Source organism: Cellvibrio sp. KY-YJ-3 (genome assembly GCF_008806955.1).
Classification (GTDB): Bacteria; Pseudomonadota; Gammaproteobacteria; order Pseudomonadales; family Cellvibrionaceae; genus Cellvibrio.
In genome coordinates, this window is sequence record NZ_CP031727.1 from 749,727 (window position 1) to 1,672,472 (window position 922,746).

General features: G+C 50.7%; 760 protein-coding genes, 1 tRNA gene, 1 other RNA gene and 4 pseudogenes (2 of these 766 running past the window's edge). 367 read left to right on the forward strand and 399 right to left on the reverse strand.

The genetic code is table 11. From position 1 onward, the window contains the following. From D0B88_RS03215 to ftsY, 8 genes are all read right to left on the reverse strand, one after another. Window positions 1–917, reverse strand: partial view of a TonB-dependent receptor gene (locus D0B88_RS03215; RefSeq protein ID WP_151054994.1) — the 5' portion only. 2,320 nt of this gene lie to the left of the window's left edge; 917 of the gene's 3,237 nt are visible here — the first part of the coding sequence; its start codon is at window positions 915–917; the stop codon falls past the left edge of the window. A gap of 650 nt (window positions 918–1,567) precedes the next feature. Continuing rightward, window positions 1,568–2,611 (reverse strand): OmpA family protein, encoded by a 1,044-nt coding sequence (locus D0B88_RS03220; RefSeq protein WP_225318513.1) that lies wholly within the window; start codon window positions 2,609–2,611, stop codon window positions 1,568–1,570. 194 nt (window positions 2,612–2,805) lie between these two features. Beyond that, window positions 2,806–3,552, reverse strand: a complete 747-nt coding sequence (gene trmB / locus D0B88_RS03225; RefSeq protein WP_225318514.1) for a tRNA (guanosine(46)-N7)-methyltransferase TrmB — start codon at window positions 3,550–3,552, stop codon at window positions 2,806–2,808. Window positions 3,553–3,591: 39 nt separating this feature from the next. Then, window positions 3,592–3,975: a DUF423 domain-containing protein gene (locus D0B88_RS03230; RefSeq protein ID WP_151054997.1), complete on the reverse strand. Its 384-nt coding sequence runs from the start codon at window positions 3,973–3,975 to the stop codon at window positions 3,592–3,594. 92 nt (window positions 3,976–4,067) lie between these two features. Then, window positions 4,068–4,928, reverse strand: a complete 861-nt coding sequence (gene rpoH / locus D0B88_RS03235; RefSeq protein WP_007639339.1) for an RNA polymerase sigma factor RpoH — start codon at window positions 4,926–4,928, stop codon at window positions 4,068–4,070. A 119-nt stretch (window positions 4,929–5,047) separates the two neighbouring features. Further along, window positions 5,048–6,118 carry a permease-like cell division protein FtsX gene (ftsX, locus tag D0B88_RS03240; RefSeq protein WP_151054999.1) on the reverse strand — a complete coding sequence of 357 codons (1,071 nt, stop codon included), beginning with the start codon at window positions 6,116–6,118 and terminating at the stop codon, window positions 5,048–5,050. Then, entirely contained in the window at window positions 6,115–6,783 is a 669-nt protein-coding gene (gene ftsE / locus D0B88_RS03245) for a cell division ATP-binding protein FtsE (protein ID WP_007639335.1), read from the reverse strand. The genes ftsX and ftsE overlap by 4 nt, the downstream gene beginning before the upstream one ends. Before the next feature lie 23 nt (window positions 6,784–6,806). Further along, window positions 6,807–7,931, reverse strand: coding sequence for a signal recognition particle-docking protein FtsY (ftsY, locus tag D0B88_RS03250; RefSeq protein ID WP_151055002.1), 1,125 nt, complete (start codon window positions 7,929–7,931; stop codon window positions 6,807–6,809). A gap of 26 nt (window positions 7,932–7,957) precedes the next feature. Here ftsY and rsmD point away from each other — a divergent pair, with 26 nt between their 5' ends. After that, complete coding sequence (rsmD, locus tag D0B88_RS03255) at window positions 7,958–8,683, forward strand: 16S rRNA (guanine(966)-N(2))-methyltransferase RsmD (protein WP_225318515.1); 726 nt, start codon at window positions 7,958–7,960, stop codon at window positions 8,681–8,683. A 14-nt stretch (window positions 8,684–8,697) separates the two neighbouring features. Here rsmD and D0B88_RS03260 read toward each other — a convergent pair whose 3' ends face one another. Further along, window positions 8,698–10,926, reverse strand: a complete 2,229-nt coding sequence (locus D0B88_RS03260) for a carbohydrate-binding protein (protein ID WP_151055005.1) — start codon at window positions 10,924–10,926, stop codon at window positions 8,698–8,700. A gap of 198 nt (window positions 10,927–11,124) precedes the next feature. On the opposite strand from D0B88_RS03260, the gene coaD reads away from it, so the two are divergent. Next, the gene (gene coaD / locus D0B88_RS03265) at window positions 11,125–11,604 is read left to right on the forward strand and encodes a pantetheine-phosphate adenylyltransferase (protein ID WP_007639327.1); all 480 of its coding nucleotides are present in this window, start codon (window positions 11,125–11,127) and stop codon (window positions 11,602–11,604) included. A gap of 7 nt (window positions 11,605–11,611) precedes the next feature. Here coaD and D0B88_RS03270 read toward each other — a convergent pair whose 3' ends face one another. From D0B88_RS03270 to radC, 6 genes are all read right to left on the reverse strand, one after another. Beyond that, window positions 11,612–12,124: a hypothetical protein gene (locus D0B88_RS03270; protein WP_007639325.1), complete on the reverse strand. Its 513-nt coding sequence runs from the start codon at window positions 12,122–12,124 to the stop codon at window positions 11,612–11,614. A gap of 81 nt (window positions 12,125–12,205) precedes the next feature. After that, window positions 12,206–13,018 carry a bifunctional DNA-formamidopyrimidine glycosylase/DNA-(apurinic or apyrimidinic site) lyase gene (mutM, locus tag D0B88_RS03275; RefSeq protein WP_151055008.1) on the reverse strand — a complete coding sequence of 271 codons (813 nt, stop codon included), beginning with the start codon at window positions 13,016–13,018 and terminating at the stop codon, window positions 12,206–12,208. A 45-nt stretch (window positions 13,019–13,063) separates the two neighbouring features. Further along, window positions 13,064–14,470: an HDOD domain-containing protein gene (locus tag D0B88_RS03280; protein WP_151055010.1), complete on the reverse strand. Its 1,407-nt coding sequence runs from the start codon at window positions 14,468–14,470 to the stop codon at window positions 13,064–13,066. A 236-nt stretch (window positions 14,471–14,706) separates the two neighbouring features. Next, complete coding sequence (gene rpmG, locus D0B88_RS03285) at window positions 14,707–14,862, reverse strand: 50S ribosomal protein L33 (protein WP_007639321.1); 156 nt, start codon at window positions 14,860–14,862, stop codon at window positions 14,707–14,709. A gap of 15 nt (window positions 14,863–14,877) precedes the next feature. Further along, entirely contained in the window at window positions 14,878–15,114 is a 237-nt protein-coding gene (gene rpmB, locus D0B88_RS03290) for a 50S ribosomal protein L28 (RefSeq protein WP_007639320.1), read from the reverse strand. 306 nt (window positions 15,115–15,420) lie between these two features. Beyond that, window positions 15,421–16,095, reverse strand: a complete 675-nt coding sequence (gene radC, locus D0B88_RS03295) for a DNA repair protein RadC (RefSeq protein ID WP_151055013.1) — start codon at window positions 16,093–16,095, stop codon at window positions 15,421–15,423. Window positions 16,096–16,345: 250 nt separating this feature from the next. On the opposite strand from radC, the gene coaBC reads away from it, so the two are divergent. From coaBC to slmA, 4 genes are all read left to right on the forward strand, one after another. Continuing rightward, window positions 16,346–17,554 (forward strand): bifunctional phosphopantothenoylcysteine decarboxylase/phosphopantothenate--cysteine ligase CoaBC, encoded by a 1,209-nt coding sequence (coaBC, locus tag D0B88_RS03300; protein WP_151055015.1) that lies wholly within the window; start codon window positions 16,346–16,348, stop codon window positions 17,552–17,554. 29 nt (window positions 17,555–17,583) lie between these two features. After that, window positions 17,584–20,094, forward strand: coding sequence for a phosphomannomutase/phosphoglucomutase (locus D0B88_RS03305; protein WP_007639316.1), 2,511 nt, complete (start codon window positions 17,584–17,586; stop codon window positions 20,092–20,094). A 64-nt stretch (window positions 20,095–20,158) separates the two neighbouring features. Further along, window positions 20,159–21,064, forward strand: coding sequence for an acetylglutamate kinase (argB, locus tag D0B88_RS03310; protein ID WP_007639314.1), 906 nt, complete (start codon window positions 20,159–20,161; stop codon window positions 21,062–21,064). 57 nt (window positions 21,065–21,121) lie between these two features. Continuing rightward, the gene (gene slmA / locus D0B88_RS03315) at window positions 21,122–21,736 is read left to right on the forward strand and encodes a nucleoid occlusion factor SlmA (RefSeq protein ID WP_007639312.1); all 615 of its coding nucleotides are present in this window, start codon (window positions 21,122–21,124) and stop codon (window positions 21,734–21,736) included. Between the two features lie 52 nt (window positions 21,737–21,788). Here the strand turns inward: slmA and D0B88_RS03320 are convergent, their stop codons facing one another. Together D0B88_RS03320 and pyrE are read right to left on the reverse strand one after the other, a co-directional pair. Next, window positions 21,789–22,391: a hypothetical protein gene (locus D0B88_RS03320; protein WP_151055018.1), complete on the reverse strand. Its 603-nt coding sequence runs from the start codon at window positions 22,389–22,391 to the stop codon at window positions 21,789–21,791. Window positions 22,392–22,436: 45 nt separating this feature from the next. Next, the gene (gene pyrE, locus D0B88_RS03325; RefSeq protein WP_151055020.1) at window positions 22,437–23,087 is read right to left on the reverse strand and encodes an orotate phosphoribosyltransferase; all 651 of its coding nucleotides are present in this window, start codon (window positions 23,085–23,087) and stop codon (window positions 22,437–22,439) included. A gap of 212 nt (window positions 23,088–23,299) precedes the next feature. Between pyrE and D0B88_RS03335 the strand changes: the two genes are divergently transcribed. Continuing rightward, entirely contained in the window at window positions 23,300–24,070 is a 771-nt protein-coding gene (locus tag D0B88_RS03335) for an exodeoxyribonuclease III (RefSeq protein ID WP_007639305.1), read from the forward strand. Window positions 24,071–24,163: 93 nt separating this feature from the next. Here the strand turns inward: D0B88_RS03335 and D0B88_RS03340 are convergent, their stop codons facing one another. The 18 genes from D0B88_RS03340 to D0B88_RS03425 all read right to left on the reverse strand — a co-directional run bounded on the left by D0B88_RS03340 (window position 24,164) and on the right by D0B88_RS03425 (window position 42,626). Then, a complete protein-coding gene (locus D0B88_RS03340) occupies window positions 24,164–24,577 on the reverse strand; it encodes a Dabb family protein (protein ID WP_007639303.1) in 414 nt (137 codons plus the stop codon). Window positions 24,578–24,738: 161 nt separating this feature from the next. Further along, on the reverse strand, window positions 24,739–25,947 hold the full coding sequence (gene hemW / locus D0B88_RS03345) for a radical SAM family heme chaperone HemW (RefSeq protein WP_151055023.1): 1,209 nt from the start codon (window positions 25,945–25,947) through the stop codon (window positions 24,739–24,741). Continuing rightward, window positions 25,947–26,549, reverse strand: a complete 603-nt coding sequence (locus D0B88_RS03350) for an XTP/dITP diphosphatase (protein ID WP_151055026.1) — start codon at window positions 26,547–26,549, stop codon at window positions 25,947–25,949. Before D0B88_RS03350 ends, hemW begins: the two co-directional genes overlap by 1 nt. Before the next feature lie 73 nt (window positions 26,550–26,622). After that, window positions 26,623–27,084 carry a DUF4426 domain-containing protein gene (locus D0B88_RS03355; protein ID WP_151055029.1) on the reverse strand — a complete coding sequence of 154 codons (462 nt, stop codon included), beginning with the start codon at window positions 27,082–27,084 and terminating at the stop codon, window positions 26,623–26,625. Between the two features lie 71 nt (window positions 27,085–27,155). Further along, window positions 27,156–27,743 (reverse strand): methionine biosynthesis protein MetW, encoded by a 588-nt coding sequence (gene metW / locus D0B88_RS03360; protein ID WP_007639297.1) that lies wholly within the window; start codon window positions 27,741–27,743, stop codon window positions 27,156–27,158. After that, window positions 27,743–28,885, reverse strand: a complete 1,143-nt coding sequence (locus D0B88_RS03365) for a homoserine O-acetyltransferase (RefSeq protein ID WP_151055031.1) — start codon at window positions 28,883–28,885, stop codon at window positions 27,743–27,745. The genes metW and D0B88_RS03365 overlap by 1 nt, the downstream gene beginning before the upstream one ends. Window positions 28,886–28,990: 105 nt before the next feature. Next, entirely contained in the window at window positions 28,991–31,015 is a 2,025-nt protein-coding gene (locus D0B88_RS03370) for a dynamin family protein (RefSeq protein ID WP_225318516.1), read from the reverse strand. 283 nt (window positions 31,016–31,298) lie between these two features. After that, a complete protein-coding gene (locus tag D0B88_RS03375) occupies window positions 31,299–31,889 on the reverse strand; it encodes a PEP-CTERM sorting domain-containing protein (protein WP_151055034.1) in 591 nt (196 codons plus the stop codon). Window positions 31,890–32,099: 210 nt separating this feature from the next. Then, window positions 32,100–34,175 carry a TonB-dependent receptor gene (locus D0B88_RS03380; RefSeq protein WP_225318517.1) on the reverse strand — a complete coding sequence of 692 codons (2,076 nt, stop codon included), beginning with the start codon at window positions 34,173–34,175 and terminating at the stop codon, window positions 32,100–32,102. A gap of 7 nt (window positions 34,176–34,182) precedes the next feature. Next, a complete protein-coding gene (locus tag D0B88_RS03385; RefSeq protein ID WP_151055040.1) occupies window positions 34,183–35,316 on the reverse strand; it encodes a HupE/UreJ family protein in 1,134 nt (377 codons plus the stop codon). A gap of 2 nt (window positions 35,317–35,318) precedes the next feature. Beyond that, window positions 35,319–36,452: a lipopolysaccharide assembly protein LapB gene (locus D0B88_RS03390; RefSeq protein WP_151055042.1), complete on the reverse strand. Its 1,134-nt coding sequence runs from the start codon at window positions 36,450–36,452 to the stop codon at window positions 35,319–35,321. Between the two features lie 133 nt (window positions 36,453–36,585). Beyond that, window positions 36,586–37,086 (reverse strand): cadherin-like domain-containing protein, encoded by a 501-nt coding sequence (locus D0B88_RS03395; RefSeq protein WP_151055045.1) that lies wholly within the window; start codon window positions 37,084–37,086, stop codon window positions 36,586–36,588. 9 nt (window positions 37,087–37,095) lie between these two features. Beyond that, the gene (locus D0B88_RS03400; RefSeq protein ID WP_151055048.1) at window positions 37,096–38,685 is read right to left on the reverse strand and encodes a DUF4331 domain-containing protein; all 1,590 of its coding nucleotides are present in this window, start codon (window positions 38,683–38,685) and stop codon (window positions 37,096–37,098) included. A gap of 177 nt (window positions 38,686–38,862) precedes the next feature. After that, the gene (locus tag D0B88_RS03405) at window positions 38,863–39,573 is read right to left on the reverse strand and encodes an anti-sigma factor domain-containing protein (RefSeq protein WP_151055050.1); all 711 of its coding nucleotides are present in this window, start codon (window positions 39,571–39,573) and stop codon (window positions 38,863–38,865) included. Beyond that, entirely contained in the window at window positions 39,570–40,112 is a 543-nt protein-coding gene (locus D0B88_RS03410) for a sigma-70 family RNA polymerase sigma factor (RefSeq protein ID WP_151055053.1), read from the reverse strand. The genes D0B88_RS03405 and D0B88_RS03410 overlap by 4 nt, the downstream gene beginning before the upstream one ends. A 247-nt stretch (window positions 40,113–40,359) precedes the next feature. Further along, window positions 40,360–40,959 (reverse strand): YggT family protein, encoded by a 600-nt coding sequence (locus D0B88_RS03415; RefSeq protein ID WP_151055054.1) that lies wholly within the window; start codon window positions 40,957–40,959, stop codon window positions 40,360–40,362. 87 nt (window positions 40,960–41,046) lie between these two features. Continuing rightward, on the reverse strand, window positions 41,047–41,895 hold the full coding sequence (gene proC / locus D0B88_RS03420) for a pyrroline-5-carboxylate reductase (protein ID WP_151055057.1): 849 nt from the start codon (window positions 41,893–41,895) through the stop codon (window positions 41,047–41,049). 29 nt (window positions 41,896–41,924) lie between these two features. Further along, window positions 41,925–42,626 carry a YggS family pyridoxal phosphate-dependent enzyme gene (locus D0B88_RS03425; RefSeq protein ID WP_151055059.1) on the reverse strand — a complete coding sequence of 234 codons (702 nt, stop codon included), beginning with the start codon at window positions 42,624–42,626 and terminating at the stop codon, window positions 41,925–41,927. A gap of 75 nt (window positions 42,627–42,701) precedes the next feature. On the opposite strand from D0B88_RS03425, the gene D0B88_RS03430 reads away from it, so the two are divergent. After that, the gene (locus D0B88_RS03430) at window positions 42,702–43,736 is read left to right on the forward strand and encodes a type IV pilus twitching motility protein PilT (protein WP_007639272.1); all 1,035 of its coding nucleotides are present in this window, start codon (window positions 42,702–42,704) and stop codon (window positions 43,734–43,736) included. Window positions 43,737–43,826: 90 nt separating this feature from the next. Beyond that, on the forward strand, window positions 43,827–44,972 hold the full coding sequence (locus tag D0B88_RS03435) for a PilT/PilU family type 4a pilus ATPase (protein WP_007639271.1): 1,146 nt from the start codon (window positions 43,827–43,829) through the stop codon (window positions 44,970–44,972). 123 nt (window positions 44,973–45,095) lie between these two features. On the opposite strand, the gene D0B88_RS03440 is transcribed toward D0B88_RS03435, so the two are convergent. The 12 genes from D0B88_RS03440 to D0B88_RS03495 all read right to left on the reverse strand — a co-directional run bounded on the left by D0B88_RS03440 (window position 45,096) and on the right by D0B88_RS03495 (window position 60,659). Then, window positions 45,096–45,821 carry a 16S rRNA (uracil(1498)-N(3))-methyltransferase gene (locus D0B88_RS03440; protein ID WP_151055062.1) on the reverse strand — a complete coding sequence of 242 codons (726 nt, stop codon included), beginning with the start codon at window positions 45,819–45,821 and terminating at the stop codon, window positions 45,096–45,098. A gap of 56 nt (window positions 45,822–45,877) precedes the next feature. Further along, window positions 45,878–46,966, reverse strand: a complete 1,089-nt coding sequence (locus tag D0B88_RS03445) for a prenyltransferase (RefSeq protein ID WP_151055063.1) — start codon at window positions 46,964–46,966, stop codon at window positions 45,878–45,880. Beyond that, window positions 46,963–47,676, reverse strand: a complete 714-nt coding sequence (locus tag D0B88_RS03450; protein ID WP_151055066.1) for a class I SAM-dependent methyltransferase — start codon at window positions 47,674–47,676, stop codon at window positions 46,963–46,965. Before D0B88_RS03450 ends, D0B88_RS03445 begins: the two co-directional genes overlap by 4 nt. After that, window positions 47,663–49,048: a glycosyltransferase family 4 protein gene (locus D0B88_RS03455; RefSeq protein WP_151055068.1), complete on the reverse strand. Its 1,386-nt coding sequence runs from the start codon at window positions 49,046–49,048 to the stop codon at window positions 47,663–47,665. Before D0B88_RS03455 ends, D0B88_RS03450 begins: the two co-directional genes overlap by 14 nt. 90 nt (window positions 49,049–49,138) lie before the next feature. Continuing rightward, entirely contained in the window at window positions 49,139–50,224 is a 1,086-nt protein-coding gene (locus tag D0B88_RS03460) for a DUF5924 family protein (protein WP_225318630.1), read from the reverse strand. Between the two features lie 664 nt (window positions 50,225–50,888). Next, entirely contained in the window at window positions 50,889–51,923 is a 1,035-nt protein-coding gene (locus tag D0B88_RS03465; RefSeq protein WP_007639262.1) for an alpha-L-glutamate ligase-like protein, read from the reverse strand. Further along, window positions 51,920–53,503 carry an inactive transglutaminase family protein gene (locus D0B88_RS03470; protein WP_007639261.1) on the reverse strand — a complete coding sequence of 528 codons (1,584 nt, stop codon included), beginning with the start codon at window positions 53,501–53,503 and terminating at the stop codon, window positions 51,920–51,922. The genes D0B88_RS03465 and D0B88_RS03470 overlap by 4 nt, the downstream gene beginning before the upstream one ends. 66 nt (window positions 53,504–53,569) lie before the next feature. Beyond that, window positions 53,570–54,364 carry a RimK/LysX family protein gene (locus D0B88_RS03475; RefSeq protein ID WP_225318518.1) on the reverse strand — a complete coding sequence of 265 codons (795 nt, stop codon included), beginning with the start codon at window positions 54,362–54,364 and terminating at the stop codon, window positions 53,570–53,572. Window positions 54,365–54,459: 95 nt separating this feature from the next. After that, complete coding sequence (locus D0B88_RS03480) at window positions 54,460–55,347, reverse strand: lysophospholipid acyltransferase family protein (protein WP_151055074.1); 888 nt, start codon at window positions 55,345–55,347, stop codon at window positions 54,460–54,462. A gap of 143 nt (window positions 55,348–55,490) precedes the next feature. Continuing rightward, entirely contained in the window at window positions 55,491–58,919 is a 3,429-nt protein-coding gene (locus tag D0B88_RS03485; protein WP_151055077.1) for a glycosyl hydrolase, read from the reverse strand. Between the two features lie 420 nt (window positions 58,920–59,339). Beyond that, on the reverse strand, window positions 59,340–59,906 hold the full coding sequence (locus tag D0B88_RS03490; protein ID WP_007639256.1) for a CBS domain-containing protein: 567 nt from the start codon (window positions 59,904–59,906) through the stop codon (window positions 59,340–59,342). A gap of 207 nt (window positions 59,907–60,113) precedes the next feature. After that, the gene (locus tag D0B88_RS03495; protein WP_151055079.1) at window positions 60,114–60,659 is read right to left on the reverse strand and encodes a cytochrome b; all 546 of its coding nucleotides are present in this window, start codon (window positions 60,657–60,659) and stop codon (window positions 60,114–60,116) included. Window positions 60,660–60,826: 167 nt separating this feature from the next. Between D0B88_RS03495 and glyQ the strand changes: the two genes are divergently transcribed. The 4 genes from glyQ to D0B88_RS03515 all read left to right on the forward strand — a co-directional run bounded on the left by glyQ (window position 60,827) and on the right by D0B88_RS03515 (window position 65,289). Further along, on the forward strand, window positions 60,827–61,786 hold the full coding sequence (glyQ, locus tag D0B88_RS03500) for a glycine--tRNA ligase subunit alpha (protein WP_151055082.1): 960 nt from the start codon (window positions 60,827–60,829) through the stop codon (window positions 61,784–61,786). Continuing rightward, the gene (glyS, locus tag D0B88_RS03505; protein WP_151055085.1) at window positions 61,786–63,864 is read left to right on the forward strand and encodes a glycine--tRNA ligase subunit beta; all 2,079 of its coding nucleotides are present in this window, start codon (window positions 61,786–61,788) and stop codon (window positions 63,862–63,864) included. The genes glyQ and glyS overlap by 1 nt, the downstream gene beginning before the upstream one ends. 79 nt (window positions 63,865–63,943) lie before the next feature. Further along, window positions 63,944–64,531, forward strand: a complete 588-nt coding sequence (gene gmhB, locus D0B88_RS03510) for a D-glycero-beta-D-manno-heptose 1,7-bisphosphate 7-phosphatase (RefSeq protein WP_151055088.1) — start codon at window positions 63,944–63,946, stop codon at window positions 64,529–64,531. 11 nt (window positions 64,532–64,542) lie between these two features. Further along, window positions 64,543–65,289, forward strand: a complete 747-nt coding sequence (locus tag D0B88_RS03515) for a 1-acyl-sn-glycerol-3-phosphate acyltransferase (protein WP_151055091.1) — start codon at window positions 64,543–64,545, stop codon at window positions 65,287–65,289. A 4-nt stretch (window positions 65,290–65,293) separates the two neighbouring features. On the opposite strand, the gene D0B88_RS03520 is transcribed toward D0B88_RS03515, so the two are convergent. The 9 genes from D0B88_RS03520 to pilG form a co-directional block, all read right to left on the reverse strand. After that, on the reverse strand, window positions 65,294–65,632 hold the full coding sequence (locus D0B88_RS03520) for an FKBP-type peptidyl-prolyl cis-trans isomerase (RefSeq protein ID WP_007639234.1): 339 nt from the start codon (window positions 65,630–65,632) through the stop codon (window positions 65,294–65,296). A gap of 50 nt (window positions 65,633–65,682) precedes the next feature. Further along, the gene (locus D0B88_RS03525; RefSeq protein WP_007639233.1) at window positions 65,683–66,168 is read right to left on the reverse strand and encodes a chemotaxis protein CheW; all 486 of its coding nucleotides are present in this window, start codon (window positions 66,166–66,168) and stop codon (window positions 65,683–65,685) included. A gap of 47 nt (window positions 66,169–66,215) precedes the next feature. Further along, window positions 66,216–67,133 carry a chemotaxis protein CheB gene (locus tag D0B88_RS03530; protein WP_151055094.1) on the reverse strand — a complete coding sequence of 306 codons (918 nt, stop codon included), beginning with the start codon at window positions 67,131–67,133 and terminating at the stop codon, window positions 66,216–66,218. 12 nt (window positions 67,134–67,145) lie between these two features. After that, window positions 67,146–73,859, reverse strand: coding sequence for an Hpt domain-containing protein (locus D0B88_RS03535; protein ID WP_151055097.1), 6,714 nt, complete (start codon window positions 73,857–73,859; stop codon window positions 67,146–67,148). A gap of 40 nt (window positions 73,860–73,899) precedes the next feature. Next, complete coding sequence (locus tag D0B88_RS03540; RefSeq protein ID WP_151055100.1) at window positions 73,900–74,757, reverse strand: protein-glutamate O-methyltransferase CheR; 858 nt, start codon at window positions 74,755–74,757, stop codon at window positions 73,900–73,902. Between the two features lie 57 nt (window positions 74,758–74,814). Next, on the reverse strand, window positions 74,815–76,974 hold the full coding sequence (locus D0B88_RS03545) for a methyl-accepting chemotaxis protein (RefSeq protein WP_040391078.1): 2,160 nt from the start codon (window positions 76,972–76,974) through the stop codon (window positions 74,815–74,817). 99 nt (window positions 76,975–77,073) lie between these two features. Then, complete coding sequence (locus tag D0B88_RS03550) at window positions 77,074–77,616, reverse strand: chemotaxis protein CheW (RefSeq protein ID WP_007639224.1); 543 nt, start codon at window positions 77,614–77,616, stop codon at window positions 77,074–77,076. Window positions 77,617–77,740: 124 nt separating this feature from the next. Next, a complete protein-coding gene (pilH, locus tag D0B88_RS03555) occupies window positions 77,741–78,103 on the reverse strand; it encodes a twitching motility response regulator PilH (protein WP_007639222.1) in 363 nt (120 codons plus the stop codon). Window positions 78,104–78,259: 156 nt separating this feature from the next. Next, the gene (gene pilG / locus D0B88_RS03560) at window positions 78,260–78,655 is read right to left on the reverse strand and encodes a twitching motility response regulator PilG (protein WP_007639219.1); all 396 of its coding nucleotides are present in this window, start codon (window positions 78,653–78,655) and stop codon (window positions 78,260–78,262) included. Window positions 78,656–79,011: 356 nt separating this feature from the next. Between pilG and gshB the strand changes: the two genes are divergently transcribed. The 4 genes from gshB (at window position 79,012) to ruvX (ending at window position 82,044) form a co-directional block, all read left to right on the forward strand. Further along, entirely contained in the window at window positions 79,012–79,965 is a 954-nt protein-coding gene (gene gshB, locus D0B88_RS03565; RefSeq protein WP_040391073.1) for a glutathione synthase, read from the forward strand. A 61-nt stretch (window positions 79,966–80,026) separates the two neighbouring features. Then, on the forward strand, window positions 80,027–80,947 hold the full coding sequence (locus D0B88_RS03570; protein WP_191966511.1) for an energy transducer TonB: 921 nt from the start codon (window positions 80,027–80,029) through the stop codon (window positions 80,945–80,947). 61 nt (window positions 80,948–81,008) lie between these two features. Continuing rightward, complete coding sequence (locus tag D0B88_RS03575; RefSeq protein WP_007639211.1) at window positions 81,009–81,605, forward strand: YqgE/AlgH family protein; 597 nt, start codon at window positions 81,009–81,011, stop codon at window positions 81,603–81,605. Between the two features lie 16 nt (window positions 81,606–81,621). Next, window positions 81,622–82,044: a Holliday junction resolvase RuvX gene (gene ruvX, locus D0B88_RS03580; protein ID WP_151055105.1), complete on the forward strand. Its 423-nt coding sequence runs from the start codon at window positions 81,622–81,624 to the stop codon at window positions 82,042–82,044. A 33-nt stretch (window positions 82,045–82,077) separates the two neighbouring features. Here ruvX and D0B88_RS03585 read toward each other — a convergent pair whose 3' ends face one another. From D0B88_RS03585 to D0B88_RS03610, 6 genes are all read right to left on the reverse strand, one after another. Then, on the reverse strand, window positions 82,078–82,842 hold the full coding sequence (locus D0B88_RS03585) for a GNAT family N-acetyltransferase (protein ID WP_151055108.1): 765 nt from the start codon (window positions 82,840–82,842) through the stop codon (window positions 82,078–82,080). Window positions 82,843–82,857: 15 nt separating this feature from the next. Next, window positions 82,858–83,298 (reverse strand): DMT family transporter, encoded by a 441-nt coding sequence (locus tag D0B88_RS03590; protein ID WP_151055111.1) that lies wholly within the window; start codon window positions 83,296–83,298, stop codon window positions 82,858–82,860. Continuing rightward, the gene (locus D0B88_RS03595; RefSeq protein WP_151055113.1) at window positions 83,295–83,921 is read right to left on the reverse strand and encodes an NAD(P)H-dependent oxidoreductase; all 627 of its coding nucleotides are present in this window, start codon (window positions 83,919–83,921) and stop codon (window positions 83,295–83,297) included. The genes D0B88_RS03590 and D0B88_RS03595 overlap by 4 nt, the downstream gene beginning before the upstream one ends. A gap of 76 nt (window positions 83,922–83,997) precedes the next feature. Next, window positions 83,998–84,588, reverse strand: coding sequence for a Crp/Fnr family transcriptional regulator (locus tag D0B88_RS03600; RefSeq protein WP_007639197.1), 591 nt, complete (start codon window positions 84,586–84,588; stop codon window positions 83,998–84,000). Between the two features lie 136 nt (window positions 84,589–84,724). Further along, complete coding sequence (locus D0B88_RS03605) at window positions 84,725–87,301, reverse strand: CBM35 domain-containing protein (RefSeq protein ID WP_151055116.1); 2,577 nt, start codon at window positions 87,299–87,301, stop codon at window positions 84,725–84,727. A gap of 100 nt (window positions 87,302–87,401) precedes the next feature. Next, the gene (locus tag D0B88_RS03610) at window positions 87,402–89,510 is read right to left on the reverse strand and encodes a CBM35 domain-containing protein (RefSeq protein WP_151055119.1); all 2,109 of its coding nucleotides are present in this window, start codon (window positions 89,508–89,510) and stop codon (window positions 87,402–87,404) included. Between the two features lie 143 nt (window positions 89,511–89,653). On the opposite strand from D0B88_RS03610, the gene D0B88_RS03615 reads away from it, so the two are divergent. The 5 genes from D0B88_RS03615 to D0B88_RS03635 all read left to right on the forward strand — a co-directional run bounded on the left by D0B88_RS03615 (window position 89,654) and on the right by D0B88_RS03635 (window position 94,696). Then, window positions 89,654–89,941: a hypothetical protein gene (locus D0B88_RS03615; RefSeq protein WP_151055122.1), complete on the forward strand. Its 288-nt coding sequence runs from the start codon at window positions 89,654–89,656 to the stop codon at window positions 89,939–89,941. A 161-nt stretch (window positions 89,942–90,102) separates the two neighbouring features. Next, the gene (locus D0B88_RS03620; protein ID WP_151055125.1) at window positions 90,103–91,824 is read left to right on the forward strand and encodes a DUF3592 domain-containing protein; all 1,722 of its coding nucleotides are present in this window, start codon (window positions 90,103–90,105) and stop codon (window positions 91,822–91,824) included. Window positions 91,825–92,247: 423 nt separating this feature from the next. Then, window positions 92,248–93,456, forward strand: coding sequence for an RtcB family protein (locus tag D0B88_RS03625; RefSeq protein WP_151055128.1), 1,209 nt, complete (start codon window positions 92,248–92,250; stop codon window positions 93,454–93,456). A gap of 4 nt (window positions 93,457–93,460) precedes the next feature. Beyond that, complete coding sequence (locus tag D0B88_RS03630) at window positions 93,461–94,402, forward strand: hypothetical protein (protein ID WP_151055132.1); 942 nt, start codon at window positions 93,461–93,463, stop codon at window positions 94,400–94,402. A 12-nt stretch (window positions 94,403–94,414) separates the two neighbouring features. Continuing rightward, complete coding sequence (locus D0B88_RS03635) at window positions 94,415–94,696, forward strand: hypothetical protein (protein WP_151055135.1); 282 nt, start codon at window positions 94,415–94,417, stop codon at window positions 94,694–94,696. 82 nt (window positions 94,697–94,778) lie between these two features. Here D0B88_RS03635 and D0B88_RS03640 read toward each other — a convergent pair whose 3' ends face one another. The 12 genes from D0B88_RS03640 to D0B88_RS03695 all read right to left on the reverse strand — a co-directional run bounded on the left by D0B88_RS03640 (window position 94,779) and on the right by D0B88_RS03695 (window position 113,522). Next, on the reverse strand, window positions 94,779–95,138 hold the full coding sequence (locus D0B88_RS03640) for a VOC family protein (protein ID WP_151055137.1): 360 nt from the start codon (window positions 95,136–95,138) through the stop codon (window positions 94,779–94,781). A 19-nt stretch (window positions 95,139–95,157) separates the two neighbouring features. Further along, the gene (gene blaKHM, locus D0B88_RS03645; protein ID WP_151055140.1) at window positions 95,158–95,877 is read right to left on the reverse strand and encodes a KHM family subclass B1 metallo-beta-lactamase; all 720 of its coding nucleotides are present in this window, start codon (window positions 95,875–95,877) and stop codon (window positions 95,158–95,160) included. 28 nt (window positions 95,878–95,905) lie between these two features. Next, complete coding sequence (locus D0B88_RS03650) at window positions 95,906–96,250, reverse strand: Na+/H+ antiporter subunit G (protein ID WP_151055143.1); 345 nt, start codon at window positions 96,248–96,250, stop codon at window positions 95,906–95,908. Between the two features lie 10 nt (window positions 96,251–96,260). Continuing rightward, a complete protein-coding gene (locus D0B88_RS03655; protein ID WP_040391064.1) occupies window positions 96,261–96,530 on the reverse strand; it encodes a K+/H+ antiporter subunit F in 270 nt (89 codons plus the stop codon). Further along, complete coding sequence (locus D0B88_RS03660) at window positions 96,512–97,054, reverse strand: Na+/H+ antiporter subunit E (RefSeq protein ID WP_151055166.1); 543 nt, start codon at window positions 97,052–97,054, stop codon at window positions 96,512–96,514. Before D0B88_RS03660 ends, D0B88_RS03655 begins: the two co-directional genes overlap by 19 nt. A gap of 2 nt (window positions 97,055–97,056) precedes the next feature. Next, the gene (locus tag D0B88_RS03665; protein ID WP_151055169.1) at window positions 97,057–98,601 is read right to left on the reverse strand and encodes a monovalent cation/H+ antiporter subunit D; all 1,545 of its coding nucleotides are present in this window, start codon (window positions 98,599–98,601) and stop codon (window positions 97,057–97,059) included. Further along, window positions 98,598–98,990, reverse strand: a complete 393-nt coding sequence (locus D0B88_RS03670) for a Na+/H+ antiporter subunit C (RefSeq protein WP_007639170.1) — start codon at window positions 98,988–98,990, stop codon at window positions 98,598–98,600. Before D0B88_RS03670 ends, D0B88_RS03665 begins: the two co-directional genes overlap by 4 nt. Next, a complete protein-coding gene (locus tag D0B88_RS03675) occupies window positions 98,990–101,815 on the reverse strand; it encodes a monovalent cation/H+ antiporter subunit A (protein ID WP_151055172.1) in 2,826 nt (941 codons plus the stop codon). Before D0B88_RS03675 ends, D0B88_RS03670 begins: the two co-directional genes overlap by 1 nt. 707 nt (window positions 101,816–102,522) lie before the next feature. Further along, the gene (locus D0B88_RS03680) at window positions 102,523–106,230 is read right to left on the reverse strand and encodes a hypothetical protein (protein ID WP_151055175.1); all 3,708 of its coding nucleotides are present in this window, start codon (window positions 106,228–106,230) and stop codon (window positions 102,523–102,525) included. Then, complete coding sequence (locus tag D0B88_RS03685) at window positions 106,227–106,799, reverse strand: PEP-CTERM sorting domain-containing protein (RefSeq protein WP_151055178.1); 573 nt, start codon at window positions 106,797–106,799, stop codon at window positions 106,227–106,229. The genes D0B88_RS03680 and D0B88_RS03685 overlap by 4 nt, the downstream gene beginning before the upstream one ends. A 164-nt stretch (window positions 106,800–106,963) precedes the next feature. Beyond that, the gene (locus D0B88_RS03690; protein ID WP_151055181.1) at window positions 106,964–112,771 is read right to left on the reverse strand and encodes a pectinesterase family protein; all 5,808 of its coding nucleotides are present in this window, start codon (window positions 112,769–112,771) and stop codon (window positions 106,964–106,966) included. A gap of 514 nt (window positions 112,772–113,285) precedes the next feature. After that, the gene (locus tag D0B88_RS03695; RefSeq protein WP_151055184.1) at window positions 113,286–113,522 is read right to left on the reverse strand and encodes a thioredoxin family protein; all 237 of its coding nucleotides are present in this window, start codon (window positions 113,520–113,522) and stop codon (window positions 113,286–113,288) included. A 132-nt stretch (window positions 113,523–113,654) separates the two neighbouring features. Here D0B88_RS03695 and D0B88_RS03700 point away from each other — a divergent pair, with 132 nt between their 5' ends. Further along, entirely contained in the window at window positions 113,655–113,972 is a 318-nt protein-coding gene (locus D0B88_RS03700) for a helix-turn-helix domain-containing protein (RefSeq protein ID WP_151055187.1), read from the forward strand. Window positions 113,973–114,018: 46 nt separating this feature from the next. On the opposite strand, the gene D0B88_RS03705 is transcribed toward D0B88_RS03700, so the two are convergent. The 7 genes from D0B88_RS03705 to D0B88_RS03735 form a co-directional block, all read right to left on the reverse strand. Further along, complete coding sequence (locus D0B88_RS03705) at window positions 114,019–115,131, reverse strand: DUF1444 family protein (protein ID WP_151055189.1); 1,113 nt, start codon at window positions 115,129–115,131, stop codon at window positions 114,019–114,021. Between the two features lie 157 nt (window positions 115,132–115,288). Next, a complete protein-coding gene (locus tag D0B88_RS03710; RefSeq protein ID WP_151055192.1) occupies window positions 115,289–116,590 on the reverse strand; it encodes an ATP-binding protein in 1,302 nt (433 codons plus the stop codon). A 6-nt stretch (window positions 116,591–116,596) separates the two neighbouring features. Then, on the reverse strand, window positions 116,597–117,298 hold the full coding sequence (locus tag D0B88_RS03715) for a winged helix-turn-helix domain-containing protein (RefSeq protein WP_007639146.1): 702 nt from the start codon (window positions 117,296–117,298) through the stop codon (window positions 116,597–116,599). Window positions 117,299–117,364: 66 nt separating this feature from the next. Continuing rightward, entirely contained in the window at window positions 117,365–118,090 is a 726-nt protein-coding gene (locus tag D0B88_RS03720) for a hypothetical protein (RefSeq protein WP_007639144.1), read from the reverse strand. Between the two features lie 11 nt (window positions 118,091–118,101). Beyond that, the gene (locus D0B88_RS03725; RefSeq protein ID WP_040391061.1) at window positions 118,102–119,259 is read right to left on the reverse strand and encodes a hypothetical protein; all 1,158 of its coding nucleotides are present in this window, start codon (window positions 119,257–119,259) and stop codon (window positions 118,102–118,104) included. 45 nt (window positions 119,260–119,304) lie between these two features. Further along, complete coding sequence (locus D0B88_RS03730; protein ID WP_225318519.1) at window positions 119,305–119,730, reverse strand: DUF3019 domain-containing protein; 426 nt, start codon at window positions 119,728–119,730, stop codon at window positions 119,305–119,307. Window positions 119,731–119,749: 19 nt separating this feature from the next. Beyond that, a complete protein-coding gene (locus D0B88_RS03735; RefSeq protein ID WP_151055195.1) occupies window positions 119,750–120,667 on the reverse strand; it encodes a MipA/OmpV family protein in 918 nt (305 codons plus the stop codon). Between the two features lie 208 nt (window positions 120,668–120,875). On the opposite strand from D0B88_RS03735, the gene D0B88_RS03740 reads away from it, so the two are divergent. Continuing rightward, complete coding sequence (locus tag D0B88_RS03740; protein WP_151055197.1) at window positions 120,876–121,613, forward strand: hypothetical protein; 738 nt, start codon at window positions 120,876–120,878, stop codon at window positions 121,611–121,613. A 79-nt stretch (window positions 121,614–121,692) separates the two neighbouring features. Here D0B88_RS03740 and D0B88_RS03745 read toward each other — a convergent pair whose 3' ends face one another. From D0B88_RS03745 to leuA, 7 genes are all read right to left on the reverse strand, one after another. Continuing rightward, window positions 121,693–122,766 (reverse strand): efflux RND transporter periplasmic adaptor subunit, encoded by a 1,074-nt coding sequence (locus tag D0B88_RS03745; protein WP_007639139.1) that lies wholly within the window; start codon window positions 122,764–122,766, stop codon window positions 121,693–121,695. A gap of 67 nt (window positions 122,767–122,833) precedes the next feature. Further along, window positions 122,834–124,099 (reverse strand): ABC transporter permease, encoded by a 1,266-nt coding sequence (locus tag D0B88_RS03750; RefSeq protein ID WP_151055200.1) that lies wholly within the window; start codon window positions 124,097–124,099, stop codon window positions 122,834–122,836. 10 nt (window positions 124,100–124,109) lie between these two features. Next, window positions 124,110–125,348 (reverse strand): ABC transporter permease, encoded by a 1,239-nt coding sequence (locus D0B88_RS03755; protein ID WP_151055203.1) that lies wholly within the window; start codon window positions 125,346–125,348, stop codon window positions 124,110–124,112. A 5-nt stretch (window positions 125,349–125,353) separates the two neighbouring features. Beyond that, window positions 125,354–126,079 (reverse strand): ABC transporter ATP-binding protein, encoded by a 726-nt coding sequence (locus D0B88_RS03760; RefSeq protein ID WP_007639136.1) that lies wholly within the window; start codon window positions 126,077–126,079, stop codon window positions 125,354–125,356. A 197-nt stretch (window positions 126,080–126,276) separates the two neighbouring features. After that, window positions 126,277–127,539 (reverse strand): ABC transporter permease, encoded by a 1,263-nt coding sequence (locus tag D0B88_RS03765; RefSeq protein WP_007639130.1) that lies wholly within the window; start codon window positions 127,537–127,539, stop codon window positions 126,277–126,279. Between the two features lie 14 nt (window positions 127,540–127,553). After that, window positions 127,554–128,804: an ABC transporter permease gene (locus tag D0B88_RS03770; RefSeq protein WP_007639128.1), complete on the reverse strand. Its 1,251-nt coding sequence runs from the start codon at window positions 128,802–128,804 to the stop codon at window positions 127,554–127,556. A 435-nt stretch (window positions 128,805–129,239) separates the two neighbouring features. Next, window positions 129,240–130,907, reverse strand: coding sequence for a 2-isopropylmalate synthase (leuA, locus tag D0B88_RS03775; RefSeq protein ID WP_151055206.1), 1,668 nt, complete (start codon window positions 130,905–130,907; stop codon window positions 129,240–129,242). A gap of 297 nt (window positions 130,908–131,204) precedes the next feature. On the opposite strand from leuA, the gene D0B88_RS03780 reads away from it, so the two are divergent. Next, window positions 131,205–131,669 (forward strand): Lrp/AsnC family transcriptional regulator, encoded by a 465-nt coding sequence (locus tag D0B88_RS03780; RefSeq protein WP_170941689.1) that lies wholly within the window; start codon window positions 131,205–131,207, stop codon window positions 131,667–131,669. Window positions 131,670–131,727: 58 nt separating this feature from the next. Here the strand turns inward: D0B88_RS03780 and D0B88_RS03785 are convergent, their stop codons facing one another. The 7 genes from D0B88_RS03785 to D0B88_RS03815 form a co-directional block, all read right to left on the reverse strand. Continuing rightward, entirely contained in the window at window positions 131,728–133,356 is a 1,629-nt protein-coding gene (locus tag D0B88_RS03785) for a glycoside hydrolase 43 family protein (RefSeq protein ID WP_225318520.1), read from the reverse strand. Between the two features lie 317 nt (window positions 133,357–133,673). After that, window positions 133,674–135,002 (reverse strand): CAP domain-containing protein, encoded by a 1,329-nt coding sequence (locus D0B88_RS03790; RefSeq protein ID WP_151055209.1) that lies wholly within the window; start codon window positions 135,000–135,002, stop codon window positions 133,674–133,676. A 115-nt stretch (window positions 135,003–135,117) separates the two neighbouring features. Then, complete coding sequence (locus D0B88_RS03795) at window positions 135,118–135,564, reverse strand: nuclear transport factor 2 family protein (protein WP_151055212.1); 447 nt, start codon at window positions 135,562–135,564, stop codon at window positions 135,118–135,120. A 5-nt stretch (window positions 135,565–135,569) separates the two neighbouring features. After that, window positions 135,570–136,010 carry a cyanase gene (gene cynS, locus D0B88_RS03800; RefSeq protein WP_151055215.1) on the reverse strand — a complete coding sequence of 147 codons (441 nt, stop codon included), beginning with the start codon at window positions 136,008–136,010 and terminating at the stop codon, window positions 135,570–135,572. Window positions 136,011–136,020: 10 nt separating this feature from the next. After that, window positions 136,021–136,905 (reverse strand): ABC transporter ATP-binding protein, encoded by an 885-nt coding sequence (locus D0B88_RS03805; RefSeq protein WP_151055218.1) that lies wholly within the window; start codon window positions 136,903–136,905, stop codon window positions 136,021–136,023. A 4-nt stretch (window positions 136,906–136,909) separates the two neighbouring features. Further along, window positions 136,910–137,737 carry a nitrate ABC transporter permease gene (gene ntrB, locus D0B88_RS03810; RefSeq protein WP_151055220.1) on the reverse strand — a complete coding sequence of 276 codons (828 nt, stop codon included), beginning with the start codon at window positions 137,735–137,737 and terminating at the stop codon, window positions 136,910–136,912. Window positions 137,738–137,739: 2 nt separating this feature from the next. Next, entirely contained in the window at window positions 137,740–139,179 is a 1,440-nt protein-coding gene (locus D0B88_RS03815) for a CmpA/NrtA family ABC transporter substrate-binding protein (RefSeq protein WP_151055223.1), read from the reverse strand. A gap of 290 nt (window positions 139,180–139,469) precedes the next feature. On the opposite strand from D0B88_RS03815, the gene D0B88_RS03820 reads away from it, so the two are divergent. Further along, window positions 139,470–141,032: a sigma-54-dependent Fis family transcriptional regulator gene (locus D0B88_RS03820; RefSeq protein ID WP_151055226.1), complete on the forward strand. Its 1,563-nt coding sequence runs from the start codon at window positions 139,470–139,472 to the stop codon at window positions 141,030–141,032. Window positions 141,033–141,066: 34 nt separating this feature from the next. Here D0B88_RS03820 and D0B88_RS18980 read toward each other — a convergent pair whose 3' ends face one another. The 5 genes from D0B88_RS18980 to dnaA all read right to left on the reverse strand — a co-directional run bounded on the left by D0B88_RS18980 (window position 141,067) and on the right by dnaA (window position 147,831). Then, window positions 141,067–141,228: a hypothetical protein gene (locus tag D0B88_RS18980; protein ID WP_007639109.1), complete on the reverse strand. Its 162-nt coding sequence runs from the start codon at window positions 141,226–141,228 to the stop codon at window positions 141,067–141,069. A gap of 195 nt (window positions 141,229–141,423) precedes the next feature. Next, on the reverse strand, window positions 141,424–143,844 hold the full coding sequence (gene gyrB / locus D0B88_RS03825; protein ID WP_151055229.1) for a DNA topoisomerase (ATP-hydrolyzing) subunit B: 2,421 nt from the start codon (window positions 143,842–143,844) through the stop codon (window positions 141,424–141,426). A 50-nt stretch (window positions 143,845–143,894) separates the two neighbouring features. Next, on the reverse strand, window positions 143,895–145,019 hold the full coding sequence (gene recF, locus D0B88_RS03830; protein ID WP_151055232.1) for a DNA replication/repair protein RecF: 1,125 nt from the start codon (window positions 145,017–145,019) through the stop codon (window positions 143,895–143,897). Window positions 145,020–145,055: 36 nt separating this feature from the next. After that, window positions 145,056–146,159, reverse strand: a complete 1,104-nt coding sequence (gene dnaN, locus D0B88_RS03835) for a DNA polymerase III subunit beta (protein WP_007639106.1) — start codon at window positions 146,157–146,159, stop codon at window positions 145,056–145,058. An 88-nt stretch (window positions 146,160–146,247) separates the two neighbouring features. Beyond that, on the reverse strand, window positions 146,248–147,831 hold the full coding sequence (gene dnaA / locus D0B88_RS03840) for a chromosomal replication initiator protein DnaA (RefSeq protein WP_151055235.1): 1,584 nt from the start codon (window positions 147,829–147,831) through the stop codon (window positions 146,248–146,250). A gap of 494 nt (window positions 147,832–148,325) precedes the next feature. On the opposite strand from dnaA, the gene rpmH reads away from it, so the two are divergent. The 5 genes from rpmH to mnmE all read left to right on the forward strand — a co-directional run bounded on the left by rpmH (window position 148,326) and on the right by mnmE (window position 152,377). After that, window positions 148,326–148,463: a 50S ribosomal protein L34 gene (gene rpmH, locus D0B88_RS03845; RefSeq protein ID WP_081489620.1), complete on the forward strand. Its 138-nt coding sequence runs from the start codon at window positions 148,326–148,328 to the stop codon at window positions 148,461–148,463. A 106-nt stretch (window positions 148,464–148,569) separates the two neighbouring features. After that, the gene (rnpA, locus tag D0B88_RS03850; RefSeq protein ID WP_151055238.1) at window positions 148,570–149,064 is read left to right on the forward strand and encodes a ribonuclease P protein component; all 495 of its coding nucleotides are present in this window, start codon (window positions 148,570–148,572) and stop codon (window positions 149,062–149,064) included. Next, window positions 149,042–149,344, forward strand: a complete 303-nt coding sequence (gene yidD, locus D0B88_RS03855) for a membrane protein insertion efficiency factor YidD (protein ID WP_331354405.1) — start codon at window positions 149,042–149,044, stop codon at window positions 149,342–149,344. The genes rnpA and yidD overlap by 23 nt, the downstream gene beginning before the upstream one ends. A gap of 1 nt (window position 149,345) precedes the next feature. After that, complete coding sequence (yidC, locus tag D0B88_RS03860; RefSeq protein WP_151055241.1) at window positions 149,346–151,007, forward strand: membrane protein insertase YidC; 1,662 nt, start codon at window positions 149,346–149,348, stop codon at window positions 151,005–151,007. Window positions 151,008–151,015: 8 nt separating this feature from the next. Then, window positions 151,016–152,377, forward strand: a complete 1,362-nt coding sequence (gene mnmE, locus D0B88_RS03865) for a tRNA uridine-5-carboxymethylaminomethyl(34) synthesis GTPase MnmE (RefSeq protein ID WP_151055243.1) — start codon at window positions 151,016–151,018, stop codon at window positions 152,375–152,377. Window positions 152,378–152,400: 23 nt separating this feature from the next. On the opposite strand, the gene D0B88_RS03870 is transcribed toward mnmE, so the two are convergent. After that, window positions 152,401–152,592 carry a DUF6435 family protein gene (locus D0B88_RS03870; protein WP_040391055.1) on the reverse strand — a complete coding sequence of 64 codons (192 nt, stop codon included), beginning with the start codon at window positions 152,590–152,592 and terminating at the stop codon, window positions 152,401–152,403. An 826-nt stretch (window positions 152,593–153,418) separates the two neighbouring features. Between D0B88_RS03870 and mnmG the strand changes: the two genes are divergently transcribed. The 25 genes from mnmG to chrA all read left to right on the forward strand — a co-directional run bounded on the left by mnmG (window position 153,419) and on the right by chrA (window position 181,179). Further along, entirely contained in the window at window positions 153,419–155,329 is a 1,911-nt protein-coding gene (gene mnmG, locus D0B88_RS03875; RefSeq protein ID WP_151055246.1) for a tRNA uridine-5-carboxymethylaminomethyl(34) synthesis enzyme MnmG, read from the forward strand. A gap of 70 nt (window positions 155,330–155,399) precedes the next feature. Then, on the forward strand, window positions 155,400–156,059 hold the full coding sequence (gene rsmG, locus D0B88_RS03880) for a 16S rRNA (guanine(527)-N(7))-methyltransferase RsmG (protein WP_151055249.1): 660 nt from the start codon (window positions 155,400–155,402) through the stop codon (window positions 156,057–156,059). Window positions 156,060–156,095: 36 nt separating this feature from the next. Further along, window positions 156,096–156,896 carry a ParA family protein gene (locus D0B88_RS03885; protein WP_007639078.1) on the forward strand — a complete coding sequence of 267 codons (801 nt, stop codon included), beginning with the start codon at window positions 156,096–156,098 and terminating at the stop codon, window positions 156,894–156,896. Window positions 156,897–156,922: 26 nt separating this feature from the next. Further along, window positions 156,923–157,834 (forward strand): ParB/RepB/Spo0J family partition protein, encoded by a 912-nt coding sequence (locus D0B88_RS03890; protein ID WP_007639077.1) that lies wholly within the window; start codon window positions 156,923–156,925, stop codon window positions 157,832–157,834. Between the two features lie 295 nt (window positions 157,835–158,129). Then, the gene (locus D0B88_RS03895; RefSeq protein WP_157152437.1) at window positions 158,130–158,528 is read left to right on the forward strand and encodes an ATP synthase subunit I; all 399 of its coding nucleotides are present in this window, start codon (window positions 158,130–158,132) and stop codon (window positions 158,526–158,528) included. Between the two features lie 39 nt (window positions 158,529–158,567). Further along, on the forward strand, window positions 158,568–159,476 hold the full coding sequence (gene atpB / locus D0B88_RS03900) for a F0F1 ATP synthase subunit A (RefSeq protein ID WP_007639074.1): 909 nt from the start codon (window positions 158,568–158,570) through the stop codon (window positions 159,474–159,476). Window positions 159,477–159,544: 68 nt separating this feature from the next. Then, window positions 159,545–159,781, forward strand: a complete 237-nt coding sequence (gene atpE, locus D0B88_RS03905; RefSeq protein WP_007639073.1) for a F0F1 ATP synthase subunit C — start codon at window positions 159,545–159,547, stop codon at window positions 159,779–159,781. 48 nt (window positions 159,782–159,829) lie between these two features. Then, window positions 159,830–160,300 (forward strand): F0F1 ATP synthase subunit B, encoded by a 471-nt coding sequence (locus D0B88_RS03910; RefSeq protein WP_040391052.1) that lies wholly within the window; start codon window positions 159,830–159,832, stop codon window positions 160,298–160,300. Between the two features lie 11 nt (window positions 160,301–160,311). After that, complete coding sequence (locus D0B88_RS03915) at window positions 160,312–160,848, forward strand: F0F1 ATP synthase subunit delta (protein WP_007639068.1); 537 nt, start codon at window positions 160,312–160,314, stop codon at window positions 160,846–160,848. A gap of 23 nt (window positions 160,849–160,871) precedes the next feature. Then, window positions 160,872–162,416 (forward strand): F0F1 ATP synthase subunit alpha, encoded by a 1,545-nt coding sequence (gene atpA, locus D0B88_RS03920; RefSeq protein ID WP_151055255.1) that lies wholly within the window; start codon window positions 160,872–160,874, stop codon window positions 162,414–162,416. A gap of 74 nt (window positions 162,417–162,490) precedes the next feature. Continuing rightward, complete coding sequence (gene atpG / locus D0B88_RS03925) at window positions 162,491–163,354, forward strand: F0F1 ATP synthase subunit gamma (protein ID WP_007639062.1); 864 nt, start codon at window positions 162,491–162,493, stop codon at window positions 163,352–163,354. 104 nt (window positions 163,355–163,458) lie between these two features. Continuing rightward, the gene (gene atpD, locus D0B88_RS03930; protein ID WP_007639060.1) at window positions 163,459–164,838 is read left to right on the forward strand and encodes a F0F1 ATP synthase subunit beta; all 1,380 of its coding nucleotides are present in this window, start codon (window positions 163,459–163,461) and stop codon (window positions 164,836–164,838) included. A 78-nt stretch (window positions 164,839–164,916) separates the two neighbouring features. Then, the gene (locus tag D0B88_RS03935) at window positions 164,917–165,342 is read left to right on the forward strand and encodes a F0F1 ATP synthase subunit epsilon (RefSeq protein WP_007639058.1); all 426 of its coding nucleotides are present in this window, start codon (window positions 164,917–164,919) and stop codon (window positions 165,340–165,342) included. Window positions 165,343–165,445: 103 nt separating this feature from the next. Further along, on the forward strand, window positions 165,446–166,804 hold the full coding sequence (glmU, locus tag D0B88_RS03940) for a bifunctional UDP-N-acetylglucosamine diphosphorylase/glucosamine-1-phosphate N-acetyltransferase GlmU (RefSeq protein ID WP_151055257.1): 1,359 nt from the start codon (window positions 165,446–165,448) through the stop codon (window positions 166,802–166,804). 78 nt (window positions 166,805–166,882) lie between these two features. Then, complete coding sequence (locus D0B88_RS03945) at window positions 166,883–168,298, forward strand: ATP-binding protein (RefSeq protein WP_191966512.1); 1,416 nt, start codon at window positions 166,883–166,885, stop codon at window positions 168,296–168,298. Window positions 168,299–168,328: 30 nt separating this feature from the next. After that, on the forward strand, window positions 168,329–169,012 hold the full coding sequence (locus D0B88_RS03950; protein ID WP_151055263.1) for a response regulator: 684 nt from the start codon (window positions 168,329–168,331) through the stop codon (window positions 169,010–169,012). 126 nt (window positions 169,013–169,138) lie between these two features. Beyond that, on the forward strand, window positions 169,139–169,624 hold the full coding sequence (locus tag D0B88_RS03955) for a hypothetical protein (protein WP_151055265.1): 486 nt from the start codon (window positions 169,139–169,141) through the stop codon (window positions 169,622–169,624). An 88-nt stretch (window positions 169,625–169,712) separates the two neighbouring features. Beyond that, complete coding sequence (locus tag D0B88_RS03960) at window positions 169,713–170,735, forward strand: DUF4405 domain-containing protein (RefSeq protein WP_151055268.1); 1,023 nt, start codon at window positions 169,713–169,715, stop codon at window positions 170,733–170,735. Window positions 170,736–170,923: 188 nt separating this feature from the next. Further along, window positions 170,924–172,972: a glycoside hydrolase family 9 protein gene (locus tag D0B88_RS03965; protein WP_151055271.1), complete on the forward strand. Its 2,049-nt coding sequence runs from the start codon at window positions 170,924–170,926 to the stop codon at window positions 172,970–172,972. Between the two features lie 170 nt (window positions 172,973–173,142). Beyond that, window positions 173,143–173,817 (forward strand): hypothetical protein, encoded by a 675-nt coding sequence (locus D0B88_RS03970; RefSeq protein ID WP_151055274.1) that lies wholly within the window; start codon window positions 173,143–173,145, stop codon window positions 173,815–173,817. 65 nt (window positions 173,818–173,882) lie between these two features. Beyond that, entirely contained in the window at window positions 173,883–174,650 is a 768-nt protein-coding gene (locus tag D0B88_RS03975; RefSeq protein WP_151055277.1) for a DeoR/GlpR family DNA-binding transcription regulator, read from the forward strand. 37 nt (window positions 174,651–174,687) lie between these two features. Continuing rightward, complete coding sequence (gene glmS, locus D0B88_RS03980; protein WP_151055280.1) at window positions 174,688–176,520, forward strand: glutamine--fructose-6-phosphate transaminase (isomerizing); 1,833 nt, start codon at window positions 174,688–174,690, stop codon at window positions 176,518–176,520. Between the two features lie 400 nt (window positions 176,521–176,920). Then, window positions 176,921–178,894, forward strand: a complete 1,974-nt coding sequence (locus D0B88_RS03985; protein WP_151055283.1) for a glycoside hydrolase family 11 protein — start codon at window positions 176,921–176,923, stop codon at window positions 178,892–178,894. A 114-nt stretch (window positions 178,895–179,008) separates the two neighbouring features. After that, the gene (locus D0B88_RS03990) at window positions 179,009–179,782 is read left to right on the forward strand and encodes a sulfite exporter TauE/SafE family protein (RefSeq protein WP_151055286.1); all 774 of its coding nucleotides are present in this window, start codon (window positions 179,009–179,011) and stop codon (window positions 179,780–179,782) included. A 50-nt stretch (window positions 179,783–179,832) separates the two neighbouring features. Beyond that, entirely contained in the window at window positions 179,833–181,179 is a 1,347-nt protein-coding gene (gene chrA / locus D0B88_RS03995) for a chromate efflux transporter (RefSeq protein ID WP_151055288.1), read from the forward strand. Between the two features lie 16 nt (window positions 181,180–181,195). Here chrA and D0B88_RS04000 read toward each other — a convergent pair whose 3' ends face one another. Further along, the gene (locus D0B88_RS04000) at window positions 181,196–182,530 is read right to left on the reverse strand and encodes a multidrug effflux MFS transporter (RefSeq protein WP_151055291.1); all 1,335 of its coding nucleotides are present in this window, start codon (window positions 182,528–182,530) and stop codon (window positions 181,196–181,198) included. 180 nt (window positions 182,531–182,710) lie between these two features. Here D0B88_RS04000 and D0B88_RS04005 point away from each other — a divergent pair, with 180 nt between their 5' ends. Genes D0B88_RS04005 through D0B88_RS04015 form a run of 3 tightly spaced genes read left to right on the forward strand, consistent with a single transcriptional unit; the run spans window position 182,711 to window position 186,418 of the window. Beyond that, the gene (locus D0B88_RS04005; protein ID WP_191966513.1) at window positions 182,711–184,558 is read left to right on the forward strand and encodes a serine hydrolase; all 1,848 of its coding nucleotides are present in this window, start codon (window positions 182,711–182,713) and stop codon (window positions 184,556–184,558) included. Window positions 184,559–184,562: 4 nt separating this feature from the next. Then, window positions 184,563–185,657, forward strand: coding sequence for a sensor histidine kinase (locus D0B88_RS04010; RefSeq protein ID WP_151055297.1), 1,095 nt, complete (start codon window positions 184,563–184,565; stop codon window positions 185,655–185,657). Continuing rightward, window positions 185,654–186,418, forward strand: coding sequence for a LytTR family DNA-binding domain-containing protein (locus tag D0B88_RS04015; protein ID WP_151055300.1), 765 nt, complete (start codon window positions 185,654–185,656; stop codon window positions 186,416–186,418). The genes D0B88_RS04010 and D0B88_RS04015 overlap by 4 nt, the downstream gene beginning before the upstream one ends. A 4-nt stretch (window positions 186,419–186,422) precedes the next feature. Here D0B88_RS04015 and D0B88_RS04020 read toward each other — a convergent pair whose 3' ends face one another. Beyond that, on the reverse strand, window positions 186,423–187,355 hold the full coding sequence (locus D0B88_RS04020; protein WP_225318521.1) for a LysR family transcriptional regulator: 933 nt from the start codon (window positions 187,353–187,355) through the stop codon (window positions 186,423–186,425). Between the two features lie 80 nt (window positions 187,356–187,435). Between D0B88_RS04020 and D0B88_RS04025 the strand changes: the two genes are divergently transcribed. Then, window positions 187,436–187,900 carry a PACE efflux transporter gene (locus tag D0B88_RS04025; RefSeq protein ID WP_225318522.1) on the forward strand — a complete coding sequence of 155 codons (465 nt, stop codon included), beginning with the start codon at window positions 187,436–187,438 and terminating at the stop codon, window positions 187,898–187,900. Window positions 187,901–187,965: 65 nt separating this feature from the next. Here the strand turns inward: D0B88_RS04025 and D0B88_RS04030 are convergent, their stop codons facing one another. Together D0B88_RS04030 and D0B88_RS04035 are read right to left on the reverse strand one after the other, a co-directional pair. Beyond that, a complete protein-coding gene (locus tag D0B88_RS04030) occupies window positions 187,966–188,937 on the reverse strand; it encodes an NAD(P)-dependent alcohol dehydrogenase (RefSeq protein WP_151055306.1) in 972 nt (323 codons plus the stop codon). Between the two features lie 74 nt (window positions 188,938–189,011). Continuing rightward, a complete protein-coding gene (locus tag D0B88_RS04035) occupies window positions 189,012–190,166 on the reverse strand; it encodes a PA0069 family radical SAM protein (RefSeq protein ID WP_151055309.1) in 1,155 nt (384 codons plus the stop codon). Window positions 190,167–190,340: 174 nt separating this feature from the next. Here D0B88_RS04035 and D0B88_RS04040 point away from each other — a divergent pair, with 174 nt between their 5' ends. The 3 genes from D0B88_RS04040 (at window position 190,341) to D0B88_RS04050 (ending at window position 193,738) form a co-directional block, all read left to right on the forward strand. Further along, window positions 190,341–191,762: a hypothetical protein gene (locus D0B88_RS04040; RefSeq protein ID WP_151055312.1), complete on the forward strand. Its 1,422-nt coding sequence runs from the start codon at window positions 190,341–190,343 to the stop codon at window positions 191,760–191,762. 85 nt (window positions 191,763–191,847) lie between these two features. Next, window positions 191,848–192,654, forward strand: a complete 807-nt coding sequence (locus D0B88_RS04045; protein ID WP_151055315.1) for a hypothetical protein — start codon at window positions 191,848–191,850, stop codon at window positions 192,652–192,654. Then, window positions 192,638–193,738 carry a hypothetical protein gene (locus tag D0B88_RS04050; RefSeq protein WP_151055318.1) on the forward strand — a complete coding sequence of 367 codons (1,101 nt, stop codon included), beginning with the start codon at window positions 192,638–192,640 and terminating at the stop codon, window positions 193,736–193,738. Before D0B88_RS04045 ends, D0B88_RS04050 begins: the two co-directional genes overlap by 17 nt. Before the next feature lie 54 nt (window positions 193,739–193,792). Here the strand turns inward: D0B88_RS04050 and D0B88_RS04055 are convergent, their stop codons facing one another. The 4 genes from D0B88_RS04055 to D0B88_RS04070 are packed head-to-tail and all read right to left on the reverse strand — an operon-like array spanning window position 193,793 to window position 197,002. Beyond that, the gene (locus tag D0B88_RS04055; protein ID WP_151055321.1) at window positions 193,793–195,007 is read right to left on the reverse strand and encodes an alginate export family protein; all 1,215 of its coding nucleotides are present in this window, start codon (window positions 195,005–195,007) and stop codon (window positions 193,793–193,795) included. 18 nt (window positions 195,008–195,025) lie between these two features. Next, window positions 195,026–195,679, reverse strand: coding sequence for a leucine-rich repeat domain-containing protein (locus D0B88_RS04060; protein WP_191966514.1), 654 nt, complete (start codon window positions 195,677–195,679; stop codon window positions 195,026–195,028). Between the two features lie 34 nt (window positions 195,680–195,713). Continuing rightward, complete coding sequence (locus D0B88_RS04065) at window positions 195,714–196,451, reverse strand: anti-sigma factor domain-containing protein (protein WP_151055327.1); 738 nt, start codon at window positions 196,449–196,451, stop codon at window positions 195,714–195,716. Next, window positions 196,418–197,002 carry an RNA polymerase sigma factor gene (locus D0B88_RS04070; protein ID WP_191966515.1) on the reverse strand — a complete coding sequence of 195 codons (585 nt, stop codon included), beginning with the start codon at window positions 197,000–197,002 and terminating at the stop codon, window positions 196,418–196,420. Before D0B88_RS04070 ends, D0B88_RS04065 begins: the two co-directional genes overlap by 34 nt. Window positions 197,003–197,333: 331 nt before the next feature. Here D0B88_RS04070 and D0B88_RS04075 point away from each other — a divergent pair, with 331 nt between their 5' ends. Beyond that, window positions 197,334–198,530: a carbohydrate-binding protein gene (locus tag D0B88_RS04075; RefSeq protein ID WP_151055333.1), complete on the forward strand. Its 1,197-nt coding sequence runs from the start codon at window positions 197,334–197,336 to the stop codon at window positions 198,528–198,530. A gap of 117 nt (window positions 198,531–198,647) precedes the next feature. Then, entirely contained in the window at window positions 198,648–199,706 is a 1,059-nt protein-coding gene (locus tag D0B88_RS04080) for a family 16 glycosylhydrolase (RefSeq protein ID WP_225318523.1), read from the forward strand. On the opposite strand, the gene D0B88_RS04085 is transcribed toward D0B88_RS04080, so the two are convergent. The 5 genes from D0B88_RS04085 to D0B88_RS04105 form a co-directional block, all read right to left on the reverse strand. Then, complete coding sequence (locus D0B88_RS04085) at window positions 199,662–200,357, reverse strand: SDR family oxidoreductase (protein ID WP_007639020.1); 696 nt, start codon at window positions 200,355–200,357, stop codon at window positions 199,662–199,664. The genes D0B88_RS04080 and D0B88_RS04085 overlap by 45 nt on opposite strands. 70 nt (window positions 200,358–200,427) lie before the next feature. After that, window positions 200,428–201,384 (reverse strand): LpxL/LpxP family Kdo(2)-lipid IV(A) lauroyl/palmitoleoyl acyltransferase, encoded by a 957-nt coding sequence (lpxL, locus tag D0B88_RS04090; RefSeq protein WP_225318524.1) that lies wholly within the window; start codon window positions 201,382–201,384, stop codon window positions 200,428–200,430. Between the two features lie 75 nt (window positions 201,385–201,459). After that, on the reverse strand, window positions 201,460–202,626 hold the full coding sequence (locus D0B88_RS04095) for an AraC family transcriptional regulator (protein WP_151055339.1): 1,167 nt from the start codon (window positions 202,624–202,626) through the stop codon (window positions 201,460–201,462). A gap of 45 nt (window positions 202,627–202,671) precedes the next feature. Then, entirely contained in the window at window positions 202,672–204,009 is a 1,338-nt protein-coding gene (locus D0B88_RS04100) for a hypothetical protein (RefSeq protein ID WP_151055342.1), read from the reverse strand. A gap of 40 nt (window positions 204,010–204,049) precedes the next feature. Further along, complete coding sequence (locus tag D0B88_RS04105; RefSeq protein ID WP_151055345.1) at window positions 204,050–204,376, reverse strand: YnfA family protein; 327 nt, start codon at window positions 204,374–204,376, stop codon at window positions 204,050–204,052. A 125-nt stretch (window positions 204,377–204,501) separates the two neighbouring features. Here D0B88_RS04105 and modA point away from each other — a divergent pair, with 125 nt between their 5' ends. The 3 genes from modA to modC are packed head-to-tail and all read left to right on the forward strand — an operon-like array spanning window position 204,502 to window position 207,026. Next, a complete protein-coding gene (gene modA / locus D0B88_RS04110; protein WP_151055348.1) occupies window positions 204,502–205,281 on the forward strand; it encodes a molybdate ABC transporter substrate-binding protein in 780 nt (259 codons plus the stop codon). Then, on the forward strand, window positions 205,271–205,951 hold the full coding sequence (modB, locus tag D0B88_RS04115) for a molybdate ABC transporter permease subunit (RefSeq protein WP_151055351.1): 681 nt from the start codon (window positions 205,271–205,273) through the stop codon (window positions 205,949–205,951). The genes modA and modB overlap by 11 nt, the downstream gene beginning before the upstream one ends. Before the next feature lies 1 nt (window position 205,952). Beyond that, the gene (modC, locus tag D0B88_RS04120; protein WP_151055354.1) at window positions 205,953–207,026 is read left to right on the forward strand and encodes a molybdenum ABC transporter ATP-binding protein; all 1,074 of its coding nucleotides are present in this window, start codon (window positions 205,953–205,955) and stop codon (window positions 207,024–207,026) included. A gap of 9 nt (window positions 207,027–207,035) precedes the next feature. Here the strand turns inward: modC and D0B88_RS04125 are convergent, their stop codons facing one another. Further along, a complete protein-coding gene (locus D0B88_RS04125; protein WP_151055357.1) occupies window positions 207,036–208,133 on the reverse strand; it encodes an ArsO family NAD(P)H-dependent flavin-containing monooxygenase in 1,098 nt (365 codons plus the stop codon). Window positions 208,134–208,233: 100 nt separating this feature from the next. Here D0B88_RS04125 and D0B88_RS04130 point away from each other — a divergent pair, with 100 nt between their 5' ends. The 5 genes from D0B88_RS04130 (at window position 208,234) to D0B88_RS04150 (ending at window position 212,750) form a co-directional block, all read left to right on the forward strand. Continuing rightward, complete coding sequence (locus tag D0B88_RS04130; protein WP_151055360.1) at window positions 208,234–208,578, forward strand: metalloregulator ArsR/SmtB family transcription factor; 345 nt, start codon at window positions 208,234–208,236, stop codon at window positions 208,576–208,578. A 39-nt stretch (window positions 208,579–208,617) separates the two neighbouring features. Next, the gene (locus D0B88_RS04135) at window positions 208,618–209,625 is read left to right on the forward strand and encodes an ArsJ-associated glyceraldehyde-3-phosphate dehydrogenase (protein ID WP_151055362.1); all 1,008 of its coding nucleotides are present in this window, start codon (window positions 208,618–208,620) and stop codon (window positions 209,623–209,625) included. A 77-nt stretch (window positions 209,626–209,702) separates the two neighbouring features. Then, window positions 209,703–210,938, forward strand: coding sequence for an organoarsenical effux MFS transporter ArsJ (arsJ, locus tag D0B88_RS04140; protein ID WP_151055364.1), 1,236 nt, complete (start codon window positions 209,703–209,705; stop codon window positions 210,936–210,938). 31 nt (window positions 210,939–210,969) lie between these two features. Continuing rightward, the gene (locus tag D0B88_RS04145) at window positions 210,970–211,425 is read left to right on the forward strand and encodes a potassium channel family protein (RefSeq protein WP_151055366.1); all 456 of its coding nucleotides are present in this window, start codon (window positions 210,970–210,972) and stop codon (window positions 211,423–211,425) included. 50 nt (window positions 211,426–211,475) lie between these two features. Further along, the gene (locus D0B88_RS04150; RefSeq protein WP_151055368.1) at window positions 211,476–212,750 is read left to right on the forward strand and encodes a hypothetical protein; all 1,275 of its coding nucleotides are present in this window, start codon (window positions 211,476–211,478) and stop codon (window positions 212,748–212,750) included. Window positions 212,751–213,114: 364 nt separating this feature from the next. Here the strand turns inward: D0B88_RS04150 and D0B88_RS04155 are convergent, their stop codons facing one another. Beyond that, complete coding sequence (locus D0B88_RS04155) at window positions 213,115–213,498, reverse strand: GreA/GreB family elongation factor (protein ID WP_225318525.1); 384 nt, start codon at window positions 213,496–213,498, stop codon at window positions 213,115–213,117. Between the two features lie 257 nt (window positions 213,499–213,755). After that, a complete protein-coding gene (locus D0B88_RS04160; protein WP_225318526.1) occupies window positions 213,756–216,278 on the reverse strand; it encodes a cation-translocating P-type ATPase in 2,523 nt (840 codons plus the stop codon). 50 nt (window positions 216,279–216,328) lie between these two features. Here D0B88_RS04160 and D0B88_RS04165 point away from each other — a divergent pair, with 50 nt between their 5' ends. The 5 genes from D0B88_RS04165 to D0B88_RS04185 all read left to right on the forward strand — a co-directional run bounded on the left by D0B88_RS04165 (window position 216,329) and on the right by D0B88_RS04185 (window position 223,635). Continuing rightward, a complete protein-coding gene (locus D0B88_RS04165; RefSeq protein WP_007638986.1) occupies window positions 216,329–216,796 on the forward strand; it encodes a hypothetical protein in 468 nt (155 codons plus the stop codon). A gap of 80 nt (window positions 216,797–216,876) precedes the next feature. Beyond that, complete coding sequence (locus D0B88_RS04170; protein ID WP_151055372.1) at window positions 216,877–218,139, forward strand: TolC family protein; 1,263 nt, start codon at window positions 216,877–216,879, stop codon at window positions 218,137–218,139. Then, the gene (locus tag D0B88_RS04175; RefSeq protein WP_151055374.1) at window positions 218,136–219,389 is read left to right on the forward strand and encodes an efflux RND transporter periplasmic adaptor subunit; all 1,254 of its coding nucleotides are present in this window, start codon (window positions 218,136–218,138) and stop codon (window positions 219,387–219,389) included. Before D0B88_RS04170 ends, D0B88_RS04175 begins: the two co-directional genes overlap by 4 nt. Window positions 219,390–219,401: 12 nt before the next feature. After that, window positions 219,402–222,503, forward strand: a complete 3,102-nt coding sequence (locus D0B88_RS04180; protein WP_151055376.1) for an efflux RND transporter permease subunit — start codon at window positions 219,402–219,404, stop codon at window positions 222,501–222,503. A 76-nt stretch (window positions 222,504–222,579) separates the two neighbouring features. Further along, window positions 222,580–223,635 carry a DUF4238 domain-containing protein gene (locus D0B88_RS04185; RefSeq protein ID WP_151055379.1) on the forward strand — a complete coding sequence of 352 codons (1,056 nt, stop codon included), beginning with the start codon at window positions 222,580–222,582 and terminating at the stop codon, window positions 223,633–223,635. A gap of 7 nt (window positions 223,636–223,642) precedes the next feature. Here the strand turns inward: D0B88_RS04185 and D0B88_RS04190 are convergent, their stop codons facing one another. Next, window positions 223,643–226,195 (reverse strand): EAL domain-containing protein, encoded by a 2,553-nt coding sequence (locus D0B88_RS04190; RefSeq protein ID WP_151055381.1) that lies wholly within the window; start codon window positions 226,193–226,195, stop codon window positions 223,643–223,645. A gap of 257 nt (window positions 226,196–226,452) precedes the next feature. Between D0B88_RS04190 and D0B88_RS04195 the strand changes: the two genes are divergently transcribed. Both D0B88_RS04195 and D0B88_RS04200 read left to right on the forward strand, forming a co-directional pair. Beyond that, the gene (locus tag D0B88_RS04195) at window positions 226,453–227,073 is read left to right on the forward strand and encodes a cation transporter (RefSeq protein ID WP_151055383.1); all 621 of its coding nucleotides are present in this window, start codon (window positions 226,453–226,455) and stop codon (window positions 227,071–227,073) included. 309 nt (window positions 227,074–227,382) lie between these two features. Further along, window positions 227,383–228,783 carry a glycoside hydrolase family 5 protein gene (locus tag D0B88_RS04200; protein WP_191966516.1) on the forward strand — a complete coding sequence of 467 codons (1,401 nt, stop codon included), beginning with the start codon at window positions 227,383–227,385 and terminating at the stop codon, window positions 228,781–228,783. A 204-nt stretch (window positions 228,784–228,987) separates the two neighbouring features. On the opposite strand, the gene D0B88_RS04205 is transcribed toward D0B88_RS04200, so the two are convergent. Together D0B88_RS04205 and D0B88_RS04210 are read right to left on the reverse strand one after the other, a co-directional pair. Continuing rightward, entirely contained in the window at window positions 228,988–230,070 is a 1,083-nt protein-coding gene (locus D0B88_RS04205; RefSeq protein ID WP_151055387.1) for an SGNH/GDSL hydrolase family protein, read from the reverse strand. Between the two features lie 131 nt (window positions 230,071–230,201). Then, a complete protein-coding gene (locus tag D0B88_RS04210) occupies window positions 230,202–231,620 on the reverse strand; it encodes an alpha-amylase family protein (protein WP_151055389.1) in 1,419 nt (472 codons plus the stop codon). A gap of 485 nt (window positions 231,621–232,105) precedes the next feature. Here D0B88_RS04210 and D0B88_RS04215 point away from each other — a divergent pair, with 485 nt between their 5' ends. Beyond that, complete coding sequence (locus tag D0B88_RS04215) at window positions 232,106–232,783, forward strand: YkgJ family cysteine cluster protein (protein ID WP_191966517.1); 678 nt, start codon at window positions 232,106–232,108, stop codon at window positions 232,781–232,783. Window positions 232,784–232,921: 138 nt separating this feature from the next. On the opposite strand, the gene D0B88_RS04220 is transcribed toward D0B88_RS04215, so the two are convergent. Further along, window positions 232,922–234,433 (reverse strand): methyl-accepting chemotaxis protein, encoded by a 1,512-nt coding sequence (locus D0B88_RS04220; RefSeq protein WP_151055393.1) that lies wholly within the window; start codon window positions 234,431–234,433, stop codon window positions 232,922–232,924. 354 nt (window positions 234,434–234,787) lie between these two features. Between D0B88_RS04220 and D0B88_RS04225 the strand changes: the two genes are divergently transcribed. After that, entirely contained in the window at window positions 234,788–235,771 is a 984-nt protein-coding gene (locus tag D0B88_RS04225; RefSeq protein WP_151055395.1) for a hypothetical protein, read from the forward strand. 389 nt (window positions 235,772–236,160) lie between these two features. Here D0B88_RS04225 and D0B88_RS04230 read toward each other — a convergent pair whose 3' ends face one another. The 8 genes from D0B88_RS04230 to D0B88_RS04265 all read right to left on the reverse strand — a co-directional run bounded on the left by D0B88_RS04230 (window position 236,161) and on the right by D0B88_RS04265 (window position 251,645). Beyond that, window positions 236,161–237,918, reverse strand: a complete 1,758-nt coding sequence (locus tag D0B88_RS04230) for a pectate lyase (RefSeq protein ID WP_151055397.1) — start codon at window positions 237,916–237,918, stop codon at window positions 236,161–236,163. 297 nt (window positions 237,919–238,215) lie between these two features. After that, window positions 238,216–241,881: a thrombospondin type 3 repeat-containing protein gene (locus tag D0B88_RS04235; protein WP_191966518.1), complete on the reverse strand. Its 3,666-nt coding sequence runs from the start codon at window positions 241,879–241,881 to the stop codon at window positions 238,216–238,218. 171 nt (window positions 241,882–242,052) lie between these two features. After that, on the reverse strand, window positions 242,053–242,607 hold the full coding sequence (locus D0B88_RS04240) for a gluconate 2-dehydrogenase subunit 3 family protein (RefSeq protein ID WP_007638955.1): 555 nt from the start codon (window positions 242,605–242,607) through the stop codon (window positions 242,053–242,055). Continuing rightward, complete coding sequence (locus tag D0B88_RS04245) at window positions 242,604–244,292, reverse strand: GMC oxidoreductase (RefSeq protein WP_151055400.1); 1,689 nt, start codon at window positions 244,290–244,292, stop codon at window positions 242,604–242,606. Before D0B88_RS04245 ends, D0B88_RS04240 begins: the two co-directional genes overlap by 4 nt. Window positions 244,293–244,312: 20 nt before the next feature. Further along, window positions 244,313–245,221 carry a hydroxypyruvate isomerase family protein gene (locus D0B88_RS04250; protein WP_151055402.1) on the reverse strand — a complete coding sequence of 303 codons (909 nt, stop codon included), beginning with the start codon at window positions 245,219–245,221 and terminating at the stop codon, window positions 244,313–244,315. Between the two features lie 137 nt (window positions 245,222–245,358). Beyond that, a complete protein-coding gene (locus tag D0B88_RS04255) occupies window positions 245,359–248,292 on the reverse strand; it encodes an EAL domain-containing protein (RefSeq protein ID WP_151055404.1) in 2,934 nt (977 codons plus the stop codon). A 104-nt stretch (window positions 248,293–248,396) separates the two neighbouring features. Then, on the reverse strand, window positions 248,397–249,482 hold the full coding sequence (locus D0B88_RS04260; RefSeq protein ID WP_151055406.1) for a PepSY domain-containing protein: 1,086 nt from the start codon (window positions 249,480–249,482) through the stop codon (window positions 248,397–248,399). A gap of 60 nt (window positions 249,483–249,542) precedes the next feature. Next, window positions 249,543–251,645 carry a TonB-dependent receptor gene (locus D0B88_RS04265; protein ID WP_151055407.1) on the reverse strand — a complete coding sequence of 701 codons (2,103 nt, stop codon included), beginning with the start codon at window positions 251,643–251,645 and terminating at the stop codon, window positions 249,543–249,545. A gap of 171 nt (window positions 251,646–251,816) precedes the next feature. On the opposite strand from D0B88_RS04265, the gene D0B88_RS04270 reads away from it, so the two are divergent. Then, window positions 251,817–252,320, forward strand: a complete 504-nt coding sequence (locus D0B88_RS04270) for a methylated-DNA--[protein]-cysteine S-methyltransferase (RefSeq protein WP_151055409.1) — start codon at window positions 251,817–251,819, stop codon at window positions 252,318–252,320. Window positions 252,321–252,485: 165 nt separating this feature from the next. Here the strand turns inward: D0B88_RS04270 and D0B88_RS04275 are convergent, their stop codons facing one another. After that, window positions 252,486–253,340: a DUF4824 family protein gene (locus D0B88_RS04275; protein ID WP_151055411.1), complete on the reverse strand. Its 855-nt coding sequence runs from the start codon at window positions 253,338–253,340 to the stop codon at window positions 252,486–252,488. Then, entirely contained in the window at window positions 253,337–254,437 is a 1,101-nt protein-coding gene (locus D0B88_RS04280; RefSeq protein WP_191966519.1) for a DUF2157 domain-containing protein, read from the reverse strand. Before D0B88_RS04280 ends, D0B88_RS04275 begins: the two co-directional genes overlap by 4 nt. Before the next feature lie 197 nt (window positions 254,438–254,634). On the opposite strand from D0B88_RS04280, the gene D0B88_RS04285 reads away from it, so the two are divergent. Beyond that, window positions 254,635–255,798 (forward strand): tetratricopeptide repeat protein, encoded by a 1,164-nt coding sequence (locus D0B88_RS04285; protein WP_191966520.1) that lies wholly within the window; start codon window positions 254,635–254,637, stop codon window positions 255,796–255,798. A 13-nt stretch (window positions 255,799–255,811) separates the two neighbouring features. Here D0B88_RS04285 and D0B88_RS04290 read toward each other — a convergent pair whose 3' ends face one another. Then, on the reverse strand, window positions 255,812–256,621 hold the full coding sequence (locus D0B88_RS04290) for a Cof-type HAD-IIB family hydrolase (protein WP_151055416.1): 810 nt from the start codon (window positions 256,619–256,621) through the stop codon (window positions 255,812–255,814). Between the two features lie 95 nt (window positions 256,622–256,716). Continuing rightward, window positions 256,717–258,198, reverse strand: coding sequence for a tryptophan halogenase family protein (locus D0B88_RS04295; protein WP_191966521.1), 1,482 nt, complete (start codon window positions 258,196–258,198; stop codon window positions 256,717–256,719). A 725-nt stretch (window positions 258,199–258,923) separates the two neighbouring features. Here D0B88_RS04295 and D0B88_RS04300 point away from each other — a divergent pair. Together D0B88_RS04300 and D0B88_RS04305 are read left to right on the forward strand one after the other, a co-directional pair. Then, the gene (locus D0B88_RS04300) at window positions 258,924–259,706 is read left to right on the forward strand and encodes a glycoside hydrolase family protein (protein ID WP_225318527.1); all 783 of its coding nucleotides are present in this window, start codon (window positions 258,924–258,926) and stop codon (window positions 259,704–259,706) included. A gap of 5 nt (window positions 259,707–259,711) precedes the next feature. Then, window positions 259,712–260,179, forward strand: a complete 468-nt coding sequence (locus tag D0B88_RS04305; RefSeq protein WP_191966522.1) for a lysozyme inhibitor LprI family protein — start codon at window positions 259,712–259,714, stop codon at window positions 260,177–260,179. A 261-nt stretch (window positions 260,180–260,440) separates the two neighbouring features. Here the strand turns inward: D0B88_RS04305 and D0B88_RS04310 are convergent, their stop codons facing one another. From D0B88_RS04310 to dcm, 4 genes are all read right to left on the reverse strand, one after another. Next, complete coding sequence (locus D0B88_RS04310; RefSeq protein WP_151055422.1) at window positions 260,441–260,656, reverse strand: hypothetical protein; 216 nt, start codon at window positions 260,654–260,656, stop codon at window positions 260,441–260,443. A 66-nt stretch (window positions 260,657–260,722) separates the two neighbouring features. Further along, window positions 260,723–261,178 (reverse strand): very short patch repair endonuclease, encoded by a 456-nt coding sequence (locus D0B88_RS04315; protein WP_151055424.1) that lies wholly within the window; start codon window positions 261,176–261,178, stop codon window positions 260,723–260,725. Window positions 261,179–261,238: 60 nt separating this feature from the next. Beyond that, on the reverse strand, window positions 261,239–262,444 hold the full coding sequence (locus tag D0B88_RS04320; RefSeq protein WP_151055426.1) for a type II restriction endonuclease: 1,206 nt from the start codon (window positions 262,442–262,444) through the stop codon (window positions 261,239–261,241). Window positions 262,445–262,457: 13 nt separating this feature from the next. Beyond that, window positions 262,458–263,705, reverse strand: a complete 1,248-nt coding sequence (gene dcm / locus D0B88_RS04325) for a DNA (cytosine-5-)-methyltransferase (protein WP_151055428.1) — start codon at window positions 263,703–263,705, stop codon at window positions 262,458–262,460. Between the two features lie 327 nt (window positions 263,706–264,032). On the opposite strand from dcm, the gene D0B88_RS19090 reads away from it, so the two are divergent. Continuing rightward, complete coding sequence (locus tag D0B88_RS19090) at window positions 264,033–264,209, forward strand: hypothetical protein (RefSeq protein WP_225318528.1); 177 nt, start codon at window positions 264,033–264,035, stop codon at window positions 264,207–264,209. Continuing rightward, window positions 264,173–265,120 carry a YhcG family protein gene (locus D0B88_RS04330; protein WP_255477828.1) on the forward strand — a complete coding sequence of 316 codons (948 nt, stop codon included), beginning with the start codon at window positions 264,173–264,175 and terminating at the stop codon, window positions 265,118–265,120. Before D0B88_RS19090 ends, D0B88_RS04330 begins: the two co-directional genes overlap by 37 nt. Before the next feature lie 88 nt (window positions 265,121–265,208). Here D0B88_RS04330 and D0B88_RS04335 read toward each other — a convergent pair whose 3' ends face one another. The 5 genes from D0B88_RS04335 to D0B88_RS04355 all read right to left on the reverse strand — a co-directional run bounded on the left by D0B88_RS04335 (window position 265,209) and on the right by D0B88_RS04355 (window position 268,424). Next, on the reverse strand, window positions 265,209–265,826 hold the full coding sequence (locus D0B88_RS04335) for a PEP-CTERM sorting domain-containing protein (protein ID WP_151055432.1): 618 nt from the start codon (window positions 265,824–265,826) through the stop codon (window positions 265,209–265,211). A gap of 147 nt (window positions 265,827–265,973) precedes the next feature. Then, window positions 265,974–266,879: an NAD(P)/FAD-dependent oxidoreductase gene (locus D0B88_RS04340; protein ID WP_007638912.1), complete on the reverse strand. Its 906-nt coding sequence runs from the start codon at window positions 266,877–266,879 to the stop codon at window positions 265,974–265,976. A gap of 3 nt (window positions 266,880–266,882) precedes the next feature. Continuing rightward, window positions 266,883–267,353, reverse strand: coding sequence for an Rrf2 family transcriptional regulator (locus D0B88_RS04345; protein ID WP_151055434.1), 471 nt, complete (start codon window positions 267,351–267,353; stop codon window positions 266,883–266,885). 114 nt (window positions 267,354–267,467) lie between these two features. Beyond that, window positions 267,468–268,004 carry an SRPBCC family protein gene (locus tag D0B88_RS04350; protein WP_151055436.1) on the reverse strand — a complete coding sequence of 179 codons (537 nt, stop codon included), beginning with the start codon at window positions 268,002–268,004 and terminating at the stop codon, window positions 267,468–267,470. Between the two features lie 69 nt (window positions 268,005–268,073). Next, window positions 268,074–268,424, reverse strand: a complete 351-nt coding sequence (locus D0B88_RS04355; protein WP_151055438.1) for a helix-turn-helix transcriptional regulator — start codon at window positions 268,422–268,424, stop codon at window positions 268,074–268,076. 201 nt (window positions 268,425–268,625) lie between these two features. Between D0B88_RS04355 and D0B88_RS04360 the strand changes: the two genes are divergently transcribed. From D0B88_RS04360 to D0B88_RS04380, 5 genes are all read left to right on the forward strand, one after another. Further along, window positions 268,626–269,642, forward strand: a complete 1,017-nt coding sequence (locus tag D0B88_RS04360; RefSeq protein ID WP_225318529.1) for an alpha/beta hydrolase — start codon at window positions 268,626–268,628, stop codon at window positions 269,640–269,642. 388 nt (window positions 269,643–270,030) lie between these two features. Further along, window positions 270,031–271,836, forward strand: coding sequence for a DNA helicase RecQ (gene recQ / locus D0B88_RS04365; protein WP_151055440.1), 1,806 nt, complete (start codon window positions 270,031–270,033; stop codon window positions 271,834–271,836). Window position 271,837: 1 nt separating this feature from the next. Beyond that, window positions 271,838–272,875 carry a metal-dependent hydrolase gene (locus D0B88_RS04370; RefSeq protein WP_151055442.1) on the forward strand — a complete coding sequence of 346 codons (1,038 nt, stop codon included), beginning with the start codon at window positions 271,838–271,840 and terminating at the stop codon, window positions 272,873–272,875. 59 nt (window positions 272,876–272,934) lie between these two features. After that, on the forward strand, window positions 272,935–274,572 hold the full coding sequence (locus tag D0B88_RS04375; protein ID WP_007638896.1) for a histidine kinase N-terminal 7TM domain-containing protein: 1,638 nt from the start codon (window positions 272,935–272,937) through the stop codon (window positions 274,570–274,572). Between the two features lie 75 nt (window positions 274,573–274,647). Beyond that, complete coding sequence (locus tag D0B88_RS04380) at window positions 274,648–275,343, forward strand: hypothetical protein (RefSeq protein ID WP_040391024.1); 696 nt, start codon at window positions 274,648–274,650, stop codon at window positions 275,341–275,343. Between the two features lie 77 nt (window positions 275,344–275,420). Here the strand turns inward: D0B88_RS04380 and D0B88_RS04385 are convergent, their stop codons facing one another. Together D0B88_RS04385 and D0B88_RS04390 are read right to left on the reverse strand one after the other, a co-directional pair. Then, the gene (locus tag D0B88_RS04385) at window positions 275,421–276,281 is read right to left on the reverse strand and encodes a PA4780 family RIO1-like protein kinase (RefSeq protein WP_007638893.1); all 861 of its coding nucleotides are present in this window, start codon (window positions 276,279–276,281) and stop codon (window positions 275,421–275,423) included. A gap of 161 nt (window positions 276,282–276,442) precedes the next feature. Beyond that, the gene (locus D0B88_RS04390; protein ID WP_151055444.1) at window positions 276,443–278,410 is read right to left on the reverse strand and encodes a S9 family peptidase; all 1,968 of its coding nucleotides are present in this window, start codon (window positions 278,408–278,410) and stop codon (window positions 276,443–276,445) included. 307 nt (window positions 278,411–278,717) lie between these two features. Between D0B88_RS04390 and D0B88_RS04395 the strand changes: the two genes are divergently transcribed. The 8 genes from D0B88_RS04395 (at window position 278,718) to D0B88_RS04430 (ending at window position 286,559) form a co-directional block, all read left to right on the forward strand. Then, window positions 278,718–279,026, forward strand: a complete 309-nt coding sequence (locus D0B88_RS04395) for a PepSY domain-containing protein (protein WP_007638887.1) — start codon at window positions 278,718–278,720, stop codon at window positions 279,024–279,026. A 34-nt stretch (window positions 279,027–279,060) separates the two neighbouring features. Further along, window positions 279,061–279,369 (forward strand): PepSY domain-containing protein, encoded by a 309-nt coding sequence (locus D0B88_RS04400; RefSeq protein ID WP_007638886.1) that lies wholly within the window; start codon window positions 279,061–279,063, stop codon window positions 279,367–279,369. Further along, window positions 279,369–280,037: a response regulator transcription factor gene (locus tag D0B88_RS04405; protein ID WP_151055446.1), complete on the forward strand. Its 669-nt coding sequence runs from the start codon at window positions 279,369–279,371 to the stop codon at window positions 280,035–280,037. The genes D0B88_RS04400 and D0B88_RS04405 overlap by 1 nt, the downstream gene beginning before the upstream one ends. Continuing rightward, window positions 280,034–281,392 (forward strand): sensor histidine kinase, encoded by a 1,359-nt coding sequence (locus D0B88_RS04410; protein WP_007638884.1) that lies wholly within the window; start codon window positions 280,034–280,036, stop codon window positions 281,390–281,392. The genes D0B88_RS04405 and D0B88_RS04410 overlap by 4 nt, the downstream gene beginning before the upstream one ends. A 54-nt stretch (window positions 281,393–281,446) precedes the next feature. After that, on the forward strand, window positions 281,447–283,261 hold the full coding sequence (locus D0B88_RS04415) for an ABC transporter ATP-binding protein/permease (protein ID WP_225318530.1): 1,815 nt from the start codon (window positions 281,447–281,449) through the stop codon (window positions 283,259–283,261). 299 nt (window positions 283,262–283,560) lie between these two features. After that, the gene (locus tag D0B88_RS04420; protein ID WP_151055448.1) at window positions 283,561–285,759 is read left to right on the forward strand and encodes an ATP-binding protein; all 2,199 of its coding nucleotides are present in this window, start codon (window positions 283,561–283,563) and stop codon (window positions 285,757–285,759) included. After that, entirely contained in the window at window positions 285,737–286,099 is a 363-nt protein-coding gene (locus D0B88_RS04425; protein WP_040391023.1) for a response regulator, read from the forward strand. The genes D0B88_RS04420 and D0B88_RS04425 overlap by 23 nt, the downstream gene beginning before the upstream one ends. 10 nt (window positions 286,100–286,109) lie before the next feature. Continuing rightward, entirely contained in the window at window positions 286,110–286,559 is a 450-nt protein-coding gene (locus D0B88_RS04430; RefSeq protein WP_151055450.1) for a chemotaxis protein CheX, read from the forward strand. Window positions 286,560–286,577: 18 nt separating this feature from the next. On the opposite strand, the gene D0B88_RS04435 is transcribed toward D0B88_RS04430, so the two are convergent. The 4 genes from D0B88_RS04435 to D0B88_RS04450 form a co-directional block, all read right to left on the reverse strand. After that, entirely contained in the window at window positions 286,578–287,402 is an 825-nt protein-coding gene (locus D0B88_RS04435) for an MBL fold metallo-hydrolase (protein WP_151055452.1), read from the reverse strand. Between the two features lie 138 nt (window positions 287,403–287,540). Then, window positions 287,541–287,765 (reverse strand): VF530 family DNA-binding protein, encoded by a 225-nt coding sequence (locus D0B88_RS04440; RefSeq protein ID WP_151059241.1) that lies wholly within the window; start codon window positions 287,763–287,765, stop codon window positions 287,541–287,543. Between the two features lie 9 nt (window positions 287,766–287,774). Continuing rightward, window positions 287,775–288,974 (reverse strand): Bcr/CflA family multidrug efflux MFS transporter, encoded by a 1,200-nt coding sequence (locus tag D0B88_RS04445; RefSeq protein WP_151055454.1) that lies wholly within the window; start codon window positions 288,972–288,974, stop codon window positions 287,775–287,777. Window positions 288,975–289,093: 119 nt separating this feature from the next. After that, window positions 289,094–289,522 (reverse strand): hypothetical protein, encoded by a 429-nt coding sequence (locus tag D0B88_RS04450; protein ID WP_007638862.1) that lies wholly within the window; start codon window positions 289,520–289,522, stop codon window positions 289,094–289,096. A gap of 262 nt (window positions 289,523–289,784) precedes the next feature. Here D0B88_RS04450 and D0B88_RS04455 point away from each other — a divergent pair, with 262 nt between their 5' ends. Then, entirely contained in the window at window positions 289,785–289,994 is a 210-nt protein-coding gene (locus D0B88_RS04455; RefSeq protein WP_007638858.1) for a cold-shock protein, read from the forward strand. Between the two features lie 201 nt (window positions 289,995–290,195). Continuing rightward, complete coding sequence (locus D0B88_RS04460) at window positions 290,196–291,956, forward strand: ABC transporter transmembrane domain-containing protein (protein WP_151055456.1); 1,761 nt, start codon at window positions 290,196–290,198, stop codon at window positions 291,954–291,956. 113 nt (window positions 291,957–292,069) lie between these two features. Here the strand turns inward: D0B88_RS04460 and D0B88_RS04465 are convergent, their stop codons facing one another. The 5 genes from D0B88_RS04465 to D0B88_RS04485 all read right to left on the reverse strand — a co-directional run bounded on the left by D0B88_RS04465 (window position 292,070) and on the right by D0B88_RS04485 (window position 297,477). After that, window positions 292,070–293,263, reverse strand: coding sequence for a lytic polysaccharide monooxygenase (locus tag D0B88_RS04465; protein WP_151055458.1), 1,194 nt, complete (start codon window positions 293,261–293,263; stop codon window positions 292,070–292,072). Between the two features lie 329 nt (window positions 293,264–293,592). After that, the gene (gene phoR, locus D0B88_RS04470; RefSeq protein ID WP_007638854.1) at window positions 293,593–294,876 is read right to left on the reverse strand and encodes a phosphate regulon sensor histidine kinase PhoR; all 1,284 of its coding nucleotides are present in this window, start codon (window positions 294,874–294,876) and stop codon (window positions 293,593–293,595) included. 150 nt (window positions 294,877–295,026) lie between these two features. Further along, window positions 295,027–295,725 carry a phosphate regulon transcriptional regulator PhoB gene (gene phoB, locus D0B88_RS04475; protein ID WP_007638853.1) on the reverse strand — a complete coding sequence of 233 codons (699 nt, stop codon included), beginning with the start codon at window positions 295,723–295,725 and terminating at the stop codon, window positions 295,027–295,029. 130 nt (window positions 295,726–295,855) lie between these two features. After that, window positions 295,856–296,722: a 4-hydroxybenzoate octaprenyltransferase gene (gene ubiA / locus D0B88_RS04480; RefSeq protein ID WP_151059243.1), complete on the reverse strand. Its 867-nt coding sequence runs from the start codon at window positions 296,720–296,722 to the stop codon at window positions 295,856–295,858. A gap of 164 nt (window positions 296,723–296,886) precedes the next feature. Continuing rightward, complete coding sequence (locus tag D0B88_RS04485; RefSeq protein WP_151055460.1) at window positions 296,887–297,477, reverse strand: chorismate lyase; 591 nt, start codon at window positions 297,475–297,477, stop codon at window positions 296,887–296,889. Window positions 297,478–297,618: 141 nt separating this feature from the next. Here D0B88_RS04485 and D0B88_RS04490 point away from each other — a divergent pair, with 141 nt between their 5' ends. Both D0B88_RS04490 and D0B88_RS04495 read left to right on the forward strand, forming a co-directional pair. Next, the gene (locus tag D0B88_RS04490; RefSeq protein ID WP_007638849.1) at window positions 297,619–297,894 is read left to right on the forward strand and encodes an HU family DNA-binding protein; all 276 of its coding nucleotides are present in this window, start codon (window positions 297,619–297,621) and stop codon (window positions 297,892–297,894) included. A gap of 84 nt (window positions 297,895–297,978) precedes the next feature. Then, complete coding sequence (locus D0B88_RS04495; RefSeq protein WP_151055462.1) at window positions 297,979–299,280, forward strand: dicarboxylate/amino acid:cation symporter; 1,302 nt, start codon at window positions 297,979–297,981, stop codon at window positions 299,278–299,280. Here D0B88_RS04495 and D0B88_RS04500 read toward each other — a convergent pair. Both D0B88_RS04500 and D0B88_RS04505 read right to left on the reverse strand, forming a co-directional pair. Beyond that, on the reverse strand, window positions 299,277–299,981 hold the full coding sequence (locus tag D0B88_RS04500; RefSeq protein WP_007638838.1) for a hypothetical protein: 705 nt from the start codon (window positions 299,979–299,981) through the stop codon (window positions 299,277–299,279). The genes D0B88_RS04495 and D0B88_RS04500 overlap by 4 nt on opposite strands. A gap of 172 nt (window positions 299,982–300,153) precedes the next feature. Beyond that, window positions 300,154–300,825 carry a hypothetical protein gene (locus tag D0B88_RS04505; protein WP_151055464.1) on the reverse strand — a complete coding sequence of 224 codons (672 nt, stop codon included), beginning with the start codon at window positions 300,823–300,825 and terminating at the stop codon, window positions 300,154–300,156. A gap of 217 nt (window positions 300,826–301,042) precedes the next feature. Between D0B88_RS04505 and hisB the strand changes: the two genes are divergently transcribed. From hisB to hisF, 4 genes are all read left to right on the forward strand, one after another. Continuing rightward, complete coding sequence (gene hisB / locus D0B88_RS04510; protein ID WP_151055466.1) at window positions 301,043–301,672, forward strand: imidazoleglycerol-phosphate dehydratase HisB; 630 nt, start codon at window positions 301,043–301,045, stop codon at window positions 301,670–301,672. A 3-nt stretch (window positions 301,673–301,675) separates the two neighbouring features. Continuing rightward, window positions 301,676–302,326: an imidazole glycerol phosphate synthase subunit HisH gene (gene hisH / locus D0B88_RS04515; protein ID WP_151055468.1), complete on the forward strand. Its 651-nt coding sequence runs from the start codon at window positions 301,676–301,678 to the stop codon at window positions 302,324–302,326. Between the two features lie 89 nt (window positions 302,327–302,415). Then, the gene (hisA, locus tag D0B88_RS04520) at window positions 302,416–303,147 is read left to right on the forward strand and encodes a 1-(5-phosphoribosyl)-5-[(5-phosphoribosylamino)methylideneamino]imidazole-4-carboxamide isomerase (protein ID WP_151055470.1); all 732 of its coding nucleotides are present in this window, start codon (window positions 302,416–302,418) and stop codon (window positions 303,145–303,147) included. A 15-nt stretch (window positions 303,148–303,162) separates the two neighbouring features. Then, window positions 303,163–303,936 (forward strand): imidazole glycerol phosphate synthase subunit HisF, encoded by a 774-nt coding sequence (gene hisF, locus D0B88_RS04525; protein WP_094984772.1) that lies wholly within the window; start codon window positions 303,163–303,165, stop codon window positions 303,934–303,936. Between the two features lie 82 nt (window positions 303,937–304,018). Here the strand turns inward: hisF and D0B88_RS04530 are convergent, their stop codons facing one another. The 5 genes from D0B88_RS04530 to gpmI all read right to left on the reverse strand — a co-directional run bounded on the left by D0B88_RS04530 (window position 304,019) and on the right by gpmI (window position 309,651). Continuing rightward, window positions 304,019–304,243, reverse strand: coding sequence for a DUF6316 family protein (locus D0B88_RS04530; RefSeq protein ID WP_040391022.1), 225 nt, complete (start codon window positions 304,241–304,243; stop codon window positions 304,019–304,021). Window positions 304,244–304,411: 168 nt separating this feature from the next. Next, the gene (locus D0B88_RS04535; RefSeq protein ID WP_225318531.1) at window positions 304,412–305,296 is read right to left on the reverse strand and encodes a divergent polysaccharide deacetylase family protein; all 885 of its coding nucleotides are present in this window, start codon (window positions 305,294–305,296) and stop codon (window positions 304,412–304,414) included. Between the two features lie 5 nt (window positions 305,297–305,301). Next, window positions 305,302–306,714, reverse strand: a complete 1,413-nt coding sequence (locus tag D0B88_RS04540) for a S41 family peptidase (protein WP_007638829.1) — start codon at window positions 306,712–306,714, stop codon at window positions 305,302–305,304. A gap of 140 nt (window positions 306,715–306,854) precedes the next feature. After that, window positions 306,855–308,036, reverse strand: coding sequence for a murein hydrolase activator EnvC (locus tag D0B88_RS04545; RefSeq protein WP_225318532.1), 1,182 nt, complete (start codon window positions 308,034–308,036; stop codon window positions 306,855–306,857). A 70-nt stretch (window positions 308,037–308,106) separates the two neighbouring features. Beyond that, window positions 308,107–309,651, reverse strand: a complete 1,545-nt coding sequence (gene gpmI, locus D0B88_RS04550) for a 2,3-bisphosphoglycerate-independent phosphoglycerate mutase (RefSeq protein WP_151055474.1) — start codon at window positions 309,649–309,651, stop codon at window positions 308,107–308,109. Between the two features lie 358 nt (window positions 309,652–310,009). Here gpmI and D0B88_RS04555 point away from each other — a divergent pair, with 358 nt between their 5' ends. From D0B88_RS04555 to D0B88_RS04570, 4 genes are all read left to right on the forward strand, one after another. Further along, window positions 310,010–310,423, forward strand: coding sequence for a rhodanese-like domain-containing protein (locus D0B88_RS04555; RefSeq protein ID WP_007638822.1), 414 nt, complete (start codon window positions 310,010–310,012; stop codon window positions 310,421–310,423). 49 nt (window positions 310,424–310,472) lie between these two features. Next, on the forward strand, window positions 310,473–310,730 hold the full coding sequence (gene grxC, locus D0B88_RS04560; RefSeq protein WP_151055476.1) for a glutaredoxin 3: 258 nt from the start codon (window positions 310,473–310,475) through the stop codon (window positions 310,728–310,730). A gap of 57 nt (window positions 310,731–310,787) precedes the next feature. Continuing rightward, entirely contained in the window at window positions 310,788–311,294 is a 507-nt protein-coding gene (gene secB, locus D0B88_RS04565) for a protein-export chaperone SecB (protein WP_151055478.1), read from the forward strand. A gap of 189 nt (window positions 311,295–311,483) precedes the next feature. Then, window positions 311,484–312,989 (forward strand): Ppx/GppA phosphatase family protein, encoded by a 1,506-nt coding sequence (locus tag D0B88_RS04570; RefSeq protein WP_151055480.1) that lies wholly within the window; start codon window positions 311,484–311,486, stop codon window positions 312,987–312,989. Between the two features lie 28 nt (window positions 312,990–313,017). Here D0B88_RS04570 and D0B88_RS04575 read toward each other — a convergent pair whose 3' ends face one another. Further along, the gene (locus tag D0B88_RS04575) at window positions 313,018–314,721 is read right to left on the reverse strand and encodes a family 43 glycosylhydrolase (RefSeq protein ID WP_151055482.1); all 1,704 of its coding nucleotides are present in this window, start codon (window positions 314,719–314,721) and stop codon (window positions 313,018–313,020) included. On the opposite strand from D0B88_RS04575, the gene D0B88_RS19220 reads away from it, so the two are divergent. Next, window positions 314,720–314,854, forward strand: a complete 135-nt coding sequence (locus D0B88_RS19220) for a hypothetical protein (RefSeq protein WP_255477829.1) — start codon at window positions 314,720–314,722, stop codon at window positions 314,852–314,854. The two genes, D0B88_RS04575 and D0B88_RS19220, sit on opposite strands and share 2 nt — an antisense overlap. Here D0B88_RS19220 and D0B88_RS04580 read toward each other — a convergent pair. Next, on the reverse strand, window positions 314,851–315,873 hold the full coding sequence (locus tag D0B88_RS04580; protein WP_151055483.1) for a LacI family DNA-binding transcriptional regulator: 1,023 nt from the start codon (window positions 315,871–315,873) through the stop codon (window positions 314,851–314,853). The genes D0B88_RS19220 and D0B88_RS04580 overlap by 4 nt on opposite strands. Window positions 315,874–316,020: 147 nt before the next feature. On the opposite strand from D0B88_RS04580, the gene D0B88_RS04585 reads away from it, so the two are divergent. The 4 genes from D0B88_RS04585 (at window position 316,021) to D0B88_RS04600 (ending at window position 320,246) form a co-directional block, all read left to right on the forward strand. Next, window positions 316,021–317,685 carry a carboxylesterase/lipase family protein gene (locus D0B88_RS04585; RefSeq protein ID WP_225318533.1) on the forward strand — a complete coding sequence of 555 codons (1,665 nt, stop codon included), beginning with the start codon at window positions 316,021–316,023 and terminating at the stop codon, window positions 317,683–317,685. A 120-nt stretch (window positions 317,686–317,805) separates the two neighbouring features. Then, window positions 317,806–318,441 (forward strand): putative glycoside hydrolase, encoded by a 636-nt coding sequence (locus D0B88_RS04590; RefSeq protein WP_151055485.1) that lies wholly within the window; start codon window positions 317,806–317,808, stop codon window positions 318,439–318,441. A gap of 230 nt (window positions 318,442–318,671) precedes the next feature. Beyond that, complete coding sequence (locus D0B88_RS04595; protein WP_007638802.1) at window positions 318,672–319,199, forward strand: sigma-70 family RNA polymerase sigma factor; 528 nt, start codon at window positions 318,672–318,674, stop codon at window positions 319,197–319,199. A gap of 24 nt (window positions 319,200–319,223) precedes the next feature. Further along, window positions 319,224–320,246 carry a FecR domain-containing protein gene (locus D0B88_RS04600; protein WP_151055489.1) on the forward strand — a complete coding sequence of 341 codons (1,023 nt, stop codon included), beginning with the start codon at window positions 319,224–319,226 and terminating at the stop codon, window positions 320,244–320,246. Here the strand turns inward: D0B88_RS04600 and D0B88_RS04605 are convergent. Next, window positions 320,243–321,178 carry a hypothetical protein gene (locus tag D0B88_RS04605; RefSeq protein WP_151055491.1) on the reverse strand — a complete coding sequence of 312 codons (936 nt, stop codon included), beginning with the start codon at window positions 321,176–321,178 and terminating at the stop codon, window positions 320,243–320,245. The genes D0B88_RS04600 and D0B88_RS04605 overlap by 4 nt on opposite strands. Before the next feature lie 271 nt (window positions 321,179–321,449). Here D0B88_RS04605 and D0B88_RS04610 point away from each other — a divergent pair, with 271 nt between their 5' ends. The 6 genes from D0B88_RS04610 (at window position 321,450) to D0B88_RS04635 (ending at window position 336,519) form a co-directional block, all read left to right on the forward strand. After that, window positions 321,450–324,002 carry a family 49 glycosyl hydrolase gene (locus D0B88_RS04610; RefSeq protein WP_191966523.1) on the forward strand — a complete coding sequence of 851 codons (2,553 nt, stop codon included), beginning with the start codon at window positions 321,450–321,452 and terminating at the stop codon, window positions 324,000–324,002. 208 nt (window positions 324,003–324,210) lie between these two features. Further along, window positions 324,211–326,442, forward strand: coding sequence for a family 49 glycosyl hydrolase (locus D0B88_RS04615; RefSeq protein ID WP_225318534.1), 2,232 nt, complete (start codon window positions 324,211–324,213; stop codon window positions 326,440–326,442). An 81-nt stretch (window positions 326,443–326,523) separates the two neighbouring features. Then, on the forward strand, window positions 326,524–329,103 hold the full coding sequence (locus tag D0B88_RS04620; protein ID WP_151055497.1) for an esterase: 2,580 nt from the start codon (window positions 326,524–326,526) through the stop codon (window positions 329,101–329,103). Window positions 329,104–329,216: 113 nt separating this feature from the next. Next, window positions 329,217–332,264, forward strand: a complete 3,048-nt coding sequence (locus tag D0B88_RS04625; protein ID WP_151055499.1) for a TonB-dependent receptor — start codon at window positions 329,217–329,219, stop codon at window positions 332,262–332,264. Window positions 332,265–332,522: 258 nt separating this feature from the next. Continuing rightward, window positions 332,523–335,345 carry a TonB-dependent receptor gene (locus D0B88_RS04630; RefSeq protein ID WP_151055501.1) on the forward strand — a complete coding sequence of 941 codons (2,823 nt, stop codon included), beginning with the start codon at window positions 332,523–332,525 and terminating at the stop codon, window positions 335,343–335,345. A 28-nt stretch (window positions 335,346–335,373) separates the two neighbouring features. After that, a complete protein-coding gene (locus D0B88_RS04635; RefSeq protein WP_151055503.1) occupies window positions 335,374–336,519 on the forward strand; it encodes a SusF/SusE family outer membrane protein in 1,146 nt (381 codons plus the stop codon). Window positions 336,520–336,622: 103 nt separating this feature from the next. On the opposite strand, the gene D0B88_RS04640 is transcribed toward D0B88_RS04635, so the two are convergent. The 7 genes from D0B88_RS04640 to D0B88_RS04670 all read right to left on the reverse strand — a co-directional run bounded on the left by D0B88_RS04640 (window position 336,623) and on the right by D0B88_RS04670 (window position 344,210). Then, the gene (locus D0B88_RS04640) at window positions 336,623–337,207 is read right to left on the reverse strand and encodes a YceI family protein (protein ID WP_007638776.1); all 585 of its coding nucleotides are present in this window, start codon (window positions 337,205–337,207) and stop codon (window positions 336,623–336,625) included. A gap of 74 nt (window positions 337,208–337,281) precedes the next feature. After that, the gene (locus tag D0B88_RS04645; protein ID WP_151055504.1) at window positions 337,282–337,830 is read right to left on the reverse strand and encodes a cytochrome b; all 549 of its coding nucleotides are present in this window, start codon (window positions 337,828–337,830) and stop codon (window positions 337,282–337,284) included. A gap of 261 nt (window positions 337,831–338,091) precedes the next feature. Further along, window positions 338,092–338,481, reverse strand: coding sequence for an acyl-CoA thioesterase (locus tag D0B88_RS04650; RefSeq protein WP_007638773.1), 390 nt, complete (start codon window positions 338,479–338,481; stop codon window positions 338,092–338,094). Between the two features lie 109 nt (window positions 338,482–338,590). Then, window positions 338,591–340,750 carry a hypothetical protein gene (locus tag D0B88_RS04655; protein WP_151055506.1) on the reverse strand — a complete coding sequence of 720 codons (2,160 nt, stop codon included), beginning with the start codon at window positions 340,748–340,750 and terminating at the stop codon, window positions 338,591–338,593. 129 nt (window positions 340,751–340,879) lie between these two features. After that, window positions 340,880–342,253: a TRAP transporter large permease subunit gene (locus D0B88_RS04660; protein ID WP_151055508.1), complete on the reverse strand. Its 1,374-nt coding sequence runs from the start codon at window positions 342,251–342,253 to the stop codon at window positions 340,880–340,882. After that, complete coding sequence (locus D0B88_RS04665; RefSeq protein ID WP_151055510.1) at window positions 342,247–342,816, reverse strand: TRAP transporter small permease subunit; 570 nt, start codon at window positions 342,814–342,816, stop codon at window positions 342,247–342,249. Before D0B88_RS04665 ends, D0B88_RS04660 begins: the two co-directional genes overlap by 7 nt. A 122-nt stretch (window positions 342,817–342,938) precedes the next feature. After that, a complete protein-coding gene (locus tag D0B88_RS04670) occupies window positions 342,939–344,210 on the reverse strand; it encodes a M48 family metalloprotease (protein WP_007638767.1) in 1,272 nt (423 codons plus the stop codon). 77 nt (window positions 344,211–344,287) lie between these two features. Here D0B88_RS04670 and D0B88_RS04675 point away from each other — a divergent pair, with 77 nt between their 5' ends. The 10 genes from D0B88_RS04675 (at window position 344,288) to D0B88_RS04720 (ending at window position 353,924) form a co-directional block, all read left to right on the forward strand. Beyond that, window positions 344,288–344,776: a DUF4265 domain-containing protein gene (locus tag D0B88_RS04675; RefSeq protein ID WP_007638766.1), complete on the forward strand. Its 489-nt coding sequence runs from the start codon at window positions 344,288–344,290 to the stop codon at window positions 344,774–344,776. A 26-nt stretch (window positions 344,777–344,802) separates the two neighbouring features. Then, window positions 344,803–345,579: a peroxide stress protein YaaA gene (yaaA, locus tag D0B88_RS04680; protein WP_151055512.1), complete on the forward strand. Its 777-nt coding sequence runs from the start codon at window positions 344,803–344,805 to the stop codon at window positions 345,577–345,579. A 152-nt stretch (window positions 345,580–345,731) separates the two neighbouring features. Further along, window positions 345,732–346,109 (forward strand): TfoX/Sxy family protein, encoded by a 378-nt coding sequence (locus tag D0B88_RS04685; RefSeq protein WP_007638764.1) that lies wholly within the window; start codon window positions 345,732–345,734, stop codon window positions 346,107–346,109. 102 nt (window positions 346,110–346,211) lie between these two features. Next, window positions 346,212–347,102 carry a response regulator gene (locus D0B88_RS04690; protein ID WP_007638763.1) on the forward strand — a complete coding sequence of 297 codons (891 nt, stop codon included), beginning with the start codon at window positions 346,212–346,214 and terminating at the stop codon, window positions 347,100–347,102. 100 nt (window positions 347,103–347,202) lie between these two features. Continuing rightward, window positions 347,203–348,477, forward strand: a complete 1,275-nt coding sequence (locus D0B88_RS04695; protein ID WP_151055514.1) for a hypothetical protein — start codon at window positions 347,203–347,205, stop codon at window positions 348,475–348,477. Then, entirely contained in the window at window positions 348,477–348,902 is a 426-nt protein-coding gene (locus D0B88_RS04700) for a hypothetical protein (protein ID WP_040391016.1), read from the forward strand. Before D0B88_RS04695 ends, D0B88_RS04700 begins: the two co-directional genes overlap by 1 nt. Further along, complete coding sequence (locus D0B88_RS04705) at window positions 348,899–350,509, forward strand: diguanylate cyclase domain-containing protein (RefSeq protein WP_151055516.1); 1,611 nt, start codon at window positions 348,899–348,901, stop codon at window positions 350,507–350,509. Before D0B88_RS04700 ends, D0B88_RS04705 begins: the two co-directional genes overlap by 4 nt. Before the next feature lie 239 nt (window positions 350,510–350,748). Continuing rightward, on the forward strand, window positions 350,749–351,519 hold the full coding sequence (tpiA, locus tag D0B88_RS04710; RefSeq protein WP_007638758.1) for a triose-phosphate isomerase: 771 nt from the start codon (window positions 350,749–350,751) through the stop codon (window positions 351,517–351,519). Between the two features lie 174 nt (window positions 351,520–351,693). Beyond that, window positions 351,694–352,773 carry a class II fructose-bisphosphate aldolase gene (gene fbaA, locus D0B88_RS04715; protein WP_225318633.1) on the forward strand — a complete coding sequence of 360 codons (1,080 nt, stop codon included), beginning with the start codon at window positions 351,694–351,696 and terminating at the stop codon, window positions 352,771–352,773. A 179-nt stretch (window positions 352,774–352,952) separates the two neighbouring features. Further along, window positions 352,953–353,924 (forward strand): class 1 fructose-bisphosphatase, encoded by a 972-nt coding sequence (locus tag D0B88_RS04720; RefSeq protein WP_151055520.1) that lies wholly within the window; start codon window positions 352,953–352,955, stop codon window positions 353,922–353,924. On the opposite strand, the gene D0B88_RS04725 is transcribed toward D0B88_RS04720, so the two are convergent. From D0B88_RS04725 to D0B88_RS04735, 3 genes are all read right to left on the reverse strand, one after another. Continuing rightward, a complete protein-coding gene (locus D0B88_RS04725) occupies window positions 353,925–356,270 on the reverse strand; it encodes a methyl-accepting chemotaxis protein (RefSeq protein WP_151055522.1) in 2,346 nt (781 codons plus the stop codon). Window positions 356,271–356,430: 160 nt separating this feature from the next. Then, entirely contained in the window at window positions 356,431–357,804 is a 1,374-nt protein-coding gene (locus D0B88_RS04730; RefSeq protein ID WP_151055524.1) for a PAS domain-containing sensor histidine kinase, read from the reverse strand. Continuing rightward, the gene (locus tag D0B88_RS04735; protein WP_151055526.1) at window positions 357,794–359,191 is read right to left on the reverse strand and encodes a sigma-54 dependent transcriptional regulator; all 1,398 of its coding nucleotides are present in this window, start codon (window positions 359,189–359,191) and stop codon (window positions 357,794–357,796) included. The genes D0B88_RS04730 and D0B88_RS04735 overlap by 11 nt, the downstream gene beginning before the upstream one ends. 281 nt (window positions 359,192–359,472) lie before the next feature. On the opposite strand from D0B88_RS04735, the gene D0B88_RS04740 reads away from it, so the two are divergent. Genes D0B88_RS04740 through D0B88_RS04750 form a run of 3 tightly spaced genes read left to right on the forward strand, consistent with a single transcriptional unit; the run spans window position 359,473 to window position 363,980 of the window. Next, window positions 359,473–360,729 carry an efflux RND transporter periplasmic adaptor subunit gene (locus tag D0B88_RS04740; RefSeq protein ID WP_191966524.1) on the forward strand — a complete coding sequence of 419 codons (1,257 nt, stop codon included), beginning with the start codon at window positions 359,473–359,475 and terminating at the stop codon, window positions 360,727–360,729. A 44-nt stretch (window positions 360,730–360,773) separates the two neighbouring features. Further along, a complete protein-coding gene (locus D0B88_RS04745) occupies window positions 360,774–361,457 on the forward strand; it encodes an ABC transporter ATP-binding protein (RefSeq protein ID WP_151055528.1) in 684 nt (227 codons plus the stop codon). A 24-nt stretch (window positions 361,458–361,481) separates the two neighbouring features. Next, complete coding sequence (locus D0B88_RS04750; protein ID WP_151055530.1) at window positions 361,482–363,980, forward strand: ABC transporter permease; 2,499 nt, start codon at window positions 361,482–361,484, stop codon at window positions 363,978–363,980. A gap of 8 nt (window positions 363,981–363,988) precedes the next feature. On the opposite strand, the gene D0B88_RS04755 is transcribed toward D0B88_RS04750, so the two are convergent. Together D0B88_RS04755 and D0B88_RS04760 are read right to left on the reverse strand one after the other, a co-directional pair. Continuing rightward, window positions 363,989–365,104 (reverse strand): pectinesterase family protein, encoded by a 1,116-nt coding sequence (locus D0B88_RS04755; RefSeq protein ID WP_151055532.1) that lies wholly within the window; start codon window positions 365,102–365,104, stop codon window positions 363,989–363,991. 87 nt (window positions 365,105–365,191) lie between these two features. Continuing rightward, window positions 365,192–366,667, reverse strand: coding sequence for a mannitol dehydrogenase family protein (locus D0B88_RS04760; protein ID WP_151055534.1), 1,476 nt, complete (start codon window positions 366,665–366,667; stop codon window positions 365,192–365,194). Between the two features lie 325 nt (window positions 366,668–366,992). Between D0B88_RS04760 and D0B88_RS04765 the strand changes: the two genes are divergently transcribed. After that, the gene (locus D0B88_RS04765) at window positions 366,993–367,934 is read left to right on the forward strand and encodes a sugar kinase (RefSeq protein ID WP_151055536.1); all 942 of its coding nucleotides are present in this window, start codon (window positions 366,993–366,995) and stop codon (window positions 367,932–367,934) included. 59 nt (window positions 367,935–367,993) lie between these two features. On the opposite strand, the gene D0B88_RS04770 is transcribed toward D0B88_RS04765, so the two are convergent. From D0B88_RS04770 to D0B88_RS04790, 5 genes are all read right to left on the reverse strand, one after another. Further along, window positions 367,994–368,389 carry a VOC family protein gene (locus D0B88_RS04770; protein WP_151055538.1) on the reverse strand — a complete coding sequence of 132 codons (396 nt, stop codon included), beginning with the start codon at window positions 368,387–368,389 and terminating at the stop codon, window positions 367,994–367,996. A 116-nt stretch (window positions 368,390–368,505) separates the two neighbouring features. Next, window positions 368,506–369,912 carry an NAD(P)(+) transhydrogenase (Re/Si-specific) subunit beta gene (locus tag D0B88_RS04775; protein ID WP_151055540.1) on the reverse strand — a complete coding sequence of 469 codons (1,407 nt, stop codon included), beginning with the start codon at window positions 369,910–369,912 and terminating at the stop codon, window positions 368,506–368,508. Window positions 369,913–369,914: 2 nt separating this feature from the next. Next, window positions 369,915–370,214: a proton-translocating transhydrogenase family protein gene (locus D0B88_RS04780; protein ID WP_007638723.1), complete on the reverse strand. Its 300-nt coding sequence runs from the start codon at window positions 370,212–370,214 to the stop codon at window positions 369,915–369,917. A 12-nt stretch (window positions 370,215–370,226) separates the two neighbouring features. Then, window positions 370,227–371,399, reverse strand: coding sequence for a Re/Si-specific NAD(P)(+) transhydrogenase subunit alpha (locus tag D0B88_RS04785; protein ID WP_151055542.1), 1,173 nt, complete (start codon window positions 371,397–371,399; stop codon window positions 370,227–370,229). Between the two features lie 190 nt (window positions 371,400–371,589). Then, window positions 371,590–373,110 (reverse strand): UxaA family hydrolase, encoded by a 1,521-nt coding sequence (locus D0B88_RS04790; RefSeq protein ID WP_007638720.1) that lies wholly within the window; start codon window positions 373,108–373,110, stop codon window positions 371,590–371,592. Window positions 373,111–373,778: 668 nt separating this feature from the next. Here D0B88_RS04790 and D0B88_RS04795 point away from each other — a divergent pair. From D0B88_RS04795 to D0B88_RS04815, 5 genes are all read left to right on the forward strand, one after another. Then, window positions 373,779–375,296 carry a glycoside hydrolase family 28 protein gene (locus D0B88_RS04795; protein WP_151055544.1) on the forward strand — a complete coding sequence of 506 codons (1,518 nt, stop codon included), beginning with the start codon at window positions 373,779–373,781 and terminating at the stop codon, window positions 375,294–375,296. Window positions 375,297–375,574: 278 nt separating this feature from the next. Next, entirely contained in the window at window positions 375,575–378,283 is a 2,709-nt protein-coding gene (locus tag D0B88_RS04800) for a TonB-dependent receptor (protein ID WP_151055546.1), read from the forward strand. A 154-nt stretch (window positions 378,284–378,437) separates the two neighbouring features. Further along, window positions 378,438–380,966, forward strand: coding sequence for a glycoside hydrolase family 88 protein (locus D0B88_RS04805; RefSeq protein ID WP_225318535.1), 2,529 nt, complete (start codon window positions 378,438–378,440; stop codon window positions 380,964–380,966). 118 nt (window positions 380,967–381,084) lie between these two features. After that, the gene (gene kduI, locus D0B88_RS04810) at window positions 381,085–381,924 is read left to right on the forward strand and encodes a 5-dehydro-4-deoxy-D-glucuronate isomerase (RefSeq protein WP_151055549.1); all 840 of its coding nucleotides are present in this window, start codon (window positions 381,085–381,087) and stop codon (window positions 381,922–381,924) included. Between the two features lie 17 nt (window positions 381,925–381,941). Continuing rightward, window positions 381,942–382,736: a gluconate 5-dehydrogenase gene (locus tag D0B88_RS04815; protein ID WP_007638709.1), complete on the forward strand. Its 795-nt coding sequence runs from the start codon at window positions 381,942–381,944 to the stop codon at window positions 382,734–382,736. Window positions 382,737–382,845: 109 nt separating this feature from the next. Here D0B88_RS04815 and D0B88_RS04820 read toward each other — a convergent pair whose 3' ends face one another. From D0B88_RS04820 to D0B88_RS04845, 6 genes are read right to left on the reverse strand one after another with little or no spacing between them, the layout of a single operon-like run. Continuing rightward, window positions 382,846–383,718 (reverse strand): dienelactone hydrolase family protein, encoded by an 873-nt coding sequence (locus D0B88_RS04820; RefSeq protein ID WP_151055551.1) that lies wholly within the window; start codon window positions 383,716–383,718, stop codon window positions 382,846–382,848. A gap of 27 nt (window positions 383,719–383,745) precedes the next feature. Further along, the gene (locus tag D0B88_RS04825) at window positions 383,746–384,408 is read right to left on the reverse strand and encodes a cytochrome b/b6 domain-containing protein (protein WP_151055553.1); all 663 of its coding nucleotides are present in this window, start codon (window positions 384,406–384,408) and stop codon (window positions 383,746–383,748) included. Between the two features lie 6 nt (window positions 384,409–384,414). Then, window positions 384,415–384,906, reverse strand: a complete 492-nt coding sequence (locus D0B88_RS04830) for a cytochrome c (protein WP_151055555.1) — start codon at window positions 384,904–384,906, stop codon at window positions 384,415–384,417. Next, entirely contained in the window at window positions 384,903–386,252 is a 1,350-nt protein-coding gene (locus tag D0B88_RS04835) for an ankyrin repeat domain-containing protein (RefSeq protein WP_225318536.1), read from the reverse strand. The genes D0B88_RS04830 and D0B88_RS04835 overlap by 4 nt, the downstream gene beginning before the upstream one ends. Window positions 386,253–386,273: 21 nt before the next feature. After that, window positions 386,274–387,629: a DUF1552 domain-containing protein gene (locus D0B88_RS04840; protein WP_151055556.1), complete on the reverse strand. Its 1,356-nt coding sequence runs from the start codon at window positions 387,627–387,629 to the stop codon at window positions 386,274–386,276. After that, window positions 387,601–390,036 carry a DUF1592 domain-containing protein gene (locus D0B88_RS04845; RefSeq protein ID WP_151055558.1) on the reverse strand — a complete coding sequence of 812 codons (2,436 nt, stop codon included), beginning with the start codon at window positions 390,034–390,036 and terminating at the stop codon, window positions 387,601–387,603. Before D0B88_RS04845 ends, D0B88_RS04840 begins: the two co-directional genes overlap by 29 nt. A gap of 506 nt (window positions 390,037–390,542) precedes the next feature. Here D0B88_RS04845 and D0B88_RS04850 point away from each other — a divergent pair. Next, complete coding sequence (locus D0B88_RS04850) at window positions 390,543–393,128, forward strand: exo 1,3/1,4-beta-D-glucan glucohydrolase (protein ID WP_151055560.1); 2,586 nt, start codon at window positions 390,543–390,545, stop codon at window positions 393,126–393,128. An 83-nt stretch (window positions 393,129–393,211) separates the two neighbouring features. Here the strand turns inward: D0B88_RS04850 and D0B88_RS04855 are convergent, their stop codons facing one another. The 6 genes from D0B88_RS04855 to prlC form a co-directional block, all read right to left on the reverse strand. After that, window positions 393,212–395,947, reverse strand: a complete 2,736-nt coding sequence (locus tag D0B88_RS04855) for a TonB-dependent receptor (RefSeq protein WP_151055562.1) — start codon at window positions 395,945–395,947, stop codon at window positions 393,212–393,214. 225 nt (window positions 395,948–396,172) lie between these two features. Then, on the reverse strand, window positions 396,173–397,687 hold the full coding sequence (locus tag D0B88_RS04860; RefSeq protein ID WP_151055564.1) for a tryptophan halogenase family protein: 1,515 nt from the start codon (window positions 397,685–397,687) through the stop codon (window positions 396,173–396,175). A 30-nt stretch (window positions 397,688–397,717) separates the two neighbouring features. Then, complete coding sequence (locus D0B88_RS04865; RefSeq protein WP_151055566.1) at window positions 397,718–398,443, reverse strand: SapC family protein; 726 nt, start codon at window positions 398,441–398,443, stop codon at window positions 397,718–397,720. A 188-nt stretch (window positions 398,444–398,631) separates the two neighbouring features. Beyond that, window positions 398,632–401,649 carry a TonB-dependent receptor gene (locus D0B88_RS04870; protein WP_151055568.1) on the reverse strand — a complete coding sequence of 1,006 codons (3,018 nt, stop codon included), beginning with the start codon at window positions 401,647–401,649 and terminating at the stop codon, window positions 398,632–398,634. A gap of 332 nt (window positions 401,650–401,981) precedes the next feature. Next, window positions 401,982–402,236, reverse strand: a complete 255-nt coding sequence (locus D0B88_RS04875) for a YheV family putative zinc ribbon protein (RefSeq protein WP_007638662.1) — start codon at window positions 402,234–402,236, stop codon at window positions 401,982–401,984. After that, entirely contained in the window at window positions 402,236–404,308 is a 2,073-nt protein-coding gene (prlC, locus tag D0B88_RS04880; protein WP_151055570.1) for an oligopeptidase A, read from the reverse strand. Before prlC ends, D0B88_RS04875 begins: the two co-directional genes overlap by 1 nt. 82 nt (window positions 404,309–404,390) lie before the next feature. Here prlC and D0B88_RS04885 point away from each other — a divergent pair, with 82 nt between their 5' ends. The 3 genes from D0B88_RS04885 to D0B88_RS04895 are packed head-to-tail and all read left to right on the forward strand — an operon-like array spanning window position 404,391 to window position 407,458. Beyond that, a complete protein-coding gene (locus tag D0B88_RS04885) occupies window positions 404,391–404,927 on the forward strand; it encodes a gamma carbonic anhydrase family protein (RefSeq protein WP_151055571.1) in 537 nt (178 codons plus the stop codon). A gap of 12 nt (window positions 404,928–404,939) precedes the next feature. Next, entirely contained in the window at window positions 404,940–406,766 is a 1,827-nt protein-coding gene (locus D0B88_RS04890) for a diguanylate cyclase domain-containing protein (protein WP_151055577.1), read from the forward strand. A gap of 2 nt (window positions 406,767–406,768) precedes the next feature. Continuing rightward, window positions 406,769–407,458, forward strand: coding sequence for a fumarylacetoacetate hydrolase family protein (locus D0B88_RS04895; protein ID WP_007638654.1), 690 nt, complete (start codon window positions 406,769–406,771; stop codon window positions 407,456–407,458). Here the strand turns inward: D0B88_RS04895 and D0B88_RS04900 are convergent. From D0B88_RS04900 to D0B88_RS04940, 9 genes are all read right to left on the reverse strand, one after another. Next, entirely contained in the window at window positions 407,455–408,147 is a 693-nt protein-coding gene (locus D0B88_RS04900; protein WP_007638652.1) for a pirin family protein, read from the reverse strand. The genes D0B88_RS04895 and D0B88_RS04900 overlap by 4 nt on opposite strands. A gap of 90 nt (window positions 408,148–408,237) precedes the next feature. After that, window positions 408,238–408,672: a DoxX family protein gene (locus D0B88_RS04905; RefSeq protein WP_007638650.1), complete on the reverse strand. Its 435-nt coding sequence runs from the start codon at window positions 408,670–408,672 to the stop codon at window positions 408,238–408,240. A 168-nt stretch (window positions 408,673–408,840) separates the two neighbouring features. Continuing rightward, window positions 408,841–409,263 carry a YqaA family protein gene (locus tag D0B88_RS04910; protein WP_007638648.1) on the reverse strand — a complete coding sequence of 141 codons (423 nt, stop codon included), beginning with the start codon at window positions 409,261–409,263 and terminating at the stop codon, window positions 408,841–408,843. A 24-nt stretch (window positions 409,264–409,287) separates the two neighbouring features. Beyond that, window positions 409,288–410,217 carry an ABC transporter substrate-binding protein gene (locus D0B88_RS04915; RefSeq protein ID WP_151055579.1) on the reverse strand — a complete coding sequence of 310 codons (930 nt, stop codon included), beginning with the start codon at window positions 410,215–410,217 and terminating at the stop codon, window positions 409,288–409,290. Window positions 410,218–410,254: 37 nt separating this feature from the next. Then, complete coding sequence (gene aroE / locus D0B88_RS04920; protein WP_151055581.1) at window positions 410,255–411,085, reverse strand: shikimate dehydrogenase; 831 nt, start codon at window positions 411,083–411,085, stop codon at window positions 410,255–410,257. Window positions 411,086–411,131: 46 nt separating this feature from the next. Then, window positions 411,132–412,052, reverse strand: coding sequence for an oxygen-dependent coproporphyrinogen oxidase (gene hemF / locus D0B88_RS04925; protein ID WP_151055583.1), 921 nt, complete (start codon window positions 412,050–412,052; stop codon window positions 411,132–411,134). Between the two features lie 98 nt (window positions 412,053–412,150). Then, window positions 412,151–412,720 carry a Sua5/YciO/YrdC/YwlC family protein gene (locus D0B88_RS04930; RefSeq protein ID WP_007638639.1) on the reverse strand — a complete coding sequence of 190 codons (570 nt, stop codon included), beginning with the start codon at window positions 412,718–412,720 and terminating at the stop codon, window positions 412,151–412,153. Between the two features lie 103 nt (window positions 412,721–412,823). After that, window positions 412,824–414,011, reverse strand: coding sequence for a DNA-processing protein DprA (gene dprA / locus D0B88_RS04935; protein ID WP_007638638.1), 1,188 nt, complete (start codon window positions 414,009–414,011; stop codon window positions 412,824–412,826). 54 nt (window positions 414,012–414,065) lie between these two features. Then, window positions 414,066–415,103 carry a LysM peptidoglycan-binding domain-containing protein gene (locus D0B88_RS04940; protein ID WP_151055585.1) on the reverse strand — a complete coding sequence of 346 codons (1,038 nt, stop codon included), beginning with the start codon at window positions 415,101–415,103 and terminating at the stop codon, window positions 414,066–414,068. Between the two features lie 154 nt (window positions 415,104–415,257). On the opposite strand from D0B88_RS04940, the gene def reads away from it, so the two are divergent. The 5 genes from def (at window position 415,258) to lpdA (ending at window position 421,055) form a co-directional block, all read left to right on the forward strand. Beyond that, window positions 415,258–415,767, forward strand: a complete 510-nt coding sequence (gene def / locus D0B88_RS04945) for a peptide deformylase (protein WP_007638636.1) — start codon at window positions 415,258–415,260, stop codon at window positions 415,765–415,767. Window positions 415,768–415,855: 88 nt separating this feature from the next. Then, entirely contained in the window at window positions 415,856–416,827 is a 972-nt protein-coding gene (gene fmt, locus D0B88_RS04950; RefSeq protein ID WP_151055587.1) for a methionyl-tRNA formyltransferase, read from the forward strand. Next, window positions 416,821–418,122, forward strand: coding sequence for a 16S rRNA (cytosine(967)-C(5))-methyltransferase RsmB (rsmB, locus tag D0B88_RS04955; protein WP_151055589.1), 1,302 nt, complete (start codon window positions 416,821–416,823; stop codon window positions 418,120–418,122). The genes fmt and rsmB overlap by 7 nt, the downstream gene beginning before the upstream one ends. Window positions 418,123–418,205: 83 nt before the next feature. After that, window positions 418,206–419,591: a Trk system potassium transporter TrkA gene (gene trkA, locus D0B88_RS04960; protein WP_007638633.1), complete on the forward strand. Its 1,386-nt coding sequence runs from the start codon at window positions 418,206–418,208 to the stop codon at window positions 419,589–419,591. 42 nt (window positions 419,592–419,633) lie between these two features. Then, window positions 419,634–421,055: a dihydrolipoyl dehydrogenase gene (lpdA, locus tag D0B88_RS04965; RefSeq protein ID WP_151055591.1), complete on the forward strand. Its 1,422-nt coding sequence runs from the start codon at window positions 419,634–419,636 to the stop codon at window positions 421,053–421,055. 73 nt (window positions 421,056–421,128) lie between these two features. Here the strand turns inward: lpdA and D0B88_RS04970 are convergent, their stop codons facing one another. The 4 genes from D0B88_RS04970 to gmk form a co-directional block, all read right to left on the reverse strand. After that, window positions 421,129–421,512 (reverse strand): RidA family protein, encoded by a 384-nt coding sequence (locus tag D0B88_RS04970; RefSeq protein WP_151055593.1) that lies wholly within the window; start codon window positions 421,510–421,512, stop codon window positions 421,129–421,131. Between the two features lie 23 nt (window positions 421,513–421,535). After that, window positions 421,536–423,650, reverse strand: a complete 2,115-nt coding sequence (gene spoT, locus D0B88_RS04975) for a bifunctional GTP diphosphokinase/guanosine-3',5'-bis pyrophosphate 3'-pyrophosphohydrolase (protein ID WP_007638628.1) — start codon at window positions 423,648–423,650, stop codon at window positions 421,536–421,538. A 60-nt stretch (window positions 423,651–423,710) separates the two neighbouring features. Continuing rightward, window positions 423,711–423,962: a DNA-directed RNA polymerase subunit omega gene (gene rpoZ / locus D0B88_RS04980; protein ID WP_007638626.1), complete on the reverse strand. Its 252-nt coding sequence runs from the start codon at window positions 423,960–423,962 to the stop codon at window positions 423,711–423,713. Between the two features lie 133 nt (window positions 423,963–424,095). Further along, entirely contained in the window at window positions 424,096–424,713 is a 618-nt protein-coding gene (gene gmk, locus D0B88_RS04985) for a guanylate kinase (RefSeq protein WP_007638624.1), read from the reverse strand. Window positions 424,714–424,912: 199 nt separating this feature from the next. Here gmk and D0B88_RS04990 point away from each other — a divergent pair, with 199 nt between their 5' ends. After that, window positions 424,913–425,134 carry a hypothetical protein gene (locus D0B88_RS04990; protein WP_007638621.1) on the forward strand — a complete coding sequence of 74 codons (222 nt, stop codon included), beginning with the start codon at window positions 424,913–424,915 and terminating at the stop codon, window positions 425,132–425,134. A gap of 222 nt (window positions 425,135–425,356) precedes the next feature. Then, window positions 425,357–426,016 carry a glutathione S-transferase family protein gene (locus D0B88_RS04995; RefSeq protein ID WP_151055595.1) on the forward strand — a complete coding sequence of 220 codons (660 nt, stop codon included), beginning with the start codon at window positions 425,357–425,359 and terminating at the stop codon, window positions 426,014–426,016. Between the two features lie 33 nt (window positions 426,017–426,049). Here D0B88_RS04995 and D0B88_RS05000 read toward each other — a convergent pair whose 3' ends face one another. The 7 genes from D0B88_RS05000 to D0B88_RS05030 form a co-directional block, all read right to left on the reverse strand. Next, a complete protein-coding gene (locus tag D0B88_RS05000; protein WP_151055597.1) occupies window positions 426,050–427,201 on the reverse strand; it encodes a TRAP transporter substrate-binding protein in 1,152 nt (383 codons plus the stop codon). Between the two features lie 104 nt (window positions 427,202–427,305). Next, complete coding sequence (uvrD, locus tag D0B88_RS05005; protein WP_151055599.1) at window positions 427,306–429,528, reverse strand: DNA helicase II; 2,223 nt, start codon at window positions 429,526–429,528, stop codon at window positions 427,306–427,308. A 108-nt stretch (window positions 429,529–429,636) separates the two neighbouring features. Beyond that, a complete protein-coding gene (locus D0B88_RS05010) occupies window positions 429,637–430,035 on the reverse strand; it encodes a hypothetical protein (RefSeq protein ID WP_151055601.1) in 399 nt (132 codons plus the stop codon). 385 nt (window positions 430,036–430,420) lie between these two features. Next, complete coding sequence (locus D0B88_RS05015; protein ID WP_007638603.1) at window positions 430,421–431,005, reverse strand: hypothetical protein; 585 nt, start codon at window positions 431,003–431,005, stop codon at window positions 430,421–430,423. Window positions 431,006–431,395: 390 nt separating this feature from the next. Further along, window positions 431,396–432,229, reverse strand: coding sequence for a CPBP family intramembrane glutamic endopeptidase (locus D0B88_RS05020; RefSeq protein WP_007638595.1), 834 nt, complete (start codon window positions 432,227–432,229; stop codon window positions 431,396–431,398). Window positions 432,230–432,269: 40 nt separating this feature from the next. Further along, entirely contained in the window at window positions 432,270–433,829 is a 1,560-nt protein-coding gene (locus D0B88_RS05025; RefSeq protein WP_151055603.1) for a serine hydrolase, read from the reverse strand. A gap of 196 nt (window positions 433,830–434,025) precedes the next feature. Beyond that, window positions 434,026–436,212, reverse strand: a complete 2,187-nt coding sequence (locus tag D0B88_RS05030; RefSeq protein ID WP_151055605.1) for a di-heme-cytochrome C peroxidase — start codon at window positions 436,210–436,212, stop codon at window positions 434,026–434,028. Between the two features lie 287 nt (window positions 436,213–436,499). Here D0B88_RS05030 and D0B88_RS05035 point away from each other — a divergent pair, with 287 nt between their 5' ends. The 3 genes from D0B88_RS05035 (at window position 436,500) to D0B88_RS05045 (ending at window position 441,965) form a co-directional block, all read left to right on the forward strand. After that, a complete protein-coding gene (locus D0B88_RS05035; protein WP_151055607.1) occupies window positions 436,500–436,817 on the forward strand; it encodes a DUF4156 domain-containing protein in 318 nt (105 codons plus the stop codon). A 220-nt stretch (window positions 436,818–437,037) separates the two neighbouring features. Next, window positions 437,038–439,101, forward strand: coding sequence for a polyphosphate kinase 1 (gene ppk1 / locus D0B88_RS05040; RefSeq protein ID WP_151055609.1), 2,064 nt, complete (start codon window positions 437,038–437,040; stop codon window positions 439,099–439,101). Between the two features lie 242 nt (window positions 439,102–439,343). Continuing rightward, on the forward strand, window positions 439,344–441,965 hold the full coding sequence (locus D0B88_RS05045) for a cellulose binding domain-containing protein (RefSeq protein WP_151055612.1): 2,622 nt from the start codon (window positions 439,344–439,346) through the stop codon (window positions 441,963–441,965). 69 nt (window positions 441,966–442,034) lie between these two features. Here D0B88_RS05045 and D0B88_RS05050 read toward each other — a convergent pair whose 3' ends face one another. Then, window positions 442,035–442,904: a YicC/YloC family endoribonuclease gene (locus D0B88_RS05050; protein ID WP_151055614.1), complete on the reverse strand. Its 870-nt coding sequence runs from the start codon at window positions 442,902–442,904 to the stop codon at window positions 442,035–442,037. 164 nt (window positions 442,905–443,068) lie between these two features. Here D0B88_RS05050 and rph point away from each other — a divergent pair, with 164 nt between their 5' ends. Then, window positions 443,069–443,791 (forward strand): ribonuclease PH, encoded by a 723-nt coding sequence (gene rph / locus D0B88_RS05055; protein ID WP_151055616.1) that lies wholly within the window; start codon window positions 443,069–443,071, stop codon window positions 443,789–443,791. Window positions 443,792–443,906: 115 nt separating this feature from the next. Then, on the forward strand, window positions 443,907–444,152 hold the full coding sequence (locus tag D0B88_RS05060) for a DUF2789 domain-containing protein (RefSeq protein ID WP_007638578.1): 246 nt from the start codon (window positions 443,907–443,909) through the stop codon (window positions 444,150–444,152). Here the strand turns inward: D0B88_RS05060 and D0B88_RS05065 are convergent. Beyond that, a complete protein-coding gene (locus D0B88_RS05065) occupies window positions 444,119–444,643 on the reverse strand; it encodes a TIGR02444 family protein (protein WP_151055618.1) in 525 nt (174 codons plus the stop codon). The genes D0B88_RS05060 and D0B88_RS05065 overlap by 34 nt on opposite strands. A 50-nt stretch (window positions 444,644–444,693) precedes the next feature. Between D0B88_RS05065 and D0B88_RS05070 the strand changes: the two genes are divergently transcribed. After that, on the forward strand, window positions 444,694–446,616 hold the full coding sequence (locus D0B88_RS05070; protein WP_151055620.1) for an ATP-binding cassette domain-containing protein: 1,923 nt from the start codon (window positions 444,694–444,696) through the stop codon (window positions 446,614–446,616). 82 nt (window positions 446,617–446,698) lie between these two features. Here the strand turns inward: D0B88_RS05070 and D0B88_RS05075 are convergent, their stop codons facing one another. The 3 genes from D0B88_RS05075 to D0B88_RS05085 form a co-directional block, all read right to left on the reverse strand. Continuing rightward, on the reverse strand, window positions 446,699–447,262 hold the full coding sequence (locus D0B88_RS05075; RefSeq protein ID WP_151055622.1) for a hypothetical protein: 564 nt from the start codon (window positions 447,260–447,262) through the stop codon (window positions 446,699–446,701). 191 nt (window positions 447,263–447,453) lie between these two features. Further along, window positions 447,454–449,016 (reverse strand): TerC family protein, encoded by a 1,563-nt coding sequence (locus tag D0B88_RS05080; protein WP_198284731.1) that lies wholly within the window; start codon window positions 449,014–449,016, stop codon window positions 447,454–447,456. Window positions 449,017–449,041: 25 nt separating this feature from the next. After that, window positions 449,042–449,695, reverse strand: coding sequence for an exopolysaccharide biosynthesis protein (locus D0B88_RS05085; protein WP_040391008.1), 654 nt, complete (start codon window positions 449,693–449,695; stop codon window positions 449,042–449,044). 144 nt (window positions 449,696–449,839) lie between these two features. Between D0B88_RS05085 and D0B88_RS05090 the strand changes: the two genes are divergently transcribed. Then, window positions 449,840–451,012 carry a GNAT family N-acetyltransferase gene (locus D0B88_RS05090; RefSeq protein WP_225318537.1) on the forward strand — a complete coding sequence of 391 codons (1,173 nt, stop codon included), beginning with the start codon at window positions 449,840–449,842 and terminating at the stop codon, window positions 451,010–451,012. Between the two features lie 32 nt (window positions 451,013–451,044). Here D0B88_RS05090 and D0B88_RS05095 read toward each other — a convergent pair whose 3' ends face one another. The 6 genes from D0B88_RS05095 to glnA all read right to left on the reverse strand — a co-directional run bounded on the left by D0B88_RS05095 (window position 451,045) and on the right by glnA (window position 458,389). Then, the gene (locus D0B88_RS05095) at window positions 451,045–452,535 is read right to left on the reverse strand and encodes a methyl-accepting chemotaxis protein (RefSeq protein WP_151055626.1); all 1,491 of its coding nucleotides are present in this window, start codon (window positions 452,533–452,535) and stop codon (window positions 451,045–451,047) included. Window positions 452,536–452,798: 263 nt separating this feature from the next. After that, a complete protein-coding gene (gene ntrC / locus D0B88_RS05100; protein ID WP_007638565.1) occupies window positions 452,799–454,235 on the reverse strand; it encodes a nitrogen regulation protein NR(I) in 1,437 nt (478 codons plus the stop codon). Further along, on the reverse strand, window positions 454,222–455,295 hold the full coding sequence (gene glnL, locus D0B88_RS05105) for a nitrogen regulation protein NR(II) (RefSeq protein WP_007638563.1): 1,074 nt from the start codon (window positions 455,293–455,295) through the stop codon (window positions 454,222–454,224). The genes ntrC and glnL overlap by 14 nt, the downstream gene beginning before the upstream one ends. A gap of 153 nt (window positions 455,296–455,448) precedes the next feature. Next, window positions 455,449–455,985, reverse strand: a complete 537-nt coding sequence (locus D0B88_RS05110) for a DUF4124 domain-containing protein (protein WP_151055628.1) — start codon at window positions 455,983–455,985, stop codon at window positions 455,449–455,451. A gap of 72 nt (window positions 455,986–456,057) precedes the next feature. After that, window positions 456,058–456,732 (reverse strand): ferric reductase-like transmembrane domain-containing protein, encoded by a 675-nt coding sequence (locus D0B88_RS05115; protein WP_225318538.1) that lies wholly within the window; start codon window positions 456,730–456,732, stop codon window positions 456,058–456,060. Window positions 456,733–456,988: 256 nt separating this feature from the next. Continuing rightward, window positions 456,989–458,389 (reverse strand): type I glutamate--ammonia ligase, encoded by a 1,401-nt coding sequence (gene glnA / locus D0B88_RS05120; RefSeq protein ID WP_007638557.1) that lies wholly within the window; start codon window positions 458,387–458,389, stop codon window positions 456,989–456,991. A 602-nt stretch (window positions 458,390–458,991) separates the two neighbouring features. Here glnA and D0B88_RS05125 point away from each other — a divergent pair. Then, the gene (locus D0B88_RS05125) at window positions 458,992–460,203 is read left to right on the forward strand and encodes a cation:proton antiporter (RefSeq protein WP_040391004.1); all 1,212 of its coding nucleotides are present in this window, start codon (window positions 458,992–458,994) and stop codon (window positions 460,201–460,203) included. Window positions 460,204–460,308: 105 nt separating this feature from the next. On the opposite strand, the gene D0B88_RS05130 is transcribed toward D0B88_RS05125, so the two are convergent. Then, window positions 460,309–461,928, reverse strand: a complete 1,620-nt coding sequence (locus D0B88_RS05130) for a methyl-accepting chemotaxis protein (protein WP_151055630.1) — start codon at window positions 461,926–461,928, stop codon at window positions 460,309–460,311. A 281-nt stretch (window positions 461,929–462,209) separates the two neighbouring features. Between D0B88_RS05130 and thiI the strand changes: the two genes are divergently transcribed. The 4 genes from thiI to D0B88_RS05150 all read left to right on the forward strand — a co-directional run bounded on the left by thiI (window position 462,210) and on the right by D0B88_RS05150 (window position 467,495). Continuing rightward, entirely contained in the window at window positions 462,210–463,688 is a 1,479-nt protein-coding gene (thiI, locus tag D0B88_RS05135; RefSeq protein ID WP_151055632.1) for a tRNA uracil 4-sulfurtransferase ThiI, read from the forward strand. Further along, window positions 463,685–464,746, forward strand: a complete 1,062-nt coding sequence (locus D0B88_RS05140; RefSeq protein ID WP_151055634.1) for an acyltransferase — start codon at window positions 463,685–463,687, stop codon at window positions 464,744–464,746. Before thiI ends, D0B88_RS05140 begins: the two co-directional genes overlap by 4 nt. 160 nt (window positions 464,747–464,906) lie before the next feature. Continuing rightward, window positions 464,907–466,733, forward strand: coding sequence for a translational GTPase TypA (typA, locus tag D0B88_RS05145; RefSeq protein ID WP_007638543.1), 1,827 nt, complete (start codon window positions 464,907–464,909; stop codon window positions 466,731–466,733). Between the two features lie 102 nt (window positions 466,734–466,835). Further along, complete coding sequence (locus D0B88_RS05150) at window positions 466,836–467,495, forward strand: hypothetical protein (RefSeq protein WP_151055636.1); 660 nt, start codon at window positions 466,836–466,838, stop codon at window positions 467,493–467,495. 37 nt (window positions 467,496–467,532) lie between these two features. Here D0B88_RS05150 and hemH read toward each other — a convergent pair whose 3' ends face one another. After that, complete coding sequence (gene hemH, locus D0B88_RS05155; RefSeq protein WP_225318539.1) at window positions 467,533–468,558, reverse strand: ferrochelatase; 1,026 nt, start codon at window positions 468,556–468,558, stop codon at window positions 467,533–467,535. A 160-nt stretch (window positions 468,559–468,718) separates the two neighbouring features. Here hemH and D0B88_RS05160 point away from each other — a divergent pair, with 160 nt between their 5' ends. Both D0B88_RS05160 and D0B88_RS05165 read left to right on the forward strand, forming a co-directional pair. Next, the gene (locus D0B88_RS05160) at window positions 468,719–469,093 is read left to right on the forward strand and encodes a thiol-disulfide oxidoreductase DCC family protein (protein ID WP_151055638.1); all 375 of its coding nucleotides are present in this window, start codon (window positions 468,719–468,721) and stop codon (window positions 469,091–469,093) included. Between the two features lie 46 nt (window positions 469,094–469,139). After that, the gene (locus D0B88_RS05165) at window positions 469,140–469,421 is read left to right on the forward strand and encodes a DUF6482 family protein (protein ID WP_151055640.1); all 282 of its coding nucleotides are present in this window, start codon (window positions 469,140–469,142) and stop codon (window positions 469,419–469,421) included. Window positions 469,422–469,440: 19 nt separating this feature from the next. Here the strand turns inward: D0B88_RS05165 and D0B88_RS05170 are convergent, their stop codons facing one another. Then, entirely contained in the window at window positions 469,441–469,836 is a 396-nt protein-coding gene (locus D0B88_RS05170) for a gamma-glutamylcyclotransferase (protein WP_007638537.1), read from the reverse strand. Between the two features lie 84 nt (window positions 469,837–469,920). Next, the gene (locus tag D0B88_RS05175; RefSeq protein WP_007638536.1) at window positions 469,921–471,054 is read right to left on the reverse strand and encodes a PQQ-dependent sugar dehydrogenase; all 1,134 of its coding nucleotides are present in this window, start codon (window positions 471,052–471,054) and stop codon (window positions 469,921–469,923) included. Window positions 471,055–471,245: 191 nt separating this feature from the next. Between D0B88_RS05175 and pip the strand changes: the two are divergent. The 3 genes and pseudogenes from pip to D0B88_RS05190 all read left to right on the forward strand — a co-directional run bounded on the left by pip (window position 471,246) and on the right by D0B88_RS05190 (window position 473,173). After that, window positions 471,246–472,216, forward strand: a pseudogene (gene pip / locus D0B88_RS05180) (prolyl aminopeptidase). A 94-nt stretch (window positions 472,217–472,310) separates the two neighbouring features. Further along, on the forward strand, window positions 472,311–472,751 hold the full coding sequence (gene dtd, locus D0B88_RS05185) for a D-aminoacyl-tRNA deacylase (RefSeq protein ID WP_151055642.1): 441 nt from the start codon (window positions 472,311–472,313) through the stop codon (window positions 472,749–472,751). Between the two features lie 53 nt (window positions 472,752–472,804). Then, the gene (locus tag D0B88_RS05190) at window positions 472,805–473,173 is read left to right on the forward strand and encodes a ribonuclease E inhibitor RraB (RefSeq protein WP_191966527.1); all 369 of its coding nucleotides are present in this window, start codon (window positions 472,805–472,807) and stop codon (window positions 473,171–473,173) included. A gap of 15 nt (window positions 473,174–473,188) precedes the next feature. Here the strand turns inward: D0B88_RS05190 and D0B88_RS05195 are convergent, their stop codons facing one another. The 5 genes from D0B88_RS05195 to ubiE form a co-directional block, all read right to left on the reverse strand. After that, entirely contained in the window at window positions 473,189–475,957 is a 2,769-nt protein-coding gene (locus tag D0B88_RS05195) for an ATP-binding protein (protein ID WP_151055646.1), read from the reverse strand. Window positions 475,958–475,984: 27 nt separating this feature from the next. Next, on the reverse strand, window positions 475,985–477,823 hold the full coding sequence (locus D0B88_RS05200) for a bifunctional diguanylate cyclase/phosphodiesterase (protein WP_151055648.1): 1,839 nt from the start codon (window positions 477,821–477,823) through the stop codon (window positions 475,985–475,987). Window positions 477,824–478,026: 203 nt separating this feature from the next. After that, window positions 478,027–479,685, reverse strand: a complete 1,659-nt coding sequence (gene ubiB, locus D0B88_RS05205; protein ID WP_151055650.1) for a ubiquinone biosynthesis regulatory protein kinase UbiB — start codon at window positions 479,683–479,685, stop codon at window positions 478,027–478,029. Further along, the gene (locus tag D0B88_RS05210; RefSeq protein WP_151055652.1) at window positions 479,682–480,299 is read right to left on the reverse strand and encodes an SCP2 domain-containing protein; all 618 of its coding nucleotides are present in this window, start codon (window positions 480,297–480,299) and stop codon (window positions 479,682–479,684) included. Before D0B88_RS05210 ends, ubiB begins: the two co-directional genes overlap by 4 nt. Beyond that, window positions 480,299–481,048 carry a bifunctional demethylmenaquinone methyltransferase/2-methoxy-6-polyprenyl-1,4-benzoquinol methylase UbiE gene (ubiE, locus tag D0B88_RS05215; protein ID WP_007638521.1) on the reverse strand — a complete coding sequence of 250 codons (750 nt, stop codon included), beginning with the start codon at window positions 481,046–481,048 and terminating at the stop codon, window positions 480,299–480,301. Before ubiE ends, D0B88_RS05210 begins: the two co-directional genes overlap by 1 nt. Window positions 481,049–481,254: 206 nt before the next feature. Here ubiE and D0B88_RS05220 point away from each other — a divergent pair, with 206 nt between their 5' ends. The 5 genes from D0B88_RS05220 to gshA all read left to right on the forward strand — a co-directional run bounded on the left by D0B88_RS05220 (window position 481,255) and on the right by gshA (window position 492,566). Further along, complete coding sequence (locus D0B88_RS05220) at window positions 481,255–481,755, forward strand: helicase (RefSeq protein ID WP_151055654.1); 501 nt, start codon at window positions 481,255–481,257, stop codon at window positions 481,753–481,755. A gap of 307 nt (window positions 481,756–482,062) precedes the next feature. Further along, window positions 482,063–484,315, forward strand: coding sequence for an arginine/lysine/ornithine decarboxylase (locus tag D0B88_RS05225; RefSeq protein WP_040390994.1), 2,253 nt, complete (start codon window positions 482,063–482,065; stop codon window positions 484,313–484,315). Window positions 484,316–484,640: 325 nt separating this feature from the next. Then, complete coding sequence (locus tag D0B88_RS05230) at window positions 484,641–490,283, forward strand: alpha-2-macroglobulin (protein WP_151055656.1); 5,643 nt, start codon at window positions 484,641–484,643, stop codon at window positions 490,281–490,283. Between the two features lie 207 nt (window positions 490,284–490,490). Continuing rightward, a complete protein-coding gene (locus D0B88_RS05235; RefSeq protein ID WP_191966528.1) occupies window positions 490,491–490,841 on the forward strand; it encodes a hypothetical protein in 351 nt (116 codons plus the stop codon). A 111-nt stretch (window positions 490,842–490,952) separates the two neighbouring features. Then, window positions 490,953–492,566: a glutamate--cysteine ligase gene (gene gshA, locus D0B88_RS05240; protein ID WP_370452485.1), complete on the forward strand. Its 1,614-nt coding sequence runs from the start codon at window positions 490,953–490,955 to the stop codon at window positions 492,564–492,566. A gap of 61 nt (window positions 492,567–492,627) precedes the next feature. Here the strand turns inward: gshA and D0B88_RS05245 are convergent, their stop codons facing one another. Beyond that, window positions 492,628–493,245, reverse strand: a complete 618-nt coding sequence (locus D0B88_RS05245; protein WP_151055660.1) for a flagellar basal body-associated FliL family protein — start codon at window positions 493,243–493,245, stop codon at window positions 492,628–492,630. A gap of 244 nt (window positions 493,246–493,489) precedes the next feature. Here D0B88_RS05245 and D0B88_RS05250 point away from each other — a divergent pair, with 244 nt between their 5' ends. Together D0B88_RS05250 and D0B88_RS05255 are read left to right on the forward strand one after the other, a co-directional pair. Next, entirely contained in the window at window positions 493,490–493,990 is a 501-nt protein-coding gene (locus tag D0B88_RS05250; protein WP_151055662.1) for a disulfide bond formation protein B, read from the forward strand. Between the two features lie 155 nt (window positions 493,991–494,145). Then, the gene (locus D0B88_RS05255; protein WP_007638507.1) at window positions 494,146–494,610 is read left to right on the forward strand and encodes an Rsd/AlgQ family anti-sigma factor; all 465 of its coding nucleotides are present in this window, start codon (window positions 494,146–494,148) and stop codon (window positions 494,608–494,610) included. A 101-nt stretch (window positions 494,611–494,711) separates the two neighbouring features. On the opposite strand, the gene D0B88_RS05260 is transcribed toward D0B88_RS05255, so the two are convergent. Then, window positions 494,712–495,446, reverse strand: coding sequence for an FKBP-type peptidyl-prolyl cis-trans isomerase (locus D0B88_RS05260; protein WP_225318540.1), 735 nt, complete (start codon window positions 495,444–495,446; stop codon window positions 494,712–494,714). A gap of 409 nt (window positions 495,447–495,855) precedes the next feature. On the opposite strand from D0B88_RS05260, the gene D0B88_RS05265 reads away from it, so the two are divergent. Then, window positions 495,856–496,698: a hypothetical protein gene (locus tag D0B88_RS05265; protein WP_151055666.1), complete on the forward strand. Its 843-nt coding sequence runs from the start codon at window positions 495,856–495,858 to the stop codon at window positions 496,696–496,698. A gap of 87 nt (window positions 496,699–496,785) precedes the next feature. Here D0B88_RS05265 and metF read toward each other — a convergent pair whose 3' ends face one another. The 4 genes from metF to D0B88_RS05285 all read right to left on the reverse strand — a co-directional run bounded on the left by metF (window position 496,786) and on the right by D0B88_RS05285 (window position 501,476). Further along, entirely contained in the window at window positions 496,786–497,637 is an 852-nt protein-coding gene (metF, locus tag D0B88_RS05270; RefSeq protein ID WP_151055668.1) for a methylenetetrahydrofolate reductase [NAD(P)H], read from the reverse strand. 94 nt (window positions 497,638–497,731) lie between these two features. After that, a complete protein-coding gene (ahcY, locus tag D0B88_RS05275) occupies window positions 497,732–499,120 on the reverse strand; it encodes an adenosylhomocysteinase (RefSeq protein WP_151055670.1) in 1,389 nt (462 codons plus the stop codon). A 128-nt stretch (window positions 499,121–499,248) separates the two neighbouring features. After that, window positions 499,249–500,403: a methionine adenosyltransferase gene (gene metK, locus D0B88_RS05280; protein WP_151055672.1), complete on the reverse strand. Its 1,155-nt coding sequence runs from the start codon at window positions 500,401–500,403 to the stop codon at window positions 499,249–499,251. A 47-nt stretch (window positions 500,404–500,450) separates the two neighbouring features. Then, window positions 500,451–501,476, reverse strand: a complete 1,026-nt coding sequence (locus tag D0B88_RS05285) for a metalloregulator ArsR/SmtB family transcription factor (protein WP_151055674.1) — start codon at window positions 501,474–501,476, stop codon at window positions 500,451–500,453. 429 nt (window positions 501,477–501,905) lie between these two features. Here D0B88_RS05285 and tkt point away from each other — a divergent pair, with 429 nt between their 5' ends. The 6 genes from tkt to D0B88_RS05315 all read left to right on the forward strand — a co-directional run bounded on the left by tkt (window position 501,906) and on the right by D0B88_RS05315 (window position 514,511). After that, on the forward strand, window positions 501,906–503,909 hold the full coding sequence (tkt, locus tag D0B88_RS05290; protein ID WP_151055676.1) for a transketolase: 2,004 nt from the start codon (window positions 501,906–501,908) through the stop codon (window positions 503,907–503,909). 133 nt (window positions 503,910–504,042) lie between these two features. Continuing rightward, entirely contained in the window at window positions 504,043–505,215 is a 1,173-nt protein-coding gene (locus tag D0B88_RS05295; RefSeq protein ID WP_151055678.1) for a phosphoglycerate kinase, read from the forward strand. A 389-nt stretch (window positions 505,216–505,604) separates the two neighbouring features. Further along, complete coding sequence (locus D0B88_RS05300) at window positions 505,605–508,496, forward strand: di-heme oxidoredictase family protein (protein WP_151055680.1); 2,892 nt, start codon at window positions 505,605–505,607, stop codon at window positions 508,494–508,496. Between the two features lie 249 nt (window positions 508,497–508,745). Then, a complete protein-coding gene (locus D0B88_RS05305) occupies window positions 508,746–509,534 on the forward strand; it encodes an amino acid ABC transporter substrate-binding protein (protein ID WP_151055682.1) in 789 nt (262 codons plus the stop codon). A 461-nt stretch (window positions 509,535–509,995) separates the two neighbouring features. After that, window positions 509,996–512,911, forward strand: a complete 2,916-nt coding sequence (locus D0B88_RS05310; protein ID WP_040390979.1) for a TonB-dependent receptor — start codon at window positions 509,996–509,998, stop codon at window positions 512,909–512,911. A 124-nt stretch (window positions 512,912–513,035) separates the two neighbouring features. Then, entirely contained in the window at window positions 513,036–514,511 is a 1,476-nt protein-coding gene (locus tag D0B88_RS05315; RefSeq protein ID WP_151055684.1) for a tryptophan halogenase family protein, read from the forward strand. A 19-nt stretch (window positions 514,512–514,530) separates the two neighbouring features. Here D0B88_RS05315 and D0B88_RS05320 read toward each other — a convergent pair whose 3' ends face one another. Then, window positions 514,531–515,241, reverse strand: a complete 711-nt coding sequence (locus tag D0B88_RS05320) for a DUF6445 family protein (RefSeq protein WP_151055685.1) — start codon at window positions 515,239–515,241, stop codon at window positions 514,531–514,533. A 59-nt stretch (window positions 515,242–515,300) separates the two neighbouring features. Then, a complete protein-coding gene (locus D0B88_RS05325) occupies window positions 515,301–515,816 on the reverse strand; it encodes a hypothetical protein (RefSeq protein WP_151055687.1) in 516 nt (171 codons plus the stop codon). A gap of 768 nt (window positions 515,817–516,584) precedes the next feature. On the opposite strand from D0B88_RS05325, the gene D0B88_RS05330 reads away from it, so the two are divergent. The 3 genes from D0B88_RS05330 to D0B88_RS05340 all read left to right on the forward strand — a co-directional run bounded on the left by D0B88_RS05330 (window position 516,585) and on the right by D0B88_RS05340 (window position 522,363). After that, window positions 516,585–519,134, forward strand: a complete 2,550-nt coding sequence (locus D0B88_RS05330) for an exo 1,3/1,4-beta-D-glucan glucohydrolase (protein WP_151055689.1) — start codon at window positions 516,585–516,587, stop codon at window positions 519,132–519,134. Window positions 519,135–519,244: 110 nt separating this feature from the next. Next, the gene (locus D0B88_RS05335) at window positions 519,245–520,876 is read left to right on the forward strand and encodes a glycoside hydrolase family 16 protein (protein ID WP_225318541.1); all 1,632 of its coding nucleotides are present in this window, start codon (window positions 519,245–519,247) and stop codon (window positions 520,874–520,876) included. A gap of 101 nt (window positions 520,877–520,977) precedes the next feature. After that, window positions 520,978–522,363 carry an ADP-ribosylglycohydrolase family protein gene (locus tag D0B88_RS05340; protein WP_225318542.1) on the forward strand — a complete coding sequence of 462 codons (1,386 nt, stop codon included), beginning with the start codon at window positions 520,978–520,980 and terminating at the stop codon, window positions 522,361–522,363. An 80-nt stretch (window positions 522,364–522,443) separates the two neighbouring features. Here D0B88_RS05340 and D0B88_RS05345 read toward each other — a convergent pair whose 3' ends face one another. Beyond that, a complete protein-coding gene (locus tag D0B88_RS05345) occupies window positions 522,444–525,236 on the reverse strand; it encodes a TonB-dependent receptor (RefSeq protein WP_225318543.1) in 2,793 nt (930 codons plus the stop codon). A gap of 352 nt (window positions 525,237–525,588) precedes the next feature. Between D0B88_RS05345 and D0B88_RS05350 the strand changes: the two genes are divergently transcribed. After that, window positions 525,589–527,637, forward strand: coding sequence for a metallophosphoesterase (locus D0B88_RS05350; protein WP_225318635.1), 2,049 nt, complete (start codon window positions 525,589–525,591; stop codon window positions 527,635–527,637). An 18-nt stretch (window positions 527,638–527,655) separates the two neighbouring features. On the opposite strand, the gene D0B88_RS05355 is transcribed toward D0B88_RS05350, so the two are convergent. After that, window positions 527,656–528,801 (reverse strand): AraC family transcriptional regulator, encoded by a 1,146-nt coding sequence (locus tag D0B88_RS05355; protein WP_151055697.1) that lies wholly within the window; start codon window positions 528,799–528,801, stop codon window positions 527,656–527,658. 192 nt (window positions 528,802–528,993) lie between these two features. Between D0B88_RS05355 and D0B88_RS05360 the strand changes: the two genes are divergently transcribed. Next, window positions 528,994–529,971: an alpha/beta hydrolase gene (locus D0B88_RS05360; protein WP_225318544.1), complete on the forward strand. Its 978-nt coding sequence runs from the start codon at window positions 528,994–528,996 to the stop codon at window positions 529,969–529,971. 106 nt (window positions 529,972–530,077) lie between these two features. After that, window positions 530,078–531,076: a DUF368 domain-containing protein gene (locus D0B88_RS05365; protein ID WP_007638469.1), complete on the forward strand. Its 999-nt coding sequence runs from the start codon at window positions 530,078–530,080 to the stop codon at window positions 531,074–531,076. A gap of 112 nt (window positions 531,077–531,188) precedes the next feature. Here D0B88_RS05365 and serA read toward each other — a convergent pair whose 3' ends face one another. The 3 genes from serA to tsaA form a co-directional block, all read right to left on the reverse strand. Continuing rightward, entirely contained in the window at window positions 531,189–532,418 is a 1,230-nt protein-coding gene (gene serA, locus D0B88_RS05370) for a phosphoglycerate dehydrogenase (RefSeq protein WP_007638468.1), read from the reverse strand. A 237-nt stretch (window positions 532,419–532,655) separates the two neighbouring features. After that, complete coding sequence (locus D0B88_RS05375) at window positions 532,656–533,381, reverse strand: DUF4197 domain-containing protein (RefSeq protein ID WP_007638467.1); 726 nt, start codon at window positions 533,379–533,381, stop codon at window positions 532,656–532,658. Between the two features lie 17 nt (window positions 533,382–533,398). Further along, entirely contained in the window at window positions 533,399–534,121 is a 723-nt protein-coding gene (gene tsaA, locus D0B88_RS05380; RefSeq protein WP_007638466.1) for a tRNA (N6-threonylcarbamoyladenosine(37)-N6)-methyltransferase TrmO, read from the reverse strand. A 183-nt stretch (window positions 534,122–534,304) separates the two neighbouring features. On the opposite strand from tsaA, the gene D0B88_RS05385 reads away from it, so the two are divergent. Both D0B88_RS05385 and D0B88_RS05390 read left to right on the forward strand, forming a co-directional pair. Next, window positions 534,305–535,570: a glycoside hydrolase family 26 protein gene (locus tag D0B88_RS05385; protein WP_151055701.1), complete on the forward strand. Its 1,266-nt coding sequence runs from the start codon at window positions 534,305–534,307 to the stop codon at window positions 535,568–535,570. Between the two features lie 226 nt (window positions 535,571–535,796). Then, window positions 535,797–536,750 (forward strand): choice-of-anchor A family protein, encoded by a 954-nt coding sequence (locus D0B88_RS05390; RefSeq protein WP_191966529.1) that lies wholly within the window; start codon window positions 535,797–535,799, stop codon window positions 536,748–536,750. A gap of 63 nt (window positions 536,751–536,813) precedes the next feature. On the opposite strand, the gene D0B88_RS05395 is transcribed toward D0B88_RS05390, so the two are convergent. Both D0B88_RS05395 and rpiA read right to left on the reverse strand, forming a co-directional pair. Next, window positions 536,814–538,367: a methyl-accepting chemotaxis protein gene (locus D0B88_RS05395; RefSeq protein ID WP_151055705.1), complete on the reverse strand. Its 1,554-nt coding sequence runs from the start codon at window positions 538,365–538,367 to the stop codon at window positions 536,814–536,816. A gap of 168 nt (window positions 538,368–538,535) precedes the next feature. Then, window positions 538,536–539,210 (reverse strand): ribose-5-phosphate isomerase RpiA, encoded by a 675-nt coding sequence (gene rpiA / locus D0B88_RS05400; protein WP_151055706.1) that lies wholly within the window; start codon window positions 539,208–539,210, stop codon window positions 538,536–538,538. Between rpiA and ilvA the strand changes: the two genes are divergently transcribed. The 3 genes from ilvA to D0B88_RS19225 all read left to right on the forward strand — a co-directional run bounded on the left by ilvA (window position 539,209) and on the right by D0B88_RS19225 (window position 544,185). Beyond that, window positions 539,209–540,897 (forward strand): threonine ammonia-lyase, biosynthetic, encoded by a 1,689-nt coding sequence (ilvA, locus tag D0B88_RS05405; RefSeq protein WP_255477834.1) that lies wholly within the window; start codon window positions 539,209–539,211, stop codon window positions 540,895–540,897. The genes rpiA and ilvA overlap by 2 nt on opposite strands. Window positions 540,898–541,187: 290 nt before the next feature. Further along, window positions 541,188–543,761 (forward strand): family 20 glycosylhydrolase, encoded by a 2,574-nt coding sequence (locus D0B88_RS05410; RefSeq protein ID WP_191966530.1) that lies wholly within the window; start codon window positions 541,188–541,190, stop codon window positions 543,759–543,761. 301 nt (window positions 543,762–544,062) lie between these two features. Continuing rightward, complete coding sequence (locus tag D0B88_RS19225; protein WP_007638444.1) at window positions 544,063–544,185, forward strand: hypothetical protein; 123 nt, start codon at window positions 544,063–544,065, stop codon at window positions 544,183–544,185. A 107-nt stretch (window positions 544,186–544,292) separates the two neighbouring features. Here the strand turns inward: D0B88_RS19225 and D0B88_RS05415 are convergent, their stop codons facing one another. From D0B88_RS05415 to D0B88_RS05430, 4 genes are all read right to left on the reverse strand, one after another. Beyond that, window positions 544,293–544,919: a 5-formyltetrahydrofolate cyclo-ligase gene (locus D0B88_RS05415; RefSeq protein ID WP_225318545.1), complete on the reverse strand. Its 627-nt coding sequence runs from the start codon at window positions 544,917–544,919 to the stop codon at window positions 544,293–544,295. A gap of 49 nt (window positions 544,920–544,968) precedes the next feature. Continuing rightward, window positions 544,969–545,145, reverse strand: a non-coding RNA gene (gene ssrS / locus D0B88_RS05420) — 6S RNA. Between the two features lie 145 nt (window positions 545,146–545,290). After that, entirely contained in the window at window positions 545,291–545,593 is a 303-nt protein-coding gene (locus D0B88_RS05425) for a cell division protein ZapA (RefSeq protein WP_151055712.1), read from the reverse strand. An 11-nt stretch (window positions 545,594–545,604) separates the two neighbouring features. Then, window positions 545,605–545,811, reverse strand: a complete 207-nt coding sequence (locus tag D0B88_RS05430; RefSeq protein WP_007638440.1) for a TIGR02449 family protein — start codon at window positions 545,809–545,811, stop codon at window positions 545,605–545,607. Window positions 545,812–546,042: 231 nt separating this feature from the next. Here D0B88_RS05430 and D0B88_RS05435 point away from each other — a divergent pair, with 231 nt between their 5' ends. The 9 genes from D0B88_RS05435 to D0B88_RS05475 all read left to right on the forward strand — a co-directional run bounded on the left by D0B88_RS05435 (window position 546,043) and on the right by D0B88_RS05475 (window position 554,193). Further along, entirely contained in the window at window positions 546,043–546,651 is a 609-nt protein-coding gene (locus D0B88_RS05435) for a UPF0149 family protein (RefSeq protein WP_007638438.1), read from the forward strand. A 119-nt stretch (window positions 546,652–546,770) separates the two neighbouring features. Beyond that, window positions 546,771–548,084, forward strand: coding sequence for a Xaa-Pro aminopeptidase (gene pepP, locus D0B88_RS05440; protein ID WP_151055714.1), 1,314 nt, complete (start codon window positions 546,771–546,773; stop codon window positions 548,082–548,084). A gap of 53 nt (window positions 548,085–548,137) precedes the next feature. After that, on the forward strand, window positions 548,138–550,672 hold the full coding sequence (gene ubiH / locus D0B88_RS05445) for a 2-octaprenyl-6-methoxyphenyl hydroxylase (protein WP_151055716.1): 2,535 nt from the start codon (window positions 548,138–548,140) through the stop codon (window positions 550,670–550,672). 36 nt (window positions 550,673–550,708) lie between these two features. Beyond that, window positions 550,709–551,230, forward strand: coding sequence for an MgtC/SapB family protein (locus D0B88_RS05450; RefSeq protein ID WP_007638428.1), 522 nt, complete (start codon window positions 550,709–550,711; stop codon window positions 551,228–551,230). A gap of 36 nt (window positions 551,231–551,266) precedes the next feature. Continuing rightward, window positions 551,267–551,641, forward strand: coding sequence for a hypothetical protein (locus D0B88_RS05455; protein ID WP_151055718.1), 375 nt, complete (start codon window positions 551,267–551,269; stop codon window positions 551,639–551,641). Between the two features lie 282 nt (window positions 551,642–551,923). Beyond that, window positions 551,924–552,133, forward strand: coding sequence for a cold-shock protein (locus D0B88_RS05460; RefSeq protein ID WP_039912329.1), 210 nt, complete (start codon window positions 551,924–551,926; stop codon window positions 552,131–552,133). Between the two features lie 134 nt (window positions 552,134–552,267). Next, complete coding sequence (locus D0B88_RS05465) at window positions 552,268–552,585, forward strand: DUF3301 domain-containing protein (RefSeq protein WP_225318546.1); 318 nt, start codon at window positions 552,268–552,270, stop codon at window positions 552,583–552,585. 33 nt (window positions 552,586–552,618) lie between these two features. Next, a complete protein-coding gene (locus tag D0B88_RS05470; protein ID WP_151055723.1) occupies window positions 552,619–553,188 on the forward strand; it encodes an NUDIX hydrolase in 570 nt (189 codons plus the stop codon). Window positions 553,189–553,350: 162 nt separating this feature from the next. Beyond that, window positions 553,351–554,193: a hypothetical protein gene (locus D0B88_RS05475; RefSeq protein ID WP_151055725.1), complete on the forward strand. Its 843-nt coding sequence runs from the start codon at window positions 553,351–553,353 to the stop codon at window positions 554,191–554,193. A gap of 58 nt (window positions 554,194–554,251) precedes the next feature. Here D0B88_RS05475 and D0B88_RS05480 read toward each other — a convergent pair whose 3' ends face one another. The 3 genes from D0B88_RS05480 to D0B88_RS05490 form a co-directional block, all read right to left on the reverse strand. After that, window positions 554,252–554,701 (reverse strand): carboxymuconolactone decarboxylase family protein, encoded by a 450-nt coding sequence (locus D0B88_RS05480; RefSeq protein ID WP_225318547.1) that lies wholly within the window; start codon window positions 554,699–554,701, stop codon window positions 554,252–554,254. 110 nt (window positions 554,702–554,811) lie between these two features. Then, window positions 554,812–555,645: a helix-turn-helix domain-containing protein gene (locus D0B88_RS05485; RefSeq protein WP_007638408.1), complete on the reverse strand. Its 834-nt coding sequence runs from the start codon at window positions 555,643–555,645 to the stop codon at window positions 554,812–554,814. A 33-nt stretch (window positions 555,646–555,678) separates the two neighbouring features. Continuing rightward, entirely contained in the window at window positions 555,679–556,401 is a 723-nt protein-coding gene (locus D0B88_RS05490; RefSeq protein WP_151055727.1) for a DapH/DapD/GlmU-related protein, read from the reverse strand. 87 nt (window positions 556,402–556,488) lie between these two features. Here D0B88_RS05490 and D0B88_RS05495 point away from each other — a divergent pair, with 87 nt between their 5' ends. Further along, window positions 556,489–557,097, forward strand: a complete 609-nt coding sequence (locus D0B88_RS05495) for a class I SAM-dependent methyltransferase (RefSeq protein ID WP_151055729.1) — start codon at window positions 556,489–556,491, stop codon at window positions 557,095–557,097. A 19-nt stretch (window positions 557,098–557,116) separates the two neighbouring features. On the opposite strand, the gene D0B88_RS05500 is transcribed toward D0B88_RS05495, so the two are convergent. Beyond that, entirely contained in the window at window positions 557,117–557,956 is an 840-nt protein-coding gene (locus D0B88_RS05500) for a MipA/OmpV family protein (protein ID WP_151055731.1), read from the reverse strand. 133 nt (window positions 557,957–558,089) lie between these two features. Between D0B88_RS05500 and dbpA the strand changes: the two genes are divergently transcribed. Then, the gene (gene dbpA / locus D0B88_RS05505; RefSeq protein ID WP_151055733.1) at window positions 558,090–559,466 is read left to right on the forward strand and encodes an ATP-dependent RNA helicase DbpA; all 1,377 of its coding nucleotides are present in this window, start codon (window positions 558,090–558,092) and stop codon (window positions 559,464–559,466) included. A gap of 279 nt (window positions 559,467–559,745) precedes the next feature. Next, on the forward strand, window positions 559,746–561,059 hold the full coding sequence (locus D0B88_RS05510; RefSeq protein WP_151055735.1) for a gluconate:H+ symporter: 1,314 nt from the start codon (window positions 559,746–559,748) through the stop codon (window positions 561,057–561,059). Between the two features lie 47 nt (window positions 561,060–561,106). Here the strand turns inward: D0B88_RS05510 and hslO are convergent, their stop codons facing one another. From hslO to yrfG, 4 genes are read right to left on the reverse strand one after another with little or no spacing between them, the layout of a single operon-like run. Then, window positions 561,107–562,012 carry an Hsp33 family molecular chaperone HslO gene (gene hslO / locus D0B88_RS05515; RefSeq protein WP_007638387.1) on the reverse strand — a complete coding sequence of 302 codons (906 nt, stop codon included), beginning with the start codon at window positions 562,010–562,012 and terminating at the stop codon, window positions 561,107–561,109. 40 nt (window positions 562,013–562,052) lie between these two features. Further along, window positions 562,053–562,490 carry a DUF4124 domain-containing protein gene (locus tag D0B88_RS05520; RefSeq protein ID WP_151055737.1) on the reverse strand — a complete coding sequence of 146 codons (438 nt, stop codon included), beginning with the start codon at window positions 562,488–562,490 and terminating at the stop codon, window positions 562,053–562,055. 18 nt (window positions 562,491–562,508) lie between these two features. Continuing rightward, window positions 562,509–562,943: an RNA-binding S4 domain-containing protein gene (locus tag D0B88_RS05525; RefSeq protein WP_007638385.1), complete on the reverse strand. Its 435-nt coding sequence runs from the start codon at window positions 562,941–562,943 to the stop codon at window positions 562,509–562,511. A gap of 3 nt (window positions 562,944–562,946) precedes the next feature. Next, a complete protein-coding gene (gene yrfG / locus D0B88_RS05530) occupies window positions 562,947–563,603 on the reverse strand; it encodes a GMP/IMP nucleotidase (protein WP_151055739.1) in 657 nt (218 codons plus the stop codon). Window positions 563,604–563,671: 68 nt separating this feature from the next. Here yrfG and nudE point away from each other — a divergent pair, with 68 nt between their 5' ends. From nudE to D0B88_RS05545, 3 genes are all read left to right on the forward strand, one after another. Beyond that, entirely contained in the window at window positions 563,672–564,271 is a 600-nt protein-coding gene (nudE, locus tag D0B88_RS05535; protein WP_050976951.1) for an ADP compounds hydrolase NudE, read from the forward strand. Further along, entirely contained in the window at window positions 564,261–565,130 is an 870-nt protein-coding gene (gene cysQ / locus D0B88_RS05540; RefSeq protein ID WP_151055741.1) for a 3'(2'),5'-bisphosphate nucleotidase CysQ, read from the forward strand. The genes nudE and cysQ overlap by 11 nt, the downstream gene beginning before the upstream one ends. Window positions 565,131–565,333: 203 nt before the next feature. Then, a complete protein-coding gene (locus D0B88_RS05545; RefSeq protein WP_040390962.1) occupies window positions 565,334–565,549 on the forward strand; it encodes a hypothetical protein in 216 nt (71 codons plus the stop codon). Between the two features lie 44 nt (window positions 565,550–565,593). Here the strand turns inward: D0B88_RS05545 and D0B88_RS05550 are convergent, their stop codons facing one another. The 3 genes from D0B88_RS05550 to moaA all read right to left on the reverse strand — a co-directional run bounded on the left by D0B88_RS05550 (window position 565,594) and on the right by moaA (window position 569,347). Continuing rightward, window positions 565,594–567,573: a bifunctional diguanylate cyclase/phosphodiesterase gene (locus D0B88_RS05550; RefSeq protein ID WP_040390959.1), complete on the reverse strand. Its 1,980-nt coding sequence runs from the start codon at window positions 567,571–567,573 to the stop codon at window positions 565,594–565,596. Window positions 567,574–567,825: 252 nt separating this feature from the next. Continuing rightward, window positions 567,826–568,341 (reverse strand): molybdenum cofactor biosynthesis protein B, encoded by a 516-nt coding sequence (gene moaB / locus D0B88_RS05555; protein WP_007638377.1) that lies wholly within the window; start codon window positions 568,339–568,341, stop codon window positions 567,826–567,828. A gap of 1 nt (window position 568,342) precedes the next feature. Beyond that, complete coding sequence (gene moaA, locus D0B88_RS05560) at window positions 568,343–569,347, reverse strand: GTP 3',8-cyclase MoaA (RefSeq protein WP_007638375.1); 1,005 nt, start codon at window positions 569,345–569,347, stop codon at window positions 568,343–568,345. 503 nt (window positions 569,348–569,850) lie between these two features. Between moaA and cobA the strand changes: the two genes are divergently transcribed. The 4 genes from cobA to D0B88_RS05580 all read left to right on the forward strand — a co-directional run bounded on the left by cobA (window position 569,851) and on the right by D0B88_RS05580 (window position 575,450). After that, window positions 569,851–570,783, forward strand: a complete 933-nt coding sequence (cobA, locus tag D0B88_RS05565) for a uroporphyrinogen-III C-methyltransferase (protein ID WP_225318548.1) — start codon at window positions 569,851–569,853, stop codon at window positions 570,781–570,783. 99 nt (window positions 570,784–570,882) lie between these two features. Continuing rightward, window positions 570,883–573,423, forward strand: coding sequence for a nitrite reductase large subunit NirB (gene nirB / locus D0B88_RS05570; RefSeq protein ID WP_007638372.1), 2,541 nt, complete (start codon window positions 570,883–570,885; stop codon window positions 573,421–573,423). Between the two features lie 119 nt (window positions 573,424–573,542). After that, window positions 573,543–573,875, forward strand: coding sequence for a nitrite reductase small subunit NirD (gene nirD, locus D0B88_RS05575; RefSeq protein WP_151055743.1), 333 nt, complete (start codon window positions 573,543–573,545; stop codon window positions 573,873–573,875). Window positions 573,876–574,094: 219 nt separating this feature from the next. After that, complete coding sequence (locus tag D0B88_RS05580) at window positions 574,095–575,450, forward strand: PAS domain S-box protein (RefSeq protein ID WP_225318549.1); 1,356 nt, start codon at window positions 574,095–574,097, stop codon at window positions 575,448–575,450. On the opposite strand, the gene D0B88_RS05585 is transcribed toward D0B88_RS05580, so the two are convergent. Next, a complete protein-coding gene (locus D0B88_RS05585) occupies window positions 575,447–576,421 on the reverse strand; it encodes an AraC family transcriptional regulator (RefSeq protein WP_007638362.1) in 975 nt (324 codons plus the stop codon). The genes D0B88_RS05580 and D0B88_RS05585 overlap by 4 nt on opposite strands. A 260-nt stretch (window positions 576,422–576,681) precedes the next feature. On the opposite strand from D0B88_RS05585, the gene D0B88_RS05590 reads away from it, so the two are divergent. Together D0B88_RS05590 and D0B88_RS05595 are read left to right on the forward strand one after the other, a co-directional pair. Further along, window positions 576,682–577,182, forward strand: coding sequence for an ester cyclase (locus tag D0B88_RS05590; protein WP_151055745.1), 501 nt, complete (start codon window positions 576,682–576,684; stop codon window positions 577,180–577,182). 71 nt (window positions 577,183–577,253) lie between these two features. Then, window positions 577,254–578,369 carry a DNA alkylation repair protein gene (locus D0B88_RS05595; RefSeq protein ID WP_151055747.1) on the forward strand — a complete coding sequence of 372 codons (1,116 nt, stop codon included), beginning with the start codon at window positions 577,254–577,256 and terminating at the stop codon, window positions 578,367–578,369. A 37-nt stretch (window positions 578,370–578,406) separates the two neighbouring features. Here D0B88_RS05595 and D0B88_RS05600 read toward each other — a convergent pair whose 3' ends face one another. The 3 genes from D0B88_RS05600 to argH all read right to left on the reverse strand — a co-directional run bounded on the left by D0B88_RS05600 (window position 578,407) and on the right by argH (window position 585,091). Further along, complete coding sequence (locus tag D0B88_RS05600) at window positions 578,407–581,340, reverse strand: class I adenylate cyclase (protein ID WP_151055749.1); 2,934 nt, start codon at window positions 581,338–581,340, stop codon at window positions 578,407–578,409. A 5-nt stretch (window positions 581,341–581,345) separates the two neighbouring features. Further along, on the reverse strand, window positions 581,346–583,499 hold the full coding sequence (locus tag D0B88_RS05605; protein ID WP_151055751.1) for a PAS domain-containing hybrid sensor histidine kinase/response regulator: 2,154 nt from the start codon (window positions 583,497–583,499) through the stop codon (window positions 581,346–581,348). 191 nt (window positions 583,500–583,690) lie between these two features. Beyond that, complete coding sequence (argH, locus tag D0B88_RS05610) at window positions 583,691–585,091, reverse strand: argininosuccinate lyase (protein WP_007638354.1); 1,401 nt, start codon at window positions 585,089–585,091, stop codon at window positions 583,691–583,693. 178 nt (window positions 585,092–585,269) lie between these two features. Between argH and D0B88_RS05615 the strand changes: the two genes are divergently transcribed. Both D0B88_RS05615 and D0B88_RS05620 read left to right on the forward strand, forming a co-directional pair. Beyond that, on the forward strand, window positions 585,270–586,367 hold the full coding sequence (locus D0B88_RS05615) for a sensor histidine kinase (RefSeq protein ID WP_151055753.1): 1,098 nt from the start codon (window positions 585,270–585,272) through the stop codon (window positions 586,365–586,367). A 44-nt stretch (window positions 586,368–586,411) separates the two neighbouring features. Further along, a complete protein-coding gene (locus tag D0B88_RS05620) occupies window positions 586,412–587,146 on the forward strand; it encodes a LytTR family DNA-binding domain-containing protein (protein WP_191966531.1) in 735 nt (244 codons plus the stop codon). Between the two features lie 114 nt (window positions 587,147–587,260). Here D0B88_RS05620 and D0B88_RS05625 read toward each other — a convergent pair whose 3' ends face one another. The 19 genes from D0B88_RS05625 to D0B88_RS05715 all read right to left on the reverse strand — a co-directional run bounded on the left by D0B88_RS05625 (window position 587,261) and on the right by D0B88_RS05715 (window position 612,312). Then, a complete protein-coding gene (locus tag D0B88_RS05625) occupies window positions 587,261–588,961 on the reverse strand; it encodes a cellulase family glycosylhydrolase (protein WP_151055757.1) in 1,701 nt (566 codons plus the stop codon). A gap of 378 nt (window positions 588,962–589,339) precedes the next feature. After that, on the reverse strand, window positions 589,340–590,056 hold the full coding sequence (locus D0B88_RS05630) for a DUF6445 family protein (RefSeq protein WP_151055759.1): 717 nt from the start codon (window positions 590,054–590,056) through the stop codon (window positions 589,340–589,342). Next, the gene (locus tag D0B88_RS05635; RefSeq protein WP_007638345.1) at window positions 590,034–590,741 is read right to left on the reverse strand and encodes a SapC family protein; all 708 of its coding nucleotides are present in this window, start codon (window positions 590,739–590,741) and stop codon (window positions 590,034–590,036) included. Before D0B88_RS05635 ends, D0B88_RS05630 begins: the two co-directional genes overlap by 23 nt. Window positions 590,742–590,771: 30 nt before the next feature. After that, a complete protein-coding gene (locus D0B88_RS05640; protein WP_151055761.1) occupies window positions 590,772–592,328 on the reverse strand; it encodes a tryptophan halogenase family protein in 1,557 nt (518 codons plus the stop codon). Between the two features lie 138 nt (window positions 592,329–592,466). Continuing rightward, window positions 592,467–595,631, reverse strand: coding sequence for a TonB-dependent receptor (locus D0B88_RS05645; RefSeq protein WP_225318550.1), 3,165 nt, complete (start codon window positions 595,629–595,631; stop codon window positions 592,467–592,469). A 446-nt stretch (window positions 595,632–596,077) separates the two neighbouring features. After that, window positions 596,078–597,118, reverse strand: a complete 1,041-nt coding sequence (locus D0B88_RS05650; RefSeq protein WP_151055763.1) for a FecR family protein — start codon at window positions 597,116–597,118, stop codon at window positions 596,078–596,080. After that, entirely contained in the window at window positions 597,115–597,717 is a 603-nt protein-coding gene (locus tag D0B88_RS05655; protein ID WP_151055765.1) for an RNA polymerase sigma factor, read from the reverse strand. Before D0B88_RS05655 ends, D0B88_RS05650 begins: the two co-directional genes overlap by 4 nt. A 176-nt stretch (window positions 597,718–597,893) precedes the next feature. Next, a complete protein-coding gene (locus tag D0B88_RS05660; protein ID WP_151055767.1) occupies window positions 597,894–598,541 on the reverse strand; it encodes an OmpW family protein in 648 nt (215 codons plus the stop codon). A gap of 166 nt (window positions 598,542–598,707) precedes the next feature. Then, the gene (locus tag D0B88_RS05665; protein ID WP_007638334.1) at window positions 598,708–599,238 is read right to left on the reverse strand and encodes a DUF1993 domain-containing protein; all 531 of its coding nucleotides are present in this window, start codon (window positions 599,236–599,238) and stop codon (window positions 598,708–598,710) included. 11 nt (window positions 599,239–599,249) lie between these two features. Next, window positions 599,250–599,789, reverse strand: coding sequence for a BLUF domain-containing protein (locus D0B88_RS05670; RefSeq protein WP_007638332.1), 540 nt, complete (start codon window positions 599,787–599,789; stop codon window positions 599,250–599,252). Window positions 599,790–599,912: 123 nt separating this feature from the next. After that, window positions 599,913–600,764: a class I SAM-dependent methyltransferase gene (locus tag D0B88_RS05675; protein WP_151055771.1), complete on the reverse strand. Its 852-nt coding sequence runs from the start codon at window positions 600,762–600,764 to the stop codon at window positions 599,913–599,915. A 188-nt stretch (window positions 600,765–600,952) separates the two neighbouring features. Beyond that, complete coding sequence (locus tag D0B88_RS05680) at window positions 600,953–602,398, reverse strand: glycoside hydrolase family 30 beta sandwich domain-containing protein (protein WP_225318551.1); 1,446 nt, start codon at window positions 602,396–602,398, stop codon at window positions 600,953–600,955. 135 nt (window positions 602,399–602,533) lie between these two features. After that, entirely contained in the window at window positions 602,534–605,188 is a 2,655-nt protein-coding gene (locus tag D0B88_RS05685; protein WP_225318552.1) for a cellulase family glycosylhydrolase, read from the reverse strand. A 431-nt stretch (window positions 605,189–605,619) separates the two neighbouring features. Beyond that, the gene (locus tag D0B88_RS05690; protein WP_151055774.1) at window positions 605,620–606,204 is read right to left on the reverse strand and encodes a hypothetical protein; all 585 of its coding nucleotides are present in this window, start codon (window positions 606,202–606,204) and stop codon (window positions 605,620–605,622) included. A gap of 739 nt (window positions 606,205–606,943) precedes the next feature. Next, window positions 606,944–607,267 (reverse strand): hypothetical protein, encoded by a 324-nt coding sequence (locus D0B88_RS05695; protein ID WP_151055776.1) that lies wholly within the window; start codon window positions 607,265–607,267, stop codon window positions 606,944–606,946. A gap of 7 nt (window positions 607,268–607,274) precedes the next feature. Next, on the reverse strand, window positions 607,275–607,478 hold the full coding sequence (locus D0B88_RS05700) for a hypothetical protein (protein ID WP_151055778.1): 204 nt from the start codon (window positions 607,476–607,478) through the stop codon (window positions 607,275–607,277). Window positions 607,479–607,630: 152 nt separating this feature from the next. Beyond that, window positions 607,631–608,020 (reverse strand): hypothetical protein, encoded by a 390-nt coding sequence (locus tag D0B88_RS05705; protein WP_151055780.1) that lies wholly within the window; start codon window positions 608,018–608,020, stop codon window positions 607,631–607,633. Between the two features lie 1,114 nt (window positions 608,021–609,134). Beyond that, on the reverse strand, window positions 609,135–610,004 hold the full coding sequence (locus tag D0B88_RS05710) for a GyrI-like domain-containing protein (protein ID WP_151055782.1): 870 nt from the start codon (window positions 610,002–610,004) through the stop codon (window positions 609,135–609,137). 199 nt (window positions 610,005–610,203) lie between these two features. Then, window positions 610,204–612,312, reverse strand: a complete 2,109-nt coding sequence (locus tag D0B88_RS05715) for a carbohydrate-binding protein (RefSeq protein WP_151055784.1) — start codon at window positions 612,310–612,312, stop codon at window positions 610,204–610,206. 417 nt (window positions 612,313–612,729) lie between these two features. Here D0B88_RS05715 and D0B88_RS05720 point away from each other — a divergent pair, with 417 nt between their 5' ends. From D0B88_RS05720 to D0B88_RS05730, 3 genes are all read left to right on the forward strand, one after another. Beyond that, the gene (locus D0B88_RS05720) at window positions 612,730–613,950 is read left to right on the forward strand and encodes an AraC family transcriptional regulator (protein ID WP_007638295.1); all 1,221 of its coding nucleotides are present in this window, start codon (window positions 612,730–612,732) and stop codon (window positions 613,948–613,950) included. 25 nt (window positions 613,951–613,975) lie between these two features. Next, window positions 613,976–616,207, forward strand: coding sequence for a TonB-dependent receptor (locus tag D0B88_RS05725; protein ID WP_151055786.1), 2,232 nt, complete (start codon window positions 613,976–613,978; stop codon window positions 616,205–616,207). A gap of 148 nt (window positions 616,208–616,355) precedes the next feature. Further along, window positions 616,356–616,949: a DP-EP family protein gene (locus D0B88_RS05730; RefSeq protein WP_151055788.1), complete on the forward strand. Its 594-nt coding sequence runs from the start codon at window positions 616,356–616,358 to the stop codon at window positions 616,947–616,949. On the opposite strand, the gene D0B88_RS05735 is transcribed toward D0B88_RS05730, so the two are convergent. Continuing rightward, a complete protein-coding gene (locus D0B88_RS05735; RefSeq protein WP_151055790.1) occupies window positions 616,946–619,612 on the reverse strand; it encodes a serine/threonine-protein kinase in 2,667 nt (888 codons plus the stop codon). The genes D0B88_RS05730 and D0B88_RS05735 overlap by 4 nt on opposite strands. A 7-nt stretch (window positions 619,613–619,619) precedes the next feature. Further along, a complete protein-coding gene (locus D0B88_RS05740) occupies window positions 619,620–620,588 on the reverse strand; it encodes an FHA domain-containing protein (RefSeq protein WP_007638290.1) in 969 nt (322 codons plus the stop codon). A gap of 135 nt (window positions 620,589–620,723) precedes the next feature. Between D0B88_RS05740 and D0B88_RS05745 the strand changes: the two genes are divergently transcribed. From D0B88_RS05745 to xerC, 6 genes are all read left to right on the forward strand, one after another. Further along, window positions 620,724–621,929, forward strand: a complete 1,206-nt coding sequence (locus D0B88_RS05745; RefSeq protein WP_151055792.1) for a sigma 54-interacting transcriptional regulator — start codon at window positions 620,724–620,726, stop codon at window positions 621,927–621,929. A gap of 198 nt (window positions 621,930–622,127) precedes the next feature. Beyond that, window positions 622,128–622,361: a lipoprotein gene (locus D0B88_RS05750; protein ID WP_225318553.1), complete on the forward strand. Its 234-nt coding sequence runs from the start codon at window positions 622,128–622,130 to the stop codon at window positions 622,359–622,361. A 33-nt stretch (window positions 622,362–622,394) separates the two neighbouring features. Continuing rightward, window positions 622,395–623,657: a diaminopimelate decarboxylase gene (gene lysA / locus D0B88_RS05755; protein ID WP_151055794.1), complete on the forward strand. Its 1,263-nt coding sequence runs from the start codon at window positions 622,395–622,397 to the stop codon at window positions 623,655–623,657. 27 nt (window positions 623,658–623,684) lie between these two features. Continuing rightward, window positions 623,685–624,515, forward strand: coding sequence for a diaminopimelate epimerase (gene dapF / locus D0B88_RS05760; RefSeq protein ID WP_151055796.1), 831 nt, complete (start codon window positions 623,685–623,687; stop codon window positions 624,513–624,515). Between the two features lie 19 nt (window positions 624,516–624,534). Continuing rightward, window positions 624,535–625,227 (forward strand): DUF484 family protein, encoded by a 693-nt coding sequence (locus tag D0B88_RS05765; RefSeq protein WP_007638285.1) that lies wholly within the window; start codon window positions 624,535–624,537, stop codon window positions 625,225–625,227. A 48-nt stretch (window positions 625,228–625,275) separates the two neighbouring features. Then, on the forward strand, window positions 625,276–626,262 hold the full coding sequence (xerC, locus tag D0B88_RS05770) for a tyrosine recombinase XerC (protein ID WP_151055798.1): 987 nt from the start codon (window positions 625,276–625,278) through the stop codon (window positions 626,260–626,262). A gap of 17 nt (window positions 626,263–626,279) precedes the next feature. On the opposite strand, the gene D0B88_RS05775 is transcribed toward xerC, so the two are convergent. From D0B88_RS05775 to D0B88_RS05820, 10 genes are all read right to left on the reverse strand, one after another. After that, on the reverse strand, window positions 626,280–626,909 hold the full coding sequence (locus tag D0B88_RS05775) for a hypothetical protein (protein ID WP_151055800.1): 630 nt from the start codon (window positions 626,907–626,909) through the stop codon (window positions 626,280–626,282). Between the two features lie 51 nt (window positions 626,910–626,960). Further along, a complete protein-coding gene (locus D0B88_RS05780) occupies window positions 626,961–628,280 on the reverse strand; it encodes an ammonium transporter (RefSeq protein ID WP_151055802.1) in 1,320 nt (439 codons plus the stop codon). 215 nt (window positions 628,281–628,495) lie between these two features. Beyond that, a complete protein-coding gene (locus D0B88_RS05785) occupies window positions 628,496–629,254 on the reverse strand; it encodes a GNAT family N-acetyltransferase (RefSeq protein ID WP_151055804.1) in 759 nt (252 codons plus the stop codon). Beyond that, window positions 629,247–630,029 carry a polysaccharide lyase gene (locus D0B88_RS05790; RefSeq protein WP_151055806.1) on the reverse strand — a complete coding sequence of 261 codons (783 nt, stop codon included), beginning with the start codon at window positions 630,027–630,029 and terminating at the stop codon, window positions 629,247–629,249. Before D0B88_RS05790 ends, D0B88_RS05785 begins: the two co-directional genes overlap by 8 nt. A gap of 124 nt (window positions 630,030–630,153) precedes the next feature. Next, window positions 630,154–630,744: a hypothetical protein gene (locus D0B88_RS05795; RefSeq protein ID WP_151055808.1), complete on the reverse strand. Its 591-nt coding sequence runs from the start codon at window positions 630,742–630,744 to the stop codon at window positions 630,154–630,156. Window positions 630,745–630,909: 165 nt separating this feature from the next. Beyond that, entirely contained in the window at window positions 630,910–631,806 is an 897-nt protein-coding gene (locus tag D0B88_RS05800; RefSeq protein WP_225318554.1) for a hypothetical protein, read from the reverse strand. Window positions 631,807–631,865: 59 nt separating this feature from the next. Then, on the reverse strand, window positions 631,866–633,083 hold the full coding sequence (locus D0B88_RS05805) for a hypothetical protein (RefSeq protein WP_151055812.1): 1,218 nt from the start codon (window positions 633,081–633,083) through the stop codon (window positions 631,866–631,868). Window positions 633,084–633,266: 183 nt separating this feature from the next. Beyond that, window positions 633,267–634,856 (reverse strand): general secretion pathway protein GspF, encoded by a 1,590-nt coding sequence (locus D0B88_RS05810; RefSeq protein WP_151055814.1) that lies wholly within the window; start codon window positions 634,854–634,856, stop codon window positions 633,267–633,269. A 19-nt stretch (window positions 634,857–634,875) separates the two neighbouring features. Continuing rightward, window positions 634,876–637,479 (reverse strand): LamG domain-containing protein, encoded by a 2,604-nt coding sequence (locus tag D0B88_RS05815; protein ID WP_225318555.1) that lies wholly within the window; start codon window positions 637,477–637,479, stop codon window positions 634,876–634,878. A 10-nt stretch (window positions 637,480–637,489) separates the two neighbouring features. Continuing rightward, the gene (locus D0B88_RS05820) at window positions 637,490–638,722 is read right to left on the reverse strand and encodes a hypothetical protein (RefSeq protein ID WP_151055818.1); all 1,233 of its coding nucleotides are present in this window, start codon (window positions 638,720–638,722) and stop codon (window positions 637,490–637,492) included. A 607-nt stretch (window positions 638,723–639,329) separates the two neighbouring features. On the opposite strand from D0B88_RS05820, the gene D0B88_RS05825 reads away from it, so the two are divergent. From D0B88_RS05825 to D0B88_RS05865, 9 genes are all read left to right on the forward strand, one after another. Next, a complete protein-coding gene (locus D0B88_RS05825) occupies window positions 639,330–642,119 on the forward strand; it encodes a PD40 domain-containing protein (protein WP_151055820.1) in 2,790 nt (929 codons plus the stop codon). Window positions 642,120–642,202: 83 nt separating this feature from the next. After that, complete coding sequence (locus D0B88_RS05830) at window positions 642,203–642,985, forward strand: SH3 domain-containing protein (protein ID WP_007638252.1); 783 nt, start codon at window positions 642,203–642,205, stop codon at window positions 642,983–642,985. After that, window positions 642,955–643,617 (forward strand): outer membrane beta-barrel domain-containing protein, encoded by a 663-nt coding sequence (locus tag D0B88_RS05835; RefSeq protein ID WP_040390941.1) that lies wholly within the window; start codon window positions 642,955–642,957, stop codon window positions 643,615–643,617. Before D0B88_RS05830 ends, D0B88_RS05835 begins: the two co-directional genes overlap by 31 nt. 34 nt (window positions 643,618–643,651) lie before the next feature. Continuing rightward, complete coding sequence (locus tag D0B88_RS05840) at window positions 643,652–644,167, forward strand: TlpA disulfide reductase family protein (RefSeq protein ID WP_040390940.1); 516 nt, start codon at window positions 643,652–643,654, stop codon at window positions 644,165–644,167. Then, the gene (locus D0B88_RS05845; RefSeq protein WP_007638246.1) at window positions 644,164–644,388 is read left to right on the forward strand and encodes a DUF4266 domain-containing protein; all 225 of its coding nucleotides are present in this window, start codon (window positions 644,164–644,166) and stop codon (window positions 644,386–644,388) included. Before D0B88_RS05840 ends, D0B88_RS05845 begins: the two co-directional genes overlap by 4 nt. Next, a complete protein-coding gene (locus D0B88_RS05850; protein ID WP_007638245.1) occupies window positions 644,375–645,535 on the forward strand; it encodes a DUF3570 domain-containing protein in 1,161 nt (386 codons plus the stop codon). The genes D0B88_RS05845 and D0B88_RS05850 overlap by 14 nt, the downstream gene beginning before the upstream one ends. A gap of 144 nt (window positions 645,536–645,679) precedes the next feature. Continuing rightward, window positions 645,680–646,891, forward strand: coding sequence for a beta-ketoacyl-[acyl-carrier-protein] synthase family protein (locus D0B88_RS05855; RefSeq protein ID WP_151055822.1), 1,212 nt, complete (start codon window positions 645,680–645,682; stop codon window positions 646,889–646,891). Beyond that, window positions 646,888–647,721 carry a beta-ketoacyl synthase chain length factor gene (locus D0B88_RS05860; protein WP_151055824.1) on the forward strand — a complete coding sequence of 278 codons (834 nt, stop codon included), beginning with the start codon at window positions 646,888–646,890 and terminating at the stop codon, window positions 647,719–647,721. Before D0B88_RS05855 ends, D0B88_RS05860 begins: the two co-directional genes overlap by 4 nt. A 3-nt stretch (window positions 647,722–647,724) precedes the next feature. Further along, a complete protein-coding gene (locus D0B88_RS05865) occupies window positions 647,725–649,365 on the forward strand; it encodes an NAD(P)/FAD-dependent oxidoreductase (RefSeq protein ID WP_151055826.1) in 1,641 nt (546 codons plus the stop codon). A gap of 63 nt (window positions 649,366–649,428) precedes the next feature. On the opposite strand, the gene D0B88_RS05870 is transcribed toward D0B88_RS05865, so the two are convergent. Then, window positions 649,429–650,802, reverse strand: a complete 1,374-nt coding sequence (locus D0B88_RS05870; RefSeq protein WP_151055828.1) for an AMP-binding protein — start codon at window positions 650,800–650,802, stop codon at window positions 649,429–649,431. A 15-nt stretch (window positions 650,803–650,817) separates the two neighbouring features. Further along, window positions 650,818–651,087, reverse strand: coding sequence for a phosphopantetheine-binding protein (locus D0B88_RS05875; RefSeq protein WP_078044169.1), 270 nt, complete (start codon window positions 651,085–651,087; stop codon window positions 650,818–650,820). A 186-nt stretch (window positions 651,088–651,273) separates the two neighbouring features. On the opposite strand from D0B88_RS05875, the gene D0B88_RS05880 reads away from it, so the two are divergent. The 7 genes from D0B88_RS05880 (at window position 651,274) to D0B88_RS05910 (ending at window position 657,656) form a co-directional block, all read left to right on the forward strand. Beyond that, on the forward strand, window positions 651,274–652,242 hold the full coding sequence (locus tag D0B88_RS05880; protein WP_151055830.1) for a hypothetical protein: 969 nt from the start codon (window positions 651,274–651,276) through the stop codon (window positions 652,240–652,242). Further along, window positions 652,239–653,033, forward strand: coding sequence for a 1-acyl-sn-glycerol-3-phosphate acyltransferase (locus tag D0B88_RS05885; RefSeq protein ID WP_151055832.1), 795 nt, complete (start codon window positions 652,239–652,241; stop codon window positions 653,031–653,033). Before D0B88_RS05880 ends, D0B88_RS05885 begins: the two co-directional genes overlap by 4 nt. A gap of 97 nt (window positions 653,034–653,130) precedes the next feature. Next, window positions 653,131–653,409, forward strand: a complete 279-nt coding sequence (locus tag D0B88_RS05890) for an acyl carrier protein (protein ID WP_151055834.1) — start codon at window positions 653,131–653,133, stop codon at window positions 653,407–653,409. Further along, window positions 653,409–653,846 (forward strand): thioesterase family protein, encoded by a 438-nt coding sequence (locus D0B88_RS05895; protein ID WP_151055836.1) that lies wholly within the window; start codon window positions 653,409–653,411, stop codon window positions 653,844–653,846. Before D0B88_RS05890 ends, D0B88_RS05895 begins: the two co-directional genes overlap by 1 nt. Window positions 653,847–653,866: 20 nt before the next feature. Continuing rightward, a complete protein-coding gene (locus tag D0B88_RS05900) occupies window positions 653,867–654,535 on the forward strand; it encodes a hypothetical protein (RefSeq protein WP_007638231.1) in 669 nt (222 codons plus the stop codon). A 22-nt stretch (window positions 654,536–654,557) separates the two neighbouring features. Then, window positions 654,558–656,879 carry an MMPL family transporter gene (locus tag D0B88_RS05905; RefSeq protein ID WP_151055838.1) on the forward strand — a complete coding sequence of 774 codons (2,322 nt, stop codon included), beginning with the start codon at window positions 654,558–654,560 and terminating at the stop codon, window positions 656,877–656,879. Between the two features lie 48 nt (window positions 656,880–656,927). Continuing rightward, the gene (locus D0B88_RS05910; protein WP_007638229.1) at window positions 656,928–657,656 is read left to right on the forward strand and encodes a 3-ketoacyl-ACP reductase FabG2; all 729 of its coding nucleotides are present in this window, start codon (window positions 656,928–656,930) and stop codon (window positions 657,654–657,656) included. A 37-nt stretch (window positions 657,657–657,693) separates the two neighbouring features. On the opposite strand, the gene D0B88_RS05915 is transcribed toward D0B88_RS05910, so the two are convergent. The 8 genes from D0B88_RS05915 to D0B88_RS05950 all read right to left on the reverse strand — a co-directional run bounded on the left by D0B88_RS05915 (window position 657,694) and on the right by D0B88_RS05950 (window position 665,872). Continuing rightward, window positions 657,694–658,920, reverse strand: coding sequence for a beta-ketoacyl-ACP synthase (locus tag D0B88_RS05915; protein ID WP_151055840.1), 1,227 nt, complete (start codon window positions 658,918–658,920; stop codon window positions 657,694–657,696). Further along, on the reverse strand, window positions 658,917–659,396 hold the full coding sequence (locus D0B88_RS05920; protein WP_007638225.1) for a hypothetical protein: 480 nt from the start codon (window positions 659,394–659,396) through the stop codon (window positions 658,917–658,919). Before D0B88_RS05920 ends, D0B88_RS05915 begins: the two co-directional genes overlap by 4 nt. Beyond that, window positions 659,389–660,384: a hypothetical protein gene (locus D0B88_RS05925; RefSeq protein ID WP_191966532.1), complete on the reverse strand. Its 996-nt coding sequence runs from the start codon at window positions 660,382–660,384 to the stop codon at window positions 659,389–659,391. Before D0B88_RS05925 ends, D0B88_RS05920 begins: the two co-directional genes overlap by 8 nt. Beyond that, complete coding sequence (locus tag D0B88_RS05930; RefSeq protein ID WP_007638223.1) at window positions 660,384–661,121, reverse strand: glycosyltransferase family 2 protein; 738 nt, start codon at window positions 661,119–661,121, stop codon at window positions 660,384–660,386. The genes D0B88_RS05925 and D0B88_RS05930 overlap by 1 nt, the downstream gene beginning before the upstream one ends. Window positions 661,122–661,127: 6 nt before the next feature. After that, window positions 661,128–661,541, reverse strand: a complete 414-nt coding sequence (locus D0B88_RS05935; protein ID WP_151055844.1) for a hypothetical protein — start codon at window positions 661,539–661,541, stop codon at window positions 661,128–661,130. 77 nt (window positions 661,542–661,618) lie between these two features. Beyond that, window positions 661,619–662,209, reverse strand: coding sequence for a hypothetical protein (locus tag D0B88_RS05940; RefSeq protein ID WP_151055846.1), 591 nt, complete (start codon window positions 662,207–662,209; stop codon window positions 661,619–661,621). Between the two features lie 95 nt (window positions 662,210–662,304). Further along, entirely contained in the window at window positions 662,305–664,260 is a 1,956-nt protein-coding gene (mdoH, locus tag D0B88_RS05945; protein WP_225318556.1) for a glucans biosynthesis glucosyltransferase MdoH, read from the reverse strand. Beyond that, on the reverse strand, window positions 664,235–665,872 hold the full coding sequence (locus D0B88_RS05950) for a glucan biosynthesis protein (RefSeq protein WP_007638219.1): 1,638 nt from the start codon (window positions 665,870–665,872) through the stop codon (window positions 664,235–664,237). Before D0B88_RS05950 ends, mdoH begins: the two co-directional genes overlap by 26 nt. A 340-nt stretch (window positions 665,873–666,212) precedes the next feature. On the opposite strand from D0B88_RS05950, the gene D0B88_RS05955 reads away from it, so the two are divergent. The 7 genes from D0B88_RS05955 (at window position 666,213) to mscL (ending at window position 673,579) form a co-directional block, all read left to right on the forward strand. Beyond that, window positions 666,213–666,509: a hypothetical protein gene (locus tag D0B88_RS05955; RefSeq protein WP_007638217.1), complete on the forward strand. Its 297-nt coding sequence runs from the start codon at window positions 666,213–666,215 to the stop codon at window positions 666,507–666,509. Between the two features lie 117 nt (window positions 666,510–666,626). After that, window positions 666,627–669,032, forward strand: a complete 2,406-nt coding sequence (locus tag D0B88_RS05960; protein ID WP_040390938.1) for a response regulator — start codon at window positions 666,627–666,629, stop codon at window positions 669,030–669,032. 119 nt (window positions 669,033–669,151) lie between these two features. Further along, a complete protein-coding gene (gene trxA / locus D0B88_RS05965; RefSeq protein ID WP_040390936.1) occupies window positions 669,152–669,481 on the forward strand; it encodes a thioredoxin TrxA in 330 nt (109 codons plus the stop codon). 404 nt (window positions 669,482–669,885) lie between these two features. After that, the gene (rho, locus tag D0B88_RS05970; RefSeq protein ID WP_007638212.1) at window positions 669,886–671,145 is read left to right on the forward strand and encodes a transcription termination factor Rho; all 1,260 of its coding nucleotides are present in this window, start codon (window positions 669,886–669,888) and stop codon (window positions 671,143–671,145) included. A 227-nt stretch (window positions 671,146–671,372) separates the two neighbouring features. Continuing rightward, on the forward strand, window positions 671,373–672,854 hold the full coding sequence (gene ubiD, locus D0B88_RS05975; protein ID WP_151055848.1) for a 4-hydroxy-3-polyprenylbenzoate decarboxylase: 1,482 nt from the start codon (window positions 671,373–671,375) through the stop codon (window positions 672,852–672,854). 15 nt (window positions 672,855–672,869) lie between these two features. Continuing rightward, window positions 672,870–673,061 carry a CPXCG motif-containing cysteine-rich protein gene (locus tag D0B88_RS05980; RefSeq protein ID WP_007638210.1) on the forward strand — a complete coding sequence of 64 codons (192 nt, stop codon included), beginning with the start codon at window positions 672,870–672,872 and terminating at the stop codon, window positions 673,059–673,061. 110 nt (window positions 673,062–673,171) lie between these two features. Beyond that, complete coding sequence (mscL, locus tag D0B88_RS05985) at window positions 673,172–673,579, forward strand: large-conductance mechanosensitive channel protein MscL (RefSeq protein WP_007638209.1); 408 nt, start codon at window positions 673,172–673,174, stop codon at window positions 673,577–673,579. Between the two features lie 99 nt (window positions 673,580–673,678). Here mscL and D0B88_RS05990 read toward each other — a convergent pair whose 3' ends face one another. The 12 genes and pseudogenes from D0B88_RS05990 to D0B88_RS06045 form a co-directional block, all read right to left on the reverse strand. Next, window positions 673,679–674,575 carry a hypothetical protein gene (locus D0B88_RS05990; RefSeq protein ID WP_151055850.1) on the reverse strand — a complete coding sequence of 299 codons (897 nt, stop codon included), beginning with the start codon at window positions 674,573–674,575 and terminating at the stop codon, window positions 673,679–673,681. 94 nt (window positions 674,576–674,669) lie between these two features. Then, a complete protein-coding gene (locus tag D0B88_RS05995) occupies window positions 674,670–675,068 on the reverse strand; it encodes a hypothetical protein (RefSeq protein WP_007638206.1) in 399 nt (132 codons plus the stop codon). Window positions 675,069–675,256: 188 nt separating this feature from the next. Continuing rightward, window positions 675,257–676,027, reverse strand: coding sequence for a serine O-acetyltransferase (cysE, locus tag D0B88_RS06000; protein WP_369728130.1), 771 nt, complete (start codon window positions 676,025–676,027; stop codon window positions 675,257–675,259). A 120-nt stretch (window positions 676,028–676,147) separates the two neighbouring features. Further along, window positions 676,148–677,023, reverse strand: a pseudogene (locus D0B88_RS06005) (serine/threonine protein kinase); the annotation flags it as partial. A gap of 231 nt (window positions 677,024–677,254) precedes the next feature. Further along, on the reverse strand, window positions 677,255–683,557 hold the full coding sequence (locus D0B88_RS06010) for a DEAD/DEAH box helicase (protein ID WP_151055854.1): 6,303 nt from the start codon (window positions 683,555–683,557) through the stop codon (window positions 677,255–677,257). Beyond that, window positions 683,544–686,924 carry an STY4851/ECs_5259 family protein gene (locus D0B88_RS06015; protein ID WP_151055856.1) on the reverse strand — a complete coding sequence of 1,127 codons (3,381 nt, stop codon included), beginning with the start codon at window positions 686,922–686,924 and terminating at the stop codon, window positions 683,544–683,546. Before D0B88_RS06015 ends, D0B88_RS06010 begins: the two co-directional genes overlap by 14 nt. Window positions 686,925–687,054: 130 nt before the next feature. Then, window positions 687,055–687,684, reverse strand: a complete 630-nt coding sequence (locus D0B88_RS06020; protein ID WP_151055858.1) for a hypothetical protein — start codon at window positions 687,682–687,684, stop codon at window positions 687,055–687,057. Between the two features lie 2 nt (window positions 687,685–687,686). Continuing rightward, window positions 687,687–688,781, reverse strand: coding sequence for a ComEC/Rec2 family competence protein (locus D0B88_RS06025; RefSeq protein WP_151055860.1), 1,095 nt, complete (start codon window positions 688,779–688,781; stop codon window positions 687,687–687,689). A 163-nt stretch (window positions 688,782–688,944) separates the two neighbouring features. Beyond that, complete coding sequence (locus D0B88_RS06030; protein ID WP_151055862.1) at window positions 688,945–692,487, reverse strand: DEAD/DEAH box helicase family protein; 3,543 nt, start codon at window positions 692,485–692,487, stop codon at window positions 688,945–688,947. Window positions 692,488–692,498: 11 nt separating this feature from the next. Then, window positions 692,499–693,725 (reverse strand): restriction endonuclease subunit S, encoded by a 1,227-nt coding sequence (locus D0B88_RS06035; protein WP_151055864.1) that lies wholly within the window; start codon window positions 693,723–693,725, stop codon window positions 692,499–692,501. Then, window positions 693,722–695,368 carry a class I SAM-dependent DNA methyltransferase gene (locus D0B88_RS06040; protein ID WP_225318557.1) on the reverse strand — a complete coding sequence of 549 codons (1,647 nt, stop codon included), beginning with the start codon at window positions 695,366–695,368 and terminating at the stop codon, window positions 693,722–693,724. The genes D0B88_RS06035 and D0B88_RS06040 overlap by 4 nt, the downstream gene beginning before the upstream one ends. Before the next feature lie 57 nt (window positions 695,369–695,425). Then, a complete protein-coding gene (locus tag D0B88_RS06045; protein WP_151055866.1) occupies window positions 695,426–696,892 on the reverse strand; it encodes a sigma-54-dependent Fis family transcriptional regulator in 1,467 nt (488 codons plus the stop codon). A 551-nt stretch (window positions 696,893–697,443) separates the two neighbouring features. Here D0B88_RS06045 and D0B88_RS06050 point away from each other — a divergent pair. The 12 genes from D0B88_RS06050 (at window position 697,444) to D0B88_RS06110 (ending at window position 713,989) form a co-directional block, all read left to right on the forward strand. After that, entirely contained in the window at window positions 697,444–698,115 is a 672-nt protein-coding gene (locus D0B88_RS06050; RefSeq protein WP_151055868.1) for a VWA domain-containing protein, read from the forward strand. Next, on the forward strand, window positions 698,115–698,807 hold the full coding sequence (locus tag D0B88_RS06055; protein ID WP_151055870.1) for a PP2C family serine/threonine-protein phosphatase: 693 nt from the start codon (window positions 698,115–698,117) through the stop codon (window positions 698,805–698,807). The genes D0B88_RS06050 and D0B88_RS06055 overlap by 1 nt, the downstream gene beginning before the upstream one ends. A 5-nt stretch (window positions 698,808–698,812) precedes the next feature. After that, complete coding sequence (locus D0B88_RS06060; RefSeq protein ID WP_151055872.1) at window positions 698,813–700,210, forward strand: protein kinase; 1,398 nt, start codon at window positions 698,813–698,815, stop codon at window positions 700,208–700,210. A 6-nt stretch (window positions 700,211–700,216) separates the two neighbouring features. Continuing rightward, window positions 700,217–703,609, forward strand: coding sequence for a DEAD/DEAH box helicase (locus D0B88_RS06065; RefSeq protein ID WP_151055874.1), 3,393 nt, complete (start codon window positions 700,217–700,219; stop codon window positions 703,607–703,609). Beyond that, window positions 703,593–705,080 (forward strand): hypothetical protein, encoded by a 1,488-nt coding sequence (locus tag D0B88_RS06070; RefSeq protein ID WP_151055876.1) that lies wholly within the window; start codon window positions 703,593–703,595, stop codon window positions 705,078–705,080. Before D0B88_RS06065 ends, D0B88_RS06070 begins: the two co-directional genes overlap by 17 nt. After that, a complete protein-coding gene (locus D0B88_RS06075) occupies window positions 705,080–707,536 on the forward strand; it encodes an AAA family ATPase (protein WP_151055878.1) in 2,457 nt (818 codons plus the stop codon). Before D0B88_RS06070 ends, D0B88_RS06075 begins: the two co-directional genes overlap by 1 nt. Then, window positions 707,536–709,347, forward strand: a complete 1,812-nt coding sequence (locus D0B88_RS06080; protein ID WP_151055880.1) for a hypothetical protein — start codon at window positions 707,536–707,538, stop codon at window positions 709,345–709,347. The genes D0B88_RS06075 and D0B88_RS06080 overlap by 1 nt, the downstream gene beginning before the upstream one ends. Before the next feature lie 491 nt (window positions 709,348–709,838). Further along, entirely contained in the window at window positions 709,839–710,357 is a 519-nt protein-coding gene (locus tag D0B88_RS06090; protein ID WP_225318558.1) for a hypothetical protein, read from the forward strand. Between the two features lie 4 nt (window positions 710,358–710,361). Then, window positions 710,362–711,768 (forward strand): DEAD/DEAH box helicase, encoded by a 1,407-nt coding sequence (locus D0B88_RS06095; protein ID WP_151055884.1) that lies wholly within the window; start codon window positions 710,362–710,364, stop codon window positions 711,766–711,768. Between the two features lie 274 nt (window positions 711,769–712,042). Continuing rightward, a complete protein-coding gene (locus D0B88_RS06100; protein ID WP_151055886.1) occupies window positions 712,043–712,231 on the forward strand; it encodes a hypothetical protein in 189 nt (62 codons plus the stop codon). Window positions 712,232–712,605: 374 nt separating this feature from the next. Then, window positions 712,606–713,325: an alpha/beta hydrolase gene (locus D0B88_RS06105; RefSeq protein WP_151055888.1), complete on the forward strand. Its 720-nt coding sequence runs from the start codon at window positions 712,606–712,608 to the stop codon at window positions 713,323–713,325. A gap of 55 nt (window positions 713,326–713,380) precedes the next feature. After that, window positions 713,381–713,989: a hypothetical protein gene (locus tag D0B88_RS06110; RefSeq protein ID WP_151055890.1), complete on the forward strand. Its 609-nt coding sequence runs from the start codon at window positions 713,381–713,383 to the stop codon at window positions 713,987–713,989. Between the two features lie 206 nt (window positions 713,990–714,195). Here the strand turns inward: D0B88_RS06110 and D0B88_RS06115 are convergent, their stop codons facing one another. The 7 genes from D0B88_RS06115 to D0B88_RS06145 form a co-directional block, all read right to left on the reverse strand. Beyond that, the gene (locus D0B88_RS06115) at window positions 714,196–715,188 is read right to left on the reverse strand and encodes a bacteriophage abortive infection AbiH family protein (RefSeq protein ID WP_191966533.1); all 993 of its coding nucleotides are present in this window, start codon (window positions 715,186–715,188) and stop codon (window positions 714,196–714,198) included. A gap of 169 nt (window positions 715,189–715,357) precedes the next feature. Then, on the reverse strand, window positions 715,358–716,350 hold the full coding sequence (locus tag D0B88_RS06120) for a serine/threonine protein kinase (protein ID WP_151055894.1): 993 nt from the start codon (window positions 716,348–716,350) through the stop codon (window positions 715,358–715,360). A gap of 11 nt (window positions 716,351–716,361) precedes the next feature. After that, window positions 716,362–716,787 (reverse strand): hypothetical protein, encoded by a 426-nt coding sequence (locus D0B88_RS06125; protein ID WP_151055896.1) that lies wholly within the window; start codon window positions 716,785–716,787, stop codon window positions 716,362–716,364. Continuing rightward, window positions 716,784–718,874 carry a hypothetical protein gene (locus D0B88_RS06130; RefSeq protein ID WP_151055898.1) on the reverse strand — a complete coding sequence of 697 codons (2,091 nt, stop codon included), beginning with the start codon at window positions 718,872–718,874 and terminating at the stop codon, window positions 716,784–716,786. Before D0B88_RS06130 ends, D0B88_RS06125 begins: the two co-directional genes overlap by 4 nt. Before the next feature lies 1 nt (window position 718,875). Next, window positions 718,876–720,852: a hypothetical protein gene (locus D0B88_RS06135; RefSeq protein WP_151055900.1), complete on the reverse strand. Its 1,977-nt coding sequence runs from the start codon at window positions 720,850–720,852 to the stop codon at window positions 718,876–718,878. Next, entirely contained in the window at window positions 720,849–722,318 is a 1,470-nt protein-coding gene (locus D0B88_RS06140; RefSeq protein ID WP_191966534.1) for a site-specific integrase, read from the reverse strand. Before D0B88_RS06140 ends, D0B88_RS06135 begins: the two co-directional genes overlap by 4 nt. A gap of 57 nt (window positions 722,319–722,375) precedes the next feature. Next, window positions 722,376–722,507, reverse strand: coding sequence for a hypothetical protein (locus D0B88_RS06145; protein WP_370452488.1), 132 nt, complete (start codon window positions 722,505–722,507; stop codon window positions 722,376–722,378). 210 nt (window positions 722,508–722,717) lie between these two features. Here D0B88_RS06145 and D0B88_RS06150 point away from each other — a divergent pair, with 210 nt between their 5' ends. Continuing rightward, window positions 722,718–723,479 (forward strand): ParA family protein, encoded by a 762-nt coding sequence (locus D0B88_RS06150; protein WP_151055904.1) that lies wholly within the window; start codon window positions 722,718–722,720, stop codon window positions 723,477–723,479. Between the two features lie 44 nt (window positions 723,480–723,523). After that, complete coding sequence (locus tag D0B88_RS06155; protein WP_151055906.1) at window positions 723,524–723,979, forward strand: tetratricopeptide repeat protein; 456 nt, start codon at window positions 723,524–723,526, stop codon at window positions 723,977–723,979. 180 nt (window positions 723,980–724,159) lie between these two features. Here D0B88_RS06155 and D0B88_RS06160 read toward each other — a convergent pair whose 3' ends face one another. The 6 genes and pseudogenes from D0B88_RS06160 to D0B88_RS06185 all read right to left on the reverse strand — a co-directional run bounded on the left by D0B88_RS06160 (window position 724,160) and on the right by D0B88_RS06185 (window position 727,973). Further along, window positions 724,160–724,753 carry a glycoside hydrolase family 25 protein gene (locus D0B88_RS06160; protein WP_151055908.1) on the reverse strand — a complete coding sequence of 198 codons (594 nt, stop codon included), beginning with the start codon at window positions 724,751–724,753 and terminating at the stop codon, window positions 724,160–724,162. A 212-nt stretch (window positions 724,754–724,965) separates the two neighbouring features. After that, window positions 724,966–725,307, reverse strand: a complete 342-nt coding sequence (locus D0B88_RS06165; RefSeq protein ID WP_151055910.1) for a hypothetical protein — start codon at window positions 725,305–725,307, stop codon at window positions 724,966–724,968. 39 nt (window positions 725,308–725,346) lie between these two features. Continuing rightward, window positions 725,347–726,210 (reverse strand): annotated as a pseudogene (locus D0B88_RS06170) (IS3 family transposase); the annotation flags it as partial. Beyond that, window positions 726,210–726,518, reverse strand: a complete 309-nt coding sequence (locus D0B88_RS06175; protein WP_007646377.1) for a transposase — start codon at window positions 726,516–726,518, stop codon at window positions 726,210–726,212. The gene D0B88_RS06175 and the pseudogene D0B88_RS06170, both read right to left, overlap by 1 nt. 199 nt (window positions 726,519–726,717) lie before the next feature. Continuing rightward, window positions 726,718–727,410, reverse strand: a complete 693-nt coding sequence (locus tag D0B88_RS06180; RefSeq protein ID WP_151055913.1) for a DUF4386 domain-containing protein — start codon at window positions 727,408–727,410, stop codon at window positions 726,718–726,720. Window positions 727,411–727,604: 194 nt separating this feature from the next. Next, window positions 727,605–727,973, reverse strand: a complete 369-nt coding sequence (locus D0B88_RS06185; protein WP_151055915.1) for a hypothetical protein — start codon at window positions 727,971–727,973, stop codon at window positions 727,605–727,607. 662 nt (window positions 727,974–728,635) lie between these two features. On the opposite strand from D0B88_RS06185, the gene ahpC reads away from it, so the two are divergent. Both ahpC and ahpF read left to right on the forward strand, forming a co-directional pair. Further along, the gene (gene ahpC / locus D0B88_RS06190) at window positions 728,636–729,199 is read left to right on the forward strand and encodes an alkyl hydroperoxide reductase subunit C (protein ID WP_094984558.1); all 564 of its coding nucleotides are present in this window, start codon (window positions 728,636–728,638) and stop codon (window positions 729,197–729,199) included. Between the two features lie 150 nt (window positions 729,200–729,349). After that, the gene (gene ahpF, locus D0B88_RS06195) at window positions 729,350–730,915 is read left to right on the forward strand and encodes an alkyl hydroperoxide reductase subunit F (RefSeq protein ID WP_151055917.1); all 1,566 of its coding nucleotides are present in this window, start codon (window positions 729,350–729,352) and stop codon (window positions 730,913–730,915) included. A gap of 103 nt (window positions 730,916–731,018) precedes the next feature. Here the strand turns inward: ahpF and D0B88_RS06200 are convergent, their stop codons facing one another. Together D0B88_RS06200 and D0B88_RS06205 are read right to left on the reverse strand one after the other, a co-directional pair. Further along, on the reverse strand, window positions 731,019–732,593 hold the full coding sequence (locus tag D0B88_RS06200) for an ATP-binding protein (RefSeq protein ID WP_151055919.1): 1,575 nt from the start codon (window positions 732,591–732,593) through the stop codon (window positions 731,019–731,021). Continuing rightward, window positions 732,594–733,571: an ABC transporter substrate-binding protein gene (locus D0B88_RS06205; RefSeq protein ID WP_151055921.1), complete on the reverse strand. Its 978-nt coding sequence runs from the start codon at window positions 733,569–733,571 to the stop codon at window positions 732,594–732,596. Between D0B88_RS06205 and D0B88_RS06210 the strand changes: the two genes are divergently transcribed. Together D0B88_RS06210 and gdhA are read left to right on the forward strand one after the other, a co-directional pair. Then, a complete protein-coding gene (locus D0B88_RS06210; protein WP_040393344.1) occupies window positions 733,570–733,764 on the forward strand; it encodes a hypothetical protein in 195 nt (64 codons plus the stop codon). The genes D0B88_RS06205 and D0B88_RS06210 overlap by 2 nt on opposite strands. A gap of 37 nt (window positions 733,765–733,801) precedes the next feature. Beyond that, on the forward strand, window positions 733,802–735,148 hold the full coding sequence (gdhA, locus tag D0B88_RS06215; protein WP_151055923.1) for an NADP-specific glutamate dehydrogenase: 1,347 nt from the start codon (window positions 733,802–733,804) through the stop codon (window positions 735,146–735,148). Between the two features lie 37 nt (window positions 735,149–735,185). Here gdhA and D0B88_RS06220 read toward each other — a convergent pair whose 3' ends face one another. Next, window positions 735,186–735,839, reverse strand: coding sequence for an alpha/beta hydrolase (locus D0B88_RS06220; RefSeq protein WP_225318559.1), 654 nt, complete (start codon window positions 735,837–735,839; stop codon window positions 735,186–735,188). Between the two features lie 233 nt (window positions 735,840–736,072). Between D0B88_RS06220 and D0B88_RS06225 the strand changes: the two genes are divergently transcribed. The 6 genes from D0B88_RS06225 (at window position 736,073) to D0B88_RS06250 (ending at window position 741,774) form a co-directional block, all read left to right on the forward strand. Then, a complete protein-coding gene (locus D0B88_RS06225) occupies window positions 736,073–736,249 on the forward strand; it encodes a YezD family protein (protein ID WP_151055925.1) in 177 nt (58 codons plus the stop codon). Between the two features lie 84 nt (window positions 736,250–736,333). Further along, the gene (locus tag D0B88_RS06230) at window positions 736,334–737,584 is read left to right on the forward strand and encodes a porin (RefSeq protein ID WP_151055927.1); all 1,251 of its coding nucleotides are present in this window, start codon (window positions 736,334–736,336) and stop codon (window positions 737,582–737,584) included. A 76-nt stretch (window positions 737,585–737,660) separates the two neighbouring features. Continuing rightward, a complete protein-coding gene (locus D0B88_RS06235; protein WP_151055929.1) occupies window positions 737,661–738,653 on the forward strand; it encodes a sulfate ABC transporter substrate-binding protein in 993 nt (330 codons plus the stop codon). 97 nt (window positions 738,654–738,750) lie between these two features. After that, the gene (gene cysT, locus D0B88_RS06240; protein WP_225318560.1) at window positions 738,751–739,632 is read left to right on the forward strand and encodes a sulfate ABC transporter permease subunit CysT; all 882 of its coding nucleotides are present in this window, start codon (window positions 738,751–738,753) and stop codon (window positions 739,630–739,632) included. Between the two features lie 2 nt (window positions 739,633–739,634). Beyond that, window positions 739,635–740,531 (forward strand): sulfate ABC transporter permease subunit CysW, encoded by an 897-nt coding sequence (cysW, locus tag D0B88_RS06245; protein ID WP_151055931.1) that lies wholly within the window; start codon window positions 739,635–739,637, stop codon window positions 740,529–740,531. 184 nt (window positions 740,532–740,715) lie between these two features. Continuing rightward, window positions 740,716–741,774, forward strand: a complete 1,059-nt coding sequence (locus D0B88_RS06250; protein ID WP_151055933.1) for a sulfate/molybdate ABC transporter ATP-binding protein — start codon at window positions 740,716–740,718, stop codon at window positions 741,772–741,774. A 50-nt stretch (window positions 741,775–741,824) separates the two neighbouring features. On the opposite strand, the gene D0B88_RS06255 is transcribed toward D0B88_RS06250, so the two are convergent. After that, window positions 741,825–742,439, reverse strand: a complete 615-nt coding sequence (locus tag D0B88_RS06255) for a LysE family translocator (protein ID WP_007645310.1) — start codon at window positions 742,437–742,439, stop codon at window positions 741,825–741,827. A 101-nt stretch (window positions 742,440–742,540) separates the two neighbouring features. On the opposite strand from D0B88_RS06255, the gene D0B88_RS06260 reads away from it, so the two are divergent. Both D0B88_RS06260 and D0B88_RS06265 read left to right on the forward strand, forming a co-directional pair. Next, the gene (locus tag D0B88_RS06260) at window positions 742,541–742,885 is read left to right on the forward strand and encodes a hypothetical protein (RefSeq protein ID WP_007645309.1); all 345 of its coding nucleotides are present in this window, start codon (window positions 742,541–742,543) and stop codon (window positions 742,883–742,885) included. Between the two features lie 324 nt (window positions 742,886–743,209). Continuing rightward, window positions 743,210–743,671, forward strand: a complete 462-nt coding sequence (locus D0B88_RS06265; RefSeq protein WP_151055935.1) for a nuclear transport factor 2 family protein — start codon at window positions 743,210–743,212, stop codon at window positions 743,669–743,671. An 83-nt stretch (window positions 743,672–743,754) separates the two neighbouring features. Here the strand turns inward: D0B88_RS06265 and pelA are convergent, their stop codons facing one another. From pelA to dksA, 10 genes are all read right to left on the reverse strand, one after another. After that, the gene (pelA, locus tag D0B88_RS06270) at window positions 743,755–744,954 is read right to left on the reverse strand and encodes a pectate lyase (RefSeq protein WP_151055937.1); all 1,200 of its coding nucleotides are present in this window, start codon (window positions 744,952–744,954) and stop codon (window positions 743,755–743,757) included. 168 nt (window positions 744,955–745,122) lie between these two features. Next, the gene (panB, locus tag D0B88_RS06275) at window positions 745,123–745,965 is read right to left on the reverse strand and encodes a 3-methyl-2-oxobutanoate hydroxymethyltransferase (RefSeq protein WP_007645306.1); all 843 of its coding nucleotides are present in this window, start codon (window positions 745,963–745,965) and stop codon (window positions 745,123–745,125) included. 37 nt (window positions 745,966–746,002) lie between these two features. Next, entirely contained in the window at window positions 746,003–746,686 is a 684-nt protein-coding gene (locus D0B88_RS06280) for a deoxynucleoside kinase (RefSeq protein ID WP_007645305.1), read from the reverse strand. Window positions 746,687–746,704: 18 nt separating this feature from the next. Further along, the gene (gene folK / locus D0B88_RS06285; RefSeq protein WP_151055939.1) at window positions 746,705–747,196 is read right to left on the reverse strand and encodes a 2-amino-4-hydroxy-6-hydroxymethyldihydropteridine diphosphokinase; all 492 of its coding nucleotides are present in this window, start codon (window positions 747,194–747,196) and stop codon (window positions 746,705–746,707) included. Window positions 747,197–747,199: 3 nt separating this feature from the next. Continuing rightward, a complete protein-coding gene (gene pcnB, locus D0B88_RS06290) occupies window positions 747,200–748,579 on the reverse strand; it encodes a polynucleotide adenylyltransferase PcnB (protein WP_151055941.1) in 1,380 nt (459 codons plus the stop codon). An 826-nt stretch (window positions 748,580–749,405) separates the two neighbouring features. Continuing rightward, window positions 749,406–750,815 carry a sigma-54 dependent transcriptional regulator gene (locus tag D0B88_RS06295; RefSeq protein WP_151055943.1) on the reverse strand — a complete coding sequence of 470 codons (1,410 nt, stop codon included), beginning with the start codon at window positions 750,813–750,815 and terminating at the stop codon, window positions 749,406–749,408. Window positions 750,816–750,900: 85 nt separating this feature from the next. Continuing rightward, entirely contained in the window at window positions 750,901–753,870 is a 2,970-nt protein-coding gene (locus tag D0B88_RS06300; protein WP_151055945.1) for an ATP-binding protein, read from the reverse strand. Window positions 753,871–753,926: 56 nt separating this feature from the next. Beyond that, complete coding sequence (locus tag D0B88_RS06305) at window positions 753,927–754,109, reverse strand: hypothetical protein (protein ID WP_007645294.1); 183 nt, start codon at window positions 754,107–754,109, stop codon at window positions 753,927–753,929. 88 nt (window positions 754,110–754,197) lie between these two features. Next, window positions 754,198–755,148, reverse strand: a complete 951-nt coding sequence (gluQRS, locus tag D0B88_RS06310) for a tRNA glutamyl-Q(34) synthetase GluQRS (RefSeq protein WP_151055947.1) — start codon at window positions 755,146–755,148, stop codon at window positions 754,198–754,200. Window positions 755,149–755,188: 40 nt separating this feature from the next. Beyond that, window positions 755,189–755,632, reverse strand: a complete 444-nt coding sequence (gene dksA, locus D0B88_RS06315; protein ID WP_007645291.1) for an RNA polymerase-binding protein DksA — start codon at window positions 755,630–755,632, stop codon at window positions 755,189–755,191. A 258-nt stretch (window positions 755,633–755,890) separates the two neighbouring features. On the opposite strand from dksA, the gene sfsA reads away from it, so the two are divergent. Continuing rightward, a complete protein-coding gene (gene sfsA, locus D0B88_RS06320; protein ID WP_151055949.1) occupies window positions 755,891–756,619 on the forward strand; it encodes a DNA/RNA nuclease SfsA in 729 nt (242 codons plus the stop codon). Here the strand turns inward: sfsA and D0B88_RS06325 are convergent. Both D0B88_RS06325 and D0B88_RS06330 read right to left on the reverse strand, forming a co-directional pair. Beyond that, a complete protein-coding gene (locus D0B88_RS06325) occupies window positions 756,582–757,523 on the reverse strand; it encodes a DMT family transporter (protein WP_151055950.1) in 942 nt (313 codons plus the stop codon). The two genes, sfsA and D0B88_RS06325, sit on opposite strands and share 38 nt — an antisense overlap. 39 nt (window positions 757,524–757,562) lie before the next feature. After that, complete coding sequence (locus D0B88_RS06330; protein ID WP_151055952.1) at window positions 757,563–758,114, reverse strand: DUF4136 domain-containing protein; 552 nt, start codon at window positions 758,112–758,114, stop codon at window positions 757,563–757,565. 172 nt (window positions 758,115–758,286) lie between these two features. On the opposite strand from D0B88_RS06330, the gene D0B88_RS06335 reads away from it, so the two are divergent. After that, window positions 758,287–759,111, forward strand: a complete 825-nt coding sequence (locus tag D0B88_RS06335) for an undecaprenyl-diphosphate phosphatase (RefSeq protein ID WP_040393337.1) — start codon at window positions 758,287–758,289, stop codon at window positions 759,109–759,111. Window positions 759,112–759,206: 95 nt separating this feature from the next. Beyond that, window positions 759,207–760,142: an alpha/beta hydrolase gene (locus D0B88_RS06340; RefSeq protein WP_151055954.1), complete on the forward strand. Its 936-nt coding sequence runs from the start codon at window positions 759,207–759,209 to the stop codon at window positions 760,140–760,142. A gap of 10 nt (window positions 760,143–760,152) precedes the next feature. Here D0B88_RS06340 and D0B88_RS06345 read toward each other — a convergent pair whose 3' ends face one another. The 6 genes from D0B88_RS06345 to D0B88_RS06370 form a co-directional block, all read right to left on the reverse strand. Next, complete coding sequence (locus D0B88_RS06345; protein ID WP_151055956.1) at window positions 760,153–762,003, reverse strand: sulfatase-like hydrolase/transferase; 1,851 nt, start codon at window positions 762,001–762,003, stop codon at window positions 760,153–760,155. 276 nt (window positions 762,004–762,279) lie between these two features. Beyond that, window positions 762,280–762,666, reverse strand: coding sequence for a gamma-butyrobetaine hydroxylase-like domain-containing protein (locus tag D0B88_RS06350; protein ID WP_007645283.1), 387 nt, complete (start codon window positions 762,664–762,666; stop codon window positions 762,280–762,282). Between the two features lie 160 nt (window positions 762,667–762,826). Further along, a complete protein-coding gene (gene hslU, locus D0B88_RS06355; RefSeq protein WP_151055958.1) occupies window positions 762,827–764,149 on the reverse strand; it encodes an ATP-dependent protease ATPase subunit HslU in 1,323 nt (440 codons plus the stop codon). Window positions 764,150–764,188: 39 nt separating this feature from the next. Then, window positions 764,189–764,713 carry an ATP-dependent protease subunit HslV gene (gene hslV / locus D0B88_RS06360; RefSeq protein ID WP_007645281.1) on the reverse strand — a complete coding sequence of 175 codons (525 nt, stop codon included), beginning with the start codon at window positions 764,711–764,713 and terminating at the stop codon, window positions 764,189–764,191. 110 nt (window positions 764,714–764,823) lie between these two features. Further along, window positions 764,824–765,372: an SPOR domain-containing protein gene (locus tag D0B88_RS06365; RefSeq protein ID WP_151055960.1), complete on the reverse strand. Its 549-nt coding sequence runs from the start codon at window positions 765,370–765,372 to the stop codon at window positions 764,824–764,826. A 74-nt stretch (window positions 765,373–765,446) separates the two neighbouring features. Next, window positions 765,447–767,675: a primosomal protein N' gene (locus D0B88_RS06370; RefSeq protein WP_151055962.1), complete on the reverse strand. Its 2,229-nt coding sequence runs from the start codon at window positions 767,673–767,675 to the stop codon at window positions 765,447–765,449. A 284-nt stretch (window positions 767,676–767,959) separates the two neighbouring features. On the opposite strand from D0B88_RS06370, the gene D0B88_RS06375 reads away from it, so the two are divergent. The 3 genes from D0B88_RS06375 to D0B88_RS06385 all read left to right on the forward strand — a co-directional run bounded on the left by D0B88_RS06375 (window position 767,960) and on the right by D0B88_RS06385 (window position 769,485). Further along, window positions 767,960–768,247 (forward strand): high-potential iron-sulfur protein, encoded by a 288-nt coding sequence (locus D0B88_RS06375; protein ID WP_225318561.1) that lies wholly within the window; start codon window positions 767,960–767,962, stop codon window positions 768,245–768,247. A 175-nt stretch (window positions 768,248–768,422) separates the two neighbouring features. Next, on the forward strand, window positions 768,423–768,647 hold the full coding sequence (gene rpmE, locus D0B88_RS06380; protein ID WP_007645273.1) for a 50S ribosomal protein L31: 225 nt from the start codon (window positions 768,423–768,425) through the stop codon (window positions 768,645–768,647). Between the two features lie 4 nt (window positions 768,648–768,651). Beyond that, window positions 768,652–769,485, forward strand: coding sequence for a thermonuclease family protein (locus tag D0B88_RS06385; RefSeq protein ID WP_151055964.1), 834 nt, complete (start codon window positions 768,652–768,654; stop codon window positions 769,483–769,485). On the opposite strand, the gene D0B88_RS06390 is transcribed toward D0B88_RS06385, so the two are convergent. Continuing rightward, window positions 769,486–771,951 carry a penicillin-binding protein 1A gene (locus tag D0B88_RS06390; protein ID WP_151055966.1) on the reverse strand — a complete coding sequence of 822 codons (2,466 nt, stop codon included), beginning with the start codon at window positions 771,949–771,951 and terminating at the stop codon, window positions 769,486–769,488. A 103-nt stretch (window positions 771,952–772,054) separates the two neighbouring features. On the opposite strand from D0B88_RS06390, the gene D0B88_RS06395 reads away from it, so the two are divergent. From D0B88_RS06395 to D0B88_RS06430, 8 genes are all read left to right on the forward strand, one after another. After that, complete coding sequence (locus D0B88_RS06395) at window positions 772,055–773,122, forward strand: pilus assembly protein PilM (RefSeq protein ID WP_007645265.1); 1,068 nt, start codon at window positions 772,055–772,057, stop codon at window positions 773,120–773,122. After that, window positions 773,122–773,709, forward strand: a complete 588-nt coding sequence (locus D0B88_RS06400) for a PilN domain-containing protein (protein ID WP_151055968.1) — start codon at window positions 773,122–773,124, stop codon at window positions 773,707–773,709. Before D0B88_RS06395 ends, D0B88_RS06400 begins: the two co-directional genes overlap by 1 nt. Then, entirely contained in the window at window positions 773,709–774,326 is a 618-nt protein-coding gene (locus tag D0B88_RS06405) for a type 4a pilus biogenesis protein PilO (protein ID WP_007645262.1), read from the forward strand. The genes D0B88_RS06400 and D0B88_RS06405 overlap by 1 nt, the downstream gene beginning before the upstream one ends. Next, window positions 774,323–774,847, forward strand: a complete 525-nt coding sequence (locus D0B88_RS06410; protein WP_007645261.1) for a pilus assembly protein PilP — start codon at window positions 774,323–774,325, stop codon at window positions 774,845–774,847. Before D0B88_RS06405 ends, D0B88_RS06410 begins: the two co-directional genes overlap by 4 nt. 151 nt (window positions 774,848–774,998) lie before the next feature. After that, a complete protein-coding gene (pilQ, locus tag D0B88_RS06415; protein WP_225318562.1) occupies window positions 774,999–777,029 on the forward strand; it encodes a type IV pilus secretin PilQ family protein in 2,031 nt (676 codons plus the stop codon). Further along, the gene (gene aroK, locus D0B88_RS06420; RefSeq protein WP_007645259.1) at window positions 777,029–777,544 is read left to right on the forward strand and encodes a shikimate kinase AroK; all 516 of its coding nucleotides are present in this window, start codon (window positions 777,029–777,031) and stop codon (window positions 777,542–777,544) included. The genes pilQ and aroK overlap by 1 nt, the downstream gene beginning before the upstream one ends. Window positions 777,545–777,668: 124 nt before the next feature. Further along, complete coding sequence (aroB, locus tag D0B88_RS06425; protein ID WP_151055970.1) at window positions 777,669–778,754, forward strand: 3-dehydroquinate synthase; 1,086 nt, start codon at window positions 777,669–777,671, stop codon at window positions 778,752–778,754. Between the two features lie 20 nt (window positions 778,755–778,774). Next, window positions 778,775–780,487 carry an AAA family ATPase gene (locus tag D0B88_RS06430; RefSeq protein ID WP_151055972.1) on the forward strand — a complete coding sequence of 571 codons (1,713 nt, stop codon included), beginning with the start codon at window positions 778,775–778,777 and terminating at the stop codon, window positions 780,485–780,487. A gap of 72 nt (window positions 780,488–780,559) precedes the next feature. Here D0B88_RS06430 and gcvH read toward each other — a convergent pair whose 3' ends face one another. The 6 genes from gcvH to D0B88_RS06460 all read right to left on the reverse strand — a co-directional run bounded on the left by gcvH (window position 780,560) and on the right by D0B88_RS06460 (window position 786,193). Continuing rightward, window positions 780,560–780,952, reverse strand: a complete 393-nt coding sequence (gene gcvH, locus D0B88_RS06435) for a glycine cleavage system protein GcvH (protein WP_007645254.1) — start codon at window positions 780,950–780,952, stop codon at window positions 780,560–780,562. An 86-nt stretch (window positions 780,953–781,038) separates the two neighbouring features. Beyond that, complete coding sequence (gcvT, locus tag D0B88_RS06440; protein WP_151055974.1) at window positions 781,039–782,127, reverse strand: glycine cleavage system aminomethyltransferase GcvT; 1,089 nt, start codon at window positions 782,125–782,127, stop codon at window positions 781,039–781,041. Window positions 782,128–782,254: 127 nt separating this feature from the next. After that, a complete protein-coding gene (locus D0B88_RS06445; RefSeq protein WP_304487084.1) occupies window positions 782,255–782,818 on the reverse strand; it encodes a YbhB/YbcL family Raf kinase inhibitor-like protein in 564 nt (187 codons plus the stop codon). Between the two features lie 20 nt (window positions 782,819–782,838). Next, window positions 782,839–783,888 carry an FHA domain-containing protein gene (locus D0B88_RS06450; protein WP_151055976.1) on the reverse strand — a complete coding sequence of 350 codons (1,050 nt, stop codon included), beginning with the start codon at window positions 783,886–783,888 and terminating at the stop codon, window positions 782,839–782,841. Next, window positions 783,885–785,306, reverse strand: a complete 1,422-nt coding sequence (locus D0B88_RS06455; RefSeq protein ID WP_225318563.1) for a S1C family serine protease — start codon at window positions 785,304–785,306, stop codon at window positions 783,885–783,887. Before D0B88_RS06455 ends, D0B88_RS06450 begins: the two co-directional genes overlap by 4 nt. A 179-nt stretch (window positions 785,307–785,485) precedes the next feature. After that, window positions 785,486–786,193: a ComF family protein gene (locus tag D0B88_RS06460; RefSeq protein ID WP_225318564.1), complete on the reverse strand. Its 708-nt coding sequence runs from the start codon at window positions 786,191–786,193 to the stop codon at window positions 785,486–785,488. A 169-nt stretch (window positions 786,194–786,362) separates the two neighbouring features. Here D0B88_RS06460 and bioB point away from each other — a divergent pair, with 169 nt between their 5' ends. From bioB to D0B88_RS06540, 16 genes are all read left to right on the forward strand, one after another. Next, a complete protein-coding gene (bioB, locus tag D0B88_RS06465) occupies window positions 786,363–787,421 on the forward strand; it encodes a biotin synthase BioB (protein ID WP_151055980.1) in 1,059 nt (352 codons plus the stop codon). A 64-nt stretch (window positions 787,422–787,485) separates the two neighbouring features. After that, entirely contained in the window at window positions 787,486–788,679 is a 1,194-nt protein-coding gene (gene bioF / locus D0B88_RS06470) for an 8-amino-7-oxononanoate synthase (RefSeq protein WP_151055982.1), read from the forward strand. Further along, window positions 788,672–790,222: a malonyl-ACP O-methyltransferase BioC gene (bioC, locus tag D0B88_RS06475; protein WP_151055984.1), complete on the forward strand. Its 1,551-nt coding sequence runs from the start codon at window positions 788,672–788,674 to the stop codon at window positions 790,220–790,222. Before bioF ends, bioC begins: the two co-directional genes overlap by 8 nt. After that, window positions 790,215–790,910, forward strand: a complete 696-nt coding sequence (gene bioD / locus D0B88_RS06480) for a dethiobiotin synthase (protein WP_151055986.1) — start codon at window positions 790,215–790,217, stop codon at window positions 790,908–790,910. Before bioC ends, bioD begins: the two co-directional genes overlap by 8 nt. A gap of 46 nt (window positions 790,911–790,956) precedes the next feature. Then, complete coding sequence (locus D0B88_RS06485) at window positions 790,957–791,631, forward strand: DUF2459 domain-containing protein (RefSeq protein ID WP_225318636.1); 675 nt, start codon at window positions 790,957–790,959, stop codon at window positions 791,629–791,631. A gap of 170 nt (window positions 791,632–791,801) precedes the next feature. Continuing rightward, window positions 791,802–792,059, forward strand: a complete 258-nt coding sequence (locus tag D0B88_RS06490; protein ID WP_151055988.1) for a hypothetical protein — start codon at window positions 791,802–791,804, stop codon at window positions 792,057–792,059. A 44-nt stretch (window positions 792,060–792,103) separates the two neighbouring features. Then, window positions 792,104–793,039: a putative metalloprotease CJM1_0395 family protein gene (locus D0B88_RS06495; protein WP_151055990.1), complete on the forward strand. Its 936-nt coding sequence runs from the start codon at window positions 792,104–792,106 to the stop codon at window positions 793,037–793,039. Window positions 793,040–793,190: 151 nt separating this feature from the next. Next, window positions 793,191–793,267: transfer RNA gene (locus D0B88_RS06500), tRNA-Met, on the forward strand. 294 nt (window positions 793,268–793,561) lie between these two features. Continuing rightward, window positions 793,562–794,059, forward strand: a complete 498-nt coding sequence (gene rimP / locus D0B88_RS06505) for a ribosome maturation factor RimP (RefSeq protein ID WP_151055992.1) — start codon at window positions 793,562–793,564, stop codon at window positions 794,057–794,059. Between the two features lie 111 nt (window positions 794,060–794,170). Continuing rightward, window positions 794,171–795,652: a transcription termination factor NusA gene (nusA, locus tag D0B88_RS06510; protein ID WP_007645220.1), complete on the forward strand. Its 1,482-nt coding sequence runs from the start codon at window positions 794,171–794,173 to the stop codon at window positions 795,650–795,652. Window positions 795,653–795,712: 60 nt separating this feature from the next. Beyond that, window positions 795,713–798,490: a translation initiation factor IF-2 gene (gene infB, locus D0B88_RS06515; protein WP_151055994.1), complete on the forward strand. Its 2,778-nt coding sequence runs from the start codon at window positions 795,713–795,715 to the stop codon at window positions 798,488–798,490. 73 nt (window positions 798,491–798,563) lie between these two features. After that, entirely contained in the window at window positions 798,564–798,986 is a 423-nt protein-coding gene (gene rbfA / locus D0B88_RS06520) for a 30S ribosome-binding factor RbfA (protein WP_007645216.1), read from the forward strand. A gap of 6 nt (window positions 798,987–798,992) precedes the next feature. Next, window positions 798,993–799,982: a tRNA pseudouridine(55) synthase TruB gene (truB, locus tag D0B88_RS06525; RefSeq protein ID WP_151055996.1), complete on the forward strand. Its 990-nt coding sequence runs from the start codon at window positions 798,993–798,995 to the stop codon at window positions 799,980–799,982. Between the two features lie 177 nt (window positions 799,983–800,159). Continuing rightward, window positions 800,160–800,429: a 30S ribosomal protein S15 gene (gene rpsO, locus D0B88_RS06530; protein WP_007645205.1), complete on the forward strand. Its 270-nt coding sequence runs from the start codon at window positions 800,160–800,162 to the stop codon at window positions 800,427–800,429. 216 nt (window positions 800,430–800,645) lie between these two features. Beyond that, entirely contained in the window at window positions 800,646–802,769 is a 2,124-nt protein-coding gene (gene pnp / locus D0B88_RS06535; protein WP_151055998.1) for a polyribonucleotide nucleotidyltransferase, read from the forward strand. A gap of 83 nt (window positions 802,770–802,852) precedes the next feature. Then, window positions 802,853–804,226, forward strand: coding sequence for a hypothetical protein (locus D0B88_RS06540; RefSeq protein ID WP_151056001.1), 1,374 nt, complete (start codon window positions 802,853–802,855; stop codon window positions 804,224–804,226). A gap of 60 nt (window positions 804,227–804,286) precedes the next feature. Here the strand turns inward: D0B88_RS06540 and D0B88_RS06545 are convergent, their stop codons facing one another. The 3 genes from D0B88_RS06545 to D0B88_RS06555 all read right to left on the reverse strand — a co-directional run bounded on the left by D0B88_RS06545 (window position 804,287) and on the right by D0B88_RS06555 (window position 806,499). Continuing rightward, complete coding sequence (locus D0B88_RS06545; protein ID WP_151056003.1) at window positions 804,287–804,994, reverse strand: Crp/Fnr family transcriptional regulator; 708 nt, start codon at window positions 804,992–804,994, stop codon at window positions 804,287–804,289. Window positions 804,995–805,252: 258 nt separating this feature from the next. Continuing rightward, window positions 805,253–805,924, reverse strand: coding sequence for a ChrR family anti-sigma-E factor (locus D0B88_RS06550; protein WP_151056005.1), 672 nt, complete (start codon window positions 805,922–805,924; stop codon window positions 805,253–805,255). Further along, window positions 805,921–806,499: a sigma-70 family RNA polymerase sigma factor gene (locus D0B88_RS06555; RefSeq protein ID WP_007645193.1), complete on the reverse strand. Its 579-nt coding sequence runs from the start codon at window positions 806,497–806,499 to the stop codon at window positions 805,921–805,923. The genes D0B88_RS06550 and D0B88_RS06555 overlap by 4 nt, the downstream gene beginning before the upstream one ends. Window positions 806,500–806,815: 316 nt before the next feature. Here D0B88_RS06555 and D0B88_RS06560 point away from each other — a divergent pair, with 316 nt between their 5' ends. The 9 genes from D0B88_RS06560 to D0B88_RS06600 all read left to right on the forward strand — a co-directional run bounded on the left by D0B88_RS06560 (window position 806,816) and on the right by D0B88_RS06600 (window position 820,710). Further along, the gene (locus tag D0B88_RS06560; RefSeq protein ID WP_151056007.1) at window positions 806,816–809,653 is read left to right on the forward strand and encodes a DUF4397 domain-containing protein; all 2,838 of its coding nucleotides are present in this window, start codon (window positions 806,816–806,818) and stop codon (window positions 809,651–809,653) included. Between the two features lie 182 nt (window positions 809,654–809,835). After that, window positions 809,836–810,732 carry a TraB/GumN family protein gene (locus D0B88_RS06565; RefSeq protein ID WP_151056009.1) on the forward strand — a complete coding sequence of 299 codons (897 nt, stop codon included), beginning with the start codon at window positions 809,836–809,838 and terminating at the stop codon, window positions 810,730–810,732. Between the two features lie 20 nt (window positions 810,733–810,752). Further along, the gene (locus tag D0B88_RS06570) at window positions 810,753–811,628 is read left to right on the forward strand and encodes an ABC transporter ATP-binding protein (protein ID WP_151056011.1); all 876 of its coding nucleotides are present in this window, start codon (window positions 810,753–810,755) and stop codon (window positions 811,626–811,628) included. Beyond that, window positions 811,625–812,998, forward strand: a complete 1,374-nt coding sequence (locus tag D0B88_RS06575; RefSeq protein WP_151056013.1) for a hypothetical protein — start codon at window positions 811,625–811,627, stop codon at window positions 812,996–812,998. Before D0B88_RS06570 ends, D0B88_RS06575 begins: the two co-directional genes overlap by 4 nt. Further along, entirely contained in the window at window positions 812,998–813,372 is a 375-nt protein-coding gene (locus tag D0B88_RS06580) for a GntR family transcriptional regulator (protein WP_151056015.1), read from the forward strand. Before D0B88_RS06575 ends, D0B88_RS06580 begins: the two co-directional genes overlap by 1 nt. A 31-nt stretch (window positions 813,373–813,403) precedes the next feature. Then, window positions 813,404–815,017, forward strand: coding sequence for an alpha/beta hydrolase (locus D0B88_RS06585; RefSeq protein ID WP_225318565.1), 1,614 nt, complete (start codon window positions 813,404–813,406; stop codon window positions 815,015–815,017). Continuing rightward, entirely contained in the window at window positions 815,014–815,811 is a 798-nt protein-coding gene (locus tag D0B88_RS06590) for an ATP-binding cassette domain-containing protein (protein ID WP_151056017.1), read from the forward strand. Before D0B88_RS06585 ends, D0B88_RS06590 begins: the two co-directional genes overlap by 4 nt. After that, a complete protein-coding gene (locus D0B88_RS06595; protein ID WP_151056019.1) occupies window positions 815,804–816,997 on the forward strand; it encodes an ABC transporter permease in 1,194 nt (397 codons plus the stop codon). Before D0B88_RS06590 ends, D0B88_RS06595 begins: the two co-directional genes overlap by 8 nt. Before the next feature lie 131 nt (window positions 816,998–817,128). Further along, window positions 817,129–820,710, forward strand: a complete 3,582-nt coding sequence (locus D0B88_RS06600) for a hypothetical protein (RefSeq protein WP_151056022.1) — start codon at window positions 817,129–817,131, stop codon at window positions 820,708–820,710. A 165-nt stretch (window positions 820,711–820,875) separates the two neighbouring features. Here D0B88_RS06600 and D0B88_RS06605 read toward each other — a convergent pair whose 3' ends face one another. Together D0B88_RS06605 and D0B88_RS06610 are read right to left on the reverse strand one after the other, a co-directional pair. Further along, complete coding sequence (locus tag D0B88_RS06605) at window positions 820,876–821,436, reverse strand: glutathione S-transferase family protein (RefSeq protein ID WP_151056024.1); 561 nt, start codon at window positions 821,434–821,436, stop codon at window positions 820,876–820,878. 12 nt (window positions 821,437–821,448) lie between these two features. Then, window positions 821,449–821,883 carry a nuclear transport factor 2 family protein gene (locus tag D0B88_RS06610; RefSeq protein ID WP_151056026.1) on the reverse strand — a complete coding sequence of 145 codons (435 nt, stop codon included), beginning with the start codon at window positions 821,881–821,883 and terminating at the stop codon, window positions 821,449–821,451. 258 nt (window positions 821,884–822,141) lie between these two features. Here D0B88_RS06610 and D0B88_RS06615 point away from each other — a divergent pair, with 258 nt between their 5' ends. The 4 genes from D0B88_RS06615 to D0B88_RS06630 all read left to right on the forward strand — a co-directional run bounded on the left by D0B88_RS06615 (window position 822,142) and on the right by D0B88_RS06630 (window position 825,077). Further along, window positions 822,142–822,447, forward strand: coding sequence for a hypothetical protein (locus D0B88_RS06615; RefSeq protein ID WP_040393329.1), 306 nt, complete (start codon window positions 822,142–822,144; stop codon window positions 822,445–822,447). Window positions 822,448–822,520: 73 nt separating this feature from the next. Then, on the forward strand, window positions 822,521–823,042 hold the full coding sequence (locus D0B88_RS06620) for a hypothetical protein (RefSeq protein WP_081489735.1): 522 nt from the start codon (window positions 822,521–822,523) through the stop codon (window positions 823,040–823,042). Between the two features lie 79 nt (window positions 823,043–823,121). Then, window positions 823,122–823,886: a sulfite exporter TauE/SafE family protein gene (locus D0B88_RS06625; RefSeq protein WP_151056030.1), complete on the forward strand. Its 765-nt coding sequence runs from the start codon at window positions 823,122–823,124 to the stop codon at window positions 823,884–823,886. 102 nt (window positions 823,887–823,988) lie between these two features. Continuing rightward, window positions 823,989–825,077: an outer membrane beta-barrel protein gene (locus D0B88_RS06630; protein WP_151056032.1), complete on the forward strand. Its 1,089-nt coding sequence runs from the start codon at window positions 823,989–823,991 to the stop codon at window positions 825,075–825,077. A gap of 122 nt (window positions 825,078–825,199) precedes the next feature. Here the strand turns inward: D0B88_RS06630 and D0B88_RS06635 are convergent, their stop codons facing one another. Together D0B88_RS06635 and D0B88_RS06640 are read right to left on the reverse strand one after the other, a co-directional pair. Then, the gene (locus D0B88_RS06635; protein ID WP_151056034.1) at window positions 825,200–825,700 is read right to left on the reverse strand and encodes a hypothetical protein; all 501 of its coding nucleotides are present in this window, start codon (window positions 825,698–825,700) and stop codon (window positions 825,200–825,202) included. Between the two features lie 113 nt (window positions 825,701–825,813). Beyond that, entirely contained in the window at window positions 825,814–828,159 is a 2,346-nt protein-coding gene (locus D0B88_RS06640; protein WP_151056036.1) for a Tex family protein, read from the reverse strand. A gap of 272 nt (window positions 828,160–828,431) precedes the next feature. On the opposite strand from D0B88_RS06640, the gene D0B88_RS06645 reads away from it, so the two are divergent. Then, complete coding sequence (locus tag D0B88_RS06645) at window positions 828,432–829,169, forward strand: GIN domain-containing protein (protein ID WP_191966536.1); 738 nt, start codon at window positions 828,432–828,434, stop codon at window positions 829,167–829,169. On the opposite strand, the gene D0B88_RS06650 is transcribed toward D0B88_RS06645, so the two are convergent. After that, window positions 829,166–830,557: a diguanylate cyclase domain-containing protein gene (locus D0B88_RS06650; RefSeq protein WP_151056040.1), complete on the reverse strand. Its 1,392-nt coding sequence runs from the start codon at window positions 830,555–830,557 to the stop codon at window positions 829,166–829,168. The genes D0B88_RS06645 and D0B88_RS06650 overlap by 4 nt on opposite strands. 237 nt (window positions 830,558–830,794) lie before the next feature. Between D0B88_RS06650 and D0B88_RS06655 the strand changes: the two genes are divergently transcribed. From D0B88_RS06655 to D0B88_RS06690, 8 genes are all read left to right on the forward strand, one after another. Beyond that, window positions 830,795–831,598 (forward strand): hypothetical protein, encoded by an 804-nt coding sequence (locus D0B88_RS06655; RefSeq protein WP_151056042.1) that lies wholly within the window; start codon window positions 830,795–830,797, stop codon window positions 831,596–831,598. Window positions 831,599–831,737: 139 nt separating this feature from the next. Then, entirely contained in the window at window positions 831,738–834,596 is a 2,859-nt protein-coding gene (locus tag D0B88_RS06660; protein ID WP_151056045.1) for an insulinase family protein, read from the forward strand. Window positions 834,597–834,686: 90 nt separating this feature from the next. Then, complete coding sequence (locus tag D0B88_RS06665; protein ID WP_151056047.1) at window positions 834,687–834,992, forward strand: DUF3144 domain-containing protein; 306 nt, start codon at window positions 834,687–834,689, stop codon at window positions 834,990–834,992. A 224-nt stretch (window positions 834,993–835,216) separates the two neighbouring features. Next, window positions 835,217–837,178 (forward strand): sialate O-acetylesterase, encoded by a 1,962-nt coding sequence (locus D0B88_RS06670; protein ID WP_225318566.1) that lies wholly within the window; start codon window positions 835,217–835,219, stop codon window positions 837,176–837,178. Window positions 837,179–837,383: 205 nt separating this feature from the next. Then, a complete protein-coding gene (locus D0B88_RS06675) occupies window positions 837,384–838,658 on the forward strand; it encodes a TIGR03862 family flavoprotein (protein WP_151056048.1) in 1,275 nt (424 codons plus the stop codon). 34 nt (window positions 838,659–838,692) lie between these two features. Beyond that, window positions 838,693–840,012, forward strand: a complete 1,320-nt coding sequence (locus D0B88_RS06680) for a glycosyltransferase family 4 protein (protein WP_151056051.1) — start codon at window positions 838,693–838,695, stop codon at window positions 840,010–840,012. A 63-nt stretch (window positions 840,013–840,075) separates the two neighbouring features. Next, window positions 840,076–840,342 carry a type II toxin-antitoxin system ParD family antitoxin gene (locus tag D0B88_RS06685; protein ID WP_151056053.1) on the forward strand — a complete coding sequence of 89 codons (267 nt, stop codon included), beginning with the start codon at window positions 840,076–840,078 and terminating at the stop codon, window positions 840,340–840,342. Continuing rightward, window positions 840,320–840,610: a type II toxin-antitoxin system RelE/ParE family toxin gene (locus D0B88_RS06690; RefSeq protein ID WP_151056055.1), complete on the forward strand. Its 291-nt coding sequence runs from the start codon at window positions 840,320–840,322 to the stop codon at window positions 840,608–840,610. Before D0B88_RS06685 ends, D0B88_RS06690 begins: the two co-directional genes overlap by 23 nt. Before the next feature lie 80 nt (window positions 840,611–840,690). Here D0B88_RS06690 and bamE read toward each other — a convergent pair whose 3' ends face one another. Continuing rightward, on the reverse strand, window positions 840,691–841,161 hold the full coding sequence (gene bamE, locus D0B88_RS06695) for an outer membrane protein assembly factor BamE (protein ID WP_007645135.1): 471 nt from the start codon (window positions 841,159–841,161) through the stop codon (window positions 840,691–840,693). 230 nt (window positions 841,162–841,391) lie between these two features. Between bamE and D0B88_RS06700 the strand changes: the two genes are divergently transcribed. Together D0B88_RS06700 and secD are read left to right on the forward strand one after the other, a co-directional pair. Continuing rightward, entirely contained in the window at window positions 841,392–841,805 is a 414-nt protein-coding gene (locus D0B88_RS06700) for a hypothetical protein (protein WP_151056057.1), read from the forward strand. Window positions 841,806–841,877: 72 nt separating this feature from the next. Further along, on the forward strand, window positions 841,878–844,178 hold the full coding sequence (secD, locus tag D0B88_RS06705; RefSeq protein WP_151056058.1) for a protein translocase subunit SecD: 2,301 nt from the start codon (window positions 841,878–841,880) through the stop codon (window positions 844,176–844,178). A 237-nt stretch (window positions 844,179–844,415) separates the two neighbouring features. Here secD and D0B88_RS06710 read toward each other — a convergent pair whose 3' ends face one another. The 6 genes from D0B88_RS06710 to D0B88_RS06735 form a co-directional block, all read right to left on the reverse strand. Continuing rightward, window positions 844,416–844,778: a hypothetical protein gene (locus tag D0B88_RS06710; RefSeq protein ID WP_151056060.1), complete on the reverse strand. Its 363-nt coding sequence runs from the start codon at window positions 844,776–844,778 to the stop codon at window positions 844,416–844,418. Window positions 844,779–845,069: 291 nt separating this feature from the next. Then, a complete protein-coding gene (locus D0B88_RS06715) occupies window positions 845,070–845,651 on the reverse strand; it encodes a serine protease (RefSeq protein WP_151056062.1) in 582 nt (193 codons plus the stop codon). 2 nt (window positions 845,652–845,653) lie between these two features. Beyond that, window positions 845,654–847,156, reverse strand: a complete 1,503-nt coding sequence (locus D0B88_RS06720) for a phospholipid carrier-dependent glycosyltransferase (protein ID WP_151056064.1) — start codon at window positions 847,154–847,156, stop codon at window positions 845,654–845,656. A gap of 37 nt (window positions 847,157–847,193) precedes the next feature. Next, on the reverse strand, window positions 847,194–847,967 hold the full coding sequence (locus D0B88_RS06725; RefSeq protein ID WP_151056066.1) for a ThuA domain-containing protein: 774 nt from the start codon (window positions 847,965–847,967) through the stop codon (window positions 847,194–847,196). Between the two features lie 162 nt (window positions 847,968–848,129). Beyond that, window positions 848,130–848,933 carry an exosortase-dependent surface protein XDP1 gene (gene xdp1 / locus D0B88_RS06730; RefSeq protein WP_225318567.1) on the reverse strand — a complete coding sequence of 268 codons (804 nt, stop codon included), beginning with the start codon at window positions 848,931–848,933 and terminating at the stop codon, window positions 848,130–848,132. A gap of 218 nt (window positions 848,934–849,151) precedes the next feature. After that, a complete protein-coding gene (locus tag D0B88_RS06735) occupies window positions 849,152–850,465 on the reverse strand; it encodes a cation:proton antiporter (RefSeq protein ID WP_040393325.1) in 1,314 nt (437 codons plus the stop codon). A gap of 212 nt (window positions 850,466–850,677) precedes the next feature. Between D0B88_RS06735 and D0B88_RS06740 the strand changes: the two genes are divergently transcribed. Beyond that, window positions 850,678–851,604 carry a hydrogen peroxide-inducible genes activator gene (locus tag D0B88_RS06740; RefSeq protein WP_151056070.1) on the forward strand — a complete coding sequence of 309 codons (927 nt, stop codon included), beginning with the start codon at window positions 850,678–850,680 and terminating at the stop codon, window positions 851,602–851,604. After that, the gene (locus tag D0B88_RS06745) at window positions 851,604–853,112 is read left to right on the forward strand and encodes a tryptophan halogenase family protein (protein ID WP_151056072.1); all 1,509 of its coding nucleotides are present in this window, start codon (window positions 851,604–851,606) and stop codon (window positions 853,110–853,112) included. The genes D0B88_RS06740 and D0B88_RS06745 overlap by 1 nt, the downstream gene beginning before the upstream one ends. Here D0B88_RS06745 and D0B88_RS06750 read toward each other — a convergent pair whose 3' ends face one another. Continuing rightward, window positions 853,113–854,252: a flagella assembly protein FlgT middle domain-containing protein gene (locus D0B88_RS06750; RefSeq protein WP_151056074.1), complete on the reverse strand. Its 1,140-nt coding sequence runs from the start codon at window positions 854,250–854,252 to the stop codon at window positions 853,113–853,115. 149 nt (window positions 854,253–854,401) lie between these two features. Between D0B88_RS06750 and D0B88_RS06755 the strand changes: the two genes are divergently transcribed. From D0B88_RS06755 to D0B88_RS06780, 6 genes are all read left to right on the forward strand, one after another. Next, window positions 854,402–854,857, forward strand: a complete 456-nt coding sequence (locus D0B88_RS06755) for a hypothetical protein (protein ID WP_151056076.1) — start codon at window positions 854,402–854,404, stop codon at window positions 854,855–854,857. A gap of 243 nt (window positions 854,858–855,100) precedes the next feature. Next, on the forward strand, window positions 855,101–859,552 hold the full coding sequence (gene gltB, locus D0B88_RS06760) for a glutamate synthase large subunit (RefSeq protein ID WP_040393324.1): 4,452 nt from the start codon (window positions 855,101–855,103) through the stop codon (window positions 859,550–859,552). Window positions 859,553–859,579: 27 nt separating this feature from the next. Next, complete coding sequence (locus tag D0B88_RS06765; RefSeq protein WP_151056078.1) at window positions 859,580–860,998, forward strand: FAD-dependent oxidoreductase; 1,419 nt, start codon at window positions 859,580–859,582, stop codon at window positions 860,996–860,998. 138 nt (window positions 860,999–861,136) lie between these two features. Beyond that, on the forward strand, window positions 861,137–862,204 hold the full coding sequence (hemE, locus tag D0B88_RS06770; protein WP_151056080.1) for a uroporphyrinogen decarboxylase: 1,068 nt from the start codon (window positions 861,137–861,139) through the stop codon (window positions 862,202–862,204). A 221-nt stretch (window positions 862,205–862,425) separates the two neighbouring features. Continuing rightward, window positions 862,426–863,793, forward strand: a complete 1,368-nt coding sequence (locus D0B88_RS06775; RefSeq protein WP_007645099.1) for an HD-GYP domain-containing protein — start codon at window positions 862,426–862,428, stop codon at window positions 863,791–863,793. Between the two features lie 164 nt (window positions 863,794–863,957). Further along, on the forward strand, window positions 863,958–864,722 hold the full coding sequence (locus D0B88_RS06780; RefSeq protein WP_007645097.1) for a TerC family protein: 765 nt from the start codon (window positions 863,958–863,960) through the stop codon (window positions 864,720–864,722). Window positions 864,723–864,811: 89 nt separating this feature from the next. Here D0B88_RS06780 and D0B88_RS06785 read toward each other — a convergent pair whose 3' ends face one another. The 13 genes from D0B88_RS06785 to gnd form a co-directional block, all read right to left on the reverse strand. Further along, entirely contained in the window at window positions 864,812–865,675 is an 864-nt protein-coding gene (locus D0B88_RS06785) for a sugar phosphate isomerase/epimerase (RefSeq protein ID WP_151056082.1), read from the reverse strand. Window positions 865,676–865,696: 21 nt separating this feature from the next. After that, window positions 865,697–867,430 carry a GMC oxidoreductase gene (locus tag D0B88_RS06790; RefSeq protein ID WP_151056084.1) on the reverse strand — a complete coding sequence of 578 codons (1,734 nt, stop codon included), beginning with the start codon at window positions 867,428–867,430 and terminating at the stop codon, window positions 865,697–865,699. 94 nt (window positions 867,431–867,524) lie between these two features. Then, on the reverse strand, window positions 867,525–868,133 hold the full coding sequence (locus tag D0B88_RS06795; protein ID WP_151056087.1) for a gluconate 2-dehydrogenase subunit 3 family protein: 609 nt from the start codon (window positions 868,131–868,133) through the stop codon (window positions 867,525–867,527). A 330-nt stretch (window positions 868,134–868,463) separates the two neighbouring features. Beyond that, window positions 868,464–869,240 (reverse strand): alpha/beta fold hydrolase, encoded by a 777-nt coding sequence (locus D0B88_RS06800; protein ID WP_151056089.1) that lies wholly within the window; start codon window positions 869,238–869,240, stop codon window positions 868,464–868,466. Between the two features lie 11 nt (window positions 869,241–869,251). Further along, window positions 869,252–870,346: a DUF2817 domain-containing protein gene (locus D0B88_RS06805; protein WP_007645090.1), complete on the reverse strand. Its 1,095-nt coding sequence runs from the start codon at window positions 870,344–870,346 to the stop codon at window positions 869,252–869,254. Window positions 870,347–870,467: 121 nt separating this feature from the next. Then, window positions 870,468–870,854, reverse strand: coding sequence for a YciI family protein (locus D0B88_RS06810; protein WP_007645088.1), 387 nt, complete (start codon window positions 870,852–870,854; stop codon window positions 870,468–870,470). A 47-nt stretch (window positions 870,855–870,901) separates the two neighbouring features. Continuing rightward, window positions 870,902–871,306: a VOC family protein gene (locus D0B88_RS06815; protein ID WP_151056091.1), complete on the reverse strand. Its 405-nt coding sequence runs from the start codon at window positions 871,304–871,306 to the stop codon at window positions 870,902–870,904. A gap of 31 nt (window positions 871,307–871,337) precedes the next feature. Beyond that, on the reverse strand, window positions 871,338–871,703 hold the full coding sequence (locus D0B88_RS06820; RefSeq protein ID WP_225318568.1) for a DUF1428 domain-containing protein: 366 nt from the start codon (window positions 871,701–871,703) through the stop codon (window positions 871,338–871,340). Window positions 871,704–871,794: 91 nt separating this feature from the next. Further along, window positions 871,795–873,033 carry an RNA polymerase sigma factor gene (locus D0B88_RS06825; protein WP_151056093.1) on the reverse strand — a complete coding sequence of 413 codons (1,239 nt, stop codon included), beginning with the start codon at window positions 873,031–873,033 and terminating at the stop codon, window positions 871,795–871,797. Between the two features lie 2 nt (window positions 873,034–873,035). Then, window positions 873,036–873,629 (reverse strand): GNAT family N-acetyltransferase, encoded by a 594-nt coding sequence (locus tag D0B88_RS06830; protein ID WP_151056095.1) that lies wholly within the window; start codon window positions 873,627–873,629, stop codon window positions 873,036–873,038. A gap of 68 nt (window positions 873,630–873,697) precedes the next feature. Then, window positions 873,698–873,847, reverse strand: coding sequence for a hypothetical protein (locus D0B88_RS06835; protein ID WP_191966537.1), 150 nt, complete (start codon window positions 873,845–873,847; stop codon window positions 873,698–873,700). Window positions 873,848–873,912: 65 nt separating this feature from the next. After that, a complete protein-coding gene (locus tag D0B88_RS06840) occupies window positions 873,913–874,677 on the reverse strand; it encodes a hypothetical protein (protein WP_151056097.1) in 765 nt (254 codons plus the stop codon). Between the two features lie 82 nt (window positions 874,678–874,759). Next, on the reverse strand, window positions 874,760–876,214 hold the full coding sequence (gene gnd, locus D0B88_RS06845) for a decarboxylating NADP(+)-dependent phosphogluconate dehydrogenase (protein WP_151056099.1): 1,455 nt from the start codon (window positions 876,212–876,214) through the stop codon (window positions 874,760–874,762). A gap of 361 nt (window positions 876,215–876,575) precedes the next feature. Between gnd and D0B88_RS06850 the strand changes: the two genes are divergently transcribed. Then, on the forward strand, window positions 876,576–876,815 hold the full coding sequence (locus tag D0B88_RS06850; protein WP_007645066.1) for a CopG family ribbon-helix-helix protein: 240 nt from the start codon (window positions 876,576–876,578) through the stop codon (window positions 876,813–876,815). Continuing rightward, a complete protein-coding gene (locus D0B88_RS06855; protein ID WP_151056101.1) occupies window positions 876,805–877,101 on the forward strand; it encodes a type II toxin-antitoxin system RelE/ParE family toxin in 297 nt (98 codons plus the stop codon). The genes D0B88_RS06850 and D0B88_RS06855 overlap by 11 nt, the downstream gene beginning before the upstream one ends. Here D0B88_RS06855 and queG read toward each other — a convergent pair. Further along, window positions 877,098–878,210 carry a tRNA epoxyqueuosine(34) reductase QueG gene (gene queG / locus D0B88_RS06860; RefSeq protein WP_151056103.1) on the reverse strand — a complete coding sequence of 371 codons (1,113 nt, stop codon included), beginning with the start codon at window positions 878,208–878,210 and terminating at the stop codon, window positions 877,098–877,100. The genes D0B88_RS06855 and queG overlap by 4 nt on opposite strands. A gap of 160 nt (window positions 878,211–878,370) precedes the next feature. Here queG and D0B88_RS06865 point away from each other — a divergent pair, with 160 nt between their 5' ends. Together D0B88_RS06865 and D0B88_RS06870 are read left to right on the forward strand one after the other, a co-directional pair. Further along, complete coding sequence (locus D0B88_RS06865) at window positions 878,371–879,111, forward strand: SIMPL domain-containing protein (protein WP_007645060.1); 741 nt, start codon at window positions 878,371–878,373, stop codon at window positions 879,109–879,111. Window positions 879,112–879,315: 204 nt separating this feature from the next. Beyond that, window positions 879,316–880,206 carry an ABC transporter substrate-binding protein gene (locus D0B88_RS06870; RefSeq protein ID WP_151056105.1) on the forward strand — a complete coding sequence of 297 codons (891 nt, stop codon included), beginning with the start codon at window positions 879,316–879,318 and terminating at the stop codon, window positions 880,204–880,206. A 31-nt stretch (window positions 880,207–880,237) separates the two neighbouring features. Here the strand turns inward: D0B88_RS06870 and D0B88_RS06875 are convergent, their stop codons facing one another. Then, window positions 880,238–880,636 carry a PilZ domain-containing protein gene (locus D0B88_RS06875; RefSeq protein ID WP_151056107.1) on the reverse strand — a complete coding sequence of 133 codons (399 nt, stop codon included), beginning with the start codon at window positions 880,634–880,636 and terminating at the stop codon, window positions 880,238–880,240. 45 nt (window positions 880,637–880,681) lie between these two features. After that, window positions 880,682–882,496, reverse strand: a complete 1,815-nt coding sequence (locus D0B88_RS06880) for a DUF1631 family protein (RefSeq protein WP_151056109.1) — start codon at window positions 882,494–882,496, stop codon at window positions 880,682–880,684. A 139-nt stretch (window positions 882,497–882,635) separates the two neighbouring features. Between D0B88_RS06880 and D0B88_RS06885 the strand changes: the two genes are divergently transcribed. The 15 genes and pseudogenes from D0B88_RS06885 (at window position 882,636) to D0B88_RS06960 (ending at window position 904,299) form a co-directional block, all read left to right on the forward strand. Beyond that, window positions 882,636–884,129, forward strand: coding sequence for an NAD(P)H-hydrate dehydratase (locus D0B88_RS06885; protein WP_151056111.1), 1,494 nt, complete (start codon window positions 882,636–882,638; stop codon window positions 884,127–884,129). A 10-nt stretch (window positions 884,130–884,139) separates the two neighbouring features. Then, on the forward strand, window positions 884,140–884,604 hold the full coding sequence (gene tsaE, locus D0B88_RS06890) for a tRNA (adenosine(37)-N6)-threonylcarbamoyltransferase complex ATPase subunit type 1 TsaE (RefSeq protein WP_151056114.1): 465 nt from the start codon (window positions 884,140–884,142) through the stop codon (window positions 884,602–884,604). A gap of 136 nt (window positions 884,605–884,740) precedes the next feature. Continuing rightward, on the forward strand, window positions 884,741–886,399 hold the full coding sequence (locus tag D0B88_RS06895; protein ID WP_151056116.1) for an N-acetylmuramoyl-L-alanine amidase: 1,659 nt from the start codon (window positions 884,741–884,743) through the stop codon (window positions 886,397–886,399). Window positions 886,400–886,422: 23 nt separating this feature from the next. Next, the gene (gene mutL / locus D0B88_RS06900) at window positions 886,423–888,309 is read left to right on the forward strand and encodes a DNA mismatch repair endonuclease MutL (protein WP_151056118.1); all 1,887 of its coding nucleotides are present in this window, start codon (window positions 886,423–886,425) and stop codon (window positions 888,307–888,309) included. A 5-nt stretch (window positions 888,310–888,314) separates the two neighbouring features. Then, window positions 888,315–889,316 (forward strand): tRNA (adenosine(37)-N6)-dimethylallyltransferase MiaA, encoded by a 1,002-nt coding sequence (gene miaA, locus D0B88_RS06905; RefSeq protein WP_151056120.1) that lies wholly within the window; start codon window positions 888,315–888,317, stop codon window positions 889,314–889,316. A 118-nt stretch (window positions 889,317–889,434) separates the two neighbouring features. Beyond that, window positions 889,435–889,698 carry an RNA chaperone Hfq gene (hfq, locus tag D0B88_RS06910; protein ID WP_007645040.1) on the forward strand — a complete coding sequence of 88 codons (264 nt, stop codon included), beginning with the start codon at window positions 889,435–889,437 and terminating at the stop codon, window positions 889,696–889,698. Between the two features lie 36 nt (window positions 889,699–889,734). Further along, window positions 889,735–891,063: a ribosome rescue GTPase HflX gene (gene hflX, locus D0B88_RS06915; RefSeq protein WP_151056121.1), complete on the forward strand. Its 1,329-nt coding sequence runs from the start codon at window positions 889,735–889,737 to the stop codon at window positions 891,061–891,063. A 46-nt stretch (window positions 891,064–891,109) separates the two neighbouring features. Then, a complete protein-coding gene (gene hflK / locus D0B88_RS06920) occupies window positions 891,110–892,240 on the forward strand; it encodes an FtsH protease activity modulator HflK (protein ID WP_007645038.1) in 1,131 nt (376 codons plus the stop codon). Further along, window positions 892,240–893,115 carry a protease modulator HflC gene (hflC, locus tag D0B88_RS06925; protein WP_007645037.1) on the forward strand — a complete coding sequence of 292 codons (876 nt, stop codon included), beginning with the start codon at window positions 892,240–892,242 and terminating at the stop codon, window positions 893,113–893,115. The genes hflK and hflC overlap by 1 nt, the downstream gene beginning before the upstream one ends. Before the next feature lie 173 nt (window positions 893,116–893,288). Further along, window positions 893,289–894,461, forward strand: coding sequence for an ATP phosphoribosyltransferase regulatory subunit (locus D0B88_RS06930; RefSeq protein ID WP_151056124.1), 1,173 nt, complete (start codon window positions 893,289–893,291; stop codon window positions 894,459–894,461). A gap of 46 nt (window positions 894,462–894,507) precedes the next feature. Then, window positions 894,508–895,806, forward strand: coding sequence for an adenylosuccinate synthase (locus tag D0B88_RS06935; protein ID WP_040393320.1), 1,299 nt, complete (start codon window positions 894,508–894,510; stop codon window positions 895,804–895,806). A 355-nt stretch (window positions 895,807–896,161) separates the two neighbouring features. Beyond that, entirely contained in the window at window positions 896,162–899,671 is a 3,510-nt protein-coding gene (locus D0B88_RS18985) for a TonB-dependent receptor (RefSeq protein WP_191966538.1), read from the forward strand. 190 nt (window positions 899,672–899,861) lie between these two features. Continuing rightward, window positions 899,862–901,357: pseudogene (locus D0B88_RS06950) on the forward strand (tryptophan halogenase family protein). Then, window positions 901,354–902,751 carry a tryptophan 7-halogenase gene (locus D0B88_RS06955; RefSeq protein WP_151056129.1) on the forward strand — a complete coding sequence of 466 codons (1,398 nt, stop codon included), beginning with the start codon at window positions 901,354–901,356 and terminating at the stop codon, window positions 902,749–902,751. The pseudogene D0B88_RS06950 and the gene D0B88_RS06955 overlap by 4 nt, the downstream one beginning before the upstream one ends. Window positions 902,752–902,772: 21 nt before the next feature. Beyond that, window positions 902,773–904,299 carry a tryptophan halogenase family protein gene (locus D0B88_RS06960; RefSeq protein ID WP_151056131.1) on the forward strand — a complete coding sequence of 509 codons (1,527 nt, stop codon included), beginning with the start codon at window positions 902,773–902,775 and terminating at the stop codon, window positions 904,297–904,299. A 114-nt stretch (window positions 904,300–904,413) separates the two neighbouring features. Here D0B88_RS06960 and D0B88_RS06965 read toward each other — a convergent pair whose 3' ends face one another. Genes D0B88_RS06965 through D0B88_RS06975 form a run of 3 tightly spaced genes read right to left on the reverse strand, consistent with a single transcriptional unit; the run spans window position 904,414 to window position 909,755 of the window. Beyond that, on the reverse strand, window positions 904,414–905,532 hold the full coding sequence (locus D0B88_RS06965; RefSeq protein WP_151056133.1) for a glycoside hydrolase family 43 protein: 1,119 nt from the start codon (window positions 905,530–905,532) through the stop codon (window positions 904,414–904,416). Between the two features lie 54 nt (window positions 905,533–905,586). After that, window positions 905,587–906,795, reverse strand: a complete 1,209-nt coding sequence (gene manD / locus D0B88_RS06970) for a D-mannonate dehydratase ManD (protein WP_007645027.1) — start codon at window positions 906,793–906,795, stop codon at window positions 905,587–905,589. 56 nt (window positions 906,796–906,851) lie between these two features. Continuing rightward, a complete protein-coding gene (locus D0B88_RS06975) occupies window positions 906,852–909,755 on the reverse strand; it encodes a glycosyl hydrolase 115 family protein (protein WP_151056135.1) in 2,904 nt (967 codons plus the stop codon). A gap of 355 nt (window positions 909,756–910,110) precedes the next feature. Here D0B88_RS06975 and D0B88_RS06980 point away from each other — a divergent pair, with 355 nt between their 5' ends. Beyond that, a complete protein-coding gene (locus D0B88_RS06980; RefSeq protein WP_007645023.1) occupies window positions 910,111–910,377 on the forward strand; it encodes a PepSY domain-containing protein in 267 nt (88 codons plus the stop codon). Then, window positions 910,377–910,907, forward strand: coding sequence for a cytochrome b/b6 domain-containing protein (locus D0B88_RS06985; protein WP_151056137.1), 531 nt, complete (start codon window positions 910,377–910,379; stop codon window positions 910,905–910,907). Before D0B88_RS06980 ends, D0B88_RS06985 begins: the two co-directional genes overlap by 1 nt. Before the next feature lie 81 nt (window positions 910,908–910,988). On the opposite strand, the gene D0B88_RS06990 is transcribed toward D0B88_RS06985, so the two are convergent. The 3 genes from D0B88_RS06990 to D0B88_RS07000 form a co-directional block, all read right to left on the reverse strand. Beyond that, window positions 910,989–912,854, reverse strand: coding sequence for an endo-1,4-beta-xylanase (locus tag D0B88_RS06990; protein ID WP_151056139.1), 1,866 nt, complete (start codon window positions 912,852–912,854; stop codon window positions 910,989–910,991). Window positions 912,855–913,048: 194 nt separating this feature from the next. Further along, window positions 913,049–914,461, reverse strand: coding sequence for a sugar porter family MFS transporter (locus tag D0B88_RS06995; RefSeq protein ID WP_151056141.1), 1,413 nt, complete (start codon window positions 914,459–914,461; stop codon window positions 913,049–913,051). Window positions 914,462–914,786: 325 nt separating this feature from the next. Continuing rightward, window positions 914,787–915,518, reverse strand: a complete 732-nt coding sequence (locus D0B88_RS07000; protein ID WP_007645013.1) for an NUDIX domain-containing protein — start codon at window positions 915,516–915,518, stop codon at window positions 914,787–914,789. A 379-nt stretch (window positions 915,519–915,897) separates the two neighbouring features. Between D0B88_RS07000 and D0B88_RS07005 the strand changes: the two genes are divergently transcribed. The 7 genes from D0B88_RS07005 to D0B88_RS07035 all read left to right on the forward strand — a co-directional run. Then, a complete protein-coding gene (locus D0B88_RS07005) occupies window positions 915,898–917,382 on the forward strand; it encodes a xylulokinase (protein WP_151056143.1) in 1,485 nt (494 codons plus the stop codon). Between the two features lie 66 nt (window positions 917,383–917,448). Further along, window positions 917,449–918,780, forward strand: coding sequence for a xylose isomerase (gene xylA / locus D0B88_RS07010; RefSeq protein ID WP_007645009.1), 1,332 nt, complete (start codon window positions 917,449–917,451; stop codon window positions 918,778–918,780). A gap of 316 nt (window positions 918,781–919,096) precedes the next feature. Continuing rightward, complete coding sequence (locus D0B88_RS07015) at window positions 919,097–920,653, forward strand: S41 family peptidase (RefSeq protein ID WP_191966540.1); 1,557 nt, start codon at window positions 919,097–919,099, stop codon at window positions 920,651–920,653. A gap of 75 nt (window positions 920,654–920,728) precedes the next feature. Further along, window positions 920,729–921,499, forward strand: a complete 771-nt coding sequence (locus D0B88_RS07020; RefSeq protein WP_225318570.1) for an arylamine N-acetyltransferase — start codon at window positions 920,729–920,731, stop codon at window positions 921,497–921,499. A 5-nt stretch (window positions 921,500–921,504) separates the two neighbouring features. Then, on the forward strand, window positions 921,505–921,816 hold the full coding sequence (locus D0B88_RS07025) for a 4a-hydroxytetrahydrobiopterin dehydratase (RefSeq protein WP_315973058.1): 312 nt from the start codon (window positions 921,505–921,507) through the stop codon (window positions 921,814–921,816). Window positions 921,817–921,893: 77 nt separating this feature from the next. Continuing rightward, window positions 921,894–922,673 carry a DUF1961 family protein gene (locus tag D0B88_RS07030; protein ID WP_225318571.1) on the forward strand — a complete coding sequence of 260 codons (780 nt, stop codon included), beginning with the start codon at window positions 921,894–921,896 and terminating at the stop codon, window positions 922,671–922,673. Further along, window positions 922,663–922,746 carry the 5' portion of a response regulator transcription factor gene (locus D0B88_RS07035; protein WP_151056150.1) on the forward strand. The gene runs 699 nt beyond the window's last position, so only the first 84 of its 783 coding nucleotides appear in the window; its start codon is at window positions 922,663–922,665; its stop codon lies beyond the right edge, outside the window. The genes D0B88_RS07030 and D0B88_RS07035 overlap by 11 nt, the downstream gene beginning before the upstream one ends.

Genomic DNA, 922,746 nt, shown 5'->3' on the forward strand with positions numbered 1-922,746 from the left:
TAGCCGTTATTGCGATTGAGGTTGGCTGCACTGCCGGTTTCATTGCTAATCGGGTTGCGCGGTGTTTGTGGGTCATAGCCCACTGGCGAGCAAAAACCGTACATGTTGTTCGGATTGGCAATCCCCGTTACCGGGCGACCAGTATTGGCGTTGCCGCCAGTACCAAAACCATTGCCCCAGTCAAAGCGCACCGGGTTGAAGCCCTCTTCCAAAATTTCCCGCTCGCTGTAAGACAGCGACATTAAGGCACCAAAGCGACCATCCTCGGTTTTATTGCTGATCAATCCAGAGAAACGGGGGTCGGTGCTTTCACTCAGTTCGTTGTAACCACCCTGAGCGCTAGCTGAAAACTGAAAGCCATCAAAATCAAAGGGGCGCGATCCGCGTAAATCCACGGTAGACCCCAAAGAACCCTCATCGATTTGAGCTGATTGGGTTTTATTCACCTTCACCTCACTAAAGAGTTCGGAGGCGAAGGTATTGAAATCAAAGCCGCGACTGCGGTTGGGACCGTTGGAGCCCTGCCCGGCGGTGGACAAGGCCTCCAGGCCATTGATGCGTACCCGGGTAAAATCCGAACCCAAACCGCGGATCGAAATCTGGCGCCCTTCGCCACCATCGCGGTCAATAGAGACGCCGGCGATGCGCTGCATGGATTCTGCCAGGTTCATATCGGGGAATTTACCTATATCTTCGGCAACAATCGCATCCACCTGGGTGGTGCTATTGCGCTTGATATCCAGTGCCTGCGCCAAACTGGCGCGGTAGCTACCGGTTACTACCACTTCTTCCAAATCTTTATTGTTCTCTTGCGCAAAAACAGCCGGAGCACTCGCTGCACAGGCAATGGCAACTGCCAGCAATTTTTGGTGATAGGTGTGAGTTGTGGCCGCAGGGGCCTTGTCTTTGTTGAACACAGCGTGATCTCCCTCATTATCTTTATGGTTTTGGTATCAATCATTAACTTCATCAATCACAACCCCCGAGAATAATGCTTAAAACTATTCCCGGATGATGCTAACTCGAAAAAGCTAAGTTTTAGTATAAAAGACCATTTGATAAAAAGAGTCAACAGCTTGGAGGTTGGTCGCAAAATAAGGCGCCAAACAGGAAACATATCCTAAAAATGGGGCTTTTATATTGAGTGGAATTTGAAACAAGGCGGCGAGCGATCAATTTAATGGAGCTAATTTGATTAGCACGCAATTTTTGTCATCTATCGGGTTATCCAGCCATGTTCTTTACTTACGGCACAAGTGAAAACGATTACATATTGTGCGATGGCAAAACTGATCAAGTTACATGGGGCACCAGATCAAAACTGGCGCCAATATCAACATAAAAGAACAGATTTTTTCCTTAGTTGCCGCAAAGGAATTTACTGGAGGGGCAGATTTGCTACCTGCCCTGCCAGTTATAAAATGTATAAAAAAATATGCGTAATCGATTACACAGCACCCAATCAAGGTTGAATCCCGTCACCTTGGGTAACATCCACGGGAATCATCCAAATCGCAGGCAATAAAAAACCGGCACTCAGGCCGGTTTTTTAACACGCAAGAAACTATTAATTGCGAGTTTCAGTCTTGGTTACCTTAGTAGACACTTGACCAACTACGCGACGGTTTTGCTCGCGACCATCAGCAGTCATGTTGTCTGCAACCGGTTTGGCTTCACCGTAACCAATTGCATTTACGCGATCAGCAGCAATACCGTATTTGGTAATCAGCGCTGCTTTCACTGCATCAGCACGGCTTTGTGAAAGCTTTTGGTTGTAGGCATCAGAACCCTGGCTATCAGTGTGGCCTTCAACAGTCACTTGAGTATCAGCATACTGATCCATAAAGGTAGCCAGTTTAGCTACTTCACCTTCAAAATCAGGCTTGATAACTGACTTGGCAGTATCGAAGGTAATGTTCAGTTCAATGGCAACAGTTTCAGTCAACTTCAAAGAACAACCAACAGCGTCAACCTTGTGAGTTGATGGGGTGTTAGGGCACTGGTCTTTGGAGTCAAATACACCGTCGCCATCGCTGTCTTTTTCAACAACCGGTGCTGGTGCTGGCGCTGCTTTTACTGGCGCAGGTGAACCGCCAAACAGATAGCTAATACCAGCATTCAGGGCTAGATCGGTGTACTCATTGTCCAAGCTATTGAAAGCGCGAACATCGGTGCGGAATTCCCAGTTACCGCCCAGTGAACGCTTAACACCGGCACCGAGGTTCAACAGGGTGTCGCGCTCGGATGATGGAGTAGCGGCGTTGAATTCACGCTCCTGGTCACCTACACCAAAGGCAACATAAGGGCGCCACAGGCTTTCAGTGTTGATGTTGTACAGGGCATCCAAACGGTATTGAGTGCCATCTACGTCAACAGCGCCCGCTTGGGTTTCACTGTCCCACTTGCTGGCAACGGCTTCCAAAGTCCAGTTTTCGTTCAACACGTAACCAAAACCCAGACCCCAGGTATTGGCATCTTCAAGAGCTTCGTCAAAGAATACACGGCCAGCATCGGCACGTACTTCGAATTTGTGGTTATCGGCGCTAGCGCCTGCTGATAAAGCGGCAATTACTGCAGATAAAGCTAATACTTGTGTGTGTTTCATAGTCATAGTTCTCCGTTGAAAATAGCGAGTTCCAAAAAAACAATCGGGCTGGTTACTTTATACATACCCGGATTGATAAAAAATGATCAAAACGATCAGTCAACTACACCGGCTTAAAATCCGTTTCATGATTATTTTCAGTCGCTTACATTAACAAATTAAAGTGCTGTCTGCCAATTTAAGCGACTTTGAACGCCAGTTTATGCTGTTTTCTTGAACAAAAGATCCCAAACACCGTGCCCCAGGCGCTCACCGCGCTTTTCAAACTTGGTGATTGGCCGATACTCCGGTCGTGGTGCATAGCCGGTTTCTTTAAATTCAGTGGCAAATCCCGGCGCCCCATTCATCACTTCCAGCATATGCTCCGCATAGGCTTGCCAGTCAGTGGCCATGTGAAATATGCCGCCGTCGACGAGTTTAGGGCGGAGTTTCTGAACAAAGGCTGACTGCAGGATTCGCCGTTTGTGATGTTTCTTTTTGTGCCAAGGGTCAGGAAAGTAAAGTTGCAGGCGATCTATGCTGCCGTCGGGAATACAATCTTCCAGTACATCCATGGCATCAGCCATGTACACCCGCAGGTTGGTTAACCCCTCCTGCCCGGCTACGTTAATCAAGCGCCCGACACCTGGCGGGTGTACTTCAATACCGATAAAGTTTTTTTCCGGCTCGTTGCGCGCCATCTCCAACAGGGAATCGCCCATGCCAAAACCGATTTCCAATACCAGTGGCGCCTTGCGGGCAAACACCACTGCCGGGTCAATTCGCCCCTTAAACAAGCTCAAACCAAAGCTAGGCCAATAGGTATCAAAGGCATTTTTTTGCCCGACAGTAATACGCCCTGCGCGAATCACAAAACTGCGAATCGCTTTGGGTTTAAATTCAGGCTTGATAAGAAACCCTTGCTCACCGCCTTCAAGGTCGGGAGTTAACTCAGGAAAATCAGACATATAGGTTATCAATCGTTAGACAAGAAAAAGGCCGCACCATCAGGCATCCGGTTTGGTTTGCCAGGCCGCCAGCAGTAGCAACAGCCAGCCCAGCAGGAAGCACAGACCACCAAGCGGAGTCACTGGCCCCAGCCAGCGCGGTGCACCCAGCGCCAATCCGTAAAGGCTGCCACTGAATAACAGGATGCCCAGTATAAAGGCTAGGCCAGCAGCTTTTAACCCTGGTGTTGCCGGTTTATGTAACAACCAGAACCCCAGAAACAACAAGGCAAAGGTGTGATAGAACTGGTATTGCACCCCCGTTTTTACAGTCGCCAAGGCGCTGGTTGAAAGTATTTGCGCCAAGCCATGTGCCGCAAATGCGCCGATAATTACCGCTAAAAAACCGCTAACTGCAGCGATTGTAATCAATAAACGCGCCATTCATTCCTCCGCAAAAGGCTTGTTATAAAACAAAAAAGCAATAAAAAAGCCGCGCAATGCGCGGCTTTTTAGTAGTCAATAATCGCTCTTGGTCAGGCTTCCAACATCATGGTTTTGACTTTGTTCATGGCATTTTTTTCCAACTGGCGGATACGCTCGGCTGAAACACCGTATTCGGCAGCCAGATCATGCAGTGTCGCCTTGTCTTCATTTAACCAGCGGCGCTGCAAAATCACACGGCTACGATCATCCAACTGTTCAATCGCTTTTTCCAAACTGTTGACATTGGACTCCTCCCAATTGGACTCCTCCAAACGCACAGCAGGGTCGTAGCGATTGTCTTCGAGGTAATGGGCTGGCGCCACATAACCATCGTCTTCGTCATCTTCACCGGCATCAAAACCTGCGTCATAAGAAGCGAGGCGGCCTTCCATTTCGCGTACTTGCTTAACATCAACACCCAGATCTGCCGCGACGGCGTGGGCTTCGTCGTTGCTCAACCACGCCAAACGCTTCTTGGCGCCACGCAGATTGAAGAACAATTTGCGTTGGGCTTTGGTGGTGGCGATTTTCACGATGCGCCAGTTTTTCAGGATAAATTCATGAATTTCGGCTTTGATCCAATGCACAGCAAAAGACACCAAACGCACGCCCTTATCGGGATCGAAACGTTTAACGGCTTTCATCAGACCGACATTGCCTTCTTGCACCAAATCGCCCAACGGCAAACCATAACCATTGTATGAACGTGCAATGTGCACGACAAAACGCAGATGGGCCATTACCAATTTACGCGCGGCATCAAGATTGCCGTTGTGGTGCAGATCGCGCGCCAGCTCTTGCTCCTCCTCCACAGTGAGGATAGAAAAAGCACTGACCGCTTGAACATAGGCGTTCAGGTTTGCACCAGGGGCAAGGATGCCAATAGGTTGCAGACTTGTACTTGCGCTCATGTATACCTCCAATAACTGTGGTCCGAGTGTACCACCGGCTATTTAGTTGTGCTAGCACCGAAAAAGTTCACTTTACGCGAATGTTGCACCGGCTAGGGACACCAGATTTACCCGCCGATTTAACGTGGTTGGATCTGGTACAAGTGGCGCGCCACCGCGATCCAGGCGCCGATCAACCCCGTGACTCCCGCAAACAGGATTAACTGTAAGCTCTCTATAAAACCTAAGCCTTGTAAACGAAAGCTGCTTTGATACAGATCAGCCAACTGTGCAACTGGCGCCGCTAACCACCAAAAACCCAGGCCCAATAAAATGGCCGCGACAATGCCCCCGCCGACACCAAACCAAAGACCGGTATAGAGAAACGGGCGGCGCACATAGGCGTCGGTGCCACCTACCAGTTTCACGACCAGAATTTCATCGCGGCGATTTTCAATCGCCATACGAATGGTATTACCGATAACCAACAACACCCCCAGCGCCAGCAGCCCCGCCAAGGCGGTGACAAAACGCTCGGCCAAGGCAATAAATTGATGCAAGCGCTTCACCCAGAGCATATCCAGTCGCACATCCGCAACCAGCGGGTTGGCGATCAAGGTCTGCTGCAGATCGGCCAGCGCCGCCGGTGTATTTTCGACCATTTTCGGGGTAACCAAAATCACCCCGGGCAGTGGATTTTCATCCAAATGATTGGCAAGTTCACCCAACCCGGAACCCTGCTTGAACTCTGCAAGTGCCTGTTCGGGCGAGATATAATTTGCCTGTAACACATCCGGGCGCTGGGCCACACGGCCGCGTAAATCCTGGGCTTGGGTAGCAGTGACATCCTTCTTTAAAAACACCGATACCTGACTGGAATCCTGCCAGGTTTGGCCAATTTGCTGCAGATTATTGAAAACCACAAACAGCGCAGCGGGCAGTGCGATAGCAATCGCAATCACCAACCAGGTCATGGCACTTTGCAGCGGCGTTTCAAACATGCGCAGCAAGCTTTCAATAGCCGAGTTGCTGTGATGGGCACTCCAGGCGTCAAACTTGTCGCGCCAGGACATTTGGCTCTGCACCGCACCTTGCGGACGCACAGTTTCTACACGCGGCGGCGCTTCGCGGCGCGGGCGATCAGCACGGCTAGTGGTGCTCGCGCCCATACGATTGCGGCGCTCGGGTTTTGCGGGACGATTCGATTTCACCAGAGCACCCCGTCGTGTACCAGTTTACCTTGCACCAAGCCCAACACCCGTTTGTTCATCCGCTTTAACAATTCCACGTCGTGGGTGGCGATCATCACGGTGGTGCCCACCTCGTTGAACTGACGAAACAAGGTCATGATTTCATTGGCTAACTCAGGGTCTAGGTTGCCGGTGGGTTCATCGGCCAGTAATAAAGTAGGTTTATTGACGACGGCACGGGCGATGCCCACGCGCTGTTGTTCACCACCGGAGAGCACCACCGGGTTGCTGCGTTCTTTATCCAGCAAGTCAACCTTGTCGAGCGCGGCGCGCACACGTTTGCCGATTTCCTGATGAGGGTAGCCGGCAACCTGCAGTGGCAGGGCAACATTATCGAACACCGTGCGATCAAAGAGCAGTTGGTGGTTTTGGAAGACTACGCCGATATTGCGGCGAAAATAGGGGATCTGGCTTTTGGGCATGGTTTCCAGATGATGACCATCCACAAATACCTGCCCCAGCGATGGCTGCTCCATGAGCATGATCATTTTCATCAGCGTGCTTTTGCCGGCCCCCGAGTGGCCGGTGAGGAAAACCATTTCCCCCGCCTGCACTTCAAAGTCGACGCGTGCCAAGGCTTCGTAGCCGGTGTCGTAGCGCTTGCTTACGGTTTCAAATCGAATCACAACAAACCCTGTTTGCTAAATAGTTAAGCGGCATCCGTTTGGTTAAACAGCGCCTTGATAAACGGCTCAGCCGCAAACGGCTGTAAATCATCAATCGCCTCGCCGACACCAATAAAACGCACCGGCAGGCCAAATTTCTTGCTCAGGGCAAAAATCACTCCGCCTTTGGCGGTGCCATCGAGCTTGGTTAATACCAACCCGGTTACACCGGCAGCGTCGCGGAAAGTTTCGGTTTGGTTGACGGCGTTCTGACCAGTGCCGGCATCCAGCACCAATAACACCTCGTGAGGCGCAGAGCCATCAACCTTGGCCATCACCCGCTTGACCTTGGACAACTCATCCATCAAATGGTTTTTGTTGTGTAAGCGACCGGCGGTATCAGCGATGATCACATCAATTCCCCGCGATTTGGCCGCTTGCAGGGCGTCGAATATTACCGACGCCGAATCCGCACCGGTGTGCTGGGCAATCACCGGGACATTGTTGCGCTCACCCCAAACCTGCAGCTGTTCGACCGCCGCCGCGCGGAAAGTATCCCCCGCCGCCAACATGACTTTTTTACCCTCGTTTTGCAGGCGCTTGGCAAGTTTGCCGATGGTGGTCGTTTTGCCCACCCCATTCACACCCACCACCAGAATCACATAAGGTTGCCTGCTACTGTCGATCACCAGCGGTTTTTCCACCGGGCGCAGCAAATCTGTGAGCTGGTCGCGCAGGGCTTGATAAAGTGCATCCACATCGTTGAGCTGCTTACGGGCGACGCGGGCTGTCAGGCTATCGATAATTTCTGTGGTTGCATCCATCCCCACATCGGCAACCAATAATTGGGTTTCCAGCTCTTCAAACAGCTCATCATCGATGGTTTTGCGACCGAGAAACAGATTGCCCAAACCCTCGGCAAAGTGACTGCTGGTGCGGCTTAAACCCTGTTTGATACGGGCAAAAAAGCCGAGTTTCGCGGGGGCTTCCGGTGGGTTAACTACTACCGGGGACTCGACAACGGGTGCGGGTTCGCTCTCGCTGACCACCTCGACAGCAGGCGATTCGATAAGCGGGTTGTTATCGGAATTGTTATCGAAACTGCCATCGGGCTTGGCATCAACCTTAGCGTCAGGCTTATCGGATTTTTTAAAGAGATTGAAAAACATAAGTGTGATCTGGGGTGTTGGCAAAAATGGATGAGTGGCGCAAAGCAGCAGATATGGATTCTGCAAAGCCAGCAAAGGCGCTATCCTACCACTTCTTCACCGCCCGCAGAGAAAAAGCCTTGTCCAAACCCGTCGCAAAATCGCTCACAAAATCACCCAAGGGTAGCAACCAACTGCGCATTATTGGCGGCCTGTGGCGCGGGCGAAAACTCGGTTTTCCTGATGTGGATGGCCTGCGCCCCACCGGTGACCGGATTCGCGAAACCCTGTTCAATTGGCTGGCGCCGGATATTCAAGGCGCTCACTGCCTGGATTTGTTTGCCGGTTCCGGTGCCTTGGGGTTGGAGGCACTGTCGCGTGGTGCCGCGAGCAGCCTGCTGATTGAACGCGATAGCCGCGCCGCTGCTCAGCTCAACGCCAACCTTGAGTTACTCAAGGCAGAGGGTGGGAAAGTATTGCAGATGGATGCACTGGGGTATTTAGGTACTGCAACGGCACAACGCCAGACACCGCGGTTTGATGTAGTGTTTATCGACCCGCCGTTCCAATTAAACCTGTGGCAAGCCGTGATCGACCTGATAGAACAGCAGCAATTATTAAGCGAAGGGGCGGCGATTTATATTGAGTCCGGCCTGCATGACCAGTACCTGCCCCCTGCCAGCTGGCGCTTGCACCGAGATAAAACCTCCGGCAGCGTTCACTACCGGTTGTTCTATCGCGATGCCCCTGACCAAACGCAAACCTCGACCTAAATCACGGCCATCACTCAGTTAGGTGCGATTTTGATAAAACGGCTGTAGAGACCATTTTTATCAAACGCGGCCACCTCAAACACATAAGTCCCTTCCAACCAAGCTAGATTCAGCTCATTGGTGTAGGCATTCTCGACGCTCACATAGGTGTACTCGGTATCAGTCAGCCGGCGATATCGCACCTCATAACCACCTAACTCACTGATGTCGAGTGTGGTTCCGTCTTCACGCAAGCTTGGGATATTCCAGCGCAGATACACCGGCCCTGCAACCGCGCTGCCCTCTGAACCCAGTGAACTTGCAGCTGACGAACTTGATGAACTGGTGATCGGTGCTGCCGAACTGGAGGATGAACTGGATACCACCGGCGCGCTGCTGGTTTGCGAGGAAGTTGATGAGGCAACCGACGAAGTGGAGCTGGACGAACTGGACGAGCTGGAGACTGGCTCCGTATTACTCGGTACCGAACCGGCAGGTGCCTCCTCAATTTTAAACCAGTTAATGTTGTAACCCTTGGCAAGCGCGGTCATGCCAAAAATATGAGGGCCAGCCTCGAGTGTGACTATACGCTCCACATCCACCCATTTTTGGAAACTTCCGGTTTTGGGCACGGCAACCACATCATACTGTTTACTGCCATCCGCCTCATGAAATGCAAGACTGCCGCCGCCGTAGAGGCTGGAGGTGCGATAAGTAACTTTGTAATTACCGGTAACGGGAATATCGATCACCTTATTTTCATAAGACAACCAATCGCCCGCGTCGATAGCGCCAATGTTTGAACCACCACCCACATCGGTGGTGGCCTCCACTTTGATACCGGACATAGCAGCAAAATCTTCCGCCTGGATTGTGACTGGCAGAGCTATGCCTTTGTAGTCCACTTGCATCCAATTGAGATTAAAACCCTTGACGAGGGCAGTGATGCCCAACTTATGAGTGCCCGCTGGCAGGTTAATGGTCTGTTCGATGGTAATCCATTTCTGGAAGCCGCCCGTTTTGGGCACGGCCACGGGTGCAAATTGATGCCCCGTATCCAGATTGTAGAGGTAGAAACTTCCGCCCCCATAAAGGCTGGAAACGCGATAGCTCACCTTGTAATTACCGGCGGTAGGCGCATGGATTTCATGGTTGCCATAGGCCAGCCAATCACTGGCATCTATCGCACCGATATTGAAGCCGCCACCTTCATCAGTGGTGGGTTCAACTTTAATACCCCCCATCGCGGTATAAGCTTCTGATTCGATACGCAGCGAGGTAGTCGGCGCAGTGCCCGTGCTGCTTGCCGTGCTGGATACCGCAGCGCTGCTGGGCTGCGATGAACTCGATACGGCCACACTGCTCGGTTGTGACGAGCTGGATACCGCAACACTGCTGGGCTGGGAGGAACTTGACACTGCCACACTACTCGGTTGCGATGAGCTGGATACCGCTACGCTGCTGGGCTGGGAGGAGCTCGACACGGCCACACTACTCGGCTGTGACGAACTGGAAGTGGGGGCCGGTGCCTCTTCCGCTATCTTGTCCAATTTAAACCAATTGATATTAAAACCCTTGCTCAAGGCTTTAATACCCAAAGTGTGACGCCCCGCGGGCAAGGTCACTGTCTGCTCCACGCTAACCCAAGTTTGCCAACTACCGGTTTTGGGAACTGTAACCCTGTCATATTCGGTATCGGTGTCGAGCTCGTACAAATAGAAACTACTGCCACCCTGCGGGCTGGATAGGCGATAAGTGATTTTGTAAGTGGTAGGTACCGCTATCTCGATAACCGTATTTTCATAAGCCAGCCAATCGCCCGGATCTATCGCACCAATATTCGAGCCACCGCCCGTATCTTTGGTGGCCTCAACCTTGATCCCTTTCATGGCCGAAAAGTTTTCCGCCTGAATCACCAGCGAACTGGTCGTTGAGCTGCTGCTCGTGGTGGTATTCGTCGTGGTCTGTGCCACCGCACCACCGGCGGCACTCATTATCGGCGCCACCAGGCTCATCACCAGGGTCATTTTGCGCAGGTACATCTGCCAATTCAGACCGCGCTTCAATTGTTGGCGCGTGATGTAGCCCATTTCAATCAGGATTTCACCCAAAGAGGTGGCATCCATCATGCGTTTATCGCTGGGGTCTACCGTGGCACGACGGCGTTTTTGCTCCGCGATGGCCAGTTGCAATTGATCCTCTCGCAGTAGTCCCTTCTCTCGCAGGATGTCCCCTAACCGCGTCGCCTTGATGTTGCCAGCCATCTCACACCTCCAAAAACCCTTGTCTATACTTCAGTTCGTCCATCGAGAACTGAAACCTCTGTTCAGTCTAGTAGAGGCTAACCCAGGTTTGTGGAGCGCCTATAGACAAATTGGTGATTTACAGTTTGCTGGTCAGTTCATTACGAATTTTGTACCATGCCGGCCCCGCCAGCCGGCGTCTTCTCTGGAACTATCCCTATGCGCACAGTGGTCTATCCGGGCACTTTTGACCCCATCACCAACGGCCACATCGATTTAGTGGAGCGCGCCTGTCGGCTGTTCGACAAAGTGATAGTCGCCGTCGCAGCGAGCAATCGTAAAAACCCGCTGTTCAGTCTGGACGAGCGTGTAGCACTCGCGCAACAAACGCTCAGCCACTTAACCAATGTGACCGTCGTGGGGTTTGATATTTTGTTGGTGGAGTTTGTACGCCAGCAGAATGCGCAGGCGGTATTGCGGGGGTTGCGTGCAGTATCGGATTTTGAATACGAGTTTCAGCTGGCCAATATGAACCGCGCACTGGCGCCCACCATGGAGAGTATCTTTCTCACCCCGGCGGAACACCTTTCTTATATATCTTCGTCAATCGTGCGGGAAATCGCCATTTTGGGCGGTGATGTCAGCAAGTTTGTCGCCGCTCCCGTAGAAGCGGCACTCAAGCAAAAATTTGGTCGCTGATCAATTCTCATCCGCCATTACGGACGAATACCGGCTTAAGGCGATCAATGTTTTTAGGCCCATTTTTGGTGCTGTTGCAGGAAGTACACATGGGCTGTAGGTTGCTAAAATCGTTGTATGCCTCAATCACATCGCTTTTACGCAGCCCTTCCCAATAGCCATTAGCAGCCCTGACACTTATCCAGTCACATTGATCGAGCACGTGGCTCGTCCAATTTTTGCGGTGATCAATACTGTCTGCCGCTTTGCCACATTTCACACAGGCGACTTTTCCTCGGCCGCCCCATTTATTCCAAACATCGTCCGCATTCTGCCATCCCGGACGCGTACCTTTGAATAGATAAGAGGGAGCGGCAGGCTGAATGAAATACTCCCCGCTCTCAAACTCCCGCAATACTTTGGCTTTACTGCGCGTATTGCGAGGGTTGCGCAAAGCAGCCTGCCTGGGTTTATCCAACCCGAATTGACTCTTCATCCGCGCCTTACGCAGGGTTCTCGCTTTTGTATCTGAATGGGGCATAACCTATCTCCTTATGATTGATCGATATCGCTGATTCTACGTCTCTACCCACGGCACACCATTACACCAGATAACGTCAGCCTATTTCTGGCACGCCACGCAATACACCGTGGTGCGATCATTCATGCGCACCTCTTTGAGCGGTTTTTTACAGGTCATACAGGGCTGATTACCGCGCCCGTAGACCAGTAGTTGCTGCTTGAAGTACCCCGGTTTGCCATCACCACCGACAAAATCGCGCAATGTCGTGCCGCCCTGATCAATGGAGCGTTGCAGTACAAATTTAATATCGCGCACCAGTTGCTCACAATCCTTACGCGTCAGTGCGCTCGCTTTGCGAATCGGTTTGATGCCCGCCATAAATAGCGATTCATTGGCGTAGATGTTCCCCACCCCCACCACGATTTTGCTGTCCATGATGAACTGTTTCACCGCCTGGCTGCGCTTGCGGCTGCGCTCGTATAAATAATCTGCAGTGAATGTATCGGTAAGCGGCTCCGGCCCTAAATCGGCCAATAGCTTGTGAGTTTTGGGGTCGCCCTCCACCCATAACCAGCAACCGAAACGGCGCGGATCGCAATAACGCAGCGCCTGTTTACCGAAGATCAGGTCAACATGATCGTGAAACAGCGGCGGCTCGTCGGCTTGCACAATACGCAGGCTGCCGGACATACCCAAGTGGATCAACGCATGGCCGTGACCGAAATCCAGCAATAGATATTTGCCGCGCCGGTAAGCACCGCGCAGTGAATGGCCGACAACCCGCTCCTGCAAGTCGGTGGGGATAGGCCAGCGCAGGCGCGGCTGGCGCACAATCAATGCCGTGGTTTTACGGCCGACGACGTGGGGCGCAATACCGCGCAAGGTAGTTTCAACTTCGGGCAACTCGGGCATAGGTAATCCTGTGAGCGGTAGACGCCGCTATTATGCCAGCGGCGCTCACTGGGTAGCCGCATTCAAACGCATCATCAGGTTTAATTGATTGGCGATCAGCTGGAATTCCTCAAATTGGCGTGCATTCAAACCACTGCGTTCACCATCGGCATAAGCGATAGCCAGGAGCCGTTTATTGAGCTGCAAGGGCGCCAGAAATAAACCACCAGTAGCTCCCATCACTTGTAACGCCCCCATGTCTTTTAACGCCACCTTGGGTTGATACCAATAAGGTTCCTGCTGGCGCAAAAACTCATGCAGTAATTCACCTTTGTGCAATTGTTCCAAGTTGATTTTGACCTGCTGCCGCCACAGGTGCGTTCCCTTGCCCGCCACGTAACGCACGTCCAGTTGTTTGGTTTTATGATCGACAAACAAAATGGCGACCCGCGCTATAGCCGCGCCCTCATGCAGGGCCGCGAGCGACAATTGAGTCACTTTGGGCAAGCTGTCACCGGCCATCATGGCTTTGTGGATCTGGTTCAAGCGCTGCTGGAACAGGTAATCAGCCACATCGCTGGAGGGCTGCTCTTTGGCATCTATATCATCGGGGTCAGGCAAGGCGCTGATGAGCATATCCACGCCGTAAATCTTGGCGATTACCGACGCCTCATCTGCCATCAATAGAATCTGCTGCTGGGCGTCTTCCAGTGGCAACTTACAGAGGCTGGCCGTCTGCTGGCAGAGCTTATGCATTTCGGGGCTTTTAATCCCGCGCTGGATATAGGTCGCAATCTGGTTGCCCAGATTCACGGCGCGTGCGGCGGCGCTGGAATGCACATGATTCTCGCAGGCCTCGCTCAGCAAATCGCCCAAGGTCCAGTCTTTGATCAAATGGCGGGAGAGCAGGCTGGTATCCACCCCCAAATACTCCAGGGCAAGGCTGTGCTCCGCCTGCGGTTCGCGGTCGCGCGCCTCGATAAACTCCGCCACCACCGGCAAGCCAGTCGATATAAGCGCCAACTCGCTGATATTGCGCAACAGCGCCGCGATAAATATCTGTTCTTTTTTATCGCCATCCAAAAACGGCACCATCGCCTTGGCTTGCACTGCGGCGTGGAAGGAGCGTGCGAGACTTTGGATCAAGAGCGCTTTGGGTTTGCCCTGCAAAAAGTTCTCGATCAGGGTAGTAGCGAGTGTGATATTACGCAGGTTGTCAAAACCCAAGTGCACTATCGCGCGCGATACCGTCTTAATCGATGCAAATGCCGGATTATAATGCACAGAATTGGCGATTTTTAACACTTTGGAGGTTAAGTCCGCATCGCGCAGGATGATTTTGGTGAGATCCTCTGCGCGACACTTTTCGTTTTCACTCAGCTCGCAAATTTCCCGCACCACCGCATTCAAGGTGGGTAATTCCTGCTCCGCGAGTGTGTCCATCCACTCCTGTAAACCCTGGGGGTTGATCATAGTTGGCACCGGGAACTCGTCACTGAAATAGGTTTTTTTATTCTGTCTTGAGTGTAGTTCAGCGCCGGATTTACGCCGACCTTGGCGCGAATTTCTTTTTTTGGGTGTATGCAGCGGCGCAAATTGGCGCCTAAGTAGCGTCGGAAAAGGCGGGGGGAAAGCTGGAGCAGGTACACAGGCAATAAAAAACCCGGCGCTGGTTAACCAGGGCCGGGTTTTTAAAGCAGATCAAGTAATTACTTGATTTTGCCTTCTTTGTAGACCACGTGCTTACGCACTACTGGGTCAAACTTTTTGATTTCCATCTTTTCCGGCATGGTGCGCTTGTTCTTGTCAGTGGTGTAGAAGTGACCAGTACCAGCAGAAGAGTTCAGACGAATTTTTTCGCGCATGACAATAGCTCCTAATTACACTTTGTGGCCGTTGGCACGAACATCAGCCAACACAGCGTCAATGCCACGCTTGTCGATGATACGCATACCTTTTGGAGTCAGGCGCAGAGTTACGAAACGCTTCTCAGCTTCTACCCAAAAACGGTGAGATTGCAGGTTTGGCAAAAAACGACGCTTGGTGTGGTTTTTTGCGTGGGAAACATTGTTGCCGGTAATGGGACGTTTACCAGTAACTTGACATACCTTGGACATTTTAGTGCCTCATTAAATAAATCAGCGCGCTAAGCTGGAAGCGCTGTGCTAGAACCGTAAAACAGACTAACAACCAGCCTAGAGCATTGTTGTAAGCAGCCTATTCTTTCCTAAACGCGGCTTGAAAACGGGGTCGGCGCAGCAAATTTCATAGGGGGAAACTTGCGCGAAAGTGGCGCTCTTTTATACGCCTTCACAACCCTGCCGCAAAGAGCCGCGTTTTATACCAAAACAGCCCTGTGATAGCAATGAAAAGCTGCTTTTTTAGCCAAAAAAACTGGCGCCCGCCACATTCGTGCAGCGATTTCAGAGCAATCCCCGCTCGGCAAAGGAAATTACCTCCGCATCGCCCACCACCATATGATCAATCACCCGCACGTCGATCAAGTCCAGCGCTGCTTGCAACCGCTGGGTGATACGACAGTCGGCTTGGCTAGGCTCTGCAACTCCGCTAGGGTGGTTGTGACTGAGGATCACCGCGGCACAGTTATGCGCCAATGCGCGCCTTACGACTTCGCGCGGGTAAACCGAGGCGCCATCGATAGTGCCGAAAAATAATTCCTCGTAGGTGATCAGGCGATTTTGGTTATCCAAAAACAAAACCGCAAAAACTTCGCGCGGTTGATGGCGCAGCTGGGCACTTAAATAGTTGCGCACAAGATCGGGGCTGGTGAGCAAGTCGCCCGTTTTCATCGCCGCCGAGAGATGTCGCCGCCCCATTTCCAGTACCGCCTGTAACTGCGCATACTTGGCGTTGCCAAGCCCGAGTCCGCGACAGAATTCAGCTTGCGAGGCTTCCAATAGCGGGCGCAGACCGCCGTACTGCTGCAACAACTCACGCGCAAGGTCTACGGCAGATTTGCCCACGCAGCCAACACGCAGGAATATGGCGAGTAATTCAGCATCGGATAAGGCACGGGGCCCAAGAGATAGTAGTTTTTCGCGCGGGCGTTCGGCGGCGGGCCAATTGGCAATCGACATGGTGTTCTCCTGTATGCGCCCTGTTAAAGAGCGCAATTCCTTGTAGTGAGGTCAGATCATTCCTTTTTAGTATCGCAACAGCCAGCGGACAGTTACGAAAACGCTGGCAAGAATGGTATCTTAACCAGCTTTCGTCAAGCCCTGCGCGGTCAGCGCCGTAAGTGGCCAATTACGTCAATGCAAGCTAAGGTTTGCACTAGCTGCTTGTTTATTCACCCGTGCGTGTAGCGCCAGAGCTTTGTGGGTACCTATGTCATCCCTTGCCAATAAACAGATTCTACTCGGTGTCACCGGCGGTATTGCGGCCTATAAAAGTGCCGATCTGGTGCGTCGCCTGCAAGATGCGGGTGCCAGCGTGCAAGTGGTGATGACGCCGGCGGCGCAGGAATTTATTACGCCGCTGACCCTGCAAGCGCTATCGGGGAACCCGGTGCATACCCAATTGCTCGACCCTGAGGCGGAAGCGGGCATGGGCCATATTCAGCTGGCGCGCTGGGCGGATTTGGTATTGATCGCCCCCGCCAGCGCCGATTTTATGGCACGCCTGACCCAAGGCATGGGTAATGATTTGCTCACCAGCATTTGCCTCGCGACCGCCGCCCCTATTGCGCTGGCGCCGGCGATGAACCAGGGGATGTGGCGCAATCAGGCGACACAAACCAATCTGGATTTACTAATCGAGCGCAAAATTCATATTTTTGGCCCCGCCGACGGCGGTCAGGCCTGTGGTGATATCGGTCCCGGGCGGATGCTGGAACCTTTACAGTTGGTCGATGCCGCTGCCAGTCTGTTTGCGACCGGTAGCCTCGCGGGCAAAACGCTTGTGATTACCGCTGGCCCCACCCGCGAAGCGATTGACCCAGTGCGCTACCTGAGCAATCACAGCTCCGGCAAGATGGGTTATGCCCTAGCCGAGGCTGCTGCAGAAGCGGGCGCCAAGACGATTCTGATTAGCGGCCCGACCCAGCTGAAAACACCGCCGCGGGTGCAGCGCATTGATGTCACCAGCGCGCAGCAAATGTTCGACGCCAGCATGGCCGCTGCCGACAGCTGCGATGTGTTTATCGCCGCTGCCGCCGTGGCCGATTATCGCCCCGCGCAGGTTGCGCCCCAAAAGCTTAAAAAAGGTGCTGATGAAAGCATCACACTGACCCTGGTCAAAAATCCCGACATAGTCGCCAGCGTTGCCGCGCTGCCCAAGCGCCCTTTTACCGTCGGTTTTGCCGCCGAGAGTGAAAACCTACTGGACTATGGCCGGGCGAAGCTGGTGCACAAAAAGCTGGATCTGGTGATTGCCAACAATATCAGCGACAGCCGCATCGGCTTTAATAGTGATGACAATGCGGTGACGGTGATTGATGAACACTCAAACCACGAACTGAGCCAGCGCAGCAAACAGCAGCTGGCACGGGAATTGATTGCACTGATCGCACGCAAAGTGACAGCACCCACACAATAACGACGACTGAATTAGCAAAAGGTAACTACGTGAAACCACGGGATATCACTATAAAAGCAACAGGTACGGCGCCCCTATCACGCAGCGCCCAACGTGCACTGGAGCAAGCCAAACGCAAAGCGGCAGTGCAGCAAAAAATCCTCCTCACCCTGCTGGGAATTGCGCTAGTGGTTAATTTGTTGGCTGCCTATTTCCTGCACCAGCAGCTGGTAGTGGTAAAAAATCACGAAAACCTGCAACGGCTTACCCAGGAAACGGTCAATGAGCGCAAAAGTGCGCTTGAAAACCATTTGCGCGAGCAGGCCAATGCGGTTGAATTGCTGGCCAATAACCCGGCCTGGCTGGCAGCGCTGGATAGCAGCAACCCGGACAATAGCGATGAAACGCGCCAACAATTAACGCAGCGCCTGGCGGCCGACAACCCGGGGATCCTGCATATCCGCCTGACCCCGACGGGAACAGCGGCCCTTGATCGAGAGGCTGAATTCCCGGTGCGCTATCTGGAATTGGACTTGATCCAGCGTGCCGAGCAGCGCAAACCCGCCCTGCCTGAATTGATCGAACTGGATAACCGCTGGATGCTGCAATGGGTAAAACCGCTGGCAGCCAACCCTGAGTCCGCCCCCTTGGGTACGCTCCTCATCACCACTGATGCCAGCCAACTGGTGGAACTGTCAGCCGGTGGGAACCAAAGTGTGGGCGAGACAATATTGTTACAACAGTTCAGCGGCAGCCCGGTGCAGACCATTCGCAAATCCGGCAGCGGCAACGCGGGAGCCAAAGCGAGCGCCAATATCGACCAAAGCCACCTTGTGGTGCAATTTACCCCTTCTGAACAACTTAAAAACACCGCCGAAGAAATGCCAACACTCTGGCTGCTGGTTGTCAGCCTGATCGCCGCCGCCAGTTTGGCGCTCTGCTGGTTCCTCAGCAAAGTGATTACCCGCGCCACATTTAAAGATACAGATAGCCCAACACCTAGCCTGCAAGACACAGTGAAAGCCAGTAAAGATTCTGTGGACGAAGAAAACCTTATCAATCCACTGTTCCAAACCCAGGACATTCTGGATATTGCGGTTATCGATGAAGATGAGGATATCCTCGGGCTGAGCGAAAACTCGGGCAAAAAAGCCAGCAGTGCCAAACGCAGCAGCCTCACCGAAAGTGATGTGCCTCTGGAGATCTTCCGCTCTTATGACATTCGCGGTTTGGTAAACAGCCAAATTACGCCGCAGCTGGCACAGCTAATCGGCCAGGCAGTGGGAAGCGAAGCAATCGATCAGGGTGAACACAGCATTGTGGTCGCACGCGACGGTCGCACTCACAGCGAAGCGCTCACCCAGGCGTTGATTAAAGGTATTTTGCGCACCGGCTGTAATGTAATTAATGTGGGCGTGGTCCCGACGCCGCTCATGTACTTCGCCACCTTTCATTTTGACGATACCCACAGCGGTGTGATGGTGACCGCCAGCCACAACCCCAAGGAATACAACGGTTTTAAAGTGGTGATCAACAATCGCGCGCTGGCCGATGACGCGGTAGTGGAATTGCGCTCGCGTATTATTGCGCAGCGCTTCCATCAAGGCTTGGGTGAGGAGACTCCGCGCGCAATTATCCCCGACTATATCGAACGCATTTTTTCCGACGTGGCGCTGGCGGGAAATATCAGCATAGTGGTGGACGCCGGCAATGCGGTGCCCGGTTTGGTTGCACCGCAATTATTTGAAGAATTGGGCTGTGATGTCACATCGCTTTTTTGCGATCTGGATGGCGAATTCCCCAATCACAATCCCGACCCAACCATCGAAGAAAACTTGCAAGCACTGATCGCCAAAGTCAAAGAGGTCAAAGCCGATATTGGTGTCGCTTTCGACGGTGATGGCGACCGCTTGGTGGTGGTCACTCCCAAGGGCGATATTATTTGGCCCGACCGTTTATTGATGTTATTTGCCAAAGATATTCTCGCGCGCAACCCCGGCGCCGATGTGCTGTTCGACGTAAAATGCTCACGCCAGTTGAACCAGGTAATCAGCAGTTATGGCGGCCGGCCGATCATGTGGAAAACGGGTCACTCACCGATGAAAGCGAAAATGGAAGAGACGCAAGCGCTTATCGGCGGCGAATATTCCGGCCATATTTTTATCAAGGATCGCTGGTACGGCTTCGACGACGGTATCTACGCCATGGCCCGTCTGTTGGAAATTATTACCCTGCGCGATCAAAACATCGATGACATTTTTGCCGGTTTCCCGCAGTTGCATGCAACACCGGAAATCAAGATCAACATCAGTGATCAGGACAAATTTGGCTTGATTAAAAAACTCGCCGAAACCGGCGATTTTGCCAATGGTGCACTCACCACTATCGATGGTTTACGCGTGGATTACACCAAGGGTTGGGGCTTGGTGCGCGCGTCAAATACCTCACCCGCACTCACCCTGCGCTTTGAAGCGGAATCACCCGAAGCACTGGAAAAAATACAACAGATTTTCAAACGCGAATTAATTAAAGTTGATGCCAATCTGCACATCGATTTTTGAATTATTAGCGGTTATCAAACACTTTTCATCAACGACTTTTTATTATTTACAGGATATTTGAGTTATGTCTTTAAACCGCGAATCGGCAATGAATATCGCCAACGTATTAACCGAAGCCCTGCCCTACATCCAACGTTTTACCGGCAAAACGGTGGTGGTGAAATTTGGTGGCAATGCGATGGAAGGCGAAGAGCTGCAAAACAGTTTTGCGCGCGACATAGTATTGATGAAACTGGTGGGTATGAACCCGGTAGTGGTTCACGGCGGCGGGCCACAAATTGGCAGCCTGTTGGAAAAACTCAATATTAAATCGGAATTCATCAATGGTATGCGCGTGACCGACAGCGCAACGATGGATGTAGTCGAAATGGTATTGGGCGGCACAGTCAATAAACAAATCGTCAGCTTGATCAATCGCAATGGCGGCCAGGCCATTGGTTTGACCGGTAAAGATGGCAAATTAATTCGCGCAAAAAAACTCACCGTTACCCATAAAACACCGGAAATGTTAGCGCCGGAAATTTTGGATATAGGTCACGTAGGTGAAGTGGAGCATGTCAATACCTCGGTCATTGATATGCTGATCAACAGCGATTTTATTCCGGTGATTGCACCCATTGGTGTGGGCGAAGACGGTGCCTCCTACAATATCAACGCCGATTTGGTCGCGGGAAAAATCGCAGAATTTTTGCGCGCCGAAAAATTAATGCTACTCACCAACGTGTCTGGCCTGCAAGACAAACAAGGCAATGTATTAACCGGCTTGAGCACTGAACAAGTAGACGGCTTAATTGCCGACGGCACGATCTACGGTGGCATGCTGCCAAAAATCGCCTGCGCACTGGATGCCGTAAAAGGTGGTGTCACCAGCGCCCACATTGTGGATGGTCGCGTCAATCACGCCGTGCTGTTGGAAATTTTCACCGACGCCGGAGTCGGTACACTAATTACCAATAAAGCCAAAGCGTAATGAAATGGCAGGCTGCATTAGCAAAAGCAGGTGCAGCCTGCAATGAATGGAGGCTCTATGATTAAAACCCCAAACACAACAACACCGCGCCGTCAGCAAATATTGGAATGTCTGGCGCGGATGCTGGAAGCCAGCCCCGGCGAGCGCATTACCACCGCGGCACTGGCGAAAGAAGTCGGCGTGTCGGAAGCGGCGCTCTATCGCCACTTTCCCAGCAAATCCAAAATGTTTGAGGGCTTAATTGAATTTATTGAAGAGACGATTTTTTCGCGTATTACGCTAATCCTGGCAGATGAAAAATCCACCCTTAAACGCTGCGAAAAAATTCTTTCCCTGCTACTTAATTTTGCCGAGCGCAATCCGGGCTTAACCCGCTTGCTCACCGGCGATGCTCTCACCGGTGAAACCGAGAGACTGCGCACACGCATCGAACAATTTTTTGATCGCATCGAAACCCAACTCAAACAAATTTTGCGCGAAGCGGAATTGCGCGAGGGGGTGCATCCCCAATTGCCCATCGCCGCTGCGGCCAACTTATTAATCGCCTTGGTGGATGGCCGAATCGCCGAATTTGTACGCACCGGTTTTCGGCGCCGCCCCACCGAACACTGGCAGGAACAATGGCAATTAATCGCCCAGGGTTTTTTAGTGTCCAGTGCCGTACAGGCGTAAAAAAACCGGCAATTGCCGGTTTTAATTACTACTAGATGAAGATGCAAAATACTTATTGGGTAATTTCAATAAACCGTGTGCGATCTTCATCAAACTTTTTAGACATCTCACTGTATTCCTGCTCGCGCTGCTGGATTTGCAACTGAATATCCTTTTCTTCCTGGGTGAGATTATTAATGCTTTTAAGCAGGTCTTCCGGTAGTTGACGGCCGCTGCGCTCAACCGCTGCCGCTTGCGATTGATAATCCTGCAAGCGTTTATTAGCTGAGTGTAAATTGGCTTCCAGAATGCTGATATTGCCGCGCAAACTCTCAAGGTTACGCTGCTTGGCAGCATCTATATCACCGACATTGCTATAGCTGCGGCGCAACTGTATATCCTCGCGCTCGCGCTGTTCGCGCAATTGCTTTTCGTGCAGCGCACGCTTGGCAGCATCGCCCTCGGGAGCGGGCGGCACCACTTCAATCACCTTGCCGCTAATACTGACAACTTCATAACCCTTACTGACAAACTCAGCGGGAATATTACTGTCCATCACGGTGACACCTTCGCTGTTTTTGTAGCGATAGATTACCTTGGCTGATTTGTTAGCCTGTGCCGCAACACCCTGCGCAAACATCACTCCAATAGCAAACACCACCAACAGTTTACGCATCTGGATTCATCACCTCGTTAGCGTTATCGACAACAGAATGGTGGATCACGCCAGATCCACACCGTAGGTTGCACGATAAGTTTTAATTTTTTCCACCATCGCCTCTTGCCCTGCCTGACCTTGCAGATAATCGATGATGTGATTCAAATTGATAATGCTAATGACCGGAATCCCAAAGGTCTGTTCCACTTCCTGAATGGCCGATAACTCACCCTGGCCTTTTTCCTGACGGTTCAAACCAATCAATACGGCCGCTGGTTTGGCACCGGCCGCATTAATAATCGCCATCACCTCGCGCACCGCAGTGCCTGCGGTAATTACATCGTCCACAATCAGAACTTTTCCCTGCAGCGGCGCTCCTACCAAGGTGCCGCCTTCGCCGTGATCTTTGGCTTCTTTGCGGTTATAGCAGTAGGGCAAGTCGCGTCCGTGCTGGTCAGCCAAGGCAATCGCGGTGGTGGCTGCCAGAGGGATGCCTTTATAAGCCGGGCCAAAGACTATATCGAATTCCACGCCAGATGCCGTGATCGCCGCCGCATAGTAACGTCCCAACTCAGCCAGTGCCTGACCGGTTTGAAAGCGGCCGGCATTAAAGAAGTAAGGGCTGGTGCGCCCGGACTTGAGCAAAAACTCACCAAAGCATAGGGCTTGGTGTTTGACTGCCAGCTGAATGAAGTCAAATTGGTATTTTTCCATGCAAAGTATCCGACTATGAACTAAGTTTGAGGTGACAAAAATAAATACAACGAGGTCTCAACCATGAGTGAGACCCGCATTTGGATCAACCCGCCGAGCCAAATGTAAGGATGTGAAAAATAGTAACACCTACCACAAAAAACCCAACCGTAGCGGTAACACAATCACACCAAGCTCGGGTATGATACACAGTCCGTAATCAAGGGGCTAACATGAGAGTTATCAGTCTTAGCGTCGATGGCATTTTTCAGGCGGCGCAACGCGGCCTATACACTTGGCTCGCGAATCAGGATGCAGATTTCATCTGTCTACAAGATCTTCGCGCGCTTGAGCGTGAACTGGAAAAACCCGAGTTCCAACTCAAGGGCTACCACGCCTATTTTTTCGATTCAGGTACCAAACACTACAACGGTGTCGCTATTTATTCGCGTATGCAACCCAAAGCACTAATTTACGGGTTAGGTTTTGCGTCGGGCGTGGATATGGAAGGCCGCTATTTACAAGTCGATTTTGAGCAGTTGAGCATTGGCTCACTGCTCGCGCCGAGCGCCAGCTCGGAATTGGAATCGCAAGAAGTCAAAATTAAATTTTTTGACGACTTTCAGGCCCATCTGGACAAAATTACCCGCAAACGCCGTGAATATATTTTCTGCGGCAACTGGCAAATGGCCCACACGCCCAAAGATGTGAGTAACAGCGCGGAAAACCAACACAACTCCGGGTTTTTACCCCACGAGCGTCAATGGTTGAGCCAACTGTTTAACCAAATTGGTTACGTCGATGCCTTCCGCAAGGTCAACAAAGACAGCGATGAATACAGCTGGTGGCCAAATGGTTTAAAAGATGATGGCGATGGCTGGCGCACCGATTTTCAAGTGGTGTCCAACAGTCTCGGCGGCAAAGTGGAGTATGCGGCAATTTATAAAACCCAGCAGTTCTCCAGCCATATGCCGGTAATTATCGATTACGACATAGAGCTGTAAATCGCACCCAATTAAATACCGTAAAATGTAAAAAAGCCCGCTGCGGTAATCCGAAGCGGGCTTTTTTATTATCTGCCATTTGGCAAAAATGGTTTAAACCGCAAGTGCGTCGTACACCACAACTTTGCTCCACAGGTGTTTATGCTCATCGATAAACTTTTGATGCAGTGGATGAACCTGATAAATATCCTGCCCCGCCACATCATCAAAACCGAGCAATTCGGAAACATGGTAGGAGTTATCCACCACGTCACGCTTTTCCGTAGAGGCAGGCACACCCACGTGGATGCTGCGCACGGTTTCAATCGCCGCAAGTGATTTCACCCCAGCTATTAATTTTTCCAGATCTTCTTTTGAATCCGGATTTTTCAACCAGAAAAAAACATGGTGCAACAATTTCGGCATAGCATTGGCTCCGGCTACAGGTTTGGCGAGTGCATCGCCCGCCACCAACGCGGCACCGGCGATAGCACTGGTGGTAAGAAAATCACGGCGTGTAGTTGTCATAGTCGCTCCTTTTTATCGATTCATTATCATTAACGAATGTGTTTTGATAGAGCAGTAAAGTTGCCGCGAATCCCCCTTTGACGCAAAGTTATTTACGCAAGATTACCCAATCAGCACCACAACACAGCTTACCAAACCCGCACAGGTGCGAGCGACTGTGTTTATTCACTGATAAAAGTTTGTAATACCCGATTTAAAAAGCGGCGACCTAAAACGGTTGGGCGCGCGCAGCCTTGTGCAATTTCTACCAAACCTTGCTGCGTTAATGTGTGCCACTGGGGCTCAAGTTGTTGCCAATCAAGGCCGGTGCGCTCAGTGAAATAATTTACTGGCACTCCCCCGTGCAAGCGCAGTGCATTCATCATAAATTCCAGCGGTAGCGCTGCAGGCAGCAACAAATCGCTGCCGCCGCCAAATGTATTTTGATGACCGCCAAGATTGGTGGGGATTTTTTGGGATTGGGCCGCATCCAAATAATGTTTGGGTAAGCGGGTTTTCCACAAGCGCAGAATTTTATCTTCGGCAGGTAAAGTAATTTTGCCGTGAGCGCCCGCCCCTATTCCGAGATAATCGCCAAACTCCCAGTAATTGAGATTATGGCGTGCATATTTTTTAGCGCGTGCATAGGCGGAAATTTCATATTGTGCGTAGCCAGCCGCAGCCAATAATTCCACGCCTGCATCCTGAATATCGGCGAGGATTTCCTCTTCCGGCAATACCGGCGGCGCAGAATAAAAGGCAGTGTTTTGCTCGATGGTGAGTTGATACCAGGAGAGATGCTCCGGCGCCAAGTCAATCGCCTGTTGCAAATCCGCCTTGGCAGCAGCAACGGATTGCTCAGGTAAACCGTGCATTAGATCCAGATTGATATTGTCAAACCCGGCCTTGCGTGCAACACCCACAGCGCGCAGTGCTTCTTCACGACCATGTACACGGCCGAGCAATTTTAATTGTTGATCATTAAAACTTTGAATGCCGATGGATAAACGATTCACCCCTGCCGCGCGAAAACCGGAAAATTTTTCCTGCTCAAACGTACCGGGGTTTGCTTCGAGGGTAATTTCTATATCAGGTTCAAAACCGATAATTGTCTCTGCATCTTTTAAGATCTGCCCAATCGCCTGCGCCGACAACATACTGGGTGTGCCACCGCCAAAAAAAATGCTGGTGAGTTTGCGGCCTTGCGCAAGCACTTGATCCTGTTGTAAATCCAAACGCAGCGCATTTACATATTCTGCTTCAGGAATATCATTATTCGCTTGATGGGAATTGAAGTCGCAATAAGGGCATTTGCGAATACACCAAGGCACGTGAACATAGAGCGCTAATGGTGGTAATTGTAGTGATAGCGACGGCAGTATCAGTGACATTATTGGCTCTTCAGTGCAGATAATTTTTGTAACATTTCCTGCATGGCTTTACCGCGATGACTGATGCGATTTTTTTCGGCCTTATCCAATTCAGCGGATGCACAGTTGTGGCTGGGCACAAAAAATAATGGATCATAACCAAAACCACCTTCGCCGCGCGGTTCAGAAAGAATCACCCCCTCCCATATACCGTGACACAAAATCGGCGTTGGGTCTTCTGCATGGCGCATAAACGCCAGCACTGCATGGTAGCGCGCCGTGCGCTTTTCTGTAGCAACGCCATGTAACTCCTGCAAAAGTTTTGCATTGTTGTCTGCGTCTTTTGCGGCTGCACCCGCATAGCGCGCGGAATAGATGCCGGGGCGGCCATTAAGCGCATCGACTTCAATACCCGAATCATCGGCAATGGCTGGCAAGCCGGTTTTGGCGCAGGCATAACGCGCTTTAATAATCGCATTTTCAACAAAGGTTAAACCGGTTTCTTCCGCGTTCTCGCTAAAAAAATCAGATTGCGGTACCACGTCAAAACCGCAGCCATTGAGTAACTGCTGGAACTCGCGCAATTTACCTGCATTGCCACTGGCCAATACTATTTTTTGCATTGCATTTTTTCCTGAGAATCATCATTAGAAACAAAAGGCGCCCGCAGGCGCCTTTGTCATTCAATAGGTGCTGTTATTTATCCGCATAAAGTGTGCGATTAAACGTGAGTTTAAGTGGCCGCGCCGCGCCTTCCACGTTTAATTCGATATCGAAATGCAATAACTCTTCATTGTTAAAAACAAAGGGCGCTAAATAATAGGTGGCGTCGCCTTCGCTCACTTCAATAAATTTTAGCGTTTGTTTTTGCTGCATTAAATTGCGACGCACACCACTGACCTGTGCTGGCAAACCCAAACTCGTTGCACCATTTTCAGTTTTGGTCACACTGATATTGACCAGCGCCCGATCCTTACCGCGCACCAACTTATAGGCTTCCGCTACGTTTGCCGGAATATCAGTGCTGTTAAATACGTTGTAGTGCACGGTGTAAACACCAAACTGCTGCTGGGTAGCGATTTCTTTGGGTTGATCAATTTGGGCCTGAGCTGTTAGGGCAATCAGGCTTAACAAAAAACCCTGTAGTAACTTTTTCATAACAACACTCCTGTAATGAATGAATCACGACGGTACAGGTAAAAATGCAAAGTAGTATTTGCCTGAAGCCATTATTTACTTAAATGATAAATCGCCGTCTCACCGAACAGATTGGGCATAAAATCTTTGAGCGTCTGACCGGACTGTTCGTTCACCACCTGGCGATGGATCACTTTGATATTACGCTCGCGGCACAGCACTTCAAAGTCTTTAAACGTACAGAAGTGAATGTTGGGTGTGTCGTACCACTCGTAGGGCAGCAAGTCTGATACCGGCATACGGCCGCGCGTCGCTAAATAGAAGCGCGCTTTCCAGTGGCCAAAATTCGGGAAGGTGACAATACATTCTTTGCCCACGCGCAACATTTCATCCAATACCAAATGGGGAAAATGCAGGGTTTGCAGCGCTTGAGTCATGAGCACTGTATCAAAACTTTTATCGGCGAAATTGCCGAGGCCGCGATCCAGGTTTTGCTCGATCACATTCAAGCCTTTATCGATACAGGTATTGATTTGCTCTGCATCAATTTCCAAACCATAACCTTGCACTTGTTTGGTATCGATTAAAAATTTTAGCAGCGTGCCATCGCCGCAACCCAAGTCGAGAATGCGGCTGCCTTGAGTGATCCAGTGTTGGATTTCGTTTAGATCAATACGCATCAGATTTCCACTCCGGCAAGGTAGCGACTAAACACTTGCTGGTAGCGTTCGTCCGGCAATAAAAAGGCATCGTGGCCGTGTTTGGATTCAATTTCCGCGTAGGTCACTGCACGATTAGCGCCGACCAATGCGTTGACAATTTCATGCGAACGTTCGGGTGCAAAACGCCAGTCGGTGCTGAACGAAATCACCAAATAATTTGCCTGGGTTTGTTTAAAGGCGAGCACCGGGTCGTCGTTGTATTCGCGCGCCAAATCAAAATAATCCAGCGCTTTGGTGATGCGGATATACGAATTGGCATCGAAGGCATTGGCAAAACTATCGCCCTGGTAACGCAGGTAACTTTCGATTTGAAATTCCACCGGCTCCGTGATGCCCAGTTCAAAACTGCCGCTGCGCAAATCGCGGCCGAATTTTTCACCCATCGCATAATCCGACAAGTAAGTGATGTGGCCAATCATGCGCGCGACTGCCAAACCGTTTTTGGGAATGGTGTTGTGCGCGAGGTAATCGCCGTCAAAAAAGTTGGGGTCGCTAACAATCGCTTTGCGCGCCGCTTCGTTGAACGCGATGTTTTGCGCCGAGAGTTTCATTGCCGAGGCGATCACCACTGCATGGCGAATCCGCTGCGGGAAATCCAGCGCCCAGCGCATCACTTGCATACCGCCGAGGCTGCCACCAATCACGGCGGCCCAGACATCAATACCCAATACATCGGCCAAACGCGCCTGACTGGCGACCCAATCGCGCACGCGGATCATCGGGAAATCTGCGCCCCAGGCTTTGCCTGTTGCGGGGTTGATGGAGCGCGGCCCGGTGGAGCCATGACAGCCGCCGAGATTATTGAGCGCAACGACAAAAAATTTGTTGGTATCAATCGGTTTGCCAGGGCCGATATAGGCATCCCACCAGCCGGGGCGTTTGTCGTCCATGCTGTGATAACCTGCAGCGTGATGATGGCCGGAAAGCGCGTGGCAAATCAGTATCGCATTGGATTTTGCCGCATTTAACTGGCCGTAGGTTTCGTAGACCAATTCATACTCATCGAGCGTGCGCCCGCAGGCCAGCAACAGCGGCGCCGTGAAGTGATGAGTCCGGGGAGTAACAAGACCCACCGAATTGGCGGGTAGTTCGTTTGGCATGGTGATCTCTTACCGCAAGCAGTGGGCGCGCCAGTGGCGGCGCGCTCATCGACATTAAATGATGCGACAGTCTAAAGAGAGCACCTGCCTGCTGCAAGGTAGAGTTTATGAGTTGCCCTGCAACACCGCTTTGCTTTTGGCAAAGGGCAGCACACGCGCGCCGGTGGTGTCGGTGGTGGCAGGTAGATCATCCATCAATTCTGGCTCCAGGGGTTCGGCCAGAATTTCGCGGTAGAGCGGTTCGATACTCATCAGCGCCGATTGCAACTGGTAAAGGTTGGTCTGCAGGGTTTGCAACTGCTCGGCGTGACTATTGCGCTGGGACTGCATTTGCGTCAGCCGCAGCATGTGGTGTTCCAGCAGCTGCTTTTGATATTGGTTTTGATGGAACAGCGGCGCCAATGCTTCCTGCATCCAGTGATTGATGTGCTGATGCAGATCCATATATACCGCGCGCACCTCCTGCACCAACGTATTGATAAAACGGCTGATCAGCGCACTTTTATGGGTGAGTACGGTAGTGAGCGACTTGCGGAACTCCTCGGCGCGGGTCTGTAACTGACGTAACTGGCGGCGCTGCTTCTGGATTTTAAGCAGGTGCCGCATCATCAAATCATCACCCGACAGGCTGTGCTCCGGGCGTTCGTAAATGGAGGTGAGCACGCGGTTACAGCGCTCAATCTCCCGCTCAAGGTGATTAATGTTGCTGTCCACCGCGTCAAAGAAACTGGCGATGGCGCGCGCTAACCCCAAGGTTGTCCAACTCTGGGCGAGGTTGCTGTGCGCCTCCTCGATTTGCCGGTCCAGTGACGGCATGCCAATCGGGCTTAACAGCGACAATTGCTGGGATTCCAATAAGCGCTGACTGGTGCGCAGCGACAGTGCTTGTTTATGGTATTCGTGATGGGTGCGCCGAATAGTGTCGCGCAATGCCTGTAACTTTTCATTGGCCTGCTCGGGGGCAGCGGCACGCAAACTTTCCAACTCTGCTTCGCACTCGGCGATGCGCTTGGCCAACCCGCTGCGGGTATTGATCACCATGGCGTAACTGTCACCAATCAGCGCGTGGCCGATAATTTGTTGCTGGTTGCGCAATACCGCTTCCGCAAGCATGGATTCCAACTGCGGGAAGTTGCTGCGCGCCAGTTGCGCCTGATTGCGCCCGACTTTGCCGAGCAGCCCCTGTTTGGCCGACACCGCCACCACATGCTGTGACGCGAGGCCAAGCTGATGCGCCGTGAGCTGACGCAGGCGATCGATGCTCGCCGCCACTTCATCGGCGGGAGTAAGGTCGTCCCACAGACTATCGATTTTGTTGAGCAGGGCGATGACGGCGGTGCAGTTATTGTCGCGCAGGCCCTGAATATGCTCGCGCCAGATCTCCATATCGCTCGCAGTCACGCCAGCATCGGCAGAGAGCAAAAACAGAATCGCCTGGGCATCGGGCAGGGTTTTTAAGGTGAGTTCAGGTTCGTTGCCCAGCGCGTTCAGGCCGGGGGTGTCCACAATGCGCAGACCTTGGCGCAGCAATGGGTGATCGAGGCTAATCAGCGCATGGCGCCAGGCCGGGAGAGTGACCATACCCTGGGCATCGCGCTCACCCAGCTCGTCCTCGGCAAAGCCTAACTTAATTGCATCGGCCACGCTGACCTGTTTACTGGCTGAGACTTGATTGATCGCCGCGCGGGTCTGTTCGTAATCCCTGGCATCAAACTGAATAGTCACCCACTTTTGCGGGATTCGCTTGAAACTCTGCAGGCTGGTATTACTGCGGCGGGTTTCGATGGGGAGCAGGCGCACGCAATTGGCGGGCTGGCTAGCATCCCAGAAAATTTCGGTCGGGCACATGGTGGTGCGGCCCGGTTGCGATGGCAACAGGCGACGACCGCCGCCAGCGTAGAGCAGCGCGTTAATCAGCTCGGTTTTACCGCGCGAGAATTCGCCGACGCAGGCGATGGTAAAACTCTCGCCGCGCAACAGCTGACGGGCGCGGTGCAGGGTTTTGTCCATGCTCTGGCCAAACAGGCTGTGCGCCTTGCCCCAATGCTCAAACCGCTGCAGGCGCTCATCCAACTGGCGCTTCCAACGGTTGTAATGGGTCATTTGGCGATGCAAGGATCTGACGTCCATAACGCGAATCTCGTCTGTTGTTAGTAATAACCCAGCGAAATAACCAAAGGGTGATTACATAATTATTTTAGGTAGAGGAGCATTAAAGCCGAAAAACGCGCCATTGGCTAGAAGTTGAGCAGCCAGCGGTTAATTGCGGGGGCTGAGTGGCGGCTAAATTGCGACTTTACAACATCTTTCTGTCAGGGAATTGCGACGCGCACCGCGCGCGATGAGGGAATTGTTGGGGCAAAAAAAACGCAGCGAGTCGCTGCGTTTTTCAGGGTTTGCAAAGCTGTCTTACTTAGACATTTTGCTTGCGACGACGCAGGCAGACCAATCCAGCCAATGCAATCGCCATTAACACCAGGGAAGATGACTCTGGCACGCTGGTGCTATTAATCTGGATATCATCAACCAGAAAATAATAGCTGGAGGTGATTTGCAAGGTATCGATATTGGCGAAGTTCAGCGCCACGTTCTGCCAGGGGCTACTGAAACTGACTTCAACCATATCTACCAGGCCACCATTGAACCAGCCGATAACAGCGCCGGTTTGCCATTCAGCTTGCCAACCGTGCAGCCACAGGTCCTGCACGCTGAAGCTACCGCCGCCCTGCTGGGTCATGAACATATCATCGCCATAGTTGTTCAACGCAGCAAACTTGCCACTGTGGCCACCACCGGTACCGGTAGCCCACCAACCACCGGTTTCACTTACATCAATCACATCCATATTAGTGCTGAATACAAAACCTGAGTCCACAAAACCAGCCCCGGAACTTGGCCCAAAAGTACCAGGCGCGACCTGGCTGTCAAAATCAATAATGGTGGCGCTGGCGCTAATGCTGACCAACAACATAAAGGGAATTAATAAGAGCTGCTTCAGTTTCATAGGTATGTCCGTTTATAAGCATCTAAATAGAATAGTTAATATTTCTACTAACTATAATGAACCCCCTTTTATATGCAAAAAATGATCCACGCGCCAAATTCGGTTTTCTAGATAAAATAAACCCTTAATAATCATTAAGTTAAATAAATTTCACTGCAGCGGATAAAAGCTTGAAATATCACAATCTGTAAAAAAAACCGACACCCGCAATCAAAAATCCAGCTGCACCGACACGCGTAGGCTGCGCGGTTCGAGCGGATGAAAATGCACATCCTCCACCCCCTCGTCCACCTCGCCCGGCAGGCGCGAGGGGTAAAAATAGGTGATGTCGTGATCGCGGCTGTTGGCCAGATTGAGCAGATCCAACCCCAGCGACCACTGCGCCCAGCGATAGCCTAGACCCAGGTTAACCACACTGGTGGACGACGCGCGCTGCTGATTAAAACTGTCCAAAACCCGCGCGCCAAAATAGCGGTAGCGCAAATTGCCATGAAAGCCCTGTGCCGCCGGCGCATAACTCACACCGGCACTGGCGACAAACGGCAGCGAACCATCCACATACTTGCCCTGCCCGGTTTGTTGTTCGCTAAAACGCGAGTGGGTCCAGGCCAGTTCGGTATCCAGGCTCCAGCCCTCGGCAAACCAGACATAGCTGGCGATTTCGACACCAGAACGCTCAGAGGCGCGACTCGCCTCGGTATTGCCCGCATCGCCCACAAACAATAATTCTGAGTCCAGCGCCAGATACCAAATCGATGTGGAAATACTGTAGCGCCGGTTATCGAATAATTTTGCACCCAGCTCTGCCCCTTGTGAGCGCGATAATAAATCCACCGGTTCACTCAACTCACCCGATAGCGGATCAATCACAATCGTTGCACCGCGTGCATCATTGGAATGAAAACCCTGACCGAGGTTTAAATAGGTTTCAACATTATCGCTAAAGCTATAACTCACACCCGCTTTAATACTAGTGATGTCATCTGATGCCCTGCCGGAGTTTTGTGCAAGATCGCTATCTACCTCCACTTGCAGATAATCATGACGCAAGCCCAGATGAGCACGAATTTTTTCACTTAGTTGAATATCACTCTGCGCAAAAAGCGCCAGCGATGTTTCATCAATTGCATCCACGCGTGTCGCTGACAAACGTTCGCGCGCGCGGGTTTTATACAAGCCCACTTCATCGATCGCATCGTGGCGAATTTGCACACCGAGTTTATGGGTTGCGGATTTTCCGGCAAGGCTGGTTTGCCAGTTGCGCACCAGCTCACCGCCGAGCAGTTGCCGATCATCCACTTGCTCAAACTCGTCACCGTTAACCGGGTCATCCAAAAAATAGGTGAAGTTGGAAAATAAATGTAATGTTGAATCAACTAGGTAAGCGCTGATCGACCAATTGGAGTTCGCCCATTGTGTTGACAGACTGTAACGGCTGGCATCACCGCCCACATCGGTATCCAGTGAGCCCAGTGCATCAATCATGCCCTGCTCCACCGCGCGCTGTGGAATTTGATCGGCCGAGTTCCAACGATTGCGATAGCCCATCGCTGTAAGTGAAAATTCACCGCCGGCAAGGCGCGATGAATAACGCGCAAGCAGATTGGTTTTGTGCAGGTCTTCATCAATATCTTTCCAGGGGCCCGCGTAAGCTTGCGCCTCCATTCCAACTAATAAATGCCCATCATCAATAATGATTGGTGTCGCGCTGTATAAACGCTGATAGCCGTAATCACCCGCGGTAAGCGCCAGTTCACTATTATCCAAGGTATTTTTTACTACAAACGCTGCGGCTCCTGCACCGGAAAAATCACCGACCTCGGCGTAGTAAGGACCTTTGCGATAATGAATGGTGTGAATTAATTCAGGGATAATAAAATTTAAATCCGTATAGCCCTGACCGTGACCGTGGCTGCGCATATTTACCGGCATAGTGTCGATGCTGGTGGCAAAATCAGTGCCGTGATCCAAATTAAAACCGCGCAAGAAATATTGGTTCGCTTTACCGGAACCACTGTGCTGGGTAACCACCATACCGGGAACCATTTCCAGAATTTCACCGGTGCGCGCAAGTGGTCGGTTGGCAATTTCAGCGCTGCCGATAACACCCTCTGCGGCGGCCAAGCTGCTGCCCACTAAATTCAGGCGATGGCCGTAGACCACTAAATTCTCCAGCGCTGGCATTGGCCGTGTCGCGGTAGCAAGCGCAAGTCGCTCCGGCTCACTGGCGCTGCCGTAAAGTGGAATAACAATCGCTGCAAAAAAATACTGTATTTTTTTCATCATCACTTTCCTAGGCTGCCCAGCGCTGCAAAATCCATTGCAGTGCCACCAACGCAATCACTGCCGAGGTGCCTCCCAAGGCATAGCGCGCATACCAAAAGTAATGGCGCAATAACATCAACACCGGTAACAGCAGTAATACGATTGTCATTTGCCCCAACTCCACACCCAAATTAAAGGCCAACACCGCCAACAGTTGTTGATCGGCAGGCAAACCCAATTCACCTAACACGCCGGCAAAACCCATCCCGTGTAGCAAACCAAACCCAAAGGTGAGCCAACCCAAACGCAGCAACAGCGGGAAAATATTATTGAGGGCAACCAGCAATACCGAGACTGCAATACCCAATTCCACCCAGCGGCTCGGCAGGTGAATAATGTGTAGCGCCGTAAGTGTCAGGGTGATGGAATGCGCGAGGGTAAATGCAGTGACAATCCAGCAAGCGTTAATAATAATTTGCCGATTATTGCTGACCGCCTGCCAGCGATGGTTGCGCCGCTCCACCACACAGGCGACTAACAACAACAGCAAAAATAAAATATGGTCCAGTCCAATCCAAATATGCAGCACGCCCTGATAAATAAATTCACCCAGCGTCGCAAGTTTACTGCCCTGCTCCGCCTGCCAGTTTATCTGGCGCTGTGTATCGTCCAGCACTCTGATACTGGATGATTTGTTATTGCTGGTACTGGAAAGTGTCAGCAATAATTTATGGTCGGCATCGTCTTTAAAGATTGCGCTGTAGTGAACAGCTATATCGCCAGCAAGTGAACACTGCGCACGCAGCGGAATTACCACATAAGCTTCATTAAAATGCGCATCAATTTGCCAGTCATCACCCAATACCACCGGGCACTCGCTGCCGCGCGTCAATTGCAAGTGGTTGGTTAAATATTTTTTTACGGCATCTGCACGATTTTGTAATTCTTGCCAGCGCAATTGGCCGTCGCCATCCACATCCACCAGTAGCGCACGCTCCAAATCATACAGGCGCACTTGCAGCTCACCGGTTACTAATCCCTGCGAATTAATTTGCACATTCGCGTAGGCGGTACTGAGTTGGTGGGCCGCAGCGTGGTTGGTAAAAGCCCAGCTGATCAACAGCAATACAAAAAATCGATGCAACATTTTTATCTGCGTCATGCTTAACCCTCCTGCTGCAAATGAGTCAGGTCAAGCGCAACGGCTTGTTGCGCACGTTCCAGCAATAATTTATCGCTTGCTTCCCGCGCCAGTTGCCAATTGCGTTCAGCCCAGTAGAGCGCTTGTTGTGCATCCGGTTGCACTTGCAAAAAAAACAGTGCCACTTCAGCGGCATGCGCTTGGTCATCGCGTGCAATACGCAACTGCATTCGCTGCGCAAGTTGTTCGTGTATTGGCGAATCCTGCAGCAGATTTTTTTCCGCTATCACTAGGCGCAACAACAGCGCATCATCCTGCTGCGGCGCATTATTTATTAAAGGCGTTAATTGTTGGATTACCGCCGGCGAATCGCCCAGCGCCAGATTAATATCAGCCCACTGCACCCAATAGCTGAGGGAATTTTTATTACTAACCTGCTGTAAATGCTGCAAGGCGCGCTCGGGTTGATTCAACCGCAGCGCCATATCCGCCAACATTTGTAATAGCCAGAGGTTGCGTTCATCCGTGGGTAAACCTTGGCTCGCAATTAATTGTTGTAACTGCGCATAGCTTTCGCGCAATGCCTGCTCACTTTCACTGCTGCGCACTTCCAAACTGCACGCACCCAGGGTCACTAAATCCACTTTGCCGAGTAAGGCCATACAGGTTTTTTTGGCGGCGGATAATTCGCCCTGAATTAAATGCAAGCGCGCTTTTAATAACAGCGCCGTTGGTTGCGCTGCGTCTTGCAGCAAAATAAGGCTGAGGGTTTGCTGCGCCAAACTAAAACGATGTTGATGTTGTTGTACCTGCGCCCAGGCCAGGAGTATTGGCAAGTGATTACTGCCGGATTCAACCTGCGGCTTTAACACTGCTTCAGCTATACCGTAAAGATGGCTATAACCCGGTTGTGATGCTTTGCTTAAATAATCATTCGCTAATTGGCTGATGCTATCAGCATTCATCACCCGCGTTGTGTTAGTTACTTGCGCGGCAGTTGTATCCCAATGCGCAATAATTTGCTCTGGTGAGTGGGGTTGATAACGTGCGTTTGATTGGGTCAATGTTTGTGCATTTGTTGTCGCCAACACATTGGCGGTTGGCAACAATAGGGCAAGATAAAATCCAACCCAAGTTAACAAAGATAATGTTTTCATCGGTCATACCCGCTGCAATTCAGCTAATAAAATAGAGTCGTTTTTAACGGAGATATTTTTATTAATTTTAAAAAGCCTGCCATCCATAGCGGGCATCAAGGTAAGGAACTTTTTAATCAAAAACTATTTCACGTTAAGGCGCCAACAGATCATCAAACGCGTTTTCATCACTTACATCTTGCGTGATGTTGCGGCTGTTGAGTGACAAGGGTGTATCGTTGGGCTGTTGATTAAATGCCGTGCGGGTATAACTGCTCATGGCAACCGTCAGTAAATCAATAGTGATATTGACTGTGGCTACCGCCGAGCTGGTTTTGCCATCGCTCACACTAAAGGTAAATTGATCAGCACCCACAAAATCCGGCGCCGGGGTGTAACTAAAACTACCGTCGGTTTGCAGGCTAAGCATGCCGTTTTGTGGTGCTGTCACCACTGCAAAACTGAGCATGTCTTTATCCAAATCACTCGCCATTAATTTTCCGGTAAATGGCGTGTCGGCCTTGGTACTGAGCGCCGCATTATTTGCCGTGGGTGGCGCATTGACTTTTGGTTTTTTAGCGCCGTCACCACCACAAGCCGTGATGAATAAACTGCCCGACAAAATCAGCGGTAAGAGTGCGTTAGAAATTTTCATGACAACTCCTTAGTTAGAACCGGGCAGTGGATCGGCCAGATAAGGGAAGGAATTTTTCATCATCATCGCGTTAAGTGGTGCACCGTCGGTAAAAGGCACATTACCCACATTGGCGTCTTCGGGTTTACACAATCCCAAATCGGTATCCACACCGCCAACAGGAATTGGATAACACAAACGCCCCATAACAACGCGCAACGCAATATCCACCACATCGTCACCCGGGCGACGGCCATTAGGGAAACCAGCCAGATCATTACCCGCCACACCAAAATTGGATTGCTCCGCTTGTGCCGTTGCAGCAATGCCAGTGTTCAAGCGCAACATTTCTGACGGCGTAACGGTTTTTAATTGATTGACGCCGGGGAAGCCGGTGAGAAAAGCAGTGACTAAATCCATGCGCGGGAAATTAGTGGGAGCCAGCGTGGGCAAATTGGCACCGAGCGTGGTGTTAACCGCATCTTTAAATAAAATATTTAATAATTCAGGTAGCGAGGGATGCGTAACGTAATCGGCAAACTGGCCATCAGTTTTTGGTTCGGCAGTGGAAAAGCGATCCTTATCTTTTAAACCAATCACCAATTCATTCACCAGCGGGTTGCCCAAACGCGATACTTGGGTGAGCGCACCGCCATTCACTTCCGTTTTATTAAACGATGCCTGCGGATTTAAAATACGCGCCTGCGGCAAGCTCGCAGTAGTCCAACTGCCAATCACACCATTGCCACTGCCCACCAAACAGCTTTTGGGAATTTCGAGCGAAATGGCAGTGACATTTTTATCGAGTAAATCATCATTCATTGCCGATTGAGTAATACCACCGGGGAAGCCGCCGCCGTCGCCAGCTCCAGCGGCACTATCGCCTTCCACAGGAACATAATTGACTAAATCAAAAGTTTTTCCGAGATTGACCACAAAGGGATCTTTGCGCTGACCGACAAATACTTTGCCGTTGGCACTACACCCGGGAATCGCAATTTCATAAATAAAACTGTTGGCGTAGCTTGCATATTCTGCCGGTGAAGTGAAGGTTTTATTACCGATAAAATCCAATGGTTTGTTAAATGTCATACCCATGCCCGACGCCATAGTGACATCGGCACGCATACCGGTTTTACGATCACCTGTGCGCAATTTAACGGTATAACTTTCACTGAAATTGGCAGCAGACATATCGCTTGCAGAAATGCCGCCGACATTTTTCAAAGGAACCGCAACTGAACGGCTGTTACCTTCTGGCCCTACCGTCAGCTTTACACCTTCACCGCCTGCCAGTGCCTGGCTGAAACGAAATTCAAAGGTAAGGTCTTCTACAGCATCGCCGGTGTTATCCACGTGGATGCTGTACACCGCGTGTGGGTCCATCGCAAAATAATTGGGGCCGCCGTAAGCATCTTGCAGCGGAATATAGTTGGCGATCAACGTGACATAATCTTCGCGCCCGCTTTCATAGGAATTAAACGCGTAAAAATCGGTTGAATCGAGCGCGGGTGCGCGGGTGATATTCGGCGCTTCGCGGTGGGATGATGCAAAACTGCCCGAGGCAAGCAAGCTCGCACAGAGGGTACCAATAACGGCCGATAAATAATTATGTTTCATGATGACTCCGTTGGTTGTTGTGACATTCACAACAGCAAACGGCTCAAGTTGATTTTTGGATTCAACTTTTTGTGATTATTTTTAAATTATTGTGTAAGTGCGCCAATATATTTTTTGACGGGCATAAAAAACCCCGCGCGGGGCGGGGTTTGGTTTAGCCGAGTCTCAGGAATATTTTTACATCGCCACCAATTCCGCCGTGTACAACACGGTGGTCGGCTGGCCAGTGGGCGAGCCACCGAGTGGTTCCAAACTCACTGCGAGTGCAGCGACTTGTAGCTGATCGAACAGTGCCGAACGCGGCAAACTCAACTTGCCGGTTTTGGGGAGCAGGCCGAGTGAGATTGGCGCGCGACCATCGGCGGCGACCATCCACAATTCATAGTCCTGATTGTCCAGCGGGGTGAACTTGTCGGTGGCGCTCACCACTAGTTGGTCCTCGCGCAATTCAATCAACCACAGGGCTTGGGCTTTTTCGCTTTGCACCACGGCGATTTGGGCCGGCGATAAAGGTTCGACCGGTTGCAGATTCACCAGCAAGACCGCCATCAGGATTGCCGCGGCGGTAGCTAACCCGGCGAACCATTGCAAGGCGCGTGGTTTGCGTTGCGGCAGTGCCAGCACATTACTGACCCTGTCGGTGCTAGCACCGGTGCTGACAAAACCCAACTGCTGTTGGATACGCTCCCACACCTCGGGCGCGGGCTGGACATTGGGCAGTGCAGCACCCAACTCATTCAGGCGACTCTCCCAGCGCCACAGGCTGGAGCGCAGGCCTGGGTGTTGCATCAGCAGTCGCTGGTAGCGGACACGCGCAGGGCCTTGCAAGCTGCCGAGCACATATTCAGCCGAGAGTGCATTTTGACGTTCATCGGTAAGGTAATTCATGATTCAAGGCACCTCTTTAAACGTTCCAATCCGCGACGAATCCAGGTTTTGATGGTGCCTAGTGGCAGCTCCATCCGGGCGCAGACTTCCATGTGGGTCAAACCGCGAAAATAGGCGAGTTCGATGGCGCTGCGCTGGCTGTCTTCCAGCCGATCCATGCAGCGATCGATGCGCACCCGGTCGCGCTGCTCATACAACTCTTGCTCGGGTGTCTGATGATGAACTGCCTCTTCCAATTCCTCGGCGCCAGTCTCGCGCCGACTCTTGGTGGCGCGCAGCATATCCAGCGCGCGGTAGCGCACTATGCTGATCATCCAGGTGAGCACTTCGCCCTTCTCCTGCTGATACTCGCCCGCGTTGTGCCATATCCGCACAAATGCCTCCTGTACCGCCTCTTCCGCCAGATCGCGACGGCGCAACATCTGCAGGCTGACGGCGTAAAGTTTGCCCGCACTGCGCTGGTAGAGGTTGGCGAAAGCCTGCCTATCGCCCTGCGCGGTGGCGCTGAGCAGCTGCAAAAACTCCTGATTCGGATCCATAGTCATTCTCGTTGTTATCAACCGTTAAGGATTCATCGGGTCACTGGACTCCGCCAGAATGTGGCCCATTCAGCTGCTTTACGGCCCGCCGCGGGTTTTGGATTCAATTTTTTTACAGAATTGCTGAAGTGAGACGCCCTGCGCACTCGCAAGGCAGTATCGGAGCAATAGAAAAGAAGGGAGGCAGCCGCTGGCAGTTGCATAAGCGCCACTGCCAGCAGGTAATGAGGGAGCAACAAGAAAGAAACTAGTACCAGTAACCCAGCACCACTTGCGGGTTGAGTTGCAGCCAAATGGCCAGTTCACGGATCAGGATTTTCTCCACGATCTGCAGGCCGAGCAGCACGACAATCGGCGAGACATCAATCACCCCACCTAGCGGTGGAATCACTTTGCGGATAGGTTTGCAGAGCGGATCGATAATTTGATTGGCGAGGCTGAGCAGCGGGTGATGGCTCATGGGTGCGATAAAACTGCCGATGATGCTGATAATCATGCACCAGAAGAACACGTTTACGATGATGGTGAGCGCGCCCACAAACCCCCAGGCCAGCAGGATATGCGGCAGCGCGATTAACCCGGTCAAGCCGGTGATCAGGCAGAGAATGGCGCTCGCAATCAACTGCACCAGCAGGATCAATACTACCGACGCTGTATCGATACCGAGAATACTGGGGATCACTTTGCGCAGCGGGCGCAGTGGCGGCATAGTGATTTTAACCAGCGCCTGGGAGATGGGGTTGTAAAAATCAGCGCGCACCAGTTGCAGCAAAAAACGCAGCACTACAACCAGTAGCACCAGCGACAAAAGGCTGTAGGCGATCAAATGCAAAATATTGGCAAACATGCAAAGCTCCGGTGATGAAAGAAATTCTGGCCTGACAACAGACGCTGTTACTTACCTACAGGCGCCGTTACTTACCTACAAGCGCCGTTACTTACCTAATAGTTCCGATAATTCCACCGCGCGATTGCTGCAGGCCGTCATGGCGCGGGCGACAACGGCGCGGATATTATCCTGCTCAAATGACAATATCGCCTGCTCGGTAGTGCCCTTGGGCGAGGTAACGCGGCGGCGCAGCTCGGCCACATCATACTCACTTTCTTTAGCGAGCATGGCGGCACCCAGCGCGGTTTGCAAGGTCAACTCCGTCGCACATTCACGGCTCAACCCCAGCTCCACACCGGCATCAATCATGGCTTCCATCATTAAAAAGAAATAGGCGGGGCCGGAGCCGGAAACGGCAGTGACCGGGTTTAATAAGGCTTCGTCATCCAACCATTGCACTATGCCTACTGCACCGAGAATCGCGTTGGCGAGGGATTTATGTTCATCATTCACCCGGCTGTTAGCAAATAAACCACTGGCACCGGCGCGCAATTGTGAAGGCGTGTTGGGCATGCAGCGCACGATGGGCAAGTCGCCGCCCAGCCAGGTGCCGATACTGTCGGTGGTAATGCCCGCTGCGAGCGAAATAACCAGCGGCTGATGCGACAGCGAATCGCGCAGCGCCAGAGTCACTTCTTTAAGCATTTGCGGTTTAACCGCCAGCACTATTACATCCGCCCAGGCCGCCGCCGCGTTATTGTCAGTGGTGGTTTCAATAGCAAATTCCTGCTGCACTTTATCCAGCGTTTCCTGACGCGGGCCGGCAGCGAGAATCTGGCTGTGATTAAAACCTTCGGCAAGCAGGCCGCCGATAATGGCCTTGGCCATATTGCCCGCGCCGATAAAGGCAATCTTGGGTGCTGTCTTGGGTACTGCGATTTTTGGTGTAGCCACAATAAATCCTTAACAAAAAGTAAAAGTAATCACGCGGTCGCCGGTTTGGCGCGCGCGCCAAAAATATCAGTACCAACCCGCACATGGGTCGCGCCCTCGGCAATGGCCGCTTCCATATCGCCGGACATGCCCATGGACAAACAATCCAGCGCCAGGCCCTGCTGGTTTAATGCCGCAAGCGCCAGGCGCAATTTGGCAAAGGCAGCGCGCTGCTGATCGGTATTATTCGTCGCCGCCGGAATTGCCATCAAGCCGCGCAGCTTTAGGCGATTCAACGGCGCTATGGCGGCAACTAACGCGGGTAATTCGATGAGGCTGATACCCGACTTGGTGGTTTCATCGTCTATATTCACCTGCACACAGATATTCAGCGGCGGCAGGGATTCAGGCCGCTGCTCATGCAAACGCTGGGCGATTTTAAGCCGGTCGACCGAATGCACCCAGTCAAAGTGCTCGGCAATCGGGCGGGTTTTGTTGGATTGGATCGGGCCAATAAAGTGCCATTCGATATCCGCCAAACCCGCCAGCTGGACTTGTTTGTCCAGCGCCTCCTGCAGGTAGTTTTCACCGAAGGCGCGCTGGCCCCAGGCATAGGCTTCGCTCAAGGCTTGTGCAGGTTGGGTTTTGCTCACAGCGATCAACTGCACAGTTTGCGGATTTCGCCCGGCAGCTGTGGCAGCTTGATGAATTCGTGCGGTGACTTTCGCGAGCTGGTCGTCTATCTTGTGCATATTCCGTTTTCTTAAAAATCGCTGAAATTGCCCACAAACGTCTGCGGCGCAGACGAATAACAAAAGGTTGCTCTGATGGATATCACCGAACTGCTGGCGTTTAGTGCCAAACAAGGCGCGTCTGACTTGCACCTCTCGGCGGGTTTGCCGCCGATGATTCGTGTCGACGGCGACGTGCGCCGTATCAACCTGCCGCCGATGGAGCACAAGCAGGTGCACGGCTTGATTTACGACATTATGAATGACAAGCAGCGCAAGGACTACGAAGAATTTCTGGAAACCGACTTCTCGTTCGAAGTGCCCGGTGTGGCCCGCTTCCGGGTAAACGCCTTCAACCAGAACCGCGGCGCCGGCGCCGTGTTCCGTACCATTCCCTCCAAAGTATTAACGATGGAAGAATTGGGCATGGGCAATGTGTTCCGCGATATCTGCGCGGTACCGCGTGGATTAGTGTTAGTGACCGGGCCGACCGGTTCGGGTAAATCCACCACGCTCGCGGCGATGATCGACTACATCAACGACAACAAATACGAACACGTACTCACCATTGAAGACCCGATTGAATTTGTCCACGAATCCAAAAAGTGTTTGATCAACCAACGTGAAGTGCACCGCGATACCCACGGTTTTAACGAAGCACTGCGTTCGGCACTGCGTGAAGACCCGGATATTATTCTCGTCGGTGAGATGCGCGATTTGGAAACCATTCGTTTGGCACTCACCGCCGCCGAAACCGGCCACTTGGTATTCGGTACCTTGCACACGACCTCCGCTGCAAAAACCATCGACCGTATTGTGGACGTATTCCCCGCGAACGAAAAATCCATGGTGCGTTCAATGTTGTCGGAATCGCTGCAAGCGGTAATCTCACAAACCCTGATGAAGAAAAATGGCGGCGGCCGTGTCGCGGCGCACGAAATTATGCGCGGCACCTCGGCGATCCGTAACCTGATCCGCGAAGACAAGGTCGCGCAAATGTATTCGGCAATCCAAACCGGTGCATCGCTCGGTATGCAGACCATGGATCAGTGCTTGGCCGATTTGGTCGCGCGCCGTATTATCAGCCGCGATGCCGCCAAATCCAAAGCTAAATTCCCGGAAAACTTCTAACTAAAAGCCCATGAAAACGTCTAGTTAGAAACAAAAGGTTTAATCATTTTTTGCAGCACAACTTTTCAATAATATTTAAGGTGCATTGTTATGGATTTTGATCGGTTATTGTCCTTGATGGTAGAAAAAGGCGCGTCGGATTTATTTATCACCGCCGGTGTACCGCCTTCGATCAAAGTCCACGGCAAGGTTGTGCCTGTGACCGCCACTCCACTCGCGCCAGAAAAAGCGCGCGAGCTGGTGCTGAGTGTGATGAATGAAAAACAGCGTAATGAATTTCTGGAGAAAAAAGAACTTAACTTTGCGGTAAGTGCACGCGGTATTGGCCGTTTCCGCGCCAGCGCGTTTTACCAGCGCAACCTCGCGGGCATGGTATTGCGCCGTATTGAAACCAAAATTCCGCAAGTGGATGAATTGGGCCTACCGGAAATTATTAAAGAATTGGCCATGACCAAACGTGGCCTGATTATTTTTGTAGGCGCGACCGGTACCGGTAAATCCACGTCACTCGCCTCCATGATTGGCCATCGCAACCAGAACAGCAAAGGCCATATTATTTCTATCGAAGACCCAATTGAATTTATCCACCAACATCAAGGCTGCATCATCACCCAGCGCGAAGTGGGCATTGATACCGAATCCTTTGAGGTTGCACTGAAAAATACCCTACGCCAAGCGCCCGATGTGATTTTGATTGGTGAGGTGCGCTCGCGCGAAACCATGGATCACGCCATCGCCTTTGCGGAAACCGGTCACTTGTGTCTGTGTACGCTGCACGCCAACAACGCCAACCAGGCCCTCGACCGTATCATTCACTTCTTCCCGGCGGATCGCCATCGCCAATTGTGGATGGATTTATCACTGAACTTAAAAGCGATTGTGGCGCAGCAATTAATCCCCACACCCGACGGCAATGGCCGCCGCGCCTGTCTGGAAATTATGATCAACACCCCACTGGCGCAGGATTTAATTCGCAAAGGGGAAGTATCAGAATTAAAAGAATTGATGAAACGCTCCACCGAATTAGGAATGCAGACCTTCGACCAAGCGCTTTATGCACTCTACGACGCCGGTGAAATCACCTACGAAGACGCGCTGCTGCACGCCGACTCACCCAACGACTTGCGCCTGATGATTAAACTCGCCTCGGAAACCGATTCAAATTATTTGTCCCATGCGGCAGATAGTTTGTCGATCCAATCTGACGATCAAAATAATCGCGGGAAAATGTTTTAGCCTTCCACGCTTACATAATTATTTTTTTGTAATAACCCCGCTAGGATTTTCCGGCGGGGGAATTAACTCGATAGCCTACATTCGATAACCAAAAAAGTAGTTATTATCCACCCAGATCGACTACTAAAAATCCCCCCACAAATACTGCACCAAACTAATTGCCGCAACCGGCGCAGTTTCTGTACGCAATACTCTTGGCCCGAGGGTGAGCGCGTTAAAATTTTTCGCCAAGGCCTGTTCGATTTCACTCTCGCTTAATCCACCTTCTGGGCCAATCAACAAGGTAACGTTTTGCGGTTTTTGTTCAGCGGGTAGCGTTTTGCTGTCGCGGTGATGTAATACAAAACGCAAATCGGAATTGACGCTAGGAAGCCAATCGACGATTTGGATGGGGGCGGATAATTGCGGCAATAAATTGCGTTGGCACTGCTCGCAGGCGCTGATGAGAATATGTTGCCAGCGATCGTGCATTTTTTCCTGGCGGTCACCATTCACTTTGACTTCGGTGCGTTCAGTAATTAACGGGGTGATTTTTGTTACGCCCAACTCGGTCGCTTTTTGTAGCACCCATTCAAACCGTTCACCGCGCGAAATACCAATCGCAAGCTCCAGTTCCAATGGCGATTCACGGTTTTCGGCGCTGTGTTCTTGCACGCTGACGATCACATGTTTTTTATTCACTTCATGGATAATCGCAGCGAATTCGCCACCGGCGCCGTTGAATAAAATCAATTCGCGCCCGGCTTGCATGCGCAGCACCTTGCTTAAATGGTGCGAGGCGGCTTCTTCCAGTTCGATCTGTTCGCCGCTCAGCAAATTTTGTTCGGTAAAAATTCGTGGGATTCGCATAGTCGCTAGTTTCTTAAAAGATCAATTGGTTGCGTAGAAGATCAACTGCGCAAAAATCAATGCTCGGTTTTGGCATGCAGTGATTGGTCTGTATCATCCACTGCAGATTCCACTATTAATGCAGATTGAATAAATAGACGCGCCGCGCCTGTATGTTCGGTGAGGGCATCGGCGGCTAATAAAATCGCGCCGGTGGTCCAGGTAGTTTTTTCGCGCGGCCAGATTACGTCATCGCGGAAATTGTAGCCCGTCCAATAGCCGCCATCTTCATCCATAAATTGGAATAACCAACTAAATAAATTCACCGCTTTGGCGTGTTCGCCTGCTGCTAATAATGCGAGTGTTAATTCACAGGATTCTGCAACGGTTACCCAGGGTTCATCGCTTACGCAGCGGCAGCCGATATTGGGTTCAACAAAAGTATGCCATTTACTGTCGATGCGTTGCTGCGCAGATTTTCCCTGGGCAATTCCCGTCAGAATGGGATAGAACCAATCCATAGAGAAACGGGTTTTGGGTTCCCAGGTGCGATCAAAACATTCGGGATGATGACGTAATGTATTTCCGAGATGTTGATACGCTTTATACCAATGCGCCGATTCTTCGCCCAGTGTCTGTGCGATTAAAATCGCGCATTCAAGGCTTTTATAAATTGAGCTGGACGCTGTTACCAACGCATCTTTTTTTGCGCTGCCATCTTCAGCAACTGCCCAATAGACTTCGCCCGTCGGTGCTTGATAGCGCAAGACAAATTCAATCGCTTTTTTTACGGATGGGAAAAATTCGCGCAAAACGCTTGCATCTTCCGTCACTAAATAATAATGCCAAATGCCAGTGGCGATATAAGCAATAAAATTGGTTTCACGGTGATTTTTATCGACAGGCTTTTCATCTAAATAATTCGCCCACCAACTGCCATCTTCCAGTTGTTCTTGCGCAAGCCATTGATAGGCGCGGCGTGCAGCTGCTAATTCACCGCCAATGGTTAAACCCATGGCAGCTTCGATATGATCCCAGGGATCAGCCTTGCCGCCGGTAAACCATGGGATGCAGCCGTTAGGTAATTGGGTTTGCAAAATATAATTCACGGTTGGACGCAGCAACGACTCGGGGAAAAATCCTTTAGTGAGAAGTAAATTTTTCATTGTGAATTCTCTTTCCTGAAATACATCACCACACTTTTTCCCATAATCGGATTCAGCCATTTTTCCAGCGTTTGTGTAATCCAGGGTTTTTCCATTAAATCCCAAACTAATAAACGATGATAGCTTTTGATTAGCGGATTGGTATCCTGAGTTTTCCACCAAAGACATTTTAGCCACCAAAAAGGTGAATGCAGTGCATGCGCCCAGTGGCGTTTATAAAAATTAAATGGACGCTGTTCTATTTCACGGCGCAGATGTGATCCATTAAAAATACGAATATGGCCACCCTCAACTTCATGGTATTCACTGCTTAACCACCAGCAGATTTTTTCTGGCCAGGCGCGCGGCACAGTGATAGCTAACAGTCCGCCAGGTTTGAGGATGCGTTCGATTTCGGCAAGCACACCTTGATAGTCAGGAATATGTTCCAGCACTTCGCTGCAAATAATTTTGTCGAAACTGTGATCGGCAAACGGCAGCTTGGTTGCGTCAGCTTGTTGCAAATAGAATTGTTTGTCCGCGCCAGTTTGGGAAAAAGGTAAAAAGCGTTCGCGGCTAGTGAGTAAATCGCGGTGATTTAAATCGACACCGATGGCGGTGACATCGCCGTGCAAATAGGCGTTGATCACATGGCGGCCTTCGCCGCAGCCGAGATCCAATACGCGGTCGCCTGCGTTAAGCGGAAAATCGTGAAAATTAATCGTAAGCATTTTGCACTCGCTCACTCGCTACTTCACGTTCAACTACTGGATCAACCTGCAACTGTTGTTGCAACACCTGATAATAGTAGCGTTCCATTTTTTTACCGACGCAATCCCAACTGAGTTGTTGCAGAATATGTGCGCGACCCTGTGCGCCTAATTGCTCGCGTGCATTTTCGTCGATTAATAATTCGCGCAGCGCGCTTTGTAAATCATCCACATTGCCGGCGCGCACCAAACGCGCGGCATCACCCACTACTTCTGGCAGTGCACCGCCGTCGCTGCAAATGAGTGGCACTGCACAAGCCATGGCTTCGGCAGCGGGCAAGCCGAACCCTTCATAGAGCGAAGGTACTATGGCGATACTCGCCTGCGCATATTCTTCGACTAGTTGTTGGTTACTGATACCGGATTTAAATTGCACTACGTCTTGTAAATTTAACGCCTGTAATTCTTTTTGCGTTTCGCCATTCTCTTTCAATTTTCCGATGACAATTAACTGCAACTCGGGAAACTCATTGCGCAGTGACGCCAGCGCGCGCAATAACACGCTTAATCCCTTCAAGGGCTGATCAGAGGAGGCTGTGGTAATTAACCGGAATGGTGCGCGCGAAATATTGTCGAGCGGTTTAAAAATACTGGTATCCACACCGTTGGGAATCACCTGAATGTTTTGCGCCGGGCGGTCAAATGCGGCGGCGATATCGCGCTGCGATTGCTGCGATACAGTGATCACATGGCTGAGTTGCTGCACCACCTTTTTTTGCATCGCCAAAAAACTGTACCAGCGTTTGATTAACCAACGCTGGCCTTTTTCCGTCGCCGCAGCGAGCGCGAGATCACGATCCCGGGTGATGGGATGATGCACAGTGGCGATCACATTCACTCCGCGTTTTTGCAAATCTAACAAACCATAACAAAGGCTTTGGTTGTCGTGGACGATATCGTACTGCGGTTTGTATTTTTTAAAATGCGCACGCAACCGGCGGCCAAACGAATAAGGCTCGCCAAACGCACCGCTCAATTTGCTCCACCACTCGTAAAAATCCGCGAGCGATAAAAAATGTTGTGGCCGCAGCGCGCGGGTGGGATTCGGGTGCGCGTATAAATCGAGGCTTGGCAGTTGGATCAAGCGCACACGCGGATCTAATTCAGGATAGGGGGGGCCGGAAATGACATCAACGCTGTGACCTAACTCCACCAATGCTTTGCTCAAATACTGTAAGTAAATCCCCTGCCCGCCCACATGCGGGTGGCTGCGGTAGCCCAATAATGCGATACGCAAGGCGCGCGGTTTAGCCGGAGAAATATCGAAACGCGCTACTGACGGCAGAGTGCCAGTAGTATTGGGCTGTTCATTGGTGACAGGGAAATAAGACATGGACAACAGACACCTGAATGTTTTGCGCATTATAGGTGTTTGTTGCCGACAGGTGTTTGTCGGTGCTGCCCGACAGTTTTCTGGCTGGTGCTATTCGCTGGGTAGAGATTCGGGCGCGGTAACAGGTTCCTTACTCGGTAATTCCGTAGCAGGGGCTGCAACAACCTGAAAGCGCAGGATACCAATGACCTGATTGGCTTCAGTTACCACCCTGATATTCCAACGCCCGACGGAATCCTCGGGGAAATTTTCTTTGCGCGACCAGGAGCGATAGCCCGCCTCGCGCGCACCGCTGATATGCAGCGCCACTTTATCAATGACTTTGCCGTTATGAGTCCACACATGGTAAATGCGCTCATTTAACCCGCGCGGAGCGTGGATCGCCGTGTAGGCATAAATACCGTTACGCAGCTGCTCGGCCGACACCTTTTTGTACACACGCACCGGTACGCGATCTTCAGTATTTATTTCATCGGTGATTGCCACCTCGGTAAGCCAAAGCGTCGCCGGTGGAATCCATGGGCGCATCAATAATCCCAAGGCACCGGCAGCCGCCGCCAGCAAGATCACCACAAAAAAGCGCTTCCACCACACTAATTGCAGTGAGCGCGCCACATTGGGCAGGGTGAGCGCTACCGCAATAAGTAGCGAATAGAGATACGCCTTGGGTGTCGGCAGTTGGAAAATAATCGGTAAGGCAGTGAGCGATACCGCAAAAATCGTAACGCCATGATAAATAAAATACAGCCAACGGCGCGGCGCCAACCAGCGATAGTAAATAGGGTCAACAATCGAGACAAACGCGGCGACGATTAAAAATGCAGTAAATACCATCTGCCCGCTATTCCAAGCAGTGGTGATAAAAAAGAAGGGGACAACAAAGAACAGGCTTTCCTGATGCACCATCTGCGTGGCAAAACTGACCAACGCGGGCGGCAACTTAAAGCCAAACCAGTGAAAGATACCGCGCGTTAACAACACCTCTGATGCCAGCCATACCCAACTCACCAGCATCAGGATGGCAATGACTTTCACCAACTCCTGATTGCGCTCCACCATCACAAAACTGAGCACACCTGAGACAAAACCAAACAGCGCTATCGCAAACGGATAGCGCTGCGCAAACGCAAATAGCCACTCAACTAGCGCTGTAATTCTCGAACGCACCGACAACATCATTCACTATCACTCGTTGTTATCGACAAAATAGCCAATAAGTCACTGCAGTGTATAGGTTAAGCGCTGCCAGGCTGTGAACTATCGCAAAAGTTAGTGCTCGCGCCCCGCATCAAAATGTTTATCCACCGCCGCAAGCGCCAAACCGCCTACCAACAAGAGTACCAACACAGCCACTAAGGATGCAGTTGCAACAATACCTGAAATTAACATGGTGATTTCTCCATCGGTTATTGCACTGGTCTGTTAATGGAAAGACAGTGCCTTCAGGTATAGAGTGCGCGCGTCAGGACCGGGTGTTGTTGATCTCGATCAATTGTGCGTGGCCGCACTTGCACCCGTGCAATATTATTTGATCCAGCACAAATTCCACTTGTGCCAGTATTGCGCAGAGCATTTGGCGGAATTTAATTTGCGCATAAAAAAACCGGGCTTAAATGGCCCGGTTTTTTATCTATCACTTGTGTTCAATCGCACATGCATATTAATGCTCGCGCTTTGGCTCCAAGCGTTTTTCAACGAATGAGAGAGCAAAACCGATGAGGATGATAAGTGCAAACGTACCCATTAACAGGCCAGGCCCAACAATAGCGGATGTCGCCATGATTACTACTCCAGTCAGGTTTAGGGCGATAGTCGCCGCTGATTAAAAAATTACGCCAGATTACAAACCATCTGCCGTAAACGTCTTCATTACATAATCCACCCGCTGTTCGGCGGTGCGGTGCATGCGTTCTTTGAGCGATTCAACATGGCGCAGGCGCGGCAGTAAGCCGCGGCCATTGGCTACTTGAATTGCAAGACCCGGGCGAGCGTTGAGTTCCAGTAATTGCGCGCCGCGCACTTTGTCCAATACCAGATCGGTACCGATATAGCCGAGGCCGGTCATTTCGTAGCACTTGGAGGCAAGCAGTAGCCAGTTGCGCCAATCAGCGATCTGGATCTCGTTGAGTGCGCGCTTGGTATCCGGGTGATGGGTTACCGGTTTGGAGTGCTGCACGGCTTTGAGTGCGCGGCCAGTGGCTATATCCAAACCCACACCCACCGCACCTTGGTGCAGGTTGGCTTTGCCGTCGGACTTGTGGGTCGCGAGGCGCAGCATGGCCATTACCGGGTAGCCTCTGAAGATGATGATGCGGATGTCCGGCACACCTTCATAGGAGTAATCCTTGAAGTAGTCATCGAACTGGATCAGGTCTTCAACGATCACCACATCCGGCTTGCCGCCCAATGAATAGAGGCCAGCAAGGGCATTGGTCATATGGCGGCGAATATCTTCGATGGTGATTTCCACACCCGACGATTTGATGAACTTGTCGCCACGGCGGCCGATGATGACCAAAATCCCCTTGCCGCCCGAACCCTTGGCGGGTTTCACCGCAAAAGCTTCCAACGCCATCAGTTTGTTTTCAATGGTGGCGATTTCATGCTGCGCATTGACCACAAAAAACAGCTGGGGAGTGGCGACTTCGTACTCTTCCGCGAGCAGTTTGGTTTTGAGTTTGTTATCCACCAAGGGAAACAGACTGCGCGGGTTGTAGGTAGCAATAAAGTCGTGGTTGCGGCAATTCATGCCGAGTATGCCCATGCGCTTTAAACGCCAGGGACTAACCCAGGAGTTCCACCAGCGCTTGATACCGTTAGGTGCTGCGGGTGCCAGTGGTGTAGTGCTGCTTGGTGCAGTGGGAGCCTGACTCATGCATCGGCTCCTTTGGCTGGGTCAGCGGCTTTGGTTGGCTCGTTTAATTTGCCCACCTCGGCGTTATCCACCATGGCGCGGAAACGACGCAATTCGGAAAGTTTGTAGCCGGTGTATTGACCCATCAACATAATCAGCGCGAGTGCCACCAAATTCAGTTCGGGGAAGTTGAAGGTCAGATGCCCCACCAGCGACAGCTGCATCAGTGCATAGGCCAAGACTGCTACCAGCAAGCTGCCACCGCCCTGCACCAATACTTCTTTGGGGCCCTCTTCTTCCCACAGGATCGACATACGCTCAATCGTCCAGGCGATGATGATCATTGGGAAGAAAGTGATGGTCATGCCGGTATTCAGGCCCATTTGATAGCCGACCAAGCTGAGCACCGAGATGATAAAAATCACCAGCACTACCAGCGTCGCAATCCGCGAGATCAATAACAGGTTGAGCCGTGACAGGTAGGTGCGCAGCACCAGACCCATTGCCACCACCGTCACAAAACTGACCACCCCCAATACCAATGAAGTCTGCAAAAAGGCCATGGCGATCAGGATCGGCATAAAGGTGCCCGAGGTTTTAAGGCCGATAATGATGCGCATAAACACCACCACCAACGCGCCCATAGGCAAGAGCAGCAGCAGTTTAAACATGCTCTGCTCTTCAATCGGCAAGTGCTGGATGCTGAGCACACTGAAAGCGCTGTCCTTATTCTGTGCATTAACAAGATCCAGCGCCGGTACGGTCTGGTGGATCATGGAGAAGCTGACCCGCGAACGGTTGCCGCCGGCCACATCCAGAATCGATTCACTGCCGGTGTGCCACAACAGCAGGTTGTGGGGCACGCCTTGCTCCCCGGTATAGGGATTGAACAGCACCCAATGTTTATCATCGTAAACCTGCACCAGACGGGTCAGGTTCTGGTGGCGGCGTGCGTCTTCCAGATACAAACCCAGCGCCGGGCGCGCGGGAATGCCCGCTTGATTGAGCAGCTTTTCCAGCAGCTGGGACTTTTCACTCTGGGCAGCCAGCAACAGGGCGGCATTTTGATCCAGGGTTTCGCTATTGAGCAGTTTGATCAGTTCCCGTGCCAGGCTGCGCGGGCTGCTGGATTTTGCCCAAGCGGTATCCAATACCTGCTGGGCTGCGGTCTCCTGCGATGAACCGTCCCAATCAACCAATCGGCTCAGCGGCTCCTCCAGCACTTCATCGGCCTGGGCATCTTCCGCTTCCATAAATTGGGTTTTGTAGTAAATGGTCTGCGGGCCCACGGCTTCGCGCTTTGACCACTCCCCGCGACGCACACCATTTTCACTCACTACCGAATAGCCATAACCCGGTGCAGCCGCTTGCTCACTGAAGCTGCGATAGCCGGGTGGGCTGTCGGGCAGCCCCAAGCGCGCCGTCACCGGTTCGCCAGTGGCGTCAAAGTCGATACGCGCCTCAATCAACCACACCGGTTTTTGCACACCCGGCACAAAGGGGATTTCCATTTGGCTATGGCGCATCCAGGCGGTTACCACACCGACCAGAACTAACAGGCCGATCACGGTGTAAAAGGGAGCACGGGAAGGTTTTTTCATTGGGGGATCCTTAACAGGCGGGTCTTGCACGGCCGGTGCGGTGCGCCGGCCTGGGATTAATCGGTATTAGTTTTTCCCGGCGTCATCGCTGCGCTGGAGTGGTGCGAGGTTATTGCCACTCACATCTACCAGCATCACATCGCGCAGCAGGTTGCGGCCAATCAGGATGGGAAACTCAGAGTCGCTGCGATCTGCCAGCACAAATTCACCGCGCTGGCTGAGCTTGCCAATGGTGAAACGGATCTCTACCACCGGACGGCGGTCAGGGTTAGCACTGGTGGCGGTTTGCACGGTTTGGAAACGCAGACGTTTGCGTTCCAGTACATGGGGCTCTTTGGTGTCGGGGTTGTAGATAGTAAAACGCACCCACTCTTCGCTGTTGCGCTCAAACATCTGGATGTTGCGCGCATCTATCACCGAGTGCGGCACATTGGTACTGATACGCGCCTGCATCACCACGTTCAGACCGGCGATGAGCGCTTGCTCGCGCAGACCGACAATTTGTTTATCGCTCAACGGCGGCTGGCTGCTGAGGAACTTTTCGGGCGGTGGTGGTGGCGGGCAATCGGTTTTGGGCTGCGCCGCCATTTGGATCACTTGTGGACGCTCTGCCAGCATAGTCTGCTGTACGTTGAGTTGGGTTTGTACTTTCTGCAGCTGTTCCATTAGCGTCGCCTGTTGCGACACCATCAACTGGCCCTGCTGTTCCTGTTTGACAAGGCACTCGCGCGCGCTGGTTAATTCAGTTTGGGTTTGCACCAGTTTTTGCTGGGTGCAAGCACTTAGGGATACCACCGCCATCGCGGCCAAGGTCAAGGTGCGCGCCGAGCGACCTGCCATCAACAGAGTTTTTTTATTCATCACCACAACCGGAAGTTTTTAGAAAAGCGTTATTGAGATTACAAGTGCGCTAATTGTAGCCGCTGGTGTTTGCTAAAACACCCTCGCCACAGGATTTATCCTTTAAATCTATAGTGTTTGGGGTACTCGGGCGGCAGGCGACGAAAGCGTTTGTATTCCCATTGATACTGGGCCGGAGCGCGCTGCACACAGGCCGCCACGCTGGCATTCAAACCAGCCACCGAGGTGAGCTGATCCTCGCTGTAAATCGCCGGGTCAGCTTCCATCACCACCATTTTGAACCCCCCGGCAACCCGCTCGGCATAACATGAACACACCGCGCAGCCGGTACGCTGGATTAACCCGTGCACCAGCGTCATGGTCAGCGCAGGCTGCCCCATGAAAGGTGCCACTTCACCGCCGGCATCAGCAGCGGGCACTTGATCGGGCAAAATACCCACAATAGTGCCGCCCTGCAGCGCCTTGAATAACATCATTACACCTTTGCGATTGGTGGGCGCCATGGAGATGTTTAACTTGCTGCGCCCCGCCAGAACCAGCGCATCCATTTTGGGATTTTCCACCGGTTGATACATGGCCGTAAGCCGTGCCACGCTCGCCAAATAGGGTGCCACCACTTCCCAGTTGCCATGGTGCGGAGCGAGTACTAATACGCCCTTCCCCTCCGCCAATTTACGGCGCAGCAAATCGTCGCCCTCTTTGGTGACAATTTTGCTATCCAGCCACTCCCAGGAGTTGCGCCAGATAGCGCCAGCTTCCATCGCTGTTTTGGCAGTTTCCTGCAAACTTTGTTTGGCCAGTAAACGCTGCTCGGCCGGCGATAATTGGGGGAAACACAAACGGATATTTTCAGTAGTGATTTTGGCAGCGCGACCATTCACCAGCCACCAGCAGCGCCCGAGTGTGGCGCCGATAACACGCAAAAATCCCAGCGGCAGCAGCGCAAATAATTTAACTAACAGTGGAGCTATGTTGTCTTTCATGGTGCAACTACCCGATCAACACAAAGTGCGCGCAGCTTACCGGAAAAACACCGCAGGTACATTATTCCGCCAGAAACGAGGCGCATAAAAAAACCGGCGCTGTCAGGCGCCGGTCAAGCGGTTGGAGGAGAAAACTGAAGGGCTTACTGCACAATCCACTGATGTGGCTGATTGTTGTTGTTTGCCTCACCGCGGGTGGCGGTGCTTACCGTGAAGTAATAGCTGATCGCTGTACCCGGAGCCACATTGGGGATAGTCACCTCAAAGCTATTGCCTTGTACCCGTGTCATGTTGTTCCAACCGGGGGTGAATACCCATGCCCAGTTGAGGTTTTCACTGGTAGTGAAGGTGATTTTCACCCCGCCGTTGCTGTAGTTCGCAGTGGTGGTGTAAGCCACTGGCGCGCCATTCGGCATTATCGCGTTCGCCGAGTAGCCGGTGGTGGCGGAGGACGAGGAGGTGGAACTGCTTGATGACAGCGATGAGCTGGAAACGCTGGAGGGTACCGATGAACTGGATACACTCGAAGGCGCCGACGAACTGGAGCTGGATATACTCGATGCCGAAGAAGCTCCCGCGTAGGTCATTGCCGTCCAACTATTTTCGATTGGCCCCGGGTAGAACAGCTGGCCGCTCGCTGGCGTGAAGGTATAGAAGCGCGCCTCGACCAAATCACCTGCCGTATAGACACCACTGCGGCTGGCTTGGTAGGTGTAGGTGCCATCGCCATTATTGATTTCACCACCAGCTTGCGCATGCAGGTCAATTCTCACAAAGTCCTGCGCACCATTGCGACGGGCAAATAAATGCACTTGTTGTTTACGCTCTGGCAGACGGATGCTGAATTGCATACCGCCGCCCGCCAACGCGGTCATTTGCACCGCACCCGTTGTCACTGCCGATGAAGACGAACTGGAGACGGATGAAGTTGACAACATACTCGAGGCAGACGATTCGCTGGATGAGCTGCTCATTGAGGTGGCCGAACTGCTACTGACCGAAGACAAACTGCTCGCTGACGACAGGCTGCTCAGGGAAGACGCACTGCTGGGCGCCGAACTGCTGCTGGAAGATACAGGTACTACCACTCCGGTATAGACCTTCAGCTCACCGGGGCTGACCAGCAGGCTGGTGCCATCGTTAAAAGTCACGTTTTTGGCATCGGTAGCACTAGCGTTGTAGGCCACGTAGGTGCGCTCATTGTCCTTGCGGAACACTGCAAAGGTGGCGTGATTGGTGGCAACTACCTCGTTGTCGATACGACCAAAGCGGTGGAATGTTTTGATCCAGGCAAAGGTATTGGCCAGTGAGTTGCCTTCCTCGGTGTAAGACGCCGGGCCAGCAACCGAATTGCGCATCCGCCCTTCGTTGGCATTAAAGTTAGCCAGCGCAGTGGTCGGGTCATACACCGCTTGGTAGGCATAAAAAATCGCATCCCACATAGTAAACATGGTGCGGCCATTGGCCATGTAGTCAAAGTTCTTGCGCGCATACTCGGGGTATTGGCCCAGATAGAGCGAACCTGACTGGATCGGTAACAGAATAATGCCGTGCATGGCCTCTGCCAACGGGCTGAACCAGGTGGCGTAATCTGTTTTGCCGCCCCACACCAGCGACGCCATGGGGCGTTTGTAGGCGGGGTGGTAGTTCTCTTCATGCACGTTGTTCCAGTATTCCTGGATGGCAGTCATCTCGGTGGTATAAAGGAAGATACCGGCATCACGCACAGCGGTATTACCAGTTTCTTCGCCCCAGAGGATCATCGCAGTCCAGGCGTTCATCGCTTCAGAGGATGACTCGTTGTTATTGCCCGCACCAAAACGCGCATGGCCTGAGGCCCAGGAATGGCCGGCATAAATGTCAAAGTTGCGCAGGAAGGGGAACATTTTGCCGGTAGTGCTGGTAGCCGGGTTGCGTGGACGCTCCCAGTTGCCGTAGTCGCGCATCAGCAATTCAATCATGCCGCCAAACTGCTGGGGTTGGGCCCAGTTTTTGTCGTTGCGCGCCACTTCAGCCGCCGCCCGCACAAAGTAACCATAGTGGAAGTGGTGATCGTTCAGCTCTTTTAAACTGCCGAAGCTGCCATCAATACCAAGCAAAGTGCCCCAGTTACTGTTGTAGTAGAACAGGTTTTTGGCGAAGGGCGATGGTTCCAAATCATCGATCACATCCGCCTTTAACCAGCCTTCCAACCGCCACTTCAACTCATCTTTAAATTGGGTTTCGGCGGCGGTATTGCCCGCCTGTTGTGCCAGTGGGATAAGGGTTGCCACCTTGCCCAGGCGCTTACCGGTGTAATAGGTGTCGCGGTTGCTGAATACTTCCGAGCGCACATTGTTAACCAGACCGGATAAACGGGTTTTGTCCGCCTGATCGGTCAGGGCTGGCAGCGAGGGAATCACCCCCTGGTAGGTAATGGCGGTAGTGAACGAAGCACCCTCGGCCAATTTCATATAACCGCGAGGAGTGAAATAGCTGTCGCCCGTCAGGCTGGCACCACCGGCCAGTTTGCGCCACTGGTGCGGATACAGGCCCATCAGGGTGCCAGTGCCGGTTGATTCGGGGTAGTTGTTGGTTGTTACCGCATAGGTACTAAGCAACTTGCTGTTGCTCGCTTGATAGTTCCAACTCACTTGCGATCCGGTCACGTGGTTGTAGGCATATTTGCTCACCACAGGCAGAGCCGCACGACTGGGAAGCGCCGCCACCGAGAAGTATTTTTTACCTGCTGGCAGGTTGGCGGTGATTTTGGAGGTGCCAAGCCCGGACCAAGTGGTGCCGGCCGGGGCAAAAGCAGCGTAGTTGCGGCCCTGTACCGAGAAACCGATAACCGCCGAACTGCTATTGCCCGACCAGATTTCCGGTGTGCTCGCGGCGACAGGGGCGGTGCTGTGGGTGGCAAAACTCAGGGTGGGATTACCGTTGCTATAGTTGGCAAACACGTAGGGCGAGCCATGACCAAAGGTCACATCCATCGCCGCCGTACCCGCCTCCATGCGGGTGGTGACATACCAGTCGCTGTAGTCGTGCACCTTGGCCGTAAAGTTGCCGCTGGCCGCGCTGTTACCCAGCACAAAATCGAGTTCTTTAAAGTAAACCGTGTCGTGCATAGGCTGTTCTACACCGTTTACCCACTGGGTGGCCGGTGCCGGCATGGTGCCCACAAATGCGTAATCGATAGCCCAAAAATCCTCCAAGCGTGGCGAATAGAGACGAATACCGTTGATTTCCGGCTTAATCGCAAAGGGGTGGGCGTAACTCACATTGTGTGAGCCGCGGGTGCCCCAATCCTGCCAGGGGGAGTTGGTGCCTTCCCACAGAATCGAGCTCCACCAGGAATTGGTGGGCATGGGTTGGTTGGCCAGGTTGCTGGTGATGTGTTTGGTGGTTTGCACATCGCGGTTATCGGGAATCGCCAAATCGATGCGGCCATCCCAATTGGTCAAATAGCTACCGCTTCCCACCGCTACCGGGTTAATGGTCGGGGTAGTGCTGGGTGGTGGGTTGGGTACTTGCGCTGTTAATTGTGTTGCCGTCAGCAAAAGCGCTGCAGCCGAAATGATTGCTTTCATGTTCACCTCATCAGTGACAGGGAGTCGTTATCTATTATTTGAATACACCGTAAGGGGTTATAGCGCCCTGTGAGCCTGTCGCAGTGGCTGCTGCGACCTGTTGTTATGGGTGGAATGACTCACGAATCAATAACCCTGTGTTAGCAGAATCTACCTCTGCCGCACCAGCGTCGTCCCAGTTTTGAACTGCACCCCAAGGTGGCATTGGCAAGCTGCAGAAATGGAAAAATAGACAATAAAATCAAAAAGATAGGCTAGTTACCGGGGGTAACAGCCGGTAGCAATATGGCATCGGTCTCAACCCACGCCAGAGGCGCTTACCGCCTTTAGGACGAGTGCTGCACAAGTTGGGACAAAAAAAGAGCGCCTTGCGGCGCCCGTAAAGGAGTATGCGAACCGAGGGAAGTAAAATGCGGGGGTTTAGTGCGCTTTGACGGCGGAGAAAATATCCATAAAGGTGAGTTCTTTTTCGATCTCCACCGGTACATGCAAACGGCTGGCGATGTCGCGCGCCGCAACTATGCCGCGAATATGGTGCGCCTCTTTGTCCACCACCAGCAGGTATTCCTGATGGGATTTTTTAAGGGTAGAAACCACATCGCCCACAGTGCATTTTTTGAATTGGTCAAAATCGATGGCACGAATCTCGCCACGGGGGTGCATTAAATCGCGAACCAGCAGCTCATCGTGTTTCAATTGCAGCGCCATTTGTTTCAGCAGCATTTTGTGATGTGACAGGTCATCCACACTGATCACCCCCACAAACTCTTTATGGTCGTCTACCACCAGCTTGATCCGGACATCCTCCGCACGCATCAGCTCCAACGCCTCAGCGGCTTCCAGATGGCTATCCACCATATGCGGTTTGTGGCTGCGAAAGTCCGTCAAAATAGCCAGTGCCGGCGTGGCCGGTTTAATGTCTTCAAACTCTTCTGGTTGAACCAGGTGATCGTTAAATGCCAATGCAAACACAGATAAATTTTTCATGATAAGTCCCGAAGTTCCAAGGGCGCGCCTGTTGTTTGGCGCCGTAATACCAACATAGGCGCTCATCACCCCAATTAAAACCCGCACAACCCGGCTTTTACGCGCCCTTTACTCGCACTTTACGAGGCGTTTACTGTGTTTACGCCGCTGTTACTCGCTGTTTACGCGCGCTTTACTCCTCCGGACTTTAACCCACCCAATTCCCGTTTAACGCCCGAGCATTCGCAGCAAGGTGCGATCCTTATCAAACAGATGATGCTTGAGCGCGCCCGCAATATGCAGTACGACCGCCACCACCAATAAATAGCCCAACCATTCATGGGTAAAGGCGCCCAACTGCGCTAGACCGGCGTGGATGGGTTCGGTCTGGCCGGTAGCGGGATTTTTGTTACCTGCCACCATCACCCAGCCAAACACTTTGATGCCGTATCCCCCCAAACCGGAATACATCATGCCCGAGATCGGCATCAGCACAGTGCCCACAATCAGCACCCAATGGGTCGCCCGCGCCAGCCGATGTTCCAGCGCCGGATAAGCACGCACCGGCACCGGCCAACCGTTTCTCATCCGCCACCAAACCCGCAGCAATATCACCGCAAAAATCACTACACCGATGGATTTATGCCAGTCGTACAGCGGGTAGTACTCGTTGATCGACATATAAAAACCGATGCCAAGCATGGCGATTATGGTTAACGCAATCACCCAATGCAGGGCGATGGTCAGGGGGCTTAGGGTTTGTGGGGTATCCATGGATGTTCCTTTTTAATGATGGTGTGGCAGGTTTGATGTTGCTATTGCACAGGCGACCACAGGTATTTTTACAGAACTCGGGCAAGCGCTGCCATTGTGCAGGTTTGATGGCTATAATCGCCGCCATTTTCCAATTTCTTCGATCACTTTTCTTAACTGAGTCTGCCATGTCTGACAAACGCTATGACGTAAGCACCTTTCAGGGTTTGATCCTAGCCCTGCAAGATTATTGGGCGCGCCAGGGTTGCGTGATTTTGCAACCGCTCGACCTCGAAGTCGGCGCCGGTACTTTCCACCCTGCCACTTTCCTGCGCGCTATCGGCCCGGAAACCTGGAATACCGCTTACGTGCAGCCCTGCCGCCGCCCGAAAGATGGCCGCTACGGTGAAAACCCCAATCGCTTGCAACACTACTATCAATTCCAGGTGGCGATGAAACCCTCGCCCGCCGATATTCAGGATCTGTATTTAGGTTCACTGCGCGAGATGGGTATTGATACCAGCGTGCATGACATTCGCTTTGTGGAAGACAACTGGGAATCGCCCACCCTCGGCGCCTGGGGTCTGGGTTGGGAAGTCTGGTTGAACGGAATGGAAGTAACGCAATTCACTTACTTCCAACAAGTTGGCGGCCTTGAGTGCTTCCCGGTGACTGGCGAAATCACCTACGGTATTGAGCGTATCGCCATGTACCTGCAAGGTGTGGATTCAATTTTTGATCTGGTATGGACGATTAATCCTAACGGCGACAAAGTTACCTACGGCGATGTGTTCCATCAAAACGAAGTGGAACAATCCACTTACAATTTTGAAGAAGCCGACACCGCATTTTTGTTCAGCAATTTCGATTTCTACGAAAAAGAAAGCCAGCGCTTGATGGAAAAAAACCTGCCGCTGCCCGCTTACGAAATGGTGATGAAAGCATCGCACGCCTTTAACTTGCTGGATGCGCGCCACGCGATTTCCGTGACCGAGCGCCAGCGTTTTATTTTGCGCGTGCGCACCCTGTCTCGCGCTGTAGCCCAAGCCTATTACGATAGCCGCAAAGCCCTCGGCTTCCCACTTGCGCCTGAAGCTTTGCGTGCAGAACTGCTCGCCGCTGCGACTTCAGCTGAGGAGAGTAAATAATGTCTGCTGATTTTTTAGTTGAACTGGGTACCGAAGAGTTACCACCAAAAGCATTGAAGAGCTTGATGGCTTCTTTTGCCGAAACTATCGAAGCGAATTTAAAAGCCGCTGAATTATCGTTCACCGCAATTAAACCCTTTGCTGCACCGCGCCGTTTGGCCGTACTGGTAGAAAATCTCGCCAGCGAAACCCCATCGAAAGAATTGGTTGTATGGGGTCCACCTGCAGCAATCGCGTTTGATAAAGAAGGACAGCCGACCAAAGCAGCTCTCGCGTTTGCCGAAAAAAATGGTATCGCTGCTTCTGAATTAAAAGCCGAGAACGATGGCAAAGCGGAAAAACTGGTTGCGCGTATTACCTCCGAAGGCAAAAAAACCGTTGAATTACTTGAAGCAGTTGTTGCCGATGCCTTGGCAAAATTGCCCATTGCCAAACGCATGAAATGGGGCGCAAAACGCGAAGAGTTTGTACGCCCGGTTCATTGGTTGGTGATGTTGTTTGGTAGCGATGTAATCAACGCATCCATTCTTGGCTTAACGGCTGGCCGCACTACTCGTGGTCACCGGTTTCATTTCAACAACAGTATCGACCTCGCTAAAGCGGGCGATTACGCCAGCGTATTAAAAAATACCGGTTTCGTAGTCGCGGATTTTGCTGAACGCGGCGCAACCATCAAACAACAAGTGGAAGCCGAAGCGAAAAAAGTCGGCGGTGTAGCGGTTATCGACCCTGCCCTGCTCGATGAAGTTACCGCCTTGGTTGAATGGCCAGTCGCGCTGACCGGAAAATTTGAAGAGCGTTTCCTCGCTGTTCCAGCGGAAGCATTAATTGCCTCCATGAAAGAACATCAAAAATATTTCCACGTGGTAGATGCTAACGGCAAGTTGAAAAACAATTTCATTACCGTAGCGAATATTCAAAGCAAAGACCCGTCGCAAATTATCGACGGTAACGAGCGCGTTATTCGCCCACGTTTATCCGATGCGGCCTTCTTCTTTGAAACTGATAAGAAAACCACGCTTGCTTCATTGCGTGATCGTTTGAAAACAATTGTATTTCAGGCGCAACTTGGAACTATCTACGACAAAACCGAACGCGTCGCAAGCTTGGCAAAACTGATCGCTGGTAAGTTAAACGCTGACGCTGCATCTGCTGAACGCGCCGCGCAACTGTGCAAATCTGATCTGGTCACCAATATGGTTGGCGAGTTCGACGATATGCAAGGTATCGCCGGTTACTACTACGCAGTGAACGACGGCGAAAATGCCGAAGTCGCCGCGGCGATGAACGAACAATATATGCCGCGTTTTGCGGGCGACCAATTACCAGCAACCACCACCGGCGCGATTATCGCACTTGCAGATCGCCTCGATACCATCACCGGTATTTTTGGAATTGGCCAACAGCCTACTGGCTCAAAAGATCCGTTTGCTTTGCGTCGTGCGAGTATTGCTGTTTTGCGCATTCTTGTTGAGAAAAATCTCGCGTTGGATTTGCGTGATCTGCTGACCTTCGCTAAAAACCAGCACAAAAACCTCACCGTCGGCGACGAGTTGGTCGAGCAAGTATTGGCTTATATGTTGGAACGTTTCCGTGCCTTCTTTGAAGATGCCAATATCCCTGCCGAAGTTTTCCAATCGGTAACCGCAAAACAATTGTCGCAACCTTTGGATATCAACCAGCGTGTACTCGCGGTCAATGAATTCAGCAAATTGCCGCAAGCACAAGCGCTCGCTGCGGCGAACAAACGTGTATCCAATATTCTTGCTAAACAAAATGCGACGCTTAGTACGGAAGTTAATGCTGCACTCTTGCAAGAAGATGCAGAGAAAACTCTCGCTGCAGCAGTAAGCGCAAAAGCCGCTGTAGTGGCTCCGCTGTTCGCTGCACGTGAATACACCAAAGCACTCGCGGCACTCGCCGACTTGCAGCAACCGGTAGATGCTTTTTTTGATAGCGTAATGGTGATGAGTGATGACCCGGTGCTGCAACAAAACCGCTTGGCGTTATTGCAACAACTGCGCGGATTGTTTTTGGAAGTAGCGGATATTTCGTATTTGGTTCCGGCGAAAAATTAATTGGCATTAAATCTGGGCGTGATAAATCACGCCCCTACGTAAGGGCGCAATTTATTGCGCCCTATACATTGGGAACGGCATGAAACTAATTATTCTCGACCGCGACGGTGTGATTAATCACGACCGCGATGACTATGTAAAATCCGCCGATGAATGCGTGCCGATTGAAGGTAGCATTGCAGCAATTGTACGTTTAAATAAAGCGGGGTTTACAGTAGTCATTGCAACGAATCAGGCTGGCCTCGCTAAAGGTCATTTTGAACTGGAAGACCTGGAGGCGATGCACGAAAAAATTACGCGCCTGGTTGAAGAACAAGGCGGCGAGTTAGGTGGTATTTTTTATTGCCCGCATCATCCGGATGATAAATGTAAATGCCGCAAGCCTATGCCGGGCATGCTCGATGCGATTGAAGCGGAGTTTAATACCTCGGTAGAGTCGAGTTATTTTATAGGCGATAGTTTGCGCGATTTGCAGGCGGCTATTACCAAGGCGTGTAAACCTGTTTTAGTGCGCACCGGCAATGGCATAAAAACGCTCGCACAGCTTGCCGATGCCAAACTGCAAACAGACGCGCCCCTGCTCTCTCCAGATCAGGTACAAGTTTTTGATAATCTTGCTACCGCTGTCGATTTTATTTTGGCCGAATCTCTCTCACCAAATGCATAACAGGATTTAACGTGCTCAAACTTCGCAGTTTACTTTTTACTATCGGTTACAACGTTAGCAGCGTATTAATTGGTTTTATCGGTGTGATTATTTGGCCGATTTTTCCCTACGCCTGGCGCTGGCGAATTGTGACTCTGTGGAATCGGTTTGTGATGTTTTGGCTGCGGGTGTGCTGCGGGATTCGTTTTGAAATTCACGGCGAGCGCCGCCGCGATGTGTTTCCCTGTGTGGTTATGGCCAAACACCAAAGCACATGGGAAACCATGTTCTTGCAATATTATTTTGGCCCGGTCAGCACCATCCTGAAAAAAGAATTGTTCCGTATTCCTTTTTTTGGTTGGGGCCTCGCCAGCTTGCGCCCGATTGCAATTGACCGCAGCAACCCTATGCAGGCATTAAAAGACATTAAACGTATTGGCCTGCGCCGTTTGCAGCAAGGCAATAATTTACTGATTTTCCCTGAAGGCACACGCACCCCTGTAGGCCAAATTGGCAACTACGCACGTAGCGGTGCCGATATTGCAATCAGCGCCGGTGTACCTATTGTCGCCATAGCGCACAATGCCGGTGAATGTTGGCCAACCAAACATTTTATTAAATATCCCGGCACTATCCGGGTGGTAATCAGCGAACCTTTTGAAGCAGCAGGCAAGGATCGCAAACAACTGACCGAAGACGTGAAAAACTGGATTGAAAGCGAAATCGCCAAAATGCCACCGGCTAGAAAAGATGGTGTGCGGGTATTGGCAAGCGAATAATAACTTAATCTTCCCGCGTTAATACTTCCAAGAGTTCAATCTCGAATACCAGATTCGAATGGGGTTTGATATGGGCGCCGATCTGGCGCTCGCCATAGGCTAGATGGGCGGGAACGTAAAGTTTACGTTTACCCCCGACTTGCATGCCAATGAGGCCTTGATCCCAGCCTTTAATCACTCGACCGGTGCCAATCACACATTGGAAGGGTTTGCCTTTGCGGTGGGAGGAATCGAATTCGGTGCCGTCTTCAAGCCAGCCGGTGTAATGGGTGGTGATCAGCGCACCTTTGACCAGGGTTTTGCCGTCGCCTTGGTGCAAATCTTCAATAATCAATTCGTTCATAAACTTTCGTATCTGCTGCCCGCGGGCATAGCAGTAGTTATCCAATAGGCTTAATTGTCTAAATGCAGGTAATCCAGAAACGCGCGCTCCATGGCTTCCACATTGGGGATCACCGCTTCTTCGCCCGCCCAGGAGACGTGCATTAGCTCAAAGGCTTTGTTATCGGCGTCTTCACGCGCGGTGATTTCCTCTTCCGTCACACGTGCAAGACGCGGCAAGCCCTGGGTGAGAATGGCGATAAAGGGCAGTGACTCGTTGACGCCGGTGGTGTTGATTACGGCAAAACGCGAGCGCTGGGCAACACCGGGTTTGTCTTCGCCGTTCATGACTTCAAACGACAGCAGGGGAATAGTCTGTTCGCGCCAGGTGCAGTTGCCCAAATACCAGGCTGGGGCGTTTTCTACCGGGACAACCTGTGCCACCGGTACGATTTCGGCGATGGTGACGTTGGGGGCGAGCAGCATGCGGCCCTGTAGCGGGATTAGCAGGCTGGCGACTTCCTCAATTTTTTTCTCAATGCGTTGCGGCGCTCTCATGAAAATAATGTCCTGCGGTCAATTGGTCTTGATCAATTATTAGGAATTCAGGCCAAGCGGCGAGTTTGCACCAGCGCCTTGGCCAGATATTCGGGTGTGCCGCTCAAGCTGACACAGCCAGTGGCCAGCGCCGATACGGGCATGGAATCGCTGGTGCAGTCATCCGGGCTTTGTACCCAGACTTTGCCGCCAACCTGTTTGATCAGGCGACAGCTCGCGGCGCCATCATCACCCATGCCGGTAAAAATTATCAGGTTACAGCGCTCGCGGTAAATTCGCGCGGCGTTGGCTGTTATCTGGTCGATGGAAGGCGCGTAGCTGCCTTTCCAATGCTGGCCGTAGTTGAGCATGAGCGTACCGTTGTCGAGCAATTCCACCGGGTCGCGCGCGGTAATCAGTGTCAAGCTGTTGGCCGCTAGCACTAGCCCCTGGGTTGCTACCATCGCCGGATAGTGCCCGGCGTTGCTCATCATGCGATTAAGCGTAACGGCTTGCTGGGCATCGATATGCTGTACATACAAAAAAGCGACCCCCAGATTGGCAGGCAATTCTGCCAAAAACCGCTTCACTGCGGCCGGCCCACCGGTGGACGCGGCAAGCAGCCAGAGTTCGCTGGCGGGTGCACTCTGCTGCAGGTTGATATCGCTACGCAGCCGTTGCAGGCGCATGCCTATGCGACGCAGCCAAGCCGTATGCCCCTCGGAACCAACCGCGAATTCGCTGCTATCGCTGAGGATAATAGGTATCCGACTCTGGGCGAATAAGGTATCCAGATGCTGCCCGTCGTGGCTCTCTTCAGCTACATCCACTAGCCAGGCATCCAGCTCCGCGTGGGCTTCAAGCGGGGCGTCGGTATTACCTTCCAACACCACACTCAACCCCACTTTATGGCCCGCCTGTGCGACCAGTTGCGCCAAGGCTTTTTGTTTGGTGGTGTTATCCACCAGTAACCCCAAGCGCAGCATGGCAACCCTGCCTTATTTGGTGCGAATGTGCAGCAATTCTTGGATGTTGCTCAGCAGCAGATCTTCCTGATACGGCTTACCCAGATACTTGTTCACGCCCAGACTAAAGGCGCGCTCGCGGTGTTTTTCACCGGTACGCGAGGTGATCATAATGATCGGCAAATCTTTCAGGCGCGAGCTGGTACGGATATTTTTGGCCACTTCGAAACCATCCATACGCGGCATTTCGATATCGAGCAACATCACATCCGGCATATGGTCTTGCAATACTTGCAGCGCCTCTACCCCGTCTTTGGCGGTGATTACGCGGAAACCTTCGCGCTCCAGGAAGCGGCTGGTTACCTTGCGTACTGTTACCGAGTCGTCCACCACCATTACCGTCTTCTCACTCAGGTCTTCGTCTTTGAGCGCTGCCAAACTGAGCGGTTCGAGCTGGATAGCGTTTTGCAGGCCCAATGCCAGCTGTTCGCGGATCATGGCGTGCAAATCGAGAATTACCACCACATTACCATCGCCCATTACTGTGGCGCCGGATACTCCGCGCACCGCACTGAACTGGGCGCCAAGGGTTTTTACCACAATCTCGCGCGAGCCCAGCAGGCGATCCACCTGCAGCGCTACGGTGTGTTCGGTACTGCGCACCAATACCACCGGCAGTGGCAGCATTTGGCCATCGAGTTTGGGTTGGGCGCTGGAGTCCAGCAGGCTGCCGAGGTAGCGCACCAGATACTGCTCGCCCGCGTAATCAAAACGCGCGGTTTCGTCCTGGTAATAATGCTCCAGCTCAAAGGGGCTGACGCGCACAATACCTTCAATCGAGTTGAGCGGGATGGCGTAGAGGTCATCGCCAATCTGCACCATCAGCGCGCGGTTAACCGATACGGTAAACGGCAGGCGGATGGTAAATTCAGTGCCTGAACCCCAGTTGGAGTCGATAAACATGGCGCCGCCGAGCTGTTTGATCTCGGAGTGCACCACGTCCATGCCTACGCCGCGACCGGAAATCTGGGTGACTTTGTCGGCGGTACTGAAACCGGCGTGCAGGATGAATTGAATCACGTCCTGATCATTGAGCTGGGCGTCGGCAGACATCAAACCGCGCTCGATGGCTTTTTCACGCACGCGCTTGAGGTTAATACCGCGACCGTCGTCGATAAGGCGCAGGATAACATCGCCCCCTTCGCGTCCGAGGGTAAGCAGAATGCGGCCATTCGGATTTTTGCCGGCGGCGATACGCTCATCCGGCATTTCAATACCATGGTCAACCGCGTTGCGCAGCATGTGTTCGAGCGGCGCAACCATACGCTCAAGTACACTTCTATCCAGTTCGCCTTCGACGTTGTCCAGCTCAAAATCCACCTCTTTGCCCAGTTCGGTGGCGGCTTGGCGCACGATCCGGCGCAGGCGCGGCACCAAGCGCGAGAAAGGCACCATGCGCGAGCGCATGAGACCCTCTTGCAGGTCGGTGTTAATACGCGACTGTTGCAACAACAGGGTTTCGGTGTCGCGGGTTTTATCCGCGAGGGTGAATTTCAAGTCCATCAAGTCCGAGGCGGATTCAATCAACGAACGCGACAGTTGTTGCAGCTGGGAATAACGGTCCATCTCCAGCGGGTCGAATTCTTCGTGTTGCGCCATCTGCTCCTGACGGAACAATACTTGCGCTTCAGTTTCAATATCGAGTCGACGCAGCTGTTCTTGCAACCGCTGGATGGTGGCATCCATCTCTTCGATCGAGCCGCTCAAGTCGCTAACCTGCTGTTCCATACGGCCGCGGCTAATGGAGGTTTCACCGGCGAGGTTAACCAATTCTTCCAGCAATTCGGCGGAGACTTTAACAACTTCTTGCGGGCCGGTGCGGCGCGCCGCCAAATGCTGTACTTGCGCGGGGCCGGTATTACCGGAGCGCAGGCCGCCACCATATTCACTGCCGGGAATCTGTGGCAGGTTGCCCGTGGCCGGTTTGGCCTTGGGCGCAAAAGTCAGCACATTCGGTTTTTCACTGGGTGTGCCGTCGGTTTCAAATGCGCGAATTTGGTCGGCGCGGGTATTGTCGACCACCACCGTGGGCTTGCTGTAAACCGGCTGAGGTTCATCGGCATCGCTAACCGTATAACCCTGGGTCAGCTCATCCGCCTCATCGCCCAGTTCAACACTGGTATCGAGCAGTGGAATATCCAACTCTTGCGCTTCGCTGGCCGTGGGCGCTGCGCCCGTTGCCACCGGAGTAATGGCAGCTGTGCCATTCAGAAGTTTGCTCGCCTGTTCCACGCCACTGTGCATGCGATCCTGGAAGTCGTGCAGGCGTGCAAAAAAGGCCTGATCCAACTCGGCGTCCTGATCCATCTCGATCAGCATGGTCTCAAAGTCGTGGGACAGATCACCCAGTGCCATCAAGCCAGCCAGACGCGCGCCACCTTTGAACGTGTGCAGCGAGCGTTTTAGCTGCTCAACACAGTCGCTATTGTTCCAATCGTCCTGCCATTCGTTGAGTGAACCGTCGATTTCCTCAAGGATTTCGCCCGCTTCCTCAATAAAGATTTCCACGATTTCGGGATCGTAATCCTCGTCGAACCCGGCAGCATTTTCCGCATCGTGAGTGGTTGGTTCTGGTTCTGGTTCTGGTTCTGGTTCTGTTAGTAATTCTGGTTCGGCCCCGATTTCCACCAGAGGTAAATCGAGAAGGTCCGACGTATCTGCAGCCGTGTCATAACCGGCCACAGCATTTTCCAGCGCAGGGTAATCGTAATCTTCTTCGGCTTGCGCAACCTCCGCCGAGGGGTAATCAATCAGCTCGATGCTGTCTTCGTCGCTATCGCCAGTGTCGTCAACCAGCTCTATCCCGGTGTATTCGCTGTCACTGTCGGTTTCGGTGTGGCTATTTATTGCGGTATAGCTGTCTAGCCCGGTATAGGTATCTACAGCATCGCTATCGATTAAATCTTCTTCCACCGCTTCCATGAGCGGAATTTCTTCGTCAAATCCACCCAGTTCGTGGGTGCTCAGGGCCGTGAGCGTAACAACTTCGGTGCTGAGCAAATCGTCCAGGGCATCGTTGATGCTGTCGGGGATGCCATTGAGATTCTGGCCGGCGGCGATGGCGTCCACCATATCCAGCAGCGCAACATGAGCCAGGTTGAGTGAACTGCAAACCTGTGCTGAACAGCTGAGCTGATCGGCAATGATCGCTTCATAGACACTGTGAATCTTCTCGCTCAGCTCCGCCATAGCTGGCAAGTAAGCATGGGCCGCCGCTTTGGTGAGCTTGCCCAGCTCATCCATTACGGGAATCAGCTCAACGGTGTCCGCCGGGTTGGCTTGCCACTGGGCAATAATCTTGTCTGCATCCAGCAGCAGGTTCATTTCCTCGGCCATAAAGATAGCGAGTAATTCCGGGTCAACCGGGCGCTTGCCGGTTTCGTCCAGTTCCTGCTGGCGTACCAACGGTGCGACGTGAATGTCGCGCAGCTCATTGACGCGTGCAATAAATTGCTGCAAGCGCGGAATATTGACGGTTTCACCGTCCTCGATTTGTTGCAGGGCAATTTGGGTATAACTGACGGCATCACGCAACAGTTGGAGGATATCGTCGTTGATATTGACGTGATAAGAACGCAACTCTTTAGCGAAACGCTCCAGTGGCGTCGCCAATTCAGCCACTTGGGTAATTTCCGCCATATGCGCACTGCCCTTGAGGGTGTGCAAGGCGCGCTGCATTTCTTCACTGGGCGGTTCGTAGATGGGGGCTTCGGCCTCCATCCGCGCGATAAATTCTTCCACCACCTGCAGATGAGTAATAGCTTCAGCGCCAAAAATATCCCACAGTTGGGCATCCGGATCGTCTAGATCCAGCGCCTCATCGACAGACTCTTCAACCATTAACAGCGGTGGAGTTTCAGTATCAAGCAGCTCTTCATTTGCTGATTCGCTGTGCAGATCCTGCTCCAGCTGGAGCTCGTCGATAACTGCATCAACCAGATCTTCCTGCTCGCTGATTTCATGACCCAGATCCAACACATAGGCATCTGCGTCCTCTTCTTGCTCCGGTAATTGATCCTCGGCAATCGCCGTCAGCCGATACTCATCATTATCTGCCGAATCGTTGAGACTGATCTCTTCGGATTCAAACTCCGCCTCGGCAGCCACTTCCTCTGGAGTGGCTTCGAAGGTGTTGTCGGTTGGCTGTGCATCGCTATCTGACTCTTCTTGCTCCAGCGCGTCGGGAATAATCCCCTGCGACAGGGATTGGGCTTGCTGGCGATAAGTTTCAGGCAGGGCCGCTTGCGGGTAGAGCTCGTTGTCGCGGAAGGCGGCAATCATGCCCGGCAGCAAGCTGCAGACATTTTCAATAATGCGCACATGCGCCGCTTGTGGGCTGATCGTGTGATCGAGCACGCGATTAAGCATATTTTCAATCGACCAGGCCAGCTCGCCGATCTCATTGGCGCCCACCATGCGGCCACTGCCTTTGAGGGTGTGGAAGGCGCGGCGGAATTCAATCAGCGCCTCGCTATCGTCGAAATTCTGCGCCCAGCGTGGGAAATATTCACTGATAGTTTCAGTGACTTCGGTGGCCTCTTCGATGAAAATCTCGATAATTTCATCGTCGATGTCTTCATTATCGCGCTCAATCACCGGCGCATTGTTGGTGGCAATCAGGGTGGGTTCGGGATCTTCTTCGACCTCTTCCTCTACCTCTTGATCAATCACTTCTTGCCACTGATCACTTGGGGCCGAAGTAGTTTCGGCTGCCTCAGTCGATTCAATGTTGTACTCCGTCACCTCAGGCAGCGAGTATTCAATGGTTTCACTTTCACCGCTGGGCACATCGCCGGTAGCGCTGGCATACACCGCTTCCAGATAGGCGGATTCATCTTCGGCAGCCACCTCATCAGCTGCGCTTTCGCTGCCATGCGCTTGTTCATAGGCGGCCGCTAACTCAGCTTCTGCCGCACTAACTTCACTGCTGGGCGATACGCTTTCCAGGGCAGCGGCGGGCTGTTCATCGCGCTCAATATTACTGACTTTGGCGACGGCATAACCCAGAGTGGCAACACTTTCTTCCGCCACAGTGAGGAGTAAGTCGATTTCCTCTTTACGGCCACCACTGCTCAGTCGCTCCAAATAGTATTCAACGCTGGTGATAGCGTCGGCCAAGGTGTCCAGGGTAGACCATTGGGGTGTGGTGTCCTGCGCCAGTAACTGCTCTTCAATAAAGCGGGCGCAGGCGCCAAGAATTCTGGCAGGGCGGGGCAGCGGCATAATATCCAGACCGCCGCGAATTTCGCGCAAAGTAGTAGGCACCGCTTGCAAATGCTGGCGGTTCCACTGGGAGGCAATGTATTCAATGATCGCGTCTTTGGCATGCTCCAGGCCATTGCGCGATTCGCGCAATACTGATTCCTTGGCGCGACTCAGGGTGATATCGCCCTCATCGCCACCAGCATCCTGAGCGCCGTATTCAGACAAGCTGTCGAGTGAGTTTTCGATGGAAATAATCTGGCTGGCCACGGCCAATAGCTGCTCATCCGACAACTGGCTGTCGGACTCAACCACTAACTCCAATGCCGCGCCCTGCTCCAGCAAACGCTTGCGTAAATCACCCAAACCAAGAACCGCCATGGTATCGGCAACCCGCTTGACGATAGGCAGTGCTTCTTTGAGCGTGTTCTGGGTATTACCGCCCGCGAGGCATACATCCAGACCATTTTTGATCAGTCCCAATTCTTCTTTGATCGCGCCCACGACCGAGCGCATCGCGTCTGCATCCGGTACCGAAATCATGTCCTGGATTTCTTCGCCGGTCTCTTTGCCTTCCAGCAGCGCCTCTTCCAGCTGATAAGTATCGTAAATACGTTGCAGATGGGAGTTAGGGGGGAAGCCGGGTGCGTGTTTGCCTGCACGCGCCACGTAATACAGCAGGTTTTTGATCAGCTCATCGTTGGTGAAACTGTTCAGCGCTTTGGTGCCGTGTACTGCCAGCACTTTGATTTCTTTATCCAATTGACGCAGCAGGTTTTTAACGGCCACGCTCATCTCAATCGCATCAATTTCGATGGCTTCCACCAGCGCAAGGCAGATGTCCCACAGCGCAAAACGCGCGGTGCCGTGGGTCAGTTTTTGCAGGCGTGAGAAGGCTTTTTGCAGGTAGGCAAGATTTTCTTCCGGGTTGACGCCGCGGATAAACCCCGAGGCGGCGTATTGGTACATCTGGCGCAGTTTGAGCACCATGGCCTGGAATTGCACATTGTCATTAGTGACCGGCAGGCGTGCGCCGCTGACCTTTTTGGCGGGCGTTAAATTGGGCACAAACAGTTTGGTATCGGTGAGCAGGCTCTCGCCGCGCACGGCGCGCAGGTCGTTGAGCAGTGGCAGCACCACCAGCGGGTTGTCTTTGCGGGTGGCTTTGACCTGATCCAAATACAAAGGGAATTGCAAAATAGCGCGCATCAACACTTCCTGCGCTTCGCTGCTATTGCCCACAGTACCGGCGATCATCGCCTGGGTGAGCTGCTCCATCTCGCTCGCGAGCATCGCGGCGCCATAGAACTCCACCATCTGCAGGCTGCCATGCACCTGATGGATATGGGTCAAGCAAAAGCGGATACGCGCAGCATCTTTCGGATTTTCAACATAGCTTTCGAGGGCTTGGCGCGCTTCTTTCAGCGTCTCACTGATCTCGTGGATCAACCAATCCAACGCGGCAAAATTGCGATTGTCTGCCATGCAGAGCTTTCCTCTCGTTATTCTCGCTCGGTGCGACTTTTTAGCGTTCTACGCGAACGTAGGCTTGCACTTGATCATCGTCAGTGCGCTGCATTTCGGGATGTTCCCAGTCCATCACTTCACCCAGGCCGACTACTAACAAGCCGCCCGGTTTTAACCGTTCCACCAAGGCATTCAGTACATCGCGGCGCAGCCAGCGACGGAAATACACCAACAGGTTTTGACAGAAAATCACATCCACACTCACCTGGGGTAATTGGCGCGCGTGGATAATATTGCTTTGGGTAAAACACACGCGGTCGCGCAGCTTGCTCACTACTTCATAGCTACCGTCGGTACAAACCTGCAGATAGCGTTTGGCTTCGTCCGGTTTTACCTGCTCGGTGCGACGTTTGCTATAACGCCCCTTCCGACCGGCTGCCAGCGCCGACGAACTGATATCCATAGCGGTAATGCCGTAGTAGGGGCTAATCGTCGCCAACTCAAAACAGTCGTTTACTACCATCGCCAGCGAGTAGGGTTCCTCACCCGTCGCACAGCCCAAACTCCAGACGTCAAAACTGCCTTGCAGCGACTGATTGTTAATCTTTTGCTGTAGGTAGCTGCGCACGTACTCAATAGATTCCCGATGGCGAAAAAAGCTGGTTTCCTTGACCGCGATTCGGTCAATCAAGCGCGCCCATTCGAGCTTGGAATCGATGCTGTCCTGCGCCACAAAGTGATAATAGCTGTCGTAATCGTCATAGCCCAGGTCGCGCAAGCGCGAGTAGATCTGCGATTCCAGCCAGGCTTTTTGTTGAAAAACCAGTTGGATACCGGTGCGCTCCTCCAGCAGTTTGCCCCACTGGACAAACTGGTCCTGGCTGAGTGTCGGTAGTGTGCGTAGTGACCAGGCCATAGGTACTTTCTGTGAGTTACAGGCTGCGCCGCCAGGATCACTGGCGGCGACTGCTTATCAGGCTTTTGAGGCGTTGGCGAAGATATCGTCGTCAGGCAACAATTCTTCATCCAAATCAATGACATCCGCGTTCTGGTCAAAGTCCATGGCCGGGGTAGTCGCCATGGCTTTGCGCGCGGCATTAGCGCGACCTTCCGACATGTCCTCTTCGGGCAGTTTGAAACCAGCTACGGATTCACGCAGGTCAAGTGCCATTTCAGCGAGGTTACCAATCGACTGCGCGGTAGCAGAAGTACCGGCAGAGGTTTGGGTGGTAATCTCTTGAATAACATTCATCGTGTTGGAGATGTGACCGGCAGACGATGCTTGTTGGCGCGCGGCGTTGGAAATGTTCTGGATCAATTCCGCCAAGCTTGACGATACGTTTTCAATTTCTTCCAGTGCCACACCCGCATCCTGTGCAAGGCGCGCACCGCGAACCACTTCAGAGGTGGTTTGTTCCATCGAAATTACCGCTTCGTTGGTATCGTTCTGAATGGTTTTTACCAGCGCTTCAATCTGCTTGGTTGCGGCTGCGGAACGTTCCGCAAGGCGTTGAACTTCGTCCGCTACCACCGCAAAGCCGCGGCCTGCGTCACCGGCCATCGATGCCTGAATTGCCGCGTTAAGTGCGAGGATGTTGGTTTGGTCCGCAATGTCGTTAATCAAACTTACGATATCACCGATCTCTTGTGACGATTCACCGAGGCGCTTAATACGTTTGGAGGTGTCCTGGATCTGCTCACGGATGGTATCCATCCCGTGGATAGTATTTTGTACCACTTTCGCACCGTTGCCCGCGATCGATACCGCGCGCTCTGCTACCGCTGCCGATTCGGCGGCGTTGGCAGATACCTGGTCAATGGTCACCGCCATTTCATTTACCGCCGCCGATGCACCGGCAATTTCTTGCGCCTGATGTTCAGATGCTTCAGCGAGGTGCAATGCCGTTTGCTGGGTTTCTTGCGCAGCGGCCGATACGTTTACCGCGGTTTCGTTGATTCGCGCTACCAGAATACGCAGCTGGTCGATGGTGAAGTTGATAGAGTCAGCGATCGCACCGGTGAAGTCCTCGGTTACGGTTGCAGTAGTGGTCAAGTCACCGTCCGCAAGGTCGGCCAGTTCGTCGAGCAGACGCAAAATCGCAGTCTGGTTACGTTCGTTGGTTTCGGTGGTTTCGTCAGCGCGTTTACGGGCGCCGCGATACTGGTTGAAGCCGAGGAAGAAGAGTGAAATCAGGGTGATGGCAGCAAACACAATTACCCAGGTGTTGTTAACAAAGGGGCGATTGTCGGCTTGCTGGGCAATTTTATCGGAGATAGCGGCCAGACTTTGCAGCAGCTGGGGAGTATCAACCAACAGTGCATCGGCAGCTTGACGAGCGCGGGTCAGGGTTGCAGAACCATCAACCATTTCCTGAATTGACTTGCTCACACCATCAAACAACAGGGTGATTTGATCGAGACTGGCGCGGGCTTGTGGATCAGATACGCGAGTGATGCGCAGTGCCGGGTCGCCCTCTTTCATCGCGCTCAGTACACGGGCATAGAAGTTGGCATCGCGGTTAAACTGGTCGGCCGCATTGCCAGCATCGGCATCACCGCGCAGCATTTTATCCACGTTACGACCAATACGTTCGGCGCGCCAAGAGAGCAGCTGGGCCTGAATCGCCTGATCGGCAGGAGCGCCGGATTCGAGCAGGATATCCACAATATTATTGTGTTCGGTCTGCAGCGTTGGCAGGTTGTCATTCAGGGTATTACCCACATTGTTGAGCGATACAATCAGATCCTTGTTGGTGGCTATATCCTGGGCGTTGTTTTGCACACCCTTCCAGATAGCACCGAACTTATCAAACTCGACACTGAGTGCCTTGCGAGTGCGCTCGTCGCTAGTGCGCAACATGTCCCAGGTGCCGCTCATGCTGCTCACTACACCGGTCAACTCACCAAAGGCTTGTTCATCGCCCGAGGTGGCGTCACGTGCCAAAGACGTCAGACGATACGCTTGCGCACGCAAGTCACTCGCCTGTTGCAAGTAGCGTTGGTCGTTCGTTTTACCCTGGTTAATCAGTACCAGAAGTACTACCGCCGCCACAAACGATCCGATCAGCAAGACCGTAGCGATGATAGTCGCGGGTTTCGCCCGGAAAGCGGCAATTTTTGACTCAGTTTTCATCTACACACTCCTACACCAGCATTCGGTTTTATTTTTTCTGTCCACTATGCTTTTTGCGCGGGTCAAAAAGCCTGATATTGCCTTGCGATTGTGAATCTACTACGACTTGGCCGCGTTGGTGAAACGCGGATCCTCGGCCAACAATGCAGGTCTGAATAGCGACCAGCGCTCGCCTCCTTGAGGATAACTGCCCGTGACAAACGGCAGGATGGCATTGGGTACAGCGCCAGCCTGTTCAGTGTATTCATCCATGGGGAAATGTTGCATACCAAACACCTGATCGACGATAAGGCCAGAATAAAGTGTTTCGGTTTCGAGAATTAAGACGCGACGGTGTTTACGTGAACTGCCCAGGCGATCGCCAAAAAACATCGCCAGATCAAACAGCGGCAGCAGACGACCGCGCACGTTAGCAACGCCTTTGACCCAGGGCTGAACACCGGGCAAGTGCGTGTGATTGGGAACTTCGAGCATTTCCGACACTTCGCCGATGGGGGCGACAAAATAGCTGCCCATCAGGGAAAAACCAATGCCGCTCCAGTGGGGGCGAATATCCGCCTGTGCCGGCAGGCCGCGCGCGGCGGCCCGGCTGCGCTGGGCTAATGTAAGCAGGGCCTGAAACGCGGCCTGTGGTTCTGACATATCTCTGTCCATAACTGTCGTGCATCAACACAGAGATTTTCGGCCCGGCGAGCCTGAGGTCGGTGAATGATGCTTGTTGTTATTGTCTATTCATCATCCCGGATGGTGACAAGCTTGTCCTTTATTACGCCAGTACTTCGGCCATAGCGGCCATCAGCACTTCCTGGGTGATCGGTTTGGATAAATAGGCTTTGGCGCCTTGGCGCATACCCCAAACACGGTCAGTTTGCTGGTCTTTGGTGGTGACGATAATCACCGGAATATGGGCAGTTTCCGGGGTTTTGGACAGCTGGCGAGTCGCCTGGAAGCCGTTTAGACCAGGCATCACCACATCCATCAACACCACATCGGGTAGCTCTTTTTGCGCCATGGCAATACCTGCTTCACCATTATCGGCCGTCATTACAACATGGCCGTTTTTTTCCAACATGCTGGTGAGCTTGTAAGTTTCGGTGGGTGAGTCGTCAATAATTAATACTCTGGCCATAAATGCTCCAAAAAAACATATTAGGTAGCCGCAGTGGTTGCGGTTAATCGTCAGTAATTATTTGGATGAAGCCCCAGCTGACCCTGTTGGTATTATTGCGTTTGAGCGCAGCGGGAGAACAACCAAACTCGCCCCGAGAGGATCGGGGCTTGCCTATCAGGATGCTTTCAAATGCTTGACATGGGCTTCAATGGCGCCCAGCAACTCGCTTTTACTAAAGGGTTTGGTGAGGTATTGATCGGAGCCGACAATACGCCCTTTGGCTTTGTCGAACAGACCGTCTTTACTGGACAACATGATTACCGGCGTAGTCTTGAATTCACTATTATTTTTGATTAACGCACAGGTTTGATAGCCGTCGAGGCGCGGCATCATGATGTCGACAAAGATGATATCGGGGCGGGTGTCGGCAATTTTCGCCAGGGCATCAAAGCCATCGGTAGCGGTAATCACCATACAGCCTGCTTTTTTAAGCAGTGTTTCAGCCGTGCGACGGATGGTTTTACTGTCGTCTATCACCATCACTTTGAGGCTTTCGTAAGTTACTTCCATACTCTGACCTTGCCTTTTGTTATTGCCACAGCTGATTTATTGACTGTAGCTGCCAGATATACGCGTGATTTATTGAGATCTATGGACGCGCCAGATAGTCACCGGTTAGCAGGCGTCAAAATAACGCCACTAAAATGGAGCTAAACTTTTAACATAGTTTTTAGGCTTGCGCCATAACTAGTTGAATATATGAGTAATCCGTACAGTTTTTATAATCATTTGAGAGGTAGAAACACGCGGCAATAACCTTGCTTTAATTCTACCTAGCCTTTAACTTTAGTTCCCACTTGGTGCGCTGCAGGGTTTTTATGCCGGCGGCAAATCCCACTTTCCGTATTTTCAGTTGAGCATCCTTTATGGCTATCTCTCTTGGCGTGGTGATGGATCCCATCGCGGATATTACTTTTTATAAAGACACCACCCTCGCGCTGCTATTGGCGGCGCAGGAGCGCGGCTGGGATTTGCACTACATGGAGCAGAAAGATCTCTACCTATTACAGGGTGAAGCGCGCGCCAGTACGCGCAATTTGTTTGTCGCCGATAACAGCGACAGCTGGTACGAATTAGGGCTGCAAGAAGATAAAAAACTCGGCGATCTGGATGTGATCCTGATGCGCAAAGACCCACCGTTTGACAATGAGTACATTTACAGCACTTATATTCTCGAAGCAGCGCAACAGCAAGGTGCGCTGGTGGTGAATGACCCACGCAGCCTGCGCGACTGCAACGAGAAAATCTTTGCCACCCAATTTCCGCAGTGCTGCCCGCCGGTGTTAGTGAGCCGCGATATGCTGCGCCTGCGCGAGTTCCACAAACACTATGGCGATGTGATTTTTAAGCCGCTCGATGGTATGGGCGGCAGCCGTATCTTCCGCTGCCGTCAGGACGACCCCAACGTAGGTGTGATCCTTGAAACCCTGACCGAATTTGGCCAGCAGTTGATTATGGCGCAGCGTTACATCCCCGCCATCAGCGAAGGCGACAAGCGTATTTTGGTGGTGGACGGCGAAGCCGTGCCCTACTGCCTGGCGCGTATTCCCGCGCAGGGCGAAACCCGTGGCAATCTGGCGGCAGGCGGTACCGGTGTCGCCCAGCCACTGACTGAAAAAGACCGCTGGATAGTCGCGCAAGTTGCGCCCGTATTAAAAGCCAAAGGGCTGATGTTTGTCGGCCTGGATGTGATTGGTGAATACCTCACTGAAATCAATGTCACCAGCCCGACCTGCGCCCGTGAAATCGATAAGGCCTACAACACCGGAATTGGGTCACGGCTTGTCGATGCCATAGCGCGTAAATTAGCGCTCCGTTAAACCTGCCCCTTCAGTGACACGCCAGAACTAGTCGCCGGTGAAAAAAACCAGAGTCAGCAGCATGAATCAGGCCATTGCCTTTGAACAGCAAACCTTAGCGACCGCACCGGTGGATAGTGGCGATCGCCTGAGTTTTACCTTTTTTCTGGCGATAGTGGTGCATGCATTATTGATTCTGGGCATCAGCTTTAAATTGCCCGATCACAGCAATACCTCACAGACCATTGAAATTACCCTCGCCACTCACAAAGCGGCGCGCTCGCCGGATGACGCCGATTTTTTAGCCCAGCACAATCAGGAAGCCAGCGGTACGCTGGATGAAGCCAAACAGCTCACGACCGAGCGCCAGGCTGAATTTGCCGATACACAAGTGCGCGACGTTAACCCGGTGCCACAGCAAGCCGCTGCCACCCAAAAACTCAAAGAGCAGCAGCTGATTACTACCCAGTCGCGCAGCACCCATGTTGCGCAAATGACGCAGAACCCGGATGAGCGCACGGAAGTACAGCAGCGCGAAGGGCTGACAGACGATCAACTGATGGTTTCCGCCGAAATTGCCAGCCTGCAAGCCAAATTGGATAAACAGCGTCAGGAGTACGCCAAGCGTCCGCGGGTACGCACTCTGACCTCGGTATCCACCAAAGAATCTTTCGATGCCAAATACCTGCATGACTGGAGTACCAAAGTTGAGCAGGTTGGTAATCGCAATTACCCCAAAGAAGCGCTGAACCGCAAAATAACCGGGCATTTGCGTCTGTCGGTGGTAATCAACCCCGATGGCACCATCTATGAAATTAAAGTATTGCAGTCCTCCGGCCAGCGCATTCTGGATGATGCCGCGCGCCAAATAGTGCGCCTGTCCGCGCCCTTTGCCCAATTTCCCGCCGAGATCCGCAAGCAGGCCGATCGCTTGCAAATCATCCGCACCTGGAATTTTGAGATCACCGGCAAACAATCGACCATCACGACCACAGCCAATTAGGGACAGGAATAAATTTTCCCCCAGCGCTTGTTTTAGCTCCTGTTGGCCTCATACTGAATCCATGAACGATAAACCTGACTTTCCAACCGATATTGACGAGCTCACTCCCGGCAGCCTGCGCGATCACTTTTTGATTGCCATGCCCGGGCTCAACGACTCGTCTTTTGCGCACACCGTGACTTACATTTGTGAGCACAGTGAACAAGGCGCCATGGGCGTAGTGATTAATATGGCGACACCCATGTTACTCAAAGAAATTTTTGCGCAAATGGCGCTGAGCGATGTGTCCGATCTGGGTGAGCAAATTGTGATGAGCGGCGGGCCGGTGCAACCGGAGCGCGGTTTTGTATTGCACAGCCCGGATACCAAATGGCAATCCACACTGGAAATCTCTCCCGAGATCAGCCTCACTGCCTCGCGCGATATTATCGTGGCGCTCGCCGAAGGGCATGGCCCCAAGCATTCGCTGATTGCACTAGGTTATGCCGGTTGGGGCGAAGGCCAGTTGGAAGCAGAAATTGCTGCAAACTCCTGGCTCACCGTGCCAGCGGACAAAAATATTATTTTCAACACCCCACTCGAACAGCGTTGGACGGCGGCGGCCCAAGCCTTGGGTATTGATGTGAATTTAATTGCCAGCACCGCTGGTCACGCCTGATCGATACCCATCCTCCATGACGATTAAATCCCTGCTCGCATTTGATTACGGCACCAAAAATATTGGTGTCGCCACCGGTCAAACCATTACTCGCTCCGCCAACGCCCAAGCGCAATTAAAAGCCCGAGACGGCGTACCCGACTGGGCCCAGATCGAAAAGCTGTTGCAGGAGTGGCAACCGGATTTGGTATTGGTAGGCTTGCCACTCAATATGGATGGCAGCGAAAGCGAATTGAGTACACGCGCACGCAAATTTGCCAACCGCTTGCATGGCCGCTTTGGCGTAAAAGTGGAATTGGTGGACGAGCGCCTGAGTAGTTTTGAAGCCAAAGGTGAAGTGATGGAACAGGGCGGATCACGTCACTATAAACATAACCCGGTGGATTCTATTGCCGCGCGCTTGATTTTGGAAAGCTGGTTTGAGCGGCAACCTGCCTAAAATTACCGCTCTGCAATTGCGCTGCTGCGTTTTTTATTTTTCAACACGCTGATAATTTTTAATCACAAACTGCGCCACAAAACCCAGGTTGCGATACAGCGGCTCACCCGCTGCTGAAGCCTGCAAGGTCAAATATTTTCCACCCATCACCACCGCTTGCTGAATGACCAACAGCATCAGATTTTTGGCGATGCCCTGCCCGCGAAAATTCTCCCGCACCCCCACCAGATGGGCACCAATAATGTCACCGGTTTTATAAATCAACGCTGTTGCTGCGGGCTGATCATTTTTTTTGACGAGCAATAACTGGACATTGCTGTCGGCAATTAAGGGTTGCAGCGCATTGATATCGATCCAATAACCAAATGCGGCACTAGCAGTCTCCGTCCATGCAATCAGTTCTGGTGTCGTTTGCACTTTAATAATATTCAAGGGTGAAAAGTCTTGTTGCGTTAGAGGTTTAAAATCTTGTTGCACAATTGTTTGCAAATCAAGATACATCGCCAACTGCTCAAACAAAATTTGAAAACATTCATCCTGTAAATACCGCTCCAACTGCGCGGCTTGTTCACCTGCGCCAGTCCACACCGGAATTACCGCGCGCGTAGGTAGGCAATGTAAAAAATGGTTGAGTTCATTAATTTGTGCCGAGGTTGCATGCCATTCAAACCAAAAACGATTGGGCCAGGTGGGCGAAATACTTAATCCATCGGTAGCAAATTCTGAATGATCTTCCACGCCCATTTTTTGCCACAGCGATGTCAGGTTAGCGATATTCAATTGATCTAATGCTTGCATATTTATCACTCTGCGTTAACGTCGATTAATTAATACGATTCCTGCAATCATGGCGAGTACACCCATCGATTTTGAAAAGGTGATAGGTGTTTTGGGTAAATCAAACCAACCATAATGACTGATTAACATCGCAATCAATAATTGCCCGGTGAGTGCAAAAGACATCATCGGGCCAACACCCATGCGCGGAATCAAAAAATAAAAAGATGCGACACCAAAAGCGCTAATTGCACCGGAAAACCATAAATAACCCGGCACAGTGTAAATGCTTGTCGCCGATGGAAATTGACGCGCAGTCATAGCAGCCACAATCAGCGCACAACCACAGGCCACCATAAAAGTCACCGCTGCCGCAAGCAGCGGACTTTTTAATAACACCCCCAACTGCGCATTCATGCCCGCCTGAATTGCGATAGCGGCGCCCGCTAGCAAGGCAAGCAACGCAACATAATTCACAGCCTTGTCACCATGTCGTGTAGTTCAAAACGCACTTTGCGCTCCTGTGCAGTGCGATCTTGCGGGTGGCGTTTACCAATAGGGCAAACCGCCGTAGTGGTAAGATTTTTTTCGCGCAAACCTAATACCCAATCGTAACCTTCAGCTTCAATACCGGTCATTGGGCAAGTGTCAATTTCCATTAGCGCGGCGCAGGTAAGCAAATTTCCCAATGCGATATAAGCTTGTTGGTGCGCCCACTCTTGTCGCTGTGCATTGTTCATTTGCGCCAACGCCGCGTTGTAGTGCTGCGCCATATTGTGCAACTGTGTGGGTGCAACCTCGCGCACAGCTGAAAATTGTTGGATGTAGCGATCAACCGTTGCATCACCCACATTCGTATGCGCGGCAAAAATAATTAAGTGAGAACAATTGGCGACTTTGTCTTGCCCGAAAGAAAATTCAACTAATTGCTGGCGAATCCTGGGTGATTCAATCACCAGCAAATGATAAGGCTGCAAACCGTAAGAGGACGCACTCAAGCGTGTTGCTTCCAATAATTGCTGCAATTGTTCGGGGGCGATGCTATCGCTGGAGAATTCACGCACGGCGTAGCGCCAGTGCAAAGCCTTTATCAAGTTCATTCGTTACTCCTGCTGTGATAGTTGTTAACCAGCATAAAGAGCGAACAAACCCAAATCATTTACATAGGTTGATAGATTACAGTTTTTTGCGAATACGACTGAGTTGGGTGGGGGTAATTCCCAAATGTGAGGCGATGTGGTGTTGTGATAAGCGTTCAAGTAAAAAGGGATATTCGCGCATAAAACGCAAGTAGCGCTGGGTGGCATCTTCCTGAACGATTGCAATTTCGCGCGCATCCTTGGCGAGCAACCAATTGCGTTCCAAATAATAGATCTGGAATAGTTTTAAATCATCGCGCTGCAATAAGAGTGCGCGATAGGCGGGAAAATCAATTTCAATAATCTGCGCAGGTTCAAGTGCAACAATGGTAAAGGCCGAGGGAGTATGGCGCAGCAAGGCTACCATTGAGCCGGGAAATGTGCCTTCGTAAAAAAAGTTTTTATTGTACTCAGCACCTTTTTCGTCGGTGATAAAAGATCTGAACAGCCCGGAATAAACAAACGAAAAAGAAGGTGGAATTTCACCCAGGGCGTACAGCACCTGATGTTTACTGAGCGTGCGAAATTTGCAAATCGTAACCAATGCCGCCCAGGTCTCCGGGCTAATGGGCGCGTAGGATTCCATGGTTTTTTTCAGTTCATTAAACGCATCAGCCGTTGCACTCATTAACTCGTTATCCAAAAAAACCAGTAGGCGTTGATTCTAGGGAGTTTATGCAAGGTCATTCAAGGCATGAATGCCATAAAATAAAAAGCCCCGGTGTTTGCACCGGGGCCTGGTCGTTTAGATCGCCATCAGGTGATTAGTTTTGGCAGGATACCTTACCCAAACCCAGCACATAAAAACGGTCGCCCGCCAGTGGTGAGTTGAATGGCATCTCGCCGTATTTACCCGCCGTGGCGCTCAGGTAGTCAACCAAATCCTGACCTGCAGCAAAGCGCCAGTTGTTGAGTGTGGTTTGTGAGGCAGAGGAATAATTGCTCATTAAATTCGCCACCGTACCGGAACTGATGGTAAAACCGGTTTTGGTCGATTCATCCACATTACATGCTGCATCACCAAACCAGAGGAAGTTGCGCTCACCGCGATAGTTACCGCCGGTCACATCCTTAATCAGGTTGCCTTGCAGTTCCGCAAGCGATGCGGCCAAGTCAGATTTTTCCTGATGAATGCGATTGACCACAAACATATTGTCTTCCTGCAATACACTCGCACCGACGCGAATGCTCAACAGATCCTTGCGGTAGTTGATAAATGCATTGTTCAACATGTGCGAGCTGCCACGGCGGATCAGCGGTACGCGGCGCAGGGTATTGCCCAGCAAGTCATAACTCGCATCGCGCGTCACAAATAAATTGTGGTGCATAGTGGTTCTGATTTGCGCATCGATGGTGTGGCTGTCGCTGGAACTGTGCAGTGTTGCGCGTTTCACATCGAGAATTTCATTGAACGACATGGTGATGCCATAAGCACCCACTTTCACATCAAACGCCGAATCGCCGGTGGTATCGAAGGTGTTTTTGTGAATCCAGATATCGTGTGATGCACCGGTGGAGCGGATCATATCCGGGTCGCAATAATGGTCTTCGGTGTGGCCTGCGCCTTTAAAGTTAAGGTGCGTGAGGATGACACTGGTCGCGGTTTGGGTGGGCGAGCCAGTGGAGTCTTTACCAATCGCAAAACCGCTAAACAGGAAGTACGCCTCGCTGCCGCGGCCATCGATAGTTTTGTTGGAGCCTATCACCGGGTTGCGAATCGGGTTGTTGGATTTGTTCATCGCGGTGTTAAAAAATTGCGTTACACAATTTGCACTGCTCACACCATTTTTTGCGCACCATTGCGTGTAGTTCACACACTCGGCTTCCGTTGCGCCGAGCAGCGATTGCACTGTCGGGTTGCTGCAACCCAAACGGTACATGCCAATTTCGTGAGGCTGCGCAAATTGGATTTTGTCGAATACGATCCAGTTATGCTCTTCGCCAGTAATCGCATTCAGGATTTGCTGCTCAACCGAGGTGCTGGAATTTTTGGTGATGATGGTGAGTTTGCTATTGCCGTTAGGGTCGTATCCACCCTTGGCGTTTTCACCGTAACCCACCGGTTTGCCCAGGGTTTTGGAGAGACACTCCACAATCGCCTGATCCGATTGCAGCGAAGTGTCGCGCCAGTTCACCGAGGGGTTAGTCGCCAACTGGATACACTCGGCGCTGATGGCACCGCTGGAGGAATTCACCGAGGATGCGCTGCTGTTGACCTGGCTGGAAGCCACACTGGAACTGCTCTGAGCGGTTGATGAAGGTGCAACTGATGAAGGCGTTGATGAGGCCACCGATGATGAGGCCGGTGTGCTGCTCGGCGCTACTGATGAAGCTACCGATGACTGGCTGCTGGAGGAGTTGCCCACCACCGTTCCACCGGTCACTGATAACTGATCCAGATTCGGGCCGCCATCGCTGGTGGTGGATACCGCGCGAATCACATTGCTACCGGCATTCAAATTAGCCGTGAGCGATTGTGTCGCCCAGGTCGCCCAGGCGCCGGTGCCGTTAAACGCCAGCGCGGAATTGATCACCGTGCCATTGACACTGATCGCCATGGCGCGATTGCTGGTGGTGCCATTGGCATAGCGGAAGGTGATAGTCGCGGTGCCGGCACTGGCTTGATTGACGGTCCACTGGGCGGAACTGCCGACCAGATTGTCGAAGTTCACAAACCCGCTGCCGTTGTAGCCTGTGTGATTGGATTCCACTGCCGCTTGCGACAAGCTGCCACTCTCGGCTTCGTAGCTCACTGTCTGGCTCGCGGGTGCGCTGCTGGAAGCCGGGGTACTGGATGCGGCAATACTGGACGGCGCTGAACTTGAGGCGACGGCACTGGAAACAACTGAGCTGGAGCTGGCAGTACCACTGGCGTTGTACACCTCAATCTCCGCCATGCGCAGGGGTGAGCTGCCGCTGACAATCAGGTTCAGTTTTTTCATCGACACCGAACCCAGATTCACAGTGCGCGCGGCGCCTATGCCAGAACCTGTCGCCAATACCGCGCCGGTATCGTTGTTCACCAGCTCCCAGGTGCCCACGGTGCTGCCTGACTCGCGCAGGATCACCGTATTAAAGTTCACTGCACTGCCCCACTTAACCGAAACGCGTTGGTTGGAGGTGCCGCTGGCTTGGGTATAGGTGCCGGTGTCGCCATCGCGTACCAGCTTGGTGTCGTTAAAACCCGAGCCATCGGCGCCCGCGCTGGGGCCGGTAATGGCAAGGTTGGTGCCCAGGGTTTGTGCGTGTACTGCAGTGGCAAGCAAGCTGGCGGCACTGAGCACCAATCCCAGGCTTAGCCAATGCATGCAGTGCTTGGACGTGTGTTTGAAAATAGTCATCTCGATTACCTTTGAATTTATTGTTTATCGAAAACGATTGGCGTCACTGCGAGGGGCAGCGCCGAAGCGGATGCCCCTGAAGACGGATTGGTAAAATCAATTACGGCGAGATTTTTCCTACCCCGGCATTGGCCATAACGATGGCCGGTACATTGGCAGCGGCATCCATTTGTACCGCGTAGGGCACCGACACCGAGCAAGTGGATTGCAATTGGCCACTCACCACTTCCGGAATAACCAAAGCGCCATTACCCACCGTGCGGCTGTAGTAGATGTAGGGCAATACCGTATTGTCGTTATTGGTTTGCCAGCAGCCGGCAACATCGGAATCGTCGGAGGCCAGCAGCGGGTTGTTGACGTTGTAGAAGTAGTTGCTCTCCACCAGCGCCTTGGCGTTCATACGCGAGTTAATGGCATGGAACATGTGGTCGATACTGTCGTTAGACCAGTAGTTGTTGTACATGTGCACTAACGCGTGGCGGATCAGCGGGGTGCGCTGTTCGATGTTTTTGTACCAGTTGTGATGGAAGGTGATGTTGGTATTTTTGTTGTCGCTATCGCTCGAGCCAATTAATCCCGCACGGCTGGAATCGTTGTAGAGGTTGTAGGAAACCGTCACGTTGGTCACCCCGGCTTTCATATCCAACAGCGAATCGTAACCGTCTTTTTCGCCACCCGACGCTTCCAGCCAGTTGTGGTCGATCCACACGCGATCCACATTGGTTTCCAGGCCGATAGCATCACCGCCGTTGGAGGTGGGTGAACCGCTCTTCTTCACATTACGGATATGCACGTTTTGGATGATGATGTTGGAAGCATCGCGCACATGGATGCCCATTTCATCAAACAGCGCATTGGTGCCCACCCCTAGAATCGAGATGTTGCTCATCGCCTTGATTTCAATCACATCCGCCTGGGTATTACAGCCCTGGGCAGTGGTATTGCCGTGATTGATAGTGCCATTGACCCGGATCACTATAGGTTCACTCATGGTGCTGCGACCGCAGAGCGCCGCATTCAATTCCGTACCCGTCGACACGGTAACGACGCTACCTCCGGCACCGCCAGTTACACCGGCATGGGCAGCAAAACCTTCCATTTTCGCCGGGCGAATCGCCCCATTGTTAGAGGATGCACTGCTGGAGGTGTTAGCCACCGAGCTGCTGCTTGGCGCAACCGATGAAGCGGGCACACTGCTCGGTGCAACGGACGACGCCGGTACACTGCTAGGTGCAACCGATGACTGGCTGCTGGAAGAGTTAACCACCACTGTTCCACCAGTCACTGACAGCTGATCCAGATTCGGGCCGCCATCGCTGGTGGTAGATACCGCGCGAATCACATTGCTGCCGGCATTCAACTGGGTTGTCATGCTTTGCTCAGCCCAAGTTGCCCAGGCGCCGGTGCCATTAAACGCCAGCGATGAATTGATCACCGTGCCGTTGACACTGATCGACATAGCGCGATTGCTGGTAGTGCCATTGGCATAGCGGAAGGTGATAGTCGCAGTGCCCGCACTGGCTTGATTGACGGTCCACTGGGCGGAACTACCCACCAGATTATCGAAGTTCACAAAACCGCTGCCGGTAAAACCGCTGTGGTTGGACTCCACTGCCGCTTGCGACAAACTGCCGCTTTCAGCTTGGTACACAATCGTTTGGCTGGAAGGTGCGCTTGAAGCGGGGGTACTGGACGCGGCAACACTGGATGGGGCGGCGCTGGAAGCTGGCGCCGACGAAGCCGTGCCGCTGGCGTTATAAACTTCAAATTCGGCCATCGCCGGGGCGCTGGTCGCATTCACAATCAAATTGATTTTTTTGGTGCTGCGTGTGCCTAAATTTACCACCCGCTCGGCGCCGATACCGGTGCCCGTCGCCCACACAGTGCCGGTGTCGTTATCGACCAAACTCCAGCTGGTCACTTTGCTGCCCGCTTCACGCAGGATCACCGTATTAAACGTCACCGCACTGCCCCACTTGACCGACACGCGCTGGTTGCTGGTACCTGAAGCTTGGGTGGCGGTGCCGACATTGCCGTCGCGCACCAGTTTGGTGTCGTTAAAGCCGGAGCCATCGGCGCCAGCGCTGGGGCCAGTAATGGCAAGGTTGTCACCGAGTGTTTGTGCTTGAACGGCACTGGCCAGAAAACTGGTTGCCGCCGCGAACAGGGCGTAACGGCCCAGTGAGCGCACAGGGATATTGTTTTTCATTGTTGATACCTATTCCACTTTTAGTTATTGGTTTCTGCGGCGTCTCGCCCTGCACAGGTCAGGACTTGCAGCCGATGTCGTTAGGACATAGCGATAACACGGCCAATAAAGACCGGACGAGGTAGTGACCGAGGAGCCGATAGGTGCATACCAAAGGTCGCACCGGGCTTGAGGCTGCTGGGTTACAGCGCAGCACTTGTGGGGTATTGGTGTTCGTCTGTGAACGGGACCCGGGAATCAACCCACGGGGCTTTTTGAGCGACAGGGTTAAACCCGTCGTTCTGCCAAAGCTGTGGATTTGGGGTTTGCCGGTGCAGTGGGATTATTATGTTTTTACCCATCACACCCAGCGGGTGGAACTGAACGAAATGGTGCGCCTGACCGCTCATAGCGTCAAGAGGGAAATTGCCGTTTTCAGCCATACTTTGTGATGAAAACAACATTAACCGCCACAAAAACGATTACATATTTTAATAATAATTAATGTAATCGTTTACTTGTTTTTTGAAGAGCCGCTGGTGAAGGCACCAAAGCGTCACATCAGCGGGCAATCGCCGCTACACTGCCAGGCAGAGAATTGAAGGAGTAAGCCATGCTAAAAACACTCAAACACAACTGGTTTATGTTGCTCTTTGCCCTGCCCTTTGCCGGGGTGGGCATCGGTTTACTCCTGTTCAGTATTATTCCCAACCTCTATACATGGCAGCAGATGAAATCCTGGCCGCAAGTGCAGGCGCAACTGCTGGAGGCCAATTTATCGGTCAATCGCGGCGACGATAGCAATACCTACCAGGCCACTGCGCGTTACACCTATCGCTACCAGATGCTGGACTATACCGGCGAGCGGGTAGCCATTATGGGCGGCAGCGACAACATTGGTGACTTCCAGCAACAGCTGGCCGCCCAGCTATCCTCTGCACTGCAAAACCAACAGTCCGTTCCCGCCTGGGTCAACCCCACAGACCCCACCGACGCCGTGCTCAACCGCGACCTGCGCTGGAGCATGCTCGGCTTCAAACTGATTTTTGTGCTGGTGTTTGGCGGCGTAGGTATCGGCCTGATGCTGTGGACGCTGCTCGCCAAAACCGGCGCTACCAACCACCCCGAGAGCACCAGCAAACCCTGGCTCGGGCAGCAGCAATGGGCAAACCGCGAAGTGACCTGCAATGGCAAAAGCGGCCTTTGGTTTCTCTGGGGCTTCACTCTTATTTGGAACCTCATCTCGCTACCCGCCGTGATTGCGATTCCCGGCGAACTGGATAAAGGTAACCAGCTCATCCTGATGGTTTTATTATTTCCCCTCTTCGGGGTGATTATGCTGGCGTGGGCCATCAATAACACCCGCAGCTGGCGCCGTTTTGGCCAGTTGCGTCTGATGCTCGACCCCTACCCCGGTCGTTTGGGTGGACAAGTGGGTGGTACCCTCACCCTGCCTCTGGCCTACAACAGCCAACAGCGTTTTCCCGTCAGCTTGCAATGCCTGCGCAGCTACGAAATCGGCAGCGGCAAAAACCGCAGTCGCCGTGAAACGGTGATCTGGCAAACCACCGGCTTGGCGCACACAAAACCTGCACCCGCCGGTGGGACCTTATTAGCGGTGTGTTTTGACGTGCCCGCCGACCTGCCCGCCTCGGAAACCTACAGCAGCGACTATCGTTTCTGGCGCCTGGACTTACATGCCGATTTACCCGGCGTGGATTTGCAGCGCCAGTTTGAAATCCCCGTATTCGCCACCGCCGAACCAGCGCACACGGCACTACCGATGAGCAGCCAACACCCGCAACTCATGGATGAGCGCGAAGCGCAAATTGAAGCCATCGCCAATATCGAACAAATCCCCGGCGGCGTGCGCATGCATTTCCCGATGCTACAAAACGCGGGCACTAACCTGATTGGGTTAATCGTGGGCGTATTTTTTGCGGGCGCCGGTATTCTCATGGGCCTTAAATCCGATGCCCCGGCAATCATGGTGTGGGTATTCACCCTGCTCGGCAGCCTGGTCACACTTATCTGCCTCAAACTGCTCTTCACCAGTTTGCGCGTCCAGCTGGATCACAATGGCCTGATCAGCGAACGCTACTGGCTGGGAATTCCCATTGGACGCAATCAAATTCCGCGCGCAGAAATTAGCAACTTACAAATCGCCACCAGCTACAGCACACAGAGCAGTAAAGGTCATCAAGAAATCTGCAAAATCATTGCCCTCACCCACAGCGGCAAAAAAATTCCCGTCGCGATCAATTTACAAGGTCGCGAAACAGCGCAGCTGGCGTTGGAGGCGGTTGGAAGTTTGAGTGGGTATGCGATTGGTTAGATCGATATGAATCCGCAATAAATTTAAATAGTAATTGCAACAGTGCGACGGATATTTTTGAAAAGCACCGGGTAAAAAAACCATCCCGTGAAATAAAATTGACAGCTCAAAAAAACGGCGTATTATCGCGCCCAATTTCCAAGGTGCTAAAAACACTTTGCTTTTCAACCCGACAACTTGTTTGTCACAACTTATGGAGTACTCAATGATGACCTACGCGAACTATACCAACCGCTAACAACCTTTTGAGTATTCAGACTTGGAAGGTGATAACAAAACCTTCCAGTCAGGCGCAACATGAAAGCCCTGATTAGGAAACTAATCGGGGCTTTTTCTTTTCTGCGATTTAAAAAGCCAACTCGAAGGTTTCATTTTTTTAGTAACGCAAAGTGATTTATCAAAAAAATCACTTAAGGGATTTCTATGCCTGTAAAAATTGAATTAAACAAAAATGCGGGAAATGGTTTTAAACCGGTAAAAATTTACACCCGCGATATTGAAAATGAGGCGCTGACGCAACTGAAAAAAATTGCGGAATTGCCGATCATTCATTCGCATATAGCGGCCATGCCCGATGTGCATTTAGGTATTGGTGCGACCGTAGGCGCGGTGATACCAACCTTAAATGCCATTATTCCCGCTGCTGTGGGTGTGGATATTGGTTGCGGTATGAGTGCGGTACGGCTTTCGGTTAAATCATCGCAACTGCCGGACAACCTCGCCGCAATGCGCAGTGCAATCGAACGCGCAGTGCCGGTAGGTTTGCAAGCGCATAAAACGGTGAGCATTCGTGAAAGCGCATGCAAACAAATGGCAGCGGGTGTGGAGTGGTTATTTGAAAAACACCCGACGGTGATGAAGATGTTAAAGCAACCGAACACCCTGTGGACTAAACAAATGGGCACGCTCGGTAGCGGCAATCATTTTATTGAAGTTTGTGTTGATGAAAATAAAGACGTGTGGATCATGCTGCACACTGGCAGCCGTGGAATAGGCAATGCGATTGGGCAATATTTTATCGCCCTCGCCAAAAAAGATATGGGAAAACACATTCACAACTTGCCCGATAAAGATTTGGCCTATTTCACCGAAGGCAGTGAACACTTTGTGGATTACGTGACGGCGGTAAATTGGGCACAGGAATATGCGCGTGTAAATCGCAATGAAATTATGGGCTTGGTATTGCGCGCAATAGCGCCATTTTTACCCAAGTTTCAAGCCGATCGCCATGCGATTAACTGTCACCATAATTATGTGAGCCGCGAGCATCATTTCGGCGCTGATGTATTGGTCACACGTAAAGGAGCCATCAGCGCACGCGAAGGTGAGCTGGGAATTATTCCCGGCAGCATGGGCGCTAAATCTTTTATCGTGCGCGGAAAAGGCAATACCGATTCGTTTTGCTCCTGCGCCCACGGTGCCGGTAGAAAAATGAGCCGCACTGCAGCACGTCATGCGTTTAGCAAAGAAGATTTAATCGCACAAACCAAAGGTGTTGAATGTCGTAAAGATAAAGCAGTAATTGATGAAATTCCTGCGGCATACAAAGACATCGACGAGGTTATGCACAACCAATCTGACTTGATAGAAGTGGTTCATACACTCAAACAAGTCTTATGTATAAAAGGATAATGTTATGGACGATAGATTATTGGATGAAGTCATCGCCTGCCTTCCCAAGGAGCGCACACAGTTTTGCTATTTTAAGGATCAGTACGCGGTTTATTTACTCAAACAGTATTTAAGCACAGCTACCAGTGGTGATATTCACAGCATCAAACAGTCAAAGTTGAAAAAGCTTTTGGACAAACCACTCGTGAAAGACACCCTTAAAAAATCAGGAAATGGACGGCTTGAAGTAGCGCAATTGGATAGTGTGTGGTCAACACAAGCCGAGCACTATGTATTAACACTCGGCAGGTGGGGCCACAAGAATCGTTACTCCTGGAACCAAACATCGCGCCCAGGCGCGAATCTGGTGTTGCAATTAAATTTGAGTAATCAATTTGATGCAATGTTTATGGCAGTAACCGGTTGCCATTTGAATAGGCTGACAACCTCGGCTCACCCTAAAAGCCGGAAGCGTATGGCAACACTCGCATGGGCAAGGTTGGATATGGATTTCAATACCGGAGAAATTCTGATTGAAGAGATTCAATCCGATTTAATCCGCGACTTGGAGTACACCTACAAGCGAGCATTAAGTACAGGGTGCGGTAATGAAATGCATTTCTATTGGAGCCGCACTAGCCTAGACCGAAATAAGGTAGCGGCTTACTGCGAAAATGTGATCGCAGAGCAAAAAAAGATTTGGTCAGAAGCCATGATGGCGGCAACGCTTTGGTTTGTGCAGCAGGAGTTGGGTTTTAGCAAAATTTATTACCACACCTTCGATACCGGAAAAGTAATGAAGAAGATAAATGGCAGTGCGCCACCCCGCTCGCTCTACACAGATTTACCAGAGAAGTTTTGTTTTGAAACTACAAAACAAGCGCCGCAATTTATCGCCAATGATGCAAAAGCAAAACGCCGCTTAAAAGCGGCGAACAATCCCGAGTGGTTTTTACTAGCCAGTTAACAGGAGGCAATCATGCCCAACCAGCAAGAAGACAAGAATGTAAAAGGTAAAAAAAAGGAACGGCGCAACGGCCATGCATTTCACCCCATTATGAGCAAAGGTGGTGTGCATGAAAAAACGGAAAAGGCTAAACGTAAGGCCGCCAAGCATGAAATGAAACGCAAAGTTAACGAGTGGCTCGATGTAAAAGGAGGGTCATCGGCCACCCGTTCACCAGCGCGGAGCAGAATTAGTGTTAATAATTTCGATACGCAAGAGAGCAGCCCAAAGCGCGCGATAATCACCCTCCACTAAATAAAATCGGTGTTTTGGACTGCTCTGTTTGTACTCGTGTGAAATTGGCACTGCCTAACCCAGCGCCATTTGTTTACAGCAATTAAATTTTTGCTTCCGACCAAACCGCAAACTCATTACCACTCGGCTCAGTAAAATGAAACCGGCAACCGCCGGGGAAATCGAACAGCGGTTTGATAATCGTGCCACCGCTGTTAATCACTTTTTGTAAAGTCATTTGAATATCCGAGCTATAAAAAACCAACAGCGCCGCACCCTTACTGGCTTGACTGCACATGTCTGCTTTATGGAAACCACCATCCAAACCCTGATTGGAAAACGCGGTGTATTCAGGACCATAATCGACGAATTCCCAACCAAATACACTGGAGAAAAAGGTTTTGGTTGCCAGTAAATCGAGCGCGGCAAATTCGACGTAGTTGAGTTTTTCGTGATTATTCATTAATCGCTCCTTTTGAAATTCACTTTTTAGCTGCTGCAGCCTCAACTGCACGCTGCTTGGTTTTTTCCAAGAACGAAGCATCGCCAACTTTACCATGCCCCGGCACCACCAGTTTTGCGGTGCCGTAGCGAGCGATAAGTTTTTCAGCGGACGCAGGCCATTCTTCTATTACTGCGTGGCTAAGATTGCCGAGACCGTCGGGTTTGACAAAACAGCCGCCGAATAGAATTTTCTGTTCTGGCATCCACACCACGACATTATCTGAAGTGTGACCAGCGCCGGGGAAAAACACTTCTATTTTTTTATTGACTAACCAAAAGGGATTTTTGGTAAACGAATGAGTGGCTTGTGCTTCACCTTTATTTTTAAGCAGCTTGTTAGTTTTCTTGGAGGCATAAGTTGGAATGGACTTTGAGTTGAGAAATGCAATACCGCCAGTACTGTCGCTGTGGAAATGGGTGGAAATACTTGCCTTAGCGGTAAAGCCCTGCGCGTCAATCCATTTCACTAATTTTTCAGTGTCTTTGGCTGAAATAGGTGTATCAATCAGATACGCATCTTTGTTATCAAGCACGACTAATCCGTTAGAACCAACCAGTCCCCAGCCTTCGATTTTTTCGTAAGCGGTGTACAGATACACCCCTTCTTCGAGTTTTTTAATTTCCAATTCTGGCAGAGGCTCGTCCGCGAAACTGATGTTTGATAAAAACAGCACCCATAGCGTTAACAAGAATTTCATTTTTTATTTCCCTTTATTAAATTTATTTCTAATTCCACGGTTTCCCCCGCGTCCGCTCCACTGCCTCCAAACGCAAATGCAGTGCCGCTTTGGCAACTATGTGGCAGCTAACGGGCGCAGTGATGAAGAGGAATAACGCGATCAGTAATTCATGCAGGCTCAAACCATCGCCCTGGGTGGAGAAGAAAATCACTGAGCCGATGATGATGCCACCAACTCCCAGCGTGGTGGCTTTGGCGGGGCCGTGCAGGCGGAGGTAAAAATCCGGCAGGCGCATCAGGCCGATGGAGCCAATGAGCGCGAAGGTGGCACCGACGAGTAGGAAGAAGCTTATTAGGCCTTCCAGTAATGCAGAGTCGAGCGAAACAGGCATAAATCCCCCCTTATTCAATAATGTCGCCACGCAGCAGGTATTTGCTGAGCGCGACTGTGCCGACAAAACCCATCACCGCGATGAGTAACGCCGCTTCGAAATACAACATGCTGCCCTGATAAATACCGAACAACACCAGCAGCGCGATGGCGTTGATGTACATGGTGTCGAGCGCGAGTATGCGGTCGGGCAGCGAGGGGCCGAGTATCAGGCGCCAGAGGTTGAGGGCGATGGCGATGCCCAGCAGCAACATGGCGATACTTATGGCTGTGGTGAGCATTCAAATACCTCCTTCAACGGGGCTTCGTAGCGCTGTTTCATCTCGGCGATGGCGGCGTCTATATCGGTGACGTGCAGGCTGTGCACCAGCAGGTAGCGACGATCCAGACTTAGATCCGCCGACACTGTGCCGGGGGTGAGTGAGATGGTGCTGGCAAACAGGGTGATGGTGAATTCGTGGTGGATATCGAGCGGCACCTGCATAAAAGCCGGTTGCAGTTTGTTAATCGGGCCGAGGATGCGCACCGCCAGAATCAAGTTGGCGATGAGGATGTCCCAGAACACCACCAGCACAAATTTGATCAGCACCAGCGGGTGACGCAAGCGCAAGGACTCGGGCCAGAAACCTTGTGTAAGCCAGGGGATCACCCAAGCCAGAATACTGCCGAGTACGACTTGGCCGACGCTGACATCGTTCGCCAGCAGCAGCCAGAGCAAGAGCATAAATACACTCAACCCCGCGTGCGGAAACCAGCTGCGCGCTTTGGGTGCGGTTGAAGAAGGTGTGGCCGGTCGTGGGTTCATGATTAGTTGCCCTCAGTGGCGGTGAATTCATGCATGGCTTGAATATAGGCTTCGGGCGATAGCAGTTGCTGCGCCAGCGCTTGGGTGTAATCCAGCACAGTCGATGCGCCCAGCGTAACCATAAAAATGCAGAGTAAAAGCCCGATCACCGCCAGCAGTTCACCTTTTTGCGCCAAGGGGTTGCCGGCATCGGGATCGGTTGCGCCTTGGGTTGAAACTACATCACCCTCAGCACGCCAGAAAAAAGTGGAACCGCTGCGACTGAGCGCCATCAGCGTGGCGAGGCTGCCAGCGAGCAATAGCACCCACAGCCAGATTGCATTGCCTTGAGTACCAGCGGCGCTGAGCAACAACAGCTTGCCGATAAACCCACTGAGCGGCGGTAGGCCAATCACACTCACAGCGGCGATAAAAAACAGGCTGCCAAGTATTGCCGACTGCGCCATGCGCGGCCCTTTGGTAATGCGATCACCCAGATCACCGCGCTGACGCTGGATAAGATTGGCCAGCAGGAACAGTGCACCACAGATCCATGTTGAATGAATGAGATAGTAAAAACTCGCCGCCAGCGCCGCTTCGGTATTAAGCGCGATACCGGCGAGCAGTGTGCCGACCGACACCACCACCAAATAGGCGATCTGGACGCGTAGTTCGCGTGCCGCGAGTGCGCCCAGCAAACCCAGCGCCAGAGTAATCAGCGCCAATGGCCAGAGCCATGGCAACGCGAGATTTGCCAGCGGTCCGGCACTATCGCCAAAGATCAGGGTGTAAGTGCGCACTATGGTGTAAACGCCCACTTTGGTCATGATCGCAAAGAGCGCGGCCACCGGCGCACTGGCCGAGGCGTAGGCCCGCGGCAGCCAAAAATACAGCGGCGCTATGGCGGCTTTGAGGCCAAATACGACCAACAACAACACACCGGCGGTGGCGGCGAGCGGGGCATCGGCGGGGTCGAGTTGGGCGACTTTGGCTGCCATATCCGCCATATTGAGGCTGCCGGTAATGCCGTAAAGCGCCGATACCGCGATCAAAAACAGCGCCGAGCCTGCCAGATTAATCACAACATAGTGCAGACCCGCACGCGCCCGTTCGGCGCCACGGCCATGCAGTAAAAGCGCGTATGAGGCGATGAGCAATACCTCGAAAAACACAAACAGGTTAAACAGATCGCCAGTCAGAAACGCGCCGTTCACCCCCAGCAATAGAAATTGCACCATGGCGTGGAGCTTGTCGCCGGGGCCATCGGTGCCGCGTGCAGCGTAGATAAGGCTGAACAGCGCGAGCACCGAGGTGACCAATAGCATAAGCGCGCTCAGACGATCCAACACCAGCACGATTCCGAACGGCGGCATCCAATTGCCCAAGGCGTAAAGGTGGATTTGACCATCGTTGGCGACTTGCAACAGGGCAATCGCCACCGCCACCAGTAGCGCGGTGGAGATAATGCTTAAACAGCGAATCAGCAACAGCGAACGACCGGAGAGGAAAATCAGCAGCACTGCGGTGAGCAGAGGGAGTAAAAGAGGAGCGATCAGTAAATGACTCAAACTTCGTCCTCCTCTAGCGGGCGCACCGGCTTGACCGGTTTTTCGCCCAAGCCCGCTGTGCCGTCCACGTGGTCATTACCCAGTTCGGCGCGGGCGCGCAAGGCGAGTACCAGCAGGAAGGCAGTCATCGCAAAACCGATCACAATCGCGGTGAGTACGAGTGCTTGCGGTAGCGGGTCGGCATAATTGAGGGTGCTGCTGAGGCTGTCGCCCTTGTTCACCACAGCCGGTGCGCCGGTGCGCAAGCGGCCCATCACAAAAATAAACAGGTTAACCCCGTAGGACAGCAGGGTCAGGCCGAGAATGACCGGAAAGGTACGGGCACGCAGCAGCAAGTACACACCGCAGCTCACCAATACCCCAATCACCAACGCAATTAGCGCTTCCATCAGTGTGCCTCCTCTGAGTCGCCATAAGCTGTACCGGACGATGTGTTGTAGGTGGTTTGCGCCAGATTGCCCAGCTGCGCCAGCATGAGGAGGGTCGCACCCACCACGGTGACGTACACCCCGGTATCAAAAATCATCGCCGTCGCCAGTTCAAACTTGCCCACCAGTGGCCAGCTCACATAGGTAAAACTGGTAGTGAGGAAGGGGTAGCCGAATAACCAGCTGCCAATGCCGGTGATTGTGGCGATCAATACGCCGAACACCGCCACGCGGCCATAATCCAGTGGCAGGCGCTGCTGCACCCAGGCCGAGCCGCTGCACACATACTGCAAAATCAGCGCGATGCTGGTGATCAGCCCGGCGATAAATCCCCCACCCGGCTGGTTGTGGCCGCGCAGGAAAATGTACACCGAGACCATAAGCGCGAGCGGCAGCAAAATCCGCGACAGCACCGTGAGGATGGGGGGATAAGGATCACGCGCCCAGCGGCGACCCTCGCCATCCATCCCCGGCAATGGCAAACGCAAACCGTCGAGCATCAGGTAAACGCCCAGACCGGCAATCGCCAGTACGGTGATTTCGCCGAGGGTATCAAAACCGCGGAAGTCCACCAGAATCACATTGACCACGTTAGTCCCGCCGCCACCGCTGACACTGTTAGCGAGGAAGAAGTCGGCCAATCCGGTATCGTAAGGGCGGGTGAGAATTGCCAGTGTCAGCAAACCCACGCCTAAACCGGCGCCACCCGCAAGCAGGATATCGCGCACAATCCGGCTCTTATCGGAATCGTGCGGGGTGATTTGCGGCAGGAAGTAGAGCGCCAGCATCAGCAGGATAATGGTCACTACTTCCACCGAAATTTGCGTGAGCGCCAGATCGGGTGCGGAAAAGCGCACAAACGCGAGCGACAAAATCAGCCCCACCACGCTCAGCACCAGCAGCGCCGCAAGCCGGTTGTGGTGGATAACGACCGTCACCAATGCGGCGATCATCAACACTACCGCGAGCAACAAGCTGACCCAGTCCACCGGCGTGAACGCGACATTCCCCAGCAGGGAACCCAGCGGCCAGAATTCCACCGCCGCCATCACTAACGCAGTGGCGATAAACAGCGCCGCCGAGCGCTGCAAGGAGCCGTTTTCGATAGCATCGGTCACACGCTGGGCAAAGCGCACGAGGCTCTGGATACGTTTTTCAAACTCTTCTTTTTGATCCACCCGGTAACCGCGCTCATAAAACGCAAACAGCCCTTTGCGCTGGTAGTAGAGCAGCAAGCCGCCGAGCAGCGCCGTCACACTCATCGCCAACGGCAGGTTGATGCCATGCCAAATGGCGATGTGATAGTCAGGAATCCCTTCCCCCAGCACCGCGTAACTGGCGGCATCCAGAATGGGTGCAACCGTGAAATTGGGCAGGATACCAACCAGCAAACAGAGCACCCCCAAAATCGCCATGGGTAAAATCATCAAGCCCGGCGGCTCGTGGGGCGGGAACTTGGGCAGGTTGATGGGTTGGCCGTTAAAGAACACATCGTGAATAAACCGGTAGGAATAGGCCACCGCAAAAATCCCGGCGAGCGTCGCCATCAGCGGGATAATCCAATCGAACCCGCCCATCAATTCCACCTGCAAGGTCTCGGTAAAAAACATCTCCTTACTCAGGAACCCGTTGAGCAGTGGCACCCCGGCCATGGCCGAGGCCGACACCATGGCCACGGTCGCGGTGATCGGCATGTACTGCCACATACCATTGATGCGACGCATATCGCGGGTGCCGGTTTCGTGGTCGATAATGCCCGCCGCCATAAACAGCGAGGCCTTGAAGGTCGCGTGATTGACGATATGAAACAGCGCCGCCACCGTCGCCAGTTCGCTGCTAAAACCCAACAACATGGTGATCAACCCGAGGTGGCTGATGGTGGAATAGGCGAGCAAGCCTTTGAGGTCGTGTTTAAAGAGCGCGGTATAAGCGCCAAACACGAGTGTCGCGAGGCCCGTAAACGTCACCAGATAGAACCACAAATCCGAACCCGATAACGCGGGATACAAACGCGCGAGCAAAAACACACCCGCTTTTACCATGGTCGCCGAGTGCAAATAAGCCGATACCGGCGTAGGTGCCGCCATGGCATGAGGCAGCCAGAAGTGAAAGGGAAACTGCGCCGATTTGGTAAAAGCGCCGATTAAAATCAGGATCAGCGCGACCGGGTAAAGCGGATGCGCCTGGATCAAATCGGCCGAGTTAGTGATCACTTGCAGACTGTAAGAGCCAGTGATCTGGCCAAGAATCAACGCGCCAGCAAGTAACGTCAGCCCCCCTGCCCCGGTAATCGCCAGCGCCATACGCGCGCCTTTACGCGCCTCACTCTTGTGCGACCAATAGCCAATCAGTAGGAACGAACTCAGGCTGGTCAGCTCCCAAAACACCACCAACAGCAGGATGTTATCGGCCAGCACTATGCCGAGCATCGCCATCATAAACAGTTGCAAAAGTGCGTAGAGGCGACCGAGGGAATCCTGTTTATCCAAGTAGTAGCGGGCGTAAAAAATCACCAGCAGGCCAATCACAAGGATCAAGAGCGCGAACATCATGCCCAGCCCGTCAAGGCGCAGGCTTAAATCCATACCCAGCTGCGGCAGCCAATCCAAATGGAAGAAAAACAGCTGCCGCTCAAACAGTGCGGGCAGATAGGACAGCAATAAGCCCAGCGCCAATAATGGCCCTATCGCCGCCGAAAATGCGCATATATTGCGCCCAAAGCGCTCGCATAAGGGCGGCAAAAACGCGCCCAGCAAGGGCAGTAAAATGATCCACAACAATTCCATGCGATATCCCCGGAATGCTTGATGACAATGCACAATCAATGCACAACAACAGCCAGCGCAACAGGCTGACTATAGGCATAAAACGCAGACGAGTTTTAGATTAACGCAGGTGGGTCGGTAAAAAAGGGATGGCGCTGACACAGCGGCGAGCGGCTGCGCAGCCAGAAGGCATTGGTGTGCGGATGTTTTGCATCCGATGTGTGGACAAAACAGGAAGTCAACATGCTTCTGTTATACCCATTTTGGCGTGCAGATGCCAGTCAATGGCGCTTTTTTTCACAGTTCCTTACGCCCCAAAAGCACAAAAACCACAGCCCCCTGATTGAGAGGTGGCTGTGGCTTTGCGGCCTTGGTTTTCAGTTAAAAAACTTAGGCAGGAGCTAATGCAAAAACAACGACGTGTGCAGTAATCAATAACCCGCAGAGCATGAGCTGCTGACGAATACTGAGAGTGGACATAAAGGGTACCTGCTAGGAAATCGGGCCGTGACCCGTGTCTATGTTTCTATTCTTATTAAAATGATCTGCAATCAATACGTTACCGCAAACGGAAAAGTTGATTGTTGCAAACCATGCCATTCCCTATAGACAAGTCATTTATAACATACAAATTTTTACAGACAAATATCGATTGACTATATAGACCATAGAAAATGATGAATATTGCGCCATTTCGCTATATAGCCAATCGTTTTGTCCCACTGCAATTACTGACAGGCCACCTTACCCAAACCCAGAACATAATGACGGTCGCCCGACAAAGGCGAATTAAACGGCACCTGACCATATTTACCTGCCGTAGCGCTCAGGTAATCCACCAGATCCTGCCCAGCCGCAAAATACCAATTGCCCAATAGGCCCTGTGAGGTGGCGGAATAGTTCTCCGCCAAATTAGCCACTGCACCCGAGCTAATGGTAAAGCCGGTTTTGGTGGTTTCATCGAGGTTGCAGGCCGCATCGCCGAACCAAACAAAGTTGCCTTCGCCGCGATAATTACCGCCGGTCACATCGCGGATCAAATTATTTTTCAGCTCCGCCAGTGATGCTGCCAGATCCGCTTTTTCCTGATGGATGCGATTGACCACAAACATATTGTCTTGCTGCAACACGCTGGCGCCCACACGAATGCTGAGCAGGTCTTTGCGATAATTCACAAACACGTTGTTCAACATATGCGAGGTACCGCGGCGGATCAGCGGTACGCGGCGCAGGGTATTACCCAGTGCCATATAACTCGCATCGCGCGTCACAAATAAATTGTGGTGCATGGTGGTTCTGATTTGCGCGTCGATTGTGTGGCTATCGCTGGAGCTGTGTAGCGTTGCACGTTTCACATCGAGAATTTCGTTGAATGACATGGTGATGCCGTAGGCGCCGACTTTCACATCAAACGCGGAATCGCCGGTGGTATCGAAGGTATTTTTGTGAATCCAAATATCGTGTGATGCGCCGGTGGAGCGAATCATATCCGGGTCAACATAATGGTCTTCGGTGTGGCCTGCGCCTTTAAAGTTCAAGTGCGTGAGAATCACACTGGTTGCGGTCTGTGTCGGTTGGCCAGTGGAATCTTTGCCAATCGCAAAACCGCTAAACAGGAAGTGAGCTTCACTGCCGCGACCATCGATACTTTTGTTGGAGCCAATCACCGGATTGCGAATCGGGTTATTGGATTTGTTCATCGCCGTGTTAAAGAAAGTGCTCACACAGGCCGATTCACTCACACTGTTTTTTGCGCACCACTGCTGGTAATTCACACACTCTGCTTCGGTTGCGCCGAGAATGGATTGCACAGTCGCATTGCTGCAACCCAAACGGTACATACCAATTTCGGTTGGCTGCGCAAATTGGATTTTGTCGAACACTATCCAGTTGTGCGCTTCACCGCTAATTGCATCCAACACTTGCTGTTCAACCGAGGTGCTGGAATTTTTAGTGATGATAGTGAGTTTGCTGTTGCCGTTAGGATCGTATCCGCCTTTGGCATTTTCACCATAGCCCACTGGAGTACCGAGGGTTTTATATAAACACTCCACAATTTCCTGATCGGTTTGCAAGGCGGTATCGCGCCAGTTGACGTTCGGATTAGTGGCGAGATTAATACAGTCTGCACTCAGGTTTACATCGCCGGGAATATAAGGTGCACTCGATGATGAACTGCTCAGACTAGATGAAATGGCAGAGCTTGATGAATCGCCAATAACACTATGCGACGAAGTAACTGAACTCAGTGCCTCGCTACTTGCACTTGAGGATGCAAGAGAACTGCTGCTGGAAGCATCAACACCGATAACAATTTTTCCAACCCCTGCGTTAGCCATCACAATTTCCGGTACTGTGGATGAGTGATCCATTTCAACGGTGTAAGGCACGGTCACGCTGCAGGTTGATTGCAATTGTCCATCCACTACTTCCGGAATAACCAATGCACCATTGCCAACTGTGCGGCTGTAATAAATCGACGGCAGTACGGTATTTTCATTATTGGTTTGCCAGCAGCCGGCAACATCCGAATCGTCCGATGCAAGCAATGGATTATTAACATTATAAAAATAATTGCTCTCCACCAGAGCTTTAGCATTCATGCGCGAGTTGATCGCATGAAACATATAATCGATAGTGTCGTTAGACCAGTAGTTGTTGTACATATGCACGAGCGCATGGCGAATTAACGGCGTTCGCTGTTCAATATTTTTGTACCAATTGTGATGGAAAGTAATATTGGTATTTTTGTTGTCGCTATCGCTGGAGCCGATCAAACCGGCGCGACTGGAATCGTTAAATAGATTGTAGGAAACCGTCACATTAGTTACACCTGCTTTCATATCCAGCAGCGAATCGTAACCGTCTTTTTCACCACCGGATGCTTCCAACCAATTGTGATCAATCCACACACGATTCACATTGGTTTCCATGCCAATCGCATCGCCGCCATTGGACGTAGGTGAACCGCTTTTTTTCACGTTACGCACATGAACGTTTTGAATAATAATGTTGGACGCATCGCGCACATGAATCCCAATTTCTTCAAACAGCGCGTTAGTACCTACACCAACAATGGAAACGTTACTCATTTGTTTTATTTCAATAACATCGGCTTGGGTATTACAACCTTGTGCGGTGGTATTCGCGTGGCTGATAGTGCCGTTCACCAAAATCGTAATCGGTGTGCTCATAGTGGCGCGTGCGCAAAGCGCTGCATTTAATTGCGTACCACTAGTCACCATTACTACTGCACCACCTTGCCCACCAGTCACAGCCGCATGGGCTGCAAAGCCTTCTATTTTCGCCGGACGCAATGCGCCGTCATAAGATGCAGTACTGCTAGAGGATTCGCTGGTCGCTGTGCTGCTGGGCATTGCCGAGGCAATAACACTGGACGATGTATTCACCGAGGTAGCAACACTTGATGATGAAAAGCTCGACGATATAACGCTGGCACTTGCCGGTGTCGACGAGGGTGCTGTAGAGGATGGCGCAGATGAAGAACTAGTGGCTGTGCCATCCAGATATTCAATGACCAAATCATCAATCGTTACTGATGCAGAACTTTCAGCGCGCAGCGATATAAATGAAGTTGCAGTTCCCACTGTCGGTAACAATTCAATCATTTGTCCCGCCACTAAACTGTTTGCACTCGCATTAAATACCCGCGATGCACTGCCGTGTAATGAATTGCCAGCGCTGGTAGTGTTGTTATCCACCATCACTTGCACAGCACCGGAACCGGCGCTGGCAACTATGCGAAAAGAAATTCGGTAAGGTTTACTTAAATCAAAATCGCCATTGGCGGTAGTGTCGCCAATGGTGGTATTGCTGCGCGGCGGTTTATTGCCAATAGTGAAACGTCCCGCTGCAATGGTTAATTCATTGTTAGCGATAGTTATGCCACTGTTGCCACCCGTTACAAAAAATAAGGCCGCACCAGGGTCAGTTGAAATTGAACGATAGGCGGCACTGAACAAAGTCGCTTTATCGATATTAAAAGGTTCGTTCAACAATTCCAGGTTTGCAACACTGCTTGCAGCGCTGGACGATGAGCTTACCTCTGCGCCACTCGCCGACCAGATCAATGCCGATTGATCAAATGGCAGCGCACGGTTATGACGGATTTTTATGGTATCCGCTGGGGTAATTTGTTCGCCGCTGGCGAGATTGCCGAGCAGTACACTGCCATCAAGAATCGTTGTGCCCGCACCGCTGGCGGTTAAGGTTTGCGCTGCATTGTTAACGGCTTGCGCACCGTTTTGCACGGTGACGGAAAATACATAATCGTAAGTAGTGCGATCGATACGGGTTTCACTCAATTTATTGAGTGCGATCACGTTGAGATCCAACGCCATACTGTTGGCCGACAATGCAATAGCACAGAACGCTGATAAATTTCTCCATGAGTAACGCGATAATAAATGTTTCATGCTGCCACCTGCTGGTTTTTATTGGAATTGAAAGTGGTGGAGTAAAAAGTGTTATTGGCATTGCGCGCACGGTGACGTAATGCCACGGCAATCAAACCGAGTATCAACAAAATAATGGATGAAGACTCCGGCACGGGAGTTGTGACATTCGTAGATGAACCTGATTCAACGATGGAAAAATCCGCATCGTAAAAATCATAGGCAAGCACATCGAACGGAAGTGTTGAGAGATAAGTAAACGACACGCGCGCAAAACCCGAGCTCAAACCCGCCGGGTTGTAGCTATCAAACAGACCTGCACCGAGCAGTGCATCAGGTTGCACAACGATACTGTCCCATTCTACCGGGCTGAAAATAATGTCCAGATCGGCAAACAAGGTTTCCGAAAAATACAGCGAAAAACCGCTAAAGTTTTCGCCGCTAACAAGCGAGAGATTAATATCTACTGTGCCCTGATTACCGACCAGTTCAGAAAACTCCGTGGTAATCAACGCGGCTCTGGCCGGATTGGCCACACAGCATAAAAACGTAAATAGCAAACTTATGGATTTAAAATAATTCAGTTTCATGTCGTACCCCTGTTATTAAAATGATTAAACTTGTGGGGTATTGAGTAAATAACATTGTCCGATTGGAAGTTTTTTATAATGTCCTTCTGTCTACTTTAAGCACGAAAAATCAATAAACCAAAATAAAAACGACCGGCAAATGCCGGTCGTTTTTATTAATAGCGTTAACGGGTCACCTCCACCTGCCAGATGCGGATGCCGCCGCCGCTATCGCCGTTGCGGCTCATTAAAATAAATAGCTCGGTTACCGTTTCATCGGTCAGGGTCACTTCCAATATGGAGTTAGTGGTACCGCAGGCCGAGGCCACTTTCCAGGCTTTGGTATTTTGGTCAACCAGCGAAATTTGGCCATTGACACAACTTGCCGACGCGTTGGAGTAAGTGATTTTCACGGTGAGTGGCAAACTGCTCGCCGCCACCGGAATAGACACATAGCGAGTCACACCACCAGTAGCGTTGAGAATTTTAGGATCTACCTGACCACTGGTACCCTCCACCATCACCACATCGCTCTTGAATGAAGTGCCGTTGTAGTTGATGGCATACACCGGGCCACTGGCTTCATGCAGCCGCAGTGAACCTGCCGAGGGCGAATAAAAATTCAATCCACTCACCGCCACGGGCGCCGCATTGGCGTTAAAGGGATAGTTACCACTCGCCAGGGCGCCAATCATGCCGCTAAATTCCGCCAATGATGGCGTCCAGCTAGTGGTAGTGGGCACATACACCGAACTGCTGGAGGAGCTGGCTTCGCTGCTGCTGTCAGCACTGCTTGAACTTTCCGCACTGCTAGAGCTGTCGCTGCTCACGCTGCTTTCACTGGCGGCAGAGCTGGAACTCTCGCTCGCGGCACTCGACTCAGAACTGGAGGACTCCTCCGCCGACGATGAACTGCTGGATGAACTGGATGGGATGCCATAGTTCAAGCAGTCAGTGGCGTCATCCGGCAGTGGGTTCCAGCCAGCGCCGTTGTTATAGGCCGCAAAAATTTGCGCGCGGTTGCAGTAGTCACTGGCAACCTCACCCAGGGATAACTGATAGCTGCTGTCCGCCACCCGGCCACTCACATCGAGCGTATCACCTGCCAGATTCATACTGGCAAACTCGCGCCAACCGGTGCTGGCAGTCGCAAATACCGGATTGGGCAGCGGGCTGGTATTCCAACCGGCGGTGCGGATATGGGCGTCCATTTTGGTGTTTACAAACACGATATTGTCGAAGTAACTCACACTGCCGCCGGAACGCGCGAGCCAGGTTTGGTTGTCGGCTATTTCATGGTTGAGTGGGCCGGGGCCACGGGTCAGGCTGGAGTTGAGGAATACAAAACCCTTGTCCGCCGCGCTCACGGTGCGCGCCTGCAGGATATAACCGCCGCTGCCATTGCCACGGGAGTCGCCGAGGGAGCGGATTTCACTCTCTTCAAACAGCGCCACGCGGTTATTACCCCAGATAAAATCGACGTTGCCGGCGATCAAACTGCGGTAGAACCAGCTATAGCCCTTGACCTGGATGGTGTCCTGCTCGGAGATAAAGTTAGCGTTAGTCGCCAGCAACCGGCCAGTATCGTTGTTGAAGTAGATCACCTCAGCCTGGCCGCCAGAGCCAATCAAGGTGTCGTTTTTGAGGGTCAGGCTGTCCAGCTTGAGCAAGTCCGAGGTCTCCACCAGGAACACACTGCGCCCGCCCGCCGGGCTGCCCGACGCTTGGCTCGCGCCAGTGCCGGAGTTGATGCCCTCATTGTTGGTGTAGTGAATCACTACCCCTTCGCGGCTTTCACCCTGCAGGGTCAGGTTGTTTTTACCACGCAGGAATAACAACTCGCGGTAGTCACCGTTGTTGATGCTGATAGTAGCGGGAGTATCTTTGGCGACTGTCTGCACTACGTGGTTGATAGCGCCCTGCACCGTGCGGAAATCGGCGCTGCCATTGTCGTCCACTGTCACATCACCGGTCGCCGGGGCGGCGGTTTTGGTGGTGAAACTCCAGCCCGCCGCTTTGCCCAAGCCGACAAATTCGGTGCCGTTGATTGTTGTACCGGTCACTAAACCTTCGGCAATCGCCACGTAATAGCTGGTGTTGTAGGCCAGTTTGCTATTGTCCAGCGCAATGGTCAGGGTATTGCCGCTAATGCTGAGCGGGCTGGTTTTGACTATGCGATAGATGCCCTGCCCCGGGTAGCCAATAGTGTCGGTATTGTCGCTGAGGGTAATGGTATCCACGATGGAATCGTCGCTGGTTTTGTAGATACGAATCCGTCCGCTGCTGCCCAGCGTCGGCGGTGCATCGAAGGTGATCGACAAGCGGGTATCCACATAGGCACTCGCCTCGTTCACCGCCGGATCAACCCGACCGCTCAGGTCGTAAGTCTGGCTCGGCTGCACAAACTGCGGGGCGATAGTCGCGCTGATCACATGGGTTTTGCTGGGGTCAGAACCGCTGGTCAGGGTGATACTGGCACTGCCGCCGCCCACCGGGTTGAGGCTGACCTGGTTGCCCGCAATACTCACCTGCACCACCCCGGTATCACTCGACTCGGCGGTGAAGGTATCAGTTTCTCCGGCACTGTTTTTGGCCGTGACGGTCAGCGCCGTGGGCAGATCGCCTGCTTCAGCCACGTACGTGGTAGTGCTGGGCGCTACCGTGAACTGCACCGGTTTGACATCGGCATTACCCACTTTGATGTCGTCGATTTCAAACGACTTGTTGGTGGTGTAAAGGCCAATCAACCCGGCCGCGCTGAAGCTGGTATCGGTGCCGCTAATCACCGGCGCACCGTTGAGGTAGACCACTATCGCACTGCCTTTGAATTCAATGCGCAGGGTATACCAGGTGCCATCGCTACCACCGGCAGTGCCCTGTTCGATCGGGGTGTTGAAGCGGCTGAAGATATTGTCGGTAAATACCCCGCCCACCATTTTGCCTATGGCAACACGGGTGCTGGTGGTGGAGCCCTGCACATTGAAGCCGGCGCCATACCAGTTGTTGGCGTCCTGGGCACGGGCGATCACGTAAAGCTGTTTGTTGCCGGTGGTGCTGTTATTGCGCGGGCGAATGCGCGCCTCTACGTAATAGTCGCCACTGGTAACACCGGCAAATGCGGCAGGTTTGACCAAGGCCAATACCCCACCGGCACTGCCAGCGGTGTAGCGCAGCATCTGATTACTGTTCTGGGTGAACAAATCGAAGCTACCTACTGGACCAGCCACTGGCAGCAAGTTCCAGTAGGCGGCGGTTTCGGCCGAGAAGTCGTCGCAGAAATACACATCGGCACCACAGTTCATGGCAATCGGCGCCTCGGACGAGGCTGAGGATGAACTGCTGCTCGAGCTATTGGCGACTGAACTGCTGGACGCCGAACTGCTGGATGCAGGGATTTGCACCGGCTTGTCGGTATTCAAACAGTCGCTGCAGTTACCCGCGCCAGCGGCGGCAATAATCAGGTCACCGAGACCGGCGGCGTTATCCACTTGATAGCTGTAGTAGCTGGCCGGCGTCCAGTAGCTCGCCGCTGAGTTGAGCGTGAGTGGCGTTGCCAGACCCGCCGCATAGGCTTGGGCGGCCGCCATCATATCCACCGGCTGACCATTCAACAGGGTGCCGGTTTCGTAGAACAGGGTCGAACAATCGGCAGCGCTGTAACCTGCATTGGTACAGGCGGCGATGGTGCCTGAATCCTGCTTGAAACTGACGCTGTAGAGGTTGTGCACTGTGGCGTCGACCAGATCGGTAGAGGCTTCAATGTTAAAGACGTTATTTTCGGCGTAGATCTTGCCAAATTGACCGGTCGCCAAGCCCACTGAGAAGGCGTAGTTGCGATCGCTATCAACAGGTTTTAACTGGCCGTCGTAAACGTTGTTGTACACATGCACCATGCCCATACGCACGCGCGGCAACCGCTGGGTCACATCCTTAAACAAGTTGTGGTGCATAGTGATTTTGAGGAACTGCGGGCCGTTGTCCACCGCGATGGTGTCCGAACTGCCCACCAAATGGGTCTTGTCGTGGTCGTGTATATAGTTGTGCGACAGAGTCACATAGTTGGCGTTTTTGGTGATATCAATTGCGCCATCGTGATGCTGGACTTTCATCTCCGGCAGGTTATAGGGCGCCGCAAATACCGGCGGGTGCAGCTTGTCGAGGTTGGCGCCATCGCTAAAGGTGCAGTGGTCGATCCACACATGGGTTGCCCCGTCGATACTGATATTGTCGTAGGCCGAGTTCCAGCGACCGCCGCTGTCGGTTGGGTCCCACTGCGGGAACATGTCGAAGGCGTCTTCAAAATGCACATTGCGGATAATAATGTTGTCGTAGGGCGGGCTCAGGCGGATATGACCGCGCACAATTTTGGCGTCAGCGCCACGCCCAATAAGGGTGGTATTGGAACCGACTTTGATCTGGATAACCGCTTTTTGTTTGTTGGCCGCACAGACCCGCGCCGTTTCCAAATCGCCGCTCACCGGTGCTGTACCCCAGGCGCCATTCGGGTCGTACTGGGTCACATAGTCGTTAAAGTTATAGGCGACTTTGATGCTGCTACCGTCGATGGGGCAGATGTAATCCGCCTCGGTTTTTTCCACCAGCGCCTTGTTCATATTCATGTTGATGGTGCCCTCAACATAGATAATTTTGGGCGTGGTATCGACCGTACCACTAAAGGTGCCGTCGTCATTAATGGTGAGATTGGTGTAGAGCGCCGCCAGCAACTCATTGCGGTTGGTAACGGTATAGGTGTGGGCCTGATCGGCCGTGACACCACCGTTAGTGCCCGGATAACCCAGGTTATTCACACCCACCGAAGCCCAACCATCGGCGGAATCAAAGGCCGAAGGAGCCGCACCGCTGCTGGATGAAGCTTCCGCACTGGAACTGGTCTCCACACTGCTTTCGCTACTGGAACTTTCGTCCGCTGCTGAGCTGGCTACACTAGATACTGGCGTAGAACTGGCAGGCGCGCTGGAACTCGCGGGAATCATTACCACGGAACTGGCCGTGGAACTAAGCGCAACAGAGTTAGCTGCACTGGATACCGGTACACTTGACGGTGCAATACTGGATGCGGGCGCAGAACTCGCAGGAGCGCTTGAGCTCACGGGAACCACTACCACCGAGCTGGCTACACTAGATAATGGCGTAGAACTGGCGGGTGCGCTGGAACTCGCGGGAATCATTACCACGGAACTGGCCGTGGAACTAAGCGCAACGGAGTTAGCCGCACTGGATGCCGGTAAACTGGATGGTGCAATACTGGATGCGGGCGTAGAACTCGCCGGCGCGCTGGAACTGGCGGGAACCACTATTACTGAACTCGTCGAACTGGAGCTACCCTCCATAGGGATGCCAACATTTGCCAGCGTCTCGCGCAAATGGGCGATAGCATCTTCTATCGCTACCAACGCGGTAGTGGAAGAACCGCTGTTGGCCACCAGATTCACTACAGCGGCTGAAGTCGCAAAGTCCGCAATACTTTGAGTGAAATCTATTTGGCTGGCGGCCTGCGCCGCCGCGGCGTTAATGCTAATCCCATTAGCCGGATTGCTATCGCTATCCAAGCTTTGTAGCAAGCGGGCAATATTCACCACGGTTGCCGCTTCCGGGTTAGCGGTTTGCCCCATGTCCATGGGGGTAACTATGTTTTTGGCGGGGATCGTTGGAAACTCCAACGCCCCCAGGAAGAAGGTTACTGTCTCACCCGGCAAATAGTTGAATTCACCGCGCTCGTTGGTCACACCGGATTGAGTCTGGGTGCGATAGCCAATGCCAACCACAAACGCATCCACAAATACACCCACCGCTGGGCCCGATGAACTCGACTGACTACTCACCGCAGGCGTTGAACTGTTGGTCGCCAACACACTGGAAGATTGGTTGCCACTGGGGCTGGAGCTGGCAGGTGAACTGCCTTTTTTATTATCGCCACCACAGGCAGCGAGCAATGCACTGAGCAATACAGCGGATAGCAAATGGATTTTCATGATTTTCTCACAGTTGTTGTTATTGTCGTTTTGGCCACAAATATCAGCGCCAAACACCAACGCCAGAGAGCTGGCGCCAGCCTCTGGTATCAACCGTTTAAAAATGAACACATTGCCAATAACTGATTTATATAGGTCTGGAGTCCGCCTAAGGCAGATACCAGCCACAGCTCAGGGCTGTTAAGACCAAACAATAGAAAAATAGGTGCAACTGCAGTCAGGTCTAACCTGATGCCACAAACACACTTGACTGAAGGAACCACTTGCCGAAGGGATTGAGGCTTTGCCTCTTATGCGTAGAGCGCGCCGGTACGACAACCTGCAAATTAATCTTATTAGCGCAGGGCGGAAGAGGTCTATTGGCGCCTCTTACAACCTTTCTAGTGAAGGTTGTCGCATTCTATACCCAAGGTTTTGGCGAGCGCTAGCCCTGAATGCGACTAATTATTAAACGAATATCGAATATAGCGACAAACCGGGCAGGCAAGCCATTGAGCGCTCACCTGCCTAACTCTTATTCCAGCGCTTCAATAGCCGCGCCGAAATTGATGTGTAACACCTGACCGTCCACCACCAACGCCGGCACAGATTTAACGCCCAATTTTTTGGCCTCTGCCACACGCTGTTGGGCATCACCCAAATGCACCACTTCAACCTGCACACGGTTGGCATCAACCAAATCCAATAACTGATGTTCGGCGGCAACACAAACCGGGCAACCGGCATGATAAAAAATCGCTTGGCTTTTCATAAACTAATCTCTCTGTTAGGGTTAAGAAAATCGCCGTTTGAATGAACGACTGAGTTCACTTTACAAATCGCCACGCGCAAAAAACAGCAGGCACTTTTTGGTGCCCGGGTTACTTTTTGGGGTAAATTGTTGATGGACAACGCAAAAAATATTTCAGCACGCAGCCGCTCCAGTTATCAAAAACTGGAAGATGTGATCGGTTGTAAATGGTCAGTGTCAGTATTAACCAACGTCGGCAAGGGCATTCATCGCCCCGGCGAGTTGGAACGTAGTATCGAAGGCATTTCTACTAAAGTTCTCAGCGAACGCTTCCGCAAATTGGTGGAGTACGGTTTGCTTGATAAAAAAACTTTCAAAGAATTACCACCGCGCACGGAATATTATTTAACGGAGAAAGGTAGCAAGGTGGTGGAGATTATTTTGCAGATTAAGGCGTTGGATGGACATTAAGTTCAAATACCACAAGTATTTGAACTTACGCTAATAAGTGTTGAAATTATCGATATCTCTCACACCCGGATTCACCAACCACATATCCATACGGGCTAATAGCATAAGCAAGTTCTGCGTAACCTTTTTCAGCAAGCTGCGCAGCAAATTCGATCGCTTCCGCATCACTTTGACCGGCAATTAACACCGTATCGCGCGCGGGAATAAAAATGACGGGCGTATCGCCAATCGCCTCTGCGACTTCGGCAATTTTTGTGGGAAATACCAATAGCGATGCGTCGTAGTTGCCATCCACGCGGAAGCGATAGAGTTTGCCTTTTCCTTGGGTATCAATCGGCTCCAGTTGTGCATTGCACTGTGCAAAATGCATTTTGAGGTATTCCAGTCCCACCTGGTTTAATTGCTCACGCTGAATACCGAATTTTTCTAACGCATCTGGACTCAGAAATTGCATACCAGTTTCAGTATCCAACACGTATAACAAAAATAGATCCTGGTTGATAGGCTCGTAGCAGAATGGCAAATCGCCACCTGAAAATCCTGCATCTTGTAATTGCTGTTTACTGGCCGCGATGAAATCGGCGGAGCGCACTACCGGAAAAATATGCTCGCGGGTTTTCGCGGTTTCCGGTTTAACAATGGTTTCAAAACTGGCGAGCTGCTCGTTGATCACAACATCCAAAGGCCGCGTGCCGGAGCTATAGGCACTATAGGCGTTACCCAAATGCATATTCACTTCAAAACCATTTACGTTGTTAATGGTGATCGTCAGCTCGTCGCTGACTTGTATCTGCGCCTGGGGATAACGGGCAAGTAATGATTTGCTATACAAACCGGTGAATTCTGTTTTACTCAATAGGGATGATGCAGCGCTATAACCGCCGAAGTGATATCCGATAAAACAACCTACAACAACCGGTAGTGACACCAACAGAATTAATTTCAATTGATCAGTGCGAATACTTAACCCGAAGATCATTATTCCCGCAGCAACCACCGCAACCATAGCAATCACAATCAAAACGGTAGACACCCAGGTAGCAGCACTGGCTTTTAATTTTTCGCCACAGTGTGCGCAATGGCAGACCAGCGAATTAATACCATTACACCAAGCGCCAAACGAAATGGGGCGCTGATCGCAATGCGGACAATTTTTCATAATGATCTCCGTGTTGTTAATTTTTTAAATTCAATTGCGCTGCTAAATTGTCAAGCGGCCCTACCCTGCCTGCGACCAACTTCATGAACTTTTGAAATTAGGCAACATCTTTTAAATTAATCAGCTGGCGAACATCGCGCTCAACCAGTACAGAGGATCAGGTAAAAGTTTTCGGCCATCGAATCTCCGCCCGCGCGCCGCTCAGGGTCTGGGGGTCAACAAATACCGCGCCGCCGTGATGCCACTGCATAATGCGTTTTACTATGGCAAGACCCAGGCCAAAACCGCCGGTGGCGGTATTGCTGGTGCTTTCGCCATAAAGGCGTACAAAGGATTCAAAAACTTTGTCGCGTTGTTCGGCAGCAATGCCGGGGCCGTCATCTTCTACCGCAATACAATAGTGAATAGCAGTTTGTGTCAGCTCCACGCGAATGGTGTGAGTGGCGTAGCGCGCGGCATTGTTGATCAGGTTTTGCAGCACGGTTTCCATCAGCTTCCACTCGCAGCTAAATTCCTGACCTTGGGTTTTGTCGATAATTTCCAACTGCAACTGCCGTTCATTGTGGCGATGAAAACGCGCGCCGATCTCAGCGAGCATATCCATCATATGTCCCGGTGTTTGCTGCAGCTGTTGGGTTTTTTGTTCAAAGCCGGCATACATTAACAGCGCGCTAATCAGTGCCTCCATTTCCGCCACATCCTGCTCCACACTGCGCAATTGACGGCGATTTTTTTCATCGAGCTGTTGTTCATCGAGTAATGCCAAAGCAAATTTCATCCGCGCCAGCGGCGTGCGCAATTCGTGGGATACAGCGTTGGTCATCTCGCGGTGCGAAGCAATTAATTCGCGCAACCGCTGGGCCATGTGATTAAACGCTTGCGCCAGAGGGTAGAGGGTAGAGGCAGGGGAAATTTTTAGGGTGTCGGGTACACCGTCTTTGCCCAGAGTGCGGGTTTGGAATTCCAGTTTTTTACTATCGCGCGAGAGTGGCCACACCCAAATATAAATCACCAGCGCAATCGCGAGATAAAACAAAATTAGCAACAGCCGATACAAAGGCGCGCCGCTTTCATCGCCTAAGGGCAACATCAACATCATCACTTGATCAGTTTGCGCAAGGCGTTGATACCAAATGATATGACTGTCACTGCGACTCGCCAGAATTTCACCGGCGTGCAATTGCTGCAGCGCGGCCGATTGCGCCACATCGTCCAGCGATAATAACTCCAGATCCACCGCGAGGTGCGCGGCAATTTGCTGCGCGCGCTGTGCATAGCCATCATTTGGCTGTGGTTGTTGGCTTAATAAATCCTGCTCGATCAATTGCAGCAGCGCCACGATTTCCGCTGTCGGTTGCTGCTCGGGCGCGAGGTTTTCCCAAAATTGATTGAGCCCCCAGCCAATTAATACTACCGAGGCGACAATAAAAAAATACAGGGAAATAAAGGCGCGGTTCATCAGAATTTATTGCCAGGCATCAGCAATAAATAAATAGCCCTTACCCCAAATGGTTTTGATGCGCGTCGGGTTATCGGGATTATCATTTAATTTTTTGCGCAATTGTGAGATGCGTACATCGATAGTGCGATCAAGGCCATCGTACTCGCGGTTGTATATATGGTTAAACAAAAATTCGCGACTGAGAATTTGCCCCGCTTGCGCGGCGAGCGCGAGCAGTAAATCGTATTCATGACTGGATAACACCACTTCCTGCCCTGCCAATAATACTTTACGTGCGGTGGGCTGAATGCACAATTCACCAAAGTTTAAGGCTTCCTGTTCACGCGGATCATTTTGGTAATAGCGGCGCAGCAGTGCGCGAATTCGGGCAAGCAATACACGTGGCTCCGCCGGTTTAATCACATAATCGTCGGCGCCATATTCCAAACCCAATACTTGATCCACATCGGAATCGCGCGCGGTGAGCATTAAAATCGGGCCTTTGAATTGCGGGCGCAATTCTTTGCACAGGGTCAGTCCATCTTTACCGGGCAACATCAAGTCCAATACGATCAAAGCGGGATTCAAGTTTTGCGCTTGACGCAATACCCGATTGCCGTTTTCCTCAATTGCAACCTGAAAATCATTGCTCTCTAGAAAATCTTTTACCAGCTGCGCCAGACGGCGGTCATCTTCAACCAATAAAATTAAATTGTTGTGCGACATGGAGCCAGACCCGGAAGATAGAAATAGATTAATCGAAATACTGTTATCAACGAAATTTTTGACCGGCTAGTTACCTTTCAAACAAGCAAGCAATTTTTGTTTTGCCATCTGACCGGAATGCCACTCAACCTGTTCGATAATGTCGCCATTATACTCCAGCCGAAAATTGATTTTTTCTTCCATCGTTTCCAACGCAGCCTCGATGGTGGGTACCGCAAATACAATCAGGGGTTTTTCATCGCCCACTAAATCCTCCTGACCAAGATCCCAATGGAATGCTTTTACTTTTGCGGGTTGGTCAGCATTTTGATAGAGCGTGAGTTCGATAGTGCCGGGCTTTTCCGGTATGGGAAATTTGCCACCGCCATTAGCGGTATCGGCAAGATTGGAGAAGGCCAGTAGCGCGCCTTTGTAAGAACCACCGGGGCCCATTAATGCCACTATGTTGCCCTGTTTATTAAATAACGCCGTGCAATACTCGCCTTTTTTTGCCTTGGAACTGGCCTGAAAAAATTCCCAACTGCCCTGCTCCCACGCTTTGTACTCCGCGCTCTCCAAGGCATTTTTTACATTGCCATCGATGGCTTCTTTAACATTAATTTCTTTTTTGCTGGTGTCCATAATACCGCCCAGGACATCAAAATTGCTGTCTGCAGCCGCTGTTTTTTCTTTATGGTCAGCTACGCAATTGGTTCCTTGTGCCACCATACCACCCGGACAATTGGCACTGGCGTGGGTAGTAATTAACAGCGTGAAAAAACTGGCACCAAGAATACTGATTACATATTTCATTTTATCTCCTATTAATCTGGAACTTCTGCAAAACCGCTACAGGTAAAACTGCTATCACCACTGGCCCACACCCGGACATCCGCAACCCGCCACACAGAACTTTGGTCAGGGATAAAAATAAACTGAAAATTGCAGCGCGAATAAATGCCCTCTTCCCACGCAGCGCCAGACTTCATGTCCATCACTACTGATTTATTATTGAATTCATTGGCGTAGTCCAAAAAGCGCATATTGCCCGCTTCATTGACTATGGGGTTGCCCATTTTTGTGACGACTTCTGTTTCTGTTTTACCAAGCCAGACTTGAATTAAATGCACCTCAAATCGATTCAACTTCCGTTTACCCTGAATTTTTGCAGCCTCTTCCTTAAAATCAAACTCGGCTTGCATGGTGTTGATGCTTGCCTCCAGGTCCTGTTTCATCGTTTGCGCTGCCGACTGAATAGTGTTTTCTATTTCCGCCATTTTTTTCTGATATTCAGCCCACTCTTTTTTGGTGGGATAACTGGACCATCTGCCGGTTGGATCAGGGCGTTTTTTTGGCCACCAGGCTACTTGCCAGGCAAAATCCAAAAATTCTGACGCTGTTACATAACTCACTAAATAAAAATCGGCGGGCAATCCAATTTTTTGAATCTCTTTGTTGAATTTCTCTAATTCAAATTGCTCGGTTTTTTTGTTTAGTGCGGCTTTGACTGCCGTGTGCATAACATCATCATTACAGGCGATTTTTGCGGCCTTTAATAACATTGGCGAATTGACTTGTTTCCAGTCACTCGTCGGTACTGCCTGGCTTTTTAAATCAGACCGACGCAGCATGTAACTATTCTCGGCCATGCGCATATTCACCGGATCACTAAAACCCGGCTGCTTGGGAATATTTTTCTCATCGAAGGAAAATTTATTGACGCACTCAAACTGCAAACGCATTACCACGTATTCCGGTTTTGCAGCATTTTCATACACAGCGGTCACATCCAACTCTTTTACACTGAGCGGGCCGAAAATCATATTCATTGGTGTCCTATCTGACACCACCCTGAAATCTGCAAAATACATTTCGCGATCACCCATTTCACCTTGCATATGAAACAAAGCGGTTTGGGCCAAAACCGGAGTTGCCAACAGGAATAGACAGGCAATCGCTTTGTGAGCTAATGCTTGAAACATATTGAACACCCTATATAAGTCCATGGGTTGCGGGGGGGAACAGAACTAAAAAAAGCTCCAGGGGTTGCGCCGCGCCCGGCGGTATTTTTTGTCATTGTAGACCACTTGAAAACGCTGATCGCTCACCGCTGTTCCCGTGTCTATTTCGCGCAATTCAAAATCGGTGCTTGCACTGGCGGTTAATTCAAATTGATATTCACCTTGCGTGGCCTCTTGCCAACAGCGCAGCGGTTCGGTTTTATCCGATTGATACAAACACAGGGAACGCACCGCAGCGGATTGCCATTTAACTTCAAGCTCGTCGCGGCACACTTCTTCGCCGGCATTCAATACACACAAACGCGGTTTGATGGAGAACTGGATCAGCGGTAATGCGGATGAACCCGCGCCGGATAAATCGCTGGCGAGCGCCGTGCTTCCCAGCAGCTGCGCTGCAAAGAATAAACCGGATGCAACCGAGGTTGCGGTCAAGCGGTTCAGCACCGGGCCATCAGAAATGGTATACCCCTCCAACGAAAACCGTGATCACTTTATTATCGTTAATTAATGGGCTCGCTGAAATCTCGTCGGGTAAAAAACGGTAACTGGCGAGCACACGCAAATCCCAGCGCGCGCTTAACTCGTAATTCCAATCCAAACGCAGCAGCGGCGAGAGCGCCGCGTCCGTAATATAAGCACCGCGCTCATCGGCCTCAGCATCACTTACGCCGTAGTAATAATTCACTACCTCGCGGCTCTGCCAATTAGCGCCCACCGACGCCAGCCACTGGTGTTTGCCATAACGCCACTGTTTGGCAAGGGCGATACGCAGTTCCTCGCCCGAATGAATTTGGGTGAAGTCGGTTAAATACTGGATCTGTAGATCAACCAAAGAACTGGACCAACTATATTCAATACCGGCAAGGCCGGCCATGTGGCGATCGCGCAAATCGCGCTCGCGCAATGGCATAAATTCCGGCGCAACCAATTCGCGGTCGCCGCCATCACCCTCGGTCACTACCGGGTTCTTGCCACCGCCAGTATCTTTTCCCGCAGTCGCCAGCGTACTGCCTTCAATAAAAAAATTGCTCGGGCTCCAGCGATGAAAAAAGACCTGATCGTAACTGGGAGTGGCGAGCAGGTTCAGCTGTTGGGTTTCACTCTGCCAAAGGATCATACCCAGATCCAGGTTCTGGATAAAAAAGCGCTCACCCTGATAATTAATCTGCGGGACTATAAACAGCGGAATATCGTCACTATCGGCCAGTGGATTGGTGCGCACTCCAACACCCAAACCAACACTCACTTCCCATTTACCTACCTCCACACAATCGCCCTGCCCCTGCTCACAGGCAAACGCAGTCGCCGCAAAACAAGGCGCAACCAAAGCGGGCAAGAAAGTGGTGAACAGTTGGCGGATCAGAGTCATAAGATTGCACAAAAAAAGAGAGGGATAGCTTATTTATAAACCAGCGCGCGGTATAGGGTTGTAAGGAATTGTAGCTGTTATCCGGCGATAAAAAAAATTCCCCTCGCTGTTACACTTTTTTACCAGTCGCTACATATCCACCACAGACGCTGCCACAAGCGCTGCACACAATAGTTCCATAGAAGATAACCTTAAAAGGAGCGACCCTATGCAACTCACTGGCTATATTCCCGCCGTCATTTTATTACTAAGTACCGGTTTACTCAGCGCCTGTGGGAGCGACATAAAACTACCACCGGTAGACCCCAATTCAAAAGCGTTGAGCATCGACTTTAACGATACCAATACCGATTGGAAATCAGGTTTTGCGGATTACCCTGTGGGTCAGGAATCGTTTTATGAGCTTGATGCAGGCTCTACCACCCTGCCCGCCAGTTTGGCGACAAACCGCAAGGGTTATAAGTTGAGTGGCAATAATCACAGTGATGATTTATTTATGTTCATCACCAAAAAATTCGAAGGGCTTGAGCCTAATACTCGCTATGAATTTCAATTCAAAGTCCGTTTTGGCACCAACGCGCAAAAAAATTGCATGGGTGTGGGCGGTGCGCCGGGTGAAAGTGTGTGGATAAAGGCAGGTGCGAGTAAAACCGAACCACTGGCCGTAAATAACGGTGCTGGTGATTTGTTAATGAATATCGACAAAGGCAACCAAGCCGTGGGTGGCAGCGATGCCATAGTGCTGGGAGATTTTGCCAACAGCCGCGAGTGTGGTGACAGCAACACCGACTATATGCGCAAAACCTTGCGCAGCGAACCAGGCGCCTTTTCCGGTGTAACCGCAGAGGATGGCAGCGTTTGGATTTTACTCGGCACCGATTCAGGCTTTGAGTCAACCACGACCATTTATTTTATGACCCTGGATGTGATTGCTACCAAGCGCTAAGTGGTAATAGGGTTTCATAAAAAATCCCGATCAGAAAATCTGCTCGGGATTTTTTATGGATATTAATTTATGAACTGAGTTAGCGATGTTTGATCTTATCGCCTTCTTTTAAGCCTTCCAGAATTTCAATGTTAATACCGTCGGAGATGCCGGTTTTAACTTCGCGTTTCTCAAATTTTTGCGGGCCGGTTTCGATTTCAACAAATTGGGCTTTCTCTTCCACAATTAAATTGCCTTCGTTGATTGCCAATATGCCTTCTTTTTTCTCCAATACAATATCGGCATTCGCACTGTAGTTGGAGCGCAGGAATAATTTTTCACTCAGTTTTACGGCGGCGCGGATTTGGAATTTAATCGTGCCCTGGTCGGTTACACCCTTGGGTGATATATATTCCAATACGGCGGTGAAGGGTTCACCTTCCAACGCACCGACATCCAGAACCAACTCCATGCCTTCGCGGATTTTGCCCACTTCAGATTCATCCACCATGCCTTCAAAAATCATGTCGTTCATGTCAGCGAGAGTGGCAATAGTAGTACCCGCACCGAAGGAGCTGGTCTCTACAATAAATGCACCTTCTTTAAAGGGCAGATCCAGAATCATACCGGTGACGGTAGCGGGAATCATGTTGGAAACCTTATCGGATTTTTTGGTGGCACCGGATTTCATCAGCAGCAAATTATTTTCCGCGGCGGTCACTGCCTCACGCTGCAAATCATAGTTCAACATGAATTTATTAAATTCAGAGGTAGAAATTAATTTATCCGCAAATAGCTTTTTCTGCCGTTGAAATTCGTCAGTAGCATTTTGTAAATTGATTTTAGCCGTTTCCAGTTGCGATTCAGCTTGGTTCAACATTACCATATTGGGTGCCAGAGTAATTTTGGCAATGATATCGCCTTTGTTTACATTCTGACCAGCAACCACATACAACTTTTCTACGACACCGGAAACCTGGGATTTAATTTCCACTTCGCGCCGCGGAATCACCTTACCCACTGCCACTGTCTTTTTCACAATCGTGGTTTTAAATACTTCGTCCGATTGATAAACCACAGGTTTTTCCTGGGATTTGTTGTAGAGGAATACTGCAGTGCCAATAAACACTACCGCGATTAAACCTAATACGGCAAACCAGATAAACTTTTTCATGACGTCCTTCTTGCGATTGCTAAAAAATAGTGGATGTAAAATTAATTAAAACAGTGTGGTGAATAACTTACTCGTCTTGCAGCGCGACAATCGGATTCACAGTTGCTGCTTTTGCGGCAGGCATCAGTGAAGCCAGGAACCCTGAAAAAATTAATACTGCTACGGCGCTCAGGGCGGTATTAAAATCCACCTCCGGGTTGCGGAACATGCCGGCACTACCGCCATTGGCTTCCATCAGCATATTGATACCTTCCAATAAAAGTACGCCCATTACCAAGCCGAAATACCCGGCAATGGCGGTGATAAAAACTGACTCTTGTACAATCATGCCAATAATGGATGCCGGTGTTGCGCCAAGTGCTTTGCGCAAACCAATTTCCCGGGTGCGCTCTTTCACTACAATCAACATAATATTGCCCACACCAATTGCACCGGCCATAATGGTGCCAATCGCTACAATCCAACTGAACACATTAATACCGGTGAACAAACCGTAAATTTTGTCGAATTCATTTTGCAAATTAAAACTGCCCAATACACCCATATCATTTGGATCAACTTTATTGCGCGCGTACAAATATTTTTTTACATCCGCTTCTGCGACAGCGGCATGTATGCCTGCTGGCGGAATTACCACAAAACTGCCCACCCAATCCGCTTGGTTAAAAGCGTAGCGCAACGTGTCATTGGGAATATAAACCTTTTCTTCTTCAGCACTGTTGGGATTAGTCGAGCTGGATTTATAAACGCCCACTACCTGAAAACTAATACCCGCCAAGGTAATATCCGCACCAACTGCATTTTCCCCCTGCTTAAACAAAATCTCTTTTACGCGAGTGCCGATGATTGCCACCTTGCGGCGCTTGTTATCATCTATTTCATTGATATAACGGCCTTCCACAATTTTTTGTTGGTGGATATTCGCCATGCCCGCATGGGTACCTTGAATGGGAAAGCTGCCATTATTTTTTTTGTATACCGTGTAGGCTGGTGAGCCATCCCAAATTCCCACGCTATTTTGCGCATAAATTCTGTCTACACTCGGCACATTGTTTTTAATCGCTTCGACGTCATCTACTTTCAAACGGATTTGCCGGCCAACCGGTAAACCTTGATAAGCCAGTTGTGTTGGGCTTTGCGACCAGATCCACACTGCATTGGGAATTTCTTTAAAATCTTCCACCACCCCATTTTCCAAGGCTTTACCGGCACCGAGCAAAACAGTGAGCATAAAAATGCCCCAGAACACACCAAATGCCGTAAGTGTGGTACGCATTTTATGCTGATTAAGGGTGAGGAAAATTTCCTGCCACTTTTCGGTATCTATTAACATAAAGTGGCCCTTAATCCGCGCGCATGGCTTCAATAGGTGCGATACGTGCTGCTTTTAAAGCAGGGACTAAACCTGCTAAGGCACCAACCAACACCAATAAAATAATGGCGGTAATCGCCACCTGAAAATTCACTTCCGGGTTTTGGAAGAAAGGTAAATTTGCCCCCGCTGAACGCAAACCAAAAGACACTAATTCCAATAGACCCACACCCAAAACCAAACCTGCATAACCGGCGATTGCCGTTACCAAAATCGATTCCATTAACAAGGTAGTGACAATGCCAAAAGGTGTTGCGCCCAGTGCTTTGCGAATACCAATTTCACGGGTGCGCTCCTTCACGGTAATAATCATGATATTGCTCACCCCGACTATACCGGCCATTAATGTTCCCAATCCGACAAACCAAATGAATGCATTAATTGCCAAAAATAATCCGTTCACCATTTTTGCCGGCTCAGCCATATTGAATGAACGGATTGCACGTTTGTCTTCCGGTGAAACCTGATGGCGTTGCCTTAATAATTGCATGACACTTTCTTCAAATTTAAAACCGTCAACCCCTGCTTGGGGGCGCAACCAAATGGAGCCAATTTTATCGCTGGTACCAAACAGTTTTTGAAAAGTAGTTTGTGGTATGTACACCCGCTCGGAATCCTGCCCGCGATTACCCTTGTCGTAAAACACTCCCACCACTTTCATCACTACACCGTTAACGCGAATATCTTTACCCACTGGGTCTATATCTTTACCAAATAATCTTTCGCTCACCACGGTGCCAATGACCGCAATTTTTCGCATCTGTTGATCGTCGAGTGGGTTAATTTTTCGGCCAAAATTAAATGGCACCGATTCTTTTATTATGAAAAAATCATCGGGCACGCCATGCACTCCAAAAGAACCATTTTTCTTTTCATAAATGATTGAGATTCCACCGCGCTGGCTCTCCGCTGCAGCAATACGCACCCCGGGTATTTTTTGTTGAATCGCCGCAATATCTTCCGTTGTTAACTCAATTTGACGACCGACGCCCCTGCCGTTGTGGGCGATCGACGTTGTGCCGGTATAGACCACAATAAAATCCAGCACGTCAGAACCAAAACCATCGTAAACACCGTTCTGCATTCCACGCCCGGCACCGAGCAATAGAATCAACATGAAAATACCCCAGAACACCCCAAAGGCAGTCAACAGGGTGCGCAATTTATTCTGGCGCAGGGTGTAGAGGATTTCTTGTAAGCCATCAAACATGGTGTTTACCCTAGAATCTCTTCTTCATCCTGATCATCCGCCGTTATTAGTGGCGCATGATGGTGTTTGCCCGAAACAATCAAACCGTCTTTTAAAATAATCTGCCGTTGAGTTTGATCAGCAATATCCTGTTCGTGGGTAACAATCACAATGGTATTGCCCAACTGATGAACTTCTTTTATCAGCGCCATTACTTCCTGGGTGGTTTGGCTATCCAATGCACCAGTGGGTTCATCGGCGAGAATCACTTTAGGTTTAGTCACCAAGGCACGGGCAATCGCCACGCGCTGTTTTTGCCCACCGGATAGTTCATTAGGCATATGGGTAGCGCGATTACTCAAGCCCACCATTTCCAAATATTGTGCCGCACGGTAGTTCCGCTCTTTGCGGCTGACACCCTGGTAATAAAGTGGCAGCGCAACATTTTCAGTAGCATTTTTAAACGGCAATAAATTGAACGATTGAAATACAAAACCCAACAATTCATTGCGCAGTTTTGCCGCTGTTTTTTCTTTGAGATTTTTGATTTCACGGCCGGCGAGAAAATAATCACCCTGATCGTGGCTATCCAAAATGCCGAGAATATTCAGCAGCGTCGATTTACCGGAACCGGAGGAACCCATAATCGAAACCAATTCACCTTCACGGATATGCAGGTCGATGCCCTTTAATACATGCAGCGGTTGCTCGCCGGAGTGATAGTACTTATGGATGTTATGGAGTTTGATCATGTTAAATTCCTTGGCGGTTTGCTCGTTGGCTGCGCAGGCAGCTTATTCACTTTTCAAGGGCTAGCCGTATTTTTTAACCGCGCTTAACACTTTTATGACAAGTGTCAGCTAAGCGCGATTGTGAAGTGTCACCATTAGTGACTTATTGTTAACTTTGATGCATTAGCAGCAGCTTTGGATTCACTGCACTAACAATTTTATTCATCTTGCAAAGCAGTAATGGGATTCACACTCGCCGCATTACGTGCTGGTAATAAGGCTGCCACCACGCCGGTAATCACCAGCACCGCAAGCGCCATGATTGCAATTTGAATATCAATAAACGGTGACGCAAAAATACCATCGCCCTGCCCCAAGCCAACCAGCAAAGCGCGAATACCTTCCAATAAAAATACTCCCGCAACCAAACCGGTGTAACCGGCAAGTACGGTAATCACCAGCGATTCATGCACAATCATCAAGCTTATGTTCAAGGGCGTTGCCCCCATGGCTTTGCGCAACCCAATTTCGCGCGTGCGCTCTTTTACCACCACCAACATAATATTGCCGACACCAATCACACCGGCGATGATGGTGCCAATCGCTACCATCCAACTAAAGCCGATTACTCCGGTTACCAAACCACGATTTTGCTGATAAACCTGCTCCATATTAAAACCGCCGATCACACCGGAATCATCCGGGTGAATGCGATTGCGTTGGTAGAGCAATTGTTTGACATCGCGCTCGGCATCAAAGGCGCTGTAACCTTGTGCCGGAGTAAAAAATAACATTTGAAATGCGTCGACTTGATTAAACGCGTAACGCAGCGTTTGATTGGGTAAAATTATTTTACTGTTAGCTTGCTGCGCACCATCACCGGGTTCGGTGGATTTATAAATTCCCACCACCACAAATTGCACACCGTTTACTTTAATCGCCTCACCAATAGGGTTAGTGCCATCTTTAAATAAAACTTCCTGCACGCGGGTGCCTATTACCGCCACCTTGCGTTTCTCGCGTTCGTCCAGCGCGTTAATGTAACGACCTTCCGTCACTTTCAAAAATTCAAACGGCTCCCAACCGGGGTGGCTGCCATTAACCGAAAACGAACCGCTCTCTTTGCCATAAACCACATACTGCGCGGCACCCCAGGCGCCGAGATTATTCTTTCCATCCACCATTTCTACGCTGGCAATTTTTTGGCGAATGGCTTCTACATCGGCTTCGGTAAATTTCACACTGCGGCCTTTACCCAGGCCTTCAAAGGCGAGCTGGGTAGTATTGGATGGCCAAAAAATTACTACATTTTTTGCATCGCCAAAAATGCCTTCAATTTTGCTGCCAAAGCCCGTGCCAAAACCGAGCAGAATAACCAACATAAAAATTCCCCAAAAAACACCAAAGGCCGTTAAGCCAGTGCGCAGTTTTTGTTTTTTGAGGCTGTTGATAATTTCTTGCCATTTATCCCAATCAAACATGTTTTGCTCCTTCCCTACTCGGCTTTCATTGCTTCAACCGGCATGATGCGCGCAGCGCGCAATGCGGGCATTAATCCGGCAAAAACCCCGGAGAGAATAAGCAATAACAGAGCGCTAATGGCGATACCCAAATCGATTTCCGGTTGTTGAAAAAAAGGCAGTTCTACTTTTAACGCGGTTAATAGTGCCGAGACGCCCTCCAAAATTCCTACGCCCAATACCAAACCGCTGTAACCCGCCACGCTGGTCACCAATACCGATTCAAACAACAGGCTCCCCACAATGGAACTGGGTTTAGCGCCCAGTGCTTTGCGAATACCAATTTCGCGGGTGCGCTCTTTCACTGTGATAATCATGATATTGCTTACCCCCACAATGCCCGCCAGCAAAGTGCCTATGCCCACCAACCAGATAAACATATTCAAGCCGGTAAACATGGCGTTGATGTCTTCCGCTTCGCGCGCTTTGTTGCTCACTTCAATTGCACGTACATCGTCGGGGGCAATTTTGTGGCGCTGTTTTAACAGCGCGAGAATATCTTCTTCCAGTTTGATGCCATCGACACCGGGTTTGGGTCGCACAGTAATTAACGCTACTTCTTGACCACCGCCAAAGGATTTTTTAAATGCGGTCACCGGCATATACAACCGTTCCGACATTCGCCCCTGATTGCCCTTGTCGTAAAACAAACCAATCACTTTGAAAGAAATGCCGTTAATTAGTATTTCTTTGCCCATGGCTTCGGCGTGGGTGGTAAATAATCGTTCGCTCACGCGTGTACCTATTACCACCACTTTGCGGTTGTCATCTTGATCCAACGGATTCAAACGGCGGCCATCATCAAAGCGCACTTTTTCTTTGATATTAAAATATTGATCAGCCACACCCAGCACCCCAAAGCTGCCGGACTTATTGCCGTACATCACTGAAATATCAGAATTAATAAAAGAGCCGAGCGGATTTTCGCTGGAGAGATAACCCACACCGGGAATTTGTTGGCGAATTGCCGCCATATCACTGTCGGTCAACGCAATTTGACGGCCAACCGGTAGACCCAAATAAGGTACAGAGGTGGTACTGGGGAAAATCCAAATCGAATCGGAAACGTCGTTGCTCCAACCATCGGCAAATGCGTTTTGCATACCGCGCCCGGAGCCGAGCAACAGGATCAACATTAAAATGCCCCAAAACACCCCGAAGGCGGTAAGCGCAGTACGGAGTTTATTTTGGCGCAGGGTAAATAGAATTTCTTGCAAGCTGTCCATGGCGATTTCCTAATCGTGCGGTAGCAGTAGCTGGATAAGTGCTTTGACGCACCCATCTCCTTTTTGGATTCACTTCCCACTGTTTTTATTAATAAGGCGCCCAAATTAACACAGACTGGTGTACTTGGATATTTGTTCAACCCGCGTGCTTAGCACTTTCATCTATAAAAATGCAGTTGCAAATTGACAAAAAAGAGTCCCTGCAGCAGCACCTGCCGGGAACCCAATAACCAGCCGCGCCCCGGGGTGCTGCACGCGGCTGGTTATCAAGTGCGGAGAGAAAACCAAATTCAGGTTGGGGGATAGAATTTGGTGACCTCGATAGTTGGATGGTGATTAAACTGATTTGGATTCAAAAAGAGTGAATAAAAAAGCGCAGCCCCTTTGAGTTATCTTAGGAAGCTGCGCTTTTTAGATTGGATAAAACGGTATTACTTAGCTAATTGCCCCACTGCGATTCACACCATTAATCAACGCTTTTATAGCCGAGGTAATAATGTTGCGATCTTGCCCTACACCGTAAACCGGTTTGCCATTTTTCACTTTGATTTCCACGTAAGTCACCGCGGCCACATCAGAACCTTCACCGACGGAATGTTCGGAATAATCAATCACGCTCACTTCCGCATCGATAAATTGACTGATTGCGTGGGCGGCGGCATCGATGGGGCCATTACCGCTGCCGCTGATTTGCACGGTTTTGTCCTGATGTTGGGCGTGGATGACTATATCAACCTGATGCGTATCATCCTGCTCACTAAACTTACTCGATTGATAAGTGATAGGCGAATTTACCGCAAAATATTCGTCGTTAAAAATCCGTGCGATGTCAGTCGCTTTAACTTCTTTACCGGTACTGTCGCTAACTTTTTGTACCACACCACTGAATTCAATTTGCAAACGACGCGGCAATTGCAAACCGGCTTCCTGTTGCAACAGGAAACTCACACCGCCTTTACCGGACTGCGCGTTTACCCGCACGACGGCATCGTAACTGCGATTTAAATCTGCTGGGTCGATAGGCAAATAAGGTACCTCCCACAGTGCGTCTTTTTTCTGCACTGCAAAACCTTTTTTGATTGCATCCTGATGTGAACCAGAAAAAGCGGTAAATACCAATTCGCCGGCATAGGGGTGACGCGGATGCACCGGCAATTGCGTGCACTCTTCATGCAATTTACGCACGCGATCTATGTCAGAAAAATCTAACCCTGGGCTAACGCCCTGCGAATACAAATTCATCGCCAAGGTCACCAAACACACATTACCGGTGCGCTCGCCGTTGCCAAACAAACAACCTTCAACACGATCTGCACCCGCCATCACTGCCAATTCTGCCGCAGCCACTGCGGTGCCACGATCATTGTGCGGATGCACGCTGATAACAATAGAATCGCGGCGATTGATATTACGGTGAATCCACTCGATTTGATCGGCATAGGTATTCGGTGTGTTCATCTCCACCGTTGCGGGCAAATTCAAAATCAATTTCTTTTGCGGGGATGGATTCCAAATTTCTACCACCGCATCGCACACGTCTTTTACCAATTCGATTTCAGTCGATGAAAACACTTCCGGTGAGTATTGAAAAGTCCAATCCACTTCCGGTGCTGTTGCGGTTAATTCTTTGCACCATTTAGTGCCTTGAATCGCGATATTTTTTACACCTGTTTCATCGGTGTTGTACACAATTTTGCGGAACGCTGGTGCGAGTGGATTGTACATATGCAAAATCGCACGCTTGGCGCCGCGCAAACTTTCCACGGTTTTTTCGATCAAGTCGTAACGCGCTTGCACCAATACTTCGATGGTAACGTCATCGGGAATTAAATTTTCTTCGATCAATTGGCGAGTGAAGTTGTAATCAATTTCGCTGGCCGAAGGAAAACCGATTTCGATTTCTTTAAAACCAATCGCGACCAATTCTTTGAACATACGCATTTTGGTGGCAACGGACATAGGGTCGATCAGTGCTTGATTGCCATCGCGCAGGTCAGTGCTCATCCAAATGGGCGGTTTTTCAATGTGATTATTCGGCCATTGGCGGTCGGGCAAGGAAACACCGACAAAACGCTGGTATTTGCTGGATGGATTGGCAAGCATGGTTGACTCCGTGATGTCGCAAAAAGGTATATCGTAAAAAATAGAGGTTGATGGAAAGCCCGGTCCGGTCACAACAGCTGGGGATAACAGCGCTGGATTCCTGAAAGTGCGGTCACACAGGTAGGAACCCCATTCCGGCGCGGGTAGCGCGCGGCTTTTATCAACATGTACCCAGTATAGGCAGATGAGCTTGGCAGATGATTGCGAAGCTTGTGTTAATATCAATAATTGAACAATATTATTGCTATAAAATTCAATTTATTGAAATTTAATTTCCATCATATGGAGTTTATCGCTATGGAACTCGACCGTTACGACCGTTTGATACTGGAAGCCTTACAGCGCGATGGCCGCATCTCCAACCAGGAATTGGCCGACAGTATCAGCCTGTCGCCCTCCCCTTGCCTGCGCCGCGTGCGCGCACTTGAGGAAGCGGGGCTGATCGATGGTTATGTCGCGCTACTCAATGCACGCAAACTCGGGCTGACATTGGTGTCATTCATCCAGATCAGCATGGATAAACACACCCCGGACAGGTTTGATTCCTTTGAAAAAACGGTAGAAGCCTACCCCGAAGTGTTGGAATGCCACTTGATCACCGGGCAGTCGGCGGATTACCTGTTAAAGGTCATAGTGAAGGATATGGATGCTTATCAACAATTCCTGCTGCAAAAACTCACCCGCATCGAAGGGGTGAGCGGGGTGCATTCGTCGTTTGTGCTGAAATCGCCCATTGATAAAACGGCGTTGCCAGTGGGATGAACACTTGAGGTTTTGATGTGTTTGAAAAAAGCATCCATCCACACTTATAAAACGGCAATTACTCCAAACGCATAAAATCAAAATCTACACTGCCGCCGGTTTGCTCTGTGGCAAAGTTAAACAGGGCAAACCTATAGCCCATAAAATGATCCAGTGAATATTTCATCTGCAGGGTGTTGCCGATAGGTTTCCACTCAATGCCGTCAAGGCTGTAAGCGAAAGTTGCCGTGTCTTTCAAGTCGCGGAAATCCGTATAGGTTTTTAAATGAATTTTTGATTCAGTGAGAGGAACTCGTTCGATCACACTCCACTGATCTTTTTCACCGCTCGCCATCACAATGAATAAACCTTCTTTGGTTTTTTCAACGCCTACAAATCCATAGGCAGATTGCAAAGCACCAATACCAGCGTAATCGCCTGATTTCATGTTGCTGGCATCAATGAATGTATGCGCAGTTGAAACAGGGCCAAACGTGCGTTGGGTTAGGGTATTTTGCGTTTCAACAAAACTTTTATCCAAACGCAAATTGGTTAAACGTAAAAATCCTTTGCGATCGGTAAGCGACCAGCCTTCGGCAACTGGATTGTGATTCCATTGCCACGCCATTTTGAGCGGCTGATTGGCAGCATAATAAAATTCATCCGATTCAATAATATTATTGAATCCTTGATGTGTAACTTGAATCGGTAACTCATCAGGCACCTTGCCGTTTACGCCATAAATCGGCCAACCGTCTTTCCAATGCACAGGTACCAAATAAGGAATACGCCCTACTGCACCACGGTCACGAAATAAAAATGCATACCATTTGCCATCGGGTGTATCAATTAATCCACCTTGGGCGATGCCCTTGTCCGTTAATGCGACCCTGCCTTCATAGCTCCCCATCAAGGTATCCGAGCGATAAATTAATTGGGTACGCATTTTATTCGCGGGCCAGGAAATTAAATTGAGATAATATTTTCCATTTACTTTTAACATCTGCGCACCTTCGGAAGGAACCCAGAATTTATCGCCTGCAACACGTGACGCTTTTGGGATTAATACACGATTAACGCCGTCTTTTTTTATTGCCGTAGCATCAGCGGTTAACTCGACGATAAAAATATCGTCATTGCCATAAATCATAAATACACGGCCATCATCAAAAAATAATGATGAATCATGAAACAAGGCATCGATTTCAGATCGCTGCCAATCGCCGGTTTCAATATTGTCCGTTGAAAAAATATAGGTTTTTTTGGTGGTATTGGAAAAACTACTGACGTAATAACGCCCATTGTGATAACGCAAGCTACTCGCCCAAGTGCCTTCACCATAGGCTTCTTTGCCATTATTCAAACTGGATTTTTCATCGCTTGATAAAATTGGATAGGCATAACGCACCATTTCCCAATTTACCAAATCCTTTGATTTCATAATCGGCAAACCGGGATTCATATGCATGGTGGTGCTACTCATATAATAAGTGTCGCCCACGCGCATCACAGCTGGGTCAGGCACATCTGCCCAGATCACAGGATTATGAGCAAACGGTTTTTTGATCTCCGCCGTTTGGCAGCCCATCAACACACTCAACACCAATAGCAAACCCGTGAGTATAAAAACGGCAGGCAAAACCTTCCGCTTGGGCAGTGAGCTGTGAAACTCCATAGAGTCGTTTTGGAAATGAGTGAGTTCTTGCACCTTGCTGATCCTTTCTTTTGTTTGGTTTATGTGACGAATCGGTGGCCTATCCTCAGTGATTTCCTGCTACTAAGCAATTCATCACAAGGTCTTTACTCATTCTTTACTTTTCGCTTAAAACTTGTTCAAAATGCACATATAAACCATCATAAGTGCAAATCGCACATTGTTTAATGATAGGGGTTCACCATGTCAGCACTTGCACAAAAAATCCCAAAAGAAATGACCGCGTGGCTGTGTGAAGTTAGCGCTAAGGAAGTAGCTTTTAAACAACGGGATAAGTTCTATCCCGTTGTAAAATTTATGATTTTAAAGTTTTAGGGAATAACAACACGAAGATTATTTCCCGACTTAATCACATCCAGTTTTTGATTTTGATTGGCTACCTGCACCGAATAATAAACTGGTGCTCCTAATGCATCGCCGGTGATACTCAATTCATAATTGCCATTGGTAAGTGGGATTGAATAGGCGCCGGAATTAAATACGGGATAGGATTTTCCATTGGTGGTAATCGTTATACCACTTAACCCTTCACCCACATCATAAAATTCGTTGTTATTTTTATCGTCGTAAATAACACCCGTTAAAAAATAGCTTGAACCGGAACGCGCAAAGTTTTGCGTGAGCATGGACGATAAATAATTGCGCCCATCCTGCATAAAATAACCTTGCAGCTGACCGACACCCAACTCGCGGAAATTGGCGTTAAGGATATTCACGCGATGCCCCGGTGATTTAAATAATCCTTCGTGTTGTGAAATCGCGTAGCTGGTTAAATTGATTGTACTTCCCGTCGTTCCGCCCCAGGCAATATTTTCCCCACTCGTCCAACTGCCGGTAAATGTATAACCTGCTGCCTGCATCCGTTCATGGGGTGTTGAATTATTCTCACCTGTATGGGAAAAAATATCGGAATCCAACATCCATTGTGAATGCTCGCGTGAAGATTCAATCAGCAACAAATTATGGGCAAGCGGTGGTTTGGGTGAGTTGGTAATTTGAGTGCCGGTGATGCCATCGTTTAAACCGATTCCCAGGCGGGTCGCTTCCAAATCAGGATTAGCGCGAGCGCGATTTATTAACTCAACCACTAACACCTCCTGCGCAGTTGGCTGTTTGGTTAAATCAATGACAGCCGGTGTTGCACTGACTTCACTGCTGGCAATACTTTCCTGATTTCCGTTGAGTGCGGTCACCACAAAATAATAGGTTTCGTCGTTGCGCAGGTTGGTAATAATACGCGGCGACGTTGCATCATCTACCCGGGTTCCATCAGCAAAGCTGGCAATATTGTTAATCAGAATATTGGCTTCGGATGCGTAGTAAATTCGATAGCCAGTTGCACCGGCAACGGCGTTCCAGGTTAGCGTGACCGACGCGGTGCCAGGGATGGCAGAAGTATTTTGTGGCGCAGCGAGTGAACTATTTGAGAAATTAGCGTTGCTACTCAGCGTGGAAGAAATGCTACTTGCGCTAGTGCTGGATACAGGGTTAGCGGAAGATGGGCTCGCGGGCGCCGATGGATTTGAGTTTCCGGATGAACCCCCACCTCCGCCACCACAGGACACTAAACCACCACCGCACACTAAAAGGCAGAGTGCAAAAATGGAAAGGGATCTTCTAAAAAATAATGTAGTGTTCATAACGATTTAACCAATCTTGCCAATAACAGTTTTGATACTAGCAAGATTGGTTAGCACCAACCGAGACTCCAACCACAAGTCAAGGTTTGCACCGATGGTACATAACAACCTTTGGTTATAAGATCTTTCTTTCCTCTGCACTAATCTTCACATCGTTAATACTCGCAAAACGTCGCTGCATTAATCCATTTTCAGCGAACTCCCAATTTTCATTACCATAAGAACGAAACCATTGCCCTTCGGCATCGTGCCATTCATATTCAAAACGCACCGCAATGCGATTTTCAGTGAATGCCCACAATTCTTTTTTCAGGCGATAATCCAGCTCTTTGTTCCACTTCGCTTGCAAGAATTTAACGATAGATTCACGCCCGGAAAAAAATTGATCGCGGTTGCGCCACTCACTGTCCGGCGTGTAAGCCAGTGCAACACGTTCGGGGTCGCGGCTATTCCAGGCATCTTCCGCCGCTTGTACTTTTTTTAGCGCCGTTTCTGCCGTGAATGGAGGAAACGGCGGCCGGGGTACAACGGCTGTTAAATCCACAGCGGATTGCACATTCATAATGATTACCAGGCTTTGTAGGGCAGGAATTTGCCATTGAGATTGATGACCACCCGATCACCTTTTGGGTTTTCTTCTTTGCCAATTTCCATGGAAAAATCAATCGCGCTCATAATGCCGTCACCAAATTTTTCGTGAATGATTTCTTTAATTGTCGGGCCGTAAACGCCGATCATTTCATACAAACGATAAATCAACGGATCTTGCGGAACATTCGGTTCCCAACTTTTACTGGGGCATTGCATCAATGCAATTTTGGCAGCTTCCGGTAAATCGAACACTTTGCACAGCGCTTCCGCTTTATCCGCCGGCGCGCTGTTCATGCCCAAACAGACCGAGGTGGTCCACACTGGTGACATGCCAATGCTCTCTGCAACACCTTCCCACGTCAGGTTCATTTTTTGTTTGGCGATAACAATGGCTTCTACAACGTCTTGCTTTTTCATAGTGGTTTCCTCAGGCATTAACAAGTTGATTAACAGGTGTCGATTGCTCGACTGATGGTTGGTCTAGCGGATTTACACTGATCGGGAATTCATCGCACGCAGAATTTTTAGTAAAGGTTTTTGAGCGCTTCACTAAAAACTCCACCAGATGATTGCGAATGGTGTAATAACCGGGGTGATGAATTATTTCGGCGCGTTTACGCGGCTTGGGCAAATCCACCACCACCGATTCTGCAATCACCGCGCCCGGCCCATTGCTCATTAATAAAATTCGATCCGATAATAAAATGGCTTCATCGATATCGTGGGTAATCATAAAAACCGTTTGGCGAGTTTCGCTGCAGATATTCACTAGCTCGTCTTGAATCACGCCGCGAGTTAATGCATCCAGGGCGCCAAAGGGTTCGTCGAGTAATAATAATTTTGGTTGGGTAGCAAAGGCGCGAGCGATGGAAACTCGCTGGCGCATACCGCCGGATAATTGCGCGGGTTTGCGCTGTTCAACACCTTGTAAACCGACCATGGTTAAATAGCGCAAACTATGGGTGCGAACCGCTTCTTTACTCCATTGTGGCCAGCGAGCGCGCACACCAAACATCACATTGTCGAGCGCACTTAACCAGGGCAATAGCGAATAATTTTGAAACACCACACCGCGCTCCAAACTCGGGCCACTGACTTCGCGGCCATCCATAATCACTACGCCTTCAGTGGGTACATCCAAACCGGCGAGGGTATTCATGATGGTCGATTTGCCGCAGCCCGAATGGCCAATAATGCAAACGAACTCGCCTTTCTCAATCGTAAAATTGGCTTGCTCAAATACGGTGAGTGTTTCTTGCTTTGATACAAAACGTTTCGCCAGTTGTTGAACTTGTAAAAAAGATTGGCTCATTCCACTACTCCTCGTATTGGACCAATTTGGTAGCGGCAGTGAGTGCCATATCCAACAACATGCCCACCAGGCCAATCATCAGGATGGAAAAAATCACACTGGTTAAATCCAGGTTATTCCATTCATTCCACACGTAGTAACCAATCCCGGTTCCACCAACCAACATTTCGGCAGCGACAATGACCAACCAGGCGATGCCGATAGAAATGCGCATGCCGGTTAAAATAGTCGGTGCCGCTGCCGGTAAAATAACGGTGAACGCCGTGCGTAAAGGTGATAGCTCATGAGTGCGTGCAACATTGATCCAATCTTCACGTACATTCGCTACACCAAATGCGGTGTTCAATAACATCGGCCAAATGGAACAAATAAAAATCACAAAAATTGCCGAGGTTTCTGAATCCTTAATAATGAACAGCGCAAGTGGCATCCACGCCAGGGGTGAGATGGGGCGCAATACTTGAATATAGGGATTTAATGCGCGGTACATGAGCGGCGACATGCCGATTAAAAATCCCACTGGCAAGGCAATGATTATTGCGAGAAAAAATCCGCTCAGTACGCGATAAAGTGAATAGCCGAGTTGAATACCTATACCTTTATCGTTGGGGCCCGCATCGTAAAAAGGATTGCGCAGTTCTTCCCACGCGCGCACTAACACCGCCGAGGGTGGCGGCACGCGCGCTTCTTGTTGCGCACCGCCCATGAGCAATTCATATTCCGATTGCGCTTCACTGGCCGCTGGCGCTTGTGAGGAAAACTCCCACAGGCCCAGCACCAACACCAGAAAACTCAGCGACACCAGCAGCGCACGCAGGTTAAGTGAACTCATATTTAACCCCTGCGAATTGGAAAACTATTGATGTATTCATCCGGCTTGGTGTAATCGAACTCTTTGCCCATGATGAAATAGTTTTTGTTGGTGCTGGTGGGAACGGCATAACCCAGTTCTTTCATCACCTTTTCACAATCGGTTGCGAGATAAACCTGACCCGCGATGGTCTGGTAGTCCACTGCGCCTTTGATATATCCCCAGCGCTTCATTTGGCTGAGAATCCATACCGCCATGGAGTGCCAGGGGAAAGGATCAAAGTCGATGCGGTCGGGCACATTTTTCACCTCACCCAAACCATCGGCGTAGCGGCCCAGCAGCACCTGTTCAATAACTTGCACGGGTTGGTTGAGATAATTGGCGGGGGCAATCGCGGCGGCAATTTCCTTGCGATTTTCTGCCTTGGAAGAATAATGGGTCGCTTCCACAATCGACTTGAGCAGCGCGCCATAGGTGTTGGGATTGGTCAGCGCAAATTCCTGGCTGCAGGCAAAAGCGCAACAGGGGTGGCCATCCCAAATATCTTTGGTGAGGGTGTGGATAAAACCGACTTTTTCCCATACCGCCCGCTGGTTAAAAGGGTCGGGCGAGAGGTAGCCATCGAGGTTACCGGCGCGCAAGTTCGCGACCATTTCCGGCGGCGGCACTACGCGGATCTGCACATCCTGATCCGGGTCAAGGCCGTGTTCGGCGAGGTAATAACGCAGCAAAAAATTGTGCATGGAAAATTCAAAAGGCACGCCAAATTTAAACCCCTTCCACTGCTTGGGGTCGCGTTTATCCTTATGGTCTACATGCAACACAATCGCCTGGCCATTGATATTTTCCACCGCCGGCATAATGAAATTTTTGGCGGTTGAGCCGATACCTAAACTCATCGCCAGTGGCATGGGCGTCAACATATGCGAGGCATCGTATTCACCGGCGAGGGATTTATCGCGCGCCACGGCCCAGCCCGCAGTTTTAATGACCTCCACCTCCAAGCCGTGTTTGGCATAAAAACCCATGGGCTGCGCCATGATAATCGGGGTGGCACAGGTGATAGGGACAAAACCGACGTTGAGTTTTTTCTTTTCCAGCGGACCGCCCGCTTCTTGCGCCGCCGCTTTAATCGCCGCCATGGGCAGTACCGAGGAGAGCGCGGCGGCGAGGGTGCCGCCACCTACCGCACGAATAAAACGACGGCGGCCGTGATCGTCCTGATTAAACACCGCGCGCACTATGGCGTTTTCAATAACACGATCCATCACCGCTTCGCTGGAACCTAAATCCCCATCCGCCGATATTGAATCCACCCGGGCGTATTGCTCTGCCTGTTGTTCCAAAGCCTGTGAATAGGCACGGTTATCTGCCCCCAGGCGACAGGTATCGCAATGGCAACCACGCTGGTGAATCAATGAGGTTTCGCTGCTGTATGCATCACCCAAACTTTTATCGCTCATAACGCCCCCTTTGTATGCATGCACGCACCAACACTTGGCGACGCGCTGAATCAATGAAAAATCCGGAACTTGCGTTGACTAGCTACAAGGCTTATTGCGAGCCCCGTGCCAACCTCTTAATTTTTCGTAATTGACTGATTTTTAAGGGGATTTTTTATTATTACGGGAAACGATAACAACGAAAAATCGTGACTCACGAAATTTCGTTCAGCTTGGCACGATTTTTCGTTGTATTAGCTGGTGTGTATTCACTCAACCACCACCTACCGCATCCAGCAAGGGGATCCTCTGTGAGCAACCTGCCCTGCCCAGTCCATCACTCCGTCGCGCAGCATCAATCCACTACTGCTATGTCGGCAATTACCCAGGTATTCCAACAATTTGAACAGCAGAACCAACTGATCCTGAATGCGGCGGGTGAAGGTATTTATGGTGTGGACGCTGAAGGGCGCGCCACCTTCGTCAACCCGGCGGCGGAGCGGATTCTAGGCTGGAAGGCGGAGGAACTGATTGGTAACAATATTCATTTGGCGATTCATCACAGCCATAACGACGGCTCGGATTATTGCGTTCAGGACTGCCCGATTTTTGCGGCGTTTCACGATGGTACGGTGCGCCGTGTGGATGATGAAGTGTTTTGGTGTCGCGATGGCCACCCGGTGCCGGTGGAGTACACCAGTACCCCGATTTTTGATCAGGGTAAACGGGTGGGAGCGGTGGTTATTTTTCGTGACGTATCGGAGCGTAAAAGCGCGCAGGAAAAATTGCACTCCACCATGGAAGAATTACGTCTGGCACTGGAACAGGTTGAACAGCTCAAACACAAACTGGAACTTGAAAATGCCTATCTGCAACAGGAAATCAGTGAGAGTTTCAGCTCCCATCATATTGTGGGTAAAAGCCATGCTGTGCAGCAGATTAATCACCAAATTCAATTGGTCGCGCCCACGGTAGCCACGGTATTGATTACCGGTGAGTCAGGCACGGGCAAGGAATTGATCGCACGCGCTATTCACCGCGCCAGTGAACGCAACCAGCGCCCGTTGATTCGCGTGAATTGTGCGGCTATTCCTCCGGAACTGTTTGAGAGCGAATTTTTTGGCCATGTGCGCGGTGCATTTTCCGGCGCCGTGAGCGCACGCATGGGCCGCTTTGAAGTTGCCGATGGCGGCACCCTCTTTCTCGATGAAGTCGGCGAATTACCACTGGCGTTACAGGGAAAATTATTGCGCGTATTGCAGGATGGAGAATTTGAACGGGTGGGCGAATCTATCACCCGCAAGGTGGATGTGCGGGTAATAACGGCCACCAATCGTGATTTAAAACAGCGTGTTGAACAGGGTTTATTCCGCGAGGATTTGTATTTTCGCCTGAATGTTTTTCCCATCCGCTCGGCACCGCTGCGCGAGCGGCTGGAAGATATACCACTGCTGGTTGCGCATTTTTTACAGGCCACCTGCCAGCGGTTTCACAAAACAGCGCTTAAAATTTCCCTCGCCCAAATCCAACGCCTGCAGGCCTACCACTGGCCAGGTAATATCCGCGAGTTGGAAAACCGCATCGAACGGCAGGTAATTCTCAGCCAGGGCGATAAATTAGTACTGGATGACCTCCCGCAATACCAACAAGCCAGCCAACTGCCACTTCAATTAGCGAGCGAGACACTGACCGAACAGGATTGTCGCCAGATGCAATACCAGGCAACGCTGGATGCGTTAGTGCGCACAGGCGGGAAAATTTATGGCGTGGATGGTGCGGCGCAATTACTGGGTATCAAACCCACTACCCTTGCCTCGCGCTTGAAAAAATTAGGGATAAACCGGCAACAGCTATTGGCTGCGTACCCGCAATAAAAAAGGGGCTAATTAGCCCCTTTTTTAATTCGTTTTAGCCATGTTTTTTATGCGCACGGCGGTCGCCCTGGCGGCGATCCCTGGGGATGTCCTGCGGGATGCCTTTATGCTGTTGGCGACGATCATGGCTCTGACGTTCTTCCAGAGCATCTTCAATTTGCGTTAGCAGTACCTTAGGTGTCTTTACTTCTGTCATCGTTAAATCCGTCTCACTAAGCAGTTAATTCAAGGGTGGATCGCTGTTATTACGACTTCTGTATTATTGTAGACCAGCTTGAAATTCATTTTTGGGATTATGGAAGTTTTCTTATTTCATTTTTTAATAAGAAAAGCCGAATCCTTGCGAATTCGGCTTCGGGAAACCTTAATTTAAATACTATTATAGTATAAATTAAATATCCAGATTAGCCACAGCCAATGCGTTGGTTTCGATAAACTCACGGCGTGGTTCCACGTTATCACCCATTAAACAGGTGAAGATCTGGTCGGCAGCAATAGCGTCCTGAATCGTTACACGCAGCATACGACGAGTTTCCGGATTCATGGTGGTTTCCCACAATTGCTCCGGGTTCATTTCACCCAAGCCTTTATAGCGCTGGATGTTGTAGCCTTTGCGCGATTCTTTCATCAACCATTCCAGGCCTTCCGCAAACTTGAACAACGGTTGCTTACGCTCGCCGCGCTGGATGTAGGCACCCTCTTCGATCAGGTTTTCCAGTTTTTCACCCAAAGACACGATTGAAGCGTACTCACCCGAGGCGAAGAAATCATGAGTGAAGGGGTAAGGTGTGGCAATACCATGAGCGGTGATCTCTACCTGCGGCATAAATAGATGGCGCTCGGTATCTTCACGCACAGTGATGATATAGCGCTGACTACCGGCACGGGCGTCGATACTGAAATGCGCAGCCATCTGGTCACACCATTGTTGCATATGGCCTTGATCTGCCAGGTGCTCAGGGCGGACTGCCGGTAAGTAGATCATCTTTTCCAGCACATCGGCAGGATACAGGCGCGACAAGCGATCAATAGTCGCCATCACCTTGCGGTATTCATACACCAGCTTCTCCAGCGCTTCACCGGCAATGGGTGGGGCACTGGGGTTGACGTGGAGACTTGCATCTTCCAGCGCCGCCTGGGTGAGGAATTCTGTCATAGCCGCTTCGTCTTTCAGGTATTGCTCCTGTTTGCCTTTGGCGATTTTGTACAGCGGTGGCTGGGCGATGTAGATATGACCGCGTTCAATCAGCTCGCGCATTTGGCGGAAGAAGAAGGTCAACAATAAGGTGCGGATGTGGGAACCGTCCACGTCAGCATCCGTCATGATAATGATGCTGTGGTAACGCAGTTTTTCCGGGTTGTAATCCTCTTTACCAATACCGCAACCGAGTGCAGTAATCAGGGTGCCGACTTCGGCACTCGATAACATCTTGTCGAAACGGGCTTTTTCCACGTTGAGGATTTTGCCCTTAAGCGGCAGAATCGCCTGGGTTTTACGCGCACGGCCTTGTTTGGCAGAGCCGCCCGCAGAATCACCCTCTACCAGGTAGAGTTCAGATAACGCCGGGTCTTTTTCCTGGCAATCGGCCAGCTTGCCGGGCAAGCCAGCGATATCCAATGCACCTTTACGGCGGGTCATTTCACGGGCTTTTCGCGCGGCTTCACGGGCGCGCGCAGCATCAATCATCTTGCCCACAATGGCTTTGGCTTCTTGCGGGTTTTCCAACAAGTAAGCGCCAAAGTGTTCGTTCATTTCCTGTTCTACGGCGGTTTTCACCTCGGAGGACACGAGTTTGTCTTTGGTTTGGCTGGAAAATTTAGGATCAGGCACTTTTACCGAGATAATCGCAGTCAGGCCTTCACGAGCATCGTCACCGGTAGTGGCCACTTTAGCGTTTTTGGCGATGCCTTCTTTCTCGATATAGGTATTCAAACCACGGGTAAGCGCCGCACGGAAACCCGCCAAGTGAGTACCACCATCACGTTGCGGGATATTATTGGTGTAGCAGAACAGGTTTTCCTGGAAAGAATCGTTCCACTGCAGCGCCACTTCTACGCCAATACCATCGTCACGTTTAAGTGAAACGAAGTGCACCATCTTATTAATGGTGGTTTTGTTCTTATTCAGATGGTCTACAAACGCACGCAAACCACCTTCGTATTGATATACCTCTTCCTTACCGCTGCGCTCGTCTTTCAGCACAATGCGCACACCGGAGTTCAGGAACGAGAGTTCGCGCAGGCGTTTGGCCAGCAATTCAAAGTGGAATTCGATATTGGTAAAAGTTTCAGCGGAAGGTTTAAAGTGAATTTCAGTACCAGTAGTCGCTGAATCACCTACTACTTTCAATGCTTCATCGGGTACACCATGGCGATAAATCTGCTCATGGATTTTACCGCCACGGCGAATAGTCAGCTTTAACCATTCAGAGAGAGCGTTAACTACCGATACGCCCACACCATGCAAACCACCAGAAACCTTATAGGTGTTGTCGTCAAATTTACCGCCCGCATGGAGCACGGTCATAATTACTTCGGCAGCAGAGACACCCTCTTCATGCATTTCGGTAGGGATACCGCGACCATTGTCAGAGACAGAGACAGTTTCGTCAGGGTGAATAATGACACGTACTTCATCACAGTGACCGGCAAGCGCCTCATCGATAGAGTTATCCACGACTTCAAACACCATATGATGCAAGCCTGAACCATCATCAGTGTCACCAATGTACATCCCTGGGCGCTTACGCACCGCATCCAGGCCCTTGAGGACCTTAATACTGGACGAGTCGTAAACATTCTCTTCTGACATAGCATTTCTCCGCTTTTTTGTTCAGTAGCGATCAGCAACAGGCTGATGACTTATTCATTCAATCCAGAAACCAGAACTTCACTGATTTCTTTTACCCTTCCCTGTTCCACGTGGAACATTTTAGGGATTAGGTTTTCTATATCACGCCAACTGGATAAAAGTGCTTCCTGTTCAACACCAGTGATAAAAATCTGGGTTTGCATCGCATGAAGCCAATGCACCAACAGTTTGCGATGTTTTTCATCCAACTCAGCCGGTAAATCATCCACGAGATAAATAGACTTACGCCCTGTCATACGGCTAAACACATAACCTTGGGCGATCTTTAATGCACAGACCAGTAACTTTTGTTGGCCACGAGATAGCAATTCAGCTGCGTCTTGACCATTCACCGTTATTTTTAAATCTGCCCTGTGGCTTCCCATCTGGGTATACCCCAGACGCTGATCCCGTTCAAAACCCTCGGCGAGTATATCGCTATAGTCTCGCTCTTTATCCCAGCCGCGATAATAACTGAGCTTGATGCCCTCCACCTTAACAAACTCATGCAGCAGCTCGGAAAGGTTAGATTCAAACTCCGCCATGCAGGCAGTACGTAACTCATGTATTTTTTCAGTGAGAATGACTAATTCCTGATCCCAACTGGCTAATTCAAAGCGGTCTATTCTATCACGCCGCAACAGGCTATTGCGGTGTTTGAGGCAACGTTGAATAGCCTTCCATGCGGGATAGAATTGAGGTTCCACGTGGAACACCAACCAATCGATAAACTGTCGACGAACCTTGGGGCTGCCTTCCAATAATAAAAAAGTATCGGAATTAATAACTTGAACAGGCAGATAAGCCGCAAGGTCAGCTGCAGAGGAAACAATCGCTCCATTGGCTTTGAAGCTGGCTTCGCCATCCATTGAGCGGGTAATACCAATGGGTACCTCTGAATGGTCATCGGTATGCACACGACCAAACACGGTAAAGGCTTGTTGTTGATGGCGGATTAGGGGTTTGTGTTTATGGCTACGGAAAGATCGACCTAAAGCCAAGAGGTTTATAGCTTCCAGAATACTAGTTTTACCCGAGCCGTTTTCACCAAAGATGAGATTCACCTGCGCCGAGGGAAGGATATCAACCCCTTCAAGATTGCGCAGGTTTTGAATAAAAAGACGTTTGAGGGTCATATGACCGGCAGGAATGGCTTATACCAATGGCCTCTCTTAGAGGCGCATTGGCATAACAACATAGAGAGAGTCGCTGTTTTCCGGCTCTTCCAGCAATGCACTGGAGTTAGCATCCGACAGAGTAATTTTCACATTTTCGTTACTGATCACATTGGTCACATCTTGCAAGTAGCTCACATTGAAGCCTACTTCCAGAGAATCACCGGTGTAATCCACAGTCACTTGCTCTTCTGCTTCTTCCTGCTCGGGGTTATTGGCGACTATGGTCAAGCTGCCATCAGACAATAGCAAACGCACACCACGGTACTTTTCGTTGGATAAAATCGCGGTGCGAGCAAAGGCTTGTTTCAACTCCAGGCGCGAACCTATCACCACTTTATTACCACCGCGCGGTAATACGCGCTCATATTCGGGGAATTTGCCATCCACCAGTTTAGAGGTGAAGGTATAGTCCATCGAGGTCACACGGATATGATTGGCACTGAGTACGACTTCAACTTGGGCAGAAGAGTCATCGAGCAAGCGGGATAATTCCAGTACGCCTTTGCGCGGCAAAATAGCCTGCACAACTTCATTGGCATTAACCGCTACTGCACGTGTACACATAGCCATACGGTGACCATCGGTGGCGACAACACGCAGTTGATCCTGACGCACTTCCCACAACATACCATTCAAGTAGTAGCGAACATCTTGCTGGGCCATGGCAAAGGCGGTGCGTTCGATCAAGCGTTTTACTTCTTGTTGTGCACAACTGAAACGCAGATTACCGGGGGCATCTTCCACATTCGGGAAATCACCAGCTGGCAAGGTCGACAAGGTGAAACGGCTACGGCCGGATTTCACCAGAATACGGTTATCTTCCAGGGTAAATTCGATATTGCTGCCATCCGGCAAGGAACGACAAATATCTACTAGCTTGCGCGCCGGTACGGTGATCTCACCGGATTGGCCTGCTTGCTCGAGGGTGATGCGGCCTACAATTTCCACTTCCAAATCCGTACCGGTCAACGACAATTGATCGCCATTTAATTGAATCAATACGTTCGACAATACCGGCAGCGTTTGACGACGCTCCACCACACCAGCTACCAGTTGTAAGGGTTTCAGCAAGGCTTCGCGAGATACGGCAAATTTCATGTGATGGTCTCTTTGGTAATCTTCCGGGACTTATTTAGGTTTTATCTCAGTGTGCAACAAAGAATGTAATTATCTATTAACAATAAAATCAGGTAGTTAGAGAGCGTAACAAGTTTTTCATATCCTCGCGGATATCTGCTGTCTCTTCCTGCAATTCTTTAATTTTTCGACAAGCATGCAAAACAGTTGTATGGTCGCGACCACCAAAGGCTTCGCCTATTTCCGGCAAACTGTGGTTGGTCAACTCTTTCGCCAAAGCCATAGCCACCTGACGCGGACGCGCCACTGAACGACTGCGACGCTTGGAAATCATATCGTTCATTTTGATTTTGTAGTATTCACATACAACCCGCTGGATATTGTCGATACCGACTTGTTTATCCTGCAAGGCTAATAAATCTTTCAGGGCTTCACGCACCAGCTCAACATCAATTGCCCGACCGGTAAAATTGGCGCTGGCAATCACCCGCTTGAGTGCACCTTCCAAATCACGGACATTGGCGCGAATGCGTTGGGCGATAAAGAAGGCTGCTTCGTGCGGCAGGTCAATATTCACCTGCTCCGCTTTTTTCATCAAAATCGCAACCCGGGTTTCCAACTCCGGCGGCTCAACCGCCACGGTTAAACCCCAACCGAAGCGCGACTTGAGCCGCTCCTCAAGACCATTAATTTCTTTGGGGAAGCGGTCACAGGTGAGGATAATCTGACGACCACCTTCGAGCAATGAATTAAAGGTGTGAAAGAATTCTTCTTGTGAACGCTCTTTACCAGCGAAAAATTGGATGTCGTCAATTAAGAGTGCATCCATGGAACGATAGTAGCGTTTGAAATCATTGATCGCATTCAGTTGCAGCGCTTTAACCATATCAGCCACAAAACGTTCGGAATGCAGGTAAACCACTTTAGCGTTGGGGTTCTTGGCAACCATGGCATTGCCCACGGCTTGCATCAAGTGAGTTTTCCCCAAGCCCACACCACCATAAATAAACAAAGGGTTGTAAGCGCCGCCTGGGTTTTCTGCCACTTGTCGTGCGGCGGCTAGACCCAACTGGTTGGACTTGCCTTCCACAAAAGTCGCAAAAGTCGAACCGGCATTTAAATAATTACTGTGTTTAAGCCCACCCTCTACCTCTATATCGGCTGCAGCGCGGCCGGGGGTATCGCGGCTGGGAATATCAACTTGCGGCTCTTCGACAACAGCCGCCGCGTTAACTTCATAATCACTACTTTTAGCAACAAAGTTTGCAGATTTTGGCGAAGATGAATAGGTAGAAACTGCTCGAGGTTCATCATTAGCCGGAACAAAAGATAAATTATCAGTCACCGATGACCCTTGGGTGACAAATGCCGCAGACGCGGCGGCTGGAGTCTGGCGCTCAAAACGATTGCTCGCCACGGGTGGCGCCTGAAATCCGGCGGCAGGACGCGGAGCAACACCAACCGCTACTTGTAGATTGGCGTCCTGATGATAGTGCCCGGCCAGCTCGCGAATACGGTTAAGAAATTTATCTGCCACCCAATCGCAAATAAAACGATTGGGCGCTAACAAGCGCAACTCGGAAGGTGCTGCTGATTCATCAATCTGCAGTGGCCGAATCCAGGTATTGAATTGCTGCGATGGCAACTCATCCTGCAAGCTGGCGGCACATAGTTTCCAAATCGACTGCAGCAAAACAAAAACTCCCGAAACGCGACAAGCGTTAGTTGATTATTAAAAGAGAGGTAAACGGCAACAAGACGGCCAGAAGCTTCCACAGGGGAAACCCGCTGAACAATGACAAACCCAAGTGATAAATGAAACGGCTGGCGAACAATTTATACAAGGGGTAGCAAGTCTACTCTCGCCCCCTGAAGTTATCCACAGTAAAAGCCAAAATAAATTCAATAGATTGAAACTTAGCCATTAAAATTCAACCAGTTACACAACAATAAGAAAGCGAGGGGAAATCATTTAAAATCCTTTAAAACCACAAAAACTGTGGATAAACCTGTGCACAAACCATGAATAAAATGAGGACAACGAGGTACAAGGTGTATATAAGAAGAATTGGTGGCTTTTGTAGATTATTTGCACAAAATTATTTGCTTTAGCGATTGGCTTTCATTAGAATCCCGCCTCTTTTCGCACACCGTGTGAATTAACTCAGGATTTTTAACAGGTTTATCATGAAAAGAACTTTCCAACCCAGCAATCTGAAGCGTGTTCGCAATCACGGTTTCCGTGCTCGTATGGCTACTAAAAGTGGTCGTGCTGTTTTAGCTCGTCGTCGCGCCAAAGGCCGTGCTGAGCTGACTCGCGTTTAATTACGCCGCTTTTTGGTTCACTAGCAGTTTGTTGAAATTCGTTATTGGCAGATGTGGGATAAAAGTAGTCGATGACGGTCATTCCTAGACTATTTTTAGCGCATATATGCCAGCCGAAATAGAATTTCAACAGCCTGCTAGCTCGAATCACTCCCGAGACAATTTCTGTTTTGGTAAATCCCTTCGTTTACTTTGCGCCGCTGATTTTAAACCCGTTTTTGATAATGCCCCGCTGCGTGCCTCCCACCAGAATTTTCTGATTCTTGCCCGTTTCAACCAGCTACCCAACGCCCGGCTCGGCTTGGTGATGGCGAAAAAACATATTCGCCATGCAGTGGAACGCAATCGCATCAAGCGCTTGGTACGTGAAAACTTTCGCCTGCAACAACAGGCGTTTGTTGGTGTGGATATGATAGTGCTGTCGCGCAATGGCTTGGATAAATTGTCGAATAGCGAATTTACCCAACAACTTAATCAACAATGGCAGCGAATTTTCAAAAAAATGCGCCATCATCGGTTAACATCGCAAACGCAAACTTCACCGGCAACAAAGGTGGAGCCACAGCAGGTAAACGCAGATGTTAAAACGGTTGATCACTAAGCTAAATCAGGGTCTGGTATACATAGCCGTGAAGTTACTCCACGGCTATCGCTACTTGCTTAGCCCCTGGATCGGTAATCAATGCCGGTTTTACCCGAGCTGCTCCCATTACTCGGAAGAGGCAATAATCAAGCACGGATTTTTAACAGGGACTTATCTAACCCTGCGTCGCCTACTAAAATGCCACCCCTGGCATGCAGGCGGCCTGGATCCGGTGCCCGTGGTTAACAAAACCTGTTGTTCTTCTACCCATTCACACACTACTGATGGCAGTCATTAAGATGGATTGGCAAAAAAACCTATTAATAGCGGCAATTCTCGCTACTTTATTGATGTTGGTTATCCGCTGGAACGAATTCCAGGAACAGCTTCCTGCACCGGTAGCAGTTGCATCACAAAATTCTTCTCCTGCGGCGACACCAACAGGTGCCGTACCTTCAGCGACCAGCGAAATCCCTGTCGCTGCAGGTGATGTGAGTGAGGCTAAAAAAGTTGAGTTGGCGACAGCGAAACTCATCAGCGTAAAAACCGACAGCTTTGATCTGGTGATTAACCCCTTGGGTGGCGATATCACACAACTAGCCCTGCCACGCCATTTTTTGAAACTGGATAAACCGGACCAACCTTTTGTCCTGCTCGACAATCGTGACAACCATACCTATCTGGCACAAAGCGGTTTGATCGGCCTGAACGGTACCGATACTGCCCAAGGTCGCCCACTGTTTAGCTCTGAACAGCAAGAATACCAACTGGCAGAAGGGCAAGATCAACTACAAGTTGATTTGGTGTTACAACAAGGCGAGGTAAAAATCACCAAGCGCTTTACCTTTACCCGCGGTGATTATTTGATCAAAGTGGATTATCTGATCGATAACCAAAGCACCAATACCTGGTCAGCCCAGCTCTACGGTCAAATCAAGCGCGACAGTCAAAACTTTGTCAAAGTCAGCGCGCTGGAAATGAACCCCTACCTGGGCGCGGCTATCACCACTGCCGATGAGAAATACAAAAAAGTCACCTTTGACGATATGACCGAAAAAGAAGAGAAGGTCAGTGTTCAAGGTGGTTGGGTCGCTATGGTGCAACATTATTTTGTCAGCGCGTGGATTCCGGATGCCACCAGTACCAATAGCTACCATTTGCGTAAATTGGGTAATACCGATCTTTATTTGATGGGTTTCACCGGCAAAGTTAACGAAGTCGCACCAGGTAGCCAAGGTGTTATCAGTGCCAACTTCTATGCCGGTCCCAAAGATACTGAACGTTTGGAGCAAATCTCCCCTTACCTCGACCTGACCGTAGACTACGGCTGGCTGTGGTGGGTAGCAAAACCGCTGTTTTGGGTGTTGAAGTTTATCCACAACCTGGTAGGTAACTGGGGCTTGGCAATTATCGGCCTGACTCTCTGTGTCAAACTGCTGTTCTTCAAACTTTCCGCAACCAGCTATAAATCTATGGCGAAAATGCGTAAGTTAGCGCCGAAAATGGCAGAAATGAAAGAGCGCTATGGCGATGACCGCCAGAAGTTCTCGCAAGAAATGATGAAAATGTACAAAACCGAAAAGGTAAATCCTTTTGGTGGCTGTCTGCCGCTGCTGATTCAAATGCCGGTATTCCTTGCGCTTTACTACGTATTGATGGAATCGGTTGAGTTGCGTCACTCGCCTTTCTTCGGCTGGATTCTCGATCTGTCGGTTAAAGACCCTTACTTTGTGTTGCCGATTATTTACGGTATCACCATGTATTTTATGCAGAAGCTCAATCCGCAACCGACTGACCCTATGCAGGCGCGCATTATGCAAATGCTGCCGTTGGTATTCACTTTTATGTTCCTCTGGTTCCCGGCCGGTCTCGTACTTTACTGGGTAACTAACAATAGCCTGTCGATTTTGCAGCAGTACATCATCACCAAACAAATCGACGCAGAACCTTCTCACAAGTAAGCCGCACTATGATCATTTCCGACACCATCGCCGCCATAGCTACCGCCACTGGCCGTGGTGGTGTCGGCATAGTCCGCGTCTCCGGCCCAAAAGCCAAACAAGTCGCTGAACAACTTCTCACTGTTTCGCTCCAGCCGCGCCACGCCCATTATTGCGATTTCACCAGCCACCAAGGTGAGGTACTCGATCAGGGCATAGCGTTATTTTTCCCCGGCCCCAACTCCTTTACCGGTGAAGATGTACTTGAACTTCAGGGTCACGGCGGCCCGGTAATTCTGGATTTACTGCTGCGCGAAATCACCCAGTTGGGTATCCGCCTCGCCCGCCCCGGAGAGTTTTCCGAACGCGCCTTTTTAAATGACAAACTCGACCTCGCACAAGCCGAAGCTATTGCCGATTTAATCGACGCCACTACTGAACAGGCGGCGCGCAACGCCCTGCACTCACTGCAAGGCGTCTTCTCCAAACGCATCAACGAGTTGGTGGAAGCACTGATTCACTTGCGGATTTACGTGGAGGCTTCAATCGACTTCCCCGAAGAAGAAATCGACTTTTTAAGCGATGGCAAGGTGGCACGGGATCTGGATGGCATCATTGGCAAATTAGCCAGTGTATTTAAAGAGGCAAAACAAGGTGCGTTAGTGCGCGATGGTATGCGTGTGGTTATCGCCGGTCGCCCCAACGCGGGTAAATCCAGCCTGCTCAATGCGCTTAGCGGACGTGAATCCGCAATTGTCACCAGTATTGAAGGCACCACCCGCGATGTGCTGCGCGAGCATATCCATATTGATGGTATGCCACTGCATATCATCGACACTGCAGGCTTGCGCGAAAGTCCGGATGAGGTCGAACAAATAGGCATCCAGCGCGCCTGGCAAGAAATCCAACAGGCCGATCGAGTCCTGTTATTGATCGACAGCCGTGAAACCACGCTGACCAATCCCCATCAGATCTGGCCGGAATTTGTCGATCAACTGCCAGATCCGAGCAAAATCACCCTGGTGCGCAACAAAATTGATTTGAGTGGTGAAACCGCTGGCTTATTTGAAACTGATGCTGCTACTTATATAGGTATTAGCGCTGCCACGGGTGCAGGTGTAGATTCACTGAAACACCATTTGAAAAATATTATGGGTTTTAGCGACAGCGGCGAAAGTGGTTTTACTGCCCGCCGCCGTCATTTAGATGCTTTGGCGCGCGCTGAGAATTTCCTCGCCTCGGGCAAAGCCCAATTACAAGGCTACGCTGCCGGTGAACTGCTCGCGGAAGATCTGCGTCAGGCACAAAATGCGCTGGGAGAAATCACTGGTGAATTTACCCCTGATGACCTCTTGGGGCGCATTTTCAGCAGTTTTTGTATCGGCAAATAACTCATCACCCTCTATCCCCCTTCTCAAGAGGCGCTTGAATTAAGCGCCTCTTTCTCCAGCAATTCTATTTTTACTGCTACAGCTTCCGCCTCTTCTGTTAATTCAGAGTAGCGACGTATATCGCCATTGCGCTGGGCTTGCATAGCTGCCTCCAATAAAACCAGATATTGCTTCCTAAGGGTCTTGAGTGGATTGGGCTTCAAAAAACCAAACATGGCTGCTCCGCATCGGTGATAGGTTTGGGATATTGTCCTGACTTGTACCTTAAAAGCCGATACCGGGATCACTGGTGCAACAATAATAAAAACTGACTAAAGACCGCAAACCTTCCAGTAAAAGACACCTTTATTCAAGCTTATCATCATGTTTTTCCACACGCTTACACAGCTTATCCACAGTTGAATCGAGTTTTATCGTCTAAATGTTTGTTTTTAATACTATTTCGATTACTCAAACAAGCCTGTGTGTACAAACCTGTGAGTCATGGCGACAAAAGCTGGGCAGGTTTTTGGGGATAAGTGGTAATTTTCCGGATGACTGTATAACCAAGGCTTTTATATCCAGCTTTCGAGCAGCTTAAGACCAGCTTGCGCGATGTTTTTCCAGTCCCTTATCATTCAATTAACCTATTGAAAAACAATAACTATTTTGCCTTATCCACAGAAATATAGCGCTACATATATAACTACATCTTTTAAATACCTAAATAACAATACATATATTCATTTCATAAAATATTTTCCTTTGTTGTAACGCGAGCTGTTTTTTTGAATAAGTATCTGTTCGGATGAAGTTCAGAGTTTTCTCTGAGACACGCCGGACTTTTTCCTACAGGCGAAGCGTCCATGGGGGCTTGTCTTCCACATCCCTGTCTTAGAGGAAACTCCAAATTTTCTCTTCAACTAACGTGGGGCTAAAAAAGCATTGATTAATCCCTGTACAAGTTTTGTGCAAACCGCTGACAAGCCCTATAATGTCGCCCCTTTTGTCCCTCGCCTGTCTAAGGTATTAGTACGCAGCCCGGCTGCAAGGTAGTAAGCGATGATTTTCCCGGATCGTTTTGATGTGATTGTGATTGGCGGCGGCCATGCCGGTACTGAGGCTTGCTTAGCTTCCGCGCGTATGGGCTGTAAGACTTTGCTGCTGTCGCACAACATCGAAACCCTCGGCCAAATGTCTTGTAACCCGGCCATTGGCGGGATTGGCAAAAGCCATCTGGTAAAAGAAATCGATGCCATGGGCGGTGCTATGGCACTCGCAACAGACAAAGGCGGCATCCAATTCCGTGTATTGAATGCGCGCAAAGGCCCTGCCGTGCGCGCGACCCGTGCCCAGGCCGACCGCATCCTCTACAAAGCGGCGATCCGTGAAACCCTGGAAAATCAAGAAAACCTCTGGATTTTCCAACAAGCCGCTGACGACCTGATTGTGGAAAACGATCAAGTGCGCGGTGTGGTTACGCAGATGGGCCTGAAATTTATGGCCAATCAAGTTGTCTTGACTGCTGGTACATTCCTTGGTGGTTTGATCCACATAGGTATGCAAAATTATTCTGGTGGCCGCGCGGGTGATCCGCCGTCGATTGCACTTTCAAAACGCCTGCGTGAATTGCCGCTGCGCGTTGATCGTTTAAAAACCGGTACGCCGCCGCGTGTTGATGCGCGTACCGTCGATTTGGCTGTGCTGGAAAAACAGTATGGTGATGAGCCGCGTCCGGTGATGTCGGTGATGGGCAGCCGCGCCATGCAACCGCGCCAAATTTGTTGTTACATAACCCACACCAATGAAAAAACCCACGATGTGATTCGTCGCAACCTCGATCGCTCACCCATGTATTCGGGTGTGATTGAAGGCATCGGCCCGCGCTACTGCCCGTCGATCGAAGATAAAATTCACCGCTTCGCGGATAAGGATTCACACCAGGTATTTATCGAGCCAGAAGGTTTGACTACCCACGAGCTTTATCCAAATGGAATTTCCACCAGCTTGCCGTTTGATGTGCAGTTGGAAATCGTGCGCTCGATGAAAGGTTTTGAGAACGCACATATCCTGCGTCCGGGTTACGCGATTGAATACGATTATTTCAATCCGCAAGATTTGCAGCACAGTCTGGAAACCAAAGTGATCGGCGGTTTATTTTTCGCTGGCCAGATCAACGGCACCACCGGTTACGAAGAAGCGGGTGCGCAAGGTCTACTCGCCGGAATAAACGCTGCGCTGCGCGCGCAAGAAAAAGCAGCCTGGTGTCCAACTCGCGATCAAGCTTATGTAGGTGTATTGGTTGACGACTTGATCACACTTGGCACCAAAGAACCCTACCGCATGTTTACCAGCCGCGCCGAATATCGGTTATTGCTACGTGAAGACAATGCCGATTTGCGCCTCACCGAAAAAGCACGCGAATTTGGTTTGATCAGCGATGCCCAGTGGAAAATTTTCTGCGATAAGCGCGAGCAGATTGCACTTGAACAAGAGCGTTTGCGTTCCACCTGGATTCAAGCCGGTTCTGCAGAAGCAGAACAAGTGGAACAAAAAATCCAGACCAAACTCACGCGCGAATACAGTTTGATGGATTTGCTGCGTCGCCCGGAATTGAGCTACAGCGATATCGCCTCACTCAAGGGTGAAGCTATCGCCAATGAAGCGGCGGCCGAACAAGTTGAGATTGAGGCAAAATATTCCGGCTATATCGAACGTCAGCAAGAAGATGTGGATCGTTTGCGTGCCTATGAAAATACCATTATCCCGGATGACTTTGATTATTCGGTGGTTGATGGTTTATCCAACGAGGTCAAACAAAAATTGACCGCTGCGCGGCCGCAAACCCTGGCGCGCGCGGCGCGCATTTCCGGTATTACCCCGGCAGCGATTTCATTAGTGCTGATTTATTTGAAAAAACGCGGTGTGTTAAAACGCCTGCAAGAAGATGCACCTGAACAACAGGCGTCTTAATTTCTAAAAATTGATGGGTATTGCTTGCGCTCCATCAATCCTACAAAACAAATTTTTTAAAGAGTGACGAGTGACTGATTTAAACGCTGAATTACGCGCGCAATTGTTGCGCGGTGCTACTGAAATGTCGGTGGCGCTCAACGAAACACAAATTGAAAAATTGTTGGCCTACGTACGCGAATTTGAAAAGTGGAACAAAGCCTATAATCTTTCAGCGGTGCGCGATATTCGTCAAATGGTGGCGCGTCATTTGTTGGATAGTTTAAGTGTGGTGCCTTGGTTTACCGCCAATAAAAAATTTTCCGCTGCGCGGGTAATTGATGTTGGCACCGGTGGCGGCCTGCCGGGAATTCCATTGGCGATTATGTTTCCGGAACAACAATTTACCCTGCTCGATAGCAATGGTAAAAAAACCCGCTTTTTATTCCATGTAAAAACCTTGCTTGGTTTAAGCAATGTCAGTGTGGAAAATCGCCGCGTGGAAGAATTTAAACCCGAGCAAAAATTCGATGTGGTGATTAGTCGCGCCTTTGCCAGTTTGCAAGATATGACCGATGGTTGCACACACTTGCTAGTCGATAAGGGATTTTTTTTGGCGATGAAAGGCCTGTTTCCACAAGATGAGTTGGCGCCCATCGCCGATAAAATTGCATTAATCGAAAGTGTCAAACTGTTGGTTGCTGAAACAGATGGCGAACGCCATTTGTTAGTATTGCAGCCGCAACAATAAAAATTGCCAACCACGCTGTGGTTATAGGATTTTCACTTGACCAAGATATACGCCATTGCCAATCAAAAAGGTGGAGTTGGTAAAACGACCACCTGTGTGAATTTAGCTGCATCACTGGTAGCAACCAAAAAGCGTGTCTTGCTGGTGGATCTCGACCCACAGGGCAATGCCACTATGGGCAGTGGTGTCAATAAAAACGAAGTGGAATTATCCATTTACGATGTACTGACCGAGCGCGAGTCGATTAATAACTGTTTGGTTTTATCCGAGAGCGGTAAGTATCAGGTGTTACCTGCCAACGGCGATTTAACGGCGGCCGAAGTAGAAATGTTAGCGCTCGACAACAAAGAGCGCCGTTTGCAAAATGCATTGAACCAGGTGCGTGAACAATTTGATTACATACTGATCGACTGCCCGCCTTCGCTCAATATGCTTACCCTCAACGCCTTGACCGCCTGCGACGGCGTCATTATTGCCATGCAATGTGAATACTATGCGCTGGAAGGTTTGTCCGCGCTGGTGGGCACCATCAATCAAATTCAAAAACTGCTCAACCCGAATTTAAAAATCGAAGGTTTGCTGCGCACCATGTATGATCCGCGCAATAGTTTGACCAACGATGTATCGGCGCAGTTGCAGCAGCATTTTGGCGATCGTTTGTATCGCACTTGCATTCCACGCAATGTGCGTTTGGCGGAGGCGCCCAGTTTTGGTATGCCAGTATTGGCGTTTGATCGTCAGTCCAAAGGCGCAATTGCGTATTTGGCATTGGCGGGTGAAATTTTGCGGCGCAATGAAAGTAGCGAAAAAACGGCTGCTGCCGCAGAAACTATTTAATAAAATTTTTAACAAGGCGAAAGCAGATGTCGACTAAACGCAAAGGATTAGGAAAAGGTTTGGATGCACTTTTGAGTGCAGGTTTGGGTGTTACCTCACCCGCGCCGGAAATGCCACTTGATCCTGCCGATGTGGATAGCAAACTCGATTACCGCGACGGCAAACTTGCCCATTTACCGGTTGAATTAATTCAGCGCGGTAAATATCAACCGCGCCGCGATATGCACACCGAAGCTCTGGAAGAGTTGGCGGAATCAATTAAAGCCCAGGGTGTGATGCAGCCGATTGTGGTGCGTCCGATTGGTGAAGGTCGCTACGAAATTATCGCCGGTGAGCGTCGCTGGCGTGCGACCCAGATCGCCGGTTTGGATAAAATCCCTGCGGTAATTCGCGATGTGCCCGATGAAGCCGCGATTGCGATGGCGTTGATCGAAAACATCCAGCGCGAAAATCTCAATCCGATCGAAGAAGCGGTTGCGCTGAAACGTTTGCAAGATGAGTTTGAATTGACCCACGCGGAAGTTGCGCAAGCGGTGGGTAAATCGCGCACCACCATCACCAACTTGTTACGTCTGATTGCGTTGAGTGAAGAGGTCAAAACCCTGCTTGAACATGGCGACCTGGAAATGGGCCATGCGCGTGCACTGCTGACACTTGATGATGAAACCCAACGAGCTATTGCACGCCAAATTGTGGCTAAAGGTTTATCGGTACGGCAGACGGAAGCGTTGGTACGTTTGCATCAGGAGGGGAAAAACCCTGACAAAGTAAAACCGGAAGTAGTGGTATCGGCCGATATTCGCCGATTGCAAGATCAGCTTTCAGACACTTTGGGTGCGGGAGTAGAGATCCAACATGGTGCCAAAGGCAAAGGTAAGCTGGTGATTAGCTATAACTCGCTTGACGAATTGGATGGAATTCTCGGGCATATTAAATAAATTCAGTTTTTTACGCGTCGTGTCGGCACCTGTCGCCAAGGTGCCCTTTCCCAATATCTAGTTATGAACTCCAATCTGAAACACTACTTGCAGTTATCGATAAATCGATCAGTAAATTTACAACAAATTTACTAGTCAGTTTTTACCTTTGGTGCTAGCACGAAGGTTGCTGCTGGGGTGCTTAATCACTATAATGCGCCACGTTTGGGCGCACGAAGCATCGATTTGTTACTAATGGTAATAAACGATTCTTTGTGACAGAATGCCGCCGCCAAAAACGGAGGGCTATAAAACCATGTCGCGTTATCTCAAAGGGCGTGACGCTGCTCTTCGAACAATAGCAATCCAGCTGGTGGTTAGTGTGATGATCGGCTTGGCTGGTCTGGCGATCAATAATCCAATCGCGATCGCTTTGTTCACTGGTGGAATTATTTGTGTGATAGCCAATTTATGGCTGGCACTAGTGGCGTTTCGTCCCCCATTGGGCGCGCCAACCCAAAAAATCCTGGCGGCTTTTTACGTCGGTGAGTTGGGAAAGTTTGTTATCACAGCCTTATTATTTTTGCTCGCGTTCAAGCAGATTGCGTTGCTAAAACACGCTCCTTACGCCGCAACTATGATCCTGGCTTATGTGTTGGTTCAGGCAATTGCCTGGCTATATCCACTAGTTCGCAGCGCCGCTGGCCGCAGTTAGTGTGAACCGATTTCAACTTTGGTCATTTGGAACTTAACGATGTCATCCGCCGAACACGCAGAAGCAATCACGTCCTCAGAATATATCAAGCACCACCTTACCAATCTGACCTATGGCAAATTGCCTGACGGTACCTGGGGTTTTGCCCACAGTGGTGATGAAGCAGCACAAATGGGTTTCTGGGCAGTCAATGTCGATACCATGGGCTGGTCTCTGGTACTTGGCATTGTATTTTTCCTGTTGTTTCGCAGTGTGGCGAAAAAAGCGACCAGCGATGTACCAAGTGGTTTCCAAAACGGTATAGAAGCGGTTGTTGAGTTTGTTGATAACAGCGTAAAAGGGATGTTTCCTTATAAAAGCGCTGTTGTTGGTCCCTTGGCGTTAACTATTCTGGTGTGGGTATTCTTTATGAATGCCATGGACTTGATCGCGATCGACTTACTGCCAAAAACTGCAGAGTTGTTTGGTGTTCATGTATTAGGCGCAGATCCTCACTCGGTATTCTTCAAGGTTGTACCATCAACTGATCCCAACATTACTTTGGGTATGGCCGCTACCGTCTTCCTCCTGATTCTTTTCTTCAGTATTCGTGAAAAAGGCATTTTAGGTTTTGCTAAAGAGCTGACTTTACACCCTTTCAGCAGCAGTAACTTTATTGTGCAAACCCTGCTGATTCCGGTAAATCTGGTGCTCGAATTATCTAACCTGATTGCTAAGCCAATATCGCTCGGTCTGCGTTTGTTTGGCAACCTTTACGCCGGTGAAGTAATTTTTATCCTGATTGCAATTATGATCGGCGTAAATCTGGTTCTGGGTGTATTTGGTATGTCACTGCAGATTGTCTGGGCATTGTTCCACATCCTGATCATCGCCTTGCAAGCCTTTATCTTTATGGTACTAACCATTGTATATATGAGCATGGCGTTCCAAACGGATGAGCAGCACTAGTTTTTAATTGTTTTTTGGGTTTTGTTTTTCGTTTTTAATTTTTATCAACTTAAGTAGGAGAAAACACTGTGACTGAAGCAACAGCTTTGATTTATTTGGCAGGTGCACTGGTAATCGGTTTGGGCGCAATCGGCGCTGCAATCGGTGTAGCACTCTTGGGTGGCAAATTTTTGGAAGGCGCTGCACGTCAACCAGAATTACTGCCAATGTTGCGTACCCAGTTCTTCGTAGTGATGGGTCTGGTGGATGCGGTTCCAATGATTGGTGTTGGTATCGGCATGTACATTTTGTTTGCTGTTGTTTAAGTACTGCTCGCCAACAACATTTAATCCCTTTAACAAAGGCATTCAACTGTGAACCTTAATGCAACTTTCATCGGTCAGATAGTGGCGTTTGCCATTTTCATTTACCTGACACAACGCTTTGTGTGGCCACCCATTGTTGCGGCAATGGCAGAGCGCACCAAGCGTATCGCTGATGGGCTCCAGGCTGCAGATAAAGCCGAAAAAGATCTCGAACTGGCCAAAAAGAAAGTGGTTGAGCAACTGACTTCTGCCAAGAAAGAAGCTGCTGCCATTATTGATCAAGCTAACAAGCGCGCTATCGAAGTTGTTGAAGAAGCAAAAGAGAAAGCGCGTGTAGAAGCTGAGCGTATCAAGGCCTCTGCCCAAGCGGAAATTGAACAGGCAACAGCACGCGCGAAAGAAGAATTGCGCAGCAAAGTAGTTGTTCTTGCTCTGGCGGGTGCGGAAAAAATTCTTGAATCTTCTATCGATCAAAATGCTCACAACGAGTTGGTTAATAAACTCGCTGCAGAGCTCTAAGAGAGGTAGACATGGCTGAACTAACCACCTTGGCTAGGCCTTACGCCAAAGCAGCATTTGAATACGCCATCGCTGCGAATAAATTGCAGTCATGGTTTGAAGCTCTGGAAGTTTCAGCCGCCGTTGCAGAACAGGATCAGGTTAAAAAAGCCTTGGCTGTTTCTGGTCTTTCTGCGGCGCAAAAAGCTTCCGTTTTTGTACAAGTGTGTGGTGATCACCTGGATCAGAATCAACAGAATTTCATCCACACCCTTGCGAGCAATAAACGTTTGGCACTCTTGCCGTTTGTGAAAGAGCTGTTTGCCAAAATGAAAGCCCAGCAAGAAAAAACCATCGATGTTGAGGTAACCGCAGCGTTTGAGTTGCCGGTTGACTTGATAAACAAATTGGCTCAAGCACTGAGTGCCAAATTGGATCGTAAAGTCAGTGTTCAGGGTTCGGTAGATAAGAGCCTGCTGGGTGGTGTTGTTATCCACACCGGCGACATGGTGATTGACGGTTCAGTCCGTGGGCGCTTGGCTAAACTCGCCGAAGCAATGAAATCCTAATCTTTGGGGTTGAGGAACAGAGCATGCAGCAACTGAATCCTTCTGAAATCAGTGAAATCATCAAGCAGCGTATTGCTGGTCTTGAGTTTTCAACAGAAGCTCAAAACGAAGGTACTGTCGTTTCCGTAACTGACGGTATTATTCGCATTCATGGTCTCGCCGATGTTATGTACGGTGAGATGATCGAATTTGAAGGCGGAATCTACGGGATGGCACTGAACCTGGAGCGTGACTCTGTTGGTGCAGTAATTCTCGGCGATTACCGCGGTGTGGCCGAAGGCCAAAAATGTAAGTGTACCAGTCGTATTCTGGAAGTGCCTGTTGGTCCGGAACTGCTGGGTCGCGTAGTAGACGCGCTGGGCAATCCCATCGACGGTAAAGGCCCGCTGAACACCAAAATGACTGATGCGGTTGAAAAAATTGCACCGGGCGTAATTTGGCGTAAGTCAGTTGACCAACCAGTACAAATCGGTTTGAAAGCGATCGATGCCATGGTGCCTATCGGCCGCGGCCAGCGCGAGCTGATCATCGGTGACCGTCAAATCGGTAAAACCGCCATTGCGGTTGATGCGATCATCAACCAAAAAGGTTCTGGTATTAAGTGTATTTATGTGGCGATTGGCCAAAAAGCCTCTTCGGTAGCCAGCGTAGTGCGCAAGCTGGAAGAGAACGGCGCTATGGATCACACCATTGTGATTGCAGCGACTGCTTCTGACCCAGCGTCCATGCAATTCCTGGCCGCATTTGCCGGCTGTACCATGGGTGAATACTTCCGTGATCGCGGTCAAGACGCACTGATCATTTATGATGACTTGACCAAGCAAGCTTGGGCTTACCGTCAAATCTCCCTGTTGTTACGTCGTCCACCTGGCCGTGAAGCCTATCCTGGCGACGTGTTCTATCTGCACTCCCGTCTGCTCGAGCGCGCCTCTCGCGTAAGCGAAGCTTATGTTGAGAAATTCACCAAGGGTGAAGTGACAGGCAAAACTGGTTCCTTGACTGCATTGCCGATCATCGAAACTCAAGCGGGTGACGTGTCTGCATTCGTTCCAACCAACGTGATTTCTATTACCGATGGACAGATTTTCCTTGAATCGTCCATGTTCAACTCGGGCATTCGCCCAGCGATGAACGCCGGTATTTCGGTATCGCGCGTGGGTGGTGCGGCACAAACTAAAGTGGTTAAAAAGCTGTCCGGCGGTATCCGTACCGCGTTGGCACAATACCGCGAATTGGCTGCCTTCTCGCAATTTGCTTCTGATTTGGACGAAGCGACCAAATCACAATTGGAACACGGTCAACGTGTAACTGAATTGATGAAGCAAAAGCAATTTGCGCCGATGAGTGTTGGTCAAATGGCTTTGGTACTTTACGCGGCTAACGAAGGTCATCTCAAAGATATCGACGTGAGCAAGGTGCTTGATTTTGAAGCGGCACTCTTGTCGTTTGCCAGCTCGGAATACGCTGACACTATGGCGCAGATTGATGCCACCGGTGATTGGAATGGCGAGCTCGAAGGCAAATTCAAAGAGTTGATCACCAAGCTGAAAGCAAGCCGCACCTGGTAATTTGGCGGCCATAAAACCGACGATTATCGGTTTTATGGCTCAGCGTCTTAGGCCGTTAACCTGAGTTCGAGAGTATGGCAAGCACTAAAGAAATTCGGACGCAAATTTCGAGCGTCAAAAGCACGCAGAAAATTACCAGCGCGATGGAAATGGTCGCTGCCAGTAAAATGCGTCGTGCGCAAGAGCGTATGCAGTTGGGCAAGCCTTACGCCAACCGTATTCGCGAAGTAGTCGGGCATTTGGCTAACGCTAATCCCGAATACAAACACCTGTTTATGAAAGAGCGCGAAGTCAAACGCGTGGGTTACATTCTGGTGTCCAGTGATCGCGGTCTCTGTGGTGGCTTAAACACTAACCTGTTTAAAGCAGCCATCCGTGATATGAAAGGCTGGAACGATCAGAAAATCGCTATTGATCTGTGTCTTGTCGGCGCCAAAGCGGCACAATTTTTCAGAAGTTTCGGTGGCAATGTTGTTGCTTCCACCCGTGATATCGGCGAAGCCCCGACGGTTTCCGATCTGATCGGTAGTGTGAAGGTGATGCTCGATGCTTTTGAACAAGGCAAGATCGACAAGCTGTATATGGTGAGTAACGATTTTGTGAATACCATGACCCAGTCGCCTAAAGTTCGCCAATTGTTGCCTTTGGTTGCCGAAGAAAATACCAAGTTGAAACATCACTGGGATTATATCTACGAGCCAGATGCCGAGTTCCTGTTGAAGGGTTTGTTGACTCGTTTTATCGAATCACAAGTGTATCAAGCAGTGGTTGAGAACGCCGCCTGTGAACAAGCCGCGCGTATGATTGCAATGAAAAGCGCAACCGACAACGCCGGTGAATTGATTGATAGCTTGAAACTGATTTACAACAAAGCGCGTCAAGCAGCGATTACCCAGGAACTGTCTGAAATTGTGGGTGGTGCGGCAGCGGTTCAGTAAGCTGCCCCGTCCAGACAGGCTAACGATTTTTTGTATTTAAACCTTCAGCCCCTTGAGTTTTATTAAAAGGGATCTGGAATTTCTGGAACAAAGAGGAACCGGAAATGAGTAGCGGACGTATCGTTCAGATTATCGGCGCCGTTATCGATGTGGAATTCCCACGCGATGCAGTGCCTAAAGTTTATGATGCACTGGTTATCACCGATGGCAACCTGACCCTCGAAGTGCAACAGCAATTAGGCGACGGCGTCGTGCGCACTATTGCTCTTGGTTCCTCCGAAGGTTTGCGTCGCGGTTTGGTTGTTACCAATACCAACGAACCGATCAAAGTACCCGTAGGTAAAGAAACCCTCGGTCGTATTATGGATGTTCTGGGTAATCCTATCGACGAGTGCGGCCCTATCGGCGAACAAGAGCGTATGCAAATTCACCGCGCTGCGCCCAAGTACGAAGAACTGGCTGCTTCTGAAGAGTTGCTCGAAACTGGTATCAAAGTAATCGACTTGGTGTGCCCTTTCGCTAAAGGCGGTAAGGTTGGTCTGTTCGGTGGTGCCGGTGTAGGTAAAACCGTAAACATGATGGAACTCATCAACAACATCGCAAAAGAACACAGCGGTTTGTCGGTGTTTGCCGGTGTAGGTGAGCGTACCCGTGAAGGGAACGACTTCTACCACGAGATGAAAGACTCTAACGTAGTCGACAAAGTAGCCATGGTATACGGCCAGATGAACGAGCCGCCCGGCAACCGTTTGCGCGTAGCTTTGACTGGTTTGACCATGGCGGAAAAATTCCGCGATGAAGGTAAAGACGTTCTGTTGTTCGTCGACAATATCTACCGCTACACCCTGGCCGGTACCGAAGTATCTGCACTGCTCGGCCGTATGCCGTCAGCGGTAGGTTACCAGCCAACATTGGCGGAAGAGATGGGCGTTCTGCAAGAGCGTATTACCTCTACCAAAATTGGCTCGATCACCTCTGTACAAGCAGTATACGTACCTGCGGATGACTTGACCGACCCGTCGCCAGCAACCACCTTTGCGCACTTGGATTCAACGGTAGTACTGAGCCGTGATATTGCTGCAAAAGGTATTTACCCGGCGATCGACCCATTGGATTCCACTTCACGTCAGTTGGACCCAATGATCATTGGTCAGGATCACTACAACGTGGCGCGCGGTGTACAAACCGTATTGCAACGTTACAAAGAGCTGAAAGATATTATTGCGATTCTGGGTATGGATGAATTGTCAGAAGAAGACAAACAAACCGTATCCCGTGCACGTAAAATCGAGCGCTTCCTGTCACAACCTTTCCACGTAGCAGAAGTATTTACCGGTTCACCAGGCAAATACGTTCCGCTGAAAGAAACCATTCGTGGTTTCAAAGGTTTGTTGGCAGGTGATTACGACCACTTGCCAGAACAAGCTTTCTACATGGTTGGTTCTATTGACGAAGCTGTAGAAAAAGCAGGCAAACTCAAGTAATCCCTCACCCCGCGCCCGGCGCGGGGTTTGTGTGCTGTTCTGTTTAAGTGCAGTTTATTCAAGTGAAGAGACACTAGTATGGCCATGACTATTCAATGCGATATCGTCAGTGCTGAGCGTGAAATTTTCTCCGGTATTGTGGAGATGGTAATTGCCACCGGTACTCTGGGTGACATAGGTATCGCCTATGGCCACGCGCCCTTGTTGACCGGTATCAATCCTGGCCCAGTGCGTCTTATTAAACAAGGCGGCGCCGAAGAAGTGTTTTTTGTATCCGGCGGCTATTTGGAGGTTCAGCCCTATCATGTAACTGTGCTGGCAGACACTGCTTTGCGCGCCGATGATATGGATGAAGCTGCCGCTCTGGAAGCACAACAATTGGCACAACATCAGCTGTCGGAACAATCCAAAGAGATTGATTTCCAACGTGCTGCCGCCCAATTGGCAGAAGCTGCTGCTCAATTGCGCACCTTGCAAGCGATCAAAAGAAAAGCAGGCAAGTAAGCAGTTGATGAGTTTTACAAAAAGGCGACTTTCGAGTCGCCTTTTTTATTAGAATCTTGCCCTATTCAGACTCTATTGGTTATTCACACTAAAGGACTCCACCATGCTCGATATCCTCGTTCTCGCCGCTGGTAAAGGCACCCGCATGCGTTCCGACTTACCCAAAGTTTTGCACCCGATTGGCGGCAAAGCCTTGGTGCAACATGTGGTGGATACCGCGCGTCAGGTGGGCGGCGAGCAAATTCTGATTATCGTTGGCCACGGTGCGGAAAAAGTCGAAGAAAAAATGGCCGCGCCCGACGTGAAATTTGTATTGCAAGCACAGCAACTTGGCACTGGCCACGCGGTGCAACAAGCCCTGCCCCAACTTAGAAATGATGCAACCGTATTAATCCTCTATGGCGATGTACCGCTGACCCGCGCTGAAACCCTGCAAAAACTTATCGCTGGCGTGAATGAAACCCAAATGGGTTTGCTCACCGTAAATATGCAAGACCCAACCGGCTACGGTCGAATTGTGCGCGATAATTCCGGTGCAGTGATTGCGATTGTCGAGCATAAAGACGCGAGCGACGCGCAGAAAAAAATCGCCGAGATTAATACCGGCATCATGGCTGTAAAAGCTTCGCACTTACAAAAATGGTTGCCGCAATTAAAAAATAATAACGCACAAGGCGAGTTTTACCTGACCGATATTATCGCTATGGCCAAAGCCGATGGTGTTGCGATCCATGTTGAGCAACCCAACGCCGTTGAAGAAGTGGAGGGTATTAACAATCGTCAGCAACAAGCGGCGCTTGAACGCTTTTATCAACAACAAAAAGCGAATGAATTGATGGTGGCGGGTGTCACTTTACTCGATCCTTCGCGCATCGATATTCGCGGCAATATAATTGTTGGTCGCGATGTGGTTATCGATGTGAACTGCGTTTTTGAAGGCGATGTTGTCTTGGGTGATGGTGTAGTCATTGAGCCCAACTGCGTGATTATCAATAGCAAAATTGGTGCGGGAACCCACATCAAAGCGTTCAGCCATATTGAAGAAGCGGTGATGGCAGCCAACTGCGATATCGGCCCTTACGCGCGGTTGCGCCTGGGCACTGATCTAGCTGATGAAGTCAAAATTGGCAACTTTGTCGAGACTAAAAAAGCCGTGATCGCCAAGGGCAGCAAAGTGAATCACCTGAGTTATATCGGCGATGCCAAGGTCGGCAGCAAGGTGAATGTGGGCGCGGGAACTATCACCTGCAATTACGATGGTGTAAATAAATTCAAAACCGAAATTGGTGATAACGCCTTTATTGGTTCTAACTCGGCGCTGGTCGCGCCGGTAAAAATTGGCCCGGGTGCCACTGTTGGTGCAGGGTCGATTATCACCAAAGATGTTGAAGCTGCAGAGCTGGCAATTGCACGCAGCAAGCAGCGCAATATTCAGGGTTGGGAACGGCCAACAAAAAAATAAATCAAAAGACAAAAAATGAAACGAGGCCAAGTGCCTCGTTTTTTATGGAATCTATCTTGTGTTTTTATGGAGAGCCACATGTACATGAGAGTAAGTACCAAACTCTGGCTGGCATTTGTCGGCACCATAGCGCTATGTGTATTGGCGCTTTATCTGTTGTTGCATAACAGTTTGCGCCAAGGATTTTTGGATTACACCTCAAAGCAATCCGTGCAACGGTTAGAAATATTGCGCAGTGCACTTTCAAATGTTTATCGCGAAGAAGGTTCCTTTGATGCACTTGAGGCCAATCCATCGCGCTGGCTCAATTTAAAAGAAATTATTTTTGCAGAAAGCGATTCCCTGTTTGATGGCCTGCCGCCAGCGCAACGCGTTGGGGAAAATGCGCCACGCGCCTATTATCGCGAGTTCGTCAGCAGTATCAGTTTGCATGACGCGGATAAAAAACTATTGCTGGGTGTTAACAAACCCAACCAAACATTGGATTGGATTCCAGTGACCAATGCAAACCACCTGGTTGGTTTTATCGGCTTTGTAAAACCCACTGTTGTGAGTAGGCAGCAAGACCAAAATTTTATCCAGCACCAGTTTAAAATCTTCAGCATTATCAGTTTATTTGTGTTGGTGATTGCGACGATTGTTGCAACCCTACTGGCGCGACGAATCAGCCAGCCGTTGACTACCCTCGCTCAAAAAGCCCATGCATTGGCGTCTGGCGATTATTCTCAAACAATTCCGGTTACTAGCCAGGATGAAATCGGCCAACTCTGCAATAGTTTTAATCAGCTCAGTGAAGCGCTGGCGGCAAACCAACAATCGCGTGCACTTTGGGTTGCCGATATTTCCCATGAGATGCGCACACCGCTTTCTGTGCTCAAAGTGCAAATAGAAGCGATGCAGGATGGAATTCGACCCGCTAGTTATGAAAACCTTGCATTGCTCTATGAAAAAATTCTAGGGTTGAGCAATTTGATCGATGATTTATTTGAACTGTCATTGTCTGACGTGGGCGCGCTTAGCTACAACAAAAAAACTATTTCTTTCGCACCTTTGGTCAAAACCTGCCTTAAACATTTTCAAGTGAAAGCGCAAGCGGCGGATTTAACGTTAAAAGACAATATCGATGTAACTCAGGACTACTCAATAGTCGCTGATAGCGACCGACTGCAACAGTTATTCAGCAACTTGTTGGAAAACTCCATACGCTACACCGATGCGGGCGGTGAGATCCAAGTGGACATCAGCACCAGCGATACGAAAGTTTTCATCACTATTGATGACAGTGCGCCCGGCGTGGCACCTGAGCAATATGACAAAATTTTTGAGCGACTTTTCCGGTTGGAAAATTCACGCAGTCGCGCAACGGGCGGCGCGGGCTTGGGATTGGCGATTTGTAGAAATATCGTCAATGCACACCAAGGCAAAATAACAGCGGGCACCTCGGTTTTGGGTGGATTGCAAATTTGCATCGAGTTACCCAAAGCACAACAATAAATATCCATCGCGTTTATTAAGGACATAAAGATGCAACCATCACCACTGATTTGTTTGGTTGAAGATGAAATCGATTTGGCAAAGTTAATGGCGGAATACCTCAACGCCAGCAACTTCCAGACGATTGTATTTAATCGCGGCGATGAAGCGCATCGCTGGTTGCAGCAAAACGAACCGGCATTAATTTTGTTGGATTTGATGTTGCCCGGTATGGATGGTTTGGAAATTTGTAAGCATCAGCGCCAACACTCGGCGGTGCCCATTATTATGATGACCGCCAAAGTTGAAGAAATTGACCGGTTATTAGGGCTTGAATTGGGTGCGGACGATTATGTGTGCAAACCATTTAGTGCACGTGAAGTAGTAGCGCGTGTTAAAGCGGTATTGCGCCGCAGCTTTCACACGCCACAAGAATCTGCTGCAACAGCGCCAGTTGTTATTGATGAGCAGAGCATGAGCCTGCGAGTTTTCAATCAAGTTGTTGAATTGACAAACGTGGAATTTCAATTATTTTCCCTGCTCTATTCCCAACCCGGCAGAATCTTTTCCCGCCAATATATCCTCGACAATATCTATCAGGACTACCGCGTAGTGGGTGATCGCACGGTAGATGGACATATCAAAAAATTGCGCAAAAAACTCAACGACGTCAACGATCAGGTTGAGTTGATCCGCTCAGTCTACGGTGCCGGTTACAAATACGAAGCGCCCTAGCCGGGCAAACCAGCGCACCGCCTTACCCGCGCAAAAGACACAATTCATTCACAATTCACACATTTTGCTTCCTCATTTGAGGCCTACATTGGCACTTGTAGACCACAACCACAGAGGAACAAAGTTATGAAAAAGTTAATTATCACCGGTTTGATTGTTGGCAGTATCGCCTGTGCATCGTTTGTTGTTGCAAAAGATTGGAGCGGCGAGGCTAACTGGGGCAATGGCCATCAGCGTTTTGTTGCTGAGTTGAATCTTGATGCAGAACGTGCCGAAAAGATGTCGGCTATCCTCGAATCATACCGCGAAGTACCCAAGCTTTACTTCACCAACCAAGGCGACAAAATTCCGGAATTTCTTGCACAAAAAGAAGCGGAATTAGCCGCGCTCTTAACGCCGGAAGAATTGGCGCAATTCAAACAGTCATTTGCTGAATGGGCCAAAACCAAAAAATTCGGCTTTATGGCGTTTTCATACAGCCAACCACAATCACACCAGCAAGTTCCCACATCACCACTGCCTGAATCCTTGCAGCAGGAAATCCGCAAGACCTTTGATAACGAATTGCTGCAACTGCGCCAGCAATTGCAGCAACAAACATTAAACGCGTGATCCAATAAAGCGCTCAAGGAAAAACCGTCATAGCAATGACGACTATGACGGGATCCAGAGCCCCAACAATAATATTCGTGAGAAAAAAATGAATTTGCGTACTATTTCTACGATTACCCTATCGGTTGCCTTTGCCGTACTGCTGATTACCGGCGTGCTTTTGTACGCAACACCTTACAATTATTTTGTCGGCTCACTGCATATCTGGGGCGCGGTGCTATTTCTGGCTTGCATTGTGTTGCATATTAAACACAATGCAAAAACCTATAAAAACCATATGCAAAAGCGGCCGGGTAAATGGTCGATGGGTTTGGCGATTGCGGGCATAGTCCCGCTGGTGATGGGGCTGATTTTTAATTTGCCGCCGGTCTCATCGGTTGCGACCTTTGGTTACAACCTGAAAAAATCCGCTGAGCAGGATAAACGCGAATACACAATCATCGATTTAAGTGCGGATGCCAGTTCGCCAAAATTGCATGTGTTTTTTAAAGCCGGCCGTGAGTATCACTCTGCACCGCAAGAGTTGTTTTTAAGTTTGACTTACACCAGCACGCCGCAAATTGTGGTGTGGATGGAAACGCTGGAAGGCAAATATATCGATACGCTGTACATCACTGGCAAAACGTCCGATTCCAGTTATCGTTCAAAAGATCCAGCGATTGATGTGGTGCGCCGCCCGGAGGCCTTGCCCTACTGGAGCCATAAACGCGGCATTAAATCGGTTGACGGACTTTACACCCCTGACCAACACAATTCGGATTTGGACGGCATCGCCGCTGCAACACCGAAGGTGGATTATCAAGTCACTATGTCTGCACCGCGTATGGGGCGCTACAAATTGATGGTTGAGGTTAATCGCACCTATGATTTTAATGACTACTACAGCAAAACCCGTTTTCCTGATGATGCAATTTATTCTGGTACGGGTTCATCGGGTCAGCCTTCGCTGATTTATGAGTCGATTATTGATTCGCAAAAACCGGGGCAGCATTTATTTAACCTTGTCGGCCACGGCCATCATTCAGGAAGGGATGGTTCGCTCTATACCGAATTGGATAATGTCACCACTGCCAAACAGATTCTGGAATTTATCGTGGCGAATGTGGAATAAGAACAATCAAATAGTGTGTGGACGACGACAAAAAACGAGGCCAAGTGCCTCGTTTTTTATGAGTCAAAACGCTGTGGATTAGATCAATTAGAGAAACGTAAAGATTTACCAAGACGCCAACAAATTGATGAATGTAACCGGTTAAGAGATTAATATCGCACCAAATCAATAATAAACACGAGCGATATATGAAAACTCCCAAAGTATTACTTACCTTTTTATTAAGTGGATTAATGACTGCCTGTGGTGGTGGTGGCGGAGGCGGTGGATCAGCCCCGGCATCCACGCCTGCCTCCTCGGTCGCACCTGCCAGCAGTGTTGCACCCTCGTCTGTTGCGGTTTCTTCCCTCCCTGCCTCATCAACCCCAATCGCCAGTTCAGTTACATCGAGCGCCGCCAGTTCGGTTGCCAGCGGTGCACCGGCGATTAGCGCCTTTATCGTGGTCGATCAATTCGGTTATCTGCCCGATGCGAAAAAAATCGCGGTTATTCGCGACCCACAAACTGGCTACGATGCCGCCCTCAGCTTTACCCCTGGCGCAACTTATCAATTGCTGAATCTGGATACGAACGCGGTGGTATTGAGTGGTGCCGCCGTTTCGTGGAAATCCGGTGCTACTTTTGAGGCGGCAGGCGATAAAGCCTGGTGGTTTGATTTTTCCAGCGTAACCACACCCGGTAATTACGCAGTGGTTGATGTTGAAAGAAACGTACGCTCACCCGGTTTTAAAATCGCGGCCGATATATACCAGCCGGTGCTTAAACACGCCATGCGCAGCTTCTTTTACCAGCGCGCCGGTTTTGACAAACAAGAACCTTTTGCCGAAGCCGCTTGGGTAGATGGCGCCAGCCATATAGGTACCGGTCAGGATAAAAACGCACGCCTGTTTAGCGACAAAAATAACGCCGCGACTGAAAAAGACTTATCCGGCGGTTGGTACGACGCGGGCGATTACAACAAGTACACCAATTGGCACGCCTATTATCTGGTCGCTCTGCTCCATGCCTACGCGGAAAATCCCACAGTCTGGGGCGATGATTACAACATCCCTGAGTCCGGTAACGGCATCCCCGATATTATTGACGAGATTGTATGGGGCTTCGATTGGTTGAAGAAAATGCAGAATAACGATGGTTCTGTATTGTCGATTCTCGGTCTTGCGCATGCCAGTCCGCCCTCTGCCGCCACTGGCCCCAGTTACTACGGCCCGGCGAGTACTTCTGCCACCCTCACCAGCGCCGGTGCGTTTGCATTGGGCAGTAAGATTCTGGCAACTCTGGGCAACGCTGATTTGACTACTTACGCAGCTGACCTGAAAACCCGCGCCGAAAATGCCTGGACTTGGTCGGTTGCCAACCCGAATGTTGTTTTCCGCAATAACGAGGGTGCATCGGCGGGTTTGGGCGCGGGTCAACAAGAAGTTGATGATGCGGGCCGTGCGACCAAAAAACGCACGGCGGCAATCTACCTGTTTGCTGCGACGGGTTCATCGACCTACCGCGACCATGTAGATGCCAATGCGACGAATGCAACCAGTTGGGTGGATGTGTGGAGTGAACCCGAGTTAACCGCCTGGCTTTATTACGCCAGCTTGCCCGATGCAACCAGTAATATCGCCACCACCATAAAAAGCCAGTATCAAACGGCACTCAATGCCAACCATAACTGGCCAGCTGTACGTAATGCGGATGATCCCTATCGCGCCTTTATTGGCACCAGCAACTTTACTTGGGGCAGCAATCGCACTATCTCGCGCAAAGGGCTGACCTTTCATAACTTGATCGATTACAACATTAGTGGGACAGACGTTGCGGAGGTGCGCAACGCTGCGCTTGGTTATCTCAATTACATCCACGGTGTTAACCCGCAAGCGATGGTCTACCTGTCCAACATGTACAGCCTGGGTGTGCACAGTTCGGTTAACGAGTTTTACCACTCTTGGTTTACCGATGGCAGCGCACTCTGGGATCGTGTTGGAACCTCTACTTACGGCCCGGCGCCAGGGTTTTTAGTGGGTGGCCCCAACCCCTCTTACGACTGGGATGGCAACTGCACCTCAAATAGCCCGAATAGCGGTTGTGGTGCCGCCGCGCCCAATCCACCCAAAGGCCAACCGGCGATGAAAGCCTATCTGGACTTCAACACCAGTTGGCCACTCAACTCCTGGCAGATCACGGAAAACCACAACGATTATCAGGTCGCTTATATCCGCTTGTTGTCCAAGTTTGTGGATTAACACTGAGTCGAAAAGAGCCGGCTCGGGTGGCGAGCCGGTACATCTTGGCAAGGGGATCTTTGTCTGCTCAGACGCGATGCTTGAAATCGGATTTTTGTGAGGTTGAATCCAAAACGGTTGAAGTTACGTCTAGGTTGCGAACGCCTTAACTTCGGACATGGACAAATCCTATGCAAAACTTTCGTTTTAAGATCTTCATGACTAGTCTCGCTATCGCAAGTGCTTTTAGTCCCGCGATAGCCAGTGCCACGGAGGGCACCCGGCATATAACAATGCAGCAGGATGTCACTCATGCCAGACTAATTCGCTTAAACCTACCAGCGGGCGATGTGTTGGTCACAGGTATCTCGGGCAACGTGATAACAACGGAGGTTTCGGCAAGTTGCAAGGATGGGCCGAATGAAAAGCGCCTAGCGTGTTATGAATTACTTGCGAAATTGGAATGGAAGCAAAAAATTGGCAACACATCCACATTTACCCTCTTACCCACAGGCATCAATAACTACGACCATTCAACGCTAAAAATTAAGATTGGCGTTCCAATGGATAAAAAACTTGAGGCCAATCTCAGCGTCGGTTTACTCAGTATTATCGACACCAGCGGTTGTTTAACAGCCGATGTTAATGCTGGTGAAATCCATATTGCCGTAAGCGAATCACAATTGGCGTCGGCGAAAATTGGTGCCAATGTGGGCGATGTGGAGATGACCACCGCGGAGGGTGAAAGAATTGCAGGAAAACGCTCCTTACTGGTGGGCGCGAGCTTGAATTGGAAACACGGAACCGGCGATTGTCATACCGAAGCTGGCGTTGTAGCAGGTAAAGTGAGTTTGGTCCTTAAATAAACCTTGCCAATAAGTTTCGAAAGGCTAGAATAACTTTCATATCGAAACTTACTGGTCAGCTAAAAATGACAAAACGCAACACCCAGCAGCGCCGTCGAGCGATTATTGACCTGCTGAATGCCAGTGGCGAGGTCAGTGTTGAAGCCTTGGCGGAGCAGTTTGCAACCTCAGAGGTAACCATTCGCAAGGATTTGGCCGCCTTGGAATCCAATGGTTTGCTGTTGCGTCGTTACGGTGGCGCGGTGCCGGTGCCGCAAGAATTGATGAGTGATCCCATCGAAAAAGTTTCGGTTCGTAAGCAAGCGATCGCCAAAGCCGCCGCGCAACTGATCCGTGACCACAACCGCATCATCCTCGATAGCGGTAGTTCCACCACCTCCGCCCTACTGCCCGAGTTATCCCACAAGCAGGGGCTGGTGGTGATGACCAACTCCCTCAGTATCGCCAATGCCCTGCGCGAACTGGAAAACGAGCCCACCATTTTGATGACCGGCGGCACCTGGGATCCAAAATCCGAAGGTTTCCAGGGCCAACTCGCCGAGCAGATTTTGCGCTCTTACAACTTCGACCAATTTTTTATCGGCGCTGACGGTTTGGATCTGGAGCGCGGCACAACCACCTTCAATGAACTTTACAGCCTTAGCCGGGTGATGGCCGAAGTCGCGCGCGAAGTAATTGTGATGGCCGAGTCTGACAAGATCGGGCGCAAAATCCACAATCTGGAATTGCCCTGGTCGGTGATAAAAGTATTGGTGACTGACGATGGTATTGACGCAAAAGACAAACAGAAAATTGAACAACAGGGTGTGCAAGTGATTTGCGCATCGGCATAAATTATTTTTACTACTACTAAAGCTTAAGGAGTTAATTATGTGTGGAATTGTCGGCGCAGTAGCGCAACGTGATGTAGTGGATATTCTGGTGGAAGGATTGCGTCGCCTTGAGTATCGCGGTTATGACTCCGCCGGTGTGGCCGTGGTAAACAGCAGTGGCGAATTACAGCGCCTGCGTCGTTTGGGAAAAGTAAAAGAATTATCCGATGCGGTACACAGCAGCCCAACACCGGGCGGTACTGGTATCGCGCACACCCGCTGGGCGACACACGGCGAACCGAGTGAGCGCAACGCGCACCCACACGTTTCCAAAGAACACATCGCCGTAGTGCATAACGGTATTATTGAAAACCACGCTTCATTGCGCAGTTTGTTGCAAGAAGAAGGTTATATTTTTACGTCCGATACCGACACCGAAGTGATCGCGCACTTGGTGCAAAAAGAATTAAAAAATTCCGAGAGTTTATTAGCCGCGGTGCAAAAAACCGTAAAACAATTGCATGGCGCCTATGGCACGGTTTTGATGGACAAAAACGATGCATCGCGTTTAGTGGTTGCCCGCTCCGGAAGCCCCTTAGTGATTGGTTTAGGCATCGGTGAAAACTTTATCGCGTCCGATCAACTAGCACTCTTGCCGGTGACTCGCCGCTTTATCTTTTTGGAAGAAGGCGATGTAGCGGAAATCACCCGCACCACGATTAAGATTTTTGATAAAGACGGCCAAGCGGTAGAGCGTCAAATTCACGAATCAACCGCCAGTTACGATGCCGGCGATAAAGGCCAATACCGTCACTTTATGCTCAAGGAAATTTACGAACAACCTAACGCCGTGATGAATACACTCGAAGGTCGTTTGAGTAATGAATCAGTGATGGATGAAACCTTTGGCAACGGCGCGGCTGAATTATTTAAAAAAGTAAAACACATTCAAATCGTCGCCTGCGGCACCAGCTATCACTCGGCGATGGTTGCACGCTATTGGTTGGAAACTTTTTCCGGTATTTCTTGTAATGTCGAAATCGCCAGCGAATTTCGCTACCGTAAATCCTTTGTACAACCTAACAGCATGGTTGTCACCATCAGCCAGTCCGGTGAAACCGCAGACACGCTTGCCGCTTTGCGCTTGGCAAAAGAGCTTGGCTATTTAGGCAGCTTGAGTATTTGTAACGTCGCTGGTTCATCACTGGTACGCGAATCGGATTTAGCGTTTATGACGCGCGCCGGTGCCGAAATTGGTGTGGCATCCACCAAAGCCTTCACCACTCAATTAGTGGGTTTGGCGATGTTGGTATTAGCCATTGGTAAATACAACGGCCTCTCTGCCGAGCAACAAAAAGAGATGGTCAGCGCGTTAAAAAATCTCCCAGCAAAATTAGAGGAATCTTTAGCGCTCGCACCAAAAATTGAAGCCCTTGCCGAAGAGTTTGCCGATAAACACCACGCGCTCTTTTTAGGCCGCGGCGATCAATATCCCATCGCAATGGAAGGTGCACTGAAATTAAAAGAAATTTCCTACATCCACGCCGAAGCCTACGCGGCTGGTGAATTAAAACACGGCCCACTGGCACTCATCGATGCCCATATGCCGATCATTGTTGTCGCGCCCAATAACGACCTGTTGGAAAAATTAAAATCCAACGTGGAAGAAGTGCGCGCCCGTGGCGGCATCTTGTATGTCTTTGCCGATGAAGACGCAAAATTTGAATCAGATGCAACCATGCGCGTCATCAACGTACCGCATATCCATCCTTGGCTAGCGCCGATTCTTTATACATTGCCGCTGCAATTATTAAGTTATTACGTGGCGATTATTAAGGGAACCGATGTGGATCAGCCGAGGAATTTGGCGAAGTCGGTAACCGTAGAATAAAAATTTTGTCGGGAAGTATCCCTGTGTTACTTCCCGACAATAAATAAACCCAATACAAAACCTCCACATCTATTCACACGTAAAAACTTTTTCATATTTTTTGATAAAAATCCGCATTCAATTTCATTAAAAAAATAATAAAAAATTTCGTTTTAAGATGAGCACGGCGACAAAAAAATCTGAATAGGGTTACATCGACAATCTACATAAGGTTTATTTGACAATAACATCTTGCAGTCGTATACAAGTGCACTTCGGAATCACCTCGTCAATCTAAACAATAACAACAAGGCAGTATGACGACCGAAAAAATGCCTGTTCACAAGGAGCAGGGTCGGTCCTCAACGCCCTCGATCTTTTTAGTGGTATTGGTTGAGCGGCATTATTCTGGAGTTTAATAATGAAATTTCCTCTCATCGGTAAAAGCACCCTGGCGGCGCTTTTCTGCAGCGCTCTATTGGGTGTAAACAACACCCAGGCACAAACCCTGACCAATAATGCGACGGGTACCCACAACGGTTTTTACTACACCTTTTGGAAGGATTCCGGCGATGCGTCCATGGGTTTACAAGCGGGTGGCCGTTATACGTCCCAGTGGTCCAATGGCACCAATAACTGGGTGGGTGGCAAAGGCTGGAACCCGGGTGGCCCCAAAGTGGTGAACTACTCGGGTAGTTACAATGTGGATAACTCGCAAAATTCTTACCTGGCACTTTACGGTTGGACGCGCAGTCCCCTGATCGAATATTACGTAATTGAAAGTTACGGTTCTTACAACCCGGCGAGCTGTTCGGGTGGTACGGATTACGGCAGTTTTCAAAGTGATGGCGCTACCTACAATGTGCGTCGCTGCCAGCGGGTACAGCAACCGTCCATCGACGGTACACAAACCTTTTATCAATACTTCAGTGTACGCAGCCCGAAAAAAGGCTTTGGCCAAATCTCCGGCACCATCACTACTGCTAACCATTTTAATTTTTGGGCGAGTAAAGGCCTGAACCTGGGCAACCATGACTATATGGTGTTGGCGACCGAGGGTTATCAAAGTCGCGGCAGTTCCGATATCACCGTAAGTGAAGGTACAGCGGGCAATGCCAGCAGTGCGGCAAGCAGTACGCCGCCAGCAACGAGCAGCAGTTCCAGCGTCGCCAACTCTGGCGGTGTGCTTGTGCGCGCACGGGGTGTTGCCGGTGGCGAGCATATTAATTTGCGTATTGGCGGCGCGACAGTGGCGAGTTGGAATCTCACCACCAGCTTCCAGGATCTGAATTACACCGGCACTGCCTCGGGTGATATCCAGGTGCAGTTTGATAACGACGGCGGCAGCCGCGATGTGGTGGTGGATTACATCCGCGTCAACGGCGAAACCCGGCAGGCGGAAGATATGAGTTACAACACCGCCTTTTATACCAATGGTTCCTGTGGCGGCGGCGGCAACTCGGAATTGATGCACTGCAACGGCGCGATTGGTTTTGGTTACACCTACGATTGTTTCAGCGGCAACTGCAGCGGTGGCAGTACGGGTGGCGGCACTAACAGCAGCGTCGCCAGCAGTGCGGGCAGCACAGCCAGTTGCGCCGGTTATGTCGGCATTACGTTTGATGACGGTCCCGGCGCCAACACCACTACTCTGGTTAACCTGCTCAAACAAAATAATCTCACGCCAGTGACCTGGTTTGTGCAGGGCAATTATGTAGCGGCCAATAGCAACCTGATGTCGCAACTGCTGAGCGTGGGTGAGGTACAAAACCACAGCTATACCCATCCACACCTGATCAATCTGGGCTATCAGCAAATTTATGACGAGCTGAACCGCACCAATCAGGCCATCCAAAATGCGGGCGCACCCAAACCCACCCTATTCCGTCCGCCTTACGGGGAAGTGAATACCAACGTCAATCAGGCTGCCCAAGCGCTCGGGTTGCGGGTGATTACCTGGAATGTGGATTCACAGGATTGGAACGGCGCCAGTGCAACAGCCATCGCCAATGCCGCCAACCAACTGCAAAATGGTCAGGTGATCCTGATGCACGATGCCAACTACAACAATACCAACGCCGCTATCGCGCAAATTGCGTCCAACTTACGCGCCAAGGGTTTATGCCCCGGCCGCATTGACGCCGCCACTGGTCGCGCCGTTGCACCTGCCGGTGCAGTAGCGAGCAGCAGTCGTAGCAGTAGCAGCACATCCATCGTTGCCAGCAGTAGTAGTGTCGCCACTGGCAACGCCTGCCAGTGCAATTGGTGGGGCACGCGCTACCCTTTGTGCACTAACACCGCCAGTGGTTGGGGTTGGGAGAACAACACTAGCTGCATCACCACCAGCACTTGTAATAGCCAGGGTGCTGGCGGCGGCGGAGTGGTTTGTAATTAATCGAACAGACCCTTGCGATAATTGAAAAAAGGGGCAGAATTTCTGCCCCTTTTTTCATTCATCCGTGTATCTCCTTTATCATGTCCAGCCCTTCCTTCGGCTCGGATTCCCCTCATGAACGACCTCACCCTCCTGCAACTTTCATTAGTCCTACTGATTTTTGTGTGGAGCGGTTTTGTGCGCACCGGTTTGGGCTTTGGTGGGGCGATGATGTCCTTGCCGTTGTTGCTGTTGGTGGATAACCGGCCGCTGGTGTATTTGCCGATTATTGCGGTGCACTTGTTAATTTTTTCTACGCTCACCGTGTGGCAGAACAATCGCAAACGCGCTTTGGCGGAGGAAAAAAAGCCCTCCACGGTGGATTGGGTTTATCTGAAAAAATCGCTGAAGATTATGATTATCCCCAAGCTTATTGGGGTGGCCGGGTTGTTAACCATTCCGGCGCAGATTATGAGTGCGATTATTTTTGTCATTATCTCGGTCTATTCCATCACTTATATTTTGAATAAACCTTTTAAAAGTTCGCACCCGGTGAGTGATGGAATTTTTCTATCGCTTGGTGCTTATATTAGTGGTACGTCTTTGATTGGTGCGCCGTTGATTATGACGGTGTATATGGTGCATGTGGCGCGGGAAAAATTGCGCGATACCTTGTTTGTGCTCTGGTTTATTTTGGTGAGTATCAAAATGGTGGCGTTTTTAATTGCGGGGGTGGATCTGCAATTGCAGGCGCATTTGTGGTTATTGCCGGCGACCGCCATTGGACACTATTTTGGCTTGAAGTTTCACCAGCGGTTAGTCAGTGCGGATCCGGTTATTTTTTATCGCGTGATAGGCACGGCCTTGTTGTTGGTTAGTGGTGCAGGTTTGGTGTCGGTTTATTGGTAAGATTCGGGTTATAAAATTCCTCCAATATTTGTTTTCGGTGTTTATTCAACATGACTGATTCCCCTGAGAAAAATAGCTTACCTGCCCCGGTCAGTTTTTGGTCGGCGTTTTTATTTTGGCTGAAACTGGGTTTTATCAGTTTTGGTGGCCCGGCCGGGCAAATTGCGATTATGCATCAGGAGTTGGTAGAGCGCCGGCGCTGGATCAGTGAAAAACGTTTTTTACATGCACTCAATTACTGCATGTTATTGCCCGGCCCCGAGGCGCAGCAGTTGGCGACTTATTTGGGTTGGTTAATGCACCGCACCTGGGGTGGTTTAGTGGCGGGTTTGTTATTTATTCTGCCGTCGCTGGTGTTATTGATTGTGTTGTCCTGGGTGTATATCGCCTATGGCGATGTGGCTTGGGTGGCGGGGATTTTTTACGGCATCAAACCGGCGGTAACCGCGATTGTGTTTCAGGCGGCTTATCGCATTGGCAAACGCGTATTAAATAATTATTGGTTGTGGGCGATTGCAGCGCTGGCGTTTATTGCGATTTTTGCATTGAAAATTCCCTTCCCTTATATAGTGATCGGCGCCGGAGTTTTGGGTTACATAGGTGGGCGCTGGCGACCCAATGTATTTCAATCCGTCGGTCACAATACTGCACAAAAAAATTACGGCTCTGCCCTGATTGATGACCATACGCCCACGCCTGCGCATGCATTATTTCGCTGGTCGCGTTTGACTGGCATTGTGCTTGTGGGTGCAGCGCTCTGGTTAATTCCTATGGCACTGCTCTGGTCAGTTTATGGCTGGCAGCACCAGTTCACCCAAATGGCCTGGTTTTTTACCAAAGCGGCGCTGCTCACCTTTGGTGGTGCCTATGCGGTGTTGCCCTATGTGTACCAAGGTGCGGTGACCCATTATTCCTGGCTCACGCCCACTCAAATGATTGATGGTTTGGCGCTGGGTGAAACCACGCCCGGGCCGTTAATTATGGTGGTGGCTTTTGTCGCGTTTGTGGGTGCCTATGTGCAGCAGGCCTTGGGTGCTGATTTGCAATTTGTAGCGGGCGCAACGGCCGCTATTATCGTTACCTGGTTTACGTTTTTGCCGTCGTTTATTTTTATTTTTGCGGGGGCTCCGCTGATTGAAACTACCCATCAAAATATAAAATTCACCGCACCGCTGACGGCCATTACTGCAGCAGTGGTTGGGGTGATTGTTAACCTGGCATTATTTTTCGCCTATCACATTATCTGGCCAGAGGGTTTTAGCGGCGAGCTGGATTGGCTATCGGCCGTGATTGCGCTGCTGGCGGCGGTGGCATTGTTTCGTTTTAATATCAGCGTGATGAAGGTGATCGGTGCCTGTGCGCTGATTGGTCTGTTAGTACACACCCTGATGTTATAAATCAGGATGTATTTTTTTAATCGGTGTGTTTCGCAGAATATTTTTTACTGCCGCCATCGGCCCAGAGTGTTGCCAGCAAACCCAGTGTCGGCACAATAATAAAACCCAGGGTTACGGGCATAACGGATTGGTTGTACGCCTGGCCTATGTAAGTGCCCAAGCCCATGGAAATAAGCGATGAGCTAGCGCCTATCACCGCCGCTGCTATGCCGGCCACATGCCCCATGGGTTCCATAGCAATCGCGTTTAAATTGCCAAACACCAAACCAAAACTAAAAAATAAAATGCTGGCGTAAATCACAAACATCCAGAGTGCGGGTGTTATAAAAAACTGCAGCAATAAAAATAAAATTGAGCTGGCGATAATCACGTAAATCGCACGGCGGCTAATAAAATGCATGCCCAGGCGCTCGACAAAACGCGAATTAAAAAAGGATGCAAAACCCAGCACCAGCGCCAAACCGCCAAAATATACGGTAAACAGTTTTCCGGTGCCGTAAAGCTCCTGCAGGATTTGTTGCGATGAATTGATGTAACCCAAAAAGCAGCCAAAAAATAAACCCATCGCCAGGGTGTAACCGGCGGTGAGGCGATTGCTGATCACGGTTTTAAAACCATCGCTAATTGCTTTCACACTGAACGCAATGCGTTTTTCACGCGGCAGGGTTTCTTCCAAACGGAAAAAAATTAATGCGATGACTGCCGCTGCAAAAATCAGGTAGAACACAAAAATCGCGCGCCAGTCGGCGACCAACATAATGGCCTGCCCGATGCTCGGCGCCAGTGCGGGTACGGTGATAAAAATCATCATCACCACCGACATAATTTTTGCCATTTGGCGCCCGGCAAATTTGTCGCGCACAATAGAAATGGCGCAAATGTAAGGGCCGGAAACCCCCAACCCCTGCACAAAACGGCCGAGCAGCAATGCGGTTAAATCCTGCGCAAAAATGCACAGCACTGTGCCGAGCAAAAATAAACCTAAACCCGCATAGAGAATTTTTTTGCGCCCCAAGGCATCGGACAATGGCCCGCTTACCAATTGCCCCAGCGCCAAACCGGCAAATAACAGACTGATTAACAACTGCGCCTGATTGGGGTGCGCCATAACAATGTCGGCGCGAATCATATCGAAGGCGGGCAAGACCGCATCAATCGCGAGTGCCGTCATGGACATCATCAGCGCGACCAACACAATAAATTCACCGGTAGGTGACGGCGCGGGTAGATGTGTGGCTTGCTGGCTGGGGGAGTGAGTGACGGGTTCGGTGGAATTCATGGGGAAATCAGTCGCTTTAGATAAAAATGGAAATAAATAAGAAAAATATGACTGCTGGCGCAGCTTGGGCATCTTACTACTCCTGACTTACTACCGCACCGCTTATCCTTCCTTTACCCCGCTCGGCACCTTTTCCCCTTTGGTCTTGGAGCAAAAGCGAAAATAGCTCCACCAATCAAAAGGAGGGATTTTATGAAACACACCCCGGTCATCCGTTGTTTAGCGTTATGTTGTTATCTCAGCTGTCTTTTTATGAGCAGCTTTCAATCGGCGCTGGCGCAACCAACCGCAGGTGATGATAAGCCTGCACCGCAAAATCTTGCGGAGCTGCAAGCGGCGGTGGAAAAAATTCGTGTCGATACCCAGACGCCTGCCATAGGTATCGCACTGGTAACCCGCGATGGTCCGCAATGGGTTGCCGGGTTGGGCTTGGCGTCGTTGGAGCAACAAACACCTGCCGATGAAAACACCCTGTTCCGTATAGGCTCCATTAGCAAAATGTTTGTGGCTATCGCGGTGCTCAAATTGGTGGAGGAAGGTCGACTGAATTTGGATGACAAACTGCAGGATCTTGCGCCGGATATCGCCTTTGAAAATCCCTGGGAGCAGACGCACCCGGTGCGCCTGGTGCACCTGCTGGAACACACCACCGGCTGGGATGATATGAGCCTCGCGGAATACGCCTACGCCGCTGCATCCGACGCTATGAGTTTAAAAGCGGGGCTGGATTATCGCCCGGCCTCCCGCACATCGCGCTGGGTTCCCGGCACACGTATGGCCTATTGCAATATCGGGCCCGCCGTTGCCGCTTATATTGTGGAAAAAGTTACCGGCAAAAAATTTGAAGAATATATTCAGGAGCAGGTGTTTGCTCCGCTGCAAATGGATTCCACCAGTTTCTATTATTCAAAGATTTATGAAGAGCGCGGCGCCAGCCTCTATGTGAATGGCAAACCGCAAGATTACTGGAATATCATCACCCGCCCAGCGGGTTCGGTAAATTCTTCGGCGAGCGACATGGCGAATTTTTTACAGCTGCTGATTAAGCGCGGCGAGTTCGCCCAACAGCAAATAATATCGCCCGCCTCTATTACACGCATGGAAGTAGCACAAACTACGCTGGGTTCGGCGGCGGGTATTACCTCGGGTTATGGTTTGCACAACTACACCAGCGGTCACGAAAATTATCAGCTCACATTTCGCGGTCACAACGGCGGCATGCCCGGCGCCTTGGCAGAACTGGCCTATGTGCCTGAATTAAACGCCGGCTATGTGTTTATGATTAATACCAGCAATCACCAAGCGATGAGCGATATTTCAAAACTGCTGCGCGAATTTTTATTGCAAGACAGAAGCCCGCCGAATGTTTCTCCGGTGCCGCTGCCTGAATCTTTTGCTGGTTTATCCGGTTATTATCTGCCGATCAATTACCGCAGCGAATTCGCACGCATGTTTAGCGATATTCAGGGCGTGATGAAATTTACCACGAGCGAATATACGTTTAAGCGAGAGCCTTTGTTGGGTGGCTGGAAAAGTAGTGACTACGCTCGTGCCAGTGACGACAAGGTGTTAATTGATGTCTGGACTGGTTTGCCCAGTATCGCGATTGTGCAAGACCCATTGGCAGGGCAAGTGGTGCAAGTCAGCAGTGATTTATTTAAACCGATTTCAGCGCTGCGCGCTTACGGTGTATTGGCAATAAATAGTTTGCTCCTGCTGGTGAGCGCGCTAAGTCTGCTGTGTTTTCCGGTGTGGGCATTGCGCCGCCGGATTAAACATTTGCCAATGGATGCCAGTGTAAGGGTGCGCGGCTGGCCGTTAATGACCAGTGTCATTTTGTTCGCGGTGATTTTAGTACCGTCCGTGGGTGGCTCCATGGAAACTCTGGGGCGTATGTCAGTTGTTTCGCTGACGATAACGCTCGGCAGTATTCTCTATGCACTCGCGGCGCTGGTATCGCTGCTGGTGCTATGGCGATCTTACGGTCAGGTACACAGCCGGTGGATTTATGGTTACGCCTGCCTGCATACCGGTTTGCATTTGTATATGCTGGGCCAACTCGCCGTTTACGGTCTTATCGGTATAAGAACCTGGGTCTGATTTGATGAGTTTTTATTTTTTTCCGCGCGATAAATTATTTTGGATTTATCACTGCTCAGTATTAACCGTACTGAGCCTGTTGCAACTTGTCGGATTTATTCTCTGGCGCGAGCAAGTATGGTTCAACATTGTGGGTGGCTTGCTCTGGTTGCCGCTGTTCACCCTGGCGGTGCTCTATTACCGAAAACTGTATAAAAAGTTTAATTGGCAATCGTTAAGCATCCTTAAAACAATTCCGTTAGTCATGGGCTATGGTGCCATTTCGGGCTTCGCCGTGGCGATTGTTATGTTCGCCATATTGATCCCCCTATTTTGGGACCCACTGGTTAGTGCACTGTCATCGGTGGATGCAACGCCAAACATGCGGCACCACATCGCCAACATGGTGGTGAGCAACGGGTTTATTACCCAGCTGGTTATTTGCGCCTGGATCTCCATGTACATCAGTGTCACCAGCAACAAACGTATCAAAGAGACAGAGCTAATAAACCTGCGTCTGCAGAACAGTTTGCGCGAGGCGCAATTGAGCAGCCTCGCCAACCAACTCAATCCGCATTTTTTATTTAATGCGATGAATAATATTCGTTTTCTGATTCACGAAAATCCTGAGCGCGCTGACCGCATGATTACCGAACTGTCGCAAATGCTGCGCTACTCATTGGAAACCAGCAAAAAAGATAAAGTATTGTTGAGCGAAGAAATTGCAATGATTGAGCGCTACATCGACATTGTAAAAATCCAGCTTGAGGAGCGGCTGCAATTTTCCATGGCAATCGCGCAGGAGCTGTACCAATATCCGGTGCCGCCAATGATGTTGCAAATGCTGGTGGAAAATGCCATCAAACATGGGTTGGATAATTTACGCCAAGGCGGCCGCTTGCGTATTACCGGCAACGAAGAAACAAATCACATTCGCTTTGATATAACCAACGATATTGCCGCCAGCAATAATAATTTTCCGCCCGGCACAGGCATCGGGCTGGTTAACATCGAGCAGCGGCTAAAACTACTTTATGGTGATCAAGCGTCGCTTAACCTTGCCAACAGCGCCAGCGAATTCAGTGTGCTTGTGCGCATCCCCAAAGAGGCCCAGCTATGAAAGCGATTGTGGTAGAGGACTCGCGTTTGGCGCGTGAAGGTTTGATTAATATGTTGCGCAGTTTTGCTGAGCTACAAGTGGTTGGTGAAGCGGATCATCCTGCCAGCGCGTTGAAGTTAATTCAGGAACTAAAACCCGAGGTTATTTTTCTCGATATTCATATGCCCGGCGAAAGCGGTTTTGATCTGTTGGAAAAACTCGACTATATGCCGCGCATAATTTTTACTACCGCTTATTCGGAATACGCCATCCGCTCGTTTGATTATCACGCGGTGGATTACCTGCTAAAACCTATTAGTCAGGAGCGCCTTGCACTTGCCATTCATAAACTGACTGCCGGTGTTAATTATGACAATGGCAATTACGACAGTAGCAATCAGGATAGCAACAATCACCAAAGTGTCGGCAATGACAGCAAACCACCGCTGGATATCAACAGCCAGATTTTTATCAAGGATGGCGAAAAATGTCATTTGGTTGCACTGAACTCTATTCGCTATTTTGAAAGCTGCAAAAACTACGTGCGGTTATTTTTTAATGAACACAATGCCTTTATTAAAAAATCACTTAACCAAGTTGAAGAGCGCTTGCCCACAAAATATTTTTTCCGCGTCAATCGCCAATACATTGTTAATTTACAAGCAATCGCTTCGATTGAAGAAAGTATTGGCGATGGCTATGAAATTACCATGGACGACGGCAAACAAATCGAGATCTCCCGCCGCAACGCCCAGGAATTAAAAGAGTTGCTCAGTTTTTAATAGGTCAGTTATTGCCGGATTGGCGCTTGCGATATTGCTCCGCCATCAAACTCACAAACTGCTGCGCGCCCAAACCTAGTGGTCGCTCCCGCGACCAGACCAGATCAATCCACAGCTCCTCGCCATTGGTGAAGTTTTCAATGGGCAATTCCACCAGCATGCGGCCATTGAGATAGGGTTGCACACAAGCGCGTGGCAGCCAGGCCCAGCCCAGTTCCGCCAGTACCAGCTGTAGCGCTACTTCGGGCTGATCGACCCGCCAGTAATGTTCGGATGCGATACAGAATTTATCGCTGGCGGATGGCTTATCGGCCTGGCTGCGGCTACCCACCATCACCTGCCGCACCGGACGCAATTGATTGTCGTTGATGGTGCCTGCGGCAGAAACTTCCTGTAGCAGGGGATGGGTGCGGGCGATAACCGCGACCAGCGTTTCGCGGCCCACTTCCTGAAAGTTTTCGCGCCCATCGGCCGCCGGGCGCTCAAACACCAGCGCGAGTTGCGCGCTGCCCGTGTGCAGTAATTGCAGCGCGTCGGTCTGTGGGGCAGTGATGATCTGGGTCTCCAGCAGCGGATATTCTTGGGCGAGTATTCGCAGCGGTTCAACCCAGGGCGTGGCCTGCAACTCCGGTGCAATCACCAGCGTCAAGCGCGCCTCCAAACCCTGACTTAACTCCAATGCCTGAGTATTCAGCTGCTGCAACTGGCTAATCAACAAGCGCGCTTGCGGTTCCAATGCGCGCGCCAGCGCCGTAGGTTTGGGTTCGCGCCCGCGGCGATCAAACAACTCCAGCGCCAGCTCCGCCTCCAAATTCGCAATCGCCATGCTCACCGCCGAAGGTACGCGCCCCAACTGACGCGCGGCGGCAGAGAAAGAACCGCTATCCAGCACGGCCAAAAACACGCTGATCGTCTCGGAATTAAATGCCCCGTTCATCGCCATTACGCCTTTATCTGTCAGTAAAACTGATAGTAGCTAACTTTTTCTATCATCACAAAGCATAGAAACTGGCTGCAATGTGTGGAGTAACAGATAACAACCTAGAGGTAGATATGCAGGGCATAAAACGGCGGGTGGTTTACGTCGGCTTGTACGAATTGGTGGCGATTATGCTTTCAGCCCTATTGCTGGAGTGGATAACCGGCGCTGGCGCCGCGCACTCGGTGGGTATTGCAGTGGCGGCCTCGGCCGTGGCGATGGTGTGGAACCTGGTGTTTAACTGCGGCTTTGAACGCTGGGAACAGCGGCGCGCAAACCACGGCCGCAGTATTGGCATACGCCTGCTACATGCGCTGGGCTTTGAAGGCGGCTTGGTGATTTTTCTTGTACCAATCATCGCACTCTGGCTGGACGTCAGTTTGCTGGAAGCGCTGCTAATGGATTTAGGTTTATTAGCGTTTTTCCTGGTGTACACCTTTGTCTTTAACTGGGTGTTTGATGGGGTATTTGGTTTGCCGGAGGCAGTCCTGAAAACGTTGTGAATCGCTATTCGTCATAGCACTTATGCACGGGTTCTAGGTGCAGTGATTTAAACATGCGCCCTCTATCAACAAATGCTGATAACCACACTGCCCTGTTTATGGCCGCCATCCACATAGGCATGTGCCTCCGCAATCTGCGCCAGTGAATAAGTGCGATCAATCACCGGCTGCAAGATACCCGCATCGGCCAGCGCCGCCAGTTCTGCCAGGTCGCTGGCGCGTTCGGCGCAGGGCCCGGCGATCACCCGTTCGCGCTCCCAGAGTGGTAAATAGAGCGATTGCAACATTTGCGGCAGGGTCGCACTGACTGCGAGCAACCTGCCACCGGGTGCCAGTGCGCGGCAACTTTCGGCCCAGGGCGCATTGCCCTGGGTATCCATAATCACGTCATAGCGCTCGCCGCTGCGGGTGAAGTCTTCGCGCTGGTAATCCACCACCTCGTCCGCACCCAAGCGGCGTACCAGGTCGCGGCTGCTGTCGCTGCAGACCGCCGTGATGCGCGCGCCGTAGTGGCGGGCAAGCTGCAGGGCGGCGCAACCCACTGCGCCACTGGCACCATTAATCAGGATGCTTTCACCCGCCTGCAGCTGGCCGCGGCGCAAAAAATCCAGGGCGGTGGTGCCACCAAACACCAGGGTCGCAGCCTGGTTAAAATCCAGCTGCACCGGTTTATGGGCGATGGCGCCATTGGCATCCAAACAGACATATTCGGCATGGGCGCCCATGGTCAGACCGGTGAGGGCGATAATCGCATCACCTGAGTTAAAACGACTGACCTCACTGCCTACCGCCACCACAGTACCCGCCAGATCAACGCCAAGAATGGGTCGGCGCGGCGCGCGCATACCAAATACCAGCCGCGAGATCAGTCCAAACCCGAGTGGCATCCGCAGGCTGCGCAGGCGCACATCGGCGGAATTGACACAGCTGGCGTGGACTTTCACCAAGAGTTGGTTGGCCTTGGGCCGGGGCTGTTCCACCTCGGCCAACTGTACAACGCCGGGGGCACCATAGCGGGTATAAACGGCGGCTTTCATTGCATATTCCAGGTAGAGGCTATGGCGCGAGTATAGGTCGCCGGACTGGCGCTAAATGTAACTAACTGTAGGCGCTAGCCAAATATATCCAACTGCCCGGTACCGGTTTTGGCGGCAGGCGGAATGCTCAGCGGTTTGCGAAACTGGCTGCAATCCAGCTGCACAAAACGCCCGCTTTTGTTCAGGCCATAGCGTTTGAGCGCCTTGGCAAAACGCTGGCGGATCATATCTGCCCACAGCCCTTCGCCGCGCATACGGGTGGCGAAGTTGGCGTCGTAATCCTTGCCGCCGCGCATATCGCGAATGCGATTCATCACCCGCTGCGCCCGCTCGGGGAAGTGGGTTTGCAGCCATTGCTGGAACAGCGGGTTTACCTCCCAAGGTAGGCGTAGCACGGTGTAGCCTGCGGCGGTTGCGCCCGCACTGGCTGCCGCTTGCATGACCTTTTCCAGCTCCTGTTCGGTGATAAACGGAATTACTGGCGCCACACTGACCAGCACTGGAATGCCGGCTTGCGCCAGTTTTTCAATGGTTTGTAAACGCCGGGTGGGCGATGCCGCCCGCGGTTCAAGGCTGCGCGCAATGCGGTGATCGAGCGTGGTAATGGTGATTGCCGCCGCGAGCAGATTGCGCTCGGCCATAGGTTTGAGCAAATCCAGATCCCGCTCAATCAGTGCTGATTTGGTGATTATCCCCACCGGATGCCGGCATTCATCTAATACCTCCAGACACTGGCGGGTGATGCGCAACGCCCGTTCCACCGGCTGATAGGCATCGGTATTAATGCCCAGCGCAATCGGGCTGGGCTGATACTGGTGATGGGCGAGTTCGCGGCGCAGCAATTCCGGCGCGTTGGTTTTGGCGTAGAGCCGGGTCTCAAAATCCAGCCCCGGCGACAGCCCTAAATAGGCGTGGGTGGGGCGCGCAAAACAGTAGACACAACCGTGTTCGCAGCCGCGATAGGGGTTAAGCGACACACTAAACGGCAAATCCGGCGACTGGTTGCGGCTGAGAATCGTCTTGGCGAGTTCGGCTGTGACACTGGTGTTGAGCGCGGGGTTGATATCGGTATCGTCGCTGTAAGCGACCCAGCCGTCATCGACGGTTTCAATCAGTTGGGTTTCAAAGCGCCCCGCCATATTGCTCACCGCGCCCCGCCCTTTAATCGCCTGCAAGGGTTTTTCGATCCAGGGGGCGGGGTCGCTAAACTCCGGATAATCGCTGGTCATGGCCGCACCTCAAATACTGTATAAATAAACAGTAATCTTGAGCGCGAATTGGCGCTTTGGCAAGCCTTGACGATTCGTTAGTCGCCTTTGATTTAACAAAAATGATTTCCCCTGCAACCTTTTCAAGCATTGCCCGTAAGTTCCTCCGACAACCAAATCCCAGGAGGAATTACCATGAACCCGCTTACTCGCACATCTTATCGCGCCTTGTTAATGGCGCTTTCCTGCACTGCCCTACTCAGCGCCTGTGGTGGCGGAGGCGGTAGCGGTGGAGGTGGTGGCTATTCATCCACGCCCGGCAGCACGGCCTACTCCAGTGTGGTCGCCAGTTCCATCGCACCCAGTAGTACACCGGCCAGTTCGGTCGCGCCCAGCAGTACGCCTTTATCCAGCGAACCTGCATCCAGTGCGCCGGCTTCAAGCTCGGTAGTATCCAGTTCAGCGTCATCCAGCTCGGTGGCACCGGCATTGGTACCGCCCGTGGTATTAATCGATAGCCAGCTCAATAGTGCCGATGGCGATTATTTTGTCGCAAGCGGTGAGGTGTTGGTGGGCATACCCGAGGATTCCGGCAACACCAGTTTTGTCGCGCAGCTACAGAATCGCACCGGTTTTAGCCTCTACACCTTTGCCAATGACACCACCGGTGTGTCCAACTGCAGCGGTACTTGTCTGGCCAATTGGCCGCCGCTGTTAGCCAACCCGGGCGATGAAGCCAGCGCACCCTATTCGATTATTGAGCGCAGCATGGGCACCGCGGGCCCGGCATTGCAGTGGGCCTACCAAGGCCAACCATTGTACTTTTTTATTGGCGATACCAATGCGGGTGAAACCACTGGCAAAGCCATCCCCAACTGGTTGCTTGCACGACCAATGCCTACCCGGATTGTTGCCAACGCCACACTCGGTAGTCATCTCGCGGCAGCAGGCAGTGTGAAATTGGCGATGCCGGTCGACGGCGCCGAGCAAACCAGCACCGCCGAGCGCAACGGTTTTACGCTTTATACCTTTGACAATGACACCGCCGGCGTCAGCAATTGTTCCGGTACCTGCCTCACCAACTGGCCAGCGTTAATCGCCCATACCGGCGCAATTGCCACCGCACCCTACAGTTTGGTGCAGCGCGCCAGCGGTGAAATGCAGTGGGCACTGAACGGCATGCCGCTCTACTTTTTTGCGGGCGATACCCAAGCCGGTCAAACCAATGGTGAAGCAATCGGCAATAACTGGTTTGTGGCGCGCACGCCTTCCGTTGCAGTGAATAATCACCCCACCAAAAACCGCTTGCTGGTTGCTCACGGCAATATCATCACGGCGGCTGGTGCGGCGGATAACTCCCGCCTCGATTTCACCCTCTACACCTTTGACGACGATACCCCCGGTGTCACTACCTGCTTTGGCGCTTGCCTCGCTGCCTGGCCTGCACTTTATGCACCGGCGGATGCACAAGCGTTTGGCGATTTCACCGTGATCATGCGCGATGAAACTTCCAAACAATGGGCTTACAAGGGTTTACCGCTCTACTTCTTTGTCGGCGATAGCGCACCCGGCCACGTCACCGGCGAATACACCGATTGGACTATCGCGCGGCCATAAAAAATCGGGCACTGCACATTTTTGCAGTGCCCGTTTTGCTTTTTAGGCTACGACGCAATCAATAAAAAGAGGAGCAGACAAGATCATGAAATTATTATTTTTTGCACTGGCAATCGCGATGTTAACCGCCTGCGGCGCCGGTTCCGGCGAAGGGTTAAATGAACAGGGATTACCCAGCACCAGTAGTAGCGGAAGTAGCAGTAGCGCCGCTGATGATGGGGTTACGCTGGCACAATTACAGCAAACCATTTTTGGTGCGATTTGCACCAACTGCCATACCGGCGCCAATGCCCCGCGCGGTTTGCGTTTGGATTCGGAAGAAAATTCCTACGCGTTTTTAGTGAATCGCAGCGCCGATGAAATCCCCACCCTGATGCGTGTTAATCCCGGCAACCCGGATGAAAGTTATTTGATAAAAAAATTGGAAGGTGCTGCCGATATTGTTGGCGCGCGTATGCCGCTCGGTGGCCCCTTTTTATCGCAAGAACAAATTGATCAAGTGCGCAGCTGGATCGCCAATGGTGCCCCGCGGGTTGGCAGCGGTGCCGCGACTACCAAAGTAGCGCGCGCCAGTACCCAAAAAACCAATAACCAAATCACCGTGGAATTACTGTTTAGCCGCGCGCTGCAATTTGAATCCATTGCGTCGGAAAGCATTTCTATTTTTTATCACACGCTGAGCGAACATCAGGCGGTGGAAGATTTTTCCCTGCTGCTTAACGATCAAACACTTTATATAACCCTTAACAATATTCCTGCACAGGCGATTCAAGTGGAAGTGATTATTCACGACCGCGAATTGCAGCAACTGCTCGATCACCAGTATCAAGTCGTCGATGGTGATGCCGATGAAATTCAGGGTGGAGGTTATCGCTATGTTTATACACTGTAAAAAAATTATCGCTGCTGGTGCCGCGCTGTTGTTGTGCCTGTTGGCAAATACAGCCGCTGCAGAACCCTATCTGGCGGTGAAAAATAATGTGCAATGTTCCGCCTGCCATACCAACCCGGCGGGTGGTGGTGCACGCACAACCTATGGCGCCTGGTATGGTACGCATCAGCTACCGCAAACGGCGGGCAGCCTGAATTTATTTGATGCGGGAAAGTTGGGTGAAACACTGCGCATCGGCGCTGACCTGCGCACTAACTATTACCAATCAGATCGCGATGAAGCTGAAGACGCGCGCGGTTTTGAAACCCAATCCGGCCAGCTCTATGTGGTATTGCAACCCAAAGACTCGCGCTTTGCACTCTACATTGATGAACAAATTGCTCCCGGCGGTGCGCTGAATCGCGAAGCGTTTATTCTTACCAAATTAAATGGCCAGCACTTTTTAAAAGCGGGCCGCATTATGTTGCCCTATGGAATTCGATTGGAGGACGACAGCGCTTTTATCCGTCAGGCCAGCGGTTTCAATTTTGATACCGGCGATAACGGCGTAGAACTGGGTTTGCAGTACAGCAAAACCCTGTTTAATTTTGCCATTAGCAATGGCAGCAGCGGGCTCAACAATGACGATAAAAATTTGCAGTTTTTATCGCGTGCGGAATACCTGGGCAGCAATTGGCGAATTGGTGCAACCGCGTTATATAACGATGCTGAAGCCGGTGCGCGCACCCAAGCGAATGTGTTTGGTGGATTTGTCTGGCAAGGTTTTGTATTTCTCGCCGAGGCAGATTTAATTAAAGACGAATCTATTGAAAACATTTCCGGCGAATATCAACAGCAGCGTGTGGGTTTGCTGGAAGTGAACCGCGAAATCAGCAAAGGTTATAACGTCAAACTCACCACCGAGTTTTTGGATCCGGACACCAATATCGATGAAAACCACCGCGTGCGGCACTCATTATTATTGGAGTACACACCCTTTGCCAACTTGCAAATTCGCGGCGGCCTGCGCCAAGGCGATGACATTCCCCAGCGCGCTACAGGGAATTATCTGGATATGTTTGCGCAGTTGCATTTTTATTATTGATGGAAATAGTTAGAGCTGGATACCTGCGAACGCAGGTATCCAGTTTTTAATCAATCACAAATTAAACGCATAATCCAAATAAACCTTGCGCACCGAACCCGAATCGCCTTCAGGTTCAAAATTGGCGAGGCGCAGTGCAATGCTGTGTTTGCGATTGGGTTTGTAGACAAAATCCACATCCAATTCACGGCCGATGTTATTGCCCGCCACATCATCTTTAAAAAAGTGATAAGAGATTTCTACCCGCAGGGGTGAGGCGCGCCATAATAAGCCGAGTGAAAAATTGCGCACGCCGCTATTGGGCGTGTTGCCTATTTCATCGGCCCAGCCTTCAAAATCGTGATTGGAACCCAAGGGGGTAATAAACGCCGCGCCATTATTTGCACCGAGAATTTCGTAACGCGTGCTCAATTCCCAGCTGTTAAACCCGAAGCCGAGATCGAGCAAATAATAAGGCAAGCTTTCCGCATGGAGTTCAAAACGATTTTGTTGCGCGGCTTCAATTTGCACGCGGTATTTTATGCGGCGGGCTTTGTAGTTGAGGTTGTAGTTCACACCAACCGTATTATTGGATGCGCTGGGCATGTCCCGGTTGTCGATGCGATAGGCATAACCCACCACGCGGGTGTAGTCCCACTCATTCCATTCAAGCCGGGTGAGGTGGCTATGGTGTTGGTGATCGCCAAAAAACGCGCTGTCTGGTGAGCTATTGCCGTTGCCGTTGCCGTAATCGTGTTCGGGTTGCGAATTTTTTCCATCAGCATCCTCACCAAAAATACGGTTGGCATTGGCGATATAGCTGTAGGTAAAGTTTGAATTGCTGGCGAGTTTAAATTTGCCCAGTAGTGCATCAAAGGTTTGTTCGTTTTGCCAAAAACCATTGCCGCCAATAAAACGCTGGTTGTCAAAATTAATACGCTGGCGACCGAGATGAATAGCGGCAGCGTCCAAGTCTAGCGATAAAAACGCTTGATTCAGGTCCACGCCATCGGGGTCGGGAATTAAGGGCTGATTATTAAAACGCGCACCATCGCTGTGATCATTTTTATAGGCAGTGCCGACCGCGTCCACTTCCACCATTGAATGGAAAATATCACTCCACTCAGATGCCACCGAACCACGCAATAATAGGGATGCTGCCTGGCCGGAATTGTCCGCGTCAACATAGGCGTAGCGCGCGCGGCTGCCCCAATCCCATTCATGTTCACCGCTTGCCACTGCACAGGGCGCCACACTGATTGCCAGTAAACTTGCTGCTAATAATCTCACGCTGTTACCTGCCTTTTATTATTGCCAGTCTTCCGCATTGCCATCGTGTAAAAATGTCACGCCAGTGAGTTTATCCATTTCTTCATAGAGTGGGTCGGGCATGGGGTTTTGTCGCGCGTCCATATATTTCAGTGCAGGCAAGTGATAAATATCCACATGCTCTACTGCATTATTAAACATGTAAATTTTTTCCAGCGCGGGTAAATCCCGATAGGTGAACTGCAGCAGTTTATTGTCGTTAATTTTTAGCAGTTTGAGTGTGGGTAGCGCGTTTAAGTCCAGCGCTGTCATTTTATTGCCAAAAATATATAACTCTTCCAGCGCTGGTAATTCGCCCAGGGTTACTTGGGTAATTTTATTTTTAGCGAGGTTGATATGGCGCAGCAGCGGCAATTTTTCCAGCGTCGCATCGGTCAGTTGGTTGTTGTAGAGCGATAATTTTTGCAGCTGGGTAAAGTGTTCGATGCCAGCAAGTGAGGTGATTTTTTTGGAGTGGCATTCAATCGCGGTAATATCGGCAAGGTTTTGCCAATTTTTTTTTGCCGCCAATGCCGCGACGCAATTTTTAAAGTTGGCATCTGTTAACGGCAAATCCAGCCCGTGACTACACGCGCTGGAGAAGGTGAATAACAAAGCTAACAATAGTTTCCGGGTCATGCGTTTTTTAGACATAGCAGCGCGCCGCAGGCAGGGAAGATAGGACGCATTATATGGCCTTATCCACCTGCGCGAGGAGAACACAGACACCTTTTGCCAGCACGATTTCACTCGGCTCATCCAGCGGTGAACCGCCTACATCCTCTTCCGTCAGAATCAGGTGCGAGGCGTCTTTAATCAAACGCCAATGGGCGACGGATAAGGGCAGTTGTTGGATATCAGTTTGCGCAAATACCCCGAGTGGCCGGACTTGGCCATCGCGTTTGGAAATCGCCCAGAGCTGCAGGTTTTTATCCTCCGCAATTTCTACTGCTTCCCATTTCAACCACAGCTGCGCGCCACCGGTGGCGGTGAGTACGGTCAACTGCGCCGCGCCCGTTTCATTAGTCAGTACCGCGACATAATCGGCATTGGGTTGCTGCATGAATTGTTGCAGCGGGTCGCGGGCGATTAACAGCCAGAGGCACACCGCGAGCATGACACTCGCAAAACCGGAGATACTCGGCCAGAGCCAGCTAAAACGCGGTGCTGTGCGCACCGGTGTTGGCTGCTGTAAGCGTGCTTCAATAGCGCGCCAGACTTCCGGTTCGGGGGTGATGCCCGTCTCGTGATCGCTCAGGCTCATGAGTTCTTCTTCCCAAAAGCTGACCTGGGTTTGCAAGGCGCTATCGTCGCGCAGGCGCGCTTCAAACTGCTGGCGTTCAGCCCCGCGTAACACCCCCGAGACATAATCAAACGCGAGCAGTTTGTCGTCTAACGGTGAGTGTGGTGTTTTGCTTCCAGACATAGTTTTAACCTTTCGGCGCCGCGATGGAGCCAGGATTTAACGGTGTTGCTATTGGTGGCGAACTGTTCCGCAATCTGCTCGCGGGTATAGCCATACAAATAGGCTAGCTCAATACTGTGTTTGATCTTGTCGCCCAGGGTGGTCAGGCACTGGTGCAGGTGAAAGCGCAATTGACCCGCTGCGGCACTGGTTTCCGGTTCATCGCCACCGGGCAGTTCGTTCAAATCCTCATGCCAGTGATCCAGTTTGCGGTTGATACGCACTTCCTTATCCAGCCGATCCAAGGCCCGGTAGCGCACGATACTGGCCATCCAGGTCAGTGGTCGCGCGAGCTGCGGCCGGTAACTGGAAGCGTTGTTCCAAATTTGCAAAAACGCCTCCTGTAATACCTCATTGCCCAGTTCCCGCGACTGCAAAATGCGTTGGGCGACGGCGTTCAAATAGGGGCTGACCCGCTCAAACAACTGCTTGAGCGCGGCCTGGTCGCGCAGGGCGCAGCGGGCGATGAGGTTGATGAGCTCCTCGTCCTGATGTGGGTTGGTGTCAGTCATGCGGGATTGCATCCTCAATTATTGTGCTTAATCCCAACTACGGGTTTGCGGCGGAAAAGTTGCAGCTAACTTAATACAATTTATCGTCATACCTGCGAACGCAGGTATCCAGCTCCCCTGCAAACTACCTTATGGATCCCCCGCGTGCGTGGGCATGACCTTAAATACTTATCACCACTTCAGGTTTTCTGCGCAAACTGATGCACGGGAGTGCCTTTTTTTAGCAAAGATGAGGCTGTGGTAGGTCGGGTGAAAGTTTACTGCCACTTCGGTTACTCACCCTCAGCGTTACTCATTATGCCTCTAATAATTAACGATAAAGGTACTCGCTATGTTCTCTATTAATCGCTATACCGGCGTGCTCTTTGCGCTCGCCACCCTGATCGGCGTTAGCATTACCAGCGCCGCCACTGCCAAGCCTTACAAGGCGGCGGAAATCTACTCTAAACAAACCTACAAATACGGCCGCTATGAGATGCGCATGCGCGTCGCCAAAGGCAGTGGGGTATTGTCTACTTTTTTCACCTACAAAAACGGTTCCGAGCAGCCGGGCACTTTTTGGGAAGAGATCGATATCGAGATCTTCGGCAAAAACAACGCTACCCAGTGGCAGAGCAATGTGATTATTGGCACCAATCGCCCCACCACCAAAACCGAAGGGGTACACACCATGCCCTATTCGCTGGGCGATGGTTACAACACCTATGTGCTGGAGTGGACCCCCAGTTACATCGCCTGGTTTGTCAACGGCACGCAAGTGCGCCGCATCAATGGTGGCCAGTTTGTGACCAGCCTGACCAGCCCGCAAGACCTGCGTTTTAACCTCTGGGCGGCCAATATTGCCGAGTGGGTCGGCCCCTGGAATGACAGCATCCTGCCGGTGTACCAGTTTGTGAATTACATCGAATACAAACCCTGGAATGCCTCTACCAATAGTTTTGGCACGGGTTGGCGCGACGACTTCAACAGTTTCGATACCAACCGCTGGAACAAAGCCAACTGGACTTTTGGCGAAAACCTGGCGGATTTTGACCCCAATAACGTCGTCGTTAAAAACGGCATTTTGGTATTGGCCCTGACCCGCGAAGGCCAGACCGGTTATACCGGTACACCGCCGGCCGATGGCGGCACTGGCGGTGGAAGTGGCAGCAGTAGCAGCGCCCCCGCTACCTCTATCACTATTCAGGCGGAAAACTTTAACGAAGTCGGCGGCAGTGTGACTGTATCGGGCGGCACCGTGGGTTATATCGATGCCGGTGAATGGTTCAAATACAACAATGTGAATATCCCGCAAACCGGGACTTACAAGGTTGAATACCGTGTCGCCTCGGCGCTCACCACCGCGCAGTTCACGCTGGATCGCAACGGCGTAGGCTTAGGCACCATTAGCGTGCCCAATACCGGCGGTTGGGGTACTTATCAAACCATCTCCCACAATATTTACCTGACCGCCGGGGTACAGAGTTTGGCGATTTACGCCAACAGCGGTGGGTTTAATATCGATTGGCTCAAGCTTACTAAAATCTAGGTTTTCTCCCCTCGGGGTTGGCGTGCCGCTGCTGGTTGCCAACCCCTTTTTTGTCTTGATGAGGTCTGTGTTATGTGTCGTTTCTTCTGTGCATTGTTAACTGTAACGGTGGCGATAATGGCGAACCTTGCCAGCGCCAAAGCGTACAAAGGTGCGGAAATCTACTCCAATGACAGCGTTTTGTACGGCCGTTTTGAAATGCGTATGCAGGTAGCGAAAGGGAGCGGGATTTTATCCACCTTCTTTACCTACAAAAATGGCTCGGAAGTGGGTAATACCTTTTGGGAGGAAATCGACATTGAGGTCTTTGGCAAAAACAACGCCACCGAGTGGCAGAGCAATATTATTCTGGGCAGCTCGCGCCCCACGCTTCATGTTGAGCAGGTGCACAGCCTGACGCAATCGCTGGGCGATGCTTATCACACCTATGTGCTGGAGTGGACGCCGGATTATGTCGCCTGGTTTCTGGACGGGGTGGAAGTGCGCCGCATTACTGGCACCAGCACCGTGACCAGCCTGACCAATGCGCAAAGCCTGCGTTTTAACCTCTGGTCGTCGGAATCGGCGGAGTGGGTTGGCCCCTGGGACCCCAGCATTCTGCCGGTATACCAATTTATTAATTACATCGATTACCAAGCCTACAACGCCACCACCAAAACCTTTGAAGGCGGTTGGCGCGACGACTTTAACAGCTTTGATAGCAGCCGCTGGGGCAAGGCGAACTGGAGTTTTGATACCAACCGGGTGGATTTTGCACCGGAAAATGTGGTGGTGAAAGACGGCATTCTGGTGCTGGCGATGACCACCGACGCGGCGCTGGGTTTCAGCGGTACACCGCCAGCGGATAACCATGTGGTCAGCAGCTCCAGTGCACCTGCCAGCAGTAGTTCCGTTGCAAGCAGCAGTCTTGCCCAGAGCAGTGTGGCGCAAAGCAGCAGTTCGGAAACGAGTGCCGTACAGAGCAGCGAAGCTGCCAGTTCAACGGCGCTGTCATCGTCATCGGTTGCCGCAATCAGTTCGGCTGCCGCCAGTTCCAACGCGGCGACGGGCAGTAATTCTGGTAGTGGAGGCGGCGGTGCGATGCATGGCCTGTGGTTGGCCATGCTCGCCGGGTTGTTGCTGCTGCGGTTATTAATCCAGATAGGCCGGGCGCGGCGCATTCATATTGCGCTTTAAGTTCAGCGTCATTTCATCCGCTAATACTTCCTCTTCACCCGCCTCCAAACCCTCGAAGGTGCGCTGCACTATCAGCGCCGCGGGGGTTTTGGGCGCATCAATTTTGGCCGTCATGTCGGTATCCACATAACCCATATGCAGCGCCATCACCTGGGTATTCTGCCCGCGCAATTCCAGGCGCAAGCTGTTGGTCAGCGCCCAGGCGGCCGATTTGCTCGCCGAATAAGGTGAAAACTCCACCGGCGCGTACCAACTCACCAGCGACAACACATTGATAATCGCCCCGCCGCCATGACCGGCGAGCAGCGGCGCAAAGGCTTTGCACAGGCGCAGGGGGCCGTAAAAATTGGTGTCAAAGTGCTCGGCGCAACTGGCCTCGCTGTTATTGGCGAGAAAGCTGCCAAAACGGGCGACACCGGCATTGTTGATCAACAGGGTGACATCGGGGCATTGTGCGGCGATGCGCGCGACATCATCGTCGCTGGTGACATCCAGCTTGAGTTTGATGACCCCATCGAGTGGGATAGAGTGCGGGTCGCGGGCGGTGGCGTACACCTTGCGGGCACCGCGCGCCAGGGCGGCGCGGGCAAATTCCAATCCAATACCGCGATTGGCTCCAGTGATTAATACAACTGCATCTTTGATGTTCATCGTCTAATTCCTTAACGTTGCTTTGATGGTAACCGGCTCGATTGTAGCGGGCTTGACTGCGCCCGCCGCCTTAAAGTTTAGGGCGCGAGCCGCGCTTTTTCTTGGGTGGATAAAAACTGGCTTCGCCCTCGGGGCGGGTTTTGAAGCGGCGATGTACCCACAGGTATTGCTCCGGCGCCTGACGAATCGCCTGTTCCAAAATTAGGTTGATACGTGTGGCGTCCGCAATATCGTCGCCACTGGGATAATTTTCCAATGCTGGCTGAATTTCCAACCGATAGCGACCACCGGGTTCACGGAAACAAAAAAATGGAATCACCGCGCACCCGGAAAGTTTGGCAATACGCGATGTCGCCACCACTGTCGCGGCCGGTACCCCGAAAAATGGCACAAATACACTGTGATTGCGGCCATAGTCCTGATCCGGCGCATACCAAACAATCCGCCCTTGACGCAGGCTCTTGATTAACTGGCGGGTGTCATCGCGATTGATGGCCGAGCCATTTACCCGCGAGCGCGCCTTGGCTATGGCGTAGGCCATCAAGGGGTTAGGGTCAGCGCGATAGAGCACATCGGCATCTATGTGGTAGGCCATAATGCGGCCGCTGATATCAATGGTGGTCAAGTGACTGCCGCACAACAGCACGCCCTTGCCTTGCGCCTGTGCCTCGGCAATGTGCTCCAACCCGCTAATCTCATAGCGATTGCGCATTTTGTCCACTTGGCCCCAGAGCCCAATCGCGGTCTCCGTAATACTCAGCCCGGTAGCCACCAACGTACCGCGCACCATTTTGGCTTGTGCTGCTGCATCCAGCTCTGGAAAACAAAGTGCAATATTGATTTCCGCATAGCGTCGGCGCGATTTGGCCAGGTAGTAAAACAATAGCCCCAAGCCACGGCCAATAAACTGGTTCGCCTGAACCGGCAACTGGGCAATTAGCCAGAAAAAGCCCAACACCAACCAGGTTGGCCAGAAGCGTGGCAGCAAAAAACGGCGGTTCAAGGGGGGCAACTGTGACTTGTCCAAGTGGTATTTCTCTCTTGCGATGGGGTGCGGCGGCCGATTATAACAACCTCAACCTGCAGCGTCCCCTGCAGGTGATTATTCGGCGCCCTCTGCCGGAGCTTGGGGCACTCCTCCCTGCTTGCGAAATTCCGCCGCAGAGACTCCGGTATAGCGTTTAAAAAAGCGATGGAAAGACGACTTACTGTTAAAACCCGACTCGAGCAAAATATCCAGAATATTCAAATGAGCAAACGCTGGATCAAGCAGCATTTGTTTAGCGCGCTCTACCCGATAACCATTCACAAATTCAAAAAAATTGGTGTTGAATTCACTATTGATAATGCTCGATACCTCGCGGTAGTGAATGCCCACCTGCCGCGCAAAATCTTCAATGGTTAAATTCTGGGTTAAATAAAGTTGTTGTGTTTCCATGGTGGTGCGAATGCGCGCAATCGCCTCCGGCGAGGGTGCCGCAATCACTTGTGGCTCTTTGGTGCCGGGCGATTCCCGTGTCAGCAGCAACTCGTGGGCGTAGAGCAAGCTATATACAAAAAGTGCGTTCACCAACAAAAAGGTAATGTAATTATCGAAGATGCCAAAACTATCAGCGATCGCAAAACTCACGCTCTGCCCGAGTAGATGCACGATGAGTGACCACAACCAATTGAGCGCAAAACCCAAAGTGAGCAACAACAACCAATAAGGCCCCTGCAAACTCAGACTCGAATAAAATTCTTTCAGTTGTTGTTTGTAGCGATAAATTTCCAGCACGGCGGCAAAGGCATAAGCGACCGGTAAAAACTTCAGGTAATGCCATAAATAATTGGCAAGCTGGGCAGAAAATTCATTGTGTGCATTAGGCAAAAAACGCAAACGGTCGCTATCCAACTCGCCCCACAATACCAAGCCCACTACCGCCACTAAATTCAATAAATGCAGTGCATCTTTTGCGCGCAGTGAAAAATTCGCCCGTGTAATTGCCACCACATACAAATACAAAAACACACTTTTACCCACCAAGGTTGTCACCAACCCGAGCGCCAGCGTCATTTTGGCCAGCTCACTATGCGAGTGAATATAGTCATTCCACAACACCATATTGCACAGCGCACTCGCACCCACACACACGAAAAATCCTGACAATAACTGCGATGCCACGGCCTTTTGTTTGGACAGCAGCCACTGGAAAATCACCAGCAGCACACACACCGCCAGGGTGAGTACGAGGATTAAATCGTGAATATTAAAAATGGGTGTTTTCATAAGCTCTTTAATGCTTGTTAGTGTGGAGATATAGAGACAGCAGGATTAATAAAAATAAACCTGCTGTGTGTGGGCACTATTGTTACCCAAACCGTTAACAGTAACTGATCGCTGCTGCTGATCAATTGCAAACGGTTTACTGGGGTATGGACTGAGCAAGCGGGTTGCAGTTGATGAGCTGTTGTTCATTTGTTCAACACTGAATAATAACCCGCGCCGAAATGCTTCCAAATTTTTACTGCGAGCAGCATAGTTTCCATAGTCGGGCGAAGCGATACCCACCAGAATTTGGCCAACCGGGTTATAGGGGTTGAATAAATAATGTACTTTATTTTTTGGCACAGATTCTTGTCGTAATTGTTGAGTGTACTCGGTGAAAGCTACTTCAAATTCATTAACAGGGACATCCAAATTGTCCAATGCCGATTTTACCCTCGTTGCTAACTGATTTACCGTATCCTGCTTTTTATGTGCCAAGTTGATCAATAGCTTCCCAGAGGCTCTGGTGTGCTCTTGGTCAAACTGAGCTTGATAAGCCGCATTGCCAAATTTCCACTCGCCTATTAAACAGCGATACATGGAAAGCTCATCGTCAGTAAAGGGTTGGCGCATGCTGGCGTCTAGGGGCATTTTTCCATCGTGAAGTAAAAAATAATTAGTCCATAAAAAATTATTTTTAATTGCTACCGAAGCAATCATTTTTCCAATCAGGGTATCGCTATCTTTTAAAACACCGCGCCAAAACCGCAGGTCGCGATCCAATAACTTGCTTAAATACCCATTATCATTTGGGGTGATGTTGGCAAATGCGCTAATAAAAATGATGCGCTGTGCCTTCATCACCTCGGCATATTTTGGCAATGGCAAACGAATATCCAATGCAGATAATTCCAGCCAACCACTATGCGCAATTAATTGCCGGTAGCGATCATTAACCCAGGGTTGATTGTTCTGCCATTCATCAATAAGTGTTTTATTTTTTTCAATGGCATTAATGCAATCCTGCGTAACCTCGCTGCACAAATTAATCAGTTCAGCAAACTCCGCGGGTAAATTCTCCTGAACAAGGTAACTCGCTTGAGGGAACTCCAAGTTCTCCTCCGATGAAGACGAGATAACCTGCTGTGACCATTCAACCCGTTCAAGTCCAATTGCTTTAGGGTCTTCAGTTTCAGCGACATCAAACCCCAATAAAAACAAATAGCCGTTGTCATTGTCAGCAACCGCCGCGCGATTGTTCCATGCCTGTTCAAACTCCACCACCGTTGCAGAAGGTGGTTTATCGCGTAAGTTAATTATCACTACAGCGACAACATAGACGATTAGCAGTGAAAAAATAACCACTAAAAATTTGGCTAATATGTTTAGCGATTTTCCTAGCATGATTGTCCCATATTAATAGTCATGAACTACAAACTTGCCATTACTGCCCGCGCCAGCCCCACACAATAATCGCCATGCCCACCAAGGCGACACTGGCACCCGCCCAATCGTAGACCGAGAGTTTTACTCCATCCACATAACGCAGCCACAGCAGCGCGGTTGCCACATAAACACCGCCGTAAGCGGCATAGACCCGGCCACTGGCAGCGGGGTGCAAAGTGAGCAACCACACAAACAGTGCGAGGCTCGCGGCGGCGGGAATTAACAATAAAATCGAACCGCCTTTGCGCAGCCACAGGTAAGGCAAAAAGCAGCCGATAATTTCCGCGAGCGCAGTGGCGACAAATAACAGCGAGGTTTTGAGCATGGAGAAGCGCCTTGTTGGCAAGCCAAGGGTGGGATGTTAAAGCAGTTGGGCGCATTTAATAAGTTGCTGTGCGTCCATGCAGGCTAATAAACTCACTTCATTCACCTTTCAATGGAACGCCGTTTATGTCCCGAGTGCGATTGTTGTTAGTGTTGCTGCTTGCCTGGGCGCCACTTGCGCAGGCGGAAAAAATCACCATCGCCGCCGCCGCTGATTTGAAATTTGCGCTGGACGAACTCCTGGTCGATTTCAAACAAGCTCATCCCAACGATGAGGTTGCAGTGATTTATGGCTCCTCCGGTAAGTTTTATACCCAGATCCAACAGGGTGCGCCCTTTGATGTGTATTTTTCCGCCGACATCGAATTCCCGCGGCGCCTGGCAAAAGCCGGTTTTGCGGCGTCCGAGGTCAAGCCTCATGCCCTTGGCCGTATTGTGCTCTGGAGTGCCACCCAAGATGCCAGCCAAATGAATCTCGCCAGCCTGACCGATCCCGCCATCAGACGCATCGCCATCGCCAACCCCAAGGTCGCGCCCTACGGCATGCGTGCGGTGGAAGCCCTGAAGCAGAGCGGCTTGTGGGACAAGGTGGAGCCCAAACTGGTGTACGGCGAAAACATCGCCCACACCGCGCAATTTGTGCAAAGCGGTAACGCGCAGGTAGGCATTATCGCCCTCGCGCTGGCGCTCAACCCGGAGCTGGCGCGCAAGGGCGGTTACTGGCTGATTCCCGACGAACTACACGCGCCGTTGGAGCAGGGTTTTATCATCACCAAACGCGCAGAAAAGAATGAGCTGGCGCAACACTTTGCGGATTACATGGAAAGCAAACCCGCGCGCGACGTGATGACCCGCTATGGGTTTGTATTGCCGGACGCGCCAGCTGGAGAAGTAGATGCTCACTGACGGCGACCTGCAAGCCCTGTGGCTCACGGTGCGGCTCGCCGCAATCGTCACGTTTATCCTGCTGTTAATCGGTACTCCCATCGCCTGGTGGTTGGCGCGCACCAAATGTTGGTGGAAGGGGCCAATCGGGGCGATTGTCGCCTTGCCGCTGGTATTACCGCCCTCGGTGTTAGGGTTTTATTTGCTCCTGGCGATGGGGCCAAACGGCCCGGTGGGGCAATTGACGGAAGCGCTCAATATTGCCCCTTTGGCCTTTACCTTTTGGGGGCTGGTGCTGGCCTCGGTGTTTTATTCGCTGCCATTTATGGTGCAGCCGCTGCAAACCGCATTTGAGGCAATTGGCGAGCGCCCGCTGGAAGTGGCGGCGACCTTGCGGGCATCGCCGCTCGATGCGTTTTTTACCGTGGCTGTGCCCTTGGCGAAACCGGGTTTTATCACTGCCTCCATCCTCACCTTTGCCCATACCGTCGGTGAGTTTGGCGTGGTGCTAATGATTGGCGGCAACATTCCCGGGGTGACGCGCGTGGCCTCAGTGCAGATTTACGATTACGTGGAAGCGCTAAATTACAGCCAAGCACACCGGCTGGCGCTGGTGCTGCTGGTGTTTTCCTTTGTGGTATTGCTGGCGATTTATGCGGGCCGCCGTTTCCGCCCTGTAAGAGGCGTGTGAGATGAGTGACCTGGACATTCAAGCGCGCTTTCAACTTGCATGGCCGGGCTTTGCGCTGGATGTGGATCTGGAATTGCCCGGGCGCGGCGTTACCGCATTGTTTGGTGTATCCGGCTCCGGTAAAACCACATTGTTGCGCTGTATCGCCGGGCTGGAGCGCGCGCCGCAGGGCCGGTTGGTGGTGGATGGCGACATCTGGCAAAGCGACCAACAATGGCTGCCGACCCATAAACGCCCGCTCGGTTATGTATTTCAGGAGGCCAGTCTTTTTGCCCACCTTTCGGTGCAAGACAATCTCCGCTACGGCCTACGGCGCACTAGCGGCGCAGCGCACACCAGTTTGGATCAAGCCATCGAACTACTCGGTATCGGCCATCTTTTGAACCGCAACCCGGATTTACTCTCCGGCGGCGAACGCCAGCGAGTTGCCATCGCCCGCGCCCTGGCGGTCAGCCCCCGTTTGCTGCTGATGGATGAACCCCTCGCCGCGCTCGACCTGCAGCGCAAGCGGGAGATTTTCCCCTACCTTGAACGCCTGCACCGCGAGCTGGACATACCGGTGCTCTATGTCACCCATTCACCCGAAGAGCTGACGCGGCTGGCGGATCATTTGGTGGTGATGGAAAACGGTCGCGCCATCGCCAGCGGTAATTTGGGCGAAACCCTCGCACGGCTCGATTTGCCGATCCAATTAGGTGAGGACGCAGGGGTGATTATCGAGGCGACTATCGGCGCTGTGGATAGCCAATGGCACCTGGCGCGGGTGGATTTTGCCGGCGGCAGCCTCTGGGCGAAAGATCAGGGTTTGGCGGTGGGAACATCGGTGCGGGTGCGTGTACTCGCCCGCGATGTGAGTTTGGCTAACCATCCAACCCAAAGTAGCATCCAAAACCAGTTAGCCGGTCATGTGGATGCGCTTGGCGATGACGAACACCCCGGCTTGGCGCTGGTGCGCGTGCGCATTGGCGAGACTATTGTGCTCGCCCGCCTGACCAAACGCGCCGTGGCGACACTCGGTGTGACTGTGGGTAAAGCCTGCTGGGTGCAGATTAAATCGGTGGCGCTGTTGCAGTAACTACAACCGCTATTGAGTTGTCGTTAGTTCGTCCAAGTACCGGATAACCTCTTCCGCTGTGGAACGCGCCGAGCGCCCAACACCAATCAATGTCGCAGACGCTAAACCCGTCCACTCGCCATAGCCCAGCAACCACAGGCGTGGCTCCTGTACCGAACGAGTGCCTGCAACATCTACTTTTCCATCGGGATTAATCACGCCCAGTGATTGCAAGTGCGCGAGCGCCGGGCGGAATCCCGTACACCAGATCACCGCATCAACGGCGGACTCAGTGCCATCGGCCCAGACGACACCATTGGCGGTAAAGCGGGTAAATGGTCGAACCGCGTGTAATACACCACGTTCCCGCGCCTCTTTTACCGGCGGCACCATTACCACATCGCCCAAACCACCCACGGGCTGCTCTATTTCCCGCCCTTCCTGAGCTGCCTTCCAGCGATCAGTGGCGCGCTGGAAGAGTACCCGCCCGTCCACATCATCGGGCAAAAAAATCGGCTCGCTGGTTGTGACCCAAGTGCAGTCAGCAACGCGCGATACTTCGGCGAGAATTTGCGCGCCCGAATTGCCGCCGCCCACCACCAGCACTTTTTGCCCTGCAAAGGGCGCGGGCGATTGGTAGTGCGCTGAGTGAAGTTGCGCTCCCTGAAACAGATCAGCGCCGGGGTAGGCAGGAATAAACGGATTGCGCCAGGTACCGGTCGCGCTGATAACAACACGGGCGCGCCAGGCTTGGTGCTCGCTCACCACCTCCAGCCGGTCGCCAAGGTTATTAACGGCGGATACCCACACCGGGCGCTGCACCGGAAATTCATAACGACTTTCATAGTGGCGCAGGTAATCCACCACCTGATCGCGGCTGGGGTAAGTCTCGCCAGTGGGCGGCATTTGCCAACCCGAGAGTGAACTCCAGGTCGATGGCGAAAACAGTCGCAGGCTGTCCCAGCCATGAAGCCAAGCCCCACCGGGTGTTTGCTCGGCATCCAGCATCACAAAGGAATACTTGCTGCGGCGCAGATAATAAGCGACCGACAAAGCCGCCTGCCCGCCGCCGATGATGACTATGTCCGTTGAATCTGTGTCGGTTGAATCCATGACCGGTGTATCCATGCTGCCGCTCCGATAAAAGTTGATTCAGTAAGTATTCTGCTTGCCAATATATATGCACAACCATATATTCGTACAACCATATATACGGCTAGTTTGATCTATGTCTGAATTTACTCCCGATTCCCTGTGTAAAACCCTCGCTGATCCAACCCGCGCGCGCATTGTGTTGCTGGTCGCACGCGAAAAAGAGTTGTGCGTCTGCGAACTCACCTGCGCGCTCGATGAAATCCAACCCAAAATTTCCCGCCACTTGGCGCTGTTGCGTGAATCCGGTTTATTGGCGGATCGTCGCCAAGGTCAGTGGGTGTATTACCGTTTGCACCCGGACTTGCCTAATTGGGTTACCAAAACGTTAAAGACGATGCTCGCTGCGAATCAGGATTGGCTGCAAGAAAATCATCAGCGGTTGTGCGCAATGGAAGATCGGCCGAACCGCTGCTGTTAAACAATCATCATCAAAATAAATATTTTTGCGAGAAAGAACATGAAAAAAATCAAAATCGGTATCAATGGTTTCGGTCGCATTGGTCGTTTGGCATTGCGCGCGAGTTGGCATTGGCCGGAGTTTGAATTTGTACAAATTAATGATCCGGCAGGCGATGCCGCTACTTTTGCGCATTTATTAAAATTCGATTCGGTGCAAGGCCAATGGACACCAGAAACGGGTGCGGATGAAAATGCCATTTATATTGATGGCAAACCCATCAAATTTACGCGCAATAAAACCATCGCCGAAACCGATTGGCGCGCTTGCGATCTGGTTATTGAAGCCAGCGGCAAAATGCGTGAAGTAAAGTTACTGCAAGCTTATTTGGATCAAGGTGTAAAACGTGTCGTGGTGAGTGCACCGGTCAAAGAGCCGGGTGTATTAAATGTAGTGATGGGGGTGAATCACCATTTGTTTGATCCGGCTACACATCGCATAGTCACCGCTGCCTCTTGCACCACTAACTGTTTGGCACCGGTGGTAAAAGTGATTCACGAACAACTCGGGATTAAACACGGCGCCATCACCACCATTCACGATCTAACCAATACCCAATCGATTCTGGATCAGCCGCATAAAGATCTGCGCCGTGCGCGCGCCTCCCACTCAAATTTAATTCCCACCAGCACCGGTTCCGCGACTGCCATTGCGGAAATATTTCCGGAGTTGCGCGGCAAATTAAATGGCCATGCGGTGCGCGTCCCGCTTGCAACCGGCTCACTCACGGATTGTGTGTTTGAAGTGAACCGCGCCACCAGTGTGGACGAGGTGAATGCATTGTTAAAAACGGCGAGTGAAACTTATTTGAAAGATATTTTGGGTTATGAAACACGCCCGCTGGTATCCAGCGATTTTTGTGGCAACCCGCTGTCATCGATTGTGGATGCGCTCTCCACTATGGTGGTGAATGACACACTGGTGAAAATTTATGCCTGGTATGACAACGAATGGGGTTACGCCAATCGCACGGTGGAATTGGCAAAATTGGTTGGTTTGGAAAATTAACGTTATCGTTTGCAATAAGATCGCGTGTTGGGCATCGCTGCGCTCAGCACCAACCTACAAGCACCTTGTGAGCTAGCATGAATCAATCATCAGCCATAAAACAATACGCACTTGTCACCGGCAATTACTGGGCATTTACGCTTACCGACGGCGCGCTGCGCATGTTGGTGGTGTTGCACTTTCATCAACTCGGTTACAGCCCGCTGCAAATTGCGGGGCTGTTTTTGTTTTATGAAATTTTTGGTGTAGTCACTAATTTAGTGGGTGGTTATTTAGGCGCGCGTATTGGTTTGAATCGCACCATGAATATTGGTTTGGCTTTGCAGGTGATGGCGCTGGCGTTACTCGCGGTGCCCAGTCAGTGGCTAACGGTGCCCTTGGTGATGGGCGCGCAGGCGCTGTCGGGCATTGCGAAAGATCTGAATAAAATGAGCGCTAAAAGTGCGATCAAACAATTGGTACCGGGCGATCAGCAGGGTGCGTTATTTAAATGGATCGCACTGCTTACCGGATCTAAAAACGCCCTGAAAGGTGTAGGTTTTTTTCTGGGCGGCGCACTCTTGGCTGCGGTGGGTTTTAACACAGCAGTCATTTTAATGGCAGCTGTGCTGGCACTGGTTTGGCTGATGAGTGTCATTTTGCTGCAACAGGATCTAGGCAAAGCGAAAAATAAACCAAAATTTAATGAGCTATTTTCCAAAAGCCGCGCGATCAATATTTTATCCGCCGCGCGGTTATTTTTATTTGGCGCACGCGATATTTGGTTTGTAGTCGCCCTACCGGTTTTTTTAAGCAGCCAATTGCAATGGGATTTTTGGCAGACCGGCGGTTTTCTTGCCAGCTGGGTGATTGGTTACGGCATAGTGCAATCCATAGCGCCAATGGTCTTGCGAACGAAAACCGGCGCAGCACCCGGTGGCGGTGCTGCATTGCTCTGGGCGATTTTACTGGCGTTAGTAACCGCCTTTTTGGCGCTGGCTTTGAGCTATGCTGGATCGTCCAATAATTTACTAAGCAATCTGTCAGTTACTAGCGTGTTAATCAGCGGATTGATCGTGTTTGGCATTGTGTTTGCGATTAACTCATCGCTGCACTCCTATTTAATTGTCAGCTACGCTAAAGACGATGGCGTTTCGCTCGATGTCGGCTTTTATTACATGGCCAATGCGCTTGGGCGTTTGCTGGGAACCCTGCTCTCGGGTTGGGTTTATCAAGCCGCAGGATTAGCCGCTTGTCTGTGGATCTCTGCTGCTTTTTTATTGCTGGTTAGCTGCATCTCGGTATTTTTGCCTAAAAGCCATAATCATCACTAACTGCCTAGCGGCGGTGCAAAAAAGGTTAGCTATGTTGCTCTCGATTCTATTGATACTGCTATTAGTGGTGATTTGTGTGCTTATTCATTTTGAAGCGCTGAATTTATTAACCAATGCAATTCCCAAAATAAAAGCGTCGCCACGCCTGAGTATTTTGCTCGGTATTTTGGGTTGTTTTGGTGCGCACTTATTGGAAATTACCATTTTTGCGGGTGGCTTTTATTTTTTTATTCATCAGGAAGACCTCGGCAGTTTGCTGGGCGGTGATATTCAAGGCCACGGCTTGTTTGGTACACCCAGCACCGGGTTTGTTGATAGCCTGTATTTTTCGCTCACCTGTTACACATCGCTGGGTTTTGGCGATTTGGCGCCCACCGGCTGGCTGCGTTTTTTAGCCGGTATTGAAGCCTTAACCGGTTTGTTGCTGATTGCCTGGACTGCCTCGTTTATGTATTTGGAAATGCAAAAACATTGGAAAGTGAAGTAGTTTAAAAAACGTTTTCTATTTCTGGTGCGGATTAATCAGTGAGATAAATCATGAGCGATAAAAAAACCTGCAGCACCAATTGTGAATCCGCCGCCGAGTTATTAAATCGCGCTTGTTATTGTAAAACCCTGAAGCGCGATGAGCTGCTGGCGAGTTTGCAAGCGCAAGCATTGCCGACTGAAGTGCTGCAACATCACCAACAATTATTTTCCCACACTGCCGTGTTTATCTCTCCCGCGCAATGGCAGCAGCTGCAATTGCTGGTGCAGACAATTATGCGTGTTACCGCGTTGACCACTTATCAACAAGCCGCATTAATCAATGCGCCTGCCATCGCACAAAAGTCAACACCCGTCTCTGGCGTGTTTATGGGGTTTGATTTCCATTTCAATGAGACTGGGCCGCAGATTATTGAAATCAATACCAACGCTGGCGGTGGTTTTTTAAATGCAGCACTACTCAGTGCACAAACTGCCTGTTGCAATGCCGCTGGTGCGCTGCCGGTATTGCTGCCGCCGCAGTTGGATGCCGAATTTGTCGCCATGTTTTTACAAGAGTGGCAGCTGGCGCGCGGCGAGCAACCATTGCGCTGTATTGCCATAGTGGATGAAAACCCCAGTGCGCAATTTTTGTATCCGGAATTTTTGTTGGCGCAAGCGGTGTTTGAACGCGCAGGCATTAAAACCCTGATTGTCGACCCGCAAGAATTAACATGGGTTGATGGCGAATTGTTTTATCAACAACAAGTGATTGATCTGGTTTACAACCGCCTCACGGATTTTTCACTCGCACAGCCAAGCAACCTGGTTTTGCGCAACGCCTATGAGCACAATGCCACAGTGCTTACCCCCAATCCCCATCACCACGCGCTTTATGCCGATAAACGCAATCTAGCCTTACTTAGTGATGAAACAAAACTCAACGAATTCGGTGCAGATCCTGAGGATATAAAAACCCTGCTCGCGGGAATTCCCCGCACCCAGTTAGTCAGCGCTGACAATGCAGAAAATTTATGGCAGCAGCGCAAACAGTTATTTTTTAAACCCGCCAGCGGTTACGGCAGCAAAGCCGCTTATCGCGGCGACAAAATTACCAAACGTGTATGGGAGGAAATTTTGCAGGGCGATTATGTTGCGCAATTGCAGGTGCCGCCCAGCGAGCGTGGCATTCTGGTGGACGAAGAAAAAACCGCATTAAAAATGGATATTCGCGCCTATGTGTATGAAGGAAAAATCCAACTGCTCGCCGCGCGTTTATACCAAGGCCAAACCACCAACTTCCGCACTCAAGGCGGCGGTTTTGCACCGGTGTTTGTAGCGGGATAAAGGCGTTATCAATGGTAAAAAAGGCGCACTCAGTAGCGAGTGCGCAAAATGGCTGCACGGGTTTAGCTGTAGTCTTAACTAGCGTTACAACGACAGACTAAAATCATTAACTGCTCAGTATCGATTTATTAGCGCGCTTATCTTTTTTATCGCGTCGTTTATCTTTCAATGATTTTTGCGGTTCTTTTTTTACTTTCTCTTTTGACATGCTGTGTACTCCTGATCAGTAGTACTTCTGCGCCTATTGCCGCTGAATTATTTGCAGAAGCTTGCGCTTAGCTATTTCGCTGAAGCATTACTTACAGCGAGCGGCAGTGTGCAACATGCATAAGTAATTACCCCTCTCGTTGCTGATTAAAAACTATTAATGCTCAATACGAATAACGCGGAATATCGCCATTCGACCGAATATTTTTATATCAATCACATCACCCGGCCTGCGGCCAATCAGTTGTCGCCCCAAAGGTGAGAAACAGGAGATAAAACCCTTCTCAGGATTACTGTCCCGTGGATTAGTTAACACCAGTGTGATGATTTCTTTTTCCTGCACATCAAACACTGTGACTTTATGCCCGATAGTAATCCGCCGCGTGTAAGCGCCCATGCCCGCAGCACTTTGTTCCAGCGTGGTAAACAGCGTCGATAATTCGACCGCGTTTAAACTCATACTCCAAGGGAGATGCAAATAGTGTTGACGAGCACAATCGCTCAGCCGTTTTTTCAAACGATTGAAGTATTGGGTGGACAATTTATTTCTCCAGCACAATAAAATAACAACTCAAAACATAAAAAATGCTTTAAGTGAATTTAATCAAATGGAAATAAAAAAATAGACGAGCGCAATAACCGCTCGATTAGAGGGGAAAGGCGAGAGAAACTCTTTTAAGGATGAAACGCAGTAAAGAAAACATAATTTCAGTAACAAAAATAAATTCGACAAGGCCAATCATAGCCCCGATAAAATTTAAGTCAACCGCAAAAAATTTTCAAAAAACAAAAGCGTATTTATAGCACTTTCTTTTTTCTAAACCACACCAGCTTAACCCCCTCCAACACCAGCAAACTCACCACACCCAGTGCGATACACACCAAAAACTCATTCCAGTGGAAGCTGCCGAAACTGAACAATTGTTGTGCGGGCGGCCAGCCCACGGCGATGGCGAGAGTGAGGCTGACGGCGCTGAGCAGAATCCACAGCGAGCGATTGGGGCGGGTAAAGGCGCTGATAAGGGAGGCGCGGAAGCTGCGGTTGATGAGGATCAGGCCCATGTTGAACAGCACCAGTGCGCCAAATACCAGGGCGCGCAGGTCGTCTTCCGGCATATTCAGGCTGGCGCCGCCGAACAGGAGTGCGGCGAGTAAACCCAGGGTGACAGTGCCCTGGATTATCGCCCAGCCAATGCGCTCGCCCACCAACAGCGGTGTTTGCGGGTCGCGCGGTGGGCGGTTCATTACATCCTCCTCTTCCTGCTCGGCCTCAAATACCACCGAGCAGGCCGGGTCTATCACCATTTCCAGAAAGGCGATGTGAATCGGCGTGAGCATCATCGGCAGCCCCATCAGCAGCGGCAGTATGGCGAGGCCGGCGATGGGGATGTGCACCGCCACGATAAATTCGATGGCTTTGCGCAGGTTGTCGTAAATGCGGCGACCGAGGCGGATGGTGGTGACTATGGATCCGAAGTCGTCATCCAGCAGCACTATGGAGGAGGCTTCGCGTGCGACATCGGTGCCGCGCCCGCCCATGGCGATGCCGATATGCGCGGCTTTAATGGCGGGCGCATCGTTCACGCCGTCGCCAGTCATGGCGACGATCTCGCCGTTGGCTTTCAGGCTTTGCACCAGCCGCAATTTTTGCTGGGGGCGGATGCGCGCAAAAATCGAAACGCTGTTAACCCGCTCGGCCAGTTCCGCATCGCTCAGCTGCTCCAACTGGTCGCCCACCAAGACCTCGCTGGGTGGCAACCCGGCTTGCAGGGCGATGGCGCTGGCGGTGGTGGCGTAGTCGCCGGTAATCATAATCACCCGGATGCCGGCGGATTGGCATTCGGCCACCGCAGCGGGTACTGACTCGCGCAGCGGGTCGGCAAAGGCCAGCAGCCCAAGGTAGCGAAACTGCAATTCGCGCGGTGATTCGGGCAGCTCGCCCGCCGGTACAGCGGCTTGGGCGACGGCCAATACCCGCATTCCCTCGCAGGCCAGTTCATTGGCTTGCGCGGTCAGCGGCACGAGTTGTTCGGGGCTTAAGTGACAGAGTTGGGCGATAGCTTCCAGTGCGCCCTTGCTATAGGCATGCAGGTTGGTGTCGCCGGGGTGCTGCAGGATATTGGTGGTGGCAAATAAATCCGGGCGCAAGCCATAGGCGCGCAGCAGGGTGGCACCTTGTAAGCGGGTCAGTTCGGCGTGGCTCTGCGCCAGCCGGTGTACTGCCACATCCATCGGGTCGCTCGGCACCAGCGGGCAGGCGAGCAAGGCGGCGTCCAACAGGGTTTTGCCGCTATCGTCCAGCGGTTGTTGCGCGGCGGCGTACCAGTTGTGGCTTGCGCCCACCAGCGCCATCAGGGTCATGCGGTTTTGGGTGAGGGTGCCGGTTTTGTCGGTGCAGAGCACGGTGGTGGCACCCAGGGTTTCGATGCTCGCGGCGCGGCGGGTCAGCACCCGCGCTTGTGATATGCGCCAGGCACCCATCGCCATAAATACCGCCATCACCAGCGGGAACTCCTCCGGCAGCAGCGACATACCAATCGCAATACCGCTTAAAATCGCCTCCAGCCAGGAGTCGCGCAGCAGGCCATAAAGCACTACCACCACCAGAGCGGCGAGTGCGCCGATCAAGGCAAAGTCGCGCACTAACCAGCGCAGTTGCTGCTGCAGGTGCGCTTGCTCGGTGTCGATACTGCGCAGCGCCGTGCCTATATGCCCCATTTCAGTATTGAAGCCAATGGCGGTGACTTCCGCGATACCCGTGCCGCGCACCACCAGGGTTCCGGCATAGAGGCGCTGGTTGTCGGCAATCGCCTCGACCGCTGTATTTGGGGCTTGGGCGATTTTACCTACCGCGACCGATTCGCCGGTCAGCAGCGACTCATCCACCAGCAGCTCTTGCGCGCTAAGCAGGCGCGCATCTGCCGCCACCCTGTCGCCCTCGTTCACCACCAGTAAATCGCCGCGTACTACTTGGGTGCCGGCGATGGTCAACCGCTCGCCGCTGCGAATCACCAGCGCGCGCGGGCTGGCCAGGTCGCGCAAACTCTCCAGCACCCGCTCGCTGCGCGACTCCTGCACGAGGGTGATACTCACTGAAATCGAGGCAAATACCAGCAGCAACAGCGCCTCTGTGGTATCGCCCAGCAGCCAGTAGATAAGCCCGCCGCCCAGCAGCAGCGCAAACATAGGCTCGCGCAGCACATCCAAAAAAATGCGCAGCAGGTTGCGGCTATTGGCTTTGGGTAGCTGGTTGGGGCCTTCGCTTTGCAGGCGCTGCGCCGCCTGTTCGTGGCTTAGTCCCTGGCGATCATCCGGGTTCATCGCGCGCACTCCATTGGGTTGGTTATTTACTAACCATAGTTGGCTATGGGATGGGCGTCTATGATGTAGATCAGGTAGCAACCAAAGGTTTGCCCATTGCACCGGCCCCCGTTATGCTTGCCCCACTTATCGATTGGTTCTACTTCATGCCCACACTTTCACCTCATGTTGCCTTTTTGGCGTTTGCCCTCTGGTTGCTCAGCAACTGGGCGGGGGCGCATGGGCATTATTGTTTTGATGGGCAGGAGCCGCCGATTTCGGTGCATATGCATTTGGATGGCCATGAGGTGCATGACCATCACCCCGAAGAAGTGCATCAGGACGCGGATATAGAACTGGGCAAATCGGTATTAGCCAAGTTGAGCAAAATCGATTTGGGCTTGGTTTTGCTCGCTGCCCTGGCGCTGGTGTTGTTGGTACTGCCCCGCGCTGGTTTTGCCAGCATTTATCGACCGTTTTATCCTCCCTCTTCCCTCTATTGGCGACCTTTACTGCGCGCGCCGCCGGTTTCTGTCTGAGTGTTTAATCGCGTTGGGCGCATGTGACTGCGCCTGGATAAAACCTCTGTGCCCCTAAGGCACATCAGACAGGATTTACCATGAACAAATTTTCGTTTGCGCTGCCTTTGTTGGTTGGCGCTTTGGCATGCACGGCACTCGCCGAAGGCATTAGTTTGCAAGATGCACTCAGCGCCAGCTTGCAACACAACCCGCAGTTGGCGGGCTATCAATTTCGCCGCGCCGCCCTGGCCGGTGAACAGACTATCGCCGCATTGCGACCGGAAATGCGTTTGCATTCGGAGCTAGAAAACGTCGCCGGTTCAGGCGATTTTTCCGGCGCCGATGGCGCCGAGCTGACGCTCTCGTTTGCTTCGGTAATCGAATTGGGCGATCAGCGCGATGCACGCCTCGGTGTCGTCACTGCACGCCAACAGCAATTGGCGACTGAGCAGCGGGTGGCGGTATTGGATCTGGTCGCTGCGGTGAATTACCGTTTTATCGCCCTGATTGCCGTGCAGGAACAGCTGCAAGTACAAGAGCAGGCGCAGCAACTTGCCCAGTCATTAGTGACTAGCTTAAGTAAACGCGTCCAAGCCGGTCGTGCACCACAGGAGGAGTTATTGCGCGCGCGCGCCGCCCAGGCCAAGGCCGCATTGGAGGTCAGTAGAGCCCGCCAGCAAGTACAGGCCGAGGCACTAAAACTCAGCGCTTACTGGGCGGATAGCACGCCGGATTTCACCCTCGCCGAGGGTGATTTGTTTGCGCTTACTAACGCCGCACCCCTTGCCGATTGGCAAACTCGCCTCGCGCAAAACCCGGATTTGCTCTTGCTCGCCGAGGAAACCCGCCTGCGCGCCGCCGAGTTGCGCAAAGCGGAAGCCGAGGGGCAAATGACCTTGGGATGGAGTGCCGGAGTGCGGCAATTGCAGGCAACTGACGATACTGCACTGGTCGCTGGTATCAGTATTCCGCTCACCAGCGGCAAACGCGCGAGCGGAGCGATCAGTAAAGCGCGCGCCGAGCAAGATGCTGCCGCATTCGCAGCCGATAGCGCCAAAGTCCAACTGGAAGCCCGCTTAAATCAAACCTACAGCGCCCACAGCCAGGCACTCACCGAGCTGCACAGCTTGCGCGACCAAATCCTGCCGCTGCTACAAGACGCCAACCGCGCTACCGCCGCCGCTTTCGACCAGGGTCGCTACAGCTCACTCGAACTGGCACTCGCCCAGCGCGAATTGCTTGAAGCCCGCGCCGCCTTGATCGACGCCGCCCTGCGCGCCCATGAAACCCGCATTGAACTGGAGCGGCTCACCGCATCCGCCTCAGCTCAATCCACCCAATCAGGGGAGACAACCCAATGAATAGCTTTATCAAAACCCTGTTATTAGTTGCGAGCCTCGGCTTGTCTGCAAACCTGTTTGCGTCGGGCGATCACGACCACGGCCATGATGAGCACGACGAACACCACGAAGAGGAGCCGCAAAAAGGCGCCCATAACGGCCGCTTGCTGGAAGATGGCGACTTTGTGGTCGAGCTGGCGATTTTTGAAAAAGATGTACCGCCCGAATACCGCGCCTGGGCGAGTGTGGATGGCAAATCCCTGAAGCCCAGCGACTGGAAGTTGGAAGTACAACTCACCCGCTTGGGTGGTCAAGTGAATAACTTTGCGTTCAAACCAGAACAGGATTTTTTGCGCGGCCAAGGTGTGGTGGAAGAACCCCACTCCTTTGATGTGAAAGTGACAGCCACCTACCAAAACCAACAGCACCAATGGACTTATCCCTCCTACGAAGGGCGCGTCACCATGGCCGACGAAGTCGCGGCGGCCTCGGGTTTAACCACGGCAATTGCGGGAGAGGGCGTGTTGCAGGAGCGCATCAAACTTTACGGCACCATAGTCGCCGACCCGCTGCGCGTGAGTCACATTCAAGCGCGTTACCCCGGTTTGATCCGCTCGGTAAAACCCACCATTGGCGCGCGCGTAAAAGCGGGCGATGTATTGGCGACAGTTGAATCCAACGAGAGCCTGCGCGAATACCCACTGCTGGCGCCGATTGATGGTGTGGTAGTCGAACGCCATTCCAATCCAGGTGAATTCACCGCTGATCGCGTGTTATTTACCTTGCTCGATGAGCGCGTTTTAGAACTGCATTTGCAGGCGTTCCCGACCGATGCCAGCAAAATCAAAACCGGCCAAACTATCACCATCAGCGCCAATGGCCAGCAAGCGCAGACCACAACTACCCGAACAAAAGTGGAATACATTACCCCGCGCCATGGCGAAACTCCCACGCTGGAAGTCCATGCGCCAGTCGATAACAGCAGCAATCTTTGGGTGCCCAATCAAGCGGTGGAAGGCTGGGTCGATATAGCCCAGACACCGGTGCCGCTGATGGTCGATAAGCGCGCGCTGCAATCCTTCCGCGATTGGCAGGTAGTGTTTATCCAGATAGGCGATACCTATGAAATTCGTCCGCTCGAACTGGGGCGCAGCGACGGCCAATTCACCGAAGTGCTTGGCGGTTTAAATGTTGGTGATAGCTACGTGGTGGAAAACTCCTTTTTGCTCAAGGCTGACCTGGAGAAATCCGGCGCCGCTCACGATCATTAAGGGGCGGCCATCATGATTGAATCGATTTTACGCGCGGCGATCACGCGCCGCTGGCTGGTGCTCGCCGCTGTGCTCGCACTGATTATCCTCGGCCTGTGGAATTACCAGCGGCTGCCAATTGATGCAGTGCCCGATATCACCAACGTGCAGGTACAAATCAATACCGAAGCATCCGGTTACTCGCCGCTGGAAACCGAACAGCGCATCACCTATCCGGTAGAAACCGCGCTCGCCGGTTTACCGAAGCTCGCCTACACGCGTTCAATTTCGCGCTACGGTTTATCGCAAGTCACCGTCGTGTTTGATGAAGGCACGGATATTTATTTTGCGCGCAATTTAATTAACGAACGCCTCGGCCAAATTAAAAGTGCACTGCCCGACGAGATAGAACCAGTGATGGGCCCCATCGCCACCGGTCTCGGCGAAATTTTTATGTACACGGTTGAAGCAACCGGTCCACAAAAAGAAAGCCCCGAACAATTCGATGCAATGGCACTGCGCGAATTGCAGGACTGGGTAATCCGCCCGCAATTAATGCAAGTCAAAGGTGTGGTAGAAATTAACGCGATTGGCGGTTACACGCGGCAATATCACATCACGCCCGAGCCAACTAAATTGATGCAGTTTGGACTGACCATGGAGGATCTGGTCGTCGCGCTGAAAAACAATAACGACAATCGCGGTGCCGGTTATTTGGAGCGCAGCGGCCAACAATTATTGGTACGCACACCGGGGCAATTAACCAGCATTGCGGATATCGAAAATTTAATTGTGAGCAGCCCTAAAGGCGTTGCCGTGCGCATTGGGGATCTCGCACAAGTCGCGATTGGCAAAGAATTGCGCACTGGTGCGGCAACACAAAATGGTCGCGAAACGGTGCTTGGCACAGCGCTAATGCTCAAAGGTGAAAACTCGCGCACCGTTGCACGGGCGCTGGCGATTAAATTGGAAGAAATTAATCGTTCATTACCGGAAGGTGTCAGCGCAATTGCGGTTTATAACCGCACACAATTAGTGGATAAAACCATCAGTACCGTGCAAAAAAATCTGCTTGAAGGTGCGCTGTTGGTAATCGCCGTTTTATTTTTATTGCTCGGCAATATGCGCGCTGCATTAATTACCGCAGCGGTAATTCCCATCACCATGTTGATGACCATTACCGGCATGGTGGAAGCCGGTGTGTCTGCCAACCTGATGAGTTTGGGCGCGTTGGATTTTGGTTTAATTGTGGACGGTGCCGTGATTATTGTAGAGAACTGCATTCGTAGATTAGGCGAAGCGCAACGAGGCGGGCAGCTCGCCTTAAAAGATCGCTTGCAACTCGCCTATGAAGCCACCAGCGAAGTGATCCGCCCGAGTTTATTTGGTGTGGGTATTATTACGCTGGTGTACTTGCCGATTTTTACGCTTACCGGTGTGGAAGGGAAAATGTTTCACCCTATGGCCATCACGGTGGTGATTGCTTTAACCGCCGCGTTAATTCTGTCACTCACTTTTGTGCCTGCTGCCATCGCATTAATCATGACCGGTAAAATCGCTGAACATGAAAACCGCTTTATGCAAGCGGCAAAAAAAATGTATCAGCCATTATTAGTTGGAGCATTTAAACAGCGCAGCCTGGTATTGGGTGGCTCTGTTATATTGGTGATATTTAGCATTTGGCTTTCCACACGTTTAGGTTCGGAATTTATTCCGCAATTGGATGAAGGCGATATAGCACTGCATGCACTGCGCATTCCCGGCACCGGTTTGGATCAAGCCGTGGGAATGCAAACATTGCTCGAAGCGCGCATCAAACAATTTCCGGAAGTGGATAAAGTCTTTGCCAAAATCGGCACCGCCGATATCGCCACTGACCCTATGCCGCCCTCGATTGCCGATAACTATGTGATCTTCAAACCGCGCAGTGAGTGGCCCAATCCCAAACGCGAAAAAGCGGATTTGGTGAAAGCGATTGAAACTGCTGTGCGCGAATTGCCCGGCAACAATTACGAATTCACCCAACCAATCCAAATGCGTTTTAACGAACTTATCTCTGGTGTACGTTCGGATTTAGGTATCAAAGTCATTGGTGATGATTTGGAGCAACTGCAAACATCTGCAGCGGAAATTTTGGAAGTGCTGGAAAAAATTCCCGGTGCAGCCGATGCACGCATGGAACAGGTGACTGGCTTGCCCGTATTAACCGTCACACCAAAACGCGACCAACTTGCTGCCTATGGCTTAACAGTTAATGAATTACAAGATTTTGTTGCCACCGCAATTGCTGGTGAAAGCGCAGGATTAATTTACGAAGGCGACCGCCGTTTTGAATTAGTTGTGCGCCTACCGGAAAAACTGCGCAATGATTTATCCGCGTTAGAGCGCTTGCCAGTACCCATCAAAACCGAACCGGGATTTGTACCGCTAAATGAAATCGCCACTATAGAACTCGCACCCGCACCCAATCAAGTCAGCCGCGAAAACGGCAAACGTTTAGTCATCGTCACCGCGAATGTGCGCGGCCGCGATTTGGGTTCTTTTGTGAACGAAGTGCAAACGCGCATCGCAAGCGACGTAAAATTACCCGCAGGTTATTGGTTGGATTACGGCGGCACTTTTGAACAACTCGAATCAGCGAGCAAACGTTTAGCGATTGTCGTACCACTCACACTGTTAATGGTGATCGCATTATTGGTGATGGCTTTTGGTTCGATCAAAGACGCACTGATTATTTTCACCGGTGTCCCACTCGCACTCACCGGCGGCGTACTCGCGCTTTGGCTGCGCGACATGCCCATGTCCATGTCCGCCGGTGTCGGCTTTATTGCACTGTCCGGCATAGCGGTCTTAAATGGATTAGTGATGCTCGCATTTATTCGCCAGCTTTATCTTGAACATGGCGATTTAATGGAAGCCATAATTCAAGGTGCATTAACACGTTTACGCCCAGTATTAATGACTGCATTAGTCGCCAGTTTGGGTTTTGTGCCAATGGCATTTAACGTGGGCATCGGTGCGGAAGTGCAACGGCCGTTAGCGACAGTGGTAATTGGAGGAATTATTTCATCGACACTGTTAACGCTGTTGGTATTACCGGTACTGTATGGATTAGTTCACCATAAGAAAAAGTAATTGAACGAGAGTTGGTGCGTGCTACGCAGTCTGAGCTGGCGAGCCCCAACTTTATTTACGATAGCTGGAGAAAACGATGAGTGTCAAAAAAGGAGAGGTACGTGTAAAAAATCATTTCGTGCCTGAGGGTTATTTAAAAAACTGGTCTGGCTCCGACGGAAAAATATTCACATATAAAACGTTAGTACAGCATGAAAAAGTTCATTATTGGAGATCATATCACCCTAGCTCAATTGCCTATCATAAACATCTATATACCATGCAAATAGCAGGTGATGAAAATGACGATTTAGAACGATGGTTTGATAATGAATTTGAATCGCCTGCATTACCAATAGTTGAAAAAGTTATATCAAATAGAAAACTATCGTCCAAGGAATGGGAAATTTTAATAAAATTTCTCGCAGCCCAAGATGTAAGAACACCAACAAGACTAATAGAACACATTAGAAGAATTAGCGAAATACTGCCTGAAACCTTAAATGATGTAATGAGTAACTTACCTAAGAAGCTAAGCGGAATATCCGAAATTAATTATGAATCCTCGAAACCTGAATATTTTAAATATTTTCCTTTAAAAATAGATAAAAGTATACAAGTAGGCGCAAGCCATGGAACATTAAAAGCAACAACTTACGCGGGCAGATCAACCTGGTTTTTCTCAATTAGGCATCTTTTAGAGCACACAGCTAAAGTGCTACACAGTTACAAATGGAAAATTATTAGACCTCACCCGGGATCATTTTGGCCCACAAGCGATAATCCTGTAATAAAACTAAATTGCTATGAAAATGGAATGTATGATTTGAAAGGAGGATGGGGTGTGAAGAATGGTGTGATCTTATTTCCTATTGGACCAGAGCATGCGATGTTTATCCAGATTGGAGAAAATCTTCTAAAGAGAGAATATACATGCACAGAATTGGAAACTTTAATTTTCAAAAAATTTATTTTTGAGAATGCAGACAGAATGGTATTCGCAAACAATGCTGACAACGATGTTCTTCTATTTAGACAACGGGTTGTAGATGCAAACCAAGTTAAAATTGAGAAAAGTCAATTTTCTGATTGGGTAAATGAAAATAATAGACTGGAAAACGAGTTTAATAAAAGCGATGTACGTACCCCATAATTTATGTTTATTCCAGGTTAGCAATCGGCGGATAAACAATTGTGCATGCCGCTTGTTTTTTCATAAAACTAACAAAATCATCTGACGAGATAGGTTTACTAAAATAGTAGCCTTGGGATTGATCGCAGTTATGATCACGCAAAAATGCTTCCTGCTCTTTGGTTTCCACACCTTCTGCAATAACGGTCAAACTCAAGGTTCTGCCCATGGCGATAATCGCTTCGGTAATGGCGCGGTCTTCGCGGTTTTGGGGAATGTCGCGGATAAAAGAACTGTCCACTTTTAAGGTATCAATAGGGAAGCGTTTTATTTGCGCGAGCGATGAATAGCCCACACCAAAATCATCAATTGCCAAGCGCACACCCAATGTTTTGATTGCGGTGAGAATGCGGATTGCGCGCTCTGCATCCTGCATCACCATACCTTCGGTAATTTCCATTTCCAGCAACGCTGGCTGCATGCCTGATTCACTTAATGCATCTGCAACATCCTGAATTAAATGTTCATCAAAAAACTGCCGCACGGATAAATTCACGGCCATGCACAGCGGTGGTAAACCTTGTTTTTGCCAGGCAACATTTTGTGCGCAGGCAGTTTTTAATACCCAGCGCCCAATTAAGACAATCAAACCGGTTTCTTCGGCGAGGGGGATAAATTGTGCTGGTGAGATAACGCCAAGCTCAGGATGTTGCCAGCGAACTAACGCTTCAACTCCGGCAATTTCGCCAGTTTGTAAATTGCGTTTCGCTTGGTAGTGCAAGAAAAATTCATTGCGTTCTAACGCCATGCGCAAATTATTTTCCAGCACCAAGCGCTCCAGTGAGCGGGCTTCTATATCGGGAGAATAAAATTGGTAATTGTTTTTGCCTTCTTCTTTCGCGCGATACATGGCGATGTCGGCATTTTTCATCAGGGTTTGTTCGTCTCTTCCATCATCCGGATAAATACAAATGCCGATGCTGGCTGTCACGCGACACTCCTGGCCATTGATATAGATGGGTTCGAGCGATGCAGATAAAATTTTCTGTGCAACAGTGGCTATTTGCTCGGTGTTTTCCGGCTCAGGCAACATAACGACAAATTCGTCGCCACCGAGGCGACCCACCACGTCACTTGCGCGCAAGCATTGCTTCAGGCGTGCAGCCATTTCGCAGAGTAAATAATCACCCGCTTCATGGCCGAGGGTATCATTAATATTTTTGAATCTATCCAAATCAATAAAAAAAACAGCGAGTTTGCGGTGATAGCGATGCGCAGAATCAATCGCTAAATTTAATATCTGGCTAAACATAAAACGATTGGGCAGCGATGTTAAACTATCGTGCGTCGCTAAAAAGTGAATGTGTTGTTCTGAACGTTTGCGATCACTAATGTCGCGGCCAATGCCGCGGTAGCCACGAAAATGTCCTTCTTCATCAAAGGCGGGCAGCCCAGTCAAACTAATAAAATAAGTTTTACCGTTATCCGCCACGCGGCGCAGTTCCAAATCGCGAAACGGCTTGCGCTCGGCCACTAGGTCGTCGTATTCAATCCAGGATTCGGATAGGAGTGCAGTGCCAGCTAAGTCCTTTAAACTTTTGCCGAGAACTTCATCGCGTGTATAGCTGGATTTATTGTTCGGGTCTTCGATATCAATAAATTGCAAATCGGCATCTTGCTCCCAATACCAATCAGACGATAATTCGATCAGGCTGCGAAACCGTGCTTCACTTTCACGCAGTGCGCGCTCGGCGCGGCGGCGTAAAGTGATGTCGCGGCCAATACCCACCAGCGCGACGGTTTCGTCTTTATCGTTGCGAACGGGCAGCTTGGTGGTGAGAAACCAGCGCATATTACCGGTCTCTTTATTGACGGCCAGCTCCTCCCGGTTAACTAATCCTTCACTGGTGCGAACGATGGTTTGTTCATCATCAAAAAAATTCTGCGCCATCGCTTGAGGGAAAAAATCAAAATCATCTTTACCAATCAAGTTCTCCGGCGTTGTACCCATGCCTCTGGCAACCGCCTCATTCGCTAACAAAAATTTGCTGTTGAGGTCTTTGATAAAAATACTGTCGGGCACCGCATCGACCAACGTGCGCATCAAGTTGCGCTCTTGCTCAAGGGTAGCACTGATTGCGCTCAGCTCGGCCGTGCGCTGGGCTACACGTTTTTCCAATTCAGCGTTCAAGTCGCGCGCATTGAATTCCGCTTGTTTAATTTGGGTAATATCGCGGGTAATACCAATAATGCCAATAATTTTTCCTTCATCGTCACGCAGTGGAACCTTGCTTGTGGAATGCCAGCGCAATTCACCGGTTTTGAAATCGGTCAGCTGTTCTTCGCGCCCCATTAGCGGTTGCCCTGAACGCATCACCCATTGATCATCTTCGCGATAGGCTTGTGCGGCGTTGAGGGGGTTGAGGTCGAAATCGGTTTTTCCCAGGATATCCTCTGCAGATTTTGCCCCGGTCATATTTACCAATGCCAAATTGGCATAGACAAAACGACCTTGCTCATCCTTGGCATAGATGAGATCGAGCATATTATCGCCCAGTGTGCGGAGTAGATGACGTTCCATAGGAAATACTTGTATTGGTGGTGAAGGTTCTGCTTAATACACAGAGATATCAGGTTTTAGTATAAGTAGCGATCAGTGTTTGCATGAAAAATAAAATCAGGGAGCGAAACCAGGTTGTCTCTGTCAGCTTATTGACAGATCAATTCTCCATCTTGTGGACTAGTGTTCGATTAATAATTTATTGGCGATTACCCTTAGATTTTTTTTATAAGGAATCTTAAATTGAAACGTTCCATTGGAATATAGAGGAGTTAACCATGGGCGCCCACTGCTGTAACCACGATCACCAACCACCCATCAAACCCGATCCCAAATACCGGCGTATTTTGTGGATCGCGTTAATCGTTAATGCGTCTATGTTTGCGATAGAAATATTTTTCAGTTTGCGCTCGGGGTCTGTTGCGTTGTTGGCGGATGCTATCGATTTTTTTGGCGATGCGGCCAACTACGGTATTAGTATTTGGGTGCTGGCGATGAGTGTGCAGGCGCGCGCAACAGCGGCGCTATTGAAAGCGGCGTCCATGGCGTTGTTCGGGATTGGTATTTTGATTCATGCTGCATGGAATTTGATTACCGGCGTATTGCCTGATGCGCAAACCATGAGTTTGGTTGGCTTGCTGGCACTGGCGGCGAATGTAGGGGTTGCGATCCTGCTTTACGCTTACCGCAATGGCGACAGCAATATGCGCAGTGTGTGGTTGTGTACCCGCAACGATGCGCTGGGCAATATCGCCGTAATTATTGCGGCTATCGGAGTATTTGGTACTGGCACTGCGTGGCCGGATTTAATTGTGGCGGTGATTATGGCTTCACTGGCATTGACGGCGGCCTGGCAGGTAATCAGGCAAGCGCGGCGCGAACTGGCGCGCGAGGGGTGATTTTATATATAAAAATAATTCCATGTTTCAAAATGAAACATCGGTTGACTGCGATTCCTTTCCGTAACTTGAGCTGTTTCCAAAGCACTCATTAAGTCCTATTTGTAATATTTGTATGGTCTTTTAGTCAAACTTACCCTTAGTATTTCTGCGACCGTTCAGCGCGGTCGTTGTCGGTAGTGTTGCGCGATTTTTGTGTGCAACTGGCTGCTGGCATCTCTCACCCTGGCGTAGGCCCCGGGCTTCCGGGGAGATGTATCACCTGCAGTAGTGTCGGGCATTAAAAAACTCCAAAAGGAAATAATAAAGATGAAATCCTTTTTCTCATCCATCCTCGTTTTACTCGCGTTTTGTATTTCGCCCTTTTCCAGCGCCCAAAGTTGCGGCAGTGGCGGCGGTGCGACTGTGTGTTTAACCGCGACCGGTAGCACCAGCAATATTGGTTTGAGCTGGACGGTCAGTGGCAGTATCATCAGTGTGCAGATTTATCGCGATACCGATAGCAACCCCAGCGGGCGCAGCCGTATTGCCACGGTAAATGCGTCTACCAGAAGTTATACCGACTCAACCGCCGTGGCGGGAACACCCTACTGGTATTGGATTAAATTTAATGCCAATGGCGCAAGCTATAACTCCAACGCGGCGAGTGCTACGCGCACTGCTTCCACGGCGGCGATGCGCAACCTCACCAGTGTGCAACTCGCGGCTTTGATGGGCGCCGGTTGGAATTTGGGGAATTCGCTGGAGGCGATTGGCAGTGAAACCGCATGGGGCAACCCGGCTACCACGCAAGCGATGATTAATGCGGTAAAAGCGGCCGGTTTTAAAACCATTCGTATTCCCGTGTCCTGGACCCAGTATTCCGATGCGAATTACAACATCAGCAGCAGTTGGATGGCGCGGGTGAAACAAGTGGTGGATTATTCAAAAAGTGCAGGTCTCTATGTGATTATTAATATCCATTGGGACGGCGGTTGGATGCAGCCTAAATACGCCAATCAAACCGATGTTAATAATCGCATCACTAAATTGTGGACGCAGATCGCCAATCAATTTAAAAACTATGATGATTATTTATTATTTGCTGGCACCAACGAGGTAATGGTGGATGGCGATTACGGTACGCCAACCGTTGAATACTACACAGTGCAAAATAGTTTTAACCAAACCTTTGTCAATGCGGTGCGTGCTACGGGTGGCAATAATGCGGTGCGTCATTTGGTGGTGCAGGGTTTTAATACCAACATTGATCACGCGATTAGTTTTGCCACTATTCCGAGCGATTCCGCTAACAAACGTTTGATGATGGAAGTGCATTTTTACGACCCCTACAATTTCACCCTGAATGAAAATAGTTCCATCTGGCAGTGGGGTAAAAATGCCACCAATTCGGCGAACGTAGAAACCTGGGCCAATGAAGCGCATGTGGATAATCAATTCCAGCGCATGAAAACTAAATTTGTCGATAACGGTGTGGCGGTTATTCTCGGTGAGTTCGGGGCTATTTCACGCACCAATATTCCAGCGGCAGAAAGTTATCGTGTTTACTGGAACCAGTATATTACCCGCGCGGCTTATACCCGTGGTTTGGTACCTATCTATTGGGATAATGGCTACACCGCCAACGGTGGTATGGGTTTATTTGATCGCTATACCGGCAATCAGGTTTATCCCACCATTATCAGTACGATTGTTAATGCGGCGAAATAATTTTTTAATTTCTCCCCGCCTCCTTTTTACCAAGGTAGGAGCTTGACTCCCCTCTGTGGTAAAGAGGGGCTAGGGGAGATTAACGCTATCCACAAAAATAAAACCCGGCTTCGCAATGGAGCCGGGTTTTATTTTTTACGTTCGCAGGTTTGACGACGCTGAATATTTTCTGCAGTGCAAGTCAAACGTTTTATCGATTGATTGTTACCAGTTCAAATCGGTTTTTAAATGCTGCACCAGTGTTTTGCCCATACGTTGGTTGGTAATTTTATTCGGGTGCCAATCGCAACCCAAACCATCGGCAGATTCAATTTTCCCCAAATCCACTAGCTTTACACCGCTGGATACCAAAGAACCTAAAATAATTTTTTGCGATTCCCGTTGGGCGCCACCGAGCATGGGGCTGATAATTAAATATACCGGTTTGTTGGGGAAATCCGTTTGCACCATGGCGATTAATGTTTTCATATTTGCGCGATAGTCATCACTCACCGAGCCTTCCCAATAATCGTTGGTGCCCAGGTTAATTAATATCGCATCGGGCTGATAAGCAGTTGCATCCCAGCGGCTATTGGCATCATCGGCAAGCGTGCGTTGGTAGCGCACTAACATGCTGGGGTTCACCGGGTTTTTTTCTCCGTAGGAGCGCCATACACCAATACCGGACCAGGCGATTGCGTGTAAGTCGGCGCCCAGTTCATTGGCGGCCAGCGCGGCATAGGTTAATTGTTGATTGCTGGTGCGCATGTCATAACTGCAATGTTGATCAGCGCCCTCTACCCCGTAACCAGCGGTAATGGAATCGCCAATCACCAACAAGCGTTTTGTGGCGGCCGCAGGCGCAGGTAATAATTTTCCATCAACAATCGGGTCGCTCAACAGTGCAGTAACCAGCGCAAAGGATTCGGTTAAGCGCGTCAGGCGAATAGTGTGTTCGCCCTTGGTTAAACCACTGGCCAGGGTATAGGTTGCCTCACCACTTTTTACCCATAAATCCTGAAGGGTACCGTCCACTGCTACTTGAAAGCGAACATCGCCATTGCTGGCCAGCATCATTTTTGCCTCAGTACCGGTGAAACGAAATTCAATGGCGGAGCCCGGCCAGGTAAATTGCGCCTTGCCTTGGGTACTGGTATCAAACCGGCCAATCATGCGCAGTTGTTCGCCGCTAAAACTGGTTGATGCCGTGGTACTGCTGAAATTGCTTGCGGTGTGATTAGGAGCTGCTTGATGGTTGCACGCTGAAAGCGCAACCAGTGATGACAGGAGTAACAGAAATTTCCACATAGATGCCTCTGCGATAGTGATGATGAATAGTCAAATTATTATCGGAGAGGATTATTACCGCTAGGTGGAAATAGTTAAACCACCCAAGTGAAAGGAAGGGTAAGTGTGCATGTCCCTATGCAGTGAAAAGATTATTCCGGTAACCACATGCGCGCATCGCGTGCGGGTAAGGCAAAGGTGTAATTGCTGCTGCTGATATAGACCAAATTGCCGTTGGTCAGTACATCGCGGTAGTTGCGATACCACTTGAAGCGGCTGTTGGTATTCACGCTAAAGTTTTGTTGGCTGCCGCATTTATTAATGCCCACCACACCTTCTTCACCGCGACGGAATAAAATCGCGCAGCTGTTATGGGCCAATACTTCCATGCCCTGCCCTTGCACCTTGTTGTGGAATTTCAGCATGGCGGCAATGTGCGGCGCTTTATAGGCGTTAACCCAGCGATTGCTGTCGGTGCCAGTGGTATCGCTAAAAATTAATGGTTTACCACCATCGCGCCCCATGATGTAGGCATAGGCTAATTTTTCGTCCGTTGCATCCATAATCCAGCTGCGGAAACCGCCGTTAAGTGGAATGTCGTGGTTGATGGTAAAGGTCACCGCGCGGAATTGATCAATGGCTTGGCCTACCGCTTGCGGGTTCACCAATGAACTCATGCTGCCGCCGAATCCAAACGCATTGCGAATGCTGTGGAACAGTGGGAAGTCATAGGCTTTATGATCAGTATCGCGTAGGTACGGGCTGAGGAAACGGTCGTTATCCAAATTACCTGCACCGCCGCCAGTAATAATTTCACCAAATACATACATGTTGGTTTTAATGGTGGAGGTAAAAATTTGGTTCAAGTGGTAAGCGGTCATGTGTTTGGCCGCGTCCACGCGGAAGCCTTTTACGCCCATGGTTTTGAGCGCGGTTAAATAATTGCGCTGTTGGGTCACTACCCAGCTATTGGGGTTCATATCTGGCAAACCAGTGTCGCCGCTGCCACCACACAAACGCCAATTTTGTACTTGCCACACATCGTTGTAATCGCTGATGCAATTGGCGGGATTAAAATCGTAACCACCAAATAAACCCTGGGTTAAATCGCCAAATAATTTTTGATTATTCCAGTAAGTGGTGTTGGAGTTGTAGGTGCTAATCGCGGCGGAGCCGGGGAAATCGGTAGCGCCATTGCGTTCATTGGCCATGTGGTTCAAAACGATATCCGCATAGACTGCCACGCCTTGGGCGTTGAGTGCGTTCACCATGGTTTGGAAGCTTTGTTTATTGCCGCGCGCATGGTCGATCACGCGAATATCCTGTGGTTGGTACCGTTGCCACCAGGCAGAGTTGGCCGAATTGGATTTTAACGGCGGTGCGACTAATACCGCTTTGTAGCCGAGGTTTTTAATTTCCGTGGCTTTGGCGGAAACATCGCTATAGTTCCAGTCAAACGCATGTAAAATGGCATCGGCGCTGGCGTGTTGCACACTGGCAATACTCGCCAGTGCGAGGGTAAAGGTTAACGACGCTTTGGAAATCAATTGGGTTAAAAAACGGTTTTTCACAGTAGTGTCTCCCCTGCTCCGGGCGCGAAGTAAATATTGGCGCAACGGTAACAGTTGTAGTGAGTTATTAGATGTTATGGTTATTCTGTTTGTTACGGCAGCACGAATCCCGCAAGCAAATAGGCCTGCAAAAAACAGTGCGTGAGAATGGATGAAATCATCCGCGTAAATCGCATTTCACAGTGTGGGTTGCACGGCTGCGGCAGCGACAAAAATGGTTGTGACCTGAGCTCTATCCAGAGTTATTGTTATTTCACTAGAGCGCCGCACAGACAGCAGGCAATTGCGGCAAATGGTGAGTGCCTAATAACGAGTGCACAGGCATAGTTAAAGCCATTTATTAATAATTGAACAGACTGTTGCATACGTATTCAATTTGCGTGTTTATAACTCTTTTGCAAATCGGGGCGATGATTGCGCTAACAGTTTTTATTTCCCAGAGATGTTTATCCACTAAAAAGTTTTATCAGCGAGTTATTTTATTAATGAATGATTTTTTTCAACAGACGGCGCAGGCAGAGTTTCAAAAAGCCAGCCAACAATTGCCCGGTGCCAAACAATTTCAAACGGCACTTACCCAATCGTTCAAACGCTACGATAATCTCATCGCCAAAACCATTGCTGAATCGCCAACAAAACCGGCCTGCCAAGCAGGCTGTGCGTTTTGTTGTTATTACAAAGTGGAAGTGCGCGCCCATGAAATGTTGAACATCAAGGATTACCTGCATAAACAGCTGAGCGCTGAAAATATTCAGCAAATAATACAAGAGGCTGAACAAAACGCTGTCGTGATTCGTAGCATCACTCCTGAGCAGCATCTCACCACCAATTTAAAATGCCCGCTGTTGCACAATAATCAATGCAGTGTTTATCCGGTGCGCCCTTATCGCTGCCGTAATTTTCACGCGACCGATGCAAAAGCTTGTGAACAATCCTTTGCCGATCCGGCGAATATGGATATAGCAACCGGCATGATTGAAACTGTGGCGCTCGCCGCCGATGCACACTCCCAAGGTTTTGAAGCGGCGATTGAACAAAAAGGCTTGGATGCGCGAATTTATGATTTTAATACGGCGCTGTTAGAAGTACTGGCCGATGAGAGTTGTTTAAAACGTTATTTGCGCGGCAAAAAAACATTTCAAACCGCATTGGAAGTTAGTTAAATTAAGGTTTAAAAATATTGCCCACTGGCGCAAATCGCCAGCGGGCAAGTTCTGCAATATTCATCTCTCGTCATACCCGCGAACGCGGGTATCCATAACAATCAACAGCGTGGATTAGCTGCGCTGGTCTGCGATTCCCTATGCAACTTTAAAGAAAGACATCAACTGTTGCAGGTGCAGCGATTGGTCGTTGGTTTGTTCTGCCGTTGCCGCCAATTCCTCCGCCGCTGCCGCGTTTTGTTGGGTCGCGCGATTAATTTGCAACATCGCCGAATTGACTTCCGACAACCCACTCGACTGCTCCAGCGAACTGGCTGAAATTTCCTGTACTAAATCCGAGGTTTTGGTAATCGCCGGCACCATATCAATTAACAGTTCACCGGCGCGCTCGGCCAGGCGCACATTACCTGCGGTTAATTCATCAATTTCCTGCGCCGCAATCCGGCTGCGTTCGGCCAATTTGCGCACCTCACTTGCTACCACGGCAAAACCGCGCCCGTGTTCACCCGCGCGCCCTGCTTCAATCGCGGCGTTTAAGGCCAACAAATTAGTTTGGTAGGCGATGTCATCAATAATCGCCACCTTCTCGGCAATCAAACGCATGGCATCAACTGTTTTGGATACGGTGGTGCCGCCTTCCGCTGCTTGTTGCGCCGCTTTGGCAGCAATGCTGTCGGTGATTTGCGCGTTGTCGGCATTTTGTTTTACCGAGCTGGAAATTTGTTCCAGCGACGCTGAAATTTCTTCCACGCTACTCGCCTGTTCAGTCGTTGCTTGGCTCAAACTTTGTGTGGTTGCCGATACTTGGGTGGAAGCGTTAGTGAGCGCATCGGAGGTATTGAGAATATCGGTCACTGTCTGCGACAGGCGCACCATGGATTCATTCATCGCGTTCAGCAATTGGCCAAACTCATCGCGCCGGTCGCTGTGGCTGCGAAAGGTTAAATTACCCTCCGCGAGCTGGCGCACTGCATGGGCGGCAATTTGCAGTGGTGTGGTAATGCTGCGGAACAGCGCGATGGATAAGCCAATCGCTAGCAGCACTCCGATTGCGGCAGTTATCAACATAGTGAGTGAAGTGCTTTCAAAATTTTCCACCGCCGCTTGCTGTTTGCTCGCGAGGATCTGCTCCAGTCGCTCTTGCATTAAATCCAGTTCATTGCGCATAGCTTCAAAGTCATTCGCCGCTTTACCCGTACTGAGTTCCAACGCGCGCCGCCGGGATTCGGCATCAGGTTGCTGCACCATCGCCACTACCTGATCGGTACTCGCCTCCCAGGTATCGCGCAGGCCGGTGTAGGTGTTGCGTAATTCAGTCAGTTTGCTGTCCTCTATCAAACTAAAAAACTGATCTACCCGCTCGCGCGCCTGTTGTTTATTCTCGGCATGCTCGCCCAACAGCGTCTTAAATTGTTCACTCGCCGGGTCGGTGGCAATCAGCGTGCGTTCCGCCACCAGCGCCTGTTGCAAATCCCGGTCGGCGGAATAAAGGGTACTGGTACCCGGCACATAATTATTCAAAATCAATTTGGTTGTTGCATGCTCGGTATGAAAGGCATAAGCGACAAACACCAACAGCGCCAAAAACGTCAGCGTCACCAGCGCAAACCCGCCCCCCAAGCGTTTGGGAACCGAAATATTCACCAACATAACCTTCTCCTTCTTATTAATTAACCCCATGGGCTAGTAATTAACCTTAGACCAGATTTGCAAGTTGTTCCAATCCCAACCGCAGCCACCGGTCATTGTTCGCTGCTGCCTGACGAACAAAATGCTCTGGTCGAATAAACCTATAGCCTATATATTCAAAGCCTTACCCAAACGCCCGGAACAGTAACGCGCACCGGCTCACTGAAAAATACGCATGCGCAATTTGCCATGCTAGAGAAAGATGTTATTTGCTGTTATTTCGTTTATCGCCCAAGGGGTTGAGAATGGAGGCTTCAAATTACGTGAATAGAGATGTTGAGTGTGGGCGGTATGTGAATGTTAGAGGTAAAGAATATGGACTCGTACATTTATCTTGATCAAAACACCTTAAGTGATTTAAGAGAGCGAAAGCTGAGTGAATCAGAGGATGAAGGTCTGAGAAAAATAAAGAAATTATTCTATAAAGATGGTATTCGCCTCATTTATTCAGAAACTCATCTTCAAGAAATAGCTCAGATTCCGAAGGAGCAATATAGGCAGGAGCATATTGAGTTGTTATCTGAGTTGAGAGGAGCATATATAACTCCGATCACAACAGAGCTAAGCGTAAAGGATCCTAGTCTAGTTTGGCTGGATTTTTTAAATAATGAAAATGACAATGAAATTAGTGGTATAAATAATGTTGTTACGGCATTCGATAAATTTAATAGAAAATTTTCTGGTCTTCCAATTGAGGAGAGTTTTGAAGAACTAAATTCTCAACTCAAGCATGCTATTACAGAAATGTTAAAGAGTGCAGAGCAAGAGCTTGATAATATAGCTCCATCTGAGCTGGGTGGGGCTGAAGCAAAAAAAGCTGCACAAGCTCAAATAGCAGAGCAGTTGGAAGCTGCATCAAAAATGTCTGCTATTGATTTAGAGGGGCAACAGGAACTTGGCCCAAAGCCGCTCAGAGATCTTGAAAAGTTAAAAGCACTTCAGCTTGAGAATCTTCCGGAAGAGCTAGTTATTAATAAAATTGATGATTTATTTGCATCCGAAAATAATAATTTTAATTGGTCAGACTATTTTGATGCCACTGTTCATAATCAAATTGCTAGGTGTTATTCGTTAATGAACTGGGCAGGATATTATGCAGACGACTTTACAAGCACTAAAAAGAAAAAAGACAGATTTAGGGCATCAAACAACGATTTAATGCACGTGAGAAACGCTGCTGGTGCTACGCTGCTGATATCGAAGGATATTAACTTCCTTAAGAAAGCTAAAGCTTGCTATGTTCATTTAGGTGTAAATACAGAGGTAGTGAATGCCAATGATCTGGTTAATTACTTATAACAAACGCTGCTGTCAGACAAGTTTTCCGCTGCGCTAAAAATTTGCAGAAAAGCGCGACATTACGGCTCCCAGTTGAAATGTATTTTTATCCCTACTGTGGCGAATTGCCAGAAGAATATCTAAAAGAGGAGCAAGCGATACTTGCAGACTCTTATTAAAAGTAACGAAACATGTCGCGGAAATTGAAGATCAGAGTAAATCATTTTGCAGCGAAGACGGTTGATGCTTACAGTGCGAGCAATAAAGAGAGTAATGCCAGTAATAAAAATGATTAATTCCCTGTATTCAGCCAAGCTCCATACCGGCTAGGGTGAAAAATTTCCTGATACAAGAACAAAAAACCGATCCTTATGAGATCGGTTTTTTGTTTTTAGCGCGCTAAAAAATAATTAGCGTTTGTAAGAGCACTTGTTGGGGTTGCCCAGTGGATCTGAACCAAATGCGGATACGGTGCAGGCGATGGAGCCGGGTACCGAGACTTTCTTCAGTACCCAGTTGCCTTTGCGACCAAAAGCTACCCAGCCGTCGCCGGAGGTGACGGAGCAGGTGCCGCCCAGATCAGCACATTTGGAGAAGCCACTTGGGTAATCACCTGTGCCACTTAATACCGGTGCACCGCTAGCTGCTGATGAGCTGGAGCTGCTGGTGCCACCAATAGTCGCCACTGCCGCATTGGAGTTAGTGACTACGCCGTTGGTGGTGTTTTTGATCCAGTAATAGTAAGTACCTGCACTGGCGGTGCTGTCGGTATAGCTGCGTGCGCTGGCGGCTAGTGACGCTATACGTACACGGCCGCTGGGGTTGGAGTCGGTATCGCGATACACCTCTTGTGACGCGGTAGTGAGGTTGCTGGTTGACCAACTCAGGTTAACGCTGGTGCCTGAAACGCTGGTTGAGAGATTGATAGAACCCGATGCGGCGGCGCTGCTGGAGCTGCTCGCCGTGCTGGATGGTGTTGACGACGACACCGATGACGTGGTGCCGCCACTGCATGCACTGGCGGTCAACTGCGCGCCGTTTTTACCCACACCGGCGTATTGGGCGATTTTGTCTTTTACGCACTGGGGGGTAACGGGCGAATAGCTGTAGGGAATGCTAATCGGGAAGGGGGCGGTAGTGGTCCAGTTGGTGGCGTCGATGGTGCCGCCGCTGGTCCAGGTGATGTTGTAAGTCGCAAAATCACCGGGGTTGCGGATGTTGTTGTTGCGCAAATCCCACTTGCCGCAGTTGCTGCTATCAAAACGGCAGGTCACGGGGTTTACCGCGTTTTGGAACCAGTTGCTCTCAATCAACGCATAGCCATTTTGGCGTACGTTAATGCCCGAACTGGTGATGCCGTCATAGAGGTTGTTGTACATGTGCGTCCAACCACCGCGCTGCAGCGGCAGGCGCGCGCCGACGTTGCGATAGATGTTGTGGTGGAAGGTGATTTTGCGACCGCCGCCGATATCGGTGCTGCTGGAACCATCCAGCCCGACTTTTTTACTGTCGCGGATAATGTTGTAGGACACCGTAATGTTTTGCGATTCCTTTTTAATATCAATCGCACTTTCAAAGGTCAGGTCGCCATCCGGTGAACCTTTACATTCGTTGTTAACCGCAAATAATTCGTTGTGATCGATCCACACGTTGACACCGCTGTCGATACGAATCATATCGGCATCGTTGGATGCACCGGCGAGTGCGCCAATTTTCATATTGCGCACAATCACATTGCTGGATTTATTTACCACTATGCCGAAGTTTGCCGAGGAGCCGTTGGCGCCTTGGATGGTAATACCACGGGTGAATTCTTTAATTTCCACTTTGCGGTAGGCCTCACTCCAGCGCGGGTTGGGGCAATTGCCTGAGGAGTCCACAGTGTGGTCGCGAATCATTTGATTGATCAGCGAATCCTCATTACCGGTGTAAGTGATGATGACCGGGTAGTCGCCGTCTTTTGCATTTTCAATAATCTGCTGGATTTGGGTGTGGGTGGAGGCGTTAAAAGACTGGGCGCCCGACACATTGCCGCCATCGGTAGTGGAAAAACCGCCGGTAGCAGCCGCCAACACTGAGCCGCTGGCGAGTAAACCCAGGGTGCTGACCAGTAGCTTGCGGGTAAAATTGACACGGCGTTGAGCGGTGCCAGAAGTGATATTTTTCATAGTTACAATCTCGTCTTAGTTATTGAAATAAAGAGGACGGATTGACCGAGATGCCATTCTGCAATCTGAGGAAAGTACAACGGTTCCAGTAAAGATACGCAGTTTTATTGTTATTGTTTGCCCGTGGACAGCGATCTACAACAGGACTTCAGAAACACTTGAGCGGGAGGCTGAATTTACGCCTGCGCTACTGGCTTGGCAATATCTGCCGGGGAAACAAAACGGATATATATGAGAAAAATGCGAGTTGCGTTACAAACCAGCACGCTGGGTGTGGTTTGTAACGCCAACAGTGTTTTAGCGGTTGATTTGACGCTGGCGCGAATAACCAGCCAGCAACAGCAGCATCACCAATAGCAGAAGTGTAGTGCTACCGCCGCCCCCGCCGCCACTACCGCCGCCGGTGTTTGCCGGTGGAGCGGGTTTATCGATGTTGGTGAGAGTGGCGCTTTCCAGGGTCGCGTAGCCATCGCCAATGCTGCCCAAGCCTTTGAGGTAGACAACACGATAGCTATAACTGTAACCATTGACGCCGAGTTCCGAGTCGCTGAATTCGAGGGTAACTGAGTCGTACTCTTTACCCTTCCAATTGTGTTTACCGGTTTCAATCAATTGAATGCTGCGGTTAAAGCGTGGCTCCTCAATCTGGCTGGAGTCTGAGTTCCGCTCAACTCTGATACTGGCAGTGCTCGCGCGCGTTTCACCCAGTTTCAGCGATTTTGGTACCACGATCCAATTGTTGTATGTGTAGCGATAATCAGGGGCGCTGCTGTAGCTGGCTGACTTGATATAAATGCCGTCGGCACGGCGTTCCATGCTAGATGTGTAGCCGTTGCTATTGGTCATCACAAATTCATTTGCGGTAGCTGATTTGCGTACTTGGGTGGTGGAGATAACTCCCTCAACATCTTTAAAGTTGTAGTTCAGGTCGCCAAGTAGGTAGTAATCAAACAGGTCAATGGTCGGAAAGTTAGTCGCCTGGCCGGGGTTGTGACCGGAATTGATTTCCATGAGGTTGTTTGCACCATCGCCGTCCTGATCCAGCGCGGCATCGTTGTAGTTGCGGTCGTTCAAAAAGCTGTATTTAGCTTCTTCTATGCCTTTGATGCCGTCACCATCCACATCGTCATCGCAGACATCGCCCTTGTAGTCCCAATCTAGATCGACTTGATCAGGGTTGGCAATCAGTGGGCAGTTGTCCCACATATCGTAGCGACCATCACCGTCAGTGTCCGCCGGGCGGTCATCGGTTGGGTCGCAGGCATCACCTATGTAGTCAGTGTCTTTATCGGCCTGATCGGGGTTGGCAATGTCAGGGCAGTTATCCCGCACATCGCCATAACCATCGTCGTCAGTGTCTTTACTGTAGGGGTCATTGTCGCACTCATCACCTACGCCATCTTTGTCGCTATCAGTTTGCCACCAGTTGTAAAGGGCGGGACAGTTATCAACAGTGTTGGCATAGCCGTCACTGTCATCATCCTTGTCAAAGATCAGGTTATCGATACTGAAGCTGATTTGACCCTCGCTACCCCAGAGGTAGTCGGCGCTTACACGGAAGCTGATGGTATGAACCCCAGGAGTCAACTCCAGGTTCATGGAGTTCCATTCGCTCTGGCCGTAGCTGTTGTAACGCACATTGCCATCTACCAGCACTTCAAACTGATAGGTGTAGTAGTTGTTGCCGTTGAATTTGAATTTCAGCGACAGTTGGCCGGTATCGAAGAGACTGGTGAAGGACACCTCACTGGATTGGCTGGCGCTGGAGAAGGGTGTTGATTGCAACATATAGCCGCCGCCAACACCGCCTGGCTGTATCGTCCAGGGTAATTTACCAGTGGAGTTGTAAAAGCCGGTCGGCCAGCCCTGTTCAAAGTTCTGGCTGTAGAAAGTCAGTGCATTGGGTACTGAGTCAGCATTTTTAGGATCGGAGTCAAGCAAGGTTTCTACCCGGTTGGAGAAACCGTCGCCATCCAGATCGCCATCAGCATCGGTTGCATTGCGGGGGTTCAGCCCAAGCTCGAGTTCGACACTATCGGCGAGCCCATCGTCATCATCGTCCTCGTCACAGGCATCGCCCAAACCGTCACTATCGTAGTCGGCCTGATCAGCGTTTTCCGCATTTACGCAGTTATCCTGCAGGTCGTTCCGGCCATCTTCATCGGCGTCGGGCAGGTTGTTGATGTCGTAGTCCGCAAACGTCGGGCCAGTGGCTGTTTGTTTCACCAGCATCAAGCGATTGTTGAGATTAAATAGCATCGCGCTGGTGGCGTCAGTGAGAGGGAAGCTCGATTCCAGGGAGAAGTTACTCTCCCAAAATTGCAGGCTATTCTGGTTGCCGATAGTGATCAGCTGGCTGCCAATCCACACCCCGCTGTTGATTGAGTTGGACAGCGCATTGAGCAGCGTGCCGGTATAGGCGCTGAGGATCTGGCCGGCACCGTTCAGTAGATACTCACCGTCGCTGCTAACCACCAGCGGGTAACGCGTATTGATAGTGCTGCCGTGGTAGGGCGAGTCGCCATCGCCGCCCAGCATACCGGTACTGGTATCCAGCTCGCGCCAGACCAAATCGTTGGGCGAGGTGTCATCGCGGTGTAAATACACACGTTTGGTCACCGGGTTCCAGACATATTGCTGACCGATATAGGCCCAGTCCTTGGAGTCCAGCAGGTTGCCGTTGGCGCCAAAGCTGTAGTGGGTTGCCCAGGCACCAGAAGCATCGGTCGCAAAAAGGTAATTATCGGCGGCGAGCAGGCCTCTGGGGGTGCTGGGCAAACTGGTGAAATGCACTTCCAGGGGCGTCTCGGCTGCACTACTGATATAGGTGATCTTGCCATCGGCGTAGGCCAGATAAAGGCGCTGATGGGCGGTCGAATAGCTGGCCCTGGTCGGCGCCGAGAGTAGCGGCCAGCTGGTCAGGTATTTTTGTTGGCTGCGCGACCAGCGAAACACGCTCAGGCTCTCGCGGTCGACCAAATACACCAGATCCTGGGCATCGCTCACCACCACCTCGGGGGTATAGGCCAAACCGGTCGGGTCTACCGGCTCGCCCGGTTCGGGCAGGTCAAAGCCGGAAATATCCACTGAACTTGCCGTTACGCCGCTGGTGCTGAGGGTAAAGGTAAAAACCCGGTCGCCATGGGCTGCAATCAGGTCAGGTTTGGCGCTCAGGTCAATAACGCCCTGCTCTATGTTGCCGGCGTTGAACAGGGTCAGGCTGGTATTGCGCAGCACAATCGGGTTGTCACCGCTGAAAGTTAAGTCATCCACACTGCCCGCCAAACTGCCGGCGTAGGTTAGGTCAGCCGCAAAATACACAATCCCGGCGCTGTCATAGACTTTGGACTGGGATTGGTTGAGGAACAATCGGTCGGCACCGGGGTAGTCGCCATGATAAGGGCTGTCGATGGCGTTACTGATTTGGCCATCGTTGGCGATGATGAATTTGTTGATATCTGAGGGCGATATGCCTTCAGAGCGGGTGTAGATAGCCTTGTTAACGCTAGAACCCACCTGCGCCCGACCAGAGGAATACCAGGTCGACCAGCTCTGCAACAGCGCAAACCCCTGCTTGTTGATAACACTGATGGTGCCATCGGTTTCAGTGACATAGAGGTAATCATCCAGCGGCACTATACGGATGATATCGGTGCTGCTGTTGCGCACAAACTCGCTGTTGCCGGTGGTCAGGTTGAGCGCGCGCAGCTCGCGGTGATAGGCAATATAGGCAGTATTACCTTCAATCGCAAAGGCGGTCGGGATTTTGCTGAGCGTAATGTCCGCGCCCTGGCTCTGCTGCGCCATGTCGTACACGGCGATTTTGTTGGGTGCCGAAAACAGGAAATAGGCTTTATCGCCCACAATACTGGTATCAACATGCAAAGCACTGGCAAAACTGGCGGATAACAGGCATGACAGGAATACTACCGATCTGGCAATTCCTTTTAGAAACAAGCGCATAGAATGCTCCATCACAAAAAGATCGTGGATTGGGTGGTAGGGGGGTTAGGGAACTAGGTCAGGAAATAATTACGATTGTAATTTTTCGCGCCAGTCTAGCGGGAAAAACCGCCCCGCTCAATTGCTGAGCGGGGCATTGAACAAAAAAGACTATATGGGAATAAAGGAGTTTTAACGTGTCGCCCACGCGCGATCACCCGGTTTATAGGCGAGTGCGCCGTCGTAGCGGCCGGGGATGGGCATGTGGCGCAGCACTTGGGTGCCGCCGACTTCCGAGGTGAAGAAGCCAAACAGGGTGAGCTGCTTGATCATAGTGAAGTAGTGAACACCGCCGCCAGCGACCGTCGTGCGCGCTTCCTGGTCGAGTTGGCTGATAAACGCGGTGCGCTCTGCCGGTTGCAGGGCCATAAAGCCGCGGCCATAGGTTTTGTTGCACTGGGCTTCCAGGCTGAGTAAGCCTTTGTGGAAGATGGCGCGCTCATCCAGGGTGTAGCAGTCGGTCACATACACACTCATAAATTGGCCGACTTTGGCATCTTTGGCGCCCGGGGTTTCGGTGCGCGGCAGGATGGTTTCGGCAATTTCATCCAGCAGTGCAATGTTTTCTGCTGAAAACTTGGCGGGTGCGGACGCCGTGGTGGCGCAGCCACCGAGCAGTGCGGTGCTGCCAATCATGGCAGTGCCGGTGGCGGCGGTAATCAGGGCTAGGAGTTCGCGGCGATTCATTTCAGGTTCCCCTTTTTCAATTCTTTGACGGCATAGTCTGCCGCGCGGGCGGTGAGTGCCATGTAAGTCAGCGATGGGTTGACGCAGGAGGCGGAGGTCATGGCGGCACCGTCGGTGACAAATACGTTGGGCGCGTCCCACACCTGATTAAAGCCATTGAGCACCGAGGTTTTGGGGTCGCGACCCATGCGCGCGGTACCCATTTCATGGATGCCCATGCCCGGAGCATAGCCCCAGTCGCTACCTTTAACGTTCTTGAGGCCAGCGGCTTCGAGCATATCTACGGCGTCCTGCAGCATGTCTTTGCGCATCGCCAGTTCGTTGTCACGCAGCTCTACGTCCATCGCCAGTACCGGCAGGCCCCATTTGTCTTTGACGTTGCGGTCGAGGTAAATGCGGTTGTCGTGATGCGGCAGTATTTCACCAAAGGCGGTCATGCCAACTGTCCAGGCGCCGGGTTCGGCCAGGGCATTTTTTAAACCGGCACCTATGCCTAATTCGGCGACGTTGCGATCCCAGCCCTCGCGACTGGCAGAGCCCTGGTAGCCAAAGCCGCGCAGGTAATTGCGCTTCTCATCGCCCAGATTGCGGAAGCGCGGGATATAAAAACCGGCGGGGCGGCGGCCGTAGTAATACTTGTCCTCAAAGCCTTCCACCACGCCGCTGGCACCCACGCGGAAGTGGTGATCCATCACATTGTGACCCAACTCGCCGCTGCTGCTGCCCAAACCGCCGGGCCAGATGTCAGTGGCGGAGTTCATCAGAATCCAGGTGGAGTTAAAACTGGAGGCGTTGAGGAAAATCACATTGGCGGTGAATTCGTAGGTTTGGTTGGTTTCGGCATCGATCACTTCTACACCGCGCGCGCGCTTTTTGTCCTTGTCGTAGAGCACCTGGCTCACGATGGAGAAGGGGCGCAGGGTGAGGTTGCCGGTTTTCATCGCTGCTGGCAGGGTGGATGACTGGGTACTGAAATAAGCGCCAAACGGGCAGCCGAGCCAGCACTTGTTGCGATATTGGCAGTTGATCCGACCCTGTTCCGGCTTGGGCTGGGTGATGTTGGCGGTGCGGCTATTGATCATCACCCGTTTGCCGCCATAGGCTTTTTTGATGCGTGCGGCGACATCTTTTTCCACAATATTCAGTTCGATGGGCGGTAAAAACTGGCCGTCTGGCAATTGTTCCAAGCCTTCGTTGGTCCCGGAGATACCGGCATAGCGCTCGACGTAATCGTACCAGGGGGCCATGTCTTCATAGCGGATCGGCCAGTCAACAGCCACGCCTTCACGCAGGTTAGCTTCAAAATCCTGCTTGCTGTAACGGTAGCTTTGGCGGCCCCACAACAGTGAGCGACCACCCACGTGATAGCCGCGGTACCAGTCAAAGCGCTTTTTCTCCACATAGGGGTTTTCCTGCTCGTTCGCCCACATGCCCTGAGTTTCTTCGTTGAGCACAAAGTCGCGCTGCAGTACCGGGTGTTTGTCTTTCATCTCCTGGGTGGGGCGACCGCGATGTTCATAGTCCCAGGTTTCTTTGGTGGCGTTTACATAGTCTTTGATATGTTCAATATTGCGCCCGCGCTCCAGGAGCAGCACTTTCAGGCCTTTTTCGGTGAGTTCTTTAGCGGCCCAGCCGCCGCTGATGCCGGAGCCAACCACAATGGCATCAAAATGTTGTGTAGACATGGATATACCTCTTATTAGGATCAGACGTCGCAGATGCGAATGGCTGCCTGCAGCGATTCAATTTTTTCGGCGGTGGTGGCGCGGTTAGGCATAAATTCCTGTGCCACATAGCCTTTGAAACCGGTGGCTTGAATAGCGCGCACTATGGCCGGGTAGTACAGCTCCTGGGTATCGTCGATCTCGTTGCGTCCCGGCACACCCGCGGTGTGGTAGTGACCAAAGTATTGGTGATGATTCTGGATAGTGCGAATGATGTCGCCTTCGCTGATTTGCATATGGTAGATGTCGTACAGCAGCTTGAAATTGGGCGAGTCCAGGCGCTTGCACAGCTCTATACCCCAGGCAGAGTTATCGGCGAAATAATCCGGGTGGTTCACCTTGCTATTGAACAGTTCCATTTGCAGGACCACGCCGCGTTTTTCGGCTTGCGCGAGGATTTTTTTCAGGCCCTTGGTCGCGTGTTTTAGCCCCTCTTCCGGGTCCATGCCACGTTTGTTGCCGCTGAAACAGATCAGGTTTTTATAGCCCGCATCGGCCACCAGATCGATGTGTTCGCGGTAGCGTTCAATCAGCGGCTGATGAAAGCGGCTATCGCCCCAGCCATCCTCCAGATTCAGCTCGGCGCCATTGCACATGGACGAATCCACACCGTGCTGTTTGAGGATATGCCACTCTTTGGGCCCGATCAGATCGATCGCACTAAAGCCCAGGCGTTTGACTACCAGGCAGAGTTCTTCAAGGGTGAGGAAATCGAAGGTCCAGCGTGCGACCGAGTGATGAATGTTGCCTTTCAGCGCCGTAGAACCGGTGGTGGATGAGGACGGTTTGGGTGATGTAGATTCTGCTCCCAGTGCCGCAAGGCTGGATAGCCCCAATGCACCGGCAACAGCGCCGCGCAACAGGGCGCGGCGGTCTTCGGAATGGCTCATGGTTGTTGTGACCTTATCTTGTTATTAAGTATTGCCCCGGCTGCTCTCCACAGCCGTTGTCAGAGGTTAGCTTGCTCTATAGGGCTTAGCCACGAGGTCAACGGATCTTTACAAGTTTTTGGATAAGTTCGCGCTGCTTATAACGGAAAGTCAGCAGCGGCCACCGGTTTGCCAAAATAATAGCCTTGATAGTGCACACAACCTTCGGCTTCCAACCAATCGCGCTGGGTTTGGGTCTCTACCCCTTCGGCGATGACGCGCAGCTCCATACTCTGGGCGAGGCGAATAATCATGCGTGCGATGGCGGCGTCGTTGCTGTCGGTCAAGATGTCGTTGACAAAGGATTTATCGATTTTTAATTCGCTGATAGGCAGGCGTTTCAGGTAGGAGAGCGAGGAATAGCCGGTGCCAAAATCGTCCAGCGAAAACTTGATGCCGTGATTTTTCAGCTCGTCCATTTTGGCGATGATGTCCTGCTGGTTATGCACCAGCATGCTCTCGGTCAACTCCAGTTTCAGGTAGCGTGGGTTGGCGCCGGTGCGCTGCAAGGTGCTTAACAACTGCATCACAAACTGTTGCTGCTGGAACTGGCGCGCGCTGACGTTGATCGCAATCACCAACCGGGCAGTGGTCGGGTTTTGGCTCCAGCGCACCAGCTGCTGGCAGGCTTCTTCCACAATCCAGTTGCCGAGCGGCAAAATCAACCCCGACTCTTCGGCGATGGGGATAAACTCCAGCGGCGACACCATGCCGCGCTGGGGGTGGAGCCAGCGGATCAGCGCCTCCGCACCCACTATGGCGCCGGTGTGATCCACCTGCGGCTGGTAAAACAGTTGGAACTGCTGCAGCTGCAGCGCCTCGCGAATTTCATGTTGCAGGGCAAAGCGCTGGGCGGTGTGCTCCTGCATTTCCGGGTCGAAGAAGCGCCAGGTATTTCGCCCGGCAGCCTTGGCGTGGTACATGGCCTGATCGGCCTGTTTTAACAGTTCATCGATATGCACCTGGCGGTCACCAAAGAGCGAAATACCAATGCTGGGGGTGCTGAAATAATCCTGCCCTTCCAGGGTGTAGTGCGCATTCAGGCTCTCCAGAATGGTCTCGGCAATTTGCTGGGCGATGGCTGCGGCGTGATCGTGATTGGAGTCTAAATCTTCAAGCACCACCAAAAATTCATCGCCCCCGAGACGCGCAACTGTGTCCTGTGCGCGCACTGCCATGCGCAAGCGGTTGGCAACGGCGACCAACAATAAGTCGCCAATATGGTGGCCGCGGTTGTCGTTGAGTGTTTTGAAATCGTCCAAATCGATAAACAGCAATGCACCCAGGGTATTTTTGCGCTCGCTGGCGGCAATGGCGTGTTCCAGCCGATCCTGCAGCAGGCGGCGGTTGGGCAGTTGGGTGAGCGGGTCAAAAAACGCCAGGTTGTTAATGCGCGCTTCGTTTTCCTTGCGCTCGGTAATGTCGGTGAGCGTGGAAACGTAATGGGTAATTTGCTCACAGCCATTTTTTACCGCGGTGATGGTGAGCCACTCGGGGTAAATTTCCCCGCTGCGGCGGCGGTTCCAGATCTCCCCTTTCCAGCTACCCTCATGGATGATGGTGTGCCAGATATTGGCGTAGAACTCGGGTTCGTGGTGCCCGGAATTGAGCAGGCGCGGGTTTTGCCCAATCACCTCTTCCGCGCTGTAGCCGGTGATCTCACTGAAGGCTTTATTGACGCGCAGAATCACCCCGTCCGGGTCGGTAATCATCATGCCCTCGCGCGCTTCAAAGGCGGTGGCGGCCACGCGCAACTCCTCCTCTGCCAGCCGGCGCTCGGTAATATCGCGGCTGATCATCACAAAGTGTTTGTGCGCTCCGGGCGATACCGCCTTGCAGGCAGCGGAGAGTTCAAATTCATGGCGGCCATCGGCCAGTTGCAGGCTGTAGTATTTGCCGCTGGCAAAGCCCTGTTGGCTCGCCTCCTCCATGGTGCTGTAAATGAGCGCGCTAATTCTGGCGGGCACTACCTCATCTATTTTTTTGCCGAGAAAAGCGTCCGGTTGCACCAGGAGTAATTCCGGGCGATGGGTGTGGAAATTGTGGATAACGCCATCGGCACTGATTTCAAATAACAAATCGGGAATGGCATCCAGCGTCGCCTGTAATTGCGCGCGCGCATTCAGCAGTTCGCGGGTCTGCTCCTCCACCGCCGTTTGTAAATTGATCTTGCGGCGCTGCAGTTTGGCCATCAAAAAAGTCTGGTAGCCGAGCAGCCCGCTCAGTACCAGCGCCAGCATAATTTCGCTGGTCAGGCGCCACCAATTCACCCAGCCGTTAATGGGCGCAATACTCAGTGTCCACTCGCCGTTGGGTACATCAAAGGATTTATGCACCGGGTCGTGCAAATGCTCCGGCGCATTCACGGCGATGACTTCCTGGTTGTTATCAAAGGGGTTGGTGCGCCAGAGTTTATAGGCCATGCCTTGGGAGTTGAGCTGTTGGATATTGGCGGTTTCCAGCAGGCGATTCACGCGAATAATCACATTGCCAAAGCCCCAAAACCGGCTGCTGCCCTGCTCGTCCACCATAATCGGCAAGCGCGCCACCACGCCGGTGCCACCCTGCACCAAATTCACCGGGCCGGTCAGGGTCATTTGGCCGGAATCGCGTGCGCGCAGGGCCTCTTTATTTTGGGCGGAATCCGCCAGCTGGTTAAAACCGACGGATTTTTCATTGCCCTCCAGCGGGTACACCTGGGAGATCACCCCATTGGGCGAGAGGCTAATATGCGACACGCTGTCGTAGTAGGGCAGCATGTCGCGCGCTACGGCTTCAAAGGCGGTGGTCTGCCCCTGGCTCAAACGCACCAGGGTCGCCATGGAGTAATTCAGGGTAAGGGCTTGGCGCAGGCTATCGCGCAGTAAAAAGGCATGGTTTTGCGCAATATTTTCCATATCGGCACGCAGGTTGTGGCGATGATTCTGCTCAAGGTTCCAGACCACCTGTGTTGAAAGTGCAAGGCAGAGTAGAAATACAATCGACGCCAACAAGCGCGGGCGGCGATAGAGCAGCGGGAAGGAATCAGCCATAAATAACCTGAGGAACTAATGAGATCCCCGTCACTATAGCACTCGCTGCCCAAAGCATCGGCCAACTGGCTTCTATGGTGTCTGGCGCAGGGCGGGTTTGGTGCTCAATGGTGCCGGCGCAGAAAGCTCCAGCCGCCGGTCAGGCTTAACCAAAACAGCGTAATACCGCCAACCAATATCAGCAGGCGATAAAACGGGTGCATACCGTAACCCGAATGCAGAGGGTAATTCTGGTTGATGAGCCGCTGTGGCCAGTCGACCTGATCCGCGCGGGCACTGAGGGTGACAAGGCCGCTGGGCAGCTCAATTTTGACCGAGGTCCGCCCGTTGGGGTGCCACTCATCCGGCAGGCGATAGCGAACACTCATCGCCGCCATACCGGGCGCGGGCAGGCGGATGTAAGTTGGCCAACCATCGGCAACTTGCTGTTGTGCCTGCAGCAATAACTGCCCGGCAGTGGCGCTGGCAGCAGCGGGGATTGGCTGGGGCAATTGGCTGGAGGGCGGCGGCACCAGCAGCGGTTTGGTCAATTTTTGCCACAGCATAATGCTGCCGGTTAACAGAATAATCAGTAGCACCGGCGTCACCAGAGTACCGGCATGGCGATGGTAGTGCATGAGGTAGGACAGTTTGATCTGGCGCGGAAACACCCAGCGCCAGCGAAAGCTGCGTTTGGTGGGCCACCACAATATCACCCCGCTGATGGCCAAAAATAACCCCAGTACACCACTGGCGAACAGCACTGCTTCACCCACCACGCCGGCAAACAGTTCGGTGTGCAGGTGCCTAAAAAACGACAATGCCTGTAGTAACCAGAGATTCTCCTCATAGGTCTGCAGTGAGTCGAGCGCAAGTAATTGCACACTGCGATCGGCATCGCGCGTCAGAGCCCAGTAGGGTTCTTCGGTATTGGGCGCCTTGATCAAATAACCGCTGTTATCCCCTTTAATCCGCTCGGCAATGGCATCCAACTGCAGCGCCATTTGGGCGACGCCGTAATCGGCGGGCAAGTCGGCTCTGGGGGTGATGAGCTGTTTAATCAGCGCCTGTTTGTACACCAGCAAACTGCCACTGAACGCGGCCAGCAACAAAAACACCAGCGCGCCCAGGCCCAACCAGCGATGCCAGCGCAGCAGTAAACGGTCGCGCGCTTTATGCACCCGGCGCGGGCGGGCATTAGCGGCGGTCATTGGTGATGACCATGGGCAATGCCCCGGTAGCCTGTCGATATCAGCATAGTGGTTGGTGGATTAGAAGCTGCGTTGATAGCCCAGATTAATGCTCCGCCCCACACCGGTGAAGTTGCGGATATCGTTCGGGCTGCTCTGCGAATAGTAGGTGAAATAGTATTCGTCGGTGAGGTTTTGCAGCGCAACGCTGATCACCCCGTCAAACGCGGCGATAGTCGCACTCGCATCCAGCGTGGTGTAGCCCTCAAACTCATTGGTAACGGCGCCAGTGCTGTTTTTCACCTCGCGATCCAACAGGTGATTCACCTGCAAGCGTGTATCAACACTGCCCGACCAGGTGCGATCCCAACTCAGGTTGACGCGGTCGGGGGAGATATTGGTGCCGCCCAGATCGGAATCCACCCGGCCATCTTTATTGGAGTCGTAGCGACCGGTAGCTTGGGCGTAGCGCAGGCTAAGCAAGTCCACATCGGTGGCGGCCCAGGCGGTGCTGAATTCAATACCGTCGATGGCGGTTTTTTCGCGCTCCACCGTGTAAATGCCGTCGGCATCGCGCTGCAACCGCTCGCCAAAATCCGAGTCCGAGGTGTAGTAACTGATTTGTGCGCTAATGTCGCCGGTCTTAAATTCCACGCCAAATTCGGTACTTTCGGTCAGTACCGGTTTTAAATCCAGAAAGGTTTCTACGCTCAGGTTCGGCTGGTTAATACCGCGCAGCACCCGGCCCACATCGGGCATGGCAAAGGCTTCTGCATAGTTGGCAAATACCCGCCAGGCGCTGGTGATTTGGTAGGTGCCGCCGTAGTTGTACAGGGTCTCGGAAAACTCCGGCGCACCACCCTCTACAAAACGGCTGCCGTAAGAGGCAAGTGTGGTGAAGTCATCCACTTCCAGTTTGGATTTTTCATAGCGCACCCCGGTGGTGAGGGTCAGCTTGTCTACACCGGTAAACTCGCCCTGCAAATAGGGTGCGTAGTTCTGGTATTTACTCGGCGGCACCCAGGCGCGGCCGGTCTGGATCAACTCCTGCCAGGTTTCGTCCTGCAGTACATCCACCCCGTAAACCAGATTCACTGGCAAATTGGCGACCTGGTCTTTCACCAGGGTCAGTTTCATGCCGAGTTTTTCCGAGTTGTTTTGCGATTGGTCGATCAAGTTGGGGCCGTAGGCCGGGTCCTGAAAGGTCGCCAGCGGCACTGCTTCGGCGCCATAGGTGGCGGCAAAATCCTGGCTAAAACCCTGTACCCGCAGCTTTTGTCCCAGGAAATCCTCATGGGTGTAATTGAGGCTGATGGCGGTGACCTTGTTGCTCGCACCCTCGCCGGTAATATCGCCTTTGACCGCGCTGCTGGGGATGCCCTCAGACACATCACCCGTCACCGATACCCAATTGTTCTGGTTTTCGATCTCGTAGCGGTTCACCATCAGTTCAATGCGCTGCTGGTCCCAGTCGTAACCGGTTTTGACAAAACCGTTCACCGACTGTGAATCCATAGTGTCGCCCTGGGTGTTGTCGGCGCCGATAATCTGCCCCTTGCCGTCGTACGCCATACCCATGTCGCGTAGGCTGATACTGGCAATCACATCGGCATTCCCCACGCGGTTGGACAGGCTGTAACTCACCCCGTAATCCGCGCTCTCGCCCAGGTCTTCACTTTGGAAACCGGTATTCACCCGGATGCTCTGCTCCAGCTTGGCCGCCGGTTTTTTGGTAATCAGGTTGATAATGCCACCCGCCGCGCCCACCCCGTGAATGGCGTTAGCGCCGTGCAGCACCTCCACTCGCTCAATCACGTTGGGGTCGATGGTATTGCCCTCGCGCCCGCCATCGCGCAGCGGATTGGATTGTGGTACCCCATCAATCATATACAGCGGCTTGCGTCCGCGCAGGGTTTCACCGGCGTTGGTCATCTTTTGGCGACTGGGCGAAAAACCGGGAATCAGGTTGCCTAACACCGTGGACAAATCGTCCTGAATTGACAGCTGCTGCTCCAGCTCGGCGGCATTAATCACCGTTACTGTATTGGGGATGGTGCTGAGCGGGCGCTCGGTGCGGCTGGCACTGACAAAGACTTCTTCAATACCATTATCGGCACTGGCAACACCCGGCAGCAGAGCACTACAGGTCAACAACAAACTGGCAGGACGCACAAAACGATACATGGGGAGTTCCTATAACAGACAGCACCAAAGGCGCAGGGGGAAGTTATTAGGAATTCTAGCAATAATGAGAATCTCTATCAATGGCGGATATTTCAACGCTTTATCCCAAGCTCTTGCTGCCTAAATTGCCTGTGTTATGTTGCCCGCTCAAAAAACATCAGGCTTCACCTTATGCCAAATAACCACACCATCATCCCTTCCCCCGTTGGCCAATTAACCTTGGTTGCCAGTGAACAAGGCCTTGCGGCAGTGTTGTGGGAAAATGAAGATCCAAAACGTGTCGGTATTGAAAAAGGCCAACGGTGCGATGACTTCCCGCTGCTGGTCGCAACTGCCCAACAACTGGGTGAATATTTTGCGGGAGCACGAAAAGTATTTGCGCTGCCGCTGGATTTTCACGGCACCGAATTTCAGCAGCAGGTCTGGCACGCGTTGCTCACTATTCCCTATGGGCAAACCCGCAGTTACCTGCAAATCGCCCAGCAAATTGGCAATGAAAAATCCGTGCGTGCCGTGGGCGCTGCCAACGGGAAAAATCCCATCTCCATTATCGCCCCCTGCCATCGCGTGATTGGTTCCTCCGGCAAACTCACCGGTTTTGCGGGTGGATTAGAGGCCAAAGCGTTTTTATTGCAGCTGGAATCACCCGCCCAACAAGCGGATTTGTGGGAATAGTGCGCTTCGCCCTTGGTCACCCTGGCCGGCTCCACGGCATGCGCGAGTTAATCGTTTCCGATACTCGCTACCTAATCCCCCACCGTGTAAAACGGGAACTTCACCAAGTGCAAATACTTCCCGTATTTCGCAAGGCTTAATGCGGGTCCTATAAAACATAGGCTGTTATTGCAAACTGCTTATCCAGGGCTCATGCAAGCGGCCATAGTTGACCAGCGCGGAAAATTTCACAGTGGGGCGCATATTGTTATCGCTAGGGAAATCAGTGGCGAGGCGATTGGGGATGTAGAGTGATTCCACCGCCAAATTATCGACAATCACTTCGGTGGTGCGCTTCTCATTGTTATCGCAGCGATAATATCCCGCGCGCAGTTCAGCGGGCACAATAATCAGTTGTCCGCTGTTGGCAGATTGCCGCTCGCGTTGCACTGCTTCCAACAATTCGCGCTCGGCGGCGGCATCGATCAAAAACAAACGCGAGTTAGTAGTTTGTGCAGCGGTGAAAAATTCAGTGGCGTCTTTGCGTTTCTCCGCTAATTCTTTTTCTGCCAGTTCGCCATTGGCGGTAGCCGTTAAACCCATGATTAACTGGTGATACTGCTCTACTTGCGCTACATAGTCGGTATAACTTTTGCCATTAAATTCCAGCAATACCCAGCCGGATTGTTTTTGATGCAAGCGCGTTTTTTGTGTGCAAGCGTGAAACTGAAAACTCGCAAAATGTGCAGCGCTTAATTGCAAACTGCGATCATGTTGCCAGCGCCAGTGATTCAGCTCGATGTTGATTGGTTCGTTATTGGGTGTCGCCCAGCGCAAACTCACACGTGCACTGGAATCCTCTTTGCTAAAACCGTAGTTATAGGGCAGTTGTAATTCCCGCTCGCTTAATTCCAACTGGGCGATTACCGCAGAACGGTTTATGTACACCTTGCCCAACATAAATGCATTCACCAACAGAATGCAGCCAACCGCAAGCCAAACCAATTTTTTGCTCGTGAATGTAGCGGCGATAGTTTTCATGATTGACCTCCTGTCGTTGGTATTGTTTGTTGCGCTACGGTTTGTTGTTGCAGTTTGCGAAGGCGATTAAACACCATCAGCGCCAAAATAGCGGTCAGCCCGATCACCAAAAAGAATAGATATTTAGGCAGCCAATCCCACCACCAATCAAAAAATTTGGTATATAAAAACAGCGCAAAAAACACATTGCCCGCAAGCATTAAATTAGCGGCGCCGGTACGCAAGCCATAAAGCACCAGCAGAGCACTCGCCACAAAACCAACGATTTGATAGCAACCTTCAATCACATTGGGCGACCAGGGCAAATAACTACTGCCCGCCCAATTGGCTAAAATCAACAGCGCGATAAAAAATACCACCACCGATAACAATTGATAAATCGCGGCAAACCCGTGGTAGCGTGTTTGATTAATCCACTGTGGCAGCGCAAAGAAAAACAGCGCAGGCAAGAAAAAGTGTTCGGGGTTTTCGCCCACGTAAATCCAGTAGCTACCCATCCAGGTGCCAAACTTGGCACCAATAAAAATAAAACTACAAATCATTGCCGCCGCTAATAACAAACGCACCTGCAATAAATAGGCAAGCAAAAATCCATAGAGCGCAAAGACGGCGAATGCATTGGGTGATGGTGTGACATTAAAAATGCTACCGAGCATCACAATGTTTAACACCCAACTCGCAAACGACACTAACCCCGCAAGTTTGGCGTAATAACCCGAGGCATCAAACTGCCGTACCCAGTATGCGCCCGCCAAACTCAATAGCGGCGCCGCAATTAAAATCACCACTTGAGTTGTGGTGGCGAAATAACCCCAGTATTGATAAAACAGAAAAAACAAACTTGCCGCCAAGGCCGCCGCGCCGAGAAAGGAAACTATTTGCATACCCAGCGACAAATGTCGCGCACCGTCACTCAGGTCTACATCCTGCGCCTGTTGCAACTCGTGTAACAAATTATCGTGATAGCGCTGAATATGCACGGCATCTTCCTCCGGCAGTCGTAACAAGCCCTGCGCGCTCAGTAGGCTCTGCTCCGCACGAAATGCACGCACCTGATCAGCACGGGCCTGTGCCTGGGTTTTGGTTAGGTGGCTCATAATGGTCCTTTTGGCTGAATAGACAAATACTTGTAAGGTGAAAAACAGTCTAACGATATTCAATACAATAAACAGCGGCGACAGATACCCAAAGCTATTCTTACCACGCTGGGGTGCTTTATGATGCGCCTTCGTTATGAACAAAAAATCGCATAGCCTTGGTTAACACCACAACAATAATGAACCGGAATATATCTATGAATACTGTGAAAGGAATGTGGTTATCACTCCTGCTGTGTTGCTCACTGGTCGGCCAGTTGGCCCATGCGGATCAGCAACAAGCGCTACTTGAACTGGCAGAACTCTTGGCGGAAGCCATTAGCACTAATGATTATGCTGCCGTGGACCAGCGTTTTGATCATGCCGGTTTTGCCAAACTCACTATCGAAAAAATGCAATTGTCTGCCAGTGAGTCAAAAAGTGTAAAAAAACAATTATTGAGTAGCATGAATCTGAGCTCCATTCTTGGCAAGGGGCTGAGCGCCTATGACCCAAAAAATCTGGGTGTAAAAGTAATTGGTATCGTGCGCGATAAAAACGAATCGCTACCGGTGGTACGCGTTAGTTTTCCGGAAGGCGGAACCAATTATTATGAGTTACGGGTTAAAAAACTAAAAAACCAATATTTTATCTACGATATTTTTATTCGCGCCAACAGTCAGTACATCAGTGAAACCATAGGTCAGGCAATAGTAATGATGATGGGTTTACCGTCGAGTTGGATTGCCACACTTGCCTACCCCGAAGGTTCGCGCAAGGAAGTCGTCCGGCTCATTAGCGAAGCAAATGCAGCGCAGGCAAAAGGCGAATTCCAATTAGCCTTTGACCGTTTACAGGAATTGCCGCAAAGCGTGCAAGAAGAGGACGTCGTAAACCTGATGATGGTGATGGTGAGTAGTCAATTGGGCGATGACATTTATCGCCGGGAACTCTCCATTTTTGCTGAGCGCCAAGCTGAAAATCCACGCTACAACTTTATGCTCATCGATCATTACTACTACATGGGTCAATACAAAAAGGCGCTCAACGCCGTAGAAAAAATGCTCAAACGCTACCCCGGTGATGCCGCGTTAATGCAGCTGAAAGCGGTCATTTACCTGGAACAAAAGGACTACAAAAAAGCGGATGATTTGCTACTGCTCTCCCAGCAATTGGAACCCGAATTTGAAGACACCTACTGGACGGGTGTAACGGTCAATTTACGGAAAAAAGATTACGCAAGAATGATCTATTGGTTGGAACAATTGGAACAACAATCCGGTGTGCAATTTGAAGCGGCGAATTTTGAGGGTGACGAAACCTACAAGGAATTCATCAACAGCGATGAATTCCTGCATTGGATGACTCACAAATCCATCTGAACATCAGTGCTGTTTACAACACTTTTTCCAACAAAAAGCGCGCCACACCGTCATCATGGTTGCGCGCTGCGGCTTGCGCAGCGGGAAATAATTGCTTGAGCTTGTCACTCGCATTCGCCATCACTACCGGGTGAGTTACTGCCCGGAACAGTTCCACATCATTAAAACCATCGCCAAAGGCCATGCTGTTGGCGAGCGGTAATTGCAAATGTTCCGCCAGGGTTTTTAATGCATCGCCCTTGGAAATATTGTTTGGCATAGCCTCCAGGTAATACTCATCGGAAAAGGTTAAGTGAATCGGCATGGGTAGCGCCGTGAGTATTTGGGTTTTTAGTTGTTGCAGCAGCGCGTTCTCGCCGTAAAACAAAATCTTTAACGCCGGTGTGGCCAGCATTTCCTGCAATGGAATTTGGCGATAAAAAAATTGCGATTGCCTATGCGCATCCAACATGGATTCGCAGGGCGCATTCACCAGCCACTCGCGATCCGTATACATATTCAAATGCACACCGCACGCTTCACCCAGCGGCAGCAAGGTTTCATTGATTGTCAGTGGCAAACAGGCGCGCTGGATTAACTCGCCCGCGCCGTTATGAATCATCGCGCCGTTGCAGGTAATCGTCGCAATACCGCCCCCCAATTGTTTCAGGTAAGCGCGAATATCCATAAAGTGCCGCCCGGTGGCGATGACCAGGTGATGACCGCGTTCGCGCAATTCATTCAACGCGCGAATTGTCAGCGGCGACAACTCGTGGTGCTCATTGAGCAGGGTGCCATCCATGTCGAAGACAAAAGTGTTACAGTTTTTTTGGTTTGCAAGCATGCAGGATTTCCAAATAACAATTTATATGCCCCGTAGCTTGACCTACACCTCACCGGGATTTGGTTTTTTACGTTCATCCGGGTGAGGTTGGTTAATCACTTCACGGCACAATAGGATTTTAAAAAATCTGCATGTGACGGGATTTTTTCGAGGGTTTTTGCAATTTTCGATTTCATAGACATAAGTCCGGCAACAATTTGCTCATCACTTATGACATGTGGGAAATGACTATATCCTTGTGGCGTTATGCGCTGTCCTATCATCACCTGTAGCCAGGAAGTTACACCAAAAACTTCATTTGTCTCATGGTGCACATGGCCGGTTTGTTTGAATAATTCAATTCTTTCCGCAAGCGAATCAGGAATGGTCATATCCCGGCAGTCGCGCCAATAGGGAGTGTCATCGCGCTCTGTCGCTTTGTAATGCAATATAATGAAATCGCGCACATTTTCATACTCAGCATGCGACATCTTATTATAGCGACGAATCAAATGCTCATTGCATCCTTCAAATGGAAATAGCTGTAGTAGTCTGCTCACGCCTATTTGGATCAAATGTATGCTGGTTGACTCCAGTGGCTCCACAAATCCACCCGCCAAACCTATAGCAACACAATTTTTGACCCAAGCTTGCTTGCGACGCCCGGTGTTAAATTTAAGCAGGCGAAGTTCCGCACGAATATCGCCATCCAGATTCTCTAACAAGGTATTTCTGGCGGCTTCATCAGAAATATATGCACTGGAGTAAACATGTCCCGTGCCTTGGCGATGTTGCAACGGAATTTTCCACTGCCAACCACTATCGTGGGCAATAGCACGTGTATAAGGTGGAATATCACCGGAAAATTCTGTCTGTAACGCTACGGCGCTATCATTGCGCAGCCAATGCCCCCACTTCTCATAACCGGCCTTTAATGTCTCTTCAATCAGTAAGCCACGGAACCCTGTGCAATCGATAAATAAATCGCCTTCAATACAAGCACCTGACTCCAGCACGACATATTCAATAAAACCGCTATCGGCATGTTGCTTGACCTGAACAATTTTTCCTTCAACACGACGCACACCTTTTTCTTCACTCAGTCTGCGTAAAAATTTCGCGTAAAGACTTGCATCAAAATGATAGGCGTAATTGAGTTTTGGATTTTCAGTGATTGAAAATTTATGTGCTTTAGCGGCTTGTAACTCAAAGCATGTATCCTCAAGTTCACCTTCATAACCGCGCGCTTTGGCGGCCAGCCAGTAATGGTAAAAATCACCAATCCACGAGGCTTTTCCGAATGAGCCAAACGGGTGGATATACCTGTCCCCCTTGCGCGCCCAGTTTTCAAAAGAAATACCCAGCTTGATACTACCCAGGGTCGCACTTAAAAATTCCTGCTCATCAATGCCATGAATTTTGTGGAAAGAACAGATGGTCGGAAATGTCGCTTCACCTACACCCACAGTGCCTATTTCAGCAGATTCAATCAATGTGATATCGAGCAAGGTACCGAGTTGGCGCGACAACGCAACAGCCGTACACCAGCCTGATGTTCCACCACCAGCAATTACCACCTTTTTTATTTTTTGAGACATATCCACCCCTGGGATTAAATTATATTAATTGCGTAGCAGCCAACAGGTATTGGCTTTGCAGGCCGGTTTTACCTTGGGTGGATTGATGGGGCAATCAAAAGGCCATAGATTTCAACTATGCCTAAATGGGGTAGTGAGATGAGTGATTACAGAATGGACTATTATGCTAAAAGCCTTATGTTTTCTGGAATGTACACAGGAGCACCCTGTCCTCTGCTAGTAAAAGAGCCAACCGCGCACTATTTGCGTCACATCATCGAAGAAGAAAGCCATTCCCTGCAAAACTTCTGACTCCGCCTTACCCAAGGCCAGCGCACGGCCATGCTGAAATTACTGGATTCTTTTTTGGAATAGCCAATTCGCCGCTAACAACCCAAGGACGGCGCAGGCCTTAATCGGCCCGCGCGTTGGCGGGATCACAATTTCAGGGAGGGGTTTAGCGTTACATAGTTAGGATACAAATCCGAGTCTGCTTAGACTTAACTGAAAACAGAAATTTAGATGACATTAAATGTGATCTGAATAATGCAAATTAGAAGACATCAAGGCAATGCAGTGAAGATATATAGACGAAAAGAGGAAATCTGATAACAATGCGTTCGCTCATTTGAAGAAATAATTATTTTATAATTAATTCCACCTTTTCATAAAATCCTCCATTAGATATAAACTGATTTCGCGCAATTGCAACTTGGAATTTTTAAATAACGAAAGGACACACTTTTATGTTGGCAAGATTAAATCAATCTGTTGGGCAAGGCGGTTTCAATATTCGAAACGACGTACTACTTGTTCAAAAACTCCTAAATAAGCATACTATTCCCGGAGCGTCTGGCGTTCTTAGGGAAGATGGTATTGTCGGCATAAAAACAATCACCAGAATTGAACTGTTTCAAAAGCATATTGTGAAAATGATTAGGGCAGATGGACGAATTGACCCTAACGGGAAAAGCTTTAAACTACTTCGTGAATTAAAAGCTAACACTTCGCAAGTTGATTTGAGATTAACAAAAATATTAACTCTTAGCTCAAGAGGTGTAAGCTTGCTCAAATCTATTGAGGATTTAGCGCTCAAACCTTATGACGATCAAACAGGTAAAGACATCACCGAGTGGGTAAAAGGAGCAACCATTGGTTATGGTCATTTAATTGCTAGTTCAGATTGGGATAAGTACAAAAATGGTATTTCAGAAGCAGCTGCATCGTCACTTTTCAATTCGGATTTGAGGCCGTTTATCCAAACAGTTAAAAACAAAGTTACCACTTCACTCAAACAAAATGAGTTTGATGCTCTTGTGATTCTTGCTTTCAATATTGGCGTTTTCAACTTTTCTACTTCTTCCGTGCTGAAGCTAATAAACGACCCTGAAGCGAAAACATCTTATGCAAACTTAGAGGCGGCTTGGAAAGCTTGGAATAAATCCCAAGGAAAAGAGATACGTGGATTGAAAAATCGACGTCAAGCAGAGTGGGACATTTACAGTAAAAATATTTACAAACAATGGTGATCGTAATGATAAGTACAAAATCTTTCAAAAACCCAACTTTATTATTTATAAAATATATCGTAATTGTATTCGCACTGTTTAGTAGTTCTGTTAACGCTATTGATAATCCTGATGCACCAGATCTGGTCTCAGAATTCGAGGTCAGAGAAAAACCGTTAATTGATTCAGCAGAAAATTCAGCGGGATATCGCCCAGGTTTGGTTGCCTATACAGATTATCTGGAATTTTTAGATAAAGAACTCAATGTAATATACAAAACTCTCCAAGCAAAATTGCCTATAGATAAACAGCAGCAATTAAAGCAGTCACAAATTGCTTGGTTAAAATACCGGGATCTGGAATTTGCACTAATCGAAAGTACATGGACAAAAGCCGATTTTGGAACTTCATCCAGTATTACTCGCGGTCAATTTAAAGCAGCCATAGTCCGCAATCGAATAATTCAACTAATGCACTACACAAGAACTTTCTAACGTGACAGAAAGGCTGCATGGAGTCTAAGAAAATACTAAGCTTTTGATGCCGATTCTAAATTTGATTTCAAAAACAAACCCTTATCCCGTAAGACTCCATGCGGGTTACAAATGGGATAGGTTTGGTTGATGTTAACGTGCCGAATTTTTTCAAAAAAATTAGTAAACCCAAATGACTAAGATGCTGGCTATTTGGGTTCGCTAATAATTTATGAGGGCAATTTTAGGGGAATGGGATTTAATGTCGATAGCATATAATTCTCATTTTTTTAATGCGAGGATGAAGTCTTTTGCTTCAGTGATGGCACTTTCTATACTGAAGGCCAAGTCAGAAACCAGCATCTCATCATCTTTGCAAACTGACCATTCATAACCACCACGATAATCATCAGGATTATTTTCGATATAAATCTCGTAGCCTTCAAATTCTTCTTCAATGCTACCAATTAGATGTTCAACTACTTGATGACTTGTCATTACGAAATCCTCGTTAATTTTTTATTATTATGGGATTCCGATAGTTGAGAGTCTACAGACTATAAGTCACATCTTTCCTTTAATTTCTGCTGATTGAGAATCGTATAGAAGCCAGTTGGCGGTGGTATGAATAACTTCGTTAGGGTTGCGATGAAATTTTCCTTTCAAAGCACATTCCCAAATCACCAAAACCTTCCACCCCATCGTAATACAAGCCTGAATATTTCGCTCATCGCGGATTTTATTTGCACCTATCTTTTCTTTCCAAAACTCAACGCGGGTTGATGGCCATTTGAATATGTGGCAACCGTGTGCGTGCCAGAAGCAGCCATTTATAAAAACAACCGAATGATGTTTTGGGAAAACGAGGTCGGGTTTTCCTGGTAAGTCTTTTCTGTGCAATTGATAACGAAAGCCCATCCTGTGCAATCCCTTGCGAATTAGCAGCTCACTACGAGTATTTTTGCTTTTTATACCCGACATCATTGAAGAGCGCTTTTCTGGGGTTGTTATATCTACCATAGATTTACTATTTCATGATCTGGTATATCTAAATATACACGTGATTAATATTTTAAAACCTCAAGCTTGGTTTTTCTTTACAATATTGAGAAAGCTATCAAAGTCTAAAAGCCATTCGCGCTGCTTTTCTGTATAGGTTGAATGAATAGATTTGGGTATTACTAGTCGTAAATTTGAAGCTATCATTTCTTCTGTTTGGTTAGGTGATATCTTTGGCTGCAAAGTAAATAAATGTTTGTGAGTAATTTTATTTGCTTCAGTTAAAACTTGCCTCCATCTATCCTTACAGGTTGTTTTTACTCCAAGCATATTGAGCTTTTCAGATGGAAAAACAGTATTTGAATAATGCGTGATTGAAGGAAATAAAAAATCAGGTCTTTTTTTGTTCTCTGTTATTGCGCCCCATGAATATGATATTTTTGAAGCATCAAAAATATTTGACAAGTGATTTTCCAATGCGTGGCCAGCCCGAGAACTTCTCCTTTGAATAATGCTTTGTGAAAACTGTAAAAATTCTTCCACACTGTTTAGTCCCTGACTAAGTCTCTCTTTAATTAAAGCTCCCTCAAGTTGTCGAAACATTGCTTCTTCTGTATCCCACCATTTAATAATTGCTTCATCAGCTGAAGAGAAGTCTTTTAACGAACCGCCTACATCTCTGGCAAAATCAGAAAAAGCTTTTGTGTTTGGAAATGTTAGGCTGCCAAATTTTTTAATTATTTCCTCTAAATAATTTTTTTCGAAATCCGACTTAATTTCAAATCCAAGCTCTTCTAGAATAAATCTTTTTGTTGAACTCATGGTTTCTTCATTGTCAGAAAAGTCTAATGCTTTAAGACTTTCTGTGAACTCATCACCGAAGATTTCGTATAACTCCAGTTCAGATTGGGAACCTTTAGGGGATGTTATGAAAATAAGTGTTTGATCATGTTTCATTGCAACAATTAAAGGGTCGCCAATTTCAGCAAAATCGATGGCAGGGTTGTTTTTATAATATAAGCGATATTCTTTTCCTTTGCCCTGATTAGTTCTATCTCTAAACCACCAAGAACATGTCGATTCTAAGGTTGTGGTATCTTCTGGGTCATCAGTTAATCTAATAAAGTGTGTAGGTATATCTTGCCTGGCATCTGCACCAAGGAAAAATTTCATTTTTCCAGCGTTAATTTCATGTCCATTTGATCGCTCAGGATCGCATTCTACAGCTGTTAAGCGTTTTACAGCTGCGCCAACAATATAATCATTTAATTTTCCAAAGTCAGACATTTCTTCCCCTTTATTATTTAACCTTACTTTGCTGATTTTTATCGATTTTCACTTCATTGATTACATATGGAGTTACTATTCTAGCTACTTCAGCGATTACAGGAACAACAACACTGTTGCCAAATTGCTTATAAGCTTGTGTATCACTAACAGGAATTTTAAAAGAATCTGGATAACCCATCAGTCTGGCGCATTCACGAGGAGTTAAGCGGCGCGGACGCTTTCGCGATCCTTGTGAAACAAGAATTTCTGATCCATCTTTATAGTAACGTGCTGATAAAGTTCGCGTAACGCTATCACCGGTTACTAATCCAAATCCAAAGCCATTGCCTGCAGCACTATGTTTTTCTTTATATGCTTGAAGGTACGCCCACAAGTTTTCAGTTAATGTGTACTTTGGATTTATTTTACCTTTATCGCCAACTGTATAAGGCTCTTCTACTTTTTCGTTTCCATCTTGCGAGTGCAGAATTGAGGATAAGCGTGGGCCATTCGATGGTAGTTTTAGTTTATCCCACGAGAAATCATTTTTATCTCTAAATCCAACAATAATAATTCTCTCTCGATGCTGAGGTGTAAAGTGCTGACCATCTATCACTCTATAATGAACTTCGTAGCCAAGCTCTTCACGCAATGTTTGTAAAATAATCTTAAATGTATTTCCTTTGTCATGTGAAACTAGATTTTTAACATTTTCTAGAAGAAATGCTTTTGGTTTTTTCTTGGCAATGATACGAGCGACATCGAAAAACAAAGTGCCTTGAGTTGTACACTCAAAGCCATGTGGTCGGCCAAGAGCATTTTTCTTTGAAACTCCAGCAATGCTAAATGGTTGACAAGGAAAGCCCGCTAATAAAACGTCATGGTCAGGCACATCAGCTTCATCGACTTGGGTTATGTCGCCAGCAAACATATGTGTTTCGTCCGCAGGGAAATTGGCAAGATAGGTTTTTTGCGAAAAGGTGTTCCATTCACTTGTAAAGACACAGTGCCCTCCAAATTTTTCGAATCCCATCCTTATTCCACCGATCCCGGCGAATAAATCAATAAACGTAAAAGGGTAGTCTTTGTTTGTTTGTGCCGAGATTAGCGGCAAAATGCGCTGACGGATTGCATCCGACAAGTAGGGTGGCGGTTCATTTTCTCTGACTTCCCAGCGCCTTATTGTTCTCACATCGACACCAAGAATGTCCGCTAAATCACTCTGGCTATATATTGCCCTTGCTTCACGCAGTAGATGTAAAGGGTGAATGTCATTCATATTTTGCACTCCGGCGGGAATAAATGCGGACATAATGCCCTAAAAAATTTCCTTGTGGCAACCATTTTTTATGTTTTTATATACAGTATATGTTTAAAAATACAGTGCCCTAATAAATCAATAGGAAATTTCTGCGATAACCAAGAACTCTGCGAAATACTGCCCATTACACGCGGAGATTTTGTAAGCGATTGCCGACCATTTTCGTGACGTCACGAAAATGATCGTCACATATGGCTAGCGTCCAATCGCCTTGCTTGGTGTGGTTCAGATGATAAAGTGGCGAAAGCTCATTTAGTTTCCAAATCGGACAGGAGAAAAAACGACATGGACAATAAACAGGTAGAAGATATGCAATCCCAATTTGATGCCTTGGCTAAACGTATGCCGGATGATCTGTTATTCGCCAAATTAGCCTGCTCATTCAGCAGGCGCGCCAGCAGCTCCAACGCAGCGTCAATACTGCCATGGTGCAAACTTATTGGCAGATTGGCCAGCTTATAGTCGAGCACGAGCAGCAAGGCGAAAGCCGTGCGGCTTATGGAAAGCAGCAGTTAGAACAGCTTTCTACCCGCTTGAGCAATGAGTTCGGCAAAGGGTTTGATGTAACCAACCTGCGCAATATGCGCCGTTTTTATGAGGCGTTCCCGATTCGAGAGACGGTGTCTCTCGAATTGAGCTGGTCACACTACAACCAGCTCGCCCGCGTTGAAAACCTTCAGGCTCGTGATTGGTATTTGCGTGAGGCCATTCAGCAAACCTGGAGTGTACGGGCGCTTGAGCGTCAAATAGCCACGCTTTATTACGAGCGCTTGTTATCCAGTCAAGAAAAAGCTCCAGTGGAAGCAGAGGCCAAAGTCAAGACGCAAGCCTTGGCCGATAATCCAAAAGATTACTTGCGCGATCCTTATATTCTGGATTTTCTAAGCCTGGATTCGCGCATAAACCAAGAGGCTGATTTAGAGCAAGGCATTATCAACAACCTACAGCAGTTTTTGTTGGAATTAGGCAAGGGCTTTGCGTTTGTCGAGCGCCAACAGCGCATTCATACTGATGATGGCGACTATTACATAGATCTCGTTTTTTACAATTACCTACTGAAGTGTTTTGTTTTGGTGGATTTAAAATTGAATAAACTCAGTCATCAAGATGTTGGGCAAATGGATATGTATGTGCGCCTTTATGAAGAGCAAAAACGCGGGCCAGAAGATAACCCCACCATCGGTTTGATTCTATGCAGCCAACACAACCAAACGGTTGCGCAATATTCAGTGTTAAAAGACAGCCAGCAATTGTTTGCGTCCAAATACTTAACTCTACTGCCGAGTGAAGAAGAATTAAAGCGCGAGTTAGAGCGCGAACGGCAGTTAATTGAAGGACAAATTGGAGAAATGCGAGCCAAATATGATGTTTGATTTTGGTTGCACCAATTACGTAGCGATGCAATTTACACCAACAAAAACGGCTCCCGAGGGAGCCGTTTTTGGTCAATCTGTGTTTGGTTTATTTGCGCGCGTTACGACGGGCAAAACCTAAACCGATCAAACCTAAACCGAACAGCGCAAGAGTGCCTGGTGCTGGAACTTCGGTTTTGCTCAGGGAGACGTTGTCGAGCATGATGCCGATGTTGTCGCCGCCAGCGTGGTTAAACACGATGGAGTTAGCAGTGTTGCTGCTTACGGTGAAGCTGCGGGTCACGGTTTGCCATGGCGCGGTGGGGCTCAGGGTGAATGATTCACTCAGGAATCCACCCAGGGCCAGGGTGAAGCTGTCCGCAGATCCGCCACGTTGGTTGCCGGAAATGTCGAAGCTCAGGTTGTAAGTACCTGCGGCAAGTGACAAGAGCGAGCTGGTCAGTATGCCGGCATTACCACTTGAACCGTCCAGATCCACACATTTACCGCTACCGCCCGCACAGGTGATGCCCCAGCCGTTGGTATTGGCGACGACATCAACGCTACCGCCGGATACACTCCAGTTGCTGAACGCGTTGTAGTTGAGGGTGGAAGTGCCTGCTGCACCTGCTTCTGCGTCAAAGTTGTCCTGAAAAATGATGCCTGCGTTGGCGCCAACACTGAAAAGTGCGGCTGCGCCAAGGCTGATGAGTTGTTTGATTTTCATAACAGATTCCCGATGTAAGTTATTGTGACAGGGTATGTATAGCAATTTTGACGCCATAGTCGCAAGTAATTGATTCCTATCAGTTCATTGAATTTGGCAAAATCACAAATGCATAATTACCCGACACTTTTCGCTGCCAATCCGGTTTTACCCCGGCAAGCCTTCAAAAATCAGCGAGCGATGGATGGCAAAACCCGCTTGCGCGCCATCGCCAATGGCAAAGGTCACGCTGCCCATCGCCCGGCCTAAATCGCCGCAGGCAAATACACCGGGGATTGAGGTCTGTTTGAAATCGTCGGTTTTCACATAAAACCCTACCGGGCTTTCAGCCAGTTCGCAGCCTAACTCCTGCGCGATGGGGCTGGCGGGTTTGGTGAGTGAGGCAACAAACAGCCCGGCCAATTCCACCAACCGGCCATTGGCGAGTTTCACCACGGCGGCCTGCTCGCCGGTAATTTCGGTCACGGCTTCGGTTTCCAGGCGCACATGGCGTGCGGCCAGTTGTTTTAGCTGGAGTTCATCCGGCGTAAAACAATTGTTGGTGAACAGCGTGGTTGGGCCCCAATCGGGAATTAATAACGCCTGGTGCAGCGAGGCTTCGCTCACCGCGAGTACGCCCAGTGGGCCCTGGTTGAGTTCGTAGCCGTGGCAGTAGGGGCAATGAAAAACGGTTTTGCCCCAGCGGTCTTGCAGGCCGGTGATGGCGGGTAAGTGATCGCTTACACCGGTGGCGAGCAGCAGGCGTTTGGCGCTCAGGGTTTGCTGGTCGCGGGTGGTGACCTGGAATAAATCGCCGACTTTTTCCGCGCGCTCCACGGTGCCTTCTATCCAGCTGAGGTTGGGGTAAAGCAGCAGTTGGGCTTTGGCTTCGCTGGCGATCAGTGCGGGGGATTTGCCGTCCTGCCCCAACACCCCGTGGGAATGGGCGGCAAAACGGTTGCGGCGAATGCCGGCATCAATCACCGCCACTTGGCGTCGCCCGCGCGCCAATTGCAGTGCGCCCGCCATACCGGCATAGCTGCCGCCAATCACAATCACATCAAATGTTTGCATGGTTTACTCCTCGGGAAAAATGGCGTGTTCATGGCTACCGGAGAAGCCACGGGCTTGCATGCGTTGGTGGAAATCCTCGCTGAGCTGCGCGAGGGTGACGCTGCGGAAATGGTTGAGCAGCAGGGTTTCGGCCTCCAGAAATGCGTGGTTGAGCGCGCTATTCACCGCCGCTTCTACCAAACAGCCCGGTGCTTCGGTGCGATTGCCCATGGCGAGCAGGGTGGGTTTGTCGAGGGCGAGGTAAATGTCGTGCAGGGTGATGGTGTCCAGCGCGCGGCAAATCTGCCAGCCACCGCCGTGACCTTTGGCGGAACAAACCAGCTGGTGTTCGCGCAAACCGGCGAGCACACGGCGGATAACCACGGGGTTGGTTTTCATCATATTGGCCAGCGCTTCCGAGGTCATGGGCACATTGGTCTCGGCCATATGCAGCAGTACATGGAGCACGCCGGAGAGGCGGGAGTCGCGTTTCATAGAGCACCTTTCACGTAATTCAAGTTGTTACGTGAAAGGTAGCGCAGATGGAATCATCACGCAACTATTAATGTTGCGTGATGTGGAATTGGCAGAACCAACCCTGGATTTTTATCAGCCCGCCAAACGCGCGGCGTATTCCTGCTCAAGTTGGGTATGCACTTTCCAGAAACCGGGCGGGATTTTGCCGTTGAGCACATCGCGCAAAATATTGAGATGGGTATGCCAGCCACCGGCGACACTCAGGCGCTCGTCCGGGTTAGTGAGGCGGCGATGGGTGACGGTCAGTTTGACCTGATCCTGCTCTGGCGCCAGCTCAAAACTCACCTCCGATTCCACCTCCGAACCGGCATTCCAGATATAACTCAGCAGGCGCAGCGGTTCGCAGGCGGTGACTTTGCCGAGCATCGCTACATCGCCCGCGCAGCTGCTGTATTTGGGCGGCGGAATATCGTGTTCGGGTGAGAGTTCGGAATTGCGGAAAGTGTGTTCCACCTTGCCGCCGATTTGTTGCTCCACGTTACCCGCCGCCAGCCAGGTGGCGCGTTTGTCGGAATCGGTCAGGTACTGCCAGACCCGTTCAATCGGACCGGGCAGCAGGCGCTCAATGCGCAGGGTATCCGGGGCGGTCAATACACCGTAGTCGTTCATCTCAATCTCCTTTGGCCGAAGCCTGTTGGTGGACAATGAAGGGTCTGACTCGGCGAGTATCGACCCGGTTTATGCTGTTGGATTTTTCGCTTGATCATCCGCCACTAGCGCGGCCGTCAATGCATCCAACCGTTGGTTCCAGAACTGCTCGTAGTGGCGCAGCCATTCGATGCCGCCGTGCAGGGGGCGGGTATCCAACGCACAGGTGTGGTTGCGCCCCTGCACGCTGCGCACTACCAACCCCGCGCCTTCCAATACTTTGATGTGTTTGGAAACCGCCGCGAGTGTCATCTCAAAGGGTGCTGCCAGCTCGCTAATACCGCAGGGCGATTGCGCCAGCCGCGCCACCATCGCGCGCCGTGTTGGGTCGGCAAGGGCATGAAAAACAGCATCGAGTTGATCGTTCTGATTGTTTACCATGTGGTTAAGTATTCCCCCGAATAAATCTATTGTCAACCATTTGGTTAAATATAATTCTTTTGTGGGTCGCCAGTCGAGCGCTATAAAACGTAAAGCCCAGTAAAGGGTCGGCTGCAGTGACGCTTATCACTATCGCCCTGCACTGGCGCCATCTATGCTTGGCGGTGGTAAATCTGACAATAACTAACGAAAGGGGTATGTATGCTGAACTTTGGCAAGCTGTTGGTGATGGTATGTTTGGGCTGCTGTGCACTGGTTGCACAGGCGGATGAGGCGGTAAAAATCCACAAGGCGATTCAGTTTGCCGCGCCCGACAACTTCCCGCTCACGCTGGATATTTACGTGCCGCAGACGGGTAAAAAATCCTACCCGGTGCTGGTGATTTACCACGGCGGCGGTTGGCTGGTGAATAACAACTCGATCATGCACGACATGGCGACCAAGGTGGCGCGCGACGGCGACATGGTGGTGGCGAATATGAACTATCGCCTGCTGGGCGATCAGAGCAACACGGTCACCATGAACCAGATTATTGAGGACGTATTCGGCGGCCTGCTCTGGGTGAAGGAGAATATTGGCCAATACAGCGGCGACCCTACCCGGGTGGCGATTACCGGCGACAGCGCCGGCGGCCACTTGACTGCCATGATTCTCACCCGTGGCCGCCAGTTGGAGAGCGATGGTTACGCGGGTGCGAGTTTGGGTTTCAAGCCCAGCTATTTACCCGCAGGCAAAACCGCCGAACAAGTCGCCCGGGAGGATGGCTTGAAAGTGCAGGCGGCCGTGGTCAGTTATGGTGCATTTGATCTCTACGCGGCGGCAAAAGGCGGTTTTGAATCGCCCGGCAACATGTTTTGGAAGTTTGGCAATGCGGAGCCGCGCGGCCTGTTTGGTAAAGACATTAACGTGAACGACAACCCGGAGCATTACCAAGCGGTATCGCCCATTTATTTTGTGCCCAAGGCTAGTGAATACCCACTGCCACCACAATTTGTACACGTGGGCAGCCTGGACAAAACCACGCCACCCGCCGCGGCGCAGCACTATGTGGATTTACTGAAAGCGGGCAAACAACCGGTGGAGTACAAGGTTTACCCCAACAAAACCCACGCCTATTTGGATAACGGCTGTAACTGGGCGGGCAGTTGTTTTGATAAAGATGCGCTCTGGCCAATGGAGGACATCATCAACTTCCTGCAAAAGACGCTCAAGCCTTAAGCCTTCACGCGCGGACGGGCAGCAATTTTTCAGCAATGGTTCAGTTTTTGCTGCCTAGTCTTGTACGACATGTCCGCTGGAGGGATTAATCGTGAAAAAGTCGGTATCGGTATTGGCAGGTTTGTTAGTCATGTGGGGCTTGGTGATGGTGGTAGTGCCGGAGCGCACCCCGCCATCCAAACCGAACGCGGTAAACGCGGTGTTTTAGACGTTTCGCTATCGCCCTCTGACGAGTCATTTTTCCCTGCCGGTTAATGCAGGGGTGTTTTGCCCCTGCGTGCACGATCTTTCACGCGATAATGATGGCTATATTCATCATTTTGCTGAAAAATCGCCCCTTTGATGCATATATCCATCATTTTGATCAAAGGTTTGTAATCCCTTCGCAATGAAAACTCCTCTCGCTATTTTAAATTCCACCTTTGGCTATCATGAATTTCGCGGCCCGCAAGCGGCGGTGATTGATGCGTTAGTGGCCGGTGAAGATGTACTGGTGCTAATGCCCACCGGCGGCGGTAAATCCCTGTGCTACCAGATTCCGGCACTGGTGCGTGAAGGTGTGGGCATTGTGGTATCACCACTGATCGCATTGATGCAGGATCAAGTCAGTGCGCTGCGCGAATTGGGCGTGCGTGCCGGGTTTTTAAATTCGTCGCTTTCACCGCAAGAAATGTGGCAAACCGAATTGGCGCTGCAGCGCGGTGAGCTGGATATGCTTTACGTTGCGCCCGAGCGCTTGATTCAGCCGCGCACATTGGAATTATTTCACCAGATAAAAATTTCCCTGTTTGCGATTGATGAAGCCCACTGTGTATCGCAATGGGGTCACGATTTCCGTTCCGATTATTTAAAGCTGGAACTATTGCACCGCGAATTCCCGCAAGTGCCGCGCATTGCATTAACGGCAACCGCCGATGTGCGCACGCGCGATGAAATTATCGCGCGCTTGCAATTGGAAAATGCGCAGCAATTTATTAACGGCTTTGATCGCCCGAATATTCAATATCGCATTGCACAAAAAAATAATCCCAAAATCCAGTTGATGCGTTTTTTGCGTGAAGAACAAGCGGGTAACTCCGGCATTGTGTATTGCTTGTCGCGCAATAAAGTCGAACAGATTGCCGAGTGGTTGAGCAGTGAAAAATTTACCGCACTACCCTATCACGCCGGTTTACCTGCCAATGTGCGGCAAAAAAATCAGGAGCGGTTTTTACGCGAAGATAACATCATTATGGTGGCGACTATCGCGTTTGGTATGGGCATCGATAAACCCGATGTGCGTTTTGTCGCGCATCTGGATCTGCCTAAAAGTATTGAAGCTTATTATCAGGAAACCGGCCGCGCGGGGCGCGATGGTGAACCGGCAACTACTTTATTACTTTACGGGCTGGAAGATGTTGTTAAATTGCGGCAGATGATGGCGCAAAGTGAAGGCAGTGAAGAATTTAAACGCAATGAACAGCAGCGTTTAAATGCGATGCTCGGCCTGTGTGAAATTACCAGCTGTCGCCGCCAGAGTTTGCTGCGCTATTTTGGCGATACCCTCGCGCAGCCCTGCGGCAATTGCGATTGCTGCATCACCCCACCACAAACCTGGGACGCTACCGAAGCGGTGCAGATGGCGCTCTCCTGTGTGTATCGCACTGGCCAGCGGTTTGGCGCGGGCCATGTGATTGATGTATTGCGCGGCAGCAACAATGAAAAAATATTGTCGTTCGATCATCACAAACTCACCACCTACGGCATTGGTAAACATTTAAGTGCGGATGAATGGAAAGCGATTTTTCGCCAGCTGGTTGCGCGTGGTTTGTTGGACGTCAATAGCGATGGTTTTGGCGGTTTGGTATTAAATGAAAGCTGCCGGGCATTTTTGCGTGGCGACGAAAAAATCAGTTTGCGCCGCGATATTAAAGCAGCGAACAACTCGCCGCGTCGCGCCAACCTCGGTCAGGGGATTGAAGCAGAGGATCAGGGTTTGTGGAATGCCCTGCGCTCCTGCCGCAAACGCCTCGCCGAAGAACAGGGCGTACCGCCCTACGTGATTTTTCACGATGCGACTCTGCGCGAAATGTTGGAATTCCGCCCGCTTACAGCAGAACAATTGCGCAGCATTACCGGTGTGGGTGAAAGTAAATTGAAACGTTTTGGTGAAGAGTTTTTAGCGGTGATTCGCACGGCGGAATACGAGGAATAATATGGACTCTTTATCGCAAATTGCCTTGGGCGCTGCCGTGGGTGTCGCCGTGATGGGACGCAAGACAGCGCTGTGGAAAGCCGCGCTTATGGGGGCTGTTGTGGGCACCTTACCGGATCTGGATGTGTTGATCAGTCACGGCGATCCCATTCGCGATATGACCTTGCATCGCACTGAAAGTCACGCGTTATTTTACCTCACGTTAGTGGCACCCTTGTTTGCATGGTTCATCGCCACCATCGCGCGTGAAAAACATTTATTTAAACACTGGTGGCTCGCGGTGTGGTTGGTGTTAGTCACCCATCCGCTGCTAGATACCATGACCATTTATGGCACTCAACTGGCACTGCCGTTTAGCGATTATCCGTTTGGTATCGGCAGTGTATTTATTATCGATCCGCTCTATACATTGCCGCTATTAATCGGTACCGCTATCGCACTGGCGCGCAAAAAATTTACCGGTTTGCGGTGGAATAATATCGGCCTGGCGCTGAGCAGCGGGTATTTAGTTTGGGGTTTGGCGATGCAGTTTTACGTCGGCACCCTGGCTGACAAAGCTATCGCTGCGCAAGGCTTGGCGGTGGAAAAACGGTTGGTAGTTGCATCGCCTTTTAACAGTTTGTTATGGCGGATTGTGGCTATTACACCGGAAGGTTACGCCGAGGGTTTTTATTCACTGCTGGATAACAACACACAGATTAATTTTGTGGAGTATCCACGCGGCACGGATTTGTATCGGCTACTTGATGGCAATTGGGAAGCAGAGCGTATCGCCTGGTTTAGTCACGGCTATTTCAAAGTGTCCGAGCACAAGGGCGTTATTAGCATCACAGATTTACGCATGGGCCTTGAACCCTATTACACCTTTACTTTTGCGGTGGCCGAGCGGAGCAATTCGCAGCCCAATGCACCGCTGGATTTTATTACACCGCAACAAGTGGCTCCCAACATCAATAGCGAGCAAAGTTTGCAATGGCTTCCGCAGCGCTTGCTGGGTAATACCAACCAACCATTAATAGAATTTTTAAATACACCTTAAGCGGTATTTATTACGCTCACATAGTCACGCGATACAATGATGGTATCCCCAGAGGTAGCATGAATTTACTGTTGGATCGCACATTCAACCTGAGCTTTCCGGTTATTTTTACCCTGGGCATTTGCGCGGGCGTGAGTTGGCTCGCACACTGGGTGAGCCGGCAACGCACATTTCCGGGCCGTTTCAGTTTTGTATTAATTCACCTTGCCAGCCTGTGGTGGCTGTTCGCGGCCGCGCTGGAAATGGCGGTGTTGCAACCCAACCATAAAATATTTTGGGCGGCCATGGCCTGGCCCGGCATAGTGGCAGCACCGACCTTTTGGGCGATTTTTTTATGGCAGTACGTTAACAGTATTCATCGCCCACTGGCGCGCTGGAAATTAGCGGTACTGATGTTAATGCCACTGTGTTGTTGGTTGCTGGCTCTTACCAATCCTGTGCACCAATTGTTTTATGGTGCAGCTACCGCGCCTATTAATAATTCCCCCGGTGCAGCTATTCGCTATGCACACGGCCCACTGTTTTATGCGGCGGCGGTGTATGTGTATTTATTTATGTTGTTTTGTATTGCGGTAGTTATTCAGGCTGCGGTGCGCAGCCGCGGTTTGTATCGCCGTCATTATTTGGCGTTTGTATTGGTCACGGCAGTACCTTGGGCAGCAAATATCAGTTACGTAGTGTTTGGTAAAACCATTTTTGGTTTCGATCCCACACCCTTTAGTTTTGCGTTTACGCTTGCGGCATTTGCCTGGTTAATTGTGGGCGTGCGTTTGTTTGATGTGCTGCCCGTTGCGCGGCATTTATTGTTGGATGCACTACTCGACCCGGTGCTCGTGATAGATACGCAGCAGCGGGTGATAGAGGCGAATCCGGCGGCGCTGGCCTTGGCGAATTCACCTACTGCATGGCAAGGGTGCGCGCTAGAAGAGTGGCCAGTGATAGGCCGGGATTTACAACAATTACTCGCGCTCCATATCAACCAACAAGAGCCGCAATTGCTTACCCTTGCGGACGGCGAACGCTTTTACGAATTGCGCGCGAGTGCGATAACCCGTGCGACCCGCGACGGCCCTTTAGTGCTCGGCAAAATGCTCTACCTGCGCGATGTTACCCAGCGCTATTTGAGTGAATTAAAACTCTCCGAAGCCTTGGCGCTGAGTGAGCAGCGCTTAAAAACTATCACCAACTTACATGAATTATTGCGCGAGCAGGCGCTGCGCGATCCACTCACCGGTTTATACAATCGCCGTTATCTGGATGAATTTTTTGCGCTGGAAATCGCCCGTGCGCGCCGTCATTCCCGCCCTATGGTGTTGGCACTCATTGATTTGGATCACTTCAAACAACTCAACGATGATCACGGTCATTTAATTGGCGATGATGTGCTTAAATCCGTCGCATTATTTTTGGTGGAAAATGTGCGCGCGTCCGATGTGCTCTTTCGCATTGGTGGTGAGGAGTTTTTAGTGATATTGCCCGATGTCGATGCGCAGGCAGCGTTTACCCGGCTCAATAAACTCTGCAGCGCGTTTGCGGCAGTACCGATGGACACGCGCAAAGGCGGACTGTCTCTGACTTTTTCAGCGGGCCTCGCGCTCTGGCCAGAGCAGGGCGACACACTGGATGAATTAATTCTGCATGCCGACGCGGCGCTCTACCGCGCGAAAGCGGCAGGGCGCAATTGTGTTCACCAATAAGGTGCACGGGTAGATTGACGAACTGCCTATTTAATGATTAATTGGCGCGTCAATCAAATAACCAGGAGCAAGGAAATGACAGACGCTAATCCCTATCAAACCCCGCAAAGTAATTTGCACGAGCAACAACCGGTGCATTATCAAATCAATCCCAACTGGGATATTGGCGATGTATTCAAAGAAGCCTGGCAGTTAACCAGCGGTTACAAGGCAACCCTCTGGGGTGCAATGCTGATTTACATTGCAATTTCTATCGCGGTATCGCTGCCGTTTGAATTTATCGGCAAAGATTCGCTGGTAATAATGTTCATCTCACAAATTGTGATTGGTTTGGTGACCTACCCGCTTTACGCCGGTATCACCATGCTCGGTATTAAGCGCAGTGTAGGCGCGGCCACCAACGCATTTATGGTGTTTGATTATTATTCAAAAATTATCCCCATCTTTTTGCTGTATGTGGCGATGGTGATTTTAATTTTAATCGGCTTGGTACTGCTGGTTATCCCCGGTATTTATTTAGCGGTTGCTTACTCCATGGCGATTCCACTGCTGGTGGAAAAAAACATGGGTATTTGGGAAGCGCTGGAAACCTCGCGTAAAACCATTCACAAATGCTGGTTTAGAGTTTTCGGCTTGTACTTAGTGGTGTTGGTTGTAGTAATTCTGGCGATGCTGCCCTTGGGTATTGGTTTGATCTGGGCGGTGCCTTTGGTCAATCTGGTGATGGGTGTGGTGTATCGCAACCTGTTTAGCGTGGGTGAAAACGTTTAAGCTAATTTGATTCCGGCAGCAGCGGGTATCGCAGACCCCCGAACAGATTGTTGTTCGGGGGTTTTTATTTTGTGGAGTTAAAACTCGCCATCGCGCGCCATGCGCTCGCGCTCTTTGCGATCTTCCTCTTCTTCTTTCGCGTGTTCGATAATGCGCATCATGGTGGCGATATCGGCGTCGACGTTGCTCTCGGCAAATTCGCCGGTGAGTTTTACATTGGGGTGCAGGTTGCCGTGTTCGAACAAATCCCAAATTTCTTCGGCGTAGTGAGTGACTAATAAATCCGGTGCGTATTGGCCAAAGTAGTCGCGCATATTGTTTACATCGCGGGTGAGCATGGCTTTGGCGTTGTTGTTACCGGCCGCGTTAACAGCCTGCGGCAGGTCGATGACCACCGGGCCTTCGTAATCCACCAACACGTTAAATTCGGACAAGTCACCGTGAACCAGTCCGGCGCAGAGCATGCGCACAATTTCCATCATCATGCGCGCGTGGTAGTCGCGCGCCGTCTCCGGGTCAAAGGCGACAGCGTCCAGGCGCGGTGCGGGGTCGCCTTCTTCATCGACTACCAACTCCATTACCAGCACACCTTCCAAAAACCAGTAGGGTGTGGGGACACGCACACCGGCTTCGGCCAGGCGATAAAGTGCGTCCACCTCGGCGTTCAGCCAGGCCTCTTCCGCTTCTTTTTGGCCGTAACGGGTGCCTTTGGCCATGGCGCGCGCGCGGCGCGAATTGCGCACGGTGCGGCCTTCCTGATATTGCACCGCTTGTTTAAAACTGCGTTTATTGGCTTCTTTGTAGACTTTGGCACAGCGGACTTCGTTATTGGCGCGCACCACAAACACTTGCGCTTCTTTGCCGCTCATTAATTGGTAGTAAACCTCGTCGATCAGGCCGTCATCGACCAGAGGTTGTAAGCGTTTTGGTATCTTCATTGATGCTCGGAATTGGGGAGAATGTGGCTGCATAATACCACTCATCCCCCCGAACCGGAAAAATGGCGGTGTTAATACTGCTTGCATAAGCGATAAAAAACGCCGCCTTGCAGGCTGCAGGGCGGCGTTTTTTTATCGGACTGACGTGAGCGGAGGAAAAGTTAGATTTTCAAATGGGTCTGCAAAAACTTTTCCATGGCTTCAAAGGTTTGTTGGCGATGGGGCAGGTAATCCAGATTGTGAGTGCCCTCCTCCAATTCGATGTATTCATGTACCTTGCCATTTTTTTCCAGGGCGCGCGCCATAATGCGGCTCTGCTCTACGGGTACGATTACGTCATCGTCGCCGTGAATTAATAGAATCGGGATTTTGACTTTTTCGGCCATGCGTACCGGTGAGGTTTCTTTGAGCTGTTTTTTGTCCTCGCCGAATTGTTTGCGCGCAGTATTTTTGTTGGTGAAATAGCGGAAATTATTGCTCATTTTCACCAGGTCAGACATACCGGCAAAACTGATCGCACACTGGAACAAGTCGGGGGTTTTAGTCGCACCCATGAGTGCGGCATAACCGCCGTAGCTGGCGCCCACGATGCAGACTTTTTTCGGGTCGGCAATTTTTTCATCGACCAGGTATTTCACCGCATCTTCCAAATCGTCTTGCATTTCAAGGCCCATGCCACCCACCGCTTGCATCATAAAATCGTGGCCGTAACCCGAGGAGCCGCGGAAGTTGGGTTGGAATACCACGTAACCGCGGTTGGCCATAAAGGTGGAGAACATGTCGAAGCTTTTACCGTCCTCGCTCATGGGGCCGCCGTGGGGCAGGATGATGGTGGCGGTGGGTTTGTTGGCAAAGGTTTTGGGCAGCGATAAAAAGCCTTCCAGTTCCAAACCATCGCGCGCTTTGTAGCGGCGCATTTCTTTTTCGATCAGCACGTCCTCGGTTAAATCCGGGTAAGCTGCCGCCAGAGGTGACAGGGTTTTAGCGTCGCGGTCGCCGTACAGATAAGTGCCGGGGTTGGTGGCGTTAGTGGTGTAGAGCACGTATTTGCGCGCATCTTCACTCATATTCACTATGTAATTGTTGGTGTCCGGCAGGGCTTTATCCAAACCGCCCTGAAATGCCTGGAATTCTTTGTTCCAGAACACACTGCGTGAGTTGCCATCGTAGTAATACAGGCCCACTACTTCTTTGCGGGAATAAATCAAACGACCCCTGACATCGTATTTCTCATGGCTGAACATCAATTCACGCGGGAAGCCGGGTTTGGACAGGTCGGTTTTAAACAGTGCTTGACGCCCTTCATGATCGGCAAAAATATAGAGCTCATTCGGATTGTTGCCAAAACCGGCAATGTAAATTGAGGGTTCGTCGAATACGACGTATTCCCAGGCCACGACCCATTTATTGGTGGCTTGATCGAGAATCTTGTAGGTGACTTTGCGTTTTTTATCGTCGTAGTGCTCGCCAATACGCACATTGCCTTGGCGATCGGCGTACCAGGAGCGCACGCTGCCCGAGTGTTTTTTCACGCGGGTCAAGCGGCCGGTATAGACGTTGGCTTTGTACACGGTTTGATGATGGGCCATTTCGCGGTCCACGCTGATCAGTACGTGCTCCGGGTCGTCAGGCAGGTAGCTAATCACATTGTCTTGATATTGGCTCACATGGTTGTAGGGCGCATCTTCATCCGGTTTAACCAGAGTGATCATTTTGCCCTGCTTTTTGGCATCGGTTGCCAGCAGGCGGGTCTGCGAATACTTCACGCCGTTGGGGGCGCGGCTGTCAAAGCGCAAGCTCATCAATAACCGATCGTTATTGGCCCAGCTGACCCAGTTAAATTTAAATTCTTTGTTATCGGTTTTGGCGGGATAAATAGTTTTACCGCTGGCTAATTCCACCACCATCACTACGGTATCGCCGCCAAAATTTTTCAGCGCCAATAAGTGAGTACCATCAGGCGATAGCTCAATATCTTCAATCATCGCATCGTTATAAAACACTTCCAGCGGCAGGGGTTGATGGCTGGTTGTGGCGGCGTGTAATTGCGTCGGGATGAGGCAGCAAGTGAGCAGTGCCAGCAAGGTGCTAACACGCAAACATGCCGCAAGGCAGGTGCGCAGAGACATACTTGAATCCTTGGTGTGATTATTGGAATCGCGCGCAGACCCAGTGCTTGTGCCGGGTTCCCTGAGCGCTTTGACTCTGTGCGGTTCCTGATAACAAGTGTGTACTACGGCGTCAGCGCAGTATCTATAAGTCGCATTTGTCAGTCAATTACACCCACAGCTTGCGCATTAAATATTTATGCCGGGCTAAATTAAGGTTCATTTAAGTGAGCTTCCCTATTCTCAACTGGTCGACACAGGCTTAGGCCACCATTTTTCAGCTATCGCTGATGACGTTTACCAACCACTTATGAATAGGAACACCACCATGACTTTTATTAAACATACTCTCGTTTTTGCTGCCTTACTTTCTGCTACAGCACTGGTACAGGCAAAAGATGTCAGCCTTGATGAAGCCATTAAATTGCGCGATGCTGGCAGCATTCAAGCCTTCGATAAACTCAACGCCCTTGCGCTTGCCCAACACCCCGGCGGTGTGCTGCAGGATACGGAATTGGAAAACCAATGGGGCCGCTACGTGTATCAAATCGAACTGCGCGATGCGCAGGGCCTTGAGTGGGATATAGAGCTGGATGCCAACACCGGTGAGATTCTCAAAAACCAACAAGACGATTAATCCTTAATTGTCGCAAACTTTTGCAAGGTAACCCATGCGCCCCTTATTTCGCTTGCTCTGTTATATCCCGCTGCTCGCACTCACCCTGAGTGTCAATGCGGATGACCTGAGCCAGGACGAAGCCCTGCGCTTGCGCGAGCTGGGGCGCATTATTCCGCTGGAAAATTTACTCGCGCTGGTACAGGCGCGTCATCCCGCCTCCCGCTTGTTGGAAGTTGAGTTGGAGGAGGATGACGATATTTATGTCTATGACGTGGAATTAATTACCACCGAAGGTGTGGTGCGCGAGTTGGAAATCGATGCCAGCACCGGCCAATTATTAAAAGACGAGGAGGATGACTAATGCGCATTCTTATCGTGGAAGACAATGTCGCCCTCGCCGACGAATTAACGGCGGATTTAAAACGCGCCGGTTACGCGGTGGATTGGCTCGCCGATGGCCGCGATGCGGCGTATCAAGGCGCAACTGAACCCTATGATTTAATTGTGCTGGACTTGGGCTTGCCGGGAAAATCCGGCCTCGATGTATTGCGCGAATGGCGCGCGGCGCAAATGCAGCGCCCGGTATTAATTCTCACCGCCCGCGATCACTGGGCGGAGCGTATAGAAGGTTTAAAAGCCGGCGCCGACGATTACCTCACCAAACCGTTTCACCCGGAAGAATTACAGCTGCGTATTCAAGCACTGTTGCGCCGCAGCCACGGTCAGGTGAATCAAACACACTTAATTGCCGCCGGTTTGCAATTGGATGAAGCCCTGCAACAAGTCAGCAAAAATGGCGCAACCTTTGAACTCACTGCCGCTGAATTTAGTTTGCTGCGCTATTTAATGTTGAACGTGGGCAAAATAATTTCCAAAGCGCAATTGCACGATCATTTATACGATGGTGAAAGTGAGCGCGATTCCAACGTAATTGAAGTGCATATCAATCACCTGCGCGGCAAACTCGGCAAAACCGCAATAGAAACACGGCGCGGCCAGGGCTATCGCCTGGTGGAACAATCAGCGTGAGAAAATTGTCGCCCTTAAAACCCGCCTTCAATTCCATTCAACAGCGGCTGAGTGTGGGGTTGATCGGGGTATTAATTTTAGTGGGTTTGCTGCTCGCGCAACTCAGCCTCTGGGTCTTTGACCAAGGTTTGCGCCGCTATTTCAGCACCCAATTGCAAACCCAAAGTGAAACCCTGTTGGCTGCCCTGGTGCGTGGTACTAATGGCATAGAGTTAGATCAACAGCGTATCGGTGCCGCTTATCAGCGCCCTTTTTCCGGGTATTATTTTTTAATCGATTTTGATGGTAAACAGTGGCGCTCGCGCTCGCTGTGGGACCATCAATTGCCGCTGCTTACGCAGCGCGGTTTGCAGCGCGCATTGCATGACGGCCCTGAAGCGCAGCAATTATTAGTTTATCGCGCGCAATTTCGTCGCTTTGGTAAAACCATCGTCATTCAAGTCGCGCAGGATTACACGCCCATGCTCGATAATTTTCGTCGCATGCAATTCATGGGTGGCGGGTTGGGTTTGGCGGCATTGATCCTGTTGGTATTATTGCAGCGCTATTTAGTGGCGCGTTCATTGCGTCCGCTGGAGGACTTGCGCGCACAAATCGCGCAATTGCAACAGGGGCAGCGCAGCACGCTGGAAACTGCAGTGCCCAGCGAATTAAAACCTCTGGTTGAGCAATTAAATCGCCTGAGCCAACACACAGAGGATCGCCTTAAACGCTCGCGCAATGCGCTTGGCAATTTAGGCCACGCCTTAAAAACGCCGCTGGCGATTTTGTTCAGCCTCGCCAATCGCAGCGAATTAAATAATCAGCCGCAACTGCGCGATAATTTGCGCAGCCAATTACAGCAAATGCAAGAGCGCATCAGCCGCGAATTGGCGCGCGCGCGGCTCGCCGGCGAAGCCCTGCCCGGCGCGCACTTTCACTGCGCGGCCGAATTACCGGATTTAATTTCAACTCTGCAATTAATTCATCGCCGCGATTTGCAGGTTCACTGGTCGGCGCCGGCGGATTTACGCCTGCCCTGGGATCGCGAGGACATTCTGGAACTATTGGGCAACTTGCTCGACAACGCCTGTAAATGGGCGCGCCAGCAAGTGCAAGTAAACATTCGCCATAATCCGGTGGCACAACATTTTGAATTAGTTATCGAGGACGACGGCCCCGGTATCGCGGCCGCCGAACGGGAACAGGTATTGAGCCGCGGCACCCGTATTGATGAACAAGTGCAGGGCCATGGCTTGGGGCTTGGCATAGTGCGCGATATTGTCGAGCACTGCGGTGGTGTCTTGCAGCTGCAACAGAGTTCACTCGGCGGCCTCGCGGTTGTTATACACTTACCGGCAACCAACGCCGGTTAGCCTTTGTTGCGCTAAGGGCGTCCTTTTTTCGCTTCAGCCCTAAAGACTCATGTTATGCGCGGTATGCACTCCTCGGGTTTATCGGCCCACCCCAATCAACAACCCCGCCCTGAAAATGCCAAGGTGAATTTACGCCAGAGCATGGCGTATTTGCTTCCCTATTTGTGGGATTTCAAAGGGCGAGTCATTCTTGCCATTCTCGCCCTGCTCGCCGCCAAAGGCGCAACCCTGGTGATGCCCTGGGCGCTAAAACATATTATTGATGGGGTGGATGCCAGCCTCGCGTCGCCGTTAATCTTTCCCGCGTTTTTTATCCTGTTTTACGGCGCGCTGCGTTTTGGCAGCGTGTTTTTTGGCGAGGTGCGCGACGCGCTGTTTAGCCGCGTGACCGAACACGCCATGCGTAAAATCGGTTTGCGGGTATTTAACCATTTACATTCGCTGGAGCTGGCGTTTCATCTGGATCGCGCCACCGGTGGCATTAGCCGCGATATTGAACGCGGCACCAATGGCATCAGTTTTTTGATGCGCTTTTTAATGTTCAATATAGTGCCCACACTGTTTGAAATTTTAATGGTCGCGATTATTTTTGCCGCGGCATTTTCCATTTGGTATGCGGTGATTACCTTAGTCGCCGTAGCCATCTATGTGGTATTCACTATTTACACCACCGAATGGCGCAACAAATTTGTACGCGAAGCAAATCAGGCAGATTCCTCCACCAGTACCCGCGCAATTGATTCGCTGCTCAATTACGAAACCGTCAAATATTTTAACAACGAGCAGTACGAAGCTGACACTTACGACAAATTCCTCGCCAACTGGGAGACAGCTAAACTAAAAAATCGCATGTCCTTGTTGGCTCTCAACTCGGGGCAGGCATTAATTATTGCATTGGCCATGACCGCGATGATGTGGATGGCGGCAGACAGTGTCATCAAAAAAGAAATGACCCTTGGTGATTTAGCGATGATTAACGCTTACATGATCCAGCTATTTATCCCGCTCAATTTTTTAGGTTTTGTCTACCGGGAAATTCGCCGCTCGCTCACCGATTTGGAAAATATGCTCGCGCTGTTAAAACGCGATGCAACCATTAAAGACGCGGTGGATGCCAAACCTTTGGCAATTGCCAAGGGTGAGATCCATTGGCAAGGGGTAGATTTTGGTTATCACGCCGAGCGTCCGATTTTGCAGCAATTTAATTTGCATATTCCGGCGGGCAGTAAAGTGGCGATTGTGGGTTCCTCGGGGGCGGGCAAAAGTACACTCGCGCGCTTGCTCTATCGCTTTTACGATATTCACGCGGGCAGCATTCAAATCGATGGGCAGGATATTCGCACTGTCTCGCTCGCAAGTTTACGGCGCGCCATCGCCATAGTGCCGCAGGACACGGTGTTATTTAACACCACTATTCGCGAGAACATTGCTTACGGCAACCCGCAGGCGAGCGACGAACAAATTGCGCGCGCAATAAAAATGGCGCACCTGGATAACTTTATTAACAGTTTGCCCGAAGGCGATAAAACGCTGGTAGGCGAGCGCGGATTAAAAGTATCCGGCGGGGAAAAACAGCGTATTGCTATAGCGCGAGTATTGTTAAAAGGCGCACCGATTTTAATTTTTGATGAAGCCACCAGCGCCCTGGATTCCCATTCCGAAAACGCAATCCTGGAGGCGATGCGCGCTGTTGCCACCGGCCACACGACTCTGGTCATTGCCCATCGGTTATCCACCGTGGTGGACGCCGACCAAATTGTGGTGATGGACAAGGGGCAAGTTATTGAACAGGGCACCCACAACCAACTGCTGGAGTTGCAGGGACGTTACGCGCAGATGTGGGCGCTGCAATTGCAAGAGGAAAAATAATCAGCGCCTTAATTAATAGGACTAAACCTTAAAAAAGATCCAAAGCTGTGCGCGCCTACTTTGGTGTGCACCAGTCTCCGTGCAACCACATCACAATTTACGCTGCATTTTCTATGTTGGTGGCTATTTTTAGCACCAAAATAAAACATTTCCCGCGCCAATGAATGCTTTTTTAACTTGGCACAGCTTTCGCTACAGCTTGATCACTAGGCGCAACCGCGTCAGGAGCAGTGATGGGCAATATCGGATCGCCCGACAGCAGTGTTGCTGCAATTTTTCTGGTCATAAGGGCGTGACGCATGTCGACTTCGTTTCAATTCAATTACGGTAAATACCGCGGCATTTTAATTTCTGTCGCACTTTTTTTATTACTCGACGCTTCGGTATTGCTGCTCAACTTTTATGTCTCTTTTGAAATTGCCGACGACGCCGTAGGTGTAAACCTTGCGGGCCGTCAGCGCATGTTGTCGCAGCGGATGGCAAAAACTCTGTTTGTATTGGATAGCTCACGCGGCGATCCCGCTGCTTTCCAAACTGCCTATGAAGAGCTGTTATTCAGTAAAACGTTGTTTGATGAAACCCTGCAAGCTTTTGTGCAGGGCGGCAGTGTGCGCGGTGGCGCCGGGAAAGAAACAGTAATCCTCGAGGCAGTAACCAATCGCGCCGGGCGCGATGCACTGCATAACACCGCGCAACTTTGGCGCCCTTATAAATCCGCAGTCGATGATTTTGTTGCCAGTGCAGCGCCAAGCTTGGGGCAGCCGTTAACGGCGGACACTGAAAATGCGCTGAGCGCCGCCGTTGCTATGGCGCGCCTGCACAACTTGTCGATACTGGCGTCCATGAACGACCTCACCTTGAGCCTTGAGCAAGTCGCCGCTTCCAAAGCCAAGCGCTTGCGGCTGATTCAAACCATCGGTATCAGTCTGGCGGTAATGAACTTCCTGTTTATTTTGCTGCACTTTGTTCGCCAATTGCGCGACAGCGATGCGGTGATTGAAAAAGCGCGACGCGAAACCATGGAAATTCTGGAGACGGTAAATGAAGGGCTATTCCTGATCGATAATAAGTTAATGATTGGTGAGCAGCACTCGGCCAAGTTAGCCGAGGTGTTGGGCAATCAGACCTTTGCGGGCAAATCATTTCTGACTTTGTTGGAAAACATGATCAGCGAAAAAGACGCAGAAACCGCGCGCGGTTTTATCGAATTATTGTTTGATCCAAAAATCAAAGAAAAACTGATTGGCGATTTGAATCCGTTGAGTTTGGTGGAAGTAAACATTGCCCAGGTTAATGGTGGTTTTCTTACTAAACATTTGCAGTTTAGTTTTGCGCGCGCGTATCAGGAGCGAGAAATTTCCCATGTGTTGGTAACGGTGCAGGATGTATCCGAGCAAGTGAAACTCGCGCGCGAATTAAGTGAGAGCCGCAAGCACAATGAATCCCAGCTGGAAATGATTACCGGGTTATTGCATACCCACCCTGAACTGCTGAAAGAATTTATCGATAACAGTTTTCAGTGTTTCAATCGCATAAATGGCATTTTGCGACAACCGGCCAAAACCGCACAGGCGGTACGCGATAAAGCAGTCACTATTTTTCGCGAAATTCACAATTTTAAAGGTGAAGCTGCTTCACTCAAACTGGCATTTTTTGAAAATGCCGCCCACAGCATGGAAGACACCCTGGCGCAATTGCGCAGCAAACCGGATATTAGCGGCAATGACTACCTCGGCCTCGCGGTGCAACTGGAAAACTTAATCAGTTATACACAACAAGTGCAACAGCTCACCGAAAAACTGGGACAGTTTTCGCTGGTGAGCAATAAGGCACCACGTCCGGCATCCACGCAAAATATTACCGGTAGCCGTCGCAACGATGGCTGGGATCATCTGAATGACTTTGTACAAAATATGGCGCTGCGCAACGGTAAACAAGTACGGTTGGTGGCCAGTGGTTTGAGTGAAATCAACCTGGCACCAGAGTGCGAGCAACAGCTGAAAGAAATTTGTATCCAGTTACTGCGCAATGCTGTGGTGCACGGCATAGAAACTCCGCACGAGCGGGAGCTGAGCGAAAAACCAATGGTGGGGCGTATTGATTTGCGCCTCGCCAAATTATCAGACGCCGAAATGGAATTGACCATTAGCGATGATGGTAAGGGTTTGGATTATGTCGCCATCCGCGAGAAAGCCCTGGCGACAGGAAAATGGTCGGAGCAGGAAATTGAATCCTGGAGTAATAAACAATTACTCGGGTTAATTTTTCAAGCGGGGTTTAGTACAGCGGCGGAGGTAACAAAAGATGCGGGGCGCGGCATAGGCATGGAGGCAGTAATGCAACATGTTATTAGTCAGCGCGGCAAAATTAATGTGGCCAGTCGTGCCGGTGAATTTTGTCGTTTTGTTATTAGCTTACCTATTATTCCGCCTGTAAATGAACAAACCCTATCACCTGTTTCACAAGGATCTGCCTATGCTGTCACTGATGATTGTTGATGACTCCAATATTATTCGCCGCAAAATTGAGCGCTGTAATGACAGTGATCAATTTAACGTAGTGGCGTCGGCTGCAAATGGTTTACAAGCCTTGGAATTATTTAAACAAACACGCCCGCAATTAGTCACCATGGATTTAACCATGCCGGAGATGGATGGCATCGCCTGTATCCAGCAATTGATTGCGCTTGACCCGGCGGTGCGGATTTTGGTGGTTTCTGCACTGTCGGATAAAGCCACGGGTATTGATGCATTAAAAAAAGGGGCGCGCGGATTTTTATGCAAACCCTTTACGGAAGAACAACTGCTGGATGCATTGAACGAGCTAACCCTGGATTAAGGATCAATAAATGTCTGAACAAACCATACAAGTATTTATCGATGGTGTTGTGCGCTACTTCCATCACACCAATGATAAGGAAGTGAAAGTTGGTACGCCTTATCTGGTCGAAAACAATAATCCCGCTGCTTATGATATTACCGGCATTATTGGCATTTCCGGCCCTTACCGTGGCTGCGTGTATTTCACCGCGCCGCGTATTTTATTAAAGCATTTACTGCTTAGTATCGGTGAATCCGATACCAGTAATGAACATATTTTTGATCTGGTGGGTGAGGTGGCCAATACTATTTCCGGTAATGCGCGCAGTACCTTTGGCCATGAATTTATGATCTCGGTACCGGTAATGATTGAAGGCGCGCCCAATCATATTCATCTGCCTGCGCAACTGCGTTCCTATGTGATACCGGTATATTGGAAGTCCTATCACGCAGCGGTAGTTATTTGTTTGGAGCAATAAAGTGCTTTGTGCACGGAATTATTTTTTATAACCCGCTTTCTGCGCATCAAAATGGTGTTGATTCATTAAATCAATGCCACAGGACAAGTTGCTAATCCAATCCAGAAAACGCTGCACCATGGCGCGCCCCACAAATGGGCTGCCATGCTGTGGCACCATCATTTCCACATCCATGTCGCGAATCATATTCGCCCACAAGCGGCAGGCTTTATTGCTTGCCATATAGCGTTGGTGAAAACCGAGCATATGGGGAATGTGCGCATCAAAATCGATTACTGGTTGCTCGGCATGCTCTTCAATAAGCGAAGCGCCCATATCGCCACTGAATAAAATTTTACTGACCGGATCATAAAAATGAAAATTGCCTACGGAATGTAAAAAGTGGGCAGGCAACACAATTATTTCACCGCGACCAAATTCAATCGCGCCGCCTCTATCGGGCATGGCGATAATACGTTCATCCAAGTTTTGGCTTAACTGCTGGGTAATATATTGCGAGGCCAGATGCGGCAAAAAACGTGACCAGAGTTTGGAGGTGACAACCTGACATTGGGTATACATCATCCAGCGCGGTAGCGAGGCAATAATATCCGGATCTTGATGTGAGGCAAAAATGTAATCCAACTGATGGGTTTTAACCCGTTTGCCCAATTCAATATTGAGTGGTGTATAGGTGAGGTCGCCGCCGGGATCAATGAGTGCGGCGCGGTTATTGTCGATAATTAAAAATTGATTGGCTTGAATACCCTCACCCACCACCAGATCAGAAAACTGGATACATTGATGGCCATCTTTGTTGTAGAGAAAATGGGCTTTGTCGCGCGGAATGATTGCCTGATTCATGCCAGTTGTGTCCTGAATGCAAAGGGCACAGCATAAGGGCTTCATTGTCCACCGAGTTGATGCGAGTCAAACACCGCCACAATAATTGCTGGTTGTTGTTAAAATATTTGGCCATCAAAAAAATAATCGGCAGGAAAATCAGCAGTCAGAAAAAGCGGTAGCCAAATAAAGTTGTTCGACTTTTTCACGCGCCCAAGGTGTTTTGCGCAAAAATTTCAAACTGGATTTCACACTCGGATCACTTTGAAAGCAGCGAATGCTGATTAATTGCCCCAGCTCTTGCCAACCATAATGTTCAACAAGACGGGTAACGATGGTTTCCAAGGTCAACCCGTGCAGTGGGTTATTTTTTTGATCCTGCATGATATTCACTCACAGTGCGCCCGGCGCAGGTTGTTTATCCACAAACCAATACCAGAGTTGACAGAGGGCAACTGCGCCGACACCGCTGAGCATCAGCAGCGCAAAGGGCATGGCAGTTCCCGTATAAAAATAAGCAAGTAATGGCCCGGCAAAGGCACCGCTGCCAAACCGTAAAGTTCCGGTAACCGCCGTCGCCGTACCGCTGTGATGCGGGAATTTCATCAATACAATTGCATCAGCATTAGTGGACATCAGCGTTAAGGCCCCCATCAGTGGCGCTATGCTCAGCACTGTCCATAACAGGCCCAGCTGCAAATAATTCACGAGAAATAAAACAAAGGCGCTAATTAGCGCAATCACTAAACCACAGCGTAACATCCGCAGCGAGCCAACCCGCGTAACCAGGCGGCTATTAATAAAATTCGCGAGGATTAAACAAATCACGTTGGCTCCAAAGAGCAGGCTAAAGGTTTGTTCACTCACGCCAAAATAATTAATGTATACAAACGATACGGCTGTGATAAAACAAAAAAACGCAAACGACCCGAACATCATACTCAGAATCATCGGCCGCGCCTGGCGATTGGAAAATACAATTTTATAACCGCTAAAAAATCCTGCGGGTGCATCGTCATTGCCAGCAATTGGCTGGCTAATCTCTGGCAGCCACTTCCACACCAGTGCAAAAATCATCGCTCCATAAAGCGCTAACACAATAAAAATACTGCGCCATTCACTGAACCATAAAATCACACTACCAATGCCCGGTGCGAGCAGCGGGGCGAGCATCATCATCATGGATAAATAGGACATGCCCTTGGCGGTGTGTTCCTGATACAACTGTCGCACAAAGCCCGGCACTACCACGGTGGCGGCCGCGCCACAAAATGCCTGGCTTGCGCGCAAGAGTAAAAATATCTGCGCATCTTGTACTAACGCCAGCGCAATACTGCTGAGGGTAAAACCGGTTAAGCCAAAAATCGCCAATGGCCGCCGCCCCAGGGAATCTGCAAGTGGCCCAAACAACAGCATGCCCGCACCATAAGCGGCGAGAAAAATACTCAGCGACTGTTGCACTGTGCCAATGTGTGTGTGCAAGTCGGTGGCGATATTGGACATAGCCGGTAAATACATATCCACTGCCAGTGGTGTGGTGGCAATAACGGCAGCGAGCAGTACTATTAAATAAGGATGCGATTGACGAGTCATGACAGAGGATGTAGCCGCAAGTGAGGCGAGAGAGTAATAACATCCTAGTCGGTGCGCAGCACAATAAAGAGCCCGTCTATTAAAACAGATTCAACGAATTTTTAGATGGATAGACCCGCCTATTCACAATTCTTCCGCAGTTTAGTGATGGCGTCAGGGTAGTGTGTTTGTAATAAGGCCAGCTGTTCAGCGCCTAAATATTTTTGTGCGAACTCCCAGGGTTCAACACCGTTGTTCCAATCGCAATGCACTACAGCGAGAGTGGCCAGATTCTGCGCCACCGACGTTTTTAAATAAGGGCGATAATTTTTTTCCTGTGCCAAATGCGCAAAACTATCCAGCGCAGTTACGTAAAACGCAGTATCGCGTGAGAAAGAAACGCGATGGATTCCTGCTTGCTCCATAATGGCTTTGACATAAACAGGCTTCAACGGTGCGGCAGTGGTGGGCCAATCCGCCAGAGTAAAATCATTGGTCTGGGCCAGCGCGCTGGTGCAAAGTGCGCTGGCGGAAAGCCCTAAAAATACTCTCTTCAACCATACCAACATACTAAAATCCTCCAGGGAAAATGCGCTGCACAGTATAACCTTCTCGGGTTATGCCCATGAGTTGCACAGTGAAAGTTAAATGATTGACTTTGCCTCAAAGGCGTGTAGACTTGGATTCAGCTTGAAAGTACGTCTAATATTTATGCACCACATTTCGAAGTTCCAGTAATAGAATTTTGGCCTGTTTACATAAGTAATTCCCACATTTCCAGCACAATCGCCCCTCGGGGTAATCCTTACTTTTGTATTAATAGGTAACACTATGTCTAAAACTACTACTGGCACTGTAAAATGGTTCAACGAAGCTAAAGGTTTCGGTTTCATCGAACAAGAATCTGGTCCAGATGTTTTCGCTCACTTCAGCGCCATTTCAGGTTCAGGCTTCAAAACCCTGGCTGAAGGCCAAAAAGTTAGCTTCACTGTGACCCAAGGCCAAAAAGGCCCACAGGCTGAAAACATCACCGCTATCTAATTCCTTGCGGATTTAGAAGTGTGATTAAAAAGGCGAGATGAAAATCTCGCCTTTTTTATCGCCCGTCATTTTGTTATTTCCCCGCACTGTTTTACTTCTGACCCGGCCTGACAAAGGTCACCACTCACGCACGTTTGCTTGTATTTAACCTGCGCTCCCCAATCTCCTGCTGATCTACCACTTCCCCCTTCTGGAATAGCTATGCCCACTGCCCTGACCCGACGCCGGATTTTGGTCGACCTGCTCGCTCCCTATAAAACCCGTATTGCCGCAGCTTTACTGGCGCTGGTGATTGCCGCTGGCTCTGTTTTGCTGATTGGGCAAGGGCTTAAACAAGTAATCGATAAAGGGTTTGTGGCGGGCAGTGCGGAGTTGCTCAATGTGGCGCTGTTGGGTTTATTGGCGGTGATTTTATTGATGTCGGTGGCGACTTACGCGCGTTTTTATTTGGTCTCCTGGCTGGGTGAACGCATTACCGCGGATTTGCGCCGCCGGGTATTTGCCCACCTATTAACCTTATCACCCGTATTTTTTGAGCAAAACCGTACTGGCGATGTACTTTCGCGCCTGACCAATGACACTACCCAGTTGGAGACGGTGATTGGCTCCAGCGTTTCTATGGCGCTGCGCAACGCTTTGCTGTTGCTGGGTGGTTTGGTGATGCTGGCGGTGACCAGCTTGAAATTAATGGCGCTGGTATTGGTCGCGATTCCCTTTGTATTGGTGCCGATTATCGCTTTTGGCCGTCGGGTGCGAACTCTGGCGCGGGCCAGCCAGGATTCAGTCGCCCATGTCGGCGCCTATACCGATGAGGTGATTCACGAAATTCGTACCGTGCAATCCTATGGCCATGAAGCGGCCGCCGGTGCGGTATTCAATCAGCGAGTGGAGGCGACTTTTGCGACGGGCATCAAGCGCGTACAGCAGCGCGCGTTATTGGTGGCTGCAGTTATCACCCTGGTGTTTAGTGCCGTCGCATTGATCCTTTGGGTGGGCGGCCACGATGTACTGGCAGGCCGAATTAGCGCGGGCGAACTGTCGGCGTTTATCTTTTACGCCGTGTTGGTCGCCAGTGCGATGGGTACTATTTCGGAAGTGATTGGGGAGTTACAGCGCGCGGCGGGTGCGACCGAGCGCTTGGTGGAGCTGTTGGCGACACCTTCCAGCTTGCCACTGCGCGCCGCCCCTTTGCCGTTACCCGAGCCTGCCGCCGGTTTGGTGGAGCTGCGCGCGGTTCATTTTGCCTATCCGTCGCGGCCGGATACACAGGTCTTTGCGGGGTTTGATTTACGCGTAAATCCCGGTGAAAAAGTCGCCTTGGTTGGCCCTTCGGGCGCGGGTAAAACCACGGTTTTTCAGTTGTTGCAGCGTTTTTATGATCCGCTGGGCGGCAGTGTATTACTCGATGGCGTCGACCTGAAAGACGCTGACCTACAGGCAGTGCGCGCGCGCATCGCTCTGGTGCCGCAGGATCCGGTGATATTTGCCACTAGCGTGCGTGACAATGTGCGCTATGCGCGGCCCGAGGCGAGCGATGAGCAGGTTATCGCGGCCTGCGAGGCGGCATTCGCCATGGAGTTTATTCAGCAGTTACCCGAGGGGCTGGATACCGATTTGGGCGAGCGCGGTGCACGCTTATCCGGCGGGCAAAAACAGCGTATTGCTATCGCCCGAGCGATTCTTGCGGATCGCCCGATCTTATTGCTGGACGAAGCTACCAGCGCATTGGATTCCAATAGCGAACAGGCAGTGCAACAGGCGCTGGAGCGACTGATGCAAAACCGCACCACCATTATGATTGCCCATCGCCTTTCCACGGTGGTGAATGCGGATCGCATTGTGGTGTTGCAACAGGGCCGGATTGTGGCGACAGGGACTCATACGGAATTGATGGACATGAGTGAGTTGTACCAGCAATTGGCCCGTTTGCAATTTGAGCGTGAACCCTCTGGCAATAGCTGAATTACACGAATCAGACAGGCATAAAAAACGGCCACTGCGCAGGCAGTGGCCGTTTTTATTTGATGGTGCCGGAACCGACTTGCAGGGCAGATCCGGCACTCAAGATTGCGCCATTATTGGCAGCTGCGCACCAGTGACCAGGCGTTGGTCCAGGCCCAGCCAGTACCCGGTGCGTAGGGGCCTCCCACGGTGCACCAGCCAGCCACGGTGCAGCTGTACTCGCTACCACCGTTTTGTACCAAGGCTCCTGCAGCATAGGTCGCGCCGTTGACATAGGCGGGTGAGCTACAGTTGCCGGTAGCGGCCGAAGATGAAGACGCTACCGCACTGCTCACGCTGGACGACGAGCTGGCAAGGATGCTCGATGCCACCGAGGATGAAGCTACACCACCTACACAGGCACCCAGATCTAACCAATAGCTGTATTGGCCGCTGTTGCTTGCAGGATTGTTATTTTGCGTCCAGTAGTTGGCCTGGTACCGTTTGCCATTGTGTTGCACTTGGGTCGGTGCGGTATAAGCAATGCTCGGGTTCCAAATGCCCAAACCTTCACAGGTATTGTTGGAGATGCTGGAGGCGATGGAGCTAGAGCTCAATGACGCTACCGATGAGTTATAAACCGACGAAGCGCTGCTGCTGGCCGGTGGGTTAGAACCGTTGCCGTAGTCGATATCGATACATTGATAAAAGCCTTCCGCCGCATCGCGCAGCCAGTCGCGTTGCCAAATGCTGTACACAATGTGACGACCGGTACGCGGTGGCAGTTGTACCCGATGGGTAGATACGGCTTGTTGATCTTCCGGGCCTGAATCGTGAATCAATTCCAGATCGCTCCAACGCAACGGCTGGCTGTGATCGTAACCTTCACGGGTGATGTAGTAGCGGAAATAGGTGGTTTTGTGCGCCGCGGTATTAGTCCACACAAAGTTCAGTGGACCAGCAGTCACGCTGGTGGCTGGCCAGTCGGTGCGGGCGAGGTCCATGCCAAACAGGTTGGCGCGGTTGGCGCTACACAGGCGGCCATCGGGAATAAAGAACTCATGGTTGTCGCGCACACCGCCCACCGCCACTTCTTGCGGGGTGTACAAGCCGCCGTTACCTGCTGCTTTGGCTGCGATACACGCGGGGTGACTGGGGTTTTCAATACCGTTTTCCTTACATTGAATCACCCGACTTTTGGGTGATGACACGTAGCCGTGGGCGCTGGCTTCGGTAACGGCAAACAAAGAACTGAGGCTGATGATTAAGGCTGATACGCCACAACTTTTCAGGTTGAGGCGTGAGTGCCATTTATTGATCTTGTTCACTCTGGATCTCCTGCTGGAAGTAAAAAAGGTATAACCGGTGCCACTTGAGCGGCGCGGTAATGTTCAGTGCATTTATATCCAACAACCGGGGTGCGGATATTTTGCAGCAGCAATGAGTCTAAAATGACAACGTTGTATTTGGCGAGTCCGACTTTCGGGTTGAGCGGTAGGAGTTTGCGTAGCGCGTTCGAGTTTTGGCAATAATTCGGATTAATTTCGCCAAAAAAGCCTTTGAATTACAGGGTGTGAAAAAATTGTGATGCTGGTCTCACCCTCAAAAGGATGAGACTCCGGTAGTAAATAAGCCTGATGTGCGAATGTCGGTGTAACTATTGCGGCAGTGCAAAGACACAAATAAACATACTGCCCTTGCCTAGTTCACTGGTAATTTTTAATTCGGCGTAATGGCGCATCAGCACGTGTTTCACAATCGCCAAACCCAACCCGGTGCCGCCGGTGCCGCTGTTGCGGCTGGCATCCACACGATAAAAACGCTCGGTCAGGCGCGGAATATGTTGGGCATCAATGCCAGGGCCGTTATCGCTTACCGAAACATAAAAATGTTTCTCGTCCTGCCATAACAGCATGTTGATGCGCCCTTCGGGCTGGGTGTATTTAATGGCGTTAATTACCAGATTGGAAAAGGCGCTGTGCAATTCTTTTTCGTTGCCCTGCAACAATAGCGGGCGCGTGGTGTTGTTGCACACCAGCGTGAGCTGTTGGTTTTTATCCTTGCTTAATACTTCCGCTTCGCTTTTCACAATAGTGAGCAGCTGCTCAATATTAATGGGCTTGTAATTGTGACCCGCCTCAGTGGTTTCGAGTTTGGAAAGCACCAGTAAATCGTTAATCAGCAGCGACATACGCTTGGCTTGCTGCAACATTTGCTGCAGTGGTTTATTCCAGCTCGGGGTGGTGTTGTTATCGGCGAGGGTTTCCACATAGCCGTTTATCACCGTGAGCGGTGTGCGCAATTCATGGGAGACGTTGGCGATAAAATCCTGACGCATTTTTTCCAAGTTGTGCAGTTGGGTCACATCACGCACCACAATCAATCGCTCCATTTTGCCAAACGGGGTGATTTGGAATTGCAGGTGTTTGGAGGGAAAACGCGGCGAGGGAATTTCCAGCGGCTCGCCGTAATTGCCCTCTTCAAAATAGGCGACAAATTTGGGGTGACGCACAAAATTGATGACCGATTGCCCCTGGTCTTTGGTATTCAACCCAAGCATGCGATGGGCGGCGGGGTTCCAGAAATCCAGATGGCCGCGCGCGTCCAGAATGACCAGCCCGTCTTTGAGTGCTGAGCTGATTTCCTGGATGCGTTTGATCACCGCTTGCAGGTTGTCTTTTTCAATGCGTTGATCGCGCTGCAGTTGGTAGATGTTGTCGAACACCTGCCCCCAGATACCACTGGCCTCCGGCGGGTGTTCGCTCTCGCGTTTGAGTAGCCACTGGTTCAAGCGGCGCATTTGCCAGAGCATCCACACAATGTAAATGCCACAGCCGAGTAGCATCCACAGCGCGTAGTTGTCGCTGAAAAAACCAATCAGGCTGCAGGTGGCGAGAATAATCAGAATGCGCTGGAGTTCAGCGCTGAAACCTTTTAACAAGACCTAAACCTCGTGGCACAAAAGCGAGCGCAAAGGGGCGGACAGTCCTGCAAGACCATCGGAGGGAGGGATCCCGACGATGAGCCTCCAGGGATGGATTTACGGCGTGTCTTGCAGGACTGTCCGCCCCTTTGTGCGAATTCAGGGTAATCAGGCTTCGATTCGGGTAGAAAAACGATAGCCGGTACCGCGTACGGTTTGGATCAGGTCTTCGTGACCGTCGATGGTCAGGGCTTTGCGCAGGCGGCGGATATGCACATCGACCGTGCGCTCCTCCACATACACATTGCCGCCCCAGACATGATCCAGCAATTGGCTGCGAGTATAGGCTCTTTCCTGGTGGGTGAGAAAAAACTCCAGCAGGCGATATTCAGTGGGGCCCATATCGACTGACTGATCGTGGATGGTGACGCGGTGGCTGGCGGGGTCCAAACACAGACCCTGTACGGTGATGGGGGCGGCGGAAATCTGTGGGTCGGCACGACGCAATACCGCTTTCAAGCGGGCGACCAATTCACGCGGTGAAAAAGGTTTGGTGATGTAATCGTCGGCGCCAACTTCCAGCCCCTGAATTTTGTTGTCCTCTTCACCTTTGGCGGTGAGCATGATGATGGGAGTATTAGCGGTAACTTCGTCGCGCTTCAGGCGGCGCGCGAGTTCAATACCGCTGGTGCCGGGCATCATCCAATCCAACAGGATCAGGTCGGGTTTTTCGTCGATAATCAGGCCGTGAGCGTCCTGCGCGTTACTGGCTTCCAGCACTTGGTACTCGGCCATCTCCAGTGCCACACGCAACATATCGCGAATGGCGGATTCATCGTCGACGATAAGAATTTTGCGACCAGTCATAATCTTCTGCCTAATAAAACTACGGTAGGCTTCACGTTTCATGAAGCTATTGTTGCAGCTTATTTAATAAGCTCAGTGTTACATATTTATGACAAGTCAGAAAATTGTAGCTGCGTGCAGTCGCGTGGGCTTAGCGCCAGTAATAATCCATAGCTAAACCGGCAAATACCGCCACACCCACCCAGTTGTTATTTAAAAAGGCTTTGAAGCAGGCTTCGCGCGCGCGAAAGCGAATCAGCCATTGTTGATAGGCAAACAAACCACCCGCCACCGTCAAGCCCAGATAATAGAACAGCCCCAGCTCAAAGCGATTGCCCACCAGAATCAGCGCATAGAGCGCCAGGATTTGCAGGATGCCGGTCATCAACCGATCCTGTTCCCCAAACAAGATGGCGGTGGATTTCACGCCGATTTTAAGGTCGTCCTCGCGATCCACCATGGCATAAAAGGTGTCATAAGCTACCGTCCAGAGCACCACGGCGAGGTAAATCAGCCAAATGTTTTCGTGTAGCGAACCGGCCTCGGCCGCATAGGCCATGGGTATTCCCCAGGCAAACGCGGCACCCAATACTACCTGCGGCAAGTGGGTGTGACGTTTCATAAAAGGGTAGCAGAAGGCGAGCAACAGACCGCCGAGGGAGAGTTTGATGGTAAGCGGGTTGGTCATCAGCACTAATGCAAAGGCGATCACGCATAGGCCAATGAATAAAAAAATCGCCTCGCGGCTGGAAACTGCGCCGGTGGCGAGCGGGCGATCTTTGGTGCGCGCGACGCTGCCGTCGATTTTGCGGTCGGCAAAGTCATTGATTACGCAGCCAGCCGCGCGCATCACAATCACACCCAGAGTAAAAATCACCAGATTTTTCACGCTGGGTATGCCTTTGGCTGCCAGCCACAGGCTCCAGAGGGTGGGCCAGAGCAGCAGCAATGTGCCTATGGGGCGATCCATGCGCATCAAGCGCCAGTAGAGCGGCAGTTTTTGCTTGAGTTTGCCCATAAACCCGCTAGTCCCGGCCTTTTTAGCCGCTGTTGTACGCGGTTTTGGCGTATCTGTAGTTGCTGTTTTTGGGCTGGCGGCTTTGGTGCCAGCTGCTTTTGCAGTGGCAGGTTTAGCGGAGCGGCGGGGCGTTTTAGGGGTTGTCATAAGCCGATATTCAAATGTTATTGATTATTGATCGATGGTTTATCCTGCAACAACTGAGCGCAGAGCGCGGGTAAAAACACCTCACTCACCAGCAGCGGTTTCCCATCCAATGCAAACACCGAGCGACGTCCCCAGAGTGAGTTCTGGCGGGCGATACTGGCGTGCACATAGCCATCATCGGCGCTAAAGGCGGCTACTGCAATGGGGCTGCGCCGCAAGTGCGGCTGACTAAACAAAAAGGCGCCGAGTGGACGATTGTGCTGTTTGCGCAGGTGGCGCAATTTACCGCTAAGGCTGGACAGCGGCAGTACACTGCGCGCAAATACCCATGGCTGGTTGCGACCACACAGAATTACCTCGCGGATTAATGCGCGCGCGGGCCGCGCCATGGCGAGTGCTTGTTGTTCTTCACGGCTGGGGAGGGCGAGATATTGACGCAGAACCTCCAAGTGAAACTGGCCTTGGCTGAGCGCAATCAAACGGGCGGTGAGTGAGCCGCTATCATCCAGCCAAGCGCATAAGGCGCGCGGAGGACGGCTTTGGGGCGGCAGCTGTCGGCGTGGGCGCCAGCGGAAACTGCGGTGGGTGGAAGCTATCGCACTGGGCAAAACTATCTCCTCTGCCTGCTGTGAGCGGGCGCAGTTTATCAGCTTGATTCAGAGCGCGGTGGTGAAAAAGCGCCGTCAAGCCTGCCGCAACCGCCTGCAAGCAGGTAAACTCGCGGCTTGATACCCTAAAGGAGAAGCATTATGCATAAGACCGATATAGTTGTTGCCCTGGCCAATACGACTGACCTGGGCGTAAATAAAGCGGATTTGGTGGTCTCGGCGTTTATTGAGCAGATCACCAATGCCTTGGCGCGCGGTGAGTCGGTAGCGCTGCTGGGTTTTGGCAGTTTTAATGTGAGCGAGCGCGCCGCGCGTGAAGGCCGCAATCCGCAGACGGGTGCCACTATCCAAATCGCCGCCAGCAAAACCGTCACCTTTAAAGCGGGCAAAGCGTTGAAAGACGCCGTTAACGAATAATTTTTTCCCTGTTCATCCCCTCTGCGGCGGTTCGCTGCCGCAGTCATCTACCCTCGATACCCAATAATTCCAAGAGGTTTTCCTATGTCACTGACTAACAAGATTCTGCTCGGCATGCTGTTGGGCATTGTAGTTGGGGTAGTGTTTAACCTGATTTTAGGGGTAGATGAAGCGAATAAGGTTCCAGCAACGCAACTGGGGCAATGGTTGCAGACGGTTGTAATCAATGGCCTGTTGGATGCGATTGGCCAGGTATTTGTTGCCTCGCTCAAGTTATTGGTTGTTCCGCTGGTATTTGTCTCGCTGGTCTGCGGTGCGGCTTCGCTGGGCGGGCACAGCCGTATGGGTGCACTGGCGACCAAAACCATGGCGCTCTATTTGTTGACTACTGCGCTCGCGATTGCATTGGCGATGGGCGTGGCGGTAATAGTCCAGCCCGGTGGTGATGTGGATATGGCTTTGGCCAGCAACTACGCGGCACCTGAAGCCCCCTCGATTAAAGAGACCTTTGTCAGTATTTTCCCCAGCAACCCGATTCAAGCCATGGCTGAAGGCAATATGCTGCAAGTCATTGTGTTTTCGATTCTGTTTGGTGTGGCCATAGCGCGCACCGGCGGGACTATTGGCAGCAACATGAGCACCTTCTTTGAGAACCTCAATGAGGTGGTGTTAAAGATGGTGATGTTGTTGATGCAGTTGGCACCCTATGGTGTGTTTTGCCTATTGGTCAAACTGTTTGCCTCGCTGGGTTTTGGTGCCATTCTCGATCTCGCCAAGTATTTTTTTACGGTGTTATTTGTATTGCTGCTGCACGGTTTGGGCGTCTACGGCCTGCTGCTGAAAACCCTGAGCGGCTTAGGCCCGCTGATTTTCCTGCGCAAAATGTGGAAGGTGATGGTATTTGGTTTCAGTACTGCCTCCAGCAATGCCACCCTCCCGGTGACCATGCGCACGGTGGAGCACGATTTGGGGGTGGACAACAAAGTGGCCAGCTTTTCGGTACCTCTGGGCGCCACTATTAACATGGATGGCACCGCCATCATGCAGGGCGTGGCCACTGTATTTATCGCCCAGGCCTACAACATCGATATTGGTCTGATGGGTTATCTAATGGTGATACTCACCGCCACTCTTGCCTCGGTCGGCACCGCCGGTGTGCCCGGTGTTGGTCTGGTGACTCTGGCGATGGTATTGCAATCGGTGGGGTTGCCGGTGGAAGGCATTGCGTTGATTATCGGCGTGGATCGCTTTTTGGATATGGTGCGCACCGCCGTGAATATTACCGGCGATGCGGTTGTTTCAGTAATTGTCGCCAAAAGTGAAGGCATGCTCGACGAGACACGCTTTAACGATATGACCCTTAACGCCGAAACCGACCCTGTCTAGTGGCGGGTGGCGGTTTCGTCGTCATCCAGATCAAACTCCACGCTGATGGAAAGATCCTCCACCAGACAGGGCCAGCGCTCCAGTTCCTGTTGCCAGCCCTTCACTTTGTGAGTAAGCACATAGTCTTCGATGTGCTCGCCCGTAAACCCCTGTTCATCCAGAAGCAATTCGGCTGAAAAGAGCACCGCCTGATCCAATTCATTGGCAAAGGGCTCGCCAATTAATTCATGGGCAATCACATTGGCGAGAGTCATATCCATCGGCGCTAGCGGAATGCCACTTTTTGCCATAAAGCGATCATTCACTTCCTCCAGCAAACGATGCGCAAGGTAAGCTTCGTCAAGCAGCGCCTGCAGTTGGCTATGCGGGTCCACAATTGACGGTGGCGATAAAAAGTAATCACTGGCGATTTTCAGCAGTGGCTTAACATCCTCGTAGATGCCCGCTTCCTGCGCCATGGTGCGGATCGCATCGATAAAATCGGGCACGTGTTTGATGTAGCGCACCACAAAATCGGCGAGCTTTTTGGTGGCCTTATCGGCCGGTAATTTAATGGCGTTATGCAGGTGCCCTTTGCGGCACTCCACAAATTCGAGCAATTTGCCTGACGCGGAATCCTGCTCCTGCGCTTGGCGAATCAGCTGGCGAATGGGATTCAAGGGGTCATTCATGGTGCCCGTGTACTGGTTATAGGTGATCACATTTATTGTCCTTCGCGGCGCCTACTTCAACGAGTGGCGATTTAAAAGTAAACCATGGCAGTACAAACGCAAGTGAGTCTTAATAACGTCTTTTTATAAGAATTGGCAGAACTGCGTAAATTCACCTGAATACCCTTGGGGTATTCAGGTTAGTGCTTGTTTTATATAGAAATTAGAATGCACCCGAGAGTTTCAGGCGCAGGCTATTGTCGATGTCGCCACTAAAATATTGTTGGAATTGCAGGCTCAAATCCAGGCGGCCAAGGGTTTGACCTATACCTATTACCCCGTAGAGCCCGCCGTCTATTTCGATATCCTCGGAGTAACAATCGCTGCAATTACTGATGCTGCGCTCCGAGGCCAGGATACCGCTGATGCCACCGCGGACGGTCACAAAGGTCATATTGTCCTGTCCAAAACGGTATTTGGGGCCGTATTCGGCAAATAGCATAAACGCGTTGGCGTCTGACTCTTCGTAATCTACATCGTCGCCCCAATAGTCCTCTACATATTGGCCAAAGGCTGCGTTATCGCGGTAGAAAAGTACGTTAATGCCCAGCGACAGGGTATTTTCGCTGTTGCTGGAATAATATTCCGCTGCGCCACCTACCGCTGTGGCGGTGTCTTCAATGCCCTGCGATGCAGCGGCTTCTTCGTCAAACCTGACATGATCAACATGCCCCGACCAGCTCCAGCCGGTGTAGCTGGCCTTAGCCGGATTATTGGGGGTGCTATTGGGTGCCGCAAGCGCGGTACAACTGGCGCCCAACAGGGCCAGGGTTACGAGAGTGTTGCAGCTCAGCAGGTTTTTTATGCGTGATGAGTTCATCAGGTAAGGTTTCATAGTGATAATCCATTCAGGGTGAAGCGATTTAGGGTGAGAAAAACAGGGTAGCCGTAAAACCAGCACTTGTCCGCTGGGGACTTGATAAGAATTTTGGGTGCTGGAAACTGTATGCCCACTTAACAATCGCGCTTATAGCGCAGCTTTCCGTGAATTTAGCGGCCCGAGTCTATATAATTCGCGCATCTTTTCAGCCTGCTCCCTGCCGAGTGTATTTATGACCGATTCAACCCCTTGCACTGACCCTACTGCACCCAACCAACGGGTTGCCAGTGTGGCGCGCAATACCCTGGAAACCAAAATCAACGTCAGCCTCAACCTCGATGGCGCCGGTAAAGGCGTGTTTAACACCGGCGTGCCCTTTCTTGAACATATGATGGATCAGATCGCCCGCCATGGCATGATCGACCTGGACGTCACCTGCGACGGCGACACCCATATCGACGATCACCACTCAGTGGAAGACATTGGCATCACCATTGGTCAGGCCGTTGCCAAAGCCGTGGGCGATAAAAAAGGCATCCGCCGCTACGGCCACGCCTACGTGCCGCTGGATGAAGCCTTGTCGCGCGTGGTGATCGATTTCTCCGGCCGCCCCGGCCTGGTCATGCAGATCCCCTTTACGCAAAAGCGCGTCGGCCAGTTTGATGTGGAATTGTTCTGGGAGTTTTTCCAGGGCTTCGTCAACCACGCCGGCGTTACCCTGCACGTGGACAACCTGCGCGGCCACAATGCCCATCACCAGATAGAAACTGTGTTCAAAGCCTTCGGCCGCGCCCTGCGTATGGCGCTCGAACTCGACCCGCGCATGGAAGGCATTATGCCCTCCACCAAAGGTAGCCTCTGATTTATGACTAAGCAGACAGTTGCCGTTATCGATTACGGCATGGGCAACCTCCACTCAGTGGCCAGCGCCCTGAGTCATGTTGCACCTGAACAAAACGTTGTGGTGACTTCTGATCCCGCCGTGGTAGCCGCTGCCGACCGCGTGGTATTCCCCGGTGTAGGCGCGATCCGCGACTGCATGGCGGAAATCAAACGCCTCGGCTTCGACAAGCTGTTGCGCGAGCAAATCGCCACTGGTAAACCGGTGCTCGGCATTTGTGTTGGCATGCAGGCTTTAATGGATAGCAGCGAAGAAAACGGCGGTGTCGATTGCATCGGCATTCTGCCGGGAAAAGTGCGCTTTTTCGGCGAAAATCATCGCGATGCTGCAGGAAATCACCTGAAAGTACCGCATATGGGCTGGAATCAGGTGCATCACAATGATCACCCACTTTGGGTGGGTATCGAGCAGGACAGCCGCTTCTACTTCGTGCACAGCTTTTATGTATTTGCCGAAGATAGCAGCTTGATCGCTGCAACTTGCGACTATGGCGTACCATTTCATGCAGCGCTCACACGCGGCAATCTGTTTGCGGTGCAATTCCACCCGGAAAAGAGCCACACGGCGGGTTTGCAGTTGCTGAAGAATTTTTTACATTGGGATGGCAAGGCTTAGGTTGGGCAGCAATACCCAACATTGTAATTACCGCTACCCACGTTGGGCATGACTGCCCAAGCTACTTTCTGTTTAATCGAGATTGATCAATGTTAATTATCCCCGCAATTGATTTAAAAGATGGCCAATGTGTACGCTTGCGCCAGGGTTTGATGGACGATTCAACCGTGTTCTCTGACGATCCCGTCGCGATGGCCGCACAATGGGTGCAACAAGGTTGTCGTCGTTTGCATTTGGTCGATTTGAATGGCGCCTTTGAAGGCAAGCCAGTGAATGGCGGTGTGGTTACTGCGATTGCCAAAGCCTATCCCAAGCTGCCGATTCAGATCGGCGGCGGCATCCGCAGCGCGGAAACCATCGAGTATTACCTGAATGCGGGTGTTGAATACGTAATTATCGGCACCAAAGCGGTAAAAGAGCCGCAGTTTGTGACCGACATGTGCAAACAATTTCCCGGTCACATCATCGTCGGCCTTGATGCCAAAGACGGCTGGGTTGCCACCGACGGCTGGGCGGAAGTATCCAATGTGCAAGCCTCCGAACTCGCCAAACGTTTCGAGCAGGACGGTGTCAGCAGCATCGTCTACACCGACATCGCCCGCGACGGAATGATGCAAGGTGTGAATGTGCAGGCGACTGTCGCTATGGCGCAGGCCTCCAGCATCCCGATTATCGCCTCAGGTGGCGTGACCAATATGGACGATATTATCGCGCTCAAAGCCGAATCACATAAGGGTATCTGCGGCGCCATCACCGGCCGCGCGATTTACGAAGGCACGCTGACCATGGCAGAAGCTCAAGCTTATTGCGACGCAAATTAACCACCGGAACTCTGTATGGCACTCGCAAAACGCATAATTCCCTGCCTCGATGTGGACAATGGCCGCGTGGTTAAAGGCGTGCAATTTCTGGATATCCGCGATGCGGGTGATCCGGTAGAAATCGCCAAGCGCTACAACCAGGAAGGCGCGGATGAGATCACCTTTCTCGATATCACCGCTACCCATGAAGGGCGTGCCACCACGGTGCACACGGTAGAGAAGATCGCGAGCGAGGTGTTTATCCCGCTTACGGTGGGCGGCGGTATTCGCACGGTGGAGGATATCCGCATCATGCTTAATGCGGGTGCAGATAAAGTGAGTATCAACTCAGCAGCGGTGTTTAACCCCGACTTTGTAAAAGCGGCCTCTGACCGTTTTGGTGCCCAGTGCATTGTGGTGGCGATTGATGCTAAAAAAGTCAGCGCTGAAGGCGAGACACCGCGCTGGGAGATTTTTACCCACGGTGGCCGTAAACCTACGGGCATCGACGCAGTGGAGTGGGCAGCCAAAATGGCCGCCTATGGTGCGGGCGAGATTTTGCTTACCAGCATGGATGGCGATGGCACCAAAAAGGGTTATGACCTGGGTGTGACGCGCGCGATTAGCGATGCGGTGCCGGTGCCGGTGATCGCTTCGGGCGGCGTGGGCAATTTGCAGCATTTGGTGGATGGTGTGACTCAGGGCCGTGCCGATGCGGTGCTGGCGGCGAGCATTTTTCATTTCCGCGAATACACCTTGCAGCAAGCGAAAGAGTATATGCGTGAGCGGGGTATAGAGGTGCGTCTGTAAAAGCTTTTGGTTGAAAATGAAACGAGACATGCAAAAACGGGCGCCCAATGGCGCCCGTTTTTGTCAGCGGCCTAGAAAGGATCTAGGCCGCGCGGTACTGCTTTAGTACATCGGATACCTTTGGTTCGGATGCCTGAATAAATTCAATAAACTCTCCAACACCTACTTCGGCATCAGCGTGGCTATCAAACGGGCCTATATCCACGCCTTCGCGGGTGGTGTAATACCAGTAGCCATCTTTCTGTATGTATCTGCCGTGCCGGGAAGGGACGCTGCCCTGTTCGCCTGCTCTATTTGCTGTAGCCATATTGATTCCTCGCTGCGCTGCCACTCTGAATATTCCCTGTTGCGGACTGATCATTAATCGCCCAGCATGATTATAAACAGCAACGAAAGCAGATCGCTAGATTTAGTTGGTCTGCCACAATGCTATTTTTAGATCATTCTGGATTTAACCAGCTTGGCGTTTAATTCATCAATTTTCCCACACTGGCGGTGTGTAGTCAAAAGGGTTGATAGGCATCCAGGTTTCCGGCCAGAGGCTCATGGGCGGTGCGAGACAATAATTGCCCGCGCCTCCCTTTAATCCACCCGGGATGGTATCGGCCATTAATTGCGATGCCTTAACCAAGTGGACTTGATAGCGCGCCAATAGTTCCGGTAGTTGTTCCAATACGCGCAGTGTCTCTGGATAAGGGTGGCCGATCGCGATGGCTGAGCCTTGTTGCTGTGCTTTTTCCAGTGCTAACAACAACTGTTGGTAAATGACCTGCTGGTCTTTTTTATCATCCAAAAATACGTCGCGCCGACGGCTGGGCAAACCGATTTCCTGTGCCTGAATCAGCGCCTGGGTCTGGGCGCTGGTGCGACTATCGACAAAATAGAGCTGTTGTTGTTTTAACTCCGCCATCAACCAGCCCATAGGTTCGGCCTCTTCTGTGAGTTGGCTGCCCATATGGTTATTCACGCCTTTGACATGGGGTACATTGGCGAGATTCTGGCGCAATACGGCGATGAATTCGGTTTTTGCCATGCCGCTGCGCAAGCCCCCGCGCCCTAGAGGATAATCATGATGATTGCTCATGGGCGCGTGCAGCATGACTTCTTTACCCTGTTGATGGGCATAGTGGGCCAGCTCGCGTCCGTGGGGGGTAAAGGGTAAAACCGCAACGGTGATAGCGCCGGGCAGGTTCAAGGTGCGCTGACCGAGGCGCAGGTTGTAACCCAGGTCATCGATAATGATTGCCAGTTGGGCGTGTTGATTGGCAGCGGGGGCGCTGCTGGCGCTGTCAATCGACGCCAGGCAACTCAAGAGGATAAATAGCCAGCGGCAGTGGAATCTTGCCTTCGGCGTGCACATGGGGGTTATTGGTCTTGAACGGGTTCGTCGAGACTGGGTTGCAGCACTATGTCCGGTGCAATTTCCGGTTGGGTTTCCGTGCTCTTGGCCAAGGGCGAACTTTGCAGAAAAATATTCAAGCCTTTGAGCAGATTCAACGCCTCATGCAGCTGGTTGTCTTCCTGTAGCAGCTCGGCACTGGTGATGCGGCGGTTGGCTCGCTCTTTACTGGTACTCTCTTTGCCGCCTTTGCCGTTGCCCAAATGGCGCGCCAAATCCGCTTCGGTCACACCGCTGTTCTGGGCGATTGCGGCAACTTGCACGCGTTCTACTTCTACATCCGGTTCAATGCCTTGCGCCTGAATCGAGCGGCCATTGGGGGTGTAATAGAGTGCGGTTGTGAGTTTTACAGCGCGGTCATTGCTGATGGGGATGACCGATTGCACCGAGCCTTTGCCAAAGCTGCGGGTGCCCATAATGATGGCGCGTTTGTGATCCTGCAGGGCGCCGGCGACGATTTCCGAGGCGGAGGCGGAGCCGTCATTGATTAGCACTACCAAGGGTAGACCGCCGGTAATATCACCGGCTTCGGCGTTATAGCTGATATTGCTGTTATCGAGCCGACCCTGGGTGTAAACCACCTGGCCGCCATCAAGGAATGCATCCACCACTTCGACCGACGCCTGCAATACCCCACCGGGGTTGTTGCGTAAATCGAGGATAATTCCCTTGGTGTCCTGATTTTTCTTCAGCTGATCCTGAATTTTTTTGCCCATTTCTTTGCCGGTATCCAGCTGGAATTGAGCGATGCGAATGTAGAAGTAATCCTGCTCCAACAAGCGGGTGCGCACGCTTTGCACTTTGATAATGTCGCGCAGCAAATCGAAATCGATAGGTTGATCGACACCATCGCGCATCACGGTGATTTTAATCGGGCTGTTTTTAGGGCCGCGCATCAGGTTGACCGCTTTGTTTAAATCCATGCCCTTGACGGGTTTATCGTCGATACGCACCACTATGTCACCCGCCAAAATACCGGCTTTGGCGGAGGGGCTATCGTCGATGGGGGTAACTACTTTGACATAGCCATCATCCAGGCTCACTTCCAGACCGACACCGCCGAACTCGCCAGAGGTGTTGGCTTGCAGATCGGCAAAGGCTTCTTTATCCAGATAAGCGGAATGCGGGTCTAACTCAGCAATCATGCCTTTGATGGCGTATTCCAGCAGCTGTGCATCGCTGATGTCATCGACATAACCACTGCGGACATGGTCATAGACACGGGTGAAAGTGCGCAGCTCTTCCAGCGGCAACAGCCCGGTGGTTGTATTAGCGGTGGATTTTTCATCCGCCAGCGCCAATGCCGGTAACAATGCCAGCAGGCTGATGAGGGTCGAGCGGAGGTTACCGTGGAACTGGGAAAAAGCCGCGCAAAACATGAGGTCTCCGATGGCTGGATAAGCCAAAATCTATCCTGAATCGGGGGCGCACACTAAGCCAAATCGGCTTGGAATGACAGCCACCCGCAAAAAAATAACCGCTGTACACAATAAGTCGCTGCACTGAATATAAAGTGCTGCTAGCCGCGTGCGAGCCAGCCGCCCGGGTCTATGGGGCGCCCCTGGTGGCGAATTTCAAAATACAAACCGGTGCTGGCTTGGCCACCCGAGTTGCCAACACTGGCAATAGCTTCACCGGCGCGCACCGGTTCGCCCGCCTTTTTGAGCAGGCTTTGATTGTGGGCATAAAGGCTCAGGTAGCCTTCGCCGTGATCCACAATCACCAGCAGCCCGTGCCCGCCAAAATAATCGGCAAAAACCACGCGCCCATGATGGACTGCAATTACCTGATTGCCCATAGGCGCGGCAATATAAGATCCGCTCCAGTTAATTTGCCCGGCAATGCGCGCGCTGCCAAAGCGATGGATCAACCTGCCCTGAGTTGGCCAGGGCAAGCGGCCTTTGCGCAGGGAAAACTTTTCACCACCCGCAGGCAACGGTACATAGGCTGGTGAATTGATGGCACCACTGCTGGCAACACGCTCGCTCACTCGCTCCAACAAGGCCTGCAGACGGCGGCGATCCTCACTTAGCTGTTTGAGCTGTTGGTTTTTGTCTTTGAATTGATGGTTAACTTTCGCCAGCGCTTTTTGGCGTTCACTCTGATGGCTTTTCAGCTGTTGGCGCTGTTCATCCAACTGTGCTTGCATCGCGCCCAGTTCAAGGGTTTTTTTTTCTATCTCCGGTGTTAGTGCATCGATGCGGGCGATAGTTTCCATAAAACCCTGCATTTTCTGGGTATGCGCCTCCATAAAATAACTGTGGTATTTCATGATGCGCGACAGCTGATCGGGCGATTCCTGATTGAGCAGTACTTTCACCTCACTCTGTTCGCCCAGTTTATGCGCGGCGCGCATCTGCTCGGCAATTTCACCCTGCTGCTTTTTTTTGGCCTGCTCCAGCTGGCTGCGCTCATTTTTGAGCTGATTCAATTCGTTGTTTTGCTGTTTGAGTTCTTTGTTGATCTCATTGGCTTTTTGCTGGAGTTTGTTAATTTCCTGTTCCGATTTTTGCAGATCTTTTTGCAAGCTGGAGCGTGTGCCCTGCACCTGTTGCAGCTCTTTTTGCAGTGCTTCTATCTCTTTCTGCAGCTTGGCCATTTCGGCTTTTTCATCGGCATAACTGCTGGCGGAAAACACCAGCACAGCGCACCACAGGCTGTTGAGTGCGAGAGTTTTGGCGAATACAAAAAATCGACTCATGGTAGTCATATCAATAGGGGTGAAAAATAAAGCGGCTGGTGCAGTACACCAGCCGCTTTGTACTTGCTGGTTACGCCAGGGTAATCAGGTTGCGTCCGGTCATTTCTTTCGGTTGCGGCAGGCCCATCAAGTGCAGCATGGTGGGTGCTACATCCGCCAGCGAACCGCCGGGGGCGATGGTGCCTTTGCGGTGGCTGTGGAAAATAAAGGGCACGGGCAAGGTAGAGTGTTGGGTGTGCGGTTGGCCGGTTTCTTCGTCGAACATCTCTTCCACATTGCCGTGGTCAGCGGTGATTAACGCCTCGCCGCCCACCTTGTCCACCGCTTCCAATACACGGCCAAGGCAGATATCAACCGCCTCTACCGCTTTGGTTGCCGCTTCCATAATGCCGGAGTGACCGACCATATCGCAGTTGGCGTAGTTGCAGATAATCGCGTCGTATTTGCCCGACTCAATGGCTTCGACCAATTTGTCGGTCACAATTGGTGCGTTCATTTCCGGTTGCAAGTCGTAGGTAGCCACTTGGGGCGATGGCACCAGAATACGGTCTTCACCTTCGTAGACCACTTCATTGCCGCTGTTGAAGAAGAAAGTTACGTGGGCGTATTTTTCGGTTTCGGCGATGCGCAATTGGGTTTTGCCCAGCTGTGCAATGTAATCGCCAAATGAATTGGTCAGGTCTTCCGGCGGGAAGGCGATAGGTGCTTTGATGCTGGAGGCGTATTCCGTGGTTTGTACAAAGTGCGCAATGTTTGGGTGCAGCTCGCGTTCAAAACCGGTGAAGTCTTCGCTGATCAGGGCGTTGGTGATTTCGCGTGCGCGATCGGGGCGGAAGTTCATAAAAATCACTGAGTCGCCATCGTTGATAGTGGCGACTTCTTCGTCCTCGCCGCAGACTACCGTGGCTTTTACAAACTCGTCGTTTTCGCCGCGCTCGTAAGCGGCTTTCAAGCCGTCCACGGCGGTGAGTGCATCAAATTCGGCATCGCCCGTTACCATTACATCGTAAGCGGCTTTAACGCGATCCCAGCGGTTGTCGCGGTCGAGCGCAAAATAACGGCCGACAATAGACGCTACACGTCCGGCGCCCAATTCCTTAAACAAATCCTGCGCGCGCTGCAGGGATTTTTCGGCGCTGCGCGGTGCAGTGTCGCGGCCATCCAAAAAGGCGTGCAAGTAGACTTCTTTTGCACCGCGACCGACGGCCATTTTCATCATGGCGTAGATGTGGTCTTCATGGCTGTGTACACCCCCCTCAGAGAGCAGGCCGAGGATGTGCACGGCTTTGCCGGCGGCGATGGCGCTATCGATGGCGGTTACATAGACCGGATTAGTGAAGAAGTCGCCATCGCTGATGGCTTTATTGATACGGGTAAAGTTTTGGTAGACCACGCGGCCTGCGCCGAGGGTCATATGGCCCACTTCGCTATTGCCCATTTGTCCTTCCGGCAGGCCCACGGCCATGCCCGAGGTTTCAATCAGACTTTTGGGATCATTGGCCCAGAGTTTGTCAAACACAGGTTTGTGCGCCGCCGCGATGGCGTTGTACTTGGTTTTTTCGGAGTAGCCATAACCATCGAGAATCAACAACACTATAGGTTTTTTTGCGCTCATAAATCGGTTCCAGGGTCGGATGAACATGAATCGGGACAGCTCGATAGCGCCTCAGGTGCACTATCGTTGAATGGGGTTCGCAGGCCAGCGACTCGCTGCAGCGATAATGGTTCGTATTCTAGCGGGTTGGGCGCGCTAACTCTATGTAAAAACTCGCTATCTGCCGCTTACAATCCCGCTATGGCGCGCAGAACGCTTTGCGTTGAAGCCCGCACGCGCCGGTTAATCGCGGTGTTCAATCGTGTATACTTCCGCGCCTTGTTGACGCCCGCGCCAAAACGGTGTGCAAGGTGTATTGAAAACTCCTTGGTGTGTCCCCACTTAGCGGAACAGACCAACCAAAAGAAGGCAAAGTGCTGTGGACTTTATTGTATTTGTTACCCAAGAATGGCTGTTGGTCACCACCCTGATTGTGCTGATTTACATCTACGTATGGCGCGATCGCATTAAAAGCGGTCGCCCGGTATCACCCCACGAAGTGACGCGTTTGGTCAATGAGGGCAACGCCGTATTGGTAGACCTGCGCGACAGTGCTGAATTCAAGGCGGGCCATATAGTCGGGGCGATTAACGTGCCCTACGCCAAGCTCACCAAAGAATCGACTGAAGTGGCGAGCTACAAAGAAAAAACCATCATCCTGATCGACAAACTCGGCCAACACGCCGGTGCCGTCGGCCGCTTTCTCGGCAAAGAAGGGTTTGATGTGCGCCGTTTAGGCGGCGGTATTGCCGAATGGCAAGCGCAGAATTTACCGCTGGTAAAGGGCAAGTAATAACCTGCCCAAGAGTGTTTTGACCCACCCCAAATTAGTTGGAGTTTTTATGGTCCGCGTGACTATGTACACCACCGCTGTCTGCCCTTACTGCGTTAATGCCAAAAAATTATTGGCGCAAAAAGGTGTAGCGGTTGAGGAAATTCGCGTGGACACCCAACCGCATTTACGCCAGGAAATGATGGATAAAAGCGGTCAACGCACTGTGCCGCAAATCTGGATTGGCGAACATCATGTCGGCGGTTTTACCGATCTGTGGGCGCTGGATAAAGCGGGCAAACTGGATGCATTGTTGGCGCAAGGCTGATTCGGCGCTGCATTGTTTATCATTAGGATTTTTTAATACCACCAAGTCGAGTTTATTATGTCTGAAAATAATCAACAAACTGCAGCAGCAGAAGGCGCCAAAGGCCCGGTATTCGCGATTCAACGTATTTATTTGAAAGATATTTCGTTTGAAACGCCGATGGGCCCGGAGGCTTTTACCAAAGCCTACAAACCCAATATCCAACAGGATTTAAATATCCAGGCCAACCCGATTGAAGAGGGTTTGTTTGAAGTAGTGCTGTTGCTCACTATCACCGCCCGTCTCGAAGACCGCGCCGTGTTTTTGGTGGAAGTCAAACAAGCCGGTTTGTTTGCCATTTCCGGTATTGAAGGCCCTGCGGTAACGCAATTAATTAACACCGCCTGCCCACAAATTTTGTTCCCCTACGCGCGTGAAGCGGTAGACGGCATTCTCGGTCGTGGCAGTTTCCCACCCTTAATGTTGCCACCGATTAATTTTGATGCGGTGTTTGTGCAAGCGATTACGGCAGCGCAGCAACAAGCACAGCAAGCAAAACCGGAAGCGTCTGAAGCGCTGAACTAATTTGTTAGTGTGTTTTCAACAAAGGCAATCACTGTGGTGATTGCCTTTTTTATTGCCTGAATAATTTGCCGTGTGTTGCGCAATCGCGCGCGGCGGCTGTGCATCGGCGCCAGATGATTGTAATCTGTCCGCCAATCGTCTCCCGCCTAGCCCATACTCAATCCAGTTGCTGATAAACGGAAATGCGCCATGTTTAATTTATCTTCCCGCCCCGAGGCCGCTGCCAGTCATATCGCCGCGCTGGATTTAGGCTCCAACAGTTTTCATATGATTGTGGCGCGCTGGGACAATGGCCAGCTCACGCTGCTCGACCGTTTGCGCGAGCCGGTGCGTTTGGGTTTTGGTTTGCAGGCCGATGGCAGTTTGAGCAAAGACGCGCGCGAGCGTGCACTGGCGTGTTTGGAACGTTTTGGCGAATGCCTGCGCGCTTACCCTTCGCGCAGTGTGCGTATTGTGGGCACTAAAACCTTGCGCAGTGTTAATGACGGCGGTGAATTTCTGGCGGCCGCCGAAGCGCGGCTTGGCCATCCGGTGGAAATTATTTCGGGCGATGAAGAGGCGCGTTTAATTTATTTGGGGGTGGCGCATTGTATTGCACCGGATAAAGGCAATCGTATTGTGATGGATATTGGCGGCGGCAGTACGGAAGTTATTTTGGGCGAAGGTATGACTCCGTCGCTCAAAGAAAGTTTGAGCATGGGCTGTGTTGCCATCACCAAACAATTTTTTCACGATGGCAAGGTGAGTGAAAAATCCATCACCAAAGCGCTGATCGCCTGCTTGCAAGAATTACAGCCGGTAAAAGATGAATTTATCGAACGCGGTTGGCAACAGGTGCTGGGCGCTTCGGGCAGTATTAAAGCGGTTGCGAAAGTCTGTGAAGCCAATGGCTGGAGCGATGGCGCTATCACCGCTGTGTCGCTCGATAAAATTATTGCGCGCTATTTGGATGAGGGAAAATTGGATATTGATATGCCCGGTTTATCCGATGATCGCAAACCGGTTTTTTTAGGCGGTGCGATTGTATTGCGCGCATTGTTTGAAGCGCTGCAATTAAAAACCATGATCGCAGCTGATTGGGCGCTGCGCGAAGGTTTGTTGTTTGATCAAAAAGGCCGCTTGGAAAATCACGATATACGTCAGGCCAGTGTGGATGCACTGGCGCTGCGTTTTCACGTGAATATGGAAAAAGCGACGGCGGTGGAAAACACCGCGCTGCAATTGTTGGCGCAGGTGGCGCAAACCTGGCAATTAACCGCGAATGATGCGAGCAAATTATTGGGTTGGGCCGCGCGTTTGTATCAAGTCGGTTTGGATATTGCGCACAACGATTATCACAAACACTCGGCTTATATTGTGCAACACGTCGACCTCGCCGGTTGTTCGCGCGCAGAGCAAGCCCAGCTTTCCGCGTTGGTACTGGCGCATCGCAAACGCTTTCCCGCCAAAAATTTCCCGCTCGATAATATCGATTTAGTGCGCCTGGCGATTTTGTTGCGCCTGGCGGCAATTTTTCATCGCGGCCGCATTAAAGACGGTTTACCTGTTATTGCACTGACAGCGGAAGGCAAAAAAATAAAATTATCGCTGCCGCGTCAATGGCTGCAAAACCACCCGCTCACCCAGGCCGATCTGGAAACCGAACAGCGCCATTTAGGCGATATCGGTTACCAGTTGGACGTTGTCAGCGGGTAAACCCCTGCTAGGGCAACGCCCGGTAGATCTAGGGCAAGGCCCGATAAACAAAATTGCGGAATTTCACTTTGCCAGTGCCCGCGGCGTAAAGCGCCGGGCGCAGGCTCATAAAGCCGTAAGCGACGTTATGGTGAAAGCCGGAGACCTCCATTTGTGTATCGTATTTGCGCCAGGTTTTGCCTTGGTCAGTACTGTAGTGGATGGTCAGTATGTGGCGATTATTGGTCACGCGCAGGCGGAATTTATTGCCGTCCGGGCGGGCGCTGTAACGCTGATCCATACCGTAGCGATGTAGCCAGAAACCCTTGGGCGCGATGCCGACACCGGCGTAGAGTTTGTCGTTGTAGAACACCATGGCACCCGCGACTGCACCTTCTTCCAACTCCAGATCCACCTCAAACTGATAGGCCTGATTGCCCTGTACAAAGGTCATGGGCGATGAGTTGCTGGGTGAAGTGCCTTTGGGGCTAAGTTCCAGATAGGGGCCCTGGGCATCGCGACCGTAGTGTAAGCGTTGGTTTTCGCTCTGGTCGCCGCGATAAAAACTCCACTGCAAGCCAAATTTGTTGCTGCTGAAATCGTCCGACAGCGGGCTGCCGTGTTTGCTCGCCTTGCCGCCTTTGGGTTTGGGAATGGGTTCGCCCACATCAAAGCCTTTGGAGCGGAACCAGCCGTCATCCGTCCACTCGATGGGTTCGAGCATGGTTTGGCGGCCAAGGGTGTGGAAGCCGTTTTCATAGCCGTGGTACATCATGTACCAATCGCCGGGGGTTGGGCCTTCCACCAGTGTGGCGTGGCCGCGCGACCACCATTTTTCCGCCGCGGATTCGGTGCGAATAATGGGGTTGTTGGGTGAGTTCTCCCAGGGGCCGTGTACCGATTTGGCGCGGGCCGCAATCACCATATGGCCGGTTGGTGGGCCAGCGGTGCCGCCCACGGCGGTGACCATGTAGAAGTAGTCACCGCGTTTCATCATTTTTGGCCCTTCCTGGGCGTAGCTTTCCACGTCCCACTCCTCGGGGTATTTCCAGCCGTCGTAGGTGTGTTTCATTTCTCCCACCAGGCTCAGGCCATCATCGGCCAATTGCACATAATCGCCGTGGGAGAAAAACAAATAGCGCTTGCCGTCTTCACCCACCAAATGCCCGGGGTCGATACGGTCTGCATATTTTCGCTGCTGCTTGGCGTCGCGCGGATTCAGGTCGATAGGCGCAGACCAAGGGCCGCGAATATCATCCGCCCAGACCACATAGTTAGAGTTGTGGCCGGGCAATTTGGCGGGGATGTACACGTAGTAGCGGCCGTTATGTTTAGTCAGCTCCGGCGCCCAAATACTGCCGATATATTGGGTCAATGCCGGGCCAATGGGCTGCCAGTTGACCAGATCCTGGGAGTGCCAAATGGTCAGTGCGGGGTAACTTTCAAAGGTGGAGAAAACCATATAGTAGTCGTCGCCGTCTTTGAGAATACTGGGGTCGGGCCGGTCACCGGCAACAATCGGGTTGAGGTAAGTGCCATCGCCCAAGTCGCCCTGGCGCTGACCTTCGTAGGTGGTGGCCCAGGTTTGGCAGTGGCGTAAAAAGCTGTTGCCCAAGTAGTCGACGCAGTCGGCGCTCCCGGTATTCGCGTCCGCCTGGGGTTTGGTTTGTGGCGGCGTACAGCCAGCGGCGGCCAGCGCAAGTGCGCCCCAGGCCAGCAGCCGTGGTAGCTGGCGCAGTGATAGTGGTTGCATGTTTCTTCCTCTGTTGAATCGTTTGGTTTTATTGATTCATTTTGTTGTTGTGGTTGATGTCATTGCCGAGAAAACTATTTGCACCAATTTGCACTACATAGCTGCGCCCGCCGCCTGCTACCGAGATGGTTAATCCATATTGCGCGGTACCAGCGTCATGCTGGCGATATGCCGTGCCGGTGGGCTATCACTGTTATTAATTAACTGTTCCATTTCGCTAAACGCCTGTTCGATCATAAAGGCATAGTCCTGACGCACCGAGCACACCGGATTGCGTAAAAAGTCGAGCATGCTGTGATCGTCAAAGGTCGCCAGCACCATGTTTTCTGGCGCGCCGCCCAAGCGCTGTTTCAGGGCTTGCATCGCGCCTTCAAATAGCGGGATGGATGAACACACCAGTACCTTGGGCAGTGGTTGGCCACTGTCGATCAGCTCACCCATGGCCTGTTCGCCCTCGTGGAAATCATTGTGCGGGACCTGTACTTCACGGCGCTGGCTGGTGCTCAGGCCCAAGTCATCCAATGCCGCATTCAAACCGACCAGGCGCTGGCTAATGGACGGCATACCGCTGTTGCCCGCAAACAATAAAAAGTCCGGCTGCAAATCGCCGCGCTGTACACAAAAAGCGTGCAGGCGCTGCGCCAGTTGGTAGCCGCTCTGCCGGTTGTCCGTCACCACCACCGCGTAATCGTTGCCGCCAAAGTCGCGGTCCAGCAATACCAGCCGCTGTTTTAATTGCGCTGCTGCCAGCGCTGGCATATTTGCATTGGCGGGTACCAGGAACAGGCCATCCACATTGCGCTCGCGGAATTGTTTGATCAGCTCCTGCTGGGTGTCCGGGTTGTCGTAACAGCAGGAAATCCATAGCTGTAAACCCGCTTTACGGCAGCGAATTTCCAGCAACTCCGCCAATTGGGCAAAAAAGTGGTTGGATAAACGCGGAATAATCAATGCCAGTGCATCGCTGCGTTGCAACCGCAAACTGCGTGCTACATGGTTGATTTCATAACCATGCAGCTCCGTATATTCGCGCACCCGCGCCTCGGTTTTGGCGCTGATACGATACTGTCGTGCCTTGCCCAGCAGCACCAAACGCACCGTGGTAATGGACAGCCCCAGCTCATCGGCGATTGCCTCAATTGTCTTGGCCATGCGTTCCCAAATCCTCAGTTATTATTAAATTAGCCTTTGCTAACTCGAATTTGCAAGTAATAAATGACAAATATCGCAACTTGTATTCAAAACTACCCTATGCTAGTTTTTTGCGCTAATTCGAATAAGCCACAGGCGATAACCCAGATGAACAATAACAAGACCCCGCAGCCAACACACGTCAAGAATGCTCAAGAAAACAGCTCTGTGATTGATCGCCGCCAATTGCTCAAAGCCGGGGCTTTAGGTTCGCTGCTACTGGCAGGCAGCGCCAGCCGCGTCTATGGCGCCAGCGATGAATACCCCATCGCCACTACTCGCAGCGGCAAAATTCGCGGCAACAGCCAGCAGGGCATTAAGGTGTTTCGTGGTATTCCCTACGGCGGTGATACCGCCAAAACCCGGTTTGCCCCCGCGTCACCCGAGTTGCCCTGGGAGGGAGTGCGCGACGCGCTGGACTACGGCGCTGCAGCGCCCCAGCGCGGCAACGAGGAGGCGATGTCGGAAGATTGCCTGTTCCTGAATGTCTGGACTCCCGCCCTGCGCGATGGCAAGCCCCGGCCCATATTGTTTTACATCCACGGTGGCGGTTATGACACCGGTTCCGGCGCCAGTGGTTTGTACGATGGCACCAATCTCTGCCTGCGTGGTGACGTGGTGGTAATCACCGTCAACCATCGCCTCAACGCCTTTGGCTATTGGTATTTGGCGCAATTGGAGGAACGCGGGCTGGGCAGCCGTGAATTTGCCGCCTCGGGCAATGTCGGCCAGCTGGATTTGATTCAGGCGCTGCAGTGGGTCAAGCAACATGCAGCTGAGTTCGGGGGCGATGCCAACAACATCACCCTGTTTGGCCAATCGGGCGGCGGCGCTAAAATCGCCAGTTTGATGGCAACCCCCGCCGCCGCAGGCTTGTTTCACCGCGCCTTCACCATGAGTGGCCAGCAAGTGACGGCCGCTGGCCCGCGCGCTGCCACCCAGCGTGCACAGCTATTGTTGGACACACTCAAGCTATCGCCCGGTCAATTGGCCCGACTGAAAACCTTGCCGATGGAGGACATAATCGCCGCAACGCAGCACACTAAAGACCCGTCGCGCATTGAAAATAATCGCCTCTACTTTGGCCCGGTGTTGGACAACCATGTACTGCACCAACACCCCTTTTACCCGCAAGCGCCCGCCCAATCGCGCCATATCCCCATGGTGATTGGCAATACCAAAGACGAAACCCGCGCCTTTCTCGGCGGCGATCCCAAAAACCACAACCTGACCTGGCAGGAACTGCCCGTAAGGTTGGAAGTCAGCCAATATTCCGATGTAAACCCGCAGGTGGTAATCGACACCTATCGCCAGCTTTACCCGCAGTACACGCCCTCGCAGGTATTTTTTGCTGCCACTACCGCCGGCCGCTCCTGGCCCGGAGCGATCCAGGAAGCCGAAGCCCGCGCGCGTCAGGGCGCACCGGCCTATGTTTATCAATTCGATTGGGGTTCACCGCTCGACGACGGCAAATGGGGTGCGTTTCACTCGATTGATATCGCCATGGTGTTCGACACCATCCATCACCCACAGGCGCGCACCGGTCACTCGCCTGCCGCGCAAAAGGTGGCCGATCAACTGAGCGAGGCGCTGATCGCCTTCGCCAACACCGGCAACCCCAGCCACAAAGGCATCCCGCGCTGGAAGCCTTACAGTTTGGAAAAGCGCGAAACCTTGGTGATCAACGAAACCTCGCAATTAGTTAACGACCCGCGCGGCGGCGAGCGAAAACTCTACGCGCAAGTACCTTTTGTACAGCGGGGGACTTTTTAAGTGAGGGGTTTTCTTATAGTCAATTGACATATTTGCCGGTTGGATAAATATTATGCACAGCTGTTAAAGCTCCTTTAACAGCGGCTTGCCCATATAATAATTTCTAACGAGGTCTCAAACATGCAATACCCCACCATCCTGAAATCCTTGCTGGTCTTGTCCGGCATTGTTCTGCTGCCTTTAGCTTCTCAGGCACAAGAACTTAACCCCAACTATTTTTATCTCATCAAAGGTGAGCTGATTAGCCGTAGCATTTCACTCGGCGACCCCACCAATTGGAGCACCGGCATAACAGGGCGTGAGGGCAAATCGGCAGGTGGCAAAGTCGAGGTGGCGCCCACCAGTTTTAAAGGTGAAGGTGATGCGATTCAAATCACCTGGGCACCGCGCAAAAAAATGCAGGGTAATTTTGCGCTCTACGGCAACCCGATTGATTTATCCAAATTCAAAGACTCCGCCTCACTCACCATCGATATGCGGGTGGACGTAAAACCCGATAAAAACGTCAACATCGGCCTGGACTGCGGTTACCCCTGCCGCGCCGACTTACCCATCAACAAACTCATTAAAAGCATGCCCAAAGGTGAATGGTTCAGCCTGCCCCTACCGCTCAACTGCTTCAAAAGCGACAACTTCGACCTAAGCAAAATCAACGGCCCTTTCAGTATCGCCACCGACGGCAAATTCACGGTGAGCATCACCAATATCCGCCTGGAAAAATTGCCCGAGGGTGAGAAGGGGTGTGTGGAGGAGTAAACACCTTCCAAAGTATTTCCACCAGCTAAAAGTTTTATCACTCGGGGGGAGCGGATTTGCCGCTCCCCCACGTCCTATTTGCAGACAGGTTGATATGTCTGCGTAAATCAACCGGTTCAGCCCTCTGCATTGCTAGCTACACTGGAGTGACGGGCTGCATAGAATAATCATGCGCAGCAGGTTCAAGGGGTGAGTTACTTTGTCCAGTTCTTATCGGGCGGGCATGGCAGTTGGGCAGCCATAACCACAGCCAGCAACGGCTGTTAGTGGATGTATACCGCCAGTATCGGCGGGAGCTGTGTGCTTACATAACCGGCAAGTTTGGCGTGGATGCCAGTGATGCCGAAGATATAGTGCAGTCTGCTTTTGCAAATTTTGCGGAGCTGGAGGGTGCGCCGCTGGTTGAAAATCCGCGTGCGTTTCTGTATCGCGCCTGCAGCAACATCGCCATAGATCAAAAACGCCACGGCAAGGTGCGGCAGGGTTATAGCGAGACGGTGTTGCATACCGAGGAAGAGGCGAGCGATGCCACAGGGCCGGAGCGCACAAATGAATCGCGTCAGCGATTGGGAATTCTGGCCCAGGTGATGTGGGCTATGCCCGGGCGGCGACGCCAGTTATTAATGATGAGCCGGTTTGATGGCTTGTCCTATGCGGAAATTGCCCGGCAGGTGGGCTTATCTGAAACCGTAGTCCGTAAACATATCGCCAAAGCGATAGATGATTGTCATAAAGCCCTCAAAGCATGTGGCGAATAGCATGGAACGACAAGAAGTGAACCTATGAAGCCAAATAAATCACCGCAAATTGACAGCGCTATCCAGGCGCAGGCGCGCGACTGGTTGGTGTTGTTAAATTCTGGCGCCGTGAGCGAGCAGCAGCGCGAAGCGTTTGGGCGCTGGATGGCGGCATCGGAAGCTCACGAGCAGGCCTTTGCCGAATACGAACAAACCTGGCAGCAGCTGGGGCAATTGGCACCGGGTACCCGTGCAGAATTGCGCAATTCCGTAGCCGATTTACCCGCTGCAGGCTGGCGCGCGCAATGGAATCAGTGGTTGCAATGGAGTGGTCGCTCCTGGCAGGCCGCTGCGTTGGCCAGTGTATTACTGCTCGGGGTGTGGGTGGTGTTGGATGGGCGCGAGGCAAATCCCGTTATCAGTCATTACCAAACTGCGGTGGCACAGCTGCAAACCATCACCTTGCCCGATGGCAGCCAGCTTACCTTGGCCGCCAAAACACGCATCAATGCTTGGCAAACGGAGGGTGAGCGCCATGTGGAATTGCTTGCCGGACAGGCGTTTTTTGATATCGCCAAAAATCCACAACAACCGTTTTACGTCAGTGTGGGCGGCACTCGCGTTCGGGTTGTGGGTACCCGCTTTGATGTAAATAAATTCAACGGACAAGTGCGCGTGAGTGTGGAAGAGGGCATTGTCAGTGTGAGCGCGCTGGCGCTGGATGCGGGCAGTACAGCACCGGCGGTGGTATTAACTGCGGGCAATACGGTGACCCAATTGGCAGACGGTGTTTTATCGGCGGTTGGCACTATAGACCCTACCGCTGCCGCGCTCTGGCGCAGCGGGCGGCTGGTGTACAACAACGCCACCTTGGTCGAAGTCATTAGTGATGTGAATCGTTATTACGATGGCGAAATTATTGTGCATGACGCGCTCAAAAACGAACGCATTACTATGGCACTGACAACGGCGGAGGTAAATCAATTGCCCGCTGTGCTCGCACAAATCCTGCCAATTCGCGTGCAGCAGGCCGCGGACAAACGTGTGTATTTATTTCCTGCACACTAATTCGTCCTGTCATCCAGTTGTTTTTGTTTGTCGCTGTGGTCGGGATGGGGTGGGTTGCTGTCCTCACTGAAGGCTTGATACCAATCGGGATTGTTTTCTACCAATGCCCGTGCATTTACGCCATCAATATCCAGATAAAAAACACGCCTCGGTGCTGCCTCCAGTTGGCGCAGTGCTTCAACAATTCGTTGGTGGCTGTAAAAATAGCGATCAAATTCGCCTGTTTTCTGCAGTTGGCCTAAACCGCGCTCAATTCGTTCGGCGAGTGAGTGATTGCCGGCGCCCACATAAAAATACAAATCCGCGTGATAGACCAACAAAATATTTTTTTCTACGGCCAGTGTCGGGTCGTTAAGAATATTCAATTCGTGCCATGCCTCAACCACCCCGCGCGGGTAATAGTCAAAGCGTTCGGCTTTTAACATTTTTACCAATAGATTGGCATCCATGGCGGTGGCAACCTTCAGGCCATTGCTGCGCAAAATATGGGTGTCTGGCCAGTGCGCACCTTGTCCTGCAACCAGTTGTTGTAAATCCTCAAGGCTTTCAATTTGATCGAAATGCATTTGATCCTGTTTGCGGATAATAAAAACCCGCATGCCTAGCAGACCTTTAAACAGTGGAATGCTAATCGGCATGAGTGCTTGGTTGCGGTTTTTATCGGCCATTGACCACGCCACACTGTTGGGCAAGTTATTGAGATTGGCGAGCATGCGCGCTTGATACTGATTGGATTCAACATGACGCAGATGAATAATTTCGTCCGCCCCTTGGCTGGCGGTTAAGGCTTTCTGCAATAGATCGGCACAGTAATTTCCCGAGAACTCGGAGCGAGTGGATAGCGCGGTAATAGTTATCACGGTCTCAGCCGATGCCAGTGGTAGCAGCAAGGCAAGACTCAAATGCAACAATAAGGCGGGTCGCGAGCGCATAAATTATCCACAGCATAGAGGTGTTATTTTAAAAAAATCCTCTTTGGCAGAATTGAGACGAACCAAAACAAAAATCCGTTCCCACCTGTGAATTATTTTTATCGCGATTTTTTATCGCTATGTGTTAACACTGCACCCAAGTTGATCGGATTATTTTATTGCTTAGGGGGGCGGATTTTATGCGTAACACGTCCTATTGATGAACAACTGCATTGCTGGATTTGCAAAAAATGCAGCAGTCATTCATTTCACAATAACAATAGGTAGTGTTATGAAATTTCTTGTCTCTAATAGACAATCCAGTCTGTTTGTATTGTCCGTATCCCTTGTTGTCCTGTTTAATTTAACGGCGTGTGGCGGCGGTGGTAGCACCAACCCATCGTCAGTTGCTCCATCCAGCGTAGCTCTTAGCTCAGTTTCCAGTGTCACTAGCAGTGTTAGTTCATCGCTCGTTATTGCCTCCTCTTCTTCTGCGGCGCAAACATCCAGCGATGCCGATGTGATAGCTGCCGACCTGCATACCTGGTGGCACGACGAATATGAAATAAATGACAGCAGCGCGGTAGCGGATAACAAAGTTCGCCGCTCCGGCCTTTACGATGTGCGTGTCGCCACTGTGGCGGCGCCCACCGCGCTAAAAAATGCCTTTGTGTATATGAGTATTCCGCGCAGTGGTCGCAGCAAGGCAGGTTACACCCATGCCGATGGCGCTGAGTTTGCCGACATCGCTAATCTCTCCATGAGTTGGTCGTCGTTTTTATACACGGGTGATGTCTGGGTAGAGGTGGATTTAAAAGATGGCGCCAGCATTAATAATCTGGATGAAATTATTATTCGCCCCACTTCACTCAATTTTGAAAAACAATTGGTTGATAACAATACCCTGCGGATTAAAGTGCCTTACCGCGCTGAGGGTTATCGATTTTCGGTGGAATTTGAAAGCCAACAATTTACCAGTTACAACGATCGCTCTGGTGATACCGGCAACCTGAGTTTAAATGACAGCGGTTATGCCATTCATCGCGAACCCAAAAATGCGCTGCTGATTTTTGCCCAGCCCAACTACACTGCCGAGACTCGCGCGGAATTGGTACCGGAGAGCGGCAATATTCAATACCCGGCGCAGGGGCTAGTGGATGCGGCCAGTTTGAATGCCGATATAATTTATTTTAAGCCCGGTATTTATCACATGGGCGCCAACAAGCACGCATTCCTACCCAACAATACCCGCTGGATTTATCTGGCGCCGGGCGCTTACGTTAAGGGTTCATTTCAATTTCGCAATGCCCAGGAAAATTACAAAGTCACCGGTTACGGTGTGCTATCGGGCGAGCAATATGTTTACGAAGCCGACATCAATAATAATTACCAGCACCGTTTGGACAGCAGCAATAACTGCCATGAAACCTGCGTAAAAATGTTGCGCTTTGAATCGGCCAGTCGCCAACAGCAGTTGCGCGTGCAGGGCATTACCATTAATGAACCGCCCTACCATTCATTTGTGGTTTACGGCAATGAAGACACGTTTGCCATGAATGTCAGTGAATACCAGCAGGTGGGCAGTTGGTTCTGGCAGACCGATGGTTTGGAATTTTATACCGGTAGCGAATTTAACAACGGATTTTTCCATGCGAATGACGACGTTTTAAAGTTTTATCATTCCAATGTAGAGGTTGATAATGTGGTGGTATGGAAAAACGAAAACGGCCCCGTTATTCAATTCGGTTGGTGGCCGCGCCACATGAGTAATATCACGGCAAAAAATATCGATGTGATTCACAACCGCATGTATTGGAAAGATCAAAAACACAATACTTGCGTGATTAACTCCGCGAACAATTGGATCGCCAGTGGCGATACCTGGGATAAAACGGCGGACCTGAGCAAATACGTGCGCAATCTGATGTTTGAAAATATTCGGGTTGAAGGCATGGTGAATTGTGCGATGCGTTTTTATCCGCTATCCAATTTTGAAGGCATTAATATTCATAACCTGGACATTGAGCGCTGGAATGAATTGCCCAATTATTCTCAGTACAGTTTGCTGCAAGCCATGGGTAATAGTGCAGGCACAAAAGTGAATATTACTCCGGGCAACGGTATTAATATTGTGAATTACACCGTGGCCGGCCAGCCGATAATTAAAACCGCCAACAGTAGTGACAATTGGAGTAAAGATAATATTGGCCGTATCGATTTTGATGCGACGCTGAATACTAGTTGGAGCGCGGTTGCCACGATTGATGCGGCCTGTACTGGCCAAACCATTACCACCAGCGAGTTTACCGATTTAACTATTAATCAAACTCTGGATATTACTGCCACAAGCAGCGCGGCGCTGCCGTTGGAGTATGCGATTAGCGGCGCAGCGTCTATAGCGCCCACTGCAACCGGCGCGACCATTACCGCTGCTGCGACGGGGGGTGAAGCTATAGTGCGTATTACCCAGGCGGGCGATAGCGAATTTTGTCCCAGTAGTTTTAGCGCCGTGATTAATGTGGTTGATCCAGCCATGGGGCCGGGCAATCGCTGGATTGGTGCCAGTTGGAAAGCCTGGAGCCCCAGCCAATTGCCGATGAGTTGGAATGCGCAAGACAGTGTCTACGAATTGACAACCGACATTCCCGCTGGCGAACAACAATTAAAATTCACCAACACCGATAACTGGAGTGGTGACGATTGGGGTAATGCCACGGGTTTAACTGGCACTGCAAGCCTGACCACGGGTGGTGGTGACAATGTGAGTTTTACCATTACCACCGCGGGCAACTATTTAATCCGCTTTGATCCCTACAATTTTACTTACTCCATTACGCCCCTGTGATCCGCTTTGCAGGCAGGTGTTTCGGCACCTGTCTGTTTTTTATTGTGGTAAATGTTGATGTTGTTGTGTTGATTTTCCTGATGATTTTTTCTTGTTTTTTGCTGTTAAAAAACGGGCGGGCGACTTGTTATAAGTGCAGCTTGTTAGTGTGATCAATTTATCTGTCGGCTGCCTCCTACTGAATAATATTAATAATGTGGAGTTTTCTATGTGTCCAGCAAGCGCGAGTAATAAAAACAAGTTATTCAAAAAAACCATAAAAATGTTAATGGCATTTTCCGCTAGCCTGCTATTTGCATTACCCTCGTCTGCCGGTCTTACGGCAGATACTGCCGGGCTTAAAACCTGGGTGCACGGCAATAATTACGAAATCAATGCCACCGGTCCGGTTGCCGATAACAAGGTACGCGCCTCCAGCTTTTATGAGGTGCGGGTGAGCCGTGTAGCCGACCCGGAAAATTATTTTGACTCCTTTACCTATATGTCAATCCCGCGCAGCGGCCGCGACAAATGGCTCTACAGCGATGCGGATGGTGACTACGGAGTTGACGGTGCCGAGTTTGCCGATCAAGCTGATCTCAGCATGAGTTGGTCAAGTTTTTTATTTGGCGAGGATGTATGGGTTGAAGTATCTCTGCGCAATGGTGAGACATTTTCATCGGTGAGTGATGTCACTATTCGTCCAACAATTTTAAATTTTGTCAAAGAAAAAGTGGATGCTGACACCATTCGTATCAAAGTGCCATACAGCAGTAATGGGCGACGTTTTTCGGTGGAGTTTAATCACCAACTGTATACCGCTTATAACGATAAAACCCAAGGTGACAGCGGGAAATTGACCACAGTGGCGGCGGGCAATTATGAAGTACATACCGAGCCTAAAAATGCGTTATTGATTTTTGCCGAGCCCATTGCCCTGCCGGATTATCTACTGCCCGACCTGAGCGCGGCGCAAACTGATGGCGTGGTCTATGAACACCCGCCGGGTGAAATTGTGAATTTAAATGAGGTGGCGGCCGATATCATTTATTTCCCACCCGGCATCTATTACATGCGCTGGGACTACCATGCAAAACTACCAGCACGGGTGAAGTGGTTACATCTGGCTCCCGGTGCTTACATAAAAGGGGCCTTTCAATTTACCGACAGTGTGCAAGAGGAATATAAAGTTACCGGCTATGGGGTTATCTCCGGTGAAAAATATGTATATGAGGCGGATGCTGATACTGAAGTTGGTTATGTGCGTCGCCCACAACATAAGTCGAATTGCCATGGCAGCTGCGTCAAACTGTTGCAGTTTGAAGCATCGGGTGAGCAGCAATATTTGTATATGCGTGGCGTTACCTTAAACGAGCCACCCTATCATTCGTTTGTGGTTTACCCCAAACCTGGCAATAGCGAAGAGACAGATCTTGAAGCCTTTTCCATGCGCGTCAAAAATTATAAACAAGTGGGCAGCTGGTATTGGCAAACTGACGGTATGGAGTTGTATAGCAACAGTTATATGAAAAACAGTTTCTTTCACGCCAATGACGATGTGATCAAACTCTATCACTCCAATTTGGATATAGATAACACAGTGATTTGGAAAGGTGAAAATGGCCCGGTTATTCAGTGGGGTTGGAAGCCGCGCAGTTTTGAAAATGTGTCGGTCACCGATACCTATGTGATTCACAACCGCATGGGCTGGAATGACAAAAAATACAATACCTGTGTATTTAATGCCTCGCGCCATTGGGCAAGTGATTCCATGGAGTTGGGTGACACTACTAAAACCATTAAAAATATCAGCTTCAATAATTTTATCGTGGAGGGTAAAACGAATTGTGGTATTCGTATTTACGCTATGGCCAATACCGAAAATATTCATTTTAACAATGTGAGTATTGATGGCTGGAATGAGCTGGATGCCACTGGCACAGTCAGTGAATTTTTTCCGATGACCAATAGCGCCAACACTCCAGTGTCGATTGGCAATGAGTTAATTGATAGCCGCGGGATAAAATTGGAGAATTTTAAAGTGGCGGGTGAATATATTTCCCGTGCCGCCAATAACTGGGAATCGCACCAGCTGGGTAAGCTTAATGTTGACCCCGTCCTGTGGAATCACTGGAACGCCTGGGTAAGTGCGGATATGTCCAGCAGTTACAGCAATATCTGGTTGGCCGGTGATTTTACCAATTGGTCGCTAGTGCCCATGAATTTTCAACAGGGTAATTTTAATATCACTCTGCCCTTATCTGCCGGCAGCCATCAATTAAAATTTGCCAATAGCAATAATTGGTCGGCGATTGATTGGGGTAATACGAGCGGGTTGCAAGGCCAGGCGACACAGAGCACCGGCGGTTTAGCCAATCTGAGTTTTACGATTAACCATGCGGGTGACTATACCATTCGTTTTAATCCCGACACTGGCAATTATTATATTTATAAACTCTAGCCGGAAATAATTACCAGTGTCCGCGCGCGGGCACTGGTACAAGGCAATGGTAAATTAAAATACAAAAACAAAGAGGTTGTTATGAAAAAAACAAAATCCCTGGCGCTGCTTGGCTGTGCAGTGGGGCTGGGTAGTTTACTGGCTGGCTGTAATAATGAATCTGCACCGCGCTCGCTGGCAATTGCGCAGGTGCAAAGCCAGCAAGTCACTTACCCCGCTTATACGCTGGAAGCGGGTGCTCAGGCGCATAGGCTAAAAGTGTCGGCGACTACGGCGGCGCAGCGGGAATTTACCCTCTTTAGTTCCCAGCCCCAGCGCGATGATAAACCACAAAAACGCGTGGTAACGGAGCAAGCGAATAAACCCCGTGTGGTATCCGGCAGTGTGGTATTTGATAGTCTATTTGCATTGTCGATGGATGATTTACAGCAGGCGAGTGTCAGCGCTATTAAAGACGGTAGCTACAACGATGGTAAGGCCATTCCCTGCGAGTGTTTTGAAACGGGTGAAAAATGGAATTATGTGTGGACGCGGGATTTAGCTTACGCCGCCGATTTATCGCTCGCGTATTTTGATCCGCATCGGGTAAAAAATTCTATGGAATTTAAAACCAGTGCATTTCGTGCGGGTGCAACCATGCCCGGTTCACTGCCAAACAATTCGCTGCAAATAATTCAGGACACAGGTTCGGGCGGCAGTTGGCCAGTGAGCACTGATCGTGTGACCTGGGCGATTGCAGCAGAAACTTTATTGAACAGTTTGCACGGCACGGCGCGCAATGAATTTGAAACGCTGGCCTATCGCGCTTTAATTGGCACAGTGGAGGCAGACCGCCTCGCTAGTTTTGATTTGCAGCAGGGGCTTTACGGTGGCGAGCAATCCTATTTGGATTGGCGCACCCAAACCTACGCGCCCTGGATTGTCGATAACCTCGCACAAATGTCAGCCACCAAAGCGCTGTCTACCAATGTTGCACACTATCAAGCACTCCGCTTGGCGGCGCGGTTGGCGCAGGCCAAGGGCGATGCCGTCAACGCACAAAAATACACCGAGTGGGCAGCGGCGCTACAACAGCAGATCAACAAAAAATTCTGGGTTGCAGAAAAAGGTTTATTTGCCAGTGTGACCGCTGCGGCGGAAGCACAGGTGCCCGCGCATAAATTTGATATGTTGGGCAATGCCCTGGCTATTTTGCACGGTGTTGCGAGTGCAGAGCAGGCGCAGCAGGTGATGGCAAATTACCCCCATGCACCCTTTGGTGTGCCGGTTTATTACCCACATCAACCCGAGGTTTATGTTTACCACAATCGCGCGCTCTGGCCATTTGTCACAGCCTACTCACTGCGCGCGGCGGCAGCGGTTAATAATTATCGCGCGGCCGACAATGCCATTCATTCGCTGGTGCGTGGCACCGCATTGAATTTATCCAACATGGAAAATTTGGAATGGCTCACCGCCAAGCCCTGGTTTGACGATGGCCCGGCAATTAATTCGCGCCGCCAGCTCTGGTCGATTGGCGCCTACTTAAATATGGTGAGTGAAACCTTTTTTGGTTTTCATGGGCGCGAAAATGGTTTTGTGATTGAACCCTTCCTCACCGCCAGTGCGCGGCAACTTTTGGGTGATGGCAACCGCGCGCGGTTGGAGAATTTTATTTATCAAGGTAAATCACTCGCCATCGAATTACATTTGCCAGAGGCGACCAATGGTGAAGGTTATTACCCGGTGGCCAGCGTCACGCTCAATGGCAAACCGGTCAGCGGTGAAATTGCAGCGCAGCAGTTAAACTATGACAGCAACCTGATTGAAGTGAGTTTTGCGCCGCTAACGACTAATGACCAGGGCATCACCATGGCGCCGGTGGTTGATCCACTCAGCCATAATTCGCCGTTGGTATTTTCACCCCAGGCGCCGGAGCAGGTGCTGGTGGATGTGGTGCAGGGAAAATTTTCGCTGCGTTTTAATCACCACAGCGCGGACCTGCCAGCGGTGTACAACATTTATCGCAATGGCGAATTGGTCGGCAACCATATTGCCGCCCATAGCTGGAACGACAACAGCCCTGCAGACCTCAGCGTGCGTCAGTGTTTTACCGTGGAAGCTGTGTTTGTGGATTCCAGCCATCGCTCACACCACTCCGCACCGGTGTGTTATGAGCAGCAGGCGAGCCAGTTAATTGCAGTGACGGATAAACGTGTGCAGGCCAATATGGCGGTTACTGCGGCCGATGCTTACTATGCCGAACCCACCCTGCGCGATTGGGGCAAACCGCAAGACACCTTGCGTGTCAATAATATTGTGGTGGAAAAACCCGGTATCTATGCGCTGCAGATTATTTATAACAATCGCCAGCACACGATTGATTCGGGTGTGACTAATGCCGTGAAACAGCTAGTAGTTGTTAATGCTCGCGGTGACGCCGTGGTGAGTGGTGTGATTCAAATGCCCAACGTGGAGGATCGCGCCGGGCAATACCCTCTGCGCAGTTCAACGGCGCTGCAATTGCGTTTGGATGCGGGAGAATATGCATTCAGCGTACATGACTTTTTTAACATGAGTTACCTCGCCTCTAATCAAACCTATGTGGGCAGCGGTGGTTTGGCGGGGCCGGTAAATCGCGCCACTATTGCTGCGTTTAAATTGACGCGCATTGGCGATTAATCATCAGCTCGGGGAATGTCAATTTCTCTGGCTATACTCTGTAAATCAGGCACCGCCCTTTCCCCGGGCGGTGTTTGTGCTGATGTGATTGAACAAGAGCCGAGGCATGCATAATGGTTTGTTGGCGCGATAAAAACCGGGCGCGGCGGTTATTAACGGCAATTTTTTGCAGTGCATTAGGCTGCAGCGCGTCGCCATTTTTAGTTGCACAAATTGCACAAACCACTCATGCGGTTGATGATAATGCTACGGCTAATTCGCTAGCGACAACCATTCATTTTTTATTGCCAGCGCAATCACTGGGTGATGCGCTGTTGCAATTTTCCCAACAATCCGGCATTGCAATTTACAGCTCCGCGCCTTTATTGCGCGATTTACACGCGCCTGCTATTGCCGGGCAATTGACTGTGTCACAGGCATTAAGCCAACTCCTGCGCGACAGCGGTTTGGATTTTGTATTGCTAGGCAATAATGCGGTGATGATTGTGACAAAATCCGCTGTCCCTGCCCGACCCGACAACCCGCCACTGGGCAGTGCTCCCGTCATTGAAGAAGTGCGGGTGTCCGGCATGCGCTGGAGTTTGCAACATGCATTACAAAAAAAACGCCACAGCAACTTTGTTAACGATGTTATCGCTTCCGAAAGCCTGGGAAAATTTCCAGACAATAATGTGGTGGAATCGCTCCAGCGGATGACCGGTGTTGCCATTACCCGCGCCCGCGCCGGTGACGGGCAATTTATTACCGTGCGTGGCATGGGCCAACAATTTAATCGCGTTACTTTAAATGGTATAGAACTGGCTACCGATAATATTGGCCGCGAATTCAGTTTTGATGTTTTCCCCGCGGAATTAATTGCTGAAGCCCAGGTTATTAAATCGCCCATGGCCAGCCAGCATGAAGGTGCAATAGGGGCAACGATTGATATGCGCACCCCGCGCCCGCTGGATGGCAGTGACACACTGGCCACCTTGGCATTGGGCAGCGGCTATGACGAATTATCCAGAGACTGGGGCGAAAAAATATCCGCTGCTTATAGCAATAGTTTTATGGAGGAGCGCCTGGGCCTAATGCTGGGCTTCTCCCATTCCCGACGCAACTGGCGTTCCGATATGGCGCAATCCCTGGGATTTGGTTTTGATGAATTTGATATAAATCAGGATGGCTCTATCAATGAACGTACGGAAACTGGATTCCAGCGTCCGGGATTCCTCGCCTATCCGGTCAAATGGGGCGAGCGTCGCCGCACAGGTATTATTGGCACAATTGAGTATCGGCCAGCGGAGAATTTTTCATCCAGTTTCGATTTTTTTGTGGGAGACTTTAAAACACCGGAGCAGGCCAGTTACCAAACCAATAATTTTTATTATCCGTTCCGCCCCGGCTCGGTCACGGTTGATCACAATAAAACTGTTACCCACTTTGTCATTGATGATTATTTTGTAGAGGTTGCCGCTGACCCAAAAAATCGTCGTGTACAAACTGAATTGTTTCGCTGGCAAGGCGAGTGGCGCACGCGCGACGATTTAACACTCAGCACCACACTTGGTTACTCATCGGCCAACCGGCCAGAAGGTGGAGATACCCAATTTTGGGTGGCAGGTGTTCCCGGTGCCCGGATTGAATACTGGGCGCGCACGCCGGTACCCGAAGTCAAAATTACACTCAGCGATGGGCGCGATATTTCACAATTACGTGGCGATGAATTACAAGTCGGTTTTATGGAGACTAAGGGTGATGACATTACCGACGATTCATATTCACTGGAGCTGGATGCAAATTATTTAATTCAGGGTGAGCTGTTAACCTCAATCGATACGGGCATCGATTTACAACAGCGAATTAAAGATCGCCGCTCCTACAGCACCAAAAATCGATGTGCTTATTGCGAACACCCATTTAGTTTTGGCGATCTGGGTCTTAACCCGACCGATAACTTTATTATTCCTGATTTTCTAGCAACACAATCGGGCAGTATTCCGCGACACTGGCCAATATTAAATGTGGATAAAGTATTCAGTGCGTTGCAAGCCGCAGAGGGCCGCCTGATCAACCCAGGTGAAGGGCAAATATACGAACAAGGCTATAGCGATAATGTGCGGGCTTTTTTCAATCCAACAGGATCGAGTTTGATAGAAGAAAATGTTCGAGCATTATTTGTCCAATTTAATTTCAATCAAGAACCTTCTGATGCTCACTTGGGCTGGCGCGCTAATCTGGGGATGCGTTTGATAAATACAGATACCATCGCCAGCGGTGCTGTGAATGAGGTGATTCAAAAACAGTTAATTGAGAATAGTAATAACTATGAATTGATCCGCAGCGACATCATTTTACCCCTAGAGGTAAGAACATCGAGCCAGGCGCTATTACCCTCCGCCAATTTAGCCATTGAACTGACAGCTGATTCGGTTCTTCGTTTTGCCTTGGCGCGCACCTTGGCGCGCCCCTCGTTGGCACAGCTGGGCATGGAAACCACTTATGAAGTCAACGATGGCGAGCAGCGTCTGAGTCGCTTGGGCAACCCCTATTTAAAGCCGGTTATGGCTACCCAGTTTGATATCTCCAGCGAATGGTATATATCGCCACAAAGTGCAGTGACCTTTTCAATATTTGCCAAAGACATTGAGGGGTTTGTTGCTAATCGGGTTACCACAGAAAAAATTTTAGGCGAAGATTTTCAGGTAACCCAACCCATTAATAATGACCGGGCAATTGTTGTGGGCAGTGAATTTTCACTGCAAAAGCACTGGCAAAACGGTATGGGAATCCAACTCAATCAAACCTTTACCCATAGTGATGTCGCACAAGGGAACAGCTCATTGGTCGCGGATTATGGTTTGGAGAATCTATCCAAGTATTCCTACAACCTGGTTGCGCTCTATGAAAAATACGGTCTATCACTACGCCTTGCATTAAATCATCGCGCTGATTATTTACAGGCGACTACAGGCCAGGCGAGTCGCCCGGAAATAGTGGATGATTACCGGCAAGTGGACTTCAGTGCGAGTTATCAGCTCACGGATACTATGGCCATTTATTGTGAGGGCATTAACCTGCTGGCGGAGCCGCGGTTTGTCTATTCCGAATTTACTAATCGTCTGATCGAATACGAGGAGACCGGGCGTCGTTATTATTTGGGTGTACGTTTTTCGATTTAATGTTGTTACTTCCTGATTTTTCTTTTCTGCTAATTAACCTCTCCATTATTACCCTTGCCTGCACGTGCGGATAAAAAAATAAATAGCGCAGCGCTTTCCTAAATTTCAATAATTTTTTCCGCGAGAGGGAGCGGATTTCCGGGTGTTTGCCGTCCTATTGGTACAGCCAGTCTGCCGGGAGCAGGTGTGGCTTTTGTGCGGCGCTTGCTGCTGTCCATAAAACAAAATGCATAACAAATAACGAGGTTAGATAAGCCAATGGCCCATAACAAGGTATTACCCCCACGCCCCTATTTTTCAATGACACTGCTCAGTGCCGCGATTGTCGCTGCGATGAGTTCATCTGTTTATGCACAGAGCAACAATAATCCAATAAGCAACAGTCAAGTAAACAACAGCCAAGTAAACAACAGCCAGATAGATGAACTGGAAGATGTGGTGGTTTACGGCATCCGCAATAGTTTAAAAACCTCGGCCGATTTTAAAAAGAATTCTGCGGTAGTGGTGGATTCAATTACCGCTGAAGATATAGGTAAATTTCCCGATGCGAATGTCGCTGACTCATTGCAGCGTGTTACCGGTATTCAAATTTCGCGGGATCGCGGTGGTGAGGGACGTTTTGTATCGGTGCGCGGTTTGGGCAGCCAATTTAATATGACCTTGTTAAACGGCAGAACCTTGGCAACGGATAACTCCGGGCGCGATTTTAGTTTTGACGTAATGCCCTCGGAGGCAATTTCCGGTGCAGATATTTATAAAGCCTCCATGGCATCGCTACAGGAAGGCAGTATCGGCGGTTTGATCAGTTTAAAAACGCTTAAACCGCTGGATAATCCAGGCTTGCACATCAAAGCATCCGCGGGCCAACTTTATGATGATGGTACGGAAAAATTCAGCGGCCAATATTCCGGCATTGTGTCCAACAGTTTTATGGACGATACACTCGGCGCCAGTTTTGGTTTGACCTATTCCAAGCGCCACTGGAAAGCCGATACCTATGAGTCCTTTACCGAGCGTGCGATTAGTACGGCGGATGTAGATGTTGACGGCGATGGCAACAATGACGCGGTTAATGCTTGGGCGCCGGACATTATCACCATGCAACATAAATTTGGTGAGCGCGAACGTATTGGTGCAGTGGGTGCACTGCAATTTAAACCCGATGAGCGCATCGATACCACGCTCGATTTTTTCTATTCCAATTACAAAACTCCCGAGCGCTCTTATTCCTACAACATCAACTTTGGCACCGCGAGTGATTTCAGCTACAGCGCTTTACAACCCTGGAGCACCCCGGCGGAAGATGATGGTGTGCCGATTGATTATATCGCCACCGGTTTTAGTGCAGGCAAAGCCAACCTTGAAATTGGCAATGATACCCAGGAGCGCGAAACCGATACCTACATGATCGGTTGGAACACAATTTTCCAGGCGACCGATGCGCTGGAATTAACCATGGACCTGGCTTACTCCAAAGCTGAGCGTCCGAACAAAGGCGACAATATGTATACCGTCGCGGGCATAAATGAAGTTGCCTACGAGTGGCAAACCACCGCCAAAGGTGTGCCTATGCTCGATTGTATGACTCCCGATGGCCGCGCCTGTTGGGATATTAACAACGAGGATATTGCTGTTCACTTTATGGAATTAAAAGGTGAGCAGGTAATTGATGAAGCAGTGTCGTTTCGTTTTGACGGCGATTACGATTTTAATTTTATGGCGTTGGATTCCAAACTCGAATTTGGTGTGACCTATTCCACGCGCGAAAAAGATAAAGCCATTTATAAAACCGCCAATGGCTGCTCCTATTGCAGCAGTTTTGATCGCCGTGTGAGCCAGGTGGGCATAACGGCCGTGTTGCCTGACGCAGTGAATTACGATGCCGGTTTTGATACGGGTATCAGTTACTGGCCCGCATTAGACCCCTACGCATTATTTGCGGCGTTGCGTTCATTTGATCGCATTGAAGGTCAAGAGGGGCGTTTTGAAACACAAATTGCACCGCAGTTGCGCGAGCGTGAATCCACTGTTATTGAAGAGCAGGTTGCGGGTGGTTATTTGCAGGCGAATGTGAGTGGTGACCAGTGGAATGCCATTGCCGGTGTGCGCTGGGTACAAACTGATACTACGTCCAATGGACATATCCAGGATTTAAAAGAGCTGCAAAAAATTCCTGGCAGCTCCAACTATCAAGGTGTGTATGGCGATTCGATTGCGGTCAGTGAAGAAAATACTTACGACAACTTTTTGCCATCAATCAATATTAATTACGATCTGCAAGATAATTTAAAACTGCGCGCCTCTGCTTCGCAAACCATTACCCGCCCTACTATTTCGCAGCTCGGCCCGGATTTAAATTGGGAAATTAACAGCGGCACACCGCGTGTCAGTTTTGGCGGTAACCCCGCGTTGGAGCCCATCAAGTCAAATAATTATGACCTCTCACTGGAGTGGTACGGTGAAAACGGCAGCTCGGCTTCGGTCGCCGGTTATTACAAAGATATCAGCAATTTTATTTTCTGGGCGGGTGAAACCCTGGTGTACAACATTACCGTAACCGAAGAAGGTGCGCCGCCAATTACGGAGGACGTCGAGTTTGGTTCAGGCCGCCCATACAACGGCGACACCGCCACGCTCACGGGTGTGGAACTCGCCCTGCAACAATTATTTGATAACGGTTTTGGTGTGCAATTTAACTATACCTGGGCGGATTCAACCTCTAATACCACGGTCGGCGATGTGACCATTAAAGGCGAGTTGGACGGTGTATCTACCAATACCTACAACCTGATGGGTTTTTATGAAACGGATTCCTACAGCGCACGCCTGAGTTATTCCTATCGCGATGCTTATGTTGCCGGTGCACGCAGTGGCAAGTGGGGCAATCCATTGTTGAACAATGATTATGCATCGCTGGATTTAAGTCTGTCCTATGACATTAACGACAATGTTGAAATTTATCTGGAAGCGCAAAACTTGCTGGAGGAATACAACCATCGTTATTACGGCGACTTTGCCGCAACTAAATACTACGAGCAGTACTCGCGCCGTTTTGAATTGGGTGCGCGTTTTAGTTTTTAAACGCGACGTCTACACCCGAGGCTTAACAATGAATACTACTAATAATTGGAACCCTATAGTCATGAAAAAAATGATGCGCAAAAACTTGAGTGCAAAAAAATCCTGGTGGCTGGCGCTGCTTGCAGCCAGCAGTCTGATGTCGCTGGTTAGCTGTGGTGGCGACTCGGGGCTTGGTTATAAAGAAACTGACCCGGTGGATCGCGCCCCGTATTTTTCGGTTGCGGGCAGTGCAGTAGAAAATGGCTCCAGTCTGGATGCGTCAAAATTAAAACCGATGAATATTGAGTTTTTTGACGATAAATCCTTGAAGTCCTATTACGTGAGTGTGGATAACGCGGTAGTGGCAGAAGGTGAGTTGAGTGGCGATCATGCCGTGGTAGAAGTGCCACTGGATGATTTTGCCGGCGGCCAAACCTATTCAGCCAAAGTGGTTGCTACCGATAGCGCAGGCGGTTCCACTATTGCGCATTTTACCTTGAACGTAAAAGCCTATTATGAACAGCTCTCTCTGGTTGGCAGTGCAACCCCCGGTGGTTGGGATACCAGCATGGCCAGCGCTATGACAGTAGATGAAAACAATCCGGCGGTTTTTAGCTGGTCAGGCCCATTAACCGCGGGTGAATTTAAAATTTCTACCCAGCAAATGGTCACCTGGGATGCCGGTTACGATTGGCTTCATCCACTGAGTCAGGGACAATCATTAACCAGTATGGATTACGAAATTGTTGTTTCCGGCGGCATGGATAACAAGTGGGTGATTCCCGAAGGGGAAGCGGGCGACTATCGCATCACTATCAACCAAAAAGATAAAACCATTTTTATCGGCAAACCGCTGGCCGCTATTTATATTGTTGGCAGCGCCACACCGATTGGTTGGAATTTGGGTAATGCCATCGCCTTTGAGCGCGATGCCAGCGATCCGGCAGTATTTAGCCTGACAGTGGTTTTGGCGGCGGGTGAGTTTAAATTTGCCTCGCAAACTGCATCCTGGGAAATGGGCGATTGGTTGTATGCACCAGGGGCAAATGCATCGCTGCCAACCGCAAGTGGCACCTTTGATTTGCGTGTTGCCGGAGCACCAGATAATAAATGGATGGTATCGGCGGCAGAGGCTGGCACGTATCAGTTTACTATTGACCTGGATGCAGGTTCGATTGTTGCGGTTAAACAATAAACTGCACGTCTTCTGAAAAAAACACATCAATAAAAAAAGAGGCCGCAGTGGCCTCTTTTTTATTGCGCGTTTAAGCGCACAAGGAAGAATAATTCGCGCCGAATTATTTTTTAATACCTTCCACATGCAATTCCAATTTCACAGTTTGTGATGCTGGGCCTAAATCCATTTTGATATTGAAATCTTTCATGTTGATTTCGGTTTCGCCTTCAAAACCGGCGCGGTAGCCGCCCCATGGGTCTTTACCTTCGCCGACTTTATCCACTTCGATGGTGATGCTTTTGGTCACACCATTCAGGGTCAGGTCGCCGATGATGTCGAATTCGTCTTTGTCATCGCCATCCACTTTGATTTGTTTGCTGACAAAAGTGGCTTTGGGGAATTTTTCCACGTTGAGGAAATCCGGGCTGCGCAGGTGTTTGTCACGCTCGGCGTGGTTGGAGTTAACACTGGTGGTGTCGATAGTGACATTGATAGTGCTGGCTTCGGGTTTGGCTGGGTCGTAGGTGAACTCGCCGGAGAAAGTGTCGAAGCGGCCAGTCAACCAGCTGTAGCCTAAATGCTTAACAGCAAAGTTGATGGAGGCGTGGGCGCCTTTGGCGTCAATTTCATAGGTGTCTGCCAAAGCGGGCAGGCTCATAACGCCAATGCTGGATACGGCTAGGGCAAGCAGGGATTTTTTTAACATAGTAAAACTCCTTTAGGGTTAAACGGTTGTCGAGCAATAGTTAATTAATGATCTAGTCACACAGTGTTGCAAAATTATTTTTTCACCGGCTTGAGCATGCGCACCAATGTGCGGTCGCGTACTACAAAGTGATGTACCAGCGCGCCGGCGACGTGTAATACCACCAGTGCGATTATTCCCCAGGCCAGGTATTCATGCAGTTCACCGGCAAGGTCGACCTGGTCGGCGCTGAGTTCGGCAAGCGCAGGAAAGTAAATCCAATCAAATAAACTGGCGGGTTTGCCTTCCGCCGTGGTGATGAGGTAGCCGCTAATCAACACCACAAAAATCGCCAGATACAGGCCCCATTTGACCAGCCTGGCGGCCATGAGTTGCGCCGGTTTATCGCCCAATGCGACGGGGGTGTGGCTGAGCAGGCGCCAGGTGACGCGCGCCAGCATGAGCAGCAGCACAATCAAGCCGAGGCTGATGTGCAGTGCCGGGCCTTTGTGGTACCAGTCGTCGTAATAACCCAGCCCGGTCATGTAGATACCCAGGCCAAATAAAAACAAAATCAGCAGTGCGCTGAGCCAGTGGATAACAATTGAAATCAGGCCGTATCCGGCGGAAGAATCCTTGAGCATAGGTGCCTCTGGCGGTGCTTTTATTAGACGGTGCTTTTATTCAAGATAACAGCAAGCCTTGCGAATTACAGCAGCACCTAGTCTAGCCCCGAAGTGCGACACTATGGCAATGGTGCTGTGTAAATCCCGCTTTACACTTAAAAGTGTTTTTATATCAAAGTGTTAGGGAAAATTTAGGCAATTGTGCAAAGACTGTAAAAGATCATTTGATCAGTTTTTTCGTTCTTTATGATTCAAATTTCGGGGGATTCAATCGGATTTTTACGTGCTTTTGAGTACTGGTCGCTTTTGCCCCTGCTCGTCAATGGCGACATAAACATACTCGCCCTGGGTGACCTGCAGTATGTTGTGGGTGAGGAAATCCTTGATCCAGACTTCCACTTTGACGCGGATGGAGGTGTTGCCGATGCGCAGGGTGCTGGTGTAACAACTGATGATGGCGCCCACTGGCACCGGGCGCATAAATACCATGCTGCCCACTGCCACTGTGGCCACCCGCCCATGGGAGATTTCATTAGCGTGGATGGCGCCGGCGATATCCATCTGCGCCATCACCCAGCCGCCAAAAATATCGCCAAACGGGTTGGTATCGGCGGGCATGGTGATGGTTTGCAGGGTGAGTGTGCCGGTAGGGTTGGTGGCGGGTTGCATCCTGTATCCTCGGATATTGATAAACAGATGGGGTGAGTATAGCGGTTGAATAAAAAACGGCCCCGGTGTGTGCCGGAGCCGTGCAGGTTGAACCCAAAGCCGGTTGGTGTTACGGCGTGATGGCGATAACACCGGGCACTGCCGTCCAGGTGTTGCCAAAGGCATCGGTCAGGGTGAGTTCCAACAAGTAGCCGCTGTCGCTGGTGGCTGGCAAGCTCAGCGTGCGGTTCAACTCGCCCACAAAGAAGAACTGCATTTCCTCATCGTCACTGCTGCTATCGGCAGTGAAGGTGCCATTAAAGGTTTGATGGGTGATGGTGCCATCAATACTTTTTACGCTGACTTGTCCGGTCATGGGGAATGCATCAAATCCGCCGTAGGCCATGAGTGCCAATTCATCGGTGGCGGGGTTATAAGTGCCGGTGACGATTGGTTGGTGGAATTCCACTTCCAGCGTTTTCATCACCACTTGCTGGCCGTTGTCACTCTGCTCGTCGGCATCGAGGTTGCCGTCAATGCGCGTGAGTTGCATACCGTTATCCGGTTCACCGGATTGCGCCAGCAATGAGGCGAAATTAAATATTTCAAATTCGCCGCCGCAGGGTAAATTCAGGCGATAGGCACCTTGCGCGTCGCTGTAGGCAAAATCAAAACCCCAAATAATTTCTTCATTGGGTGTCCCTGATGGCGTAGAACCGTATACCAGATTCCGTGTTACCGGTGCTCCGTTTTCATAGAACACGCTGCCGCTCACCTCACACAATTGTGGGCGAACCAATTCCAGTATTTGCACCGCGGTGTCATCGCAATTGCTGGAAAGGGTAATGGTTTTACTGACGTAACTGAATTCATCCTGATTGAAAAAAATCACCTCAGCTTGCAGGTCGGGGTTGATACTGGATTGCGAAATACGCACGTGCGCTTTGCCATCGCTATCGGTGGTGAAGAATGTCGAGGCGAAATTAAAGTCGCTGTCATTGTCCATCACCAAACCGTTAATGCCCGCGAGTGATTGCCCTTCGGGATTTTTTATTTGGATCTGCGCGCAGTAATCAATGGGTTGGCTAAAGGCGAGAGGGTAATCCAGGTTCCACCACTCCCGTTGGAAGATGGAATTATCAACGAGGGCAATCAAATAAAAACTTGTGGTATCGCATTCAAACACACTTTGTGTTGCTGCAACTTGTTGGCCGCTGCTGGTAAATACCGTGCCGTGGCCGATGGAGTCCCACAAACCCGAGCTGGAATTGTATGTATAAAGCGGCACCTGAAAACCATCGCGTGCGCTGTCGGCATCACCCAGGCTTTCGAGTAATTTGCAGCTCTGTGCGGGAATTTGGTATTCAATCATCACCGGCTCTTGGGCCAAGGTTTTTTGCGCACCGCCCAACTTGGCTAATTTTTGTTGCCGGGCTTTGTGCATTGCTACCGCCAGCGTTTCATTGCTGTTGGTTTTGATATCGGCAAAATTAAAACCGACAGAGGCCAATTCATTGCCATCGGAATCAGCGTAGGCGCCGGGGAAAAATTCCGCATCGTCCGGATCATTGGGGTCAAAGGTGCGCACCGCAACTTCCAGTGAGCTGGTGTCATCGGGCAATAAGGACTGCGGAATATTAATCAGCAAACTGTTGCTCTGCTGCGCATCGTCGCCGCTGACTTGTACATTAAAACCAGCCAGTTCAATGCCGGTAACGGTGGTTGCATTGCCGGGCACAATGGTTTGCACTGGCACCGCTTGCAATTTGGCATCGAGGTTAATGACTTCAGTTGCATCCAACCGGCGCGCGTAACTGGTGTAACCGGGATAATTAATAGTGACAGCTAAACGGGTGGCATCTGCTGCGCTAAGGTCGGCATTAAAACGCAATTGTTCACTCAAGTTATAACTGCTGGCGATGGGGGTCGCCTGCGTCAGTGAATTGTCTTCGGCATCCAATAAATGCATTTCAATGCTGACCAGATCTGCATCCAACTCAATGCTATTGCCATTGGTGTCAAAACCGCTAATCGCCCCGTTTACTTTCACGCTCAGGGCGACGGCAGACGAGGAACTGGTTGAGCTTGAACTCAAGAGTGAACTGGATACGGATACGGCACTGCTGGATGAAACAGCGAGAGACGTTGTTGATGAATTAGCGACCGAACTCGCGGGTGTACTGCTCAGTGAGCTGGAACTGCGATTGGGTTTGTCGTCGCTGCCACCGCCACCGCAGGCGGCTAAACTGAGTGCGACAAGTGCTGCGCTAAAACGCATGAGCGTTAACATGGTAGTTCTCCTTGTAATGAAAAAAATCCTTGTTTAGCCACATTTGCGACTAAACCAGAAAGAATGCCAGTGCAAAATAAAGTGGCAAATGGTCGCACAGCGCGCGGGTGGGAGTTGTTAAAAAATGTGTTACAACTGCGCCGGTAACCAGGTCACTAACCCCGGCCAGAGTGCCATCACACACAGCAGCAACAATTGCAGGGCGATAAAGGGAATTACCCCGCGATAAATTTGGCTGGTGGGAATGGCTGCCGGTGCCACGCCGCGCAAATAAAAGAGTGCAAAACCAAACGGAGGTGTGAGAAAGGAGGTTTGCAAATTCACGGCGATCATAATGCCGAGCCAGATAGGATCCACCCCCATGGCAAGGAGTACCGGTGCGACAATTGGCACCACCACAAAAATAATCTCAATAAAATCGAGAATAAAACCGAGCACAAACATCACCAACATTACCAGCAGCACGGCGGTAAAAACGCCACCGGGCAATTGGCTGAAAAAGCCGTGCACTAATTCTTCGCCGCCAAAACCGCGAAACACCAATGAAAATAATGACGCGCCAATGAGAATCATAAAAATCATTGCGCTGATTTTGATGGTGGATTGCGATACCTCGCGCAGGCGCTGGAAGCTCAATTGTTTTTTCGCCAGTGCCAGTAAACAGGCACCCAGTGCGCCCACACCGGCCGCTTCAGTGGGGGTGGCGGCGCCGATTAAAATCGAACCCAATACCAAACCGATTAATAACAATACCGGCAGCAAACTCAGTAACACCCGCAACAGGGAAACTTTCTCTTCCTGCGCATCAATGACCACGCGCGGAATAATCGTGGGGCGTAACCACGCAGTGAAAAAAACATAAAGAATGTACAGCCCCACCAGCACCATGCCCGGCACTATGGCGGCGACAAATAAATCCCCTACCGAAATAGTTTTGGGGTTGAACACGCCCAGTTTTAGTTGTGCTTGTTGATAGGCACTGGAGAGCACATCGCCGAGTAATACCAATGCGATGGAGGGCGGGATAATTTGCCCGAGGGTGCCGGTGGCGCAAATGGTGCCGCAGGCAAAACTCGGTGCGTAACCGCGTTTGAGCATGAGCGGCAGCGACATCAAACCCATAGTCACCACCGTCGCGCCGACTATGCCGGTGCTGGCGGCAAGCATCGCGCCCACCACAACGACTGAAATGCCCAAACCACCGGGCAAGCGGCCACAGGCTTTGGCCATATTTTCCAGCAGGTCTTCGGCGAGGCGGGATTTTTCCAACACCGTGCCCATAAATACAAACAGCGGCACGGCTACCAAGGTGTAGTTATTCATAATGCCGTAAAGGCGTGCGGGAAAACTTTTTAATAAATTCGGATCAAATATGCCGCCCACAATACCCAGCCCGGCAAATAGCAGCGCAACGCCGGCAAGGGTAAAAGCAACCGGGTAGCCAAACATTAAAAACACACAAATAGCTGCAAACATCAGCAGCGGAATTAATTCAATCAGCATGCTGGTTGCTCCCCGATCTTGTCCACATTGGTTGGAGCCATATTCATCAATACCAACAAACTGCGCAGCAATTCAGCGATGGCTTGTAAGCCCACACTCACAGCCATGACTGGCAATAGGGTTTTTAATAAATACACGCCGCCGATACCGCCTGAGTCGGTGGAGCCTTCGTTAATTCGCCAACTTTCCTGCACAAATTCCAAACTGCCCCAGCCGATAAATATCATCACCGGCAAGGTGAACAATAAACTGCCCAAGACTTCCACCCAGGCGCGGGCGCGCGGCGACATTTTTTTATGCAGTATGTCCACGCGCACATGGCCATCGTTTTTTAAGGTGTAGGCCGCGCCCAGCATAAATACCGCCGCGTGCATATAAGTCACCGACTCCTGCAGGCCGATGGAGCCAATATCAAAGCCGTGGCGCAAGCCCACTACAATCGCGGTGACAATAACCATAATGCCGGTCAGCCATGCGGTAGTGGTGCCGGTAAATTCAGCGATGGAATCGAGCAGGCGGATAAACCAGGGGGATGTTGGCAGTGCGGGAGAGGAGATGGTCATGATGAAATTTGTTATCAGAATTGTGTGGCGGCGATTATACGCATTGCGCTTATAGTCGCCGCCATTTTTTATGGCCTAGCCTCCCTGCTATGGCCATGTTTTAGCGGTTGTTGCCGGTTGCATTACTGCAATTTGCCCAGTTGTCCCTTCGCTGCTTCGCCAATTTCCCCGCCGCCTTGCGCCGCTTGTTGGAAATATTGGGCAGCTTGGCTGCGGTTGCCTTTGGCGAGTGCAACTTCACCTAAATAATAGGTGGCAATTTGGGTGGGCAAATAGCGCTGGCTGGTGGTCAGATCTTTTTCCGCCATATCGTTTTTACCCAATTGTTTGTAGGCGATGCCACGGAACACATAGGGTTTGAAATATTGCGGGTTGGCTTGAATCGCGCGATCCAGAGCCACTACGGCTTCATTGTCTTTTTTCTGCTGCATTAACAGCTGGCCTTTCATCTCCCAAAATAAATTTTCTCTGGGTTGTTGGGCGATGGCTTGTTCAACGTAGTTTTGCGCATCGATGTATTTTTTCTCGCCCGCGAGTTTTTGTGCTTTTTGATAATTTTCGTAGGCTTTTTTGTCTTTGTTTACCTGCGCCATGGCGCGTTGGAATTGCGCCTTGTTGCGCACCCCGCCAGGGTATTGCGCGGCGTGTTTACGGTTGGCATCAACACGCGATTGTGACGGTGGGTGGCTGGCAAACAGGCCTTCGATAAAGCCGCTGTTGCGCCCTTCCGACAGCTTCACAAAAATCTCCTGCAGCTCTACCGCCGCTTGCGCGTCGTAACCGGCTTTGGCCATGTACTTCATGCCCACTTCATCTGACTCAAGCTCATGGCTGCGGCCGTATTTGGCTTGCCATGCCTGGGCACCTACGGCCATGGCGCCCATGCCGAGCACACCGTATTCCGGTTTTTTCTCGGCGATGGCAACACCGGCAATCAACACGCCTGCACCCATCAACACATTTTGGGTTTGCTGTTGCGCGCTGTGACGGGCGGCGGCATGCACAATTTCATGGCCCAGTACGGCGGCGAGTTGGGCTTCATCTTCCAGATAAACCAACAGCCCGCGGTTGATCGCCAATTTGCCACCGGGCATCGCCCAGGCATTGGGTACATCGTTATTGAGCACCACAAATTCATAGGGCAGGTTGGGGCGGTCGCTCACCGCGGCCAATTTTTTGCCCACCTGTTGCACATAGGTCGTCAGCCCCGGGTCCACCACATATTGACCGCCTTGCGCCTGTTGGCCCGGCCCATAGTTTTGGGTGCCAGTGGCGATTTCCTGTTCGGGGGACATGATCGACAACTGGCTTTTACCAGTAACCGGATTAACCACACAGCCAGTCATCAGCAGGCTGAGGCTGGCGAGTACAAGTAATTGCGAGAACAGTTTCATAGTGGAACTCCTTGTGACAGAGGTGGGTATAATGCCACAACTAGTTTGACGGCAAGATTTTAATACAAGGTGAATACGTGTCGAAAAAATCCCTACAAGTGATAGAACTTTTTGCCGGCCTGGGTGCAGACGGCAAACCGATTGTCGAGCAGCTGCATGTGCGTGAATTGGAGGATGGCAATTTCCAGTTGGTGCAATCGCCCGCGTTTGCCAAGGGCCTGGCCAGTGGTGATGTAGTCAAAATGCTCAGCGACACCCGTGAATTTGACCTGGTACAGCGCAGCGGCAATCTGAGTATTCGTGTATTTAGCCGCAGCGATATTCAATCCATCGCCGATCAGCTCACCCCCGAGTTGGAAAAATTGGGCGGTGAACTGGATCGCGAAACACCGCGTATGCTGGTGTATTCCATCCACGTGAGCTGCGGCTTTAGCGCCATTGAAAATATTCTTAACGAATTTGTGGGGCGCGACGGCCAAAGCGCGTGGATGTACGGCAATGTTTACGACCCCACCGACGGCCAAACACCGCTCAATTGGTGGCTGGATCTGCTTAAACCCGAATAATCCTTTTGTGGTGACGTCCCCTATTTATGTTGCATGTAATTTCTCCCGCTAAAACCCTGGATTTTGACAGCCCATCGCCCACCGCTATTTATAGCCAACCGCAATTTCTGGAGCACTCGCAGCTGCTGATTAACGACCTGCGCGAGTTGCCGCCTGCGCAGGTGTCCAAGCTGATGTCCATCAGTGAAAAACTCGGGCAGCTCAACGCCCAGCGTTTTTTGGAGTGGCAGGCGCCCTTTACCCCGGCCAATGCCAAACAGGCGGTGCTGGCGTTTAAAGGGGATGTTTATACCGGCATGGCGGCCGAAAATTACGGCGCCAGCGACTTCGAATTCGCCCAGCAGCATTTGCGTATCCTCAGCGGCCTTTACGGTTTGCTGCGCCCGCTGGATTTAATCCAGCCCTACCGGCTGGAAATGGGTACCGGTTTTGCCAACCCGCGCGGCAAAAATCTCTATCACTTTTGGGGCGATATCATCACCAACCAGCTCAATGCCGAGTTGGAGCAACAGCGTGAGCGGGTGCTGGTGAACCTCGCCTCCACCGAATACTGGGGGGCGGTGAACCCTAAAAAGCTGCAGGCCGAGGTGATTACCCCGGTGTTTAAGGATCAAAAAAACGGCCAGTACAAAATCATCAGCTTCTTTGCCAAAAAAGCGCGCGGCATGATGAGTGCCTACATAGTGCAAAACCAGCTCACGGCGGCCGAGCAGCTGAAGGGGTTTGATAGCGCGGGATACCGCTACAACAAGGCCATGTCATCGCCCACCGAATGGGTGTTTACCCGTGCCGAGCTGGTTTAAGCCCGCCGCTGGTCGATTTGTAAGATTTTGTGTTGAGGCATTTTCTGACGTCAAAAATTGATCTATCCTCTGCCCATGCCAAAACTTGGATCTTGGCACCATCAAATCAATAACCCAATGCGCGCCCGCCGCGACAGGATAGGAAGTCACCCATGAGTCTGAGCAACCGCTATCTGGACCATGTTATTGCCCGCTTGTCGCGCGTGGCAGAGGTGGCTTATCGCCGTATTTTTAATGGTGCGGCGATCTATCACCACGGGGTTCAATTTGCGCTGATCGTGAATGATCGCCTCTATTTCCGCGCCGATGACTGCTCTCGCCCGCTTTACCAGCAACAGGCTATGCAGACCTTGCAGCCGCGTGGTGTAGCGCTGCAATCCGATTTTTACCACCTGCCCGACCACCTGCTCGACGAGCCAAATGAACTGCGCCATTGGGTGCGCATTGCCGTTGACGCTTCAATCGCCACCTACTCCGCTGACGAAGATAGCAACATAGTTTCCCTGCTGCCGCGCCGCGTTCGCGCCTGATCGCGGGTCTACCCTAACTCCTTGCCGGCAAAGCGTTATTAAGCCTGCACAGGCGCCAAACTTGGGCTAGGCTCTAGGGATATACAGCCTGGGAGCCGTGCAATGGCAATACGTATTCTGGTGGTGGACGATGCCACTTTCATCCGCGACATGATCAAAAAACAGTTGCGGGACAAGATTCCCGGTGTGGAAGTTCTGGATGCACCCGACGGCAATCGCGCTCTGGCGCAGATGAAAAATCAAAGTGTGGATTTGATTCTCTCGGACTGGGAAATGCCCAATATGACGGGCGCTGAACTGCTTACGGCGGTGCGCGCTATGCCCAATGCCGGCACAGTGCCGTTTATCATGATTTCCAGTCGCGGTGATCGCAATCACATAGTCAAAGCCATTGAATTGGGCGTCTCCGATTACCTCTCCAAACCCTTTTCGGCCGATGAGTTGCTGAAAAAAGTCTTCAAACAGCTCAAATTGGCGGGTAAAACGCCCGTCGCCAGCGCGCGCAGTGCCACCACCCAGGGCATAGCCTTTGCTTCGGTGGATGTGCTGACCGGTGGCGCCAAACCCGCTCCCAAGCCCGCGGCGCCAGTAGTTAACCCCTTCGCCAGCCCTTTTACAAATAACAGTGCAGGCGCACTGGGCGCCAAACCGGCGGTGCAGGCGGTTGCGGCGCCGGCCAAAACCGTTAAAGGCAAGGCGCAGCTACGCTTTGCCAATAATCGCACCTTTGGCGTCGTGATCCGTGAAATGTCGCTGCAATTGATGAGTGGTTTAATGCAGCGCAGCGATGACCTGCCCGGCCTGTTTGAACAGGCGGTAGTGGACATAGAAACCGGCGATGGCAGCAGCCTGGCGCGGGTGAACGGTTATGTCCACAGTATTCAGGCCGGTGAAGGCCGGCCGGATACCAATGTGGTGAAAATCGTGGTGCGTTTTGTCGATAACGATGCGGAAAAATTTGAGACCCTGTCCAAATATATCGCCCAGATGTAGCCTGATTATCACCCCGGTCTGCGGCAAATGCGGCCTGGGTGACTATACTCAGACCATTCTTTTGTGCACACGCCAGGCATGGCTTAACAGGTTGTTGTTCATGTTTTGCTTCGTTATTTCTCCTCGTGTTGTTGCGTCCACCCTGCTTTGTACCGCTGCTTTGCTGGTATCCCCCCTGTCACAAGCGATTAACGAGCACCGCTTTTCCGGCTTTGCCACCCTGGGGCTCGTTACCAGTAGCAACGATCAACTGGTGTTCCGTCGCGATGTCTCCCAGGATGACGGTTCCTACGACGGTTCATTGGAATGGCAAACTGATAGCCTTGTCGGTGCCCAATGGCATGGGCGCTGGAGTCATCAGCTAGACGCAACCGTGCAGCTGGTCGCCAAGGAGCGTTTTAACAGTGGCCTGGAGGAGGCGGTGGAGTGGGCTTTTATCGGCTATCGCCCGGTGGATGGCGTCGATCTGCGCGTTGGGCGCATGGGTGCGGATATTTTTACCCTGTCCGATTATCGCCAGGTGGGTTACGCCTACCCCTGGGCCCGCCCGCCCCATGACTTTTATGGCTTGCTATCGATTTTCCACCTCGACGGTATCGACCTTGCCAAGCAGTTTGAATTCAACGGCAACACCCTCCGCCTCAAAGCCTTTTACGGCAACCATGACCAGAAGTTTCCCGTTGGTCTGCGCTCCGAGGGGCACAGCCGTTTGGATTTTGATGCGGGCGGCTTCAGCCTGGCTGCCGAGCGCGCTCACTGGAAGCTGCGTTATACCTACGCCGATATCAAAATCAACAACAACGCCACCCGCTCGCTGGTAAATGCACTCAATAGTGTCAGCCCCTACTGGCCGCAAGCGACCGAGCTGGCAGACATGACGGCTACCTATGAACGCCGTTTTAGCTATCACGCCCTGGGGTTGAACTACGACAACAATGACTGGTTGTTGCAGGGCGAATTCAGCCGTCTGCAAAGCCAGGTGGGGGTGGTGCCCCAGAGTGATCGCGCCTACCTGAGCCTCGGTCGCCGCCTGAACCAGTTTACGGTTTATGCGCTCACTGGACGCTCCAAACCGCGCCGTGAGTTGATTCATGTAAGCGCCCCGGCCGGTCTGCCCAGCCCGTTGGCGGAACAGGTGGCGCAATTGGCCCAGATTACCCGGGTAAGCCTAAACGGCGTGCGAATTAATCAGTCCAGCGCGGGGGCGGGAGTGCGCTGGGATTTTGCCGCCAAAATGGCACTTAAACTGCAGGTGGAGGAGTTCCGTATCGATGCCGATGGCACCAATCTGTGGCTGCGTACCGACTCGAGCCAAGCCATTCAAACCGACCAGCGCAGTACGGTCACCAGCCTTACTTTGGATATGTTGTTTTGATGAGCAGACTATTGCTGATACTGCTGTTGTGGCTACCCGCCAGTGCCTTCGGTACTGACATTGTGGTGGTGGTCCATGCCAGCAATCCGCTCACCCAGCTGCAGCAAAAGCAGGTGGTAGATCTGTTTATGGGGCGCGCATCATCCTTTCCCAATGGCGCCCCTGCGCGCACTTTTGACTGGAATGCCGGGCTGCCGCTGCGCGAGCTTTTTTATAAATCCCTGACTGGCAAAAGTGAGGCGCAGGTGGATGCCTACTGGGCCACCCTGGTATTTGCCGGACGTATGTCGCCCCCCCAGCAATTTCCCAGTGACCAGGCGATTATCGATGCGGTCGCCAAAGACCCCAGCGCCATAGCCTACGTGCCTGCGCAACCGCTACCCAAGGGGGTTAAAGTGGTGATGGAGCTGTCCCCCACACCATGAATATCAGAAGCCTGCACATCAAAGTTTCCCTGAGTGTCGCTACCGCTGCGCTGTTGGTGGTGGCGCTGTCGTCGCAATATTTCTATCAGCACAGTTACCAGCAATCCTTCGCCGACAGCGAGCGCTCGGTGCAGCAATTATTGGAGACGGTGCGCGCTACTGCCGCCATCGCCGCTTATGTAGGCAATCGCGAGCTGGCGCAGCAAGTGGTGGATGGCCTCGCCCAGAATGACATAGTTACTGGTGCGCGCATTACGGTAGGCAATGAGGTGATTGGCCAGCAGGGTAAGGCGCCGCCAAACCCGCGTCGTGCGCCGGTCACCCTGGCGCTTTACGGCCCCTTTGATGAAGAAGAAATTGTGGGCGAGCTGGCGGTGATGCCCAATAGTTCGCTGATTGAATTGCGTGCGCGCGACTCGGCCATGGCCACCGCCATCGGGCTTGCTGCCCAAGCGGCGGTGGTGGCGCTGCTGGTATTGATTCTGGTGTATTGGATGATGACCCGCCCGCTGGTAAACCTGTCCGGGCGACTGCACCGGATTACTCCCGGCGATGGCGGGCGAATCCCGGTTACCGGCTTGCATCGCGGGGATGAAATCGGCCAGCTCAGTGGCGATATCAACGCGCTGCTGCACACGGTGGAGGCAATGCTGGAGGAGGAACGCCAGCTGCGCCATCGCGTCGAACTGTTGGAAACGCGGTTTCGCGGTATTTTTGAGGACAGCAGCGCCGGCATTTTCCTCGTGCGCGACGGTGGTTTGCTGATCACCGCCAACCCCGCTTTTTTCCGCCTCACCGGCCTGAGTGAACAACAACCCGCTGGCAGCGGCCATGAAAACCTCGCTAACAGCGTATTTCTGGATAGCCTCGAAGCGGGTTCGCTGATTCAATTGGCCGCCGTCACCGGGCGCCCCCATTCGGCCGATTTACGCCTGCGCCAGAGCATGGCCGACGGCCGCGAACGCTGGGTGCACTGTATTTTTTCACCGGCAGGTAGCAGGCAACAGACCGCTACTATTGAAGGTGTGATGTACGACGTGACCGAGCGCAAACACGCCGAGCGACGCTCCCGCGAGCTGGCGGAGACCGATACCCTGACCGGGTTGAGCAACCGCCAATTGGTGGAGGACGCCCTGCACAGCCTGATTAACCAGCGTGGCCCTGGCGATAATCGTTTTGCGGTGCTGCTGATTGACCTGGATCGCTTCAAGTTTATTAATGACTCCTACGGGCACGACGCTGGCGACCGGGTGCTGGTCGCCATCGCCCAGCGGCTGCGCAAGCTGGTGCGCGACTCCGATGTGGTGGCACGTATCGGTGGCGATGAATTTCTGCTGCTGCTCAATCACGCCGGCAACCTGCAAATGGTGCAGCGTATCGCACAGAAAATTCTCGATGCCCAACAAGTGCCCATCGCGGTGCAGCCGGGCGTTCTTGAGGTGGTTGGAATGAGTATCGGCATCGCCCTCTACCCCGAGCATGGCGACAATCCGCTCAGCTTGCGCAAACATGCGGATCAGGCCATGTATCAGGTCAAACGTAGCGGTAAAAACCGCTTTGCGATTTACGATCCCAGCCATGATCACAGCATTAGTCAGGGCGAATAAATACGACAAAATGTAAACGATTACATTTTTAATTGCCCTCTATTTGAAACGTTTACACACAAAAAATGCAATTAATTAGGATTAAAAAACCAAATAAATGCATTTTTGAACAAAATATCTCCTTTTGTTACTTGCTCGATTTCACGCGCCTGTGTAGCATTTTCCCTATCAACTGCGCCCACCCAAACAGGGTGACCGGCTATAGCCCGGACGCTCCTGGTCTTTTTTGAGTCATAACCATGAAACAGCGTAAACCCATAGTGATTGCCAACTGGAAGCTCAACGGCGGCCTTGACCTGATCTGCACTTCCGTGGCCTCGTTTATTGGCAAGCACTTTGCTGCGCAAATTGCTATCTGCCCACCCTATTTGTACATGCGCGATATGCTCACCTTTTTGCAGTACTCGGAATTGCAAATTGGTAGCCAGAATGTGAGCCGTTACGAATCGGGTGCTTATACCGGTGAGACCTCGGCACAAATGCTCAAGCAGGCTGGCTGCTCGCTCTGCCTGATCGGCCACTCGGAGCGCCGCGCCATGTTTGCCGAGAACAACGAAGGCTGCAAAATCAAAGTGAATACCGCGCTCAATCACGGTCTGTTGCCGGTGTTGTGTGTGGGTGAAAACCGCGAAGAGCGCGAAGCCAATATCACTGAGCAGGTGTTGTTTAAACAGTTGAGCGAAGGTCTGGGCGGGTTGGATCTGGCCGGTAAAGATCTGTGCATCGCCTATGAACCCGTATGGGCGATTGGTACTGGCCTCGCCGCGACCCCGGCCATTGCCCAGCATGTGCACCAATACATTCGCGCGGAAGTTGTTCGCCTGTTTGACGAAGACACCGCCAATCGCGTGCGCATTTTGTACGGCGGCAGTGTGACCAAAGCCAACGCCAGTGAACTGCTGCGCCAGCCGGATATCGACGGTTTATTAGTTGGCGGCGCGAGCCTGGACCCAGGTCACTTTGTGGCGATTTGTGAGCAGGCTTCGGAACTGGCGGAAATTAATGACTAAATTTTTTACCGTCATCGCGGTGTGATAAAGACGACAAGGGCGCGGCAAGCAGCGCCCCTATCGTAAAAAGTGTGCACATAAATTTATATTCGACATAAAAAAGAAAAACTAAAAAATCCAATCGGCGAACAACTCGGTCATCACAAAAAATCAACCACAGCTCAGGATTTGATGATGAACAGTCTCGCGAACCTCGTTGCCCCCGGTGTTGCTACCGGCGATGCCCTTAATCAATTATTCGCTGCCGCCAAAGCGGGCGGTTTCGCTTACCCGGCCGTCAATATCTGCAATACCAATACGATTAACGCCACCCTGGAAGCGGCGCGCCGGGTAAATTCCCCGGTCATTGTGCAGCTGTCGCAGGGCGGTTCGGCATTTTTCCTGGGCAAAAGTATCAAACTTGAAGGTCAGGGCAGTTCGATTTTAGGTTCTATCGCCGCCGCCAAATATGTACACGCGGTCGCGGAAGCTTATGGCGTTCCGGTGATTTTGCACACTGATCACGCCGCCAAAAAATTATTGCCTTGGATCGATGGTTTATTAGCGGCGAGCGAAACCCATTTTGCGCAGACCGGTAAACCCTTGTTCAGTTCGCACATGATCGATTTGTCAGAAGAATCGCTGCAAGAAAATATCGAAATTTCAGCCGAGTATTTGGCGCGCATGAAAAAAATCGATGTTACCCTGGAAATTGAATTGGGCTGCACCGGTGGCGAAGAGGATGGCGTAGACAATACCAATCTGGATAATTCCGCGCTTTACACCCAGCCGGAAGATGTCGCCTACGCCTATGAAAAACTCAGCGCGATTAGCGAAAAATTTACCATCGCCGCGTCTTTTGGCAATGTGCATGGGGTGTATAAACCCGGCAACGTGCAACTCACACCGTCTATTTTGAAAAATTCACAAACCTATGTGAGTGAAAAATTTGGTTTGCCCGCCAACAGTTTGAATTTTGTATTCCACGGCGGTTCGGGTTCGGCCGCAGAAGAAATTGCGGAAGCCATCCGCTACGGTGTGATTAAAATGAATATCGATACCGATACCCAATGGGCTTTCTGGCAGGGCACTATGGATTATTACAAAACCAATGAAGCCTATTTGCAGGGGCAAATTGGCAACCCCGAGGGCGATGACAAACCCAACAAAAAATTCTACGACCCACGGGTATGGTTGCGTCAAAGTGAAGAAGTGATGGTAAAGCGTTTGGAACAATCCTTTGCCGATTTAAATTGCATTAATCGCTACATTTAATTTATTCGTCGCGCCTAAAAATTTATTTTTCGTTCTTGAAAAGTTATTTGTCACCCCTGCAGATTCGTTCGTGACTCCTGCGAACGCAGGAGTCCAGTAGTTGTTATGAATACCCGCGTGCGCGGGTATGACAAAAAACGCAGATTGTTTTGGATTTAAACGTTACTACAGGTAAGTGCATGAAAAATTTATTCAGTGTATTGCGCAGTGACGATGTCAGCGACGACCTGATTCAGGTTATCGAAACCATCATCGATGCGAGTAAAGAAATTGCCTTTCGCGTGCGCCAAGGCGCACTGGCGGGCGTGTTGGGTTCAACGCAGGATGAAAATATCCAGGGCGAAACCCAAAAGCATTTGGATATTATTTCCAATCAATTGCTGAAGGATTTATTACTCGCCTGCCCCTTGGTTGCGGCCATCGCTTCGGAAGAGGAAGACACCGCAGTCGCAGGTAATGATGCCGGTAAATACCTGGTGGCCTTTGATCCGCTCGACGGTTCATCGAACATCGATATTAACGGGCAGATAGGTACTATTTTCAGTATCTATCGCGCGCTGGATTTAATTCCACACAGCAGTGAATTGCAATTCCACCAGCAGGGCACGCAACAGGTTTGCGCAGGTTACGTGCTCTATGGCCCGTCCACCTTATTGGCAATTACCACTGGCAAAGGTACACGCTGTTTTACTTTGGATTCAACCCAAGGCAATTTTTTGCTCACCGCCGACCCGATCCAACTCGCACCGCAGACGCAAGAATTTGCCATCAACATGAGCAACGCGCGTTTCTGGAACGAGGACATGCGCGCCTACATCGATGATTTGGTGCTGGGGGAAATAGGTCCGCGTGGAAAACGCTTTAACATGCGTTGGAATGCAGCGATGGTAGGTGATGTGCATCGCGTACTCACGCGCAGTGGGATTTTTCTCTACCCTTCAGATTCGCGCAATGCCAAACAACCGGCCAAATTACGCTTGTTGTATGAAGCCAATCCCATGGCCATGTTAATTGAAAATGCGGGCGGTAAAGCCTTTAGTGAAAGCCAGCGGATTTTAGACATTCAACCGCAACAATTGCATGAGCGCGTGGCAGTGATTCTCGGCTCCGCCGACGAAGTGGATGAATGTTTGAGTTATCTGCGTCGCTAATCAGCGACGCTGTTCAAACCGTAATACTTTAGCGGCGCTCATTACGCGATTCGCCAGCGCATTTTGCTGCTCGGCGCTTTCGGCAAGGCGGGTGATGGCGATATCTGTTTCGTTAATGCCGGTGATCAACTGGATCAAGCGGCCGCGCATGGATTGCGCACGCTGACTTTCATCTTGTGCGCTGTTATTAACGCTATGGGTAATTGCGCTTGCTTCGGCAACGGCGGCCTCAATATTTTTGAGCGAGTCCTGGGTCGCGCGGGTTTCTAGTAAACAATTCTGTGCACTTTCCTGTTCGGCATTTAGGCCCGTCGAAATTTGCGTGACGGAATTACGCAGTTGATCAATCATTTTTTTAATTTCACCCGTCGCGCTTTGGGTATCAAATGACAGGCGGCGCACCTCTTCAGCGACCACCGCAAAGCCGCGCCCATGCTCACCGGCGCGCGCTGCTTCAATCGCCGCATTTAAGGCCAATAAATTGGTTTGCTCCGCCACGCTTTGAATCGTATCCAAGACCGAGCCTATATTGTCCGTTGCGCTGCGCAGCTCAGCCAAGGTTGAGCAGGAGTGAGTAACTTGCTGCGCAAGAATTTGCATTTGTTGGTCAACACTCTGCACTCGCAGGCGCCCTTCACCCGCCACCTGGGCGGCGTGATTCACTTTCTGCGTGACGAGATTTAAACGCTCGGTCATCTGCGCAAGGGATTTCACGACTGCTTCAGTTTCGGCGCCTACGTGATTCATTTCATGGCGTTGGCGTGCAGTTTCATCGCGACACTGGCGGGTGGTAGTGACATTATCCAGCGCGCCCTGCAAACTTTGTTCACTGGAACTGTTCACCTGCATCATCACCGAATTTAATTCGCTGAATAAATAATTGAGCGATCGTCCGATATCGCCCAGTTCATCCTTGCGCTGTGCAGGAAAGCTACTGAGCAGATTTTTATCCTGCGCCGATTTTTTAATCGCCGCGGCTAATTGTTTGAGCGGTTCGCCAATGTGTTGCGCAAATAAAAAGGCGACTAACGCGGCAAGCCCGGTCAATACCACAATGGCAATCGCGACACTGCGCCACAAGGTGCTGCGCAGGCTTGCCAGCGGTGCAAATATTTCGTCAGGGTCTTGTTGCGCCACCAGCGCAAATTGTTGGCCGCCAAAACCAAGGGGTTGCCAGCTGCTCAATACGCGCTGTGCTAAATAATCCTCAGTCATACCGCTGCCGGTTTCACCCGCGAGGGCATTTTTTACCGCCTGCGTATTTGGTGAAAAATAACCACTGATTTGCTGCAGGCGATTCATTTTCTCAAATTGCTCACCGCTGGTAACGGCTTGTAGCTGCGATAGAAAATGTTCCGGTGCTTCCAGCATGGGCCGCAGTTCCGTCAGCAATTGCCCATCCTGATCGGTGATATACACATCGCCACTGCTGCCCAAACCCAATGCCTGCCAGCTGCGTGTTGCATTAATAATATGTGTCAGTTGTGTTGCAGGAATTTCGACGACTAAAAAGCCAACGGCTTTATCGGGGCTTTGCACATCATGAAACACCGGCAAACCCATATAAGCCACCTGCTGATTAAACCGTGCAGGGTTCAGATAAAACCGCGAGAGCAAAACCTGATCGGCGCGTGCACTCTGTAACTGTGCACTCAATTGGGCAAGCGGTGACTGACTAAATGGTCCGTCTTTGAGCGAGGTGCCTAACAGTGGGCTTTTGGCGACGGAATAAATAACGGTTTGACTTTGGGCATCAATCAACAGCAAATCGCTAAAACCAAAACGTTGGCTTAAATCGCGAAAGCTGCTGTGGTAACGCCGATGTTGTTGGCCATAAATGGTCGCGTCACTGGCATCGTCCATCAGCGCTAATTGAGTAATTTCCTGCGGATTCTGTTGCAGATAATAATGCTGAATCAGTAACGCCTCTTGCGAGAATTTATCCAGCCACCTACGGCTATCCAGTGGGTCACCTTGCGTTTGTTGGCGATGATATGGTTGATAGCTATTGTTGTACCACTGCATTAATTCGCTGCGTAATTCCTCCGTCGCCCGGCTGGGAACCTCATAGCGATAGGATGCAAAGGGGCGTACAAAACCGTACACCGCTTCTTGAGTCATGCGCCCATGGGAGAGCGATAAAAGTAATTCCTGATAATTGGAAAACTGCGCAGTAACGGCATGTGCGCGCCCGGCGGCGAGTGCTTGAAATTGTTGTTCAAGATTGTGCGATAAAGCGCGGTTGGATTCCTTTAACGCCAGCCAACCGGTAGTACCAGCGGCCAGTAATACCGCAACACCGGTGAGTAACATGGCGCCGAGCATCAAACGGGAGGAGATTTTCATAAGCATACGCAGATTGGTTAATACCCGACGCAATCTAGGCAGTGTTTATGACAATTTGATTACAGACTGAAGGCAGTGGTCAAGGCGCTTGATTTTTACACCATCGCTATTATTTTTGATTATAAAAAATCCAAAAAAATAATTTTTTAGGTTAAGTAAGTCAAAACATCAAGCGCAAAACACTTCCGCCATTCTCACCCTGCAAAGCACAAACTGATCCGCGATGTGCTTGCATAATTTGCTTCACCAAAAATAAACCTACGCCAGTACCTTCGCGTTTTGATGTGTAAAAGGGCACAAAAATTTGCTCCAATTTGTCCGCCGGGATTCCTGCTCCATTATCAATCACATCAATTAATATATTGCCACCATGACCAATATAAGCCTTTAAGACAATGTGACCATGGGGTTTTTCTGCGAGGGCATCAACCGCATTTTTTACCAGATTAATTAATGCCTGCTCCACATGCGCGGGATCAGCATGTAGCCTGAGATGTTCAGGAATGGTTGTGCATTCTAATGTGATCGCCCGTTCGCCTGCCTGTACCTGAAACAAGCGGCACACATCCATTAGTAAATCCTGCACCACTATATCTACGCACTTTAGTTGCGGTGGATTGGCAATACGTCGATAAGCCTGCACAAATTGCATTAAATGTTCAGCGCGGCGCGCCACCGTATGGATCGCCTGTTGTGCATCCTGCAAAGCCTCATCGGCACTCCCATGGTTATCTAATTGCGTCAACAATAATTCATTTGCCGTTTTGCTCAGTGACGCAACGGGCGTCATTGAATTCATAATTTCGTGGGTAAACACCTGCACCAAATTTTGCCAGGCGAGAATTTCCTGTTTATCCAGTTCCCGCTGGATAGGCTGAATACTAATTACCTTTTTGGTTCCGCCAGGTAATTGAATCTCTGCCGCCGACAATGCCACTGCTATAGACACCTGATCACTCAACAAATGGGAGCTGCGCTGTTCGCCTGCCGTTATTTGCTGTATGTCCAACGCCAGTTGCGCGCCGTAATCCTGTAAATGATCCACTGCTGATAAATAGCTGCGTTTAAACAATTGCTGTGCCGCCGAATTAACCAGTTCAATTTTTCCGTCTTCACCGTCAACCACCACCAACGCAACTGGTACCTTTTCCAGCAGCAAACTGTAATAGCGCACCAGCTCTTCATTTTTTTGCCGCAGCTGTTGCAACTGCGTTTGCAGTTCTTCCCAGAGTACTTTCAGGTGTTGGCTCTGCTTAAAGCGGGTATTGATTCGACGTGCACCATCTTCATAACGCACAGCATCAAAAAAACTTTCCATTTCGCGCTGGGTGGATTGCATATAGTTAAAAAGTAAATAAATCTGTATCGACAACAAGATAGCTATACCTATCATACTGAATAGCAAAAATGGTTCAGCGTGATAAACACCAGCCAATAACAACATGGTGCAGAGAATCAACACTAACCGCAGCAGAATATTGGTGCGAAAATCCGTTAATCCTGACTTGATTGACAATACAGCGTTAGAGATCATGTTTTTCCATCCTGCGATAGAGCGCCATACGCGTTAAGCCCAATTCCCGCGCCGCTTGTGAAATATTCCCGGCATGTTTTTTTAGTGCCTGCTCAACTGCATTGCGCTCCAATATTTCCAAGTTCAAACTGTTAGTTTGTGTTGAATCAGTTGAAGGATTTTCAGCCGTAGGTGCGAGCGCAAAATCTTCTGCTTGCAAGATATCTTTATCACTCAATACCAACGCCCGCTCAATGGCATGGTTCAGCGCACGCACATTGCCTGGCCAGGAATATTCCTGCAGTGCGGCCAGCGCGTTGTGGCTCAGCAGCGGTTTTTTGCGCTGGTATTTTTGTGCGTAAACACTGAGGAAATGATCGGCCAACAACGGAATATCGTCTTTGCGTTCGCGCAGTGGCGGCAGGGTAAGTTCTACGGTATTCAGGCGATACAATAAATCCTGGCGAAATTGCCGCTCATCCGTTAGGTGCGCATAGCTAGCATTAGTCGCGGCAATAACACGCACATTGAGGGCAACCGGCTTTTCATCACCTACCGGCGTTACCTGACGCTGCTCCAGCACACGCAATAATTTTACTTGCAGATGCAGTGCAAGGTTGGCGATTTCATCGAGGAATAAAGTTCCGCCATTGGCGGCGACCAATTTACCCATGCGATTTTCATTGGCACCGGTAAACGCCCCTTTTTTATAGCCAAACAATTCCGCTTCAAACAAATTTTCGGGAATAGCGCCCATATCAATGGCCATAAAAATATTGCCGGCGCGTTTGGAGCGCGCATGAATCTCACGCGCGAGCAACTCTTTCCCGGAACCATTTTCACCCAAAATTAATACATTGGCTTCGGTTGGTGCACAGAGGTTAAGTTTGCGCAGTAGTTCACGCATGCTGGCTGTCTCGCCGATAAAACACGCCGGCTTTTGTTGCTGTGATAAATGCTCTAACGAGCTGCGCAACGCAACATTTTCACTCTGCAATAGGTGATTGTTAGTGCGCGCCTGCGCCAAGGCTAAAGCGCTGTGAAGGGTGGCGATTAATTTTTCATTGCTCCAGGGTTTGATCACAAAATCCGTGGCGCCCGCCTTAATTGCATTGACCGCCAATTCAACACCGGCATAAGCCGTCATCACTACCACTACAATCTGCGGGTAGTGGGTTTGCAAATACGCAAGCCATTCAAAACCGTCGCGGCCAGAATTATCGCCGAGGGTAAAATTCATATCCAGCAACACCACATCTACGGAGTGATGCGCTAAAAACTCCGGCAGCTCGGCCACATTATTTAAGCAGCTCAAGGTTTTTATCTGGCGTTTGAGTAACAGTCGCGCCGACAACAAAATATCCTCGTCGTCATCAAGCACTAATAGGTGTCCAGCAGTTGCAGTCATGAAAAATGTCCCTGGCATTATTGTTTTCTAGTGAGCGTAACCGCAGTTTATGTCGTCCGATTACGAACAACAAGCGTTCGTAATCGAACACATCAAGTCTCACTCACGTTAATAAAATGCGCCTAACTTATTGAAATATATAAATTTTATGAAGTGGCGCGGCTGTTGCTAAATAAGTATCTGAGCAGGCGTATAAATACCGCCGAAAGCGGGCGATAAGCCTTTGATAGTCCAATATTTTTTATTCAAGCAGCGATAACCGAGCGGACAGAAAACTCCTAATGACAATGGATATACCCAGACAACTAAATTTTTGGCAAAAATGGCGTAGAACAATCAGCGCGGTAATATTATTTGTAACGCTTGCCGCGCTCTGGGTGATGGCAGCGCCAAGCAGTGAGCGCACACTGCGCGTGAATAAAAATGATTTGGTTATTGCGTCGGTGCAGCAGGGAATTTTTGAAGATGTCATTCCGCTGCGCGGTGAGGTGATGCCCTTGCGCACACTTTATCTGGATGCGATTGAAGGCGGACGGGTAGAAAAAATTCATGTGGAAGATGGAGCAACGATTGCAGCGGGAGCGGCGATTGTGGATATCTCCAATACCCGTTTGCAATTGGAGTCCATCACCCGCGAGGCTCAGGTGAGCGAACAGATTAATCTATTGCAAACCCAGGAATTAAATCTGGCGCGCAACGACCTTGAACATAAACGCAACTTGAATGAATTGGATCATCAAATAACAACCGAGAGCCAACGCTTGGAGCGCATGCGCCCGCTCATCAAGCACCAATTAATTTCCGCAGCAGAATTGAAAGAAGCAGAAGATAATCTGGTCTATTTAAAAAAGCGCCAGCAATTGATTCGCGAGGCACGCGAAGTTGATCTGGCATTACAAGCGGCGCAAATGAAACAGCTGCGCGATTCAGTCACGTCGCTCAATAACAACTTAACCTTTGCGCGCACCAATTTAGCGAGCCTGAATGTGACGGCACCGATTGCGGGCCGACTGACGGCATTTAATCTGGAACCGGGGCAATCGTTGATGCCCGGCGAACGTTTTGGCCAAATTGATGACCCGGACTATTTTAAGTTAATGGCACAGGTGGATGAGTTTTATATGAATCGCACGCGGGTTGATCAAACCGCACTGGCAAAAATAAATCAGCAAGAATTTCCACTGCGCATTAAAAAAATTTATCCGCAGGTTATTGACGGCCAGTTTCGTGTGGATTTGGTATTTACCGGCGAGCAGCCCGCGAATATCAGCCGAGGCCAGACTTTGCAGTTGCGCTTGCAGATGGGAGCCAATGAACCGGCGCAATTAATTCCCAACAATTCGTTTTTTCAAGACACGGGTGGTCATTGGATTTTTGTTGTATCGGCCGATGGCAAGCGCGCGTATCGGCGCGATATAAAACTGGGGCGGCGCAATAGCCAGTTTATCGAAGTACTGGCCGGCTTGGATCCAAACGAGCAAGTCATTGTTAGCCCCTATACCACCTATAACGATATTGATTCCCTGAAGATTCAGTAATCAACAGACATAAAACCCGACATATAAATAGCAAGGAGAAGGATATGATACGCCTTAATAATATCGACAAAATATTTCGCACCGAAGCCATAGAAACCAAGGCGCTGAGTAATATTAGCCTGGAGATTAAACAAGGCGAATTTGTTGCCATTATGGGGCCATCGGGCTGTGGAAAATCGACCCTGCTTAATATTCTGGGCATGTTGGACAACCCGGATCAGGGCGATTATTTTTTTAATGGCGACAATATCGCCCGTCATTCCGAGTCGAAATTAAGTGAATTGCGTAAACGCAATATAGGTTTTATTTTCCAGAGTTTTAATTTGATCGATGAACTCAGTGTGTTTGAGAATATCGAGTTGGCGCTGCTCTATCACAAAATCCCCGCTGCCGAGCGCCGCGCACGTGTGCAAGCGGTTATCGAAAAAATGGAAATTGCCCACCGCGCGCAACACATGCCCAGCCAACTCTCCGGTGGCCAGCAGCAGCGTGTTGCTGTCGCCCGCGCATTGGTTGCAAACCCCAACCTCATTCTTGCCGATGAACCCACGGGAAATCTGGATTCGGTACACGGCCAGGAAGTGATGCGCTTGCTCAAGACCTTAAATCAGGAAGGCGCGACCGTGGTGATAGTCACCCACTCCAACGAACACGCCAGTTACGCCCAGCGCCGTATTAATTTATTTGACGGAAAAATTGTTGCGCAAACCCAATTGGCTGCTGCTTGATAACCTTAATAATAGGGGCGCGTTATGTTTAAACATTATTTGATTATTGCACTGCGTAATTTGGTGAATAACAAAATAAACAGTGCGATAAAAATTATTGGGCTGGGTTTGGGGTTGGCAGCAGTGCTGACGGTGATTATTGTCAACTACAGTGAACTCACCTGGGATTCATTTTGGCAGGATGCCGATCAGATTTATTTAGTGCGCAGTGAATCCCGAATTGGCAATCGGAAAGAAGTATGGGATTCAATTAGCGAAATTCATTATCCACAATTGCGCGCCAGCCTGAATGACCAGCTTTGGATGACAAAAATAGAAAGCAGCGGCACTGAAGTTAGTTTGGTTAATGCCAATGAACCCTTATCGCTCCCAAAACCAATGCCCATCACGCAAGTTGATCCTGACTTTCTCGCTATTTTTCAACCAGAGATATTGGCCGGAGACCTGAGTACTTTTGCTGAGCGTCCTGACGTTGCGTTTATTAGCCAAACTCTTGCCAAGCAGATCTTTGGTAAAGAAAGCCCAATAGGACAAATCCTGGAATTTCGGTTGCCGCCAACAATAGCGCAACAACAATCAGGCGAACAACCTGCGCTGCAACAGGTGCGCATTATTGCGGTGGTAGATATAAATAATTCCCGCAGCCATATTAAGCCATCCATCTTTTTTCCCCGCTTGCAAAATCCGCCAATTCCGTCTGAGCAGGGAGCTTTTATGCGGGAGACCTATGTAAAGGCGAAAAAAAGCCTCGAAGCGAGCCATATAGAAACCCTGCTGAATAAGGCCGGTGAAGCCAGTTTATCCATCGATAAACAAGAAAATAAATATAGCCGCGTTGACTATTCCCTTATGCCAATTACCGAGCGTCATATGAACGACAGCGCGAGTGAGGGAAATCGCACGCGGGTAGTTATTCTATCGCTGTTGGGGTTAGTCATTTTAATTGTTGCTATAGGAAATTTTATTAGCCTTGGGTTAGCGGGGTATGTGGCGCGGCAAAAAGAAGTTGCCCTGAGGCGTATGCAGGGCGCCGGTATTGTGCAATTAGTAGCGCAGTACTGGCTGGAAAATTTAGTGTATGTCACTGCCGCTTTTTTGTTGGCACTCATTTTATGCGAATTGTTTTTACCTCACTTAGCGGGATTGCTGCAGTTCCCCTTGGTGGATGGCATTTTTGTAAGCCCTGTATTAGCGCTCATCTGTGCCGCCATAGTACTACTGGTATCGTTTTTAATTGCCTGTTATCCCGCCATTTATTTTTCCCGAATGAATCCAGCCATTATTCTGCGCGCGAATCGTTCAACCGAAACCCCGGTATCCATTATTACGCGCAAAGTGTTGTTACTGGTTCAATTTATAGCGCTAGTGTCATTGGTAATTGTGCTTGCTGCTATTCACCGTCAACTCACGCTAATCAATGAATACCAGCCGGGCTACAAAACACAGGGAATTGTGATGTTTATTGCCCAGAGCAACAGCGGTCTCGGCAAAATTCAGCGCGAAACGTTGAAACAAGAATTAACTAAAATGCCCGGTTTTATTGCGGCAGCATCACCTATGGGAGATATTCCTGGTCGCAGTGAACACACCATGGATATCAGTTCCATGGTGAACGACGAGCCGCATGAGCATAGGGCTATTTATGATTGGGTAGCTGACGCCGATTATTTTGATGCTTATGGCATTGCGTTAATCGCGGGAACCAAAGAAAGCATTGCTACAAGTTTGAATAAACCATTTTCAAGGGATCAGAGTGGCCCTTCATTCGACACCATCTTATGCCGCTCGACAGTGACTGCACTGGGGTTTGCATCGCCACAAGAGGCTCTGGGCCAAACCATTCAAGTGTTTAAACAACCGGGAATGCCCCATGCACCTTCGTCAAAAATAATTGGTGTGGTTGAGAATCTTCATATAGGAGATCACAGAAAATCGCCCATGGATTGTATATATATGACACTGAATACTATCGGTTTGGGTGGTATGGCATTTGCTGTGAGTTTTGACCATGAGCCGAGCGTGCAGGAAATCGAAAATATTAAAACCCTTTGGAGTAATGCCGCTGGCACACCACCGCATCACTGGTTGTTTTCCAACTCCCTTGCTGACCGCTATCGCAATGAACAGCGGCTGCAATTATTTATGTCGGGTTTTGCGCTGGTTGCTTTAATTATCGGGCTGTTGGGCATTTATGGCATCACCGCACTCAATACGCAAAAACGAGCGCGCGAAATTGCGCTGCGTAAATTACACGGAGCCAAACAGTGGCAAATTATTCGTTTGTTAAACCGCGATTTTTCCCTGATTGCCATACTTGCTAATGTTATTGCCTGGCCGATGGCAATTTATGCGGTAAGCACCTGGTTGGAGAGTTTCTATCAACATTTTTCATTGCTGTTGTGGCTGCCAATATTCTGCGCTAGCGCACTGGTCATTTCATTACTAGTGGTGTGGTTTACTGTCACACTTCACTCGCTGAGCATTGGCCATTTGCGTCCTGCTGAGGTGCTACGCGATGAATAAAATAGTCGTTAGGGTTGCCAATCCCCCAGTATTTTTTCGAGCGTATATTCTTTGGCTTCTGCATTACTGAGTTGACGGCGTTTGCTATTAATTACTGCACCGGGGCCGCTGCTATTAAATTCAAAAAAGCGGGAGCCCTCGGGTAGAAAATGTATTTTGCTGCCGTCTTTGGCGGTGCCACTCATTGAATACCAGCCATCAGTGGTGATGTGCGCATCCATCCAGCTATTAATAAATACGGCTTTTCCAATCGCGTTGGGATCGGCGTAGCGGCCGTCGGCAAACTGGGTGGTGGGGTGCCAGGGGCGCCCCAGGGGCACTGAATTATCCGCGACTGAATCAGCGCGAGTGAGTTTGCAGTTGATAAATGTCAGCCCGTAAAAATTATTAATACTGGTAGATGGCGCGGTGACATAACCGTGCGGGGTGCTGGCGCTAGCACGGGGCAGGGTTTTAATTTCAGAGTCGGTAAACACTGCGTTGCCCCTGCCAAAAATGTAATCCACATTGCCGGCAATCAGGCTTTTATCAAACCAGCTGCGGCCACTGTTGACATACAGGGTGTCCTGGTAGCCAAGTAGATTTACCTCGCGTGCAATAAATTGGTCACTACCTATATCCAGGAATAAGGCAACTGCCTGCGTATTACCCACACGTTCGGTCGCGCCAGGCTCCAGTGCATCGTTGCGCAAAAAATCGAACGAATTTTCCACCGTTAGTTGCTGCAGTAATACTCCGGTGGTGCGCACAGTGAGTGTCGCTGAGCCGGAGGTGCCCCAGATTTGACCCTTGGTGGCACCCGCAAAGGTGGCTTGTTGGCCAGCGTAGGCATCGTAATACAAGCGGGTGTTATTTTTGCTGGCGCCAATTAAGTGGATATTGGGCTTGGCGATAATAATTTTTTCGTAATACTCACCGGCGTGAATAAAAATACGATAAGGCTTGGTTGCATTATTAGGTGCGGCTTCAAGGGCGGCGGCGATGCTAGTGAAATGGTTTTCTGTCGTAGAATTGATACGGCTGACAACAGCATCGTACGGCGATAAGGGCTGATTGGCGCAGCCGGCAATCAGCAGCACTAAAAAAATAAGTGCAGGAATAATAGCGGGGCGATAAAAAATCATAGCGCGATACCACGGTAGGGGCGCAATTTATTGCGCCCTGTTTAATTTGGATCGGTTTATTGGGCGCAATAAATTGCGCCCCTACAATCAGGCAAAGGTTTCTTGAATGGAGGCCAACACACCTTTGGCGTAAAAACGTTCCAGCCATTGCGTAGTAGTCGTTACAAAACGTGCTTCGTTAATTAAATCGCGACCAAATACTTTTTCGATACTGACAACGGCGTGCACCATGCCGGCAGGATTGCCTTGGTTGGCATCGCAAGCAGCGCGCAATTCTTTGGCCAGTGGGTCAGACACTTCAATCGCGTTGCCTTTTTCATCCACACCCGATACATAGCGAATCCAGGCGGCGACACCCAAACACAAAATATCGATGTGCCCATTGCCCTGCAATTGTTCGCGCAGGGTTTCCAATAAACGCTGCGGCAATTTTTGTGAGCCATCCATCGCAATTTGCCAGGTGCGATGTTTAAGCGCTTTGTTAGAGAAGCGCTCGCGCAGTTGTTGTTTGTAAGCTTCAATGTCAAAACCCGCCGGAGCAGTGACGGTTTCCCCCGCTTCGCGCGCCATGTAAGTTTTTACCAAATTGACAAGCGCCGGTTGTTCGATTACTTCGCTGATGTAATCAAAGCCGGAGAGATAACCGGTGTAGGCCATGGTGGAGTGAGCGCCGTTTAATAAACGCAGTTTGATTTTTTCAAACACGCGCACATCTTCCACCAGCAATACGCCTACTTTCTCCCACTCAGGGCGGCCATCGGCAAATTTATCTTCCACTACCCATTGTGAAAAGGGTTCGCACACCACCATACCTTCGTCGCGCAGGCCGAGGCGCGCTTCTATCTCGCGGCGATCTTCATCGGTAGTAGCGGGGACAATGCGGTCAATCATAGTGCAGGGGAAGGTGGCGTTGGTTTTTATCCACTGGGCAAATTCGGGAGCAATTTTTTCTGCGAACTGGCACACCACCTTTTCCAATACTTCGCCGTTGTTTGGCAGGTTGTCGCAGCTTAATAACGTGAATGCTTTTTGGTTGTTGTCAAAACGCTGTTTGAGTGCGGAGACTAAAAAGCCGATCGCGGAGACGGGTTTATCCAGGTGCGCCAAATCGTGAATAATATCCGGGTGATTCAGGTTTAAATTGCCGGTGGCTGGGTCGTGGCAGTAACCTTTTTCAGTAATGGTGAGCGATACAATTTTAATATTGTCCGCGGCCATTTGCGCCACTAGTGCGGCGGGGTTTTCCGGGCCCACCAAGGTGTCCAGCACTGCGCCAATCAATTGTAATTTTTCACCTTCGCCGGAACGTTCTACCAGCGTATACAAACAATCCTGCGGCACCAGTTGATCGCGCACACTGGCGGAACGCAAGCTGCTGCCAATGATCCCCCAATCACCACCAAACTTATTTAACACCGCTTCAGTATAAAATGCCTGATGGGCGCGATGAAAAGCACCTATTCCCAAATGCACTATGCCGGCGTTGAGTTGGGTGCGGTCGTAGCTTGGTAGCACAACATCTTTAGGGAGTTCAGCGATTGCATGTTTGTTTAAACGATTCATTATAAAAATCCAAAGGAGTTAAATACCAAAAATACATTCAAATAAATGACTAACAAGAATAAAAATAGGAATAATATTCGTTGTGGCTGCGTGTTATTTTTTACACGCAAGCGAAAAATTTAAATCAATTAACCATAGCCCTTACACCACTTCAGTTGGTTAAAGTATATCGGCTCACGCGCGACAAAATTCTATTTTTAGCAAGCCAAGAGTGTTATATTTTGTTTTTATTTTGCGCCCACAAAAAAACTCTGTTTGCAGCAAAATACAATTCGTTTTTAAGCCTTACCTATTTAGTCATCTACTATCAACTGGAACTATTCAAATGGCACACATAGCAGCGATTGGCGAAGTCATGGTGGAGCTGGCTCCATTTCCGACAGCTGACAGCAACGGCCGCGAAATCATGGCCTTATCGTTTGCGGGCGATACCTATAACACCTCGGTGTACATGGCGCGCCTGGGGTTAAAAACTGATTACGTCACGCAGTTAGGTGAAGACCCCTACAGCACACAAATTATGCAGCGCATGGCCAACGAAAATATTGGCACCGGCATGATTAAACAACTGCCCGGTCGTTCACCTGGTTTGTACATTATTCGCAATACCCCCGATGGCGAGCGCGAATTCTTTTACTGGCGCAAAGAGGCTCCGGCACGTGAATTATTTGCTTCGCAAGAAGCGGCAGATCAACTCTGCCAAAAACTGGTGCACTGCAACTGTGTTTACCTGAGTGGTATTACACTGGCGATTATCGGCGAAAAATCCCGTGAATTTTTGTACAACAGTCTGCATAAGCTGCGTCAGCAGGATGTGATTGTTGCGTTCGACAGTAACTATCGCCCGCGTTTGTGGCGCGATAAAAGCGAAGCACAGCAAGCCATGTTAGCGATCATGGAATACACCGATATCGCACTGTTGACGCTGGATGACGAACAACTGCTGTGGGGGGATGATTCGGTTGAAGGCTGCAAACAGCGCTACGCTGCTTACGCACTCAGCGAGTTGGTATTAAAGCGCGGCGCCGATGATGCAATTATCATTACGCCAAATGAAGAGCTGCGTGTTCCTGTTCCACCGGTGCAGGGCGTGATTGATACCACGGGTGCAGGGGATACCTTTAATGCCGGTTATTTAGCGGGCCGGTTGATGGGCAAATCACTGACTGATTCCGCCAAGCAGGGTATTCGCTGCGCGGGCATTATTATTCGCCATCGCGGTGCAATTATTGATAAGGCTATTTTTGATAAAGAACTTGGCGCATAGGCCTTGTTAGTATTGCGCGGGATTCTCCCGCGCAATACACATAAAAATTTTAGTTTTTTTTACTGCTGGCAGCGCAACATTTTATTGCCGCGCTTGCACAATTGAATTGCCAAGCCCCAGGGGTCGCGCATCATCACCAAATGCGAGCCATCTTTAATGTGGACTTCTTCCGCAAAACTCGCGCCTACCGCTTCCAATGCCGCACGTTTTTCTACCGGGTTTTCGCACACAAATGCCAAATGTATTAGTAGTGGATTCATATTGGCGTAGTCGGGTACTTGATCGGGCGGGTTGTTGTAAATCTCCAACATGACATCGCCGCTTTCATCGCCTAAAAAATGGGTGTTAGCACCGCCATCCTGTTTGCGCACAATGGTTAAACCCATGTGCTGTACATACCACGCCGCCATAGCGATTGGGTCTTTTACGTTTAAGGCAAAATGTTCAATTTTCATAAGCGATTCGTTTAACAACCTGCTTGCCAAGGTGCGCACTGTAAACAGCCCACACTGAAAAAAAGGAGTAGAAAAAAGAGTGCCCAAGGGCACTCAACAAGGGACTACTCATGAGGTCATACAATATTCTTAACGATTGTCTCCACCATTTTTTTGGCATCGCCAAATAACATCATGGTGTTGTCGCGGTGGAACAATTCGTTTTCTACACCGGAGTAACCCGATGCCATGGAGCGTTTCACAAATAATACGGTGCGCGCTTTTTCCACTTCCAATATCGGCATACCAAAAATCGGGCTTTGTGGATTGGTTTTTGCGGCCGGGTTGGTGACATCGTTAGCGCCAATTACAAAAGCGACATCGGCGGTTTGGAATTCATTATTGATATCGTCCAACTCAAATACTTCGTCGTAAGGCACGTTAGCTTCTGCGAGCAATACGTTCATATGTCCCGGCATGCGGCCAGCCACAGGGTGAATGGCGTAGCTGATTTTTACCCCGGCTTTTTTCAACTCTTCACACATTTCACGCAGCGCATGTTGCGCCTGTGCTACCGCCATGCCGTAACCGGGCACAATAATGACCGAGCCAGCGTTTTTCATAATAAACGCCGCGTCTTCCGCGCTGCCACGTTTTACCGGGCGCTCTTCACCACCATCGCCACCGGCAGCCGCAGTGGTGTCCGCCCCAAAACCGCCAAGAATCACGTTAAAAAACGAGCGATTCATGCCTTTGCACATGATATAGGAGAGGATGGCACCTGACGAGCCGACTAGTGCACCAGTTACAATCAGTGCATCGTTGTGCAGGGTAAAACCAATACCGGCAGCGGCCCAACCCGAATAAGAATTGAGCATCGAAACCACTACCGGCATATCAGCGCCGCCAATAGGAATTATCAGCAATACCCCAATCACAAACGCCAATGCGGTCATGCCCCAGAATACCCAAGGCGATTGATCGACACAGAAATAACCGATCAAAGCGAGTATCGCCGCGCCGAGAATGGCATTAATAAAATGTTGGCCGCGAAAGACAATCGGCTTGCCCGATACCAAACCTTGCAGCTTGGTAAATGCAATCACCGAACCGGAAAAAGTAATTGCACCAATTACCACTCCCAGCCCCATTTCAATTTTGCTGGCGATAAAAATCTCACCGGTTGCGTTCACAATGCCAAAGGCTTCGGGGTTGCTAAATGCGGCACCCGCCACCAATACGGCGGCCATGCCCACCAGGCTGTGAAAGGCGGCGACCAATTGTGGCATGGCAGTCATGGCGATATTGCGCGCAATAAAAATCCCAATCACGGCGCCTATGGCGAGCGCAATTACAATCCAACCGTAGGAGGTTACTGCCGGGCTTAAAACCGTGGTGACTACGGCGATCAGCATGCCCAACATGCCAAAGAAATTGCCCTTGCGCGAGGTTTCCGGTGATGACAAACCGCGCAGCGCCATAATGAATAAAACGGCGGCAACCAAATAAGCGAGCGACGTTAAACTTTCATTCACATTGCCCATGATTATTTCTCCCCTACTTTATTTTTCTTTTTATACATGGCAAGCATGCGATGGGTAACAGTAAAACCACCAAAAATATTAATGGCGGCGAGCACCATGGCGCAAAAGCCAAGCACCTTGGATAGGCTCATGCCTTCCGGGCCGACAGCAATTAATGCGCCCACAATAATCACACTGGAAATAGCGTTAGTTACCGCCATCAGTGGTGTATGCAGCGCGGGCGTTACGCTCCACACCACGTAGTAACCCACAAAAATGGCCAAAACAAAAATAGAAAGTTGCGAAACAAAATTGGCTTCCATGATGATCTCCCGTTAAGCAGCGCTAGCTGGTTTGAAGTTGGGGTGAACAATTTTGTTATCGCGTGTGAGCACGGTCGCCGCGATAATTTCGTCCTGCCAATTCACATTGAACTGTTTGTCAGCATCAATCATGGGTGTTACAAAATTCAAAATATTTTTGGCGTACAGCGCGCTGGCATCGGCGGATAAACGGCTGGGAATATTAAATAAGCCGATAATGGTCACGCCGTTTACCTCAATCACTTCACCGGGTTTGGTGAGTGTGCAATTGCCGCCTTGCTCTGCTGCCAGGTCGACAATCACCGAGCCGGGGCGCATGGAGTGCACCATCTCATCGTTAATCAAGGTGGGGGCTTTGCGGCCAGGAATTAACGCGGTGCAAATGGCGATATCTTGTTTCTTTAAGGTTTCAGCAACGAGTTCGGCCTGGCGACGTTTGTAGTCGTCGCTCATTTCTTTGGCGTAACCACCGGCGGTTTCAGCGTTTTTCACTTCATCGCTGTCCACCATCACAAATTTTCCGCCCAGACTTTCCACCTGCTCTTTGGAGGCGGCGCGCACGTCGGTGGCCGACACGATCGCACCCAAGCGTTTGGCGGTGGCGATGGCTTGCAAGCCAGCCACACCGGCGCCGAGCACCATGACGCGCGCAGGAGCTATAGTTCCTGCGGCGGTCATCATCATTGGCATGGCGCGGTCGTACACATTAATCGCTTCCAAAACCGCGCGATAACCGGCGAGGTTGGATTGTGAACTCAGCACATCCATGGATTGCGCGCGGGTAATACGCGGCACAAATTCGAGTGTGAGTGCGGTGATGCCAGCATCGGCATATTGCTGAATGGCAGCGGGATCGGAATAGGGGGAAAGCATGGCGATTAATAACGCGCCGCGTTTGATTAGCGCGAGCTCATTGATTGCACCCTCACCTGCTAGCTTTTCATCCCCAAGCAAAGGGCGCTGCACTTTTAATACTATGTCTGCACTGCCAAGCAATTCAGCGAGGTTATCGCTAATGGTTGCACCTGCCTCGATATAAGACTCATTGCTGATGCGACTATTAATGCCGGCATCTTTTTCAACACTGACGCTAAAACCCAGAGCGATAAATTTTTTAACGGTATCAGGTGTGGCGGCAACACGTCGCTCATGCGCACGTCGCTCTTTGGTGATGGCTATTTTCATGGTTGTCGTCTCGTTGGTGATGGCAAATGTTTGGCAGTGCCGCACCCGACGCCGAGGCGCCGTGCGAGCCTGTCTGTTATTAAAGCCTGAGAAGGCGCCGTCATTTGCTTTCTAATGGTCTAGCGGCCGGATGTTTCCGGTTATTGTTTTTTTGTTTTTGCTCCCCTTCTTTGAAAAGGGGAGAGGGGATTTAAACCACAGCGCCAATTTTCCACGGGATAAATTCGTTATCGCCGTAGCCGAGCAATTCACTTTTGGTTTTTTTGCCAGAGGCAACCGCTAAAATTTCTTCAAAAATTTCCTGACCGGATTGCTCCAGGGTGAGTTCGCCATCCACCACCTTGCCACAGTTCAAATCCATGTCTTCATTCATGTGTTCATAGATTTTGCTGTTGGTCGCAAGTTTGATGCTGGGTGCGGGTTTACAACCAAAAGCCGAACCGCGCCCGGTGGTGAAACACAAAATTTGTGCGCCCGAGGCAACCTGGCCGGTGGCCGACACCGGGTCGTAACCCGGGCTGTCCATAAACACAAAACCTTTGGTGGTAATGTCTTCGCCGTAGAGGAATACATCAGTCAAATTGGTGGAGCCACTTTTGGCTTGGGCGCCGAGGGATTTTTCAATAATAGTGGTGAGGCCACCCGCTTTATTGCCGGGTGATGGGTTGTTGTTTAATTCAAAGTCATTGCGTGCGGTGTAGTCTTTCCACCACTCAATGCGATCCAATAATTTTTGCGCGATGGCGGGCGATTGCGCGCGACGCGTCAATAAATGTTCGGCGCCAAAAATTTCCGGGGTCTCGGACAAAATCACTGTGCCGCCGTGGCGCACCAGAATATCGCCGGCAATGCCCAGCGCCGGGTTGGCTGTTACGCCGGAGAGTGCGTCGGAGCCGCCGCACTGCAAGCCAATCACCAATTCGCTGGCCGGTACGGTTTCGCGCTGGCATTCATTCACCAGCGGCAACATGGCACGCAGGGTTTCTATGCCCTTTTCAATCGCCAGGCGAGTGCCGCCGACATCCTGAATGGTAAATGCGGTAAAGGTTTTGGAGTCGGCCAGGCCGCACTCTTCCATCACGCGCTGGATCTGCATGGTTTCGCAGCCCAAGCCAACCATCATCACCCCGCCAAAATTGGGGTGGCGCGCGTAGCCATTAAACGTGCGACGCAGGGTTTCGTAGCCTTCACCGTCCGAGCGCATACCGCAGCCGCTGTCGTGGGTCATGGCGACTACGCCATCGATATTGGGGAAATTATTGAGCTCACCGGAGAAGGTGAAATGTTGGGCGATGGCTTTGGCCACGGTCGCCGAGCAGTTGACGGTGGTGAGTATGCCCACGTAATTGCGGGTGCCGACTTTGCCGTTAATGCGTTTGTAACCCTCAAAGGTAGCGCGTTGATCGACAGGCACAAATTCGGTGGTTTTGGCTTCTTTGCTGAAGCCATAATCTTTTTCCCAGTCGCCCATGGCGCAGTTGTGCACATGCACATGCTCGCCTGCCGCTATGTCCTGGCTGGCAAACCCAATGGTCTGGCCGTATTTAAGAATGGGTTCGCCCTTGCTGATAGCGCGGATGGCTACCTTGTGCATGGCGGGGATGTCGCTGCGCAGGGTGACATCCTTTTCTACAAACAACACACCAGCGGGCAGCGCTACCTTGCAGATTCCGACGTTATCACTGTCATGCAACACAATAATGCTATTCACGCTGATTTCTCTCTTGATGATTGAGCGGTATAAGAAGTGTAGTTCGCTTGTAAAACTTCGGCGGCTTGCACCCGGCAAAACCATCCCTTTCCTATAAAAGGCTGATTCGTGCCCGATGAAAAATCTGGCCCGAAAAAAAAGGCGCCTTGCGGCGCCTCAAAATCGGCAATGGTATTCGGTCAATACCGGGATCTAATCTACCCCTCAAAAAATGCATCGGCAACAGCCCCAAAACCCTGAAAACCCCCTATGTAACCGTTCTCATTGTGGCTGCGGGGAGCTTTTAGCCTGTTACACAAAATGGGGTCAAATTATAAGTGATGAATATTTTGAATTATTTTATAAATTAGGATAAGTATTCTTTTCTGAATTAAGATTATTTTTTAAATTATTTTTATCGATTGTTATGTGTATACGTTTACAAATCAATTGCGGATTAAATGTAAACGTATACATTACGTAATGTGGGAAAAAAATACTCAAATTATGCTTTTTGGGGAATTTTTAAGGGGTGCGGGTTGCTTTTATTCAACCTGACATACAGAATGTTTTTCACTCGATATGAGGATGTGTATCTTCTTTGCCCTTGGCGGCTAACAACACCGAACAGAAGAGCGCGTTCCATCGCCAGCTTATAAATAGATGCCCTGCAGCGCAGGCTTATATAGATGCTGGTGACGACCTATAAAAAGCTACAGCAGTGGCAGACAACACGAGAGCAACCACCAGTGACTGACTATTGCCTTCAACAGCCTACTCGTCGCACCTTTCTTGGCTTGACCCTTGCGGGCCTCGCCGGGTCGGCAACATTAACCAGCCTATCGGCTTGCAGTCGCCAAACTGCGCCTGCCGCTTTCTCCATCGATGCCTGGCGCAAGGCCGAAGCCATTCGCGCGCAGGTTGTTGCCCCGGTATTTCCCGAGCGCAGCTTTGATGTGCGCGACTTTGGCGCCAAAGCCGATGGCAAACACAACAATACCCAGGCCTTTGCAGCCGCTATCAAAGCCTGCCATGACGCTGGCGGCGGCAAAGTTGTTGTTGCCGGGGGTGATTACCTGAGCGGCCCGATTCACCTGTTATCCAACATTAACCTGCATGTGGCCGAAGGCGCGCGCATTCTGTTTATCACTGACCCCAGCGCCTATTTACCTGCGGTATTTACCCGCTGGGAAGGCATGGAGTTAATGGGGTATTCGCCGCTCATTTATGCCTATGGCCAAACCAATATTGCGATTACCGGCAAGGGTGTGCTGGATGGCCAAGCTAACCGCACTACTTGGTGGCCCTGGAAAGGTGGCGCCTGGAAAGGCGGTACCGACTGGAGCATGCCCGGAGTTCCCACCCAGGATGCTGCACGCGATAAGTTGATGCAGGACATGGAAAACGGCGTGCCCGTTGCCGAGCGCATGTATGCCGATGGTGCTTATTTGCGCCCGCCTTTTATCCAACCCTACGCCTGTAAAAATGTATTGATTGAAGGTGTAACCATCACCAATGCGCCCTTCTGGTTACTCAACCCGGTGCTCTGTGAAAACGTCACAGTGGATGGCGTGAATTGCATTAGTCACGGCCCCAACTCGGACGGCTGCGACCCGGAATCCTGCAAAAATGTCGTGATCAAAAACTGCTTGTTTGATACCGGTGATGATTGCATCGCCATTAAATCCGGCCGCAATGCCGATGGCCGTCGCTTGAACACGCCCACCGAAAATATTGTGATCAGCCACTGCAAAATGCGTGAAGGTCACGGCGGTGTGGTGATTGGCAGTGAAATTTCTGGCGGTGTGCGCAATGTATTTGTCGAGCACTGTGAAATGAGCAGCCCGAATCTGGATCGCGGCATTCGCATTAAAACCAATTCCGTGCGCGGCGGCGTAATCGAAAACTTTTTTATCCGCGACATCACCATCGGTGAAGTTACTACCGCAATTGTTATCGACTTCGATTATGAAGAAGGTGATGCCGGTAAATTCACACCCACCGTGCGCAATATCGACATCCGCGATTTGCACTGCGAGAACGCCAAACATGTGTTCCAGGTGCGTGGTTACAAACGCTCGCCCATTCAAAATTTGCATCTTACTAACTGCCATTTCAAACAGGTGGGTGATATTGGCATTTTGGAGCAGCTGGAAAACTTCTCTGCGGTGAACGTCACTATTAAAGGTGCAGAATTTAAGGTGTGATCAGTAATTGGTGGCGAATAGATATTTTTTAAATAACCCGAAACTGCACATAACAATTTAATTGGTCTTTTTAAGTATTAATAAATTTGAAAGACCAGCTATCTGCCAAGCTTGAATTGGCAGATAGCAAAACGGTTCCAAATATAAGCAGATGTCGCGCTTGTAGGCGTAAAGTTCTGTGATGTTTGTGAAAACTGCCAACACTGCAATTAGCAATCGATGTTGGCAATGCTCGCTAGCTCAATGTATTTAATCACAATAAAAGATGGGGAATAGCTATGAGAAAATTTACACTCAATCCAATCGTGTTAGCCATGGCGGTCAGCGCCATGCCTGCCGCTACTTTCGCACAAGAACTGGAAGAGGTTCTTGTTACTGGTAGCTATGCACAGAGCTTGAAAAATGCGCTGAATGTAAAGCGTGAATCAACCGGTATTGTTGATTCGGTTTTTGCTGAAGATGTGGGCAAATTTCCAGATCAAAACCTTGCTGAATCACTGGGTCGTATCCCTGGTGTAGCGATTGAACAAGACGACGGTGAAGGTCGTTCTATTACTGTGCGTGGTCTGGGCGATGCGTACACCATGGTTACCGTAAACGGTATGCCTTCGCAGTCACTTGCTGCCGGTTCAGGCGGCGTGCGCACCAGTCGTGCGTTCGACTTTAACGTATTTGCTTCTGAATTATTTAGCCGTTTGGATGTGTACAAATCCACCTCTGGTGAACTGGAAGATGGTTCTCTCGGTGCAACCGTAGGTTTACGTACTGCACGCCCATTTGACTATGACGAGTTTGCAGCGGCGGCAAACGTAGAAGCGGGTTATTACGACGGTTCGGGCAGTGTAAAGCCACGCTTGTCTGGTTTGGTTAGTGTTAGTAACGACACTATGGGCTTTTTGGCGTCAGTAGCCTACTCCCAGAAAGAAGCGCCATTGACGGGTGCAGAGTCTGGTCGGTGGAACGCCCAATCTGGTTCCAACAGATTAATTTGCCCTGCTGGTGTGTGCGGCGATGATGCCACTTTGGTGCGCTCATCTTGGCACCCGCGTATTGCGCGTTATGCGGATAAAACGAATGATCAGGATCGTTTGGGTGTTACTTCCAGTTTCCAATGGCAAATTGCCGATGAAACTTTGCTAAGCATTGATGGCCTTTACTCTAAAATCGACGTGACTCGCGATGAGCCATTTATGCAGGCCATTTCCTTGGCGCGCAATGACGCAACTGGTATGCGCCAGATGAGTGTTGTTGACTATGTGGTTGATTCCAACATGACCTTGGTATCTGCCGAAGTGACAGATGCTGACTTCCGTTCGGAAGCATTCCGTGCTGACTGGAGCTCTGAGTTTAACCAGCTGTCTCTGGATCTGAAGCATGAATTCTCGGATAAATTCCGCATGAATGTGCTTGCTGGTATGACCGAATCGCAGTTAGATAACCGCGAAGTGACAGTTATCTATGAACACTTCAGCAGTAACGATTCACGTGATTACGTCACCTATGCTGACTCCAGCGATAGCTTCAGCTGGGACTATTCGAATATGAAGTCACCGGTTCTCAGCTATAGCTTCGATACTACCAATCCAGCTAACTGGGAATTCTCCGAGTATCGTGATCGTATCTATGATGCGACCTCGGATACCGATATGGCGCGTATCGATTTTGCTTATGATTTGGCGGATGGTTACACCGCGAAATTTGGTGCAACCCAAAAATCTTACGGCTATCAAATCACTGAATCACGCGCCGACAGAACTTTTGCACAGGCAGATGTAGCTAATGGCGGCGCCAATGATGGTAATGCATGCGGCATCACTGCAGCCGTAGATGCTAGCGATGGCTATTTACAAACTGCTGGCGGCCAATCTTTCTTCTATCCTAACTTTAATCGTAGAACTGAATTTCAGGATTCAGGTTGCTGGGCTTATGCACCACAGGCAGGGAATACCCGCGATGTAGAAGAAGAAGTATTTGGTTACTTTGCGCAAATTGACGTTGATACTGAGCTATTTGGTAACCGCTTCCGCGGTAATATTGGTGTACGTGAAGCTGAAACAGATTTGCGTGCAGAAGGTATTACGGTTGTTGATGGTGTAGTGACGCCAGTGGTTGTTAAACATAGCTACAGCGATACTTTGCCGTCCTTGTCTTTGGCTTACAACCTGACTGAAGATCTGGTATTGCGCGGTGCTGCAGCGAAAGTATTGGCGCGTCCTGAATTGACCGACTTGAACCCAGGCGGCTCTATTACAATTTTTGGTGATCCAAAAGTAAGTTACGGTAACCCTCTGATCGAACCATTCCGTGCTGACTCTTTCGATTTGGGCTTGGAGTGGTACTACTCTGATAACGCGCTGGCTGGTGTCACCCTGTTCCAAAAAGATGTTGAGTCATTCCCGACATCAGAAACAACAGATGTGCCATGGTCGCAACTTGGTTTGCCGGATAGTTTGCTGGGGGCGCAAGTGGATACCCTGCGTAACGAAACCTTTGAGGTTAGCCGCAAAATTAATGGCGGCGGCGGTAACATCCAAGGTGCAGAGTTTGGTTGGCAGCAACAACTGTCATTCTTGCCGGGTCCAGATTGGGTGCGCGGTTTTGGTTTCCAAGCTAACTACACCTTGGTTGACGAAGCTGAGTTGGATAGCGGCTCACCAATGAGAAACGTATCAAAAGACTCTTACAATTTTACCCTTTACTGGGAAGGTGAGAAGTTCCAGGCGCGTATCAGCAATTCTTATCGTGGCGAGTACTACAGCAATACCGCATCAGGCGCGAGCGAGTGGCAAACTCGTGTAGTGGATGACAGTAACTACGTAGGTGTTTCTGCTAGTTACGATGTAACTGATCAACTGAAAATTACCTTCAAAGGCGTAAACATTACGGACGAGTCCAAACATGAATACGAAACTGAAGGCGTTGCACGTTTAGTACTTGACCACTCTGCAGGTGCAAGCTACTTCGTTGGTGCAAGCTACAAGTTTTAATTAATCATCGATGCAGTACCACAGGGATGCCAGGCAACTGGCATCCCTATTTAGTTATCGGCGGTAGGATTTTTTATCGCGGATAATCAAATAAAACGATTGAATTCGTGATGTAAAAAATCACGACTTAATGACGCGACAAGAGGTGAACCACGTGAGTTTATTGTTAAACAGCCACCCGTTCCGCAAAAGCCTATTGAGTAAAACAATGGTGGGCGGATTTATCCTGGCAGCAATCAGCGGATGCTCCCCGGAACAAGCCAGCGAACAACAAACCAGTGCTGCAGCACCTGTGCAAGACAAGGCAGCGCAATATCAAGTAGCGACTGCAGAAATTAGTAACGCCAATGATTTTGCCTTGGCGCAAGAGCCAATTTATTTTTCATTTTATGATTTGGGTATCGATGCCAGCGACGCCGCAAAACTGGCGGTGCTGATGGGCGATCAACCCCAAGTCTCACAAACCGTCGATACCGATGGTGATGGCGCGCTGGACAGCTTGTTATTAGCGGCCGATTTTGCGCCCGCCGAGCGCAAAAATTTTATTATTTCCACCGATCCTGCCATTGCCAAACCCGCGCTGAAAAAACAAACCCAGGCGGAAATTTCCATCAAAGAAGGTGGTGAGTGGAATGGTAAAGTTTACGAAGGCGGCACCTTTAAAAATGTGGATAGCGTAAATCCACCGCCACAATATACCGACCACTCCTATTGGATTCGCTACGAAGGTCCTGGCATAGAATCGGACAAAGTGGCTTATAGGGTGTATCTGGATTGGCGCAACGGGTTTGATATTTTTGGTAAAAAAGTTAACGACGTGGTGTTGCAAAAGGTCGGCCTGGATGGCTACGACTCCTACCATGAAAATGCCGACTGGGGTGTGGATGTATTAAAAGTTGGCAAGTCACTCGGCATGGGTGGTTTTGGTTTTTGGAACGGAAAAAATGTGGAGCTGGTATCACAAACCGACAGCCGCTCCGCCACCATCACTAATAATGGCGATATTTATTCCGGTTTTAAAATTAATTACAACGGCTGGCAAGTTAACAATCAAAAACTTGATATGACCGCGCATTTTGCGATGACTGCTGGCAGCCGTTTGGTGAAAGTCAACCTGAGTAAAACCGAGCGTTTGCCGAATATGGCAATAGGTTTGGTGAAACACCCGGGCACTAGCTTATTGCAAGGTAATGAGCATGTCAGCGGTTACGCCTGGACTTACGTTGCCAGTTGGGGCAAACAAAGTTTAAGCGGTGCCGATGATCATTTGGGCATGGCAATTATTTTCCGTCGCGATGATCGCGCGGAACAAACACAAGACGAAACCTCTTATGTCTCCGTGATGAAAGATAAAGGTGGCCAATTGGAATATTACTTCCTCGCCGCTTGGGAGCATGAGCTGGACGGCGTAAAAACCGAAGCCGATTTTAAAGCCTATCTGGATCGCGAAGTATTGCGTTTAACCAAAGAACCGCGTGTGCGTTTTGAATCTGCACTTAGCGCCGAGGCCAAAAAAGTCCCGTTGACTGCGGAGACTGCTTTGAAATGGACTAAAGCCTTGGCCGACTCCGAACTGGAACGTAAAACCCTGAATTATCACTATCAAGGTTGGGATGAAAATCGTCGTCGCCCCGCCAAATTTGAATACGATATTGCGGGCTTGCAAATTATGGCGCTGCAAGCGCTGAATGAAGTTAGCCCCGATACACGCTATGCCGAGGCTGCCGAAAAAGTCACCGGCAGTTTTGTAGCAGACGATGGCAAGATCCACACCTTCGAGCCGGATTTATTCAGCATCGACTTAACCAAACCAGGCGATGTGTTAATCCTGTTAGAGCAGCGCACCGGCGCGGAAAAATATCGCAAAGCGGTAGATTTTTTGCGTGAAAATTTAAAGCGTCACCCGCGCACCAGTGGTGGCGCTTTTTGGCATCGTGTTACCTACCCGAATCAATTATGGTTGGATGGCGTATACATGGGCATGCCCTTCCTCGCACAATATGCGGCGACCTATGAAACCGGCGAACAACAACACGAAAGTTTTAAAGAAGCGGTGCATGAATTTGTGATTGCCCGCGAGCAGCTGCGCAACCCGGAAACCGGTTTGTATTACCATGCGTGGGACGAATCCAAACAAGCGGATTGGGCCAATAAAGAAACGGGTCAAGCATCTCAATACTGGCTGCGCGGTTTGGGCTGGTACGCCATGGCGCTGGTGGATGTGCTGGATTATTTGCCGGAATCAGAAACAGAATTGCGTAAAACCCTGATTGATATTACGCAAGAATTGGCTGCTGACCTGTTACGCTATCAGGATGCAGAGACCGGCACCTGGTGGCAAATTCTGGATAAACCCGGTGCCATCGCCAACTATCGCGAATCCAGCGGCAGTGCGATGTTCACTTATTTTTACGCTAAAGCTCTTAATAAAGGTTATTTGCCCGAGTCCTATCGCGCGGCGACAATGAAAGCCTATGAAGGTTTGATCAATGAATTTGTAACCCTGCACAAAGATGGCAAGATCAGCATGACCGATCAATGTCTGGTAGCAGGTTTAGGTTTTGGTCGCGACGGCAGTTACGATTACTATATGACAGAGCGTATTTTTGCCAACGATGCCAAGGGCAATGGCCCATTTATTTTTGCCGGCGTCGAAATCTATAAATTACTTAAAAAACAATAATTATCCGCGTTTGCCTGCATGTTATTAATGCAGGTAAACGCATTGCTTCTATAGAGTGGATTACCATCAACCTGTGTTGCGCCCAAGGCGCAGCAGCTGAGAGACAGAAGGTTTTATTATGAAAGTATTAGAGGAACGTTTTGCAGTCCACCTGGATGACTACAAACATTACGACACTGAAAAGCTGCGTAAACATTTTTTAGTGGAGAATATTTTTACCGCCGACCAAGTGGAATTTACCTACACCCACTACGAGCGTTTGATGGTGGGCGGTGTTATGCCGGTGACTAAACCGGTGGTGCTGGAAACCTACGATCAGCTCAAAATGGATTTCTTTTTGGCGCGCCGTGAGTTGGGTGCCATTAATATCGGTGGCAGCGGTAAAGTGTCGGTAGACGGCGAAGTCTATGAAATTGGTACCAAAGAAGCGCTGTACATTGGTCGCGGTGCAAAAGACGTTATTTTTAGTAGCGATGACACAAATAATCCTGCCAAGTTTTATTTGAATTCAACTCCCGCACACCAAACTTATCCTACTAAAAAAGTGAATAAGGAAAATAGCAAGGTTTTGCATATGGGCGCCGGTGATACTTGTAACGAGCGCGACATTTATCAGCTGATGATTAATACCGTACTCGATACCTGCCAATTGCAAATGGGTATGACCGAATTAAAACCCGGCAGCATTTGGAACACTATGCCAATGCACACACACAGCCGTCGGATGGAAGCCTATTTTTATTTCAACATTCCAGATACTCACGCGGTATGCCATTTTATGGGCCCAGCGGAAGAGACCCGTCATATTTGGGTTGGCAATGAACAAGCGGTAGTATCACCACCTTGGTCTATGCACTCTGGTGTGGGTACCGCAAATTACACCTTTATTTGGGGCATGGCCGGTGAAAATATGGATTACACCGATATGGATTTCCATAAGCCCAGTGAATTGAAATAATTTTTTGAGAGAAAAACATGAACCATCCATTATTTGATTTAACCGGCAAAATCGCGGTAGTCACTGGCGCAACCCACGGTTTGGGTATGGCCATGGCGAGCGGCTTGGCAAGTGCCGGCGCCACCTTGATTATTAACGGTAATTCCTCGCAGGAAAAAATCGACAACGCGGTTAATGAATATCGCGCTAAAGGTTTTAACGCATTTGGTTACAAATTTAACGTAACCAATGAGGATGAAGTGATTGCTGCTGTTGATCAAATCGAAGCTGACCACGGCCCGATTGATATTTTGATTAACAACGCCGGTATCATCAAACGTACACCGCTGTTGGAAATGACACTGGAAGACTTTGAAGAAGTCATCAAAATCGATTTGACCGGTGTATTTACTATGACCCGCCCTGTTGCGCGCAAAATGGTTGAGCGTCGCCAAGGTAAAATTATTAACATCTGTTCGATGATGAGTGAACTCGGCCGCAATTCGGTAGGCGCCTACGCCGCTGCCAAAGGCGGATTAAAAATGCTCACCAAAAATATGGCCACCGAATGGGCGAAATATAACGTGCAGGTAAATGGCATCGGCCCCGGTTATTTTGCTACCAGCCAAACCGAACCGATTCGCGTTGATGGTAATCCGTTTAACGACTTTATTATCAGCCGCACACCCGCGGGCAAATGGGGTGACCCGGATGACCTGCAAGGCGCGACCATTTTCCTCGCTTCCAAAGCGAGCGATTTTGTCACCGGTCAAATCGTTTATGTAGACGGCGGTATCCTCGCTACTATTGGCAAGCCGAGTAACGAAGCTTAACTCTTTTAACAAAACCAGAATGAATTACCCCTTTCATTCTGGTTTCTCCCGCAACAGCCGCCCCACAAGGGTGGCTGTTTTTTTATGGACATTTTTTAAATAGTTGTGATTAAACCAGTGCCGCTTCAAACAATGCCAACAACCGGCTCCAGGCGCGTTCGGCCTGCTCCTGGTGGTAAACGCGGGAATCGGGCGGGCACCAGCCGTGTAACGCACCGGCGTAGACTTCCACTTCGGCTTTTACTTTTGCATCGGCGAAACTTTTGCGTAACACATTTTTTGCTTCGACATCGCGCTGGTCGTCGTTTTCGGCGATGGCAATCAGGAATTGCGCATTGGTTTTCGGGATTAATAAATGCGGGCTGTCGGGCGAGTCACTAACTAAACCACCACCGTGGAAACTGGCGACGGCGCCGATGCGCTGCGGAATTGTTGCGGCGGTGCGAAAGGCGATAGCGCCGCTCATGCAATAACCCATAGTGCCGATTTTTTTGCTGCTATCAACAGCGGCTTGTTGATCGAGAAAACCGACAAAGGCTTTTGCATCTATCACATGGGTTGCAGGGCTGAGCGTTTTGGCGAGGGCGGTTACGGCGGTGCGCGTGGCTTCATCGGCATAGGAGGCACCTTCGCCAACCACCGGGGCTTTTTGGCTGCGATAAAATGGATTCACCACCAACACCGCATACCCGGCTTGGGCGAGGCGTTTGCCCATTAATTCAAACGCGGGGCGCAGGCCGAGAATATCCGGCCAAAGAATTACAGCAGGGTGTTTGCCGCTGGCCGGGTGCACAAAATAACAATCAGCGCTGCCGTCCGGCGTGGTTACATTAACAGTGGCTTCGGTCACGCTCATGGCGTTGGCGCTAATGGGGAAATACATCGCCAAACTGGCGCCCACCAAGCCTGCTACAAATTGGCGACGGTTGAGCTGGTTTTGCGCGTAGCGTTCATTGTCTTCTTGCGTCAGATCATCACACATGATTAGCCTCCTGTTGCAGCCGTGAAATTACATGATCAACCAAACCAGTGTAGCGGCAAAAACGATTCCGATAATTAAATGCATTCTGCTCGCCCCTTGAATGGGTTCAGCGATGTGTGCTTTGCCGTGTACCATAGCGGCAGTTAAATTTTGGCGGCGCCATAACAAATAATAAATTACCGCAAGCAAATGCAATGCGATAAAACCCAGCAAGATATTAAAGGTAATTTCATGCCAGTCCGCCATTAAACGGCTGGTTTTGAAACTGAGGTAATCGGCAAAAGGGCCACCATCAAAACCGTCGACATCGATAGAAAATAAACCCAGGCCAATTTGGAGCAACAATAAAAATAGTAATGCGAGCGCGCTATAACCACCGAGTGGATTATGCCCGGCCGATGGTGGCACATCGCGCTGTGTTAAATTTTTAAAGTACTGAAATGCTGCTGCCGGTGTTTGTAAAAAATAATTGAAGCGTGCGCTGCTGCTGCCAAAAAATCCCCAGTAACAGCGAAATAACACCACGCCGAGCAGCGCGTAGGCGCAGTAACTGTGATACACAATTTCGTGATTTTCCGCCGTCCACCAACAGGCGGCGACCAGCAATACAATCGACCAGTGACAAATGCGCACTGGCCAATCCCACAAGGTTTTTTTGCTCAGTGTTAATTCAACTGCAGGCATGGTCATAGGCAATTAATCCACACGGAAACTGTCGTGACAGGACGAGCAGTTATCGCGCAGGGTGCCTAATTTTTTCTGCAGCGCCGATTTATCACCACTGCTTGCCAGTGAGACCAAGGCTTTGGATTCCACCATTAATTCGTTACTAAGTGCATCAAACTTTTCTTTGTTTTCCCAAATATAAGCGCGTGCGTCGGTTTCCAAACCGGATTCCGGGCCGCTGCCCGCCGGAAACCATGTGGGTAATTTTTCGGCGAGCACCGACAATTTAGTGGCGGCACTGGTGATGGCGGCGCTATCGGGATTGCCACTTTTTAATTCATCGCGCAGGGTTTTCATTGCCGCGCCCATGTCTTTAAATCCTTCCTGCCGCGCGTCGATTATGTCTTGCTGGGCGTAAGCGGGTAGCTGTAAAAAAAGCAATGCGCTTAATGCGGCGGTTTTTACTTTCAATGGTGTTATGCAGGAAGTTGTTAATAATTTTTTGCAGATTGTAAGCATCATAGTTTTACCTGTGGCGATAACTGAAAAGCGGTGGCGAATTCGGGTTTTGCTCGGAAATCTTCAAGCTGGGCGATAGCCAGTGGCGTCTTGCCGCTGCTGTCCGCCAGATCAATCGGTGCGCCCTTTTGTGCGAGCACTAGCAACATCGCGCTGATTTGTTCCACCGTCATCGGCATATAAAAACTGTAACCCAGCAGTAAATGCAATGCGGTTTCGCCGCGCTTGTTGGTGGCTTTTACGTCGGGCGCCAAGGACAGTGCCAAGGATAATGCGCTGGCGTTACTGCGCACGGCGGCCAGTACCAGACTGGTGCCGTCCTGCGCGCGGAAATGCACATCGGCACCGGCGGCAACCAGGGCGCGCATGATCGCGGTATCGCCCAGCTCCGCCGCCAACAGCAGCGGGGATTGAGGGTAGGTTACGTAGGGACGGCTGGTGAAGTTCACTTCATAGCGCCACACCACCGCCGAGGTACCGGTGAGTGCATTGGGATTGGCGCCCTTGGCGAGCAGCGCGTTTACTAACGGCAATTGGCGATGACGCACCGCCGCATGCAGTAATTGGTTGCCGTTGCGATCAATGGCATTGAGGTCCACACCGCGCTGCACAAGCTGTTCTGCCACCACAAATTGCTGTTGGTAGATGGCCATTTGCACCAGGGTGGTTCCGTCGGGCGCGACGTAATCAGCATTGGCGCCCGCTTCCAGCAAGGCCAGCGCGGTGTCTGGTGTCTTGCTGGTCAGTGCAAAAAACAGTGGGGTAAAACCTTTGGCGGTGGTGCGGTTGATCTCTGCACCCTGGTTGAGCAGCAGTTGTACGCTTGCCAATTGACCCTTGGCCGCCGCCCACATCAGCGGGGTTTGGCCGCTGTCATCGGCGGTATCCACTGGCGCGCCCAACTCCAGCAAGCGCTTTACCATGGCGACGCTGGAATTACCGGCGCAGAGTGCCAGCGGCGAAATACCGGTGCTGGTGGTGCGTTTAACATCGGCGCCAGAGTCTAACAAGGCGGCGACAATTGCCGGGTCGCCACGTTGGCAGGCAACTACCAGTGGGCTGAAACTTTGCGGCTGGGCATCACCCAGATCAGCCTTGGCGCCCTTGGCCAAGAGCAGCGCAACCAGCGCCGGGTTTTGCGTCTCCACCGCCCATGCCAGTGGCAATGAACCATCGGCACGCGGTTTATTTAGCTTGGCACCCTGTTTAAGCGCTTGCGTTACCTTGGCCGTGTCGCCCGCGTGGATGGCGCGCATCAAGGCGTCATCGGCCGGGTCGGCCTGTGCACTCATTGACATAGTGGCCGAGCAGAGCGCGGCCGCTAAGGCCAGCAGAGGGATTAACTTCACATAAACTCCTGATTCGTATTGCTAGGCATAGAGCGCTTGCAGCGGCCCGGTGCTGTCGCCAAAACTTTCTGCGGGCACACCCATTTCGTGCATGAGCGACAACATCAGGTTGCTCATGGGTGTGTCTTTGGGTTGTTGTATGTGCCGCCCGCCGCGCAGGCCGCCGCCGGCGACGAGTGCGGGTAAATCCATATTGTCGTGCACATTGGGTTCACCCAGACTCGCGCCGCCAAAGACGATGGTGCTGTCGAGCAGGGTTTGCGCGCCGTCGGCGGTATTGCCCAAACGGTCGAGCAGATAGCCAAACTGCGCCATGTGGTACTGGTTAATTTTGACCAGCTTGGCGATTTTGGCTTCATCGCCACCGTGATGGCTGAGGCTGTGATGGGAATCGGGTACACCGATTTCGGCGTAGGAACGGTTGCTCAGTTCGCGCCCCAGCATAAAGGTGCTCATGCGTGTCATATCGCTTTGCAGTGCCAGCACTTGCAGGTCGATCATGATGCGCACGTGCTCTTCAAAATTCTGCGGGATGCCCGCAGGCAAGGTCAGCTGGCTGGTATCCACCTCATTGGTTTGGCGGCTGGCTTTTTGGATGCGCTGCTCCACGGTGCGGATGGAGTCCAAATACTCCTCCAACTTGCGGCGATCATTCATGCCCAAGCGCGGCGACAGGCGCGCGGCATCCTCCAAGACAAAATCGAGAATACTGGCTTTGGTGGCGAGCTGGGCTTGGCGACTTTTCTCGTCTAACGCGCGGGTATCGCCAAACAGTCGCTCAAACACATCGCCCGGTTTTACCGTGACCGGCATAGGCGCGGTGGGGCTGCGCCAGGACAAGGTATTGGTGTAAGTGCAGCTGTAACCCACATCGCAACTGCCGAGCAAGCTGGGCGGTTCAATGCCCAATTCCAGCGAGGCGAGCTGGGTGTGTTGGCCAACGTGGTTGGCGATGACCTGATCCATGGAGATGCCGCAGTAAATGTCGGCGCCCTCGGTGCGTTTGGGGTGCGCGCCGGTGAGATAGGCGCCGCAACTGCGACCGTGGCTGCCGGGGCCATCGCCCAGCGCATTGGCGTTGTAGTGCGCCAAGCCAGTGATCACCGCAAACTTATCGCGGTGGCGTGCAATGGGCTCCAGAATCGGTGTTATCGCATAGTTGTTGCCCGCCAGTGCCGGGGTAAATTCGGGCATACGCAAGCCGTTGGGCATGTAAAACACGCTCAGTTTTTTTGGGCGATTTTCCAACACCGTGTTGGCCAGCGCCGAGGGAATCAGCGATTCCATCACCGGCAAACTGATGGCGGCGCCCAAACCGCGCAGCAAACTGCGGCGCGATAACAAGGCGTTAGTGAACTGCGGCGGTCGTTTTTTCATGGGCTGGCACCATTCGGTAGTTGAAGGGTTCGCTGGTTAAGATCCCCAGAATAATCTCGTGCATGGGGTAATTGTTGGCGCGGGCGGCGCGAATAATCTGGCGCACCTTGGGCTGGTCGTTGGCTTCCAAACCCCGGCCCAACGCGTAAATCATCAAGCGTTCGGTAAAGGCACCGGCAAATTGCTCACGGCTGTCCATCAACACATCCTGCAGGCCGTACAGGCCCTCAAAGGCGCGACCATCGGGCATGGCGGTGGTGACATCAATCGGGCGACCGGCGTCCAGTTCACGCAGGCGGCCAATCGCATCGTATTTCTCCAGCGACAGGCCAATCGGGTCCATGCGCACATGGCAGGAGTGGCACGCCGGGTCTTTGCTGTGCTGCGCCAACTGTTCGCGCGCATTAAGTGCCTTGCCGCTGGTGGATTCCGCTTTCAGTGCAGGCACATCCGGCGGCGCGGGCGGCGGTGGCGCGGCGAGTAAATTGGCCAGTACCCACTGCCCGCGGCGCACTACCGAGGTGTGGTTGGCGTAGGAGGTCACGGTGAGAATACTGGCCTGCCCCAAGAGCCCGCCGCGCATGGAATCCGGCGCCAATTGCACCCGGCGCAGCTCCGGGCCTTTTACCCCGGCGATGCCGTAATGTGCTGCCAACCGCTCGTTGAGGAAGGTGTAATCGCTTTTGAGGAAGTCGAGAATGCTGGCGTTGTTGCGCACAATCGAACTGAAAAAGAGTTCGCTCTCGCGCTTCATGGCAGCGCGCAAGGGCACATCAAAATCGGGGAATTCCTTCACGTCGGGGCGATGGAATTCCAGGTTGCGCAAGTACAACCACTGCCCGGCAAAGTTCTGCTCCAGCGCCAGTGCGCGGTCATCCGTCAACATGCGCGCCACCTGCTGTTGTAGCGCTTTTGGCTCGCGCAACTTGCCTTTTTCGGCGAGGCTCAATAACTCCTCATCGGGCAGGCTGCTCCATAAAAACAGCGCCAGCCGCGCGGCGTATTCCATATCGCTAATGCGATGCACAGTGCCGGGCGCGGCATCCACCGGGTCGCTTTCATGGAGGAACAAAAAGCTGGGCGAGACCAGTATCGCCTGAATCGCCGCCGCTATGCCCTGTTCAAAACCGCTATTGCTCTGGGTTTGGGCTTGGCGATAGACCTTCATCAAGCGTTCAATATCATTGGCCTCCACCGGGCGACGATAAGCCTGACGCGCCAGCTTGCCGAGGATCTTCTGCGCGCAATAGTTTTCGGTAAAAGGCCAAATGCCGGGCGTGCAGCTGAAGATTTTGGCGCGGCTGGGCGTCGCACCGGGGCCAGTAACCGCGTAGGGGCCAGCGACATTGATCTCCAATACATCGCGCGGGAAGTTGTGTTGGGCGTAGCGCGACGACATGTAATAGGACGGCACCTGAGTGCTGCCCACACGCGCGCCATCCACTACAAAATCCAACGTCAGGTCGGTGGGCGGCGCACTGGGCAGCGGCACTTCCTCGGTGGTATTGCGCAGGATTTGCACCCGCTCATCCAGCGCCAGGTGTTTGCGGAAAGTCAGGCCAATATGGTGCGTGCCCGCCGTCAGTGGCACACGCAGGCTGACACGATTGTCTTCCAGTCGATCCACCTCGTTGTTGGTATTGGCATTGAGATAACCGCTAATTTCGTACTCGCCGTCGTGTGGCGCGTAATACGCAAATACCCCGCCGCCGCGTGAATCCAGCGGCAAATAGTGGCTCATGCGCTCGTCGTAAGAGGGCACGCCCTGATTGAGAATCGAACCGTCTTTGGGTAATTGATAAGTGGTGGTATAGGGTTGATCCGAGCCCAGCCCGACGGCCAAGCGGCTCACTTTGCCCGCCACCGCGAGGTAGCGATCCATCAGCACCGGCGAGACCGACAGCACATCGGCGATATTGTCAAAACCATAACCCGAGTCATCGGCGGGCAGGGCCTCACTCAGATCCTGATCGACCTGCAACAGGTCGCGCACCGCGTTGCTGTATTCATTGCGATTCAAGCGGCGCAAAGTCGCGCGCCCGGGGTTGGGGTTGGCAGCGGCATAACCATCGAGCGAGCCCTGCAGCCAATCGATAAAACCGTGCAATTCTTCATGGCCGGGTTTGGGGCGGCTCGCGGGCGGCATTTCACCGCGCTGGGTCACGCGCAACACGCTCTCCCAATCGGCCAGATTCATACCCTTACTCACATCGTCCAGCGCCACATCGGAGAGCGTCCAGTTGCCCGCCATGCGTTCATCGTTATGACAGCGGGCGCAATGTTTTTCCAGAAAGGCTTCGGCATCGCCGCTGCTGTGCGGGCCATTGGCGAGCGCAACACTGCTGCCGCCAGCACTTAACAGCAGGGCGACGCCGAGGCGCAACAAAGAGGGTGGAATGGGCATCATAGGCATGTAACTACTGGTGTTGGATTGGGCGACAAAGGTATCGCCAGAGAAATAGCAAAACCCAGTCCAATTTCATGACCAGTTAGTCAGTATTTTTGTTAATTTATGTTTTTATTCTTATTTTTCAATTGGTTGTAGAGGTTTATTTATTAGCCTGTTGCGCAGGTGGCGATGACGAAAGCTTGGTAACGAGTGCACGGCGGGCGGGCAGTGGTGCAGGGGTTGAACCAAATCTGGGCACCACAGGCCGCCGTGTGATCCCTAATTTACCCGGATCAGACGTTTAGGACAGTGTTTGAGCAAACCATCATAAAAAGTAAAGTTGATTCGCTAAAAACCGGCAAAATGCTACCTTTATAAGGCGTGCGCCTTCAGCGCAACCACCGCTGGCACGCGTAAACACTGGTTTTCGCATGGATGAATATTATTTTAATTAACAGCGACATCCCCCTGGCGCGAACAATCCGTTATCTCTTTTCTGGTTCGTTGAATAGGTCATACCCACTATGAACAATAACTTCGCTCTTCGTGCACTCTTGCCCGGTGCGCTGTTGCTCTCGCTGCTCGCGGGTTGCGACGCCAAAAAAACGGAAGCTCCCCCTGCCCCTACCGAAGCGCCTGCTACAACGGCCGCCAAGGTTGAATGGCCGGCGATTGCCAGCGCTGTCAAAAAAGACCCGGCGGTAGAGGCGCGTATCGATGATTTGCTGGCGCGCATGACCCTGGAAGAAAAAATCGGCCAGCTGGTGCAGCCTGAAATCAAATTCCTCACCCCGGAGGATGTAAAACAGTATCACGTGGGTTCAGTGCTCAACGGCGGTGGCAGCACCCCCGGCAGCAACAAATACGCGCCTCTGGAAGACTGGGTCAAACTGGCCGACAGTTATTACAACGCCTCGGTAGACACATCCAATGGTCGCATTGGCATTCCGATCATGTGGGGCACCGACGCCGTACACGGTTTGGGCAACGTGATTGGCGCGACGCTGTTCCCGCACAACATCGCGCTGGGTGCGACCAATAACCCCGAATTATTGAAAGAGATCGGCCGTGTGACCGCCGTGGAAATCGCGGTGACCGGTCTGGACTGGGACTTCTCACCCACCGTTGCCGTTGCGCGCGACGATCGCTGGGGCCGCACCTATGAAAGCTGGTCCGAAGACCCGCAAATCGTGGGCGCCTTTGCCGGCAAAATGGTGGAGGGTTTGCAAGGTGAAGGCGATACCGAAAACTTCCTCACCAATAACCACGTAATCGCCACTGCCAAGCACTTTATTGGCGACGGCGGCACCCTGAACGGGGTGGATCGCGGGCCAACCCAAGGCGATGAAAAAGAACTGCGCGATATTCACGGTGCCGGTTATTTCAGTGCGCTGGAGTCCGGTGTGCAGGCGGTAATGGCCTCCTTCACCAGCTGGGACGGCACCCGTATGCACGGCCATAAATACCTGCTGACTGACGTGCTCAAAGGCCAAATGGGCTTTGATGGCTTGGTGGTCGGCGATTGGAGCGGTCACAGCTTTATCCCCGGTTGTACGGCGGTGGATTGCCCTGAATCGCTGATGGCCGGTCTGGATATTTACATGGTGCCTGAGCCTAACTGGAAAGACTTGTACAACAATTTGGTGGCGCAGGCCAAATCCGGCGAGATTACCGCCGAGCGTTTGGACGATGCGGTACGCCGTATCCTGCGGGTGAAAATCCGCGCCGGCCTGTTTGAAAAAGGCGCGCCCTCTACTCGCCCACTGGCTGGCAAAAAAGAATTGTTAGGCGCACCTGAGCACCGCGCAGTCGCCCGTCAGGCAGTACGCGAATCGCTGGTGATGCTAAAAAACAAAAACAAACTGCTGCCCTTGGCGCGCAACCAGAAAGTATTGGTCGCGGGCGATGGCGCGGACAACATCGGTAAACAAAGCGGCGGTTGGTCAGTCACCTGGCAGGGTACGGGTAACGTCAATTCCGACTTCCCCGGTGGCACCTCCATCTACGCCGGTATCAATGAAGTTGTCAGCGCCGCTGGCGGCACTGCCACCCTGAGTGTGGACGGTTCCTTTAGCGAGAAGCCCGATGTGGCGATTGTGGTATTTGGTGAAGACCCCTACGCCGAAATGCAGGGCGATGTGGGCATGCTCGCCTACAAACCACGCAACCCCGCCGATTGGGAGCTGCTGAAAAAACTCCGCAGCGAAGGTATCCCGGTGGTATCGCTGTTTATCACCGGTCGCCCACTCTGGATAAACCGTGAACTGAATGCCTCGGACGCGTTTGTCGCCATCTGGCAGCCAGGTACTGAAGGCGCCGGTGTGGCCGATGTGATCTTTAAAAATGCCGAAGGTGAAATCAACCACGATATGAAAGGTCGCCTCAGCTTCTCTTGGCCAAAACACCCGGATCAAACCCCGCTTAACAAAGGCGATGCCAATTACGACCCCTTGTTTGCCTATGGCTACGGCATGAGTTACGCCGATGAAAACACCCTGGGTGACAACTTGCCGGAAGACGGCCCCAAAGCCGCCGAAGCCATGGATGTGATGGAGCTATTTAACCGTCGCCCGATGGACCCATGGCAGCTGGAAATTATCGGCTTCCAGAATGATCAGATGCCAATGAACAGCAACACCGTGAAAGCCTCATCGCTGATGATTCAAGCCGTGGATCGTGAAGTACAGGAAGATGCGCGCCGTGTAGTCTGGAACGGTGCCGGTCAGGGGCAGGTGGCGCTGTCGGTGGGTAACCGTCAGGACTTTATCAATTACTACAACAGCGATTCTGCGCTGGTATTTGATATCAAAGTAGACGCCGCACCGAGCGCCACCAGCTTCCTGCGTTTGGGCTGTGGCTCCTACTGTGCGTCCGACATCGACCTGACTGAAAAACTCAAAGGTTTTGCCGGTCAGGGTTGGCAGACAGTGACAGTACCCTTTAGCTGTTACCCCAATGCCGGCGCGAACTTTGGTATCGCCCAGCCGCCAGAAGAGTATTGGACCCAAGTCCTCGCCCCCTTCTCGCTGGTTACCGCTGGCACTTTGGATATTACCTTCACCAAAGTCAGCGTGGTAAAAGGCGCCGGTAAAGACGTCACCTGCCCCTGATAACTGCTGATTCCTAGCCAATAAAAAACCCCCGCATGGGAACATGCGGGGGTTTTTGTTTTGCGGGGTTTTAACTGAGAGGCTTAGAAGCTTGCTCTCACGCCCAGTGCGTAGCGGCCTACACCTTCGCCGACGTAGAACATGTGGTTCTGTTCGCGGCCGTGGATGCGGGCGCCTTCTTCGGTGACGTTGATGCCTTCGAGGAAGATGCTGACGTTGTCGCTCAGGTCGTAGCTCATGGAGATATCGATTTGTGAGTAGTCCTCCACTACGACCGGCTCGTTACTGGTACTGGTGTAGAAGTACTGGAAACCACGCACAAATGAATCGCGCCAGTTGTAGGCAATACGAATCTGGAAGGGACCATTTTCATAGAAACCTACCAGGTTGGCGGAATCGCTCACACCAACCACGGCATCGGCTTTGGGGATCTCGCCAAGCGGGGTGTCAAAGTCATATTCCGGGTCAGCAAATACGAAGGTCGCATTGGCGATCACACCAAAACCGGTATCGCCGAAGATATGCTGGCCACCCACTTCAACACCGCTGACTTTTTTGGTATCCAGGTTGCGTGGACGACGCATTTCGTAAATCACATCCTGACCGGTAGCAGGGTCGATTACGCCGGTGATGGTTTCAGGCACACCTTCAGTTACCACAAAATTGTCGATGGATTTGGTGAAACCGCCGATGGAGACATAATCAAAATCATTGATGTACCACTCCGCCGACAGGTCGAAGTTATCCGACATAAAGGGTTCGAGGTTGGGGTTACCGGCACTGCCTACGCCGGTCTGGCCTTCACGCACATCACCCAGGGTACGTGCAGAGCGCATATCGTTCAGCTCGGGGCGAGTAATGGTGCGCGAGGCGCCAAAACGCAGCACAACATCATCCAACAGGTCGTATTTCAACGACAGGTTAGGCAGGAATACATCGTAGCCATCGCCATCGGTGAAGGGCACGCTGTCGCCATACACGCGGGTGTAAGACTCACCGGCCACTGGGGGTGGGGTCAGCGATACCAGGGTTTGCTCCAGCGACGTTGAGTCGATGGCGGTGTCCTCATAGCGGGTGCCAGCAACTACGGTCAGGTCGCGGCCATTCAGGTCGAAGGACTTGGTCGCCTCCAGATACACCGCCGTGGTCTGCTCGTTGATTTCCGACCAGTTAGGCTGGCGAATCAGGGTGGAGTTGGTGGCATCTTTTTGTGCGGCAGTGGCACCGGCGTCTTGCTGGGCGTAAGCGGTCCAGTCGTTGAATGCCAGCGGATCAAACGCGAAGTAAGCCAAATCACCCATAATCGCATGGTTCATGGTTTTTACCGCGTAACCGGCGTTCTGGGCATCGGCCACAGAGCGATAGAGGCTGGTCGCCGGGTCGCTGCCTACCAGGTTGTACTTGCCTTGCAATACCCCGCCCGCTTTAGCCATGTACTGCTCGATGGTCTTGGTCTGGTCGGTAAACATCAGGCCGGCTTTCACCGTCAGGCTATCGCTCGCAAAGGTGTAATCCACACGGGATTGGTCGATCTCATCGGTGCGTGGGTCAGAGTAACCGTCGTATTGCCAGATACGTGCATTGGCAAGGGAGATATCGGTATTGTCGTAATAGTGGCTGGCTACGTCGTCACGAATTTCAAAGGTAAACGACAGTGGTGATGCCTGAACGTCAGAGCGGCTGATGTTGGCTTGTTTATCCGGCTGCGCTTCCGCTTTGGATTGGCTGTAGGCAATCAACAAGCTGGATGAATCGTTGATATTCCAATCCACTTCCAGGCCAGTGCTCAAACCGGTTTCCTGAGTGACCGGGTTGTTTACAAAAAAATCCAAACCGGCGTTGGTCACCGTGCGGTTGACGATGGTGGCGTTTTCATCAATTTCATACTGCTCGTTATTGCCATAGCCGTACCAGGCGGCACTTTCATACTCCATGCCTTCTTGCTGCAGGTCGGAATATTGCGCATCCAAAGTGATAGCGAGGTTATCGGCTGGTTTGTACTCAAATACCAGGCTGCCGTTCAAGCGCTCGCGCTCAAATTCCTGGCGCTTGATTGCGGTCTGGGTGGGGTAGAAATCCACGTTTTGCGGATTGCCCTGGGCATCAGGCAGAACCAAATAAGAGCCGGTTGTGGCCGGGCGACGTGAACGCCAGTCCCAGCGGCGCTGCTCTACCGAATCGGTCTGGTACTGACGCTCCTGAAAACTCACCGCTGCCAGCACACCAAAATTGTCATTAAACGTGGTGCTCGCCAAGGCGGAAACTGACGGGGTGATGTCATCGATATTGGTTTCATTCAGGCCTTTTACCGAACCGGCAAACTTGGTGCCCAGGTCCAAAGGCTTGGCAGTTTTTACATTAATCGTGGCGCCGATGCCGCCGGATTGGGTGGTGGCAGTAGAGGTTTTATATACCTCTACACCACTTACCATTTCTGCGGCGACAGTATCAAAGTTAAAACCGCGGCTGGCGTTGGCGTTGGGCATCTGGCGGCCGTTCAACAACACGGTATTGAACTGTGGGCCAAGGCCGCGCACGGTCACCTGACGGCCTTCACCGCCGCTGCGGTCAATCGACACACCGGTAATGCGCTGCAGCGATTCGGCAAGGTTGGTATCGGGGAACTTGCCTATGTCTTCCGAGCTAATCGCATCCACCACGCCGGTGGAATCGCGCTTGGTATCCAGCGCACTTTTTAAGCTCGCTTTGTAGCCGGTGACCACAATTTCTTCCAACGCCTGATCTTGCGCCTGCGCGCTGGCCGCTATGGCAAGGCTCAGCAAGCTAACTGAAAAGAGTGGATTGGTGTATTTATTCATAGAGTTCCCCGTGTTGTTTTATTGTGAGCATGACAACACCGACATCCACCGAGGCATTATTCTGGCATCTGATATATGTGGTGTACTTGTATACATGTGTTATGGTTGTAAATACTATTACTTGTATGCAAGTGGGTCAATAGACAAGCGCGGGCGACACATAAAAAAATCCCCGCGTGAAAACCACGCGGGGATTTAGCTAAATTGCGGATTAAACACCAGAGTCTAAGCGCTGTTTGCCGCGCAATACTGGGCAATAAATGCTTGATGTGATGGCATTTTTTCAACTGACTGTAAAATATTTTGTTTCATGCCGCTGAAAAAATGTTGCAGCTCGCGCTCGCTCATCAATTGAGCGATGTGATGATAGTGTTCGGGCATTAACCGTTGACCGAGCATGACCTGGGTCCAGGAATCGATACGGAATAATTCGCCGTCGGCTTGATAAGCGTGGCCGGTTTTTTTGAACAATTCCATGCGGTGCGCGAGGGTGTCGGGAATGTCCATGTTTTTGCACTGGCGCCAAAATGGGCTGTCATCGCGCTCGGTAGTTTTGTAATGCAAAATAATAAAGTCGCGAATTTTTTCTACTTCTTCACGCGACTGTTCATTAAATTCCTGCACCAACGTTGGCTCTATACCATTGAAGGGAAAAAAACGCATAAACCGCGTGATACCCATCATCACCAAATGAATACTGGTGGATTCCAGCGGTTCCAAAAAGCCGCTGGCTAAACCCAGGGCGATAACATTTTTGTTCCAGCTTTTGCGACGACGACCCGTGCGGAATTTAATCACGCGGGGCTCGGTAAGTGTTTTACCTTCCAGATTATTTAACAAGTGCGCGCGCGCCTGCTCGTCGTTCATGTAGCGACTGCAATACACCAAACCATTACCGACGCGGTGCTGTAACGGAATGCGCCACTGCCAGCCCGAGGCGTGCGCCATGGAACGAGTGTAGGCCGGTGGTGGGCCTACAGCCTCGGTTTGCACTGCTTGCGCACTATCGCAGGGGAGCCAGTGCGACCAATCGTCGTAACCGGTGTGCAGAGTTTTTTCAATTAATAAACCGATAAAACCCGAGCAGTCGATAAAAAAATCACCTTCGATCACTTGCCCTGATTGCAAACGCACCGCCTGCACAAAACCGCTGTGCGGATCTTGCACCACCTGTTCTATTTTCCCTTCGATACGCTGCGCACCATTTTTTTCGCTCAGTGCACGCAAAAAAATCGCATAGCGCGAAGCATCCAAATGGTAGGCGTAATTAATATCAACATTATTGCCGGTAATAAATTTATTGGCTTTGGCGGCTTGCAGTTCTAAACAAAAATCGCTGAATTCAAATGGCAAACCCAATTCACGTGCGCGCAGCCAAAAATGATGAAAGTCGCCCAGCCAGGTTTCTTTGCCGGTTTTGCCAAAGGAGTGGATATAGTTGTCGCCATCGCGGCCCCAGTTTTCAAAACGGATGCCCAATTTAAATGTGGCGCTGGTGGCGCGCATAAATTCCTGTTCATCGATACCCAGTAATTTGTGGAATACCCGCATGGGGGGAATGGTTGCTTCGCCAACCCCGACGGTGCCAATCTCGTCGGACTCCACTAGTTGGATGGAAAATAAATCGCCGAATTTTTTTGCCAGTGCCGCAGCGGCCATCCAACCAGCGGTGCCGCCGCCGACAATAACTACGCGTTTAACTGGTTGTTGGCTGCCGGTGTTTTGAGCTGCTGTATTCATCTGCCAAACCTCTTGCGCCATTGCGAATAATCAGGCGCGTGCATTTTTTAATTGAATCAAACGTTGCACATTGCCCAATGACTCTATTGCCAAATAGGCGCAACGCAAAAATCCGCTGCGGTGCAGGCGCAATAAATCATCGCCCTGTAGCTGGGCTAATTTTTCTGCGCTGATGGTGTAATTGCCTTGCAAACGATATTGCTCACGTTCATTGATTTCAATTTCCAGAGTCACTGGCTCAATTAAATCCAGCGCGCTAAAAGCCTCGAACATGGCGTCGCTAATTTGCATGCCTTCATAAATACGCTGCAATAATTGATTAATACGTTCCAGATAGGGACTCATGCCACCGTATTCCAAAAATACTGCTTTGCCTTCGCTGTCATTGACGCGCGGGTGTTCCACATCCAGATGCACCACCGGTGCTCGCTCCGGGCCGCCATCCGCACTTTGGTCCTGAAAGCCAATCAGAAATGGGCCGCGTTCAATAACTGCCGGAATGTAATTGGCTTTCCATCCGCTGAATTCATCCAGAAATAAATTTTCGTCGGGTTTTAGCCCAAGCAAGACGACAGACTGGAATTTCCCGCTGCGCTCGTCTTTGCGAAATAAGATAGGGTACTCGCGCTGCACATCGCCAAACTCGGTGGGAAACGTTAGTGTGCTGCCGACGTTATCGCCAAAGCGTGCAGAGTGTTGGGTAATCACTTTAAGGTCTTTGTGGGTGATATTGTTGAGTAATACGTGTTTGGCCATGACTGCTCCGAATAGCGCGCTGTCGTTTATCGAATTATTGTGTCGTTTTTAAAAACATTATTTTTTTAAAAATTAATAGCTTGTTAAAGCGTGAGTGTCGGATGAAACACCATAGAAAAAAAGACCGCTACAAGAGCGGTCTTTTTTTGGTGGAGCGGTTAATAACGACTGATTAACTCAAAGAGCCATTAGAAGTTATAACGCGCACCAATTTGATAACGAGCACCCAAGTCTTCAAGGTACCACAATTGACTTTCTGAACGGCCGTAGTGACGAATATTTTCTTCAGTCAGGTTCAGGCCTTCAAAGAACACGGTCAATTGTTCGTTAACATTGTAGCTAACGTTGAGGTCAATTTGAGAATAGGCCTCTACGTACAGCGGGTTCTTGGAGTTGCCGCGGTTAGTTTGGTTGAGGTAGCTGTCGCGCCAGTTGTAAGCAAGACGTGCCTGGAACGCATCGTTTTCATAGATACCGACTATGTTCGCGGTGTCGCTCAGACCGGTCAATGCAAACTGCGATACGCTTGGGTCGGTTTCATCGCTAAAACCAATGTCGCCGCGTACCACGGTGTAGTTCGCTTGCACACCAAAACCTGTTTCGCCAAAGAAGTGCTGTACAGCAAATTCAGCGCCGTAGATTTTGGCTTGTTTGTTGTTAACCGGAGTAGCGGTACGGAATACCATTTCCGGATCGCCAGCAACCGGGATCAGGTCGTAGGCGGTAGCAACATCAATCTGGAATTGCGATGAGTTGACGTAATCATTCGCGCCACCGGGGAATGCGGTTGGATTATCCAATACGGCCATCATCACAAACAGCGATGTGTCATCTACCGGGATATTACGCGAAATCAAGGCTTCAGCAGCAGCTTCAGCACGTGGACCGTTGGTTTGATCCAATACGCCAAAGTGATTTTTATCAATTTGCTCGGTGCCCACAAAATTATCTACACGCTTCTCAAAGAAACCCACAGACGCATAGCTGGAGTCATCGTAGTACCACTCCAAGGAAACGTCGAAGTTGTTCGATTCCAGCGGAACCAGTTCCGGGTTGCCTTCGTTAGCGGTTGGGCGTGAACCTAAATAGGTTGAGCCGATAGTGCCGTAGTTGCTGACCGACGCTTGCAGGTCACCAAAACCGGCGCGGGCGATAGTTTTGCTGTAAGACGCACGCGCTTTCAGGTCTTCACGCAGGGCTATGTCAAAGTCCACACTTGGCAACAGATGGTCATAGCTGGTCTTGCCTGACAAAACAGTAACGTTGGTCTCTCTCACGGTTTGGAAGTCGTTGTTGTCTTGCCATAGCAAATAGCGCGGCAACAGTGAATCGGAACTGGAGAATACATCGGTTGTTTCATAGCGGAAACCGGTCAAATAATTGGTTTCCATGCCTGCCAGTTCACCTTTTACCGCGACCTGGAAGTAGAAGGCATCAGTGTCTTCTTCCACGGTGTTGTTTTGTGAGAGGTTAGGGTTGTAGGCCACGACATAACCATTGGCGCTAGTACCGTATTCATCTACACCCCATTGTGCCAGAGCACGTGCATCACCTTTGAAGCCAATTTGTGATGATGCCGAGGTGTTGTAGTCATCGTATTCACCGGCGAGGTTGAAATCTTGAATCAGGTCGGCGGGAATTTCACCCGGGTTAGCAATACCCCAGTCGCCCAAGCCCATGTAGCGGTCGGATGCCTGTTGTACGGTTTCCATCGCGCGCGATTCAACACCAAAGTCAAAGCGGCCATCTTCAAATTCAAAGCTACCGTCGATTTTCACCTGGGTGATATCGGTGGTTTGGGCGGCGTAGAAAATACGGGCAACTTGCGAGCCCATATCACCGGCGTCAAGCACGCCGTTGTTGTTGCCGCGCGCGCTGTCGTCTACAACGAATTGGAAGGTAGGCAGGTCACCGCTGAAGTTAACCACTTGTGAGGTCAATACCGGTGCACCCATACTGAAAGCGATTTCGCCAGCTTTGCCTGGGCCGGTTGGCAAGCTTTCCATCGTGGAATCGTGAGCATCCAGAGCCAGGGTAAAGCTGTCGTTCACTTGCCATTCAACGTTAAAGCCCAGTGATTCGAGTTCGTTGGTTTGTTCGCGATATTGCTGCTCGAAACCGTGGTCTTTGCCGCTCACGTTTTCAGAAATGAGCACCGGCGAGGCAACTGCCGAGTTATCAAACTCCAAACGATCTACCGAGTTGCCGTTGGCAAACCAAATAGTCGCTTCACCGCGCTGCTCGGAGATATGGTTCTCGGCGTAGGTGTAATCCACGGTGGTGGTCAGGTTTTCTTGCGGTCTGAATTGCAGGGTCAGCTGGGCATTGGTGCGCTCGCGCTGTGAATCAGAGTAGGCGTAGCGAATATCGTTAGGACGTGCGTACAACTGGCCTTGTTCCGGCTCATTGGTGATCTGTGCACCTGGCGCAAAGGAGTAGAGGTTGTTGGTGCCCCAGCGACCAATGTTCCAGTCGTTGACCGTTGCGTTGGAGTTGCCGAAGTCGCGATTTTGTTGGCTGGCGGTGAGCGATACACCAAACATATCGCTGTCATCTGCCCAGCTCACAATGCCTGAAATTTCAGGGGTTACATCATCGCCGGTGCGGTTGGTGGAATCCATTACTGCCTTGCCGCCAATACTGGCTTTAAAACCACCCTTGTCGAGTGGGCGTGCAGTTTTAATGTTTACCGTTGCACCTATACCACCGGTAGCGATGTTGGCTTTGCTGGTTTTGTAAACTTCTACCGCGCTCACACTTTCAGAGGCGAGGTTGGCGAAGTCAAAGGCGCGGGTTGCACCGCCGCGAGTACCACCAGCACCGCTGCCGCCACCGTAAGCATTGGCGGCAGGCATCATCCGGCCATTCAAGGTGATCATGTTGTTATCGCCACCGAAGCCGCGCACTGTCACTTCCGAACCTTCACCGTTCACACGGCTGATAGATACACCAGTAATACGTTGCAATGATTCAGCGAGGTTGGTGTCGGGGAACTTACCCATATCTTCAGAGTTAATGGCATCAACCACACCCGCTGAATTGCGTTTGGTGTCAGCAGATGCCTCAAGGCTGGCACGGATACCCGTTACCATTACTTCTTCGAGATTGTCGTCTTGCGCTACTGCGTAGCTACCAAAGCCACCGAGCATGGTGGAGGCGATCGCAGTGGCAATGATTTTTTTGTTAAACCGTGCTTTTGTGTTCATGGAGTACAGCTCCTGGGAATTGTTATCGATTATGAAAGCCCGAGGATGTAGTCAGCTTTGGCCTTTCCCGTGCCGACGGGGTTGGCCAGAAGCTCTGGTTGGCAACTCATCCTTTTCTCGTGAATAGCCCTTCTGCAGATGATGAGCCAAGGGTAGCTGGCGACATCAAGTCACTAGAATGGTTGGATACAAGTATCATATGTTCAATATGACAACAAGATAAAATGACGTCAGAAGTTAAGAAAAGTGAGGATCTGTTACGGGAATACCCAGCGCGGAAAATTATGGGAGAAAAAATGCGCGCGTGTAAAAAAGAGACACGCGCCAAAAAATTATTTATCAGATTTATCTGCAGGGAATGGCAGGATGTTTACCACTTGTACTTCACTTTTTTCATCATCGGTTTGATTAACCCGCGTCTCCAATTCGCGCGTTGCAAATTTAAAACGCATTTCATCCTTGAAACCGCAGGCGACACATTCGCGATAGTCTTTACCCTCTTCGCTGTACACCACGAGCTTATCCATTTCCGAACAGCGCGGGCACACGGCGCCCGCTACAAAACGGCGTTTGCTGCTGTAAGCCATTAAGCTGCCTCCCCTGGAATATTGCTGGGTGTAATGCCCGAGTGACGCAACAGCGCCGCTATTTCGGGTTCACGCCCGCGGAATTGTTTGAACAACTCCATCGGCGCTTTGCTGCCACCTTGCTGCAAAATTTCTTGCAGAAAACTGGCGCCGGTTTGCGCATTAAAAATGCCCTCCTCTTCAAAACGCGAGTAGGCATCGGCCGACAACACTTCAGCCCATTTATAGCTGTAATAGCCCGCCGCATAACCACCGGCAAAAATATGGCTGAAACTATTTTCAAAGCGATTAAACGCCGGCGGTTTGATCACCGCGACTTGATCGCGCACCTGGTTTAACACCTCCTGCGCCGATTGCGGTGCGGCCGGGTTGTATTCGGCGTGCAAGCGGAAATCGAATAGCGAAAATTCGATCTGGCGAATCATTTGCAAACCGGATTGGAAATTTTTGGCGGCGAGCATTTTATCCAGCAAGGCTTGTGGCAGTGGTTCACCGGTTTCATAGTGGCCGGAAATTAATGGAATCGCCTCCGGTTCCCAGCACCAGTTCTCCATAAATTGGCTTGGTAATTCCACCGCATCCCAGACCACACCATTAATGCCACTCACTGCCGCCACATCAATTTGGGTAAGCATGTGATGTAAACCGTGGCCGAATTCATGGAACAGGGTGGTGACTTCATCGTGTGTAAGTAGCGACGGTTTGCTGCCGACCGGCGGTGTAAAGTTGCAGGTTAAAAACGCCACCGGCAATTGCACACCGGTTGCGGTTTTGCGCCGCACGCGGCAATCGGCCATCCAGGCGCCGCCGCGTTTTTTGTCGCGCGCAAACATATCCAAATAAAAACTCGCCACTTGTGTGCCATTTTTTTCGATGTGATAAAAACGCACGTCCGGATGATAAGTATCAAATTCGGAAACTTGTTTTACCTCGATGCCAAACAAACGTTTGACGATTTCAAACATACCGGCGATTACTTTTTCCGCCGGAAAATAAGGGCGCAATTCTTCTTGCGATACGGCGTATTTTTCCACGCGCAATTTTTCGCTGTAATAAGTGGTATCCCAGGCCTGTAAATCAGCACAGCCCTGCGCGGCGGCAAAAGCGCGCAACTCGGCGTAATCGCGCTCGGCAAAAGGTTTGGATTTTTGCCCGAGTTCATTTAGAAACTGGATCACCTGTTCAGTGGATTGTGCCATTTTGCTCGCCAGTGAACGCTCCGCATAATTTGCAAATCCGAGCAGTTGCGCCAGTTCGTGGCGCAGCGCCAGAGTCTCGGCAATTAGCGCGCTGTTGTCCCATTCAGCGGCAGAGGAGCCATCGGCTTTTTGGCCAGCAGCGGAGGCGCGGGTGACATAGGCGGTATAAATTTCTTCGCGCAATGCGCGATTGTCCGCATACATAATCACCGCGTAGTAGGACGGAAAATCGAGCGTGATCACATAACCGCTGAGATTTTTTTGCGCGGCGGTTTGCGCCGCTTGGGCGAGTGCGGAGTCAGGTAATCCAGCGAGCGCGTCGGCATTATCAAATTGTTTAAACCAGGCTTGGGTTGCATCCAAGACGTTGTTGGAAAATTGCGTGGAAAGTTCCGACAGGCGTTTTTGGATCTCGCCAAAACGTTTTTTATCCGCTGCATTTAACGCCACACCACCCAGGCGAAAATCGCGCAGGGCGTTATTGATTGTCTGCTGCTGCGCCTGAGGCAACTGCGCAAATTCTTTGCTGTCCGCCAGCTGTTGGTAGGCGTTATAGAGTGCTTCGTTTTGGCTGAACTCGGTGGAGTATTCGGTGAGCAGCGCCACGCTCTCGGTATAGGCCGCACGCAGTTCATCGCTATTGGCAACCGAATTTAAATGGCTGACCGGCGCCCAGGCCTGGTCCAATTTATCGCCTTGTTCTTCCAACGGTGCGACCAAAGTATCCCAACTCGGGCTGGGTAAATCAGCGAGCAATTGCGCCAGTTGCGCGCGCCCTTGCGCAATCAATTCGCTAATCGCCGGGGTGACGTGGTTCGCTTTGATGGCGCTGAAGGGCGGCAAGCGGTGGGAAGCTAACAGGGGATTGGTCATGCACTGGCTCCGTGAGGCAAATTCGGGCGGGGTTTGGCGTATCATACACCCATTAAAGATGAGCATTTTCAGGAGCATAACTATGGGCGCAATAAGAAGATTCCAAGGTCATCGACCGCAATTAGGGGCGCGGGTATTGGTGGATGAATCTGCCGTGGTGATTGGCGATGTGGTGTTGGGCGATGACTCTTCCGTCTGGCCCTGTGTGGTGATTCGCGGCGATATGCACAAAATCCGCATCGGCCAGCGCACCAGTGTGCAGGACGGCTCGGTGCTGCACATCACCCACGCCAGTGATTACAACCCCGCCGGTCATCCGCTCATCATTGGCGATGATGTGACCGTGGGCCATTCGGTGTGTTTACACGGTTGCACGATTGGCAATCGCGTACTGATCGGCATAGGTTCGACTATCCTTGATGGAGCGGTAGTGGAAGATGAGGTGGTGATCGGCGCTGGTTCACTGGTGCCGCCGGGCAAACGCCTTGAGTCAGGTTTTATGTATATGGGCACCCCGGTCAAACAGATTCGCCCGTTGAAAGAAACGGAAAAAAGCTTTTTCCTCTACTCTGCCAATAACTACGTAAAGCTCAAAAATACTTATCTCAGCGAAAGCTAATTGCAGGTATTTATGTCTGGGTTGTTGAAGGCGGCCGCGAGTGGGCTGTTGCTGCTGGCGCTTAGCGCCACCCTCAGCGCGCAGGAGGCGCCGCCGCAAGTTCCGGCGCCTGTACCACTGCAGGTGGTGCAGGATCATCGCTTGGCGCCCTTTGCCTTTCGCGACCAGCAGGGCAATGCCCAGGGTTTGATTATCGATATCTGGCGGTTGATCGCCGCCAAACAACAGGTGCCGCTGCAGGTAGAGCTGATGGATTGGCCGGATACCATCAGCCGCGTGCAAAACACGCCGGGGCTCATCCACGGTGGTTTATTGCTATCGCCCGAGCGGCGCAAAACCCTCGCTTTTTCCGCGCCGTTGTTTGAGCTGCGCACAGCGATTTTTATCCACACCAAGAAACTCGCGGGCGCTATTGATATTGGCGACCTGCAAGCTATGCCGCTGGGTGTGGTGGCGGGCGCCTATGAACAAGAGTATCTGCACAGCCACTACGAGACCCAGCCACTGAAGCTTTATCAAAACAATGAGCTGCTGGTGCAAGCGGCGATTGCAGGCGAAGTGGACGCTTTTGTCGCTGATTATCCGGTGGGCATGTACTACCTGGATCGCTACACAACACCCGATAAATTCCGCGTGCTGACGGTGCTCTACCGGCGCTCGCTCCACGCTGCGGTAGCGCGCGACAACACCGCGCTATTGGCGAAGATCAATACTGCGATTGGCGCTATCAGCGCGGATGAAATGACCGCACTGCAACAAAAGTGGGTCAATCACAAAGAAGTGCGGGTGTTCAATTGGAGCGCATTGCTGCTGGTGGCGCTAGTGTTGATCGCTCTCACGGCGGCGGGCTTGCTGTTGCAGACCCGCAGCCTCAATCGCAAAGTTAGCCGCCAGCGGGCGCAACTGCGCGAGCACGAACAGCAAATGGCCCTGCTCACTGACAACATGACCGACTGGGTGTGGAAAATAGACGCCCGCAATCGCTATTGCTACCTCAGCCCTTCCGTGCACAAATTGCTAGGCTACCAGCCACAGGAGCTGCTCGGCCAACCCATGGAGGTTGTGTTGCATGCCAGCGAACGGGAGCGTGCGCTGGCCGAGTTCCAACATGTCATGCGCAACGCCAAACGCTATGGCACCACCGGTGTGCGCGATTCCGTGGCCCGCTATGGCCTGCAACATAAAAACGGTGAGTTGGTGTGGACTGAAGCGGCGGTGCGTATGTTTTTTAATGCCGAGGGCGAGTTTGCGGGTGCCCAGGGCAGCTCGCGCGATATTCGCGAGCGCAAAGAGGCTGAGGACATTATCCGCCAGAGCGTCTCTACCGATGCCCTGACCCGCCTGCCTAATCGCCGCCAGCTGAATGAGCAGCTGCAAAAGGCTATGGCGGCCTGTGGTCGCCATCACCAGTATGCGGCGCTGGTGTTTATCGATATCGACAACTTCCGCTACATCAACGACAACTATGGCCACGATCAGGGCGATTTGCTGCTGCAGGAAATTGCCCAGCGGCTGTTGACCCATTTGCGCCCGGGCGACAGTTTGGCGCGTTTTGGCGGCGATGAATTTGTGCTGGTGGTGGAGCAGTTGGGGCAGGATGCTGGCACCGCCGAGCGTTTGGCGCAGGAGTTTGGCGAGCAGTTATTGGCATTGTTTACGCGGGATTTTGTGCTGATCAACCAGCGCTGCAAAGTCAGCACCAGTATTGGCATAGCGCTATTTAATGGCGAAGAGCGCAGCGCCAGCACCCTGTTAAAATTTGCCGACAGCGCCATGAATCAGGCCAAAGCGGCCGGGCGCAATCGCTGCGTTATTCACTCCACTCACACCAAGGGATAATTATGTCTGTTAGGGTTTATCAGCTGCCGGTGTTGCAGCCTAAGGGCGCATCGTTTGGCGTCAATAAAATTATCTGCATTGGCCGCAATTACGCCGAACACGCGCGGGAAATGGGCCACGACCCGGAGCGGGAACCGCCATTTTTCTTTTTCAAACCGCAGAGTGCGCTGGCGCAAAACCATAGGGATTTTATCTACCCGCATTTTTCGCAACAGGTTGAACACGAGCTGGAATTGGTTATTGCGATTGGCAAATCCGGCGCGCAGATTGCGGCTGCCGATGCCGCCGATTATGTATTTGGTGTTGCCGTCGGTTTGGATATGACCTGTCGCGACCGCCAAAAAGAAGCCAAACAACTGGGCCGCCCCTGGGAGCTGGCCAAGGGTTTTGACGGCTCGGCGCCTTGTACGGCCATCTTACCCATCACCTTCAGCGAGCTTTCGCAGTTCGGCGATTTGGTGCTAACGCGCAATGGCAAAGAAGTGCAGCGCGGCAATTGGCGCAGCATGGTGTGGTCGGTGCCGGAATTGATTGTGGAGGTGTCGCGCTATATAAAACTGGATGCCGGCGATTTGATTTTTACCGGCACCCCCGCCGGTGTGGGGCCGGTGCAACCGGGCGACGAACTGGTCGCCCGGCTGGAGGGGTTTCCCGAAGAACTTAGGCTGCGGGTGGTTGCCGCCCAAGCCTAGGGTAAATCAAACACCAGCGCTTCTACCGCCGTGGCTTGCGCCTGCATCAGCAAGTTGTCGATACGGTTAAGTTTGGCGCCGTCGCCAGCGCTCACCAATTCGCCTTCAATCAACAGCTCGCCTTTAATCACATGCACATAGTAGTTGCGCTGGCGCAGCGCGGGTAATTGCGCCGCGCCCTTTGCGTCCAGCCGCAATTGATACACCCGGGCATCCTGTTTGATCACCAAACTGCCCGCTTCACCGTCCGGGCTGACCGCCAGGGTTAAACCGGGCGTGCTGCCAAATGCCTTTTGCTGGTAGCCGGGCGCTTCGCCGTGCACATTGGGTTCAATCCAGATCTGCAAAAAGTGCAGGGGTTTGCTGTCTGACGGATTAAATTCGCTGTGGCGAATTCCGCTGCCCGCCGACATCAACTGGAATTCACCGGGCGGTAGCGTGGCGACGTTGCCCTCGCTGTCTTTGTGGGCGATTTCACCCTCCAATACATAACTGATGATTTCCATGTCGCGGTGACCGTGAGTCGCAAAACCGGCACCGGGCGTGACGCGGTCGTCGTTGATGACGCGCAGGGCGGAAAACCCCATATGGCGCTCATCGTAATAACTGCCGAATGAAAACGTGTGTTTGCTATCCAGCCAGCCGAAGTTGGCACCACCGCGTTCATGGCTGCGTCGAATACTGATCATAGGTCACCTCATTTTTCTTGCAGCGCCCCCATTGGCGCTGCGAGTTTCTTGCTGTTTCTTACAGAAATACTGTTGTAGCGATTATTGCGCTCAGTGTTTAGCGAGCAGGCGGTCAACACTGGCGCGGCCGCCGCCGGAAATCAGCAGCGAAACTGCACCGGCCAGGAGTGCCAAGCCAAATTCGTAGCCGTTGTTACTCATAAACAGACCGTTGCTGAAGTGCACGGTAAAAATGGCCACCAGCATGGTCACCGCTAATACCAGCGCGGCAGGGCGAGTGAGCAGACCCAAAATCAGCGCCAGGCCGCCAAAAAACTCCGCCGAACCAGACAGTGCGGCCATCAACACACCGGGGCCCAGGCCGATGGATTCCATCCACTGGCCGGTGCCTTGCAGGCCGTAGCCGCCAAACCAGCCAAACAGTTTTTGCGCACCATGGGCGGCAAAAATAATGCCCAGTGGCAAGCGCAGTGCGAGCGCGGAAAACGAGTTATTGGTAGCGAGAACTTTGTTGATTGCAGTCATGGTGAACTCCGGGTAATTGGCTAAAGAACATTAAGGGGTGAGGTGCTGCAGAAGTTCTGTCATCGCCTCAGTTGTAACCAGAATAAGGCCTAATAATTAGATTAAAAATAGCTAAAAATTGCTTATTTTTATCGAATTTTTAGATTTTTTTGGTGTGGTCAACCCTGGTTAGAGCAGTTGCAGGCTCAGCCAGATCACCAAGGTATAGCGCAGCGCTTTACCGACGGCCACCAGTGCAACAAACAAGGGGAATTGCACCCGCATCACGCCGGCCAGCAAAGTGAGCGGATCACCGACTATGGGCAGCCAGGCAAATAGCAGGGAGTAAATGCCGTAGCGTTGAAACTGCTGCTGGGCGCGCTGCAGCTGTGCAGGGGAAACCGGAAACCATTTTTTGTGTTGGAAATGCAAGCACTGTCGCCCCAGATACCAATTGATGCAGGAGCCCAGTGTATTGCCGAGTGTGGCGACCAGCCCGAGCAACAGTGGTGAGTAGCCCTGATGCAACAGTGACACCAGCAGCGCTTCGGAGGAGAGGGGAAAAAATGTCGCGGCGATCAGGGCGGTAAAAAATAAGCTGGCATATACCATGACAGTACCGCAGTCATTAAAGAATTAAGGATTGGTTTTATTGGTAATCTGCAATATAAGGCGCTGCGGATCGCGCAGCATTTCATAGCCGTATTTGAAGTTGGGCATGCTGAAAAATAATTCATCAAACGAGCCATCTGCTTGCGCCAGGCGCAGCCCGCGCTCAATGCGGTCGGCGAGTGCGTGATTATCTTTATTGACAAAAAAACAGTAGCTCACCGGGCGATCATACTTGAGCAGCAAACGAGGTTCCTGCATCAATCCCAGTGAAGCAAAGGCAATTAAATCACTTTCAATTTCATGCAGCCCGCGCGAAAAAAAATCAAATCTGTGTTTGGCGAGCATTTTAAACAGGCCGCCATAATTGGCACCGTACACCAGCGTAAAACCGTTGTCTTTCATAATGATGCCATCGGTCCAATAGGGACCGGTGCCCGTTTTAAAGCGCCGTAGCTGCGCGAGGCTTGTTACTTTGGAAAATTGTGCTTGTTTGTCTTTGTGAATTAACAGGGCGCGATAGTTGTTCAGATTTTTTAATAAATCCACCTCGACAACACGCAATTTTTCCGCTCGCTCGCGGGTGACCGATGCCCACATAGCGTCAATGCCCACGCCCGCCATCAACATCGTTCGGTCGCGCTCTATGCCACCGCTGTGTTGGTGAAAACCCAATTCAAAATCGCCATCGCTCGCGCGGGTTTTTTCCAGTGCCAAGCGCAACAGGTTTACGTAGTAAAAATAGGGTTCATGGGGCGCGGCTTTACCGCTGCCGGGCACTACCACTTTCAGCGGAGTTGTGCGGGCTTGGTTATGCCCTTCGGTTTTTGGCTCCGCGTGCGCTGCTTGAGTGAAGAAAAAAATTGCGCTCAATAGCAGCGACACACACAACTGTGCACTCTGCGGCACAGGCAGGAAAACCCAGCGGTGTGTGCATAGGCGATTGATCTTTCGCATAACACTCTGGGCTCCCGCTGTTGTTTGCTGCATTGATTTATTTTTTCTCTGCCAACTGGCGGCGCATCGCCGTAATTACCGGTACAACTTCCGGGCGAATTTGTCGCCACAAATAAAAGGCTTCTGCGGCTTGGCCGATCAGCATGCCCAAACCATCGGCAATTTGCACCGCACCGTGGGTTTTGGCCCAGGTTAAAAAAACAGTTGGCTCGGCGCCGTACATCATGTCGTAACAACAAGCGTTGGCAGCGAGCAGGTCATCTGGTAATGGCGGCAATTCACCTTGCATACTGGCGGAGGTGCCGTTAATTACAATATCAAAGTGATCACCGTGTAATTGAGCAAAACTTTTTGCGCAAATGTCACCCAGGTCGAGGAAATTTTTTGCCAGCGTTTCGGCTTTTTCCACTGTGCGATTAGCAATGACTACTTGCGCCGGTTTTTCTTCCAGCAGCGGCTGCAAAATACCGCGCACGGCACCGCCCGCCCCGAGAATTAATACACGTTTGCCTTCCAGTTCCCAGCCGAGGTTGTGCATATCGTGAATCATGCCAATGCCGTCGGTATTATCGCCAAGAATAGTGCCATCGCTCAAACGCGCTAGCGTATTTACAGCGCCGGCACGCTCCGCGCGCGCGGTACGTTTTTGCGCAAAGGCAAAGGCGTTTAATTTGAAGGGCACCGTTATGTTTAAACCTTTGCCGCCCTGCGCAAAAAATTCTTGCGCCGCGCTTTCAAATTCGCCTTCGTTGACAAGTTGTTTGTTGTAGTGCATATCCTGCCCGGTTTGTTCGGCAAACTGGCGATGGATATTCGGTGACTTGCTGTGATTAATCGGGTTGCCGAATACGGCGTATAAATCGGTCATGAGTTATCCACTAAATAGTCGCAATGTGATTGACGGTAAATTATTTTTATTTCAACCAATCGCGGTGAGGGAGAAATTTTTCATAAAGTTCAGCTTCAGCACTGCCCGCTTCCGGCTGCCAGTTATATTCCCAGCGCACCAGCGGTGGTAGTGACATTAAAATCGATTCGGTGCGTCCACCGGTTTGCAAACCAAACAGGGTGCCGCGGTCGTACACCAAATTAAATTCCACATAGCGGCCACGGCGATAGAGTTGGAAATCGCGCTCGCGTTCCGTAAATGGCTGATCTTTACGCGCATTAACAATCGGCTGGTAGGCGGGCACATAACTATCGCCGACCGCGCGCATCAGCGCAAAACTGTGCGCAAAACTTTCGGCGTTGTAGTCATCAAAAAATAAACCGCCCACACCGCGCGCTTCGCCGCGATGCTTCAAAAAGAAGTAGTCATCGCACCAACTTTTAAATTTTGGGTAGAGATGTTCGCCGAGCGGATCACATGCGTTTTTGGCGGTCTGGTGCCAGTGCACTACGTCGGCCTCGTTGCCGTAATAGGGGGTCAAGTCGTAACCACCGCCAAACCACCATACCGGTTCCGCGCCCTCTTTTTCGGCGATAAAAAAGCGCACATTGGCGTGACTGGTAGGCACATAGGGGTTGTGAGGGTGAATCACGAGCGATACGCCCATGGCTTCAAATGCTCGGCCCGCCAACTCGGGGCGGTGTGCCGTCGCCGAGGCAGGCATTTGCGTGCCGTAAACATGGGAGAAGTTCACTCCGCCCTTTTCAATTACCTTGCCGTTGGTAAGCACGCGCGAGCGGCCGCCACCGCCCTCGGCGCGGGTCCAGGCGTCTTCAATAAAATCCGCGTCACCATCTTCGGCGGCGAGTGCGGCACAAATGCGGTCTTGCAGATCAAGTAGATAGGCTTTTACCGCGGCCTTATCTGGCCCATGGGAATGGCTCATAGGAGATCCTTGCGAATTGAGTGTCTAGTATAGGCGAGCCTAAAAAGGTCGCCATTCTACGCGGAGCAGTTGCAAAGGGGGGAAATCGCTTACAAAAGCTAACTGGGGCGAACAATATCACCGGTCAATAAATCGCGAATCTCGGAGGGATTTTTGCGTTTGCCAACAGCGCCAGCGGTGATTGCGGCTAATTGGTTGCCAAAGTAGCGGCGCACCTGGTGAATGTCCCGTGCCGGCTCGCGGCCTTGCGGGTTGCAGGAGGTGGAGACTATCGGTCCGCCAAAGGCGCGCGACAGGCCAGCGGCAACCGGGTGGTCGGTGACACGCAGGGCGACACTGGTGAAGTTGCCGCTGATCCAGTAGGGAATCAACCCATTCGCAGGTACTAACCAGGTGATAGGGCCGGGCCAGCTATTTTTTAGGCGCTGGCGCTGCAGGTCGTCCAAATGATCGAGAAACGGGGCAAACATCTGGAAGCTTGCCGCGACCAGGATCAACCCTTTTTGCACGGGACGTTCTTTGAGTGCGAGTAATTCGGTCACCGCCAATTCATCGAACGGATTGCAGCCCAAACCCCATACGGCTTCTGTCGGGTAGGCGACTACACCGCCAAAGCGCATTTGACGGGCGGCGTATTGAACGCGGGGATGAATTGACCAATCGAGCATAAGTATTACCTGTGGGCTGACTAAAAACGGGCTGCGGGTGCAGTCTGGCGCGAATCTACCCCAGCCATCGTCCAAGCTCAACCCGCAGGCAGGTTATAGCGATTCAGCAGCGCTGGTAAGACGCGCCAACCTGTTGCACCAAACCTTTGATTTCAAGGCCAATCAGCGCCGCCGACAAGCCGCCCACGTCCTGCCCTATACGCTCGGCAAGCAGATCCAGCGGCAGCGGATCGTAACCCAAAGCGTGCAGCAATTGCTGTTCTTGCTCGCTGAGTGAGGGCGATTCCGTCGGGGTATTTTTTTCATTCGATGGGGACTTGGTGTTGCGGGTGGGTGGAGCGGCGAAAAGCTCTTCCTGCTGCAGGTTATCGCGCAGCTCCTGACGCTTGTAGCTGATTAAACCGGAAAGTTGATCGACTATGTCTTGCGCGGTTTCCACCAGGGTTGCGCCCTGGCGGATGAGTTGATGACAGCCCCGCGCCAGCGGGTTGTGGATGGAGCCGGGAATCGCAAACACCTCACGGTTGTGTTGCAGTGCGTAGGATGCGGTGATTAATGAGCCGCTTTGCACCGCCGCCTCAACCACCAAGGTGCCGCCACTGAGGCCACTGATAATACGGTTGCGCTGGGGAAAATGACTGGCGTGGGATGAAGTACCCAGCGGGAATTCGCTGACCAGCGCGCCACCGCCATCGACAATCGCCTGTGCTAATTGATGGTGGCGCGATGGATAAACCCGGTCTATGCCGGTGCCCATCACCGCAATGGTAATACCACCTGCTGATAGTGCGCCGCGATGAGCAGCGGCATCTATACCCAAAGCCAAACCGCTGGTGATCGCCAAGCCGCAACCGGCCAGATACGCCGCAAAGCGCTCAGCATTTTCATTGCCGCCCCCGCTTGGGCTGCGGCTGCCCACTATCGCCAGCTGCGGCAAACTCAGGCAATCCGGGTTGCCGCGCACAAACAGCAGTGGCGGTGGTTTGGGGATTTCACGCAACAGGCGCGGGTAGCGCGGGTCATCAAATAGTAGGCAATGCAGTGAAGGCTGTTGCTCCAGATAAATCATATCTGCCGCCAACAGGCGGGCTAAATGACTCTGCTGCGGGTTGGCCTGAAAGTCGGCAAGTGCCTCAATGGCCAGCGGCTTGAGGTAGGGCGCGAGGCTGCGAGCCGGAAGGCTCAGTAGTTCCTGAGGGCTGGTAAATTGCTCCATTAACTGCCAGTAGCTGGCGGTTCCGGTATCGGGTAGGCGTAAAAGGAGTAAATGGGCGGCGAGAGGGGAAAGCATTACATCATCCTTGAGCTATGCTGCCCACTGGGGGGCAGCTCTATATATTACAGATTAGGGGTTGCGCACTTTATCCCTGACAGACAGTGGGCGGTCAGATTCCAATACCAATGCAAAACTCATTTTTTCAAAGGTGCGGAATACCATCAGCAAGCCGGCACGTTCATCGGGCAATGTAACTTTGCCGCCGCGCACCCGGTCACTCACTACTTCGCCCGCTTTAAAAATGGCCATTACATTGCCAATTTGCAAGCCTTCGCGCTCACCCTTGTTGATCATAACCACGTTGAACTTGCCCACTTGGGTTACACCGCCTTCAACGGCAATAATTTGGGCTTCAATTTCTGCGTCGGGCGCGCTCGGAAAGAAAATAGAGTCGACTGAGCGGTCTTCGCTAGGCAACAGGTTGTCGCCGGGGCGAACTTCTTCGTAGGTGCGCACTACATCCAGCGTCGCTATATCGCCGGTCATTTTATTGACTGCTACTGTGCCTATACCTTGGGCATAAACACCTAGGACTTCTTTGGTGACTGGATCTTTGAAGAGCTGGCCTTTGCGATATACACCGTAATTGGTGTAGTTGGCATCGAATTGGCCGCGTGCGTAGGCGCGATCACCGGCACCTACAATCAGGTGTTGTTGCTGACCTGCGAGCATATAAGGTGAGGCTTCCAGCACGCCGGGCTCAACAATTCGGCTGCGCGAGAGGAAGGCATCAATCTTATCGAGTGGAATAGCGCTGATGGCTTCATCCATCTGCTGAACGCGGATGCTGGGGCTCAATTTGGTTGCGCCGCCGGGAACCATTTTCATGGTGCGTTCCAGCGTCAAACGCGGTTGGCCATCCAGGTAAATCAACTTGATCAGGTCACCCGGGAAAATCAGGTGGGGGTTTTCAATCTGTGGATTAACGTGCCAAATCTCGGGCCACATCCAGGGGCTGTTTAAAAAGGTGCCGGAAATATCCCAGAGGGTATCGCCTTTTTTGACCGTGTATTCGTCGGGGTGACCAGTCTTAAGCAGGGCGTCATCAGCCCAGGAGAAGAAGCTGATCAAAGAGGCGGCCGCAACGGCCAGTAATATTTTTTTCATAGAAACCGATCCTGTTTTATTCGGTCCTGAGGCAGATAGACGTATAATAATAAGTTAAAGTCCATGCTGTTTCCGTGTGCACCGCATAAATCCTGTGCGATCATCATGTTAGCAGCGGTTATTACCTTTTTACTAGAAGTTTGTCACAAACACTATGGCCTTGTTACCTATCCTTGAATTTCCCGACCCACGGCTGCGCACTGTCGCCAAACCCGTCACAGAAGTGGATGATAAAATCCGTCAATTGGTCGACGATATGTTCGAAACCATGTACGACGCGCCCGGCATTGGTCTTGCTGCATCGCAGGTGAATGTGCACAAGCGTGTTGTGGTTATAGACGTGAGTGAAGACAAATCCCAGCCGCTGGTATTTATCAACCCCGAGATTGAGGTGCTTGATCCGGAGTTGAGTGAATACGACGAGGGCTGTTTGTCGGTGCCCGGTTTCTATGAAACTGTGGTGCGCCCCAATCATATCCGTGTCAAGGCGCTGGATCGCGACGGCAAACCTTTTGAGATAACCCCTGAGGGGTTGCTTGCAGTCTGTATCCAGCACGAGCTGGATCACCTCAATGGTAAGCTGTTTGTGGATCACATCTCGCCCTTCAAGCGCACCCGCATTCGCGCCAAGCTGGAGAAAAAACACAAGGCTGAGGCGCGCTAAGCGTGCGCAGCAGATAAAGGCGCTACGGGCGCCTTTTTTATTTTCTATCGTTATCGATTTAAACGCTTTGTAATTCGACAGGTTATTCATGAGCCAAGGTTTACGCATTATCTTCGCAGGCACGCCCGAGTTTGCCGCCGAGCATTTAAAAGCCCTGCTGGGCAGTCGCCATCAGGTGATTGCGGTCTATTCCCAGCCGGATCGCCCGGCCGGGCGCGGCAAAAAACTCAGCGCTAGTCCAGTGAAGGAAGTTGCACTCGCACACGATATTCCCGTCTACCAACCGCTCAATTTTAAAAGCCCCGAGGCGGTTGAAGCGCTGGCCGCGCTGAATGCCGATTTGATGGTGGTAGTTGCCTACGGATTAATCCTGCCCCAGGCGGTGCTCGCTGCTCCGCGCCTCGGCTGTATTAATGTGCACGCTTCGATCCTGCCACGCTGGCGCGGCGCCGCGCCCATCCAGCGGGCCATCGAAGCGGGTGATACGCAAACCGGCGTGACCATTATGCAAATGGATGTGGGGCTGGATACAGGCGATATGCTGATTAAGGCTTATTGTCCAATTTTGGCTGAAGATACCGGCGGCAGCCTGCACGATAGGCTCATCACCCTTGGTGCCCCGGCGCTTATTGAGGCGCTCGATTTGATTGAGTCCGGAGCCATTAAGCCGGAAAAACAGGACGACAGTTTGAGCAACTACGCGCCCAAACTCAGCAAAGAGGAGGCGGCGCTCAACTGGCAATTGTCCGCCGTTGAGCTTGCGCGCAAGGTGCGCGCCTTTAATCCCTTCCCCGTGGCGCACACCAAACCCGCAGGTGCGGGCGACGATCAACGTATGCGTGTTTGGGCCGCTAAAGCGTCCAATACTAACGCCAATGCCGCACCCGGCAGCATCACCCAGATCAACCCCGAAGGATTATGGATCGCCTGTAAGGAGGGGCAACTTGTGCTCGAAATGCTGCAATTGCCGGGGAAGAAAGCCATGAGTGTCGGTGAGATACTGCGCGGCCATCCCGATTTGTTTAGCCTTGGCCAACAATTGGAGCAGCCAGCATGTTAAGTGTGCGCGCTGCGGCGGCGCAGGTAATTGCCCAGATACTGCAGGCCAAAGGTTCACTTTCCAGCCTGTTACCCGCCATTTCCACAAAAATACCCGACAATGACCGCGCATTGCTGCAAGAACTGTGTTTTGGCACCTGCCGATTTTATCCGCAACTGCAGGCCTATACCGAATGCCTGCTGGACAAACCCCTGCGCGCCAAAGACAGTGATGTGCAGGCTCTGCTGCTGCTCGGCCTCTACCAACTGCTGCACACACGCATCCCCGACCACGCCGCGATTGGTGAAACGGTGGAAGTCACACGCCATATCAAAAAGCCCTGGGCAACCAACCTGGTCAATGGCGTGTTGCGCAGCTTCCAGCGCGATAGCGGTAGAATTAATGAATTTCTTGCTGAAAATCGCGCTTTTCAAAGCAATCATCCAGCCTGGATGGAGGCTATGCTGAGCAAATGTTGGCCCGCGCAATTTGCGCAGTTGATCGCCGCCAACAACCAGCACCCGCCGTTTAGCTTGCGCTTGAATACCCATAAGATCAGCCGTGACAACTATTTAGAGTTGCTACGTGAGATTAACATCAGCGCCAAACCCGCCCAGTACAGTCCCTACGGCATCACCCTGGAGCAGGCCTGCGACCCGCGCAAACTGCCATACTTTGCTGAAGGCTGGTTGAGTGTGCAGGACGAAGCAGCGCAATTGAGCGGCGATTTGCTTGAATTGTCGCCCAATTTGCGGGTATTGGATGCCTGCAGTGCTCCCGGTGGCAAAACCGGGCACTTGCTGGAGCTGGAGCCGAGCCTGCACCTGACCGCCCTCGATGCCGATGAGCGGCGCCTGACTCGCGTGCGCGAAAATCTGGCGCGCCTGGGAGTGAGCGCCGAGGTTGTCTGCGGCGATGGCACCACACCTAATGATTGGTGGGATGGCGAACTTTTCGATCGCATCCTGCTCGACGCCCCCTGCTCCGCCACCGGTATTGTGCGCCGCCACCCCGACATCAAAGTGCTGCGCACCCCGGAGGAGCTGGATAAACTCGGGGAACTGCAGGCCCAGCTGCTGAAAAGCCTCTGGTCACTGCTCAAACCGGGCGGCATTTTGCTCTACGCCACCTGTTCGGTGATGCCCAAGGAAAATACCCGTGTGATTGAAGCATTTATTGCGCGCCAACAAGACGCAATCTGCGACGAGCTGATGGTCGAGTGGGGGCTAAGTCAGCCCTGCGGCAGGCAACTGCTGCCGCAATTGGATGGTCACGATGGTTTTTACTACGCGCGCCTGCGCAAGGCAGATAAATAACTGGATACCCTAGGCAGCTCGCGGCAAAAGTGCGCAGCGAAGGCTAGACTTGGCGACAAATTGAGGCAGGTAACAGGCACTTTATGAAAATTATTATTCTTGGCGCCGGGCAAGTTGGCGGCAGTTTGGCGGAACACCTGGCGAGCGAAGCCAACGACATCACCGTGGTGGATACCGACGAGGCGCGACTGCGCGAACTGCGCGACCGGCTCGATATCAGCGTGATCACCGGCGAAGCCTCGCACCCCGACATACTCGAACAGGCGGGGTTGGGTGATGCCGATATGCTGGTGGCCGTAACCAGTGACGACGAAATCAATATGATCGCCTGTACGGTTGCCGAACACCTGTTCCACACGCCCACCAAGATTGCGCGGGTGCGCGCTACCTCCTACCTCACCCAGCAAAAGCTGTTTGATTCGGGCGCCATTCCCATCGATGTATTGATCAGCCCCGAGCAGTTGGTATCCGAGTATATTTTCCGCCTGATTGAGCAGCCCGGCGCCCTGCAGGTGCTCGACTTTGCCGAGGGCAAGGTGCAATTGGTGGCGGTTAAGGCTTATCACGGCGGGCCGTTGGTCGGACAAGAGCTGCGCTTTTTGCGCGAACACATGCCCTCGGTGGATACCCGGGTTGCCGCCATTTACCGGCGCAATCGCGCCATAATGCCCACCGGTACCACGGTGATCGAAGCCGATGACGAAGTGTTTTTTATCGCCGCCAAAGCCGATATTCGCGCAGTGATGAGCGAATTGCGCCGCCTTGAACTGGCCTATAAGCGCATCACTATTGCGGGCGGCGGCAATATTGGCCTGCGCCTCGCCAGAATGCTCGAAGGCCGCTACAACGTACGGGTTATCGAGTACAACAAAATGCGCTGCATCCGTCTCTCGGAACAGCTGGAGCGGGCGATTGTGATTCAGGGCAGCGCCTCGGACAAAGACCTGCTAATGGAGGAGAGCATCGAAGATACCGATGTATTCCTCGCACTCACCAACGACGATGAAGCCAACATCATGTCCTCCATGCTCGCCAAACGCCTTGGCGCACGCAAGGTGATGACACTGATCAATAACCCCGCCTATGTGGATGTGGTACAAGGTGGCGATATCGACATTGCCATCTCGCCGCAAACCACCACTATCGGCAGCCTGCTCACCCACGTGCGTCGCGGCGATATAGTGAACGTTCACTCACTGCGCCGCGGGGCGGCTGAGGCGATTGAAATTATCGCCCACGGCGACGCCAAGTCATCCAAGGTGGTCGGCAAGGCGCTGGAAGATATAGATCTGCCCGAAGGTGCCAACATAGGTGCGATTGTGCGCCAAGGGCCGGACGGCGACGAAGTGGTTATCGCCCACGACGATGTGGTGGTGCAATCCGGCGACCACGTCATAGTGTTTCTGTTGCAAAAGAAACATATTCGCGATGTAGAAAAACTCTTTCAGGTGGGTTTCAGTTTCTTTTAAGCTCGCCCTCTTACCTATTTCCCTCGTCCAAAGGAGCAGCACATGACCGCCATTAAAACCCAACTCGTTGTACTCGGCAGCGGCCCCGGCGGTTATTCCGCCGCCTTCCGTGCCGCTGACCTCGGCCTGGAAGTCACCCTAGTCGAGCGCTATTCCAGCCTCGGCGGGGTGTGTTTGAACGTCGGCTGTATTCCCTCCAAGGCACTGCTGCATGTCGCTGAGGTGATGAACGAATCGCACCATGTCAGCAACCTCGGCCTGACCATGGGCCCGGTAAGTTATGACCTGGACAAGGTGCGCGCCTATAAGGATTCGGTAGTCAGCAAGCTGGTGTCCGGGGTGGGTGCCATGGCCAAAGGCCGCAAGGTGCGGGTGGTAGAAGGTTATGGCAGTTTTACCGGCGCCAATCAATTACAAGTGGTCAAGGGCGATGAAACTACCCTGATCGACTTCGATCACGCCATTATCGCCGCCGGTTCGCGCAGCGTAAAACTGCCCTTTATCCCCGAAGATCCCCGCATTTTTGACTCAACTGGAGCCCTCGAGCTGCGTTCGGTTCCGCCGCGCTTGCTGGTGATTGGCGGCGGCATTATTGGTTTGGAAATGGCCACAGTATACGAAGCCCTGGGCAGTAAAGTGACGGTCGTAGAGTTTGCCGACCAACTGGTGCCCGCCGCCGACAAAGACCTGATTGCGGTCTATAACAAATACACCAGCGGCAAATTTGAAGTGCTGCTGTCCACCAAAGTGGAAGCCGTAACCGCTAAGCCTGAGGCGATTGAAGTAGCCTTTAGCGGCGCCAATGCCCCCGCCGAACCCCGTCAGTTTGACGGCGTATTGGTCGCCGTCGGCCGGGTGCCTAACGGTAAATTGATCGGCGCGGAGAAAGCCGGGGTCAATGTGGATGAGCGCGGGTTTATCGCCGTCAACCAATACCTGCAAACCAATGTGCCGCACATTTATGCGATTGGCGACATCATCGGCCAACCCATGCTTGCGCACAAAGCCACCCACGAAGGCCATGCCGCCGCCGAAGGTGTTGCCGGTCATCCACACGCCTTTGACCCTATGGCGATTCCCTCCATCGCCTACACCAACCCGGAAATCGCCTGGGTCGGCCTGACCGAAAAAGAAGCCAAACAACAGGGGCTGGACTACAAAACCGCCGTTTTCCCTTGGGGCGCCAGCGGCCGCGCCATAGCTGCCGACCGCAGCGAAGGCAAAACTAAGTTGATTTACGACGCCAAAACCGATCGCCTGCTGGGTGCCGGTTTGGTTGGTGTGCACGCCGGTGAACTGTTGGGTGAACTGACCCTGGCGCTGGAGTTTGGCGCGAGCGTGGAAGATATCGCCCTCACCATCCACGCCCATCCGACTCTACACGAGTCCGTCGGTTTGGCGGCGGAATTGGGTGCAGGCACGATTACGGATTTGCCTAATCCCAAGGCGACACTGAAAAAGTAAATCGGTTGTCTGAGCAACAAAAAGGCCGATCAGAGCAATCTGATCGGCCTTTTTATTAAACGGCTGTGATGAGTTAGATCACCATAATCCCATCTGCTTCAATCAGTGAAGCACGTGGTAATTGGTTGATGCCGATAGCGGCTCGCGCCGGGTAGGGTGGTTGGAAATACTGGCCCATGACTTCATTCACGATTGGGAAGTTGGCCAAGTCGGTGAGGTAGATGTTGAGTTTGACTATGTCTTTCAAACTGCCATCGGCGGCTTCACACACGGCAGCGAGGTTTTTGAAAACCTGATGGGCTTGGGCAGCAAAATCGCCATCCACCAATTGCATGGTTTTCGGGTCGAGCGGAATTTGGCCGGAGAGGTAAACGGTGTTGTTGACTTTCACCGCCTGTGAATAAGTACCTATAGCGGCGGGAGCGTTATCGCTGTGGATAATGGCTTTGTTGGTCATGGGGAAACCTTAATGGTGAGTGATTAATTTTTAGAGCGATTCACGCGAATCACAAAACTCAGGGTGCGGATGCGGCGCATGATGTTGGCGAGATGGATGCGGTTATGTACGCCGATACACAGGTGGATCACGCTGTTGTGAGCGTCGCGCTCGTGCACGTTGATGTGCTCAATGCTTGCGCCCTGTTCGGTGATGCGGGTGGCGAGGGTGGCGATAATGCCGCGCTCGCTTTCCACTTCCACGCGCACGTCCACCAAAAACTCACCGCTGACGGTAGCAGCCCAGTTAACCTGGCTGATTTTATCGGGGTAATTGCGAATCTCGGCGATATTGCGGCAAGTGTCCTGGTGAATCACCAAGCCTTTACCGGAGCTGACATGGCCGATAATCGGGTCGCCGGGAATCGGGCGACAGCAGCGCGCGAAGCTGATCATCATGCCTTCGGCGGAATCGATGGTAATCGCCGAGTTAGCAGAGCCGGAGCGCGGCTTGAGTTCGGCATCCGGCTGCAGCAATTTCACCAGCGAATAAACCACTTTGTTGCCCAGGCCTATCTCTTCATAGAGTTTATCCATGGACTCCAGTTGCGCGCCGCTCAGCAGTTTTTGCTGCAGCTCCTCGGGCAAATGTTCCAGGTCCAACTGGATTTCGCTCAGGGCGCGGCTGAGCATGCGTTTGCCCAAGCTGACCGATTGATGATGGCGCTGGTGTTTGAGGTAGTGACGAATCGCTGAACGCGCCTTGGCTGACACTGCAAAATTGAGCCAGCTGGGATTCGGCTGCGCGCCTTGAGCGGTGATAATCGCCACCTTTTGCCCAGATTGCAGCGGCTGCGACAGTGGCGCCATGCGGTCATTAATGCGGCAGGCAACGCAGGTATTGCCGACATCGGTATGCACGGCGTAGGCAAAATCGACCGGTGTTGCGCCGGTGGGCAGCTCGACAATTTTGCCTTTGGGAGTAAATACATAGACCTCGTCGGGAAAGAGGTCGATTTTCACGTTCTCGATGAATTCGAGGGAGTTGCCGGCATTTTTCTGCATTTCCAGCAAACCCTGCACCCATTGGCGCGCGCGGTTGTGGCTGGCGTTGACGGGTTCGTCACTATTGGATTTGTACAGGAAATGGGCGGCGATACCGCTGTTGGCCATTTCGTCCATTTCCTTGGTGCGGATTTGTACTTCGATCGGCACCCCGTGCATGCCTACCAGCACAGTATGTAGCGACTGGTAACCATTGGTTTTGGGGATGGCAATGTAATCCTTGAACTCACTGGTCACCGGCTTGTAAAGGTTGTGCACCACGCCCAGCACGCGGTAGCAGGTGTCTACCGAGTCCACCACTATGCGGAAGGCGTAGACATCCATAATCTCTTTAAAGAATTTTTTCTTTTGACGCATCTTTTCGTAGATGCTGAATAAGTGTTTTTCCCGGCCAATCACAATGGCGTTGATACTTTCTTTTTGCAGGCGTTTTTCAAACGAGGTCTGGATTTGTTCGACTAATTCTTTGCGGTTGCCGCGCGCGGTTTTGAGCGCCGCTTGCAAACGGGTGGCGCGCAGCGGATACATACAATAGAAGCTGCGATCTTCCAGCTCCAGGCGCACCTCATTCATACCCAAACGGTGGGCAATAGGGGCGTAAATTTCCAGGGTTTCTTTGGCAATGCGGCGCTTTTTGTCGGGCGGCATAGCGCCCAGGGTACGCATGTTGTGCAAACGGTCAGCGAGCTTGACCAGTATCACGCGCAGGTCATTGGCCATGGCCAAGGCCATCTTTTGAAAGTTTTCGGCTTGTTTTTCGGCGTGGGATTCAAATTCGATCTGGGTCAGCTTGGATACGCCGTCCACCAAATCCGCCACCGCATCGCCAAATTGGCCGGAGATTGCTTTTTTACTGATGCCGGTATCTTCAATCACGTCGTGCAGCATGGCCGCCATCAGGCTCTGATGATCCATGTGCATGGTCGCCAAAATGTCAGCAACCGCGAGAGGGTGTGTTATGTAAGCTTCGCCACTGCGACGTTTTTGGCCGTCGTGGGCTTGTTCGGCATAGAAGTAGGCGCGCTTCACCAAATTGATTTGGGAAGGTTCCAGATAAGACGATAGCCGGTGGCTTAAAGCCTCTATGGTTTGCACGCCCTTCTCCAGACAGAATTGCCGCTATGGAGTATAGCGGCGACTGGCATGATCAAAATCTTAGATATCGTTCTCGTACACGCGCTCGGGTTTTGGCTGTGGCAGCGTGTCTTTCTCCAGCAGAATGCTGGCATCGATAAAACCTTCTTCAATTTCGCGCAGGGCGATAACGGTAGGTTTATCGTTTTCGGGTGCTACGTGTGGCTCTTTACCACCGATTGCCAATTGACGCGCGCGCTTGCTGCCAACCATAACCAGTTCAAACCGGTTATCAACGTGATCCAAACAATCTTCAACGGTAATACGTGCCATAACTTTGTGTGCTCTACTTGGTGTGATCTATAGGCGCTTGGGGTGGACAGGCAGCTGGGCTGCAGTCCGGTCGGCTATTATGCGTCAGCGGTGGCACCTGTGCCAACCGCACTGGGCACATTTAAACCAATAACTAAGCCAATAACTCCTTTAATAACTGGCTATGGCGCTCGCTTTGGCGTGCCAGGCGGATATGTTGGCTGGTAATCAGCGCCTGGAATTGTGCCAGCGCCACGGTGAAGTCGTCGTTGATGATCAAGTAGTCCGCTTCCACGTAATGCGACATCTCGCTAATCGCCTCGCTCATCCGCGCATCAATCACCGCCACATCATCTTGACCGCGACCGGTCAAGCGTTGACGCAAACAGGCCAATGACGGCGGCAGGATAAACAGGCTCACTGTGCCTGGCATCAAACGACGCACTTGCTCGGCGCCCTGCCAATCGATTTCCAGAATCACGTCGATGCCCTGCTTTAGCGTATCCACCACCCACTGCTGCGATGTGCCGTAGAGGTTGCTAAACACTCGTGCATGTTCCAGAAAGGCGCCCTGCTCCAGCATGGATTCAAACGTCGCGTGATCAACAAAATGGTAATTCACCCCGTCAATTTCACCGGGGCGCATAGGGCGAGTGGTGTGCGACACCGACACACAGACTTCGGGATTGGATTTTACCAGTGCGCTCACCAAACTGGTTTTGCCTGCGCCAGAGGGGGCAGAGACGGTATAGAGCGTGCCGAGGTTGGCCATAAGAGAACCTGTTTATAAAAAGGTGGGGCGAAAAAATGATTAGGGTTATGGAGGGAAATTATGGCACAGCCAGCGGCAACTCACAGCTGCCAAGCGATTCGCTGCACACCGCAGAGGTGAAAGCGCGTTGTAACAGGCATAAATCCCGCAACAACTGTGGCATAGTAATCCACTCTACCACCCATCGCACAGGCGCCCCATGTTACGTCAACTGCTTTCCATCACCCAAACTGCCGAACGCCTGCGTGTGCGCCCTGAATATGTGCGTGAGCTGGTTGCCAAGAAGCGGCTTGAGTTTATTCACGGTGAACAGTTGGATGCGGCGCAGGTAGAACAGCTTGCCAAGCTGATGGAAAAATTGCGCAAAAATGGCATAGCCACATTGGTAGAAATTTGCGCGCAGGATGACAAGCCGGAGTAACGCAAAAAATAGTGAATAAAGTCGATGCCTAATTGCACTTTGAGCGGCATTGCAAAAGTCTTTCAAGAAACAACGTCATAGTGGCTGTTCTGCCGCAACTCATCCCCTGAAAAAATAATCGCTCCCTGTCGATTTCCCTGGGGCCCGTTCGACTAGAAAGGAGCGCTCCTTTCTGATTAAACGGAGCGTTACTCTCTATCTTCCCAACTCAGGAGTTTCGCTATGCCTCTGCAACTTTTTGCCCATCCTTTTTCTTCCTATTGTCAGAAGGTACTGATTGCGCTCTACGAGAACGAGTTGCCATTTCAATTCCGCTTGTTGGGCCCGGATGAACCTGAGACGGGGGCGCAGTTTCAGGCCTTGTGGCCGATACGGAGAATGCCGGTGTTGCTGGATAACCGCAGGACGGTGGTTGAGTCGAGCATTATCATCGAGTACTTGGGACTGTATCATCCGGGTATGGTGCGGTTGCTGCCCGGAACGGTAGACGCGGCGCTGGAGGTGCGAATGATGGATCGTTTTTTCGACAATTATGTGATGACACCGATGCAGAAGTTTGTATTCGACAGTCTGCGGCCGGTGGATAAGCGCGATGCTTACGGCGTAGAAGAGGCGCGGGTATTGCTGGAGCGCGCTTATGCTTGGTTGGATGAGACCTTGGCTGGGCGTACCTGGGCGGCAGGGGAAGCGTTCAGTTTGGCGGATTGTGCGGCGGCTCCGGCATTGTTTTATGCCGATTGGGTTCACCCCATTGCCGAATCATTCGCGCGGGTACGGGCTTATCGGCAGCGTTTGCTGGCGCGGCCGTCAGTCGCTCGGGTGGTTGACGAAGCGCGGCCGTATCGGGGTTTGTTTCCGTTGGGCGCGCCGGATCGCGACTGATCCGGTGCTAGCTCGAAAAGAATATCGTCAGGTTTACTGCCGCTGTTGTTCGCGCACCTGATAATAGGTTTGCTCGGAAATTTTTTGATAATCCGCCGAGTCATCCATAAAGGCTTTGTAGGATTCGTAAACCTTTTTGAATTGGGGATCTTTTGCTGCCTGCTGCGCGTAAACCTCTTGGGAAATTTCGTAAAAGCGTGTTAAAACTTCATCGGGCAATTTGCGAATTTCCACGCCCTGCTGCTCCACCAATTCTTTTAAGGCGCGGCTGTTGTTGGCGGTGTAGCTGTCAAACATGTCCTGGCTCATGGCGCGCGCGGCGTAAGTGACAATCGCCTGCAAATCTTTGGGTAAATTTTCAAATGCGGTTTTGTTGATGATTAATTCCATCGACGGGCCCGGTTCATGCCAGCCCGGATAGTAATAATATTTGGCGATCTGCTGGAACCCGAAGGCTAAATCATTTTCTGGCCCCACCCATTCGGCTGCATCAATTACACCGGTTTGCAAGGCGGTATAAAGTTCGCCGCCGGGAATATTGACTGCCGTGCCGCCTGCTAAATTAAAAACTTCGCCTGCTAAACCGGGAATACGCATTTTTAAGCCGCGCAAATCTTTCACCGAATTAATTTCGCGATTAAACCAACCGGCCATTTGTACACCGGTATTGCCTGCCGGGAATGGAATTAAATTGAAGGGTGCGTAAAGTTCACGCCACAATTCCAAACCACCGCCGTGGTTGATCCAGCCATACAATTCTTGTGCATTCATACCAAAGGGCACAGAGGTAAAAAATTGTGCGGCGGGCACTTTGCCGCGCCAGAAATAACTGCCTGAGTGGCCCATCTCCACACTGCCGGATGAGACCGCATCAAACACGCCCATCGCGGGTACTAATTCGTTGGCGCCATAGACATGGATTTGCAAACGCCCGCCCGACATTTCATTAATCACGCGCGCTACATTTTCCGCGCCCACGCCCAAACCAGGGGTATTTTTCGGCCAGGAGGTGACCATTTTCCAGTGGTAGGTTTGTGTTGATACCGAATCGGAAGCGGGGTTGTTATGTGTTGTAAGTATTTGGGGTTTGGTTTTTTCCAGCACCAGTGCAGCAAAAACAGCCGCCAATGCGGCGACTAATACAACGATAACCAAGGGGTACCAATTTATTGTTTTGGTGTTCATAGCCTTTGTCTTATCCGTGATTGAACAATACAAAATAAATCATTATTTATTATCAACTCGCAGGGCGCTTTTGGGGAGCGCCCTGCCGGTTTTATGTGGCCTGCTTATAGCCCCGTCAACTTCGCGTATTGCATCACCAGACGCTTGATGCCGGTATCGGCGAATTTAATTTGAATCACGGCGTTGGGGCCCGAGCCTTCAAATTGCAAAATAACACCTTCGCCAAACATGGGGTGAGTCACGCGCTGACCGAGGCGAAAACCGGTGTCTTCGCCAGTGTCATACATGGGTTGGCGATTGGACGGTTGGGTAAGTGGGCGTTTAACGCTCACCGGGCGGGTAACTGCGGTTTTTAAACGCACTTCTTCGATACAATCTTCAGGAATTTCTTTCACAAAACGGGACACCGCGTTAAAGGTTTCATTGCCGTACAAGCGACGGGTTTCAGCGTAACTAATAAATAACTTTTCCATAGCGCGAGTGATGCCCACGTAACACAGACGTCGCTCTTCTTCCAATCGATCCGGGTCGTCCGCCGACATTTTATGCGGGAACAAACCCTCTTCCACACCGGCTAAAAACACCAGTGGAAATTCCAGCCCCTTGGCCGAGTGCAGGGTCATTAATTGCACTGCATCTTCAAATTCATCGGCTTGGGTTTCACCGGCATCGAGTGCCGCTGTATCTAAAAATTGTTGCAGGGGTGAGAGCTCTTCATTCTCTTCTTCCGCATCAAAGGCGCGGCAGGCGGTAATTAATTCCTGCAAGTTTTCGCCGCGCGCCTGGCCTTTTTCGCCTTTTTCATTTTGATGGAATAGCAACAAACCGGTGTCTTCTATCACCATTTTGGCGATTAAATCCAAGCCCGGCGTATCGCCGTGAATATCAATTTCGTTGGCATCCTGCGCGAGTTTGTTAATCAAACTTAAAAAGGATTGCAGCGCATTGCCCGCGCGTGCGGTGAGGACTTTATTGGCGAGCATCTGCTCTGCAGCTGTCCACAAAGAGCAGCCTTGTTCGCGTGCAAACAGGCGAATATCGTCCACGGTTTTTCCGCCAATACCACGCGTCGGGGTATTAATCACCCGTTCAAAACCGGCGTCATCGTGGCGGTTGCTAATCAAGCGCATGTACGCAATTGCATTTTTAATTTCGAGGCGATCATAAAAGCGCTGGCCGCCGTAAATGCGATAGGGAATTGCCTCGCGCAATAAAGCTTCTTCCAATACCCGCGACTGGGCGTTGGAGCGGTACAAAATCGCGATAGTTTTTTTCGCGTGGCCTTTGCGCGCCCAATCCTGAATCCGCTCGACAATAAAACGCGCTTCGTCCTGTTCGTTGTAGGCGGCGTAGAGCGAAATGGGATCGCCTTTGTCGCCGTCCGTCCACAGCTCTTTACCGAGGCGGCCGTAGTTGTGTTTGATCACCGCGTTGGCGGCTTTGAGAATATTGCCGGTGGAACGGTAATTTTGCTCGAGGCGATAAATGTGGGTGTCGGCAAAATCCTGCGAGAAGCGCTGGATATTTTCGATTTTTGCGCCGCGCCAACCGTAAATGGATTGATCGTCATCGCCCACCGCGGTCACGCGCGATTCTTTGCCCGCCAGCATACGGAGCCAGGCGTATTGCACTGAGTTGGTGTCCTGGAATTCGTCCACCAAAATAAACGGGAAGCGTTGGCGATAGTGTTCAAGGATGTGCGGTTTGTTGAGCCAGAGTTCGTGGGCGCGCAGCAGGATTTCGGCAAAATCTACCATGCCACCGCGCTGGCAATCCTCTTCGTAGGCGCGATAAATTTGCAGCATAGTGCGCACAAAAGGGTCGGTGGTTTCCTGTATGTGGCGGGAGCGCAGGCCTTCGTCTTTTTGCGCGTTGATATACCACTGCGCCTGTTTGTGCGGCCATTTGTTTTCGTCGATATTGAGCACTTGGTAAATGCGCTTGATCAGACGCAACTGGTCGTCGCTGTCCAGGATCTGGAAATTCTGTGGCAGGTCAGCGTCCTGCCAATGGGCTTTGAGCAGGCGATGGGCCAGCCCGTGGAAAGTGCCCACCCACATGGCGCGGCTGTTGATGTATTGATTGTTCTGATTGAACAGTTCATCCAACCGGCTGCGCATTTCGCGCGCAGCTTTGTTGGTAAAGGTCACCGCCATGATCGAATAGGGCGACATCTGCTCCACCTGAATCAACCAGGCAATACGGTGCACCAGCACGCGGGTTTTACCGCTGCCCGCACCAGCGAGGATCAGCTGGTTGGTTGCTGGCGCCGATACGGCTTCGCGCTGTTCGTTGTTGAGTTGATCGAGGAGGAGGGAAACGTCCATAACCTGAGCCAGTAAATGCATGAATGCGGGGATTTTACTGGCTAGATATACATATGACTATCTTTGTTTTAATCCAGTGCGCAGGTTTCCGTGATTGCGCCGGCTAGCTTACTTGTTATTCACGTTTTTGGCGCGTACTAACCATACGGTCACGAGTGCGGCCAAGAGTAGCATTATGGGCAGGGATTCAGGCTGGCGCTCGTCACGGCTATGGGGTTGGGCGACGTAAAAACCGGGGTTTGCCGCCGGTGCCGCGGGGGTAGTCGCTGTAGCAATACTGGCGGCGGCGACCACGGCGGCATCTAAGTAGCCGTCATTGTTTGCGACAGCTACTGTGTGGGGTTGTATGGAAAAACAATCAACTCGGGTGTCTGTATCAGGGGTGGCCAAACAATCCGCATAGGCGGCGTAGCTGTGGGTCGAGATCAAGGCCGCAAGGCTAAATAGCAAACCCAAGGCTGTGCGGGCGGCAACTACAAAAGCCATATTGTGATACTGGTGAGCCATGTCCGTTTTCCTGCTGGTGCGGTGGTATTTGTGAATGTAGCAGCTAAAAAGAGTGATGCAAGTCACGTTTTCGTGGCTTGGTGAGCATGGATTTTAGGTTAAATGTGAATTTAGGCGCCAAGTTGTTGATTTTGTTGAAACACTTGCGCCCTGACAAAAAACATCCTTATCGCCAGCTATAAGCAAATAAATGCAAATAAAAAAACGATCCAGCAATCAGGTCGTACCGACTATTGATGCGGACCGCCAAATCGTCGCAACGGATAACCAAGCAAGGCAGAAAACCGGTTTGGCGGGCATAAAAAAACCGCCGTAGGGGTACGGCGGTTTTGGGTGGCTAAAGTATCAACATTTACGGGCAATCAATCCTTGCGGTAAACACCCATTATTCGGTTTGGGTGGTGCGTGCACGCGACAGCCCCAGGAATGCCAAACCAATCAGCATCAGTACAATAGAGCCAGTGTCGGGAACCCGGGTCACGGCGCCACGCACGTAATAGCTGATGTGGGAAACGTCCTTAATCTTATCATCAGGTTTCATATCAAACTCGGGTTCACGGAAGGGTGACTCCCATGTCCCGCCGGTAGCGCCGTCAGCTGCCAGATAACCCACCAAGGTAGTGCCCGCGCCGTCCTTGAATATCAGCATCAGGTTGCTGTAGTTGTCCCATACGCTGGCATCCACTGCCCAATTGCCACTTTGGCCTGAATTATCGTCGTATTCGTCTTTATCCAAAAACAGCCAGTCGTCGAAACTAAAAAATTCCTCAGCATTTACTGTTATTGGATCGGTGTTGAGGAAGTCCTGAGTCGCGCTGGTGCTCCTTTCACAGTCGGTGGTATTGGTGACGAGCGCCAAGGTACTTGCATCACAGGCTACAGTGCCCGCCTGTACAGAGCCACATACCAGCGCGCTGACCAAAGCGAGTGTTGCCAGTGGTAAAACGGAAAAGCGATTCCAAGTGTTCATGATTAAATTCCTTCCGCTAGTTGATTGAACGTTCAAGCTAAGCTGTGATTTATCTCACACTTTGGTTTAGCAATTTACGCGCCATATAAATGGCTGTTTTGCGGGTTGGGTTAAGCCTCTGTATTGGTGGGGTTTTTATTGCAATATGAAGGAGTTAGCAAAAAAAGTGGCGCGTAACTCGACAAAAAAATCGACGCGGAAATCAGCATTAAAGACTGGGGTTTTTAACGCCAAAAGTGATCAAAAACGGTTTTCAGTGTGAGGGTATCTAAGGCGTGAATCGCTTAGCATAAAAACAGCTCAAAACGGCGCTTTTGCCATTGATCCGCGATGGCGGTGAGTGCGTAGGGCGAGGGTGAATATGTAAAAAAAACCGGCACGGCAGGCCGCTTACCAAAGTTCGACCGGCCACTGCCCTTTGCGCAACAAGGCGGCTATATCCATGCTCAAGGCGACACCTGCATGTACCAAAACCCCGCCCCAAATAGAGCGCGATTGCAGTGCCAAAATACCGAGGAAGAGGCCAAATAAAATCGCCCCCGTTGCCTCCAGCCAGAGTTTGGGAAAGTGAATCATCAGGTAGGGGACACACATCACCCACACGGCATTGGCGCCAATTGCCGGGCGCAGGGCGTTCACCATAAATCCACGGAAAAAGAATTCCAGAAAGATGAACTGGCTTATATACAGCAGTTCCCATAGCAGGAAATCCAACCAGCTGCGCCCGGCTTGGTTGTAAAAGGGGTAATGGTTGACGAAGTCCTCGCCCAGGCTGACCAGTACCACAAAGACCAGAATCGGGCTGAGTAGCAGCAAATAACCGCGCCAATGCTGGCCGACTTGATTCCAGCGCCAGCCGAAATCGACCATTTTTTCGTTGAACAAAAAACGGATCACCAGCCAGGGAATAACAATAAACGCAAACAGGTGGCAGCCAGTCCACCAGATATAACCCGCCAATTCCAGCCAGCCGCTGGCCTCCAGCGCGCGCAGGTAATAACCCGCATCCTGCAATTGCCATTGCCCCAAGCGGGCAAGCAGCTCGTGCAAATTTACCGAGTAGCGGCTGTAGTTGAGGATCAACAGGCTCACGCTGACACAGGCCAGCACCGTAAAAACCCGGCGCAAAGCTGCGGGGCGGCTCAATTGGTAGGAAGGTGATTCGGCATCGATGGTATCCAGCGCCTGCAAAATGCGGCGCGGGTGCAAGTTGGCCAGTGCCATAGTTGTCCCTCGGCGATAGCGGTGAAGCCTTGAGTCGCGGTTATTGTTTTTTGGCGCGGGCCGCCTGTTGTGCGCGCTCGTGCATATCTAAAAATTTGAAGATTACATCGCGCGCCAAACGGGTTTCCGAGTTGGAGAGGAACACCATGCCGATTTGCAGCTCGCGGTTAAATACCATCTCGGTGCGGAAGCCTTTGACGTGGCCGCCGTGATGTACAAAGTTTTTGTTGCGACCGTAATCAAATACGCGCCAGCCCAGCCCATAGGCGGTATTGCCCACGGCTTTGCGCACGCCGTAGTAGTTCTGCTCGGGTGTGTTTTTGGTGACTCGCGACTGAATGGGTTTGAGCACGGCGAGTGGGAGGGCATCCTGACGGCGACCTACTTGCCCCAGCAAAAACTTGGACATATCCACAATACTGGCATTCACCCCGGCAGCCGGGGCAACTTTGTACCAGTTGGCCACCACGGCCGTGGGCACCCAGCGGTTGCCATTGGCGATATGCGGCGCGGCGCGGTTGGGCGAGGCGTTGTAGCTGTTCAAACCGTAGGAAGCGCTGCGCATCCCCAAGGGTTCAAATATTTTTTTGCCGACGTAGGACTCAAAACTCATGCCCGATTTCTGTTTGATCATATCCCCCGCGAGGCTGTAGGTGACATTCTGGTAGGCGTAACACTTGCCGGGCGGGCAAACGAAGTTCACATAACGCAGGCGGTTCACCACATCGGCATAGTTCATGTTTTGGTCGATATAGTGGCTGTAAGTGTGGCGCGGCAACCCCGATGATTGGCTGAGCGCATGGCGCAGGGTCAGCTGCTTGCCGTATTTGGCATTTTTAAAGCTGACTTTAGGCAGTACCGAGGTAATGGTGGTATCCCAGCTGATACCACCTTCATGCACCAGCACGCTGGCGGCGGTAGCGGCTACGGGTTTGGAGAGCGAGGCCAGGCGGAATACCGTATCGGGGGTGACTTTCTCGCGGGTGCCCGCGCGGCGCACACCGTAGCCCTGCAGGGATTTAATCTGCCCGCCCGAGACGACCACAATCGCCACGCCCGGTACAAAGGGCGCAATTTTCTTCGCCACATAATCCTCAAACTCTGCCACAAATGCCTCGGGGTGGCCGCTTGGGTAGCGCGGCGCTTTGATCGGCGCGGTAGTCACCAGCGGAATGTTCGCGGCAGGTTCGGGCGCCGGTTTTGGCGGTGCGGTTTTGGCAACGGCCGGTGTGGTACTGGCGGGCTTGGCGGCTGCCGATGAAGCCGGAGGTTTGGTGGCAAGGGGAGCCGCGGGGCGACTGGAGGACTGCGCTTGGGAGGCGGCAACCTGGGCTCTGGGAAGGGTGAGCGGAATGGGAACCGGTTCTGGCGCGGCAACACTGGAGGCTGCCGCCGATGAGGCTATTGGGGCGGGCGCCGTCTGGGTGAATTGGGTGGTTTGCAAGCCGTGGGCGGATGGCTCTGCCGCCGTGGCTACAGCGCTGGCGCTGGCACTACTGTGCTGCTGGAAGGGCAGCGCTATGGGCACAGTCACCCGCTTGGTGCTGGCCAGGGTGGTCGCGGACGCGAGCGCCAGCAGCAGCGCAACCAGGGGTGGCATGCTCGGCAGGCGGAGATTTTTACAGCGCTTACTGATGGTTAACAACATATGCCGTCGGGCAACTCAAATTAGGGTAATCCACATACAACAACGCCACCCTGCTCACGCCCGCCGCAAGTGCCGGGCGTGAAGAGAGTGGCGTTATCGTTCCTTTGACCAGTGCAGTAGCAACAAAGTTTTGGCTAGCGCACCTTAACTACAAGGTTTTTATGTATTCGACTAAATCCCAGCGCTGGTTTTCCGTCAGCGGTTCCTGCTGCTGACCTTTAACCGGCGGTGAGTGGATGGTGCCGTATTCGTGACCTGAATTAAAGTCGCCGCGCTTGTCGGCCTTGAATTCAAAGCCGGGGTATCCCTCGCTGCGCAGGCCGATTTTGATCGGGTCAAACTCGCGGCTGCCCACCATAAACTGATTGGGGCGGTATTCTCCGTCCTCCGGATCACCCGGACGCTTCACTGGCAACAGCAGGTCGTAAATACTGGGCACCGAGCCATTGTGCAGGTAGGGCGCCGTCGCCCAAATGCCATTCAAGGCTCGCGCTTTGTAGGATAGCAGCGATTGATAGGGTGCCGCGGTAGTATCCGCCAGATAGTTGCCGGATTTTACACTGGCTTTGATTTCATTATCAAAAAAGGATTTGGCCATTAAATAGAGCCAGTCCAGGGTGCGGCGCGGCAGCCACTTATCCGGGTCGGGTTCGGTGGCCACTTCACCCATGGTGGCGGCAGTCAGAATCTGCACCACTGGCGCGCGGTCTTTAAGTACCAGTGAACCCACACTCTCACTTTGATAGGTGTTTTTAAAGTTACCGGAATAGCCCGTGTAATTAACGCTGTTTTCGGCCATGGCCCGGTCAGTGCCCACCACATCGATATTGGACATGTCGGCCACCAGGATGCGATCCCGGTCGGTGCGATCCGCCACTTCATGGCAGGACTCACAATACTCGGCATAGAGTTTACGCCCGCGGCGGACCTTGGCGTAGTCGATGCGCCACTCGGGCAGTGCGCCAAATACCGCATTGGCCTTTTGCTGCTCCGGGTTTTTGGTGTGGGTTTCAATCGTCGGCCAGACCGGTGAGGTCAGGCTTTTAAGGTGCGATTCCAGACGCGACAGGTTCACCATATCAATCGAGGAGGAAAAGTCGATTTGGTAACTTTTGCTGCGCTGACCGGTGAGCAGGGACGACAAGGTCCAGCCGCGCTTGTGGGCGGTCCAGTCCAAAATGCCGAACACACCAATCACTTCCCCGGTATTGCGCCCAAGCGGCCCCATGCCCGCATTGCTCGCCAAGCCATTCCACTGCACATAGTCAGACTGGGCGATGTCCCATAAAAAGGGGTAGCTGACGGGGGCGTTAGGTTCGTTGAAGATCAGGGCCTTGATGCGCTCCATATCTACCATGCCGAGGCCGGGGTAGCCGTCATCGGTAGACATCAAGCGCTCGATAATTTTGGCAAACTGTAGGTCGCCAATAATGGTCTCGCTGATCTTGTACAGCACCTTGTCCACCTGTGCGGCGGTCATGAGGTTGGTATCGCCATCGGCTTTGGTGGCGCCGATGAGTACATCGCGCAACTGTTTGCGGCTGATCACATGCTCCAGCACCCGGTTGTAGATGCGCCCAAAGGCATCGAGGCGCGCATAACCGTAGTCGACACTGGAGTGGTTAATAGTGTTGTAGAGGTTAATTTTGCGGGTCCAGCGTTTGAGGTCGCTCTGCACATCCTCCGCGCGGCTGTAGCTGTTATTCAGCGTCAACACCTGCTGTACAAAGCGCTGGTTTTTTTCCGCGTCGGTGAGCGCGCGGGTCATGCTTTTTTCCAGCTCGGTGAGAAAACCCACCATATCAGCCAGCGCCGGGCCACCGTCGATCCGGATGGCCGTACCTTTGTAGTTAACCTGACCCGTGTGGCAGGCGGCGCAGGTAAACCCGACGTAATCCTTGCCTTTATAGCTCTCTTTGACAAAGCCGACCGGCAGGCCGTCGGGGTTGAAGAAAGTGGGTTTTTGCGGCAGGTAGCGGTATTTGTCGATCAGGCTATTGGCGCGAAACGGCTCGTTGAATTCGGCCTGTTCCAGGGCGATAAAAAAGTCGTAGGGAATCAGTGCCGAGCCCTGGGTGGTGTTGTAGTACCAGAGGCTGTCGTTGGCGCTCCAACCCTGATCCAGGTAGATGGGGGTGGAATAGTTCTCGCCAAACGTGCCGTTCTCTACCGCCAGCGCACCGCGCACCGGGTCGTCGTCCCATTTTTGGTAGAGTTTGCCAATGGCAAGAGTGATTGACATAAAAATACCCAGCACTGCCAACAGCTTGATTAGCCGCCACAGATTTTGCCGGTTGAACAGGTGATGACGGGCACCTTGCGGTGATGAACCCATGGGTAAACTCCTCTTTAGGGATTGTCCTATCGCTGAATCTGATTATTGGTCGTGCAACACGGGGGTGACGCATATTAGTCACAGCGCGGCAGCGGGGCCGGATGCGCTAGCGCTAAAGATACTACTGCCGATAGCGATTGCCCAAATTTATTATCTTTGATGCCACAGGCTTGCGCGCGGCAAGGCTTGCAACCCTGACGCGCTGGCATTAGTGTAGCCGCGAGTTTTTGGTCGTTGGCTAGTATCTGACCAGCGACTACCCCACCATCACTTGCGAGGATCTGCTTATGAAAAAAATGTCTCTGTTGGCTGTAGCCCTGGTATCACTCACCAGCGCCTGTACTTGGGTGAAAGTGAATGAACAAGGCAGCAATGTGGCGGTTGCCAACGCCGCTAACGTACGCAGCTGTGAAAAAGTCCGCACCGTGAATGTAAAAGTGAAAGATAACTTTGTTGGCTCTATGAAGCGCGACCCTAACAAAGTGGCCACTGAATTGACCAACATGGCACGCAATGAAGCCAGTTCATTTGGTGGTGATACCATTGTTCCGGCCAGTCTGGTGAACAATGGCCGCCAGAGTTTTGATGTATACAAGTGCAACTGATTCGTCGCTGATTCCCACCAGTGGATCAGTCACCAAGGCCTGCAAGTGCAGGCCTTGTTTTTCCTTCCCGCCGCTATTTTTCATTCTCACCTAACGGCCCCGCCGCAGCGATTCTTTGCTAGTGTTACAACAGGAACACTACTGTCTTATTTCTGTCACACAATTGCCATAATCTGGCGCAACTTATTGGCTTCACATGAATCGTGTTACGAGGTACAAGGTGGATAACGCCTATTTCAACCGCGAGCTGAGCTTGCTCGAATTCAACAAACGTGTTTTGCATCAAGCCTATAACCGCAGTTTGCCACTGCTGGAGCGGCTGCGATTCCTGTGTATTTTTTCCACCAATCTCGACGAATTTTTTGAAGTGCGCGTGGGTGGCCTGGTAGAGATTCTGGAGCGCAATGCGCCCCCAACCCAAGGGCCGGACGGCCTGACCCAAACCCAGACGCTGAATGAAATTTCTGTGCGCGCCCATCAATTGGTGGATGAGCAGTACCGCATTCTGAATGAAGAAGTGGTGCCGGCGATGCGCGAAAACGGCATCTCTGTGCTGCGCCGCGACGAGTGGACACCTGAACAAATTGTGCATTTAAAGCAGGTGTTTCTATCCGAAGTGCTACCGGTACTCAGCCCCATCGGCCTGGATCCGGCGCACCCCTTTCCGCGCATCCTCAATAAAAGTTTGAATTTTATTGTGCGCCTCGACGGCAAAGACGCGTTTGGGCGCAACTCCGGCCGCGCCATAGTGCAGGTGCCGCGCTCGCTGCCACACATTGTCGAATTGCCCAAAGAATTAGTCACCCAAGGGCGCGCATTTGTTTTTGTCTCCTCCATTATTCATTTTTTTATGGGCGAGATTTTTGTGGGCATGACGGTGATGGAAAGTTACCAGTTCCGCCTCACCCGCAACTCGGACATTTTTCTCGATGAAGAGGAGACCGATGACTTGTTGCGCGCGGTGCAAGGTGAACTTGCCTATCGCCAATATGGCGACGAAGTGCGCCTGGAAATTACCGACACCTGCCCCGGCGAGCTGGAGCAGTTTTTATTGCAGCGCTGCGAAATTAAAGAGCGCGATTTGTATCGCATAAATGGCCCGGTGAATCTCAATCGCTTTGCCGATTTATTTGAATTGATCAAAACCCCGCAACATTATTTCAAACCTTTTGTGCAGGCCATGCCCAAACTGCCCAAGCGCAACAATTCGTATTTTGAAGTGTTGCAGAAGCAGGATATGTTGCTGCATCACCCCTTTGATTCGTTTCAGTGTGTGGTGGATTTTTTACGCGAAGCCGCTGCCGACCCCCAAGTGCTGGCGATTAAACAAACGCTTTACCGCACTGGCTCCAACTCACCGATTGTGGATGCCTTGGTTGCCGCTGCCAAAGCGGGCAAAGAGGTGACCGCGATTGTGGAATTGCGCGCGCGTTTTGATGAAGAACAAAACGTGGCACTTGCCGAGCGTTTACAGCGTTTTGGTATTCACGTGATTTACGGTGTGGTCGGTTTTAAAACCCACGCCAAAATGATTTTGGTCGCGCGCCGCGAACAGACCAAACTGCGTTATTACGTGCATTTGGGCACCGGCAACTATCACCCGCGCACCAGTAAAATTTATACCGACTATGGTTTGCTCACCTCGGATAAAGATTTGGGCGAAGATGTCTACCGCGTATTTTTGCAATTATCCAGCATGGGCAAAGCGTCCAAAATGGAATCGCTGTTGTATGCGCCATTTACTCTGCACAAAGGTATGGTGCGGCGGATTCGCACCGAAAAAGAAAATGCCGAGCAGGGCAAACCCGCCCATATCATCGCCAAAATGAATTCACTTTATGATGAAGAATTGGTGAACGAATTGTATGCGGCCTCGCAGGCCGGCGTGAAAATTGATTTGATTGTGCGCGGTGTATGTCAATTGCGCCCCGGCGTAAAAGGGCAATCGGAAAATATCCAGGTGCGCTCGATTATCGGCCGGTTTTTGGAACACCATCGCGTGTTTTATTTTGAAAATAACGGCAACCCGGAACTCTACTGCTCCAGTGCCGACTGGATGGTGCGCAACATGTTTCATCGCGTGGAAACCTGCTTCCCGATCAAACACAAAAAAATCCGCGACCGTATTTTGGAAGACCTGGATTTATACCTGCGCGACAATACCCACGCCTGGATTCTGCAAGAGGACGGCAGCTACCTGCCCACGCAACCCAAACAGGGTGAAGAGACAATTGATGCCCAGGCGATCCTGCTGGAGCGCTGGTCGGCGCACGTCGCGAGTTGATTTAACTTTATCCTCCGCATTACCCGCTGATTGGCTGATTCCAAAGCCAGTCAGTGGTAATTTTTATTTGTAAAAATCACTTCAATACACAAAATCCTGTGCATGCCCAGTTCACATTTTGCACAATTTGTGGCGCTGAAAATCGGTTTGGCGTACAACAGCGCTTCGCTATAAATCAGATTTATATAACCTCGACAAGCCCTTGCGGCACTCCTAATAATCAATAAGTCGAGATTACAGTCATGGAACAATCACAGATCGCCCCGTCGCAGCCCATCCATTTACCCACTATTGATCCACCGCCGCCTTCGCGCCGATTGCCTAAAATGCTGCGGAATTGTGTATGTGCCGGCCTTATCGGGCTTGCGGCGGCGCCCGTTTTTGCGGCGCGCCAAGCGGAATATCTGGATCGCGGTGTCGTTGCCCTGCCCGCAGGCAATGGCGTGTTTATCAGTTGGCGCATGCTCGGCGATGACCCGGCGGCGGTTGGTTTTAATGTCTATCGCAACGGCAGCAAAATCACCGCCACGCCCATTACCAACAGTACCAATTACCTTGATAGCAGTGGCACCACCAGCGCGGCCTACACCATTCGCCCGGTAATAAACGGCGTCGAATATGCAGCTAACGCGGCCAAAGCGACCTGGTCAAACCCCTATCTTGCAGTGAATTTGAATCGCCCGAACGGTGGCACCACGCCCAGCGGCGAGGCTTATACCTATTCCCCCAATGACTTGAGTGTGGGCGATCTGGACGGCGACGGGCAGTATGAAATTGTTGTGAAATGGGACCCCTCCAACGCCAAGGACAACTCCCAAAGCGGCTACACCGGCAATGTGTTTATCGATGCCTACGAGATGAACGGTACCCAGTTGTGGCGTATTGATTTGGGCCGGAACATTCGCGCCGGCGCCCACTACACGCAATTTATGGTGTACGACCTGGATGGCGACGGCAAAGCCGAAGTGGCGCTGAAAACCGCCCCCGGCACCCGCGACGCTGCAGGCACAGTGCTTGGCGCCAGCAATGCCAACACCGATTACCGCAATAGTAGTGGTTATATTCTCAGCGGCCCTGAATATCTCACCGTATTTAACGGCCAGACCGGTGTCGCCATGGCAACGACGGATTATTTGCCCGCGCGCGGCACGGTCAGCAGTTGGGGCGATAATTACGGCAACCGGGTGGATCGGTTCCTCGCTGGCGTCGGCTACCTGGATGGCACCCGCCCCAGCCTGATCATGGCGCGCGGTTATTACACCCGCGCGGTACTCGTCGCCTGGGACTGGCGCAACGGCCAACTCACCCGCCGCTGGACATTTGACAGCAATAGCAGCGGCAATGGCGCCGCTGCGGGCCAAGGCGCCCACAGCCTCACTGTGGGCGATGTGGATCAGGACGGCAGGGATGAAATCGTCTATGGCGCCGCCACTATTAACGACAACGGCACCCTGCTCTATTCCACCGGCCTCGGCCATGGCGATGCGCTGCACTTGAGCGATTTCCTGCCCAGTCGCCCTGGCTTGGAGGTGTTTATGGTGCATGAATCGCCCAGTAGCTACGGCAACCACGGCGTGGAAATGCACGACGCCAAAACCGGCCAGATCATCTGGAGTTTTCAGGGCGGTGGCGATATCGGGCGCGGCGTGATTATGGATATAGACCCACGCACCCCGGGTGCCGAGAGCTGGGCCAGCGCCGGTGGTATCAATTCGGCGACCGGCAGCCAAATCACCACCAGCAAACCGGCCTCGATCAATTTTGCCGCCTGGTGGGATGGCGACCTGCTGCGCGAACAACTCAATAACACCATGATCGACAAGTGGAATTACAGCAATAACAGCAGCTCGCGCCTGCTCACCGCCTACAACTATGGCGCCGCTTCCAACAACAGCACCAAAGCGACACCGGGGCTCTCGGCCGACCTATTGGGTGACTGGCGTGAAGAGGTGATCTGGCGCCACGAAAACAACAGCCAACTGTTGATCTTCTCCACCAACACTATCACTTCCCATAAGCTGCGCACGCTAATGCACGACAGCCAGTACCGCACCGCCATCGCCTGGCAAAACGTAGGTTACAACCAGCCGCCGCACCCCGGTTTTTTCCTCGGCGATGGTATGGCGACACCGCCTGCACCGGATCTGTATTTTGTCGGCACCAACCCCAACGCTGGGCCGGTAAGTAGCGGCTCATCCAGCAGTTCAAGTTCTGTGGCGCCCGTAGCGGTCACCCTCGGGGGCAGCGCCGGCAATGGTCAAGTTGCGCTCAGTTGGTCTGCGAGCGGGACGATTAGTGCGATAGAAATCTATCGCGACACCGATGCCGACCCCGCCGGGCGTACGCGCATCGCATCGCTCGCCGCCAGCACCCGCAGCTATACCGCAACTGATCTCAGCAATGGCACAGCCTATTGGTTCTGGGTGAAATACACGGCGAATGGTGTGTCATACAACTCCAATGCCTTCAGCGCTACACCCACTGCCGGTTCCAACAGCAGTGCAGTCGTCACCAGCAGTGCGCTTTCCAGCGTCGCCTCAAGTTCGGCTTCCAGTGCAGTGAGCGGGGGCAACTGCAGCTACATCGTCAGCAACAACTGGGGTTCGGGTTTCACCGGCACCATCCGCATTACCAATACGGGCACCAGCGCAATCAACAACTGGAATGTGAGTTGGAACTACAGCGGCAGCACGCGCATCACCAGCAGCTGGAACGCAACCCTCAGCGGCAACAACCCCTACAGCGCCACCCCCGCCGGCTGGAATGCCAGCATTCAACCCGGCCAGTCAGCAGAGTTCGGTTTTCAAGGAACCCACTCCGGCACGGCAGAAATCCCCGTGGTAACGGGTTCAGCGTGTAATTAATTTTTCCGCCCAATAAAAAGGCCGATGGTGTTTGCCATCGGCCTTTTTATTGGGTGGGCGACAAAAAATTTATTCGATATTTTGGATCTGCTCTCTCATTTGCTCAATCAGAACCTTCAATTCCACCGCCGCTTGGGTGGTATCGCTCACAATACTTTTGGATGAGAGTGTATTGGCTTCGCGATTTAATTCCTGCATCAAGAAGTCAAGGCGGCGGCCTAAGGAATCGGTTTGTTTGAGGCTGCGTTTGACTTCGATAACGTGGGTGTCCAGGCGATCCAATTCTTCGTCCACGTCGGCTTTTTGCGCGAGTAAGACAATTTCCTGTTCCAGGCGCTCCGGGTCTAATTCCACTTGCAGGGCGCTGAGTTTAGCTTGCAGTTTTTCGCGCTGTGCGGCGAGGATTTCGGGCATGCGCGCGCGCACTTTTACCACTCGTGTGGAGACGCTGTCCAAGCGGCTGAGGATCAGCTGTTCCAGTTCTGCGCCTTCGCGCGAGCGGTGTTCGATTAACCCTTCCAGGGCGCTGTCGAATAATTCGAGCGCGGCCTGGTGCATGGCGTCGCGGTCCAGCTCCTGCTTTTGAATCACGCCCGGCCAGCGCAAAATTTCCAGCGCATTTACTGGCGCTGCAACATCGCCCAGCAAGCCGTTGATTTGTTGTGCAGCTTTGGTGAGCTGCGCGACTTTGGTGAGGTTCAGGCCTAATTCGTTTTCACCTTCTTGCTCCCAGTGCACGTTCAAACTGGCTTCGACTTTACCGCGCTGCAGCGCTTTACGCATGGCGTCGCGCAGGTGCGGTTCTATTTCGCGGAAATCCTCGGGCAGGCGGAAGCTGGGTTCAAGGTAGCGGTGGTTGACGCTGCGAATTTCCCAGACGAGGGTTCCCCAGGGAAGTTTGGCTTCGCGGCGTGCGAACCCGGTCATACTGCGTGGCATAGTAAATCCTCTAAAGGCGCGGGCTGGGCGATCAATGCTGGTCTTGTCGGCCCTTGAGCTGGTAGAGTTCCCGCGTAAATTAATTGTCATAACCGATGCGGGATCTTATCACAGCCGCCCGCTTTACCTTTTAAAGTTCCCTTTTTGCAGTAAGGATTCAAGCCATGCAACGCCCTAGCGGTCGCACTCCCGACCAGTTACGCCCTGTTCGTATTACCCGCCATTACACCAAACACGCTGAAGGTTCTGTGTTGGTGGAATTTGGCGATACCAAAGTGATTTGTACGGCCAGTGTGGTCAATTCAGTGCCACCATTCTTACGTGGTCAGGGGCAGGGTTGGCTCACCGCCGAATACGGCATGTTGCCGCGCTCCACCGGCACGCGTATGGATCGCGAAGCCGCGCGCGGTAAACAACAGGGGCGCACGGTGGAGATCCAGCGTTTGATTGGCCGCTCGCTGCGTGCCGCGGTGGATTTAACCGCGCTGGGTGAAAACACCATTCATATTGATTGCGACGTTATTCAGGCCGATGGTGGCACCCGCACCGCGTCCATCACCGGTGCCTGGGTCGCACTGGCGGATGCGATTAACTTTCTCAAAGCGCAAGGCAAGGTGACGGGTGAGCCGCTCAAACGCGGTATTGCGTCTATCTCAGTAGGGATTTACCAAGGTGTGCCGGTGGTGGATTTGGACTACCCCGAAGACTCCTCCGCCGACACTGATATGAACCTGGTGCTGGGCGATGATGGCGGTATTATCGAAATTCAGGGCACTGCCGAAGCCGAACCCTTCAGCGAGGCGGAATTTGCTGCCATGTTGAGCCTGGGCAAAAAAGCCATTGCGGAGTTGCATGCCTTGCAAAAGCAAGCATTGAGTGCCGGTTAATGACGAAGTGATAAAAAGGGGGCGCTCTGTACGCTCCTTTTTTTATGAAAAAACAATTGAACGTTTCCCCGAAAGGAGATTCATACTTTAAGGGATATAACACGGAGGATCTTTTATGAATCAACAACCCATGGGCATGCCGGAACTCTTTTCCCAGCTGGGCTTGGATAATGACTACGCGGATATCGCGCAGTTTATCCAACATCACCCTTTACCCGCCGATATACGCCTTGCCGATGCCAGTTTCTGGACACCATCCCAACGCGCCTTTCTGCGTGAAAGCTGGCAGCAGGATTCCGACTGGTGCGAGCTGGTCGATCAACTGGATCAAATGCTGCGCAAAACGCCAGTCAAACACTGAACCAGGGAATCTATTGCGCCGCGCTTTACACCCGCGTCATCCAGATAGCGGCGCAAATTCCTGCCTTCAAATTGTGTGTTCCCAATAGCCATCGGTTTTAGGCCGTTAGGCTGTTGCAACCACTGCTGGGTCAGGTCTTGTAATTGCATTTGCAATTGCTGCTCGGCGGCCAGCTCGGCTTGTTTGATATGTTTGCGCACCCCCTCAATCACTTCGTTCTGAATACCAAATTCCGCCTTCATGCGCTTGCGTAAATGGCGCAAAGGCACCACGTAATGATGATCCCAGCCGCGAGTGCGGCGTTGGGCTTCGTGCAGATGGGCATCGTCCAGCGCCAGCCCTTTGCATTCCAGCCATACACACCAAAGCAATAAATTCACATTGATGCCCTGCTCATCCTGCAGGCGTAAACAGGTATCTGCGACGTCGGGTTGCGCATAGAGGGCGAGGGAAAAATCCCACAGGGAATCGAGTTGGGCAGGTGTGGGCATTGCAGAATCCGCTAGCAGGGGTTTAGGGCAAGTCTGCTAGAATGCGCGCCATGATTCAATTACAAAACGTCTCCGTTCAGCGCGGCACCAAATTCCTGTTGGATGGTGCTGACCTCACTATTTACCCTGGCCAGAAAGTCGGTTTAATCGGCGCCAATGGCACAGGCAAATCCACTTTATTCCAACTGTTGCTCGGCCAATTGCACAGTGATACCGGCTCGCTGGATATCCCCAAGCAGTGGCGCGTCGCGCACATGGCGCAGGAGGTTGGCCACACCAGCCGCAGTGCGCTGGATTATGTGCTCGATGGCGACAGCGAATTGCGCCGTTTGGAGCGCGCCATTGCCACCGCCCTGCAGGACCCGGAACACAACGGCGAAGCCTTGGCACATTTGTATAGCGATATGGAAAATATCCACGCTTACACTGCGCCGTCGCGCGCGCAGCAATTGTTAAATGGTTTGGGTTTTGCCCCGGGTGATGACCAGCGTCCGGTATCGGATTTTTCCGGTGGCTGGCGTATCCGTTTGAACCTCGCGCAGGCGCTGATGTGTCCATCGGATTTACTCCTGCTCGATGAGCCGACCAACCACCTGGATTTGGATGCAACCCTGTGGCTGGAAGAGTGGCTCAAACGCTACGCCGGCACCTTGATTATCATTTCGCACGATCGCGACTTTCTCGACAATATTGTCGATCGCATTGTAAATATCGAAAAACAAAAACTCGATAACTACAGCGGCAACTATTCCGCGTTTGAACGTCAGCGCGCGGAAAAGCTCGCACAGCAACAGGCGAGTTTTGAGAAGCAACAAGAGCGTATTGCCCACGTCGAAAGTTATATTCGCCGTTTCCGTGCGCAGGCGACTAAAGCGCGTCAGGCACAGAGCCGGATTAAAGAGTTGGAGCGCATGGAAAAAATTGCGCCCGCCCATATCGATTCGCCGTTTACCTTTACGTTTAAATGTCACGACAAAATGTCGGTGCCGTTAGTGCATATCGCACGCGCTGATATTGGCTATAAAAATGATCAGGGCAACAAAGTTATTTTGAATAAAGTCGAGCTGAGCATTCGCGCGGAAACGCGTATTGGTTTGCTCGGCCCTAACGGCGCGGGTAAATCCAGTTTGGTAAAAACCCTCGCCGGTTCGCTGCCTTTGCTGAGCGGTGATCGCACTAACGGCGAACATTTCAAGCTGGGTTATTTTGCGCAGCATCAATTGGAAGCGCTGGATATTAATGCCTCCGCCGCGCTGCATATCCAGCGGTTAGCGCCTATGGCGCGCGAGCAGGAAATTCGTGATTTCCTCGGCAGTTTTGATTTTCACGGCGACCGCGCGTTTGAACCTATCACCCATTTTTCTGGCGGTGAAAAAGCGCGTTTGGCGCTGGCGATTATCGCGTGGGAAAAACCTAACGTCTTATTGCTCGACGAACCCACCAACCATTTGGATTTGGAAATGCGTCACGCACTCACCATGGCGCTGCAGGAATTTGAAGGCGCGGTGATTGTGGTATCGCATGATCGCCATTTGTTGCGCAACACCGTCAATGAATTTTGGCTGGTTGCCGATGGCAAAGTCGAAGAGTTTGACGGTGATCTTGAGGATTATTACCAGTGGATGCAACAGCAAAAAACCACGGCGGCCGCGGTCGAAAAAGAAAAAGTCATCAGTGCAGAGGGCGGTGATAAAGTTGATAAAAAAGCCCAGCGCCAACAGTCCGCAGCGCAACGCGCGCAACTAAAACCGCTCACCAATAAATTGAAAAATCTGGAAGCGCAGCTGGAAAAACTCCAGAAACGATTAAGTGAAATTGAAAACCTGTTAGGCGATAGCAGTATTTACGATGATAAAAATAAAACAAAATTGCAGGAGCTGATTGCCGAGCAGGGAAAACTGCAAACGCAACTGGAAGAAACCGAAGAAAATTGGCTGATGATCAGTGAAGAGCTGGAGGCGGCAAACCAATAGCAGTCAATTTTTTCCAATAAAAAAGCCGACAAAAATGTCGGCTTTTTTATTGGTGGCACAGTCCAGAATTCACCCTGGAGAATTAAAAATTCATGCGCACGCCCAACGCAATTTCTGAGGCTTCTGTACCCAAACCAACATCCGCGGTTGCAGCAAAGTTGCGTGCGAACCAGTAGGCAAGGCCACCACTTAATACGGTGTTGCCATCAAATGCAGTGTGGTGGGCCAGTTGTGCTTTTGCTTCCACTTGTTGATTGATAAAACCACGCAGACCAACGGCAGCAACGATACCCGAGTCGCTGTCATAATGATCAATATCAACATTTTCTACACTCAAGGTACCGTACAAACTTGAATCGGCGCCAAACAATGTGTGGTAACCAATACCCACGCTCAGTGCTTCAGCGCCACAGCGGCCATCGCTCAGGTCACTAAAAGAACCCACGGCAAAAAAATCGCTGTTCAATTCCAGGCTGCCGCTCAGGCGCAAACCGTCTTGATCACAGTTGCTGTCATCAATGTCCTGATTTACAAATTGCAGTGCGGCGTAGTTGTAACTGATGGGCGAATTTGCCAACACATTTACGCTGCCGAATAAACCTGCCGCTGCGATAACCAAGCCCATCTTTTTGATTGATGATTTCATAAAAATTCTCCAGTAAGGTCTTCAAGGGTGATACTAATCTGCGCAAATGAACAATAACTGAATGTTCCTCGGCACTAATTTTGTGGCGGCATTATCTGCAGATTTTGTGCGCCAGTCGGTGCGCTGGGTCTCGTACGATGACACATTTTTCATCTTATTTAGCCCATACACAGCGAGTGACGGTTTTTTACTCAATATCCAATTTGCGGTGTGCCCAGATCGTTGACGAGCGGTGTGGCACACACCTGCAGAATGCGGCGGCCTTCCATACTTTTGATTTGAAATTCATAACCCGCGAGCAAAATTTGTTCATCCACCACGGGCACATGCTGCAGTTGTTCGAGCAGTAAACCCGCGAGGGTAAAATAATCGCCATCGCCGCGATCCAGTTTAATGTGCAACAGCTCTTCCACTTGATCGAGGGCGATACTGCCGTCCAGCCACCAGCTATTGTCGCGCGCGACCGCGAGCGGTTGGTCGTTGGTATCGGCTAATTCACCGGCAATCGCCGCGAGCAAGTCGCCGGTTGTGACCAGACCTTTAATGCTGCCGTATTCGTCAATCACAATGGCGAGCGGCAAAGGCTCCTGACGCAGCATTTCGAGCACTTTGAGCGCACTGGTGCCTTCGGGTACCGCGAGCGGCGAGAGTGCCAGTTTGGCCAAGTCGAGCGGTTGATTGTCGAGTGCGGCGGTGAGCAAATCGCGGCTCTGGACTACGCCCAGCAGGTTGTCCAGTTCGTCGCGGGCGACTAATAGGCGGGTTTGCGGGGTGGTTTTCAGAATCTCCAACAACTCTGCCGGGCTGGCGTTCGCATCCACCCACACAATATCGGGGCGCGGCGTCATGAGTGATTGCACCGGGCGATCTGAGAGCTGCAGCACGCTGCGAATCATGCTGCGCTCGCTGTGTTCAAAGGCGTCATCTTCACCGCGATGGGCGGTCATGCCGGCGATATCCTCGCCCACTTCGTCCGCATCGCCACGGCCACCCAGCAGTTTCAAGACTGCTTCAGCGGTTCGGTCGCGCAAGGGGCGTTCGCCAATCAGGTGGCGGGTGCGGTTGGAGCGCGCTAACTGGTTGAAAACCTCAATCAATATAGAGAAGGCGATAGCGCCATACAGGTAACCTTTGGGGATGTGGAAGCCGGCACCTTCGGCTACCAGGCTGAAACCAATCATCAGCAGGAAGCCCAAACAGAGCATCACCACGGTGGGGTGACGGTTGACAAAATCGGTGAGCGCCTTGCTTGCTACGATCATGATAATCATGGCGATAACCACCGCAATCATCATCACTTCCACGTGTTCAACCATGCCCACGGCGGTAATCACGGCATCGAGCGAGAAGACAGCATCCAGCACAATAATTTGCGCGACTACCGCCCAAAAGGCGGCGTGAACCTGACCTTTGCGTGCGGTGATGGCCTTACCTTCCAGGCGCTCGTGCACTTCGACTGTGGCTTTAAAGAGGAGGAATATTCCGCCCAGCAACAGGATTAAATCGCGCCCGGAGAGGGATTTATCAAAAATACTGAACAGCGGTTCGGTAAGTGTCACCAGCCAGGAGATGCCCAGGAGCAACAGCAGGCGCATCAGCAATGCCAAACTGAGGCCGATAACCCGCGCTTTGTCGCGCTGGTGCGGGGGAAGTTTGTTGGCGAGAATGGCGATAAAGATCAGGTTGTCGATCCCCAGCACAATCTCAAGCACGATAAGGGTTAAGAGTCCCAGCCAGGCGCCGGGATCAGCCATCCATTCCACGTTTATAGCCTCAGAATTAAAACATCCGCTCGATAACCAGCAGGGTAGTTTTAAAAATCACCCATGCCAGGCCACCCAACAGTACCCAACTTGCAATACCCAGTGCGATACCGGTAAGTACACACACACCATCGGTTTCAATCAGGCCGAGGGCAATAAATAATATCCCCAGGGCGGGCATGAGATTCCCCAAGGGAATCGGCAGGGCCAGCAACAGTGCGAGCACGGCACAGAAAGCACCTAGCCAGCGCTCGGCGTTACCCGCCGTGAGAAAAAGAATGCGCGGTTTCATGAGCCGCTCAATACGCTTTAGCCAGGGCACTACCTTGTTAATCAGTGCTTTGAAATCGGTGGTGGCCAGTGAACTATTGGCAATCCAGCGCGGTAGATATACCCGTTCATGCCCCAACGCCATTTGCACCGCCACAAATAAAAGTGGCAGGCCGGTAATCGTTGAAACACCGGGAATACCCAAAATGGGCAGTGAATTGGGGAGGGCGAAAATCAGCAGAATAAAACCGAAGGAGCGCTGGCCGAGGGAATCAGTGATATCACTAACTTTTACTCTCTCGGCACTGACGTTGGCGGCAAAATCCAATAGCAAGGAGGATAAACTGACACTTGAATGACGTAGCACTGGCAGCCCGGGGTCGGGATCAGACATAGACATTGAGTAACCAATAGTGACTAAAGTGCGCCGATTCTACTGCACTCATGGTGACAATGACCAGCAAGCCTATTTGTGGTTGCGTAACTTTACCGATGGTGGCCTGAATCTATAAGGTTGCCTTTCCCTTGCGATGGAGCCACTGGCGTGCAAATTCGTTTTATCAGTTCAATCCTGTTGGTGGATGCGGGCAGCTGGAATAGGCTTTGCCCGCCAGATTACCCCTTTGTCCGCTATGAGTTTCTCTGTGCGCTGGAGACCAGCGATTGCACCTCTGCCCGCAGCGGCTGGCAGCCGCACTATCTGCTGGTGGAGGCCGATGGGCGGTTGATCGCTGCCATGCCGGGTTACATCAAAACCCACTCTTATGGCGAGTATGTATTCGATTGGGCCTGGGCTGACGCCTATCGTCGTCACGGTTTGGAGTATTACCCCAAGTGGATTAATGCGGTTCCTTTTACTCCCTGTTATGGGCCGCGTTTGTTGTGCGCGCCCGAGGCGTCGCTAGCGGAGCTGCTGGCGCAGATTGCCCCCGCGCTCAATGCTGAGTGTGCAAGCCAAGGCCTTTCCGGTTGGCACTGCCTGTTTCCCGATGGCGCCATGAGTGAGCAGTTGCGCACCCAGGGGTTGATGCAGCGCTTGGGGTGCCAGTTCCATTGGGTTAATCAGGGGTATGCCGGGTTCGAGGATTTTGTCGCCAGTATGAGTGCACGCAAGCGCAAAAATATCCTCAAGGAGCGCCGCCAAGTGCGGGAGCAGGGGTTTGTGTTTGCAGTAAAAACCGGCAGCCAGCTTGGCCCTGCCGATTGGGAAACCTTTTACGCCCTGTATCGCACGACTTATCTCAAACGCAGCGGTCACAGCGGCTATTTGACGGAGGATTTTTTTCGGCAGTTGGGCGCCAGCATGAGCGAGAATCTGGTGCTGATTAGTGCCAGCAAAAGTGATGACCCGCAGCAGCGTACTATCGCCGCCTCACTGTTTGTGCGCGATAGCTCCACGCTTTATGGTCGCTACTGGGGTTGTTTTGAGGAGTATCAATTCCTGCATTTTGAAACCTGTTATTACCAAGGTATTGATTACGCCATTGCCCAGCAATTGCAGCGCTTTGATGGTGGCGCGCAGGGGGAGCATAAAATCGCACGGGGATTTGCGCCGGTGCTGACCTATTCTAACCACTGGATTGCAGAGCCCGTTTTTCGCGCTGCGATAGCGCAGTTTGTGGCGCAGGAGGCCGAAGGGGTTGTGCAGTATGCGGCCGAGGCTAGTGAACTTTTGCCGTTTAAAAGCATTGACCAGAACGACAAAATGGCGCCCTGAGGCGCCATTTTGGGTAGGGACGAGCCCTGTAGCTAGACTTTGAAACTGTCGATTTGTTTTTTCAGTTCGCTGGTTTCGTTGATCAACTGGCTGCCGCTGTGGTTGACCACCTGCGCGTTTTCCACCACGTTTTCAGACAAGCCGTGAATCGCCGTAATGTTTTTACTCACCTCATTAGCGACAGAACTCTGTTGATGGGATGCTGTAGCGATTTGGTGGTTCATGTCGTTAATAGTGCCGATATTGGCGCGAATTTTACCCAGCGCTTCACCCACTTTGGATGCGGTGTCGATGGTTTCGCGCGCCGAGGTGGTGCTGGTGTGCATCGCCTGATGTGCTTCATCGGCGGCGCGTTGCAGCTGCACAATAATGGATTCGATTTCCTCGGTGGACGAGCGGGTTTTCTGGGCGAGTGAGCGCACTTCATCGGCTACCACCGCAAAACCTCGGCCCTGTTCACCCGCGCGCGCAGCCTCAATCGCCGCATTCAATGCAAGCAGGTTGGTCTGTTCAGCGATAGTGCGGATTACTTCCATCACCGAGCCGATATTCACTGAGTTGTTTTTCAATACCTGAATTTTCTGCGCGGTGGATTCGATTTGTCCGGTCAGGCGGTTCACGTTTTCCAGCGATAAATTCACAATGGTATTGCCCTCTTCCGCCAGGATACTGGTGGCGTTGGTACGCTCGGCAGTTTCACCGGCATGGCGTGCAATTTCAGTCGCCGAGGCGGACAGCTCTTCTACCGCGGTGGCGACTAACTCAATCTCACGCAACTGTTGGGAAGTGGAATTAACGGTACTTTCGGTCGCGCGGCTCATGGTATTGACGTTGGCGCGCACCTTGTCATTTACCTGCACCACGTTGCGGATGATGTCGGCAATATGCTCCATCACCCGGTTGAAGTTGTGTGCAAGGGCGGCAATTTCATTCCCGCTATCGGTGGGCAAGCGACGGGTCAGGTCGCCACCACCGTCGGCAATAGTGGAGAGCGAGCGGGTCACTTCATACATGGGTGCCAGCACCATGCTGCGCACCAGGAAGTAAACCGTCAGCAAGCTCACCGCCAGCAGGGCGATAACGGTTAACGAGTTGGTTTGAATTTGATCGGCTAAAGCATCAGTCATGGATTGACTGCTAAAGGTAATGTCGTAGCTGCCAATGGTATTGCCGCCATACACAATAGGAATGGCTTGGCGGACTATTTTCCCTTCGCTGCTATCGTCGTCGGCCGCTTTAGCCAACGCCTTGCCGCGGTGATCCACAACATTGACGGAGGTGATGAGGGAAGTATTCACCAGCGATTTGGCAATCGCCTCGATTTGTTGGAAATCATAAGCAAACACTGCTTCCAGAATGGAGCTGTTGGTGAGCTCCACCATGGCCGCTGTCTCGCTATCGAGTTTGTTTTGCAGGTCGCTGGCGGCAATGCGGTAGTTAACAAAAATTACCAGCAGCGCAATGGCTGTCATTACCAAAAACAAGAAGGTCATTAATTTTGTAAGTAAGGATTTTTGTATCATGGTTCCCCCCGAATTAATTCGGTTTATAGCGCTTATTGTTGTTTGAGCCGTTGTGTAATCACTATTGCGGCTTCTGGCCAGGAATCTTGAGCGGCTGGGTTCCGCTGCCTTGGTCATGATCGCAATGTTGATAAGTGTTGTGAGTATAGACACAGCTAACAGAAGCTGCGCGCACAGGAGGGGAAAAGTAAGAAATGATTTAGGCGCCAACCGGGTTGGCGCCTACTGGGGGAATACAATCGCGTCAGGTTGAGCGGTTGAGCTTAATCTTCACCGTCGCCATCCGGGTCATTGCCTCCTGCCATACCCAACTCTTTGAGTTTACGGGTGAGGGTATTGCGCCCCCAGCCGAGCAGGTTGGCGGCGTCGCGCTTGCGCCCGGCGGTGCTTTTCAGGGCGGTCTCAATCAAGGCGCGCTCAAACGTAGGTACGGCTTCGCTGAGCAGTTGGTGCTGGCCCCGCGCCAGCGCTTGGTCGGCCCAGTGACGCAGAGCCTTTTCCCAATCGTCGGCGGGAGTGGAGACTTCTTTGTTGTCGAGCAGCTCTGGTGGCAAGTCTTCGATATGCACTTCGCGCCCGGACGCCATCACTGTGATCCAGCGACAGGTATTTTCCAGCTGGCGCACGTTGCCTGGCCACTGTAGGGTGCAGAAATACTCTTCGGTTTCCGGCAGCAGCACCTTGGGGTCAACATTTAATTCAGTCGCCGCTTTGTGCAGGAAGAAGCGCGCCAGTTTGGGAATGTCTTCGCGGCGGTTGGCGAGTTTGGGGATATGGATGCGGATAACGTTGAGGCGATGGAACAAGTCTTCGCGGAAACGGTTGTCTGCGACCAGAGTTTCCAGATTCTGGTGGGTGGCAGCGATGATGCGCACATCGACCTTCACCGGCGTATGACCGCCCACGCGATAAAATTCACCGTCAGCCAATACGCGCAATAAGCGGGTTTGGGTTTCGGCGGGCATATCGCCGATTTCATCGAGGAACAGCGAGCCGCCATTGGCCTGTTCAAAACGCCCCTGGCGTTGTGCGGCAGCGCCAGTAAACGCGCCTTTTTCGTGCCCAAATAGTTCGGATTCCATCAAATCTTTAGGAATCGCCGCCATGTTGAGGGCGATAAACGGTGAGTTGCGACGGGGGCTGTGGCGATGCAGGGCACGTGCCACCAGTTCTTTACCGGTACCCGATTGACCGTTGATCAGCACGGTAATGTTGGATTGCGACAAACGGCCAATGGCGCGAAATACTTCTTGCATCGCCGGTGCTTCACCGATGATTTCCGTATTGGTTTCCAGCGCTGTCTCGGTACCGTGATCTGACTTTTGCTCCTGGGCATGGGCGAGGGCGCGCTGGGTCACGGCAACGGCATCATCCACATCAAAAGGTTTGGGCAAGTATTCAAACGCACCGCCTTGGTAAGCAGCGACGGCGCTATCCAGATCCGAGTGGGCGGTCATAATGATGATCGGAATTTGCGGGTGGGTCGCATGCAGGTTGCCGAGCAGGGTCAGGCCGTCGGTGCCGGGCATGCGAATATCGCTGATGATCGCATCGGGTGCATCGCGATTGAGCTGGCTCATGGCGCTATCCACCGACTCAAACAAGCGCGTCTCTATATGCGCTTGCTGCAGGGCCTTTTCCAGAACCCAGCGAATGGAGCGATCGTCATCGATAATCCAGACTTTATTAGACTTCTGCATGGTAGGTTTCCATTGGTAAGTAAAGCGAGAAGCGGGTATTGCCCGGCTCGCTATGGCACTCGATGAGGCCATGGTGCTGATGAATGAGATGTTGCGAAATGGTCAAACCCAAACCCGTGCCCTCGGCGCGGCCGGAAATCATGGGGTAAAAAATGTTTTCGATCATGTGCTCGGGTATGCCCGGGCCATTGTCGATAATGTCGATGCGGCAAATCAGGCCGTGGTGTTTGCGGCCAATGGTGTATTGGCGCTGGATACGGGTGCGCAGTTGGATCACCCCGTTATCCACCTGTGCCTCGGTAAGCGCCTGCATGGCGTTGCGCACTATGTTTAGCAGCGCTTGAATCAGCATCTCCTTATCACCTTGCAGTTCAGGAATACTGGGGTCGTAGTCGCGCACGATTTTGATCGCGTCGTCGCTTTCGGCCTTGATGATATTGGCCACCCGCTCAATCGCCTCGTGGATATTGAGTGATTGCCATTTGGGCAATTGATTGGGCCCGAGCATGCGATCCACCAGATTGCGCAGGCGATCTGCTTCATCAATGATGATGCTGGTGTATTCGGTCAGGCTGCTGTTGGGCAGTTCACGCGCCAGCAGTTGCGCCGCGCCGCGAATGCCACCCAGCGGGTTTTTGATTTCATGAGCCATACCCCGAATCAGGTTGCGGCTGGTCTCGTGGGATGAGGTCAGCATCTCCTCGCGGCTGATGCGCAATAGGCGGTCGATCGGCTGGATTTCAATAATTAACCCATCGTGATTGCCAAAAGGGGTTACGGTGTAATCCACTGTAACCGAGCCACCGCTGAGCAAGCGCCATTCCGCATGGCGTTTGGTGTAATGATTGGCTTGGGTTGCCGCCATTTTAAGTTGGCGGTCAGTTTCATCGGACTCGTAAAAGAAATAGGTGATGGGTTCGCCGGTATTGCTCTCGCAGCTCATAGCCAGCAAGGCTTCGGCGGCGGGGTTCATATGGCAAATCAACAAGTCCACATCCACCAAAATAATGGCGGTACTGAGACTATCCAATATGGGCTTGTAGATATTGTGCGAGTTCACCGGCTTTTGCTCTCCTGAACGCCCTGACAATGGGCAACTAGGCTACTGCAAAAACCAAACCAAGTTAGCAATCGGCATGATCCCGCAAATTTAGCCTGAAAAACTATCCATAATGGTGAATAGCGGGAAAATCATAGCACCAAAATGGTGCGCTTATTTGGGGGTGGGCTTTGGTGGGGCATTCTTTTTGATAACAGGGCGTATTACGTTAACAATCACCGGTGCCGATGTGCCCAATGATTGCCCATTCACGTCGATGGCTTCGACAACCAGGGTGTGGGTGCCGCGCGGCACATCCTTCACGATGATATTGTTCATCGTGGTCTCCTCCAGTAGTTCACCATTCATAAAATACACCAGCAGGTGGCCCTCCCGGAGGGCAGGCTGAAGTACGGTGGCAATGGCCAGATCGCGCTGGCCAACCGGAATAGTGACATCAGAGCGGGGGCTAATAATCTCAATCCGGTAGTCCACCTGCGCCGGGCGCGAGTCTACCGAAATGGCTGGTGATGAGTTGGGGAGTGGCTGGGCGCCGGGTACGGTATTGATTTCGCGCAGTTCCAGCTTTTCGGCATTGTCGGTTTTGGGTTTGTCGGTATAAACCGTGCGGCCATCCTTATCGACGGTTTTGTAAACTTCCGCTGTAGCCAGCGGAGCAATGAGTATTAACAAAAGCCACCAGACGCGCATTGCACTCTCCCATTAGGTTGATTTGCCCTAGGTTACTCGCGCTGCGCCCAAAGAAAAAGCCCGTCGCGCGCTTTAGCCGCTACGGTGAGTCAGTTCGGTTTGGCTGCGTCTGTTGGCTTGCGCCAACTTGCCGACAAGACGGATTGCCACTGCAGCGCAGATGATGCCAAACGGTAGCAGGTACCAATCACTCATGGGAATGCGCTTGAAATTAGCAAAGGCGAAAACGGCGACGATGATCCACATGCCTATCGAATGCAGCCTTTTCCAGGCTTTTGGTCCCATGAGTTTTGCAGGTGTTTTGAACGAGGTGATCGCCATTAACACTATAAATACATAGGCCAATGTGCCGGGGATATTATCGATAACAGACCTTGCTGGCCAAAATCCTGTATGCAGCTGTCCATAGAAATAGATCAACACAGCGTGAACAAAATGGGAAAAAGCAAAGGCTAAACCAATAAAACGCTGCTCACGCACCAGAGCTTTGGTGAAGGGGGATGGTGTTAGTACGGCGAAAGCAGAAGCCGTAAATGCGGCGATAAATAACACGAAAGAGGAGCGCGCTGTAGCGCGGATTGCACTGCGTAACCCCTCTACCAGATCCGGCTGCATCGCTACCGCCAAGCCGGTCATAACAAGGATTAATACAGCGCTCACATGGAAGAGTTGCCAGCCTTTATACATCTGGCTTGAGAATAATCTCTGAATGGTCATGCCGATAGCGAAGCGGGTAAGTTGGCTCATTGCATCGATTCCTTTTAAGGTTAATGGTCAAGCAAAATCAGGCGCTAGAGGTTTTTTGTGTCAGTAAGGGCATTATCTAGCAATGATCAGTACGAATTGATGCAGTTTGTGTTCAATATTTGATAGATCGTATCGAGTGTGACTGGGCGCATATCGATCTCGTTAGAAATGGCTAAAAAGCGGGTAAGAAAAAACCCGCAAGCTAGGCTATGCGGGTTTTTGAGGTCTGACGAGGCTGCCTAAGCAGCCCCGACTTTTACACTGAGTAGTAGAGTTCGAATTCTACTGGGTGCGGAGTCATGTTGACGCGTTGGATCTCTTGTTTCTTCAGGTCGATGTAAGCATCGATGAAGTCTTTAGAGAACACACCGCCAGCCAACAGGAAGTCATGGTCAGCTTCCAAAGAAGCCAAAGCTTCTTCCAAAGATGAGCACACTTGTGGGATTTCTGCTTCTTCTTCCGGCTCCAGATCGTACAGATCTTTGGTCGCTGCTTCGCCCGGATGAATCTTGTTCAGAACACCGTCGATACCGGCCATCAGCAATGAAGCGAAGCACAGGTATGGGTTAGCAGTTGGATCAGGGAAACGGGTTTCGATACGCTTGGCTTTTTCACCAACAGTGTAAGGAATACGGATAGAGGCAGAGCGGTTACGGGCAGAGTAGGCCAGCATTACTGGAGCTTCAAAGCCTGGAACTAAACGCTTGTACGAGTTGGTAGAAGCGTTACAGAAAGCGTTCAGTGCTTTAGCGTGCTTGATGATACCGCCAACGTAGTACAGAGCGGTTTCGCTCAAACCAGCGTAAGCGTCGCCCGCGAATTGGTTTTTACCGTTCTTGGAGAAAGACTGGTGAACGTGCATACCTGAACCGTTATCACCGATCAAAGGCTTCGGCATAAAGGTTGCGGTTTTACCGTATTGATGAGCAACGTTGTGTACGCAGTACTTCAGGATCTGTACTTCGTCCGCTTTCTTAACCAGAGTGTTAGCGCCTACACCGATTTCACATTGGCCAGCGTTAGCAACTTCGTGGTGATGGATTTCGATTTCCAGGCCCATGGCTTCCATGGCGTTACACATAGCGCCACGGATGTCGTGCAGTGAGTCTACTGGAGCAACGGGGAAGTAACCGCCTTTCACGCGTGGCGCGTGGCCGTGTTTACCTTCAACGTCGTCACCTGATGACCATGCTGCTTCTTCAGATTTGATTTTGTAGAAAGCGCCGCCCATTGAGCTGTGGAAGTGAACGCTGTCGAAGATGAAGAATTCTGGCTCTGGACCAAACAGGGCTACATCGCCCAGACCGGTAGACTTCAAGTACTCTTCAGCGCGCAGGCCGATAGAGCGTGGGTCGCGGTCATAACCTTGCATGGTGGCTGGTTCAACGATGTTACAACGAATGTTGATGGTTGCTTCGTCGTAGAAAGGATCCAGAACAGCAGTTGAATCGTCTGGCATCAGGATCATGTCTGAGTCGTTAATGCCTTTCCAGCCAGCGATAGAAGAACCGTCGAACATTTTACCGTCAACGAAGAAACTGTCGTTTACAACGTGGGCAGGGAAAGTTACATGCTGCTCTTTACCTTTGAAATCGGTGAAGCGCAAATCAATCCAGCGAGCTTCGTGTTCTTTGATCAGGTCTAAAGTCTTAGACATTGAATGCCTCCAAGTGTTATAGCCCGAAGGCTACGGATTGTGAAAAGTTATAACTACCAAGATAACCGGCCAAAGGTCGTTTACCTGAAAATTTTCCCCACTTCATCCGGACTCGCGACTCATTTAGGGGAGCGGGGCAAGACTAGGGTGTCAGAAAAGGGGCAAAATATATGCCATTTAAATAAAATAGCAACACACCTTTAAAAATAAGGCTCTTGGGGTCATGGAGGCCTGAAAAATATTGCCATAAGCACTATTTTGGTGCGGTATTTTTGTTAAATGATCTATTGTGGTGCGATTGTGTGCTGTGTTGAATAGTGACGCCATATTAGCATCAAGAATGCCTCTTGGCATGTCACAGAAAAGCGGTTGCTTTGCACCAAATCGTGTCGCTGACTAGCGTGCGTGCATTCTCACTGTGAAACCATTCATTTTTGCTGCAAAAGTCGATAGTCAATTTCTATGGTGTTCGCCTCGCTCCACGTCTAATTCCCTTGTAGCCTGCGCCGCGATTGGGTAACACCGACGGCAAGGTGATATGCCCGAGGTTTTATCGCTCTTCTTTTAACCAATACTCTACCCAGAACAATAAAAGGTTAGTTATGCATGCAATGACAACAACAGAAATATTCCTGATTGCCATGGTAATCATTTTTACAGTGCCCTTTTTAATTTGGCGCCTCGGTCGCACTGACTATTGGGCACCCCTGGTGGTCGTGCAAATCATCATGGGTATAGTGCTTGGCCCGGGTGTGCTGGGCAAAGCCTTTCCTGAGTACTACACCTTTGTATTCACCCCGGATGTCATCAAATCGCTCAACGGTATTGCTTGGTGGGCGGTAATGATTTTTGTGTGGATTGCCGGGATCGAGCTCGACCTGAAAAAAGCTTGGGCCTACAAGCGGGAAAGTAGCATCACCGCTGGGCTTGCGCTGGGTACACCGCTGCTGTTTGGTTGTGGGGCAGCGCTGGCGATGATGGCCTTTAGCGATGGCTGGATTGGTGCCAAGGGCATGACCTGGCAATTTATTCTGGGTGTGGGCATGGCCTGTGCAGTAACGGCGCTGCCGATTCTGATTCTGTTGATGGAAAAGCTTGAAATCCTGCGTCAACCGATTGGCCAGCGTATTTTGCGTTACGCCAGTTTGGACGACATCGCCATCTGGGGTGTATTGGCGTTGATTCTGCTGGATTGGGAGCGTGTGGGTCGCCAGGGTATGTTCTTGCTGGGCTTTACGGTGCTTGCCTACTTATTCCGCAAGTTGATGGTGGCGATTCAAGAGAAAGACCGCTGGTACGCTGGTTTTATCTGGTTGGCAGTCTGCGGTCTTGCAGCCGACTGGGCGGGTTTGCACTATATGGTCGGCGCCTTCCTTGCCGGTGCCGTAATGGATGGCGAATGGTTTAATCAGGAAGATATGGATAAATTACGCCATTTTGTCCTGATGATAATCATGCCGGTATTCTTCCTCAGTACCGGTTTGCGCACGAATTGGGATGTGGGCGGCACGGCGGTATTTATCGCGGCAGCCATCCTGCTGGTGGCTTCAGTGGCGGGTAAATTGGCTGGTGTGCATGCGGCGGGCAAAATCCTCAAGTGGGAAAAAGGCGAGGCATCGATTATTGGTTGGTTGTTGCAAACCAAAGCGCTGATCATGATCATTTTTGCCAATGTCTTGCTCGACAAGGAAATCATCACCAATGAAACCTTCACCGCGCTGCTGATCATGGCAGTGGCCAGCACCATGCTGACCGTACCGGTGGTGGCGCCCAAGTTGCAAAAAATGAAAGAGATTATCTTCCGCTCCAAGTAGTTCATGGCTGCGGACATACGTAAAAAGCCCCCGTCATTCAGGTGACGGGGGCTTTTTATTGGCGCTGATCAACGATCAGATGATGGGTGCAATAAACTACGCGGCTTAAATAACAAAGCGCGATACCAGTGTATTCAAATCAGTTGCCAGCCGCGCCAGCTCGTAGGTAGCAGCACTGGTTTGATTGGCGCCTGCCGCCGATTGGGTGGAGAGATCGCTGATGTTCACAATATTGCGATCCACTTCGCGCGCGACTGCCGCCTGTTCTTCCGACGCGCTGGCAATCAACAGGTTGCGTTCACCGATCTGCCCCGCCTTTTGGTAAATCTGCTCCAGTGCGCCGCCCGCTTGCTCGGCCACGGTGAGGGTTTTACTGGCGTGTTCGACGCTGCCTTTCATTGATTCCACCGCCGCCGCTGTGCCACCTTGCACTTTGCTAATCATCTGTTCAATTTCTTGGGTGGACACTTGGGTGCGATGCGCCAGTGCGCGCACTTCGTCCGCCACTACTGCAAAACCACGGCCAGCCTCTCCGGCACGCGCCGCTTCAATTGCCGCATTCAAGGCGAGCAAATTAGTCTGTTCAGCGATGGCGCGAATCACATCCAATACCTTGCCAATATCTTTGGATTGTTCCGCGAGACCGCCAATCAATGCTGAGGTGCGCCCAAACTCTTGGCTCATGGATTTAAGTGCCGCTACTGTGTGATGCACTTTGTCGCGCCCATCATGCGCCAAGCGAGAAGATTCATTGGACTCCTCGGCCGTGCTCACTGCATTGCGCGCAACCTCGTCCACCGCGGCGCTCATTTCGGTGACTGCCGACGCCGCCTGCTGGATCTCATCATTCTGCCGCTGTAAGTTGCGTGAGGACTCTTCCGCTACCGAACTTAGCTCCTCGCCTGCAGAGGCTAACTGTACCGACGAGTTGCCAATTTGGGTGATGGTACTGCGCAGGTTATCTTGCATCATCGCGAGTGATGCGAGCAGGCGCGCTGGCTCGTCGTTGCCGTCAAAGCGGATCTGCTGGGTAAGGTTGCCGGTGGCGATGGTTTCGGTGGCGGCTACGGCTTGTTGTAAGGGGCTCACAATGCTGCGCGTGATCATAAGTGCCAGCACGGCAGTGATGAAAAGGGCGATGACAATACTGCCAATGACTAAGGTTTGGGCGCTCGTATAAGCTTCGCTGGATGCATCGGCTGCCTTTTTGGCGCCATCGCGGTTTATTTGTCCAAGGACAAGAAGCATCTTGGTCATTTGGTCGGCGAGAACATTGAGTTCGGTGTCCACAATGGTGATCGCAGCGGTGGTGTCACCCGCTTTCATGGCGGCCAAAACCCGCGCGGTATTCTGCATATAGAGTGATTTGGTTTGCTTGAGATCTTCGAAAATCCGCCGTTCTTCAGGCTCGGTAATTTCGCGCTCAAAGGCCATAGATGCTTGCTCAAGCTCTTGCGCGCGCGACTGCAAATTTGTTTCTCCTTTGGCAACCGCAGAGGGGTCTGCGTCCACCACTAAACGCACCGCATTAACGCGGTAGCGCATCAGTGCGAGGTTTAAATCTCCCACGGCGTTAAGGGTGGGAATCCAAATACCAGTAATTTCTTTTGTATGGTTATTCATGTTCGACATGCTGTTCAGGCCGAAAATGCCTTGCGCTAACAAAATCAGCGCAAGCGCTCCAAAGCCAAATGTCAAACGCAATCCTATCCTGATGTTTCTCATTGCTTCCTCTCTGTTGCAGCAAAATGCTTATGGGTTAATTCAGTCAAAGCCGTACGGGTCATAGGTCATTGAAATGCCCAGTGTTATTGAGTATTGACCAATATGTTTAAACGTAAAGCCACAAAAAATTATATCCGCGTGATCTGTATTCTGCGCTGGAGCGTAAGCTTGCCCCCGCTTTTTGTTCAATCTTGCTTTATAATCGCCGCCTTTTTATCCAGCTAGCTGCAGCTGTCAGATCCATCTTTGGCTACAGCTGAATGTCCCCAGGCGCGACTTCCATGCATTTTGTTGTCAAAGTTTTTCCCGAAATCATTATGAAAACCCCTCCGGTACGTAAGCGCTTTATCAAGCAGCTGCGCGACAACCTGAGGTTGCTCCTGGCCAATATCGGGGTGCAAATTGATGTGCAGCGCGACTGGGAAAAAATTGAAATTCGCAGCCCCGAGGCAGATGCACAGATCACCGCGCAGGTCGCCGAGGTGCTTGCCCATACCCCCGGTATCGCCAACTTCGTGTTGATTCATGAATATCCCTTGGGCGATTTGGAGTCGATTTTCCAACACACCCTGCATCACTGGCGTGAGCCGCTGGCCGGCAAAACCTTTTGTGTGCGCATCAAGCGCGTGGGGCAGCACAGCTTTAGTTCGGTGGAGGCGGAGAAATATGTGGGCGGTGGTCTGCTGCAGCATTCGCAGGCCAAGGGCGTGATACTGCAAAAACCGGAAATCACTGTGCCGTTGGAAATCAAGGGTGATCGCCTGTGGGTCGTCACCAGTAAAACCCAAGGGCTGGGTGGTTATCCTCTCGGCGCGCAAGACCCGGTGCTGTCGCTGATTTCCGGCGGTTTTGACTCCACCGTCTCAACCTATCTGTGTATCAAACGCGGCCTGCGTGCCCACTACTGCTTTTTTAATCTGGGCGGCCGCGCCCATGAAATCGGCGTGAAAGAAGTTGCCTACTACCTGTGGAATAAATACGGTGCCTCCCATCGAGTGAAGTTTGTCACTGTGCCCTTTGAGGAAGTGCTGAAAGAGATTCTGGAAAAAGTCGACAACGCTTACATGGGCGTGGTGCTCAAGCGCATGATGCTGCGTGCGGCGGAAAAAGTGGCGGAATCGCTGGAAATTCCGGCGCTGGTAACCGGCGAGAGTGTGGCGCAAGTGGCGAGTCAGACCCTGATCAATCTGAATGTGATTGATCGCGCCGTCGACACTGTAGTGTTGCGTCCGCTGGTAACTATGGACAAGGGCGAAATTATCGACATCTCGCGCAAAATCGGCACTGAGAGCTTTGCCGCGAGCATGCCTGAGTACTGCGGGGTGATTTCGGTCAACCCGACCACCAGAGCCAAATTGCCGCGTGTAGAGCACGAGGAAAGCAAGTTCGACATGGCGATTCTGGAGCGCGCCTTTAGCGAGCGGCGCGCACAGAATATCGACGAAATTGTCGATGAGCTGGATGCTGACCTGAGTGTGCCCATGGTGGGCGAAATTGCCGCCGGGCAGGTGGTGATTGATATTCGTCACCCGGATGAGCAGGAGGCCAATCCGCTCAAACTGGATGGCATAGACGTGCGCGTCATCCCTTTTTATTCCCTCAACAACCAATTTGCGCACTTGGATAGCAGCCTTCAGTATTTTCTCTACTGCCAGAAGGGGGTCATGAGTCAATTGCATGCCGCCAATCTGAAAGATGCGGGCCACCTTAACGTGGGGGTTTATCGCCCCGAACCACGCAGCGCCTGCGCAATTTCATGAGCCTTGCGCCAGTGACAGCGCGGAGGGAACGAATAGTCGAGTTTGATTACCTGCGCGGTCTGGCAATTGGCGTGATTGTGCTCGGGCACTCGATTTTCCTTGCCCAACCGCTGTTTCCTGCGCTGCTCGAAAACCTGTTGCGCGGTGGCACCGGGCTGTTTGTGTTTATCTCCGGTTTCTTCTTCCATCGCGTATTTGCGGCGCGTTTTGACTATCGCGATTTTGTCGCGAAAAAAACCAAAGCCCTGTTGATTCCGTTTGTTTTTATTTCGCTATTGGCACTGCTGATTCGCGCCTTTGGTTGGTGGCAGGATGGCCTCCCCTGGCAGCAGAACCTGCTCAATGTCTGGTACACCCTGCGCAATGGGTATGTGCTCTATCCTCACTGGTACATTCCTTTCATTCTCTTGACCTTTTGCTGTGCCCCGCTGCATATGCGGTTCTTGCAGTTGCATTGCCGCTGGCAATTATTGTTGCTGCTGGCGTTTTCGGTAGTTGCGCTGTTTCTGCATCGCCCCCAGTCCAACAATAATTTTTTACAGTCGCTGGTTTACTACACGCCTTTTTATTTGCTGGGTATGTTGGTTTCGCAATATTACGCACGAGTGCATCAATGGCGCGGGCTGCTGCTCTTGGGAAGTGTGCTGGTGGTTGTAGTCACAGCGCTGAGCCAAACTTATCTTTGGGGTCATCTCGGCAATTACCACAAGGCCGCATTTAGTTATGAGGGGCTGGATCTGCAATTTGTGCAGGTATTGTTTGCCTGTATTGCCCTGTTGTTACTCTGCTACCACCTCCACTGGCGCTGGCTGCAACAGCATCTGGCATGGCTTGCTGAACTGAGTTTTCCGATCTTTTTTATCCATCCGCTGCTGACCATCGCGCTGGAAAATTTGGTACAAACGGAGGCTTTTAAACCATTTTTGCCCGCAGCCAATATCCAACTCAGTCTCGCCATCTTTGTCGCGACATTTGTTGTGCAGTTTTACGGATCGGTGGTGATTGCGGTGGTGTTGCGTCACACGCTGGGTTCAGATAGCAAGTGGCTGATAGGTTAAAAAAGTGGCTTGGCGTGATTATGGGCGGCCAATAGCCCAAAAAATCACCAATTAGCATCGCTTAGTCATATCCGTGCAACACCTTCATAGGTATAATGCGCGCCTTTTTACGCTTCCCCATTTGCCTTTCTTTAGGCGCATACCCAAGAGTAATTCCATAGTGACAGACAATTCAGCAATCGAAAAACTACGCAATATCGCCATTATCGCCCACGTTGACCACGGCAAAACCTCTATGGTTGACCAGTTGTTGCGCCAATCAGGGACCCTTGATCGTCGCGATGACGGCGCCGACCTGATCATGGACAGCAACGATCAGGAGCGCGAGCGCGGCATTACCATTCTGGCGAAAAACACCGCCATCAAATGGAATGACTATCGCATCAACATCGTGGACACTCCCGGCCACGCCGACTTCGGCGGTGAAGTAGAGCGCGTATTGTCGATGGTTGACTCGGTATTGCTGATTGTGGACGCCGTTGGCGGCCCAATGCCACAGACCCGTTTTGTAACCTCCAAAGCGTTTGAACAAGGTTTGAACCCGATTGTGGTGATCAACAAAATCGACCGTCCCGGCGCTCGCCCTGAGTGGGTGGTAGATCAAGTATTTGACTTGTTTGACCGCTTGGGTGCGACTGAAGAACAGCTCGACTTCCCGATCATTTACGCCTCCGCGTTGAATGGTGTTGCTGGCCTGTCACCCGATGACATCGCCGATGACATGACTCCGCTGTTCCAAATGATCGTAGACAAAGTGAAGCCGCCTAAAGTTGACCTGGACGGCCCCTTCCAAATGCAAATTTCAGCGCTGGACTACAGCAGCTATGTGGGTGTTATCGGTATTGGCCGTATCACTCGCGGCAGTCTGTCGCCCAACCAACAAATCGTGGTGGTTGACCACGAAGGCAACACCCGTAAAGCGAAAGTGCTGCAAGTGATGGGTTACCACGGCTTGCAACGTATCGAGACCGACAAAGCTTACGCGGGCGATATCGTGTGTATTACCGGTGTCGATAAACTCGGTATCTCCGATACCCTGTGCAGCCCGGATTGTATTGAGCCCTTGCCAGCACTGTCGATTGACGAGCCAACCGTGAGCATGACCTTCCAGGTAAATGACTCGCCCTTTGCTGGTAAAGAAGGCAAGTTCGTCACCAGCCGTAACATCAAAGACCGTTTGGATCAGGAATTGATTGCCAACGTAGCGCTGCGCGTACAGCAAGGCGATTCACCGGATAAATTTATCGTTTCCGGTCGCGGTGAATTGCACCTGTCGGTACTGATCGAAAACATGCGTCGTGAAGGCTACGAGTTGGGCGTATCGCGCCCGGAAGTGGTTCAGAAAATTATCGACGGCGTGGTACATGAGCCCTTCGAGCAAGTGGTCATCGACGTTGAAGAAGAGCATCAAGGTAAAGTGATGGAAGAGCTTGGCCTGCGTAAAGGCGAGCTGAACAATATGGAGCCGGATGGCAAAGGCCGCATCAAGTTGGAATTCCTCTGCCCATCGCGCGGCTTGATCGGTTTCCGTGGCCAGTTCCTGACCATGACTTCCGGTTCCGGCATCATGACCAGTATTTTTGACCACTACGGCCCGGTAAAAGAGGGTGAAGTCGCCAAGCGTCAAAACGGTGTATTGGTTTCCATGGTGAAAGGTAAAACCCTCGCCTACGGCCTGCACCCACTGCAAGATCGCGGTCGTTTATTCCTCGGTGCCGGTGTGGAAGTGTACGAAGGTCAAATCGTGGGTATTCACTCGCGCTCCAATGACCTGGTAGTAAACCCAACCAAAGCCAAACAATTGACCAACGTACGTGCTTCCGGTACTGACGATGCGCTGACCCTGTCTCCGCCTATCCGTCACACTCTTGAGCAAGCGTTGGAATTTATTGAAGATGACGAATTGGTAGAAGTAACGCCACAAAGCATCCGCCTGCGCAAAAAACTGCTTACCGAAAACGAGCGTAAGCGCGGCAAAAAAGCGTAACGATTATTGCCTGATTAAATAATTGTTCTGTTTTGCAAAAATCCCCGACGTAAAACCTCGGGGATTTTTTTTGCACAACAAGCCACTGATTGGACATTCCTAATGAACATCAAACAAGCTATTTTCACCGCGTTTAAACAAAATCTCTTGCCTGGTTTGGTGTTGCAAATTTTTGCAGTCAGTATGCTGTTGGTTTATTTTTTTATCCCTGCCGCCAAACCGGCGTTCACCTTATTTGGCGAGTTAAAACAAACTTACGGATTTAGTTATTCATTTATTGCTACCGCGCTGTTTGGTGGATTAATTCCATTCCTGTATTTGTGGTTAAGCAATAGCCTTCCGCCGCGTCGCAACCTTCTGGTATTACTGATTTTTTATATTGTCTTTTGGGGATTAAAAGGCATGGAGGTGGATTTTTTCTATCGTCTGCAGGAGCAGTGGTTTGGTAGTGGTAATGACTTGCCGACGATAGCCACTAAAATGGCGGTGGATCAATTTCTTTACAGTGCACTCTGGGCGGCACCGGGCATTACTATTGTGTATCTATGGATGGAGTCCGGCTGGAGTGTTCGTGCAACGCGGCAGGCAATGAGCAGGGAATTTTTCTTGGTGAAAATTCCCACGGTTATTTTATCCAACTGGTTGGTGTGGATTCCGGCAGTGAGTGTGGTTTATGCCATGCCCACAGAATTGCAAATTCCTTTGTTTAATTTGGTGTTGTGTTTTTGGGTGTTGCTGTTGGCGGTATTAAATAAAAAATAATTTGCTCCCTGCTTTTTTTAAAAAGACAGGGAGGTTTCTATACCTTTGATTTTAATAATTCCACCAGCGCATGAATATGATCCGCGCGGTCATTCAGGGCTGGAATGTAAGCGTATTTTTCTCCGCCCGCTGCTATAAACGCATGGCGATTTTCCACTGCCAATTCCTCTAAGGTTTCCAAACAGTCGGCGCTAAATGCCGGCGATATCATCGCGATATCTTTGATGCCGTCTTTCGGCAGATTTTCCAATGTTTCATCGGTATAGGGTTTCAGCCATTCCTCGCGACCAAAACGCGATTGAAAACTGGTGAGGCATGTGTTTTTATCCAAGCCCAGTTTTTCCTGCACCAAACGCGTGGTTTTTTGACACAGACAAAAGTAGGGGTCGCCCGAGGTTAAATAACGTTTGGGCATGCCGTGATAGGAAAAAATAATTTTTTGCGGCAGGCCATTTTGTTCAATGTGCTCGCGCACAGAGTTAGCCAGTGCTTCCACGTAGAGCGGCTCATCACAATAGTTATTAATAAAATGTAACTCCGGCACCCAGCGCCAGGTTTTTAATTCCATCGCTACGGCATCAAAGGTTGAGCCGGTGGTGGGGCCAGCGTATTGCGGGTAGAGTGGCAACACAATAATTTTGCGCACGCCTTCGAGTTGCAATTCACGCAGCGCACTGTGAATGGAAGGGTTGCCATAGCGCATGCCCAATTTAACACTGAAGCCATTCCCCAGCTGTTCCTGAATCGCCACCTGTTGTTGTTTGCTAATTGCCAGTAGCGGCGAGCCTTCGCTGGTCCACACACTTTTATACAGCGCAGCAGATTTTTTTGGGCGCACGCGCAAAATAATGCCGTGCAAAATCAGCATCCAAATCACGCGCGGTACTTCAATCACTCGCGGATCAGCCAAAAACTCTGCCAGGTAGCGACGCAGGGCGGGTTTGGTGGGGGCATCGGGCGTGCCCAGATTTGCCAGCACAATACCGATTTTTGCCTTGGGTTTATTGGCGGCGTGAAAAATCGGGTCTATGTCGTAATTCAGTGCTGTGTATTGACTCATCATCTATCTCCGTAAAACGCGATGCGCTAAAACCTGCGGCGCTAAAGCAGCACAACATACCCGCTCGCTGTGAGTCCGGCAAGGCGAGCGTTGATCCAGGTGGGAAGAACTGGCGTAAGTATTAACGTTTGAGAAACCACTCGTTAATTGAGGTTTGCGATTTATGCCATTGCCCCTGCCCATCCAAAGCGCCCAACTTTTTTATGATGGCCGCTGTCCATTGTGCGCAGGGGAGATGGCTCTTTTACGCAAACACAAACGTGCTGGATTAACCCTGGTGGATATTCACTCGCTGCTGAGTATTAGTGAGGCAGAGCGCGAGCAGATGTTGCGCGATTTGCATCTGTTATTGCCGGATGGTCGCTGGCTGTTAGGCGTGGAGGCGAATGTAGCGGCCTGGTCATTTACACCCATGGGCTTCTTATGGAAGCCGCTGCGCTGGCGAATTTGGTCGGGGCTGGTGGATCGTGTTTATCGCCGCTGGGCAGATAAGCGTTACTGCAAAAGCTACGCGTGCTCGCTGGATAATGCGAGTTAAGAAAACCCAACTAAACAACACAGCAATTTACTGTTGAGGTGTCGCTATGGCCAGTGGGCGTGCGTTAATTTTCAGTTACAGTGATTGTGCGCATTACCTTGCCGGCACTACCCAAGAGCCTGAAGGCTCAAGTAGCGCCGCACAACTGCTGCGCAATGCCGAGGGGAAAGTGGCAAAATTCCCCAGCCTGTTTCGCGCACAGGAGGCACTGAAAAAGTTGGGCTACTCCAATGGCTGGCTGGTTATGCAATCGCCCTACGATGAAATGATTGGCAACGGGGCGGCGCAAAAAACGGAATTGCCGATGCCGTTTAACCTTGGCGATTAATGGTGGTGTGCCTGTGTTTTTAGGGGTTCAGAAAGTCGCCACTGGTGATAATTTCCAAACCCTCACTGGCGTGTTGATAAGCGTAAACCCATGCCGACAGCGCTACTCCTGACGTCGTTAGTAAATTAATTTTCTGGCGTTGATATTCCTGATCCGGTTGTGCGGGGTAATCGCACTCTTCATACACATCCAATCGTGCTAATTGCTCCGCGGAGTGGAGTTTATAAACCTCTCCAATCACCTTGCTCCCACTGTTATCGAGTTTCAGCGCCGGATAATAGCTAACCCGAAACAAAGTGCCATCTACTGCTGCGCTGTCGATAAATTCTGCACCTGCCAAATAAATGTTGTGTGCCCCTGTGCTGCACGCGCGGCGCAAGGTGCCGTACACAAAAATAAATTCACCGTCGTACATAAATTAATTCACTTCTGACTCGCCAATAAAAACTCCCGCCGTAGCGGGAGTTCAGCATAACTTTTTCAGGTTAAGGCGTAAAAATTATTTGGGTGATAGTTGATAAATTTTTGCTTTGCTCTCATCGCTCACCAGATAAATCAAACCATCTGGCCCCTGCACTACCGAGCGGAAGCGTGCGCCCAGTTCTTTTTTCAGCAGGCGCTCCTCTTTGGTGATTTTGTCGCCTTCCAGTGTCAAACGCACCAGAGTTTGTTCGCGCAAGCTGGCGAGTAAAATATTGTTTTTCCACTGTGGAAATTTATCGCCGGTGTAAAAAATAAAACCGGCTGTTGCGATAGAAGGAACCCATTTATAAACCGGTTGCTCCATGCCCGCTTTGTGAGTGCCTTCGCCAATTTTGCCGCCGCCGTAATTTTCACCGTAGGTGATTACCGGCCAACCGTAATTTTTGGTCGCTTCATCAATATTTAATTCATCGCCGCCTTGCGGGCCATGTTCACCGGTCCAGAGCTTTTGGGTGAGCGGGTTAATCGCGGCGCCTTGCACATTGCGGTGGCCGTAAGACCAAATCTCGGGCAGTGCTCCGGCAGTTTTTACATAGGGGTTATCGGCTGGTACTGTGCCGTCGGCATTAATGCGCACGACTTTGCCCTGATGGTTATCCAGGGTTTGGGCTTTGTCTTTTTGGCTGTAGCGATCGCCCAGGGTGATAAACAAGGTGCCATCCGGCGCCCACACCAAGCGCGAACCGAAATGCGCGCTGGAATCAATTTTAGGTTGTTGGCTAAATACCCGGGTGACGTTTTCGAGTTTGTCGCCCGCGAGTGTTGCATAGCTCACTGCGGTGCTATTGCCACCGGTACCCGGCTCGGAATAACTGAAATAGATACGTTTGCTGGCGGCAAAATCTGGTGCCAATATCACATCCAGTAAACCGCCTTGGCCTTGGGCGTAAATGTCCGGCAAGCCAGCGAGCGGCGCACCTACTTTGCCATCGGCGCCGACAATGCGCATCCGCCCGGCGCGCTCGGTGACTAACATGCGGCCGTCGGGCAGGAACGCCATGCCCCATACGTTTTGCAAGCCTTCTGCGATGGTTTTTACTTGAATCGCCCCGGTTTCGGTTTTTACGTCCAGAGTTTTGGCATCCACCATGGGGGTAGCGATCAGGCAAGCCAGTAAACCGAGTTTGCGCAGGGGGGTAAATAATGTCATAGCAGTCTCCTCAATCAATTTGACTCAGGGTAACAAGCGGGGTGATGGGCAGCAAATAAAGCTTTGTTAAGCGATTTTGGCGGATGCTTGCACAGAGAAAAGATTCGGGTTTAACAGGGGGATGTGCTACCTTTATGACAATCTAATCCCGGTGTTGTAGACCCGAACACTGACCCGAACAAGGCGAGTTTATGCAGATTTTTTATCCCGAGATCAAACCCTACCAACGTCACCAGATCGCTGTAGAAGCCCCCACGAATTGTATGTCGATGAATCCGGCAACCCCGATGGCATCCCCGTATTGTTTGTACACGGTGGCCCCGGTGCGGGTTGTGGTAAATACGACCGCCGCTTTTTTGATCCGGAAGTCTATCGCATCGTTTTGTTTGATCAGCGCGGCGCTGGCCGTTCGCGCCCCCACGCGGAATTGGAAAATAACACCACACAAAAATTGGTGGAGGATATTGAAGTCATTCGCACCACGCTCGGTATTGATAAGTGGGTGCTGTTTGGCGGTTCCTGGGGTTCAACCCTGAGTCTGGTTTACGCACAAACTTATCCCGAGCGAGTATTGGGGTTAATTTTGCGCGGGATTTTCCTCTGCCGCCGCACCGATCTGCTCTGGTTCTATCAAGAGGGCGCAAGCCGTTTATTCCCCGACTTTTGGGATGACTTTGTCGCACAAATTCCTGAAGCAGAGCGCGGCGATATGATCGCCGCTTACTATCGCCAACTGATTGGTGAAAACCAGATCCAACAAATGTCTGCCGCCAAAACCTGGGCTGGCTGGGAGGGGCGCACGGCGACACTCAAACCCTGTCAGGATGTGGTGGACTCCTTTACTGAACCCCATCGCGCGTTGTCGCTCGCGCGTATTGAAGCGCATTATTTTATGAATAATGCGTTTTTGGAGGAGAACCAAATTCTGCGCGACGCCCATAAACTCGCCGGTATTCCCGGCATGATTGTGCACGGTCGCTACGATGTGATTTGCCCGCTCGACAACGCCTACGCGCTGCACAAAGCCTGGCCGGGTTCCGAGTTACAAATCATCCGCGAAGCGGGCCACGCCTCGCGGGAGCCAGGAATTGTGGACGCCCTGATACGCGCGACCGATGATCTCGCCAAAAAAATTCTGCATACCAGTGATCGCCTTGCCTGATGCCCCGAGTGTTTCGGCGTACAGCTAACGGAGCCTGATGGCTCCGTTGTTTTTAGCAAGGCAAAAATTTATTCAGGTGATACACGGAAACAACATGTTAGGGTTATTGCAACGGGTTAGCGAAGCGTCAGTCACTGTCGATAACACAGTGGTCGGTGAAATTGGTCAGGGTATTTTGCTATTGCTCGGCATTCAAAAAAACGATACGCCGGAGACAGCCAATAAACTTATCGACAAAATCCTCGCCTACCGGATCTTCGCCGATGAAAACAACAAAATGAATTGTAATCTGCAGCAAGTGGCGGGCGGTATTTTAGTGGTATCGCAATTTACCCTTGCAGCCGATACCAACAAGGGGCTGCGCCCCAGTTTTTCCTCTGCCGCACCACCGGCTGCAGCGCAGGAACTGTATGATTATTTTGTCGCACAGTTGCGCAGTAAACACTCGTTAGTCGCCACGGGTATTTTTGCGGCCGATATGAAAGTCGCATTAACAAACGATGGGCCAGTAACCTTTTTGCTTGAAATGGAATAACCCCTTATCTGCCCGATCTTATGGGCAGTGATTATTTATGTTTACCGGAGAAAATGATGAGCTTCCCGAATGATGACGATGGCGGTCTGTTACAAATGCTGCACGAACACGGCATTGATTTAACCCAGGCGATGGATTTGGAATTTGGTGTGCATTGCCCCGATGAGGCCACGGCGTTGCAAATAGAGCAGGTGCTACAAACGGCTGGCTACAAAGCCCATGCGCTTTATGATGAGGGCGATTTGGAAGAGGGCGAAGCCATGACGGCGGAGAATGAAGAGTCCTGGCCTTTCTGGGCGGTGGTGGCGTTTATCACTATGGTGCCGGAATACCATGAAATACAGCGGATTCAGGCACATTTGAATGAACTGGCAGGCCCACTGGGTGGTGAATCCGACGGTTGGGGCGCGGTGATTGAATAAAGAAAAGTGGATATGTTAATTCTCTTCTGCAAGCGCATTTAGCCACTCGCTGACCAGCGCTTCCACCCGTTCCAAATCGTATTGCCGCAGTGCCGTTAACAATTGTTGATGGCGCTGTTTACCTAGTTGTTCAGCGGTTAACTCTGTCATCATTTTTTTACAATTGCCCATATCGCCACTGGCGGCGGCGGCGACAAATTCATTCAGCAAAAGTTTGATTGGCTGTAAATCGGGTTGCTGCAGCAATTCAACAGCGGGGTTGGGCTCGGACTTTTCATGGTGATTATCGCCATCAAAATGTGCGCGGGTGAAATGGCGCAAGGCATTATAAATATCGTCAAACGCGTAGGGTTTGCCAATAAATTCCTGAAACCCTTGGGCTAAATAATAACTGCGCTCATGCTCAAGGCTGGAGGCCGAGACCGCCACAATCGGCGTTGTTTGGTAATTAGCGCGCGCGCGCAATTGGCGAAACATTTCCAAACCATTGATACCGGGCATACGAATGTCAGTAAAAACAATATCGAAATTATGCGCGTGACACATAGCCAAACCTTCACGGCCATCGTGTGCTGCGTAAGTGTCACAGCCAATTTGCTGTAATAAATCCACTAAAATTTCACAGCTGGCAAAATCATCTTCTACCACCAGTGCTTTGACCTGGCAGCCCTCGGCCATCCGTGTTACGCGGGTATTGGTATCGCGCGGGTCGAGTAAAATATTTTCGCTCACCAGTGGCAAGCGCAGATGCGCGAGTGTGCCCTGACCCAAGACACTGGAGAGCTGCAAGCTACCGCCCATGCCTTCAGCCAAATGGCGCGAGAGTGTCAAACCCAATCCGGTACCACCCACGTCCTCACCGGCTTGCCCTTGTTTAAACGCGGCAAATAGTTCTGCCAGCTCATCCTCTGAAATTCCCGGCCCGGTATCGCCAATCACAAATTCCACTTCACCCTGCAAATTGGCAACGTACAAACTGACGCTGCCTTGCGGTGTAAACTTAATGGCATTGCCCAACAGGTTTAATAATATTTGCCCAATTTTTTGGCGATCGCCTTTCACAATATAGGGACTGGGTAAATCTACCTGGGTGATAAGTTGCAACCCTTTGGTGTCGGCGCGCTCCGCCATAATGGTTTGAATGTCCGCCACTTCCTGATGCAAATCAAAATATTCTTTGCGCAAGTTGAGCACGCCAGATTCAATTTTGGATAAGTCCAATACATCGTTGATCAATCCCAGCAAGCGCTGGCTGGACACCAAAATTAATTGCAACCGCTCGCGCTGGGTGCCGGTAATTTTTTCATCGCGCATTAATAATTGCGTATAACCCAACACGGCATTTAACGGCGTGCGAATTTCATGGCTCATATTGGCAAGGAAACGGCTTTTGGCACGTGTGGCTTCTTCGGCGGCCTCCTTGGCGTAAGAGAGCTGGCGCTCAGCATTTTTTTGCGCGGAAATATCGCGCCCGATGCCCAAAATGCCCACCACTTCACCCGTGTCATCGCGCAGCGATACTTTGATCGTGTCGAGTAAATATTGCTGCTCAGGGCTGATGGTAATCAATTGTTCATAGCGATGCGCGGCGTCGCTATTGAGTGTGGCCTGGTCATTTTGTTGAAACAAGGCAGCGAGTTCCGCACTCACCAATTGCTCTTCGCTTTTGCCAATAATATCTGCCTCGGTTAATTCCAACATCGCGGCAAAGGCTTTGTTGCAGCTGATATAAACCCCCTGCAGATTTTTGAACCACACCGGGTCGGGAATATTATCGAGCAGGCTACGCAAATGTTGTTCCCGTGCGCGCAGTGCCTGTTGCGATTCCTGCAATTGTTCCTGTGCTTGCTGGCGCTGCACCACTTCGTTTAACAGCCAATCATTGGCTTTGCGCAGCGCCTGGGTGTGGGAGAGAATTTCCTCTTCCAATTTGCGTTGGTTTTGATTGAGTAATTCATCGTGCTGTTGGCGCGTGCGAATATACGCTGACAACAAACCAATTAACGTCAGGCCGATAGCGAGTGCGGAAAATTGCAACCAACTGGGTTGATACCAGGGCGCTTCATCCAATTTTGCAGCCAAGGTCATGGCACTGGCTGCATGGGCGAGCCGCTGCGCTTCAGAATGTTGGATATAACCGAGGGCCGAGACTAAAAAAAATACTAAACCCACTCCCACACACAGCAATAAAAATGCTTGGGCGTGAGTGTTGTGGCGCACGCGGGGAATGAGCACCCAGGCAAACAGCGCGGTGAAGGTCAGCATGCCAATACTGTCACCCATCCACCAAAATGCCCAAGCCTTGCCCAACTCCACATCAGGTATCAAACCAAGGTAAGAAAAAGTAGCAATACCCACGGAGGGGGCGATTAAGGCACAACCAAATACGCTACTGATAAAACCCAGTGTGCGCGGTAAATTCACCAACAGATTTCGGCTTAAAATTCCCTGATTAATGCGCGCAATAATAATGGCTTGCAGCAACATGGCGGCGCTGACTAATCCGCCTGCGAGTAGTGTGGTGAAGCTAATACCAAACGCGGGATAAAGATGAATGCTGAAGTTGGTGGCAAAAGCACCCACCAATAAACCCGGTGCGATGCGCAAACCAAATAATAAAAGGCCAAACAGTGCAAACCCGGCAGCAGGCCAAATTAAAGAAACTTGCGCCGTGAGTGAACTCCAGGCGGAGCCACATTGCGCCAGAAAAAAATACCCTACTGCAAACATCAGGTTTAATACTGGCAATTTCGCCAGGAGATAGATTTTTTTGCGCTTGCTCATCACCACTGGCGAGTTTCCTTATTGTTATTAACTGCCCTGCTGCACTTTATTTAGCAACAGGGTTTCCAGCGCCTGATAGTTTAATGCCTGTGGGCGATGATGATGGTAGCCCTGACCCCAGCGCACACCCAGAGCGTAGAGCTTTTGCGCAACTTCCTCGGTTTCAACAAATTCGGCAGTGACTTCTTTATTGAGTGAAGCCGCCATTTCCACAATGGATTTCACCATCGCATAGTGCGATGCGTCGCTATCCATATCGCGCACAAAAATACCGTCAATTTTTATTTTGTCGAACGAGAGTTGATGCAAGTAAGCATAGGAGGCAAAACCACTGCCGAAATCATCCAGCGCAAAGTGACAGCCAAATTCACGCAATTGCTGCATAAAGTGACGAGCGGAATCGACGTTTACAATTGCCTGGGTTTCCGTAATTTCAAAGCAGAATTTTTGCGGCGGTAAATTAAATTGGCGGAAGCTATTGATGATGGATTGGGCGAATTGGGTTTCGCGAATCGAGAAGGCCGAAATATTAATGGACACCATATCCATCTGTTCCAGTAACTCGCGGTGCTGGGTAAAAAATGACAGGGTGGCGTTGAGCATCCACTTGTCCAGTTCCGGAATTAAATGCAAGCGCTCGGCGGGGCCGATAAATTCACCCGGTGAGATCATGCGTTGATGTTCCGCATCCCACAGGCGCATTAATACTTCCAGGCGATACTGCGGCGCATCTTCTTTCCGCGTGGCGGGAAAATATTCGATCATCTGGAAATAAGCGCGGAAGGATTGGTTGTGAATGGCATCCACCAGGCGCGAGGCCCAGTTGATATTTTCCTTGTGCAGGCTGCTGCGTTTGGCGGCGTCTTCATAACTGTAAATGCCGCCGCGCACTTCCTGCTTGGCCACAAAAATCACTTCATCGGCGGCGAGCATCACCTGATCGTAACTCACCATAGTGCGGGTGAGCGGCACCGTCGCAATAGAGGCTGCTAATTTGAATTGGCGATCTTCCCACTGGAAATTAAAATCTTGCAGGTGCGTCAAAATAGATTGCGCCAGCGCGTAGCCTTTGTCGCCCTCATCGCAATAAGTCACCACCGCAAAACGGTCGCCACCGAGGCGGGCAAAAAAATCATTGCGTGTTAATAAGCCGCTGATGGTATCGGCAAATTGACGCAGCAATTCATCGCCGGCAATACAACCACAGCTTTCATTAATCAAGCGGAAGCGGTCGATATCGATCATCAAAAACGACGCGTCCACGTCCTGCACTTGAATGCGGGCGAGTAATTCGGAGACAAAGGATTCAAGGGCGTTGCGGTTGTGGAGGCGGGTAACAAAATCGTGGGTGGCGAGGTAATTAAGGCGGTCTTGCATATAGCGACGCTCATTAATTTCTTCGCGCAATTGGCGATTGGCAATGGTGAGTTCGGAGGTGCGCTCACGCACTTTGGTTTCCAGCTCGCGATTAAAGGATTTTAATTCGGCGAGCATTGCCTGCCGTTCCAATTGGTGACGCACGCGGGCGCGCACTTCGTCGGCATTAATCGGTTTGGTAATGTAGTCGGCGCCGCCTACGCGAAACCCTTGGCTGATATCGTCAGTGCGCGCGGTGACAAAAATAATCGGAATTTCCGTGGTGCTAAGGTCGCCTTTCAGGCGAGTGCAAACATCAAAACCATTGATGTCGGGCATCATCACATCGAGCAGGATTAAATCGGGCAGGCGACGAGTTGCCAACTCCAGTGCGCGCTCCCCGGAGGTGGCAACAATTAGCTGGCAATCCAAATCCTCCAGAATGCCACTCAGCACATCCAGATTCTCCGGGGTATCATCCACTAACAGAATACGCGTCGCACTCGACATAACAATGAAATCCTTCGCTATCGCTATTGTTGATATTCGATAATAACAGAAGGAATCAGAATAGCTACGCGGTGATTATGAAGTTTTGTTTAGCATTCAGGCTGTAGCGCAGAAGGATGTTATATAGGCACAAATACTTGTATGCGTACAACCATACTTGCACACATAGGTAGGCTGCCATCACTGGTTCGATGAGTTTGTTATTACTTTTTAAACCAGAGTGCCAGCAAACCAATCGCCACCAACGCGATGCTTGCCGGTGATACATCCGCTATCAGCCAATCCCTTAATACTGCCGAACCTTGGGTGTCTTGATAGAAGAAATAACCCGCCGCACCAAAGGCCACCAGTGCGATCAGTTTACGGCGACCGCGATGCTGTTGCATATTACGGCGGCTTACATCGCGTTCCAGTGCATCCAGTTTTTGGCTGATGAGCGGTAACTGTTGCAGGCTGTTAAAAATCAGATCCGGCACCTGCGGGAATTTTTCCATCCACTCGGGCGCGTAGCGTTTGAGTTCACCCCAGAGTGATTTGGGGTGGAAACGGTTTTTCAGCCAGCGTTCCAAAAACGGATGGGCAGTCACCCATAAATCCAAATCCGGGTAGAGTTGGCGGCCCAAACCTTCAATATTCAGCAGGGTTTTTTGCAGCAGTACTAATTGCGGTTGCACTTCCATATCAAAGCGGCGCGCGGTGCGGAATAAACTCAGCAGTACATTGGCAAAGGAAATTTCTTTCAGCGGTTTTTCAAAAATGGGTTCGCACACAGTGCGGATCGCCGCTTCCAATTCTTCTACTCGCACGGTCTTGGGTACCCAGCCGCTTTGCACGTGCAGTTCAGCTACCAAACGATAATCGCGGCGGAACATGGCGAGCAGGTTGCGCGCTAAATAATATTGATCCTCGCGCGTAAGCGAGCCGACAATCGCCATGTCCACCGCAATGTATTGCGGCAGCTGCGGGTTTTTAGTGGACACAAAAATGTTGCCCGGGTGCATGTCGGCGTGGAAAAAATTGTGCTCGAACACCTGGGTGAAAAAAATCTCCACGCCGCGCTCGGCGAGTTTTTTCATATCGGTATGTTGTGCGGTCAGGGCGTTGATGTCCGTTACTGGAATACCGTAAATGCGCTCCATCACCAACACATTGCTGCGCGTGTAATCCCAATAAATTTCGGGCACATAGAGCAGCGGCGAGTTTAAAAAGTTGCGGCGCAATTGTGAGGCGTTAGCGGCTTCACGCTGTAAATCCAATTCATCAAAAATGGTGGTGCGATAATCCTGCACAATTTCCACCGGGTGCAAACGTTTGCCATCCAGCGTATTTTTTTCTACCCAGCGGGCGACTAACAGCAGCAATTCAATATCCTGCTCTATCACCTGTTCAATGCCGGGGCGCACGACTTTGATGACCACTTCGCGGCCATCTTTTAATACCGCCGTATGCACTTGTGCGACGGAAGCTGAGGCCAGCGGTGCTTTGTCATAACTGGCAAAAATGGTATCGACACTGGCGCCGAGTGAAGTTTCAACAATGCGCTGGAATTCGTCGTTGGCAAAAGGGGCGACGTTGTCCTGCAGGTGATTCAGTTCGAGCACTATATCGCCGGGTACTAAATCCGGCCGTGTTGATAGCAGCTGACCAAATTTTACAAAAATCGGCCCCAAGTCTTCGCAGGCGCGCCGTAAACATTCACCGCGAGTCAGTTTTTCTCCGCTGGGTGATGTAGGTTGGGGGAATAATTTGAACAAGAGCAACAGCGCGCGTGCCGCAAACGGCAGGTTAGTTGGCAGCAGTTGATCGAGACGATAGCGGGCAAATACACGCAGGATTTTTAACAGACGAAAAAAAACAATCACGGATTTGATTTCTCTTTAATGAGTTTTTCCATGCGTGCGGCTGCACGATCTACTGCCAAACGCAAATCATCTACCTGCTGGTAAAAATCTTCCAATTCCGGTTTGGCGGGCAGGGCTTTTAATTCTTCGGTGAGAAATTCACTGGTCAGGCGCTGGGCGCTGGTGGCGCGCTCTTTAACCCAGCCGAATTGCGCGCGAATCAGCTGCGCGGTTTGGTGGCCGATAATATCGCCGGTGAATTGGCTGAGCATTTCTTCCCAGTCGATATCGAGGTTTTTCATCAGCCGCTGCAAATCGGCGAGAAGGCTTAAATCGCCCATCACCGTCACACCACTGTCTTTTAAATTGTGGATTTCGGTGTGTGCTAATTGTGCGAGCGCCAGCAGCGAGCCAGTAATACGTGTATCTACATCGCCATCCCAGTTGCCCATCAAGCGCAATTCGTCATCCATCGGCATCATAAATACCGTGATTGCCGGTGTGGTGATTTGCACTGCGAGAATTTTGCCTTCCAGTTGCATCAGCCCAATGCGTGTAGCGGGATCGTAACGCAGTGCGGTGTTAAGCATTTTTTCCGCGCTGGCGAGTGCGGCGGTGCTAAGCATGCCAGCCATTAAGGTTTAATCCCTTTGTGTAGCGCGACTATACCGCCGGTCATATTGTGGAATTCGGTGCGCACAAAACCGGCGGCATCCATCATGTCTTTCAGGGTTTGTTGATCCGGGTGCATGCGGATGGATTCGGCGAGGTAGCGATAGCTCTCGGCATCGTTAGTCACCAGCTTGCCCATAAACGGCAGCACTTTAAAGGAATAGGTATCGTAAATTTTGCTGAGGATTTCGCTCTGCGGTTTGGAGAATTCCAGCACCAGCAATCGTCCGCCCGGCTTTAATACGCGCAGCATGGAGCGCAAGGCGAGGTCTTTATCGGTGACATTGCGCAGGCCGAAGGCGATGGTAATGCAATCGAAAGTATTATCGGGAAACGGCAGGTACTGCGCATCGCATTGGGCAAAGTTGATGTTGCCGGCGATGCCGCGATCGGTCAGGCGGTCGCGACCCACGCCGAGCATGGAGGCGTTGATGTCGGCGAGTATTACCTGCCCATTGGCGCCGACCAGCTTGGCAAATTGGTAGCTCAAGTCGCCCGTGCCACCGGCTATATCCAAAACCTTGTGACCGGCGCGCACACCTGAGGCTTCAATAGTGAAACGCTTCCACAAGCGGTGAATGCCGCCGGACATCAAGTCGTTCATCACGTCATATTTGGCGGCGACTGAGTGGAATACCTCGGCGACACGCTCTGCTTTCTCTTCGACAGGAACTTGTTGAAAGCCAAAGTGAGTGGTTTTTTTCTCGTTCATAGCGGGTTCCAAGACTAGGCGCCCAGCGGGCGGGATAGCAGCACTGTGTGGTGGCAGTCTCTGATGACTGGCAGCATTGTACTGGCATTGGGCGTAAGGGGCGAGGCCATATCGCGCGGGAAAAAAGTGATAGTGTTTATCCCCTCAGTGGGTAAAATCGCCCTCCTTAATATTCCGCAACTATTGTCTGGAGTAAGGATTAACCCATGCGTGTGTTTTTGTGTGCCGCATTCCTGCTTGTCACCTGTGGCTCAGGCTTCTCCAATCCGAGCGCAGCTAATAGCCTTGAGCCCTTTACCACCGACGGCTGTTCCCTGTGGCTCGATGGTACCCCCGAACAGCCCAATTTGTGGCGCCACTGCTGCGTCGCCCATGACTTGGCCTATTGGCAAGGCGGCACCAAAGAGCAGCGAAAACAGGCTGATGAGGATATTCTCGCCTGCGTGAAACTGGCGCAGGGGACGGGCATGGCCAGCTATATCTACGGCAATGTGCGCTGGGGTGGCAGCCCCTATTGGATGTCGAACTATCGCTGGGGTTACGGTTGGGATTACCTGGACGGCATGTGGCCGCGCGGCTACAAAGTGCCCACGGCGGAAGAACAGGCGCAGATAGACGCGCAAATGCCCGCTGCACGGGAGGTAATCACCCGCGATGCCGAACTTAATCCCGTCACCGATGACAAACCTGTCACACCTGCACCTTAATCTTTAAGTGCACTGATTGGCGCCGCGACAAATTTATGGGTGTTTGAATCCATCCAAGTGCTTTACAATTGCCGGCGCAGTTGTACCGGGTCACCAAGGTGTAAACCGGGAAATGCGCGGCCAAATGGCTTCAACTCCTTTCCGGTTTTCCTCGGTCTCCCCTCAGGCAGACTGGCCGGATGGTGCGCCACCCAACCAACCTGATCACCTAATCAGTAGTACCCTATAAGCAATACCTTACAAGCAGCACCCAGAGGCGTTTCGCCAGCAAGTGAAATTCCAGCCTTATACCTTTTATGGAGACTCCATGAAATTTCGCTTTCCCATCGTCATCATCGACGAAGACTTTCGCTCCGAGAACACCTCGGGTTTAGGCATACGCGCACTCGCGGAGGCCATCCAAAATGAAAGCTGGGAGGTAGTTGGTGTTACCAGCTACGGTGACCTGTCGCAATTTGCGCAGCAGCAATCGCGCGCCTCTGCATTTATTTTGTCGATCGACGACGAAGAATTTGGCGGTGGCTCTTTGGAAGAGACCGACCACGCGCTGAAATCCCTGCGCGCCTTTGTGGAAGAGATCCGCTACAAAAACGCCGATATTCCGATTTATTTGTACGGCGAAACCCGCACTTCACGCCATATTCCCAACGATATTTTGCGCGAGCTGCACGGCTTTATTCACATGTTTGAAGATACGCCGGAATTTGTGGCGCGCCACATTATCCGCGAAGCCAAATCCTACCTCGATGGTTTGGCACCGCCGTTTTTCCGCGCGCTGGTGCACTACGCGCAAGACGGTTCCTATTCCTGGCACTGCCCTGGTCACTCCGGCGGCGTCGCCTTTTTGAAATCGCCTATCGGCCAAATGTTCCACCAATTTTTTGGTGAAAATATGCTGCGCGCCGACGTATGTAACGCGGTAGAAGAACTCGGTCAATTGCTGGATCACACCGGGCCTATCGCCGCGTCCGAGCGCAATGCCGCGCGCATTTTTAACGCCGATCACTGCTACTTTGTGACCAACGGTACGTCCACATCGAACAAAATGGTGTGGCACTCTACTGTGGCGCCGGGCGATATCGTTGTCGTTGACCGCAACTGCCATAAATCGATCCTGCACTCGATCATTATGTGCGGCGCAATCCCCGTGTTCCTGATGCCGACGCGCAACAATCTCGGCATTATCGGCCCGATTCCGCTGGAAGAATTCACGCCGGAAAGCATCGCCCGCAAGATCGAAGCAAACCCTTTTGCGCGCGAAGCCGTGAACAAAAAACCGCGCATCCTTACCATTACCCAATCGACTTACGATGGTGTGCTCTACAACGTAGAGACGCTGAAAAATATGCTCGACGGTAAAATCGATACGCTGCATTTCGATGAAGCCTGGTTGCCGCACGCCACCTTCCATGAGTTCTACAAAGACATGCACGCGATTGGCAAAGATCGCCCGCGCGCCAAAGAGTCGATGATTTTCTCAACGCAATCCACGCACAAATTGCTCGCGGGTTTATCGCAAGCATCGCAAGTGTTGGTGCGCGAATCTGAAAAAGTAAAACTCGATCAGGATGCATTTAACGAAGCCTATTTGATGCACACCTCCACTTCTCCGCAGTATTCAATTATCGCCTCATGCGATATCGCGGCGGCCATGATGGAAGCACCCGGCGGCCATGCACTGGTAGAAGAATCGATTTTTGAAGCGCTCGATTTCCGCCGCGCGATGAAAAAAGTGGACGAAGAATGGGGCCAGGATTGGTGGTTCCAGGTCTGGGGCCCGGAAGAATTTGCTGAAGAAGGCATTGGCACACGCGAAGACTGGATCCTGCGCAGCGACGACAACTGGCACGGCTTCGGTAAACTCGCACCAAACTTCAACATGCTCGACCCGATCAAAGCCACCATCGTTAACCCCGGCTTATCGGTAAATGGCCAGTTCAGCGACACCGGTATTCCGGCATCGATCGTCACCAAATATTTGGCAGAGAACGGCGTAATTATCGAGAAGTGTGGCCTCTACTCCTTCTTTATTATGTTTACCATCGGCATCACCAAAGGCCGCTGGAATACACTGGTAGCCGCGCTGCAACAATTTAAAGACGACTACGACAAGAACCAACCCATGTGGCGAATCATGCCGGAGTTTGCGCAAGCAAATCCGCGCTATGAGCGTATGGGTCTGCGCGATTTGTGCCAACAAATCCACGACTTCTACAAAGCCTATGATGTTGCACGCCTGACGACCGAGATGTACTTGTCCGATATGCAACCGGCGATGAAACCTTCAGATGCGTTTGCAAAAATGGCGCATCGCGAAATCGAGCGTGTACCTATCAACGAATTGGAAGGCCGCATCACCTCGATTTTGTTAACGCCTTACCCGCCGGGAATTCCGCTGTTGATTCCGGGTGAGCGTTTTAACAAAACCATCGTGGACTATTTGAAATTTGCACGCGATTTCAACGAGAAGTTCCCCGGCTTTGAAACTGATGTACACGGTTTGGTAAAACGCGAAGTGGATGGCAAAAAAGACTACTTCGTTGACTGTGTAAAACAATAAACCTGCCGTTCATGTGCAGAATGTTATAAATTCAAAAGCCACTCCGGGTAACCTGAGTGGCTTTTTTGCTTCAATCAAATTACAACACCAAGGGATGTGTCGCGGTGAACAGAAAAAAACAATCTATGATCCTTATCGTCGTGTTGCTGATAATAACGGCGGTTATTTATTTTTTTAGCCCGAGTGGTGCGCGCCCCAAATCCAAAACAACCAGTGAGTCCGCGCACTCCATCGAGCTGCACTCCGTGCGCTTACAGGGCTAATCTGCAGTTTCTTTTGTAGTAACAAACACAGCTTTACCATCACAATTAAACAGGGAATTACTATGCGCTTTCATTGGTCTTCATGGTGTGCCATTGCGTTAATGAGTTTATTACTGGGTGCCTGTGACAATTCCGCACCTGAGCAAAACAAACAAGCTCCAGCGGCAGAAGCCATCGCCCCGGAATGGGAAGCGCATATTGCAGATTATCCCAAACGCTGGATTGCGACAGAAGCCCCGCTATTTATTCGCTTCACCCATCCGGTGGTAGATGAAGCGCAAGTGAATACCGCCTTCTCTGACAAGCTGCTGACACTGGATGCCAAGACGCCGGTGAATTTGGTGTTTACCTCCACCAGTGAATTGCGTATCCAGCCCGTTGAGCGCTTGCCCAGTGATAGCAAAATTCGTTTCCGTTTAAACGCCAGTGAGTTGCAGGGGATCACTGAATCGCTCGGTGATTTTGAGTTTGAAGTGCAAACCATCAAACAGGATTTTGATTTGCGTGTGGATAGTTTGGGTGTAATGCCTGAAGACGAAAGTCAGATGCAGCTCACCGGTGTACTCACCACCGCCGATACCGCCGAGTTAAACGATATTAAAAAAATTCTGCGCGTTGAGGTGAATGAACGCAATGCCGATGTAGTTTGGACGCAGGATACTGATCGTAAAACCCATCGCTTTTTAATTGCACCAATAACGCGTGGCGACAGTGCCGGAAAAATTGTCTTGAACTGGGATGGCAGCGCCATAGGTTCTGCAGATAAAGGCGCACGCGAATTGGAAATTCCTGCGCGCAAAACCTTTCAAGTGACCGGCGTACAGGTGATTCGCCAACCCAATACCGCGATTGAAATTCATTTTTCTGACACGCTCGATAGCAGCCAAAATCTTAGCGGTTTGGTAACACTGGACGGTAAAGCCGTGAACGCCGTAATCGATGGCAGCCTGCTGCGTTACACACCGGAAAAACTCGATACTGGTGAAATAACGCTGAAAATCAACGGCAGTATTAATAACCTGAAGCAGCAAAGCCTGGGCAGTGACTACGAGCACAAAGTGGTGCTTGAGTTGGTAAAACCGCTGGTGCGTTTTGTCGGTAGCAGCAGTATTTTGCCTCCCGCCAGCCAAATTTCTGTGCCCTTTGAAGCCGCAGGTGTGGATTCAGTACAAGTGATTGCTTTTAAAGTGTTTGCCAATAATGTTGGCCAATATCTGCAGGATTACCAACTCACCGCTGCTGCTGCTGCGACCGATACCGGGCGCTATTTATGGCGTAAAACCTATCAGCTACCCGAAATTCCCCGCGCGGGCGCCCAGCGTTTTAATTTGGATTTATCCGAGCTAATGGCACAACACCCCGATGGGTTAATTCGTTTGGAGCTGCGCATTGATCGCAGCAACTCTATTTACACCTGTGAACAACTGCGCCCGACAGAACCGGTTGCCAAAATGCCGGAAGATTCCGATGGTGAAAGTTATTACGATCGCGTAGAGGAACCGGCGTGGTATCAGCAATATTATCAATCCCAGGGTTATTACAATTACAGTGAGCGCAATAATCCCTGCGATGATACTTACTATTACTATGGTGATGAAATTGCTTCATCACGCAATTTTTTGGTGTCCAATATCGGCTTACTCGCCAAACGCGGCAGCGATAATCAACTGCATGTCATTAGCACAGAATTAAATTCCGCTAAACCATTGGGCAATACCGAAATCACTGCCTACAACTATCAGCAACAGCCGATTGGCAGTGGCACTACCGACAATTACGGCATGCTGCAATTAACTACCGACGGCGTGCCTTTTTATATTCAAGCCACTCACAATAAACAGCGCGGTTATCTGCGCCTGCGCAGTAGTGAAGCGCTGCCCACCAATCAATTTGATGTAAGTGGCGAACACATTAAGGGTGGCCTAAAAGGTTTCCTCTACGGAGAGCGCGATGTATGGCGCCCGGGCGATGATATTTTCCTCAGTTTTATTTTGGAAGATAAAGCCCAACAGCTACCCGCCAATCACCCGGTCACGCTGGATTTATTTGATCCCAGCGGTAAAAAAGTGCTGAGCCAAACCAATGTGCAACCGGTCAATAATTTTTATACCTTTGCGTTAAAAACCGAAGAGACAGCACCCACCGGAAATTATCGCGCAGTGGTGCATGTGGGTAATCGTTATTTCGACAAAATTATTAAAGTGGAAATGGTGGTGCCCAACCGTTTGAAAGTGGATTTAACACCCACAGAAACACCGCTGCGGTTGCGCAATATGCCAACACAAGTGTCACTCTTTGCCCAGTGGTTGCAGGGCGCTACCGCCAAAAATTTAAAAGCAGATTCGGAATTAAAACTGAGTGCCCGCGAATCGGTATTTGCGGGATTTGAGCAATTTACTTTTGATGACCCGGTGCGCAGTTTTGCGGGCAGTGCGCAAAAAGTATTTGATGGCCACGTGGATGAAAGTGGCAACGCCAGCTTTCCGGTGAATGTCAGTTTGTCATCGCCACCGCCGGGCAAACTCACCGCCACCTTTGTGACTCGCGTGTTTGAAGAGAGCGGTAATTTCAGCACAATTTTGCGCCCCTATGAATTACTGCCATTTGATCATTGGGTTGGTATTAATATTCCCAAAGGCAGCGGTTACATGGATGCCATTGGTCGCGATGCCGATCACCCGGTACTCATTCAAACATTAAATGCACAGGGCAAAGCGGCCGCGTCGCGCAAAGTGGATTTACAGGTTTATGAAATCGGCTGGCGTTGGTGGTGGGATGAAAACAATGAAAATCTTGCCGAATATTTTACCAACAGTAGTCATCGCCCGGTGCACAGTGAAACTCTGGTGAGCGATACCAATGGCCGCATAAATTGGACCTTGGAAAAAAATAAATACGATTGGGGGCGCCATATTATTCGCGTGTGCGACAACAGCGAAGGCGATGCCCAGGCGCACTGCGCCGGCAAGGTGGTTTATTTAGGTTGGAGTTACGACTCATCGGCCAGTGCTGATTCCGCCACCCAATTAATGCTCTCGGCCGATAAAGAAAAATATCAACCCGGTGATGTTGCCAAGGTACGTTTGCCCAATGCGCGTGAAGGGCGCGTATTGCTGAGTATTGAAAATGGCACGCGAGTATTGGAGTCGCGTTGGCTGGATTTGCAGGCGGGTCAAACCGAAATAGAAATTCCCATCACCTCGGCGATGGCGCCTAACGTTTACGCCCAGGTTGCACTGATATTGCCGCATCAGGAGCGTGTTGCTGAAGCGCCGATGCGTTTATACGGCATAGTGCCGCTGCTGGTGGAAGACCCTGCAACCCGTTTGCAGCCGCAATTGGACGTGGCAGAAAAAGTTCGCCCTGAAACCGAATTTAGCATCAAGGTTAGCGAAAAAAATCAGCGTGCTATGACCTATACTCTGGCGATGGTGGATGAAGGTTTACTCGGCCTCACCAATTTCCGCGCACCGGATGCGCACGATTATTTTTACAAACGTGAAGCGCTGGGCGTGCGCACCTGGGATTTATTTGATCAGGTAGTTGGTGGTTATGGTGCGTCGCTGGAGCGAGTGTTGGCAATTGGTGGCTCCGATGCCGCCTTGGAAGCCGAGCGCAAACGCCGCGAGCGTCGCTTTCCACCGGTAGTGAAATTCCTTGGTGCGTTTGAATTAAAAGCCGGTGAAACCCGCGCGCATAAAATTACCCTGCCACCCTATATGGGTGCGGTGCGCGTTATGTTGGTGGCGGGTGATACCAGCGCGAAAACTAATAACAGTGTAACCAGCGCCTACGGCAGTGTGGAGAAAACTGTGACCGTCACTCAGCCAGTCACACTTTTTGCCACCTTGCCACGTGTGCTTGGTCCCGGTGAAGCAGTGAATTTGCCGGTTAATGTATTTGTGAGCGAAAAAGATATTCGCGAAGTAAAAATTTCGGTGGAAGCGAATGAAATTTTTACCGTGGAAAAAGGCGCTGCAACACTCAACTTTAGTGAACCGGGCGATGCGATTGCCAGTTTGCAATTGAAGGTGAATGATCGCCTCGGTAAAGGCCGTGTGAAAATTACCGCTACCTCAGGCAATGAAACCGCCACGCAAGAAATTTATATCGACTCACGCGCGGCGAATCCGCCTACCAGTCTGTGGCAGAGCAAATTATTGCAGCCGGGCGAAGTCTGGCAATCGCCCCTGCAAGCTCACGGCATGATTGGCACTAATCAGGCGAGCCTTGAAGTAAGCACCTTGCCGCCGCTCAACCTTGAGCAGCGCTTGGATTATTTAATTAGTTATCCGCACGGCTGCCTGGAGCAAGTGACCTCATCGGTATTTCCACAATTGCGTCTTGCGCAATTGGTGAATCTGAGTGACGCACAAAAAATTGAAATTGATAACAACATTAACGCGGGCATTAAACGCTTGTATGGTTTCCAGCATGCCAGTGGCGGATTCAGTTATTGGTCGGGTGATGGCTATGTGAATGAATGGGCATCCAGTTATGCCGGGCATTTTTTAGTGGAGGCGAAACGTGCCGGTTACGCCGTGCCCGCTGCGCTATTAAATGGTTGGATAAACTATCAGCGCAATGCGGCGCGCAACCCGCAAATTCAGGGTAATTATTACGACGAGATGGTGCTCGCCTATCGCCTCTATACACTCGCCTTAGCGGACAGCGCTGAACTACCGGCAATGAACCGTTTGCGCGAAACCTTTAAAAATAATCAGCAGAATCTGCAGGACTACCGCATGCCTGCGCGCTGGTTGTTGGCTATGTCTTATCAACATGTTGGTTTAAAAGATGCTGCGCAGGATGTGCTGGGCACAATTGCCAATACTGTGCCGAGTTACCAAGATTCAGGGTACACCTACGGTTCCGAAATGCGTGACCGCGGGTTGTTGTTAGCAACTCTGGTGAGCGTGAATGCAAATCAAGAAACAACCTGGGAAGTGGCTGAACAAGTTGCCCATGAATTGTCGAGTGACGGTTGGTACTCCACACAAAGTATCGCCTGGGCACTGTTGGCGATGAGTGAATTTGCCAGCGCTAATCAAAGCAGCAACGGCATAAAATTTTCTTATCAACAAACAGGCGAAAGCGATTGGACCAGTCAGGGCAGTAACAGCCCAGTGTTCCGCCGCGCGCTGGACTCACCACAAGTATCGGTACGCAACGATCACGACAAACCCATTCGCGTGGTGGTGAGTAATCGCGGCACACCAGCCAACTTACGTGAAGAAGCTAGCAGTAATGGTTTGGCACTACAGGTTAATTTTTTAACGCTGGCTAACGAACCGCTGGATGTCGAGCAACTGCCACAAGGCACCGACTTTGTAGCCGAAGTTACCGTCAGCGGCGAGTTCGATAAATTATTGACCAGCAATATCGAAAACATCGCGCTTACCGCCGTAATGCCCAGCGGCTGGCAAATCCGCAATGAACGTCTGGAGGGGTCACAACTGCCTAAAGGTATTGATTATTTGGATATCCGCGATGATCGAGTGCTGGGTTATTTCAGTTTGTGGCGCGATTACTACTGGAATTATCGCTATCAGGAACGCAACCAAACCAGCGTCACCCTGCGCATAATTTTAAACGCGAGTTACGCAGGGAAATTTTATTTGCCCGGTTGGAACGCAAGCGCCATGTACAACGAAAAAATACAGGCGAAGAGCAAAGGCTATTGGGTTGAGGTGGTGGGAAAATAAAACCTAACTCTGATTAGAGATTGTGGGTTTGTGTTAATTTTTTGTTGCGGTTCATTCCTCACCAGCAACCTACAGGGTGCTTTGTAGGTTGCTGGTGAGGAATGAACCGCAACAATTTATGAATCGTCTTGTACCCTTGAAACTCTGCACCATCACCCCAACATTCGCGACTTACTCTGCTTTCACATATTCCGGATGGCTCAGGTTATGAGTGAAATATTTATTTTGCAAAATCAGCACAATCTCTTTCTTGGTAAACAAAACAACTGGTTGGATGGTCGCGATTTGAACGCGCTGTACAAAACACCGCATAAAGATGAAGCGATTAACCAGATGGTTGAGGCCAGTTCCAAGGACTATACCCAGCGTATCAAGATCATTAGCTGCTCACCCAATGAGAAGGGCTTGCCATCGATTGACCCGGAAATTCTGCCCGAGCCATTGCCCAAGTTGGGTAAAGATCTGTTGGCGACGCTTGAGGCGGAGGCAGTGCAGGCGCATGCTGATCAAGCTGTTGTTGATCCGGTGGCTGCCTTGCCCGACGAGCCATCGCGCTGATCCCTGCGCAGTGCTGTCGCTAGTCGCTTCCTGTTCTACACTTTGTTAGTGGGCCGCTGCGGCGGCTTTTTTATTTGTGCTTGATTGCGCTTGTCGCCCAAGGATTTTGAATTGTCACATGATCACGGTTTATCCAGCGAATTGCTGAGTGCGTTTGCCGAGCCTGCGGCTAATGCCAGTCTGCGCGGTATTTTGCGCGGTCTGGAAAAAGAGAGCCTGCGCGTAACCCCCCAGGGCACTCTGGCGCAAACTGATCACCCGCGCGCGCTGGGTTCTGCGTTAACCCATCCGCATATCACCACGGATTACAGTGAAGCGCTGCTGGAATTTATCACCGAGCCGTTTGCTGATGTGGAGCCACTGCTGGCGCAGTTGGATGATATTCACCGTTTTACCTACCAGCACTTGGCCGCTAACAACGAGCGCCTGTGGCCTGCGAGCATGCCGTGCACCTTGGGTACGGATGATGAGATTCCGGTGGCGCGTTACGGCTCGTCCAATTCCGGCAGGATGAAAACGGTTTACCGCGTGGGCCTGGGGCACCGCTATGGTCGCTCAATGCAGACTATCGCCGGGATTCACTATAACTTCAGTATGCCCGATGAGTTTTGGTTGGCGCTGCAACAACAAACGGGCAATCAACAAGCGCTGCAGGATTTTAAAACCGAGCGCTATTTTGGGTTGATCCGCAATTTCCGTCGCAACTTTTGGCTGCTGATTTATCTGTTTGGTGCATCACCCGCGGTCTGTTCCTGTTTTGTGAAAGATCGCACCCATAAACTCCAGCCCTTCCCCGCTGCCGAACAAACCATGTATTTGCCTTATGCGACTTCGCTGCGCATGGGTGATTTGGGCTACCAGAGCGACGCACAAAAAAGTCTCGTGGTGAATTACAACAACCTGAGCGATTACTTGGCCACGCTCTGCGGCGGTATCACCCAGAGTTATCCCGCCTATGAGCAGATTGGGGTGAAAGACGGGCAGGGCAATTACCAGCAACTCAATTCCAGTTTGCTGCAAATCGAAAACGAGTTTTATTCCAGCATCCGCCCCAAACGCACTACCGGGCGCGGCGAGACGGCACTGCAAGCGCTGCGTCTGCGCGGGGTGGAGTATGTAGAAGTGCGCTGCGTGGATTTGAATCCCTACGAGCCGCTTGGCATCACCAAAGAGCAAATGCAGGTGATGGATGCGTTTTTGCTTTATTGCTTGCTGAGCGATAGCCCGCAAACCGACGAGCGGGAGTTTTATCAGGGGCAGGAAAACCAGAAGCGTATTGTGAATAGCGGGCGCGATCCTGCGCTGAAGTTGCTGCGCGGTGAACATGAAATCGCCATGCGCGAGTGGGCGGAGGAAATTGTGCGGGGCAGTATGGCGGCGGCGCAATTGTTGGATCAGGCCAAAGGTGGGGCGGCACATCAGCAGGCGCTGGAGCATCAGCGCGCTAAAATCGCCAACCCGGAGTTAACACCTTCGGCGCGGGTATTGCGCGATATGACTCAGGCGGGGCAAAGCTTTTACGCCCACGCCTTGGCCCTCGCAGAACAGCAGCGCGCGTATTTTGCGGATCGCCCCTTGGCGGCAGCACAGCAGGCGGTATTTGCGCAGATGAGTGAAACGTCCCTACAGGCGCAAGCTGCACTGGAGGCAGACCAGCAAATCAGTTTTGATCAATATCTGGAAAATTATTACGCCCAATATCGCGGCTGTCGCTGCGCGAGCTGAGTGATGCATCACCGTCGCCAGAGGCTGCGCGGCGGTGATGCTCTGGTATTGAATTCTGCGCTTATTTTTGCACGACAAAATTATTGAAATATAAATCCGATGCGGGGCCTTTAACAGCTGTCACTACGGGTAAGGTGCTAGCGGTCGCAGCGGAGGTTGCTGACGTCACTGCCGCTGAACTGCCCTCTGTAGGCGCGATTGTTGTTGCGGGTGCGGTAGGTGTTGTTGGTGCTACGGCGGTAGGTGTTGCTTCTGCGGCTGGCTGCGGCGCCAACCCCTGTACTTGCAGCAGGGCTTTGTTAATTTCTGCTAGCGCGTAAGTGCGCAAATATTCTTTTCCTTCCACGCTGCTTACAATTTCATCGCTCTGCGCGCTCAAAATACTGACCAGGCGATCGCGAATCAGCGGCAGGTGGTGAGTCACTGTATTGGCGTCCGCCGCATTTTCGCTGCGAATGGATAGTTCCGCTTTTATGTAACGCGCCTTGCCGGGGCCACCGTAGTTCACCACCAGCGGTGGGGTGATGGGAATATAGTTAATGCCCTCAGGTGCACCTTTATTGCCACCACCCGAAGCCAACGCAGGCAGTGCTAGTGCAATGCCCAATGTAATACCCAATGCGATACCCGCTCTTTTACTAATCAGACTGGATGCCAGACCAAACCTACCGCGTTTCATAATCTCTCCCCTGTGAACTTCAGCCATTCTTCTCGCTCAAATCAAGGCGCTGCTTGGCGCGATTGACGAATGCCCCAAAGCATAGTCTATTCGTTTGTCTAACTGTGCAAACCTGCGCTGAATTAAATCGCTGCTGGCTAAATGTCTGGCTCTGGGCGCACATAATTGCTTAACATAGCCATCATTATTCCTATAGTCATAAAACGACCGCTACCTCGTTAACTTCTTCAAGTAAGGATTGTTCATGTCTCCCAGTGTGCGTCAAACCAATCTGCTTATTTTTGTTATCTGTACCGCCATGATGTTGGCTGCTGCCTATATGGAGCATGTGATGAAAATGGTTCCTTGCTCGCTGTGCATCACCCAACGTGGGTTTGTGGTGTTAACCGGACTCTTAGCCTTGATTGCTGCGATTCATAACCCTGCTAATCGCGGCCGTCGTGCCTATGCGCTTGCCGGTATTGCCAGCGCCATCCTCGGTGCGTGTTTTGCGGGTCGCCAACTCTGGTTGCAAAGTTTGCCGGAAGATCAGGTTCCCGCTTGTGGGCCAGGTCTCGCCTATATGTTTGAAGTCTTCCCTTTTATGGATGCGCTGAAATTACTGTTACAGGGGGATGGCAACTGCGCCCATGTAGATAAGATCCTCGGTTTGAGTCTTGCGGCCTGGACTTTTATGGCATTTATTGCGCTGGCTGGCGCCAATTTATACCAAGCCCTGCGCCCTGCGCACCGCACACAGGCATAAAGCGCGATGCAGTCTTGCCCTCATGCGTCAGATCGCCTATTGTGACCAACTGAATTTATGCACCTGCGCTTGAAAACAGTGGTTGTCGCGGATTATCTCGCGTACAGCACATCCGCGCAAAGCACACCTCTTTCGAAAATGGATAGGAATAACTGATGTTAGAAAATTGCAAAAGTGCCAAAGAACGCTGGGGCGGTGTAAGTGAAATTATCGACCGCTGGTTGGAAGAGCGTCAGCAAATGCTGGTGCAATACTGCGCCCTGAGTGGTCTGGATCAGGACTTGAGCGATGTGCAGCGCGGTGAAAAGTTGCGCAGCTTTTGCCAAATCCTGGTGGACTATGTATCGGCAGGTCACTTTGAAGTCTACGACCAGTTGATCAAAGAGGGGCGTGAGTTTGACGATGCTGACGCGCTGCAAGAGGCGGGTAAACTCTACGATGTAGTCGATAAAACCACCGAAAAGTTACTCGATTTTAATGACAAGTATTTGGAAACCGACGACCTGAGCTCACTGACCAGCGATTTGTCCCTGTTGGGTGAAGCCTTGGAAGTGCGTTTCAGCGCCGAAGACCGTCTGATCTCGGTACTTCATACCTCGCATAAGGATCTGGTTAACTGATGGGTTAACCGACTTTGTCAGAGCATAAAAAAACCCGCCGTAGCGGGTTTTTTTATGTCTTGCCATTGGTGTATGGCAGTGCGGGATCGCTCCCGCCAGGCTTATTCTGCAGCTGCTTCAGGTGCTTTGATTTCGAGCAATTCAACTTCGAAAACTAATGTAGATGAAGGTGGGATTGGACCTTGACCGCCAGCGCCATAAGCCAATTCAGACGGGATTACGATTTCCCATTTGGAACCTTGTGGCATCAATTGCAGTGCTTCAGTCCAGCCAGGAATTACGCCGTCCAATGGGAAAGTAGCTGGTTGGCCATTTTTCACTGAGCTATCAAATTCGGTGCCGTCGATCAGCTTGCCGGTGTAATGCACAGTCACTACATCAGTTGCTTTTGGCTTGGCGCCTTTACCTTCAGTAATTACTTTGTATTGCAGGCCGCTTTCGGTGGTGGTTACACCTTCTTTGGCTTTGTTGTCTTCAAGGAACTTTTTGCCATCAGCAATGTTCTTTTCGCTCAGTTTCTTTTGCTCTTCTTCTTGTTTAGCCATAGCTTTTTGCTGAACTTCTTGCATGATCTTTTGCATGTCTTCTTCGCTAATGCGAGATTCTTTGCCGTCGCGCACATCAGCCAATGCTAATGCCAAAGAGTCCGGCTCGATGGTCAAACCACCGTTTTGCAGGTTCTTACCCAGGTTTTGACCAATGATGTAGTTGGCTTTTTGTTCCAGCGTTGCCAGCTTCGCGCTGTCATCAACTGGTTTTGCTTCTTCTTTATTACAGCCAATCAAGCCTGCAGTCGCAGCCATCAAGCCAACAACCAATAAACGTTTGTTAAACATAATGCACCTTATTTTGTAATCATTGATTTGTATTTGTTGTCTGTGTGAAATGGGCATTGCCTCACTTCTTCCTAGCCGACAGCCTGTGCAGCACCAGAACAGGGGCCAATGGTATACCAAGTCTGATCAAATGTGCGTGTTTTTAGCGACGTTTGCGCTGTGCTGCAGCCTCAAACCCTGTGCTATTCCTCATTTGTGAATAGCGATTGCCACCTTGGCTTTGCCGAGCCAGTTCAGACTCTGGTGTTTTATGAAAGTTCCAGACCTTATTAAGGCTCTTTGTGGTGATGTTGCGCAGGGGGCATACACTTTTGCGCGGGGCGCAGCTACAATTCGCTCCATTGCATCCGCTGTTTTGTGATGCTCCCTCATCGTAGATTCCCAACGCTTTTTCACGCAGGTATTGTTTATGGCCGCCTCTCCCAAAACCAAAATTTCCGTTGCTGAATTGGAACAGCAGATCGCTAAAGTCAGTGCCGCTCTGGATAAGGCGCGTGCGCAAGAATTTGCTGCCGCACAAAAAGCAGTTGCCGCTGGGCAAAAAGCCGTGGCGAGCGCCAAGAAAAAAGTTGCCGATATTTCTGCCAAGGGGGTAGTCACTGCAGCGGCAAAAGCACGTTTGGCGCAGGCTAAAAAAGATCAACTGGATGCAACCAAAATGTTAGCGGCTGCACAGGATGCAGTAGCGACATTAAAAACAGCTGAACAAGCAGCCAAAGAAGTTGCCAAGGAAGTAGCCGCTGCAACTAAAGGTAAGGGCAAAACCAAAAAAGTGAAAAAGGCGGCTAAAGCTGTTGTTGCCACCACAGAAAAACCCGCCAAAGTAAAAGCGGAGAAAAAAGTAAGCAAAACTGACAAGCCTGCTAAAGCAGAAAAAGCCGTTAAACCAGCGAAAGTAGCAAAACCAGCAAAAGCAGTGAAAGAAACTAAAACTGAAGTGGCGCCGGAAGTGAAAGTAGCAGAACCAAAAGTGGCCGTTAAAAAAACTCCTCCTGCGCCAAAAAAAGCAGCACCCAAAAAGCCTGCGCCTAAAAAAGTAGCTGCACCTAAAGCCCCTGTGGAAGTTGTCGCTGCTCCGGTAGCTGCAGTCGAAGCGGCTGCACCTGCAGTAGAAGTGCCGGAAGTAATTGCCGATGTAGAGGCTGTAGTAGTCGCCGAAACGGTTTCCGTTGAGGCGACCCCTGCACCAGAAGCCGCACCCGTGATGACAGAAACGCTACCATTTGACGATGACAATGGTTCGCTGAGTTAATTGATTACAAAAATACTGCAATGAAATAAAAAGGGCGCGATCATCGCGCCCTTTTTTGTTGCCGTGCTTTTTTACACTGGTAGTAAGTTATTCGTCGTTAGGAATCAGACCTAAGTTGCGTACGATTTCGGCGGTGGGTTCGGTTTGATTCATGGTGTAGAAGTGCAGACCGGGTGCATCGTTTTCCAGCAAGGTATCGCACAGGTCAGTGACCAGCTCTATACCAAAGGCGCGCAAGCTGGCTTCATCGTCACCATAATTTTCCAGCGCTTTACGCAACCAGCGCGGAATTTCGGCGCCGCAAGTATCGGAGAAGCGCGTTAAATTTTTGTAGTTAATAATGGGCATAATGCCGGGGTAAATTGGCTGGGTAATACCCGCTTTCTGGCATTGATCAACAAAATAAAAGTAGGAGTCCGGGTTAAAGAAGTATTGGGTGATGGCGCTGTTAGCACCCGCATCAAATTTACCTTTCAAATAACCCACGTCATCACTGTAGCTTTTAGCCTGCGGATGAATTTCCGGATAGGCCGCCACTTCCAAATGGAAATGCTCGCCATAATGTTTGCGGATAAAGGCGACCAATTCATTGGCATAAACCAATTGGTAAGCACCGCCTACACCAGAAGGCATATCGCCACGCAGGGCAACGATGCGATCTACACCGGCATCTTTGTATTCCTGAATTAATGTTTTAATGGTGGTTTCGTCGTCGCCACCAAAAGACAAATGCGGCGCGACAGCGATACCATCGCTTTTAAATTGGGTGATCAAACCTTTGGTGTTATCGCGGGTTGAGCCACCAGCACCGTAAGTAACAGAGAAAAAGTCCGGCGCAAATGCATTTAATTGGTCGCGTACTTTGATCAGTTTTTCTTTTCCTTCCGGCGTTTTGGGCGGAAAGAATTCAAAACTTAAACGCGGTTGTGAGTCGTTCATAGCGTGTTCCTGTAGGTTAGGCAGTAATGCCCAACATAACGACCGTGTTGGGCATTACTGCTTGCGCAGCCCGGCCCAACCTACGGTTAAAAAATTAATATTTGTAAGATTCCGGCTTAAACGGGCCGTCGATTTCTACACCGATATATTCGGCTTGCTGTGCGGTCAGTTTGGTAATTACACCACCAAAACCTTCCACCATATCTTTAGCTACTTCTTCGTCGAGTTTTTTCGGCAATACACGCACATACAAGTGTTCTGCTTTTTGCTCGGCTGGCAGGTCAGCAAATTTGCGCTCGTACAAATACATTTGCGCTAGCACTTGGTTGGCGAAAGAACCATCCATAATGCGCGATGGGTGACCGGTGGCATTGCCCAGATTTACCAGGCGGCCTTCCGACAACAAAATCAAATGATTGTTGGTCGCCTTGTCGCGATAGATTTTATGCACCTGGGGTTTAACTTCATCCCACTCCCAGTTTTTGCGCATAAACGCGGTATCAATCTCGCTATCGAAGTGGCCGATATTACACACCACCGCACCATTTTTTAGTGCGCGCAGCATGGCAGAATCACACACGTTGACGTTACCGGTCGTGGTGACTAACAAATCGGTAGTGCCCAGTACGATGTGATTAATATCTTCGTATTTACCGGTGTTGATACCGTCGTTGTAGGGCGATACCACTTCAAAACCATCCATACAAGCCTGCATGGCGCAGATCGGATCGATTTCAGTAATTTTCACGATCATACCTTCCTGACGCAGTGAAGCAGCAGAGCCTTTACCCACATCGCCGTAACCGACTACCAAGGCTTTTTTACCCATCAGCAAATGGTCGGTACCGCGTTTGATGGCATCGCTCAAGCTGTGACGGCAACCGTATTTGTTGTCGTTTTTACTTTTGGTCACTGCATCATTCACGTTGATGGCTGGCACTTTTAATTGGCCTTTTTTCAACATATCGAGCAAGCGGTGAACACCGGTGGTGGTCTCTTCGGAAATGCCGTGGATTTTATCCAGCATCTGCGGATATTTTTCGTGCACGATTTGCGTCACATCGCCGCCGTCGTCCAGAATCATATTCGCATCCCAGGGCTTGCCATCTTTGTTGATGGTTTGCTCGATACACCACCAGAACTCTTCTTCAGTTTCACCTTTCCATGCAAATACCGGAATGCCGGCAGCGGCGATAGCAGCAGCGGCATGATCTTGGGTGGAGAAAATATTGCACGAAGACCAGCGCACTTCTGCACCCAAATCCACCAGTGTTTCAATTAACACCGCGGTTTGAATGGTCATGTGAATACAGCCAATAATTTTTGCATCAGCCAGTGGTTTGCTCGCGGCATATTTGCGACGCAGTGCCATCAGCGCCGGCATTTCACCTTCGGCTATTTCAATTTCCTTGCGGCCCCAGGTTGCGTCTTTGGCAAATTCTTCGGCCGTTTTGGCGGCTACTTTGTAGTCGGTGAAGCTCATAATAATTTCCTGATTAATCAACAGATGGTTGATATTTTATTCCGTCATTCCTGCGAACGCAGGAATCCATTTTTACAAGGGTTGGATCCCCGCGTGCGCGGGGATGACGATGGTTTATAAATCAATTTTTACAGCGCTTTCTTCAGTGCATCCGCTTTATCGGTTTTTTCCCACGTAAAATCGGGCAGCTCGCGACCAAAGTGACCGTAAGCCGCAGTCTGGCGATAGATTGGACGTTTCAAATCGAGCATTTGGATCAGGCCACGTGGGCGCAGGTCAAAGTTTTCGCGAATTAAATCGATAATCGCGCTATCCGAAATTTTGCCAGTGCCAAAAGTATTGATGGAAATTGACGTGGGTTCAGCAACACCAATGGCGTAGCTCACTTGAATTTCACACTTGTCGGCCAAACCGGCAGCAACAATATTTTTAGCAACGTAACGACCAGCATAAGCTGCAGAGCGATCTACTTTGGATGGATCTTTACCGGAAAATGCACCGCCGCCATGACGCGCCATGCCGCCGTAGGTATCCACAATAATTTTGCGACCAGTCAAACCGCAATCGCCCACGGGGCCGCCGATAATAAATTGGCCGGTGGGGTTGATATGGTATTGCGTATCTTTGTGCAGCCACTCAGCAGGTAATACGTTTTTGATAATTAATTCGCGCACTGCTTCGCGAATTTCTGCTTGTTTTACGCTGGGGCTGTGTTGGGTAGACAAAACCACAGCGTCGATGGCTACGGGTTTGCCGTTTTCATAGCGCAGCGTTACCTGACTTTTTGCATCGGGACGCAACCAGGGTAATTCGCCGCTCTTGCGCAATTGTGCTTGCTTTTCTACCAGGCGATGCGCGTAATAAATCGGCGCGGGCATTAACACAGATGTTTCATTGGTGGCAAAACCAAACATCAAACCCTGGTCGCCTGCGCCCAAATCTTTATCATCAGCTTCATCAACACCCATGGCGATATCGGATGATTGTTTGCCGATTGCATTTAATACGGCACAAGAGGCGCCATCGAAACCGACATCACTTGAATCGTAACCAATATCCAAAATTACCTGGCGAATTAAATCTTCCAAATCCACATAGGTAGAGGTGCGCACTTCACCGGCGACAATCGCCATACCGGTTTTTACTAATGTTTCTACCGCAACACGCGCGTTGGGGTCATCTTTTAAAATTGCATCGAGCACGGCATCAGAAATCTGATCCGCTAATTTATCGGGGTGACCTTCGGAAACCGATTCGGAGGTAAAGACGGAATATTCGGACATGGTGATTTCCCTTAAAGAAATTAAATCAAAAAAAATAATTAACTAAATTAAAAATTCGCTGGCTTAAAAAATTGGCGCAATTGAATTTGGAAACCGTTGCGCAAGGCAAAATACACACTCTGGCCTTCTTCGAGTTTTGCCGCTTGCGCCCAGCGCGAAAAATCCTGTGGTTCAAATCCTTGCCATAAATCGCCGCAAGCGTCGCGCGCCCAAGCTTGTTCGTGGCGACAGAGATCGCAGATCAGCAGCGCGCCGCCCGGCGCTAGCACATTGCTTAAATCCTGAAAAATATCGGCGGGCGATGGTGTGTGGTGCAATACCATATTCACCAGTATGCAATCGGCCAATACTTTGTGGTTGAGTAAGCTCTGGGTATCGCCGTGGATAAATTCGATATTGCGCAGATTCTTTTCGCTGGCAAATGCACGCGCCTTGTCGAGCATATTGGCGGCGTTATCCAGCGCAACAACTTGGTTAAATTGGTGCGCAAGTACCGAGAGAAATTCACCTTCGCCGGGGCCAACTTCCAGTGCGAGATTTTTGGCGCGCAGCACTGTGTTGTTGAGCAGTTGTGTCATCTGCTCGGCGTACACTGGATAGCTGGCAATTAAATCTTGCTGCGCGCGAAATTTATCCGCGTTCTCGCTGAAAAACGTTTGTGCGGCCTGGCTGCGCTCTTGCTGCAATTCGCGGATGGGCGCGAGCAAATGTTCGGCAATCGGCAAGGTGTCCACCGTTGCGAATAATTGTTGCTGTAAGGCGGCGAGCGGATGATCCGGCGCTAAATAGGCGCGGCGATAAAAAATCGAATTGGCCTCGCGCCGCGAACTTAATAAGCCGGCGTTATTGAGCACCTTGAGGTGATGGCTCATGCCTGACTGTTTGATCGCAAAAATCCGGCACAGCTCCAATACCCCGAACGAATCCTGGCTGAGTACACGCAATATCTCCAGGCGCAGTGGATCACCTGCGGCTTTGAGCAAATTGGCGAGGGGGCTGAGCGGCGTTTCCAATTCGACCATATCGGTCAGTACGGGCAGGCCGTCAGTGGTGTCGTGCAGGGAGTGGTTCATGGTTTGATCAATGGCTGGTAAGTGCTGTGCAGTCTAGCAGCCTGAAAAACCTATATCAAAATATTTTGATATAGGTTTTAGTCGTTTTTAGTTCGAATTGAGCAAATAAATGGCTTTTTCGATCTTTGGGGCGGTTTTTATTGATTAATTGTGTCTATGCCCTCGGTTATTCCTTTACGGGCAGCGCCTGCTGGGCGAAAATGCTCGCCCATTTTGTCAGCGGGCTTTTGTTTTCTCCCTAAAAGCGCGCTCCCAGCGACGGCGGCTGGAACCCAACGACATAAAAGCCCATCAGAGGCCTGTAAATAAGTGGCATTTGCCCATTAGTGCTTTGCAACCCCGGGGCGTTCCTGATTCGAATTCATCGGCTCGGGCAGCGGCGCCCACCTACAACAGCAATCAACTTATACGTAAGGAGCCTTGAGTTTCATGCCAACTCGCCAACATCTTGCCAATGCTATTCGTGTCCTCTCGATGGACGCCGTTCAAAAAGCTAACTCAGGCCACCCGGGCGCCCCTATGGGCATGGCGGATATCGCCGAAGTTCTCTGGAACGACTTTTTGCAACACAACCCGCAAAACCCTGAGTGGGCCGATCGCGACCGTTTTGTATTGTCCAACGGCCATGGTTCCATGCTGATTTACTCCCTGCTGCACCTGAGCGGTTACGCGGTTTCTATGGCAGACCTGCAGCAATTCCGCCAACTCCACTCCAACACCCCTGGTCATCCGGAGCGCGGCTACACTCCCGGTGTTGAAACCACCACCGGCCCCTTGGGTCAGGGTATTGCCAACGCTGTGGGTATGGCGCTGGCAGAAAAAGTACTCGCGGCGCAATTCAACCGCGACGGCCATCAAGTCGTTAATCACTTCACCTATTGCTTCCTCGGCGACGGCTGCATGATGGAAGGTGTTTCCCACGAAGCTTGCTCTTTGGCAGGTACTTTAGGTCTGGGCAAACTCATTGCCTTCTACGATGACAACGGTATTTCTATCGACGGCCATGTTGAAGGCTGGTTTACCGATGACACACCCAAGCGTTTTGAATCCTACGGCTGGCACGTAATTCCGGCGGTTGATGGCCACGATGCAGCAGCTATTAAAGCAGCCATCGAAGCGGCGCGCGCTGAAACTAGCAAGCCAACCCTCATCGTTACCAAAACCATCATCGGTTTCGGTTCACCGAACAAACAAGCCTCACACGACTGCCACGGCTCACCACTCGGTTTGGAAGAAGTCGCACTGGTGCGTAAAACCCTGAACTGGGAATACGAGCCCTTTGTGGTTCCTGCCGATGTTTACGAAGGTTGGGATGCAAAAGCCAAAGGTGCGGCGGCAGAAAAAGCCTGGGGCGAAAAACTGGCTGCTTATAAAGCTGCTTATCCAGAACTGGGCGCCGAATTTGAGCGCCGTGTGATCAAAGGCGACTTGCCAGCCGACTTCGCTGCCAAAGCTGAAGCGTTTATCGCTGAGACTCAAGCCAAAGGCGAGAAAATCGCCAGCCGTAAAGCGTCACAAAATACTATCGCGGCATTCGTTGAGTGGCTGCCAGAAATCCTCGGCGGTTCCGCTGACCTCGCGGGTTCCAACCTGACGTTGGTTAAAAAATCCAAAGGCGTAGAAGCGGGCGATGCAAGCGGTAACTACGTGTATTACGGTGTGCGCGAATTTGGTATGAGCGCGATCATGAACGGTGTATCTGCTCACGGTGGTTTTATCCCCTACGGCGCAACCTTCCTGATGTTCCAACAATACGCGGCCAACGCGGTGCGTATGTCGGCACTGATGAAACTGCGCAACGTGTTCGTTTATACCCATGACTCCATCGGTCAAGGTGAAGACGGCCCGACGCACCAGCCAATCGAAGTGCTTGGCACCTTGCGTTTGACGCCTAACCTGGACACCTGGCGCCCTGCGGACAGCACCGAGTCAGTAGTGGCTTGGAAAGCTGCAGTAGAGCGTAAAGATGGCCCTGCTGCGTTGGTATTCAGCCGTCAAAACCTGGATTTCTTTGCGCGTACCGAAGCGCAAGTCGCCAATATCGCCAAAGGCGGTTATGTATTGGTTGATTCAGTAGGCGAGCCAGATGCAATTTTGATCGCTACCGGTTCAGAAGTGGGCGTAACCGTAAAAGCAGCAGAAGCACTGAAAGCCAAAGGCCGCAATATCCGTGTGGTATCTATGCCTTCAACTTCTGTGTTTGATCAACAAGACGTGGCTTACAAAGAATCGGTATTGCCGATCAGCGTTGGCGCCCGCGTTGCAGTTGAAACTGCACATGCCGATTACTGGTACAAGTACGTCGGTTTCGATGGACGCATCATCGGCATGACCACCTTCGGTGAATCAGCCCCCGGCAACAAACTGCTCGAACACTTCGGTTTCACTGTCGATAACATAGTGAACACTGTGGAAGAGTTGTTGGAAGACTAAGCAAGTAAAAGCATACAAACACCCGGCGCGAGTCGGGTGTTTTGTTTTATCACCACCTGGTGCAAAAACAATAGGCAAACTGATTACAATGGCATTGGTTTTTATTCGGAGCCCTTTTTAAAAGGTGAAAAGCATGACAGTTAAATTAATGAAAGATCAGGATCTCGCTGGCAAACGTGTATTGATTCGTCAGGATCTGAACGTGCCATTAGAAGATGGACGTATCACCAGTGCGGTGCGTATCGACGCTTCTATTCCTACCATTCAAGCGGCGTTGGCGGCAGGAGCCAAGGTCATGGTGATGTCGCACCTCGGGCGCCCCGATGAAGGTGTGTACGATGAGTCTGCCTCGTTGGCGCCAGTGGCAAAATACCTGAGCGAGAAATTAGGTCGCGCGGTTCCGCTGGTAAAAGATTGGGTGGATGGTTTCTCTGATCAAGGTGATTTGGTGCTGTTGGAAAACGTTCGCTTCAACGTGGGCGAAGGCAAAAATTCTGATGAGCTTTCCAAAAAAATGGCGGCATTGTGCGACGTGTTTGTAATGGACGCCTTTGGTACTGCGCATCGCGCGCAAGCATCAACGCACGGTGTAGCCAAGTTTGCCCCTGTTGCCTGTGCTGGCCCATTGTTGGCAGGTGAGTTGGACGCTTTGGCTAAAGTGCTCGATAACCCGGCGCGCCCCTTGGTGGCGATTGTGGGTGGTTCAAAAGTATCAACCAAATTGAGTGTGTTGGATGCCTTGTCAAAAATTGCTGACATTCTGGTGGTGGGTGGTGGTATTTCCAACACTTTTGTTGCGGCCGCGGGCAATCAAGTGGGCAACTCGCTGTACGAAAAAGATTTGATCCCCGAAGTCCAGCGCCTGTGCAAAACCACCGAAGTGGTATTTGCGACTGATGTGCGTGTGACCAAAGAAGGCTTTAAAGAGTGGAACCACAAATCAGTGGCGACCGTTAAAAAGCCAAGTGAAATTGAAGCGGACGAAGAGATTATCGACTACGGCCCGGAAACCGCAGCACGTGTGGCCGAGATCATCAAAAACGCCAAAACCGTACTGTGGAACGGCCCTTGTGGTGTGTTTGAGTTTGATGCTTTTGCCCAGGGCACTGAAACCATTTCGCGCGCGATTGCCGAGAGCGACGCTTTCTCGGTAGCCGGTGGTGGCGATACCTTGGCTGCAATCGATAAGTGGAATCTGGCAGACAAAATCTCCTACGTATCTACCGGTGGCGGCGCATTCCTGGAGTTCGTAGAAGGAAAAGTATTGCCAGCAGTAGCGATTCTGGAAGAGCGCGCCAAGGGTTGATTGATTAACCCTGCGTAGATCGACAAAAAGCGACCTGCGGGTCGCTTTTTTTATGGGGCAGCGCCTGGTTTTTAGTCTCAAATAAGGAATTTCGTGCCGTGCGACTAGGTTCCACTTTTCGGCGTGAGTGGTATCTACACACTGGCGGTAACTCTTCCCACTTTCTTAACCTATTGAAAAATAAATAGATTTAATTTCCCCTTCCGCTAATCCTAAAAAAAATGGGTGTCATCGATTGATCCTGTGTTGACTGAGACGACAGCTAAAAATTGGCTGGTAGCATGAAAGTGTGAAAGCAGTCTCCGCGGCGAGCCCTTACCCGATTCCACGTCTGCTGACACGGTTAACAACATTCCCTGTTAATAACGAATAAGGCACTGGGGTCATTTATGAAGAATCAATCAAGCAATCGCTATCGCTTGTCCCTGGGGGGGCTGGCGCTGGTGGCATCCATTAGCTGCGTTACCGGTTTTGCACCCTCGGTATTGGCGCAAACCGTCAGTTCCAGCAGTGCGGCATCAGTTGCCAGTACTACCGGTATCACCCAGACTGCGGCCACTGCCGCGCAGTTGTATGTGAATACCACTCACTGGGCCGATGCGCATTACATCATCAATGGCGGTGGGCAATTAAACGTAGCCATGACCGCGCAGGATGGGCGAAAAGTCGTCAACCTCACCAATTTGCCGGCTGGCGCCACCATTCAATATCGCTTTACCTACTTCAATGGCAGTTTCGCGGTGGATGCGCCCTGGAGTACGTTTACGTTGGGCAGCCTCTCCTCCAGCTCGGTTGTATCCAGCTCAATCGCTCCGGTATCCAGCTCATCCGCACCTAGCTCGGTGGCGCCTTCCAGTTCAATAGCTCCGTCCAGCTCAGTTGCGCCTTCAAGTGCGAGTGTGGCATCCAGCAGTTCGGTCGCCAGTACCCTGTGCCAGATGCAACAGGCAGGCCCCACCAGTGCTACGGTAAATTTGACCAGCAGCAGTTGGGCGACCTTGCACTACGCGGTGAATGGCGGAGGTCAGCTCAATGTGAGCATGAACCAGTCCGGCGGTAACAATAGTTATGTGATTAACGGTCTGGCGGCGGGTAATCAGATCAGTTATCGCTGTACCTATTGGGATACGGCAGCAGGTTTTGCGCGTGAGACAGCACTGGCCAGTTACACCTTTGGTTCGCTCAGCTCATCTTCCCAGCCTAGTAGTACACCACCGAGTTCCAGCAGCATAGCGCCCAGCTCAAGTAGTGCACCCAGTTCCAGTGTTGCGCCAAGTTCCAGCAGTGCCCCCAGTTCAAGTCCGGTAGCTAGCAGCTCCAGCAGTGTGGCCAGCAGCGTCGCACTGGGCGACATCACTCCATTGTTTAATCAAAACACTGCGCTTGAACCCGTTATCCAATACGACCGTGGCGATGCATTAGTCACCCGCTTCAGTGACCGTGGTCGCGATCGCCACGCCAAAGAAAACCACTTCCAAGCTTATGATCACTACCTCACCTTCTATTGGGAGCAGCGCACGGCGGCCATCGAAATTGTCGATTATGTGGCCAAAGGCGGTACCAAGATTGTGATGAATGTGCGCGCTGAAGGTTTGCTGGACAATGCCCAAGCGGAGAATCGTTGGTGGTACGTGGGCCGCAATACTCTCGCCGAATATTGTGGCAATGGCGTGATGGATAGAGTCAATGTGCCAGGCGATAGCCGTTTCCACTACTACAAAGAGGACAGCTTCAACTGTCGCGAAGGCCGCGCTATTCAAATAGGCGACCAGATGGAGTTTGAGATCAGCCAGTTCCTGGATAAGGGCGGTGTATTGCGTGGGCGCGACAACTACTACGGTACCACCTACCTGTATATCGTCGGCCAAGGTTTGGTGCCTTGGGATGTCACAGATCGCAACGTGTTTTCCGGTGGTTTGTTCAAACAGCGCGATTCAATTCGCCTGCCAGTCAGCGCGCGTCTCGGTGGCGATACCACCTTGCACGTACAAATGACCGCTGAGCCCGACGGACACTTCCAGCAAATGGCAAACAACCTGGGTTATGAAAACGGTCAGCCGTTTGTACTCGGGCGCCGCGTGCATCACACCTCGTTCGTGGATGGTTCACACGATGAAAACTACGAAAACGGGGTTTTCACCGAAATGGTCGGCAAGGCCGGCACACGCTACATCAACCATCGCTGCTCGGATTGCCACGAGCGCAATGGCCGCGCTGAGGTAGCCGGTGTAGGCCAATCGCTGGATCTGTGGGTGTTTAAGGTAGGTGATGCCTTGGGCAATCCGCATCCGCTGCTGGGCAGTGTATTGCAGCCCGAAGCCAACGGCGGCGCCACTAGCGAAGGTGAAGCGGTTATCGCCTCCTGGACCGAGAGCAACGGTCTGCGTAAGCCGAACTACCAGTTCAGCGGCGTGCAGCCAGAGACCTTCTCTGCGCGTCTCGCCCCGCAATTGGTGGGCATGGGTTTGTTGGAGGCCATTCCTGAGTCCGCCATTTTGGCCAACGAGGATGTGAATGACAGTAATGGCGATGGTATCTCCGGCAAGGCTCAGCGGGTGATCGACCCCGTCACCGGCGAGACTCGTCTCGGTCGTTTTGGTTACAAAGCAGGCACCGGCAGCCTCAAACATCAAATTGCGGCGGCGTTTAATACCGATATGGGGGTGATGACCAGCGTCATGCCCAACCCGGACTGCGGTGCTAATCAAACTAACTGCGGCCCGAGCGGTGCCGAGTTGGCCAATGAGCACCTGGACAATCTCGTCAAATATGTCGCCCTGCTGGGGGTGCGCGGTCAGCGCGACTACAACAAACCCGAGGTAATTCAAGGCAAGGCGGTATTTGAAGTGATTGGTTGCCAGGGGTGCCATACCCCCAGTTTTGTCACCAGTGAGTTTGCGGCCTTTGCAGAGTTGCGCAGCCAGCTGATTCAACCCTATACCGATATGTTGTTGCACGACATGGGCCCGGAGCTGGCAGACAGCTTGGGGGAAGGTGAAGCCAGCGGTGCCGAATGGCGCACCGCCCCGCTCTGGGGCTTGGGGGTATCTGCTTGTGTGACTGGCGGTGTGACCGGTTTGCGCGGCAACGCTCCCGCTTTTGGCTTGGACGGTCAGGAGGTTTGTGTACCCAAAGAGAGCTACCTGCACGATGGCCGCGCTCGCACCATCGAGGAAGCCATTCGTTGGCATGGCGGTGAAGGTGCAAATTCCCGCGCCAACTACAACGCCCTCTCTGCCACCGACAAAGCGGCATTGCAGGCATTCCTGAAATCCCTATAACGACTCGTGCTGCGGAGGAGTTTAACTCCTCACCTTATGGGGGCTTCAGCCCCCTTTTTTCTTTTGATACGTCGTCTCATAACCGGAAAAGTACAACAGGTCCTCTACACTTACAGCATCTAGCGAGGTACCTATGCGACGGATGCACCTGGGCTTTACTGTCGGTTTCTTCTGCTTCCTGTTCAGCGGGGGGGGGGGGGCTGTGCTGCGCAGCAAGCCGCTATTGAATCCGCCACTGCCGCCCCGGTCATGGAAGTGCGCTACTTTGATCGCGGCAAAAAAGACGCGCGTCACGCCTACAAATACCAGCTTATCCATGAAGTACTGGAGGCCACTCGCGCCGAGTATGGCGATTACAAAGTAGTCCCGTTTGATGCTGAATCCAGCGCCAAGCGTCAGGCACTGCTTATTTCCGAGGGGCGGGTGCTGAATTTGACCTGGGCCTCTCCCGGCACAGTGATTGCCAACGCCGATGTGATTGCCATCCCTGTCGATATTCTCAAAGGCCTGCTGGGTTATCGCATCTGCCTCATAAATCCAGCCAATTTTCCGCCCGCTATCCGCAATTTGAGCGATATGGTGATAGGGCAGGGGTTGAATTGGTCCGACGTGGATATCTACCGCTTCAACGACATTCCGGTACGCGAGGCGCCCAGTTTTGAAGCCCTGTTCGATATGCTCGCGGTTAAGCGCTACCAATGTTTATCGCTTGGCGCCGATGAAGTGGTTTTCACCTGGCGGGAGAAAAAAGCCGACTACCCATTTTTGACCCTGGAGCCGCAGCTGCTGATTTATTACGACCACCCCATTTACTTGCAGGTCAGTAAAAAATCCCCCGAGCTGGCGCGCCGTTTGGAGTTGGGTTTGGCCAAGCTCATCCACAATGGCCGTTTTGATGCCCTGTTCGATCAGTATCACGCTGCCGATTTAAAGTTTCTGGCACTGCACCAGCGGCGGTATTTTTGTATGGTCACTCCCTACCTCCCTCTATCTGGCCAGTGCACTGAAACGCCGGTTCTGCTGCAACACCAACCCTGACATTCGCATTCTTAACCTCTATTCCAGCTCTTTGTTGAGGCTTGAGTGGGTTATTTATTGCTCGCCTCTGGCGTGTTAATTCCCCTAAATGGCGCCTGAAAAACTATTCACGCGTTCCGCTTTTGGTTTTTTGGCTTCTCACCTTTTGTTTTTAGCGTCTCACTTCTGTCTTTTTGAGTTCCATTTTTAGCCTTGGGAAGAAAATACACAGTCTGTTTTATGGTCAATTTTTCACTTAAGTCTATGAAAAATATGAAGTTGCTGTCGTCTCATTCATTGGTGCTTAAAGTGAAATGAGTCAGGTTTCATATTTTGCCAAGGTGGGACGACACCTATGGGGACAAGCGGGATTATGAAGTTGCTAGAAAACGAGTTGTGACCCAGCTTTTTGATGCGGTGTTGAGAGGCGCCGTCTGGACAGCACAACCAATCAATACCAATAAATAAAGATGGAGTTCTCCATGAGCAAAACACAAACAACGACTCAAGTGACTAGTTTCAAAAAGAAGCTGGTAGCAACGGCAGTTGCGTCGGCAATGATGGGCGTAAACGGCTTTGCCATCGCTCAGCAAGATGAAAATGTTGAAGAAGTAGTGGTTACCGGTATTCGTGGATCGCTTGTTCAATCCATGGATGTAAAGCGCAATAACGCGGGTGTGGTGGATGCGATTTCAGCGGAAGATATCGGCAAAATGCCTGATACCAACCTCGCAGAATCCCTGCAGCGTATCACGGGTGTTTCTATCGACCGTCAAAATGGCGAAGGCAGCCGTGTGACCGTTCGTGGTTTTGGCCCTGACTACAACGTGGTGACACTCAATGGTCGTCAAATGCCCGCTGCCAACCTTGAGGCTACCAATGCGTCGGCTTCGCGCTCATACGATTTTGCCAACCTGGCCGCTGAAAGCGTATCAGGTGTCGAGGTTTACAAAACGGGCCGCGCTAATCAAACCACCGGTGGTGTTGGCTCATTAATCAATATCAAAACCGCCCGCCCACTCGACGCACCCGGTATTAATGCGAGTGTTGGTGTGAAAGGGGTGATGGATGAGACTAACCGTAACGGTTCGGATCTCACACCGGAAGTTTCGGGTATTTTCAGTAATACCTTCGCTGACGATACCTTTGGTATTGCGTTGTCTGGTAGCTATCAAGAGCGCGACAGCGGTTTTAACAGCGCTGAAACAAGCAGCGGTTGGTACACCATTAAAGGTACTGCGGGCGACTGGGGCTCATTGCCTGCTGGCGATGCGTTTGTTAATCGCCCCCAGGAAAATGATGTTTACGCCGTACCGCGTAACATTCTTTACAGCATGAATGACATTCAGCGTAAGCGCACTAACGCCCAGTTGACCTTCCAGTGGGCTCCAGTGGATACGCTGAAAGCCACATTGGATTACACCTACGCAGAGCAGGAAGTTGAACAGCAACGTCAAGAGCTGTCAGCCTGGTTTAACGGTGTTCCTACCACGGGTGAATACACTCAAGGTACCAATACCGTTGGTTCAGTCGTCGGCCCAATTATTTATTCAGATGCGACAGGCGCTGATATTCAAGTGGGTGTAGCGGCATTTGGCACCAAAAACGAAAATAACTCGGTTGGTTTGAACCTGGAGTGGGATGCTACTGACAACCTTAAATTTGTTTTCGATTACCACAATTCAGATGCCGAAGCGGGTGCTTTGGATGACCGTGGTAGTAACAACATCATTGGTGTGCAGCAATTATCACGGGCAGGCGCAACCGTTGACTACAGCGGATACTTCCCGGTCACCAGCTTCCAGCATTCTGCAGGTGTGACCGATTTGGAAGCATCCCGGTTACTGGATTCGGGTTCCTCTTTCCGCAATGCAATCATGGAATCTGAAATCGAGCAGACTCAAATCAAAGGTGTTTATGCGTTTGATGACGGTCTCGTGAAGAGTATTGATTTCGGCATTGCGCTAACCGAAAACAGCAACCGCTCGGCATTCTCAAATGCCCAGCGTGATACCTGGGGTGGTGTATTTACACCGGCAGATTTTGATGACTCACTGTTTACCCAAGGTGACTTGCACTCGGAATTTTCTGCCCTCAAGGGTACCAATGCCCAGCGTACCTTTTTTAATGTGGATTTTGATGGATTTAGAGCCCGCATGGGTGAGCTGGGTGTTGACCTGGCAGCAAGCCCTGAATTCACTACCGATCGTCGCACACTGGAAGAGCAGCAAGCGGCTTATGTACAAACCAATCTGGGTTGGGAAACTGGCACCATGCCAACCAATTTAGCAGTGGGTGTGCGCTACGAATCAACGGATGTGACTTCCGATGCGCTGGTTCCGGTGTACACCTCTTTGGTGTGGTCAGGCGCGAACGAATTTAGTGCGGTGGCTGATGGCTCTGGCTTCACTACGCTAAAAGGTGAATACGATAATTGGCTGCCCAATATCGACTTTGATATCGAAGTAGTTGAAAACCTGTTGGTGCGCGCATCGGCAAGTAAAACAATTACACGCCCAAGCTACTCTGATATTCAAGGTGGCGTAACCATCAATCAGCTGGTGCGTTTTAACGGCGGTACAGGTGGTAGTGGCAACCCGGATCTCGATCCCTTTGAATCAACAAACTTTGACCTTTCTGCTGAGTTTTATTATGCAGAAGGTAGTTACGTGTCTTTTGGTTACTATCAAAAAGACGTGAAAAACTTTATCGGTCAGGACAGCTACACCTCGACCATTTTTGAGCTGGCGCACCCGGCACAAGGGCCGCGTTACCAGCAAGCGGTAGCGGCATTGGGTACCAGCGATGCAGCAGCCGTACGCGCTTATATGGAAGAGCAATATGGTTCGCCTATCGTGGGTGATGCCAGTCAAGGTGATCCATCAACTGAGTTCACTATCATCGCTCCATTCAATGCTAAAGAGGCGTCAATCGATGGCTTTGAATTTGCGGTACAGCATTTGTTTGGTGAGAGTGGCTTTGGCGGCATCGTTAACTTCACCACGGTGAATGGTGATATTGGTTACGACAACTACAATACCAATAAGGGTGAAGGTGTCGAAAACCAATTTGCACTGTTTGGCTTGAGTGATTCCGCTAACCTGGTGGGCTTCTATGACAAAGATGGTTTCCAGGTGCGTATTGCCTACAACTGGCGCGATGATTTCCTCAACTCAACCTTCGATGGCAACGGCGAGCGCAATCCGATTTACACCGAAGCCTATGGCCAAGTGGATATCAATATCAGTTACGAAATTAATGAAAACTTCTCTATTTTTGCAGAAGGTATCAATGTAACTGAAGAGGATCGTCGTTTGCATGGCCGTCATGAAAATATGGTTATTGCAGCAATTGAGCAAGGTGCACGCTACAACATTGGTGCACGTTATAAGTTCTAATAATCGCTAAGGTGATTTAAGGAGGAAACACAGCCGCTTATGCGGCTGTGTTTTTTTGTAGTGCCAATTTATTAAAAACAAATAAAAAATAATTATTTCGACTGCAACAAGAGAGGCTAGCAATATGACGGCAATAAAAAACCTGGTGATTGTTGGTGGCGGTACTGCAGGCTGGATGGCAGCAGCGGCCATTACCAAGCTATACGGGAAGATAGTCAATGTCACTCTGGTAGAGTCAGAGGAAATAGGCACTATAGGTGTTGGTGAAGCAACCATACCTACCATGGTTTTCTTTCACCAGTTATTGGGAATTAATGAGGCGGAATTTTTAAGTGCTACCCAGGGAACATTCAAGCTGGGTATTCGTTTTGAAAATTGGCGCGCACAAGGCAAGCATTATCTGCATGCATTTGGTGTAACCGGAAATGATTGTTGGGCCGCAGGCTTCCAGCATTTTTGGCGGCGCGGATTAGAATTAGGTATTGCTGGTGAATTTGGTGATTATTGTTTCGAGCGGCAAGCTGCAGAGCAATTAAGGTTTGCCCATATGCCCAATAATGGCCTCAATTATGCCTTTCATCTGGATGCCTCGCGCTACGCAAAATTTCTGCGCCAATTCAGTGAGGCGCAGGGGGCAACCCGGATAGAGGGAACCATTAAGCAGGTGACAACAGAGCCTCAAACAGGGTTTATTCAATCGGTCACACTTAATTCCGGAAAAATCATTGAAGGTGATTTTTTCTTTGATTGTAGTGGTATGCGCGGTTTGCTGATTGAACAAGCCTTGCACACAGGCTATGAAGATTGGTCGCATTGGCTTCCCTGTGATCGCGCGATTGCAGTGCAAACGGAATCTGTGCGTGAGCCTGTGCCTTATACTCGTTCTATTGCGCACTCTGCTGGCTGGCAATGGCAAATTCCATTGCGCCAACGCGTGGGAAATGGTTTGGTTTATTGCAGTAAATATCTGGCAGATGAAGATGCAAAAAAGTTATTGCTGGAAAATGTCGAAGGAAAACTATTGACCGAGCCGCGGCTGATTCAGTTTCGTACCGGGCGCCGCTTGCAGCAATGGAACAAAAATTGTCTGGCGGTGGGGTTGTCCGGTGGATTCCTTGAGCCACTCGAATCTACCAGCATTCATTTAATCCAACAAAATATTGTGCGTTTTATGCGTATGTTCCCGGCACAGGGCATAGTGCAGTCGGATATAGATGAATTTAATAAACAAGCAAAATTTGATTTGGAGCATATTCGCGATTTTATTATTTTGCATTATTGCGTGACTGAACGTGCCGATTCGCCATTCTGGAATCACTGTCGCACCATGTCACTACCGGATTCTTTGGCTCATCGGATTAAGTTGTTTAAAGAAACGGGGCGTATGTTCCGCGAAGGCAACGAGCTATTTGATGACTCATGGTTACAGGTGATGATAGGGCAGGGGTTGATGCCGAGCTCTCACAATCCATTGGTGGATACTATGTCGCGTGATGAGTTGACCGTTTTCCTTTTGAAAATAAAAGACACGATTAGTAAAAAACTAAATGGCCTACCTTTGCATGCTGAATACCTAAAAAAATATCCGCTTCCTGATTAGGTGTTAATAATTGCTTTAGCTACATAAAGGCCAGAAAAGAATTAAGCGTTAGTCTGCCGGTATGGGGGTTGGTATCAATGCTTTTTTGTAGATTGATATAAGGAGAGTGCAGCAGGCAGCTGCGATAAATCACCAGCCGATTAAAGCATGCATTTATTTCACCTGTTTTGCTGTAGCGCCTGTCGCTGTCCAACTGATAGCGAGGTTCAGGTTCGCCATGTTGTTTCACGTCATCGTCGTAAGTTTGATCGTAAGTTGCACTTCTTGCTCGGGTAATAGTTTCAAAGTGTGTAAGGTTGTGGCGATAGAAGGAAGTGCCGCCATGTTCTGGTCCACATAGATAGAGCAATATTGCAAATTGATATTCGTAAGATGAGTCACGATGTGGTGCGCGTTGAAACAAATTTAAATCATCTTCTTTATGTGTTATCAGTGAAAATAAACATTTTGTGTGCTCTATGGTGCATTGCTCAGGCAATTGATAATGTTTTTTTATAATAGGCACAACGGTGCCAAACAACTGGCGAGTGTATTCTGCTGGCGCAAGGGATTTCACCCCAGGGTATTGAGTATGGTAAGGAATAAAAAGCTGATGTGCCGCCATGTTTACCAGTAGTTTCGGGTTATTTAAAAAGTTATCGATAATAAGAATTTTTTCTTTTTCAAGGCCAACGTTCTGGATGTTAATACTAATGTTTTTGTTAATGGAAAAGTCATCTACGTTGTTCATATGATTGGCTTAAAATTATTAATGTATATGGCAGCATAGATACCATGTTTTATTAATTTTTATCTATGCTCCGTTGGGTTATTAAACGTTAAGAATAATAATTTTAAATATTGGTGCAGTGAGAAATCACTCAATGAGTATTGAATCCATTGGCTATTGGTGAGGGCAAAACCGGACAGTTCCGCCGTTTCACTGAATAAATTGCGATAGCTGTTTTCCTGTTGGTCGGCCCACTGCGGGTCGCGCACTTCATTGTCAAAATGCTGCGCCAGTGTCTGATTGAGGTTGAAATCAGGGTTTTCCTGCTGGGTTTTCAGCAGCCAATCGCTGAAGTCGTTGGCTTTGCGCAGGTGTTTTTCCATCTCCAGTTGTTGGCGTTGCTGTTGTAATTCCACCGGTGTGTTATGGGGTGTTGCGGCGGCTTGTGTTGCTTTTTTTGGAGAGTGCTGCCCAGCCAATAATTTTTTCAGGCGATTATTTTCTTGCTGTAGTTGTTCAATGGTTTTTGTCAGTGCGGCGTTGGTTCGCTGTGCGGCATAGTCAACTTGACTGCCTTGCGGCGAAATATTGTCCACATTAGTGGGGGGGTACCGTTGTGGTTGTTGGGGATGTAAGGGAATAGCCGGCGAATGCACCACCGAGTGCGGCAATAACGGTGGTTCCCACCAGTGTTTTTAGTTGCACCATTGCGTGACTCCTTGTGTGGCTCCCTGGAATTGGTTGCTCTGGGCAGGTAGCGGCGACGCTGCCAGAACGCCGCAACCTTAACAAAAGTTTTTTTGATTTGTTGTCCCACTTTGGCGGCGACCTGAACATGGGATGAGCAGTGATGGGAATCTGGCTATTGATTCACATCCTGGTCGTGGGGTGGATTGGTTTGAGTTGCGGTGCTTTACCGAAAGTGAGACGTTTTATTGTTCGAGTAATATTGTTTTGCCGTGTTTTACACGAACGAACTTCCCTCTTTTATTCATCCGCAGGTGCTACCCGCCCCATGTTCGGCATACCGCGAAAGTGGGACGACACTCTTTTTATTTCCTGTCACTCTGAATTGGTAAACACAAACGATGTGCCCGTGGTTGAGCCGCGTGCGTGTTTTTGCTGATGTGATTTTTTCATTAGCTGTTGAACCCCTGGGTGATGTCAGGTCCCCTTGGGTGTTAGCAAGAGTGGTGAGTATGCACTGTCATCCTTCTACTATTGTTAGCTCTCCTTGCTTAGCCCCCGCGTTCTCCAGTCTTGCAGAAAGCGGGGGCTTTTTTCTTGGTGGCGAGCATTTTATCAATCAACCCATGGCAGCAATGTACATAGACAAGAACAGTGATTTTTCAATGAGGTAGGTTATGCCCAGTTTTTTCAAACCATTAATGGCCGCTGCGTGCAGTTTCGCTGTAGTGGCCGCGCTGAGCGGTTGCGATAAAAATATCAACGAGAAAGACAGCGCAAGCAATAGTGGTGATGGGCCAGTTGCTGTTGAAAAATCCCTGTGGCCCAGTATTGAGAGCGCGGTTAAAAAAGACCCGGCGCTAGAGGCAAAAATTACTGAATTATTGGCTCAGTTGTCGCTGGAGCAGAAAGTGGGACAACTGATGCAACCAGAATTGCGCCATGTCACCCCGCAAGATGTTAAAGAATATTCCGTCGGTGCGATTTTAAATGGTGGTGGTTCGTTCCCCGGCGAAAACAAACACGCGAAGGTTGATGATTGGCTGGCATTGGCGGATGGTTTTTATCACGCTTCCATGAGTACCGACGGCGGGCGCGTTGCGATCCCGGTGATCTGGGGAACCGACGCCGTACATGGTCACAACAATATTATTGGTGCAACACTTTTTCCCCACAACATCGGTTTGGGTGCGATGCGCAACCCGGAATTAATTCGTCAAATCGGCGCGGCGACGGCGGCGGAAATTGCAGTGACTGGCATCGACTGGAGCTTTGCACCGACGCTCGCAGTAGTGCGCGATGATCGCTGGGGACGCACTTATGAATCCTACGCGGAAGATCCGGAGGTGGTGCGCGCCTACGGCGGCATGATGGTAGAGGGCTTGCAGGGCACGGCAGGCAATAATTTTTTGAGTGAGCGCCATGTGATCGCCACTGCCAAACATTTTCTCGCCGATGGCGGCACCCTGGGTGGTGTTGATCGCGGCAATGCGGCAATCAGCGAAGCGGAATTAGTGCGTATCCACAACGCTGGGTACGAGACCGCACTGGCCGCCGGCGCGCAAACGGTCATGGCCTCCTTCAGCAGTTGGCAGGATGTAAAAATGCATGGCCATAAATACCTGCTTACCGATCAGCTAAAAAACAAAATGGGTTTTGACGGTTTGGTGGTGGGCGATTGGAACGGGCATGCGTTTGTGCCTGGCTGTACGCCAGTCAGTTGTGCGGCATCCATTAATGCCGGGCTGGATATTTTTATGGCGCCCGATGCCAACTGGAAAGAGCTGTATCACAACACCTTGGCGCAAGTGAAAAGCGGCGAAATTCCCATGGCGCGCTTGGATGATGCAGTCGCGCGGATTTTGCGGGTGAAATTGCGTGCGGGGCTGTTTGAAAAAGGTGCTCCCTCTACGCGCGAATTGGCCGGCAAACGCGAGGTGATTGGTTCGCCGGAGCATCGCGCTATCGCTCGTCAGGCGGTGCGTGAATCCATCGTGTTATTGAAAAACAATCAGCAAGTATTACCGGTTAAACCCACTGCCAAAATATTGGTGGCGGGTGATGGTGCCGACAATATTGGAAAACAAGCCGGTGGTTGGAGTATTACCTGGCAGGGCACAGGCAATACCAATGCGGATTTCCCCGGCGGTACGTCTGTTTATCAAGGCATCGCCAGCGCAGTAACCGCTGCCGGTGGCTCGGTGGAGTTGAGTGTGGATGGTAATTATCAACAAAAACCTGATGTTGCCTTTGTGGTGTTTGGTGAAGACCCCTATGCGGAAATGCAGGGCGATGTAAACCAACTGGCCTATAAAGACCCAACCCATCTGGCCTTGCTGAAAAAATTAAATGCCGATGGCATCAAGGTGGTTGCGCTGTTTATCACCGGTCGTCCGCTCTGGGCCAATGAATTTATCAACGCTGCCGACGCTTTTGCGGTGGTCTGGCTGCCCGGTTCCGAAGGGGCGGGTGTGGCCGATGTGGTGCTCGCCAAGGCCGATGGTTCGGTGAATGCCGCGGTCAAAGGCAAACTGCCCTTCTCCTGGCCGGCATCGCCCGTCCAGTCGCCACTCAATGTGGGTGATGCGGATTATCAGCCCCAGTTCGCCTACGGTTTTGGGCTGACTTATGCCGACAACACGGAGACCGGTTTGCTGGATGAAACTGCCGGTCAAATCGCCGCGAGCGTCACGCCTGACAGCCTGCCTATTTTCAATCAGCGGGTAATGAACCCCTGGCAATTAGTGCTGCTCGATCATCTCAATAATATGCAGCCAGTGACCACCAGCAGCGGCACTCTGGGTGCGGTGACTGTGTCCTCCATCGACTACAAAGTGCAGGAAGATGCACGTCGCCTGCAGTGGGACGGCTCCGCACTGGCGAGTGTGAACTTTGCTTCCACCGAGCGCAGCGACCTGAGTGCATATGCCGGTGGCGCCTTGGTGTTTGATATCAAAGTGGACGCCAAACCCAGCGCCGAGATCAATGTGGGAATTTTCTGCGGTAGCGATTGTGGCGGCGCCATTCCCATCACCCAGCAGCTAAATAATGCGCCCGCAGGTGAATGGACCAGTGTGAGTATCGCGCTCGACTGTTTTGCGCAAAAACGCACGAAACTGGACATGGTATTAACCCCCTTTGCGCTCAGCACCAGCGGTACCGCGGACATCAGCCTGTACAACCTGCGCATCGAGAAAAATACCCAGGCACCTGCCTGCCCCGAGTAACCCATCTGTGAATGCCGGCGTTGTTCAAGCGCGCAGCGCCGGTAGCTAGCAGTGTTCCACCAAGCGCTTTCGATAATAAAACCTAATAAAACAGCACCGAGGTAAGAAGTATGAGAATTCAACAACGAGGTATGAGCCAACCACTGGTTCAAGCATCCCTGACCCTGGCATTGCTCAGTTTGATTGGCTGTGGCGGTTCGGGCGGCGGCAGCTCGCCGGCCAGCTCCTCAAGCGCGCCATCGAGCGTGGTAGCGGAAGCATCCAGCAGTGCAGTGAGCGTAGAGGCGAGTTCGAGCAGTCTTGAGGCCAGCTCGAGCAGTGTCGAAGCAAGCTCTTTGGCTGCATCCAGTTCATCCGCCGCGGTTGGCTGGGAGTTGGTCTGGAGCGATGAGTTTGATGGCGAGACCATCGACAGCACTAAATGGTCGTTTGAAAAAAATTGCATGGGTGGCGGCAATAACGAATTGCAGTGCTACACCGACCGTGCCGATAACGCCTTTGTTGCCGAAGGCAAATTGCACATAGTTGCCAAAAAGGAAACCTTCGCCGGTCAAGCCAAGGGCGATGATGACCCCACTTACAATGTGGATGACAAATCCGTCACCCGCGACTACACCTCTGCGCGCCTGCGCTCCAAAAATAAAGGGGATTGGAAATACGGACGTATGGAAATTCGCGCCAAATTGCCACAAGGGCAAGGGGTATGGCCGGCGATCTGGATGCTGCCGACCGAATGGAAATATGGCGGTTGGCCGCTCAGTGGCGAGATCGATATCGTAGAAGCAGTAAACCTCAACACCACCAATGGTGGCAACGCTATTCACGGCACCTTGCACTATGGTGATGTCTGGCCCAACAACAAATACACCGGCACCAGCACTACACCCACCGCCAATACCTGGGAAGAATTTCATACTTACGCCGTTGAGTGGGAAGAGGGTGAAATTCGCTGGTACATCAACGACAAACACTATGCCACCCAAACCAAGGCGGGTTGGTACACCTCTGCGTCAACCGCCGAAAATGCGCCGTTTGATGAATCCTTCCACATGATTATGAACGTCGCCGTGGGTGGCAACTGGCCGGGTGTGCCCAACAACGCCACCAGCTTCCCGCAGGAAATGCAGGTTGAATCGGTAAAAGTCTATCGCTGCGCAACCAACCCTGAAACTGGCAAAGGCTGTGCGACCAATGTCGACCCGGCCATTGTGCCCTTAACCGGCCATCCACAAGTGTCGGGCGACTTTGCGGAGCCGCCGCTGTTCACTATGTACAGCGACGCGCTGGCGACTGGCTTGAAGTTTGAGTCCTACAACCCACAGGGCCAAATCAGCTATTCACAGTTGGATGAAGAAGGCCGCGGCAAGGTGCTCAACGTGATCAAAACCGGCGCAACCGGCAATGTGTATTTTAATATCCCCGCCGGCACCGCCGATTTAACCGGCTGGGCCACGGCGGGTGAACTGGTATTTGACCTCAAGGTTAACTCCATGGCGGCCGGTGCCAAACTACTGATCAAAATGGACAGTGGCTGGCCGAGTGTGAGCGACGTAGAGGCAACCTTACCCGCCACCGGCACTTGGGGTGAATACCGTATTTCGGTTGCTAACCTGATCGCGCGCGGCAACTCCATTGAACCGGGCAGCGCCAACCTGGCAAAAATCTCCAATGTGTTTGTGGTTGAACCCAACGCAGCGATGAACGTATCGTTTGATAATGTGCGGTTGGTTGTACCGGAGTAATTTGGTTGTACTCGATAAAAAGTGCAGCCAATAAAACGCAGCATTAAAAACGTGTTTTTAATGCTGCGATAACAATAAATTTTTTGTTCGTGGAAGAAATTATGTTGATGCGCTACCCCACGATAAGTATCGTTCTGTTTGTAAACGTACTGGTGGGGTGCGCATCGCATACCGCGATAGAAACTGGTCTGCATGACAATCATGCAATCAAATCTGCTGAAGTTATTACGATATCGCGTAGTGCCTATCGCGATTCACTTTATGGTTTTTGGTTGGGGCAGTGTATTGCCAACTGGACCGGATTGGTCACGGAAATGGATAAGATCGGCAATATCGGGGAATTAAAAACAGGCAAATTTTATACGCGCCATGATTGGGGTAAACCCGATCAGCCAAGTATTTGGGGGCAAGGTGTTCCGAGTGATTTATCGTCGACCATTGATTTTGTGACTGTGGGACCTGAAGGCATTTGGGGCGCGGATGACGACACCGATATTGAATATATCTACCAGGAGCTATTAAACAAAAGTCCGTCGGTCATACTAACACCTGAACAGATACGCGATGGTTGGCTCAAACATATCTATTCCTCGCAAGAGCCGACACCTTTCGGTCGTGACCCCGAGGGAAATTACGAAAATTTTCTGTGGGTATCCAATCAAAAAGCGTTTGATTTAATGCAAGCGGGTACTTTGCCACCCTTAACCGGAAGCAAAACCTTGAATCCCCACTACGATATGATCGATGCGCAACTCACTACGGAAATCTTTGGTTTTTTTGCACCCACACGCCCGGACATCGCATTAAAAATAAGTGAACTGCCGGTGCGAACAGTTGCAGATAAAGAGGCAGTCGATATCGCCAATTTTTATATCACGCTCTATTCACTGGCCCCTGCTGTCGATGAAACTCTGCCACTGAAAGCACAAATTATGTGGATGGCAGAGCAGGCACGCGAAAAAATGCCGGCGCAGCAGTACCCAGCGGCCATGTACGATTTAGTAAAAGACATGTACCTCGCCGATGTTCCCTGGGAAAAAGCCCGCGATACGCTTTATATTCGCTACCAGCAACATCAACGCGATGGTTATGACCTCACCAATAGAAATTTATACTGCAACGGTTGTTTTGCTGCCGGTATTAATTTCGCTGCCAGTTTGGTCAGCTTGTTTTATGGCGAAGGCGATTTAAAAGAAACTATTAAAATCGGAGCGCTAATGGGGTGGGATTCGGATAATCCAACGGCGACCTGGGGCGGCCTATTAGGTTTTATGTATGGTAAGAAAGAAATAGAAAGAACGTTTAATCAGCAGTTTTCAAATCAATTCAATATTCACAGAACACGAAAAAATTTTCCTAACAACGGTATAGATACTTTCGACAAGATGGCGAACACCGGTGTTGCTGTAGTGGATAAAGTAGTGGTTGAACTGATGGGCGGACGTGTGGATATGGAAAATGATCGCTGGATGATTCCAATCAAATAATAAGTAAACTCCAACAAAAAAGGATGCTCTGTGTAGAGCATCCTTTTTTGCAACAGGCTCAAGCAATAATTTTTTACAACTTAAAAATCTGCTCTTACCCCCAAACTAATACGACGACCAGAAAATTCGTACATGGAGGGGAATGACGGGTCGATGGTGTAAGCACTGGTCTCTTCGTCGGTGATGTTAATACCTTCCAGTGTGAATTTGATGAAGTCCGTCAGCTGGTAGCCCAGTGACAGATCCGTTTGGCCGTAGGCTTTGCGGTACACCGGGTACATATCGCTGGCGATATATTCCACATATTTGTCTTTGTAGTTGTAGGCGATACGTGCATCAAATTTTTGATTTTCGTAATAGAAGGTCAAGTTGTAAGTTTCGTCTGCCAAACCTTCGGGTGGGGTGGGAATGCCTAAATCGGATTCACCGGTCAGTGAATTGTCGAGCATGGTGAAGTTGGCATTAACACCAAAACCTTCCAGCGATGGGTGCAACATATTCAGTGGGAATTGCGCAATTAATTCCACCCCGGATACATCGTAATCACCTTCAGCATTAACCTTTTGATAAATTTCAAAATCATACACACCATCGACAGTGCCGTTGGCATTGTATTTAACAACGTCCTGCACCACACCGGTCAGTGATTCACGCACTACACCTTCAATTTTTTTCTCGAAATAGGATGCTGCAAACAGTGCGCCTTCGCCGACATACCATTCCAAACCCAACTCCCATTGATCGGCATAAGTAGGTTTCAGATCCGGGTTGCCGTCGCGATATTTAAAATCATTCAGGCTCACGGTGCGTTTGTAGGCGATATCGTCTAGTGCGGGGCGAATTAAGGTTTCCGATGCGGCGGCGCGCAACAACAAACCATCGCGCAATTCCATGCTCATATTCAGGCTGGGTAATACGTCGCTGTAATTACCTTGTTTGGAAATCGGTGCCGGTGTGTAGCCGGTAGAGCCATCAGAGTTTTGCACTTGGTGATAACCAAATGACAATACGTCGGTATAAATTGAACGTACACCGGCATTGAGTGTAACCGGCATAGTGGCGACATCGAATTTGAAATCTGCCATGGCGTACAGGCTCAGCACTTCTTCATCCACGCGATAATATTCGCTATCGGCAAAGTCCACTGCAAAGCCATCATAGCGGAAGGTTTCGCGTGCATAGCTGTTGGCAACTTGTGCCCACTGCGGACTGTTGGATGATTGCGATAAATATTTTCCGCCCGGCACTATGTCAGACACCAAGGTCAATTCACTGTCTTGCAGGGTGCGCACGTTGCGCCAGGAATTGTCGCCCGCTTCTGGCCCGCGCACAGTATTGGTACCGCGGTTGCGCTCTTTGGATTTGTCGGTATAGCGTGAGCCAAATTGCACTTGGCTTAATGCCGGTAGGAAATCCAATTCCAGTGGTTTGATAAAATCTAACTGCGCGGCATATTTGTCATCCTGAATTTTTTCCAAATTCACTTCATAGGAATCGAATAAATATTTTTCCGGCGAATTGTACATATCAAAACTTGCCGGATTAGCGCTCACGAGTGTTTCACCACCATTGCTGGTGTAGCGGCTGCGTGACGGCGCAAAGGCAACGTGTTTCAAATTGCTGGTGTCAGAGGTTTTTTCCGCACCGGAATAACCCACCAAACCTTCAACATACCAACCGCCAATCTCCCAATCCAAATTTAAACTGTATTGGGAAAAATCAGTTTCATGAACATTTTCTTTGCTGAGAAATTCGTGCTGGGTAGCGGCGTAAGACACATCGCGCAACACCACTATGCCGTGTTGAGCTAGGGTGGTACTGTCGTATTCATGAACCGTTTCCAGCGCACTAATACTGGATGCGGTATAGGCCGCTGCATCGTATTCGTCTTCGGTATTGTCGTAACCACCGAGCATGGCATCGAGCGTCAAACTAAATACGTCGCTGGGTTGATACTGGAATGCAGCTGTTGCGCCCCACTTTTCCTGTTCATTTAAATAAGCGCGATCGCCAATCTTGTCATGAAACACAATGCGATTGGTTTCTTCTTTGTCAAAGCGATCATTAATCACTATACCGGTATCGCGTTCCAGTACCTCAAGGGTTTGAGTCGCTTGCCATTGTGACGAACCGGTTTTTTCGGTCCAGCGTGAAAGCGGACGAAAGTTAATGCCGGAATTGGAATCTGTTCTATTAGTGCGCTCTGCCACCGAAACAGAAACCAGCGCACCAAAATCACCGAAGGTGTCGCTGGCGAGGAAGGAAACTTTGGGGTCTATTTCTTCAGAAATAGAGTTGTGTGCGCCTTCGGCGGACACCACAAATTTTGCATCGCTGTAGTCAAAAGGGCGTGCCGTTGAAATTGCCACTGAACCGGCAATGCCACCTTCTTCGTCAGCGGCAGTAGGTGATTTTTTTACGGTCACACTTTGAATAATTTCGGAAGCAAAAATATCGAACTCAACATCACGGCCGCCACTGCCAGAAGCGGTGGACAGGTTGTTGATGGAGACGTGGGTAAATTCACTGGGCAGGCTGCGCACGTTTACTTTACTGCCCAAACCTTTGTTGCGCTCAATCGTAACACCGGGCATACGCTGCAATGCTTCGGCGAGGTTTTGTTCCGGGAAATCGGCAATGTCGGTGGCGACAATGGAGTCAGAAAAGCCAACCGTATTGCGTTTAATATCAATCGCTTTTTCCAAACTTTTGGAGTAGCTGCCGGTCACTACAATTTCTTCCATCAGGTCGGCATCTTGCGCCCAGCCAGGTAATGCGGCTGTTGCTAATGCGGTACCCATAATGATGTGCCCCAAGGCGTGACTTAAGGGTGATTGGGTTGCTAGCGGGGAGATTTTTTTGCTCTTTTTCACTTTAATTTCCTCTTATCTATCACAGTTAGAAAAACAACGGTCAACCATTTCTAGCTCTCATAAAAAGAGAAAATTCCATCTTACTTCCCATGCAGATTTAGAGTCCTCAACAGGAATTAGAAACGCGAGGGCACGGTAATGTCGCAGCGTTTCAGTTTTATTGCGGCATTGTTGTTATTTGTACTATTAACAGTAATTAACAATTTGTTGTGCGGTGAGCAGTAAAAAATATTTTTCTGTCATCAATCTGTCGTTATTGCTTCATAGAATTCATTTTTTGCAAAAAGTCCCTTCTCTATGCTCGCCTGTGATCTGTTGCGCGGGTTATTTTCCGGTTGAATTTGCTGTGACCATGAAATTATTTTTTGTCCTCGCGTTAGTAAATCTGGTGATATTGTTATCCGGCTGTGAGTCGCCCAGTGAAAAAATCCCCAACAACGCTGAGTTTGTGCGTGTCGCATTTATGCCGGACATTCACTTTCACGATATTTATGGTGAGTTTACTGATGGCTCATTCAAGGGCTTGCCAACCCATACCGAACAGGGTGTACAACACGCCAGTATTCGTTCGATGCGCGCACAATTGCATTCCACTCGCTTGTTTAACGAAAATTATTTTGCACTACTCGCCGCGCTGGATGACATAGTCAAGCGGGAAATAAAATATGTAGCCCTACCGGGCGATTTTAGTGATGACGGCCAACCACTGCACCTGCGCGGGTTAAAAACAATTCTGGAAAAATATCAGCGTGAACACGGCATTGAATTTTTTATGGCACCGGGTAATCACGACCCAACGCGCCCCGTCTCTCATCCGGCGGGAAAAATGGATTTTTTGGGGCAGGATGGAAAAGAACAACCTATTTTTAGCCTGCAACATCCTTTGTGTGCCGAAAAAAAATCTCAGCAAACTGATGCGGTTATTTGTTCGGATGAGGTTCAGGAGCTGGGTTATCAACCCATTATGAATTTATTCAGTGAGCAAGGTTTTTTTCCGCGTTCCCATTATGTTTATTATGAAACCCCTTACCGCAAACCTGTTGATCTCACCGCCGCCTCTAATAATTCCGTTTATGGCGCCGCGACTTATCACCATGCAGTTGCACAGGAGGCAGCGCAGTTTGATAAGCGCCAATACGAAATTTGTCATCAGGGCGCCGGGGGGAAATACAAACAGCCGCATTACAGCGATTGTTATTGGGTGGCAGATACCAGCTATCTCGTTGAACCCACACCGGGGCTTTGGTTGTTGGCGATTGATGCCAATGTTTATCAGCCCAAGCTGGGTGGCAATGGTAACGCGCTGGATGCGGATAATTTTTTGGGCTCCAGTGATGCGGGCTACAACAAAGTTATCAGTCATAAGCCGCATTTATTGGAATGGATACGCGACCTTGTGCAACGTGCGCAAGCCCAAGGTAAAACCCTGATTGCATTCTCGCATTTTCCGATGAGTGAATTTTATGATGGTGCCGCTGAAGACATAGCGCACTTGATGGGCGATGGAAAATTCCAGTTGAACCGCAACCCCAGTGCGCACACCAGCAAGCTACTGGCAGATACCGGCCTGAAAGTTCACGTCGCCGGTCATATGCACATTAACGATACCGGTGTTTATCGCAGCGAGAATGGCAAGGTGCTATTTAATATTCAGGCGCCGTCGCTTGCGGCCTACGTGCCAGCTTACAAAGTATTGACGATTAAAACGGCGCAACAGATTGAAGTCGAAACCGTGGTATTAAATGACGTGCCGCGTTTTGATGAGCTTTTTGCGCACTACCGTACCGAATGGGATTATTTGCAGCGAATGAATGCGGCGGATATTTGGGATAAAAATATTCTGCAGGCAAAAAATTACCGGCAGTTTACCCAGTGGCATTTGCGTGAGTTGGCGCGCTTGCGTTTTCTGCCGCAGGAATGGCCAGCGGACCTACGGGACTTACTGCTTAACATCAATGGTGAGCAGCTGTTGGTTATGTCGCAATTAAATGCCGATGTTACTCTTGAACAAATTGTTGCAGTGATTGGCAATACCAATCAGGACAGGTTGGTGGAGCAGAAATGGCAGCAGGCGAGCCAACAGGCTGCAAATATGGCGCATCGCCAGGGGTTAACAACGAAGAGTTTTGCCGCGTGGAATGGGCTGGATATGGGTGTGGATTTTTATCGCCTGTGGAATGCGGATCAGCTTGCGCTAAAGGATATTGATGCCCAGCGTTTTGCGCACTACCGGTTGCTGGCACAAGCATTTTTATCGCCAGTAGAGGAAAGCTCATTGCGTGCCCGCTATCAAACGAGGCTCGCACAACTGCTGCACATCCTTGTGCAATTTGCTGGCGATGCGCCAAGCGATCATTTTTTACTGGAGTTGGATAGGGGCCAGATTCAGGCATTGCCTTGAGTTTACCCATGAGACCAATTAACTGACCTTCGCCTCTTTATGCAATTGCTGTTTGCGATACTCGGTAGGCGACATGCCAACCAGGCGATTGAAAAAACGGTGGAAGGCTGACTTGCTGTTAAAACCGGCGTGCAGCAATACATCCATCACGGTCATTTCGGCGTGTTGGCTATCGCCCAATAAGCGTTTTGCCTCTTCCACGCGATAGCTGTTCATAAACTCAAAAAAGTTGGTGCCGTAGTGTTTGTTGATTACGGCGGAGACTTCTTTGACCGGCAGATTAATGCGTTTGGAAAACTCTTCAATGTTCAGGTTTTGTTTCAAAAACAACTTCTGGCTTTCCATACCTTGCTGCACTTTTTGAATCGCCGAGTCGGTGAGTTTTTCATCGACTTTTATGTCTTTGGCCAGCTCCGGTTTGGTGGTGAGTAGCTTGTGGGTATGCACCACACTGTTGATAAACAGCGCGTTAATTAAAATAAAGACTATGTAGTTTTCAGTGATGCCAATGACGTCGGAAATGCGCGGTGATTCAATGGTATTGGCGACCACGTGCACCACAATCGAAAAACTCCAGGTAATTAAAAAGCCCAGGCTGAGTGTTTTGAGCCAGCTGGGTTCGGTGGACGAGAAGGTCGAGTATTGATCTTGCAGGCTAATCAAATACAAACGCACTTTGTTAAACGCCATTAGCCCGTAAAAGAATGGCATCACCTTGATGAAGTGCCACACCGCATTGGCCAATTGCTGTTGATCGAGGGTTTTAAAACTCAAGTCCGAGCCGTTAATACCAAACACCAGGAGCCAGCCCAGCGCAATAACAATGGGAATAGCGTGTAGCAGATGGCGCCGGTTGAGGTTAAACGCATCCTGGGTGAGCGCCACAACATACAGCAGTAGCATCGGCCCTTTGAGCAATTGCGCCGTCACCAAAAAGTAGGGCAGCAGGGTTTCATCGAACAGGGTAAACAGGCGCACGTTCTCGTTCCACAGCACCAAAATACAGGCGGAACTAACAGCGATAGAGAGCAGGAATACGCTCAGCAAACGATTGGCGAGTTGGTTTTTGACCGGAAGTATTGCCTGGAAAATAACAAGCAGGAAACATTCCGCGACGGTCATAAACAACACTACGTCGTGGATGTTAAAAATATAATTCTGCATAGAGTCTTAGCCCGGGGTTGTGTTTGTTATAAGTTTTTTAAGGTTGATTGGGTTTATGTCCCATCGGGAGCTGAATTATAGTTGAACTTTGACGCCAGTGTTGCGGCCATTTCCCTTATTCGGCGCGGTTTAATTGTCGCATTTTGTTACAGTGGCAATTCTTGTTGCTTCCCTGTCAAGGTTCCGTTGTTTATGCCAGCTGATTTGCCGCCGATGTTTAGCCTCACCGATGCTCATCTCTTGATGCAGCAGCTACCTGCGTTGCAATTTGATCCCTCCGTCGATTGCCGCTGGGTGTTGGGTGATGCCGCGCAGCAGTACCTCAACTATTACCGGATTAATTTTGCCGCGCAGGACGAATCCATCCACCACGGTTTTGGCCGCATCAGCGCTGCCGGGTTTGATATCGCCACCCACTATTGGCTGCCGCCCACGCCGCGCGGCACGCTGGTGATTATTCACGGTTACTACGATCACCTGGGGATTTTTGACCATGCCATCGCCTTCGGTTTGGCGCAGGGCTTGGCGGTGCTGGCGTTTGATTTGCCCGGCCACGGTTTGAGCAGTGGCGAGCGTGCGGCGATAGATTCTTTTGATCAATACGCCGACGTATTGCAGCAGGTCATGGCGCGCGCGCAAGCACTGTTACCGGCGCCTTTCTACGCGCTGGGGCAGAGCACTGGCGGTGCGGTGTTGCTGAATCACCTGTGGCGTTATCCGGCGCAGTTTGCACGTATCGCCCTTTGTGCGCCGCTGATTTTGCCGCGCGGTTGGGGCACCGGGCGAGTGTTTTATTGGCTGCTGCACCACTGGGTCAAACGCCTGCCGCGCGGCCGTTCGCGCAGTTCGCAAGATGCATCATTTATTAACTTCATTGATGAGCGCGACTGCCTGCAATCAAAAACCTTGTCGGTGCGCTGGGTGGGGGCGATGAAAGCCTGGCATCGTCAGTTTTTACACTTTTCCCCGCGCGCGACACCGCTGCTGGTGGTTCAGGGCACCGCCGATAAAACTGTGGCCTGGCGCTACAATACGCGTTTACTCCAGCGCAAATTACCCCAGGCAAAACTGGTGTTTATCCCGGCGGCCGGGCACCAGCTGGTGAATGAAATCGCCGCGTATCGCGACGTGGTTTTTGATGAGATCCAGCGCCACTTTTTTAGCGATTAACCTGTTGCCCGCGCACGCTTTCAGGCACACTCGCGTCACTTTTTTACTGGATATTGAATCCTGAATCTTAACCCGGCTATCACTGGCCCCAGGCGAGACTTTAGTTATGGCAACTCCCGATCAACAGGACATGACCTTGCACCAACCTCAGCGCAGCCTCAAGGACTACCTCTTTATTTTGCTCAAAGGCCTGTGCATGGGCGCTGCCGATGTAGTGCCCGGGGTATCGGGCGGCACTATTGCGTTTATTACCGGCATTTACGATGAGTGGCTCAGCTCCCTCAAGCGCTGTACCCCGGCGGTATTGCTGCGCTTAAAGCGCGAGGGGCTGGTTAAAACCTGGCAGTACATTAATGGCAACTTTCTGGTGGCGCTGTTTGGTGGCATTTTGATTAGCCTGAAAACCTTTGCGGCGGTGGTATTACTGGCGATGGATAGCTACCCGATTTTGGTGTGGGCATTTTTTTCTGGCTTGGTCGCCGCGTCTATTTATCACCTGGTGCGCGAGCAGCGCGGCTGGGGTATTACAGAGGCCTTTGGTCTGCTGTTCGGCATAGCCTTTATCCTCGCCATCTCGTTTATGGCGCCGGCGCAACTGCCCGGACATGGCTGGATTCTATTCCTCGGCGGGTTTGTGGCGATTTGCGCCATGATCCTGCCCGGTATTTCTGGCAGTTTTATCCTGCTGTTGGTAGGGCTCTATCCGGTGTTTTTGCAGGCGATACACAATCTGGAAATTGGCAAGCTGCTATGGTTTGGCGCCGGTTGTATCTGCGGTCTGGTTGTTTTTTCACGCTTCCTGCTCTGGCTGCTCAAGTCCTATCACAACCAAACCCTGTCGGTGCTGATCGGCTTCTTAGTCGGCTCGCTCTATGTCACCTGGCCGTGGAAAAACGCCCTGCTCACCACTACCGATAGTCACGGTCGCACCGTGGTATTGCAGCAGGAAAACCTCAGCCCCTTCAATTTCCTTGCCGTCACTGGCAGCGAACCTACCATCGGCCTAGCGATACTCTGGGCATTCCTTGGTGTTGCGCTGGTACTGGGTGTGGAATTGGTGGCGCTCTGGATCAAACGCCGCAGTGCGGTGGCGCTAGAGAGTTAAATCTCCCTAAGCCCTCCCTGCTAAACCCCAAACAAAAACGCCGCGTCCATTGCTGGACGCGGCGTTTTTGTTGGAGCTGGTATTAATCGTTTAGAGCAACATTCTGCAGCGACTAGAACAAGACTCTGCAGCGGATAGTCCCTTCAATATTCTTCAACTGCTCCAGCGCGATTTCATCGTACGGGGAGTTGATGTCCACTACCACGTAGCCCACCTTGTCATTGGTTTGCAGGTACTGTGAGGCGATGTTGATTTGGTTGTCGGAGAAGATTTTGTTGATCTTGGACAGGACACCGGGAACGTTAGCGTGTACGTGTAGCAAGCGGTGCGCATCCGGGTGACCGGGCAGGGCCACTTCGGGGAAGTTGACCGAGCTGGTGGTGGTGCCATTGTCGGAGTACTTGATCAGCTTCTCGGCCACTTCGATACCAATGTTGGCTTGCGCTTCCATGGTGGAGCCGCCGATGTGCGGGGTCAGGATCACATTGTCCAAGCCGCGCAGCGGGCTCACAAATTCGTCGTCGTTAGCTTTGGGTTCTTCGGGGAATACGTCGATAGCCGCACCCGACAGGTTGCCGGCTTTAATCGCGGCGGCCAGCGCATCTATGTCCACCACTGTGCCGCGTGAGGCGTTAATCAGGATTGCGCCTTTTTTCATCAGGCCAATTTCGCGTGCGCCAATCATCATTTGCGTCGATTGGTTTTCCGGGACGTGCAGGCTGATGATGTCCGAGGTGGCCAGCAGTTCATCCAGGCTGCGCACCTGGGTGGCATTGCCCAGCGGCAATTTGGTAATCACATCGACAAATTGCACTTTCATACCGAGCGATTCCGCCAGCACTGAGGTTTGGCTGCCGATAGAACCATAACCGATCAAGCCGAGGGTTTTGCCGCGAATCTCAAAGGAGCCTACGGCAGATTTGTCCCAGCCACCGCGATGGCACACAGCGTTTTTCTGCGGCACATTGCGCAGCAGCAAAATCGCCTCGGCAATCACCAGTTCGGCTACCGAGCGGGTATTGGAATAGGGCGCGTTAAATACCGCTACACCGTGTTCCTGCGCCGCTTTTAAATCCACCTGATTGGTGCCTATGCAGAAGCAACCAGCGGCGATCAGCTTGGGTGCATTTTCAAATACACGGCGGGTCAACTGGGTGCGCGAGCGCAGGCCGACAAAGTGAGCGTCCTGAATTTTGGCGATCAGCTCGTCTTCGCCCAGCGCGGTTTTTAAATATTCAATATTGGTGTAACCCTGTTCATGCAGGGTATCCACCGCCGATTGGTGAACGCCTTCCAGCAGCAGAAATTTGATTTTGCTTTTGTCTAACGAGGTCTTGCTCATGGGAACAACTCCTAAAGTCTTAAAGTGAGAAAAGCGTACAGCGCGTCTCTGCGAGTAAGGGCATCAAACAGGAGACGGAAAGGGCCGGTATTCAGGCGCCCGCAGGCTAAAAAAGGCGTATCGGCTGGCTGAAAAAGGCGCGCATCATACCACTGCAAGCGCCAAAACCGAAGGTGGCACGGGTGCCGCCTTCGGTTTTTTTGGTGGGTTGATCAGGGTGAAAAATAGCGGGAGGCTTTATTGTTTGGTTGCGCCAAATACTGAACCAATGATCTGGCTGCCGCGTCCTACCGGGTCTTTGCGGATCAGTTGTTCTTCCACCGCGACTTGTTTAAACAGGCCATCCAGCGCCATGTTCAGCACGTGTTGCTCCAAATCCAAGCTGGGTTTGTTGGCCAGCGGCAGCATATTGTAGGTGCCGAGCAGCTGTTGATATTGGTTGTAGAAACCGATTTGCTGCAGGTTTTGTTTGATGATCGGCATATAACGCTGGCGCAAACTGGCTTCGGTCTGGCCACGGAAGTAGTCGGTCGCGGCGGTGCTGTTGCCGCGTACTATGCCCAAGGCATCGGTCACGCTCATATTGCGCACGGCATCCACAAACACTGCTTGGGCTTCCACGGCCGCTTTTTCCGCGCCCTGATTCATCAAGCCTTCTACGCGATCCAGTTGGCTGCCCAGTCCCATTTGGCGCAAAGTGCCAGCAATTGGCTGCAGGTTCGCGGGTAATTCAATGCGGTAGAGCGAGCTATTGGCGTAACCGCCGGGGGCGGAAAGGCTGGTGGCGGCGCGGTTACTGCCCAGTTCCAAGGCTTCTTTAATGCCGCGAATCAGCTGTGCCTGATTGTTATAACCAGCGGCACTGGCAACGGCAGCGCCGGTTTCTGCCATTTGTGGCAGGGTGGCATTACAGGCGACCAAGCTCAGTGGCATCAGTAACAGGCAAGTGCGGGCAAATTTCATAATCTTTCCTCGGTGAGTTAAAAGGTGTCGCCCGGTGTCAGGGCGTGTAAAAGAATGCGATGGGGCTGGCGGTCAGTCTGATAGCGCCAACGTACATTCAAATCCAGTAGTTTCATACCGTAAATCCGCTCGGGATCGGGCTGCTGGTATTGGGGGCGCGGGTCTTGCTGCAGCACCTGGGTGATTAATCCTGCGAGGTCAACTCCCATTTTTTGCTGGTAATCGCGACAAATTACCGCAAGATCGGTGGGTATTTCCACTTCAATGACCGCTGGCGGCTGGGGGGCAAAGTGGTTGTAGGCATCGGCCACCGCGTCCACATAGGGCACATAGGGTTTGATATCCAGAACCGGGGTGCCATCGAGCAAATCCACGCCGCTAATGCCCAGTAGTAATTTCCCATTGCGCTCGCGCAGCCCGGCAAAACGCACCACCGACAGACCGATCGGCGCCGGGCGCGTGGGTGAGCGGGTCGCAAAGACGCCCAGGCTTTTATTGCCACCCAGGCGCGGTGGTTTGACCTTGGGCTTCCACTCCTCGCGGCTATTTGCATGGAAGACAAACTGCACCCACAGATGGCTGGTGCCTTCCAGTCCCTCAAACGCTGCCGGATCGTTGTAGGGCGGCAGCAGTTCGATCTCGGCGGTGGCCAGTGGTGCCAAACCGGGCTGGCGCGGTATGCCAAATTTCTCCTTAAAACAGGAGTGGACAATACCTATGGCGGGGAAGGTGAAATCCATAAGGAGGCACAGGTGGGAAACAAGCCGCCAAGGCTAGGCAAAAGCATCGGGCAGCTCAACCTTTATTTACATCGCCAAGGGCTTCTTTTTGTGTTTTGACTGTTAGTATTTGCATTTGTAAACGGTTACATTATTAAAAACGATAAGATCCTGCCTTGTTTTGGCCAGTTCCGAGGAAATGTTATGCCCATTCAATCCCGTTTTAGCCTCTCATTAGTGCTGGTGTGCGCCAGCCTATTATTCGGTTGCGATAATCCATCCAGCAGCAGTGTTGGCAGTTCCAACATTGACAGTTCCAGTAGTGGTAGCTCAGCAGCAGCGGTTGAGTCCCACACGCTTGCCTTGATCGATACCCAGGCCACGGCACAAACCCGCGCGCTCTACCACAGCCTCGCCGCACTGCGCGGTAAACACCTGTTGTTTGGCCATGAAGATAGCCTCGCCTACGGTGTGCATTGGGAGGGGGATTTGGACCGCTCCGATGTGCGTGATGTCACCGGCAGCAATCCTGCACTCTACGGCTGGGAGCTGGGCGGTTTGGAATTGGGGCATGAACAGAATCTGGATGGCGTTAACTTCAAACAAATGCAGCAGTGGATTAAAGCGGGCTACAGCCGTGGCGGTGTGATAACCATCAGCTGGCATATGTACAGCCCCGTTTCCGGCGGCAATTCCTGGGATAAAACCCCTACAGTGCACGAGCTGATTCCCGGCGGCGCCAAACACGACGAACTAAAAGCCTATCTCGACAGCTTTGTCGCCTTTAATGAAGCGCTAAAAGTGACCGATGGCGCGGGTGTAGAAACTTACATCCCTGTTATTTTCCGCCCCTGGCATGAGCACAATGGCGACTGGTTCTGGTGGGGTAAGGGTCATGCAAGCGAAGCGGATTACATCGCCCTGTGGCAGTTCACGGTCAAGTATCTGCGTGATGAAAAAGGTCTGCGCAACCTGATTTACGCCTACTCACCCGACCGCAGCCGCATCGATATGGCTAACTTTGAGCGCGATTATTTGTACGGCTACCCCGGTGACGACTATGTGGACGTGATCGGTTTGGATAACTATTGGGATGTCGGCCACAGCGCCAATGACGCCAGTGCCGATGAGCAAATTGCGAACTTCACCGCCGCGCTCAAACAGATAGCGGGCATTGCCACTGCGCGCCATAAAATCGCTGCGCTCACCGAAACCGGCAACAACACATTGACCATTCCCAACTTCTGGACTGAGCGGATTCTGGCGCCAACCCTGGCTGATGCCCAGGCCAGTCAAATTGCTTATGTGATGGTGTGGCGCAATGCCAATATGGCGCGGGAGAAATCCGAGCAGTTTTTTGCCCCCTATCCGGGGCAGGCAACGGCGGAAGACTTTATCCGTTTTTACCAAAGCCCTTATGTGCTGTTTGAAAACGAATTGCCCAGGCTTTACGAAAAGCCCGCCCCCTAGGTTCTATCGCTTAAATTTTGCAGCCCTGGCAATTGCCAGGGTTTATCGGCTTTGGTTTGTCTTTCGCTGTCAATTTATGATTGTCGGCAAAATTTACAGTTTTGTGTGATGTGCATCACGGGTTGTGGTGTGTATTATTGATCCCAAAGGAAAAAGTAAAACGGGCATGAAATCTGCTTTACTGCGATCAACTTTAGAAGTCGATATTACTACCACAGGTTTTTTTATGACTTTTCATCGCATAACTTACCGCAACCTGCTCGCTGCCGCCGCGTTATTGGGCCTTTCATCCGTTACCAGCGCAGGCCCATTGAATGATTACAACCTGATTTTGTTTGGTGATTTAAATGTGTCTGGCGGTAGCGGTCATATTGAAGGCAAAGCCTTCATTGGTGGCAACGTAGTAAACGCTTCGGTGTTTGCGCAGAAGGAGCCGCAAAATTCCACCGCCGATACCGTCAAGGTTGTGGGCAACTTTGCCAGTAACAATGGCACCCATATCGATCGCGGCTACCTTGCCTACCAAGGCAACTTTTCCGGCCCGACAAATATTTGTAACGGTAGTGGTTTGGTGCCCAATGGCTGCTTGAAGCAAGTGACCGACGGTTCATTGACGGCGGAAAAAACCAGCCTGTTTGCGCAGTTGCAGGCCGAGTCTGCCTACTACAAAAACCTGGCTGCGTCGGCTAACACCGATCTGGTTGGCGATATGAACAATAAAGCCTTCACCTACAGCGGAGCCGCGACGGATTTGGTGGTGTTTAACATTACCGCCGAGGAGCTGACCGGGCCGCAGTGGAGTCTGAATATGGATTTTGCGACCGCCCTGAATGTGGTGATCAACGTGTCTGGCAGCAGCTTTAACGCTGGTAATACCAAAAACGGCACCCAGAGCTTCCGCGATAATTTCAACAATGTGCTGTGGAATTTCTACGAGGCGACCAACCTGAACTTTGGCGACTCCTGGTTTGGCTCGGTACTAGCGTTAAACGCGACTATTGCCACCAATTCCAATCTGGATGGTGCCGTCGCCGCCAAGTCTTACGTGGGCAATGGTGAAATCCATAAAGGTAGTTGGGATTACACCCCACCCGTTACCGAAGTGACCGAACCATCGATTTTTATCCTGTTGTTAACTGGTATCGGTTTGATTGGTTTAGGTCGGTTGCGTCGCCGCTAAATTCTTCGCTGCGCCACAATAAAAAACCGGGACTTAGCCCGGTTTTTTTATGCCTGCACTTTTTTAAATCGCAAAGTGAGCGATCTGACTTTGCAGGTTTTTAGCGGTGTTATCCAAACGCTGGGCGATCTGCACCGACTTTTGTGCATCCTGATTGACGTTATCGATCAAACTCACCACCTGGATAATATTTTTGTTGATCTCCTCCGCGGTGTAGCTTTGCTCTTCAGCGGCGGTGGCGATTTGCATATTCATGCCCAGAATCCGGTTCACTGACTGGCTGATCTCGTTAATGGAGTTGCCCGCCTGACCGGCCATTTCCATGGTGGCGCCGGTTTTTGCCAAGCTGGTTTGCATGGCGCTCATGGCATTGCTCGCGCCTTGTTGCACCGCGTGAATAATCTGTTGGATTTCAGCAGTGGAATCCTGGGTGCGTTTGGCCAGCGAGCGCACCTCGTCGGCCACTACCGCAAAACCGCGCCCCTGTTCACCGGCGCGCGCGGCTTCAATCGCGGCGTTCAACGCCAGCAAGTTGGTCTGTTCGGCCACGTTTTTTATCACATCCAGCACCCCGCCAATACGGTTGGTATCGCCCTCCAGCTGGGTCATCACCTGGCCTACGTGATTGACTTCACGGCTGAGCTGGTCAATCGCACCAAGGGTACTTTCCATAATTTTCAGCCCCTGATTGGCGTTGTTGTCGGCATTTTGCGCGGCATTGGCGGCGCCACCTGCATTGCTTGCCACTTCTTGTACGGTGGCTGTCATCTCGGTAATGGCGGCGGATACCTGATCGGTAGCGTGGTGGGTTTGATCGGTATAACGCGCGAGGGTGGAGGCGGTCTCGGTGATCTGGCTGGAGGCCTGATTCAAGCTCTGCATCGACCCCTGTACGGCGGCAACCACACTCACAATACTTTGTTGTACCTGCTGGATACTGGCGCCCAATTTGCCCAGCTCGCTGTTATCGCGGAAGTTAAGTGGCTCGCGGAAGTTGCCCGCCGCCAGTTTGCTGAGGTGTTCATTAATCAGGCCCAGCGGCCGCAGCAGATTCTTGCGCAAAATAATTAACACCAAAAACACCACCACAAATCCACCGCAGAGGATCAGAGCGCTTGCCCAGAAGGAGACACTGGCGCTGGCCTCCAGGTTGGCTTGGGTCTCGGTGCTGACTTTGGCGCTAATCAGCGCGGCTGATTCCTCCAGCAGCTTGCTGGGTTCACGGTCGATACCCGCGACGGCTGCATCGCCCGCTGCTGAATCAAAATCCGCCGCTTTAAACGCATCCAAGCCTGTTTGATAGCGGCCAAAGGCAGTTTCATGGGCGCGCAAAAAAGCCTCCACCTGCTCCCGGCTTGTGCCGTTGAGTTCTGCGCTAAGGGTTTTCCCTTCAGCCTGAATGCTCCGTTGCAGGGTTTCAAACTGGCTCCAGTACTGTTGGAGTTTGTCCGGATTTTTACCGCGTAACAGTACGTTTTTCCACTCTTGCACCTGGGTTTTGAAATGGTAGTTCATGCTGCTGATTGCCCGCTCATGGGCGACGGAATTGGCAATCAGCTGGTTGTAATTGGCGATGGTATTGCTGAGCAGGGCAATGGCGATGCCGCTGATGATCATAAACAGCAAAACACCGGCGCTGACTGCAACGAGCAGCCGCCCTTGATACTGGAGAGGGAGAACATGGTTGAATCCTTCGAGAGCAATTGAGCTTGAAGTATAGATGGAACTTGAAGAGCAAGAGATAAAACGCGCCAGCGAGACGAGGCGCGTTTGGGGAGGCAATACTTAGCGTGGCAGGATGGTTTTTACGCCGTCGTTGGTGCCCAGCAGCAACACATCGGCGCCCTTGGCGGCAAACAGGCCGTTGGTGACAACGCCGGTAATCTGGTTGATGGTTGTTTCCAGCCCGACCGGATCGATAATCTGCAGGTTGTACACATCTAAAATGACATTACCGTTGTCGGTGACTACACCTTCGCGGTAAACCGGTGCGCCACCCAATTTGAGCAGTTCGCGCGCGACGTAAGAGCGCGCCATGGGGATGACTTCCACCGGTAGTGGAAACTTGCCCAGCACATCCACCCATTTACTCTCGTCGGCGATACACACAAACTCTTTGGATATAGCGCGCACAATTTTTTCACGGGTGAGCGCAGCACCGCCGCCTTTGATCAAATGCAAATAGGCGTTGCTTTCGTCTGCACCATCCACATACACCACCAGCTCGCTCACGGAATTGCAATCCAATACCTCAATGCCGAGTTTTTTCAGGCGTGCGGCTGAAGCGTCGGAGCTGGCAACGGCACCGGCAAATTGATCGCGAATATCACCCAGAAAATCGATAAAAAAATTGGCGGTAGAGCCAGTGCCGACACCAATAATCGAATCGCTGAATAATTTGGGTTTGATGTATTCAATTGCGGCACGCGCCACGGCTTGTTTGAGTTGGTCTTGGGTCATGGTGATCTCTATCTGGGGTCAGGCTAGTCGTGAAATTCGGGAGTGTGAGTCAAAAACTTGCCACATTATACGGATTTTCGCCGTGCCAGCGGCGGCTAAATTGTTTACACTGCGGCGACTTTTTTTATTCGTCGGCTTATCAGTCCACTCACTCGCGAACGCCAGAATTCCCATGCCTGAAACCTATATAAAACGTATTCTCAACGCCCGCATCTACGACCTTGCAGTGGAAACGCCGCTCGATGAAGCGCGCCTGCTCTCCGCGCGCACCGGCAATAAAGTGCTGCTGAAACGCGAAGATTTGCAGCCCGTATTTTCATTCAAGTTGCGCGGCGCTTATAACAAGTTGCTGCAACTCACCGAAGAAGAGCGCAATCGCGGTGTGATTTGCGCCTCGGCCGGTAACCACGCCCAAGGTGTAGCGCTCGGTTCACAACACCTCGGCATCAAAGCCACGATTGTGATGCCGCGTACCACGCCGGCGATTAAGGTAGATGCCGTGCGTGCGCGCGGCGCCAAAGTCGTATTGCACGGCGACAGTTATGACGAAGCCTCGGCCCACGCCAAAAAGCTGGTGGAAGAAAAAGGCCTGACCTACGTGCACCCCTTTGATGACCCGGATGTGATCGCCGGTCAAGGCACCATTGCGATGGAAATCCTGCGTCAGTATCCCGGTAAAATCGATGCGATATTTATTGCCGTCGGCGGTGGCGGTTTGGCGGCTGGCATTTCCGCTTATGTGAAATATGTGCGCCCGGAGATCAAGATCATCGCGGTGGAATCGGAAGAGTCCGCCTGTTTAAAAGCCGCGCTGGAAAAGAAAAAACGTGTGGTACTGCCGCAAGTGGGCATTTTTGCTGATGGCATCGCTGTGGCACAAATCGGCGAGGAGACCTTCCGGGTACTGCGCAAAACAGTCGATGAATGCATTACCGTGAATAACGACGAAATCTGCGCAGGCATCAAAGATATTTTTGAGGATACCCGCTCCATCGCCGAGCCGGCGGGCGCAACCGGTATTGCCGGGCTGAAAAAGTATGTGGCCGAGCACGGCATTACTGGTCAAACCCTTATTGCCATCGACTGCGGCGCCAATATCAATTTTGATCGCCTGCGTTATATCAGCGAGCGCACCGAAATTGGCGAACAGCGCGAAGCGATTCTGGCGGTGACTATTCCCGAGCGCCCGGGTGCTTACAAAGAGTTCTGCAAGGCACTCGGCAAACGCAATATCACCGAATTTAACTACCGCTACGCCGATGCCCAAGCCGCGCGCATTTTTGTGGGGGTGCAAGTGGCGGCGGGTGGTAAGGATCGTGCGGATCTGGTCACTGAATTAAAAAACCAGGGTTACGATTTGGTAGATATGACCGAAAACGAATTGGCGAAACTGCATATTCGCCACTTGGTTGGCGGCCACGCACCACAAGCCACCGACGAAGTGCTCTACCGCTTTGAATTCCCGGAACGCCCAGGTGCGCTTATGACATTCTTAAACAAAGTCGCCGGTCGCTGGAATATTTCCCTGTTCCACTACCGCAACCACGGCTCCGCCTCCGCGCGGGTATTGGTGGGCATGCAAGTGCCGAAAAAAGACTACGCCGAACTGAAAGTGTTTTTGAATGAACTCAACTATCCCTATTGGGATGAAACCAAAAACGAAGCTTACAAGTTCTTTTTGGGGTGATTTTCCTCCTTGCTCGTCTGCAAAGGGCGCTTCGGCGCCCTTTGTTATTTCTGCCTTTTGATCTTTCGCTGTTTGATCTTTGTCCCCGCCAAAAGCTTAATTAATCGCCCACAGGGTTAATTTATGTTCATAAAGTGGCGCGTGGCGGATTTTGGTGTAAGCTGGACAACGTTGTCAGGTGGCGGGTTAAAATAATTGTTGATTGCAAATAATCAGTGGTCGCCAATAAACAGTAAACGCCAACAATCCTAAAAGCCCAATTTCATTTCCAGTAGGTGGGAGTTCCAATAATGAGTGTATCCGGTCAAGTGTGGCGGTCGGGCCTTGTGGCCCTGGTGATGGCAGCAGGGTTTGTGCCCTTGGCGCAAGCGGCGAATTTGAGTCAGCAACAGCTAACTGGCTTTGCCAGCGATGCAAAATTGGAGTTTGCGGCAGTATCCAATTTGGGCGCCAAACCGGAAGCGCGGATGACTCTCACCAATGACTCGTCGGTGGTGCTGCCTGCCGGTGCTGGTGATTGGCGTATTTATATCCATTCGGTGCGTAAACTCGATAGCATTCAAGTAGAGGGTTTGAGTCTGCGTCACGTGCAGGGCGATGTGCATGAAATCGCACCCACGGCGGCGTTTAAAGGTTTGGCGACGGGCGCATCTATTGCCATTCCCTATACCGCCAGCGCGCATTTGGTGAGCTACAGCGATTTTATGCCGCGTGCGTTTATCGCCCAGCCTGGCTTGAAGGCGGAAGTGTTTGCCAATACCGATACCGAAAACCTGAGTGAATTTGTTGCCCCTTTTGCGACTCGCGAGCAGCAGTTGCGCAGTGCTAATGATCAGTATGCGATTGCGACGGCGGCGAGCCGCTATCAGGACAATTTGGCGGTTAACCGCATTGCCACACTGGATGCTGGCGCGAAAATAATTCCTACACCCGCGCAAATTAAGTATCGCAGCAGCACTGCAATACTTGATGGCAGTTGGCAAATTAGTTTTGCCGGGCGATTGGCGGGCGAGGCCAAGTATTTGGCCGACCAACTCAAAGCTTATGGATTGACGCTGAATGCCAGCGCCGATCACATCAAACTCAGCGGCAAGTTGATCGAGCTGCGTGTTGATGCAACAACGGCAAAACCCGAGGGCTACAACCTGACTATCGCGGCCGACAAAATCACCATCGTCGGCGGTGACAATGCCGGTGCCTTTTATGGCATTCAAAGTGTGTTGAGTTTACTGCCCGCGCAAACGGCCAGCAGCTATGCGCTGCCGCAGCTCAGTGCGAGCGACGCGCCACGGTTTAACTGGCGCGGTATGCACTACGACATGGCGCGCAACTTTCACGGTAAGGAGGTCACGCTGCGTTTAATCGAGCAGATGGCGCGCTACAAACTGAACAAGTTGCACCTGCATTTAACGGAGGATGAGGGTTGGCGTTTGCAAATCCCCGGTCTGCCGGAGTTGACGGATATCGGCGGTAAGCGCTGTTTCGATCTCACCGAGCAGTCCTGTTTACTCACCCAATTGGGCACTGGCCCGCACACCAGCGGTTCGGGTAACGGTTACTACACCACCGAGGACTTTATCGAAATCCTTAAGTTTGCCAGCGCGCGTCATATTGAAGTGATCCCCGAAATTGATATGCCCGGTCACGCCCGCGCGGCGGTGAAAGCGATGGAAGCGCGCTATCACAAACTGTTAAAAGCGGGCGACAAATCCGCCGCCGAGCAGTATTTGTTATCCGATCCGCTGGATAAATCCCAATACATGACAGTGCAAAACTACACCGACAACTCCATCAATGTATGCCTGCCATCTACTTATGCGTTTGTTGATAAGGTGGTTTACGAGCTGCAACAGATGTACCGCAAAGCTGGAACCAAACTGGTGACCTTCCATATGGGGGGCGATGAAGTAGGCGCCGGTTCCTGGACGGCATCACCGGCTTGCGCCGCGCTGTTTGCCAAGGGCGAGCAGGGGGTGGCCGGCGTTGCTGACCTCAAACCCTACTTTGTCAGCAAGCTGGCAGCGATTACCAATGCTCGCGGTCTGGCACTGGCGGGCTGGGAAGATGGTTTGATGTACGACGCCACCAATACCTTCAATCGCAGCCAGTTTGCTAATAAAACCGTGATGGCAAATGCCTGGGACAATATTTGGGAGTGGGGTGTGGCTGATCGCGCCTATCGCTTGGCAAATGCGGGTTACGAAGTGATTTTGTCACCCGGCACCCACCTGTATTTTGATCACCCCTACGAAGCCAACCCCGAAGAGCGAGGTTACTACTGGGCGACCCGTTACAGCAGCACCGAAAAAGTGTTTGGGTTTATGCCGGATAATCTTTACGCCAACGCCGACAAAACCCGCATGGGCGAACCTATCGAAAACATGGAAGCGCTCGTTGGTCGCGCCCTGCCGGGGTTGGAAAAACCGGAAAATCTGCGCGGTATTCAAGGCCAGTTGTGGAGTGAAACCGTGCGCACCGGCGCGCAATTTGAGCAGATGATCTACCCGCGGGTGATGAGCTTGGCTGAACGCGCCTGGCATAAAGCCAGTTGGGAGGGGGATAAACCGGATGCCCGCGCCCGCCAACAGGATTGGGCTGATTTTGCGCTCCAGCTCAGTCGCAAAGAGCTGCCCAAATTGGCGGCGACCGGTGCCGACTTCTACTTGCCACCACCCGGTGCTGTAATCGAAAACGGCCAGCTATTGGCGAATAGTTCGCTGCCCGGTTTGGCGCTTGAAGTCAGTCTGGATCAAGGCGAGAGCTGGGTTGCATTCACTGGTGCATTGGCAGTCACAAACGGGTCTGTATTGGTGCGCAGCCGTTTGGGCGATACTGCCAGCCGTGTGGTTAGCGTCAGCCCATAAAGGCAATAACTGACATTTATTGACCATTTACAATGAGTGCTGGGACGCGCAACAAAGTCGCTCATTCCAGCTTTTTGTGCGCGTGTTCACGCTTGATGGGCGATTTTCCAGTATTTTTTGCAGTAAATATTCAAATATGTGCGCGTTATGGCGTTTTTGAAGGTTCGGACAGTTTGATTATTCTAAAAAATTGCCTATTATTTGATCGCGCCATAGCTTTTTAGCTGTAATGTGGTTGGCATAAAAACTGCTGTTTTAATTTCGTGTTCCATTGAAGACAATAACGCGCAAGGCTACCACCATGAAAGTTGATGTTCTCTCCGCCGTAACCGTGATTTTTTGCGTAGGAGTGTGCATTACCCTGTTGGATTTAGGTGCTTTAGTTTCTTTTGCTGAAGCGGCTGTTGAATCTGTGTCTGAGTAATTGCTCAAGCCCATAAGGGCGAGAAGGATTTGTACCCACTACTCCCGCTTCGGCGGGAGTAGTGCTTTATGGGGAAGTGAAAATGGTGTCTCCGTAGATTGGAAGACTTAGGGTTTGACCGCTAACATCCCCGTTTCCGTCGCTATCGCAAACAGGGGAATATCCCAGCTATCCTTGGGCAGTGCATCAACCTGTTGGCAGCTGTGCGCCAGGCCAATCAAATAGGGTCTGCCGGCGGGCTTTTTATGTTTGAACGCAAAGGTGGTGTCGTAAAAACCGCCGCCCATGCCCAAACGTGCCCCGCTGGAATCAAAACCAACCAGCGGCATCAGCACCACATCCAATAAATTGGCGGGCAGGCGATGTTCGCGGCGATGATCCGGCTCGGCGATGCCATAGCGGTTCGGACTTAGAGCTGTGTTTGCCGAAAATTCCACGAACCACAAATCCTTACTTTTACCGGGGCGCAATACGGGCAGGTAGGTATGTTTTTCCATCTTCCACAGCTGTTGCGCAATTAACGCAGGGTCAATTTCGCCATCGTTGGCAATATAGAGTGCAATATGCTGCGCGCGCATAAACTGCGGCAGTTTCATCAGTTGGCGTAACAATAAGAGCGAAGCTTGCTGTTGTTGTGCGGGGGTTAATGCACGGCGCTGCGCACGCAATTCATTGCGCAGTTGTTGTTTGTATTCACGATGATCAGCAGAAGTGGAGATTAACGTGTCGGCCATAACCAGCCTTAACATAAGCAATAAATTGAGCTATTGCAGAAGAGAAATAAGAGACCCCGAAATGCCGCTACCAAGCTGGCCTTGAACCCATAGGTTCAAGGAGGTAGCACCTGTGGTTTTTAAGGCTTTCCGTCAGGCGGACATGCACACCAAACACAACGAGGTACCACCAGTTTTGTGGAAATCGGCTCAAGGACTTGTCGGTTTGCAAACATTCCAGGGCGTGGCGCCAGTATAACCCAGAGTGGCTGGCCTTCCGCAAATGAAATTATGCTTGGGTTGCTAATAGTGTTAGGAAATATTCGTCTTAAAAGCAGCTGGTAAATCCACCAAAAATAGGCATTGGTTTAAATTTAAATCAGCTTGGATTTTTAATCGCCAGTGTTGCTCAGTGCGCGATCCAACTTGCCATTCAATCGCAGTAAATCGCTGTGACTTGCCGCTCCGCCCACAGTATTACCCGCGGTTTTTGCTTGCAGTAATTCGTGGCTCAGGTTGAGCGCGGCCATTACCGCAATCCGCTCAAGGCCGATCACGGCCCCAGTGCCACGGATGGCCTTCATACGCTCGTCCAGCAGCTGGGCGGATTCCAGCAGCGCCTGGCGCTCCTCGCGGGGGCAGGCAACTTGATATTCTTTATCGAGGATTTTCACAAAAACAGTTTCGTTGCTCATTGATGCCTCGATTACTCAGCGTCCAGGTTACGTAAATGGGTGATCATGGCTTCCACACGGCTGCGCGCCAGTTCATTCTTCTCGATCAGGCGCACGCGCTCGCGCTGCCATTCACTTTCGCGCGCTTTAAGCTCGGCGTTTTCTTGCTGCAGGCGATTGCATTGCAGAATCAGCTTGTCCAGCTTGGTTTCAAGGGCGAGTAAAAGATCGTCAGACATGATAATAATTAACCAATAAATAGCGCAGGTCGCCCACTATATTGTGCGTCCGGCATGGGGTCAATCATGGTGCGCAAGTTAATGTAAATTCGAGAAGTTGGTTGTTATTAAATGATTAACCAATAAGTTTTACTTGAGCTGAATCAATAGCAGGATTTGCTCTATAAAAAGTTTGCGCAGGCGTCATGGGCAATCGTGATAGCATTCCATCACTGTCTACGAGAGGCCGATATGACCGAACACACATCCCCCGAACAACTGCTTAGCCCCCTGAATTTTGACGATCTCGCCAACCTGCTGGCACCCCTTGGAACCCTCAATAGCCCTTCTGAATTGCACGGTCTGCTGTGTGGAAAATTAGCTGGCGGGGCCCAGTTGAGCGAAATTAACTGGCTGTTGGATGCCGTAGAATTTTTGGATTTTGTTGCTGCGCCTGACGAGTCGGTACGTATTGCCTTGAGTAAGTTGTATCACAACACCTGCAGCGAATTGCAGGGTGAGTTCAGCCTCAAGCTGATGTTGCCGGAAGATGATTCACTGCTGGGTGAGCGCGTCCGTGCCTTGGGTGAATGGTGTCACGGTTTCCTTACTGGTTTTGGCAGTGTGGATCATCAGGGTAAGCGCACGATTGACGAAGAATCCGCCGAAATGTTGCAAGACATCGCCAATATAGTTCAAATCCAGGTGGATGATGAAGAGGACGAACCTAGCGCAGAAGCCGACTATATGGAAGTGACCGAATATGTGCGCGTGGTGGTCAGTAGTTTGTATCTGGAATTTGCCGCCAAGGAATTAGCCGCGCCTACTGTCAGCGCGCCTGCTTCAGATACATTGCACTAAGCTTTTTATAAGAGCGGATTTTTACAGGAACGTTTTTTTAGGCGAACCGCTTTTTTACCAAAATTGTTTTATACAAAAATTGCTTTTTGCGAGAACTTTCATTTTTTGCGAGAACGTCCATGAGAATTAGTAAAACCGAATTCGCCCGCCGCCGCAAACAACTGATGGCGATGATGGAACCCAATTCCATCGCCATAGTGCCCGCCGCGCCTGAGCGCACGCGCAGCCGTGATACAGAGCATCACTACCGGCAGGACAGCGACTTTTTATATCTCTCCGGTTTTGAAGAGCCGAGCGCAGTACTGGTACTAATTCCCGGGCGCGAACACGGTGAGTTTGTATTGTTTGTCCGCGAGCGCAATCGGGAGCGCGAAATTTGGGACGGTTATCGCGCTGGCCCTGAAGGTGCGTGCAGCGAATTCGATGCCGACGATGCATTCCCCATCGATGATATAGACGATATTTTGCCGGGTTTACTGGAAGGTAAACAGCGCGTGTATTACGCCATGGGTAAAGACAGCGAATTCGATAAACATGTGATGGATTGGGTAAATACCATTCGTGCGAAAGTTCGCTCCGGCGCGACACCACCCGGTGAGTTTTTGGATTTAAGTCACTTCCTCAATGAATTGCGTCTATTTAAAAGTGCTGCTGAATTGCGCGTGATGAAAGAGGCCGGCGAAATTTCCGCGCGCGCCCATGTGCGTGCAATGAAAGCGAGTAAAGCCGGGGTGATGGAATATCAATTGGAAGCCGAAATCCTGCACGAATTCCAAATGAGCGGCGCGCGTTTTCCGGCGTACAACACTATCGTGGGCGGTGGAAAAAACGGCTGTATTTTGCATTACATTGAAAATTCCGCACCGCTTAAAAATGGCGATTTGGTATTGATCGACGCTGGCTGTGAATTGGATTATTACGCCGCTGATATCACCCGTACCTTTCCAGTCAATGGAAAATTTTCTCCCGAACAAAAAGCCCTGTATGAAATTTGCCTGCAAGCCCAGCTTGATGCCATCGCCATGTGCAAACCGGGTAACCACTGGAATGATCCACACGAGGCTACAGTGCGGGTAATTACCGAAGGTTTGGTGAAAATTGGTTTGCTGGAAGGCGATGTGAACGAATTAATTAAAAGCGAAGCCTACAAAGAATTCTATATGCATCGCGCCGGTCACTGGTTGGGTATGGATGTGCACGACGTGGGCGATTACAAAGTTGGTGGCGAATGGCGTGTGCTCGAGCCGGGCATGGTACTCACCGTAGAGCCAGGTATTTACGTCGCCCCCGATAACGAACGCGTCGCTAAAAAATGGCGCGGCATCGGCATCCGCATTGAAGACGATGTGGTGATCACCAAAGATGGCAATGAAGTACTCACTAAAGATGTACCCAAAACCGTTGCTGAAATTGAAGCGTTAATGGCCGTGTAAAAACATTCTCGCACCCAAGCGTTGCCTGGGTGCGCTCAACGCAGGTCAACCTCATGACCCATACCCTCGAATTTGATATCGCCATTATCGGCGGCGGCATGGTGGGCACCAGTCTCGCCAGTTTACTTGCTGCTAGCCAGCCGCAATTGCGTATTGCTCTGATCGAAGCCCAGCCATTTGCGCGGGCAGATGAAATGCATTTTCAACCCAGTTTTGATGCGCGCTCTACCGCCTTGTCCTACGGCACTGCGAATATTTTACGCGAGCTGGGCTTGTGGGATTTATTGCAGCAACACATCACGCCGATTGCGCAGGTGCATGTGTCGGATCGCGGGCATTTTCTTGGTGGTGTGATTGATGCAAAAGAAAATAATCTCGATGCCGTCGGTTATGTGATTGAAAATGCGTGGCTGGGTAATGTGTTGCTCGGGCATGTGCAGGCGCAAAATAATATTCAGTGTTTTGCTTCATCCGCAGTGACATCACTAACACCGCAACAGGATTGTGCGCTGCTGAGTATTAAAACCGACGCGCAAGAGTTTTTAATTAAAACCTCACTGGCAGTTATTGCTGATGGCGGTGATTCACCACTGCGTGCCGCGCTGGGCATAGGCACGCAAACACGGGCGTATGGGCAAACCGCCATTATCACCAATGTCGAATTCTCCGAGCCGCATTGTGGCGTGGCCTATGAGCGTTTTACTGCCGATGGTCCGGTTGCATTATTACCTCTGGGTGAATCCAATAATGCGCAGCAATCTGCATTAGTTTGGACTTTGCCAGCAGCGCAGGCCGATGAAATTCTTAAATTAAACGATGCTGAATTTCTGGTGCGCTTGCAGGAGCGTTTTGGTTTTCGCGTGGGGCGTTTTACACGGGTCGCCAAACGTTTTGCTTATCCACTGCAGCTGGTTTTAGCCGAAGAACAAATTCGCTCGCATCTGGTATTGCTTGGTAATGCTGCGCATTTTTTACATCCAGTCGCAGGGCAGGGTTTCAATTTGGCGCTGCGCGATTGTGTTTGTTTAGTGGAAACCCTGCGCGAGGCGATTGCAAATAATCAAGCCGTGGGCGATTTGGCAGTTCTGCAAACTTATCTGGATAAACAATCGCTGGATCAGCAAATCACCATAGAGTTTAGCGATAAATTGGTGCGCTTGTTTTCCAGTGATCAGTTGCCATTAATTGCCATGCGCCATCTCGGCTTGTTAAGTCTTGAATCTATCCCGCTCATTAAAAATCAATTTATCGCGCAGACTATGGGCACTGCAGGTCGCCAATTTCGCTGGAAGTTGGATGATGTGAGTCGTGCAGAATCGAGCGATACAAAAAATCTGGATTCCCGCGTGCGCGGGAATGTCGATACGTCAATCAATAGCACCGATTACGATTTAATTATCGTCGGTGCTGGTTTGGTGGGAGCATCACTCGCCTGTGCGATTGCCCAAACGGATGCCGCGCAGAATTTGCGTATCGCCGTGATTGAGGCGAGTAGTGAAGTGCAACATTTTTCCGGTGAAAATTTTGATCCGCGGGTGGTTGCGCTCACACACGCATCGCAACAATTATTAACCGATATTGGTTGTTGGCATGACATTGTCGCGCAGCGAGTGTGTGCTTACCGCGAAATGAAAGTGTGGGATGGTGAAGGCACGGCAGCAATCGAATTTGATTGCGCCGAAGTGCAAAAAAATCATCTTGGGCATATCGTAGAAAATTCAGTAATTGTTAATCAACTGCGTGAACGCATGGCGCAGTTGTCGAATATCCAGTTGATTCAACCCGTAACGGTGATGGATGTTATTCCGGCGCAGCCTGAATTTCCGCGAGTGCGGGTGCAACTAGATAATGGTAGCGAAATCACCGCGCCCTTATTAATTGCTGCCGACGGCGCCAAATCAAATGTGCGCGACTTGGTAGGGTTTTCCACGCGCGAATGGGATTACGGCCAGCAGGCCATTATTACCACTGTGCGCACTGAGCGGTCGCATCAATTCACCGCGTGGCAACGGTTTATGCACACTGGCCCGCTTGCATTTTTACCTTTGCAGAATAATGGCGATGCTCACCAGTGTTCGATTGTGTGGTCGGCGGAAGACGCGGTTGCACAGGAATTAATGGCGTTGGATGACGTCACGTTTTGCGCGCGCCTGACCAGCGCATTTGAAGCGCGCCTCGGGCCGGTAATTGCGTGCGATAAACGCTACGCCGTGCCTCTGCGTCAGTGCCATGCGACTAGCTATATTCAACCGGGCATCGCCTTGGTGGGCGATGCTGCCCATAATATCCATCCGCTCGCAGGGCAGGGCGTTAACCTGGGTTTGTTGGATGTGATCGCGCTTGCGCAGGAAATAGAGCGTGCATTGCAGCGCAATATTCCGCTCGCCGATTATTCCATTCTGCGTCGTTACCAACGCCAACGTCTGGCCAGCAATCTCGGCATGATGTCGGCCATGGAAGCCTTCAAACGTTTGTTCGGCAGTCGCGCATTGGCGGTGAATTGGCTGCGCAATACTGGTATGCGTCAGTTAAACTCAGTACCGGCAATCAAAAAAATGATTATCAATGCTGCCTTGGGTGTGTCCTAAGCTGGCTGTCATTGGTATTGATGGGAATTCGTTGTTATGGCTGTAAATTGGAATGAGATTTTTACCGTGGCGCCGTTTGAATGGACGTCCATTGGCACTGCTATTTTGTGTGGCACCATTATTGGAATAGAGCGCCAGTTGCGCGGTAAACCCGTGGGCATTCGCACCTCCTCATTAATTACTCTCGGTACTTATTTATTTATCGCCGCGTCACTTTTTGCATCCTCCCATTTTTCGGGGCCGGAAAAAGTTGTCACCGATCCATCGCGTATTATTGGCCAAGTGATTACCGGTATTGGCTTTTTAGGTGCGGGCGTGATGTTGGCGCGGGACGGATTTGTGCTTGGTGTAACCTCGGCGGCAACTATTTGGGCGTTGGCCTCAATCGGTGTGGTGATTGCCATCGGCTACAACCTGGTGGCGATCAAATTATCCTTAGTGGTGATTGCGGTGTTGGTAGGCGTGGACTTACTGGAGGATTATTCCCAATCCTTTACCCGTGGCGTACACAAAAAATATCAAACCTGGCGCGGTAAGGATAAGCCCAGCTCGGATTGATAAGTGTAAAAAAGTAACACTATTGCGGATACCTTTATGTCAAAAATGCTGATTGTTGCAAACGTATTAAATGTGGTTCTGTTGTTGATATTAATTGCAGCAGTGGCGGGTTTTATTTCCTTCGGTAATCTTTACGGGCTGTTTTTAGCGGCAGTGACGGCGGTGATTGTGTGGGGCGTGTATAAGCACCAGCGCTGGGGTTACTTTGCTGCCGCCGCGTGGGCGCTGGCGTGTTATCAGTTATCCAAACAAGGTTATGAATTTCAAGCGATAAAACGGCAGGTAATGATTTTGGGTTTTAGTTTGATCCCTATTGCACTGTTTTTGCACGAAACTCTGGGTAAAGCTGCCGCTAAATCTGCACAAAATAATGGCAAAAATGACGATACAAATCGCAAAATGCCCGATTAATTGTGTGCCTGTTACACACCATTACAAAAAGTGTCGATAATCGCTAATTTCGCCGATAAGCGCTTGACTCTCTATGTCCAAGTGCTTTAATTTTGAATTGCTACAGATTGAGATCCGCACCAAGACTAGGCTTTTGTAAGACAACCGCTTGCTCAAGACACTTGGACGTACCACGACCTGAGCAATAGCTTTATTTCAAGCTATTTCACTCTGGCTTTTAGTAAAGTCGGTTTTTTTGTTCGGTCAGCTACGCTGACGTTTTAGATGCAAGATGAGGAAACTATGTCAGATCTAGTCTCTGGTGTTGTTAAGTGGTTCAACGATGACAAGGGTTATGGTTTTATTGAGCGTGAAGGTGGTGCAGATGTATTTGTACACTTCCGTGCAATTAACGGCAACGGCCGTAAAACCTTGAAAGAAGGTCAGAAAGTGACTTTCGAAGTGACCCAAGGTCAAAAAGGTCCGCAAGCAGAAAACGTAACTCCTCTCTAAGATGGGTGAGTTTTCAAAAAGGGTGATTGAGTAATCAATCACCCTTTGCTGTTTTTGGCGCAACATTTTTGCGCCAAACCTCCTTCCTTTTCCACACGCAAACGGGGCTCCTGTTGCGTTCGCTGGCTTTTTTCATGTTTGATTTGCAATCCATTCTCTGGCTCACCCTGATTGTTCTTGCAATTTATTACTGGCGCGGTGCGTTGCTGGTAAAAGATCGCGCCTATGCCGCTGCACAAAAACGCTGTGAAGAAATGCAGGTGCAATTGCTCGATGAAACTGTCTATCTGCGACGCTTGTGGTTTAAGCGCAATGACCAAGGCAAGTTGTCGCTCTGGCGCGCATTTTATTTTGAGTTTACGGTCAGTGGTGCTGATCGTTATTTTGGGCGAGTAATTATGCTTGGCGCGCGCATTACGCAGGTTGAGTTGGGTGCGCATCGCTTACACTAATTATTTGTCGATTTCATGAATGGGTGTTGTCACATGAGCGAAAAATATCTGAATGAAAAAGTCGGTGGATGGAAAACCAAAAGTACCGCCCTGGTGTATGAAAATCCCTGGATCAGTGTGTCGCACAATGAGGTGATAACGCCTAAAGGAACCGATGGTATTTACGGGGTGGTGCATTTTAAGAATATCGCTATCGGCGTGATACCTATCGATGATGAGGGCAATACCTGGTTGGTAAAACAAAGTCGCTATAGCCTCAATCAATATACGTGGGAAATCCCCGAGGGCGGTTGCCCGCAGGGTGAAAGCCCACTCAATGCCGCCAAGCGTGAATTGGAGGAAGAAGTTGGTGTGCAAGCACGCGATTGGCAGCAATTAATGACTATGCATTTATCCAACTCTGTCACCGATGAATTCTGTGTAGTATTTGTTGCGCGGGATTTATTTGCGGGTCAGCAACAGCTGGAGGCAACAGAGGATATTGAAGTAAGAAAATTACCGCTGCGCGACGCGGTAGATATGGTGTTGCGTGGTGAAATTACCGATGGCATTTCGGTGGCGGCTTTGCTGCGGGTTGCACTGACGCCCGGTAGCTATTGTTGATCGTTTTTATATAGCTACATTTGATTGATAGATTAAATAAAATTCTCAGCGTAAAAGTGCCCATCCAGGTTACATTTTTTAACAGATAGTCGCCCAGATCCTGATTAATGTGAAGAGTGCATCCGTGCGCTACCTGAGGCTTAATTGATTAAGGAAATCCCAATGAAAATTACCCCTATAGTTACGCTATTAATTCTTTTGTGCGCTGCAAAAATGACAAGCGCAAACACCTGCGAAAATAATTTTCTTGCCGAAGGTGATCCACGTAACGGTGCCGAGTTTTCTACGTCCACCACAATTTCTGGTCTTAATTCGGCGAGTGCACTGGGACAGTTACGTGCGATTGCACTCGCTGACGGATTTAAAGTGTTGGGAGAAGAGTCAACAGCCACGCAAGGAACGCTGACCATTGAGCAGAAAAATGGGCGTCACCCGTTTCTAATTTACCTTACTTCGGTCAATAAGGGCGCTGCCGCCGATGTTAGCATTCGCACTAGACTGAATCGGCGCACAGTGGCGAAACCGGAAGATATCCGCAGTGGTATGTGCGGCATGATTGCACGAATCAAGACTGGTGCCGAGGGTGAAAAAATTGCTGCAGCGGCACGTGCGGCGATTGTTCCCGAGCCGCTGGTAGAAATCCAACCACGCTGGTTAGCTAAAGATATTTATCGAATGTCAAAACGTAAAACAACAGAAATGATTACGGCGCACTACAAAGGCAAACGTTATCTGTTGGATGGTACCGTGGGAACACCTTTGGAAAATGATGGCACTATCGAGTTGTGGTACAAAGTGACTATAGATCGCAATAGTATTTTTGAAACCCTCGATACCAAAGAATCCATGTTCTGGCCGCCGATTGTCTGCCGTATGGCGCCCGAAGCTCGCACTCGGGCAGCAAAATTGCAGGAAGGTGAGTTTGCTAAATTAACAGGTACAGTCGATCACTACTGGCAAGGTAGTCCGAGTAAATTGGTCTTGAAGGATTGTCGTTTCCATTAAGCATTTTGTGTGAATTGATCAAGGCCGCTTTTTTGCGGCCTTTTTTATAAAAATTCAGTTAAATTTTTGGTAAAAAATGAAAACCTACTGCTATACGATTCCAGGCGTTAATCGCCACTATGACGGCAGTCAGGTTTACGATTTCCTCTTCTGAAAATTGCTCGCGCACCAAGGCAAAGTCCTCATCGTGAATATCCTTTTGCGCCAAAAGAGTGAGCGTTTCTGCCCAGCTGAGTGCTGCGCGTTCGCGCGCCGAAAAGAAGGGCACTTCTTTCCATGCCGGCAACACATCCAATCGACTTTGTTTTTCGCCATCCTTGCGCGCTTCGTTGGCGTGCATATGTTGGCAAAAAGCGCAGTTGTTTAATTGTGATGCACGTATTTTTACCAGATGGATTAGTGAATGTTCCAGCTTGCTTGCTGCCGCGTCACCTAAACCAATCAGTGATTGAGCCAGCGCGGGTTGTAGTTTGTAAACTTGTTGGTAGGCGATACGTTCTTTCATCATAAGCTCCGTGGGGTGGGGTGTTGAAGCTATGATGAACTCTGTAAGCAAGAAGGAATTGTATTTTTGCGACATGCCTGGGGAAATGTTTAATCAGCTTTTTCCTCTGGTTATCAGCGGCGTTCTTTATCGCGCTTTTTCTCGCGGTACTCGCCCGGTGTGAGTAAATGCACTTTTTGAAATTGGCGAATAAAGTGAGCTTGATCGTAAAACCCTGCTTCCTGAGCTATATCCACCAAGGGTAAGTTCGGGTTGAGGCTGATTAATTGCCGTGCGCGGCGGATGCGTTGTAATTGTTTCAAGTGAACCAATGTCAGACCAACTTCTTGTTGAAAGCGTCGTTCTAATTGACGCCTTCCCATATTGACTTGGGCACTCAGGGTTTCGATTGAATCAGTTGAGTGTGATAACTGAGGCAGAAGGGTTTGTATTGGCCCTTGTTTTGCGAGTTGCTGTGCCGCTTGTTGTAGCAGCCAATCATCTATCAACCCTATCCTCCGGCTAGTACTCTCACTTTCCGCCAAACGCTCGCGCAATTCGCGTAAGCCTGCATTATTTAAATCTGTATCCAGTTCCTCTGCCGCAAGGTGATTGCCAATCAAACCCGGCATATCCAAACCAAACAATTGAAACGCGCCACCCGGATGAAAGCGAATGCCGAGCAGATCCACGCTCCCGCTAAAATGCATGGTATGCAGGGTTTGTATTGCATTAAAACTGACTTGCGGAATTTGGTTTGCAATAAAACGAAAATTAATATTGGTGCCACCGTCCGGGTAAAGTTTTTCGCTAAACCCCTGCGCGGGTAGTTGCGGTTGTTGTACAGTCCAATAACATTGAATCCAGTTGTGTAAATAGGCATGTGGCGCAAAGCTGCGAAAACCCAGGTGGGTCAATATGTTTGCGGGCGGGCTGGCAGTATTTGAAGGAGTGATAAGTTTATTCATGTCGCCCCCTGTAGTGGCAATTGTCCCACGCGATTAATCGTAGTGATTCGGTTTTACCAGTGAGCGCAGCCAATTCCACCAGCCATTATTGCCCAGCATAAACTTATCCAGCTGATCCTGATTATAAAAATAATGTTCGGCGTCTTTAAATAACAATTCGCGTTTTAGCATGCGGCGGTTGGGATTAATAGTTTTAATGATGCGTGCGGGATTGCCAGCGGCAACAGAGTTGGCGGGAATGTCTTTTGTCACTACCGAACCTGTGCCCACGACGGAATTTTCACCGATGCGGACGCCTTTGGTGACGGTAACACGTTCACCTAGCCACACATTATTTTCAATCACCACCGGTTTGGTACAGCGAAATGGGCGAATGCGATTGTAAATCCCGTGCCAGTCGCTATCGCTAATAGTGACATTGGCGGCCAACATACAGTTGTCGCCAATTTGGATAGATTGCGCTGCAGAAATGCGCACACCGGGTGAAATTAAACAGTAATTGCCAATACGAATTTCCGCATCCGCTTGTTTGCTGGGCCAGGTAGTGAAACGAATACAATTATCGCTGGCGCAAATAATTTGCGCGTATTTTCCAAGATGAATATTGCGCCCGAAAATCACCAGGCTGCGTGGGTGGGCAATTTCAGGAATGGTGCCCAGGCTATCAAATTGCGGGGCGATAAAACGACGGACGTACCAATGGTTGATGCGCTTGTAAATGGATTTGATCAGGTAAGGTGTATTACTGCGGCGCATAGGTTTATTTTCTAGGGTTGTCGTCGTGAGTTTATTGAGTATTAGTGTCTGTTAGAATGCGTACTTTGATTATGAGTGAGAAACATTATGCTGCCAATCGCTATTGAAACAGTAAAAGGATTTTTGGATGCGGACGAAGGTGCCGCGCTTTATGCGGCCGCGCTTGAAACCGCTCGTTTGGGTCCATGTTTGGAGATCGGCAGTTACTGCGGTAAATCCACTGTGTATTTAGGTCAGGCGTGTAAAAATTCTGGCGCTGTTCTTTATGCGATTGATCATCATCGCGGTTCGGAGGAGCACCAGTTAGGCGAGGAATATCACGATCCGCAGTTGTACGATGTGCAGTTCGAAAAAATGGATAGCTTTCGCGAGTTTCGCCACACGCTAGCACGCGCACAATTGGAAGATGTGGTGGTGCCAATTGTTGCGCCCTCTGCATTAGCAGCGCGACATTGGGCTACCCCTTTGGGCATGGTTTTTATTGATGGTGGCCACAGCATGGCAGCTGCGTTGACAGATTATCGCTGCTGGGCGCCGCATGTGGTGCGTGGTGGCTTGTTGGCGATTCACGATGTATTTCCCGATCCCGCCGATGGTGGTCGCCCACCGTTTGAAATTTGGCAGCTCGCACAGCAATCCGGTTTGTTTGAAGCCATGCCGTTAATAAAAACACTTGGCTTGTTGCGCCGTTTATAGAAATAGCGACTTCAGAAAATTATTTAATCACCCAAATCAGCGCAATACCACCGCGCACGCTGTGATCCTCTACCACCAGTGGGCTGTGAGTAATATCTGTGTGTTCAATGTTGTCGTAGCGAATAAAAAAAGCGAAACGGGTTTGAAAACCCTGGTGTGAAAAGCTGCGGCTGAGGGAGAGATTATTGTTCCAGCCGCTATAACCGGCCTTTGCACGAAATTCAGGGCGCTCTGCAGTTACATATTCCGGTGCAACGCTGTAATAGTAATTATGATAATCGTTGCTGGCGTAAGTAATGCCGGCGCGATAACTAAATGTCCACTCTGAGAATCGGGTGCGATACACCAACTGCGGTTGAATAATCGACCCTATGTAACCCGACTCTTCCGCACCAAGCGCAAACACTGCACGCCAAGGTAGTTGCAGGTGCCAGCCGCGACTAAAATCTTCACCACTTAAATTAATATTAAAGGATGGCCCTAATTCAAAGGTTGATCCCAGCTCCGGCATGCCTTCACGCAATGTGCTTTTATCCGTTTCTGGTGTAATCGATGCGCTAGCACTGAGTGTGAATTCGTATTGATCGGTACGAAAAAAATTACCGCGCACCCCCTCGCGATCCGAGCGAATATATTTGCCGCGATAAATAAAATAGGGAATAGGGCTGATAAAACTGCGATATTCGTCAGAGCCGCGATAGTCGGGTCCGGCAACAGCGCCCAATCCCAAACCCAGTTCCCAGTTTTTTTGCTGTGGTTTATCGCTGTCTTCATCGGCCTGAACAAATGGTGCCAGCAGCAGAATTAATAGAAGTAATTGCACACGGGGTAAGTGGCGCTCAAACAAAGAAATCTTCATAAAAACCCTGCGCTAGCGAGTGATTGATTGGCGTTATTCGCGAGTATCCGTAATTGCCCCAAGGGCGACTTGCTGCGATTTTACTGGTATTCTGCTGCACTAATCCATTTATTGCACAATCAACGAGTCATCTGTGAATCCTACTGCTTTTTCCACTTTACCGCTGAGTGCGGACATGCTGGCCAACCTTGAATCCTTGGGTTACAGCGAAATGACGCCAATTCAGGCGCAAAGCTTGCCGCTGGTACTGGCGGGGCGCGACGTGATTGCCAAAGCCAAAACTGGCAGCGGTAAAACTGCCGCATTTGGTATCGCGCTGTTGGAAAAATTAAACGTGCGTTTTTTTGGTGTGCAAGCTTTGGTGTTGTGTCCCACCCGCGAATTAGCCGATCAGGTCGCCAAAGAAATTCGTCGCCTGGCGCGCTTAACCCACAATGTAAAAGTACTCACGCTGTGCGGTGGCGTTTCCATTGGCCCGCAAATTGGTTCACTGGAGCGTGGTGCGCATATTGTTGTAGGTACACCGGGGCGGATTGTTGATCATATCGCTAAAGGCACATTAAAACTTGATAACGTTAACCAGCTGGTGTTGGATGAGGCGGATCGTATGTTAGAAATGGGTTTTTCTGACGATATTGATGCGGTACTGGCTGCCTGCAATACCGAGCGTCAAACCTTATTATTTTCTGCCACTTACCCTGACGATATTAAAAAAATCAGTGCGCGCTGCCAGCGTGACCCGCAAATGATCGCGGTTGAATCTATTCACAGTGAAACACAAATCGAACAGCATTTTTATGAGCTGCGCGGAGACGATGAGGTTTACCCGGCAGTATTAACCTTGCTCGCTACGTTTCAACCCTCAAGCTCTATTGCGTTTTGCAATACCAAACAAAGTTGCGATGAGCTGTTGGACTATTTGCGTAAGCAAGGTGTAAATGCCTTGGCATTACACGGCGATTTGGAGCAGAAAGAACGCGATCAAGTATTGGTACGTTTTTCCAATAAAAGTTGCTCGGTATTAATTGCGACTGATGTGGCTGCACGCGGTATTGATATCAAAGGTTTGGATGCCGTAATTAATGTGGACTTGGCGCGCGACAGTGAAGTACATGTGCACCGCATTGGACGTACCGGCCGCGCGGGCGAGTCGGGTTTGGCGTTGAACTTGGTGGTACAAAAAGAAGTGCACAAAATTAATCGTCTTGAAGATTATATGAAACAGTCGATTACGCTGGAGCCACTACCTACTGCGGATAAAAAAGCACTGCCAGAAGTTAGTATGGTGACTTTGAATATCGACGGCGGAAAAAAAGACAAACTGCGTCCCGGCGATATTATCGGCGCCCTAACCAAAGATGCCGGATTACCTTTTGAGAAAATCGGCAAGATCGATGTGTTTGATTACGCTACCTACGTGGCGGTGGATAAATCCATTGCCCGTGCAGCGCTTGAACATTTGAGTCAAGGTAAATTGAAAGGGCGTAAGTTCCGCGCGCGCCGGTTTTAATCAGTAAAATGTTTTATGCAGTCTGTATCGAGACTGCAAGAGGTGAGGTTCTATTCAGTCTTTGAGACTGCCGGAGACATGGGTGAAGCAAGTGTTTACAAAGCATGTTTTGTACGCAGCTGAACGACAACGGATTTATCCGTTGGCTAGTCCGCTTGCGGGCGACGACAAGCCTACATGGATGTATTCACGGCGAGTCTCAAAGACTGAATAGGAGCTCAACTCGTTCTAGCCGCTAAATTAAATCAAAAAAATAATTAATAAATAAAAGGAGATCCCATGGCCATAGCTGCTGTTGTTATCGCAATTTTATTGCTGGTGGTGTTAATTACCGGCGTAAAGCTCAATCCCTTTTTAGCCTTTCTGGTTGCTTCCATCGCTGCGGCGATTATGCTCGGCATTCCTCTGGATAAAATCCCCGCCACTATTGAGGCCGGCATTGGCGGTATTCTCGGCTCGCTCGCCGTTATTTTGTGTGTGGGGGCGATGTTTGGAAAATTGGTAGCCGAGTCAGGCGCCGCGCAACAAATCAGTAGTAGTTTGATGCGCTGGTGTGGAAAAAAATACATCACCTGGGCGCTGATGTTCACCGGTTTTATTGTCGGCCTGCCATTATTTTATAACGTGGGATTTGTACTGCTGGTGCCGCTGGTGTTTTCAGTGATGTATCAAACCAAATTACCGGCGGTGTATTTGGGTATTCCGTTATTGGCTGCACTGTCTGTGACTCACGGTTTTTTACCGCCACATCCATCGCCGGTTGCGTTAATTCCGCAGTTTGGTGCGGATATGGGCACTACATTGTTCTACGGGATTATGGTGGCAATTCCCACCATGATTATTGCAGGCCCGGTGTTCACTTCAACGCTTAAAAATATTCACAGCGTGCCGCTGGCAACATTCAAACCAACAGATTTACCCGCCAATGAATTGCCCGGTATTGCTAACAGTTTTTTTACTTCGCTATTACCGGTGTTGATGATTGCCTTATCGAGTTTGGCGATTTACATGTTGCCCGCTGCAATCGCCCAGGCACCCTGGGTACAGCTGCTCAGCAATTCCATGATTGTATTGCTGATTGCACTGGCGCTTGCAACTTACACGTTGGGAATTAAACGCGGTATGAGTATGGGGCGCATCATGGGTATTTATGCTGATGCCATTAAAGATATCGCTGTGATTTTATTAATTGTCGCCGGTGCTGGTGCGCTAAAGCAGGTGATGGTTGATAGTGGTGTGAGTGAACAATTAGCGCTATCGCTCAAAAACGTTGCGCTAAACCCATTGGTGCTGGCTTGGTTAATTGCGACGATAATTCGTATTGCCTTGGGTTCTGCCACAGTCGCAGGGTTAACGGCAGCGGGCATAGTCGCCCCCATTATTCCACTCACTGGCGCTGACCCTAATTTAATGGTATTGGCGATTGGTGCGGGTAGTTTAATGTGTTCACACGTTAACGATTCGGGTTTTTGGATGTACAAGGAATATTTTAATTTGAGTTTAAAAGACACCTTTAAATCCTGGACCTTGATGGAAACTATTGTAGGGATAGTGGGTTTGATGGGGGTATTGGTGCTGGATATTTTTGTTTGAGGCTAGATACCCGCTTGCGCGGGTATAGCGAGGGGAAGCCAATAAAATTAATGCAATACACTACCGCCTAACAGCTGGCGAATTTCATCGGCAGGAAAGTGATAGTGTTGATTACAAAATTGGCAGTCGATATCGATGCTGCCACGTTCAACCAATAATTCCTCTACTTCTTCTTTGCCAATCGACAGCAATGCACTCGCACTGCGTTCGCGCGAGCAGCTGCAGGCAAAGTGTAAGGCTTTCGGTTCAAATAAACGCAGCGGATGCTCGTTGAATAAACGGTAAAGCACGGTGCTGTGTTCCAGTTCCAACAGCTCGTCGGCTTTAATGGTGTCCGCCAGAGCGATGACGGTTTCCCATTTGTCGCGGTTGTCGTCTTCGTTGGTAATTAATTGTTGCGGCAGTGCTTGAATTAAAAAGCCGGTGACTGTGTTGTTATTGGCGGCAAACCACATGCGGGTTGCCAGCTGCTCCGATTGTTCAAAATAATGCTCCAGGCATCCGGCGAGGTTATCCGCGTCCATCGGCACTATGCCTTGGTGGCGTTCAATCGTGCCGCCAAAATTTTCCGCACGTTGCGGTTCAATGGTAATTACCAACACACCATTGCCGAGCAGTTGTTGTAAATTGCCGCTCTGTGCCAATTCATCGTCCAGTTCAATATCGCTATTCAAGCGTACTATGCCGCGCAGGCTATTGTGATGGTTGCACTCCGCCATAATGGTAGAGATGGCACCGTCACCGCGCGCTTGTAAAATAATTTTCCCCTCAAACTTCAAGGTGCTGGATAACAAACTTACGGCAGCGAGAAACTCACCCAGCAAACGGTGAATCGCCGGTGCTTGTGGGTTGTGGCTAAGCACTTCGCGATAGCTATCGCCGAGGGTCACTATTTCACCGCGAATATCGCAGTCGTCAAATAAAAAACGGTGGAGGAGATCATTGCTGGACATAAAAAACCTTTTGTGGACTTTCAGGTAATAATCGCAATGACTAATTGCAATTATTGTCGATATAGGTGGTTAATTCGGCAAGCATGGCTTGCCGCTCTTGCTCGGTAGTTTTGACAACCTTGCCCTGGTCATCCAAAAAAATAACGTTGCCGCTAATGCGGCGCAGACGGTTTTTAGCTGCTGTGCAATTCGCGCCACGGGCATAAGCTTCACTGGCACTTATTTCTTGTGCGTGTTGGCGCTGCTGTCTTTGCGCTTGCGCTTCCTGAAGATGAAGCTGCTGCACTTTGTTCAGTTCTTCACGGCTGGTATCCAGGTTCTGTTTGTTAACTTGTTTGGTAATATTTTCTGCATCGGCTGCCGGTGGTTTGTCGGTGAAATGTACTTTGCCATCTTTATCGACCCAGCGGTAAACCTCCGCTATGCAGTTAATACTGAACCCCAACAACAGAATAAATACCAATGTGCGACCTTGCATAGTGCTCTCCTTGTGTAATTAATCGTCGGCACCCAATAAATTGATGCGCTGAAAGCGATGAATATGGCGGCGCTCTTTTTTGCTGGGGCGATGATCGCTGATAATGTAATTGCCCAACCCCGCTTTGCGTTCAGCGCTGCGTTTTTCACGCAGGATTTTGCTCTCTTCGGTTTCGTCGTACAGCAGCGCTGCTTCTGGTGCGCCGCGCCGTTGGGCGGAAAGTGCTTTGACTACGACAGTTTTTTCATCCAGGTCCTGACGAATGGTTAACACCAAACCTTCAGTGACTTCTTTACTGGGTTTAATTCGTTGGCCATCGCAGTGAATTTTTCCGCCGTCGATGGCCTGTTTGGCAAGGCTGCGGGTTTTAAAAAAACGCGCGGCCCAGAGCCATTTGTCGATGCGAATTTTATCGTCATCGTCGTCATCATGATGCTGTTTTTGTTTACTCATTGGTTAAACCGCTTCCGGCATAATTTCATCAAAGTGGTGGATGGCGGGGTACTGCTCCATACGCCGTTCAATTTTGCTATCCGGTTGGTGAATGCCGAGCAAATATTTAATGCCAAAGGTTTTGGCGGAATCCAGAATGCGCACAGTGTCGTCGATAAACAAGGTGCGCGCCGGGTCAAAATGTTCAAAGGCTTGCAGCTCTTGCCAGAATTTTTGCGATTCTTTGGGCTCATTAAATTGGTGCGAGGAGACAATCACATCCAGCCAATTGTCAATTTGGGTGATCTCCAATTTTAGCGACAAACTCTGTGGATGCGCATTGGTAACCAGCAGCACTTTTTTGCCTAACGCGCGCAGGCGCATTAAAAATTCGCCGACATGAGGGCGAATTTGAATTTTGTGTTTTACCTCTTCTTTGAGGCTGCGAATATCCACCTCGAGCGCCTTGGACCAAAACTCCAGGCAGTACCATTGCAGGGTGCCTTCGTATTGTTGGATATGATTTTTCAAGCGCGTATTGGCAGTGGCGAGATCCACCTGGTGGATTTCTGCATAGCGCTGGGGCAGGTGATCCAGCCAAAAATAATTGTCGAAATGCAGATCTAACAAGGTACCATCCATGTCTAGCATGACGGTATCTATTAAGTCCCAGTTGATCATAGAATTGTCTCTAACCGAATTTACACACTGTATTAATAACTGTATTTAACAAACCTAGTAACACGCCTATGCCTACAAAACCCAGTATTTTCAAGCGCGCCACAGTGGCGCGCAGCCGGTTGTTTCGCGCCGATGAAATCCACTTGCGCTTTAGCAATGGCGAAGAGCGCACCTACGAAAAACTCTGTTCCGGCGGCCCGGGGGCGGTGCTTATTGTACCTCTGCTCGATGAAAATACGGTGCTTTTGGTGCGTGAATATGCGGCCGGAATTGAGGATTATCACCTCGCACTGCCCAAAGGGGCGATAGACGCGGGCGAGCAGTTACTGGAGGCCGCCAATCGCGAACTGAAAGAAGAGGTGGGTTACGGCGCGCGCAAGTTGCAGTTTTTGAAGAAGATTAACCTCTCCCCCGCCTATATGGAGCACGGCATTAATGTGGTGCTGGCCTGGGACTTATACGCGGAGCGGCTGGAAGGCGATGAGCCGGAACCGATAGAAGTGGTGCCTTATCCACTTGCCGATTTGCTGGAATTGATTATGCGCCCCGATGTGTGCGAAGGCCGCAGCATCGCCGCGCTGTTTATGGCGCGCGAGTGGCTCGCCGGCCGCTTGTTGCTGGATTCGCCAGTGGTGTGCCCGCAGCAGGAGCCAAACCATGGACAATAATCCGATTAGCCCGGCGCTGATTGCTGATTTGGTTGCGCTGGCGCGGCGTGCCGGAGAGGCGATCATGGCTATCTACGCACAGCAGGACAGCTACGACATCACCCACAAGGCCGATGAGTCCCCGCTGACTGCTGCGGATATGGCGGCGCAGCGGGTTATCGCCGCAGGTTTACCTGCCCTGCTCAATGTGCCGATTATTTCCGAGGAGGCGGAGCTGCCGGATTTTGCCGAGCGTCAGACTTGGGGCAGTTACTGGTTGGTGGACCCGCTTGACGGCACCAAAGAATTTATCGCGCGCAACGGCCAATTCACCGTCAATATCGCGCTGGTACATGGAGGGCGCTCAATGCTGGGTGTGGTGCATGTGCCGACTACGGACATCACTTACTTGGGCGTGTTGGCGGCGCAACAACACGAATCCGTCGGGGCCTGGAAGTACACCCACGGGCAAACGCCTCGGGCAATCCGGGTGCGCGACCTGAATGAGCGCGCTGCTCACGCTTTACCGCTCACGCTACTACTCAGCCATCGCCACGGCACGCAAGCGACTATGGAATTATTGGAGGTGATGAAGAAGCAATGGCCGGGGCCGATTGAAACCAGCAACGCCGGCAGTTCGCTCAAGTTTTGTGTGATCGCTGAAGGGCTCGCCGATTTTTATCCGCGCCTCGCTCCTACCTCAGAGTGGGACACCGCCGCCGCGCAAGCCGTTTTAGAAGCTGCCGGTGGCGCCGTGGTGGAGGCAACTCCAACGCTTCCGCCGCTGGTGTACAACAGCCGTGAGGATATTCTCAACCCGCATTTTTATGCGCTGGGTGATCGCCGGTTTGCTTGGGCGACACTTTTAAACGGACGCTAAATAAGAACCCGCTTATGCCCTTCTTTTTATAACCAAGGTTCTAGGTTCCCGAGAAGAAAATATTCTAAGTTTTGCCGCGTTTGCACCGGTCATCTGCGCTAGGCTTCAAGAGCTAGCCTTTACCGGCGAGCAGTGTGGAATGAGTCTGCATTGCTGCGCGTTTATTGTCTCAGTACGAGCGTTTTTCTTAGGGAGTGTTAAGCATGAGAAGGCAGAGTAAAAACTTGAAAGCCGATTTTAATGTGAATCGCACCGATTTAATGCGCGATAAATTAATTCGCGAAATTTCCGATTACGAGCGACAGTTAGCCGAGTTAAAACTCAATGGCAACAAGGTCGATTTCACCATGATCCAAACCTACAAAGAACTGATCAGCGCGCGGCAGGATATGTTGCGAAGGCTGCCGGTGCACTACTGAGTTCCCTTCCATTTCACGGTAATCGCGGGAGCCTGATTATCTAATCAGGCCGAGCGCGGTTGCTGGTTGACCAAGGTAAAACGCGGATCAAACAATTCCTGCGGAAATAGCGCTGCCGGGTGATTACACCCCAAGCTGCCAAGTGCAGCTGTTTTGTGGCTTCTGGCGGCAGGCAAGTGGTTGGCGGTTATCTCGGCGCCGAGGCGTTTGCTCTTGTGCTCCAGCCAGCCGTTGGCATCGCTAAACGGCATGGGGCGATGAATAAAATAGCCTTGTACTTGATCGCAGTTGAGTTCGCGCAAACAGCTGATTTGCTCAAAGGTTTCTGCGCCTTCGGCCACCACGGTCAGGCCCAACGCATGGGCGATGGACACTATGCCCTGAGTGATATCCCAGTCCACCTTATTGCCGGGTAAATCGGCGACAAAGGATTTATCGATTTTGATGATATCCAGCGGCAGGCGCTTGATGTAGGTGAGCGACGCATAGCCGGTACCAAAGTCATCCACCGCCATACGCGCTCCCAAGTCGCGGCAGCGCAGCATAATGCGCTTGGCGCGCTCCAGATCTTCCAGCATGGCGGTTTCAGTAATTTCAATAATTAGCGCCTCGCCAAAGCCCTGTTGCTGTTCGCACAGGGTTTGCAGCTCCAGCAAAAACGAGGGGTGCAAAAAGTGGCGCGGTGAGATGTTGATATGAATATCCGGCGCCAACTCGCTGCTGTTCCACAGGCGCATTTGGCGTGCGGCTTCGCGCAATACCCAGTTGCCGATGCGGTATTCCAAATCGCCACGGGCGGACTCAAACGCCTGAATTAGCGGGCCGGCACTGATTACTTCACCGTCGGGTTTGCACCAGCGCAGCAGCGCTTCAAAACCCACCAGCGACAGATCGTGCAAATGGCAAATTGGCTGGTACCACAACTGCAGTTCATTGCGTTCCAGCGCACCTTCTACATCCACAATCGAAATCAGTTGTTCCTGTGGCAGCGCGGCTTTTACCGAGGCGCGTTGGAAGCGGTCGCCACCCTGGCTTTTGGCGAGGTACATGGCGGCATCGGCTTTGCGCATCAGGTTAATTTCGTCCACACCGTCCTGCGGTGCCAGCACTACGCCAATACTGCCGCTCAAGCGCCCGCGTTTGCGCCCGCTGCCGTAGGGCACCCGCAGCGCCTGCAAAAAACGTTTGGCGAGCAGTTCGATATGGCTGTCGTCGCACTCTGCAATAATTAAAAATTCATCACCGCCCAAGCGCCCGAGTTGATCGCCTTTGCGCATCACATCGCTCAAGCGCAGCGCCAAGTCGCGCAGCAATACATCGCCGGTCTCGTGACCCCAGTGGTCATTGGCGGCTTTCAGCCCGTCGACATCGATAAAAAACAAGGCAAAACCGCGGTTGTAGCGCTGCAGGTTTTCCAGGCTGTGATCCAGACAATCGAGAATTCCGCGGCGATTTAACAGCTTGGTGAGCGGGTCTATGGTCACCAGCGAGCGCAGTTGTGCCTCCAGTTGTTCGCGATGGCACGCCACGGCAATTTGGCTCGCAATGCGCTCAGCCAGCGCCAGCAACTGCGGCGATAACTCGGCGGTTTTTTCGGTGTGCTTAAACCAGGAGGAGGCGATAACCCCCAGCACCTTGTCGGAGGAGATGAGTGGAATCACCAAATTGGACTGCAGGCCTGCATTTACCAGTTGGGGAATCGCCTCGGGGGCATTGGCGTAATCGCGGGTGAAAATACTGCGTTTGGTTGCCAGTGCGCGCCCGGCAATACCGGTGGTGGAGGTGAAACGAAAGCCTTTAAACGCACTTAATAAATGTTGTTGCTCGCCTTCAAACAGTTTGTATTCAAAGGTCTGGCTCTCTTCGTCGAGCAAAATCAGCGCGGTACCGTCCGCATTCAATAGGGTGCGCACCGCTGCAGCGGCTTTTTTAAAAAATAATTGGAAATCCGGTTCGAGGGTCAGCGCATCCATGGTGGCCAATAGCGATGGCACAGCGGTGTCTAACAATAAAGAATGGTTCATGGATGCATGCTCACAAGTACATCAAAAAGCGCCAAAACAGCTCAGGCAGGTGTGATCAGCAATTAGCTTGCCACTTAGGTCGCAACGGTCAGATTTATGTTATTTGATCGGTTTTTGATGTGGCAGGCGCGAGCGGTGAGTAGGTTTTTTAAAAAAACTGGTATGCAAGCTGTGTCCCGCTCCCTGTTTAGGGGCGGGATTCCAGAGGAAGGTGCAGAAATAGTGCAAATTTCAGCGCCAAAAAGCTGATTTTCAGTGCTCCAACCGCAGTTGCCCTACGAAATTGCAGGGGCGATGGCGCGCATCCAGTTGATCGACAATGATTTTTGACCATGCGGTGGTGCAGGCGCCAGTAGAGCCGGGCAGGCAAAAAATCAGGGTGCGATTGGCAAGCCCTGCTGTGGCGCGGGACTGGATGGTGGAGGTGCCAATCTCCTCATAGGAGACCTGGCGGAACAGCTCGCCAAAACCCACCACGGTTTTATCAAACAGTGGGGTCACCGCTTCGACGGTCGAGTCGCGCCCGGCAAAGCCGGTACCGCCGGTAATCAGCACCACCTGCGCCAGCGGGTCGACAATCCAATTGGAGAGCGCGGCGCGGATTTGATAGATGTCATCGATCACTAATTTTCGATCATGCAATTTATGGCCGGCAGCGGTGAGTAAATCCTGCAGTTTTTGACCTGAGGTATCTGTTTCCAGGTTGCGGGTGTCGGAGACGGTAAGGACGCAGATATTGAGTGGCTCGAATTCTTTTTGTGCTGACATATCAGCCCCCTGTCATATTCATAAACCGCACTATCTGCGGTTCGTCATTGTTGATATCAAAGGTGTGTTTCTCGGGTTTGTGCTGCATGGCGGCGATGATTTGCGCGCGCAGGTCGCTATTGGGATTGCTACTGCCGCGTAAGGTCGCACGCAGATCCACGCTATTTTCCTGCCCTAAACACAGCAGCAGGCGACCGGTGGCGGTGACGCGCACGCGGTTGCAGCTGCCGCAAAAATTGTTGGAGTGGGGCGAGATAAATCCGATCTGACTGCTATAGCCAGCGGCCTGCCAATAGCGCGCTGGGCCGGCATTATCGCTACTGTGGTCATCGTTGGCGGCAAGGGGCTGCAATTGCAGGTCGTGTAGCTGCGCGCGCAGTTCATCGCTGCTGATAAATTCCGCCGCGCGCCCGTGTTCATCAATTCGTCCGAGCGGCATCTCCTCGATAAAGCTGATATCCAGACCTTCATCCAATGCAAAGCGCACCAATGCCGGTACTTCATCGGCGTTGTAGTGTTTGAGTGCAACGCAGTTGAGTTTGATGCGCTTAAAGCCAGCCGCTTGCGCGGCTTTGATCCCGGCCAATACCTGGTTGATATCGCCAAAGCGGGTGAGCTGGCGAAAACGCGCCGGGCTCAAGCTGTCGAGGCTGATATTGATGCGTTCAACGCCCGCATCCCTAATCGCCTGGGCATATTGCGGCAAGTGGGTGCCATTGGTGGTGAGGCAGAGCTCTTTTAATCCGTTCAACTGGCCGAGGCGTTGTAGTAAATCGATGGTGCCTTTGCGTACCAGTGGCTCACCGCCGGTAATACGCAGTTTGGTCACGCCCAGAGCCACAAAGGTTTCGCCCAAGGTGGTCAGCTCTTCAATGCTTAATACCTCACTGCGCGGCAGAAATTGCATCTCCTCCGCCATGCAGTAAACGCAGCGCAGGTCGCAGCGGTCAGTCACCGACAGGCGCACATAATTAATGGTTCGACCAAAACTATCGACTAGTGACATATAAGGAAGGTAGTTCCCCGTTGCAAAGCAACATTAACAAGTGACAAGGCTGCCGCCGTGGGCGGCCAAACAACTCTAGCGAGCCGTGTCTATTCGCTCAAGGCTTTTTCGGCCCTGCAGCTTTTGCTGGCGCGCAGAATTGTCATTCAAAGCCTGTTCCAAAATGGTGAATAGTTGCAGTGTAAACCGCTTGCGGCCCATTGCAGGGATTTATTTCATCGGAGTTTGATCTGCATCCAACGCAAAAATAGTTTGTTCGGTGGCTAAAAAATCAAAAATGCAATCTTGTGGTGCGCAGTGCACCATCACTTTGTTTTTATATGGTGCATTTTGCGAAAATCAAATTTTTGCATTTTGCTTTTATCTGGTGCGCTCATGCACCAATAAAAAACAGAAAAACAAATTTTATCCCAAGGGGGATCGCGCCGGGCTGTGGCATGTCGGCTGCGTCGTATTTATAAGCATATGAAAATAAAAGGAAAATAATTTTTTTGTAGAAAAAAATGGATATGGCACTGCGTTTGCAATTCCCTGATTGTAAACAACAGGCAGGTAATGTCATGAACCATTTCTTCAAAGCCAATATCCAGGTACTGCCCTCGGCGCTGATAAAAGCGCGCGGCGTAAAAAAAACAGGCGACAGTCAGGAGCGAGCCAAAAAATCACCTGCCGGCAAAGTCTGGTTGGTAGGTGCAGGCCCGGGCGATGCGGAATTGTTAACGCTGAAAGCGCTGCGTGCGATCAATAACGCCGACATTATTTTTTACGATTATCTGGTCAGCCCGGATATTCGCGCGCTGTTCCCTTCGCACATTCCTGCGCACTATGTGGGTAAAGCAAAAAACCAACACAGCATCAAGCAGGAAGATTTAAATCAATTATTGGTTACCCAAGCGCAAGCGGGTTTAAACGTTTGCCGCATTAAAGGTGGTGATCCTTTTGTCTTTGGTCGTGGCGGCGAAGAATTGTTAGAGCTGCGCAGCGCGGGTATTGATGCCGAAGTCATTCCCGGGATTACCTCCGCATCCGGTTGCAGTACTTACGCCGATATTCCGTTAACTCATCGCGGTTTGTCGCAGGGCTGCACCTTTGTCACCGGTCACGCTGAAAAAAGCTTGGATGTGAATTGGGCTGCACTGGCGCAATTGAATCACACCCTGGTGTTTTACATGGGCCTGACCCGCGCCGATGAAATTGCTACGCAATTATTGGCGGGCGGTTTGGCGGCGGACACGCCGGTTGCGATTATTGAAAACGGTTGCCGCAAAGACCAGCGCGACATTATCTCCACCTTAACTGAATTTCCTGCCGCGGTAATTCGCGAGCAAGTGCAATCACCGGCGCTGATTATTGTGGGCGAAGTGGTGCGCATGAAAGAAAAGTTGCAAGCACAAGTCTGGCAGCACGCCAGCGCAGAGAGTTTGCTGCTGGCCTAGTGGCAGCAGCGCAAGAGAAATATTTCAACCGGTTAGCTTTGGCTAGTTAAAACATTCAGTTCAAAGACATAGATAAGCGTTTAATAACGTGAGGCACATATGAAGAAGCGTATTGTTGTAGTCGGTAACGGCATGGTAGGGCACAAGTTTATTGATAATTTGGTAAACCATGCTGAAGCTGATCAATATCAAGTGGTAACTTTTTCAGAGGAGCCGCGCCTTGCTTATGACCGCGTACAGCTCTCCAAATATTTTTCCGGTTCTACCGCTGACGATTTAATGTTGACCAGCGAAGATTATTACCGCGAAAAAAATATCGACTTTATCTTGAAAGATAAAGTGATCGATCTGGATTTTGAAAACAAAGAAGTGATTACCGCATCGGGTCGCCGTGAAGGCTACGACAAATTAGTGTTAGCGACAGGTTCGTTTCCGTTTGTACCGCCAATTCCCGGTAACAATGGTGAGCACTGTTTGGTGTACCGCACTATTGAAGACCTGGAGGCCATTACCAATTCTGCCAGCGTCAGCAAAGTGGGTGTAGTAGTGGGCGGTGGTTTGCTCGGTTTGGAAGCGGCCGCCGCGTTAAAAGCAGCTGGCCTTGAAACTCACGTGGTAGAATTTGCACCGCGCTTGATGGCAGTACAACTCGATGAAGGTGGCGGTAAATTATTGCGCCGCAAAATTGAAGCTATCGGCGTAAAAGTTCACACCCAAAAAGCCACCACCGAAATTGTGGCAGGTACCGAAGCGCGCTATCGCATGAATTTTGCTGATGGCAGCCATTTGGAAACCGATATGATTTTATTCTCTGCCGGTATTCGCCCGCAGGACGAACTCGCGCGCAAATGCGGTTTGGGTGTGGGTGAGCGCGGCGGTATTGTAGTGGACAATAATTGCTTAACCACCATCAAAGATGTCTATGCAATTGGCGAATGTGCGCTGTGGAATAATCGCATTTACGGTTTGGTTGCGCCCGGTTACCAAATGGCAAAAGTAGCGGTATCCCATATTACTGGCGGCAGCGATCAATTTATGGGTGCGGACATGAGCACCAAATTAAAGCTGCTCGGCGTGGATGTAGCTTCTATTGGCGATGCTCACGGTACTACTCCGGGTTCATTAAGTTATACCTACAGCAACGATGTCGATGAAGTTTATAAGCGCATGATCGTTTCTGCCGACAATAAAAAATTGTTGGGCGCGGTATTGGTAGGCGATGTAGAGGCTTACGGTACATTGCAACAAATGTGCGTTAACGGTATGGATTTACCGGATGATCCCAACTGCTTAATTCTGCCTAACGTCGATGGCGGCGGCATGGCAATTGGTGTGGATGCACTGCCGGAAACGGCCATGATCTGCTCCTGTTTTGATGTGAGTAAAGGTGCAATTTGTTGTGCCGTACAAGACGGTGCGCGCACCATGGGCGACATCAAAGCCATCACCAAAGCGTCTACCGGTTGCGGTGGTTGCAGCGCATTAACCAAACAAGTGATGGACTCCGAACTGACCAAGTTGGGCGTGGAAGTAAGCAACCATATTTGCGAGCACTTCCCGCATTCGCGTCAGGAATTGGCTGACATAGTGCGCATCAAAAAAATCAAAACCTTTGACCATTTGCTGGATGAACACGGCCATGGTTTGGGTTGTGAAATTTGTAAGCCGGCCGTTGGATCCATTCTTGCTGCTTTCTGGAATGAATATGTGTTGGATGAAAAACACATTGGCTTGCAAGACACTAACGATATTTTCCTGGGCAATATGCAAAAAGACGGCACCTATTCCATCGTGCCGCGTGTTGCCGGTGGCGAGATTACGCCGGACAAATTAATTGTGCTCGGCCAAGTCGCCAAAGATTACAAACTCTACACCAAAATCACTGGCGGCCAGCGTATCGATTTATTCGGTGCGCAATTGCATCAGTTGCCGGCGATTTGGAAAATTTTGGTCGATGCCGGTTTTGAAACGGGCCACGCCTACGGCAAATCATTGCGCACCGTGAAATCCTGTGTGGGTAGCACCTGGTGTCGTTATGGGGTGTTGGATTCAGTGGGCATGGCGATTGAATTAGAAAATCGCTACAAGGGTGTCCGTGCACCGCACAAAATTAAATTTGGTGTGTCGGGTTGTACCCGTGAATGTGCTGAAGCGCAGTCCAAAGATTTCGGGGTTATCGCCACCGAAACTGGTTGGAGTTTATATGTGTGTGGTAACGGCGGTATGCGCCCGCGGCACGCCGATTTATTTGCCACCGGTTTGGATGATGTCACCCTCATTAAATATATCGACCGCGTCATGATGTTCTACATCCGCACCGCGGATCGCCTGCAGCGCACGTCGGTGTGGCTGGAAAATATGGAAGGCGGTTTGGATTACCTGAAGAAAGTGGTGATTGACGATAAGTTATCTATTTGTGCGGAATTGGAAGCGCAAATGGCCTACAACATCAGCCAGTACCAGTGCGAATGGAAAACCACCGTCGAAAACGAAACGCTGCAAAAACGTTTCAAACATTTTATCAACACTGATGCCACCGATGACAATTTGGCTTATGTCGTAGAGCGCGAACAAATTCGCCCCGCGACGGCGCTGGAACGTAGCAACAGCAGCATTCAATTTGTTGAGTTGGTGGATTAGTTATCTGTAGCCCGTATGGCGTCTAACGAAATACGGGGCTTTGAATAAATTAACGATCCCGTAGAGCGCTAGGCGCCATACGGGCTACGAATCAAAAAGTATTTTAGTGAGAAAAAATTATGAGTGATAAACCCTGGATCAGCGTGTGTGAACTTGATGATTTGTTGCCCGATACCGGTGTTTGTGCGCAGGTAAATAGCAAGCAGGTCGCCATTTTTCGTTCGCGTCGTTTAAATGAAATTTTTGCGATCAGCAATTACGATCCTATCGGCGAGGCGAATGTATTGTCGCGCGGTATTATTGGTTCAATCGGTGATGAAGTGGTTGTCGCCTCGCCACTGTACAAAGAGCACTATAATCTGCGCACCGGTGAGTGTTTGGAAAAACCCGAGTATGCCGTAGCGGTATTTCCAGTGCGGGTTGATGATGGTTTGGTACAAGTGCAGGTCTAGTTAACCGCGCAAAGTGTAAGCGCTGTAGCAATAGTTTTTTGTGAGTACTTCCCCCTCTTCTTCGACTGCTTCATGAGTCGCTTCCACGGGCAAATCGTTTGATTTGCCCTTTTTTATTGCCGCTGATGAGGCCTTGCTGGGCAAACATAGCTATTGCCGGCTGCAATCGAGTAAAATTTGGCAAGTTTTATTCCCGCTTTTTTGACGAGACCCCCGTTTATGAGACAAGCCCTGGTGTTTATCGCCTTTGCCAGCCTGAGTTTGAGCGCCTATGCCGATGTATTTGCCGTGTTCCGCGAAGAGGACGGCAGTACCCGTTGGCAATATGTGGCCAATACCAGCGCCAGCTTGCTGATATTGGCGTTGCTGATAGTGCTGTTTTTTCTCATTCGCGCCCACTGGCGCGCAGTGCGCTCCAATCGTGCGCTGACCGAAATTAAGGCAACCCTGGAGGAGCGTGTGGCGCACCGCACTGCTGAATTGCAGGAGCGCGAGGCTTATATCGCCAGTATTGTGAATTCCATGCCGGTGATGTTGATTGGCTTGAACCAGAAATTGGAAGTTACCCAGTGGAATAAAAAGGCCGAAGAGGTTACTGGTCGCCCACTCAAAGATGTAGTGGGCACAAATTTGTGGAAAGCTTATTCCTCCATCACCCTGACCGAGGCTCAGGTTAAGGCGGTATTGGAATCGGGCGAGACCATGAACATCAAACATGCCCAGCCCGGCCAATACAGTTTTGATATCACGCTTTATCCGCTGGATAAACAGGATGATACCGGCATAGTGATTTTGATTTCCGATGTCACCAAACAAGTCAACGCCGAAAATAAATTAGCCGAGCGCGATAAGGTTTCTGCAATGGGTGAGTTGGCCTCGGCGATGGTGTATGACATCAGCCTACCCATCAACAGTATTTTTGCCCGGGTTTCCAGTGCGCGCCAGGAATTGGAAGCGGCGGATTTAGGTGAAGTAAAAGAGTTTTTGTTAAGCGAAGTGGAAATGGTGCGTCAAAGCGCGCAACAAGCTACAGCGATTGCACAAAATTTATTGGAGCTGGCCAGTAGTCATCACGACATCAAGCAGCCCGCAGCAATTGCGCCGATTATGGATCACAGCATTGAATTGGCGAGTCAGTTGTTCAAAGATGCAGAGGGGTTGGCATTTCGCCAGATTAATATCCGTCGCAACTACGCTGCTAATCTGCCGGAAATCCCCTGTTTTCCCGCGGAACTGGCACAGGTATTTGTGCGTTTGATGCGCAATGCATTTTATGCGCTCAACGCCAAACCTTGGCATGACAATGACAAACCCTGGATTAATATTGAGATAGCAGAATTTTACGACTCGCTGTGGATTAAGCTGGCACACAACGGCAAATGTCTCAGCGAAGAAGAACAGTTGGATATTTTCCAGCCCTATTTTGCGATGAACAGTCATCCGGAAAGTTGCCCGGTCGAGCAGCGTTTGTCCTATTCCTACTTCATCATCGCCCATCACCACCGCGGCCAAATGGCAGTCACCTCCGACGAGCAAAACGGCACCTGTTTTAATATTCAATTGGCGCTGGGTTAAGCATTGGCCATGAGTTGTTTGGTGGCGCGCAGTTGCGCCAAATCGCGTACCGGCGGCAAACCAAACAGGCGATGGTATTCGCGATTAAATTGCGATGGGCTTTCGTAGCCGACACGATGGCTGGCTGTCGCCGCATCCAGATTTTCTGCAAACAACAAACGCCGCGCTTCTTGCAAGCGTAAATTTTTTTGATATTGCAGCGGCGTCATATTGGTCACGTTTTTAAAATGGGTGTGCAGTGACGAATTACTCATACACGCCGTTTGCGCCAACTCTTCAATGCGCCAGCTTTTTTGGAAATCCCGTTTCAGTAGTGCAATTACGGCGGCAATTTTTTGCGCGTGGCTATCGGCGAGCGCGATTTGGTGGAGCGCATCAGCCTGGTCGTCTTGCAGCAGGCGGTAGAGTATTTCGCGCTCAAACAGCGGAGCCAGAATCGGCAGGTCAGCGGGATTGTCCAGCAAGCGCAACAGGCGCAGCACAGCATCCAATAAGTGCCCATTGGCCTGGCTTACAAACAGCCCGCGCTGCGACCTGACCGCACGGCTAAGTTTGTCGTGGCTGGTTTGCGGCGAGGTATTTTTGGGTGTGGTTTCAATTAACAAGTCGCTGATTTTTTGTGGCGTTAATTCCAGGCGGACACACAAATAAGGTTTATCCTCGCTCGCCTCAACAACTTGGCCCACCACGGGTAAATCCACAGCGGCGACCAAATAGTGCCTGGGGCTGTAGTTATAAATTTCATCGCCCAGCATGGCGCGTTTACACCCCTGCGCAATAATGCATAGCGCGGGTTCATAGCGCCCATGTATTGCTTCACTTGTGCGGTTGGCGCGATAAATTTGCAGCGGCCCAAACGCGGTTTTGCTCATGCCTTCCTGCGGGGCAAGTTTGAGCGTTCGCGCTACCATCTCCGCCAGAATGGCATCGACACTGGGGCTGGTTATAAGGCTGGGGTCGGCCGCATTCATCGCTTGAATCCTCGTTAATAACACAGCACCGAGTGTAGCGCGTTGGCTTCATGCCTAGAACCGGTTGCAGCATGAGTCTGGAGGATTAGGCAATAACCCGAGAGTAATTGGCTATCCGCGCGCGCGCGCAAACCCTATATTTACCCTGCCGCCGTGCAATTCCGCCTTGACCTTACCATGGCGGAAGGTTTCAAACTGGCGCTCACCCTATCCGGGCCGGCCAATTTATTTGAGAATCCCCACAAGGGAAGGAGCTGAGTATGCAACACCACCAATCCCTGAATGCTGACATCCGTGAATTTTTACGTGGCGCTTTTTCCGGTTCTGCTGCGCACTTTGAACGCTATGTTGCAGAACAGGTTCGTTGCTGGGGATTTCCGGAGTTTAATCCTGAATGTCGCCATGAGTATCAGGGCTTTTTTAATTTATTGATGGATGTATTTGCTGATGCCAATTGGTCGATTGAGCAATTGTTGACGAGCGATTCAGAGGCTCTGGTAACCTTTAGTGTGCAGGGCGTTCATCACGAGGAATTTATGGGGCTGCCAGCAACCGGGTGTCTGCTGACGATGCGCGCGCGTTTGCTGCTGCGGGTAAAAGCCGGGCAAATTAGTGAATCCTGGATGTACGGAAAATCCATTCAACTTATCACCAGCAAGAGTAAGTGTTTTGAGTTGCAGCCCTCGGCTGAGGCGCGTGCGATAGTTTCATCGCCCCTTACTTCGTTGTGTCACTCGCACCGGTCCCACGCCAGTCGATGACAAAAGCCAACTAACCTGCCGCGCATTTTGTGGAACAATAGTTGTTCCCTAAATACTCGGCAGCTGGTGCTATGGCAGAACAATCCTTGATGAAAGATGGCTTGGGCCGCGCGGCAATCGCGCGTATTGGCAACAGCCTGGCGCAGGTCATTCCACAATTTGATGCGCGGGCATTTGAGGCAGATGCCCGGCGCGGATTGGATCAACTTGAATTAAAAGCGCGGGTTCATCACCTGATTGATATTTTGCATCGCCATTACGATTTGCCGTTTAAAAAACTCAGCAACTATTTGCAGCATTTACCCGAGGTGTGGGACAGGGGCAGCGCGGCAGACAATAAAGCCGGTTTTGCCGCTTGGCCGGTGATTGATTACGTCGCCGTACACGGCTTAGCGCACCCCAAAGAAGCGCTGCACACACTGGAAAAATTAACACCGCTGTTCAGCGCAGAATTTGCGATTCGCCCGTTTATCCAACAACACCCGGATTTTACCTACGCAAAATTAGTGGACTGGTGCGATCACCCTTCCGAGCATGTGCGCCGTTTAGCGTCGGAAGGTTCGCGCCCGCGTTTGCCCTGGGGCATGCGCCTGCCGCAATTTATTCATAACCCCGAACCACTGCTGGGGATTTTGCAAAAATTAAAAACTGACGAGAGTTTATATGTGCGTCGCTCGGTGGCGAATAACCTGAACGACATCAGTAAGGACAATCCGGAATGGATGATCAAGTTGTGTGCAGCCTGGTTGGCGGATTCACACGAGCATACCAATTGGATTGTAAAACACGCCATGCGCAGTTTGGTAAAGGCGGGCGACGCGCGGGTATTTCCTCTTTTGGGTTATGCCGCTAAACCCAGTGTAACGCTAAGTGATATTAAGCTTGCTAAACACACCATTGCCCTGGGCGATGCGCTTGAATTTAATTGCACGCTTAGCGGCGGCAAACGCGCGCAACATGTGGTGGTGGATTATGTGATCTATTTTATGAAAGCCAACGGCAAGCTTGCACCCAAAGTTTTTAAATTAAAAAATATTGCACTTGCTGCCAACGAAACTGTTGTTATTTCCAAGCGCCACTCATTCAAACCTATTACTACCCGCCGCTACTACACTGGTGCACATCAGGTGGCGATCCAAATCAATGGTACAGAAATAGCGCGCCGTGAATTTGAGCTTACACGCTAAGCGCTGACAATTATTTCACCACAATTGATTGGTGTAATCAGAGCAGTGCCAGTGCCTGATTGAGCTTGTCTTCCAGTTCGGATTTCAGGTGCAAATAGTGCCCGAGTTGCAGCCCGGTTTGTTGGGCAATAGTGTCCTGACAGAGCGATAAATCCAGATCGGTAATGTAGCAGGGGTAGCGCTCGCCCTGTTTGCGGCGCTGCACAATGTAATTGGCCACAGCGCTAAATAATTGCTCGCCATAACTGAGCGCAGAAAATTCCTGTTCATCACAAAAAATGGTGTAGCGTAGTTGTTGTTCGCTATCCATTTCGGCAATCGCTTTAATGTTGATAAAGTGCAATTGCGACCAGTCTTTTTGCAAGTGGCGTGGTTCCGCAATAGCTTGTTGTTGTTTGATGTTGCCGGTGAGTTCGTAAATTAGAATATCTTTCTGTTCACCCGCAGTAATCGTCTGCGCGCTGTTCAATAATTGGCGCTGCAGTGCGGCATTAATAAACGTCACCAGCGGCCGCAATAGAGTTTGTTGGTTGTGATAAGAAGAATGGATGCTAAACAGCGAACCGCGTTCATCAATAATAATGATTTTGGCATCGCTGCCTTCCAGATAATAAAACAAATAAATCGCGCGCTTCTTAGTGGTCTCGCAGATTAAACGCAGGGGTTTATCGCGCAACCCATAGCGGTCAATCACAATCGGGCTGTAATCGCTCTGTGCTTGCCCCAACCGTTCCAATAGTTTTTCGTAACTTTTAAAACGCTGAATTTGCGGTAGCTGCTGCACAAATTGCAGTACCAAATATTCATCGCCGACTTCCAGCACGTAGCGGCTGGAACGCGGGCGGGTGCCGGAATAAAAGCAGCTGATCAGGTCGCGCCATAATTCGGTAAGGCGCTGGGTAATATTGTTGCCTTGGCTGCTGCTAAAACAGCGAATGCTCAGCTCGGGCAAACTGAAGGGTTTGCCCGGCGAAAATAAGCGGAAATAATGCAACAGGCAATTGACCAATGCGTCATTGGCATAGTGGCGACAAATCAATTCACCCCAGGAGTTAATGTGAATAACATCGGCATTGATGATCAAATTTTCACGCAGCCCACTGTAACCCAAAGCATCGCGTTGGCTGCTGAGCATCTGCATGCCTTTTTTATGTAACTCAACCTGGGGTTCAACGCCGGTATTGATAATGAGCAATATCCGCTCGATGGAAGCCTGGCGGGTAAAGTGTTCGTGCTCTATGGTGAAGGGTACCGGCAGCCACTGTTGCAGTGCCTGAATAAGTTGTTGTTTTTGACCGTGGGTAAGTTCAACTTCGCTACCGACAATATCGATTTTGGTGTGGTTTTCCAGAATCTGATTGGCGTGACACCAGAGTAACAATTCCACCAAACTGCGCGAGCGTTTGATGGGCGCCACATCGATATACCGCAGGATCACATCCTGCTGGGTGCCGCGAATCAATTGCCAATTTTTTTCGCCTGCGTTTTTTTGGTCTTGGTTTTTTTCTTCTACCATAAAACACAGTGCGTCTTCACTGATGTCGCGCGAAATTCCCGGGTTAATCAATTCTACTTTCCCTGCCTTACGCTCAAAGGCCGCGTGCAGTTTTCGCCCGAGAATCATTAATTCATCGCTGGTGATTGCAATTTCATCGCGATGTTGTTTGCTGAGTTCGTTGAGTAAGCGGTAGCTGTGGTTTAATTCATTCACCAATAACGCGCGCTCGCTAATCACGTGCGGCGCTTTCCAATAGGCGCGGTTGTCCAGCATTAATAGTTGATGACTGCTCCAGTTCCAGTTGGCGGCCATTTTTTCCAACAGTTGTCGCTGCCAGGATTTTTTACGTTTTGCACTGGTGCGGGACAGCGCTTTATTCACCTTAAAATAAAAACAGCGGCGTACTAAATCCAGGCGCTGAAATTGTTGGTGCTGCTCCAGATACTGTTCAATACGCTGGTAGACCATCACATAGGGGTCAAGCAAATCGGCGTCCGGTTCGCTGCTATAAATCGCGCGTTTTAAACTCAGGGCCAAGGGCTCGGCGGCGTGAGTGATTGCAGTGGAATTTTCTTCGGCGGTAAAACTGCTTAGGCTAGTGCTGCTCGCACTGGCATAGACCTCAAGCAACAATAATTTCAGTACAGATTTATAGGGCGATTCAATCGCTTTATAAAGTTGCCAGACGCCCGCGCCAATAAATTCGTTGGCGGGAATATCGGGTAGCCCGCCAAAATCGATTACATCTTGCGATTTAAGAAATCGGCGGCCTACTAATTTTTCACAAAAATCCTGATAGTCGCGCTCGCGTGAAGCGGGCACAAACCACCAGAGTGGAACCTTGCCCGCAAGCCAAAGCGCCGTGCGATAAAACTCGTCCAGTAATAAATAGTGTTGCGCCGAACCGCTGGCTTCGCTGCTTAACCCCTGGTTGCGCTGCTGTGAAAATTCGTCGGCATTCATCAAAAAGAAATGCACTTCCAAGTGAATTTGCTGTGCAGCCCAGGCGCTGATCAATGCGCATTTGCGTTCCAGTTCGTGCAGGGTGGGGTAGTTTGCATCCAGACTGTGGCACACCCATACATCCAAATCGCTGGAGTCGCTTTGGGCAATAGTGCCCACGCTACCCATAATAAACAGTGCATCAATGTAACAATTCTTTTCAGTGAGATCGCGCTGATAATTAAAACTGCGCGCAATAATTTTTGCGTAGCGCAGTTGCTCAGCCGTGGGCGAGTATTGGTAAACACCGGCGGGTGTGCTGTGGGAAATATAACCCGGCAGCATGGGGTGATTAACGTGAAACAGCAGCGGCAACAATTGTAAAAATTGCTGCTGACGCTCGGACAGCGCCGCACAAGTGCGGGCATAACGCTGTTGGTTTAAGGTGAGAAATCGCTGCTTCAGTTGGCTGAGTTGTTTGCGGTCAACACCATCGTCTATATCGTGAATATCTATCGGGCGGGAAAACATAGGTCTCAATGTGGCAGATGGTCATTGGTTACACTGTGGGCACGTAAAATATCAGCCAGTGTTGTATAGAGTAACTCCGGGTTCACCGGTTTTGATAAATAACCATCCATGCCGGCGGCTAAACAGCGCTCGCGATCACCGCGCATGGCTTGCGCCGTGACGGCAATAATTGGAATCTGTGCCACGGGAAATTTACTGCTCACCGCACCGGCGCGAATTTGACGCGTTGCTTCTATGCCATCCATTTCCGGCATTTCCAAATCCATCAACACTGCCGCATAAGGTTGCTCGGCGACTTCCAATAATTGCAGGGCTTCAACGCCGTTGGTGGCAATGGTGCAGCTAATGTTTTTCTTTTTCAAAATACCGCGCAGTACCTGTTGGTTCACCAGATTGTCTTCGGCGATAAGTACGCGGCTATTGTCCAGCAGTGCAGTGGTTTCCTGATCGCTGCTGATCGGCGGGCTGATTTCCTGCAGCGATTGCACTTGCGCAATCGTTTGGCCTATCGCATCAAACAGGCGTGATTCACTTACCGGTTTACTTAAAAATTCATCGACTAAAATAGCACTGGGATCAGCGCTGGAAATTTCGTCGCGGTGATACGCCGAAATTAAAAATACCCAGGGTTTTTTGCGTAGTGTGTGATCAGCTTTAATCAGGCCGGTTAACTGCAAACCATTGATGCCCGGCATACGGTAATCGAGCAATACAAAGTGATAAGGCTGGCCGTATTTGTCGGCGTTGCGGATGCGTTCCAGCGCGTTGAGTGCGCAGTCTTCTTCATCCACTTGTAAATTAATACTGCGCGCCGTACTCGCAATAATGGTGCGCGCGATGGTGTTGTCGTCCACGATTAATACACGAATATTATTTAAATTACGCGGTTGGTTGAGCAGGGCTTTTTCGCCCAGATGGCTGTGTTCCAAAACTACGCTGAAACTGACTTTACAACCTTTTTTGGGGCTGGACTCTATTGCAAACTTGCCCTGCATCAAATGCACCAAGTGACTGCAAATACTCAGACCATAAGTATTTTTTTCGGTGGAGATGAGGTTTTTGTTAAACACCAGCTGTTCTTTAATCGCCGCCAGTTGTTTGTGGCTCATGCCTGTACCCTTGTCCTCCACGGTGAATTCGAGCATCAGCTGTTTGCGGGTCTGGCGGGTTTTGGCAACGCGCACAATCACTTGATCGGTATTGGAATACTGAAAGGCATTACTAATTAAATGGCCGAGAATTTGGCTCAAACGCGAGGCGTCACCGCGCAAAAAACGCGGCACATCGGGTTTGATGTCGTACACAATATTGACGTTGCGATGCAGTGCGCTGATTTCAAACAGGCGCGATATTTTTTCAAACAAATGTTCAATATCAAAATGGGCATATTCCAGAATGACTCGTCCCGCTTCAATTTTGGAGAAGTCGAGTAACTGGTTGATAATTTGCAACAATGAATCCGCGGCGGAATTAATACTGGAGAGATAACTCTGTTGCTGCTCATCCAGCGGCGTGTCGTGCAGCAAGTAGCCGATACCGATAATCGCATTCATCGGCGTGCGAATTTCATGGCTGACACGGGCGAGGAATTCGCTTTTGGTTTTGTTGGCCAGGTCGGCTTGCGCTTTGGCGCTGAGCAGGTCTTCGCGGGTTTTAATAAAGTCGCTGATATCGGTATTAACACCCACACAGCGAGTGGCGCGCCCCTCGGCATCGGGTTCAAAAAATTTGGCTTTGGCGTGTACCCAAATCACCTCGCCACTGCGGTGTAGCATGCGGCATTGCAACTGCACGGATTCGCGCCGATTATCCAGTGCAGTGTGGTACTCGGTGAGCATGTTATCCACGTCGTCCGGGTGGACAAAATAATCGCGTAGGGTTTCCAGATTGCCGGGCAGGTCGCCATAGTCGTAACCGAGCATGCGCAGGTAGCTGCGATTGAAATAAATTTTGCCGCTCGGGATATGCCAATCCCACAGGCCGTCGTTAGTCGCCTCCATCGCGTACTGATGGCGCGTATCCCGATCAACCATGGCTTGTTGTTGAAGTTGCTGTTGTTGCAGTTCTTGTTTTAGCGAGGCGAGCTCTTCCTCCAGCTGCCGGACTCTGGCTGCCAGTGCTTGCTCAGTTGTTCCTGAATGGGGTGGGTGTTCACTCATATCCCTAACCAGTGCCTCTGTTGTATCCGGGCAAAAACAAGCTGCCAGAATTAAAGCCTAGTTCATTCCGGCGTGAATTCCAGAAATTCAGGCTATCGATCCTGGTTTTGGCGAGGGGAAAATCCACGGCAATAAAAAACGCCGCCCGCGATTAACGGGCGGCGTTTTGAGGTAAGAAACGATCAGTTCAATCAGGCGCGATTGGCAAGGCTTGTTTTGGCGCGCTCAACCGCAGCTTTTACTTGCGCCGGTGCAGTACCGCCGATGTGATTGCGCGCGGCGACGGAACCTTCCAGCGTTAATACAGCAAATACATCCTGCTCGATAACCGTGGAGAAGGCTTGCAGTTCGGCCAGACTCATCTCCGACAAGTCTTTACCGGTTTGCACACCATAACCAACGGATTTGCCGACAATTTCATGGGCATCGCGGAAGGCAACGCCTTTGCGTACCAGATAGTCCGCGAGGTCAGTGGCAGTGGAGAAGCCGCGTTTGGCGGCTTCGTACATTTTTTCTTTGCGCGGTTGAATCGCGGGAATCATATCGGCGAAGGCGCGCAGGCAGTCTTTCACGGTATCGATTGCATCAAACACCGGCTCTTTGTCTTCCTGATTGTCTTTGTTGTAAGCCAAAGGCTGGGATTTCATCAGGGTCAAAAGCGCAGTCAAGTGACCGTAAACACGGCCAGTTTTGCCGCGTACCAGTTCGGGCACGTCGGGGTTTTTCTTTTGCGGCATGATCGAGGAGCCGGTGCAGAAGCGATCCGGTAAATCGATAAAACTGAATTGCGATGAAGTCCAGAGCACCAGCTCTTCGCTTGCGCGGGACAAGTGCATCATCAGGATGCTGGCGAAAGCGGCAAATTCGATGGCGAAGTCGCGGTCGCTGACTGAATCGAGTGAGTTTTCGGTCGGCGCATCAAAACCCAGTAGCTGCGCGGTGTAGGCGCGGTCGATGGGGTAAGTTGTACCGGCGAGTGCAGCGGCGCCCAGCGGTAAATAATTCATGCGCGCACGGCAGTCCATCAAGCGCGAATAATCGCGCTGCAGCATTTCAAACCACGCCAACAAATGATGACCAAAAGTCACCGGCTGAGCGGTTTGCAAATGGGTAAAACCGGGCATGATGGTATCGGCATTGGCTTCGGCAACTTGCAGCAGGCCTTGTTGCAAGCGAGTCAATTCTTTTGCGATTGCATCGATTTCGTCGCGCAAATAGAGGCGTATGTCGGTGGCAACTTGATCGTTACGCGAGCGTCCGGTATGCAGCTTTTTACCGGTGATGCCGATGCGCTGGGTGAGCAGCGCTTCAATGTTCATGTGCACGTCTTCAAGGCTGACTGACCAGGTAAATTTACCCGCAACGATTTCGGCACGAATCTCTTCCAAACCGGTGATGATCTGGTCGCGCTCGGCCTCGGTTAGCACGCCCACTTTGGCGAGCATGGTGGCATGGGCGATTGAGCCATTGATATCGTGATGGTAAAGGCGGTAATCAAAACCGATAGAAGCGGTAAAGCGCTCTACAAAAGCGTCGGTAGCTTCGCTGAAGCGGCCGCCCCAGGGTTTGATAGGCTGATCGTTTTGGCTCATGAGGAAGTGTCCACAAACTAAAAATAATGAAAGAGATGGCGGGCGGGCATAGGCTAAGATTCACCTCTAGGCCTTCTTCAACAAGGTAGGCCGCCGCAGGCCGGGCATTATAGCCCAATGGCCTGTAAATAAGTCGCGGTGCCGCTATGGCTTTTATCCCGCTGTGCAATAGGAATTTATGATGAACACTCAGGACAAAACACCTGTCGCGGGCGCGAGCGAACCAATGCAGCCCTTTCTGACGGATTTATGCAGCAGTCAGTCGGTGTTTTTATTGGTGTTGGTGGCGGAATTACTGGCGCTGCTGCTGACCATTAGCGCCTCGGCTGGTCTACAGCATTTTGACTGGGACAAACTGGCGCTGATCTCGGTGCAAATCCAGTGGGTAGTGCTGTTTAGCGCAATCGCCCTGTGTCGCCTGCGTTTTTGGCTGGGGCGGCAAGATCATGTACGCGCGGGTATTGCCAGTTATGCCCTGGTGCTGGGCATTACCCTGGTGTTATCCAGTGCTGGGCAGTGGATTATCTATGGCGTGAGCGGCCTCGCGTTAGTCGAGGATTACGAATTTGAATTTAACAGCTGGCAGCTGCTGAACAACATGGTTATTGCCGCCATTTTAGGTGGCATTTTGTTGCGCTACCTATATTTGCAGCAGCAGTTGCGCAATCAGCAGCAAGCGGAAATGCAGGCGCGCATTCAAGCCTTGCAATCGCGTATTCGCCCGCACTTTTTATTCAATAGCATGAATTCCATCGCCAGTTTAATTGCGACGGATCCGGATACCGCCGAGCGGGTGGTGGAAGACTTGTCCGAATTATTTCGCGCCAGTCTGGCCGAACCGAGTTTAATTCCGCTCGAACGTGAACTAAGTTTATGTAAACACTATCTGGATATTGAGCAGTTGCGCCTGGGTAGGCGCCTGCAGGTGGATTGGCAAATTGGCGAGTGCAATAAACAGCTAAAAATTCCCAGTTTGATGCTGCAGCCATTGGTTGAAAACGCGATTTTCCACGGTGTGGAGCCACTGCCGCGCGGCGGAAAAATTACAGTTAAGGTATCGCAGAACGATAAGCAGCTGAGCATTGTTATTACCAACCCCTATATGCTCGCGAAAAAAAATCAACCCAATAGCGAACCGGCGCAACGTCACAACCGCATGGCATTGGATAATATCCGCCGCCGCCTGACCGCCCATTTTGGGGCGACGGCGCGGCTCTCCAGCAGTGCAGAAAATGGCGTGTTTACGACTTACATTTTTTGCCCGCTCACACCATAAATTTAACCGGCGATTATTTCCAACAACTGTTCGGAACCACGGGTATGGAATTACTGATTGTTGACGACGAAACTCTGGCGCGGCAGCGCTTGCTGCGCATGGTGGAAAAGATTGATGGCTTTCAGGTGGTGGCCGAGGCCGATAACGCCGAGGCAGCACTCATCGCCATTGCCGAACACGACCCGGATATTGTATTGCTGGATATTCGCATGCCTGGCCGCGATGGTTTGAGTTTGGCCAAAGACATTAGCCAACTGGAAGATCCGCCCGTTGTTATTTTTTGCACCGCATTCGATCAATACGCGCTTGATGCTTTTGGTACCAATGCTGTCGGTTATTTATTAAAGCCGGTCAAAGCAGAGCAATTATTGCAAGTGCTGGAGAAGGCAAAAAAGCTCAATAAAATCCAGCGTCTCGCCGTGCAGCAACCAAAAATCACAGAAAATCAGCGCAGCCATATTTCCGCTAAAACCCGCCGCGGCGTGGAATTAATCGCGCTGGACGATATTCGTTATTTTCAGGCTGATCAAAAATATGTTACGGTTTTTCATCGCGGCGGTGAGCATTTACTGGATGAAACACTAAAAGAATTGGAAGAAGAATTTAACGGGCGTTTTGTGCGTATTCATCGCAATTCGCTGGTGTCCATCAAACATATTGAAGCGCTGGAGCGCAACGGGCAGGGGCAGTACCACGTGCGTTTGGCCGATACTGCCGCGCGCCCGATTATTAGCCGGCGCCATGTGAGTGATTTAAAAGAATTGTTGAAAATAATCTGATCCTCCCAGTTAATTCATCTGCAATTTATCTGCAAAAAAATCGCCCGTCACTTTCAAAAAGTGCGGGCGATTTTTTTATTTCTTGTGTTGCAGTTATCGCAGCAATCTAAACAATTAACGACAGGTTACTGCCGGCACTTCCACGCTGCCACCGTTGGTATTGCCCTGAAAACCAATCTCCACGGTTTGCCCGGCGGCGATAGTGCCATTCCAGCTCACATTGGTGGCGGTGTAAGGGTTACTGCCACTCAGGTTGGTATTCCAGGAGCTGGTAATACGGTTGTTGCCGGAATACTGCCAGCTGGCGCTCCAGCCCGATTTGCTGGCGGTGCCGGTATTGGTCACCCGAATCGCACCGGTAAAACCGGAACCCCAGGAATTGGTCACCACATAACTGCAGCTCACGCCGCCGGTATTGGCAAGGCTGCTGGACGCCGCGCTGCTCGATGCCGGTATTGAGCTGGGTGCCGCACTGCTGCTGGACGCTGGCACGGAGCTCGGCGCTGCACTGCTGGGGGCTGAGCTACTCGGTGCTGAACTGGCCGTGCCACTACCTTCGATGCCCCAAGGTGCAGGCAATGCCGCACAGCTGGTGCGACCGACGCAACTTTGTTGATTCTCCCAACCCCACCCACTCGCGGTGGTTACACAAATGGGATAGCGATTGCCGTACCAGTTACAGGTTTCGTTGCCAGCAATAGAACTCGAACTGCTGGATGAACTTGTCGCGGAGGAAGATGGCGCAGAAGACGAGCTGGGCGCAATGCTCGAACTACTAGCAACACTGCTTGAGCTGCTGGTGCCACCGAAATGGGTCGCTAGTTTGGCGGTGGCTTTAATGCCGTTGGCACTGTTGATCAGGAAGTTACCCCAAGTGCTGAGCGATGCCGGGTTCCAGTTGTTGACTATATCCAGCGGCACGCAACAGCTGCCATTGCCCGACCAGCTCCAGCCCAAATAACCTATGCCCATATCCTGCGCATATTGCAATATCGCCTCTTCCGCCACATTGCTGCCGTTATGCTCGGCGCCAAACTCGCCCACCACAATCGCCAAGCCACGGGTTTGGAAGCTGTTCAAATAGCTCTGCACAATCGCCGCGTTGTTATACACCTCATACATATGCACAGAGAAAACCACATTTTGGAGTGTATCTGCCGCCAAAATGGTGGGCGCGTTGTCGCGCATGGCGTTTTGCCAATCCTGCCCCCAGTTGGCGGCATCCACCATCAACATATGGGTGAGGCCGCCCGCGCGCAGCGCACGGATGGCGGTGATATGGTCGGCGGTATAAGTTGCCGCCGAAGTGCTATTGCCAAAGGGTTCGTTGGCGATATTCACAATCACATAATCTTCCTGACCGGTAATCGCCGCTTTGATATCGGCACTTAACCAATACTCGGTGGCGCGGCTGATATGGGTGGCAGCCGCGCTCTCGCCGAAGCCGGTGGAGTCATGCACTTCCAGCACACAGACCAGTTTATTAACCTTGCATTGGTTGATGACGTTGGTGACATCGGCGCCGTTATTGCGCGTCCACTGGGTGCCATTGCTCAGTACTACCCGCACCGAGTTGGCGCCAGTCGCCGCGATATCACTGAGCGATTTATTCAGACGGTCGGTGTACCAGGTATGGGCGTGGTTAACCCCGCGAAAGACAAAGCTATTGCCGTTGGGGTCCAGCACCTGGGTGCCATTTACCGTCCAGCCCGCAAAGGCCGGCGCGACCATTGCGGACGCCAGCAGCATTGAAGTGGCTAGCGCCAGAGAAGATTTTTTAACGAGAGATTTTTTGAGCGTTGTCAGGTTTTTCATAATGATTCCTTTTGGCAGTGCGGGTTTTGCCCCATGGGCAAATGACTGCGTTCAAACGTTAGAGTTAGCAAACAGAGTCGTATAAGTGGTTGATTTATTGTTGTAATTAGGTGGTGCCTGGAGCTTGGTGAACAGCTACAAACCCGACCATCGCCCCGATGGGTTATCGGAAAAACGAAACCCTGATGTTATTGTTGGGGGGATGGGTATATGTTTGTAATCGGTTACATATTAAGCCCATTCATTCCCCAACAACAAGCGCTTGAATGGCGGGAAGGGAGTACTGGTGCACAAAGTGGGAATTCTAAGGAGGATTAAAACGCCAGAAGCTAAGTGAGTTGATTGCTACGGATTGTTTGGCAGTGCATTCAGCGACTTTTAACGGAAACGGAAAAAACTGTTAATGGTCAGGCGCCCCTCGCGAGGGTTTGCGCTTAAACCCAGTGTTGGATTGATATCGCCCGAGTGCAGTAAATTGCTGCGATAAACAATGCAGCGATTAAATTTTACCGGCACCTGTCCAATGCGTTGGAAAAGTTCGGTATCGCCATTGATGTAATCAAATTCGCGTCGGTTCTGCGCCATCAATTCCTGTTTTACTGTCTTGAAATAATCCGCCATGCGCGGTTCGGTAATGGTTTCATAGCCACTGCTACGGTGCCGGTAAAACGAGGTGCCGCCAAATTGTTCCTCGCATAAATAATGCACCATCGCAAATTGCAGTGGGTCTGGTGTGTCTATGTGGGGTACGGCTTGAATGGGGCGCAATTTATCGGCGGGTGTGGTGGTGAGTGAAAATGCACACAAGCTCAGTTCGGCCCGTGAGGGTTCGGCAATTAAAAAATGTTGTTTTACCAGCGGTGCTACCAAGGCAAGGCTTTGTTGTGCGTAAAGCGGATCGACCGGTTTGCGCAAGCCGGGATAAAAATCGCTGGCCTGCGCACTAAAACCCGGCGCATTGCAGGCCTCAGCAATTAACTGTTCCGGTGCAGTGGCAAACTGGTCGATAACCAGCAGCGGATTTTTTTCCTGCCCTAAATAATGAACCTGCACTTGCCACTGGTTGTGCATATCACGCCAATCCAAGTTGTGCATTTTTTTTCTGGATCAGTGCGTAAATCTGCCCGAGTGAAGCAATCATGGTGTAGATGGGTTTTAAATAACCCTGCTGCTGTAACTGCATCAGTTGCTCGCTACCCAGTTGTGCCAGTGTTTCTTCATTGATGGTATATAAACCCTGGATGCGCTGTTGCTGTTGGTTGGCAAAACTGATGTCCAGTGCCATGGGCATAATCAAATTTAGCGCCAGTAACGTTTTGATAAACACCTGGGTCTCATTTTCGCCGTTAATGAGCGCGGCGAGGCGTGTTTTTGCTTGCTGTAAATAATCGGTCTCTTGCCCACTGCTATCAAAAATAGCTTCGCCTTTGCCGGTTGTTAATACATTGCTCTCCATATCGATACAAATAATGGTTTGCCCTTGCTGTTCGCCAATAAAAAATGGCTGGCGCATAATTTGTAGCGGTGTGTAAATTCCCTGCCATTGATTGTTTTGCCAAAACAGATTTTCCCCAGCGGTAAACCCCAACAATGCGCTACACACAAACTGGCCGGTCTCGCTATTTTTGCTAAATACTATGGGGTAGTGCACCACCAGTTTTAAAAATTCACTCAGCACCACCGGCACCATATGTTGGTGTGCACCCAGCGCTTCAATGCGCTCCGGGTCTATGCGCAGTTGTTGGTGGTGTTGATTATGCAGTGCGACAAATTGCGTCATGTGATTGTCTCGTGTGCGATTAAATAATAATTACAATGTTTGCAAACCATGCAGGTGAATTTTTTGCAGCAACTCGCGGTTGCTCGGCAGGCTGCGTGTTACCTGTTCGATGGTCTTTTTATTTTTCATAAATTGTTCTTGTGCAAACTGGTTGTCGCGCAGCAGGTGCTCGCTGTAGTCGTAACAGGTTTCAAAACCCATACCGTAAAGCACATATTGATAACTGGCGGCCGGAAACACTTCGTTATTGCTGGTGAAGTCGTGATCACCTGGCGGCTGGTAGCGCCACAACTGCATTAATTCTTGCAGGCTTGCAGGAATAGTCGCCGGGTCGCGGTTGTCTATCCAGAATGCATTGTCGGTGCGTTTACTTAAAATGTAATGCAGTTTCAGGAAATCAATAATGCGATCCCAGCGGTAGCGGAATGTTTCGTTAAAACGTTTGGCGGTGATATCCATCAACGCGCGGCAGGCGGGCAATTGTTCGGCGATCATGCTTGCCGATAGCTCCACTAATACCAGTGCCGATGCTTCCAGCGGTTCAAGAAAACCGGCAGACAAACCCACGGCCACACAATTATTTTTCCAGAAAATATCGCGGTGGCCGCAGGGCAGGGGGATTTTGCGCAAGCTGGCATTGTTAAACGCCGGGCCAATATAGGCGGCGAGTTTTGCGGTGGCTTGGTCTTCACTGGTATGACGACTGGAATATACGTGACCGACACCACGGCGATGAATTAAGCCTATATCCCAAATCCAACCGGCGTCCTGCGCGGTGGAAATAGTATGCGAGGCGATAGGAGCGTCGTCGCTGTCGTAGGGAATTTGCACGGCAAGTGCATTATCAATAAATAACACATCGCTGCAATCCACAAAGGGCACTTGCAAATGTTGGCCTAACAACAGTGATTGAAAGCCGGTGCAATCCACAAATAAATCACCGGAAATTTCACCGGCTTGTGCGGTAGTGACTGAGCGAATATCGCCATTGTCGGCGGAATTAATACTCACCACATCGGCTAACACATGCAGTACGCCGAGTTTTTCGGTGCAGTGTTTTTGTAAAAAGGTGGAAAATTTTCCCGCATTTAAATGGTAAGCGTAATTGGCGACGGAATTAAATTCCGGGGTGGTAATCATTTTAGGCGCAAGGCCTAATTCGCAAATGGCTTCCTGAAAACAGGTCGCTGCGGAAAACGATTCTTGCAGCTGTTGCTCGTTGCGCAGCGCTTGCCAATGGGCCGCCATATTGGTTTTGCCAAAACCCTGCGGCAGCATTAAGGGGTGATAATAAAAATCATCGGGTGTGCCAGTGACCCAGCGGGCAAATTTTGCACCCTGCTTAAACGAGGCGTCGCACTCGCGAATAAAATCCGTTTCGGAAATGCCCAGTTTCATTAAGGTAGAGCGCATGGTGGGCCAAGTGCCTTCGCCAACGCCGATAATGGGAATAGTGGGGGATTCAACCAGTGTGACACTAATCGTGCTGCCGGTTTGGGTGCGATGTTGCGCCGCGATACGCCCGGCGGTAAGCCAGCCTGCGGTGCCGCCGCCGACAATGACAACTGATGCAATTTTATTATTCATGATGTGCTCGCAGTTAAAAAACTAAAACAACTAAAGCAGCTGAAATAAAAAGGGCCGCTGCAAATGCAACGGCCTAAAATCATAGCGTTATGGCTATGAGCTGTTTAACAACGGAGAAAGTTTTTAACCGGTTTTGCATTAGAAGCTGGCTCTTACACCAAGTGCCCAGCGACGGCCACTGTCTTCAACCAACAAGAGTTGATTGGCGTAGCGACCACGTTTGTGCACATATTCTTCGGTCAGGTTGATGCCTTCAACAAATACGGTAATTTCATCGGTGATGTCGTAACTCGCACTCAAGTCCCACTGCTCGTAGTCTTCAACAATAGTTGGGCCATTGCCGTTACTTTGGGTGAGCGATTGCACAAAATCACCGCGTTGGTTGTAGGCCAAACGAATCTGGATCGGCCCTTGTTCATAGAATCCCACCAGGTTCATTGAGTCGCTCAAACCGGTCAGTGCGAACACTTGAGTCACATCTGCAGGGTCAAGCTCGGCATCGCTATCTACCAACGTGGTGTTGAACATCACACCAAAACCGGTTTCGCCGAAGGTATGCTGAATACCTAACTCAACACCATCCACGGTGGCATTTTCGCCGTTGTTCGGTAGGGTATTTTTAAATACCGCGACTGAATCACCCGCGTCAGGTGCATTGGTATTGGTACCGGTGGAAGGGTCAGTGAGTAAGCTGCCGTTGGGCAGGGTGAAGGTTTTATCGGCAACCGAGTTAACAATAAAGTTGGCTACATCTTTTTTGAAATAACCCGCGGAGACATAACTCGCATCGTCGTAATACCACTCCCAGGATAAGTCGAAGTTATCAGACTCAAAGGGTTCCAGTGCAGCATTACCACTGGTGGAGGTCAGGTTGCCACCTTGGCGAGTGGTAGTAATAACGGTTACCGGCGCCATGCTTGTGAGTGTAGGGCGCGTCAAACTTTTTGAAGCGGCAGCGCGCACTACCATGTCATCGGTGATTTCCAGTTTGATGCTCATATTCGGCAGAATTGCATCGTAGCTACTGTCTTCGCTAATTGCTTGCGCAGTGCCAAATTCGGCGAGCATTTCGGTTTCATCCAGAATGCGCAGGCCGGTTACTGGTGCTTCGGTACCACGTACTTTTACATCTGTGGATTCAACCCGCACGCCACCAATCGCAGAAATTGGCATGCCGCCCAGATCGCCTGCAAACTCAGATTCCAAATAAAACGAGATAGTGTCTTCATCAACCACAAATGAGTTATCGCGTTTTACGGCGTCAAAATTGCGACCACTGGTGCTTTCCAAATACGCAAATTGCGCTTCCCCGTCGTGTGCCAACCATTGGGTAGGCATACGGCCACTGCCACTGACATCGCTCAGGAAATCGCTACCAGCATCAAACACATATTGCATATCGGCAGGAATAATCGGCGAGTCGGGGTAGCCGCAATAAGTACAGTGAATGCCTACACCTTCGTTGTCCCAGCGATCAAGTGCTTTGCTCTCGGTAGAAAACATGGTGCCGAATTTAACTTTTACCAAACCTGAGTCTGTGCCTTCATCCCAAGTGCCGTCCATTTTGAATTGGCTCACTTCATCTTCAACGGCCCAACCGCGACGCAACATTACGTGGGCACGGCTGTTGTCTTTGTCGAGGAAATCACCCACGCCCGCAGGTGCAACATAATTTGGCGCGCTCGGATCGCGATAGGCAGTGCCATCCAATTCCTGTTGACCGGAAAAAATGTCGGGACTGGCGGTATCAAATTCGCTTGCTACCGGAAGTATGCCGTCATCGACCTGGAAGCGAACACGGTTGGCGTAACCAATCAATGACAATTGATCGCCACCGCCGTTATTGGCATCGCGCTCAGCTTTGGAATAGGTTGCGTCAAAATTTAAATTTAATTTATCGCTCACTTGCCAGTCAGCGTTAAAGCCGAGCAGCGATGTTTCGGTGAGGCGATCAAATTTTTTCGCGTGCATGTCGGTGGCCAAACCCACTTCCTGACGCAAATCAGTCACTGTGCCATTTTCATCAGTAATGGCATCGGTGATGTTAGGCGCGGTAAACCAGTGGCCATAAGAGAGCGCGTTCGTTTCAATATCAAAATCAGAATAAATAGCATCGGTGGTAATGGTTAAATCATCCGATGCGGCAAATTGCAATACCAAGGATGCGTTGGTACGGGTGCGTTCTTCAAAGGTGACTTTGTGATCGTAATTGCGCGGTGAAAAAATGGTAGTGCCTGCGGGAACACCTGCGCCGCCATTTAATTCTTCAGTGGGGATGCCTACGTTTTCTAACCAGCCGTCCATTTGCGCCTGATTTAAACGGGTGTCGCGCTCTTGATGGGAAACAGCAAGCAGTACACCGAATTGACCATCGTTAAATACATTGCTTACCAAACCGGAAATTTGTGGCGTGGTTTCTTCGCTGTTCTCTTCCATTGCCGCTTTTACACTGCCAGCAACTTTGAAATCGCCAATTGCAAATGGGCGCGCCGTTTTTACGTTAACGGTTGAACCAACACCGCCAGATTGCATGGTGGCAGTTGACGTTTTGTGTACTTCCAAACCGCTCACCAATTCCGATGCAACCGTATCGAAACTAAATGCGCGCGACATATTTTCGGTAGCCATTTGGCGACCATTAATTAACACGGTATTAAATTCCGGGCCAAAACCGCGCACGGTAATTAATTGACCTTCACCGCCAGAACGGTCGATAGATACACCGGTAATGCGTTGTAAAGATTCGGCGACGTTGGTGTCGGGAAACTTACCAATATCTTCCGATGAGATGGCATCCACTACACCGCCTGCGGCGCGCTTAACATCCATTGCGCGCTGCAAACTGCCGCGAATACCGGTAACCATTAATTCTTCGACTTGGTCGTTTGCGCCAAGCGGGGCTGTGGTGTCCTGCGCTAATGCCTGTACACCTGCCATGGAGGTGACAATACCGATAATAGCGCTGAGTTTATTTTTATTGTGCATTGAATCCAACTCCTCAAGAGACTGATGGGTCGTGATAGTCAGCAGACCTTTCTCGTCAATCTTTACACTGAGGTTGGTATTCGCCACTAACAGCCGTGCGGCTTGTTCGATGGAATAGCGACCGACTAATTTATTCGTAGTTATTTCCATTGCGTCATTAAATGGAAACAGCAACGTAATATCAGCCTGTTCAGCAAACTCAGTGAGCGAAAGATCTGCCCGTTGCTGAGGAATATTGAACTGGATAATTTTGTCGAGGCTATTATTTTCTGCCTGCGCGGACAGCGGTGTGCCGACCGCGAGGGCAAACAGTAACATTCGAAAAATCGCCTGCTCGTTTACCTCAGCCGCGAGCATCTTGCTCGCGTGCTTAATAGACGAGGGGCCATTTTTTTTCCGCCATCTCATAGGAAATATTTGCACAGTAAACACTTTATTTTAGTTATGCGCAGCGGCGGGAGGGTGGCTGGCGGCTGCGTTTTTTGTTAATAGAGCAATAGGCTAGTGCTTGGAGCTTAAAGGCTTGTGTGTCAGGGAACAAGCGTTGGCGCATTAATCTTTATCATAGCCTAGCTTACGGCAGATATTTTGCTGTGTGGTAATCGGTTGCAGTCTGTAAGTGCGGAATAAAAACAGGGTTGGTGACTTTTGGTCAAAGTGTTAATAAGCGGTAAGTGAAGACAAAACGGGAGATAAAAGTACAACATATTAAAAAGCTGGCCGCTAACAACAGGGAGTGCAAGCGGCCAGCCGTGTGCGATTAATTATTTGGCGCTTAAACGGATTTTATTGTTGCCCATGCGCTGGTTATGAATATTAAAATTCTGCTCAAGTGCAGCGAGCAATCCATCCACATCACCCGCTTTAAATAAACCGGCAATGCGCTCCTGTTTGATGCTTTCATCTGCCACTTCAAACTGCACCGAGGTGTAGCGGTTAATTTCCACCAGCGCTTCTTCCAGTGTTTCGCCGCGGAAAACCAAATTGCCTTGGCGCCAGCTGAGCTTGGCGACTATTTCATTGTCATCCACTTTGGCGATGGTTTCGCGCTCGGCGCCGAGCATAATTTTTTCACCCTTGGATACCGCCAGTGCACTGGCCGGTAAGCGTTCGGCTACGATTTTGTCGATAGTTTGTTGTACCGTTTTTTGCGCCACCAATACTTTGCCATCAGTCACCAGCAGTGCAACTTGATTGTCGGTTTGCAGGCGCACGTTGAACGCCGTACCTACTGCTTGCACCACTTTGTTGCCCGCCATCACGCTCAGGGGGCGATCCTTGTCGTGGGCGACTTCAATATTAATTTCACCGCGCTCCAGCAAAAATAAACGGTGATCATCGCTGTATTTAACGGTGACGCGGCTGTTGGTATTAAGTACCAGTTGCGAGCCGTCGGGCAGGTTAACGTTGGAGTGCTCGCCCACCGCGGTTTCATAAACGCCATCCACCACTTGCTCCTGAAATGGCAGCAGCGCCAGCAATTGCCCGGGGACTTGGGGCGCAAGGTTCCAGCCGATCACCACCGTCAGAAGTGCAACGGACGCCGCAATCGCACCGTAAAAGCGCGGTTGGCGCGCTGGTTTGGCGGGCGCCTGAAATAAATCCGCAAGGCGGGCAAGGCTATCCATTTTGTCCCACAGCTCGGCCATTTCAAATAATACGCTGCGATGCTGCTCGCTGGCAGCGAGCCATTGCGCCAGTTCTTGTTGTTCGGTGCTGGTCAGTTCGCGATCCATGCGCGCGATCCATAGGCTCGCCTGGTCGTAAATCGCCTCGCGGTTGGGGAACTCAATAATATTGCTCATGATTTGCTCCTCTCGCTCGGAGCCTTGGGTAACGTCGTTGATAGCGAATCGCCGCCCTGCTTCAAACTGGCCATGTATTGGGCGCAGCGTTTTATGCCGGTTGCGATGTGTTTTTCCACCGTGTTTTCACTGATGTTCAAGCTCAGTGCAATTTCTTTCTGCGAATAGCCGTACACCTTTTTTAGGACAAACGCTTTGCGACATTGTTGTGGCAGTTGGCGCACAGCCTCGCAAAAAAAGCCAAATTCCTGGTTCGCTGCTACCCGGTCAAAGGTATCGTCGGCGCGGGTGGTGTAACCCGCCACCTCCAAATCCAATTCATCATCCAGGCTGACGCTCAGCCGCGTTTCGGCGCGCTTCAGGTGATCCAGCGCCAGGTTTTGCGCTGTGCGCAACATAAATGAACGCGGAAACTGGATCTGTTCCGGCGCATCCACCTGACACACCCGCACATAGGTTTCCTGCACTATGTCTTCCACTTCTTTCGGCGGTACCAGGCGCGAAACCGCGCGCGCCAGGGTGCTGCGCAGGGCGATAAACACATTTGCGATGCTATCGTTCTGCGCCGGTTGATTCGTTATTTTTTGATTATTAGACATGGGCTCTAGCCACCAAGGTGATTTCCTCATAGTCCATGACGATAGACGAAGAATATTCCGCCATCGGCCCCCGCAAATAAAGCAAAAAATCCAGATTAATTGCTCTCCAAAAACAAAAAATCCCGAACTGAACCATTCAGTCCGGGATTTATGTCATAACCCCACAAAAATTTTATTTAAAAGGAGTAAGCGGCGCCGAGCATAAACACCAATGGGTCAATCGCCACATCCACACTCGCGGCGTGGGCGCCATCCACATAAATACGGGCGGTGGTTTCTATGTCGATTTTCCAAACGGCCGCATTCAAATACCAGTTGTCGGTGAGTTGCAGGTCGGCGCCCAGCTGCAAGGCGAGGCCGGTGGAATCTTTGAGTGAGAGGTCGGTATCGCCATTTAGGGCACTGTCCAAGGTAGCGCTGCTGCTGGTATCAAAAAAAGTGGTGTAATTCAGGCCGATACCGGCATAGGGTTGGAATTTGCCTTGGCTCAGCGGGTAATACTGCAGGGAGATGGTGGGCGGTAAATGTTGGGTGCTGCCAATATCCACCCCCTTGAGCGCACCGCTGCCGACAATGTCGTGTTCAAATGGCAGGGCGGCCAATACTTCAATACCGATGTGCGGTGTGGCAAACCAGGTGCCGGAGAAACCAAGGCCGGTTGCATCTTCTATATCCACCCCACCGCCTAATACGGTGCCGCTACTGGCGTCGGGTGCAACCTGGGCAACACCGACACGCACTAAAAAGTCCCCGGCTTCATGCGCTTGTGCGAGTGGTGCAACGCAGCTGCTGCCGATAACCAATGCCATGACTAATTGACGCATTTTCTTTTCCTCTGCTGTTAAAACTGTTGTTAATTCACAGAGGCAGTGTTACGAAAATTCCCGTTGTTAAAATTGATATATATCAATTAATACCGGCGCAGGAAAAAATAAAAAGCTAACTGAAAATTATTTGATGTGACACAAAGTCGCGCGATTTTTTAAATGGTTAACGAGTTGTTTCCGGCACAAACGAAAATCCGTCCGGGTACTGGTGATAGCCGTCGAAATCGCCTTTGCTCAGTGGCACACCGGCAGCGCGGGCGATGGCGTAAGCCATGCTGAGGTGAAAGAAAAAATTGGGCAGAGCATAGAGCTGCGCATATTCCGAGGCGGGTAAATGCAACTTGGTGAAACCTGCCTGGTCGCTAATGATGGTGGTGGCGTGAATAAAATCTGTAGCGGGAATGGCTTGCAAATAATCAATGGTTTGGGTGAGTTGTAACTGCACTCCGGCGTAAGTGTCATCGCTATTATCAAAAGTAATACGCGGGCGCGCACTGAGCGGGCAACAGCAGCGCAGCGAAAAGTTGGCCGCAGTGCGCAGCTGCGCCAGTAACGGCAACATGCCTGGGTGCAAACTGTGTTGCAGCAGAGCATTGTCGCCACCGCTGTGGCGATCAATTTTTTCCACAATTACTTTCAGTTGTTGCAAGTAATGGCAAAAAATCGCGCCGGGATTAATGCTGTGGTTATTCATGCGTCAGGCAACTATCCACGGTTAAATAACCGGCGCCAACCGGTTTTAGCTTGTTTGCTGGATTGTTCATTGGTTTCAGTGGCGACAGCTTGTTGTTGCTCGGCGCTGTTTTCGGCAAGCTCTCCCGACTCTTTGGCCTGTTGGAAAAAAATTAACAAACGTCCCACCATTTCGCGATCGTAATCAAAGGGTGAAAATTCCGTCAGGCTGTGTTGCGCTAAAAAATCGCGCAGATTTTTTTCAGCGGGTAAATATTTCATGCTCCAATCCTGAAACAGGCGGCGCTTGGTGAAACCTTTCAATAATACTTTAGCGTTCTTGTGGCGCGGGTCGTTGCAAATGCGTTGATAGGTTTCCACTACCGCATCGCGCTGGCCTTCCAAACATTGGAAAAAATATCCATTGCCGTAATAGAGCACACCGCCCACTTCGGCGCGGGCGTTATTGCGGCGCGATTCGGTCAGAATCCGCCCCACTTCCAGCTCAATTCCCTGATCGGCAGCGTCAAAGGTCGCTTCACTGGCGTACACCAGTCTCACTAAATCATCCACAATTGGGCTCCTCTATTGCGGCGGTGCGCGCAGCGGTATGCGCGTGGGTTATTCAACAGCATACTCGGACAACAGCCCGCGTTAATGGTGCCCAATATAGCCTCATTTAACGCGGGCACGAGCTTATTTCTTTCTGAAGAGTAGAGTCACGCGGTTGGATTCACCAATCATCCGGTTCTGGTTTTTCTGCGCCTCGGTGCCACTCAAGCTGGGCAACAAACGCCAAACATTGTCGTCCGCTTGTGGGTTGTCCTTGGGGTTTTTGTTGATGTCGCTGCTGCCCACTAACTCAAAACCGGCGGCGGTCATGGCCGCAACAATCGCCGACTCTTTCAAATAACCACGGCTGCCATCCGCCCAGGCGTCGGGTTTATCTTCACTCATGGCATGTTGCACTACGCCCACCAAACCGCCCGGTTTTAATACGCGATGGGTCTCTGCCAGTGCCTGTTGCAGGTAATTGCCCTTGGCGTCAAAACGCGCCAAATTGTGCAGGGCACGGATAAACAATACCGCATCCGCCTTGCCGGTTAATTCGGCGGGTAAATCCGCAAAGGTATAGGCTTCGGCCTTGGCGCTACCCCAATTTTTGGCATCGCTGCTCCATTGCGCGGGCCACGCTTTGCGCTTTTCAATAAATTCCGGCGTGGCAAAACCACCAAATTCCGGCCACATCGCCAGGCTGTAATCCACCCCGATCAAACGGCCATTCGCGCCCAAGTAAGGCATCAGGATCTTGGAATACCAGCCATCGCCCGGCAGGGCTTCAATCACCACATCACCGGGTTTAATGCCAAAAAATGCCAGCGTTTCCACCGGGTTACGTGCCGCGTGACGGGCTTGGTGTTCTGCCGGCATGGCCTGGGTAATCGTTTGCAATTGCTGTTTATTCTGTGCGCTCAAGCCAGTGCCGTCGCTGTCGGTAGCACAGCCGTGAAGCAATATGGCTGCAGCCAATAGGGCGATTTTTTTCATGGGTAAACTCCTTGCAAATTTTGCATTAACAAATGGATTCGTAATCCGCACCAAAACGGATGTCCATTATTCGCAGATTTTTGCAGGGAGATAATTATTTTTTGTAAAGCGGGGGATTTTGGTTGGGCGAGGCAAACCAAACCCGCCATCCGGCGGGTTTGGTTTTTTTGGGCCTAATGTTATTTAAATCAATACACCAAGGTCTGCATTGCATGTGCAGGAATAGTGACTTTGGTTTCTTGATCGCCGATGTACAGGCGGTAGTTGATGGGGGTGTTGTTGCTGTTCATCACGACGGTGGCGAGTGTGTTGTCGGTATTTATAAAAGAGGTAACTTGTAACAAGCTGCGACTGGCGGCGGCGCTCACGCGTTTGGCTTCCGGGCGGATAAATTTGGAGAAGTGACCCAAATAATAATAAGTCGGTGTGTAAATTAATTCGCCATTGGTGTCCGCGTGAATCGGTGCGAAACAAAAATTGCCAACATGGTTAGGGCCGCCAGTGTGGTCGAGCAGAATATTCCAATCCGTCCAGGCGACTGCGCCGGAATTAAAATCGTTAATGATGGAATCACCGTAACGTTCGGCGTTGGGCCAGTAGTGATAGCGCTCGGCGTTGAATTTTTCTACCGTTGCTTCGGTGAGCAATAAATTCACATTGGGGTATGCCTTGGCAACTTCGGCAACGTTGTTGTACATAGGTTTGCCACCCGCCCAGGTTTCATACCAGTGGAAGCCTATGCCCCACACATATTGCGCCGCTTCCGGGTCGCCCATAATGGTGTTGGCGCGATGCACAATTAAATCGCGGTTGTGATCCCACACAATAATTTTTTTATCGCCCATGCCGGCTTTTTTGAGCGTGGGGCCAAGGTGATTTTTTAAAAAGTCGCGCTCTTCATCGGCGGTATAAATCATGGATTCCCACGTCTGTTTTGCCATGGGTTCATTTTGAAGTGTCAGGCCCCAAATCGGGATGCCTGCCTTCTCGTACGCCTGAATAAATTTCACATAATAATTGGCCCAGGCGTCGCGGTACTCGGGCAATAATTTTCCGCCTTGCAGCATGTTGTTGGTGTCTTTCATAAACGCCGGCGCACTCCAGGGGCTGACGTAGGTGGTGATTTCTCCACCGGCCGCTTTAATGGCCTGTTGCAGCATGGGAATGCGATGTTTTTTGTCAGGTGCTATATCAAACGTTTTTAATTCTTTATCGCCCTCTTTGATGTAGGTGTGACTGCGGCTGGCAAAGTCGGAGCTGTGAATCGTGGTGCGCAACAGGCTGTAACCTATGCCGTCTTTTTTGTCGTAATAAGCGCGCAAAAATTCCGCTTTTTTCGTACGGCTGAGTTTGGCGTAAGTCTCGGCACTGGCATCGGTAATGGCACCGCCGATACCCAAAAAGGTTTGATAGTGTTTTTGCGGATTCACAAAAATCGCAATATCCGTTTCCGGTGCTTGTTGTGCCGGTTGCAGTGCAAGGCTTTCACCTTGGGTTAAACGCAAATTGCTGTCTTTGGCAGTGGTGTACACACTCAGGGTTTTGGCTGGGGGCGTGGTGTCGGCGGCATGGAGTGCACCGCTTGCCCCTGCGAATGCCAAGGCGATAAACAATCGGTGTAATGGTTTTTTCATAGAGCATCTCTCCGTTAATAACTGCATAAAACAAATAAGAAAAATAAAAAATAAAAAAGCCTCGTGCTGAGTGATAAAACATTCAGCGCGAGGCAACAGGGCTTAGCTAAAAAATACTGCGCGTAGGATTAACATTTACTGCGTTTTAATGTTGATCCAGTTGAGGTTCCACTCTTGGCCAATGGAGCTGAGCTTGAGTGTGTAATTACCGGGTTGCAGAGCAATCGCACCACTGCTTTGGGTGATATAAGTCTGCCAACCGCCAGTGGGTGCGAGGGTTTGGGTATCTACAATCGCACCGTCAATCAGTGCATTAAAACCGGTGCTACCCGTTTGTGACGCGAGGCGGTACTCAATGATGTAATTGCCCGCTGTTTCCACTTTGATTTTGTATTCCACAAAATCGCCCGCTTCAAAATGCCCCACGTTTTGTCCGCCGCCGCTATCACCGGTATTTTCGCTTTGGCTGCCACTCTGTGCGGTGTAATTTTCCGCTTCGATTTTGGCGGGCACCGGGGTGAAAAGTACGGGTGTATTCACTGCATCACTGGCGTAGCTTTCGGCGATGTTGTTGCGCGCGGTCACTGAGTAGTAATAGGTTTGGTCATCACTCAGGTTGCTGTCTGCATAGCTGGTGACGGCGAGGTCTTCGGCGATTAACGTGCCTTTACTGCCCGCCGAATTGGAACGGTAGACGTTATAGCTAATGTCGGTACCCGGTGTTGCAGTCCAGGTCAGCGATGCGTTGGTGCCGGTTACTGTCAGTGCCAAACCGGTAGGGCGATCCGGGTAGTCGAACACATCGTTGTGTTCATCGGTCACCAGCCAATGCGCCAGACCTTCATGCACGTCGTAACCGACTTCGCCGTAGCTGGTAAATAACGCTTCAATCTCCTCGATGGGTGCGGTGGTGAAATCCACTTTGCCCGCGCTATCCACAACATCTTTACCGGCGACCGGTTCTTCTTCGATCAGGTAGATCTCGGCCCAGGTATTGGTGCTGCCATTCCCTTTAAATACGCCGCTGAAACTGTAGGTTTGGCCGCCTTTCAGGGTGATTTGCTGGTAGAGCGCACCGTTGATTTCACCCTCTACACCGCTCGGGCGAGTGATGTGCAGTACCGCGCCGTCGCTGCCGGTTGGGGCTTTGCTGGTATCGGTATTGTTGTAGTTAAAGTTGAGCGCGCCGCTGATGGTGAGTTCAGACCAACCGCCCGCCGCGCCAAAGTTGCCGTTAGCGATCAGCTCCTCGTTGGTGGCGTTGTTTTTAAGGCTGATGCTGTCGAAAGTCACATCCGGGCTCGCGCCGCCGTTGGCACCGGTTTTTATCACCAGGTAATAGGTTTTATCCTCGGTGCCGCCGGTGGTAATGGTGGTGGCTTTTTTGGCGCAGGCCTCGGCAAAACTGGAGTCCCAGTTGTTGCAATCCCAAGTGCTGGCTTTAGTGATCATGCCCACACCCGTGTCCAGACTGGTATTGATCTCGTTGGTCACCATGCCCCACAGGCCGTTGCCCTGGCCGCCGGCAATCGTCACCAACTTGTACGACCAACTGGTGGACGCCCAATCGTAGCCCGCAAAAATATCGTAGGTCGCGCGGCCGATTTTGCCGCCCAGCTCCAAACCAGCGCCCTGCCAGGGCTGGAATTCACCCATCAGCATCGGGGTTTGCAGTTCCTCGAGTTTGGTATCCCAGAAACACACGCCGCCTTTGCCGTCCTGACCGCATTTCAGCCAGTCGCGGTGGATATCGTAATGGCTGTCGTTGGGTCTATCGCCAAACAGGCCGGGGTAGGGGTGGAGTTGAAAGGCAACGTTGGTCATACCCTGTTCAGCCGGGTCGCCATACACATCGATGCTGCCGTAATGGCTGTGCAACATAATGATGTGTTTATCGTCGATGGCGCGGATGGTGTCGTACAGCTCCAGCACACGCTCGGCCATGTCTTCCGGGGTGGAACCCCAAGGTTCATTGAGCGGGTCATAAGCGGCGACGACGGGTTCATCTTTGTAGCGGGTAGCAATCTGCTCCCACAGCCACTTGGTGCGATCCTGATATTCGCTGTTCGTCCAATACTGATTTTGGCCGGAGCAGCCGGTGTGATCATTCGGCGTTTGGCCGCCCAGTGCACCGTGTAAATCAAGAATCACATACATGCCGCGCTCTTTCGCTTCGGCAATTGCCCAGTCAATGTAATGCCAAGCGTCTGCACGCAGGGTTTTGGGGTTCTTTTCGTCTTCGATCACGTTCCACAAAATCGGCAGGCGTACCACATTAAAACCAAAGGCCTGCAACTGATCCCAATCGCGCTCCTTGATCCAGTTGTCGCGGAATAGTTTGATCAACCGCTCCTTTTCGTCGTAACCAAAACGCTCGGTCAGCTCGGCCTCCAGCGTACATTGGTCATGCACCCCATTGCCGCCCTGGCCCATCATCCAAAATTCCTGTACCAACCAGTTGCCCAGGTTGGTGCCTTTCAGGTGAACCTGTCTACCGCTGGCTTTCACCCACTTGGTGCCATCGGTTTTGAGCATGGTCAGCCCTTCGGTATCCGGCGCGAGGCTGCTGCTCGCCGCGCTGGACGATGAAGGCGCAACCGACGATGACATCGATGAGCTGGAAGGCAACCCGGCCCGCACCCCCTTGTCACCCTTATCGCCACCACAGGCCACTAAACCCAGCAAGCAGGCGCTGAGCAGGCTGAATTTAAAAGCAGGGGCGATGATGGAAGAAAGCCGGTTTGTGTTGCTGAGAGTTGTGTCTTGGGGGGATAAATTCTGTTGAGTCATAGCATTGTCTCTTATTCTGTTGATGCTTATTGTTTGCACCCACACGGGTGCTAAACGCATCTTTCCCCAAGACAATGCTCTCCCGCGCCCGACTAAATTTATTCGAACCGAAAAAAGTGAGGTTCGGGTAAATACACCCGAGGTATTTGTTTAGGCGAACGTCCCACCTTGTTATTTTGGATGTGGATCTACCGTAAGTGGGGACGTAGGTTGGAAGAGCGCAGCGACGTCCGGCATAAATCGGCCAAAGTGGTGTTTGGCCGGGTAAGGAATGGTTTTGATAAATGGTTGTGAGGGCTGGTTCAGTGCGCGCCACGGAGAGTTATTTCGAGGAGCTTTATTGTCGCTTCGGAGATATCAATTTTTGCTGGCATGGACGTGGCCTCGTTTAACCTATAGGTCAGCATAATGGCCTATAGGTTGAGATCAACCTACTCCTCCGGTAGAAAAACTCCCAACAATGCCAGTGTAAAAAGAGCTGCGCCCAAAAAGATCCAGATGCAATTTGCCCAGGTAATCGTCCGGTTGGATTTCCCCTCCGGGTCATTACAGCTCACATTAATAGCGCGCTGCGCTTTGAGTAGCGTCAGCCCATATACCAGTGTGAGTGGTATTGGCATAAAGACAAAGAGCGCACCCAGGGTGCCCGATGCAGGAATCCTATCAATAACATTTGAAGTCACAAGCGCGATTACCCCTACAGTCGCCCAAGCAGTAGCATTCCATTTGAAATCCTTGCCCGCATCTGTAACGCGCATGTCAATCACGGAAAATAATGCGTGGGTAAAAAATATCGAAAATATCGCCCGCATAACCGGCATAGGCTCGTGGTCACTGTAAGCAACCTTATACAGCGTCCAGTTCTTGTAATGCCAATACACGCCAAACAAACCAATCGTAAAAAAGAACAGGGTAAAAAATTTCGCTGGAGATACCACATAAAAAGCGGGGTTTACTGCACCTGCCTCAGTATCGACAAGGTTTGCTTCCGGTGCGGCGTAAATATTGTCTTGCATAAGTACGTCCTGTGTTTTGGGTTTGTTTTTATTGTTAGATCTTGGTCAAGAGCCCGGCCTAAATGTAGTGCGCATCTCATGAAGCAAGTTGTTGTGATTCGGCCAAGCGCAAGTAGCCCCTCAACGTAGGTTGGGCGGTAATGCCCAACCTACGTGCTATTTTTTACCACAGTCGCTTGTTATGTGCTTATTTCAATTTAATAGCCTCTAAAATATTTAAGACCGGTATAAAATTGTTGCTTTCTATTACTCGAATAGAACAGCCAACAAAATGCTGGCATAAACGCCATAACCAATATAGAAAAAATAACTGCTTCTGCGAAAAGAGTTTTGTCGAAATGAACTCCAAGTAATACTCTTAACGCAATAAGCGTGGTTACTGAAGAAGCAGAGCACAAGAGCCAAGAGCGCCAAACGTACCCCCAAGTTCCAATTTCCAGTACTACGTTGGATGATCTTTTGGTCTTCATTACTCCTCTGATTTTGACGATCAAGTAGACCGACCAGAAGCAATATAAAATGCTGAACATGAAGTAAACTAACAGTAAAAATAGAGATACCCCAGATTCTTCGTAAAGAAAGTCAGATAGAACCGGAATAAGCGATAGTGCAGCGAGAATTATCAATGCTCGTTTTCGCACTGGGTGCGAGAAAATATCTGACAATGATTCCATCATTGATTCCTATTACAAACTGTCCAGCGCACGAAGTGCGCGAGTTGCTACACTTTGTTATGATATTACTTTGCCACAATGTGTTTGTATTTATAGCGAGTTATGAAAACCAGAGATACACCAACAATAAAAAGAATTGCGCCAGGTGCAGCCTGAAGAATTTTAGATTCGGCACCTAATAATTTTATATACCAGTCGGATGCTCCAGAAACCCCAATTACAAAAAGATAAATTCCACCAATGATAGCGACTAACCCCAACAACAAGCCCGCCAAAGAATACATAAATTGATATTTGGCTAGAATTGCTTGAGTTTCTTGTGGTGTGGATTTGTTTATTTGTGAGCCATTAACAATAAGTGTTCCATTGTTTTTTGGTATTTTTTCCATAATATTTTTACTCGCTTGATGCTGGCTCGCCAAATTTAGATGTTATTTTCTCAAGTATAGATTTATCAGCGTTAAAGGATAACTTACCGTTCTCTAGGCGTATTTGTGTTCTAGCCATTTCCTCTTCGCTTAAAAATGTAGCAAGCTTAGCTTTAGTTCTTTCCAGCACCACTTCTGCGACATTAAAATTTCCTGTTCTTCTTGTTGGCATAAATTGTCTCCGAATTGGTAAATCATAACGTTAATCACAACGGCAGTTTGTAAGTTGTGCGTTGTGGAATACTTTGCGAAGCAAACCACATAAGCGCGACTTACAAACTGTCCAGCCGCGCAGTGGCGAGTTGCTGCGCCTTGTTATAGCCCTTACTCTGTTTCAAAAACAATTGAAACACCATATGCCTTGCTTGCCAAGGTGCGAATATGCTCTTTCTGCAATTTGCACTTGATAGCTAATTGAGAGTCACTCAACCAATAGAATTTAGGCTCATTTTCGCAGTAACCGGCAAAAATTACATGCCCTTTAGGATTAGAGAATTCATATTTCTGATTAAGGAAAATGTATGTACCGTATGGAGCATGTCTATTCCAATCAGATCCGTAAGCGTAACTTTTTACGGAAAGCTCTCCATTAGGGGATTCTGTGGCGGCTAAAGATTTCCAATGAATACTGGAACTATAGAAATATATTGCTCCAGCCGCCAAGGCACTTAACAGCAATAAAATTAAAATTGAATATATTAGCCTCTTGGCCATTTGTGAATTCCTTGCTTGCTATAACGTTTAGCACAACGGCAGTTTGTAAGTTGCGCGCTGTGGAATACTTTTGCGTAGCAAAACCACATAAGCGCGACTTACAAACTGTCCAGCCGCGCAGCGGCGTGTTGCTGCGCCTTGTTAACTGTTTGTAAATTGAGCTTGGAGGTAATTCTTATTGGTTACTGATATTTCGCAGAACTGACAACCAAGAGGAATAATACCAAAAACATACTTCGTGACCCTTACCTTCTCTAGACCTGGCGTATACGGTTTAAATGTCATGTTAATTTTAACCACGCCACTCTTAAATGTTAGATTTTTCTGGTTACACACCAAAACAGTTACTTTAGATAAATTGAAGTCACCCCACACAGAGGTTTTAAGGCCGAAAATAGGTGAAATTTTATAATGTATATCCCCATTATTTTCGTAAATCTTCGAATCTATTGAGCCTAGAGGAATATCCTTCATATGCGATGCCAGTTAACAGTTTATTAAATTGCACCAACTATATAACCCACAGAACGTTATTCCAACTAATTTGGTGTGGCGCTGTATAACTCCAAAAGTAGATAAACCTTCATTCGATTTGGTTAGTGCTAAATCAAAGGGTTAACTATCACTCCGAATTAATTATGGAGTTATATGGCACAAACAATCTCAATTAGTTGCCGCGCGCATTTGGCGACCTGTCCGCTTTGGGCACAAACCCGCCCTTCAAACCCGTTGCGGTTCGTAAACTCAGTCTGCGCGACGCGCCACAACCTACGGGTACATTGCCGGTATTAATTTCGGCATCAGCTTGAAAATATTTTGGATAATTGGAAATAAAAAGTCTGCGTTGCCAAAGCAAGCAAAAAAACGAGCGAGGGTGTTTGGAGTGGGGAAAGTGCAGTGCTTTTAATATCCGTAATCCATAGCAGCCAAGTCATGTATCCAAAATCCGTAATACATTTCCTTGTGGTGCTTACTGCTGTCGTCATTCCTGTGACGGGAACCGCATAGGGTAGGCGGTTTGGTGTGCGGGGTAATATTACAGCTTATTACAATCTGTGCAACGCGCTTTCGGGAAGGTTGGTGCCTTGGTTTTGGGTGAGCCAAGGCGCGGTGTTTATTTTAGTGGGAAATGAATATCGGTAATAAGGTCACATTCGTCGACCTCGTGGATGAAATTCACGTAGTGAAAAAAGCAGGGATAGTCGCGAACTTCTTCGCCACTGTTCGGTAGCCATTCGCGATAAAACGCGTAGATGGTCGTGTCGAGGGTATTGTAGCTGCCGGTGTGGCGAATAACGGCGCATTTTCCGCCGGGAATTATTCCTGCTTTTACACCGTAATCGTTCTCGGGGATCTCTGTATCGATGGTGCCGCATACATCCCAACGAAATTCTTCTGGCTCAGTGGTTTTTGGATCGCTATAGGGAATGCCGAATGTCTTGCTGGTTTTTACCGGCGAGAGTCCGGTAGCTTTACGCCATGCAATAAATTTTGCCGCAGTTTCCAGTGTTTTTTCTGGTGCTCCCCGGTGTTCAATGAATGCAACATTTGTTTTTTCAAAATTAATGACGTTGACCTTCATGGTTATTTCTCCGTAAGGTTTAGGCTGAAATTGAAACCGCATATGCCATTCTGGCCAATTGGGTTCCGCCCTGAATTCAGAAGGCGATTTATCAAAAGTGCGTTTAAAGGCCCGCGCAAATGCTTCCGGGCTTTCAAAGCTGGCTTCCAGTGCGATATCAATAATCCGTTTTTCACTTTCAAACGCTAAGCGATAGGAGGCTCGTTTCAGTCTGGTCAACTGAATAAAGCGTGTCACACTCATGCCCGTGTAGGCCATAAATACCCGATGAAAATGGTATTTGGAAAAAGCGGCAACATCACTCATTCGCTCAAGTGTTAAATCTTGATTGAGGTTCTGATTAATGTATTCGCAAACACGAGCGATACGTTTGTCGTAATGGTTTGTCGGGTTATTGCTCATGCCAATCCTTCATGTTTCAGGTGCAGCGCATAATGCGAGTTTTTCGCGTGCCTTGTCCTGATTGAGATTGCGCAGTCTAGTGATTTTATGGTGGTGTTGCACAAACAAAAAAGCCGATGCATTGCTGCATCGGCAAAGGACTGTTGTTAATTAACTGCCTTAACAACAGGGCTAGAGAGAGAAAGTTTTTGCTAAAAAATCACAGCGGGTTTAATTGGAACCAATTGATATTCCAACCGCCTTTTCTGACAAAAATCGATAAATCCTGTTGCCCCGCCGTGAGGTAAACAGTGGTGGAAACGGTTTGCCAGTTTTGCCAGCCGCCGGTGTTGGGCACGTTGATGGTGCCTAAGTCCGAACCGTTTCTACTGAGCACCAAAATGCCGCCGGTGTAGGGCGATGCCACACGCACTTGCAGTGTGTAATTGCCGGTGGTGGGGATGTTGATGGGGTAGCTCATCCAGTCGTTGTCGTCGGTGCTGGCGGCGTTGAATCCGCCTCCGGCGTCGGTGGTGGTTTCCATGCGGATGCCGTTGTGGTCTTTAAACATTTCCGCTTCGATGCGCGTGCCCACGGTTGGTTTCCAATTCATCCAGGTGGCGATGCTTTCATTGCGCACCAAGGGCTGGGTGGAGAATTGGCGGAACCAGTTTTCGATTTGCGCGGTGCTGGCATTACTCACGTTAATCGGGCTCATGCCGCCGCCATTGCTGCTGTTGGTGACCATGCCCCAGTTCCAGCCGCTGGTATCGCCGTTGGAGCCGTTTTGCGAAGTGGTTTTCCACGCCCAGTTGGTCGCCGCCCAGCCGTAGCTGTTGTAGATGTCGTAGGCTTTGCGCGTCATCTGGCCGCCGTAGCTGCCCAGCAGTGTCCAGGGTTGGAATTCGCCGACGAGGAAGGGCGTTTGCAAGCTGGTGATTTTGTTGCGCCAATCGCAGCTTTCACCCAGGCCGTTGGGATTGCAGTGCAGCCAGTTGGCGTACATGTTGGCTTGACCGGCGCCGTAAGCGGCGGTGTCGTTCCAGCCCCAGAGGCCGGGGTAGAAGTGCATCCAGGTGGATACGTTGGTCAGGCCGCGGCTGTTGGGGTTGCCGTAGGCATCGATGCCGCTGTTATGGCCGGGCAGCAAAATCACGCGGGTGGGATCTTTGGCGCGTACCACGTTGAACAGTTCGTAGGAGCGGTTGGCGAGGGTGGTGGCGTCGGTGCCCCAGGGTTCATTCAGCAAGTCATACGCGGCGACGGCGCTGCGGCCGTTGTAGCGCTGGGCGATCATGTCCCATAGCCATTTGGTGCGGTCCCAGTAGCTCGCGTTAGTCCAGAGCTGTGCCGCGCCGATGCAACCGTCGTGCTGCTCACTGGCCGCCGCTTGCCCGCCGACGGTGCCGTGCAAATCGAGGATGGTGTACATGCCGCGTTTTTCCGCTTCATTGATCGCCCAATCCAGGTATTGCCAGGCGTCACTGCGCAAGGTGTAGGGGTTGTATTCGTCCTCGATCAAACTGTACAGGAAGGGGATGCGCACCACGTTCATGCCCATGGCCTGCATCATGTCGAAGTCGCGCGCGGTGATGTAGTTGTCGCGGAACACTTTCATCAAGCGTTCTTTTTCCCCATTGCCAAAGCGCTGCGCCATCACCGATTCCAGTGTGCACTGGTCGTTCACTGCGCCGCCGCTGTGGGAGATGATGCCGCCCATCATCCAGAATTCCTGAATCAACCAGTTGCCCAGATTGGTGCCGCGCAAATCCACGCGCTGGTTGGTAGTGGCGTTCACCCACAGGTGGCCGCTTTGCTTGATCGCGGGCAGCGGCGTCCAGCTTTGGGTTTGCACCGGCACAACCCTGAACCAGTTGAGGTTAAAACCACCGGCATTCACTTTGATACCAAAGCGATGCACACCCGCGCTCAAATTCACGCGCTGTTTTACCGTCGTCCAGTTCTGCCAACCGCCGGTATTGGGCAGGGCGAAGTTGCCATAGGCCGGTGTGCCGCCCGCTTCTTCAAAGGTGATGTTGCCACCGCCGGTTGCACTGGCGACACGATATTCAATGTCGTATGCGCCAGTGGTGGGGATATTGACCGGGCTATTGCTGTAGGAGAGCCAGTCGTTGGCATCAATCCAGCCGACGTTTTGGCCGCCACCGCTATCGCTGGTATTTTCCAGCTGAATGCCATTCATATGACTGTAGGCTTCGGCTTGTATGGTGGCGGGCACATTGACTTGGCTGGTTGCGAGCTGACTCAGGAGTGCACTGGAAAGGCCCAGTGCAAGCACTGACCAGGTGCGAATTGCTGATGGTTTCATGGGTTTATACCTGTGACGTTATTGTTATTACGGTTTACGCGCCCCCTATTCCGCGTTACTGCGTTTCCTTGTTGTGGTTCTTATTGATGTCGGTCGGGCGGCGTTGGCTGCACTCTAGGCAAGCGTGTAACAGCTGTCGTTCGACAGCGGCGAAAGGGTGCAAAAAAATGTAAAGCGAACCCGTTCGAGCAAACAAAAACTGCTCGAACCATGGGCGTAAAAGCCGCTAAATAGCGGGAATTGATGGGGGTAGAGGCACCCGTTTGCACTGAACCTGGCGGTGGTGTGCCACTTCGCTGCCGCAATAGATTTATGCTGGCTCAGGGCTGGCAGTTTCTATAGTATCCCTTGTGACACAACCAAGGCGCGTTCAACCACTACAACAGCGTCACAATAAAAAGTATTCGGGGATCACCTATGGATTTTGTAGTTTTCAATTTTCACGACGTTATTTTGCTGATGACGGCTATGCTCTGCGGTTTTTTTGCGCTACTGCTGATTGCTACCAACCCGCCCAATAACATCAGCAATTATTTTCTCGCCGCTTTTTTAATCGCCCATGCCTTTATTCCACTGCATGAATTAATTCTGTGGGGCGCCGATTTCAAATTGCAGGTGCGCACCCATGCGCCCGGTATTTATTTTATTGGCGGCTTCGCCTACTACCTGGATGCCGTGCTGCTCTACTTTTATGTGAAGTCACTGGTATTCCGCGATTTCCACCTGCGCCCCAAGGATTATCTGCACCTGCTGCCGCTCGCATTGTTCGGTGTATTTATGCTGCTGGCCTTCTACCGTTTCCCCGCCGCTACACGCCTGGAGTGGATCAACAGCGAAGCCTTTGTGTACAGTTTTGGTTACATCGGGATGGATTTCTTTTGTAAGTTCCTGCGTGTTGGCTACTGCGTGGCAGGCTTTTTGCTGATCTACAAATACAAAGGCATACTCAAAAACACCCACTCCAATATTGAAAAGGTGGATATCCTCTGGCTCAAAATATTGGTGATGGGCTTTTTGGTGGTCACCGCGATGGAGGCATTTCTGGCGCTCTCCAAAGCGATTGGTTTTGCCGCCGGTTATGATTTTCAGGCGCCGCACCCCAGCGGCAACGTGATCGAATACATCGGCTTGAGTGGTTACTACGCGCTGTTTGTATTGGTTTGCACCCTGGTATTTACCAGCATGCGCTACTTCAGCAATTTTGAAGCGGTGCGCCAAAAAGACAGCAGCAATAGCGGTCGTGAACCGGCTAAAAAATCCGCGCAGGAAAAACTGCTCAACCCCGAGTATGCAGAAAAAATCGACAGCATCATGCGCAGCCAAAAAACCTATCTCAATCCGGATTTAACACTGGATATGCTGGCTGAAAACTTGTCGATCCCGGCGAAAGATTTATCCATGATTATCAACCGCCATTTCAATTTAAATTTTTACGAGTTCATCAACGGCTACCGGATCGAGGAAGTGCAAAAGCGCCTGCTGGATCCGGCCAATAAGGATAAAACCATCACCGACATTTATCTGGAAGTGGGGTTTAACAGTAAATCGGTATTTAATACCTTCTTTAAAAAACTGGTAGGGAAAACACCGTCTGAGTATCGCCAAAACCCGCAGAAGGTGGCGCTAGCCGCTAAATAATTTCACTACTGGAGCTAAGGAAAACATGATCAACAGCCACAGCACACACAGCAAGCAAACTACAAAAAAAATCAGCACCAAAACACCACTGGCGATTGCCTGTGCCATATTGCCATTACTTGCAGCACCCAGCTGGGCAGCAAGCGAATCGGCAGCGGTAGAAGAAGTGATTGTCACCGCCGCAAAACGCGAACAGCGCCTGCAGGATTATGCCGGTGCACTCAGTGTGGTGAATAATTTTCAAGGCGTAAAAAATATTGGCGATATCGCCGCGCAAGTGCCGGGTTTAAATATTGTGGATGCCGGCCCGCGCAACCCTACCGGGTTAATTATTCGCGGCCTGCGCATGGATGAAATTGACTCCGGTGATTTGAGCGGCGATGGCTCTTTGGTGGCAAGCTACGTCGATAATATTCCGCTGCAAGGCTATTTTGTACCGCCGTCTTTCAGCCTGAAAGATCTGCAGCAAATAGAAGTGGTACGCGGCCCCCAGGGTACACTTTACGGTAATGCCTCAGTCGGCGGTTTGATTCGCTACGTGACCGCCAAACCGGATTTGGAAAAATATTCAGTACGTGCGAGCGGTGAACTGTCACAAACCAAACACAGCGACGATTTAAGTTACGACACAGATCTGGTAGTGAACACGCCATTAATCGATAACACCCTTGGCCTGCGTTTATTGCTCGGCAAAACCGACAATGCCGGTTTTATCGACAACCCCTATTTATTAAGCGGCGCGCAAGAGGACATTAACGACGACCAAACCAAACAGGCGCGTGTTAGTTTGCTGTGGCAAGCGAGCGATAATTTCTCGCTCAATAGCAGCTATCACTATCAAAAAATAAATGTCGGTGATCGCCAAGCCGCGAATGAAAGTTTTACCGGCGACGACTACACCGCCTCCAGTCGCTACTTGCAACCCATGGAAGGTGAACTGCAATTGGCAAGCATCGACGCCACTTACGATATGGGTTTTGCCACACTCACCGCGAGTGTGAATCGCTACGATTATGCGCATAACGAGCGTGCGGATCAGACGGATTTGTACATAGGTTTTGATCCGGATGTTGAGTATTACAACCTGTACGAGGATCTCTCTGCCTACAACGCCAGCACCATCGATGTGGTTAAAGACAGCGCCGAATTGCGTTTGGTATCAGACAGCGACCAGCCGCTGCGTTGGTTAGTGGGCGGTTTTTACAGCCGCGATGATCTGGATGTTTACATGGGTGATTACACGCCCGGTTTTGGCGAATTTTTAGGTGCTGAATTACCCGGCGATTTGGAATACCTGGCTACCCAAACAGAAACGCTGGATGAATATTCCGCCTACGGTGAAATCGCTTACGACCTGACCCCGCAATGGGAAGTCAGCGCCGGTACACGCTATTTTAATTACGACGATAAACTGGAAGTGTGCACCACCGCTTTTCCCTCTGACGGCACACCCAGTTGTGAGCGCGGCGACGATAAAACCAATGACACATTGGGCAAAATTGGCACACGCTATAAATTCACCGAGCAATTAAATGTGTATGCACAATTGGCCGAAGGTTATCGTCGCGGCGGCGCCAACCTCACGCCGCCCGATGTAACCACTAATCGTTTTTATGCACCGGATAAAGCCACCAGTGTCGAGTTGGGTTTGCGCAGCGAGTGGTTCAATCAACAATTGCAATTCAACGCCGCGGTTTTCTCCACCGAGTGGGAAGACATCCAAGTAAGCACCACCGCCGAAGATGATGGCCGCTCCATTACCGCCAACGCGGGCGAAGCGCGCTCCCAAGGTGTTGAGCTGGAAGTATTTGCACAATTACCCGGCGGCTTTAGCCTGCGCAGCAATTACACCATTATCGATGCCGAGCTAACCGAAACCGTGGAAGCTATTGACGCGTTTGACGGTGACCGTTTACCCGGTTCACCACGCACTCAGTTCAGCGTAGCGCTGGATTATTTGCAAGCGATTGGCAGCGTGGAATGGGATGGTAGCCTGAGCTTCCAACGTATGGGCGAGGTATACACCGCACTCAACGAAAGTTATTTTAATTATCAACAATTGGATAGTTACAACACTGCCAATGCACAGGTTGGTGTAACACTGCGTAATTGGCGCTTGGGTGCTTTTGTGAATAACATCGCCAATACCCGTGGGATTACCGGCGGCCGCGCGGATGATTTTTATGGTGACCAAGGTCAGTTCGAATACGTCACTCGCCCGCGCACCGTTGGTCTGTCGGTGAGCTATGAGTATTAACAATTAATAGTACCCTTATTTAAATAATCACGCGGTATCGTTTCAGTCGCTTTCCGGGAAGAGGGCGACTACACAATCAAAAGGCCGTTGTTTTTGATGTGTTGTTCACCTAGGGATTCCACACACTTAATGACAGGAAATAATCAAGATGGCAGCAGAAAAAAAGAAAGACAGTGACAAAAAGGCGGAAAAAAAGACTGTTAAAAAAGTCGCCGCCAGTGCAGCGAAACCAGTAAAAGCAAAAAAAACCAGCAAAGCACTGACAACTACTGATTTGGTAATCAACGTGCCGTTGAATGGTCAGGTTATTAAAACCTTTGAATTGATGCCAGCGAAAAGCCTCGCGACTGGGCCGGGGGATTGGATTTTTACCGAAGAGGGCAGCACTACCGATATACAAAATCTGGAAGTGACGTTTGAGCCAAACCCTTCTGCATTAAACCGTCAGTTTGAGCGTGCAGTGTTGGTTGTGAAAATCAAACAGAACCCTGCTTCCGGTGGCACCTGGCGTTTTGCGCTGGGCGGTGTAGCAACTGACAACCCTGATAGCGACCCTAACAACGATGTAGTCTTGGATATCATCGACAATGGCTACACCATGATTGTTTATGTACACGCACTGGAAAACGATGAAGAGAATATCCCATTTGGTTTTGTTGCTTCCTTGACGAACCAAAACACCGGTGTTGTCACGATTTATGAATCACAGGATCCGCGCGTAATCATTACTCGTCCGCGCTAGTTGGTTCTCTCTCCGGTGCATCGCTGTGGTGCACCGTAGGCGCTCATCAATTTTATGAACTCAGTGCTTTCGCAGAGCGAGTTAAACCAGGAAAAATTAAACCAAGTTGGGTGGATTTTTTCCTCCAGTGCTTTTTTGATGTTGACTAGGGCTGAGGTTCGTTCATTTGCTTGTGTGTAAACAATTGCTGCTGTGTATGGTGTGTCAATATTTTCTTTGTCTAGTTTCTGAAGAAGTAACAAGTGTTCAATTGCTTGTGAGTGTTCCCCCAAATGGCTGTGCGCCAATATCTTCGCCTTTAATTCTTCTGGGTTTTCACTTGTTGATGAAATTGAGTTGATAATTTTTCGATATTTTTTAAATGCAGAATCTTTTTGATTGTTATGGTGTAGTGCATCGGCAAAATTTAATAGTATTACCATGTTATTGGGGGCAAGTGAATTTGCTTGCTGTAGTTTTGCCGCAGCTTGTGGGAAATTATTGTCGAGTAGATAAGCTAGCCCGAGATTGCTCAAGTTTGTTGCGTCGATGCGATTTTTAATTGCAGTATTAAAAGATGCAATCGCTTTTTTTGTGTCGCCTTCAGATAACGAAATGGCGCCGTGGATTTGGTTTGCTTTGTAGGAGTCAGGTGACTTTTCAAGCGCCAACGCCAAATACTTTCTCGCTTCAGCTAAGTTGCCTGCTTGCCAGTAGGTGATAGCAATGTTCTGATAGTTTGTTGCTGATGGTTTAATTTTCAGTAGCTTTTTGTAAATGGCTATTGCTTTTTTGTAATTGCTTTTCCCCAGCTCTATATAAGCTTCCAGGCTTAACACAACTCCCAAATTGGACTCCCTGTCTCTTAGTTGTTCAATGATATCCTCTGCTTTTTTCTTGTCGTTTTCGGCATCAGCCAGATAAAAAATATTAATTAAGTGTTGAGTGCTTTCTGCATTTTTTCGTTGGTTTGAAGTCACAATGCGTTTAAATTTTTCGAGATAAATAGGTTCCGATGTTTCATAGTAAAGATCAAGCGCCAAGTCTCGGTATAATGTTTGTGCTTCGATCAATGCGCTAACATTATTAATTGAGTCTATCGCTGACAGTCCTTCAGCCGTTGCTCCATTGAGTAAATAATCCTGATAGGTTGACAGATAAGTTGTGTAATCGCTTGGTGTGAATTGAGCGTGATGAGCAATGCTATTTTGCTGATAGATCAATTCGATATTTTTGTATACTAAACTCGCCATCGCAAGATAGTTGTCGGTTAATACATCAAATGTTTTTGAGTGGGATGTGCGCAAGCGTGAATGATCGGCATTGATGCGTGTTAACGCTATTCTGCATATGTCGTCCTTGCAGTTTATATCGGTACTAATTATTTCATCGGCAGCTGTCGCTCGACGGATGTTATCTATATCACCATTGGTGTCAATTATTTCCTCGCGGGGGATGAGGTAGTAGCCATCTTCTATCGCTAAGATGCCTTGTTGAATAGAATCAAACACAGCTAATTTCACTAATTCCTGCTGCGACTCCTGCATCCCCTCTGCCGTCAACTTGGGTGGAATCACCGCGATATACTTGGGCGGTTTGGGTTGCAATTGCCACACAATCACACCTACGATCATGAAAACGCTCAGTGCTGCGGAACTCACTACAATTTTATTGGCTGCAATGTAGTGTTTAATTTTTTTCCAAGGTGAAACCCTGGGTAGTGCAACCGCTGCAAAGCGCGTTTCAAAGGTGGGGTGGTCTTGTGTGCGTGCGCTGCGCGTGATGCCGTTGTTAATGTTGGTGTGCGGCATTGCCAGTGCTTGGGTGTCATCGCTGGCAATATTGTCGTGCACATTCATCGCGCTGAGTTTTTTAAACTGCGCTGCTACCCAATGGGTATTATCCGGGCGTTTGTTCGGGTCTTTGGATAACAATTGCCCCAGCAAATCCACAAACTCGGCGGGTAAGTCCGGGTTGTGTTGGTGCGGTGGAGTGGGCGGGTGCGAAATAATGCGCTGCATTATTTGCAGCTTGTTGCCGGTATCGCCAAAGGGGTGTGCGCCGCACAATAATTGGTAGGCCAAAATGCCGAGCGAAAATAAATCGCTTTTAAAACTGATGCTTTCACCCATCGCCTGTTCGGGCGACATGGAGCAATAACTGCCTGCGACATGGTCGGTGAGCGTCGCATTAAAATCCTGGGATTTGGCGATGCCTAAATCGGTAATTTTTGCCTGGCCGCGTTTATTGATCAGAATATTTTCGGCTTTTAAATCGCGGTGAATAATGCCGGCGTCGTGGGCGATGGCCAAGCCTTCCGCAATTTGCGTTAGCCAGTGCAAACGCTGCGATAGCGGTGTTACATGTTCACGCAAATAAGTTTGCAGGTTCTGGCCATCCACTAATTCCATCACAAGCGCCAGTTGGTCGGGCGCCTCGATAAAATCGTAAATCTGCACAATATTCGGGTGGTTTAATTTGGCAAGCAGCAAGGCTTCGCGCTTAAAACGCTCGATGTAATGGGCTTCAAATAATTCCGTGCGCAAACATTTAATCGCCACCTCGCGCTCCAGGCGGGTATCGCGTGCGCGGTATACCAAACCCATGCCGCCACGGCCAATCGCCTCCTGCACTTGGTAGTGCCCGATTTGCAGAGGGATGGTGGAGTTTGGCTTGCTGTCCATAGGGTGATCAGCAATCCTTCAGGATGGAGGTGGCGGTCAGTTGATCGCCTTTGTAGATTTTAAATTTATCGCAGCCAAAGCGAATTTTGCCACCGCGTCGCTCCAGCAGACACTGCTGGCCCAGTGCATCGGGCAATAGGTCAGCCAATTGTTTGCGCGCACGGAAAATTTGAATATTCATGTGGGTGCTGTCCAGCCCCAGTTCCGCTGCGAGTTGATCAGCATAAACCCAGCCCTGGCTTTTGCTATCCAGCCCGCGTGCGGCGTCTTCAGCGCGGTGGCGGGCGAGTTGCAATAGCAGGTAGTGATGGGTACGCACGGCCAGGTCCAGCACTTGTTGCTGGCGCAATTCAAGCTGGGTCGTTTCTTCATCCAGGCTCAAATTAAACACAAATTCAAAATCGTTAATGTGGCGCGCGCTTTTTATTTCGGTAGGGCCGTAAATGTTGGCGCGTACAAATTGCCAGTGGCCGGTAGAGAATTGCACCAGGTCGCCATCGTTAAGCGGCAGGGCTTCGCCGTGTTCGGCTATGGCTTCCTGAAACCACTGTTGCGCCTGCTCGTCAAAATAGAGTGCTAATTCGGGGGCGTCGCCATCGGGCAGCAGGTGATAGCGGCTGAGGTAAATCGGTGAGGTTTCGCTCAGCGAGCGATTTAACGGCCACAAGATATCGTTGGGCGCCCGCAGATCCATCACCCGAAAACCGGGGTCGGTTTGCGCGGCGAGCACAATTTCATCGTTAACCGCCAGTTCGCGGGTCTCGCCCTGCGCCATGGCGATGCCATTGATCCAGGTGCCGTTAAGGCCGAGGTTTTTAATGCGCCACTGTTCGCCATTCCATTCGATGGCGGCATGCAATTTGGATACGTAGGGTTTGTCGATATGGGTGTCCACACTGTTGGCGAGTCTGCCAAAGGTGTGATGAGGGGCGAGAGGAAAATAGGCCTCTGCAGCGACATCCAACAAATAAGCCATAGCGGGTCCGGATCAAGTCTTTCTTTGTATTGGTGTAATTGCGTGTAATGTTCAAAAGCGCTCAAGGCTCATAGATTGCCACAAGATGCCGATGTTTTCCCAGTTATCGCCCCTGTGAGTCATGAGAATATCGTTATGATTGCCCTTTTTCAGGCCGTAAGCAGTTACAAAAGTCGGGCGCGCCCAACACGCAAGTTTAATCAGTCCTCGGTGCCGCGCTGGGTGCCGGTGAATAAAAGTTTTATCGCGCTGACTAAAATGATCCTGCGCTCCGCTGCTGCTCGCCTTGGCCTTGAGCAGGCGGCAGTGACTCTGCGCTGCCTGAATCACCAGGGCTATCGCCATTTATTATTAGTTGATGATGTGCGCGATTTATTTGTCGCGGCTTCCGGCGGTGCGGAAGAGTTTATTATTTCTACCCAAGAGGCAAACAGCTCACCCTTTCAAGGCTTTGATGCCGAGGCGGCGCTGAGTTTGCCGGTTAATTTTAATACGCCGGAAAATGCATCCCAGCGTCTGGGTTATTTGGTGGTGCAAATGGCACCCGGTGTTCGCCCCAATGATAGCGAGGTCAAACAGGAGTTGGGGTTGGTAATTGAGGAAATTGTGCGGGTTATTAGCCGCTATCAGTCCCGCTATCGCTCAATTCACTGGTATGGCGACCAATGTTTTTGGGTCGGCAACAGTACTGTATTGCGCCAATTGGATCAGTGGATAGATCAATTGGCCAAAAGGAAATGTCCGGTGCTCATTCGCGCCGACAAAGGCACGGGCAAAATTATTGCCGCGCGTCGCTTGCACGACATTTCCTGTAGTGAAAACGCGCCGTTTATTGAATCGGATTGTCGCGAATGGGAGGAGGGTACGGCCACCGCGATTCTGCAATCCCTGCGCAGCTGCGCCACCGGCGGCACTTTGTTTTTGCGCAACCTCGATTCCCTTTCGGTGCGCGATATCCACGCACTGCGACACTTTTGTCTGCAGTGGATGGCTGCTACACGCAGCGGTAATTCCCTCGGTTTGGTATTTAGCTTGAGTCGCGCCAGCATCGACCCGGTTGCCATAGGCTTGGGGTGGATGATGCATTTTGTGCATAGCCTGCAACTGCCCACACTGGTGGAGCGCGAGGATGATTTGCGCGATCTAGTGCAGTTTTTCATCGCCGAATTTGCCCTTGCCGGTGAGTTGGTGCTGGATGAGGCTGCCGTGCAATTGGTGGCAAATCACCCGTTTCCCGATCATGTTGAAGGCCTGAAAAATCTCATCAAACAATTGGCACTGCGCAACAACGGCGATTTGGTGAGTGCCGCGGATGTGGGAGCATTGCTGCCTCGCCATTAGTGCGTCGCTTGGGTTTCTTGCCTGACCTGACCGCTCCTGATTATTCTTTTCCCTCCCAGCATTCTGCACTCCGGCACAGCGGCGTTTTGTTGTGAGCCTGAGGGTGCAGGGTTATACTGCCCCGTCTCTTATCCCGACTCTTTTATTCTGCCCCTGTTTTTTTCCACTTAGGAATCGGGGTGTCATCGGACTTTGGTTATGCAAAAAGTAGTTATGCACAAAGTAGTTCTGCAAAAAGCCCTGGTTTTATCCCTGTTGACTGTGGTGTTTACCGGAGGGCTTATCGGCTGTGGCCAAAAAGGCCCGCTCTACTTGCCGCAACAACAAAGCAAACCGCAACCTCAAGTTGAGCCGCAGCCTGAGGTTGAAACAGCACCTGCCGAAAAACCTGCACCGGTTGTTGCCCCTGAGCCAAATACTGATCCGTCCTAATCCGTCTTACCGCTTTCCAGATCGAGATTTTTTATGCAGCATTTCACTGAACGCAATGGCGAACTCTACGTTGAAGACACTCCACTGAGCGCTGTTGCCGAACGCTTTGGCACCCCCTGTTATGTTTACAGCCGCGCCGCTTTTACCCAGCAATATTTAGCTTACGCGCAAGCATTGGGTTCGCACCCGGGCATGATTTGTTATGCGATTAAAGCGAATTCCAATCTCGCGGTTTTAAATATGCTCGCCAAACTCGGCGCCGGTTTTGACATAGTATCCGGTGGTGAATTGGAACGTGTATTGCGCGCCGGCGGCCAGCCATCGCGCATTGTGTTTTCCGGCGTGGGTAAAAGTGCCGATGAAATCGCGCGCGCGTTGGATGTAGGTATTTTCTGCTTCAATGTTGAATCCGAAGCGGAGCTGGAATTGCTGGCGCAAATCGCCGCCGAGAAGGGCAAAATAGCCAACGTCTCGCTGCGCGTAAACCCGGATGTGGATGCCAATACCCACCCGTATATTTCCACCGGGTTGAAAGAAAATAAATTCGGTATCGCCATTGAGCGCGCTCCCGCGGTTTATGCACGCGCGGCACAGTTGCCCAGTTTGGCGATTAAAGGTTTGGATTGTCACATAGGTTCACAGCTCACCCAGCTCACACCGTTTTTGGATGCGCTCGACCGTTTGTTATTGTTGGTCGATGAGCTTGCTGCCAGCGGCATCACTATTTCGCATTTGGATTTAGGTGGCGGTTTGGGCGTGACTTATCGCAATGAAACCCCACCACCGGTGGCGGACTACATGGCGGCGATCAAAACCAAATTGGGCGATCGTAAATTGTCCTTAATGTTTGAACCCGGCCGTTCCATTTCTGCCAACTCCGGTGTGCTCTTGACCAAGGTGATGTTTTTAAAACCCACCGAGCACAAAAATTTCGCGGTGATTGACGCAGCGATGAACGACAATATTCGTCCGTCCTTGTATCAGGCATGGCAAGACATTCGTCCGGTGAAGAGTCGTCCGGTAAAACCGCGTGTGGGCGACGCGAAAAAATGGGATTTGGTGGGTCCAATTTGTGAGACGGGTGATTTCCTCGGTAAAGATCGCGAGCTGGCAATTGAAGCCGGTGATTTACTGGCGGTAATGTCCACTGGCGCCTATGGTTTCAGCATGAGCTCTAATTACAACACTCGCGGTCGCGCAGCAGAGGTGGTAGTGGATGGCGATCAAATCCATTTGGCGCGTGCGCGCGAAACCTTTGAAGATATGATTCGCGGCGAAGCCCTTTTGCCTGAGTAAGTGTTGCCAGAATAAGCGGGAAAAAATATGCGGTTACGTTTTAGCAAAATGCACGGTTTGGGCAACGACTTCGTAGTGATCGATGGCGTGGGTCAGAGTGTGCGTTTAACACCGGAAAAAATTCGCTACATTGCCGACCGCAATTTTGGTGTGGGCTGTGATCAAATTTTATTAGTAGAAACACCCGAGAATCCCGATGTGGATTTTCGCTATCGCATTTTTAATTGCGACGGCAGCGAAGTGGAAAACTGCGGCAATGGCGCGCGCTGTTTTGCGGTGTTTGTACGTGAGCGCAAACTCACCGGCAAAAGTGTGATTAAAGTAGAAACTGCTGGTGGCCTGATTGAACTGCGTGTGCAGCAGGATGAACAAGTTAGTGTGGATATGGGTGCGCCGCGTTTGCAGCCTGCGCAAATCCCGTTTGTCGCCGAGGCGCAAGCGGTGACCTATCCGTTTGAAGTTGCCGGTAAAACCTACGACATTTCCGCCGTCTCCATGGGCAATCCGCATGGCGTGCTGTTGGTGGACGATGTAAAAACTGCTCCGGTGGCGGAGCTTGGCCCGCTGATCGAAAACCACGCGCGTTTTCCGGCGCGCGTGAATGTTGGGTTTATGCAAATTGTGTCGCGCAATGAAATTAATTTGCGTGTGTTTGAGCGCGGTGTAGGGGAAACTCTTGCCTGCGGCACTGGCGCCTGTGGCGCGGTAGTCGCAGGGCGTTTGCGCGGCTTGCTGGATCAGCAGGTAAAAGTCAATTTGCCCGGTGGCAGTTTGCAGATTGATTGGCCGGGCGAAGGTCAGCCGGTAATTATGACGGGGCCAGCGGTTACCGTTTTCCATGGGCAGATAAAAATCTAATAACCTAGAACTAAAGGCTATGACCGAACATAAACCGACACTTGCCGATCCTCTCGAGCCGGAACAAATCGAAGCTTGGTTGCGCGAGCATCCGGAATTTTTTGAAAACCATCCGGATTTATTAGCCGAATTGAGCTTGCCGCACGAATCTGGCTCGGCAATTTCGCTGGTGGAACGGCAGGTAGCGATTCTGCGCGAGCGCAATATCGATATGCGTCATCGCTTGAGCAAACTGCTCGACAATGCGCGCGACAACGACAAATTATTCGATAAAACCAAACGCCTCGTGCTCACCCTGTTAGAAGGGCAAGACATGGGCGATATTATCGATGCGCTGCACTACAGTTTTGATAAAGATTTCTCGATTCATTTCACCAGCGTTATTTTGTTTGGCAACCTGGAAAAAGTGCCCAGCAGCCAGGCCCGTGTCGTGAGCATTGCTGAAGCCCGTGAGCATTTGGGCGCACTGTTAAAAAATAGCCGCGCGGTGTGCGGTACGCTGGGCAGCAAAGAATTGGAGTTTGTATTTGGCAATCACGCCAGTGAAATTGGCTCGGTGGCGGTAGTGCCGCTGATGCACGGCAGCGCCTTTGGCCTGCTTGCCATTGGCAACCGCGATCCAAACTATTATCGCTCTAGTATGGGCACCTTATTTTTAGGTTATATTGCAGAAGTTCTGAACCGTTTATTACCTAAATATTTGCCACGCTGATACCCCCGCGCAGCTGGCGTGCCGGAACTACTATGACTGATCAACTGCATGACTGAGCAACTGCCACCTGACCATAAGCTTTCCTCTCCTACCAGTGCTGAAAATCCTGTTGCGGTGCCCGCATTGCCTTTTGCGCATGAATTGGCTGCGTTTCTCACCTACATGCGCAGTGAAAAACAATTCTCTCCGCTCACCCAACAAAACTATCAGCGCGACTTGGAAAAATTCCGCAACTATTGTGCGCAAAAAAAATTAACGGATTTAAATCTGGTAGCGATGAGCCATGTGCGCAACGCGGTTGCGCATTTGCATCGGGAAGGCTTGGGCGGGAAAAGTTTACAGCGCTGGCTGTCATCGCTACGCAGTTTTTTTCAATTTTGTATTCGTCGCGGGTGGATGAAAAATAATGTTGCCGACGGCATCAGTGCACCCAAATCCCCCAAGCTGTTACCCAAAACCATGGACGTGGATCAAACCGCACAATTTGTGGCGGTGGAAGGTGATGACTTTATTAATAAACGCGACCGCGCGCTGCTGGAGTTAATTTATTCATCCGGTTTGCGTTTGGCAGAAGTGACCAGTTTGAATCTGAACGATATCGATTGGGGCGAAGCCATGCTCACCGTCACCGGTAAAGGCCGCAAAACCCGCTTGCTGCCCGTCGGCGCCATGGCAATTGCCGCACTAAAAGAGTGGCTCGTCGCGCGCCGACAATACACCCAAGACAACGAGCCCGCCCTCTTCACCACCCAGCGCGGCGGCCGCATCAGCCATCGCGCGGTGCAAATGCGCATGCAACAATTAAGCATCACCCAGGGTATGGATAACCCGATCCACCCACATATGCTGCGTCACTCTTTCGCCAGCCATATGCTCGAGTCCAGCGGTGATTTACGTCTAGTGCAGGAATTGCTCGGCCACGCCAATATCTCTACTACCCAAATCTACACCCACCTCGACTTCCAACACCTCGCCAAGGTTTACGACAAAGCGCATCCGCGTGCGGGGCGTAAAACTGATCCAGATGCGGAATAATTTTCCACGCTACTCATTCACAACAAGCTTTGCACTTTCAATAACGGATAAGCGCGTTGCACTGCGCTTACGCTTTGCTGCAATAGTTGGTCGGCTTTAATTGGCCCGAGATATTCGCACAAACCCACGTAAGTGAGATTAATCACCTGCTGCATTAAATGGATGGTGGGGGTGGTGCCGGTGAGGGGTTCGATTTGATTGAGCCAGCTTTGTAATGCGCGGCGGTCGTTGGGCGGCAGTGGAATTTTTTCTACATTTTCCAATACGTACAAACGCACCCGTGTTGCGTTGTCACCTTTGGCGCTGTTGATCAGGTGCTCTACTAATGCCATAAACATTTGCAGTTCAGGTGAACTGTGGTTTTTGTTGGCAGCACTTTTGGTTGCTGTCGCAATGGGAGCGTTATGCTGTTCTTGGCGATTGTCTTGCAGTGATGAAAAAGCGGCGACTAATGCTTGCAGCATTCGCGAGCGCATATGCGCGAGTTCGATATCGCTACAGAGTTCACGCAGATAATGTTGCAGTGCAAAGGTAGGTTTGTGGGCATATTTTTCATCCCACAATACCAACGCTTGCGCGAGCGTTTGGCCGTGAATAAAGGGCATTAATGCCACTTCAACGGCTTTGCGTTTTTGTTCGGGTGTCACATGAGCCTCGGTTTTATAGAGAGCGATTAGCGAGTGGTTTTTAGTGCGCAGTTAGCGCTGGGCGTTTAACGCCTCTTGATTCAATGCGCGGGTATCCTGAAATTCCGGGTAGCCAATTTCGGCGTGTTCGGTGAAATCTAGCCCGCGTTGTTCATGCAAACTGCTGGCGCGCATGCCCACCAATTTATCAATTAAAAAATATGCGCAATAAGCAATGCCAAAGCCCCACACCAAGGCGACACCAATACCAATAAGTTGTACGGTAATGCGGCTCATATCAAACATGTCGCTCGCATAAAAAATTCCCGCTGCCAAGGTGCCCCAAGCGCCGCAAAAACCATGCACGCTCACAGCGTCCACTACGTCGTCGATTTTGCAGCTGGTTAATAATTTCGGGCCGAGGAAACTAATAACACCGGCGATCACTCCGGTGAGCATGGCAAACAGTGGCTCCATGGTGGCGCAACCAGCAGTAATTCCCACCAAGCCTCCGAGGCTGCCATTGACCGTACCGGTTAATAAAATCGCCTGCTTACATAATTTGCTGATGAGCATATAGCCCAGCGCGCCGCTGCAGGCCGCCAAGTGAGTATTCAGTGCGATTTTGCCGATGCTGCTATTGGCCGCCACCGTGGAGCCAGCGTTAAAACCAAACCAACCGAACCAGAGAATAAAACCGCCCAGTGCGACCATGGTTAAGTTGTGGCCGGGAATGCGTCGCGCTTCGCCGCTGTGACTAAAACGCCCAAGACGCGGCCCTAAAATTATCACGGCCGCCAAGGCAATCCAGCCGCCCATGGAATGCACAACCGTTGAGCCTGCAAAGTCGATAAACCCCATCGCTTTGAGCCAGCCATCGCCTTCGTAATTACTGCCCCATGCCCAGCTGCCAAATACGGGGTAGATGAACCCGGCAATCACACAGGCGCCAATTAAATACGCATGAAAATGCACGCGCTCTGCCATGGCGCCGCTGGCGATTGTTGTCGTGGTAGCGGCAAACATCATTTGAAAAAATAAAAAGGTCCAATCCCAATCACTTAAATCCGCCGGTAAAAAATGACTGCTGCCAAACCAGCCGGTAGTATTAATACCAAACATCAATCCGTAACCCAGTACCCAAAAAATTAAACTGCATACGCACACATCCATGTAATTTTTCATAATGACATTCACCGCATTTTTCGCGCGCGACATGCCACTTTCCACCAGCGCAAAACCGGCCTGCATAAAAAACACAAGAACACCTGCGAGCACCACCCAACTGCTGTTAAGTGAGCTGCTTAAATCGGCGATGGAAGTTTCGCTGGCATGACTGCCGGCACTGAGCGAGGAGAGAAAGAAAGCAAGTGCAAGATAAACGAATCGCATAAGCACCACCTTTGATATGAATGAAGGTAGTTTTGCAACTCATGTGCCATTTACGGCGGCAATTTTTTTTGGTGTGGAACGCAGTTGCGGGGAGGTATTGCGGTTAGCTCATTTAGATTGCTGTGCGCTATTGCTGTGCTTTGTGCAGAAAGTAGTGCATTGCAATGCACTGATTTGATTCGTCGGTATTGCGGTTAATTGAATGCGTTAAGGTGTTAGGCAAAATAGGGCGTTGTTGTCGCAATCAGGGTAAAACCATATTTCTCCACAATCGGGCGGCTCATGTCTGACGCATCAATGGTCAGGAATTGTTTGCCTTTTTTCTTTGCATCGTTGATGCGTTTATGTAACAGCGCGGAATAATATCCCTTGCCCCGGTAAGCACTGAGTGTGCTGCCGCCCCAAACACCTGCAAAAGGGCTTGTGCCGTTGTAGACAATCCAACCTGAAGTTACTGGCGCGCCTTGGTCATAAATTACGTATATAGATATACCCTCTGGCGCGTTTTTCTTGGCGCTAAACAGTTGGATTAGCCTATCACTCATGTCTCCACCCCAGACCTGCTCCTGCACGGTTATGGCATCTTTAATTCCGGCCAGGTCGGAAACCTCAATAATGTAATCCGGCTCATCAAATTCAGTGTGGATGGAATCCAGATCTAGCACCATAAATGATTCGGGCTCCCCTTGTTGAAAACCATGGGCTAATAGCCGTTCACCAATATCTGACGGCGAGTCGGTGTCGTAGGTTTTCCATTCAAACGATTGGTTTAATTGTTTGAAGTATGCCAATTCATTATTAATTGCTTCGTTCGCTGTATTTGCGTGCAAATTGAAATACGCGATATGACTGCCTTGGGCGGTTTCTGATACCAATCTGACGATGTCGGCCGATGCCTGTTTTTGAAAACCCGGAAGCGTGATATTAATTCTTTCGTGCTGATTGTAGGCGCACATTATTTCTCGCTTATTCATTCACTCTCCTTACTTGCCCGCAGGTTTTGCCTATCAAATAACGATTGCGTTCCAACAACTCGGTGAGGTTGTCAGTTTGCAGGGCACCATCAATTAATATTTCTTCGGTGCTGTTTTCCTGGCTGCGCAGAATGCCGATTTGGGTAAACATCAGGGCGTCTTTTACTGGCAGGGTTTGGAAATTATTTTTGCCCATGTGTTTGCCGTTGACCCAGACTTCGGTTGAACCCAGTTTTGGGTTTGTTGACCAGTGAATATGCAAGGCGACGCGGTGCCATTGGCCGGGTGCGGCGCCCTTGGGCAATTTCCACAGCACATTTTTTGCGGCAGTTTCCTGAAAACTCAATTCGCTGCCGTGAATGTTGAAGCGAAACATTTGTTGCCAGCTTTTGTTGGATTCCCAATAACCCAATTCGTGTTTGTGTTTGCTCAATTCTTTCGGCAAATAAAAACTAAACGCAAAAAAAGCATCGCTCCCTTCCTGTGTCCCGCCTTCATTGTTTTCACCTACCGTATAGCGATGGTGAAATTCACTGCGGTTCAAATCTTTATTGCCGTGCCACAAAAATGATTCATCACCGGTGAGTGTGATTTTTCCGGCGTACTTGCCGTCAAATACGCAGTCTGAAATCACCGAATGTCCTGCGGGATTAATCGGTGTGCTCCACTGGCTTATATCGCCGGTTTCAAAATCACCCTGCCAGAGAATACTGGCGCTGGCATTGAGTGTGTAAAAACATAAGGCTAGGGTTGCTGCTTGGAGTGCTTGTTTCATGGGCGTTATTTTCTTTGGCTGTAGGGTTGTTGCGATAATTAAGTCTTACATGTAGCTTGCCTGCTCTGCTTTTTATCGCTAGTGGATAGCAGTCGCCAAATGCGAATGCTTTCCGCAGCTAGGCTTACAGAAGGGCAGAGTTCTCTGTGATGTATTTTTTCATTTCTTCGCGGTTGATCCTAAACTCAACTTCACATTGCAAGGTTTCTTGGTCATCACTTTTGTTCACAAAAACCACATCATGTCTTGTTAAGTAGAAGTAACCTGATTCGGTTGGGCACCCCTCCTCTATTTGCTTTATTTTTAATGCTTTGGTCAGGCCGCTATTAAGCTTTTTATTTAACTCTACACTCATGCTGCGTTCAATTTCATTATTGATTTCAATTTCTTTGCCAGTTTTCAAGTTGTATGTTATTGCGCCGGTTCTACCTTTAGTATACGGCATTCCAGGGCAGTACCAAGAGTCTGAAAACTTGAGGCTGAAAATTTTGCCATTTGTCAGAGTAACTTCTGCATGAAATTGTTTATCCCCATTTTGATCATCGCATTGAAACTCTGTGGTCATTTGTAAAATGGAAGCATTGATTTTCTTAATTGTTGGGCTGTTGTTTAATATTACTGGGTATTCGATATTTGTTTTCCAGTGTCCCATGGGAGAAGCGTCATCTTCTCTAGTGAAGAATATAGTTTTTGTTTCGTATGTTTCCTCTTTCAATATAGGCTCGGCGTTTGGTTTGCATGAGCACAATAGGGGAATTAAGAAAGCAAGTATTCGAAGTGTTATTTTTACGCCATGCATATTTTTTGTATTCGGGGAGGAGCTAGTTGCTATCAAATGCCCAAAATTTTGGGCATTTGATGATTGCTGGTGAGGTTAGTTTTATTCTTCTAAAGGACGATCCAGCTCTTTTTTTAATTCAAGTGCCTTTTTTTTGCTTTCTTCCAATCGTTGATAAATGTTTGGCCCAAAAAGAGGGATTAATAATTTATCTTTATGTAATGCCAGGGTTTCATTGTTGGTGGTGTTCAGCCAGTCTTTTTCGACGGCATTTTTAATAGGGTTATTCGAAATGAAATTTACCCGTAAGCTATCTTCTATTGGTTGTGTTGTTTTGTCTGCAACCTCAAAAAACTCATGGGAGGAAATATTTTGATTGGGGCTGTAGGTAAATGTCAGCTCTAAATACGCATCGGAAGTGAGTGGCATGACAAAGCCAATTATTATTTGATTTAAGGGGGCTGATACACTGTATCCTATCCATTTTTGATCATTATAGGTGTAGTCACGATAATGTGATCGCAATTGATCGCCAACTAATGAGCCAATTCCAAAGTGATATGCATTTTCTTCGCCGTAATTTTTTTTGGCTTCAATGTTTAATGGATTATATCTCTGATGTAAATGATCATAAATCATTGTTATAAAGTCCATGCGATCTGCAAGATTAAACTTTTTATCATGAAGTAGCTTTTGTTTGTTGTCTGGAGCCCTCTGAACCGATATGTCCATCATCACAGTACCAATTTCTTTTCCAAAAAAACCTGGTTTTTTAATGTCCCACCAGCGGCGGATAATGTTTCCGTATTCGGGGTCGGTAAATTTCTCCAAGTCCTGAATATCCAGTTTTTCTACCATGTTTTCCGCAGGCATATCTTTGCTAAAGTTTTCAGGCATTGCAAAATGAAAAATATTGCCTGATAAATCTACCTGCCGTGGATATATTGTTGGTGCGGCGTTGGCGGTTAATCCTAATAATTGACTCAGTCCGGACATCATAATTATTCCTAGTAATTTGTAGACCCTGTTAGTTGGCATAATGATTCTTTTCGTCAGGTTTAGGGTAAATAATTGGGGCGCGGTTTTACGAGCTTGGATGCTGTTTTTTCGGTTTTATTAAATGCCTTTTGGATTATATTCCGGCCTTTGCCGGGGCCATTGTCCATGTTGGCATCCCAAGCTGTCTGATCTTGCATTAAGGTATGAGGGCTTTGCGCTACTGAGCCATTAAATACATGGCTGGAATATACCAGTGACCCTAACAACTTGCGTGGATTTAAGGTGTTCATCCCGATTAAGTTAGGCACCATATCGTAGTCATTGGCGCGAATAGCGAGAACTTTAATTCCTGCGCGGGAAAACAACGGCTTGGAGCGCAGATTGTTATTAGCATTAGCATGGAAGGCAACGCTTTGTTTATTCAATAGTTCACCCTTATCCGGATTGCGTATACCGTTCAGCCGAAGCTTGTTAAGCGCCCAGCTGCTCTGGCTGTTCAATAAATAACGTACTCCTTCTGCGAAAATCGCACCGCCTTGGCTGTGTGCAACCCATCCAGTTTCATTCCCGGCAGCTTGGGTCTCCGCTAATATTTGCGCAAATTTTTTGGTTACCCTTGTGGTGATGCCCATTTTGTCCCGGAATGATTCCCATGTATCGCCTGCGCCACCAACGCTAGGGTTATGGAATAAGGTGTATTCCTGCAGATTTTTGAATTCGTATTCTAAATGGCTACCCATCAGCCATGATGCTTTGGCCAGATTATTAGATTGACCATTAACGGCTGCGTAGCGGGTATTAACCGATTCAACGCGTCCGCCGACTTGCCATATGCCTTGTTCATTTCTTTTAACTTTGTAGAGCGCAGCTTGTTCTTGTCTGTCGCGCTGTTTCTGTAGCTTGTCCACTGGTTGTATGTTGTAAACAAGTACCTGTCCATTTGCTATTTTGTAATCAACCCTATAAGAATTGTTGCTTATTTTGAATGTACTTATGCTGCCCTTTAAGATACGTGCATTTGGTGAGCGTGGGACAGACTTGAGCTCTGTCAGTAATTTATCCAGATCTCCAGCAGTTTTTTTCTGTTCTTCTTTGTCCAAAACATAATTTGCGTAACCGCTCAGCAGAACTTGATAACCATTAGAGCTGGATGTGGCAAATTTGCCTTGGAAGAGCACAAAACCTTGCGAATTCAACATCGCCACATGCTCTGGCGAAGTTTGTATCGCGCCATGGCGAAATAATAGTTGGGTGAATTGGTTGATACTGGTATCCATAAAACAATCTCCTTTTTGGGATAGGTGTAAACAAGCGCGATATTAGCCAATTGATCGATACAAGAGGAATGTTGAAACCAAACTTAATGGTGATGATGTGAACTGCGTAGGAGGAAAATTGCATCACATAAAAAAGCCGGTACAGAGTACCGGCTTAAGCGCTTGCTGGGGGAGAGAAATTGTTTAGGCGGGCGGATTGCCGATGGTGCCGTTTACGATGGGTTGGAAGGCGGTAAGCCTGTCCATCATGGTTGCGCTGCCCAGACCGTGGCCGCGGAATACTGTACCGAAATCGGCTTGTTGGTTGTGCAGTGCCATGTAGTTGAGTACGACAGTTTCTACTAGCAGATTGACGTTGTTTGCCGCTGGGCTGCCGGAGGTTTCTACGTCGCCACTGGGGCGCATAAAACCAATTTGTTTTCCGGTGAGGCTGCCGTCCAATTGCTGCGGGCGGCCGCCTGGGTTGTAGACGAGGAAAAAGGAGCAGGCGGTTTGTTGGTCGTCGCCGGTCCAGACGCCTTTGCCGCGCCCGGCCATGGAGTCGTCGATCATGCCGTTACTGAATACTGAGCCGTCGCTGAAGACGTAAATCATCAGCGGCATATTTTTGCGTGCGGCGTATTCGAGGCAGGCGCCGATGCAGCGGCCGGCGCGTTCGTCGCGTACTTCGCCGGTGGAGCGGTCGCCGGTGTGATAGTCGTAACCGCCCATGGTGATGGTGCCTGCGCCCGCATAACCGTTAATAACCAGCTTCATCACTGAAGCGGTTTTGCGCAGTTCGCCGTCGCGATCAAATTCGTCGAACGAAAAAATGCCGTTGGCGCCGACTATATCGGCATCGGCAATCGGGTCTATATCTGCCGGGTTGCCAAAGCGTGCGGCCAAATCCGCGCTTTTGACATAGCCACAGCGCAGTAGCTCTTTGAGTTGGGCGTCTTTGCTGGTGCCGAGGCTGGCCATGGCGTTGAGTTTGGCATCGCTAATGCGATAGATGGATTCCATGGTTTTGACTATGTCTTCCTGACTCATCAAATCCACCAGATCGCCCACATCCACCAAGCCTGTTACGTCGTTGGGGTTATCCACTTTAGTGGGACGAACTTCCAGGTTGATCAGCGAGGCGGGCGCCATGGAGTTGCCACCGGAATCGCTATTGCGCGAGCCGATGAGATCCACCAATGAGCCTGCGGCACCGGCTTTATAAATGCCGTACATAGGATTGTGCGGGTTGTTGCCAGTGTCGTTTTCCGAGCGGGCGGCGATGACGGCGCCGTTGATATTGGCGGCGGTGGTGGCTTGGACCTTGGAGTTAATACCTGCCAATAACTGCGAGTCGGCATGGAATAACAGGCCGAGGCTGTTATCGATCAGCGTGGCGGCAGTGGAGGCGCTGGGTGCCATATCCGCCGGCAGCCCCTGTTTTTGGTAGCCAGCAGCACTGAGGAAATCCTCTTGGCCGCCGCGTTGGCCGACCAGCACGTTGGAGCCGGCAAAGTTGGCGCCACCGGCGAGATCAAAACAGATAAACGGAATCTTGCCCGCGCCTTGGGCGGCAATGCCACAGGCATCGCGCGCGGCGGCGATATCGGCCGACAGAGTGACATCCGCCGCGTAGGCGGGGTTAGTCAGAATGCTCATCAGCGAGCCGCCAATGAGTGTGCCTGAGCCGAGTTTAAAGCCTTGGGCGATCAGCTCGCGGCGGGTGACCGGGCGGCGATGGTTATTGAGCAGCAGCGGGGCGTCCGGGTGCAGTGGTTTTTTGAATTTGGCCATGTCGGGTTCGCTCCGGTAATTATTGCAACAACATAACGGCGCTTCCGAGGGAGGCGGCGCAAGTGGCTTTAACGGTGGTTAGGGTGCGGTCGGCGGCGCAACCGCTGCCACAGCTGGTCATGTTGTCGATCAATTGGTTCAGTTCCAAACGCAGCTCGGCGGGGTCAGCTTGACCATCGAGTTGGCTGTGTGGATTGGCGCCATCGGCCACTTCATTGGCCAACAGGCGCGTCAGCAGCGGTTCGATAATCAAGTCGCGTTTTTCGGGTGTGTTAAACGCGACATTGGCGGTAGCGCTGAAATCAAAGCCGGGGAAAAGCGCCGCACGCGCCGTATTGACCGCGCTGGAGTTACCCACTACCGCGTTGCAATAGGCCACGGTCAATTGGGTGATGCCCATTTGCTGCGCAGCGAGGAAGCCGTCCAGATTGGTCAGTGTTGGCAGCTGCTGTTTCACCTTTTCATAGGTGCTGGCAACCAGCGTATTGGTGGCGGGAATACCGGTCATTGCCGCCAAGCTGGCATTGATCTCCGCAAAATCGCGCAGACCAAGGGTTGGTTGGTCGGGAATGTCGGCCGGCGCTGCCGGTGGGGGTGGTGTAGCGACTACCCGGGTGTAGGAGCTGCTGCCAATCTGGTCGAAGGTGAGGAAGAATACATCCTCCTCGGGACCATTTTTGGCTTCAACCACAGTGCCCAAGGGTGACAATGTTTGCCGGCCATCGGTGAGTTCCCCGGCGGCTAGCTGGGTATTGATGTTGGCAAATACCTGGCCTACCGGTGCCTCGGTGCCGTTGACCCCAATGCGAATGCCTTTGAGGGGAACAGCGCTGGTCAGTGCACCATCGCCCAGAACGGTGAAGAACGGCGCGGCAAATTGGTAGCCGTAATCGTCGATTTGCTGCACTTCAAACACGATAAAACACTGACCGCTGGTGCCTTCTGTCGTGGTGGTAAAACAGGCCGGCTGGTCGATTAACTCGGACACGTTAAACAGCAGCAGGTAGCGCGCGCCTACACCTACATCAAAGTTGGTTTTGATATCACCTTCGCTCATGGCGCGTTTGTGAATGGCGAGGAAGCGCAAGCTGCCCGCCCAGGGGCGATTGCCAGAAACCTCGTTACCCACCACCAGTGCATGGCCGTTATCCCAGTCTTTGAGGAAGGCGCCAGCGGTGGCGTCGTTGTCGCCAGTGAATTCACCGTTGACATAGAGGCGCCGGCCGCGAATCGGGTCAAAGCTGAGCACCACATGCTGCAGTGAAGCCTGGGCGCGCTCGTCATTGTCATTGGTAGCGAGTACCGGTTCGCCATTGGCATCGCTTTCGCCGGTACGATTCATGCCGATGTAGTTGTAATCGTACTGTCCGAGGGTGAAGTTGCGCTCGGTAGTGCTGCCGGAGTAGCTGACGATGCGCGCCGGATTGTTGTCGTTGGCGCCCTGGTCAAGGCTGTCGGGAATAATCCAGGTCTCAATGGTGTATTCACCGGAGCCGAGTAACAAGTCGTAGAGTTTGCGGCTGCCACTCACGGTCGCTTGGGCGCGGCCGGTATCAGCAAATTTCACGCCCCAAGCGCTGCTCCAGCTAACATTGCCGATCAGGTTGAGGTCGGCAACCGGGTCTACACCTGAGGTATCAAACGCCACCGTGCCCTTGCCGGTTTTGAATTCGTATTTGGCGATGATGTCGCTATCGATGCGGCCGCCGCTGCTGAGCACAAAGGCATCGCCCAAACCTACTGCTTTGCTGACCACCAAATCGGGGTCAACTTCGATGGCGGTGATGCTGTCAGCCAAGGCCTGGATGGCGGCTTGCATTTGGTTGGCGCTGGCGGCGCAGTCATTGTCCCAGCAGTTGTGGGAGTCGGCGCGCAGGCGTTGTACCAAACGCGATTGTGCCGGGTTGTCCAAGCGCATTCTGCTTTTGGCTGCTTCATAGGCAACCGCGATATCACTGCTCGCCAAGTAGGGTTGTTGGCGCGTCGCGGCGGATTCAGCGTGACATGCGGCGCAGTATTCGGTCAGCAACGGATAAACGTTAGTGGCAAAACTGTTGCTGTCGCTAGGGAAGCTTTTAGTATTGTCGATAGCGCGATCAGCGGGTGCCTTGAGCACCACATCGTTAGCGCTGGTTTCCCGCGGACCTGCCCACTTGTTAATCCAGCCAGTCATGATGTCGGCGCAGGCACCTGCATCGGCCAACCAGCAATTGTGGCCGCCAGCCACTTTGGTGACCAAACGCGATGACGCCGGATCACTCAAGGTCACCAGTGCTTCATCAATCACCGAGGCATAGGCGAGGTTGATATCGTCGCCACGGGCGAAGGTGGGGGCTTGAACCTGATGGCAGCCGCCGCAGCGGTCTTCGCGCGCCATGTTGATCCAGAGTTCGTTCTGGAATTTGATTATGTCTTCTGTGCCCGCCGGTTTTTCACCGCGATAGGTAAAGTTGTCGCCACCGGTGGCAGGTGGAGGAGGGTTATTGGGGGTGACTTCGCTGCCACTGCCCGAACCACCGCAACCGCCCAGTAGGCCAGCAGTGAGGGTGAGTATCGCGAGCGCGGCTCTCCCCAATTTGGGTTTATGCCACTGTAAAAGTGACGATGCTATTGTTATGCGCATTTTCATCACCTTATTCACCTTTGCAGTAGTCAGCAGTGTCGATAAACACTTGGGTTAGTTTGTAGCCAGATGCCGCGAAATTGGCGGTAATCTCGCTGACTTTGCTGCGGTCGGTGCTATCGGCGGGTTTGCGCAGGCACACATTTTGGAACACCTTTTCTACCTGACAGCTGGCAAAGGCCTGGCTGTGTGCCAGCTCCCTGTTCATGCTTTTGGCGCCGGTTCCGCTGCCGGGCAGGCTGCTGTCCCAGCCCAAATGTACGTTCATGCCTTGGCGCCAATAGTTCTGCCAATCGTCATTAGTGGTCACATAGCCGTATTTGAAGGTATTGGAATTAATGCGGTATTTCTTTTCCACCCGGCTTTCGGTATCCGGGTCGAGGGTGCCTTCGGTGTTGTAGTGAATGCTGCCATTCAGGCCATCTGGGTCGGCGTCTACATCAAATTCGTAATCGTAATAGGCATAAGCTTTGGCGAGCGGGTCCATACCGTTGTGGCAGCCAACGCAGTTGTTGAGGAATACGCGGCTATCGCCACCGGGGCTGCGGCTGACGTCCTGACGCACAAAATCCGGCGTCAGGCTGGTGTCGTGTACCTGTTCCAAATCGCGGCACAGGTGGTTGATGAGCGTAAAACGAAACATGGCGCGGTTGGTACCGGCGATAAAAAATGCCTTGGCGGCGGCGCGGCTGGTGATTACGCCCGAGGTGGCATCGGCCGGTAGGCCATTTACGCTGGACTGGGTGCGTCTGACCAGGGTGTCCTTCAAGCTTACGCCCTGGTTTTCGATCGCCTCGTAGTGGCTGTTGTTGCTATTGGAGTAGGCGGGCAGGCCAGCGGCGCTGCTGGTGTAGATCACATCATCGTAGAGCGCGCTGCGGAAGTCGGCTTCATCGCGCACCAAACCGATGACCGTGGCGGTGTAGTCATTGAGCGGCGCAAATACCGTGCGGTCGCGATTGGTCCAGGGCGTGACCATATTTTTCAAGGTAACGCTGTAAAAGGCTTCGTTATCCATAGCGATACGCACGGCGCTGGCCACTTGCCCGGCTTCGATCTCGGCGCTCATTTGCGCCAGTACCGTTTCGGTGGGTGGAACCCCGGCAATGCGGTTGTGAATTTGCAGCGCTTGTTCGCGCGACCCGGCATAGCTGGCGCTGCTAAACGCCAGCAGCGCAGCGAGCCCGGCGTAGGGTAGGCAGCGCGCCGCTTGGGTAAATAAGCGGGAGTTAGTGTTGATCACGGTTGCTCCTGGGTAAGAGGTCTGCATCCGGGCGCCGAACGGCGCGGATGCTATTGGTGTTGTTAAGGTTCGTGCTATGCAGTGAATATGCCGGACATCATTGGACTGGCCGCTGCAGCCGGGATACTTTTCAAGAATTAGAAACAGTTCTCCAAAATATCCTTTTGGCGCCAGATTTCGGCCTTTGCCAAGGCAAAGGTCAGCTCGGTATTGTTATTGGCGGGGCGCCAGACCGCGAGAGCGCTGACGCAAAACGTCCTGGTTAGGGTTACTGAATACTGCCGGGGAAAAGTAGCTGACGAAAAATGTCAGATTAGTATGAAGCTGGGCAAGTGCTGCAATGCGGCATCATCCTCGTCTTTTTCAATCTTCCAACCGGCTCATTGCAGAATCGAGACCTGAGTCACAATCATTGAGGCGACAGCGGTTGAATATTGTGCGCGCTATGACGCGCTAGTCACTATGCTCTAGCATGCGCGCCATTCCCGTCGCCATAATCACAACTGGCGTGACTTTTGATAAGAAATGCCTTTTATGGGTGATGAGCAAAGCCCTTCGCAGGGCAAAACCCTCTTTACATGACTTTCCGGATTCTGGGCCACTGGCTATGACGCAATTTGTTACTCCATCGTTTTTCCTGTCCCCCTGGCTGGTGTTTGGCTCGCTGCTGACACTCACCGCCTGTGGCGGTGGTAGCTCCGGCGGCGGTTCCAACGGTGGTCAGGATCCAGACCCGGTGGTGGTGGATATTCCTGTGGCCTATATCCAGCGCCCCATACCGCTGGATGAAGACGGCGAGCCGGTCTACCCAGATGTGTTTATGCCCGACAGTTTTAACCCTGGCGGCGAGCTCTACCTGAAAGCGCGCGCCACGACGCAAGCAGAAGTGGTGAATATCACCCGCGCCGCGTTTGCGGAGCATGAATTTTTTGATGCGGAAAACCCCAACTACGACGTAAAAGATGTGGCGGTCGATTCGGCCGGTACCCGTTTGTTATTTGCCATGCGCGCGCCGCTCGACCCGGATCTGGACGAAGACGATGAGGATCAACCCACTTGGAATATCTGGGAGTATCACCTCGCCACCAAAGTTCTGCGCCGCGTCATCAGTTCCGATTTTGAAGCCGAAAAAGGTCACGATGTCAGCCCCCGCTACCTGCCCGACGGCCGCATTATTTTCAGTTCCAACCGCCAAAAACGCAGTAAGGAAATCCTGCTCGATGAAGGCAAACCCCAATTTGGCGCCGTCACCACCCAGGACAACGACATCACCAGTTTCCTGCTGCACAGCGTGAAGGATGACGGCACCGATATCCAGCAACTCAGCTATCACCTCAGCCATGACCTGCAGCCGCAAGTTATGCCCGATGGCCGTTTGGTATTTATGCGCTGGAGTGGCGAGCAACTGAGCTTTTACAGCGCCAACCCCGATGGCACTGACGTGCAACGCTATTTTGGCGATGAAAGCCTCAACCAACCCCTCGCCGATGATATGACCGAAGTGCCGCGTCTGTTGCGCCCACAAATATTGCCCGACGGCCGTATTGCCGCTATCTATTTGCAAAACGGCTTGCAACTGGGCGGCGATATGGTGGTAGTGGATGGTGCCGACGCGCTGGAAGGTGCGGTGCAATCCCTGTCGGTGAAACCGGTCAATATCGCCACCGATCTGGTGTCATTACACGGCCGTTTTGCTTCGCTCTCGCCACTCTATGATGGTACCAATCGCCTGCTGGTCAGTTGGAGTCAATGCCGCTTACTGCAGACCGAGACCGCCACCACGGCGGCGCGTCTCCAGCCCTGTTTACCAACCTTGTTGATTGATGGTGTGCCTGCCGAAGGTTATGAGGAGGCGCCACCCTTTTATGGCCTGTGGATTTACGACCTGAACAATCAAACCCAATTGCCCGTTGTGCTGGCCGAAGATGGCAAAGTGTTTACCGAAGCGCTGGCATTGGAGCAAAGCGCCTATAACCCGGCCTTTATCCAGCCCACTACCGACCCGGATCTGGCGGCGCGCAACCTTGGCTTGCTGCATATTCGCAGCGTATATGATTTGGACGGCGCCTTTAACGCCATGAACTCTGGCGCCGCCGACTTGCAAGCGATGATTGCCCGCCCCGCCGATCAGCGCCCCGCACGGTTTATCCGTTTGGTGAAAGCTGTATCCCGCATCGATGACGATACCCTCGACGATCAGGACGACAATATTTACGGCAACCTCTTTAACGGCAATAACGGTATTCAGGAGATCCTCGGTTACGCGCCGGTGGAGGCCGACGGTTCGGTGATGGTGACAGTGCCTGCCGATGTCGCATTTTCCCTGGAAATTCTGGATCGCGATGGCCGCCAAATCAGCGCCAACCACAATACCTATTTGCAATTGCGCCCCGGCGAGCAAATGACCTGCAATGGCTGCCACGCCGCGAACAATGAAACGGTGGTGCATGGGCGCAACGACTTGCCTGAATCACCTGCGTCTATCAATCCCGGTGCGTTGAGTGCCATTAACTTCCCCAATACCCAGCGTTACGAGCGTTTGGGCGTACCGATTGCCCCCGAAATGGGTGAAACCATGGCGGAGTTTGCGGCGCGTTCTACCTTTTGTGAGGAAACGGTTAATGGTCAGGTGTGCGGGCTTATGGCTGGCCCTGGTCAAGATCAAAACCTGCGTAATCCAACAGTAGATTTACTGTTCCGTGATCTGTGGACGGCGCCCGGCCTGACCCCGGCAGAGGCGTTTTCCTATCGCTATAACGATTTGGTTCCCGGCGCCACCGCCGACCAAATCCCTGCACCAACACCGGCTGCTTGCCGCGAGGAATCTACTTGGAATGCCAATTGTCGGGTGGTAATCAATTACGAATACCACATCCAGCCGTTGTGGGAGCGTGAGCGTTCTACGATGACAGTTGGATTGGCTACGGCAGATAATTGTATTGCCTGCCACTCACCTAGCGCAGACGTTGACGGCGTTACCACGATTAAAATCCCTGATGGACAATTGGATTTAACCCGTACCAAGCTGCAGGCAAATGCAGCCATGACATCCTATTTGGAATTGACCGCTGGTGATAATCGTCAGATTCTTAACGAAGAAACCGGCTTGCTGGAAGACGAGCGAATTCCGAATGGAGAATGTAATGTCGATGTGGATGGCAATCCGATTGTCGATGAGAATGGTGTTTGTACTGATCCTGTTTTGGTAACAGTGCCGGTTCAAGCTAGTATGTCGCGCGGTGGTGCGCGCGCCAGCGGAAGATTTTTCGATACTTTTGCTGCTGGCGGCAGCCATGCTGGTTATTTGAACGCGGCCGAGTTAAAGCTCCTGTCCGAATGGCTCGACACCAATGGTCGCTATTACACCAATCCCTTTGAGTTGGCCTTGCCTAACTAAAAAAGCCAAACTAAAAAGCCCAACTAAATAAGCAAGATAACAATGACAACAACAATCATCACAACAACACACGGAAGCAAGGCATGATTGCCAGTGCACGCAGAATCCTGAAAGGGCGCTATTTAATAATGAGTTTGTTGCTCTGTGTAGCGCTGCCTACACAGGCGCAGTGGTTTAATTGGTTTTCACCCGACGAACCGCTGCAAGTCGTTATTGATGATGCGTTTATCAATGTGTATGCAGGCCCCGGTAGCGGCTACCCGATTTTCCATGTGGTCGAGCGCGAAGAAGTGATCACCCTGTTATACAGCCGCACCGATTGGATCAAAATCAAAACCAAACGCGATCTGGAAGGCTGGATTAAACGCGATGACATGAAGCTCACGCTGTCGCCCGATGGCAGCAAACCGGATTTCCCCGATAACCAACAAGCCGATTATTTGGTGGATCGGTTTGAGTTGGGCGCGGCCTACGGCGATTTTGCTGGCGCCGATAGTTTGACCATGAACCTGGGCTATCGCTTTACTAAAAATTTATCGGCCGAAGTGCGCTACGCGGAAAACACCGGCCAGTTTTCTGACAGCCAAATTCTTGCGGCGGCAGTGTTATTCCAACCTTTCCCCGAATGGCGCGTGTCGCCGTTTTTTAGCATTGGCAGCGGCAAAATAAAAACCTTTCCCAGCGCCACGCTGGTACAAACGGAAGACCGTGAAGACAATTTAATGCAAGCCAGTTTGGGCGCTTATGTACATCTCACCGGGCGTTTGTTTTTGCGCGCGGACTATACCAATCATTACGTGCTCACCAGTCGTAATACCAACGAAGAGGTTAATGAATGGAAACTCGGTTTCAACGTCTTTTTCTAAGCGCAGTGCTGCTTGGGATTTTCAGCATCACCCAGCCGGTGTTCGCGCAAGATGAAGGCAGTGATGAGGATGAACTGGAACAGGTAATCACGCCCGACATTAAACGTCGTCAAATCAAAGAAGATGATTTGGATACGGAAAATTTTGAGTTGGGGGTGTTTTACGGTTTTTTATCCATTGAGGATTTCGGCACCAATGGCGTGGCCGGGGTGACGCTCGCCTATCACATCACCGAAAGCTTTTTTGTAGAGGCCGCTTACGGCACCAGTAAAACGCAAAAAACCAGTTATGAATTATTGAGCGGTGGCGTTGAACTCTTGACCGATGATCAGCGCGATCTGGCGTATTACAATTTATCGCTGGGCTACAATTTTTTGCATGGCCAAATTTTTATGTCGGACAAGTGGACGTTTAACAATCACTTTTATCTGATGGCGGGTGCGGGCAATACCGATTTTGCCGCAAAAGATTATTTCACCACCACCATCGGCGCGGGGTTGCGTTTTTATACTACCGATTGGTTGGCGCTGGATTTAAGCATGCGCGGCCACAGCTTCGAACATGAATTATTTGGTGAGGCAAAACGCATCACCAATTTGGAATCGCGTTTGGGTGTGTCGGTATTTTTTTAATCCAGAATTTTTTTGAATTGATGTGGAGTTGATTATGTTGTTGTATAAGTCGTTGCATAAATCGTTACACAAAAAACTGGCAACTATTACCGCCGGAATTGCACTGGGGTTAAGTTCGCTGCTGGCGCTTGCGGAACCCGCGCCGGATTTCACCTTGCCCAGCAGCAGTGGTGAAAATGTGCGTTTGGCGGAACAGCGTGGCCAAGTGGTGATGCTCAACTTCTGGGCCTCCTGGTGCGGCCCGTGCCGTCAGGAAATGCCATTGTTGGATGAAATGTCCAAGCGTTACAGCAGTGCCGGTTTTGTGCTCTACGGGGTGAATGTGGAAGAGGATAATACCGATGCAAAAAAACTCATCCAGCAATTGGGCGTGACCTTCCCGATTTTGTACGACGCCGAGAGCAAAGCGAGCAGCCTTTACAATGTAGATGCCATGCCAACCACGGTGCTTATCGATAAAAAAGGTGAAATTCGCTACGTCAACCGCGGTTACAAACCGGGCGACGAAAACAAATACCGCGACCAAATTCGTGAGCTGATTAAAGAATGATAGCGCGCCTCTCCTTGCTGCTCGCGATGCTGCTGTGCATCGCCGCCTGTAGTCCCATCAAGCCCTGGGTTAAACCCTATGAACGGCAAAAAATTGCGGACGAAATCATGAGTTTTGATCGCGATCCGATTGCGGGCAGTTACCTGCATCACGTGTACGACGCACGCGAAGCGGCACGCGGCGGTGATGGTGCATCGGGAGGTGGCTGTGGTTGTAATTAATCGCCTGCTGATTTTAGGTTTTACACTCATGGCGAGTATCGCGCACGCGGCAGTATTACCCGATGAACGCATCGATATTCTCTACCACGGCTACGACGGTGGCGGTGCGCAAATTGATGGCCCTTCCATTTTAGTGCGCAAAAGTATCGGCAGTTCAGTATCGGTCGCCGCGAATTATTATGTGGATATGGTGACCAGCGCCTCTATTGATGTTGAGGCGACTGCAAGTCCCTACAGCGAAGAGCGCAAAGAGCAGGGCTTGAGTGCGCAATATATGGTTGATCGCTCCACCATTTCGGTGGGCTATGTCAGCAGTAAAGAAAATGACTACGATGCCACTACTTATAGTTTGGGTATCGACCAAAGTTTTTTTGGCGATTTAACCACGCTTGGTTTTGGTGTGAGTTTTGGTGAGGATATTGTTGGGCAGAATACTGACCCGACCTATAAGCGCGATTTACAGCGACGCAAATACAGCATCAACGCCTCGCAAATCATCACTAAAAATTTATTGGCATCGCTCAGCTTTGATAGCGCCAGCGATCAATGTTTGAATTTGGCGGACACCGAAAGCTGTTTGAATAATCCCTATCGCTCGGTGCGGTTTCTTACTGGCACCGGTGGTTATGCTTACCAGGGCGAAATTTATCCCCACACCCGCAATAGTGATGCCGTTGGCTTGCGGCTGATGTATTTTCTACCCTATCGCGCTTCATTGCGCGCAGAGCTTCGCCAGTTTTCCGATAGCTGGGGGATAGAGTCGGAAAATGCGGAGCTGCGCTATTTGCACCCTTACGGCGAACGCTTTTTGTTTGAAGTGAAATACCGTATTTATGACCAAACCGGTGCAGATTTTTATGCGGATTTATTTCCCTTCCGCGACGCACAAAATTTTATGGCGCGCGATAAGGAATTGAGTCCTTTTTCATCCACCGTGCTCGGGTTGGGCGTCACCTACAAAGTTCCGGCGGGCACTATTCCCTGGTTTGAAAAAAGCACCGTTAATCTCTACTGGGATCACTTCAATATCGACTATGACGACTTCCGCGATGCCCGTGTATCGCCCACGGAATTCGCCGCTGGTAGCGAACCGCTCTACAGTTTGGATGCGGATGTGATCCGGTTCTATCTTTCCTTCTGGTTTTAACTCTCCCATCCCGTTTCTGATCCAGCGCAAGCTATCGCCCGTAAGGGTGATATTTTGCGCCTTGGTCTCTATAATCCCGAGCCTTTTCATTGGTTGCACACAGCTGCCGCCATTGCGTTTCTGCTAATAACAAGTGAGAGCACTGTGTCCCCTGACCAGATATTGATTGTCGATTATGACGCGACCTGCGCCGCCGGTAGCGGAATGGATGAGCTTCGCGCCGCGCTTGCGACCCAGCGCTCCGGCTTGCGCCCGAACGATTTTCCCGGCTGCAATTTGCCTACGTGGATTGGTCGTGTCCCGGCAATTGATGATTATGTGTTTGCGCCGGAATTGGCCGCGTGGCAGAGCCGCAACAATGCGCTGATCGCCTTGGGCTTACAGCAGGGCACACTGCAGCAATCGCTGGCGCAACTGGTTGGACGTTTTGGTTCGGCGCGCATCGGTGTGGTGATGGGTTCCAGCACCTCCAGTATCGACCGCTCGGAAGAGGCCTATCGCCATTTGGATGAGCAAGGCCAGTTGCCAGCAGAATTTCTGCAAGAAAATGTACTAAATCCCCACGCCCCCGGTTTGTTTGTGGCGCAACTACTCGGCCTTGATGGCCCCAATATGACGGTAAATACTGCCTGTTCTTCCTCTGCCAAAGTCTTTGCGACCGGCGCGCGTTGGCTGCGTGCGGGTATTGTGGATGCGGTGCTGGTGGGTGGTGCTGATACCCTGTGCCAAAGTGTGCTCTACGGTTTTCACTCATTACAGTTGGTGTCCGAGTCCCAGTGTCGCCCCTTTGACGGCGCGCGCGATGGTATTAACCTCGGTGAGGCGGCCGGTTTTGCGCTGCTGGTACGTGGCGATGACGCCCAAGGCATTGAGCACACTGGCATCCAACTCAGCGGCTACGGCGAAAGCTCGGATGCGCATCATATGTCCCACCCGCACCCCGAAGGTGAGGGCGCGCGTTTGGCGATTGAGCAGGCGCTCGCGCAAGCGGGTTTGGCGCCCGCGCAGATCGACTATATTAACCTGCACGGTACAGCGAGCCGCGCCAATGACCATATTGAAGGCAACTTGGTGGGCGCTATGTTTCTAGCATCCACGCTTGCCAGTTCCACCAAAGGTTGGACTGGGCACACCCTTGGCGCTGCCGGAATTCTCGAATCGATTTTTGCGCTGGAAGCCCTAACCAGCGGATTGGTGCCGGGCACCTTGAACCTGGCGCAGGTCGACCCGGAAATCGCTATTAGCATGAGCGCGGCCAACCAAAGCGCAGACTTAACCCACGTGATGAGCAACTCCTTCGGCTTCGGCGGCAACAACGCCTGTTTGATTTTCAGTCGTGCGGAGGTGGCAGCATGAGTACTCCGCTCAGTAATAAAGCGCCGATTGCGGTGGATTTGGTGGGCATAGGCGCCTGGGGCCCCGCGTTTAACAACTGGGCTGAGCTGCAAACGCTGTTTGCTAATCCATTAATCGGCGATGATCTGCAGTGGACGACTCAGGTGCCCAAGCCGGAAATTATCCCCGCCAATGAACGCCGGCGCGCGCCGCTGCCGGTGCGCGCCGCCGTGGAGGTGAGCTGGCAGGCATTGCAGCAATCGGGCTTGGCATCCAGCGATGTGGCCTGCGTATTTGGCTCCGGGCTGGGTGATACTGAAATCACCGACTATATGTGTCGTGCGCTAACTACCGCTGAAAAGCAGCTATCGCCGACCAAATTCCACAACTCGGTGCACAACGCCGCCGCCGGTTATTGGACGATCAGCAGCGGCTGTATGAAATCCGCCAACTCTATCGCCGCTTACCAAAATACCGCCGGTTTAGCGCTGCTGGAGGGCATGATCCAATGCCAGCAACACAATGAGCCGGTATTGGTGACCCTGTTTGATACCGCCGCGCACGATGCATATCGTCAGATTTTTGCCTGCGAGCAGAGTTTTGCCGCCGCGCTGCTACTCGTTCCTGCTGGTGCTGCCAATGCGCCAATAGCGCGCTTGGTGATGGCGGATGAAACCGCTGCAAGTGTTATCGCGCCAGATTTACCCTGCGACCAGCTGGACAAACTCTACCGCGATAATCCCGCCGCCAAGGTGCTGGGTTTGCTCCAGCAACTGGCGGCCAAACGCAGTGGTGACTGTGTGTTTGAGCTTAGCCCGCGTCGCGCCCTCAAGCTTGTTGTGAGTTTTTAGCCAATGAATAGTCCTGAGATATTGGATGCTGCTGAGCTGGCCTCGGGTCATGTCACCCTGTGGGATGTGATTATCGCGGGCGGCGGGCTGGCGGGTTTGGGTTTAGCTAAACAGCTCAAACAGGCCAATCCTGAGTTATCGATTGTGGTAGTGGAAAAGCAGGGTTTTCCGCGCCCGCGCGCCATCGCCAAGGTGGGGGAATCCACGGTCGAAATAGGCTCTCATTACCTGTCGCATCACTTGGGTTTGCTGCAGCACCTGAAAGACAAACACCTCAAAAAATTCGGCATCCGTATATTTTTTGGCGAACCGGCCGATGATTTTTCCCGGCAGGACGAGCTGGGTGCCAGCCAAACCTTTGGTATTCCGACCTATCAGATTGATCGCGGCGATATCGAAAACCATCTCGCCGCCGAGCTGCAGGCGCTGGGTGTCACCTTGATCGATAAGGCCGATATTCTGCAGTTGGATGTGCGCGCTGAAACTGGCACCGCCTATGACAAACAGCTGGTGATTCGCTCCGCGACCGTTGAACAAACCTTGCGCGGTCACTGGCTGGTGGATACCGCCGGGCGCGCCAGTTTGCTTAAAAACCATCTCAAACTTGCGGCCAAAAACGAGCATAAATCCAACGCCGTCTGGTTCCGTATTGACCGTACCATCACCCTCGATGATTGGTGTGAGAATCCCGAATGGCAGGCGCGCTGTAGGCCCGAAGGGCGCCGCTGGCTAAGTACCAATCACCTGGTCGGGCCGGGCTACTGGGTGTGGATTATCCCGCTCGCCTCGGGTGTGACCAGCATCGGCATAGTGATGGACGACATCGCCTTTGATGCCAGTGGCATTGCGGATCAAACCTCGGCCATGGCCTGGTTGGCGCAACATCAACCGCGCTGTGCGGCGGCGATTGGCGATGCCAGGTTCCTCGATTTTGTATTGCTGCAGGACTACTCCTACGACTGCAAACAACTGTTCAGCGACCAGCGCTGGGCAATTGCCGGTGAGGCCGGTCTGTTTGCCGACCCCTTTTATTCACCCGGCAGCGACTTTATCGCCTTTGCCAATGGTTTTATCTGTTCGCTGATCACCGCCGAGCGCCGTGGGCAGGATATTCGGGTGCAGGCGCTGGTGTATGAAAAACTGCTGCGCTCCATCTACCAGAACACTCTGTCGCTCTACACCGGTCAGTACGGCGGTTTTGGCGACCGGGTGATGATGGGGTTAAAACTCCTGTGGGATTACAGCTATTACTGGGGTGTGCTCTCGCTGCTGTATTTCCGCGACGCCCTGTGCGACTTTGAGCGCATCCGCCCGCTGGCGGGGGAATTGCAAAAAGCCCAGCAGCTCAACCAATCCATTCAAGCCCTGTTCCGCACCCGCGCTGAGCGCCGTTTACAGCTGCCCAATCGCGGCGTGTTTATGGATCAATACCAAATCCCCTGCCTGCAGTTTTTTAACAAGGTCTTGATGGAGGCGCCGGTATTACCGCTGCCGGAAGAATTGGCGCGCAATATGGCACTGGTAGAACAGGTGGCAGCAGCGGTGCGGGATATGTTGGGTGATGCGCCTGAGCTTAGGATTAGTGATGCTGAGCGCGAATTGCTGGGGGCCTATCGGTTGAAGATATTAGGGAATGGCGGTTGAAGATATTAGGGGATGCCGGTTGAAAATACTGGGAAATGGCGGCTTAAGATTATCGAGTGATGCTTATTTGTTGCGTAATTTGTGATAAAACGCCAACAGCTTAGCGCGCGGCAATTTGCCGTTTTCTTCGCGCGGTAGGGCATCCACCATCAGCAGCGGGCGCGGCATAAATACCGGGTCCAGGTGCGCGGCAAAACGGGCGCTGAGTTGTTGCTTGGTGATGTCTGTACCGACCACTAAAGCGACCGGGCGGGTCACGGTTTGTTGACCAGCGTCCGGCATAAATACCACGCCATCTACCACGCCCGGGGTGGCGAGCAGCAGTTTGTTCATCTCCACTAGCGAGCCGCGTTTGCCGGCGATTTCGATCATGTCGTCGCTGCGCCCGAGCAGGCGGAAGTGGCGGCCATCCGCGGTTTCAATCCGGTCTTGTAGCGGCTGCTCTTGCGGCAGGTGGCTGCCGCGAATCACCGATAAATCCTGTGCCAATTCCAAGCCATCAAATAGCTGCCACAGATCCGTTTGTGCGCTGCGGCGGCGCGCCATGGAACCCACTTCACTGCAGCCGTAAACTTCAATTAACTCACCCGCAAAACAGCTTTCTGCTGCCTGCGCCAAGTCTTGCGACAGCGGCGCGGTGGCGCAGAGTATTTGTTTGACGGGCGGCATGGCCACACCGCTGTGCACCAGTGCCCTTAGGTGAACTGGGGTACTGATCAGCAAACGCGGCGCCGGTAATGGTTGCAGTGCTTGGGCGACATCGAGCGGAAACAGCGGGCGCGCATCGCTAATGCACAGGCGGCTAAACAGCGGCAGTAGCAGGGAGGTTTCCAGCCCCCACATATGCTGTGCGGGCACAGTGGCGAGGGCGAAGCGCAGCTGTTCGCGGTAGTCATCGCCCAGCATTGCCTGTGCGTTCATGCGGCTGCTAGTGACAAAGGTATGCCAGGGCTTAAGGTTGGCTTTGGGCTGGCCGGTGGAGCCGGAAGTAAAGGCGATGGCGGCCAGCTGGCTGGCGGCAATGTGCGGAACATCGCACTCGGGTTCGCCGCGCAAATCTATCTGATTCAGGTTGAACGCGGGGCAGGGGGTGATCAGGTTGTCCAGTCCAGCGTGCAGCACATAGCTGTTGGGATATTGCTCGCGCAGCAGCGTCTGGGTGGCGGGGGCGCGGTTTTGCGGTAGTAGATTAGTTTGCCCGCGCACCAGTGCGGCGCAAAACCCGAGGGTGAATAAGTAGCGGTTATCGCAGAGGTTGATGGTGTAACCCGCTTCAGGCAAGCGCGCCGCGAGGCGTTTTACCTGCCCGATAAACTCGTCCACGCTGACGGCTGTCGGTTGCAAACCCAGCGCAGGTAGCAGGGTGCTGACCCGGGCAAAACAATCATCGCCACGGCGTTCCAGCAGCGGCAGGTATTCCAACTCGGCAGTGCGCATGGCGAGCCTTAGTGCTTAGTTGCCGCTATTGTTCTGGACGAACTCGGTCAGCGAGGCGAGGGTGGCAAAGGCCTTGCGGGTGCGCTCGTCGTCGGCTTGCATTTGCACGCCGTATTTTTGCGAAATGGCGAGGGCGATTTCGAGTGCGTCGATGGAATCCAGCCCCAGGCCATCGCCAAATAAGGATTCATCCGGTGCTATCTCACTCGCCGCTATATCTTCCAGATTCAGTGCTTCTACCAGTAGTTCGGCCATTTCCAATTGGGCAGCGGTTTGCGCAGACATAGATACCTCGATGTTATTGTGATGGATCGGCGTTATCGGCCAATCGTCGATGAAAAGCGGCGCAGTTTAGCGGCTTTGTGCCCCAAAATCACCCGCACTGCCTGAGACTTACCTTAACCTAACGGGGGTTTTTGGGTAAACTCGCGGCCTTTCACGTCACTCAGCCCCCAACCATAAGACACTGTTATGCCTATGCTTCGCCAGCACTATCTGCCCGCCAGTGCGGTGCCAGACACCAACCAACTGCTCACCCAACCGGGTGTTTTGGCCTTGGTGAACTTTGGCGACGCCTGTGTGCCGGGCGCGCAGCCGGGCATTATCCCGCTGGGTATGCCCTCGCTCAGCGATCAACCTTGGGAGGTGATTCGCTACGGCGATTCAGTCGCCCAGCGCGGGGTTGACGAACACTGTCACTGGAGCCTGATTGAGGATGTACTCTGCGTCGCCACCTGGATTGCACCGGAGGATTGCAGCGACATAGAGGCCGCTACCGAAGTGGCCTATGGCCGCCTGTTTCGCGTGATTCAGGCCAAGGGCTTTCCCTATCCCTTCCGCATCTGGAACTTTATGCCCGATATCAATCGCGGGGACGGCGATCGGGAGGAATACAAAAAATTCTGCGTTGGCCGCCAGCGTGCGTTTGATGATTACCATGTCGCGCCGCAGGAGTATCCCGCCGCCTCGGCGCTTGGCCATCACACCAAAGGTGCGGTTGTCTATTTGCTCGCCGGGCGCAATTCCGGGGTGCATCACGAAAACCCGCGCCAGCAACCGGCCTATCACTACCCGCGCGAATACGGCCCGACCAGTCCCAGTTTTGCCCGCGCCACCAGCCTTGCGCTGCGCAGCCGGGAGCAGGTATTTATTTCCGGCACTGCCAGCATCATCGGCCATAACACCCAGGCGGTGGGCGATTTGCAGCAGCAGCTGGCCATCACTCTCGACAATATCCAGCACCTGCTGCGGCATGTGGAGCACGCGGATGCCGAGCTAAGTGCGATCCGCGTCTATCTGCGCCACGCGCAGGATGTGGCGGCGGCCCAGGCTTTTTTAGGCGCGCGCCTGCCTGCTGATGCTGTCAATTTTATCCACGCCGATATCTGCCGCAGCCAGCTGCTGGTGGAAATTGAAGCCCTGGCTTCACCCGGCGTATGAGCCAGCTCAATCGCTTCTGGCGCCTGCTGGCAACGGCTTTCTCCATCGCGCTGTTTGCCGCTGGCGCCCTGCTACTGGCGCTACTGCTGGCGCCGTTAATCCGCTTATTGCCTTGGTCGGAAACCCGTCGCCGCCATCTGGCGCGCCACAGCATCCAGCGCTGGGTGCGGCTGTATGTGGCGATTATGCGCAGCCTGGGGTTGCTCACGGTGGAGTTTGACGGGGTCGTGGCGCTGAACCAGCCGGGAGTGTTGGTGGTGGCTAATCACCCCACACTGCTCGATGCGGTACTGCTGATGTCGGTGATGCCCAATGCGACGTTTATCGTCAAAGCGGCGATGGCCCACAACCCCATTACCTGCTGGATAGTGGCGCTGGCCGGTTATATTCCCAATGACGAAGTGGGCGTGGAACTGGTGGAAAAAGCCGCTGCCGCCCTGCGCGCCGGTGAAACCCTGATGATTTTCCCCGAGGGCACGCGCACCGAGGGCGATGAACTCACACTGAAACGCGGTGCCGCCAATATTGCGCTGGCGGCGGCTTGCCCATTGCTGCCGGTGGTGATTTATTGTTCACCGCTAACCCTGCGCAAGCGGGAGCCCTGGTATCACATACCCCATCGCCCGCCGCATTTTATCCTGCGGGTACTGCCGCCACTGGAGTTGGCGGCGCTGGTTGACTCCAGCCAGCCGCCCGGTCTGCAGGCCCGTGCACTTACCGCGGCGCTGTACCAGTGCTTGCGCGATGGGCTGAATAACTGCCAGCGCGATGAACTGCAGAAGCAGCGCTAAAGCTTGTATAATCGCGCGCCGGTCGCGCCCAGCGCTACCTAATGGACGCCGTCCCGAGCGCGTCACCCTAAAAAAGAGTTAGCAAAAGATTCCCACTATGATTCATACCCGTGACAGCCTGTTGACGCGCATTGCCGACATACTGCAAGAGCAATTTGATGTGGAGCCAGGCTCCATTACCCTGGACTCGCGCCTGCGTGAAGATCTGGATATCGACAGCATCGATGCGGTGAATTTGATGATCGAATTAAAATCCATTACCGCCAAAAAAATCACCCTGGAAAATTTCCACCAGGTAAAAACCATCGGCGATTTAATTGATGCCATTCTGGCGTTTTTAAGTCAGGAAAACGCTCAAGGTCAGGCCGCTCACTAATGCCACGCCGCCGCGAACCCGCTGCACTGCTCAGTGTGGATACTGCCATCACTGTGCCGTTTTTTGATGTGGATTCCATGAACATTGTGTGGCATGGCCACTACTGCAAATATCTGGAAGTGGCGCGCTGCAATCTGCTCGATAAACTCGGTTACAACTATACCGATATGAAAAATTCGGGTTTTATGTTCCCGATTGTGGATATGCAAATCCAATACTTGCAGCCACTGGTATTTGAGCAGCAAGTGATAGTGACGGCGAATTTGGTGGAGTGGGAATATCGCCTGAAAATTCATTATCTAATTCGCGACGCGGCAAGTGGTGCCCTCCTGAGTAAAGCGCACACAGTGCAAGCGGCGGTGGATGCCAAGACCAAGCTGTTGCGCATCGGCAGCCCCGATGCGTTACTCGAAAAAGTAAAACCCCTGTTACCCTAAACCCTGCGGCGCAAATTTCTATGAAAATAATGATGCGACCCACTCTGGCTTGCCTGTTGTTATTCAGCGTCATTGCCAATAGTGCGATGGCGGATGGCCGCGCTGCAAATGCGCAAGTTAATCCTGCGGAATTACTCAAACACTATTTACCGGAAAGTTGTTATCAAACCGGTCTGTACAAGCAACAAAAATCCATCGCCGGCATTAATAAATTGTTGGAGACCGAAGGCAGTTTTGCATTTGCTTGCGATAAAGGTTTGCTCTGGCATACCGCTGCGCCGCTGCAGGAAACACTGGTCTATCAATTACAGGGCACAACCCATTTGGTGCGCGCTGACGGCAGCAGTCAAAAACTCTCTGGCGCTGTGCAACGTCAGCTGGGGCAAATGCTCAATCATTTGCTCGGCGGTAATAGTGCTTACCTGGAAAAAACCTTTGCCATAGTGGCAAGCGACACAGGTATTCAATTAACACCGCGCAAAAAGCGCATGGAAAAATTCTTGCGCCATATCCACATTACTCGCAGCAGTGATGCAGTCACTATTCGCCTGCAACACCAGGGCGATGAATACACTGCAATTCGTGTGTATGAGTTGCAACCTCTGCCATCACTCAATGCCGATCAATGCGTGCAACTGTTGGCCACAGCGCCGGTGGCATTAGCTTGCGCGCAATTATTAACTCCCTGATTTTTATTTAAGTGGACGCGTTATGACGCAGCAACTTTATCGCCGCTGGTGCAGCGCGGCTCTGCTATTGCTAACACTGGTGGCGCTGTATTGTTTTTGGGCAATCAACCGCAGCGGCCTGCAGATAGATACCAATCTGCGCAGCTTGTCGCCTTCGTTTACCCTGGACGCAGCCGTCAATCACGCGCTCAATAAAATGTCGGCCGATGCGGCGCAACAATTTATATTGGTATTGGCTCACCCGGATGAAGAGCGGCTCGCCGACGCCAGCGATGCGCTGCGCGCGATGATCGAAACCGATGCCGGTACTATCGCCTATGTTGATCGCAGCGAGTTGCTCGAGCGCTACATAAATCAGCTGCAAATGCATCCCTTTCATATTCTCGGTGCCGAGGCGCAGGCGACATTGGCCGAGGGCGATGCTGAAAAAATACTCGCCTTGGCGCAAACTAATTTGTATGGGGCGGGTGGCGCAGTGCGTTTATTGCCACTCACCACTGACCCGTTGGGCTTTGCCAATGAATATGCACTGGGTTTATTGGATCGTATGGCCTTAACCAATAGCGATGAAATACAAGCAGTAATACGTGGTCAACAAACACTTTTTATTGCTGCACATCAGTTGCAAATAAACAGCGACGCATTGGAAATGAATCAGCAGGATCTGGCGCTGCTGAGTATCAAGCAATTTATGGCGCAGTTAAAAAATGAATATCCCGACGTGGAAATTATTCAATCGGGCATTTTATTTTTTGCCGCCGATGCTGCGCAGTCGGCCCGCGCCGATATAGATACTATTAGCACGGGTTCGATGATTGGTGTGCTGCTGTTAATCCTCTGGGTATTTCGCGGTCCGCGTGCACTGCTCTTGCCTGCGTTGTCGATTGGCATGGGCTTGGCGTTTGCATTTGCTGTCTGTCATTTCTGGTTTGGTTCGATTCATGTACTCACTCTGGTATTTGGCTCCAGTTTGATTGGTGTAGTGGTGGATTACGCACTGCATTTTTATTATTTTCAGGCGCACCATCCGCAAAGTGAAAATCGCCTGCCGCTTTACCGCGCTTTATTTTTAAGTTTACTCACCAGTGTGATTGGTTTTAGTGCGCTGGCCTGGTCGGGTTTGGCGGCACTGCAACAAGTGGCGGTATTTGCCGTGTTAGGGCTGGTATATGCCTGGTTGATGGTAATTGCCCTGGGACATTACTTAACCAAGGGCGTAAAAGTATACGATTCAAGTTTGCAGAAAATAGTTAAGGGGTTGTTGCGCTTGTTCGGAAAATTTCCCTCGCGTGGAATTGCGCCGCTAATTGCTGTATTTTTGCTGAGTGGGTTTTTTGTAAACGATTTTGAATGGCCTGTTAGCGACAATCCGCGCAGTTTTTTTGCAGCCAACCCCCAGTTAATTGAGCAGGAGAAACAAGTCGGCGCCTGGGTTGCCAGTCACGAGCCAGCCAGTTTTATTGTAGTGCAGGGCGACAGTGCACAGCAGGTCTATGATCGTATCGCCGCTGTCCAAGGGTTGTTGGGCGAGCAGGGGCAGTTATTAGGAGTGCAGCAATTTTTTCCTTCACCCCGTGAGCAGCAAGCCAATTATCAGCTTAATCAACAGCTTTATGGTGCGAACCCACTCGCACAGCAATTTATTGATCGTCATGAACTCAACGAAATATCGGCAGCCAATTTATCACTCGCCTATGCCCAGCAGGAAAATAATCTATTGAATCCGGCCGATTTTTTTACCGATCATGAAGCCGCGTTGCCACCGCTGTGGATTCAGAATGACACTGCATTAAATGCATTTCTGTTAATTCCCAAAGGTATGGACACCGATGTGATAGCGGAAAAACTTGCTGTGTTTGAAGGGGCATTTTTTTTCAGCGCCATGCAGGACTCGGAGATGTCCATGAAACTGCTGCGCCATTCCTCAATGGAATTGTTGTTATTGGCCTTATTGTTAATGGCGCTGTTGTTGCTCACCCGCTATCACTGGAAAAAAATGTTACAGCTAATTGCCATTCCGTTATTTGCGGTGGCAGCCAGTTTGATTTTGTTGGCACTGTTGGATATTCCGCTCACATTGTTTCATGTGATGGCCTTGTTTTTGGTGGTTGGGCTGGGTATGGATTATGTTATTTTTATCGCCGAAATGGCTGACAATACCGTAGAAACTTTATCGGCTGTGGCAATTTCGTCGACTACTAATCTTTTATCTTTCGGCTTATTGGGCTTGAGTATTTTGCCGGCGGTAAGCGCCTTTGGTATTGCGCTGTTTATGGGCAGCTGTTTTAACTTGCTGGGTGCGTTAATGCTGGCCAGTCGCAAGTGGTCGGCAAGTAAACAATAGCGCGCTCACCCTGCTTTCTTTTTTGTACATCAACTAGGGGCTAAAATAATGAGTAAACAACGTGTTCTGGTGACTGGTGCCAGCCGTGGCATAGGTAAAGCCTGCGCCTTAAAACTCGGCGCCGATGGGTTTGATGTGTGTGTGCATTATCGCTCCGGTAAAACCGAAGCCGAAGCGGTGGTCGCAGAAATTATTGCCAATGGCGGTAGCGCCAGTTTGATTCAGTTTGATGTGTGCGAGCGCGAAAAAGTGAGCGAGACTTTGCTCGCGGATATTGAAGCAAACGGCGCCTTTTACGGCGTGGTGTGCAACGCCGGTATCGCCGCCGACAACGCCTTTCCTGCGCTTACCGGCGAGCAGTGGGATTCAGTCATTCACACCAATCTCGATGCGTTTTACAACGTGTTGTATCCGCTGGTAATGCCGATGATTCGCCTGCGCAAAGGTGGCCGCATTGTTACCTTGTCATCGGTGTCTGGCGTGATTGGCAATCGCGGCCAAACCAATTACAGCGCCGCCAAAGCGGGCATTATCGGTGCCACCAAAGCCTTGGCGATTGAGTTGGCCAAACGCAATATCACTGTTAACTGCGTTGCACCCGGCGTAATTGAAACCGATATGATCGAAGGCATTTATCACGATGAAGCGATGAAATTAATTCCCATGCAACGCTTCGGCAAAGTGGATGATGTGGCCGCCACAGTGAGTTTTTTAATGTCCGATGCAGCGGGTTATATTACCCGGCAGGTGATTAGTGTGAATGGGGGCATGTGTTAAGGTAAAAACGAATCCCCCTTTTTTCAAGGGGGATTTTTTATACCCGCTTAAAAATCAGCGAGGTATTAACGCCACCGAAGGCGAAGTTATTACTCATAAAATACTGCGCTTGTAATTCGCGCACTTCATTTCTGATGTAATCCAGCTGGCCGCAGTTTTCATCCACATCATCCAAATTTAAATTGGGCGAGAACCAGTTTTCATTCATCATTTCTATGCCGAGCCAGGCCTCTAATGAGCCGCAGGCGCCGAGGCTGTGGCCGATATAACTTTTTAAACTGCTAAAGGGAATCTGGCTGCCCATGACTTGTTGGGTGGCGAGTGATTCGGCGATATCGCCGTGTACTGTGGCAGTGCCGTGGCCGGAAATGTAGTGGATTTGTTCGGCATTTAACTGTGCGTCCTGCAAACTTTTTTGCATGACTTTTGCCATGGTTGCCTGATTGGGGCGCACTAAATGATTGCCGTCGCAATTGGTGGCAAAACCGACAATTTCCGCCAGGATATTTGCACCGCGCGCAACGGCGTGGTCCCAGTCTTCCAAAATTAAGGTGCAGGCGCCTTCACCTAACACCAAGCCATCGCGCTGCGGGTCAAACGCGCGCGGCGATAATTCCGGCGTGGCATTTTTTAAACTCGCGGAATAAACCGTATCAAACACCGCGGCTTGGGTGGGGCAGAGTTCTTCGGCGCCGCCGGCGATCATAATGGTCTGCTGGCCGCTGCGAATCGCTTCATAGGCAAAACCAATGCCTTGGCTGCCTGCGGTACAGGCGCTGCTGGTGGTGTACATGCGCCCGCAGGTGCCAAACAGCACGCTGATGTTGACTGCCGCCGAGTGGCTCATCATGCGCAAATACGTGGTGCCATTTAATTTGGCCATGGATTTGTGTTCAAGCAGGCCAAAAAATTCCATCGCTGCGTCGCTACTGCCAGTGGCAGAGCCGTAAGCTACGCCGGTCGCGTCACTGCTGATAAGCGGATCTTTAAATAAGCCTGCGTGAATTAATGCCTGTTCGGTTGCGGCCACCGCCATTTGCGCCACTCGGCCCATGCCGCGCTTTTTTTTCTGGGTGTAATGGGCGGGCAAAATAAAATCATCCACGGGCGATGCAAGGCGGGTTTGCAATTCCGGGTATTGATCCCACTCGTGCATGTAACGCACGCGATTTTTTAATTGCAAAATATTGGCGCGGATAGTTTTCCACTCGTGACCCAGTGCGGAAATAGCACCGGCGCCGGTAATTGCGACACGTTTTGTCACGCACTTGCTCCTGTTGTTGATGGAATTTCCTGCTGTTCCTGGTCGGTGAGCGGCTTGCGAAATACCGATAATTTGGCGGACGCGCAGCGGCTGTGATCGCGCAGGTTGATAATCTCGCACTGGAAATTGGCGAGGCTATCGCCCACCACCGCGACTTCGCTGCAGCGTACTTGCAATAGATCACCGGCGCGAAAATAAGGTACAAACGCTTCGTATTTGCGCGTGCCCAATAACAAACCTAAATGCGGCGCCACTGTGCCCTGCTGCAATTGATAACCGGCAATCAATGCGGCGGTCTGCCCCATGTATTCCACACCAATCCAGCTGGGTACACCTTTGCCTGCAATAAAAAATGACGAACGTTCGCTGATGGTAATTTCCGCGCAGGAAAAATTCTGCCCCAATTCAATCACACGATGAATTAACAGCATGGGTTCGCGATGGGGAATTAACTCGTAAATGCGACCATCAATCATGCGCGGCTGCCTCTGCTTTTGCTACCGACTCTGTTGCCGATTGGCTGCTGGCCCAGTAGGGATAAAAATTAAACCACTGCAGCGGTGCACGCGCCGCCTGCTGCTCCAGTGCGCTGGCGTATTGTTGCGCGTAGGCGTGTAATTGTGCGCCGCCGTCTTTGCGCGGCAGGGTTACCTGTTCGGCAAAAGGCACCAATTCAAAATAAATCTTGTGCGCCTGGCGGTAGGAAAACATTAATTGCACTTCACATTGCAATACTTTGGCGAGCATGTAGGGGCCAATGGGCAATTGCGCCGGGCGACCTAAAAAATCCACCGTCACCGTGCGCGCTTCGCCGCTTAAGGGAATGCGGTCGCCGGCGATAAATAACCATTCGCCATTATCAATTTTGGCTTTGAGTTGCAGGATAAGTGGAATATCCAATTCATTCACTTGATAAATATGAATGCGCGATTGCGGATTAATTTTTTGCATCGCCATCACAAAATTGGCCGAGTGCTGGTCGTAAACCAAGGCATTAATCGTGCGCGCTTTATAGCGCTGCACAAAGCCGCGGCAGTATTCCAGATTGCCCAGGTGGGAGCCGATAATTAATTGGCCCTTGGTTTTGGCCATAAATTGTGCGAGTAATGGCTCGTTGGCGATTTCAAAATCCTGTTCATTAATCGGTGTGCTCCAAGCCAGGAGTTTATCCAGAATACATTGGCCAAATGCGTACATATGGCGAAATACATCGCTATAACCCGGAATTTTACCTTGCCAGTAGGCGGGGTATTGCTGTGCGTGGGTGCGTAAAAATTCGAGTGATGCTGCGCGCGCACGGCGATTGAGCAGAAAAAAATAAGCCATGATGGGGTAGAGCAGAATATTAAAAAACCGGCGGCCAAATACTCGCTGCAACCAGAGCAACAATAAAATGCCGCGAATGGTGCCCGACTCTTGCAGTGTGGACCAGTGCGCCTGTTTTTCGGCCGTCGTGTTTGTCATTAATTGCCCCGCAGTCGCTGCCATAACAGCAATGGCAGGCGTACTAACATGCCGAGCATTAAACGGCTGTGCAATTTAATCAGCAGTAAATTGTCGCGCAGGTAATTAAAGTGCGACACACTCTGCGCCGGGTAGATAACCTGGGTGTTGATAAAAATTAAGCGGGTATTTAACCACACGGCTTTCACCAGCAGTTCGGTATCAAAATCCATGCGGTTGCCAACAAAATAATGGTCGAGCACCTGTTCAATTTGCGCTAAGGGATAAACACGAAAACCGCACAATCCATCTTTAATTTTTAGCGATAGGGTTTCCAGTGCGACCCAAAAATCCGTGACCTTGCGCCCGTACACCCGCGCCTTGGGCGCCGATGCATCAAATACCGGTTTACCACAAATAATCGCCTCGGGGTGCTGCTGCGAAAGCTGCACAAATTTTTCAATGTCGGCGACATTGTGTTGGCCATCGGCATCAATTTGCAGGGCGTGAGAGAAACCCAAGCTGCGCGCAAATACCAACCCCGCTTTTACCGCCCCACCTTTGCCGCGGTTGCGGCGTAGCGCATAAAAATGCACGTTGGAATATGTTGCGCTGGCGGCAGCTACCTGCGCGCAGCTTTCAGCGCTGCTGCCGTCATCGACAATCACCAGCGGCAAACCACTGGCAACCAACTGCGGCAAAAACGCGATAAATTGGCGCTCGTGGTTGTAGTGCGGAATTAATAAACAATAACTCATAGTGGTTTACTGCGCTGGGGAGGCCTGGGTGTGAAACACCAGTTTGCCTTCGGAAAAAATGCTGTCGCCCTGATGATAGCGAAATTTCACCGCGCTGCTGTCTGCTGCAACACTGTAGTCGAGACTTAATTGCAAACTCTGCCCGGGCAGTATTACCTGCTGGAATTTCAAATTGTCGATGCGGATAAAATTGTCGCCCAACGGAAATAGGTATTGGGCCAATTCGCCGGCCCAGTGGGTTTGTACGACTCCTGCCACTACTGGCTGCTGGGGAAAGTGGCCTTCCAGCCAGAGCATAGCGCGGTTAATCGTTATATCTATAACACACTGGTTTTCCGTGCGGCTGATGCCGTCAAACTGCGGCCAGTGCGTTGTTGCAAAGGCGGTGCGCAGCTGGGCAAGGGGGCTTGGATTGCTCATGGGTTATTATCGATTGAGTTGTCTTGCGGTGTAATTATGGGCGCCATGATACTCCAGCACCGGAGCTAACCCAATTGTTATAACTCGGTGTTGCCCGCCGCCTGATCGCGGTATTTGTGGATGTAGTAGCGGCGATAGCTGTATTCCAGCGCAAAAAATACCGCGAAAAAAACATAGGAGAGCAGGCCGCTGTAGAGCGCCCAGCTTTTCAGGCTGGCAAAAAAGGCGAGGTAAAGTGCAACCAGAGCATTGCCCACCAATAGCACTGCCCATATCGCGGTTAATACCCGGGTATAGGCTTTGGCGCGGGGGGTAATGGTTTCACCGGCAAGGCGTGCGAGGCGCTCAATCAGGCTTTCCGGGGCGCGCAAACTGAGCGCAAAAAACAGTGCCATACAGAGGCTGATTAATACCGGGTAGAGTTTTAGCAGCAGTTCGCTGTTGGCGATTAATAGCGCCAGGCTGTAGGCGAGTGCCACCAACAGCAAGCCTAGTTCAGCATGGGTTTGCGCCTGCCCCTGACGGCGTGCGGCGCTGAATTTGGCCAGTGCCAGCACCGCCAGTACCAGTGCAAATAACGCGGGGCTGATGTGTTGTATGCCCAGATAAACCAGCAGCGGGTAGGCGATGGAGACAAGCACCAGTATTAAGCTGAGCAGGGGTTTCATGGTGGCAATTTTTTCCTCTGGCAATCCGATCAGCAGTATAGGGTGGGCGCAAGAATAAAAAACCCTGCCGTAGCAGGGTTGGTGAGCGATTATGATTAACGCGTAATCGGGCGGTAGTCGTCCATCTCCCGGTGGGGCATGGGCGTCCAGTTATCGGCCGGAACGGGTGGAATTGGTGCCGGGCTTGGCAGGGCTGGTTGTTCCTGCGCAAGCAGCTGGTTCATGTGGGTTAACACCGGGTCTTCGCTGGTTTCGTTCGGGGTTACGAAAATTTTATGCGCGCGCGCGCCGCGCCCCCAATCCAGGCTGCTGGAATAGCGCACCAGCGGCGCCGAGAGGACCAGCCCCGTGAGCACTGGTAACAGCCACCAGAAAAAAATAGGCGCATAGATGTAAGTCACGCAACCCCAGAGCAAGGCGGCGAAGGTCATTTTGGAGGTGCGTGCGATACATTCCCCCCACGGGAGCAGGCGGCCTTCGCGCTCCTGTGAATCCCAGTTCACTTTAAAACCGAGCAGCACTGAAATCACAAAATAGGCGTGATAGATCATCATAATCGGTGCGATTAATACCGCAAAAATTGTCTCGATAATGGTGCCTTTAATGATCGCCCGCGCCCCGCCAAATTGTTTGCGGCGGTGGGTGAGGGTAACTATGACCCCGAGCAACTTTGGTCCCATCAACAGCAGGGTAGTGAGCAAAATCAGCGCAATAATTAGCTCGGTTTTGGCGATTGGCCAGTTGGGGTAAAGCTGGTGAATATCGGTAAAGTAGACATTGGCGTTAATGGCGCGTACTACAGCATCGGCGGTACTTAGCACCAGCATCAACATCCAGATCAGTGACGTGATGTAGGCCACGGCGCCCAATAAAAAGTGCAGGCGGCTAATGGGGTGCAGGTCTTTGGTGTCGATAATGCCCAGATGCTGGATGTTGCCCTGTACCCAGCGGCGGTCGCGTTTGGCGTAGTCGATAATATTGCACGGCACTTCCTCGTAGCTGCCCTCCAGGTCCGCCAGCAGGAACACATCCCAGCCCGCGCGGCGCAGCATGGCAGCCTCGACAAAGTCGTGACTGAGAATATCGCCACCAAAGGGGGCTTTACCTGCCAGCGTCGGGAGACCGCAGTGATCGATAAAGGCGCGCATGCGGATGATGGCGTTGTGGCCCCAATAGTTGGCGGCATCGGTCTGCCAGAAGGCGAGGCCGGTGGCGAGCATGGGGCTGTAGAGCACGGCGGCAAACTGCACGAAACGACCAAAAAAGGTGGTTTGGCGCACAGGGATAGGAATGGTTTGAATCAAGCCGCAGCGCGGGTTGGCCTGCATGGCGCGCACCATTTTCAGCAGGCAGTCACCGGCCATAATACTGTCGGCATCGAGCACAATCATCTGCTCGTAGTTGGCGCCCCAGCGCTGGCAGAACTCGGCGAGGTTGCCCACTTTGCGGCCAATATTTTTTTCGCGGCGGCGATAAAACACCTGCTGGCCTAAATCGCCCAGACGCTCCTGCAGCAGTTGCCAGGCATCGCGTTCGGCTTGGGCGATGTTCAGGTTGGTGGTGTCGCTGAGCAGGAAAAAATCGAACTTGGCTATCTCACCCGTTTTTTCCAGCGAGCGCAGCGTCGCCTCAAAACCGGCAATCACGCGATGGGTATCTTCGTTGTACACCGGCATGACGACGGCGGTACGGGTGTTAATGGGCGCGTCATCGGCAGCGAGGTTTCTGGTGGATTTAAGGCTGAGCGGGTCGATGCGCAGCATCTGCAGCACAAATCCAAACGCACCGCTCCAGAAGGCAAGGCTGAGCCAGGTAAAGCTGATCCCAAACAGCACCAGAATAATAGTTTCCAGGGTGTTGAGTTCGTTGGCGCTGAGGATATCAAACATGATGTAAACCCCGCTGACAGCAGTCAGTAGGCTCAGGATCACATAGATATAGCGGCGCAGCGATTTGCCTGGGATGCGAATGGCATCCGCAGGCACTTGTGACAGGTCGGCGGGTGAGCGCAGGTTTTCGGTCATATTAAATGGCATCCGGGTACCAGACATAACTCCATACTTCACTCAGGCGCTGGTCGCGCAACTTCAGGTAGAGACGCATGTCGGCGACGTTGTTACCCTCTGGTTCCAGCTTGAATGAGGCGCGCCAGGTACGGCCATCGGGCAATTGGCGCACACTCAGTTCGCTAATGGTGCCGGACGATTTCTGCAGCTCAGCCACCAGCGGTGAATCGGTAGAGAGGTTTTCCAATTCGCCGCCGCGGAAGTCAATTACAAATTTGCGTTTGCTCACGGGCGGTGGATTGGCCTGACCCGGGTTGGCGCCCCAGCCGATACGGGTGCGGATTACTTTGGCGCCAACATTTTCCGGCAGATGATCGTCAAAGCTGCGCAGGCGATATTTATAAGTGGCGCTGCTACCGGCTTTCATTTTTTTGGCAGGCACCCAGTAGGCAACTACGTTATCGTTAGTTTCACTGTCGCTGGGGATCTCCACTAACTCGGCGCGACCTTTACCCCAGTCCCCTTCGGGCATAATCCACATGCTGGGACGCTTCTCGTAGCGCGCTTCCATATCCATGTAGTGATCAAAATCGCGGTCGCGCTGCAACAGGCCAAACCCGCGTGGGTTCTCATCCAGCATGGAGGAAACGCGCAATTGGCGATGGTTGCTGATTGGGCGCCAGATCCACTCACCGTTCGATGCTGCCATCAACAGACCGTCGGAATCGTGAACTTCGGGGCGGAAGTCATCCACAAAGCGCGTGTGGTTTTCACCCCACATATACATGCTGGTGAGCGGGGCAACGCCTAATTTTTGGATGTCTTTGCGCGCAAACAGGCGCGCTTCAACGGCCATTTCTGTGGGCGCACCCGGCATGATTTCAAAGCGATAGGCGCCAGTGATGGATGGGCTGTCGAGCAGGGCGTAGATTACCACGCGGGTGTCCGTGGGCGCGGGTTTGATTAACCAGAACTCGCGGAACACCGGAAATTCTTCACCTTTGGGTTCGGCGGTATCTATCGCCAGGCCGCGCGCTGATAAACCATAGGCGAGGCCCGGGCCTACCATGCGAAAGTAGGAGGCACCCTGGAACACCACAAACTCATCTTTGTAATCATTGCTATTGAGCGGGTAGTGAATGCGGAATCCGGCAAAGCCGATATTGTTTGGCGCCACGCCGGCAAGTGGTGCGGCGGGGCCGTCGTAACTGAAAAACTCTTGTTTGAACTGCACAAACGAATCCGGCGTGTCATTGGCCATATGCAGGACTATAGGTTCGCGATAGAGAAAGCCGGGGTGAAACAGCTGCAACTCAAACAGCGACTCCTTGTGCCAGATGGCGGCTTCAGGACGGAAGCGGATCGCGCGGTACTGATCGTAATCCATGTTGGCCAGCGCATCGGGAATATTGGCCTCGATGGGTGCATAGTCGCGTTTGGCCAACTTTTGTGCGCGCGTTGCAATGGCATCGAATAACGCAGGGGCGGCTATATCGCTTGCGGCAGCAGGTGCTATCGCCGGTGCCTGCACCGGGGCAGTTTGTGCCGCAGCCAACCCGCTCCCCAAACCCAGTGTACAGCTGACCACCAACCCGAACAGGCGCGCACGTGCGCTGGGCCCAGTCTCGGTTTTTTTGTCGTTACACAAGATGCTCATCCAGTTTACTCCGCATTGGATTTTTAAAATTAATCGTAGAAAAGTTTGTCTGCCCTGTCTTGATGCCGGGGGCGGGTATTGAAAAAAAGGGGAATAATGCATCGCCATTGATCAATGACACGAGAGGTTATTAAGCGCGGCGCATTGTAAACCATCTGTTACTAAAAATAGCGGCTTTCACGCACAGCTCAAGGCTTTTTTTGCGCTCGGGATAAATCGGCGTGGTGCTTCGCTCGTGGCCTATGGCTGTTTCAAAAAATCGTATTATTGCTAAATAGTCTTTGCGCTTGGTTTGCCATCAACTTAACTCAATCATAGAGCAGTAGAAAGGAGGTAAGTGATGCCAAATTTAGCGGAACAAACAGTTGCACCCCAACCCAAGCTCTTGCCTGTTGTGCGGCGGGTTATTGAGCAGTTGGATGCGCTCTATATGGAAAGTGCCGGTAGTGTTAAGGCCAAAAGTCAGTTGGCCGATGTCTACTCGCATTGGCTGGCTGGGGGGCGAACCGGGCCATCGGGATTGCGCTACTACGTACAGGCCTTGGGTGCGCAGCTGGGGGATGAGGATTCCCGCACGGTATTTGCCGAAGCGGCAGAGCGGGTGTTGATTCATTTGCAGTCGGGTTATGCCAACTGACAAGCCAGTATTTTTTGTATAAACCGGTTTATCTCGCAGCCAGAGATAGCCGGTTGTTTACGTTGAGGTGCTACACTCCAAAGCATTACTCTTTTTTGTGTTGGTGCGATGAGTGAAATGCCAAGCATAAGACGCTACATGCGCGAAAATCCCATAGCAGCACGGCTGTTAGGGCTCATTATTATCAGCAGTTCTATTATCACGTTGGTTGCCGTTTTGCTGCAGCTGCACAGCAATTTTAATGACGATATCGCCGCGCTGGAAAAACGTATCGATCAGGTGCGGATTAGCACTCTCGCGAGTATTACCAAAAGTTTGTGGGGGTTTGACCAGGAGCAGCTGAATATCCAAATCCACAGTGTACTCGCGGTGGATGATGTAGTGCAGGTGCGGGTTATTTGGCACGATTGGAACAACGCTGAACAGACGCTGGTTGCCAGCAATAATATTTACGATCCCAAAGACCTTGAAACCAAACGCAGTCAGTTTCTGGTGCGCAGTTATCCGCTTATCTACGAAGATGCCAGTACCCCACAGCAGCAGCTGGGAGTGCTCACGGTTACGGCCAGCCTCAATAGTATTTATGACAAGTTGTGGCAGCGCGCTGTATTTATCGCTTTGGTACAGGGCACCAAAACCCTGGTTATTGCGCTGTTTATCGTCTGGTTAGTGCACACCCTGCTCACTCGCCATATGAAGGCGGTTGCCAACTATGCGCGCAACCTCAATTTGGAAACACTCACCAAACCGCTAAAACTCAAGCGCCTGAAAGTAAATTCTGCGCCCGATGAACTGGATAATGTGGTCAGTGCGATCAACCACATGCGCGAGACATTACTTGACGATATCGAGCAGCGCCATGCAATTGAAATCGCGCTGTTAACCGAGAAAGAAGAAAAGCTGGAAACCCGTCGCCAAAAAAATGCAGCGGAAGATGCCAGTCGCGCCAAGAGCCAGTTCCTCGCTACTATGAGCCATGAAATTCGCACGCCGATGAACGGTGTAATTGGCATGCTGGAAATGCTGCGCGATACGCCGCTGGATGACAATCAAAAACATTACATCGATGTTATTCACCGCTCGGGTGAAACCTTGCTCACCATCATTAATGACATTCTTGATTACTCCAAAATTGAAGCCGGCAAAATGGAGTTGGAGGAGACCACCTTTGAACTGGACGAACTGGTCGAAAATTGCGTCCAGTTATTTGGGGCTACGGCTAATAAACGGCAAATAGAACTCTTTGGCGGCCTATTGCCCGGTGTGCCGCGTTGGTTGCGCGGCGACCCAACGCGCTTGCGTCAAATTATTATCAATCTGCTGGGTAACGCCTTTAAGTTCACCAGTGAAGGTTTTATTTCACTGCAGGTCAGTGTTTTGCAGCAGTTGGATAATGATCGGGTAGAGCTGCACTTCGCGGTGCAAGACAGTGGCATAGGTATAGATATGTCCAGCGCCGGCAATTTGTTCGACTCTTTCAATCAAGCCGATGCATCCACCACGCGCAAATACGGTGGCACCGGGTTAGGTTTGGCGATTTGTAAAAGCCTCGCGGAGTTGATGGGTGGCAAAATTGGTGTCGAGAGCGAAAAAGGCCGGGGCTCAACCTTTTGGTTCACGGTCAGGTTGGCGCAGGAATCGGTCTGCGATTTGACGAGCGCACCCCCTGAAAAAAGCGAGCATTTGCTGCGTAATAAAAAACTTTTGTTAGTCGAAGGCGGCGTGATGCTCGCTGAGTTTATCGCCCGCTGCTGCAAAGATTGGGGGGTAAATGTAGAGGCTGCACGCTCGGCAAAAACAGCATTGGCACAACTTAAACATGCCATGCACTCCGGTGAGCCATTTGATTTTGTGGGTGTCGATTATTCCCTGCCGGATGCCAGCGGCCTGGAATTTGCCCAATTACTGCGAGATGTACCGGAATTTAGCGAACTGCCGCTATTTATGTTTAGCCCCGGCGATGTGTATCACGACCAACTGCAATTGCGTCGCCTGGCTGTTCACTCCGTGGTGCGCAAGCCCATTTCAATGAAGCTTTTACAGCGCGAACTGATCGCCCTGTCAGGTCACGAAGCCGCCCCGGAATTACCCAGTGAGCGCAATAAACAGCAGGATCTGGCCAAGTTCTCCCATTTGCGGGTATTGGTTGCCGAGGATAATCCGGTGAATCGCATGGTGATTAAAGGGCTGTTGGGCAAGCTCAGCATAGTTCCTGTATTCGCGGAAAATGGTGTTGAAGCTTGCGATGCTGCACAGCAGCAAAAAAATCGGTTTAACCTGGTTTTGATGGATTGTGAAATGCCGGAAATGGACGGCTTTGAAGCGACTCGCAGCATTCGCGATTATGAGCGGCGCGAGGGATTAACACCCATTCCCATTATCGCCCTCACTGCCCATGCCCTGCAGGAACATCGCGAAGCAGTATTCGCCTGTGGCATGAACTACTACTTATCCAAGCCCATCACGCTGGATACACTCTATGCTGCATTTGACGCTGCAGGACTTTTATCGCCGCCCACATAGGGCGCCCCTATAGTGGTGATTGGTTTTTTCTCCTTGCCTGTGTTCGGGTCAATCCTTATGATGGCGATCACTAATTGGGTACGCCCACCACCAGCTAACCTATAGGTTTGGAGTTATTTATGAGTAGTGATGCAATCGTTCATGTTAGTGATGCCAGCTTCGAGCAGGATGTATTAACAGCAGATTTGCCTGTGCTGGTAGACTTTTGGGCAGCCTGGTGCGGCCCTTGTAAAATGATCGCTCCTATTCTTGATGATTTGGCTGAGCAATTTGAAGGCAAAATCAAAATCGCCAAAATGGACGTAGATGCCAACAAAGATACCCCGGCTAAATTTGGTATTCGCGGTATTCCTACGCTGATTATTTTCAAGAACGGCGCGGCTCACGCGACCAAAGTTGGTGCACTGAGCAAACCGCAATTGGTTGATTTTATTAATTCATCCATCTAATTGCTCCGGGCCATCGCAAGATGGCCCAATTTGTTTTTGCACTTACAGATTTTTATCGCTATACTCCGAACATCCAATGTTTGTTCCTCTCCGAATCTCCTTCCCGATTCTAAAAACACAGACGAACAAACTCTAAATTCCCTGCTGTTGTTCTTGCCCCGGTATCTGACACGCGAATAAACCAATCGACCAGTTTTCTGCTAACAACAAATGAATGGACTTACCTATGTCCATCATGGAATCAAAGCTGGTTAACTAACTGTCCGCAGAATTCTCGTCAGATTCCCTTGCAAACCGCGCAGCATAACTGTGTTTAGTTTTCTACAAACGTTTAATTTTCTAAAAACAATATCGCTCTCGCGATCATCTGCAATAAACCTACATCCATCTATAAAGTCTTTCCTATGAATCTAACCGACCTTAAAAAGAAACCGATTGAAGAATTAATTGATATCGCCCATGAAATGGGATTGGAAAATATCGCCCGCTCGCGCAAACAGGACATTATTTTTAATATCCTCAAGCGCCACGCCAAAGGCGGAGAGGATATTTACGGGGACGGGGTTTTGGAAATTTTGGTGGATGGATTCGGATTTTTACGCTCAGCCGACAGTTCGTATCTAGCAGGTCCCGACGATATTTATGTTTCACCCAGTCAGATTCGCCGCTTTAACCTGCGCACTGGCGATACCATCTCTGGCAAAATTCGCCCCCCCAAAGAAGGTGAACGCTATTTTGCCCTGTTGAAAGTTAACGATATTAACTTCGACAAACCAGAAAACTCCCGCAATAAAATTCTGTTTGAAAACCTCACGCCGCTGTTCCCCAATATTCGTCTGCCGCTTGAAGCGGGCAATGGTTCTACCGAAGACCTCACCGGTCGTATCATCGATTTGATTGCTCCCATTGGTAAAGGTCAGCGCGGTTTGATCGTGGCGCCACCGAAAGCCGGTAAAACCATCATGATGCAAAATATTGCGCAGGCGATTACGCGCAATAATCCCGAGTGTCATTTGATTGTATTGCTGATCGACGAACGCCCGGAAGAAGTAACTGAAATGCAGCGCTCAGTGCGCGGCGAAGTGGTTGCTTCTACTTTCGATGAGCCACCTGCACGTCACGTACAAGTGGCCGACATGGTGATCGAGAAAGCCAAGCGTTTGGTTGAACACAAAAAAGACGTAGTGATTCTGCTCGACTCTATCACCCGTTTGGCGCGCGCGTACAACACTGTGATTCCTTCATCCGGTAAAGTATTGACCGGTGGTGTGGATGCGCATGCGCTGGAGCGCCCCAAGCGTTTCTTTGGTGCGGCGCGTAACATCGAGGAAGGTGGCAGTTTGAGTATTATCGCCACTGCACTGGTTGATACCGGCTCCAAAATGGATGAAGTGATTTACGAAGAATTTAAAGGTACCGGCAACCTGGAATTGCACCTTGATCGCAAAATTGCGGAAAAGCGTATTTATCCCGCAATTAACGTGCGTCGCTCCGGCACTCGCCGCGAAGACTTATTGATGAAAGAAGATGAGTTGCAGCGCGCCTGGATTCTGCGTCGTTTGTTGAACGATATGGAAGACGTTGCCGCAACAGAATTTTTACTCGATAAGTTGAAAGATTTCAAAACCAACGACGAATTCTTTATGTCGATGAAACGCAAGTAATCCCTCCCAGCCTCCCCCTTGAATAGGGGGAGGTTGTGTGTGGATTTAAAATTGTAGCTTGTAGCCCGTATGGAGCGCAGCGTAATGCGGGAAATTCAAACCCGTATTTACTGCACTCGATACGGGTTTTTCTTTTTTTACGGTGTTCTTTTTTACTTTTATTTTTTAACAGTTTTTATAATTTCGATTTTTTTAACTTTGGCTTTACGACTCGGGTTGTCAAGAATATGAAATACAAAGACCTAAGGGATTTTATCGATTTGCTGGAGGCGCGCGGTTTATTAAAACGCATCAAGCAAGAAATCGACCCCAACCTTGAAATGACTGAAATTTGCGACCGCACGCTGCGCGCCGGTGGCCCAGCGTTGCTGTTTGAAAATCCCAAAGGTTATACCATTCCGGTGCTGGCCAACTTATTTGGCACCCCCGAGCGAGTGGCTTTGGGCATGGGGCAGGAGTCGGTAAGTGCGCTGCGCGAGGTGGGCAAGTTGCTCGCCTTTTTAAAAGAGCCGGAACCACCTAAAGGTTTTAAAGATGCCTGGGATAAATTGCCTTTATTTAAACAGGTATTAAATCTGGCTCCCAAAGTATTGGGCAAAGCCCAGTGTCAGGATGTGGTGCTGGAAGGCGATGCCGTCAATTTGGATCTGTTGCCAATTCAAACTTGTTGGCCGGGTGATGCCGGGCCCTTGGTGACTTGGCCGCTTGTTGTTACCCGTGGGCCGCACAAAGAGCGGCAGAACCTGGGTATTTACCGCATGCAAAAAATCGGTAAAAACCGGCTGATTATGCGCTGGCTTTCCCATCGCGGCGGTGCGTTGGATTTTCGCGAATTTCAAATTCAAAACCCCGGCAAAAATTATCCCGTTGCAGTTGCTCTCGGTGCTGATCCCGCAACTATTCTTGGAGCGGTAACACCAGTGCCGGATACTTTGTCTGAATACGGTTTTGCCGGATTGTTGCGCGGCGATAAAACTGAAGTAGTGAAATGTATCGGCAACGATTTACAAGTGCCGGCATCGGCCGAGTTTATTTTGGAAGGCTATATTGCACCCAATGATCTGGCGCCCGAGGGGCCATTTGGCGATCACACCGGTTATTACAACGAAGTGGATAATTTTCCGGTATTTACCGTCGAGCGTATTACCCATCGTCGCAATCCAATTTATCACAGCACTTACACTGGCCGTCCGCCGGATGAACCCGCTATTCTCGGTGTGGCACTCAACGAAGTGTTTGTGCCGATTTTGCAAAAACAATTTCCGGAAATTGTGGATTTTTATTTGCCACCCGAAGGCTGTTCTTATCGCATGGCGGTGGTCACAATGAAAAAACAATATCCCGGTCACGCCAAGCGGGTGATGATGGGGGTGTGGAGTTTTCTGCGGCAATTTATGTACACCAAATTTGTGATTGTCACCGACGATGATATTAATGCGCGCGATTGGAATGATGTGATTTGGGCGATGACCACGCGCATGGACCCGGCGCGCGACACAGTGATGATTGAAAATACACCGATTGATTATCTCGATTTTGCCTCGCCGGTTTCCGGTTTGGGTTCCAAAATTGGTTTTGATGCCACTAACAAATGGCCCGGTGAAACTGTGCGCGAATGGGGCACACCTATTGTGATGGATGAACAGGTAAAAGCGCGGGTTGATGAGATCTGGAATGAATTGGGCATAGATTTGCCATCCGCCTATTAATAACCGGAGTGTGCGATGAGTTTGCAAGAAGAGTGTTTTCTCGATTGCCCCTACTGCGGCGAGCCGATCAGTGTGCTGGTGGACTGCTCGCTGGAGCAGCAAACCTATGTGGAAGATTGCCAGGTCTGCTGCCAGCCAATGGTGTTACAGGTGACAGTTGATGAAGAGGGTATAGCAAGTGTTTACGCCCAGCGTGAGGATGAATAGCTGCTAGTATCTGTAATCGATAACCTTGGTTTTAAGCGGTTTATGGGTTATAAAACTTTTGGTGTGTCTGTCGGTAGCTGACTCATTCCATTCAAAAAAGGGGTTTTAACATGAGCATCGTAAAAGAATTCAAAGCCTTTGCTATCAAAGGTAATGTGGTGGATTTAGCCGTGGGTGTGATTATCGGCACCGCCTTCGGCAAAATTGTGTCGTCATTGGTGGGTGATGTGGTTATGCCGCCAATTGGTTACTTAATTGGTGGGGTTAATTTTTCTGACCTGGCATTTACTTTACCCGCGTTGCTGGAGGGGCAAACTCCGGTTTTGGTGGCCTACGGTAAATTCCTGCAAACGCTGATTGATTTCACCATTATTGCGTTTGTTATTTTTATGGTTATTAAAGTGATCAATCGCTTAAAGAAAAAGGAAGAGGAGGCTCCTGCTGCTCCCCCACCACCCAGCAATGAAGAGTTATTGCTGACCGAAATTCGCGATTTATTAAAACAGCAGCAAAAATAAAAGTGACGGCTGGCAGATAATAATCTCTGCCAGTGCGATAAAAAAATAGGGCGATCCCGTTAAACAGGGTCGCCCTATTTTTTTGGCAACTACTGTCAACTATTCTTCAGTGGGGGGATTTAATAACACCCAGCTTTCCAATTCCGGATGAAAAAATCCACACTCGCGATAGGCTCGCTCGATGGTGCCCGTGCGTCGCAGCTGCGCCACGCCCAGACTCAAGGCGCGGTAAAACTCCGCAGCCAAAGGGTGTTTTTTGCTGACTGGCCAGTGGCGGCTACCGCTGATGGCAATTTTTATTCCCTCGATGGGCACGAGCTTGATGTTATCCACCTGAATTTCTTTGCCGGGATTATTCGCCACCGGCGAGAGCGTAAAATCCACACGCCCGGCGTTGATCATCCGTGCGATGTTGATCCAGTTAGGCGTGTACATAATTTTGTCGAAACCCAATTGCTGCAGGGTATCCAAATCGGGTTTCCACTGGCGGCTGGTGGCGACTTTGAGTTGGGTGAGTTGCGCAAGGGTTTTGCTATTAAGGGCGCGCTGATTGTTGGGGGAGGTATAAAGCCCCACAACAAATTGCCCCTCTTTTACGATGGGCGCGGAAATGTGCAATTGATCCTGTTGGCCAATTAAATCCTGATACCAAATCGTTCCACCAATGCTGAGCGTTTTACCATCGATCACATTGCGAATACTGCGAAAATAATTTTCCTCATCGGCAAACTCTATGGGCTGCTCAAAACCTCCCAGTGCGAGTGCTTGCTGCATCAACACTAATTCAATTACATCGCGGCGTGCGTAGTTGCCGCCATAAAAGCTAATTTCCTGTACATCGCGCCCGGCTAAAAATTGGGTGTAATCGCGATGGATATCGGGCAGTACGGCAATAGTGGCTTTGGGTTGAGCCGAGAGCGGGGCACTGACAAAAAAACTTGCCAACAGAATCAAGCAAGCGGAGAGCCAACAGCCTAGGGAAGTATTGATTCGCATAAAGGTCAGTATCTGAAAATGCTGTGAATGAGCCATGGCCTGGTGATGTACATACCCGTTTTAGTGTGGGCGCCATTTGGCCAATCGTCCAGTTTCAGAGTATGGGCTGGCCGCGGTACATGCGCACAGGCTTTTCAGCCACGGGCACGCTGGGAGCCAGAATTTCACTGCGCACTATGTTGTCACCGCCGGGTGTTTCCTGGGTTGCATCTTCCAGTACGGTTTGGCCGCGATATACCTTCACCACCTGGCGCGGTATTTCTTTGGTGTTCTCACTAACCACTGGTTCCAACAGGCTGGCCCATTCCGGCCCCGCCATAAACAGCAGCTCTTTAATCAAGGCTTTAGTGATAGTGTCTTTGCTGTGCTGGTGATAGTCGGCTAACTCTTTCAGCACATCCGGGTTGGCCATTTTGACGCTGGGCTTCATGGCCGCGTCAACCCGGCGACGAATCTCGTAAACCAAATCAACCATAGGCTTCGTGTATTGCATACTTGCTCCCCCGGTCCTGAATTAGACTCTTGGACTAGTAATTGAGCAAAATTCAGACCAAAGCCGGAAAGCCTGTAAATCCTTACTTTTATTGCTATTGCTTCTATTGGTTGATATTTATTGGTGCGCGTTGGCTTTTTTGGTGCACTCTTGTGCTGCTTAAATGTGCGCTTGTGAGTGCCCCTTTATCAGCGAATAAGGTGATCCATTTCACGTGCAGGTTGTGAACACTGTGTCTCCCCGATCACCTGCGCCGGTACGCCTGCCACAGTCGCGCGCGCAGGTACGTCTTTAATCACTACACTGCCTGCACCAATTTTGGCGCATTCGCCCACGGTGATATTGCCCAAAATCTTGGCGCCGGCGCCAATTAACACGCCTTTGCGCACTTTGGGGTGTCTATCGCCGGCTTCTTTACCCGTGCCGCCCAGGGTGACCGACTGCATGATGGACACCATGTCCTCGATCACCGCTGTCTCGCCAATCACAATGCCGGTGGCGTGATCAAACATAATGCCCTTGCCGATACGCGCTGCGGGGTGGATATCCACCGCAAACACCGCCGAAATGCGGTTCTGCAGGAACAGCGCTAGTGAATTGCGCCCCTGATTCCACAGCCAATGCGCAATGCGATAAGCCTGCAGTGCGTGAAAGCCTTTGAAGTAAAGCAGCGGTGTTACCAGCGAGCAGCAGGCGGAGTCGCGCTCGCTAACCGCGAGTAAATCCGCACGCACCGACTCCACAATGCTCTGGTCTTTTGCCATGGCCTCCTCGATGACTTCGCGAATTAACATGGCGGGCAGCGCCGGGCTATCGAGTTTATTGGCGAGGTGGAAGCTGAGTGCCGCTTCCAGGGTGTCGTGATTGAGGATGGTGGAATAAAGGAAGCTGGCGAGTACCGGTTCGGCCTCGGCTTGTTTGCGGGTTTGCACGCGAATCGATTCCCACAAACTGTCGATGACAAGGGCGCTGGTGGCGGTGGTAACGTTGGCATTCATGGCCAGATCCTTATTCGGAGAAATAAAAAACCATTATTGGGGGCGTAGGTGAATAATTCCAGCACCAGCAGCTCGATACGTTTAATAAATGACCAGTGGTGGTTCGTTCATCGCCGCCAGCTGCTCGCGTAACTCCAAAATATGCTCGCCCCAATAGCGTTCGGTGTTAAACCAGGGGAAGTGACGGGGAAAGGCCGGGTCGGTCCAGCGCCGCGCCAGCCACGCACTGTAGTGCATGATACGCAGGCTGCGCAGGGCTTCGATCAAGGCCAGTTCCGCCAAATCAAAATCGCAAAACTCGCGGTAGCCTTCCAGCACTTCCGCCAGTTGCAAAGTCTGTTGTTCGCGCTCGCCGGAGAGCAGCATCCACAAATCCTGAATCGCCGGGCCCATGCGTGCATCGTCAAAGTCGACGAAGTGGGGCACCTCTTCGCGCCACAAAATATTGCCGGGGTGACAGTCGCCATGCAGGCGGATGGGCGTGTAGTCCACGCGTGCGAATAGCGTTTCGCAGCGCGCTAATAAATCGGCGCCTAAGGTGCGATAAGACTCGCACAGGCTGGCGGGGATAAAATCGTTCGCCAGTAAAAAGTCGTAACTGTCGCGCCCAAAGGTTTGGATATTCAGCGCCGGGCGATGCACAAACGGGCGCGCCTGCCCCAAGGCGTGGATGCGCCCGAGGGTGCGGCCGAGTGAGAGCAGCGCATCAAAGTCATCCAGATTGGGTGCGTGGCCGCCTTGACGTAAGTAGAGCGCAAAACGAAAGCCCTGAAATTCGCGCAGGGTATTACCTTCATCGTCGGCCATGGGCGGCACTACCGAAATCTCCAAGTCCTTTAACGCCTGGGTGAACTCATGCTCTTCAATAATCTGTTCATTGGTCCAGCGCTCGGGGCGATAAAACTTCGCGATCAAGGGGCTCGCGCCTTCAATGCCCACTTGGTAAACACGATTTTCATCATACCCTTAACGCAATTATACATGTGCACCGGTACCTGGTTGTTAATAAAGAGGTTTTTTTAGATAAAAAAATAAATATGTATACATTTATATCCAGGGTGTTGTGTACAAATATAGCTGGATGGTGCGGCTCGACAGTTATGGCAAGGCTCACCAATGTTTTGTCGCCGGTATAATCGCCAGTCTATAACTATAGCCCTGCATTTATCTGTGAGTGACGGCATGGCGTTATTCAAGATCCCTATGTTTCACAAAAATCTGAGTGGGGAACTTTTTCGAGAATCTCACCGCTAGGGTCTGCTGCAACGCGACCAAATTTTTCACTTGCTCCTCAGTCGAGGCATTTAAATTTAAATGTGTTCGACTTTTATCATTAGCGCTCCAACAACCAAAGCCATGATCAAATCGTATATAAGTAACACGACCATTGTCCCACTCAAGTGACAACACTCGGCCATGTGCAATGTCGGACATAGGCATTATGCGAGCATCAATTTCCAACCCCATATAAGAGAAGTATCCTTGAAGAACTGACCTTCTAGTGGTGCTATCTGCCCATTCCGCATAAACACCAGTGTATTTATCTGACACGGGCCTTGAACCGGTAGATAGCTCCACTTCAGCTACGCTCCAGCGGAGTCCAAGGGATAACTTTAAAGAGTTTATGAGTTCCGCAAAAAGCATTATCGTCCAAGGTGATGAAACATATGCATCTGAATATGAGGCTCGGATTAATTCGACATCACCACGTATTAATCTTTGCAGCAAAGGGCATTTTTCCAAAAGTTGAGCCCAGAGACGATCCCCGAATCCATCTAAGTTCCCATCACATTTAGTCATTAATTCAACTTCAATATCGCCAGCCCCGGAATCTATTAAAAATTGATTAGGGTCTATACTGGTTGTGTTGATAGCAGGCAGCTCTTCGGTCATTATTCGATAAGATGCGTCCGTATCCCACCACTTTTCATTGGGAATATTTGCAGCAGGGTTTGACACGCCAAATGACGTAACAGGGGTGTTGAGCTCTTCCTCACAGGTTATTGCCTGTGCCAATAAGCATCCATTACAAGCCTCTGAAATATCAGGATGTGCGATTGATAAAGAAATGCCCATTTTTGATAAGGCATAGAGATCCTCTTTATCCACAGAATCTAATGTGCTCAAGTCAGTCGTAGGTAAAACCAACTCAACCTTTTCGAAATAATTTTTCCAAGTTAAACAGTTATCCTTTAAGTTTCCAGCGCTTATATTCCAGTCCTTATATCTTCCACTAGTGAATAACTTTAAGTGCTTAGCCCCGGCCGTAGCTTTTGATAAAATTTCACTTGATAACGTCTCAGTACAATATGTATTCACACCTTTAAATAATTTTGCTTCAGTTGGCATTTCTAAAAATGGCAAAGCTTTAGCAAGATAATCAAGAGCTAAATGTCTGTTCAAAAGCTCCGTATAAAAACGGGTGTCGTAGCCTATGAGACACGACTGACATGCGCTTTTACACTCCGCAACACAATTAAGATATTTACGTGCAGTTTTTAGCATGACTTCTAAGTGTTTCGGTGCTTGAGACGAAAAGCCAGCACCTCCACCTGCTGTATCGTAAAGCGCAATCGTGGCTACAGGATAGCCGCAGCCTAGCAGCATCGTGGGCTTAACTGAGTAGCCAATTTCATCAGAGTTGACACCGTGACAATCTGCGAGAGCTTGGCGAAGAGCAACAGCTAATGTCCACATAAGCTGATCATTTTTTTCATGTCTCAAATAGGTGTTTTTTGTTGGATCTTTGAGATAGAGCTCAAAAACATCAGTTTGATCTGTAGCGCCCAAATGTATCCCAGCTTTAATCGCGTACTGATCATCACTGCCTTCACAACGAGGGTCGGTCACTCCATTTGCCTTTCCCTGCAATCTGGTGTGATGTTCGCCGGGTTTTAGTGTGTGCGGAAATTCGCCATGTAAAAGCATGGAATCAGCTTTCCCGCAGCGCAAACAAATAGCATATCCAGTTCCATTGAGGCCAGATGAGTGAGAAAAGATGTGCCCTTGTGAGCTTGCGCGCAGTGAGCCCAATAATGGCTGAAAAAGTGGCACTAAATCCGATTTTGCAGTAACCCAGGGTTGCTCAACCGGAATATAGGATTGGGTACTAATGTCGTTTTTTGGTGAGCTGTAACAATCCACCGCAAATCCAGATGGCTCTATATACTCTTTGACGTGATCCGAATGCAGTTCAGAGCCACAGGAATCACAACGCCCAGAAAATGCGCTAGCAGATACGTTGCCAATATCTCCACATTTGTGGCAACGCCATTCCTTTTTAATAATATGTCCTTCTGATGAGGAGTCAGGCGAAAAGGTATTCAACAAAATACCTGAAGATTTATAAACTAATCCATCGATAACAACTTCTGCTCCAGGCGCATATTCCCTAATTGCAACTGCAATGTCTCGTGCAGGTCGCTCTTTCATTCTGGTGCGGTTATCAATACGGCCAGATGCCTTAACATATTTCCCAGACTTATAATCTGACACAGAATAATGATCAAAGGTAACAATACCAGTAGGGAAACCGTAACCAGGCAAAAAAGCTTTGGCCGCAAGAACCGATAATAAATACTCTTTACCCAAAGCATTTAAATCAATTTCAATTTTTCTCTTATAGGGATCAGTTTCTGGAACACTTGTGAGTTCCCTAAGTTCTTTGCTAAGTTTTATATACTCGGGCAACCAAGAGTTTTTGGCCGATATTAAATCTTGAATGGCTCGCTCGAGAATATACTTGTGGCTAGAAGAAGCTAAAATGCTGCCTTTGATAATTTTCTGAATTCCACATTCGAGCTTGGCATACTGATTCTCTATCAGCATAGAATGAAGCCATCGAGACATCTTTTCAGATGGTGACGACTCAGTATCATCGCCATTAAAAAACCAATTACATGTTAAGGATGTAACCTCAGTTTCGGTTACTTTTGATATCTCTCTAAGAAAGGTTGATAGCAACAAGGCATTTACATGACGTTGAACGATGCGCTCACTATTCAAAGTTATATAAGGCGCTTTGATCGCTGTAATAAATGGCCACAACGGATCATTAAAGACATTTCTCTCATGTGGATTATCTTTACACATGGTGAATGCGACAGCTTGAGTCTCACCTCTGCGCCCAGCACGCCCAGCACGCTGTAAATAGTTGGCGGGATGTGGAGGTACATTATTCATTGCGACCACCGATAAACCACCAATGTCCACGCCCATCTCCATTGTGGTGGAGCAGCATAAAACGTTAACCTTTCCAGTTTTAAATTGTGCTTCGTAAGTTTTTAATTTAGATGCTGGCTGTTGCGCTGAATGCTCCGCTGCCCGGAAAAACCCGGAGCTTTGCACAACTTTATCGCTTATGTCTGTCCATAAATTTTCAGATCGCAGGGCTTGAATTTCTGGCTGAGACGAAATCCATCTACTTGCAGCAGATTTACGTTCATTTTCAGATGCGTATGAAGATGAATTCTCTTTGTATACAGCTAAGGATATTTTTCGGCATGTAATGTTTTCTAAACTACATTTAGTGGGCAAGTAAGGTGAGATTCCCTTAAATGTTGAATCCAGCAATCGATTCGTTATTGGGCAAATCCAAGCCTCGGTACAATTTTTAAATGATATCTCAGCTCTAGCCAAATGGAACTCAAGCGTTTTTCCTGCCGAAGGAATTAAAATCTGGCGGCTTTGCGTTGTATTTGTCTTAATATCTGTATAAGTGTGAACTTTAGTTAGCTCAGTCCACGCAGCCCTTAAGCACTCATTTATTCGGTCGATATGATCAGTGTTTTTTATATCTAAGTTGCAGGCCGCGATTAACAAGCGGACTAGTCTGTGCTGTGAGGCATTTCCGACCAATGGCCAACGGTATATGCGTGATGAAGTTGATTCTTTGGAGTCATACTTAACAACCGTCTTGGGGAATATTTTTGCCCCCATCATTCGTGTCCAGCCATCCTGAATATTGATAATGCTGTTTTCACGAATATAAAAATCTAAAATAACTTTTAAATAGCTTTTCCAGTCTTCCAGAGTTAGCGATAAACTTTCCCAAGCAGAAGGAGTTTTCTTAATAAGTTCTAACGCGGGGTACTCAACTGCCACCAACCCAAGAGTTTCTAAGCTGTTTTGTCTTTTGGGGCGGCGAGAAAACTCTCGCAGTAAAAATATTTCAGATAACGTTCTTGCTCCGGTCTCACAATTAAAAAAATCAGCGTTTAGACTTTTATAATAATCAAGCGCCCACTTACCAATATCATCACTCCTTTCAAGCCTATTGATAGCATCATTCCAAGACAATAACTCGCCCTTGCCTAAGGAATGAATTTCATCATATAGTTTTGCAGCGGTTGCCTCAAAGTCTGAAGCCATTGCAGATATATCAGGATCATCAGACGATCTTAATTTATTAGCTTTAGATAATAATTCAGAATACTTGCGATTTTTTTCTTCAATAACGTCTGCTGGTAGTGTTAGAAGATTGTTGGCTGAGCCGTGATAAATAATACTGCGAACACTATTTCGTTCAGAATCTTGTTGCAGTTTGATTGAAATGCGAGCGGTTCCTTGTCGGCTATCGGTAAAAGTAATCAATCGTTTTCCGCGAAATGGGCGGTCACTAGCATCGTCACTTTCCTGGCAAGCATCTAACAATGTAGGCGCAGCAGTGCTAATAAAAAATGGTGCCCCCAATAATGCTCGTCTATAAAATAATGCCTTGCCATTGGCATGGCCGCATTCAACGCATTCAGGGTGTATTAAAGAATTTATATCTATTAGGCTTTTATCTGAAGCGACAAGTTCACCCTCATTATTGATTGATAACGAATAAGTATTTGCCCCTGATTCATCTACCTTAGGACTTAAAAATATATCTTCTGTAGAGAGTTCTTGATCCGAAGAATCATCAGCCTCAACTTCATCAGAGGATTCAGAGTCAATACTGAATTCATCTACTCCGTTATTACTTTTTTGTATTAATTTATTAATGCCACGAACGCCATGTAAATATGGTGTATTACAATCCGTACAGAAAACCAGCTCAAGCACCGGTGCGCCGCATTCGCAATGGAGTCTACGCTGGGTATAAACTCGTCCGAACGGCCAGCCCTTTTCTAATTTCGTACCAATTTTTTTGTTGCATTTGCTATCGGTACAACACCATATTCCGTTCAACACCTGCTGAAAGAGGTGCGCTCGTAACGGCAGAAATGGTTCGATATCTTTAACTTCGTTTTTTGTCTTTGTCGCTGGCTTTACTGTGTGCGAACAAACGTCAATCCACTTCAGGGCCTCGTTGCCGTCAGCCGAAGCGAACACATTTGCGGCAATGGCATCCAAGGTTATGGGCTTTCTTTGCGCAACAAAAAAATCCCTTAGTTTTCTGGATTTTTCATTACCTGCTAGCAGTTGATATCGAGTCTCAGAGTCGGAAATCCCATCATCAATTGCCGAGAGCTGAGTCACGTCAAATGTATTCTTTTCGCCACGTGGTATTTCTGGCACATCCCGCTTGCCACCGATTACTAAAACCTGGTCAGTGCTGATGCCAGCTAAATTTGCAAGGTATGTTTGCAGCTGAGCACTGGCTTTTCCATCGCCAATCGTTGCCGATGTTGCAACAAATCTCACATCCTTCGATTCGACCCCGAAGGTGTGTAACACCCTCCGCATTAGTAAAGAAAGCTCAGCCGCTTGCGAACCCACATAAGAGTGAGCCTCATCAAGCACTATCCAACGTAACTTTCCATAGGATCTTTTAATGATCGGCTCATCAATCTGCCGGATGAGCATGTATTCCAGCATGGTTGCATTAGTTACTAATATAGGAGGTGGGGACTCTCTTAATTTTTTACGGGTCAATACCTCATTCGGAAATTTGGCTTGATCGGCATGTTTGCTCTCTTCAGTATTACCGTTATAAAGGCAGAACCTCAGTTTATCTCCAAAAGTTTCATGGTTTGTCCACGCACGTAGTCGTTCGCGCTGACTATTAATTAATGCATTCAGTGGGTAAATAAATAGTGCACGAACACCCTCTATTTGCTGAGCAGATTCTTCTATCTCAGTAGCAATATCATTGAGAATGGGCACCATAAAACATTCTGTTTTCCCTGAGCCTGTTCCGCTCGTCACTACAACAGACTTCCTAGTATTTGTTAAAGTTCTCCATGCTTCTAACTGATGCTTAAAGGGATGCCAATCCCGGCCGAAGCGATGATCTTTATTGCTATCCATAGCGGTAACCAAAGAGTTTTTCAACAATCCTTCTAGGACAAGATCATCCATAGTTTTGTCACCCTTCTCCCAGGCAAAGGTTGCCTCAAATACAGGATCCGCAATAAACCGTGTTTTTTTATCATTTCCATTCAGTTCTTCAATGAGATGCTGACGAAGATCTTTATTGGTTATCCCCAAAATACTGACTGTGGACTCGCTCGCCCTGTCCGCAAGAGTCGATAATATTGATTGATAATAATTAGTTGAGCTCATGCGTTACTCCCGATAAATTCTTGATATACAACCACTGAGTCACTATTGAATAGATGTCGTCAAACCAATCATCATCAAAATCCCTAATGCGTTTAATTTTGAAAATTTCAGATGAGGTAACGCCAAGAAAGTTATCAACTTCTGTGGTGGCCTGTATTGCAAGTACAAATGGCAAAAAAAGCGTACATTGCTGATGACGATGGTCTAAATTAAAAGTCAAATCCAGTAGATGGGAATGGGTGTTAAATAGATCGCCTATCCTACTCGTTAGCATGTAAGGCCACTCGCGCTCTGCCATTTTTGTTAGCAGTGCTTGTTTCTTGGAAAAAACGAATGCATTAACAAAATTTAAGCCTCTTAAATCCAGTGCATCCAACTCCGGAGAAGCCGCGCCAAGCAACTCACGGCGAAATATTTGTGTAACACCATTGAATGATTCGCCGAGCATCTCTATTAAATTTATTTTCTTTTCAACAAGCTCAGCAATTAAATCCGCATCGTCCAAATAGACTTCGTACTCCAGCCTTAGTCTGTTTAATGTATCTCTCCATACGGAAAGCGGCGTAAGCTCCCACATAACAGGAAGTTCAGCGTTAATTTTTGTAATTACATCCTGTTTCGTACAGAGCAAGAGATGCGCCATGAATCGCGGCTCTGTTACCGCAACACGCCACAGATCAAACGTTGTTAGAGGTAAGTGACTCGTATGCTCCCAGAGGCTGTTTATATAATCCCAGCCTGAATGATGTTTATCCTCTGTCATTTTCAGGAGAACCTTACGAATAGCCTCTTGGCGTTCAGGCTCACTTGCTTTTGATATGGCTTTTACAAGTGCGCACTCGTAGTTATCTGAATTTTTTCCAATAGAAGGGACAACCCATAACACGGGGCGGAACTGAAGTGGCGAATCTTTCGATGGGAACAAAATCCATGGGCCGCCATCGACTTTATCCAAATCAAATTGCCATCGCCCTGTAGCAACACCCTCTGACCTCAATGGTATTAGGGGGGATTGTTGTTTATGTGGGGCTGTTAAATTAATGGGAGCTATGCTGGTATTGGCCACAGCATCTAATTCCGCACTGGTAAGCGAATGGTCGCTAAGTTCCAGTCGCCCTGTTCTGTAGTCTACCTCTAACGAATGGGCATACTGTTTTACGGTTAATGATATTTTTTCTTGTGAATCAACTATCAATATAATTCTAACTGCCGCATCTAAACTTCGGCTTACGTTTAACAATCTGACGATTGACTCCTTCCAGTCATTTACTGAGAGAAGGGTAATTTCACCAGCTAATCTGATTTCATTTTTCAGCACAATTTCTTGCTTTGACTCATCGTTCACATTGATATCAATAAGCCTAAACTCTAAATAGGCTTTTTTGCCGTCTTTGTACCTATCGTCATAGTAATGAATGCGGTAACCATAAAGTCCTTCTAAATAAAGATTGGAGGCGTTGCTGACTTTCTTTCCTTTTGCATCACGTAATATCGCCCCGCGCGCTGGAAATGGCAGCGTTAAAATTATGTCGTTCCTATGTCCAACTGCTTTTAATGATATTTTTATGTTGCGTGGAGGGCTATCTATTGCCTTAGCCTTAATGGCAGCACCGTTGGTACTTGGGATCAACCTGATGTGAAGATCAGAATCTGGAATGGTCACCTCCATCCCATTAAGGTTATCTACAATTATCTCCCCTGCCTTGGCGTCAATTTTGTCAGCTATTAACGAAATCGAAAGCTGTTGCGGAAGAATTGCAATTCGTTTGCGAAGTACAACATCTCCACCATCGTCCAGTAATCGAACTTCATAATTACCGGTCGAGATGTCTTTAATTTGCTGCCAAGGTGAATCGCAGCCAATAGGCTTTGCAATTAAGCCCGATGTGCCTTTATTTATAGTCTGCTCAGTTATGGAGTTAACGCAAATCAATTCAGGAATGCCAACGTAAGTTTCTGTTGGCATTGTTGAAAAAGGTAATTGCTTTCCAGTTAGATGATATTGATGCAACGAATCTATTTTTCCCGCAGACAACTTGTAACATTCCAGCTCATTCTTACAAGTAGTCGCACCTCGAAGTTTATAGAGATGGCCCTCGAATATTTTCCCGTACTGAATGACTGAACTTCCATCTTTAGAATCCAAAGAGAATTTATTTGGTATGTAGACAAAAGCATTCTCTTGGCTTGTTGACTGGCTTGCAGTGCCTTGCAAAACCCATTTTTCGTCAAGCCTTTTAAATAGAAAAGGAATGTCGCAATCAACAATTACTGTTTCTATAATGGGCTTTGAATGTACGACCATGCCCAGTGATTTAAGATTAAAGGTATAGGCTAATAGTGCATCAAGACCTGATATTTGCGTTTTCACACCAAAGACACGTAATACATTCTCACCAGATTTTTGTGTCTGTATGGCTCGCCCGAGTGAATAGGCTTTCCCATTTGATGCCAATAATTCAATCTCTAAATTGGCTGGTAGCTCAACTCCAGCTGGTAGCCCAATACTGTTTAACTCAATAAAAGTAGGGATCTCTACATCGAGAAAAATATTGGGATTCTCTCCTTCGGCACCAATAAGTAACCTTTTTAGGCCAATGCAAGCGACAGACTTGGTCTCAATTTTTGCTATTGAAACCTCCTTGATTAATTCACTTAATAGCGCTGTTGCAACCTGATCATTAATCGGTAACGGAAACTTCTCACGCCACTTAGGAAATGCAGTATCTAACCATGCAGTAGGATTAGCCTGTTCGTGCAATTTATATTTTTCTCTAAGATCAACAGTTACTTGCACCATGTCAGTCAAAATGGCGATAACCTCGTTACCTCGAAATGCATTAGGAATTAGCTCGTTGTAATTCTCAATGAGTGCTTGAATCGAATGACCACTTGCAATGTGTTTTTTAATAACGGGTTTTAAAAGTTTTTCTAGCCATCCTTTAGATTCGGCAAGTTGGTGCAAAGGCAGCCCGCCCTCTGTGGCAATAGTTCCTAAGTATCGGCGTGATTCATTAAATACACGCACTTCTCTACGCCAACGCTGCAAACCCAGCTCAATAAGGTCATTGCGGCGAGCTACACTTAAATCTTGGTAATTCAATCCTATCGAAGAAAAAACTTCTTCCCAGCCCCAGTTTCCCTGGTAATGTCTACGCCACCAATCTGCAGCATAGATAACAAAAACAGCGTCCCAATTCAGCATTTTTGAAATGTTTTTTATGCCAAACATTGAGCTCAACTTAAGCAGGTTATGCAGAGAGTTATACTCTTCGTCGCTCACGCGATACTGATAAAGGGGTCTGCCATCTGGTTTTTGCAAGTCATGCCTTGCTAGCAGGGAGTTGAACCATTCCAATGGTCTCATAGCCTTCTCACGATATTTTTTAGTTGAAATAATTGTTATTAATTTCCAGATTCATTCCTTTTTTCGCTAAAGATGAAAATTCCTTTTTCACTGTTAAAATTATACTTTTCAATTGCATTTATCTTGGTAATTACTTGGAAAGATAAATAGCAACCGATGTGGTTACAAATCGTCGCCCTGTGCTATTAGCGGCAACAACAAAACCTATAAAAAATAGGGTAAAAATAATTAAGCCTTTTTGATTTATCAAACCAGCAATGCTTGGGGATAAAATTAGTGTGCCCCCTAAAATTATTATGCAAATTAGGGATATCGCAGCCGCATCGCGATATAGCAAATAAGATTTGTGTACTGAAGCCACCTCAAGCTCATTGGCGATGGGTCGATAAATCTCCTTGTACCAATATTGATTCTGCCGAAGAGGATTGTTATCCAGCGCATCAAAATCGGCCACTCGATGTTTTAGCAATTCAAAGTCAATCCTCGAATCGGATCTCGATAGTTTAAGAAAGCGGTGCCCCGGCAGGGCACACTTTAAGCGAAGAAAAACCAAGCTATTTTTAATATCGGTTGGCAGTAGATAGCTAAACCAAGCAGTTACTACACTTAGGGCTAATGCTGCACCTCCAGTAGAAGCTAGCGATTTAAATTGTGACAGATCAATCTTGCCCTGAGTTACAAAATAACCTGCCAGTAGCTGCAACAATGCAAGTGCAGATAATGAGGCAAGGTTTTGGGCTTTTAGTGAAATCACAGCCATTATCAAGCTTCCTCATCTTCGTATTCAAAGTGATAAGGTTCGGGGTCTAAAGCACTCCAGCCCTCTCTATTTGGCGCGTCATGAGTGTGGCAAATACCTTTTCCTCGAGTCGCCAATACCCGCACCCCTCTATGGGTGAACGCGTTTAAAACGGCTTTGCGAGGGTGCTTGGGCTCTCCACATTTTGCAGTTGATGCGATTGCGGTTATCGAGCGAGTCTCCCCGTGAGATACCGGATTACCGATAAGGCGATTTAAAACGCTGGGCCCCACATTGCGACGACTGCCATGGTGCGGTACTTGAATAAATCGAAGGCTCGCACCGCTGATGCATTGATCAATCTGGTCAGCCGCATGTTCCAGTGCTTGTATTCCCGCATCTCCGGTGAGCACTATGCGTCGCCCATCGACTACTAGTTGTGTGATAACGCTAGAATTATTTTTTGCAGAGGTTACAGAGCTATCATCTAATTGATCCTCTCCCCAAGTTGCAAAGAAACGCTTTACTGCAGCAAATGCCTCTGCAAAAAAGGCCTCTACCTTTTCAATCGGCTCACTTGCTTTAGCAGGCATACCCTCAAAATCAGGTATTAACTCTTCATAGTAGCTTTGCGAGGGGCCGAGTATTTTTAAGCTCCCGCTCGCGTCTTGTAGCCCTGTAAATGGCTCTTTGACTAGAACACCATTTTTCTCAGCTAGCTTGATAAGTGCCCAAGCTTTTTCCACGTTTTCTTTCAAGCGCTCACCGAGACTATTGTCGGTAACACGCCCGTCCGCAAATTTATTAGCCAAATTTTGATTGTGATTCCAAGGTTGATGAATCCATAGCTCGCCAACCTCAAGTTCAGTTAGAACTGCTTCAAGACCGTTAATATGATCCTGATCTGGATGAGTGCTGATAACAATATCAACAACCTCAGTATTGAAGTTCGATCTAATATGCTCCACGAGTGCTGTGCCAGTTGACTTGAAGCCACCATCAACCACCACCACCGTTTGCTCTTGACGTGAGCCGTGGAGATTCCCAAAACGAAGTGCAATCGCATCACCACTTTTAGATTCGTCGCCTACGCCTAAAAAGTCTATTTCATAACCCATTTTTCTATCCTCTACAGTTGATTGACATAAGACATATATCAATCACTGTGCCAATTTTAAAAATCCATATATTTCAATGAGTTAAGAAATTTTTTAGCTCGGAATCCTCAAGCAAACAATAAAATAATTTATGCAAGGGTAAAATAACTTACCGTGCGACTTACTAAGCCACTTCATCATGGGTTGAAACATTGGCATTGATCTTTTTAATCCGCCCTAACAATTCCACTACCTTTGATTCGTCAAAATAAGCGTAAACGCTCTCATCATGCATGTCAGTAAAGGGAGGTTCAAAAATATGAGCAATCTCTAAGGTGCCGTTGCTCATTAGATAGTTGATGATTTGATTAACGAATTGGATTTGCTGGCTGGTGTAGGCACCCTCATCCAAAAAGTCACTGAAGGCCTCTTTAGCGGCGTTCATGTCTAGACCGATAAGTTCACGGATAAACTTACCTAAGGGCTTTGATTCTAAAACCTTCTCCCGGTACAACACTTTATCTGCCATACCGCTGGCATTTAGCAGCAGCTCTTCCAGGGTATCCAAATCGCTTTGGGTGATTGGTTTATTGCGCTTAAGCTTTTGTATAGTGATTTGATCTTGATGATCTTTAATATACTGCTCAGTTTTTTTGCGGTACTGGGACAGATCCAATGAGGCGGTGTAATTAGCGGGGGTTACATCGCTTATCCCTTGAACTTCATCTTCAAAATTGGTGTACACCACATACTTTTCAGTTTTATCCAACGCAAACATTAGATTGCGAAACTTCAAGCGAATTTCTTCAAGCGCGGGCAACGCTATGTGCTCCCAAAACTCTATGGTCTGCACTGCTTGAATTAAGTCCAAGTGCTTTTTAACAGCAGGGATACTGGTTTTTCCTTCTAGCTGTTGTGCAAACTCCATTACTTGAATGCGTAATTTTTCGGGAACCATGCCTTTTTCCAGCAAAGTCAATTGCATGGTGAGTATTTGGTTGTCGAATCGATTAGCTAAATTATTACTCTGCTCATCTGGGTTAAATGGCTCAGCTTCTGTCGGCAGATGTGCAATATGGTTCTCTAGCTCAGTGTGCTTGGTATCGTCGATATGATTCCAGTTTTCACGCTTTAAAAAGGGCTCGATGCTTTGGCGACTCGGACGAACGATAAAATTATCAAGGTTCATGCCCTGAACTTGATGATGCAGTAAATCCAAGGTGTAAGTACGCAACTTCTGTAACTGAGCATACTGGTGCTGTTCAGCAGTCGTTGAGGGGACATTGCCAATAATGTTGTTAATCGCCAGGCTAAGCTTAATGCGCTTATCAAATACCTGCTGACTTATAGGCTTGGCCAAAGTCGATACCAGCCCATTAGGATTAGCGTTAAAGAATTCAAAGTTTTGGCAGTAATCAAACACTTTGAATGTGGTTTTGTGATCATCAGGCCCAAATAGATTTGGGCACTTCCGCGTGCCGCGTCCAATCATTTGAGTGAACTTTACTTTTGACTGCACGACCTTATAAAAAACGAGATTAACGACTTCAGGCACATCAATCCCGGTATCCAGCATATCCACTGAAATGGCTATGCGTAACTTGGGGTTGTTAGGATCGAACGCTTGCCCCTCCTCAGAGAACTCGTCTATTAGACTTTGTGCATAAGGGTTTTTGTAGGTAATAACCTGAGCAAGCTTGCCTTTCCACTTCTTGTAATTTTTATCAAAGACTTTTTGTAGAAACTCAGCATGATCATTATTCGCAGCAAAGATTATGGTTTTGCCAATAACATCACCGCCCTCTACATGTATGCCGCCATGTGCATCCTTACTTAACAGCTGCGCGAACATGAGCTCGGCAGTGTGCTTATTAAAAAGAAACTTATTAACCTCTGAGGGTAACACTTCATCTCGCTCGGCAAGCTGTTCTTTTTCATCCCACTCTGCCTTTTCTTCGTCACTGAGTTCAGCGTATTTAACACCTTCCCGAATAAACTTAGTCGCGACCGATATCTTTGTCGGCGGAACTAAATACCCCTCAGCGTAGGCACTTGTGTCCTCATAGGCATAGGTCGGGATACCATCCTGAAGATCGAATAGCCCGTAGGTGTTTTTGTCTACCTCATCTTTTGGAGTGGCGGTCAAACCTACTAACAAGCCGTCAAAGTATTCAAAGATTTGTTTATATTTTGAATACACCGAGCGGTGGGCTTCATCCACTATGATCAAATCAAAATGACCCACACCAAAAGGCCGTTGATCTGCATCGCGATCAAGCAAGTTTTTCATGGTGGGATAAGTTGAAAAATATAGCCTGCTATCAATGCTGCCTTTCTTTAAGCTCGAATCGAGCAGGGTGCAACTGATACGTGGAGCTAGGTTTACAAAATTCTTTTTGGCCTGGGTAAGAAGCGCATTGCGGTCGGCCAGGAACAAAATGTTTTTTACCCAGTTATTCTTGGTGAGCAAATCGACCAGGCTGATAATAGTACGGGTTTTACCAGTGCCAGTTGCCATAACCAATAACGCTTTGCGCTCACGCTCAACCTCAAAGTGCTCTAACACTTTTGTAATGGCGGCTTTTTGGTAATATCGATCCGCAATATTGTTATCAATTAATTCAGTGACGCTTTGCTTGCCATCAAAAAAAGATACGCGATCAGTGCGGCGTTTAATGAGCAGTTCAAGTTCTTCCTTGGTGTAGAAACCTTGCACCACTCTGGGAATATATTGGGTGTCATCCCATAGATTGGTTTCGTAGCCGTTGGTGTAAAAAATAATGGGGCGAACGCCGCATTGTTTTTCCAAACAATCAGCATATAGCTTGGCTTGGACTTGGCCTGCTGTTGGACTGATACCAGTACGTTTGGCCTCGACTATCGCTAAAGCTGTGCCATCGTCGCTCCACAAGACATAATCTACCTTGCCATTACCGTTTGGGTTCTGGGGTGAGATGGGCATATCACATATGGGGTATTCGCGGTCTTTAACATCAGCAAGTTTCCAGCCCGCTTCTCGCAACAAAGGGTCTATTAACCAGTGACGAGTTTCTGCTTCGTTGTAGTCGTGCTTATCTTGCGCTTGTTTGCTATCTAATACAGCCTGCGCAATGCGTTGCTTCAATGCCTCATTTTCTGCCTGTAAAGCAGCATTTTCCTTTAGGCGCTTTTCTTCCTGTTCCCGTTTTAATTTATCACTTTCTGCTAACTGCTCTTTAAGAGATTCAATCTCTTTAACGGTCATCATCGCCAATTTTGCATCTATGGCGACCGTTTGCGGCACAAGAGCTTCGTCAAATTCAAAAGGGCCAAAATTACTGCGATCTAAATCCGGTGTATAGGTGCGGGCAAACCAATACAGTAAATGGTGCAGTTCTTTTACGGCTTGCAGCGCTTCGCGTTGTGGTGGCGCAGCGCCGTGAACTGCGCCATTACCGATTTTGATAACGAGTTTGAGCTTTGGAAAGAGTGAGTATTTTATGTTTTCTTTAAAGCCCTTATCGTGAATCAGGCTCATCAAGCCTTCGTCATGCTTGGGGCGAACCAAACGGTTATCGATATCAAAAACCGTTTCTACCATTAACTCCACACAATTACGCGCATAGAAGCAACTTACACGCGGATCGCTCTTAATTGCAGCTTCTGCTTTTTTGGCACGAGCCTGCAATTCAGCACAGGCATCCCAGATCGCAAGAAAATCGAAATTGGATTGTGTGATGTTAGTCATAAGAATTCCTTTTAGGCTGCCTTGTGATTAAGGTTCAGTTCGCCGCTAAAGGCTTTTTGAATCAACGAATCAAATAACTTATCAGCATCAACCATATTGTTTTTTTGTTCTTCAATCTGCCTTCTAAGCAAAGAATAGAATTCTTCATATTTTTTTTGTAAGCGCACAGGAGGAAAGATAACGTTCAATGTACTTAACTTTTCTTTTGAAATATTTTTCATTGACCCGCCAGATCCGGATGACAATTTGCTGATTTCAACTCGCTGGCTTGGAAAAGATAGTAATTTCCACATAAAAACCGATGATAACTGAACATCAGCTTTCCAGACAAAGCGCCACAACTTGTCTGGTAGAACAATATTGCCCGGCGTATTGAAGACCATTGCTGTAGCACCGACAAGCTCTGTTGTATTAGCTCGACTAAAAAGCAAATCTCCATTTTTTATATAATGTGCTTCCGGAGGCTCATAATCGTTTGGCAAAGGTTTAGACTCGTAGGACTTAAACTCACCTGAAGTAACTGCGCTTATTTTGGCCACTCTATTTTTAAAATTGGTTGCTTCATCTTCCGAAGCAGCGAGACTTTTCCCACCCAAGAAATCATCAACAATTGATGATAAAGGCAATGTCTTCCACCCCTTCGGATTACTAACCGGATCACCAAACATTTCAATAAATACCGCCTGAGCAAGATTATTAAGTTCTTGCTCCATTTGCTGGCAGTCTTTACGCAGCTGGTCGGCTTTTTCTAAGATCGCGGCGATCTGCTTTTGGATTGAGAGTGGGGGGAGTGGGATTTTGAATTCAGCTAACTCTGATGCGCGGATATTCTTTATGTTTGCGCCAAGTGCAGACTTCGTCCATTCCTTAAAAACAGGAGAATTCAGAAAAAAGTAAAGATAAGAAGGAATACATTTCGAATCGTCTGCTCGAATACCACAACAAAAAGCGCCAAAAGAGCCATTCCAATTTTCATTCGAAATCGCGCATTTTCCAACCAAGTCAGCACTCCCAGAAGAGGTACACATAATGATGTCATTTTTTCTTATTAATTGATCATCTTTTATTTTTGATTTTGGAACCCAAATTCGACCCTCATCCAACAATAGCTCTTGCTGAATACTTCCCGCTCTAATCACAGGCAAATAATTATTCTCTGGCTTTAACTCCCCCTCAGATTTAGCAAAAGTTATTCCTCTTACAATGCTCGCAATCGAGTTTAAAGGAACCGAAATCACAACAATCCCTCCAATGCCGACACGCCTTCAGCCATTTTTTTCTGCAATTCTTTTATACGCTTTAGAATTGCTTTTGGTGAATCGTATTCAACTTCTTCGTACACCACCTCTTTGTACCGGTTTAAGCTCAAGTCATAGTTGTTGGCTTCAATTTCTTTCAGGGGAACCATAAAACTTTGCGCGGTGCGCTTGCGTCGCGCTTCGGTTGGCTTGCCTTCTTCGATTGACTCAAAACGTGCAAGCACATCAGCAATATTGCTTTGCTCATGGGTTGGCTCAGTACCATCTTTAAATAATTGTGTGCGCCTATCATCCAATGAATATCCGTCGGCCTGCATATCGTAAAACCACACTTTATCGGTGCCGCCGGAGTTGGTTTTGGTAAATATTAAAATGGCAGTACTCACACCCGCATAGGGTTTAAATACACCTGATGGCAGGGAAATAACCGCTTGCAGCTTTTGTTCCTTTACAATTTTTTGGCGTATGGCTTGGTGAGATTTGGTAGAACCAAACAAAACACCATCGGGCACAATTACAGCGGCACGGCCGCCGGTTTTAAGCATGCGCAAGATGAGAGCCAAAAATAATAATTCGGATTTTTCAGTAGGCCCTTTTTGTTTGGTGGTGACCTCATTGCCGTCTTCATCAATTTCGGTTTTGCTAGCTTTGGCTTTTTTGGTCGCAGGATTCTTTCCCAGCGCACGCAATAGGTCGGCGGACACTATGTCGAAATCAACACTTCCTTTAAAGGGTGGGTTGGCGAGTATGAGGCTATAGGCTTCGCTGATATTCGCATCACCATAATCTTGCAAGCTATCGCGCTGATGCACTGCAGGATCTTCAATACCGTGCAACAACATGTTCATAGCGCCGATGCGTAGCATGTGACGATCAAAATCGTAAGCGGTAAACATGTTTTGATTGAAATGTTTGCGGTTGGCAGCTTTGGTCAACTCCGTTTTGTATTGCTCTTGAACATATTCGACCGAGGCCATTAAAAAACCACAGGTACCTGAAGCGGGGTCGCAAATTGTGTCGTCAATTTGGGGCTTCATCAGTTGCACCATCATTTTGATGATATGCCGGGGCGTTCTGAACTGACCATTTACGCCCGCCGAGGCTAATTTGCTGAGCAGATACTCGTAAAGATCCCCTTTGGTGTCCTTATCGCTCATATTGATGTTGCTGAGCAGCTGTACCACTTGATCGAGTAGCTTCGGGGAGGGAATCATGAAAATGGCATCTTTCATGTGTTCAGCGAAGCTGCCTTGGCTTTGCAGGCTTTTAATTTTGGGGAAAACCTGGTTCTGCACTATCTCGAACATTTCGTTCGGGTCTTTATCTTTAAAGTTACTCCAACGCAGTGCAGCTTCTTTTTTACTGAAGACCGGGTTAACAAGTTCTTGTCCTGTTGCTTGCGCCTGGCGCTCTGCCGTACGCTGAATTTCATCCAGCCTTCGAATAAACAGAAGGTAGGATATTTGTTCAATAACGGAGATGGGATTGGATACTCCACCTGTCCAGAACATTTCCCATACTTGATCAATTTGGTTCTTTATCTTGCCGGTTAACATAGGTTTCCAAATGCTGCTGATGCCAATACTAATGGCTGTTTGATTGTTCGAATTGGACAGTTGCATAATATTTATTACCCTCATGATGTATTTCCAAAGGGTAATAGCGAGCGCTGTGCCAAGTTATAGTTTGATAGTGTATTTCTTTATCCAGTTACCCAGGGTTTGGTAAGTGCCAAGCCCTAGGAGAGCGGCCGCTTTTGTTTTATTGCCCTGCGCGTCAGCCATGGCGCGCGTTATGTAATGCTGGGCAACCTCACCAATAATTTCTTCAATTTCAATACCTTGGGAAATATCACGCCCCAATATACCCGATTGACCATCTGGCATTGCAAATAGGGCTTGCTGAATATCAGTAGCGGTGATTTTATTACCTGTTGCCCATAAGGAGGCACGCAGCAAAGTAGATTGCAACTCCCGAATGTTACCCCGCCAAGGCTGCTTTAGAATAAGGTTTTTCGCTTCAGCAGAAAGTTTTTTATGGTCCGCCGCATTCAAATCTTTAACTATTCCAGCCAACAGACTTTCGGCTAAAAGAGTAATGTCGCCCGCCCGCTGGCGCAGCGGAGGCAGCTTTAGTACGCCGACCGCGATACGGTAGAACAAATCTTCCCTAAAGCGCCCAGCAGCAACCTCCTGCAAGAGGTCACGGTTAGTTGCGGCTATTACTCTTACATTCACCCTTATTGGTTTTGTCTCTCCAACAGGTGTTAGCTCACCAGACTGGAGTACGCGTAATAGGCGCACCTGAACACTCGGTGGAAGCTCGCCGAACTCATCCAAAAATAAAGTGCCCCCATCAGCCTGCTTAAAAACACCGACATGATCAGCATTGGCCCCCGTAAACGCGCCCTTTTTATGGCCGAAGAGCATGGAGTCAATTAATTCGGGGGGAATAGCGCCACAGTTAACAGGAATGAATGCTCTAGTTGCGCGAGGGCTAGCATTATGGATCGCAGTCGCAAATAGCTCTTTGCCGGTACCGGTTTCACCGTAAATAAGTACTGGGACATCGCGAGCAGCCAGGACGGTCGCCTGCTGCTTGAGCTTATTCATCTCAGGGTTTTGCGTGACTATATCGTTAAAAGCGGCATTGGCTTGAACTTGACCTGCCGCTAGATCTGTCAGCTTTAGGTCCCGACTCGGGATGAATTCAGCGGAGATCTCAAAGGGAATATCGACCTGCTGAACACCCTGTTCAACCGTTGATTGGTAAAACGTCACCTTATGTCTGGTCTTGCCCAAAAGAATCCATACCGCTTGCATGGCGGGAGTGCCGGGGCTGATTAGAACCGCAATAGGCTCTTTGCTTGCGGCAGCTAATTCTGTGAGCAGACGATCTGCAGCAATATAAATGTCATGAAAGTCGATGGGGGATTTGAGAGCTTCGTAACGTGCGGCTACAGGCGCTTTGGTCTGCGCCTTCAGCCATGCGAGGTATGGGGTGACTTCAGCTTCGGTGTAGTTATATAGCAAGTGAAGCGCAGTAAAATCTTCAGCATTAATAGTGGATGCAATTGCTCCAGCTTTATTGCTCTCGCCACTGGCAGCCTTTATGTCATTACCACCAATCCAGCAGACTAAGCGCATAGACTTCGCCCCTGAGAAGAGAGGAGCCCTAAAGAAAAGCAACTAAAGACAAGCCTTTGTGTGTTTTTTATTTGATTCACAATTCATCCAATGAAAGCCTAAACGATGACGAATCTTACTTAGTTTGTGATGGAGAGCAAGAAAAGAAGTATTTATAAGCGCCTTCTGAGCTCCAGCTCGATGCTTCAAGACAAGTAGTCACAGACTCTCTGTAAATGATTGCCCTCCATATAGGGTGAGCAAACACTCTATGCGCCAACCGTGTTATTTAATGTAATTGACGCCAGCCTAATACTGAACTTTACTCACCCCCTGAAAGCCAATCACTGACCTGACCGGCTCACCTCATCAATTAAATATCAAAACCCGATTATCAAGCATCATCTTACGATGCATAATTTTTATTATTAATAGCGTAAAAATTATTATTAATTGGGTTCGGCTGAGACCAGCTGTCGGCTGGTAAGCTATTGTTTTCACTGTCTTTTCATTTTTTGGCGCGAAAATAGCTATAACACAAGCAACTTCGCTAATAGATAAGGAACTAGCCAATGTCAGAACTTAAGAAATTTCAAATCCAAACTGCACGCCCTTTGCCGGTAATAATATTGGCCGATACCAGCGGAAGTATGGCAGCAGATGGCAAAATTGAAGCCCTTAATAAAGGGTTGCAGGACATGATTGCCAGTTTTGCAAATGAGAGTCGCATACGGGCAGAAGTGCAAGTTAGTGTTATTACCTTTGGCGGCAGTTCAGCTGAGCTAAATTTACCTTTAACACCGGCTCACCAAATCCAAAGTTTCACGAATCTCAGCGCGGAAGGCGTGACTCCACTGGGCGGAGCCCTATCTCTGGCAAACCAAATAATTGAAGATAAAGAACTTATCCCTTCTCGGGCTTACAAGCCCGTATTGGTGCTGGTTTCTGATGGATACCCAAATGATGACTGGCAGGTACCTTTTTCCCAATTGATGGCTGGAGAGCGCACGTCGAAAGCCACTCGCTTCGCTATGGCTATTGGTGCTGATGCAGACAAGGCAATGCTAAGTAGTTTTGCTAATGACCCCGAAGCTCCGCTGTTCCAAGCTGAAAATGCACGAGATATCCACCGGTTTTTCCGCGCCGTGACTATGAGTGTTAGCGCGCGCAGCCAGTCAGCCACTCCCAACCAATCAACACCACTACAAATTCCTAGCGCCACTGATCAAGACTGGGAGTTTTAGTGCGCTTGTCAGCCTCAGGCTCTTCCGTAAGAGGGCCTGCCCACCAGCTGAATGATCTACCCAATCAAGATGCGCTCTGCGTTAAAGGCATGCGCAAAGGTTGGTGTATCGCAATCGCAGACGGATTGGGAAGCCGAAAACTAAGCCATATAGGTTCAAAGAAGGCCGTGCAGCTAGCAAGGAATCACACTCGCCTGACAAGTGAAGTGACACATGATTCTGTGGGCATGGCATTGCGTCATGCATGGCTTGCCCATTTTGGTGATCACTACAGTGCATTCGAGACCACGTGCCTTTGGGCTTGGGTTGATAACGAAGGTCGCGGGGTTGCGGGGCAAGTTGGTGATGGCCTATTGCTCGTCAAAAGCCGAGGGGTGTTCAAAGTGATCAGCAATCCACGTGAAAACTTTAGTAATCAAACTGCGACCTTGGCTCAGTCCAATTCGAGCAGTTGGGTAAGTACCGACCTTGTGTTTGTTATGCCCGGAGATGGCGTCTTGCTGATGTCCGACGGCATCTCGGATGATTTGATTCCAGAGCAATTAGAACTCTTCTTTGACGCTATTTATCAGCGCCAGTTACGCCGCAACAAACGCCGCATGCGCCAGTGGTTAACAAGAGAACTCCACAACTGGTCCACGCCACGCCATGGAGATGATAAAACCATTGCTGGCATTTTTAGAACGGATTGATTCACATGGCATCAACAACAGGAACACCACAGAAGCGCGAAGTTTTGGACACCAAGGGTTCGGCATATGAATTAAAGGATGAAATTAGCCGAGGTGGACAAGGCATTGTCTATCACACCCACCTCCCACAGGTGTTGATTAAAGGCTTTGTTAATAAAGACGAGCAAGCACGCCAACGCTGGCGTAAACATATCTCATGGCTTATTCAGCAGGATATGGGAGACCTGAAGCTGGCTAGACCACTTGTAATGCTGGCTGAGCCGAGATGCGGCTATGTCATGGAGTTAATGGATGGCCTAATTTCTTTGCAAAGTCTACTTGATAGTTTTATTGCGGCAGGAGAAGAGGCGGCTGCCGATTATCTGCAGCAGGGAGGCATGCGTCGCCGTGTTCGTATCCTTTGCCAGCTAGCTCGGACTTTGAACCAGCTACATGGACGCGGCATGCTTTACGGTGATTTATCCCCTGCAAACATATTTGTTTCTGATGATCCGTTACACGCGGAAACATGGCTGATCGACTGCGACAACATTAGCTTGGAAGCCCACAGCAGCATGACCTTGTATACGACCGACTATGGCGCACCGGAAGTTGTACGCGGAGATGCGCTGCTTTCCAGTCTCACTGATGTGTGGTCTTTCGCGGTCATCACTTATCAGCTGTTGACTCATAACCATCCATTTAAAGGTGAGTTAGTCAACGATGGTGAGCCGGAATTGGAAGAAGCTGCGCTTCGAGGTCTGCATCCTTGGATTAATGACTCCCAAATCGACACGAATATTTGTTTCAGTAACCTTCCCATCGAATTGACGGAGCATAGCCGTTTGCCTGAATTATTTCGGCGCTGCTTTGAGGATGGTAAAGAGAATGCATATGAGCGACCAGGAATGGCGGAGTGGCTTGAAGCGCTGAGCGAAATTGAAGAGCGTTTTTTCGACTGCGCAAACTGTGGCGGTAACTCACTGTTGCCTGTTGAGCTGAGCACCATTGATGATGCCGTTTGTTTTTTTTGTGGTGAACCCGCTGACCCTAAGCTTGTGCTGTTCGAGGAGTTCATTGTCCTGCCAGAGGAAAACCAATCTGAAACCCCAGGGAATTGGGTCGCGACTGGACGCAAGGTATGGCTGCAACCGGGAGCAAGTCGGGAGCTCAAGCGATTAATGCCGACTTTTAATTACGACCGCTGGCCTGCGGATCATATTCGCATTGATTACACAGATAAGGGGCTGGGCATACACCCCTTAACCAAAGGCAATCTACACCTTCAAAGAGGCAATACAAAAAAGCTGTTAGAGCGTTATCAAGGGCTCAAAGAGGAATTGCGCGGGCAACATGCTGAGCCCTATCAAATCCACGTGGGTGAGTTGGGTGAGTCTCATATTGTTTGGCAATTCAGGTGGTGATGAGAAATGGAATTTAAAGATTTTCCCATGCTGTCTGAAGATGTGCTTGTGCTCTCTGCGGATGAGCGCATTGACGAACTCCAAGCAGGGCAAGCGATACTAATCCAGAGCTATCAAGAAGAATGGTTGGTTGTTCAGGGTAACTCTCGCATCAAGGTCAAATGCGCTCCAGCTGATCATGGGCTATTCAGTAGCCTCGTTTTGCGCGATCAAGTCCGCTGGCTTCTCACCAGTAAACAAAATGGCAAACTTCTAGTGCAGTATTGCGTGCCTGTAGAAATTTCAACCATGCAACTTGAACTAGGAATTGACGAACTTATTGCTGATGATTTGTATGGCAAGCACGAAATTGCGACTGTGAATATCGATCTCGCTTGCCATTGGTTCGCTGAGCAGTTTGTTGTAGAAGGGCATGCCGAAGGTGATTGGCTCACGATTGCTCGTTTTAATAACAGCGATTCCAAGGGAAGCTTTCAACTACTTGGCAAGGGCTGGCGTGCAGATGTGGTTCAAGACCAAGATGGCGTACTGATGGTTAAGCGTGTAACCCGGCATGTACGTCGAGATGGCACTTACTCTTTACTGGTCGGTCATTTCGAATTTAGTGATGCGTCGGTTGCCGCAACACTTAATAGTGCCAGCCAGCAAGCACTGCTGAATGCGGCGCTAAGGGACAGTGCCAGTTACCTTGAATTATGGAATTTGTACAACGACAAGGAATGGCAGAGCGCCTTGAAACAAGCAGAGACATTGCGATCCCTAAAGTTCGTGCAGTTCGCTGGGGCTGAAGATGGTCGTGAGAATATCTGGCGCCTGACGCCAAAGTCCTTAGGCGACTATCGTGAATTTAAAAAGCGCTGGAGTAACCTTGATCTGCCTGCGGACACTCAATTTGATCTAGGAACTGAAGCTCCCGACTGGGCAGAGGAGTTAACTACTGATGAAACAAAAGCACTAACTCGCACACCACGCGGGACAATCCTATTTGAGCAGGATTGCGTTGTGTTTAAGCCTGCCTCAAATCGACGGGATGTTCGGCCAAAACAACCTGACGGTTGGCTTTATCTTTCCTTGGCGGGCCATCGCACAGTAGGTAAGCGCCGCTTAGCGGCAAAGCGCTCAATCGATTCGGGCAAACGACTACCGCAGCTGAAATGGTTATTGGAAGGTGTTGCGGTACCGGCGGCGCGGCGGCGGACAATTCCAGGGCTTACAGCCTATGCGAGAGAAACTTTCAAGGGGGGTAAGCCCACAGAGAAACAAGCTCTGGCCATCGATACGGCACTTAACACTCCAGATTTAGCGATCATCATCGGCCCACCTGGCACCGGTAAAACACAGGTAATTGCTGCACTACAGCGGCGCTTGGCCGAAGAGGCACAAGATCGGAATATTGCTGCGCAGGTTTTAATCAGTAGCTTCCAGCACGATGCAGTAGACAACGCACTAGACCGCAGTGATGTATATGGTTTGCCGGGAGCGCGTGTGGGCGGCAAGCGCGGGGCGAGCGACGAAGATTCGCTAATTGATTCTTGGCTTGATCGTCATGTGAGCCATTTACAGGGAAAAATTTCGGCGGAGTACGCTAAATACCCAGAGCTAGAACATATTAAAAATTTATCCTCCAGGCTTGCTCTCATCCGTGTTACTGGCACGTCTACTGGGCTGCAGGCAGAGGAGTTCAGAAAAGTTCTGTTAGGGCTACGCAGCTTGGAAAGCAGCGGCCTTATTCTTCCCCCTAAACTTGAAAGCGAACTTGAAGATTATATTGATCAGTTGCAACAACGAGCTCCAATTGCGTCAGAGACATCAGTAGATAAGCAAGTCTTAAGGCGGATCCGTGCATTACGAGTAGACCCAGTTACATTTAATGATGATGGCCCGGATCGCGCATGGGACTTGCTCAGTTGGCTGAAACGAAACGGACAGAACAGCAATGCTGAATTGTTAACACTTCTGCAAGAAGCAGCAGACAGTCATCAAATGTCAGAGCCTGCATTACAAAAAATCGCGGATTGGAAAATGCGCCTACTTGATCAGTATTTACCAGATTACCGCCCTGTGGAGCTCAAGTCCCAAACCGACAGTAAAGGGTTGGCGCTACTCGATGAAGTCGATAGGCATCTGGAGGGTAAGCTGCTTCAGCGCAAACAAGGAGTGGCATGGGTGCTTGAACAATTAGCCGGTAGCCTTGAAATGGACCGAACCGCAGCACAAGCGGTTGTAAATGAATACTCCATGGTCGTCGGAGCAACCTGCCAGCAAGCTGCAGGGCAACAGATGGCAAACCTCAAGTCAGTGGCTGGCCTAGATAGTTCTGAAATAGAGTTTGATACGGTAGTGGTCGATGAGGCTGCGCGAGCTAACCCATTGGATTTGTTTGTACCTATGTCTATGGCTCGGCGTCGAGTAGTTCTGGTTGGAGATGACAGGCAGTTACCGCACATGCTTGAGCCTGACATCGAAGGTCAATTGCAAGAAGAGCATCAACTGACAGAGCAGCAACTGGCCGCTTTTCGTTCTAGTCTGTTCGAGCGCTTGCGGATAAAGCTGCAAGACCTTGAAAAACAGGATTCAATTCGACGGGTTGTAATGCTTGATACTCAGTTTCGAATGCATCCTGTTTTAGGAGAGTTTATCAGTAAATACTTCTACGAAGCTGTTGGTCTGGACAAGGTTCGCTCTGGTAGAGAGCCGGAAGATTTTGCATTTGATAAGGTATTTTTAGGCGCTCTTGGTGAGCGTGAAAAACACTACCGCGACAAAGTTTGTCAGTGGATTGATGTGCCCATCTCACAGGGTAAGGACCAGAGTGAAGGGACGAGTCGTGTCCGAGATTCTGAAGCACAGCGCATTGCAGATGAAGTTGTGGGACTCATGTTAGCTGGAGGGGATAGCCTTTCTATCGGTGTCATCACCTTCTATGCAGCCCAGCGCAATTTGATTATGGAAAAGCTAGCGCAAAAACGGATAGACGATTTTCCGTTAATGGAACTGCGTAATGGATCATACGAACCACATGAGCATTTTAAGTGGGCTAGAAAGGTTCGGAGCGATGGCTCTTTTAGCCTTGAGGAGCGACTTCGCGTTGGTTCTGTTGATGCATTTCAAGGCAAAGAATTTGATGTCGTTCTCTTGTCCTGCGTGCGAACCTACCAGCCAGCAAAACAAGCTTTAAATTCTGGACATGATGAGAAGGATCATGAGAAACAATTGAATCGTCAATTTGGCTTCTTACGTTTGCCGAACCGCATGAACGTAGCCATGAGCCGCCAACGTCAAATGTTGATCTGTGTGGGTGATGCTCAATTAGCCATCAATCCAGAAGCAAAAGAAGCGGTGCCCGCGCTCGCAGCCTTCTATGAAATGTGCGGGGGCGATCATGGCAGCGTTCGCTGAAACCAGCACTTTTCTGACGTTTGGCGAGAAGCCGAAGGTACCTTGCCGCCCCGTACTTTGGCCTGTGCAGATGCACCGCGTGTTGTATCCAGATGCCAAGCGTCCTCAGTTAAATCTGTTTCAGCGAGCGGTGTTGGGATTGATTCGTACGCGCACTACTCGCACTGAAACCATAGCTGAACTTACCGGATTACATCCGAGCCTGATAGTGCTCATCATCGCACAAGGCGTGAGTAACGGTTGGCTTGTAGCAAATGCTGATGCGCTAACACCACTTGGTGAGCGCTTGCTAAATGACGAAGAGCTGGATGCTTCCAGTCTGAAATCTGGCTATCTGCTACAGGATGCTGTAACCGGGCAATTCTGGCCGCGCATGGCTACGGAGCTAAAGCAGATTGAGCCGAAGAATCCCCTGGATACATACCCTGAATTCATCGCCGAGCGAAATACCGGAAAATCAATCACACCCTTCTTGATTGTCAGCAGCAGAACTGCGTTGCCTTCTCTCAATCATGAGTCTCTGATGATTGCCTATCGCAATTACCGCGAAGACTATCGTGCAAACCAACAGCTTGGTCAAAGTGACTCGTTACCGAAACAGATTAACCTTCAGGGGGTGCAGTGTCTGGATGACTCACCTCAGTCGGCGCGAGTTCTTGTTTGGGTAACTGCCGATAATGACGGTGTTGATCTATGGTCGGTAAAGGATCCATTTGGGCTGCGCGAAAACGCTTGGTGGCTGAAGGACTCGCTACAACACATCATTGAGGGTGACTCAAATCTGCTGAAACGCCTGGAACCGTTGGTAGCTGTACCACGTTCTGATAATCAAAGTGCTGAAGAATGGCTTACATCATTACGTAAAAAAACAGACCTAGATATCTTAATTGAATTTCCTTGGGCCGAGCGCCAGCCTGACATTAAGCGTTACATAGCGGCGCTTTTGGTTCGTAAAGAGAAATTACACAGCGATAGTAGTGAACATGAATTGGCTGCGGCATTTCTGGAGTGCCAAAAGTTACTCGAAGTCGTCATGCAGTGGCTGATTCGAAAGTATCCAGCCGACATTGGGCATCTACCCAAGCTGCCAGTACATGACCGCGCGCTAAACCAGGAAATTCTCTCTGCTCTACAAATCCCTGCTTTTAATGAGCGCGTCGTCGAATCTCTATCTAGACAAAAAATCAATCAGGTGATTCAAACATGTAGAAAACCAACCGATTCGCTCAAAGCCCTACTTTTTGCTGCAGCTATAGGATCTCTAGGCGCATCGCAGCACCCCTTTAAAATTCTTACCGATCAAGAATTACAGTTGGAAAGACTGTTGGATCTGGCAGATCTACGCAATCAAAGTAGCCATGGTCAAAGTAGTTTCATTGGCAAATCAGCAACTCAAATCACTAAACAAATGGCATTGGATAATATCCAGTACACATTGGAATTTACCGAACGTTTTCAGGAATGGATGTAATGGCAAAGAAAAGCGCAAATAAAAATGGGACGCAACATTCTCAATCGGGAACATTCCCCAGCTCAGGCTCTCAACGAACCTCACCAGAAAAACTGGTACCTGTTTGGAGTGCATCATTTGAAAATGCATCCAAGATTTACCAGTCGTTCGATATGACATTGGATATTAAGGTTAATCAGGAATGGTTGAATGTAGTTCTTCAGCGCTTTCAAGCTGAAGAGGCGGCTGAAGTAGAAAGTTGGATAGAACGCTTCGCTGAGGTGTGTAAAGAGCTCGGAAAATTCAGAGAAAAATTACAGGAAGAGTATTCCGAGCGCTGGGATGCAGCAAATAGGCTCGGTAAGGAAAATGAAGCAAAAGAAAAAGAAATCGCCGCAAAGTTTGCTGAGTATGAGGCTGCGCGTAGTAACTTAGAAAGCGGAAAGGCTGATTTGACACAAGAGGAACAGCGTCTTTCTCAGAAAAATTCAGAGCTACTAGAGCGTGAGCGAGCACTCAAGTTACGCGAGATAAATGCTGACGCGGGTTTTGCAATTCAGAATCAGCTAGCCTTGAGTCAGCTTGAAGAGCATCAACGTCAACTACTTAAACAACATGAAATCCTTCTTGCACAGCTCCAGGAAGAAAAACACAATCTTAGTGACGAGCTTAGGCAGGCAGCAAAACGTTTAGCTGAGATCAAGTACAACTGTACAGAGGAGGAAGCAGAGCGAATTAAGCAGCTGGAGCAACGCGAAGATGAAATCAATCAAGATAAAATAGAACTTGATCGAGCGCGCTCCAGATTGGACCGCGAGTGGAGCGATTTTAAAAGGACAGAAGATGACTTTGATAAACGAATAAGTTTTGAAATAGGCCGTGAACGTGAGAGCCATATTCAAGAACTGGCAAAAATAGAGCGTCAGCGAGACGATGCTTGGAGAAAGGTGGAAGAGTTAAAAGAGGAACTAGCGGATACTCAAGAACTCAAGCAAGTATTCGGTGAGCGGTCGGCTTCAGACATTATCCAAGAGCTCGAAAGCTTGCGGAGCGAAAACAGAACACATCAGCGCACTCTAGATCAATCGGATACTGCAAGGTTGCAGCAAGAAAATGAATACTTGCTAAAAAGTAAAGCTGATCTTGAGCGTGATATTTCAGTGTTACTACCGGAGCTAGATGAAGCTCGCCGTGAACTAAGCATCAAGCGAGTCGCAGCGACTGAACTAGAATGTGTGGCAAGAGAGAAGCGTGTTCTAGAACAACATAAAAACACGCTAGCTGTCCACATTGACGACTTAGAAAGTCGCATTGATCAATTAACAAATAGCCAAAAGACGCAGACGCCTTTTCCTGCTATGTCGCTTATGGACTCGGAGAAAGAATTTCGTACAAGTATTGAACTCGAAGATGTTCCGGATCTCGTGCAATTTAGTAGCGAACTACAGAACCGTATTGCTCGCGCAGAAAAACATGTTGAACTGTTCTATTCCCTTAAAGATATCCGCATATTGCTTGGCGGCTTGGCAATGAGCCAGCTACATGTATTCCAAGGCATCAGCGGTACTGGAAAAACTAGTTTAGCCAAAGCCTTCGCTAAAGCCATGGGTGGATTTTGTACTGACATTTCCGTTCAAGCGGGCTGGCGCGATAGGGACGATTTGCTGGGCCACTACAACGCATTTGAGCGGCGGTTTTATGAAAAAGATTGCTTGCAAGCTCTCTATAAAGCTCAGACTTCTCGCTGGCAAGATACATGCAACATCATCTTGCTAGATGAAATGAATTTGTCACGTCCTGAACAGTATTTTGCAGAGTTCCTTTCGGCTCTTGAGAAAAATAACAAAGATGAGCGATTGATAAGCCTTTCAGAAACTACGCTACCTAATGCTCCCTCCATGTTTAAGGATGGGCGCAAAATTTTGGTGCCGGAAAATATATGGTTTATTGGCACTGCAAACCATGACGAAACAACTAATGAGTTAGCCGATAAAACCTACGACCGTGCGCACGTGATGACACTACCCAAACAAGATGAACGCTTCCAGACAACCAGCAGCGATCCGAAGAGTTACTCTTATCTCTCTTTGCGCAAAGCGTTCGATCAAGCTCGCAGCACACATAAAACTGAGGTTCAAGAGTTGCTTGATAAGTTGTCAAAAGATGCATTTACCGAGCAGCTTGGCACACAGTTCTCGCTCGGTTGGGGTAACCGCTTCGAAAAACAAGCACTCGATTTTATCCCTGTAATGCTAGCGGCAGGCGCCACTAATGGAGAGGCGCTTGATCACCTGCTAAGTACTCGAATCATGCGCTCTGGCAAAGTTACCGGAAGATATAACGTGGCAGTTGATGCAGTTAGAACGCTGAAAGACACACTCGAAAATTACTGGGTAACTTGTAACTTAAAAGGCGACCCTGTTAATTCTCTTGCATTACTGAATGGGGACATTCAACGCCTTGAGGGGCTTCGCTAATGTGGCTTGATAGATTGACTGGAGAAAATGTCAGTGCCTTGCCATCGCTTGTTGAATCTGGACGCTATTACTTAGGTGACAGTTCGCTACTTTTTAACGGCCACACTCCGAACTTTTCTGGTGTCTTAGTGAATGATGGTAGCGAGCGTTGTCAATTAAATAATGAGCGCCGTTTGTTTGAAATAGCTCTGCAAGCCCAGACTAACAAGATGCAGCTGATATTCAATGCAATAGCTACGTTAGATGCAGAGCTACAACAATGTACCGAATTGATTTCACCGTTGATGCCAGCAACGATGATTGATGAGGAGAGCCGTCTCTCACTGTTTGAGGAGCGGCTTCTCGTTGTGGTTCGCACGGGGCATTTGCATCAAATCTCACTACATCCTCGTATGGATCTGCATTATCAAGATGAAGTCACAGACGTTGCGCGCGCTCGGCGCCTAGCAAAAGGCGCTTTGGTTCATTTGGCGTCGCATTCTGAACACTGGCAAAGACAAACGCTCAGTGGAGTAATTCCCAAAAAGATTTTGGCCAAACACAGTACAGATGATTATGGTATATATGAAAATCGTGTCTATGTACATTTGATTGATCAAATAGAGCGCCATTTGCGAGGTCGCATCGAGACGCTGAATAGCCTTCGTTGCACCCTGAGTGATGCATTGAATTTCTATCAAACAAATGACATCCATCATCAACTAGCTGCAGCGGTCTGCCAGCTCTGGGGCATGGCCTTAGACCAAGCTAATACCAGTAAAGCGTCAGACTTGATGCGTGAGACACTGGAAACACTTCAGTATCTCCATAAAGTAATTTCCGGACTACAGCAAAGTGGATTGTATTTGTTAGTCGAACGAAATGCGCGAGTGGCCAGCACATTACACATGACAAATATTCTTAGTCATGACGAGCATTACCGGCATTTGAGCATCCTATGGGAGCTGTTAAGCAGCGAGCGTAGTGATCATAAGTCCTCCCCTGAAGAGCGGTTTAAATATAATCAATACATGGCGCAGGCCTACTCTCGCTACGCGGGATTAATACTTCGACACGCACTACTTCCATACATGGATGGGCAAAATGAAGGTGTATGGGCCGGCAGAAATTTAAAGTTACGATGTCGTGGACTGGACTGGGAGCTTGTAAGCATTACTATTAACGGAGAATCGGTTGAGGAGATCCTGCTTACTGTAGTTCCTTTGCTGAGTAATCTAGTATCGGCTAATTATTTAGGGCAATGCTCTGATAATAGAATAATTGCTTACCCTGCAATTAACGATAGGAACATTCAAGATGAATCTCAAGAGTATTGGATGGTACTGTCACCCTCCGACATGTATTGTGTGGAGCGTTTTGGGTTATTGATTGACCGTGTGCTACATCTCAAAGTGCTTCAATCTTATGGGCTGCCGTTGACTAAAATTCCGAATAAGGCGGGGGACAAAGTGCAAGTTTCATCCGCTTTGCATTTAGATCAACACAAGCATGAGTTGGTAGTGCGAGAGGCTCTGGCTGAACCAATCCTTTGTGAGTTGAAAGAGGTTTTATGCTCAAATAATGCAACGCAACAAGCAGATAATTTAGTGTTGCGAAATCAGGAAATTCTTGCGCTCCAGAAATGCCCCTTATGTAAAACGAGTGGGCGTCTTATCTCTCAAGATCCCGCTGGATTTAAGGTGAGGTGTGAGGCTTGTAAGGTTGAACGTTACTTGCAACGTCAAAAAGATAAATGGGTATTTGATCAGAAAATTTCTGGGCAAACTGGATTTCAAAAGTTTGGCCGTAGAACAATGTCTTTGTATTTTTAAATTCAATGTTCACAATCGCCGCATACGCACTTTGAACCACCCATGAGGCTTCAAATTTTATTTGAAATACGGGGGGAATGGGTGTTGCGACCGAAATAAACTGAACTCTTTTCTAATACTTTTGGGGGGGAATATTACGGCAATTGGTGAGCGTGCTCGCTACAAGATCAATTTTGTGTCTCAGCTTCTTTAATCGACTGAATGATCACTTCAATCCCTTCGTGAGGATCTGCTCCTATCGCGTGGCAATACCTCACGAATTCTACAAGCTCTATCTTCTTTCTATCTTGCTCCATTTTCCCCACGCTGGTCCAATGGGCTCCAATCATAGGAGCTAGGTCGCGCAAAGTTAACGAAGTTGCAGCTCGCTTTTGCTTCAGCCAAAAACGAAGTTTTTCATAATGAGGTGAGTACGAAGACGTTTTCATTGTAGCGATATTAGATACAAGCTAGAATGTAGCGAAATTCACTACAATCTCAATAAGCATCAAATGAAGCCAAAACACCTAAAGCATGAAGTATTTAGTGCTTTCAAAGAACTGATAGGCAGCCGTTTTACGGTTGCCCAAGCCGTCTCCATCTACATGGCAAGTCCATTTTGCTCTCACTCGGACGCAAAGCCCGCGCGGCAATTTGTCTATAGAAACATGAAGCGGCTTCTTCAAACTGGTGAGCTAGAAACAATCGGTTCTGACGGCGGTTGGCAAAAATATCGTTTTACTGAAAGCTTTAGCGCAAGGTTAGCTTCTAATGTATCTCCCATTTCAGGTCAGCGAATGGTGCCGGAGTCTTCAAAGATATGTGGGAGTCTTACCGAAAGGCTAAATCAACAAAAGTTGGAATTACTTACCGCAATGGGTGAAGCTGAAGAGTACGACGCAATTTACAAAGAGCTACCAGAGATGCGAGAGCAAATTCAATCACTTTATAATGATTCGCGAGATAGGTGTTCGAAATTATTGGGGAAAGTTAAGGCGCTCGAAAATCTCATATCATTGAGCTCAAGATAAACATATGCAATTAAGACGCTGGCAATCCGAATGTATTACGAAAGCTCTAAATAAATTCTCAGTACCGGGTAATCACTTTCTCTGCTTGGCTACGCCAGGGGCAGGCAAAACTGTTATGGCTTCTGTTTTGGCCTCCAAACTGCTGGAGCAAAATCTAATAGACCTTGTTCTCTGCTTTTCACCATCAGTGATAGTATCAAGTGATTTTGAGCGCACTCTTGCAGTTCAAACCAATGCTCGAATGGACGGCCTGCTAGGCTCTAAAGGACGTTCACTTACCTACCAAGCAATGCTTTTTTTAGATGATGCATTCTGGAAGCTATTTGATAGCAACAGGATATTTGTAATATTTGATGAGATTCATCACTGTGCTGGCGACGGTTTGGATAATGCGAACGCATGGGGACAAAAAATTATTCGGTATATTCAAGGTCGTGCTACTTATTCATTAGCACTCACGGGCACCCCTTGGCGTTCCGATCAAATTCCTATTGCACTTTCGAATTATTGCCAACAACATAAAATTCATTGCGATTATGTATATGGTTTGACGCAGGCAGTTGCTGACAACGTGTGTAGAACTCCAAAAATCACGCTGATTGACAATGATAAGGTTTGGATTAAGCACAATAATGAAGTGTTTAAGTTTTCATGTTTTGGTGAGTTACTGAAAAAATCAAAATGCTCCTATCAACAATTGATAGAAAATGAAACTCTCATTTCCTACTTCATCGATAAGGCGTCAAAAAAATTATCCTCAATTAGAAAGCAGCACTCAAATGCAGGTGGTCTTATTGTCGCTGCATCGGTAGAACATGCCAATAAAATTTCTGAGATATTGCATCGTCGGACCGGGGACCAGGCGTATATAGCTACCTATAGAGAAGAGGATCCACTAAGTATAATCAACACGTTCAAATATAATTCTGAAAAATGGATTATTTCTATTGGGATGATTAGCGAAGGAACCAATATACCTAGGTTGCGAGTATGTTGTCATTTAACCCGAGTTAAAACGGAGCTGCATTTTCGACAAGTTTTGGGCAGAATATTGCGCAGCAGTAATGATGCAAATGAAGATGGGTTTCTCTACATGCCTGCAGAACCCAATCTTCTTGAATACGCCAATCGTGTTGCACAAGAAATACCAGATGGTGTGGCTATTAAATTTGACTCTATGTCGAAGGCACAAGGTCGTGAAGGTGATGCTTTAATTCTGAAGAGTGACGATAATCTCGCCACGAATGTAATCCTGACAGTCGATTGCAGCTCTACTTACGATTCAGAGCCGGAATTAGATCTTAGTCACCAAGCAGGGCTAACTTCACTCGCTAGATCATATGAATCTACAGTTAATATCTTTGGCAGGTTTAAGCAAGAACTCCTGTCACTCCCGCTTACTGCTTGTTGATGCAAAGACAATGCTCAAGGGTATCGTTACAATTATTCTTTATTTTCTTTTCGATCTAGCCTGCAATACTAATTTGTAGCGCATGAAAGAAGCTTAGCTGAAAATCAAATAACCTCGTGTTGATTTATATATGAAATTGGTCGTTTTTTGCGTTTAAGAATGACCCAGGATAATAGGTATAAGTAATCATCCTTGCTGGTTTTTTCAATATTCAATGCCAAAATGGGTCTGCTTTGAATACAAATCAATAACCCTATCTTTAAAAGTGGAAACTATGCCTGATATTAATGACGAATTTGATGCTCTGCTAGTACGTATTTCCTCTCCAAAAACCCGAAGAGCAGGTGACGCTTTTTTCTCAGCCGATCCTCTGGACTTGTCCATTACGTATTCACCAGACAATTTTGATAGCTTCGGTGCTCAGTCTGATGGCAAGTCAACCGACACCATCTGTAAGAAATGATGATCCTTTAACGCAGTTATTCTTTCGAGCTGAGCATTAACCTACCTTTTTCCTCGCTTGCTGCGGAGCTGTCCTCATATAAAAAAGTCGCTAATAAGATATGGCCACCATTTTCTTTGGAATCAACGGGGAAAACATTTAAAGTCTCACTTCGGCCGAAGCTGTGTGAAAACTAAAAAACGACCGAATACATAAATTCCATCGGATAGATTATGTAATCTTCGTGCTCACACAGGCAGTATATTTAGTCAAATGAGGGTTATATGTTGATTTGCACCGTAGTTTGACCCACTTTTGCATCTAAGAATGACCCTGAAAAAATGTGCAGAAACTCAACCCACATATAGCTTTGCAGTTGTTAGCTATGGGTCAAAATTCAATGCAAAAGTGGGTCAAACTACGGTGCAAATCAACACTCTAACTTCAAAGGAGAGGCTATTTTTTTTAGTTGGCCCTCAAAAGCATTTGGTGAGTATGGGGACGATAAAATCAGAGCGAACGAAAGCGATGAGTTATTGGCTGATTTTTTACAGGACGTTGCAATCAAAAATAACAAGAAAATTCATATTGTCGCCCATAGCATGGGGGCGTATATATTAATGAACTCGTTGACAATAATTAATGAGCGCATAAATAAAACCCCCAACTTACTTATTGCTCGCAGAAATAAAAATGACGGAAGTATTTTCTCTCAAATAATTTTAGCCGCTCCCGATATTGCGCAAGATGAGTATAGAGAAAAATTCTCGACGAAAAATCTGTCAAAACTTGCCAATAACATTACATTGTACTCTGCCGACAATGATTGGGCACTCAAGACATCAAGATTAGTAAATATACCAATCGAAGGTACATCACAGGCCAGACTTGGAGACTCTACAAAAGAGTTTTTTGTGGTTGAAGGAATGGATACGATTGATACGAGAAAGCGAATAGATGCCCAAATATTTGGGCATTCATTTTATGCGGAATATTCAAGTCTTCTGTCTGATATACATATGTTATTAAACTATGAGGCATCACCTGACGACAGAATGCTGCAAAAGGTCATTGACAGCAAAGGGAACGCCCTGTGGTTTATTAGGGAGTATTAATGTCTAGGTAGCTCGCGATAGTCACAGCACTATAAATATTCTAAGTCGACGTAAGATGAACATGACCCTATTGAGCGAAAAAAAATACGATGTGTTATGTAAAAAGGTTGCGCACGAGACATTTGATCCATGGTGCGAAAAAACCGAAATAATCTTCAAAACTCATAAAATCCAAGACAAAAATGATCTGATGCTGGCTATTGCGTTCGCATATTCCTGGATTCCAACAGTACCCAAATGGCGCGGTGAACTCGATTGGGCTAGATGCAAAGAGCAATTGAAAAGGCTTCAGTCTGGAAACTCGACTGCTATAGCGGAACTTTTTCGATTGATTGTTCCGTCGGTTAATAATTCCATAATTGGTACATCGAAAGCGCTTCATTTCGTTTATCCTGAATTAATCCCTATTGTTGACAGCAATGTTGTGAAAGCATGGAGATCCATTTTCAATGAGGACGAACGCAATATAAATAAGAACGCCGGGGTCGCCCGTTTTCCGTTAGATTTCGGAAAGGGGGGCAGTCGACAAAAAGTTGAGCGGCATATAGATCTGTATCTGCAATATAGACAGAATCTGATAGATTGGTCCAGTCGATTAAATGGTGTGAGCACTCGTGACATTGAAAGGAAGCTGTTTCTCTATGGACGAATTATTGAAAGTTAAAATTTTGGAGAGATTAAAGGTATTTAATTATTTAGGTTTTTCTGTTTGAAGGCAGAGTCAGGTAGGCCTTTGCGGAGCCAGAGTCAGTCTGGCTTGCTAAAATGACGGAATCGCTGCTCTCAGGGGGTGAATAAAATATTCGGATGTGACCCGGAATGCCAGTAAAAATGTGCAAGTAGTAAAGTTAAGTATCAGAAAGTTCCAAGTTATATTAATTTTAATTGCGACAAATGGGGCAGCTCAGAAATTTTCGTCATCGATATTTTTTCTTCAGCAACTCCTAGCTGTTTTAGCCTATCTAAGTGTGACATTTTTTCGTGATCAAGATAGTACGAGGTGTGATAGACGGATTGTGCGCTTACAGAGCTTATGAGTTTTTCAAAATATGGCAGATCTACGTCAGCTAGTGAGTGACCAAGAATGTAAACTGTATCAACACCAGACAACTGATTAAAATAGAATTCATTTGCCTCTATTATGTCGTTTGTTGGCTTGAACGTACTTGAAAAATAACCCTGCAATTCATCCCTCGCCAATTCAACAGAATAATCATAGCGGTCGCTCATGCATTGCTCCCACAGTTCTAGTTCCTCATCTGTCAAATGTGGAGGAGGACTTTGTTCATCATCTATGAAATTTTCGGCCGGAATTGCATGTCCCAGCACTAATTCTGAGGATTCACTCGCTGCCTTTCCATGTATATAGTTTATTTTGCTATCGTTGACCCCGTAATATGCCTGAAGCGTGTTTGTATAGTTGAAGGAAATTAGGTGGGCATTGGAGAAATCTAGAAGCAATCGCTGCTCTAAGGTAGGGTATTCAACTTGAAAAATGAATTCCTTGAAGGCTGAAAACAAGGTGTTAAGTAACTTGTCAACAAAGCTGCTAACCTCAATGGAATACGCCCCCCAATCTCTGTCCCGGAAATCCTCCCCTCCGGGATTTGCGATAAATTGAGAAAGTGATTCCATTACTGATTCGGTATCGAGTTTCGACAAATCGTTCTCGAAGTCACTCCAGAGTGCTCTGTCGGCTGTAGATTCATCGCAGTGCGTTAAATCACAAAATCCGTAAAACTCGATTAATTGATCGTAGACATTCGGATAGTGTTCTTTAACGTAAAGACCAAAGCTTGAATATTTCGTATCGAGGCGGTGATGTAAGTCGAATCCATTGCCAAGAATATATAGCGTTTCCAATGTTGTGCTCCATGCGGTAAAAAAATTGAATAGACATGCCAATATCAAATCTCTCTCTTTGCCCGCAATCGATTGAGGCAGAACTTACAAGCAGTGACAGACATTGAAACAGAATGGCAAATTAATTCGTCGGTACGTTTTAAGGCCACCTAACATTGAAAAAATATCCCTAATAATTTCCCGAGGACCGAACAAGCGCTGGCTCTTGGAGGTTCGCAAACTGTTCCCGCAATTGAAGGACATGTTCTGCCCAGTAGCGCTCGGTATTAAACCATGTGAACGTTGATGGGAATGCCGGATCAGTCCAACGCCTCGCAATCCAAGCGGCGTAATTTAGCATACGAAGAGTTCGGAGGGGCTCTATCAAACATAGTTCTGAATCGTTGAAGTCATGGAACATCTCATAGCCTTCTAATAGCGAATCGAGCTGTGTAGTTTGGTCTTGGCGATCACCACTTAACAACATCCACAAATCTTGTACAGCTGGCCCCATGCGACAATCATCGAAGTCAACAAATACCCCCCGGTCTTCTCGCCACAAAATGTTGCCCGGGTGGCAATCAGCATGAATACGAATTGGTGCATACGTACACTCACTGAATCGCTGTTCTATTATTTTAATAATATCTTTAGTCAGTGATTCGTAGGCCGGAAGGAGACTCGGTGGAATAAAATCATTACTCAGGAGAAATTCCCGACTATCGATACCGTAACTCTGGATATCGAGCTGTGGCCGACTGCTGAAGGGCTTTACCGATCCAATCGCGTGTAATCTTCCAAGTGAGCGACCGAGTAATTCTAATGTGTCCAAGCTATCTAGCTCTGGGGCATGTCCTCCGATTCGTGGAAATAATGCGAAAGTAAATTCTCCGTCCCGATGAGCACTTACTCCGCTTTCATGTACTAACGGTGGAACAATTGGCCACTCTGCTACTGCAAGCTCTTTACAAAAGTCATGCTCCTCGCTTACTTGCTCAAACGACCACCGAGACGGTCTGTAGAATTTTGCGATGATTGGCGCGGAGTCATTTATTCCGATTTGAAACACACGGTTTTCGTAAGAATTTAAAGCATTCAAACGACCATCACAGTGATATCCTAATTTCTCAACTGCATCGAGAATTCGTTCTGGTGTTAGCGTACTGTAGGGATGGTCTGACATGATTTAACTCATTAATAAGGGATATCGGTGCTGTTGGGATCAACTTGTAGATCTGTCACTACTCCATATTGAGGAACCTCTCCACCGAGTTTACGAATCACTTTTGCCATCTCTGCATTTAGATATAGCAGAGACATGTAACGGCTGCGGGCTACGTCGAGATCACGTTTGAGTCGCTCTATTTCAGCGGTCTGATTTGGGTTGGTCTGAAGACGCTCCTTTTTATTTGTTGGCGGTGGTTGCTCTCCAGCTAATTCAATTTCCGCAATTAGTGTCTCAAAACCCGGGCGACTACGAATACTCCCGCGCTTTCGACCCGCCTCCAATGCCACCTGATCTTTGTTGATAGGAGAGCCCTTGGGAACATGGATGGGTACGTTTTTTTTAAGGCGGTCCAGCGCAGCGAAGTATTCCTTAACGGTACCGCTCATTTTCATAGCTCGGCGTCCGCAGGTTGCAGGTAGGTGGATGTTACGAAGTCAATCTCTTTGGCAATCAATTTGTATGGGCGACTGTTTAGTGAGAGTGCCTCCATATCAAAGCGAAGACTTTCTACGTATTTTTCCAGTTTTCCTTTTTCTAAGATCGCTTCCTGACAGCCATTGGTGCAGGGTAATACTACATCCACTGCAAAATGGGGGCAGCTGCTTTTGCATACACAGCCACCCACAGGCGTCTCTCTGAAACTGAATCGCCCTTGCCTCAACGCCTTTTCTGTTTCCTCGCGGCTAATGAACATCTTAGGTAGACTATTGTTGTTCTTTGCACGCTGAATCTGATCCCCAATTGCTCCGTTGAGTTGTTTCTCAGATTGAATGACCTGCTCGTGGAAGCGCACGCTCGTATTGAAGGCAACAGCATCACGAAAGGACATTAATACACTGCCGTCGGCGATTGGTTTGCCGTTCTCGTCAATCAGAAAATTTTGTGCGTAGGTTGAGTTCTCTGAATATAGGGCAGTCATCACTTCAGACAGGTGCTTAAACTGCGTTTTAAGTGTTGGCAGTGACACCATGCCAGAACGACTTGCATAGACTGCCACGGAACGTCGAAATTGGTGTGATGAAAGCGGCCAAAGCTGTCCCACTGCGAAATCGGGATTCTCATCCCATTCGCGAAATGCATCAAACATACGTAGTTCCTCTATATCTTCGGCCTCAATTGTCAATTTCAGAGATTCAATTGCGGTGCGCCAATTTCTTGTGAAGAATGGGGCAGGCGCTATAGGTAATTCATAGTGAATATTTGGAGTGGATCTGACATCGTCACTATTTGCCGCAAAAAGCGGCAGATTACTTGGTATGTCCTTCTCAGGTCGATTACTGCGGAACCATTTGATGCGGGTAAGCTGCTGGGCGATTTTCACTGCATACAACCCTTCCTTCGAAGTTGCCCAAACCAGTGGGCGGCTGTAATTACCACTTTTCGAGAACTTTTTAAGGTGAGATATAAGCACAGGCAAACTCCCGAAACCGTTGACATTAGAATGTACAGCCGGTTCAAAAGGCATCACTCGTACTTCGGAAGTTCGTAACCCGGAGAAGGCATGGATCAGAAATACGCAAAGTACATGCAGATGTGTGATGTGTGCTTCAAACGTTCGTAAGCCTGAAAGATGCACCTGCTTGGCGTAGGCCGATAAGTTAAATCGCTCAAAAGCATTGTCAAGGCTGACGAATTCCACATTGAATTGATACTCATGATCAGGATAGAGCCGTCTAATACGCCTCAAGTTGTTCCTGTACTGCTTCCTATTACTTGCACCTAGGGCTGGGTCGGCGTAAGCAGCTTTAATGTAGGCTTCTATGTGCGGAAGGTAAGGCTCCGCCGCTTCCAGCTGGGCTAATGCTCCGCTTATTAAATTGCCGAATAGCCGCGTGGGTATGAGTGGGAATTGTTCACGTTGATCTAAATTTGCAATGATCTTCTGTTGTAAGAGGGACAATACATCGATCAAGCCATCCTCGGGGACAAGGCGTGGAACATCACACTCGATTGCTTCTACTTGCTGCCAGAAAGCTGTATCTTTGAGTAACCCCACAAGCTGGTTATAACTTCCAAACCCGGGCTGAACACTTGCAATAGAACTGCGTAGGGCAATTTGAAACTGTGCGTTTGTATGCGCTTCAGCAAGTCGTATGCGAAGTGTATGGGCAATCTTGGCCATTGCCCGCAGATTTGATGTCAGTTGCGATAAGTGAGCGAATCCCCTTGAGCGTTCCGCGTTGGCAGTAGTTTCAAACATGCTCAGCCAGAAGATAGTCTTTATCTCATCCGTAAGTGTGTGAGCCAACGTATCCATTGGTCCTTTAGCTTTTGTATCCCACCAACTTTCAAATGTAAAAGCACTTTGCGCGCCATAGATCCGGCAGTCCCAGATTTTGTCTTTGAATCGGCTAAGTGGCTTGCCGTCTTTTCGGCGAGAGATAACATACTCTGGGTTGATACCTGCTTGGTGGATGAAATCAACCACGTCGGGAGCTATTAGAGGGTTGGGATTGGAGCAATGCATTTGAAAGGCCATCTTAGGTTTCCTCCATTTCAAGCAGAGCGTTGATTTTGGCGTCCCAATATGTGTCTCGCTCGCCTCGCTGAAATCGGATCTGAGCATCTTTGATACGTTCAGAAACCTCGCCCCCGATGGCGGAAAGCTCGTTTAGTATCTGTTCGATCCGGTTCAAGTAAGGTGCAAACTTCTGAAAGTGATCATCAATATTTATAGAGCTGTGACGACTTTGGATCTCGATCCAGTAATTGATGGTCAGTAAGCGTACTATGTCCTCATTGTCTGCATGCAGTCCAAAGTGAGCGCAAAATATGCAGGTAATCGGAGCACCGCATCGCGGCTCAATACCAAGTTCTTCAAACCCCTCTACCAATCTTGGCCGATCCGTATCTACATCACAAAAACCTGTGAGTGTCTGGTCACCACCCTCAATGATACGTACAGGTTTTACCCCTGTGTAGCGTAGTTCCGCAGCGTTCGCTTGGGCCGCAAAGTAGTTGTTCATTGCTTTTATGGCTTCTTCGTGATTTTTGAAGTTATAGTGACGCTCAATAGTTTGGGGGGTGGCCGATTGCATTGCTGCAGCCAGCGCGACGTTGCCGCCAGATCCTTCAACAAGATTTACAGTTTTATGCTTGCGCGCTGCGCGAGTTGCTAATGAAGGGGCACTAGCCGGCCAGTAATATATCTTCGCTAAAGAGGCGGCCGTAACGGTATAGTAAGGTGCACCAGTATCTCTTTTTCCCAAGAGGAACACGCCCAGTTCGGGAGGCATTTCAATTTGCTTGGACATCCAGTTGCGCAGCTTGAGGTATTGTCTCCAGATGGTTTGAGCAAAACGAAGATCAACGTGTTGTTTCTGCTCTTCAAAACCAGCACGTCCCTTAATGGCGCGAGTTGATGCGCGCCCTAAATCTCTATCCAACCTTACATTATTGCAATCAATGCTTCCGAGATGCGCCGTGTTGTTCCCTGCTTCTGCGAGCAGGAGGTGAGCAAAATGACGTGTGGCGAAGTTCGCCATAGCGAGGAGTGTGTCTGGGCTGAATTGACGATTATTTTTTTTCATGCGGTTAAATGAATTGCCTTTAACGGGCGCTATGCCGTGCTCTGCTAACAGTTTATTGAATGCCTTGGGCCCACCTTCAAATATACCTTCAGGCCGATAGAAAAAAGGTCGCCAGAAGTTGTTCTCCGCCGACTTCTTTGCCACTGACCAGCCACCTGCGTTATTGGCGCGTTTGTCGTAGTAAATCAAATCCTCAAAACCCAAATCTTTCAGTTTAACTACCACAGGTGGGGTAATGTTATTGAGAACAGCACTACAGAATGCTTCAAAGTACCGTTGATGCATGGCATACGCTAGCGCATGCTCTTCGCCAGTTGTCGCAGGTGCAGGCAACTCATTTAATCCGATCTTTTTTTGAGGGATGCGGATAGCCCAACTTTGTACCACTTGGCGATCACATTCAGAGGCAAGCCCACAGATATATGCCATTGCGACTTGTAGCGGTGAGGCTGTTCCATAGCTAATTGACCCAGTTGCTTCTCCAACATTGGACAATCGCAGGCGGTGGCGCAAATGGTCGGTGTAATCCCGATACAGCCTCCGCGCTCCCTCAACACAATATAGCTCTGCGGAGCGGCTCTGCTGATCGATCCAGTCGAGTGCAGTTTCAATGTGGATGAATTTAGGAATACCTGAATGCCCCTTTAATAATCCGCTGATAATGGGGCGAATCAAAGTGACACGCTGAGAGCAAAGACTCGAAAGGTTAACCTTTTTGCGCTCATTTTTGGATGTATAACTGACAGTTGGATGGATTGATCGGCGATCCAGGTAACAAACGCGATAGGGCTGCCAATATCGCAGGGTCTTGCTGGGCCCTAAATCTAGCGTTGTCAATTCAGGCCTGAATTGAGGTGCCACTTCATAGCTATTAATACTAAGGGTTTGGAGTTCGGGAATCGAGTAAATGGTAGTGCTAATTGTCATAGTTGAAACTGCTTAACAACGCTATTAATTCGGTTGTGGTGAAACGCAGTTGCGGCACTCACGATCTGATTGTGCTCGTCGTAATTTAAGTACATTTGAGTTGTGTTAAAACTTGAGTGACCCATTCTCGCCTTGAGCTCATCGCGGATATCTTTAGCGCCGGATGATTCTGCGTCTCGGACGAAATTCATTCCATAAGTTGCCCGCAAGTCATGGTATCCAAATGCTGTGAAGTCAGAGTGTTCCAGGCGAATGTCGCGAATGAGGCGCCTCAGATAATTCCGTAAGGCATTTCCGTGCTGGATTGTGAATGAAACACGATCCCGTGCAGAAATTCTCCTGCTGAACTTGCCTTCTTGGCGATCAACAATCTCGGAAGTACTCGTGTAGTAGGGAGAGCCATTTGACGCAAGAAAGACATAATTTTCTTCGCTATCTCCATAGAAGCTCAGTGCTCGACGCTCCCGGTGTTCCTCTGATTCAATGTAATTGCTTAGCATTTGAACCAGTGCAACAGGTACGTGGAGGCGGTAGCGCTTCTGATTCTTTGTATCAACCCCCATGCCCATGCCGACACGCAACAACACTTCTCCGTTGTTGGGCTTTTGATCGAGAAGCTTAGAAACATCCTTCATTCTCAAGGTGCAAACTGTTTGGAGGCGAGCACCAGTGAAAAGAGCTACAAAGCATATTAATTGGAAGGCTCGATTGCTGCTTTTCCTGAGTGTTTCAAGAAATAAGTTTTGCTCGTGCTCAGTTAGTGGTCGCAATGCGCCGCCGTCCCTTATCAACCCAACTTGGTCGCGCTGTGGCTTGGGGATTTTGAAATTAGTGGTCTCTACAGTTTTCATGATCTGAATTCCGACGGAATTAACAATCGGAATACCCACTAGAATGCTATTGAATGCACTGTGCTCTATCGCTGATTCGCCTACCAGTCTCCAAGCTAATATCCCTCGATAGAAACCGATCACAGCCTGCATACGAGCTTTGGCTACGCTCAGGGAAATTGGTTGGTCGCACGTCTGGCGCAGAAGCCTTTTTAAATATCGGAAGTAAGCCCACGTAACTCGCCTCTCCTCCTCGACAGGAAAATACAACTCATGAATATTTTGACCGTCATTACGTAAGTGCTCAATCCAGCGCAAATACATGACTAAGTGCTTGGCTATAGAGCGAAGGGTATCAATGATGGGCGGCGACACCTTTGCCATTTCGGTGAACTTGCCCATTAGATAGAGGTTGCCCAAGTCCCATGGCGAGCCATCTCCACGAATTAAAATAGGAAAATTACGAATCACCCCATCATCAATGGGAGACAGCTGAAGTGAAAGGGAGTTGTACTTGAATCGGGAAAACGTGGCGGATTGATGATCGAATGTAACTTGGGAGGGAGTAAACACGTCGATAAACGAGAGTCGCGCTGCTGAATTCAGCGCTTGCTTAGATCTTTTGTCTGCTCGCACAAGTGATTTCCTGTCGCCAATATGTACATACATTTAATCACGTTAGGTATTCCTGGTCTATGTGTGCATGTTAAGGGTGTCGTAACTATTGAGCGCCAGAATGCGCGCATCGGTTAAAAAACCGGTGCTGTCGATAGCATCCAACACCATATCGGGCGTGAGCAGTTCGTAAGGGTGGGCTTGGTTCATGGGGAGCGCTCGCAAAAGTAAGCCGCGATTGTACGCCGCTACGCGCAGGCGTGCTTGCCCGCACCGATTTTGCGGCGCAGATCGTTTTTATCCTGGCTAAATTTTGAAGGAAGCGGTTAAAAATGCTACAAGTAACATTCTGCCGATCAGAATAGACGCACTGTTTGCCAAAGCCTCCAACAATAGCCACAGCTAACAAACGGAATTCCTATGATTAAAATTGCCTTCTACAACCTCAAAGGCGGCGTGGGTAAAACCACCACCGCGGTCAACATGGCCTATATGGCGGCCGCGGCAAAAAAGAATGTCATCCTCTGGGATTTAGACCCGCAAGCGGCGGCCAGTTGGTTTTGCCAGCAAGAACCGGGTTCAGGCAAGGCGATAAAACTTTTTAATAAAGGCAAATCCATCGGTGAGATGGAGTTGTTCAGCCCCTATCCCAATCTGATGTTAATCCCCGCCGATTTGAGCCTGCGTAGTTTGGATAGCGAGTTTGATGCGCTGAGCAAAGACAAAAAATTCTTCAAGCAGCTGCTCAAACCCCTGAGCGAAAAAGCCGATGTGCTGATTTTTGACTGCCCGCCCACGCTCTCGCCCAGCGTTGAACAGCTTTTGCAGGAAGTGGATATTCTGTTGATCCCGATGATTCCCAGCCCGCTATCGATCCGCGCGATGGAGCAAGTGGTGGAGTTTCTCGCCAGCAAAAAATCCGCCCCCAAGCGCATTGTCGGTTTTTTTAATCAGGTGGATATGCGCCGCAACCTGCACCGCGAGGCGATAGACAACAGCAAAAAAATGCCGGTGCCCATGCTCAAAACCTGGATTCCCAACGACTCCGCCGTCGAGCAAATGGGGCTGCGACGCGCCCCCTTAACCAGCTACAATCAGCGCAGTCGCGCGGCACTGGCCTATCTCGACCTGTGGAAAGAAATAGCGCGCCTGCTGAAAGCCGCGGCCAAAGAAAGTGAATGATCGCTCTGCGGTTAAAGTCTCACATCACACAAACGAGTTATCTGATGATCAAACGTTGTTCCCAATTGTGTCTGGCCGGTCTGTTATTTGTGTTGGCAGGCTGTGCAACCCACTCTGACTACCCAAGTTACCCAGCGCCCCAACCGCAAGAGCCGGTTAAACCAGCGCCCGTAGTTGTCCAACCCCAGCCCGGCGCAGTCACACCATTACCTACACCGGCTCCCGCGATGGTACTTAACCCCGCTGCCGTTAGCCTCGCCAAACAAGCGCGCGGCCAGTATCAAGCGCAAGACTACCAAGGCGCCATCGCCACTGCCGAACGCGGCTTGCGCATAGAGCGTCGCGCGGCAGATTTGTATTTGGTGCTCGCGCAAAGTTATGTGCAGTTGGGTTCCCCCGATAAAGCCAAAATGTTTGTGCAACAAGGCAAACGCTTTGCCACCCCAGGCTCAGACGCCGCCCAAGGTTTACTGCGTTTGGATTTGTTGCTGGGAAATTAATCCCGTCAGCTCCCCAAGCCAGGCTTGTGAACCGGACAGAAAAATCAGGTGAACTTTGCCGTGAATATTGCAACGCAAGTGCGCTTAGCACTTGCGTTCGCATTTGTACTCTAGGTGAATTTTGCGTTTCTGGATTGTCTGCTGGTGCCTGTGTAAATGTATGCCTTGCGGAGCATTTTTTTATGGCGTCCCCAAAAAAACATCCAAATCAACACTCCCTGTAACCTCATCAACACTCCCGCTTTGCGAATACTGCCAAAAATTATATGTGCTCCAACCAAATGGAATTGTTGGTGCAGCCACACCATATTCCGCAACCCAGAGTGGGTACTTGGAAAAATCAGTATTGATAGTTTGATTCCAAAATGAAGGGCCGGTGTAAATCATGGGCGTTCGGCCCAGAGCTTTTTCCACGGTGTCCAGCCAGATTTGCAAATTCGCGGCGACGCTATTACTGCCGTAATTGCCTTTAAAAATTTCAATATCCACAACCGGCGCCAAATCATTCGCAGCGAGTGAACCTACGGCAGTAATAAAATTATTAGCTTGGCTAACAGGGTCATCATTCGTTTCGTAAAAATGATAAGCGCCGCGCAAAATACCGGCGGCTTGTATACCTTGCCAGTTGGTATGGAACTGGGGGTCAGTATAGGTATTGCCATCGGTAGCTTTTGCGTAAGCAAACGCAATTCCCGCCGCCTTAACTTTTTTCCAATCCACCGCGCCTTGGTAATGGGAAACGTCTATACCTTGTAGTTGGTTGTTGGCAGTCATGAAATAATCCTTTGAACTAATTGTTTATTTATTTTTTGGTGTTCTTAACGCGATCTATGTTAGGGAAAAGTCGATTTATTCTAAGTGGTGTTATAGATCAATTTGGTTGGGGGCGGCTTTCGGCAAATGGCGGACCTTGGTGACGGGGTACTCAGCAAGAGAAAAGGCCGATTTTGATGCCGAAGCTGCCGATTTTTTACCGCAGTCGCTTGTTAAGTGTTTGCACACAATTTTTCATAAATTACCTGCCGCTCTTTTTCAGAGGCATTGTCAAAACGTTCGAATAACCCAAAACAATAGAGTCTCTCGTTCATTGTCATGCCGCCAATGCCTAATATTGCTTCATTCTTGAAACTAGACCAAAGCTTATACAGATGGCTATGAGTTTCTTCGCTGGATATCCAGGAGTTGCCGAAGAACCTTTCGATTGCATTAGCTAGCTCTACCACATCCGTACTATCGGTTTTCCAACTGCTTAGATGCGAAACTAAACAAGTAACCACTTCATCGCTTGAATATTTTTTCGCTTCTTTAATGTATTCGTCGTAATTCATTTTTACACTGGTCTTACCCACAAAAAGTAGACACCCTAACTATGCAGCCAAGGCTGTCATTCGTTCAAACTCTGCTGGTGCAACATAACCAATACTGGAATGCCTGCGTAAGCGGTTATAAAAAATTTCTATGTATTCAAAGATACTCGATCTGGCATCTTCAATCGAGTGGAATTGCCGGGTATAAATCAACTCAACCTTCAGGCGACTGAAGAAGGACTCCATCGGCGCATTGTCCCAACAGTTCCCTTTGCGACTCATACTCGGAATGGCGTCATGACACCGCATAAAGTCAATATATTTTTGGGCACGATACTGGACACCTCGATCAGAGTGAATGATTAGCCCAGGTTTGACATCCCGGCGTTCAAATGCCATACGTAATGCATCAGTAATCAGCGCCTCCGTCATGCTGGTATCCAGCGACCAACCAACAATACTGCGCGAGTACAAATCCATCACTGCCGCCAGATAGAGCCACTGTTTTTCAACCCAGATATACGTAATATCCGTTGTCCATTTCTCATTGGGTTTGCTCGCACCGAAGCGACGCCAGAGTAAATTCTCCGATACATTATGCATCGTCAACGCATGGCTTCCATAATTAAATGCTTTCCCGTTGTGGGCCTTTAAACCTTGTAATTTCAGCACATTGGCAACAAAGTTAACTGAACAAGGCTGACCTATTGCATGCAACTCTTTAGCGATTCGCGGTGCACCATAGCGCGCCTTGTAAGTCGCATAAGTATCAATTATCTGGCGTTCACGGCATTCCCGTTGCAGTTGTCGTTGACTCTTTTCCCGATCAATCCAGCGATAATAACCACTGCGAGAGACAGACAGCACACGACACATCAGCGATACAGGAAAAGTCTCCCAGTGCTCACGAATTAACGCGTACTTTACTCGTGCTGGTTCGCAAAGTACGCAGCTGCCTTTTTTAAGAAGGCTAGCTCTTTTTCCAGTTCTGCGTTTCTTCGTTTTAGCTGACGTAACTCATCACTTTCATTTTTTGAATAATCAACACCAGCAATAGAATTAAATTGTTTTTCAGAAAGGCGGGTAAACTGACGGCGCCAGTTATAGATCTGTTGTGCGCTAATTCCAAGATCGCGGGCAACAGATGCAGTAGTGTTACCTTCCTTCTCTGCACGTTTAACTGCTTCACGGCGAAACTCTTCGGTGTAAGCTTGTGTTTTCTTGCGTGCCATAATGAGCACCTCCATATAGGATTTTCTAACTATACAGGGTGTCTACAGTTGGTGGGTAACTCGGGAACATAACGCCGAGCTAAGCGGCAGGTTTTAAGTTGTGATTTTGTGATAAAAATTTGCGCAGCAAATTCACAAAAGCGCGACTTAAAAACTGTCCAGCAACCAAAGGTTGCGATGCTTGAGCGACTTGTTAGCACTATTTTTTTAGCGTAATACCCTTAGTAACCAACCAAACACCAACAGTTAATTCAAATAGAGCTCCCGGAAGCATAATTAATTGAACTTCACGAGGAAGATCTGGAATGGCTAATTTGACCAAGGTGTATAACATCATGCTTGAGTAGGTAACGAACCCCCAAAAACACCAAGCCTTTGGAATAGACATGTGCTTATAAAACAAATAAAAGGTTAAATTTCCTGCAACTCCCATAAAAATAAAAGATAGTTCATAGGCTGGCATTCTTAAGCTAGAAAAAGCCAACAACATTTGCCTTAGCTGCTCATGTTCGAATGCAGAAGATAAATGAAGTTTAACTGTTAAGGCTAGCATCGCCATACTCGCGATCACTGCGACACACCCCAAAATGACTTCAGCCAGTCTAAAACCTAACGTAACAAATGCTAATGGTTTGTTTAGTGGTTTTAACACAATAAAAAATGCAATCGACGCTATTAGTGTGAAGATAAACATTAAGATTTCGGCGGCAATACCAAGACGAAATCCTAAGCTTGAAACAAAATAGCCGCTGGTAGCTATGTCATCCAGCTCAGACAAGTTGGTATTTAAAAAGAAGTTTTTGGCTGCGCCAAATAATGTAAAAACGACATAAGAAAAACCGGCAATTTTAGCGTACTTATATTGCGTCGAATGTTGATTTTCAATGGTCATATAATTTCCTCGAGGTTTTAGCTTTTAAGTAGTAACTGTAGATATGACCTAGCAAAGCTAACGTTGCGATAAACGGTGGTTTTTAAGTTGCACTTTTGCCGTAAAATGTAGCGAAGCGGAATGGCAAAAGAGCAACTTAAAAATCCATCCGTTTGATTGCTTTGTTAGGTGCCTAGCTCTTCTATTTGATAGTATTAATTTGATTCCTCTTGTTTTTTTCGCAGTGCAGTAAGTTCGGTATTTAAATTGTATAGTCTTTTGTTTCTTTCTCGTTTTTTGTTTCTATACATCAAGGATTGTTTTGTGGCATAAACAGTGATAAAGCAAAGAAAGACCGCAAGTGCAGCCTCTATTAAAATAACCGAAGGTGGCCCTTCTTTTATAATCTTGTTGATTAGTAAAAACGAACCTAGAGTGACTAACGCAGCACATAGTTTATAGGCGAGAGAAACGTTTAATAGAACTGCCGCAAATGTGGTTTTCCCAGATTTATGCTGATTTAGTGCAATTCGACGAAGTCGAAAAGATATTGACGACAATTTTCTTTTAATGAATTTAACCATCTATTACCTTATCCATTCCAATGTGGTGGTAAAAATACACCTAACAGTTTATTAAATTGCACCAACTATATAACCCACAGAACGTTATTCCAACTAATTTGGTGTGGTGCTGTATAACTCCAAAAGTAGATGAATCTTCATTCGATTTAGTTCGCGCTAAATCAAAGGGTTAACTGTCACTCCGAATTAATTATGGAGTTATACAGCACAAACAATCTCAATTAGTTACTGCGCTCATTTGGCTGACTGTCCGTTTTGGACACACAGCCAATCTTAAAACCTGTTGCGGTTCGTAAACTCACCAGCAACCTACGGGCACACTGCTACCTTTTAAATCCATCGCTATTTACAAATTCAGCCCGCTAATTTGCCCTCAGGGCAATGGCGTGAAATTGATTAGATACCATAGCGTTATGCTGTGCCAGTCGGTATTACGGTGCATTACTTTATTGACCACCGGAAGGGAAGCCATTGCTTGCGACCGGAGAGCGGGTTTCTATATTTAATAGCATTTTGGTATTGGTGTATTTGTATCGATAGGTTTTGTAAATGGCCTGTATGGCCACATACAATTAGCCCCATGGCGTTTAACTCCCTAATCTGCACCCCGTTGAAGCAATTAACCCACGGGCGTAGCCCATATAGATCTAGGAGTGTGACTCATGGCAACTATCAATTCAGAAATCAAACCTTTCAGTGCCCAAGCTTATCATCAGGGCAAATTTGTTCATCTGACCGAAGCTGACGTTAAAGGCAAATGGGCAGTGGTGTTTTTCTACCCAGCCGACTTCACCTTTGTGTGCCCCACAGAATTGGGCGATTTAGCGGATAACTACGCTGAATTCCAAAAAATGGGCGTAGAGATTTACTCCGTATCGACCGATACCCATTTCACCCACAAAGCGTGGCACGACAGTTCTGAAACCATCGGCAAAATCCAATACCCAATGATTGGCGACCCAACCGGGACTATCACTCGCAATTTCGGTGTGATGATTGAAGAAGCGGGTTTGGCTGATCGCGGTACGTTTGTGATTGACCCGCAGGGCAAGATCCAAATTATCGAAGTTAACGCCGGCGGTATTGGTCGCGATGCATCTGAACTGTTGCGCAAAGTAAAAGCCGCGCAATACGTTGCAGCGCACCCAGGTGAAGTGTGCCCGGCGAAATGGAAAGAAGGTGAAGCGACTCTGGCTCCATCACTCGATTTGGTTGGCAAGATCTAACGCTAATTCATTCGTCACTCCTGCGAACGCAGGAGTCCAGCTGGTTTTATGGATACCCGCGTTCGCGGGCATGACGACAGATAAAAAAGATGCGCAAAAAAAGCTCGCTCACAAGGCGGGCTTTCACAAAAAAATCCCACGGAGACGACCATGTTAGACGCCGCGATCAAAGGCCAACTCACTGCCTACCTTGAAAAACTGCAAGCGCCTATCGAACTGATAGCGAGCTTGGACTCCAGTGCCAAAAGCACCGAAATGTTAAGCCTGTTGGAAGAGATTACGACGCTCTCCAATAAAGTCAGCCTGCGTCAAAATGGCAACGCAACATTAACGCCTTCATTTTATATTGGCGCTGTGGGTTCCAGTGCGCGCATTCAATTTGCGGGCATTCCGATGGGCCATGAATTTACTTCTTTAGTGTTGGCATTGCTGCACAGCGGTGGTCATCCGCCCAAAGTGGATGCAAAAACCATCGAACAAATTAAAGTGATAGATACACCATTGCATTTTGAAGTGTTTGTATCGCTCTCTTGTCACAACTGTCCAGATGTGGTGCAGGCCGTAAATTTAATGGCCGCGTTAAATCCCAAAATTACTGCCACCATGATCGACGGTGCATTGTTTCAACAAGAAGTTGATGCACGCAAAATCATGGCGGTGCCCACGGTATTTGTTAACGGCGACCACTTCGGTCAAGGCCGTATGACGCTGGAAGAAATTATCGCCAAAGTGGATACCGGTGCGGCTGAGCGCGATGCAAAAGCGCTGAGCGAACGCGCGCCTTATGATGTATTGGTTATCGGCGGTGGCCCAGCCGGTGCAGCGGCGGCAATTTATTCCGCGCGCAAAGGTATTCGCACCGGTGTGGTTGCCGAGCGTTTTGGCGGTCAGGTACTGGATACTGTATCGATAGAAAACTTTATTTCGGTGAAAGAAACCGAAGGCCCGAAATTGGCGATGGCCTTGGAACAACATGTGAAAGAATACGACGTGGATGTAATGAATTTACAAAAAGCGGCGCAGGTTATTCCTGGTGATAATCCCGGTGATTTGATTGAAGTAAAACTCGCCAGCGGTGCGAGTTTAAAAAGCAAAAGTATTATTCTCGCCACCGGTGCACGCTGGCGTGAAATGAATGTATCGGGCGAGCAGGAATATCGCGGTAAAGGCGTTGCCTACTGCCCACATTGCGACGGCCCATTATTTAAAGGTAAACGCGTCGCGGTAATCGGTGGCGGCAACTCCGGTGTGGAAGCGGCAATTGATTTGGCCGGTATAGTCGCCCATGTCACCCTGATCGAATTCGATTCAAAATTGCGCGCCGACGCGGTATTGCAACGTAAATTATTCAGCTTGCCCAACGTGACGGTGATCACTGAGGCTATGACCACCGAAGTGATCGGCAACGGCGAAAAAGTTACCGGGCTTAAATACAAAAGCCGCAATACCGATGAAATCGCTACCGTAGAGTTGGAGGGTATTTTTGTCCAAATCGGTTTGCTGCCCAATACCGATTTCTTAAAAGGCACTGTGCAGCTGACCAATCGCGGTGAAATTGACATTAATGCGCGCGGTGAAACTTCAGTGCCCGGTGTATTTGCTGCCGGTGATTGCACCAACGTGCCCTACAAGCAGATTATTATTGCCATGGGCGCAGGCGCTACCGCATCGCTCGGTGCGTTTGATCATTTGATTCGCACAAGCGCGCCGGCGTAATGGTTGTTGAAAAAAATCTGGCGATAATCCCTGTGCACTAACAATATCGAATAAAAAAACGCGCGATCAGTGATGGTCGCGCGTTTTTTATTGGCCATTTAACTCATATTAAAGTCGGCAAACTAAACCAAAAGACACTGCCGCCATCGGGCGTTTTTTCATAGCCAACATCGCCGCCTAGGGCGCGGGAGATGCGTTTGACAATAGACAAACCCAAGCCGTGACCGTCGGCGGATTTGTGTTCAAACTGCACAAATAAATCAAATAACTGCTGTTGCTCCAATTCGCTGAGGCCGGGGCCAAAATCTTTTACCCAGCATTTAACTGTACCGTTGTCCATGACAGTGGCGCCGAGTTGAATTTGCGGTGCGGTGCCGCCGTACTTGAGGGCGTTGGATAAATAATTCACCCAAATTTCCTCCACCCATTGCGCCTGGCCGAGCGCTTGCGGCCAGTCGCTGGCGAATTCAATGCGCGCGTGATTTTTTTCAATCAGCGGTTCCAGCCGGCTGCAGGCTTCTTCGGCAATGCTGCGAATATCCAGCGGCAGCAGGCGCACTTGTTCCGTTTTGCGCAGGCTGGCAAGCAGTAGCAGGGAGTCGATAATCGCTTGCATTTTTTGCGCCGAGCGCTGCAAGCCCAGCAGCAAATCGCGCTTTTTGGTTTCGGCTAAATTAATGCCAATACCTACTGCGCTGAGCATGGCGGCGCTTGCAGCCATAGTGGTGAGCGGTTGTTTTAAATCGTGGGCGACTGTGTGGGCGTAGGCATCCAGCTCGTAATTTTGCTCCAGCAGTGCGGCGGATTGTTGTTCCAGAATTTGCGTTTTTTCTTCCAGCGCGAGGGTTTTTTCCTCCAATGCCTGAGTGCGTTGGGCAACTAGTTCTTCGAGTTTTTCGCGGTGTAGACGCAACTCTTCCATTAGTCGCGTGCGATTATCCAGGTCGTCGCGAATACGAATACGCATTTGGTTGATGGCTTCCACCACGGTATCCAACTCGTCCGCCTGATGCAGTTTATGGCGCGCGAGTATGAGCGGTTGCTCCAGGTTGGTGAGATCCAAATGCCGGGCGTAGTGCGCCATTTTTTCCAAGTGACGGCTCACCCACCAGTGAATAATAAACAGTACAAACACAGCGCTCAGGAGCAGGCTGGAAAGGGTGGTGATGGCAATGCTCTGCGCGGTTCGAATGAGATCGGCAGTAATACGGTTATCCATCAGCGACACATTTAATTGGCCGAGTAAAAAATTTTCGCCGTTATCTTCAAAGTGTACTGGCAGTGCAATCTGCGCTAAGGGTTGTTGAAAATCGGGGTGACGCTTTTCCCAGCGGTTGCCTATGTCATCCTGCAATGTCACCTCGCCCACGTCAGCTAATTCGGCGATGCCTTTTACTAAGGCGGCGATGCGCGGCTCATCCACCGACCACATGGCGGCGGCTAACAGTGGCAGGTAATTGCGCTCTATATCCTGCGCGCGCAAGCGGGTTTCCTGCAGTGCATTTTGATAGGCGCTGTAAATTTGCAGGCTGGAAATAATCACTGCGAACAGCAACGTGCTGAGCAGCACGGTGGATACAATCCGCAGCCCCAACCCCTGCGGACGACGGCGTGTTTTGTGTGGTGCAGGAGGGTTAGTGTGATGGCTGGCCTGATGCGGCGGAACAGCTAAGGGCATTCAAAAACCTCGTGTGGTGTCGTACCACAAAGCGGGATTGTCGAGCGGCGTTTCCGCCGGTAGCAGTGGGTTTTCCAAACGGACAATTTCGCGTTTATCCAATTCCATGCGTTTGATGCTCTCGCCAAAGTGCTGCAGAAATAATGCGCGCATGCTGCCGTCTTCCATCGCCATGATTAAACCGCGTTGAATGGCATCGGCCAGCTCGGGGCGCTGTTTGTTAACAAAGTAGTAAACCGGTGCGGGGTAGTAAAGCACCCAGCGCGGTGCTATCGCCAGCGGAATTTGCGCTTGGGTTTTTATCTCCGGCAACACCTCGGTAATGGCGCGGGGAAAATAGGCAATGCGCCCCCGCTGCAACATATAAAACAGGCCCTGATAGTTGGTGGTGGGCGTAATTTTAAAACCGTTGTGGCGCAGAATTTGGTAATCCGGCCAATCCTGCTCTTGTCCACTGCGCAAATTTTTTAATTCGTCGAGGCTGAGCGAGGCAAACAAGTCGCGGTGCTCGGGGTTAATTAATAGTAGCCGCCAACCTAATAAGCCGCGATCAATAGGAATACGAATGGGCAGCAAGCGCTGCTCGCGTTCGGGGGTGGTGAGTGTCCAGGTGATATCCAGTTCGCGCCCCAGTTCTACATGGCGCAGGGTGCGCGATTGCGCCATGTCATGGCGTGCGGCTTTGGGTTGGTAATCGCCCCCCGCTTTAGCCAGCGCCAGTTTGAGCAGCGCGACCGGATAGTGGCCGCGTTCATCCAAAATACGTGATTCTGCCCAGGAGTAGACCACCGTTTCTGTCGCGCGGACAGGCATTGCCAGCAGCATTAGCAGTGCCAGTAGGGCAATTCCATCATGGGCAAGGCTCCCTGCAAGGCAATTAAACGGCAGGCGCAGCATAAACAGCTCGTAGGCAAATCGGGCAGATTGGGACGTCTCCCAGAGGCAGATGCGAAGCAGGTGGGCAGTGGGAATATTCATGAGTATAGACGTTTTTCGCGCCAGCCAAACGGCGCCAATGCGGATTTTATCGCGCCTGAAAACGGCGTTGACTAGGGGTAACTTTGCCTTTAACACTGATGCGCTTAACACTGTTTTGCACCGTTTTGGTTCATTTGCGGTTGACTACTGCCAGTCGATGGGGGAAATTGAGGCCGGTGGTGCATTGGTGTAATGCATTGTTACCTACTATTTCTGTCAGGGCGATGTCGATGAGTGATGTAAACGTAAGGTTAGAGCAAATATTCCAGCAGGTGGTGCGTCGTAATCAGGGCGAACTGGAGTTTCATCAAGCGGTAAAGGAGGTGGTTGAAACCCTTGGCCCGGTACTGGTGAAACACCCTGAATATGCACAGCATAAAATCATCGAGCGAATTTGTGAGCCTGAGCGCCAAATCATCTTCCGGGTGCCCTGGCAGGACGACAAGGGCGAGGTGCAAATTAACCGTGGTTTTCGCGTCGGTTTTAATAGCGCACTCGGCCCCTATAAAGGCGGCTTGCGTTTTCACCCATCGGTTTCGTTGGGCACGATTAAATTTTTAGGTTTTGAACAAACCTTTAAAAATGCGCTCTCGGGCATGCCAATCGGCGGTGCCAAAGGCGGTGCTGATTTTGACCCCAAAGGCAGATCCGATGGCGAAGTGATGCGCTTTTGCCAGAGTTTCATGACCGAACTCTATCGCCATATTGGTGAACTGACGGATGTACCCGCCGGTGACATTGGGGTAGGTGGGCGCGAGATCGGCTATTTATTTGGCCAATACAAACGCATCACCAATCGCTACGAGTCCGGTGTGTTAACGGGTAAAAGCCCGAGCTGGGGCGGCGCGCTGGTGCGCCGCGAAGCAACGGGTTACGGCGCGGTATTTTTTGCGGAAGAAATGTTGAAAACCCATGGTGAATCCATTGAAGGCAAAACCTGTGTGGTCTCTGGCTCGGGTAACGTAGCCATTTATGCGATTGAAAAATTACAACAGTTGGGTGCCAAGGTTGTTGCGTGTTCTGACTCAAACGGGGTGATTTATGATCGCAAAGGCATTGACCTCGCGCTGCTAAAACAGTTGAAAGAAGTGAAGCGCTTGCGCGTGAGCGAATATGTAAAATCCCATCAGGATGCGCAATACATAGAGAACGGCAATATTTGGGATATTCCCTGCCAAGTGGCATTTCCCTGCGCGACACAAAATGAATTGAATGAAGCCTCGGCAACCATGTTGGTAGCCAATGGCCTGATGGCGTTGAGTGAAGGCGCGAATATGCCGGTGACGCCTGGCGGGATTAAAGTGCTGCAAACGGCGGGTGTTTCCTATGCGCCGGGCAAAGCGGCCAATGCTGGTGGTGTGGCAACCTCGGCGTTGGAGATGCAACAAAACGCCAGCCGCGATACCTGGTCTTTTGAGTACACCGAAGAGCGTCTGCATAAAATCATGTGCAATATCCATCGCGATTGTTATGAAACTGCCAAAGAATATGGGCACGCCGGCAACTATGTGGTCGGTGCTAATATCGCTGGTTTCCGCCGCGTTGCCGAAGCGATGGTGGCATTTGGTATCATTTAATTAACGGTTAGTAAAACTAAAAATCGCGCCCGTTTTATTACGCGGCGCGATTTTTTTTGCCGGCGAATAATACCTGATGCTGTGCTTTTATCGTTTTGCGCAGCAAACCGTGTAATTCATGAATCCCCTGTTGCCACACACCTAATGCGGAGTCGCTATTAATATGCCCGACGTTTTTAATCCGCAAAAAATCCGCGCCCCAGAGTAATGCCCAATAGGCCGCCTTGGCTTCTGTCAACCAAGGGTCATTGCTGCTGGCAATCACTTTAGTGGGCACCGCGAGCGAGTGCTGTGGTAATTGTTGGGCAATATGAAATTTGTCTGGGTCTGCCGGTGCCACTAAAAACAGTGCCGCAATTTTGTCCGGAAATTCCGCCGCAATACTGGCGCTCGCCAAGGTGCCAAAACTGTGGGCAATAATCAGCGCCGGTTTGTTGAGCTTGCTGAGTTCAGCGCGAATGCCTGCTTTCCATGCTTCCAAATTCGGCGTATCCCAATTATCCAGCGCGATACGTTTGCTGTGTGGCAATTGTGCTTGCCACAAACTTTGCCAGTGTTGTTCATCGCTATTGCGCAAGCCGGGCACAATGATGACCGGAAAAGTTTCCAGTTGATGCGGCAAGTGCAGTACCGGGCGCTGCCTTGTAGCGCTGGTGGTATCGCTGAAGGTATGGCTGATATTTGTAGTCACCTTGGGGCTCCGCTGCGAATAGCATTGATTGATGCGCGCAGCTTAGTGGCAGCGGCAGCATTTTAAAAAGAACCAATTTTTATGTGCTTATGCTTAAAAATTGCAGTGGTGAACAGTTATAAGCTAATAGAAAAACGGTATTTTTGATTTTAAAAATATCTGAATACTATGGCGCCGTCGCTGGGCACTTAGGGTTTTATAAGTCGTCCGGTTTTTTATTATGAGGCTCTGTTATGGCAAACCATCATGCTGAGCCTGTCACTATCGCGGACGATGTGCTGGAAGAAATAAAAGATCAACTGGCACAAATTCAATACGGCTCATTGGAAATTCAAATTCACAATGGCCAGGTAGTGCAGCTCGAACGACGTGAAAAAAAGCGCTGGGATAAAAGTGTCCACACTAAATAAATTTGGCGTTTCTATTAATTATTAAACACACAAAATTCCACTGACCGGACCACCGGAAGTGATATGTAAAATCTGGAGATTAGCATGTCATTTCAAAAATCGTGGTCGGTTGCTCGATCACTTGTTTCAAAAAAAGCCTTTCAACGCAATCTATTGACCACCGCTGTCGGTATTGCATTATCGGCCAATGCATTTGCCGGTTTTCCAACGCTCTACGGCAAGGTGTATTTAACCGCTGGCCAGTATGATCTGGAAAAAAATGATTTTTCTCTCACAGCTCCTGGCGCCACAACTTACCGCCATATTGGCGCAACCGGTATTGCCACAGAGTTGGATACCTTTGTGTTGGAAAGCACCGGTTCGCGCTTGGGTGTGCAGGGCGACTTTGATGCAAATGCCGAGGTGCAGGTTTTTTACCGTGTGGAATACGGTATTGATGTGGATAACGGCACCAACAGCAATGGCCGCGAATTAACCCAGCGCAATATTTTTGCCGGTATCCGTGGCGATTGGGGTTCGCTGCTCGCCGGTAAAAATGACACCCCGCTAAAAACCCTGCAAACCAATAGCGTACTGCGTAGCGACATCGATCGTTTTAATGACGCACCCCTGGCCGATATAGGTTCTTACCTCGTCGGTGAAAATCGCCCCGACAATGTTATCCAATACGCCTCGCCCATTTTGCTGGGTGGTTTGGAAGTGAACATCGCCGCGATTCAAGCGGAAGAAACCGGTGTGGAAGTGAGCCCAACCAATGCGCAGGACGATAATGGTTTTGCCTCGGGGCAATCGGTGTCGGTGGTTTACGGCAAATCCAAATGGTTTGTCGGCGCCGCGTTTGATCGCAATGTAGTGACCAGCGATGTGTTCCGCGCATTGGGTGAAGTGTCACTGGGCCCGGTAAAACTCGCGGCGATTTACCAAACCGCAGAGCGTCATGAAGACGTTGATTTACTCGGTGGTTTCTCTACGTTTGTCGGCACCAATGGCACCAATCTCGGTGCACAAAATGGATTGAATCCGCTCTCAGAATGGGACGGCGCTACAGGCAATGCCTACAAAGAACAAGATGGTTATGTACTTAACGCGCTGTGGAAAATTGCCGGCCCCTGGAGCGCACGGGTGCAATACGGCCACTCCACCAGCACTCCCACCAATGATAGCTACAGCGATGTCGACGCCGATGCGTTAGCCGTTGGTGTGGATTACAACTTCAATTCGGCAACGCGTGTGTTTGGTTATTACGCAAGTTTGGAAGCGGAAGGTGATGCCCAAATCAGCACCAAGGCGACCACGGATAGCACCTTTGCACTGGGTCTGGATTTCCGTTTTTAACAACGTTGGATTTAAAAACGATGCATACCTGCGTTCGCAGGTATGACGCCACCTTATTTCTTAGCGAGAAAAAATTATGAAATTATTTGCACAATCGGCCGCCGTATTGGTGGCCAGCTTAATTAGCGTCAGCGTTTTTGCCAAAGACATTACGCTGCTGAATGTTTCTTACGATCCTACGCGCGAACTCTATCGCGAATTCAATGCGGCCTTTGCCAAACACTGGAAAGAAAAAACCGGCGACAACGTCAAAGTGGATCAATCCCACGGCGGTTCCGGTGCGCAATCGCGCGCGGTAATCGATGGCTTGCGTGCCGATGTGGTGACACTGGCACTCGCGGGTGATATCGATCCTATAGCCAAGATTGGCGGTTTATTGCCAGAGGATTGGGTAACGAAATTGCCCAACAACAGCGCGCCTTATACCTCCACGATTGTATTTTTGGTACGCAAAGGCAACCCAAAAAATATTAAGGATTGGGACGATCTGGTGAAGAAGGGCGTAGAAGTTATTACGCCAAACCCTAAAACCTCAGGCGGTGCGCGCTGGAATTATTTAGCCGCTTGGGCCTTTGCAAAAAAACAGGGTAAAGACGACGCTGGTGCGCAGGAATTTGTTCGTCAATTGTTTCAAAACGTTCCCGTATTAGATACCGGCGCACGCGGCTCAACAACCACCTTTGTGCAACGCGGTATTGGCGATGTGTTGCTGACTTGGGAAAACGAAGCGTTTTTGGCAATCAACGAATTGGGTGAAGACGAAGTAGAAATTGTGGTGCCGAGCATTTCCATTTTGGCTGAACCATCGGTGGCGGTGGTCGATAAAAATGCAGCCGCCAAAGGCAATGCCGAGGTTGCCAAAGCTTACTTGGAATACCTTTACACCAAAGAAGGCCAAAACCTGGCGGCCAAACATTATTACCGCCCACGCGACCCGCAAGTTGCCGAAGTTTATGCGAATACATTTCCAAAACTGGATTTAGTCACCATCGACGATTTTGGCGGTTGGGTAAAAGCACAGCCATTTCATTTTGGCGATGGCGGAATTTTCGATCAGATTTATCAATAAAACCAATCCCCTCCAGCCCTCCCTTTTGAAAAAGGGAAGGCTGGGGAGGGATTAAATAATCTGTTTCCTGACCACAGGTACAAAAAGAGATTTATCGATGAGTGAAACTTCCGCGTCAATACTGGCAACGACGCCAGTCGTTTTCCCCAAAAACCCCTGGGTTAAAAAAAGTGTATTACCCGGTTTTGGTTTATCCCTTGGCCTTGCTGCACTTTATGCCAGTTTAATTGTATTTATCCCACTCGCGGGTCTCGTGATCAAATCATTGGAACTCAGCTGGCCTGAACTCTGGGCGGTGGTGAGCAATGCACGCGCGCTAGCCAGTTATAAACTCACTTTTGGTGCAGCGTTTGTGGCTGCCAGTTTGAATTTATTGTTCGGTTTTATCGTCGCCTGGGTATTGGTGCGTTACCAATTTTTTGGCAAACGCGTGGTGGATGCTTTGGTGGATTTACCCTTTGCATTACCCACCGCTGTCGCCGGTATTGCACTCACCGCGCTTTACACCACCAAAGGTTGGGTAGGGCAGTGGTTTTGGTTGGCGGATATCAAAATCGCCTACACCTGGATTGGTGTCACCGTGGCATTAACCTTTATTGGTTTGCCGTTTGTGGTGCGCACTGTGCAGCCAGTACTCGCTGATTTGGAAGCGGAAATTGAAGAGGCAGCGGCGAGTTTAGGGGCATCGCGCTGGCAAACCTTTAAGCGCATTTTATTGCCCGCACTCTTGCCTTCACTGTTAACCGGTTTTGCTTTGGCGTTTGCGCGTGCCATTGGTGAATACGGTTCAGTGGTTTTTATTAGCGGCAATATGCCCTACAAAACGGAAATCACCCCACTACTGATTATGACCAAGCTGGAAGAATTTGATTACGCCGGTGCGGCCGCACTCGGTACCGTCATGTTGATTTTCTCCTTCGTGTTGTTACTGCTCATTAACCTGCTCCAACATTGGAGCCATAAGCGCACAGGAGGTTAATCATGGCCGGTGCTGTTTCATCGTTCGGCGCGCAAAAAATTGCGGCGCGCAATTCTGCTACTAGCGAAGCGCCTTGGGTGCGGGTGGTATTAATTGCTGTTGCGCTTACGTTTTTAACGCTGTTTTTATTTTTACCTTTATTTGTCGTTTTTAGCGAAGCCTTTGCTAAAGGTGCAGGCGTTTATTGGGCGTCCATCACTGAACCTGCTGCAGCCCATGCCATTAAACTCACGTTGATCGCCGCGGCAATTGCGGTGCCCTGTAATTTAATTTTTGGTTTGGCCGCCGCCTGGGCAATCGCTAAATTTGAGTTTCGCGGCAAACAATTTGTGATCACGCTAATCGATTTGCCTTTTGCGGTATCGCCGGTAATTGCGGGTTTGATTTACATGTTGTTATTTGGTCGGCAGGGATTTTTTGGCGAGTGGCTGGGCGAAAACGATTATCAAATTATGTTTGCCATTCCCGGCATAGTGCTTGCGACGGTGTTTGTGACGTTTCCGTTTATCGCACGGGAATTAATTCCGTTGATGCAAGAGCAGGGCAAAGAGCAAGAGGAAGCGGCAATTACCCTGGGTGCCAGCGGTTGGAAAATGTTTTGGCGCGTGACCTTGCCCTCGGTGAAGTGGGCGCTGTTGTACGGCATGATTTTGTGTAATGCACGCGCCATGGGTGAGTTTGGTGCGGTGAGTGTGGTCTCGGGAAAAATTCGCGAGCAAACCAACACTCTGCCACTGCACATTGAAATTCTGTACAACGAATACCAGTTTGCAGCCGCATTTGCAGTTGCCTCGCTACTCGCGTTATTGGCATTGGTCACGCTGGTATTAAAAAGTTTGTTGGAGTGGAAAGCAGCGCGTGAACATGAATTGGCGGTGCGCGCGGCGAATGCGCAGTAGGCGCTCACTCGTGCAGAAAACCAGTCGCAGGTGCGAACCCCGATAAGCCATGTCAGACACGCTGTGAATACGTCCCTGTACGCTCAGCGTCGGCATCCTGCCTCCGATGGTCTGCCATAGCTTATCGCGCTTCACACAGAGAGATTTTTCCAGAATTCCCGAAAAATATTTATCGAGAAAACCTATGAGTATCGAAGTTAAAAACCTGCATAAAACCTTTGGCAATTTTACTGCCCTGAATAACGTCTCACTGGATTTTCCCTCCGGCGAATTGGTTGCACTGCTTGGCCCCTCCGGCTGCGGAAAAACCACCCTGCTGCGCATTATCGCCGGGTTGGAAAACCCCGATGCAGGCAGTGTGCATTTTCATGGGGAAGACGCTACTAATGTGCATGTGCGCGAACGCAATGTCGGTTTTGTGTTTCAACACTACGCACTGTTCCGGCACATGACTGTCTTCGATAACGTCGCTTTTGGTTTAACCGTGCGCCCCAAAGAAACCCGACCTTCAAAAGAATTTATCAAAAAACGTGTGCATGAATTACTGGAGCTGGTGCAATTGGATTGGTTGGCGGATCGCTACCCACATCAATTATCCGGCGGGCAGCGGCAGCGCATCGCCTTGGCGCGCGCTCTGGCGGTTGAACCCAAAGTATTATTACTCGACGAACCCTTCGGTGCACTCGATGCCAAAGTGCGCAAGGATTTACGCCGCTGGTTGCGGCGCTTGCACGACGAACTGCACATCACGTCAATCTTCGTAACCCACGATCAGGAAGAGGCGATGGAAGTGGCCGATAAAATCGTGGTGTTAAACAAAGGCAATATCGAACAAATCGGTTCACCGGATGATATTTACAACAACCCCGCCAGTCCATTTGTGTACGATTTTATCGGCCAGGTAAATTTATTTCACAGCCGTGTCGATGATGGCTGGGCGCATATTGGCGATTACAAATTGCCCGCACCTGAATACCATCAGGTGAAAGGTCAATCCGCCGTTGCCTATGTGCGCCCGCACGATATTGAATTGAGTGAGAGTAATAGTGAAGGCGCAATTCCCGCGCGCGTTGCGCACGTGAGCACGGCAGGGTCGGTATTGCGTATTGAGTTATTGCATCAATTAAATAATGACGTGCTGCATGTGGAGTTGCCGCGCGCGCAAGAGCGCAGTTTGAATTTAACGGTGGGTGCTGCACTCTATGCAAAACCTACGGCATCAAAAATATTTTTGCAGCCTTGATATTTTTGGGTCTGATTTTTTTGATCTTTTTCGATATTTTTTTTAATCAATTACAATTTACTGAATGCGAGTGCGATACCGGCAATAATTAATAAACCACCGGAAATCCAATTGAACCAGCGTTGGTGCTTCGGTGTTCCCAGCCAGTGCATAATACTGCGCCCGCCCAAGGCGTAGATGCTCATCCAAATAAAATCCATCAACACAAAAATAGTGGTGAGCAGTGCAAACTGCGGCGGCAAACTGTGGTTGATGTCGATAAATTGCGGAAAAAGTGCGCCGAAATAAATGAGCCCTTTAGGGTTGGTGACCGCAACGATAAATGCCCGGCTAAATAATTGTTGGCTGCGAATGGTGTGAGCGGCGAGGCTGGTATCCAGCGGCGCGGCACGCATCAGTTCAATACCTAAATACACTAAATAGGCCGCACCAATCCATTTAATACCATGGAAAATCCACTCGGCTTGTTCAGCGACAAAACCTAATCCCAGCGCTGACAACACCACCAATACCAAATTGCCCAGGGTGGCGCCTGCCATGGTGTAGAGGGATTTGGTAAAACCATAACGACCTGCATCGATCATGCAGGCGAGCATGACCGGGCCGGGGCTGGCGGAAACAATCAGGGTGATGCTGGTGAATAACCAGAGTTGTTCGAGTGACATAGCGGTTCCTTGGGCGAGGCGCGCAGTCTAGCAGAGCTGCGCGCAGCGTCGCTAAAGTCTTCTATACTCAAACGAAACTACAGACGGGTAATAGGTGATTTATGTCCAGCAACAGTATTTCAAATGCAATCCAGACACTTGAGGAGTTGCTCAATGGCTTGGATCAAGCTTATTGGGAAGCCAATAGTTTGGATCGCAAAGATTTTTTTTATGATTTGATTAGTGCTTTGCATGCCGAGTTATCGGAGTTGAATAAATTGAGTGTGCAGGATCATCACCTGGAGTATGAGTCGGTCACTGAAGAATTTCGCGCCGCGCGGCCTAAACTCAGTCGCCTGCGTAAATTGGTGGATGACTTTGCCCTGCGTTCAACCACAGCCGTGCGCCTTGAAAATTTGATTAATCAAACACTGGTATTGATGGGACGCAATAGCGGGCTGCTGTAAACGGCTGCAGCCGTGGTTTGAAGTTATAGCCATTTCGTATGAGTCAGTTTTGGTTATTGCAAAATAATTTAAACATTATCAGACAAAAACTGGCAATGAACAAAAAGCGAACAATACTTGAATAACCGGAAGCAAATAGTTCCTGTGAGCGCAAGGTTTTTTGGTTGCCTCATTGATGTAGGAATGGGTAGTGCTTTTGGGCGGGTTTTAAAGGCCCGGTTTGGATTCCCCTTTATTTGTTATCTAGTATGGTCTTGGCCGGCATCTTATGGTGTCGGCTTTTTTTTATGTGTTATTTTTGCCTTTTACTTGTGGAATCTGTTCATGGAAAAACGATTATTGATGGCAGCGCTGGTTGCCTGGCTGTGGGGAAATCAGGCCGCCGCCCAAGACTGTTTGAAGACTGAGGCACTAGTGGCCCTGGATGCGCGCTATGAAACGGCACTGCAACGTGGCGATGCGGATTTTTTGCAGACCCTGTTAGCTGCCGAATTTTATTGGGTACATAACCTTGCCAGCCTCAAAGAAGATAAGGCGGCATTAATCGCGCGGGTGAAGCAGCCGACCGAGCAGGCCAAGCAGCGCCGTTCCCATGACATCACCGCCCAGCGCCTTGGTAATACTGTCGTGCTGCAGGGCTTAAGCAGTGTGGATAAATGGAATGACGACGGCAAAACCCACCGCACCTCGCGCTATCAATTTATGCGCACCTATGTAGCAGTGGAGGATGAATGCAAGTTGTTGGCGGTACAAACAATGAAAGTGTGGTCGAGTGACAGCCAGTAAGTCTGCTCGCAGCGACTATCAGCAAATTAATAAGGCGCCACCGGGGCGCCTTATTATTTCCACTGATTTCCGTCAGTAACAAGCTATTGCGCGCGTGGGTATTTCTTTGCCCACTTCGCATAATGTTTCAGGATTTTGTTGGGCGATGTGGCATACCAGGCATAACCTTCACGGCGCTCTTTGGATACTTTACCTACCTCGTAGTGGATTGCGCCATCGCGGTCGCCAAAAATGGGCTTGTTGCTGCCCAACTCGTAAAACCGCGACCACATGGGTGGGGCATTAGGGTCGTCTTTCAGGTCTGCATCGCCGCGTACCCATACCTTGCCGGTAATTTTGGTAGCGTCATACCAGTCCGCTGCCGCATGAACCGATTCAATAACTTCCGCACTGGGGTTTTCCAATCCCATAAAGAACTCCACCATCCATACACTTTCCGCGCTGGTGAGCGAGGCCATTTCATAGGCGCGCGCTTTGGCGGGCATCAGTGTGAGTGGATCGTGTTGTGCACCCCACACGGTGGCTTTGCCGTTGACTAATACCTGGGTATTCAGCGCGCACTGGATGGCTTTATCCAGACTTTGTTGTGCCAGCTGGCGCTGCGCCGGGGAGACAAAGGCGTAATCGCCTTCACCCTTGGCAATATCGCGCAACAGGAACATCAGGTTCACCATCAGCGAATCGTTATAGGTGATGTAGTTGTGGTAATCGCCCACCAGCGGATAGTTTTGTGGCCAGCCGCCATTGGGGTACTGGGCGTCAAGGATCAGCTGCAGGCCGCGCGCAAATGCATCCTGATAGGCCTTGTCACCGGTAGCGCTATAGGCTTTGGCCAGCAGCGTCATTTGAGTGCTGGTGGCGCCATTATCAAAGGTGGGGATGTAGCCTTTTTCGCTGCCAAAGGCCATGCCTGGTTGGCGTGCTTTAGTCATGTCGGTGCGTTTGGACCAGCCCCCTGAGGGCGTTTGCAGCGAGAGTATGGCGGCCATTGTCGCCTTGCCCTCGGCACTTTTAAACCAGGGTGCGGGCTGGTTGGGTTCAAAGCCAAATTCTTTGGTGTAAGCAGGTTGCAGAGGCTTTTTTAAACCGAGGCGTTTTATCTCGGTGCGGATAAAATCATTGTCCAGTTTGCGCAGCTCGTCGGAGCGCGCCATGTAGGTTTGCCACTGCGCATCTACTGCGGCTTGGGCTGGTGCAGCGCTGTTTGCCGGTGCGGCGGCGAGCGCGAGGGGTAGCTGGCAAAGGGCGACCAATGCCAGAGCGAGTTTTAGCGATAAATGCATATTAAATACCTTAGTTGATAATCCCCATGCGTCTGTGCGCGATGAGTGGGTGATTCGTTAACTGCTTTTTTGTAATCGTTGCAGTTACCAAGGTATTGACCGAAACCATGCCGAATGGTGGGGGATACTGGTCGCCCTATGCTGGCGGCCATGTTGTGAAAACCTAGTTTAGAGGAAGATGTTGTCATCGCCAGGGAATAAACCTGACTTTACATCGGCCACGTATTTTTGCATGGCGCCGGGAATATCCTGGGCTTCCAGCAAAAAGTTTTTGGAAAATTTGGGCGGCTGCTCGGTGAGGCCGAGAATATCGTTAATCACCAATACTTGCGCATCGGTATCGCGCCCGGCGCCTATGCCGACCACCGGGATGGCGATCTCGCGGGTAATGCGCGCGGCCAGAGCGGCGGGTACACACTCTAACACCAGCAAATCGGCGCCGGCTTCGGCGAGTAATTTAGCGTCGGCGAGAATTTTTTCAGCGCTTGCCGCATCCCGCCCTTGTACCCGGAAACCGCCAAATTTATTGACGGATTGCGGGGTTAACCCCAGGTGCGCGCACACCGGCACGCCGCGTTCGGCGAGCATGCGCACGGTATCGGCCAGCCAGGCGCCGCCCTCGAGTTTTACCATCTGCGCGCCCGCTTGCATGATGCGCATACAGTTGCGCATGGCATCGTCCGGCGTGGCGTAGGTCATAAACGGCAGGTCGCCAATAATGAGCGACTTTTTGTTGCCGCGCGCCACCGCTTCAACGTGATAAATCATCTGCTCCATAGTGACTGGAATGGTGCTGTCGTACCCCAGCACCGTCATGCCCAGGGAGTCGCCCACCAAGACTACTTCCACGCCGCAGCGCTGAGCCATCGCGGCCATATGCGCGTCGTAAAGTGAGATCACCACAAACTTTTCACCGCTGGCTTTGAGTTTGTACAAGGAGTTGGTGGTGATGTTTTTTACCAGTGCGGTATTGGCCGTGGAGGTGCCGCTATTGATCGTTGCGTAGGGCATAGTCTGCTCCCCAAATAAAGTGTGAGCCGCGGCTAAATTACAGTGCGGGCACCGGATTGTAATAGTGGCGACCACTTTTAATGGTCAGGATATATTGCACCAGCTGTTTAAAGTGATCGCGATTTTGCGCCAGGTTTAAATCCTTGGCGTTCACAATCAGCAGTGGTGCGCCGTCGTAAAAATGAAAAAATTCGGTGTAGGCATCACTGAGTGCTTTTAAATAATCGGCGCTGATATGTTGCTCGGCGCTGATACCGCGCTGGCGAATGCGCTCCAGCAATACATCGAGTGGTGCCTGCAAATAAATCACCAGATCCGGGCGCGGGGCATTAATAACCAGCTTGTCGTAGACCTGGCGATAGATATTTAATTCGTCGTCATCGAGTGTGGTGCGCGCAAACAACTGGTCTTTCTCAATTAAAAAATCAGCCACGCGCACCGGCTCAAAAATATCGTCCTGACGCAGCGCCTGCAGCTGATTGGCGCGCTGGAATAAAAAGAATAATTGGGTGGGCAGGGCGGTGGATTTGGGGTCGCGATAAAAACGCTCCAGAAACGGATTCTCTTCCGGTTGTTCGAGGAGGGTGTCGTAATTAAAGAGTTGCGCAATATTGCGTGCCAGTGTGGTTTTACCCACCCCAATGCAACCCTCTACCGCGATATAGCGCGGCAGTTGGGTGTTGGTTAAATCCAGACCGAGTTCTTCAAATACAGCGTCCACGATAACTCCTTGCAGCAATCAACACTCAGATGGGGATGGCAATTTAGTCAGGCCATCAGGGGCACACTGGTGTAACCAGTTGCTCAATTGGCTGCCATCCGGCAGGTGTAATTCAGGGGTGATATCTGCCAGCGGGTAGAGCACAAAACTGCGCTGGGTAAGGTAGGGGTGAGGCACCGTCAAGCGCTCATGGGCGATAACTAGATCGCCATAGAGCAGCAGATCCAAATCCAGGGTGCGCGGCCCCCAGTGCTCAATGCGCACCCGCTGGTGCGCCTGCTCAATGGCTTGCAGCGCGTCCAGTAGGGCGAGTGGCGCCAATTGGGTATCCAGCAGCGCAACGGCATTAATAAAGTCGGGTTGCGCGGGGCCGACCGGCTTGCTGCTGTAGATCGCAGAGCGTTCAAGCAGCTGTGTGTCCGGCAGTGCCGATAGCTCATCAAAGGCGCGTGTTACCTGCGCCAGTGGATCCTCCAGATTGCTGCCCAGACCAATATAGGCCAGCGTCATGGTTTATTCGTTCCCGCCGGGGGCGGCGGCCGGTTTGCGTGGGCGGCGACGGCGCGGTTTGCTCGCACTTTTTGGGCTTTGTTTGGCCAGGTTTTTCACCATCTCTTCGCGTTCTTCGTCGTTGGCGGTTTGGTAATTGGTCCACCATACCCCCAAGCCATCCAGCGCTTCACCAGCGGCTTCGCGCATTAACAAGAAGTCGTAAGCCGCGCGAAAGCGGGGATGATCCAGTGTGCGCAGGGCGCGCATTCCCAGACGGCTGGGCAGGCGCTGTTGCAAATCCCAAATTTCACGCATCGGAATCAGAAAGCGTTTGGGGATAGCGGTGCGGGTCAATTGCAGGTTCACCGTATTTTGTGCCGCTTGTGACCATGCCTGGGTATGCGGCATCTGACTGCTCAATACCTTGAACTGTTGTTGCAGTGCGGGCCAGAGTAACGCGGCATAAATAAACGCGGGAGTGACGGTTTTGCCGCTGCGGACACGTTTGTCAGTATTAATCATGCACTGTTCAATCAGGTTAGCGCCAACTTCATCGCCAGCCTTGAGTGCCTTGTCGGTACCTGGGAGCAGGTGGACCAGCAAATCATAATCGCGCATCAGTGCAAAAGTGGCTGTGGCCGAGCCATTGAGGAATAGTTTGAGTACCTCCTCAAACAGGCGTGCATCGGACACATTGAGTAATAAGCCGCCCAGTTCGCGGATGGGTTTGGCGGTATTGGGCTCCAACGTAAAACCGAGTTTGGCGGCAAAACGCAGCGCGCGCAGTATGCGCACCGGGTCTTCTTTGTAGCGGGTGGCCGGGTCACCAATCATGCGCAGGGTGCGGGTTTTGAGGTCGCTCATTCCATCGCAGTAATCGATAACCGAGAAATCTTTCAAGGTGTAATAGAGGGCGTTGACCGTAAAGTCGCGGCGCATTGCATCGGTTTCAAGTGTACCGTACACATTATCGCGCAGCAGCATGCCATCTTCGCTGCGGGCGGCATGTTGGGAGCTGTCGTCGTGATGGCCGCGAAAGGTAGTTACCTCGATGACTTCGCGCCCCATACGCACATGCACAATCTGGAAGCGGCGACCAACAATGCGCGCGCTGCGGAAAATACGTTTGACTTCATCGGGGGTGGCGTTAGTGGCCACGTCAAAATCTTTCGGGTGACCGCCCAGCAACAAGTCGCGTACACCGCCGCCCACCAGATAGGCAGCAAAACCGGCATCTTCCAATTGTTTGATAATTTTGATGGCGGCAGAACTAATGTTCTTGCGCGAGATCGTATGTTGGTTGCGGGGAATTATTGCGGCGCCATCGCTGTTGCGCGAAATGGATGCCTTGGCGGAATCCTTGGTGCCGGAGGTGAAGAGGTTTAGCAAGCGTTTGAGCATGGTGTCTCGCTGGGGGGTTAGGCAGTCAGTTGCACAAGAGTCGCGAGTTTAGCAGATGAGTGAGGTTTTTTACGACCTTGACCGCTACTGCCAAGGTGATTCTGTTATCGCCAAAAGCCAAAATGGACAACCCAAAAAGCAAAACGGGAAAGCTTTCGCTTTCCCGTTGGAGGGAGCACCGAGGTGCTAATGGCATTCAATGGGGTGCTTCCGTGCCCATATCCAATCTCGCGTGCTATCCCATCCAGTGCCTGGTTTGTATCCGCTTTATTTTAGTGTCTTATTGCTCTTGTTTTCTAGCGTGGCCAATCTACGTCTAAGTTATTGTTTTCGTTATTATTATGTTATTTCTGTTGTTATTGTTTGTTGTTGTTATGTTCTTTTTTCCATTTCTTATTGTTTCTTGTTGTTATTTGTAATGTTCAGTTTTTTATTATCTATTGTTCTTATTTTGCGTTTCTTTCTGTTTTTTATTATTTGTTGTTGTTATTAGATTTTCACATTTAATTCTTATTGTTTGTTTTTGTTATGGCGCTCTAAAAGCAGTTGTTGTGCCAGAATTGAAAAGTTCAATGTAATCATATGGTTAACTTTTTCGTGGTGCGCCATATGTCTTTTGGTTATTTCGGACGGTTACATAATCGGTGTGCGATTGTTACCGGATATGGGGTGGGTAACAGTATTTTTGCGGTAACACCCACGTGACTGGGGGTAACGAATTGGCGTCTTATTCAACTTTATTGGCGTCAAAATCAAAAAATTGTGTCACTAAAATGAAAAATCCCCGCGAGCGGTTTGGCTGGCGGGGATTTTTTGTCTCTGGCGGTTATTTGCCGCTGCTGGCGCTCGCGCCGGCTTTGGTGCGGGGAATGCCAAGGCGCTGGCGGCGCTCCCACAGGCACTTGCGGCTCACACCCAGTTTGCGTGCCAGCTCGGTTTCGCTCATGGTGTCCTGATGTTCCAGTACAAAGCGCTGGAAGTAGTCCTCCAGGGATAAGTCTTCAGTAGCACTGCTGCCGTTACTGCGGCTAGCCAAACGTGCTGGCTCAAAAATGGAGCTGCCCGTGTTGTCATTCAGGTCTTGGGCGTCCATGTCGATGGAAAGCAGGTGATCGCCTATCTCAGTACTGTCTTCGCAGAGAATCACGGCGCGCTGCATGGCATTTTCCAGCTCGCGCACGTTGCCCGGCCAGTTGTAGCTCATGATGGCGTCCATTGCGTCAGACGATAATTTCAGTTGTGGCTTGCCAAACTGCGCACAGTAACGCTGCAGCAGGGATTCGGCGATGCTGATAATGTCGCGGCCGCGCTCACGCAGTGGCGGTAATTCCAGTTGCATCACGTTGATCCGGAAGTAGAGGTCTTCGCGGAATTTGCCTTCGCGCGCCAGTTTGCGCAAGTCGCGGTGTGTTGCTGCTACTAAGCGCACATCTACCTTGCGCGATTCCACCGAGCCCAGTGGGCGCACTTCTCCCTCTTGCAGTACGCGTAACAGGCGCGCCTGGGCTTCTAATGGTAGTTCGCCAATCTCATCAAGGAACAGGGTGCCGCCATCCGCTGCTGCAACCAGGCCTTCACGGTTGGTCGCAGCACCGGTAAAGGCGCCTTTTTCATAACCAAAGAGTTCGGATTCAATCAGGGTGTCGGGAATGGCGGCGCAGTTGACTGAGATCATCAGATGATTGTTGCGGTTGCTCTCTTCGTGCAGCGCGCGGGCAACAAGCTCTTTGCCTGTGCCGGTTTCGCCATGGATCAATACAGTGGCGTTGGTGGGGGCGATTTTATGGATGCGGTTGTACAGGTCCTGCATCACATCGCTGGTGCCAATCATGCCGGCAATGGTAGTACTTGCAGTTTGGGTGCTGTTGGCGGCCTTATTTGCCGCTTTGGCTTTGCCGATTACGCGTTTAACGGCATTAACCATCTCGTCGTGGTCGAAGGGTTTGGCGATATAGTCCACTGCGCCCATGCGCATGGAGTCTACTGCTGAGCGCAAGCTGGCATAGCTGGTCATGATGAGTACGGGAGTATCACCTGCCAATTTGATCAGGTCGGTGCCCGGTGCACCTGGCAAGCGCAGGTCGCTGACTATTAGATCGAAATCCTTGAGTTGGAATTTGGACGTGGCCTCTTTGACTGACGGCGCTTCGCTGACCTCGTACTGGTTGCGCTCAAGCAGTTTGCGCAGCGCGGTACGGATGATGGTTTCGTCTTCAACAATCAGAATCTTACTCATAGCTATCCGGGTCTTGCGTTAAGTGTTACTGGTCAATAGCTTGCAAAATAGTCTTGCAAGTCGCTGGTTTTGTTCACTTTCCAGGTCAGGCATCCATGAATGAATCCAGATGGCGCGGCAGTGTAATCTCAAAACGGGCGCCGCGATTGTGAACGGTATCGGCGGGGCTGATGATGTCCATATGGCCGCTATGGTCTTCAATAATGCTGTAGACCATGGCCAATCCAAGCCCTGTACCTTCACCGGGTTCTTTGGTGGTGAAGAAGGGTTCGAGAATGCGCTCAATCAGTTCGGGCGGAATACCATGCCCCTCATCGGTAACAAAAACTGTTACCGAATCCTCATCTTCGTTACTTTCAAGCATAACACGCCCTTGCTCCGGGCTGGCATCCCGTGCGTTAGATAAAAGGTTTATAAAAACCTGAATCATCCGCTGTGCATCGCCGGCAATAATGGCGGTTTTGGGGATGTCATTGCAAAACAGTACCTGGTTTTTATCCTTTTGCAGCGAGAGCAGGTGGATGGCTTCATTGGCGCAGTCGCGCAGGGAGACGGCTTCAAATTCGGTCTTGCTGGCGTGACCGGCGTGGGAGAAGCTCACCAGCGATTGCACAATACGGCCGACGCGGTCGGTCTGGCTAAGGATCTGCTCCGCGGTTTCCAACACTTCCGCAGGGTCGGTGGAATCGTACTTCAAATTTTGCGCGAGGCAGGCGATACCAGTGATTGGGTTGCCAATTTCATGGGCGACACCCGCCGCGAGACGACCAACCGACGCGAGCCGCTCCGAATGCACTAGCTCTTGCTCCAATAATTGGGTCTCGGTCACATCTTCCAGCAGCATTACCTGGTCGTACACGCCCGCCGTAATGGTGCCTTCAATATTGGCTTTGTGCAGGCTGATCCAGTGTGGGCGATTGTCCAGCTCTATCTCGCGGCGATAGAAATGCGGCTCGTTGCTTTGGCTGAAGTCGATTAATAGGCTGCACCAGGGTTCGGGAATATCCTCCAGATAGGAACCCGTAACATCGCCGCTGGGGATGCCCGTCAATTCCGCCATGGCGCGGTTCCACATCAGCACTTCCATGTCGCGCCCGAGCGAGCAGACCGCCATCGGCAATTCTTCCAGGGTTTTGCGGTGATAGAGACGCAAGGTATTGAGTTCCGCTGCCATACCGGTGAGGTGTTCGCGGTATTCAGAGAGGCGGCTTTCAATCAGGTTGATGTCCACGGTGTTGTGGGTTTCGGCCACTACATGGGGGATGTACTTGTCCATAATCTCGCTGGCGACGTGAATCCCCATCAGGCTCGACAGGTTGCCCTCGATCTGGTCGCGCAGGCGACGCAGGGCGTAGGGGCGGCGTTCGTCGATACCCAAACTCAGTTCTTTGAGGGCGATATCCACCTCGCGACTGGCGGTAACTTTGCCTAACGGTTTGGCAAGACGATGTTTGAATTCGGCGGCGGAGTGTACATCCAGCGCCTGGCGCACCGGGTGGCTCAGTTCATCAGCAGCACAGACATCGGCGCTGTATTGTTCGTCTTCCGTCTGGGTGGTTGCCAGGGATATCAATACAAAACAGAGCGTATTCAAACTGATCGAAATCAGGGTGACTTGGCTCCAGTATTCAATCCCTACCGGAATCGTCCAGTCATTAAAAGGAAGCGGGACAAACTCCAAGCCGGTCAACATGGGTAACAGCAGGCCTATAGCCCACACGCTGGTGCCGACAGCCAAACCGGCGATCACCCCGCGTCGGTTCCCCTTGCTCCAAAATACAATCGCAAAGGTGGCGGGCAGGAATTGCAAGGTTTCGATAAACGCAGTCATGGCTAAATGGGCGAGGCTGAAGCGGTTATCCAGAATCCAGTACAGCAGGTAAGCCCCGAGGAATATCGTGGCGATCAAAATCCGCCGCAGCCAGATGAGCTGGCTGTAGAGGTCGGTACGGGTGCGTAATTTCAGGCTTGGCAGCAACCAGTGGTTCATCACCATGGTTGAGAGCGCCAGAGAAATCACCACCATCGCCCCGGTTGCCGCCGACAAGCCACCAATAAAGGCGAGCAAGGTCAGCCCCGGCGAGTTGAACAAAATAGGAATACCCAGGGTGTAGTACTGCGGCGGTAATGGTACCGAGAGTTCAGTGCCTGCCCAGAGAATCGGGAAGATGGGTAGTGCCATCAGCAGCAGGAATAAGGAGAAGGCCCAGGTCACGGTATGCGAATTGCGCATCAGCGGGTTTTCTGCCAATCCCAAATGGAAGATATGGGGCATGGTAACGGCGGTGGCAACAAAGACCAGCAGCAAGGTGTGGGCCGAGTCGGTATGGATGGGGCTGTGCAGCAGTGCGAGATTTTCCGGGTGATCCAACAGCCATTGATCCAATCCTTCCAATCCGTCAAATACACCAAATACGGCCACCAGGCCGATGGCGCAGAGGGCACACACTTTGATCAGTGACTCAAAGGCCATGGCGGTAATCAGGCCGCGGTGTTGGTCGCGATTGGCGCCGAAAGAAATGGTAAAAAAGGCCAAAATGGCGCAGTAGCACAGCGCCATTAAATCCTTGAAGGTTAGACCCGTGCCCTGCAGCGGCAGCGCGGGGTTACCGCTTACAGTGAGGATATGCATGGTGTCGGCAATCGCCTGAATTTGCAGTGCCATCAGCGGCAAAATACCGCACAGCATACAAAGGGTGGTTAGTGCCCCAACGCTGTGGCTGTGGTAGCGAAATACCAGCAGGTCGGCCAGCGAATGCACTTGATGGCGGCGGGCCAGTTCTGCCAAGGGCGCCAGCGCCACGGGGGCAAACAAAAATAATGCACCGGTGCCGATGTAATAAGCCAATGCACCGTAACCGTATTGAAAGGCGAGATCGATTACCCCGTAAAACGCCCAGGCGCTGGCAAAAATACCCAGCGACAAAATATAAGTGATGGGGTGGGAGGTGACTGCTTCGGGAATCCAACCGCGCTCGGTGATATAGGCAATGCCAAATAGCAACAATAGATAGCAGAGACCGATTAGCGCCACTTGGCTGAGATCAAATGTCATTGGGTGATGTTCTTATAGGTAGTTGGTTTCAATTCGGTTAGATCGCGCTTCCGGTGTTAATCAAAGTCGTGATAGTTCTTGCGTCGGGTCTGCATAATAAAAGCCACCACTATTACCCCAACCCACACAATATAGGGCCGATACCAGGCGCCTTGGGGGTCGAGAATCCAATTGAACAAGCTGGGTGAAAATATGTAGGCCACCAGCAGGAGCAAGATAACCAGGCGTTGATTGTTCATAAGTCTGTTTCCTGTTAGCGCTGACCTGCGAGCGGGTGCATAGTGATGGCTTGTAGCGCTGTGGTTGGCCGGTGGTCAATTGGTGTTGTTATTCTTCTTGGTACAGATGGCCAAGGCCGGTAATCACATGGCGTCGCCAATGGGTTTGTGCCCAGCTGAGTAGTTCGCTGGTAGAGGCGCGCGCCAAATCAACAGGGGGATTCTGCCCTAAAAAGCCTAGCCCATGCCACAGATTCCTGCTCGCTTGTGCTGAGTCGATAGCCTTGGCGTGATTTTGTTTGCTTAGCTTCTGACCATTAGATTGTAGCGCGAGTGGCACATGGCCAAAGGCGGGCGTTGGTGCATCGAGCAAGTTGAACAGAAATAGCTGGCGTGCGGTCACCTCCAGTAGATCGCTGCCGCGAATAATATGGGTGATTTGTTGGTGGATATCGTCCACCACTACCGCCAGTTGATAGGCATAAAAGCCATCGCGCCGCTTGAGGATTTGATCGCCCGCCTGGGTGCGCAGGTTTTGGGTTTGCTGCCCTTGGATCAAATCCTCAAAAGTCACCCACTCAGTCTGTGGGCGATGGGGAATGTCGTAGAGTTTCAGGCGAATGGCGTAGGGCTTGGCAATATCCACTTGCCGGTGGCGACAGCGGCCATCGTAAATACCGCCCATCGCTGCTAATTCCTGACGCGAGCAACCGCAGGGGTAGGCCAGATTTTGGGCGATCAACCACTCTAGGGTCTCCTGATAAGACTGATGGCGCGCGCTTTGGTAGAGCACTTGTTCATCCCACTGCAAACCGTGGTCTTCGAGTGTCTGCAAAATCAGGCTGGCAGCGCCGGGTTGTTCGCGCGGCGGGTCCAAATCCTCCATGCGTACCAACCATTGGCCATGATTGGCTTTGGCATCGAGATAACTGGCAAGCGCGCTGACCAGTGAGCCGAAATGCAGTGGGCCGCTGGGAGATGGGGCAAAACGTCCGCGATAGCGGGTGTTATCAAGCTTGGATGGCGTAACGCTGGGATCTATAGAGGGAGTGGCAGACATAATAAAAGAGGCGGGTGGCCCCGCCTCCGGCAAATCGGCCTTAGCCGCCGATTTGTTTTTCTTTGATTTCGGCGAGGGTTTTGCAATCCACGCACAGGGTAGCGGTTGGGCGCGCTTCAAGGCGACGAATGCCAATCTCTACGCCACAGGCATCGCAGTAGCCATAATCGTTGTTCTCGATCAGCTCCAGGGTGCTGTCAATCTTTTTAATTAATTTGCGTTCGCGGTCGCGGGTGCGCAGTTCGAGGCTGAATTCCTCTTCCTGGCTGGCGCGGTCGGCGGGATCGGGGAAGTTAGCCGCTTCGTCTTTCATGTGGCTAACGGTGCGATCTACTTCTTCCATCAATTCTGAGCGCCAGTTGAGCAGCAATTGTCTGAAGTGCAGCTTCTGGTTGTCGTTCATATACTCTTCACCTTTTTTCTCCACATAGGGAGTGAAAGGGCGGAGTGCGAAGGTTTCAGTAGAGGGAGATTTTTTCGCCATATGTAGCGCCTCGTAAGACATCCTGGATCATCGATCATCTGCACCAGGGGGTGGGCAGAATTAGAAGGGGGAGCAAGCTATCAGATAACAAATGCGAGTGCTAGCGTTTTTTCGCAGCTTTTGGCGCCGTTAGCTGTGTTGGCTTGAATCCTGTCCCGGGTTTTGTCCTAAACAAAAACTATAGCCGCAAAATGGTGCATTTGTGGTTCAATTTGCCACTTTTTTGTCACCTTATCGTTACACATCTGGCGTTAATTTATGGATCAGCAATCCGTTATACCTGTGTTTTACCCCGCGCAATTACTCAAGCGCTATAAACGGTTTCTCGCTGATGTGCGTCTGCCCGATGGCAGCGAAATCACTATTCACTGCCCCAATACCGGCTCGATGAAAAACTGTGTGCTGCCCGACAGCCCCTGCTGGTATTCAGTATCCGCCAGTAAAACCCGTAAATACCCGCAGACCCTGGAAGTAGTCAGCACGCCCGGCGGGCATCTGGCCGGTATCAATACCGCGCGCACCAATGAACTGGTGGGGGATGCGTTGGCGGTGGGGGTGATCCGCGAGTTGCAGGGTTACACGGCGATAAAACGCGAGGTGGTCTACGGCGATGAAAAATCGCGCATCGACTTTTTATTGTCAGGTCACCCGCAGGATGCGCGCCTCTGCTATCTGGAGGTAAAAAACGTCACTTTGATGGAAACGGAAGGGCAGGGTTATTTTCCCGATGCCGTGAGTGAGCGCGGCAGCAAACATTTGCGCGAATTGATGTTAATGGTGGCGCAGGGGCATAGAGCCGTATTGCTATTTTGTGTGCAGCATACGGGTATTCAACAGGTGAGCCCGGCGGATCATATCGACCCGGTTTATGGTGCGACTTTGCGCGCGGCGATAGCGGCCGGTGTGGAGGTAATCGCCTATGCGGCACAGATTAAGCCTGCACAGGGGCTCATAGTGTTGGATCAGTCGCTGCCGGTGCTGTATTAGCTTTTTTACCGCCAAAATTGATCACCGCTACTGCGCCTAAAATCAGAATAGTGGCGCTGAGCTCCGGCCAGCCGGGTTCTTCGCCCAGCAAATAAATGCTGGAGACCACCCCGATCAAGGGCGTCATCAGTGACGAGAGCGATGACACGCTCACCGGCACTAGCGTCACCAGGCGCACCCAGGCCCAGTAACAAAACATAAACGCGAAAAATACGTTGTACACCACGCCCCAGAGCGCGAGTGTGGAGGGCATGTGTTGTGGGGGGCCGTCTACCAGTGCGGCGGCGACCATAATGGGCAGGCTGGCGAGCAGCAGTAACCAGCCGGTGAGTACCACCGTGTTGAGCGGGATCTGCCAGAGTTTCATCAGCACAGTGCCAGCACCCCAGGACCAGGCGGCGGCAATCATCAGTAGCGCACCTACCAGCAATTGCAGGTTAAACGGGCCACTAAACCAGGCGATCAAGGATTCGCTCATCAGCGCGGCTATGCCACCAATCCCCAGTAACAGCGCACAACCAATTCGCAGGGTGAATTTGTCCTGCAGCACCCACACCGACAGCAGCACCGTCCAGATGGGCATGGTGTAACCCAGCAGTGCGGAGCGCCCGGCGGGCAGCAAGCTCAGGCCGTAGGTTGCCATTACATTCCAGCCGACGATATTGAGCAGGCACACCCACAGCAGTTTTTTGACATAACCCTTGGGCAGTGCCAGCGACAAACCTGACGCCCGCGCCAGCCCGAGAATGCCCAGCCCCCCAAAAAACAGGCAAAAGGCGCGAAAAGTCAGCGGTGGAATTTCGCTGATGATGAATTTCATGATGGGCCAGTTAATGCCCCAGCCAATGGCCAGACCAATTAACAATAAAATGCCTTCAATAGAAAGGCGCTGAGAGTGGGGCATGGGTATCGCTTATCGGTCGTGAGGGCTGAATAGAGTGAATTAAGGTGCCGTGGCTGGTGGGAATTGGCCAAGCAGTTGCGCCATGGTCGCCCCCAATTTTTGCTCGGCGCTGAGAGAGAACTGAATCAGTGGAATGCCTTCCGCGCTGCCGCGCCAAATCAAAGTGTTGTCGCTGGCGCGGGTAACGTCGATCAGCATCACGCCTTCCTGTTTGCCTCTATTGAGCAGTTGCGATGTGCCCAAGCCAACACTGCCATTGCGCCCAATCGGCATGCCAATACCTATACCAATACTGCTATTGCCACCTTTGCTTTGGCGCGCAAATACTTGCATATCCAGAAGTAAATCGGGCTTGTCGTGCGTGCGCGCAAAACCTTGCGCGGCTAATTGATTGTCTGCCAAACGCTCAAGTAACGCTGGATCGGTTCCGCCAATGTCAACCGTTACGGCGCGCCAGCTATAGGTTTTCAGATTGTTAAAATCGGTTCCCGATTTGTAATCATTCGCGTAATGGACATTGGCGCAGCCGCTGAATAGGAGCCCAGCGACAATAGCGAACAGGGCGTAAAAGCGAGCGTGAAGTTGGCGCATGTGGAGTCCCTTTGATGGCGGAATGTAGGGCATCAGTATACTCCGCTGTTTTTGTAATAAATGTGTGAATTTGCAAAAAAGCGCTGCCTCACGCAGACTTGGCCGGTTAATTGCGTCGATTTTTTTGTTGTCGCAGGTTTTGTTATTTCAGCTTCAGGCCAAAGGAGTTTTTGTGGATTTCGTTCTTGTAATAAAAGCGATTGTGATGGGTATTGTCGAGGGAGTTACCGAACTATTGCCTATATCCAGTACCGGCCATTTAATTCTTGCCGCGGATATGATGAATTTTCTGGAGAACGAGAAGCGCACCGTTTTTGAAATTTTTATCCAAATGGGCGCCATGCTTGCAATTGTGTGGGAGTATCGGCGCAAAATTTTTGGCAGTTTGGGCGGTGTGGTTCGCCCGGGTATTGAGCGTAATCTTTACGTCAACGTGGCGCTGGCATTTTTTCCGGCAGCGCTGATCGGCTTTTTGCTCAGCGATTTCATCATGACCTATTTGTTCAGCCCTTATGTGGTAGCAAGTGGATTTATTGTGGGTGGTTTGGCGATTATCTGGGTAGAAAAGTTTGCTTACGCGCCGCGCATTCAAGAGATGGATGACCTGAGTTACAGGGATGCGCTGAAAGTGGGTTTGTGCCAATGTTTGGCGTTAATTCCCGGCACTTCGCGCTCGGGTGCCACAATTATCGGTGGTATGTATTTCGGTTTATCGCGCAAGGCCTCCACCGAATTTTCCTTTTTTCTCGCGATTCCCATGATATCGGCAGCATCGCTTTACAGCTTATGGGGCGCACGTGAACAATTGGAGTGGAGTGATGCAGGTATTCTGGCTGTCGGGTTTATCACCGCGTTTATTGCTACCTTTGTGGTGATGCGCGCATTGTTAATTTTTATTAGCAAGCACACCTATATCGCTTTTGCCTGGTACCGCATTGCCTTTGGTATTCTGATATTGATTACGGCATATACCGGGGCGATAAGTTGGAGCCATTGATTTATCTGCCGATAATTTGCTGAATACGTATGTAAGCCCTGCTGTGGAACCGCCGGGCTTGTTACTATCTGGGTATTCCTTGATCGGGTCTGCCCATGAAAATAATGTTAAACCTCCTTATTTCGCTGCTCTTTTTGAATGGATGCGCAACGCCCTCATTGCATTCCAACGCCACTGCTGCACAGTCGCGTATTGATTACCTCAATGCGTTTTCCTCGCGCTATGTCATACCGCGCAATGTAGAAGTCTGGTTGCCGCGCCAGTATTTTTTAACTCCCAATACTGCTTTGCCCGTGCTCTATATGCACGATGGCCAAAATTTATTTAGCCCGCACAGCGCCAATTTTGGCGTAGCGTGGGAGGTGGATGATATTGCCCAGCGGTTAATGGATGAAGGCAGGATAAAACCGGCAATTATTGTGGGTATCTGGAGTACGCCACAGCGGCGGATGGAATATTTTCCCGAACGTGCGGCGAGTTATTTTTCGGCGCAGGATGAAACCGTCATTGAAAAACTCAAACTGCATTTAGGTGAAGGAAAAAATAGCGAGTATCGGGCTGATGACTATTTGAAATTTATCGTACAAGAATTAAAACCCTATATCGATACTCACTACCGCAGCTTGCCTGAACGCGAAAATACACTCATTGCAGGTAGTTCTATGGGTGGTTTAATTTCACTGTATGCGCTCAGTGAATACCCGCAGGTATTTGGTAGCGCGGCAGGTGTGTCTACCCATTGGCCACTATTCTTTAATAATGAGCAGATGGGGCCTGCTGAAAAGCTGCGTGATTATCTGCGCGATTATTTTCCTGTGGCGGGGCAGCATCGTATTTATTTTGATTTTGGTACCGCGACGCTGGATCAGTATTACGAAGTGCATCAGCTTCAGGTTGATAACATTATGCGCGCCAAAGGTTATGTGCAGGGGCGCGATTGGGTAACCAAAAAATTCCCCGGTGCTGAACACAATGAGCAAGCTTGGCAAGCACGCGTGGATACCATTCTGCAATTTTTGTTAAAACCCTAAACGCGATTCTTTAGTGTTTACCGGAAAGCAACCCGCGCGATTCGGTATCCCTGAAAAAGCGCCGCTCTTCATCTTGCAGCTGATGCAGTTTTTCTTTATCCAGAGTGCGATTGGTGTTGTTGATATCGGTCCATGCATATTGTTTGCCCGTGCTGCGATCCAACACGGTGCCGTCAACCCAGTAGGCATTATTGTAGTAAGACGACATCACCAGGCTGCGGTTTTCGGGCAGGGAAAATAAATTTGTTCCGGTGCTATAGGCTTCGCGGGCGGTATCGCAGCCGAGCACTTCTTGCATCAGCGTAGGTACAACATCCTGATGGCTGGACACCCTGGTTTCATGCCGGGCAAGTTTTTGTCCGGGAGCGTGTACCAGCAACGGTGTATGGGTTTGCCAGCGGGTAAAGTTGCTGCCATGGCCCCAGAACCCAGCTTTGTTTTCATTAAATTCTTCCGCGTGATCGCCGGTAATAATTACCCAGCTATTTTCCAATGCGCCGCTTTTTTCAAGGTGATTGAGAATTTCCCCGAGTAGATGATCTACATAGAAAAGGCTGTTGTAGTAATCATTTTTGTAGGGCGTGTTGTCTGCCTGTTTATTAAATGCATAACCTCCTTTTACGCTAGGCAATGGCGTAAAGCGGGCAAACTTTTTGGGGTATTTATAGGGCGAGTGAGACGAGGTTAAAAATACAAAATCAAACCGCGGCTGCGTGCTTGTTTGTTGGCGCTCCTGTTGTTGCAAAAATTTTGTTACCACTGCTGCATCTGTTTTGGCTTGATAAAAATCCGATTCCGGCACGCGCGGGAAAATCAAACTGCGCATGGCAAAACGATCCAGATTGGAGTTGGTGAAAATTCGTTGTTCAAAACCCTGTGCGGCCAGCCTTTCAGTAAATTCACTGGGGTTAGCTGCAGGGGTTGCTTTAAATGCCGGGTAATAGCTGGCGTGCAGCCCATAAAAAAGACTAAACAGCCCAGGTATGGTGGCGGAACCACCGGAAATATGCTGATCAAAGTGCGTGGCTTTTTTACTAAAGCGCGCAACATTAGGCATGATTTCCGGTTGCAGTGCTGCGGCTTGCCAGCTCTCTACTACCAGCATGATAATGGATGGCGGCGAGGCTACTATTTCACACTGCAATGGCTCCAATGGATAACGCACTACACTTTTTTCCTGAATGGCGCTGCGGTTCATTGTGCCTTGTGTAGCGGGTAACAAACCGGGCAGGAGCTGTGTTAAGGCTTCAGCATGTTTGCTGCTGGTAATCGGGCGGTACACCGGCAGATAGGGGTTGATATAACTCACTTCCTGGCGATGATATTTATCAGCCCAGATGTTGAGTGATGAATTGCCTGCAAACAACACTATGATTGTGCAGCTAAGTAACGCTACAGGCCGCAAGCTTAATTTGTGGTGTTCGGATTTTTTATATACCCAGCGGCTTAGCAACCAACAGCCGGTCGCAATCAGTGCTGCCAGCGCGGCGGCCGATACCACAATAATATTGGGTAAGCCCAGGCCTTCAAAATCCATAAGAAACATTTCAATCATTATCCAATCTACATGAAACAGATAAAGGTTGAAGGTGGCGGCATCAACGCACAAATAAATTAACCACAGTGCCAGCAGCAGCGCATAGAGTGGGCGAGTCCAGCGCGTGCTGGCGAGCGGTGATAATACCAATGCAATAATGATAATGAGCAGCCCGTAATAGCCGAGACTGCTGTATAGATAGAGTTGTCCATGCAAGGTGTCGGGTGCGGGTATCATCCACCAATAACAGGCGATGGGTATTAGCGATAGGAGCAGCACTAGCAGTGTGAGGTAAGTGTGCGCAATGAAATACCTTTTTTTCATTTCTATAAGATCCCGATCTAACACTGGTTACAAAAAAGTCACACAAAAAACAGTTGCATAAAAAATAACTACACAAAAAACAGGCAAACGAATGCCCGGCCAGAGCTCGTAGGCTGGCGCATATCTGCGAGTTGTATTTGTTGTTATTAGGCGTGGGTTGTAATCAGCAATTGCTGCTCAACCATGAGAGGGTGCGCGCATCAAAAAAAATAACAGGCGCACGGAAAATTTATGTCAAGCTTAAATAAACAATATTGGGCGTTGTGCCGATATGAATTAATTGCTCTGTGGGTCAATCAATCGCACCACATTGGTGTTGGCTTCCCGGCTTTTGCCTGCGTGATGCAGTGCTTGTAAGTAGCTATCCCAAAGCTGCTGTTTGTTTACACCCAATTGATGTAAATATTCCCAAGTATAGATACCAGTGGCATGGCCATCATCAAATGTGAGCTTGAGTGCATAATTACCGGCGCGCTCAAGGTTCACTATGGCAACGGCTTTTTTACCGTATTGCAGAACCGCCTGCCCGGGCCCATGACCTTTTACTTCAGCGCTGGGTGAATGAACACGCAAAAATTCTGCCTCCAGTAAAAATTGTTCTGCACCATAATGCAGTTCTAATTGCTGGGAGTTTTTATGAAAGCGAATTTTGTCGGGAGTCATTGATTGGGGTATCTGTGATAGGCGGTATTACCACGCCATTTGTTACAAAATTCTTACTGATTCTTCTCTCTTGCGCAACTTACACTTGTCATAAAAACATCATGCCGCAATAACAGTCGCCATCTCAGGCTGACGATTATTGCGGCACTTAAAACAGTTTTTACAAAATAAAGCGGCTGAGGTCTTCGTTTTTGGCCAGTTCACCCAAGTGACTTTCCACAAACGCTGCATCTATTGTCACGCTGTTATTGCCATCACCGGCAGTGAAGGAAACGTCTTCCAGTAAGCGTTCGAGAATGGTGTGCAAGCGGCGCGCGCCAATATTTTCAGTGCGCTCATTCACTTCAAAAGCGGTTTCAGCAATGCGGCGAATACCGTCTTTGGTGAAGGTCACACTCACCCCTTCGGTTTTTAACAGCGCTTCCTGCTGCTCGGTGAGCGACGCGGTTGGCTCGGTGAGAATGCGTTCAAAATCATCGGGGGTAAGCGCTTGTAATTCCACGCGGATGGGCAAGCGCCCCTGTAATTCCGGAATTAAATCCGAGGGCTTGCTCAGGTGAAAGGCGCCCGAGGTAATAAACAAAATGTGATCGGTTTTAATCGCGCCGTGTTTGGTGGTTACCGTGCAGCCTTCAATCAGCGGCAGTAAATCGCGCTGTACGCCTTCGCGCGATACATCGGCCCCACTCACGTTGCCGCGCCGTGCAACCTTGTCAATTTCGTCGATAAATACAATGCCGTTTTGCTCGGCCGCTTCAATCGCCTGGGTTTTGATGTCTTCATCGTTGACCAGTTTTGCTGCTTCTTCATCCTGCAATTGTTTGAAGGCTTTTTTTACCGTGAGTTTGGCTTTTTTGGTTTTGTCGCGCCCAAGGGAAGAGAACATGCTCTGCAATTGGTTGGTCATATCCTCCATGCCCGGTGGCGCCATAATTTCTACGCCTACACTGGCGGCGGCCACATCAATTTCAATTTCTTTATCGTCCAGTTCGCCTTCGCGCAATTTTTTGCGGAAAATCTGCCGTGTACTCGACTCGTGTTTGCTCTCCTCTGCCGAGAGGTCGCGCGCGGGTGGCAGTAGCACATCCAGAATGCGCTCTTCGGCAGCTTCGGCAGCGCGGTGTTGCATGGCTTTCATAGCCTGTTCGCGGCGCATTTTAATGGCGACATCCACCAGGTCGCGAATAATGGATTCTACATCGCGGCCGACATAACCGACTTCGGTAAATTTGGTCGCTTCCACTTTGATAAACGGCGCATTGGCGAGTTTGGCCAGGCGGCGCGCAATTTCCGTTTTGCCGACGCCGGTTGGCCCAATCATCAAAATATTTTTTGGGGTAATTTCATTGCGCATCTCGGCAGGCACTTGCATGCGGCGCCAGCGGTTGCGCAGCGCAATCGCCACCGCGCGTTTGGCGTTGGCTTGGCCGACAATGTGTTTATCTAATTCGTGCACGATTTCGCGCGGAGTCATGGAGGACATAAAAAACTCTTAAAAGAATGAATTAAGCTCTTGAATAAATTAATAGTCGAGCACTTCGATGGTGTGAGTCTGATTGGTAAAGACACAGATATCGCCGGCGATTTTCAAGCCTTTTTCCACAATGCTGCGTGCATCCAATTGGGTGTTTTCGAGCAGCGCACGCGCGGCGGCTTGCGCGTAATTGCCGCCCGAGCCAATCGCAATTAAATCGTCTTCGGGTTGGATTACATCGCCATTGCCGGTAATTATCAGTGAGGCGTCTTTGTCGGCCACGGCGAGAAGTGCTTCCAGCCGGCGCAGGCTGCGATCGGTGCGCCAATCTTTGGCGAGTTCAACCGCTGCGCGGGTGAGTTGGCCATTGTGTGCTTCGAGTTTGGCCTCAAAACGTTCAAACAGGGTGAATGCGTCAGCGGTGCCACCGGCAAAACCGGCCAGTACCTGATTTTTGTAGAGGCGGCGCACTTTGCGCGCATTGCCTTTCATGACGGTATTGCCGAGCGACACCTGGCCGTCGCCGCCGATAACCACTTGCCCATCGCGGCGCACAGAGAGAATTGTAGTCACAGGACTTCCTATAAATGGGTTGGATAAGTTACGTGCTAGAAGTCAAAAAGTGGGGGCGGTGGCGCCTTTTTCAAGGCGCTCCGGTGGCGACGGGAATCAAAGAGGAAGGTTTACTTGGTTTTGGCGCGTTTCAATACCAGCGCATTGTATTGGTTGTTCACCAGTTGGCTGCGCGCGGTGCTCAGTTCGGCCTGGGTATTAAAGGGGCCAACCACGACGCGATGCCAAATCTCGCCTTTGCGGATTTCCACTTTTTCGATGCGTGCATCGAGGTTGATGAGAATCAATTGAGCCCGTAGTTTGTCGGCATCTTCCCCTTTGGGGAAAGAGCCTACTTGCAGTATGTATTCCTCTTTGCCCTGTTCCTGCGCCGGTTTTTCCTCGGCCATGGTTTCGCTGGCGGGCACTATGGTCTCGCTCTCCTGCAGCAACTTGTAGAAGTCAAAGCGCGGTTTGGGCGTTTTGTTCTCCTCCACTTTGGCTTTGGGCGGCTCTTTGGTTTCAGGGGTATTGGCGGGGTTTTTAATAAAGTAGAGGCTGGCCGCAAAGGCGCCAAAAACGACACCTGCCACAAAAAACAGCCAGCCAGGTGTCTGGCCAGTGCTAGTTGAATGGCGGCGTGCCGGGGCGCGGCTCTTTTTGGCGAAATCTCTACTCATGGGATCTGGGTGTCGGTGCTGGATCGAGGGCGCGATTGTAAAGGGATTGCGCGGGTGAGTCACTAAAGACGCGTTTAGCCCATCTCTTGCGGGTCCACATCAATCGACCAGCGCACTTTGCTCGCCAGTGGTTGTGTTTCAAGTTGCTGTGCTAATTGGCTAAGCAGTAACTGCAATGGGCGGCGCTGGGCGGCGCTGAACTGCAGTTGGTAGCGAAAGCGATCGCCGCGTTTTTCCATCATTGCCGGCAGTGGCCCGAGATAGTTCAACTGCGGGCTGGGCGGCTGGATTGCCTCGGCCAGTTGGCGCGCCTGCTGTAAAAAATCCAGCGCCAGCTGAGCCTGTTTGCATTCGGCGCGCAGCAGTGCGAGCTGGCGATAGGGTGGCAGCTGGGTGATCTGGCGCTCCTGCAAAATCAGCTCGGCGAGGGCGTGATAACCCTGCTGAACCAGGGTTTGCACCAGCGGGTGATCGGTATGGTGGCTCTGCAATATCACCCGGCCCGGTTTTTCAGCGCGCCCAGCGCGCCCGGAGACTTGTAATAACAGCTGGCCCATTCGCTCGGGGCCACGGAAGTCGGTGCTGAACAGGCCTGCATCGGCGTCGATAATCACCACCAGGGTCACATCTTCAAAGTGATGGCCTTTGGCGAGCATCTGGGTGCCGACCAGAATGCAGGGTTCGCCACCGTGAACATCGGCCAGTAGCTTTTGCATGCTGTTTTTATTGCGGGTGGAGTCGCGGTCGACCCGAATCACTTTGTAAGTGGGAAATAATTCCTGCAGTACCAATTCGCTGCGCTCGGTACCTTGGCCCAGCGGTTGGATTTTGCTGCTGTTACAGTTCGGGCAGCGCTTGGGGATGGCGCGCTGATGATCGCAGTGGTGGCAGTGCAAGTGGCGCGGTGTTTGATGCACGGTCAGGCGCGCGTCGCAGTGGTTGCAGTTGGCCAACCAGCCGCAGTCGTGGCACTCCAGCGCCGGCGCGTAGCCGCGCCGATTGAGGAATACCAGCGCCTGATTGCCTTTGTTTAGGGTGTCGCCAATGGCATCGATACTGGCCTGGGCAAACCCCTCGTGCAGGATTTCGCCGCGAATATCGAGCAGTTGAATATCCGGTGGTTTGGCGTTGCCCGCCCGGGCCTGCAGGCGCAAATGGTGGTAGCGCCCCTGCCGGGCGTTGTGCAGGGTCTCCAGCGCTGGGGTGGCCGAGCCGAGAATCAGCGGAATGCCGAGACGCTGGGCGCGCAGGGCGGCGAGATCGCGTGCGGAATAGCGAAAGCCGTCCTGCTGTTTAAAGGAGCCATCATGCTCTTCATCGATAATGATGATGCCCGGTTCTTTAAGTGGCGTGAACAGCGCCGAGCGGGTGCCGATGATAATACGCGCAATACCGGCGCGCGCTTGCAGCCAGGCGTCCAGCCGCTCGCGGTCATTGAGACCTGAGTGCAGGGCGACAATTGGCAGGTTAAAACGGCGCTGGAAACGCTGCAGTGTCTGTGGGGTCAGGCCGATTTCTGGCACCAATACTAACGCTTGTTTACCTTTCTTGAGCGTTTCTGCGATTGCTTGCAGGTATATTTCGGTTTTGCCGCTGCCGGTGGCGCCGTCGAGCAAATAGGTTTTAAAACTGCTGTATGCGATTTGAGCAAACGCGCTGTGCTGTTCGTCGCTCAGTTGCAGTGGCGGCTCGCGCAGTAATTGTGCGGGTTGTGCTGTGCGGCTGGGCGTCACTTCGACAAGGGCGACCAGTCCCTTGTCGATCAGGGTTTTAGCGATTGTGCGGGGAATATCCAGCTGTTCGAGATCGCCGCGGCTGAGTTGGTGGCGGGTTTGCAGGGCCGCCAGTAGCGCCGCTTGTTTGGGCGAGCGCTTGAGTGCCCCCTCGGGCAGGCCTTTGCCCTCGGTGGTGAGCTGAAAAATCTGTTCGCCGCGCAGCTGCGCTGCTTCACCCTGACGCAGCAATACGGGCAGGGCGGTTTGCAGGGCTTCGCCGGGGGCGCACTGGTAGTAATCGGCCGCCCACAGGCAGAGTTCGAGTAACTCGCTCTCCAGTACGGGTTGGTTGTCGATAAGCGCCAATGCGGGGCGCAGTTTGTGGCTGGGTTGATCGCTGGTGCTTTTGCTGCGGAGCAGTATGCCAATCAGCTCCTGACGACCAAATGGCACGCGAATCAATATGCCCGGTTCCAGTTGCGCTAACTGCTCTGGACTCAGGTTGGTGGGCGGCAAATAGTCGAAGCTTCGGCGCAGGGGAACTGGCAGGGCTATTTCGAGTAGGATTGATGGCGGCGTGAGGGTCATTGCAGTGACTGGGTTAATCGAACAGGTGCCAAGAATAGCCTATAACCGCCATGATTTTGCGTCTTATCGATCTTGTGTGTTGGCCTGATTGGTTTTTTGTGGCGTATATAAAGCTGCGCAGGAAAACACCTGCTATAGATACATATCAATGTTTATTGTGCGCAACAGCAGTTAAATGGCACCTTGGGTAGCGCGCGATAAACAACTTAAGAATCATTACAACTAGTTATTACAACAAGCAAAAACTGTGTTTAGTCAATTAATAACCCCAAGAGGTGAAGTGTATGAAACGTAGAGACTTTATGAAATTGTCTGGAATTGGCGCTGGTTTGGCGCTGATTCCTGTCACCAATGTGGCTGTGGCCCAGGCGCCAGTGCAGGTTAGCCCGACCGATCCACAGGCAAGTGCGCTGGGTTATGTTGAGCAGAGCCCGCAGGCTGCTAGCAATTGTGCCAACTGTGCGCAAGCCAAGGGTGATTTAAGTGCTGAATGGGTTGGCTGTAATATTTTCCCCGGCAAAGAAGTGAAAGCAGCGGGCTGGTGCAAGGTGTGGTCACCTCGTCCGCAATAACCACGATATTTGCGACTCTATTGAGTGTTTTTTGTGCGAGACGGCTGTTTTCAGTTGCGCACTACCGGTTTTCTGGTAGTATCGCCGCTCCTTGAAAACAGCCGTTTTTTTTAACCTATGTGCGGTGCCCGGCAAGCAGATCGGGTGGCGGCACAGCTCACAAAAGGCATTCATCATGAAAGCAGATATTCATCCAAATTACGTTGACGTTGCTGTAACTTGCAGCTGCGGCAATAGCTTTACTACTCGCTCAACCCTGGGCAAAGCACTCCACGTAGACGTGTGTGGCTCTTGCCACCCTTTCTACACTGGTAAGCAAAAAATTGTTGATACCGGTGGCCGTATCGATCGCTTCACCAAGCGTTTCGGCAGTCGTATCGCTGGTGCCAAGAAAGACTAATTTCTTGATTCAGCGCCTGCTGGCATTGCTAGTAAAAACGCCGGGAATGAAAATTCCCGGCGTTTTTTTATGCCTGCTATTCTCGCTCGGCAGTCTAGCTGATTGCGGTCACCCCACAGGTGCCTTGCTGAAAGTGAAGAGGGTATCCGACGGTGACACCCTCAAACTGGAGGATGGCCGCTCGGTGAGGGTATTAGGCATCAACGCGCCGGAAATCGCCCGTGGACAAAAGCCCGCCCAGCCTCTCGGGCGCGAGGCGCACAGCGCTGCACAAGCATTTATCCAGCGAGCCGGAGGTAGGGTTAGGCTCGGATTCGAGCGCGCGCGCGTGGACCATTATGGTCGTTTGCTTGCCCATGTTTACGATTCGCAAGGGCGCAGTCTGGCTGCTGACCTTTTGCAGCGCGGCATGGTGTTGCAGATAGCGGTTCCACCTAATGCGGCTCAGTCGCAATGTCTGCTCGCCTTTGAGCAGCGCGCGCAGGCGCAAGCTCTTGGTGTGTGGCGTAATCGTTATTGGAATGCGTATCCGGTCAAGTCGCTTTCAGCTCGCGATAGCGGTTTTCGTCATTTGCGCGGGCGTGTGGCTCGTGTTGATGTTAATTCATCGGTCTGGATAGAGTTCGAAGGTAATTTAGTGGCACGTATCGCCAAGCGCGATTGGGCGCAATTTGGTTATCGCAAACAGGATTGGCTGGCTCTAAAGGGGCAGTGGCTTGATGTGCGTGGCTGGGTTAGGGTGCGCGAGGTGCGCCAAACTGGAAAAGCGCGCTCTTTCAAACCGCTTATCGTGCAATTGCGCTCACCTGCTGCCATGCAGGTGAGCGCATCGCGCTAATTAAAAGAGTTCTTCCGGAAGGGTGACTTGTTCGCTTACTTCATTACCGGCTGCCGATGTGCGCGCCGTATCTTCACCAAGGAACACCTCGAAGATGGCGTCCGGGTCGCCTGGCATTGCAGGTTTTCCGGTGTCCGGGTTGATTCTTACCGTCACGATTCCTTCTGGTTGGCGGGGTAGTTTGTCTGGTATCCCTTCAAGTGCTGTGCGCATAAAGTCGATCCATATTGGTAGCGCAGCAGAACTGCCAAATTCACGCTTGCCCAATAAAGTGTTTTGATCAAAGCCCACCCAGACTGTAGTGGCGATATTCGGGTTATAGCCGGAGAACCAGGTGTCCCTTGGGCCGTTTGTGGTGCCGGTTTTACCTGCCAGATCCCTGCGTCCCAATTGTTTGGCAAGCCTTGCTGTGCCCTTGTCGACGACATCGCGCAGAATGGAGTCCATCAGGTATGCCACGCGGGCATCTATGATGCGTGGTGCGCGCTCACTGCTGTCCATGCTTGGCATTGCCGGTAGCTCGGAGCCGTCATCGGCATAACTCACCTGTGTTTGTTCACATTCTTTGCATACCCGTTTTGGCTTGGCTTCGTAAACCACCCTACCTTTATCGTCTTCAATGCGTGTCACTAAATAGGGGTCAATTTTAAATCCGCCGTTGGCAAATGTGGCATAGGCTGTTGCCATTTGCATCGGCGTCAAGGCGTGTGTGCCCAATGCCAGTGTCAGGTCGCGCGGGAACTCTTTGGGGTTAAACCCAAAGCGAGCAAGGCTGTCGAGAGCGGTCTGCATGCCAATGCTGCGCAGCAAGCGAATCGATACGAGATTGCGAGAGCGATATAGCGCCTGACGCAAGCGCATAGGGCCAACAAACTTGCCATCGTCATTTTCCGGGCGCCAGGCTACGCCAGTGCTGGTATTTTCAATCACTATCGGGGCGTCATTAATTATCGATGCCGGGGTAAAGCCATTTTCCAGTGCTGCGGTGTAAAGCAGTGGTTTGAAGCTTGATCCCGGCTGACGCATCCCTTGGGTGGCGCGATTATAATGGCTCTGATTAAAATCAAAGCCGCCAACCAGGGAACGAATAGCGCCGTCCATGGGGTCGAGCGACACCAGCGCAGCCTGAATCGCAGGTACTTGGCTGAATTGCCATTGATCATCATCATTTTTGGTAATGCGTACCACATCTCCGGTTTTGAGGAAGTCAGTCGCTTTGGTATAGGCTGGACCACGGCTATCTTCGGTGATGTAAGGTCGGATATTGGCGAGCCCCTGCTCCCAATCAATATCAACCATTTCGCCATTGCTTATCAGTACGCGTATCGCTTTTTCATTCACTTGTAATACGGCTGCGGGCTCTTGGCCGCCCAAACTGGGAATGGTTTGTAGTTCATCCTGCCAATCGGCCAAATCTGTTTCTGTCGATGGTTTAAGGCGGCGCTCTGGCCCGCGGTAGCCGTGGCGCTGATCGTAACCCAGCAAGCCTTTGAGTACGGCCGCCTGCGCAGTGGCCTGCATGGCGCTATCTACGCTGGTATATACCCTGTAACCCTCGCTGTAGGCTTTATCGCCGAAGCGATCCAGCACTTCCTGACGGGCCATCTCCGATATATAGGGTGCTTGTACATCCAGTGTGGTGCCATGGTAACTGGCGGTATTGGGTTCGTTGATTGCCGCTTCATAGGTCTGCTGGTCGATATGTCCCAATTCATACATGCGTCCGATAATCCAGTCGCGGCGAATCATGGCTCGTTTTAGGTTAGCCAGAGGGTTGTAGGCTGACGGCGCCTTCAATACCCCTACAATCATGGCGTATTGGGCGACACTTAGCTGGTGGACGTCCTTGCCGTAATAGATCTGCGCAGCCGACTGCAAGCCGTAAGCGCGGTTGCCGAAGAACATTTTATTGTTGAACAGCTCAAGGATTTCCTCCTTGGTAAATTTCCTTTCAATTTCAAGGGATAAGAGGATTTCGTTAAACTTGCGTGAGAAGACTTGTTTGCGAGTGAGAAAGAAATCACGCGCCAACTGTTGAGTAATTGTGCTTCCGCCAGATTGGATGGCGCCTGATTTCAGAATTTGTGAAGCGGCGCGCAACATGCCTTTTAGAGAAACTCCATGATGCTCGAAGAACTCTGCATCTTCTGCGGAGAGGAGTGCTTTTATATAAAGAGGAGGGATCTGATCGTAGGTCAGTGGAGTGCGGCGTTGCTCACCAAACTCACCAATAAGCTTGCCGTCACTTGAATAAACACGCAATGGCGTCTGTAATTTGATTTCGCGCAGGGTCTCTACTGAGGGTAGCTTGGGGCTCAGATAGAGATAGAGTCCGGTAAGTGTCACCAAGGTAACGCTGGTACCGGCCAGTAACAGCCAAAAAATAATGCCAAAGAGGGATTTTTTACTGAACATTTTTTCTATGTGAATTAATGAGTTAGCGAAGTCGCTGTGGGTGGCGGGCATTATACGGGCTTTTTGCCTGTTTACATATTCATCGGTTTGTTGCAGGCTTAAGTTAAAGTGCTATAACATAAACAACGTCTAAGTTACGGATATAGATAGAAAAATGGGCATTTTAAGTTTCCTAGAAAAGAAGGCAAAACCGGTAATCGGGTTGGACATCAGTTCAACTTCGGTTAAATTGCTTGAACTCAATCGCATCGGCGATCGCTATCGCGTTGAGTCCTATACCGTAAAAGCACTTCCTCCAAATGCGGTGGTTGAGAAAAACATCGCCGACCCTGCCGCAGTTGCAGAGGTCATTCGCTCTATGGTCAAACAGTCCAAAACCAAGTTGAAGCACGCCGCCGTTGCGGTAGCAGGCTCGGCGGTGATCACCAAAATGATCGATATGCCGATGGACTTGAGTGATGATGCCATGGAGAGCCAAATTGCGGCTGAGGCAGATCAATATATTCCTTTCCCCCTTGAAGAAGTGATGCTCGACTTTGAGGTTCAGGGCATATCTCCGCGCAACCCGGATCAAGTAGAAGTTTTGTTGGCTGCTTGCCGTCGTGAAAATGTCGATGTGCGCCAGCAGGTTTTGAATGATGCAGATTTGGTTGCTGAAAAAATCGACATTGAAGCCTACTGCATGGAGCGCGCCTTTGAGTTGATCGCCGAACAGCTTGAGGATCAGGAGGGACAGGTTGTGGCGATTATCGATATAGGCGCCACCATGACCACCTTGAGCGTGCTGGTTGATGGAAAAACGGTTTACACCCGTGAACAGCTTTTTGGTGGCCGCCAGCTTACTGAAGAGATACAGCGTCGCTATGGTTTGTCCCGCGAAGAAGCTGGTCTCGCCAAAAAACAGGGCGGATTGCCGGATGATTATGAAATGGAAGTTTTGGCTCCCTTCAAAGATGCCGTTGTGCAACAAGTTACTCGCTCACTTCAATTCTTTTTCTCTGCCAGCCAATACAACGATGTCGATTACATCATTCTTGCGGGAGGTGTTGCTTCCCTGGAAGGGTTGGTCGGGTTGATAGAAGAAAAGCTGGGAACACAAACTGTGGTTGCTAATCCTTTTGCCAGAATGTCAGTGTCCTCCAGAGTCAATGCAGTGTCTTTGGCTAATGATGCGCCTGCTCTGATGATAGTTACCGGGCTGGCGATGAGGAGTTTTGACTAATGGCAAAGATTAATTTATTACCATGGCGTCAGGCCTATCGCGAAGAAAAGAAGCGTGAATTCATTGGTATCGTAGTTGCTGTAGTAGTGGTTGGCTTATTGGGAGCCTATTTCTGGGTGTCCAGTGTTCAGTCCGCAATAGAAAATCAAAACGCACGCAATCAATTATTGAATAAAGAAATTGCCAAACTGGATGCACAGGTCAAAGAAATCAGTGAAATCAAAAAAGTGCGCGATGATCTTTTGGCTCGCATAAAAGTGATTACTGATCTAGAAGGTACGCGTCCGGTTATCGTTCGTTATTTTGATGAGATGGCGCGAGCAATCCCCGACGGCGTGTGGTTGACCAAAATTGAACGTAAAGGCAAGTTGGTAACTATAGAGGGGGTGGCTGAATCTTATAATCGTATCGCCAGTTTTTTGCGGAATCTTGAGGCATCCGATTGGTACGCATCCCATAATTTGATATCGGTCGATGCGGCTCCTAGCGAAGGTGATGATGCAAGTATATTTAAGATGACAGTGGAGACCTCCGCGCCAGTCGATCCCCTGGCTGAAGCTGCTCAAACCGCAGGAGGTGCCCAGTAATGTCATTTCAGGAAACACTTGATCAGCTCAAAGAGTTTGATGTCAATAACATAGATTTTGATAAGGCGGGTGTATGGCCTTGGCCAGCCAAGGTTTTCGTTTGTATTTTGCTGCTGTGCATAATATTTGCGGGAACTTATTACTTAAAAATCAGTGATCTTAATATGCAGTTGCAATCTGTCATTGCACAGGAAACAACACTCAGGTCCACATTTGAGAAGCGTAGCTTTGAGGCCGCAAACCTTGATGCTTATAAAGCTCAAATGGAAGAGATGAAGGTTACGTTTGATTCGCTCTTGTCCCGGCTGCCAGCAAAAACAGAAGTGCCCGGATTGCTCGAGGATGTAGGGACTCGTGCAGGTGAGAGCGGTCTGACTAATGTCAATATTAACTTCCAGCCTGATGTTGTTGCTGAATATTACATCGAAGTGCCTATTGATATTACGGTCGATGGTGGTTACCACGACATGGGCGGTTTTGTTAGCGGTGTTGCAGGTATGCCAAGGATAGTAACTTTACATGACTTCTCTATAAGCTCATCTAAAGAGAATAAAACCTTGAACATGAAAATCGTAGCTAAAACTTATCGCTATAAATCCCAGGAGGCTGCCAAATGAAAAAGCCTCTGTGTGTCCTTCCCTTACTGGGTGCTTTTTTGCTGGTCGGCTGTGGTCAGTCATCTCATCAGGATTTAATTGACTTTATGGAGGAGGCCAAACGGCGTCCAAAAGGGCAAATTGAACCATTGCCAACTTTTAGCCCCTATCAGCCATTTGCATATAGTGCTATGACACTTCGTAGCCCATTTGAAAAACCGATTCCTGTTGATGAGACAGCGGCTAAAGGTGGGCGTACAGTGGTGCCTGATTTAACCAGGGAAAAAGAATTTCTTGAGCGTTTCAACGTTACTGCACTCAAGATGGTAGGTACTGTAGAAAAAGCAGGTAAATTGTGGGCATTAATTGATAACGGTGAGCGTGACGTTGTACCCGTAACCATCGGTAATTATCTCGGATTGAATCACGGCAAAATTATTACAACTAGTCCATCGCAGATTGAAATTATGGAAATCGTTGGTGATGGATCAAATGGTTGGGTTGAACGTCCCAGAATTATTAAATTAGAAGAGAAGGAATAAGCGGACATGTGTGCTCTATTCACTCCGGGGTTGAATATGCGTAAGTTTATATTGGTCTTGGTTGGTTTTGTTGCTACGCCATTTTCTATGGCTAACACCTTAACTGACATAGATTTTTTTTCAGTTACCAGGCGAGCGTTTTGAAGTGCGCATGGCATTTGATTCTCCGCCTCAAATGCCACAGGGCTACACTATTGAAAAGCCTGCACGTATTGTACTCGATTTTCCTGATGCCATTAGTGCATTAAAGGAGCGCCGTTATCCCTTGGCGGTCGATAATGGCCAAAGTGCTATGGTGCTGACCAGCGATGGGCGTACGCGCTTGATTTTAAATCTCAATGCGCTGGCTCCCTATACCACTCGCACAGATGGCAATAGTTTTATCGTCGAAGTTGGCGCTGCAAAGGCTGCTGACGCACAAAAATCTATTCGTCCATCTGTTGAGATAGCGCAGAAAAGTGGGTTCAAAGAGGCAGATCCCGTAGCTAACCAAAACCGGATTACCAATGTTGATTTCCGTCGTGGTACTGCAGGCGAAGGGCGAATAATTATTTCACTCTCTAACCCTAAAGTGGCTGCTGATATGGTTGGAACTGGAGCGGGAGTGCGTTTGACATTCAAGGATGCATGGCTTCCTCCAGAGCTGCGACGTCGTCTGGATGTGGTGGATTTTGCTACTCCAGTGTCTTTGGTGAGTGCTGGCCAAGAAGGCGAGAGCGCTGTTTTAAATATTGCGGCAGGCGGAGACTTCGATTATTTGGCTTATCAGACGGATAACGAATATGTAGTTAGCATTAAACCGTTAACCGAGCAAGAAAAGCTTGAGAAGAAGAAAGATTTTGAATACACGGGCGAAAAATTATCTTTGGATTTTCAAGATATTGAAGTTCGTGCTGTATTGCAGATTATTGCTGACTTTACTGATTTGAACCTGGTTGCCAGCGATACCGTGCAAGGGCGAATTACTTTGCGCTTACAAAATGTACCTTGGGATCAAGCCTTGGAGATGGTTCTTAAAAACAAAGGTCTTGATAAACGTCAGGTTGGTAATGTGCTAATGGTTGCACCTGCCGCAGAAATTGCAGAGCGTGAGCGTCAGGAAATTACTACCAAGAAGCAACTGGAAGAGCTTGCACCACTCCGCACGGAATACATTCGTGTGCGCTATGCCAATGCGAAGGAGATGTTTGAACTATTTCGCGGGGAAGGCGGTGGCGGTGGTTCTGGTGGCGGTAGTGGTGGTAGCCGGGCAACGGGCAGCGTACTTTCAGAGCGTGGCCAAGGTGTTGTTGATGAGCGAACCAACTCAATTATCATTACTGACACCGCAGAGCGTATTGAAGCATTTAAGCGTTTGGTGGATCAAATTGATATTCCAATTCGCCAGGTAATGATTGAGGCAAGAATTGTTATCGCTAACACTGATTTTCAGCGCGAACTTGGCGTTCGCTGGGGCGGCATTGGATACAATGAAAAACCTGGCAGCAGAATTATTGACTTTGCCGGATCAAGAGAGGGACTAGATGATACTGATGGCACCAGCCCACGTGACTGGTTCGTTTCTGATCCTGCTGATGGCAATTCATTCGATTTAAATGAAGCCGATGTTGTCGATCTTGCAGTTGCTAATCCCTATGCCTCTGCTGCAATTGGTGTACTGACTGATAACACCTATCTTGATTTAGAGTTGAGTGCTTTGGAAAATTCGGGCTACGCAGAAATTGTGTCGCAGCCAAAAGTTATCACCAGTGATAAACAATTAGCGATTATTAAGTCAGGTAAGGAAATTGGATACCAAGAAACTGCCCCTAGTGGTGGTACTACAACTGGGTTCCGTGAAGCAGTATTGAAGTTAGAAGTTACACCGCAGATTACACCTGACAATCGCATAATTATGGATTTGATTGTGTGGAAAGATTCTATAGGAGCGAATACTCCATCTGGTGTGCCTACGGTTGATATCACTCGCTTAGAGACTAAAGTTTTGGTTAACAATGGTCAAACAGTTGTACTCGGCGGTGTATTCTCCTTAGAGGGAACCAAAGGTGAGAATAAGGTTCCGGTGCTAGGTGATATACCCTACTTGGGGCGCCTATTTAAGAAGACCACTGATAATCAATTCAAAACTGAACTGTTGATTTTTGTTACCCCCAAACTGATGTCGGATACTCTGTCAAACTGATGCAAAAAACTAATGTGTTTCTGATCGGCCCCATGGGGGCCGGTAAATCTACAATCGGCCGCCTCTTGGCGGCCGAACTCAATTTAAGTTTCCGCGATAGTGATCGCGTCATTGAAGAACGCACTGGTGCCGATATTCCATGGATATTTGATATGGAAGGCGAGGAAGGTTTTCGTGAGCGAGAAACAGCGGTGCTACAAGAGCTTGCCGGTGAGCAGGATGCGGTGATTGCAACTGGTGGCGGAATTGTATTGCGCGATCAAAATCGTTTATTAATGAAGCAATCTGGCTTCGTTTGTTATTTGACGGCCTCTATCGATCAGTTGGTTGAGCGTACAGCGCGTGATAAAAAGCGCCCTCTGTTACAGGTTGAAAATCCTCGCCAAAAAATTATCGACCTGCTGGCATTGCGTGACCCCATGTACCGTGATGCCGCCGATTTTGTGGTGAATACAGATCGGCGCTCACCGAAAACAGTCGCTCAAGAAATCGCATCACTCGTACAAGGGGCCTAGAGCCCCTTTTCTTTTGATGCCATCTTCAGGATTGTTTGGTTTTACTTTTCGTTCCCTTTTTATCCCGAACAGCACTTTATGATAAAGTGCTGGTTTATTTATTTTGCTGTGCAGGGCAAGTGTTATGCAGGTTTTAACCGTTAATTTGGATGATCGCAGTTACCCGATTTATATTGGCGAAGCGTTATTGTCGCAATCTGAATTGCTCGCTAAACATATTCGTGGGCGTCAGGTTTGTGTGGTGACTAATGATCGGGTCGCGCCCCTTTATCTGGATAACCTCTGTGCAGCGCTTGCAACTTATCAGATTAGTCAGGTGATATTGCCTGATGGTGAGAGCCATAAAACATTAGAGGTATGGGCTGGTATTTTTGATACTTTATTGGAAGAGCGACACAATCGTACTACTACACTGATTGCATTGGGGGGTGGTGTGGTTGGTGATATGACTGGTTTTGCTGCGGCCTGTTACCAGCGCGGTGTGGATTTTATTCAGATACCAACAACCCTATTGTCTATGGTCGATTCATCGGTTGGTGGTAAAACCGGCGTGAACCATCCGTTGGGCAAAAATATGATCGGCGCTTTTTACCAGCCGCAATGTGTGCTTGCCGATATCTCGCTGCTGTCCACTTTGCCGGCGCGCGAACTCTCGGCGGGTATCGCCGAAATTATCAAATACGGTTTAATTTCTGATTATGATTTTTTTGTGTGGCTGGAAAATAATATCGATGCGTTGATGCGCGGTGATGTGTCGGCCTTGAGTTATGCAGTACAGCGCTCGTGCGAAAATAAAGCGGCTGTTGTTGCCCAGGATGAGCGCGAAGGTGGATTGCGCGCAATTCTGAATTTGGGGCATACCTTTGGCCATGCCATTGAAACTGCTCAGGGTTATGGCAATTGGTTACACGGTGAGGCTGTCGCTGCTGGTATGGCGATGGCGGCAGATCTCTCCTGGCGACGTGGTGCAATTAGTGCGGCTGAGCTAACGCGGATTATCGATTTATTAACTCGCGCCAATCTTCCTACCAAAGCGCCGGCAGACATGAGCCCTGAACAGTTTATGGAATTGATGGGGGTGGATAAAAAAGTGTTGGATGGTCGCCTGCGTTTGGTATTACTTGAGTCAATGGGTAAAGCCATCACTACCAGTGATATAGATCTGGCGATGTTGCTGCAGACTTTCGAAGCCTGCAGAGCAGATTCGTAATTGGTGCAGAGAGAGAATTGATGATGACTGGAGACTCACCTTTGCGCGCCCAACCCGATAGTCGCATTCTTGATCGGCCGGCCGGTCAGCAAGGCTACTTGTTTGATTTGCCCGATACGTCGAGTGATGAGCAGTTATTGGCTGATTATCGTCAACGTTATGGTTTGTCTGAAGATCCCTTTGCACAGGATTATTCTTTTCCTCTATTCACCGGAGCGGGTCGGCGCCAATTACTTGATCAGTTGTTGCACCTCTGCCAATTTAGCAACAGTGTATTGGTGGTATCTGGTGAAGCGGGCTTGGGTAAAACCCGCACTGCACACGCGTTCATGGATTCCTTGTCAGATCAGGATCAGATCTGTTTTCTGAGTCTGCAATCAGCGCAGAATCTTGAGCAGGTATTGACCGTTATTGCTCAGACATTTGGCATTAATGCTGGTCCATTACCTTCGGTGGAAAACTTGTTGTCGGCGATTGAGGCATTTATTGCCGAAGAGGCTATGGTTGAGGAGGAAGGTTTGGCGGTAGTGGTGGTTGATAACGCCCAGCTGCTCGATGACCAGACCCTCGCCGTACTTACGGCGCTGCTTAACAATTTCCCCCAGCAAAATCGCTTGCACCTCGCCTTATTTGCCGAACCATCATTAATGAGTCGTCTGGAGCGAGCCAGCCCGGAAACTTTACTCATAAATGATTTTCACCTGCAACCATTCAGCCTTGCAGAATCGGTCGACTATCTAAATTTCCGAATGGAGATGGCGGATTATCTTGGGCCAGAAATATTTAGTGAGTCAATGGTGGACCCTTGGTGGCGCCAGGCGCAGGGGCACTTGGGGATTCTGCACGAGTGTGCGCAGGAGCGTCTGCTGGAATCAGTTACGCCAAAATTGGCATTTGATAAACGCTCTTTACCAGTTGCCCATATTATTGCGATTGCATTGTTGATTGCCGTGGTGGGGGTGGCTTTCCTTTACATGGGGGATGAGGATAAACCAGTCGCTCCTGTGGTGGTTGCGCCCGCATTGGCTCCAAGTACCAGTCAGGCTGTGAGCAGTAGTGCACTTGAGTTGACGTCAACGAACACCCCGGTACAGCCTTTGCTGCAGAGTCTGCCTCAGCCACAACAACCCAATCAAATGGCTGCTCAACAGGCTCAAGCCCAGAATGCCCAAGTACAACCGACAGGTTCGGAAACCCAGGCTAGCAATGAATTTGCGCGCGAAGAGGTTGTACCTTTGGCGCAATTACCAACCACCTCGGTGAAAAAGCCAGAGGTCACGTCCAGCGCTCCCACGGCAACCGTACCCCAACAACCTGTTGTTGAGGCAGCGCCAACTGTTGTGGCGCCCGCACCGGTTAAGCCGGAACCCCAGCCTGTTGCAGTCGAGCCTGTATCCAAACCGGTGGAGAAAAAACCCTTGGCAACCACTGCAAGCCAACAAGAGCGAAATATTCTGGCGTGGGGTGCTTTCGAGTACACAGTGCAGCTTTTGGGTGTGAGCAACCGTAAAGCAGCGCTGGATTATATGGCTGCCCAGCCCAATAAAACCGAGTTGTTGATGTTTAAAAGCAAACGTCAGGGCAATGATTGGTTTGTCGTGATTACTGGTCGTTTTGCCAGTTCCGCTGAGGCACGTCAGGCGATTGGTCGTTTGCCAGCGGCACAGCGTGATGCAGGCCCCTGGCCACGGGATGTAAAAACTATTCAGGCAGAAATCAAAGCTGCGCTGTGATAATTATTGTGGCGACAGCATAAAAAACGCGGCCCGTGAGCCGCGTTTTTTATCGTTTGTATGTGCTCGCGATTAATCTTCGCTTTCGATCAGTTCGCGGTATTCCGCTGCATCCATGGCTTCGTCCAGCTCTGCCAAATCATCAGGTTTTACGCGGAAAAACCAGCCGTCATCATAGGGTGAGCTATTGACGGTTTCGGGAGCATCTTGCAGCGCTTCGTTCACCGCAACAACTTCACCGGATACCAGTGAATAGATATCAGAAGCTGCTTTTACCGATTCCACTACGCCCGCTTCTTCACCGATGGCTACGCGCGAACCCACTTCCGGTGTTTCCACATAAACAACATCGCCCAATGCGTCCTGAGCGTGATCGGTAATCCCGATGGTCACAGTGCCGTCTTCTTCAACACGCGCCCATTCGTGGCTGCTAAGGTATTTCAGTTCTTTGCGAATATCGCTCATGATTGTTTTCCTGTGAAAATTTTTAACGTTGTACGATCTTAGTGTCGATGCTGCTTCATTTCAAATCAGCAGCGTAAATAACGGTATTAGATGAGCGCTTTGCCGTGGCGCACAAAATTCGGGGCAACTACCTCAACGGTAACTTGCTTGCCGCGCATCTCTACCTGACAGTGACTGCCGATGCTGCGGGGTACACGCGCCAGAGCAATAGAATAGCCCAAGCTGGGTGAAAATGTGCCGCTGGTGATTACGCCTTTTTCCTCGCAGCCCTCTATGCTGACCACTTGCTCGGCGCGCAATACACCGCGTTCGCGCAGTACCAATCCCACCAGTTTGTGGCTGTTACCTGCTGCTTTTTGGGCCTCCAATATCGGGCGGCCAATAAAGTTGCGCTCCAGTGGTTGCCAGGCGATGGTCCAGCCCATATTGGCGGCTAAGGGTGATACGGTTTCATCCATTTCGTGACCATAGAGATTCATCCCTGCTTCAAGGCGCAAGGTGTCGCGTGCGCCTAAACCGCAGGGAGCAATACCTGCATCCGCCAATGCCTGCCAAAAAGCGGGAGCCTGTTCATTGGGTAGCATAATTTCCAGACCGTCTTCACCGGTATAACCTGTACGGCCAATAAACCAGCCGCCAGCAGGTAATCCCTGGAATACTTTCAGATCGGCAATAATCGCGGCACGCTCGGCAGTGACTACTGATGACGCAATACGAATGGCGTCGGGGCCTTGCACGGCAATCATCGCCAGTTCCGGGCGTTCGGTAAGAGTGACGGTAAAATCGGCGGCGATGTTGTTCATCCAGGCCAAATCTTTTTCACGCGTGCTGCAGTTCACTACCACACGATACCAATCGCCCAGGTTGTAAACGATCAGGTCATCAATGACACCACCCTCGTGGTTGAGCATGCCGCTGTACAGCGCTTTACCCAGGTTGCCGTCGAGTTTGGCGACATCATTGGCGAGCAAATATTGCAGATAGGCTTTAGCTTGGCTGCCGGTGACATCGACTACCGTCATGTGTGACACATCAAACATGCCCGCGGTTTGACGTACCTTGTGGTGCTCTTCAATTTGCGAGCCGTAGTGCAGTGGCATGTCCCAGCCGCCGAAATCCACCAGTTTTCCGCCCATGGCTTGATGGGTGGCGTAGAGAGCGGTTTTATTGCCCATGGGTTTTACCTGCAGAGGAGGGGGGGTTAAGAAAGGCGCGCATTTTAGGCGCCCGCTGTCACGCTGTCCAACGACTTAATGCCGGCGCTGGTTAAAGCGCCGGCATTAAGCTGAAATAAACGCGGAATTAACGGCCGTAGTAGGCGGTGAAGCTGGTTTGGTCGATGCGGTTGGCGTTGATCATATAACCGATAAGTGCGGCAGTTGCGCCTTCGGGGATCTCCAGTTTTTCGGCACTGAGCGCATGCAACGTAAAAATGTAGCGATGGGGTTTATCGCCCACCGGTGGGCAGGCGCCACCGAAACCAGTGCTGCCAAAATCGGTGCGACCCTGAGCGCTGCCTGCTGGAAGGTTTTTGCCATCCGCTGTACCGGCACCAGCGGCGATTTTATTGGCGCTGGCCGGAATGTTATAGACCACCCAATGCCACCAGCCTGAACCGGTTGGTGCGTCGGGGTCATAAACGGTGAGTGCATAGCTTTTGGTGCCTTGCGGTGCATTGGTCCATAACAGTTCGGGCGAAATATTGTTGCCGGTACAGCCAAAACCATTAAATACCTGATCGGTGGTGAGTGTTGTGCCGGGTTTGATGCTGGGGCTGGAGAGTGCAAAATCTGCAGCCATAGCGACGTTAATAAATAGACTGCCCACTAATCCCACTGCGGCGCTGAATAAACTTCTGTTGATCATCGGTGATCTCCTGTAAACAATTATGGTTGGCTTGGCGTGTTGGTTATAGCGGCACTGCTGCTATTACCGGATGCAGCACTGCTGCTTTGAGTGGCGCCTTCCTCTTTTTTCGGGCCATCTTCATCACTGCTGTCTTTGCGATTGCTATCCACTGTGGCTTTGAGTGAGTCAATGTCGGTCATAAATTCCGCCAAACTCACATCGCGACTGATACGCAAGGCGGGCGGATAAAGTTGACTCAGGTAAAGCGCATCGCCCAAGTGATTGCTGGCCTGATATTGCTTGGTCATGGAGATGCCCGAGCCAGCCAGCGCCAGCGCCAGCAAATAAAGTTTCAGACGTCCGGGGCGTTTGTTGCCCGCGGTACGCATGTGGAAGTAGAGGGTTATCGCGCAGATAAAAATCAGCGGGTGCACTGTGAAATGTGCCAAGGTCTCCCAACTAAAGGCATAGGCGAGCATGCTGCTCAGGTAGTCCCACAGTTCCAGCCCTGCAAGCCCCAAACTCACAATAAACAAGTGGCGACCAAAGCGCGCTTGACCGTTGAGAAGTTTGCTAAAGATGGCCCAGATGCCGCTCCAGCCCAGCGCAAAACCGATCACGCTGACCAGTTCGAGCAGGTATTTGCTGAGTGTGCCCTGATTCAAATCGCTCAGCCAGGTGGTCAGCAGGCCGGTTGCCACGAGCAATACCAAACCGGCAAGCGCTGGTAACAAACCTTCCCAGCGGTGATTGGTAAAGTCGGTTTGCTCGGCCGCGACCTGATAATCCGGCGTGCGAATGCGCAGACGAGTATGGCCCAAGCGGTACACCGCATCCCCATCTACTACAAAAAAGCGTTCGCGATGATTGGCGCGGGTGATGCCGTTAAAACTGTCCAGATCATTGATGATCAGTTCATCTAATTGATTGAGTTCAATCTGGGCGTGATGCGCTGCGGTGTGCGGGTCATCGAGAATAATATCGTTGTCATAGGCGCGGCCTATGCGAATGGGTAATTGGGTCAATTTGTGGCGATGAAGTACCTCGCCATCCGCGGTCAGCTGCTCAACAAACAAAAGGCGGTTCATTGCGACACCTCCGTTTTGTCAGTCGGTGTAATCGTGGTGGTGGCGTCCGGTTCTGAGCGGCGGCGATCAATGCCCTGAATAAATTGTTCGATTAAACGCGTGCCATTGGCATAGGACACGCCTTGGATATTGATCAGGCTTTGCAGGCTCATTTGGCTATCGTCAGTACTGGCGGTAATCAGGGTAAAGTCATAGAGGTCTTTGAATTTGTGATAGGCCTCGGTGCACACCAAGGCGCGCAGCGAAATAGCATTGTGGGTCACAAAACTCTCGGTGCAGGCGGCGGGTGTAATGGTGTCACTTTTGGCGGTGCTGTAAACCTGATCGGCGAACATTTGGCTGGCCAATTGGGAAAATTGCAGGCTGTTGAGTTTGCGATTACGCGCATATTGGTGACGCATGGTCACATGACCGGTCTGCAAATCACCGGAGACAAAAATGGCCGATTCCATGGAGCAGTTGATACTTGCAACGGTATAGGCTTTTTTGGCTGAGCTGTCGGAGTTGCCCCAGCAGCGCACTTGATCGGATTCGCGCACCGGTACCGAATAGGGGCCGAGTTGTTTGATGCTGAAAGGTTTGTCGAGCAGGGTGTCTACCATTGCTGACTGATGCTGTAATAACTGCTCACCAATAATGGGTTTGAAATCGGTGGGCGCTGTCATCTCACTGGTGACGCGCGCCAGTAATTGCTGCACGTAGATTGCGGGCACCAAAAAACTCACCAATTCACCATCGCGGCGATGAGCGACGTTTACTCCCGCTACCTGACCGTCGGCGGTCACATTGGGGCCGCCACTCATGCCCGGGTTAACCGGGCCGGTAAACATCAGCTGATCGGAAAACCCGCGCGCGCTGATGCCGTTGTAAGTACCTTCAGAAATGGTAAAACCCAAGTCCAGCGGGTTGCCGAGGGAGTAAAGTTTTTCACCCTGGCTCAAGCGCTCAAGCGGCGGCTGTTGGCTGCTGCCTGCTGCGTGGGGAACGTTAAAAAAGCCAGTACCGTTACGGGCAATGCGCACTATCGCCAAATCATGCAGTACATCCACCGCCAGCAGTTCAATGGCACCACTTTTTCCCTGGGTGTCTTTGTATTCCCCAAAGTAGGTATCTGGTTCCAGCGCGATTTGCGAGATGACATGAAAGTTGGTTACCACCAAATTAGAGGTGCCAATCAAAAAGCCCGATCCCACTGAAGATTGGCTATTACCGTTCTTCAGTAAAACGCGCAGTTGCAACAGATCCTGCTGCCCCGCGGCATACAGTTGCTGCGCAGTTGATGAAGGTTGTGCCGGAGTGGAAGCTGTTGTGGCAGGGGCTGCGGCACTGGTGGGCGGGTTGAGCTGCGCCAACACGGGAATACTAAGGCAGCTCGCCAAGGAGAGCGCGCAGGCCAGCAGGCGGTGCGAAGTAGTCATGAATGTCCTTAGGTTATCGGCTGGTGATAATGCACTCATGGAGGGCATTAGGTGAAAATGAAGCTATGACGAATAGTAGCGACAATCTATCACCCCCGGTAGGTGTATAGCGCAGGATTTATCCCTGCTTTACGTATGCGCAGTGATTTACGTAACCCCGCGCTGCAGGGTTCATCGGTTTAGTGATCGGGCGTGCGCGCCAGCGCCCAGACATCCACCCGCGCCGCGCCCGCTTTGATCAGCAGCTCGCTTAAACAGCGCGCCGTTGCCGTGGTGGTTACCACGTCATCGATCAGCGCCACATGTGCACCTTTTAACAGCGGTCGATATTTGGGGGTGATCTCAAAGGCGCGACGTAAATTGCCCTGCCGCTCGCGTCGGCTAAGACCTTTTTGCGAGTGGCCATGCTGTTGGCGCTGTAATGCATTTACCAGTGGCAGCTTTAATCCTTGGGCGATGGGGTAGGCCAGTAGTTCACTTTGATTAAATCCGCGCTGCCAGCGCTTGCGCCAATGCATGGGCACCGGCACCACAAAATCCGGTCGTGTTACTTGCTGGCAGTGGTGCAGTAAGAGCTGAGCGAGTTGTTTGCCGCTGCTTAGCTGGCGCCGGTATTTGAATTGATGGATCAAAAAGTCGAGTGGATGGCTGTATTCGTAAGGAATACAGCATTGGCTAAACGCCGGTGGTTGGCGCACGCAGTGACCGCACAAGGGCGCATCGCTAGCCAGTGGAATACTGCACTGTGCGCAGCACCAGCGGTGTTGATCCAAACGTGGTAGTGACCGCTCACATTCGCTGCAGATACTGTCTTTATTGGTTTGGCCGCAGAGCAGGCACGGCTGGGGCAATAATCGTTGGAAGCCATTTTTAAGCAAGTGCCACATACAGGGTCCTTGTATTGTGTGTGAGTCGAGCGCCCGAGCGGCTCATTGTCGATAGTGGTTTTGCCTTTGTCAAAAATGATTAGTAAACCAAAAAAGTTTTTTTGGTTGACAGCTTTTACCTCTCCGCTAAGATGCGTTATCTGTTTCCTGAACCTATGGACGCCCTCTTATGAACGCCAGCTTTGCCCCCACCATTCGCCACGACTGGACACGCGCCGAAATTCTCGCCCTGTTTGAACTGCCCTTTAGCGACCTGATGTTTCAGGCGCAAAGTGTACATCGCGCCTACTTCAACCCCAATGAGGTGCAAGTCAGTACGCTCTGTTCGATCAAAACCGGCGCCTGCCCCGAAGATTGCGCCTACTGCCCGCAATCAGCCCGTTACGACACCGGCCTTGAGCGCGAAAAATTGATGGCAGTGGAAAAGGTAATCGAAGAAGCCAAGGCCGCCAAAGCCTCAGGTGCGACCCGCTTTTGTATGGGTGCGGCGTGGCGTTCACCCAAGAACAAAGACATGCCCTACGTGACTACCATGGTGAAAGGCGTTAAAGAACTGGGTCTGGAAACTTGTATGACCCTGGGTATGCTCGATCAGGATCAGGCGCAGGAACTGGCCGATGCTGGTCTGGACTACTACAACCACAACCTTGATACCTCGCCTGAATACTACGGCGAAATTATCACCACCCGCACCTATCAAGACCGCTTGGAAACACTCGCCAATGTGCGTAAGGCGGGCATGAAAGTCTGCTGTGGCGGTATTGTCGGTATGGGCGAAGAGGAAAGTGATCGTGCAGGTTTGTTGCAACAGCTGGCGAATATGGCCGATCACCCAGAATCCGTGCCAATTAATATGTTGGTGAAAGTGGGTGGCACCCCGCTGGAAAACGAAGCCGATCTCGATCCGCTCGATTTCATTCGCACCATCGCCGTCGCGCGTATTCTTATGCCGCAATCCCACGTGCGTTTATCTGCCGGTCGCGAACAAATGAACGAGCAGACGCAGGCTATGGCATTCCTTGCGGGCGCCAACTCGATTTTCTACGGCGAAAAATTACTGACTACACCCAACCCCGAAGCCAACAAAGACATGCAGCTGTTTAAAAAGCTCGGCATCAAACCCGAAGCTTACGAAGTGCATGAAGATGAAAGCGAACAGGAAGCGGCGATAGTCAATAAACTGCAAGAAACCGCACTGGATTCGATGTTTTATAACGCCGCAAAATAGTTCGCATTTTGTCTTCTCTCAATGGCGGCTTGCTGCGCTAAGCCGCCCTACATGTACTGCATTCATGTCTTCTCATCTCGATCAAACTCTCGCTCCTGCCCTTGCTGAACGCCGTGCGGCGCATTTGTATCGCACGCGCAAATTATTGCAGTCACCGCAAACGCCACAAGTGGTTGTTGATGGCAAAAGTTACCTCGCGTTTTGCAGTAACGATTATTTAGGGCTGGCCAATCACCCGGAGGTGATTTCTGCACTGCAAAAATCGGCAGCAAAATTCGGCGTGGGCAGCGGCGCATCGCATTTGGTGGCGGGGCATTCGAGCGAACATCACGCATTGGAAGAAGAGCTGGCCGCATTTACCGGGCGCGAACGCGCACTGTTATTTTCCACCGGCTACATGGCCAATATGGGCGCCATTACCGCGCTGGTCGGGCAGGGCGATGCAGTCTTTGAGGATCGGTTAAATCACGCCAGTTTATTGGATGCGGGTTTATTAAGCGGCGCGCGCTTCCAGCGATTTTTGCACAATGATCTGCAGAATTTGCAAAATCGTCTGGATAAAACCGACGCGCAGCGAAAATTAATTGTGGTTGATGGCGTATTCAGTATGGACGGCGATTGTGCGCCACTGCCGGAACTCGCTGTAGTCGCAAAAAAAAATAATGCTTGGTTGATGGTGGATGATGCCCACGGTTTTGGCTGCTTGGGAAAAACTGGTGCGGGCAGCTGTGAACATTTTGGTTTAACACAAAATGATGTGCCGATTTTAATGGGTACACTCGGCAAAGCGGCGGGCAGTTTTGGCGCTTTTATCGCAGGCAGCGAAACGCTAGTTGAAAGCCTGATCCAATTTGCGCGCCCCTATATTTACACCACGGCTATGCCGCCAGCAGTTGCTGCCGCCACGCGTGCGAGTTTGCGTTTAATTCAAACCGAGCACTGGCGCCGTGAGCATCTTAATAAATTAATTGCGCATTTTCGTGCGGGCGCGCAAGCACTGAATTTGCAATTAATGGATTCCTTCTCGCCCATTCAGCCAATTGTTATCGGTGATGAAGCAAATGCGTTATTGATATCGCAAAAACTCGCGGAGCGCGGCATTTTAATTATTGCGATTCGCCCGCCGACAGTGGCTGTTGGTAGCTCGCGCTTGCGTATTACTTTTTCGGCGGAGCACAGTATTGCGCAGGTGGATCAACTATTAACAGCGCTGGCAGAAATCATGCGGGGAATTGGGGGCGAGGCGGCGCATGAGTAACCTGGTATTAATTCACGGCTGGGGCTGCGACAGCCGCACCTGGCAGCCGCTAATGCCCGCACTGCAAAATATCGCCACTGTTACCTTGATTGATTTGCCCGGTTTCGGCGCAAGTCCGGTATTGCCGGAATTTTCGTTGGATGCAGTGCTCGATAAAATTGCTGCACAACTACCACAAAATTCAGTTGTTATGGGTTGGTCGTTGGGCGGAATGCTAGCGGTGCAATTGGCGGTGCGTTACCCGCAAAAAATAAGCGGCGTTATTTCGCTCGCGGCCAATCTTAAATTTGTCGCGACGGCCGATTACCGATCAGCGATGCCGCCTGCGATAAATAACAATTTCAATAACAGCTTTGCGCAAGATCCGCAGGCAAGTTTAAAAGTATTTGGTGGTTTGTTAGCGCAGGGCGATGAGCACGAACGCGCATTACTCAAACAATTGCGCCGCACTGAAACCGGCGAAATAAATCCGAATTGGCTAGAAGCGCTGGAGCTATTAGCGCAGCTGGATAATCGCGCTGCATTTGCGCAATTAACCGTGCCGGGGTTGCATCTGCTCGCCGAAAACGATGCGTTAGTTCCAGTGTCTGCCGCAAAAACGATGGTGGAATTGAATTCGCAGCAGCAGATTGTGGTGCTAGAAAATACCGCCCACGCACTGCATTGGAGTCGCCCTCAAGCGGTGATTGGTGCGGTGACTGATTTTTTATTGCCGCAATTTTCGCAAGTAAAAACATCGACGCTGTTAGATAAAAAAAAGATCGCCCACTCTTTCGGCCGCGCCGCTGCAACTTATGATTCAGTCGCGCAATTACAGCGCGATGTGGGCGCTGAACTTTTTCTACAGTTGCCAGAGAATTTGCCTGCTAATGCCCGCATTCTGGATGTGGGTTCCGGTACCGGTTTTTTTACCGCCCTGCTCGCCCAGTGCTACCCACAGGCGCAAGTGATTGGTTTGGATCTGGCGGAGGGCATGTTGCACTTTGCGCGCAATACTCTGCCCGATGCAATTCACTGGCTGTGTGGCGATGCGGAAAATTTGCCACTGGCCAATAACAGTGTTGATGTCATTTTTTCCAGCCTGGCGATCCAGTGGTGCAATAATCTGTCGCAGTTAATGGCGGAATTGCAGCGGGTATTAAAGCCGGGTGGTCGCGTCCATATCGCTACACTTGGCCCCGCTACGCTGCATGAATTAAAAGCAGCTTGGCAAACAGTGGATAATTATGTGCACGTTAATCGCTTTCAGCCGGTTGGTGAATTAACCGCAGCGCTAGCGCAGGGCGGCTTGCAATTGGAACAGTTGCAGGCACAAGAGCGGGTACTTTATTTTGCGCGTGTGGCAGATTTAACTCGTGAGCTAAAAGCGCTCGGCGCGCACAATATTAATAGCGGTAAACCAGAAGGGCTTACCAGTCGTGCACGGTTATTAGCCTTTAAAAATGCTTACGAACAGTTTCGTACTTCGCAGGGTTTGCCCGCCAGTTACGATGTTATTTATTTATCCGCTATCCAATCGAGCGCAGGCAAATCCCATGGCTAAAAAAGTATTTTTTATCGCCGGTACTGATACCAATGTGGGTAAAACATTGGTCGCGGCTGGTTTATTAGTTGCGGCAAAAAATCTCGGGCTGACCACTGCCGCGTTAAAACCGGTTGCGGCGGGCTGTGAAAAAACTGACAGTGGTTTGCGCAATGCGGATGCACTTTTACTGCAATCCGTTATCACCGAGACCATGGTCTACGAACAAATTAATCCGATTGCATTGGAAGCCGCTATAGCGCCCCATATTGCTGCGCAACAGGAAAAGCGTGTGCTCTCGGCGGATCGTTTGGCGGGCTTTTGTCGTGGTAGTTTAAATCAGGCTAATGTCACGCTTATTGAGGGTGCAGGCGGCTGGCGTGTACCCTTAAATCCAAGCGAAACCATGGCTGACCTTGCGCGCATTTTGCGTCTGCCGGTTATTCTGGTGGTGGGTGTGCGTTTGGGCTGTATCAATCACGCGTTGCTCACCGTGGAGGCGATTCGCAACGACGGTTTAACCCTCGCCGGTTGGGTCGCCAATTGTGTGGATGCAGATATGCCGGTACTGCAGGAAAATATCCAAAGTTTGGCCGCGCGTATTCCCGCCCCCTGTTTGGGAGTTGTACCCTGGTTGGATGCGGCACAGCCCGAGGCAGTGGCGGTGGCATTGCACACTGAATCTGTCGCGCATTTATTTAGCAATTAATTGTCGCTCAAACGCTAACTGGATAATGATGAGCCACTCAGTGCGAATGTTGTTTTGTTTATTGTTGCTGCCGGTTTTATCGGCCTGCAGCAGTATGCCCAACAAACAAAAAATTCCTATCGCCAATACTGAGCACACACTCTATTTTATTTATCGCGAATGGCACACCAGCATTATGCTGGATGCCGCCACCGTTTCCCGTTACAGCCAACATTTGCAGGCGGAGGCCGCCGGCCAGCAGTTTGTGCGCATCGGCTGGGGCGATGGCGATTATTTCACCGGCAAAAGCAAATCCTTCGGTGCGGCGACCAAGGCGCTGCTGGCTTCGGATTATTCCGCGCTGCAGGTGCTGACCTATGCGCAATCGCCCTTTGGGCAAATTCCACCTGATACCCGCGTAGCTATTGCCATTAGTGATAAAGGGATTCGCCGGTTGATTCGCTACCTCGATAAGTCCTTTGCGCTGGATGCCTCCGGCAACATAATTTCCTTGCCTTCCTATGCAACAGATACCGGCCATTTTTATCAGTCCAGCGGCGATTACGGCCTGTTTAGCAATTGCAATACCTGGAGTAGTCGCGCACTACAAGCGGCAAAATTGCCGGTGCGCAGCGGTTTGCAGCTCACCGCACAAAGTGTGTTTGAGCAGGCTCGTTTTATCTCCAACTATCAGCAATCACTCGGTTTGATTGAGCAGGGCTCTTTGGCAACAGCAGAATAATTGACGGTTATATTGTTTCGTTTTTTACATCCAACTCATCTTAAAAATGCCAATTCAGGCGGCAATTCTGGCTGTTTTTTATTCGTTCTTGGCGTAGACTTACCTTCAATAGTGGGGAAGATGCGTCCAAGGCGGCTTCCTTGTCATCCATTATTTAAGAGGGTAAGCGGATGGACGTAGGTTCTGTAGTCAACCAAGGGTTGATTGGCATGCAAAAAAGCCAGTCATCCATGTTGCAGTCGGCGCAGCAGATTGCGCAGGCGGGTACTACCCAGCGTGCGGATGCCCCCGCCGCTAACTCCCAGTCGCAAGACCTCGCGTCGTCACTGGTGAATCTCAAAGTTCAAAGTCAGGTATTTGATAGCTCGGCCAAAGTGGTTAAGGCGGCTGATGAAATGATTGGCACATTGCTGGATGTGAGGGCCTAGTGCTAAAGGCTTGTGCCGGAAAGATGCTGAGTGAGGTGATCTGAGTGATCAGTAGTATTCCTTCTAGCTTCGCCAATACCATAGCGCCCTTTGCGCCGGTGGGGCGCGCACCTGTTAGTCAGGAAAGTACAGATCTTAAATCGTCCAGTTTCCGCCCTGCAGAGCAGCTGGCAGAGTCGGGGCGTACTCTCAATCGTCGCTTTCCCGATGAGCGCCCTAACGATGATGTCGAGCGCGACCGCGTTGAACGCGGTGCTCAGGAAGCACAATCAAGAAACGCCAGCAGCGATGAACAGTTAAAAGCTGAGCGTGAACAGATTCAGGAATTGGCCGCGCGTGACCGCGAAGTTCGCGCTCATGAGCAGGCTCATGCATCGGTGGCCGGTCAATATGCTCGCGGTACCAGTTATACCTATCAGCGCGGCCCCGATGGCGTAAGTTATGCCATCGGCGGTGAAGTGCAAATTGATACCAGTCCTATTCCCGGCGATCCTGAAGCGACACTGCGCAAAGCACAGCAAATTCGCCGTGCTGCCAATGCGCCGGCTGAGCCTTCCTCACAGGACGCACGCGTCGCCGCACAAGCTGCACAAATGGAGCAGCAGGCTCGTGTCGAATTGCGCCAGCAGCAGGCGATTGAATCCGAGCAGCAAACTGCGGAAGCGCGGGGTGATACCCAAGCAGCTGCGTCGGTCGATGAATCCAGTCAAACGGATACCCTGCAGACTGAGGCTCAGCGCGCCGAAGCAGAAAAAGAAGCCGAGGCCAGAAAAGAGCGTTTGGCCGAAGAAGAGCAGCGCCTACAGGCTGACCAGCAGCGCTTTGAGGCTGAACAGCGTCAGTTGGATCAGCGCCAGGCGCGCGCGGAGTTGTTTAACGAAACTGCCCGGCGCAATATCGATATCAACCGCCGCCTGTTAGAAATTGGTGTGTTTGAGGCTGGTCCTACCGTGGGAAGTTTGTTAAATAAAACTGTGTAACGCGTCTTTGTTAGCTTTTTAAACAGATTGCACAACAAAGCGGCGCATGCGGGTTTTATTTACATTTAGCTATAATATCTCTTGACCGCACATGGGGGTCTCCCTATAATTCGCGGCCTCACTTGAGCAGTTAGCAATTGTGAGTTTCAGTCGCGGGGTGGAGCAGCTTGGTAGCTCGTCGGGCTCATAACCCGAAGGTCGTAGGTTCAAATCCTGCCCCCGCAACCAAAATTCTTTGCTTCTTGTTAGATTGTTTGACAAGAAACAGGTTGAGATAAGGGACTCCCGTTTCTCGCCAATAACAAGAAGTATTGAATTTGCTTTGTTATAAAGCAGATTCAAGTCGAGAAGCCCCTTTATGGGGCTTTTTTGTATTTATTGTTTTTGTGTTTGTCGTCTCTGGGCTAAGCCCCATCACGCAGGCCTGGGTGATGAATGAAGTAATCGTTCGAATGGGCCTTGTGCCCATTTTTGTTTTTTGGGCTGCTACTTTTGCAGGCCTGGTTTATTGCGGATTAAAGCATGGCATCCAAGCAAGAATTGTTAGAGCAAATGATTATCCCGGTTACTACGGCGTTGGGCTGTGAACTGTGGGGATTGGAGTATTTGACGCAGGGGCGTTACACCACTGTGCGCATCTTTATTGATGGCCCTAACGGTGTATCGCTGGAAGATTGCGAGCGTGTGAGTCGCCAGATTAGCAGTGTGTTTGATGTTGAAGATCCCATTGATGGCGAGTACACCCTGGAGGTTTCATCGCCGGGAATGGATCGCCCACTCTATAAAGAGTCGCAGTATGTACGTTATGTGGGTGAAACCATCAGTGTGCGTATGCGTATTGCCCGCGATGGGCGTCGCCGCTTTAAAGGTGTTGTGACCAAAGTGGAAAATGGTGATGTGTTTTTATTGGTCGACAATAAAGAGGTGCAATTGTCTATCGATACCATCGACAAGGCGAATGTTGAGCCGCGCTACGACGATCTAATGCGCCAGCATAATTTGCTCGACGATAAAGAGTAATTGTAATAAATCGCTGCAAGAATCATTTTGCGGCGAATTGAGATGGAAAACGTCATTTATCTGGTGGGTGTGCGCACTTCACTGGCTTGAGGAGTTAACAGAGGCAAACCAATGAACAAAGAAATTTTGCTGGTCGCTGATGCGGTATCAAATGAGAAGGGTGTTGATAAGGAATTAATTTTCCAGGCGATTGAAATTGCACTCGCTACTGCCACCAAAAAACGCTTTGATGAAGACTCAACTATCGAAGTTGCTATTAATCGCACTACCGGTGATTACGACACTTATCGTATTTGGGAAGTTGTTGCTGATGATGCAATGGCAGAACTGGGTACCCAGTTGTATCTGGATGAAGCGCGCGATAAAGATGCCGGCCTTAAAGTGGGCGATATCTATCGCGAAAAAATTGAAAATGCGGAATTTGGTCGCATTGCAGCGCAAACTGCCAAACAAGTTATTGTGCAAAAAGTTCGCGAAGCCGAGCGCGCGCAAATGGTTGATGAATATCGCGACCGTATGGGTGAGTTGATTAGCGGTACTGTGAAAAAAGTTACGCGCGACAGCATTATTGTCGATTTGGGTAATAACGCCGAAGGTATTTTGCCGCGCGATCAATTGATTGGTCGTGAAATTTTCCGCATGGGCGATCGTATCCGCGCCTTGTTGCTGGAAGTTCGCACTGAAGCGCGTGGGCCACAATTGTTGTTGAGCCGCTCCAATCCGCAAATGTTGGTGGAGCTGTTTAAAATCGAAGTGCCTGAGATTGCTGAAGAAGTGATTGAAATTAAAGGCGCGGCACGCGACCCCGGTTTGCGCGCAAAAATTGCGGTAAAAACCAACGATGGTCGTATTGATCCCGTGGGTGCTTGTGTCGGTATGCGCGGTTCGCGCGTACAAGCAGTATCTAACGAGTTGGGTGGCGAGCGTGTTGATATTGTGTTGTGGGACGATAACCCGGCGCAATTTGTTATCAACGCTATGTCACCTGCCGAAATTGAATCCATTGTGGTTGATGAAGATGCTGGCTCAATGGATCTCGCTGTCAATGAAGATAACCTCGCAATGGCAATTGGTCGCGGTGGTCAAAACGTGCGTCTTGCCTGCGAATTGACCGGCTGGAATATCAATGTCATGAGCGTTGCTGAATGGCAGTCCAAGCAAGAAGCGGAATCGGGCAGTTACATCAGCATGTTTATGAATGCGTTGGATGTGGATGAAGATATCGCTGGTGTATTGGTCGAAGAAGGTTTTACTACGCTCGAAGAAGTTGCCTATGTGCCGCTGGAAGAAATGCTCGCCATTGACGGTTTTGATGAAACTATCGCCGAAGAATTGCGTGCGCGCGCCAAAGATGCCTTGCTGACACAAGCCTTGGCATCGGAAGAGCGTATCGAAGGTGTTGCACCGGCAGAAGATCTGTTGGGTATGGAAGGTATGGATGAGGCGCTGGCAATTAGTTTGGCTAGTCGCGGCATAGTCACTATGGAAGATTTGGCTGAGCAATCCATTGATGATTTATTGGATATAGAAGGTGTTGATGCGACTCGTGCCGCCGCACTGATTATGAAAGCGCGCGAGCCCTGGTTTGCCTAAGAGTGAGCCACTCCTGTGAGCAAAACCCTGTAGGCAACGAACAATCCCTGAGGAAAAACAATGGCAGAAGTAACCGTTAACGAACTCGCCAAATCGATAGGTGCACCGGTAGAGCGTTTGCTCAAGCAAATGCAAGAAGCGGGTTTGCATCACAAGAATGCGGACGCAAAAGTTTCGGACGATGAGAAGCAGCGTTTGCTGACTTTTTTGAAGACCAGTCATGGCGAGGCCGCCAGTGAGCCAACCAAAATCACTTTGCAGCGCAAAATCACCACTACCATTAAAACCGGTACGGGTAATGCAAAGAAAACCGTGAATGTTGAAGTGCGTAAAAAGCGCACTTACATCAAGCGCGAGGATGAAGTGGCTGAATCGGCAACGTTTGATACCCCTGAAGCTGAGCAAGAGCCGGCAGTAGTTGAAGCTATTCCTGAGCCGGTAGTGGTTCAGGCAGAAGTTGTGCCCGAGCCTGAGCCAGTAGTGGTGCCCGAACCTGAGCCAGCGGCTGTCGCTGAAGTGGCTGATGCCTCTGTTGCAGTGGAGGCACCTTCCCATCGCATTTCATTTACCGATGGTATCGAAGAAAAACGCCGCGCTGCTATTGAGCGTCGCCAGGCGGAAGAAGCTGCACGCCAAGCTGAACTGAAAGCAAAAGAAGATGCAAAACGCGCCGCCGAAGAAGCCAAGCGCAATCCGGTTCGCACCGAGAAGCCTGCGGAGAAATCAGCGGGTCAAGCACCTGCTAAAACCGCTCGTCCCGATGCGCGCGGCCCAGCCAAAGGCAAGCCAGCGGTTGCGATTATTGCGCCACCGGCCGACAAAGAAGATACCAAACACGGTCACGGCCATGGTCACAAAAAGAGTCATCACAAAGCGGATGATATCGATGATGATTCAGAGCGCAGTAAACGTGGTGCTGGCAAGGCTGTTAAAAAGGGCGCGCCGTCCAAAAAGAACCCCAAATTGGAATTGCTTGATTTTGTTGCTGATGATGGTGAAGACAGTGATGTATTAGCCCGTCGCAGTCATTTGCGCGCCAGCCATAAAAAGCACAACAAACACGCCTTTAAAAAGCCGACCACTAAAATTGTGCACGAAGTGAATGTGCCGGAAACGATTGCGGTATCAGAACTGGCACAGCGCCTCACGGTTAAAGTGGGTGAAGTGATCAAGCGCCTGATGAAGATGGGCGTGATGGCCTCGATGAACGAATCGATCGATCAGGACACTGCGGTGTTGCTGGTTGAAGAGATGGGGCATCAGGCGGTTCTGGTCAGCGAAAACGACATCGAACACGCACTGGAAAAATCCCTCGAAACCGAAGGTGATCTGGTACAGCGCGCGCCGGTAGTTACCGTAATGGGTCACGTTGACCATGGTAAAACCTCGCTGCTCGACTACATCCGCGAAGCCAAAGTGGCAGCGGGCGAAGCCGGTGGCATCACCCAGCATATCGGTGCTTACCGTGTATCGACTTCACGCGGCGAAATCACCTTCCTCGACACTCCCGGTCACGCCGCGTTTACCGCAATGCGCGCCCGTGGTGCCAAGGCAACTGACGTGGTGATTCTGGTAGTGGCTGCGGACGACGGTGTTATGCCGCAGACTGAAGAAGCGATTCTTCACGCCCGCGCTGCCGGTGTGCCTATCGTTGTTGCCATCAACAAGTGTGATAAGCCTTCTGCTGATCCGGACCGTGTAACTAATGAATTGGTAGTGAAGGGTGTTATCCCTGAAAACTACGGTGGCGATACCCAGTTTATCCAAGTGTCGGCGCACACAGGCCAGGGTATTGATGAGCTGCTTGAAGCTATCTCGTTGCAAGCCGAAGTGCTGGAATTGCATGCGGTACCAAGTGCAGCGGCCAAAGGTGTGGTGATTGAAGCGCGTGTCGATAAAGGTCGCGGTACTGTTGCCACCATCCTTGTGCAACAAGGTACTTTGAAGCAGGGCGATTTGATCCTTGCTGGTCAAAGTTATGGTCGTGTGCGTGCGATGAGTAACGAACGCGGCCAGCAAGTGACTGAAGCCGGTCCGTCTACCCCGGTTGAAATTCTGGGTCTGGATACCGCACCAAGCGCTGGCGATGATTTTGTGGTGCTGACTGACGAGCGTAAAGCCCGTGAAGTTGCCCAATTCCGTGCCGAGAAAGAGCGTAAAGAGAAGCTTGCACGCTTCCAGGCATCCAAGTTGGAGAACATGTTCTCCAATATGGAAGCGGGTCAGAAGAAAAATCTGACTGTTGTGGTTAAAGCGGATGTGCGCGGTTCACTCGAAGCGATCATGGCGTCACTCAACGACATTGGTAACGATGAAGTACAAGTGAACATTATCTCTTCCGGTATCGGCGGCATTACCGAAAATGATGTGAACCTGGCGATTACCTCCGGTGCCATCATTGTTGGCTTTAACGTGCGCGCCGACAGCACTACCCGTCGCATGGCGGAGTCTGAAGGTGTTGATATTCGCTACTACAGCATCATTTACCAATTGCTGGACGAAGTGAAAGCAGCGCTGAGCGGTATGCTTGATCCAGAGCGTGTTGAGACCATTGTTGGTATCGCCAATGTACGTGAAGTGTTCAATTCGCCGAAATTCGGCCAGGTTGCTGGTTGCATGGTGATTGAGGGTACCGTATCGCGTAACAAGCCGATCCGTGTACTGCGCGACAACGTGGTGATCTTCACCGGCGAACTCGAATCCTTGCGTCGTTTCAAAGACGATGTTGCCGAAGTGCGCAATGGTTTTGAGTGTGGTATCGGCGTGAAGAACTACGACGTAAAAGTCGGCGATCAGATCGAAGTCTACGAAGTGAAAGAGGTGGCGCGCCAGCTCTAAGCCCGGCGCAAGGCCCGCGCCCCACTCCTGTCATGGGAGTGGGGCTTTGTTATTTTTAAGAGGTTAATGGCGCATGCCAAGAGAATTTACCCGTTCAGACCGAGTTTCCGATGCCATCCAGCGCATACTGGCCCAGGTAATTCGCAGCGAAATTCGCGACCCGCGTATCGGGATGGTGAATATCAATGAAGTCACCGTCACCCGCGATATGGCTTACGCCAAGGTCTATGTAACCTTTGTCGGTGTTGATGACGAAAAAGACAGCATCACAGCAGCCTCGATTCTGAATAAGGCGAGCGGTTTTTTGCGCACCTTTATCGCCAGGGAATTGAGCATGCGCACCGTGCCCAAGTTGCAATTTATTTACGACAAAACCTCCGTTAAAGGCCAGGCGCTGTCCACCTTAATCGAGCGGGCATTAAAAGAAGACAGTCTGCACCAGCACGATGAAGAGCCTGCCAGCGATGCAGCGCCCGACGATACTAAGGGCGAGTAATTATTCATGGCACGTAGAAAAGGCCGTCCAGTCGATGGCGTATTGTTGTTGCACAAACCGGCAGGCATGACTTCCAACCATGCCTTGCAGCGCGCCAAGCGTTTGTTTTTCGTAGAGAAAGCCGGTCATACCGGTGCGCTTGACCCGCTTGCTACCGGTGTTTTGCCTCTGTGTTTTGGTGAGGCGACCAAGTTTTCGCAATTTTTGCTCGATGCTGATAAAGGCTATCGCACCTGTATTCGCCTGGGCGCGACTACCGATACCTGCGATGCCGACGGTGAAATCCTCGAACAAAAATCCACAGCAGGGATTACACGTCCGCAAGTTGAGGCGGCGCTCAAACCGCTGATTGGCGATATCTTGCAAGTCCCACCCATGTATTCCGCATTGAAGCTCAATGGCCAGCCGCTTTATAAGATGGCGCGTCAGGGGGTTGAAGTCGAGCGTGCCCCGCGTCCGGTCACGATTCACAGCATTGATATTCTTGCTTTTCGCGCGGGTGAAGAGGCCGAAGTTGAGCTGGATATCCGCTGTACCAAGGGCACCTATATTCGCTCCATTGCGGTGGATCTCGGTGAAGCTTTGGGCTGCGGTGGCCATGTCAAAACCCTGCATCGCTCGGCCGCAGGTCTATTTAATGAAGATCAGTGTGTAACATTGGAAGAATTGCAGGCTCGCTTCGATGAAGAGCAGGCAGCAAGTGGTGATGAAGCTGCTTATGCCGCGCTTGATAGCTACTTGCTCAGCGCCGATGCACCCGTCGCCAGCTTGCCCGCCGTAGACTTACCCGCCAATAGCGCCCATTACTTCCGTATGGGCAACCCGGTCATGGTGTCCAAGGTCTATCGATTTGGCGAGCAAGGTGCTATTGTGCGCGTCTTTTGTGCAGAAACCGAACAATCGCCGCGCGCGTTTCTCGGTTTAGGCAGTATCACCGATGAAGGTGGTGTAGCCCCTAAACGAATTTTGGCCAACCGCTCATCCAACGAAACCTAGGTTGGAAACGGATTGAGCGGGGTAAAAGAATTTATCGAGACGGCAATTTGCCAATCGATAAAAAGCCGCGACTGACATCCATCGCTTTATAAGCGCCGGATAATCACCGCAACAACCCACCTGTAAATATGCACGGGCGGGCTGTAATTAAATTGCATATTAATTGAGGAAAACATCATGGCACTGAGTGCTTCTGAAAAAGCTGCAATCGTTAAAGAGTACCAACAAGCAGAAGGCGATACTGGTTCGCCCGAAGTTCAAGTAGCTTTGTTGACTATCAACATCAACAAACTGCAAGGTCACTTCGCTAGCCATAAGGCTGACCACCATTCACGTCGCGGCCTGATCCGCATGGTAAACGCCCGTCGTAAATTGTTGGACTACCTGAAAGGTAAGGACTCTTCTCGTTACGTTGCTCTGATTCAAAAATTAGGTCTGCGCCGTTAAGTTTGTCCAGTGCCCGCTTTGCGGGCACTTTTATTTTGTAGTTTTAGTTTCTGAAAATAGAAAGTGATTAGGGAATTGCGCTGGTGAGAGTAAAAATTAGCGCCCGGGCAGGATGCACATGATTAATGATTTTTTATTGAGCTGAATGAAAAGAACAAACTTAAGACGCGTAACAATTAACGCAAATGATTTTTAGTGAAAACAAAGGATAAAAGAGTGAATCCGATTATTAAAAAGTTCCAATACGGCAACCAAACCGTAACCCTCGAAACTGGCCGTATTGCGCGTCAAGCAACCGGTGCAGTGATGGCAACTATGGGTGAAGTATCTGTACTTTGCACCGTTGTTGGTGCAAAACAAGCATCACCAGGCCAGGATTTCTTCCCACTGTCTGTGCATTACCAGGAAAAAAGCTACGCCGCTGGCCGTATCCCCGGCGGTTATTTGAAGCGTGAAGGCCGTCCTTCTGAAAAAGAAACCCTGACTTCGCGTTTGATCGATCGTCCCATTCGTCCATTGTTCCCCGAAGGTTTCCTCAACGAAGTGCAAGTAGTTTGCACCGTGGTATCAACTGACAAGCAATACGATCCCGATATCGTGGCGATGATTGGTACCTCAGCCGCATTGGCTATCTCCGGTATTCCATTCAACGGCCCAATCGGTGGCGCGCGTGTTGGTTACACCCAGGAAGAGGGTTACATCCTCAACCCAAGCTTCAAGCAACTCGAAACTTCCGAGTTGGACATGGTGGTTGCCGGTACTAAAGATGCCGTGTTGATGGTGGAATCTGAAGCAAAAGAATTGCCAGAAGATATTATGCTCGGCGCCGTTCTTTACGCTCACCAGGAAATGCAAGCTGTAGTACAAGCTTGTGTGGAATTGGCGCGCGATGCGGGCAAACCGCGTTGGGAGTGGCAGCCAGTTGCCGTTAAAGCGGGTTTGACTGACGCGTTGCTCAAAGGTTTTGGCGACTCAATCGGTATGGCTTACCGCATTACCGATAAAGCAAAACGTTACGACCGTCTGGGCGAGCTGCGCAATCAAGCGGTTGCTGAATTGGCGACAGAATCGACTGGTTTTACTGCCGATGAAGTGAAAGCCGAATTCGGCATGGTTGAATACCGTTTAGTGCGTTCACGCATTGTAGCGGGCGAGCCACGTATCGATGGTCGCGACAACAAAACCGTTCGCCCCATTCAAGTTGAAGTTGGCGTGTTGGGCAAAGCGCACGGTTCTGCATTGTTCACTCGTGGTGAGACGCAAGCGCTCGTAGTAGCGACCTTGGGTAACGCGCGTGATGCACAAATTATCGACTTCCTCGAAGGCTCCAAAAAAGACGCATTCATGCTGCACTACAACTTCCCGCCGTTCTCGGTAGGTGAATGTGGTCGTATGGGCGCTACTGGTCGTCGTGAAATCGGTCACGGCCGTTTGGCGCGTCGCGGTGTCACTTCGGTACTGCCAAAAGAATCTGATTTCCCTTACACCCTGCGTGTAGTGAGTGAAATTACTGAATCTAACGGTTCAAGCTCAATGGCTTCTGTATGTGGTGCGAGCCTGGCGTTGATGGATGCCGGTGTTCCACTCAAAGCACCAGTAGCCGGTATTGCCATGGGCCTCGTAAAAGAAGCTAACGGCTTTGCGGTATTGACCGACATCCTCGGCGACGAAGATCATTTGGGCGATATGGACTTTAAAGTGGCCGGTACCACCAGCGGTGTAACTGCACTGCAAATGGATATCAAAATCGAAGGTATCACCGAAGAGATTATGGAGATCGCCCTGGAGCAAGCTCTGGCCGCGCGTTTACACATTCTCGGTGAAATGAACAAAGTGCTGCCAAGTTCGCGTTCAGTCGTTAGCGAAAATGCACCGCGTTTTGAAACCATCAAAATTCATCCGGACAAGATCCGCGACATCATCGGTAAAGGCGGCGCGACTATTCGTGCAATCACCGAAGAAACTGGTTCTTCAATTGATATCGACGATGACGGCACCGTTAAGATTTACGCCGACAACAACGACGCATTACAAGCAGCAATTTTGCGTGTAATGGGTATTGTTGCTGAAGCAGAAATCGGTGCAATTTACGAAGGCACTGTAGTGCGCATCGTAGATTTCGGCGCATTCGTAAACTTCTTGCCGGGCAAAGACGGTTTGGTCCACATCTCTCAAATCGCCGACGAGCGCGTAAACAGCGTGAGCGATTATTTGAAAGAAGGCCAAATCGTAAAAGTAAAATGCCTCGACGTAGACCAGCGCGGCCGTATCAAACTCTCAATCAAAGAAGCTTTGGCTGAAGAGTCAGGTGCAGCACCAGCGGAAGTTACTGAAGAGTAATTTTTTCTCTGCGCTGAACTAAAAAACGCCCGCCTCGAAAGATGCGGGCGTTTTTGTATGAAATTAAAAAGGGATTTGAATTTATGAATATTAGTAGCAATTCAAAAATATTTCCGACCTTGGCAATTGTCTTTTGGTGCGCCTCGTTAGTTGTTCCAGCAATCATGTTTGAAGGGCAAAGCTACTTTCTCGGTTGGCATGTTCTTGTATTCGGCATGGCGTTTGGGTGGCTTTGTAATGGATGGGCTGTGTATGCAAATCTATTTTTTCTGATAGCTTTTATTCGGTTGTTGCATCATAAAACCCCATGGATTTCTTCATTGTTAATGTTAGGTTTGGCTGCTCTTCTTCCATTATTTTCTGGTGCTCCGGCTAATGAAGGGACTGATGTAATTGATGCCGTTGTTAGTTGGGGGCTTGGTGCTGTCTTTTGGATGACCGCTATGTATTTCATAGTGGCGGCAGTAATTGCCCGCCATCTAAGAATTTCAGTGGTTGCCGGAGTTGTGACGAGTGTAGCCATATTGCTTTTGGTATATGTAATTTTGTGCGTTAATTACCTGAATGTTCGAAAGCTTGCCAATGATCAAGAGCGGGAAATGTATTTGAGCAAAGGCATGATGCTGCCTGTAGTGAAAATGAGTGGGGTACCTTTTAAATTTCCTCGTGGCAATCCGGAGTTGAAGAATGAAATCGTGACTTTGAAAGTTGATGCTGCGCTAAAGTCAGGAGATGAAAATACGCCAAAATTATTTATTCCAAAAATAGTTAATTATCGCGAAGACGGCTATCAATGGATAACAGCGCCACTGCTCGGAGGTGGTTCACTCACCCTTCGTACCAAGTCTGAAGATGAGTCGATTATATTGGAAATAACTAAAAATCCCCCAGGGGTCTTAGTGAGAATCTTTAATGTTAAAACTAATAAGGAGTTTTTTAGGCAACAATTAAGGATTTTAAATCGTAGTCATTCTCGATTCTATTATCCTTTAGCCACAAGGAATGGCGTGGAGAAAGGTTATGACTCTGCCATATTAAGAGTTTTGGGGCGTGATAAGAATGTCAGCGCAGAAACGAAGAGCCACAGAGTTTCAATTGAGGGGGATTTTGGCAATATTTCTTGTAATGTAAATAAATTTGACGACGCAAATGGTTTTAGTGTTTGGGACAATAGAGAGGTGGTGTTTGAGCCAAGTCTAATCGCTAAAAATCAAGGAATTTGTTCTGAAAGATATATGTATTTAATTGGTTTAGTATGGAAGTCTACTAAAGAGGCTGCTCCATTTGTAAGAGTGTTTGATCGTAGATCATTAAGTCATGTTGCTTCATATGGTGAAGCTTCTTTTGCGATGATTGGTGAGCATGAGAAAAATATGATTCTAAGTGTAAATGTTGATGATGATAAGGTTACGGTTAATACAAAAGTTGGTGGCTTTAGTGCAAGACGATTGTATTGATACAAGGCACTATTAAAAATCCCCGCGCTTGCGGGGATTATTGTTTACAGCTAGAGAAAATCATTCAAACAATCGCGCATAATCCTTAGTCACTGCTTCATAACACTCGCACGCAACTGCTTCCAATCCCACTCGATCCAGAATGCTAATTTTCCCGCGTGCATATTGAATTAATTTTCGCTCTTGTAATGCACCGGCGGCGACAGTAATTCCGCTGCGGCGCACGCCGAGCATGTTGGCGAGAAATTCCTGGGTAAGGTGAAAATAATCGGCGTGGGCGCGGTCGTGGGTCATGAGTAGCCAGCGGGCTAAGCGGGGTTCGATCGCGTGAAAGTGGGCGCAGGCGGCGGTTTGTGCGAGCTGTGCCATAAGCACGTATAAATAGCGATTAAAGGTGCTGGCGAGAGCGGCGTTGCCTTGCAAATGTTGCTGTAATTTTTCTGCCGTCATGCGCAGTGCAGTGCCTGAACCTTGCACCATGGCGCGCATGGGGGCGCTGTTAATGCCGAGTGCGACGGTGGCGCCGAGCATTCCTTCGTAGCCAATTAATCCCATTTCCAGTGGCTGGTGATCGCGCAGTGTGGTTACCAGATTAATAAAACTGGTAAGCGGAAAATACACATAGCGAAAGGGTTGATCTGGCTCGCACAATATGGTGCCAGCGGTTAATTCCACCAGTTCGCAGCTTTGTAATATTTGTTCACGCGCGGCGGGCAATAAGCCTGCAATCAGGCGATTGACCGGAGGGATAGTATTGGGGGCTAGCATCGAGCGTCCTGTAGCGAAAGCGGCTCGTGGCCAGTGATATGCCACAAGTCTTGCTTTGGAGTCTACTGGATGGTTTTTTTGCTGTCTGTCCGCTACAGGGCATAGGGAAATATTTGTTGCGCCGGGGGTGGTTGCGATTTTGTTGGTAGATGGCACTGCGCGTTGCGGCCGTTGTCTCGAATTGCTGGTAAAAAAATCCCCGCAGCAGCGGGGATAACTCGGTCAGTTTTTCTCAGGCATAAACGTGGCGCAAGTTGATTAATGCCACGCCATAAACGGATTAAATATGCGTTGCCAACCCGTAAATTTCAGCGGTGCATTTAATACGGTCAAGCAGATGCAATCTTCATTTTGTAGCGCTGTAGGGCTGTGTTTATGGCTGGTGTCGCGCGCAATAAAATCCCCTTCGTGATAAACACCAAGTTCATCGGAGAAGCCGCCACTTAATATCACTGTGTATTCAAAACCCTTGTGGGTATGGGTGGGAACCTTGGCGCCTGCATTAATTTTTTGCAGGGCGACTTGGAAACCTTTTACATTCAGCAGCGAGGTTAAATCAAACTTGCTAATTTCCTTGGTTTGGCGTTGCCAGGGTAAATCCGCGAAGGATGTCGGCAGGTAACGCAGCAAAGGGTTGTTGAAATGCTGGGTAATTTTTTCGGCACTACCCATGTCCACTTTCACTTTTGGTGTGTCGCTGTGATCGTGCGGTTCCAGCGATGCCATCAATGAGTCAAACGCCTCGTCCTCGGTGCTGGCGGGCTTGATGGTTTCCAGCAGGGCGCCACCCAAGTGATTAAAATTTTTCACCAAGTCGCGACATTCGTGGCAAAAGCAGAGGTGCATAGACACCGCCAGCGCTTGCGGAATACTCAAGCTGCCCGCTGCGTAATTCATTAACGTCATATCATCGGGATGATAAGCACTCATAGTTCTTTTGCCTCAAACATTACTCGTAATTTCTGCAGCGACAGGCGCAAGCGGCCTTTCACTGTCCCCAAAGGAATTTTCAATTCCTCTGCCACTTCCTCGTGGGTTTTGCCTTCGTAGTAGACTTTGCGCAGTGCAATCATTTGTTCTTCCGGTAATTTATCGATGGCGTTTTTTACAAACTTTTCCGTCGATAAATTTTGAATCGAGCAAATGGTGGTGTCCTCAGTCGGGATCTGCCACAAGTCTTCAGTTTCTATCACCACTTCCGCGCGGGTGCGATTCAGTTTGCGCAGCATATCGATACGCTGGTTGCGCGTGATGGTGAAAATCCAGGTGGACACCGAGGCCAGCGCCTCGGAATATTTACCGGCGTTGCGCCACACACTGGTCATCACCTCTTGTACCAACACTTCGGCATGCTGACTAAAGCCTTGATTGATCGCATAGGCTTTTATACGTGGTGCAAAGTGTTTGTAGATCTCTCTAAACGCTGCTTTGTCATCGTGTTCGGCCACGCGGGCTAGCAGGGCGCCCCAGTCCGGGGTATCGTTTGCTGCACTTGAGTCATTCATCGACCGGGCCTTTGTCGTCGTCATTTGATGTCTCATTATCGCTCACCGGGTAGTTTTAGATAGTCCGTAACACACCTAATACGCCACCTTTATTGCTAGCGATCACCCATACACCCGTGTTTTCGTGCATTTGTGTAATGGGGCAATTTTTGCAAATTATTTTTCATTTTTTTTACGCCGGTTTGATCCCTCCCAAAAAACAGGGCGTAAACCATCCCCGCTGATACCCACCGATGTAATGGGTTTCGCCCTGTGTTACCGATCCAATCTAATCACCAATAACAGCTAATACGATCAATACCAGAGGTAAGGAAAAATGAAATCATTCAGAGGTTTTACTACCCTCGCGAAAGGAGCGGTGCTTGCACTACTCAGCGTCGTTCTTGTTGCCTGCGGTAGCGATAGCAAAAAGCAAGATGTGCGTGTAGCTGTCAGCCCCGCTGCTGTAACGGTAAAAGTGGGCATGACTCAAAATTTCACGGCGAGTGTTTTCGGTACTAAAAATGCGAGTGTTAGCTGGGCAGTCGATGAAGCCAATGGCGGCACTATCACTGGCGCTGGTGTGTATACGGCACCAGCCACCCCAGGCACTTACCATGTGACAGCCACCAGTGTTGCGGATAACACCAAAAAGTCCTCGGCGACCGTAACGGTTGTACCACTGGATAAAACCACCGTGCGTGTATTCCATGGTTCAGCCGACGCGCCCAAAGTGAACCTGTGGGTAAACAATGCGGAGGCAGTTTCTGATCTGGATTATTTGCAATCGACCGGCGTATTGGAGCTGGATGAAGGCACTTACAACATCGCTGTAGAGGGTGTTATCCCCAGCGGCAATGCGGTAGTGATTGGCCCGGTTGATTTGCAATTGGCGGGCAACACCGCCTATGACGTAATTGCCGTCGGTCCAGTGGCCGATATAGAGCCTTTAGTGATTGCGGACACTGGCAGCCTGAGCGATGCCACCAAAGTGCGAGTGCGTGTAGCCCACCTTGCCGCTGCCGCGCCTGAAGTAAAAGTGTTTGTCACCGCGCCCGACGCTGACCTCGCCAGCGCCACTCCGCTCGGCACTTTCGAATTTAAAGACACTCTCGGCCCCGTTGAAGTGGATGCTGGCACCTACCAGATCCGCGTAACCCTGGCTGACAATACCGTCGTTTATGATTCAGGCGCCGTAGCACTGATGGCCGGCAAAGATCTGTTGGTGGGCGCGGTAGCCAATGTTGGTACTGGTTCATCGCCCATCAGCCTTGCGGTATTGGATGGTGACGCGGTCGCAATCCTGAACGACAAAAATGCCGGTGCCGACATCCGTGTGGTACACGCCTCGGCAGATGCACCGGCTGTCGATGTCACCGCGAATGACGCTGATACGCCTGCCATCGCTAACCTCGCATTCCCCGAAGCGACTGGCTACCTGAACCTGCCTGCGGCGACCTACAACTTCAAAGTGACTCCCAACGCAGCGACTACTCCTGTTGTGATCGATGCCGACTTAGCTCTGGCGAACGGCAGTGCCTACAGCGTTTTGGCGGTAGGTGCGCTGGCCAATATTGAGGCTTTGGTGCTGACCGACAACAACCGTTCGGTGGCAACCGAAGCCAAAGTGCGTTTGGTGCACGGTTCAACCCTGGCTGGTAATGTCGATATCTATGTCGTTGCTGCGGGTGCGGATATCGCGACTGCATCCCCCGCATTCGCCAATATCCCTTTTAAAGCCGAAACCGGTTATGTCAGCCTGGCTGCCGGTGAATACGACGTAATCATTGCGCCAACCGGCACCAAAACAGAAGCCATTAAAGCCTCTGTTGCCCTTGAAAATGGTGGTGTTTATACCGCGATCGCACGCGACGGCGCTGGTTTGACTGCGGCCTTGGGGGTGATTGGTTTGGATGGTTTGGCACCTAACAAAACCCAAGTGCGTGTTATCCATGCGTCTGCGGATGCACCTAAAGTGAATCTGTGGGTAGATGGCGCTGTAGCTGCATCAGGCTTGGATTATCAGAAAACGACTGGTTTCCTTGAGCTGGATGGCGGCACCTACAACATCGCGGTAGAAGGTGTAATTCCCGGCGGCAACGCGACAGTGATAGGCCCCGTCGACTTAACCTTTGATGCCAACATGCGTTACGACGTACTGGCCGTGAATTCGGTGGCTAACATCGAACCCTTGCTACTGACCGATATGGGCAAGCTGGCTAATGGCAACAACGTGCGTGTGCGTGTGGCGCACTTGGCAGCCGCTGCACCGGAAGTGAAAGTGCATGTGACTGCACCCGGCGATGCCATTTCTGACGCGACTTCACTCGGCAGTTTCGAATTTAAAGAAACCTTAGGCCCCGTCGAAGTTCCCGCTGGTACTTATCGTATCCGTGTCACCCTGCCCGATAACACCGTGGTATTTGACTCAGGCTCAGTTGCTCTCACTAGCGGTAAAGACCTGCTAATCGGCGCTGTGCCAAACGTGGGTACCGGTACATCGCCCATCCAGCTGATTGTGGTGGACGGTGCTGACGTTGCAGTACTGGGTGATGCCATGGCGGGGGCCAATATTCGTGTAGTGCACGCCTCCGCCGATGCGCCCGCAGTGGATGTAATCGCGAATGACGGCGTGGCTCCAGCCGTCAGCAACCTGGCATTCCCTGCATTCACCAACTACCTGAACCTACCTGCCGCGACTTACAACTTCAAAGTTGTGCCTACCGGTGTAACTACCCCCGTTGTTATCAACGCCGACGTGCCACTGGCCAACAGCACCGAGTACACGCTGCTGGCAGTGGGCGCTTTGGCGAACATCGAGCCGCTGTTATTAACTGACAACAACCGCAAAGTTGCGACCGAAGCCAAAGTGCGGTTGGTGCACGGTTCTTCGTTGGCGGGTGAGGTGGATATCTACGTAGTGGCTGCCGGTGCATCCATCGCAGAAGCTATGCCCGCGTTTACGGCGGTGCCCTTCAAGGCGGATACCGGTTATGTATCGCTGGCTGCAGGTGACTACGATGTAATTATCACTCCAACCGGCACCAAAACCGAAGCCATCAAAGCCACCCTGACCTTTGCCACTGGTATGGTTTACACCGCCGTAGCACGCGATGGTGTTGGGTTGACTACACCGCTGGGTGTGATTGGTTTAGATGCATTAGCGCCGCAATAACTGCTTTTTCAGGTTATTTATCCTAAAAGCGCCCGGATTCGTCCGGGCGTTTTTTTGCCCAGAACAATACTATTTTTTCATCGGCGGCTTGAAGGATTAGCTATTGTGTATTAGTGTAGTGATACACATGGTGTTTTGGGTTGTACACCACCACACAACAATAAAGCCGCAAGGAGAGTTCGATGAGTATTCATCGCCATTTATCAATAAGCCGTTTTTTAATCCTGCTCTGCCTGTTGGCAGGTGCATCCGCGCATGCGCAAACCAGCCTGTACGAGATCAGCAAGGACAATCAGAAAATTTATTTGGGCGGCACTATTCATTTGTTGCGCAGCAGCGACTACCCCTTGCCCGCCGAATATGATCACGCCTATCAACAGGCCGATGTGCTGGTACTGGAAACCAATCTGGACAATGCGGCATCGCCTGAGTTTGGCCAAAAAATGGCGAAAGCATTTATGTACAGCGGCGGAAAAACTCTCGCCGAGGATTTGCAACCCGCACTCTGGCAAGAGCTGCAGACTTTTTCAGCCGCACGCCAATATCCCATCGCCCAAATGAGTGCCTTTAAAGCGATGTTTGTCAGTCTGTCGCTCTCGGTAGTTGAAATGCAGCGTTTAGGGTTTGGTGTGGCCGAGGGAGTGGATATGGTTTTTTTCCAAAAAGCCAAAACCGATAGCAAGCCCGTATTGGAATTGGAATCCGGCGATGAAGTATTAACACAGCTCGCATTGCTGGCGGATATGGATGCCAATATGGTGATCAAAGCTACCCTGCGCGATTTACACAAAATGGATGCGGTGTTGGAAAAAGCATTGGGTTATTGGCGTCGTGGTGAACTGGAAAAATTGGATCGCGAAATGTCGGCCGATATGCGCCGCGAAGCGCCCGAGGTCTATCAGCATTTATTAATCGCACGCAATCAGGCGTGGCTACCCAAAATAGAAAAACTGTTTGCAACGACCGATGTGGAACTGGTGTTGGTGGGTAGTTTGCATCTCTCCAGTAAAGATGGCCTGCTCGCGCAACTTAAACAGCGCGGTTATCAGGTAAAACCTTATCTCGCCAAACAACCATAATTAGCTAAAAGGAGTTTTTTATGTCTGCCTGTGTATCGCTAAAAAATCTGCAACGCCAATATTCACGCGTCACCGTTCTAAAGGGAATCAATGCCGAGGTATTGCCGGGGCAAGTCATTGCCCTCTTGGGCAAAAACGGCGCGGGTAAAACCACGTTATTAGAAACGATTCTGGGTTTTGGTTTTCCCTCGGCAGGCGAGGCGAGGCTTTGGCAGCTTGATGCCACACAAATCGGCGGTGAAACTAAGCAGCGTATTGGTTTTGTACCGCAACAGGATGAGTTGTTGCCCAGTTTAACCGGTGGGGATCACCTGAAATTATTTAAAAGTTTCCGCACCCACTGGAACCAACCGCTGGTTGATAAATTAATTGCGGAATGGTTAATTCCCATGGATATGCACACGGGAAAAATGTCGGTGGGGCAGCGACAAAAATTATCCATTCTGTTAGCGCTGGCCCATGAGCCGGAATTATTGATTCTGGACGAACCTGTTGCCAGTCTTGATCCCATCGCCCGCCGCCAGTTTTTGCAACAGCTGGTGGATATTGCCGCCGATGAAAATCGCGCAGTAATTTTTTCTACCCATATCGTGAGCGACGTGGAACGAGTTGCCAATCAGGTGTGGATGCTGCGCGATGGCGATTTGGTTTATCAGGGGGGCTTGGATGAACTTAAAGAAAGTTTTGTGCGCGTCACTTTAACGTTTGATCATCCATTTACCCAAAAAATTAGCTGGCCGGATGTAATCAAACAAAAAAATAGCGGCAATCAAACTCAGCTCACGATTGAACGCTGGCAACCCCATATGGAGCAGCAACTTGCACAGGAATTTTCAGCGCAGGTGAGGGTAGAGTTTTTAGGCCTGGAAGATATTTTTTTGGAGATGAATCCATGAATATCCAGGCAACACTCAATCAATATTGGCGCTTGATTCTGGTGATGTTGTTGCCGGCGCGCTATGTAAAATGGTTAGCTGTATTTACATTCACGGTGTTAATGTCCGGTGCGATACTACGTTTTTTTGGTCACTCGCTAGTCTTGTATATAGGCACAGCATTTAGCCTCCTGCTACTGATGATGATAGGCATGTTGGTGCCGGGGCAAATGCTCGCACTTAGAAGCAGCAAACAATTCCAGTATATGGCCGATCTTCGGTATAAATTATTTTTCCTGGCGCTGGCATTTTGGTGCTTGGCATCCTTGGCCTTATCTGCCGCCCTGACTACACTAGATCCAAAAGGGTTCAGTTTTCCTATTACCTTAGCTGTAGCAACTATGGGGTTGAGTGGTGTTGCTGTGCTCTTTGCGGTGGTTGGCTCTTATATGCAAACCGCACAGGGTTTCGTTCCATTATTTGTGTGGGTGCTCTTCTTCTCCGCAAAAAGTACCAATTTATTTTCTTCCGCACACATAACTACTTATTGGTTCATCACTATAGGTTTATGGTCGGTAATGTTTATCTGGTGGTTTCGTTGGCAGCCACAAAAATATCTGGTGAATTTTATGACCCTGCCCGCAGCAGAAATGCAGCGGCTGCAAATGACTAATTCCCAGACGATAGCGGCAGCCTTTTCTGCGGTACCTAACACCCTTGCAGGCAGCTTGTTAGTAGGTGCCTCAGATGGTATTCAAGCTTGGTGCAAGCGTGAGCTGGGGCAGTTGGTGTTTTTTCTGCTTATGCTTGGGTTGATGTTTTATTGGATAAAACAAATCCCGCAAAATGTGGCGGGGGTTATGGTTGGCATTTACCTGTTTATTTTCATCTGCATTCGCGGCAGCGTTATCTTCCAGCACATTTTCCGCAATCTGCATCGCTTGTGGATGCATAGCTCCTTTTCCAGAACAGAAATTCTCACTTACATTGAAGCACGTTATTTCCTGTTATTGGCTGCTTCCTTGATGCCCGTCATCTTTGCGCTTGGCCTGATTAACCATTATCTATTGGATGAATTGTTAAGCCTGTTTAACGTCGTTTATTTATTGCTGATTGGTTTGTTGATGTGCGGCTTGTCGTTTTACCTGGGTTTGTTTATCTACCTGAAAAGCGCTGCCAGTTTCCTCTGGTTGAATTGGGTTAGCCCAATAGTAAACCTCTGTCTGATTGGCGTGATGGTTTACTTTAATATCCTGTTTGGACCTGACCCGAGTGTTGAACACAGGGATTATCTGACATTTTCTACCGGGTTATTAATACTGGTTTTAGCGGGGCGCACATGGGTTAAATCCCATTGGCACAAGATTAACTTTTTCAGGGTGAAAAACTAATGTTCACTCTCAATCCCCAATCCGGCATTCCTATTTATCGTCAACTCGCCGAACAAATTCGGCGTATGGTGGCGGGTGGTCAATTAAAAGAGGGTGATGAATTGCCCTCGGTGCGCGAAGTGGCGTTGGAGCATGCGGTAAACCCCATGACCATTTCCAAAGCTTATAGTTTGTTAGAACTGGAGGGTGTGCTGGCGCGGCAGCGCGGTAAACCCATGCAGGTGGCGGCGCAAAAAAAATCGGCGCATAACGAACAGCAGCGCTTGGCACATTTGCATCCACAGCTTGAACAATTGGTACTGGCGGCGCGGCAATTGGAAATTCCCGATAAGTTGCTGCTTAGCAGTTTGCGTGAATTACTTGCGGAAAAATAATATTAATTGGGTATCCATAAGGAACCAACGGATGAAAATAACCTGGTCTGTTTATACAGTGTTGTGTTTTTTATCGCTCGGCATCGTGTCGGGATGCGATGAAAAAACCAATGAACTATCAACGGCAGCATCGCTGCTTAAACCTTGCCCTGGCTTTGAAGAAACGGGAAAACCACCGGTGGTCTATGGTGCCCAGTGTGGCGAGCTGAGGGTTAAAGAAAATCCGCAGGATGCACAAAGTGCAGAAATTAAAATTGCGATTTTGCGGTTGCCAGCAATTAGCCCCGTGGCGCAAGCTGATCCCCTGTTTTTAATTCAGGGTGGACCGGGTGGTTCATCCATTGAAATGGCGAATCAGCTGCATGGTTTTTTTGCGGATATACGCAAAAACCGCGATTTAATTTTTATTGATCAGCGTGGCACGGGAAAATCCAACCCTCTGCATTGCGAAAAAATGTCGCCGCTGGATGCTAACCTGCCTGATGCTGCCCAACTGGAAAAACAGTTGGACATTATGCGCGCCTGCGTAGATAAATATAAAAATTCCCTGCCGTTTTATACCACTTGGCACGCCGTACAAGATATAGATGCGGTGCGCACTGCCTTGGGCTACCAAAAAATTAATCTGTGGGGCGTCTCTTATGGCACCCGTGTTGCGCTCGAATACTCGCGGCAATCTGGCGATAACACGCGCAGTATTATTTTAGATGGTGTTGCTCCTACCGAAATTGCACTCGGAAAATATTCTGCACGGGATATGCTCGCGGCGCTGACCGCCGTCAGCAATGAATGTATGGCGCAAACGGAGTGCGCCGCGCAGTATGGCAACCCGCTGGAAAAAGCAGAAATTGTGTATTCGCGTTTGCGTGCGGCGGAAGAAGCAGGTGAACCAATACAGGTGACTTACCGACATCCGCGTCATCAACAAGAAGCGACCCAACGGTTAACGCCGCGCGCATTTTCGCTGTTGATGTTTATGGCGCTTTACACCCGCGACATGACCGTGCTGTTGCCGGAAATGATTAGCCATGCCGAGCAAGAAAATTATCAGCTATTGGCTGCATTACTTTCTCTTGCCAGTGATCAGGCTTACAAAATGAATATCGCCGAGGCGATGCATTTCAGTGTGATTTGCAATGAAGACTGGCCGCTTATTTCGGCGAGTGATAGAGCAACCACGCCGCCTTTTTTTGGTTTTAATCCCATTGAGGATAAAGCCGCTATTTGTGCTATGTGGCCTGCTGCCGAATTACCGGCGGACTATTGGGAACCCATTCGTAGCACAGTCCCAGCGTTATTACTGTCAGGAAAATATGATCCGGTCACGCCACAAGTCTGGGCTGACTCTGTTGCGAATACTTTGCCCAATGCGACCGCCTTGGTGGCGGAGGGTGGTAATCACGGTGTATCCACCGAAGGTTGTATGCCACAAATTATTGCGCAATTTATTGAGCGGGCGAGTATGGAGGGCGTGAATAGAGATTGTGTTGCGCAAATTAAAACCTTGCCGTTAGTGTTGGGCGCCAACCAAACTGCCAGTGTTTCATCGAGTTCGGTCAAGGTCTCATCCAGTGCGAAAAATATTTCTTCGAGTTCAGCACAGGCATCATCCAGCGCGGTAATAATAGAAGGAGCCCAACCATGATTCGCGTTGAACACTTAAGCAAAGTTTTTCATCCAAAAAAACAAAAAAATAGTGCCTTGCCTGCAACCAAGCAGCTGCCTGAGGCAAGTGTCATTACCGCATTAAATGATGTGAGCTTTACTCTGAAGGACGGCGAAATAACCGGTTTGTTAGGGTTAAATGGTGCGGGTAAATCTACCCTGATGCGTTTGATTTATGGTTTGTTGCAGCCGACAGCGGGCGATGTGTGGGTGAACGAACATCAGCTCAGTGTCGCAGCCAATGCCGCGCGGCAACAATTGGGTGTGCTGCCGGATGACACAGGTTTGTACAAGCGGTTAAGTGCGCGTGAAAATATTCGCTACTTTGGCGAGCTGCAAGGTTTAACCGGCATGCAGCTGGAAGAATCCATTAATCAATTAATTAACTGGTTGGGCATGGAGGCAATTGCCGATCGTCGCGCGGAAGGTTTCTCGCTCGGTGAACGGATGAAAACGGCTCTGGCGCGCGCCATAGTGCATCAACCGCAACATATTTTATTAGACGAACCCACCAACGGACTGGATGTAATTACCACGCGCTCGGTGCGCCGTTTATTGCACGAATTAAAAGCGCAAAATCGCTGCGTGATTTTTTCCAGCCATTTGATGCACGAAGTCAGCGGCCTGTGTGATCGCATTTTGGTGATTCATCACGGGCGCATTCTGGCCGATGGCAATCTTGAGACAATTATGGAAATAGGGCAGGCCACCAATTTGGAGGACGCCTTTGTCAATTTGGTGCAGGCGGCCAACAAGGAATCTATTTATGAATAAATTTCTGCAAACCTTGTTAATTGTGTGGCGCAAAGAATGGCGCGATGCCCTGCGCGATAAAAAAAGTTTACGCATGGCATTTTTAATGCCGGTGTATTTTGTTGCAGTATTTGTTGCTTCGTCCTTATTTATTATTCATATGAGCCAGCAATCGCGCGCGACTACCAGTGAACCGATTAAATTATCGGTTGTTGGCGCCGAGCAGTTGCCTGCCTTGGTGGATTGGTTACAGGAGCGTGGTATTCAGGTGCAGGCGGCGGATGAACAAGCCTATCAGCAAGTACAAAGTGGGCAGTTGGGTTACGCCTTAATTGTGCCGGAGGATGCGCGCGAAAAATTTGCCACCGGAGAATCGATTGAATTAGCGCTAGTGTTTGATGCCACCAATAATAAATTGCAGGGCGCATTACATTTTGTGCGACAACAAATTTGGAGTTGGAACGCGCGTGTTGGCAGTTTACGTTTGCTGTCGCGCGGCATATCGCCTGCCATCGTCAACCCGGTAATGGTGCGTGATTTAAATGTGGCAAGCGATCAAAAAATGGGATTTTTTGTGATGGCCAGTTTGCCCATGCTATTAATTCTTACGGTATTTATGGCAACCGTGGGTTTCAGTGCGGACATGACCGCGGGCGAACGCGAGCGGCGTTCATTAGAGTCGCTGTTAATTACACCTGCGCCCTCTGGCGCTTTGTTGTTGGGGAAATGGCTTAACAGTTTGTCATTAACCTTTTTGGTGCTGGTGGTTGAATTATCGCTGCTCGCTATCGCTTTTGCGTATGTGCCATTTAAAGAGTTGGGTTTACGGGTACATGTTACGCCCTTGGATTTATTGGTGGTGTTGGTGGCGTTAATGTCGTTGGCGATAGTCGCGACGGCGCTACAGTTTTTAATTTCCATGTTTGCGCGCAGTTTTAAAGATGCACAAACCTACATGGGGCTAATGATTTTTATCCCCATGGTGCCATTGTTTTACACGCTCCTGAACCCCAGCGCCTACGCCGATTGGTTTCGCTGGGTGCCGGTATTAGCGCAGCAATTAGTGGTGAAAGATTTATTGCTGGGTGGCGATGTACCACTGCTCGCATTTGCCCAGGCATGGTTAGTGGCGGTGGTATTAGCGGCAATATTTTTGCGTTTTACTGCGCAGCAATTGCGTAAACCGAAAATTGTGTATGGGGTGTAAATGCCCTGCGGTATCACGGGGTAAATGGAAAAAAATCACCGGGGTCTTGTGTGAAAAGTCATAGAGCAATCCAGTCACAGGGAGGATGCTGAATAGTGTAGATATTTTTCTACCTATCAAGGAGGTTCATCATGACTAGCAAGGTTTTGATTGTTCTCGAAAGTGGATATCGCTTTGACTTTGACCCTACGGGCGCACCGGATTTCACCTACACCACACTGGTGAATACGCTGACCAGCGCCGGATTCCAGGTTACCCGCGCGCATCGGGAATCGGATGCGACACCCGGTGTACTGCGGTCCTTCGATTTTGCGGCGCCGGGCGCCAACCTGTTGCAATATGATGTTATCTGGCTGATTGGTTTGCGCGGGCGCAACCTCTCCTTTGGTGCCAGCGGTAGTTTTGATTTGAGTGAGGCAGAGCTGGCGGCAATTACTCGCTTTATGGATGCCGGTGGTGGTGTATTTGCCACGGGCGACCACGACAGCCTTGGTGCGGATATGTGTGGCCGCATTCCGCGTGTGCGTGCCGCGCGCTGTTGGTATGGCGCAGGTGATGGCACGACCCTCGCCGACGATCACTCCCCCATGCCAGACGACTTTCCCAAAAATTTCCCACCTTTTAGTGCGGCGCGCGCCGACACCACGCGGCCTAATCCGGCGGGTGACTACAGCGAATTTTCTGCCCCCTTTGTGTGGTTTGAAAACCAGTCGGACTCTGTGCCTCAGGTAATCGCGCCCATCACCTCGCCCGCGCACCCCATTCTGCGCAATGGGGACAGGGATATAGTGCTTTACCCGGATCATATGCACGAGGGTAATACTCTGGGAGAGGTGCCCGGTTATAACTACAACCAAACCCTGATGCTCGATGGCCAGAACTTTGTGGAGTTTCCCGCACTGGCTGGCGAACACCCCAAGCCCGAGGTCATCGCTACCGGGCAGGTGCTGGAAAATGCTTCGCGCTTTGCTACGGGTGGCAATGCTGATTTGGCAATTGCCTCCAGCAAAACAGTGAACACACTCAGTGTCTATGACGGCCGTCGCGCAGGTGTTGGTCGGGTAGTAACCGGGGCGACGTTTCACCATTACGTGGACATCAACCTTACCGGTGATTCCGGCATCACCCCCGGCTTACCGCAAACGCGTGCGGGTGCCGATGCGGCCAAGGGTCACGGCTTCGCCCATCCGGGAGCTGAATCGACCTTTGACGATATTAAGACAGTCTTTATTAATATCACCCGCTGGCTGGCGCGACCAAGGCCAGCCATTCGTTTAGTGCTGGAGCGAAGCACCTTCGGGCAGGACGAAGTGACAGTCAATCCGGAATTTGCCGGTGCCTTTTTGGTGACGGTGGATGGATTGAAACCGGGGCAATTCCCTGGCGGCGGCATCACTACCCTCATGCCATCGGCGGCGCAGTTGGCTAGTTGGGCGCCCGCCATCAGCTTGTCGGGAGCGCCGGCGATTGAAGTAATCCCCACCGGGGTAGCCAGTGATGATCCGACCCTCGCGGCGCGTTTGCAGCGGTTTACCTTCACTTATCGGGTGCGCTTTGTCGGCAATGCCTTTGGTTTTGCTGAACCCAATCGAACAGTGGAAGTGAATGCCGCCCTGAACAGCACTGAGGGAGCATTGTCCGATACCGCCTGGATTCAGCTGGTGAAATCGGCCAACCCCTTTATGCTCGATCTGGAGGGTGGCAATACTACTTCCTGGCTAAGTTCCGACTTGAAGGTGTTTCGCGTGGTTGCGGGCGAGTCGGTGCACGGCGTCAGCCTGCCGAATGGCGCTACCCGTGCCCAGGCGCTGCAGTTCATTAATACCCTTAGCGGCAGCATCACACCTGCCCAGTTTGAGGCACTTACTGGCAACCAGTCGGCGTCTGCACTGAGCCCTTTTCCTACCACTACCAGTGGCCGCAATGTGTACAACTTTGCCATCGCGCGGGTGAGACGGAATGGCACCATGCTAGCGGCGAATGATGTGCGCTTGTTTTTCCGTATCTTCACGTCGCAAACCACTGCCGCACTCACCTACCGCGAGGCGATGGGCGCCCCTTTGGAAGGCTACCTGAAAACCGCAGGTGCTAACCCGATTGCTTTGCCGGGCCAGGCCGGCGGTGAATGGTTGTCATTTCCCTGTTTTGCTGAAGGGCGTGCCGCAACGCCAGCCACTCAAGTGGATGGCAACAATGTGAAAGACATCAGCACCAGCGAAAGTAATAAGTTTTTTGGTGCGCTGCTGGATACCAACCTAAGCGGGAATTACCTGCCACCCACACCGGCCGGTGGCACTGCGGAGCCACTGCCCGATCTGTTGATGGGTGAACACCAATGTCTGGTGGCGCAAATCGAATTTGCTGGAACACCCATCCCCAATGGTGCCAACCCCAGCACCTCCGACAAGTTGTCGCAGCGCAATATAGCGTTAAGTGAAGTCGCCAACCCCGGCTTGGCTGCCTCGCGCCTCGCTGTTCACACCTTTGAGATAGAGGCAAGGCCACAGCCCATTAGCGATTCACTGTTGCCAGATGAGCTGTTGCTGGAATGGTCGCGCAACCTGCCGGATGGCACCTACGTGAATATCGAAATTCCCGGCTGGCGCGCGCAGGAGGTGGTGATGCTGGCGGATCGCTACTATCCGCTGCATAACATTCGCGCGCTGGATGATCGTACTATCCAGTTACCGGCGGGCGGCAGCTGTTATATTCCATTGCCGCGCAGCCTTAAACGCCAAACCGGAGTGATCAGTGTGGAGCTGCCCTTGGGAATCAAAAAGGGTCAGCGCTTTGATGTGGCGGTGCGGCAAATTACCAATCGCGGGCGCAACGTAAAATTCCCGTCACCCAAAATGCGGGAGATTTCGCGGAAGGAGGCAGAAAAGCTGATTGCTGGATTGCTTAAAAGCAGCGGCGATACCCGCACCAAAACCCGCGATCTACTGGCACAAAAGGGTGGGGTATTCGACTTGGGTAACAACCTTAGTTTGGTGACTGACCTGTCAGTACTGGATGCGCAAGGCGACCACGCCGTACTTATTGAGCACCCCGATCCCAAGGCGATGGAAGCAGCGCGGCGCGAAGCGCGTATGTGGCGCGAAACCCTCGGTGCTTTCCAGCTGGGAATTCCGGTATCGGTGAAAGATGACATGCTGTTGCATCATCTGCGCCTATTGTCGGTTATGACCTGGCGCGCCGCGAAGCTGAGCCGCAAAAGCCGTTGGTATGCAACCTTTACTCGCTATGTCGAGTTACTCACTGACAAAGTGCGCGCCTTGGGCGGCGACCCGTTTGCGCTACCGGCAACACCGGATGGCATTATCCCGCAGTTGGGTGTGAAGGATGATAAGCCAGCAGACGGTGGCGCAAACCCTGGTCAAGGCGGTGCGGCAGGCGACACAGCGGATGGCTACTTTGAACCTGCGGTGGACGATTGGCTGGCAGGTACTCAAGGGCTCCCTGCACCGGCAGATGCCAAACCCGGCATTTGGTCAGGTAAGGTCAGTGGTCTGCTGTTCGATCACTTCGGTGACTTTGAGGGCTTTACCTTGGAGACTTATGGCGGCGTACATCTGCGCTTTTTCAGTCGCGAAATGGCGATTCATGGTTTGGCGCAGAGTGCGTGGAAGGAGCGTTATGTAGTGACCGTGATTTCAGTTTCAGCGCAAAGCCGGGAGGTTCGCCGACTACTGATCCGGGGCCACTCGGTCTAGCGGCGATGATCCAGTCAGCATGGTTTGTTGTGTCCAATACGAAAAAAGGCGCCCCGGCGCCTTTTTTCGTTAGCCGCTCTTTCCTGGCATCATTGCTAGCGTGCGGTACTACCGATAGCAATCGTATCCAGGTGGCTGCGGCAGTGAGTCTATTGATCTCGCTGGTTAACCTTGCGGTGGTTGTGTCGCAATAAAATGCCCATAGTTCAGCGCGCCCGTGTAAAATTTTTCCAAATTTTCATAAATAGAAAAATCAATTTGGTTGCGGAATTTTGCCCAGCCGATAAAACAGGCAAGGCGGATTTGGGCATCGTTATAAGGTGTGCTTGTCGGCCAGGACATCTGGTTTAATTCCGCGAGTGTTGACTGGATGCGCGCGGCTTGGCGTTGCAAGTAGGGCACTGCGCTGATGTCTACACCATCGCGTTTGATGAAAAACAAATTCACTGTTGCATCCATCAGTGTGCTTACCAGACACAGCACATCCAACTCCTGCGCGGTTTTGCAAAATTCCTGCCCGGCTTTTTCGCGCAGGTATTTGGTGATGGAAGCGGAGTCGGTTAAAAAAATATCACCATCTTCCAGAAACGGCACCCGCTGGGTGGGCGACTTGGCGGTGCTGCCAGCCTGATCGGTCTCAATAAATTCAAACGCCTGCTGCGTTTCCAATAATACGATGCGCACGTGGCGCACAAAGGGGGAGGTGTAGCTACCGTAAAGTTTCATGAATACCTCTGCTTAGTTTTTGGGCGGAAATTTAAATGCCTGGCGTGCGAGTAATTTCCAGTCGCCCGCTTGTTTTTGCCACACCAATAAAATGCCCAGTTCAATCGTATTGGGTACACCGCCATCTTTTATATCGGCTTTCAAATTGTGCCGCACCAGTGCCGTGTCGCCGCTAATGGTGATGGTCTGTTCGCGCAAATCCATCGTCACAAAATCGGATTTGCCACTGGCAATTTTTTCCACAAACGCGGCCTGGTCTTCCATGGTGCCACTGGAGTGGCCGTAACTTAATTGCGGTGCGGAGAGTGCGAGCAGCGCTTTTCTGTCGCCTTCAATCATAGCGCTGCGCAGGGCGGAGACTTTTTCTTCCAACTGCTGTTGGTCGCTGTTTGCAAAACTGGTGCAGGCAAGGCTCGCGCACAGAAGGCCTAATACTAAAGATTTCATGGTCGTTCTCCGGTCATGGTGGGCGGTTAATAGTGTTATTGCCCGTGGGGTGGCTGCCGATTACCGGATTGTAGCGGCTGGGCGCGGATTTGTGCGTTAAAGAAGGGCAAAGGTTATGTGAATCCAGCCTTTCAAGATGTGCTGATATTCCAATAGGGTTTTTGACAAGCATGATGTTTATCACGACACTGTTGAGACATGCATCGCGTATTGATGCGAGTGGCAACCGGTTTTCATCATTGCAGAAGGGAGTTTTTTATGTCGGAGCTCAGAACAGCCAAAAACCCTAATAAACCCAGCCTTGCCGAGCGTTTGCAGCATCTGGTGGATGACCGGCGCGGTGTGAACAAGGCTGTGCCGATTAATTTGAGTAGTTTTCTCAATGAATCGCAGATGCTGGCGCTACACAGTCTGGAAAGTTTTGGCTGGAACCTCTGGTTTGTGCGCCGCCCTATGTTTATGCCGCCATTAGTCGTGGTCGCTAATGGTGAATCCACCCAACATGCGGTGTTGGAAGAGGATGGCTCGGTGAATTTAAAACCGCAGATCCATTTGCGTCATTAGCAGTGAAATTATTCAGGCGCGATTCAGTGCATCGCGCCTAGCATCAATTCCATAAACCACCGGAGTTGCTGCTATGTCCAAGATTCTCGCTTCCTTTGCACTTGTCATCTTGTCTTCTGTGCTGGTCGCCTGTGGCGGCAGTGGCAGTGCTGCCTCCGATCCGGGTGAAGACTATCGGCCAGAACTGCGCGCCTTCGATATCATCGACAGTTACGACACCGACACCGCAATTCCCAATCACCCGCCCTTGGCGCTCAGCCCTTATTTTTACGATGGTTTGTACGAAGTGTTCTGGGCGGTGGACAGTCTGGAAGATTACACCGTGAGTCTGCGTATTAATGACCGCGCTTCTATCGCCGGAAGTATCTTGATTAACTCCCAGGTATGCGGCGCCGGTCGTGTGTGCGATCAAGGTGGCAACTGGATCTGTGAATATACCAATGACTTTTTTATGTCTTGTGACAATTCACCGCGCGAGGTGGATATTTATCCGCTGATTAGCCAGCTGCCACAGCGAGTGTTTTTATTGTTAGAAGTGTGCGACAGAAACTCAGGTTACTGCGAATACGATTATTATCCTGTAACGCTTGAGTAACCTTTTATCCAGCCCCGGTGGGGCTCTGGATAAATTTATCCAATAGGTTCATGCTGCCGCTTTTTTTGCGGCAGCTGTCATGATCACCGACCCTCTGTTTTATTGTCTTGCTATTCCCGTTGTTATTTTAGTTGGCATGTCCAAAGGTGGCTTTGGTGGCGGCTTTGGCATGCTCGCGGTTCCCCTTTTATCGCTGTTAATTGACCCGCGCTTGGCGGCTGCAATTTTGTTGCCCATTTTATGCATTATGGATGCGGTGGGGCTGTGGAGCTTTCGTGGCACCTGGGACAAACTCAATTTAAAAATCCTGCTGCCCGGTGCACTGCTGGGGACGCTTGCTGGTGCACTCACCTTTGAAATGGCCAATGCAGATTGGGTGCGCTTATTAATTGGATTGTTGTCGATTTATTTTGTTGCCCATTATCTGTGGGGAAAACGTTTTCTGGAGCAAATGGCGCAGCGTTCGCCGAATAAAATCAGCGGCAGTTTTTGGGGCGCTATCGCCGGTTATGTCAGCTACATCGCCCACGCCGGTGGCCCACCCATCGCCATTTATTTATTGCCACAACATTTATCCAAGTCGGTATTAGCGGGTACCACTATTTTATTTTTTGCGATTATTAATTTTGTAAAACTGATTCCCTACGCGCTGCTTGGGCAAATATCGGGCGGCTCCTTTTACACTTCACTCCTGTTATTGCCACTGGCCCCTTTGGGAGTACTGCTGGGCGTTTATTTGCACCGCCGCGTATCCGATCGTTTCTTTTATTGGATGAGCTACAGCTTCCTGTTATTGGCGGGTGTGAAATTAACTTATGAAGGGGCTTGGGGAATCTTTGGTTAAAGCGGGCGGGCTGGTATTTATCGATGGATTCTATATGATTCGCGCGCGAGTGTTTGGACGGTAAATAAAAAACGAAAACTGAATTAAAAAGGAAAATGGAGTATGCGCGTAATTTTAACGGCCGGATTATTAACCTTACCTATGACCAGTTGGGCAGTGAACACTGAACCTGCGGGGTTTTATGCAGGCGTTGGTGTTAGCCAGATTGAGTACTCGGGCAAGCTGCCAGCAGCGCTGGATAAAAAGCCGGATTGGACAGCGTTTGAATTGGCAGGTGGCTACAAACACAGCCCGTTTGTGGGTGTTGAATCGCGTATCGGTTTTGGCGGTTCACCGGAACTGCTTTACGGTGGGGTTTACTATCGCACGGAAAGTGCAAATGACACCGCAAAAACGTATTTGCTTCTGGGATTTGCGGGTGCAAGCATTGAGGGGAATGCCGGTGATGATTTGTCGCTCTCTGGTATTTCCTATGGGGCGGGTGTTGGTTTTCCCGTCGGGCACAATTTGAACCTCAACCTTGAATACCGCATGTTGGTGGATGATAGCGATGCCGACGTGAATATGGGTGCATTTGCAGTCAATATGGATTATCGCTTCTCTGGTTTTGGTAGTGGCGCTAGTGCAGGTCAGGCTTCTTTTGCTCCTGCGGTGGATGCCGGTTTTTATGCGGGTCTCGGTGTGGCTCAAATCGAGCTGAGTGAAGATGAGATCTATGAAGAAGATGAGTTTGATGATGAACTCGACGAAGAATTTGACGATGAAGATGCCGAAGACGGCGCGCCGGATCTGAAGTGGAATGCGGTAGAGTTGATTGGCGGTTATCGTTATAACTCGCTGGCTACCGTTGAAGCGCGTTTTGGTGTGAGTGATAAGGATGAGCTGCTGAGCTTCACTTACGCATCGCTGTATTATCGCCCCAGCATTGAACTATCCAAAGTGCAGCTTTATGGTTTGCTTGGTTATACATCGGTCAATACGAAGTTTGAAGATGAACCCGATGAAGAAACGGGGGAGGTAGATAAAGAGAGCGATACAATCTCAAGCTTTTCTTATGGCGCAGGTGTTAATCTGCTAATTGGTGAGCAGTTTAGTGTTGGTCTTGAGTATCGTTTGTTGGCAAGTGATGAAGACGATGGCTATTCGAGTGATTTGAATGCGTTGGCGGCGAATGTAAATTATCGCTTCTGATTTTTAAGTTCAGATCGAGAGAAAGGAATCTTTCGTTTATTTTTGTCCCATTTCCACGTAAAACCTGAAATCAAGACTCCCTTCTTTTACGCTTCCTCGCATTTTGTAACGACAACTTTCTCTTAGGGTATAACCGCCTCTGCGCTACTACTGGCACTGCTTGCCAAGTCACGTGCAAGCATACAGTGGGTTTTAATTTTCTCTTCAATTTTTGCCGCTGTGCTCGAGGTTTGCTGTTGTTGCCGCCAGAACTTGCAGTCAACACTATCGGCTTTGAGTTGACGCAATTTAGTCAGGCGCTCAGCTTCGGCTTTATCGGCAAGCTGCTGTTCGCGGCGCGCTTCGGCGGCGGCGAGAAAACTTTCGTGGGTGAGTGTATCGCCGGTTTCGGTTGTTGTGTTTTGCGTTTCGCTTTCCGCGGTTTCTGACGTGTTGTTAGCAGCTTCACTGGTGTCTGTACCGAGCTGTGTCAGTGCTGCTTGCATGGCTGGCTGGTGTTGTGCTGCTGCGCTTTTTTTAGCGGTTGAATTGCTTCCGCTGTCGGCCATTAACCAATAGGTGGAGCCGACACCGAGTAAAAATAAGCCCGCGCCTATAGCAATTGTTTTTGTCCCGATTTCCATTGCATGCTCCTTGTGTGCATCGAGGGAGGGGTGATCAAAATTCTTGGTAGCTGAATTTGTTGCCTCCTGCATTTGCGATGAAATGACAGGAGGCATTGGCACAGGCTAAAAAACTATTTCTTTTTCAGCGCCTGTTGTAACAACGCACCCATACTGCCCATTGCCGCAGGGGCAGGGTTGTTTTTCTGCGCTGCGCGCTGTTGGTTTTGTGATTGCGGACGTCCGCCCCCCCGGTTGTTTGATGAAGAGTTGCCTTCCACCTTTTCACCAGGTGTATCATCCAAACGCAATGACAGGGCGATACGTTTGCGCGGTACATCCACTTCCATTACTTTGGCTTTTACGATATCACCGGCTTTCACCGCTTCGCGTGGATCTTTAATAAAGTTGTGCGAGAGCGCGGAGATATGTACCAAACCATCCTGATGCACACCAATATCCACAAAGGCACCGAAGTTGGTCACGTTAGTAACTGTGCCTTCCAGAATCATTCCTGGAACCAAGTCGGTAATTTCTTCTACACCTTCCTGGAATTGCGCGGTTTTAAATTCAGGGCGCGGGTCGCGGCCGGGTTTATCCAATTCTTTGATGATGTCGGTTACGGTGGGAACACCGAATTTTTCATCGGTGTAGTCCACCGCTTTTAAGCCGCGCAGGAAGGATGAATCACCAATCAGCCCTTTAATTTCGCGCGCGTTTTTCTGCGCGATTTTTTCAACAATCGAATAGGATTCAGGATGCACAGCAGAGGCGTCGAGTGGGTTGTCACCACCGGCAACACGCAAAAATCCTGCGGCTTGTTCAAAGGTTTTTTCACCAAAGCGCGGTACTTTTTTCAATGCTGCACGCGAATTAAACGCGCCGTTCTGGTTGCGGAATTCGACGATGTTATTCGCCAGTGTCGTGTTCAACCCGGACACACGTGCCAGCAGCGCAGCCGATGCGGTATTCACTTCTACACCCACTGCGTTCACACAGTCCTCAACTACCGCATCGAGCGAGCGCGCCAGTTGCGATTGCGAAACGTCGTGTTGGTACTGGCCAACGCCGATGGATTTTGGATCGATTTTTACCAATTCAGCGAGTGGATCTTGCAAACGGCGCGCGATAGAAATTGCACCGCGGATGGTTACATCCAAATCGGGAAATTCTTTCGCTGCAAATTCAGAGGCAGAGTAAACCGATGCCCCGGCTTCACTCACAATCACCGTGCTGGCTTTAATATCGGTGTGCTTTTTCAATACATCTTTAGCAAATTTTTCGGTCTCGCGCGATGCAGTACCGTTACCAATCGCAATCAAACCGACATTATGTTTGTTGCACAGGTGAACCAAAATCGCTTCGGATTCGGCGATTTTATTCAGCGGCGGAGTCGGGTACATCACACAGTGGTCGAGCACTTTACCGGTCGCATCAACCACCGCGACTTTTACGCCGGTGCGCATACCAGGGTCTAGGCCGATAGTAGCTTTTTGCCCGGCAGGTGCCGCGAGCAACAAATCTTTTAAATTGGATGCGAAAACTTTAATCGCTTCTTCTTCGGCTTTTTCGCGCAGCTCGCCGAGCAAATCCGTTTCCAAATGCGTGAGCAATTTTACTCGCCAGGTCCAGCGCACCACTTCAGCGAGCCAGCCATCGGCAGCGCGGCCTTTATCTTGCACCTGCCAGTGTTCTGCGATCATGGACTCGCAGGGATGACCGATGCGCGCTTCTTCATCGCCCACTTTAATGGAGATGGTGAGCACGCCTTCGTTGCGACCGCGGAACATGGCCAATGCGCGGTGCGATGGCACCGATTTAAGCGGTTCGTCGTGCTCAAAATAATCGCGGAATTTTTGCACTTCCTGTGAAGCGTCTGTTTCTTTGCCGGTGGCGACGCGCGCCGAAAAGGTGGCTTCCTGTTGCAGGAAATGGCGCAGGCGACCGAGCAATTCGGCATCTTCACTGAATTTTTCCATCAGGATGTATTTGGCACCGTCGAGCGCGGATTTCACATCATTAATGCTGTGCTCGGCATTAAAATATTTAGCGGCTTCCACTTCGGGCGCGAGTGTTGGGTCGGCCAACAAGGCGTCTGCCAAAGGCTCCAATCCAGCCTCTTTGGCGATTTGACCTTTGGTGCGGCGCTTGGGTTTGTAGGGCAAGTACAAGTCTTCCAGGCGGTTTTTGGTGTCGGCGATCTGGATCTCGCGCTCCAATTCCGGCGTGAGCTTCTCTTGTTCGGCGATAGATTTGAGGATCGCCGCGCGGCGCTCTTCCAGTTCGCGCAGGTAGCGCAGGCGTTCTTCCAGGGTGCGCATTTGCGTATCGTCCAGCCCGCCAGTCACTTCTTTACGGTAGCGGGAGATAAAGGGTACGGTCGCACCTTCATCCAGCAGCCCTACGGCGGCGCTAACTTGTTGTTCCTGAACGTTTAATTCGTCGGCAATACGTTTGGCAATACTCGGTAAGCTGGTCATAACATAAAGGCTCGTGTAGCGGGCTTGAATCGGAAAGGGCACCATTATCGCCAAAATCCCCCTGTGTGCCAGACTTGTTTTTGGTAAGGCTTTGTGAACGGGAAATGGGCTGCCAATATTTTTTTCCTGCAGTGAATCCAGCGGCGTTGGTGTTGCGTCTTAGTGGTTATGCGCATGTTGATTAAACGGGTTTCACTGTCAGATTATTGGAGAAAAATTATGTTAGTTCGCAACGGTTTACTGGGGGCATGGTTCTTGGGGGGGGACTGTGTTTGGCTGCGCCGCTGGCGCTGGCCGAAATGGTCGCCAAGGTTTACCCCGTGAAAGATTTCAGCGAGTTTGTGAGCGGTGGTAATACCCATATTGAAATCACCCAAAGTGATAAAGAGTACTTGCGGGTAGAGGCGGATGCCGAGGTAATGCAGCGGGTAAAAGTGGATCAGACCGGCAAACGTGTCAGTGTGTGGTTAAAAAGCGATAAGGGTGGTGTGTTCAGTTGGTTTGGTCAGGGCAATGATCCGGTGAAAGTCATTCTGGGGGTTAAACAGCTGGAGTTACTGGATATTTCCGGTGGTGCCCATGCCAGGGTGGCAGATTTGCAGGGGCGCGATTTTGAATTCAAAGCCAGCGGTGCCGCCAATGGCGATTTCGATCGCTTGACCATGGACAAGGTGAGGATGGATTTGTCCGGGGCGGGCAATGTGCGCATCGCGTCGGTTACCACCCAGGAGCAGGGCTACGATATTTCCGGTGCCTCCAATGTCGAGATCAAAGGAGATAGTCATAGTGAGCGTCTGATGGTGGGCGCCAGCGGTGCCAGCAATTTCCGCGGCAAATCGCTTACCGCCCGTCAGGCCGAGTTAAATGCCAGTGGTGCATCGCATATTAAGGCGACGGTGACTGAGACCTTGGTGGCAGATGCCAGCGGTGCATCCAGTGTGGACTATTACGGTAACCCGCACGCTAAAACCAAGGCCACGGGGGCGAGCCACGTCAATGCCAAGGACTAGCGTCGCTGGCTTTTGCGTGTGTACATCAGGTTATCGGCGTGATGTAGCAGGTCTTTTTCGTTATCGCCGTGTTCGGGGAAATGCGCTAGGCCAATGCTTGGCGCAATACTTATTTGCGTACCATTCAAGTCAAAGGGCTGTGTGAGTTGCTGGAAGATCTTGTCGGCAACCAGATCGCTTTGCGCCGGTTGATCAATATTTTCCAGCAGCACAACAAATTCATCGCCGCCAAAACGGGCGATGGTATCGCATTCGCGCACACTCAATTCCAGCCGCCGTGCGACCGCTTCCAGCAGCAGGTCGCCGGTGTGGTGGCCAAACGAGTCGTTCACCTCTTTGAATTTATCTAAATCCAAAAACAGCAGCGACAACATGCCGTTATTGCGCCGCGCTCTGGCCATCGCGGAGTTAAAACGGTCATAAAACAGGTCTCGGTTGGGCAGGCGGGTTAAGCGGTCGTACAAGGCGCGTTGCTGCAGGCGTTCAATAAGCTGGCGGCGATCGATGGCGGCTGCCACCTGGTTGGACACAAACTGCAGCAGCTCCAGTGTTTTGGCGCTATAGCTTGCCGCTTCGCTGTAGCTTTTGATGACCAATGCCCCGGTTGTGCGGCCCTGTATTTTGAGCGGAACCCCAAGCCAGGATTGCACCGGAGGTGTTGCACCCATGGGGCAAGTGGCCAATTGAAGGGCGTCCAGTAGCAATGGCTCGCCACTGCGGATCAGCTGCGCATAATCGCTGTCGCTGGCGAGTGATTGGCAGGCCGGTACAGGTTGGTGCTGATCGATAAAGTAGGGAAAACTAATGCAATCTGTCGGCGCATCATAGAGCGCAATGGCGAAGTTACCGGCGGGCAACAGGGCGCCAATAATGCCGTGGATCTGCTGGTACAAACTATCCAGATCCTCGGTATTGTGAGAGGCTTCAGCGATCGCAAATACCGCCTGTTGCACGGCTTCGGCTTGTTTACGCAGGGTGATGTCACGCGCCACCGCCACCCGGCATTGATTCTCCTCCGACCAGCGCGCCGACCACATGATGTGGGCTATCTCGCCATTTTTGCGTAGATAGCGATTCTCAAAGTGCGGCTCCGGTTGCCCGGCGATTATAGTTTCCACCGCATTAATGGTGCGCTCCCGGTCATCGGGGTGAACCAGCTCCAGCATTTGCATGCCCATCATCTCAGCTTGCGAGTAACCAAAAATGCGCTCGGCACTGGGGCTGACATATAAAAAATGGCCGTGTTTATCCACCACACAAACCGCATCGACCAGCAGGTCGATATATTTGCCCAAGGCGGGGAAACTGAGGGAACGCATGATCGAGTGGTATTGCTCCTGAAATAGTTGTCGCTGTAAATGGCGGCCACCCGAAACAATGGCTGCCATTGATAATGGCTGATTGCTCCTTGACGGAAATACTTGTCTGCGCCAGCTGGGCTCAAGCATAGTCGCTTCGCGCCGGTTTGGCGTAATTAGTCAGAGTAATAAGCATAGTTGTAATACAAGCATTTGGCGCGCCAATTTGCATTTTTTGCTGGCGTGTATCTACGGTGATTCAGCATCCGCTGCTATTCGCCGCTGCCTCAAATGCCTAACCCCTGACGCTATTGACGGAGACAATTAATGACCCTCAAACCCCTCTGGATTTTACTGGCGATAAACCTGTTGCTCAGCCCTGTGTCGCTCGCAGTGACACAATCGGCGGCGCAGGCCGAGTCGCCGGGGCTGGTTGATTTACGCCGCAGCCTGCAGCAATTGCGCCGCAGTGAACCCATCGCACTGGATGTGCAATTCAAATTGTTTGGCCGCAGTGGCGAGGACAAAGACCTGCAGGAGCGCGAGGGTTTATTACAACTGCGGTTGGAGGATTCCGCTGCGGGGTTGCGCATGGCCTACGCCCCGGCGCTGATCGCCCAGCTGCGCGATGAGGAGATGGCTAAAACAATTGATGAGGATGTAAAAAACTCCGCGCTCAATGCTATTGGTCAGTTTGATTATTGGGAGTGGCGCGAGCTGGTGTACCCGGTGGATCAGTTGGAGTTGATGTTGGCGCGCTACCGTTTTTTGGATGAGGCCGTCAGCAGCTACGAAGGCAAACCCGCGCGCTTGTTACGCTTTAGTCTGCCCAGAGAGAAAATCGACAAACGCTATCGCAAGTACGTCAAAAAATACCGCAACCGCCTGCTGCTGTGGATTGATGAACAGGGTGTACCGCTGGCGAGTGAGCTGCAGGAGTCGGGCACCGGGCGGGTATTTATCGTGATTGGTTTCAAATTCAAAAATGCGGTGCAGATGGAATACCAGCAAGTCGGTGATCGCTTGATCACCCGTCGGCGCGAAGTGAAGGATGAAAGCGAAGGCGCCACCATGCAGAGTGAACGGCACTTTATCAGTCTGGTATCGGTGGCCGATGAGGCGGGAAACTAATTGATAGTGCTGGCGTCATAAACCGGTGCCCGCGAGGCGGGATAAATTCTGCTAGGCTGTGGCGGTATTTTGTAATCCACGTGCAGTAGTACAAGGGTTTATTGACAGGTTTAATTCTAACTCTAAAGGGATCTACGCTATGTTAAAGCGCTATTCTGCGGTGGCAGCCAGTTTATTGCTGCTGTGCATTGTGTCGTTGGTGGGCTGCGAGTCCACTGGCTCGTCGGCGGGGCAAGTTCCTGCGCAGGCACAGTCTGTTGAAAATACCACCATCATTAAAAGCCCCAATGACGATCGCCAGTATTCGGCAGTCATGCTCGCCAATGGTTTGCAGGCGGTATTGGTAACTGACCCGGCCAGCGAAGTGGCGGCAGTATCGCTGGCGGTGGGGGTGGGCAGTTATCAGGACCCGGATTCACAACTGGGCCTGTCGCATTACCTTGAGCACATGTTATTTCTCGGCACCGAAAAATACCCCGAACCCAACAGCTTTCAAAAATTCGTGGATGGCAATGCCGGGGTGTGGAACGCTTACACCGCGCGCGACCATACCAATTATTTTTTCCAGTTAAAGGCTGATCAGTTGGATAAAGCGCTGGATTTTTTTAGCGATTATTTCCGTGCGCCAACCTTTGACCCGCAGTACAGCGATAAAGAGCGCAACGCGGTAAATAGTGAGTGGTCCATGGGGCGCACTAACGACAACTGGATTATGTATCGCATTAGCGGCCTCACCTCCAGTCCGTCGCACCCCGCGCACCGTTTCACCACCGGCAATTTGGAAACCCTGTCGGATAAACCCGGCTCACTCTTGCAAGACGAATTGCGCGCGTTTTACAACCGCTATTATTCCGCCAACAACATGAAGCTCACTATAGTGGGCAATCAATCGCAGGCGGAATTAAAAGCACTCGCGGAAAAACATTTTTCCTCCATTCCCAATAAAAATATCGAACGTCCACAAGTCACCGTGCCGGGGTTAACCCGTGCAGAAGAAGGGCAGCATATTCACGTAAAAACCCTGAAGGATCTCAAACAATTATTTATCGAGTTTCCCATCGCGGATAACAGCAGTTTGTGGCCAGTAAAACCCAACGGTTATTTGCACTACCTGATTTCATCCGAAGAGCCGGGCACACTCGGTGAACAATTGCGCCGCGAGGGTTTGGCGAATTCGGTGAGTGCAAGTGTATCGCCCGATGAGTACGGCATGGACGGTACTTTTTCGGTATATGTCGATCTCACCGAAAAAGGCTTGCGCAATAAAGATCACATCATCAGCTCCATTTTTGCCTACATCGAATTGATGAAAGCGAAAGGTGTGGATGAACGCTACTACCGTGAAATCAAAGCCATGTGGGAAAAAGATTTTGCCAATGCGGAAAAACAACAACCGTTGCAGCAGGCGACTGAACTTTCCTACAAGCAATTCGATTACCCGGTTGCGAACCTGCTCAATTCCGATTTTGTGTACGAGCGCTTTGATGCCAAAGCGATTAAAACCGTTCTCAAACAATTGACCCCGGCGCGCGCGCGTATTTGGCATGTGAGCAATAATGAAGTGACGGATCAGCCAGTGCCCTACTACGAAGGTAGTTATGCGGTGAAAAAATTCAGCGCGGCGGAATTAAAAGCCTGGGCCAACAGCGGCAAAAAAATGCAATTTCAATTGCCGCCGGAAAATGATTTGTTTACCGACAAGCCCGCACCGATTGTGGCAGCAACCCATAGCAAACCGCAAAAACTGGTTGAGCAGCAAGGCGTAGAGGCGTGGTTGGTGCACACGCAACATTTTCAGGAAGATAAAGGTTTTGTGGAGTTAAACCTGAATATCGATTTTGCCTACAACGGGATTGAACAACTCGTCGCTGCCAATTTATTGGCCGACATTTATAAAATGCACCAGACCTCGCTGGTGGATCGCGCCGGGCGCGCGGGCATTTCCATCGGTTTGGATTTAACGGCGGAAAAGGGCCAGGCGTTTAGTATTTATGGCTACACCGAAAAGCAAGCGGGCTTGGTGCAAACCCTGCTGCAGGATTATGTGGCGCTAACTGTGAGCGATGAAGATCTGGCTAAAGCCAAAGACCGGTTTGTAAAAACCATCGCCAACAACAAAAAAGAAATCCCGATTCGCCAGGCGTTTAATCGCTTTGGTTTGTTAACCCGCGCCAAAGGCAATTGGGATGATGCAGAGGTTATCGCCGCTGCCCAAAAAATCACCCTCGCACAGGTGCAAGCACACCATAAAGCTGTGCTCGCGAATCACTTGTTGCGCGTCTATGCCGCCGGTAACTTTACCGATGGCAGCATCACTGCGCTCGCCACGGCAGCTGCGCAAACATTGGGTAGCAACAAAGCACCGGCACAGCGTTATTTTGCGCAGAGTATTACCCCCAAAACCGGTGGTTTGATAAGCGATAATCTGGATATAGATCCAACCGATAACGCACTGGTAGATATTTACCTGGGCACGCAAAAAAATCTCACCCAGCAAGCGCAGTTGATGCTGCTTAACGGTTTGTTCAGCACCGACATTTTCACCCAGCTGCGCACCAACGAGCAGTTGGGTTATGTGGTGGGCAGTACTGGTTCCGCGCTGAATGACTACCCGCTGTTTGGGTTATACGTGCAAACCACCAATACCAGTTTGGTGGATTTAAAAGCGCGCATGGATAAATTCCGCAAGGATTATCTCGCCACACTGCAAGCACTGGAACCGGCGCAATTGGAGCAATTAAAAGCAGCGGAAATCGCGCAAATCATGCAAAAACCCAACGACTATCGCGCCGAGGCCACCCAGCACTTGCAGGATTTCAAAGAGGGCAAGTTCAGCTTTGATCGCAAAGAGCGGGTGGTTGCTGCCCTGCAACAGGTAACCAAGGCGGATTTGATAAAAATCTACCAACAACTGGTGCTGGGTAAGCAGGGGCACAACGTGGTGATTCAGGCGCGCGGTGCCAATTATAAAAACCAACCGTTTGCACCACTGAAATAATCGCAGTTGCCTCTGGCGCGGATTGCCAGAGGCATTTTGAAAGCAGCTGCCGTAGAATAGGCGGTAATTTTTAACGGGTGAGACAGCACAATGAGCACAAAAACTGACGACGATATTTTTTGGGAGCTGGTGGAGAAATTCATTGACCACGCTAACAACGCCTGCGACAACGCCGACCCCGGTATCGTCAGCGCCGCACTCATTAACGCCACCGCGCGTTTCAACGCCTTTGTCGTCGCCCAAAGCTCACTCGATAAAAACGAATTTGCCGAAGACGTAGAAGGCACCACCAACTATTTAACCGGCCGCTACCGCGAATTTTTAAAAGAGCACATGGAAGATTATCGCGAAAATTACACCGCGCTTATTGGCGCGCGGGAATTACCGGAGGAGTGATCGGGAATCGCTGTTGTCACAAACAACAAAGCAGCTTCGGCTGCTTTTTTTATGCCCAATGTTTCCTCTTTTATGTGTGTGTTTAGCTCCGTAGTCCGTTTACGCGATTCAGGGTCAAGCTATGTTAAATCCGGTTTAGTGGGCTGACGTTTTAAGGTTTATCTGGTATACAAGTAAGTGAGCATGTAATTTTCTTTTTGACCATAACCATAAAAGTGCTGATTATGAATAATATTCTTCGTTTCCCTGTGCGATTCCTGCTGCTATTGTCTGTGTCATTGGCGGCGTTTTCCCCGGCTTATGCCGATGTCACCCTGCCGCGCTTGTTAAGCGATGGGGCGATTCTGCAGCGTGATAAACCCATCACCATTTGGGGCTGGGCGCATGAGGGCGAGCAGGTGACGGTGAGCTTTGCGGGTAAGGAGCAAAGCACTACCGCGCAGGCGGGCAGGTGGCAGGTGACCTTTCCGGCGCGCAAAGCTGGCGGTCCTTATGAGTTAACCGTGACTGGCAAAAACACCCTTACACGCAAGGATATTTTGCTGGGCGATGTGTGGATCGCGGCGGGGCAGTCGAATATGGAATTGCCTTTGCGTCGGGTGAAATACCAGTACCCCGGTGTGATTGAAGCGACCCGCTTATCGCAGGTGCGCGAATTTAACGTGCCCGTTGCCTACGCGTTCAAGGGGCCGCTGGCGGATTACACCCAGGGTGAATGGAAGACCGCTACGCCGGAAAATCTGCCGGGTTTTTCAGCGGTAGGGTTTTTCTTTGCCAAGCAATTGCACCGTGTTACCCGTGTGCCTATCGCCGTGGTGACTTTGCCCGTGGGTGGCTCACCCGCTGAGGCGTGGATGAGTGAAGCGGCGTTAAAAAAATATCCACACTATGTCGAACAATTAACACCGTTCAAAGACGATGTGCATGTACAAACGACCATCGCCAAAGACAAAGCCAACAACGACAAGTGGTATGGCGATTTAACGGCGGCAGATATTGGTCTGCAAAATAATTGGTCGCAGTCAGAGCTGGATGCAAGCAGTTGGAACAACCTGCAAGTGCCTGGCTTTTTCAAAGAGCAGGGCAGCGATTTCACCAACGGCAGCGTGTGGGTGCGCAAAGAGTTGGTGCTCAGCCCACCACAGGCGGCAAAAGCAGGCACTTTGTGGCTGGGTGCGATTGTGGATGGCGACCAGGTATTTGTGAACGGTCAGGCGGTAGGGCAAACCGGTTATCAATATCCACCACGTATTTATTCGTTGCCAGCGGGAGTATTAAAAGCGGGCAAAAATACCATCGCTATTCGTATTACCAGCTACACGGGTAACGCCGGTTTTGTGAAGGACAAGCGCTATGAATTGGTATTGGATGAAGCCCTGCCGACCATGGAATCTATTCCTTTGGCGGGCGAATGGAAATATCAAATCGCCGCCAATGCGCCCGCTATGCAACCAACTACCACGCTGCACTACATTCCATCCTCACTGTTTAATGCCAAGCTCGCGCCTGCGCTGCCGCTGCAAATTAAAGGGGTGATTTGGTATCAGGGTGAATCCAACGTGGCGCGTGCGGCGGAATATAAAAATTTATTCAGCGATTTAATTGTGGATTGGCGCGCGCAGTTCAAACAGGGCGATATCCCGTTTATTTATGCGCAATTGGCGAATTTTTTACCCGCCAAACCTGAGCCGGGTGAAAGTGGCTGGGCAGAACTGCGCGAAGCGCAGCGCCAAACACTCGCGCTAAAAAATACCGCCATGGCCGTAGCGATTGATGTGGGTGAGTGGAACGATATTCACCCGCTGAATAAGCAGTCGGTGGGTGATCGTTTGGCGTTGGGGGCATTGAAACTGGCCTATGGTAAAAAGCGTTTATTGGCTTCTGGCCCGACCTTGCAAAAAGTAGAGCGTAAGGGCAACACGGTGGAATTGTCCTTTAGTGATACGGGAAAAGGCTTGCGCGTGCTCGGTGGTGGCGATGTAAAACACATGGCAATTGCCGGGGCGGATAAACAATTTGTGTGGGCTAAGGTGCAAGTGAAAAAAGATAAGCTGGTAGTGTCAGCGAATGCGGTGCCGGAACCTAAATGGGTGCGATACGCTTGGGCTGACAACCCTGAGGGGGCAAATCTGTATAATAGCGCTGGTCTGCCTGCATCGCCGTTTGAGGCTCATGTTTCGGATTAGTGTTTTTACTCCCCGCGCAATGAAGTCCGGAGTTCACTCGGAGACTCTCCGTGAACCCTTCCTTGGGGGCTCGTCGCCCGCGTCCTTGCGGGCCACGGTCTCCGAGCAAACTCCGGACTCCATTACGCTGCTCCTTGTGAAGTAAAAAACTTTTCCAAACATTAAAACGCCGATGTGGAATTAATTTCTCATCGGCGTTTTTATTTTGAAACAATTCGATATTTTTGATATTTCCCCCACTAAATCCGTAGCAATTATTGGCGGCGGCCCAGCGGGTTTAATGGCAGCGGAAGTGATTGCGTCTGCGGGCCATGCGGTATCGGTTTACGATGCTATGCCATCGGTTGGGCGGAAATTTTTATTGGCGGGTGTGGGTGGAATGAATATCACCCATGCGGAACCGGCAGAGGATTTTCGCGCGCGCTATTCGGCCAGTGCCCAGTTCATCAATTCCCTCAAACAATTCGATGCAGATGCCTTGCGCCAGTGGGTGCATGGTTTGGGTGTGGATACTTTTGTCGGCACTTCAGGCCGTGTTTTTCCAACCGATATGAAAGCCGCGCCTTTATTGCGCGCCTGGTTGCATCGCCTGCGGGAGTTGGGGGTAAAAATTTATCCGCGCCATCGCTGGTTGGGTTGGAGTGAGCAGGGCGAGTTAATTTTTTCCGCGCAGGAAAATGGCAATGCCATCACTAAAACGATTAATGCAGATGCGCTAGTGCTCGCCCTCGGCGGCGCCAGTTGGCAGCGTTTGGGTTCCAACGGTGCCTGGGTTCCTTTGCTGCGTGAACGCAGCGTGCAAGTGAATGAGTTGGTGCCGAGTAATTGCGGGTTTGATGTGATCTGGAGTGAGTTTCTCATCAACCAACATGCGGGTGCACCTTTACAAGGAGTGGGGCTGAGTTGTGTGGATGCGCAGGGCATGCCGCGCCAGATTTTGTCGGAAGCCATCATCAGCGCTTACGGTATTGAAGGCACGGGTATTTATGCGCTGTCAAAATATCTGCGTGAAAACTTGGCAGAGAATGGTTCTGCACTGTTGAATATCGATTTGTTGCCCGATTTGTCGCCAGAAAAAATTGTGCAAAAACTCAATAAGCCGCGCGAGAAAAATTCCCTCAGTAATTTTTTGCGCAAACAATTTAATCTCTCACCTGTCAAACTGGCATTGCTGCGTGAACTGACCAGCAAACAGACGTTTGAAAATCCCGCGCTGTTAGCGATGGCGATAAAAAAACTCTCCGTCACCTTAACCGCCACGCGCCCGATTGATGAGGCTATCAGCAGTGCCGGTGGTGTGGCTGCCAAAGAGTTGGATGCCTCCTACATGCTCAAAAAAATCCCCGGTGTATTTTGCGCCGGTGAAATGTTGGATTGGGATGCACCCACTGGCGGCTATTTGCTGACCGGCTGTTTTGCCAGCGGGCGCGCCGCCGGAAATGGTGTGGTGAGTTATTTACGTGCAGCCCATGTGCGCTAAGCAGGGTACTAAGTAGGGTATTAAGTAGAGTGATATGAAAAAAATTCTGGTGCTTGGCTATGTGTGGCCAGAACCCAATTCCTCGGCGGCGGGTAGCCGCATGTTGGAGTTGGTGCAATTATTTTTGGCAATGCAGTGTGAAGTAACCTTTGCCTCAGCGGCGGCCTTATCCGAACACCGGTTTGATTTAAATTCGCTGGGTGTGGCGGAAAAAACTATCGCACTGAATTGCAGCAGCTTTGATGAATTTGTGTGTGCGTTGCAACCGGACGCTGTGTTGTTTGATCGCTTTTTTACCGAGGAACAGTTTGGTTGGCGCGTGGAACAGCAGTGCCCGCAGGCGCTACGCATTCTGGATACGGAAGATTTTCACAGCCTGCGCCATGCGCGCCAGCAGTTGTTAAAATCGGCGCAAAAAGCACAGGGAAACGATGGCGTAGCAACAGAAAAAGAACGGCAATCAGTGCCACCTGTGAGCGCAACAGCAGCGGAGCTTTATACGCAAATGTGCAGCAGCGATATGGTGCAGCGCGAAGTCGCTGCAATTTTCCGCTGCGATTTATCCTTAATGATTTCTGAAGTAGAAATGGAATTGCTGCAACAGTTTTTTTCAGTTCCTGCACCGTTATTATTTTATTGCCCATTTTTATCGCAGCCTAAAATTGCCGATAAAACCCTGCCGGACTTTTCCGCGCGACAACATTTCATCACCATCGGCAATTTTCGCCACGAACCCAATTGGGATTCAGTGCTCTGGTTAAAGCATCAACTCTGGCCGCTAATTCGTGCTCAGTTTGCACAGGCAAATTTGGTTGCACCGGAGCTGCATATTTACGGCGCCTACCCGCCACCAAAAGCGACGCAATTGCACAATGCCAAAGAAGGTTTTCATATCAAAGGCTGGGCGGCAGATGCCCAGGCGGTAATGCAAAACGCGCGTGTTTGTCTTGCACCTTTACGTTTTGGTGCGGGCATTAAAGGCAAACTGATGGATGCTATACATTGCGGCACTCCGAGTGTAACCACCCGTATTGGCTGTGAATCCATGAGCGGTGGTTTGGCGTGGTGCGGTGTGATTGCCGATAATGCAGAAGTATTTGCGCAAGCGGCGCTGGATCTTTACCAGCAGCCCTCGCTTTGGCAAGAAAAACAGCAGCAGGGCTTTAATATTCTGCGCGACTATTTTTACCGCTGCGATTACGCCACTGAATTACAGCAGCGTTTACTTTCTCTGGAAGAAAACATCGCCGCTGAGCGGCAGCGCAATTTTATCGGCCAAATGCTGCGCCATCATCACCACAAAAGTACCCAATATATGGCGCAGTGGATTGAGGCCAAAAACAGCGATCGATAAGGCTGGTGTAGATGGTATACTATACTACTGAGTGGTATTGGCTGGCTTTTGGGGGGGAAGATTATGGCGATGGTTAAAAAAAGTATCACGGTAACGGATCAGCAGGATAGTTGGATCAAAGCCCAGATTGAGCTAGGGCATTATGGTAACGAGAGCGAAGTTGTCAGGGAGTTAATTCGGGAGCGGCAGTTGCGGGAGCAGGAGCTTCAGTTTGTGCGCGCCCAGTTGATCAAGGCGGAGCAGGGCGGCTTTAGCGCGCTAAGCCCGGACGCTTTATTACAGGAAATCAAACAAGGATTGGGGCGAGATGCGGTATCGAATAAGCCATGAAGCGAGCATGGATCTGGCAAGGATATATTGGCATGGCGCTGCCAAGTTTGGTGAACAGCAAGCGGAGCGTTACTACCAATTACTGATCGAGCAATTTGAAAAAATCAGCAACGCGCCCTTGGCTTTTCAATCGGTAAACAATATACGCGAGGGCTATAGGCGCAGCGTTTGCGGTGCAGACAGTATTTATTACCGGATCAGTAACCAAGACGGTGCAGTGGAGATTATGCGAATTTTGGGGCGACAGGATCTTTCAGAAAACCTTTAGCGAAATGCATCACCAGAATATTTTTACAGGAGCCCCGGCGAGGAATCGTCGGGGCTTTTTGTTGCGTGGTCGCTGAAAACTTATTCCGCTGCCACCGCTTCTGCAATCGCTACATTGCTGACTTTATCGCCTGCAAAATGTACGGCCACTTGTTTATTGCTATTTGCAGCGGCATTTACGCCGAGTGCTGCAGCAACTTGCGCTGCTTGTGCAGCAGTGGCATTTACGGAACTTACGTTGTAAAACCATACTTCTGCGTCTGCTTCACCACTGGTGGTGACGGGAGCGCCCAGCGTAGCCTGAACTTTTGCTTTGGTCGCGTCATTGCCCAGTTTGGATTTCACTAAGGCCACGGCGGATTGCTCCGGCGTAGTGGAAACGTTGCTCGCTGCTGTGCTGGTATCTTCAACTTTGGCTTGGGTCTCTGCGACTTTTGCCTGCGCTTGATCCACAGATTCAGAGGCTTTTTTAAGCGAACCAAACAAATCTGCCGCTTGTGCCTGTGCCGTCAACAGACCGATTAAACCCATAACAACCAATGATTTTTTCACAGTAAAACTCCCTAATTAGGCTGATAGTGAACCTGGAAATGTGTATTGAAGTGCCAAACTGCGCGGCCACCCTAATCAAGTTGTAAGTGAAGGTCAAATGAAAATTATTCTTTTTTTGTAGCTTATTGTGCGCGGCGTCCGAACGGTTTTGCGCGAATTTTATGTCCACTGCGCTTGAATAACTCACCTCCGCACCCCACCATTCAATAATCCTTGTCGCGGTCGCCGCTATGCACACGCCTTCCTCTCATTATCAAGCTGTGTCTCCTGTCCCTGTCTGGAAGGCTGTTGCGTGGCGCAGTGTTTTGCTGGTTGGTTTGTTATGGCTGGCGGCGCTATACACGGGTACACAAACTACCCCCTGGGGTGCAGCTGAGCAAAATGGTATAGCGACGGCGATAGATGCACCGCTACATGCCAATAGCGAGCATTCATTTTCGCTTAAACGATTTTTCTCCCGTACTAAAAATCAACCTAACACACTCGAATCCCCCGAGCCGCTCTGGCTACTGCTGGCGAGTGAATTTCGTTTGGCCCCAGTTCCCGACTTTGTCAGGCAATCCCTTCTTACTGAAATTGCACCCGCTATATCTTGGCTGCAATTACAGTCACTCAATGTTCCCCGCGCACCACCGCTCGTTTAATCACTCCGTTAAAAAACATTTTAATTATTTTTTTGCGTACACCTCCTGCGTACGCAATGTGGAGTATTAGCGATGAAAACCCTTTTTTCACGGGCTGTTATTTATGGCCTGATTATTTTGTTTGGGCTGCTCAGTGCCCTGCCGAATGTATTACCCGAATCTGCATTACAAAAGTTGCCCGATTGGTATGCGCAAAACCAATTAACGTTGGGGCTGGATTTGCGCGGCGGCTCGCATTTGTTGTTGGAAGTGGACACCAGTGAATTGGTGCGCGATAAAAACCCGGCGCTGCATGAGCAAATAGTGCGCGATGCGGTCGAGCAAAGTTTGGAGGTGGTGCGTCGCCGGTTGGATGAAACCGGCATGGTGGAGCCGATGATTACGCGGCAGGGTAGTGACAGCATTTTAGTGCAGCTGCCCGGCGTAAGTGACCCACAACATATTCGCGAATTGTTGGGCACCACCGCGCGCATGACATTCCATTGGGCCGCCAATGCACAATCGCCGCTGCACACCAAAATTATCTCGGTTAAGGGCGAAGCGGGTGAGCGCTATCAATTGGAGGAGCGCATCGCATTGGAAGGAAAGCACATCAGCGATGCGCGCTTGGCGTTTAATCCGGACACCGGCGAACCTGTCGTCAATTTTAAATTGGATAAAGACGGTGCACGCCGTTTTGGCGATATGACCCAGCGCAATGTGGGGCGCTCGCTCGCGATTGTATTGGATGACACAGTGGTGACAGCGCCGGTTATTCGCAGTGCAATTACCGGTGGTAGCGGCGAAATTAGCGGATCGTTTACCAGTGCATCAGCCAATGATTTGGCATTGTTGTTGCGCGCGGGTGCATTGCCCGCACCGCTCAAGGTAATTGAAGAGCGAACCGTGGGGCCGGATTTGGGAAGCGATGCAATCTCCATGGGCATCAGCACCGGTATTGTCGGCGCGCTGTTGGTGCTCGCGTTTATGGTAGGCATTTATGGCCGTTGGGGTTTTATTGCCTGTGTTGGTCTCGCGATTAATATTGGTTTGAGTTTTGGTGTGTTGAGCCTGCTCGGTGCGACGCTTACGCTGCCGGGTATCGCCGGTTTTATTTTAAGTGTGGGCATGGCGGTGGATGCGAATATTTTAATTAATGAACGTATCCGTGAAGAAGCGCGGCGCGGCGAAAATGCGCTGCAGGCCTTGCGTGCCGGTTTTCAGCGCGCCTACAGCACCATTTTGGATTCCAATGTCACCTCGCTAATTGCTATTAGTTTATTGTTTTTATTCGGCAGCGGCCCAGTGCGCGGGTTTGCGGTCACTATGGCGGTGGGTTTATTAATCTCCATGTTTACCGCGATTTCGTTTACGCGTTTAGTTATGGAATGGCGCGTGAGCAAATTGGGTAAACAGCCGTTAATTATTTCCGGCATAAAATGGTTGGATAGTATCAGTGAAAAAACTATTCCGTTTTTACGCGCCCGTTTTTTTGGTTTGATGGCGTCTGCCGTTTTATCGTTGGCATCGGTGTTTTTATTTTTTAGCCCCGGCTTGCATTACGGCATCGATTTTAGTGGCGGAACTGTCATAGAAGTGAGCGCGCCGGATACCAATGTGAGTGCGTTGCGCAATGGTTTGCAGCAAGGCGAATACGCGCAGATAGCCATTCAGGAATTTGGTAGCGATGGTCATTACCTGCTGCGCTTGCCCATGCAATCCGCAGAGGATGTGGCGAATGGCAGCAGCGTACAAGCGGTAAAAAGTGCCGTGACTGCCATAGCACCGGATGCAGAATTTCCACGCGTAGAAATGGTTGGGCCACGCGTCAGTGGCGATTTTGGCGATGCGACTATCCTTGCGATTATTTTGGCAGGCCTGGGCATGTTGGGTTATTTATGGGTTCGTTTTGAATCGCATTTTGCGATGGCTGCTACTCTCACACTTGCACTCGATCTAACCAAAACCATCGGCTTTTTTGCGCTGGCAGGCGTGGAATTTAACCTCACCGCTGTCGCCGCACTGCTCGCGTTAATTGGTTATTCGGTGAATGACAAAGTCGTGGTGTTTGACCGCATCCGCGAAAACCTGCGCCTCACACCCGACAAACCTTTAGTGCAGCTGCTTAATGAAAGCATCACCTCAACACTCACGCGCACCACCTTTACCTCAGTCACAACTTTCCTGGCATTACTGCCCATGGCAATTGCAGGCGGCAGCGCCGTATCCAGTTTTTCACTGCCCATGCTATTCGGCATAGTCATCGGCACCAGCTCATCCATTTTAATTGCTGCGCCGATTGTGTTGTTGCTGGGGGAACGGAGAATGCGCAAAGGAAAATCACAGCTTCATGTTGTCAACGAAGCGCAGCGGGAGATTGATTTGTTGCCGTAGGAGAGATTTTTACAGCTCTCACCAATTGGTGAGAGCTGTGGTAGGTTGGGCAGCAATACCCAAAAAATTAAGTTATTAAATTCGTAGCCCGCATGGAGCCTAGCGAAATGCGGGAGCTTTAAAAATTATTTAATTGAATTCTTTCTCACTCTTTAAATAATCACGTATTTCTCCAGGCTCCATGCGGGCTACTTGCAAACCATCGCACGCGGTGCGCGAGTTGTAGTGGTTTATAGCTCATTGTGATTTTGGAGCCATTAGCTTTGCCGCATTCCAAGCTGCTGTAAATTGACGCGCTTCACGCATAACAGTAATTGAATCTTTGCGTTCTCCATAACCTATAACCTTGCCCTCGAGTGAAACTACAAAATACTCTCTTGTGTCACTACCGTCAGTATCTAATAGCGATGACGCAAGACGATAATAAAGAATTTTTGAGTCATCCGGGCCGCTTTCAGCACTGATCGGTTTCCCAATAAGAGTGGTAACTTCGGATACAGTCATGCCTTTTTCAATCAAAGGAAAATTTCTATTGTAAGGAGCCGCACAGGACAAAATTAGGAGTGAAAAAATAACTATAATTCCAACTTTTGATTTCATAGGGTCTCTCCATTGATTCATTATTTAAATCTAGCTGCGTATTAAACGGCTAAAGCTGAGCTCATTAAAATTTCTCTTGAAGAATAGCATTACAGTAAAAAATAAGTATTTTTTTGTGCTGTTTTGTATGAGCTGAAAAAATGATAAGTGGGTTTTGAGACATTTAGAGTTGCTTGCTCAGAGCTGTCAATTACACCGCATAACTGCCAGCCAACCATATCTTCAACAAACCTTAAAATAAAAACGCCCGCAGTTGCGGGCGTTTTTCATGGGGTAGCGTGTTGCGATAAATTAAAACTTCACGCTCTTGGAATCGTCACCGAACCAGTTGGGTTTTTCATCGCCGCGGGCGTATTGAACGGTGAAGCCGGAGTTGCCGAAGCCTTGGAAGTAGCTGATGGCGACTTGGTGTTGGCCTTCGCTTAAATGGGTCATACAAACTTGTACGCTGTAGGGGCGGTCTTTTAAGTGTTCGCAAATTAATTTGCCATCAATACGCAAGGAAAAGCCGTCGTCGCTGCCCATTAAAAAGCGATAGGTGTCTGCTTGTTTAACGGTGATGGTGTGGTTTACATCCACAAAAAAGTCATCGGTATAGGTGGCGACGTTGCCCAGCTTGGGGTGACGGAAACGGCTTTTTTCTTCCAGGTTTAAGCGGTCTACCATTACCTCGCGGGTGACTTCAATGTCGCGGGCTTGATAGATATTGCCAATGCTTACGCGGTTTTTACTGATAACCAGTTTCACCACCGGATCGACTGTTACCGGTGTGATACGCACCAGAATTAAAATGGTTGCCAGCGCGAGCAGCGCGGAAAAAATAGTGTTTTTGTGTAACAGCACGTTTTTGTTGAGAAGCGATTGAATGGCCATAATTATCTCACCACCTGCAGTTTCCAGAAGCTGAACCAGTTGCGCATTTCAAATTGATCTTCCGTCAGGCCAAAGCCATAGGTGAAGGGGGAGAAGAAGGCAAATACGGCGATTACCAATAGCGCAAATAAGCTGGCGTTGATAATGGTGTGTTTGTTGTTGGCGAGCACTTCGTCGCGGTAAATATAATTAAATACCAGTGCGAGATTGACGGCGCCAAACAGTAGCGGCACGAGATAGTGATACAAATACATCACGCGTTCGATTTGCAAAATCGCAATCATGTAGCTGAGGTAGAGCGCGGTGAAAGCGCAGATCCAATAAAATAGTTTTTCGTCTTTGATGGGGTTGTTATAAACATAGCGGCCGATAATTAAACCTACCGACAAAATAATCCCGCCCAGTACCGAGAACCACACAATGGGGTTGCCAATCAGGTATTTGTATTTCACCACGACTTTGCCGTCGATAGTGTTTTTATCCCAGCGATAGCTAATGGTTTTTTTGCTAACCGGCCAGCCCATGGCGTAGCTGCCGTTTTCATCGGGTTTGCACACATCCAAACGCGGAACACCATCGGCGTATTCAGACATGTATTTCCAGTTGTCGCGCATGCCCAGCATAAAGGTGGAGGGCGACCAGGTATTACCAGCGCGAATTTGGGTGAGGTATTCAGGTGAGGCTTTGTAGGTGCGATCTTTCACGATTTGCGTGCCCATGCCGATGTGCACATAAAACACCGCGAAAAATACCGCAGCAACCGGCAGCACGCCGGCTGGAACTGTGGTGGCTAAGCGGGTGAACAGCGCGCGCCACTGCCATTGTTTAATCGCGCTCCATTGATCCACACCAAACAGCATGACAAACAATAGCAGCAAAATAAATGCATTCACTTTGACCGCGACGGCTAAGCCTATCCATACCCCGAGCAGTGCATAGTGTTTTAATAAAATCGCTTTTTGGTGATGAATAAAATCGGTGGCGACACGCACAAAATAATAGAGTGCACCGAGAATAAAAAAGAGTTGAATGCCTTCGAGCATGGCAGCACGCGAGTGAATAACCAGGGCGTTGTCAAAAATCACCAAGCTGGTAAACGCGGCAGCCAGCCATGCGCGTTGGGTTATCGCATTAATAATCCCGTAAAAAAATACCACGCCGAGCGCCATCATCATCACCGACGGCCAGCGAAAGCCTTTGTAGGTCATGGTGGGTGGCGCGTTGTCGCCGGTTAAATAATCCGTCTCCAACAACTTTTGTTTATCGACCTCGCCGTTGCCACCAAACATCACCTCACCCACCGCCATCAGCATTTTGCCGAGGGGAGGGTGAGGCTCCATGTACATCACGCCATCGATATGTTTCTGGGCGGAGGCAACATGGTAGTTTTCATCCCAAAACATCGCTTGGGGGCTGCCGTAGAAAGGAAAATAAATACCCAGTGAGATAATCAGAATCGCCACTGGGTAAATAAAACGTGCGTAGGTTTTTAGGAAAAGTTTCATAGTGTATTTTTTTTAGAGTTAGTGTTGTGCGTTGGAATTATTTTTTGCGCAAACCTTTACCGGTTGCCGCCCAGAAAACACCGCCGTAAACATGTTCAAGAAATAGCGTGTCGCTGTAGGTGGCTGGCAGGTGACCGAGGGCGGTGTAAAACGCGCGGCCGCCATCGTAATTGTGGTACCAGGCGATGGGGTGGAACTTGCCCATGCCAGCGGTTTTTTTCTCGCCCCACTGGGCGCTGGGGTCGTAGGTTTGTTCATCAACAGCAAGTATGTAATTCAAACCTTTAATTCGCTCCGCACCAAACTCATACCATTCATCAGTCCACAACAAACGATCCGGCATACGATCCAGACCGGGGAATTTGCGATCCAGTACTTGCAGGTCTGCGCTTTGATTGGCGGGGTGAATATGAAAGGTGCGGCCTACCATTTTGGTGTACCAGTTCCAGTCGTATTCGGTGTCGGAGGCGCTGTGCACACCCACAAAACCTTTGCCGGAACGAATAAAACGTTCCATCGCCGCTTGTTGCTCATCGTTGAGTATGTCGCCGGTGGTGAGCAGGAAAATCACGGCCTGATATTTTTGCAGTTTTTCATCGCTGAAAATGCTGGCGTCTTCGTGCCAATCCAACGCAAAGTCATGACGCTTGGCCATGGCGCGCATGGCGGTCACACCTTCGTTGATGGATTCATGGTGAAAGCCATTGGTTTTGGTAAACAGCAGCACATTAAATTGTTGTGCCTGAGCACTGAGGCTGGCGAACAGTAATGAGCAGGTAAAGGCAAGGGATAGCAGTAACTTGTTGTGCATCGTGGATGTACCTCGCGAAGAGATTGTTCTTGTTGTGTTTGAGCTTGTTATTGTTTTCAGCGTTTTTGTTGTTTGGGGCGGACGCCATCATAAGCGATTGAGATTTATAGGCAATAAAAAAGGGCGCCGAGGGCGCCCTTTTGCGTGCTACTACCAAACGTTTTAGTGGCGTTGACGGCGGCGCAAACCTGCCAGTGCCATCAGGCTCAGGCCGAGCAGTAACAATGAGCTGGGTTCCGGTACTTCAACCGGTGGACGCTCAACGGTCACGCCTTTGAGTTTGTAGAAATCGTCACCCGTGGTTTTGTTTTTGTTGGGGCCGCTAAAGGTATCGCCAAATACCGGGTTGTAAGCGCCAATCAGCCAGTACTGGGAGGCTACACCAGCAAAGTTAACGGCGCCCGAATTGCCATTGATATCGACATTGTAATAATTGCCGACAACTGACCAATTCTGGCCAAGCAGGTCTTCCCATTTTTGGCCCAACAGCGAGCTGCTGTTAAAGCTATCGCCATTGAATGCCAGAATCGAAATATCGGCATCGTTTTGATACCAGCCCAGGTCAACGGAGGTCAGCTTGACCATTTCATCAAACGACAGCAGGTGCATGTCAAAGTCGCCACCTTGATTGTCAACAGCGTGGTTAGGTGAGTCGGTTTTTTCTATGCCCAAGCCATCCCACTTGCCGACGTGATTTTGTTCGATCGCTTTGTTAACGCTGGTGGTGTATTCCTGGCACTTGCCATAGCGGTACTTTTTACAGGTTTGGGTGGTGCCATAGGACCAACCGGTCACCGACAATTCCAAATCGGCCTCGCTGTAGTTGTACTGCATCGCATAGGTGCTATTAAGCACACCATTGCGTGAATCCGGAGTATTGAGGTCAATGCTGATGGGGGCGGCCAATACGGGACTGATGGCGCCGAGCAAAGTTAAGCATCCAAGCAAGTTAACTAATTTACGCATGGTGAAGATCCGTGTGAGTGAATGAGCTGGATCTGTAATGGCAATTTTGGTGCCATGGTTTATAAGTCGTTGATTTTGCTGTGATGCAGTTCTTGTTTTCAGGGTTTGCGTAATTAATGTGATAAAAAAACCGACATTTTTGGTTGTGCCAACACAATAAAAAAGCCCGAGCATGGCTCGGGCTAAAGGGCTCAAGTAAAAGGGGGGCTAACAAGGGGCTAAACGATTTGTACCTTGGCGGGCGGTGCGGGCTCGTTATCGGCCTCTTCCGCGCCCACAGCACCAAGCTCTCCGGTTTTGCGCGCGTGTCTGCCATAAACAATTTCAAATAATGGTGATGCCATCAGGGTGGTCACTATGGCCATGAGTACCATTATGGAGAACAGCGCCGGGCCAATGACCCCGGCTTGTAAGCCGATATTGATAATGATCAGTTCCATCAGGCCACGCGCATTCATCAGGGCGCCAATGCCCATGGCGGTGCGATTATCGGCACCACACAGGCGGGCGGCGCCCCAGCAGGCAACCCCTTTGGCGACTATGGAGCCGATGAGGATCACGGCGGCAATTGCCAGCAACTCCACGTTGTTAACCATGGTCAATTGCGTATTTAAGCCTGAGTAGGTGAAGAAAATTGGAATCAGAATAATCACCACAAATGGTTCCAGCTGGCGCTTGATCTCTTGAGTGAGTTTGCCGCGTGGCATGACGGCACCCAACAGGAAACCGCCAAAGACTGCGTGTAAACCAATCGCATCGGCCGTGAAGGCGGCCAACATAAAACACATGATCACCAAGGCAAACAAGGTCGGACTGAGGGTTTGTTGTTGCTCTGCCGCGCGCGCCAACGGAGCAAGAATTTTAGGTGCGACCAGGATCATAAAGGTGGCAAAAACGATACCGCCGATAATGGTTTTTACTGCCAGTTCTGCGCCAGCGCCGAAGGTTGCGAGCACTACAGCTAGTACGCACCAAGCGCCGGCATCATCGATGGCGCCGGCAGACAGTGAGAGTGTGCCGAGTTTGGTTTGGCTCAGGCCGCGTTCATGAATAATACGCGCCAGCATGGGAAAGGCGGTGATGGCAATGCAGGCGCCCATAAACAAGGTGGCACTGAACAGGGTGGCCTTCTCGGAAAATAAGCCTGGCACAGTCAGGAGCCAGGGGGTGATAGCAATCGCAACCAGAAATGGCGCCGCCATTCCGGAAATAGACACAGCTGCCGCGCTCTTGAGATTTGCTTTGAAATGGTCGCCGCGAAACCCCAGGCCAACCAGAAACATGTACATCCCTACACCCAGCTGTGCGCCAACGTAGAGTACCCCCTTCATTTCTGTCGGGAACAGGCTTTTTTGTAGCTCGGGCATTAACAAGCCGAACAGTGATGGCCCCAGAATAACCCCGGCAATCATTTCACCCACTACTTGGGGTTGGTGAAGATACTTTTGTCCGATCCATCCCACCAGTCTACAGACTGCCAGAATGACGAACATTTGCAGGAAAAAAACGATGGAGAGTTGCGCGATTGTCATTGGGTGCATCCATTTTTTATTGGTAATCATTTTTTGCTTTGGTTGCTCTGCAGCGATGAAGTGAGGCAACTTTTGCTTTGTACCGGATCTATGTCATCTCTCACAATGCGAACCCCATAAGTTTTCTCTATGAGAATCCGCGGATTGTTTTTGCGTCACTTGATGCAACAGTGCAAACTAAAAGTACTTATTTGTCCGACCACTGAATATTTATGACTCTTATCGAACTTCGCTATATTGTTGAATTGACTGACACACGGCATTTTGGTCGCGCAGCGCAGCGCTGCAATGTCAGCCAACCAAATCTCAGTGTCGCAGTCAGGAATCTGGAGGCGGAGCTGGGGGGCGCGTTGTTCGAGCGCACCAAGACGGGAGTCCATCCAACCCCCTTGGGGGACAAAATTGTGGCGCAGGCGAAGGTGCTGCTGCAGGGCGTGGCCGATATTCATCAATTGGCCGACGCCGGGCGGGATCAATTGGGTAGCCCTTTGGCGCTGGGGGTTATTGCCACCCTTGGACCCTACCTGCTTCCCCAGTTAATCCCTCATCTCGCCTTGCATGCGGCGGCCATGCCGTTGCGGGTGGAGGAGGCGTGCACTCCGCTATTGCGGCAAAAGCTGCGCGCGGGAAGTTTGGATGCAATTGTGGTTTCCCTACCGTTTGCGGAGGCGGATGTGGTAGTGCAGGAGTTGTATGAGGAGCCGCTGGTGCTGATCATGCCCCAGTCCCATCCGCTTGCTGCGCTGACGATGATTGACTCTGCGGCGATTGCCGGGCAGCCCTTGTTATTGTTGGCCCAGGGGCATTGTTTGCGGGAACAGGTGATGACGCTATTTCCAGCCTGGTGCGACAGTGCATCGCCGATGGAGCTCAATAGCCTCGAAACGTTGCGCTACATGGTGGCGGCAGGTTTGGGGCTGGCGATAGTCCCGCGCTCGGCGGCGCCCATGGGGCTGTGCGCCGCCAATCGTTTGGTGGCGCGGCCATTGGTCATGCCCGGCGCTACACGCACCCTGGCGCTGGCATGGCGCGCGAGTTTTCCACGCCACAAGGCGATTGATGTGTTGCGCAAATCCATTCAAGTTTGCAGTGGCGCCTATTGGCGTTTTACCACCGAGCCCGAGTTGGCGGAGCAGTAATGAATTCCATAAAAAAAATAGTCATCCTCGGTGGCGGAGTATCGGGCTGGATTGCGGCGTCGATGCTGGCCGCCCAGGTGCGCCGCGATTTGTGCGAAATCGAATTGATCGAGTCCGAAGACATAGGTTCGGTCGGTGTGGGTGAATCCACTATTCCACCGGTAGTGCGGCTGATTACCAGCCTCGGTATCGATGAGGAGGATTTCATCCGCGAGACCCAGGCTTGTTACAAGCTCGGCATCAAGTTTGTGGATTGGCGCAGTAAAAACCAGTCCTATTTTCATCCTTATGGCGCACTGGGGCAGCGCATCGGCACGCAGGATTTCTACCAGTGCTGGCTCAAGGCGACTATGGCGGGGGGCGATTATCCGCTGCAGGATTTTTCCCCCTGTTCGGTGATGGCTGCTCAAGGGCGGTTTTTTTTGCCCTCGCAAGCCATGAACACTCCGATCGGTGGTGCCGGTTACGCGATTCATCTGGATGCAAAACTGGTTGCCGCCTATTTGCGGCGTTACGCCGAGGCCCGTGGCGTGGTGCGCAGCGAGGGCAATTATGTGGCGGTGGAGCGGCGCGACAATGGTTTTATTTCGGCGCTGGTATTGGCGGATGGACGCAAAATCGAAGGCGACTTTTTTGTCGATTGCTCGGGTTTCAGGGCGCTGTTGATTGATGGGGCCATGGCAGCGGGGTTTGAGGATTGGGCGCAATACTTGCCCTGCGATCGCGCCATAGTGGTCAAAACCGGCGCCGCGGGATCGCGCATGCCTTACACCACCGCTACCGCACGCAAGGCGGGCTGGTCCTGGCGGATTCCGCTGCGCAATGCCACTGGTCACGGTTATGTCTATTCCAGTCGTTTTTGCAGCGACACCGAGGCCAAAAGCACCCTGCTCGGCAATCTCGATGCGCCGCGTATCAATGACCCGCGCCTGATTAGCTTCAAGGCCGGGCGTCGCCTGGAGTTTTGGAAAAACAACTGTTTGGCGCTGGGCTTGGCGGGTGGTTTTGTGGAGCCGCTGGAGTCCACGGCGATTCACTTGATCGCCCGCGGTATGGATTACTTTTTGCGGTTTTTCCCCGACCTGGAATGCGAACCCAGTCTGCGGCGCGAATACAACCGGCGGATGGCGGCGGATTATCAGGAGGTGCGCGATTTTATTGTGTTGCACTACTGCACCAGTGAGCGCAGCGACAGCGACTTTTGGCGCTGGTGTCAAACCATGCCACTGCCGGATTCGCTGCGCGAACGCATCGAATTATTCAAAGGCCACGGCATTGTGCGCGAGGAGCGCGACGAACTGTTTCGCAGTGCCAGCTGGCAATCGGTGTTTGAGGGCATGGGGATTCGGCCAGCCAAATACAGCCCGCGGGTAGATAATATCGAGCTGGCGCAGATCAACGAGAATTTGAAACTGGCGCGTTCGGCGATCCTCAATATGGTGAAAACCCTGCCCACCCACGATGACTATCTCGCCGGGCGTTTTGGTGTCCCGGCAGTGGATCAGTAGTTAGTCGATCACCGCTAAATAGTGACCATTCAAATAGCTGCCATCCTCAACCACCGCGGTGCTGTGCGAGGGATAAACTTCGCTCAAGTGCAGCTGCGTCGGGCGTCTGACCAGGCGGGTTTCGCTCACCTGATATTCGCTGTTAGACCCCACCACAATCACCTGGTAGAGCTGCATTTTTGCGCCCGCCTGCAGGCCGTTATTGGCGCCACCCTGAAGGATGACCTGAGTCTGGCCCGGGTGGGCATCAATACTGGCGATGTAGGGTTGGCAATCAACCGTTTGGGCTATGTCATCACTGATGGCGCCGCTCAGTTTTGCCACGTTTCTGCCATAGGGTGTTTTCAAAAAAGCGGGCGAGTCAAAACCTATCGCTTTGCGGGTATTCCACACACCGCTAGCGCTATAGCGGCGATTCAGTAGGGGTTCGCCCGTAAAACCGTCGCGCAGTTCAAGTTCCAGAGTAAATAGGCGGGTGCGTTTGTCGAATTTTTCAATGCCGGTCAGGTTGTGAAATCCATTGGCTAATTGACGGTAGAGGTCGGGATTGTAGGTGCTGCTGGTATCCGTCATCGCCATGTCATCGATAGTGCCACTGAGGACAAACTGGGCGCGGGTTTGACGGGCTATTTTTTGCGCCTGCTGTTTTAATTGTGTTTCGCTGAGGTTGGGCAGGGCAAAGCCCTGGGCGATCATCGCCGGTGGCAGCAGCTGATGAGTGCGTGTGAGTTGGGCGCGAATCATCTCGGGAATGCCGGCCTCTGCCGCATATAAATTGCCAGCGTTGGCGCTTTGCGGGTTGCGTCGGGTAAAGCGGGTAATTACCAGTGACTTGTGCAACGTGTTGTGATCGCGGCTGCGATCTGCGCATTGGTTTTGTGGCAGGTAGTGAGTTTGTGCGGGGGTATCCGCACCCGCTTCACTCGGTGGCGGTGTAGTGCTTGCGGGCAGTTGGGCAGTGCCGACCACAACTGCATCACCTGTGTTTTGGCTGAGCGCTACCTTGCCTTCCGGTCGGTAGGCAATGTCATCGGGTACCAGTGGATTGGCGCACAGCGCTGAACTCAGCCCCAGAATACTGGTCAACAGCAGGCTCTTGGCGAGCTGCGGTAGCGGGTTGAGTGATCTAATTGAACCCATGGCCGGCTCCAGTGTTAAGCGGGTATAGTGATGCAAGGTGTATGGCTATCATAAAATTATCGGCCCCCGGGCGTATTTCTTTAGGCTCTTGTGGTTGTGATCAAAAGTCAGTGGCGCCGCGTTGGTGGTGCAAAGGTTGGAGTGGGTTGATGAATAAATTTCGGGTGTTGCTGATCTTGGTGCTGGGTCTGATGGTGGGCTGTAGCTCGGCAGGCCGCAGCTATGTAAAAAGTGAAATGAACGAAACCCTTGAGGTGGAGGTTTTGCCGAATCAGAGCAAGATGTTTACCTATCGCCTGCGCTGGCCAGAGGATCAGATCCCTAACCATATTCGCGTTAGTCGCGATGGCAACGATAGTCGCCGCGACTTTTACGAGGGCGGCATAACTGTCGGTCGCAATACGCACGAGCGACTGCTGGAAAATACCGCCTATGTTGTTGAAAAAGTGGGTTATTGCCGCGAAGGCTTCTTTGAGTTGGATCGCAGTATCTCGCGCTATCACCTATGGGTGCGCGGCGAATGCAAAGAGAGTGCAAACGCCGCTGACCAGCAGGCATTTGGCGCCAAACAGGTGCTAACCGCAGAGCACTGGCACCAGTCCTGATATTTTTGTTGCGTGCAGTTCCTGCGGTTTTTTGCGCCAGTCTGCCGCTTATATCAACAGCCAACTTGCCCCCGGCTGTCTTGCTAATACCCCTCTAAGCGGGTAATATCCTGCGCCCATTTGCCTAGCCCCTACACCTCAGGGGCTTTTTTGTCTGGGATGCAATTTGGCGCAGCTTTCGCATGAGCTTTGCGCCCTTAATCTTCGTATCCCTTGATAGTGATTTTTGTTGAGAATCAGCCTATGACCACTGGCCTCTACCAGATAGACGAGTTCAAAGATAACTGCGGTTTTGGTTTGATTGCCCATTTAAAGGGCAAGACCAGCCATCGTCTGCTTACTACGGCAATCGAAGCCCTGACCTGCATGACCCACCGCGGTGGTATCAATGCGGACGGTAAAACCGGCGACGGTTGTGGCCTGCTGATCCAAAAGCCGGACAGTTTCTTGCGCGCTGTGGCAAAAGAAGCTTGTGGTGCTGAGCTGACCTCTATTTATGGTGTGGGCGCGATTATGCTTAGCCGCGACCCTGCCATTGCCGACAAGGCGCGCGCGGTTGTCACCGAAGAATTGACTGCCCAGGGCTTGATTGTGGCCGGCTGGCGCGAAGTGCCGGTTGACCCCAGCTGCCTCGGCCCTATTGCCATGAAGTCGCTGCCAACCTTTAATCACCTGTTTGTGAACAACCCGGATCTGAGCCTGCAAGAGGTCAACTCCAAGTTGTTTATGGCCCGTCGCAAAGCGGAAATCCGTTTGAAAGACGACAAGGCCTTCTACGTGGCCAGTTTGAGCACCGGTATCCTGTCCTACAAAGGCTTGATGATGCCGGTTGATTTGCCGCGCTTTTTCTCTGACTTGGCCGATGAGCGTTTGGAGACCGCGATCTGTGTATTCCACCAGCGCTTCTCCACCAACACTATGCCGCAGTGGCCACTGGCGCAGCCTTTCCGCATGTTGGCGCACAACGGCGAGATCAACACCATTGTGGGCAACCGCAACTGGGCGGTAGCGCGCACCCCTAAATTTGTGACGCCACTGCTGCCGGATTTGCACACAGTGACGCCGCTGGTGAATCGCACCGGTTCTGACTCATCCAGCCTGGATAACATGCTGGAAATCCTGACCTTGGGTGGTATGGAGCTGCACCGCGCTATTCGTATGCTGGTGCCGCCGGCCTGGCAGAACGTGGAGAACATGGACCCGGATCTGCGCGCGTTCTACGAATACAACTCTATGCATATCGAGCCGTGGGATGGCCCCGCTGGTTTGGTAATTACCGATGGCCGCTACGCCGTTTGTACCCTCGACCGCAACGGCTTGCGTCCTTCGCGCTGGGTAATCACTAAAGACGATATGATCACCGTGGCCTCGGAGGTAGGTGTATACGCCTATGATCCAGCCGATGTGGTCGCCAAAGGCCGCCTCGGCCCAGGCCAAATCATGTCGATCGATACTGCGACTGGCACCCTGCACAACACTCAAGATATCGACAACCAGTTGAAATCCACCCAGCCCTATAAAAAGTGGCTGAAAGAGCGTGCGCTGCGCATCGAGTCAACCCTCAATACTGATGCGAAAGAAAACGGTATCGAAGGTATTGCTCTCAAAGCCAACATGAAAATGTTCCAAGTGAGCTTTGAAGAGCGTGACCAATTATTACGCCCCTTGGCTGAAGGTGGTCAAGAAGCCGTAGGCTCCATGGGTGACGATACCCCGATGGCCGTACTATCACGTCAACAGCGTTCACTCTACGACTACTTCCGTCAGCAGTTTGCGCAGGTGACTAACCCGCCCATCGACCCGCTGCGCGAAGCGATTGTGATGTCGCTGGAAACTTGCCTCGGACGCGAATTGCCGGTGTACGACGAGCTGCCGGAGCACGCTGACCGCGTGATTCTCACTTCGCCGGTATTATCGCCGGAAAAATTCCGCGGTCTGATGGCGCTGGATCGCCCCGGCTACGCGGTAGCCAGATTTTCGCTCTACTACAAAGCGGAAGAGACTAACCTGAAAGCGGCGCTGATCAAGCTGTGCGACGATGTTGCGGCGGCGGTTAAGTCAGGCAAAGTATTGATGGTGCTGAGCGATTACGGCTTTGAAAAAGGCCAATTGCCCATTCCCGCCCTGCTGGCGGTGGGTGCGGTCAACCAGCATTTGACTAATGTTGGCCTGCGCTGCGACTCCAACCTGATTGTAGAGACCGGCAGCGCACGCGACCCGCATCAAATTGCGGCGCTGATCGCCTACGGTGCCACAGCGGTCTACCCTTACCTCAGCTATCACGTGTTGAACGATCTGATCGAGACCGGTGAGCTGTTGACTGATGTAGACACAGCTTACAAAAACTACCGCAAGGGTATCGACAAAGGTCTGCTCAAAATCCTGTCGAAGATGGGTATTTCCACCATCACTTCCTACCGCAGTGCGCAGTTGTTTGAAGCCATTGGTCTGGCCGAAGAAGTGATTAACATGTGCTTTGAAAGCACTCCGTCCCGCGTGGCCGGTGCGCGTTTTGAAGACTTGGAAGAAGATCAAAAGATTCTGGCACAAACCGCCTGGATCGAGCGCAAGCCAATCGTGCAGGGCGGCCTGCTCAAGTATGTACACGGCTCCGAATATCACGCCTACAACCCCGATGTAGTGCAGAGCCTGCAAAAGGCGGTGCAGAGCGGTAACTATGCGCTCTGGCGCAACTACGCCGACCTGGTGAACAAACGCCCGGTGTCCATGCTGCGCGACCTGTTGGCGATTCGCGAAGACCTGTGCACCCCGATCCCACTGTCGCAAGTGGAGCCGGTGGAAAGCATTATCAAGCGTTTTGACTCGGCGGGTATGTCGCTCGGTGCCCTGTCACCCGAGGCGCACGAAGCCTTGGCTGAAGCCATGAACCGTTTGGGTGGACGCTCCAACTCCGGTGAAGGCGGTGAAGACCCGGCGCGTTACGGCACTATCAAGACCTCCAAAATCAAACAAGTGGCCTCGGGCCGTTTTGGTGTGACACCGGCTTATTTGGTGAATGCTGAAGTGCTGCAAATTAAAGTCGCCCAGGGTGCAAAACCCGGTGAAGGCGGCCAGTTGCCTGGCGGTAAAGTAAATGCGTTGATTGCGCGTCTGCGTCACTCGGTGCCCGGTGTTACCCTGATTTCGCCACCGCCGCACCACGATATTTATTCGATCGAAGATCTGGCGCAGCTGATTTATGACTTGAAACAAGTCAATCCGGATGCGCTGGTATCGGTGAAGCTGGTATCGCGCCCGGGTGTAGGCACTATCGCTGCCGGTGTGGCCAAGGCCTATGCCGATTTGATCACTATTTCCGGCTACGACGGCGGCACCGCGGCAAGCCCCTTGACCTCGATTAAATACGCCGGTTCGCCGTGGGAATTGGGTCTGTCTGAAACCCATCAAACCCTGCGTGCCAATGACCTGCGCGATAAAGTGCGCGTGCAGACTGACGGCGGTTTGAAGACTGGTTTGGACGTGGTGAAAGCAGCGATGCTCGGCGCTGAAAGCTTTGGTTTTGGTACCGGCCCAATGGTCGCGCTCGGCTGTAAATACCTGCGTATTTGCCACCTGAACAACTGCGCCACCGGTGTTGCTACCCAGCAGGACAAACTGCGTAAAGACCATTACATTGGCACAGTCGAAATGGCGATGAACTTCTTCAAGTTCGTAGCAGAAGAGACCCGCGAGTGGATGGCGCGTATGGGCGTGCGCACCCTCGGCGAATTGGTTGGCCGTGTGGATTTGCTCAAGGTGCTGGAGGGTGAAACCACCAAACAGCAACAGTTGGATTTAAGCCCGATCATCTATACCGATGATTATCTGGCGACCAAACCCCAATTGTGTGCCGTCAGCAAAAATGAGCCCTTCGACAAAGGCGAAACCGCTGAAGCGATGGTCAAAGTATTGCTGCCTGCCATTGAAGCCAAAGCCGGCGGCGAGTTTGAGTTCCATATCACCAACTGCGACCGTTCCATCGGTGCGCGTATCAGCGGTGAAATTGCCAAACGCTATGGCAATGACGGCATGTCCGACAAACCGCTGAAACTGAAACTGACCGGTATTGCCGGCCAGAGTTTTGGGGTGTGGAACGCCGGTGGTCTGGACATGTACCTCGAAGGTGATGCCAACGACTACGTCGGTAAAGGTATGGCGGGTGGCAAGTTAGTGATTCGCCCACCGCGCAACTCCGGTTTCAAATCGAACAAAACCAGTATTTTGGGTAACACCTGTCTGTATGGCGCGACTGGCGGTAAGTTGTTCGCAGCCGGTACGGCGGGCGAGCGCTGCGGCGTGCGTAACTCCGGTGCCCATGTGGTAGTGGAAGGTGCGGGCGATCACTGCTGTGAATACATGACGGGCGGGGTGGTGACGGTACTGGGTCAAACCGGTGTGAATTTCGGTGCGGGTATGACCGGCGGTTTTGCCTACGTGCTGGATGAGGCCAACGACTTTGTGGATCGCTATAACCACGAGCTGGTGGATATTCACCGTATCAATACCGAGGCAGTGGAGGCGCATCGCCACCACCTGCGCACTGTAATCGAAGAATTTGTACAAGAGACTGAAAGTGCATGGGGCCAACACCTGCTGGACAACTTCGATGACTACATCGGCAAGTTCTGGCTGGTTAAACCCAAAGCGGCGTCTTTGGGCAGTTTGTTGGTCAGTTTCCGCAAGCGCGGCGAATAACTCTTGGTGACGAGTGAGGTCAAAATCATGTCAGCACGTTTAAGCAATGACTTTCAGTTTCTCGATGTGGGTCGTCAGGACCCCACCAAGAAAGACATAGAAACCCGCAGACGTAACTTTGTGGAGATCTACCAACCCTTCGCCAAAGAAGAAGTGGAAGGTCAGGCCCATCGCTGCCTGGAGTGTGGTAACCCCTACTGCGAGTGGAAGTGCCCGGTGCACAACTTCATCCCTAACTGGTTGAAGCTGATTTCCGAAGGCAATATTTTTGAAGCGGCTGAACTCAGCCATCAAACCAACTCACTGCCGGAAGTTTGTGGCCGGGTATGCCCGCAGGATCGCCTGTGTGAAGGCGCCTGTACCCTGAATGACGGTTTTGGTGCGGTGACTATCGGTAACGCCGAAAAGTACATTACCGATACCGCCTTTGCCATGGGCTGGAAACCGGACATGTCCAAAGTGGTTTGGACTAACAAAAAAGTAGCCGTAATTGGCGCTGGCCCAGCGGGTATTGGCTGTGCTGACGTACTGGTGCGCAACGGTGTTAAACCAGTGGTATTTGATAAGTACCCTGAAATCGGTGGCCTGCTGACCTTTGGTATTCCCGAGTTCAAGCTGGAAAAATCAGTGATGAGCCGTCGCCGTGAAATCTTTACCGAAATGGGTATTGAGTTCCGCTTGAATACTGAAGTGGGTAAAGACATCACCATGGAAGAATTACTGCGCGATTACGACGCGGTGTTCATGGGCATGGGCACTTATACCTACATGAAAGGTGGCTTCCCTGGCGAAGACTTGCCCGGCGTTTATGACGCGCTGCCATTCTTGGTTGCCAACGTGAACCGCAACCTCGGCTTTGAAAAGAGCCCGGAAGATTTCATCAGCGTCGCTGGTAAAAAAGTGGTTGTGCTCGGTGGTGGTGATACCGCCATGGACTGTAACCGCACCTCGATTCGTCAGGGCGCCGCTACAGTGACTTGTGCTTATCGTCGCGACGAAGAAAACATGCCTGGCTCCAAGCGCGAAGTGGCCAATGCCAAAGAAGAAGGCGTGCAGTTCCTCTACAACCGTCAGCCAGTGGCGGTAGTGGGTAACGGCAAAGTGGAAGGCGTAAAAGTGGTGACTACCCAAATGGGTGAGCCGGACGAAAAAGGCCGTCGCAGCCCGGTGGTGGTGCCAGGTTCAGAAGAAATTTTGCCTGCCGACGTAGTCTTGATCGCTTTTGGTTTCCGCCCAAGCCCGCAGCCTTGGTTTGAAACCAATGGCGTGAAAGTGAACAGCTGGGGTGGCGTGGTAGCGCCTGAACAGCAGCAGTTCAAGTTCCAAACCAGCAACCCTAAAGTTTTTGCCGGCGGCGATATGGTGCGCGGATCTGATTTGGTAGTAACTGCAATTTGGGAAGGCCGCGAAGCGGCGGATGGGATTTTGGATTACTTAAACGTCTAATTTCCGTAGGGGCGCTGCTTGCCGCGCCCCTGTTTGACCGCATATATTCGGGCGCAGCAAGCAGCGCCCCTACAACCCCGCCTTTGCGGGGTTTGTTTTATCCAACACATGCAAGGCATTGGGCCTGAGGATAAGAGTATGACCGAACTCAAAAACGACCGCTTCCTGCGCGCCTTACTCAAGCAGCCCGTCGATGTGACGCCGGTATGGATGATGCGCCAGGCCGGGCGCTATCTGCCTGAGTACCGCGCCAGCCGCGCCAAAGCGGGCGATTTTATGGGGCTGTGCACCAATCCCGAGGCGGCCTGCGAAGTCACCTTGCAGCCGCTGGATCGCTACCCCGGTCTGGATGCCGCCATTCTCTTCTCCGATATCCTCACCATCCCTGACGCTATGGGTTTAGGCCTGTATTTTGAAACTGGCGAAGGCCCCAAATTCAAGAAAGCCGTGCGCACCGAAGCCGATGTCAACGCGCTCAAGGTGATCAACCCGGAGCAGGATCTACCCTATGTGGTCAATGCGGTGAAAACTATTCGCCGCGAGTTGAATGGCCGCGTGCCGCTTATCGGTTTCTCCGGCAGCCCCTGGACGCTGGCGACTTATATGATCGAAGGTGGCTCAAGCCGCGATTTCCGTCGCGCCAAAGAAATGCTCTACAACCAGCCGCAGGTGATGCACCAGTTGTTGGATGTATTGGCCGACTCGGTGATTGTTTACCTCAATGCCCAAATTTTGGCGGGGGCGCAGGCGGTGCAGGTTTTTGATACTTGGGGCGGCGCGCTGTCACATGCTGCCTATCAGGAGTTTTCCCTCAAATACATGCACAAAATCGTCAATGGTTTGATCCGTGAGCACGAAGGCCGGCAGGTACCGGTCATCCTCTTCACCAAAGGTGGTGGCCAGTGGCTGGAAGCTATGGCGGCGACCGGTGCTACCGCGTTGGGCTTGGATTGGACCACCGATATAGCCACCGCGCGCGCGCGCGTTGGCAGTAAAGTCGCGCTGCAGGGCAATATGGACCCGACAATTTTGTACGCCTCACCGGAGCGGATTCGCGCTGAGGTTGGCACTATTCTCGCGGCTTACGGCAGTGGCTCAGGTCACGTATTCAACCTGGGGCACGGCATTACCCCGGAAGTAGATCCGGCGCACGCTGGCGCGTTTATCAACGCAGTTCACGATTTATCTGCTAGCTATCACGCATAATTTTGTAGTCATTTGTCGCCTGTCAGCATCTTTTAGCCGCCATTGGGCTATGGGTGCTGGTGCGGCGTGATTATCTTCATTACACTCGACGCAACATCTGGTTTTTTAGGAAGATTTACTCCCCCCGGAATCCTGAGATCACTGGCAGCTCTGTCGTAGTTGGCCGGTATCCCCGATTTAATAAGGCTGATAACACCATTGGGTGATATGGAGAGCAAGGCGTGGCAATTAAACAGGTTAAAGTTGATGTCAACGAATTAACCATCGGTATGTATATATCCGGTCTGGATCGCCCCTGGTCGCAGACACCCTTTCCTTTGCAGGGTTTTTACCTGCGCGATCTGGGAGAGATCAATCAACTTAAAGCCCTCTGCAATTATGTCTACATCGATGTGGAGAAGGGCCGCGGCCCCATCTCTGCCAACCTGAAAACTATTGCAGCACCCACCAAAAAAACCACGACTCGCGAGCGGGTTAACAGTTTCACCGAGACTTTGGCGCCGCTGAAAATCCAGCGCGGCTTATACCGCGAGGTGACGCCGCTGCAACGCGAAGTAAAGCAAGCGCGTCAGTTGCACCAAAAAGTTTACGGTGCAGTGGTGGAGGTGATGGAGCAGCTTGAAAAAAACCAGTTTGATGATTTGTCGCTCGGCGAGACCAAGCGTGTCGCGAGCGAAATGGTCGATAGTGTAGTGCGCAACCCTGACGCCTTTACTTGGTTGTCGCGGGTGCAGGAAAAAGACGAATACACTTACAGCCATGCGGTGCGCTCCTCGGTGTGGGCGATTTTATTTGGCCGTCATATCGGCCTGCCCAAACGCGATCTGGATGTACTGGCAATGGGGGTGTTGCTGAAAGATGTGGGCAAGGTAATGCTCGATGCCAGCCTGATTACCAGCCTCAATCGCTCGGCCGAAGAAGAAGCGCTCTATGAGAGCTTCGTGGAAATTGGCTGTGAAATTTTGCGTAAAACCCAAGGGGTTGAGCCACGTGTGATCGCCGTGGTTAAGACCCATTGCGAACGCCTGAACGGCAGCGGCTTCCCGCATGGCTTGTCGGGCGACAAGATCCCCCTCATGGGCAAAATTGCTGGCATAGTGACTTATTACGATCATGTCACTAACCCGCGCGGCTCGCGCGACCCTATAGCGCCCTCCAAGGCCGTCGCCAAGTTGTACGAGTTACGCAACATCCAGTTCCAGGAAGAGTTGGTAGTCGAATTTATCCGAGCCATTGGTCTCTACCCGACCGGCACTTTAGTCGAGTTGAGTACCGGTGAAGTGGCCGTTGTTGTGGAGCAAAACTTTGAGCGCCGGCTGAAACCCAAGGTTATTGTGGTATTGGATACACTCAAGCAGCCGCTCAATGAATATCTGTTGCTGGATTTGTCGGAGGACGATAAACGCAAACAGGAGCTTATTGATTCCGGCAAAAAGAATCGCCATGAGATTGAAAAGATTGAAATCGCCCGCGATCTTGAGCCGGGCAGCTATGACGTGGATATCGCAGGCATTCGCGATCACTATTTAATGCGCACCGAAAAGAAAGGTTTGATGGCATTGCTCAGCCGCCTGACCACGCGCAGCTAAAGCCAAACAGTTGAATTGTTAAGTTTTAGTAAAAAAACCGCATTCAATGAATGCGGTTTTTTTATAGCTAGGTAGAATGGCCCGCCCGCTGAGCGGGGTGTTTGCTGCGGTGTAAGTGCCGGGACAGTAAATGAATACACGCGAATTAATCAGAGAGAAATAGCATGTTTGAATGGTTGGCAAGTCCCGAAGCCTGGGTTGCATTGGCAACATTAACGGCGTTGGAAATTGTTCTGGGGATCGACAATATTATTTTCATCTCCATTCTGGTGGGCCGCCTGCCCGAGCATCAGCGCAAGTTTGCGCGCAATGTGGGTTTGGGCCTGGCGATGATCACTCGTTTGGCGCTGCTTTTCTCCCTTGCGTGGGTGATGGGCTTGGTTGACCCGCTGTTCAGTGTTTTAGGCCAGGAGATTTCCGGACGCGACATTATTTTGATTGGCGGTGGCTTGTTCCTGATTGCCAAGGCGACCCATGAGATTCACAGCAGTTTGGAGGGTGCAGTGGAAACCGAGCGCAATATCGCTGCCCATGGTTTGCTGATTGTGCTGGTGCAAATTGCGATTCTCGATATCGTTTTCTCACTCGATTCGGTGATTACCGCGGTGGGCCTGGTGGATCAGGTACCGATCATGGCCACGGCAATCATTATCGCGGTGGGCGTTATGTTATTTGCGGCTAAATCCATTGGTGAGTTTGTGGATGCACACCCGACTATCAAAATTCTCGCCCTGTCCTTTTTGGTGATTGTGGGCTTTACCCTGTTGGTGGAAGGTTTTGATGTGCATGTACCCAAGGGTTATATCTACTTCGCCATGGCCTTCTCGCTGGGCGTGGAGATGATCAATATCAAAATGCGTAAATCCACCGATAAACCTGTGGAGCTGCGCAAGGATTATCCGGGCGATCAAACCGAATCGCGCGACTAATTCCTGGGGTAGAACCCTGAATAAGCAAAAAGGCCGATCAACAGATCGGCCTTTTTCGTTTTAAACCACTTAAACCAAAGTGAAATCGCTTATTTCATATCGCTGATGACTTTTTGCAGGCCTTTTAGTGATGCCTCAACGCTTTGCATCGGGGTCATACCTTCAGGGTAGGATTCCTGTTCAACGACCAGCCACAGGGTGCCGCCGTAGGTTTTGTTGGCTTCGATCAGCGCTTTCCAGTCAGTGGTGTCCTGGCCGATGATCGGGTGCTCGGTATTGCCGGGTTTGGGCGCCGAGGCTTTGTAGTGGGTAGTAATGGTGCGACCGGGGTAAGCTTTGATAAAAGCGATAGGGTCTTTACCGGCCACTTCAGTCCAGCCCACATCCTGCTGCAACACGACTTCTTTGGTGGTGTTGGTGCCGATCACATCCCAAGGGGTCTCACCCATTTTGCCCAGCATTTCACCTTCGTGATTGTGGTAGCCGGTATGCATACCGTGGGGTGTGAGTTTGGTTTGAATTGCCGCGAGGTCAGCGGCAACTTCTTTGGCACCATCGGTAGTGAAGGCGCGCATATCCATTGGGATAATCAGGTATTTACAGTCGATCGCTTTGTAAAACGCGACAGTTGCATCAAAGTTTTCTGCATTCAACTTCTCAAAGGGTACGTGCGCGGCAGAGGCTTTGAGGCCGGTTTTATCCAAAAAGGCTTTCAGACCTTTGGGATCATTGGCGTAGGCGCCAAAATTGCCTGCGAACTCCACACCCTGAAAACCCATGGCTTTGAGTTTTTTCAAGGTGCCTTCAAAGTCTTTGGCGACGTCGTCTTTTACCGACCAGAGTTGCACGCTCAGTTGTGGTGAGGTCGGGGCCACATCGGCCGCCATGGCCGATAGGCTCACACTGGTGATAGCGGCCATGGTGAGTGCTTTTATTGTGTTGGACAGAGTCATAGTAGTTACCTTTTTGTGGGTTTAAATCTTTCCGAGTTTAAGTTGTTGCACTGCGTAATCCGCCGCACGGGCGGTGAGTGCCATATAGGTCAGCGAGGGGTTTTGCGACGCGGATGAAGTCATACAAGCGCCATCGGTGACAAACAGGTTGGGCACATCGTGCGCCTGATTCCAGCCGTTAAGCACTGATGTTTTCGGATCTTTACCCATGCGTGCGGTGCCCATCTCGTGAATGGACAAGCCGGGATTCCAATCGCGTTTTGCGCGAATATCTTTTTTGACATCTTTCAAGCCAATGGCTTCCAACATGTTGGCGGCGGTATCGGCGATGTCTTCCATCATTTTCCAGTCGTTGTCGGAAAAGCTGCAGTCGATATGCAATTGCGGCATGCCCCATTTGTCTTTCAACGTGGGGTGCAGCGAAACCTGGTTTTCATAGCGCGGCAACATTTCGCCCGAGCCGCTCAGGTTGAAATACCAGGGGCCGGGCTGGCGGATGGCTGCTTTAAAGTCGGCGCCAAAACCGTCGCTCGCGCCAATGTGTTCCCAGTTGGCGCGCTGGGCACCGGCCATGTAAAAGTAACCGCGTTTGAAGTTGGGGTTTTTCTCGTTGTAGTCGCGGAAGCGCGGCATGACTAATCCAATCGGGCGACGGCCGGAGTAGTAATCCTCCTCAAAACCTTCCACCCGCCCCATGGCGCCGGCGCCGTAAAGGTGATCCATCAAGTAATGGCCGAGCGCGCCGGAGGAGTTGGCGATGCCGGTAGGGAAGCTCTCGCTGACCGAGTTGAGCATGATTTGTGTGGTACCCAGCGTTGAGGCGCACAGGAAAATCACCTTGGCGAAATACTCGCGGGTTTCCAATGTCTCGGCATCAATTACCCGCACGCCGGTAGCGCGATTGGTTTTGGGGTCGTAAATCACACTGTGCACAATGCTGTTGGTGGCGATGGAGAGGTTGTTGGTCGCCAGCGCCGAGGGCAGGGTTGAGCTTTGGGTGGAGAAATAGGCACCAAAGGAACAACCTTTCTGGCATTCATTGCGCGCCTGGCACTGCAAGCGACCTTGCGCCAAATGGTGTGGTGCAGGCACCGATAAATGTGCAGTGCGGCCAATAATTAACTTACGCGTGCTCCATTTTTTTTCGATGCGCGCTTTCATTTCTTTTTCCACCGCGTTCATTTCAAACGGCGGCAGGAATTGGCTGTCGGGCAGGATCTCCAGATTTTCTGTGGAGCCGCTAATGCCCGCGTGCAGCTCAACTTTGTCGTACCACTGCTCAATATCCTTGTAGCGAATCGGCCAATCCACGCCCTCGCCATCGCGCGCGTTGGAGTTAAAATCGTGATCGCTCCAGCGGTAGGACTGGCGATGCCAGAGCAGGGACTTGCCGCCTAATTGATTGCCGCGAATCCAGTCGAAGGGTTTGTCTTTGGGGGTGCTGTAGGGGAAGTCTTTGTCGTTGCCAAAAAAGTGTTTGGTGGCATCGTTAAAGGCGTAACATTTTTTCTGCACATAATGCTGTTCATCGACCAGGGCTTTTTCGACCGCGCCGCGAAACGGCATCTGCCAGGCTTTCAGGCCTTCGCCGATGTAATCCTTGCGGTGTTCCACCGGGCGGCCGCGTTCAACCATCAGGGTTTTTAATCCTTTTTCAGTCAGTTCTTTCGCGGCCCAGCCACCGGCAATACCGGAGCCGACCACAATTGCATCAAACACTTCCTGGGTTTTGATGATGTAAATATTTTTTTCCATGATGTTATTTCACCAATTTAAAAGGCGTTGCCATCAGTGCGAATGGATAGCAAAACGAGTGGGGAGCAAAGCGGCATAGGAGTTTGCGGCAGGCTTAAAAATTCAGTGCCCAAGCCCGGCCTATCTCTTTGAGTTTGAAGTTGCCCTTATAGCCACCCGGAATGGCGAGGTAGGCTAGCTCCTGGGTCGCACCCGGCTCGGAGGTGTAGTAACCGAAAACCACCAGCGCCTTGAGCTGCTTCAAACCTTTGCGGTCGGCTTGGCTAAAGCCGTTTTGCGCTTGTTCCATGGCATTGAGCAACTGCAATTGCTGCGCCTTGGTGAGGGTTAAAAATGCCGTGTTAAATTCACTGCGTGCGCCCGCTTCTATGCGCGCCAGCGTGGCCAGCAGCTGTTGCTGCTCGGCGCTGCTCGCGCAATAGGCGGCGTAGTGATTAATAAAATCATGCACACCGGCGGCAATTGCGCCCGGGGTGTCGGTGGTGGGAATAATAATGTCGCCCAACTCGCGCAGCAGTTGTAATTGATCGCTGCTGAGCAGGGTCTTTTTACGGCGGCTGAAATCGGTAGGGGCACTAAAGCTGGCGGCCAAGGCCGAGAGTGAACTGGCGGAGAGCGCCAAACAACAGGCCAACGCTAATTGTTTTAGGGCAGTGCGACGCGCTATGCCATCGCTGCCATAAGGCAGAGCAGAAAGGTTCATGGAGAGCCTCATAGTTATTGTGTGAACAGCTGTGTAAACGGTTATGTAAACCAGGGTTCAGATGCCGCGGCGGCTTATTATGGGGTTCTATATTGAACCTTCTCTCCAGCGCTTTACTCAATGCCATGCGTGCCTGAAATCATACCGCCCCAGAGTAGGGCAGATCGCAATTAGTGTAGAACCTGTCAGGGTTAAGCGGGGTCAATATTTGTAAATATGTAATCGTTTACAGTCGGGTAAAAAATGGTCTTTTACCGCTTATAAACAATCGTGATGATTGCCTGGTTAAGGCAATAAAAAGGGCATAATCCGCCCGTTCTATGGCTCTTGCTATGGCGCCTTCTGCAGCCACTGGGTGATCTGCTGCACTACCCAATGGCTGTCATCCATCGGTAAGTCGTGACCGGCAGTGGGGTGAATGCACAGCGGCCACTGGAAGCGCTGTGCCAGAGCCTCGCTGGCGCGGATGGATACCAAACGATCCTGTTTGCTAGCGAGTATCAAACCCTGTGGGAAATGGCTGATTTGCGGGATAAAACTCGCCGCTGCCTGCAGCATGGTGATGATGGTATCGCGGCTGACCGGGCGCTGCTGCTGAATCGCCAACCACTGTTGCAAGCGCTGTTGGTAATCCGCCAGTTGATTGCTGACTTTGCGCAGCACCAAGGCTTCGCGCTGGCGCAGTGGTAATGTCAGTGCCAGCAGCATGGTGAACCAGGCGCCGGGGCGCAGGCGCCACCAGAAGGGTTGATTGCCGGTGCTGGAGTTAATCAGTACCAAGCCCTGAATTTCCTGCGGAAATCGCTGCACCCAGTCCAGCGCCACCATGCCGCCCATGGAAATACCTAACAAATACACCGGCGCGCCAATTGATTCGCTCAGGGGCTGGCCAAGGTGCACGTGCAGCTCAGTGCGCGCGTGATCGGTCATGGCACTCACGGAAGTCAGGGCAGTTTCCTGGTGGTATTCGCCGCAGCCGGGGAAATCGATACAGTGAACCTCGCACTCTGTGCCGAGCGCTTGGCACAGTTGTTGGCGCAGCTGGGCGGGGAACTCCAACCAATGGCCAGCTTCCCGCGCCAGCCCGCGCAATAAAACAAAATGCATGTTTATTTTCCTTAACTAAACCATAACTCATGGGCGCGTTGCGTCAGGTGGCGCGCACGTTCAGCATCGGGCAGCCAGCGCGAATGATTCAATGCCGCGCTCAACATAAAATCCAACAGCAATAAATGACGGCGCAATACCCGTGTGTGGCGATGCTGGGTTTGCGGGTTAAACAATCCCGCCATGTTGAATAATTGGCGCGGACTTTTTTTCACCCACAGCCAGGAACCCATCTCCAAGGTTAGCGGTAAAAAATAGGGTTGTTGTTGCGCGAGCGACAAATAATAAAAATAATCCCACAAGTCGCCGTGGGATAAATAATGAATCGATTGTGGCTCAAATAAATACGTGTGGTTTGGATAGCTGCGCTCCCATAAGGTTTTTAGCGCAACATAATCGGCGATATTGCCAATTGGCTGTTTGCGATAGGCGTGTGGAAACCAGAGCCGATCCTGCATGCCCAAACCCGAATGCAAATCCACAACTGTGGCAAACGGGCGATTTAAAATTTGGCGTCGCAATAATTTTTCCAGCGCGCTATTTTCCACTTCCATTTGCCCGCGCTTGCGCCCGCGATACCAGGGCAAAAATGGCCCGAGTCGATGGCCACCACCCAGCAGTGGCACGCGCCCTTCGGCATCAATCGGCGCATTGCGATTTAAATCCACCCCATTGCCATTGGCGCGCTGATTTAAATACATGCCTACCGGGTTGAGAATCGGCATAAGCACCAACTGCACTTGCTGCAACTGGTGCTGCAGGCCGCTATCCCATTGCAAACGCTCTAACAGTGACTGCAGCCAGGCAATTAATACCTGGCTGCCAATGCGTTCAATGCCGTGAATACCGGCGGTAAATAATACGGTCGGCGCCTTGGCTGCGCGTGAACCGAGTGTGATGGAATAAAGCGGGAAATCGATATTGTTGTACTGCACCGTTTGTTCGCAGCGAGCATGCAGCAGCGTGCTGTGCTCGCGGATCAGGCGCTCCAATTGTAAGAGTTCGGGAATTTTTTGTTTGAAGTCGCAGCGCAATTCCACACTGCGCAGGCCGGGGTGTGGCTCGCTGGGCGGCGCGGCGGCGTCGCTGGGGCTGTGCATATTCATTGCCAACTCATTCTTAAAGTACCGCTATAACAATCCTTAATGAATTGAGCATAGCGGCTTTTCGCGAAGAGTTTTTTACACTTTTGTGACCGTTGTGTGTGACGACCCACGCGCTGCGCGGTTACGCAAAATGCTGCACAAAACGTTCATCTTTTTCCGGGTCTAATTCCCGAATCGGGCGAACTTCAATGGTGCCGATGCGCGCCGGTGGAATTTTGCTCGCGAGTTGAATAGCTTCATTTAAATCGCGCGCATCCAACAAATAAAATCCCGCCAACTGCTCTTTGGTTTCCGCAAAGGGGCCATCGGTAATCAGGGTTTTACCATCGCGAATACGCAAGCTGGTGGCGGTGGTGGTGGGGTGCAAGGCGTTGCCGCCCAGCATTTTTCCACTCGCGTGCAAACCGGCACCGCAGGCTTCGCACTCGCGGTTGAGCGCTTGCCATTCCGCCGCGCTCATGTTGTTAATAATATTTTCATCGTAATACACCAGGCATAAATATTTCATCGCGGTGGTTGCTCCTCTGGTTGGCACTGCTTTGTTAATACCCTTGTTTACAGCTGAATGCTGTCCGGTTCCATAAACATCACTTCCCAGTGATGTCCGTCCAAATCTTCAAAACTGTGGTAGTACATAAAGCCGTGATCCTGCGCGGGCATAGGTGCGGTGCCGCCCGCTTCCCAGGCTTTTTTAACCATTTCATCCACCGCCGCGCGGCTGTCGCACGAAAGGCAAATAATCACTTCCTTAGTGGCGTGGCTATCGGCGATGGTTTTTTTAGTGAAGCCCTGAAAAAACGGCTCGGTTAATAACATGGCGTAAATGGTGTCGCTGATTACCATGCAGGCGGCTTGCTCGTTGGTAAATTGTGCATTAAACGAATAACCCAAATGGGCAAAAAACGCTTTGGATTTTTCCAGGTCTTTCACCGGTAAATTAATAAATACTTGCGTTGGCATAAATGAATTCCTTGTGAAGGCAAAAAGTGAATTATTGGTAGCGCACCAGCTCGCTAAAACCGCCGTAGGCCATACGTTTAAAATCAAACAGCGAATCGTTATTGCACATCTCTTTCAGACGCGGGTCGGCCATCACGGCGGCGTTAATTTTGTCGCGCGCCTCGCGTGAGGGGTACACAATCCACGCGAGCACAACAGTCTCGTTATCTTTACAACCGGCGGACTGTTTAAACGACACCATATCGGGAATGTTCAAGTCATCGCCCACGCATTCCCAATAGGCCAGGGCGCCGTGCTCCTTCCACACCGAACCGGCGAGGCTCGCCATTTTTTGATATTCAGCAATTTTTTCGGGGGCAATGGGCAGTAAAAAACCATCAACATAGTGAGTCATCATCTTTCTCCTTTCAGGGTGATTGGGATTTAACTACTGGGTAGTTGATTAATAGTCGATTGGATTGGCGGTATTTCGACAGCCGCCGAAAAAATTATTTCACCAGCGCCAAGCGGCGCTGCAAAAAACGTTGCTCGGCGGTCTGTTGGGTGAGCGAGAGCGCCGTTTCAAAAGCGGCGATGGCTGCCGTATGCTCGCCCAGTTGCTGCAATAGTTCGGCGCGCGCGGCGTGGGTGAGGTGATAATCTTTTAGTTGGCCACGCGCCAGCAGCGTATCAATTAAAGCCAATCCCGCTGCCGGCCCATCGCGCATCGCAATCGCCACTGCACGGTTTAACTCCACAATCGGGCTAGGGTTAATTTGCAGTAATAAATCGTAGAAACCCGCAATTTCCTGCCAGTCGGTGGCGGCAAAACTGGGCGCCTCGGCGTGCAGTGCGGCAATCGCCGCTTGAATACAATAGCTGTGCGCCTGACCGGTTGGCAGGGCGCGCTGGATTAACGCCGAGCCCTCGGCAATTTGCTCGCGGTTCCACAGCGCACGATCCTGATCCTCCAGGCGGATTAAATCACCTTGGGTATCCAGCCGTGCATGGCGGCGCGAATCCTGAATTAACATTAACGCCAACAGCCCCAAGGCCTCCGCTTCGGGCAGCAACTCCGCCACTAAACGCCCAAGGCGAATGGCCTCCTGCGCTAATTCCTGGCGAATTAATTCACTGCCCGAGGAGGCGGAATAACCTTCGTTAAATACCAGATAAATAACCTGCAGCACCGCATCCAGCCGCGTGGGTAATTCACTGCGGGTGGGAATTTCATAGGGGATTTTGGCGTCGCGAATTTTATTTTTAGCGCGCACTATGCGCTGCGCCAAGGTACTGGGGGTGGTGAGAAATGCACGTGCTATAGCTTCGGTGGTCAGCCCGCACACTTCGCGCAAGGTGAGCGCCAGTTGCGCTTCCGGCGCGAGGCTGGGGTGACAGCAGGTAAATATCAGCCGCAGCTGATCGTCCTCCAATAAGTGCTCGTCCCAATCCTCGCTATCACTAATCGCCGCTTCCAATTCTTCGGCTATATCCACCAGCGCCGTTTGAAATCGCGCTCGTCGCCGCACATGATCAATCGCCTTAAAGCGCCCGGTCGATACCAACCACGCGCGCGGATTATTCGGCACGCCATCCACCGGCCACTGCTGCAACGCCGCCGCAAATGCATCCTGCGTTGCCTCCTCCGCCAAATCAAAATCCTTCAGCAACCGAATCAACGTCGCCCGCACCCGCCGCGACTCGCTGCGATAAATGGCATTAATTTGAGTTTCGATACTGGCGGGCATAATTATCTCGTCATTTTATATTCAAGACTTTTTTTAACGGCAGGCCATTCCTGATCAATAATCGAGAATACTACGGTATCGCGATAAATTCCCTCAGGGCTTTTTTGGTGATTGCGCAAAACCCCATCCTGTTTTGCACCCAGCCGCGCAATTGCTGCACGCGATGCCTGGTTATGCCAGTGGGTACGAAATTCTACGGCAATTGTGTTGAGTGTTTCAAAGGCATGCGTCAGCAATAAATATTTGCATTCAGTATTTGTGCCGGTTTTTTGAAATGACTTTGCGTACCAGGTGTAGCCAATTTCGACGCGTTTATTCAGCGGGTCTGCATTGCAATAGCGAGTAGTACCGATAATTTTTTGCGAGGTATTATCAATCACCACAAATAACAACGCGCGGCCGTTCGCTTGATCTGTGAATGCCTGATTAAGATAAGAATCAATGGTTTCGCTGTTTGGTACAGAGGTGTACCAGAGGTTCCATAATTCGCCATCGGTGGCGGCTTCAACTAATGCATCAGCGTGCTCGCGTTTTAATGGAACGAGGGTAACGAGATTGCCTTTTAATGTGGTTTCGTAAAGCCAGTGGTTGTTCATGGTATTCCTTTAAAGTTTTCGATTAATTATTTATTGCGACCGTAGGTTGGGCAGCAATGCCCAACACCTCAAGGTTTAAGCCATTTTTTAAGTTTTTCTTTGGCTTGTGCATGTGTGTATACATTTCCTTCCTTGATGTCTTGTTCTGCTCTTTTGATTGCCTCCAACATTGAATCTGTTGAGGTTATTGGTGGTTTGGTGTTAGTTGACTTTTTCATGGGTATAGAACTTCGATAATAAAGGTTTTGTTGGAAATGGCTGTCCAACCTACGTACTGCCCAACCTACTGACTAGGGATTGCAAAATTCATGTTTTGAACGATTTCATTATTATCTAAAAAGTGGACTGCTTTTATTTTATCGCTTGGTATTGTTTTGCCATTTCCCATAAAAAAAGCATCTATTCTACGTGCCGCATCATGCTCACTTTCACCGTGAATTACTTGATGTAAATAGTAAAGCGTGTTTTCCAGAGTAGTATCATCAGCTTCCCCAATAAACTCAATTAGTGCAGGTCTGGTGACTTTCATAAAGCTTTCAGTAATCACATGAAAGTTTGCTCCAACCAAGTCTTCAGCAATGTCCTCTACTGCTTCAGGGCATTGTGTGAAATGGTAATTTTTGTCTTGGGCTTTTTGTTTAAAAAGGGTTGCAAATGGACCTTCATCATCTTGCCCTAATAATTCCTTACCTAGTTTTGATAAACCGAACATAGATGATTGATGTTTTGAGTGTTCTATATTTTTAGCCAAGCCTTTGAGAAATGGAATCAGTATCTTATATCCCTCGGCTTTTGGCATAAGTCCGTTCTCAAAATAGCTATTAATATCGATAATTCGTGTGCCATGAAACCAATGGGAGGTGAGTTTTGTGGGTTCATAATTTAAGTATTGTAAAAGCTCACTAAAGCATTGATGGTGATAATCAGATACATCTTGTGTATCTTGAATTGCTTTTAGTATTTCGATAAGTCTTTCTTGTGAAAGCGATAACACATTTGATGCGCTAATGAGCGCTGATTTGTAGTTACTGCAATCTAATATTTTCATTTTGATTCCCTTTGCTTCCCAACAAAAAACCCGAACCATTTCTGATTCGGGTTTCTCGCTTTCTCACATTCCGTTTAAAAACTTAAACGTTGTAAGTGCTCGATGCTGTATTGCCGCCGCGACCAGTCCAGTTGGTGTGGAAGAACTCACCGCGTGGTTTGTCGGTGCGCTCGTAGGTGTGCGCGCCGAAGTAATCGCGTTGTGCTTGCAGCAGGTTTGCTGGCAGGCGGGCAGTGCGGTAACCGTCGAAGTAGGTCAGTGCTGAGGTGATGGTTGGAGCGGGGATTCCGTTCACAATCGCAGCAGCAGCAACACGACGCCAGCCAGCTTGGGCTGCATCAACGGTTTTAGCGAAGTAATCATCCAGCAGCAGGTTTTTCAATTCGCCATTCTTGTCGAATGCTTCTTTGATATTGCCGAGGAATGATGAACGAATGATACAGCCGCCGCGCCACATTAATGCGATGCCGCCGTAGTTCAAGTGCCAGCCGTATTCTTTGGCCGCTTCACGCATCAGCAAATAACCTTGTGCGTAAGAAATAATTTTTGATGCAAATACCGCGTTGCGCAAATCGTTGATAAAGGCTTGTTTGTCGCCAGTGAAATTCACCGCTGGGCCTTTAATGACTTTTGCGGCTTCAACACGTTCTGCTTTTTGTGATGACAAGCAACGCGCAAATACCGCTTCAGAAATCAGGGTGAGAGGAACACCTAAATCCAGTGCGATGACACCAGTCCACTTGCCAGTACCTTTTTGACCGGCGGTGTCGAGGATTTTCTCAACCAGAGGTTCGCCGTCTTCGTCTTTATAGGCAAGGATGTCGCGGGTAATTTCGATCAGGTAGGAATCGAGTTCGCCTTTGTTCCACTCGGCAAATACTTCGTGCATTTCGTCTGCGCTCAGGCCGACTACTTCTTTCAGCAATTGGTAGGCTTCGCAAATCAATTGCATATCGCCGTATTCGATACCGTTGTGCACCATTTTTACAAAGTGGCCCGCGCCGTTCTCGCCAACCCAGTCACAGCAAGGTGAGCCGTCATCCACTTTGGCGGAGATGCTTTGGAAAATGTCTTTTACAAATGGCCAGGCTTCGGGTGAACCACCGGGCATGATGGATGGGCCAGTCAACGCGCCTTCTTCACCACCGGAAACACCGGTGCCGATAAAGCGCAAACCTTTGCTCGCCAAATAAGCGGTGCGACGGTCGGTATCGGGGAAGTGGGTGTTGCCGCCGTCGATAATAATATCGCCAGCTTCCAGGTGTGGAATCAGTTGTTCGATGAAATCGTCTACTGCTTTACCAGCCTTAACCATCAGCATAATTTTGCGTGGCTTAGCGAGTGACGCTACCAATTCTTCAATCGAGCGTGCGCCGCGAATGGTTTTACCTGCAGCGCGGCCAGCGATGAAGCTGTCTACTTTTTCTACTGAGCGGTTGTAAGCGGTAACTGTATAGCCTTTGCTAGCCATGTTCAGGATGAGGTTTTCGCCCATCACGGCCAAGCCAACCAAGCCTATATCGGAAAGTGGTTTCATAGTAGTAATAGCCTATCGTTGTGGTTGATGTCCTACCCGGGAGAACCTTGCAACAGGGGCAGTTCCGGCAGCGAATGTCACCAAACTGTGATCCTGCGGCGTTCAGGGAGCAGTGATTGACCGATTTCAATCCTTATAGTGCAGTTCTTGATAACTGTATCTGTCCAGCCTGCCGCACTTTTTGAAGGGTGCGTATTATTCCTGTTTGCGCGCCAAAAAAATAGCCGACCGGCCCATTCTTCTGGCTATTTTGGCGATTGATTGTGGCAATGCTCCTCCTTTGAGTTCTGAAATTGGCGCATGACAAGGTGGCAAGGTGTGGCCTATAGTTGAGGTTGCATGAGAACCTCGGAGAATCAGCATGAGTTTAAAAGCGACGTCGGTTAGATTGGATGATGAAACCCTTGAGCGGGTGGGAAAGATGGCAGAGGCCATGGATAGGCCACGCGCTTGGTTGATGGCGCACGCAATCAAGCAGTTTGTAGAGCGTGAAGATTGGTTTATTCGCGAAGTAGAAAAAGGTGTGAGCGCGGCTGACAAGGGCCAGTTGGTTGATCACGCGGAGCTTAAAGCCAAATGGGAGGCCAAGCGTGCAACTTAAATGGACTGATTTAGCGGAAAAGGATTTGGACAATATTGAAACCTACATCGCCACCGAAAACAGCCCTCTTGTCGCGGTGGATGCTGTGCTTAAAGTGCTCAATAGTTGTGAATTGATTTTATCCAATCACCCTCAAGCAGGTCGCCCCGGTCGAGTCAGCGGTACCCGCGAGCTAGTGATTAACGGCCTCCCATTAATCGTCGTCTACCGCATTGTTGATCGGTTGGATCAATTGCAAATTTTGCGTGTATTGCATGATGCGCAGCAGTGGCCTGTGGGTGATTAATCCTCGCGTTTGATTTTCCGTTTGCGCCGCCGCTCAGGCGCGGCCTGTTGCGCCAACGCCCACTCGATATGTTCTTGTACCAACTCCGAGCAAGACTCTTTTTTGGCGGTTAATGCCGCAACAATCCGCGCATCACTCGGCGCATTACCCAAGCCCACGGCGATATTGCGCAGCCAGCCTTCATAGCCCACGCGGCGAATGGCGGAGCCTTCGGTTCTTGCTAAAAATTCGTCTTCGGTCCAATTAAACAGGTCGACCAAATCGCTATCGGCCAAGCCGTGGCGGGGTAAAAAATCGGTCTCGCCACTGAATTGCGCGTATTTATTCCAGGGGCAGATGGCTTGGCAGTCGTCGCAGCCGAAAATGCGGTTGCCGATGGGTTCGCGGAATTCTGCGGGAATCGCGCCTTTATTTTCGATGGTTAAATAGGAAATGCAGCGGCGTGCGTCCAGTTCGTAAGGGCGGGGAAATGCGTCGGTGGGGCAAACTTTTAAACAGGCGGTGCACTCTCCACATTGATTGGGTTGTTGCGGTTCATCCACCGGCAGTGGCACGAAAGTGTAAATCTCGCCGAGGAAAAACCAACTGCCCGCGTTGCTATTAATAATCAGGGTGTGTTTGCCCGTCCAGCCCAGCCCGGCTTTTTCCGCCAGCGGGCGTTCCATCACCGGTGCGCTATCCACAAAGGCGCGATTTTGGCCTTTAAATTCATAATCCTCTGGCAATGCATCATCAATTTTTTGCGCCAGAATACTCAGGCGTTTGCGGATGAGTTTGTGATAATCCCGCCCTAAGGTGTAGCGCGAAATATAGGCTTTGGTCGGGTCTTTGAGGATTTTGATTTGCTGGGTGTCGCCAGGTAAATAATCCATGCGCACGGAAATGACCCGCACCGTGCCGGGCAACAATTCTGCCGGGCGCGAACGTTTATTGCCGTGGGCGGCGAGCCATTCCATGCTGCCGTGATAACCCTTGGCAAGCCATTCCTGCAGGCGATCTTCTGCCTCGGCCAAATCGATATCGGTAATGCCCACCTGCTGAAAGCCCAGTTCGCGGCCCCAGAGTTTGATGTTGTCGGCAAGTTGATGGAGATCGAGTGAGCTGGACATGGTTGGCGCGTCAAAAGAAAAGTGCGTCATTTTGCCTGAAATCAGACGCCGTTACATTTTTAAACAGTTGAGTTGGCCGGTATTCAGGCTCAGCCGCTATAGTGCACTTCGTTTATCAAGCTTGTTTGTTAATTTGGTCGGTCAAAAAAAGGAGTCACCTGTGAAAGTAAATCATCGTTTTGGATTGTGGGCGCTGTTGAGTGCTGCTGCGCTGCTGAGCGCTAATGCTATGGCTACACCGCTGCCGCAACAGCCGCATGTGTACGTAGAGGGAGCGGCCGAGTTGGAAGTCGAGCCGGATATGATGGTATTTACCTTGAGCATTCAAACCGTGGATCTGGATTTGGCCAAAGCCAAGGCCGATGTGGATGCACGTTCCCGTTTGCTGATCGACACCCTGAAAAAGTTTGGCGTGAAAGCCGATGACATCGCGACTACCGCGTTGAACATTCGCCCCGAATATGACTACAAAGACAATCAGCGTGTATTGACCGGCAATAACGTATCGCGTCAGGTAGATATTAATTTGCGCGATTTAAAAAAATATCCCGAACTGATGAAGGCGCTCGTCGATGCAAAAGTGTCTGAAACCATCAACACCCAATTGACTTTGAGCGATAAAAAATCGGTTGAAGAAAAAGTGCAGACGGCGGCAATGAACGATGCCAAAGCCCGCGCGAGTCGCTTGGCTAAGGCCCAGGGCAGAGTGGTGGGCGACCCATGGTCCATTTCTGAATTTAATAATCGCGGCAATGAGCGCTGGGAACTGCGGCCTAATCGCGAGTTGATGGGCAGTTCTGCCAAGCTTGAGATGGTTCGTATGAGCGATTCCGCTGAACCCTTTGAGCCGGGGGTGATGAAAATTACTGCCCAGGTTTATGTGGTTTATTTGCTCAAATAAGCGCGCGATTTTAAAAAAGTAGTTATAAAAACTGGCACCTAACGCGTGCCAGTTTTTTTTGCATTCGTTTTCATTGGTTTTTTCTGTTTCTTTTCGCGTCAGATTATCCGGCGCTCTCTATACTCAAGCAGTTACAGACATCATTTTCTGTTTATAAATAAGATAAAAATCAGATGTCGTCCCGGTATTTTGCTTGAGGTCACTATGCTTACTCGTCCAATCAATTGCTGCGCAATTACCCTGTTGTCCTGCTGTGTGCTGGCCTTGCTCGCGCTATCGCCCACCAGTTTGGCACAGCAAACTAAACGTATTACGGTTATGCCTGCCATCACCGATATAGATCGCTATTCCGTGCGCATGTTGACCCTGGCCTTGGCACGCGCTGACACCCAATATGAAATTATCCCCGACGCTGACGGCGGCCACCGCACCCAGGGGCGCTATATAGAAGATCTGCGGGCCGGGCGCATTGATGTGATGTGGGCCGCTTCTGATGCGAGCATTGAGGCGCAGGTGCCACCGGTGCGTATTCCCCTGTTAAAAGGCTTGCTGGGGCATCGCATTTTTTTAATTCACAAAAATAGCCAGCATAAATTCGATGCGGTAAATACGCTCGATGATTTAAAGAAATTAAAACTCGGGCAGGGCTCCACCTGGGCGGATACCAATATTTTGGAGAGTAACGGCCTCACGGTGGTGAAAACCCAAAAATACGGCAACCTATTTTATATGCTCGACGGTGGCCGCTTTGATGCGTTTCCGCGGGGTGTGCAGGAACCCTGGGGCGAGGTCAATAAAATTCCCGGGCTGGAGTTGGCGGTAGAAAAGCGGTTGATGTTGGTTTACAAAATGCCATTTTATTTATTTGTGGCGCCCGACAACCAGGCGCTGGCACGAGATATCGAAAATGGTTTCAATGCGATGATCGCTGATGGGACTTTCGATTATGAATTTTTGAATGATCCCTCAATCAAAAAAGTCATTGACTTGGCCGACCTGAAAAACCGTAAGGTATTTTATTTGGATAACCCGGCGCTGCCCAAAGCCACACCGGTTGATCGCCCGGAACTGTGGCTGGATATTAATAGTTTGTAATCACGTCATGCGCTGCGGTTGATGCAGATTCCTAATCGGCACAACGCTGCGCAATAAATTCCTTCCATTCCACAATATCGGTTCCGGCGGAATCAAACAGGCTCAAACCAATCAAAAAGTCGCCATCATCGCCGTAGGGGCGACACCATTTCACTTCAGTGACCAATAAAAATTGCCGGTCACTCGCGGCATCGCGAATACAGCAGCGCAAAATATTGTCGGTGGGTACAGCTTGCGGTGCTATGGCGCGCAGGCCGTTGGCGGAAATATCCAGGCTGTTGCTAACCACCAGTGTGGGCTCGCTGTCGGCGGGGCTGTCGAGTTCAATAATTACCGTGAGTTGATTGTTCAGGCGATATTCCTGACGCTGCTCTTCTGGTTGTTTTTCCTGTTGCTCCGGCGAATGTTTTTTTGTGTCGTTATTATTCATAGTGATCTTCCTGTACACCGCTAGGGTTAATTGTTATGGCGCGGGTTAATTGACATCGCGACGTAAACCGCGAATCACTTTGGCGAGTTGTTCTTCAAAGTTGTCACCGTTGCGCAACACTTTTAACTCGCCGCTAATCAGTTGCTGCACCAGTTGTTCGCGGCTGTATTCGGCAACTTTGCGCCCAACCTGATCGGCGAAAATATATTTGCCCGTGGCTCCAATAATCACCGAGAGTTTGGCGCGTAGGCCGGGGGCGGTGTTGGCGTTATTAATTTCCAGCCAGGCACCTACTTGTAACTCATTCGCCGTTGTCGCTGCTGTCTGTTCACGTTGCAGGGCTTCTGCGGCTTGCGCTGCTTCCCGCTCGCGGGTGAGGCGCGCTTGTTCGGCGGCTTGTTCAGCGGCGCGGCGCTGCTGTTCGTCGGCGAGCAAACGGGCTTCGGCCATGGCTTTGTGCGCGGCGGCCTGGCGTGCGTCCAACTCGGCTTGCAGGCGCGCTTGCTCCGCCTGACGTTCGCGCTCAGCCGCTTCCTTCAGTGCTTCTTGCTCCGCCATAAAGGCGCGCACGAGTGCTTCGGCTTTTTGTTTTTGTTTGAGCAGTTGGACTTTTACGCACTGATTAGCTTGAGTAATGAGTGCTGTGAGTTGCTGCTCAATAATCATCGCCAGGGGTGTTAACTGCAATGGCTGGGCGAGACCGGTGGAGAGGCAGAGGGCAAAATCCTTATTGGTTTTGCTCATTACCTTGCGCCCAGTGTGATCGACAAATAGCAGTTGGTCGAGGTTGGCATCCTTGAGTACCAATTTGCAGCGAATCGCCTCCTGACCATCGCCGCGCATCACAATCCAATCGCCAATCTTCACCGTTTCGGTGGCCTGTAGTAGCGCCAGTGGTACCTTGGTCTTGGCGGTGGTTTGACCGTCGGGCAGCGGCAGCGCGGGGAAGAGGGCGATCTCTTGTGGCTGCTTTTGTATCGCCATCATCAAGCACTGGCTGAGCTGGTCGACTAGCTGTTGGTAGGCTTGGGTGTTGCTTGTGGTGTGTGCAAGGCTGCGCTCCAGTTCAGTGAGCAAGGCCGGAATTTGGCTATAGAGCTGTTGATCATCAACCTGAATATTGCCGTGTGAAAAGAGTTGCCCCAGTGAGGGCAGGATGCGCTGCCAGTGCACCCAGAGTGGCAGCTCGTTCAATGCGGCGGCTGGTGTATTGAACGCCCAGTATTGCAATTCGCTTTTGAGACTGAGGGTGATGGCTGAATGCAGATCGAGTGGCAGTGGGCGCTGCGCCAGATGATTATTGAGCAGTGTCACTACCCGTGTTTGCGCGAGTGTAAGCTTCTGGTTGCCCAGTTCGGTTTCGCACAGGCGATTCTCCAGCAGTGTGGCGCGTTTGTCCTCACTGGCGAGCCACTGGCTAAATTCGCTCAGTGCACTCTCGGGAGCGGTTTTGTTTTGCCAGTGCGCCGTCAGGGTATTGAGGAGACTACTGATTCGATCATAGAACTGCTGGCTGGGTTTGGCATCGCGCGCATACCAGTGACTGGTGGCGGGCAGTATCGATTCCAAGGTGCGGCGCAAAGGGTGATCGATGTCGCTGTAAAAGCGGTCGTCCTGTGCAATTTGTGCGACCAGAGCAGTTTCAACAGCGGCAAACAGCGGCAGTAGTTGCAGATCCAACTGTGGTCGGGCAATTAGCTGGCGATAGACCCGAGTCGCCAATTCCTGACGTAGCTCGTCTGGCGTTCTTGTATCGATCGTTTTATCGCTGGCGGCCGGAGTGTTGGCGAGGGTGGCAAGGGCGTCACCGAGGTGATTGCCATCACCGCGCAAAATAGCCTGTACATCAAAACTGGGCATGGGGGTCTCTTGGTATCTGCTGCGGCCTTCAATATAGCCAATTCACCGGCGTTCTGCCTTAACCCTTGTGAAGCAAGTTGCGTATAATCGCGCCTCATTCAAGTTGCCCCTATTTTTTGCTGCCCAGGCTGACCCTTTCATGAAAATTACTGCCAGTTCGCCCCTGCTTTATACCGCTGCTGAAACCTACGCGCTGGATGCTGCTGCTATCGCCAGCGGTATTCCCGCGATCCAGCTAATGAAGCGCGCTGGGAGAGCGGCCTATGATTTGTTGCTAGAGCGCTTTCCATCGCCCGCCCGCGTCACGGTTTACTGCGGTGGCGGCAATAACGGTGGCGATGGCTACATTCTGGCGGCGCTCGCCGCCCAGCGGTTAGTGCCGGTGCAGGTAATACAGCTGACTCCCGCGGATAAGCTAAGTGGCGAAGCGCGCCAGGCGTATGACTTTGCCGTGCAAGAAGGTGTGCTCATGCAGGTTTTCACGGCTGCCAGTGCGCCTGCGGAGGGTGTGATTGTGGATGCACTGCTGGGCATTGGCCTGCGCGATGCACCGCGTGCGGAATTTGCGGCGGCGATTGAACAGATCAACACCAGTGGTTTGCCGGTGTTGGCGCTGGATATTCCCTCTGGCCTACATGCCGATACCGGTGCCGTTGCCGGTGCGGTAGTCAACGCCAGCCTGACCCTGACTTTTATCGCCACCAAGCGCGGCCTGCTCACGGGGCGCGGCCCGGCAGTGTGTGGTGAGTTAGTGCTTGCTAATCTGGATGTGCCTGAAGTGACTTACACGGCGGCATCGCCCAGTGCTGAACGTGTGCAATTGGCAGAGTTGCAAGGCTTGCTCGCACCGCGCGCGGCCGATGCGCACAAAGGCGATTTTGGCCATGTGATGGTGATTGGTGGCGATACCGGCTATGGCGGCGCGGCGCTGATGGCGGCAGAAGCGGCAGCGCGTTCTGGTGCCGGTTTGGTGAGTATCGCCACGCGCCCCGAACACATCCCGGCAATTCTTGCTCGTCGCCCGGAGATTATGGCTTGCGGTGTGGTTTCCGGTCAGGAGCTGGAACCGCTGCTAGCGCGTCCAACCCTGTTGGTGGTCGGCCCCGGTCTTGGTCGCTCGCCGTGGTCGGAGCAGATGTTGCAGCAGGCAGTTAAAAGTGGCCTGCCCATGGTGTTGGATGCGGATGCACTTAATATCCTCGCCGAGGGTCGTGTGGTGCCAGCGAGCGTTAAACGCGATAACTGGGTATTCACCCCCCATCCCGCTGAAGCCGCTCGTTTGCTAGGCATCACCACCGCGGAAGTTCAAGCCGACCGCTTCGCCGCCGTGCAGGCGATCCAAGTCCGTTACAACGCCACGGTCATCCTTAAAGGTGCTGGTAGTTTGGTCGCCGCCAATGGCGACAAGATCGCGGTAGTCACCGACGGCAACCCCGGTATGGCTACCGGCGGTATGGGCGATGTACTCTCGGGTATCCTCGGCGCACTTATCGCCCAAGGGCTGAGTCAGCCAGATGCAGCACGGTTGGGTGCAGTAGTTCATGCCTGCGCGGCAGATTTGGCGGCTGATGACGTGGGCCAGCGCAGCCTGCTCGCCACCGATTTGATCCCCTATTTGGGCGAATTGCTCTAAGGAGTCGGCGGTGGAAACATTGGAATACATCATCGATAACGACAGCGACATGGTCGCCTTTGGCGAGCAGCTCGGCGCTATCTTCGCTGCTCATGACGGCCCGCTCTCGGTGCATTTGTGCGGCACCCTGGGCGCCGGTAAAACCACCCTCACACGCGGCATACTGCGAGCGTTTGGTCACACCGGTGCAGTAAAAAGCCCCACCTACACCTTGGTGGAGGCCTATGAATTTGGCGTGCGCCGGGTATACCACTTTGATTTATACCGCCTGGGCGATCCTGAAGAGCTTGAATACATGGGTATTCGCGATTACTTCATCGAGCAAAACCTCTGTCTGCTGGAGTGGCCTGAGCGCGGTGAAGGTGTGCTGCCCACGCCGGATCTGGTGATCAATATTTTCGTGCAGGGCGAGGGGCGTCGCTTGGAATTGCGAGCGACCAATCCGCTATTGCACGCACTGCTGGCCAAGCGTTAGCCTTTTTTGCTAGGGGCAAAAGCCCCTTTTGCGGTAGAGTGCGAGCCATGTGCCACGGCGTTTAGCGCTGTTTGGTGCGCCATATCCCTATAAAAACTGCTGAATGGGTGTTTGTCTGTTGAGATTGTCTATATCTATGGTTCGCTGGCTGAACTGGGTTTGCTGCCTGGGGGTGCTACTTGCGCCTCTGGCTTTTGCGGCGAAAGTGGATGGTGTGCGCGTGTGGCGCGCGCCGGATCACACGCGCATCGTGCTGGATCTGGATGCGCCCGTGCAGCACAGCCTGACGCTCGCGGCTAACCCTGAGCGCATTATTGTCGATGTTCCCAAAACCAGCCTCAAAGCCCCGCTGGGCCAGTTGCCTTTGGCGGATACGCCGGTGTTGGCGGTGCGCTCCTCGGTTCAAACGAATGGCGATTTGCGTCTGGTATTTGATTTAAAAGCCAAGGTCGCGCCCAACAGTTTTTTACTCAAAGCCCACGGCGGAATGCATGACCGTCTGGTGATCGACCTCTACGACGAAACACCCTCAACCGCCACCGCTGCGCCGGCGACTACCCCTGCAGCGGTTCCTACCGCCTCCGCAACCACCGCTCCAGCAGCCACCAAACCTGCCGTTGTCGATAAACCGGCAGTAGTCCCCGCACAACCCGCTAGTAAGCCAGTAGCCAAAGCTGATCTTAGCGGCAAACGGTTTATTGTTATCGCGGTGGATGCTGGTCACGGCGGGGAAGACCCAGGCGCCCTAGGCCCCAATCGCCTGCGCGAAAAAGATGTGACGCTGATGATCGCCAAAGAGCTGGTTGCGGCGATTAACGCCCAGCCCGGGTTTACCGGCAAGCTCACGCGCACCGGCGATTATTTTATCCCGCTGAAAAAACGCCGTGATTTGGCGCGCAATATGAAGGCGGATTTGTTTGTCTCTATTCACGCCGATGCCTTTACCAAAGCCAGCGCGCGCGGCGCCTCGGTGTTTGCCTTGTCGCGTCATGGCGCCACCTCGGAAACCGCGCGCTTTTTGGCCGAGCGTGAAAATGAATCGGATTTGATCGGCGGGGTGGGCGATATTCGCCTTGATGATAAGGATCAGGTGCTGGCCGGGGTGTTGGTGGATTTGTCGATGACGGCAACGTTGAATTCCAGTTTGCAGGTCGGCCAGCAGGTGCTCAGCTCCATGGGTGGTATTGCGCATTTGCACAAGCGCCATGTGGAACAGGCGGGCTTTTTGGTGTTGAAATCGCCTGATGTGCCGTCGATTCTGGTGGAGACCGGTTTTATTTCCAACCCCGGTGAGGCGCGCAAATTGGCCACACCGGCGTATCGCAAACAAATGGCGCAATCGGTATTTAAAGGTATTCGCCAGCATTTTTACCAGCATCCGCCAGCGGGCACTTATGTTGCGGCGCAAGTGGAATCCGGTGCCGGCGGCGGTTTTGAGCGGCAGCATGCGGTGGCCGCTGGAGACAGCTTATCCGGCATTGCCAATCGCTACGGCGTGAGCATGCAGCGGTTGATGCAGTACAACAATTTACGTTCGACCAGCGTGAATATCGGCCAGACCTTAAAAATTCCGGCGACCAACTCACCTGCCGTTGCCCAGTCGCAACCTGCGCCTACCGCGCGCCCACAAGCGCAAATCGCCACTGCACCGCGGATGCACCGCGTGGTGGCCGGCGATACCTTGTCGCGTATTGCCAGCCGTTACGGCGTGAGTGCCAGCGCGATCCAGCGCCATAACAATATGAAAAGTACGACCGTAAAACTGGGTCAAACCCTGAAAATCCCCACTTCCTGATTCATCGCCGCGATTGGTTTCCCATGCGAAAAATTAAATTGCTCAGCCCGCGCCTCGCCAACCAGATTGCTGCTGGCGAGGTTGTTGAACGTCCATCCTCGGTGATTAAAGAGCTGCTGGAAAATTCACTCGACGCCGGTGCAACGCGTTTGGAAATTGATATTGAAGAGGGCGGCATCAAGCTCATGCGTGTGCGTGACAACGGCGGCGGCATTGATAAAGACGATTTGCCACTCGCACTCAGCCGTCACGCCACCAGTAAAATTTATGAATTGGATGATCTCGAGGCAGTTGCTACGTTAGGTTTTCGCGGCGAGGCTTTGGCGAGTATCAGTTCGGTCGCGCGTCTGGCGTTGATTAGTAGCACCAATGACGACAGCGCAGGTTGGCAGGTAGTCGCCGAAGGGCGCGATATGGAAACGCAATTATCGCCTGCACCACACCCGCGCGGCACTACTGTTGAGGTGCGCGATTTGTTTTTTAATACGCCTGCGCGCCGTAAATTTTTACGCACCGATAAAACGGAATACACCCATCTTGAGGATGTCGTAAAACGCTTGGCATTATCACGTTTTGATGTCGCGTTTAATTTGCGCCACAACGGCCGTGCCATTTATTCCTGGCGTGCGGGTGATTCTCAGCTCGAGCAAGAGCGTCGCGTCGCTCAGGTGTGTGGCCCGGCGTTTATGGAAAATGCGGTGCACCTTGATATAGAGCGCAACGGTTTTCGTTTGTGGGGTTGGGTGGCGCTGCCCACCTTTTCGCGCAGCCAGGCAGACTTGCAGCACTTTTATGTGAATGGTCGCGCGATTCGCGACAAGCTCGTCAGCCACGCTGTGCGTCAGGCTTATCAGGATGTGTTGTACCACGGGCGCCATCCGGCTTTTGTATTGTATTTGGAACTGGATCCCTCCACCGTGGATGTGAATGTGCATCCCACTAAACACGAAGTGCGTTTTCGCGATAATCGCAACGTGCACGACTTCATCTACTCAAGCTTGCATCACGCACTCGCAAAAGTTCGCCCGGAAGATACGCTTGCAAAACGCGAACTGGGTGAAGGCGCCGATGAAGTTTCCGGTATAAATCCATTTGCACTTTCATCTACCAAACCGATTCAAGGCATTGCGGCGGGCGAATTCAAAGGGCAGGAGAGTATGGGCTTTCGTGCGGCGTCCGGCGCGAGTCATTATTCATCGTCAAATTACCAGCCTGCACAAATTAATCCCGGTGCTGTGCGTGAACAGATGGCGACCTATGGCGAGTTGCATCGCCCCGCAAATCCCACGGCAACTTATGCTTTGCCGGAATCTGCTAGCGACGAGATTCCCCCACTGGGTTATGCCATCGCACAATTAAAAGGTATTTATATTCTCGCGGAAAATGCGCAGGGTTTAATTGTGGTTGACATGCACGCGGCGCACGAGCGCGTGACTTACGAGCGTATGAAAGAGTCGTTTCACTGTGGCGGTTTGCAAACCCAGCCACTGCTAGTGCCTGAGTCGATAGCGGTCAGCGAAAAAGAAGCGGACTTTGCCGAAAATTTTAGCGAGGTATTCAAAGCGCTCGGCTTTGAGTTGCAGCGCGCTGGCCCGGAAACTTTATTAATTCGCCAGCTACCGGTCATTTTAAATCGCGCCAAAGTTGAGCAATTGGTGCGCGATGTTTTATCCGATTTGATTGAGCACGGTAGCAGCGAGCGCATCCAACATCACATCAACGAAATTCTTGGCACCATGGCCTGCCACGGCTCGGTGCGTGCCAATCGCAAACTGACCATTCCCGAAATGAATGCGCTGCTGCGCGATATGGAGGCGACCGAGCGCAGTGGTCAGTGCAACCACGGCCGACCCACCTGGCTGCTGCAATCGCTCGACGATCTCGACAAAATGTTTATGCGTGGGCAATAACAATCATGACAACAACTGCGCAGAAACCGCTGGTAATTTTTTTGATGGGGCCAACAGCCTCGGGCAAAACGGACTTGGCGATCAGCTTGAGCAAATTATTGCCGGTGGAGTTAATCAGCGTGGATTCGGCGCTGGTTTATCGCGGTATGGATATTGGTTCGGCCAAACCCAGTGCCGCCGAATTGGCGGAAACCCCGCATCGCCTGATTGATATCCGCGACCCGGCAGAGCCCTATTCCGTTGCCGATTTTGTCGCCGATGCCGAGCGCGAAATTAATGCGATCCACGCGCAGGGGAAAATTCCACTCTTAGTTGGCGGCACCATGCTCTATTTTCGTGCGCTGCTCGATGGCTTGGCCGAAATGCCTGCCGCAGATACTGAAGTGCGTGCGCAAATTGAACGTGAAGCGGCAGAGTTCGGTTGGCCGCATATCCATGCCCAGCTCGCCTTGGTTGACCCGCAGACTGCCGCCGACATTCACCCCAATCATTCGCAGCGGCTTAGTCGCGCGCTGGAAGTTTATCGCGTGAGTGGTAAAACCATGGCGCAATTGCGTGAGGTGCAACATGCACAGCCGCAAACCAGTGCGTTTTGTGAGCGCTTTACTGTTTATCAAATTGCCATAGCACCACGTGATCGCGCCACCTTGCATCGGCGTATTGCTGAACGATTCGAAAAAATGCTGGTCAGTGGTTTAGTAAATGAAGTGCGGGCGCTTTATGCGCGCGGTGATCTGCAACCCGATTTGCCTGCCATTCGTGCGGTGGGTTACCGCCAAGTGTGGGATTATCTTGATGGGCGAGTCGATTACAACGAAATGCGTGAGCGTGGAATTATCGCTACCCGGCAGTTAGCCAAGAGACAATTTACTTGGTTGCGCGGTTGGTCGACAAGCTCAAATAGTGAACTACACTGGTTAAGCACGGAGACTGATCAGGGAATTTCACTCACGAAGGAAGAAATTGTGCATTGCGCCTTGAATTTTATAGGTCGCACCGCCATATAATGCCCACGTGAGAAGCCTAATCTGATTTTCATGCTTTCTTCCACCTCCTCCCGATGGATCTATTGGGTGTTTTAGGTGGGTAAATTACTATAATTTTTATTGTCCCTAGGAGATAAACATGTCAAAAGGGCATAGCTTACAAGACCCTTACCTGAACGTTCTGCGCAAAGAGCGTGTGCCTGTATCCATTTACCTGGTAAATGGAATTAAGTTACAAGGCCAGGTTGAGTCATTTGATCAGTTTGTCGTGCTGTTGAAAAACACCGTAAGCCAAATGGTTTACAAGCATGCAATCTCCACTGTTGTTCCATCCCGTGCTGTTCGCGTTCCGCTGTTGAACGAAGGCGGCGTTGAAGGTGAAGAAGACGAGCAAGCCGAGTAATCTATCAAATCATTGATACTGACTCGAGGTCGCTAATTGTTTTTTGATCGTCCCGAATCGGGTGAGCTAGCAGTGCTGGTTCACCTGAATTTGTCTCACGGCCAAGACGCCGAAGACCCCCGTGAATTCGAAGAGTTGGTTTTATCTGCCGGGGGCGACCCTGTAGCATTTTTAACCGGATCGCGAATTGTCCCCACTGCAAAATTCCTTATCAGCACCGGCAAATTGCAGGAGCTGCAACAGTTGGTCGTCGATAACGGCGCCGAGCTGGTTATTTTTAATCATACTTTAACCCCCAGTCAGGAACGCAATCTGGAGCGCGAGCTACAGTGCCGCGTACTTGATCGCACCGGTTTAATTCTTGATATTTTCGCCCAGCGCGCACGAACCTTTGAGGGTAAGTTGCAAGTTGAGTTGGCGCAATTGCGTCACAGTGCCACGCGTTTGATTCGGGGCTGGACTCACCTTGAGCGTCAGAAAGGTGGTATCGGTTTGCGCGGTCCGGGGGAAACCCAGCTGGAAACTGACCGTCGTTTGTTGCGTAATCGTATTGGGCAAATTGAGCAGCGCCTGGAAAAAGTTCGCTCCCAGCGTGAGCAAGGGCGGCGTTCGCGTCAACGCGCGGCTATTCCGACCGTGTCGCTGGTGGGCTATACCAACGCGGGTAAATCTACCCTGTTCAATCGTATTACCGGTGCTGACGTTTACGCTGAAAATAAATTATTTGCCACCCTTGATCCAACCATGCGCCGAATCGAACTATCTGATGTTGGTGCAGTAGTGCTGGCGGATACGGTAGGTTTTATTAGTCACTTGCCGCACCGACTGGTGGAGGCATTCAAAGCGACACTTGAAGAAGCTAGCAACTCAACTTTACTCTTGCATGTGATAGATTCAGCAGCTGAAGAGCGCCTGCGCAATATTGAACAGGTGGAACTGGTGCTGGAAGAAATTGAGGCGGCAGATTTACCGCAATTGCGCGTCTATAACAAAGTAGACTTGCTGGCAGATACCGGCCCGCATATCGATCGCGATGAAACCGGCAAACCGATTGCGGTTTGGCTGTCTGCGCAGACAGGTGCTGGTTGTAAGCTGTTAAATCAGGCGATCTCAGAAGTGCTGGGAAAAGAGCTTGTCAGCGGCTGCCTGGTTGTCCCGCCAACACAGGGGCGCTTGCGCGCTATGCTCTATGCACAACAGGCGGTAGTGAGCGAAAATCACCGCGCGGATGGCGCAAGTCTGCTGCAAGTACGTATACCCAAAGATGATTTATTGCGGATTCTCAGTGCGGCAAATATAGCTTTTGAGAGTCTGTTGTGGGATGAGTCAGGAACACTACCGGATATGCCGGTTGCACAGGAATAGTTAATTAAATCCCAAACCAGTTTTACTTTCTATGTGGAGAAATAGTATGGCCTGGAACGAACCGGGAAAAGACAAAGACCCCTGGAGTGGTCGCGGTAATAAAAATGGCAACGATGGCCCGCCGGACTTGGATGAGGCATTTAAAAAGTTGCAAGACAAACTCAACGGCATGTTTGGCGGCGGCGGATCAGGTGGGCGCTCAACTGGCAACGCGAATATGAAGCCACTATTTGGCATTTTTGCTGTGGTTGCATTGCTGATTTATATCGGCTCGGGAGTCTATCAAGTGGATGCCAAAGAGCGCGCTGTAGTGCTGAAATTTGGCGCCTTCTCGGAAATCAAAACGGAAGGCCTGAATTGGAACGCGCCACTGATTACCGATGTAATTAAGGTCAATGTCACCGGTGAGCGTCAGTATCCATCACGTGGTCTGATGCTGACTGAGGATGAAAGTATTGTAGAGCTGCCTATCTCTGTGCAATACAACGTCTCTGATGTAAAAGCATTTGTATTGAACGTGCGCGACCCTGAAACCAGTCTCCGTCATGCCACAGATTCAGCGGTGCGCCATGTCGTTGGTTCCAGCGAGTTAAATCAAGTCTTGTCCGAAGGGCGTCAGGCGATTGCAGTGGAAGTTAAGCAGCGCTTGCAGTCTTACCTTGATGCCTATGGTGCAGGTATTCAAGTCAACACGGTGAATATTCAGGATGCTCGCCCGCCAGAAGAGGTTCGCTCGGCGTTTGATGATGTGATCAGGGCTAAAGAAGATGAGGCCAGATTCAAGGCGCAGGCTCAGGCCTACGCTAACGGTATTATTCCTGAAGCTCGTGGTCGCGCCCAGCGGATGATCGAAGAAGCAGAAGCCTACAAAGCTGAAGTAATTGCACGCGCCGAAGGTGAATCGGATCGTTTTGAAAGCTTACTAACAGAATATAAGCGTGCCCCCGAAGTGACGCGTCAGCGACTGTATATAGAAACCATGGAAAGTGTGATGACTAATTCGTCCAAGGTAATGGTAGATGTCGCCGGTGGAAACAACATGCTTTATCTCCCTCTGGATCGCATGGGGAATCGTCAGTCGGTCGCCGAACCAAAATCACAACCAGAAAATTTCAATAGTCGTGCTGCTCAGCCAGTTGAATCGGCTACGCCACTTGTTCGTCGGGAGATGCGCTAATGTCTAGTAAAGGTCTCTTATCAATAGTTGCGCTGTTGGTCGGTTTGGTTATTTTTGCTAACTCGGCTTACGTAGTCACTGAATACCAGCGCGCAGTGGTATTGCAATTTGGTCGTTTGGTGAAAGCGGATGTGCCGCCAGGTTTGCACTTTAAAGTGCCTTTTGCCGAAAAGGTGCGCAAGTTTGATGGCCGTTTATTGACCGCCGATATGGCAACAGAAAGCTTCTTTACTGTTGAAAATAAGCGGTTGATGGTGGATTCCTACATCAAGTGGCAAGTGAAAGATGTCGAGGTTTACTATAAGGCAACGGGTGGTGATGAATTAACCGCAGAAAACCGGCTTGCCCAGCGGGTTGCCGATGGCTTGCGTAACCAGTTTGGTCGTCGCACATTGCATGATGTGGTGTCGGGTAAGCGCGATGAATTAATGAGCGAGATTACCGCCAGTATTAATCTTGATGCCGTGAAGCTACTGGGTATCGAAGTAAAAGATATTCGTGTTAAACGCATTGATTTCCCGGCTGAGGCAAGTCAGCCAGTATTCGCCCGTATGGCTGCTGATCGTGAAAAAGAGGCACGTGAATATCGTTCACAGGGTAAAGAGCAGGCTGAAGTAATTGGTGCGGATGCAGACAAGCAGGTGTCAATATTGGAGGCTAATGCCTATCGCGATGCGGAGCGTATTCGCGGTGATGGCGATGCCCAAGCCGCGGCAATTTTTGCCCAGGCATACAGTAAAGATCCTGAGTTCTACAGTTTTGTGCGCAGCCTCAATGCTTATCGCCAGAGTTTCAGTGGTAAAGAGGATTTGATGGTGGTTGACCCCAACAGCGATTTCTTCCGCTACTTAAAAGACCCTCAAGGCAAGAACTAAGTTGAAATCGCCCGCTCTGCGGGCGATTCTTTTTGGGGCGGGATGATCCAAGTGTAATTGGCCTACAAATCCCGCACCAAACAGTGTTAAAATGCCGCAACCGAGCCGATCGCTCGGTTTTTTTATGCGTGCGTGCCGGACCATCCGGTTTTGTTTCTCTACCAGAGTCGCTTATGACCTACGCTGATCGCTGGCTGTTACCGGACGGAGTGGAAGAAATCCTGCCCGCCGAAGCCAAAGCTATAGATAGTTTGCGCCGCCGGTTGCTGGATTTGTACAGCACTTGGGGCTATGACATGGTGATTCCACCACTGCTGGAATACACCGACTCCTTATTAATCGGATTGGGGCGCGATGTTGATCTGCTCACCTTTAAAGTGACCGATCAACTCAGCGGCCGTACCTTGGGGATTCGCGCTGACATCACGCCGCAGACCGCGCGTATGGATGCTCACAGTTTTAAGCGTACTGGCGCTAACCGCCTTTGTTACGCCGGTCATGTAGTTCATACCCGCCCCAAGAATCCGCTCGCGACGCGTACACCTATTCAAGCTGGCCTTGAGTTTTACGGCGAGTCAACTATCGCGGCTGATATAGAAGTGGTGTCACTGCTGCTGGAGTCGCTCAGTGTGGCGGGTTTGCCGCGACAACATATCGATTTAGGCCATGTTGGCATTTATCGCGCTATTGCCGCCGCAGCTGGTTTGAGCAAGGTACAGGAAGATGCCTTCTTTGAATTGCTACAGCGTAAAGCCACTACAGAAATTCGCGTCTGGGTTGATACAAATATCGACGACACCAGCACGGCGGCACTGTTTTTGGCATTGCCCGGTCTGGCTGGCAATAAAACCGTTTTGCAAAAAGCGCGTGAGCTATTTGTTGCGCTGCCCGCCGCACAGGCAGCAGTTGATCAGCTCGATCAAGTGGCGCAGGTTATTGAACAGCGCTACCCCAATGCTGAGCTTTATTTCGATTTGGGCGAGTTGCGCGGTTATCACTATTTGACCGGTTTGGTATTTGCGGCGTTTGCGCCCGGCTATGGCAACCCCATCGCCAGCGGCGGTCGCTACGATCACATTGGCGAGGTCTTTGGGCGTGCGCGCCCTGCGACCGGTTTTGCAGTGGATATCACTGCTATCAGTAAATTAGGCTTGTTGCACAAAGAGCAGGTGAGCGCGATTGCGGTAGTTGAAAACAGCGATCCAGCCCAGTGGCAAGCAGTACAAGATTTGCGCCAGCAAGGTGAGCGAGTTGTGGCGGTAAGTGGCGAGGCCGATCTGGCGGAGCTGGGTTGTGATCGTCAACTGCTGTTACGAAATGGCAGCTACCAGCTGGTAGCCTGTTAATCGGTCAGTTTTCTTTATTTATCTAGCACAGAGAGTTAAACCAGTCATGGGCAAGAACGTCGTGGTATTGGGCACCCAGTGGGGTGATGAAGGCAAGGGCAAGATCGTGGATTTGTTGACCGATCAGGTCTCCCTGGTGACACGCTTTCAGGGCGGTCACAATGCGGGTCATACACTGGTGATCGACGGTAAAAAAACCGTGTTGCACTTGATTCCCTCCGGCATTTTGCGCGATGGCGTAACCTGCTTGATCGGCAATGGTGTGGTGTTATCACCCGAAGCCCTGTTAAAAGAAATTACCGAGTTGGAGGCGACTGGTGTGCCAGTTCGCAGCCGCTTGCGTCTGTCACCTGCTTGCCCCTTGATCCTGCAATACCATGTTGCTTTGGATCAGGCGCGCGAATTGGCGCGCGGCGATGCCAAAATCGGCACCACTGGTCGCGGTATTGGCCCAGCTTACGAAGACAAGGTAGCGCGTCGCGGCCTGCGGTTGGGCGATTTGGTCGATATGGACAGTTTTGCTATCAAACTCAAAGCGATTCTTGAGTACCACAACTTTGCCCTGACCCAGTACTACAAGGTTGAGGCGGTGGATTTTGATAAGGTGCTGGCCGACTGCAAAGTCTGGGCGGCGCAATTAATGCCGATGATGGCCGATGTCACCGAGCTGTTGCACAGCGCACGCGAGCAAGGTGAAAGCATTCTTTTTGAAGGTGCCCAAGGTTCGCTGCTCGACATCGACCACGGCACCTATCCCTTTGTGACCTCGTCTAATACCACGGCTGGCGGCACTGCCACAGGTTCAGGTTTTGGCCCACTCTATCTGGATTATGTGCTCGGCATCACCAAGGCCTATACCACCCGTGTGGGTTCAGGCCCATTCCCCACTGAGTTAGGTTGTGAAATAGGCGAATACTTGGGTAAAAAAGGTCATGAGTTTGGCGCCACTACTGGTCGTAAGCGTCGCTGTGGCTGGTTTGATGCCGTTGCCGTGCGTCATGCCAATCGCATCAACAGTGTGACTGGCATCTGCTTGACCAAACTCGACGTACTCGATGGTTTGGAAACAGTGAAAATCTGTATCGGCTATCAGGATGCTAAAGGCAATGCGATTGTCGGTATGCCCTACGATGCCGAAGGTTGGGCTGATCTCAAACCCATCTATGAAGAGATGCCCGGCTGGAGTGAATCCACTGTAGGCGCACAAACCCTGGAACAATTACCTGCCAATGCGCGTGCCTATATCAGCCGCTTGGAAGTATTAATTAAGGCTCCAATTGATATTATCTCCACTGGCCCTGATCGCATCGAAACTATCGTTTTGCGTCATCCCTTCCAAGCTTAATTTCCCATCCCGGATATACCCTAAAAGCCCGCCCTTTGAGCGGGCTTTTTTGTTGATAAAAATAATAATTACGAATGAATTGCGGCTCTACTTTTTTGTTGATAGCGCTGTCACTATTGTAGATAGAGGCTAATATTCATCGTGGGAAGTGATCCAAAAATGACTTATGGTCAGATTGACACAATAATCATCATTGGCGTAGCATGTGATCATCTTGTGACCTGTGTTTACAAGTATGCAAGATAAAGTCTAGCGCTAGAATCCTAGTCCACATACGAGGAGGACTGGGTGCTTCCTGAAGTAAAAAGCAATACGAAAATCACCTAAAGATAAATTTAACAAAAAGGGGTTGGCTATGGTTTTCCATAAAAATCAAAAGACCGCACATCAGCAGGGCGTCAAGTTTAAAAAATCCATGTTGGCCATGTGCATCATGGCGTTGAGTGTTCCGTCTTTTTCGCAAAGCACAGATGAAGAACAGGGTACTGGTGTAGAGGAAATTATTGTTACTGGTGTTCGTGCTGACCTGCAAAACGCGCAGGAAATAAAACGTAATGCCGATACATTTGTGGACGCAATTTCTGCAGAAGACATTGGTTCTTTGCCTGATCGCAGCGTTCTTGAAGCTATGCAGCGTGTTCCTGGTGTTTCCATTGAGCGTTTCGCCGCCGCGAATGACCCGGACCACTTCGGTGTAGAAGGTTCGGGTGCAGTGATTCGTGGTATGTCGCAGACTCGCAGTGAGTTTAATGGTCGCGATTCATTCACTGCCAACTCTGGTCGTGGTTTGAACTTTCAGGACGTTCCGCCCGAGCTGATGGCTGGTGTGGATATCTACAAAAACCAAACTGCAGATATGATTGAAGGCGGTATTTCGGGCACTGTGAGCCTGCGTACCCGTAAGCCTTTCGATCAGGACGGTCGCCGTTTTGCTGTGTCTGCAGATGTGACCTATGGCGATATGGTAGAAGAAGCTACGCCCACTATCTCGGCGCTCTTTAGTGATCGTTGGGATACCGATGTGGGTGAGTTCGGTTTCCTGGTCAATTTATCAGATTCAAAACTGGAGGCCAGTTCTCACGGTATTCAGACGGATCGTTATGAATTCCGCCGCTTGGAGCCGCGCTTATCTGCGGGCGGCAATGTCCAGTTACCCGGATTCGAGTATGCCGAAAACCCTTATGTGTATGACGGCAGTTTTTATTTTTCCGGCCCAAACAGCGGTACCGCAAACATCCCGCCAGTAGGCACGAAGGGGGTGCTTGTTCCCAACGGTGCCAATATGACGATGAAGAACGACGAGCGTGACCGCACCGGTATTGCTTTGGCCACCCAATGGGAAAGTGCTGACGATACGCTGCTCGCCAGTCTGCAGTTTATGCGCTCCGATGCAACACTGGCATGGACTGAAAATGCAGTTAAATATCAAACGGGTTTCAATACCGATAGAACTTGGGGCGCCCCTGGTGAAGAGTATGAGTTTGACGAGAATGGTGTGTTCTTAAACGGATCTTTAGCCGACGTGGCTGATGGCTGGCGTGGTGACGATGACCGTATCCCCCATAACGTTTCTCCAAGTGCGGGCTGGGGCACCTCTCCTGTTTACGCATTCGGTCACCGTTTCCAGGCGGATAATCGTTACAAGAAAACCGAAACTATCGTCGACGACTATGCATTTAATTTGAAGTGGGCGCCAAGCGAAAAATTTGAATTGATTTTTGACTTCCAACACATCGAAGCAGAAACCAACGATGATGACGTAACCTTGATGTTGATGACCCACGCCATTATGGATTACGACCTCAGAGGTCTGCCTTCACTGAGTATCAGCAACCCATGGGCGTTTGCTACACCAGAAAATCTGGCAGCGCATGCGGCTGATGGTCGCGATTATGCAAACGGTGAAGTGCCTTACTTCCAGAACGCCAGCTCTTACAACTACAACGCTGCTATGGATCACTATGAGCGCAGCGAAGGTCAGTCTGACGCCGTGCGTATCGACGGTACCTATGCATTTGATGATGGTTTCTTCACTAAAGTCAAAGCGGGTTTGCGTGCTGCCGAGCGTGAGCAAACGGTTCGCAACTCTGCCTACAACTGGGGTCGTTTAGCGCCAATTTGGGATAACCCTGTAGGTTGGTTGGATTCTGCTGCGGTTAAAGACACGCCAATGGCTCAGGTTACGACACTTGACTGGAGCGACTTCTACCGTGGCGATGTGGTAAGTATTGAAGGCGGCAACAAAATGCTTCACCCAAGTGATGCGCTGGTCAAGGACTACGCAAACTGGGGAACTTACTTTGCGCCACTGTATAACCCAAGTGACAATGACACCTGTGCGGATGAATGGCGTCCTTCTGCGGAACGCGTCCAGTCAGAGTGGGATCCGGTTGCAGGCCGCTGTCTGGCGTCTACTGACTTGAACGGTTTCTTCCGCGACAGTGAAATCAACTCCACTACCGAAGAAAATCAGGCCGCCTATGTGCGCTTGGACTTTGAAACCGATATTGGCGAGCGTCGCGCCTCCGGTAACATCGGTGTGCGTTACGTGCGTATTACCAACGAGACCGCTGGTTTTACAACTTATCCAGAGTTGAGACGCAGTGAAAAACTACCGGCTGATTGGGATCCTCGCAACGTAACGGGTACTGACTTCGACCTGTTTGATCCCGAGAATGAATTCCTCGGTTCACCCTCCAACTATGTGGATGATATCTACATTGGCTTTGCGAACGACGCCTATACGCCCAACCTCGCCAAGCGCACTTACGATGACATTCTGCCCAGCTTTAACTTAAAGATAGAGCTAACCCCTGAAGTCATAGGTCGTTTTGCAGTATCCAAAGCTATCGCATTGCCGGATATTGGCGATTTGCGCAACTACACCAACATTGGCAGTAACGATGGCTTCACCTATAACTTCAAAGACCCCTACTGGGGACCAAACAATCCTCACCCGGATACACCAATCGATCCTACAACGGGGGAGCGCCATGTCTCTGGTTTACCAGCGACTATAGACCCGACTACTGGTCAGCCCGAGTTCAACGAAGCCGGTAACCCCGTATACAGAGGTCCTGATGGTGAGATTGTTAACCAGCAGCGTATTGTCGATGCGGACAGCATTACCTTCGGTGGCTGGACAGGTTCATCAGGGAACCCGCTGTTGATGCCGATGGAATCTATTCAATACGATGCATCGTTTGAATGGTATTTCAGTAAAGTGGGTTCATTGACCGCATCCTTCTTCTACAAGGATCTTAAGAACTTCTTCATTAACGGCGCCTACAACCGTGAATTTACCAACCCTGTTTCCGGTGTGACCCAGACAGTGTTTGTATCTGGTCCACAAAACGGTGGTAAGGGTGAGATGAAAGGGTTTGAATTGGGTTACACCCAGTTCTACGACATGTTGCCAGCGCCGTGGGATGGTTTTGGTATTCAGGCCAACTACTCTTACATTGAAGCGCGCGGTGTTCCAAACTCCAACCTGGACGGCGGAACTGATTTTGCGTTCGGTGGCGATATTCCGCTACAGGGGCAGTCAGACCATACCGCTAACTTCGTGTTGATGTATGACAAGAACGACTGGTCGGTACGTCTTGCTTACAATTGGCGTTCGGAATACCTGTTGACCTCTCGCGATGTAATTACCGGCTTGCCGGTTTACAACGATGATGCTGGCTTTATGGATGGATCTATTTTTTACAACGTAACGGATAATGTACAGGTCGGCTTCCAGGGCGTTAACTTGCTCAATACAGAAACCCGCACCTTTATGCAGGTTGATGATAATCTGAGATTAGGGCGTTCTTGGTTTGTTAACGACCGCCGCTATACCTTCTTGGTACGAGCAACCTTCTAAGCCTTTTTTGGCTGCTGCAAGGAGAGCGCGCCCCCAACAGGGCGCGCTTTTTTGTTTGAAGAGAAAAATTATCGATAAAAATTAGATGTGAAATCGAGCGGTTAATTACCATCGTGGTCCGGGAGCACTCTCCTTGAATAAATCAAGCATAAAAAAAATAGTAATTCTGGGTGGTGGAACTGCGGGTTGGATGACTGCGGCGGCCCTGTCACGTTTTGTCAAATCCGAGACCACAGAAATTGTGTTAGTGGAGTCCGCGGCGATTGGAACTGTTGGCGTAGGTGAAGCAACTATTCCGCATATTCGCGTGTTTAATGACATGCTCGGCATCGACGAAAACGAATTTATGTGCAGAACCCATGCCACCTATAAATTGGGTATCCGATTTGAAGGTTGGGGGGGGAGTCGAGCGATTATTTGCATCCCTTTGGCGATCATGGGTTCCCCATTAAAGGCATTCCATTTCATCACTACTGGCTGCGTGCCCGTCAGCAGGCAGAGGTAGAAGCATTTGATCGTTACTCACTGGCGAATGTCATGGCTGCCGGTGAGCGATTTATATATCCCTCTGCTAAACAGGACTCTGTCGAGTCTACATTTTCCTATGCTTACCATTTGGATGCGGGTGCTTACGCCGTTTTTTTGCGCGACTATAGCGAAGCGCGGGGTGTGCAGCGGGTTGAGGGAGAGGTTGTTAGCGTCAAACTGAATCAGGATTCTGGTTTTATCGAAAGCCTTAATCTGAGTAATGGAGAAATCATCGCGGGTGATTTTTTTATCGATTGCAGCGGCTTTCGTGCGCGCTTATTGGGGCAGGAGTTAAAGGTTCCCTTCACCAGTTGGAACCGCTGGTTGCCCTGTGATCGTGCATATGCCATGCCCAGCGAATTAATTGCCGCTATCCGGCCCTATACCCGCTCCAGTGCAAAGTCAGCTGGTTGGTGTTGGCAAATTCCACTCCAGCATCGCATGGGTAATGGCCACGTTTTCTGTTCATCGTTTTGTAGCGATCAGCAAGCTGTGGATATTTTGTTGGCACATGTGCAGGGCAAGCCCCTGGCCGATCCGCGCCGGATTGATTTTGAAGCGGGAATGCGTCACCGGGCGTGGGAAAAAAATTGTGTCTCCATAGGTCTGGCAAGTGGATTTCTTGAGCCGCTTGAATCAACCAGTATTTATTTAATTCAGGTTGGCATATACAAATTATTAGAGCTTTTACCTATCTCCAGCGATTTTGAACTCGATGCAAAAGAGTTTAATCGAATGGTTGCTGATGAATACGAAAAAATACGCGACTTCATTATTTTGCACTATCACTTAAACAATCGGACGGAAGGTTTCTGGCAGCAAACTGCTAACATGAGTGTGCCCGACTCACTGCAACATAAAATGCAAGTGTTCAAAGAGAGTGCGGTTGTTGTGGAGTATGATGCAGGTTTGTTTATGCCACCAAGTTGGTTGGCGGTGTATTTGGGTCAGGGCTTTTTTCCTGAAAGGACAGATTCGCGCGTTCAACAAATTCCCCCACAAGAACTTCTGCCACTGATCCAAAAAATTCCCAACCATCTACGCAGTCTTGTTGAAAAAATGCCATCGCATATGGCTGCACTGCAGAAGCTATCAGCAGGGGAAAGGGCAGCGAATTATGTCAAGCCAAGGATGAGTTTGTATGGTGGTGCGCTATGAAATCTATAGGTGTTATCGGAAATGATATTGCAGCCTGGATGGCTGCTGCATTTTTTGCTGTGCAGCCAGCAAGCCAGCGCCCAAATATATCAATATTCACTGGCGCAAGTCAGGGTTGTGATGATTCAATTCAAAATCCAATTCCCGACTTTTCCGGCTTTTTGTCGCTTGTGGGTGTATCTGACCAGCAGTTTATTTCTGCCTGTGCAGCCACTCCGACTTTGGGTACTTGCTATAAAATTTCTTCTCAATATGAGTTGGCGCAAAGTTCACACAATGATTTTTATCATATATGGGGTGAATATGGCTCCCCTCTGGGCGCTATAGAATTTCACCAGCTTTATATTCGTGCAATGCTCGAGGCCGAACACAGTGACTTGAATGGTTTATCGGTTGCTGCACTGGCAGCCAAAAACAATCGTTTTATGTTGCCATCAAGAGATCAGTTATCAATTCGCGCTACCTATCAGACTTCATATAGTTTTTTGACAAAAAACTATATCCAATGGCTGCAGCACCTTTGTAAAAAAGCAGGTGTCCAAGAGGATAGTCGTCCAATTAATTATTTATTAAAAAGCACTGATGGCTACCGCATTGAATTTCACAGTGGCGATAAGGCTGGCGCTGACTTTCTGATAAATACTTGCCCGAAACTGCGCGATCAAGTCGCATCTTGTAACAGTTGGCGGGAATTTATTCCTTTCACTCAAGTGACACGCAAAAATACTGCGCAAGAACGGCGGCGCTTGGTGAGTGATGTTGAGTTTGGTCATAATGAATGGCGAATAACCCGTTATGCGGCTGACTCGCAAGAAACTACGACCTACGTTTTGCCTGATGAGCCTGTGAGCGAGGAAAACGCCGAGCTTTTTTCGGGCTGCGTAGCAAGTCCGCGTGAAAATCAATTATTACATTTAGGCAGGGCGTTAATTAACCTGCACTCGCCATTGGTGTGTGAAGTAGATTTAATTTGGATAGCGTTGCGAATGCTGCAGCAATTTTATCCGGCATTGCCTGATGGGCCTTCAGCTGCAAGTGAATACAACCAGCGCTTGATTGCAGCTTATGAAAATCTACGTGATTTATCCCAGGCAGTATATATTCAGGTTGAACGAAAGCTGCCCGGTACGTTTGCTGCCATCAATCATTGCAAAGTGTCTTCCCAGCTTCAGCATAAGTTGGATTTATTTGTGCATCGGGGTAAATTGCCGGCTTATGAACATGAAATCTATAAAAGGCAATGGCAGCAATGGCTGCTCTTGGGGTTGGGTGCAAAGCCATCCCGGATTGAGCCTATCACCTTCCATTTGAGTCCGGCTGAAATGCGCAACGTATTTAATAAAATTAAGTCAGCTGTCAGTTCAGAGGTTGAAACTTGGCCATCGGTCAAATAAAAAACGGGAGATAACCCACTTATGCATAGTTTTATCAACAATCAGGACAATCATATCAAAAGAGTGATTATTGTCGGCGGTGGTACTGCGGGCTGGATGTCAGCGGCGACCTTGTCCAGATACTTAAAAAATAACAGATACGAAATTATTCTTATTGAATCCGATGATATAGGTACTGTGGGTGTTGGTGAGGCTACCATTCCACAGATTCAATTATTTAATAAATCATTGAATATAGATGAAGACGATTTTATTCGTAAAACACATGCGACGTTTAAGCTTGGAATTGAATTTGTAAACTGGGGGCAGAAAGGCGATAGCTATATTCATGCATTTGGCAGTGTTGGCCACGATATGGAGTCGCTTCCTTTTTATCACTATTGGTTGAAACTGCAAAAGCAGGGGCGCTCCAAGGATATTGGCGATTATTGTTTAAATACCCTGGCGAGTAAAAAAAATAAATTTATGCGTTCAATTGATGCGGGCAATTCGCCGTTATCCAACATTGCCTATGCATTTCATTTTGATGCGGGGCTCTACGCGAAATATTTAAGAGAGTATTCCGAAAAGCTGGGTGTTAAACGTGTGGAAGGTAAAATTGTTGAGGTGAATTTAGAGTCCTCCACCGGGTATATTCGTGCGGTTACCTTGGCTAGCGGTGAACAAGTTGCCGGTGATTTGTTTATCGACTGCTCTGGCTTTCAAGGGTTATTAATTGCCCAGTCACTCGGTGTTGGTTATCAGAATTGGTCTCATTGGCTGCCTTGCGATAGTGCATGGGCAGTACCGAGCCAAAAGTTGGATCCATTGCCGTCATACACTCGTGCTACCGCGCATTCAGCGGGTTGGCAATGGCGAATTCCATTGCAGCACAGAACTGGTAATGGGCATGTTTTTTCCAGTAAATTTATGGACGAGGAGGAAGCTAAAAAAATACTGTTAAAAAATATTCAGGGGGAGAAACTTGCTGAGCCAAGGTTGATTAAATTCGTCACGGGCCGACGCGATAAATTTTGGCACAAGAACTGTATTGCCATTGGTTTGGCTTCGGGTTTTATGGAGCCACTGGAATCTACCAGTATTCACTTAGTGCAAAGTGCCCTAGCCAGAATTATGGCGATGTTTCCGCACAAAAAATTTAATCAAGACGAAATTGATTCATACAATGAACAGGTTGGTTTTGAATACGAAAAGATCCGCGATTTTTTAATTTTACATTACAAAGTCACTGAGCGAAATGATTCGGCGTTCTGGAATTACTGCCGCGAAATGGATATACCTCCGTCGCTTCAACAAAAAATAAATGTATTTAAAGCTAATGGTCATGTATTCCGGTTTAACAATGAGTTATTTAATGAAATTAGTTGGGTCGAGGTAATGCTGGGGCAGCGCATGACAACTGAGGGTTATCACCCGCTAGTAGATGTATTGCCGGAGGAAGAATTTGATCGACGTATGGCGCAAGTTAAACGCGTAATCGATACCGCCATCGACTATATGCCAAGTCATGCTGAATATATCGAGAAGACCTGTAAATCCACGGTTTGAATTTGATATGTAGGTTGGAAAAGCGCAGTGACTTCCGAGGTGAGCAAGTGCTGTGCTGGATATAAAAAAGTCGGAAGTCACTGCGATCTTCCAATCTACATTATTGCTTGGGCATCAATCCAAATAAGCATCCACTGTACGAATAGTGCCGTCGTCGTTGTGAATTAATTCGGTGACTTTTACGTTGCGCAAATAGGTTGTGCCGCCGGAGAGTTGGCTGTCGTGGTAAAACAAAAACCATTTGCCGTCCACTTCCACAATGGAGTGGTGATTGGTCCAGCCGAGCACTGGCATGAGCACGATACCTTGATGAGTAAAGGGGCCGTAGGGGCTATCACCAGTGGCGTAAGCAATGTAATGGGTGTCGCCGGTGGAATAGGAAAAATAATATTTTCCGTTAAATTTGTGCAACCAGGCACCTTCAAAAAAGCGGCGATTAGTGTCGCTGCCCAGTAAGGGTTTGCCGGCGTTATCCAGAATTTGAATGTCGCGCGGGGCTTCTGCGAGCTGCAGCATGTTGTCGTTCAGGCGCGCTACTTTCGGGCTGAGTGCAGGTTCATTGCTCGCGGGATATTTATCTTCTTCCACATAACTGCCGCTTATCCAGCGTTGTAATTGTCCGCCCCAAATGCCGCCGAAATATAAGTAGTGACTGCCATCGTCGTCTTTAAAAACGCTGGGGTCGATACTGAAACTACCTTCAATGGGATTGGGCTCTGCTGCAAAGGGGCCGCTTGGAGAATCGCTGGTAGCGACACCGATGCGGAAAATGCCGTCTTTATCTTTTGCGGGGAAATATAAAAAGAATTTTCCCTCTTTTTCTGCGGCATCCGGTGCCCACAGCTGGCGACTGGCCCATGGAATATCTTCCAATGTTAATGCGACGCCATGGTCGGTAACTTCACCGCCGATTTTTTCCATAGACAATACGTGATAATCCTTCATATCAAATTTGTCGCCTTCACCGTCACTGGTGATACCGCTGTCGATGTCGTGTGACGGGTAAATATAAATGCGGCCATTGAACACGTGGGCCGATGGATCGGCAGTGTAAATATGACTCACCAGCGGTTGGCCGATAAATTTTGTGGTGTCGATTGCCGGTGCGCTTTCGCTGCTGGCGGCGCTGCTGATGGTTGTAGCGGTGCCTGGCTGGGCGTTTTTATCGCCGCAGCCACTGCTCAAAAGTGCGGCGCCTAGCGCCAGGGTTAGTAAGCTTTTAGAAAAATTCATTCGCTGCTCCGGTCATTATTTTTAATGGATTATGGTGTGGTAACACCAACCATGTTACCAGTGCCAGAGAGTACCATCTTCCAAGCGGTTCACAGGCAAACACGCGCGTTTATAGGGGTATTTAGCTGCCAGTTTTTCGTCGATGTCCACACCGTGGCCGGGCGTTTCGCCGGGGGTGAAGTAACCGCGATTGAATTCATACGCATGTGGAAATACTTCGTCCATTTGCGCGCTGTGGGCCATATGCTCCTGAATGCCGAAATTAGGCACCCAATAATCAAAATGCAGGGCGGCGCCCATACATACCGGCGATAAATCCGTCGCGCCGTGAAAGCCGGTACGCACGTTAAACAGGCTGGCAAAATCGGCAATGCGACGTACGTGGGTGATGCCGCCAGCGTGCACAATGGTCGAGCGAATGTAATCAATGAGCTGATTCTGGATAAGCTCGCGGCAATCGTGAATGGAATTAAATACTTCGCCTACCGCCAATGGTGTGGTGGTGTGCTGGCGAATTAATTTAAACGATTCCTGGTTTTCCGCAGGCACCGCATCTTCCATCCAGAATAAACGATAGGGTTCCAAATCTTTGCCCAAGCGCGCCGCTTCGATTGGTGTCAAGCGATGATGTACGTCATGCAATAAATGAATGTTATTGCCGAATTCTTTGCGTACCTGCGCAAATACTTCGGGAATAAAATTCAAATATTTTTCGGTGGACCAAATTTCGGTAGAGGGCAAATCGGCATCTGCCGGTTCGTAACTTTTATCGCCTTTGGCAACGCCGTAGGTCTTTTCAATGCCAGGGATGCCGCATTGAATACGAATTGCATCGTAACCCTTTTCGCGCGCTTTACGCACGGCGTCCAGGGTGGAGTCCAGGTCTTTGCCATTGGCATGTGTGTAGGTGAGGATGCGCTCGCGACTTTTTCCTCCGAGCAATTGATAGAGCGGCATGTTGGCGAGTTTGGCTTTAATGTCCCACAGCGCCACATCAATTGCCGCCAGTGCAGTCATACCTACTGGCCCGCGACGCCAATAAGCGCCGCGATAAAAAAATTGCCAGATGTCTTCAATTTGTTGTGGGTCGCGACCAATTAATGCCGGGACTAAATAATCCTCCAAATAGGACACCACCGCTTTTTCGCGGCCATTGAGTGTTGCATCGCCAATCCCATACACACCTTGGTCGGTCGTAATTTTTAGTGTGACAAAATTTCTGCCGGGGCAGGTCACAATGACTTTAGCATCAACAATTTTCATTCAATGGCGTCTCAAAAAAGTGTCTGTAAGATTTTTGTTTAAAAAATGAATAACAATTAATAGCGCTTGCTGGGTGGCGGTCCCAGATAGCTGGGTTGTAAACCGCCGGTATCCAGCACCAGTTTTTGCAGCGTGACTGCCGGGTCCAGGCTATAAATGCGCAGTTTGTGCGCGCCTGCTCGTGCAACCTTGTGTTTGGTAATGCCAAGTCGCACATCGCTGCGCACGGTTTCCGCCCAAGTGGCATCGCTCATGTCGGCCACCAAATTCACAATTTGTGCTGGCTCATCATCAATCGCCACCGCGTAGCGCAAACCGCGTTCGGGCATAAACGGCCAGCTCGGGGCAAAAAATCCCTGTAAGGTAAATTCACCACTGCTGTGGGTGTAAATATCGTATTCAAGGTAGGGCGCGTTGGTGGCATCGTTAAATTGCCAATCGCCAATCGGGTACACCGACATGGACGATATAGTACGGCCGTGCTCGGGGATTTTTTCCCAGCGTAAATGACCACTCGCGCCCTGGCGACTAAAATCTTCCGCCTCGATAGCGATGTAGCCATCGGCTTCGGCAAAACCGCGCAATGCTTTTTTGTTGATCGGGTTATTTACGATTTCCACGCCGATGCTCGCACTGCCCCAACCGGTGCCGCTAATGTCAATGCGACCGGTGGCACGACCTATGGGCGCTTTGCTCCAGTCGATGCTCACATCCAGCTGCGCGCCCTTGTCAACTTGTATACTAGTCTTGCTCAGTATAATCCAGGGCGTAGTGGTTTTGGCAGTGGCGAGGAAGGATTCTTTACCTTTATTAAAAATTTCAATCACGCGCGACTGTGTTCCCAAACGATCAAAACGCGGCAGTAGATAATTGCCGGGCTTGGGCCAGGCGGAGGCGACACCTTCAATCGCTATGCCCATTTCCGCTGAATTATGTGGCTCATAATGATGGGTGACGGGTAGCGTATCTTCCGGTGGGTGATTCCAGTGGCTGTAACCAATGTGCGATTGCGACATCATATGGTTCCACTTGCCGCCGTTGAACTGGTGGTATTCCTGTTCCAGCGCGGCATCTTTGGCAAATAATTCGCGCACTTTATCGGCGTAATCATTGGTGGTGGCGCGGGCCTGTGCGGCATACAAATGATTTTTGGCTTGCGCGTTATAAAGTGCGGTAATGTTGGCGCTGGCGGTGGTGGGGAATAACACCAATTGATAAAACGCCGCGCGCTGTGCAGCGGGCAACTGTGCGTAAATTTTTTCAGCGCGTGCAACGTAATCATTCATCTCGGCGGTAACGCGTTCTGCTTCGCGATAATGCAGTTGGCTATAAGTGGTGGCGTCTTGCAGTTCCGGTTTGCGGCGCAAATTGTGGCGCGTGTAGCCGGTCATAATCGCGGCAATTTCGTCGGCGTGTTGCGCACCAAATTCACGCTCAGCCCACAGGCGGGCGAATTCGGGTATGCGCTCTTTGGGCCAGGCCTCCGGGTTCCATGCCATGTTCAGGAAAAATTCAATCGGGTACTCCATGGGTTTTAAATCGCCTACATTGACGATCCAGATTTGGTTTGCATCAAAGGTGTAGGCGAGGTGCATTTGCTCCCAAATTTTGGCGATGGAAATAGTGTTAATCCAGCGATAGGAACGTGGGCCGCCAACATAATCAAAATGATAATAAACGCCGGCACCGCCACTGCGTTTGCGTTCATCGGGTGTGGGTAGCCTGCGAATATTGCCCCAGTTGTCATCGCACCAGAGCAGGATGACATCGTCCGGCACACGCATGCCACGCTCGTAAAAACCCTGCACTTCTTTGTACAGCGCCCAGACTTGTGGCACTTTTGTGAGCTGATCTTTGCCAAACACATCGCTAATGATGTTGCGCTGGTCGCTGACGATTTTTTCCAACAATCCGATGTTTTCACCTTCACTCATCGGCTCGTCTTGTTGGCCGCGCATGCCCAGGGTGTAAATGCTTTCGTAGGGTTTGTTGCGCGTTGCACCATCAACCCAAAACTTATATAAATTTTTCGGATTTTTGGAATATTCCCAGGGGCCTTTGCCGTAGCGGTTCCACTCTTTGTCAGCGCGCATCATGGGTTCGTGGTGCGAGGTGCTCATGACTATGCCGTATTCATCGGCGAGGATCATATTTTGTGGGTCATCATCGGCAAATGCGTTATTCCACATCGCTGGCCATAAAAAATTGGCTTTTAAGCGCAGTAATAACTCGAACACCTTTTCATAAAATTCTGCGTTGTAGTTGCCATATTTTTCAGTGACCCAGTTGGTGAGGGCGGGTGCTTCATCGTTTAAAAAAATACCGCGGTATTTCACTTTTGGAATTTCAACAACATTTATTTTTTTGTCGATAAAAATAGTCGCTTTTTGTTTAACGGGCACATCCGCCCACCAATACCAGGGCGATACCCCAATCTGCTCGCTCAGGCTGTAAATGCCATACATAGTGCCGCGTTTATTGGCACCGACAATCACGAGCGCGCGCTCTACATCGGCAAAAGGTTTATCAACTACCACGACTTGAAAGGCATCCCATTGATTCTGGATTTTGCTGACATCCATTTTTTTATTGGCAATTAATTGCGCGATAAGTTGGCTGCTGCCCAGTGTTCCCACCAACACCAATTGCTTTTGCCCGGCGAGAGTATTTTTTAACACCGGTTGTTTGCCGGTCACTTTTTCAATATCGCTTTGCAAATTTTTTGCCGCACGCACTACGCCGGGTAATTCGCTGCTGTCGATAACAATATCCAGAGCTTGCTGTTTATCCACCAGCACCAGATTGCCGCGTGCACTGGTTGCCAGCCAAGGCTCCTCTCCCAGCGCCCAGCTGGTGGGGCTGACTATCGCCAATAGCAGCAGTAAATACCGCAAGGGGGTAATTAAGCGGGGTGTGGTGAGCCAGCGCAAAACCGGCGTGAGGCGGAGTGAGTGCGCCATGAAACGTTCCTCGGGATAGGGGGGAATAAGCGTGGGTGAAATTACAGCATAGATGATGTGTACTTGTATACTAGTTAAGCCTGGTATGCCCAAAGGGTTAACGCGGTTGGCAGCGGTGATTAAGGATTACTTAAGCTTTGCCCGTTAAAATCCGCCTCGGTTGACGCGGGCTGCTGGCTTGGTTAGTGTCGGCTACCTTGTGGGTGTTTGGTGTCATGCCTGCGCAGAATCTGTGGTCTGGTTGGTTATATAACCTTTCCTTACGGTTCTTAACCCAATGTTGGGTGGCAATGTTTTATTAGTGGCCTGTAGTTCGTTTTTTACTTTCAATTTTGTCCTCTTAAGGAGAATCGTTATGCGTAAATTAGTATTTGCAAGCTTGGCAATGTTGAGTGCAACGGCATTTGCTGGCCCGGAATGTACCCAAGCAGATAAATCTGAGTGGCTGGATCAAACCAAGTTTCAGGAGCAACTCAAAGAGCAGGGTTACGAGATCAAGGTTTTTAAAGTGACTGATGGCAACTGTTATGAAATTTATGGCTGGAATAAGGACAAACAAAAAGTAGAAATTTATTTTGATCCGGTCAGCGGTAAAATTGTGAAAGAGGAAATTGAAGATTAATGCGTGCGCAACTGGTACCACTTTGGGATCCATTAGTCCGTTTGTTTCATTGGTCGATTGCGCTGATTTTTATCGCCAATTATTTTTTTAATGAAGCGGGCGACGATTGGCACCAATGGCTTGGTTATGTGGCAGTGGGCTGGTTGCTGGTGCGCTTTGTATGGGGCTTTGTTGGGAAAGGTGCAGCGCGCTGGGCAGATTTCTTCCCAACGCCGGCGCGGCTCTCGGCTCATGTCAACGCATTGCGCACCGGGCAAGCGTATCACCGTCTGGGGCACTCCCCTGTGGGGGCACTGGTGATGATATTAATGATGACCGGAATCTTAATGCTGGGCATCACGGGTTATATGTTGGAAGAGATCGATTATTTCTGGGGCGTGCAGTGGGTAGAGGACTTGCATGAGTGGATCGCTAATGCGGTGATGGCATTGGTTGTCGTGCATGTGAGTGCGGCGCTACTGGAGAGTTATCGCCTCAAGGAGAATCTGCCCCTGTCGATGGTGACGGGGAAGCGTCGTCCTTTGGATTAATCATGTAATTACTTTTCTCTGCTAACAACAAAAAGGCCAACCGGATGCGGTTGGCCTTTTTGTTATACGCTGCTTGGCTTTTTAATTACACGCTGTGCCTTCCAAACCATCGGCAAATCCGCGCAGTGAGGGTTTATCGTTGTAGTTGTTGTCGAATAATAATGGCCAGGCAATTGCTTCACCGTTATAGGCGGCCGTTGCGGTTGTTAGCCAGGTGTTGGCATCGGTGGTGCCCCACACGCTAATACCGCCGCGCTGTGCTGCGGGCACTGTGTCCATATAAGCTTTCACGATTTCGCAGTAGCGTTTCTTTTGTGCCAAAGCGACAGTGTTGGTGAAGCTGGTAATTTTGTTGCCAGGCCAGCCGCCGCTGTAGGGGTTGTTTACCGCTACATCCAATTCGGTGATTTTTACTTTCAGGCCCTTATCCACCACTTTTTTCATCGCGGCACTGATGCTGGCGATGCTTGGGTAATCCATAAACACATGCATCTGGAAACCCACACCGTCAATGGGAATGCTGCGTGTTTGGAAGTCGGTCAGCATTTCAATCATCTTGGTGGTTTTGGCGTTGTTTTGGTCAATGTTGTAATCGTTGTAGTAGAGAATCGCACTGGGATCAGCAGCACGTGCCGCCTGGAAAGCCTTTTCGATGTAAATCGAGCTATTGCCACTTTTTACATAAAAGGGAGAATCGGTGGTGCGGAAGTTAGCCACCGGAGAGCCGTCGTTGATGGCCTCATTCACAACATCCCAGCTCACCACATTACCCTTGGCTTTGAAGTGGGTAACCACCTGCGTCACATGGTCTTCAACCTCAGCGATAAAGTCTGCTGCCGAGCCGCCCCAGTTTTTCATGAAGTTAGGCACTTGGTAGTCTGAATGCCAAACCAGCGCGTGACCGTGTACGTTGATGTTGTTGTCTTTGGCGTAATCCACAAAGGTGTCCGCATTGGTGAAGGTGAAGTTGCCATTGCTCGGCTGCAGGTAGCTCATTTTCATGATGTTGCCTGCCGTCATCTCGCCAAAATGCTTTTCCACCACGGCTTGTTCCGAGGTATTGGTCACGATGTTAAAGCTGGGGTCGTCGTTGTTGGTGACTGCCGCGCCGATTGGGAATGCGGCCAAGGCTTGCAGTCGGGTCACATTGGCAGAGTAAACGCTACCGGTGCTTGAGCTTTGTGCCGATGAGCTACTTGCTGCTTGTGCAAGGGTAACGGTGACGCTTTTGATGGTTACGACGCCGGTTGGTGTTCCCTTGGCTTGCACGCCGACTTGCACGTCAAACTCTGTCTGATTGAACTTTTTGTCGCCTTCAGTAACGGTGCAGGAGATGGTTGCATCTTCCCCAGCCGTGAATAGCTCGTTGCCCGCCCAGCAGCCCCATTCACCTGGATAGCTGCCGCCCTTGATTTGCGCGAATGGTTGTAAGCTGGCTCCGCTGGTTTTGAATTCGCTGCTGACATTAACCACCATAGTAATGATGGCATCTTCCAGCTGAATGGGTTTGAGCATATCAGCCACGGCGCCTATGTTATCGCCGCTGGCGGTAAAGCTGACCCCATCGCTATTGAGAGTTACGCCGCTATTGCCAGTGCCATTGCCGCGCCAACCGCTGGTCATATCCAGGGTTAACGCTGTTGCACTGGCCGCGCTACTGGAGCTAGCCGGAGCCGAGCTGCTGGCGGGCTCGCTGCTCGCTGCTACTGAGCTAGGGGCGATGGAGCTGGCTGCTTCCGAGGCGATACTGCTTGCCGGGGTTGAGCTGGGCTCGACCGAGCTGGCCGCAATACTCGCGGGGGCACTGGAGCTGCTGTTGGTTGCACTGGTATTGGCACTTGAGTTGTTGGCGCTGGAGTTATTGTTATCGCCACCACCCGAGCCGCCGCAGGCGCTGAGCAAAAGCGTAAATAGACCGATTGATAAGAGTTGATGTACTTGCTGCATGGTTTTTTTCCTGTGTATTGCTAGTTATTGGTATTGTTCTAGTCAATTAAACCATAAGAAAATTTGAGTTGTATACCAGTGAGCCGCTCATGGCGCAGCTTTCCTTGTGTTTATTTTAGTTTTGTAAGGAAACTAATTTCATGCATAAAAAAACCACCCGAAGGTGGTTTTTTGCAGGGTAAAAACGAAGAGGTTTATCCCTCCATTTGCTCCAGTTCTTTGCCTTTGGTTTCTTTGACCAGCTTGAGGACAAAGAAGATCGAGAAGGCCGAGAAGAACGCGTAAATACCGTAAGCACCCGGCAAGCCGAGTGATGAGGCCAGCAGGTAGGGGAAGGTGAAGGTGATGAGGAAGTTGGCGCCCCATTGTGCCAAACCAGCCACCGCCAGCGATGAACCGCGAATCTGGTTGGGGAACATTTCGCCCAACATAATCCACATCACCGGGCCCCAGGATACGTTGAAGAAAATCACGTAGAGGTTGGCGGCAACCAATGCCAAGGTGCCCATTTCGGTTGATAGCATCAACTTGCCTTGCTCATCCAGCGGTGCGCCATAAAAGGCGATAGCCACCAAGCTCAGGGTCACGGTCATGCCCAGCGAGCCAATCCACAGCAGCGGTTTGCGACCGATTTTGTCCACCACCAAAAAGGTGATAAAGCAGGCACCAATACTCACCACACCAGACACCACGTTGATTAACAGTGAGTCGGATTCAGAGAAGCCCGCTGCTTGCCACAGCACTGAGCCGTAGTAGAACACCACGTTGATGCCCACAAATTGCTGCAGTACCGCAAGGCCAATACCAACCCACACAATGGAGCGCACACGGTTGGTCGTTTTGTCGATCAAATCCGCAAGGCGCGGTTTGTGATGGTCAGCGGCGAGTGAGGCTTCAATCTCGCTGACCTTGGCGGTGCCCTCGACGGCGCCATAGAGTTTCACCAAGACGGTTTTGGCTTTATCGACCTGGCCAGAGGCCATCAAAAAGCGCGGGCTTTCCGGGATAAATAACAGCGCCACAAAAAAGATTACCGCGGGGATCAGTTCCATCCAGAACATCCAGCGCCAGGTTTCGTAACCCAGCCAGAATACCGCCAGCGATGAACCGGCAAATTTAGCGAGGAAGTAGTTGCTGACAAATGCGGCGGTTAAGCCGGTGATGATGGCGACCTGTTGCACGGAACTGAGTTTGCCGCGATAGCGTGCCAGCGCTACTTCACTGATATACGCCGGGCACATGACCGAGGCTGCACCTACCGCCAAACCACCAAGCACGCGGTAAATAACAAATTCAATCGACCCGGTGGCAATGCCTGAGCCCCAAGCCGACACGATAAAAAATACCGCCGCGACAATCAAAATCGCCTTGCGGCCATATTTATCGGCCAGAGTACCGGCAAAAAACGCACCGACCGCACAGCCAAGCAACATGGAAGACACTTCAAAACCGGCGGTATTGATGTTGAACGCCGAGCGCAAGCCATCTACCGTGCCGTTGATAACGCCGCTATCAAAGCCAAAAAGAAAGCCGCCGATAGTGGCGATGACACTGATCAAAATAATAAACGGCGTATTCGCCTGATTGTTGGTACTGGTCTCGTTCATGGTGATACCTGTTATAAAAATTATAGTGTTGCAGGCGTGGGCTGCCTGTCGTTGTGTATGCCGCTGGTTCGACGGCGCGACCTTACCACAGTTGCCCAGTGGCGGGCAGGTTGATACCGGGGTACGGCTTTAACGAGTCAAGCGATTGTCTCCGTAATGATTATTTCCCTGCGCTATCCATGGCGTGCGGGTTTTGCTATCGCTTGCGGGTCTTACAAAAAGGCGCCGGTCTTGCGAACCGGCGCCTTGGGTGGCATGAATACTAATGCATTATGGTTTTATTGACTATATGGCGATCTTGGGTGAGTGCAAAAAACGCGATGGATTAGATCTCAAACGCAAAACCCGACTCGCTCAAATGCTTGTAAGCCTCGGAATCGAACCGGTAGAGGCTAGCGGCGCGGTGGGGAACACCCTGTTGTTTTTCATTGCAGGGACTGAGCAGGTTCATTTTCATGATCTTGCGGCGGAAGTTGGGTTTATCCAACTTGGTATTGAGGATTGCCTCGTAAAGTGCCTGCAGCTGTAACAGCGTAAATTTTTCCGGCAAGAGGTTAAAGCCAATGGGTTGGTGGCACACCTGATGGCGCAGCACCTTCAAGCCGTGAGCCACTATCTCCGCGTGGTCGTATACCAACTCGGGCAAGTTATTCACGCTCTGCCAGCTCACATCGGCTGCACTTTGACCGGCCACCAGTGAAAACTTGTCGGCGCTCACCAGGGCGTAATAAGCAATGGTAACTACCCGTTCGTTGGGGAAGCGGTCAACGCGACCAAACGTTTTCAGCTGCTCCAAAAACAAATCGCGCACCCCGGTCAGTTCTTCCAGCAAGCGATAAGCGGCATCGCGCAGATTTTCGTCGTAGCGAATCCAGCCGCCGGGCAGTGCCCATTTGCCTTGGTGCAGCGGGTCGGTCTGTTTAACCAGCAGGATTTTCAGCTCATCGTCATCTAGGCCAAAAATCAGGTTATCGATGGAGAGCGCCTTGATGATGTTGTCATCAAGGTGCGGGGAGCTTTGGGTATTGAGACTGCCGGGAATATGGTTATTGGGCACGAGCAATGTCCTCAAGGGCTTTGCATTTTATGGATAAGGTTTGGTGTGAGCACAACCGATCAGCTCAGGTTGCGGGCATTGTATAAGCCATGTTCGCAATGGTCGAGCCTTAGATACATGGCGCCTCATTCCCGTTACTGGCGTGGAGGTGCTATTCAGGTATAGGTGATTGCGCGCCATTTGCGCCAGTGACAGCGGCCAGCTTTATAAAAATTAACGTGCGGCCTCTTGTTGTCAGTTGGACAATAAGATATTCTGGTCATATAAGTTGAAGCGCTGGTATTTGGTCTGCACCCGATATCCGCATTCGCACAGGTTTTTGCCTGCAAAAACTTGTTAAACGAAAGTTTCCTAAACCTATAAAAGAAAACGAGTCCCTATGCTGTTTCTTGGTATTGATGTTGGCAGTTCCTCAGTGAAGTTGTCGGTGCTGGATGGCGTAACCGGCAAGAGCTTGGGCGCGCTGTCTCACCCTGAATCTGAACTGGCTATTGATAGCTCCGCGGTTGGCTTTGCCGAACAAAACCCCGACACCTGGTGGGATTGTGTGCGTCAGGGTTTAGTGCGCTTGGCAGCGCGCGACCAGATTAAACTCGACCAGATTGATGCCATAGGTATCTCTTACCAAATGCACGGCTTGGTAGTTGTCGATAGCAATCAACAAGTGCTGCGCCCCTCGATCATTTGGTGCGATAGCCGCGCTGTGCCCTTGGGCGAAAAAGCGCTCGCCGATTTGGGGCGCGATTATTGTTTTGACCATCTATTGAATTCCCCCGGCAACTTCACCGCCGCCAAGTTGCGTTGGGTGCAGGAAAACCAGCCGGAGCTGTTTGCGCGCATTCATAAAATGATGCTGCCCGGCGATTTTATTGCGATGAAATTATCCGGTGTGATTAACACCACCGCGTCAGGTTTGTCCGAAGGCACGCTGTGGGATTTCAAAGAAAATCGTATCGCCACAGAATTGTTAAATCACTGGGGCATTTCGGTGGATTTAATTCCCGATGTGGTGCCGAGTTTTGGTGTGCAATCCATCGTGAGCGATGCCGTTGCCGCTGAATTAGGCCTGCGCAAAGGCGTGAAAATTTGTTATCGCGCGGGCGATCAACCCAACAACGCGTTTAGTTTGAATGTATTGGAACCGGGTGAAGTAGCGGCGACTGCCGGCACCTCGGGGGTGATTTACGGTGTGACCGATCAGCCAGCGGCGGATGTGGAATCCCGGGTGAATACCTTCTTGCACGTGACCAATACCGACGCGCAAAAACGTAACGGTGTGCTGGTGTGTGTGAATGGCTGTGGCCGTTTGTATTCCTGGCTGCGCCAAACCCTCGGCGAGGGTGGTTCTACGCCGGCGTATCCACAATTAAACGCACTGGCTCAAGCGGTGCCCGTGGGTAGCGAAGGGTTGTTGTTTCATCCTTTTGGCAACGGCGCCGAGCGAATTTTTCAAAATAAAAATTTGGGTGCACAGCTGCGCAATCTGGATTTCAACCGCCATGGTTTGGGTCACATGGTGCGCGCGGCGCAAGAGGGCATTGTGTTCTCGCTCAATCAGGGCTTCGATGTATTGAAATCCCTGGGCGGCAGTTGTGAAGTGGTGCGTGCAGGCAAAGGCAATATGTTTTTAAGCGCAGTGTTTGCGCAAACTTTTGCCAATACCACGCAAGCCGCCGTGGAAATGTTTGAAACCGACGGCGCCGAAGGTGCTGCCCGCGCGGCGGCATTGGGCAGTGGTTATTACGCCTCGGCGAGTGAAGCTTTTACCGGTTTGACCCGTTTAAATGTGATCGAACCGGAAGCGCAATTATTTGCGCAATATCAGGATGCCTACCAACACTGGTGTGAACTTTTGCCGCGTTAATCGGTACAAGTATGCAGTGCAGTAAGCGATAAACTTTTTACAGCAAAACCCCATAAGGTGATAAACATGAGTATTGTTCTCGGTAGTAAAGAATACTTCCCCGGTATCGGTAAGATCGGCTTTGAAGGCCCTGACTCCGATAATCCACTCGCATTTAAATACTACGACGAGAATCGTGTAGTTGCCGGCAAAACCCTGAAAGAGCATTTCAGATTTGCTACTTGCTACTGGCACAGCTTCTGCGGCGCAGGTCACGATCCTTTTGGTCCAGGCACCAAAATTTTCCCGTGGATGGCAACGCAAGATCCAATCGCCCGCGCTCACGAAAAAATGGATGCGGCGTTTGAATTTATCACCAAACTGGGCACACCTTACTACTGCTTCCACGACATCGATCTGGTTGATGAAGGCAGCAGCCGCGCAGAAACTTCACAGCGTTTGCAAACCATCGTTGAATACGCCAAACAAAAACAAGCCGCTTCTGGCGTGAAATTGTTGTGGGGTACCGCCAACCTGTTCTCCAACCCACGCTACATGAACGGCGCGTCTACCAACCCGGATTTCAACGTAGTGGCTTACGCCGGTGCGCAATTGAAAGATGCGTTGGACGCAACCATCGCTCTTGGCGGTGAAAACTATGTGTTCTGGGGCGGTCGTGAAGGTTACATGAGCTTGCTCAATACCGACATGAAACGCGAACAAGAGCATCTGGCGCGTTTCCTGACCATGGCTCGCGATTATGCGCGCGCGCAGGGCTTTAAAGGTTACTTCTTCATCGAGCCAAAGCCGATGGAGCCATCCAAGCACCAATACGATTTTGATGCAGAAACCGTTATCGGCTTCTTGCGTCATCACGGTCTGGATAAAGACTTCAAACTCAATTTAGAAACTAACCACGCGACTCTCGCTGGTCACACCATGTGTCACGACATGCAAGCCGCTGCTAACGCGGGCATGTTGGGTTCATTGGATGCCAACCGTGGCGATTACCAAAATGCGTGGGATACCGACCAGTTCCCTTACAACATCAACGAAACGGTTGAGATGATGTTGGTATTCCTGCGCGCTGGCGGCCTGCAAGGTGGCGGTGTGAACTTTGATGCAAAAGTGCGTCGTAACTCACCTGATCCAGTCGATATGTTCTACGGCCACATCGGCGGCATGGACACCTTTGCTCGCGCATTGATTATCGCTGACAGCCTGATTCAGCAGTCTCCGCTGGAAGGTTTGCGCAAAGAGCGTTACTCATCATTTGATGCGGGTAACGGCGCTGCTTATGAGCAGGGCAAACTGACTCTGCAACAACTGGCAGACCTGGGCAACAAAGGTGGTGAAATCACCCTGCAAAGTGGCCGTCAGGAACTCTACGAAAACATTATCAACCGCTACATTCGTTAAGCTATTTTTTAGTGCGGGCCCTGCTCGCACTGAATTACCTCGCAAAGCCTCTGCCGCTACAACACTTGCATTTTTGCCGGTGTTGCTAGCGGTTTTTTTTGCCCTTCATTTCTCATCCTATGGCGGCAGGGCTGGTGTCTTGTTGGCCGCTCTTTTATGCTGGTTGCCCGCGCTGATCCGGGTTGTGCTGCCCCGCGAAAACAGTTTTAACAATAATGGATTCAGTGTGATCGGTTTGACATGAATTGGACTTACTTTGCTCTAAAAGGAAACGCAAATGGATAATCTACAACGTCGGCACAGAGGCGCAGTCTTGATGAAAAAATTTCAGTACGCGATAAACGGCATGGCTCTGAGTGCCCTGGCATTGGTATTGAGCGCCTGTGGCGGTGGCGATAGCCAGGTATTAGGCCCCAAGCCGGCAGACACTAGCGGTAATGGCGATAACAATGGCTGGGTGGCCGGTGTTTACCGCGATGCGGACACCTTTAAAAACCTCTGCGAAGCACCGCGCTCGGGTCGTAGTCAATTCACCAACCTGACCTTTCCCGATAAAAGGGGTACTCGCACCGACGAGAAAAACTTTTTGCGTGCCTGGACTAACGAAACCTATCTATGGTTTGACGAAGTTACCGATCGCTCGCCCACTATCGATAGTCAAACCCCGCAGGATTATTTTCTGCTGCTAAAAACCAATCGCACTACCAGCTCCGGTGCGCCCAAAGATAATTTCCATTTCTACGAGCCCACCGAGGACGCCGAAGCCTGGGAAGCGGGCATCAGTTACGACTACGGCTTTCGCTTGAAAGTCTATTCCAGTACACCACCGCGCCGTTATTTCATCGCCTATGTCGAACCGGGTTCACCGGCAGCTACTGCTGGCGTACAGCGCGGTGATCGCATTATGAAAATCGATTCTTATGATTTAGTAACAGAAGAGAGCAATGCAGGATTAATGGCGCTTAACGAAGGGCTGTTTCCCAGTGAGTTGGGCGCAGCGCACAATTTTGAATTGCAGGCAGTGGATGGCAGCAGCAAAATGGTATCGCTACAGGCCGGCCAAATTGAAAGCAAAACCGTATTGCACAACTCGGTGATTGATACCGACAGCGGAAAGGTGGGGTATTTGGTATTTAATTCCCACGTGGAAAAATCGCAAGACGAATGGGTTACGGTGATCAGTCAATTCAAGTTTGCCGAGGTCAGCGATTTAATTGTGGATTTGCGTTACAACGGCGGCGGTTTGTTATCCATTGCCAGTCTCGCGTCTTTCATGATTGCGGGCACCAATGTACAGGACAAGGTGTTTTACGAACAAATCCAAAATTCCAAACAGCCGCGTCTGGAGCCTTTCCCGTTTCTGGATGAGGGATTGTACGGGTTAAATAAAAATGTTGCCTTGCCCTCGCTCCACTTAAATCGCGTATTTATTCTTTCCAGTGAATCCACCTGCTCTGCGAGCGAAGCCATTATCAACGGCCTACGTGGTGCCAATGTGGAAGTGTTTTTAATTGGCGATACCACCTGTGGTAAACCCTATGGTTTTTATCCAGAAGATAATTGCGGCACCACCTACTACACCATCCAGCTTAAAGGCGCTAACGCCAAAGGTTTTGGTGAATACAGCGATGGTTTTATTCCCTCCAACAGCGATAACGGCACCACGCGCGTCAAAGGTTGCAGTGTAGAGGACGACCTGAATCATCAGCTCGGCGACAGCAGTGAAGCCATGCTCGCCACCGCGCTCAGGTTCAGAGCCACCGGTAATTGCGCCTCAGCAGTTACTCGCAGCCAGCAAAAAACACAGGCTGAATTTAATAACGGTGAATTAATTTTACCGGACACCCGAAAAATTATGGTGTTGGACAGATAAAAACAAAAAGGCTTCCCACTGTGGAAGCCTTTTTGTTTGTCTCGATGATGTATGTTTTTATGGATAGTGATTGAAATGAACGCGAATAATTTCTCCCTGGCTGATTACCTTCAGCGAATTAACCTTGAAACTCTGCCTGCATGCGATGCAGAGGGATTGCGTCAGTTAATGCGCGCGCAATTACACAGTGTGCCTTTTGAGAACCTGGATGTGCAAGCGGGCAAGATTGTCTCATTGGTACCAGAAGATATCGTAGAAAAAATAGTTTATCGCCAGCGTGGTGGTTACTGTTATGAAGTGAATGGTGTGTTTGCAATGGCATTGGCTGCGCTCGGGTTTGAGTATCGGCTTATTGGTGCGCGCCCTATGTTTTATCCCTACCGTCGCCCTAAGAGCCATATGGTGTTGTTGGTTTCACTCGGTGAGCAGCATTGGTTATGTGATACCGGGTTTGGCAGTTTTGGTTTACGCGCACCGATTAGTTTACATCAGCTTGGCGAAACCCTGGTGCAGGACGATGAAACCTTTATGTTGGTACAAAATCAGCAGGGCGAATATGTTTTAAAAGCCTTGGTAAAAGGCGAGTGGGCGAACCAATTTTGTTTTGATCTCTACCCCATGGAGTGGGTGGATTTCTCACTTCCTAATTATTACAACTCTACTCACCCTGACGCCGTATTTGTAAAACAATATTTAGTAATGCAACAGCACCCGCAGGGGCGAACCTTGCTTTCGGGGGATCAATTAAAAAAAATGCAGGGAGCAAACGATGTGATTGTTAATGTCTTGCCGGAGCAGTTGGATGATGTACTGTTGCGGGAATTTAATCTGACGCGCGAAGGGTGATGAATATGCCAACATTAAAATTAACAGCTGAACAGCTTGCCCGAGCATTGGATACGTTGAATAAAACTAAGGGTGGCTGGTCACTGCAGGACGACAAGTTAAGTAAGCAATACAAATTCTCTGATTTTCAACATGCTTTTGGGTTTATGACGATCTGTGCGCTCTATTGTGAAAAGGTGAATCATCACCCGGAGTGGAGCAATGTTTATAATCGGGTCACTGTGCAACTGACCACCCATGACGCAGCAGGTATTAGCGAAAAGGATGTTGCACTGGCGCAGCATATGGATGATGTATTTGCCTTGCTTGCCTATTGATTGCCGCCGTTAAAAATGGGGATGAATCACGCATGATTATTTGGAATACTGCGGGAAATAGTATTCCGGGAGTCACCATGGCACAGTCAATTGCACGCGTATTTATCGTGGTCGCAACTTTGTTTTTTTCATCGCATATGTATGCTGCCGAAGCTAGTACACCGCCAGTACCTCACGCCTTGCCCGCCAAAGGTGAATTGCTTTACCAATCAACCATGAGTGAGAAGGGCACGGTTGCCAACTGGATCATGGAAGGTAATGCACAGGTAAAATTCCGCGATGGCTGGATGGAAATGTGGTCGCCGGATAAATCGGCACACCATGTGTTTTGGTGTCCGCAGGATTTCCCCGACAGTTTTATTGCTACCTGGGAAGCACAAAATCTCGCTACCGATGCCGGATTATTAATTGTATTTTTCGCCGCAATCGGTGAAAACGGCGAAGATATTTTTTCGTCCTCCTTGCCCGCGCGCGATGGCACCTTTACGCAATATACCAACGGCAACATAAAAAGTTATCACATCTCTTATTACGCCAATGTCGCCCATGAACCGGGGCGAGTCCACGCTAACCTGCGCAAAAATAATACGTTCAGTTTGTTGCAGTCCGGCAGCGAAGGCATTCCAACCCAATCCGCCGCCATCCATAAAATCACCTTGATAAAACAGGGCGCGCATATTCGCTTGTTAATTGATGGGCGCAGCGTGATTGATTACATCGATAACCAACCGCTCATTAAGGGTGTCGATACCGGCGGCCCACTGGCCGGTGGGAAAATCGGTTTCCGCCAAATGCAGTGGAGCCATTTCCGCTATCGCAATTTTCAGGTGTGGGGGTTAAAAGCCGGTGACGAATGATATTGAGTTGCTGGGCCGCGTGGTGGCCAGCCTGAAATTACCGGGTTTTAGCGCGCAGTTAGCCGCCTACCTC

Coding starts and splice junctions, on each gene's coding strand:
- D0B88_RS03650 (WP_151055143.1), bottom strand. CDS start 96,250: ATGCCTGTTTCGCTCGACTCTGCATTACTGGAAGGCCTAATAAGCTTC.
- miaA (WP_151056120.1), top strand. CDS start 888,315: ATGACAACAACTGCGCAGAAACCGCTGGTAATTTTTTTGATGGGGCCA.
- D0B88_RS06110 (WP_151055890.1), top strand. CDS start 713,381: ATGAACATGACCCTATTGAGCGAAAAAAAATACGATGTGTTATGTAAA.
- D0B88_RS04695 (WP_151055514.1), top strand. CDS start 347,203: ATGTTTTGCTTCGTTATTTCTCCTCGTGTTGTTGCGTCCACCCTGCTT.
- D0B88_RS05480 (WP_225318547.1), bottom strand. CDS start 554,701: ATGATGAAAGAACGTATCGCCTACCAACAAGTTTACAAACTACAACCC.
- manD (WP_007645027.1), bottom strand. CDS start 906,795: ATGAAAATTGTTGATGCTAAAGTCATTGTGACCTGCCCCGGCAGAAAT.
- blaKHM (WP_151055140.1), bottom strand. CDS start 95,877: ATGAAATTCTTGTTAACGCTATGGGTGCTGTTTTTATCAAACATCAGT.
- D0B88_RS04345 (WP_151055434.1), bottom strand. CDS start 267,353: ATGAAACGCGACTCCCGCCTCTCCGGCGTGCTCCATGTACTGCTGCAT.
- rimP (WP_151055992.1), top strand. CDS start 793,562: ATGGCATCCAAGCAAGAATTGTTAGAGCAAATGATTATCCCGGTTACT.
- bioB (WP_151055980.1), top strand. CDS start 786,363: ATGAACGCCAGCTTTGCCCCCACCATTCGCCACGACTGGACACGCGCC.
- D0B88_RS04340 (WP_007638912.1), bottom strand. CDS start 266,879: ATGCAAACATTTGATGTGATTGTGATTGGCGGCAGCTATGCCGGTATG.
- D0B88_RS05025 (WP_151055603.1), bottom strand. CDS start 433,829: ATGCCACCCCTGGTTGCGCTGCTGCTGGCGCTCGCGTCCGCGACCACC.
- D0B88_RS04435 (WP_151055452.1), bottom strand. CDS start 287,402: ATGAATCAGGCAATCATTCCGCGCGACAAAGCCCATTTTCTCTACAAC.
- ubiD (WP_151055848.1), top strand. CDS start 671,373: ATGAAATACAAAGACCTAAGGGATTTTATCGATTTGCTGGAGGCGCGC.
- D0B88_RS04035 (WP_151055309.1), bottom strand. CDS start 190,166: ATGACCAGCGATTATCCGGAGTTTAGCGACCCCGCCCCCTGGATCGAA.
- D0B88_RS05920 (WP_007638225.1), bottom strand. CDS start 659,396: ATGATTGATGGTCGCATTTACGAGTTAATTCCCCATCGCGAACCCATG.
- D0B88_RS05485 (WP_007638408.1), bottom strand. CDS start 555,645: ATGAATAAACTTATCACTCCTTCAAATACTGCCAGCCCGCCCGCAAAC.
- D0B88_RS03370 (WP_225318516.1), bottom strand. CDS start 31,015: ATGGACGTCAGATCCTTGCATCGCCAAATGACCCATTACAACCGTTGG.
- dapF (WP_151055796.1), top strand. CDS start 623,685: ATGCGGTTACGTTTTAGCAAAATGCACGGTTTGGGCAACGACTTCGTA.
- D0B88_RS04540 (WP_007638829.1), bottom strand. CDS start 306,714: ATGTTTTGCGCGGCTTTTTCCCAGTTCCACGGTAACCTCCGCTCGACC.
- D0B88_RS05315 (WP_151055684.1), top strand. CDS start 513,036: ATGACGGCAATAAAAAACCTGGTGATTGTTGGTGGCGGTACTGCAGGC.
- D0B88_RS06795 (WP_151056087.1), bottom strand. CDS start 868,133: ATGAACCTTTCTGCTCTGCCTTATGGCAGCGATGGCATAGCGCGTCGC.
- D0B88_RS06895 (WP_151056116.1), top strand. CDS start 884,741: ATGGTTCGCTGGCTGAACTGGGTTTGCTGCCTGGGGGTGCTACTTGCG.
- D0B88_RS04220 (WP_151055393.1), bottom strand. CDS start 234,433: ATGTTGGTGAATATTTCGGTTCCCAAACGCTTGGGGGGCGGGTTTGCG.
- D0B88_RS04025 (WP_225318522.1), top strand. CDS start 187,436: ATGTGTGGAGTAACAGATAACAACCTAGAGGTAGATATGCAGGGCATA.
- D0B88_RS05585 (WP_007638362.1), bottom strand. CDS start 576,421: ATGAATGCGGCCGACCCCAGCCTTATAACCAGCCCCAGTGTCGATGCC.
- D0B88_RS05110 (WP_151055628.1), bottom strand. CDS start 455,985: ATGCGCGTCTGGTGGCTTTTGTTAATACTCATTGCTCCGCTGGCTACA.
- D0B88_RS19220 (WP_255477829.1), top strand. CDS start 314,720: ATGTTTCTTCCTCTGTTGAATCGTTTGGTTTTATTGATTCATTTTGTT.
- D0B88_RS05650 (WP_151055763.1), bottom strand. CDS start 597,118: ATGAGCAATATTATTGAGTTCCCCAACCGCGAGGCGATTTACGACCAG.
- D0B88_RS03550 (WP_007639224.1), bottom strand. CDS start 77,616: ATGTCAGAACCACAGGCCGCGTTTCAGGCCCTGCTTACATTAGCCCAG.
- D0B88_RS05865 (WP_151055826.1), top strand. CDS start 647,725: ATGAATAGTCCTGAGATATTGGATGCTGCTGAGCTGGCCTCGGGTCAT.
- mdoH (WP_225318556.1), bottom strand. CDS start 664,260: ATGTCTGGTACCCGGATGCCATTTAATATGACCGAAAACCTGCGCTCA.
- D0B88_RS05260 (WP_225318540.1), bottom strand. CDS start 495,446: ATGTTTAACAAACGTTTATTGGTTGTTGGCTTGATGGCTGCGACTGCA.
- hisA (WP_151055470.1), top strand. CDS start 302,416: ATGTTAATTATCCCCGCAATTGATTTAAAAGATGGCCAATGTGTACGC.
- modB (WP_151055351.1), top strand. CDS start 205,271: ATGCTCACTGACGGCGACCTGCAAGCCCTGTGGCTCACGGTGCGGCTC.
- hisB (WP_151055466.1), top strand. CDS start 301,043: ATGACCGATTCAACCCCTTGCACTGACCCTACTGCACCCAACCAACGG.
- D0B88_RS06885 (WP_151056111.1), top strand. CDS start 882,636: ATGAAAATTACTGCCAGTTCGCCCCTGCTTTATACCGCTGCTGAAACC.
- D0B88_RS06540 (WP_151056001.1), top strand. CDS start 802,853: ATGAATATTAGTAGCAATTCAAAAATATTTCCGACCTTGGCAATTGTC.
- D0B88_RS03405 (WP_151055050.1), bottom strand. CDS start 39,573: ATGAATTACCTTACCGATGAACGTCAAAATGCACTCTCGGCTGAATAT.
- D0B88_RS06935 (WP_040393320.1), top strand. CDS start 894,508: ATGGGCAAGAACGTCGTGGTATTGGGCACCCAGTGGGGTGATGAAGGC.
- D0B88_RS06430 (WP_151055972.1), top strand. CDS start 778,775: ATGATGACTGGAGACTCACCTTTGCGCGCCCAACCCGATAGTCGCATT.
- D0B88_RS03745 (WP_007639139.1), bottom strand. CDS start 122,766: ATGAAAAAGTTTATCTGGTTTGCCGTATTAGGTTTAATCGCGGTAGTG.
- D0B88_RS06020 (WP_151055858.1), bottom strand. CDS start 687,684: ATGGCTGTGATTTCACTAAAAGCCCAAAACCTTGCCTCATTATCTGCA.
- D0B88_RS06175 (WP_007646377.1), bottom strand. CDS start 726,518: ATGGCACGCAAGAAAACACAAGCTTACACCGAAGAGTTTCGCCGTGAA.
- D0B88_RS03445 (WP_151055063.1), bottom strand. CDS start 46,966: ATGAAAAATTTACTTCTCACTAAAGGATTTTTCCCCGAGTCGTTGCTG.
- D0B88_RS03685 (WP_151055178.1), bottom strand. CDS start 106,799: ATGAAACTGAATTATTTTAAATCCATAAGTTTGCTATTTACGTTTTTA.
- D0B88_RS05465 (WP_225318546.1), top strand. CDS start 552,268: ATGTTTGATTTGCAATCCATTCTCTGGCTCACCCTGATTGTTCTTGCA.
- hemH (WP_225318539.1), bottom strand. CDS start 468,558: ATGATGAGTCAATACACAGCACTGAATTACGACATAGACCCGATTTTT.
- D0B88_RS04625 (WP_151055499.1), top strand. CDS start 329,217: ATGGTTTGTTGGCGCGATAAAAACCGGGCGCGGCGGTTATTAACGGCA.
- metK (WP_151055672.1), bottom strand. CDS start 500,403: ATGTCCGAATATTCCGTCTTTACCTCCGAATCGGTTTCCGAAGGTCAC.
- D0B88_RS05930 (WP_007638223.1), bottom strand. CDS start 661,121: ATGAGTTATTGTTTATTAATTCCGCACTACAACCACGAGCGCCAATTT.
- D0B88_RS04300 (WP_225318527.1), top strand. CDS start 258,924: ATGTTGGCAAGATTAAATCAATCTGTTGGGCAAGGCGGTTTCAATATT.
- D0B88_RS05860 (WP_151055824.1), top strand. CDS start 646,888: ATGAGTACTCCGCTCAGTAATAAAGCGCCGATTGCGGTGGATTTGGTG.
- D0B88_RS03530 (WP_151055094.1), bottom strand. CDS start 67,133: ATGCTGCGCTTGGGGTTACTGGTGGATAACACCACCAAACAAAAAGCC.
- D0B88_RS03600 (WP_007639197.1), bottom strand. CDS start 84,588: ATGAGTGCAACGGCTGATGCGTTTAATGAACTGAAAAAAACCATGGAA.
- D0B88_RS03540 (WP_151055100.1), bottom strand. CDS start 74,757: ATGGCCTGGTCACTACGCACACTACCGACACTCAGCCAGGACCAGTTT.
- atpG (WP_007639062.1), top strand. CDS start 162,491: ATGGCAAGCACTAAAGAAATTCGGACGCAAATTTCGAGCGTCAAAAGC.
- D0B88_RS05125 (WP_040391004.1), top strand. CDS start 458,992: ATGCATGCAATGACAACAACAGAAATATTCCTGATTGCCATGGTAATC.
- D0B88_RS05600 (WP_151055749.1), bottom strand. CDS start 581,340: ATGTTTTCCCGCCCGATAGATATTCACGATATAGACGATGGTGTTGAC.
- trxA (WP_040390936.1), top strand. CDS start 669,152: ATGAGTAGTGATGCAATCGTTCATGTTAGTGATGCCAGCTTCGAGCAG.
- rho (WP_007638212.1), top strand. CDS start 669,886: ATGAATCTAACCGACCTTAAAAAGAAACCGATTGAAGAATTAATTGAT.
- lpdA (WP_151055591.1), top strand. CDS start 419,634: ATGACCGCCATTAAAACCCAACTCGTTGTACTCGGCAGCGGCCCCGGC.
- D0B88_RS04420 (WP_151055448.1), top strand. CDS start 283,561: ATGTCGACTTCGTTTCAATTCAATTACGGTAAATACCGCGGCATTTTA.
- D0B88_RS06600 (WP_151056022.1), top strand. CDS start 817,129: ATGACTAGCAAGGTTTTGATTGTTCTCGAAAGTGGATATCGCTTTGAC.
- gshB (WP_040391073.1), top strand. CDS start 79,012: ATGGCTATCTCTCTTGGCGTGGTGATGGATCCCATCGCGGATATTACT.
- D0B88_RS06840 (WP_151056097.1), bottom strand. CDS start 874,677: ATGAAAATATTAGATTGCAGTAACTACAAATCAGCGCTCATTAGCGCA.
- D0B88_RS06875 (WP_151056107.1), bottom strand. CDS start 880,636: ATGAATAATAACGACACAAAAAAACATTCGCCGGAGCAACAGGAAAAA.
- rpmB (WP_007639320.1), bottom strand. CDS start 15,114: ATGTCCAAGGTATGTCAAGTTACTGGTAAACGTCCCATTACCGGCAAC.
- D0B88_RS05495 (WP_151055729.1), top strand. CDS start 556,489: ATGCTGCCAATCGCTATTGAAACAGTAAAAGGATTTTTGGATGCGGAC.
- D0B88_RS06100 (WP_151055886.1), top strand. CDS start 712,043: ATGCCTGATATTAATGACGAATTTGATGCTCTGCTAGTACGTATTTCC.
- hflK (WP_007645038.1), top strand. CDS start 891,110: ATGGCCTGGAACGAACCGGGAAAAGACAAAGACCCCTGGAGTGGTCGC.
- glyS (WP_151055085.1), top strand. CDS start 61,786: ATGTCTGCTGATTTTTTAGTTGAACTGGGTACCGAAGAGTTACCACCA.
- dnaN (WP_007639106.1), bottom strand. CDS start 146,159: ATGAAATTTGCCGTATCTCGCGAAGCCTTGCTGAAACCCTTACAACTG.
- D0B88_RS06710 (WP_151056060.1), bottom strand. CDS start 844,778: ATGAAATCAAAAGTTGGAATTATAGTTATTTTTTCACTCCTAATTTTG.
- D0B88_RS04630 (WP_151055501.1), top strand. CDS start 332,523: ATGGCCCATAACAAGGTATTACCCCCACGCCCCTATTTTTCAATGACA.
- fbaA (WP_225318633.1), top strand. CDS start 351,694: ATGAACAGTCTCGCGAACCTCGTTGCCCCCGGTGTTGCTACCGGCGAT.
- D0B88_RS04900 (WP_007638652.1), bottom strand. CDS start 408,147: ATGATCAGTATTCGACGCAGCCATGAACGCGGTGGTGCCAACTTCGGC.
- D0B88_RS05045 (WP_151055612.1), top strand. CDS start 439,344: ATGGAACAATCACAGATCGCCCCGTCGCAGCCCATCCATTTACCCACT.
- rpmG (WP_007639321.1), bottom strand. CDS start 14,862: ATGCGCGAAAAAATTCGTCTGAACTCTTCTGCTGGTACTGGTCACTTC.
- D0B88_RS04015 (WP_151055300.1), top strand. CDS start 185,654: ATGAAAGCGATTGTGGTAGAGGACTCGCGTTTGGCGCGTGAAGGTTTG.
- D0B88_RS04505 (WP_151055464.1), bottom strand. CDS start 300,825: ATGAAACCTTACCTGATGAACTCATCACGCATAAAAAACCTGCTGAGC.
- D0B88_RS04375 (WP_007638896.1), top strand. CDS start 272,935: ATGAATTTACTGTTGGATCGCACATTCAACCTGAGCTTTCCGGTTATT.
- yaaA (WP_151055512.1), top strand. CDS start 344,803: ATGTTGCATGTAATTTCTCCCGCTAAAACCCTGGATTTTGACAGCCCA.
- D0B88_RS05435 (WP_007638438.1), top strand. CDS start 546,043: ATGACCGAACACACATCCCCCGAACAACTGCTTAGCCCCCTGAATTTT.
- secB (WP_151055478.1), top strand. CDS start 310,788: ATGTCTGAAAATAATCAACAAACTGCAGCAGCAGAAGGCGCCAAAGGC.
- rpmE (WP_007645273.1), top strand. CDS start 768,423: ATGAAAGCAGATATTCATCCAAATTACGTTGACGTTGCTGTAACTTGC.
- D0B88_RS04280 (WP_191966519.1), bottom strand. CDS start 254,437: ATGAGCCACCTAACCAAAACCCAGGCACAGGCCCGTGCTGATCAGGTG.
- D0B88_RS04185 (WP_151055379.1), top strand. CDS start 222,580: ATGAGTGTCAAAAAAGGAGAGGTACGTGTAAAAAATCATTTCGTGCCT.
- D0B88_RS05455 (WP_151055718.1), top strand. CDS start 551,267: ATGTCAAAAATGCTGATTGTTGCAAACGTATTAAATGTGGTTCTGTTG.
- bioF (WP_151055982.1), top strand. CDS start 787,486: ATGTCTTCTCATCTCGATCAAACTCTCGCTCCTGCCCTTGCTGAACGC.
- D0B88_RS05800 (WP_225318554.1), bottom strand. CDS start 631,806: ATGATGTCCGGACTGAGTCAATTATTAGGATTAACCGCCAACGCCGCA.
- D0B88_RS04705 (WP_151055516.1), top strand. CDS start 348,899: ATGAATATCAGAAGCCTGCACATCAAAGTTTCCCTGAGTGTCGCTACC.
- D0B88_RS05905 (WP_151055838.1), top strand. CDS start 654,558: ATGACGCAGCAACTTTATCGCCGCTGGTGCAGCGCGGCTCTGCTATTG.
- D0B88_RS04275 (WP_151055411.1), bottom strand. CDS start 253,340: ATGAAAACTATCGCCGCTACATTCACGAGCAAAAAATTGGTTTGGCTT.
- aroE (WP_151055581.1), bottom strand. CDS start 411,085: ATGACCGATTTATACGCCGTATTCGGCAACCCGATTAATCACAGCAAG.
- D0B88_RS05085 (WP_040391008.1), bottom strand. CDS start 449,695: ATGTCTATGTCTGATCCCGACCCCGGGCTGCCAGTGCTACGTCATTCA.
- D0B88_RS04885 (WP_151055571.1), top strand. CDS start 404,391: ATGGGCGCAATAAGAAGATTCCAAGGTCATCGACCGCAATTAGGGGCG.
- D0B88_RS04620 (WP_151055497.1), top strand. CDS start 326,524: ATGAAAAAAACAAAATCCCTGGCGCTGCTTGGCTGTGCAGTGGGGCTG.
- D0B88_RS03795 (WP_151055212.1), bottom strand. CDS start 135,564: ATGAATGTGCAATCCGCTGTGGATTTAACAGCCGTTGTACCCCGGCCG.
- pilH (WP_007639222.1), bottom strand. CDS start 78,103: ATGGCCAGAGTATTAATTATTGACGACTCACCCACCGAAACTTACAAG.
- D0B88_RS04205 (WP_151055387.1), bottom strand. CDS start 230,070: ATGTGGAAATTTCTGTTACTCCTGTCATCACTGGTTGCGCTTTCAGCG.
- D0B88_RS03400 (WP_151055048.1), bottom strand. CDS start 38,685: ATGAAACATAATTATTTATCGGCCGTTATTGGTACCCTCTGTGCGAGC.
- rpoH (WP_007639339.1), bottom strand. CDS start 4,928: ATGAGCGCAAGTACAAGTCTGCAACCTATTGGCATCCTTGCCCCTGGT.
- D0B88_RS06460 (WP_225318564.1), bottom strand. CDS start 786,193: ATGTGGCACTTGCTTAAAAATGGCTTCCAACGATTATTGCCCCAGCCG.
- uvrD (WP_151055599.1), bottom strand. CDS start 429,528: ATGGACGTTTCCCTCCTCCTCGATCAACTCAACAACGAACAGCGCGAA.
- hemE (WP_151056080.1), top strand. CDS start 861,137: ATGACCGAACTCAAAAACGACCGCTTCCTGCGCGCCTTACTCAAGCAG.
- D0B88_RS03485 (WP_151055077.1), bottom strand. CDS start 58,919: ATGAAAGCAATCATTTCGGCTGCAGCGCTTTTGCTGACGGCAACACAA.
- D0B88_RS04310 (WP_151055422.1), bottom strand. CDS start 260,656: ATGACAAGTCATCAAGTAGTTGAACATCTAATTGGTAGCATTGAAGAA.
- D0B88_RS04785 (WP_151055542.1), bottom strand. CDS start 371,399: ATGAAAATAGCCATCACCAAAGAGCGACGTGCGCATGAGCGACGTGTT.
- D0B88_RS05340 (WP_225318542.1), top strand. CDS start 520,978: ATGTTGATGCGCTACCCCACGATAAGTATCGTTCTGTTTGTAAACGTA.
- D0B88_RS06030 (WP_151055862.1), bottom strand. CDS start 692,487: ATGACTAACATCACACAATCCAATTTCGATTTTCTTGCGATCTGGGAT.
- D0B88_RS05460 (WP_039912329.1), top strand. CDS start 551,924: ATGTCAGATCTAGTCTCTGGTGTTGTTAAGTGGTTCAACGATGACAAG.
- D0B88_RS06995 (WP_151056141.1), bottom strand. CDS start 914,461: ATGAACGAGACCAGTACCAACAATCAGGCGAATACGCCGTTTATTATT.
- rpiA (WP_151055706.1), bottom strand. CDS start 539,210: ATGACCCAAGACCAACTCAAACAAGCCGTGGCGCGTGCCGCAATTGAA.
- rph (WP_151055616.1), top strand. CDS start 443,069: ATGCAACGCCCTAGCGGTCGCACTCCCGACCAGTTACGCCCTGTTCGT.
- atpD (WP_007639060.1), top strand. CDS start 163,459: ATGAGTAGCGGACGTATCGTTCAGATTATCGGCGCCGTTATCGATGTG.
- hslU (WP_151055958.1), bottom strand. CDS start 764,149: ATGTCCTCCATGACTCCGCGCGAAATCGTGCACGAATTAGATAAACAC.
- D0B88_RS04815 (WP_007638709.1), top strand. CDS start 381,942: ATGAACCATCCATTATTTGATTTAACCGGCAAAATCGCGGTAGTCACT.
- D0B88_RS06670 (WP_225318566.1), top strand. CDS start 835,217: ATGAATAATATTCTTCGTTTCCCTGTGCGATTCCTGCTGCTATTGTCT.
- D0B88_RS05695 (WP_151055776.1), bottom strand. CDS start 607,267: ATGGAAAAAATACCAAAAAACAATGGAACACTTATTGTTAATGGCTCA.
- D0B88_RS06300 (WP_151055945.1), bottom strand. CDS start 753,870: ATGACATTTGATCTCAGCCAAGTGGCGCTAATCGGTCTCTGCTATCTA.
- D0B88_RS05595 (WP_151055747.1), top strand. CDS start 577,254: ATGGCAGAACAATCCTTGATGAAAGATGGCTTGGGCCGCGCGGCAATC.
- D0B88_RS05950 (WP_007638219.1), bottom strand. CDS start 665,872: ATGAGCATCTTGTGTAACGACAAAAAAACCGAGACTGGGCCCAGCGCA.
- D0B88_RS05700 (WP_151055778.1), bottom strand. CDS start 607,478: ATGCCAACAAGAAGAACAGGAAATTTTAATGTCGCAGAAGTGGTGCTG.
- D0B88_RS05935 (WP_151055844.1), bottom strand. CDS start 661,541: ATGAGCAATCCAAGCCCCCTTGCCCAGCTGCGCACCGCCTTTGCAACA.
- D0B88_RS06400 (WP_151055968.1), top strand. CDS start 773,122: ATGGCAAAGATTAATTTATTACCATGGCGTCAGGCCTATCGCGAAGAA.
- infB (WP_151055994.1), top strand. CDS start 795,713: ATGGCAGAAGTAACCGTTAACGAACTCGCCAAATCGATAGGTGCACCG.
- D0B88_RS03375 (WP_151055034.1), bottom strand. CDS start 31,889: ATGAAACTGAAGCAGCTCTTATTAATTCCCTTTATGTTGTTGGTCAGC.
- pyrE (WP_151055020.1), bottom strand. CDS start 23,087: ATGGAAAAATACCAATTTGACTTCATTCAGCTGGCAGTCAAACACCAA.
- D0B88_RS05195 (WP_151055646.1), bottom strand. CDS start 475,957: ATGAGCAAGCGCAAAAAAATCTATCTCCTGGCGAAATTGCCAGTATTA.
- D0B88_RS05335 (WP_225318541.1), top strand. CDS start 519,245: ATGAGAATTCAACAACGAGGTATGAGCCAACCACTGGTTCAAGCATCC.
- D0B88_RS03890 (WP_007639077.1), top strand. CDS start 156,923: ATGTCGACTAAACGCAAAGGATTAGGAAAAGGTTTGGATGCACTTTTG.
- D0B88_RS06205 (WP_151055921.1), bottom strand. CDS start 733,571: ATGAATATTCCCACTGCCCACCTGCTTCGCATCTGCCTCTGGGAGACG.
- D0B88_RS04235 (WP_191966518.1), bottom strand. CDS start 241,881: ATGCGCTTGTTTCTAAAAGGAATTGCCAGATCGGTAGTATTCCTGTCA.
- D0B88_RS06200 (WP_151055919.1), bottom strand. CDS start 732,593: ATGCCCTTAGCTGTTCCGCCGCATCAGGCCAGCCATCACACTAACCCT.
- D0B88_RS03955 (WP_151055265.1), top strand. CDS start 169,139: ATGAAAAAGTTAATTATCACCGGTTTGATTGTTGGCAGTATCGCCTGT.
- D0B88_RS04745 (WP_151055528.1), top strand. CDS start 360,774: ATGATACGCCTTAATAATATCGACAAAATATTTCGCACCGAAGCCATA.
- hslO (WP_007638387.1), bottom strand. CDS start 562,012: ATGTCCAGCAATGATCTCCTCCACCGTTTTTTATTTGACGACTGCGAT.
- D0B88_RS03520 (WP_007639234.1), bottom strand. CDS start 65,632: ATGAACGAATTGATTATTGAAGATTTGCACCAAGGCGACGGCAAAACC.
- D0B88_RS03735 (WP_151055195.1), bottom strand. CDS start 120,667: ATGACTCTGATCCGCCAACTGTTCACCACTTTCTTGCCCGCTTTGGTT.
- argB (WP_007639314.1), top strand. CDS start 20,159: ATGTCTTTAAACCGCGAATCGGCAATGAATATCGCCAACGTATTAACC.
- D0B88_RS06545 (WP_151056003.1), bottom strand. CDS start 804,994: ATGCTAGCCCCCAATACTATCCCTCCGGTCAATCGCCTGATTGCAGGC.
- D0B88_RS06975 (WP_151056135.1), bottom strand. CDS start 909,755: ATGGCGCACTCACTCCGCCTCACGCCGGTTTTGCGCTGGCTCACCACA.
- D0B88_RS03260 (WP_151055005.1), bottom strand. CDS start 10,926: ATGGCTGGCAACATCAAGGCGACGCGGTTAGGGGACATCCTGCGAGAG.
- D0B88_RS04085 (WP_007639020.1), bottom strand. CDS start 200,357: ATGAACATCAAAGATGCAGTTGTATTAATCACTGGAGCCAATCGCGGT.
- D0B88_RS04295 (WP_191966521.1), bottom strand. CDS start 258,198: ATGTCTCAAAAAATAAAAAAGGTGGTAATTGCTGGTGGTGGAACATCA.
- dcm (WP_151055428.1), bottom strand. CDS start 263,705: ATGAATGACATTCACCCTTTACATCTACTGCGTGAAGCAAGGGCAATA.
- recF (WP_151055232.1), bottom strand. CDS start 145,019: ATGACCCTCAAACGTCTTTTTATTCAAAACCTGCGCAATCTTGAAGGG.
- hfq (WP_007645040.1), top strand. CDS start 889,435: ATGTCAAAAGGGCATAGCTTACAAGACCCTTACCTGAACGTTCTGCGC.
- D0B88_RS05840 (WP_040390940.1), top strand. CDS start 643,652: ATGTTGTTGTATAAGTCGTTGCATAAATCGTTACACAAAAAACTGGCA.
- D0B88_RS06595 (WP_151056019.1), top strand. CDS start 815,804: ATGAATAAATTTCTGCAAACCTTGTTAATTGTGTGGCGCAAAGAATGG.
- D0B88_RS04795 (WP_151055544.1), top strand. CDS start 373,779: ATGCTGGTGACGACCTATAAAAAGCTACAGCAGTGGCAGACAACACGA.
- D0B88_RS05200 (WP_151055648.1), bottom strand. CDS start 477,823: ATGTCGAGTGCGACGCGTATTCTGTTAGTGGATGATACCCCGGAGAAT.
- tkt (WP_151055676.1), top strand. CDS start 501,906: ATGCCAACTCGCCAACATCTTGCCAATGCTATTCGTGTCCTCTCGATG.
- D0B88_RS03585 (WP_151055108.1), bottom strand. CDS start 82,842: ATGCAAGCATTAGATCAATTGAATATCGCTAACCTGACATCGCTGTGG.
- grxC (WP_151055476.1), top strand. CDS start 310,473: ATGGTCCGCGTGACTATGTACACCACCGCTGTCTGCCCTTACTGCGTT.
- D0B88_RS03430 (WP_007639272.1), top strand. CDS start 42,702: ATGGATATCACCGAACTGCTGGCGTTTAGTGCCAAACAAGGCGCGTCT.
- D0B88_RS05170 (WP_007638537.1), bottom strand. CDS start 469,836: ATGTACGACGGTGAATTTATTTTTGTGTACGGCACCTTGCGCCGCGCG.
- D0B88_RS06585 (WP_225318565.1), top strand. CDS start 813,404: ATGAAAATAACCTGGTCTGTTTATACAGTGTTGTGTTTTTTATCGCTC.
- D0B88_RS04135 (WP_151055362.1), top strand. CDS start 208,618: ATGAAAAAAATCAAAATCGGTATCAATGGTTTCGGTCGCATTGGTCGT.
- D0B88_RS06580 (WP_151056015.1), top strand. CDS start 812,998: ATGTTCACTCTCAATCCCCAATCCGGCATTCCTATTTATCGTCAACTC.
- D0B88_RS04355 (WP_151055438.1), bottom strand. CDS start 268,424: ATGGTAAACAATCAGAACGATCAACTCGATGCTGTTTTTCATGCCCTT.
- D0B88_RS04570 (WP_151055480.1), top strand. CDS start 311,484: ATGTTTAATTTATCTTCCCGCCCCGAGGCCGCTGCCAGTCATATCGCC.
- hisH (WP_151055468.1), top strand. CDS start 301,676: ATGACTAAGCAGACAGTTGCCGTTATCGATTACGGCATGGGCAACCTC.
- D0B88_RS05810 (WP_151055814.1), bottom strand. CDS start 634,856: ATGGCCAAATTCAAAAAACCACTGCACCCGGACGCCCCGCTGCTGCTC.
- trkA (WP_007638633.1), top strand. CDS start 418,206: ATGAAAATTATTATTCTTGGCGCCGGGCAAGTTGGCGGCAGTTTGGCG.
- D0B88_RS06765 (WP_151056078.1), top strand. CDS start 859,580: ATGTCAGCACGTTTAAGCAATGACTTTCAGTTTCTCGATGTGGGTCGT.
- D0B88_RS03960 (WP_151055268.1), top strand. CDS start 169,713: ATGAATTTGCGTACTATTTCTACGATTACCCTATCGGTTGCCTTTGCC.
- D0B88_RS05250 (WP_151055662.1), top strand. CDS start 493,490: ATGTCTCCCAGTGTGCGTCAAACCAATCTGCTTATTTTTGTTATCTGT.
- D0B88_RS06930 (WP_151056124.1), top strand. CDS start 893,289: ATGACCTACGCTGATCGCTGGCTGTTACCGGACGGAGTGGAAGAAATC.
- D0B88_RS19090 (WP_225318528.1), top strand. CDS start 264,033: ATGGACAATAAACAGGTAGAAGATATGCAATCCCAATTTGATGCCTTG.
- D0B88_RS03220 (WP_225318513.1), bottom strand. CDS start 2,611: ATGACTATGAAACACACACAAGTATTAGCTTTATCTGCAGTAATTGCC.
- D0B88_RS04380 (WP_040391024.1), top strand. CDS start 274,648: ATGACAGACGCTAATCCCTATCAAACCCCGCAAAGTAATTTGCACGAG.
- atpA (WP_151055255.1), top strand. CDS start 160,872: ATGCAGCAACTGAATCCTTCTGAAATCAGTGAAATCATCAAGCAGCGT.
- D0B88_RS03480 (WP_151055074.1), bottom strand. CDS start 55,347: ATGAAAGACAACATAGCTCCACTGTTAGTTAAATTATTTGCGCTGCTG.
- D0B88_RS06640 (WP_151056036.1), bottom strand. CDS start 828,159: ATGACCAGCTTACCGAGTATTGCCAAACGTATTGCCGACGAATTAAAC.
- D0B88_RS03950 (WP_151055263.1), top strand. CDS start 168,329: ATGCAACCATCACCACTGATTTGTTTGGTTGAAGATGAAATCGATTTG.
- D0B88_RS05300 (WP_151055680.1), top strand. CDS start 505,605: ATGAAGAATCAATCAAGCAATCGCTATCGCTTGTCCCTGGGGGGGCTG.
- D0B88_RS03705 (WP_151055189.1), bottom strand. CDS start 115,131: ATGAAAAATTGTCCGCATTGCGATCAGCGCCCCATTTCGTTTGGCGCT.
- D0B88_RS04250 (WP_151055402.1), bottom strand. CDS start 245,221: ATGAGCCATTCCGAAGACCGCCGCGCCCTGTTGCGCGGCGCTGTTGCC.
- D0B88_RS04635 (WP_151055503.1), top strand. CDS start 335,374: ATGAATACTACTAATAATTGGAACCCTATAGTCATGAAAAAAATGATG.
- gluQRS (WP_151055947.1), bottom strand. CDS start 755,148: ATGTCTGCCACTCCCTCTATAGATCCCAGCGTTACGCCATCCAAGCTT.
- D0B88_RS06250 (WP_151055933.1), top strand. CDS start 740,716: ATGAGTATCGAAGTTAAAAACCTGCATAAAACCTTTGGCAATTTTACT.
- D0B88_RS04545 (WP_225318532.1), bottom strand. CDS start 308,036: ATGAGTCGATTTTTTGTATTCGCCAAAACTCTCGCACTCAACAGCCTG.
- D0B88_RS04190 (WP_151055381.1), bottom strand. CDS start 226,195: ATGGAACGTCATCTACTCCGCACACTGGGCGATAATATGCTCGATCTC.
- D0B88_RS04685 (WP_007638764.1), top strand. CDS start 345,732: ATGAGTCTGAGCAACCGCTATCTGGACCATGTTATTGCCCGCTTGTCG.
- D0B88_RS04780 (WP_007638723.1), bottom strand. CDS start 370,214: ATGGAAGCCAATTTTGTTTCGCAACTTTCTATTTTTGTTTTGGCCATT.
- D0B88_RS03495 (WP_151055079.1), bottom strand. CDS start 60,659: ATGGATACCCCACAAACCCTAAGCCCCCTGACCATCGCCCTGCATTGG.
- D0B88_RS05295 (WP_151055678.1), top strand. CDS start 504,043: ATGACAGTTAAATTAATGAAAGATCAGGATCTCGCTGGCAAACGTGTA.
- D0B88_RS05765 (WP_007638285.1), top strand. CDS start 624,535: ATGACCGAACATAAACCGACACTTGCCGATCCTCTCGAGCCGGAACAA.
- D0B88_RS04895 (WP_007638654.1), top strand. CDS start 406,769: ATGTCTGTTAGGGTTTATCAGCTGCCGGTGTTGCAGCCTAAGGGCGCA.
- D0B88_RS03640 (WP_151055137.1), bottom strand. CDS start 95,138: ATGAATAATCACGAAAAACTCAACTACGTCGAATTTGCCGCGCTCGAT.
- D0B88_RS04050 (WP_151055318.1), top strand. CDS start 192,638: ATGTTTATACACTGTAAAAAAATTATCGCTGCTGGTGCCGCGCTGTTG.
- D0B88_RS04445 (WP_151055454.1), bottom strand. CDS start 288,974: ATGACTCGTCAATCGCATCCTTATTTAATAGTACTGCTCGCTGCCGTT.
- D0B88_RS05160 (WP_151055638.1), top strand. CDS start 468,719: ATGCCATTGCCCCTGCCCATCCAAAGCGCCCAACTTTTTTATGATGGC.
- D0B88_RS05955 (WP_007638217.1), top strand. CDS start 666,213: ATGCCAAATTTAGCGGAACAAACAGTTGCACCCCAACCCAAGCTCTTG.
- ahpF (WP_151055917.1), top strand. CDS start 729,350: ATGTTAGACGCCGCGATCAAAGGCCAACTCACTGCCTACCTTGAAAAA.
- D0B88_RS05880 (WP_151055830.1), top strand. CDS start 651,274: ATGCCTATGCTTCGCCAGCACTATCTGCCCGCCAGTGCGGTGCCAGAC.
- chrA (WP_151055288.1), top strand. CDS start 179,833: ATGACTGATTCCCCTGAGAAAAATAGCTTACCTGCCCCGGTCAGTTTT.
- secD (WP_151056058.1), top strand. CDS start 841,878: ATGAAAACCCTTTTTTCACGGGCTGTTATTTATGGCCTGATTATTTTG.
- tsaA (WP_007638466.1), bottom strand. CDS start 534,121: ATGGATTTCACCTTCCCCGCCATAGGTATTGTCCACTCCTGTTTTAAG.
- D0B88_RS04875 (WP_007638662.1), bottom strand. CDS start 402,236: ATGGCTTACAGCAGCAAACGCCGTTTTGTAGCGGGCGCCGTGTGCCCG.
- D0B88_RS06790 (WP_151056084.1), bottom strand. CDS start 867,430: ATGGAAAAAAATATTTACATCATCAAAACCCAGGAAGTGTTTGATGCA.
- D0B88_RS05490 (WP_151055727.1), bottom strand. CDS start 556,401: ATGCGCCGCAGTAATACACCTTACCTGATCAAATCCATTTACAAGCGC.
- D0B88_RS06880 (WP_151056109.1), bottom strand. CDS start 882,496: ATGCCCAGTTTTGATGTACAGGCTATTTTGCGCGGTGATGGCAATCAC.
- D0B88_RS05140 (WP_151055634.1), top strand. CDS start 463,685: ATGAGCCTTGCGCCAGTGACAGCGCGGAGGGAACGAATAGTCGAGTTT.
- D0B88_RS05620 (WP_191966531.1), top strand. CDS start 586,412: ATGGAATTACTGATTGTTGACGACGAAACTCTGGCGCGGCAGCGCTTG.
- D0B88_RS06075 (WP_151055878.1), top strand. CDS start 705,080: ATGGCAAAGAAAAGCGCAAATAAAAATGGGACGCAACATTCTCAATCG.
- D0B88_RS06080 (WP_151055880.1), top strand. CDS start 707,536: ATGTGGCTTGATAGATTGACTGGAGAAAATGTCAGTGCCTTGCCATCG.
- rpmH (WP_081489620.1), top strand. CDS start 148,326: ATGAAAAGAACTTTCCAACCCAGCAATCTGAAGCGTGTTCGCAATCAC.
- D0B88_RS04905 (WP_007638650.1), bottom strand. CDS start 408,672: ATGACTGCAATCAACAAAGTTCTCGCTACCAATAACTCGTTTTCCGCG.
- D0B88_RS06180 (WP_151055913.1), bottom strand. CDS start 727,410: ATGACCATTGAAAATCAACATTCGACGCAATATAAGTACGCTAAAATT.
- D0B88_RS04450 (WP_007638862.1), bottom strand. CDS start 289,522: ATGTTGGTATGGTTGAAGAGAGTATTTTTAGGGCTTTCCGCCAGCGCA.
- D0B88_RS06655 (WP_151056042.1), top strand. CDS start 830,795: ATGACCCTCAAACCCCTCTGGATTTTACTGGCGATAAACCTGTTGCTC.
- D0B88_RS05305 (WP_151055682.1), top strand. CDS start 508,746: ATGGAAGTGCGCTACTTTGATCGCGGCAAAAAAGACGCGCGTCACGCC.
- D0B88_RS04930 (WP_007638639.1), bottom strand. CDS start 412,720: ATGCTCGATTGGTCAATTCATCCCCGCGTTCAATACGCCGCCCGTCAA.
- D0B88_RS04405 (WP_151055446.1), top strand. CDS start 279,369: ATGCGCATTCTTATCGTGGAAGACAATGTCGCCCTCGCCGACGAATTA.
- D0B88_RS04350 (WP_151055436.1), bottom strand. CDS start 268,004: ATGAACGACTACGGTGTATTGACCGCCCCGGATACCCTGCGCATTGAG.
- D0B88_RS06150 (WP_151055904.1), top strand. CDS start 722,718: ATGATTAAAATTGCCTTCTACAACCTCAAAGGCGGCGTGGGTAAAACC.
- D0B88_RS06065 (WP_151055874.1), top strand. CDS start 700,217: ATGGAATTTAAAGATTTTCCCATGCTGTCTGAAGATGTGCTTGTGCTC.
- dprA (WP_007638638.1), bottom strand. CDS start 414,011: ATGCTTTCCCCTCTCGCCGCCCATTTACTCCTTTTACGCCTACCCGAT.
- D0B88_RS05835 (WP_040390941.1), top strand. CDS start 642,955: ATGGAAACTCGGTTTCAACGTCTTTTTCTAAGCGCAGTGCTGCTTGGG.
- D0B88_RS05000 (WP_151055597.1), bottom strand. CDS start 427,201: ATGAACACCAAAACAATAAATTGGTACCCCTTGGTTATCGTTGTATTA.
- D0B88_RS06095 (WP_151055884.1), top strand. CDS start 710,362: ATGCAATTAAGACGCTGGCAATCCGAATGTATTACGAAAGCTCTAAAT.
- D0B88_RS05050 (WP_151055614.1), bottom strand. CDS start 442,904: ATGCCACGCAGTATGACCGGGTTCGCACGCCGCGAAGCCAAACTTCCC.
- D0B88_RS04660 (WP_151055508.1), bottom strand. CDS start 342,253: ATGCTGATTGAATTAATTCCGCTGCTGATGTTTGCAGCTATTTGTGTG.
- D0B88_RS05230 (WP_151055656.1), top strand. CDS start 484,641: ATGCGCTTTCATTGGTCTTCATGGTGTGCCATTGCGTTAATGAGTTTA.
- D0B88_RS04455 (WP_007638858.1), top strand. CDS start 289,785: ATGTCTAAAACTACTACTGGCACTGTAAAATGGTTCAACGAAGCTAAA.
- D0B88_RS06185 (WP_151055915.1), bottom strand. CDS start 727,973: ATGGTTAAATTCATTAAAAGAAAATTGTCGTCAATATCTTTTCGACTT.
- bioC (WP_151055984.1), top strand. CDS start 788,672: ATGAGTAACCTGGTATTAATTCACGGCTGGGGCTGCGACAGCCGCACC.
- D0B88_RS03710 (WP_151055192.1), bottom strand. CDS start 116,590: ATGAACCGCGCCTTTATTTCCCTGTATTTTTTTATTGTCGCCTCGGTA.
- D0B88_RS04855 (WP_151055562.1), bottom strand. CDS start 395,947: ATGAATAAATACACCAATCCACTCTTTTCAGTTAGCTTGCTGAGCCTT.
- truB (WP_151055996.1), top strand. CDS start 798,993: ATGGCACGTAGAAAAGGCCGTCCAGTCGATGGCGTATTGTTGTTGCAC.
- D0B88_RS06955 (WP_151056129.1), top strand. CDS start 901,354: ATGAAATCTATAGGTGTTATCGGAAATGATATTGCAGCCTGGATGGCT.
- ubiA (WP_151059243.1), bottom strand. CDS start 296,722: ATGGGCAAACTCAAGCAAAAACTGCCGCTCTACTGGCGCTTGATGCGC.
- D0B88_RS06800 (WP_151056089.1), bottom strand. CDS start 869,240: ATGCATTTTGTTTTATTGCGCGGGCTGGCGCGGGAAGCTGGCCATTGG.
- D0B88_RS05175 (WP_007638536.1), bottom strand. CDS start 471,054: ATGACATTATTTACCCCCCTGCGCAAACTCGGTTTACTGGCTTGCCTG.
- D0B88_RS06410 (WP_007645261.1), top strand. CDS start 774,323: ATGAAAAAGCCTCTGTGTGTCCTTCCCTTACTGGGTGCTTTTTTGCTG.
- D0B88_RS03870 (WP_040391055.1), bottom strand. CDS start 152,592: ATGTTTGGTTTTTTGAAGCCCAATCCACTCAAGACCCTTAGGAAGCAA.
- D0B88_RS04590 (WP_151055485.1), top strand. CDS start 317,806: ATGCAATACCCCACCATCCTGAAATCCTTGCTGGTCTTGTCCGGCATT.
- D0B88_RS05385 (WP_151055701.1), top strand. CDS start 534,305: ATGCCCATTCAATCCCGTTTTAGCCTCTCATTAGTGCTGGTGTGCGCC.
- D0B88_RS06555 (WP_007645193.1), bottom strand. CDS start 806,499: ATGAATGACTCAAGTGCAGCAAACGATACCCCGGACTGGGGCGCCCTG.
- D0B88_RS04825 (WP_151055553.1), bottom strand. CDS start 384,408: ATGACCATGCCTGCAGTTGAATTAACACTGAGCAAAAAAACCTTGTGG.
- D0B88_RS05075 (WP_151055622.1), bottom strand. CDS start 447,262: ATGAAATCATCAATCAAAAAGATGGGCTTGGTTATCGCAGCGGCAGGT.
- fmt (WP_151055587.1), top strand. CDS start 415,856: ATGAGCCAAGGTTTACGCATTATCTTCGCAGGCACGCCCGAGTTTGCC.
- D0B88_RS05640 (WP_151055761.1), bottom strand. CDS start 592,328: ATGAATAATAAAATTGCATCAGTTGTCATTGTCGGCGGCGGCACCGCA.
- D0B88_RS05165 (WP_151055640.1), top strand. CDS start 469,140: ATGGCCAGTGGGCGTGCGTTAATTTTCAGTTACAGTGATTGTGCGCAT.
- D0B88_RS05750 (WP_225318553.1), top strand. CDS start 622,128: ATGCAAAAAGTAGTTATGCACAAAGTAGTTCTGCAAAAAGCCCTGGTT.
- metW (WP_007639297.1), bottom strand. CDS start 27,743: ATGCGTATTGATCTAAACGAAATCCAACACTGGATCACTCAAGGCAGC.
- D0B88_RS06060 (WP_151055872.1), top strand. CDS start 698,813: ATGGCATCAACAACAGGAACACCACAGAAGCGCGAAGTTTTGGACACC.
- D0B88_RS06830 (WP_151056095.1), bottom strand. CDS start 873,629: ATGAACAACCACTGGCTTTACGAAACCACATTAAAAGGCAATCTCGTT.
- D0B88_RS06720 (WP_151056064.1), bottom strand. CDS start 847,156: ATGAAACTTTTCCTAAAAACCTACGCACGTTTTATTTACCCAGTGGCG.
- D0B88_RS03230 (WP_151054997.1), bottom strand. CDS start 3,975: ATGGCGCGTTTATTGATTACAATCGCTGCAGTTAGCGGTTTTTTAGCG.
- D0B88_RS05355 (WP_151055697.1), bottom strand. CDS start 528,801: ATGCAGAATTATATTTTTAACATCCACGACGTAGTGTTGTTTATGACC.
- rnpA (WP_151055238.1), top strand. CDS start 148,570: ATGCCAGCCGAAATAGAATTTCAACAGCCTGCTAGCTCGAATCACTCC.
- D0B88_RS05550 (WP_040390959.1), bottom strand. CDS start 567,573: ATGAACCATTCTTTATTGTTAGACACCGCTGTGCCATCGCTATTGGCC.
- D0B88_RS04725 (WP_151055522.1), bottom strand. CDS start 356,270: ATGAAAATCTCCTCCCGTTTGATGCTCGGCGCCATGTTACTCACCGGT.
- D0B88_RS04385 (WP_007638893.1), bottom strand. CDS start 276,281: ATGAAGATACCAAAACGCTTACAACCTCTGGTCGATGACGGCCTGATC.
- D0B88_RS05680 (WP_225318551.1), bottom strand. CDS start 602,398: ATGAAAAAACCATTACACCGATTGTTTATCGCCTTGGCATTCGCAGGG.
- D0B88_RS06125 (WP_151055896.1), bottom strand. CDS start 716,787: ATGAAAATGAGCGGTACCGTTAAGGAATACTTCGCTGCGCTGGACCGC.
- D0B88_RS05715 (WP_151055784.1), bottom strand. CDS start 612,312: ATGAAACCATCAGCAATTCGCACCTGGTCAGTGCTTGCACTGGGCCTT.
- D0B88_RS05740 (WP_007638290.1), bottom strand. CDS start 620,588: ATGGCTTATTTGTTGGATGTCGCTGCAGAGGCCTATTTTCCTCTCGCC.
- D0B88_RS05615 (WP_151055753.1), top strand. CDS start 585,270: ATGATGAACACTCAGGACAAAACACCTGTCGCGGGCGCGAGCGAACCA.
- D0B88_RS03625 (WP_151055128.1), top strand. CDS start 92,248: ATGCCTGTAAAAATTGAATTAAACAAAAATGCGGGAAATGGTTTTAAA.
- cysQ (WP_151055741.1), top strand. CDS start 564,261: ATGGACAATAATCCGATTAGCCCGGCGCTGATTGCTGATTTGGTTGCG.
- D0B88_RS05500 (WP_151055731.1), bottom strand. CDS start 557,956: ATGAAGATTTCTTTGTTTGAGCGCCACTTACCCCGTGTGCAATTACTT.
- D0B88_RS03535 (WP_151055097.1), bottom strand. CDS start 73,859: ATGGCAGACAATCGCAATTTTGCCGCGTTGGATTGGTTGATCCACGAG.
- D0B88_RS03755 (WP_151055203.1), bottom strand. CDS start 125,348: ATGTTTGATGGCTTACAAGAAATCCTCTACACCCTGCGCCAGAATAAA.
- D0B88_RS03340 (WP_007639303.1), bottom strand. CDS start 24,577: ATGACAACTACACGCCGTGATTTTCTTACCACCAGTGCTATCGCCGGT.
- D0B88_RS06255 (WP_007645310.1), bottom strand. CDS start 742,439: ATGTCACTCGAACAACTCTGGTTATTCACCAGCATCACCCTGATTGTT.
- glmU (WP_151055257.1), top strand. CDS start 165,446: ATGCTCGATATCCTCGTTCTCGCCGCTGGTAAAGGCACCCGCATGCGT.
- D0B88_RS05675 (WP_151055771.1), bottom strand. CDS start 600,764: ATGAAAAAAATCGCCCTATTGGCTGCAGCCATATTGCTTCACGGCTGT.
- D0B88_RS06835 (WP_191966537.1), bottom strand. CDS start 873,847: ATGAAAAAGTCAACTAACACCAAACCACCAATAACCTCAACAGATTCA.
- mutL (WP_151056118.1), top strand. CDS start 886,423: ATGCGAAAAATTAAATTGCTCAGCCCGCGCCTCGCCAACCAGATTGCT.
- D0B88_RS06620 (WP_081489735.1), top strand. CDS start 822,521: ATGTCCAAGATTCTCGCTTCCTTTGCACTTGTCATCTTGTCTTCTGTG.
- arsJ (WP_151055364.1), top strand. CDS start 209,703: ATGAATCAATCATCAGCCATAAAACAATACGCACTTGTCACCGGCAAT.
- pilG (WP_007639219.1), bottom strand. CDS start 78,655: ATGGAAGTAACTTACGAAAGCCTCAAAGTGATGGTGATAGACGACAGT.
- D0B88_RS05395 (WP_151055705.1), bottom strand. CDS start 538,367: ATGATCATCAGCGGCATCGCCATTGCCCTGCTCAGCAATACCATCGCC.
- D0B88_RS06960 (WP_151056131.1), top strand. CDS start 902,773: ATGCATAGTTTTATCAACAATCAGGACAATCATATCAAAAGAGTGATT.
- D0B88_RS03805 (WP_151055218.1), bottom strand. CDS start 136,905: ATGAGCCAATCTTTTTTACAAGTTCAACAACTGGCGAAACGTTTTGTA.
- D0B88_RS04840 (WP_151055556.1), bottom strand. CDS start 387,629: ATGAAAAAACGACCGCCGCAGTTCACTAACGCCTTGTTATCGCGCCGC.
- coaD (WP_007639327.1), top strand. CDS start 11,125: ATGCGCACAGTGGTCTATCCGGGCACTTTTGACCCCATCACCAACGGC.
- D0B88_RS04075 (WP_151055333.1), top strand. CDS start 197,334: ATGTTCTCTATTAATCGCTATACCGGCGTGCTCTTTGCGCTCGCCACC.
- D0B88_RS04915 (WP_151055579.1), bottom strand. CDS start 410,217: ATGCGAAAGATCAATCGCCTATGCACACACCGCTGGGTTTTCCTGCCT.
- D0B88_RS06745 (WP_151056072.1), top strand. CDS start 851,604: ATGAATTCCATAAAAAAAATAGTCATCCTCGGTGGCGGAGTATCGGGC.
- xerC (WP_151055798.1), top strand. CDS start 625,276: ATGACTGAGCAACTGCCACCTGACCATAAGCTTTCCTCTCCTACCAGT.
- D0B88_RS06405 (WP_007645262.1), top strand. CDS start 773,709: ATGTCATTTCAGGAAACACTTGATCAGCTCAAAGAGTTTGATGTCAAT.
- D0B88_RS04215 (WP_191966517.1), top strand. CDS start 232,106: ATGAATGATTTTTTTCAACAGACGGCGCAGGCAGAGTTTCAAAAAGCC.
- D0B88_RS04535 (WP_225318531.1), bottom strand. CDS start 305,296: ATGTGCACGCCGAAGGCAAGATTCCACTGCCGCTGGCTATTTATCCTC.
- D0B88_RS05805 (WP_151055812.1), bottom strand. CDS start 633,083: ATGGATACCAGTATCAACCAATTCACCCAACTATTATTTCGCCATGGC.
- D0B88_RS04755 (WP_151055532.1), bottom strand. CDS start 365,104: ATGATTTTTTATCGCCCCGCTATTATTCCTGCACTTATTTTTTTAGTG.
- ubiE (WP_007638521.1), bottom strand. CDS start 481,048: ATGAACGAGAAAAAAACCACTCACTTTGGCTTTCAACAAGTTCCTGTC.
- D0B88_RS04735 (WP_151055526.1), bottom strand. CDS start 359,191: ATGACTGCAACTGCTGGACACCTATTAGTGCTTGATGACGACGAGGAT.
- D0B88_RS06485 (WP_225318636.1), top strand. CDS start 790,957: ATGTTGTTTTGTTTATTGTTGCTGCCGGTTTTATCGGCCTGCAGCAGT.
- D0B88_RS03975 (WP_151055277.1), top strand. CDS start 173,883: ATGACAAAACGCAACACCCAGCAGCGCCGTCGAGCGATTATTGACCTG.
- D0B88_RS06350 (WP_007645283.1), bottom strand. CDS start 762,666: ATGACTCCCGACAAAATTCGCTTTCATAAAAACTCCCAGCAATTAGAA.
- recQ (WP_151055440.1), top strand. CDS start 270,031: ATGAAAACTCCTCTCGCTATTTTAAATTCCACCTTTGGCTATCATGAA.
- D0B88_RS05035 (WP_151055607.1), top strand. CDS start 436,500: ATGAAAAAAATGTCTCTGTTGGCTGTAGCCCTGGTATCACTCACCAGC.
- D0B88_RS04605 (WP_151055491.1), bottom strand. CDS start 321,178: ATGCGCTCGCGACCCGCCTTATTGTTGCATTTGAGTCTTGCCTTGCTG.
- D0B88_RS04255 (WP_151055404.1), bottom strand. CDS start 248,292: ATGGCTGATTCCTTCCCGCTGCTCTATCGCCGCCCGCGCTTGTTGGCG.
- D0B88_RS06490 (WP_151055988.1), top strand. CDS start 791,802: ATGGACGTAGGTTCTGTAGTCAACCAAGGGTTGATTGGCATGCAAAAA.
- D0B88_RS06010 (WP_151055854.1), bottom strand. CDS start 683,557: ATGAGCTCAACTAATTATTATCAATCAATATTATCGACTCTTGCGGAC.
- D0B88_RS06445 (WP_304487084.1), bottom strand. CDS start 782,818: ATGATCAACAGAAGTTTATTCAGCGCCGCAGTGGGATTAGTGGGCAGT.
- D0B88_RS07020 (WP_225318570.1), top strand. CDS start 920,729: ATGAACGCGAATAATTTCTCCCTGGCTGATTACCTTCAGCGAATTAAC.
- D0B88_RS03410 (WP_151055053.1), bottom strand. CDS start 40,112: ATGGATCCGAATCAGGAGTTTTTGCAGCTGCTCAGCGCCACCGCGCAG.
- D0B88_RS04770 (WP_151055538.1), bottom strand. CDS start 368,389: ATGAAAATTGAACATTTTGCCTTAAACGTAAAAGACCCAATCGCTATG.
- D0B88_RS06715 (WP_151056062.1), bottom strand. CDS start 845,651: ATGGCCATTCAATCGCTTCTCAACAAAAACGTGCTGTTACACAAAAAC.
- D0B88_RS06015 (WP_151055856.1), bottom strand. CDS start 686,924: ATGAGACCATTGGAATGGTTCAACTCCCTGCTAGCAAGGCATGACTTG.
- yrfG (WP_151055739.1), bottom strand. CDS start 563,603: ATGATCAACTGGGACTTAATAGATACCGTCATGCTAGACATGGATGGT.
- D0B88_RS04490 (WP_007638849.1), top strand. CDS start 297,619: ATGCATAAGACCGATATAGTTGTTGCCCTGGCCAATACGACTGACCTG.
- mscL (WP_007638209.1), top strand. CDS start 673,172: ATGAGCATCGTAAAAGAATTCAAAGCCTTTGCTATCAAAGGTAATGTG.
- D0B88_RS04005 (WP_191966513.1), top strand. CDS start 182,711: ATGAGCAGCTTTCAATCGGCGCTGGCGCAACCAACCGCAGGTGATGAT.
- D0B88_RS04750 (WP_151055530.1), top strand. CDS start 361,482: ATGTTTAAACATTATTTGATTATTGCACTGCGTAATTTGGTGAATAAC.
- D0B88_RS03605 (WP_151055116.1), bottom strand. CDS start 87,301: ATGACTATTTTCAAACACACGTCCAAGCACTGCATGCATTGGCTAAGC.
- D0B88_RS04045 (WP_151055315.1), top strand. CDS start 191,848: ATGAAATTATTATTTTTTGCACTGGCAATCGCGATGTTAACCGCCTGC.
- D0B88_RS03335 (WP_007639305.1), top strand. CDS start 23,300: ATGAGAGTTATCAGTCTTAGCGTCGATGGCATTTTTCAGGCGGCGCAA.
- modC (WP_151055354.1), top strand. CDS start 205,953: ATGAGTGACCTGGACATTCAAGCGCGCTTTCAACTTGCATGGCCGGGC.
- D0B88_RS04850 (WP_151055560.1), top strand. CDS start 390,543: ATGAACAATAACTTCGCTCTTCGTGCACTCTTGCCCGGTGCGCTGTTG.
- metF (WP_151055668.1), bottom strand. CDS start 497,637: ATGAACGACTCACAACCGCGTTTAAGTTTTGAATTCTTTCCGCCCAAA.
- D0B88_RS03460 (WP_225318630.1), bottom strand. CDS start 50,224: ATGTTGTCGGTGCGTTCGAGAATTACAGCGCTAGTTGAGTGGCTATTT.
- D0B88_RS03895 (WP_157152437.1), top strand. CDS start 158,130: ATGTCGCGTTATCTCAAAGGGCGTGACGCTGCTCTTCGAACAATAGCA.
- rsmB (WP_151055589.1), top strand. CDS start 416,821: ATGTTAAGTGTGCGCGCTGCGGCGGCGCAGGTAATTGCCCAGATACTG.
- D0B88_RS05210 (WP_151055652.1), bottom strand. CDS start 480,299: ATGGCTGGCATGCTTAGCACCGCCGCACTCGCCAGCGCGGAAAAAATG.
- rsmD (WP_225318515.1), top strand. CDS start 7,958: ATGGATGAGTGGCGCAAAGCAGCAGATATGGATTCTGCAAAGCCAGCA.
- D0B88_RS03740 (WP_151055197.1), top strand. CDS start 120,876: ATGCAACTCACTGGCTATATTCCCGCCGTCATTTTATTACTAAGTACC.
- D0B88_RS05705 (WP_151055780.1), bottom strand. CDS start 608,020: ATGGCCAAGAGGCTAATATATTCAATTTTAATTTTATTGCTGTTAAGT.
- nirD (WP_151055743.1), top strand. CDS start 573,543: ATGAGTGATAAACCCTGGATCAGCGTGTGTGAACTTGATGATTTGTTG.
- D0B88_RS05895 (WP_151055836.1), top strand. CDS start 653,409: ATGCCACGCCGCCGCGAACCCGCTGCACTGCTCAGTGTGGATACTGCC.
- slmA (WP_007639312.1), top strand. CDS start 21,122: ATGATTAAAACCCCAAACACAACAACACCGCGCCGTCAGCAAATATTG.
- D0B88_RS03765 (WP_007639130.1), bottom strand. CDS start 127,539: ATGTTTGATTGGGATAAATGGCAAGAAATTATCAACAGCCTCAAAAAA.
- D0B88_RS03450 (WP_151055066.1), bottom strand. CDS start 47,676: ATGCTTACGATTAATTTTCACGATTTTCCGCTTAACGCAGGCGACCGC.
- D0B88_RS04670 (WP_007638767.1), bottom strand. CDS start 344,210: ATGAAACTGTTCTCGCAATTACTTGTACTCGCCAGCCTCAGCCTGCTG.
- D0B88_RS03700 (WP_151055187.1), top strand. CDS start 113,655: ATGGACAACGCAAAAAATATTTCAGCACGCAGCCGCTCCAGTTATCAA.
- D0B88_RS06605 (WP_151056024.1), bottom strand. CDS start 821,436: ATGAAACTTTACGGTAGCTACACCTCCCCCTTTGTGCGCCACGTGCGC.
- D0B88_RS03415 (WP_151055054.1), bottom strand. CDS start 40,959: ATGTTTGCCAATATTTTGCATTTGATCGCCTACAGCCTTTTGTCGCTG.
- D0B88_RS06050 (WP_151055868.1), top strand. CDS start 697,444: ATGTCAGAACTTAAGAAATTTCAAATCCAAACTGCACGCCCTTTGCCG.
- D0B88_RS05785 (WP_151055804.1), bottom strand. CDS start 629,254: ATGAATAAGCGAGAAATAATGTGCGCCTACAATCAGCACGAAAGAATT.
- D0B88_RS04655 (WP_151055506.1), bottom strand. CDS start 340,750: ATGTTAACGCTCATGCGTTTTAGCGCAGCACTTGTCGCACTCAGTTTA.
- D0B88_RS06395 (WP_007645265.1), top strand. CDS start 772,055: ATGGGCATTTTAAGTTTCCTAGAAAAGAAGGCAAAACCGGTAATCGGG.
- lysA (WP_151055794.1), top strand. CDS start 622,395: ATGCAGCATTTCACTGAACGCAATGGCGAACTCTACGTTGAAGACACT.
- cysT (WP_225318560.1), top strand. CDS start 738,751: ATGAGTGAAACTTCCGCGTCAATACTGGCAACGACGCCAGTCGTTTTC.
- D0B88_RS03670 (WP_007639170.1), bottom strand. CDS start 98,990: ATGGAAGCGCTAATTGCGTTGGTGATTGGGGTATTGGTGAGCTGCGGT.
- D0B88_RS06785 (WP_151056082.1), bottom strand. CDS start 865,675: ATGACTCTGTCCAACACAATAAAAGCACTCACCATGGCCGCTATCACC.
- D0B88_RS04730 (WP_151055524.1), bottom strand. CDS start 357,804: ATGATCTCTAACGCTGTATTGTCAATCAAGTCAGGATTAACGGATTTT.
- nusA (WP_007645220.1), top strand. CDS start 794,171: ATGAACAAAGAAATTTTGCTGGTCGCTGATGCGGTATCAAATGAGAAG.
- D0B88_RS06560 (WP_151056007.1), top strand. CDS start 806,816: ATGAAATCATTCAGAGGTTTTACTACCCTCGCGAAAGGAGCGGTGCTT.
- nudE (WP_050976951.1), top strand. CDS start 563,672: ATGCCTACAAAACCCAGTATTTTCAAGCGCGCCACAGTGGCGCGCAGC.
- gcvT (WP_151055974.1), bottom strand. CDS start 782,127: ATGGGCAATAAAACCGCTCTCTACGCCACCCATCAAGCCATGGGCGGA.
- D0B88_RS05720 (WP_007638295.1), top strand. CDS start 612,730: ATGGATTTTGTAGTTTTCAATTTTCACGACGTTATTTTGCTGATGACG.
- ntrC (WP_007638565.1), bottom strand. CDS start 454,235: ATGCAGAAGTCTAATAAAGTCTGGATTATCGATGACGATCGCTCCATT.
- D0B88_RS06550 (WP_151056005.1), bottom strand. CDS start 805,924: ATGAGTGCTTATCATCCCGATGATATGACGTTAATGAATTACGCAGCG.
- queG (WP_151056103.1), bottom strand. CDS start 878,210: ATGTCCAGCTCACTCGATCTCCATCAACTTGCCGACAACATCAAACTC.
- D0B88_RS04940 (WP_151055585.1), bottom strand. CDS start 415,103: ATGAAAAAAATATTACTGGCCGTTGCGGCCGCCTCTTTGATCAGCTTC.
- D0B88_RS06305 (WP_007645294.1), bottom strand. CDS start 754,109: ATGAACAATCAACGCCTGGTTATCTTGCTCCTGCTGGTGGCCTACATA.
- D0B88_RS05645 (WP_225318550.1), bottom strand. CDS start 595,631: ATGTTACTGTTTGCCCTCGCGGTCGGCACACCGCTGTCCGCGCAGGCA.
- D0B88_RS06325 (WP_151055950.1), bottom strand. CDS start 757,523: ATGCCCCACTCTCAGCGCCTTTCTATTGAAGGCATTTTATTGTTAATT.
- D0B88_RS06345 (WP_151055956.1), bottom strand. CDS start 762,003: ATGAAAAAAAGGTATTTCATTGCGCACACTTACCTCACACTGCTAGTG.
- D0B88_RS05815 (WP_225318555.1), bottom strand. CDS start 637,479: ATGCGCATAACAATAGCATCGTCACTTTTACAGTGGCATAAACCCAAA.
- D0B88_RS05685 (WP_225318552.1), bottom strand. CDS start 605,188: ATGACTCAACAGAATTTATCCCCCCAAGACACAACTCTCAGCAACACA.
- D0B88_RS06680 (WP_151056051.1), top strand. CDS start 838,693: ATGAAAAAAATTCTGGTGCTTGGCTATGTGTGGCCAGAACCCAATTCC.
- D0B88_RS06070 (WP_151055876.1), top strand. CDS start 703,593: ATGGCAGCGTTCGCTGAAACCAGCACTTTTCTGACGTTTGGCGAGAAG.
- D0B88_RS04820 (WP_151055551.1), bottom strand. CDS start 383,718: ATGTGTGATGATCTGACGCAAGAAGACAATGAACGCTACGCGCAAAAC.
- D0B88_RS04100 (WP_151055342.1), bottom strand. CDS start 204,009: ATGCTAGGAAAATCGCTAAACATATTAGCCAAATTTTTAGTGGTTATT.
- D0B88_RS03990 (WP_151055286.1), top strand. CDS start 179,009: ATGAACGACCTCACCCTCCTGCAACTTTCATTAGTCCTACTGATTTTT.
- D0B88_RS05660 (WP_151055767.1), bottom strand. CDS start 598,541: ATGCGTCAATTAGTCATGGCATTGGTTATCGGCAGCAGCTGCGTTGCA.
- gmhB (WP_151055088.1), top strand. CDS start 63,944: ATGAAACTAATTATTCTCGACCGCGACGGTGTGATTAATCACGACCGC.
- D0B88_RS04645 (WP_151055504.1), bottom strand. CDS start 337,830: ATGCTCAAGGATTCTTCCGCCGGATACGGCCTGATTTCAATTGTTATC.
- D0B88_RS04180 (WP_151055376.1), top strand. CDS start 219,402: ATGATTGAATCGATTTTACGCGCGGCGATCACGCGCCGCTGGCTGGTG.
- D0B88_RS05360 (WP_225318544.1), top strand. CDS start 528,994: ATGCCAGCTGATTTGCCGCCGATGTTTAGCCTCACCGATGCTCATCTC.
- D0B88_RS04105 (WP_151055345.1), bottom strand. CDS start 204,376: ATGCTCAAAACCTCGCTGTTATTTGTCGCCACTGCGCTCGCGGAAATT.
- D0B88_RS04870 (WP_151055568.1), bottom strand. CDS start 401,649: ATGAACACAAAAGCACGGTTTAACAAAAAAATCATTGCCACTGCGATC.
- D0B88_RS03675 (WP_151055172.1), bottom strand. CDS start 101,815: ATGGAATTGTTGTGGATCATTTTACTGCCCTTGCTGGGCGCGTTTTTG.
- D0B88_RS06090 (WP_225318558.1), top strand. CDS start 709,839: ATGAAGCCAAAACACCTAAAGCATGAAGTATTTAGTGCTTTCAAAGAA.
- D0B88_RS04580 (WP_151055483.1), bottom strand. CDS start 315,873: ATGGCCAAGACAATTGAGGCAATCGCCGATGAGCTGGGGCTGTCCATT.
- D0B88_RS06370 (WP_151055962.1), bottom strand. CDS start 767,675: ATGACCCTCACGCCGCCATCAATCCTACTCGAAATAGCCCTGCCAGTT.
- D0B88_RS05015 (WP_007638603.1), bottom strand. CDS start 431,005: ATGAACACTTGGAATCGCTTTTCCGTTTTACCACTGGCAACACTCGCT.
- D0B88_RS06980 (WP_007645023.1), top strand. CDS start 910,111: ATGCGTAAATTAGTATTTGCAAGCTTGGCAATGTTGAGTGCAACGGCA.
- D0B88_RS05390 (WP_191966529.1), top strand. CDS start 535,797: ATGACTTTTCATCGCATAACTTACCGCAACCTGCTCGCTGCCGCCGCG.
- D0B88_RS04640 (WP_007638776.1), bottom strand. CDS start 337,207: ATGTTAAAAAAATCCCTGCTTGCCCTAGCCGTATCCAGCATTGGCGTT.
- D0B88_RS04760 (WP_151055534.1), bottom strand. CDS start 366,667: ATGAATCGTTTAAACAAACATGCAATCGCTGAACTCCCTAAAGATGTT.
- thiI (WP_151055632.1), top strand. CDS start 462,210: ATGCATTTTGTTGTCAAAGTTTTTCCCGAAATCATTATGAAAACCCCT.
- cysW (WP_151055931.1), top strand. CDS start 739,635: ATGGCCGGTGCTGTTTCATCGTTCGGCGCGCAAAAAATTGCGGCGCGC.
- dksA (WP_007645291.1), bottom strand. CDS start 755,632: ATGGCGAAAAAATCTCCCTCTACTGAAACCTTCGCACTCCGCCCTTTC.
- D0B88_RS04575 (WP_151055482.1), bottom strand. CDS start 314,721: ATGCAACCACTATCACTGCGCCAGCTACCACGGCTGCTGGCCTGGGGC.
- D0B88_RS05635 (WP_007638345.1), bottom strand. CDS start 590,741: ATGACGCAATTTGTCGCACTGCATAATCAACACCACCAACAACTGCGC.
- D0B88_RS06750 (WP_151056074.1), bottom strand. CDS start 854,252: ATGGGTTCAATTAGATCACTCAACCCGCTACCGCAGCTCGCCAAGAGC.
- D0B88_RS03365 (WP_151055031.1), bottom strand. CDS start 28,885: ATGCCAAACGAACTACCCGCCAATTCGGTGGGTCTTGTTACTCCCCGG.
- D0B88_RS06225 (WP_151055925.1), top strand. CDS start 736,073: ATGGCAAACCATCATGCTGAGCCTGTCACTATCGCGGACGATGTGCTG.
- D0B88_RS03815 (WP_151055223.1), bottom strand. CDS start 139,179: ATGAGCGATAAAAGTTTGGGTGATGCATACAGCAGCGAAACCTCATTG.
- rbfA (WP_007645216.1), top strand. CDS start 798,564: ATGCCAAGAGAATTTACCCGTTCAGACCGAGTTTCCGATGCCATCCAG.
- D0B88_RS04845 (WP_151055558.1), bottom strand. CDS start 390,036: ATGATGCCCATTCCACCCTCTTTGTTGCGCCTCGGCGTCGCCCTGCTG.
- D0B88_RS04195 (WP_151055383.1), top strand. CDS start 226,453: ATGGGCGCCCACTGCTGTAACCACGATCACCAACCACCCATCAAACCC.
- D0B88_RS06165 (WP_151055910.1), bottom strand. CDS start 725,307: ATGAATTACGACGAATACATTAAAGAAGCGAAAAAATATTCAAGCGAT.
- hemW (WP_151055023.1), bottom strand. CDS start 25,947: ATGTCACTGATACTGCCGTCGCTATCACTACAATTACCACCATTAGCG.
- D0B88_RS04970 (WP_151055593.1), bottom strand. CDS start 421,512: ATGACCAACAAAGCCATTATCCACAGCGATAACGCTCCCGCCGCTATA.
- D0B88_RS06810 (WP_007645088.1), bottom strand. CDS start 870,854: ATGAAATATTTATGCCTGGTGTATTACGATGAAAATATTATTAACAAC.
- D0B88_RS05605 (WP_151055751.1), bottom strand. CDS start 583,499: ATGAGTGAACACCCACCCCATTCAGGAACAACTGAGCAAGCACTGGCA.
- D0B88_RS03435 (WP_007639271.1), top strand. CDS start 43,827: ATGGATTTTGATCGGTTATTGTCCTTGATGGTAGAAAAAGGCGCGTCG.
- D0B88_RS18985 (WP_191966538.1), top strand. CDS start 896,162: ATGGTTTTCCATAAAAATCAAAAGACCGCACATCAGCAGGGCGTCAAG.
- D0B88_RS04230 (WP_151055397.1), bottom strand. CDS start 237,918: ATGAAAAATATCACTTCTGGCACCGCTCAACGCCGTGTCAATTTTACC.
- D0B88_RS06870 (WP_151056105.1), top strand. CDS start 879,316: ATGCTTACTCGTCCAATCAATTGCTGCGCAATTACCCTGTTGTCCTGC.
- D0B88_RS04615 (WP_225318534.1), top strand. CDS start 324,211: ATGTGTCCAGCAAGCGCGAGTAATAAAAACAAGTTATTCAAAAAAACC.
- D0B88_RS03385 (WP_151055040.1), bottom strand. CDS start 35,316: ATGACGCAGATAAAAATGTTGCATCGATTTTTTGTATTGCTGTTGATC.
- D0B88_RS04720 (WP_151055520.1), top strand. CDS start 352,953: ATGAAAAATTTATTCAGTGTATTGCGCAGTGACGATGTCAGCGACGAC.
- D0B88_RS04995 (WP_151055595.1), top strand. CDS start 425,357: ATGCCTCTGCAACTTTTTGCCCATCCTTTTTCTTCCTATTGTCAGAAG.
- D0B88_RS03985 (WP_151055283.1), top strand. CDS start 176,921: ATGAAATTTCCTCTCATCGGTAAAAGCACCCTGGCGGCGCTTTTCTGC.
- serA (WP_007638468.1), bottom strand. CDS start 532,418: ATGAGCAAGACCTCGTTAGACAAAAGCAAAATCAAATTTCTGCTGCTG.
- D0B88_RS06330 (WP_151055952.1), bottom strand. CDS start 758,114: ATGCGCCAACTTCACGCTCGCTTTTACGCCCTGTTCGCTATTGTCGCT.
- D0B88_RS03610 (WP_151055119.1), bottom strand. CDS start 89,510: ATGAAAAACAATATCCCTGTGCGCTCACTGGGCCGTTACGCCCTGTTC.
- D0B88_RS06805 (WP_007645090.1), bottom strand. CDS start 870,346: ATGAATATGCACAGCCCCAGCGACGCCGCCGCGCCGCCCAGCGAGCCA.
- D0B88_RS06725 (WP_151056066.1), bottom strand. CDS start 847,967: ATGCACAACAAGTTACTGCTATCCCTTGCCTTTACCTGCTCATTACTG.
- D0B88_RS05020 (WP_007638595.1), bottom strand. CDS start 432,229: ATGGCACTGGCCAACTTGCACCCGCGCCGCATTTTGCAGGCGCTGGAT.
- mutM (WP_151055008.1), bottom strand. CDS start 13,018: ATGCCCGAGTTGCCCGAAGTTGAAACTACCTTGCGCGGTATTGCGCCC.
- pilQ (WP_225318562.1), top strand. CDS start 774,999: ATGGCATTTGATTCTCCGCCTCAAATGCCACAGGGCTACACTATTGAA.
- D0B88_RS06565 (WP_151056009.1), top strand. CDS start 809,836: ATGAGTATTCATCGCCATTTATCAATAAGCCGTTTTTTAATCCTGCTC.
- D0B88_RS07015 (WP_191966540.1), top strand. CDS start 919,097: ATGAAAAAATTTCAGTACGCGATAAACGGCATGGCTCTGAGTGCCCTG.
- D0B88_RS03970 (WP_151055274.1), top strand. CDS start 173,143: ATGCAAAACTTTCGTTTTAAGATCTTCATGACTAGTCTCGCTATCGCA.
- D0B88_RS05525 (WP_007638385.1), bottom strand. CDS start 562,943: ATGAGTAAACAAAAACAGCATCATGATGACGACGATGACGATAAAATT.
- D0B88_RS03660 (WP_151055166.1), bottom strand. CDS start 97,054: ATGAACCCACGACCGGCCACACCTTCTTCAACCGCACCCAAAGCGCGC.
- D0B88_RS06260 (WP_007645309.1), top strand. CDS start 742,541: ATGTCCAGCAACAGTATTTCAAATGCAATCCAGACACTTGAGGAGTTG.
- def (WP_007638636.1), top strand. CDS start 415,258: ATGGCCTTGTTACCTATCCTTGAATTTCCCGACCCACGGCTGCGCACT.
- D0B88_RS04290 (WP_151055416.1), bottom strand. CDS start 256,621: ATGCTTGCAAACCAAAAAAACTGTAACACTTTTGTCTTCGACATGGAT.
- D0B88_RS05710 (WP_151055782.1), bottom strand. CDS start 610,004: ATGAGCAATAACCCGACAAACCATTACGACAAACGTATCGCTCGTGTT.
- D0B88_RS06025 (WP_151055860.1), bottom strand. CDS start 688,781: ATGGGTTATGAAATAGACTTTTTAGGCGTAGGCGACGAATCTAAAAGT.
- D0B88_RS06635 (WP_151056034.1), bottom strand. CDS start 825,700: ATGGAAATCGGGACAAAAACAATTGCTATAGGCGCGGGCTTATTTTTA.
- ntrB (WP_151055220.1), bottom strand. CDS start 137,737: ATGAGTTCACTTAACCTGCGTGCGCTGCTGGTGTCGCTGAGTTTTCTG.
- D0B88_RS07030 (WP_225318571.1), top strand. CDS start 921,894: ATGGCACAGTCAATTGCACGCGTATTTATCGTGGTCGCAACTTTGTTT.
- D0B88_RS05320 (WP_151055685.1), bottom strand. CDS start 515,241: ATGAACAACGTAGATGACTTTTCCATTAACAAAAACATTAGTATTAAC.
- D0B88_RS04070 (WP_191966515.1), bottom strand. CDS start 197,002: ATGACTGACACCAACCCACATCAGGACGAGGAGCTCATCAACCTCATC.
- D0B88_RS06120 (WP_151055894.1), bottom strand. CDS start 716,350: ATGTCAGACCATCCCTACAGTACGCTAACACCAGAACGAATTCTCGAT.
- D0B88_RS04700 (WP_040391016.1), top strand. CDS start 348,477: ATGAGCAGACTATTGCTGATACTGCTGTTGTGGCTACCCGCCAGTGCC.
- D0B88_RS04690 (WP_007638763.1), top strand. CDS start 346,212: ATGGCAATACGTATTCTGGTGGTGGACGATGCCACTTTCATCCGCGAC.
- D0B88_RS05285 (WP_151055674.1), bottom strand. CDS start 501,476: ATGAACCACTCCCTGCACGACACCACTGACGGCCTGCCCGTACTGACC.
- D0B88_RS03620 (WP_151055125.1), top strand. CDS start 90,103: ATGCTAAAAACACTCAAACACAACTGGTTTATGTTGCTCTTTGCCCTG.
- D0B88_RS06660 (WP_151056045.1), top strand. CDS start 831,738: ATGTTAAAGCGCTATTCTGCGGTGGCAGCCAGTTTATTGCTGCTGTGC.
- gpmI (WP_151055474.1), bottom strand. CDS start 309,651: ATGAGCGCAAAAAAACCTATAGTGTTGTTGATTCTCGATGGTTATGGC.
- D0B88_RS05655 (WP_151055765.1), bottom strand. CDS start 597,717: ATGTCTAATAATCAAAAAATAACGAATCAACCGGCGCAGAACGATAGC.
- cobA (WP_225318548.1), top strand. CDS start 569,851: ATGGATATGGCACTGCGTTTGCAATTCCCTGATTGTAAACAACAGGCA.
- D0B88_RS05910 (WP_007638229.1), top strand. CDS start 656,928: ATGAGTAAACAACGTGTTCTGGTGACTGGTGCCAGCCGTGGCATAGGT.
- D0B88_RS05150 (WP_151055636.1), top strand. CDS start 466,836: ATGAACATCAAACAAGCTATTTTCACCGCGTTTAAACAAAATCTCTTG.
- pelA (WP_151055937.1), bottom strand. CDS start 744,954: ATGCATTTATCGCTAAAACTCGCTCTGGCATTGGTCGCCCTTTGCCAG.
- D0B88_RS03390 (WP_151055042.1), bottom strand. CDS start 36,452: ATGAAAACATTATCTTTGTTAACTTGGGTTGGATTTTATCTTGCCCTA.
- ahpC (WP_094984558.1), top strand. CDS start 728,636: ATGGCAACTATCAATTCAGAAATCAAACCTTTCAGTGCCCAAGCTTAT.
- D0B88_RS04150 (WP_151055368.1), top strand. CDS start 211,476: ATGAGCGATAAAAAAACCTGCAGCACCAATTGTGAATCCGCCGCCGAG.
- D0B88_RS04095 (WP_151055339.1), bottom strand. CDS start 202,626: ATGAAAACACCCATTTTTAATATTCACGATTTAATCCTCGTACTCACC.
- D0B88_RS05365 (WP_007638469.1), top strand. CDS start 530,078: ATGGCAACTCCCGATCAACAGGACATGACCTTGCACCAACCTCAGCGC.
- D0B88_RS06160 (WP_151055908.1), bottom strand. CDS start 724,753: ATGACTGCCAACAACCAACTACAAGGTATAGACGTTTCCCATTACCAA.
- D0B88_RS04665 (WP_151055510.1), bottom strand. CDS start 342,816: ATGACCATCTCCTCTCCCGCACTGCCAACATCCCCCTGGTTTATCCGC.
- yidD (WP_331354405.1), top strand. CDS start 149,042: ATGTTAAAACGGTTGATCACTAAGCTAAATCAGGGTCTGGTATACATA.
- D0B88_RS05350 (WP_225318635.1), top strand. CDS start 525,589: ATGAAATTATTTTTTGTCCTCGCGTTAGTAAATCTGGTGATATTGTTA.
- hemF (WP_151055583.1), bottom strand. CDS start 412,052: ATGAGCCATTCCCATGGGCCAGATAAGGCCGCGGTAAAAGCCTATCTA.
- D0B88_RS03630 (WP_151055132.1), top strand. CDS start 93,461: ATGGACGATAGATTATTGGATGAAGTCATCGCCTGCCTTCCCAAGGAG.
- hflC (WP_007645037.1), top strand. CDS start 892,240: ATGTCTAGTAAAGGTCTCTTATCAATAGTTGCGCTGTTGGTCGGTTTG.
- D0B88_RS06450 (WP_151055976.1), bottom strand. CDS start 783,888: ATGAACCGCCTTTTGTTTGTTGAGCAGCTGACCGCGGATGGCGAGGTA.
- sfsA (WP_151055949.1), top strand. CDS start 755,891: ATGGATCAGCAATCCGTTATACCTGTGTTTTACCCCGCGCAATTACTC.
- D0B88_RS04425 (WP_040391023.1), top strand. CDS start 285,737: ATGCTGTCACTGATGATTGTTGATGACTCCAATATTATTCGCCGCAAA.
- D0B88_RS06825 (WP_151056093.1), bottom strand. CDS start 873,033: ATGCCCGCCAGTATCGAAACTCAAATTAATGCCATTTATCGCAGCGAG.
- D0B88_RS06690 (WP_151056055.1), top strand. CDS start 840,320: ATGCGGTATCGAATAAGCCATGAAGCGAGCATGGATCTGGCAAGGATA.
- D0B88_RS03490 (WP_007639256.1), bottom strand. CDS start 59,906: ATGAAAAATTTATCTGTGTTTGCATTGGCATTTAACGATCACCTGGTT.
- D0B88_RS06780 (WP_007645097.1), top strand. CDS start 863,958: ATGTTTGAATGGTTGGCAAGTCCCGAAGCCTGGGTTGCATTGGCAACA.
- D0B88_RS04390 (WP_151055444.1), bottom strand. CDS start 278,410: ATGTCTCTGCGCACCTGCCTTGCGGCATGTTTGCGTGTTAGCACCTTG.
- D0B88_RS04145 (WP_151055366.1), top strand. CDS start 210,970: ATGTTGCTCTCGATTCTATTGATACTGCTATTAGTGGTGATTTGTGTG.
- D0B88_RS03935 (WP_007639058.1), top strand. CDS start 164,917: ATGGCCATGACTATTCAATGCGATATCGTCAGTGCTGAGCGTGAAATT.
- D0B88_RS03680 (WP_151055175.1), bottom strand. CDS start 106,230: ATGAAACATTTATTATCGCGTTACTCATGGAGAAATTTATCAGCGTTC.
- D0B88_RS06130 (WP_151055898.1), bottom strand. CDS start 718,874: ATGGCCTTTCAAATGCATTGCTCCAATCCCAACCCTCTAATAGCTCCC.
- D0B88_RS06365 (WP_151055960.1), bottom strand. CDS start 765,372: ATGAGTAGAGATTTCGCCAAAAAGAGCCGCGCCCCGGCACGCCGCCAT.
- D0B88_RS07025 (WP_315973058.1), top strand. CDS start 921,505: ATGCCAACATTAAAATTAACAGCTGAACAGCTTGCCCGAGCATTGGAT.
- D0B88_RS05745 (WP_151055792.1), top strand. CDS start 620,724: ATGATTGCCCTTTTTCAGGCCGTAAGCAGTTACAAAAGTCGGGCGCGC.
- D0B88_RS06850 (WP_007645066.1), top strand. CDS start 876,576: ATGAGTTTAAAAGCGACGTCGGTTAGATTGGATGATGAAACCCTTGAG.
- radC (WP_151055013.1), bottom strand. CDS start 16,095: ATGTCGATTGCCAATTGGCCCGCCGCCGAACGCCCGCGCGAAAAACTA.
- D0B88_RS18980 (WP_007639109.1), bottom strand. CDS start 141,228: ATGACAGAAGTAAAGACACCTAAGGTACTGCTAACGCAAATTGAAGAT.
- D0B88_RS04830 (WP_151055555.1), bottom strand. CDS start 384,906: ATGATGCTTACAATCTGCAAAAAATTATTAACAACTTCCTGCATAACA.
- D0B88_RS06135 (WP_151055900.1), bottom strand. CDS start 720,852: ATGACAATTAGCACTACCATTTACTCGATTCCCGAACTCCAAACCCTT.
- D0B88_RS04175 (WP_151055374.1), top strand. CDS start 218,136: ATGAATAGCTTTATCAAAACCCTGTTATTAGTTGCGAGCCTCGGCTTG.
- xdp1 (WP_225318567.1), bottom strand. CDS start 848,933: ATGCGTAAATTAGTTAACTTGCTTGGATGCTTAACTTTGCTCGGCGCC.
- pcnB (WP_151055941.1), bottom strand. CDS start 748,579: ATGCTCAAACGCTTGCTAAACCTCTTCACCTCCGGCACCAAGGATTCC.
- aroB (WP_151055970.1), top strand. CDS start 777,669: ATGCAGGTTTTAACCGTTAATTTGGATGATCGCAGTTACCCGATTTAT.
- D0B88_RS05885 (WP_151055832.1), top strand. CDS start 652,239: ATGAGCCAGCTCAATCGCTTCTGGCGCCTGCTGGCAACGGCTTTCTCC.
- D0B88_RS06820 (WP_225318568.1), bottom strand. CDS start 871,703: ATGATGACTCACTATGTTGATGGTTTTTTACTGCCCATTGCCCCCGAA.
- D0B88_RS06625 (WP_151056030.1), top strand. CDS start 823,122: ATGATCACCGACCCTCTGTTTTATTGTCTTGCTATTCCCGTTGTTATT.
- D0B88_RS05845 (WP_007638246.1), top strand. CDS start 644,164: ATGATAGCGCGCCTCTCCTTGCTGCTCGCGATGCTGCTGTGCATCGCC.
- D0B88_RS04165 (WP_007638986.1), top strand. CDS start 216,329: ATGGGCGTCTATGATGTAGATCAGGTAGCAACCAAAGGTTTGCCCATT.
- D0B88_RS05475 (WP_151055725.1), top strand. CDS start 553,351: ATGAAAATTACCCCTATAGTTACGCTATTAATTCTTTTGTGCGCTGCA.
- D0B88_RS05310 (WP_040390979.1), top strand. CDS start 509,996: ATGAGCAAAACACAAACAACGACTCAAGTGACTAGTTTCAAAAAGAAG.
- D0B88_RS03945 (WP_191966512.1), top strand. CDS start 166,883: ATGTACATGAGAGTAAGTACCAAACTCTGGCTGGCATTTGTCGGCACC.
- D0B88_RS05060 (WP_007638578.1), top strand. CDS start 443,907: ATGAATCAACAACCCATGGGCATGCCGGAACTCTTTTCCCAGCTGGGC.
- D0B88_RS04495 (WP_151055462.1), top strand. CDS start 297,979: ATGTCACTGACTAACAAGATTCTGCTCGGCATGCTGTTGGGCATTGTA.
- D0B88_RS05255 (WP_007638507.1), top strand. CDS start 494,146: ATGTTAGAAAATTGCAAAAGTGCCAAAGAACGCTGGGGCGGTGTAAGT.
- D0B88_RS04040 (WP_151055312.1), top strand. CDS start 190,341: ATGAACCCGCTTACTCGCACATCTTATCGCGCCTTGTTAATGGCGCTT.
- moaA (WP_007638375.1), bottom strand. CDS start 569,347: ATGTCACTAGTCGATAGTTTTGGTCGAACCATTAATTATGTGCGCCTG.
- D0B88_RS05830 (WP_007638252.1), top strand. CDS start 642,203: ATGATTGCCAGTGCACGCAGAATCCTGAAAGGGCGCTATTTAATAATG.
- D0B88_RS04080 (WP_225318523.1), top strand. CDS start 198,648: ATGGCGAACCTTGCCAGCGCCAAAGCGTACAAAGGTGCGGAAATCTAC.
- D0B88_RS05375 (WP_007638467.1), bottom strand. CDS start 533,381: ATGAAATTTGCCCGCACTTGCCTGTTACTGATGCCACTGAGCTTGGTC.
- D0B88_RS05870 (WP_151055828.1), bottom strand. CDS start 650,802: ATGCGCACTGCCGAGTTGGAATACCTGCCGCTGCTGGAACGCCGTGGC.
- D0B88_RS03525 (WP_007639233.1), bottom strand. CDS start 66,168: ATGAGAGCGCCGCAACGCATTGAGAAAAAAATTGAGGAAGTCGCCAGC.
- D0B88_RS03280 (WP_151055010.1), bottom strand. CDS start 14,470: ATGATCAACCCCCAGGGTTTACAGGAGTGGATGGACACACTCGCGGAG.
- ftsY (WP_151055002.1), bottom strand. CDS start 7,931: ATGTTTTTCAATCTCTTTAAAAAATCCGATAAGCCTGACGCTAAGGTT.
- D0B88_RS04030 (WP_151055306.1), bottom strand. CDS start 188,937: ATGAAAGCCGCCGTTTATACCCGCTATGGTGCCCCCGGCGTTGTACAG.
- D0B88_RS05115 (WP_225318538.1), bottom strand. CDS start 456,732: ATGAGCCAACTTACCCGCTTCGCTATCGGCATGACCATTCAGAGATTA.
- D0B88_RS03425 (WP_151055059.1), bottom strand. CDS start 42,626: ATGCACAAGATAGACGACCAGCTCGCGAAAGTCACCGCACGAATTCAT.
- ruvX (WP_151055105.1), top strand. CDS start 81,622: ATGACGATTAAATCCCTGCTCGCATTTGATTACGGCACCAAAAATATT.
- D0B88_RS04650 (WP_007638773.1), bottom strand. CDS start 338,481: ATGCAACCCGCCACCAACCCTACCGGCACACTCACCCTGCAAACCATC.
- atpB (WP_007639074.1), top strand. CDS start 158,568: ATGTCATCCGCCGAACACGCAGAAGCAATCACGTCCTCAGAATATATC.
- D0B88_RS05330 (WP_151055689.1), top strand. CDS start 516,585: ATGCCCAGTTTTTTCAAACCATTAATGGCCGCTGCGTGCAGTTTCGCT.
- D0B88_RS04890 (WP_151055577.1), top strand. CDS start 404,940: ATGTCTGGGTTGTTGAAGGCGGCCGCGAGTGGGCTGTTGCTGCTGGCG.
- D0B88_RS03270 (WP_007639325.1), bottom strand. CDS start 12,124: ATGCCCCATTCAGATACAAAAGCGAGAACCCTGCGTAAGGCGCGGATG.
- D0B88_RS03395 (WP_151055045.1), bottom strand. CDS start 37,086: ATGAAAATTTCTAACGCACTCTTACCGCTGATTTTGTCGGGCAGTTTA.
- mnmE (WP_151055243.1), top strand. CDS start 151,016: ATGATCATTTCCGACACCATCGCCGCCATAGCTACCGCCACTGGCCGT.
- modA (WP_151055348.1), top strand. CDS start 204,502: ATGTCCCGAGTGCGATTGTTGTTAGTGTTGCTGCTTGCCTGGGCGCCA.
- argH (WP_007638354.1), bottom strand. CDS start 585,091: ATGAGCCAAAACGATCAGCCTATCAAACCCTGGGGCGGCCGCTTCAGC.
- D0B88_RS04320 (WP_151055426.1), bottom strand. CDS start 262,444: ATGTCTGACTTTGGAAAATTAAATGATTATATTGTTGGCGCAGCTGTA.
- D0B88_RS03355 (WP_151055029.1), bottom strand. CDS start 27,084: ATGAAAAAGTTACTACAGGGTTTTTTGTTAAGCCTGATTGCCCTAACA.
- D0B88_RS04765 (WP_151055536.1), top strand. CDS start 366,993: ATGGCACACATAGCAGCGATTGGCGAAGTCATGGTGGAGCTGGCTCCA.
- D0B88_RS03965 (WP_151055271.1), top strand. CDS start 170,924: ATGAAAACTCCCAAAGTATTACTTACCTTTTTATTAAGTGGATTAATG.
- D0B88_RS03465 (WP_007639262.1), bottom strand. CDS start 51,923: ATGAGTCAGGCTCCCACTGCACCAAGCAGCACTACACCACTGGCACCC.
- D0B88_RS06615 (WP_040393329.1), top strand. CDS start 822,142: ATGTCGGAGCTCAGAACAGCCAAAAACCCTAATAAACCCAGCCTTGCC.
- trmB (WP_225318514.1), bottom strand. CDS start 3,552: ATGTCTGATTTTCCTGAGTTAACTCCCGACCTTGAAGGCGGTGAGCAA.
- gdhA (WP_151055923.1), top strand. CDS start 733,802: ATGAGTGATGTAAACGTAAGGTTAGAGCAAATATTCCAGCAGGTGGTG.
- D0B88_RS05995 (WP_007638206.1), bottom strand. CDS start 675,068: ATGCAATACACGAAGCCTATGGTTGATTTGGTTTACGAGATTCGTCGC.
- D0B88_RS05790 (WP_151055806.1), bottom strand. CDS start 630,029: ATGAAACAAGCACTCCAAGCAGCAACCCTAGCCTTATGTTTTTACACA.
- D0B88_RS04225 (WP_151055395.1), top strand. CDS start 234,788: ATGGACTCGTACATTTATCTTGATCAAAACACCTTAAGTGATTTAAGA.
- nirB (WP_007638372.1), top strand. CDS start 570,883: ATGAAGAAGCGTATTGTTGTAGTCGGTAACGGCATGGTAGGGCACAAG.
- prlC (WP_151055570.1), bottom strand. CDS start 404,308: ATGACCAATCCCCTGTTAGCTTCCCACCGCTTGCCGCCCTTCAGCGCC.
- D0B88_RS05030 (WP_151055605.1), bottom strand. CDS start 436,212: ATGGGTTCATCACCGCAAGGTGCCCGTCATCACCTGTTCAACCGGCAA.
- D0B88_RS05095 (WP_151055626.1), bottom strand. CDS start 452,535: ATGATACAAAAATCCTTACTTACAAAATTAATGACCTTCTTGTTTTTG.
- D0B88_RS04060 (WP_191966514.1), bottom strand. CDS start 195,679: ATGTCTAAAAAACGCATGACCCGGAAACTATTGTTAGCTTTGTTATTC.
- D0B88_RS04600 (WP_151055489.1), top strand. CDS start 319,224: ATGAAGCCAAATAAATCACCGCAAATTGACAGCGCTATCCAGGCGCAG.
- D0B88_RS03475 (WP_225318518.1), bottom strand. CDS start 54,364: ATGAATAAAAAAACTCTGTTGATGGCAGGTCGCTCGGCGCGCACCTTG.
- gltB (WP_040393324.1), top strand. CDS start 855,101: ATGACCACTGGCCTCTACCAGATAGACGAGTTCAAAGATAACTGCGGT.
- rpoZ (WP_007638626.1), bottom strand. CDS start 423,962: ATGGCACGTATTACCGTTGAAGATTGTTTGGATCACGTTGATAACCGG.
- dtd (WP_151055642.1), top strand. CDS start 472,311: ATGTTAGGGTTATTGCAACGGGTTAGCGAAGCGTCAGTCACTGTCGAT.
- hisF (WP_094984772.1), top strand. CDS start 303,163: ATGGCACTCGCAAAACGCATAATTCCCTGCCTCGATGTGGACAATGGC.
- D0B88_RS03380 (WP_225318517.1), bottom strand. CDS start 34,175: ATGATGAAAAAAATACAGTATTTTTTTGCAGCGATTGTTATTCCACTT.
- D0B88_RS03690 (WP_151055181.1), bottom strand. CDS start 112,771: ATGAAAATCCATTTGCTATCCGCTGTATTGCTCAGTGCATTGCTCGCT.
- gyrB (WP_151055229.1), bottom strand. CDS start 143,844: ATGTCAGAAGAGAATGTTTACGACTCGTCCAGTATTAAGGTCCTCAAG.
- D0B88_RS03720 (WP_007639144.1), bottom strand. CDS start 118,090: ATGAAATATGTAATCAGTATTCTTGGTGCCAGTTTTTTCACGCTGTTA.
- D0B88_RS06630 (WP_151056032.1), top strand. CDS start 823,989: ATGCGCGTAATTTTAACGGCCGGATTATTAACCTTACCTATGACCAGT.
- D0B88_RS05990 (WP_151055850.1), bottom strand. CDS start 674,575: ATGCGAATCAATACTTCCCTAGGCTGTTGGCTCTCCGCTTGCTTGATT.
- D0B88_RS04285 (WP_191966520.1), top strand. CDS start 254,635: ATGAATACTGTGAAAGGAATGTGGTTATCACTCCTGCTGTGTTGCTCA.
- D0B88_RS04415 (WP_225318530.1), top strand. CDS start 281,447: ATGCGCGGTATGCACTCCTCGGGTTTATCGGCCCACCCCAATCAACAA.
- D0B88_RS03635 (WP_151055135.1), top strand. CDS start 94,415: ATGCCCAACCAGCAAGAAGACAAGAATGTAAAAGGTAAAAAAAAGGAA.
- ahcY (WP_151055670.1), bottom strand. CDS start 499,120: ATGAGCTTCACCGACTACAAAGTAGCCGCCAAAACGGCCGAAGAATTT.
- bioD (WP_151055986.1), top strand. CDS start 790,215: ATGGCTAAAAAAGTATTTTTTATCGCCGGTACTGATACCAATGTGGGT.
- D0B88_RS06965 (WP_151056133.1), bottom strand. CDS start 905,532: ATGAATTTTTCTAAAAGCTTACTAACCCTGGCGCTAGGCGCCGCACTT.
- D0B88_RS03320 (WP_151055018.1), bottom strand. CDS start 22,391: ATGCGTAAACTGTTGGTGGTGTTTGCTATTGGAGTGATGTTTGCGCAG.
- D0B88_RS19225 (WP_007638444.1), top strand. CDS start 544,063: ATGAAAGTTGATGTTCTCTCCGCCGTAACCGTGATTTTTTGCGTAGGA.
- D0B88_RS03655 (WP_040391064.1), bottom strand. CDS start 96,530: ATGCTCACCACAGCCATAAGTATCGCCATGTTGCTGCTGGGCATCGCC.
- D0B88_RS06235 (WP_151055929.1), top strand. CDS start 737,661: ATGAAATTATTTGCACAATCGGCCGCCGTATTGGTGGCCAGCTTAATT.
- cynS (WP_151055215.1), bottom strand. CDS start 136,010: ATGAAAAAGCAAGACGTTGTAGAAGCCATTGTTATCGCCAAACAAAAA.
- D0B88_RS06210 (WP_040393344.1), top strand. CDS start 733,570: ATGAGTATAGACGTTTTTCGCGCCAGCCAAACGGCGCCAATGCGGATT.
- D0B88_RS03595 (WP_151055113.1), bottom strand. CDS start 83,921: ATGAACTTGATAAAGGCTTTGCACTGGCGCTACGCCGTGCGTGAATTC.
- D0B88_RS04130 (WP_151055360.1), top strand. CDS start 208,234: ATGTCTGAATTTACTCCCGATTCCCTGTGTAAAACCCTCGCTGATCCA.
- D0B88_RS04430 (WP_151055450.1), top strand. CDS start 286,110: ATGTCTGAACAAACCATACAAGTATTTATCGATGGTGTTGTGCGCTAC.
- D0B88_RS06570 (WP_151056011.1), top strand. CDS start 810,753: ATGTCTGCCTGTGTATCGCTAAAAAATCTGCAACGCCAATATTCACGC.
- D0B88_RS04020 (WP_225318521.1), bottom strand. CDS start 187,355: ATGAACGGGGCATTTAATTCCGAGACGATCAGCGTGTTTTTGGCCGTG.
- D0B88_RS06230 (WP_151055927.1), top strand. CDS start 736,334: ATGTCATTTCAAAAATCGTGGTCGGTTGCTCGATCACTTGTTTCAAAA.
- D0B88_RS04200 (WP_191966516.1), top strand. CDS start 227,383: ATGAAATCCTTTTTCTCATCCATCCTCGTTTTACTCGCGTTTTGTATT.
- D0B88_RS06610 (WP_151056026.1), bottom strand. CDS start 821,883: ATGAAATCTTTAGTATTAGGCCTTCTGTGCGCGAGCCTTGCCTGCACC.
- D0B88_RS04395 (WP_007638887.1), top strand. CDS start 278,718: ATGACTTTTATTAAACATACTCTCGTTTTTGCTGCCTTACTTTCTGCT.
- D0B88_RS07005 (WP_151056143.1), top strand. CDS start 915,898: ATGCTGTTTCTTGGTATTGATGTTGGCAGTTCCTCAGTGAAGTTGTCG.
- D0B88_RS05925 (WP_191966532.1), bottom strand. CDS start 660,384: ATGACAAACACGACGGCCGAAAAACAGGCGCACTGGTCCACACTGCAA.
- D0B88_RS05580 (WP_225318549.1), top strand. CDS start 574,095: ATGAGACAAGCCCTGGTGTTTATCGCCTTTGCCAGCCTGAGTTTGAGC.
- D0B88_RS06740 (WP_151056070.1), top strand. CDS start 850,678: ATGACTCTTATCGAACTTCGCTATATTGTTGAATTGACTGACACACGG.
- D0B88_RS06455 (WP_225318563.1), bottom strand. CDS start 785,306: ATGACTACTTCGCACCGCCTGCTGGCCTGCGCGCTCTCCTTGGCGAGC.
- D0B88_RS04305 (WP_191966522.1), top strand. CDS start 259,712: ATGATAAGTACAAAATCTTTCAAAAACCCAACTTTATTATTTATAAAA.
- glyQ (WP_151055082.1), top strand. CDS start 60,827: ATGTCTGACAAACGCTATGACGTAAGCACCTTTCAGGGTTTGATCCTA.
- D0B88_RS03715 (WP_007639146.1), bottom strand. CDS start 117,298: ATGTCGCACAACAATTTAATTTTATTGGTTGAAGATGACCGCCGTCTG.
- D0B88_RS06700 (WP_151056057.1), top strand. CDS start 841,392: ATGCACACGCCTTCCTCTCATTATCAAGCTGTGTCTCCTGTCCCTGTC.
- D0B88_RS03570 (WP_191966511.1), top strand. CDS start 80,027: ATGAATCAGGCCATTGCCTTTGAACAGCAAACCTTAGCGACCGCACCG.
- D0B88_RS03760 (WP_007639136.1), bottom strand. CDS start 126,079: ATGATCAAACTCCATAACATCCATAAGTACTATCACTCCGGCGAGCAA.
- D0B88_RS04000 (WP_151055291.1), bottom strand. CDS start 182,530: ATGCCCAAGCTGCGCCAGCAGTCATATTTTTCTTATTTATTTCCATTT.
- D0B88_RS03695 (WP_151055184.1), bottom strand. CDS start 113,522: ATGAAAAGCCAAGCGATTTTTTATCATGCCGGTTGCCCGGTTTGTGTT.
- D0B88_RS05425 (WP_151055712.1), bottom strand. CDS start 545,593: ATGAGCAACGAAACTGTTTTTGTGAAAATCCTCGATAAAGAATATCAA.
- D0B88_RS03575 (WP_007639211.1), top strand. CDS start 81,009: ATGAACGATAAACCTGACTTTCCAACCGATATTGACGAGCTCACTCCC.
- D0B88_RS04610 (WP_191966523.1), top strand. CDS start 321,450: ATGAAATTTCTTGTCTCTAATAGACAATCCAGTCTGTTTGTATTGTCC.
- D0B88_RS04865 (WP_151055566.1), bottom strand. CDS start 398,443: ATGGCCAAACACGTATTACTCAACAATATCACCCACAAAGACCTTAAA.
- D0B88_RS05825 (WP_151055820.1), top strand. CDS start 639,330: ATGACGCAATTTGTTACTCCATCGTTTTTCCTGTCCCCCTGGCTGGTG.
- D0B88_RS05545 (WP_040390962.1), top strand. CDS start 565,334: ATGAGAAGGCAGAGTAAAAACTTGAAAGCCGATTTTAATGTGAATCGC.
- D0B88_RS06575 (WP_151056013.1), top strand. CDS start 811,625: ATGAATATCCAGGCAACACTCAATCAATATTGGCGCTTGATTCTGGTG.
- D0B88_RS06155 (WP_151055906.1), top strand. CDS start 723,524: ATGATCAAACGTTGTTCCCAATTGTGTCTGGCCGGTCTGTTATTTGTG.
- D0B88_RS05430 (WP_007638440.1), bottom strand. CDS start 545,811: ATGTCTGACGATCTTTTACTCGCCCTTGAAACCAAGCTGGACAAGCTG.
- D0B88_RS04065 (WP_151055327.1), bottom strand. CDS start 196,451: ATGTCTGGAAGCAAAACACCACACTCACCGTTAGACGACAAACTGCTC.
- D0B88_RS05450 (WP_007638428.1), top strand. CDS start 550,709: ATGGCTGTAAATTGGAATGAGATTTTTACCGTGGCGCCGTTTGAATGG.
- D0B88_RS03350 (WP_151055026.1), bottom strand. CDS start 26,549: ATGCAAAAAATAGTATTGGCCAGTGGCAATGCAGGTAAATTGCGCGAG.
- D0B88_RS05235 (WP_191966528.1), top strand. CDS start 490,491: ATGAGTGAAATATTTATTTTGCAAAATCAGCACAATCTCTTTCTTGGT.
- D0B88_RS03725 (WP_040391061.1), bottom strand. CDS start 119,259: ATGTTTCAAGCATTAGCTCACAAAGCGATTGCCTGTCTATTCCTGTTG.
- D0B88_RS05730 (WP_151055788.1), top strand. CDS start 616,356: ATGGCAGCAGAAAAAAAGAAAGACAGTGACAAAAAGGCGGAAAAAAAG.
- D0B88_RS05780 (WP_151055802.1), bottom strand. CDS start 628,280: ATGCGATTCGTTTATCTTGCACTTGCTTTCTTTCTCTCCTCGCTCAGT.
- D0B88_RS05875 (WP_078044169.1), bottom strand. CDS start 651,087: ATGTCTGCGCAAACCGCTGCCCAATTGGAAATGGCCGAACTACTGGTA.
- D0B88_RS04335 (WP_151055432.1), bottom strand. CDS start 265,826: ATGAAAATCAAACAACTCATCAGCCTTGGCGCAGCCGCACTTTTCAGT.
- D0B88_RS05725 (WP_151055786.1), top strand. CDS start 613,976: ATGATCAACAGCCACAGCACACACAGCAAGCAAACTACAAAAAAAATC.
- D0B88_RS05590 (WP_151055745.1), top strand. CDS start 576,682: ATGCAACACCACCAATCCCTGAATGCTGACATCCGTGAATTTTTACGT.
- D0B88_RS05630 (WP_151055759.1), bottom strand. CDS start 590,056: ATGCACAACTTGGATTGGCGTGATATGCACAACCAGTGGCAAGTGCAG.
- D0B88_RS03455 (WP_151055068.1), bottom strand. CDS start 49,048: ATGTCTTATTTCCCTGTCACCAATGAACAGCCCAATACTACTGGCACT.
- D0B88_RS06735 (WP_040393325.1), bottom strand. CDS start 850,465: ATGACAATCGCGCAACTCTCCATCGTTTTTTTCCTGCAAATGTTCGTC.
- D0B88_RS04240 (WP_007638955.1), bottom strand. CDS start 242,607: ATGAATCGCCGCGAACTCCTAGCCCTGATTACCGCCGCCACCGGCACT.
- D0B88_RS04440 (WP_151059241.1), bottom strand. CDS start 287,765: ATGCAGGATCAAAAAAATAACCCACTGCACGGGTTGACCTTGGAAACC.
- D0B88_RS06390 (WP_151055966.1), bottom strand. CDS start 771,951: ATGCCCGCCACCCACAGCGACTTCGCTAACTCATTAATTCACATAGAA.
- D0B88_RS05415 (WP_225318545.1), bottom strand. CDS start 544,919: ATGGCCGACACGTTAATCTCCACTTCTGCTGATCATCGTGAATACAAA.
- mnmG (WP_151055246.1), top strand. CDS start 153,419: ATGATTTTCCCGGATCGTTTTGATGTGATTGTGATTGGCGGCGGCCAT.
- D0B88_RS04860 (WP_151055564.1), bottom strand. CDS start 397,687: ATGAATACAGCAGCTCAAAACACCGGCAGCCAACAACCAGTTAAACGC.
- D0B88_RS05520 (WP_151055737.1), bottom strand. CDS start 562,490: ATGCAAGGTCGCACATTGGTATTTATTCTGTTGTTGGGGTTCAGTATT.
- D0B88_RS05980 (WP_007638210.1), top strand. CDS start 672,870: ATGAGTTTGCAAGAAGAGTGTTTTCTCGATTGCCCCTACTGCGGCGAG.
- gcvH (WP_007645254.1), bottom strand. CDS start 780,952: ATGAGCGATATTCGCAAAGAACTGAAATACCTTAGCAGCCACGAATGG.
- D0B88_RS03780 (WP_170941689.1), top strand. CDS start 131,205: ATGGAACTCGACCGTTACGACCGTTTGATACTGGAAGCCTTACAGCGC.
- D0B88_RS04245 (WP_151055400.1), bottom strand. CDS start 244,292: ATGTCTACACAACATTTTGATGCCATTGTGGTTGGCTCCGGCATCAGC.
- D0B88_RS06815 (WP_151056091.1), bottom strand. CDS start 871,306: ATGCCAACGCAAGTATTTATTAATTTACCGGTGAAAGACCTGGAAAAA.
- D0B88_RS05735 (WP_151055790.1), bottom strand. CDS start 619,612: ATGGACAGCAAGCCAAACTCCACCATCCCTCTGCAAATCGGGCACTAC.
- D0B88_RS05690 (WP_151055774.1), bottom strand. CDS start 606,204: ATGCAAGACAATATTTACGCCGCACCGGAAGCAAACCTTGTCGATACT.
- D0B88_RS05245 (WP_151055660.1), bottom strand. CDS start 493,245: ATGAAACGCGGTAGGTTTGGTCTGGCATCCAGTCTGATTAGTAAAAGA.
- D0B88_RS05665 (WP_007638334.1), bottom strand. CDS start 599,238: ATGAATAACCACAGCATTAATCCCGGCGCGATTTTTTGCCATTACTTG.
- D0B88_RS06590 (WP_151056017.1), top strand. CDS start 815,014: ATGATTCGCGTTGAACACTTAAGCAAAGTTTTTCATCCAAAAAAACAA.
- D0B88_RS06040 (WP_225318557.1), bottom strand. CDS start 695,368: ATGCAACTGTCCAATTCGAACAATCAAACAGCCATTAGTATTGGCATC.
- D0B88_RS04530 (WP_040391022.1), bottom strand. CDS start 304,243: ATGGCTACAGCAAATAGAGCAGGCGAACAGGGCAGCGTCCCTTCCCGG.
- aroK (WP_007645259.1), top strand. CDS start 777,029: ATGCAAAAAACTAATGTGTTTCTGATCGGCCCCATGGGGGCCGGTAAA.
- D0B88_RS06685 (WP_151056053.1), top strand. CDS start 840,076: ATGGCGATGGTTAAAAAAAGTATCACGGTAACGGATCAGCAGGATAGT.
- D0B88_RS05220 (WP_151055654.1), top strand. CDS start 481,255: ATGCGTGTGTTTTTGTGTGCCGCATTCCTGCTTGTCACCTGTGGCTCA.
- ubiH (WP_151055716.1), top strand. CDS start 548,138: ATGACCCATACCCTCGAATTTGATATCGCCATTATCGGCGGCGGCATG.
- pepP (WP_151055714.1), top strand. CDS start 546,771: ATGAGAATTAGTAAAACCGAATTCGCCCGCCGCCGCAAACAACTGATG.
- D0B88_RS04740 (WP_191966524.1), top strand. CDS start 359,473: ATGACAATGGATATACCCAGACAACTAAATTTTTGGCAAAAATGGCGT.
- D0B88_RS06295 (WP_151055943.1), bottom strand. CDS start 750,815: ATGAGTAAGATTCTGATTGTTGAAGACGAAACCATCATCCGTACCGCG.
- D0B88_RS04360 (WP_225318529.1), top strand. CDS start 268,626: ATGCTGAACTTTGGCAAGCTGTTGGTGATGGTATGTTTGGGCTGCTGT.
- D0B88_RS04125 (WP_151055357.1), bottom strand. CDS start 208,133: ATGGATACACCGGTCATGGATTCAACCGACACAGATTCAACGGACATA.
- D0B88_RS04170 (WP_151055372.1), top strand. CDS start 216,877: ATGAACAAATTTTCGTTTGCGCTGCCTTTGTTGGTTGGCGCTTTGGCA.
- glnA (WP_007638557.1), bottom strand. CDS start 458,389: ATGTCTAAGACTTTAGACCTGATCAAAGAACACGAAGCTCGCTGGATT.
- D0B88_RS04800 (WP_151055546.1), top strand. CDS start 375,575: ATGAGAAAATTTACACTCAATCCAATCGTGTTAGCCATGGCGGTCAGC.
- D0B88_RS04270 (WP_151055409.1), top strand. CDS start 251,817: ATGCCAAATAACCACACCATCATCCCTTCCCCCGTTGGCCAATTAACC.
- tpiA (WP_007638758.1), top strand. CDS start 350,749: ATGAAACAGCGTAAACCCATAGTGATTGCCAACTGGAAGCTCAACGGC.
- D0B88_RS05470 (WP_151055723.1), top strand. CDS start 552,619: ATGAGCGAAAAATATCTGAATGAAAAAGTCGGTGGATGGAAAACCAAA.
- D0B88_RS04260 (WP_151055406.1), bottom strand. CDS start 249,482: ATGACCGCCGCTAATGCCCGCCCGCGCCGGGTGCATAAAGCGCGCGAC.
- D0B88_RS05080 (WP_198284731.1), bottom strand. CDS start 449,016: ATGGCTGATCCCGGCGCCTGGCTGGGACTCTTAACCCTTATCGTGCTT.
- D0B88_RS05625 (WP_151055757.1), bottom strand. CDS start 588,961: ATGAAAAACCTGACAACGCTCAAAAAATCTCTCGTTAAAAAATCTTCT.
- D0B88_RS03750 (WP_151055200.1), bottom strand. CDS start 124,099: ATGTTAATAGATACCGAAAAGTGGCAGGAAATTTTCCTCACCCTTAAT.
- D0B88_RS06650 (WP_151056040.1), bottom strand. CDS start 830,557: ATGGCAGCCATTGTTTCGGGTGGCCGCCATTTACAGCGACAACTATTT.
- D0B88_RS04910 (WP_007638648.1), bottom strand. CDS start 409,263: ATGGTATATGCCAGCTTATTTTTTACCGCCCTGATCGCCGCGACATTT.
- D0B88_RS06045 (WP_151055866.1), bottom strand. CDS start 696,892: ATGCGCTTAGTCTGCTGGATTGGTGGTAATGACATAAAGGCTGCCAGT.
- gmk (WP_007638624.1), bottom strand. CDS start 424,713: ATGGCCAACCTCGGCACGCTCTATACCGTCTCTGCCCCCTCTGGCGCA.
- D0B88_RS05265 (WP_151055666.1), top strand. CDS start 495,856: ATGGCCGCCTCTCCCAAAACCAAAATTTCCGTTGCTGAATTGGAACAG.
- D0B88_RS05070 (WP_151055620.1), top strand. CDS start 444,694: ATGATTCAATTACAAAACGTCTCCGTTCAGCGCGGCACCAAATTCCTG.
- D0B88_RS05510 (WP_151055735.1), top strand. CDS start 559,746: ATGGCCATAGCTGCTGTTGTTATCGCAATTTTATTGCTGGTGGTGTTA.
- D0B88_RS03915 (WP_007639068.1), top strand. CDS start 160,312: ATGGCTGAACTAACCACCTTGGCTAGGCCTTACGCCAAAGCAGCATTT.
- D0B88_RS05190 (WP_191966527.1), top strand. CDS start 472,805: ATGATGAGCTTCCCGAATGATGACGATGGCGGTCTGTTACAAATGCTG.
- phoB (WP_007638853.1), bottom strand. CDS start 295,725: ATGACTGGTCGCAAAATTCTTATCGTCGACGATGAATCCGCCATTCGC.
- D0B88_RS05010 (WP_151055601.1), bottom strand. CDS start 430,035: ATGGCTCACCAGTATCACAATATGGCTTTTGTAGTTGCCGCCCGCACA.
- glmS (WP_151055280.1), top strand. CDS start 174,688: ATGTGTGGAATTGTCGGCGCAGTAGCGCAACGTGATGTAGTGGATATT.
- D0B88_RS05065 (WP_151055618.1), bottom strand. CDS start 444,643: ATGCCCACACCTGCCCAACTCGATTCCCTGTGGGATTTTTCCCTCGCC.
- D0B88_RS06265 (WP_151055935.1), top strand. CDS start 743,210: ATGGAAAAACGATTATTGATGGCAGCGCTGGTTGCCTGGCTGTGGGGA.
- yidC (WP_151055241.1), top strand. CDS start 149,346: ATGGATTGGCAAAAAAACCTATTAATAGCGGCAATTCTCGCTACTTTA.
- D0B88_RS06145 (WP_370452488.1), bottom strand. CDS start 722,507: ATGAACCAAGCCCACCCTTACGAACTGCTCACGCCCGATATGGTGTTG.
- D0B88_RS03790 (WP_151055209.1), bottom strand. CDS start 135,002: ATGAACACTACATTATTTTTTAGAAGATCCCTTTCCATTTTTGCACTC.
- D0B88_RS04585 (WP_225318533.1), top strand. CDS start 316,021: ATGAACAATAACAAGACCCCGCAGCCAACACACGTCAAGAATGCTCAA.
- D0B88_RS04775 (WP_151055540.1), bottom strand. CDS start 369,912: ATGGGCAATGTGAATGAAAGTTTAACGTCGCTCGCTTATTTGGTTGCC.
- D0B88_RS03440 (WP_151055062.1), bottom strand. CDS start 45,821: ATGCGAATCCCACGAATTTTTACCGAACAAAATTTGCTGAGCGGCGAA.
- D0B88_RS05960 (WP_040390938.1), top strand. CDS start 666,627: ATGCCAAGCATAAGACGCTACATGCGCGAAAATCCCATAGCAGCACGG.
- leuA (WP_151055206.1), bottom strand. CDS start 130,907: ATGCTTGCCAATCCATCCAGCAAATACCAGCGTTTTGTCGGTGTTTCC.
- D0B88_RS05130 (WP_151055630.1), bottom strand. CDS start 461,928: ATGAGAAACATCAGGATAGGATTGCGTTTGACATTTGGCTTTGGAGCG.
- D0B88_RS04160 (WP_225318526.1), bottom strand. CDS start 216,278: ATGAACCCGGATGATCGCCAGGGACTAAGCCACGAACAGGCGGCGCAG.
- D0B88_RS06340 (WP_151055954.1), top strand. CDS start 759,207: ATGAAAATAATGTTAAACCTCCTTATTTCGCTGCTCTTTTTGAATGGA.
- gnd (WP_151056099.1), bottom strand. CDS start 876,214: ATGAAACCACTTTCCGATATAGGCTTGGTTGGCTTGGCCGTGATGGGC.
- D0B88_RS06755 (WP_151056076.1), top strand. CDS start 854,402: ATGAATAAATTTCGGGTGTTGCTGATCTTGGTGCTGGGTCTGATGGTG.
- D0B88_RS06985 (WP_151056137.1), top strand. CDS start 910,377: ATGCGTGCGCAACTGGTACCACTTTGGGATCCATTAGTCCGTTTGTTT.
- D0B88_RS04460 (WP_151055456.1), top strand. CDS start 290,196: ATGCCCACTGCCCTGACCCGACGCCGGATTTTGGTCGACCTGCTCGCT.
- ilvA (WP_255477834.1), top strand. CDS start 539,209: ATGGTGATCTCTATCTGGGGTCAGGCTAGTCGTGAAATTCGGGAGTGT.
- D0B88_RS03470 (WP_007639261.1), bottom strand. CDS start 53,503: ATGAAAAAACCTTCCCGTGCTCCCTTTTACACCGTGATCGGCCTGTTA.
- D0B88_RS04400 (WP_007638886.1), top strand. CDS start 279,061: ATGCGCCCCTTATTTCGCTTGCTCTGTTATATCCCGCTGCTCGCACTC.
- D0B88_RS05940 (WP_151055846.1), bottom strand. CDS start 662,209: ATGAAACCCCTGCTCAGCTTAATACTGGTGCTTGTCTCCATCGCCTAC.
- D0B88_RS05900 (WP_007638231.1), top strand. CDS start 653,867: ATGAAAATAATGATGCGACCCACTCTGGCTTGCCTGTTGTTATTCAGC.
- D0B88_RS04265 (WP_151055407.1), bottom strand. CDS start 251,645: ATGTATCGTTTTGTGCGTCCTGCCAGTTTGTTGTTGACCTGTAGTGCT.
- coaBC (WP_151055015.1), top strand. CDS start 16,346: ATGTCATCCCTTGCCAATAAACAGATTCTACTCGGTGTCACCGGCGGT.
- D0B88_RS05890 (WP_151055834.1), top strand. CDS start 653,131: ATGATTCATACCCGTGACAGCCTGTTGACGCGCATTGCCGACATACTG.
- folK (WP_151055939.1), bottom strand. CDS start 747,196: ATGACGCTGGCCTATATTGGTCTGGGCAGCAATCTGGAGGATCCACTG.
- D0B88_RS04315 (WP_151055424.1), bottom strand. CDS start 261,178: ATGGTAGATATAACAACCCCAGAAAAGCGCTCTTCAATGATGTCGGGT.
- D0B88_RS06665 (WP_151056047.1), top strand. CDS start 834,687: ATGAGCACAAAAACTGACGACGATATTTTTTGGGAGCTGGTGGAGAAA.
- D0B88_RS03545 (WP_040391078.1), bottom strand. CDS start 76,974: ATGAAAACTGAGTCAAAAATTGCCGCTTTCCGGGCGAAACCCGCGACT.
- D0B88_RS04370 (WP_151055442.1), top strand. CDS start 271,838: ATGGACTCTTTATCGCAAATTGCCTTGGGCGCTGCCGTGGGTGTCGCC.
- rpsO (WP_007645205.1), top strand. CDS start 800,160: ATGGCACTGAGTGCTTCTGAAAAAGCTGCAATCGTTAAAGAGTACCAA.
- D0B88_RS05225 (WP_040390994.1), top strand. CDS start 482,063: ATGAAATTTCGCTTTCCCATCGTCATCATCGACGAAGACTTTCGCTCC.
- D0B88_RS04990 (WP_007638621.1), top strand. CDS start 424,913: ATGTTACGTCAACTGCTTTCCATCACCCAAACTGCCGAACGCCTGCGT.
- D0B88_RS05410 (WP_191966530.1), top strand. CDS start 541,188: ATGAGTGTATCCGGTCAAGTGTGGCGGTCGGGCCTTGTGGCCCTGGTG.
- kduI (WP_151055549.1), top strand. CDS start 381,085: ATGAAAGTATTAGAGGAACGTTTTGCAGTCCACCTGGATGACTACAAA.
- D0B88_RS06375 (WP_225318561.1), top strand. CDS start 767,960: ATGAAACGTAGAGACTTTATGAAATTGTCTGGAATTGGCGCTGGTTTG.
- D0B88_RS03770 (WP_007639128.1), bottom strand. CDS start 128,804: ATGGACAGCTTGCAAGAAATTCTATTTACCCTGCGCCAAAATAAACTC.
- xylA (WP_007645009.1), top strand. CDS start 917,449: ATGAGTATTGTTCTCGGTAGTAAAGAATACTTCCCCGGTATCGGTAAG.
- panB (WP_007645306.1), bottom strand. CDS start 745,965: ATGCCCTACGCAACGATCAATAGCGGCACCTCCACGGCCAATACCGCA.
- D0B88_RS04330 (WP_255477828.1), top strand. CDS start 264,173: ATGGTGCAAACTTATTGGCAGATTGGCCAGCTTATAGTCGAGCACGAG.
- D0B88_RS04010 (WP_151055297.1), top strand. CDS start 184,563: ATGAGTTTTTATTTTTTTCCGCGCGATAAATTATTTTGGATTTATCAC.
- moaB (WP_007638377.1), bottom strand. CDS start 568,341: ATGTCAGCACAAAAAGAATTCGAGCCACTCAATATCTGCGTCCTTACC.
- D0B88_RS06990 (WP_151056139.1), bottom strand. CDS start 912,854: ATGCAGCAAGTACATCAACTCTTATCAATCGGTCTATTTACGCTTTTG.